The organism is Flavobacterium sp. YJ01, from assembly GCF_029320955.1.
Classification (GTDB): domain Bacteria; phylum Bacteroidota; class Bacteroidia; order Flavobacteriales; family Flavobacteriaceae; genus Flavobacterium.
Genome location: NZ_CP119757.1, coordinates 3,402,616 through 4,325,361, shown reverse-complemented (window position 1 = coordinate 4,325,361; position 922,746 = coordinate 3,402,616). Strand labels below are relative to the sequence as shown.

Sequence of the window (922,746 nt, the reverse complement as noted above, 5' to 3'; positions counted from 1 at the left end):
CACATTTATAATTAAGGCTGTTTTATACAATTTTAAGGCAAATATTGGAATCATGTAACTTTTTCCTTTTAAAGTATAACAAATTTCAAGCACTCTTAAAGTAATTTTACAAAAAGAAAAATAAGCCATATTGAAGATTTGACAAATGAAAATGGAAAGGCTTTCTTCTTATTAAAATTTACAAAGCAAACTGTAAAAAGTTTAGTCTATAAAGAGAACATTGGTTATGTTAGTTTATTTTTGGGAAAAAGCTACTCTATAGAAATATAGAGTAGCTTTGTTTTTATAGGCTACCATTTAAATCAAAACGCATGAAAATTCAGACCTATTATAATCATATTCGGTTTTATAAACCACATCATTTCGTTTATTATCCTGTATTAATTTTGTTTCTAATTGCGAGTATTTATTTTGCGATTACAACAGAAGACCACTTAATTTGGGCTTTTATAAGCGTCGTTTTTATATTTCTATTTGCCTTGGCATTTATGCTTCGTCAGCATTATGCGCTTACTTTGCAAAACAGAATTGTACGTCTAGAAATGCGTTACCGCTATTTTACACTAACCGGAAAACGCTTCGAAGAATTTGAATACAAACTAACAGACGACCAAATATTTGCATTGCGTTTTGCACCAGACAACGAATTGATTCCGCTTCTAGAAGATGTTTTAAAAAATAATTTAACTGGCGATGCGATCAAAAAAGCAATCGTACACTGGAAAGCTGATTATCACAGAGTTTAATTTATATTTTTCTTTTATTGAAAATAAGATAAAACAGAAACAACAAAATCCAAACTACAGCAATTACAACAAAATAGATTCCTAAAATATTGGGATGCAGATAATTTGGTTCGTAGAATAATTTATCTAAAGTCGTAAATTTTTCAATAAGTGCTTTTCTATCAAAATTATTTCTAATTCCGTTTAATGATTCTTCATTATGATCTCTATAATGATAAACATCTTGCGTCAATTGTTTCGGAACCAAATTGGTTTCTATATTGTATTTTTTCAGAATAGTGTCCAATCTTTGAAACACATAAGTTAGAGAATCTTTCTTCGATTTATAAAGTAAATTGTAACGTTCAATTGCCGCTTGACGCTGCTGTTTATAAATCGAATCGCCTTTTACAGCATTAAAGAGCGAATTATTTTCTAGAAAAATACAAATATCTTCATCATGTTCCGGATGCACAGAAACGCTTTTAAAAACGATTTCTGTACTATCATTAAATTCTCTTTTCGAAAGAATTCGTTTGTACAATTCTTCTTTATCAAAACCTAAAATATCCAGAATACTATCTGCTTTATTGGTTGTTTTATTAAAACTACTTGTCAATGCTTTTATGGTATCGATACTGTAATAACTTGTTTCTGTTATGGGATATTCGCCTGCAGAAATAGTATCTTCCTGTTTAATTACAGGATAAGGTTTCGGATATAAAATATTTTCGTAATTAAACAATTTCTCAGAACTGTAAGAAGTGTAACCATACAAAAACGGATTTAAAACATTCAACAGTTTTTTATCTTTATTAAAATCTTTTTCAGACAGTTCTGTTTTCAGTTTCGCATTCATTCCGAAACTGTAACTAATAAAAAATGAAAAAGTCAAAAAAGATATTAACAGCAAAAAAGTTGCAATTTTCAATAAATTTCCGCCTTTATAATTTTCTCTACAATGGTTTTTAACTAAAAAAATCAGAAAGAATAACAGAAACAATCCGCTTACAAAGAAATGCGAAATCGAAACGTCGTCGTAAAATTTAAATCTGTAGAATTCGGTATAAATATTTATTTTCCCTAAACCTTTGAAAGTTAAATAACCATAGAGAAAATAAACTAAATGAATTAAAGCTAATACAATAAAAGATTTTACGAAGTAACGTTTTAAGTTTCTAGTCATGGAAAAGGTTCTAAGTTGCTAAGATTCTAAGATACTAAGTTTTTTTTTAAGGGACAAAGAAACAAAGGTTCAAAGAAACAAAGGTTTAGCTGTTCTTCAATAAAAAACAAAAAAAAGACGCACAATAATGCGTCTCTTCAAAACCTTTGTCCCTTTGAACCTTTGTTCCTTTGAACCTCAGAACCTTACTTAACCTCAAACCCTTCTTTCACAATTTCCTTTTCAACTTTATCAATCAACTTATTGGTTTTGCCTGTTAATCTTTCTTTTTTCCAATCTCCTTTTACATACAAAGCCAAAGTAATTAAAGCCGTTAGAACCGAAGCAATCGGGAAAGCCCACCAAATACCAATTTTACCTAAAGAAGTATTATGCGATAAAATAAAAGCCAGCGGAAACTGAATTACCCATTGCGAAACTAAAGTCAGAATCATAGGCAATTTTGTATTTCCAACTGCACGGAAAACGCCTGTTAAACAAAGCTGTAAACCTAAAAATCCCCAAGAAAGGCAAGTGATTCTTAATAATTCTGTTCCGCCATCAATAACTGCCTGATCGTTTGGAACGAAAAACGCAATTAAATACGGAGCGAAAATAAAAGCAATCACACCAAGTCCCGTTAATAATCCGAAACCTAAATAAGCGCCCAATTTTGCAATTTGAGTTGCGCGGTCAATATTTCCAGCGCCAATATTTTGTCCGACCAAAGTTGCAATTGCCATGGATAAACCTAAAGCTGGAATCAAAATCAACTGAATTAAATTTGATCCTGCACCGTAAGAAGCAACTGTCAAGGTACCAAAACGTACAATTAAAAAAGTAATCGCCATCATTCCTAACGCTCGCATAGATTGTTCTATTGAAGAAGGAAATCCGATTTCAAAAGCTTTTTTGATATGTTTATAATCGGGTTTAAAGTCTGAAATACGAAGATGAATGCCATGTTTTCCTCTGAATAGAATCGCAAATCCGATTATAATTGCCAAAAGCTGTGTAAATAAAGTTGCCAATGCCGCACCTTTTACACCCATTGCAGGGATAAAATTCCAACCGTAAATAAATAACGGATCAAGAGCAAAATTCAAAATAACGGTTCCTAAAACTATATAAACTGGCAAAGTTACACGTCCAACTCCACGCATAATCGATTGGAAAATCATAAATCCAAAACTAAAAACAAGTCCAATAAAGGCTACGCGCATAAATCCTAAAGCATCGACATAAACTTGTGGCGTTACTTTTAAGAGATATAAAAAATACGGACTCAAAATATAGCCAATTATAGACAGCACAATCGAAACTATAATAACCATTGATAAAGTCTGCGCTGCCACGTGATTGACCATTTCCTGATTTCCAGCACCAAAATACTGAGCAATTAAAATTGATCCTGCAATGGCAAGTCCAGTTCCTAATGCAATTGTTAAAAATATTACAGGCGTACTTATTGAAACTGCTGCGACGGCATCTCCGCCCAATCGGCCAACCCAAAAAGCATCAACCAACTGATATGCAGCTTGTAATAAATTGGCAATCATAATCGGAACCGCCAATTTTAATAGTGAAGAAAGAATTGGTCCTTCTAATAATTCATTTTTTTTCATTTATTCGAAATAACATTAAAAAATAAGTTGATATATCAACTTTTAAAGTTTAAAAAAAATTAAAGCGTTTCTAACTTGTCTGCGTAAGATTTCACAACATTTAAAGCTTCAATTCTTTCTTTTGGAGAAAAAACAGACATTACCTCATCTTCAGCTCTTTTCATAAGAGAACGAATTTCTTTTGCCATCGCAAAACCTTCTTCAGTAAGACTTACAATGTTTTTTCGCTTATCGGTTTTATCTTTGGCAACGCCGACTAGATTCTTTTTTTCTAAAGCTGTAATACTTCTCAAGATAGAAGATTTGTCTCGCATTGTCTTATCTGACAATTCTCTCTGCGAAAATCCACTATGGCGTAAAATCATAAGTAATGGCAATTGTTCAAGCTGCAAAGTAATTCCTGCTTCTGTCATTAACGCATTGGTTCTTCTAAAAATTGCCCTTTTCATACGATGAATTTGAAAAAAGAAGCTATCAGCTATTTCTTCTTTATCAATGTTTAAAGCACTTTCTTTATCTGCATTTGTTTTTTCCATGATGCAAATTTACAAAAAAGGATGACATGTCAACTATTTTTAAAAAAATTATCATTTAACTGATATTCAATTGTTTCAAACAAATAATTCGAATCAAAAAAGAAATTTGAACGATTATTTTTACTAACTTTATTGTTAAAATTTTCCTAATCAAATAAAAAATAAAGCTGATGAAAAAACTATTTATTTTTTTGGTAATGACGCTCTTTTGGATTCCAGTAAATGCGCAAACATTTGCAGAAAACACTTCAATTGAAAGTTTAACAACTGTTAAATCCGAAAGTGAAAATTTTCAGGATAATTACGCTGACGATCTCCCTTGGCACGCAAGAAGATTTAAAATGACTGCTGGAGCCTTTTTCCCAGTTAATAATACAGAAGTTAAAGTGGGCAGTAATAATGGTGAATTTGGAAATATAATTGATTTTGAAAAAGATCTTGGCTTTAATAAAAGTACGACTTCTTTTTTCGGAACTTTTGAATGGAGAATTTCCCGAAGATCCAGACTTGGCGCAGAGTATTATTATTTAAGTAGAAATTCTACTAAAACCCTTCAAAAAGAAATTGAGTTTCGTGATCATGTTTACCCTGTAAATGCAACTGTTTATGCTTTTATGGACAATCATATAGGAAGAATTACTTATGGTTATGCATTTGTATCAAAACCAAAATATGAAATCGGGGCTCTTATTGGTGCGCACGTTCTTTTTGGAGATGTTGGAATAGGACTGGCAGGCGAAACAGCAAATTTAGAGGTTAAAGATAATTTTGGCTTTACTGCTCCTTTACCCGATATTGGAGTTTGGGGAGAATTTGTCTTAGGAAGAAAAGTTGGTCTTTATGCCAACTTCAATTATTTTGCAATTAAAATCAACGACTTTGACGGAAGATTGTTGAGTTACAATTTATCAATTTTGTATAATGTCTATCAAAATTTTAGTCTTATCGCTGGTTATACTGGCCTAAATATCAGAGTTGATATGGAAAAAGAAAGGCTAAATGGTTTCTTTAAATGGGGTTATAATGGCCCAACTTTAACGGCAACTTATAGTTTTGGAAATCATGTGAAGCTTTATAAACATTAGTTTTAATCTTCTAAGGTTCTGAGTTGCTAAGCTTTAAAATTGAAATCTTTTTTTAACGCAAAGAGCGCTAAGATTTTTTAATAGATTACGAATACAAAACGTTAAGTTCGCAAAGATTTTTCTACGCAAAGCTTTGCGAACTTAACGTTTTATAAAACTCGCCTATCAAAAAAACTTTGCGCACTTTGCGTTAAAATTAAGTTCAAAGTCAAGAAAACCTGAAACCTGAAACCTGAAACTTGAAACTTGAAATAAAAAAAACAAACCCGATAACTCAATAGCTATCGGGTTCACTTCCAAACTTAAACTTACTTAACTCAAAATAAACTAATTAATTTATTTTTCTTTTGGAGTGAATTTTATAGCTGTTCCTCCTCCAGCTGCCAATTTGATGTTTAACACGGTTTTGCTGTTTACTGCTTGTTTAGAGATTGTAACCGGATACGGATTTGTTTTGTAATTTGCTCCTGCTCCGTCTGCATATATTTCTGCTTCGTATTCTTTATTTTTATCCAAGAATGAAAGCGCAACTTTTAAATCTCTCGCATTTCTATTTGTAATAGATCCTAAATACCAGTTTTTCTCGTCCCAATCTTTACGGGCAATTGTAGTATATTCTCCTATTTTTGAATCTAAAACTTTGGTATCAGACCAAGTGCAAGGCACGTCTTTAACAAACTGAAATTCTGGTTTTCCTTCGTAATTTTCAGGTAAATCTGAAGCCATTTGCAACGGACTGAAAATAATAACATACAATGCCAATTGATTTGCCAAAGTCGTCTGTACTTTTGCTCCAGAAGGTGTTTTATAATCAAAATTGAAATTACCCGGAGTATAATCAAATGGTCCAGAAAGCATTCTGGTGAAAGGTAAAGTCGTTAAATGTTCTGGTGTATTTCCTCCATCTACAGACCATGCATTATATTCTTGTCCACGTCCGCCTTCTTGTGACATAAAATTCGGATAAGTACGCTGCAAACCAGTTCCTTTCATTGGTTCGTGATTGTCAATCATAATATGATATTTCGCCGCCGTTTCGATTACTTTTCTGTAATGACGCGCTCCATATTGACTATCATGCCATTCTTTTTTATCTAAAAATTTGTTTACATAACCCGTTTTAACCGAATTCACGCCCATTTTTTGATACAATTTGAAAGCATCTTCCAATTGGTTTTCGTAGTTTTTAGTCGCTCCAGCTGTTTCGTGATGTCCGATTAAACGAACATTTTTCACCGCTGCGTATTTCGTAATTTCTTCTAGATTAAAATCTGGATAAGCTTTTACAAAACTAAAGGCAGAACCGTCTGCTGTCCAGTCGCCGTCCCAGCCTTCGTTCCAACCTTCAACCAAAACTCCATCGAAACCATTTTTTGCTGCAAAGTCGATATATTCTTTCGTGTTTTTTGTTGTTGCACCATGTTTTGGCCCTTGTCCCCAAGTATATTTTTCTAAGTGCATTCCCCACCAAATTCCGATATATTTTGAAGGTGTGATCCAAGATAAATCTTCAATTTTTGACGGCTCGTTTAGATTCAGCATAATGGTTGAAGTTGCCACTTCTCCAGGATTTTTACCCACAACTATAGTTCTCCAAGGCGTTTTAAATGGCGTTTCTGCATATACTTTTACACCATCAGCCCAAGGCACTAAATCGCTTTTGTATTGTTTGTCTGAAGTTTTTAATAAAGTCATAGAAGCAAAATCTGTTAAATTAGCTTCGTGAATCGCTACATACAATTTGTCTTTAGTTTCGAAAGTTGCCGGAGTATTAATTGTATCTGTTTTGCTCATCAACGTTTTACGGTATTCACTTTCGTAGTAACTATTTTCGCGGTGAACTGGAATCCACCAAACTTCATTATTATCTTTAAAAGTAAATTGTGTCACTTCATTAGAGATTTTCACTTTTCCTAAATGTGGTTGTTTTGGAAATTCGTAACGAAAACCTACACCATCATCAAAAACTCTGAAAATAATATCCACCAAACGCTCTTCGCCTTTTGCTTCTTTTAAATGAACAATCAATTCGTTATGATGATCTCTTACTTTTTTGAATTCTCCCCAAGGTTGTTCCCAAGTTGCATCTGCTGATTTTTCTTCAGTAGAAACGACTTCAAAACCGTCGGTCATTTTGGCTAATCCTTGAAATTCAAATCCCATAAGAGAAGGCTCAATTACTGATTTTCCGTTAGAAGAAAAACTATATTGCGGCTGTCCCGTAGGCGTTAATTCAAAAGTTAATTCAGAGATTTTTTCTGGAGAACTGATTTTATACGTTTTTTTAGTACTGCATGCCAGCAACACGATTGATGCCAGCGCCATTATACAGTATCTATATTTTCTGTTTTTCATTATTTAAATTGTATTAATTACAGCTCTATTTTATTTCGCTCATTATTTGTTTTGCTTTTGCAGGCTGCATCGAAACAAAATAATTAAAGGCTTGATTGAGTTTTTTCTGGGCATCAGCATTTCCTTTTTTCTGCACGCGTAAATCATACAATTTGCTGATATCTGGAAATATATTTTCGGTATTTTTTACTCCAGCAAAAGTTTTTATTTTTTCAATAAACGAATAACCAAATTCGGCAGTTGGCTCAATCATGGTTCCTTCTCCGAAATCATTCCACGTGATTAATTGCAAATAATTGACATTGGCATTTTTGGCAAGTGTAAGTGTTTCATCAAGCGTAGCTCCATTTTTATGATCGATTGTCCAGCCAATTGCTGCTCCGCCTCCGCCTTCTGCATAAAAATCTTTAAAACCAGGATAAGCACTTCCCATTGCAACTCCTAATTTTGGTTTTGTATTGGTATAAAAATTCGTCAGAAAACTGTTGTCTTTATATACCCATGCATACTCGCCAGAAGCATTTTCTCCTGCTTTTACAGAATGATCCCAAAGCGTTAAGAAAGTCGGTTTTGCCGTTAAAGTATTAAATACATTGGACCATTCGGCTGGCGTTTGCAAAACAATTGGTCCAAAATTCATTAGAAGTGGTTTGCCATTAATTTTAATATAATTAGCATCAGTAAAATAATTATTTTGTACATAAGCTAAATCTGTTTTTGCTGCGCTGGTTACCGAAATTGCTTTTCCTGCATTGACAACATTAGTTAAAAATCGATCTTCATAAACAATAGCGTATTCTAAACCTACTTTGTCTAACATTTCTATTAACTGATCTGTATTTTCTTTGACCATTCTATAATCATTTACATCGTAAGTGCCGTACCAATCGATTAATATTCCATCAATTCCTGAATATTTCATCAATAATAAATGATTTTCTATCACATTTTTATCGCCTGAGTGATAGGGTCCAATCAGCGGATAATAATATGATGCGATTTCTCTTCGCCCGTTTGCCCCTACATTATTCGGATTTTTATTTGCCATTGTCCAGTGATATCCCCATTTTTTATCAGCACTGCTTTCATTGGTTTCAAACCACGGCATATAATGCATATAAATTTTGGTGCTGTTGGTTTTCTCAATCGCAACAGGTTCTGTTTTTTCTGGTTCTACGGGTTTGTCCGAACCTTTGTCATCGCTGCTGCAACCAGCAACTATCACAATATTCATCAAACCAAAAACCAATGATGTGATATATCTTTTCATAATTAATTAATATTTGCTTTTACAATAAATTATTGCTTTTAACCATTTTAACACATAGAAACATAGCTTTACAAACTCACCAAAGGCGTTTCACTTGCATTAACAAACATAGCTATGTGTTAGAAACTAGTTTCTTTTTATATTCTATTCTTCACATAAAAAATCTATGTTTCTATGTGTTAAATATTTTTTAATAATACAGCTCTGTTAATTAGTTATGCTTAAAACATGTCAGCCTTCCACGACTAACCAACATGGAAGACTGACATTCAGAAACCTAATACCCAGGATTTTGTTTTAGGTTTTTATTTGTTGTTAACACTGAACTTGGAATTGGAAAAATAGCTCTGTATTTTTCGGTTGTACCTTTTTCCCACCATGGCAAAAAGAATGTTCCAAAACGAATGTTGTCTGTTCTTCTTCTTCCTTCAAATGTGAATTCTTTCAACAATTCCTGATCAATAAAAGCAAGATCAATTGTAGTTGGCATTTCTTCGCCAGCACGCGTAACTACTTGCTGTAAAAATGGTTTTGCTAAATCTGGCGAACCTAAACGAACATAACATTCTGCTTGCATCATTAAAATTTCAGCATAGCGAATTAAAACGAAATCATGATCACGTTCCCATTGCTCTCCATCTTTCATTTCATATTTTGCCAAACGAACACCTTCATTTTCTTTTGCATCTGTCAAACTTGTTAAGTTCTCTGTGTAGGTAAGCGGTTCTCCATTATCCATCATAATTACAGAACCTGTTGCTAAGTTGATTTGATCGCCATGAAGCATACATTTTTTTCTTTTGTCTGTATCTGCAAAAGCAGAATATACTCCTGGTTGTGCACACATTCCGTTTGCGCTCCAAGGATAATTTCCTGTTGCAGAAATGGCTAATTTTTGGTTGTAATGTGCAGACATTGAATTCATATAATTTCCAACTGTCCCCGCTTTTGAATCGTAAGGAATTGCAAAAATGATTTCTGATGAAGTCTGATTTTCTGTTGCAAAATTGGCGAAGAAATCTGGCGTCAATGTATATCCAGTAACTTTCTGGCACATATTAAGACAATCTTGCCAACGCGCAACGCCGATAAATGCTTCTGAATTAAGATATAATCTTGCTAAAATAGAATAGGCAACATTTTTAGTTAATTTAGAATATACCACATTTCCATTTAAATACGGAATGGCATCTGTCAATTCTTTTTCGACAAAATCATAAACTTGTTTTCTTGTTGAATTAGTTGGAAGATCAGTATCTTCAAAATTGGTTACAATTGGCACATTTCCGAATAAATCTAAAAGATTATAATAGTAATAAGCTCTAACGGCTTTCAATTCGGCAAAAATTGGTGCTTTTGCTTGTTCGGTCAAAGTCGATTTATTTATTTGATAAATGATCGCGTTGATCTTTGCAATACCAGTATAATTGTAACGCCAAGCAGAAAGAATCATTCTGTTGTCTGCTTTCCAAGTATGTCTTTGTGCATCTTGATATTGTCCGCCATCGTACCAGTTGGTTCCTCTTGTTGGAATTGTCGCTTCATCTGAAACAGTTTCATTCAAAAAGAAAACATATTCGCAAGTTGGATAGTTATTCGAAATCGGATCGGCAAATCCTCTTAACGAAGAATAAGCTCCACCAACCAACGCATCAATTTCTTTAGTCGTGTTTCCAAAATTCCCATCTTCTACCTGATCATACAACTGCTCGTTTAGATCAGTACATGATACCGTAAAAAGCATACTTAAAAGTATTGGTGCTATTATTTTGATTTTCATTTTTAGTATTTTATGGTTATCAAATTCGCTTAATTATTCAGCGTAAAATTTAGTCCAACAGAAATCGTTGTTGGTCGAGGATAATTATTGTATCGGTCAATTCCAGGAGCTGCCAAACCAGTTTGATCCATTACACCAGTTTGATTTATTCCGTCTTGAGCATTTAATCCAATCTCTGGATCTACTCCTTTGTAACCTGTAATTACAAATAGATTTTCTCCCATTACATAGAATCTAACTTTAGATTTTTTATATTTCAATGGCAAAGTGTATCCTAAAGAAAGTGTTTGAAGTCTGAAGAATGAAGCATCTTCAATCCAATAATCTGAATATTTTGGAGCCGAAGTAAGACCGCTGTTCAAGAAATCATCAGGAACATTAAAAGCTGGCAGTCTGTTCGGATCGTTTAACATCATGTTGGTCGCATTTAATGCTTTTTGACCAAACATTCCGTATCCTGATACTCCAAGATCAAAGTTTCCATAAGTAAAATTCATTCCGATACCTAAAGTCAAATCTGGCTGAATATTTCCTAAATCTCTTTTGTCAGCATCAACCAAAGCGCTTTCTGCTACTACTTCATTTGCAGCGTTGTAATACTGAATTTTTCCATCAGCATCTAAACCAGCATTTTTGAATCCCCAGAAAGTTCCAACAGGATAACCTTCTGCAATAATTTGAGAATATTGTCCAGACATCCCCGCCAAACCATGAAGAGATCCGCTGTAAATAACATCTGTTTTATAAGTTGGGTTTGAAAGTTTTTCGATTTTTTGAACGTTGTGTCCAAGCGTCAAATTAGCATTCCAATTAAATTTATCTCCTTTAATGATATCTGCATTTAAAGTCAATTCTACTCCTTTATTAGACATTTCACCAACGTTTGCTAACATTGTTCCCACTAAATAAGGCGGTTGAGGCACTTCATAAGTGTATAATAAATCTTTTGTTTTTTTAGAATAGTATTCAAAAGATCCTGTAATTCTGTTGAAAAGCCCGAAATCAAAACCAACGTTAATTTGTTCTGTAGATTCCCATTTCAAATCAGGATTCGGATTTTGTTTTGGAGAATATGCCAAACTCCAAGTTTTTGTAACTGGATCGTAATAACTATCATTTCCAACTCCTAAGATAGAAAGCGATTTGTACTCACCAATTCCGTCTTGGTTTCCTGTAATACCCCAACCTACTCTTAATTTTAAATTATCTAACCATCCTTTTGAAGATTCCATAAATTCTTCATTAGAAACTCTCCACGCAGCAGAAGCAGATGGAAAAGTTCCCCATTTATTGTTTTCTCCAAAACGGCTTGATCCGTCACGTCTTACAGTTGCTGTCAATAAATATTTACCATCGTAGCCATAATTTGCACGAGCATAAAAAGAAACTAAATTTGATTTTCCTTTGTATGAATAAACGTCGCTTAAACGATAATTGTAACCTGCTCCTAAATTGTTATAACTGAAAGCATCTGTTACAAAACCACCTCTTTGCGCTCCAAAACCTTCGTAGATATTTTCAAGGTAAGAATATCCAGCCAAAGCGCTAATGTTATGTTTATCGATTATTTTGCTGTAATTCACATAAAGTTCACCTTGCGCATTTGTATATTCAGCGTAAGTTCTTTGGGCAAAACCGCCTTCTGTCTGTCCTTCCATAACGGCATAAGAAGGTTTATAAGTTCCTCCTTTTACTGCATTATGTTCTAATGAAATATTTGCAGTTGCAGTAAAATCATTCAAGAATTTTACATCTGTTTTAAAATAACCTAAAAGTCTGTGTCTTTCGTTATCAAAAGTTCTGTTGGTTAAAATCTCAACCGGATTTTGATAAATATTTCCTGTCACTTCGCTAAAATTTCCGTTTGCATCATAAACTGGAATCGTTGGATTTAAGTTATAAGCTCTTTCAAAAATTCTATAATCAATTGGATGCCATTTGTCAATATTTGCAAATAATCCCATATCGAATTTTACTTCTTTATTGTCGCCTAAAAATTGATAACCGCTAACATTTCCGCTTAATCTTTCTAAACCAGATTTTTTGATAACTCCTTCATTGTTTAAGTACGAAATTGAAGTTCTAAAACCGCTGTCTGCTTTACCTGAATTAATACTCAAAGTGTGAGATTGAGAAATAGCCGTTTGTTCAATAGCTTTTTGCCAATTGGTATTTCCTCCGTAATCTACAGCATCTGTAATTTGATTTTGACGCACATATCCTCTCCACTGATTTGCAGATAATAAATCTAAATTATCATTAACATAACCAAAACTAGTTTGTCCGCTGTACACAACAGAAACTCCTTTTGTTCCTGATTTTGTTGTAATCATAATTACTCCGTTTGCTCCACGTGAACCGTAAATTGCAGCTGCAGAAGCATCTTTAAGAACGTCAACCGATTTAATATCTGATGGCTGAACAATGTTGATGTCAACACCAGCAATTCCGTCCACAACAATAAGCGGACTGTTACTTGCTGTTAAAGAAGTTCCTCCACGAAGACGAATTGTAGAACCCGCCGCTGGATCTCCAGAAGGACGAATAATATTTAATCCTGCTACTTTTCCTTGCAAAACTTGTTCTGTAGAAGATATTGTTCCTTTTACCAAATCATCTGCTCCAACTGTAGAAATTGCTCCAGTCAAATCTGATTTTTTTACTTTTCCGTAACCTACAGAAACAACTTGCACTTCTGCCAATGCGTAACCGTCATTTTGCAGACGAACCTCATAATTGTTATTTCCTGTAATTTGGATTTTTTGCGTTGTCGATCCGATAAACGAAACTTCAATTGCACTTCCTGCGGCTACCTGAAGACTGAATTTACCATCAAAATCTGTTGTAGTTCCGTTTTTCGTTCCTACTTCAATGATAGAAGCTCCTGGCAATACCGTTCCAGTATTGTCATAAACGGTTCCTGAGATTTGTTTTTTCGTCTGCGCGAAAAGACCAGCAGAAAGAAAAAGCATAAAAATCATCAATACCGCTCCTTTAGCAGTCCACATTTTATGCTGGACGCTTTTTATATTTTTACTATTCATTAGAATTGGTGTTTTAATTTAATAGTGATTATTTGTCTAGAGTTTTAAGCGGAATCATCGTATCCGAAATCGTTTTGTCTTTGTTATCCTTAACCAAAACATGGATTTCGTTCAAATTCGGAAGTCCGTTTAATTCTGTAACCAGATTGACAAAACCTTTAATTTCTGTAGTTCCTCCAGAAAACTCACCAGAAAATGTTTTTGTTCCAGCAGTAATCGTGTAAATCAATTTGTTTACGCCTACTTCGTTGTTTTTTCTAGACATTCCAAGAAAATCTTTTTGACTGATTTGTAATGGAAAAAAACTGAAACTTGGTGGCGGTGGCGGAATAAATTCTCCTGCATAAATAATTTGATCGCCAGAATTTGTAGTCCAATCTTTTGCTACCATTAAGAAAGTTATGTTTTCCATAACAAACCCTGCTGGCGGATTGTAATATTGCTGCGGAATCAAATCCATTCTGTAGAAACCATTTCCAAGATCTTTCAGTTTTGTTTTCTCAGAAACGTCTGGAAGCCAAGCCTGATATTCTTGCAAAACTGCCCAATTATTTAAACCACTATGAAAGTGAACACTTTCAACTCCAGCAAAACCTTCTTTCAAATTAGAATTAAATAAAATACTAACCGGTTTATCAATTAAAGGTTTTGACGGATACGATCTGATTAACTCATTTGAAGTATAAAATGATGAAAAATCAGTGTAAGGAATATTTGCAACATCACTTTGTTTAGACCCGTTAAAATTTTTCAAACGAAACCAAAATCCAGCACTTGCCGCAATTTCAGCAGGAGTTTTAGAAAAATAAACCGTTGGTGTCAAAGTAAAACTCCAGATTTTATTTCCTTCGTATTTCAGTTTTGCAAAGCTTGAAGAGTGTTCCCAGTTTCCTGCATCTGGCTCAGATGGAGACCAAATCCAGATGTATAAATCTTCTGTCTCAGCAAATGTAGATGATGACATATCAAAATACCACGTAACTTTTTCATCATATTTGTAAACAACAGGAAATGATGACATTGGCCCCACAGCTCCTGCGGCTTCTTGCGCCTTAACAAAATTAGGAGCCATCAACAAGCCAAGTAAAATTGTATATATAAACTTTTTCATATTACTTTTTAATTAATAGCATTTAATTTAAATACATAAGACACAAAATCTACTCCGCCTGAAGTACGGGTTAATTGAATTTGCATTTCTTCATTTTTTCCCGGAACAGCAAGTAATCTGAGTTCGTCTGTTTTTTGAGTTTTCTGTGCATCACTGTACAAGTAGATTTTATTTGTGCCACTATTAGTTGGCTGAAAATCTGAACTTAATGCCCAGTATCCCTTTGCAGCAAATAACGGAGGGACATTTCCGGTAACTTCGTAACTTGTCGGTTTGTTATTTTCATCTACGTTGAATTTGATTTTAAAATCTTCGTAATTGAAATAAGTACTCAAGTTTTCTTCACTTGGTTCGATCTTGTTTGCCTTGGCAACTTCGTCGACCATTTTCAGATTTGTTAATCCCCAATTTCCATTTACTTTTTCGTAAAGGGTAATCGGATCTACGTAGCTTCCGTCATCTATGTTATCGCAACTAATCGCAAAAAAACACATCATAAAAGCTAACCAATAAAGACTTTTACATTTCATAAATTTTTGGTTTTTGTTAGTTTGTCATCCCCTTCAAAAGGACACAACGAAGCTAGAAGTTAAATAAATCCTAAAAAAAAAATCGGAGAAAAATCAAGATATTATTCAGACAATTTTAAAAACAACTTGCTGATTATCAAGATTTTATTATTATTTTTAAAATCAAAAAATCAAGATGTTGTTTAGATGAAAATCAGTGGTTTTTTAATGGTAAAAATGACAATATGCAAAATATTTGGTATATTTTTTTCACTATGCATTTATATAACCTGTTTTTATTGTATAATTGCAAATAAATTGACTGTTTTTAACATTTACCACACGTTTTTGCTTCAAAAATTACCTTCTAAAGCGATGTTATTAAACAAATTATAAAATTCCAAAGAGTCAGATTTCCATTAATATCAAACTTATTTTAATTTTAAAGCGAATTAACTAACTATACAAAAAATCAACCTTACCCTAAACCAAAACTAAACCATGCGAAGAATATTCATGCTGTTTTTCTTCATTATAGGATTTTCTCTAACTGCGAAAGAGACCAATCCTTATTTAGAAGAATTAGATCAGGTGCTCTTGAAAAAAGACATTTACCTGAAACAGAAATATCGAAAAATTGAGTCTTTAAAGAAAAATGTATCAAAATTTACACTAAATCAGAATAATGAAGAGTTGTACAATTGTTATATGTCTTTGTTTGATGAATACAAATCTTTTAAATATGATTCTGCTTATTATTATTTGGAGCAATCTAAAATCAAAGCCAAAGTTTTAAAAGATCCAAAGTTTTTATCTAAAAGCCGAATTAAAGAAGGTTTTGTGCTTTTGTCTTCAGGCCTTTTTAAAGAAGCAATTGACACTTTAAATGTTATTGATGATACAAAATTAGACCTTAAAAATAAATTCGAATATTACAACATCAAAGCGCGTGCGTATTATGATTTAGCCGATTATAACCGTGACCAGCGTTTTAATATTCATTATGTACAGCAAGGAAATCATTTCTTAAAAAAAGCATTAGAATTAATCGGAACTAATACGAATGAATATTGGGCAGCAGAAAGCCTGAAACGTTTAAAACAACAAGATTGGCGCGGCGCAGAATTTGCTTTCAGTTATTGGATTAACAACTATAATCTTCCGCCAGATTACTACGGAATTGCAACTTCGAGTCTCGGCTATATTTATTCTGAACGAGGTTACACTAAAAAAGCCATTCAATATCTCGCAATGGCAGCGGTTGCCGACGTTAAAAATGCGACTAAAGAAACTGTCGCGCTAAGGAATTTAGCCAATGAACTTTTTAAAATGGGTTATTTGGATAAAGCCAACGAATACATCAACATCGCGATGGATGATGCTACTTTTTATAATGCCAGACATCGAAAAATTGAGATTTCGTCGATTCTTCCTATTATAGAAAAAGCACAACTGAATAATGTAAAAGATAAAAATGATAAACTCGAAAAAATCATTATTCTTTTGACGATTCTTACGGTTATCATTTTTGTTTTTCTTGGAATAATCTTCAAGCAATTAAAAGAGAAAAATAAAGCTAGGAAAACTATGGCTGAGTCCTATTTAAAACTACAGGAAATGAATGTAAGTTTAAGCGAAGCAAATGCCATAAAAGAAGAATATATTACGTATTTCATTAAGGCAACTTCGGCTTTCATTAATAAAATAGATCATATACAGAAAAGTACGCTTCATAAAATTATTACAAAAAAAACAGACGAAGTTATTGCAAGTTTGAAGCGTTATAATGTGAAGGAAGAACGTGAAAACCTCTTTCACCAATTTGATGAAATTTTCTTGAAATTATTTCCCACTTTTGTGACGGATTTTAATAATTTATTTCCAAACGATCATAAATGTTTGGTCAAAAAAGGCGAACTTTTAAATACCGAATTAAGAATTTTTGCTTTGTACAGATTGGGAATTCAAGACAGTAACCAAATGGCAGAATTCTTAGAACTTTCTGTAGCTACAATTTACACGTACAAAACCAGAATTAAAAGCAAATCTGATTTTAAAGATACTTTCGAGCAGAAAATTATGGAGATTAAGACGATTTAAGTTTCTGAGGTACTAAGTTGCTAAGCTTCTAAGCTTTTAGATTAAAGCTTTTCAAGTGCTTCGGAAAAGCATAATATTTATAGAAATAATATTACACTATAATGAGCTCCAGCGGAGCGACATATAATTTAAATACTCATAAATATGTCGCTCCGCTGGAGCTCTTTTATCTCAAACAAATATGTTTTCTATAAATATTTCGTCCCTCTGGGACTATTTGGTAAAATCATTCAACACTTTCCAACTGCAAAATCGTATTTTGATAAATCTTGCTTAATGAAAATAATTGCTCAACAAAAATCATAATTGCAATTGGAACAAAGAAAAATACAAGCAAATCTTCTTCGTATAAGAAATAAGTAGAAATCATCGCAAGACGTGCATATTCTAAATAATAAATCCATTTTCGCTGTTCTAACAAAGCTCCGCAGTTGATTAAAGTTAGAATTACCAATGAAAGCACAAATATCTTGTCGTAACTTTCTAAATAATCAAAATAATAAGTAAAAACAGTCAGAATCAAAGTGCAGATTCCTAATTGTATATATAAGTAGTTTTTAAATCGAAGTCGTTGATTTGGAGAAGCTTTATCTTGCAGAAAACGCTTTTCCAAAATCGGACGAATATCTTGGTCCATGTCGGCTGGACTTCCGAAGACAGCGTTCCATCTTGCTTTAAATCCGCTTGAGCGTTTCCATAATTCGTAAATTTCAAAATAATAATGAAAATGCTGCCATAAAAAACTATAGCTTTTCAGCGGATGCGTTAATCCGTATTTTGGTTTTTCTTCTTCTGTCTGAAATGTACCAAAAAGACGATCCCAAAAGGTAAACATATCGCCGTAATTTTTGTCTAAATATTTTTCGTCAGATGCATGATGGACGCCATGAACTGAAGGCGTTACAAAAACATATTCCAGCCATTTTATTTTACCAATAAGCTGTGTGTGAGTAAAGAAAGAATAAGCGCCATGAACAATCAGCATCGTAATAACCATACTTGGATGAAAACCAACAAAAGGCAAAACACACCAAAATCCCGTTCGAATAATAGCCTGAAAAGTAGTGATTCTAGCGGCGGCTGTAAAATTAAATTCTTCGCTGTGATGGTGTACAATATGTGCAGCCCAGAAAAAATTGACTTCGTGGCCTAATCGGTGATACCAATACCAGACAAAATCGGTTGCGAGAATAAGTGCAAACCAAATTAAGGCATTACTCGGAATATCAAATAATCGGTAATTATCATAAATCAAATAATACAGTTGGTAAAAACTGGCTGCAATAAATAAGTTAATTAAACGCTCTGCAATTCCGATCGAAATGTTTGAGACAGAACTTTCATAATTAAAGATTTCAGGTCTTTTTCTGCGTTGGGCAAGCTTGTATTCTAAAAATAAAAAAAGAAAAAAGGCCGGCATGGCAAATGCAAGAAAATTGATATTTTTCATTTTGGTTGATATTTTTCGATTCTAAAAATGGTATTCTAAAGCACAAACGAAAAAGACACTTCCATCAATTACGTTATTTTAGGAGATAAAAACGTAATCAACGAAAATGATCTTTTACGAAGTAAACCTGATTTAATTATGCTTAAATAAAGGAGCTTCCAAAGCAATCTCCTTAACCGATTGTGTTTCGGCTACTTTTTTCAAAGCAATAATATAAGCAGCAATACGAGGCGTTACATCATGTTTGACTGCCACTCTAAAAACAGTTTCAAAACCTTTTTCTAATATATCCTCCAGACGTTTATTAATCTGATGAATTCTCCAAGACTCTAAAAGCGAATTTTGAAGCCACTCGAAATAAGAAACTGTAACACCTCCCGCATTAGCTAAAATATCAGGAACAACTAATATATTTTTATCATGCAAAATCTGATCTGCATCTGAAGAAACTGGCCCGTTTGCGCCTTCAACAATAATTCTTGCCTGAATATCTGTCGCATTTTTCTGTGTAATAACATCTTCTTTTGCAGCAGGAATCAATACATCAACATCTAAAAGCAATAAATCTTCATGTTTAATGGCAACCGAATTCGGGTAACCTTTTATGGTTTTATTATTCAAATTATAATATAAAATCAACTCCGGAATATTAATTCCGTCTGGATTATAAAAGGCCTCCGAAACATCGCTAACAGCCACAATTTTCACTCCTTTTTCATACAAGAATAAAGCAGAATGCAAACCTACATTTCCAAAACCTTGAATTGCCGCAGTTGCTCTCGCAGGTCTAATTTTTAGTTTTTGAAGCGCCAAAATACTGATAATACTTACACCTCTTCCTGTTGCTTCTACTCTTCCTAAAGATCCACCAGAATGAAGATGTTTTCCCGTAACAACGGCATGAATTGGTCGTCCGTGCAAAAGTGAAAATTCATCCATAAGCCAGCCCATTTCGTCTGGTCCTGTTCCCATGTCTGGCGCAGGAACATCTTTTTCTGGTCCGAAAATATCTGATAAAGCCTTTGTATAAGCTCTTGTAATTTTTTCTAATTCTGTTTTAGAATGATTTCTCGGATCGCAAATAATGCCGCCTTTAGCTCCACCAAAAGGAATTCCAGTTACAGCAGATTTCCAGGTCATCCAGGCGGCAAGTGCTTTTACTTCATCTAAATTTACAGCAGTATCGTAACGAATTCCGCCTTTAGACGGTCCTAAAGCTGTATTATGAATAACACGATATCCTTCAAAGTTCTGAACGTTTCCGTTGTCTAAAACAATTGAAAAATTTACAGTGATTTGTTTTTCTGGGCGCTGCAACTTTTGACGAAGTGAATTGTCTAAGTTTAAAATATCTGCAGCGATATTAAAACGATCAATCATAGATTGAAACGGATTGTGTTTTATAATTTCTGAACTCATAATATATAGTTTTTAGGTTTGGGTTATTTTTTTATGTTAATCGATTTTCTTCTCTTAAGAAGATTTTCTACATCTTTTATCTCTTAAAATTGACACAACACGGAATCTTTATCAAGCAACGACGCATCAAAATTTTCATATTTCTATTGGTTCTCATATTTAGATTTTTTAACGATTCAAAAAAAAGCCTTTCATGGTGCAATGAAAGGCTAAAAAAAAAAATAACTAACAAGTACTTTCTCTATTAACGCCATTTCAAAACGTGATTCAACATGCAGCACATCGCAAAGCTGCAATTGAAAGACATCATAATATTTCGGCTATAGTTTTTCATTGTTGAAGCAAAGCTACAAAATTATATTTATAAATTCTATAGAATTAGTCGAGTTTATTTTTAATAAATTTTAAACCATCAATTAAAACAGCTGTAAACTAAAGAATTACGACTTAAAAAAAATTATTGTAATTGCGAAAAAACTATAAAAACAACCGCAATTAAAGCCAAAAGCAGTCCCAAAACATTGATCTTAGATAATTTTTCTTTGAAGAAAAAAGCGCCGATTATGGTTCCTAAAATAATTACACCCATATTCATTCCTGCAAAAACTGTCGATGGATTTTCTGAAAATGCTTTATGTGCTTTTAGATAGAATAATATATTTCCGAAATTGAAAATTCCAACCAAAATCCCGAAAGGAATACTTTTTAAAGCGAAATTTTCTTTTGTTATGAATAATTTATACATCACGATTACCAATGAAACCGCGAAAGAAATTAAAAAAACTATAAACAAAGAAGTTGTATAAGGAACAACGGTGTACAAGGCTATTTTCTTAAAAAGAATATCGACAATTCCGAAACCCAATAAAACCATTGCTGGATAAATCCATTTATTCTCTGTATTGTCTGTTGGCTTTTTTAGTATGAATAAAAGTGCTGCAAAACCAATCAAAACACCAATAACTTTACAGGTATTAAATGCTTCATTAAACAATAACCAAGCCGCCAAAATCGGAATAAAAAGCGATAATCGTTGTGCAGCATCTGTTTTTGCAATTCCCATAAATTTTATAGAAAGTGCCAGAAATAAAAATACGATTGGAAGTAAAATTCCGACCGATGCGTAAATTTCTAAAGGTGCATTATTATCTAAAGCATTTAGGTTTGGACTAAAAGTAAAGTAACAAAGTGCAATTGCAGTTATATAATTGAATGAAATAATTTGAGACGGATTAGCATTATATTTTCTTGAAATTTTAAATATAACACCAACAATAACACTGCAAAGAATACTTAATATAAGGAATAACATAGATTTATTTTTGGATTGTAAAAGTAATCTTTTGTCAAATAAAAAAGCCCAGCCGGTTTCAAAAAACCAGCTAGACCAGATTAAATCTTAAACTGTTGGATTAAACAAAATCTAATTTGATCTGCTAAATTTTTTTTAAATCTGCGAGAAACAATTTTTACGCATAGATTTTTCGCGCAGATTTACACAGATTAAGGCAGATATTATACAGATTAATTATAGCAAATGATTAACGATTAAAAACAATTTAAACGTTAAATTAAAATATTCCCTTTCTTAGAATTTACTGATGTAACTTCCATAAATATCTCTAAACTGATTTCCTTTTGCAAATCGGTCTTTGCTTAATTTTCTGTATTCTACCAATCCCCATAAAACAAATTCTTTCAAAAAGTAAAGGTCTTCTTTTGCCGTTTGTGGCTGGTATTTTTTTATTAAATCATCTAAAGGCGTTACTTCATCTAGAATATTTTTATAATCCTTATCTGAAGCGTCGTCTAATAATTCGAAACCGCTTTCCGCGAAAAACCATTCTACAACATCAGAATAAGGCGTTTTTTCGTCTGGTTTTTCTAATTTTTCAATTTTCGGAAAATATTCTGGAAACAAAGTTCTAATTGCAGAACCGATGAGACTTTCTGCCACAACATCTGCTCCCTCCTGCTCTCCTTCATACACCAATTCTACTTTTCCTGTAATCGCCGGAATTATTCCGATAAAGTCAGATAAACGCAAAGTTGTTTTATCAGCACCAGAAATTAAAGCACGGCGTTCTGCTGTACTAATTAAATTTTCGAAAGCCGTAATACTCATTCTCGCACTTACACCGCTTTTATTGTCGATATATTCACTTTCGCGGGCTTCGAAACTAATTTGTTCTAAAATATCTCTCGCCAAACTCGGCACATAAACAACATCGGTTTGATTTTGATCTAATTTAGATTCTTGTTCTGTAATAGTTCTTGCGATAGCAATACTTTCAGGATAATGCGTTAGAATCTGAGAACCAATTCTATCTTTTAAAGGCGTAACGATACTTCCTCTATTCGTATAATCTTCTGGATTTGCTGTAAAAACGAATTGCATATCTAAAGGCATTCTCAACTTGAAACCTCTAATTTGAATATCACCTTCTTGTAAAATATTAAACAAAGCTACTTGAATTCTTGCCTGCAAATCGGGTAATTCGTTAATTACAAAAATACAGCGATTCGCTCTCGGAATCATTCCGAAATGAATTACGCGATCATCGGCGTATGACAATTTTAAATTTGCTGCTTTAATCGGATCAACATCTCCGATTAAATCGGCAACGGTTACGTCTGGAGTTGCCAGTTTTTCAAAGAAACGTTCGCTTCTATGTAACCACGAAATTGGAGTTTCGTCTCCTTTTTCTGCAATTAAATCTTTTGCAAAACGCGAAATTGGATTTAACGGATCGTCATTAATTTCTGAACCTTCTACAAATGGAATATATTCGTCTAATAATTCGATCATTTTACGCGCTAAACGAGTTTTCGCCTGTCCACGAAGTCCCAAAAGATTGATATTATGACGTGATAAAATAGCTCTTTCCAATTCTGGAATTACGGTATTTTCAAAACCATGAACCCCCTCAAAGACAGGTTTTCCAGATTTTATTTTTTCACGGAGATTATTTCGCAATTCATCCTTTATGCTTGTACTTTTATATCCAGTGGCTTTTAATTGACCTAATGTCTTTATAGTATTTATTTCCATTTTATTGAAATATAGATTGTTTATTAATTGATTTGGTGGACGTTAGACGCACTGCAGTGCGTCTCTACAGAAAACCATTGAACCTTTGCTCCTTTGTTCCTCTGAACCTTAGCACCTCAGAACCTTACTTAATTCCCTTCTTCCTATTCGTTTCATAATCTTCAAAAATCATTTCACCCAAACCTTTAATTCCGGTATAAAATGCTTTTCCTTGATTCGCCTCAGTAAACTGATTCACAAAACGCTGTAAATATGGATCTTTGGCAATCATAAAAGTGGTAATCGGAATATGAAGTTTTCTTGCCTGTTGCGCTTGCGTGTAACATTTATCGACAATGTATTCGTCCAAACCGTTACTATTCATATAATAGGAACCATCACGTTCACGAACGCAGCTTGGTTTTCCATCGGTAATCATAAAAATCTGCTTGTTGGTATTTCTTTTTCTTCGAAGAATATCCATTGCCAATTGCAATCCTGCAACGGTATTAGTGTGATAAGGTCCAACCTGCAAATAAGGCAAATCTTTAATTGGAATTGTCCAGGCATCATTTCCAAAAACTAAAATATCTAATGTGTCTTTTGGATATCTCGTCGTAATTAATTCTGCCAATGCCATCGCCACTTTTTTAGCTGGAGTAATTCGATCTTCACCATACAAAATCATGCTGTGGCTAATGTCGATCATCAAAACTGTACTCATTTGAGCTTTATACTGAGCATCTTCAACAACCAAATCATTTTCAGTGAGCATAAAATTTTCTACACCGTTATTAACTTGCGCATTTCGGAGACTTTCGGTTAATGAAATTCTTTCTAAACTATCTCCAAAATTAAATTCACGGAATTCGCCTGTATGTTCATCACCATTTCCGGCATATTTTGTTTTATGATTTCCATTTCCAGAACGTTTCAGATTTCCAAAAATTTGATCTAAAGCTTGTTGTCTGATGGCTCTTTCGGTTTTTGCAGTAATTCCGAAACCAGAACTTCCATCGCCTTTTACTTCATCTCTGATGTAACCTTTCTTCTTTAGATCCTCAATAAAGTCATCAATAGTGTAATTCTCGTCGGTAAGTTTATATTCTATATCCAGTTCCCGAAGCCAACTGATAGCTTCATCAAAATCACCCGAAGTATGGGTGATTAACTCTTTAAAAATCGTAAAAAGTTTATCAAACGGAGACTGAAAAGGAGCTTCGTAAGTCTTAAAATAAAAGCCTTTTTTAAATTCGTTTTTCATAAATCTAAAATTACGTCTTTTTAGAATTATGAAAAACGAATCTTTTATTAATTTTTAGTTAAAATATTCAACTAAAAATCCAAGTTAACAATGTTAGATATGTTAATTATTCAAACTTTCCATACAAATAATACCAAGCTCCATTTTCGAATTTAAAAGTTGAAAATTCGTAATGTATTTGCGGCTTGCTATTTGAATCTAAAAAGTAAGCTTTGAATTCGACCGTATTTTCAGTAAAACTCAGAATTTCTAATTTGTGCCATTTATTAGAAACTGCCCATTTTAAAATTTCAGGTTTTGAATAATATTTTCTTTCCGAAATATAAGTCGTTCCTAAAAGATAATCAGCATTATGAGTTGCATATGCAGAATATCTCGAACGCATTAAAGCTAATGCTGAAGGTGCTTTTTGATTTTGATTCAAATACAATCCGCAGCAATTATCAAAAGACAATCCAGTATCGCAAAAACATTTTTTATTCTCCATCGACTGGTTCTTCTCCATTAATTTTTACATGAAGCTGATTTAATAAAACCTGATAACGAGTAATTTCCCTTACTTCTTCGTCTTCTTCAGCAAAATCAATCATTTCGTCAAGTGTTTCGCTTACTTCCAATAATTTATTGTTGGCTTCTCTGTCATTTTTCGCAGCGATTAAATCTATAATTTCTTGTACGCTTGCTTTTAGTGTTTCGAATTTACTATTCATTTCTTTTTTAGTTTCAGGTTTCAAGTTTTAGGTTTCAGGTTCAACTTGAAACGTGAAACCTAAAACTTGAAACAATAATTTATTCTTCGTTTTTACTTTCGTTGAATTTCTTTATGATTTCCTTTAATTTTTCTTTTCTGGAAATTTCAGCTTGTTTTGCTTTTGCCTGGGCTTTGTGCAATTTATCATTATGCTTTTTGATATTTCTTTCGTTATTGCGTCCCATTATATTTCTCTTTTAATTTGTTCTAATGTTTTTTCTGTGAAAATCAATTCGTTGATAATCTGTTTTCGCAAATCGTCAATATCATCATAATCAAAATGTTTTGCCCAATTCGTAAGCTGTTGAAAATTCCTGATTTGTTTTAAACGTTTTGCTGTTTCAAAACTTGTTCTTAAAACCGCTTTTCTATCATATTCTGGATTATTTTTATGCTCATAATTCGCAAGATTATTCTCGAAATCGGCTTTAATATAATAGAGTTTTTCTTCGGCATTATCTGGATAAAATTCGCTCCATTTTGCAAAACCTATTTTCGTTTTAAATTCTGTTTCTGGATCAAGAGCAATTAAACGCCATTTACTATTTGCCAATCTTCCCCAATGATTAGAAACACGATACATTCCTTCTTCTGTATAATAATAGGCACTTCCTGCTTTGCTTTCAAATTGTTTCTTCAAACCGACAATTGCTTCTGGAAGTACTTCATGAAAAGCACAAAAGGTATTTTTAAAAGAATTAGGATGTGGTTTAAAGTTTTTCTGCATTTTGCAAATATACTCAGTTTGAAGAGAACTCCATAAAACAATCCATAATTGCTTACCTTTGCTTCTTAATTTAAAAACATAAAATCATGTCTAAAGATACACAAGAAAAAATGCCGCAAAAAGGAGTTTATACTGGCATTATAGAAAAAGATGAAAACAACAATTATTTCTGTGGCGAATATCTTTTAGATTATAAAATGGTTCAAACGAAATTTAATGTCGGCGATTGGATTACAATAAAGTCTGTTATTGAAAACCCAAGCGACATGAGCTACGATAAATACCCTAAAAAATCAAGAAACTTTGATAAGGCGAATCATAAGCCGGAGTAGTTTTTTTTTGTTTCAGGTTTAAAGTTTCAAGTTATTGTTGGAGCGGTTAATTTTTTAACGCAAAGAACGCTAAGGTTATTTTTGTAGAGTGTTCTAAATTGAGAATATTTAAGTTCGCAAAGCTTTGTATAGACATAGCTTTGCGAACTTAATGCTTATAAACATTACTCAAAAAAAAAAATCTTAGCGTCCTTTGCGTAAATCTTTGCGTGCTTTGCGGTAAAAAAAACTTATGGTTAACTTTTCTCAATATTTTTTCCATCAAAACTAAAAAGTTAAAAAAAAGTGTACCTTTGCAAAAAATTTGTCGATTTGAACTAATTAATATCGATTTCAAACTAATAGACAAGTAGTTACCTTTTATTTATGAAAAAAATAGTTGAATACCGCAAGTTACTAAACGTAGAGAAAACTGCAGAGTTAAAAGATTTAAAAACAATTTATCGTAATGCGATGAAAGAATCTCATCCAGATAAATTCGTTGGAGATGACGCTGGTCTTAAAGCTGCAGAAGAAAAAAGTAAAACAATCATCGAAGCTTACCATTTCTTAGTAAGTATTCATCCTGATACTATTAAACTTAACTTACCAGAGTACACTGAAACAATTTCAACTTGTACTATTACAGATTTTAAATTTGTTGAAGGACGTTTAATCATTGATTTTTCTAACGGAAGTGTTTACGAATACATCAGTGTTCCAAAAGCAACTTACGTGAAAATGGTAAATGCTGATTCACCTGCAAGATTTGCAAAAAGACATATTTTAAATTCTTTTACTTGGAGAAAGAAAACAAACCAAGAATAGTTTTTAAAACACTATATTTACAAAAAAGCACTCAATTAATTGAGTGCTTTTTTTATATCTAAAAATTAAAATTTTGAATATAATGATTTCAAATAAGTTTATTAATGCTAGTTATAATTCATTTAACACGAACAAACATGCTGATTTCATGCATTTTAAACCCAAAAAAACTATAACAAAATTTTAGGTTACAAAATTCTGTATGTTTTATATTTTTAGATACTTTTGTTGCACAAATCAATTAACTAATTAATTTTTTATAATGAAAAAAATACTTTTTGTACTTACAGCTTCTGCAGCTATCATTTCTTGCAGCAAAGTTAAAGATGGAGAATACCTTATTACAGGTACTGCTACAGGAATTGAAAATGGAAAAACAATCATCTTACAAGGTGCTGATCCAGCTACAAGAATGCCAATTTCTTTAGATACAGTAAAAGTTGAAAACGGAAAATTTGAAATAAAAGGAAAAGTAACTGAACCAGCTTTCCATACTTTAATTTTACAAGGCGCTAACGGACCAATTCCATTAATTCTTGAAACTGGAGAAATTAAAGTTAATATTGACAAAGATAGTATCCACAAATCTAAAGTTTCTGGAACTTACAATAACGATGAGTATGTTGCCTTTACAGAAGACATGACAAAAACTCAAAAAAACCTAATTGATTTTCAGAAAAAGAATAATCAAAAAATGCAACAAGCTCAACAAGCTCAAGATACAGCAACTATCAACAGTTTGATGAAACAATACATGACAATTCAAAAAGAGGTTCAAGAATCAAGCAAAACTAAATATTTAAAGTATGCTGAAACTCACCCAAAATCATTCATTACAGTTTTGATTGTTCAAAGTATGTTTAATGATCCAGCAGCAGATACAAAAAAATTAGAAGCTCTTTACAATTCTTTAGATGAGTCTGTAAAAAATACTGCTCCAGGTAAAGAAATCAAAACTAGATTAGGTCAAGCAAAAATGCCATCAGTTGGTGCTACAGCTCCAGCAGTAGGCAGCCCTAACTGAAGAGCAGATTTTTCGGCTCCTAATCCAGAAGGAAAAATAGTTTCTCTAAAAGAAAGTTTAGGAAAAGTAACTATTGTTGATTTTTGGGCTTCTTGGTGCGGACCATGCAGACAAGAAAATCCTAATGTTGTGGCATTATATAAAGAGTTACACTCAAAAGGTTTAAATATCATTGGAGTTTCTTTAGATAAAGATGCTGATGCTTGGAAACAAGCAATAGCAAAAGATGGATTAACTTGGACTCATGTTTCAAACTTAAAACATTGGGCAGAACCAATAGCTAAACAATATAATGTTGAAGCAATTCCTGCAACTTTTATCCTTGATGCCAACGGAAAAGTAGTTGCTCAAGATTTAAGAGGTCCTGAATTGAAAGCAAAAATATTAGCACTTTTAGCAGCTAAATAATACTAAGTATTCAGAATAAAAAAATCTCCCTTGTGGAGATTTTTTTGTTTTATAAATAATACTAACGTTCATAAAGGAAAAATTGTAAGAGCTTAAATTATTTCGCTTTTTATTCTAATACATCAATAAAAACAAAGCTTAACGGCCTAAAAAAATTATGCTTAATTGAAAAAATAGAAAAAACAACTGAAAGAACAATCTTACATTCATAAATAAATTAAAAAAAAATTAAAGAATGGCGTTTTTTATTTTATTCAATTCCAACTAATTAAAAAATAACTTTAAAATAACTTAAAATTAAGTGCTTTTTTTGTTTGGAAATGTAGAAAGAGTTCCTATCTTTGCCACCGCTTAGAACAACAAAGCACAACAAGCTGAGATCGGGGAGATACTCAAGCGGCCAACGAGGGCAGACTGTAAATCTGCTGTGTGAACTTCGCAGGTTCGAATCCTGCTCTCCCCACAAAAAACCTGCAATCGAAAGATTAGCAGGTTTTTTCTTTTATACTATTTTTTAAGTTTTGATAAGTATATTACATTTATCAGAATAAGCAATATTATTTAAATATACTTCTAATCGCTTTTCCTATTTCGGCAAAATCATCGTGACTACTGACAGATCTCTTTTCTGTATTATTTGCAGGAGTTTTAGAAAAAGGGTAAATAAGCATATAGTTATTATCATTGAATCTCTCGTTTAACAAATCTGGAATATCCCTCATTCGAGAAAAATACGAATGCATTCCTCTATCTCCCATCATAATAATCAATCCTTCATTTTCTTCAATATCAAGCGCAGTTTTTTCTGCATCTTCCCAATTTAAGAAAACATCAAATGTTGCTTCAATAGAAGCTTTTTTAGCTATTCTTTTTAAAATGTTCAGCGTTTTATCTTTTCCGTAAAAACTCATTTTAGCGCCCGAATTACGACCAATATTCCATATTCTTAACATAGAGTGAAAAAATCCTGCATCCATTTCAGCTTCAGCTGGAATAAAAACTAGATATCTTTTAATAGTCCCTGCTGGCTGAACAGCGTGATAGACCATTAAATTTATGCTTTTATTTCGCAAATATCCATTGTACAAATTATATACAAACGAAGCAGAAAAGCCTTTTCCTCCTTCCAATCCTACTATAAGATCAGTAATGTCTTTTTCTTTTATAACATTACTTATTCCGCCTGCCGTATCATTATCATGGCGTGTAATCGGATGCAATTCTATATCTGCCGCCGAAGCTGCTTTAATGGCATTTTCTAATATTCTTTCCGCATTTTTTTCAGAAGATTCGTTGGCGTCTTCGTTAATCACATTTACGGCATAAAGCTGTTTATTTGTGGCTGATTTAACCATTAATCCAAGATTTACCATTTTTTCTACAGTGGCTTCATGGTTAACCGCAAGAAGTATATTTTCTTTTTCTTTACTATTACCCGATACAGTATTATCTTTTTCTGCCTGTGCGATACGCTGTGCGCTTGCCATAGAAACAAACGATGACACGGTACAAGACACAAGAATAAGAAGAATACTGCCATTAAGTACGTGATCGTTTAAAAGTCTGATTGGTTCTCCTGCATCGTTTTCACCAATAATTATATTATATCCAACCATAACAGAAGCCAAAGTTGCTGCCGCTGATGCAGAACTCATTCCAAAAATTAGCTGTCCTTCATCGTTGGTAAGTTTAAACGTTTTCTTGGTCAGCATGGCGGCAACATATTTTCCGCCAATTGATGCAACAAGCATAATTGATGCAACCCATAAAGTTTCCCAACTTTGTATAAAGGCATTAAAATCGATCAGCATTCCAACACTTATCAAAAAGAAAGGAATAAAAATGGCATTTCCGACAAACTCAACTCTGTTCATTAATGATGAAGTATGCGGAATTAATTTATTTAAAGCCAATCCTGCAAAAAAAGCACCAATGATAGACTCAATTCCAGCCAGTTCAGCAAGAAGTGCTGCTAGATAAATCATTACAATTACAAAAAGATATTGGGAGATTTTATCTTCTACATTTTTAAAAAACCAGCGTGCTATAATCGGAAAAATAAGCAGAACAATTAGTGTAAAAATGATCATTGAAACCGATAATTTTACCCAAAAAGCTGTTCCTACTTCACCTTGTGACATACCAACAATAGCAGCCAAAACTAAGAGCGAAAGAACATCTGTAATCATCGTTCCGCCTACCGTAATATTTACCGAAAGGTTTTTAGCAATTCCTAAACCGCTTACCATTGGATAAACGATTAAAGTATGTGATGAAAACAAACTCGCAAAAAGAATTGATGTAAGCAGTGAAAAATGAAGCAAATAATATCCGCCAAAAAGTCCTAAAGTAAATGGGACGGCAAATGTAAAAATCGAAAAAATGATACTCTTCCATTTGTTCTTTTTAAAATCTGCCATATCGATTTCCAGACCGGCTAAGAACATAATATACAAAAGCCCTGTAGTTCCTGTAACCACTACACTACTATCTCTTGAAAGTACTCCAAAACCATTTGGACCAATAATAGCTCCTGCAATAATAAGCCCGAGTAAATGCGGCACTTTAATCTTATTTAACAAAAGCGGAATGCATAAAATAATGATAATTTCGATAAGAAACTTCAAAAGCGGATCTTCAATCGGAAGTGTTATATGTTGTATACTCAGTTGCATAAATTACTTTTTGTTAGATGGAGTAAGTTCAACTGAAAATTTTGCGGTGCAGTTATCTTGTCCTGTAATAGTTTGGGTGCCTTTGATGATATTTTTTTTAATATCATCCAGCACTACGCTAACTTTTATCTTATTTTTTGAGGAAGTTTCTTTTGCGGAATCAAGTACTATTTTTTTTTCTAAATATTGTCCTGTAAAAACACGTTTAATTTGATTATTGCTGACAACATTGGTATACATTCCAGTGGAGTCGGATATAAATTCCCAAATCTCGTTGCGTTGGTCGCCAATAACATAATTACTGCAATTAGATTCTCGGCAAATCATTTTACTGTTCCATTTAATTTTAAGGCTATCTGGCCATTCTTGAATTTTAGGAACTGTATCTTTTACTTTAGAAATAGACAACAGACTGTCTTTCATTTTTAACAGTTTGTCGTATTCTGCTTCTTTATCTTCAAATTGTTTTTCGCGTTCTAAAAGTGCGTTTTCACGAAGGGTAAGCTCTTGTTCTTTTTTATTGCTGCAAGAACAAAAAATGAGTACAATAATCAGAAATAAAAGTCTTTTAAAAGTCATAGGAATCGATTTTGGATTCTACAAGTTAAGCAGAAAAATTCTTTTAACCCGCTAAAAACTGATAAAAAGTAGATTTAACTTCTAGTTTTGTGTCAAACAAAAACATCTACACAGAACTATTAATCAACTACTTAAGATGTAAATTTCATAACAAAACAAAAAATAAATATAATCTCTTTATTAACTTTATATTTAATTTAGAAACGCTAAAAACTACTATAGTAAGCAATTTTGGTTATTTATAGACACTTGTACGTTTCCAAAAATATGCATTTTTCAGATGAATATAGAAATTTGACAAGCCCCCCTTTCTAGTGATGACTGAGATTCCTACCAATGATTTTGTCGCGGTTTTTTATATGCCGTACAAAAAATGGTTCTAATCATTAATTTTTATTTTTCAAACAATATTAATTTAAAATTTAAGCAATGAAATCGACAATTAGAATACTCATCATCTTATCTATGTTAGTTCTTTATTCTTGTAAAAAGAAAGAAGAAAGCAACAATACAAGTACTGTAAAAGATTCTATACAAGAAAAATCAGCTTCTGTAAATAATAAAAAAATTGTAACTGAGGAAACTTACATTCGAGCAGAAACTGATCGTGAATTTGAAGTAATCTCCAAAGCTGCAGGAGGCGTAAATAAATTTTTATGGTATCGTGATCTGGTGCCTCTAGACAAACAAACCGTCGTGCGTATGAATAAAGATGTTTTATATGGAGGTGCAGTTATTGATGTTAGCAAAGGCGCTTCAATTGTATTTCCACAGATGCCTGACAAAAGATATGCTTCTATTCTTGTACTTGATAATGATCATTATTGTCCAGAGGTGATTTATAAACCAGGAAAATATAAGCTTCCATCAGATACTCAATACATGTTTATTGCAGTTCGCATCCAGTTATTCCATCCTGAAGATCCTGCTGAAGTAAAATTAGTTAATAGCCTTCAGGATAAATTTATAATTGAAGCTGGTAGCTCAAATCCTCTTCCAGAAGATAGCTGGGATGAAAAATCAAGAGATTCGTTAAGTAAAGTTTACAACACCGAATTCGCAAAATATGACCGTTATCCTGACGATTGGATGGGACCACGAGGAAAAGTTAACGAAAAAACTAGAAAATATGCCGCAGCTGGTGCATGGGGTTTATTTCCGAATAAAGACGCAACATATATTAATTATAATGGCGGTAATCTTTCAGGCAGTAAATGCTACACAGCAACTTATAAAGTTCCAGAAAACAAAGGCTTTTGGTCTATTACTGTTTATGGAGCTGATGGATACATGAAAGACAATAACAATATTATTAATGCCTATAATGTAAAATACAATCCAGATAAAACCTTTACTGTATTTTTTGGATCTAAAGAAAATTGTCCTTCTAATGTAAAAAACAGACTGGATGTCGAGGATGGGTGGAATTTTTTAATGCGAGTCTATTTACCCGGAAAAGAAGTGCTCAATGGCTCTTACAAACTTCCTGCTGTTAGAGAAGTGAAATAATCAATATAAGTTTTTCATAAAACTCAAATTGTTAAATAAAATATTTAACCATCAAAAAGCAGGGACTTAATCCCTGCTTTTTCTTTCTGCACTTCTTACTAATATTTCTAATGCAATTAATTATAATCTTACATTGATGAAATTACGAATTCGCTTCGACGGTTTCTAAGATGCTCTTCTTCTGAACATTTTACTCCATCTTTACATTTGTTCAATAATCTGCTTTCTCCATAACCAGTTCCTTTCAAACGATCTGCAGCAATACCTTTTGAAGTCAGCCAAGCCATAATAGATTTAGCTCTTTTATCTGACAAAATCATATTAGATTTAGCCGAAGAACGACTGTCTGTATGCGAACGGATATCAATTTTCATTTTAGGATATTCCTGCATCACAGCCAAAATTTTCTCTAATTCTACTGCTGCTTGATCTGTAATATTCCATTTTCCTAAATCAAAATAAATCATAGATATATTAAGGGTTTTAGCTAAATCAGTTCCCACTTTTACGGTTTTCATAGCTGGAATTGGAATTTCAAAAGCGACAATTCTTTCTTTTTCCAAAACAAAATCTAGTCTGTTATCAATTGCAGATGCAACTGAAATCGAAGCTACTTTAACCGGATACATCTTTCTTTCGACCTTAACTGAATATTTCTTATCGCAGTTTACTTTGAAGCTGTAAGCACCATCTTTTGCAGTTTCTAAAACTTGCAATACTTGATTGTTTTCGTCAAGCAAAGTTACATTCGCTCCTTCAATAACTTCATTAGCTTTACTATCAGAAATAATTCCTATTAAGTTTCTTTCGCAAACCAATTTTTTAGTTTCTGTAAATTTATAAATATCATCACTTCCGATTCCTCCTTTTTTATTTGAAGAAAAATATCCTTTACGCGTCTTACTGTCAATAATGAAAGCGAAATCATCGTATTTGGTATTTACTGGTTCTCCAATGTTCTGAACTTGATCAAAAGTTCCGTCTTCTAAAATTTTTGAAACCACTATATCAAGACCACCTAGTCCAGGACGGCCGTCGGTAGCAAAATATAATTCATTATCTACTGAAATAAATGGAAAAGTTTCTCTTCCTTCTGTATTAATTCCCGCGCCGAGATTTTCAGGTTTTCCGAAAGTTCCGTCACTATTGATTGTTACACTATATAAATCAGACTGCCCAAGTGTCCCAGGCATATCAGAAGCAAAATACAATTTCTTTTCGTCTAAACTCAACGCTGGATGCGCCGTGCTATATTGGTCACTATTGAAAGGTAGTTCAGTAATATTAGACCAATTTCCGTCTACCAAGATAGCTTTATACAATTTTAGCAATGTGATATTTTTATCATCTTTTCCACGTTTTCCATCCAGATAATTATTTCTGGTGAAATACATTGTTTTGCCATCTTTTGTAAATACAGGAGTAGATTCATTAAACTTAGAATTAATTTCTTTGTTTAATAGTACCGCATTATTCGTATCACCATTAGGTTTAATTGTAGCAATATATAAATTGGTAAAATTTTTATTATTCCATTTAAAAGTTTTTCCCTCTTTATTTTTAATTTCCCTTGCAGAACTAAACACTAAACTGTTATTCAGAAACGCGCTTCCAAAATCTGAATTCTCCGAATTTACATTGGCAGGAGAAATTTCAAAACGGCCAGAATTCATTTTAATCTGTTCCAGATAATTTCTGTTGTGATCAAATAAAATTCCTCTACTATCAGAGTTTTTATTTCTATTAAATTCTTCAAGTATTTTGTCCGCTTTTACATAATCTCCAGCTGATTTTAAAGATTGTGCGTATCGGTATAAATATTCCGGATCTTGTTTTGAATTTAATTTAAAAAGTTTGTCATACCAAGCGGAAGCTTTAGTCAGTTCGGCATTAAAATAATAAGCATTACCCAATCTCTGAAACATCTTTTCATCTTCCAGACCTTTTGAAGCTAGCTTTTCATAAATTGCAATCGCATCAGCGTAAGCGTAATTATTATATTCTTTTTCCGCTTGATCCAGCAGTGCTTTTTGCGCCATTGCATTAAAAAAGAAAAAAGACAGAAAAACAGCGTATAGTATTCTCTTAAGTTTCATAATTAGAAAAATCTTGGTGATGTAATTCGGTTATAACCTTTCATAAACTCAAAACGCAGGAAGATCTCGTGAGAACCTGAGTTATAATTATTCAGCTTTGTTGTTTCACGGTCATAAGCATATCCGATGTACATACTTTTGTTAATCTGAAATCCAGCCATTGCACTTAAAGCGGCACTCCATCTGTACGAAACTCCTAAAACAAACTTATCATTAAACATAAAGTTTCCTGACACATCTACTTGTAAAGGTGAACCTTCTACCATCTTAACCATCGCTGCTGGTTTAAATTTGATCATTTCGTAATGGTCCAGGTTAAAAACATATCCTGCAATTAAATAATAATTAATCTGCTCTTTATAAATAGCATAATCATTATCATCGTAACGATTGGTCTGAATGAAATTTGGAACAGACAAACCGACATATCCTTTGTCTGAATGGTAGTAAACCCCTGCTCCAACGTTTGGAGTAAACTTATTTCTAAAATTTGCAAACTGCGGATCTCCTTCATTTTCCATTCTCAATTTGTTCGGATCCAGATTAAAAAGATTACCTGATCCTTTGATACCAAATGACAATTTGGCTTCTGCCGATGTCTGAATCGAATAAGACAGATCTACTGAAAAATCATTTTCATTTGTAGGTCCAATTTTATCATTAACCAAAGAAAAACCCAATCCTAATCTACTGTTATTTAAAGGCGTATTTACTGATAAAGTACTTGTTTCTGGCGCACCATCCAGTCCTACCCACTGTGTTCTGTATAATCCAAAAACACTTACAACACCTCTTGAACCAGCATATGCAGGATTTATATTGATGGTATTGTGCATATATTGCGTATACTGCGCATCCTGCTGTGCAAAAACTGCAGCGGAACAAAACAATAATAATAAAGCTAATTTTTTCATTTATATATTTTTAAAATAATGGCTTAACCTATGGCTAAGCCATTTTTATTAATATGGAAATATTATCTAGTCAGGTATAGATATCCTGCTTCCTGTTTTGGCTTAGAAGCATTATCCTTATATCTTAAAATATAATAATATGTTCCTTCAGGAAGTCCGTTTGATTCTTTAACAGTTGTTCTTCCTTCAGAGTATCCTTTAAACACTACATCATTATTATTGTAATGATCTCTTTCGAATACCAGAATTCCCCAACGGTTATAAATCTGAACTGTGTTTTCTGGATAGCATTCGATTCCTCGTATGTAGAACCTTTCATTAAATTTATCTCCGTTTAAAGAAACAGCATTATAGATTTTTATACTACAACCGTTTATTAGTTCAATCACAGTTGGATTATCACCGTTTACATTTTCAGAATCTGACACATCTGTTACCACTATACCACTTTGTGTATTTCCTGAAACTGATGCCTGATTGGTTACAGATCCTGCATTAATGTCTGCCTGAGTCAAAGTATAGGTTCCTGTAAATGTTAGACTATCGCTTTGTCCGACACCTAATGATATTGGTCCTCCTGTAATTACAATACCAGGAAGAAGATCAGAAATTGTCAAATTGTTTAAAGCAATATTTCCAGTATTGGTAACTGTAAAAGTGTAAGTTAACGTTTCTCCTGCTTCTACATTGCCATTTCCATTTTCGTCATTCAATGTCACTTTCATAATCAGAGATACAGATGGTGTTTCTACAAAAATGCGTACAGTAGCCGTACTGCAGTTGTTTGGATTTGCTTTTTCGCAAATCTGGTACGTCAAAGTATAATCACCGCCTTTTGTTCCAGGAGCAACATCAATTGTTCCATCCTGATTTAACGTAATTCCTTGAGGGAATTTATCTCCTGTCAAAATAACATCAACTGGGTTAACTGGTAAACCATTTAATTTGTCATTATTTAAGACATTGATAACTTCTAATGAACCGTTAATTCCGTCTGCATTAGTAACATTATTATCGTTTCCTGCTTCGATTCCAAATTGAGGTTTAGCATTACATCCAGATACAGCTGAAGGGTAATTTACAATAACAGATTGAGTAGGATTCAGTGTAAACTGCATCGTAACTGCCGGTCTTGTTAATTCAAATCCATCATTAGCTTCTATCCATTGTCCGTTAGTCAATACCCATCCTGGCCAGTCAGTAGGTAGATTGTTTACATCTACTGTCGCACCTGGCCACAACACATTACCACTTAAAGGCATTCCTGTCTGTGTTGCTACAATACGGTTTGCACTGTCAATCCAATTAATGGTTAATAAACCAGTTGGAGTAAAATTATCCGCTTTAACGCTGTATGAAACATACGGAGCATTATTCAAACAGTAACTTTCTGCAGTAATGGTCATTGTTGGAGCAACAACAGTTACTGTGACTGAAGTTGAAGTACAGTTTCCTGAATTCGCTTTTTCGCAGATTTCATAAGTTAATGTATAAGTTCCCGCTGGAGCATTCGGAACTAACTCTACTGTTCCATCAGACTTCAACGTTAATACATTATTTGGATCTGGAGTCAAGACATTCAGATTAACATCATTAATCGATAAAGGATTATTATCTAATTTATCATTAGTTAAAACATTAATTACTTTAACTATTTCATTGATACCTACTACAGAACCGATTTCATCCTTAACCGCGATAAGTGTTCTCTTATCAACAGGAATCGTAATCGTTGCAGGCATTGCATCTACAGCACCGCTGTTATCGGTAGCTGTGAAAGTAAAGTTATCATTTCCTGAGAATGAACCGTTAGGAGCGTAAGTAAGCTGTCCTGCCTGTGCAGGCGCAAAAACCTGTCCTGCGGTTACAGCCGTTCCGTTCAGCGCTAAAGTTCCGTGTAACGGTAATGTTACAATTGTATAAGAAACAATCGTTCCGTCTGTATCACTTGCAGTCAGAGCTTTTATTGCCGTTGCTCCTGCACTAGAAGGAATTGCCGCATTTGTATCATCGTTTGCAATTGGAGCATTGTTGCCAACCGTGATGGTAAACACTACTGATGCCGATACCGCTCCGATGTTGTCAGTTGCAGTAAAAGTGAAATTATCATCACCCGTAAATGTTCCGCTTGGAGCGTAAGTAAGCTGTCCAGCCTGGGCAGGCGTAAGAACTTGTCCTGCCGTTACAGCCGTTCCGTTCAGCGCTAAAGTTCCGTGTGACGGTAATGTAACAACTGTGTAAGAAGCAATTGTTCCGTCTGTATCTGATGCCGTTAAGGAATCAATTGCCGTAGCTGAAGCTGTTGACGGTATCACAGCCGTATTAACAGCTGCATTTGCAGTCGGCGCGTTATTGCCAACAGGAATCGTTACCGTCGCAGGCGTTGCATCCGAAGCTCCGCTATTATCGGTAGCCGTGAAAGTGAAATTATCATCACCCGTAAATGTTCCGCTTGGAGCGTAAGTAAGCTGTCCAGCCTGTGCAGGCGTAAGCACCTGTCCTGCCGTTACAGCCGTTCCGTTCAGCCCTAAAGTTCCGTGTGACGGTAATGTTACAACTGTATAAGAAGCGATCGTCCCGTCGGTATCTGATGCCGTTAAGGAATCAATTGCCGTAGCTGAAGCTGTTGATGGTATCACAGCCGTATTAACAGCTGCATTTGCAGTCGGCGCGTTATTGCCAACAGGAATCGTTACCGTCGCTGGCGTTGCATCCGAAGCTCCGCTATTATCGGTAGCCGTGAAAGTGAAATTATCATCACCCGTAAATGTTCCGCTTGGAGCGTAAGTAAGCTGTCCCGTTTGGACAGGCGTAAGAACTTGTCCTGCCGTTACAGCCGTTCCGTTCAGCGCTAAAGTTCCGTGTGACGGTAATGTTACAACTGTATAAGAAGCGATCGTCCCGTCGGTATCTGATGCCGTTAAGGAATCAATTGCCGTAGCTGAAGCTGTTGACGGTATCACAGCCGTATTAACAGCTGCATTTGCAGTCGGCGCGTTATTGCCAACAGGAATCGTTACCGTCGCAGGCGTTGCATCCGAAGCTCCGCTATTATCGGTAGCCGTGAAAGTGAAATTATCGTCACCCGTAAATGTTCCGCTTGGAGCGTAAGTAAGCTGTCCCGTTTGGACAGGCGTAAGAACTTGTCCTGCCGTTACAGCCGTTCCGTTCAGCGCTAAAGTTCCGTGTGACGGTAATGTTACAACTGTATAAGAAGCGATCGTCCCGTCGGTATCTGATGCCGTTAAGGAATCAATTGCCGTAGCTGAAGCTGTTGACGGTATCACAGCCGTATTAACAGCTGCATTTGCAGTCGGCGCGTTATTGCCAACAGGAATCGTTACCGTCGCAGGCGTTGCATCCGAAGCTCCGCTATTATCGGTAGCCGTGAAAGTGAAATTATCATCACCCGTAAATGTTCCGCTTGGAGCATAAGTAAGCTGTCCCGCCTGGGCAGGCGTAAGCACCTGTCCTGCTGTTACAGCCGTTCCGTTCAGCGCTAAAGTTCCGTGTGACGGTAATGTCACAACTGTATAAGAAGCGATCGTCCCGTCGGTATCTGATGCCGTTAAGGAATCAATTGCCGTAGCTGAAGCTGTTGACGGTATCACAGCCGTATTAACAGCTGCATTTGCAGTCGGCGCGTTATTGCCAACAGGAATCGTTACCGTCGCTGGCGTTGCATCCGAAGCTCCGCTATTATCGGTAGCCGTGAAAGTGAAATTATCATCACCCGTAAATGTTCCGCTTGGAGCGTAAGTAAGCTGTCCCGCCTGGGCAGGCGTAAGCACCTGTCCTGCCGTTACAGCCGTTCCGTTCAGCGCTAAAGTTCCGTGTGACGGTAATGTTACAACTGTATAAGAAGCAATTGTTCCGTCGGTATCCGATGCCGTTAAGGAATCAATTGCCGTAGCTGAAGCTGTTGACGGTATCACAGCCGTATTGACAGCTGCATTTGCCGTCGGCGCGTTATTGCCAACAGGAATCGTTACCGTCGCTGGCGTTGCATCCGAAGCTCCGCTATTATCGGTAGCCGTGAAAGTGAAATTATCATCACCCGTAAATGTTCCGCTTGGAGCGTAAGTAAGCTGTCCAGCCTGTGCAGGCGTAAGCACCTGTCCTGCCGTTACAGCCGTTCCGTTCAGCGCTAAAGTTCCGTGTGACGGTAATGTTACAACTGTATAAGAAGCGATCGTTCCGTCGGTATCTGATGCCGAAAGCGCGCTGATCGATGTAGCCGATGCCGTTGAGGCGATCGCGGCATTGGTCACATTGCTTGCCGTCGGAGGGTTGTTTGAAACCGGTATCGTGAAGGTAGCCGTATTGGAAGCCGCCCCCGAGTTGTCAGTCGCCCTGAAGGTGAAGCTTGCATTGCCCGTGAATGTCCCGCTTGGAGCATAAGTCAGCTGTCCCGCCTGAGTCGGGGTAAGCGTCTGGCCTGCCGTAACAGGGTTTCCGCTCAATGCCAAAGTTCCGGTTGAAGGAAGCGCCACAACGGTGAACGAAGCGATCGTACCGTCGGTATCCGATGCCGAAAGCGCGCTGATCGATGTCGCAGATGCCGTTGAGGCGATCGCGGCATTGGTCACATTGCTCGCCGTCGGAGGGTTGTTTGAAACCGGTATCGTGAAGGTAGCCGTATTGGAAGCCGCCCCGGAGTTGTCAGTCGCCCTGAAGGTGAAGCTTGCATTGCCCGTGAATGTCCCGCTTGGAGCATAGGTCAGCTGTCCCGCCTGAGTCGGGGTAAGCGTCTGGCCTGCCGTAACAGGGTTTCCGCTCAATGCCAAAGTTCCGGTTGAAGGAAGCGCCACAACGGTGAACGAAGCGATCGTACCGTCGGTATCCGATGCCGAAAGCGCGCTGATCGATGTCGCAGATGCCGTTGAGGCGATCGCGGCATTGGTCACATTGCTTGCCGTCGGAGGGTTGTTTGAAACCGGTATCGTGAAGGTAGCCGTATTGGAAGCCGCCCCGGAGTTGTCAGTCGCCCTGAAGGTGAAGCTTGCATTGCCCGTGAATGTCCCGCTTGGAGCATAAGTCAGCTGTCCCGCCTGAGTCGGGGTAAGCGTCTGGCCTGCCGTAACAGGGTTTCCGCTCAATGCCAAAGTTCCGGTTGAAGGAAGAGCAACAACCGTATATGAAGCGATCGTACCGTCGGTATCCGATGCCGAAAGCGCGCTGATCGATGTCGCAGATGCCGTTGAGGCGATCGCGGCATTGGTCACATTGCTCGCCGTCGGAGGGTTGTTTGAAACCGGTATCGTGAAGGTAGCCGTATTGGAAGCCGCCCCCGAGTTGTCCGTAGCCCTGAAGGTGAAGCTTGCATTGCCCGTGAATGTCCCGCTTGGAGCATAAGTCAGCTGTCCCGCCTGAGTCGGGGTAAGCGTCTGGCCTGCCGTAACAGGGTTTCCGCTCAATGCCAAAGTTCCGGTTGAAGGAAGCGCCACAACGGTGAACGAAGCGATCGTACCGTCGGTATCCGATGCCGAAAGCGCGCTGATCGATGTAGCCGATGCCGTTGAGGCGATCGCGGCATTGGTCACATTGCTTGCCGTCGGAGGGTTGTTTGAAACCGGTATCGTGAAGGTAGCCGTATTGGAAGCCGCCCCGGAGTTGTCAGTCGCCCTGAAGGTGAAGCTTGCATTGCCCGTGAATGTCCCGCTTGGAGCATAGGTCAGCTGTCCCGCCTGAGTCGGGGTAAGCGTCTGGCCTGCCGTAACAGGGTTTCCGCTCAATGCCAAAGTTCCGGTTGAAGGAAGCGCAACAACCGTATATGAAGCGATCGTACCGTCGGTATCCGATGCCGAAAGCGCGCTGATCGATGTAGCCGATGCCGTTGAGGCGATCGCGGCATTGGTCACATTGCTTGCCGTCGGAGGGTTGTTTGAAACCGGTATCGTGAAGGTAGCCGTATTGGAAGCCGCCCCGGAGTTGTCAGTCGCCCTGAAGGTGAAGCTTGCATTGCCCGTGAATGTCCCGCTTGGAGCATAAGTCAGCTGTCCCGCCTGAGTCGGGGTAAGCGTCTGGCCTGCCGTAACAGGGTTTCCGCTCAATGCCAAAGTTCCGGTTGAAGGAAGAGCAACAACCGTATATGAAGCGATCGTACCGTCGGTATCCGATGCCGAAAGCGCGCTGATCGATGTCGCAGATGCCGTTGAGGCGATCGCGGCATTGGTCACATTGCTCGCCGTCGGAGGGTTGTTTGAAACCGGTATCGTGAAGGTAGCCGTATTGGAAGCCGCCCCGGAGTTGTCAGTCGCCCTGAAGGTGAAGCTTGCATTGCCCGTGAATGTCCCGCTTGGAGCATAGGTCAGCTGTCCCGCCTGAGTCGGGGTAAGCGTCTGGCCTGCCGTAACAGGGTTTCCGCTCAATGCCAAAGTTCCGGTTGAAGGAAGAGCAACAACCGTATATGAAGCGATCGTACCGTCGGTATCCGATGCCGAAAGCGCGCTGATCGATGTCGCAGATGCCGTTGAGGCGATCGCGGCATTGGTCACATTGCTTGCCGTCGGAGGGTTGTTTGAAACCGGTATCGTGAAGGTAGCCGTATTGGAAGCCGCCCCGGAGTTGTCAGTCGCCCTGAAGGTGAAGCTTGCATTGCCCGTGAATGTCCCGCTTGGAGCATAGGTCAGCTGTCCCGCCTGAGTCGGGGTAAGCGTCTGGCCTGCCGTAACAGGGTTTCCGCTCAATGCCAAAGTTCCGGTTGAAGGAAGAGCAACAACCGTATATGAAGCGATCGTACCGTCGGTATCCGATGCCGAAAGCGCGCTGATCGATGTCGCAGATGCCGTTGAGGCGATCGCGGCATTGGTCACATTGCTCGCCGTCGGAGGGTTGTTTGAAACCGGTATCGTGAAGGTAGCCGTATTGGAAGCCGCCCCGGAGTTGTCAGTCGCCCTGAAGGTGAAGCTTGCATTGCCCGTGAATGTCCCGCTTGGAGCATAGGTCAGCTGTCCCGCCTGAGTCGGGGTAAGCGTCTGGCCTGCCGTAACAGGGTTTCCGCTCAATGCCAAAGTTCCGGTTGAAGGAAGAGCAACAACCGTATATGAAGCGATCGTACCGTCGGTATCCGATGCCGAAAGCGCGCTGATCGATGTCGCAGATGCCGTTGAGGCGATCGCGGCATTGGTCACATTGCTTGCCGTCGGAGGGTTGTTTGAAACCGGTATCGTGAAGGTAGCCGTATTGGAAGCCGCCCCGGAGTTGTCAGTCGCCCTGAAGGTGAAGCTTGCATTGCCCGTGAATGTCCCGCTTGGAGCATAGGTCAGCTGTCCCGCCTGAGTCGGGGTAAGCGTCTGGCCTGCCGTAACAGGGTTTCCGCTCAATGCCAAAGTTCCGGTTGAAGGAAGCGCAACAACCGTATATGAAGCGATCGTACCGTCGGTATCCGATGCCGAAAGCGCGCTGATCGATGTAGCCGATGCCGTTGAGGCGATCGCGGCATTGGTCACATTGCTCGCCGTCGGAGGGTTGTTTGAAACCGGTATCGTGAAGGTAGCCGTATTGGAAGCCGCCCCGGAGTTGTCAGTCGCCCTGAAGGTGAAGCTTGCATTGCCCGTGAATGTCCCGCTTGGAGCATAAGTCAGCTGTCCCGCCTGAGTCGGGGTAAGCGTCTGGCCTGCCGTAACAGGGTTTCCGCTCAATGCCAAAGTTCCGGTTGAAGGAAGCGCCACAACGGTGAACGAAGCGATCGTACCGTCGGTATCCGATGCCGAAAGCGCGCTGATCGATGTAGCCGATGCCGTTGAGGCGATCGCGGCATTGGTCACATTGCTTGCCGTCGGAGGGTTGTTTGAAACCGGTATCGTGAAGGTAGCCGTATTGGAAGCCGCCCCCGAGTTGTCAGTCGCCCTGAAGGTGAAGCTTGCATTGCCCGTGAATGTCCCGCTTGGAGCATAAGTCAGCTGTCCCGCCTGAGTCGGGGTAAGCGTCTGGCCTGCCGTAACAGGGTTTCCGCTCAATGCCAAAGTTCCGGTTGAAGGAAGCGCCACAACGGTGAACGAAGCGATCGTACCGTCGGTATCCGATGCCGAAAGCGCGCTGATCGATGTCGCAGATGCCGTTGAGGCGATCGCAGCATTGGTCACATTGCTCGCCGTCGGAGGCTGATTAACAGTTGGAGTAGCCGATCCAGAATTATTTCCTGGAGTCGGATCCGTCTGCTGACCTGAAATAGTTGCTGTATTGGTGTAAGAACCAGATGCATTCACGGTAGCACTTATTGTAAGAGTGGTACTTGCTCCATTAGCAAGATTACCAATAGTCCAATCTGGCGCTGACCATGTACCTGTAGAAGGTGTTGCGCTAACAAAAGTATATCCAGCTGGAAGATTATCAGTAACTTTTACTCCTGTTGCAGCACTAGGTCCTGCATTAGAAGCTGTAATTGTAAAAGTAACTTGATTTCCAACATTAGGAGTCGTGTTATTTACCGATTTGGTTACCGAAAGATTTGCTTGAACAACCGGAGTTGCTGTAGCCGAATTATTAGTTGTGGTATTATCAGGATTATTTCCTGTAATACTGGCTGTATTAGCATAAGATCCTGTAGCATTTACCGTCGCAGTAACTGCTAAAGTAGCCGATGCTCCATTTGCAAGAGATCCTACCGTCCATGTTGGTGCCGACCACGTACCTACCGAAGGCACAGCACTAACAAAAGTATATCCTGATGGAAGCGCATCACTTATAGAAACACCAGTCGCTTTGTAAGGCCCATTATTTTTAGCAGTAACGGTAAATACGACATTATTTCCAACACTTGGAGATGTATTATCTGCTACTTTTGAAATTTGAAGATCAGTAGGACAAAGTGCTCCTTCAAAATTCCTGTCGGTTACTGTAGTTCCTCCACACGAAGTAGTAACTGTATATCGAACTTGAACAGTACCTACTCCTGTAAAACTTAAAGTGTTTCCATTTAAAGTTCCTGGACCACTTACAAGAGTTAATGTTCCTCCAGCAGGAGTAGGATTTAATAAAACCGGATCATCTATACAATATTTAGAATCTGGTCCTCCTCCTAATGAAATTGGCTGAATAACTGGATTTGATTCTGCTCCGCAAATCTGTACATTAGCAGTAGTAAAATTATATGAGGTCACATTTGTGTTATCTGTTGAATTATTTCCCATACTACCATTAACCCTGTGGCCAACATAACCAAATCTTGATTCACAGGCTTTAACAATCATCGAAGTATGTCCTCCAGTTTCCACAGCTAAAATTTTATCAGATGCAGATACACCTGCGGGCATCATAGGATCTACAGTCTCGTTAGTACTTCCGCCCCCAATTAAACTCCTATTATTTTGCCCGAAAGCATATAGATTATAACTATTATTTATGACATTCACAGCGCCATATCCAGTATCATGTTCTTGTACACTAAACCATTTAATATTATTCATGACAGGACCGCCTGAAGAATTGTATCTTGGCTGTACCCAAAATGATCTGTTTGCTGTATCCCAATCACCTAACTGTTTCTCTGCATTTCTTCCTAAACCATACAAATTACCATTAGTTGCTAAGACATAATAAGATTTTGCACCGTCTGCTCCTGTTGAACCAATCATTTTTGGAGTTATCGAAGCAGGAAGCGTCATTCGTGCAGCTCTAGTCTGATTGCCGCTGGGATTATTATCACCTAAATAAACACTATTTCCCCAAACATATACTGTACCATCTGATTTCAAAGCCATCAAAGAGTTATTACTTCCTCTACAAGCAACAACGTTGGTCAAAAATGGATTACCATTCTCTGTCGTAGTTACTCGGTACCAATTTAAAGAATCACCTGAAGCTCCATTTCCTCTAACATTTGCAGTTTGAGAAATAACCCATACATCGCCACTACAAGTCGTGATAGCTAATGTTCTATAGGTTGCAAACATCATTTTCACATCACTTGGATTTACGCCTGTTGGTAATCCTGTAGCATTTCCAGCAATTGTGATTTTCTGAAATGTTGTACTGGTAGTAAGACTGGTGGCTAAAACTCCACCCATTGTACCCCATGCATACAATCCGTCTGTAGCCAAAACTATTCCTTGAGTATAAGTTGAAGAGCTGCTCCCCAATGCTCCTTTTAGTACTGTAGCTCCAGCACTTAATGCAGGGAAATTCGTTCGGTTTATTGTTCGTGATGTTAGTAAACTGGATGTTCCGTCATTATCCATTTTCTCTCCCCAAACTTGAAGAGAGCCATCTGAAGTTCTTACAATAGTACTATGAAAACTTGATACAAAATTATCGTATTCTATTGATGATGCATCGTTATTAGAATCGGCACCAAAATTAGATAAATTGGTACCAGAACATCCTTGGACAGGAATCGCACATTGTGCATTAGATACCTGACTAAATATAAAAAAAACAAAAAATAAAGCAATTGCCTTTTTTACATTGAGTATGCTATTAAAATTAAAGTAGTTTTTTATCATAAAGAACTTGATTATTTTATTATCTGATGAAGATTGTAGGTCTGAACCTGATTGTTGAAATCATGAAAATCAAACATTAAATAAGTTTCTTGATTAACAACGCCTGACAATTTATATCTCAACAATTGTATTTTATTGCCAATAACAATTTCTTTTTCTAATGCTTCAACTGTAAATGAAACTCCTAACCCAGCAACCGACATATTTGGTGCAGGTAATTTTGTAATGGAATTCTCTTTTGTAGTAATTTTTGCAGGAACAGTAATTATCAAATCTGTATAATTTCTTCCTCTCTCCAGTTTTTCAGAAAATGAAATTTTTGAAAAATCATATACCATTTTGGTCGCATCAACTTTAATGCTGAACTTTTGAGGAAATGCTGAGTGATCGCATTCTCCCTCATGACTTTTATTCTCCTGATATGTAACATCATAGCTACCTGGATCCTGAAATACAAAACTGTTGATTTCATTTCCATGTAAAGAAGTAAAAACATTATTTTTGGAGTTGCTGATTGTCCAAGATACTGCTGGATCAATTTCCCCTAAATCAACTTTTTCTCCAAATGAAATTATTCTAAAATACTGGTTTGAATCTGTGCTGCCGATATTTTGTGCAACAGATTTAAAACTGCCAACTAAAACAAAAAATAAAAGAAATACAGTCTGTAATTTCCAAGACTTTAAACTTTCTTTTCTTATCTGCCTTATATCCTTATCAGCAGATAACAGCAATAAAGAACTGTCGGAAGATTTTAGAATCCGTTCTTTATTCAACATTAAATTTTTTAGATAAGTAAAGTTCACCATATAATAAATAAATTAAGATTCGGGGCAAAAAAAAGCACAACAAAGACACTACGCACGATTTTTATATCGCCGCATTTTTTTTGATGTTTAATAAAATTTATAATGCTGAAAATTCAGCTAAGAGTAAGGATTGACGATCATATTAGCTGATCATGAAAAATGCCAATCCCCTTTTTTTTCGAAACCAAATGTAGCTGAAAATCTGAGTGATAGATAGTCAATTCGGACATATTTTGCGGTTTAGAAAAAACAAAATAAAAGCAAAAAAAATCCCACAAAAAAGAGATATCTTAAAAATTTTAAATCATTGAAATACAAAACAATAACTCAAATAGAAGAATATACTAATTGGTTATAAATAAGTAAGAAATATAATATTTTACGAAAAAAAACTGGCATTACGTCGAAAAAAAACGTGCTTCTGACGGAAGTTTTCCAAATCGTTTTTTAAAACTTGATGCAAATCTTCCGGCAGAATCATAGCCCGTAATAGCAGCTATTTCCTGAATATTAAAACCAGATTTTTCTATCAATTGCATTGCAAGCACAAGGTTTTTTTCTTTATGATATTGTAGCATCGAAAAACCAAAAACAGCTTTAAAATTTGATTTTAATTTCGTTGCAGACATGTTAACTTCTTTAGCTATAAACTCAATTCCTATGAATGGAAGATTTAAATGTTGTAGAATAATTCTTTCAGCTTTCGAAACATTCAAATAGTCGATGTTGCTTAATGAAATATTATCCGTAATGCGGCTATCATTAAAGGCATTATCGAAAAAATTTGTCATAAGTTTCATAATCTTTTTTCGCATTAATGCAATATCTGATTCTTCATTTTTCTCACTTTCTAGTAATTGTGATAAATCTGCTGCAATTTCATGTGCTTTAGAAGAAATATCAAGCCAAGTATAAGAACCTTTTTCGCCATTTAAAAAGTTTAAAATTGCTTTTCGCTCTTTAAACTTTTTAGAGGTAAAATTGTTTTTTACCCACTCTTTTGTCATTGCAATGGTAAAAAATTTACCATCAGATCCTTTATAAAAATAGCTAGAAATCTCTGTATTTGGTTTACTGATAGTCCAACATGTACTTAGAAGAGTTAAAAAATCACCATTTCCTAGAGGAAACTGATATTCGAAAATAGAAAAGGTTAACAGATAATAGTCACTCGATTTACTTTTATCATAACTTGACAAAGCCATGATATTTTCTCTCAGCGTCATGTAAAAAGTGATCAACCAGAAACCCTTTTCAAATTCTCTATAATACATCTTTGCACTGCATAAAGAGGTATTAAAATCAATACGGTTTTTTAATGGGAAATGCTTAATTATGGGTAGTTTCAGTATACTGTCAATCATTATCTGTGGCGAATTAGACAGGTAAGGAAACTGAAAAAAACCATCTTTCAGCAGAAAAAGATATTTCTGAATATGTTTAGGCCAATTCTCTATGGTCATATAATAAAATTTTATAAAAATCTGCTTAAGCAAACTTTTAAAGGCGTATATACTAAAACATAAATTTTTCCTGTCTAAGAAAAAGATAGGAACATATGACTAAAATAAGAAAAATTTCGGCAAACCGAAAGTATTTCACATAAAAATCACGGTAGGAAAAGTAGTTAAAATATATTTTTTATAAAAAAATAAACTTTAAATACTGCAAAAATCTGGGGTAAATTTTGCGGCAAAAATAAAAATATTATTTACAAAAATTTAATTTTTTCAAGCTTTATGCTCACATTTTTTTATTGTGAATACGGAAAGACAAAACAATCACAAATTAAAAGCTAAGGCTGTTCTTCCCACAAAAAAATCCTAATCGTTTGATTAGGATCTTTTACATAACATTCTAAATATAATTTTCAAAAATCAGTACTTTCAAAATAGCTCTTTTATTAAACTTAGCATACTCTACATCTTAGAAAGTACTTTTTAAAAATAAAAACAAAGACTTTTGATTACTTCTTCACTGTATAAGGAATACTAAATTCATATATTCCTGAACCTGCTTTAACTATAACAATATTCTCTTTTTTCTCTACAATTTCAATCTCTTTAATTGCGGATAAATTCTTTCCGCTTTCTGTAATACCTTCCAATGATGACGTAGGAATATTTATGTAAGCTACCGTATTCGGTGGTATTTCGGTTTTCAAATTTAATCTATTGCCATTTATTTTCCAGTTTGAAGAAAGCTTTCCATATGGAGTTTTGTAATCAGCAGAAACATAATTAAAGTCGCCACCTATATGCGGATGAATACGAATCTTTTTATATCCTATACCATCACCTTCTATATCAATACCGGCTACAACACGGTACATCCAGTCGCCAATAGCGCCATAGGCATAATGGTTAAAAGAATTCATATCAGAATTCTCAAAACTGCCGTCAGGTTTAATTCCATCCCAACGTTCCCATATAGTTGTTGCATCTTTTGTAACGGGATATAACCAAGAAGGATAAGTTTTTTGCAACAACAATTCGAAAGCCAAGTCAGTATAATTAAATCGGCTTAGCACATGACAAAGATACGGTGTTCCTAAAAACCCTGTTGTTAGATGAGTATCATATCTTCTAATATTTGCAGCAAGTCTGTCGGCTGCCTGTTGGCGAAGTTTCTCAGGCAACATGTCAAAATGAAGCGCCAAAACATAAGATGTTTGTGTATCTGAAACTGTAGCGCCATTAGCAGTTGTATATTCTTTTAAAAAAGCATCTTTAATTTCTTGAAGCAATAAATTATATGCTTTCACATCATCAGTTTTGCCAAGTACTTCTGCCGCATTTATAAGTAATTGAACAGAATGAGCATAAAAACATTGTGCTATAAGATATTTGTTTGTAATAGCAGAATCTCCAAAAAGATCATCTTGAACATTATAAAACAACCAATCGCCAAAATGTCTTCCTTGCTTCCAGAGATTATTTTTACTTTGTGATTGAATATAATTTACCCAATTTTTCATGCTTTGATACTGTGTTTCAAGTATACGTTTGTCTCCATAAGCTAAATACATATTCCATGGAATTATAGTTGCAGCATCGCCCCAGCCACTGCTGCCTCTTTCAAAATCGGCTAAGACATTTGGAACGACATGCGTGACACTTCCGTCAGGAAATTGATCTGCTGCGAGATCTTTCATCCATTTGACAAAAAAATTATTAACTCCTCTTAAAAAAGAAGCAGTTCGAAAAAATACTTGAGCATCTCCAGTCCAACCAAGACGTTCGTCACGCTGCGGACAATCGGTCGGAACATCCAGAAAATTACCTTTAAGTCCCCATTCTATATTATGCTGTAATTGATTTATAAGTTCGTTACTAGTTGTAAAACTACCCTTTTTTTCCATATTCGAATACAATGCACAAGCTTCAAAATCTTCTGGCTTAAGTTCTCCAGAAAATCCTTCCAGTTTTACATAACGAAAGCCATGCCATGTAAAATGCGGCTCAAAAATTTCTTGTTTCCCTCCTTTCAAAATGTAAACATCCTGTGCCTTTGCTATTCGCAGATTTTCGGTATAAAAATTCCCCTCTTTATCTAATACTTCTGCATGAGAAATTGTTATCTTTTGACCGGCCTCGCCTTTAACTTTGAGAGTAACCCAGCCAACAAGATTTTGACCAAAATCAATTATTTGCTCACCTTTAGGAGTGGTAAAAATCTTTTTAGGAATAAATTTTTCGTGTCGTGTAACCGATTCATTATAAGTGCCTATTAATATATTTTTAGGAAAAGACTGTACCTTAACTCCAGACCAGTCCTTATCATTAAATTCTGGTGTAGCCCAACCAAGCTTTTCGAGACGTGCATCTATAACTTCACCCGCGTATATATTTGAACTTCGTACGGCACCTGTCGAAGATTTCCAACTTCCATCTGAAATTATAGTTTCTGTACTACCGTCTGTATAGGTAATGTTTAACTGAAACAATAGACTTATGTCACTACCATAAATGTCTTTGAAATTTCCAAGCGAGAAATAACCTCGATACCATCCGCTGCCCAGCATTACTCCTATTGCATTATTACCATTAGTAAACATATCACTAACATCATAAACCTGATATTGAAGACGCTTTTTATAGCTTGTCCAACCTGGTGTAAAGTACTTATCTCCAATTTTTTTTCCATTAATCTGTGCTTCGTAAAGTCCGTGTGCAGTAATATAAGCCGTTGCAGATTTTACTTTTTTATTGATTTTAAATTCTTTTCTTAAAAGTGGCGATGGACGATCATTTTCTTCTTCGTAACCCGGAGATATCCATTGAGCTTGCCAGTCATTTTCTTTCAACAAACCCATCTGCCAATAAGCAACATTGCTCCATGTTGTTAATTTGCCTTTGTTATCCCATATTCTTACCTGCCAATAATAACGTTTTCCGGCTTCTAAAGGTTTACCGTTATAAGGAATATGTATTGATTGATCGGATATAACTTTACCTGTTGTCCATAATAAATCTTTATTAAATCCAGTTTCACTTTCTGCAACTTTGATTTCATAGGCAAGCTGCATGGTATTACGTTGTTTGGCTATTAACTGCCAGCTAAAATGCGGTTGCAGATTATCAATCCCTAACGGATTTGTAAGACCTTCTGTAGTTAGATTCGTTACTTGTGTTTGCGCTTTTACCATTACTATTTGTAGCAAAAGGCAAAGAAGAATTATTCTCTTAATCATAGAAACAGATTTTAATTTATTACGAAAAAATTATTTAGGATTTTGCTTTTTTGAAAATAAGGCATTCTATCATTGAATTAAATACCTTGTATATGCAAAATAAAATAAGATAATCTTTACCTGTATTTACATATCGTGTTATTTTTCAACGAATCATGTCAAAAATCAATTTATTTCCATTAAAAAATGCAGATTTGATATAATTGCTTCGAATCTTGTTCCTAGCACAAAAAAGTCCCAATCAAAAGATTGGGACTTTTTTGCATTCTTAGAGATTTTGAAATATTTTAAAAATAATTTAAGCGAAATAATATTTCCCTATAAAAACAATACCATTGTAAATTACGTGAGCAATGAATGGTAGTAATATTGCACTTCTTTGATTTTTACCTCTTGTATATAAATAAGCAAACAGTAAGCCTGCCACGAATGTATAGGAGAAATAAAAAACATTGTAGAGATGAAATGCTGCAAAAGCAAAGGCAGACGCAAGGCAGCAATATTTCAATGCCAATTTTATACTCTTTGAAATTTCAATAACAAGATACTGAAATAGTAAAGTTTCAATCAAAGGAGCAACAATAATAAATAAAACTATTTTTTCTTTAATAGTGTAATGATCATTGAAACCTTCGTTTAAAGGAACATCAAATAAATCTGAAACAACAGAAAAAATATAATTGTTTAAAAAATTTAAAAGAATTACAAGCAGTATAAGTTGCCAATATTTAAGATCAAGTATAAAACTTTTTATTTTTGCAATCATTATGGACTAATTTTTAAAAAAATTTTGAGTTATTAATAATTAAATATTCGGTTTGTTTTTAAATTATATAAAAAAATAGAACTGCCTAAAAAGAACATTGTAGTAACAATTGATCCTTCAAAACCAAATTCACCTCCGCTCCAAATAAATTGTTTTTGAGGAATATATTTCAAAATACTTTTAATTTTCATTCCACTAATATTACTTCCGAGTAAGCATCCTATTGTAAAATTCCAAAAAGCATGAATTACGGTTACTAAAAAAAGTGAATTGCTTTTTAAATATATTAAACTAAAAAAGACACCCGCAAGAATAATATTAACAGCGCCAATAATAGTAATATTTGGATTGAATAAGTGAAATACACTAAAAAATGACGAAATTAAAAGTATCTTTTTGAGTGTAAATTCATTACTTAAAAAAGAATAAGGTATAAACCTAAATAATATCTCTTCTAATAAGGCCGAAAAAAATATCATTATAAAGAAAAAGAGAATATCAATATCCCAATGGAATTCTTTACTGACTCTTATCAGTTCTAGACCAATCAAAGAATAATAGATTATAAACGGTAGAAGAAAAGTAAATATATAAGCTTTAAAATCATATAATTTATAAAAGAGAGCTGTTTTAAAGGAGCCGTATAAATTATTTTTTTTGAATAAGTATATGATGTACATTAACTGAGGAAAAAAAGAACAAATCCAAATTTTATACGTGAATTCATTTTTATTCAAATCAGGAAAAGCTAAAAAAATAAAAGGTATAGAAATAAAAGAGATCTGTAGAAATGCCTTAATATAAAAGCTGATTATTTTTTTCATACTACAAATATATATTTTGTAGTACGAAAAATACTAGTAATATTTTTATTTTTTTTATTTCTATCTATTTCTTAAAACTTAAAAAAAAGATTGTTCAATGATGAATTACAATGTTTATTAAGAAACAGAAAAATTTCGCAACATAGAAAAGTTTAAACTAACCCAATAAATCTTCTATTTTAGTTTTTAAGATTTCTAAATTTTGATGACCAAAATAATTTCCCAAAACAGTATAATTGTCATCAAAAATAATAAATGAAGGCGTACCTTTTAATTGATTAAGTGTAAAAGTTTCTGCTAATAAAGGCATCTGAGAATAATATTCTTTTACTTTTTGCACTACAATTTCTTTTTCCTTTTCACGAAAATTTTCAAAATTAGGAATGGCGTCACAAATTAATTCGACTTTACCCGAATTAATAAACTCTTGAGAAGAAACCAAACTATCAAAAGCGACTGGAAAATTCAGCATTTCCCCGTAGTTCGAAATTCCATAGTTTGTCGTGTAATATTTTTTTGTTTCGCCAACTAATGCTCCTTTTTCCAGCAGTAATTTTAAACTTTCCTCATTATTGTATTCAAAATCCTCAAAAGCAGTAGCTATTCCAATAAAACCAACTTTATCACCAAATGATCTGTAAAGCTCGTTCACAATAGGAATTCCGTAGATAAAACAACCGGGACAATTTACCTGAAAAACAAAAGCTAAGTTTACTTTGTTTATTTTAAATTCTCCTTGAACTAATTCTTTGATATTGAGATGAAATTTTGACATGATTAAAATTTTTTGATCCTAAAATTTACTATTCAAAATTACTCAAGAACAATAACTTACAGCCAGTCCAGTTTTTAAAATAATTTCGCTTTTCTGGGTTTCAATAAGAATTATTTCGCTTTTAACACACCTGCAAAACCACCTCTGGAAAGACAATCAATTTTAATAGTTTCTCCTTTTTTAACTTTCAATATTTTAGAATCTAAAGATTTACTATCCTTTCCATCTGTAATTAACTGTAATTCATAATTTCCATTATCTAGAAAATCAAAGTTAAGAGTTAAAGTCTGAGCGCTGTCTTTTCCATTTAAACCTCCAATATACCAAAGATTATTTTTCTTGCGAGCCATAATTACTTTTTCTCCCGGAAATCCATCAATCAATTTTGTATCATCCCAAGTAGTCGGGAAGTTTTTGAGGAACTCTTTTGGTGCTGTAGGCAAATCATAATAAGCCGAAGGGCGATCTGCAAAATGCTGTAAACCTGATTCAAAAACTACAGATAAAGCTAATTCATGTCCAAAAGATGTAATATGAGGATGTTGGCTATCAGAAAAAGTGACAGGCGTATAATCCATCGAACCTACAACGTTTCTTGTAAATGGAAGTGTTGTATTATGAACAGCGGCTTTATCTGTTAAAACGGCTTTATTATTGTACCATTCGGCGCCGTAAACTGCTTCTGTTGTCATTAAGTTTGGATACGTTCTTGCCCAACCACGCGGAACAGTTGCTCCATGAAAATTGACTAATAAACGATATTTTGCAGCATCTTTTAAAATATCAATATAATATTGCATCATATCCTGCTGGTCTCCAGCAAAAAAGTCAACTTTTATACCGTAGATGCCAATTTTATTAAGCCATTCAAATTCTTTTTTTCTTTTTTCCGCAGTAAGCAATCTGTCGACTGGGGTTGGTTCGAGCCAACTTGTTCCTGAGTTGTACCAAATAAGTGGTTTTATTCCTTTACTTTTAGCATAATTAGATGCATCTTCTAAATTTCCGCCATTTGCCATAACATCCCATTCCCAGTCAATTAACACGTAAGGCCATTTCATTTCAACAGCTAAATCTACATATTCAACCACTTTTTTATAATCTTTTGAGCCATGATTATACGCCCAATAAATCCAAGAAACAGCCCCTGGTTTTATCCAATCTGTATCTTTTAATTCATTGGGTTTACTAACATCTGTAACCAAGTTTGATTCTGCAATGTCTGATAAATTTCCAATTGCAAACGTATGCCACGGAGAACTCCAAGGTAATTTGGTTACAACACCAATCTGCTTAAAATCATCTCTTACAGCAGGATAAGTTACTTTGTATTCAGATGGTTTTTGTGAATTATTCAGCATCGAAGCACAATGATTTTCTGTAATTCCTGCCTCAGAAATAAGTACCCAAACTGGTTTTTCGTTTACCTTATATAAAGCTGGAAAACCCCAATCGCTATTTTTTTGAGGATTGATTCCTGTATTGCTTTGCGGAAAAAACTCTTCATAGGAAACTTGAAATGGTTGAATCCATCTAGAAGTTCCTTCTGGTATATTATAAGTTGTAAGTTCTTCCGTTATATTAATTTTCTTTTCTGATTGATTTGGAAAAACATACTGAAACGCAACACCATTATTGTAAGCTCTAAAAACAATATCAAGTTTCTGATTATTTTTGTTTTTAAAACTAAACTTTTTCTCACTTCCAAAATTTTCGCAATGTGCGCGTTTGCCACAAATCATTTGATAATCATCTTGTATCTCGACAATTTTAGATTCTCCAATAAATTCCAAACTATCAAAACGTTCATTTTTTTGTAAAATTCCTAGCTGAGATAATGGCAAAACTTCGGTATAAACGTCATTATTTTTATATGATATTTTAAAATAAACCCGATCCATTTTTCCCTTTTCAGCTTGGAGTTCTACTTTAATTTTTTCGTTTGGAGACACAAGTTCTTGTGCGCTTGAAAAAAAGAAATTAAATAATACCCCTAAAATCAATATGTTTCTTTTTGCTTTCATTACGAATGTTTTTACAGACAAAATGTCCCAATGGGACATTTCTATCTATGATATATATAAAATTGAGATGTCACGTTGAGACAACACTTGTATTTGATTATTACTTCAAATTAATAATTACCTCAACTGGTTTTAGCCATTGACTTGTAAATTTAACTTTTATAGGTTCAGCCCAATCTCCTTTTGCTTGAATATAAGCCGCAATGTGTCCGTGAAATACTCTTTGTATGTTATCTGCATAATCGGTCATATCGCTGTTGTTTCCAGCTTCAAGTCCTAATAATGTTCCTGGACCGCTGATTGTGCAAGTTACTTCATTATCAGAAAGCATTACTGGAAGTCCGTTTTGGTCTTTAACCTGAACCATGATTTTAGCAACTCCTTTATCTTTGCTGATTGTGATATTTTTATCAGCAATAGTTAATTCAACTGGTTGTTGTGTCGAATTTATGGCATAACGGCTTACTTCTTTATCGTTTTTATCTAAACCAATTGCTTCTAATTTTCCAGCAGCAAACGGAATATCCCAATATATAATTCCCGTTTTTTCGTCGTATAATTTGGTTTCGCCTACTACTTTTCCGTTCAATTCTAAACGTGCTTTAGCAGCATTGGTATAACAAACCACACGGATTTTTTGTCCGTTTTCGTAATTCCAGATTGCCCAAGCGTCTTTAGAAATATCTTTTTCATTTACTAAAGGATAAGTTCCAACGTAAGCCATTGGTTTATCTGACCAAAGTGACTGACGGAAATAACCTCTTGGTTTGATAACTCCAGCAAAATCAACTAAACCAGAGTAAAATCCTCTTGAAGGCCATCTACCTGATTCTCCTAAATAATCAATTCCTGTCCAAAGAAACTGACCAAAAATAAATTTGTTGTTTTTTACGTCTAACCAAGGTTCCATGTCATGAACATTTTCACTTCCGTAAATGACTCTTTTCGGATATTTTTCGTGATCTGATTTGTATTTGCTTTCCGTATAATTGTAACCTGTAATGTCTAAAGCACCTGGATATTCTGTTTCGTTAGACATCGCAACTCCAGCTAAACCTGCTGTTGTAGGGCGTGATTTGTCGTATTTTTTTACTGCAGCAACCAAACGTTTTGCAATTGCTCCAAGACGCATGGCATCTGGCGCATCTTTTTTGTAACCGCCATAAGCCGCTTGTCCGAAACCGTCTTTTCCTTTGTCTAAAACAGGGTGAGAATATGGATCATTTGGATAATCTACCTCGTTACCAATACTCCATCCGAATACAGAAAGATGGTTTCTGTCACGGCGTACAAAATCTTCTAAATCTTTTTCGGCATAATCGGCAAAAATATCAAATGAACCTTGGAAACCTGGAGTTCCATAATTCCAACCTTCTAACCATTTACGTTTTGGAAATTCCCATTCGTCATAAGCTTCATTTAAAACCAATAATCCTAATTCGTCGCAAAGCTCATAAAAATCTGGCGCCTGCGGATTATGACTTGTACGAATGGCATTTACTCCAATTTCTTTCAGCGTTTGCAATCTTGTTTTCCAAACTTCTCTTGGAACTGCAGATCCTAAAACTCCAGCATCGTGGTGCAAACAAACTCCTTTCATTTTCATTCCTTTTCCGTTTAGGGCAAAACCATTGTTTGGATCGAATGTAAAACTTCTGAAACCAGTTTGTGTTACTGTTTTATCGATTTCTTTTCCGTCTTGTAAAACGGTTGTTTTCAGTTCATACAAATTCGGATTGTCTAAATCCCACAATTGTGGATTTTTGACATTGATTTTTGTCGAAATTTTTCCGCTTTGTTTTGCTGCAACTTCCACTTTTGAAGAGGTTTTTGCTACTGATTTTCCGTCTTTTGAAAACAATTCATTTACAACAGTCAAAGATGATTTTGAAGAAGAACCGTTTTCTACATCAACCTCAACATTAAGAGTTCCTGTTCCTTTTTTAACTTCAGGATAAGCGTAAATGCCCCATTGCGCAATATGAACCGGATTTGCATATACCAACCAAACATTTCTGTAAATTCCAGAACCAGTGTACCATCTTGAATCGGCACTTTGACTGTGATCTACGCGAACAGAAATGGTGTTTTCGCCACCGAATTTTACAAACGGAGTTGCATCGTAAGCAAAAGAAATATATCCGTTTGGACGTTTTCCTAACGATTTTCCGTTGATAAAAACTTCGCTTCTGTTGTAAACACCTTCAAAATATAAATAAACTTTTTCGCCCGATTTACTTTCCGGAATATTGATTGATTTTCTGTACCAAGCAATTCCCCCAGGCAAATATCCTGTACAACTTGCCAGCGTTGGACTCAATTGTCCTTTTACGCTCCAATCATGCGGTACATTTACGTTCTGCCATTTGTTATCATCAAAAGTGGCATTTTTTGCATCGGAAACATCTTTAAGATTGAACTTCCAATTATCATTGATTTTTTTTGAATCTCCAAACGAAATCTGACTGCTTGCAGACAAACATGAAAAGAGTAAAACGGGGATTAAAATTTTCTTAGTTAACACTATATTCTATTTTTTAGTTAATTTATTTTTCTTGCATTTTTGAATTAGTTCTCAGTCGAAGTCACAGTTTACAGTTGCTGGCTGAAAACTGCGACTGAACCCTAAAGCATCTCCCCTACAAACGTCACCACAGATCTTGCAGGTATTTCTAAATTATTGTTTTTTTGAATTTCGCCTTTTTTTAAATTTGATTTATCCGAAGTGATGTAGGGCGTAAATTCATTGTTTTTTAAAGTTCCTTTTGAAAGATCAAATTTGTATTTCTGAGTTTCTTTACCACAATTTACTGCTACTACAATCAGTTTTTTGTTTTGAACATCTTTGTAGGCTGTCAGCATTACATCATTTGCTGCGTCTAATTCTTTTTGGTTTGGAATATCAACTCGCTGCATTCCCGGACGAACAAAAAGCGAATAATTTCCTAATGCCCAAAGCAGTTTTGAATCGTGAAATTCACCATCATTTTTTACATAATTTGGCTCCGTTCCTCCGTTGCTTTTTCCGTCATCCAGATAAATTAATCCGTCTTTGTAATCTACTCTTGTAATCGAAGTCCACCATTGCCATGAAGCGGCATTGGCAACTGCAATATCATTATGAATTAATCTTGCGACGAATAATGCGGTCTGCATTCCTAAATCTCTTCCCCCGCCAGATCCTCCCGGAATTTCATTCTCTCCTGGATTTTCTAAAATACAGTATTCAGATTGCCAATATTTTAATTCTGGCTTTTGTTCCACTTCCGCGGCAATTAATTTTCGGCTTAAAACCTGCTTTTCAATTGGCCATGTTGTAAAATAACTATGTCCAAGTATTACATTTTTTATATTCGAGAATTTCGTCACATTGGTTTTTGTTTTTCCAAAGAAAAAATCAATCTGATTGTCGCGGTTTTCAGCATTTACATTTTCATACAAATAATCGATTTGCGCTGCTTCTGCAATGACGATTTCGGTATTCATTTTTTTAGCTTTTAGCTTTTCCGAAAGAGATTTGGTTAAATCATAAATTTCCTGATTGGTTGCTGGAGTTCCTTCTTGACTATTGGTATCTCCATTTTTTGGCATCCATTCCCATTGCGGTTCGTTGATCGGACTCACATAGTCGAATTTAATTCCTTCTTTTTTCTCCAAACCTTGAATACTTTGAACTAAGAAATCGGCAAATTGTGGAATTGCGCCATCTTTTAGATTCAGTTTATTCTTTTGAGAAGCGAAAGACAATCCGTTGTTTGTCAAATAAACGGGTGGACTATTAGTAAAAATAAGAAATTTTTCAACTCCTCTTTTTTTAGCTGCTTGCAAAAACCATCTCTGACCTTCTTGTTTAGAAAAATCATAAGTTCCATCAGCATTTAGAAAACATTCGCTTCTTCTCCATTCGTCAGAAACTTTACTGTTTTCTCCTTGTTCCGTGCTTCCAGCTCCTAGATTAAATCGCCAGATCGAAAGTCCGATTCCTTTTGGATTTCCGTTTGCATCGATTTCTTTGCTAAATAGTAAATCTGCAATGGCATTTTTTTTCTGTTCTGGCCAATTCTTACCTACAAATTGTGTTCGCCAAGCATCAGAACCTCCAAAACCATCCATGGTTTGTACTACATTATCTGTGCTGATAGTAATCGTTCGCTGTGCAAAAGACAGCGAACTGATTACCAATAAAAGTGAGAGATATACTTTTCTCATTTATTTTTTTGTTTTTATTTAACCGCAAAGGCGCTAAGTTTTTCGCAAGGTTCTCAAAGTTTAATTTAAGCTTTGCGAACTTTGCGGTTTGTCTTTGCGACTTTGCGGTTAATTTTTTATTCTTATTTATACGTCCCTACGTAGGTTACTATAGATCTCGCTGGAATTTCAAAACCAGAAACATCAACCGCTATTCCTTTTTTCAAACTCAGTGTTTCAGAAGTTATGTAAGGTGTTAATTTATTATCAGTTACTGTTCCGCCAGCAAGATTCAATTTATAAGCTTTCGCTGATTTGCTGATGTTAACTGCAACCACAACTAACTTTTTATTTGCTACATCTTTATACGCTGTAACCATAACATTATTTAATTCTGAGGTATTGTCAATGCTTGGAATTTGAACTCGAACCATTCCAGGTTTTACGAAAAATGAAAAGTTTCCTAAAGCCCAAAGTGTTTTTGAATCTCTAATATATCCATCATTTTTACAATAATCTGCATTTCCTGCGCCGTTGCTTGCTCCATCATCCACATGAATTAATCCATCTTTGTAATCGCCACGGCTAATTGCTGTCCACCATTGCCAAGAAGTTACGCCTCCAATGGCAATATCTGTACTAATAATACGAGCTGTCCAAAGTGCCAATGACATTCCTAAATCTCTTCCTGAACCTGCTCCACCCGGAAGTTCTGCAGTTCCCGGACTTTCTAAAACACAATATTCCGATGACCAAAGACTTAATCCGCCAACAGATTGTGTTCTCGCAGCTGCTTCTTGTCTTGATGAAACCAAAGTGCTTAACGGCCAAGCTTGCCAGTAACTATGTCCGGAAATAGTTCTTTTTACATTGCTTAAATTTCCGATATTTTTAGAAGAATTAGCAGCAAAGAAATAATCAATCTGGTTTGATCTGCTTTCTTTTCCAGAAACTGTTTTATAAAGCGGTTCATAAGCTCCAGCTTCTCCTACAACAATTTTAGCTTGTAAATTTTTGGCTTGCAGTTTTGGAGATAAAATGTTGACGAAACTGTAAATGTTTGCATTAGTTGCTGGAGAACCTTCTTGCCCAGATCCGTCCCATTCATATTGAGGTTCGTTAAACGGACTTACATAATCGATAGTTAAGCCGTGTTCTGTTTTTAATTTTTCTAAAGATGTAGTCCAAAAGTCAGCTAAATCAGTCATTTTTCCATCTTTCAAATTATAAAATTCTTTGATAGAAGCATGCGCTTTTCCGTTTTGGGTTAAATAAACCGGAGCACTGTTTGCAAAAGCCAAAAGTTTATCAACACCGCGTTCTCTTGCCGCTTTCATAAACCAAACCTGTCCCGCTTGTTTGTTCATATCATACGAAACTCCATTGCTGGTAAAACATTCCGATCTTCTCCATTCATCTGTAATATCACTAGCTTCACCTTGTTCTGCACTTCCTGCTCCAAGATTAAAACGCCATAAGGATAATCCGATTCCTTTTGGATTTCCGTCAGCATCTAAACCTTGGCTGAACAATAAATCGGCTATTTTATTTCTTTTATCAGTTGGCCAGTTTTTTCCAATAAAATTACACTGCCAAGCGTCTGAAGCTCCAAAACTTTCCATAGTTTGAAGATTCATATCTAAACTTACATTTAATTCTGTTACAGCATTTTCTGAACCTGAATTTTCAGATTTTTCAGAATCACAGCTTACAAAAAAAGAACTTGCGAAAAGTAAGCCTGCACATAGCAGACCTACTTTATTTTGATTATACTGTTTCATCTTAGTATCCAGGATTTTGTTTAATTACACCACCGCTCAAATCGATTTCTAATTGTGGAATTGGCCACAATAAGTTTTTTGCAGGATTAAAATTGATTCCTTTATCCTGAGATTCTCTCAAGTTTGTGGTTTCGTAAGGATCTGTAGAACTCAAGTTGTATTGTACAAAAGTTCCGTTTGGTCCCATCAAAGATTCGATCACCGGTCTTCCAGTTGTTGGATCTTTTTCTCGGCGAATATCAAATAAACGCAATCCTTCAAAAGCCAATTCTAAACGACGTTCTTTGTAAATCTGTCTTAAAAGGGTTGGTCCAGAAATTCCTGTTTTCGGATCTAATTTTACACGTGCTCTGATGATATTAATATCTGCTAAAGCATCACCGCCTGTATGATAATTTGCTTCAGCTCTAGTTAAATACATTTCTGCCAAACGAATCAACGGAATGTTTAATGGCAAGTGACCGTCTTTTTTATCTAATGCACGACGTGTCGCAATCGGGATATAATATTTACGGCAGATACGTCCAGATTTATTATCGTTTAAACTGAATTTATGTGTCGGATTTAAAACCTCATCTCCGTAAGCTGCTTCTCCCCATTTTGTAATGGTGCTTCTGCGGCGGATAACATCATTTTCAGACAAATAAGCATTTTCTAAATCACTTGTCGGCATACACCATCCCCAACCATCCAAAACATCGGCTGCATCATTACTTGGAAAATTCTTTTTGTCTTCTCCTCTTGCTCCAGATAAAGTTGGCAACGCTGCACCTAAGTTTCTATCCTGAACAGAAGAGGATTGCGCTTCTAAAATAGATTCAATTCCGTTATGATTGTTAACATTCCAGATATTTAAGAAATCAGCTTCTAACTGAAAAGGACCTTCTGTAATTACTTTGTTAGAATATGTTTTTGCTTCTGCCCATTTTTCTTGGAACAATGACACACGAGCCAGTAAAGCATAAGCCGCCCATTTGTTAATTCTACCATTTCTTGCTACAGGAGCGCTTTCTAGTTTTGCCGCTGCCTCTTTAAGATCGGTTTCTATTTGAGTATATACTTCTGCTGCTGTATTACGTGATAACGTTAAATCGCCAGTTCCTAAAGATTTTGTATAAACCGGAACTCCTCCAAAAAGATTTACCAATTCATAATAGCAATATGCACGGACAAATAAAGATTCGCCCATATATTGATTTTTTTGGGCATCTGTAAGCGGAGAAAGTGCCATTCTTTCTAGACCAACATTTGCAGATTGAATCGTGTAAAAATGTGCTGTGTAGATACCGTTCATATCTCCCATATTATCAGGAGTAATAATATACTGCGAACAAGGTCTATGTGCACTATTATCTTGACCGGTATTTCCCATCCAGGCATCATCTGTTGCCATTTCGTTGGTTACTCTAGGAGCAGTTAATACCCACCATTCTTTTGCTAACAGTAAACGTTGCGTTAATTCATTGGTATAATTCTCGCATTCTTGTACTGTTTGAAAATAATTTTCTAAAGTCTGAGTTCCTCTTTGGTCTTTTTCTATAAAATCACTGCAAGATGCCGAAAATAGAGAAAAAGCTATTATTGATACTATTATTTTTTTCATGATCGTTTTGATTAAAATGCAACATTAAGTCCCATCAGAATTGTTGGCTGTACTGGATAATTCCATCCTCCAAAACCTGATCCTTTTACTCTGTCTCCATTATTTGGATCTCCTGCCCCAACTTCAGGTTCTACTCCTGAATAGTTTGTCCATGTCCATAAATTTTGTCCTGATAGTGATAATCTTAATTTATCTAAACCAAATTTATTGTAGAAGGAATAACCAATTTGAAGGTTTTTCATTCTAACGAAAGATCCATCTTCTACATACAAAGAAGAGAATTTTGTAAAGTTCTCATTGTTATCATCTTTTGATAATCTCGGAATATAGTTTGAAGTTCCTTCGCCATGCCAAGCCATTTGTTCCAATCCACTTACCTTGTTGGTCAAACTTGCACCATTATATAAATCTGAAATATTCTGATTAACGATTTCATTTCCAATACTTGAATAAAAATTCGCTACTATGTCAAAGTTTTTGTAAGCAAAGTTTAAGTTCAAACCAATATTGTAGTCTGCCCAAGGAGAACCAATTTTAGTTCTGTCTTTGTCATCTATTTTTCCGTCGCCATTTATATCTTTAAAACGAACATCACCTACTTGTGCATAAGGCTGTAATTTAGTTCCGTGTTCATCTGTATGAGAATTTAACTCTGTTTGGTTTTGGAACAAACCATCAGCAACATAACCGTAAAAATATCCAGGTTCATCACCTTTAACCGTTAAGGTTCTATTGCTTGAACCGTATAATCTTTCTCCGTCAGCAGATAATGAAATCATTTCTACATCGACAGTTGTAAAAGTTAAATCTGCACCATAAGAGAAATCACCTTTTTTATCTTTGAATGAAATCAATAAATCGATACCGCTTGATTTCATCGAACCCACATTTGTCCACATAGTTGAATATCCAGGAAATCCGCTATAAGTTGGAAATTGTTTTAAGAACAACATATCTTTTGTTTTCTTTTGGTAATATTCTATAGATCCAGACAATTTGTTTTTCCAAAATCCATAATCGATACCAAAACTCATATCTTCTACAGTTTCCCATTTAATATCCTTATTTGCCATAGTCGATGGATAAGAAGTATCTACCACCTGACCATCAATCACATAATATCCTTGTCCGATATTTGATTGATAAACCGCATCAGGCAAACCTTGATTACCTACTTTACCCCAACCTGCTCTAAATCTAAGATCGCTTAAAACATCTTTTGCAGATTCCATAAATCCTTCATTTAAAACTCTCCATGAAGCAGAGGCCGATGGGAAATTTGCCCATTTATTGTTTGCCATAAATTTAGAAGAACCATCACGTCTAAACGTTCCTGTAAAATAGTACTTTCCGTCGTAGTTATAAGAAAGACGCGAAATATAAGACATCAATGAACTTGACCAGCTAGTACCACTGCTATTACGATTTTTTGTAGCAGCGCTCACTTCTCTCATTAAGTCAGAATTATTAGGAACTCCTTCGCCATAACCCCAAACATCATTGGCATTGTATTCCTCCATAGTGCTACCAATCATAAAAGAAGCGTTGTGTTTTTCGGCAAAAGTTCTGCTATAAGTTGCTGTTGTTTGCCAAGTCCAGTCTGCATTTGTAGTGTTTCTTCTTTCAACACTATTAATTTCTGCTTTTTCGTGCGCTGCATCAATTATAAAATCTGGTCTGAAAATACTTTGTGTTTTATCACCAACTTCAATAGATGCCTGTGTACGAATTACTAAACCTTTTATTGGTTCGTATTGTAAATATCCATTTGTATTTAAATTGTACTGATTCGTAAAATCATCGTATCTTTTTACAGCTGCAACAGGATTCCAAACATAAGAAGGAGAACGTGCATAAATACTGTATTCGTTTTCTAATCCTGTTAATTGATCAGCTGGTTTGTAAATTGGTGTAATGGGATCAATTTTATCAAAATCTGCCCAATTGTTAGGTGAACCCCAAGTCTCGTAACGTGGATTTAAAGTGATTCCTGCTGAGAATTTATCCGAAAATTTGAAATCATTGGCAATTCTCATCGTCACTCTTTCCCATCCGCCAACTTCATAAATTGATTCTGCATTATAATAGTTTAAACTAATGGCATAAGTATGTTTATCTGAACCGCCTGCTACACCAAAAGAAGCATTCGTTACGGGAGAAGCTTTTCTAATTCCTGCTTTCCACCAATCTGTTGTTTTCCCTCTGTATTGAGAAGGATTTGGCAGATAATCAGCATAACCAGAATTGTTGTTAGCCGTATTCATGATTCTAGCGTAAGTTTCTGCATCAGCCATATTGTACGGATTATTCATCATCTGCATACCCGAACTCAAATCAAAATTGAATCTTGTTTTACCCACTTTTCCTTTTTTCGTAGTAATCAAAATAACCCCGTTTGAAGCTCGAGAACCATAAATCGCACTTGCAGAAGCATCTTTCAGAACCTCCATAGATTCAATTTCATTATTACTCAAGAAATTGATGCTCGTTCCCATCGGGATTCCGTCTACAACGTAAAGCGGATCTGTATTTAAGTTTAAAGTCGAAATACCACGAATTAAAACTCTAGGTTGAGCTCCCGGTCCTCCAGCCCCCGTAACTTGGACACCGGAAACTTTCCCCTGTAATGATTCTGTAACATTACCAACAGTCATAGTCTGTAATTCTTTTCCTTTTACAGAAGAAATTGAACTCGTTACATCGCTCTTTTTTACAGCCGCATAACCTACTACAACTATCTCATCTAATGCCTGGCTAGATTCTTCAAGCACAACATTAATTTCTGTTTTATCTCCAATTGACTCTACTTTGGTTGTAAAACCAACAAAAGTAAATTCAAGCTGTGCATTTTTATTTGGTACATTAAGCACATAATTACCATCAAAATCAGTTGCTGCTGAAGTTGAAGTTCCTTTTACCAATACATTTACTCCCGGAATCGGCACATTGGCTTTATCCTTTACAGTTCCTTTTATTTTTATTTGTCCAAAGGATACAGCAGTACACAAAAGGGCAATAAAAAATCCTATATATTTAAATTTCATATTAAGCTGTTTTATTTGTTAATTGCTACAATAAGGTTGTAACTAACTATTTTTTTGTTATAAACACTCTTTCTAATTCGGTGTCTAAAACCACTTTGTATACGCCTGGAGCCGCTGGATATTTTGCATTGCCATTTTCTCCTGGAGACATTGTCGCAATTCCGTTTTTGATCAATCTCCATGATGGACTCCACCATTGACCTGTAAAAGTAGCTTCCATAGTACCTGTCAAAGTATATTCTCCAACCAACTGATAAGGATTTGCAGCATTATTGGCTAAGTGTAAACCTTTTTGCATCCACGCATCCCAAGTGTCCCAAGTTGCTCCTTGAATTCCGCCACCGCAAACACTAACAAAAGGTTTTCTCTGCGCCTCAACATCATGCCATAAACCGTTTGCAACATCTGCCCAAACTTTGCTTGAAGGCGTATATTTTTCGGCAGTATATTTTAAAGTATTCGGATTTACTTTAATTTTATAATAGCCCTTTGTTGGTAAAATAATCGCTGTTGAAGCCACATCATCAACCAATTCTCCTGAAGCATTTAAACCAAAACAATGCGGCGCAAAATCTGATTCTTGACCTAAGAAGTAAATTTCTTTATTGTCTTTGTCAGCATAATATTTAAATTCGAAATCTTGTCCAGTTTTTTCGTGGAAATACATCGGAACACCCACTGCATCTGTCGTCAAATTAGTTCCTTTTGGCTGATCGCATAAATAAATTGCTGGATATTCATTTGTTGCCACAATATTGATGTTTAAGGATCCAGTATTTGGAATCGCAAATTTATCTTTAGCCGTAATCGTTAAGACATAATTTGCTGCCGTAACTGGTAAAGTATAGGTTTTATTGAACGTATAAGATTGTGGAGATCCAACCAATTGCACAGTCTCATCAATACCAAGTTCGGTACATTTTATCTGAATATAATCGATTCCTGAATCGTCATTTACCACAAAATTTACTGGCATTTTATTGCTTGTGGACAATAAAATAACGGCGCCTTCTTTTGGAGTAATCATAGAAATACTCGGCGCAGCAAACTCGCCATCAAGACGTAAATTGATTTCTTCGTTTACGACATTACCAGAAACGTCTGTAATGATTAATTTTATTTTGAATGTTTCTGATGTTCCTCTTCCAGCTGGGACCTCAAAAAAGTAACTAAGATCATACGATTCTAAAAGAGGATTTGTAGCAAAACTGATTGTTTTATCTAATGATAATTCTGGAATTTGAATCTCTACACTTTTTAATCCTAAATCATCGGCAAGGGCTGCTTTGATTTCAAATTTTCTACTTGGTGCTCCGTAAATTTCTTTTGTCGAAACTACCACCGTAGGGTTATCAGAACTTGGAAATCCTGATTCGTTATTTTGGCAGCCGGTAAAAAGAATGCCAAAAAGAGCAAGAAAAAATAAAAATACATTTTTTTTCATTTCTTAAGTTTTAAGGTTTAGTTAGTTAGTTTTCTTTCTAAAGCGAAAGTTTTTATTCTCGCAGGTTTAAGTCGAGATTGGTTTTTCTGTTTTTCCTTATGCGGAAAACAGTTGCAATTAATTATGTGGTTACTTTCATATTGAATTGAGTTTGGTTAATTGTTTTACTATTTTTTTCTTTTTTTATTTCTATCTATTAATAAGTGTTTTTAAATTAACCCGCAGCTTACTTCTAAGCCGCGGGTTCAAAAAGTAATGTAACCAACCACTACTTTTAGAATTTTAAAGAGTGCTCAGCTCTTTAAAAAGAGATAAAACTTTATCTTGAAACTAACACTTATGACTAACAGCAATTGTATAATAACCGATTGCTATAAGTGCAAAGAAATGTTTAATTCACACTTATAAGGAGGGGTAAATTCGAAAAAAAAGGAGGTCAAAATTGTAATTAACCATAATTTCGAAATATTTTTTACTGAGTATTTAAAAATAGCTATGGATTTTTGCATTATTTGCAATTATTGAAAAAACAGTATTTTTTCAACCTAAACGATTAAAAGTTGTAGAAGATTTTAATCGTTTAGTCAAAATTCAAAGAAAAAATGCAACAAAAAATAATGGTGATTTTGCTATTTGATGATATTTAAGTCCGAATTGAAGGAACTTTTATACTTTTTAATATATTCTGATGGAGTCATTCCAAAAAGTTTTACAAACTGCTGTCTGAAATATTTAGGATCTTCAAAACCAACTTCGGCACTTGCTTGCGCAATATTCATTTCTTCAGTTAACATTAACATGGCAGCTCTTCGAATTCGTAATGATCGAATAAAAGCATTTAAAGTCTGTCCAGAAATAATTTTGATTTTAGTGTAAAGCGTTCTGTGGCTCATTCCCATTTCGAGAGCAAAAGTTCGAATCGTAAAATCTTTTTTATGAATGTTAGCTTCAACGATATCAATACATTTTTTCAGCATCTGCTGATATTCTACGGGAACTTTCTGCGTGTTTTCTTTTAGCGTAATGCTATCTAAGAAATAAGCGCGCAGATTATGTCGATTTCTTAATAAAGATTCTACTCGTGCCGTTAGAATATCATCATCAAAAGGTTTGGTAATATAATCGTCTGCACCTTCATTGATTCCCTGCAAATGCGTTTCAGGATTTTTAGAAGCTGTCAATAAAATAACTGGAATATGAGATAAAGCATTGTCTTCTTTAATTTTTCGACATAATTCTAAACCGTCCATTTCTTCCATCGTAATATCACTTATAACGAGATCTGGCATGTGTTTTTTGGTCAATTCTAATCCTTCTTCTCCATTTTCTGCACTATAAACTATATAATTTGCCGAAAATAATTTAATTAAATAGGTTCGAATCTCTGCATTATCATCAATAATTAAAACAGTGCGTTTTTCGGTTAACATTGTCTTTTTAAAGTCGCTTTCTGAAACCAAATTGACAACTGTTGGTTCTTCAATTTCGTCTGGAATCAATTCGTCAAATAATTGGCTTCTCTGTGATTTTTCGTTTGTTATTTCAGCGTTTTCAAAATGATTGCTTCCTTTTAAGAAGGCCAATTTAAAAGTACTGCCTTTACCAGTTTCGCTGCTGCAGGTTACAGAACCTTTGTGTTTGTCAACAAAATATTTAACAATATAAAGTCCAATTCCGAAACCTGTTCCAACAGAAACTTTCGAATTAATCTGTTTGAATTTTTCGAAAATAACCTCAATATCTTTTTTATCAATTCCGTCTCCGCTATCGGTTATTTCTAGAAAAACTTCATTTTCATTTTCGGATATTGTCAAATTGATTTCGCCTCCAATTGGTGTGTATTTAAAAGCATTTGACATTAAATTAAATAACGAAATTTCTACTTTTTCATAATCTCCAATAATAGTGATTTCATTAGATGGAATATTTAAATTATACGAAATCTGTTTTTCTTTTGCCTGATTAACAAAACATTGATACACTTCATTAGAAAGATTATTTACATTAATTGGAGACAATCGTAAAGAATCGGCATCATTTTCAGCTTTTCGCAATAACAGCAATTGATCTACCAAACTTAAAAGTCTTCTGGCGTTTCGGTGTGCAATTGCCAAATCGCTTCCAGAAGAACCATTTTCGACAATTTCTTTCTGAACCGCTTTTTTTAATGGATTGATAATTAGCGAAAGCGGTGTTCTAAATTCATGCGAAATATAGGTAAACATTGACGCCTGTTTTTCGGCTATCTCTTTTTCTTTTTTGCTTTCCAGTTCGGCAATTTTGACTTTATACTTTAGTTTTTCTTTATTTTTATTGTAATCTAAATACAAAAATAAAATGCCGCCAATTGCTGCTAAATAAAGAGTATAAGCCCACCAAGTTCTGTACCAAGGCGGTAAAACTGTTATCGAAACCAAACTGACTTCTTTATTCCAGCCGCCTTTAAAATTGGTTGTTTTTACTTTAAAAGTATATTTTCCTTCTGGAAGTCTCGAGTAATTTGCTTTTCGGGTTTGTCCGACGTAATTCCATTGTTCGTCCCAGCCTTCTAAAAAATAAGCGTAGTTAATTTTGTCTGAGTTATTATAATCAAGTGCAACAAATTCTAGAGATAATGTAGTTTGATCGTATTCTAAACTCACATCTTTTACTTTATCTGAATCAATATCAACTTCGGCTTTACTTTCTTCAATTAATTGATTGTTGACGTAAAAATCGGTCAATAAAACATTATTCTTCTGATTGAAACCTTTTATTGCTTCTGGATAAAAAATATTAAAACCGTTAATTCCTCCAAAAAGAAACTCTCCCGAAGAAAGTTTTATTCCGGCATTAAAACTAAACTGATTGCTCTGAAGTCCGTCGTTTATAGAGAAATTGCGGAATGTTTTGCTTTTTTTATCGTAACGACAAATTCCGTTGTACGTACTCATCCATAAATTTCCGTATTTATCTTCGAGTAATCTTAAAATAGTATTTGACGGCAAACCATCATTTATTGTTAATCTTTTAAAAGTGTTCGTTTTTCGATCAAACAATAATAAACCTCCTTCTTGTGTTCCAATCCAGAGATTCTTGTCTTTATCTTCGTAAATGCATCGAATTGGATTTCCGATGGCTTTCTTGGTTATTTTTCTAGTATTTTTTTCAATAGATAAAAGCGAAGTGTAATTTCCTGCCCACAATTTTCCGTCTGAAGTTTCAAACATGCATTGCAGATTTTCAATACTTTTATCAAAAAGCACAAAACTGTCTGTTTTTCTATCTAAAAAATATAACGAACCTTCGTTTGTTGCGCTTGCCCAAATATTTGATTTTGAATCTTTAAACACAAACCAGATATTTTTTTCAATCTGCTTTGTAAAAGGATTATAACAAGAATAATTCTTGACGCTATTTGTTTTTTTGTCTATGCGATTAATGCCTCCTGCCCAAGTAGAAACCCAGATATCATTATTGTCATCATGGACTATTCCGGTTATAAAACTGCTTGAAAGCGAAATTCCGTAATTCGAATAAGTGTTATTTGCTCTGTTCCAATATTTTAATCCTGCTCCATCTGTACCTACCAAAAGATTCTTTTTTTCATCTTCACAAAATGATAAAATAAAATTATCCGCAGGTTCTTTTGAATTGTATCTAATGCTTTTAAAATACTTTGGCGTATCACTTAACATACTGATTCCGCCACGAAGCGAACCAAACCATTTATTACCTGATTTATCTTCGTAAAGACTCCAAACTGAATTGCTTTTTGCCAGCTGTTCGTTATAAAAAAGAAGCTTTTTACTTTTTTGATCTATGTAAAAAATCCCGCATCCATCAGTTGTAATCCAAGTTTTTCCTTTTCTGTCTATTAAAACATCGGTTACGCTGCATTTATTCGAAAAATAATTATCTGAAACGGAACCCGTTTTGGTATTTAAAAGAAAAAGACCTTCATCTGTTCCTAATAAAAGATTTCCGTCAGTTGCCAATTTCATTGCTTTTACTTCTATAGAAAGTGGGAAAACTATTTTTAAATCTTTAGTTCTATAATCATAACCACAGACTCCAACATTTCGAACATAAATCCAGCATCCAGATTTTTCCTTGTTTTCTTGAATGGCAACAGCATCATAATTATTAATATTGATTTTATTTTCTAATGCTTTTAACGGAACTTGATTTCCTACGAAAGAGCCATTTTGAAAAGCTAATAATCCTAATTTTTGCGAAGCTACTAAAACAAGTTTATCAGAAACAGAGCGCATTTGATGTATAATGCCCTGAAGTAATTCTGTTTTTTTATCTGATTTCCTATAACGAACCGGGTGAAATATTGCTTTTTTCTTATCGTAAACACAGATTCCGTTAGTTCCTCCCACCCAAATATTATTCTTAGAATCTCCCTCAACATTATAAATTGTATTAAAGGACAATGATTTTGGATCGTTGATTCGATTTCGGAAGACTTTAAAATTATATCCGTCATATCGGTTTAAACCATCGTAAGTTCCAAACCACATAAAACCTTCGTTATCCTGATAAATAGTAATGATGGAATTGTTAGACAAACCATCTGATATATCTAGAAATTTTACAGGATAATCCTGCGAATATGTAACCGGACTTAAACCCAGCAGCAAGAATAGATATAAAACAAAATTCTTCAAAGTATATTATTATTTTATTTCAGTAGCAATAGTACAATTATAAGCTAATTTAAGGCGAAAATTGTCAAAAACCGTCAAAAAAGATAAGCTTGATAAGATGTCTTTTTTTTATTATTAAAACTTAGTTTCATCTAATTTTAATATTACGAAATCTTTATTGCCAAAGTTTATTTGCTTTAAAATCTACCAAAATTCATCTTATTTTTTACATTTCCCTAGTTGTTCAAATTGGTAAAAATGGTTGCAAATTATAATCTGAAACATATAAAAATAAAACTCAGATTAATCTTTACGTAAATTTGATAGGTTCTCATTTCACTATAAGTAAACTCTAATTTTTTAAAGAAAACCAAAGTTTGATTAGCAAATCAAGTGCTTTGTCTTTAAATAAATTTCATATCCTTTATGCTTATGGATCAAACTATACCTTATCAAAATTATTTTAAAAAGCTAAAGTTAACCATAACGGCTTTTATTTTTTCTGCATCAATTTATAGCCAGAACTGTACAGTAAATGCTGGAGTTTTAAATGTTACTATTTGCGAAACTGATGCGTTGGTTTTAAGCGGTAATAATCCATCTCCGATTATTGGAAATGTTTCATGGACACAAATATCTGGTCCAGCTGTAGTAATTGATACTCCAAATAGTTCTAGCACTATTGTAACAGGATATACGGGAGGAAATACTTATATATTTAGATATAGTGCAACTTGTGGTGACGGTGTTTTTACATATCAGGATAAAGTTGTTAATGTGCAACCCATTACGATTGCAAATGCAGGCGGCAATATTGCAAGCTGTCCAAATAGTAACGGAAATCTGTCTATTACTGCCAATGCTCCACAAAATACGGGAGAAACTGGTCATTGGGAAATAGTAGGTGCCAATAATTCAGGAGTTGTAATTAATTTTCCCAATTTGCCTACCTCAACGATAACTTTACCTGCAACAAGCTGCGGTGTAACTACACTTCAATGGGTTATTGAAGGTGCTGAATATGCTCCAGGACAACGCTGTAGAACAACTTCTCAAATTACTGTAACTAATTATGGAGGTGTTACGCCTGTTTCTGCGGGTGCAGATCAAACCTTAAGCAATTGCTATACTACTACTCAAAGTACTAATCTTACTGGAGCTTATGGTGGCTGCGGTTTAAACGGACAAAGTGGTCAATGGACATTTGTAAGTGGTCCAAATACGCCAACAATAGGAAGTCCAGGCTCTAGTAATACACAAATTTCTAACCTTGTACAAGGTACTTATACTTTTAGATGGACCGTTACGGGACCTTGCGCTTCAGGAAATGACTTAGTGACTATTACAGTTCCTGCTGCAACGCAAGATGTAACAAATCTGCCAGGCGGTGATGAAGATATTTTCTTTTGTGATAATACTATTACTCAGGTTACTCTTGTAGCACAAACTCCGCTTTACGCAGGCGAAACTGTACAATGGACACAGATATCTGGAGATACGGGTGCTGTGATTGTTTCTCCAACAAATCCGACAACTTTGGTTACCAATATTTCAGATTCTGGTGATCCTTATAAATTTAGATATACACTCACCAATGCTAATACTGGCTGTGTTTTTACAAAAGATTACAATATTCAATATAATGGAGCAACACGAACTATTGTGGCTAATAATGGTAACGATATTGCTGGAAGTTGTAATGCAACGGTATTTACAATTCCGCTTACCGTTACTGGAACAGGTGTAAATCAATATCGAATTGTAAACGGGCCAAGTACTTCCCCTTTAGCGCCCTTTCCTACTGCATTACAAAATGTTGAAAATTCACTAACCTTAACACTTACAGAATCAGGAGAATATACTGTTGAATTTATCCGAAGTCAAAATGGAACACTTCCTGTTGGTTGTGATTTTGGTTTTGATACATTAAACATTTTAGTTTCTGGAGATCCAACCCCTTCAAATGCAGGTTCTGATGTAAGCTTGCCTTGTGGAGATACCAGTACAATGTTATCAGGAGTTGCAACTGGTGATGGAATGCATTTTTGGAGTCAGCTTAGTGGTCCAAATGAAGCCGTTATAGCTGATAATTTTGCTGTAGATACTCAAGTTACAGGACTTATTCCTGGAACTTATGTTTTTCAGTACATAACAAAAGGTGGCGGTGCTACCTGTGGCTTTTCGGTTTCAACAGTAACAATTTATGTTTCTGATAGTTCGCTAGGCACTGCAGATGCAGGTCCAAATCAAATAGTCTGTGCTAATGCTCAGGTGCGTCTTGCAGCGACACCCGCACAAAGTGGAGAAATTGGAACGTGGAGCCAAGTATCAGGACCAAACACGATTTCTTTTTCTAATGTAAATGATCCTAATGCAGTCGCGACAGGCTTTACATCGAATACATCGCAATATGAATTACAATGGACTGTTTCTTATCTTCATCCAGGACCATCTTGTAGCGCAGCTGTTTCTGATAACGTGACAATTATAACCAATAATGCTACAGCTTCATCCAATTCTGATGCAGGTCCAGATGCTTGTTATCCTGCTGGTACTACATCTTTTAATCTTAGCGGAAATACTCCAGGAATTTTTGAAATTGGCCTATGGTCTGTAACTCCTTCTGCTGGAGTTATTTTTGCTGATTCCAGCGATCCAAATACTTTGGTAACTGTTCCTGGAAACGGAACTTACACTTTTACATGGGCTATAGAAACTATTACAAGACTTTGCGCTCCCAATACAAGTGAAGTGTCAGTTACAATAGCAGACACACCGCCTGCTGCAAATGCAGGACCTGATCAAGATATTTGCGGTAATACTATAACAATGGCAGCAACAAGCAGCAGTGGAGCTGTGGGCACTTGGACTAGAATTTCTGGTGTGGGAGGTTATACGATAAGCGATATTCATGATCCAAATGCTGTATTTACATTTACATATAGTGGTTATTATATTTTTAGATGGACTGTAGATGCCGAAGTCTGCGGTGAAGCGTTCGACGATATCAATCTAACAATTGGTATTCCGCCTAATCAGGCTGTTGCTGGACCAGATCAAAATGTATGTAACAATACAAGTGTTACTATGGCGGGAAGTACTTATGATAGTTTCTTCGAAGCTGGACAATGGTCTGTTCTCACGGGTGCTCCAAATCAGCCAACTATTGTTGATCCGTCTAATCCTAATACGGTAATTAACGGACTTGTAGCGGGAACTTACACTTTTAGATGGACAATAACTGCTAAAAGCATCTTTTTGTGTCAAGGTACTTTTGATGATATGATTGTGACGGTAACGCCTACGGCAAATGCGGGAGCTGATCAAACGTATTGTGATGTAACAAGTATTCAGCTTAAAGGGAACGAAAACTCTACAGGAACTTGGACACTTACTAGCACGACTGGAAATACAGCAGATGTTACTATAACACAATCGCCTTCTAATAGCTATATTGCTAATGCAACTGTAGTTCCAGGAAATGATTATGTTTTTACTTATACGACTAGTTCAACAACTTTTCCTGATGGCAGTACTTGTTCAGGTTCTTCAGATTCTGTAAATGTAACTATTTTCAGCGGAGCAAGTATTGATCCAAATGCAGGTCCAGATCAGACGCTTTGTATAAGTGATGTTGGCGGAACTGCTACTCTGCAAGGAAACATGCCACCTCCCGATGTTTCTAGTGCCCAATGGCGTTTTGCATTTCAACCTCCGGGAAGTGTCGCAGTTATCACTACTCCTTCAGCTCCATTAACAACAGTTACAAATTTAACTGTTCCCGGTTTGTATATTTTAGAGTGGGTTTTCTCAAGTAATTCTTGCAGAACTTTATCCGATATTGTTAGAATAGAAATGAATGCTGCACCAAGTACAGCAGATGCAGGACCTGATGATGCCGTAGCTTGTCAAACCACTTATCAGACAGCCGCTGTAGCTCCAACGGTTGGTATTGGAACATGGACAATCACAGGTCAGCCTCCGGGAGCTTCAGCAGTGATAGACAGTCCTAATAGTCCAATTACAACTCTTTCTAATGTTACTGTATTAGGAACTTATACGTTAACATGGACTGTTACAAATGGACCTTTTACAAGTCCATCTTTATGTCAGCCATCTTCAGACACAGTAAATATAACTTTTAACGATGATCCGCCAACGGTTGCAAATGCTGGACCAGATCAAGAATTATGTAATGTAGCTTCTGTGACTATGGCTGCTAATACACCAACTATTGGCACGGGAACATGGACTCAAATTTCTGGACCAAATACAGCTACAATAGCATCTCCAACAAATCCAAATTCGCTAATACTACAAATGGTTGCTGGAACTTATGAATTCAGCTGGACAATTGCAACAACAGGATGTACTTCTGAAGATAGAGTTATCATTACAATTTACGATTTACCCTCTACCGCAAATGCAGGTCCGAATCAAATAATTCCGCAATTTTCGCCTGTTAACATGAATGCTTCTGTACCAACAATTGGTACTGGAGCTTGGACTCAAGTTTCTGGACCAAGTATTGTAGGCTTTACAGATGCAGCGTCTCCAACTACAGCAGTAACAGGAACTGTTTCTGGAGTATATGTTTTAGAATGGACGGTAAGCAATGGTAATTGTGCTGTTTCATCAGACACGATGACATTAACTATATTATCTGTTGCTGATTTAGAATTAACCAAATCTGTTAATCCTGTTACAGGAAGTGCTGGAGATACAGTTACTTTCAATCTTCAAGTTTTTAACAATAATTCATTGGGAGGAACAGTAACTGCAACTGGAGTTTCTGTACGAGATTACATTCCGTCTGGTTATACCATAGTGCCTGGTTCTGTAAACCTAGCGGGAATTTATAATGTAGGTGACAATACTGTAACTTGGAACAATCTTACAATCCCTGTTGGAAGCAGATTAACACTGTCTTTTCAAGCAGTAATTAAATCAACTGGATCTTATGTCAATAATGCCGAAATCATTGCTTCAGACCAATTTGATCCCGATAGTACGCCAAATAATAATATTGCAACCGAAGACGATCAAGACGATGCTTCAATAATATTAGATATAGCCGATTTATCATTGCAGAAAACCGTTTCACCTGCAACGGTAAGTATCAATGACAATGTTATTTTTACCATTCGAGTGACCAACAGCGGACCTAATAATGCAAGCGGGATTACGGTTTCAGACCAACTGCCTCCCGGTTATACTTATGTAAGCGATAATGGTGCTGGAAAATATAATAATACTACTGGAATTTGGAATGTTGGAAATCTAAATAATGGAAACTCGCTTGCTTTACAGATTACAGCTAAAGTAAATGTTGTTTCAACTGGTAACAATTACATCAATGTTGCAAAAATAGAAACCGCGAAACAGCTTGATCCTGACAGCACACCCGGAAATGGACTTCCTGAAGACGATATGGCAAGTGCGACTGTTTCTTTAAAACCTGCCGATTTAGAACTTACAAAAAGTGTATCCCCAACTTCTGCGTCAGCTGGACAACAAGTAGATTTTACTATTAATGTATTAAATAGAGGCCCTGGAAATGCAACTGGAGTTGATGTGCAAGATGTAATTCCAGTTGGATACACGCTTATTCCGGGATCTGTTTCATCTGGAGGAACTTATCAAGTTGCAACAGCTAGTTTAGAATGGAGAGATTTATATCTGCCAGCTAATTCTAATGTAAATCTGACTTTCAGCGCACTTGTTAATCCTTTAGGAAATTATCTAAACATCGCTCAAATAACAGCTAGCGATTTACCTGATCCTGACTCAACTCCAAATAATAATATTGCGACAGAAGACGATCAGGATAATGCCGAAATTACTTTTATCGGTCCATCTGCTGATTTATCTTTAGTTAAAAATGTTGTCGCTGGCAATACAAGTCCAGTGGTTGGAAGTCAAGTTTCTTTTGAACTTGTAATTTCAAACGATGGTCCAAATAATGCAACTGGAGTTCAAGTAACTGATTTACTGCCTTCTGGTTTTCAATATGTAAACTATAGTTCATCTGCTGGTTTGTACGATAGCGCAACAGGAATTTGGAATGTAGGTACAGTGGATGTGGGGGTTTCAGAATCGCTCATTTTGGATGTTAGAGTATTGTCTACAGGGAATTATCTTAATGTAGCTCAAGTTACAGCCAGCAATCTTCCTGATCCTGATAGTACGCCAAATAACGACGACGGAGATCAAAGTGAAGATGATGAAGATAATGCAGTTGTAACGCCTGCTCAGCCATCAGCAGATTTATCTTTAACCAAAACAGTAAGCAATTCGACTCCATTAGTTGGTTCTATTGTTACTTTTCAAATCATTACAACAAACAGTGGTCCTCAAGATGCAGCTTTTGTTCGAGTAACAGATTTATTGCCTTCGGGTTATACTTTTAGCAGTTTTAATGCAACAAGTGGTACTTACGATAGTAGTACAGGTTTATGGACATTGGATATATTAGCAAACAGCGAATCTGAAACACTACAGATTAATGCAATCGTTAATCCAACTGGCGATTATACAAACGTTGCCGAAGTTACAAATAGTGATACTCCTGATCCGGATTCTACACCAAATAATGGAATTCCGACTGAAGATGATTACGCAACTGCTACGACTACTCCAATTCAGCAATCTTCTGATTTGTCTTTGACTAAAACTGTCAATAATACAACTCCACTGGTTGGTTCGCTTGCTACTTTCGAAATTGTAGTAACCAATAATGGTCCGCAAGATAATTTTGGCGTTCAGGTAACTGATTTACTTCCATCAGGATATACCTTTGCCGGATTTACTGCTTCAACTGGAACTTATGATTCGACAACCGGTTTATGGACTGTTGGTAATTTAGTAAATGGAGATTCAGAAACTCTTCAAATTATTGCAACGGTAAATCCGACGGGCAATTACACTAATAGTGCAGAAATTACGGCTGCCAATCTTCCCGATCCTGATTCAACTCCGAATAATGGCATTACAACCGAAGATGATTATGCAGAAGCTACGACTATTCCAGTTCCAACATCAGCCGATTTATCTTTAACCAAAACGGTAAACAATTCAACTCCTATTGTAGGTTCGTTAGTAACATTCAGTATTCAGGTAACAAATTCTGGTCCGCAAGAAGCAAATGGAGTAACCGTTACCGATTTACTGCCAACTGGATATACGTATGCATCATATAGTGCAACAACAGGAAGTTATAATCCTGCAACAGGGCTTTGGACAGTTGGAAATATGCCCGTTTCAGATTCTTATACTTTACAAATAACAGCTTTAGTCAATGCTTCTGGAAATTATACCAATAGTGCAGAAATCACAGCCAGCAGTCAACCAGATCCTGATTCTACTCCAAATAACGGAATTACGACTGAAGATGATTACGCTGAAGCGACAACAACTCCTATTGCGACTTCGGCAGATTTATCTTTAATTAAAACTGTAAATAATACTACACCGCTCGTAGGTTCGCAAGTAACTTTTAGTCTTCAGGTGAACAATTCAGGACCACAAGCCACAGATAATGTCGCTGTTACTGACCTACTTCCTTCTGGTTACAATTATATTTCTTATACTGCAACAGCTGGAAGCTACGATGCCTCAACTGGAATTTGGACAGTTGGAAGCATGCCCGTTGCATCAACTCATACGTTACAAATAACAGCAATAGTTAATGCAACAGGAAATTATACCAATAGCGCAGAAATTACATCCAGCAGTCAACCAGATCCTGATTCTAATCCAAATAACGGAATTACTACAGAAGATGATTATGCAGAAGCTACAACAACGCCAACTGCCCAATCTTCTGACTTGTCATTAACCAAAACAGTTAACAATACTAGTCCAATCGCAGGATCGCCTGTAACATTTGCCGTTGTTGTTACTAATAACGGTCCACAAGATAATACAGGAGTTCAAATAACCGATTTATTGCCTTCAGGATACAACTACAGTAGTTTTACAGTTTCTACAGGAACTTACAATCCATTAACTGGAATTTGGAATGTTGGAAATTTAGCCAATGGAGAATCAGAAACACTGCAAATAACGGCAATTGTAAATGCTACAGGAAATTACCTGAATATTGCTGAAGTAACGGCTGCAAATATTCCTGATCCTAATTCAACTCCTAATAATGGTGTTCCAACAGAAAATGATTATGCAACAGCTACTATTACTCCAACGGCACAATCAGCAGATTTATCTTTAACTAAAACAGTCAACAATGCTAATCCGTTAATGGGTTCTTTAGTGACTTTTGAAGTAATTGTAACCAATAATGGTCCACAAGATACTTCTGGCGTAACGGTTACCGATTTGCTTCCGAGTGGTTATACTTATTCTAATTTTACAATTTCTACAGGAACTTACAATCCTACCACAGGTTTATGGACAGTAGGCAATTTGATTAATGGCAAATCAGAAACCTTGCAAATTCTTGCTGTAGTAAATCCGACAGGAAATTATATAAACGTTGCAGAAGTAACTTCGAGTGCGCTTCACGATCCTGACTCCACTCCAAATAATCAAGTTACAACCGAAGATGATTATGCAACGGCAACAGTTACTCCAAATGCCCAAGCTTCAGATTTAGCTTTAAGTAAAACTGTTAACAATGCTACGCCTTTAGTAGGTTCACCAGTTATTTTTGAAATAATTGCAACTAATAATGGTCCGCAAAATACAACTGGAGTCGAAGTAACAGATTTGCTTCCTTCGGGATATACTTTTGTAAATTACAGCGCAACAAAAGGTGTTTATAATGCCGTAACTGGAAAATGGACTATTGGATCATTCCTTAACGGAGATTCACAAGTTTTAAGAATAACTGCCATTGTTAATGCAACAGGAAATTATGTAAATATTGCTGAAGTAACCGCAAGTAGTTTACCAGATCCAAATTCGACACCAGGAAACGGAATTCCAACTGAAAACGATTACGGAACAGCGACAACAGCTCCGTTAGGACAATCGGCAGATTTATCTTTAACCAAAACAGTTAATAATGCCACTCCATTAATCGGATCTTCTGTAACTTTTGAAATCGTCATTACCAATCAAGGTCCGCAAAATGCAACAGCTGTTGAGGTAACCGATTTATTGCCTTCTGGATATACTTTTAGCAGTTTTACTTCTACAAAAGGAACTTATAATAATACCACAGGAAAATGGAATATTGGTTCTTTGGTAAACGGAGATTCACAAACACTGCAATTAACGGCCATTATAAATGCAACTGGAAATTATCTAAATACAGCCGAAGTTACAAATAGCAGTCTTCCTGATCCAAATTCAACACCAAATAACGGAGTCACAACTGAGGATGATTACGCGAGTGCGATTACTACTCCAACAGTTCCAATGGCCGATTTATCTCTTGTAAAAGCAGTCGTTGGCGGTAATTTAAGTCCAATATTTGGAGCAACAATCACATTCGAAATAACCGTAACCAACAGCGGCCCGCAAAATGCAACTGGTGTGCAAGTAAAAGATCTTTTACCAAGCGGTTATGAATATGTCGTTTACAGCTCGACAGCTGGACAATATTATAGCACAACGGGTATTTGGGATGTTGGAACAATAGCAAACGGAGCGTCTGAATCTTTATTAATAGGCGCAAAAGTAAATACCACAGGAGTTTATCAAAACGTAGCCGAAGTTTATGCTTCTAACGAATTAGATCCAGATTCAACTCCAAACAATAACAACAGTAGCGAAGACGATATTAGTTCTGTACTATTGAGTCCAGTTCCGGCAGTAGCTGATCTTTCTATAGAAAAAAGAGTAATTAACAACATTCTAACGCCAAATGTAGGATCGCAAATTACATTCTCGATTACTGTAACCAACTCAGGTCCAAGTATCGCTACGGGAGTAACTGTAAAAGATATTCTTCCTTCAGGATATGATTATATATTTTACAATTCTACTTCAGGAGCATACGATCGCGCAACAGGCGAATGGAATCCTGGAATTATCCTGCCCGGAAATAGCCATACTTTATTGCTAAATGTTAATGTAAAAAGTCCAACCGGAACGTCAAATGAATATTTAAACATTGCCGAAATAATGACTTCTGATCAATTTGATCCCGATAGTACACCAGGAAATGGCGTTACTACAGAAGATGATTATGATAGAATTTCTGTGACACCAGTAATTGTTATGGCAGATCTATCAATTACCAAAACGGCATTAAATCAAAATGAGGTTTATGATGTTGGTTCAACAGTTATTTTCACCGTTACAGTCAAAAATGATGGTCCTGCAAATGCAAGCGGTGTAATGGTTAAAGATTTACTTCCTCCAGGATTTACCTATTTAACAAGCAGTCCGACAAGTGGTTTGTATAATTATGTTACGGGAGTTTGGAATGTTGGCAATATTGCTAACGGAACCGATCAGTCACTCGATGTTTATACTCGTGTAAATCCTCCATCGGGAACAGTAAATGAATATACAAACACAACTGAAGTTATTGCCAGCAATCTGCCTGATCCAGATTCGACGCCAAATAACGGCGTTATAACAGAAGATGATTATGATAGTTTAGCCATTAATGTCGCTGTCGCGGATTTAAGTCTGGAAAAAACAGTCAGCAACAAAAACGCTAATGTCAATGAAGTCATAACATTCACCTTACAGCTTAAAAATGAAGGCCCGAGTGTCGCGACAGGTGTTGCAGTAGAAGATATTATTCCGCTTGGTTACAAAAACATTTCCAATATTAACAACGGCGGTATTTTTAGTCTAAACACTATTAAATGGGTTAATTTAACAGTTCCTGTAGGCGGTATTTCATTGACCTATCAGGCTACAGTTGCAAATCCGCTTGGACTTGAAAGCGTTGATTATGTCAATATTACCCAAGTAACGGCAAGCAATCAATTTGATCCAGATTCTACTCCAAATAATGATAATGGAGATCAGAGCGAAGATGATGAAGATTCAGAATTTATCAATATCCCTTCTACCGATGTGGCTATTAATAAAGAAGTTGATAAAACCGATGTTCCTATGGGCAGTCAAGTAATTTTTACCATTACTGCAGAAAACCTTGGAAACATAACGGCTACCAATGTCGAAGTTCAAGATCTACTTCCAAAAGGATACACATTTGTAGATTCAGCTTTAACTTCAGGAACTTACAATCCTCAAACGGGTATTTGGAACATTCCATCAATTAATTCTAGGGCTTTACAAACACTTACAATTACGGTAAAAGTGGTTGATTTTAATGATTATCTCAATACAGCACATTTAATTAAACTAGATCAAATAGATACAAATTCATCTAACAATCAAGACAGCGCCACTGTTTCGCCAAGTTGTTTGAAAATTTATAATGAATTCTCACCAAATGATGACGGACAAAACGACTTCTTCTATATTGATTGTATTGACAGATATCCGAATAATCATCTTGAGATATTTAACCGCTGGGGGAATTTAGTTTACTATAAAAAAGGCTACAACAATACTTGGGACGGAAAAGCAGACGGCTCTGCCAAAACGCTTCCTGAAGGTACTTATTTCTATATTCTTGATTTAGGAGATGGCTCTAAAAAAACCTCTGGCTGGCTTTATCTAAAATAAACCAAACAGTATTAAAATTAAAAAATCGGATTAACCAAAATAAAATTGGCTATGATTAAAAATATAAAAAAGGTTTTCGCGATAATTACTCTGATTCTATTTTCAGGATACAAAGCCTTGGCGCAACAGGATCCGCAATATACGCAGTACATGTATAATACATTGACCGTGAATTCTGCTTATGCAGGTTCATTAGGGCATTTAACCATAACTGGACTTTACAGAACACAGTGGGTAGGAATTGAAGGCGCTCCAGATACTCAAAGTTTTTCATTAGATACGCCTGTCGGAAAAAATGTTGGTCTAGGGCTTTCTATCGTAAACGAAGAAATAGGTCCTTCTGAAGAACAATATTTAGATGCCAATTTCTCTTATACCATTAAATCTGGCGAAACACATAAACTTTCATTCGGAATAAAAGGTGGCGGACGCGTTATTAATATCGATTGGTCGAAAGGAAGTTACAGAGATCCTGATGTGCAATTTCGCGAAAACATAACCAATAAATTTCTTCCTGTTGTTGGCGCAGGATTGTATTGGCACGGCGAAAGAGATTATATCGGACTTTCTATTCCGAATTTTATGACCAAAGAACGTTATACTTACGATGAGATTAGTGAAGATTTAGTCAATCAGAGAATACACTTGTATCTTATTGGAGGTATTGTTTTCGATCTTTCGGCTCATACTAAATTCAAGCCAGCCGTTTTGGTCAAATATGTTGCTGGTGCTCCTATTATTGCCGATTTCTCCGCTAATTTCATGTTCAACAATGCTTTTACTTTAGGAGCTTCTTATCGTACATCAGATTCTGTAAGTGCACTTGCAGGAATTCAGATTTCACCAATGTTTATGGTCGGATATTCTTATGATTACACCACAACAGAATTACAGAATTACAATAGCGGTACGCACGAAATTGTACTTCGATTTGAACTGGTTTCTCGTAAAAAGGGACTAAAATCACCAAGATTCTTTTAATACGGATAGTCTATGAAAAGAACAATTACTATACTCGCAATATTGGTTTTTCAGCTGATTTACTCACAAACCAAAAACAAAACTGCCGATGCACTTTTTGACAAAATGTATTATGTTGAAGCAGCAAAGTCTTATGAGTTCTCGATAAATAATGGTGATAATTCAAAAGAAATACTTCAGAGGCTTGGAGATGCCTATTATTTTAATACCAAAATGACAAGTGCGTCTAAATGGTATGGAAAATTAATTGCAGAATATCCAAACGAGGTTTCAGCAGAATATTTATTTCGTTATGCACAATCATTGCAGGGAATTCAGAATTATGAACTCGCCAAAAAATGGATGAAAACTTTCGCAGAAAAAAAAGCAAACGATAAAAGAGCGCAAAATTTTTCACTTAAAAATATAACTCTTGAAGATATTGAAAATATTAAACCCTCTTTTATTCTCGAAAATTTAGAAATCAATTCTGCCTATTCTGACTTTGCTCCAATGTATTATAAAGGCGATTTGGTATATTCTACCACAATTGATTCTTCTTATGTAAAAACAGACAAATACGGTTGGAACGATCAGCCTTATTTAAATATGCAGTTAGGAAAAATTAGCGAAACACAATCTAATGTGACTTTTAAAGAGCGTTTCGGAAAGGAAATCACAACGCAATATCACGAAGCTTGCATTGCCTTTTCTCCAGATGAAAAAACAATATATTTTACGCGAAACAATTATAACGGAAAACTAAAACGCGACAGCAAAGGCATTAATAATCTCAAAATTTACTCGGCTACAGCTGTAGAAAATCAAAACGGAAAAACGCAATGGACAGACATTAAAGAACTGCCTTTTAACAGCGATAATTATTCAGTTGGTCATCCTTCTGTAAGCAAAGACGGCAAAAAGCTGTATTTTGTTTCTGATATGCCGGGAACAATTGGTTCGACAGATATATTTGTAGTTGATATTTTAGGAAATAATCAATTTTCGGAACCAAAAAATTTGGGCGAAAAAATAAATACTACTGGTCGCGAAATGTTTCCCTACATTACCGATCAGGCACTTTACTTTTCTTCTGATGGATTCTTAGGTTTAGGAGGTTTGGATGTTTTCGAAAGCAGAATAAATGAAGGTGTTTTTGATATTCCAGCTAACTTAGGCGCGCCATTAAACAGCAATCGAGATGATTTTGGTTATATCGTTAACGAAGCAACCAATAAAGGTTTTGTTTGTTCGAACAGAAAAACAGGAAAAGGCGATGACGATATTTATTCGTTTGAACGCTCTTGTAATCAAGCGATAAACGGTTATGTTTTTGATGCTATTTCAAACAACAGAATCGCTGGTGCTATGGTAACCTTAAAAAATGCCAACGGAATAAAAGTCGCAGAAACTGTTTCTCAGCTTGACGGAAAATATGATTTTAATAATAATGTAGATTGCAATATGCCTTATACCATTGAAGTCTCAAAAGAAAATTATAACAATAATACCAAAGCAGTTATAACCGCAAACAGTTCTGGAAAAACCGAAGCACTTGTTGGTTTAGATCCTGCATTAATTGCCCGCGAAAATGGACTTCTTAAAATCAAAATCGGAATTATTTTCTTCGATTTAGACAAGTCTGACATTCGTTATGATGCTGCAATAGAACTAAATAAAGTTGTTCTCCTGATGACACAATATCCAACTGTCGTGATTAAAATCGAATCGCATACCGATTCTCGTGCCAACGATCAATACAACTTAGAACTTTCCGATCGAAGAGCAAAAGCAACCCGAGATTATATTATTTCGCAAGGAATAGCAGCAGAACGCATAGAAAGCGCCATTGGTTATGGAGAAACTCAATTGATTAACAATTGTTCGAATGGTGTTCCTTGTACCGACGCACAGCATCAAATGAATCGAAGAAGTGAATTTATCATTACAAAAATGTAAAATCTAGAATAATTTATAATAAAAAAAAGGACTCGTATAAACGGGTCCTTTTCTTATGACATCAATCTAAAATTAAATAGATTGTTCTTCTTGTCTTCTTTTAGCTCTCTTTTCTTTGAACATTTCCCAGCTTGCTCCAGTAACCCAATAAGATACGAAACCAACCAAGAAAAACATTAACCAAAATCCTATAGTAAGAATGGTTAAGAAAAGTAAAAAGCCTAAGTACTGTGAAAATTCAAACATGTTTTCCGGAATTTTTGAATGTTAGGACAAATGTAGGGTATATATTTTTTCTCAGCAATAAAATCTAAATCAATTTTCGTTAAATAACATTTATCCGTATATTTATACTCATTTTAAATAAGGATTTTTTCCGAATATTATTCAAGTGCTTAAATTAAAAGAATATGAGTATTTTAAGGAGCTATTTCCCGCTATCCGTTACAATCTTTTATGTTTTTAAAGAAAAAACATAAAAGGATTTTCACTTCTATCGGGGCTAATTTTTCGTTTTCAAAAGAAATTTTAGATTAAAAATAAAAAAATCCGTTTCAATCCGCGTTTTTACGAAGTAAATCTGTTCCATCAGTGTTCCAATCACTTCAACGGATATTTACAAATTTCACAGAATACATTTTTACAAACAACATATTATACAACAAAATGAAATACAGAATAGAAAAAGACACCATGGGCGAAGTTCAAGTCCCAACCGATAAATATTGGGGTGCGCAAACAGAACGTTCAAGAAATAACTTCAAAATCGGACCTTCGGGTTCTATGCCTAAAGAAATTATTGAAGGTTTTGCTTATTTAAAAAAAGCTGCCGCTTATGCTAATTACGATTTAGGTGTTTTACCGATAGAAAAAAGAGATGCAATTGCCGCTGTTTGCGATGAAATTCTTGAAGGAAAACTAGACGATCAGTTTCCACTTGTAATTTGGCAAACCGGTTCTGGAACACAGAGTAATATGAATGTGAACGAAGTAATTGCAAATCGTGCTCAAGTTCTAAAAGGTTTTGAAATTGGCGAAGGCGAACAATTTATCAAAGCAAATGATGACGTAAACAAATCGCAATCATCAAATGATACTTTTCCGACTGGAATGCACATTGCTGCGTACAAAATGGTTGTAGAAACTACAATTCCGGGAGTTGAAAAACTACATGCCACTTTAGTGAAAAAAACCAATGAATTTAAAGATGTTGTAAAAATTGGACGTACACATTTAATGGACGCAACACCATTAACACTTGGTCAAGAAATTTCTGGTTATGCTTCTCAATTAGCATTCGGATTAAAAGCCTTAAAAAATACTTTAGCACATTTATCTGAAATCGCGCTTGGCGGAACCGCGGTAGGAACTGGATTAAACACACCAAAAGGCTACGATGTAAAAGTTGCCGAATATATTGCTCAATTTACAAATCATCCGTTTGTAACTGCTGAAAACAAATTTGAAGCACTTGCGGCACACGATGCCATTGTAGAAACACACGGAGCATTAAAACAATTGGCCGTTTCTTTAAATAAAATTGCTAACGACGTAAGAATGTTGGCTTCTGGACCACGTTCTGGAATTGGAGAAATTCACATTCCTGAAAACGAACCAGGATCTTCTATTATGCCAGGAAAAGTAAACCCGACGCAATGTGAAGCTTTGACAATGGTTTGCGCTCAAGTAATCGGAAACGATATGGCGATTGCGGTTGGCGGAATGCAAGGACATTATGAATTGAATGTTTTTAAACCTGTAATGGCGGCAAACTTTTTACAATCGGCGCAATTATTAGGCGATGCCTGTGTTTCTTTTGACGAACATTGTGCGCAAGGAATAGAACCAAACTACAAACGAATCAAAGAATTGGTTGATAATTCACTAATGCTTGTAACTGCTCTAAATACTAAAATTGGGTATTATAAAGCAGCAGAAATCGCTCAAACGGCTCACAAAAACGGAACTACTCTTAAAGAAGAAGCTGTTCGTTTAGGATACGTAACCGCAGAAGATTTTGACGCTTGGGTGAAACCTGAAGATATGGTTTAAGATTTTTTGTTTCAAGTTTGATTTGTTTCAGGTTTGAAGTTGAAATACTGAATGAATAAAGATCAACTTAGTTAAAAAGGGAAAAACTTTTAAAAGTTTTCCCCTTTTTAACTTGAAACTTGAAACCTGAAACTTGAAACAAAAAAAACTATTTCCCATCAACATAATCCTGCAAATAACTAAATCGTTCTGTCAATTTTCCGTTTTCAGTAATTTTAGCGCGTTTTAAAATTCCGTCTTTATCTCCATTGAAGAAAGCAGGAATTACGTGTTCCATAAATTGTTCTCCAAAACCAATACTTGCATCTTTTGGAATTTCGCAAGGCAAATTATCAACCGCCATAACCGCAACGGCTGCGGGATGGAAAAAATCTACCTCTTTATCTTCTAAAGGAAAATATCCATATAAAGGTTCTGCAATTGTTGAAGAACGAACTGTACATGCAATTGGTCCGTTTACATCACACGAAATATCGGCTACCACTTTTAGTTTGCAATCACTTGCATTCAGCATTTCTTTTGTTAGAATCATGGGCGCATTGCTTGCATAAAAATGTCCAGCAAAATAAATATCGGAAACCTTCGTAAATTTCTCAAAATCAGATTCGTATTCTTCAGGATGCTGAATAAAATCGGTAAAATCTAAAACCTGACCATCTTTTCTTCTATTGTATTCTAAAACATCCAATTGTACATATACAGCTTGGGCATATGTTTTAGTCAAATAATTATCAACTGTAATTTCTTTTATTTTAATGGCATCTAAAATTTCTTTAGCTCCGCTCCCAACCTTTCCTGTGCCTGTAACTACAAATTTCAAGGCTGGCATTGTGATTCGCTTTAAATGCTTTATTAAATCTTCTTTTCCAGAAAGAGTTTCTGCCTTTGGAAGTTTAAATAATTCGAATTTAATTCCGAAAGCTCTAATTCCGTTATAAACTCCAACCATTCCAGCATATCTTCCAAAACCAATTAAACGTCGATCCAATTCGTCTACAATGGTTTCATGATCGTATAAATCGATATTTTTCTCTAAAATCGCCTGAAGTAATTTTCTGTTGTGAGGCTGTTTTTTAATGGTATGAGAAAAGAAAAAATACGCTTTTTTTGGAATTAAATTTTCGATTGGAACTTCTTTCACACCAAATAAAACGTCACAGCTTGAAATATCTTCTGTAACCGTAATTCCCATATTTTTATATTCTGAATCACTGAAAATCCTAATATCAGAACTTTCAACTTCAACTGAAGCTTGATGATAAACCTGCTTTAATTTTGCTAATTCATCAGGAGAAAATACAACTCTTCTATCTGGTGGATTTTTTCTTTCTTTTATAATTCCGAACTTCATTTTAGTAATTTTAATATTCAATAATATAACTTTTAAAACAGTATTTGTTTCAAATATAACAAATTTAGTTAAAATTTTGTTTCTAAAATTCTATTTAGAATGCTTCAAATTCGTTAAAACCTGAAAAACAAACGACTAATTTTTACAACTCTTAAAAAAATGTTAAAAACCGCAAATTAAAGCCTCAGAATTGAGAAAACAACAAAATTGAATTCGATATATTTGTTTTTAAAGAACGATGCAAATGATTTTCCTTAAAAAAACAAAGATACCACAAATACTTTTCTCAGTATTAGTTTTAAGCTCATGTGGTCAAAACAAAAAAACAGCAACAGATACTACACAAACAGTCGAAGATACATTACCTAAAATGAAGCCTTTAGGCGCAGAAAAGAAAATTTCTCAGGCCTATATAAACTCGGTTGTTGGTAGAATAAATCACTTTTATAATAAAAACTGGCCTAATAATACCATGAACGGAAGCTTTCTAGTAGCCAAAAATGGTCAGATAATTTTTGAAAAATACAACGGATTTGCCAATAAAAATGAAGGAACAAAAATAACGGCAGAAACCCCAGTTCAGATTGCCTCGGTGAGTAAGGTTTTAACTGCAACTGCCATTTTAAAATTGGTAAATGCAGGTAAAATTGATTTGGACCAAAAAGTAAATACGATTCTAAAAACATTTCCTTATGAAGATTGCACCATTAGAATGTTGCTAAGTCATCGTACCGGAATGCGTAATTATGCTTATTTTACAGATCGAGATAAATCGATCTGGGATCGCCATAACCAATTGACTAACAAAGACATTCTTGACATTCTGGCAACAAAAGATATTGGGTTAGAATCTAAGACAGGAACACGTTTTAGTTATTGCAACACCAATTATGCAATGTTGGCTCTTATTATAGAAAAAATTACTGGTTTAAGTTATAAAGAAGCAATGTCAGAAATGATTTTCAAACCTCTTGGAATGAAAAACACCTATGTTTTTGACGATGATAAAGACCGAAAAAAAATTGTTCCTTCTTATAAAGGAAATGGCGTAGAAATAGGATTTGACTATTTAGATAATGTTTATGGTGACAAAAACGTATTTTCTACAGCACGAGATCTTTTAAAATTTGATCGTGCAAGACAATCGCCAGATTTCTTAAAACCTGAATTACTAAAACAAGTTTATACAGGTTATAGCAATGAGCGAAAAGGAACTAAAAATTATGGTCTTGGAATTAGAATGATCAACTGGGAAACGGGACAAAATTTCTATTTTCATAACGGTTGGTGGCACGGAAACACTTCATCTTACATTACTTTAATGAAAGAAGGCGTTACAATTATTGCGCTTTCAAACAAGATGACGAGAAATACGTATGCTGTCCGCAAATTAGCGCCAATATTTGGAGATTATCCTTTTAATTTTAAAGACGAAGAGTAAGATTATAGTCGAAAGTCGAAAGTCAAAAGTCAAAAGTCGAAAGTTGTAAAGTCTTAAAAATGATGTCTATATTATTTTTTCTACAACATTTGGTTGACTTTTTGACTTTCGACTTTTGACTTTATGACTTTTTTTTAAAAATTTTAATAGAAAGTAATTTCAAATACTCTAAATTTGCAGACTTATTTTTGGGGTCGACTGGTTTTGACAGCAAGTCGAATTGAACAGTAAGCACGTCGAGCATTGAGACCTTGCTCGTAAATATAAGATCTCGAACTTTTACACGGCGAAAATAATTACGCTTTAGCTGCATAATCCGAATCATAGTACGATTGCGCCACGTCTCTACAAGGTAGAGAAGCTGGATTCTCCTGGAAAGCCTTGGTTTGTGGCGTTCCGTTCAGGGGAACCGTAAAAATAAACCTAGATATCCATGAGCTTCGGGTGGGTTTCGAAAATTAAGAAGATAAGTGTTCGGTGGCTGTTTCTGGCCTAGCTTAACATCGAAAATCTAATCAGGAAATAAGCGTGTAGAAAGCTCTTTAGTTGCTTGTTTGGACCCGAGTTCGATTCTCGGCGACTCCACAAAAAAGCCTGTAAACTTAATGTTTACAGGCTTTTTGTTTTTTTTTGGTTGGCAATTTCGTTGGTGTTTTTATTGTTGATAAATCACTAAAAAAACATAGCAATAAACTATTTTGTCACCAATTCATCAAAATTTTATTCTAAAATTTTCTTGAAATTAAATAAGATCTTCCTTTTAAAAAAAGACGCCTCTATTCTATTTGTAAAAATTCAATTCTATAGATACTAAGTTGGGCTATTTCAACTCAGAATCAATGCTCCAGCTGTCGAAAATACAGTCATTACCATATCCTAATTCAGACATTTCAGTAACCCATTTACTTAAGGTTTCATGCATCATTTTAATCTTTCCTGTTTTTCCAGAAATTATAAAAAGATTTTTATCATGCAGTGCAGTTTCAAAATTCGCGCTAAAATCCTTCTCTTGGATTCCCATTTCTAATGCTTCAGCTTTTTGACGGGTATCAGCGTAAAAAAAGAAATCTATTCTTAATTCATCTTCTTCTTCAATTCCAGCATCTCGCAGACTAACAAGAGATTCCGTTGCAAGTCTGTAATGCTTCACTAAATTTGCATTAAAATCATTATCAGAAACTAATCTTTTTTGTTTTTTTGGCTTTAGAAAACTTAACATATTTATTTTATCGGCTTATTATTAATATTACTTTTTAAAACAAACATAGATAAATATCATATCACAAAAATGCTGGTAATAAAAACTTAACAATGAAACAAATAGGAGCTAAACCAATCCGATCTCATACTTGAGCTTTTTCCTTATTAAATACAAAAATCAAAACCAATTTTAAACATTAAAAAACTAAAAATCAAGGCTTTAAAAAACAAAAAACTTTTTAATTAATTTTCCCATTTGCACTTTAAATATTAAATCTGCTTGTAATTATATAATTGAAAAATTTCAAAGTCTACATTTACAATAATTGTGTTAGCATAACATAAGTAAACAACTGATTAAGAATTATTTACAAATCTACATTTTATTTATTGATGAGATTAAAAGAATCCTCAGTGTTAAATTTCTTTTCTTTAGAGTTAAATATGAGTAAAGCCACAGATAACTCAAACCAATTTACCTGCTTTTGATAAGGCTCTGATTATGGAATATTTTTAAAAAAGCACTAAAAACTATTCGGCTGAAAATAGGATCAGAAGATTTTACAAAAATATGTTCCGACTTTTTAAAATTAATTTAGGATATTCTATTAGCATTAGCAATCCAATTGTAAATACCAGTCTGCGCTCGTCTTGGAATTTCTTTATCTTCAATTCCTAATTCATTATTACCCTGATTATTTATAATTCTTCTTTTGATATTATCTTCTAACTGCAACTGAATTATTTTATTTATCTCTTCAATATGCTTTTCATCATATAATGGAAAAGCGACTTCTATTCTTCTGTTTAAATTTCTGCTTAACATATCGGCAGAAGATAAATAGATTTTTTCCTGACCGTTATTGGCAAATTTGTAAATTCTGGAATGCTCCAAAAACATATCTACAATTCGATAGATTTTTATGTTTTCAGATACTTTTTTTATTCCTGGCAGCAATGTGCAAATGCCACGGACTATTAAGGTAACTTCAACATCTGCCTTGCTTGCTTCAATAAGTTTATCAATTATGTCTTTCTCATCGAGTCCGTTTACTTTTAAAAATACGGAAGCCTGTTTCCCTGCTTTTTTATTTTTTATTTCAACATCTATCAATTCGAGTAATTTTTCCTTCATATTAAAACCAGCGGCTAAAATATGTTTTGGCTCTGTGCCTTTTTTCTTGGTTTTTAAAAATGAAAATACTTTCTTTAAATCATTAGTATATGCTGTTTCTGCTGTAAAAAAACCAAAATCAGAATAGACATTTGCCGTGCTTTCATTAAAATTTCCTGTTGACAGATAACCATAATTCTTTTTATTACCATATTTGTCTTTCATTGTAATCAAAGCAGCTTTGGCATGCACTTTTAAGTTAGGAAGACTTTGAATAATTTTGATACCAGCGTTTTTCATTTCTTTAGACCAGAACAAATTATTATGTTCATCAAAACGTGCTTTTACCTCAACAAAAACGGTAACTTTTTTCCCATTTTTTGCAGCGCTTATTAAAGCATTTGCAATTAGGGATTGAGAAGAAATACGGTAAAGAGTAATTTTAATTTCGGTAACATTTTTATTAATTGCTGCCTGATTAAAAAACTGAAGTACATAATAATACGATTGATAAGGAAAATGAAGTAATTGGTTTTGCTTTTTAATAACATCAAAAATTGATATAGTGTTTTCAAATGGCAAATGAGGCAGATTAGGATAATACTTTCCCTGTAATTTTGGCTTAACTGGATTTGGGAATTTGAATAAATCGAAAAAATTATGATGACTCCCGCCCTTTATCATTTCACTTTTGTAAAGTTTGAAGGCTTTTTTACAAACCGAAAAAGAATCTGCATCCATATTCGAATCGTAAAGAAATCTTGTCGCAGAACCTCGTTTTCGTTCTTCGATTTTTTCTTCAATTTTAGCTATTAAATCTCCTGTATTTTCGTCTTCAATCAGATAATTTTCATCACGATTTAATTTTATGGCATTACAAGAAATGATTTTGGATCCTGTAAATATCAATGTTAAACATTTTCTAATTATGGTATCGATTGAAATAATATAATGTGTATTTTCTATGCTTTGCAACTGCTTAAAACGTTCCAGTTTATCTGATGGAATATTTAAATAAGCGAAATTATAATTGCCTTTACTGTCTTTTATTTTTACTAAAAAGTATAAACTTCGGTTATTTAAAAAATAAGTTTTTGGCTGATTTAAAGTAATGTAAACAACCTGAATATAAGAAAGAATAATACTTTTAAAATAATATTCAATTTCATTTAAATGTTCTGGCAACAATTCCTGGTACTCATAATATATGACATCATTTAAGGCTAATTCAGTAAGAATGGAATAACTCCATATTTTTCCAAATCTATTTTGCTGCAGATTTACTTCCTTTAGCACATCTTCTAATAGATCGCTGTTTTTCTTCGTCTTCTTTTTTTGCAGCTTATTTATTTTAACCCTGAAAAACTCATCCAGATTAGAAGAATGAATAGCCAGAAATTTAATTCTGTCATATACTGCATTATTTAAGTCCTCTGCTTCATCCAAAATACAATTATTGAAAGAAAGCCAAGAGATTTCCGATGGAATAAGATGATTATGCACGTTTTATATTTTGAGGGTTAAAACTGAATTAACAATACTAACTTCGTAAATTAAAGTCATTAATTTTCTTCTATTTCATCAGAAAAACAAGCAATTAACCAAAAAATAATCTATTGATAACATAATATTATCTTAGCAATTTGTGCTGAAATTGTATTTCAAAAATTGACAACAGTTAAAAGAAAGGTGAAAGACACAAAAACCTCCAAGCTTAAACGCTTGAAGGTTTCATGATTATATTTATTTGATAATTGAAATTAAAAATTTAATAGCGGTGGATTTTTTTGCAATTCAGAAAGCAATTTTCGGTTTCCTTTATTTACAGCCATTCTCACTCTTTTTTTCTTTCCTTCATATTCTTTAATACATTTTTCGAGTTCACTGTAAAGCTTATTATACTGCTCATATAACTTTTCCAGCGATTCCATGCCTTCTCGAATCTCTGAATCTTGTGATTCTTCTAATACATAAGAAAATACCGAAGACATAGATTCAAATTTATCAAAGGCCGCCGCAATAGTCCGATGCTCTCTGGCGCTTATTCCATTCATTAAATTTTCTTTATTAAATTAATTATTCAAAAAATATTGTTTTACAAATTCAGTTTTTGCAATACATTTTCAGGATAGTCCGTAATTATTCCGTCTACCTGAAGCTGTATCATATTGTCAATTGCTTTGTCATCATTAACGGTCCAAGGAATAATTTTCATCTTCATCAATCGAAGTGAATCGACTTCTGTTTGGTTTAACAATTTATAATGCGGACTGTAAATTTCTGGTTTAAAATCAAGCAGAGAGAGATTTTTAGCTATGCTGCCTTCTCCAACCAAATAAGCAATTTTTGTTTTTGGATATCTTTTGTGCATCACATTTAAAACAGTCGGATCAAAAGATTGAATGTTGATTTTCTTTTCGACACGTTTTTCTTTAATGATTTTCATCACCAAATCTGTAAAAGCTTCTGGTTCTGGTTGTCTTTTGCCGTAATCCGATTTTTCAGATTTGATTTCGATATTGTATCGAACTGGTTTCAAATTGTTTTTGGCAATAAACTCTTCAACATTATCTATAACTTCTGACAATAAAGGCTTATACGTTTTTTGTTTCTGCTGCATCGGGAAAGCAGTATTTCCTTTTGAACCGCCGTCAAATTTTCTAATGCTGTCATACGTCATTTCGTATAGGTTATAACTCTTTTCTTTTTCCTTAGTAATTGGATTTCCTTCGCTATCAAGCATATATTGCGAAGACATAAAAGACTCATGAGAAACAATTACTTTCTTGTCTTTAGAAATCACGACATCCAATTCTACAACATCTGCACCTTTTTTTACAGCACTTATAAAAGCTGGAATAGAATTCTCAGGAAAATTACCGCGATCGCCGCGATGTCCCTGTACTTCTATCGTTCTTTTCGATGCAATTGCATTTTGGCTATTACCGAAATATGAACATAATACAGCCGTTAAAACAAAGAGTATCTTTTTGAATTTTAGCATTTTATTTCACTTTATCAATTCTGTAAGTCGTATTTGCAGTATGCGTTTTACCAAACATATCTGTCGCTTTAATCTCAATTGCATGTTCTCCGATAGCAAGATCAGAAGGAATATTTCCTCTCCATACGTGCGTACTTTTTTCAGGATCTGAAGAACGTTTTCCAGGCATAAGCACTTCAGATAATTCCCATTCGTAAACCAATTCTACATAAGATGGATCTTGCACTTCTACATATTCCATTTCTTTCCAATCTCCTTGATCTACTCGGTAAAGAACTTTGTCTTTTTTACTTCCCATGAAAAAATTGGCAAATACGCCAGATTTGGTGCGTTTTGCTTTGGCTACCACTTTTGGAGCAAAAACTTTCATTTGATAATTTTCTGGTTTTCCCGCTACTTTATAATCGACAGTATATTTATTTCCATTAAAATGAATGAAAGCATAACCTTTTGGAGTTCCGTCTCGCATAACCGAAATTGGAATTCCTTTCTCATCTAATTTTCCTGAATACCAATCGCCAGATGTTGTTCCGATATTATAATGATGATGTGGAGTTTCCTGTAACCAGCCATCTTTCTTTTCGAAAAAATCTTGTCTTTGCATGTGTGTATGCGCCGAAAGCGAAAGTGTATTTGGGAAATCTTTCAACAATTCAAATAATTTTTGACGGTCTTCATCTCTAAAAGAATCGTCTTTACTGTCAGGTTCGCTTATCGGAATATGGAAAGCCAACACAATTAAATTGTCTTTTGGAACTGTTTTAAGATCGTTTGCAATAAACTGCATTTGTTCGTCTGTAAATCCGCCCCAATATCCTTCATGATCTCTTGGATCTGGATACAAAACATCGTCAACTACAATAAAATGCACTTTTCCGTAATTGAAAGCATAATTTGCAGGTCCGAAATGAGCTTCGTAGGTTTCATCTGCCAAATTATCTTCTTTGGCATCAAAATTTAAATCATGGTTTCCTAAAAGATTGTACCACGGAATTCCGATTTTTTTTACTGCTTGAATGTATGGATTGAATAAGCTAAGATCGTTTCCAACCAAATCTCCCATACTTAATCCAAACGGAATGTTTTTAATGCCTTCAACTTCGGCAACAATTCCTCTCGCAAAAAAATCAACTTCTTCTAGATTATAAGGCTGCGGATCTCCAAAAATAAGAGCCGTAAAATCATTGGTCTCCTTCTGCGGAAGCAATCCAAAATCTACAGATTCTGGCAATTTTCCTGTTGGTGCAACTCCCTCAAACTTTCCTTTAGGAGAACCCGCTGGTTTATGATTATAGAAGAACTGAGGCAGATTATCTTTATTAACCTGAATTTTATACCCAGAAGGTTTGATTACGGCAATAATGGCATCGTTTTGCAATGGCAATTCGTAGTTTCCTTTTTTATCGGTTACAACAACTTCTCGACCGTTTGTTACGGCAACATTTGCAATTCCTTTTTCTTTTTTTTCCTTTTTACCATTTTGATTTAAATCTTCAAATACGATTCCTTTTACGGTTGTTTGCGCTGTTAAAACACCACAAAACAGTATTGCGCTATATATAAATGTCTTTTTCATCTTTTACTTTTTATTTATCCCACCAAACTTTTGTATTGATATTATCTCCTCCAACCATTTCAACTGCTTTATGATAGTTTTCGGTATTCTTGATTTGCTGATTATCCGGATAAGTAAACCTTGACGGCATAACTCCATTGTTTAACATTGCGGTTGTTGTTGGCAGTACAGGAAAGCCTGTTCTGCGATATTCAAACCATTGCTGATAATCTGTAAAATATAAAGCATAATACTTTTGCAACATTATCCTTTCTAAAGTTCCATCATATTGCGCTTCTGGTTTATTGAAATAAGTGGTTGGAGTTGTAGCTTTTAATTGTTCTATGCCTGCTCTTACTCCTTTTTCATAATGTCCTGCAGCATCTGCAATAAGACCACGTTGCGCTAATTCTGCTTTAATAAATTCAACCTCAGCATACGTTAAAAGAAATATCTGCATTGGGTTTTGTACCTGCACATTATAAAGTGTTGAAGCATTGTATTTGAACTGAGAATCTGAACCAGCATAAGCACTTGTAATTCCTTTAAATCCGATTGGTGCATTGGTAACCAAAGCTGTAGCACCAGTTGCAATTATGGCTCTTCTCGGATCTTCAAGCGTATTCAAATTATCAATAAAGAAAGAAGCCATTTTGATATTCAGGTTAAAATCTTGAGGTCTGCCCCACGGAGAAACATTTGGCGCAACTCCTGTAATTTTTAAAATAGCACTTTCAGCAGTATTTGTAAAAACAGGATAAACTTCAGGATGATCTGCCATATAGGCTAGTTTTGCAAAAGCTCCTGTTTCTGTTCTATTAGAAACTCGTAAAAGCAATCTCATTTTTAGAGAATTGGTGAATTTCTTCCATTTCAAAACATTATTTTGAAACAGAATATCTTCGGTATAAATCATTGCTTTACTTGTATCATAAAGTGTATTGGCTCTTTCTAAATCTGCCAAAATTGTTTCATAAATAAACTCTTGCGTATCATACTTTGGGTACAAAATTCCATCTTCTCCACGCGCTGCTTCAGTCATAGGAACTGGACCAAAAAGATCTGTAAGATTGGCGTACACCAAAGCATTAAGGGTTAATGCAACGGCTTCGTAATTGCCGTCTCCAGCTTTTACTGAAGCCATTCGCATTTCTCTGATATTGTTTAGCCATTTGTAATAATTATTCCATGCTGAGTTTCCAATATTGTTGCTTACATCATAACGGTGTAAACCTCCTGTAATACTTGGAAAAGGAAGTGAAACCTGCATTAAATTGAAAGTAACATCTACACTTTGAGAGGCATTCTGAGAAGCAATTCCGTAAATAATAGGATTTAACAAAGTTCCCGGACTTATCTCTGTAATAAGGTTGGGATTCTCGTTAAGCTCTTCGTAACTTCCTGTGCAGGAAATTGTAATTCCTGTTAGTAATAGGATAATTGCTGTAATTTTTATCTTTTTCATTGTCTTATTATAAAGTCAAACTTAAATTGAAACCGTAAGTAGCTGGAGATGGCATTTGCCCCATTTCGATACCTGGCAAAATCGTATCTCCATTTAACGCTGCTGTCTCAGGATCATAAATTGGGAAATCTGAAACAGTTGCCAAATCTCTTCCGAAAATTGAAAATTGAAGTGACTGGATTCCTGAATTTTTCAGCCATCTTTTTGGCATATTGTATTGAAGACTGATTTCACGAAGTTTTCCAAAAGAAGCATCAAAAGAATTTGATTCTATGTTTGCTCTTCGGTAGTAACGTGTATACCAATCAGCAGTTTTTACTTGTTTCGTATTTGGAGAATAAGATCCATCTGCATTTTGAACCACACCTTCTCCAGTGATAAAGCCGGTTTCTCTCCCCATACTATTTGAATTTAATTTTCCTTGTTCAGAAAGTTTATGGTGTGTCTGAGAATAAATAATACCACCGTATTGACCGTCAATTGTTACGTTCATAGTAAAATTTCCGATTGAAAAACTATTGGTAAAACCCGCTTTCCATTTTGGACTTGCATCGCCGATATATTGAATTTCTTCAGGATATGCCGGAAGACCTGCATTATCATAAACGATTTGACCATCAGGAGAACGCACAAATCCGAAACCGTAAATAGCACTTGTAGTTCCGCCTACTTTTGCAATGATAGAAGCTGTTCCTCCAGTACCGATAATCTGCTGACCATCGATACCTTCTGGTAATTCCATTACTTTATTCCAGTTACGTGACCAGTTTACAGTTGAATTCCATTTGAAATTATTTCCATCAATAATTTTTCCGCCAAGGGTAAGTTCGATTCCTCGGTTTCTAACTTTTCCTCCATTTAAAACTGCACCGCTATAACCTGTTGAAAAATCCATCGGAATATCGATAATTTGGTTTTTCGTTACACTCTCGTAAACGGTAGCATCAGCTGTAAGTCGGTTTTTAAACATTCTGATTTCAAAACCGGTCTCAAAACTTGTTGTGATTTCAGGTTTAAAATGATCATTATATAAAACCGTTAAAGTCTGCGCCGAACTTGGAAAAGCGCTTTGTCCGTAATATTTCTGCGTTTTATAAGGTTCTGTATCATTTCCTACTTGAGCAAATGAAAGTCTGTATTTTAAGAAATCAATTGATTTTGGAAGTGTAACCATTTCAGAAATAACGGCACTTGTATTAATCGACGGATAGAAGAATGAATTATTCTCAACCGGAAGCGTACTTGTCCAGTCATTTCTTCCTGTAATATCAACAAAAAGCATATCAGCATAAGACATGGAAACTAAGCCATATAAACTGCTCATTTTTTTGTAAGCATCGCCTAAAGTCAAAATTGGTGCACTTGATCCATTTGAAAGCTTGTAAACTCCTGGCACAACTAAACCTGTTACTTCTGCTTCTGTTCTTCTGTATTTGTAACTCATAGCATTTCCTCCGGCCGAAGCAGCAAGAGAGAATTTACTACCGAAATCTTTTTTATAAGAAAGTAAAAAGTCGGAGTTGATTTCTTGTTTGAAAACATCCTGTCTTTCATAAAATCCTTTCGCATATCTATTGATGCTATATGGTCTTTTTTGTTCTCTTGTCTGATTGTAAGTGTTCATAGACGAACGAAGCATTAATTCCAGATTAGACGACAAAGTAATATTGGCAAAAATATTACCCACAATCTGATCACTGTCTAATATATTTGTCGCTTCATAAGCAATTAAATACGGATTGTCTATAAAAGAACTAAAAGGATGCAACTGTTCGATTTGCTCTTTGCCTTTTACCCAAATTGGACGATACCAATCTAAATCGATATTTGGCTGCTGAAAAATCATGAAATAAGCAATAGATCCATTGTTGTAACCTGTAGAAGGCAAATTATCACTATTCCTTGTATTGTAATTTATCGCAGTTCCCAATTTAATTTTGTCAGATACTTGATAGTTGGCATTAACAGCCGCTGTAACTCTGTCAAAACCTGTATTTGGCATAATCCATTCATTCTTTTGGTTTCCAACAGAAAGACGCATTGATCCTTTGTTGTCGCCACCTTGAATAGAAACATTATTGTTTAATGTCATACCAGTTCTCCAGAAATCTTTTCGGTTATCTCTATAAGGCTGCCAAGGCAATCTCTGCGCTGACTGTCCTTCTAAAGTAGGGTCATATTGATAGAAATTCTGTCCTGTAAATGCTGGCCCCCAAGCACTGCTTGTTCCGCTGGTTGAAGTTCCGTCTGCAGAATTTCCGTAAGAATAATATTGATTCCCCGAAGCATCTGGCGAATTTCCGGTTCCTTGTCCGTACTTGTACTGATAATCAGGCCATCTTTGAATTACATCAAAAGTAGCTCCTGTATTTATTGAGATTCCTAAACCTTTGTTTTTCTTTCCAGATTTTGTGGTAATAATCAAAGCACCGTTTGCTGCACGGCTTCCATAAAGCGCAGTTGCACCTGCACCTTTAAGAACCGTAACTGCATCAATATCATCTAGATTAAGATCAGAAATTCCGTTTCCGTAATCAATTGGAGAATCTTCTCCCATGTAAGCGCTACTTGAACCCGAAGTTGTCATCTCTGCATTTACAGGAACACCGTCTACAACAATTAGCGCATAATTTCCTTTTGGACTTAATGACCTGTTTCCTCTCAGTGTAATCTGCTGTGAGTTTAACGGACCAGAACCTGTAGAAGTAATGCTTAAACCTGCCACTTTTCCTTTTAATCCAGATGACCAGTTGTTTGGTCTTCCTTGCGATAAGTTTTCAGATTTGATAGTCTGTTGCGAGAATCCTAATCTTTTTTCTTCTCTTTTAATTCCCAAAGCCGTTACAACAACTTCATTAAGTTCACTTGTACTTAACTTCATTACAATCGTAATCGGATTAGTACTTGCTGAAACCTCTTGAGAAACATATCCCATATAAGAAACCACAAGAACAGCCGAAGCATTTACAGCAAAGCTGAAATTTCCTTCCATGTCTGTCATTGTGTTTGTTTTTGTTCCTTTTTCAAGAATGGTAACTCCTGGCATCGGCATACCGCTTTCGTCCAGAACTCTTCCTCGAACATTCATTTGCGCACGAAGATTTTTGGTAACTGTAATAGTATTATTCAGTTTTTTAAATGAAAGCCCAGTTTTAGAAGCAACTTTTGCAAGCACTCCGTCAAGACTTTCTTTTTCTGCATAAATTGAAATGCGCTGTGAACTTCCAGATATCTTTTCGTCAAAAACAAATGTAAAAGTCGTTTTTTGTTCAACTGCACTAAAGAACTCTGTAATTGCAGCATCTTTCAGATTAAGGCTAATCTGAACATCTTTGCCTGACTGTCCTGAGGCAAATCCTTTAAAGGAAAAAATTAATAAAATCATTAAGTAAAGATTTTTCATCTTTATATACTTATTGAAAAAAAATTGTAGTTTCGTATTCATTACTATTAGGCTATAAATTTTATTTTTAGTCTTTTAAAATCGCCCGTTTCCGTTGCACCGGAAGCGGGTTTGTTTTTTCTGTTTTTAAGGTGTCTTTTTTCTTATAGTTATTTGGTTTTTAGTTGTGTAATTTATTTTTAGGTTTTTCAAATAGGCAATACTTTCTAGTACGTTTTCCAGTTTTTCGTCTTTAAACTTTCCAGAAATCGTAAGATTATTTAGTTCTTGATTTTCAATTGTAATATCTACATTATACCAGTTTTCGATAATTTTTACCGTTTCAGAAAGCGTAGTGTTTTTAAGCATGATCGTATTACTTATCCAAGCGATTTTATCTTCGCTGTTTTCTGTAGAAATCTGTAAATCTGAATTCTTTATCAAATCGGCTTGCTGATCTTTAATAATCTGCACTTTTTTTCCAGTTGGCGAACTGACTTCCACTTTTCCGCTGATAACACTTACTTTGGTGTTGTGATGTTCATAGGAATTAATGTCAAATGAAGTTCCAAGCACTCTCACTATTACATCGTGTGTTTGTACAATAAAAGGTCGTTTTATGTCTCTAAAAACCTTAAAATAAGCTTGTCCAACAAGCTGTATATTTCTTGTGTCTTCAAATTGTTCGGGATAAGTAATACTGCTGTTTGAGTTTAGTACAATGACACTCCCATCTTCAAGGAAAATTTCTTTCTTTTCTCCTTTGGCAGTAATTTGAGTAATTGCTGCAGGTTTGAATGCAAACTTGGCTACAGTAAATGCAATTGTAAGTCCGGCTACTAAAACTGCTGCGACTTTTAGTGCTTTCCTAATTGTATATTTTTTTGGTTTTACCTGTAGTTCTAAAAATATCTTATTTAGAATTTCATCCCCTTTTTCATCAGATAATTCAATATCTAATGATTGATCCTGCATCTTATCAAAAAATGATTCGACTGTTATTTTTTCTTCAGGTGTGCAGGTACCTTCTTCGTATTTTTTTGCTAATTGCAAAAAGATTTCTTTTTTCAAAATATGTGCTTTTATATACAAGTCACATTTTTTGAATCGAACAAGTAGTCGAAAATAAAGGCTTAACGTTTTCTTAAAACGAGTATTTTTTAGTTAACATAAAAGAACGCTGCCCAGTAAAAAAGAAGATAATTATAAGATGCGTTGTTTAATCGAAGTTGCTTTAAAGCGTTGCTGATATGTTTTTCTACCGTATGAATTGACAAATTAAGTTTTGCCGCAATTTCAGCATTTGTGAAATGTTCGATACGGCTAAGCAGAAAAACCTCTCTACATTTGGGAGTTAGTTTACTAATCTGATCGTTGATGTTTTTCTCCAAGTCAATGTACTCGAGATCATTAATAGTCAAACTTGGATCTGGAATGCTTTCTAATATTTCAATATGCTGCTGATCAAATTTCAGATTTCTGATCTGATTCGCAATTTTGTATTTTACAGCTCTAAAAAGGTAAGCTTCAAGATTTAGAATTACAGCGCTAGTCGCGTTTTTCCAAAGACTTATAAAAATTTCCTGAACTATATCTTCGCAAATTGCTTCGTCTTTGTAGATTTTAAATGCGTACGAATAAAGTTTTTTCCAATAGCGATTAAAAATAATTGAAAACGCAGCATCATTCCCTTCAAAAATTAATTTTTGAAGTTCATCGTCTTGCATTTTCAAAAGATCTTTTTCCATGTTATTAAAAAAAACAAATGAAAAGGAACTGATAAAAAATACCTAAGAAACTAATTTAACTTTGTGTTAAATTAGTTTTACCCATAATTTCTAAAATTCTATTTAAACATTTCTCTGTTCATGAATTCTAAATCTCTATCAATTCAAGTAAAAAGATATTTTATTTTAATACTATTCTTTCCGTAATTGTTTTATTTGAGGAAACATCAATACCAGTAATTTCGGCATACTTTACATTTGGCAACCAAAAAGAACCTCCTTCAATTCGCACAAATATTTTCTCCACTTGTATTTTTCTCTGATTTATATTTACAAAAACATGATATTTTTGATCTGAATCTAGCTTTTTCAACGTTAAAGACAACTTTTTGTATGATACAAATTGAAGTTCAAACTCTTCATTATTTAAGGCTTTGCTTTCTATTCCATATGCAAATTTGCGTTGCATATAACTAAAATCTTTTTTTTCTCCTTTCTCAGCATATCGAATCCAATATCCTTTTATAGGATTACTTTTTTCTATTTTTCCATTTTCTTGATAATTTAAGGCATATATAGCAGTATTTATATTTGGATCGCGCTGAATATAAAATAACATATTATCTATATTTTTAGGCGTCGGAAAATTTAATGGCGATGGATTTCTAGATTGCGCCAATAAATTTTCTGAAATTAAATTCAATAAGATCAATATAATGATTAGTGATTTTCTAAAATATTTAAATGGTAATTTATTCATAAATGAAATACTTATATTCTAATTTTAACAAGTTGGCTGTATTTTTTCTAACACATAGCATAATAGATATTGTAAACTTATAAAGACGTTTCACTACTAGTAACAAACATAGCTACGAGTTAAGAAACTAGTTTATTTTTCAAATTCTTTTTACGAATCTAAAAACCTATGCTTCTATCTGTTGAATTGTTTTTTTTTTGAATTATTTCCAACAGATTAATTTGATTCGATTACATTCTGTTTTTCGTTTACCTTAAAAACCCAATATTTAATCAGAGGATAATTAAATCCATAAGAAACAAAACTATCCGTGATTAATCTTCCGATTCTGTAATCGATTTGAAATGTTTTTTGCAGAATAAGCGTACCAAGTGATTTCAAAAAAATACTTCCTAGTACAACCAATGCAAATTTAAAAAGCTGACTATTAATTCGGTTCTTATAACCAAATTGATTTTTAAACACCCAAAATCTATTAATGCTAAAATTGATAATTGCACCAATAGTTCCTGAGATTAATATAGAAAAGGTAAAATGCAGTTTAAATACTTCTGTCAGTAAAATCATTAAGCCATAATCGGTAATGCCGCCTACAAATGCTGCAACTTGAGCTTGTAGAAAAGTATAAATAGACTTTTTATTGAACATTTCAGACTTGATTTTTATCTTTTAAATCACCTAACTTTAAGAGTTTAAAGCTATCTACAAGATTGATTACAAGCAATATAACACTAATTAAACCAGCAAAATAGGTTATTGATCCGTGAAATAAAACTTCTGTAATTAAAATTAAAGCAATAATAAATCTAAGCTCCGTTGGACCAACAGCTCCCGAATCTATACTGTATTCATTTGTAATTTTGTAGCGTAACTGACTGATGATGATAGACCAACCATACAATGCAACAAAAGCAAAGGCTACTATTTGTGTACCATTTTTAGCATAAATGTAGTAGCCAAAACCAATAAGTACAATACCAATCCAATCGGCGATAATGTCGAGTGCAAAGCCATACCAGCGACGTGGAATATTTCTATAATAAGCCAATCTTCCGTCTAAAGAATCACCTAACCAATTTATAATCAAACCAATAATCCCTAAAAGCAAATACCAATTTGTTATATAGGTTCCTAAAACAAAAGCTAAAAAAACGAAACCCGAACCAAGTGCCCCAATTAAAGTGAGTAAATTTGGTGAAATGAATTTAGGCACTTTTGGCAGCAGAAATACAATAGTTGACTGTTCCGCTTTTTTCAAAATATTAGTGCGCTTACGGTCAGAAAATGTTCTTTGTGCAATTGAACTATAATCTTCATTCAGTGTTTCCTTTCCCATTATCAGCTCAGTATTTGTAAACCTGAAACTATCGCCAATTCTAGTTTTGCTATTTTAAGTTTTATCTTTCTCTGACTATTTTTAAAAAAATCTGTGGTACTTTTTAGCTTACCTGATCTAACCAGATAACTAAACGCGATAACAATCAGCATAATTATTTAACAATACCAGCAAAACGTTGATAGAAAACCGTTGGACTGTTCTCGTTTTTAGGAGCGTATTTTCCTGCTATAATTGGAATATAAATAACTCTTCTTCTGCTTTCTTCGCCACGAACAGATGATTCTGCAACTCTGTGCCATAAACGACCATCATGAATGGTTAAATCTCCAGCCTCTGGAATGATGGAAACTTCCTCCGGATCGGCTTTATTATCTAAAAAGTATTTTTTACGGAAAAGCATTTGATAAATACTTTGCTTATGAGTTCCAGGAATAATTTTAAGTCCACCGTTTTCAGGTCTCAAGGTGCTCAAGTGAATACCCACATTTAACATCGGATTTAATTTTCCTCCATAAAAAATATCTCTTAAGCCATCTGTATGCCAACCCATTTTAGTAAACTTACTTTCTGGTCCGTTGATATAATGATTAAAAACCATTCCGTCTTTTTCTTCCGTTCCTAATCTGGCGCCATCGCCTGCCAATGGTAACAAACCATTAAATCTCGGATCAAGCAGAAGACCGCTCAAGGCTTGATGATGCTGATTGATAAAAGCAAAACGTTGTACAATAGGAGAACCATCTAAATCTTTTCCGAATTTAATTGGGACACCGTTTATTTTTTGAAGATCGTTTTCAATCCAATTTTGCTCAACTTGTTTCGATGCATCAATAATGGACGAAACCGTTTCTGGATTTATAAATTTTTTGAAGTGAATGAAACCATGTTCGTTAAAAAAGGCAATTTGCTCATTTGTTAATTGCTCAGTAAGGGTAAATGTTTTATATGTAGATACCATGATAAATATATTTAATAGATGAAATAATAGTGTTTGTAATTTTATATAAAAGGTTAGCAACAACAACAGCAGCACATTCGCATGTTTGCGTGCATTTGACCTTTATTAAAATTAAACTTATTTTTCATATTAGATATACTCTATAGAATTAGTAGACATTTATGCAAATGTAATATAATTTATTATTTGCCAAAATTTTTTTGATACTTTTTTCGAAAAAAAAATTAGATTTTATAAATACCAGCCGCAGTTTTTTCTATGAAAGCCTTTGGTAATACACGATTAGCGTAAACCGAAACAATATTTGTAAAACCCGGAATAACTTCAGATTTTTTGTTGAACATGGCTTTTACCGCCATTTTTGCCACTTCATCAGGTTGCATATTAAACTTTTCAGCCATTTTGTTTAAAGCACTTAAACCAGCTCTCGCAGCAAAACCAGTATCAACCGGACCAGGACTAAAACAGGTTACTGAAATTGAAGTTTTTTCAAGTTCGAAACGTAAGGCCCTTGTAAATGATAAAACAAAAGCCTTTGTAGCCGAATAAACAGCTAATGTAGGCACAGCTTGGTATGCTCTATATATTTAAAATGTAAGCTTGCTCTTCGTGTGAAAGTATAGGAACTAATAAATGAGAAAGTTCTACCACTACATTCATATTAAGTTGCATCATGCCAAGCTGATCGCTTAAAGCAGACTGACTAAAATCGCCCCAAACACCATAACCAGCATTGTTAACCAAAACCCCAACTGGGTAATTATTCAATTTTATCCAATCGATTACTTTTTGTGATGCAGCATTTGTCGAAAGATCAATTGATAAAACAGAAACATTGATTTTGTATTTAACTTGAATATCATCAGATAGTGCTTTTAATTCTGCTTCACTTCTTGCAACAAGCAGTAACGGATATCCTTGTTTTGCCAATTCGTAAGCAATAGATTTTCCAATGCCTTTGCTGGCACCTGTTATTAAAGCATACGGTTTCGTTTTTTCGCTCATTTTATTAATTTAATAATCAAATATAAAGATTAATTGTAAAATGTTGAGCTTGCAGTCCGACTTATCATTCCGTACAAATGTTTTGCTGGTAGAAAAATATAGATCAGGTCAGATTATTAAAACGATTTCAAAATCAAATGTTCCTACGGAACGTAATCTCTTTTAAAAATAAATTTTTTCTACCAACGAAATGCTCCTACAGAACAAGTAAATATGTAAAATGACAAAGAGGCTGTCTCAAAAATCGAGACAGCCTCTTTGTTAAAACCTTTTGTACTTTTTAAACGGGTTTATTTAGTTTAGGATCATAAAGCATTGCTGTACATAAACAGTTTTTTCTTTCCTTACTCACTAATATCGGACAGTTTACACATGATTTACAGCTTTCCCAAAAGATTTCATCTGAGGTAACTTCAGAAAAAGTAACCGGCATAAAACCGAGTTCGTGGTTCATTTTCATCACGGCAAGTCCAGAAGTTAAACTGAAAATGCGGGCATCTGGATATAACTTTTTGCTCAATTCAAAAATCTTTGTTTTAATTTTTTTGGCCAGTCCTGTATGTCTAAACTCTGGCGCTACAATAAGTCCCGAATTAGAAACATAATTGCCATTTTCCCATACAGAAATAAAAGCAAAACCTGCCCATCTTCCGTCTGATGCAAAAGCTATAATTGCTTCTCCCTTATTCATTTTTTTCTCCAATAATTCTGGCGAACGTCCAGAAATTCCTGTTCCGCGGGCTATAGCTGATGATAAAGTCTCTTCGCAAATCTGTTTAATCCAAAAAATATGGGCAGATCTGGCTTTTTCAATAGTAAAATCTATTTGTTCTGCTGTCTCTTCAACAGATGAAAGTATTGCATTTTTACGAAATTTGTTGGTATAGAAAAAACCTTCACCAAGTTTTATATTAGCGTCTATTATCGGATCTATAATTTTCATAATTATTTAGTTATGTTTTAATTATCCTTTATTTTAATGAAGTAATTCCAAATTTGATGTCTTAAAGAATTTGAGAAATTAGAAGAACAGTAATAAAGAAAACTATACTAAAGACTATTAAATTGATGGTTCTGTCTTTACTCTGCATAGATTTATTTGATAAGTATAATTTAGTTATCTCCTTGCTTCTTGTTTTATTTGCTTTCATAGTTCTTTTTTAGATTGATAATGTTTAGGATATTGGCGAAGACAAACGATATGCCAAAACATCTTAAACGACACAAACACTTAATTATCAACAAATTAAATCATAGTATCATTTACAAATTACTATCAAAATGATATGGTGAACCTACCAAAATGAAAGGCTTTACTATTAATAACATTATTTTTTAAGCATAAAAAGATTTTCTGAACAATCGAGAAATAAATAACCCGAAAAGCCTTTTCAACCGAAATCTCTTTTACTTTTGCCGAATGTTAGAAATTCTTTACCAAGACGAATATATTATTGCCATTAATAAACCAAGCGGGTTGTTGGTTCACAAATCATTTTATGCACGAGATGCAAAAGTGTATGCCATTCAGGAATTGAGAAATCAAATTGGGCAACATGTTTATCCTATTCATCGGTTAGACCGCAAAACATCTGGTATTTTGTTATTTGCGCTAGATAAAGAAGTTCTGAAAATTATGAATGATCGTTTTGCCACACGCGAGGTCGAAAAAAAATATTTAGCCATTTTACGCGGCTGGTCTCCCGAAGAACTTACGATTGATTATGATTTAATTAATGATGATAACATTAAACAAAATGCCATAACCTATTTTAGTCGTTTGCAAAATGCCGAAGTTGCGTTAGCATTTAACAATAAACCCACTTCACGATATTGTTTGGTAGAAGCGATTCCAGAAACTGGACGCATGCATCAATTAAGAAAACATTTCAAACATATTTTTCATCCCATTTTAGGAAGTCGACCGCATGGTTGCAACAAACAAAATAAATTGTGGCTGGAAAATTTTGATCTCAAAGGAATGATGCTCCATGCGCATCAGTTAATTTTTAATCATCCGATACACAACGAACAACTAATTTTGAATGCAAAGGTTAATGAAGAATTTAGCAGAGTTGGTACTATTCTTAATCTGGATTTGAGTAAGTATCAATAGTATTTTTCTCCAAATTAATAAAATGAATAATTTCTTTTTAAACCTTTAGCTTTTTATTTTTATTTCTTCGCCAATAAAACAGATAAAAAACTCCTAGAAGCAAAACCAAAATATCAAATCTAATAATCTGCGGTATACGGTTTATTTGATCGTTATAATAAGTTCCTCCAAAAAGTGCTCCAGAGCCGATTCCTAATTCCATCGAAATATATATCGTGGCAACCGCTTTTCCACGGTGTTCTGGGTTACTCAAATCAATAGTCCATGCGCTAACTGCTGGTGACAAAATACCTGCGCCAATTCCATAAATTCCTGCTCCGACTAGTAACATCTGAATATCTCTTCCGGCACTTATTACAAAAAGTGCAACAGCCATTATAATTAATCCTGCCAGAATTACTTTTGGTCTTCCGTGTCTGTCTGAAACTTTTCCTGCACCAAAACGAACTAAAACAGATGCAACAGTAAATGCTGTAAAAAAGATTCCTTTATTTGTCGCGCCAAGATGTTCGCTCCAATCAGGAATTAAGGTCAAAATAAGTCCAAATGCCGTGTAAGAAAGAAAAGTAATAATTCCTGCTGGAAAAACATTTTTATCAACAATATCTTTTCGTCCGATGTAAAACATAGATTTATTAAGTTTCTCTTTTACTGTAAGCGTTTCTTTCATATTAAAAACAATAATAATCGATAAAAATGCAAGAAATGACGAAGTATAAAACATCACATTCATTCCGAAAGAATTTACAATCATACTTCCTAATGCTGGTCCGAGTGCGCCTCCGATACCAAAACATAATCCGTGCATTCCTAACGCTTCTCCCCATCTTTTTTGCGGAATAATATCGGCTACGTAAGCAGATGTTGATGTCGGTTTAAATCCTGTAGAAAAACCATGAACTAGACGAAGCAACAAAAATCCAGAAACAGAACTTAAAATTGGATACAGAAATCCGCAAATCACACAAACCGAAGATCCAATTGCCATAACAGGCACACGTCCCCATTTGTCTGTCAATTTACCACTAAAAGGTCGCGAGATTGCCGCCGTAAGTGTAAATAAAGAAATGATTAATCCTTTGTATTCTGCTCCTCCCAAACTGCTTAAATAATTTGGAAGTTCTGGAATCATCATATTGAAACTAGAAGAAAACAGCAAAGAACTTAAACAAAGTAAAATAAATTGAAGCGTATAGATTGATTTTTCTTTTTCTAACATTATTGAATTATAAATTAAATCATTGCAAAAGCAAATGGGTATTAAAATTGAAATTTTTAAAACAATTCCAATTGATTGTTCGGATTATTTGGTTTGTTCTTTTTGGGTTTTGCATCACCAAAAACGGTTCGACCTCCGTATAAATGAGAATTTTCTCTTTCTCTTTGAATCAAAGCATCAAAATTATTATTCGGCGTAAAACTTTCTTCGGCATTTCTCGAAATTTCAGATAGTTTTTGAATCGCGCTTAATTTATCGCTATTGCCAATTTTTGCACGATTTATAGCTCTTTGCAAAGTATCGATCGTTTCATCATAAATTTTAACAGGAACAGGAAACGGGTGTCCATCTTTTCCGCCGTGGGCAAAAGAGAAACGTGCCGGATCTTCAAATCGAGTTGGAGTTCCGTAGATTATTTCGCTTACTAAAGCTAAAGATTGCAAAGCTCTCGGTCCCATTCCTTTTAAAAGCAATAGTTCTTCAAAATCTTCTGGTTTATTATCGTGAGTTGTCCAAAGCATTGCTCCGAGTCTTTTCATGTTGACATCATCTATTCTCACATCATGATGCGCAGGCATAGAAAGATGTTGCATTTCTTTTATAATCTTTGTTGGTTCTTCTTTTATTAATTCTAAAATTCCTTCTCTAGATTTTGTAGCAGCATCGGCAGTAAGATTCAAAATATTGCCTTGATTTTCGCCGTAAATAAAAGTATGAGGCTCATTGATGAAAGATTTCAAATCTTGCGAATGCCAATGATATCTTCTTGCCGTATGCGAATTCGGATTCATTCCTTGCTGAATAACAGCCCATTGTCCTTTATTATCCACAATAAAATTATGCTGATATAATTGAAATCCATCTTGAATGGCAGTGTTGTCTACTTTTGCTGTAAGTCTACTGCAATTGGCGAGATTATTTCCGTCGAGACCTGTTTTTTCTCCCACAAAAAGAAGTTCTTGCGGTGTGAGCATCGAATGTTTTCCTTTTCCTCCGCAGATATAAATTCCTAATTCTTTAGAATGCGGATTAACCGATCTTTTTAAGGCTCCAAGTACAGAAGTTGTAATTCCAGACGAATGCCAATCCATTCCCATAACGGCTCCAAAACTCTGAAACCAAAAAGGATTACTCAATTTACTGATGACTTCGGAAGTAGAAAATTCTAAGGCAATCGTTTCTACAATTGCAAAACCAAGTTTTGACATTCGTTCAGCAAGCCACATCGGAACGTGTCCGTAATGTAAAGGAAGATCTGCTGTACCTGAACGTTTCATCTGTCAAATTATATGCTGCAAAAATAGGCAAAATACAACTGTTTATTTCTTAATAAAGCCGTAAGGTTCGTAGAATGTTACAAAATGAAACAATTTATAAAGAGAGAATGGCAAAATCATTTTATGGAAACAAAAGTTTACTTAAATTTACTTTTATGGAAGAACTGCGAAAACATATTGAACAAATTTGCCCTTTAACAAATGAAGAATTTGACTATATCAAAACGTTCTTTAAAGAGAAAAAGGTAAAAAAACACCAATACTTGCTTCAGGATGGCGATAAAGTAACTTCTGAATATTGGATTGTAAAAGGCATTTTTCGTGCTTTTCATATTGATAAAGACGGAAAAGAACATATTGTACAATTTGCACTCGAAAACTGGTGGCTTTCAGATTACAATGCTTTTTTCAATCAAAAAGAATCCAACATTAATATTGTTTGTATGGATGACGCAGAAGTTCTTTGTCTGACACTTTCTGGAAGAGAACAATTGGCTTCGGAATTGCATAAAATGGAGCATTTTTTTAGAATGAAACTCACTAGCGGTTATTCGGCTCAACAAAGAAGAATTATTTCGCTTCTCTCTAATAATCCTAAAAAACGATATGAGGAATTTGCAAATCTTTATCCGAACATTATGCAAAAAATACCTAAAAAATATATCGCAGAATACTTAGGCGTTAGTCGGGAAACTCTCAGCCGACTTTATTCAAACTCTTAAAAACTTCAATAAAAAACTTCAAGCGTGATTTTCTGTCACGCTTTTTTTATGCTTTCAATTTAGATATCTAAAAAACTTTCTTAACCAAAGTCAATGATTTTTAACGACTTACAAACATAATTTTGCCTTGTAATTAAATATTCTTGTTTTCTGAATTCTGCTTAATCTTTTGATTTTGAAAGGCTCAACACAAAAATGTGATTCAAATCACACTTTTAAAGTGAGTTGGCTCAACCTCCAGGTTCTAGATATGGAGGAAATTTGTCTCAGATATAAAGCCAATTATAGATTACAAAATTTTGCATAACAAATAGATTCATTTAAAAATCAAAAATTATGAAACCAAAAGCTTATAAATCAATTGCTAAAAAAGGGTTTACTATTGCAACATCTGTTTTTCTTTTACTAATAAATGATGCGAAAGCCCAAAACGGCATTAAAGTAAAAACTAAAACGCTTACTGAAATGACTTCAAAAATGACAATGTATGAAGTTAAAGACGAACAACTGGCAACGTTTCGTAAATCGATGGAAAACTACGTTGCAAATGCGATTCTTTCAAAAGACAATACTATGGCAGAAGCATTTTACGAACAAGAAAAACCCAATGTCTTATGGCTTATTGAAAGATGGAATGACAAAAAAGAATTCGTTGAATTTAGCAAAAGCAAATCAGCAAAATCAGTAGAAGAATTATCTAAAAAGGCGCTTTTAATACCTTCTAAAAATTATTATCTAAAAGACCTTGAACCATTAACGAAAGAACAATGGCGTAAAACAGCAAAAAAGGAAGACCAACAACTTGTCATCATGTTATTTGTTGATGCAAAAAAAGGCACAGAACAAAATTTTAAAGATACTTACCATATTGCAATGCCACAATTTAGAAGTGAACCTGGAGTGGTAACGTATCAGCTTTCTGAAATTGATGGAGATGAAACCCAATTTGTTACTTACGAAAAATTCAGAAGCGATGAAGCTTTTCAATATCACTTGAACTTTCCTCCAATTAAACCCGTAATCGAGTATTTGGAAACCAGTATCAAAAAACCTCCTTTTCAAAACGGACTGCATAATCTGATAGAATTTGCACCGCTGACAAGAGAATAATCTTAAAAAATAAATTCATAAAAAAACAATTATCAACATTTTAAAAAATTAGAAATCATGAAAAATTTAACACCAATTATCGCAGCAAGTTTATTCGGAACTACAGCTTTTAACGCTCAAACTAGTCATGAACTAAACGTTATGAATCAATTAGCAACTCCTTCGCACGTATCTGTTATGCCAGTTTCGCAATTATTAAACGCGCCTGGAAACGAAGCTTTGAGAGACTTCTTTTTTACTCCAGTGAAAGACAAAACGATATTAAAAGGTAAAAAAATCGCTGTACTGGCAGCAGACGGTTTTGAAGAAATTGAACTTACTGGACCAGTTTGGTACTTTAGAGAACTTGGCGCTCAGGTTGATATTATTGCGCCAAAATTTAATCCCGCTCCAGCAAGATACGGATTGAGTACTCCTGAAATGGCAAAAACTCATATTATGGCAATTCAGTATCTGCAACCTACAGGTTGGATTAAGTTTGACAGAACTGCCGATCAAATTAAAGTGAGTGATTATGATGCTGTTTTTATTCCGGGTGGCGCTTGGAATCCAGATAATCTTCGTTATGATAAAGACGTAATCAAATTTATTAAGGATTTTAATAAATCTGGAAAATTGATTGCCGCTATATGTCACGCGCCAGTTGTTTTAGCTTCTGCTGATATTTTGAAAGGAAGAAAACTTACTGGATATTGGAACATTCAAATTGACTTAAAAAACGCCGGCGGAATTGTTTCTGACCAACCTGTTGTAGTAGATTCTAACATTATTACAAGCAGACATCCAATTGATGTAGCTGATTTTTCTAAAGCTGTAGAAAGCTGGTTGGCTAAAAAATAATTTCAATATAAACCCAGAAAGTGAATTTCATTTTTCTGGGTTTTAATTTAAAATTTTATTTCCCAATCATTCTTTTTCGAAGCCTGCTTAGAGATTCTGGTTTAATACCAATATAAGATGAAAGCTGATTCTGCGATACCATTTGAAAAAGATAAGGTTCTTTTTGTAGGATTGTTTTATAACGCTCTTCTGGAGTTTGAAAATGAAGCATTTCCTGCCTTTCAATGATTATGAGGTACGCAGATTCGGCAATTAGTCTTCCAAATTTTGACCAATTCGGACAGCAATTATACAATGCCTCAACTTTATTATATTCTAAGGCAATTACTGTAGAATCTTCCATCGCTCTACAGCTATAATGCGCATTTTTTTGCGTAATAAAACTGGCAAAATCTACTAGAAAATCATTCGATTTTACAAATCTGCTGTTGATCTCGTTTCCTCGGTAATCAACGTAAAACATTCTAAAAAAGCCATTTTCGATAAAATAGATATGGCGGCATATTTCTCCTTGAAGCAAAAGATCTTTGTCTTTTTTTACTTCTATTCTATTGATAATTGGCAACATTAAATTGTACTCCTCATCAGACATTGGGACAATTGATGTAATAACGTTTTTAAGCGCATCCATAATATTGATTTTTTAAAGAAATAAGCAGATTGCAATTGGATCTAATTTTTCTAAAACTATTTCTAGAATATTAAAAACATGTTCTTAACCAAAGTCAACGGCATTTATGAAATCACGAGTCTACCTTTGTTATGTAAATATATTGAAAACCAATTACTTACAACATTAATTTTAAAAAAAATCTATTACTAATAATTTTAAAAACTGAAATCATGAAAACTAAATTCAACATCGAAACAAAAACAAATAAGAATTCAAAATTAGGATTTAAAATCCATTTGCTTGTATTTTTATTAGCAACCCCAATTGTATTTATTGTCTGGTATTTAACCGATACTACATATCCTTGGCCACTTTGGTCTACACCAGCTTGGGCAGTAGGAATTGTTTTTCACTATTTAGGCGTATATGTTTTTAATAAAAACAATACTAAATCTTATTGCACTAGAAATAAATCTTACAGCATTTAAGTATTTAAAGCCAAAAATTCTAGAAAAAAAAAGTCTCGAAAAAACTAATTTTCGAGACTTTTCATATTTTGTATAATGTTATTTATAAATTCAAATTACTTTCTTGGCAAACAAAAATATGCTGTAAACCGCTTGTGTGTAATTTTGCAACAGCTTCTTTAATATCATCTAAATTAGATGTTATAATTTTCAAAACCTGTTTTAAATCCTTAAAATTATTTGGTTTTATAAAATAACAGACAGCACCTAAACTTGTCGCGCTATCCATATCATTTTTGTGCGAAGAAGTCGAAATCATAATCACAGGGATATCTTTATACCGCTGATCTGATTTTAATTCTTTAAGACATTCCCAACCATTCATAATTGGCATATTTAAATCTAAAAAGATAACTCCAGGATTTTCATCGAGACTATCTAGAATTTTTAATGCCTCGCTTCCATTTTCTGCACAATGACATAAAATATCTTCATCAATATCTGCCAATGCTTCGCAGAACATTTCTGTATCATCCATATCATCGTCGGCGAGTAAAATTACCTTTTTCTTCATATTAAATGTCATTCTCTTTTTGTTCTAATGGCAACTTTATTGTAAATACAGCACCTTGGTTTGGTATACCCGAAGCGGTGATACTTCCTCCATGACGCTCCGCTATTTTTTTGCAAAGCGACAGTCCTAAACCAGTTCCTTCGTATCGATCCTTAGGATTTAAACGTGTAAAGGTTTCAAAAATATGATTAGTCTGATTAGAAGTAAAACCAATTCCGTTATCTTCTAATCTTATCAAGGCAAAACTTTTGTCTTGCTCGTTTATTATCTCAGCCGATATACTAATAATTGGCGGTATTGTTTCTTGAGCAAATTTAATCGAATTATTAATAAGATTGTAAAATAATTGATACAGTAATACAGAAGCTCCTTCTAATTTTGGTAAATTTTGATATAGAATTTTTCCATTCGATTTTTGCAAAGCAATTTCCAAATCCGTTTCAATATTTCTTATAATTTCATTTAAGTCAACTAAAGTTGTTTTTTGCGAATCGGCATTAATTTTAGAATAAGCCAAAACGCCATCAATCATGTTAAACATTCGATCTGCGGCAACATGAATTCTTTCAATAAATTTTGTTGAAGATTCATCAAGTTTTCCGTCTAAACGATCTTCTAAACGACTTAGAAACGTTTTAATTTTTCTAACCGGTTCTTTCAAATCGTGCGATGCAACGTGAGCAAATTGCTGCAAATCATCGTTAGAGCGCTGTAATTCTTTTGTACGATCTGCGACTAAAATCTCTAATTTTTCGGTAATAGATTTGTGCTCATGTATATCTGTACACGTTCCAAACCATTTGGTTATTGCACCAGTTTTGTCTTTGATAGGAACAGCTTTACTCAAAAACCATCTGTATTCTTTTGTATAAATATTTTTTATTCGAAATTCAAGCTGATACGGATTACCGTTTTCAACGCTATAATACCAAAATTCTTTTACTAAAGATACATCATTTGGATGTAAAACTGGAATCCAGCTATTATCTCCATGGCCATCTTCTTCTAATCCTGTATATTCATACCATCGATTATTGTAGTAATCTGTAAAACCATCTGGTCTTGCTGTCCAAATAATTTGAGGAACTAGATCTGCAAGCTGGCGGAATTTCTCTTCACTTTCTTTAATAACCTCTTGAAGCTCTTTTTGCGAAGTAATATCACTAGCCGTACCAAACCATTCGATTATTTTACCATTTTCATCTAATATTGGAACCACTCTAGAAAAAACCCAGCCAATTGATCCGTCTGGATTCGTAACTCTATGTTCCATTTCAAAAATGCTTTTGTCTATAATAGATTGAGAAATAAGATTAACGGCTCTTTGAAGATCACTGTTATGAATAAATTTATCTAGCCAATTAGAAACTTGACCTTCAGAATTAGTAAAAAGTCCATCTCCTTCCAGACTGTGCATAATCATCCAGTCGGCATCCATTCGATACACTAAATCTGAAGAAGCATTTACCAGCGCCCGAAAACGATTCTCGCTTTCTTCCATTTTCTGACGCGCTACAACCTGTTCTGTAACTTCGACAGCTACTTGAATCATTCCGGTTATTTTTCCATCTTCTATAAGCGGACGATAAGCAAGATTATAATAGTAATTTTTTAATTCGCCTGTGCGGTTGTGTGGCACCAAAACCTCGCTTTGATCAAACGGAATTCCTTTATTATATACGTTTAGAACCTGTTCCCAAACATATTGCCCTTCTAGTTCTGGCAACACATCAATTAATCGCATACCAATAATTTCTTCTCCGCGCCCAATCATCTGGAGCATATGACCGTTAATCTGTTCGATTATTAAATCATCTCCTTTAAGAATTAAAGTTGGTGCTGGAGTCTGGTGTATCATTTTACGAAAACGACTCTCACTTAATTGCAATTTTGCTTCTGCTTGTTTAATTTCTGTAATATCACGAGTTGTTCCTGCAATTGCCTCAACATCTCCTTTTTCATTAAAAACAGGTGCAAAAATGTAATCGTAAACTCGACGTCCTAATTCTGCATGCGGAAAAGATACTGTTCCTCTAATTGATTTCTTTGTAGAAACCACTTCGTCGATTTCTCTTTCGTGCATTTCGGCATGCCATTCTTCATAGCCATTTTCTCGAAGTCCTTTGCCAATAGCATCTTCTGCAGATTTGCCCCACATTGTCAATAAAGCTTTATTGGCGTAAGTAAAAATATAATCAAGATCAAATACATAAACCAAATCTGGAGTTGTATTTATAATCGAATCGTAAAGTCTTTTTTGCTTTTCTGTAACTGTAAGTGCATTATTTAAAGCGTTTTCGGCTTGTTTTTTTTCTGTGATATCTTCTGTAGTCAGAACAATTAAGTCATCCTGTTTAACGGCTGTATATAGAAACCATTTTTTGTTTTCTTCAATTTCATGCCATTGCTCATAATTTACAGAAATGCCTGTTTCTGACGTTTCAATAAGCTTTTCTAGAATATCATTTTTAATCCACGGAAAAACTTCGGTGTACCTTTTGTTTTTGTAAGTAACATCTTTAACCCAACTAATCATAGCAGAGTTAAGCAGTAATATAGAAAAATCTTGTATCCTGTTTTTATTATTGTATAAAGGCTTTAAAACTGCAATTCCATTTGGTGCTGCGTTAAAGACAATTTCAAAAAGATTTAGATTATTTGTTAGCTCCATTGGTTCGTCAACATATAAGAAAAGCTGTTTTACTATTTTAAACTTTTAATTATTAATTACTTGTATCTAAAAATACATTCAACTAAAACAAAAACATTTTTTAATGCTGTCCAAAACATTTAATATTAAAATAATATCAGAATGCTAAATAGCCTAATCAAATATAGAGAAAAAGCTTTTCATTTGTTTTTTTATTTTAGCTGAATCTCACAAATTCATATTGTTTTTAGAATGAAAAAAAGCCAAATCCACTTAGATTCAGCTTTTTTGAATTTTATAATTCTTCGAAATTACTTTTTGATTACAGTATCTTTCTTGACAACAATTGTATCATTTCCAATTTCGTCTATGGTATCGCCCATAAGTGTATCTACTTCGGGTCCAACCGTATCAATTGTGTTTTGAATAGAATCATATGTAGAATCAGCTGGTATATTTTCATTCTTTTTACAAGAAAATGACAATCCAGCTAAAAGAATTAAGAATATAATCTTAGTATTTAACAGCGTTTTCATAAATATTTATTTTTAATTGATATTTCGTAATTAATAGTAATAAAAATAAAACATCATGAGAAAATTCAATTACACAATTTTAGGTTGCATTTATAGAAATCAAACCACATAAATCGTTAAATATATGGTATTTACAATTTTATTTTTTCTTTTTGGCTGCTTTTTCCTCTGGTCTTAAACTATCTTTCTGAACGCCTGTAGCAGTTGTGTAAGTTGAACCGTCTTTAGAACTTTCTCCTGGTCCGCTTCCTGTTCCTGCCGAACTTTCAGATCCATTTTTTTGTGTAGTTTCAATATTGGTTTCAATATGTTCATCACTTTTTATACTGTCTGTTTTGTTTTCTGCTTTACTTTGTTTGCTATCCATAGGCGAGATAACAGTATCTATTTCGTCGCTATATCCGTCCTGATTGTTTTTACATGAAAATAAGATTCCACTTAAAATAATCAAGACCAAAATCATCGTTCCTTTTATTGCTTTCATAATAATTCACTTTTCGGTTTATAAATTGTCTGATTTTCATAATTGCTAAGTAACCATTTATAAAACCGTTACGGTTATAGCATTTTCAGTATTTTTTATATAAAAAAGATATTGCAATCTTTTTAAAAATTAGAAAATTAAAAAAGGGGAAAATGTATTAAATCTTCCCCTTTTTTAATCTTTATTTAAAACTTAAAAAGTAACCAATTTTACTCCCAAAGTAAACCATCTTGAAGGCAATGGCACCGCTCCAACTTCATAATAGGTCGCATTAAATATATTTTGAGCATCTAAGAAAATTGTAAACTTATGAATGCTTTGACTTACTCTAAAATCATTTACCCAATAAGAAGGTCCAGTAATTCTTTCGTTAAAACGCGTTGCAAATAAAATAGAAAAATCCTTAAACTGATAATCGATCGTATTTGTAACTTGATGTTTTAGAGAAGAAATGGCATATTTTGAATAGATTTCTGTACGCGCACTTTTAAATTCTGAATCTAAATATGTGTATCCTAAAAGGATATTCAATCTCGAATCTTTAGAAAAATCAAATCTGTAAGTTCCACGCAAATTAATTCCATTTGTGTTTAAATCTCCTGTATTCTGACTTTGCCAAGGTTGCGTTGTTGCGTTACGCATCCAATCGATATAATTATCAATTTTTCTGTAGAAATAATTCGCATTCAAACTCAACGCTTTTTTATTGTATTTAAATCCGATTTCGCTCTGAAAAGCATTTTCTGAATCTAAATCGACGTTTCCAACATTTCCTGTTTGCTTCAGATATAAATCTGTAAACGATGGAATTCTTTGGCTTGTTCCAACATTACCAATTACTTTAAATTCATCTGTAATCGCATAACTTGCATCGATTCCAGGATAAATCTGCCATTTATAATCTGAATTGTAATTCAAATAAGTTCCTAAATTAATGTCTAATTTTTCGAAGAAACTTGTTCTGTATTCTGCGTACAAACCGACATTGTCGCGATCATGATCTCCAATATTAGAAGAATGAATATTTTCATTTCTAAATTCAGCTCCAAAACCAATTTCACCTTTGGATAATTTTACAGTCGAATTTAATTCTGCCGCAATCGAATTGGTGTAATGCTGACTTCTTCCAACTGCTAAATTTGAGTTTCCTAAATAACGATAATCGTCGTAATTGTATCTGTAAGTAACTCTTGGCATAATTTTCCAACTATCTGTAATTGAATGTTTCGACTGAATATTAGCAAAAGTAGTTTGTACAATTTCAGTCGAATTTCTATCACCAGGCGCAGCATAAAATCCGTTAGCACCAAATCCGTTATTGATGTAACCCGCAGAACCTAAAATTTCATTAGAATCATTGATTTGAACATTTCCTTGATAGAAAATTTTATTGTTTTCGAATGCCGTATTGTAACGGTATCCGTTGCTTTTATCGTGTGAAGCAAAAATCAAATGCTGTTGTTTTTCTTTTCCTAAAACAGCTCCCGCCTGAACGCCCATTCCGTAAAAAGTATCTCCTGTATCTTGCGTATCTTTTTCGAAATTAGAACCTGCATAAGTGCTTACTAAAAATCCAGAATCTGTTGGTTTTTTGGTGATAATATTGATTGCTCCAGTTAAGCTGTTAATTCCGTACGTTCTTGCAGCCGGTCCGCGAACAATCTCAATTCTTTCGATAACTTCAACCGGAAGAGGCAAATTCAGCATATTGTGTGCCGTTTGCGAATCGATTACTTTAGCTCCATTTAAAAGGACAACTGTTTGCTCAAAACTTCCGCCGTCAACGCTAATATCAGCTTGAGTTCCAAATGGTCCACGTTGCCTAATGTCAACTCCGTTCGCATATTGCAAAACTTCTTGAAGCGTTCTTCCTGGCAGTTTTTTTATAGTTTCACTAGAAATCACATACACATTTCTATTTTGTTTAGAAATTGGTGTACTGAAACGGTTTTCATTAATTATAACCTCATCCATTTGGTTTATGGAATCCTTTTTGGTCTGTGCGTAAAAATTGGTACAAATTACTGTAAAGACAGCAAAATAGATTTTTTTCATTTTGGTTTACTATTTTTTTGGCAAAAGTACTACCTTGCCGTACTAACAAAGTATACCAGTTTTATAATTATGGATAGTCCGGTTGAAATTCCTTTTAGAAGTTTTATTCATTTAAAACCAGAACAAAATACGGCAATTTATCTGCAGATTGTTTTTGAATTTATTAAAGCCATCCAAACCGGATTTCTTCCAGAAGGAACAAAACTTCCCGGCACGCGAATATTGTGTAAAGTATTAGACGTTAATCGAAATACGCTTATCAAAGCTTTTCAGGATTTAGAATCACAAGGTTGGATTGAAACGCTTCCAAATAAAGGCACTTTTATTTTATCGCAACAAAAAAACAAAACAGAATTTCCTCTTTCAAAAAAGCAAAATACCTCTGAAATTAATAACGTTTTTAACTTTCAAAAATCGACTATTTTAGAAAATCCTATAGAAACGAGCAATTTACCTTTTCAATTTAATGACGGAATGCCTGATTGGAGATTGGTTCAAACCGATGTTTTGGCAAGATTATATGTTTCAAAATTAAAACGAAAAAAAAGTTCTAAAACCTATGAACAGATTCAGCTTCGTTCGCATTCTAATTTTAAAACGCATTTTTCAAATTATCTGAATCTTACACGCGGAATTCGTATTTCGACTTCCGATTTACTTACAACAAGCAGTCACGAAATCAGTTTGTATTTGGTTACAAAAGTACTTATTTCTTCAGGTGATAAAGTTGTAGTAGCTTCTCCGGGTTATTATATGTCAAATATGACGTTAACAAATACTGGTGCGCAAATTATTCCTATTCAGGTAAATGAAGACGGAATTGATACCAAACAATTGAAAGAAATCTGCGAAACTTCAGAAATCAGAGTTTTGTATCTTACTTCAAATTATCATTATCCGACTACCATTTCACTAAGTGCAAAAAAAAGAATGGAAGTTTTAGAATTAGCCAATCAATACGGATTTATTATTTTGGAAGATGATTACGATTTTGATTTCCATTATGATAATAATCCCGTTTTACCTTTGGCCGCTTTTGATTCTAACCAAAAAGTTGTTTATATTGGATCTTTTGGAAAATCGCTTCCTACGGGATTTAGTTATGGTTTTGTTGCCGCTCCTTCTGAATTTATTAAGGAATTAGAAAAGCATCAAAATATTCTAGAACCTAGCATTGATGTTTTAAAAGAGCAGGTTTTAACCGAATGGATTACAGAAGGTGAAGTGCATCGTCTTTCTAAAAAAAACAAAAAAATCTACAAAGAACGCCGCGATCAATTTGCATCTCTTTTGAACGAAAAATTAAAAGGTAAAATTAAATTTAAAATTCCACCGCGCGGACTAGCGATTTGGGTTGAATGGCTGGATAATTTCAATCTTATTCAATTACAAAAAGAATGTGCTACCCATGATTTATTTCTTCCAAAAACAATTTTATATCAAACCAAAAACTTGACCGCAACCCGCTTAGGATTTGGTCATTTAGAAAAAGATGAAATGGAAAAAGCAGTTTCTATTTTAAGCAAATGTTTGGAAATCATTACCGTTAATCCCTTAAAAAACAAGTAAAATTTTATTTCTAATTACAGTAAAATATTAGGAAACAAATAATACTCAAAATCTTAACTTTCTTATAATTATATAATTAAAAAACATAAGATTATAAGTATTATATTACAATTTTATATTAACTTTGATAGGATTAAAAATACTTTGTAATGGACCCATATCTACTAATACAATTAATTTTAATTTCAATTGGAGCAACATCAGCTATGACTTGGTTTAGTTATTTTGTCTCCAAAAAATTTCAAAAATTATACAAAGAACCAGTTCTTTTATGTACCGTTTTTTCAGAATTTCATTACAATCTTTCGACAGGTTCTAAGCGGAAACTAGGATGGATGTTTCATTATCTAATCGGATTTTTATTTGTTCTTGGATATCATGTAGTATGGGTAAAGAATATACTATCGGTTTCGCTGCTAAGTGCTCTCTTATTGGGAATTATTAGCGGTGTAATAGGTATAATCAGCTGGGTATTTATATTTAAAATAACCCGATATCATACCCCAATTGATTTTAAAGGTTATTATATTCAGTTGTTCTTTGCCCATATTATTTTTGCTCTCGTCGCAACATTACTATACTTTATTACGATGCTTCTTGTAATTGTTACAAAAGCATATATCACATAACAAAAAAACAGGGACAAAATCCCTGTTTTTTTTCTTTAAAATATTATTTTACCAGCCTTTTACTGCTCCGCCTTTAAATTCGACTTCGGCAGCTTTTTCTACTTCTGGAGATTGAAAAGCTTGCAAAAACTGTTTTACTTTTTCTTCATTTTTATTGTCTTCACGACTTACAACCAAATTTACATAAGGAGATTCTTTATCTTCAACAAATAACGCGTCTCGCGACGGAACTAATCCTGCTTGAGAAGCAAATGTATTGTTAATAATCGCAATAGAAACATTTGCATCGTCTAAAGCTCTAGGCAATTGAGGCGCTTCTAATTCTAAGATTTTTAAGTTTTTAGGATTGCTTACAATGTCAGTTACTTTTGGCAACAAACCAACTCCATCTTTCAATTTCAATAAACCATTTTTCTGTAAAAGCAATAAAGAACGTCCGCCGTTTGTTGGATCATTCGGAATAATAATCGTGCTTTCGTTTTTCAATTCAGAAAGGTTTTTTATTTTTTTTGAATAAGCCGCAATTGGGTAAACAAATGTTTTTCCGATAATGGCTAATTTATAACCACGCTGTTTCGATTGCTCGTCCATGTATGGTTTGTGCTGAAAAGCATTTGCATCAATATCTCCTTGACTTAAAGCTTCATTTGGAATTACATAGTCATTAAACGATACCAATTCTACTTCTAATCCGAATTTTTCTTTGGCAACTTTTTTAGCTGCTTCAGCCACTTTTAATTCTGGTCCAGCTGCCACTCCAACTTTAATAAAATGAGGATCATTCTTTTTATCATTTCCACAGTTTGATAAAACAAGCGCCAAAGTCAAAACTCCAGCAGTTTTTAAAATATTTAGTTTCATTTTTTTAATTGTAAATTGTTAATTATAAATTGTTAATTGATTTGATTATCTGTGATCAAATCGTTTCGACAAAGAATCTCCTATAAACTGAATTAGGAATACCAAAATTACCAGTAAACCTAAAACTGAATTCATCGTAACGGCATCGTAGCCAATATATCCGTATTGATAACCCACTTGCCCTAAACCTCCTGCTCCAACAGCTCCGCCCATTGCAGAATAACCTACAAGTGTAATTAGCGTAATTGAAGCTGCATTTATTAAAGAAGGCAACGCTTCTGGTAGCAATACTTTATAAACAATTTGCACAGGTGTTGCGCCCAAAGCTCTCGCCGCTTCAATTAATCCTGATGGTAAACCTAATAAACTGTTTTCTACCAAACGGGCAATAAATGGTGCCGCACCAATACTTAATGGCACTAAAGCCGCACTAACTCCAATCGAAGTTCCCACAATTGCACGAGTAAATGGAATCATCCAAACGATTAAAATAATAAACGGAATAGAACGGAAAACATTTACTAAAACCGATAAAACTCGATTTAAAACGGGTTGTTCTAAAATTTGATTTTTACGTGTCAGGAAAAGTAAAATTCCTGTTGGCAATCCAAGTAAAAATCCAAAAAAGCCCGATAGAAAAGTCATAACAATGGTTTCCCATGTTCCTTTTAACAATAAATCTATAAGAGAATCAGACATAACCTATTATTTCTGTTTTAATGTGTTTTGAATTAAAATATTGAATCGCAGCGTCATAATTTTCGCGTTTTCCTGAAAGTTCAATCAGCATTACACCAAAATTTACTTCGCCCGCCTGATCCATTTGTGCGCTTACGATTTTGAAATCGGTATCAAAAAGTCTTGAAACTTCCGAAATAACAGGTTCATTAACCGATTTTCCTGTCATTTCTAATTTTAATAACGGATTCAAATTTCCGTTATCTACTTTCTGTAACTTGTCTTGATAAACCGATGGAACTTCAATATGTAAAGAAGAAGCAATAAATTCTCTTGTCAATTCCTGTTTTGGATCAGCGAAAATTTCACCAACACTTCCCTGTTCTATCAATTTTCCGTGACTGATAACCGCCACTTCATCACAAATCGATTTTACGACTTCCATTTGGTGCGTAATTAACAAAACCGTGATATTCAATCGTTTGTTAATGTCTTTCAATAAATTCAAAATAGAACGAGTCGTAGCTGGATCTAAAGCACTTGTAGCTTCATCACACAATAAAACTTTCGGATTATTAGCCAAAGTTCTTGCAATCGCCACTCTTTGTTTTTGTCCTCCCGAAAGACTTGCTGGATAGTCATTTGCTTTTTCTGCCAAACCAACCAATTGCAATAATTCTAAAACTCGAGTTTTGATTTCAGCTTTTGAAGTTCCAGCTAATTCTAATGGAAAAGCCACATTTTCGAAAACCGTTCTTGAAGAAAGTAAATTGAAATGCTGAAAAATCATTCCGATTTGTCTTCTTTCTATCGCCAATTCTGCGTTTGATAATTGCATCAGCGCTTTTCCGTCAACAATAATTTCTCCAGAAGTTGGTCTTTCCAACAAATTCACACAACGAATTAAGGTGCTTTTTCCCGCGCCCGAAGTTCCAATTACTCCAAAAACTTTTCCTGGCGGAACTCTTAGCGAGACATCAGACAAAGCAGTAACAATTCTGTCTTTCTGATGAAAAGTTTTGGTTACATTTTTTAATTCAATCATTTCGTAATCAAGGTAAAACAAAAAGCCTTTCAACTATTTATGAAAGGCTTTTTGAGATCAATAATATAGTTTTATATAGAAGCCAGTTCAAAGAATTGCATTACAACAATACAGCACATCATAGTGCTGTTATAATAATTCTTCATATTCTGGTCGTTTTTTCTCATTGCGATTGCAAATTTAAGCAGTTATTTTCAATTTTAATGCAAAAACTATTAAAACTTTTATTTTCCTATCAATCTAATAGACTACTATATCGTTTGCAACGTAATTAATCCTTCTTGGCATCTAATAAAATTGCTAATTGAATACAATGCAAATCCGAACGATTACTCCACGCATGATTGGTACCACGTTGAATTACAATATCTCCCGCTTTAAGTAATGTTTCTTCTTCATCCACAATCAAATAAATTTCTCCAGAAATAATAATGATATAATCTAAAGTATCAGTTTGATGCATTAACGGATGCGGCTGTCCCTCGGGTGCCACAATTCCTAAATCTTTATCTGGCGGAATTTGTACATAACGAAAATAACTTCCGTTTTTTGGCGTGTTCGGAAAAGCGGTATTTTCTATTCTATTTTCTTCGAATTTTGCAGGTATACTATCTGTTGACCAAATATCAGAAATAATCAAACCCGGAAAATGTTCCGAGACATTTGTTACAATTGCGTCTTCTTCTATAATTGATTTTCCGTTTTTAATTCCTGTAATTACTCTTCTTGGTATTGTTTTCATTCTTTATTGATCTGCATAATTATTTTTTTTCCATACGTTTTGTTTTCACGCAATAACCACAGCGCTTTAACGACCGTTCTTGTGTTTAATTCTCCAATTATGGAAACATTGGGTGGCGTAATAAATTTATTTTCTAGCAACTGCGCCAACTCGATTAAGCCATTTTTATAATAGTCATATCTTTTTTCTAAGCCATACGCATAATTCGAAATCGTATGAATGGTTGCTCCTCTCGAAAAAAGAATATTTCGTGATTCTGGAGTTGAAAAATTTGTAACGTCTATATATGTTCCGTTTATTTTCAAGAGTTTAGCTGCGACTTCTGCAATTTTATTTCCGACTAAATCTACTGCAATATCAAATTTTTTATTTCCGTTTAATGAAAGTGCCGTTTCGAATATTTCCTCTTTATTATAATTAATGATTTGTTGCGGCTTTACGCCAAGACTAATTAAAGACGCTATACTTTCTTCATTTCCAGCTGTTACTAAAAAGTTTGAAAATCCTTTACTTATCAAAAGTTTTATAAATAAATTTCCAACTCCACCAGCCGCTCCTGTTATTAGTATGGAATCCGTCAGAGAAGCTTTCATTCTTTTAAAAGATTGCAAAGCCGTTAATCCAGCTGATGGAATAGCAGCGGCTTCTTCAAACGAAATATTTTTTGGCTTTTTTACCGCAATGGCTTCAGGAACGCAAATATATTCGGCATAAGTTCCATTAGAACCCATACTTCCTGAACCGCAAAAAACAGCATCGCCAATTTTAAAATCCTTTACATTCACTCCGATTTTTGTAATAATTCCTGAAAATTCTCTTCCTAAAATAGGAGAATGCAAAAGCTTTCTTTCAGAACCATTTTCGGTCATTTGATAATCAATCGGATTAAAACCAGAAGCAATAATTTGTACTTGAATTTGATGTGGTTCAGGTTGCGGAGTTGCAATTGTTTCCAACTGAAATTGACGATTTTCCTGTAATAGAATTGCTTTCATTTTTAAATATTAGTTTCTTAATCCAACTCAAACCATTCGTTTACTTCTCTTTCGATGGTATCTTTAATTCTTGGATTTTCAAATTCGTTTGTTGCAGGATTATATTCGTAATCTTTCTGCCATTTTTTATAATTCGAAGCCACTTGCTGGATGGCATCACAGATAAATAAAAGTTCCTCATCTGTCGTTATTGGATGAAGTGATAAACGAACCCAGCCCGGTTTATTGGTTTGATTTTTCTCTAATAATTCTGTCGTAATCGCTCTAGAACGTTTTTCATCAATATTGAACAAATAATGCGCATAGGTACTCGCACACGACCAACCGCCGCGAGTCTGGATTCCGAAACGGTCATTTAATAATCTTACGATTAAATTGTAGTGAATATCTTCAATTACAAATGAAACACAGCCAATTCGTTTGCTTTTTAAATCTCCCAAAATAGAAAGACCTTGTATTTTTTGAAGTTTAGAAAAACACAGATCTAAAAGTTCTTTTTCTCTTTTTGCAATCTGCTCTACTCCCATTTTTTCTTTTAATTCTAAAGCCAAAGCTGCTCTAATTACTTGCAAAAATCCTGGAGTTCCGCCATCTTCTCTCACTTCTATCACATCGCTGTAACAATAATTTCCTAACGGATTGGTCCATTTTACATTTCCGCCGCCGGGATTATCTGGAAAATCAGATTGGTATAATTTTTCGTTGAAAACCAAAATACCGCAAGTTCCAGGTCCACCCAAAAATTTATGAGGCGAAAAGAAAATCGCATCCAATTGCTGTTCTGGATCCTTTGGATGCATATCGATTTTGACATACGGAGCTGAAGCCGCAAAATCTACAAAACACAATCCTCCATTCTGATGCATGATTTTGGCTAATTCGTGATAAGGTGTTATAATTCCTGTAACATTAGAACAAGCTGTAAACGAACCGATTTTCAAACTTCTATCGGCATATTTTTTTATTTCTGTCGAAAGAATTTTAGGATCTACCAAATTATTTTCATCAGCAGGCAAAATCACAACATCGGCATTGGTTTCGTACCATGGAACTTGGTTGGAATGATGTTCCATATGTGTAATGAAAACTACTGGTTTTTCGTTTTCATTTTCATACGTTTTTCTCAAACCAATAATACGCTGAAGTTTAGATAATGCAGCAGTCATTCCAGTTCCCGTTGTAACCAAAACATCATATTGATTTGCATTAACCGATTTTTTAATAATATCTCTGGCGTAATTGTATGCGTAAGTAGAAGTTTTTCCTGTCTGACTAGAAAGTGAATGCGTATTGGCAATCATCGGACCTATTTTATGGCGCATAATATCTTCAATTGGCGTGTATAATCTTCCGCTGGCAACCCAATCTGCGTAAATCAAATTTTGTTCTCCGTAAACCGATTCGAAAGTATGATCTATTCCTACGGTGTTTTCTCTAAATTTAGAAAAGTAACACTCAGATTCTGTTGTTTTTGTAGTTGGCTCAATAGCATTCATTTCCCTAGCATTTTTTTAATTAACAAATTGTATTATTGGTTGAATTTCCGCAATCTTGTCATTCTGAGGAACGAGGAATCTTTGTTGCAAAATCAACAAAGATTGGTGATTTTCTGTGTGGAGTTTCTTGTGAAGATCCTTCCTTCGTCAGGATGACAAAATTGTGTATTTTCTTTCTTAAATTTTATTTTCTAAAAGCGATTTAAGTGTAGCTTGCAATTCTTCTCCGTGAAGATTTTTTGCAACAATAATTCCTTTAGAATCTACCAGATAATTGGCGGGAATAGCTCTCACACCATATAATTTTGCAACGGCACTATTCCAGAAAAGTAAATCTGAAACGTGAGTCCAAGTTAAATTGTCATCTTGAATTCCTTTAATCCAATTTTCTTTCTTTTTGTCTAAAGAAATAGCGATTATATTAAATCCTTTATCGTGAAATTCTTTGTAAGCTGCCACGATATTTGGATTTTCTCTTCGGCATGGACCGCACCAAGAAGCCCAGAAATCTACTAAAGTGTATCCATTTAAGTTTTCAGAAAAACGAATCGCTTTTCCATCAGGATTATTTGCCGTAAAATCAGGAGCTTTTTTTCCAACTGCTAAACCGTCAAGTACAATAGCCAGTTCTTTTAGTTCTTTCACGTAAGTGATATTTTGAAGGCTTTTATCCAGTAAAGCAATATTTTGTGTAATCTGTTCAGGCGTTAAGCGGTACGACCAATTTCTGTATAAAACATAAGCCGAAACAATCGATTTTGGATGTTCTGTAATGAATTTACTGATTTCTACTTCTTTTGTTTTTTTGTATGTTTCAAATAAATTTTGTGTTTCAGAACCCTCAACAACAGAATTTGTATAATATTTTCTTGGACTTAGTTTAACTGTAATTGGTCCTTCTTCAAGAAAAATATACAACGGAGAATCTGCTGTATTTACACTTAAACCGTATAATTCTGGTGTTTTAACTTTAGTTTTAAAAACAAAATTTCCGTCTTTTACTTTTACAGAATCAATTGTGGTAAACATTTTATTATGAAACTTTTGCAAATAAACATATTGTGCAACGGTATCTACAACTGTTCCTTTTAATTGCAAGTTACTTTCTTGCGCCTGAGTTTGAAAAGCTGCAAGAAATAAGGCAAAACCTAGTATTATTTTTTTCATTTTATTTTTAGTTTTAGAATTAGACAAAAGAATTTGTGGCCAATGTGCAAGCCATTAGCATTTTATTAAAAGAAAATTTATGTGATTTGTTAATGCTTTCGCATTCGAAAAACAGCAAGACTATTTTCTTCAAACATCGAATTCAAAAGTTCATAACCGGCATAAATAGTATCTGTTTTCATTTTAAAAAAATAAAGTTTTCTAATATTGACCTTATTCAGATTTTGAGCAAATCTTTTTCTTATCTGTCCCGCAAAGCGGGAAGGATTTAGCACCTTATTTGGCAACAGGTTGCTAAGACTTCATCGGGCCTATTCCCTCAGTCTTTCTGGATAAGTATCATTTTATAATTTTTCTGCGATACAAATATATACTAATTCTACCGAATTAGTCAAGTTTTGTTTGTGTTTTTTTAGTTTTTATTTTAAAAAGAACTAATTAAAACCAAATAAAATACTGAATATCAATATTTTGAAATAAAAAAAAGCCTGTAAATAATTTATTTACAGGCTTTAAAACTTTAAAACAAAAAATCAATTAATTATTTTGTTCTGCAATTGTAGACTTATTTAGTTTTATAACTCTGATTTTTTTATTGGTATTATCAGACAGGAAAATACGATCGTTAAGCTGTGCCGTTCCTACGATAGTCCCAAATGGATTTTTTCCTAAAATATCAGACACATTTACAACTGCTTTGTAATTCTTTTTATTAAATTCTTCTTTTGGATACAATCTCAAATAAGAGGCACTTCCGACAATTTCTGAAGTGACCGCCCAATCTTTACTAAAAGAAACCGCAATTGGCTTTATATCTACAAATTGAACTTTTTCAGGCTCAATTGGCGTTGTTAATGAAGCTGTTGCATTAGCTTTAATATTAGCAATATTGTAATACAAATAACTTCTGGCATCTCTTCCTGCAACTACTAGATTTCCTCCATAAACATCTAAAGAATAGACTTCTGTGTAACCATTTAAAGTACTTAATTTGGCAATAGGCTTTAAATTCCAGTCACTGGTTTCTGTGATCTGAGAAGTTTCAAATACTTTTATCGATTTTTCTTTTTCTTTTACGAATACCAATCCGTCTTTTACAACAACACCAAAAACGTGCACAAAAGTCTGCCACCATTGACCATTTCCAACCGTACTTATTCCAGCATTTGTAGTTTCATCAAAAACAAATAATCTAGATTCTGTGCTTCCAACGTAAATGCGTCCTTTATCAATAGAAACCGAAGTCAGACTTGTTAGAGGAATCGTAGTTGCTCCTTTTGTATACTCTTTAATTGTTTTGATATGAGCTAATGTTAGAGCATTAAAAACTTCCAAAACATCTCCATTTACAACATATAATTTATCATTCGAAATCGCAATTCCTTTCGGATCAAATGTTACAGTGCTTCCTGGAATATTTTCGGTTGTAATTGAAGCTTCATCGGTTGGGTAATAATAATCGTAATTTTTAGATTCGATATCGTCTTTACTGCAATTTGTAAAAAAACAAAGCGCAAGAATTAAGGGCAAAATATGTTTCATACTTAATTTATATTTTAATTCCATTTTCCTTCACCTTTATATTTCAGCAAAAATGGATTCTTCGGATTGATAGTAAAAACTGGCTTTTTGTAAGTTCCAGTCAAATAATTTGTTTTTGACCATGTTTTTAAAACATCTGAATCGGTAAAAGGAAGGTCGTTCAAATAAATTAAATACTTATAAAAATGGGTTAGCATTTCTTGCTGCCCGCCGCCTTCGCCACTATTGGCCAAGTTACTGCTGTGGCTGAAACCAATATGATGCGAATACTCGTGCGACCAAACCGACATCTCTCCTACCCAATGTCCGGTTACGTAACCCGATTCCCATTGCGAAGCTAAATTTCCACCGCCCCAAGCAGAATCTCCTCCGACCATTGCCATATAAATTGTTCTTTTATCTAAATAATTCCAGTAGATTTTCTCGATTTCGTCTTTCGTTAAATAATCATAAACGCCGTTTGTATCTTCTGCATTTCCATGCCAATTTAAGGCTCCGTTTATAGCAGTTCCTACTGTTGCAGCTTGTTCTTGCTTGTATTTATCAAAATTGGTAAAAGTGCTGTAATACAACGGATGACTTAATGCGTAAGAATAATTAATAATCATTGTAATGGCTTCCTTAGCCAGAACCGGATTCATCGGAAGAAATTTTCCTAATTCATTAATATGATAGCCATCATGAAACTGAACCAAATGATTTGATTTTATTTTTTTGAATTTTTGAAATAAAGGATCATCAGATTCTACAGAGAATTCGATTGCTCCGGAAGAAAATCCATCAATTTTATCAATCGTAACCGTGTTACCGCTTTCTAACAAATAATCGTTTTTCTTATCTGTTAATGGAATTTTATGAAACGAACGATGAAAAGCTGGAACTTTAGAGAAGCTGTACAGCAGAAATTTTTTGTCATAATTGGGCAATTTCGCATACACTTTTACATTAGTAAGTCCGACTGGAGAATAAAGGGAAACCTGTACAGAATCTTTTCCCTTTTGAATAATTTGAAACGGTTCGTTGACTCTAAACCATCGATCTGTTTTGTCGTACATTTTTGAAGGACTTTCATTATCTTCAAACATTGTCATCGGATGGTTTTCGCTTGGTAAAGCTGTGGCATCAATGCTTGGCAGATAAGTTGGCTGGTAGGTATCGCCATCCTCACTGCAACCAAAAACAATACTTGCCAAAATAGCAAGTACAAAAAAGTGAGCTTTTTTTCTCATCGTTAAGTAAGTAGGTTTGGGGTTAAATATGCTACAAAACTATCAATATGCTTTTTAAAAACAAGCATATTGAAAGAAAAGTATGAATTTAAAAACCACTAAAAGTAAGTTTTGTCAACAGTAACGATACTTAATCAACAGTTTTTAAAGCCTTAAAAAGTCAAATCTAAGGTTTCGATTTTTGATAAATCATTATTGAATTTTACAAAAGAAGCAGGAAATCCAGATTCTATTTTTCCGATTTTTTCTTTCATTCCAATTGCAGCGGCTACCCTTGTTGTTGCCATTTTTATAGCTTCATCTGCAGAAACATTTAAGTTGTTAAAAGCATTTTGCACCGCTTCTGTCATTGATATTGTTGCGCCTGCGAGATTGCCGTCTTCATTTCTATAAAAACCATCTACTAAATGAGCATCAAAGTTATCCCATTTGAAATTGGCTATTTTTCGTCCTAAAAAAGTGGCATCGCTAATCAAGAAGAATTTTTCTTGTTTTACCTTGTACGCTATTTTTGCGGCAGCATAATCGCAATGAACGCCATCTAAAATAACAGGAGCATAAACTTCTTCATTTTCAAAAACAGCTCCGACTAAACCAGGTTCGCGGTGACCGAATTGTGTCATTGCATTGAATAAATGGGTTACTAAATTTATTCCTTTAGAAAAATAAAATTGTGCTTCTTTATGTGTAATGGTCGAATGCCCGATGGAAATTGTGATTCCGCTTTCAATAAGCATTTGCAATTGTTCTTCTGTAAAACATTCTGGAGCAATCGTAATTACTTTTATAACATCTTTCCCTTTACTAATTATTTCTTGAAGTTCTTCGTTTGTAGGTTTTCTAACCTGATCAATACTATGCGCGCCACGTCTTAACGGATTCAAAAATGGTCCTTCCAAATGCATTCCGATTACACCATTATTGTGCTTTTTCATGTATTCGCGAATGGCTTCAATTCCTTTTAAAATAGTTTCTTTTGAAGATGAAATCAAGCAAGGCAAAACCTGAGTTGTACCGTATTTCATACTTGCGTCGTAAATATCCTGAATTGTTTCTTCATTTGGAGTTTGACTGAAATAGTATTTTTCTCCTCCGTTTATCTGAATATCTATAAATCCAACCGAAAGATGATTTCCTTGCAAATCTATTGTTTCGATATCATTTGGAGCTTCTTTTTGAACTGAAATAATTTTTCCGTTTTCTACAATTACAACTCCATTTTCAATTATTTCTTCACCTGTATGCACGACCGCATTTATGATTGCTTGTTTCATTTTTGATTTATTTCTTTCTTCAAATTTAAAAAAGAAGTTGGATTAATTTCTAACAAAAAAAGCTTCAGAAAATATCTGAAGCTTTTTTTTAAATTAAATTCTGAAAATTAATATAGTACAGTCATCGCAAACTGCATATTTTATGTTTTAATCTGGATTTGCTAAGATTTTGTACAATTCGGCATTCGAAAGATAAAATTGATTTTCTAAACTAATTTGAGATAACTTAGCACTTACCAAATTGTTCTCTCTCGAATTGATTAAGAAAATAGAACTTTCACCAAAAGAAAATAGTTTCTCTTCTGAATTCAACATCGTCATATAGTCATTTACCAAATTATCAATTACCACTTTTTGCCTTCTTAAAGAAGCAATTTCTGTTTGTTGCGCTTTGATTTTGTTTTTCAATTCTACTCTCTGCTGACCAATATCAAATTGCATATCTTGAATTTTTAATTTAGCCAATTTCAAATTTCCGCGTTCTTTTCTCAAGAAAATTGGAAAACTAAAGTCGATATTAAATTTATAATCATCTGCATTAAAAGTATTCCAATAATTTGGATCTGAAATATAATTGTAACCAACGTTAACTTTTGGCAACAACGAATTGGCTTTCAACTGACGATTTACTTCCAAAATAGACAATTTAGTTTCCATAGATTGAATTTTAGGATGCGAATCTAAAGACTCAACATCAACCATCATGGCATCCGTTCTAAGAGTTTCTTCGATAGTTTGACCTAAATTCTGCTCTGGTTTTACCATTTCTCCTAATTCAACTGGAACATTTTCAATCCATAAAAAATTAGCTAGTTTAAGCTTTGCTTTAGCCAATTTTAAATTTCCGTTTTCAACATTCAATTCTCGGTTTCTAACGGTAATTTTAGCTTCAACACTATCAATAGCTGGCGAATCTCCGGATTCAATTAATTTCTTAACGCCTGTAAAACGAGTGCTGGCAAAACCTAAATAATTTTTATACAATTCGGCTTCGTTATAGCTTTTTCTCCATTCAAAATAAGCTTCACTTGCCTGATACAAAACTTCGATGGCTCTTAGCTTACGCTGTGCGTCACTTAGTTTCAAGTTTAATTTCCCTTCTCTCACATCAGCCATTCGCTGATTAATAAACATTCCCTGCCCCAAAGCAACAGTAATTCCAAGCGAAGCTAAACCAGCTTCTGGAGTACGGTTCTGCGGATTGTAATATTGCCCGTCGGTATCATCGAAACCAGCTTTTACTTCAATTCCGTACCAAGTCGGAATTTTGAAACTGCTGTTTAATAACGAATAGTATTCTGTTCCTTTAAATTCTTTCTTATTGTAATCTACTTCAATTTTAGGATCAAATCCGCCTCGCGCTGCCATTAATTTGGCTTGTGCATTGGTTACTTCAAGATTGGCTTGTTTTACCAGCGGATGATATTTTTTTACATATCCCAAATACTCGATAAAAGTTAGCTCTTCTTCATTAAAGTTTTGACCTTGCATTGTAGAAAAGCAGAACAGCGTTAAGAAAGAAAACAATTTTACAAGATTTCTCATTTTACTTTTTCTCCTTTCCTTTTGCTTCCTTTTCTCCTGAATTATAATAGTTTGGTGGGAAACCGTTTAAGTTTCGCCAAATCTCATACCATACCGAAACTGTTTCTAGCAACGCAATACTTTGTGCTCCGGCACCAATGCTCAATTCTTTTGGCCAGTGGCGATCTTCTCCGTCTGGAGAAACCAAAATTCTATATTTTCCGTTTGGACTGATAAAATTTTCTACCGCTACAATTTTTCCTCCGTAAGTTCCATAAGACAATCCTGGCCATCCAGAAAATACGATTCTAGGCCAACCATCGAACCAAACACGAACTTTCGCGCCACGATGAACTAATGGTAAATCGATTGGATCTACGTAAGTTTCTACCGCAATATCATATTTAGAAGGCATAATACTTACTACCGAAGTTCCTTCTTTGATTGTTTCTCCAATACCCGCCAATAAAGCACGGTTTACATAACCGCTTTGAGGCGCTGTAATGTAATACAAACCATTTCTCAATCTATAGTTAGTATATTGATTTTCCAATTTATTAACCTGAGCTTCAGTATCGTATTGCGTACTTAAAGCTGTAAATTTATCACTTCTAGATTTTGAAATTTTTTCAGCATATTCGGCCGTAATTCTGTTGATCTCTACTTTTGCGTTAATCAATTCGTTTCGGCTGCTTAATAATTTATTTTCCTGAGTAATAATATAAGCTTCAGATTCTTGCAATTTTAATCTTTTTTGCTCGACATCTGTCATTGGTTTTAAACCTTCTTTGTTTAAAGCTGTAGAACGATCAAATTGTGTTTTTGCAATTCGAAGCTGTGTTCTAACGGCAACCAAATCCATACTGTCACTTTTTATTTTCAGTCTTGCTTGTTTGATTTTGTTGCTTGCTTGTTCCAGTTTCAACTGTCTTTCTGTATTCAAAGATTGCGCCTGAACGTCTAGAGAATTTACTTTATCACCGTACGATTCAACCGCCATTTTTTTGGCATCTACTTGCTGTTTGGTATTTCCAACCAAATTTGGATCTAAATAATCTTCTTTAATCTCTGAAATAAAAAGAATGGTATCTCCTTTTTTTACATAATCTCCTTCTTTTACAAACCATTTTTCAATTCGTCCTGCAATAGCATTATGAACAGTTTGAGGTCTTTGATCTGGTTTTAAAGTCGTTACAGAACCACTTCCTGATATATTTTGTGTCCATGGCAAGAAAAGGCAGCATACACAGAATATCAAGAATCCGATTATGACTTTGTTTAAAATTCTATAATGCGGTCTTCGGGCAACACTCGTAATCGATTTGTATTTGCCCTCAGTTATAAGTACGTTGTTATCTTTAGATATATTGAGCATGATTAAAGCTTTATGTCGTTAATAATTTTTCCGTCGTCAATTGTAATCATACGGCTACATTTGCTTTTCCAAATATCACTTTTAGAAGTTACAATTACAGTCCAATCATTTTCTTCGGAAAGTAAAAAATCAACAATTTTATTCGAAGTCAATTCGTCCATTTTATCAACTGGATCTTCTAAGAATAAAATATTTGGTTTGCTCACAATACTTCTTGCCAAAAGAATCTTTTGAACATCAGAAGCAGAAAGTTCACGTCCTCCCGGATGAATTTGATTTTCCAATCCATTCTCGAAAGTTTTGATGTAAGGTGTAAGACCTACATTATCTAAAGCCCATTTTAAATCATCGCTGTTTAGTTCTTCATTTCCAAAAACAATATTTTCTCTGATTGTTCCTGCAAATAAGGTATCGCCTTGCAAATAGGTTCCTGCTTGCGCTCGGTAAGTATCTTCGCTAAGACGGTTCATAAAATTATCTGTCACATACATCGCACCACTTTCTGGTTCTAAAACTCCTGAAAGTAAGCGCAATAAAGTACTTTTTCCTGCACCGTTTGTTCCCGTAAGAATGATTTTTTCTCCTTGAGAGATTTTCAAATTAATATTCTTAAGCGATTTTTTGTTGTGTTCTGGATAATTATAATTGATACTTTCTGTCTCAATATTAATTCCTTTTTCTGTTTTGTCTGAAGTTTCGGGAATACATGAAATTTCCATATCGGTTACTTGACCAATTTTTTCGACAGAAGTTAAAACGTCGTAGAAAGATTCCAATCCGAAAATGATTTTTTCAACAGAATTTATAAGCAATACAATTACAATTTCAGCTGCTACGAACTGCCCTATGTTCATTTGGTGGTGAATTACCAGAAAACCACCGATCGATAATAAGGCAGCAGTAACAATTACTTTAAAAATAGTAAGCTGAATATATTGTTTTTTCATTACCTGAAAGTGCTTTTCGCGGTAATTTACGTAGTTGCTCACATAGCCGTCATTTCTTTCCAAAGCATATTCAAAAGCTCCTTTTCTGCGAAAACTTTCTCTATTTCTGGCAATTTCTTGAAGCCACGCTGCAACTTTATATTTAAATTTTGATTCGTTAAGACTGGTTTCTAAACCGTCTTTGTATGAGAATTTAAAAATTACCCATAAAATAACAATGAAAAGAAGTCCGATAACCATGAAGAAAGAGTGGTATAAGACTAATAAAATAATACCCAAACCGACTTGAAGAAATGCGGTACAGAAATCTAAAAGCAATTTTGCTGTTCCTTTTTGCACCATTAAAGTATCGAAGAATCGATTGGCTTTTTCTGGAGCATATTCTGAATACATTTCCTTAAATTTAATTAAGGGCATTCTGTATGCAAATTCAAAAGAAGAACGAACAAAAATTCGCTGTTGCAGATTTTCTACAATTCGGAGCTGTAAAATGGTTAAAATTCCGCCAAAACCAACTCCAATTGTAACTAAAATTACAAGAACAATCCAAGAAACGCTTAGCTGTCCGCTTTGAATGAAATTAATAATGGCCTGGATTCCTAAAGGCAGGGAAAGATTTACTAAACCTGCAAATGCAGCATAGAAGATAATTTGATATACATCGCGCTTATCAAGCTGCAATAAGTTATAAAAACGTTTAAATGGTGTCATGAATGTAAGTATAAATACAAGATTATTACATAGAATAAATATACGGCAAAAACCGCATTTAGGATAAAGATTTTTCTTCTAATCCTTAAAAAAACAAGTATTTATGAATTTAGCCGAGGAGGCGGTATATCTATTTTACCATGAAAACCAAACGTAAAGATTGTATTATCACTATATTTTTTCCCTTCAGTTTCTAGCAAAAAATAAAAACTAGGCATTAATGATTCTGATGAAATCAAATATTCCATTAAGGGAATTCCTTTTGCTAATTTGGCTGTTTTGGTGTCCTTGGTTTTGTAGTCATCCAGTTCTTCTGGAATTCCATCGCATTTGAAGATTTTTTTTAGAAAATTACATGTAATCCCTTTTACAGTATAGGTTTCGGCATTATCACTAATGATTCTAGCCATACTATTTGAGATATTTAAACTGCTAATTAGAAAATAGCCGACTAGTAACACCTGAAGGCATTTACAAAAAAAGCTATTTTTTATTCTGTTCAACATACTCTAAAGGCGAAGATTTAAATAAATCACTGAAATTCAATTAAAAACTCCAGTGATTTAGGGCAATTATCTTGATTTTTCTAAGCGCGCAATTTAGACCTAAATATTTTCTCCAACATTAGAATAACATTAGAATTTAGGCATTGGCAAAACTTTAAAAATAAATTAACAGGACATTCTTACACCAAAGGACCAATCGAAATTATATAACATCGACTGGCAATTCTATAACTCTCTCACCGATTAAGGCTCTACTTTTGAATTCGATAATTATAAGCATAAAAATAATAAAGTGTTACTAGAAGTATTACCAATAGAAGAAACTCCATTTATAAACGATTTAATACAAAATCAAGATATGACTTACGCAAAGAATGATTTGACCCGATTTTTAGATGCACAAAATAAATTGTATTTAACTGCTTTTTCTGAAATTAAAAAAGGTAAAAAAGAAACGCATTGGATGTGGTTTATATTTCCGCAAATCAAAGGTTTAGGAAAAAGTAATCTTTCTGATTATTATGGTGTTGCAGATTTAAAAGAAGCTACAGCGTTTTTAAATCATCCGATTTTATCGAAACATTTAATTGAGATTTCTAAGCTGATGCTGACTTTAAATAAAAAATCTGCTGAAGGAATTTTGGGCGAATTAGGCGCTAGAAAACTGCATTCTTCTATGAGTCTATTTGTTCAGGTCGAAAATGCGCATCCGGTTTTTCAACAAGTTTTAGATACTTTTTTCTTCGGACATTTGGATCAGATGACTTTAAACTTTACTCAAAAAACTACTGTAAATCTGCCAATTGCAGTACTTTCTTAATATTCTACCAACAAAATGTTCCTACGGAACATAAAATATATCGAATAAAAAAGCGGTTACCTCGACAAGAGATAATCGCTTTTTAATTTTATGAATCTATAGTGTAATCATTCCGTAGGAATGTTTCGTTGGTAGAAAAAACAACCACCAATCATGTCTACGTTCCGTAGGAACGTTTGATATACCAAATTGTCACAAAAAATGAATTCAAACGTTCCTACGGAACGTTGAATAACGACAACAATATTATTTTTCTACCGACCAAATGTTCCTACGGAACAAAAAAATAAAACAAAAAAGGCCATCTCAAAAGTCGAGACAGCCTTTCCATCAACAATAATAAATATAAAATAAAGGTAAAAATTCTGTTTACGAACTTTTTTCAAAATTGGAAACTCCTTTTTGAAGCCAGTTTAAATACTCTTTAATATCAGGATTATAAGCCGACGTTTCATTCAAAGCTTCTCCTTCATGATTAACTAAAACATAAAATGGCTGCGCATTGGTTTTATAAGTAAGTGTTTGAAATTCGCTCCATTTTTGTCCAATATATTTTAGTTTTTTTCCTGTAAGTTTTGAAGTAATTTGTTCCTCTGGGTTTAATTCTCTTTTGTCATCCACATAAAGTGAAATTAAAACCAAATCGCCTTTTAAGATTTTCTGAATCTTTTCGTCAGACCAAACATTGTCTTCCATTTTTCGGCAATTTACGCAGGCATGACCCGTAAAATCAATCATAACAGGTTTTCCGATTTTTTTGGCGTACTGCATTCCTAAATCATAATCGGTAAAAGCCATAATATTGTGCGGACCAAGTTCTGCGCCTTCTGGCAAATTTTGCGTTATTTCTTTAGAAGAGGAATTATTTAAACCATTTGGAAGTTCGCTGTAATGCATTGGCGGCGGAAAACCACTAATCATTTTCAATGGCGCGCCCCAAATTCCCGGAATCAGATAAATGGTAAAAGCCAAAACCACAACTCCAAGTCCTAATCTTGGAACGCTTATATTTTGAATCGGACTGTCATGCGGCAATTGGATTTTTCCAAATAAATAAAAAGTCAGCGTTCCGAAAATGGCAATCCAAATGGCAAGAAATGTTTCTCTTTCCAGCCAATGCAATTGTAAAACCAAATCTGCATTTGATAGAAATTTAAAAGCCAAAGCCATTTCTAAAAATCCTAAAAATACTTTAACTGAATTAAGCCAACCGCCCGATTTTGGCAACGAATTCAACCAACCCGGAAAAGCAGCAAATAAAGTAAACGGCAAAGCCAAAGCGAGAGAAAAACCAAACATTCCGACAAAAGGGGCGATTCCTCCGCGTGAAGCGGCTTCTACCAATAAAGTTCCGACAATTGGACCTGTGCAAGAAAATGAAACAATTGCCAAAGCCAAAGCCATACATAATATTCCGATAATTCCGCCTTTATCTGCTTGCGAATCGACTTTGTTTGCCCAAGCATTTGGCAGCATAATTTCGAATGCGCCCAAAAATGAGAAAGCAAAAATCATTAGAAGAACAAAAAAGATCAGATTGAACCAAACATTTGTCGAAAGTGCATTTAGAGAATCTGCCCCAAAAACCCAAGTTACTATGGCACCCAAAAAGATATAGATGGCAATAATTGCAATTCCGTAAAAAATGGCTTTTCTAATTCCTTGCGATTTTGTTTTGCTTTGCTTGGTAAAAAAACTCACCGTCATCGGAATCATTGGAAAAACACAAGGCGTTAATAGTGCTGCAAATCCTGAAAAAAACGACAAGATAAAAATTGTCCATAAACTTCTTGATGCTGTTTCTGGATTTTGTTTTTTAAACACTTTTTGAGGCGTTTTTACAATTTCTGACGGAACAATTTCTGCTTTTTTTTCTTGTAAGGCTGTTCTAGAAGAATCAACCTTTTCAATTTTCGTTTCTGTATTTACTGAACTTTCAATTAAAGTTTTCGCTTTCGCGGAAGGAACAATGTTAAACTCCAATTTATCAGTTCCAGGCGGAAGGCAGTTTTCATCATTACAAACCATAAACTCAACATCTGCTTTAATTTTGAAAGGGTTCGATGATAGTAATCTAATACGTTGTCTAAAAGTGGTTTCTTTCTCAAAAAACTTAATCTGCATCTTAAAAACAGGATCGTTTACAATTTTGCCTTTTTCTTCTTTTACTCCTCCAAACAACTCAAATTCAGAACTTTTAGCAAAAGTAAAACGAGTCGGAATTGGTCCTCCGTCCTGTACATTCTGACTATATAAATGCCAGCCTGGTTCTATAATGGCTTTTGCCTGCAATTCGTATTCATTTTCAGAAATATTCTCGACACTGGTTTTCCATTTTATAGGATTGTAGATTTGAGCTTTAATGAAAGTGGAAAACAGCAGGAAGAAGCCCAATAAAAATATGTTATTTTTCATGGGTTAAAATCTTTAATTAAGAGGGCTGAATAGCTAAAACAACCCTCTATGAAATCCGCTATACAAATTACATTGCTTACTAATTCAAAATATTATTTGATAGGGAAATACAAATTAAACTCTAATAAAAATGGGTTAGATTATTTTAGTGGTTTGAAGACAATTTCCATAGAATCGGCATTTGTTAATAATGCGTTAGCAAAATCCTGAATGTCTTTGGCTGAAATGTTTTTTACAATGTCTTGAAAATTTTTCGGATCATTTATATTGTAACCTTCTTCAAAATAATTAGAAAGCAAACTCATACTGTAGCTGTTAAAGTTTTTGCTGTCTTCTCTAGATTTCAAGTAATTTTTTCTTGTCTTTTCGATATCTTCCGGAGCAATTTCGCCTTTTTTGATTTTATCAATTTCCTGATATACAATTGGCAATAAATGTTCTACTTTATCAGCATCACAATCAAAAGTAATTTGAATACCTCCTTTTGCAATTGGATCTTTTACTAATGAACCTTTAACTTGTGCGCCATAAGTACCGCCTTCTTTTTCACGAAGGCTTTCGGTGTAGCGCAAAGTCAGAATATCACCTAAAAAAGAATTCAAAATTCTATTCTTTTGAGAATAAGTGTAATCTTTCATAAAAGCGATATTTACAGAACTTTTAGGTGTTTCCATTTTTATAAAAACATCACGATCAATTTTCTTGGAAGTCCATTCTGGAACATCTATTTTGAATTTTTCTTTTCTTTTAATTCCTTTTATACTCGCAATATATTTTTCTAATAAAGGTTTCAGAACTTCTGGAGTAACATCTCCAACAATATAAAATTGAAAGTTCGAAACATCTGCAAAACGGTCTAAATAAATAGATTTCATTTTTTCAAAAGACAAATCATCAATATACTTTTGATCTAATGGTCGAATTTTCGGATTGTTTTTTCCGTAAACAATATTCGACAAACTATCCTGCATTTTAGCGTTTATGTCGTTTTCTCTGTTTTTTAAAGAATTTTGAAGTCTTTGTTTTAAAAGATCATACATCTGCGCATCAAATCTAGGTTGAACAAAACGCAAATGCACCAACTCCATCATGGTTTCGATATCTTTTACATTTGCAGAACCGCTAACTTCTTCTTTTAAAGAATTAATAGTAACATAAGAATTGGCAATTTTTCCTTTTAAAACCTTTTCCAAATCAACATTTGAGAGTTCGCCAATTCCAGACATCATTGCCAAACTTGTAGAACGATACGCAGAAGGCATATCTTCGAATTTATACAAAGAGATTCCGCCCTGACTTTCTGCTTCTAAATTGACTTGTTTTTTGTTTTTATCTGCAAATTTGTAATGCACTTTTACACCGTTACTCAAGACAAAAGTAGTTGCATCAATGGCTGTTTCTTTTTTCTCTGAAACAATTTTTCCTGGATTAATTTTCAGATTTCCTAAAAGTGTTTTTCCTTCAAAAGTATCTTCGTAAGGCTTTAATGAGGCATCGTTTTCTGCTTTCTGAATAATATCAAAAGCTTTTTCTTGCGTTAGATTTTCTTCGCCTTCAACCCCTGTTACCGTTACTACGCGATTTTTCTGTGTATATAATTTGCTAATTTGCTGTTGAAGAATTTTACTGTCAATATTTTTTAAAATGCTTTTTTCCATTTCAAATTCTGCAACAGGATCTGCAATTACATCATGTTTCAAATAATCGTCTTTTACCATTCCGATTACTTGTTTGTGCGAAATCTCATTTAGCTTATCTAAATAATTTTCATAACCCGAAATAGTTTCTGTAACAGCTCTCTCGATTTCTCCTTTAGAAAAACCAAATTTATAAGCTCTAACCCATTCATTCATAACCAAAGCAAAAGCTTCGGCTTGTTTTCCTGGTTTTGGAGAAATACTCATTATCCAAATATCATTTAATCGAGAATAGTTTTGATATCCAATTTGTGCGCCTTTAAACGGGCATTCTTGTTTCTGCGCCATTTCAGACAAACGATTATTCAAAATAGAAAAAGCCAATCTTTGCTGGGTTGTTTTTTCTAGTTCGGCATAAGTATTTGTTGATTTTTCAGTTTCATGACGAATCATAAAACTGATATTCGAAGCCGAAATTTCTTTGTCTAAAGCCAATTTGAACGTAGGTTCTACTCGATCTGGAATTGCAATTTCAAAACGCTTTTTCGGATTTATTGGTGTTGGAATATCAGCAAAAAGTTTTTTGATTTTGGCTTCAATTTCATCTGAATTAATATCTCCAACAATCGCGATTGCCTGCAAATCTGGACGATACCAATCTTTATAAAAATCTTTTAAAACCTGATATTTGAAGTTTTTTACAATATCCATATCGCCAATAGGCATGCGTTCTGCGTAAAGCGAATTATTGTAATAATAAGGCGCCAACTGATTGTAAATTCTCGCTCTTGCATTTTGTCTCGTACGCCATTCTTCGGTAATTACACCGCGTTCTGCATCGATTTCTTCATTCGTTAGCGATAAAAAATTGGACCAATCGTGCAAAACCAGCAAGCATGTATCTACAACTCCACCATCTTTTGACGGAATATTGTCTAAGTTGTAAACCGTTTCGTCTGTGCTTGTGTAAGCGTTGATATTTTTCCCGAAAACAGCTCCTTGTTTTTGAAGTGTATTCAAGATTCCTTTTCCTTCAAAATGTTTAGTTCCGTTAAACGCCATGTGCTCCAGAAAATGCGCCAAACCTTTCTGCTGGTCGTTTTCTAAAATAGAACCCACGTTTTGAATGATATAATAACTCGCCGTATTTTTATTTACCTCAGTCGGATAAATATAATACGTCATTCCGTTTGGCAAAACTCCTTTTTTTATCTTTTGATTAACCGCAATTGGATCAGTTGCTTTGTAATTCTGCGCTTGAACAGAGAATAAACTCGCAATTATAAATAAAAAAACAAGTATTGATTTTTTATTACAAAACATATTTTTTCTTTTTTTTTTATTAAAGTAACTTTTAAACACATAGAAACATAGCTTTTTTTAATACATAAAAGACGTTTCACTCATTTAAACAAACATAGCTATGTGAAAAAATCTTGATTTTTAAAACATACTTTTTTTATAATCAAATCTATGTGTCTATGTGTTAAATATTTTTATTTTCTACCTAACTTTTCAATAATTTATCCAATTGTGCTCTCAATTCTGGATTAGAAGGACGAAGCGCATCGGCATTGATAATATTTCCTTTTGTATCGAACAATAAAAATCTCGGAATCGCATTTACATCGTAATTTTTAGCCACATCAGAGCCAAAATCTTTGTCTGCCATTAACTGAATTCCTTTTAATTGTTCTTTCGTAACGTAATCCTTCCATTTTTGCGCATCTTTTGCTTTGTCTAATGAAAGGCTTACAAAAACGATATTTTTTCCGTGATAATCTTCCTCGATTTTTTTCATGTGAGGAATCTCTGCTTTACAAGGTCCGCACCAAGTTGCCCATAAATCGATATAGACAAATTTACCTTTAAAATCTGAGAAAGAAACTGGTTTGTCGTTGATATCTTTATATGTAAAATCTAAACCTTTTTGTCCCACACTTTTATGCAAAACTTTTTCATATTCTAATAAAAATGCTTTACTAGCGTCTGAAACCATTAACGGTTTAATGCTAGGCGCAATTTTTTCGTATTCTTCGATTTTCATTCTTGAAGTTGCAACGGCATCGCGCAAATAAACATCTTTAAGCGCTGGATCTGTAATATGTGTAATTGCTTCAGTTAAATCTAAACGTTTTGGCGCATCACCCGAATTCATCGTAACATAAAAGAAATAATTTGACATTAGAGAAACGCCATTTTGTAATTTTAGTAAATCTGGATCTGTAAACTTTTTATCTGTCTGCCATGTTTTGATTACTGCTGGACGATCGTCTTTGTCAGGAAATGCAGTTCTAGGCATTCTGAAAAAAGTATACGTTAATTCTTCTACATCTGTTGCAACGGCTAACTTTAATAATTTATTGAAATTAGCATCTTTAGTTTTTATCGATTTTGAAAATTCCTCGGCTTTTGCAACTCCTTTGTCAATAAAAGGATAAAATTCTACGTAAGTTACATTTCCGCCTAATCTCGCAAAAGGTGCAAATTCGTTATAGATTTCATTTGCTTTTTGAACTAAAGCATTCTGTCCGATATTTTTTCCGCTCAAGACATATGAATCTTTACTTATCGCAAGATTGATATCCAATTTTGGTTCTAAATACAAACGAATTAATTGGTTTCTGCTTTTAAATTGTCCGTAATTCACATAATAAAAGCCAGCGGCTGAAACTGGTGTCAAAAAGCCAAACTCCCCCAGAGAATTAACTTTTGCGGTAGCCGCAACAACTGGCTTTCCTTCTTCAACATTGTAAAGCGTAATTTCTTTTGTTTTCAAATCAGGAATCGCAATTGTTCCTTTAATTACTGCATAATCAGATAGATTTACAGCATAACTCATTTGAACCATAATAAAGGTCATAATGAAATAAAAAGCATTCTTTTTCATATTTTTTGTTTTTTGTTGATAGTTTTAAATTGAAATTTGCATGGATTGATCGCCTTGCTCGATAATAAAATCTTTGCTTTCTTTAGATTCTTTCAGCTTTTTAAGATTTTCTGGTTTTAATAAATCTTTGGCTTCAAAATCATTTATCTGAGTCACTTTTGCTCCGGTTTTTATTTTCTTCAAATCCTCATTTTGCTGATCGATAATTCTTTTTACTAAAAGATTTTGGTTTTCATCAAAATCTAAATCCATTCCGCCCAAGTAAAAAGAAGGCGTTTTTTTGAAATTTTTATTGGGCTCTAAATAGACCGTTTTGTGCAAAAGGTCAATTGTAAAATTGAAACGTTTAATTAAATCGATTCCCAAAGATCCATCGGCGAAAGCCCAGTTTTTATTGGCTTCATCATATTCTTGCAATGCGATTGTTACGTTTGGAAAATTATTTCCGTTAATTGCCACATTCGGAATCGCACCGCCTACGATTTTAGTTTGTTTCCCTAAACTGTAATTCACAGAAGTATATTCTGTTTTGAGGCTTGCTTCCAGATTATTTTTATGATTGAAAGGTCCGTACGCGATTAAGTCGTAGCCTGCTCCGGTATCAAAAGTAAAATTGCCTTCGACTGTTTTTTTGTCTTCAAAAGTCAGGTTCATTTTTACAACCGGAAGTCCCGATTTATAATCAAAAACAAATGGCTTTGCTTTTCCCCAATAATTGAAATTTCCAAAATTGTACAAATCAATTGTCATCGTATCAAAATTGACTGACGTAATGAAATTTCGCAACAAGTTTGCGCCAAACAATCCGTCGTAAACACCATGTTTTGGAAAAATAACCAAACCTTGATTTTTTAAAACCTGATCGCCAATATAAATCGTATTATCAGCAGAATACTTTACTTCTTGACTTCCGCCAACCACAGAAGCCGATTTGGTTTTGGTTACAACAACGCCCGCTTTGTAAGCACTGTCGGGATTTAAAGCCATTCCGTCTGCGCCTGTATCAAAAAGCATTAAAAATTCACGATCGGCTTTGTTTAATTTGATTTTTATGGCGATTCCATTTTCTATAATTTCAAACGGAATACTTGCTACTTCTTTTACTGCTGCATGCCTGTCGACTTTGTATAAACCATCAAAAAATGTCACGTACAAAATTTTATTCTCTGAATTGAAAACAATCTGAGATGGCTTTTTTTCTTTTCCTTTAAAACAAAAATCGGCCAAAACATAGGTTTCGTTTTTCATTTCTACCTTTTTTCCAATTTGAATAGAATCCAAAACTGGAAATGCTTTAAAAATGCCATTCAGATAATATTCGTTTGATGAAGCATCTCCAACACCAACAGTAAACTCTGGCGCTAAAAGATTTTTCATGCTATTGTAATCTTTATTCTGAAATGCTTTTTCGAAAATTTCAATAGATTTCTGAATGCTATTTTGTGCATTAATCGAACAGCCAAAAATCAATATTGAAAACAAGAAGATCTTTTTCATTGAAACTTACTTTTGTGAAGCCGACGGATTAACTACCACTTTTTCTACTCCAAAATCTTTCAATAAAATACTAGAATATTTTTCGAATTCTTCTGGCGTGTAGAGTTCTTTAGAATCATTTACTAATTCTGTAAAACCTTTTAAATCCTTCTTTTTTTCGAATTCTTTTTTCTTGCGTTGCAAAATGGTAAATACGTGAGTTGTAACGTTCCATCTTCCGTAATCTTTCGCAAATTTTTTACTGTTTAAAAGAAAGGCGTCATCATATTTTTTACCGACTCTTAAACCCGTAACGATTACAAAAGAAATTTCGTCAGAAATGTCTTTAGATTTTAAATAAGTATCGATAACCTCAAAAGGCACATTTCTTTTTCCGTCTAAATACGCTTGTTTATAAAAATCTGGATAGTCTTTTTCTTGAATTTCTGGACTATACTTTTTGAAAACACCTTTTTTAGCCGACTCTTTAGCGTTTTGAAGCAAGGCTGTAAATTGCTCTACGTTATGAAAACCGCCAGCAATATCAATAACTTTTCCGTCTGCGGTCATCAATAAAAATGTTGGAAAACCAGTTACGCCGTATTTCATGCATAATTTTTTCCCGATTTCTTCTTTTAAAATATCCGATTTGAAAGTGACAAAATCAGCATTCAAAAGAGCCGCTACTTTCGGATCTGGAAATACTTCTTTGTCCATTTGTGCGCATGGCATACAGCCCGTGAAATACAAATCGACAAAGATTAATTTTTTCTCCGTTTGAGCTTGTTTTTTAGCTTTTATCCAGCTTTCTTCGGTAGATTGTGTCTGTGCTTTTAAGGCAAAAGAATGACAGGCAAGCAGCAAAACTGCGCTTGCGATTTTAAAAAATCGTTTCATAAAATGTGGGTTTTAGAAGCCGAATGAATTCTAGTTTTCATTCGGCTTTTTTAAGATTTCAAGTTTATTTAATTATCGTACACGGTAAGAAACATCAACAATTTTACATAAACCTGTATAGGTATTTTCTAAAACTAAATTTCCGTTTACGGGCGGAACGGTATATAATTCTAATTTTCCGGTTGTGCTGTAAGTACCTAAAATTAATTTACTGATTACTTTCGAGCCTCTTTTATTAAAACCTAGATAGGTAATTTCCTCATTCCCTTTGTCTAGCATTAATTTTGCCGATTGCGTTCCGCTATCGTATTCATAAAGTTTATTGCCAACCGTATAAAATAGATATCCAGCATCTGGACTTACAGCAAATTTTGTTGCTTTGTCTAAATCTGGTGCATTTAGCATTTCTTTGTAATAGGTTTGTACAGCACCAGTTGTAAAGCGCAACATATAGAATTTGCCTGTAGAAATATTCTTTAATACTGCAAAGTTTTCATTTAGATTAAAATTAGAATTGGTCATATAAACCAAATTGCAATTGGTATCGTTCCAATCTAATGTTGTCGCAGAATTTGCAACTGGAGGCATCGCAGAACAATTTCCTTTTGAATAACTGTAACGTAAAAAACGATGTTTTTCTACATCAAAAAAGACTGGCGTGCCTGTTGCACTACTTTCTGCAATAAAAGGTGCTGCCGTAAAAAGTTTGGTTTCTAGATCTACTTTATTTTGTGGGAGTCCGTATCTAATTTGCTGTGTCCTGTTAAAATAATATATATCACCATTTTTAAAGAGAAAATTTTCTCCTCCATTAGTAGGTTTCATAAAATCTATTGCAAAATTGGTTGGAAAAGCACCTCCAACAGTTTCATAAGCAATATTTTGTGTCTGGTTCCAAGAGAAAGAATCTGGTTCAAGCCTTGCGGTTCCAGACTCAGAAGCAGTTACATAAACACCGTAAATAACAGTTCCAGGCAAAGGTGTACTGAAACATTCCACGTCAACTGCTTTTCCACTCAACTTTAAAGTAGATCCAGAAGCATCTAAAACATCATTTATAACACGCGGCTGCGCAACGCCAGGAAGTATAGAAACCATATCTAATCTTGCTTTTCCGTCAACATCTCCAACCACTAGCCAGCCTTCATAAATAGACGAAACTACATTTAATGTAATGATAGGCTGCTGCCAAGTTACTCCTGTTATTTTATCTTTGATGAAATAATAAAGACTATATTTTGCAGGAGGCAATTTTAAAATTCCTTCTATATTTTTTGTTGTAGCAACGGTAGTTCTTGCTTCACTAGCCAATTTTAACGGATTTACAGCAATCCATTTATATTCGTAACGATCAGGATCTGCACCATCGTCTAAAGTCGGATTTATATTGGGTTTTATAGTAAAATTATCTCCTGTATAGGCCGTATATTCTTTTTCTATGCCAGTAACTTCTAGCTCATTGATCTTTTCATAATTGTAATTTCCTTCGTCACTTACGCAACCATAAACCAGAAAAAGAACCATTATTAAAGATGCCTGTATTTTTATATTTTTCAACATCGTATTATGTTTTTTAAATTAAAAAAATGTTTTTTATGGAAAGAACATTTCATTTCCATTTTCTTCATAAATGGTATTTCCTGAAGCTTTTTGATCAGCCAAATAACGTTTCATGAAGTTTTGGTAATACTGCACCTCCGGAATTGAAAGTCCCGTACTTCCTGGCGCTTGGTTAAACATTTCTGGTTCTAAATTCATCAATTCGCACATTAGGAAAAGTTTCTTTGCTGTAAAAACGCCGAACATCCCAGATTGCCAACCTATAGGTGTTGATAATTTATCATTGAATGATAATTTAAAACGAATAAAACTTATTGTTTTTCCCGTTAAGGCATTCGTTACTCTTGATTGCATTTTGGTCGTAAAAAATTCATTTTCTTCGAGATTTAGCACTGCAGTCAAATCTTTAGTCTTCATATCTGGAGTTCTTAAAACCTTCACCAAAATGGTATCTATTTCTTTACCAGCGCGCATTACCATATTTTCTGGAAATACAAAATGAGTTCCTAAAACGGCTGTACTAGATGGATCAACGGTAAGTTTTACTTTTCGATCAACATCACTCACTTTTCCCTGCACTCGAATAGCAATAGGAAAAATTCTTTCTGTAATGGAAGCATTATCTAAACCAAAACTAAATCCGGTGCTGTCTATAACTGGTCCGCTACTATACAACGGATATATAGCACGCGAGAAATAAATGTTATCTGTATCATTATAAGGCTGAATTTCTTCTTTATCACAAGATGTTAATCCGAAAAGAGATAGAAAAGTGATGCCTAAAATCAATATTTTTTTCATGATTACTTTTTTTAATTATTGAAAATTAATTTCTTCATCTGGCAATGGCACCACATATTTAAGTGCATTCATCGTTACATTTCCAGAGGCAGCAGAACCGTTTGGAATTGCGGTCGAATTGATTCTTTTGTAATAAAAAAACAATTGTCCTTCTCCCATAAATTCTTTTCTATATTCCTTCGTAATTTCTGTTGCTAAAACTGCCGTTGCAGCAAGATTAGTAAGTCCTCTATTAAATCTAAGCGTATTTAAGTAAGCAATTCCATCTGCTGCAACAGGAGCCGTTTCTGCCGCGATTAGATATAATTCTGAAAGTTTGAACATTGGAATTTGAAAACGAAATGTTTTGGTTTTATCCGTTACATCTTCGTATTTAAAAAATGTTTTCTGTGTTTTTCCTCCCGATATCGGAATCTTCCAAGACGGTAGATTTCTGTAATCGTTATCATTAGATTCGAAAACAGCATTTAATCGGCTCAACATTGGAGCGTAAATATTAAAATCGTCTAAACTAGAATCAAAAAGTAATTTTTGTTTGGCATATAAGGTAAAATCGCTAAGAGCAAAGAAATTCTCCGCAGAAAAAATACGATCTGGGTTAGCAGAATTTGTCGCTTCTAAAAATGGCGTCCAATAAATGTAAGATTGCGATTTTACATAATTGATAAGTTCATTCGCGACAGCAAATGCTCCCGTTTTATCTCCTGCGTAAAGCAAAACCCTAGCTTTTAAACATTTTACTGCCAAGATATTCATTCGCTGTCCTCTGTCTTTATAATAATAAGGACTACCATCAAAAGCCGTTGTAGTTCCTGTTTTTCCAATAGAAGGAAACGGATCGTCTTTTAGAAGTGAAATTGCCAAATCTAAATCGGCTATAATTTTAGCCATTACTTCGTTTGCAGGCAGAATCGGATTATTTGTTGTCTGAGCAAGATCATAGTAAGGAATAGAAGGATCTGCAGGAGACACTTTATAAATTGGTCCATATAAGCGTAACATATCAAAATGCAGCATCGCACGAATAGCAATCGCTTCTCCTTTTAATAAATCGGCTTTTTCTTTAGAAATTTTCTCCGCATGTTGGTCTATACTTTCTAAAAACTTATTTGCAGACAATATTGTTTTAAAAGCAGTAACCCAAATAGAAGCAAAAGTAGATTTTGGCAACGCTTCAGCATAAGAATAAGTCGATATTGTAGCTTTTTTATGCGATCCAGACATATTAAATTGCTGCCCCAAAATTTCTACAGCATCCATTGTAAGGTGTCTTCCGTACAAATTAGTATTAGCCAATTGCAAGTAAATTCCGTTATGTACATTCTGAATTCCAACTTCAGAACTGTAAGTCTGATCTTCTAAAATTTTATCTTGAGGAACTACATCCAAAAAATCACTACAGCTAGCTAACGTTACCGATGCAAGCAAAATGAATGTAATTTTATATAAATACTTGTTCATAATTTCTGTTTTAAAATGATAAATTAAGACTCAAAGAATAAATTCTTGAGAAAGGATAATCAATACCACGCTCTGCTTTTATAGTCGATACGCGGAAAAATTCATTTGCTAAAGCATTAAATCCTAAGGCAGTTAATCCGTTTCTTTTTAACCAAGTTCGGTCGGTTATTCTATACCCTAAACGAATAGATTCTCCCGAGATATAATCGTCTTTCTGAATAAAACGTGATGAAATTGGAGTATTATTGGTTAATCCAATTGCTTTAAATTGAGCCATTTGTCCTGGCGTTGTCCATCTGTCTGTAAAAGCTCTAACATCTTGATTATCAAAAATGCTTGATCGCGTAATATTCTCTACTTTGTTGTACAAGGCAGCATTAAATCTTTCTGCACCAAAACTGTAACGGACAAACAATCCAAAACTAAAACCTTTATAGTTTAAGTTTGTAGAAACTACTCCTGTAGCCGTTTCTCGAGAATTCCCCATTACTACTTCGTCTTTTTTATCTAGAATAAAAGTCGATTGCCCATTTTTCTTTAAGAAAACTTCTCTACCCGTTGCAGGATCAATTCCTAAAGATGGAACAGCCCATAAATCATTACTGCTTGCTCCATCATAATATCTCGTCAAACCTGTGCCTTTTTGTGCTGCCTCATTTAAAGAAGCCAAAGCATTACCAAAACCGCCCAATTCATTATCGCCAGTTGCGCCCATTAATCCGATTCCCCAAACAAAATTTCTGCTTAAATCGTAAATGAAATTATAATTCATTTTTAACTCTAATCCTTCAGTAGTTAAGTAACCAACATTTAAAGGATAACCATTAACTCCTGTAGAAGCCGCAAGATCGATAGCTACAATCTGCGGAGAAGTTTTACGTCTGTAAGCTCCAAGCGTCATTGTTAATCTGTTTCTAAACATAGCAAGATCTAATCCTAGAGACAAATCTCTTGTTCTTTGTGCTTCTAAATTTGGATTTGCGATTTGTGAAATAGCCAATCCAGCTCCAAAAACATTGGTATTCGGATCGTAAGAATAAATATCATAAGAAGCAAATCCAACTAAATTTTGATTTCCTGTCTGACCAATATTGGCACGTATTTTAAAGATATTGACAATATCTTCATTCATTTTAAACTCATTGTTTAAATTCCATCCTAAACCAATCCCCCAATAAGGCGAATATTTTTTGTTTGTTCCGAAATTGGTAGCACCTGAAATAGTCTGTGTAAAATCGAATAGAAATCTGCGATCGTAAGCGTAGTTAATCTGATTGGTCAAATCTACGCTTCTAATAAGTTCTGTATATATTGCTGGTTTTCCAATTGGTTCAAAACCAAAAGCAAATGCAGGATTTCCAGCAACTCCACTAGGAAAACCTCTTAGAAATGATTTATACGAATTATTTTTTGTTTCTAAAGCCGAGGCTCTAATAGTGTAGTTAAAAGAATGAACATTTTTAAAAACATTCGAATAAGTTGCACCAAGATTAGCATTCCATTTGTCTGTAATGGCTTCATATCTGCTGTAAGTTCCTTTTTCTGTGGCAATGTTACTGATAAAACCAGTATCGTCTGGAGAAACAAAAACCGTATTGTAACTATTTAATCTCGAAACAGAAATTGCTCCAGTTGTTTTAATATGCGGACTTACATCATAATTAATAGCAAAGTTATTTGTAAAATTGAAATCGTTCCCTTTATCATAACTTCCTAAAAATACATTGTAAAGCGGATTAGCTGGATGATTTACAATAGTTTCCAAACTAGTTAAAGGTAATGAAGAACCATCTAAATAACGAGTTATCACTCCATTTTCATTCACTTTTGGATAATACGGACTCACTTTTGCCCAAGTTTCAAATGAACCGTATGGCGATTCTTGGTTATTTCCTCCAGAAACAAAAAATTGATTGTTAATGTTTAATTTGTTTTTTCTGTAAGTCAAAGTGGTATTGTAACCCCAAGTATTATGTTCAGAACCTTTCATGGTTCCAGTTAGTGTTTTGTAATTTCCGGCAATATTAAATCGAAATTCGTCAGAACCTCCGCCAAAATTTAAACTGTGTCCAGATGTAATTCCCATTTGAATCGGTTCGTTTAACCAATATGTATTTACACCGCTACGCACAGCAGCCAGACGTCTGTTGTATTCTTTGTCCCAAGTTAGCGGAGTAGTTTCAGAAGTACCATCTTTAACAATAAAAGCTCCAGAAAGTCTTTCGAATTCTAACTTTTGTTCTGCATTCATTAAATGATAAACACTTAAATCGGCTAATTCATAAGAAGAATTATATACATAAGAAAACTGTAATTTTCCAGGCAATGGCTTATTAGTTTCAATAACTACAACTCCATTTGCAGAACGAGATCCGTACAATGCAGTTGAAGCTGCATCTTTCAACAAAGTAATACTTGCAATTCTATTAATATCTAAATCTACAACTTGCTGTAGTGTAGTTGGAAATCCATCCAAAATAAAAAGTGGTTGGTTAGGATCATCTCTAAACTGACTATCAACTTGATTTGCCGTTAAACTCGTCTGTCCTCTCACCTCAATTGTCGGCAGAATATTTGGGTTTGAACCTACTAAATTGTTATTCACCACAATAAAAGAAGGATCTAAAGATTTTAAAGCTTGAACAGCATTTTGCGTTGAAACCTGTCTTAGTTCCTCACCTCTAAAAACAGTTACCGCACCTGTAATTAATTCTTTTTTACGAACCGTAACCCCAGTATTTACAACAACTCCAACAAGTTCTTTGGTTTCTTGTGCAAGTGTAATATTGATTGTTTTTCTTTTATTTACCTCGACAGCTTGTGCTTTATGCCCAATGTAGGTAAATAAAATCTGCCCATCTTCTGGTGCGCTAATCGTATATTTTCCATCAAAATCGGTTTGTGCTGTAGCAGTTGTTCCTCTAACTTTTATGTTAACGCCAGGAAGCGGCTCTTTGGCTTCGTTGGTTACAGTACCTTTAATTTCAATAATTTTAGATTGTAAAACCACTACTTTTTCTGCGGCTCTTTCTTTTACAACAATCGTATTTCCATTAGAAAAACTAAAATCAAAATCTTTATTAGAAAAACTGGCTTCCAATAATTCATTCACTTTAATTTTCCCTTTTTTTAAATGTACTTTAGGTAATTTCTTAAATAAATCTTCCTGATAAATAAAAGTATAGTTGGTTTGTTTTGTAATAATGTCAAAAACTTCGTCAACACTTACTGTTTTATCAGCCGTAATTACAACTTTTGAGTTCTGTGAAAATAGATTTACGGGAGAAAAACCAAAAATTGTAGTACAAAACAAGAAGATAAAAGTTCTCATAATGTTAATAATTAGCCGATCTCCAAAATAGAAATAGGCGCTGGTTAATTTAAATTTCATAAATTTACATGTTAATTGGTTGGTTGGTTGTTAAAACTGATTAATGGATTAATACATAGAAAGGGATAAAGTGCAGTACGGTGAGAGGTCTAAACTTTAATCCCTTTTCTTTTTATTTGATAATAATCTTATCGTCTTTTTTCTCATAGGCATTAATAAAATTAATATTCTTGATGGTCGTTAATATGTCTTCTAATTTTTGATTTTTGTTTAAAACCCCATTAAACTTAACATTTCCAAGAGCTGGATCTGCAAATACAATATCTACATCGTACCATCTTGAAAGTACTTTTGCGATTTCTTTTAGCGGCATTCCTTTAAATACAAACAAGCCTTTTCTCCAAGAAATTTCGTTGTAAACATCGACTTCAGAAACACTAATATTTCCATTGTATTCGGAAATTCTAGATTGTTCATTTGGAACCAAAGTTTTTCTTTTACTTGCGTTACTTACTGCAACTACACCTTCGACCAAAGTGGTGTAAATAGTCGATTCGTCTCGATAGGCTTTAATGTTAAATTGAGTTCCGATAACTTCAACGTTTTGGTTTTCGGTTTTTACTTTAAACCTTGAACCTTTATGTTTGGTGCTTGGCGAAACTTCAAAATAAGCTTCTCCGTAAACCAATTCTACTTGTCTGGTTTCTCCATCAACAAAAGCGACTGGATATTTTAATTGCGATTCCGAATTCAGCCAGACTTTAGTACTGTCTGCCAATTGCACAAAAAATTGTCCTCCTCTCGGAATCGTTAAAAGATTATTGGCGATAGTTGAACCTTTTGAATTGTAAATTAACTTTTCCCCGTTACTAGACGCATTTCCTTTTGAATAAGATTTTCCTTTTTCTAAAGCTATAACAGATCCATCTTCTAAAGTCAAAGTTGCTTTGTCGCTTCCAATTAGAATTTCTTTGTGTGCGACCTGCGGAGTTTCAATCTTAAGCGGATTTGTTTTATTGATTATTAATGAAATCGAAATCAGCAATAATAAAGATGCTGCCATAGCAATCAGTTTGAATCTGTTTGTGGCATAAAAAGGTTTCAGGCGAACAACTTCTTTCTCTTCAGATTGAATGGCATTTTGAAGACGCATTCTCATTTTATGTTCCATTTCTTCTTTAGAACCAAGCGCATCATTCCAGTTTTCATCTGTTTGAAAACTTTCGTAAAAATTCAATAGTTTGTTATTCTCCTCGAGATTGGTATCACCGGAAAGATATCTATTTAGTAAAACTAAAAAATCCTCTTTTTTCATTTTTTTTGTATTATTCGGGGAGTATATTAAGTAAGTATCCAAAAAGACACATACCCCCTAGTCCAAATTGTATTTTTTTTGATTTTTTTTAAAACGACGAAAAAAAGAAGAAAACCCACACACCATCAATCCGATCACAACATTTTATTTCACTAAAAAATATTTTTTGTGAGCCATAAAATCATTGCCATGCTGATACTTTCTCCCATAGAAGATCTTATAGTATGCAAAGCTTTTGTAATGTGATTTTCGACTGTTTTTGTAGAAATATTAAGTCGTTCGGCAATTTCTTTATGGCTAAGCTGTTCTTCTCTGCTTAGTTTATAAACTGCCTGACATTTTTCTGGAAGAGATTCGATAATTAAATTCAATTGCTGCACCAATTCGTCGTGCATTAATTGTGTTTCTGGCGTAGAAGTTAAAAAGCGCTTTTCTAAATCGTCAAATAGTTCGACGTGAATTTTGGCTTTATTTTTCCTTAAATGATTAAAAACCTGATATCTAGCGCAGGCATACATATATCCTTTTAACGAAATATGAATTTCAATTTTCTCGCGATTATGCCAGATATTCATGAAAATATCCTGAATAATATCTTCGCATAATTCCTTGTCTTTGATGACATTATAAGCAGACATAAAGAGCGCCTGCCAAAATTTATTATACAATTCTGTCAATGCCGATTCATCGCCGTCACGAAGACGATCGATTAAAATTTGATCTTGATTTAAGACGGTATTCGACAATGATTGTGGTTTTAAGGGAATTGAATAATTCGCAACAAACATAATAAATTTGCCGATTAATCCTAATTTGTTCTCGACAACACAACCATATAATCGCAATAGTTCTTAATTTTAATATTTTCAAAAAACTAAAAATTTGACAATTATAACTCTTAATCTTATTTATTTTTTCAATTTAAACAACTTCTTTCACTAAAATAAAATGAATTTTACAAAATATACTTCATAAATTCGTGTTAAGTTAAAATTGTATTTTCATTAAATTTAGAAAAATTGACGTAGCCAATTTCTTTAAATCTCTAAATTGAAATTCTTTAAGTTTATTTTGAACCAAAAATAAAGAGACTTTTTAGAATGTAATTTTTGCAACAAAAAAACAATTCTAAAAAATCTTCTATATTTCCGATAATGATTATTCGGCTTTTTATTTTAACGGATTCGCTTTGACACCTTCATTGGTCAAAACAACAGGTTTGATAAAACCTTTTTCATCAAAAAACATTTCTTCAATACACGTTTCTCTCGAATGCATTACCGTTTCTGTCAAAGGTCTTCTGTGATACACAATATAATATTGCTCTTTGTTCGGCACTTTTATAACAGAATGATGCCCGGCAGCACGCGCAATTTTCGGATCAGATTCTAAAACTTTACCAATTCTTTTAAAAGGTCCCATTGGCGAATCTGCAATTCCGTATGCCACACAATAATCTGGTCCGCCCCAATCGCCTTCAGACCACATAAAATAATATTTATTGTTTTTAATAAACATAAAAGGACCTTCTGTATAATTGTCTGGCGTCATTTCTTTGAAAATCGTTTTATCTTCAAAAGGAATAAAACCAGTAAAATCCGATTTCAATTTGGCAATATTGCAATGTCTCCAACCGCCGTAAATTAAATAATGCTGGCCGTCTTTGTCTTTAAAAACAAATTGATCAATTGGCTGCGCGCCATTAATAATTTTATCAACAAGAGGTTTTCCTAAATAATCTTTGTAAGGTCCTTCTGGTTTTGAAGCTACGGCAACTCCAATTCCGCCAGTTTCACCTTCGTGAATATCATTTGCTCCAAAAAACAGAAAATATTTGTTTTTATTTTTAATGATAGACGGTGCCCACATAGCTCGTTTTGCCCATTTTACAGCTGTAGTATCTAAAATTCTAGAATGTTTTGTCCAATTTACCAAATCTGGCGAAGAAAAAGCATCAAAGAAAACCTGATCGTCAAAAGGCGCCGAATAGGTTGGATAAACCCAATATGTTTTATCGAAAATAATGCCTTCGGGATCTGCATACCAACCTTTAAAAATTGGATTATTTTGTGCAAAAGAATGCAGAGAAGTAATCATCAGAAAACCAAAGAGAATCTTTTTCATAGTTTATTTTTTTTATTTTAAAAGTAATAAAACATTTTAAAGTATTGAATTTGAGTTTCAAACTTTTCATAAAATATACTTTCAATCTATTTTTGATTTTATAATTATTGTATTTTTGGACTAGTAAATAGTTTTCATTCATAAATCAAAAACAGTCCAGATGCTTCGTCCTTGGCCATTAGAAATTCAGCTTGATAAAAAATCAGATAAAGCGATTTATCTTCAAATTGCTGATGCAGTAATCGATGCGGTAAAAACAGGAAAATTAGTAAGCGGAAATGCACTTCCGGGAAGCAGGCAATTGGCACAATTATTAAAAGTAAATCGCAACACAGTTGTAGATGCTTTAGATGTTCTAACTGCCGAAGGATGGCTCGTAACGATTGATAGAAAAGGAACTTTTGTCACAGATTCTCTTCCAAAAATCGATCATTCATTAGAAAATAAAAAAGAGCAAAAAACTTCAACTGAAGAACAAAAAAGCTTTTTAGTTTTTGATGACGGACTTCCAGACAGTCGATTGGCGCCAATGAATGATCTAGCAAGAGCATATCGCGAATTATTCAGTCGAAAATCGCGCTGGCAAATTATGGGTTACAGTAGCGAATTGGGAAATTTGGAATTTAGAAAATCTATTGCTCAAATGATCAATTTTAAACGTGGCATGAGCATTTCTCACGATCAAATCTGCATTACACGCGGAAGCCAAATGGCGATGTATTTGGCTTCGCATTGCATTCTGAAATCTGGTGATTTTGTTTTAATTGAAAATCCTGGCTATAAACCTGCTTGGGAAACTTTCGAAAATTCTGGTGCAAAATTACTTCCAATCGATCTAGAATCAGACGGATTGAATATCGATCAAGTCGAAGAATATTTGCAAACGCATCAAAATATAAAAGCGATTTATGTTACGCCTCATCATCAATTTCCGACTACGGTAACTTTGTCTTTAAAAAAGAGATTAAAACTGATTGAACTTTCAAATCAATATAATTTTACGATTATTGAAGACGATTATGATAATGAATTTCATTTTGGTCAACGCCCGATTCTTCCCGTTTCGAGTTATTCCGCTTTAAAAAACTATGTTTATATTGGCAGTTTCAGCAAAGTTGTTGCGCCCGCGCTGCGTATTGGTTATTTAGTGAGTTCTCAAGAAAATATTGAGAAAATCGGAAATCACAGAAAAATAATCGATGTTCAAGGCGATAATATTATGGAAGAAGCGATTTTAAACCTCATCAATGAAGGAAAAATAAAGCGTCATCTTAAAAAAGCCAATTTGATTTATAAAAACAAAAGAGATTTTTTTGAAAGCATTTTAAATCAACATCTTAAAGACAAAATAAATTTTACAAAACCCGAAGGAGGACTTGCTTTTTGGATTGTTCCAAAAGCTGAAATTGATGTTTTGGATGTTTTTGAAAAACTAAAATCGCACGGTATTCAGATTATGAATCCAGATCGTTTTAGTTTTAATAAAATAATTAAAGGTTTCCGTTTGGGTTATGCTTCACTTTCTGAAAAACAAATGGAAGAAGGAATTAAGGCGCTTGCTAAATTTTTGTAGTTTTATTTTAACACATAGAAACATAGATTTTGCAGTCGTAAAAAAGACGTTTCACTCACATTAATACACATAAGCTTATACTATGTGTTAAATAATGTGTCATTTTTTTTAAACCCTTTTTAAGAGAACAATAAACTATGTTTCTATGTGTTTAAACCAATTTAATTACAATTTTCCATTTCAATAATAGAAAAACCATTTGCCCGAACTTGATTTTCGACTTCAATTGGAGCTTTATCAATGTGGCAGAAACGGCATTCTTTAGAAGATAAAGCTTGTCCTTCTTGATCTACACTTTTTAGGTAAATTTTACCATATTCATACACTTGTTCTGCATCGTTTACATTTTCATCTACCAAAATATCAAAATGCATAATTTTTCCGTCTTTACGAGTTACATATGTATCCCAAACTGCTATTTTCATTTCTTAAGTTTCTAAGTTACTAAGTCGCTAAGGGACTAAGTTTTATTGTTTTGTTTTGACAAATTTAGGCTGATTTTAAAAGTGCTAAATAATCCAGTTTTTTCATTTTTTGAGTAGTTCTGGTCCAGTAAAATTTTGCGGTTTCGATTTAATTTTGCTTTATGAAAAACGAGATTATTTTTAATTTGATAAAAGTTCATCAGCGCATTGAAGACGCTTGTAAAATTGCTGGAAGAAATCCTAAAGAAGTGCAACTTTTATTGGCAACAAAAACTGTTTCGGCAGATAAAATACGTATTGCGATTGAAGCTGGAGAAACTTTAATGGGCGAAAATAAAATGCAGGAATTACGAGATAAAGATGCCGAATTGAAACATCTTCCTGTAGAACGACATTTTATCGGACATCTTCAAACCAATAAAGTAAAAGATGTTTTGAAATATGTGACTTGCATTCAATCTTTAGACCGAATAAGTTTGGCTGATGAACTTCAGAAACAGCTTCAAAATCAAAACAGAAAATTAGACGTTTTTATTCAGGTTAATACATCTTATGAAGAAAGTAAATTCGGTTTGGCTCCAGCGGAAGTTTTGTCTTTCATTAAAAAAGTAAAAACGTATGAAAACCTGAATATTAAAGGTTTAATGACAATCGGACTTTTGGATGTTGAAAAAGAAAAGATGATTCCGTCACTTAGACTTTTAAGAACGATTCGGGATGAAATCTATGCCGAAAAAATCGAAGGCTTACAAGATTTAAAACTTTCTATGGGAATGTCTCAAGATTTGGAACTGGCTATTGGTGAAGGTTCTAATATCGTAAGAATTGGCACTTCGATATTTGGAAATCGTTTTTTAGGAAAAGAAATCTGGAACGAAAACATTGCAGAATAAAACTTAATTTTGCAGCAAATAAAACGCAGATGAACCTGAATGATCTTACCGTAATTGATACTGAAAAAATTGCTTTAGACGATTTATTTTTTAGTGAAGAAAACAAAACTGCTTTACTTCAAATTATCAAAGAGCATCAATATATTGAAGAATTAAAAAAGTATAATCTTAAAGTTGATAATAAAATTTTACTGCACGGAAGTTCTGGCTGCGGTAAAACCACAACGGCAAAAGCGATTGCGAATACTTTAAATAAAAAAATTATCATCGTAAACCTCAGCACTGTTATTGACGCGCGAATTGGTGAAACTTCTAAAAATTTAAAGGCCATTTTTGATAAAGCAATTCGCGAAAGAGCAGTTTTATTTCTAGATGAATTTGATCAGATCGGAAAAAGCCGAGACAGCGACGATAAAGATGTGGGCGAAATGAGACGTTTGGTCAATACTATTATTCAGCTTTTTGATTATTTTCCTTCTGATAGTTTAGTAATTTGTGCGACGAATCATTATGAGATAATTGACAGCGCTTTATTAAGAAGATTTCAACTTCGTTTAAAATACGAAATGCCTTCTGAAAGTTATTTGGATATTTATTACGATAAAATTCTAAGCGAATTTCCAAAACAATTTCAAAATATCGAAAAACGTTATTCTATTTCATACGCCGAAGCTTTAGATTATATTCATACTTCGATGAAAAAACAAATTATCGATTCCATTGAAAATATTAATATTCCGTAGGAATATCTCGTCGGTAGAAAAAACGAATTACGGATAAATACGTTCCGTAGGAACGTTTGATTAATGGAATTGATAATTATTTTACGTAAAAACAAGTGTCCCTACAGGACACAAGATTATTAAACAATACTATTTTTCTACCGACGAGACATTCCTACGGAATGAATTGTTATAAATCAAAAAACCCGTTGCAAATGCAACGGGTTTTTCTTTACGGAGTTTTTATATAGAATGAATAGTGTACAAATTTTATAATCCTCTTGTCAACCATCCTTTTTTGTTAGCTGTTGCTATCGCATAAGGTGCAATCCAGAACAAACTGAAAGTGTAGAAAACACTGTAAGAGTAAGCCCAGAAAGACTCAGACAAGTTGTATCTTTTTGCATAAAAGATCATAGAAAAACTTGAGAAAATTAAGATTCCTAAAAATGTTGAACTTAAAAATAATACTGGGTGAACCGCAATAAAGTAGAACATAAATAGTATAAATGGATAAGTCATTGCAATTTTAAAGAACTGGTTTAAGAATAACATTCTTGGACCAAATTTTGACTCTTTTCTAAAATCTGTGAAAACATATTTTGCCATCATCAAGTTTTCGCGAACATTACTTCTCGCCCATCTGATGAACATTTTGTATAATCCTTTGTATTCTTCTGGAACATTTGTCAATACAACTGCATTTCTTTGAAATCTAACTTCAAAACCTTGTTTCAAAATCATATTTGTCAAAGCACGATCTTCTCCAATATCTGACGGTTCTCCCATAAAAGTTTGGTTGATCCATTCTGGAAGACAGTTAAATACCGCATCTCTTTTGTAAGCTGCCAAAGCTCCAGGTGTACATAATACAGAACCTAATTGGCTTTCTGCCGAACGTTGAAATTCGAAACTCATTACAAAACTAACATTCAACATTTTTGGTAAAATAGCCGATTTGTTGTTTAATACTTGAACATTTCCCGCAACAGCACCACATTTTTCGTTTACAACAAACGGACTAACCAAGTTTCTTAAAGTATCTTTTTTCACGATTGAATCACTATCTACCGTAACAAAGATTTCTCCAGTTCCTAATTTAAATCCTCTGTATAAAGCTTGACGTTTTCCTTGATTTTTTGGCTGTTGAAAAATTGTTACACGATCTCCCAATTTAGCTTTTGCTTCTTGCATCCAGTACCAAGTATCATCTTTACTACCATCGTCAATAGCTAAAAGCTGTAATTTTTCTGCTGGATAATCACTGTCTGCAAGACTTAACAAAGTATCCCAAACCAGTTTTCCTTCATTGTAAGCCGGAACGATAATCGTACAAGTTGGCAACAATTCATCCGATACAGATTCGATTGGTTTATATTTTAAATACAAATAAGAGCTGTACAAGAAAACTCCTGTTTGATAAAAGAATAAAATTGTTGTAATGATTAAAAATGGCAATCCCCAAGTTGAGGCTACTCTTTCAAAATGAAATTGTTCAAAATCATCTTGCAATAAAAATACAGAACAAACTCCTGCAATCATCAAAAAGAATGTTGCAATAATAATTGCTAATCCTATTGAACTTTTTGGTCTTTCTACGTGTATTTTTTGCGTTTTTTCTTTAGTTCCAAAAATAGAACCGCTTAATGCTTTTTCGTTTATTACCGAACTACTGTTCGCGTAAAATTGTTTTGAGATAATTGTTTCGCTTTCCATGCTTATACTCCTTTTTTAATTTCTTTAATTTGGCTTTTAGTAAAATCTTTTTCCTTTCTCATTAATTTGAAACTCGTATGGGGAGAAACAATTAAAAAATCAGATACATCAAAGATTTTGACATAAACACAATTTGCAAGCGTCGTGCCAATACGGTTCTAGGCTGTTCTAGAGGCATTTAAAAAAAAGAGGCGAAAAAATAGTGTATAATTATTTCACACTTTATGGATACGGTATACACAAAAATTGAAAAAATTAAGATTGAAAAAGTGTGATTTTTAAAGGAGTTTCAGCATTTTATTATGCAGAAAAAATAAAAATAAAGAGAAGTTTGAAGAAAATAAAAATATCTCGTAATTTTTAAAAACGCTAAACTTTAAATTAAATTGTTTGAAAGCATAAAAAAGATCTCTAATAGTTTTTTTCATATTATAAAAAAAACATCTCTCAAAAAAACAGAAATCTTACATAAAAAAGTTAAATTTATAAAATATAATTAACAGTAAATTTTAGGAGACTAAAAATGGTTATAAAGCATTACAATCTTTTATTAGCAGATGATGACGAAGATGATTGCGATTTCTTTAGAGAAGCTCTGAGCGAAACGTCAATCAAGGCAGAACTTTTTATGGTGCATGACGGCGTGCAATTGATGAATTATTTAGAAAATAATGAACTCAAAACTTTTCCTGATGTCATTTTTCTTGATTTAAACATGCCTCGTAAGAACGGTATTGAATGCTTAACAGAAATTAAAGAAAATGAAAAACTGAAAAATCTGCCCATTATTATTTTTTCGACTTCACTTGACAGCGAAATTGTAAATAATCTATATCAAAAAGGCGCTTCATACTACATTCGTAAACCTGGAGAATTTTCTAAATTAAAAACTGTTATTGAAAAAGCATTGACAGTAGCATCTCAAAATAATTTTAATCAGCCCGAAAGAGCCAATTTCATATTGCAACCCTAAATCTTCTTTGGATGAACCGTAACAAAAAGGAACATTACTTTCTGTCCGAAGGAGGAGAAATGGGCAGTTTAATTCGTTCAGAAGACTGGAGCAAAACGCCTTTGGGAGATCCTGAAAAATGGCCTCAAAGCCTCAAAACCATGACGGCAATGATGCTTGGCAATCCTTTCGGGATGTACATTGCTTGGGGGAAAAATTATACACAATTATACAATGACGCTTTTCGTCCAATTTTAGGAGCAACGAAACATCCAGAAGCTTTGGGTGGAAGTTCGCAAAAAACATTTGCTGAAATATGGGATCAGATTGGCCCGATGTTCTCCGACGTAATGAAAGGAAATGCAGTTAGTTTTCCTGATTTTAAAGTTCCGCTCCATCGCAATGGATATACAGAAGATTGTTTTTTCGATTTTTCATACAGCCCAATAAAAATAGAAGATGGTTCTGTTGGCGGAATTTTAGTTACCGTTATTGAAACCACCGAAAAGAAAATTGTTGCCGATGCCTTGCAAGAAAGTAATGCGCGTTTTGTCAATAATATTATGCAGGCTCCAGTAGCCATGTGTATTTTTAGAGGTAAAAATCATATTGTCGAAATTGCCAACGAACAAATGATGCAACTTTGGCAAACAAAAGCCGAGGATATTATCAATCAGCCTATTTTTGAGGTTTTACCCGAATTGAAAAAACAAGGTCTTGGCGAAATTCTACAGAACATTTATATCGACGGAAAAAAAGTTGCAACCGACGAAACCTTTGTACAATTAACTCGAAACGGAAAAACTGAAAATACTTATATCAATTTTGTTTACGAAGCACTAAGAGATTCTGATGGAACTATTTCTGGAGTTGTAGCAATTGCCACCGAAGTCACTGCTCAGGTTTTGGCGCGTTCTAAAGTCGAAGAAAGCGAACAAAAAATAAGACAATTGGTAGAAAACGCACCTTTTCCGATAGCGGTTTATGTTGGAAAAGAAATGCGCATTGAACTTGCCAACGAATCGATTATAAATATCTGGGGAAAAGGCTCAGATGTAATAGGAAAAACGTACAAAGAAATCCTACCTGAATTACAAAATCAGTCAATTTTTGAACAAGTTGCTACAGTATTTGAAACTGGGCAATCTTATCATTCCAGAAATTCTCGTGTTGATATTGTAAAAGATAATGTATTGCAACCGTTCTATTTCAATTATAGCTTTACACCTTTATATGATTTAAACGGTAAAGTTTATGCCGTTATGAATACTGCGGTAGAAATTACCGATTTATATTTAGCCAAACAAAAAATTGAAGAAAGCGACAAACGTTTCCGAGATACAGTTCGTCAGGCTCCCGTTGGTATCACAATTCTTCGCGGAACTGAATATGTTGTCGAAATGGCAAATGAGGCTTATCTTAAACTTGTGGCTCGAGAAGAAGATACTTTTGTTGGCCGCCCTTTATTTGATTCATTACCAGAAGTAAAAGATACTGTAAGCAAACTTTTAGATGATGTTTTTACCACTGGAATTCCTTATCATGGAAATGAAATGCCTATACCTCTAAACAGACACGGCAAACAAGGAATTTGGTATTTTGATTTTCTTTATCATCCATTAAGAGAAGAAAATGGAGAAATTACAGGAATCATTGTTACGGTTACAGAAGTCAGCGAAAAGGTAGAAGCACGCAAAAAAATCGAACTCAACGAAGATCGCCTTAAAATCGTAGTAGAAGCCAGCGAATTAGGAACTTGGGAACTCAATGTAAAAACTAGAGCTCCTTTTTATTCTCAACGCTATCTTGAAATTGTTGGAGGTTATACAGAAGATATTATGTTAACGCACGAAGATTTATTAGGACATCTTCATCCTGATGATATGCATATTCGTAATAAAGCATTTAAAGATGCTATAAATTCTGGTTTTCTAAATTATGAAGCGCGAGTAATCTGGAAAGATAAATCGATTCATTGGGTTGAAGGAAAAGGAAAAGTTTTTTATGATGAAAATCACGAAGCCGAAAAACTTATTGGAACGGTTAGAGATATTACCGACGAAAAAAGGTATCAGCAGAAAATTGAAGAAAGCGAGAAAAAATTACGAAACCTCATCATGCAATCTCCTGTTCCGAAAGCCATTTTAAGAGGAAATGATTTTATTATCGAAATGGCAAATTATGTTCTTTTGGATAATATCTGGAAAAAACAGCGAGAAGATGTAGAAGGTAAAAATCTTTTAAAAATATTTCCAGAACTTAAAAAACAGAAATACGGAAAATTATTAAAAAAAGTATACGAATCTGGTGAAGTTTATGCCGAATCTGAATCTTTGCTTTTGATTGAAAATGAAAGCGGAAGTAATCAGTTTTATGTTGATTTTGAATTTGCTCCACTCCGCGAAAGCGATAATTCGATTTCAGGAATTAGAATGACGCTGATTGACGTTACGGAAAAAGTAGAAGCTCGAAAAAAAATTGAAGAAAGCGAAACGCGATTTCGTTCCTTAACAGAAAGTATTCCGCAGCTAATCTGGGAAACTGATGCTGAAGGAAATGCATTATTTACTTCTGGAAAATGGTTTGAATACACAGGCATAGAACCAGGTCACGAAGGTTCGTGGGAAGCTATGATTCACCCTGATGATTTTGACGAAAATGTCAAAATTTGGCAGCATGCGCTTTCAACTGGGGAAATGTATCGATGCGATATAAGAATGCGCAGAAAAGACGGCACTTATCGATGGCACACCGTTATTGGAGAACCTGTTTTAGGTCCAGATGAGAAAATCATAAAATGGGTTGGTGCTTTTACTGATATTCATACCGAAAAAGCTTTTACGCACGAGCTTGAACAACAGGTTACAGCAAGAACGAGAGAATTAATTCAGATTAACGAATCGCTTCGAAAAAGTGAAGAACGTTATCATTTAATGGTCGAAGAAGTTCAGGAATACGCCATTTTATACCTAAGCGCACATGGAATTATTGAAAACTGGAATGCTGGTGCAGAAAAAATAAAAGGCTATAAAGCTGATGAAATTATCGGGAAATATTTTTCTATTTTTTATACCGAAGAAGATCAAAAAAGCAAACTTCCAGAAAAACTTTTACAGCTTGCCATAGAAAACGGAAAAGTAGTTCATGAAGGCTGGCGTAAACGAAAAGATGGAAGTAAATTTTGGGCAAGTGTTGTCATTACAGCTGTGCATAATAAACAAGATGAAATTATTGGTTTCTCTAAAGTGACACACGATTTAACGGAAAGAAAAAAAGCCGATGATACGCTAAAAATATACGCTCAAGAATTGGAGCAGAAAAATAATGAGCTGGAAGAAATGAACAAAGAACTTCAGTCATTTGCTTATATTTCTAGTCATGATTTGCAGGAACCGCTTCGAAAAATACAGACTTTCGCCTCGCAGATTATGGACAAAGAATTGGATAGCTTGTCTGAAAATGCAAAAGATAAATTTAGAAGAATGCAGAACGCGGCACAGCGAATGCAAACTTTAATTAATGATTTATTAGCTTATTCTAGAACCAATATTCAGGAACGTATTTTTGTAAAGACTGATCTTTCTCAAATTATAAAAGAAGTAAAAGAAGATTTAACCGAAGAATTAGAGCAAAAACATGCTGTTATTGAGATCGAGAAAACTTCTAAGGTCGACATTATTCCGTTTCAGTTCAAACAATTACTATATAATTTGATTAGCAATTCATTAAAGTTTTCTAATCCTGAAATTCCGATTGTAATTAAAATTAAAAGTGAAATTGCATTAGCAGAAGAATTCGATAACGAAAAACTGATTCCGACCAAAAAATATTGTCATATTCAGGTTTCAGACAACGGTATTGGTTTTGAATCTCAATATAACAAAAAGATATTCGAAGTTTTCCAGCGCTTACACGGAAGAGATCGTTACAACGGAACCGGAATCGGATTGGCAATTGTAAAAAAGATTGTAGAAAACCACAACGGATTTATAACGGCTTTTGGCGTGTTAAATGAAGGAGCCACTTTTGACATTTATATTCCAGTAAATTAATTTCAATTAAAAAAATCATAAAAAAAAAACGGAAACTACTTTAGAGTTGTTTCCGTTTTTCCATTTCAAAGCACATTGAAATTATCTCAAAACAATTTTTCTTATCGACTAAAAACTGTAATAACACCAGTTGTTTTGTCTTTTATTTTCAATTCTTTGTTTGTTAGATTCATAATGTCACTAGTTGTAGTAACACCATTAATTGTAATAGTCAAATCATTATGAGATCTTACGTAAGTACCTGTAGTTTCTACTAAAGCACAATTGCTTCCATTATAATCTCCGTAAACTGCTGCATTGCTTAATCTAAGATCTAAATAATCTGTAGAACAGCCAGCTTGGTTTGCCGCAGCATCAACTAAAACTTCTTGTCCATTTTGAATTGTTCCTGTTTGTCTAAGATTGTATTTTCCTTGTAACGGAACAATTGTTTCTCCTTCATTATCATCATTGCTGCAAGATGTTGCAAAAAAACCGATGCTTAATAGTCCTAATAATATTGCTTTATTTTTCATGGTAGATTTTTTGTTTTATTTGTTATTAATTTTAATACTGCTAAATTAAATGTATAATCTTACAGAAAATTCCATGATTTTAGGATTATTTTACATAAATCGCATTTTAACGTTATTTTTTCACATATTTATCAATAATATATTTCGTCACAGGTTTTAAAGCTTTATTGTTTTCTGGGTGTCTACCATGACAACTAAAAAAATCAATACCATTTGCTGTTTTTGCATACCAAATTATTGCGTCCCCATTTTTATCAAAAAATATTGTAGTTTCTGTGACATTTACTTTTTTAAGATTTAATAAACTTTTATCTAAAAGTTCTATACGATTAAATGCTCCAGCACTTTCAATTTTTAAATCACAATCTACTAATTCATAATGATTTCCAGACCATTGCATGCATTGTTGATTTGGTAAGACTAAATAAATGATTAAGCCTAAACCAAAAAGAACAGCTGTAATTGCTAAATATTTTAATTTATTAGATTTTGGTTTATTATCCATTTTAACAAAAGTTGATATAGCAGTTGGAGTTTGTTTTAGTTCTTCACCTTCAACTGATTCTGATTCTTCACTTTGAATTTTATCAGGTTCTTCATTATCAATAACTATTTTTGAATCTGTAAATTCTTCTTCAACCTCATCAATTAAATTACCGAGATCTATTTCTACATTAGGCTTGGTATTATTCTTTAACTCATTATAAATTTCCAAGTCCTCATCATCAATTTGTTTTCTAAACTTATTAAAAGGTCTGGGCTGAAAATCTACTAAAATTGCAGCCATATCCACAACTTCGATCTTATCTGGATCTGTTTCTCCTTTAAAAAAATTTTCAATTGGCCGAAAAGGATTAGTTTCTTTCTTAAATTTTTTCTGTGAATTAATATCAAAGGAAATTCCAAGAAGAGAATTAAAAACATTCAAATCATTTGAATGCATATTATTATTCGTGAATTTTTCCCAACATAACTTATTCAGTTTTCCTCTTGTTGGAGCATTCAAGAAAAAAAAATCATCACCGTTTTTTGCTTCTTCGTATTTCTCTTTAACGGCTTTTTTATATAAATCTTCTAAAGTATTGTTATGCATAGGCTTTTTTTTTTGGTCATTTTAAGGATTTTAAAGGAATTCTAGGGATTGCAGAAAACTAAATCGGAAATCCCGGAATTCCGTATCAATACAGCTCTAAACCTCATATAACTTTGCCTCAACAAAATTAGTTAATGTTTTGATCTGCAGGTCAAAAACAAATGTACAAAACTAGTTCAATTACAAAGTGCGGAAAACCGTAAGGTGGATTCTATTCCGGGAAGTATAGATGAAAATCTTACTGTCGTACGCACTTCACTTCCCACCAAAAATGGCATAATCAGAAAAGTTCTGAACGCCAATAACCTAAAAATTTCAACTATGAAAAAGATTTTTTTATGGGGAGCGTTTACCCTATTGACAACAACATTATTTTCTTGCACTGCTGACGAATTCGAAACAGCTGAAGGCAAAACTGAGATAAAAAAAGATATTAACCAATTAAAGGCCGATGGTCCAGATGATGATCCGATTCCTGTTAAGCCACCAATAAAAAATCCATAAATAAAATCTGATTTAATTTATTAAATTAGTATTTTCGGGGAAAGTAAGATTCATGTTACGATCCCCGTTTTTTTATTTAGTTTTTCTGCTTTTTTTCTGTTGTCAAGAGAAAACTGTATCAACTCAAAAATCAAAATCTTCTTTCAGATATGCTATTCTTTTGCAGAAAAAAGCATTAAGTAATTTTCAGCAAAACAACTATAATAGTGCATTTTATTATTTTAATAAATCTAAAATTGTATTTGAAAATATTAAAGATAGTTCTAATGTTGTCTACAGTTTAATTCAAATGGCAAGTATTCAACAAATAAATGGCGATTACTACGGAAGCAAAGAAACATTAACTGAAGCTTTACCCTACAGTAAAAAAGAAAAAGATTATACCGCAGCGATTAATAACTTATTTGGAATCGCAGATAAAGAACTTTCACTTTATAATGATGCAATTTATTATTACAAACAATCAATTAAAGGAATTAAGGATTCTAATTTTAAACAATCACCTCTAAACAATATTGCGGTTATATACATCAAACAAAAAAAATATGACAATGCAATACAAATTCTTGATTCGCTTTCGACAAGAAAAAAATCAGAAGACAGAGATACACAAAAAAGTAACTCTCGAATTATTGACAATCTAGGATATGCTTATTATAAAAAGGGATTAACAGAAAAAAGTCTTATTTTTTTAAACGAAGGTTTAAGATTAAGAATTGAAATTAATGATGATTACGGAAGTATTGGCAGTTATTTGCATTTAGCTGAATTCTATTCTAAAATAGATTCTAAAAAATCTAACGAATTTGGTAATAAAGCTTACGCAATAGCAACTAAATTGAATAGTGTTGATGAACGCCTAAAAGCATTGTCTTATTTAATCACCAATGGTTCAGATAAAAAATTTGCTCAGAAATATATTGCCATTAACGATAGTATTATTAGTGTTCGTAATAATTATAAAAACAAATTTGCTAAAATAAAATACGACTCGAAAAAAGAAAAAGATGAAAACCAAAGACTTCGTTTAAAACAGGCAGAAAATTTAGTCGCTATTAAAGAAGCAGAAAAAGACAAAATAATTTTATTTGCTACTTTAATTGCTGTTATACTTTTAGGTGTTTATTTAAGAAATCGCTATAAACATAAAACTCGTCTTGTAGAAATAAAAATAGCTTACGATACCGAAACAAGAATTGCAAAAGATATTCATGATGGCTTGGCTAATGATGTTTTTCATGCCATTACTTACACACAAACACAACCTTTGGCCAATGAAAACAACAAAGAAAACTTGTTGCAAAAACTAGATAATATTTATTCTCGTGTAAGAGGAATTTCTCGTGAAAATAACGATATAGACACTGGGCAAAAATTCCCTAACAATTTAAAAGAGATGCTTTCTACCTACAATAGCAATCAAACAAATGTTATTATTAATGGTATAGAAAAAATAAATTGGGATTCGATTGAGGATTTAAAAAAGATTACCATTCAAAGAGTTTTACATGAATTAATGGTCAATATGAAAAAACACAGTGAGGCTCCAGTAGTATCTATAAAATTTTATACAAACGCTAATTCCCTGTTAATTGATTATAGCGACAATGGAAAAGGATGTGAAAAATCAAAAATCATAAAAAATGGTTTACAAAATATGGAAAACCGTATTTTGTCTAATAATGGAACTATTACTTTTGAAACTGAACCTAATAAAGGTTTTAAAGTAAAAATAACAATGCCTAAATAAAAGCCTATGTTTAAAAAAGTAATAATAGCTGAGGATTTTGAAGAATTTAATTTAGCCATAAAACAAACTTTGAGTGATTTCAACATTGTCAATTTTCAGCACGCAAAATATTGCGATGACGCTTTTCTAAAAATAAGAAAAGCCATTCAGGATAATGAACCATACGATTTATTAATTAGTGATCTTTCGTTTAAAAAAGATCATCGCGAAATAAAAATTGGAAGTGGAGACGAGTTGATTCAAAAAGTTCGTGAACTGCAACCTGAAATTAAAATTATTGCCTACTCGATTGAAGATAAAAATGCACGTATAAAATCACTTTTTGAAGATTCTGAGATTAATGCCTTTGTACTAAAAGGCAGAAACAGTATTGAAGAGCTCAAAAAAGCTCTAACGATAATTTCAGCTTCTGATGAAAAATTTATTTCACCCGAAGTTGCATCTGCGCTTCAGGGAAAAGGTAACTACGAAATAGACGATGTGGATATAAAAATTCTAAAATATTTATCTTCTGGAACTTCTCAGGATGAAATAATAGAGATTTTTAAAACCTTAGATGTTAAGCCAAATAGCAAAAGTGCCATGGAAAAAAGATTGTCTAAACTCAAAGACTTTTTTAAAGCCAACAATACTGTCCATTTGGTATCTATTGTAAAAGATATGGGGATAATTTAAATTTCTCTATTCTATTTTAAAAAGCTCCTTCGGGAGCTTTTTTTATTTCTTAAAATTAAGATATCGGATTATGGATTTCCGTAAAATACTGGTTTTGATTGGATTTACTTTTGGGTTGTTAAATCAATTTAAAAATTAATTAAACCCTAAAATTATGGAATTCAAAGTAGTACCCTTCGCCGCTTCAATCGATTTAAAGAAAAACACATCAACTCAAATTGCAGAACAATTAGAAAGTGCGATAAAATATCATACCGAAATAGGTTGGAAATATGTCAGAGTAGAAAACATTACAACTTTTGTTAATGCAGAAATAGGTTGTTTTGGATTTGGAGCAAGACCAGCTCAAACACTTTTCACACACTTAATTGTTTTCGAAAAATAAAATGAAATTTTTCATCTTATTAATTATCCGATTGTATTGGATTTTAATTCCTCAATCTAAAAGAAGAAAATGCATTTTTAAAAAATCCTGTTCTCATTATGTGTTTGAAACAACTCAAAAAGAAGGATTAATAAAGGGACTAAAAGCATTTCAATTTCGATATAAAAACTGTAGAGGAAACTTTTCAATTTTTCAAAATCCAATTAATAACAAAATCCAGATGATTCTTCCTTCTCAACTAATAATTGACAAAGAGAAAATTGCTGAAAGATTAATTACTTAAATCATAAACAAAATCAGGTATTTGTACTCTTTCTCCAGGAGTCAATTCTAATTAGATTTATCGAATATCACATATCCTAAAGCCTTGAAATTTTGCTTTCACAATATCTAAAATATTTAATAGAACAGATCTCCTTTACTAAAACAGTATTGACTAGATTCTTTGTTATTCTTTTTAAAAGAAATAAAAATATTGAATTTATAAAATTGAACTACGAAAGAAAATATCTGTTCAAAAATAGTTTCATTATCATTGACTATGAGTTCAATAATGCTTTGTGGTATTCGTTTAACAATAGAAAAACTTTAGAAAAGAGCATCAAAATTTTCAATCTTGAAAATATCTCTTCCAACATGGATATAGTTGTACATGGTCTTTTTAGAAAGAAAACATACTCGTTAAAATTTGATCCATCCTTAAAAATAGAAAACCAAAGTTTCAAAACGATTTTTTCAAATCTTTCTTTAAATCTAGAAGAGAATCGAACTCCTCGATTAATCCATTCTTCGATAGAGATTTCTATTCCAAATCCAGAAATAAAAACATCAAAAGTTAATATAAAAAATCAAGATTTTAATTTCAAACATAATACTTATAACCAAAATGAATTTATATGACACGAGAATATTACAAACTACCCGAATCTAGCACTGTAATGCGTTTTCTGTGGAAATGCGCTGGAGGTGATCGATATTTACTTGAAAGAGCTACCTATTCTGATCAAATAAAATATATGTGCTTAGGTGGAATTGTTTTTGCAACTGGTGCTTTAGCTGGTATTGCAGGAGGTTATGCCTTTTATACCATATTTGAACCTCGAGGATCTGCAATAGATAATCCAATAGATTTTCAAACTATTTGCATAGCTATCTTTTTTGGAATTGTTTGGGGATTAATGATCTTCAATATTGATAGATTTATTGTAACAAGTACCGGAAAAGGTGATGGAACTGAAGCTATAACTATAGGAGAATTAAAAAGTGCTTTGCCTAGAATTTTAATGGGAATGATTATAGCTATGACGATTTCAAAACCCGTAGAAATCCGAATGTTCAAAACAGAAATTGACATAAAATTACGAGAAAAACAACTTGAACAACAAGTAGAATATCAATCAAAGGTTGATAAAACATATGCCGAAAGAGAAAAACTTTTACTAGCTGATTTTGGAAAAATTGAAAATCAGAGAGCCGATTTACTAAATCGAATTAAAGATTATGAAGCTCAATATCGAAAAGAAACCTCTGAAGGTCTGGGAGGCAGAGGACAAGGAGAAGGTCCTGTAGCAAGAGCATTAAAAGTTCAACAAGAAAAACTAGAAGCAGAATTAAATAGATTCGATGAAATAAATAAGTCCGAAATAAATGATTTAAATACTAAAAAGAAACAGTTGCGATTAGAAAAGGATAAAGAAAGGAGTGACAATACTAAAATAGCTAATGGCCTCGATGGTTTACTTGAACGTATAAAAATTGCTCATGAAGTAGCTGGTTTCTGGATTTCTCTTTTTATCACTTTACTATTCATGGCAATAGAACTTACTCCTATTTTTTTCAAACTGATGTTGACAAAAACGACTTACGACTATTTAGCTGAAAATCGCGATGAATTAATAAAAGCCGAATATGGAATAGAAGTAAAATATGATTACTACAAAGACAAGCAGGGAGTTGAAAAACATTTGGTAGTTAATCATGAGGCCGAAAAGTTAATTTTTGAAAAAATTAAAGTTACTGAAATTCAAAAAGAACTCACAAAATACGCCGCCGAAAAATATAAAGAAAGAGAAATGAGTAAAATAGATAATAATCTTGATGCTTATATAAATTCAATCGAAAAAAATGAACAAAGCAGTTAACGAAATTCGGCTTTTTTTATTTACCTGTTCTGGAGAAGATAATTACATTTTAAAAAAATGTAATAAACTAATTCAAACAAGATTTGCTTTAATTGGCTTTTTTGTTCTTCTAATATTTATAGGATGTTTTTTTAGTGCAACATTTTTTATTATTTCATTATTTAATGGAGCTCATTTTTTTGGCATCACAATAGGTCTTATTTGGGGAGCGGTAGTTGTAAATATGTATTTATTATTACTTCATACTATTTCACCAGCTATAATCCCTTTATCATCAAAGAGAAAAAAGAATAAAAGTTCAAATAACAATCTCGAAGGAATAAATCCGAGCCAAAACAGTTTTTTTAATCTTTCTATGATTTTGAGAATTGGCTTTATGACTTTACTAGCTATTATTATTGCTCAGCCTTTAAATGTATCTTTTCTTTCTTTCTCCGTGCAAAGTAACATTGGAAAACATAAGATTTCAGAAAGAATTAAACTATATACATTAACAAATAAACAATTAATTAAAGAAGAACTTCTAAATCAAAAAGACTTCAATTCTAAAATTATCAGCCAAGTAGGCTATAGAGAAGTAAACTCTTTAAAAAAACAAATTGGTGTAATCGATTTAAAAATTAAAACTGATAGCTTGTTTATTATCAAAGCAACAAAGCAATTAATTGAGTTTAATAAAATTGACAAAAAATTTAGTTTAAGCAATAAAGAAGAATTACAGAAAGCAAAAATATTAAATAGCCTTGAAAATTTGTTAGACAATGAATTAACATCAGATCAGAATTTTCTAATTGATATTAACTCTATAGCCATAGAAGGTTTGCTAAAAAAAGATTTTGATAATTTCAAAATAAAATTAAATGCTTTAGTCACAAATAAAATTGACAACTATAATTCTTTAAATATTCTTTTAGATAAAAGTAATTTTTATGTAAAAACAATTCAGTTATTATTTGCTGGAAATCCTCTTTCATGGATTATTACAATAATGATTTGCTTAATATTTCTATTACCAATCTATTTTAAATACAAAGCTCGTGATTTATGTTCGAAAATATTCAAGACCAAAGAAACTAACGAACCCGATATTATCAAATTGAGGCAAGAACTTATAAACACAACTGATTTTAATTGGTTAGAAACTAACATTAAATCAGTAAATATAAATAGTATTAATACATCAGATTATTATTTCCAAAGAATGCTAATTGAACATCGAATTATTTTAGAAGAATATGACCATTCAAAAAAACTTTTTACAAAAAAAATGTCTCATAATATATCCTATTTCAACAGAGAATCATTAAATAGATTAACTCCCCTATTAGGAAAACTAAAAAAGTTTAATATTCAAAAATATAATGAGATTGTAAGATCAATTAATAAAGAATATACGGATGAAGAAATGCGTAAATATGAATATTGGTTAGATTCTCCTTTTAGAACTAAAATGAGATTAATTACAAAGACTTCAAATGATGAAAAAGGACTACTAGAATTTCTCTATGATCAAAAACCCGAAAACGATTAGAAAATGCTAGATAAAACAGAAAATATCATCAATGAAGAAACTTTTATAGGAGAAGATAATCTAACCTATAAAAAAATCACATATGAAATTCTGACACCAAGAAAAACATATTTGAAAGGAATTATTTCGGGGAAATATAGAGGCGTCAAAATCGATGACGATTATGAGAAAGCTGATTTATTTGATTTTGAAATTTATGAAGCAAATGTAACAACTGAAAGTCGAGATGACTTTAGAGCTAACAAACCTTTCATTTTCCCTAAAGATTTTGAAAATGTTATTAAAAGGAAAAGAATAAAAGGGGATAAATTTCCAAAAGAAAAATTACCTAAAGATCTTCCTGTTACAATAACTGCAAATGAAAAATTATTTGGAGTAAATGTGTTAGAACCTGAATTATTTGAATTTGAAATAATAAGAAAACTTCATCAAACAGAAGGCGATGAAATTTTTGGGTCATTTAATGCTTATATTACAGGATATATTATTGATGAAACAAGGAAAATTGAAGAGAAAGTTATTTTAGTTCAAGATGAAGTAACTTGTATTCCAGAATCTCCCTCAATTTGCGTATGTAGTAATATAGAAACAGGCAGAACAGAAACTAGAAATAATTATATCAGAAAAGAATATAAATGCAAAAAGCATAATCATAATGTTTGGGGTAATTGGGAATATTTAAAAAATAGTCAACCATTAAATTTTAGATCTCGTAATACTAATGGCAATAATCCAGGGTGTGTAAATCAAAGCTTTGGTATTCTTGGTATTTTGTTCGGATTAGTATTTCTAATATTTTTATTGCCAAGCATTCTATATATAATTGCTTTTTTCGCAATCATACTAATTTTAGGAAATCTTGGTTCATTTTTTAAACCATTCTTTAGAATAATTGGAATATTATTTTTAATCGGATTTATTGTTTCCCTAATTCATTCCTTTAGTACACAATCACATACTTATAATCCAAAACCATTAATTGTTGATTCTCCAAGAGAAATAGCTCCCTATATTCCCATTAACCAAACTAAACATGAAGATCAAGACATTGAAAATGATAGCATTATAACAAGATACAGATCTTGGAAAGATTATTCTGGAAACAAATATGAAGGCCAATATAAAATTAAATTAAATGATTATAAAAAAGCGCATTTATTCAAGAAAAGTCTTCGTTTAAGCTCAAATAATATAAATGCTTACGACAAGGTTATTTTTGATTTAAAAGAATTTGATAAAAATAATTTTAATAGCCTGTTTCGACTTTTTGATAGTATCGGTAAAGTAAAAAAATTAAACAAAATACAATTCGCAGAAATGATTGTAACATTTGTTCAAGATATACCATATGCTTTAGTACTTGATAAAGACTGCAATTCTAATTTATACAGTGATCGCTTTACAAGAAATTATCTTTTAAGCAATAAAGGAGATTGCAGTGGAAACCAACGGTTCGGAATCAATACTCCTGTAGAATTTTTAGTTAATCTAAAAGGAGACTGTGATACCCGTACATTATTATTATACAGTATTCTAAGCCATTATAATTATGACGTTGCACTTATGAGTAGTGAATTTTACGGACACTCAATAATTGGGATTAATTTACCAATTAATGGTACTGCTTATAACTATAACGACCAAAAATATATTCTATGGGAAACGACAGCTCCAAATGCTAAACCTGGAAATATACCAAATGAAATTTCAAATTTAAACAATTGGAGAATCTCCTTAAAATCAAAATAATCATGGACAAACAAAGTTTATTTTTCACCTGTCTTGTGGCAATAGTTTCAACTTTATTAATGTTAATGTCACTACAATTTTTAGCAAAAAAATTAAATATCAAATCTGAAGAGCAAGAAAAAATAAAAATTTCATACACAATATGGTATGTCTCCATTCTAATTAGTTATTTCCTATTTTTAAAAGTTGCTTTGGAATTAATTGAAAATTCAATTGAAATAATCATTAATTCCAAAACAATAGAATATACATTTTTAACATCAATGCAAAAAATTACAATTTTTATTGGCTTTACATTTTTCTTCACTTTCATATCTTATTTCATAGCTGAAAAAATATTGCAATTATCATTTGGTAAAAGATTAGATAGTATTGAAATTGAAAAGGAAAATATTGGTTATTATCTTCTAAAAGGTTTTTTATTGATACTATTTACTTTTTCTCTAATTACCATTTTTGAACATTTCTTAAAATGGTTTATTCCAACGGTAGATACTCCATTTTATCATTAGTCATAAACAGATTGTAAAATTTTACTGCATTACGGATTTCCATAATATACTGATTTTTATTGGTTTTACATTTGAATTATTAATTTAAAACTACAAATCAATGGAAATGAATATTCAACTAAAATCGTTAGCAGATAAAATAAATCAGCTAAAAAGTAAAATTGAAACAGAAGAATCTACAAAACATGCTTTTGTACTGCCTTTTATACATATTTTGGGATATGATGCTTTTAATCCGCTAGAAGTTGTTCCTGAATTTACAGCCGATCTTGGCTTAAAAAAAGGTGAAAAAGTAGATTATGCTATTTTTCAAAATGGAGAACCAATTATAATTGTCGAATGCAAAAGCTGGAAAGAAAAACTTACCGTTCATAATTCACAGTTATTTCGCTATTTTCATGTTACAAAAACCCGATTTGCTCTTTTAACCAACGGAATTAATTATCAGTTTTTTACTGATTTAGATGATCAAAATAAAATGGATGAAAAGCCATTTTTAGAATTTGACATTTGCAATCTCAAAGAAAATACAATAAACGAAATTGCAAAATTTCATAAAGCCAATTTCGATGTAGATAATATTGTAAGCAATGCCAGTTCATTAAAATATATTAAAGAGATCAAGAAATTAATAAATGCAGAATTAGAAAGCCCATCAAACGATTTTACAAAACTGTTTGCAAGCAAAATATATATAGGAAGACTGACTGAAAAAGTTGTTGATGAATTTAAAGATTTAGTTCAAAAATCAGTAAGCCAGTTTATTAATGATAAAATTAATGATCGTCTAAATGCTGCTTTAAGCAAAGAAACGATTAAACAACAAGACGAAGAAATTGTCTCAATTGAAGACGACAATAAAATAGTCACTACAGAAGAAGAACTTGACGCTTACCGCATAGTAGTTGCTATTTTACGACGAAAACTGCCAGTTGCCAGAATCGTATATCGTGACACACAATCTTATTTCGGAATATTATTAGATGATAATAATCGTAAACCTTTATGCAGACTTCACCTAAATAGCGGTAAAAAATATATTAGCCTTTTCAATAATAATAAAACTGAGGCTAAAATAGCAATATCTACAATTGATGATATTTATCAATACGAAAAAGAATTATTAGAAACTGTAGCACTTTACGAAACAGAATTAAATCCCGTATAAGTACTCATATTAAAGATTTTAATTCTAACTAGATTTATCACGATATAACCAAACAACAAAACGCCTATGAAAAAAAACTACCTCATCTTACTTTTATTATTTACCTTTTCCTGCAAAAAAGCTTCAGCTCCTCCTCCATCACAGATAAATTCTTTTTATAAAGAAGTAGTTACAGCCGACGATCGTAAAACCATTACCCCAGAAGAAGCCAAAACCTATCATGTAAATACTTCTTATAAATATGAATACAGAACAGGAAATCCTGGGCATTACGAATATAATTATGACGTTAAAGGAATAAATACTGCAGGCGATTCTGTTTTTGGAAATATTAATGTTCAAGGAAAATACGGCGCAGGAATTTTAAAAGACACTATTTCCGAAGTAGAAATTAATACTGAATGGATTGCAAATGGAAAACTAAAAGCTCTAGATAAAAGGGGAAACGAATACAATCTTATTGTCAAATAAAATTACCGCATGAAATATACTTTGCTCTTACTTCTTGTTTTTCTAACCTCATTTCGTCCATCCGAAACCAACGTTTACATTTGCGGTTCCAAGGGTGCAAAAAAATATCATTATAATGAAAACTGTAGAGGTTTAAGTGCTTGTAGCCATGGAGTAGTAAAAACATCTCTTAAGCAAGCTCAAGGTTACGGTCTCACACTTTGCGGATGGGAAGATTAATTTTCTTCCCATTTAAAACATTTAATCATTTGATAATAATCACTTTACAATAATTTCACATTAGTTTCGGTAATTTGAAATAAAACTAATCGTTATGAAATTATTTAACCTAAATTTTCTAGTATCATTCAAAGAATGGCTTTTCTTAAGAGCAATGCAATCTTCTTTCCTACATTAATAAACCATTTTAAATAAAGGAAAGTAAAGATTGAATGAATAAAATTGAAAGCTCATTTTTGAACAAAAACCAATTTGGTGAAGATTTCTTGTGGGGTGTATCAACCGCCGCTTTCCAAATTGAAGGTGCACATGATTCTGACGGAAAAGGTTCTTCTATTTGGGATGTTTTTACTTCTCAAAAAGGAAAAATAAAAAACGGACATCATGCCCTAACTGCCTGTGATTTCTACAATACTTATCAGGAGGATATTAAACTAATTAACGAGTTAAACATTCCGAATTTTAGATTTTCTATCAGCTGGCCTAGAATTATGCCAACGGGAATTCATCCTATAAATCAAGCAGGAATAGATTACTACAATAAAATTATAGATTCGCTACTTGCATCTGGAATAGAACCTTGGATTACACTTTATCATTGGGATTTGCCTCATGCGCTGGAAGTGAAAGGAGGTTGGACCAACCGCGAATCGGTTGCTTGGTTTGCCGAATATGTAGAAGTTTGTGTGCAATATTTTGGTGATCGCGTAAAAAACTGGATGGTAATAAACGAACCGTCTGTTTTTACTGGCGCTGGTTACTTTTTAGGAATTCATGCTCCAGGCCGAAAAGGAATTACTAATTATCTAAAAGCCATGCATCACGTTACTCTTGCAACTTCTGCTGGCGCTAAAATAATTCGAGAACGTGTTCCAAATGCCAACATCGGAACAACTTTTTCATGTACGCATATCGAACCTGCAACAGAAAGTGCAAAAGATCTAGAAGCTGCAAAACGTGTCGATACGCTATTAAACAGAACTTTCATCGAGCCAATTTTAGGATTGGGTTATCCGCAGAAAGATCTTCCAGTTCTTAAAAAACTAAATAATTATATTGCGCCAGACGATTTGAATAATCTGGCTTTTGATTTTGACTTTATAGGTCTGCAATGTTACACCAGAGAAGTTGTAAAATCGTCTATTCTGACGCCTTACATTGGCGCCGAACTTGTAAGTGCCGAAAAACGAAATGTAATCTCAACCGAAATGGGTTGGGAAGTTTATCCGCCTGCCATGTATCACGTGCTTAAAAAGTTTAATGAATACAAGGGCATCAAAAAAATTATTATTACCGAAAATGGCGCCGCTTTTCCAGACGTTGTAACAAATGGAAAAGTTCATGATATTAAACGCACACATTTTATTCAAGATAATCTAGAACAAATTTTAAAAGCCAAAAATGACGGCGTAAATGTCGATGGCTATTTTGTTTGGAGTCTGACTGATAATTTTGAATGGGCAGAAGGTTACAACGCCAGATTCGGATTAATTCATGTGGATTTTGAAACACAAAAAAGAACCATTAAAAATTCAGGATTATGGTTTAAAGATTTTCTATCTTAAAAACAGAATATTTAAAATAAAAAAAGCCTTTTGCAATTAAACTGCGAAAGGCTTTTTTTGTTTTGAAATTCAAGCGACTTCTAATGAAGCCTAAATTTATATTGCTGTTTTAAAATTCCGATATGCACTTTTCCATTGTCTTTTAAAAATGCTGTAACTAGAATATATTTCTCTTCGGGATATTTTATAGTATAACCAAAGGTTGTATCCTTCGTTTTAACCTCAAATAGATGCTTTCCTTCATCCGAAACTGGCAAAGCTAAGGTTTCATACGTCGGTAATGCATTTGTGGCTTTCAAATTAAGATCTTGAATTTTCTTTTTATCCAGAAATACTTCCAGTTTTAAGTTGTCCAATTTCATATTGGTTGGCTGTTCAAATGAAACAACATATTTTTTACAGCCAAAAGTGCATAATATAATTACTAAAATGAGGAGCTTTTTCATAAAAATGCTTTTAAACAGATTGTTATTAGAACCAAAAAATTCTTTTAAACTTTTATAAATATAGATAATTTATTACAAACAAACGGGCAGAAAAAAGGGAAGTTTTTATGTCTTTTAAAACCAACATTTTAGAGGCAAAAAAAAGTAAAAAAAAGGGTAAAAAAATAGCTAATTTATTGATAAACATTAGGTTTATCGGATTTTTTTTCTTATCTTTATATTGTAAATAACAGTAAATATATGCCGAAAAACAAACTTTTTAAAAGCCAAAATTACACTTCAAAAAATCATTCCTTTAAGCATTTTATTTTTCAAAATGCTTTCCAATTTCATTTCGAAATATCTGGACAAAAGTTCCAATTTCAATCTTAATTATTTCGTGAAGATTTATTTTCCGAATCGATTTTAGAAAATAACTCTTTTTTATCAGACAAAAGATTTCCTTTTCGGGAACTTCTTTAGATTCTTCATGTCTATTATTCACCAAAATCATTTTTATATGCCACAATTTTTAACTTCTACATTCAAATTCTTTCTTGCAAATTCGATTTTTGCTCAATTCTGTATTATTTCTATATTTTTTTGTTTTTCGAAACCAACTTCTATCAGACTTTTTGCATCTATAAAAATAGAGATTAGTTTCAACTTCAATAAAATTTAACAACCAAAATAAGTTTTTCAATTTATGTTTCTGGGAATTCTTAGGAATCTCTGGGAAATGCAGGAATTCTGGGAATCCCTTATAAACAAAGGCTTCAAAGTGCCTTTACTTTGCATCAGAAATTAGATCAAGTTTTGTCTGCAGACTTAAACAATATGTAAAACTAGTTCTAATTAACTTGTGAAAAACCGTAAGACCGAGTTTATTCGGGAAGTATAAATTACGTCTTACAGTTCTACACAACTACTTCCCTCAAAACAATTTGGTGTCGCCAAAATAAACTCTGGACAAGTCCGGACAGCCACACCTATGTCTAATTTCTAAATTAAATCAAAATGAAAAAATTTACACTATTGTTCGCTATTGCGATACTTTTTACTATATTTTCTTGTACTCCTGATGAGTATGAAACTCAGCCAACGAAAAAAATCGAAAAACCAATCGATAAGTTAAAAGCTGATGACGATGGTCCAGGTGATGGAAAAACACCTCCAATAAAACCACCAACTCCATAAATATATTTTTAGTATGGAATTAATTACTATTTTCGGGGAAAGTAAATTTATATGTTACGGTCCCCGATTTTTTATTTTTTAATCGTCATTTTTATTTCTTCTTGTGAAGAAAAAAAGACTATAACCCCTGAGACCAAAGCGATAAGGAAGGAAGCAATAAATTTACGAGAAAAAGCAGATGAAAATTATCAGAAACAAAATTTCAACACTGCTTTTTACGAGTTTAGTAAATCTAAGGCGATTTTTGAAACATTAAAAGATAGTCCCACTTCTTCAAATGATAGTACCAATATTGGATATATACTTATTCAAATGGCAACTATTCAACAAGTTAATGGTGATTATTATGGTAGTAAGGAAACAGTAACTGAAGCACTGCCTTTCGTTAAAAACAACAAAAACTATATTAGCTGTATAAATAATCTATTAGGAATAGCAGATAAAGAATTTTCTCTTTATGATGATGCCATTTTTTACTATAGAGAGTCTGTCAAATATTCTAAAGATCTTGCAGAAAAACAATACCCTTTAAGCAATATTGCGGCTCTTTACATTCAGCAAAAAAAATACGACAAAGCCATTTCAATTTTAGAATTTCTATTAGAATCTCCTTTAAGCAAAAAAATATTAATGGAGAAAACCAAAGCGAATCCAAAAGCGAGATACCAAGATAACTTAGGTTATGCTTATTTTAAGAAAGGAAATGAAGAAAAAGGATTTAATTTAATGAAAGAAGGACTTCAACTTAGAATTGAAAACGAAGATACTTATGGAAGCATCGAAAGCTATCTTCATCTTGCTGATTATTATTCTAAAAAAGATCTTCAAAAATCAGATGAAAATGCTTTAAAAGCATATAATATATCAACTAAACTAAATAGTGTTGACGAAAGATTGGAAGCGCTTCAAATTTTAATTTCGAATAATAACAGCGCGCAAGACACCAAATATGTGCAAAAGTATTTTACTTTAAACGATAGTATTATTAAGGTTAGAAACAACTTTAAAAATAAGTTCGCTAAAATTAAATACGATTCTAAAAAAGAAAAAGACGAAAACGAAAAGCTTCGTCTAGAAAAAGCAGAAAATCAATTATCGTTGCAAAGAGCTAATTATATGCGTATTGTATTTGTAATTGTTTTTGTTTTCTTGGTTATTTTAATTGCTATTTTAATTCGCTATTATAAAAATAAAAACAAGGCGATAGAATTAAAAACTTCTTATGATACCGAAACCAGAATTGCTAAAAAAATTCATGATGAATTGGCAAACGATGTGTTTCAGGTAATTGCTTTTGCCGAATCGCAAACTTTAAGCACAGAAAACACAAAAGAAAATCTGCTTCAAAAACTGGATGACATTTACGGACGTGTAAGAGGAATTTCAAGAGAAAACAACAGTATCGATACTGGAATAAATTTCACCAAAACTATAAAAGAAATGCTTTCTGCTTATAACACAGCCGAAAGAAATATTATGGTTACCAATTTAGAGCAGATAAACTGGGAAGCTATTGATGAAATGAAAAAAATTACCATCAGCCGTATTTTGCAGGAATTAATGGTAAATATGAAAAAACACAGTCAGGCAAATCTTGTAGTAATTAAATTTGAGAGCGATCAAAAATCAATCTTAATCAATTATATGGATAATGGTGTTGGCTGCGAAAAAAGCACTATTGTAAAAAATGGTCTTCAAAACATGGTAAACCGAATTCTAGCCTTTAATGGAACTTTTGATATTGAAACCGCACCCGATAAAGGATTTAAAGTCAAAATTACAATGCCAGAACAAACACAAATTAAAGCTTAAGCTGTAAAGCATAATAAATAAAAAGCCTTTCAGGATATCCCGAAAGGCTTTTCTCTTCAAAAACAATAAATATTATAACCTCGTCAGCTTATAATGTTTCGTTTAAAACGGCAACTGCCTCTTTCCAATTATTTACTCTTAAATGATGCGTTTTGTTCACATTATGAAATGCTGTAAACATAATTGGTTTTCCGATGCAATAATCAAGGTTTTTACAATGATCATCAATAAGATAATCGGTTTTAATGATTCTTTTGCTTCCGCATAAAACGATATTTTCCCATTTAATAAAAGGAAAATGTTCGCCTAACCAAGCTACTTTTTCTGCCAACGAGATCGGAAATTCTGTTGCGGCTGAAACGATAAAAATTTCAAAATTCTTTTGTAATTCACGAACACTTTCAACCGCATCGTCCATTATTGGCAATGTTCTGAAAAAATTTTCTTTGTTTAAAATGTCAAACATCAATTCTCTGTCTTTAAAAGCTTCTTCTTCACTTAATCCCTGAATACTTTCTTTTGTTAAGCTCGTTCCGTACGCTTTGTTGTAATGGTCTATTAGCTGTGATTCTACATCAGCAAGCACACCATCCATATCGATTGCAATTGTTTTCTTCTCCATTTTAATTTTATTTTGCTGCTAAAATATGCAAAAACAGCATTAAGTTGCAAATTATTGCAACATTTTACTTATTTTTGCAATATAAAACCGCAAATAAAATGAAGAAAGAAGAGCGCCAGAAAACGATTTTAGAATATTTATCAAAAGAACATCGTGTAACTTCAGTAGAATTAAGCGAATATTTGAGTGTTTCTGAAGACACTATAAGACGTGATTTAAAAGAACTTTCCGATCAAGGACTTTTAAAAGCCGTTCGTGGCGGCGCGGTTGCTCCTTCTCCAATTCCGTTGCATTATAGAAAAAGAGAAAAGCACGATCTTGAAAACAAGAAAATTATCGCGCAAAAAGCGATTCCGTATCTAAAAGACGGACAGGTCGTTTTTATTGACGGAGGAACAACTTCTTTGGCTTTAGTTGCGAGTTTTCCTCATGATCTAAAATTAACTGTTGTTACCAATAGTTTTCCCGTTGCAGTTTTGGCAGAAGATTTGCCCAATATCGAATTGATTTTTGCGGGAGGAAGAATGTGCAAAACGTCTTTTGCAACTTCGAGTATTGAAACGATTGATTTCTTTAGAAATTTCAGAGCAGACGTCTTCATTTTAGGAATTTGCAGTATTCATCACGAACGTGGTATTACGGGAATTTTATACGACGATTCTATGCTGAAAAAAAATATGATTAAGAACTCGAACTTTGTTATCGCCCTAAGTTCCAGCGAAAAAGTTGATACCGCAGAAACTTATTTTGTTTCAAATATAAATGAGATTGATGTTCTGGTTACCAATATTGCTCCAGAAGATGAAATTTTAAAACCTTATAAAGAAAAAGGACTTACAGTTCTTTAATATAAAAAAAAGCCTTTCAGGATTTTACTCCCAAAAGGCTTTCTTTCTACAAATTAATTGGCAAAATTATTTCCCCTTGCGACGGGGGAAACATACATGTAAGAAGGCAAAATCTTTACCGAACTTTTATCATTTTTTAATATTGCACTTATACTGTCATTAGTATTATTTATCTTCAATTCTAATAATAATGGATTCGGTTTTTGCAAAGTTTTTAATTTTCTAAAAGCATTTAAAGTTTCATCCTCTTTAAAATAAAATTGAGATGAAAATTCCTTTTTGCCATTACTCCATGATAAACGGAAACAATCAGGAATTTGATAAAAAATTAGTGTTTTTTCAGGTTTCTTGCTTTTGAAATACCTATCTTTCTGATTAAAAAAAGTAAAATCGGAATTACTTAAATAAAATCCGTTTGGCAATTTAATGTCAATTCTATAAGGATACCGCTCCATTACCAAAGCCACTTTTACTGATATATCAATAGTTGAAGTAGAATTAATTTGGTCACTTTTATCAAAAATATGCCATGTTTCGTTTACTTCTTTAGCTTGGTAATTTCCAATTTTTAATTTATTGTCATCATTCGAAATCCATACTGCGAGTTTTCCATTAGGCAATATTTCTGCTAAAAATCTAAGCATAACTTTATTGGAATCTTCTTCAGAATAATTTTTTCCATATCGTTTCTTATTCATTCTTAAGTGTTTTGCTTTTTCCAGAATAATTTTATATGGCAAGATAAACTTTCCTTTATAAAACTTTTTTTCTATGTATGAAAACCAACTTATTGACAAACTATCAGGATAAAAAACATCATTTTGAAGGTTAATGTAATTTATATCATCCCAGCCATCATCAATTATGTTTTCCTTATTATCGTCATAATTCCAATCTTTGGCATGATGGAAATGACAACTACTTACTTGAACCACGTTACCTTTACTACTTAATACGCCACTACCCCATTCAAACCTTTCATCAGCTTTATAATTGTATCTCTGAACAGCAATAGCAAATAGAATTAACACTAATAAAACTGAAAGTAATCCATTTATAGTATCTTCTCTTTTTGTGAAATATTTCATAATTATAATTAATGTGAAAATGCTTTTCCTAATTGTGCGACATATAAAAATCCTATAAAAAAAAGCACAAAAAGAATAGCACAAATTAGTATTATGATACCCATTATCTTACGATATTTTGTTTTCTGAGTACTAAAAAAATAAATCAACAATATTAATATCGAAGTAGTTATAGGAGCCGTTAACGTAGTTACAACTTCAGAATAACTCTCTTCTGTATGGTCAAGATAAAACTGTAATGAAAAAGCAATTGCAGATAGTAAAAATAAGGTAACAAATACTTTCATTATGTTATTTTTAATTAAATACATTTTTAAATTTTTAATCTCCATAGACTATTTTATTTTTTTTTCCCTGCTGATATGAGAGTCAATTAATTTTAATATGACCCCTTATGCATAACCGAACCTTTATAAATACGAACACTATCAACTTCTACAGTTTCATGATTTAAAAACAGTTTAAGTTCTCGATTATCTTTGCTTATTTTAACTTCAAACTCTTGTTTGTCTTCTGTCTTAAAATTTTTAAATTTCTCAAAAATCACTTTTTCATTCAAAAAAATATCACCTCTAAAAGTTTCTCCTGGAGCAGTTTCCCAATCGAGCTCTAGAATTTGCGGTAGAGCGCGATTATCATAATTTGTGGCTGGCAGAGACGGCATAAAAATAATATCCTTTGCCATTATAGTTGGTAAAGCAATATCGAAACAAATGTAAAGCAGGATTTTCATTTTCCATTTTTACCCTAAAAGTGTATCGTTTACGATACATATCCCATTTGGCATAGGAAGCATCTGGCATAAAATCTCTTTCAGCGACTTCTTTACGGTTCATAGACCAGTTTCTAAAAAGCTGCTTTTCCAGCTCTTTATCATCTATAATTACCTAAGCCTGATAACGCCCTAGCTCAATTCTGAATACTGCATATTGTTTCCAGACTACTAGCATGCCTTGTGGAGCAAAACCAAAAATTAAACCTGAAAATTTTTCATTTGTATAATCGTTGTAGCGATAAGTCGTATCCATTGCTCTTTTCATATCTTCTACAGGAAAATCAACTTTTAAATGGTAAAATTTATCTTCGTAACCAGCATAATAAATCACATCGGCTCCTATAGGTGTACCGTGTTGTGAAGTCCAAGCTGAACTTGTAGCCCCCATCGTTCTGAAGACTCGCCAAATGGCAGGCTGACGGGATCTCCTTCAAGGGTTAAGATATCACCTCGCACAAATTCTACACAATATACATTTTCATTTCCTTTTACAGATAACACTGGCTGGCAGGTATAACTTTGCCATTCGTATTTATTTCTCATTTGACAGCTTGCGTTTAATGTGATGATTAAAAAAATCAACACTTTATTTATTTTATCCATTGTGTATTTCCCTTTTGCGTTTTTCTAATCACACAAACACTCCTCTGTTAAAAATGATAAGAGCCTTTATAACTTACAGAACCTTTATAAATACGGACACTATCTACCTCAACTGGTTCGTGGTTCAAATACAATTCTAGTTTTCTGTTATCTTTACTTACTTTGACTTCAAACTCTTGTTTATCTTCTGTTTTAAAGTTTTTGAATTTTTCGAAAATCACTTTTTCATTGAGGAAAATGTTCCCTCTAAAAGTTTCTCCCGAAGCAGTTTCCCAATCGAGCTCCAGAATTTGTGGCAGAGCGCGATTATCATAATTAGTCACTGGCAGAGACGGCATAAAAATAATATCCTGTTCACCATTGTAATTGGTAAAACAATATTGAAACAAGCGTAAAGCGGGGTTTTCATTTTCCATTCTTACCCTAAACGTGTAACGCTTACGGTACATATCCCATTTGGCACAGGAAGCATCTGGCATAAAATCTCTTTCGGCTACTTCTTTACGGTTCATAGACCAGTTTCTAAAAAGCTGTTTTCCTAGCTCTTTATCATCTGTAATAACCTGAGCCTGATAACGCCCCAGCTCAATTCTGAATACTGCATATTGTTTCCAGACTACAACCATACCCTGTGGTGCAAAACCAAAAATTAAACCTGAAAATTTTTCATTTGTATAATCGTTGTAGCGATAAGTCGTATCCATTGCTTTTTTCATTTCCTCCACAGGAAAATCAACTTTTAAATGGTAAAATTTATCTTCGTAACCGGCATAATAAATCACATCGGCTCCTATGGGTGTACCATGTTGTGAAGTCCAAGCTGAACTTGTAAACCCCCATCGACCTGAAGACCCGCCAAAAGGCAGGCTGGCGGGATCCCCTTCTAGGGTTAGGATATCTCCTCTCACAAATTCTACTCTGTAAATATTTTCATTATCCATATATTGTTGTGAAGGCTGGCAGGTATAACTTTGCCATTCGTATTTATTTCTCATTTGACAGCTTGCATTTAGTGTGATGATTAAAAAAATCACCATTTTATTTATTTTATCCATTGTGTATTTCTCTTTTACGTTTTTCGATAGGTAAAACCTGGTCAAACCTCGGTCCCAACGCGAGCGTTCCGTTCGTACGCTTGAGAATTAATTCTCTAACAAAAACATTGTGTTCATGAGAGCAGATATTATTGAGCAATTTTATTTAAAACGTTTTACGCTTCCGATCTTTTGTTGGTTCCATCCCAATAGAACCATTATCTGCAGACCAATGCAAATATTGGTTTCGCAACGTTCTTAAATCTTCTTGCTCTTGTAGTTCTTGCTGATATGCTTCAAATCTGCTGTCTCCATTTTTTACTCCTTTATACTTTTCATGAATATTTCCATACCATTTAAAAGTATACGATTGTGCGTTTTCAAAAACATACTTATGTAAACGTTTTTTTACTCGAGTTAATAATGAATTATTTGAAATATTATACTTATCAATAACCAATTTTTTGTTATCAAAAGGAACACTCTGCTTTATCGCAGCTTCTGCCATAAAATGTAATGGAATATAACTGTATAAGTTTTTTAAATTTCTAGTGCCTTTAAGTTCATGTTGAGGACCAAAAAAAGAAATCTCTAATTGATCTTTTAAATACCAAGCACTATCAACTAGTTTCTCTGAAAGTTTCTCCAATTTTTCTTTAAAGTTTTTCTCGATTACTTTTACTACTTCAATACCATTATTATAACTTCCTCCAACATCTGAGTGTACACCCGGGAATTCTCTTGTTTTTCCGACGTTAGTTGTAGTAAGTGAAAAATTATTTCGATGCTCATCTGCAGCAATAAAATGCATAACTGATTCTGCTTTACTTAGATTATTTAATGGTAACTGCTTAGTGTCATTATCAAAATTTGGTTTCCCATCAATTAAAGTCGAGTAAGAAGATACCGTATCAAAAAGACCTAAAAAACGAACTTTTATTAAACCTACCTTAACATCTTTTTGTGCCAAATAATACCCCAAAGCACCTCCTTTATTTTTTCGATTAGCCGATAATGGATACGCTTTTTGGCTAATTTCATCTAAAAAAACTCTAGCCGCAGCTGCACCACGGCTGAAACCAAAAACATCTAAATACAGAATATCTACTTCTGAAATACTATTCCTTTTTAAATTATTGACTATTTCTTTACAGCCCGCTTCTACTTTATCTAATATTCCAGTACCACTAAAAGCAAATCCTGTACCTAAACCAGCCCCTAATACAGAATCAGCTTTTTCAGTTTCCGTACCAATACCGTCAATATATGTGGTTAATTCTAAAGGGTAAGCATCACTCAACCTTGCCACATTCGACCAAGCATTGTAATAACTGCTACTTTCTTTGTCTTTCCCATTTTTTCGATAAGCATCTGCCGAAATTGTTTCTTTTGGAGTCAATTTTTCGCCTCTTGCCCTTTTATCATAATATTCTTTGGCTTTGGTATTATTTTTATTGTTATTGGTGCCGTCAAAAAAAACACCAATGATTACTTCATTAGTTTTCAATTCTTTTTTAGGCGGCATGTAATCTCCAAATACTATACTCATCTTAGTTTAGTTTACCAGAATCTTGGCAATTTTGATTTAAATTATATTTTTTCCCTTCTTGTTCTATATAAAAATCTACTACCCACCTATCATCCTCTTGTTTTGTAGGATCAATTTTTATTACCATTTCTGCAGATTTATTTTTGTCAAGATGTTCTTTAAATAATTTTCGAATCTCGTTTTTATCAAAATCTACAGGAATTTCATCCTTACCCATAGGTTTAAGATATTTTACCCAATATTCTTTATCGTTAGTAAAAGCAATTCTAGACACAAACCGTCGTTGTTTTTTGCCATTAACAACTGACCAGTAAATTTGAAAAGCGTAAGGAATGGCTCTATATTTCGTATCTATTGGCTTATCATAAGGATCTTCCTTTTCTCCATTACACATTTTAATGTACATTGAAGTAAGTTTAGCACCTTCCGGCAAGATTACTCGTGGTTTCCATAAATATTTTTCTCTATACTTCTCATAAACTTCTGATTGAGGATAACCGTTTTGTTTGATTTGTTCCCGAACGTCTTCAGATATAACAAAATTGCTTTCTAATCTATGTTGACTATAACCTTTTCGAAACATATACATTTCGCTTTCGATAATAAGTTTAGGATCTATTACCGTTTCATGAGCCTGAAATCGAGCCACTTCCACCTGACTACCAGCCCCAGCTACCCATACTACAACCATTCCTTTTGGTCCGAGGCCAATATTTATATAATCATAAGACTCCTTTACATTTTCTAAACCTGGTTTAGCAGGAAATCCTTCATCAAAAAGCTTTTTTATTTTTTCTGTAGGGAGTTTCCAGTCGCCTTTATAGAATTTATTGTCTACATACGATAACCATGTCATATCAAGTCTGTCTGGCACTGGTGCTTTTATATAATCGATACTACCCAATCCTCCCCAGCCAGAATTGCTAAATCCGCCCATTTGGCTAAAAAAATAGCCTCCTGCTGCTCCTGTATAAACTTCTACAGGATACTCTCTTGGTGCACAAATATCTGCTGCCCACTCATATTTTTTTTCTATATATGAACTCATTGTTATTGTTACTACAGTTATCACTATTATTATGATGAAACATAATAAGATGTTATATTTCTTGATACTATTTTTTCTCACCGTTTATTATTATTTTTTTACCACAAATCAAATTTAAATCGTCTTTTGTAGCTTCATAATTCAATTTATTGGCAGTTTTTTCAAGTTTTCTGCCAACAGTTAATTGATAAGAATCACTCACTTTTATTTGAATAATCTTCGCTTGTTTTGCAATCGCCATAAAAATTAAATTAAAAAAGATTAGATTTTTCTGTGCTATTAATACGCACTTGCTTTCCGCTTTGTATGGTCATGTCTTCTTCATGACTATAAAGACTTGCTTTCGAAGCTATTTCATTTGAAATGTCTGAAGTACGACTAAAATCTTTATCAACCAATTCAGTCCTATTATCTGATTTTTCCATAATATTCCCATTTGCATTTACATAAATATCATTTTGAGCTTCTTGAAAGATATTATAACCTGCATCAACCTCAATATCCTCTTTAGCATCAATTTTTACATTTTTACCCGCTTTCATAACAATATCTTCCCCTGCTTCCAATTCTATACTTTTTGGTGCTTTAAATCTTATATTACCATCTCCATGCACTACTGCAATGGTTTGCCCTTTTTGGCTTTCAATTGTAATATCTCCAGTAGCATCATCATTTATAATTCTGTTTCCACTTCGGCTATGCATTACTGCCTTTATATCATTATTCGGCGTACTATAACCGCTTTTTTCTTTTTTGCTGGTCATGGTTCCTATTACAATAGGCAGTTCGGCATTATTGCCCTGAAAGTCTACAAAAACGGTATCGCCAATTTCAGGTATAATATGAGAACCTCTGGCATCGCCTCCATATTTTTGAATTAAAGGAATATAAGGAGTGATTTCGCCTTTTGCAGCCTGCCATGGCATTTGTACTTTTACACCGCTCAATCCGTCTGGATCTGTATTTTCTATAACAACAGCAGTTTGGCTTTTGCAGTTTGCTATTAAATCTGGATTTGTTTTGGGAGAGAATGAAGAGCCTGCAAAATTTACAGCTGTAAAATAGTTTTGATATCCGCCTCCATCATCACATACGTGTTTTATTTTGATTACTCTGTAGTTACTTTCAAGCTGTTTATCCAAACCCTTTATAGATACATCGTTTCCTATTGTAATACCTGGAACTTCACTTGATGCTTTTACCTGCATCAAACCACTCATAACAAATCGCATTTTATTTTTTGTATATTCTTCTAGTGTACTTTTACCGTTTGCTCCTACTGAATTTTGATTAAGCTGTAAAACGGTTTCTTTGGTAAAAACCTGATTGGATTTATTGATGGAATTTTGATGAAATCCATCAATTTCATTTCTGTATGAAGTTGTATTATCTGTATAATATTCTCCGCTTCGATTGTCATTTTCTATGGTTTTAAACTTCGTTGGCAAGAGTTTTATGTCATAACTAAAATCGTGCATGTTAATTCCATAAATCAGTTTAGGTTGCAATGGTCCGCCGGCATCGCCAAAAATCATTTTTCGTCCGTTGCTATAAAACCATTCTCCATTTTGTCTAGCCAGACGATTTAGAAAATCAAAATCACTTTCATTATACTGTACAGTGTAAGCGAGATTGTTTTTATGTAGCGGAATAACTTCCATATCAATATCATAACCAGATTTTACTTTATTGACTACATCGGCGATTGACATATTGGTAAATGAATTACATTCTTTTCCTCCATCTAAAAGTATTGAAGTACTTTTTCCTTTTATAAGTATACTTTTTTCGATGTCTTTGTTTCTGGATTTTTGTATTTTTATATTGGTTACAACTCCATAAAACTGCATGATATAATCATTAGGATTTGTATTAATCATAAGATCATCCAAACCAGGAAGTGGTTTTATTTCGATGCTTACCTTTTCTCCACTCAATTGTTGCGAAACTGGCATGACGCTTTTAAATTCTTCAACCAGTAAATCCTGTCTTACTTCAATCGAAAAACTATGATGATCGTGAATTTTTTGAATAATTTCTAATTTGCTGAAATTGGTAATAATCGTTTCGCCAATTTTTATAGTCGTTACAGTTTGTAAAGCCATGTTGATTATGATTTAAGAATTCTTCCAGTTATTTTCAAATAAGGTATTGCCTACTTTTATTTCATTAGAGGTAATTAAAATTTCTGTAGTCATAGGAACTGTACCTTCGTTTCGAAAACGTTTCTGAAAAGAAATACAATAGGCTTTTTTAAAGCTTACATTTTTCATGGTGCTCATCGCATCACGACGATAGAAAATAACTTTGCCATCTTTGGTACTTGTGTGCGAAACCATCCAATCAGAAAATAAATCGGTATGTGTACTCTCGACAACAATTCTTATTTGACCGCCTTTTACTTTGTTGGCAGGTTTTCCATTATTGTCTACACTCTGATTGAAAGTGACATCAAATTCTAAGACATTAAAAACTTCATTGTCTAATTCTAACTTTGCTAAAAAACTCATATTTACAGGTATTGATTACTTTACAGGTCTTTGTAGATTTTATAACCTTAATCAATAATGAGAAGTGGCATTTAAGTAGATAAAATATTACATAATTGTAATGTAAATATATTAAACAATTTAAAATAAATAAGAAAAATACTATATTTTAACAATGGAGAGAAATTTTAAAACGTAAAAAACCCCGAAAGCTACTAATAGCTCCCGAGGTTTAAGGACACTTTTTCAGATCAGTGAATTGCAAATATATAAATATTTTTCTTACAAAAAAAGCCTTTCAGGATTTTACTCCCAAAAGGCTTTTCCACTACAAATTAACAGGCAAATTTTATTTCCATCCACCGCCCAAGTCTCTGTAAACATGGACAGCAGCATTCAATTGCTCTTTTTTAGTATCTACTAATTCTAATTTTGCTTCTAATGCGTCTCTTTGCGTCATTAAAACTTCAAAATAATCTACTCTTGCCGATTTAAACAAATCGTTTGAAACATCTATGGAAGTATTTAACGCATCAACTTGTTTCGATTTTAGATCGTAACCTTTTTGCAGATTATCAATCTTAGACAATTGATTTGAAACTTCTAAATAAGCGTTTAAAACCGTACGATCATAATTGTATAATGCCTGAAGCTGTCTAGCATTGGCACTTGCAAATTCTGCTTTGATTGCGTTTCTATTAATTAATGGCGCCACAAGATCTCCAGCTAATGAATATAGAAGAGATTCTGGCATTGTAAACAAATAAGATGGCTTAAACGCATTTACTCCAATTGCAGCAGAAATATCTAATGATGGATAAAACTCTGCACGAGCTACTTTTACGTCTAATTTTGCTGCGACTAATTCTAATTCAGCTTGTTTTACATCTGGACGATTTTCTAACAATTGAGATGGAATTCCAGACGTTACAACAGCTGGTAATAAGCTTAAGAAATTGTTGTTGTTCGTTCTTTTAATTTCTTGCGGATATCTACCCAACAAAAAGTTTATTTTGTTTTCTGTCTCTTTTATCTGTTGCAGAATATCAAACTCTAGACTTTGTGAAGTTAAAACTTCTGCTTCAAATTTCTTAACTCCTAACTCCGTTGCTCTTGCAGCTTGTTTTTGAACTTTTACAATTTCTAAAGCGTTAGTCTGCAATTTGATAGTTTGTTTTACAATATCCAATTGATTATCCAAAGCCATTAATTCGTAATAAGAATCTGCAACTTCTGCGATGAGGTTTGTAATTACAAAGTTTTTACCTTCAACCGTAGCTAAATATCTGTTTAAAGCTGCTTTTTTAGAATTACGCAATTTTTTCCAGATATCTACTTCCCAATTCGCGTAGGCAGAAATGGTAAAATCTCCAAGCGGATCTGGCATTTCTTTACCTGGTTTAATTTCAGTAGAAGCATCACCAGCACCTTGGCTTGTATATCTACCTACTTTTTCTACTCCTGCGCCTGCGCGAACGCCTACTGTTGGCAACAAAAGTCCTTTTCTAACACGAATATCATTCTTTGCAATTTCAATTTCTTGTAAAGTGATATTTAATTCCTGATTATTTTTAAGAGCAATATCTATTAAATCTACTAGATTCTGATCTTTAAAGTAATCTTTCCAGTTTAACGCTGCTGTATTATTGTTTGCATCCTGAGTCTGAGCCATTCCAAAAGATTCTGGAACTGGCGCAGATGGCGTTATTGCTGCCTCAGGTGCAGGGGTTTTACACCCTGCAACTGTTAGACAAACAGCTAATGCAATACTATATTGATATGATTTGATTTTATACATGATTGTTGTCAATTTCTTCTGTTAATGGATTTTCTTCTTCATGTTTCACCAATTTGTATCGTTCTGCAATTTTGGCAAAAATGTAATACAATCCCGGAATTACGAATACTCCACAAATAGTTCCTATAAGCATACCTCCTGCTGCTGCAGTTCCGATTGTTCTATTACCAATTTTACCTGGACCATTTGCAAAAACAAGCGGAATTAATCCGGCGATAAAGGCAAACGAAGTCATCAAGATAGGACGGAACCTTGCTTTTGCACCTTCCATTGCAGCCTCTAAAACAAATCTTCCTGCTGCGTGCCTTTGTATTGCAAACTCTACAATCAGTACGGCGTTTTTACCTAATAATCCGATAAGCATTACCATGGCAACCTGAGCATAAATATTGTTTTCTAATCCTGCAATTTTTAATAAAAGGAATGCTCCAAAAATACCTGCTGGCAATGAGAAAATTACAGACAATGGCAAAATGAAACTTTCGTATTGCGCTGCTAAAACTAAGTACACGAATCCTAAACAGATTAAGAATACCCAAATAGCTTGATTACCTTGCGCTACCTCATCGGCAGAAATACCTGCCCAGTCAATATCATAACCTCTTGGTAATTTTTTTGCTGCAATTTCTTGAATTACTTTAATCGCTGTGCCAGAACTGTAACCCGCTGCTGGCGAACCACTAATTTGCGTTGAGGTATACATGTTATGTCTTGTGATTTCTGAAAGTCCATATACTTTTTCTAATCTCATGAAAGCAGAATAAGGAACCATTTCATCACGATCATTTTTTACATATAATTTCAAGATATCATCTGGCTGTGCACGATATTCTGGAGAAGCCTGAACGATTACTTTATAGTTAATTCCGAATTTAATAAAACTGATTTCGTAATTACTACCAACAAGAGTTGACAAAGTGTTCATTGCATTTTCGATTGAAACTCCTTTTTGCTGTGCCAAATCGTTGTCTACTTTCATCATATATTGAGGGAAACTAGAGCTGTAGAAACTAAATACGTTAGATAATTCTGGCTGTTTATTTAATTCAGCAACAAAATCATTATTTACCTGTTCCATTCTCTTATAATCTCCAGAACCTGTTTTATCTAATAAACGAAGCTCAAATCCTCCAGCAGCACCATATCCAGGTACAGCAGGCGGTTGGAAAAATTCGATATTCGCACCTGTAATATCTTTACATTTTTCCTCCATCTCGTGCATAATCTCAACTACAGATTCTTTTCTGTCGTTCCAGTCTTTAAGATTCACCAAACAAGTACCAGAGTTTGCTCCCGTACCTTCAGAAAGAATCTCGTAACCCGCCAATGACGAAACTGATTTTACGCCATCAATCTCTTCTGCAATTTTTTGAACTCTCTCTGCAATATTATTTGTTCTTTCTAAAGATGAACCTGGAGGTGTCTGAATAACGGCATAAAACATTCCCTGATCCTCATTCGGAATAAATCCAGAAGGGACATTACTACTGATAATCCAAGTTCCAGCGCAGAAAACAAGAAGCGCTACAACAGTAACGACTCTTCTGTTTACGATTTTACCCAATAAATTTTGGTATTTACCTTGCGCTAAATTGAATTTTTCGTTGAAAGCATCAATAAATCTATTGGCTGGTGTTGGCTTTTTAGGTTGTCCGTGATTGTTTTTTAGCATCATCGCACAAAGAGCTGGTGTCAACGTTAAAGCCACAATACCAGAAAGAATAATCGCAGTTGCCATAGTTACAGAAAACTGTCTGTAGAATACTCCCACAGGACCAGACATAAACGCAACCGGAATAAATACTGCCGCCATAAGAAAGGTAATTGCAATAATTGCCCCCGCGATTTCATGCATTGCTTTCTTAGTTGCTTTAAATGGCGACAGATGTTCTTCTTCCATCTTGGCGTGAACGGCCTCGATAACCACAATCGCATCATCGACGACGACTCCAATTGCTAATACTAAAGCAAATAATGTAATTAAGTTCAACGAAATATCGAAGAATGTCATAAATACAAATGTTCCTACTAACGATACTGGAACCGCAATCGCTGGAATAACTGTAGAACGCCAATCTCCTAAGAAAAGGAAAACTACTAAACCTACCAGAATAAATGCTTCAACAAGCGTGTGAATTACTTTTTCGATAGAAGCGTCAAGGAATTTAGAAACGTCATACGAAATTTCATAATCCATTCCTTTTGGAAATCTCTGTTTGATTTTTTCCAGTTTTGCTTTTACTTCTTCAATAACCTGATTTGCGTTACTTCCAAAAGATTGTTTCAATACGATTGCCGCAGATGGTCTTCCATTCAAATTAGAATAGATATCGTACATCGAGCTTCCAAATTCAACTTTCGCAACATCTTTCAATCTCAAAAGCTCTCCGTTTGGATTTGCTTTTACAACGATATTCTCGTATTGTTCTTTTGTTGTAAAACGACCAGAATATTTCAATACATATTCGAATGCTTGCGAACGTTTACCAGAACTTTCCCCTGTTTTACCTGGAGAAGCCTCCAAACTCTGACTAGATAATGCTTCCATAATCTCATCAGCAGAAATTTTATAAGCCAACATACGATCTGGTTTCAACCAAATACGCATAGCATATTCACGTGTTCCTAAGATATCTCCAGAACCAATACCATTTACCCTTTTCAATTCAGAAAGTACGTTGATATCGGCATAGTTGTATAAGAACTTCATGTCGGTATTTTTGTCTGTACTGTAAAGATTCACGTACATCAACATACTTGGTACTTCTCGAGTAATCTTGATACCTTCTCTAATTACTAAAGGAGGAAGTTTATTAGTAACCGAAGCCACACGATTCTGAACGTTTACCGCAGCTTGATTAGGATCTGTTCCTAAATTAAAAACTACTTTAATTGTAGCTTCACCATCGTTTCCGGCATCAGAAGCCATATATTTCATTCCTGGAACACCGTTTAAGGCTCTTTCCAAAGGAATAACAACCGCCTTAACCATCAATTCACCGTTAGATCCAGGATAATCTGCTGTAACATTCACCATTGGAGGTGAAATTGTAGGGAATTGTGTAATTGGTAAATTCAATACCGACAAAACCCCTAAAAAGACAATTATCAGCGATATTACAATCGACAGAACAGGTCTTTGAATAAATTTATTAAACATTTGTATATTTTTTAAATGATTAAACTTATTGAAGTTTAAAATGTTTCAGGTTTCAGGTTCAGTATGTAACTTGAAACCTGAAGCTTGAAACTATTAGAACAAAAAACTATTCTGCTTTTAAACGTAAGTGATTGATAACCTCTTTTGGAGATTGGTAATCATATTTGATTTTGTCGTTTTCTTTTACTTTCTGAACTCCTTCTAATAAAATTCTATCATTTTCAGAAATACCGCTTTTAATCACATATAAATCAGGAATTTCTCCAGTAATGGTAATTTCTCTTGAACTTACTTTATCGTCTTTTCCTACTACGAAAACATACTTTTTATCTTGAATTTCGTAAGTTGCTTTTTGTGGAATCACAATTGCATTTTTCAACGGAACATTCATTTGAACTTGTCCAGTTTCTCCGTTTCTAAGTAATTTTCCAGAATTTGGGAATCTTGCTCTAAAAGCGATATTTCCTGTTTCGTTATTGAATTCACTTTCTATAACTTCAACATTTCCTTTCTCTTTAAAAATATCTCCATTAGCCAAAACTAAATTCACTTTATTGTCAGCACGATCTTTAATATTTGTTTCATAGCTAATGTATTCTGGCTCAGAAACATTGAAATAAGCAAACATCTGACTGTTGTCTGAAAGACTTGTCAATAATTCGCCTTCATCAATTAAACTTCCTAGTTTCAACGGAATTCTGTCGATTGTTCCGTCAAAAGGAGCTCTAATTTCTGTAAATGATAAATGAAGTTTTGCTAATGATACTTCTGCTCTTGCAGATTGCAGTTTGGCTTGAGCAACACTTAATTCGTTTTTAGAAACGATATTTTTATCAGCTAATAATTTTGAATTCTGCAATTCGATTTCTGCCGATTTTTGTTCTGCCTGCGCTTTAAGCAATTCAGACTGATACATGTTTGGCATGATTTTAAACAACAGCTGTCCTTTTTTTACAAACTGTCCTTCATCAACATAAATATTTTGTAGAAAACCTTTTTCTTGTGCGCGTAATTCAATATTTCGCACAGATTTTATTTGTGAAACATATTCTTTTGTGAATGAAGTATCGATTTTAACGGGATTAGTAACCGTAAATTTTTCAACTTCTTCTTTTTCTTCTTTTTTAGATGTACAACTAGTCAAGCACACCAAGGCAATTAAGCCTGAGAGAACAATGATTTTTTTCATGATTTAGTTTGGAAATTAAGCTTATGAATGCTTTTGGAATAAAAATTCCTTTTGGATGTTAAAATGCATCAGTCAGCCGTAGCCCAGACCTTAAAAGTCATATAAGCGGAAGTAGAAAAAATATACAACAGCAAGATACGCAGAGATCAAAACTCAGGTAACCGATGTATACTTTAAAATCAAATTCTTAATACTTGTTGAGTAATGTATAAAGGATTTGAATGCCCAAAGAAAGGCGTAGAAATTTTAAAACGATTGGAATCTTTTGCAGCAGATTGATCTGAAAGAGCCAGATACAAATCGTCTACTAAGCTGTAAGAAGCCGCAAAAATTTTATTCGTAAGTCCATCAACATCATCATTTCCTAGAAGATCTTCTTCAAGATCAATATCAGTAGCATCTTCGATGGTAGAAGATCCACGTTCATGATTAGTAAACTTAACTCGATGTTTCTTTTCAAGATTATGGTGTTGAGGTAAGCCAAAAGTATTTGCATTAAGATATTGGCCTCCGCCGAACAGAAGCATATTCATGAATACTAAAAATACTATTAACTTTCTCATTTGGGTGCGAAAGTAATAAAAGATTAGAATAAAAAAAATAAAATAAGAAAGTCTTAACATTGAATATCAAACGAAAACGTTTTCTATCGAAACAAAACAAAAAGAATCATTTAAAAGCATCAAAAACAACACACAACACTAAAAGACAACAACTTACAGAATCTTTTCCATAACTGTAAATTCTTGCCCGGCTTTGGTAAAAACATTCTCTGTATCGATCATACCAAACTTTTCGTAGAATTTTTTCTTTTCTTTTCTCGCATTGCACCAAACTTTTTTAAGTTTTTTTTCTTGAGCTAACGCAAAAATGTATTTTAATAATTGAGAGGCAATTCCTTTTCCTTGATAAGAATCTAAAGTTGCTAATTTTCTAAATTGCATTTCTTCATTCGAAATAAAACATGAAACAATAGAAACTAAAGTATCATTTTCGAAAACACCATAATGAAGTCCAAAATTATCTTCTTCCAGCTGCACAAATTCAAAAGGCTGATTTGGCCACATTACTTCATGTCTTATCTGCCAAGTATCTGATGCTTTAATTGCTTTAATTTCCATTTACAATTGATTTCAAGTTTCGTCAAAAATAAAATATTTCGTCGTGAATTGAAAAGTCCAGATAATATTTGGCTCTTTTAATACTCAAAAAAAAAGGGAATCTAATGATTCCCTTTTTTATATTTTAACGTAGTAACTTTCTTCGTTATCCATTTTTATTTTTTCGATTCCATCGTCGGTTGTTACAGCAACGTTAATGACATGTAAAACATTTGCCTTTTCGTTAATGCTACAGTTCCAGATTGTTCCGTCTGAAAGTATTATTTCTGAAAATAAAGAAACTACATCGCTTTTATCGTTATAAATTAAGTCTTCTTTTCTGAGAAGTTTTTTTTCTTTTGTTTTTTTATTTAGGGAATAAAAAGCAATTTCATTTTGGGTAATTTCAATAATTTCATCAAAATCAGATTGTACATTTGTATTTGTTGAGGTACTTGCCCAAACTGGATTATTTCCAGATTTTTTCCAAGTTCCGATTGCGTTATCAAGAATTTCTTTTCTTAAAACTTCTTTTAGTGTGTCTACCTTTTTTATGGCTTCTTGACCAATTTCATTTTCAGGTTTAATTTTTGCTGCCAGAGAAAATAGGTCAATAGCTTTTACGAACTCAGCTTTTTTGTAGTAGGACACAGCCAATTCGTATTTGCTTTTCTGAAACACTGCTTTTTGATCATTCTGTCCGAAAAATTTTAGAGTAATCAAAAAAACGATTAGGGGAAATGTTTTTTTCATTAAAATGGTGTTAGTTTAGTTTATTTGCAAACCTACTTTTTTTGAATAAACTTTCCTACTTTTTTTTAAATATTTAAAACAATTAAAAATAAAAAGAGAATCCAATATATTAGATTCTCTTTTTATTTTAGCGCAAAATGTTATTAATTCGAAAATAAATTCAGGATTTCTATCGCTTTTTCTGCATCTTTTTTATTTACAAAAATATGATCGTGATAATAAGCCGCTACAACATTACAGCTTATTTCGTTTTCCGAAAGTGCTTTAGAAAATGCCGCTGTCAACCCAATTGCTTCTAATGATGAATGCACTGTAAGTGTTATCCAAGACATTATAACAGAATAATCTAAGTGCAAAGAATCGGCAATTTCTTTTTTAAGAATTAAAGTAATTGCTTCTTTTTCTTTAAAGAACATTTCAATTTTATCAAGATCTATATCTTTAAGATTTTCTACTTTACAAAAAACATAATCCCCAGAATTCAATTCAGGTTTCATGCTTTTTAGCAATTGCTGTAAATCTTTTTCTCCCGACATTTTAAATTATTTTACAGATAAGATATTGTTATTTGGAGTTGCATCCATAAAAATACCTCCATCAAGTTCTATCTGCTTGATTTTCTTTCCATTTTTCAAAACAATTTTGGCTGTTTTTTGGTTCTTTTCCCAAATTGTAGGTGTTTGATGTAATGTTACTTTTGAATTATCTGCATAAGTAATATTAACATCAAAAGGAATAGCAAAGCCACCAATATTTTCTACAATAATAGTCTTATTATCAGCAGAAACACTTTTAACTGCAAGATCTAAATAGTTGTTTGTAAAAAACCAATTATGGAAAAACCAATTTAAGTTTTTCCCTGTTGAGGTATTAAAAGAGTTAAAATAATCCCATGGAATCGGATGTTTTCCATTCCATGTATCCATGTAATAATGCAATGCTTTTTTGAACAAATCATCTCCCAACAAATCTTTTAAAGCCAAATACGAAAGAGAAGCTTTTCCGTATGAATTATTTCCGTAACCTGCTCCAGAAACCTGCGTAGACATCGAAATAATAGGCTGATCTTGTTCTGTAGATCGATCTGAAATATATTTTTTTACTCTAAAATCTTTATAAAACTTATCTGCAGCCTCTTTTCCATGCTCAGCAATTCCGATTAAATATTCGAAATTTGTTGCCCAACCTTCGTCCATAAAAGCGTAACGCGTTTCATTAATTCCCATATAAAAAGGAAAATAAGTATGCGCCACTTCATGATCTTGTACCAATTGTGCAAAAACTGGATCACCCATTTGCGAATCGTTACACATCATTGGATATTCCATATCGGCAAAACCCTGAAAAGCAGTCATTTTAGAAAACGGATAAGGAACTCCAGGCCAATTGTTAGAAAACCAATCTAATGCATATTGATTGTTTTTTACTGAATTCACGAAATCTGTTCCAGTCACATTGTAAGCCGCTTGAACACTTGCGCGACGATTTGTTTTTTTATCTACAATAACGCTACTTGCGTCCCATAAATAATGATCGCTTAAACCAAAACAAACATCTGAAATATTTTTAGCTTCAAATTTCCAAACATTCCAGTCGTATTGTTTGGTTACGATGCCGCTTTTCATTTCTTGTTCGTTTGCGATATGCAAAATTTCATCTGTAGAATATGATTTTTTTAAACGTGAAGCAAATTCTGGCTGTAAAACCTCATCTGGATTTAATAAATCTCCAGTTGCATAAACGACATAATTTCTAGGCGCTTTTACAGAAAAAACATAATCATTAAAATCATTATAAAATTCTTGACGATCTGTATGAGGCAATTTATCCCAACCATTATAATCATCGTAAACCGACACACGAGGATAACTGTAAGCTACAAAAAAAGTCGTTTCATCAATCTGTCCTTCTCTCCCGCTCTCTTTCGATAAAGGATAATTCCATTCTATATTTAAAGTAATTTTAGAATGCGGTAAAATTGCTTTTTTCAATTTCACAGTTCCAACAGTTCCCCATTTTCTGGCATTCTCTTTATAAACTTCATTTTCTATTTTTAATGAAGTAATTGTCAATCCGTCGCTTAAAAAATCGTCGCTTACTTCGCTTCCGCGCGGTGACGATGGTTTATGAAGATTATTTACAAAACGAATTGCTAAATTTCGAAGCGTATCTTGACTATTATTTTCATAAATAATGGTTTCAGTTCCGCTTACTAATCTCGTTTTCGGATCAACTGAGATTTCCATGTTATATTTTCCACGATTCTGCCAGTAGTTTTTTCCTGGTTTACCGTCTTTAGAACGCGTTCCGTTTGCATAAGCCTCTTTTATATTTCGTGGCATGTAAAGATCCTGTGCAAAGATATTTTGAGTAAAAAGAACAAATGCGAGTACTGCAAATTGCAATAATTTCTTTTCCATAAGTAGCTCTTAGATATTTTAAATTAATTTTTGATATCGTATTAGTGGATTTTTTTTTACGAATGTTACAAATTTAGTTATTAATTGTGAATTATTAATTGTTGATGGTTGTTGGTTTTTAGTTGATAGCTAAACAAAGCTCTGAAACTCTGAACCTTTGTTACTTTGTTACTTTGTCCCTCAAAAAAAAACTTAGAACCTCAGCCTCTCAGAACCTTCGCATCTTAGAACAAAAAAACCGCCCGCTACAAAAAGTAACAGACGGCATCTACAATTAATATATAACTTGAATTATTACAAAATATAATCGGTATTAATAAAGTTTGATTCTTTGCTGTTTAGCAATTCTTGCAGAATCTGATTATTATAATCGATATCTTTTGAAGCTACAAACGTACGGATTGAGAAAGAACGCAAAGCATCTGGAATACTCAAAGTTCCTACGGCAGAATCTTTTCTTCCTGTAAAAGGGAAAGCGTCTGGTCCTCTTTGGCAAGAACTGTTGAGGTTTACTCTACAAACTAAATTCACCAAAGCATCAATAAGCGGAGCCAAAGTTTTAATATCTTTTCCAAACAAACTTACTTGTTGTCCGTAGTTTGATTCTGCCATATCTTTCAAAGGCTCTTTAATATCTTTGAATGAAAGAACAGGAACAACTGGCCCGAACTGCTCTTCGTGATACACACGCATTTCTTTATTTACCGGATACAAAACGGCTGGAAAAATATAATTATCAGTATGTTTTCCTCCTTTTTCATTAATGATTTCTGCTCCTTTAGAAGTTGCATCATCAATTAATCCTTGAATATAACTTGGTTTTTCCGTTTCAGGAAGTGGTGTTAAAGAAACTCCTTTTTCCCACGGATTTCCGAAAACTAAACCATCTACTTTTTCAGCAAAACGTTTGTTGAATTCTTCTCTAATCGATTCGTGAACATATAATACTTTTAATGCCGTACAACGCTGACCGTTAAAAGACAAACTTCCTGTAATGCATTCTTGAATTGCCAAATCTAAATCGGCATCTGGAAGAATAATCGCTGGATTTTTAGCCTCTAAACCTAAAATCAAACGCAATCTGTTTTTGTTCGGATGCTGATCTTGTAAAGCAATCGCCGATTTACTGTTTCCAATTAATGCCAAAACATCAATTTTTCCAGATTTCATGATTGGAGACGCCACTTCTCGCCCTCTTCCATAAACGATATTAATTACACCTTTTGGAAAACTGCTTCTAAAAGCTTCCAATAATGGCGAAATACATAAAACACCATGTTTGGCAGGTTTAAAAATCACTGTATTTCCCATAATTAAAGCCGGAATCAACAATGAAAAAGTCTCGTTTAATGGGTAATTATAAGGACCAAGACACAAAACAACACCAAGAGGTCCACGACGAATCATAGCATTTACACCTTGCACTTTTTCAAAATGCGAGCTGCGTCCGTTTAATTCTTTATAACTGGCAATAGTATCGTAAATGTATTCTACTGTTCTGTCGAATTCTTTTTGTGAATCTCCTAATGATTTTCCGATTTCCCACATCAAGTATTTTACCACTTCTTCGCGAGTTTCTTTCATTTGTCTCACAAAATTTTCCATGCTTTTAATACGATCGACAACTTTCATAGTTGGCCATAAACCTTGCCCCATATCGTACGCATTGGTAGCAGCTTCTACAACTTCTGCCGCTTCTTTTTCTGCCATAAAAGGAATAGATCCTAATAAGGTTGGAGAATATTTCTCTGTTGAAGAAATAGTAGAAAACACAGGTGTGGTTTGCCCTGTCCATTGTTTCAATTCTCCGTTTACAAGATAAGTATCTTGATTTATCAGCGTATTAATCTGATATTCTTCTGGTATAAAACTCATAGTTTGGTTATTTAATGGTCTGGTAATTCTATTTTCAAAAGAAAAAAGAGGCTTTTGTATGCCTCTTCTTCTTTTATGGTTGTACTGTTTCGCCTTCCCAATCCAGGATTCCTCCAAGCAAATTGTAAGCGTTTTGTATACCCAGTTCGTTCATAACCTGGCATGCTTTTGCACTTCTTGCTCCAGAACGACAGTATACGTAATAATTTTTATTTTTATCTAATTCTTCAATTTCATAAATAAAACCTTGCCCTTTATTGATATCAATATTTAGAGCATTCTCAATGTAGCCATCATTAAATTCGTCTTCAGTTCTTACGTCAAGTATTACTGCATTTTCGTCAGCGTTTAACTGAGCAACCCAATCTTCTTGTGATAAATTCATAATAAAATGTGTTTTTGTAAAATTACGACGTTTCTATATATAAAAAACGTACCAAATGCGATTTCGATTATTATTCTCAGAAAACGTTTTAGAGAAACAATTATAATCAGTGAATTACAAATTTAGTTACTATTTTTAAAAATTCAGTCCACAAAATCGATAGAAAATAGGATTTTTTCATTTACATAAAATTGATATGAAATCTAATTTTCTGATAATTAATCCCATTTCAATCTATTATCTTTGCAATCAATCATAGCTTTTGATTTCTTTTTGATAAAATACTCTGCCACGAATTACACAAATTTCCACAAATTGATTTGAGCAATTCATGGCTAAAAAACAAAGTCCATGCAAAATTCATTAAAAAACATCTTTCCAAATTTCTCCAACGAACTTATCGAAACCATAGAAAAAAATGGAACACTTCAAGATTTTGAAGCAGGAACTATTTTAATGCGCACTGGGCAGTATATTAAAAATACAGCTTTGATTACCAAAGGTAAAATCAAGATTTATCGTGAAGGAGAAGATGGCGGCGAGTTTTTATTGTATTATTTACAGCCAGGTCAAGCTTGCGCAATTTCGATGATTTGCACAGTTAAAAGCGAGAAAAGTCAGATTATGGCAAAAGTGGTCGAAGATGTTTCTGTAATGATGATTCCGCTACAATCAATGGATAAATGGATGATGGAACACAGATCTTGGTACGAATTTGTAATTGAAACCTACAGAAGCCGTTTTGAAGAAGTTCTAGAAGTGGTCGATAATATCGCTTTCCGCTCTATGGACGAACGATTGGAATTTTACTTAAAAAGGCATTCTGATGCCTGTGGTTGTTCTGAAGTAAATCTCTCGCATCAGGAAATTGCAACCGAATTGAATACTTCTCGCGAAGTGGTTTCTAGATTACTCAAAAAAATGGAACAGCGCGGACTGGTCAAACTCAACCGAAACCAGATTGAGTTATTGAAATAGTTTTTTTTTCTGCCACAGATTAAAAGGATTATTAGGATTTCTTTTTATTAAGAATAGAAAAATCCATATAATCCTTTTAATCTGTGGCAAAAATATTTCCTGTTGTCAGGCTGAGCGAAGTCGAAGCCCCGCAAAGCATTTCGACTTCGCTCAATGTGACACAATAATTCGTGAATTCGTGGCGAAAAAAAAATCTTCTGTGATAAATGTTACTGTAGAATCCTAATTTCCGAAGCAACTTTGCATTAAAATAAATGCAATGGAATATTTAGGCTTTTTTGCTGCAATCATAATCGGAATTTCACTTGGCTTAATTGGCGGAGGCGGTTCTATTTTAACTATTCCAATTTTGGTTTATTTGTTTAAAGTAAATCCAGATCAGGCAACTTCTTATTCTCTTTTTATTGTTGGACTTACCGCTCTTTTTGGAAGTTACAGCCATTATAAAATGGGAAATCTGAAATTGAAATCGGCACTTTATTTTGCGATTCCTTCAATTATTTCAATTCTAATAATTCGCGAAGTAATTTTTCCTCAAATTGCAAAAACCTTATTTTGTGTTGCATCTTATTCGGTATCCAAAGATTTTCTAATTATGATTATCTTTTCTGTGTTGATGATTACTGCAGCAATTTCGATGATTAAAAAAAATCAGCCTGAAATAAAAAATACTGAAACCAATTATTTGCAATTAAGTTTTATTGGATTTTTGGTCGGAATTGTAACGGGTTTTCTTGGCGCTGGTGGCGGATTTTTAATTATTCCAGCCTTGCTTTTTTTCGCCAATTTGCCAATGAAACAGGCCGTTGGAACTTCATTATTAATTATTACCATTAATTCCTCAATAGGTTTTGCGGGCGATTTATACATCGGAACATCTATAAATTACACTTTCTTATTAAGCGTTTCTGCAATGGCTTTAATCGGAATGTTGATTGGAAGTCAGCTTTCTAAAAAAATAGACGGAACAAAACTAAAACCTCTTTTCGGCTGGTTTGTTCTCGTTATGGGATTTTATATAATTACCAAAGAAATTTTGTTTTAGAATAAACGCATCACACTGGTCGTGCAGATCTTTGTCGATTTTAATTTATATTTTGAATTTAGTTTTTACTTGTAGAGTAATCTTTGTCAAAGTTTTACACTTTGACAAAGATGAAACTAATTTTATGACTTCTAAATTTCTCCAAACTTATCTTTATAGCGCTCTAATTCGTTTTCGGTGATATTGAGAAGTTTTTCTAACAACTGTATTTTGTCTTCGTAAAGCTCTTTTAATGCCGATGAATTATCTGCGTTAATTAAAATACTTCCGTTATTATTTCCTGTTATCTTATTGAAATTATTAAAGTATTTATCGTAATCAAAACTAATAATATCTTCTACGCTGACATCTAAAATTCTTCCAATTTCAACCAGCTTTTCATAACTCAGAGAAGTTTTTCCTTTTTCAATTTTGCTGTAACCTGCCTGCGTTACGCCTAATCTTTCTGCCATATACTCTTGAGTGTAATTTTTTAACTCTCTAATATTTTTTATTTTGTTTTTAATCGTTGCGGCCATAATTTCGATATTTGGGGTCCGTATAGTCAAAACAGCCCGCTACTAAACTCATTAATAGCATAACTATACATATTTTTGGTATTCTAAAGCTACTTCATAAATTACAATATATGACTTAGCGTTTCGTTAATTTTTTTCTTTTGGTTATAAAATAACCATAAATCAAAGCTACCATTATGACTACTAAATCATAATGGGAAATATCAAATACAAACATTCTATTTAATTTAAGCTGTTTTTTGAATATTTCTTTCGAACTGAAGGTCTAAATAGTATTCTATTTGTTTTCCAACCAAAGCGCGATCTTTTGATTCAATTTTAGTTTTTATTTCTTTGTGATAAATATCTTTCACAAAAATGAAATACACAAATTCTGTCGGATCACTAAATCTAACAGTTATGATAAGCGTGTAGCATAAAAGCGCCGGAATGATATAATATAAATCCATTATATCAGAAAATATCATACAATAATAAGTTACCGCTGTTACGACAGCAAAAGCGGCATTTTCAAGAAAATATTTTTTTCTTTTTTTGAGCAGTCCAATTTCTTTAATTTCGTCAAAATCGTACTGCCAATTTTTAGATTTATAAGAAAATCTAATCTTGTTGGGTAAAATAGTTAAGGGCATATAATTTGTAGGTAAAAAAGATTTAAGCTTTTAGTAAAAATCAATATCTAAAAATTCTTTAGGGGGAAAAATTCTTAGATACGCAATATTAAGCATTAACTTATTTTTTTTCTTACAATAAAAATTATAGAATATAACTATTGGTTGTAATTAAATCTTTAATAAACAATTACGCTTATAAAGTTTCCTTATTTAGGATATTTTTTGGGCGTTTCCTACGGCCGGGCTATCCGCTAAATTCCCGATTAACAAAAACTACGGCTAAAAAGCCTGTTTTTCTAAATCGGGAGATACCGCTTCTATCCCTAACGCGAATCTGATACGAAGTAACCTTTTTTCTTAATTTCAATGAATTTCCTCCAGTTCTAACTGGAAGTGAGCAAATTTATATAAATAAACTTATAATTTGGCTAAAGCCTTTTGAAAATCAAATAAAAAACCTCCAGTTAAAGCTGGAGGCAATTCATATTGTTTGAATAAAATATTAATTCGTACAATTGCTTAGTATGTCCGCTATTGCTCGAGTCGTGTCAACGAAAAAAATCAATGTTCGCCATATCCAATATCATCCATTTTTCCGCTAAAAACACGATATTGAATAATAAAATAAATAATAACCAGAAATAAAGCGATAAAAAACCAGCTTAATCCAGCGTTCAATCCGTATTCGTGAGCGGCGGTGTTGTAAATCGTTAATGACGGATTCACTTTATTGGTTGAAGGCAAAACATTTGGAAAAATCGAAACTGCTGTTGAAGCAAATCCTCCCAATAAAAACAAAGTTGAAAACACAAATCCATGACCATCTTTTTTAAACGAACGTACTTTAAACAAACCTAAAATTCCAACAAAAGTCATTAACGGAAAAAACCATAAAATAGGATTTTCAACAAAATTGTGAAATGGTTTTGGTTCAATAAAATGCCAAATCTGCAACGAAATACAAACTAAAACCAGCAAAACAATATTCAAGGCAAAAACAACTTTTTTCAATTTCGGATTCAAAGCTGAATTCGTTTTATAAATAATCCAGTTTGCGCCGTGAATAGTCAAAGCCACAACACTTACAATTCCTAAGAAAAGTGTAAACCAATCGATAATTCCCAATTCATTTGCTTGCGGACTAAAAGTCGGATTCCATAAAGGCAAAAAGAAAAAATGCGGTTCTTGCGTAGAAACTCCGTTTTGAACCATTCCGAGATTTACACCACGAACAATATTTCCGAGAGCAATTCCGAAAAACAAAGCCAAAAGCAAACTTGCGATTCCGAAAGCTTTATCCCAAATACTTTCCCACATCTGATTGTGCACTTGCCCACGCATTTCCAATCCGATCGCACGAAAAATCAAAAGCCATAAAATCATAATCAAAGGCAAATAAAATCCGCTAAAAGAAGAAGCATATAAAGTTGGAAAAGCGAAAAATAAAACTCCGCCAGCCGCAATCAGCCAAACTTCATTGGCATCCCAAAACGGACCAATAGCGCTAGTAATTGCTTTTTTATCTTTTTCTGTATCTGCAAAAAATAAATGAATAATTCCTGCACCAAAATCGTAGCCGTCTAAAACCAGATAAACCGCTAGAATTCCCATTAAAACTACGTACCAAAAAAATTCCATCTTTATATTTTTTCTGTTGAAAGTTCCACATTGTGCGGTCCTTTATTGATAATTTTTCCAACTAAAAGTAAAAACAACATTCCCAGTAAAAGGTATAAACCAATAAAACCTAACAATGTAAATAAGGTATTTCCTGAAGAAACTGTTGGCGAAGCTCCAGCAGAAGTTCTTAATAAATTATAAACCAACCAAGGCTGTCTTCCTAATTCTGCCGTGTACCAGCCCGTTGTGTTGGCAATATACGGAAATGGCATCATGAACATTAATGACCATAAAAGCCATTTTGTTTCGAATAATTTCCCTCTAATTAGTTGAAAAAGAGAAAGCGCCATTAAGCCAATAAAAACGGTTCCAAGTCCGACCATAATATGATAGGCATAATACAATCCTGAAATATTAGTCGGATGAAGATCTTCTTCAAACTGATCTAAACCTTTTATTTCCTGATCCCAGTTTCCGTAAGTCAAGAAACTTAGAATATTTGGAACAGCGATTTTATTATCTAGTTTTTTGTCTTTTACGTCGGGCTGACCGATTAAGACAATCTCTGAACCTTTCTTTTCGGTATGAAAAATCCCTTCCATTGCAGCAAAAGTCACTGGCTGATATTTCACAACGTTTTTAGCTGCTAAATCTCCCGTTGGAACGGCAACTACAACACTTGAAATCAATCCGAAAATTACGCCTGTCTTAAGAAACAATTTTCCAAAAGAAACATTCTTTTTGCTTAAAATATAAAAAGCTCCAATTCCGGCAACGACAAAAGAACTTGTTACCAAAGAAGCTGCTTGATTATGCAGATATGAAGGCCAAAGCCACGGATTTAAAAATAAAGCTTGAAAATTAGTCAGTACAAATTTTCCGTTTTCTAAGATTTCATAACCAACAGGATTCTGCATCCATGAATGTGTTGCAATGATTAAAAATCCGCTGGCCCAAGAACCAATCATAATTAACAATCCGGTTACAAAATGCCATTTATGACCAAGAAGTTTTTCTCCAAACAAAAATATTCCTAAGAAAGACGATTCGAGAAAGAAAGAAAACATTCCTTCCATGGCGAGCGTCTGCCCAATGATTCCGCCAGTTAATTCAGAGAACTTTGCCCAATTGGTTCCGAATTGAAACTCCATCGGAATTCCGGTTACAACTCCCATTGCAAAATTGAGAGCGAAGATCTTCATCCAAAAATGGGTGGCGTGATTGTATGTTTCGTCTTTAGTTTTGAGAAATTTCCATTTAAAATAAACAATGATCAGCGAAAGCCCCATTGTAAGTTGTGGAAAAAGATAATGAAAAGTAATGGTGAAGGCGAATTGCATTCGATCATAAAAGAGCATTTCTTCCATAAGTGGTAATTTGTTTATGAAGTTCCACAAATTTAACCATTAGAACCCGAATTAACGTTCTTTAAAAAAAGTTTATCGCTTGATATTTGTTAAACTTTTCAACAATTTAAAGGGTAGAAATGACACTTGTTATTTTTACAGTTCCGTACAGTTTGTCATTTCGACGAAGGAGAAATCTCCGCAAGTAGCTCCGCACAGAAAAGTTGCCAATCGTTGTCGAGTTTCTTGCGGAGATTCCTCGTTCCTCGGAATGACAATATTGTGTATAGATATTCGTATGAAACATAGCCCGCGGTTTCAACCGCGGGAAACGTATCGTGATTATGCATGAGTTCCTGCGGTTGAAACCGCAGGCTATGTTTGATTTTGATTACGTGATTGTTTTGATTATTTCTTCAAAATCCCCTTTTCAACACTCTCATTAATCAAACCTTCGGCATAACTCCATAAAGAAGTTGAACCATTTTTAATGACACTTTTCTTTTCGTATACCTTATCGTAATTCACTCCAAATTCTTTCCAAGTTCCGCCGTTGTTAGAAGTATTTTGTAACAAAGGCTCTAATCTGTCCATCGATCTGGCAAATTTGGCTTCGTTGGTTTCTCCAGCTTCAAATTCTTCCCAAATTGAAATTAATTCATCCGCTTGATTTTTAGGCAAAAGACCGAAAATTCTGTTTGCTGCCAATCGCTCTTCATCCGTATTGTCATGGCTTTTTACAGTATCATAAATAAAAACATCGCCTGCATCAATTTCTACGATATCATGAATCAAAACCATTTTTACAACTTTCAAAACATCAATCGGTTCGTTTGAATGTTCTGCCAAAACAATCGCCATTAATGCCAAATGCCAGCTGTGTTCTGCGTCATTTTCGCATCGGTCGCTGTTAAACAATTTCGTTTTGCGCTGAATGTATTTTACCTTATCAATTTCTTTTATAAAAGCAATTTGATCTAATAAGTCTTTCGTGTTCATTTTTTTTTTATTTTTTGAAATGACATTAGTCATATGCAAAATTAAAGCTTAAAGCGTAATTGCTCAACTTTAAATTAATTTATCTCAATCGAATATGGCAAACTCCACATTTTTTTACACAAAAACCTAATTTCTGTAACATAAGTCACCTATTTTTCTAAAAAACAAAGTTACCTTTGTAACCCATCATTTTACAATATCTATCATGAAAATAGAGCAAATTTACACCGGATGCCTTGCGCAAGGTGCATACTATATTACCTCAAATGACGAAGCGGCCATTATAGATCCGCTTAGAGAAACGCAACCTTACTTAGATCGTTTAGAACGTGACGGAGTAAAGTTGAAATATATTTTTGAAACGCACTTTCACGCTGATTTCGTTTCTGGACACGTCGATTTAAGCAAAGAAACGGGAGCGCCAATAGTTTACGGACCAAATGCGGCTTGCGAATTTGACTGCATTTCTGCAAAAGACGGACAAGAATTTAAACTTGGAAAAGTAACGATTAAAGTTTTGCATACTCCAGGACATACTATGGAAAGCACTACTTTTTTACTAATTGACGAAAACGGAAAAGATCACGCAATTTTCTCTGGAGACACTTTATTTATTGGAGATGTCGGTCGTCCAGATTTAGCTCAAAAAGCAGCGGGAATGACACAAGATCAATTGGCTGGAATTTTATTTCACTCTTTAAGAGATAAAATCATGACTTTGGCTGATGATGTAATCGTTTATCCTGCTCACGGTGCAGGAAGTGCTTGTGGAAAAAACATGAGCAAAGAAACCGTTTCTACAATTGGAAACCAGAAAGCTACCAATTATGCACTTCGCGCAGATATGACCGAAGAAGAATTCATTAAAGAGGTTACCGATGGATTATTACCTCCTCCAGCCTATTTCAGCATGAATGTTGCCATGAACAAACAAGGTTACGAAAGCTTCGAAACTGTTTTACACAACGGAATGAAAGCCATAAATGTTACCGAATTTGAAGCTGTTGCAGAAGAAACTGGGGCTTTGATTTTAGATACAAGAAGTGCTGCTGATTTTAGCAAAGCATTTATTCCGCAATCTATTAATATTGGCATTAATGGCGATTTTGCTCCTTGGGTTGGAACTTTAATTGCTAATGTAAAGCAACCAATCATTTTGGTTACTACCGTTGGTATGGAAGAAGAAACTGTAACTCGTTTAAGTCGAGTTGGTTTTGACACCATTATCGGACATTTAGAAGGCGGTTTTGAAGCTTGGCAAAAAGCAGGTTTCGAAACTGATTCTGTTAACCGAATTACAGCCGAGCAATTTGCTAATGAAGTAGATATTCAAAAAGACAAAATAATCGACATTCGTAAAGAAACCGAATACGAGGCAGAACATATAGAAGATGCTTACAGCAAACCTTTGGCTTATATTAATGACTGGGTAAAAGACATTAATCCGAATGAGCATTTTTATCTGCATTGCGCTGGCGGTTACAGAAGTATGATTGCTGCTTCTATCCTTCAAGCAAGAGGTTTCAGAAATTTCTCTGAAGTTGAAGGCGGTTTTGGAGCGATTTCAAAAACAAATATCCCAAAATCAGATTTTGTTTGTCAAAGTAAAGTATTAAAATAAATTTGAGGTACAGAGAGGCAAAGGTTCAAAGGGACAAAGGTTTTTCCTTTTGAATCTTTACCTTTGAACCTCTGTACCTTTGAACCTTTGAACCTAAAAAAATGAATTTACTAGAAATTTTGAGAGAACCTTGGCCTTGGTATGTTGCTGGTCCGTTGATTGGATTAACTGTTCCAATTTTATTAATTATCGGAAATAAATCTTTCGGAATTAGTTCTTCACTTCGTCATATTTGTGCGGCTTGTATTCCTGCAAATATTTCGTTTTTTAAATACGATTGGAAAAAAGAAAGCTGGAATTTATTCTTCGTTTTAGGAATATTTCTAGGCGGTTTTATTGCGGCTTATTTTTTATCAAATCCAAATCCTGTTGAAATTGCTCCTGAATTATCAGAGAAATTAGCCACTTACGGAATAACAGATCACACAGGTTTAGTGCCTTCGCAGTTATTTTCTTGGGAAAGTTTATTAACACTTCGTGGATTTATCATGATTGTCGTTGGCGGATTCTTAGTTGGTTTCGGAACTCGTTACGCTGGCGGATGCACAAGCGGACATGCAATTATGGGATTATCAAATTTACAATGGCCTTCTTTAGTGGCAACAATCTGTTTTATGATTGGCGGTTTTGTAATGGCACTTTTGATTTTACCTTATATTCTTTCACTTTAAAATTTGAAAAATGAATTTAGAAAATAAAAATATAGACGGAGAAGGAATAAACGCAAGCCAAAAAAAAGAAACTGCATTAGGAAATCTTAAATATCTAATTGTTGGAATCTTTTTCGGAATTGTATTCGTAAAAGCAGAAATCATTAGTTGGTTTCGTATTCAGGAAATGTTCAATCTGGAATCATTTCATATGTATGGCGTAATTGGCTGCGCTGTAGCAGTTGGGCTAATATCTGTGCAATTGATTAAAAAATTCAATATTAAAACCTTGCAAGGCGAAAAAATCGAAATTCAACCAAAGACTTTCAATAAAGGACAAATCTACGGCGGATTGCTATTCGGTTTCGGCTGGGCAATTACTGGAGCTTGCCCAGGACCGCTTTTTGCTCAAATTGGTACGGGCGCAACTGTTATTGTAGTTACTCTTGTAAGTGCAATTGCCGGAACTTGGGTTTATGGTTTGATAAAAGATAAACTGCCCCATTAATTCTTTATAAAAATTAAAAAAATGAATTCTAAAGAACAGCTCGTATTAAGAAAAGCAGTTATTTCTGAAGTTCCAGTAATTTGGGAAATCCTGCAAGATGCCATTGAACAAAGACGATTAGACGGAAGTACACAATGGCAAGATGGTTACCCGAACGAACTTACTGTTAAAAATGATATCGAAAATGGTTGCGGTTACGTACTAACAGAAAATGAATCTATTTTGTGTTATGCTGCTATTATGTTCGACAAAGATCCTGCTTACAACGATATTGAAGGCAAATGGCTGACTGATGGCGATTATACTGTTGTACACCGCGTCGCAGTTTCAAAACTAGCAAAAGGAAAAGGAATTGCAACAAAGCTATTTGAAAAGATTGAAGGTTTATCTACAGATAATAATATTTATAGCATAAAAGTTGACACCAATTTTGATAATGTCCCGATGCTTAAAATTTTAGAAAAATTGAAATATACTTTTTGTGGCGAAGTCTATTTAAGAGGCTCCGCAAGAAAAGCATTTGAAAAACAATTAACTTAAAAAGAAAAAGTTAGCAACAATAAAAACCCGACAGTTTATAAAAATCTGTCGGGTTTATTTTTATATTTCTAATCAACTTGAAACAAAATAAAATCAGAAAATTTTTCTTCATCAATTTTTAATTTGCTTTTGTTAAGTTTGCTTTAAACAAAAAGTCCCGTAAAAATATGAATCGTTCAGAGCAATTATTAAAGGTACAAAATATCGAAAATTGGGACGTAATAATAATTGGCGGTGGAGCAAGCGGGCTCGGAACTGCAATTGATGCAGCAAGCCGCGGTTTCAAAACCGTTTTATTTGAAGCTGTAGATTTTGCAAAAGGAACTTCAAGCCGAAGCACTAAACTGGTTCATGGCGGAGTACGCTATTTGGCACAAGGCGATGTACATTTGGTTAGAGAAGCATTAAAAGAAAGAGGTTTACTGGCACAAAATGCGAATCATTTGGTAAAAAATCAATCGTTCGTTATTCCAAATTACCATTGGTTTAGTGGTTATTTTTATACCATCGGATTAAAAATTTACGATTTATTGTCAGGCGGTTTGAGTTTAGGGAGTTCTAAATATCTTTCTAAAAAGAAAACTATAGAAATGCTTCCAAACGTCGAAGAAGAAGGTTTGGTAAATGGCGTTATTTATCACGACGGTCAGTTTGATGATTCGCGTCTAGCAATTAATCTTGCACAGACTGCTGTAGAAAATGGAGCTTGTGTTTTGAATTATTCTAAAGTTATCAATCTTTTGAAAGATGATAAAAACCAAATAATTGGTGTTCAAGTAACTGATCAAGAAACTGGTTTGAATTATAATGTAAAAGGTTCTGTGGTTGTAAATGCAACGGGAGTTTTTACAAATGCCATAATGAAATTAAATGATACTGTTTACAAAAAATATATTGTTCCAAGTCAAGGAATTCATTTAGTATTCGATAAATCATTTTTACCTGGAGAACATGCATTGATGATTCCGAAAACCAAAGACGGCAGAGTTTTATTTGCTGTTCCGTGGCATAATCATATTGTTGTGGGCACAACCGATACTTTAATCAAAAAGCAAAGTTTAGAACCTATTGCATTAGAAAGCGAAATTCAATTTGTACTGGAAACTGCACAACGTTTTTTAGCAAAAAAACCTACTCGAGCCGACGTATTATCTGTTTTTGCAGGTTTACGTCCTTTGGCTGCTCCAAAGGAAGAAGGAAAAAGTACTAAAGAAGTTTCAAGAAGCCATAAAATCATTGTCTCAGAAACTGGTTTAATAACCATTACTGGTGGAAAATGGACAACTTATAGAAAAATGGCAGAAGAAATAATTGATAAAGCTATTCTAAAAGGAAAACTTCAGAATAAACCTTGTATTACGGAACATTTATCTATTCACGGAAATAAACGAACAAATAATCTTGATCGTGAAAATCATTTATATATATATGGTAGTGATATTTCAAAAATTCTGGAATTACAAGAAAACGAACCAGAATTAAAAGAGAAACTACATCCAAATTATGAATTCTCACTGGCAGAAGTCGTTTGGGCAATTCGTTACGAAATGGCAAGAACGGTAGATGATATTTTAGCAAGACGCGTTCGTCTGCTTTTTTTAGATGCCAGAGCTGCGATTGAAGTTTCAGAAAAAACAGCACGATTGCTAGCCAAAGAACTTGGTCGTGACGAAGATTGGATTGCTAAAGAAGTTTCAAATTTTACCACAATTGCCAAAGGTTTTCTTCTTTCTGAATTTCAATAAACATTAAACTTGGCTGATTTTAAGTTATTTAAATTAATTGCTCTTCAAAACTGTCTTACAAAAGCATTTTTTGAGTGTTTTTCGATTCTTCCGCTTTTTTCAGTTTTAAATTTAAGTTAAACATCAAAATATCAATACTTTAAAAATAAAAAATACGTTACTTTTATAACAACAAAAATTCAGATTGTGCGCATGAACATTCAGAAATTCATCAATTAACAAATTTTTAACACGACACTTGTATATACAAATATTAAAAGCTCTACATTTGTATATACAAATTATACACTTACGACTATGACAATTGAAGAGGTTATTAAGAGTACAGTTAAGATGGATAATGCGAAAAAAGTTATTCTGAATATCATGTACACACAAAATGTGATTCAGGATCATTTCAACGAGTTGATAAAACCGTATGACTTGTCTGGAGAACAATATAATGTGCTGCGTATATTAAGAGGACAAAAAGGAAATCCTGCTAATATGTGTGTGATACAAGAACGTATGTTAGCAAAAACGAGTAACACAACCCGATTAGTTGACAAATTATTATTGAAAGAATTCGTTACAAGAAATGTCTGTCCTGATAATAGAAGAAAAATCGAAGTTTTGATTACGCAAAAAGGATTAGATGTTTTAAAAGAATTAGATCCGAAAGTTGATGCACATGAGCGCGCATTTGCCGAGAATATAAGTCAGGAAGAATTAGAATTATTAAACAAATTATTAGAAAAATACAGAACTCAACAAAATTAATATTATGAGCACAATTTTAGAAAATCTTAATTGGAGATACGCAACAAAAAGATTTGATGCAACAAAAAAAATCTCTGATGCTGATTTAAATACATTAAAAGAAGCTGTAAGATTAGCTGCTTCTTCATACGGATTACAACCATTTAAAGTAGTAGTTGTAGAAAATCCAGAAATTAGAGAAAAATTAAAAGCTGCGGCTTACGGACAAACTCAAATTACCGATGCTTCTCAATTATTTATTTTCGCAAACGACTTAAACGCAGGACCAGAATCTGTGGCAGCTTATATCAAAAACATTAGCGAAACAAGAGGTGTTCCAACAGAAGCTTTAGGTGGATTTGAAGATATGATGAATAACGTAATTTCAAACTTATCTCAAGAAAATAAAAACATCTGGACAGCAAAACAAACGTATATTGCTTTAGGAACTTTATTGGCAGCTGCAGCAGAATTAAAAATCGATGCTACTCCAATGGAAGGTTTTAATCCAGCTCAATTTAACGAAATTTTAGGTTTCGATAAATTAGGTTTAAATGCTTCAGTTATTGCAACTGTAGGTTACAGACATGATGAGGACGACGCTCAGCATTACAAAAAAGTTAGAAAATCTCAAGAAGAATTATTTATCACACTATAATTATTTATTAATCAAATTCAAATTTTACAACATGAAAAATTTAAAAACAATTGCAATAGCATTATTCGTAGCAGCAGCTGGTATCTCAGTAAACGCTCAAACTAAAAAAATCGACGTAAAAGCGTCTACTATCAAATGGGTTGGTAAAAAAGTAACTGGAGAGCACTCTGGAACTGTAAACTTTAAAGATGGAGCTGTAGTTTTAAAAGGAAACAAATTAGTTGGTGGTAGCTTTACTGTAGACATGACTTCATTAACTTCTACAGATTTAACTGGAGAATACCAAGGAAAATTAAACGGTCACTTAAAAGCTGACGATTTCTTCGGAACTGAGAAATTCCCAACTTCAAAATTAGTTATCAAAAAAATCGGTGCAAAATCTGCTGACGTTTACACTGCAACTGCAGACTTAACTATCAAAGGAATTACTAAACCAGTTACTTTTGATATTACTGTAAAAGGAAACACTGCTACAACTGCTTTCAAAGTTGACAGAACTAAATATGACATTAAATATGGTTCAGGTAGTTTCTTCGAAGGTTTAGGAGACAAAACTATCAATGACGAATTCGAATTGGCTGTAGCTTTAAAATTCTAATTTCGTAGCCTTACTAATTCAAAATATAATAAACCCCGACATTATTTAGATGTCGGGGTTTATTTTTTTATTAAAACTTTTCACAAGCTTAACATTCTTAATATTAAACTAACGCATTCGTAATAAACATCGGGACTTTGATTAACATAGGGCTTCTACTTTTGGAACAATTAAAAAAATCAAAAACTAGAAATCCAAATCATAGTTATGAAAACAAAATTACGTATTGCTCTTATCATCTTCACAATCAGCTTTTTCTCACACGCTCAACAACAACCAAAAGGAATTATCGGTACTAATAACTGGATGAACAATTGGACCAATTTTAATCCTGCAAAAACAGAATACAACGAAGCAACAAATATTATTGCTGGAACAATAGATAAAGATACTAGATTAGTAAAACGAAATACCTACCAATTAGTTGGTGTTGTATATGTTACAAATAATGCCGTTTTAACAATCGAACCTGGAACTGTTATTCGTGGAGACGATAAAACTTGTGGAACTCTTGTAATTACTAGCGGAGCCAAAATCCTTGCCGAAGGTTTAGAAACTGATCCAATTGTTTTTACTTCAAATAAAGAAAAAACTATCAGAAAACCTGGAGATTGGGGCGGAATTATTGTCTTAGGAAAAGCTCCAATAAATTCTCTAGGTGGTGTTCATACTTTACCTTTTGATTTAGAAGCAAACTTAAATCATTACGGAGGTCAGGATGCAGAAGATAATTCAGGTATTTTAAAATATGTTCGTATTGAATATGCGGGAAGAAAATTAAGTGCAACGAAAGAATTAAACGGTCTTTCTTTGGCTGGCGTTGGTAGAAAAACTCTTATTAGCAACATTCAGATTAGTTTCTCTAATGATGATTCTTTCGAATGTTATGGAGGAGATTTGAATATGACTAATTTAATTTCGTATAGAACTACAGATGATGATTTTGACTTTACACAAGGAGCTCAAATTAACATTTCAAATAGTATTGCAGTCCGTCATCCTTTCTCATCAGATATCTCAGGATCAAGATGTTTCGAAGTAGATTCATACGAGAAAGTCGCAACTACAGATATGACTAAAAAAATGACTAAAATAAATGCCAACAATATTACTTTAGTCAATTTAGAAGAAAACAATCAAGGTTTGGTTAGAGAATCTATTTTTGTGAGAGAAAATACATTTTTCAATTTAAGCAACAGTATTGTTTCTGGTTTTGCACCTTTCGTTTTATTAGAAGGAGCTATTGGAAATGGAGATGTAAATCTTTCTAAAATGAGTTTTAAAAACACAATTGTAAATAATTGCAATGGCGGAATTACAAGCGAATCTGCAAGTAGTAATGATTCAATTCAAAATTATTACAATCCAAATTCTGGTTTAGAATACACAAAAATGAAAAACACAGAATTGTTTGCAACGCCTAACATAAAAGGAAATCCAGATTTTAGAGCTAGCACAAACAATACAATAGCAATTGGAAATTAAGCTTTTATAGCAATCTTAGTATTTTAAATTTAACAAAATTTCAATTTTAGAAAAGTTTTTTTTTAATTTTTATATACTACAATTCAAATTACATTTATATATTTGCCATAACAAAAACAAATATGAGAACATTATTAAACAATTCTTGGTGGTGGAACAATTTACGTCAGACGTCGTGAACAAAGCTTCCTATGGTATTGTAAAACTATAAATATAAAAGGCTTGTCATCACGACAAGCCTTTTTTTTTGGTCCAAATTGAAATTGAAAAATTAACGAAAACAACATAAAACTAAATATTTTGAAACCTTTTATTCTTAATACACATTACAAACAAATTCTCGCAGATACGGTTACTCCTGTTAGTATCTACTTTAAAATCAGAGATAAATTCCCGAACAGTTTATTATTAGAAAGTAGTGATTATCATGGAAATGACAACAGTTTTTCTTATATCTGCTGTAATCCTATTGCAACTATAAAAATTGAAAACGAAATTATTTCAAAAACGTTTCCAGACGGAACTTCAGAAAAAACAACTATTGATTCAACTACAAACATTCCGCAAGTAATTCAGGAATTTTCAAGTCAGTTTCAATCCGAAAAAAATGATTTCAAATTCATCAATAATGGTTTATTTGGATACATTTCTTATGATGCCGTTCGTTATTTTGAAAAAGTATCGATTGCAAAAAAAGACAATGCAACTTCAATTCCAGATGTTTTTTATGCTGTTTATCAAAACATTATTGCAATTAACCATTTTAAAAATGAAGCTTACATTTTCTGCCATAGCGTTGACGGAAAAAACAACATCGCAGAAATTGAGCAATTATTACAATCTAGAAATATAGCTTCTTATAAATTCTCAAAAGAAGGCGAAGGTTTTTCTAATTTAACTGATGAAGAATTTAAGCAAAATGTCGCTTTAGCAAAAAAACACTGTTATAGAGGCGATGTTTTTCAGTTAGTATTATCACGTCGTTTTACACAAGGTTTTAAAGGTGATGAATTTAATGTTTATAGAGCTTTAAGAAGTATAAATCCTTCTCCGTATTTATTCTTTTTTGATTATGGAGATTTCAAAATATTTGGTTCTTCGCCAGAAGCACAAATTATTGTAAAAGACAGAAAAGCAGAAATTCATCCGATTGCAGGAACTTTCAAAAGAACTGGAAATGATGAGCAAGATGCGCTTTTAGCAAAAGAACTTTCTGAAGATAAAAAAGAAAATAGCGAACACGTTATGCTTGTTGATTTAGCCAGAAATGATTTGAGCAGAAACGGTCACGATGTAAATGTGGAAAAATATAGAGAAGTTCAATTTTTCTCACACGTAATTCACCTAGTTTCTAAAGTTACAGGACATTTGCACGATAAAGCTACAACAATGCAAGTTGTTGCAGATACTTTTCCTGCAGGAACTTTAAGCGGTGCACCAAAACACAGAGCAATGCAATTAATTGAAGATTGCGAAAAAACAAATCGTAATTTTTATGGCGGCGCAATTGGCTTCATGGATTTTAACGGAAACTTTAATCACGCCATTATGATTCGAACTTTCCTTTCTAAAAATCATCAATTGCATTGTCAGGCTGGAGCTGGAATCGTTGCCAGTTCAGATGAAGAAAGCGAAATGCAGGAAGTTTATAATAAATTAAGAGCTTTGAATACGGCTTTAGAAATTGCAGAAAAAATATAGATTTTTATTTCAAGTTTCAGGTTTAAAGTTTCAAGTTTCAAGTTTTTGGAGTGAACCTGAAACTTTAAAGGTGAAACAATTAACTAACAAATCATAAAACCCATGAAAAAAGTAATTTCAATTTTAGTTTTAATCATTATAATGACCTCTTGTACTTCTGAAAAGAAAAATTCAATTGAAGGAACCTGGCGTCTTATATCAGCTGAAACAACCGAAAAAGATTCTACTTTTTCAACCTTCAATAAAAATGCTAAAATGATTAAAATTATAAACGAAACTCATTTTGCTTTTTTAAACCATGATTTGAAAAACGGAAAAGATTCAACAACTGCATTATATTTTGCTGGAGGCGGAAAATATACTTTGAAAGACAGCATTTATACTGAAAACCTAGAATATTTTAATAACCGCAACTGGGAAAACAACAAATTCGAATTTGTAGTAAAAGTTCAAAATGATACCTTAATTCAAAAAGGAATCGAAAAAGTAGAAAAATTAGGCGTAGATCATATTATCATTGAGAAATACGTTCGAGAAAAATAAGAAAATTTGGTTTCAAGTTTCAGGTTTAAAGTTTCAAGTTGTTGGAACGTTAAACTTGAAACCTGAAACTTGAAACAAAAACACACACAATGAAAAAGATTTTAGTTATAGACAATTACGATAGTTTCACTTACAATTTAGTGCACTATTTAGAAGATTTAAACTGCGAAGTTACCGTTTATAGAAACGACGAATTCGATATTGATGAAATTGCTTCTTTTGATAAAATTTTACTTTCCCCAGGACCAGGAATTCCAGACGAAGCAGGTTTATTAAAAGCAGTAATCGAAAAATATAGTCCGACAAAAAGCATTCTTGGCGTTTGTTTAGGACAACAAGCAATCGGCGAAGTTTTTGGCGGAACGCTTTCAAACCTTGATAAAGTATATCATGGAGTTGCGACAAATGTAAAAACCGTTGTAGATGACGAAATTCTTTTTGAAGGTTTAGGAAAAGAATTTGAAGTTGGAAGATACCATTCTTGGGTTGTAGACACCAATCTTCCAGACGAACTTGAAGCAACTTCATTTGACGAAAACGGACAAGTAATGTCTTTAAGACACAGAAATTATGACGTTAGAGGCGTTCAGTTTCACCCAGAAAGTGTCTTAACTCCAAACGGAAAAAAAATGTTAGAGAATTGGATAAAAAGCTAGTCGAAAGTTTTAAAGTCGAAAGTCATAAAGTCAAAAAAAGGTCTTTCGCAATTTTAAAACTAAAAAAACAAGCAATAAATGAACTACAAAGTCAAGGACTTTAAGACCTTCGACTTTAGACTTTAAGACTACAAAAAAATGAAAACTATATTAAACAAATTAATCAACCACGAAGTGCTTTCTAAAGAAGAAGCAAAACAAGTATTGATTAATATTTCAAGCGGTCAATATAATCCGAGCCAGATTTCGGCATTTTTGACTGTTTTTATGATGCGAAGCATTACTATCGATGAACTTTCGGGATTTCGCGAAGCTTTGTTAGAATTATGTATTCGCGTTGATTTATCTGCCTATAATACAATCGATTTATGCGGAACGGGTGGCGACGGAAAAGATACTTTCAATATTTCGACTTTAGCTTCTTTTGTTTCTGCTGGGGCTGGAATTAAAGTTGCAAAACACGGAAATTATGGCGTTTCTTCAATTTCTGGATCAAGCAACGTAATGGAAAAAATGGGAATTAAATTCAGCAACGATCCTTCTTTTTTAGAAAAATGTATTGATCAGGCTGGAATCTGCGTTTTACATGCTCCATTATTTCACCCAGCGATGAAACATGTTGGACCAATCAGAAAAGAATTGGCGGTAAAAACCTTCTTTAATATGTTGGGGCCAATGGTAAATCCTTCTTTTCCGCAAAATCAATTAGTTGGGGTTTTCAACTTAGAATTGGCAAGAATGTATGCCTATCTATACCAAAATACTGATGTGAATTTCACTATTTTACATTCGCTTGACGGATATGACGAAATTTCGTTAACAGGCGCAACCAAAACGATTTCAAACCATATGGAAGGAATGTTAAAACCAGAAGATTTTGGCGTTCGTCTTTTATCCCAAACTGAAATTGAAGGCGGAAAAACAATCGAAGAATCGGCAGAAATCTTTACTAATATTATTTCAGGAAAAGGAACTGAGGCACAAAACAATGTAGTCTGCGCTAATGCTGCAATGGCAATTGCAACCGTTACAAAATGTTCTCCAAAAGAAGGTTTTGAATTAGCAAAAGAAAGTTTATTGTCTGGAAAAGGACATCAGGCATTACAGAAATTACAAGAACTAAGCAGGTAAATAAATTGTTTAAAGTTTCAGGTTTAAAGTTTCAAGTTGTTGGAGCGAACCTGAAACTTGAAACTTGAAAACAACATAAAAATGAATATCCTAGATAAAATAATAATAGATAAAAAACGAGAAGTTATTTTGAAGAAATCCATTATTCCGGTTTCTCAATTGGAAGCTTCTGTATTTTTTGGAAAACAAACAATTTCTCTTAGCAAAAAATTGAAAGAAAGCAATTCTGGAATTATAGCAGAACACAAACGTCGTTCTCCTTCTAAATCAATTATCAACAATAATTTTACTGTTGAAGAAGTCGTAAAAGGCTATGAAAATGCTGGCGCTTGCGGAATCTCTGTTTTAACTGACGGAAAATATTTCGGTGGATCTTTAGACGATTTACTTTTGGCCAGAGCTTCAGTAAATATTCCGCTTTTGCGAAAAGAATTTATTGTTGATGAATATCAGATTTTGGAAGCAAAAGCACACGGAGCGGATTTAATTCTTTTAATCGCAGCAGTTTTAACTCGCGAAGAAATTAAATCATTATCTGAATTTGCGAAAAATTTAGGTTTAGAAGTTCTTTTGGAAGTCCACAATCAAGAAGAATTAGAAAAATCAATTATGCCAACTTTAGATATGATTGGCGTGAATAACAGAAATTTAAAAACATTCGAAGTAAGTTTAGATTTCAGTAAAGAATTGGCCCCAAAAATTCCGAATGATTTTGTAAAAGTTTCAGAAAGCGGCATTTCTTCAATTGAAGCCATTCAAGAATTAAAACCTTATGGCTACAAAGGTTTTTTAATTGGAGAAAACTTCATGAAAACTGACGACGCAGGGAAGGCAGCAACAGAATTCATTAGCAAACTATAATTTAAGTTTGCCACGACTCGAGCGATAGCGAACAGGCGAAGCAATTACACCAATTAACACGAATTTAATTAGTGGAGATTCGTGCAATTCGCGGCAAAAAACAAACACAAAGCTTTGCGAACTTTTTCGCATTTTAAACACAATACAAAACAAAAAACTTAGCGCACTTTGCGTTAAAAACACACACAACAAAATGAAACTTAAAATATGCGGTATGAAATATCCTGAAAACATTCTCGAAGTAGGTGCACTCCTACCCGATTATATGGGATTTATTTTCTGGAAAAAATCCGCGCGATATTTTAACGGAACTATTCCTGAACTTATAAAAACTGTCAAAAAAGTAGGCGTTTTTGTAAATCAAAGTCAGGAAGAAATTCTAGAAAAAGTAACAAATTATAATTTACAAGCCGTTCAGTTACATGGAAATGAATCCGTTGAATTTTTATCAGAGTTAAAAGAAAAATTACCTAAAAAAATTGAAATTATAAAAGTTTTTTCAGCCGATGAAAATTTCGATTTTGAAGTTATAAAACCTTTTGAAGAAGTCTCAGATTATTTTCTATTTGATACCAAAGGAAAACTGCCAGGCGGAAACGGAACAACTTTCGACTGGACAATATTAAAAAAATACAATTCTAAGAAACCCTTCTTTTTGAGCGGCGGAATCGGAATGAAGGAATTAAAAGCCATTGAAGAAATTTCAAAAACCAATTTGCCAATTTACGCTGTTGACGTAAATAGTAAATTTGAAATTGAACCGGGGCTAAAAAACAGAAATTTATTTAGCAATTTCAAGCGCAAATTTGATGTTGCCAACTTTTAAAATTTAAAAAAATGAGTTTTAACGTTAACGAAAAAGGATATTACGGAGAATTTGGCGGAGCTTTTATTCCAGAAATGTTATATCCGAATGTAGAAGAACTACGCCAGAAATATTTAAGCATTATGGACGAACCAGATTTTAAAGCTGAGTTCAACCAACTGCTTAAGGATTACGTTGGACGCCCAAGTCCATTGTATTTTGCAAAACGCTTATCTGAAAAATACAATACCAAAGTTTATCTAAAAAGAGAAGACTTAAATCACACAGGAGCGCACAAAGTAAATAATACAATCGGACAGATTTTATTAGCAAAACGTCTAGGCAAAAAAAGAATTATTGCCGAAACTGGAGCTGGTCAGCACGGTGTGGCAACAGCAACGGTTTGCGCTTTAATGGGAATCGAATGTATCGTTTATATGGGTGAAATCGACATTGCCCGCCAAGCACCAAACGTAGCGCGCATGAAAATGTTAGGCGCAGAAGTTCGTCCGGCACTTTCGGGTTCAAGAACTTTAAAAGACGCAACAAACGAAGCAATCCGTGATTGGATCAACAATCCAGTTGACACACATTATATTATCGGATCGGCAATTGGACCGCATCCTTATCCTGATATGGTAACGCGTTTTCAGAGTATTATTTCAGAAGAAATTAAATGGCAATTGAAAGAAAAAGAAGGTCGCGAAAACCCTGATTATGTAGTTGCTTGTATTGGTGGCGGAAGTAACGCGGCTGGAACTTATTACCACTTTCTTCACGAACCAGAAGTTGGAATTATTGCCGTGGAAGCAGCTGGAAAAGGTGTTGATAGCGGTCATAGCGCTGCTACAAGTAAATTAGGAAAAGTTGGTGTTATTCACGGCTGTAAAACACTTTTAATGCAAACCCCAGATGGACAAATTACAGAACCTTATTCTATTTCTGCGGGATTAGATTATCCAGGAGTTGGGCCTTTACACGCGCATTTAGCACAAAGCGGACGTGGCGAATTTTTCTCTGTAACGGATGATGATGCTATGAATGCTGGTCTTCAATTGACAAAACTAGAAGGAATTATTCCTGCAATTGAAAGTGCTCACGCTTTTGCAGTTTTAGATCAAAAGAAATTCAAACCTACAGATGTTGTGGTTATTAGCCTTTCTGGTCGTGGCGATAAAGATTTAGATAATTATATTGATTACTTTAAATTGTAATAAAAATTGTAATTTGCAGGTTGGTTTTTAAAAATTGCCAACGCTAACAAATAACGAGAAAAATCATAATTATGGAACTATTATTCTCATACGGAACACTAAGATCAAAGCAAATTCAGATGCAGATTTTTAATAAAGTTTTAGTGGGAACTCAAGATCAAATATTGGGTTACAAACTTAAAAGTTTGCAAATTGAAGAAGAATTTGGAATGGCAGATTATGTTGTTGCAGTCCCTAGCGAAAATCTGGAAGACATTATACACGGTGCTGTTTTTGAAGTGACTAATAACGAATTATTAAAAGTAGATCAGTTCGAATCTAATTCTTATAAAAGAGTTCAGGTAAAATTAAAATCTGGAAGAACGGCTTGGATTTATACGGAAAATAAATAATTGAAAAATGATTTTAGCGGCAGCGCAAACAAAACCAAAACGCGGAAATATTGCTTCCAATTTATTAGATCATTACAAACTTATTGAATTGGCAGCACAAAATGGCGCGCAATTAATAGCTTTTCCAGAAATGTCAATTACGGGTTATGAAAGAGAAAATGCTAGAGATTTGGCTTTCGCCGAAGATGATTACAGAATTGATCATCTGAAAGATTTGGCAACAGATTACAACATCACAATTATTGCTGGAGCTCCTATTTTAATTGAAGATCAATTGTTTATTGGCGAATTCATTATTGCTCCGAGCGATTCGGTTTCTATTTATACGAAACAGTTTTTGCATGAAGGAGAAGATCAATATTTTCAATCTTCATTTGATAATAATCCGATGATTGAGGTTGAAAATGAGAAAATTTCATTTGCGATTTGTGCTGATATTGATAATCCGAAACATCCAGAAAATGCTTCAGAGAATAACGCAGACATTTATATTGCGAGCATTTTCTTTTCGCCAAACGGAATTCCTAATGCCTATCGAGATTTACAGCAATATGCCCAAAAAAATAAAATGAATGTTTTAATGTCGAATTTCAGCGGCGAATCTTGGGGTTCTCCATCGGCTGGACAAAGTGCTTTTTGGAATAATAAAGGTGAATTAATTGGGCAAATGAATGATTCAGATTCCGGATTATTATTAGTTGAAAAACAAAATGATACTTGGACAAGTAAGCTTTTAAATTTTTAAAAAATAATGCTACAGATTCACATATTTGCATAGATTTTTTTCACGCAGATTTCGCAGATTAGAGCAGATTTAATTAAAAAATCTGCATGAATCAGCTTAAATCAATTTAAATCTGCGTGAAATAAAATTCAAATAATAATCAGTGAAAATCCTTTTAATCTGTGGCAAAACAAACTAACATACCTACAAGTTTTTATCCCGAAGTTTCGGGACTTGCAGGAGAAAAACACACTAAAAATGAACAGAATAACTCAAAAATTACAAGAAGATAAAAAGATCCTTTCGATCTATTTTTCTGCTGGATATCCGAATTTAAACGATACGGTGCAGATTATTCAGGATTTGGAAAAAAACGGCGTTGATTTAATCGAAATCGGACTTCCTTTTAGCGATCCTTTGGCAGACGGACCAACGATTCAGGCAAGTTCTACAACGGCTCTTCATAACGGAATGACAACTCAAATTCTTTTTGACCAACTGAAAAACATCCGCGAAAGCGTAAAAATTCCGTTGATTATTATGGGATATTTTAATCCGATGTTGCAATATGGTGTTGAAGCTTTCTGTAAAAAATGTGCAGAAATTGGAATTGACGGTTTAATTATTCCAGATCTTCCAGTTGATGTTTATGCAGATGAATACAAAGCGATTTTCGAAAAATACGGATTAATAAATGTGTTTTTGATTACACCACAAACTTCAGACGAAAGAATTCGTTTTATTGACAGCGTTTCAAACGGATTTATTTATATGGTAAGTTCTGCAAGCGTTACAGGATCTCAATCTGGATTTGGCAATACTCAGGAAACCTATTTTGAAAGAATTGCTGAAATGAATTTGAAAAATCCTCAAATCGTTGGTTTCGGAATTTCGAATAAAGAAACTTTCAATCAGGCTACAAAATATGCAAAAGGCGCAATTATTGGAAGTGCTTTTATTAAGCATTTGAGCGAAAGTGGAAGTGGGAAAATTGAGGAATTTGTTGGAGAGATTCGATAATTAAATCTTATATAAACTTTTAATAAACGCTTAGTTTGTCATTCCGAGGAACGAGGAATCTTCGTAAGAAATTCCACAATCGAAAGCCTCAATCTTTGTAGAGCTACTTACGAAGATTCCTCGTTCCTCGGAATTACAAGATTGTGAATAAAGCTGAAACACCATCTATGTTTCAGCTTTTTTTTGCTCAAAATTATCGAAACCGTTTTATGTTAATATTGTGTTAAAATAAAATTAAACAAGTGTTTAAATTAAACAAGTGTTTAATTTTGCATCCGATTAGAAACAATACCATGTCACAGATTGAATTGAACGACAAAAAAATTCAGATTCTTAACGTTGCTGAAAAGCTGTTTTCTGAGAAAGGATTTGAGGGAACATCGATACGGGACATTTCCAAAGAGGCAAAAATTAATATTGCCATGGTTTCGTATTATTTTGGTTCGAAAGAAAGACTTTTGGAAGCTTTGATTTTTCACAAAACTGTTGATTTAAAACTACAACTCGAAAATTTATTACAAGAAAATCTTGAACCTCTTGAAAAAGTCAATAAATTAATCGAAATTTACATTAACAGAATTTGCCTTAACAAAGGGATTTACAGAGTTTTACATTTTGAACTTTACAATAAAAAGCGAGAGAAAAGCCTTCAAGCATTTACTGAACTTAAAAAGGGAAATTTAAAATCGGTTGAAAGCATTATCAAGCAAGGTCAAGCTGAGGGAGTTTTTAGAAAAGATATTAATATCCAACTCATTACACCAACAATTATTGGAACCTTTTTTCACTTTCACATGAACCGCTCATTCTTCGAAGAATTACTGGGTTTAAAAACAGAAGAAATGTTTAACAATTACATTAACAACGATCTAAAAAAGCACATTCAACAAACTATAAAAGCGCTACTTGTTTATGAAAATTAGTCAATTAATGCTCTTTGGGGTTTTCTTTATTGGAATATCTTCAATAGAAGCACAAGAAAAAACAAGTTTAACTTTAGATGAAGCCGTAAAAATGGCTTGGGAAAAGAGTAACGAAGTTACGCTTGCCAACACTAAGGTAAACACAAAAAAACACGAGTTAACAGCCGTAAAAAACAATCAATATCCTGATCTTAAAATTTCTGGACAATATCAGCGACTAACAAAAGCTTCGATTGATATGCACAACGAAGGGGAAAGTGCTGCTACTTTAGCTTCTCCGGATCGCGCAATGTTAGGAATGGCAAATTTAAGTTTACCAATTTTTGCTGGATTTAAAATTCAAAGCAGTATCGATGCTTATGATAATTTGTATGAAGCTGAAACTGCAAATGCTGCAAAAACAAAAGAAGATGTAGCTTTACGAGTAATTACTTATTATACTGCATTATACAAAGCGCAAAAAACTTTAGATGTTCTAAATGAAAATCAAAAAAGTGCTAAACAGCGTGTAACAGATTTTATAGAATTGGAGAAAAACGGAATTATTCCGAGAAACGATTTGTTGAAAGCGCAATTGTTAGTTTCAAAAACGCAATTATCTATTGATGAAGCAACTAACAATTTAAACAATATCAATTTCTATTTGACGACTTTATTGAAATTAGCTCCTGAAACAAAACTTCAGGTTAATGAGGATGATTTCTTTAATTTGAAGACAAATAATGCTCCAACAACAGATGCATTAGCATTAGAAAGCAGAAAAGATTTGGAAGCAATTCGTTTACAATCTAAAGCTTCTGAAGCCAATGTTAAGATTGCAAAAGCAGGTTATTATCCAACTCTTTCATTACTTGGAGGTTACACAGCGTTAGATCTTAAAGATATCATTACTGTAAAATATGCTATGAATTTTGGTTTAGGTTTATCTTATGATTTATCAGGAATTATAAAAAATAGCGCACACGTAAAAGAAGCTGAAAGTAGAGCACTTGAAGTAAAAAATACAGAAGCTATCATGACAGACCGCATTAAAGTTGAAGTTCAGAAATCTCTTGAAGATTATGACTTAGCAATTAATCAAAGTGTGGTTTATGAAGAAGCGCTTCAACAAGCTGCTGAAAACTACAGACTTGTTAAAGACAAATTCGATAATGGATTGGCAGATACCAACGACTTGGTTGAAGCAGATGTTGAGCAATTAAGCGCTAAAATAAATACTGCGGTTGCAAAAGCATCAATCATTCAAAAATATTACGAATTACTTTCAGTATCAGGACAATTATCACAATCATTCAATCTTTCTAAAATATAATCGATAGCTCTCATGGAAAAGAAAAAGACAAATAAAAAATTCATCATCATATTAACCGTTATGGTTTTATTGGGAGGAACTTACGGAATCTCAAAATATTTACATTCACAAGCTCACGAAGAAACGGATGATGCTCAGATTGAGAAAAGAATGAATCCGATTATCCCGAGAGTTTCTGGATATATCAGCAAAGTTTATGTGAAAGATAATGATTATGTAAAAAAAGGAGATACTTTATTTACTATCGATAAGAGAGATTATCAATTAAAAATCGATGAAGCTAATGCTGCATTATTGGGAGCTGAAGGTCAATTTGAAGCTGCAAAAGCAGATATTGGAAGTGCTTATGCAAGTATTTCGGTTTCTGATGCTCAAATGAGATCTGCAAGTGGTTCTATCGAAAGTGCTAAGATTAGATTGAGACAGCTTACAAACGATTATAACCGTTACAACAACTTGTACAAAACTCATACAATTACAAAACAACAATATGAGCAAGCTTTGACAGCAAAAGAAGAAGCTGAAAACCAAGTACGCGTTTTAGAACAACAACAAAAAGCTACTTCTTACCAAAAATCTGTTATTCAATCAAAATCTAAAGTTTCTGATAAACAAACAGAAGTTGCTGCCGCAAACATCAAAAAAGCAAAAACAATGTTAGATGTTGCGCATTTAAATCTTTCTTACACAGTTGTTACCGCTGCAATTGATGGTCAGGTTTCTAAAGTTGATATTCAGCCAGGACAATTGGTTCAACCAGGACAATCTTTATTTTATATCATCAATAATAATGAAGCTTGGGTTGTAGCAAACTTTAAAGAAACACAATTGAATAAAATGGTGATTGGACAAAAAGTAAGCTTAAAAGTTGATGCTTATCCAAACTACGAATTTAAAGGAACTGTAACATCATTTTCACCAGCAACAGGGTCTCGTTTTTCATTATTACCTCCTGACAATGCAACAGGAAACTTCGTAAAAACAATTCAGAGATTACCAGTAAAAATTAGTTTAGATCAATCTAACGATCCTGAAAAAGTAAAACTTTTGAGACCAGGAATGAATGTTGATGTAGATGTACATTTAAAATAAATAAATGGCAGCAGCAGTACAAGATGACGATTTAGTAGAATACGGTTACCGTCGAGTGATCATTACAATTACAGCTGTACTTTGTGCATTGCTGGAAATTGTTGATACCACGATTGTAAACGTAGCGCTAACTGACATGCGCGGAAGTCTTGGTGCTACCTTGACCGATGTAGCATGGGTTATTACAGCATACGCAATTGCGAATGTTATTGTAATTCCGATGACGAGCTGGCTATCGCAACAATTTGGACGACGTAATTACTTTGTGGCTTCGATCATAATATTTACAGTCTGCTCCTTTTTGTGCGGAAATGCCACAAATATATGGGAACTTGTAGCCTTCAGATTCGTACAAGGTATGGGTGGTGGAGCGTTACTTGTAACAGCCCAAACGATTATTACAGAAAGTTACCCTGTAGCAAAACGTGGAATGGCGCAAGCTATTTACGGAATGGGTGTAATTGTTGGTCCAACTCTTGGTCCGCCTTTGGGAGGATATTTAGTAGACAATTATTCTTGGCCTTATATTTTCTATATCAATATTCCGTTGGGAATTATTGCCACTATTTTGGCTTTAACATTTGTTAGAAGTCCGAAATATGGAGAGAAATTAAAAGCAAATCAGGTTGACTGGTGGGGAATTATTTTGTTGAGCGCCTTTATTGGTTCTTTACAATTTGTATTAGAGCACGGCCAACAAGACGATTGGTTTAATGATTCTTTAATTGTTACCTTAAGCGTTGTAACTGTTCTTGGTTTAGTATTGTTTATCTGGAGAGAACTTACTTATAAACATCCAATTGTAAACCTAAGTGTCTTAAAAGACGGAAATTTAAGAATCGGAACTATTATGTGTTTCATTCTTGGATTTGGATTGTACGGTTCAACGTTAATTATTCCGATTTATACACAGTCTATTTTAGGATGGACCGCAACTGATGCCGGATTATTATTAATTCCTGGATCTATTACAACGGCTATTATGATGCCTTTTGTGGGTAATATGATTCAGAAAGGTGTTCCGCAAGGTTATATGGTTGGAGTTGGATTTTTAGTTTTCTTCTTCTTTACTTTTATGATGTACAGCCGTATGACACCAGATACTGGAGTCGAGCATATGTACTGGCCATTAATCTTAAGAGGAATTGGTTTAGGATTGCTTTTCGTTCCGATTACAACGCTTTCTCTTTCTACATTGAAAGGAAAACAAATTGGTGAAGGAGCGGCATTTACTGGAATGATGCGTCAATTAGGCGGATCTTTTGGTATTGCGATTATTACAACATTTATAACTCGTTTCAGCCAATCTCACAGAGTAGATTTAATTAATAATTTAGATCCTGCCAAATTTGAAGTACAGCAACGTGTTACTGGAATGCAGCACGCTTTTATGGCAAAAGGATACAGTGCTGATGTTGCTCTTAAAAAAGCTTACCAAGCTATAGAATACTCTATAATGAAACAAAGTACTGTAATGGCTTATATGGATATTTTCCTTTATTTAGGAATTATGTTTTTATGTTGCATACCGATTATTCTCTTTATCAAAAAAGGGAAGAACAAAATTAATGCAGCCGACGCAATGCATTAATAATAATAAGTTTATAATACGCAGAAACGCCGAATTCTAAATTGAATTCGGCGTTTATTTTTTTTTTGACATTCACAAAATCTACAGGGATTAAAATCCCTGCCTACAATATGTTCCGAGCCTTCGGCTCTCTAATAAAAAATCTTAGAATCTTAGCATCTTAGCAACTCAGAACCTTAAAAAAACTATCTCGTAAAAACCAAATGATTTGCTTTTGAAAGATTGGCATCAAACTGATATCCTTCATAATTAAAACCTTTTAAATCATCAATCGTTTCTGCATTCGTATCAATAATATAACGAACCATCATTCCCCTCGCCTTTTTGGCAAAGAAACTAATCATTTTTAATTTTCCGTCTTTGTAATCTTTGAAATCTGGAGTAATTACAGGAACTTTCAACCCTTTTACATCAACCGCAGAAAAATATTCGTTACTCGCTAAATTCACGAATAATTCATCTTTTTTCAATTCTTTATTTAAAGCTTTGGTTACTGGTGGTTTCCAAAACTCATGTAAATTTTTAGATTCGCCAACAGGCATTTTTGTTCCCATTTCTAAACGGTATGCCTGCATTAAATCTAGGGGTTTCAAAAGTCCGTAAAGACCAGATAAGATTCTTAATTTATCTTGAAGAACATCTAATTTTTCTAGTGGAATTGTATAAGCATCCAAACCCGTGTAAACATCACCGTCGAAAGTATAAATCGCTGGACGTGCATTTTCTGGTGTAAAAGGTGTTTTCCAATCTTGATTTCTTTTCCAGTTTAAATCGGCTAATTTGTCTGATATTGACATTAGTTCTGATAATTCAGATGGCTTTTTTTGTTTTACTACTTTATGAACTACTCTCGCTTCTTTTAGAAATGAAGGTTCTGTATACTGAGATGTTGGTAATTCTTTTTCAAAATTCAAAGACTTCGCTGGCGATATAACTATTTTCATTTGTGCTTTTTTCTATGATTCAAAAATACAAATTGAATTTCTAAAAAAAGATTATCGCAATTGATTTGTTCTATTGTTGTATTTTTCTTGCCACGAATTTCACGAATTTCCACTAATTTTCTTTTTATAGCCACAGATTACAGGATTAAAATGATTAAAAAAATCTGTGTAAATCTTTTTAATCTGTGGCAAAAAAAATCTCTACAAAAAAATAAATTCGTGAAAATTCGTGAAATTCATAGCAACCCTTTCTCAATTCATAAAAATCAATGCTACAAAATGTGAAATTGTTCAAAAAAGTCAGCTCTAGATTATAAAAGGCATTTTCTATGTTGTAAATTTGCATGCATTTTATTTCTATTAAAATCTGAAATGCTTTTTATTAAAAAATTAGTGAATTCGTGGCGATACAAACAAACTATAAAACTGCTTTACAAAACAAAATCTTCGATATTATTTCGAAAGCTTCTCAAGAATTAAATGTTGACTCTTACGTGATAGGAGGATTTGTTCGTGACTTGCTTTTAAATCGAGGTTCTAAAAAAGATATTGATGTAGTTGCTGTTGGAAGTGGCATCGAATTGGCGCTTAAAGTTTCTGATTTACTTCCGAATAAACCAAAAGTTCAGGTTTTTAAAACTTACGGAACAGCAATGCTTCGTTTTGAAGATACCGATATCGAATTTGTTGGTGCCAGAAAAGAATCTTATACTCGTGACAGCCGAAATCCAGTTGTAGAAAACGGAACTTTGCAAGATGATCAAAATCGTCGTGATTTTACCATTAATGCTTTGGCTTTATCATTAAACCAAAGTAATTTCGGAGATCTTCTAGATCCTTTTGATGGATTAACTGATTTAGAAAATAAAACTATAAAAACACCTTTAGATCCAGATATCACGTATTCTGATGATCCTTTGCGAATGCTTCGCGCGATTCGTTTTGCAACGCAATTGAATTTTGAAATCGAAGAAAATTCATTGAATGCTATCACAAAAAATGCCGAAAGAATCAAAATTATTTCTGGCGAAAGAATTGTAGACGAATTGAATAAAATTCTTTCTACTCCAAAACCTTCAACGGGATTTTTACTTTTATACAAAACGGGACTTTTAGACTTAATCTTACCTGAATTAACAGCGTTGAATCAAGTAGAAGAAATTGAAGGTCATACGCATAAAAACAATTTTTATCACACACTTGAAGTTGTTGATAATATTTGCCCAAATACAGACGATGTTTGGTTGCGATGGGCGGCATTATTGCATGATATTGGAAAAGCACCAACAAAACGTTTCACTAAAAAACAAGGCTGGACTTTTCATGGACATGAATTCCTCGGCGGAAAAATGGCTAAGAAAATCTTCGAACGTTTACACATGCCTTTAAACCACAAAATGAAATTTGTGCAAAAAATGGTTATTATGAGTTCGCGTCCGATTGTTTTGGCGCAAGATATTGTAACTGACAGTGCAGTTCGCCGTTTGGTTTTTGATGCTGGCGAAGATGTTGAAGATTTAATGACTTTGTGTGAAGCTGATATCACGACTAAAAATCCAGCGAAATTCAAGAAATACCATAAAAACTTTGAAGTTGTTCGCAAGAAAATTGTCGAAGTAGAAGAACGCGATCAAGTACGTAATTTTCAACCCCCAATTTCGGGTGAAGAAATTATGGAAATCTTCAATCTAAAACCTTCACGCGAAATTGGTGTTTTGAAAGAGGCCGTAAAAGAAGCTATTTTAGAAGGTGTGATTCCAAATGAATATCAAGCTGCTTACGATTTTGTGATTAAAAGAGCTGAGAAATTAGGCTTAAAAAAAGTTGAGAAATAAGTATTATTTAATAAAATGAAAAAAGAGAATAAATCAGTAATCATTTGGTTACTATCAGGTTGTGTTTTATTATTTTTAATGGTTGTTGTAGGCGGAATTACCCGTTTAACCAATTCAGGTTTATCAATGACCGACTGGCATTTGGTAACGGATACATTTCCACCTTTAACAGAAGCCAAATGGCAAGCTGCTTTTGACGAATATAAAAAATTTCCAGAGTATCAAAAAATCAATATTCACAACGATTTTCAGCTTTCAGATTATAAATTTATTTATTTCTGGGAATGGTTTCACCGTTTTATCGGCCGTATTATTGGATTAGTTTTCTTTGTGCCATTTGTGTACTTTTTAGCAAAAAAGAAATTAGACACTCCAACAATCAAAAAATGTGTAGTTCTTTTGGCAATGGGCGGTTTCCAAGGATTTTTGGGATGGTTTATGGTTCGTAGCGGATTAATTGATAATCCAGATGTGAGTCATTTTAGACTTTCGCTTCACTTAACTTTTGCTTTCATTACGTTCGCCTACACGCTTTGGGTTGCGCTCGATTTAATTTATCCAGAAAGAAATATCAACAAAATATTACCTCTTAGAAAAATTGCTCGTTACGCTTTAGTTGCTTTACTAATTCAGATTATTTATGGCGGTTTTGTTGCTGGGTTAAATGCAGGATTAATTCACAATCATTGGCCATTAATGAGCGACGGAGAATTTATTCACGAATCGGTTTTTATTGAACAATCTTCTTTAATAAAAAATTTAATTGAAGGAAAAAGCGGTGTTCAATTTGTGCATAGAACTTTTGCTTATGTTGTCGTAGCAATTATTCTTTTTCTTTTCTTTAAAAGCAAAAAATATACGCTTACAAGAACTCAATCAAACGGAATCAATACTTTAGTTGTTTTTGTTTTTATCCAATTCTTACTTGGAGTTTTTACTTTATTGTATAGCGTTCCTTTGGCTTTAGGATTAATTCACCAAATTATGGCATTTTTCCTTTTGAGCGCCATGACATTTACATTGCATAGATTGAGTAAATAAAAAAAATCTAATATAAGAGAGCTTCAATATGAGGCTCTTTTTTTTACACAAACACAAGATAATTCTTGCAAAAAATCAGAAAAACACCTTATCTTGCATCATTAATGATTAACTAAATAATTATTGCATGAAAAAATTATTCGTTGTTTTAACTGTATTTTTTAGTTGTTTTATTTCTGGACAAACAAAAGGCAATCCATTAGTTATTTTAGATTCTAAAAATATTGGCTATATGGATCAGGCAGAAAATACTTTGAAACATATCAATCAGAATGATATGTTGCTGTTTTTTTATAAAGGAAATGCGGAAGAAATTGAACAAAAATTCGGCTCTAAATCAGGAGTTCTTATCTATGTTACCAAAAAATATATTCTTGATACTTTCTATAAAAATAATATAGAACATTCATCGTTAAAAACGATAATTCCAACAATTGAATCTTTATCTAAAATTGGTATTATAGGAAGTAGGGCAGAATTTAAAGATTTGCCTTATGCTGAACTTGTGAGATACATAAAAACCACTCCAAATACTGACGATGCGCTGAAAATTTCATCAATAGCTTTTGTAGAACCCTCTGTTGCAATACAATTGAATCCTGACTGGAAATTTGGAGCTATAGAAATTATGTCTACTATGGACAGATAATTATCCTAGCCAAGTCTTAAAATCTTGTACTTTTTCACGACTCACAATTACCTCATCTTCTTTATAAGTTGGAAGAATCATTTTAAGTCGAGAATTAGTATAAACCTGAATTTCTTTAATCGCTTTTAACGGCACAATAAATTTTCTGCTTACGCGAAAGAAATCCTTTTTGTCCAATTCTTGCTCCAAAATTTCTAAAGTCGAATCAATCAAATAATCGCGATTGTCGTATGTGTGAATGTATGTTCCTTTATTTTCACTAAAAAAACATTCAATTTCTTCAGTTGTAATGACTTTTAGATGCTGACCAATTTTTACCGTAAATCTTTTTTTATATTCCTTTTCAAATGGATTTGAAAGCATTTGGCGAATCTGTTCAAAATCTAATTGCAGGTTTGAAGTTTCTGCTGTTTTCGGAATTCGCGTTTTATATTTAGAAACCGCAGTTTCCAAATCATCCTCATCAATTGGCTTTAGTAAATAATCTATACTGTTTAGCTTAAAAGCCTTTAAAGCATATTCATCATACGCTGTTGTAAAGATTATAGCGCTTTTGATATCGATCTTTTCAAAAATTTCAAAAGACAAACCGTCAGATAGTTGAATATCCAGAAAAATTAAATCTGGATGCGGATTATTTTCAAACCATTGAACTGATTCTTCAACCGAATGAAGCATCGTTTCTACAGTTACATCTAACTTTTCAAGTTTTCTCTGCAACAATCTTGCTGCCGGTTTTTCGTCTTCTATAATTAATGTAATCATCTATTATACTATGAAATTTGAAAAATATATTTGGTCAAAGTTACTCCCATTTATTTTTATTTGTAGCGTCTCTATCCATATATTTTTGGATTTTCTTTTGCTCCCAGTCTGAGTTAAAGAACCATTCAGAAGCAAAAACAGATAATCCGTGCGCTACTAAACCAATTCCCCAAAAGAATGCTGTCGAATAAGTATGCCATTCAGATAAACCGCTAAAATCGATTCCGCTTCCTAAATGATTTCTACTTAAACTTGATACAATAATAATCATATTTACAATTACATAAACCTTCAAATGGGAATAAAATCCTTTTATTTTTTTTACTTTTTGATAAGCTGCATTGTAACTCTCATCGTTAGTATATTCTCCAGAATGCTGTTTTGTATATTCTTCGTACATTTCTCTTCTAAAACGTCCCATAACTATATTTTTTTAATAAATTATTGCCACTTGTTTTTATTCTCTTTTTCTTTCTCCATAAATTCCTGAATTTTTCTTTCTTCCCAATCTTTACCCATTCCAGGAAAAACTTCAAAAACTTTCAATCCGTGAAAGATTACGCCAACTCCCCACCACAAAAGTGGCCAGAAAAACCATAAATATTGCGGCGATGTATATAAATTAATAAAGATTAAAATCGCATTTACTAATATATAAGAAACCAGATTTCCATAAAATCCTTTAATATTTTCGACTTTCTTTTTAGCCGCAATATATCTTTCCTCTTCGCTTAAATTCCTTTCCATGACTATTCCCATTTTTGTTTTTTATATTTTTTTTCTAAGATGCTTTTCAATTTGCGTTGTTCCCATTGTGTGCCAAAAATTTTATAAGACGCAAACATATCAATAGCAGAACCAAGTATTACCGCCGACCAAATAATCATAACCACCCAATTGATGTATTTTATTGGAAAAAAATGAAGTGGCAAATTGGTATATTCTTTTAGAAGAAATACAATCATCGAGATTACATAAACGAATAAATGATTGTAAAAAGACTTCAGCTGTGTCACTTTTTTGCTGGCCATTTCCTTCAAAATAGTTTGTTCCTGATCGTTACTCAAATTTGTTTCCATGATTACTTTCAAGTCTACGTTTATTTTCTTTTTCTAAAAGTTCTTGGATTTTTTTATCCTCCCATTTTCTATTAAAAAATGGTGGATATTCAAAAGCTTTCAATCCGTGTAAGATTATTGCAATTCCCCATCCCATTACCGACCAAATCCACCAGAGATATCCTGGAGAAACCATGTAGTTGACAACAATTACAATTGGGTTGCACAACACATATACGGTAAGATGTTCATAAAACTCTCTTATTTCTTTTACTTTTTTCTGAGCATCATAATAACGGTCCGCTTCAGTAAAATCTTTATCAGTCATTATTTCCACGTTTTTTGTTTATTATCTCTTTCTAAAATTTCTCTTATTTTACGTTCTTCCCAGTCTGAACTGTATCCAAAAACTTTAAAAGCATGCATGGCTACTCCAAAACCCCATCCTAAAGCAGAGAACCAAAACCATTGAAATCCTGGTGAAAATTTTAAGTTAATAAAAACTAAAAAAGGAATCACACAACAGTATGCAATAATATTTCCGTAAAAACCTTTTAGTTCTTCTACTCTTTTTTTGGCTCTATAATATGCTTTTGCTTCATCTGTATATTCTGCACTCATTTCCATAACTGTAATTTGTTTGGTTAAAATTGGAATCCTAACCGTGAAATTCTTTTCGTCTTGATCAATTTTCACTCTTCGGTCGGTTACAATTCCGTATCGATTTACAATATTCTGCAATCCAACACCTTGTCTGTCTTGCAAAACTTCTTTTTTCTGAAGATCATTTTGAATCGCCAGATAATCTCCATCAATGAATATTCTAATATGCAATGGTTTTTGTTCGCTTACAATATTATGCTTTACTGTATTTTCTAATAAAAGCTGTAAAGAAAGCGGAACCACTTTTGCCTCTGGATTGCTATTTTCTGTTGGCAATTCGTAAAACAAACTATTTTCGAAACGCATTTTCAGCAAATTCATGTAAGTTTTTGCGAATGATAATTCGTCTTCAACAGAAACCAATTCTTTATCTTTTTGTTCTAAAACATATCTGTAAATTTTAGATAAAGAAGTAGTAAAACGCTGCGCATTATCTGGATTTTCTTCGATCAAAGAACTTAAAACATTTAAACTATTAAATAAAAAATGCGGATCGATCTGGTTTTTTAAACTTTCGAATTTTGCGCTGGCAGTTCCTGCGATAATTTTTTGCTGGGTGATTTCAACTTTTGAAGCTTTTTTCCATTTTACCATGAAACTTCTGGCTTGCAAAAAAGTCGAAACTCCTAAAGATAAAATGATATAAAAAAGATGTATCCAGATCATTCTTGCCCCGAAAAACACCTCTAAACTTACATCTTGCAATACCACAAAAATGAAATAGTTTATGGCTAAAACTACGGGAACTGTATACAAAACGGTTACCAGAATTCCGTAATAAACTCTAAGATTTGTTTGTTCTAGCCAATCCCATTTTTTATCTAAAAGCACATTCAGAAAGCCGTTTCCAAAACCCAATCCGAAAGAATATAGACAGCTTATAAAAAAGGTCAAGAGAACATTTCTAACATTTAAATCATCTCCTAAAGAAGCTGAAAATATTACGGCAAAGATCATAGAAATCTTGAAACAGACTATTGTTCCACTTTTCAGATCGGTAAATGTTCTTTCTTTCATTATAATATCTGCTTATATTAATTTATTATTTACAAGTTTTTTGAATTTCCAAAGCTCTTTCCAATCCCCATTTTGGAGAAAAAGGTGTTGCTGGTTTAAATGTATTAAAAAGTTCAATAGATTTATCAACTTGCGCACATAAAGGTTTTGTATCAACTCCTGTCCATTTTGCGCCACCTAATTGGTAATCTGCTTCACCAAAAACCGCTCTCGGATTGTTTGGATCTAAGGCTTTAGCTTTCGCGTAAGCTTCCATAACTTTACCCGAATATTTCATTCCGTTTGTCATTGGGTCTGCAACAACATATCCCGTGTAGATTAAAGCTTGCATTACATATAATTCTGAATTGCTTTGATCTTTTATTAATTCTACGTCTAATGCGTCTTGTGCTTTTGTCAATAATAGAGCAATTTTTGTTTTGTCTTTTTCTGTAAATACTGCCGTTGTATTGATTAAAGCAATATAATAATTTGGCAGATAACTATTTTTTTCAGCAGCTGCAATTCTTTCAAATAATTGAGAAGCTTCTGTATTTTTTCCTTCTTTCCAAAGCCCAAAAGCTTTTGTCATTCCTTGTTCAAATTGCGTTTGTGCAGATAATAAACTGCAAACAAATAATGTAATAACGGTGATAATTTTGGTCATGATTTCTTTTTTTTAAAGGTTCTAAGATTCTAAGTTACTAAGGTTCTGAGCTTTTTGTTGATGATTAAAACTCTGGTTGTTAATTTATACTTCAAAAGTATGTTGGTTTTTACTCTTTTAAAATTAAATAATACTGAGTTGTTGATTTTGGTTACTGAATTGTTTTTTTTGAGGTGCAAAGGTTTAGAGGAACAAAGGGGCAAAGGTCTTTCTCCTAAAAATCAACTCATTTCAATAACCTCTGAACCTTTGTCCCTTTGTCCCTTTGTACCTAAAAACTACAAGTTTTTCAACTGATTCTCGCTTTTATTCTGACTAATCGTCCAGAAGAAACCTACGAAGAAAAATCTATCTGCTGTTGGAATTATAGCTTGTCTTTGATAAACTCCGCTTGCATCTGGCATTCTTGCGTAATCGTATCCAAAAACGTTTTGAGTTCCTAAAATATTTGAAACAGAGAAATAAAGGATTTTTTGTGTTGTCAATAAATACGCCCAGTTAAAACTCAAACTATTGTAAGATTTTGTTTTTCCGTTCATAAATTGTGTTTGGTTCGGATCATTATACGGACGGCCTGAACTGAAACTATTAGTAAATCCGATTTGTGATTTCCAATCTGTGATAAAATATTTCGTTACAACAGATAAATTATGATTTGCAACAAAACTAGGAGTTACCATGTTTGGAAAGTTCTTGTATTGCCTTTCTGAATCGATGTAAGAATAAGAAATCCAATATTCTAGGTTTTTGTACAAATTACTGTCTCTCCAAAGCAAATCAAAACCTTTTGCATAACCCGATCCGTTGTTATTAAAAACCGAATTATACTGAATATCTCTTGTATCGTATTGAACTAAATTGCTATAATCTTTATAATATAATTCTGTTCTAAGCAATTGTCCAGGTTTTGTAAATGTGTAATTCAAAATATAATGCTTTGCTTTTTCACTTTCAAATTGATGATATTTAGAATATTTAATATAATCTACAACTGGTGTCTGTGTAAAATCTCCGTAAGCGAAAGAAAATTGACTGCTTTTTGAAACTTTATATCCTAAAGAAGCTCTTGGCGCAATATTATTTTCATTCAACAAGCTGTTGTTAGAATATCTTAAACCAACTTTTAAAGCTAAATTTTTCGAGAATGCAATATCTCCTTCTGCATAAGATGCAAAAATATTAGAGTCGTAACCGTTGTTAACATTAAGAGAAACGTTGTCAGCAATATCTTCATTAAATTTTGTAATGAAATAATCTGCTCCAAAAGAAAATTTAAAATGGTTTGAAACTTTTTTTGACAATTTCAATTTTAATTGCGCAGCATTTTCCTGATTGTCAATTCCAGTAATATCATATTTCAATTTGTTTTTGCTGTAACCATAACTAACTCCAGAAGTTAACTGCCATCCTGGCCCAATGCTTCCTTTATAAGATGAATTCAAATAGAAGTTATTATTGTTCATATCTGTTCTAATCGGATTTTCAAAATTGATATTTTTCTGATTTAAATCGAATCTTTCAGAGTCGAAAGAAGCATACAATTTAAACACACCATTTGTGAACTTATATCTGTAAACCGTTTCACCTCCAAGCGATTGATAAGGATTATTCCAATCTACATTTTGTGGAATTACAGCTTGATAAGGCGCTAGATTTACATACATCATATTAACGCTTAAAGAGCTTTTTTCCCATTTCTGAGTATTTCCTAAACTCAAACCAACAGTCATAAATCCGATGTCAGTTTTCTCGTGATCTTCTTCGTCTTGCGTATTTAAAAGTAAAACACTTGATAATGCTTCACCATATTCGGCAGAATAACCTCCAGTAGAAAATGCGATTCCGCTAAATAAGAAAGGCGAAAATCGGCTACGAGTTGGCAAATTATTTGTTGTTGCTCCGTAAGGTTGCGCAACACGAATTCCGTCTACAAATGTCTGTGTTTCATTTGCTTCTCCTCCACGAACAAACAAACGTCCATCCTCACCTACGCTTTGAGTACCTGGCAAAGTCTGTAAAGCAGCCACAATATTTCCTGCCGAACCAGCCGTTGTTACAATATCTAATGGTTTTAAAACAGAAACCCTCGCTTTATCTCCAGATTCTAAAGTTCCAGCTGTAATAACAACAGCATCAAGTGCATTTACATTTTCTCTTAGTTTAACGATTTGATTTTTATAATTGGCAACATCAATTTCTTGTTTGAACGTTTCGAAAAGTAGAAAACTAACCACTAAAAATTTATTTCCAGTTTCTGTAGTTTCAAAAGAAAAGTCTCCCGTTTCAGAACTTGTTGCTCCATCGTAAGTTCCGTCTATATAAATGTTGGCACCAACAACTGGTTTTCCTTTTTGGTCTACAACTTTTCCCGAAATCGTATTTTGAGCAAAAATTAAAGCTGTAAAAAATAAAAAGCTAATCGTAAAAAATAATTTGGTTTTCATATCATCTTTGGTTTTGATGAGGCAAATATATTTTAACATTAAACGTTAAAAAATATATAATAACCCAATTGTAGAATTTCGAGGATGAGTTGTAAATGACTATAATTTGTATCTTAGCTAGGAATTCCAAAAAATTACCATTTATGTCAGAAAGCGTTAGAATTTCAAATTTATACCAATCCATTTATAATGGAAATCCGTGGCTGGAAGTTAATCTAGCCAACACTTTACAAAATGTAACGGCAGAACAGGCTTACAAAAAAATAAATCCAAATTTGAATACTATTTGGGAAATAGTAAATCATTTAATTCAATGGAGAAGAAATATTCTCGAGCGCATGCAGGGAGAAGTCATCAAAACTCCAGATCATAATTATTTTGTTCCTGTCTTAGATCCATCTGAAGCTGCTTGGGAACAATCGCTTCAAACATTGGCGAAATCACAAGAATCTTGGAATACCTTTTTTGAAACTTTTGACGATGCTGATTTAGCAAAAATCTACGTTAATAATGGTCATAGTTATTACGAACATTTGCATGGAATTATTCAGCACGATGTTTATCATTTAGGGCAGATTGTTATTTTGAAGAAACTGCTTTAGTTAAGATACGATCTTCCATAATATTGTCATTTCGAGGAACGAGAAATCTTCGTAAGTAACTCGACAAAGATTGACGATTTCTTCACGGAGTTTCTTGTGAAGATTCCTCCTTCGTCGGAATGACAAAAATGAGACTCAGATTAATTTTAAAACTTAATTTATCAAATGAAAACTTCAATTTTTATTCTAGCCGTATTGATGTTCACCACAATCGCTTTTTCGCAAGAAGCCGAAGTAAAATATGATGAAGCTTTAGCAAAATCACTTCACGCCGACGAATATGGAATGAAGAAATATGTTTTTTGTCTTTTAAAATCAGGAACCAATACAACAGCTTCAAAAGAAGAAAGCAAAAAATTATTTGAAGGTCATATGGCTAATATTAATAAATTGGCTAAAGAAGGAAAACTAGTTGTTGCTGGACCTTTCATGAAAAACGACAGAAACTATCGAGGCATTTATGTATTTAATGTGGAAACTGTCGAAGAAGCAAAAAAACTTGTAGAAACTGATCCAGCTATAAAAGCAAATTTATTGGAAGCCGAATTAACGCCTTGGTATTGTACCGCAGCTTTGCAAGAAACTGTAAAAATTCATGAAAAAATTGCCAAGACGAAAATGTAAAATATGAAAACAGAAAAAGAAAAAATGATCTCTGGCGAATACTACAATGCCTTTGATCCAGAATTACTAAAAGGTCGCCGTGCCGCAAAAAACCTTTTACACAGTTTAAATGTAAAAGAATATAGAGTTACTAAAAAAGCAAAAGAAATTTTAAACGAACTGATTCCAAATGCTGGAGCAGGTTTATATATTGAACCACCTTTTCATTGCGATTATGGCTATAATATTTTTGCAGGCGAAAACGTTTATTTCAATGTGAATTGTGTGGTTTTGGACTGTGCGCCTGTAATTATTGGCTCAAATGTATTTATTGCGCCAAATGTTCAAATTTACACGGCTTCTCATCCGCTTGACGCCGAATTAAGAAAAACATTAGAAAATGCTTATCCTGTTACCATTGGAGACGATTGTTGGATTGGAGGCAATTCTGTTATTTGCCCTGGAGTTACTATTGGAAAAGGTTGTGTAATCGGCGCTGGATCTGTAGTAACTAAAGATATTCCAGACAATTCTTTGGCTGTTGGAAATCCTGCTAAAGTTATCCGAAAATTAAATCAAGAACCTGAATCTAAAAAATAATGCTCACACTTAATAAAGTTCATCATATTGCCATTTTATGTTCTGATTACGAAAAATCGAAATATTTCTACACTCAGATTTTAGGTTTAACGATTATTAGAGAAATTTATCGCGAAGAACGCCAATCTTATAAATTAGATTTGGCTTTAAATGGCTCTTATGTTGTTGAATTATTCTCCTTTCCAAATCCGCCGCAAAGACCTTCTAGACCTGAGGCAGTTGGTTTAAGACATTTGGCTTTTGAAGTAATAAATTTAGAAGAAACCATCACATTTTTAACTTCAAAAAATATAGAATCTGAACCTATCAGAATTGACGAAACTACTGAAAAACGTTTTACTTTTATTACTGATCCTGATTTATTGCCGATTGAGTTTTATGAAAGGTAAGTTTTTGCCACGAAGGCACTAAGACGCAAAGATTTCTCTCATTTTTTGTCATTTCGACGAAGGAGAAATCTCCACGAGAAGCTCTACAAAGATTGGCGATTTTGATTGCGGAGTTACTTGTGAAGATTTCTCCTTCGTCGAAATGACAAACTTTGACTTTAATCATTCGTTTTATAAAAAAAAATTTCGTCTTAGTGCCTTTGTGGCAAAACAACACATCGAAAGAATTTTCCTGTTTATATTCATTTTAACACACTAAAATGAAGATTTCCTAGAAAAAACCGAATTTGATGCTTAATTTTGTAATCCGCAGAAAAAAAATGCGGATTTCTTAATCTTACTCTGATGAACAAAACGGCGCAAATCAAAAAAAATCATCAATTCATTAAATTCCGAAAATTAGTTATTGTTTCTATTTTAATTGGCTTTCTTTCAGCCTTTCTCGGAATTTCACTAAAAAAAATAACCGAATACTACGAAGAAATCTTCTTTCATGAAGTTTCAGTTCATCCCATATTTTACATCATATTTCCAGTTTTTGGTCTGTCAGTAATCTATTTTTTAAGACAATATCTTTTTAAGAAAAAAGAAAACAAAGGAATCAAAGAAGTTTTTGAAAGTACAGCATCAAAATCTAAAAATCTTCCATCTTATAAAATTCCATCTCACTTTATCAATGGATTATTAACCGTTATTTTTGGAGGTTCAACAGGAATCGAAGTTTCTACAGTTGTAGCCACAGCAACTATTGGTTCTGTTGCGCACGAAAAAGAAAATGTTTTCCGTCAATATAAAACAGAATTAATTTGCGCGGGAGTTGCGGCGGGAGTTACGGCACTTTTTAGCAGTCCGATTGCGGGAGTTTTATTTGCCTTCGAAGTCATTTCAAGAAAAGTTACACGAGCATTTATCATTTCAAATTTAATTGCCGTTTCTATTGCTTTTGGATTATTGACCATTTTAAAAGAAGAACCATTATTTGCAGTTTCAATTACAACATGGAATTTAAAAGCCATTCCGTATTTTATTCTTTTAGGAATTTTAGCTGGAATGAATTCTGTTTATCTAACACGTTGTGTATTATTCTTCAAATCTCAATTCGGAAAAATCGATACACATTATTATAAAATCATTTTAGGATCTGCTGTTTTGAGTCTTTCCTTATTCTTTTTTCCAAAATTATACGGAGAAGGTTATCACGCTATAAAAGGAATTTTTGGAAATACGCATCAAGCTCAATTAACAATTACTTTAGCGCTGACATTTATCGGAATTTTAATTCTAAAACCAATTGTTACCTCAATAACATTGGCTTCAGGCGGTGACGGCGGTGTTTTCGCGCCAAGTTTATTTATTGGAGCTTTTTTAGGATTATTATTAGCTTCGATTTTAAACAGTTTTTTTCATGTAAATGTAATTCCGGTTAACTTTATGATTATCGGAATGGCTGCCGTTTTGAGTGCAAGCATTCATGCGCCTTTTACAGCTATTTTTCTGGTTTGCGGATTAACAAACGATTATACATTATTTTTCCCAATTCTAGCCGTTTGTTTGATTTCAAAATACACTGCAAAAACGATTTATCCTTATACCGTTTATAGTTATTCACCAAGTTTAGTGAAATAATCTCAGATTAAAATCTACGGATTAAAGATTAAAAAGATATAGCAAAATATATTTAAAAGCATAACGAGAAAATAATACCACAATGCCAACTGAAAAAATAAAAAGAAGCTACCGCAAAACACGTTACATTCTTTACAAAGAAACTTTAATTGATTTTAAAGAACATTTTTGGTCTTTTTTAGGCTCATTTGTTGGAATTGGAATTTTAGCTTACGTACAATCGATACATTTTTCTGGTTCTGACGCAGTTTATTTAATCGGTTCTTTTGGAGCTTCGAGTGTTTTGGTTTACGGAATTATCCAGAGTCCGTTTTCGCAACCAAGAAATTTAATTGGTGGACACGTTATTTCTGCTCTTGTCGGTGTAACGGTTCATAAATTGGTTCCAGATATTATGTATATCGCCGCTCCATTGGCCGTTTCAATTGCCATAATCTTAATGCAAATTACCAAAACGCTTCATCCGCCTGGAGGGGCAACTGCATTAATTGCTGTTATTGGAACCGAAAAAGTAAAAGCTTTAGGTTATATGTATGTTCTTTCTCCTGTTTTAAGTGGAGTTTTGATTTTATTTTTAACGGCTTTGATTTTTAATAATATGACTTCGAGCAGAAGTTATCCGAGCCACAGTACTTATCACAAACATTATCATAAGATTCGAAAGAGATTGGCGAGAAAATAGTTTTTTTTAAGTTCCGTTTGTCAGGCTGAGCGGAGTCGAAGCCACATTCCAATTTGCGAGCCTTCGACTTCGCTCAGGATGACAATCGTATTTCGAACTTCATTATTCCATTTTAAAAATCTTTTCAACAAATCGCAATTCCTAATTCGTATTTCGTTTTTTATATTTTACCTTTGACCTCTCAATAAAAACACAGATTATGGTTTATAAATTTAGAGTAATTCTAGACGCCGAAGAAGATATTTTTAGAGACATTGCTATTCTTGAGGAAGATACACTTGAGGATTTGCATAATGCAATCTTCAATGCTTTTGGTTTTGACGGATCTGAAGTAGCTTCATTTTATACTTGTGATGATACTTGGAATCAAGAAGATGAAATTCCGCTTTTTGATACAGGAGATGTTCCTGGCGAAATGAGAACCATGAACGATTATCCGTTATCTAGTATTTTAGATAAAGAAAATACAAAGATTATCTACGTTTACGATTTTATTAGTATGTGGACTTTCTTGGTTGAATTGGCTGCAATCGAAGACGAAGCTGTAGGAGCAACTTACCCAGAAACTTTATTCTCTCACGGTGAAATGCCTGATGAAGCTCTTGAAAAAAACTTCGAAGCTGATGACATGCACAACGATATTTACGGAGAATTTGAAGATGATTTAGACGAAGATGATCTTGATATGTTCGAAGGAGACGACAGCTTCGAAGATTATGGATTTGAGGAGAATTGGAATTAACTTTTTGAGGTTCTAAGATTCTGAGATGCTAAGGCTCTAAGGTCTTTATTTTAACAGATTTTTCTTATTTTTATGTTTAATATAAAAATAAGAAATGAGCAATTTTAGAACTTTATTGGTTTGGCAGAAATCGATGACCTTGATTACCAAAATTTATTCCTTAACAAACAAATTTCCAAAAGAAGAAATCTTCGGATTAATTTCACAAATTAGACGTAGTTCGATTTCTATTCCAAGCAATATTGCCGAAGGATATGGAAGAGAAAGTGACAAAGAACTTTTGCGTTTTTTAAGCATTTCTATTGGTTCTCTATTTGAAATGCAAACGCAATTAGAGATCGCAAAAAATATATCTTATTTAAAAGAAGACGATTTTAACACCCTATACGAGGACAGTCGCGAAGTAGAAAGAATGTTAGTTTCTTTTATAAAAAAAATAAAAGACAGAACTAAACCTTAGTACCTTAGCATCTCAGAACCTCAGTACCTAAAAAAATATATGATAAATCTTTTCAACACCCACATCGAGACGCTGGCGATACACCGCGTAGGAAACAAAAGCCGTAACGAAGCTATTTTTTTATCGGAGCAGCCATTTAATTTAAATGATGAAATTGTTCCTTTGATAAAAGAATTCTTTTTTAAGCCTTTTAGAGAAAAAGAAGAAAACTATTATCAGTTTGCACACGAAGTGGACTTGGATTACAACGACATGTTTAAATACGCGACTGAGATTTTCTCAAATCCGTCGAGTGTACATGAGGTTTCTAAAAACATCACTAAACATTTATACGAGCAATCAAATCATCCGCATATTAAAAACGGAGAGGTTTATGTAACGTATTTGACCAATTTAAGCATTGATAATAATGTTGTAGATGCAATCGGTATTTTTAAAAGCGAATTGCAGGCTGACTTTTTACAGTTTGAAGAAAAAAACAGCAACCTTGAAATGATTCTACAACAAGGGATCAACTTGAATAAACTGGATAAAGGATGTTTGATCTTCAATTACAAAAAAGAAGAAGGATACAAAATTTTAACCGTAGACAGCAACCGTTACGACGCGCGTTATTGGTTGGAGCACTTTTTATCTGTTGATGCTTTTGAAGATGAAAATTTCATCACTAAAAAATATTTAAAGTTCTGTCAAAACTTCGCAAAAGATGTAGTTTTGCCAGCAGAAGACAAGAAAGAGGAAGTAATGTTTATGAACCGATCTGTGAATTATTTCGCTAAAAATGATCAGTTTGAAGAGCAGAATTTCTTGAATGAAGTATTAGACAATCCTGATTTGATTCCTGAATTCAAAAACTATAAAGTTGATAAAGGAGAAAAATACAGCATCGAAGATGTAACCTCATTCCCTATCGCCAACGCAGCGGTTTCTGACGCTAGAAAATCGATTAAAAATGTGATTAATTTAGATACTCACATTCAAATCAAAATGGATTTTATTAATCCAGAAAGTGCAGAAAAATTTGTTGAAAAAGGCTGGGATGAAGAAAAACAAATGTATTACTACTTAGTTTACTTCAACAAAGAAGAAAAAAGCTAAGAAGTTTTCATTTTCTATTACTTACTTAAAACAAAAAAAGGCAGTTACATTTGTAATTGCCTTTTTTATTTGCTTTAATTCTTTCTAAAATAAAGAAAAAATTGCTTTTAAAATATCATCGTAAACTTGTTTGTCTTTCTCGCCTGATCTAGCCAAAACCCGAATTCCCGAATAATTATTAAAGATAAAACGCGCTAGCGATCTGGCTTCTTGTTTATCTGAAATCTGACCTGACTCCTGCCCTTTTTTTACCGCATTATAAAAAATATCTTCAACCACTTTCTGGTTATCGTGAACAATTTTTCCAATTTCAGGATCGTGCATCGCCAATTCGACCGCAGAATTTACCATAAAACAACCTTTTGTAATGTTGTCTTGAAGGCTTTCTAAAACAGCTTGTTTGAAAATTTCGGTAATTGTTGTTCTGATATTCTCAGAGTTTTCAAAAAGCTCTGTTAAACTTTCCTGGTTTTGTTGCTGATAGCGTTTTAAAGACTTTACAAAAAGCTTTTGCTTATCGCCAAAAGTATCATACAAACTCGAACGACTTAATCCTAAATGCGTTACCAAATCTTGTGCAGAAGTTCCGTTGTAACCTTTGTGCCAAAAAATTTCAATTGCTTTCTCTAAAGCCTGATCTTCGTTAAATTCTTTCGTTCTAGCCATCGCTTCAAAATTAAATTCATCTCCAAAGATACTAAAAATACGGAACAATCGTTCCTGAATTAGTCAAAAAAATTATAATACTGTATTTACAGTAAGTCCGCCGTCAACAACAATTTCAGTTCCTGTAATGAATGAAGAATCATCTGAAGCTAAGAAACTGATTGTTTTAGCAACTTCTGCAGCTTGTCCAAAACGTTTCAACAAAATTTTGTTTCCTAAAGCAGCTCCTAAACCTTCTACTTCTTCTTTTTCTAAACCAACTTTACCGTATAATGGAGTTTCAATTGGACCAGGAGAAACCGCATTTACTCTGATTTTTCTTGGTGCTAATTCTGCTGCAAAAATTCTGTTTAATGATAAAACTGCTGCTTTACTTGCTCCATATACGCTTGAGCCTGGCATTCCTAATTGGGCATTTACGGAAGTATTAAAAATAATAGAACCTCCATCGTTTAAAATTGGCAAGACTTTTTGAACTGTAAAATAAACTCCTTTAACGTTCACATTCATAATACTGTCATAATGATCTTCTGAAGCTGAATCTACTGGAGCAAAAGCTGCGATTCCTGCATTTAAGAATAAAATATCAACTTTTCCGAATTGTGCTTTTACTTGTTCTACCAAACTGTCAATTGATTTTAAATCAGATTGATCTGCAACGATTCCAGTAACATTCAATTCTGTTTCTGCTTTCACTAAAGCCTCTTTGTTTCTTCCTGTTACAATTACTTTTGCTCCTTTTGCTACTAAATCTGCCGCTGCTGCGTATCCTATTCCACTGTTTCCACCTGTCACGATTGCTACTTTGTTTTCTAAATTTTTCATTTTTATAATTTTTTTTAAGTTATTGATTATTCAATTATTATGGTACAAAGATATAATAACGGAACGATCGTTCCGTTATTATTTGTGTTAAAAATTAGTTAATTTTACAAGAGTGCTTTTTCAAGCCTTTATTTATAAAGGATATCATTATTTAATTATAAAGGAAAGAAATAGTAAAATGTCATAGATTCTTAATTTATCATTAATTTTGCATTAAAAATAAACTAAGATGGATATTCAATTTTTCAAAGAAAGTCCTTTTGCCACCATAATCTCTTTTCATAAGCTAATTGAATCTTTTGAAGAAATTGCTTTGTCTGATGTTGATTACAGATCAAATTACGCCAAAGCTATTTTAGAACAGATCGATTTGATTCCAGAATTACGAACAGGAATTACCGATTATTCTGTTATTAAAGACAATGAAGCTTTAATCAAAAATATATTAGCCGATTTATTTCCGACTGCGTTAACTCACAACGAAATAAAAGCGGTTACGATTCCATTTCAAAATATCTCTTTTAATTACACAGAACGTTTCAAAAAAATTCTTAAAAATGCTGGAGATGAATTTTATATGGAAATTCGTGATTTTAGCGAACATCAATTCTATATCAATAATTGCTGTTTGATTCTTAGCTATTATTACAATCAGCATATTGACTTTAATCAGCCTTTTTTCTACGATATTCCAGATGAAAATGGTGTAGAAAGGCATTACAGAATTTTGTATAATGCTGATTTCATGGAAATTATTCCGACCGAAAATGCTATTGATTTAACTCAGGAAGATATTGACCAGCTTATTGATAATTATAATGATATTGATTTATGGAAATCTAAATTCCCAAAAGGAAGTTGGATTTTAAGAGGTTTTGGAATTGTTTCTTTATTTGACGCTACGACAGAAAGTGCAATTTCTACTTTAAAAAGTAATTTGCTAAAACCTGGCGCAACAACCGCTACTTCAGGAGAGGAGATTTCTAACATATTTCAGTCTATTTTTAATCTTGCGAATCTAAAAGTCGGTTTCATTATTTATAATCCAGAAGAAGAGAAATTTCTAAGACCCGAAAAATATGACACACAACTTAGAAGTTTTTTACTTTCGACCGAACAGGAATTAGATTGTAAAAATGCTTTTTTTGGCTGTTCATTCGAAAATTTATTGGACAAGAATGAGCCTTTTGTAATTTCTAATGTCAAAAAATTCACAGAAGAATCAACAAATAAAAGACTTGGCGAGCATTTATTAAAGCAAAATATTCAAAGCTGTATTTTTGCTCCAGTTATAAAAGACGGTCATTTGTTGGGTGTTGTAGAATTAGTTTCTGAAAAGCCAAGAGATTTAAATAGCGTAAATGCCACAAAATTGGATTTAGTTCTGCCGTATTTAACAGACACAATTGATCGTTACAATACGGATATGCAGCATCAAGTTGAAGCTATTATTCAGCGTGAGTACACTACAATTCACCCAAGTGTCTATTGGAAATTTAAAAAAGAATCTCAAAATTATTTTCAAAATCTAAATCATACCAAAGATTATATTTTTAAGGAAATTGTTTTTAAAAATGTATTTCCGCTTTATGGTCAAATAGATATTAAAGGTTCGTCTGAACATCGAAATGAAACTGTAAAAACTGATTTGAAAAGTCAGCTTACAGCTCTTTTGGAAATCTTTGATAATCAGAAACCAAATTCGAATCTAGTTCTTTTAGAACAAAGAAAATTTGAATTAGAATCACTTCGAAGTGAATTGGATTTTCCTTTAAAAGCAGATACAGAACAACATATTCAGCGTTATATTGAAGAAGAAATTCATCCGATTTTAAAAAACACAAAAGGCAGCGCTAAAGACGAAAAATTAGCAGAACTTTATTTTGAAAAGCTGGATGAAAAAACTGGAATGTTTTATCACGAAAGAAAAAAGTTTGATAACGCAATGTCTATTATCAACAAAAGGCTAGCAACGGTTTTAGACAAAAAACAAGTTGAAGCGCAACAAATATATCCACACTATTACGAACGTTTTAAAACGGATGGTGTTGAACATAATTTATATATTGGAGCTTCAATTTCGCCAACTAAACCTTTTGATATTATGTATTTACATAATCTTCGTTTATGGCAATTGCAGACTTTATGCGAAATGGAATTAGAACATCACGAACTTAAAGAATCACTTCCATATGAATTGGATGTAACTTCTTTGATTTTGGTTTTCAGTTCTCCGCTTTCTATTCGTTTTAGAATGGATGAAAAACGTTTTGATGTTGACGGAACGTATAATGCAAGATATGAAGTCGTTAAAAAACGAATTGACAAATCGAACATTAAAGGAACAAACGAGAGAATTACTGAAAAAGAAAAAATTACAATTGTTTACTCTCAAAATAGTGAAGAAGCAGAATATTTAAAATATATAAAATACCTGCAGCACAAGAAAATTTTAGAGCCAGCAATTGAACAATTTGAAGTAGAAGATCTTCAAGGCGTTTCTGGTTTGAGAGCGATTCGTGTTAAAGTAATTAATAACACTTCCAATTTGAAGACAAAAAAAATAACCTATCAAGATTTATTAGATGAGCTCAACTAAAAGTTGAGCTTTTTTTTGGGCTTTTGGGAACACGGATAAAACTGATTCGCTATCGCGAAGACGCAGATAAAACTGATTTTTAATTACTAGAAAAAGAATCTGTGTCTATCCGCGTCTTCGCGATAGCGAATCCGTAAAATCTGCGTCTAAATTACACGTGAAATTTTTAAATAGATTTAAAAGCAATAACAAACGAGATTACCGTTATAATCAATCCGAACATAAAGAAATTGTAGGCAATTCGGAGTAGATTATATTTTCGCTGTAAAACCAAACCTAGATAATATAAATCTTTTATCATGGTTGAATAAAGATAATCACGGTCTTTCATCATTTCATTCATTGCCCAATCGTAATCTTCCAAAGGCATTTTATAGAAATTTCCGAAGAACATTAAATTTACTTTTTTAGCTTCGACATCTCCTCTTGTAAAAAATCCTGATGTTACTTTTGGTCTTGTCGAAAGAATCGCAAAAATAATCGTAATTACACTAGACATCAGCATAATAAAAGTCGGAACAACCAAATGCGCATTTTTCGGACTATCCAATTTTGGAATAATCGACGAAAGCGCAATCGAAATAATAATTGCATTTACAGACAATAAAATATTTGCTTTACTATCGGCAATTCCGCTTAAACGCGTGTGGTTTCCAAGTGTAACACGAAATAAAGTATCAATTCCGCGATCTGGTTTTTCTGTTTTATCTTTCTTTTTGTTTTCTTCTTCGATGGCAGCGGCAGCTTTTAATTCTTGTTTATTGATTTTTTTCTGAATCAATAATAGATTTTTTTCTTTTAAAGGTTGCCATTTTCTTAAAGCATAATCGGTATAAAAACGATGTTTGTTCAATAAGAAATTCAAATTTTCTCTTGTCCATTCGGCATTTGAGAAACTTACAATTCCGGTATTTTTTAATTCTAAACGCAATAATTCGCAAGTTGTGGTATATTCAGTTCCCATTAAATGCGCATAATCGGCATCTTTAATAATTTTTTCTAAATGTGTTTTCGGCTCATATTCTTTAGCTGTAGCTAAAATCAAACTGGAAACAAGTGCTATAAATTCCTCTGATTTTCCTTTTTCTCGCAAAAAGTCAGCAGCTACTTTAGTGCTTGTACTTTCGTGATTTTCATATCCATGAACATATCCTGTATCATGAAACCAAGCCGCTACTAAAAGCGCCTCTTTATCATCAGCTTCGACATCTTCTTTTTTACAAAGCTCTTTTACCGCTGTAACCACAGTGAAAGTATGGTTAAAATTATGGTAAGAATATAAATTAGAAAGTTTATCTTTGAGTAAATTACTGACGAAATCTTCGGATTGTTCTATTAGATTCATAGAGAATATTTTTATACCACTAAATTATGAAATTGTTTTTGGATAATCATTTTATTGCAAAAATTAAAACGAGAGCTATTGCTTTGGCAATACTTTTTCTTGTTTATTCTTGTGCAACTCACAAGCCCCAATACGGCAAAAATGTAAGCGCGAACGAAAATGAAAACGCTACAGATACTATAAAAATTGCGCATACTTTTTATTTAGTTGGCGATGCAGGAAATGCTGATGAAGAACAAGCGCAGCAGACACTCGAACTTTTACATAAAAGATTGAAGAAAGCCAATAAAAAATCGACGTTGCTTTTCTTGGGAGATAACATTTACCCGAAAGGTTTTCCAAGTGATAAAAAGTCTGGAGACAAGGCTTTAGCCGAAACAAAATTAACCAATCAATTAAAATTAGCCGACGGTTATCGAGGAAAAACCGTTTTTATTCCTGGTAATCACGATTGGTACAGCGGCATTAAAGGACTTGAATTACAGGCAGATTTTGTTACAAAACACTTAAATGACAAAAAAGCATTTTTACCAAGAAAGTCCTGCCCGATTGAAGATGTAAAAATAGATAGCACTACAACGTTAGTAACTATTGATAGTGAATGGTTTCTGGAAGATTGGGACGATCATCCAACAATTAATGATAATTGCGAGATTAAAACCCGAGAAGCTTTTTTTGAAGAACTGGAAAATATTTTAAACAAAAATCAAGAAAAAACAGTTGTCCTTGCTATTCATCATCCTTTATTGAGCAACGGAACACACGGCGGACAGTTTTCATTAGAAAAACAATTATTTCCGTTAGAGCAAAAAATTCCTTTGCCAATTATTGGTTCGTTTATCAATTTGTTGAGAAAAACTTCTGGCGTAAGTCCTCAAGATATTCAAAATAAACAATATACAATTTATGCTAAGCGAATTAAAACTCTTTTGCAAAAGCAGAAAAATGTAATTGTGGTTTCTGGGCACGATCATAATCTTCAATATATCAGTAAAGAAAATATTCAGCAGATTATTAGCGGTGCCGGATCTAAATCTGAAGCAGCAAGAGCAATAAATGAAAATGATTTTTCATATGGCGGAAATGGTTACGCAACTTTAACTCTTTTTAAAAGCGGCGATGCTAAAGTTTCGTATTATGGAAATGAAAACAATAAAGAAAAACTGCTTTTTGAACGCGAAATTATAAAAGCCAAAGAAATTAACTGGGCTTCGGATATTCCAAATAAATTTCCATCAAAAATTACAACCTCGATTTATTCTTCAAAAATGACCGATAAAAGTTGGTTTCATAGCTTTTTGTTCGGAAAACATTATAGAAAATATTACAGCATGCCAATTGAAGCCACAGTTGCAACTGTTGATACTTTAAAAGGCGGTTTGAAACCAATTCGCGAAGGCGGCGGACATCAATCAGTTTCATTAAGAATGTCTGATCCAAAAGGTCGCGAATTTGTAATGCGCGGCATGAAAAAAAGTGCCACAGTATTTTTACAGTCTGTTGCTTTTAAAGATCAATATGTGGTAAATGATTTTGAAGATACTTATGCAGAAAGTTTCTTATTCGATTTTTACACCACTTCTCACCCGTATGCGCCTTACGCAATTGATGGAATGTCTAATAAAATTGGGCTTCTTCATACAAATCCGATACTTTATTATATTCCGAGACAAAATGGTTTGGGCGAATTCAATGCTGGTTTTGGAGATCAATTATATATGATTGAAGAAAGGCCAGCGGATAATCATTTGGATGGAAAAAACTTTGGAAATCCAAGTAATATAATTGGAACTGATGATTTGATGCTAAATCTTCATAAAGATGAAAAATATTCGGTTGACGAGAAAGAGTACATAAAAGCTCGTTTGTTTGACATCTTAATTGGAGATTGGGACAGACATAGCGATCAATGGCGCTGGGCCGAATTTAAAAAAGACGGAAAAGTAATTTACAAACCTATTCCGCGCGACAGAGATCAAGCATTTGTAAAATATGATGGAGCTTTGCTTTCTATCTTAATGAATATTCCTGCATTGCGCCACATGCGTACTTTTAAAGATAATATTGGCAATGTAAAATGGCTGAGTAGAGAACCTTATCCGCAGGATTTGGCTTTCTTAAAAACGGCTGACCAAAAAGATTGGATTGAACAGGCAAAATATATTCAGGACAATTTATCGGATGCTGATATAGAAAAGTCATTTAAAAACATGCCTAAAGAAGTTCAGGATGAAACGGTTGACGAAATCATTCGAAAACTAAAAAACAGAAAAAAAGAACTTCAAAAATATGCAGCTATTTATGCTGATGTTTTGAGCAGAACGGTTATGATTGCGGGAACAGATAAAAAAGACAAGTTTGTTTTGAACCATAACGCTAAAAAAAGCATTGAAATTCAGGTTTTCAGATCTAAAAAAGAAGGCGACGAATTGCAATATACTAAAACGGTTACCGATGCTAAAACCAAAAATTTATGGATTTATGGTTTAGATGATGATGATATTTTTGAAGTTAAAGGAAATTACAAGTCAAATATCAAAATACGATTAATTGGTGGTCAGAACAATGACACTTACAACATTGAAAACGGAAGAAAAGTTATTGTATATGATTTTAAATCAAAGCAAAACACTTATAATTTAGATTCTAAAACACAAACTCAATTAACCGACGATTATGATGTTAACTTGTACAATTATGAAAAACCAAAATATAACGTAGTTTCTGGTCTTCCAAATATTGGTTTTAATCCTGATGATGGTGTAAAAGTTGGTATTAATTTGAATTATACAGTTAATAATTTTAAACAGAATCCGTACACGCAGAGACATGTTTTAAATGCTTTTTATTACTTCGCAACTGGAGGTTTAGAGTTTAATTATGCGGCGCATTTCCCTGGATTATTAGGAAAATGGGTTATTGATGTTGAATCACTTTATACTACGCCAAATTTTGCAATGAACTATTTTGGTTACGGAAATGAAGCGCAATATGATGATGATTTGAGTTTGGATTATAACCGAGTTCGTATTAGAAAATTTAATGCTTCGGGCGCCATTCGACATGTTGGAAGATATGGAAGCGAATTTAGCATTCAGCCAATTTTCCAGAGAATGACGGTTGAAGAAACTGAAAATAGATATATCAATATTCCAGGAATTGTAAATCCAGATGTCTTTAATACTCAGAATTACGGAAGTTTGAAAGTGAAATATCTGTTCAAAAATTCTGATTTTGCAGCGAAACCAACTTTAGGAATGTTTTTTATGATTGCTGGAACTTGGACTGCTAACCTTGATGAAACCAGCAAAAACTTTCCTACTCTAGAAAGTGCTTTAGGATTTACGCATAAAATTGATAAAAACGGAAAACTGGTTTTGGCAAGTTATCTTAAAGGAAAAGCTATTTTCAATAATAATTATGAATTTTATCAAGGTGCGGCTTTAGGCGGCGATACTGATTTAAGAGGTTTTAGAAATGAGCGTTTCTTAGGAAATTCGTATTTTTCTCAAAGTTCTGATTTACGCTTAAGCATTGGAAAGATTCGTAAAACGATTGCTCCTTTTACATACGGAATTTTAGGTGGTTTCGACTACGGAAGAGTTTGGCTTGATGGCGAAGATTCTAAAAAATGGCACCATGATTACGGTGGCGGACTTTGGTTAAATGCCATTAACGTACTTACAGCTAGAATTTCATATTTTAAATCGCCTGACGAAATTGGAAGGGTGATTTTTGGAGCGGCTTACAGCTTTTAGCGGTTAGGTTCAGAGGAACAAAGTGACAAAGGTTCAAAGTTTTTTTTGCCACGAATTACACAAATTTCCACGAATTATATTTAAAATAAAAATTAGTGAAAATTTGTGTAATTCGTGGCAAACTTTTTATTTCAATTTAAATTCATAGACGTTCCCTCCTATTTTATCGGCTTTTTCATCGGCGATCAAAAGGGTATTGTTGTCTTTAAAAACGATCGCTTCTTTTTGAGAAAAATGATTTAGTTCTATTTGCGTTTGGGTTCCTTTATGAAATAAATCTCCTTTAAAACCTTTGAATAAAAGCACTTTATCATGACTTAATAATGCTACTTTTTTCCCATCTGGGCTAATTGTCGCACCTGTTAAAACACAATGATTATAATTGCTGCAGGTTTTAAATTCTCCTATTTTCACTGCTTTTTGAGTTCCTGGCGTATTTTTGATTTTGTAGATAAATGCTGTTCCGTCAAAACCTTTACTTCTGTTTTTGGTAAAAAGATAGAAATAACCTCCATGTTCAAAGAAACTTTCAACATCATAAAACATTTCTTTTTTCTTTGGCGGAAATTCTTTTTGTTCCGGATATGAGAATGAAATTTTATATTCGGCTTTAGCCAAATCATTATTCAGTTGATTTTTTGCTACTTTATAAATGCATAAATCTCTTCTTTCATTATCATTATTTCCGAAATCACCAATGTAAATATTTCCTGCTTTGTCTTTTGTAATGTCTTCCCAATCTATATTTGTCGCGTTAGAAATGGTTATCGTTTTAGCTAATTTCCCTTTAGAATCTACAGCGTAAATAGCATTTTTATTACCGCTGTCTTCCAAAGTATAAAGAATATTTGTTTCAGGAAAATAGGTAATTCCTGAGACTTCTTTTAATTTTTTCGGAAGTGAATAAAGTTCTTTAAAATTAGAATTAGATTGCTGCTGACAAGCCAATAAAATTATAGAACCAAAAACTAAAAAATATTTTTTCATAAGATTTATTTTTTTAGACACAGATTTTACGGATTATATGGATTAAAAAATTATAGAAAAATCATTTTAATCTGTAAAATCTGTGGCGAGATAATTTTATACTAAATGTGTATTTTTAAAATTACGTGTAATAAATTCGAATGCAGCATGCATGATATGCCCCATCGATTTGGCATTTTTAAATTTCATATCGTTGGTATATCGGTACAATTCCATTTTTAATTGCAATAAATGTTCTTGCGTTGAAATCGTATCGTGGCACATTATATTCAACAATTTATGAATTCTGGTTTCTGCCGAATGTATACGTTTTGCCAAAATCGCTCTTTCTTCATCTTTATACTGAATAATCGAACGTTCTTCTAATTTTTCTTTAATCAATTGAATCATCGGAAAATTTTCTTTGAAAAATTGCGGACGATATACTTTAAAATTCCCTTCATAACATTGCTGATCAAAATCGATTGGGCGAATTTTATAAACTACTTGATCAAAATCATGAATCGGGACAATCACGTAATTATAGGCGCGCATATCTCCTAAAAGACGAATCATACAGCGTTCGTTAAACTTTACAAACTCTTTTGCGATTTGTGCTTTTTCGGTTTCCGAGCAACTGTCTAACAAAGTATCCATAAAAACATCACCTGGAATTCCGATAATATGTTCTTCTATCAAAGTGTCTTTATAAACCAAAAAATTGATTTTATCTGGCGAAAGAATATCCTCCAACTCTAATCCGTAAATTCTAGAAGCGTCGGCTTTTTTGATGTAAAAATGAACGTAATTATCGTTGAGAATATTTCTGACTTTTATTCTAAAAGGCTTTGAATTTCCGAAAGTACAATAATCAATCGCGTCGACATTTAGATACTGAATGATTTCACTATTTCCATCAGAATGCAAAAGCGAATAGATTTTCTTTAAATTCAAATCAATCTCATTACGTTCAAATTCTCCGTAATAAACTCGAATCCAAAGCGTATCGGTATCGTTTTTATCGTAAACATTAATTGAACCCGAAAAACGAAGCAAATCATCATAAAACACAGAAACTTTAGAAATACGTTCGTATCGTTCTAAATAACTTAAAAGTGGCTGTGTTAAAGGATAAGAAGGTTTTTTTAAAACCATTAAAGGCTCGCTCATTTTGAATATCTTTAATACAAATTTACATCAATACGATTTAATGTTAGAATTTAAAGTAACAAAATTCAAATTGACTCGTCATACTAAAAACTAAAACCAGAAAAATTTGGAAACCATATTAACCATTGAAAATCTAAATAAGAGATACGGCCGAATTCAGGCTTTAAAAAATGTATCTTTTACCATAAAGAAAGGTCTTGTTTATGGCATTCTTGGCCCTAACGGCAGCGGAAAATCGACTACATTAGGCATTGTTTTGAATGTAGTAAACAAATCATCTGGTAATTACAAATGGTTTGACGGACAAGTTGAAACGCACGAAGCCTTAAAAAAAGTTGGCGCTATTATAGAAAGACCAAACTTCTATCCTTATATGACGGCTGAACAAAATCTGAAATTGGTTTGCAAAATCAAAAACATCAATTATTCTAAAGTAAATGAAAAACTGGAATTAGTTGGTCTAGATGATAGAAAAGACAGCAAATTCAGCACTTTTTCTTTAGGTATGAAACAACGTCTGGCAATTGCTTCTGCCCTTTTAAACGATCCAGAAATTTTGATTTTAGATGAACCAACTAACGGTTTAGATCCGCAGGGAATTCATCAGATTCGAGATATTATTAGACAAATTGCTTCGCAAGGAACCACTATTTTATTGGCTTCACATTTACTAGATGAAGTGGAAAAAGTTTGCTCTCAAGTAATTGTTTTACGAAAGGGAGAAATTCTATATTCTGGTTCTGTTGATGGAATGGCTTCAAACGAAGGTTTCTTTGAGGTGCAATCTAGCGACAATTTGCTTTTAAAAACAGTTCTGCAAGAACATCCAGCTATTGATCGAATTACTGAAGAAGACGGAAAAGTTTTAGTTTATCTTAATTCTGAATTATCTGCTTCTGATTTAAATCAGTTTTTATTTTCTAAAAATATTGTTTTAAGTCATTTAGTGAAACGCAAAAACAGTTTAGAAGCCCAATTTTTAGAATTAACCCAAAATGCCATTGCTCAAAAAAACTAAACCATGAAAAGACTTCTCTCTATAGAATTGCAAAAAATCTGGATGAACAAAGCCAGTCGCATTTTAACTTTAACTTATTTTATACTACTTTGCTTTATTGCATTGGTGGCTGCTGTAAAATTTGAAATCGGAAATTTCACATTTCAGCCTTCAGAAATGGGAATTTTTAATTTTCCTTTTATTTGGCACTTTAACACCTACGTTGCTGTATTTTTTAAACTTTTTCTAGCTATTGTAATTGTTTCTATGATGGCAAATGAATACACTTATGGAACTTTAAAACAAAACCTCATTGACGGTTTAAGCAAAAAAGAATTTGTCATTTCTAAATTCTTAACAGTTTTGATATTTGCTGCCTGCTCAACAATTTTTGTTTTTATTATAACTTTAATTCTAGGTCTGTGTTATTCTTCGTATACCGAATTTGGCATTATTTTTAGTGACTTAGGCTATCTTCTTGCTTTTTTTGTAAATCTTTTAGGGTTCTTTTCATTTTGTTTGTTCATCGGAATTTTAGTCAAACGATCTGCTTTTGCTCTGGGATTTCTTTTAATTTGGTTTTGTTTAGAAATTTTTATAAAATGGTTTTTAGCTTCTCAAGTTTTTCCTGATAGCGATAAAGATTTATTGTTTACTCAATTTCTTCCATTAGAATCAATCTCTAATTTATTAATTGAGCCTTTTACAAGATTATCATTAATTCAAAATATGGGAAGCAAAATTGGCATTGAAAGCACAAAAGATTATAGTGTAAGTTATTTTACTATTTTGATTGTCTTAACATGGACTCTGATATTTATATCTTCTTCATACAAATTATTAAAAAATAGAGATTTATAGTATATTTGTTACTATGAATTATGTAAAAGTAATACTCCTTATCTGCCTTTTGTTTTGTATCGGGACTAAAACCAATGCCCAAAATATTTCTGTTGATCCAACTGTAACGCCGGAAGTTTTAGTAAAAAATATTTTAATCAACAGCTCTTGCCTAAGTATAGAGAATATAAATGCTTCTGGGAATCCAATACCAGGAAAACAAAGTTATGCATCTTTTACGGCAGGAAGCAATTTTCCATTTTCTAACGGACTTGTTTTAACCACTTCTGCTAGTAAAAATGCCGAAGGTCCATATAATCAAGCAACTTCGATAGGAGAAAGAATCATGTCTTGGAATGGGGATCAAGATTTAAACACTGCTTTAGGAACTACTACAAGTACACAAGCAACTGTTTTAGAATTTGATTTTACGTCTTCAACCAATTCAATAAGCTTTAATTATTTTTTTGCTTCGAATGAGTATCAATCTTTTTACCCATGTTCTTATTCAGATGGATTTGCTTTCCTGATTAAAGAAGTAGGAACAACAGAACCTTATAAAAATTTAGCTGTTTTACCCAACTCAACAATTGCGGTTTCTGCAACAACCGTCCATCCTAAAATTAATAGTACTATTGTTGAAGGAACTCCAAAACCAGGATGTGAAGCGGTTAACGAAAATTATTTTAAAGGTTATAATTCACCATCAAGTCCAATTAACTACGCAGGACAAACTGTAGTTATGAATGCTTCTACAGATGTTGTCCCAAACAAAAAATATCATTTAAAATTGGTTGTCGCTGACGATTTAACTAGAAATTTCCATTCAGCAGTTTTTATAGAAGGAGGCAGTTTTTTAAGTAAAATCAATTTTGGAAAAGACAGAACATTTGCTAATGACAATCCGGTTTGTTTTGGAGAAAATTTTGTTTTAGACACAAAATTAAATGGTGCCGATTATACTTTTAAATGGTATATAAAAGATGCCTCTAACAATTATGTTTTATTATCTGGAGCAACGACACCAACATATGCGGTAATAACGCCAGGAACATACAAAGTTGAAGCAAGTTTAAACAGTGCTTCCTGTATAGCAACAGGAGAAATTTCGGTAGAATTTACGCAAGAAATCAAATCTACAAATACTACTATATTACAATGTGATGATGATACTGATGGAATCACATTTTTTGATTTAACTAAAGTTGCCAATATTGTAAAAAACAACGTTTCGCAAATTACCAATCAGGGTTATTATGAAACTTTAGCAAATGCAAGAAACAAAGTAAATCCAATTCTTAATCCAAAAAAATATTTCAATAAATTTCCGAATCAAAGTGTATATGCTAGAATCGAAAACACTTATGGCTGTTTTGCAACTCCGCAAATTTTACTAAATGTTTCTCCTTACATAATTCCAGATCAGCCGCCATTTACAACATGTGACGAAGATCAGGAGCAAGACGGTTTGTATCAATTTAATTTAGCAGAACAAATAACACCGCAGATTATGGCAACACTTCCTTCTGGATTGGTTGTCAATTACTTTTTAACAGCAGATGATGCTTTAGCCGAAACAAATCCGTTGCCGAATGTTTTCAAAAATACGATTCCAAATAATCAAACAATTTACGTTCGAGCCATAAACGGACCAGATTGTTATGATATTGCTCCTGTAGAATTAGTTGTACATACTTTTGATCCTCCAAATTTTGAAGATGAAACTTTATATTTATGCAAAGGAGAGCAAATGACTTTATCGGTTGCAACAGGTTTTAAAAGTTATCAATGGTCGAATGGAGATAATGTTAACTCAACAATAATCAATACAGCTGGAGATCATAAGATTGTGGTAACTGACGCAAATGATTGCCAAAAAACAAAAACATTTAAAGTAATTTTATCTGAACCAGCATTTATTACAGGAGCAGATATAAAGGATTTTTCTGGAATAGACAATTCAGTTGAAGTTTTATATACAGGAGTTGGTAATTATGAGTTTTCGCTAGACGGATATACTTTCCAAGACGATCCTACATTTACGCAAGTAAAACCAGGAATTTATAACGCAACGGCACGAGATCAACATGGATGTGGCATTTCAAATTCATTTTTGCTTTATGTTTTAGATTATCCACGATTCTTCACTCCGAATGGAGATGGTTACAACGACCTTTGGGCAATTGAAAATATAGGTCAAATGCCAGATTACAGCATTTCTATCTTTGATCGATATGGGAAATTATTAAAACAAATGAATCAAAATAGTTCTGGCTGGAATGGAGTATTCAACGGACAAGAATTACCTTCAGACGATTATTGGTTTACGCTTTTATTTGTAAATGGGAAAATTGTTAAAGGTCATTTCTCATTAAAAAGATAAAAATTTAAACTCTAAAATTTAAATTCCAAATTCTAAAATACGGTAAAAAAAGAATCCCAAACTCCATAACTGGAATTTGGGATTTTTTATATTGAAAGAAAAACTAATTAGATTTTATATCTTTTTCTATCAGTTTCACTTAAGTAAATCTTTCTTAAACGAAGAGATTTTGGAGTAACTTCAACATACTCATCTTTTTGGATGTACTCTAAAGCTTCTTCTAAAGAGAATTTGATAGCTGGAATAATTCTAGCTTTATCATCAGCTCCAGAAGAACGCACGTTAGAAAGTTTTTTCGTTTTAGTAACGTTAACAGTCATATCGTCGCTACGAGTGTTTTCTCCAATAACCTGACCTTCATAAATATCCTCATTTGGATCAACGAAGAATTTACCACGATCTTGTAATTTATCGATAGAGTAAGGAATAGCTTTTCCGTTTTCCATAGAGATTAGTGAACCGTTGTTACGTCCAGGAATTTCCCCTTTGTATGGTTCGTATCCTATGAAACGGTGTGCCATAATAGCCTCACCAGCAGTAGCAGTAAGCAATTGATTTCTTAAACCGATAATTCCACGAGATGGAATATTGAATTTAATAATCATACGCTCACCTTTACCTTCCATAGAAAGCATTTCTCCTTTACGGATAGTTACGAATTCAACCGCTCTACCTGAAAGATTTTCTGGTAAGTCGATAGTTAATTCCTCAATTGGCTCACATTTAACACCATCAACTTCTTTGATGATAACTTGTGGCTGACCAATTTGAAGCTCATAACCTTCTCTTCTCATTGTTTCAATAAGAACAGATAAGTGAAGTACACCACGACCAAAAACCATGAATTTATCAGCAGAATCAGTTTCTCCAACTTTCATTGCTAAGTTTTTCTCAAGCTCTTTTGTTAATCTTTCACGAATATGACGAGAAGTAACAAATTTACCTTCTTTACCAAAGAAAGGTGAATCGTTAATTGTGAACAACATAGACATTGTTGGCTCATCGATAGCAATAGTTTGTAAAGCTTCAGGGTTTTCGAAGTCAGCGATAGTATCACCAATTTCAAATCCTTCAATACCAACTACAGCACAAATATCTCCAGCAACAACTTCTTCTACTTTTCTACGGCCTAAACCTTCGAAAGTATGTAATTCTTTAATTCTTGATTTGATAATTTTACCATCTCTTTTTACTAAAGAAATAGGTGATCCTTCTTTCAATACACCTCTTTCAAGACGTCCAATAGCGATACGACCTGTAAAAGAAGAGAAATCTAAAGATGTAATCAACATTTGAGGAGTTCCTTCAGAAACTTTAGGAGCTGGAACATTAGCGATAACCATATCTAATAATGGTTCAATGTTTTCTGTTTGATTTTTCCAATCATCAGACATCCAGTTGTTTTTAGCCGAACCATAAACAGTTGGGAAATCCAATTGTTCTTCAGTAGCACCTAATTCAAACATTAAGTCGAAAACTTTCTCGTGAACTTCTTCTGGAGTACAGTTTTCTTTATCAACTTTATTAATAACTACGCATGGTTTTAAACCTAAGTCAATAGCTTTTTGTAACACGAAACGCGTTTGTGGCATAGGCCCTTCAAAAGCATCTACTAGTAAACATACACCATCGGCCATGTTCAAAACACGTTCAACTTCTCCTCCAAAATCCGCGTGGCCAGGAGTGTCAATAATATTGATTTTTGTTCCTTTATATTGAACTGATACGTTCTTAGAAGTAATTGTAATACCTCTCTCACGCTCTAAATCATTATTATCTAGGATTAAATCACCTGTATTTTCGTTTTCACGAAATAATTGACAGTGATACATAATTTTATCAACCAAAGTGGTTTTACCGTGATCGACGTGGGCAATAATTGCAATGTTTCTAATAGATTCCATCTGTGATTTTTAATGGGCGCAAAGGTACACTTTATTTTGATAAAAAAAACGTTTCTAATATAGTTTACGTAAATACAATCAATTAGTTAATATAAATCATCAAAATATAGCCCTTAAATTGACATTAACATATGTTTAGTTATAGTTAATTTAACTATATTTGGAGTAATGAAAAGTAAAACTCTCCAAATTACTCTTATTTATACAATCATCACGATAATTATGGCAATTATTTGTCATCAATTACTAACAACCTACTTTTCATTTTCTCAATATCCGCTTTTATCGCTCTTGAAGGATATTTCATTCATTTTAATAACGGGAATAGTTTTTAGTTTCATACTTTCAAAAAACGAAAAAAAGAATATTAGCATTTTTGAAAAGTTAAACAAAACTAATGAAGACATAAAAGAATCCAACGAGAAATATGACATTGTAGCAAAAGCAACAAGTGATACAATTTGGGATTGGAAAATTCAAGAAGACAGCATTAATTGGAACAAAGGAATAGAAAGCGTTTTTGGCTACAACCCAGAAGAAGTGGGCAAAACTTCAAAATGGTGGTTTGATAAAATACACCCTGAAGACAGCATTCGAATGTCAATAAAACTTTACTCTTTTATTGAACAAAAAACACAAAACTGGCAGGATCAATATCGTTTTAGATGTGCAGACGGCACTTATAAATATGTTTTAGACAGGGGTTTTTTATTAAAGGATGAAAAAGGAAGAGCCATCAGAATGATTGGAGCCATTCAGGATATCACTAAACAAAAAGAAGAGGAACAACGTTTAAAACTTCTGGAAACGGTAATTACACAATCTAAAGATTCTATTTTAATTACAGAAGCCAATTCGCCCGACGGCAAAATCCCTAAAATTGTTTACGTAAACCCAGCGTTTTCGCAGATGTCAGGCTATCAATCTAATGAAATAATTGGAAAATCAGCCAATATTTTTAAAGGTCCAAAATCTGATTCGGATGAATTAAAAAAATTATTAAAAGCAATAAAAAACGAAGAAGAATGCCTAATAGAAACTATTACATACACCAAAAATAAGGAAGAGTATTGGGTACGTTTCTCTATGATTCCGATTTTTAACAATGATGAAGTAATCACCCACTGGATTTCTATACAACGAGACATTACAGACGAAAAAAAATTAGAAACAGAAAAAGAGCATCTTATTCGAGAACTTACTCAAAATAATAAAGACCTCAAACAGTTCTCTTACATAACATCTCACAACCTTCGAGCTCCATTATCTAACCTAATTGGGCTTCTAAACTTGACAGAAGATATTCCGATTGAGAATGAAGAACTACAAGAAATCTTAGCAGGATTTACAAAATCTACCCATTTGCTTAACGAAACAATTAATGATTTAGTAAAAGTCATTATTATCAAAGACAATCCTTCAATGCAAAAAGAAGAAGTTTCTCTAAAAGAAGTTTTTGAAAATGTTTTTAGCCAATTATCCTTTCAAATTGAATTACACAAACCCATTATCAAACTTAAATTTGACAAACTGCCACAGCTAATAATAAATAAAGCGTATATTGAAAGCATTTTACTTAATCTACTAACCAATTCAATAAAATACAAATCTGAAAACAGAAAACTAAAAATAGCCATTACGGCCGAACAAGTAGACAATAAAACAATAATCACTTTTAAAGACAACGGAATAGGAATCGATTTAGAAAGAAATCGCGATAAAGTTTTTGGGCTATATCAAAGATTCCACAATTATCCAGACAGCAAAGGATTGGGACTTTATCTTGTAAAATCACAAGTAGAAACGATGGGAGGAACAATTGCTATAGATAGTGAAGTTAATAAAGGCACCACATTTACAATAACATTTAAAAACTAATTATTATGCTTGAGCAGATTTTATGCATAGACGATGATCCAATCACATTAATGCTATGCAAAAAAGTAATTTCAAAATCTTCATTTTCGAATGAAGTTATTACAGCTCAAAACGGTGAAGAAGCACTTCATCATTTCAATACCTTAAAATACACTAATGATAAGAATAGAAAAAAACCAGAATTAATTTTTTTAGATTTAAACATGCCTATCATGGGTGGCTGGGAATTTTTAGATCATTTTACTTCTTCTGCTTATAATGAATTTAATTCTGCTCCAGTAATTGTATTGTCCTCAACAATAGACCCTGAAGATCTTGCCAAAGCAAAAAAATATCCAATTATCATTGATTTTCTTTCAAAACCGGTTACCCAACAGATGCTAGAGTACCTTAAAAAGAAAATAGATTTATAAAATTTTCAAAACTCCAAATATTTTAAATTTCAAATTCTAATCTTGACAAATATTGGAATTTGGAATTTATTATTTTATCAGAATCCAATTGGAGTTAAAACAAAAAAAGTCCTCTTTTAGAGGACTTTTATATCTTTAGCAAATTGTATTAATTACAATTTAGCAACATGTTTAGTTAATTTAGACTTCAAATTAGAAGCTTTATTATCATGAATGATGTTCTTTTTAGCTAATTTATCAATCATAGAGATTACAGTAGATAACTTAGCAGCAGCATCAGACTTATCAGTAGCTAATCTTAATGCTTTAATAGCATTACGAGTAGTTTTGTGTTGGTATCTGTTAAGTACTCTTTTCTTTTCGTTACTTCTGATTCTTTTTAATGCTGACTTATGATTTGCCATTTTCTTTCAATTTTAGATGTAATAATTATTATAAATACTAGTTAAAAAAGAAAAACCTCCCACAATTGCAAAGCAATCACTTTGGTTTTAACTAATAAAACAAAAACCGAGACACCAATTTTTATTTTACAAAACTTATTTACAACTAATTTTGTAGTCCGTAGGGGAATCGAACCCCTGTTACCAGGATGAAAACCTGGCGTCCTAACCCCTAGACGAACGGACCTAAATTCTCCTAGTTTGGAAACTTTTCAATATGTAATATAACTAGTAGTCCGTGGGGGAATCGAACCCCCCTTACCAGGATGAAAACCTGGCGTCCTAACCGATAGACGAACGGACCGTGCTTCTCTAATGCGGATGCAAAGATACATCTATTTTTTAGTTGCACAATAGCTGATGCTATTTTTTTTATTTTTTTTTAATAAGCCTTTGCAAACAGCACTCTTTTAGCAGAAGGACTACCAGTAAACACACAGGTTCCCGCCTCTTCAACAGCGTCCAAAGGAATACAACGAATCGTAGCTTTTGTCAAGTCTTTTATCTTTTCTTCTGTAGCCGCAGTTCCATCCCAATGTGCCGAAATAAAACCTCCTTTACCTTCTAAAACTTCTTTAAATTCTTCAAAGCTATTTACTTCTGTAATATGTGTATTACGATAATTCAAAGCTCTATCAAACAAATCTTTTTGAATCTGCTCTAACAAATCATTTACATAATCAACAATTTTCTCTGAAGCCACAACTTCTTTTGATAAATTATCGCGTCTTGCCACTTCAAAAGTTCCGTTTTCTAAATCTTTCGGACCAACAGCAATTCTAACAGGAACACCTTTTAATTCCCATTCAGCAAATTTAAATCCTGGCTTTTGAGTCGTTCTGTCATCATATTTTACCGAAATCTTTAGTTTTTTCAATTTTGCAGTCAATTCATTAACCGCAGCAGTGATTTGCGCTAATTGCTCATCTGTTTTATGAATAGGAACAATTACAACCTGAATTGGCGCTAAATTTGGAGGCAGAACCAAACCTTGATCATCTGAATGCGTCATAATCAAAGCCCCCATTAAACGAGTTGAAACTCCCCATGAAGTCCCCCAAACATGCTCTTGTTTTCCTTCAGCATTAGCAAACTTAACATCAAATGCTTTTGCAAAGTTTTGACCTAAAAAGTGTGAAGTTCCAGCCTGTAAAGCTTTTCCATCCTGCATTAAAGCTTCAATACAATACGTTTCATCAGCTCCTGCAAAACGCTCTGTTTCTGTCTTGAATCCTTTTACTACAGGAATTGCCATGAAATTTTCAGCAAAATCCGCATACACATTCATCATTTTCTCAGATTCTTCAATAGCTTCTGCTTTTGTAGCGTGAGCCGTATGCCCCTCTTGCCATAAAAACTCTGCAGTTCTTAAAAACAAACGCGTACGCATTTCCCAACGAACCACATTTGCCCATTGATTAATCAATAAAGGCAAATCTCTATATGACTGTACCCATCCTTTATATGTAGACCAAATAATTGCTTCACTTGTCGGACGAACAATAAGTTCTTCTTCTAGTTTTGCATTTGGATCAACCATTAATTTTCCTGGCCTATCTTCATCATTTTTTAGTCTATAATGCGTTACAACAGCACATTCTTTTGCAAATCCTTCTGCATTTTTTTCTTCAGCCTCAAACATGCTCTTCGGCACGAATAACGGAAAATAAGCATTTTGATGTCCCGTTTCTTTAAACATTCGATCTAACTCAGCCTGCATTTTTTCCCAAATAGCATATCCGTACGGTTTAATAACCATACAGCCTCTAACTCCTGAATTTTCAGCTAGATCTGCTTTCACAACCAGCTCGTTATACCATTTCGAATAATCTTCTGATCTTGTAGTGAGGTTCTTACTCATATTATATAGTTTGGCACAAATTTTGTTTTAAATAATTTTAACTAAATAGTTTGACAAAACTAACTATTTTTGTAATGTGCAACAATAAAAAACACCACAGATATGAAAACTAACATTTCTATTCGCCAAAACTCTAATCATTTTTACTTAATCGGATTATTGAGTTTATTGCTAGCGTCGTGTGGTTCTTACCAAAATTCATCTTATCATGATAATGACGGTGTATATGGTAACTCATCAAACAGCTACGTGCAGTCTAATTCGAACGGCACGAACAATCAATACAAAGAATACTTCAGATCTATGCAAGATGACAATCAGCCAACTGAAATATTTACAGACGTAGACAATTACACTAATTACGCAGAAAATGACAGCACTCAAACTGCCTCTGTAGGCTATCCAGCTTGGGGAAGCAGCAATTCTGAAGTTTCAGTTAATGTATACTCAGATCCAACTTGGTCTTTCGGATTCGGAATGGGATATCCTTATTATGGCTGGGGTTACGGCGGTTACTGGGGCTGGGGATATCCAGGCTACTGGGGTGGCTGGGGTTATCCAGGTTACTGGGGCTGGGGTTATCCAGGATATTGGGGTGGCGGTTATTACGGCTACAACAATTACAACTACACCTACGGAAGAAGAGGTTCTGCAGCTTATTATGGCAACAGAAACTACAGCTCAGACAGAGGAGGATATATGTCAAGCAGAGGTTATGCTTCTAACAGAAGCTACAACTCTAATAGAAACTACACCACTAATAGAAGTAGCTATACGACAAACAGAAATTATACAACCAATAGATCTAGTAATGGCTATACCGATTTTAGAAGAACTTCTACAGTAAACGGAAGAACCTCAACTCCAACATTTACAAATAGAAGATCTACTACAAACGGATCTGATTACAGCACTTACAGCAATAGAAGATCTTACAACAATAATAGTAGCGGAACTACAAATAGAAGCTACACACCAAGCAGCAACAGCAACTCATCTAGAAGCTACAGCCCTAGCCCATCACGTTCAATGAACAATAGCGGCGGCGGAAGCATGAGATCGTCTGGCGGCGGTGGCGGTGGAGGAATGAGATCTGGCGGCGGTGGCGGTGGAGGAAGAAGATAATTCTTCCTCAAAATAATTTCAAACTAAAACTTATCAAAATGAAAAAAATACTATTCCTTTTTATAACAGGACTAACTGTCAGCGCGTCATATTCTCAAGAAGTTTCAGATGCTTTGCGTTATGCTCAGGACAATCTAACAGGAACTGCTCGATATAGAGCAATGAGCGGTGCTTTCGGCGCAGTAGGAGGAGATTTATCTTCTTTAAGCGTAAATCCAGCAGGTTCATCAATCTTTAACACTAATCAAGTAGGTGTATCTTTCAGCAATCAGAATATTAAAAACAATTCTAATTATTTTGGAACTCAGACTTCTGAGAAAGAAAACTCATTTATCTTAAACCAAGCTGGAGCTATTTTTGTTTTTAAAGATCGTAATCCTAACAATGGATGGAACAAAATTGCAATTGGTGCAATGTACGAGAATACAAACAACTTCAACAATAGTGTTTTCTCTGCAGGAACAAATCCAACTAATTCTGTTGATGGTTATTTCTTAGCTTTCGCAAATGGAATTCCTTTAGGAAACATTACTAATAATCCATACGAAGACTTAAGTTATAGAGAGCAGCAAGCTTTTTTTGGTTACGAAGGATATGTAATTAATCCTGTTGCAGACAATAACAACAATACAGCTTACACATCTAATGTGCCAGCTGGCGGAAATTATCATCAAGAAAATGAAATTTACGCTAGAGGTTATAACAGCAAAGCAAGTTTTAATATTTCCACTTCTTATAAAGACAGACTTTATCTTGGAGCTAACTTAAATGTTCACGTAACAGATTATAGAAGAACTACAAGTTTTTACGAATACAACAATAATCCTTTAGAAACTTACGAAACAATTTCAAATTTACGTTTCAACAATGAACTTTACACTTATGGAAACGGATTCTCTTTTCAATTGGGAGCAATAGGAAAAGTAACAGAAGCTCTTAGGTTAGGTTTATCTTACGAATCAAACACTTGGTACACCCTTTATGACGAAGTTTCACAAAGTTTATTCACAACAACTGAAACTAGCGCTGGTGATACATTTGACAATCCTGTTAATCCAAATGTTGTAAATGTATATGATTCATACACTTTACAAACTCCTGATAAATGGACTCTTAGCGCCGCTTATGTTTTTGGAAAATCAGGTTTAATAAGTATCGACTACTCTACAAAAAACTACGGGAACAGCAAATTCAAACCAACTAACGATGAAGGCTTTAGAGGCGTAAACGCTGATATAAGCAGCGCTTTAAAAAGAAACGATGAACTTAGAATTGGTGCAGAATACAAAATAAACCAATTAAGTTTAAGAGGCGGATATCGTTTTGAAGGAAGTCCGTACGAAAATAGAAGAACTGTAGGGGACTTAAACAGCTTTTCTGGTGGTTTAGGATATGATTTTGGAGGAACAAAATTAGACTTAGCTTATTCTTACGCTCATAGAAAATCAAATCAAGGATTTTTCGCAACAGGTTTTACAGACGGCGCAAACATTAATTCTAAATTGAACAATGTAACGCTTACCTTATTATTCGCATTGTAATTAAAATTAAATAGATTAATGAAAATTTCCGTCAGATTTTTATCTGGCGGATTTTTTTTAATCATTACTAAAGCTTTTTCAACGCATTAACTTCATAAAAAACAGCTAAAACAACTTTAAAACTAGTGCTGTTTGAATAAAAAAAGTGTAATTTTGCACTCCAATTTATAAAAGTATGAGAACCAAGTCTTTAAAAAAGAACAAAATTAACGTAATCACTCTTGGGTGTTCAAAAAATGTTTATGACAGTGAAGTCCTTATGGGACAGCTGCGTGCTAATGGAAAAGAAGTTGAACATGAAGCTCCTGCAGAAAAAGAAGGAAACATTATTGTAATCAACACTTGTGGTTTTATTGACAATGCAAAAGCAGAATCAGTAAATATGATTTTGGAATATGCTGATAAAAAAGACAGAGGACTTGTTGACAAAGTTTTCGTTACAGGATGTTTGTCTGAACGTTACAGACCAGATTTGGAAAAAGAAATTCCAAATGTGGACCAATATTTTGGAACTACAGAATTACCTCAATTATTAAAAGCTCTTGGAGCTGATTATAAACATGAATTACTTGGAGAACGTTTAACTACAACTCCAAAAAATTATGCTTATTTAAAAATTGCCGAAGGCTGTGACAGACCTTGCAGTTTCTGTGCAATTCCTTTAATGCGTGGTTCTCATGTTTCTCAGCCAATTGAAAAATTAGTTAAAGAAGCACAAGGTTTAGCAAAAAATGGCGTAAAAGAATTAATCCTAATTGCTCAAGATCTAACTTATTACGGACTTGATCTTTACAAAAAAAGAAATCTTGCTGAACTTTTAGAAGAACTAGCAAAAGTTGAAGGTATTGAATGGATTCGTTTGCATTATGCCTACCCTACTGGTTTCCCGATGGATGTTTTAGAATTAATGAAACGCGAGCCAAAAATCTGCAATTACATTGATATTCCTTTACAGCACATTTCAGATTCTATTTTGAAATCAATGCGTCGTGGAACTACTCAGGCTAAAACCACTCAATTATTAAAAGACTTCCGTGCTGCGGTTCCTGGAATGGCAATCAGAACAACTCTTATTGTTGGTTATCCTGGTGAAACTCAAGAAGATTTTGAAATTTTGAAAGATTTTGTACAAGAAATGAAATTTGACAGAATGGGATGTTTTGCTTATTCTCATGAAGAAAATACTCATGCTTATTTACTAGAAGATAATGTTCCAGACGATGTAAAACAAGCAAGAGCAAATGAAATTATGGAATTGCAATCTCAAATTTCTTGGGATTTAAACCAAGAAAAAGTTGGCAAAGTATTCAGATGTATTATAGACAGAAAAGAAGGGGCGCATTTTGTTGGAAGAACAGAATTTGATAGCCCAGATGTTGACAATGAAGTTTTAATCGACGCATCTAAACATTACGTAAAAACTGGAGAATTTGTTAATATCAAGATAATAGAAGCAACAGAATTTGATTTATACGGAGAACCTGCTTAAATTTACACTTAACAATTGTTAATCTTAGATAAAATACTTTTATGAAACCAACTCAAACTTTATTTATTTTAGTTTTTAGCTTATTCTATTTTACTGCTTCTGCGCAGTATGGTGGTTACAACAATGGCTATGGTGGTTACGGAAACGGCTACGGAAGAGGCGGCGGAATGGGAATGGACAGAAGTATGATGGGAGGACAGCAACAAGGAACCCCAAGCAAACCAAAAGAAACTCCTCCAGAAGAAACTGCAGCTATCGTGGTTGAACAAATGAAACCTCAAGTAAATCTTGATGAATTGCAAGCCATTGCAATTACAAATGTTTTAGCAGAAAGTATCAGAGAACAAGGTATTTTACTAAAAAACGAAAGTAGTAGCCAAGATCAAAAAATTGAGCAAATAAAAGCTCTACGAGAAAATACAGATAAAAGAATTAACGCATTTTTGAATCCAGACCAAGTTGAGAAGTACAAGACTTTTATGGACACTTTGAAAGAGGTTAAGAAAACTAAATCTAAAAAGAAAAAAGATAAAGATTCAAAAGACACAAAAGATTCTAAGGAAGTAAAAGAAAATACAGATACGAAAATCTCCGAATAATCGTTTAAACTTATAAAACAACGTATTATGACAAAAAAGCTTTTTTGTTATCTGCTTTTGGCTGCCATTATCAGCTCTTGCTCTACAAATCCGTACAAAAACACGGAAAAAGCATATGACCAGCAATTAAAGACCTTAGAGAATCAAATTACAAATAAAGAAGCAAAACCAATCCCGGCCACTACAGTTGTGATTGATACTTCTTATGCACAACAGTTGAGAATTGTAAAAGATACTTTATCTAAAACAAATTCGACTTATTTGCAAAACGGAATTAATACCGAATGGATCGGAACTGTAAATTTCAACTTAAGAAAACCAAGTTTTGTTATCATTCATCATACTGCTCAAGATTCTCTTCAGCAGACAATTAATACTTTTACAAAAACAAAAACACAAGTAAGCGCACATTATGTGATTTCTGAAAATGGAAAAGTGGTGCAAATGCTTAATGATTATCTGAGAGCGTGGCATGCAGGCAATTCTACTTGGGGAAAAACAACCGATTTAAATTCTTGTTCTATCGGAATTGAATTGGACAATAATGGTTTTAAACCTTTTACAGAAGCACAAATTAGCAGTTTAGTTGCTTTGTTAACTAAATTAAAAAAGGATTATAACATTCCGACTCAAAACTTTTTAGGTCATGCAGATATTGCTCCGGGTAGAAAACAAGATCCAAGCGCCTTGTTTCCTTGGAAAACACTTGCAGAAAAAGGATTCGGAATTTGGCCAGACGAAGTTTTAGAACCAGCGCCATTCGATTTTAAGATTGAACCAGCACTTAGAATTATCGGTTACAACACCAAAAATTTAACCGCAGCAATTCAAGCTTTCAAATTACATTATATTCAAACTGATGCAACATCAGTTTTAGACAGAAAAACAATTGACACCATTTATTCGATTTACAAAAAACAGGTTCAATAAATAAGAGTTAATTCAAAATATAAAAACGCATTTCTACTAAACTAGAAATGCGTTTTTTTATATCAATTCTTAATTCTAATCCGTTTTTCTATATATTAAAAACATATTTATTATAAAACGTCTTGTTTACTCTTATTCAAAGGAGACGCACTGCGGTGAGCCTCTACAGATGGAAATTTAAACCATAAATAACAAAAAACAACATCCAAATTAGCTCTTAGAAATATACACATAATAGATCTAGGCTTTCATAGTCTATAAAGTCCCAACAACTAACAACTAACAACTAACAACTAACAACTAACAACTAACAATTACAAATAAAAAAGCTGCCAAAACATTAGTATGTTTCGACAGCTCCAAAAAAAAAAAAAAAATATCAATCTTTATCTCTAGAAAGAGTATGTTGTAGCAATTAATCCGTAGAAGTTTCCTCCTGTTGGCATTACATCTTTATCCACGAAAATATCTTCAGATGCAGCGTCGTATCTTAACTCAGGAATGATTGTTAGTTTTCCAACTTTAAAATTCAAAGAAACAGTATTTGCAAAAACACTTGATCCAGCTAAAGTTCCAAGACTTGGAGCAGCATCTTTTGCATCAAAGTACTCCATTCTGTAAGCCAAAAGCAATGATGGGCTGAAAGAGTAGTTTGCATATCCTACGATAGAAAACCATTCTCCATCTAAAGCACTGTCAAAATCATTTTTAGTTTTAGCATAAGTTGCATTTAAACCAAGTGCAAAACTATCGCTGATTGTTTTAGATGCTGTTAAGTCAAACTGTGTTTTGTTTTCATCAGAAACTGGAATTGTACTTCCTGGAATCGGGTTAGTACTTCCTGTTGTAAAATTCAAGTAAGCACTTCCTGTTTCTCCAATATATCCCACTTGTCCGATAAATGTTTTTTGATAAGATCCAGCATCCATTGCAGATTTAAAATCTGTTGGATTTGTTAGTCCTAACATCGCAGTAAATTTACCAGAAGTATATTGTGCTTTCAAACCAGTATTAAAAAATGGTCCGTAAGAGAAAGCGTAAGACATACTGTAGTTTTTGTTATCTACTGCATCTAACACTTCATACCCGATATGCGTTCCGAAACTACCGGCTACAAATTTAAATTCGTCTGTTACATTATATGTAAAATATAACTGTTTAATTAAAAATTTTGCACTTGCATCTTTATCCGGTGTTTCATTATATGAAAACTCTGCTGCTCTTTTTCCGAAACCTAAATCTACAAATACAGATGCTTTTCCGAAAGTATGACCTGCTTCAATAGATGCCATTCCTAATTCAAATGAATTCTGAGAGTTGGTAAAGCTCGTTAATCCATTCATTTGTTTTGAAAAATCATATTTATAATACGCATCAGCAGAACCTCCCCAAGTGGTTGCAGGTGGAGCGGCAGCTTCATCTTCTTGGGCAAAGGCAAAAGAACTTGTTAACATGGCGGTTAAAATGTAAAATGCTTTTTTCATGTTTTAAATTGGTTTTTAGTTATTAAATTGATTCTGGTTAGTTAATCTTTTATATATCTATGTAATAGTATAAGTCATTTCTAAAAACTTTCATTCGCCTCAAATCATCATCATTTTCATTAGCGAATTTATTAACTTTTGTATCATCAGAATAATTCAAAACTACTTTTTTGGTGTTTTGAGCGAAGAATTACGGATTACAAAAATTAATCTTCCAATAATCATTATTTCATATTTATCGATAATTGTTTTTGAAAATTCAATAACAAAATTTTAAGAGTTTTTTCAAAAACAACAGGGTTAAAAGTAAATTTTACTACAAAAATAAACCTAAAACAAGTAAAAAAAGAGAGCAAACAAGAAACACCCCCTAAAAAAATAGGGGCTAATTAAAAAATTAAAACAAAACCCAGAAAACACATAATAATCTAATCAAGGAAAAACAAAAAATATTCATCAATTATAATTCTTACAAAAACAACTTCACAAAACTTACTTTTATGACTTATTTTTAAAGTGCTTTTTCTCTAAAGGAAACACAATTGATATAACAAAAAAAGCCTGCTCAATAATTGAACAGGCTTTAAAAAAAATTAAACTAACTTTTATTCCTTATTATACTTTCTCAAATATTCTCGAACTTTAATTCCAGAGTCTTTTAAATCTTCCTCTTTCCATTTTCCTTCGGAATTGGCAGATTTCTTCAAAATTGAACATGTTTCATCTTTATCTGAAATTGACCAAGTAATCCAGCTGAGTTTTTTAGATTCCATCCAATCTATATAATCCTGCCAAGCTTTATAATCTAAAGGACCATCACCAGAAGCTTCCATCCCAGCCGATTCTGAAATAAAAACAGGTAAACCGCTTTTTATGGCTTCGTCTGTTCTATCTCTCAAATATTTCCCGTGAGTTGCCGCATAAAAGTGCATCGTATACATTATATTAGTATAACCCATTATCGGATCTTCGGCAGGACGATCAATATCCTGATCCCAATGCGGACAGCCAACCAAAATAATATTTTTAGGATCGTTTTGTCTAATAACTCTAATTATTTCTTCCGAATAAGCCTTTACCTCCTGCCAAGTTTCATAATCTGGTTCATTAAAAACTTCATATATAATATTAGGATACTTGGCATATTTTCTTGACATTTCATCAAAAAACTTTTTAGCTTCTTTCAAATTAACATTATGACTGTGCCAATCTATAATTACATAGATATCAGATTTAATGGCACCGTTTACAACCGCTTCTATTTTTTGTTTAGAAAATTCTGGATCTTTTATATAGGAATGATCTCCAAGTTCTATTCCCATTGCAGCTCGAACTACATTGCAATTAAAATCCTTTTTTAACCAGCTTACTGCTTTTTCATTATAAAATCTTGGCCACAAACTATGCCAACCAAAACTTAATCCGCGAAGAACAATAGGATTGCTATTTTTATCTACCAACTGCGTTCCTTGAACACTTAATTGTCCATGCTTTTTTACGAATTGCGCTTTGGAAATATTAGCAATCAGCAAAAAAGAAAAAGCGACAATCCAAATTTTTGATTTCATAGTGACAATTTTTTAAGGAATTAATTTTAATGTTATAACATCATGCGACGCAATTTGGGCAATGAAAGCCTTTTTAGTATTTCCTACTTCTTTATTTTTCCAAAGATCTTTTATTTTGAAATTTGTTTTAGAAAAATCGGCTTCATATCCAAAATCAGCATCTTTAATATTGTTTTTCTTCCAATCAAAATTAATTTTTTTCGAAGTTTCAGTTCTATTTACAAAACTTATTGCCCAAGCTCCGTCAGAAAGTGGTTTTACCCAAACTTCTATTCCATCTAAAACAGCATATTTAAAACCTTGAATTCCAAGCTTATCTTGATTTACTAAGAGCAATTCTTTATTGGTTAAAATTGCTAATGTTTCTTTAGACATTTTTCGATAATCATTTCCTGTAAACAAAGGCGAAGAAAGCATACACCACATTGCAAAATGGGTTTTATCTTCGGTATTGTTCATTTCGTTTCCAACTTCCATCATATCAAAATCATTCCAATGATCTGGACCTGAATATTTACGGATATCTTTTCTCATGTCAGCAATTTTCATAAATCCCCAAGAAGACCAATTTTCTGGATGTTTGTATTCGCAATCAAAACAAGGATAAATATCGCCCGAAATTCTCCAAAGATTCCCAATAGGCTTTCCCCATTCCCAAGGTTGATTATCGCCCCATTCGCAAAGGCTAAAAACAATTGGTCTTCCTGCAGTTTTTAGCGCATTACTCATTGTTGCGTAAGCTTCTTTTGCTGTAATTCCTTCTGTATTACACCAATCGTATTTTAGAAAATCGATTCCCAATTTTGCATAAAATCTCGCATCTTGATATTCATAACCTCGTGTACCAGGATAACCAGCGCAAGTTTTTGTTCCAGCGCAATTGTACAAACCGAATTTCAAACCTTTACTATGAACATAATCAATCACTGCTTTCATTCCGCTAGGAAATTTTTCAGGATCTGGAACCAAATCACCATTTACATCGCGTTCGTGTGTCATCCAGCCATCGTCTAATACTATATAATTGTAACCCGCAGCTGCCAAACCAGAAGAAACCATTATATCTGCAGTTTCTTTTACCAGTTTTTCATCGATATTAGTTGCAAAAGTATTCCACGAATTCCATCCCATTGGCGGTGTCATAGCAAGGCCTTCAAATTTTCCAGCTTGCTGTTTATGCGTATTTCCTTGACTGAAACCTAAACTGGACAAACCCAAAGCAAGCAACAAAGCGATTTTTTTCATTTTATAAAACTTAAATTATTATAAAAAGATGTTCCCTAATTTTTCAACTAGGGAACATCTCACAAACTAACTCAAAACAGAATCTTATTTTAATACAAATCCAAGATCATCAAACAGCACAACATTTCCGCCGTCATTGTTAGATTCTTGGAAAGTAATCATACTTAAAGTTGTAGGATTTCCTAATTTATCAAATGGAATTTCTATGTAGACCCAAGTAGTTGTTACTGGAATTACGTAGTTTGCTCCTCCATTCATACTGAAATTTACCTGACCATTTTTAGCTCCTTTTACTGCAATTCTGAAGGCTTTATATTTAGATAAATCAACATTGAAACCCCAGTTACCGCCATCCCAAGCGCCAAAAGTCCATTGCCAAGATTTTTCTCCTTGATAAGAATCTCCATCAAAATCAAAATTAACTCCTTTTCCTGCCCAAGGTCCGCCCCATTGCATTCCGTATAATTTATCATCGTATAAAGCAGTTCCGATTGCTTCTTTTGAAACCGCAGTACCAGAAATATTAGTTACTGCAAGATTTCTATAGTCAGCATTTGCTGGAATTTTCACTACGATTTGTTCTAAAGTTGAAGAAACAATTGTAACCGGAACTTCTGGAAGCGTAGCGGTTTTTGCTAGTGTAACAACAGGATTCAAGAAATATTTACCTTTAATAATTACCTCATCGCCTGCTGCACAATTGATATAATTAAATCCTGAAAAAGTTGGAACTGGAGGAGCAACCGTAAAAGGCATTGTAACCGTACCATTTTTAGTAACGATTTTTAACTCATTTGATGCATTTGCGTACGGCGTATTTTCGTCAATTAAAACAACTATATCTGTATCCGTAACAAATGTTGGTCTAAAATAGGTATCATAATCATTAAAGTAAATCTTCTCGGTAGTTAAAAAACCTTTTCCATGAATGATATAATAGTTTTTAGGATCTCCAATTGTTACAGGAGTCGACGGAAACATATTTCCGTTTTCATCGTAACCCGAACGCATCACACTTTCGATAACTGGCGCGCCTCCCGAAGAAGAAGATGCGCTATCATCATTAGAGCATGAAGTAAAAAACATTAAAGAAAGCATCAGTGCTATGCACGCTGCTAACGAAACAATTTTTATATTTTTCATATTTATATTTTTAAAAATTATTTAAAAGTATACGGTGCTACTTCTTTTAATTTTGGATTTTTAATTAAATCATCAGCTGGATAAGGCAGCAATAAATTTGTTGCAGATATCGTGATGTGTTTCTCATTTTCTTTATCTCCTCTATTCTGAGCTTCTAAAATTGCTTTAGCTTGAGCAAACGGAAGACGTCCTAAATCAAAATAATAATCTCCTTCACAAGCCAATTCTGCACGTCTTTCTTTAAAAATATCATTAAACGAAATTGATGCTTTCTCAGATAAACCTGCTCTTTTACGAACGGCATTGTATGATTTTAAAGCATTTGCATCTGTAGTGCTTCCTGATTGCGAACCTAAAGTAGCTTCGGCATGAATTAATAATAATTCTGCATAACGCATCATATAGCTATTCATACTGCTTTCTCCGTTAAAAGGCGCATTAAAGGGTCCTGTTATTGGCAAGTTTTCTTTTCCGATTACATATTTTTTCAAACCAGCTCCCGAATTTTGAGCTTCATTTGCTAATTCAAAAGTATATCCTAAAAGTTTTGGCGAATCAACTGCCAAAGTTTGCGCATAAGTTAAGTTTGGATAATAATCTCCTGGAAGCATAAAAGTTTCGATTCTTCTTCTATCTCCGTTCTCAAAAACATTCTTAATTAAATCTTGAGAAGGTGCAATCTGACCAGAATAAGTAGTTTCTACCAATCTGTTTTCTGGAGCAAATAAAGTATTAGAGAAGTTCCCTTCAAAATAAGTTCCAGCGCCTGTCCATTGCCAAGAAAAAATAGATTCTTCGTTATTATTGTTTTTTTGAAGCCATAAGTCTGCAAATGATTTTGTTGGCAAAGCCTCGCCTCCAAGTAATTTAAATTCTCCGCTATTAATTACTTCTTGAGCCATTGCTTTTGCTAAATCGTATTTCTTTTGATACAAATAAACTTTAGCCAAGAATGCTTTTGCAGATCCGCTAGAAACGTGTGCGTTGGCAGCATAATCAGATCCTCTGTTTTTTTGTCTCAAATTTGCGATTGCATATTTCAAGTCATTTTCTATGAATTTGTAAACGTCTTCGACAGGATTACTTGGAATAACGAAATTCTTAGAATAATCTGCATTGTTCTCGATAATTGGCACATTTCCCCATAATCTTACCAAGAAAAAATAAGAAAAAGCTCTAATGAAATGCGCTTCACCTAAAGCATTATTCAACGCTTCTTTACTAACATTTGGCCCAACACTTTGCGGAAGATTGCTAATATAAGCGTTAGAATTTGCGATGGCTCCAAAACATGATCTCCATGCATCAGAAATGAAAGCTTGTGAATTGGTAAAACTCAAATCGGTAAACTTTCCAAAATCATTGTATTGGCTGGCATACATATTTCCAGAGATTACATCTGTAATACCGTAAAAAGCCGATTTGTTCATATTAAACCAAACAATACCGTATAATCCGTTGGCAGCATTATCTAACTTCGTGTCCGAATCGTAATAATTACCTACAGTTGGCGCTCCTTCGGCAGGAACATCAAGAAAATCTTGAGAACAAGAAGAAGACATTAACATTAATAATGTCATAAAAACTGCGCTACTTCTTTGTATTATATTTTTCATCTTTAATTCGTATTAAAATTCAACATTAAAACCAAAAGTAATTTGTCTTGGCACTGGATAACGTCCATTATCGACACCAGAAAGCAATGCATCTTGGTTAAAAGAACCAACTTCAGGATCGTATCCTTTATATTTCGTGAACGTATATAAGTTTTGTCCAGAAGCATAAATTCTCAATCTTGTTAGACTTAGTTTAGAGATCATTTCTGAAGGAAGTGAATATCCTAAAGTCACGTTTTGAATTCTTAAATATGATCCGTTTTCAATGTTGCGAGTTGATATTGCATTATTAATATGATCATAAGTTGAAGGTCTAGGAAGCGATGCATCTAAATTTGAAGCAGAATAAAAATCGGCAGCTTCAGTTAAATAATTTGTTCCCATATAACTGTTCATCGTACCAGACAAACGCGTTAGGTTCATTAATTTATTCCCTGCTGTTCCTTGAAGAAAAATAGATAAATCGACATTTTTGTATTTGAAATTATTAGTAAATCCGTAAGTAAATTTTGGGTTTGGATTTCCGATTGGCACTAAGTCATTCAAATCAATAACACCATCATTATTTTGATCTTTATAAATCACATCTCCTTTTTGGAATGCTGGCTGTAAAGAATTTGTTCCATCTTTTAGAACCACTCTATTACCGGCTCCATCTGTGTGACCGTATTTTGTCAAATCATCATCAGTTCTGTAAATTCCCAAAGCTTCATAGCCAATAAATGAACCAATAGGAAGACCTTCTTTTGTTCTCGAAACTGTTACTGTATTGTAAGCAAGCGTATTCATTGTTTTCACAATATTCAAACCTGCCATGTTTGTTACTTCGTTTACATATCTAGTAAAGTTTCCGCTAACATTCCAAGAGAAATTATCCGAGAATTTTTCAGTATATCCTAAAGTAATCTCGATACCTTTATTCTCCATACTTCCAAGATTAAAATACGGCGGATTTACACCACCTTCATAATCTCCACCACCAGAAAGATAATTCGGAAGCGGCACTTGGTACAAAAAGTTTTTATTGACTTTTTTATAAACATCTACCGTAGCGGTAAGTTTAGAACTGAACATATTAAAATCTAAACCGATGTTGGTTTGATCTTGTGTTTCCCATTTCAAATCTTTGTTTGGCGTATTTGCAGGAAGATAAGAAGTTCCCATTGTACTGTTTACTAAGTGTAAATTAGAATCGTACAAATTATTTCCGATTTGATTATTTCCTGTTTGCCCCCATCCAACTCTAATCTTTATACCGTCAACGTATTTTCTTGTGCCTTCCATAAATTTTTCGTTAGAAAGTTTCCAAGAACCACTTACAGAGCTAAAAACACCCCATTTATTTCCGACAAAGAATTTAGAAGATCCGTCTGTTCTAACAGAAGCTGTTAATCCGTATAAGTCTCCATAATCGTAAACCACCCTTCCTAAATAAGAAGCCAAAGTTTGCGTTCCAGAATAAACACCGCTTGTAACCGCTTTAGACAAATCTGAAGCTGAAAGCGATTTATCGTTATTATCCTTATAACCGTAACCAGTTATAGAGTATCCTTCCCAGTGCGCTCTATTAGATTCTTGAACTGCCAAAACTGTAAAATTATGTTTACCAATTGTATTCTTATAAGTAAGCATGTTTTTTAAGTTCCAAGAATTTCCAGTTGACGGATTGTAATATAAGTTAGCATAACTTTTTACCGCATTTCCTAAAGAATACATCGGATCAAAACGTTGTCCTAAGTTGTCATAGATATATCCACCCGCTTCAAATCGATATTCTAAACCTTTTACAATGTCAATTTGTGTGTAGAAATTTCCAGAATAATTCTTTCTAACTAATGTATTTGATCCCAATAAAGAAGTCGCAACAGGATTTACAAAAGAAGTTTGTCCTCCAGCTGGCGGACCTGCAAAGGCACCCGACAATTCTCTAACGGCAACATCTGGAGTTGCTAATAAAGAAGTTGCAACTACTCCATTAAATTGTCCGTTTAATGTTAATTTTTCATCTGTAATGGCTCCACTCACGTTTACACCAACTCTAATGAATTTGTTAACTCTAGCATCTATGTTAGATCTGAAATTATATCTTTTAAATCCAGATTCGATTACAATACCTTCCTGATTTAAAACTCCTCCAGAAATATAATAATTGATTCCGTCTTTACCTCCAGAGAAAGACAATTGATTCGATTTCATAATTCCAGTCTCATAAATCGCATCTTGCCAATCTGTTCCTGCACCTAAAATTTCCGGATGAGCAAATTCAGGACGTTTTGCAGTTGGATCATAAACATCTGCTAAGGCATTTTGATGAATAGCATATTGCTGTAAATTCATCGAATGCAATTTTTTAGGCAGATTACTAATCGAATAAGAGTTTTCGTAAGTCAATTTTCCTGTTCCTTTTCTACCCGATTTTGTTGTTACAATAACAACTCCATTTGCTCCTCTAGAACCGTAAATTGCTGTTGCAGAAGCATCTTTTAAAATATCGATAGACTCAATATCATTAGGGTTTATTAATGATAATGGACTTAAAGTGATATTTCCTGCATTTGAAAAGTTAGAATCTCCAGCCGCATTTCTTCCAGAAGTAGAAGAATTTCTCGCATCTCCAGAAATTGGCACACCATCAATAACGTACAAAGGCTCATTTGTACCTGTTAAAGAAGAAACTCCACGAATTCTTACCGAAACGTTACTTCCAGGTGCTCCAGAGTTACTATTTACGACTACCCCAGCCGCTTTACCTTGCATCATCTGATCGAAAGATGCCACTTTAAGATTTTCAATATCTTTTGAAGCAATACTAGAAATAGCACTATTTACATCTTTACGCTTTTGTGTTCCGTATCCAATTACAACGACATCTTTTAAGTCTTCTGCATTGGATTTTAAAATTACGTTAATCGTTTTTTTACCTTCTACGGCAACCTTTTGCGTTGTGAATCCGATGAAAGAAAATACTAAAGTGGCATTTGGCGGAACATCAATAGAATATTTACCATCAAAGTCAGTAGAAACTGTTGTTTTAGAACCTGCAATAGAAATGTTTGCACCCGGAATAGATAATCCCTTTTCATCAGAAACAGTCCCTGAAACCTTTACCTGAGCTGTAATAAAATTACTTGTCAGCAACAAAAATAATATCAAAGGAACTGCTCTGTGGTTAGCTTTCCAATGAATAAAGTTAGTCATTAGTTTTTTCATAATAAATGTTTGGTTAGTTTAAAGTGTTTATTGCCAATCCAAAAGATAAAATGAGCCTGGATATATTTTATCTTTCAAATTATTTAACAAATCTATAACACTGGGAATTATCAAATCGATAATATTATATCATTTAATGATAATATTTTTGCTGTAAGCGATTTAAAAAACATATATGAAAATAAAATCATATAAATTTTGAATTATTCGCAATGACAATCCTCAAAAACAACCTAAAACATGAATAAAAACTAACGAAAAGTCAAAAATCAAACGTTTTCGTTAAAAATAATATTTATTGATGACAAAAAAGTATCAATTAAAGAATACGTTTCAATCCAGAGAAATCTTCTCTATATTGACTAGGAGTACAATTTTTAGTCGCCTTGAAACTGCGATTAAAATTGGCAATATTATTAAAACCTGATTTAAAAGCTACTTCAGAAACACTCATATCTTTCTCAACCAACCAGCGCGCCGCATAACCAATTCGAATATCATTTATATAGTTGACAAAAGTTTTTCCGGTACGTTTTTTTATAAATCGGTTAAAAGAAATAATCGACATACTTGCCACATTTGCCACATCTTCTAAAGTGATTTTTTCAGCAAAATGTTTTTGTACATATTCGTAAACTAATTTCATTTTATCATAGTCATCGAAAGTATCGTAGTCAACTGTATAAGTAGAAAGCAAACGCTGATTTCTAGAATTTGCCAAATCATATAATAAAGAAGTAATTTCCAAAAAATAATCCATACCATCCAATTTCGAGAGCCTGACAAGCCTTGGCGTTAATTCTTCTGCTGTTTTTTTCGAAAAAAGAATTCCATGAATAGATCTATTAAACATATCTCGAATCGGATTCATGATTCGTCTCGACAATAAAGATTCATGAAACAAATCATTATGAAACTGGATTGTTATTTCGTGAATTTTCTTGCTCGTACATTTATTAAGTTCCCAACCGTGATATAAATTCGGGCCAATCAAAACTAACTCAACATTGTCGATTTCTTCAATATTATCTCCAACAACTCGCTTAACACCTTTTCCATTTAAGATAAAATTGATCTCAAATTCTGGATGATAATGAACGGGAAAATCGAAACTATCTTTTACACGATCAAAAACTAAAAAGCTATCACTTGGTGCAAGCGGCGCAATTTCTCTATAAAAATTCTTTGTAGTACCCATCTTAAAAACTATTTTCAGGAAATCAATATTCTTTTTTTGACTGCAATAATATGATATATAATTGATAAAATAATATTAATTACACGATATTCATCCGTTTATCTTTGAAAAATCAAATTATCATTTCTTTAAAAAGACCATTAATAATAAACATTAATCATTTTTAATTAAATAACTTTTTATAGTTTTAATAATTTTAACAAGCTAACGCTAATTATTTTTTGAATAAACTTTTTAAACTATAATCAACTGTATATTTAGCTTCTAGCAGAAATCAACAAAACTATTTTCTAATGAAAAACCATTTTATAACCCTCCTGACAACAGCATTTTTAAGTACTTCTTGTTTATCTCAAACAAATTCAAGTAATACTAATTTGTCACTTTCAGACAAAAAAGCAACAACAGAAACGAAAGCACTTTATCAAAAACTAAACATATTATCTCAAAAAGGCTTTCTTTTCGGTCATCAAGATGATTTAGCTTATGGAGTTAAATGGAAATATGAAGCAGGAAGAAGCGATGTAAAAGAAACAGCCGGAGATTATCCTGCGGTTTACGGATGGGACATTGCTGGCTTAGAAAATGATAATATTAATAATATAGACGGAGTTCCATTCGAAAAAATGAAACAATATATTATTGAAGCAAATTCAAAAGGCGGAATTTCAACTATTAGCTGGCATTTTGACAATCCTGCAACAGGAAAAGATGCTTGGAATAATGTTCCGAATTCTCTAAAAACCATTCTGCCCGGCGGAGAAAATCATAAAAAATTCACTTCTTGGCTGGATAAAGCCTCCGTTTTTTTTCTTTCTTTAAAAGATAAAAACGGAAAAAACATTCCGATTCTTTTCAGACCTTTTCATGAACTTACTGGCGGATGGTTTTGGTGGGGAAAAGGAAATTGCACGCCAGAGGAATTTAAAACCGCTTGGAAATTTACGGTTGATTATCTCCATAAAAAAGATGTTCACAACTTAATTTATGTATATAATACTGGCGGTTTTGCAAACGAAGCAGATTTCTTAACCAATTATCCTGGAGATAATTATGCCGATGTACTAAGCTTTGACAGTTATCAAAACAATAATGATCCGAATGGCGAAAAGTTTATTCGTGAAGTTCAGAATCAGTTTAAAATATTGAATGAAATCAATTCAAAAAAACATAAATTAATTGCTTTGGCTGAAGCTGGTTATGAAGCTGTTCCAGATCCGAAATGGTGGACAGGAACTTTGTTAAAAGCAATTGGAGATTACAAAATTTCTTATGTGCTTATATGGAGAAATCATGGCTGGCAGGAAAAAGAACAAAAAATGCATTATTACGCGCCCTTTAGCGGACAAGTAAGCGAAAAAGATTTTAAAGATTTTTATAATCTCGACCAAACAATCTTTGAAAAAGACATTACAAAAAAGTTAAAATAATTGCCTTAAGTTTAAATCTCAATCATTAAAAAAATTCTAATGCACGATAAAATTAGTTTAAAAGAAAAAGTGGGTTACGGTCTTGGAGATGCTGCTTCCTCAATGTTTTGGAAAATTTTCAGCATGTATCTGCTATTTTTCTATACCGATGTTTTCGGATTGGCGCCAGCCGTAGTGGGAACTATGTTTTTAATTACCAGAATCTGGGATTCTTGTTTTGATCCAATTGTTGGAATTCTAGCAGACAGAACCAAAAGCAAATGGGGAAAATTCAGACCTTATTTACTTTGGGTTGCCATACCTTTTGCCGTGATTGGAGTTTTAACTTTCTACACACCAGATTTTGACGAAAAAGGAAAAATCATTTACGCGTACGTGACTTATTCTCTAATGATGATGATTTATTCTTTAATCAATGTTCCGTACGCATCACTTCTAGGCGTAATGTCTTCTGATAGAAAAGAACGAAATACACTTTCGTCTTACCGTATGGTTTTTGCTTTTGGCGGAAGTCTTTTAGCACTTTGGTTAATTGAACCTTTGGTAAATTATTTCGGTGGAAATCTCAATTCTAAAACAGGCTGGCTGGCTACAATTTCTGTTTTCGGATTAATCACAACTGTCTTTTTCTGGGCTTGTTTCGCATTCACAAAAGAAAGAATCAAACCAATTGAAGATGAACAAAATAACTTAAAAGAAGATTTAAAAGATCTTCTAAAAAATAGACCTTGGTGGATTTTACTCGGCGCAGGAATTGGCGCTTTAGTTTTCAATTCTATTCGTGACGGTGCCGCAGTTTATTATTTTAAATATTATGTAAGCAGTTCGGTAAATTTCGACTTTTCACTTTTCGGAACCGATTTTCATATGACACCAACTTCTATTTATTTAGTTTTAGGACAAGCCGCAAATATTATTGGAGTAATTGCCGCAACACCAATTGCAAATAAAATTGGTAAAAAGAAAACTTTTCTTGGTGCTATGGCACTGGCAGCAATCCTAAGTTTAGTTTTCTATTTATTTGGAAAAGAAGATGTTGTTTTAATCATGACTTTCCAAGTTTTAATTAGCATTTGTGCGGGTTGCATTTTCCCTTTAATCTGGTCGATGTATGCAGACAGTGCCGATTACTCAGAATGGAAACAAGGCAGAAGAGCAACAGGATTAGTTTTCTCAGCTTCTTCTATGTCACAAAAATTTGGATGGACAATCGGAGGCGCTGGAGCGGGATGGCTTTTAGGCTATTATGGTTTTCAAGCCAATGTTGAGCAAACTGCAACTGCACAAAACGGAATTCAATTAATGTTAAGTATTCTTCCTGCAATTGCTGCGGCAATTTCGGTTGCATTTATTTTATTTTACCCTTTATCAGAAGAAAAATTACAGATTATAGAACAGGATTTAAACGAAAAGAGAAATCAAAATCATTAAAAAATACAGACAAAGAAATCAAATCATATGACAACAATAACCTCTTCAGCTACTTTTCAAGAAAGAAAATCGGCATTAGAAAAACAACATAAAACACTAATCGAACAAAAAAACGAACCGCAAGAAATTATCGGAAACGGTATTTACGAACGTTACAAAAATCCTGTTGTAACAGCAGCGCATGTTCCGTTAAATTGGCGTTTCGATTTTAATGAAAATACAAATCCGTTTTTGCAGGAAAGAATCGGAATCAATGCTGCTTTCAACGCTGGAGCAATGAAATGGAACGGAAAATATCTTTTGGCTGTTCGCGTGGAAGGAATTGACAGAAAATCTTTTTTCGCTATAGCGGAAAGTCCAAACGGAATTGATAATTTCAAATTTTGGGACAAACCTTGCGTGATTCCACAAACTGAAGAACCAGACACAAACGTTTATGACATGCGTCTTGTAAATCACGAAGACGGATTTGTTTATGGTATTTTTTGCACAGAAAGAAAAGATCCTAAAGCACCAAAAGGCGATACAAGTTCGGCTGTAGCCAATGCAGGAATTGTACGTTCTAAAGATTTAGTAAACTGGGAAAGGCTTCCAGATTTGATTTCGAATACAGGACAACAACGAAATGTAGTTTTACATCCAGAATTTGTAAACGGAAAATATGCTTTATATACGCGTCCACAAGATGGTTTTATCGATGTCGGATCTGGCGGCGGAATTGGTTTAGGTTATGTTGATGATATGACAAATCCTGTTGTAAAAGAGGAAAAAATCATTTTTGGAAAACAATATCATACAATTTACGAATTAAAAAATGGTCTTGGTCCAGCGCCAATTAAAACTTCAAAAGGTTGGTTGCACATGGCTCACGGAGTTCGTAATACCGCAGCTGGATTACGTTATACATTATATCTATTCATGACCGATTTGAATGATATTGCAAAAGTAACGCACGTTCCGGCTGGACATTTTATGGGACCAGAAGGAATCGAAAGAGTTGGTGACGTTTCGAATGTTTTATTCTCAAACGGATGGATTGAAGACGAAGATGGAACTGTTTACGTTTATTACGCTTCTTCAGATACAAGAATGCACGTTGCTGTTTCATCTGTAGAAAAATTGGTTGATTATGTAACAAATGCTCCGTCAGATACATTTACCTCTGCAGGTTCTGTACAGACAATTATAAATCAAATCGAAAAAAATAACGCAATTTAAAATACCGTGTCACTACAAAGAAAGCTTTTAAAATCTGAGTTAATCGCAGAACTGAATTCCATTTTAAATTATTGGTCGGAACAAACTGTCGACAATCAAAATGGCGGTTTTGTTGGGCAAATCGATTTTAATGATCATCAAATTGCCAATGCAGAAAAAGGTTCGGTATTAAATGCCCGAATTCTTTGGACGTTTTCTGCCAGTTATCAAACCACAAAAAACGAAAACCACAAAAACCTGGCGAAAAGAGCATTTGAGTATCTAGCTGCAAATTTTTACGACACACAATTTGGAGGTCTTTTTTGGAGTATTAATGAGGATAAAACTCCAAAAGACACCAAAAATCAGATTTATGCTTTGGCATTTGCTATCTACGGATTATCTGAATATTATCTGATTTCTAAAGAGGAAAAAGCTTTAGAAATTGCTAAAAACCTATATCTAAAAATTCAAGAACATAGTTACGACAAAGTAAATAAAGGATATTTTGAAGCTTTTACCAGAGATTGGCAACCCATTGAAGATTTGAGATTAAGCGCAAAAGATGCCAACGAAAAGAAAACCATGAATACACATCTTCATATTATTGAAGGTTATGTGAATTTGTATAAAGTTTGGAAAGACGAAAAACTACTAAAAGACATTATTGAATTACTAGAAACAATTGAAAAACATTTTATCAATCCAGAAACTGGACATTTACATTTGTTTTTTGACGAAAATTGGGTAGAAAAACCAGATGTAATTTCATACGGTCATGATATCGAAGCGGCTTGGCTTTTGCAGCAATGCGCAGAAATTTCAGAAAACGAAACTTTGATTGCCAATTATAAAAAACATGCTATTAAAATTGCCGAAGCTACAAAAGAAGGTTTAGATAACGATGGCGGTTTATGGTATGAATTTGATCCTGAAAAAGACGAATTAATTGCAGAAAAACATTGGTGGCCACAAGCCGAAGCTTTAATTGGTTTTTACAACGCTTATCAATTGACTGGAAAAGAAGAATATTTGGATATCGTTTATAAAATCTGGAAATTCACAAAAAAATACATGATTGACCAGCAAAACGGCGAATGGTATTGGGGAGTTTACAGCGATTATTCTATAATGAAAAAAGATAAAGCCGGATTCTGGAAATGCCCATATCACAATGGCCGAGCTTGTTTGGAACTTATTGCCCGAATTCAAGATTAACCTACGCAAGTTTTAATCCTAACAATATCACTATCATGAAACAGCTTTTACTTTTTAGTTTGTTATTTTTTTCTACAATAACAAATGCTCAAATGAATCTAATCAAAAACTCTGGCTTTGAAAGAGATTTGATTAATTGGACTGGCCAAGAAAATGCTGCAATTTCATCTTATGATAAAAAAACAGGAAGAAGCAGCGCCTTAATCAATCAGTATACTGGCGCAGAATGGAGAGCTTTAGATCAGACAGTTCTAATTCCGAAAAACAGTTACGCTGTAGAATGCAGCGCTTGGATGAAAACCGATCAAGTCGAAACTCAAAAAGAAGAATACAAAGCGGCAGCAATAATTATAGAATTTATCAACGCGGCCGATAAACAAATCAGCTCAGAAACCATCGGAACAGCTAAAAATACTACCGATTGGACCAACTACAAAAAAGCTGTAAAAATACCTGCAAATGCAAAAAAAATTAGAATTATGCTTGCATTGGCACAAACAAACGGGACGGTTTTTTTTGATGATGTAAATATGATAGCGCTTGGAACAGAAGAATTTGCAAAATTAAATCCTGAAGCAAAATAATCTACAATGAAAAAACATTTTGTAAAAATAATATATCTGACTTTAGCGGTTGTAATGGCAACTAGCTGTTCATCAGACAAAGATGCTACGGACGAAATTATCGTAGATCCGCCAATGCAAGACGATCCTTTAACGACTTCAAACGCCGCCTCTTATATGGTTGATGCAAGCGCTACAAAAGAAACAGTCGCACTTTTTTATAATTTAAAAAGACTCGCAAAAACCAAAACCGCAATTGGACAGCAAGATGCATTTAATAGTTTTTATCAAGATGCAGGCGGAGATTCCGACATCAAAAAAAATACAGGTTTTGATCCTGCTGTTTTAGGTTCAGATTTTATGTTTATAACAGATAAAAATAATAATGGACAATCTAATAACTGGTTTTATCAGCAAGAACAAAAAATTACTGCCGATGTTAAAGCCGCTTACGCGAAAGGAATAATCAATACCTTTTCTTGGCATTTAAGAGAACCTAATAATGAAGATTCTTTCTATGCCACTGATATGACGGCAGAACAAAAATCGACAGCTTTTAGAAGTATACTTCCAGGAGGATCAAACAATGAATGGTATAAAAAGAAATTGGATAAAGTTGCCAGCGTAATTTCGAATTTAAAAGGTTCAAATGGCGAATTGATTCCCGTAATTTTTAGACCTTTTCATGAATTTGATGGAAGCTGGTTTTGGTGGGGAGCCGATTTTTGTACTCCAGATGAATACAAAAAAGCTTATCAGTTTACGGTTGATTATCTAAAAAACACAAAAGGCGTTCATAACATTTTATATGCTTTTTCTCCTGATAATTCATACACAACAGATGCCAATTATTTAAGCCGTTATCCAGGCGATAAATATGTCGATATTATCGGAATGGATAATTATGGAGATTTCAATAATCAAGGGCAAACCGGTTCTGACAAAGCAAATTCTAAATTAAAAATTCTTTCGGATTACGCTAAAGCGAAAGTAAAAATCGCCGCCTTAACCGAAACTGGATATCAAGTTACAAGTACAACCCCAGTTATTTCTGATTGGTTTTCGACTTTTATGTACAGCGCATTGACCAAAAATGACATTCAGATAAGTTATGTAATGTTTTGGAATAATACAAAAGATGGATATTATGTACCAAATGGAACAGTTTCAAATTCAGCAGATTTTAAAACGTATAGTTTGAAAACGAAATCGGCTTTGGTGAATTCGCTGCCGAAAATGTATGAAATGCCAAAATAGTTTTTTTGTTTCAGGTTTCAAGTTTCAAGTTCAAATCAAAGTTTCTTAAAATAACGAAAAGCCCTAGCCCCGATAGAAGTGGAAATCCTTTTGTGGCGGGGTTCGCCACAAAAGATTGTAACGGATAGCGGGATTAGCTCCTTAAAAAATAAATTATGAAAAACAGACTTTTTAAAACCCTTTCAATTGCCTTTGTTTTTATGACATTTTTTGTTCAGGCGCAGGAAAAAATTACGGTAAAAGGAAATCAATTTTACAAAGGTGATAAACCTTATGCTTATATCGGAACCAATTATTGGTACGGAAGCATGCTAGCTTCAAAAAAAATAGGAGATCGTAAAAGGCTTTTGCGTGAATTGGATTTAATGCAGAAAAACGGAATCGATAATTTACGCATTCTTGTTGGTGCTGACGGTGGAAAATACGATTTTACCGTTCGTCCAGCATTGCAATATGAGCAAGGAAAATACGACGAAGATTTACTGGATGGTTTAGATTTTTTAATCAACGAAATGAGCAAACGTAAAATGTATGCCGTTTTGTATTTAACCAATAACTGGGAATGGTCTGGCGGAATGTCTCAATATTTAGAATGGAATGGCAAAGGTCCTGTTCCGGTTCCTGCGATTCCACCAAATACTTGGCCCCAGTTTATGTCGTACACGGAACAATTTCATAGCTGTGAACCTTGTATGGAAGCTTTAAACAAGCATGTAAAATTTATTATTGGAAGAACAAACGCTTATTCTAAGAAGAAATACAACGAAGACAACACGATTATGGCGTGGCAAGTCGGAAATGAACCAAGAACTTTTACGCCAGAAAACGAAGTGAAATTCACAAAATGGCTCAATAACATTGTAGATTTAATTGATAGTTTAGACAAAAATCATTTGGTTTCGACTGGTTCTGAAGGAAAAAACAGTTCAAACGACAGCATGGAAATCTTCGAAAGAACGCACAAAAATCCGAATATCGATTATTTGACGATGCACATCTGGCCTAAAAACTGGAATTGGTTTAAAGCAGATAATGCCGAAGCTACAATGCCAAAAACTTTAGAAAACGCTGGAAAATATATTGACGATCATATTAAAGTGGCAAATAATCTGAAAAGACCAATTATCATTGAAGAATTCGGACTTCCGAGAGAAAATGAGAATTTAAATGCGGGAGCGCCTTCAATCTACAGAGATAAATTTTACAGTTACATTTTTAGCAGAGTTGTAGAAAGTCACAAAAATGGTGGTCCTTTGCAAGCAGCCAATTTCTGGGGTTATGGTGGCGAAGGAAAAGCAATTCATCCCGACGGAAAATGGAATCCTGGAGAACCTTTAACTACAGATCCTCCACAAGAACCGCAAGGGTTGAATTCTGTTTTTAATGGTGATAAATCGACATTAGAAATTGTAAAAAAATACAATTTAGAATTAAAAAAGTAAGAATAGTATTCATCCCCATTTTCTGTAGAGACGCACTGCAATGCGTCTAACGTATTGTGAATATTCGTTGCGTAGACGCACTGCGGTGCGTCTCTACAGAATAATCGAAATCGAATTTGATAAAAAAACACAACATGAAAAATACATTTATTCTTTTTTGTTTTATACTCGTAAACTTTTCTTTTGCTCAGAAAAAACAAGATTTTACGTTGAATTCCCTAAATGGAAAAATTCAGGTTAAGATTTCGGTTACTGACAAAATCAGCTGGACAATCTCGCATGAAAACGATTTGATTTTATCACCATCAGAAATGTCTTTGACATTAGACGGAAATATTGTTTTAGGAAAAAATCCAGTTGTTGTAAACTCAAAAAAAGAAACAATAAATAGTTCTTTTGAAACGCCTTTGTACAAAAAAAAATCAGTTAAAAACAATTACAATGAATTGGTTTTAAACTTTAAAAATGATTTCAGTATCGAATATCGTGTTTTTGATGACGGCGCTGCGTATCGTTTTATTAGCAAAAAGAAAAAAGATATTAGGGTTAAAAATGAAGAAGTGGTTTTAAATTTCGATAACGATTACAATACTTTGATGCCGTATGTTCGAGATTTAAGAAATCCGAAAGATCAATTTATTTCTTCATTCGAATCGCATTATGAAAACAAAAAAATAAGCGAATTTTCTAAAGACACTTTAGCTTTTTTACCTTTTTTAATTGATTATAAAAACCATAAAAAAGCCGTTTTTCTAGAAGCTGATTTAGAAGATTATCCAGGATTATTTGTGACAAACAATAAAACCAAAACAGGTTTTGAATCTCGTTTTTCTAAATATCCAACTCAAGAAACCAACGGCGGATTTAATTACCTTAACAAATTAATTACCGAAAGAGCCGATTATTTAGTAAAAACAAAAGGAACGCGAACTTTTCCGTGGAGAGCTATTGTGATTGCTGAAAATGATGCTGATTTGGCTAATAATGATATGGTTCAAAAATTAGCTGAACCGTCAAGAATAAAAGACATTTCGTGGATAAAACCCGGAAAAGTAGCTTGGGATTGGTGGAACGACTGGAATATTTACAACATAGATTTTAAAGCCGGAATCAATACACAGACTTATAAATATTATATTGATTTTGCTTCTAAAAACAAAGTCGAATATGTGGTTTTGGATGAAGGCTGGAGCGTTGAAACCGACATTATGAAACACAATCCGAATGTAGATTTGGAAGCTTTAATCGCTTACGCGAAAGAGAGAAACGTTGGCATTATTTTGTGGGCTTCATGGATGGCTTTACATAACAATATTGATGGCGTTTTTGATAATTATGCAAAATTGGGAGTAAAAGGTTTTAAAGTTGATTTTATTGATCGCGACGATGCAAAAATGGTGAATTCGGTTTATGATATTGCTCAAAAAGCAGCCAATCACAAATTGATCATTGATTTTCACGGTATGTACAAACCAACTGGAATTCAGCGAACTTTTCCAAATATTTTAAATTTTGAAGGCGTTAAAGGTCTGGAAAACAATAAATGGACACCAAACGATGATGTTCCGCTTTACGATACCACAATTCCTTTTATACGAATGATGGCTGGTCCAATGGATTATACGCCGGGCGCGATGCGAAATGCAACAAAAAGCGAATTCAAACCGAGTCATTCGACACCAATGAGTCAAGGAACAAGATGTCATCAATTAGCACTTTACACGATTTTTGAAGCGCCTTTGCAAATGATGGCAGACAGTCCAACTGCTTTTATGAAGGAACAAGAAAGTACTGATTTTATCGCAAAAGTCCCAACCACTTTTGATGAAACTGTTGCGCTAAATGGAGAAGTTGGAAAATATGTTTCTATCGCTAGAAGAAAAGGAAATACTTGGTACTTAGGCTCAATAACAAACTGGGATTCACGAGATATTACAATTGATTTTTCTTTCCTTGAAAAAGGCAAAAAATTCCAAGCCGAAATTTTTTCAGATGGTTTAAATGCCGACAAAGCTGCAGCTGATTATAAAAAAGAGATTATCACCGTGGATTCGACAACGAAATTAAAATATCATTTAGCAAACGGCGGCGGATTGGCGATTATTATTAAATAAGAAAAGGAGAACAAATTAGTTCTCCTTTTTATCATTTCACATTTTACAAATAACATTTTACGCTAATATCTTCTCAATCGCATTCAATTCATCCTGCGAAAACTCAGTATTTTGAAGACAATCAATATTATTACACAATTGCTTTACAGAACTCGCTCCAATTAAAACCGAGGTAATTCGCTTGTCTTTTTGCAGCCAAGCCAAAGCCATTTGCGCCAAAGATTGATTTCTATTTTGAGCAATTTCATTCAGTTGAATTAATTTCTGAATTCTTTCTTCAGTAACCTCATCTTCTTTCAAATGCCCATCTGGATTATGCGCTCTGGAATTTTCTGGAATTCCTTTTAAATATTTATCCGTTAAAAGTCCTTGCGCCAAAGGCGAAAATGCGATACAACCTACACCTTTTTCCTCCAGAATATCTAACAATCCATTTTCAACCCAACGTTCCAGCATTGAATATTTTGCTTGATGAATTAAACATGGAGTTCCTAATTGTTTTAAAACATCAACAGCAACTTTCGTCTGCTCTGCCGAATAATTACTGATTCCAACATACAACGCTTTTCCGCTTCTGACAGCATGGTCTAAAGCCATCATGGTTTCTTCAATTGGCGTTTCGGGATCTGGACGGTGTGAATAAAAAATATCAACGTAATCAACATTCATTCGTTTTAAGCTCTGATCTAAACTTGATAATAGATATTTTCTTGAACCCCAATCTCCGTAAGGTCCTTTCCACATGGTGTAACCTGCTTTGGTAGAAATAACAATTTCATCACGCAGATTTCCTTGAAAATTATGCCATAATATTTTACCGAAATTTTCTTCTGCAGATCCAGGAACTGGGCCATAATTATTCGCTAAATCAAAGTGTGTAATTCCTTTATCAAAAGCCTCAATGGCGATACTTTCGGCATTTTCAAAATTATCTACTGAACCGAAATTATGCCATAATCCTAAAGAAATTTCTGGAAGAAGCAGTCCACTTTTTCCGCATCTGTTATATTTCATTTTTTTAATTTATAAGTTGGAGTTTTAATAGATTTTAAAGGTAGAAAAATATCAAAAGATATTAATTTAAAAGTTATGCTTTTTTTAATCACGCAAAGTCGCAAAGTTTCTTTTGAATAGCCCCTAGCTTCAGCTAGGGAAATAAGATTTGAATAAGAAAGGGCTTTAGCCAAACTTTGTAGGTTTGGCTAAAGCCCTTTCGATTGTGTTTATATTTTCATCCAGCTAAAGCTGGACGCTATTCAATCTTATTTTTAAAAACTAAACTTTGCGACTCTGCGACTTTGCGAGATTAAAACTTTTAGTCTTTAATCTCAAAACCACTTTGCAAACCTTTATCAGAACTTCCTCCAACCATGATTTTAAAAGTTCCTGGTTCTACTAAATAATTTCCTTCATTATCATAAAAACCAAGTTCTTTATCCGTTAAAGTAAAGTTTACCGTTTTGGTTTCTCCTTTTTTCAGATTAACCAATTCAAAGCCTTTTAATTCTTTTATCGGACGAACAATACTTGCAAATTCATCATGAATGTATAACTGAACTACTTCTTTTCCATCATAATTTCCTGAATTTGTAACTTCAACGCTCACTTGAACTTTTTCTCCTTTTGCGAAAGCAGTTTTATTTACTTTCAGGTTTTTATAATCGAATTTAGTATAACTCAAACCAAAACCAAACGGAAACTGAGGTGTTTTCTCCACATCCATATAATGCGACCAAAAAACATTTTTATCGCTGTCAACTGGTCTTCCTGTACTGTATTTGTTGTAATAAATTGGCACTTGACCAACATTTCTAGGAAACGACATTGGCAATTTTCCGCTTGGATTATAATCTCCATAAAGAACCTGCGCAACCGCATTTCCTGTCTGAGTTCCTAAATGCCAAGCTTCTACAATTGCCGGAACATTTTCTGCTGCCCACGGAATACTTAACGGACGACCGTTATTTAAAACCAAAACAACATTTTGATTTACTTTAAAAATTTCTTCTAATAATTCCTGTTGTAAGCCAGGCAAGTTAAGATCTGTTCTACTTCTTCCCTCACCACTTTGGAAACCGTATTCACCTAAAACCATTACCACAACATCAGCATTTTTCGCAGCTGTTTTTGCCGCTTCAAATCCGCTTTTATCTGTTGTATTGAAAACCGTTTCCGTAAGGAAAGTCGCTTTTTGTTTTAATAAATCAACACCTTTTTCAAAAGTCAATTGGTTATTCTTATATTCTTGCATTCCTTCTAAAACGGAAACCGCAGTATCATCAGAGGCTGCAATTCTCCAACTTCCCAACGGACTATTTTTATCATTTGCCAAAGCTCCAATCAAAGCGATTTTCTGTCCGGATTTCTTTAGCGGAAGCAAATTCTTTTCATTTTTTAATAAAACGATCGATTTCTTTGCCATGTCTAGAACGCCATCGTTGTTAGCTTTACTTCCAACCACTTCTTTCTCACGTTTTTCATCGCAATATCTGTACGGATCATCAAATAATCCCAATTCAAATTTCACACGCAAAATTCTGCGGACAGCATCATCAACCAAAGCTTCTTTTACTTTTCCAGATTTTACCAAATCAACCAATTTTGCAACATACAAATACGATTCCATATCCATATCAGAACCTGCAATTACAGCTTTTGCAGTGGCATCTGCTTCGTCTTTTGCATAACCGTGTGCAATCATTTCACGAATCGAAGCATAATCAGAAATTACAAATCCGTCAAATTTCCATTTTCCTTTTAAAATATCTCTTTGTAAAAAGGCATTTCCAGTTGCAGGGACACCGTTCAACGTATTAAACGAATTCATAAACGTACGAACTCCTGCATCGACAGTTGCTTTAAAAGGAGGCAAAACCGAATTGTACAATTTAGAATTACTTATATCTACAATATTATATTCCAAACCCGCTTCAACATAACCGTAAGCCGCAAAGTGTTTTGCACAAGCCGCAATCGTATTTACTTTAGCCAAATCTGCAACAGTTTCTCCCTGAAAACCTTTTACTCTGGCATACCCAACTTTACTTCCCAAATACGCATCTTCTCCTGCACCTTCCATCACACGTCCCCAACGCGCATCATTTGCAACGTCGACATTTGGTCCAAAAGTCCAATTTATACCAGATGCCGAAGCCTCATCTGCCGCAATCGCCGCCGATTTCTTAATTGCTTCCAAATCCCAACTCGCTGCTTCTGCCAACGGAATCGGACTTAACGTTTTATAACCATGTATTACGTCGAAACCTATAATCAACGGAATTCCCAAACGAGTTTCTTCAACTGCAATTTTCTGTACGGCACGAACTTCTTTTACACCTCGCACTGTCAGCATAGAACCGACTAATCCTTTTCTTAAATGTTCGTATTTTAATTCTGCCGATCCACCTTTTGGTGCTGGTCCCGTAACATCCCAAAAACCATTATATTGATTCATTTGCCCTACTTTTTCTTCCAGCGTCATTAACGGCAAAAGCAGATCAATACGTTGTTCAACAGCTTTATTTTTATCCAGATACGGCTTTTTTTGTGCATTCATATTTCCAACAGTAAACAGAGCGAAAACTCCAATAATTAGTATTTTTTTATTTTTCATATGTGGTTTAGTTAGTTTTTTTTTAAGTTGCTGAGACGCTAAGGTTCTGAGCTTCTAAGTTTTCTTTTTGGGTGTGGTTTCGCCGCGGCGAATCGGGCTATCCGTTTCAAATCCTCGCACTTCCTTCGTCAGGCTGTGGGCTTTCCACTTTTATCCCTCACGCGAAAGGTTTCAAAAGAGCGTTTTAACTTCTTGTTTTTCAACGCACCGTTTTGTCATTCCGAGGAACGAGGAATCTCCACGAGTAGCTCGACAAAGATTGGTAATTTTGTTTGCGGAGTTTCTTATGGAGATTCCTCGTTCCTCGGAATGACAAAAAATCCGCATAAAAATCTAAAATCTAAAATTCACTCGTAAAACAAGAAGCAGGCAAATTCGCTTTGTTAAACAAATCCGACTGTGTTGTATTTCCCCACGCAAACCTCACTTTTGCTGGATTAACAACTTTTTTACTTGTCAAAATCACTTCGCTATTTTTAATTGAAGCTTCGGCAGGATAAAAAACTCCGTCTGTTCCCGCAACTTCAAATTGATTCGATTTTTTATCTTTAAAATGCAATCCTTCAGCATAATCGAAAGAAACTATAAGTTTGTTTTTCTCGATTTTAAAACTTTTCAAAAGAGGACTATTTACCAAGTTTGTATTCACTTTATAAGTATCAGCCAAAGCCAAATTTGCCAAACGAATTCCAACCGATTTTTTATTTTTTGGATGAATATCAATTGTATCCGAAATATCGCTGATTACGACCATTGCTGTATTTGAAATTTCTTTCAATAATTTTCGTTGCGAATCTCTAACTGTAACATTCGAAAAATTATTAGAACCTGTTTTAAAAGGCGCAATCTGAACATAATAAAACGGAAATTCATCTTTCCATTCTTTTCTCCATGAAGTAATTAAAGCTCCCAGAGTTTTATCGTAAACCAAAGAACCAACATTCGATTCTCCTTGATACCAAAGCGTTCCTGCGATTTTAAATCCCACAATTGGATAAATCATGGCATTGTACGCACGTCCAGGTTGTCTTGGTCCGTATTCTTGTTCGTTTAGTTTTTTAGCATTTTCTAATAAAACTGGATCATTATTTACTACTTCTGCTGGCATCCAGATTTCAGCTGGAGTTCCGCCCCAGTTGGAAGAAATTAATCCGATTGGAACATTTTTTAAATCTTCGCGAAGACGTTTGGCAAAAAAGTAACCAACTGCGCTAAAGTATTTCATAGTTTCTGGAGTCGATTCAGTCCAATTTCCCAACAAATTATTCTGAGGATTTTCTGCTGTCAATTTCGGAACGGTAAAAAATCGAATGTTTGGATTTGTGGCATTTTTAGCTTCTTCTTCTCCATCGTCAATTCCCCAGCTTGCTGACATTTCCATATTCGATTGTCCAGAGCAAAGCCAGACTTCTCCGATTAGAATGTTTTTTAAAACCACTTCATTATATCCTTTTATCGAAATAGTAAAAGGACCTCCCGCTTCTGGAGTTTTAATCGTAATTTCCCACTTCGCCTGATTATTGGCAATTGTTTTATATTCCTGATTGTTCCAGCCAGAAACCAGTTTAATTTCTTCTTTTGGATTTGCCCAGCCCCAAATTTTTACTTCAGAGTTGCGCTGTAAAACCATATTATCACTAAAAATATTCGGAAGCGAAACGTTTGCCATCATAGTACTGGAAATCAATAGAAAGAAAACAAACTTAAAAATATTATTTTTCATTTAGCAACTTCTTTAAAAATGGACCATATTCATCTGCCAGAACTTTGTGATCTGCAACATCTGGATGCCCAGAACATCCGTTTGGAGTCATCGGTTTAAATTTGAAAATCTGAATTGGTTTATGCGTTTTATCTTCCGCGAAAGCGTTTTTAACTTTATTTAGACAATCTTCAAAAACAACTCCTCTTTCACCGCCAACCATTGGACTGTTTGTAATAACAATCTGCACATTCGGATTATGCTCGTAAAGCATTTTGATAAAATTGATATAATTCGAAACATACTTTTCAGCATTAAATGGCAAACGTTCTTTTTTTCCGTCTCCGCCAGAAAAGTCATTTGTTCCTAAAGCGATACTTATAATATCTGGCTGAAAAGCAAAATCATATTTTGGTTTAGATGCATCTTTCGTCAAATACAAATTCTGATAAATATCTGGCATTATCGCTTCGTCTTTATGCTCATCATTCCAATTTCTATACATTCCGATTCCCGAAACGCAACTCATTAAATAATCTGCATCAATTTTTCGAGAAATTGTTGGCCCATAAGCATAATAACCGTTATGATGATCCATATATTCTCCTTTATCACAAGGAATATCAGATGGATCACTCGCCGCGCCACAAGTAATGGAGTCACCAATAAATTCGATTTTCTTTTTCTTTTTAAATGAAATCGGAATTAGTTTTGCGGTTGTTCCGGCAAACAAAACATTTCCGCTTTGTGCCTCTGTGTTTTTATAAATTTCTAAATGATGTTCTTTTTTGTTTGAAGTTACTTTGATGGGAAAAGATTGAACTGCTCCTTTTTCAATTCTAATTTTCCCAATATATTTTCCATCCAAAACCACCTGAACATAATTATGATGTTCATAAGAATCAACACTTTGAAGTGAGATTGAACATTCATTTCCTGTAAAATTAAAAGCAACCGAAGAAGCTGTTCCAATTAAAATTACCTGATCATTTTGAAGTTGATCTACTCGACCTTGATATAAAAAAGTTTTACTTGAATTTTGAGTTTGCGAAATCGAAAAGAGCGAAATCATCAAAAACGAAATTAAAAGAGCTATTTTTTTGGGAAACATAATTAATCTGTTAAATATAAATACGATTCACAAATATATTTGAAATGAATTATACAGAAAGATACTAAAATGTCAAAAAGCAATAAAAAAACACCACATAAACACATCATTTAAACCCTAACAAATACTTATTTGTACTTTTTAGGGTGTTTCTGTTCTTTTTCAAATGAAATAACAATTTATATTTAGCGTTTGAATATATATTTAAGACTAAAAAAATGAAATCACGCCTACTATTATTTTTATTACCTGTTGTTTTACTTTCTTCTTTCTCCGTAAAAAAGAAAGAACCACAAATAGTAGTTCAAAACACTAAAATTCAGAAAGAAATAAATCGTGATTCTATAATTGTTTTTGCGAAGAAATATTTAGGAACTCCTTATAAATACGCAAGCAGTAATCCGCAAAAAGGCTTTGATTGTTCGGGATTTGTAAGTTATGTTTTCAGCAATTTTGGATTGACTTTGCCAAGAAGTTCCAGCGGATATAAAAATTTAGGAATGCCCTTAAAACCTGAAGATTTTAAAGTGGGTGATGTTTTAGTTTTTTACGGATATAAAGATAGATCCATTATTGGTCATCTTGGAATTATCTGTGAAGCCAACGGAATGAAGTCAAAATTCATTCATGCTTCTTCAGGAAAAGCGCAACAAGTAACGATTACAGCGCTTGATACAGAACATTATACAAAACGTTTTTATAAATGTATTGATGTTTTGTCGAAATAGTTCTTTGCCACGACCCGAGCGATAGCGAACAGGCGAAGCAATTACACGAATTTTCACTAATTATTTTTTGCCACAGATTAAAAGGATTAACACAGATTTTTTTTAATCATTTTAATCCTTTAATCTGTGGCTATAATTATTTTTTTATGCTGATTTATTCTTCAGTCAATAATTTGATTAGACTTTCATCTCTTCCGTAAATGTCTTTGTAGAAATTCAGATTTCCTTCGCGGTCAACCCAAGCGGTAAAATATCCGATGTAAACCGGAACTTTTTTCTTCAAAGTATACCAACTTTCTTTTCCGGCATGCATCGCTTTATCAATTCTAGCAGGATTCCATTGCGGATCGACTTTTAGTAATTCTATTGCCAATTCTCTTGGTTTTGCAACACGTACGCAACCGTGGCTAAATGCTCGGCTTTCTCTTTCGAATAAACTTTTTGAAGGTGTATCATGCAAATAAATATTGCTTGAATTCGGAAACAAAAACTTCACCAATCCCAAAGAGTTATTTTTTCCTGGAAGCTGACGAACTGCGCCGTTATTCCATTCTAAATTTTTCTTTTGCAAATAGTTTTTATCTCTAGCCATTCCGGGTTTTATTTCCGATTTAATAATACTCGGCGGCACATTCCAATACGGACTAAAAACAATATTACTCATCATTCCGCTAAAAATTACGGTCTTTGTCATTGCTTTTCCAACAACAACTGCAGATGTAAAAGCAATTTTACCGTCTTCAATGATATATAATTTAAATTCAGGAATGTTGACTTCAATGTATTTTTGACCTTTTTCTAATTCTGGATCAATCCAACGGCAACGTTCCATGTTTGCAATAATTGTTTTTATTCGATCAGAAACAGGAATATTCAAATCAACAATATGTTCTTTTAAAATGATATTTTTTGGTGCATAACCATGACGTAATTCGTAGTTTTTCATGGCTTTCATCAAAATCGTATCACAAATTGCACTTTTAGTATTTTCCTTAATGTCTTTGGTTACAAAAAGCCTTTCTCTAATTTGAGCCACAACATTTGATGAATCTCCAACTTTTAAAGCTTTATAATCTTCGCCAACTTCAATAGTTTTCCAACCTCCATTTTTTTCAATTTCTCTATATTCTTTTAAAGCATCACGAAGTTTGTAGTATTGGCTGAACATCTTTTTTTTCTTATCATCCAAAATGGTTGATTTTTTAAAAATAGAATCAGAAAGTACTTGGTAGTTAAACTTTTTTCGAGGTAAAAGCCATTCCATCGAAATACTTGTTTTTTCATCAAAACCGGCATACACTTTTTCGGCATAATAGTAATACAAATTTGAAAGCAGCAAGTCGGTATCTTCTTTAGATAACTTTTTGGTTGGATTGTTTTCGAAAACCGAATTTAATTCTTCTTTATAAGGATAATTGGCTTTTAATCCTTCCTGATCCAGATTTTTGTATTGATTGAATAAAGTGTTTCCGAATTCGACAACTCCCTTATTATCTTGCCACAATTGTGTCGATTTATTCTTTTGATATAAAGAAATTACATCTGTTTTAAACTTAGCCAGTTTTGGATAATTTTCGTAAAATTTTGCAATACGAATGGTATCAATCGTAAGCTTTAATTCTGGAATCTTTTCAACTTTCTTTATCGAATTTTCTTCTTTTTTATCTGCTTTTGAATTACAAGAAAAAACCATTAAAAAAACAACTGCAATAAAGGGCGTATACCAAATTTTCATAAGTAGGAATTTTTATTAAAAGTAAAAAAAATTCTATTAAATAAAAATCGAATCACTGCAAATAAAAAGCTCCAAACAATTTCTTGTATGGAGCTTTCGCCATATAACCAACCTATTAAAATTTCTTAAATAACCGTACCTTTTAGCGTAAGGATTTTTGGTGTAGTTTCTGCACTAGTTGTTACAGTAACTGTTTTTGTAAAAGCACCTTTGTTGGCGGCATTGTAAGTTGCAGTAACTTTTGCAGATTTACCTGGCTGAACTGGTTCTTTTGTGTAATCTGTTGCAGTACATCCGCAAGATCCTTGCACGTTTGTAATCACAACAGCTGTTTTTCCAGTATTTTTAAATTCGTAAACAATTGCTTTTGGAGTTCCTTGCGGAATTTGTCCAACATCAATTGTTTCTGCTTTCCAAACAATTGTAGAAGCTGTAGTTGCCGAAATTGCAGTTTCTGAAACTAAAGATTTTACTGGAGCAATTGCCGAAAAAGACATTAAGCCAAGAGCTAAAGCTAACATCGAAATTTTGATCATTTTCATAACAGATATATTTAAAATGGTTTATAGTTCAACTTGATATTACAAAGGTAATTCAGACAAAAACAAATCGCTGTTAACTGGTTTCAAACGTTTGTTAATGACTTGTTAACCACTTATTTTTAGGTTAAAATTGATTAATATTACACTCTCAAAATTCTTTATTCTTGAAAATTAATAAACTCAACAGTATCATTCTCTTAGGATTAGTAGCCATTATCAGTATTTTGGTAGCGCAGTTGCTTTGGACAAAAGAGGCTTTTACTATAGAACAAAAAAAACTGAGCCAAAAGGCACACATTGCTTTATTGGAAGTGGCTAAAAAATTATACGAAGGAACAAGCCATGAACTACCAGCTCAGAATCCTGTTCAAAAAATTTCTAACGATTATTATATCGTAAATGTTGAAAATGAATTTGAACCCGAAATTTTAGAGTTTTATCTAAAAACGGAATTCAAAAAAATGAATATTACGACCGATTTCGAATACGCAATGTACAATTGTCAAAGCGACGAAATGATCTATGGAGATTATATTTCGCTTTCTAAGAAAAAAGCAGAATGCAAGAAAACCGTTTATTTTCCGAAACATAAAAATCTGGTTTATTATTTTGCCGTTCGTTTTCCGAATGAAACTACTTATTTGTTTAGTTCGATGCGTTTTTGGTTTATCCTTTCGACCGCTTTAATTCTAATTTTGTTGATTTATGTTTATTCAATTTTTAAATTGCTTCAGCAGAAAAAATATTCAGAATTACAGCGTGACTTCATTAATAATATGACGCATGAATTTAAAACGCCTTTGTCTTCTATTCTGATTGCTTCAAAATATTTAATTGAGCAAAGTCCGATAAAAGACGATAAAAAGCTTTTTACTTATACCGATATTATTATCAATCAGAGCAATAAATTGAATAGCCATATCGAGAAAATTCTAAATATTTCTAAATCAGAATACACGCCATTAGAATTGAAAAAGGAGAATATTTTGATTATTCCTATTATTGAAGAAGCGATTTCAAATATTAAATTGAAATATCCTGAAGCTTCAGTTAAAATTGAAACTTCTTCAAACGATTATTTATTAGAAACTGATGCCTTTCATTTTGCCAATTTGGTCTATAATTTATTAGATAACGCAGTAAAATATTGCAACGAAAAACCCGAAATCACCATTAAATTCACAGAAGAAAATAATTGTTTAAAAATTGAATTTATTGATAACGGAATTGGTATTACTTCTAAAAAAATATCTTTTATCTTTGATAAGTTTTACAGAGTTCAAAACGAAAAAAGCAATGAAGTCAACGGATTTGGTCTCGGTTTATATTATGTAAAAGAAATTTGCAATTTGCAGAACTGGAAAATAAAAGCCGAAAATAATCCTGAAAAAGGTGTTACCATTACGTTATCAATCCCAAATAAAAAATGAGAAATTTCAAAATACTTTATGCCGAAGATGATGAAACTTTAGCGTTTCTAACCAAAGACAATTTGGAGCAAAATAACTATGAAGTTATTCATTGTTCGGATGGAAAATCGGCTTTGAAAATTTTCGAGGAAGAAGAATTTGATATTTGCATTTTTGATATTATGATGCCAAAAATGGATGGTTTTGAATTGGCAGAAGCCATTCGAAAAATTGATGTTGACGTTCCGATTATTTTTCTTTCGGCAAAAACATTAAAAGAAGATCGAATTAAAGGTCTGCGTTTAGGTGCCGATGATTATTTGGTAAAACCTTTCAGTATTGAAGAGTTACTTTTAAAAATTGAGATTTTCTTAAAACGATCTCAAAAAAATATTCCGGCAGCAAAAACTATTTATGAAGTTGGAAAATACCAGTTTGACACCAAAAATTTTATTCTTTTTAATGAAGAAGAAAAAGTCGGCTTAACCCAACGAGAAGCTGAATTATTAAAGTTATTTCTAGATCATAAAAATTCAGTTTTAAAAAGAGAGCAAATCTTAACTTCTTTATGGGGAACAGACGACTATTTTATGGGAAGAAGTTTGGATGTTTTTATTTCTCGTTTGCGTAAAATTTTAGCTAATGAAGAAGGAATTTCGATAGAAAACCTGCATGGAATTGGTTTTAGGTTTTCTATTGGGTAAAATAACAATTCTGTTAAAAATAAAGAAAAATCTGTAAACAGTTTTTAGAAAACTTTGTATTTTTAATATCTAATTTTCTTCGATATGAAATTACATCATTTGCGAAATGCCACGTTGGTAATTGAAACAGAAAAGCATGTCATTTTAGTTGACCCAATGTTAGGCAAAAGAAAAACGATTCCGCCTTTTACAATTTTCAGATATAAACCCAAAAGAAATCCGCTTGTAGCGTTGCCTAAAAACAGTCGCGAAATATTAAGCAAAGTAACACATTGCTTGATTACGCATTTGCATCCCGATCATATTGATAAAGCGGGAGAGGTTTTTTTACGCAGAAAAAGTATTCCTGTAATTTGCAGTTCTAAAGATGAAAAAGCGCTTGTACAAAGAGGTTTAAGCGTCATTCAAACTCTAGAATATTGGCAACCACAATTATTTTTAGACGGAAAAATAACAGGAATTCCTGCCATTCACGGTTATGGTTTTATTGCCAAATTAATGGGAAATGTCATGGGATTTCTTATCGAATTGGCCAATGAAAAATCGATTTATATAAGTTCTGACACTATTTTTACAGAACATGTAGAAAAAGTTCTAACTCAACTTAAGCCAGATATTTCTACAGTCGCGTGCGGAACAGCAAGATTAGATTTCGGCCAGCCATTATTAATGCGAATGGATGATATTTTGAAGTTTGTAACTCTTGCGCCAGGAAAAGTAATTGCAAATCATTTAGAAGCTTTAAACCATTGTCCGACAACGAGATTGCAATTAAGAACTGCACTTTCAGATCATGGGCTTTTGAGTAAAACTGCCATTCCGAATGATGGAGAATGTTTGGAATATTAAATTATAAAACTAATAATCCAAATTCACGCAACGTATTTATTGGTTTAGAATACCAAAATAATTCGAAATCTTCTAATTCAGATTCGAAGTCGTTTTTAACTTCCTGAAAAGTATAATTTTTAGAACCAGAAACTGTTATTTTTGATAAAATTGAATTTAGCCATTCGCCTTCTTCTTTGCTGATCTGGATATTAAAACTTTCTTTTTTATCATGAAAAGTTAGCGCCATCATTTCCCAACTTCTTCCTTTTTTTGATTTTGTAAAAAGCTCTGACGAAGGTTTTCCGCCAAGCCAAACCACTTTTGCATTTGGTTTTGTATTGAAATCGTTTTGCTCCTGAAGTGCATCGAAAATAAAATCGGGATGAATTTTTGTTTTCGGGATTTTGAAATCGAACCAATCCTGTAATTCATAATCAAAACAGATTCCGTGCATGAAATTGAAAAGTGATTTCTTTAATCCGAAGCTAAATTTATCATGATTTATTCCTGCTGCGTCGGTATATTCGATATCATTATTAGCAAAAGTTCCAATTATTTCAGTCTTTTTGGTCACGCCAAATTGTTCTGGATATAAGCCAACAGGACTGTGTGCTGTCAATGCAAATTGATGCCAAAAACCAGATTGTAAAACTCCCGCTTCAAACAATTGGCGAACCATTTCTAAACTATCAACCGTTTCTTGGATTGTTTGTGTTGGATATCCGTACATTAAATACGCATGAACCATAATACCTGCTTCGGTAAAATTGCGTGTCACTTTTGCGACTTGTTCTACCGTAACGCCTTTGTCAATTAATTTCAACAATCGGTCTGAAGCTACTTCTAAACCGCCAGAAACGGCAATACAACCAGAAGCTTTTAGTAACAAACATAAATCTTTAGAAAAGCTTTTTTCAAATCGAATATTTGTCCACCAAGTTACAGCGAGTTTTCTTTTTAGAATTTCAAGAGCCAAAGCACGCATTAAAGCAGGCGGAGCGGCTTCATCAACAAAATGAAATCCGTTTTGGCCTGTTTTTTCTATTAATTCTTCGATTCTATCACATAAAAGACTTGCTGCAACAGGTTCGTAAACTTTTATATAATCTAAAGAAATATCACAAAAAGTACATTTTCCCCAGTAACAGCCGTGCGCCATTGTGAGTTTGTTCCAGCGTCCATCGCTCCACATTCGGTGCATCGGATTTACAATTTCGATAACCGAAATATATTTATCCAAAGGCAAATCTGAATAATCTGGCGTTCCTACATAAGCTTGTTTGTAATCGTGTTTTAAAGAATTGTTTTTATAAACTACTTCTCCATTTTCTAAAAGAAAAGTTCTTTTATAAAACTTCTCGTCCCTCGACTCCGCTCGGGATGACAAATTATCCACAAGTTCTTCAATTGGAACTTCCCCATCATCTAAAGTAATAAAATCGAAAAACTCAAAAACACGTTTATCAGAAAGGGAGCGCAATTCGGTATTTGGAAAACCGCCTCCCATTGAAATTTTAATTTCTGGATAATTTTGTTTTACCCATTGCGCGGAACGGAATGCGCTATATAAATTTCCTGGAAAAGGAACAGAAATTAAGAATAAAGTTGGTTTTACGGCTTCAATTTTAGCTTTCAGAATCGAAATTAAAATCGAATCGATATAAGTTGGTTCTTTTTGAAGCTCATTATATAATTCATCAAAAGAATTGGCGCTTCGTCCTAAACGTTCTGCATATCGGCTAAAACCAAAGTTTTCATCAACACATTCTACAATAAAATCCGAAATGTCTTCGAGATATAAAGTAGCTAAATGTTTTGCTTTGTCCTGCGTTCCCATTGTTCCGAAAGCCCAATCGAGTTCTTCTAACTGCGCAAAACGAGAAGCTTCTGGCAGAAAATCTTCTTGACAAATCTGTAATGCCAAAGTTGGATTTTTTCCTTGTAAAAACTGAATTACAGAATCAATAGTTTTGATATATTCATCTTGTAAAGCAAAAATTCTTTTAGAGTTATCCGTGACATCAGAACCTGAAACCTGAAACTCTGAAACCTGAAACAAATCCTGTAATCCTTTTTTCGAAAACAATTCTAAAATCACATCAATACCCAAATCTGCCTGAACTGATTCGATATTTTTTGTATTTAGAAAACCTTTTATATACGCCGTTGCCGGATACGGTGTATTCAGTTGCGTAAATGGAGGCGTAATTACAAAAAGTTTCGTTTTCAAAAGGATTTATTTTTTTGCAAAAATACGGGTTATTGGGGACTTTTTAGCATTTCATTTTTTGATTTAAAATTGTAAACATTTAATTACATTTGTCACTGACCAAATTACTAAGATGAAACAAATATTACTTTTTATTTTTTTCCTTATTACTGTCCATTTATTTTCACAAAACAAAAATCAATCTATTGGTTTTAAAGAAAATAAAGGACAAATTGTAGACCAAAATGGAAAATCAAATACGGCTGTAAAGTATTTATTGAATACAAATGGATTAAATGTTCAGCTAAAGAAAAATGGGTTTTCTTATGATGTCTATGAGGTAAAAAAGACTCCAATTGTTCGTTCTAAAACAGCAAAAACACTTCCCTATTTAATTCCTGAAAAAGATAATGAAGGAAAAGAAGAATTTAATCTAGAATATAATTTTCATCGAATAGATATTGATTTTGTAAACTCCAATTCTAAAGTTGAATTAATTACGGAACAAAAATCAACTGATTTTGACAACTATTATAATACTCCAAATAGACCTGAAGGAATTACTGGAGTTTATCAGTATAAACAAATTACCTACAAAAATATCTATCCAAATATTGATGCCGTTTTTACAATTCCCGATGATCCACAAAAAACGGTTGAATATAATTTTGTCATTCATCCAAAAGGAAATATTTCGGATATTCAGTTAAAATTTAACGGTGCTGAAACAAATTTGGTTGATAATAAAATTCAAATGAATGTTCGTTTTGGAAAGATGGAAGAAACGCTTCCTGCCAGTTGGATTGAAGAAAGAGGTCATAAAAAAGAAATTATTGTTGGATACAGAAAAATTAAAAAGGATGTTTACGGATTTCGTTCTGCCAATTTTTTAGCTGGAAAAACCGTTGTAATCGATCCTGTTCCAATTAGACTTTGGGGAACTTACTACAATGGTTCGAGTTATGAATCTCCTGATCGTCCATTAACCATAAATTCAGACTCGCAAAATAATGTAATAATTACGGGTGGAACATATTTAACATCCAATATAGCAACATCGGGAACTTTTCAACCAACAAATACATCAAACAGAGATACAGGTTATATCGTTAAATTTAATTCTGATGGGAATCGTTTATGGGGCACATATATCAATTTTTCAATAATAGCAGATTCCAAAATCAATAGTCAAAATGAAATTTATATTGCTGGTCGAGGAAACAATAGCGCAGCAACTTCATTATCAACTCCTGACGGACACAAACAATTGTCAGACAATTTTTCAGGCGAAGGAATTTTACTGAAGTTTAGTTCAAATGGTCAAAGAATTTGGGGAACATTTTATGGAGGAGAAGAAAACGGTTCTCTAAATGGATTAGTAAATATTAATACTATAGCTTTAGATAGTCAGGAAAATATTATAATTGCTGGAGAAACCCATAGCAAAACAGGTATAGCTACATATGACGCCTATCAGCAAAATATTATTGATTATTTTGATGGAAGTGGTTTTATTGCTAAATTTTCTCCTTCGGGTATTAGGAATTACGGCACTTACTTTCCAGGTATTATAAAACATGCCGCGATTGATAATAATTCTAATTTGGTCTTTGCAGGTCAATATACACAATACGATTCTGACAATCCTAATATAACTACTGCAGGAGCGCATCAAAATCAAATTCATGGAATGGATGGATTCATTGTGAAATTTAATCCTTCTTGTCAACAAGTTTTATGGTGTACTTATTATGGTGGTGATGCATCATTTTTTATTACGGTAAATGATTATTACGATCAAATTAAGGCACTTGGAATAGATTCATTAAACAACATATATATTGCTGGTCTAACAAACAGTACTAATTTGATTGCAACAAACAATTCTTACAAGCAAACTTTGACTAGTAATAATGTTGATTGTTTTGTTGCGAAGTTCAATTCATCTGGAGAAATTCAATGGGGAACTTATTATGGATCTAATATTTCCGCACAAAATTCAGATAAATGCACAAGCGGGTTTATTACTTCAAATGGGGATATTTTTATAACAGGAAATACCCGAAGCGATCGAGATATTGCAACTCCAAACTCTTATCAGGAAAACTTGAATGGATCAGATGAAGGATTTATGGCAAAATTTAATACCAATGGAAAATTAATATGGGGAAGCTACTACGGAAGCCCTTTTCCAGATTCGCCTCAAGACATTTACTGCAGTGACAATAAAATTTATCTTATCGGACATACTGATTATCAAACTTCGGTAGTCCCTAATTATTTTGGTACTCAGGGAACACATCAACCAACTGGAACTGGTATTTTTATTGCTAAATTTCAAGATTGTCTATCAAATCCTCTAGCATCAAGCAATTCCCCAGTTTGCGTTGGCAATACATTAGAACTAAAAGCCTCAGGAGGAACTAATTATTTATGGAGTGGTCCAAACGGTTTTACATCAACAGATCAAAATCCGACAATTTTAAATGCAACGTCTGCCAATACCGGAGAATATAGTTGTTTAATCACTGGAACAGGAGGTTGCGATGATACAAAAAAAATAAATGTCGTTATTGGAGATATTGAAAAACCTGTTCCAAATGTTACTAATCTGCCAACTATAACAGGAGATTGTACAACAGCAATAACAGCAATTCCTACCGCTACAGATGCATGTGCAGGAATAATTAACGGAACGACTACAAGTCCATTATCTTATTCTTTACCTGGAACTTATACAATTGTATGGAATTATAATGATGGAAACGGTAATTCATCAACACAAAATCAAACCATAACAATTACCAGTCAGCCATTGCCAACAGCAAATTCTTTACAAACATTCTGCGTTAATCAAAATGCAGGATTGAATGACATTCAAATTACTGGACAAAATATAAAATGGTACAGCAACTTAACGGGAGGAACACTTGTACCGACCACAACCGTACTTCAAGACAACGCAACTTATTATGCATCTCAAACCATAAATGGTTGTGAAAGTGAAAGAGTTCCAGTTAAAATTAAAATTCAGGTTACTTTTCCTCCAACAGGAAATGCAAATCAGTCATTTTGTACGGGACAAAATCCAACAATTGCAAACATTCAAGTAACTGGAAATTCTATAAAATGGTATGATTCTTTAACAAATGGCAATCTATTACCAGAAACAACGAATCTTGAAAATGGCAAAACTTATTATGCTTCGCAGACAGAAAATAATTGTGAAGGTTCTAGATTTGGAATTACAGTTTCTATTATAAATACACCTTCAGCTCCATCGGGAAATCCAGAGCAATCTTTTTGTAAAAAAGAAAACAAAACTCTTAATGATATTCAAATAACGGGACAAAATATTCAATGGTTCGATACCAATTTTTCTGCGGCACCGTTACCAAACACAACTTTGTTAGAAAATAACAGAACTTATTATGCCTCTCAAACAATTGGATGCGAAGGAGACAGAACTCCAATTTTAGTAAAAATTTACGATACACCATTACCAATTGGAAATAATAGCCAACAATTTTGTATTGATGAGATTGCAATTTTAGAAGATTTAAATATAACAGGAACGAATATTAAATGGTACGATTCTCCAACAAACGGAAACATTTTGCCTGAAACAACATTATTGCAAAATGCTGTTTATTACGTTTCGCAAACACTAAATAATTGTGAAGGCGAAAGATTAGCTGTAACTGTTAAAGTACAAGACACTCAAATCCCGATTGCAGATTCTCGTCAAATATACTGCAGCCAAAAGAATGCTAAAATAAGTGATATTGTAATTTCGGGACAAAATATCAAATGGTATGAAAATGAGTATTCAAATATTCCTATTTCAGAATCAACACTTCTTGAAAACAGAATAACTTATTATGCTTCACAAACTATCAATAATTGCGAAAGTGACAGAATACCTCTTACAATAAGTATTCTTGAAGCCACAAATAGTGATTGTATCAATTTCGATGAAGAACTTCCTTATCCAAAATTCTTTACCCCAAACGGTGATGGTTTCAATGATTTTTGGACAATAGATTCTGCATATTTGGCACCAGGTACTGGAATTAGAATATTCAACCGATATGGAAAACTGTTAAAAGAATTAGGCCTTAATACCTCTTGGGATGGAACTTTCATAGGTCAGCTTCAACCTGCAACAGATTATTGGTTTACAGCCATTAGATTAGACGGCAAAGAATTTAGAGGCCATTTTAGTTTAAAAAGATAAAAAGAAAGTCCGCAAAGTAATTTACCTTGCGGACTTTTTTATAAGATCTTACTCTTCAAATCTAAAACTTATGTTCGTCTTTACTAATCACCAAAAATGAAATTAAGGATATAAGTGCTGCTGTTACTAAATAAAAACCTACATAACTCACGTCATATGTTTTAGCCAACCAAATTGCAATCATTGGAGCAAAAGCCGCACCTAGAATTCCTGCCATATTGAAGGTTAAAGACGCTCCAGAATAACGAACCGTAGTTGGAAATAATTCAGATAAAAACGTTCCTAAAGGTCCGTAAGTAAATCCCATTAAAGACATTCCGATACAAGCAAAAATGGTTACTAAGACGATATTTCCTGAGCTCAAAAAATACGAGAAGAAAAATCCAAAAATGGCGATTGCAGCCGTAGCCAGAATAAGCATTTTACGACGTCCGATTTTATCTGCAACCACAGCCGAAACTGGAATAAACAATGCAAAAAACAATACCGAAAACAATTGAATTAACAACCCATCTCTTTTTACAATTCCTAAATCCGAAGTTGCCCAGCTTAAAGTAAAAACGGTCATTAAATAAAAAACCAAAAATGTAGTAATGGCAGCAAATGTTCCGAAGATTAATTGATTTTTATACGATTTTACCAAAGTCAAAAACGGGACTTTTACTTCTTCTTGTTCTTTTTTAGAATTTTCAAATGAAGGCGTTTCTGTAATTTTAGTTCTAATATAAAAACCAACAATAACTAAAAGTGCGCTAGCAATAAAAGGAATTCTCCAACCGAAATTCATAAAATCTTCATTACTCATAGAATCGGTCAACAATAAGAAAGTTCCTCCAGAAAGCAACAATCCGATTGGAGCACCCAATTGCGGAAACATTCCGTACCAAGCACGTTTATTTGGCGGCGCATTCTCAATTGCTAATAAAACGGCTCCGCCCCATTCTCCTCCTAAACCAACACCTTGTCCGAATCGGCAAAGCATCAATAACAAAGGTGCTGCAACACCAATACTTTCATAACTTGGCAAAAACCCGATTGTAACTGTCGAAATCCCCATTGTCAATAGAGCGGCAACAAGAGTAAATTTACGGCCTATTTTATCTCCGTAATGTCCAAAAAATGCAGAACCTAACGGTCGGGATAAAAAGGCAATAGAAAAAGTTGCTAAAGATTCCAGCGTTGCCATTGTCGAGTCTGCACTTGGAAAAAATAATTGAGGAAAAACCAATACGGCAGCATTGGCATAAATATAAAAATCAAAAAATTCGATTGTGGTACCAATAAGGCTTCCAAAAAGAACATGTTTTAGAGAGTTCTTTTTATTTGGGTTAGTTTTCATGTAAAATAGATATAACTTTTTTTTTGCTTACAAAAATATAGTTTCATTATTAATAATTCATAGTTAGAAGAATTAGTTTTAGAACACTATACATTTTTTAACAAATTTCATGTGTTTTTCATTTTAAAAACAACAATTCGAACCAAAATTAAAATATTGATTATCGGAGCTTTAAAATAAAAATCAAAATATCAATTCTTAAGCAATTGTTAATAGCGTTTTTAACTGTATATTTTGCTTAAATTTACAGCTGTCAAAAATAAATTTAAAATTATGCCTACCGACTGTATCAGCTTTCAATCTTCTGGATATTTTTCTAAACTAATGCAAGATTATTTAGACCAGAAAACAGAATTAAAAACGCTGTACAATAATTTTCCAACTCTAGAAAATTTCGAAAAACAGATTGCTGAGAAAGCAGCCAATTTTGACCACAGCAACCGAGCTGTATTGGTTGATAGTTTGCAAAAGCAATATCAAAATATTGAAATTTCTGATTTAACCAGACAAAACATTTCGCTTTTAGCGCTCGAGAATACTTTCACAATTACAACAGGACACCAATTAAATCTATTTAGCGGGCCACTGTATTTTTTATATAAAATTATCTCTACGATTAATTTAACTAAAGAATTAAAATCAAAATATCCTTCCTATAATTTTGTGCCAGTTTATTGGATGGCAACTGAGGATCATGATTTTGAAGAGATTAATTATTTTAATTTTAAAGGAAAAAAAATCCGTTGGAATGCCGAAAGTACTGGGCCTGTAGGAAGACTTTCTACAAATGGTTTAGAAGATTTGTTTGAAGTTTATTCTAAAGAATTAGGTTCAAGCACTAATGCAAACTCACTGAAAAAACTTTTTGAAGATGCTTATTTAAAACACGAAAATCTTGCCGATGCAACTCGTTTTTTAGCCAATAGTTTATTTTCACAATACGGTTTAGTTATTCTAGATGCAGACAATGCCGATTTAAAACGTACTTTTATTCCTTTTGTTAAAGAAGAATTAGAAAATCAAACTTCGTTTAAAACGGTTCAAAAATCAATTGAAAAACTTGAAAATTATAATGTTCAGGTAAATCCGCGTGAGATTAATTTATTTTACATTGAAGATAAACTGCGTGAGAGAATTATTTTTGAAAATGATAAATATATCGTCAACAACACTAAGATTACATTTTCGAAAGAAGAAATTCTTAAATTGTTAGAAAGCAATCCAGAAAAATTCAGTCCGAATGTAATTATGCGTCCGCTTTATCAGGAAATCATCTTGCCAAACCTTTGTTACATTGGCGGAGGCGGAGAAATTGCTTATTGGTTAGAATTGAAAGGTTTTTTTGACGCTGTTAATATTACTTTTCCGATTTTGTTAGTTAGAAATTCTGTTCTTTTAGCTACCGAAAAACAAGCTAAAAAAGCCGATAATTTAAATTTATCTTGGAAAGACTTATTCAGCAAATCAGAGAATTTGATTAATGAAATCACGCATAAACTTTCGCCATTTCCAATAGATTTAACAGAACAAAAAGAAGCGCTAGAAAAACAGTTTAATTATCTATTTGAATTGGCTCAAAAAACAGACAAATCTTTTTCTGGAGCTGTAAAAGCTCAAGAGATAAAGCAAAAGAAAGGTTTAGAAAATTTGGAAAAACGTTTATTAAAAGCGCAAAAAAGGAAATTGCAAGATCAACTGCAACGCGTTACAGATTTACAGTGCGAATTGTTTCCAAATTACGGGCTTCAAGAACGTCAAACCAATTTTTCTGAATTTTATTTAGAAAACGGAGAACAATTAATTCCGCTTTTAATTCATAAATTAAAACCTTTAGAACATAATTTTGACATCATAATAATCTAAAATAATTATCTTTAAAAATTCAAAGTAATTATTTCGGAAACAAATAACCAGCTCATCTCCGAAATTATTGCTCTCTCAAACCAAATAGAATTATATTTTATAACCTATTAACTAACTAACCAAATGGTAAGAGAACGCCTAATTTCGCTTGATGTCTTTCGCGGACTGACTATTCTATTGATGACTATTGTAAACAATCCCGGTGATTGGGGAAATGTTTATCCGCCACTTTTGCATGCCCACTGGAACGGCTGTACACCAACAGATTTAGTATTTCCTTTTTTTATTTTTATAATGGGAGTTGCAGTGCCCTTAGCAATGCCAGAGAAAACTTATGACAGTACCACTTTTAATAAAATACTGATTCGATCATTAAGAATGTTCTGTCTTGGGATTTTCTTTAACTTTTTCGGCAAAATTCAATTATTTGGACTGGATGGAATTCCGCTTCTTATTGGGCGTTTAGCTATTACTATTGCCGTTGGTTATGCTCTAATGGGAAATTTCAGCAATCGATTAAAAAATATTTTTGCCGTTGGAATACTCTTAATTTATCTAATTCTAGCCTATGGAGGTTTTGAAAATTATCAAGATGTAAGATTACCTGGAGTTTTGCAACGTATTGCAATTGTTTATTTTGTGGTTTCTCTTTTATATTTAAAAACATCTAGAAAAACACAAATCATTACAGCAATTACTTTGCTTTTAGGATACTGGGCATTAATGACTTTAGTTCCCGTTCCTGGAATTGGCGAAGCTAATTTAGACAGAGGAACCAACTTAGCTGCGTGGGTAGACAGCGTTTTGCTAAAAGGACATATGTATCACGAAACCAATACTTGGGATCCTGAAGGTATTTTAAGTACATTACCATCAATCGTAAACGGAATTATTGGTTTATTTATCGGACAAATTTTATTACTCAACGCGAGTAAAGTACAAAAAGCACTTACAATGGGGAGAATTGGTACCGTTCTTCTTTTTCTTGGAATAATCTGGGATTTAGTTTTTCCTATCAATAAATCAATCTGGACAAGTAGCTACGTTTTATATACAACTGGATTGGCCACGGTTTGTTTAACTGGTTTATATTATTTAATTGATATTAAGGAATATAAAAAAGGCTTTAAACTATTTATAATCTGGGGAGTAAATCCAATGATAGTATTCTTTGCTTCGCAGATTATTCCGCAGGCATTGGTTATGATTCGTTTTCAAAACCCATCAAATCCGGGAGAACAAACCAACTTATTAGATTATTTATACCGCTTTGGAATTGCTCCATTATTCAGTAATGCAATGGCGGCTTCTTTGGCTGGCGCCTTAACCTATGTCGCAATCTGGTCTTTTATTTTATGGATCTTTTATCGAAATAAATTGATTTTTAAAGTCTAAACCTTAAAACCAGAATATACTGAGACGCACGGTTGTGCGTCTTTATTTATTGTAAATTTTGAGATTTTATAGTTTCTTTTTCAAAATAGCATTCGAACGTATTTTAATTAAGAATTTATTAAAATCAATTCATAAAAAAAGTATACTTTTGCACAAAATTTAATAAAATATAAAAATGGCAACAAATAGAACTTTTACAATGATTAAACCAGATGCTGTTGCAAACGGACACATCGGGAATATCTTAGCAATGATTACTAATGGTGGTTTTAAAATCGTTTCATTAAAATTAACTCAATTAACTGTGGCTGATGCTAAAGCATTTTACTCAGTTCACGCAGAAAGACCTTTCTACGGAGAATTAGTTGAATTCATGTCTCGCGGACCAATTGTTGCTGCTATTTTAGAAAAAGAAAATGCAGTAGAAGATTTCAGAACTTTAATTGGAGCTACAAACCCAGCTGAAGCTGCTGAAGGAACTATTCGTAAAGCATATGCTACTTCTATCGGAGAAAATGCAGTTCACGGATCTGACAGTGACGAAAACGCTGCTATCGAAGGTGCATTCCACTTTGCGGGAAGAGAACAGTTTTAATTTATGATTCTAGAGTTCTGATTTTAGATTGCTGAACTTACACATAAAAATAAAAAAACATTCGCCATAGCGAATGTTTTTTTATATAGAAAAATCTAAAATCTAAAATCTAAAATCTAAAATCTAAAATCTAAAATCTAAAATCTAAAATCTAAAATCTAAAATCTAAAATCTAAAATCTAAAATCTAAAATCTAAAATCTAAAATCTAAAATCTAAAATCAACGAAGCACAACATCCTTTACCACTTCTCTCCCTAATTCTTCATTAATCATTTTTACAATTTTGTGTTTTCCGTGACTTAATTCTTCGCGAAGAACTGAAGAACCCAATTCTACATAAAGTGTGCTGCCTTTTAAGACAACATTTCTGGTATAGGTATTTACTCCGCTTCCCATCAATTGTTTCCAAGCATCACGCACGTCAATTTGATCCATTCCTGGCTGTAGCTTATTCACTTGAATAATCTGTTGTAAAACAGCACTAATTGTAGATTCGCTATTTAGTCTTTTCGCCATCGTTTAAAAGATTTATGGGTGCTGCTTTTTTATAATGATATTCTATTTTTTGCGGATTTTTAGTTACAAATTTTTCATCAGAAATCGAAATAATTTCCTCACTCCATTTCGCATAATCTGTTTTATAATCTAAAAAAGCCTGTTCTCCAGCAAAACGAACTGAAACATTTTCAAACGTATCTGTCGTTAAAAAAGTACCATCAAATTGAGGCATTACTTTGGTTCGAACTCCTTTATTATTTTTAATTTGAAAAAAATCAAAAGTTTCGTTCATTTTATATTCTTTCTCTTCGCCATTCTCAAAAACAACTTTTTCAATTTCCCAATAGCCATTTAATTTAGCAATATCGTCAGGTTTAATCTCCTGTTTGCAGCCCGCAAATAAAAGCGACAAAACCAAAATCATAAAAGTGTTTCTCATAAATAATATATATTTTTTTTTAGCAGCAACTTACTTTGTTAGCCAATTATAGCGTCTTGCTATTGTTTGCAGAAATTTTTCTCGGACTACAAAGATAGTCTTATAATCATCAAAAGAAATACTTTTACATTAATTATTTCAATCAAAAAAAAACAGTAAAATACCTTATTCTGATTATTTAATAACTTCTATAGGCAATGCTTATTTAAAAAAATAATGATTTTTATATCCAAATGCTCTGCTTACAACTAAACTAAAAAATCAAATTTTATATACCAATTTTCTATTAAAAAATGAAAAAAATATTACTACTATTTTTTAGCACTATATTTCTATTTTCAAAATGCAACCAACCTAAAGAAAAGAAAAAAGCTCCTATAAAATTTGAAAAACATTCAAAAGAAAAAGAAAGCAAAACTGACACTCATTCTACAGAAAAAAATATCTCAAAAAGTGCAAATTCAGAAGATTCTCCAGTAAAAATCGTTAAAGCAATACTAATAGAAAATAGCTATTCTCATCATAAAGATATCAAAATAGTTTACAAGAATTCTAGCAAAAAAATGATTAAAGCCCTAAAACTTAAATGGTTTTGTATTAATGCATTTGAAGAGCCCGCAAGCGGTAATTATTTTTATGGTGAAGGAAATTTTAGTGGAAACATAACCAGCTTAATAAAACCTGGAGAAATTAAATCAAAAATCTGGGAAGATTTCTCAACAGATGCTGATAAAATCATTAAAATCACAGTTTATTACATTGTTTATAATGATGGGAGTAAATGGGAATTAAACGAAGAAAAAATGCCAATATAATTCCTTAGAAATCTCAAAATAAGTTCGTTAACAGATTAAACTTTTTTGCCTATTTTTGGTCAAACCCCAAACCAAAAACAAAAAACATGACCAAATCAATTTACTTAATCCTGTTAGCGCTGTTTTTTATATCCTGCAGTAAAGACTCATCTGAAACAGATCCAAATTCGACTCCTGATGAAAAAATGTATTTCCCTCCCTTAACAGGAAACACTTGGGAAACAAAATCAATTTCTGAACTAAAATGGAATCAAAATGCAGTACAACCTCTTCTAGATTATTTAGAACTCAAAAACTCTAAATCTTTTATCATATTGGTAAATGGAAGAATTGTTTTAGAAAATTACTTTAACAAACATACCGCAACAACAAACTGGTATTGGGCTAGCGCAGGAAAAACGTTAACCTCTACCATGACCGGAATCGCACAGCAAGAAGGTTTATTAAATATCAACAACAAAGTATCTGATTATATTGGAACTGGATGGACAAGTGAAACTTTAGTACAAGAAAACCAAATTACTTGCAAAAATCTACTTTCTATGACTTCTGGACTTGATGATAGCACAGACGATGTTGATCCTGAAGATTTAATCTATAAAGACGATGCGGGAAAAAGATGGGCCTATCATAATGTTTACGTCAAACTTCAAGATGTTGTGGCAAAAGCAAGCAAACAAACTTGGGAGAATTATTTCAACACCAAATTAAGAGATAAAATCGGGATGGACGGTATTTGGGTACAGCTTGGCGTTAATAGCGTTTACACAAGCACCACAAGAAGCATGGCACGTTTCGGACTATTAATGTTAAACAAAGGAAAATGGGAAAATAACACCATTTTGAATGAAGCTTTTTTTAATGAAGCTACTTCAACTTCACAAAACATAAATTTAGGATATGGTTATTTATGGTGGCTCAATGGTAAATCGAGCTATCATTTGCCTCAATCGCAGCTTAACTTTCAAGGAAGTGTTATTCCAACTGGACCAAGCGATATGTTTATGGCCTTAGGAAAAAATGATCAAAAAATTTATGTTGTTCCAAGTAAGAAAATGGTCGTAATCAGAATGGGAGATGCCGCTGACAATGTAAATCTAGCTTTATCAGATTTTGACAAAACTCTTTGGGAGAAGATTAATGCGTTGTATTAATAAAAACAAAAAGAGCTTTTAAAATTGTTTATGAATTTAAAAGCTCTTTTTTATATGGTATAATATATTATCGATTGCTACGCATTCTTTTTAGAACTCCCATAAAGAAGAAAACTATCCCTAAAACTAATAAAACATAATAAACTGATAGATTATTATCTTTCAAAACATTAGCCAACACAAAACATATAACGCTTGCAAAATAAAAAGCAACAGCAGATATATTTTTTAAAGATTCAAAACTCATTATAATTTTATTTAAAGAAACTGTCTACGAATTCGTATTTATTAAAGACCTGTAAATCTTCAATTCCCTCTCCAACACCAATATATTTTACAGGAATCTGAAACTGATCTGAGATACCAATTACAACACCGCCTTTTGCTGTTCCGTCTAATTTAGTTACAGCTAATGACGTTACTTCTGTTGCCGCTGTAAATTGTTTTGCTTGCTCAAAAGCATTTTGACCAGTAGAACCGTCTAAAACCAAAAGCACATCATGCGGAGCATCAGCAACAACTTTCTGCATAACACGTTTTACTTTTGTCAGCTCATTCATCAAATTGATTTTATTATGAAGACGTCCAGCAGTATCAATAATAACAACATCAGCATTTTGAGCAACAGCAGACTGTAAAGTATCAAAAGCTACAGATGCTGGATCACTTCCCATATTTTGTCTTACAATTGGCACATCTACTCTATCTGCCCAAACCTGCAATTGATCAATCGCTGCGGCACGAAAGGTATCGGCAGCGCCCAAAACTACTTTATGTCCAGCTTTTTTAAACTGATACGCCAGTTTACCAATCGTTGTTGTTTTTCCTACTCCATTTACACCGACAACCATTAAAACATAAGGTTTTTTGTCTTTCGGAACTTCAAATTCTGTTGCTTCGCCTGTATTGGTTTCAGATAATAATGCCCCAATTTCATCTCTAAGAATTTGATTTAATTCATCCGTTCCTAGGTATTTATCTTCGGCAACACGTTTTTCAATTCTTGAAATGATTTTCAAAGTGGTATTTACACCAACATCTGAACCTACAAGAACTTCTTCCAAATTATCTAAAACATCGTCATCGACTTTAGATTTTCCAGCTACAGCTTTACTTAACTTTGAGAAAAAAGTAGTTTTTGATTTTTCAAGACCTTTGTCTAAAGTCTCTTTTTTATCAGTAGAGAATAATTTTTTAAAAAAACTCATTTTTTGTAGATTATTTGATTATCTGACTTCTGAATTATCAGAAATCCAAATCTTTAAAGAAAGCCAATTGTTTTTAAATCTAGCCCCGATTACTTCACTTAATTTTCATTTTAATCGGAGTTCAGTGAACTACGTTTGTCACGAAAATCCTTTTATTCTGGGGTTCAGAATAAAAAATTGCAGTGAAAAGCGGGAATCCATGTTTAAAAAGAGCGAATTGTTGTACTTCTTTAAATTTTAAGACAAATATAGGTAATAAAAAAGCTACTTCCGAAAGAAAGTAGCTTTTCTATATAATGTAATTGTAATTATTTCTTTTTCAAGAATTCATCAACTTCTTCAGGAGCCATAATAGATTCTACGAATGTATATGCACCAGTTTTAGGAGATTTCACCATTTTGATGGCTTTTGACAATCTCTTAGAAGCTGTTTGTAACGATGCTACGGTTTTCTTTGCCATGATTCAAATGTTATTTGAAGCTTTTATAAAACTCTCATGGCAAAACCACTCGAGATTTACAAAAATCTCTAATTATTACTTAATTTCTTTGTGAACAGTTACTCTTTTTAAAACTGGATTAAATTTTTTAATCTCTAGTCTGTCTGGAGTATTTTTTTTGTTCTTAGTTGTAATATATCTAGAAGTTCCTGCAACACCAGAAGCTTTGTGCTCAGTACATTCTAAAATTACCTGGATTCTATTACCTTTCTTTGCCATCTTGCTATATATTTATTTAGGAAAAGATTATTTGATAAATCCTTCTGACTGCGCTTTTTTCAAAACTGCAGTGATTCCATTTTTATTAATTGTTTTTATCGTAGATGCTGCTACTCTAAGAGTAATCCATCTATCTTCTTCTGGAAGATAAAAACGCTTTTTAACTAAGTTTACAGAAAACTTTCTCTTAGTTTTGTTCATAGCGTGAGAAACGTTATTTCCTACCATCGCTCTTTTACCTGTAAGGTCACAAACTCTTGACATTATACTTATCTTTTATCGTTATTCAAAATCAGGGTGCAAAGAAAAGAAAAATAAACCATTGTAGCAAAAAATTATTGCACAATTTTTAAAATTTCTTTCTGCAATATTTCCAAACTCTTAACTGATGCCCTATCTATCACTTTTTCACGCGGTTGTCCGAAGTTAAATTCTTCTACAATTACTCCGTTTGGCGTTGCCAAAGCAATAAAAACAGTTCCAATTTCGGCATCAGAATCACCTTTTGACGGGCCTGCATTGCCCGTGGTTGCTATTCCGTAGTCTGTTTTCAGTAAGTTTTTCACATTCAAAGCCATAGCAGACGCAACCTCAGCACTTACTACCGAAAATTCATCAATTAAATTTTGAGAAACACCAAGAAGATTTATTTTTACTTCGGTTGCATACGAAACAATACTTCCTTTAAAATAACTTGACGATCCTGGAACAGCCGATAAAAGCGACGCAATTCTTCCGCCTGTACAACTTTCTGCTGTTGAGACTGTTTTATTTTCTTTAGAAAGCAATTTTCCAATAACCGTTTCTATTGTTTCATTTTCTTCATAACCCACAATTATATCATGAATTATGGCATCCAAAGATTTAACATTAGATTCAATGGCTTCTTCTAACAATTCTTTGTCCGTTCCGCGAGCTGTTAGACGTAAACGAACCCTTCCTGGATTTGGCAAATAAGCCAATTTTATAAATTCTGGAAGATTATTTTCCCATTGTTCAATACGTTCTGCCACTAAACTTTCGCCTTGTCCGTATGTCAAAATGGTTTTATGAATGATATAAGGACGTTTGTATTCGCGTACAATTTTTGGGATTATCTGCTCTTCTACCAAATATTTCATTTCATAAGGAACTCCCGGAAGCGAAATAAAAACGGTATTTTCTTTTTTCATCCACATTCCCGGAGCGGTTCCAACTTGATTGTGCAAAACCGTACAAGTTGAAGGCACTAAAGCCTGATCTTTATTTAATTGCGAAATAGGTCTTTTATAAAAACCTTCAATTAATTGCGTTACATGAGCCAGAACTTCCGGATTAACAACTAATTCATCATTAAAATATTCGCAGAAAGTTTTTTTGGTTACATCGTCTTTAGTTGGACCTAATCCGCCTGTAATAATTACAACATCTACTCTATTCTGAAACTGCGCGAAAGTATCTAAAATATGTTTTTTATCATCGCTGATAGAAAGCATTTCTACCACCTCAACTCCAATTCTGTCTAATGATTTAGCAATAAAAGCTGAATTTGTATCTACGATTTGACCAATTAGAATTTCATCTCCAATTGTTATAATTGCTGCTTTCATATTTATTTAAAGAAAGTTTTTACCTGAATAAAACAGGTTATTATAAAAGAAGTAAATCAGTATTTGAATCTTATATAAAAACAAATACTTTCAAAATTAGAAAACAAAACCCAATCCTTTTTCAATATTAAGAATTGGGTTCTGCTTATATATTACAAATCAAAGTCTTTTTTTATCTCTTTGATCGCTTCTTTAACTTGTATCTTAATACTCTTAAAGGTCTCAATAATATCCTTTTTCTTGCCTTCTGCTTTTGTCCAAGCCTCTACCTGAAGAATTTCTTCAAAAGCTACATTTAACCCCATTAAGTCTAAGGTTGGCTTTATTTTATGTGCATACGAATAAGCATATTTATGATCCTTTTTCTTAATTCCTTCTTTAATTTGTTTTAAATCTTCGGGAACTTCTGTAACAAATAAAGTTAAAATCTGATTTACAAATTCAGGATCGTTATCTGAAAGCGCATACACTTTCGAAAGGTTGTACTTTAAAGCCATTATTTTACTTGTATTCTGAATAATTTTTTATCTTCTAAAAAGCCTTCTAAAACATCATTTGGTTTTACAGCCGAAACACCTGCTGGCGTTCCTGTAAAAATAATATCTCCAATTTTTAATGTAAAAAATTGAGACACATGCGAAATCAACTCATCAATCTTCCAAAGCATCATGCTTGAATTTCCTTTCTGAACCGTTTCGCCATTTGTTTTTAATTCAAAATTAAGATTTTCCATAGAAACAAAATCAGTTTTTGGCAAAAAATCTCCAATAACCGCCGAACCGTCAAATGCCTTGGCTTTTTCCCACGGAAGTCCTTTTTCTTTGAGTTTACTTTGCAAATCTCGCGCTGTAAAATCGATTCCTACACTAATATCATCATAATATTTATGAGCAAATTTAGGCTCAATATATTTTCCGACTTTATTAATCTTTACGATTATTTCAATTTCATGATGCACATCTTCAGAAAACTCTGGAATTACAAACGGATGCTGTTTCAACAAAACCGCAGAATCCGGCTTCATAAAAACAACTGGCTCGCTCGGACGTTCGTTTTTTAATTCTTCTATATGATTGGCATAATTCCTGCCGACACAGATAATCTTCATTCTTTTTTTAAGTTGCTAAGATACTAAGATGCTAAGCTACTAAGAAACTAAAAAAAACTTAGAAACTCAGAATCTTAGCATCTTAGAAACTTACTTCGTATTTAATTTTCTTAATTTAATCGCTGTCAAAACTTTTTTGGTATACAATGGAAAATCAGCATTTTGAATCCAGCTGAAATAACCCGGCTCAGATTCTAAAACTTTTTCCACTTTTGCTCCTTTATGTTTTCCAAATGTAAAAATTTCTTCGTCATCTTTATCAAAAGCAATCATTCCCGCAAAATCGGCGATTTTTTTACGTGTTGTAAATTCAGACAAAGACTTCATATCATTTTCCAATTCTGGATAACGATCTAATTGCGCTTTTAAGATTTCGTAAGTCGCCATTGTATCTGCTTCAGCCGAATGTGCATTTTCAAGACTTTTTCCGCAATAGAATTTTAAAGCCGCACTTAAAGTACGTTCTTCCATTTTATGGAAAATCGTTTGCACATCTACAGAAACTTTATTCTTCATATCAAAATCAACTCCCGCGCGAAGCAATTCTTCTGCAAGAAGCGGAATATCAAAACGATCTGAGTTAAATCCACCCAAATCACTGTCTTTAATCATGTTATGAATTTGCGATGCAAGTTCTGCAAAAGTAGGTTCATTAGCCACTTTTTCATCAGTGATGCCGTGAACTGCAGTAGTTTGCGGAGGAATTGGAATTGTTGGATTAACCAACCAGGTTTTACTTTCTTTGTTTCCGTTAGGAAAAACTTTGAATATTGAAATTTCTACGATTCTATCTTTACCGATATCAATTCCCGTTGTTTCGAGATCAAAAAAGCAAATTGGTTTGTGAAGTTTTAATTCCATTTCTAATTTTTATAAGTTTACAAATGTAATTTTTAAAGCCGAATATCCTCCTTTATTCTTATTTTTTTTGTCTAAAAATGCTTTCAATTTCGAGAATTTAACATTTAGAAAACAAGCCTTAAATAAGTTTGCAGAACGAAACTTAACTTTTTCTTACAAAACAAAAAATCCGACAAGCCTAAAACTTATCGGATTTGAATTTATTTTTATAATAAAATTTTAGAAATCTCTATCTACATCAAAAGCTTCTAAATATTCTGCTACTCTTTTTACAAAACTTCCTCCTAACGCACCGTCAACAACTCTATGATCGTAAGAGTGAGACAAGAACATTTTCTGACGAATTCCAATAAAATCACCTTCTGGAGTTTCTATTACCGCAGGAACTTTACGAATTGCTCCAAGAGCAAGAATTCCCACTTGCGGCTGATTGATAATCGGCGTTCCGAAAACACTTCCAAAAGTACCAACGTTTGTTACCGTATAAGTTCCGCCTTGCGTATCGTCTGGTTTCAGCTTTCCAGCTTTTGCACGATTCCCTAAATCGTTAACCGCTTTTGCCATTCCAACCAAATTCAATTGATCTGCATTTTTAATTACAGGAACAATTAAATTTCCGTTTGGTAAAGCTGCCGCCATTCCTAAATTGATATTTTTCTTTTTGATGATATAATCACCATCAACAGAAATATTCATTCCAGGGAAATCTTTCAAGGCTTTTGCAACTGCTTCCATCATAATTGGCGTAAAAGTCAACTTTTCGCCTTCTCTTTTTTCAAAAGCTGTTTTTACTTTATCTCTCCATTTTACAATATTTGTCACGTCAACTTCAATAAAAGATTGTACGTGAGCCGAAGTTTGAACTGAAGCCGTCATGTATCCTGAAATCAGCTTACGCATTCTGTCCATTTCTACAATTTCGTCACCTCCGTTTACAGAAACTGGAACTGCTTGCTGGCTTTTTTGAACAACTGGTTCTGGAGTCTGAACTTTTGGAGTTTCAGCAGTAACTTTCTGAGTTTCTTCAACCGCTTTAGGAGTTTGAACAACTCCAGATTTGCGATCTTCTATATATTTTAAAATATCTTCTTTTGTTACACGTCCGTCTTTTCCTGAACCAGACATATTTTCAAGTTCATTTAAAGAGATACCTTCTTCTTTTGCAATATTTTTTACTAATGGAGAAAAGAATTTATCTGAACTTGAGAAATCCTGAGTAGACGAAACTGTTTCTTTTACTTCTTCAATTGATTTTTCAATTTCAGTAGCTTCTGCAGGAGCATCAGCTGTTTCCTGAACTGCATTTACAGCTTCAGGCGCAGTTGTTTCACCGCCTTCAGTTTCAATAATAGCGATAGTTTGACCTACTTGCACCAAATCATCTTTACCAAACAATTGCTCAACTAAAATTCCTGATACTTCACTAGGCACTTCGCTGTCAACTTTATCTGTTGCAATTTCGAGTACAGCTTCATCAGCTTCAATTTTGTCTCCAACCTCTTTCAACCAATTGGTAATGGTTGCTTCAGCGACGCTTTCTCCCATTTTCGGAAGCTTTAATTCAAATCTTGCCATATTGTTAATCTAAAAGATGTTTTTGATTTTCAGATTGCGAATTTAATGAAATTTTTAAACATAAATTACACTTAATATAATTTTTCACTCAATTTTCACTATTTGCCCTCTGTCATTCCTTGAATTACTTCCAATAATAAAACTTGTCTTTTTGGGAAAAATTTTAAAAGTAACCTGCTTATCTTTAAGAGTTTCTATGATTTCGATACATTTTTTGAATGAAATATAGTGATTATCCAAAACGATCTCTGCCTTTTTACCCTTTAAAATCAGGCACGAATTTACCATTTTTTCTCCGTTGAAATCTAAAAATTCAACTTTATTTTCCAAAATCGAAGCCAGTTTTTTAGTGAAATTCTCATTTTCGGAGTATAAAAAATAACTTTCCGGCAATGAGTTTTCTTTTGGTTTTCCCTGAAACATTTTCGCAATTGAAAACAAGAAAGCACCAATTTTAATAAAGATACTAAAGAACCACGATTTCTTAAAATGTTTTTGATAAAAGAAATTCATTGCTTCCTGAAAATGCATCATGTATTTTTCGTCTTTTATCGTACTTTCTCCTTTATAATGCAAAACTGTCGTTTCGTGAAAATAGTAATTGTTCTTTTTTAATTGTAAAGCGCGGTAAGACAAATCTATATCGTCTGCATACATAAAACAGTTTTCATCAAAACCATCGAGGTTTTCATATAATTTTCTTTCTAAAAACATAAAAGCGCCAACCAAAATATCAACTTTTCCAGTTTGATTTTCGTCTAACTGCTGTGCGTAATATTGGTTAAAAAGCTTTGTTTTTGGAAAGATTTTATACAAACTAAAAATCTTTGTAAAAGCAACCCAAGGCGTTGGAATTCCTCTTTTACTTTCGGGAAGAAATTCTCCTGTTCCGTCAATTAATTTACAGCCGATAATTCCGAGATTATTTTGCCTTTCGGCGAAAGCCAGAATTTTAGAAAATGTATCTTCAGCAACAACGGTGTCGGGATTTAAGATGCATACGTACTTTCCTTTCGCTTGACGAACACCTATATTATTCCCTTTTGGAAAACCAAAATTTTCTTTGTTTTCAATAAGTTTTACATTAGGGAACTTCTCTTTCATCATCAAAACACTTTCGTCTGATGAATTATTATCAATTACAATAATTTCGGCATCGATTTCAGCAATTGCTTCATGAACACTTAAAACGCATTGTTCCAGAAAGTAACGCACATTGTAATTCAGAATAATAACCGATAACTGCATGAAAAATTGTTTCTGTAAATTTTGCCCGAAAGTTAGAAATTTTCTGATAACCCTAAACGCAAAGACCAATCGTTTTTACTAATTCCGTAATCGAGCGCTAGATTACTGCCATTTCTTTTATTCCATTTGATACGAATTCCGGTTCCGACGGCTGGGTTCCATTTTTTAAATTCGTAAGTATCCAGTTTCGAAACCGAGGAAATATTGGTAAAAAACACACAGCCTAAAAAACCATTTCGAGTAATATCTGTTCGATATTCGGTTTCAAAATAGATAAGCGCATTACTTCTGTATCGGTTTTTGGTAAATCCGCGTCCCGTTTTTCCGTCACGATCCCAGCCAATACTTGGCAAATCTAAATAATGAGGTTTTCCGCCAAAAGTAGACCAATAAAAAGCTCTTGATGCCCAAACTCGATGTTTGGTTTTACTAAAAGAATGATATTTACGTACATCTATATATAATGATTGCCATTTATCTCCTTCAACTCCGCTTGTATTAATGCGAAAATCGGCTTCAACATATAATCCTTGTTTTGGATTTATGATATTTTCTCGAGAATCATACAAACCTTGAATTGCAAATCCGAAAGAGGTTTCGTCTGTATAATCTCCTTTCATATATTGATTATAATCTGTTTCTTGATCGATATAAGTTTCCTCAGAAATGTTTTGATAATTATCGAGAAGAAATCCCATTCCTAAACGATAATTTCCAACAATTTTCTTTGTTACAAACTGATAAAATCGCCATTGCTGGTAATCGAGCGTTGACATTTTTTCTTTAGAATCATGTTCGCCCAAGCCATAAGTGTCTTGAGGATAAATCATATAGCGATAATCTCCAATAAAATTCCATTTGTTTTCGCTTGTGTAAATGTAAGATTGAATCGGAAAAACATATTGTTTGGTAAAACTAAAATATGGCGAAAAGGTAACTTGAGACATTTTGGTATTTTCATGATCTTCGCTCAAATAAAATGTAGTTAAAAAGGAAACGACCAAACCAGTACTTGAATTGACATCTACTGGAACGGGAAGCAAAGAGAATGCAAGCTTTTTTTGACTGTCTTTTTTTACGGTATCGTTTTTATCAAAAATTTTATGAATAACGTCTAGTATATCTCTATTTCCCACGGTTACGCCATCGTTTTGAGCAGTACAAAACGAACTTATTAATAAAACAAGGAAGACATATCTAATTTTTAAACCACTCACTCACAATATTTTAAAAACCACTTCTTACAAATTTAGAATTTTAATTAAGAATTATGTTGAAATTTTTAAGCGAATAAAAAAGATTTTTAAATGCTTCAAAAAAACTACATTTGAGTTTATAATTATCTGATTTTTAAAAAGTCTTATGCGTCAATTATTAATCTGTCTTTTCGTTTTTGGTTTTCTTTGTTTTTCTGTAAAAGCGCAAGGAAAACGAGAGAATCTGGTAAAATCCAACAAATGGTTTATTGCTGGTCCTTCAAAAGAAAATGAGAAAATAATAAATACTATTCGTCTGAAAAAAGGAGTAATTGCAGCAACCGCGAAAGATAATCCTCAAGGAGAAATTGAGCTAAATGTTATGATTACACCATCTGAAACTAATGACGGAATTCCGACAAATCTTCCGAGTGACTCAAAATTTGTTGAAATTACATATCAATCTTCTCAAATTATAAAATTGCAGGCAAGAGAAGGAAATTCTGAAGGAACGGGCTGCGTGCACGGCGGCTCACATCCGAGAGTTAGTTTACCAGCTTCTCCAAATAAATTTACAACAATAAAAATTCCGTGGGCAGATTTTAAACAAGATGAACTTCCTGATGGCAAACTTTTAAATATTCACAATTTATGCAAATTCAATTTTGTGAATTATGATCCTATTTCTGGTTCTGTATTGAAAATAAAATCTGTTATTATAAATTGATTTTTTAACGCAAAGTTCGCAAAGATTTTTCGCAAAGCGCGCAAAGAATTTTTGAAGCAATATTTAAAAATATAAAAAGTTCACAAAGCTTATCAAAACAAAGCTTTGTGAACTTGCAGTTTGCAAAACTCACTCAATAAGCTTTGCGCGCTTTGCGAAAAATCTTTGCGAACTTTGCGTTAAAGACATTCTTTCAAAAAAAAATTTGTGCCCTTTGCGTTAAAAATTCATCTCAATAAAACTATAAATGCAGCTGAATTTTATATCTATTTAATATTTTCATCACAAAAAGCATAATCGTAGAAAAAACCAAAGACCAGATAATTCCAGGAACATCTTCTCTAAAATATCCTGGAATTATGTGAATATTAAATGCTTTACAGAAATAATAAATTACTCCCGGAAGTATATAAATCAAAAGCGGATTTGCTGCAGCTGGCATAAAAAACTCGCTCCATTTTGTTTGTTTTTTAATTTCCATTAGCCAATATAAAAAGTAAAATAATATTGTACAGATTCCTGCTGATAACATTGTCCAAGATGGAGTTCCTTGTATTTTTGAGATTCCGAATAAAGGTCTTAAGCCAAATCCAACTGCAAAAAACAGCACTATAAAAGCAATTACCGCCCAATTGATTTTATTTTCAATTTTTCGATCGAAAAAGAGTAGTGAAATTACAACTCCAGCCGAAACTAAAGCTCCATGCGTAAGATGTCCAGCAATAAAACTCAACCAAGAAGTGTTTTGAACAAATGAATTTTCGGTCAAGTTTAGAGAATTCATTACGACACTAAAAATCAGAAAACCGATCATTGCCCATAAATTTCCAGAAACCAGCCAATAATAAATAATCGTAAAAAGATAAGCCCAACCGATTAATCCGAGAATTCCCCACCATTTTGGAGTCATTCCTCTTTCTCCAGTATCTTGGATATATAAAAAGTAAAGTGCAATGAGAACTAAAATTCCTCCATACTGAAACACATTTTTGAGCCAAAGCGGAAAATCTTTAGGATATTTATTCCAAATCGGAATTGGCATTATGTAAGCTAAAAGTCCCCAAAAAGCGGGAGCGATAATCATTTTAGATGCATCATAACCATATTCTGCATTTACCATAAAAACGCCAATAATGATTAGAGCCAAAGCTCTTTTAAAAGTATGAGTCCAAATCGTTTTGGTGCTGTCTCCTTTTAGTAATCTGGCATTAAATGCAAACGGGACAGACATTCCGACAATAAATAAAAAAGCTGGAAAAACAAGATCTACAAAAGTCATGGCATCTGCGTCTGCAGGCATGTGTTTCATCCATTGCGGTACATTTGCAACACTTGCCAATTCGTTCACAAAAATCATTACAAAAATGGTAATTCCGCGTAAAGCATCAATAGAAATAATCCTTTGATTAAACAAATTCTCTTTTATTTTCATAATTTTTTACAATTTTACTAAAAATCAAATATAAGATAATTCTAAAACGGCTAATTAGAATTTCTACATTAATTTTGTAAGCTATAAAATTGAGTCCTAAAGTTTTGCCCCATGTTATCTTTTTTCAAATCTAAACCTATCTTAAAGGATCTATTAGACGGGAGTTTTGTAGATATCCATTCTCATATCTTACCAGGAATTGATGACGGAGCGCAAACTATTTCAAATTCTTTAAAACTTGCTTCATCTTTAGAAAAAATAGGAGTTTCGCAAATTATTACAACGCCGCACATTAATCATTATGTTTGGAATAATTCTCCAGAAATCATAAAAACCAAACTTCAGGAAACTCAAAATGCATTTTTAGAAAATAATATTCAAACGCCAATTCAGGCTGGAGCAGAATATATTATAGACGATTGGTTTGCGAATCATTTTAAAGAAGAAAAATTATTAACCTTAAAAGACAATTATGTCTTGGTTGAAATGTCTTATCTAAATGCGCCTTTGACACTTTATAAAACTATTTTCGAATTGCAAGTTGCTGGTTATATTCCGGTTCTGGCGCATCCTGAACGCTATACTTTTTTTCATAAAAAATTTGATGAATACAAGAAACTTAAAGATGCAGGATGTCTTTTTCAATTAAATCTTCTTGCTGTTGTAGAATATTACGGTTCAAAAATTGCCAAAACTGCCGATGAGCTTTTAAAAAAAGGAATGTATGATTTTTGCGGAACGGATGTTCATCATAAAAATCACATTAGAGCTTTCGATCAAAAAATAAAAATTGATAATATTGATAATCTGAAAGAAATTATAACTAATAATCAATTTTTTAGATATTAAATCTAATAGGCGTTTTCTTCGCCTTTAAGAATATTGATAATCGTTTTTATGACAATTTTTATATCCAGAAGAAAACTCCAGTTTTCAATATACCAAATATCATATTCAACTCGATTTTCCATATCGCTTAAAACTTTTGTTTCTCCTCGATAACCATTTACCTGCGCCCAACCCGTAATTCCTGGCTTCGCATACTGACGAACTAAATAATTACTGATTAAATCGCTATATTCTTTGGCAAGATTAACCATGTGTGGTCTTGGTCCAACTACCGACATATCTCCCCAAAAAACATTAAAAAATTGAGGCAGTTCGTCTACACTGGTCTTACGAATAAATGCTCCAAATCTGGTAATTCTACTATCTCCTTTTTCGGCTTGTTTGTTGTGCGCTAAACCATTAACATACATACTTCTAAATTTTAAACACATAAAAGAACGGTTATCTCTTCCAGCTCTTTCTTGTTTAAAAAACACAGGTCCAGGCGACTCTAATTTGATAATTAACATGATAATAGGAAATAACCAAGGGAAAATCAGCAAGATAACTAGGCTTGAAAAACAGATATCGAAAATTTTCTTTAAAACCCTATTCGAAGCGTACTCCATTGGTTCTGTACGAAACATCAAGACAGGAATGTTTTCATAAAAACTTACCTCAACTTTACTAGCTTTTGTATAAAGCTGAAAATCTGGAATAAATTTGATACGAATCATATTCTGTTCGCAAATTTCAATCAATTCATTAATGACTTCGATATTATCAATATGCAAAGCAACATACATTTCGTCTATTTTTTTATCAATCGAAAACTTTCTTACATTTTCAAAAGAACCTACAATTAATGTAGGATCAACGAATGTTTGGCTTTGTTTTTCATCAAAAAAACCTAAAAATTTGTATCCATACGTTAGATCTTTCGCTAATACTTTACGAATTTTTTCGCCGCTTTCGTTAGCGCCGACAATAATAAAGGTTTTAAAATTATACCCTTTGCTTCGAATGTATTTGAGAAGTTTCATTGACAAATACCTTGTAATCATCAACAAACCGAAAAAAATCAAATAAAAATACACCATTCGAAGTCTCGAGATATCGGCATATTTCAAGTAAACAACTGATATAGAAATTATAGCGGCATGAAAAGAAATCTTTTTTATTGTTCTCCATAAAATAGATTCAATCGGTTCAACGCGAATACTTCTGTTGGAGTCGTGCTGAAGCAATAAGGCAATCCATACAAAAATTGCCAAAAGAGAAATAGTCTGCTCTTCTTTTGTTAGCAATTTGTCTAAGCTTCCAAATCTTGCCAATGAAGAAAGCACCGTTGCTAAATTTAGCAATATTACGTCGACAATAACAAACAAAAGCTTGAAGTAACGTGAAATTCGATAATGCGACAGTTTTTGTAAAATCTTCATTCTGGGTTTATTTCTAAAAAATAGAAAACACTGGTATTTTAGTGCTGCAAAGTAACATTTAAATTATATTTTTTAATACAATTTTTATTCTATTATTTAAAACTTTACTTTTAAGCTAAGCAAATTTAATATTGCAATCATGCTAAAAATTATTTTCTTCTTTCTTACAATAACTACAGCTGCATACGCACAAATTTCAGGATGCACTGATCCCAAGGCTGAAAATTACAATTCTAAAGCCACATTTAATGACGGAAGCTGCAGTTATAAAAATTTGAAATTGAAACCTGAATATTCTGTTCTTCTAAGTGATTCTATAAAAGAAACTTCTGGACTAATTGCTTTCGAAAATTTATTTTGGACTCACAATGACGATCATGATCAGACCATTTACGGATTAGATTCTTTAGGAAAAATTAAAAGAAAAATTATTCTTACTGCTATAAAAAACAATGATTGGGAAGAAATTGCACAAGATAGCGCACACATTTATATTGGAGATTTTGGCAATAATTATTCTGGAAACCGATCTGATTTGAAAATATTTAAAATAGAAAAAAAATCTTTTTTAGAAGAAAAACCAAAAATCGAAACCATCTCTTTTTCTTATGATGACCAAAAGGATTTTTCTGCTTCGAAACCAAATAAAACGGATTTTGATTGTGAAGCTTTTATTGTTTCAAAAGACAGTATTTATTTGTTTACTAAACAATGGAATTCTTCTAAAACCGCAATTTATGTACTTTCAAAACAATCCGGAATTCAAATTGCAAAATTAAAAGCAACATTAGACACTCAAGGCTTGGTTACTGGTGCAACATATTTAGAAGACAAAAAACTGATTACTCTTTGTGGCTATACTAAAATCGGGAAACCATTTCTTTACCTTCTCTACGATTTTAAAAATGAAGATTTTTTATCTGGAAATAGAAGAAGAATTAATTTAAAACTTCCTTTTCATCAAATTGAAGGAATCGCAACTAAAGATGGATTGCATTATTTTTTGACGAATGAAAATCTTGTTCGAAAACCTATTATAAATGTTTTACAGCAAATTCATTATTTTGATTTGAGTTCTGCACTTGATTTGTATCTCCATAAATAATTCGCAAATCGTAAGATAATAGTTTACTTTTGCAAAAAATTTTATTCTTGTGAATTACTTATCTGTAGAAAATATATCGAAGTCATTTGGCGAAAGAGTCCTTTTTGACAACATTTCTTTTGGAATCAACAAAGACCAAAAAATTGCTTTTATTGCCAAAAACGGTTCTGGAAAAACAACTATTATGAGTATCATTAACGGTTTGGATGAACCAGATACTGGTCAAGTTGTTCTGAGAAAAGGAATTAGAATGGCGTTTCTTTCTCAAGATAATAATCTTCAGGATGAACTTACAATTGAAGAAAGCATTTTTGCTTCAGACAATGAAACTTTAAAAGTTATCGAAGCTTACGAAAAAGCGCTAGAAAATCCAAATGACGAAGAAGCGTATCAAAAAGCTTTTGACGCAATGGATCAGCACAATGCGTGGGATTTTGAAACCCAATACAAACAAATTCTATTCAAATTAAAACTAGAAGACTTTAAACTTAAAGTTAAAAATCTTTCTGGTGGACAAAAAAAGCGTCTTTCATTGGCTATAATATTAATCAATCGACCAGATTTATTGATTTTGGATGAGCCAACCAACCATTTAGATTTGGAAATGATCGAATGGCTTGAAAGTTATTTTGCAAAAGAAAATATTACGTTGTTTATGGTAACGCACGACCGTTTCTTTTTAGAGCGAGTTTGCAACGAAATCATCGAATTGGACAACGGAAAATTATACCAATATAAAGGAAATTACTCGTATTATTTAGAGAAAAAAGAAGAAAGAATTACTTCTGAAAACGCTAGTGTTGACAAAGCAAAAAACTTATTTGTAAAAGAATTAGAATGGATGCGCCGCCAACCAAAAGCGAGAACAACCAAATCTAAATCGCGTCAGGATGATTTTTATGTAATTAAAGAAAAAGCACAAAGCCGCCGAAAAGAAAATAAAGTGGAACTTGAAATTAATATGGAAAGAATGGGAAGCAAAATTATTGAGCTTCATAAACTTTCTAAAAAATTTAAAGACCGTGTTATTCTGGATAATTTTAGTTTCGATTTTCAACGTGGCGAAAGAATCGGAATTATTGGTAAAAATGGTACTGGAAAATCGACTTTCTTAAATCTTTTGACAGGAACAATTCCGCCAGACAGCGGGCGTGTTGTAAAAGGAGATACCATTAAAATTGGATATTACACACAATCTGGAATTAACCCAAAACCAGGACAACGTGTTATAGATATTATTAAGGAATACGGAGAATATATTCCGTTGGCGAAAGGGAAAATTATTTCGGCTTCGCAATTGTTAGAACGTTTTCTTTTTGATGCCAAAAAACAATATGATTATGTCGAAAAATTGAGTGGTGGAGAATTAAAACGTTTGTATTTATGTACGGTTTTAATTCAAAATCCGAACTTCTTGATTCTTGATGAGCCAACGAACGACTTAGATATTGTGACTTTGAACGTTCTGGAAAGTTTTCTTTTAGATTATCCGGGCTGTTTATTAGTGGTTTCTCACGACCGTTATTTCATGGATAAAATTGTGGATCACTTATTTGTTTTTAGAGGACAAGGCGAAATTGAAAATTTTCCAGGAAACTACTCTGATTTCCGTGCTTACGAAGACAGCGCCGATGTTGCTCAAAAAGAAGAAAACAAAGCAGAAAAGAAAGACTGGAAACAAAATAATCCAACAGGAAATCTGAGCTTTAACGAGCAAAAAGAATATCAGAAAATTGAAAGAGAAATAAAAGATTTAGAAATCGAAAAAACTAAAATCGAACAATTATTCTCTGACGGAAAAGTAGCTGATGCTGATATTGAGAAAAAAGCGAATGAACTGCAAAACATCATAAAAAAAATCGACGCTAAAGAAGAACGTTGGTTCGAACTTTCTGCTAAGATTGAAGGGTAAGTTTTTTTTTGTTTCAGGTTTCAAGTTTCAGGTTATTGCAGGAACGTGAAACTTGAAACCTGAAACAAAAGAACTATTCTTCAATTTCCTTATATTTACCGCCATTAAAAAATAAAATACCACAATGAAAAAATTATTAGTCGCATTATTTAGTTTAACGTTATTTGTTTCATGTGTAAGTTCTGACAAAGATTCATCATCTGAACCGGCAAAAGATTACAAAGAACAAAACGAACAAGAAATTAAGGATTACATTGCTAAAAACAATTTAACAGCAGAAAGAACAGCTTCTGGTTTATACTACATTATTAATGAGCCTGGAACTGGCAAACAACCAACCGCTACATCATCTGTTACAGTTGCTTACACGGGTTCTTTCACAAGCGGAAAAACATTTGATCAAAGCAGCAGCGCTGGAATCACCTTTCCTTTAAATCAAGTTATACAAGGATGGACAGAAGGAATTCCGTTATTTAAAGAAGGTGGTAGCGGAACACTTTTGATTCCTGCTCATTTAGGATACGGAAGTTATGACAGAGGAGGAATTCCTGCAGGTTCTGTACTTATTTTTGATGTAAAATTGATTAAAGTAAATTAATCACTTATTGCAAATTTCTAATGCTTTTTCAAATAAAATCTTATCTAAAGTTCCTTTGGAATTCTAAAAATGAACACGCCGTTCATTCGCCTTTTGTTTTTAATTTATTAACGAAATGTTTTTATGATAAGAAAAGAAAACCTCAATATCGCATATTAGAAAATTACCGAAAATCACTTTTAAAGAATAAAAATTTCATCGAAGTAACCGATTTTGGAGCTGGTTCTAAAGTTTTCAAATCAAACCGAAGACAGATTGCTAAAATTGCACAAACGGCAGGAATTTCACCAAAACGAGCAGAATTATTGTTTCGTGTAACGAATTATTTTCAGCCAGAAACCATTTTAGAAATCGGAACATCTTTAGGTCTAGCAACTTCTGCCTTAGCTTTAGGAAATCCGAAAGCAAAAGTGATTACGCTTGAAGGCTGTCCAAATACATCTGGAATTGCAAAAAATCAATTAGATGAATTTGATTGTAATAATGTAGAAAATATAATTTCAGAGTTTGAATCATTTCTAGTTTCGGAAAAACTAAATTCTAAAATCTACAATTTAATTTATTTCGACGGAAATCATTCTAAAAAAGCAACTTTAGAATACTTTGAGCTTTTATTACCAACAATCAACAACGATTCGGTTTGGATTTTTGATGATATTCATTGGTCAAAAGAAATGGAAGAAGCTTGGGAAACCATTAAAAATCACCCAAAAGTTAAAGTCACAATCGATACTTTTCAATGGGGATTTGTTTTCTTTAGACGCGAGCAAGAAAAAGAACATTTTACAATACGAGCATAAAAAAAGACGATCATTCCTGATCGTCTTTTTTTTACTAATTCAAAATTTAAAGCTTACTTTTTAGCTTCTTTATTCTCTTCTGCCTTTGCTCCCATTCTATTTACAGTATACATAGGCGCAAATTTAATTTTCAAACCTGCAATTTTTCTATTGTCCTCAGCAGTTAAACCTTCTTTTTCAACGGTATTTTTTCTGCTGTCTAATGCTTCGTATAATACTTTAATTTCATCCCAGTCTTCTCTAGAATATTTATCTTTATTATTCTCAACTGTATGAACAAACTGTTGGTAAACACTATGAATATTTTGAGCATTTACCCAGTTAAAACTCATATCGTCTCCAATTTTTCCTTCACCAAACAAAGCATTTCTCAATTGTTGTTTAGGACTTGGAGCCGGTGGGGCTAAAAGGGTGGTCATTTCGTTTTTAAAATCCTCGTATTTTGCTTTACTCGTATTTATTTTCTCAGTCTGAGCAGCATTATCTTTAATATCAGCTAAAGCTAAACTAGCTTCTGCAGATCTTTTATCGTATTCTGCTTCTACAGCTTGCCAATTTTCTTTTAAATCATCGGCTTTTACATTTTTAACCGAATCAACGTAGGCTACATAAGAATCAATTGTTCGCTGCGCTTTTTCCTGTTTTTCATCTTTACATGATGTAAAGCTTAATGCTATTAATGCAATTCCTGTAACTATTTTGATATTCTTCATAATTTTGATTGTTTAATTAATAATATCAAATTTACTTAAAACAAAACGTCTTAAATTACATTATTACCATCTTTTAAATATTATTTATGCGTTAAAATTATAAAAAGTAAAAAATAATAATAATTATACAAAATAAACCAAACAAAATTTAACAATCTTTAAATTATATAGTTGATTAACTATTATATAATTATAAACTAGGAGAGTTTTTGTAACAAAAACCAAATATCAGATACTTATCCTTTTATTGAAAAGTGTTTCGTACTTTTAAATCCAAAATTGTAAACCAAAATGGCTGAACCATTAATTAAAATAACCGACATCAAACGAAACTTTGTTTTAGGAAACGAAATCGTATATGTTTTAAAAGGAATTAATTTAGAAATAAAAAAAGGCGAATATGTAGCTTTAATGGGACCTTCTGGATCTGGAAAATCTACTTTAATGAATTTATTAGGCTGTTTAGATACACCAACTTCTGGACATTATGTTTTGAACGGAAAAGATGTCAGCCAAATGAAAGATGATGAATTAGCCGAAATCAGAAATAAAGAAATTGGTTTCGTTTTTCAAACTTTCAATCTTTTACCAAGAACTACGGCTTTAGATAATGTTGCGCTTCCTATGATTTATGCTGGCTATGGAAAATCTGACAGAATAGCCCGTGCAACCGAAGTTTTAAAGCAAGTAAATCTCGCCGACAGAATGGATCACCAGCCGAATCAGCTTTCTGGAGGTCAACGTCAGCGTGTTGCAGTTGCAAGAGCTTTAGTAAATAAACCTTCGATTATTTTGGCCGATGAACCAACAGGAAACTTAGACAGTAAAACTTCTGTAGAAATTATGAAGCTTTTTGGAGATATTCACGCACAAGGAAATACCGTAATTCTAGTAACCCACGAAGAAGACATCGCTGCGTACGCACACAGAGTTATCCGTTTAAGAGATGGATTAATCGAAAGTGACACGACGAAATAATTTTAGATTTCTGATTTTTTCAACCTTTTAAACTAATTAATCTCTAAATGAAAAAAATCACGATCTTATTTATTTTTCTTTTTACAATTTCAATTAATGCTCAAAATCAATCTTTTTATCGATTAATCGAATATGTAGAAAAAGCACCTGAATTAGAAACTAAAGACATACAAACCTTAAGCAGATATTTAACAAAAGGAGCCAAAAGTAAAAAAGAACTTGTACAATTAATATACTATTGGATTTCATTAAACATTGATTATGACATTGAATCATTCGAAAACAATACAATAAGTGATGTTTCAGCAGAAACTACTTTTTTAAACAGAAAGTCCGTTTGTGCTGGGTATGCCAATTTATTCAAAGAAATCTGTACTATTTTAAAAATAAAATGTGAAGTAATAAATGGCTACGCCAAAGGATATGGGTATAACGGAGAATATTTAAAAGAAGTAAATCATGCATGGAACATCGTTAAAATGTATGACAAGTGGGAATTCATAGATGTGACTTGGGGTGCAGGCAGCGCTTTTGAAAATGAAAATGGAAAATTAATCTTCGAAAAACAATTATGCGTCCGTTACTTACTAGACAATCCTGAAGATTTTATTTTAGAACATTTACCAGAAAACCCTAAATGGCAACTTTTAGAAAAACAAATTTCTATGGATACCTTTTTTAGTAAAGAAATGGAAATTAAAAGATTAGAGAGGATTGGTCTTTAAAAATTTCAGTTACAAAAAAACTTAGCATCTTAGCATCTTAGAACCTTAAAAAAAAATGAAAGTATATACCAAAACAGGCGATAAAGGCACAACCGCACTTTTTGGCGGAACCCGTGTACCAAAAGACCACATAAGAATTGACAGTTATGGAACTGTTGATGAATTGAATTCATATATCGGATTAATTCGCGATCAGGAAATGGACTCGCATTATAAAACTATTTTAATAGAAATTCAGGATCGCCTTTTTACAGTTGGTGCCATGTTGGCAACTCCACAAGAAAAAGAAGTTTTAAAAAATGGAAAACTTCGTCTTGAAAATCTTGGAATAATTGATTCTGATATTGAATTATTGGAAAACGAAATAGATAAAATGGAAGAAAGTCTTCCACAAATGACGCATTTTGTTTTGCCAGGCGGCCATCCAACCGTGTCACATTGTCATATAGCCCGTTGTATTTGCCGTCGCGCCGAGCGTTTAGCTGTACATTTAAGCCATAATGAACATGTTCCTGAAATCGCAATTATGTACTTAAACCGACTTTCTGACTACCTTTTTGTCTTGGCACGAAAGTTGTCCTCAGACCTTAAAGCGGAGGAAGTGAAATGGATACCGAGGAAGTAAAATTTTAGATTTTAAACTTCTGATTTTAGATTTTTGAGAGTTCCTAAATCTAAAATCAATAATCTAAAATCTGCAATTAATGAGACGTTCTTAAATTTTATTAAAATAAATCAAAATTTACTTGTCTTTTTCAGTAAAAAATTTATTTTTGCACAAACTAAACAGATAACAGATGTATTGGACATTAGAATTAGCATCTTATTTAAGTGATGCGCCATGGCCTGCTAACAAAGATGAACTTATTGACTACGCTATTAGAGCAGGCGCTCCATTAGAAGTAGTAGAAAACCTTCAATCAATCGAAGACGAAGGCGAGATATATGAATCAATGGAAGAAATTTGGCCTGATTATCCAACAGACGAAGATTATCTTTGGAATGAGGATGAATATTAAAAAAATAAACCAAAGGAAAAAGTCTCATCATAGAGGCTTTTTTTTTGGTTCAAATACATATTAAATAATAAAGAAATAAAATAAATCATGAGTTTCATAAACAGTATTATTAAAGTCTTTGTAGGTGATAAATCACAGAAAGATGTCAAAGCTTTACAACCTTACTTAAATAAAATTAAAACATTCGAAGCTCCCTTAATGAGTCTAACTAATGACGAATTAAGAGGAAGAACTGTTTATTTTAAAGATAGAATCAAAGAAGCTAGAGCTGATAAAGATGCTAAAATTGCTGCGCTTAAAGCAGAAGTAGAAAACATCGAAGACATCGACAAAAGAGAAGATCTTTATGATGCTATTGATGCTCTTGAAAAAGAAGCTTACGAGATTTCAGAAAAAACTTTATTGGAAATTCTTCCAGAAGCTTTTTCTGTTGTTAAAGAAACGGCTCGTCGTTTCAAAGAAAACTCACATGTTGAAGTTACTGCAACGGCAAAAGACCGTGAATTTTCTGCAACAAAGCCATATATTACAATTGATGGTGAAAAATCTATTTGGGCTAACAAATGGAATGCTGCCGGAAAAGACATCACTTGGGATATGATTCACTATGATGTTCAGTTAATTGGTGGTATGGTTTTGCACGAAGGTAAAGTTGCCGAAATGCAAACGGGAGAAGGTAAAACTTTGGTTGCTACTCTTCCTCTTTACTTAAATGCTTTGACTGGAAACGGAGTTCACTTAGTAACTGTGAATGACTACTTAGCAAAACGTGATAGTACATGGAAAGCTCCTTTATTCGAATTCCACGGTTTATCTGTTGATTGTATCGATAATCACCAGCCAAGTACAGAACAAAGAAAGAAAGCATACGATGCCGATATCACTTACGGAACTAACAATGAGTTTGGTTTCGATTATTTAAGAGATAATATGGCGCACTCTCCTAGCGATTTAGTTCAAAGAAAACACAATTTTGCTATTGTCGACGAGGTCGATTCTGTATTAATTGATGATGCTAGAACACCGCTTATCATTTCTGGACCAGTTCCTCAAGGAGATCGTCATGAATTCAATGAATTGAAACCAAAAATCGAAAACTTAGTTGCACAACAACGTCAGTTAGCAAATGGTTTCTTAGCTGAAGCTAAAAAATTAATCAAAGAAGGAAATACTAAAGAAGGTGGATTCTTATTATTAAGAGCTTACAGATCTTTACCTAAAAATAAAGCATTAATTAAATTTTTAAGTGAAGAAGGAATTAAACAATTGCTTCAAAAAACTGAAAATCAATACATGCAAGATAACAATCGCGAAATGCATAAAGTGGATGAAGCTTTATATTTTGTGATTGAAGAAAAAAACAATCAAGTTGAATTGACAGATAATGGTATTAAATACCTTTCTGGAGATACAGATGCCGATTTCTTCGTTTTACCAGATATCGGAACAGAAATCGCTGCGATTGAAAAACAAAAACTTGACAAAGATTCTGAAGCAGAAGCTAAAGAAAGATTATTCCAAGATTTTGGAGTAAAAAGCGAGCGTATCCATACTTTAACTCAGCTTTTAAAAGCTTATGCTTTATTTGAAAAAGATGTGGAATACGTAATCATGGACAACAAAATTATGATTGTCGATGAACAAACAGGTCGTATCATGGATGGTCGTCGTTATTCTGACGGTCTTCACCAAGCGATTGAAGCAAAAGAAAATGTAAAAATCGAAGCTGCAACACAAACATTTGCAACAGTTACATTACAGAATTATTTCAGAATGTACAGCAAATTAGCAGGTATGACAGGTACAGCTGTTACAGAAGCAGGCGAGTTATGGCAGATTTACAAATTAGACGTTGTTGAAATTCCAACTAACCGTGGAATCGCAAGAATTGATAAAGAAGATTATATCTACAAAACAACACGTGAGAAATTCAACGCTGTAATTGAAGACGTTACTGAATTATCACAAGCTGGAAGACCAGTATTGATTGGAACAACTTCTGTAGAGATTTCAGAATTATTAAGCCGTATGCTTAAAATGAGAGGAATCACACACAACGTATTGAATGCTAAAATGCACAAGCAAGAGGCACAAATCGTTGAAGAAGCTGGTAAAGCTGGAGTTGTAACTATTGCAACAAACATGGCAGGTCGTGGTACCGATATTAAATTATCTCCAGAAGTAAAAGCTGCGGGAGGTTTAGCAATCGTTGGTACAGAACGTCATGATTCTCGTCGTGTAGACAGACAGTTACGTGGTCGTTCTGGTCGTCAAGGAGATCCAGGAAGTTCTCAATTCTACGTTTCTCTTGAAGATAACTTAATGCGTTTATTCGGTTCTGAAAGAGTTGCGAAAGTAATGGACAGAATGGGATTGAAAGAAGGCGAAGTTATTCAGCATTCTATGATGACTAAATCTATTGAACGTGCTCAGAAAAAAGTAGAAGAAAACAACTTTGGTGTTCGTAAACGTTTATTAGAATATGATGACGTAATGAACTCTCAACGTGAAGTAGTTTACAAACGTCGTCGTCACGCATTGTTTGGCGAGCGTTTAAAACTGGATATCGCGAATATGCTTTACGATACTTGCGAATTAATTGTAAGCAACAATAAAGTAACAAATGATTTCAAAGGATATGAATTTGATTTAATTCGTTATTTCGGAATCACTTCTCCAATTTCAGAAGCTGATTTTGCTAAATTATCTGACATTGAAGTTACAGGAAAAGTATACAAAGAAGCATTGGCTTTCTACACTGAAAAAACAGAAAGAAGCGCAAGAGAAGCCTTCCCAATTGTAAAAGGAGTTTATGAAGAGCCAAATAATCACTTTGAAAGAATTGTAGTTCCATTTACAGACGGAATTAAAACTTTGAATGTGGTAACTGACTTGAAAAAAGCTTACGAAAGCGAAGGCGCTCAATTAATCGCTGATTTCGAGAAAAATATCACGCTTTCTATTGTTGATGAAGCTTGGAAAAAACACTTACGTAAAATGGACGAATTGAAACAATCTGTTCAATTGGCTGTTCACGAACAAAAAGATCCATTGCTTATCTACAAATTAGAAGCTTTCAACTTGTTTAGAGGAATGTTGGACAATGTGAACAAAGAAGTAATTTCATTCTTATTTAAAGGTGATTTACCTGCTCAAGAAACTCCTGAAATTCACGAAGCAAGAGAAATCGCTCGTCCAAAAGAAAATTTACAATTAAGTAAAGACGAAATTCCAAACAGCGAAAGTTTGAACCGTGAAGCTGGAGAAACTCAACAACGTCAGGTTACAGAAACTATCGTTAGAGATATGCCAAAAATCAACAGAAACGATACTGTTACAGTTCAGGAAGTTGCTACTGGTAAAACCGAAACTATGAAATTCAAAAAAGCAGAAAGTTTATTAGCTGCTGGAACTTGGGTTTTGGTTAATGAATAAATAGATTTAATCTAAAATATAAAATCCCCGATTACAAATGTAGTCGGGGATTTTTTTGTTTTTTTGCCACTAATTACAGCAATTTTCACGAATTGCTTTTTTATTTTTCTGAAAAAAAATCAGCATGAATTTGTGAAATTCGTGGCAAAAATTATCTCGGATTATCCTGATAATATCTTTCTTCTATTCTTTTAATATCTTTTATAGAATTCTTTGCCCACAACAAACGTTTTACTAAAATTTCTTCTTCAGATAATTTCCAATTAATATCAGATCTTCTTAACCTGTTTGTCAAACTCTGAATTATGATTGCTGCGGAAACAGAAATATTTAAACTTTCTGTAAAACCAACCATCGGTATTTTTAAAAAACCATCTGCATTGTCCATAATTTCTTTTGACAAACCTTCTTTTTCTGTACCGAAGAATAAAGCGCTGGGTTTTGTAATATCGAAATCTTCTAACATGCAATCTTTTTCATGCGGTGTCGTAGCAATAATTTGATAACCTTTTCCTTTTAAATCAGAAAGACAACCTGAAACCGAATCAAATCTATTAATATCAACCCATTTTTGAGCGCCAAGAGCAATTTCTTTATCGATACGTTTTCCAAAACGCTGTTCGATTACATTCAATTCCTGAATTCCAAAAACTTCACAGCTTCTCATTACAGCGCTTGTATTATGCATTTGATAAACATCTTCAACAGCAACTGTAAAATGTTTAGTTCTGTTTTCTAATACTTTTAAAAAATTAGCTTTTCTATTATCAGTTAATATGTTTTCTAAGAATGCGAGGTAATCTAAATCAATCATTTTTAATATTTTTATTTCTAACTATAAGTTCATCAGCCTACATTAAGGAAATTTAGTTTGCGAAAATAACTATTTCATTTGAAAGATTTCTCATTTCCTTATCTTTGAATGAGAATCAAAAAAATCTTCATATAAAAATGAAAAAGAAACTTGTAGTCTTAACAGGAGCAGGAATTAGTGCAGAAAGCGGCATCAAAACTTTTCGCGACAGCGATGGTTTATGGGAAGGTCATGATGTTATGGAAGTTGCCACACCTGAAGGCTGGCATAAAAATCAAGAATTGGTTTTAGACTTTTACAACAAAAGACGTCAACAACTAAAAGAAGTTAATCCAAATTTGGGGCATATTATTTTAGCTGAACTTGAAAAAGATTTTGATGTCCATATTATTACTCAAAACGTGGATGATTTGCACGAGCGTGCAGGAAGTACAAAAGTTTTGCATTTACATGGAGAATTATTAAAAGTGAGAAGCGTTCGAGATAAAAATCTAATTTTAGATTGGACAGAAGATTTATTTACTGGAGATTTTGATGAAAACGGACACCAATTAAGACCTCATATTGTTTGGTTTGGCGAAGAAGTTCCTGCATTAGAAGAAGCAATTGACATTACTGAAACTGCAGATTATTTTGCTGTAATTGGAACTTCGCTACAAGTTTATCCTGCGGCTGGCTTAATTGCTTATGCTCCAAGTACAACGCCTGTTTTTTATATTGATCCAAAACCAATTGCGATTCCGAATATTAGAAATAAAGTAGAAACAATTGCAAAATTTGCCTCTGAAGGAGTTGCGGATTTGAGAGAGAAATTAAAATCGATTTAAACACATAATTTAATGAACACAAATTTCACGAATTGACACGAATCTTTTGCGTTATCTATCAAGTTGCCAAAAAAATCCGTGTCAATTCGTGAAATTTGTGTTATGTTCTATTTTTCTCTTTTTAAATTTATTCAATTGACTTTCTGATTACTTTAAATCCGCAAATTCTGTTTATATTTGCACCTTTCGAAAAACAACATAACAATGACTACTCTAAACGAATTGAATGCTATATCGCCAATTGATGGAAGATATAGAAATAAAACTCAAAATTTAGCCCCTTTTTTCTCTGAAGAAGCTTTAATAAAATACCGTGTTTTGGTTGAAGTGGAATACTTCATTGCTTTATGCCAAATTCCATTACCACAATTGCAAGGTATTGATTCTAGTTTGTTTGAAAGCTTGAGAAATATCTACAAAAACTTCTCAACTGAAGATGCACTTTGGATTAAAGAAACAGAAAAAGTAACCAACCACGACGTAAAAGCGGTTGAGTATTTCATAAAAGATGCTTTTGAAAAATTGGGTTTATCTCAATATAAAGAGTTCATTCACTTCGGATTAACATCTCAAGATATTAATAATACTGCAATTCCGCTTTCTACAAAAGAAGCGTTTGAGCAAGTTTATATGCCGACTTTAATTGCTGTAATTGCAAAATTAAAAGAATTATGTGTTGAATGGAAAGACATTCCGATGTTGGCTCGCACGCACGGACAACCAGCCTCTCCTACTCGTTTAGGAAAAGAAATCTTGGTATTCGTAGAGCGTTTAGAAGAGCAAATGCGTTTGTTATTCAACATTCCGTTTGCCGCTAAATTTGGTGGTGCAACAGGAAACTTCAATGCACACCATGTAGCGTATCCGCAAATTGACTGGAAACAATTCGGAAATAAATTTGTTGAAACAGATCTTGGTTTAAAACATTCTTTCCCAACAACTCAAATTGAGCATTACGATCATTTTGCTGCTTTTTTTGATGCTTTAAAAAGAATCAACACGATTATCATCGATTTAGACCGTGACATTTGGACGTATGTTTCGATGGATTATTTTAAACAAAAAATCAAAGCTGGAGAAATCGGTTCTTCTGCAATGCCACATAAAGTTAACCCAATTGATTTTGAAAACTCTGAAGGAAACTTAGGAATTGCAAATGCTATTTTTGAACATCTTTCTGCAAAATTACCAATCTCAAGATTACAGCGCGATTTAACTGACAGCACTGTTTTACGTAACGTTGGAGTTCCTTTTGGACATACAATTATCGCTTTTGAAGCAACTTTAAAAGGTTTGAATAAATTACTTTTAAACGAAAGTAAATTTGCCGAAGATTTAGAAAGAAACTGGGCAGTTGTGGCTGAGGCAATTCAGACTATTTTGCGTCGTGAAGCTTACCCAAATCCGTATGAAGCTTTAAAAGGTTTAACAAGAACAAACGAAGCTATTGACAAAAATGCAATTCATAATTTTATTGCAACTTTGGAAGTTTCTGATGCTGTTCGAGCAGAATTATTATCAATAACGCCTAGTAATTACACAGGAATTTAAAGAAAAACACCAAATATTTTACCAAAAAAAGCTATCTTTATCGAGATAGCTTTTTTTATTTAAATCCAGAGTTTAGCCCAGATTGAAATGAAAAGCCTTTTGTGAAAAAAGCCATATTTTTTTGCCGTTACAGAGCGACCAACGGAAGCTCCTGAAACGGCGCCAAAAAATAGGCGTTTTTGAACAAAAGCTTGAAATGAAAAGCTGGATCAGCTCCTTAAAAAAAAATACCACGTTTTTATATGATTGCATTAAATGCCGCTGCCGAAAGTACACACCATCTACAACCTCTAATTAGTGATTTGGGATTAATCCTGATGACAGCTGGAATTGCCGTTCTATTGTTTAAAAAAATGAAACAACCTTTGGTTTTAGGTTACCTGATTGCAGGATTTTTAGCCGGAAACCATTTCGATTTCTTTCCTTCTATTACAGACATGAAAAGTGTTGAAGTTTGGGCAGAAATCGGGGTTATATTTTTACTTTTTAGTTTAGGACTCGAATTCAGCTTTAAGAAACTAATGAAGGTTGGAGGCACCTCGTCTGTTACCGCCATAACCCAGATTTTATTCATGACATTAGTCGGGTTTTGCGTTGGACAATGGATGGGCTGGGGAAAAATGGATAGTATTTTTCTTGGAGCAACGCTTTCTATTTCTTCAACAACCATTATCATTAGAGCTTTTGATGAATTAGGAGTTAAAGGAAAAAAGTTCGTCGGAATTGTATTTGGGGCTTTAATTGTTGAAGACATTGTTGCGATTTTAATGCTCGTTTTATTATCAACGATTGCAGTAAGCGATCAAGTTTCTGGAACAGAATTATTGCAATCTGTCTTAAAATTAGTTTTCTTTTTAATCATTTGGTTCTTAGGCGGAATCTTTATTATTCCGACAATTTTTAAAAAAGCAAAACACCTTTTGACAGACGAAATGTTGCTTATAATATCATTGGCATTATGTTTAATGATGGTGATTTTTGCTGCAAAAGTTGGATTTTCACCTGCTTTAGGAGCTTTTATAATGGGTTCTATTATTGCTGAAACAACGATGGCAGAAAAAATTGAGCATTTAATTCAGCCAGTTAAAGATTTATTTGGTGCCGTTTTCTTTGTATCGGTAGGAATGTTGATTAATCCTGGAACTTTAGTTTCTTATGCTCTTCCTGTTGCTTTAATTACTTTATTAACTATTTTCGGAAAAGCTTTTAGTTCTTCTATCGGAGCATTGATTTCTGGTCAGCCATTAAAACAATCTGTACAAACTGGAATGAGTTTGGCGCAAATTGGAGAATTCTCTTTTATTATTGCAACTCTTGGAATGACGCTAAAAGTAACCAGCGATTTCTTATATCCAATTATTGTTGCAGTATCTGCCATAACTACTTTTACAACTCCTTTTTTGATTAAGTATTCCGAAAGATTTGCTTTGTTTTTAGAATCAAAAATGCCGAAACGATGGGTTAAAAATATCAACCGATATAGTGTAAATGCGCAAGCTATTAAATCTGTCAGCACTTGGCAGATTGTACTTCGTTCATCTATAACGCAGATTATACTTCATACCATAATTATTACCGCAATTATTTTATTGTCAGCTAAATTCGTTGCTCCATTGGTAGCCGATACACGATTTGGAAACACTTTAGCAGCTTTATTGACATTAGTTATTATTGCTCCTTTTTTATGGGCGCTTTCGCTTCGACGCGTAAAAGTTGAAGAAGTAGAAATACTTTGGGAAGAACGAAAATACAGAGGAGCTTTATTAATGCTTATTTTAATCAGAATGAGTCTTGGATTGTTCTTTGTCGGATTTTTATTGAATATATTCTTCTCGCCTTTAGTTGCTTTTATTGCGCTTATTATTGCGATTGGAGCTTACCAGATTTTCCCTAAAAAATTAAATGAACAATATCATAAAATTGAAAATCACTTTTTGAAAAACCTGAACGATCGTGAGAACAAAAAGATAGACAGAAGATATGCTAATTTAATGCCTTGGGATGGTCACATGTCTTTTTTTGATATTAAAAAAGAATCTAATTTGGTTGGTAAAACATTACAGGAATTAAAGATTCGCGAACAATTAGGAATTAACATTGCATATATAAAGCGCGGGGAAGTTACAATTCCGATTCCAACTAAAAACGAGCGTTTATTTCCTGGAGATGAAATTTGTGTAATTGGAACTGATGCACAAATTGTTGAATTCACAAAATATTTAAATCAAAACGAAACAGAAGCGCCAGAAAAAGTAGAAGAAACTAATATTGTTTTACGTCAGCTAGAGGTTTCTCAAGATGAATTCGTTCAAAAAAGCATTGGTCAATTCAGAACCAAAACGGACGGAATGGTTGTCGGTATCGAAAGAAATGGAAATCGTATCTTAAATCCAGAATCTAGTTTAATTCTAGAAAAAAATGATATTCTTTGGGTTGTTGGAGACAAAAAAAGAATGAATGCTTTGTTGGCGGTTAAGTAAGGTTCTGAGGGGCTAAGTTGCTAAGGTTCTAAGTTTTCTACCAAGTCGTTGTGAATTTTTATAAAAAAATAAAACGCTAAGATTTCAATTTGTGAAATCTTAGCGTTTTTTATATCAAAAACCTTAGAACCTTAGCATCTCAGTATCTTAGTACCTCAAAAACTATTTATTCGGTTGCGGAGTCAAACGTAAATAAGGTTTTATTGGCGTATGCCCTTTTGGGAATTTTGCTGGAATATCGCTGTCGGGAATTGCTGGCGCAATTACAACATCTTCTCCGTCTTTCCAGTTTGCAGGAGTTGCAACGCTATAATTTGCTGTTAATTGCAAACTATCGATTACACGAAGTAATTCGTCAAAATTTCTTCCTGTCGAAGCTGGATATGTCAAAGTCAATTTGATTTTTTTATCTGGTCCAATAACAAAAACAGAACGAACTGTAAATTTATCACTTGCATTAGGATGAAGCATATCGTATAAATTCGCTACTTTTTTATCTTCGTCTGCAATAATCGGGAAATTAACTTCTGTATTTTGAGTTTCGTTAATGTCTTTAATCCACTCTTTGTGCGAATCTAGACCATCTACACTTAGTGCAATAACTTTCGTATTTCTTTTAGTAAACTCAGGAACATAATTCGCTACAGTTCCTAATTCAGTTGTACAAACAGGAGTAAAATCTGCTGGATGCGAAAATAAAACACCCCAAGAATCTCCTAACCATTCATGAAAATTGATTGGTCCCTGCGTGGTTTGTGCGCTGAAATCTGGTGCTATATCGCCTAATCTTAATGTTGACATAATTTATCTTTTTTAGTTCCATTAAAATTAACTAAAAAATGCATTTAGAAAACATTCAAAAGGTAAAAAAAAGTTAAAATTCTACTTTCTCTATCTAATTAGTATTTTGAATTAAATAAAACTCAAAACAAAGTACCAAATAGCAAGGGTTAAGAAAGAAATCGGGATTCCAAAACCAATCATCATACTGCTTAATTTTGGTTTTAAGCCATACGTTGAAGCTAAGATTGCGCCAGTAATCATTGGAGCCATTGCGGTTTCCATCAATGTGATTTTTATAACTTCAGAACGTTGGTTGAAAATAAAAACATACAAGACAAAAATTATAAAAGGAACTAAAACTAATTTAAAGAAAAGTCCCAATCGCAAGAATTTCCAATGCTGGCTTTTTCTATCAAAAGTTAATTGTAATCCAACAGAAAGTAATGCTAAAGGTGTTACTAAACTTCCAATTTTTAATAATGCGCTCTGTATATTTTCATGTAAATCATAATTCATAACATTTAAAACACAAGCTAAAACAAACATTAAAAATGGCGGAAACGTAATAATCTTTTTAAATATCCCTAAAAAATTCGGACTCCCTTTAGAATAAAAAGCTGCGGTAAAAACACCAAGAGTAGAAACAACGACAAAAGTTCCCGGTTGATCTACTAAAACAGCCGTTTCTAATCCTTTTTTCCCAAATAAAGCTTCAATTATCGGATAACCTAAAAATGAACTATTGCTTAATCCTGCAGTTAAAATCAAACAACCAATCAATTTATTTGACCAGCCATTTCTTCTTCCTAAAATATGAAAAAAGATAAAAGCCAAAATATAAGTTATCCAGCCTGCTCCTATCGGAAATAATAAATCATTACTCCATTTTATCTTCGGAATATGATATAAAGTAATCGCGGGAAGACAAAAATAGATGACTATTTTATTTAATGTCTTGTAAATATGAATCGGAAATTGCTTCACTCGCTGTAAAACTAAACCGAGTGCAAGGAATAAAAATATTAGAAGAAAATTGTTCATATCTGTAGTTCATTACAAAAATAAGTATTTAAAATTTGAGGTAAAGAATTAATTTTTAGTTAAATTAGTATTTTGTGTTACAAAAAAACGTAAATTTGTAACATATTTTATTACAGTATGATTTCAGGTAAATTTGCCATAACGATTCACATTCTTACTTTGTTGCATAAATTTCCAAACGATTATTTATCGTCGGAGTTTATTGCGGGAAGCATGAACGTAAATCCAGTTTTGATTAGAAAAGAAATTGCCAATTTAAAATCGCATCATATCGTAGAAAGTAAAGAAGGAAAAAATGGCGGAACGAAATTGGCCGTAAACGCTTCTGAATTAACATTAAAAGAAATATTCGAAATGACTTTTGAAACCATTGGTTTAGGTTTTGCTAAAAATCAGCCAAATCCTGATTGTCCCGTTGGAAAAAAAATCAATCAGAATCTGGAAGCTTTATACAGCGAAATGAACGAGAAAGTAAGCGCACAATTGCAGAATATATCTTTGGAAGATTTTTCGAATCAATTTTAAGACTATTTTTTTAACCAAAACTGTAACATTTTTTATTACTAAATAAATTTATATATTATGAAAATCGCACTTATCGGAGCAACAGGATTTGTTGGCTCAGCAATTTTAAACGAATTAGCAGATAGAAAACACGAAATTACAGCTATCGCAAGAACTCCAAAAGACACTTCAAATGCAACATGGATTGCAGCTGATATTTTTAATATTGACGCATTGGCTGAAATTTTAAAAGGTCACGATGCTATTATTAACGCTTATAATCCGGGATGGACAAATCCAAATATTTACGATGACTTTTTAGCAGGTTCTAAAGCAATTCAGGAAGCTGCAAAAAAATCGGGCGTAAAACGTTTCATTACAATCGGAGGCGCTGGAAGTTTATACGTTGCACCAGATTTGCAAGCAGTTGATACGCCAGATTTTCCAAAAGAAATTTATCCTGGTGCAAATGCTGCAAGACATTATTTAAATATCATTAAAGAAGAAAAAGATTTAGATTGGGCATTTTTTAGCCCTGCATTCGAAATGCACGCTGGAACTAAAACAGGAAGAACTGGAAAATACCGTTTAGGATTAGAAAATCCAGTTTTCAACGACGAGCAAAGAAGTATTTTATCTGTAGAAGATTTGGCGGTTGTTATAGCTGATGAAGTAGAAAATCCAAAACATCACCAAGTTCGTTTTACGGCGGGTTACTAATTTTTTTAGATGCTAAGATCCTAAACATCTAAGTTTTTTGTTAGCCACGAATTACACAAATTTTCACAAATTATTTTTATAAGCTCTAGATGTCATCCTGAGCGAAGTCGAAGGACTCACAAAGTAATTCCATAATAATATTCAGACCCGACAGGTTTTAAAAACCTGTCGGGTTTCTTTGTATTAAACAATCTTTGTTGAGCTACTTGCGTGTCCTTCGACTTCGCTCAGGATGACAAAAAAAGCTGTAACAAATTAGTGGAAATTCGTGTAATTCGTGGCAAACTAACTTTTTGAAACTGTTTTTGTTTTCAGTACTTTTACATTTCTAAAAAATGCATTTTGTCAAATTTGAATAAACAAGTTGGAAACATCTCTGAAAAACCTGGGATTTCATCTCCCGAAATCACCAATATTTCGGCTATTAATCAAATTAAAAACAAACGCAGACAACAACCAACTTCTCAAGAATTAATTAATGGTATTTTAGACGGAAATAGAACTTCTTTAAGCCGTGCGATTACTTTAATCGAAAGTACAAACCCTAATCATTTTGAAAAAGCAAATGAAGTAGTTCAAGGCTGTTTAGCTCATGCGAATAATTCGATTCGTATTGGAATTACCGGTGTTCCTGGTGTCGGAAAAAGTACTTTTATTGAAGCTTTTGGAAAACATCTGACACAATTAGGAAAAAAAGTAGCTGTTTTGGCAGTTGATCCAAGTAGTTCTCTTTCGCACGGAAGTATTTTGGGTGATAAAACCCGAATGGAAGAATTGGTTAAAGATGAAAATGCTTTTATTAGACCAAGCGCTTCTGGAGAAACTCTGGGCGGTGTGGCGCGAAAAACCCGAGAAACTATTATTCTTTGCGAAGCCGCAGGTTTTGATACTATTATTATTGAAACCGTTGGAGTTGGTCAAAGTGAAACCGCTGTTCACAGCATGGTCGATTTCTTTTTGCTTTTAAAGATTTCTGGCGCTGGAGATGAACTTCAAGGCATTAAACGCGGAATTATGGAAATGGCAGACTCAATTGTAATCAATAAAGCGGATGGTGATAATATTAAAAAAGCTAATCAAGCGAAAGTTGAGTTTAATCGCGCTTTGCATTTATTTCCTCCGAAAAAATCAAACTGGCAACCAAAAGTTACAACTTGTAGTTCTGTAACAAAAGAAGGCATTCCTGAAGTTTGGAATACGATTTCTGATTATTTTAATCTAACAACAGAAACAGGATTTTTCCAAGAAAAAAGAAATGAACAAAATCATTTCTGGATGATGGAAACCATCAATGAACAGTTGAAACAAAACTTTTATAATCAACCCGAAATTATTTCGCTTTTAGAACAAAATAAAAAAGCAGTGCAAAACAATGAAATTTCACCTTTTGCAGCTGCTTCTGAGTTATTAAAATTGTATTTTAATAAAGGTGCAAAGTAGCAGAGGTTCAAAGGGACAAAGGTTTTTTCTCGATCTTGTCATTTCGACCGAAGGGAGAAATCACACAAGAAACTCCGCAAACAAAAGCTAACCTTTGTCGAATTACTAGTGTGATTTCTCCCTTCGGTCGAAATGACAAAACTGTCCTATTTTTTCGTGGTTTGTCAGTTCGAGCGTCCCGAGGTTTCGGGAGAGAACCCGCAAAGCATTTCAATTTCATTAAAAACAACAAAGATCCAAAGTAAAACCTTTGAACCTTTGTAACTCTGAGCCTTTGAACCTATTTCTTAGCCCTAAGCTTATACTTACTTTCCTTATACAAATTCCCAGCTGTAATTACATGTGCTAAAGCATCTTTTGCTAATTCTTCATTTAATTTTACTGGAATTAAAGTCGTATCATTTTTAACTTCAAATTGAAGTGGTTTCAAATTTGGTTGCATAATCACAACCTGATTTTCGACTCTAAAAGCATTAATATCATTAAACTGCATAATAGCTCTTCCCTGTACTTTTGCATCTAATTTGGTTAAATTTCTTCCAACCATTGGCGTTTCAAAAGGAATTCCTAAATATGCTAATAATGTCGGCGGAATGTCTATCTGACTTGCTAATCTATCATAAACCGCTCCTTTTGCAACACCTGGCCCCATAATGAATGCAGGAATGTGGAATTTATTAATCGGAACTAAATTCTTTCCATATGTTCTCGTGTTATGGTCAGCGATTACAATGAAAATTGTGTTTTTAAAATACGCTTCTTTTTTCGCCATTTCGAAGAATTTTCCAATAGAAAAATCAGCATATTTCATGGCGTTATTTACTGTTGCAGGCTTTTTGTCATAAGGTTTGATTCTTCCTGCTGGATATTCAAAAGGTTCATGATTCGAAGTCGAAAACATTAGAGAGAAAAATGGTTTATCTCCTTTCGATTTAAAATATTCGTTGGCTTTAGTTATCAAATCTTCATCAGAATAACCCCAAGTTCCTTTGAAAGCATATTTATTTCCATCAGATTCAAAATCGGTTTGGTCTACGATATCCTGAAATCCATTTCCGTTGAAAAAGGAAGCCATGTTATCAAAATTTGCCATTCCGCCATAAATGAAACTGGTATTGTAACCTTTTTGTTTTAAAGCATCCGCAAGGGTAAAAAATCCTTGTTGAGAATTTCCTAATCTAACCACACTTTCAGAAGGAGAAGGTAAAAATCCAGTTACGACAGCTTCAATTCCCCGAACGCTTCGAGTTCCTGTGCAGTATAAATTGGTAAATAAAGTTCCTTCTTTAGACAATTTATCAAATTCGGGAGTTAATGGTTTTCCTCCTAAAATTCCAACATATTCGGCACCTAAACTTTCTTGTAGAAAAATGACCAAATTATAAGGCTTTTTCAAAACAGAATCTGGCTGCTGTACATGCAAAAACGGAATTTCAGCATCTGTAAAATCATTTGGTCCAGCAATCATGTATTTTTTTACACGAGCAATGGCTTCGGCTTCATCCATTTTTCCATACATTTTGGTATTTCCTTCGTTTTTAATTGAATACGCCGCAAAGGCAACTGTATAAAACGAATTCAACCCCAAAGTATTCGTCAATTGATCTGTAGAAAAAACAGCATTACTAGCATTAATCGGGCGTTTTGAAGTCAAACTTGAACGTGCTCCGAAAAACAATAAAAAAGCCAATAATGGAAATACCATTAATTTGAATTTATAATCGGCCTTAACCGTATAAAAAAACTTTTTCCCTTTTTTGAAAGCAAAATAAAGTACAACTCCCAGAATCATAAATGTTACGATTATAGAAGTCAGATAACTTTTTAAAAGCATTCCGACAACTTCTTTTGGGTAAATCAGATAATCTAAGAAAATCTTATTCGGACGTGTATCGTATTGTTTTATAAAATCTGGCGAAGCTAATTCTACAAAAAGAATTAAAAACAGAAATATAAAGCTGTAGATTACCAAAAACTTATTGGTAAATTTCATCCACTTATTCGGCAGAAAAGTAATTAATAATGCCGGAAGAAATGATAAATAACAAAGTAATATCAAATCCATTCTAAGACCAATCGGAAAAATATACCAAAAATCTGGCGTCTGTTCTACTCTTTCTTTAAAAAGAAAAAATAAAAAAAGACGGCTTAAAGTGGTAATCAATAAACCGATTAATATGAAATTGAAAATCGGTTTTAAAAAACTTAATTTTTTCATTAAAAATAGAATAAGAACGTAAAAAATCAATTTAAAAGTAAAGACGCATGGTTATGCCTCTTTACTCTTCGTAACGATTTATTTCTCTGTCATAAAACTCATTTGCTTTTTCGATCAAAGTTTCCATTTCTGCATTTAATTCTGCTTCATCAAGATCTTCAGGCTCTTCTAAAAATTCTACCTCATCATCTTTCAAATTGATTATAAATCTTGGATAATCAAGGTGAATGATAAAAATATCATCTGGAAAATCAGTATTATCTCCAAGTAAAAATTTAGGTAATTCCATATTTATTTATTTTTATTAATGGTTATTTTTTTCAAATTTAGTTATTCGAAACTGTTATTTGTAATTAATTTCTTCGTTAAATAATTAAAGCGTAAATACAGCATAACCGCCGCCGCCGTTAAACCTGCTAAAAGTCCGATCCAAACTCCTTGCGCTTTCAGTTCGGTATGTTCTCCTAAATAATAAGAAATCGGAAAACCAATTACCCAATAAGCTACGAAGGTAATATACATCGGAATTTTAACGTCTTGCAATCCTCTCAGCGCGCCTAAAACCACAACCTGAATTCCATCTGAAATTTGGAAAACCGCTGCTATTAATAATAATTTGGAAGCAATAGCAATTACTTCTGTATTATCTGTAAGCTGAATTGTATTTTCCATATTTAAGAAAATATGTGGCAAGACAGTATGAAAAGCTATAAAAATTAAAGCAAAGAAAACTTCTAAAATAATAGCCAACAGGAAAATAGATCTTGCTACAACAAGCAGTTTTTTATAATCTGTTAAACCTCTCTGATTACTTACACGAATCATCGAAGTTACACTTAATCCCATCGCAAACATAAAAGTAAGCGATGCAAGGCTCAATGCAATTTGATTGGCAGCCTGACTTGTTTTTCCGATATTTCCGCAAAGCCAGATCGAAGCTGTAAATAAAACCACTTCAAACAACATTTGCATTGCTGATGGAAAGCCTATGCTTATAATTTTCTTTATAGTAGCTTTTTTGATTTCATTAAAACTAAAACCTTTAAAAAAACGTTTTAAATCGTCTCTTCGCGAAAGCATGATATGCATAAACATGACCAAAAATATTCTAGAAATTACCGTTCCTAAAGCAGCGCCAATAATTCCCATTTTTGGAAAAATCCAAATTCCGTAAATTAAAACATAATTTATTCCAACGTGCAGCACATTTGCCATAACCATCGCATACATAGAATATTTGGTCAATGACATTCCGTCTGCAAATTGCTTATAACCTTGATACATAACCAGAGGAATGAGCGAAAAAGCAACCCAACCCAAATACGGTTTTGCCAAAACAATAACGTCTTCTGGCTGTTTTAATAATTCCATTATTGGTTTTGCGCACATAATCACGCTAAAAAGTACCAGACCTAAAATGGTACAAAGAAATAATCCATGATGAAACGCAGAACGGATTTTAGTATCATTTTTCTCTGCATCTCCTTCAGCAACAATTGGCGTTATTGCTGTTGAGAAACCAATTCCAAGCGACATTGCGATAAAAATCATACTGTTTCCTAAGGAAACCGCAGCCAATTCTGTACTTCCAATTTTTCCGACCATAATATTGTCGACAATACCAATTAAAGTATGCCCAACCATACCCAAAATAACAGGATAAGCCAATCTTAAATTATACGAAAACTCTTTGGTGTACTGCTTTAAATTCACTTCTAATCAATTTTAGTCGGCAAAGATAATCAGAAGCTTCGAATTCTATCCTATTAATAAAATTATATACCAATTTTAAGACAAAAATAAGGCGAACTCAATATTATATAAAGATTTTTAAAAATTGTATAACAATCTGCAAATACCTCCGTTTTACTTTTACATTATTAATAATTCAAAATTATAAGCCATGAAAAAATTACAGATTATTTGCCTAGCTGCTTTTGCTTTTTTATTCTCTAACACAACTTTCGCTCAAGAAACAGAAGCAACAAATTACGATCAAGGATTTAGATTAGGTTTTGGTGTAAATGGAGGATTACCAACCGATGGGGATTACGACTGGGCTCTTGGTGGAGACGTTCGTTTACAATACGATTTATCTAAAAAAACATCCCTAACCTTAACAACAGGATTTACTAATTTATTTAATGGCGACAAAGATGCCGCAGGAAATGACATTAAAGATTTAGGATTTATTCCGGCTAAAGCAGGTTTTAAAGCCTTTGTGTTAAAAGATCAATTTTATGTATTAGGAGAAGTTGGTGCTGGTTTTGCCGTAACAAACGGGTACAATAACACTACTTTTTTATGGGCGCCAGGAATTGGATATGCTAACAAGTATATCGACTTGAGTGTACGTTACGAAGATTACCACGATTTTAGAACCAATCAAGTAGCATTGCGTGTTGCTTATGGTTTTAAACTATAAAAAATAGGTTTAATTTATTATTTTGTTTTTGGATAAAAACCGACAGATCGCATAGTCTGTCGGTTTTTTTATTTTATAAAATTGAAATCACAAACCAATTAAAAACAAGCCCGACAGGTTTTAAAAACTTGTCGGGCTTGAAAAATTATCTAATTATCAAATTGACACATTATCTAATTTAACTTTTCTCCAAAGTCTTTTTATAAACATCAAAATTATCTAGAATTTCTTTATCTAAAGGCGGAACCTGAATATCGGTATATTGCTTCATTTCTTCCCAAATTATCTTCGCTACAATATAACGCGCCATATCTTTATCGTCGGCTGGAATAATGTACCAAGGCGCATGTTCTTTAGAAGTCTGATTGATGGCTTCTTCATAATATTTTTGATATTCATCCCAATGTTCGCGTTCTTTCAAATCTCCAGGCGAAAACTTCCAATTATGCTTTCCTTCTTCTAGACGGCGTAATAAACGGCTTTTTTGTTCGTCTTTACTCAAATGCAAAAAGAACTTCATAACTATAGTTCCGTTTTCAGCAATGTGTTTTTCAAAATTATTGATTTGATCAATTCTCTTTTCCCAGAATTTAGGTTTTATATCGTCAACCGAATTAATTCCTGGTAAATTCTCAGCCAAAATAAATTCAGGATGTACGCGCGTCACCAAAACATTTTCATAATGCGTTCTATTAAAAATCGCAAATTTCCCTTTTTCTGGAAGCGCAATATAATGACGCCACAAATAATCATGTTCCAATTCGGTTGAATTTGGCGTTTTAAAACTATGTACCACTACTCCACGCGGATTAAATTCTTTAAAAACTTCACGAACCAAACTGTCTTTTCCAGAAGTATCCATTCCTTGAAGGCAAATCAAAACCGAATATTTATTGTGCGCATACATGATATCCTGCAAATCGCTCAGTTTATCTTTTACTTTGTCTAGTTTATCTTCCTTTTCATCATCGTCAGCGTCGATATTCAATAAAGTTGGAAGGTTCTTTAATTTTACTTTATCTGTAACTTTAAAATCTTTTGGATCTATTGACTTCATATTTTCAAATTTTATATTATAAATATAGTAATTTTACGAATTAGGATAACTATAGAAACTGCTATTCATAGCTTTTCAAAACAACATTCATGGAAAAATTCACCTTAGAAATATTATTTCAAATCATCGGAATCGGTTCGGCATCAGGATTATTTTATAACAACGATGCACTTTACGTAATTGGCGACAACAGCGGATTCTTATACGAATACAATATGCAGAATCAGCAATTGAACCAGCACGCTTTAATTGATAATCCAACGCAAAATATTCCAAAAAACCTAAAACCAGATTTTGAATCTTTGACGCACCATAACGATACGCTTTATGTTTTTGGTTCGGGTTCTACCGAAAACCGAAATAAAATGATTGAATTTGATCTTAAAAACAAAGCCGTTTCAAAGAAAAACAATTTAGTCGATTTATATGCTTTAATGCAAAGTTTTGGCGAAATAAAACCAGAAGATTTCAATTTAGAAGGCGCGATTTTCGACGGCGAAAACTGGTATTTATTTAATCGAGGAAATGGCGTTTCTAACAAAAACACCATTTTTACCATTCATGCTAAAAAACTAGACGAAGAATTTGCTTTAATTTCTGTTAATTACAAATTGCCAAAAATAAAAGGCGTTCGTTCAAGTTTTACCGATGCCGTTTTAGTAGACGATAAAATCTATTTTCTTTCTACCGCAGAAGATACCAAATCGACTTATGACGATGGCGAAATCTTAGGAAGTTTTATCGGTAGAATTGATCTTAAAACCATGAAAATCGATTTTACGCAAAAAATCACTGCAACCAATAAATTTGAAGGTTTGACTTTCTACAAAAAAGAAAACAATAAAATTGAGTTTTTACTTTGTGAAGATAATGATACGGAAGTTTTAGAAACTAAGATTTATAAATTGACGTTGCCTGTTAAATAAAGACTTTCTCAGAATAAATAATTCCTCATTTTTGTCATTCCGAGGAACGAGGAATCTCCACAAGAAACTCCTCATGCATAATCGTCAATCTTTGTCGAGCTACTTGCGAAGATTCCTCGTTCCTCGGAATGACAAGTTTCCGGATAATTACATAACGCAAGATGCACTGCAGTGCGTCTCGACAGTAAAAACCTTTGTAACTTTGTTTCTTTGCAACTCTGAACCTTTAAAAAAAAATATTTTTTTTTCAACCTTCCCAACCTTTTTATCTTTTTATCTCTCTATATAAGAAAGACAACAATTGTGATAAACGAGACTCAAATAGCAAACTGTAAAAAAATGCACCGCGATGCCCAGCGCGAGGTGTACGAATACATGGCGCCTAAGTTGTACCGCCTTTGCAAAAGATATTTAAAAAAGGAAGAAGAAATTGAAGAAGCTCTTGCCGATGCATTCTTCACTATTTTCACCAAACTAGATCAGTTAAAAGAAGCTTATGCTTTTGAAGCTTGGGCCAAAAGAATAACGGTTAATCATTGTTTGGCGACCATTAGAAAAGCAACCAACTTTAATATGTATCTCGACGATGTGAAATTGCTTTCGCAGCCTTCTGTCGACGAATTAAACACGTTAGAAGAAGAAGATTTACTTAATTTATTAAACCATATTCCAGACGGCTGTAAAACTGTTTTCAACCTTTTTGTTATTGAAGGTTATGGACATAAAGAAATAGCCGAAATGCTGAAGATCTCCGAAGGCACCTCAAAATCACAATTGAATGCCGCTAAGACCAAATTGAAAGAACTGGTTAATAAACTGTATTATCAAAAAGCAAAATAGTCATGGACAATCAAGATAAATTATTCGATAAAATAAAAGAAGCTTCGCAAAATGCGGAGTTTAAAGACTTTCCCGGAATGGAAAAAGTCTGGTCGCGCGTTGAAGAAAAACTAGACAAAAAAGAAGACAAAAAAACAATAGCGCTATGGAAAAAAATTGCTGTTGCTGCTTCTCTTCTTTTACTGATTTCTATAGGTTTTCAATTTTTGCACTCTGATAAAAATGCCGTAACCGAATCTCCAAAATTGGTTATTCAGGAAACGGAAAAAGAACAATCTGAAAAACCTATTTTAGATCAAAAAAATACAAATCCGTCATCAGATTCTGGAATTGTTTCGAATGAAGAAGCAGTTAAAATTTTAGAAAATCAAACTAAAAACAAAGAAAAAGTAGCTGTTCAGGAAACTATAGCTCCAAATATGGAAGTTGTTCGATCAATATCTGAACCAGTAATGACTTCAGACGCGATTGTTTCTGCAAATGCTCCTCTTAAAAGTTATGCTGCCGAAGATAAGATTGCTACAAGAAAAGATTCTATACTTGAAAGCCGCTATTATGAAACAAAAGAAAGAGAATCTGCAAAAGTAGCTTATGCCTCGGCAGCAACGCAAAAAGCAAAGAAAAGCAGTCCTTTAGTAGTTCTTAACGGAAATGCAATGGCACATAGTGACGATGCCAAAAAAGATAAAATGCTTCGAGAAGAAATACCAAATTTTACTCCAGAAAATGTAGATTCACTGGTAATTTTAGATGAACCTTTATACATTATCGACGGCATTTATTATTCTGAAAATGATTTATTTGGAAAAAATCCAACGAGCCCATATGCTCCTTTAGACAAACAGGAAATTAAAACCATAACTATTTTGCAAGACCTTGAAGCCACTGAAAAATATGGCGAAAAAGGTAAAAAAGGAGTTGTAATTATTACCACAAAAAACGGAAAACCAGCTCCGAAAAAGTAATCTAAGCTTTGTCAAAGTCTGCAGCTTTGACAAAGCAAAATCCGAAAATTAATCTTAAAACTTATTATCATGAAAAGTCTAAAACTTATTTCATCAGCTATTGCTATGCTTATATGTTTCGTAAGTATGGCACAAGAAAGAACTATTACTGGAATCGTTTCAGACGAAACAAAACAGCCACTTCCAGGTGTAAATGTTTTCAATCAGACAGCAAAAACTACAGCTGCTACTAATTTTGATGGACAATACAGCATTCAAGCTAAAAAAGGCGATCTTTTGGTCTTTACTTTTATCGGTTACAATTCGCAAAGACAATATGTACAAGATTCTAATATCATTAATATAAAAATGTATTCCGATCAACAAACTTTAAACGAAGTTGTAGTGGTAGGTTATGGAAGAAGTAATTCGGAATACGAAGACAGAAGTTATGCACGTGCCGAAAAAAGAAAAGAAAAAAAAGAAGCCACAAAAGCACTTCAAGGCAAAGTAGCGGGAATTCAGGTTTCCAATAATATTGCATATGTTGCAAGTCCAAGCCAGAACGTAGCCATCCGTGGAATTGCTACTGTTTCTCCAAAAAATGAACCTTTATATATTATTGATGGAGTTCCTGCAAAAGCCAATCAAATGGCAAAAATTAATCCGAATGATATTGATAATGTTTCGGTTTTAAAAGATCAAGCGGCGACTTCGGTATACGGAAGTAAAGCTTCAAATGGAGTTGTTGTTATTTCGACTAAAAATGAAATTTACAAAAATCTTTCTGAAAAAGAATTAGACAAAAAATTAAATATCATGCCAATTCCTGCCGAACCAACTCAGGAAGATTATGATGCTTTTGTAGAAAATGCTTTCGAAAGTCCAAAAACGGCGCCGCTTTCTACTTTTTCTATAGATGTTGATAATGCGTCGTATACAAACATCAGACGTTTTTTGAACAACGGACAGCAAGTTCCAAAAGATGCGGTTCGTGTAGAAGAAATGGTAAACTTTTTCAAATACACTTATCCGCAGCCAAAAAATGAACATCCGTTTTCTATTAATACAGAAGTGAGCGATTCTCCTTGGAATCCAAACAACAAAATCCTGAAAATCGGTTTACAAGGAAAAAATATTCCGACTGAAGATTTACCAGCTTCTAATCTTGTTTTCTTAATTGATGTTTCGGGTTCGATGAGCGACATGAACAAACTGCCTTTATTAAAACAATCTTTGAAAATTTTGGTAAACGAATTAAGATCGAAAGACAAAGTGGCAATTGTGGTTTATGCGGGTGCTGCTGGAATGGTTTTACCTCCAACTTCTGGCGATGAGAAAAAAACAATTATCGATGCTTTAGATAAATTACAATCTGGCGGAAGTACGGCTGGAGGCGCGGGAATTGAATTGGCGTATAAAACGGCTACAGAAAATTTCATTAAAGATGGGAATAATCGTGTGATTCTAGCAACAGATGGCGATTTTAATGTGGGAAGTTCTTCTAATTCTGATATGGAAAAACTAATTGAAGAAAAAAGAAAAACAGGCGTTTTCTTAACTTGTTTAGGCTACGGAATGGGAAATTACAAAGACAGTAAAATGGAAATCTTAGCCGATAAAGGAAACGGAAATTACGCTTATATAGATAATATTCAGGAAGCAAATCGATTTTTAGGAAAAGAATTTAAAGGTTCAATGTTTGCTATCGCGAAAGATGTAAAAATTCAAATCGAATTTAATCCAAAACAAGTTCAGTCGTATCGTTTAATTGGGTATGAAAACAGAAAATTGCGTCCAGAAGATTTTAAAAATGATGCCATTGATGCGGGAGAATTAGGAAGCAATCATACCGTTACGGCTTTGTATGAAATTATTCCAACTGGTGTAAAAAGCGATTATTTGACTGCACAGCCAGATGATTTAAAATATACTAAAACAGAAACCAATTCTAACAATTACACCAACGAATTGGCAACAATTAAATTCCGTTACAAAAAACCAGACGGCGAAAAAAGCATCGAAATGGTTCAGGTTATTGAAAACAAATCGGTTGCTTTAAACAAAGCAAGTGACGACATGAAATTTAGTTCTGCTGTAGCTTGGTTCGGATTGAAATTGAGAGATTCGAAATTAATTGCTGACAAATCTTCTGAAGAAATTGTAAAATTAGCGAAACAAGGAAATTCAAACGACGGCGAAGGCTATAAAGCGGAGTTTATTCGTTTAGTTGAAACTTCAAAACAGTACAATTAATAAAAATTATATTACATTTGGGCTTTTTAAAACATTAATTTTTTATACTCGTATGAATCCCATTTTAAGCCAAAATCTATTTTTAGTAAAAGAACATGTCGGAATGTTTAAAGCTGCAAACAATTACGACATTTACAATCCAGAAACCAATCAAATCATTATGAACTGCCGAGAAAACAATCTTGGTTTTTTCACTAAAATACTTCGTTTTACCGATTACAAAAGAGCAACTCCGTTCAATATTGAAATCACAACTGCTTCTGGCGAGAAATTAATTACGGTAAGAAGAGGCGTTGCGATATTCAGATCGACTGTTGAAGTTTTAGACGAAAAAGATCGTTTGATTGGAACTTTCAAACAAAAATTCTTTTCTATTGGAGGAAAGTTTGATATTCTGGATAAAAATGAAAGACCAGTTGCAACTTTACAAGGAAAATGGACTGGCTGGGATTTCAAATTTTCTCATGAAAACAAACAATTGGCTCAGGTAAGCAAAAAATGGGCTGGGTTAGGAAAAGAGTTTTTTACGAGTGCCGACAATTATGTTCTTCAAATTGAAGCTACAGTTGCAACTGAAAGTCCGTTGAGACAATTGATTTTGGGAGCTGTAATGTGTATTGACATGGTTCTGAAAGAATAAAAAAAGTTGTTAAACTTAGATTAAGAATATATTTTAAAGCATCATTTTAGTTTGCAAAAGCTTATTTTTGTAAGACTTAAAATGATGCTTTCTGCATTTCTAAAAATTACCATCATGACCGACTTAAAAAATAAAAATGCACTAATTACTGGTGCTGGAAAAGGAATTGGAAAAGCTGTAGCAATTGCTTTAGCAAAAGAAGGCGTAAACCTTATTTTAGTTTCAAGAACTCAAAACGATATTGATCAATTAGCTTCAGAAACTGCACAACTTGGCGTAAAAACGTTAGCTTTAGCTGCCGATGTTTCGGATATTAATTCTATAAATAATGCTGTTGAAAAAGCTTTAGCCGAATTTAAACATATCGACATTTTAATAAATAGCGCCGGAATTGCTTCTTTCGGAAAATTCTTAGAACTAGAGCCAGAAGCTTGGGAAAGAATTATTCAGGTAAATTTAATGGGAACCTATTACACAACGCGTGCCATTATTCCAAATATGATCGAAAGACAAACTGGAGATATTATCAATATTTCTTCGACCGCTGGATTAAACGGAAACGCTTTGACAAGTGCTTACAGCGCTTCGAAATTTGCTGTTTTAGGCTTAACCGATTCTTTGATGCAGGAAATGAGAAAACATAATATTCGTGTTACGGCTCTAACGCCAAGTACGGTTGCGACAGATATGGCAAAAGACTTAAACTTGACTGACGGAAATCCAGAAAAAGTAATGCAGTCTGAAGATATGGCAGATTTGATTGTTGCGCAGTTAAAATTAAACCGAAGAGTCTTTATTAAAAATAGCAGTATCTGGTCTACTAATCCTTAAAAAAATAAGTTCCAAATTTTTTAAATTCCAAATTCCAATTGCTACGAGATTGGAATTTGGAATTTGATTATTGGAATTTCAAAAACTAAAAATATGGAACAATATTTAAGACAATTAGTCGAAATAGAATTTCAAGATAAAAAACAGATTTTCTCTGGTTTTTTAATCGATTATTCTGATGATTGGATTTTACTTCGAAATAATCCTGTAGATTTTGTTTTGGATGGTTTTGTTATTTTGAGAAATAAAAATATTGAAGCAATTCACCGGGACGAAGAACACATTTTTACAGAAAAAGTCATTCGCTTAAAAGGCATAAATATCAACACAGAAGATATTATTCCAATTCAAGATTTGAATTCGATTGTAAATTTTCTTGATAGAAAATACGGAATTTTTCAGCTTGCAAAAAAGTCTTCCAAAGCAGTTTATCTAGGAAAATTAATTTCTCTTACTGAAGAAGAACTTTTGATTGATTTCTTAGAAACGAGAGGTAAATTTGGAGGAGAATTAGGTTTTAATCCAGAAAAAATTAGAGTTATTGAATTTGATACAGATTATATTAATTCTCTGAAATTGCTAGTTTCTGAGAATCAGAAGAAATAATTATGAAAAAAGCCCTTTTTAATAAAGGGCTTTTCTGTTTTTTGTCATTTCGACCGAAGGGAGAAATCACACTAGTAATTCCTTATTCTATAATTGTCAATCTTTGTAGAGTTTCGAGTGAGATTCCTCGTTCCTCGGAATGACAAACTTTATGTGTAAACTTTGTCAAAGTTTGAAACTGTGACAAAGTTCCTAAAATCATTAATTAAGCTTCCGCCAATTTATTCAAAAACTCCAAACGAACACTTCCGTCTTCGTCGATTTTTGTTAGGTTGATTTCTTGCAAAGTATTTACCAATTCTGGATTCCAAGGTGTTTTTACTTTTACGTAATTTTCAGTAAATCCATGAATATAGCCTTCTTTATTTTCACTTTCAAAAAGAACCGTTCTGTTTGTTCCTAATTGACTTTCGTAAAAAGCACGACGTTTTTTAACTGACAAACCGCGCAACATTTTACTTCTTTTTGCTCTTACATTTGAAGGCACAACGCCTTCCATATCTGCCGCTTCTGTATTGTCTCTTTCAGAATACGTAAATACGTGTAAATACGAAATATCTAAATCATTTAAGAAATGATAGGTTTCCAAAAAGTGTTCGTCTGTTTCTCCTGGAAAACCAACAATTACGTCTACACCAATGCAAGCGTGTGGCATTACTTCGCGAATTTTATTAACGCGGTCAATATAAACTTCACGTAAATAACGACGTTTCATCAATTTCAAAATATCATTGCTTCCCGATTGTAGCGGAATATGAAAGTGCGGTACAAAAGTGCGGCTTTTAGACACAAATTCAATTGTTTCGTTTTTCAATAAATTCGGTTCGATTGAAGAAATTCTCAAACGTTCGATTCCTTCTACTTTGTCTAAAGCCTGAACTAAATCCAGAAAAGTATGTTCGTGTTTTTTATTTCCGAATTCGCCTTTTCCGTAATCACCAATATTTACACCGGTTAAAACAATTTCACGGATATTTTGAGCCGAAATTTCTTTTGCATTCTTCAAAACATTTTCTAACGCATCACTTCTAGAAATTCCTCTTGCCAAAGGAATTGTACAATACGTACATTTATAATCGCAACCGTCTTGAACTTTCAAAAATGCTCTAGTACGATCTCCAATAGAATAACTTCCAACGTAAAAATCGGCTTCGGCAATTTCACATGAGTGCACTTCGCCCATATCATTTTTGCTCAAATCATGGATATAGTCGGTGATTTTGAATTTTTCTGTTGCTCCTAAAACCAAATCAACACCATCAACAGCCGCTAATTCTTCTGGTTTTAATTGTGCATAACAGCCAACAGCGGCAACAAAAGCCTTATCATTAAGCTTCATTGCTTTTTTTACTACTTGCTTAAACTGCTTATCTGCATTTTCTGTTACAGAGCAAGTATTGATGACATAAATATCTGCTATTTCTTCAAAATCAACGCGGTCAAAACCTTCGTCGTTAAAATTTCTGGCAATTGTAGAAGTCTCTGAAAAATTCAGTTTACAACCCAGCGTATAAAAGGCAACTTTCTTTCTATTTTCCATAATCTGTCTTAAATTAATGAAATCGTTGTCAAAAAATTTAAGGCTGCAAATTTACAAACAATATTCATCAAAAGAAAGCAATTAATTAACTTCGAATCAATAATTTGCGCCAATGTTATTAATATGCAGGAATAGATTAAATTAAATTCCTTAAATTTAATGGTCGAAAATGCCTTTGAAACTAGCATTTTTAACATTTCAATAAGAATAAAATGACAAAATAATCGATTAAGTGCAAATTTTATCGATTAAATACATTTTTTTCGTTTATAAATTCAAAATTTCTTACATTTACTTTTGTTTTGAATTGTGCCCGAAATAATTTCTTATTTAAGAATTTTGATAAGCTTTAATTAATTTAATAATAATTCGGACATAACAATTTTGAATTTTAGCCGTTATGTTGTTGTTTTGTGTTACAAAATGAAATGGGAAAGCCGAAAACCAAAGAGAGTAGGCAAAATTAAATTACAAATACCACGCTTTATGAAAGCATTTTTACCCACGATCTGCTTGATGTTCTTAACCCTTTTTAGTTCGCAAGCGCAAACTAATACTCCAGCTGCAAATCCATTTCCTACTATTAGTACATTGACGACTTGGGCTAGCTTTAATTCACAACAGCAATTTGATGTTGCTATTCGTGCAGTAGGGTTTAAGTTTGAAGTTAAAGAACCAGGTGAAGGATCTACAGCTTATACTTATATTCGTAAAGTAACTGTAAACGAAGTAAATTATACGGATAGAATTGTATACAGAATTACTAATAATAATTCGGCAAGTATTATTTCGTTAGTAACAGCTTCTACTGACTTGGTTAGTTTGTATACTCCACAATTAACAACTTTTAAAAACAACAATTGTAAAACAGAAATGTCTAAAGACAAAAACACAACTTGCAGCTGTTATGAAAGTGCTAATTTTGCTATCGATCTTTGCGATGAGCGTGTGAAATTAACAATGGGTGACGGAAATAAATATTTTGTTTCTGTAGCTAAAAAATAATATCCCAAAATATTATTTTCTTTTTGTTTGATTCCAAATCTTTACTGACTTTTAAGTATGTAAAGATTTGGAATTCATTTTTTATAATAAGTTCGGATTTTTAAGTTCGTACCAAACTTCTAGCTCTTCGTTGTATTCAAAAGAATTGACAAAATGGAAACCTAATTTTTCTAACACTTTTCTAGAATTTTCGTTTCCTGCATCTGCATAAGCATAAAGAACTTCTACTTTCATTTCGTTAAAAGCATAATCAACAAAAGCTTTTCCTGCTTCAGAAGCATAGCCTTTTCCCCAATGTTTTTCAATAAAACGATATCCTAACTCGTAAAAGTTTTTGTGATTATTGATTTCGTCGGTAATATATTTTATGCCAGACCAACCAATAAATTCGTTTGTTTCTTTCAAAACAACGGCCCAACGACCAATGCCAAAAGTCGCATATTGTTTTTGAACGATTTTAATATACTCTACACTTTCTTCAATTTGTTTTACTGGTCTGTTGCCTACAAACAAATGAACGTTTGGGTTAGAATCCAACTCAAACATACCTTCTGCATCAGAAAGCTGTAACTCTCTTAAAATCAAACGTTCTGTTTCAATTGGATTCTTCATTTTTCTTTAATTTAAAATGTATCGGGTAATCACCTCAGCAACTCCGTCATTATTATTTGAAGCCACAATTACATCGGCTTTGTCGCGTAATTCAGGCGTTACATTATCTACCCAAACTCCCAAACCTGCATATTCAATCATAGTTAAATCATTTCCTGCATTTCCTACAGCGATAATTTCGCTTTGAAGAATTCCCAGCTTTTCCGCCAAAAGTTTCAAACTTGCTGCTTTATCAATGCCTAATTGTGCTACTTCTAAGAAAAAAGGCTTAGAAGTTGAAACGCTTAAATGCGGCATTGTTTCAATTAGATCTTTTTCTACTGTTTTTAAATAGGCTGGATCTTGCAATAAAATACATTTTACGGCTGGACGATCTACATACTCTTTGAAACTTGAAACTTTATGATGCACCATTTTTGTGATATCCTTTTCGATTTCGATATATTCTGAGTCGGTTTCACTAATGATTTGATTGTCTAAATAGGTAATGATATGCGTTTTCATTTTAACGCTATAATCGTATAAAGCGTGAATTTGTTCTACAGTTAATTTCTGTTCAAACAAAACTAAATCGTCTTTTACACGACTTATAATGGCTCCGTTAAACGAAATCATATACGAATCGTTTAGATCCATTTGAAGTTCTTTCGCGTAAGCGGTCATTGCGGTTGTCGGTCTTCCTGAAGCTAAAACAACATATACGCCTTTTGCCTGAGCTTCTAGAATTAGTTTTTTATTTAAATCTGAAATTTTATGATCATCTGTCAACAAGGTATCGTCCATGTCGAGCACTAACATTTTGTATTGCATAATTTTTATTGTTCAGTGTTCAGTATTTAGTATGCAGCCAGTATGCGGTCACAGTTTGCAATTATATCTTTAAACTATGATTGAACACTAAATACTGAATACTGATTACTTTTTATAAGCTCATTCTAAATTCTTCAATAACTGGATTTGCTTTTGCAAAATCTGTTTCCTGAATAAAAACCTCTACTGCCAAATCTGTTCCGCCAAAACCTCCTAAACGAGCCGACTGAATATTATCTTTTTTTACTGTTTCTACTCCAGCTTCTTCTAATCTTTCTTGCAAAGCAATTGCTAAGACTTCACTTCCTGAAAACACTTTCATTAATCCCATGATCTTCTTTATTTATTCTAATATTATAAATCAAAAATCCTGCTTTTCAATAACTGAGACTGAAAACCGGGACTGTATATTATTTTTTATTCCTCTTCAATATCGTCTTCCTCTTCGTCAAGCTCTTCGCCTTCTTCGTCCATATCAAACAAATAAGGCTCAACCAGCATTTTGTCTGCCAAAATTTCAACACGTTCTGTCAGTGTTTCTGCAAAAATTAAACGTTGTGTTTTGGTTATACTATTTGAAATACGCATAATTTTTGGTTCATGACGCAATTTCAAAATCGGATCTGCATCATCAAGAATAAACATCTTTAGACGATTAACATTGTACCCCGCTGTACTAAACATATCGTTTAGTTTTGTTGGAGTTCCAATTAAAACATCAATTCCTGTAGAAATGTAGTTTTTATCATAATCCATGTCTCCTTTTTCATTAACGCCGTACACTTCTAAATTGGTGTATTTTCCATATTTCTCAAAAAGTTCGACCATTTCTAAAACCTTAGCTTTATCCTCAACGATAATCAAAGCTCTTGGAGATTCTTCAGTCTGTCCTGCCAATTGCTGAATTACATTTAAAACAATCGTTGTTGTTTTTCCTGATTCTTTTGGAGAAATAACAATACAATCTGCACCACTTTTTATAGTTGAAAAAGTTTCTAACTGTAAAGCATTTGCTTCTGTTAGACCATTTTCAATTAAGGCATCTTGTAACTTCTCGTTTATTTTTTTTAGTTTCATTTTTTTTAGCTTTAAGCTTTAAGCTATACGCTATAAGCAAAAATTATTCATATTTTAAAAGCCTAAAGCCTGTAGCTTAAAGCCTATTGCGCGAAGCATTATTTGCTTGCGAACATTTTTACGTCGCTTTCTGAGATTTCGTTACCTCCTAAAATGATTAATCTTTCTACAACATTTCGAAGTTCACGAATATTTCCTGTCCAATCGTATTCTTGCAGTAATTGTATGGCTTGAATCGAAAATCCTTTTACCGCATTTCCTTGCTCCGAAGCAATTTTTTCTGCAAAATGTTTTATTAACGCCGGAATATCATCGCGTCTTTCATTCAAAGGCGGAACTTTAATTAAAATTACTGCCAGACGATGGTATAAATCTTCCCGGAAACGACCTTCTGCAATTTCTGTTTTCAGATCTTTATTGGTTGCCGCAACGACGCGAACATCAACTTTAATATCTTTATCGGCACCAACTCTTGTAATCATACTTTCTTGAAGAGCACGTAAAACTTTGGCTTGCGCCGAAAGACTCATATCTCCAATTTCATCTAAGAAAATAGTTCCTTTGTCGGCTGCTTCAAATTTTCCTGCGCGATCTTTCACTGCCGATGTAAAAGCTCCTTTTACGTGACCGAACAATTCACTTTCGATCAATTCACTCGGAATCGCTGCACAGTTTACTTCGATTAAAGGAAAAGCAGATCGTTCACTTTTTTCGTGCAATTGATGTGCGACCAACTCTTTTCCAGTTCCATTTGGCCCTGTGATTAAAACTCTCGCTTCGGTTGGAGCAACTTTATCAATCATCAATTTTATATGATTGATTGATTCGCTTTCGCCAATCATTTCGTAGTTTTTACTGACTTTTTTCTTTAGAATTTTATTTTCAACAACCAATTGTTTTCTGTCTAAAGCATTACGAACAGTATTCAATAAACGATTCAAATCTGGCGGTTTTGAGATATAATCGAAAGCACCCAAACGCATGGTCTGAATTGCAGTTTCCATGTCGCCATGCCCCGAAATCATCACCATCGGAATTTCTGGCTTTATCTTTTTTACTTCTTCCAAAATCTCAACACCATCCATTTTTGGCATTTTGATATCGCACAAAACCAAATCGTAATCGTTGTTTTTTATTTTTTCAAGTCCAGCAACACCATCTTCAGCTTCATCTACCTGATAAGAATCATTTTCTTCTGACAGTATTTTTACCAAAACTCTTCTAATCGCTGCTTCGTCTTCGATAATTAGTATTTTACTCATTTCTTTTAAGGTTCAAAGTTGCAAAGGTTCAGAGGTACAAAGTTTAAAATCTTTGTCGCTATTTTACCTTTTAACCTGTTGTTTGATATATCTTTTTTATGCTTTAGTATAAGTTGTAAAGTTGTTTAATCCGAAGTTACAAAATTCCAAATTTAAAAAACCTTTGAACCTTTGTCCCGCTGAACCTTTGCAACTTTAAAAAACTAATACTTCAGCCATTTATACAATTCCTTCCAAGTTGGTTTTTTGCCATACATTAAAATACCTACTCGGTAAATTTTGGCTGCGAACCATACAACAAGGAAAAAGGTTGCAAACAATAATGATACCGAAATTACGATTTGCCACCAAGGCACACCAAACGGAATACGCATTAACATCACTATCGGCGAAGTTAGGGGAATCATTGAAAAAATTACTGCAACACTTCCGTGTGGATCATTTACAACAGTAAAAAATCCGATGTAAACACTTAAAATAAGCGGCATTATGATAGGCAATAAAAATTGCTGTGAATCGGTTTGATTGTCAACTGCAGCTCCAATTGCGGCATAAAATGAACTATACAGAAAATATCCTCCAATAAAATAAATTATAAATCCAATAATAATACTAGCAATTGGCAGATTCCATAATTCAGTAATATACATTTGTGCTGATCCTGAAAGTTCATGCTGAGCTGATTGCATTAACTCTGGTGAAATTCTCGCTGTTGGACCAACATTTACTCCAAAAAATGCCGAAGCGGCAAACATCAATCCCAAACCAATAATGGCCCAAATCATAAATTGTAAAATTCCAGCCAAAGAAGTTCCTACAATTTTTCCAATCATTAATTGAAATGGTTTTACCGAAGAAATAATGATTTCGATAATTCGGTTCGTTTTTTCTTCAATTACGCTTCGCATTACCATATTTCCGTAAATGATAATAAACATCATAATCAAATAACCAAACGCGCCTCCAATTCCGATTTTAATTTCGTTTAATCCTTTTAGACTTTCTTCTCCAGAAGCTTTTACTAAATGAATATTAACCTTTGATTGCGCTTTTTGAATAGCCAAAGTATCTAGTTTTGCTTCTTCTAGATTTAATTTAGTAATTTTTGAAGCAATGACATCTTGCGTATTTTCAATAAAAGAAATGCTTGGACTGCTATTTGAAATAAACTCAATTTTACTTTCTAAATCATTAACATTATTCGTTTTCGGAATTACAATTAATCCACTAAAACGCTCTGTTGCAATACTATCTTTTAAAGCTTGAAGATCGAATTCTGATAAATTATAAAACTTAAACTCCGAACTGTTTTTATTTTCCTTTAAAAAATCCGAAACAAAAAGTCCGGTTGAGTCATGAATCACGATGCTTTTGGTGTCTGCTTTCATCGAACTCAAATACCCAATAAATACTGCAATTGCAACAAACAAAAGCGGACTCAAAAAAGTCATGACAACAAAAGATTTATTGCGGACTTTGGCAATAAATTCTCTTTTTATAATTAATGAAATAATACTCATTTCTTGATTTTAGATTTTAGATTGTTGATTCTAGATTCCGAGTTTTTGCTCTAAATCTGAAATCTAAACTTTATTTTCTGTTACAGTTTGAATAAAAATATCGTTTATGCTTGGAATTTTTTCAACGAAATGTGTGACTTGTCCGCGCTGTGTCAAGATATTTAACAATTCGTTTGGCGTTGCATTTCCAATCTCAATATTCAATTTCAAATCATCGTTTAATGATTTAAAATTGGCAGGAGAAACCGTAAATTTTTGTGTAATATCATACATCAAACCTTCTACATTATTGGTCAGAATTCCTACTTCAAAACTATTGGTTCTAAATTGACGCTTTACATCGGCAACCTTACCTTCTATAAGCTTATTTGATTTATGAATTAAAGCGATATTTTCACAAAGCTCCTCTACGCTTTCCATTCTATGAGTCGAAAAAATAATCGTAGAACCTTGTTCTTTCAATGCTAAAATTTCATCTTTAATGATGTTTGCATTTACAGGATCAAATCCAGAAAATGGTTCATCCAAAATCAACAATTTCGGTTTGTGAAGAACGCAAACCACAAACTGAATTTTCTGCGCCATTCCTTTAGAAAGTTCCTGAATTTTCTTGTTCCACCACCCTTGAATTCCTAAACGATCAAACCAATAATCCAATTGTTTTTTGGCTTCAGTTTTTGAAAGTCCTTTCATTTGAGCCAAATACAAACATTGCTCACCAACTTTCATCGAACTGTACAAACCTCTTTCTTCAGGAAGATATCCTATAGTTTGTACGTGTTTTGGCTGTAATCTTTCACCATCCAAAATAATTTCACCGCTGTCTGGCAATGTAATTTGGTTTATGATTCTGATAAGAGAAGTTTTTCCAGCTCCATTCGGACCTAAAAGTCCATATATACTGCCTTTTGGGACATTTAATGAAACTTCGTTAAGCGCTACATAATCGCCGTATCGTTTTACGACCTTATGTACTTCAAGTAAGTTGCTCATGTTATTTTTAAGGATTTACTGCGTCACTTAGCCAATTACGGCTCAGCGACTGTAAAAGTAAATAATTCGAAGTGAAATTGCGTAATAATACGCAAAAAACCCATTCTAAAATCTATAGAATGGGTTTTAGTATATTTAAATATTGAAAAAGTTTCGATTATGAAAACATATCTTTTACTTTTTCAAAAAATGATTTCTCTGATTTCTCTGGGCTTGGAGCAAAGTGCTCGTCTGTTAAAGCATTTTCAAAGAATTGTTTTTGTTCTTTATTTAATGTTTTTGGAGTCCAAACATTTACGTGAACTAATAAATCTCCGCTTCCGTAACCATTTAAACTTGGAATTCCTTTTCCTTTTAATCTTAAGATTTTTCCAGATTGAATTCCTTCTTCCAACTTAATACGAACTTTTCCGTTGATTGCTTCAATATCTTTTGAAGCTCCTAAAACTGCTTCAGGGAAACTGATATATAAATCGAAGTGAACGTTTTCACCTTCACGTTTCAAGAATTCGTGTTCAATTTCTTCAATTGCAACAATTAAATCACCTGGAATACTGTTTCCTGGCGCATCGTTACCTTTGTTAGAAACTTTCAACTGCATTCCGTCAACAACTCCCGCAGGAATTTTGATTGATACTGTTTCGTCTTCCTGAACCATTCCTTGTGCATCTGCCTCAGAAGGTTTTTTATCTAAAATCTGACCAGAACCACCACAAGTAGGACAAGTTGACGCAGATTGCATTCTTCCTAAAATGGTATTAGTAACACGCATAACCTGACCTTGACCATTACAAGTAGTACAAGTTTTATACGTTACACCTTTAGCCTGAACTTTACGTTTTACTTTTACTTTTTTCTCAACTCCATTTGCAATTTCTTCTAAAGTCAATTTTACTTTAATTCGAAGATTGCTTCCTTTAGCGCGACGAGGGCCTCCGCCTCCGCCTCCGAAACCGCCAAATCCGCCACCAAAAATATCACCAAATTGGCTAAAAATATCATCCATGTTCATGCCGCCATGACCACCGCCAAATCCGCCAGAACCATCAAATGCTTGATGTCCGTACTGATCGTATTTTGCTTTTTTCTGCGGATCACTCAAAACTTCGTAAGCTTCTGCCGCTAATTTGAAGTTTTCTTCTGCCTCTTTGTCGCCTGGGTTTTTATCAGGATGGTATTTTAGCGCACTTTTTCTGTATGCTTTTTTAATTTCGGCAGCGTCAGCATTTTTTGAAATGCCTAGTATTTCGTAAAAATCTTTTTTCATAATTAGGTTTAAATTCCAAATTCTAAAACTCCAGATTCAAAAATAGAATCGAAATTTTTATTTGCTTTTTAGTTTCCAACTACAACTTTAGGGAAACGAATAATTTTGTCTCCTAATTTGTATCCTTTTTCAATAACATCAACAATTTTCCCTTTTAATTTGTCAGACGGAGCTGGAATTTGGGTAATTGCCTCAGCAATATCAGCATTGAAAGCATCTCCTGCTTGGATTTCAACTTGCTCTAAACCTTTAGAAACTAAAGTGCTTTTCAATTTTTCATGAATCAACTCAACTCCTTTTTTAAGATTTTCATCCTCAGATTTATTGATTTCTACTGTCGCTCTGTCAAAATCATCTAAAACTGGAAGCATAGCCAATAAAACTTCTTGGTTTGCTGTTTTAAATAATTCAAGACGCTCTTTTGAAGTTCTTTTTTTGTAATTTTCAAATTCGGCGAATAATCTCAAAAACTTATCTTTTTCCTTAGCCAAGTCTTGAGCTAATTGCTCCTCAACACTTAATTCTTCAACAATTAACTGCTCTCCATTAGCGTTAGTCTCTATCGTTGCATCATCTAATTCCTGATCGAATTCTGTATTTTCCGTAGTCATATTACTTTTATTTTTAAAAATATTTTTAAACTTCATTTTTTATTTCTTTCTGTTGGATTGCAAAAGTACTGCCAAATCTTATAAAATGTCAAATTGTCACTTTATTAATTATGAGAGTTTTAAAAAAGGAAATTAGGCGCTCAAAATTTAGTATAATTTTAAGACTATTACGTTATAGTTTATTTTATCTTTGATAGCGTAAAAACATAAACTATTACCACCAAAATTGAATTTAAGGGTTGGCTTTGGCCTCAAAATAATTATTAATTCAAATTTACCTTATATTAAAAAAAGCTTCGCCTATAGAGACGAAGCTTTTTTTTATGCCTTTTGAGAAAAATTTACTGCAAAGAAAGCAAAGGTTTTTTTCTCTTAAGCTTTATAAAATGAAAAAAGTTCGCAAAGCTTTGTATAGATTTAGCTTTGCAAACTTTATATTTTAAAAATATTCTTAGATAAAAAACTTTGAGTTCTTTGCGGTAAAAAACATTTATTGCACGGGCGGAGGGATTCGAACCCCCATCAACGGTTTTGGAGACCGCTATTCTACCCTTGAACTACGCCCGTAACTTAAGGTGGGCAAATTAAAAGTTTTTTTTCTTTACTGGCAACTATTTCATGCAGAGATTTTAAAAGAAATTCCTTTAATCATAAGCTATTCAAAGCAAAAACCTTTGCTTCAAACAGTTAAGCTAACAAAGCTTTTTTCAATCCTTCAAAATCTACTGAAACCTGATCGCCTGTCACTAAATTTTTAAGCGAATAAGTATTTGAAGCAATTTCATTATCTCCTGCAATTACTGCAAACGGAATCAGACGTTTATCTGCATATTGCAATTGTTTCCCTACTTTTACATTGTCTGGATACAACTCCACTTTTATATTTTCTTGTCTTAATTTTTGAATTGCTTTTGACGCATACAAAGCTTCTTTATCTCCATAATTGATAAAAATGGCTTTAGAAGTAGCCGCAACTGTTTCTGGAAATAATTGCAATTCTTCTAAAACTAGATAAATTCTATCCAAGCCAAAAGAAATTCCGACACCACTCATATTTTTCAAACCAAAAATACCCGTCAAATCGTCGTATCTTCCTCCGCCGCCAATAGAACCCATCGCAACTGTTTTTGGAGCCGCAACTTCAAAAATTGCTCCTGTGTAATAATTTAAACCACGAGCCAAAGTCACATCTAAATCTAAAATTGCTGTTGACAATCCTAAATCTGCAACATTGTCACAAATAAATTTAAGTTCTTCAACACCTTTCATTCCTTCCTCAGAAGAAGCCAACAAATCTGATAGCTGATTGATTTTATCTGCGAAAGTTCCGCTAAAGCTAAAAAGTGGCTGTACTTTTACTAAAGCTTCTTCAGAAATTCCTTTTTCAATCATTTCTTTTTTAACGCCGTCTTCTCCAATTTTATCTAATTTATCAAGAGCAACCGTAAAATCGATTAATTTATCAGAAGCGCCAATTACTTCAGCAATTCCAGATAAAATTTTTCTGTTGTTTATTTTAATTGTAACACCTTCCAAACCTAAAGATGTAAAAACAGTATCGTAAAGCTGAACCAATTCTACTTCCTGCCAAAGAGATTTTGAACCAACAACATCGGCATCACATTGAAAAAACTCTCTAAAACGACCTTTTTGCGGATTATCTGCTCTCCAAACTGGCTGAATTTGGTATCTTTTAAAAGGAAATTCTATTTCGCTTTGGTGCTGTACAACGTATCTCGCAAACGGAACTGTCAAGTCGTAGCGCAAAGCTTTTTCAGAAATTTTTCCTGTAAATTTATTCAGTTCGATTCTTTGCTCTAAACTTATTTTTTCTGCCGAGTTGAGTTGCAATTCTTCAATTGATTCTGGCAATTCGATTTTACTTTTATTGTAGAAAAAGTTACCAGAGTTCAATATTTTAAAAATCAGACGATCTCCTTCTTCTCCATATTTCCCCATCAAAGTATCTGAATTTTCAAACGAAGGCGTTTCGATTGGCTGAAAACCAAACTTTTCGAAATTTGCTTTTATCGTTTGAATAATATATTGACGTTTTGACACCTCAGCTGGTGAAAAATCTCTTGTTCCTTTTGGAATACTTGGTTTTGAAGCCATCTTCTTTATTTTAGATTGTTGATTTTAGATTTCAGATTGTCTCAATCTTTGTCTAAAAATCTTATGATATTATTTATTTCTACTTTATTTTTCAGACTGTTGTTTCTTCAGCCACTCGCCTTTTTGACTTTATGACTTTCAACTTTCGACTTAATTTAAGTCTGCAAATATCTTACTTTTTAAAATAAATAATAACACTTCGAAAACAAACTTGTAACAAAAAACGTATTTTCGTGACAAATTGGTCATGATGCTAAAATTATTTAAAGAAAATATCCGAATAGCGTTTGGTTCTATCAAAACGCAAATTTTGCGAACTATTCTTACCGTTTTAATTATTGCAATAGGTATTACCGCTTTGGTTGGAATTCTTACTGTGGTTTCTGCTCTGGAAAATACTATTTCTAGTGATTTTGCATCGATGGGAGCCAACACTTTCAATATTAATCAATACGAAAATAAAGTACGTAACCGTGGAGGAAACGAAAGAGAAGTTATCAATCCGATTATTTCTTATCCTGAAGCTGTTGCTTTCAAAAACAAATACAAATATCCTTTTACCGAAACTTCTCTATCATTTACAGCAACTTCAACTGCAGAAGTAAAATATTTAGGAGAAAAAACAGATCCTGAAATTACAATTGTTGGCGTTGACGAACATTTTATTACCAATTCTGGTTTAGAAACTAGTTTAGGAAGAAGTTTTAACCAGTTTGATATTGACAACAATACGTATTCTTGCATCGTTGGTTCTGACTTTGAAAAAGGACTTCTGAAAGACATTAATCCAATTGATAAAGTAATTTCTATTCGAGGCGCAAGATTTAAAGTAATTGGCGTTTTAAAAGAAAAAGGATCAACGTTTGGAAACAGTCAGGATTTACGTGTCTTAATTCCGATTCAGGTAGCAAGATCTTTATTCACTGCGCCAAATATTAATTACACAATAAGTGTCATGGTTTCTAAAAAAGAAGTTTTAGACCAAGCCATTGACAACGCGACAAGTACAATGCGTAGAGTTCGTAAATTAAGTCCTGTTCGTGACAATAATTTTGGAGTGGTTCGAAGTGATGATTTAATTAATCGTATTCTTGGAATTACGCAATATTTAGGATGGGCAGCATGGATTATAAGCATTATTACGATTCTTGGATCTTCAATTGCTTTAATGAATATTATGATTGTTTCGGTTACAGAACGTACGCGCGAAATTGGTGTTCGTAAAGCATTAGGAGCCAAAAGAACAACTGTTGCTTTTCAGTTTTTTATTGAAACTTTGTTGATTGGACAAATTGGTGGTTTGGTCGGGATAGTTCTCGGAATACTTCTTGGCTTTGCTATTGCTGCCGCTATGAGTTTTTCTTTCGTGATTCCGTGGATGGCAATTTTTGCCGCTTTTGCAACTAGTTTTTGTGTTGCTTTGGTTTCTGGTTTATATCCAGCAATTAAAGCTTCTAAATTAGATCCGATTGAAGCACTTCGATATGAATAATTTTTTAGTTTTCAGTCGCAGTCTCAGTTTTCAGTTGTTTCTGTGTCTGAAAACTGAGACTGCGACTGAAAACTTTAAATATTCCCTTTCAACATTCGGTCGTTATCGTAAATGTCTTTTCGTAATTCTATATTTTTAAAATCTATATTTTCAAGCAATTCAATCATTTCTTTCCCTAAATATTGATTGATTTCAAAATATAATTTTCCTTTTCCTAAAAGTGATTTTTTTGCCAGTGAAGCAATTTTTCTATAAAAAATTAAAGCATCATTATCTTCAACAAAAAGTGCTAAATGCGGTTCGTAATCCAAAACATTTTTTTTGATTTCGACTTTCTCTAAATTTCGAACATAAGGCGGATTTGAAACAATAATATCAAACTGGCATCGTAATTCTTCTTCTTTTAGAATATCCTGTAACACGAAAGTTACATCAACATTATTTCGCACAGCATTTCTTTTTGCGGTTTCGATCGCTTTTTTAGAAACATCGATTGCTACAACTTCTGCATTTGGAAGGTTTTTTGCTAAAGAAATTGCGATACAGCCGCTTCCTGTTCCGATATCTAAAATTTTTATCTTTTTAGATTTTTCTGGACTCGCGTTTTCGTTAATAATCCATTCTACCAATTCTTCCGTTTCTGGTCTTGGAATTAAAACATTTTCATTTACTTCGAAATCCAAACCATAAAAATTTGTTTTTCCTAATAAATACTGAATTGGAACTTCATTTTTGAGATGATTTACAAGTTCATCCCACATGACGAAATCATTTTCCTCAAAAACTAATTCGTGATTTAACGCCAAATCAATCTGACGAAGTTTATGCCTGTCTTCTAAAATCAAATAAAAAAAACTTTCCGCTTCGTACGCATCGTAAAAAGGCGATAATTCTTTAATAAATTGAGTGCGGTATTGTTTGATTTTCATTTTAATTTTTTGAATATTATTTCATCAGCAACAAAACTGATTTAATCTTTCCATAAGTCTTCCTCATTAAGATTTGTTACAAACTTTAACTATAAAACCTTCAACATCCATACAGGACATGAATTATGCCCAGTTGATCCTAACGGAGCGTCTAAATATTCAAAACCCGATTTTTTATACAACTTTTGAGCAGCATGCATAAAAGGCATCGTTTCTATATAACATTTTTCAAAACCAAATTCTCTAGCTTGATCTAAGCATTTTTCCATTAATTTACTTCCAATTCCCAAACCTCTTGTTTTAGGAAGAAAATACATTTTTTGCAATTCGCAGATTTTCGGATCTCCATTTTCTAGAGGCGCAATTCCGGCGCATCCTACAATTTCGCCATCATTCTCAACAACAAAATACACTGAATTTGGTTTACTATATTCTTCAAACATCAAATCCAAATAAGGATCCTCATAAGCTGTTCCAACTTTAGGAATTTCCATTTCATCAAAAACTGATCTTATTAAACTCGCTATAGCCTTATTGTCTTCTTTTTTAATTTTTCTGATAATCCAATTTTTCATTTTTCCTTTTCGGTCTTTATCTTTACAAAAATAAAAATACTTTTTCGATACTATCATAACTATTTGGATTGTTTCACAACTTAACCTCAAACATTAGACAAAAACTTCAAAAATAATTACTTTTGTAACGTGAATATACATGAAAAATACATAAAACGCTGCATCGAACTAGCACAAAATGGACTTGGAACAACGTATCCAAACCCAATGGTTGGAAGCGTAATTGTTTACGAAGGTCAGATTATTGGCGAAGGATGGCATAAAAAAGCAGGAGAACCACATGCAGAAGTCAATGCCGTTCGTTCTGTAAAAGACAAATCCCTTTTAAAAAAATCTACAATATATGTAAGTTTAGAACCTTGCAGTCATTTCGGAAAAACGCCGCCATGTTGTGATTTGATTATTGCGAATGAAATTCCGAATGTAGTTGTTGGAACGGTTGATCCTAATGAAAAAGTGGCTGGAAAAGGAATTTTAAAACTAATTGAAGCTGGTGCAAATGTTACAGTTGGTGTTTTAGAAGACGAATGCAACGAATTGAATAAACGTTTTTTTACTTTTCATCAAAAAAAGAGACCTTATATTGTTTTGAAATGGGCAGAAAGTCGAGATGGATTTTTAGCTCCAGAAAAAGTTTCTGATCAAGATCGTAAGCCAATCTGGATTACGAATCAATATTCTAGACAATTAGTTCATAAATGGAGAACTGAAGAACAGGCAATTTTAGCTGGAACACAAACTGTTGCAGATGATAATCCGAAATTGAACGCTAGAGATTGGGACGGAAATAATCCTGTACGAGTAATTATTGATCAAAATAATAGAATTGATAAAAATAGTTTCGTTTTTGATGATTCTGTTAAAACGATTGTTTTTTCAAATAAAAATTTAAAATCATCAACAGAAAATACTTCATTTGAAGTAATTGATTTTAACCAAAATATAATTCCGCAGATTTTAGATGTTTTGTATAAAAATCAAATTCAATCGATAATAATTGAAGGCGGAAGACAAACATTGCAATCTTTTATTGATGAAAATCTTTGGGACGAAGCTCGGATTTTTATTGGAGAAACCAGTTTTCATACAGGAACCAAAGCTCCGATTATATCAAGAAAAAACAGCATAAAAACCAATATTCTAAGCGACGAATTAATACAATTTAAGAATTATGATTGACGCAATAATTTTTGACTTTGGAGATATTTTTATCAATCTAGACAAACCTGCCACAATTTCTGGTTTACAAAAATTAGGAATGAAGGAATGGAATAATGAATTGAATCAATTAAATCTTTCTTTTGAAACTGGCTCTATTTCTCCAGAAGATTTTATTGGCGGTTTTCAAAAACAATTGCCTAATGCTTCAAGAGAAGAAATCTTAAAAGCTTGGAATGCGATTTTAGCCGATTTTCCATTTTATCGTTTAGAGTTTCTTCAAGAATTGTCAACAAAATATCGTTTGTTTCTATTGAGCAATACCGATTCTATTCACATCAATACATTTGAAGAAAAAAGTGGCGTTTCTTTTTACAAAGATTTTTATCAATGTTTCGAAAAAGTTTATTTTTCTTTTGATATTGGAATGAGAAAACCAGATCCAAAAATTTACCAGTTTGTTCTTGAAGAAAATAATCTGATTGCCGAAAACACTTTATTTGTTGACGATAAAACAGAAAATACAGACAGCGCCGCCACTTTAGGAATTAAAGTCTGGAATCTGCAAGTTGGGAAAGAAGATGTTGTGGATTTGTTTAGCAAAGGATTACTGTAAAGCATTTTAATTCTTTAAAAAAAAATCAGCCACAGATTAAAAGGATTTTCACAGATTTTTTATGCGAGCAAAAGAAAAATCCTTTTTAATTCTTTTAATCTGTGGCTAAAAAATAAACCTTTACAATTGGAAATTAACGATACTTATCAAACTATTGCATCTGCATCTGAAGAAATACTGTTTAAAGAAAAAGGCAGTAAATTCTTTGGTTATGCATTTCCGATAGATCATGAAGATGAAGTAAAACCTAATATCGAGGAACTTAAAAAACAACATCCTCATGCGGTGCATTATTGCTATGCATATCAATTGGGAGTTGGAAATAAAATTTCATATCGCGCAAATGACGATGGAGAACCAAGCAATACTGCCGGAGCTCCAATTTACGGACAAATACAATCTTTTGGAATAACGAACGTTCTTGTAGTAGTGGTTCGAATTTTTGGCGGAGTAAAATTAGGCGTTGGCGGTTTAATTTCAGCATATCGAACAACGGCTCAAATGACTTTGGAAGTTTGTGAAATTGTTGAAAAAACAATAGATGTCGAATTTTTAATTTCTTTTGATTACAAAAACATGAATAAAGTGATGCGGGTTATTAAAGAGAAAAAGCTAGAAATCACTTCGCAAGAAATGGAAATAGATGAAATTTCGGGCATGCCAATTGGTAAAATCATGACAAAAACACGAAAAAAAAATGCCGAAACGGTGTTCAGCATTTTTGATTTAATGTTCGAAATTGATATTAAATTAATATAAATTAACATCAAAATCACATTCATTTTAACAATTATTCAAGCGATTTAAATATTTCCAAAATATAATCTGGAGGAGCTGTTGGACGACCTGTTTTTAACGCAACAAATACTAAAATAAACGTCGCAGTTGTTAATAACTCATTTGCCTCATTATAGATTGCACAGTCGAATTCAATCTTAACAGAAGAGTGACTTTTGAAAGTGGTATGAATTGTTAAAAGTTCGTCATATCTCGCCGATTTTTTGTAACTTATATTCATGTTCACAATTGGAAGCCCAATTCCGCTTTCCTCCATACTTTTATATGAAACCCCTTTATTTCTAAGCCATTCCACGCGTCCAATTTCAAAATAAGGCACATAATTTCCGTGATAAACGACTCCCATTTGGTCAGTTTCGGAGTAACGAACTCGCACTTGAGTCTGATGATTTTTCATTGATAAAATATTAAAAAAATTCAAATTTAAAAAGCCTCTTTACAACTTTTTTTTATAAAATTAGATACCAAAATATTTTTTTTTACAGAAATTTGTTCACATATTTGTTATCCCGAAATACGGAATAAAATTGCTCTTAATTTATTAAGAGAATCTTTATAACAATAATAAAAAATTTATCTGAATCTATGACTAAAACTGCTCAATCGGTATGGGAAAACTGTTTGTCCTTTATAAAGGATAATATTCAAGATCAAGCATACAAAACTTGGTTTGAACCAATCAAATCAGTTGAGCTAACCGATAACGCGTTATATATTCAAGTTCCAAGTAAATTTTTCTACGAATGGCTCGAAGAGCATTACGTAAAATTGTTGAAAGTTGCGCTTACCAAAGAACTGGGAAAAAACGCAAAGTTACTCTATAAAATTAAAATGGAGAACACTTATGGAAATAAACAGCCGTTTACCGAGCAGCTGCCAAGTTCTAATAGAGTTCCGATGAAACCGCAAGAAGTTGATGCTCCATTTAAAAATTTAAATCCTGAATTAAAAAATCCTTTTGTAATTCCTGGAATCAGAAATTTAAAAATTGAGTCTCAGTTAAATCCAAACTACAGTTTTGATAATTTCTTAGAAGGAGATTCTAACCGTTTGGCTCGTTCTGCGGGTATGGCTGTTGCCAACAAGCCTGGAGGAACTTCATTTAATCCGTTATTGATTTTTGGAGGAGTTGGTTTAGGAAAAACGCACTTAGCACATGCTATAGGCGTAGAAGTAAAAGATAAGTATCCGGAAAAGACCGTTTTATATATTTCTGCGGAGATTTTTACACAACAATATATTGATTCTGTAAAAAAGAATAATCGTAATGATTTTATTCACTTTTACCAATTAATTGATGTTTTAATTATTGACGATGTTCAGTTTTTATCTGGGAAATCAGGAACACAGGACGTGTTTTTCCATATTTTTAACTACTTACATCAAAACGGAAAGCAAGTAATCTTAACTTCAGATAAAGCTCCTGTTGACATGCAGGATATTGAGCAAAGATTATTGTCTCGTTTTAAATGGGGATTATCAGCAGAATTGCATCAGCCAGATTACGAAACTCGTATTTCGATCTTAAAAAACATCTTATATCGTGATGGTGTAGAAATGCCAGAAGATATCTTAGAATATGTTGCTCGTAACATTAAAACAAATGTTAGAGAACTTGAAGGCGCTATTATTTCTTTAATTGCTCAATCTTCTTTCAACAAAAAAGAAGTTACAATCGAGTTAGCAAAAAGCGTTGTAGAGAAATTTGTTAAAAACGTAAAGAGAGAAATCTCAATCGATTATATCCAAAAAATTGTTTCAGATTATTTCCAGTTAGATATTGAAACGCTTCAATCTAAAACTCGAAAGAGGCATGTTGTGCAAGCTAGACAATTAGCCATGTTTTTTGCAAAGAAATTCACAAAAGCTTCTTTAGCCAATATTGGTTCACAAATTGGAGATCGCGATCACGCAACTGTTCTTCACGCTTGTAAAACAGTCGATAACTTAGTTTCTACCGACAAACAATTTAAAAAGTTTGTTGAAGACATTAATAAAAAACTAACGCTTTAATAAACCCAATGCCTGTAAAAATCTTAATGGTTTGTTTAGGGAATATCTGTAGATCTCCTTTAGCAGAAGGAATTTTAGCATCGAAATTACCTAAAGATAAATTCTTTGTTGATTCTGCAGGAACAGGTTCTTGGCATGTTGGTCATTGTCCCGACAAACGTTCGATTGAAATTGCTAAAAAAAACGGAATTGACATTAGCACTCAAAAGGGCAGACAAATCAAAGTAGCAGATTTTGACGAGTTTGATTACATTTATGTAATGGACAATTCTAATTTTAACGATGTAAATCATCTCGCACAAACTCCCGAACACAAACAAAAAATTCATTTGATTTTAAATGAATTATTTCCAGACGAAAATGTCGACGTTCCAGATCCTTATTTCGGAGCATCAAACGGATTCAAAAATGTCTATCAAATGCTTGACGAAGTGACCGATTTGATTGCAGAAAAACTTATCAAGAAACACTCATAATTTAATTCAATTATTTCAGCAAATGAAATGATTGAATTTTTTAATTTTAAATACTTACACATGAAACTTCTCGGAAAACTATATTTAATTCCAACTACAATGGGCGAAAGCGATCCGATGGATGTTTTACCTCAAACTGTTAGAAGAACGATAGAAGTTATCGACCACTATATTGTTGAAAATGACAAAACGGCGAGAAAATCAATAAAAGCAGTTTATCCTGAAAAGAAACAATCTGAACTGGTTCTTTTTACTTTAAACAAAAGAACAGAAACTAGCGAACATAATGATTTCATTAAACCTTTATTAGAAGGAAAAAATATGGGATTAATGAGCGAAGCTGGCTGCCCAGGAGTTGCAGATCCAGGTGCTGTAATTGTAAAATTGGCACATGAAAAAGGAATTCAAGTTGTACCTTTAGTCGGGCCTTCTTCTATCCTATTGGCTATGATGGCTTCAGGAATGAATGGCCAGAGTTTTACTTTCAATGGTTACTTGCCAATTGATAAAGATGAAAAAAAATCGGCAATTCGTCATTTTGAAAAATTATCTTATGACAAAAATCAATCGCAACTTTTTATTGAAACTCCATACAGAAATAATAAACTGATTGAAGATCTTTTACAGATTCTAAGTCCTGCAACACATCTTTGTATAGCAACTGACATTACTTTACCAACAGAATTTATCAAAACAATGAAAATTTCTGATTGGAAAAAATTAAAAATAGATATTGATAAGCGACCGACTATTTTTATTATTCATAAAATGTAAACTAACTTTAAAACCATAATTCATGAGAAAACTTTTAATTCTGATTTTAATTTGTGCTGCTCAAAGTTCCTTTTGTCAGACTCAAAATACTGTAAGTGTTATGTCTGATGATGAAAACCATGTTTACAATACTGCAGGAATAGATGTTAAACCCGAATTTCCAGGTGGATTAAATGAATTTTACAAGTACATTTCTCAGAATTATATGATTCCGAAAGAAAAACCTGCTGCTGCAAAAGGCAAAGTTGTCGCAACTTTTGTAGTTGAAAAAGACGGCTCATTGAATGATATAAAAATCATAAAAGATGTTGGTTTTAATACCGGCACTGAAGCAATTAGGGTTTTGAAATTATCTCCAAAATGGATTTCTGGCAAATTAGAGGGACAAGATGTTAGGGTTTTATATGCTATTCCTATAACAATTAATTAGGATTTTAATTGTTTTATTTTATATAACACACTTTCTCCAAATCAAACTTCATCATGAGTAAACTCCCAAACGTAACCACAAGCATTTTTACGGTAATGTCAAAAATGGCAACCGAATACAATGCGATCAATCTTTCTCAAGGATTTCCAAATTTTCCTGTAGATGAGAGATTAACAGATATTGTTGCCAGATTATCAAAGGAGAATGTTCACCAATATACTCCAATGGCAGGTTATCCACCATTGATGAAAAAAATTGCAAAATTAACGCAGGATTCTTATAACAGAACAATAAATCCAGACACAGAACTTTTGGTAACCGCTGGAGCTACTCAAGGAATCTTTACCACAATTCTAGCGTTAGTAAAAGAAAAAGACGAAGTAATTACCCTAGATCCAAGTTATGATTCTTATGAATCTCCTGTTTTACTTTGCAAAGCAAAACCTGTTCGAGTAGCTTTAAATGATGATTACACGCCAAATTGGGAAACAATCGAAAAAGCTTGTTCTGCAAAAAGCCGAATGATTATCATCAATAATCCGCATAATCCGACGGGAAAAATTTTGACTGAAAATGATTTTGTTCAGCTAAAAAATCTTCTTGAAAAATATCCAGACATTATAGTTTTATCTGACGAAGTTTACGAATACATCACTTTTGAAGAAAAACATATATCGGCACACACTAAAAATTTTCTTTTAGATCGCTGTGTAATGGTATCCTCTTTTGGAAAATCATTTCATATAACTGGCTGGAAAATTGGTTATACCATTGCACCAGAACATTTAATGAATGAAATAAAAAAAGTGCATCAGTTTTTGGTTTTTAGTGTCAACAGCATTTCACAATTTGCAATCAGCGAATATTTAGATGTTGTAGATGTAAATTTACTTGGAAAATTCTACCAAGAAAAAAGAGATTATTTCCAGAAATTGCTTCAAAACAGTCGCTTTGAATTAAAACCATGCGAAGGAACTTACTTCCAAGTTGCTTCTTATGCTAATATATCGAACGAAGACGATGTTACTTTCTGCAAAAATCTAATTATCGATCATGGCGTTGCTGCAATTCCTATTTCTACTTTTTACTCCGATCATAAAGATCAAAAATTAATCCGTTTTTGCTTTGCTAAAGATGACTTAACTTTAGAGTCGGCAGCAAAAAAATTATGCCAAATATAAAATTTTTTAAAATTTTATAACATTATTATGCATGCATCCTATTTTATTTAATTAATATTGCAAAAAAAGAAAAAGTATGAGCTACACAGATAAAATGTTACGTGATGATGCTTTAAAAGGCAAAGTCATTGTCGTTACAGGCGGCGGAAGTGGTTTAGGTAAAGCTATGACCAAATATTTTCTCGAATTAGGAGCTCAAGTAGCCATAACTTCTAGAGATTTAGAAAAGTTAAAAACTACAGCTGCTGAACTAGAAAGCCAAACCGGAGGTAAATGTCTTCCTTTACAATGTGATGTACGTCATTATGAGGAAGTCGAAAATATGCTTCAGGAAGTTTTAAAAGTTTTCGGAAAAGTAGACGTTCTTTTAAATAATGCGGCAGGAAATTTTATTTCGCCGACAGAAAGATTATCCGCAAATGCATTTGACACTGTGATAGACATTGTACTTAAGGGTTCTAAAAACTGTACACTTGCGTTCGGAAAACATTGGATTGATACGAAACAAACTTCGGCAACAATTCTAAATATAGTAACTACTTACGCTTGGACAGGATCGGCTTATGTTGTTCCTAGCGCTACGGCAAAAGCGGGAGTTTTAGCAATGACAAGAAGTCTTGCTGTAGAATGGGCTAAATACGGAATTCGTTCTAACGCGATTGCACCGGGACCATTCCCTACAAAAGGAGCTTGGGACAGATTATTGCCCGGAGATCTTTCTGAAAAATTTGATATGGCTAAAAAAGTGCCATTAAAAAGAGTTGGAGATCACCAAGAATTAGCCAATTTAGCTGCCTATTTAGTTTCAGATTTCTCTTCATATATTAATGGAGACGTAATCACGATTGACGGAGGAGAATGGTTAAAAGGCGCAGGACAATTCAATTTATTAGAAGCAATTCCAGAAGAACTTTGGGATCAGCTTGAAATGATGATAAAAGCAAAAAAGAATAAATAATTACAAGTGCTTACTAAATTCAGAATATTTTTTTTAAACTATACTGATTGCACGAAATCCCGAAGGTTTACTTTCGGGATTTTTTTTATTTTAACCATATAAGTTCATATAAGAGATTATAAGTTTAGTATTTTTTTGTCTATAAATCTAAAAGCTCCTTTAAGTCCAAAAAAAGAACTATTTATATTTACTTATATTGCTTAAATGATTTAAAAACAAATAATTCGGTCTTTTATCAATATAACGGCAATAATTTCAGTTAAGTAGCATTTTGCTTAAATATTTTCTAGCTTAAATTTACTTACATTACTTATATGGTTAAATTATTTTAAATGTTTAGCAATTCAGTTAAATTATTATTTTTGCCAAACAAATATCAAACAAAAATTTTATGCTCATTATAGGAATTGCAGGAGGAACAGGAAGCGGAAAAACCACGGTAGTACACCAAATCATGAACGAATTACCACATACAGAAGTTGGGGTAATTTCTCAAGATTCTTATTATAAACAAACCGATAATTTATCTTTTGACGAAAGAGCATTAATCAATTTTGATCACCCTAGAGCGATTGATTTTGAGTTATTGGTAAAACATTTAAAAGCGCTAAAAGCTGGAGAAACAATCGATCAGCCAGTTTATTCTTTTATTCAGCATAACAGAACAGATGATACTGTTTCAACACATCCGAGAAAAGTAATGATTGTGGAAGGAATTTTAATTTTGACTAATCCAGAATTACGCGATATGTTCGACATTAAAGTTTTTGTTCACGCAGATTCTGACGAAAGATTAATTCGTCGTTTAAAAAGAGATATTTCAGAACGCGGACGTGATATTGATGAAGTTTTAAACCGTTACCAAACGACTTTAAAGCCTATGCATGAGCAATTTATAGAACCATCTAAAGCTTTTGCAGATATTATTATCCCCAATGACAAATACAATACGGTAGCAATTGATGTGGTTCGTGCTGTAATTAATCAGCGTATTTCATAATTTTTATCGTAAATTTAAACCATAATAATTAGGAGCTATTTCCCGCTCTCGCCTTTATCTTTTTGTGGTCTCGTTAAAGAAACGAGACCACAAAAAGGATACCGGCTCCATCGGGGCTAGAAAAGACCAATCATATTCAAAAAAATATTCGTTTAAAAATGAAATTTAAAAATCCATACAAAGACAAAAAATGGTTTAAATACCTGGGAAACAAATACGTTTGGGTTTTGCTGTTTTTTATTGTTTGGATGTTATTTTTAGACAATTACTCCTATTTTGATCATCGTTTTTTAGATGAACAAATACATGAACTTGAGGATAATAAAAAATATTATCAAGAAGAAATAAAAAAAGATCAAGAGCAGATCAAACAGCTCAAAAATCCAGAACAAATTGAGAAATACGCTCGAGAAAAGTATTTCATGAAGAAAGACAGCGAAGATATTTACATTATACAATTTGAAGGAGACACCATTCAAGAAAAAGAATAATCAAACAAAATAAAATGGCCACTAACCTATTCGACGATTTTAATCCGATTTCATCCAAACAATGGAAACAAAAAATTCAGTTTGAATTAGATGGAGCCGATTACAATCAGACTGTTATTTGGAATTCTCCCGAAGATATTCAGGTAAAACCTTTTTATCATATTGATGAATTTACAAAAGCAGCAAATGTAAATACGCAAGCCTCAGATTTTAAAATCTGCCAAAATATCTTTGTTTTCGATGTAGAAAAATCTATCGAACGTGCTTTGAACACTTTAGAAAGAGGTGCAGAAAGTTTACGTTTTACGATTCAGAATGACAAAACTGATGTTCAAAAATTACTAGAGAACCTTCCTTTAGAAAACAAAATCGTTTACTTTAATTTCAATTTCATCTCAATCGATTTCGTTAAAAAATTGGACGCTATTTCTATACAGAAAAAAGCGCAATTTTATTGTAATTTCGATCCGATTGGCCAATTAGCAAAAGATGGAAATTGGTTTACAACTTCAGAGAAAAACAACTTTGAGACTATCGATTTACTTTTTAAAAATACGACCAATTTAAATCTTCTGAGTGTAGATTTAGGTTTATATCAGAATTCTGGCGCAAATATTATCCAACAAATTGCTTATAGTTTAGCGCATGCAAACGAATATTTGAATCGTTTTTCTGCCGAAACAAAATCAATTGCTTTTCAGATTTCAGTTGGAACCAATTATTTCTTCGAAATTGCTAAACTTCGCGCACTTCGAATGCTTTTCGATTTAATTGCTAAAGAATATAATCCAGAAATAAAATGCCATTTCTTGGTAACGCCAACAAAACGAAATAAAACTATTTACGATTACAATGTCAATATGCTACGCACGACAACCGAATGTATGTCGGCAATTTTGGGCGGCGCAGATGCCATTGCCAATTTACCTTATGATGCATTGTATCACAAAGACAACGAATTTGGAGATCGAATTGCGCGAAATCAACTTTTGATTTTAAAACACGAAAGTTATTTTGACAAAGTAGACAATCCAGCCGACGGAAGTTATTACATCGAAAGTTTAACAATGCAGCTTGCAGAAAAAAGTTTGACTTTATTTAAAGATATTGAAGCAAACGGAGGTTTTTTGAAACTTCTAAACGATGGCACAATTAAAAAGAAGATTCAAGAAAGCGCCAATAAAGAGCAAGAATTATTTGATTCGAAGAAAGAAATTCTTTTAGGAACCAATAAATATCCAAACAAAGAAGACAGAATGAAACATGATTTAGAATTGTTTCCTTTTGTCAAAATCAAACCAAGAAAAACATTAATTACGCCCATAATCGAAAAAAGATTAGCTGAGAAGATGGAGCAAGAAAGATTGGAGCAAGAATAAATGGGATTTTATTTCATTATTTTTTGGATACTTGCACTGGTTATGGCAGTTACATGCATAATTTTTCTAACGATCGGAGTTACATATAAAAACTATAAAAAGATTTTGATAGCGATTTCAGCCATGCTTTTAGCTATATTGTTTTATTATTTACCTTTCTATTTTATAATGAACGATATGATTAATTCACTTAAAAATCTTCATTAGTCATTTGATTTAAAATGAGAAAAGACCTTAAACATATAAAGTTAGAAGTTAAAAGTGAGACGTTAAGCGATTTGACTCCTAACTCAGAACCTATAACTCAAAACTTCACAACAGCCGAAGGAATCGAAATCAAAAAAAGATATTCTGAGAAAGATATAGAAGATTTAGAATTTCTTGATTTCGGAGCTGGTTTTGCACCAAATTTACGCGGACCGTACGCTACAATGTACGTAAGACGTCCATGGACGATTCGTCAATATGCGGGATTTTCTACAGCAGAAGAAAGTAATGCTTTTTATAGAAAAAATTTAGCTGCGGGACAAAAAGGACTTTCAATTGCTTTTGATCTTCCAACTCACCGCGGTTACGATTCGGATCATGAAAGAGTTGTTGGCGATGTCGGAAAAGCAGGTGTTGCAATAGATTCTGTAGAAGACATGAAAGTGCTTTTCGATCAGATTCCGTTAGATGAAATGTCAGTTTCCATGACCATGAACGGAGCTGTTTTACCGATTATGGCTTTTTACATAGTTGCTGCAGAAGAACAAGGCGTTAGTCCAGAAAAATTAGCAGGAACAATTCAGAACGATATTTTAAAGGAGTTTATGGTTAGAAATACGTACATCTATCCGCCAACTCCTTCGATGAAAATAATTGCTGATATTTTTGAGTTTACGAGCAAGAAAATGCCAAAATTCAATTCTATTTCTATTTCTGGTTATCACATGCAAGAAGCTGGAGCAACAGCCGACATTGAATTGGCATATACTTTAGCAGACGGTTTGGAATACATCAGAACCGGACTATCTACAGGAATGACAATTGATGAATTTGCTCCTCGTCTATCTTTCTTCTGGGCAATTGGGATGAATCATTTTATGGAAATTGCTAAAATGAGAGCCGGTCGGATGATTTGGGCAAAATTATTACAGCAATTCAATCCCAAAAGTGATAAATCTCTGGCTTTAAGAACGCATTGTCAAACGAGCGGATGGAGCTTAACAGAACAAGATCCGTTTAATAATGTTGCCAGAACTTGTATTGAAGCTGCTGCAGCTGTTTTTGGCGGAACACAATCGCTTCATACAAATGCTTTAGACGAAGCAATTGCGCTTCCGACAGATTTCTCAGCAAGAATTGCACGTAATACTCAAATATTTCTTCAAGAAGAGACTAAAATCACTAAAACTGTTGATCCTTGGGCTGGAAGTTATTATGTTGAAAGTCTAACAAATGAAATTGTTGAGAAAACTTGGAAATTAATCGAAGAAGTTGAAGAATTAGGCGGAATGACAAAAGCGATTGAAGCTGGAATTCCGAAACTCAGAATTGAAGAAGCAGCGGCGAGAAAACAAGCAAGAATTGACAGCGGGCAAGATATTATTGTTGGTGTAAATCAATTTCGTTTAGAAAAAGAAGATCCTTTAGATATTCTAGATGTTGACAATCAATTGGTTCGTAAACAGCAGGTCGAGCGTTTGGAGGAAATAAAACAAACTAGAGATGCTGAAAAAGTAAATAGTTCACTAGAAAAATTAATCCTTTGTGCAAAAACGGGACAAGGCAATTTATTAGAAATTGCGATTGAAGCGGCTAGAAACAGAGCAACACTTGGCGAAATCAGTGATGCCTTAGAAACCGTTTTTGGTCGTTTTAAAGCACAAATCAAATCTTTTAGCGGAGTGTATAGTGCAGCAATTAAAAATGACGAAAATTTTGAGCGTGCCAAACAGTTAGCTGATACTTTTGCTCAGCAAGAAGGAAGACGCCCTAGAATTATGATTGCCAAAATGGGGCAAGACGGTCACGATCGAGGCGCAAAAGTTGTAGCAACCGGTTATGCAGATGTTGGTTTTGATGTTGATATAGGCCCGTTATTTCAAACTCCTGCAGAAGCGGCTAAACAAGCTGTAGAGAATGATGTACATATTTTAGGTGTTTCATCACTTGCAGCGGGACATAAAACATTGGTTCCGCAAGTTATAGAAGAATTAAAAAAACATGGACGCGATGATATTATGGTAATTGTTGGCGGTGTAATTCCGTCTCAGGACTATCAATTTTTGTTTGATGCTGGTGCTGCGGCTGTTTTTGGACCAGGAACTAAAATCAGTGAAGCAGCTATAAAAATTTTAGAAGCTTTGATAGATTAAGTTTACAGTTACAGTTTTCAGTTATTAGATTCTTGGGATAGCGTTTTAGTAAATGAAGAACATAAAAAATAGAAAAAGAGGTTGTTTCACAATTGTGAAACAACCTCTTTTAATTTAGTCGTTTACTGTTGCGTTATCATCTGCTTCAATAAAAGAGAGATCATAACCTCCAAAATCTTTCATATAGCTTTTTAAAGAAGTTCCGAAAGCATCTCTAAAATGCCTACTTCCATTGTTTTTAAAAAAGTTCTTTACAGAACCTGCACCACCTAAATGCGCAGCTGCTAAAATTCCAGATTCGGTAATTTCAATACCATTGATAATTTTACCGTTGTACTTTTGAATTTCGTAACGTAAAATCCATTTGTTTTTGGCTAACAAAGCCATAAAAGCTTTTTCTTGTAGAGCAGGATCTTTTAAAAAGGCTTTATTATCATTAATTCCGATTGCTCTTAAAGCTTTAGAACCAAATTGATATTTACCCATGTAACCAAGAGAATTAACTAATCTGTATTTCCCTTGTGATTCTTTAAAAGCTACAGCTTCTTTAAATCCTATAAGATGATTTCCTGTGTATGGGACGTTGGAGGTTGGATAATCATCCTTTTCTTTCGATGGAAAAATGTATTCTGCTCCATCTGTTTTTTCAACTAAAAACCAAGGTTTGGTTTCTATTTTATTGGGAATAAATCCCAAACTTAAAAATGTAATAATAACGACTAAACTCGCATAAAAATACCATTTCTTTATCATAAATTGTTTTTCTTCAAAACGCTGTCACCCTCTTGAAATTTCTACGGTGCAAAGATAAGACATTTTCAAAATATGCTATTAATCAGCATTTTAACATTTTTACAGAAAATGTAAGAACTGCTTTCATCCCAGTTATACTAATGGATTCCGAAAGATTTTGGTAACGTTTTTTTAACCTTGAAATTGAAAATTTAAGGTCAAAAAAAAGTCAATTTTATATAAATTTTAGGCAAATTCATTAAAAATGAAAGAAATATATTACGATAAATTCATGGTTTTTATGCTAATTTTGAAAATCAGTTTTTGAATTTTATAAAATTTGCAACCTAAAAAAGTTTACATTTTTGATACTTTCTATTTAAAAATTGCTCAAAATAGCAATTCAATAAATTTAATCTCAAAAATATTTTTTGCGTAAATATTAAGCGTAAAAAAACCGAAATCAATTGATTTCGGTTTTTCATTATTTTGAAAACTAAATTATCTTGTCACTCCCTGACTTGCGATCCAGTCAGAATATTTTTTTGCATTTACATTATGTTCCCCCAAAGTTGCCGCAAATTCGTGATATCCAAAACGATCAACGCTTGCACAGAAATAGATATAATCGTTTTTCTCTGGATTTAAAACAGCCTCTAAAGCTGTAATATCAGGCATTGCAATTGGTCCAGGAGGAAGTCCTTTATTTACATAAGTATTATACGGAGATCTCATAACCAAATCATTATAAAAAACTCTTTTAATAACTTGGTCAAAATTGTTGTCTCTTAATTTTAAAGCATAAATAACTGTTGGATCTGCTTGTAAAGGCATTTCTAAACGCAAACGGTTTAAATAAACTCCTGCAATACGAGGTCTTTCGTCTTTTTTAACAGATTCTTTATGAACAATTGAAGCTAAAATTGTTGCTTGAACGGGAGTTAAACCTTGCTTTTTTGCTTTTTCGATTCTTTCAGCTGTCCAGAAATTATGATATTCTTTTATCATTTTATCTCTAAATTTTTCTGCCGATGTATTCCAGTAAATTTCATATGTATTTGGAATAAACATTGCAAAAACGTTTTCTTCATTAAATCCGTTTGCAGCTAAAAATGTAGAATCTTTTATAGCTTTCAATAATGATAAACTGTCAGCCTCGATTTCGGCGCCAATTCTTCCTGCAAAATTTTCTAAACGTTCTTGATTGTTAAAAACTAATTTAACTGGAATATTAGAACGCATGGCACGAACTAGATCAATATTATTCATATCTTTCTTTAAAAGAAAACGGCCCGATTTTACATTTTGCGGATAATCCCTTTTTTCTGCAACCATTTCAAAGTTGTCAAAATTCTTTACGTAAGGCGCTAAAATTTTCTTTACATCGGCATAACTTGCGTCTGTTGGCACGTAAACATATAATTCTTTTTCTTCAAATTTAGTATTAGAACTAAAAATTTTACTTACTAATATAAAACCATAAATCAATAAAACTGAAATTATGGCTACGGCACTTATGGTGATTATTTTTTTTAGACTCAAAGCTTAAAATTTAAATTTGTTTATTAATTAACTGATAAATTGCTTCATCTTGATAGTGGTTATGATACAAAATCCAGTCTTTTTTTATTCCGATTTTCTTAAAACCAAATTTAGTAAAAAGTGCGACACTGGCTACATTTTGGATACCAATATTTGCATACAATTGATGGAGATTTAAATTGTAAAAAGAATATTTTATTAGAAGCTCTAAAGCCTCAGAACCAATGTTTTTACCTTGATTTTCTTCTTTTTGAACAACAATTCCAATTCCTGCTCTATTATTTCTCGGATCAAAATCAAATAAATCTATCAATCCGATAGCAGGAAAATCTTCATCTTGACAAATGGCCAAACGAAGCTGTTTAGCCTCATAAATATCTTGATGGGCATTTTCTAAATATTGTTTGATCAAAAAACGGCTGTAAGGAGTCTGTGTATTGCTGACTTGCCAAATATTCTCATCATTTTCTATCGAATAAATAAACTCTAAATCTTGAGGTTCAAGCGCGCGCAAATAAATAGAATCGCCTTTTAATGTTATCATTTTACAATTTTAGATTTTTGATTGTAGATATTAGATTTAAATCTCAATTGTGCCTTTAAATACAAATTTGGCAGGACCAGTTAGAAAGACATTTGTATAACCATCATTATCTTTATCGAAAGAAACTACAAGTTTTCCGCCTTCAACATTTAAGTTTATCGAAGTTTTATCGGTTTCTCCAATCGCATTCATGGCAATTGCCACTGCCGTAGCGCCAGTTCCACAAGCAAGAGTTTCGTCTTCAACACCTCTTTCGTAGGTTCTTAAAGAAAAAGTATCATTATCTACTTTCTTTACGAAATTGATATTGCTTCCTTTTTCTCCATATAATTCTCCGTAACGAATAGCTGCGCCGTTTTCTTTTACATTATAATGTTCTAAATCTTCAACGATTTCAACATGATGCGGAGAACCTGTATTTAAAAAAGTATAAGAATCTTTTTTTTGTATTTCGTTAACGTCAATCATTTGCAACGAAACAATCGATTCATTATTTACAGAAGCATGATGCAAACCGTCAGTTGCGATAAAAGTCGTTTTGCCATCAATTACACCTAATTGATTGGCAAAAGCAACCAAACAACGACCACCGTTTCCGCACATTGAACTTTGGTTTCCATCTGAGTTATAGTATACCATTCTAAAGTCGGTTTCAGAATCATTTTCTAAAAGTATTAATCCGTCAGCTCCAATTCCGAAACGTCTGTCGCACAGGCGTTCAATAAGTTTTACATCCTCTTTTGGAAAGAAATTTGAGCGATTATCAATCATTACAAAATCATTTCCGGTACCTTGATATTTATAAAATTCTATTTGCATTTTTTAGTTGTTAGAAGTACAAAAGTACGAACTATTAATTAATGAAATGTTAATCATTGTTAAAGAGCGTTAAACCATTTTTACAAATAATTTTTTGAAGTAAATTTACGTTAAATAAACATGACATAAATTCTAATAACTTAATTACAAATTCTAATATGAAAAGATTTTCATCCTTATTTTTAGTTTCACTTTTAAGTGGTGCTATTACTCTTGGTGCTTACAAGTTATTATTTGAAAGCAACAATTCTATTTTTGGAAAAGGAAATTCTGTTGTAACGCTTGCCCCAAACTCATATGGAAAAAATGTTGGTTTAGGAGCCGAAACAGTAGATTTTACTGAAGCCGCTGATAAAACAATTCACACTGTAGTTCACGTAAAAAATGTTTCTCGAAGAACAGTAAGCAACCCAATGCTGGAATTTTTCTACGGTTATGGCGGGCAACAACAACAAGAACAAGTAGGAACTGGTTCTGGTGTAATTATTTCTGAAGACGGATATATTGTAACTAACAATCACGTAATTAAAGACGCGACAGAGATTGAGATTACATTAAACAATAAAAAATCATACAAAGCGAAGTTAATTGGTACAGATTCGAAAATGGATATTGCTCTTTTGAAAATCAATGCCGACGAAAAACTTCCTTATACTGCATTTGCAAATTCTGACAGCGTAAAAGTTGGAGAATGGGTTTTAGCAGTTGGAAATCCGTATAACTTAACTTCTACTGTAACTGCAGGAATTGTTTCTGCAAAAGCTAGAAATCTAGACCAGAGCGGGATTCAATCTTTCATCCAAACTGATGCTGCCGTAAATCCAGGTAATAGTGGTGGAGCGTTAGTAAATGCAAGAGGAGAATTAATAGGTATTAACACCATGATTTCTTCTATGACAGGTTCTTACGTAGGTTATTCTTTTGCAGTTCCTTCTAATATTGCGCGAAAAATCATCGAAGATATTATGGAATATGGAAATGTTCAAAGAGGTATTCTTGGTGTTGAAGGTGGAGAATTAAATGCAACAGCTTCTAAAGAATTGGGCGTTACGGAAACTCAAGGATTCTACATTAATAGAGTTTCTAAAAATTCTGGTGCAGAAAAAGCTGGTTTGGCAAAAGGAGATATTATTGTAAAATTGGATGATCAGAATATTTCGACTTATGCAGATTTATCAGGTTATATCAATACGAAACGTCCAAATGATGTTGTAAAAGTGACTTACATTAAAGACGGAAAAACTAAAACCGTTCCTGTAACTTTAAGTAAAAATGAATTTTACAGCGCCGAATTTAAAGGAATTGAATTAGAAAATATTGATGCCGCAGACAAAAAGAAATTCAGAATTGATTATGGCGTTAAAATCAAAAACATTACAAATGAGAATTTGATGCAGTATCAAAATGAATTACAAGGAAATATTATTCTAAGTATTGATAACGTTAAAGCAACAAACGTTGAAACGGTTTCTAAACTTTTAAGCAAAAAAGACGAAGGTCAAAGCGTTCGAATCGAAATGATCAACAGAAACGGAGAGATTTTCAGAATTATTATATAAGTCGCAGTTTTCAGTTCTTTTAAGACTGAATACTGAGACTGAGATTGAAAACTTTAAAAAAGAAGCCATCTTAAGAAATTAAGGTGGCTTTTTCATTTTAAAAAATAAATGCTAAAATAGTTTACGAAATCGATTGAAATAGATACTTTTGCGCCAAATTATAAAATAAGTGAGCGTTTTATTATTTCAATTTAATCAATTATGAATAACAAATCATTGTACCAAAAAGAGGTATCCTTACAAGTCGACCGAAGAAGAGCTGGTGTCGAATTAATTAAAATCATAAGCGATTTATGGTATGACAAATCGATCGAGATGGTTTTATTTAAAAATCAATTACTGGATAAAAATGTCAGTGATATTATTAATCTTCATCAATATGCTGGAGAATTCGTTGGAAAACCAATTACAATATTTGATTCGGTAGAAATCGCAAAAGTAGTTTTATCTTTAGATCTTCCACCTGCAAAAATCGATCTCGGAAAATTGACATACGAATATCGTTTAGAAGATGAAAAATACCCAGACGCCAGATATTTTGTTATTGAAAAACTTAAGAAAGCAAAATCATCAAAAGAAATTCAACCAAGAGATGTTGTTCTATATGGTTTTGGAAGAATCGGAAGATTATTGGCACGAGAGTTAATGTCTAAAACCGGAAAAGGAAGTCAATTGCGCTTGAGAGCGATTGTAACCCGAGATAAAAATGACGCTGTAACTTTAGAGAAACGTGCTTCTTTATTGCGCTATGATTCCATTCATGGAGATTTTCATGGTTCTGTAATTGCCGATTCTAAGAATAATGCATTGATTATTAACGGAACTACGGTTCATGTTATTACGGCAAATTCACCAGAAGAAATCGATTATACACAATTTGAAATCAACGACGCATTAGTTATTGATAATACAGGAGCATTTACGACCGAAGAAGCTTTAAAAAGACATCTAAAATCTAATGGAGCAAGCAAAGTTTTATTAACTGCCCCAGGGAAAGGAGTTCCAAATATAGTATATGGAGTAAATCAAAACGATTTTAATCCAGATGAAACTGATATTTTTTCTGCCGCATCGTGTACAACAAATGCTATTACGCCTGTTTTAAAAGTTGTAGAAGAAACTTTCGGAGTAACAAAAGGACATTTAGAAACCATTCATGCTTACACCAATGACCAAAATCTGGTTGATAACATGCACAAAAAGTACCGCCGTGGTAGAGCTGCAGCGTTAAATATGGTCATTACAGAAACTGGTGCGGGAAGCGCAGTTGCCAAAGCCTTACCATCATTAGAAGGAAAATTGACTTCAAATGCTATCAGAGTTCCTGTCCCAAATGGATCTTTAGTTGTTTTAAATTTAGAAGTTAAAAAAGCAACGTCAATTGCTGGAATAAATAAAGCGATGAAGAAATATGCTTTGGAAGGCGAATTAGTTGAACAAATAAAATATTCTCTAAATAATGAATTAGTTTCTTCTGATATTGTTGGAACATCTGCCCCTTCCATTTATGACAGTAATGCCACAATTGTTTCTAAAGACGGGAAAAATATTGTACTGTATATTTGGTATGATAACGAATACGGTTACAGTCATCAAGTAATTCGCTTAGCAAAATATATTGCCAAAGTAAGACGTTATACTTATTATTAATTCAACTAAACTAACTTTTTTTCTTTAAACCATCGAGATTTATCTTGATGGTTTTTTGTTTAATTAAATAGGTAAGACGGTAGTGCTTTTTACTTCAGAAATAACAAAAACAGTATTAATTAAAGAAACTTCAGGCAAAACAGACAATTTCTTTTGATGAAAATGATGATAACTTTCCATGTCTGGAATTATAATTTTAAGCATATAATCGAAATTTCCTGAAACGTAATTGCACTCTACAACTTCAGGCAAATTTAAAATCGACTGATTAAATCCTTCAGAAGTATCATAAGTCTGTTTTGTTAAGGTTACCTGACAATAAACCGTAAGATTATTTCCGAGTTTTTTCTTGTCTAAAATAGTAACATACTTTTCTATAATACCATCTTTTTCAAGACGTTTCACCCGATCGTGAACGGGAGTCAAAGACAAATTTATTTTGTTTGCAATGTCTTTTAAAGTGTAGTGCGCATCTTCCTGTAAAAGACGTAGGATTTTTTTGTCAATTTCATCTAAAGCCATAACGAAAACGTTTTATTAAAATCTAGAGAATTCAGTCTTTTTTTCTTTTTAAAGAATAAAAAAAGCTTTCAAAAAGAATATTTTTCTGTAAAAGTAAAAAATAAAATAATATTTTCTTATTTATTAGAGTTTAAACCATAATTTCTTCTCTATCTGTAGATTTGTAAAACAATTTCAACAAAAACAAAAAAATAACAACAATTATGATAATAGGTGTTCCAAAAGAAATAAAAAACAACGAAAATAGAGTTGCATTAACTCCTGCTGGGGTTTCAGAAATGAAAAAACATGGACATACAGTTTATGTTCAAGCTACTGCAGGTTTAGGAAGTGGTTTTGCTGATGCAGAATATGCTGAAGCTGGTGCGGTAATTTTACCAACTATTGAAGAAGTTTATGCTATTGCAGAAATGATTATTAAAGTTAAAGAACCAATTGCTTCTGAATATCCTTTAATTAAAAAAGATCAATTACTATTTACTTACTTCCACTTTGCTTCTTCAGAAGAGTTAACTCATGCAATGCTTGAAAAAGGAGCTGTATGTTTAGCTTATGAAACTGTAGAAAAAACCGATCGTAGTTTACCACTTTTGGTTCCAATGTCTGAAGTTGCAGGTCGTATGGCAATTCAACAAGGAGCAAAATATCTTGAAAAACCATTAAAAGGAAGAGGAATTCTTTTAGGAGGTGTTCCAGGTGTACCACCAGCAAAAGTATTAGTTTTAGGTGGTGGAATCGTAGGAACTCAAGCTGCTAAAATGGCTGCTGGTTTAGGTGCTCAAGTTACTATAATGGACTTAAGCTTACCACGTTTACGTCAGTTAGATGACATCATGCCAGCAAACGTAAACACAGAAATGTCTAACCACTACAATATCACAAGAGCAATTAAAGATGCTGACTTAATTGTTGGAGCAGTTTTAATTCCAGGAGCAAAAGCACCTCACTTAATTACGCGTGATATGCTTAAATTAATGCGTCCAGGTACTGTTGTTGTTGACGTAGCTGTAGATCAAGGTGGATGTATCGAAACTTGTACTCCTACAACTCACGAAAACCCAACTTTTATTATTGACGATATCGTTCACTACTGTGTAGCTAATATGCCAGGAGCTGTGCCTTACACTTCAACTTTGGCTTTAACAAATGCAACTTTACCATATGCTGTACAATTAGCGAACAAAGGATGGGAAAAAGCTTGTGCAGAAAATGAAGAATTGAAAAAAGGATTGAACGTAGCTAATGGAAAAATCCTTTACAAAGGAGTTGCAGAAGCTTGGAATTTACCTTTTAACGAAGAAATAGTATTAGCAAACGCATAGTGCTAATACAAAACAAGTGCTTACTATATTTAAGTCACTATAAAAGGCTTTTCTTTATCGAAAGGCCTTTTTTTTTATGCATAAAAAAACCTGTGCTTTTCAGTACAGGTTTTTTATTATAGTTTTACTTTTTTGAATCTAAAACCTCTTGCAATACTTTTGCTTCAGTTCCATTAGGAAAAGTAACTTTTATTTTTTGAGCTATTGTCGGTGCAATTTCGGTAATAGCTTTTTTATCATATGACTCACCTTTTTTAATATTCCATCCATAAAAAATGGCTGGAACATGAGTATCATAGCTATAAATCGTTCCATGTGAAGTACCAGTAGTTGAATATTCAATATCTCCAGGTTTATCTACAATTACAAGATCTCCATTTTGAGTAACGTCATATCCTTTTGCCACAAAATTTAAAGAATAGTCATTTCCTGCATTAGCCAAAATTTCTTCTTCCGTGTAGACTTTTTTAACTTGAGGCTGTGAAATCAGAAACTCTTTAAAAGCTTGTTTTACTTTATTTAATTCTAAACCTTTATCTTTAATAATCTGTTTGTTAAAGAAAATATTGAAATTCGAATAATTTTGAACTAAATCAACTCCAAAAGTTTTAGTTGAAAAGTCCTGTAAGCTTTTCTTAACTTCTTTAGAGGGATAATTATCTACATTATACTTGCGATCTTTCAAGTAAATTACATTTTCTGCACCAGCGTGGTCAGCTGTTAAGAAAAGCAAATAATTTCCTTTTCCAACTGTTTTATCAAGATAAGCTAGGAAATCAGCAATAGTTTGATCTAATCTTAAATAAGTATCTTGTAGTTCCATTGATCTTGGTCCAAGCAAGTGACCAACATAATCCGTAGAAGAAAAACTAACTGTTAAGAAATCAGTAATATTATCTTTTCCAAGTTCCTCTTTCTCAATTGCTCTCTTAGCAAATTCTGCTAATAAGTCATTTCCAAAGGGAGTTGCACGAATAATTCCAGCATCATTTTTTTCATACATAGTTTTTAAATCGTATGGAAAAACTGGAGCAGCACTTCCGTATAATTTACCTTCGTAAGGATTGTTATCTGGAAGACTTTCGTTGTAAACAGAAGCTGGCTTATATAAATCCCAGCCTTTATTGATATATTTTAAATAGTTTTTTTCATTATTGAATTCAGACACCCATTCTGGTAGTCTTTCACCATAAAATGTGCTAGAAATAAACGAACCCGTTTTACTATACCAAAATGCCCAGTTTGCAAAATGACCTGCAGGAAGTATGGCTCCACGATCTTTAAGACTCATTCCAATCACTTTGCCATTAAAATTGGTAGCCATTCTTACTTCATCTGTAATTGTTGTACTTTGAAGATTTTTAGGAGACATTGCACCTTCTTCTGCTGTACCATCACCAATTGTTTTCACACCGGCATCGTCTGTGCAGTACATTTCTTTTCCAAGACTTCTACTGAACCATTCGTTCCCAACAATTCCGTGTGTAGCTGGTGTTGTTCCCGTATAAATTGAAGCATGTCCAGGAGCAGTGTAAGTAGGCATATAATTATAATGCATATTCTGGAAAGTAAAACCATCATTCATTAATCTTTTAAAGCCGTTTGGAGAAAAATCATCAGAAAAACGGTATAAATATTCCATTTTCATTTGATCTACAACTATACCTACAACTAATTTGGGACGTTGTTGTGCACTTAAATTTGTGATAACAAAAAGTGCAAACAGTAAAATATTTTTCTTCATGTTTAATAAATAATTTAAACACAAAAATACTCATTCAAATTCTAAAATTCTAAAGTATTGACTCATAAGACCGACAATTGATTATAATTTAACAAAAAATGAATGTTAGAAATTTGGAAGTAAATATTTCAAAATCCCATTAAAAACAAAAAACCCCATCCGGTTTGGATAGGGTTTTTGAAAAGAAAGGCGACGACATACTCTCCCACATAACTGCAGTACCATCTGCGCAGGCGGGCTTAACTTCTCTGTTCGGGATGGGAAGAGGTGAGCCCCGCCGCAATAACCACCTTAAGGTTTTTAGTTGTTGGTTTGCGGTTGTCGGTTGTTGGATTTTCCATCAACTATCAACTATTAACCATCAACTGCTCTGCGTCGAGCAAATATTTTAACATACTGAGATAAAGAAAAGAAGAATAGTTTAGAAAGTTTCCTCCCGATCCGCCTGGGCGGATCGGGAAAAGGGCGTACATAAGCTTACGGATTATTAGTACTACTCGACTGTGACATTACTGCCTTTACATCTGTAGCCTATCAACGTGGTCATCTTCCACGATCCTTAAAAGAAATCTCATCTTGTGGTGGGTTTCGCGCTTATATGCTTTCAGCGCTTATCCCTTCCAAACGTAGCTACTCTGCGGTGCCCCTGGCGGGACAACAGATACACTAGAGGTTTGTCCAATTCGGTCCTCTCGTACTAGAATCAGATCCACTCAAATTTCTAACGCCCGCAGTAGATAGAGACCGAACTGTCTCACGACGTTCTGAACCCAGCTCGCGTGCCACTTTAATGGGCGAACAGCCCAACCCTTGGGACCTTCTCCAGCCCCAGGATGTGACGAGCCGACATCGAGGTGCCAAACCCCCCCGTCGATATGAGCTCTTGGGGGAGATCAGCCTGTTATCCCCGGCGTACCTTTTATCCTTTGAGCGATGGCCCTTCCATGCGGAACCACCGGATCACTATGCTCTACTTTCGTACCTGATCGACCTGTATGTCTCTCAGTCAAGCTCCCTTATGCCATTGCACTCTACGCACGGTTACCAAGCGTACTGAGGGAACCTTTAGAAGCCTCCGTTACTCTTTTGGAGGCGACCACCCCAGTCAAACTACCCACCAAGCACTGTCCCCCACATCGCGGGGTTAGGCCTCAGATAAACAAAGGGTTGTATTTCAACAATGACTCCACAACGCCTGGCGACGCCGCTTCATAGTCTCCAACCTATCCTACACATCATTTATCCAAGGTCAATACTAAGCTATAGTAAAGGTGCACAGGGTCTTTTCGTCCCACTGCGGGTAAACGGCATCTTCACCGTTACTACAATTTCACCGAGCTCATGGCTGAGACAGTGTCCAGATCGTTACACCATTCGTGCAGGTCGGAACTTACCCGACAAGGAATTTCGCTACCTTAGGACCGTTATAGTTACGGCCGCCGTTTACTGGGGCTTCAATTCAATGCTTCTCCGAAGATAACATCTCCTCTTAACCTTCCAGCACCGGGCAGGTGTCAGGCCCTATACTTCATCTTACGATTTTGCAGAGCCCTGTGTTTTTGATAAACAGTCGCCTGGACCTCTTCACTGCGGCCCCGATTGCTCGGGGCGACCTTTCTCCCGAAGTTACAGGTCTATTTTGCCTAATTCCTTAGCCATGAATCTCTCGAGCACCTTAGGATTCTCTCCTCAACTACCTGTGTCGGTTTACGGTACTGGTTCTTATTGCCTGAAGTTTAGAGGTTTTTCTTGGAAGCCCTTAGGCGCACTATCTCTTTGTCCGAAGACTCCGAGTACTATCGCATTTCACCAAGATCTCCGGATTTGCCTAGAGACCCTATAGCTAGGTGCTTTAACGAACTATTCCGTCAGTTCGCGGCGCTTTCATCACTCCGTCACCCCATCACAGCAATAAGAAGTACGGGAATATTAACCCGTTGGCCATCGACTGTCCCTTTCGGGTTCGCCTTAGGACCAGACTAACCCACAGCTGATTAGCATAGCTGTGGAAACCTTAGTTTTTCGGTGTGCGGGTTTCTCGCCCGCATTATCGTTACTTATGCCTACATTTTCTTTTCTGACCGGTCCAGCATACCTTACGATACACCTTCTGCCCTGTCAGAATGCTCCCCTACCACTTGCAGCAAGCTGCAAATCCATAGCTTCGGTAATATGTTTATGCCCGATTATTATCCATGCTCGTCCGCTCGACTAGTGAGCTGTTACGCACTCTTTAAATGAATGGCTGCTTCCAAGCCAACATCCTAGCTGTCTGGGCAGACAAACCTCGTTCTTTCAACTTAACATATATTTGGGGACCTTAGCTGATGGTCTGGGTTCTTTCCCTCTCGGACTTGGACCTTAGCACCCAAGCCCTCACTGTTATCAACCATTATATAGCATTCGGAGTTTGTCAGGAATTGGTAGGCGGTGAAGCCCCCGCATCCAATCAGTAGCTCTACCTCTATATAACTAAAATAACGCTGCACCTAAATGCATTTCGGGGAGTACGAGCTATTTCCGAGTTTGATTGGCCTTTCACCCCTACCCACAGGTCATCCGAAGACTTTTCAACGTCAACCGGTTCGGTCCTCCACTGTGTGTTACCACAGCTTCAACCTGCCCATGGGTAGATCACACGGTTTCGCGTCTAACACTGCCGACTAAAGCGCCCTATTCAGACTCGCTTTCGCTGCGGATCCATGGCTTAACCACTTATCCTTGCCGGCAACGTTAACTCGTAGGCTCATTATGCAAAAGGCACGCCGTCACCCCACGAAAGGGCTCCGACCGCTTGTAAGCGCATGGTTTCAGGATCTATTTCACTCCGTTATTCACGGTTCTTTTCACCTTTCCCTCACGGTACTGGTTCACTATCGGTCTCTCAGGAGTATTTAGCCTTAGCGGATGGTCCCGCCAAATTCAGACAGGGTTTCACGTGCCCCGCCCTACTCAGGATACCGCTATCCATTACATTTGTTGCCCATACGGGGCTGTCACCCTCTATGGCGCTCCTTTCCAGAAGCTTCCGGTTCCTCATGCATGAAATATCGCGGTCCTACAACCCCGGCAATGCCGTAACAATGCCGGTTTGGGCTAATCCGCGTTCGCTCGCCACTACTTACGGAATCACTTTTGTTTTCTTCTCCTCCGCCTACTTAGATGTTTCAGTTCAGCGGGTTTGCCCACCTATCGGTGTGCTATGCCTTCAGCATAGCGGGTTGCCCCATTCGGATATCTGCGGATCGATCTGTGTGTGCCAGTCCCCGCAGCTTTTCGCAGCTTATCACGTCCTTCTTCGCCTCTGAGAGCCTAGGCATTCCCCATGCGCCCTTATTTTGCTTATTGTACTAGACAAGGCATGCCTTGTCTCTGCCGTCTTGCAATAAATCGCAAAACGTGTTCTTTCTACTTTCTTATTATTTTCTTATCTCAATATGTCAATGAACTTTTTTCCTTTCGGAACTGTGGAGAATAACGGAGTCGAACCGTTGACCTCCTGCGTGCAAGGCAGGCGCTCTAGCCAGCTGAGCTAATCCCCCATTTTTAAATCTTAGATTTTAGAATTCAGATTTTAGATTTCCCATTCTTCTCTAATTTCCTTTGGTGAATCCCAGCTTCCAGAATTTCCTTCAAATCAAGTCAAATAGTAGTCCCGGGCAGACTCGAACTGCCGACCCCTACATTATCAGTGTAGTACTCTAACCAGCTGAGCTACGAGACTCTGTTTTACTTAATTTTTATCATTTTTTTAAATTAACAGCAAGAGTAATGCAATCACGATTCCAAACCAATGGTCCGGCATCTTATTTCCCAATCGTGCCTTGCGGCTAACTGATCGGGCTCTAGAAAGGAGGTGTTCCAGCCGCACCTTCCGGTACGGCTACCTTGTTACGACTTAGCCCTAGTTACCAGTTTTACCCTAGGCAGCTCCTTGCGGTCACCGACTTCAGGCACCCCCAGCTTCCATGGCTTGACGGGCGGTGTGTACAAGGCCCGGGAACGTATTCACCGGATCATGGCTGATATCCGATTACTAGCGATTCCAGCTTCACGGAGTCGAGTTGCAGACTCCGATCCGAACTGTGACCGGCTTTATAGATTCGCTCCTGGTCACCCAGTGGCTGCTCTCTGTACCGGCCATTGTAGCACGTGTGTAGCCCAAGGCGTAAGGGCCGTGATGATTTGACGTCATCCCCACCTTCCTCACAGTTTGCACTGGCAGTCTTGTTAGAGTTCCCGACACTACTCGCTGGCAACTAACAACAGGGGTTGCGCTCGTTATAGGACTTAACCTGACACCTCACGGCACGAGCTGACGACAACCATGCAGCACCTTGTAAACTGTCTTGCGAAAGATCTGTTTCCAAATCGGTCAGTCTGCATTTAAGCCTTGGTAAGGTTCCTCGCGTATCATCGAATTAAACCACATGCTCCACCGCTTGTGCGGGCCCCCGTCAATTCCTTTGAGTTTCAAACTTGCGTTCGTACTCCCCAGGTGGGATACTTATCACTTTCGCTTAGCCACTGAAGTTGCCCCCAACAGCTAGTATCCATCGTTTACGGCGTGGACTACCAGGGTATCTAATCCTGTTCGCTACCCACGCTTTCGTCCATCAGCGTCAATCAATTGGTAGTAACCTGCCTTCGCAATTGGTATTCCATGTAATCTCTAAGCATTTCACCGCTACACTACATATTCTAGTTACTTCCCAATAATTCAAGTCCTGCAGTATCAATGGCCGTTCCACCGTTGAGCGATGGGCTTTCACCACTGACTTACAAGACCGCCTACGGACCCTTTAAACCCAATGATTCCGGATAACGCTTGGATCCTCCGTATTACCGCGGCTGCTGGCACGGAGTTAGCCGATCCTTATTCTTACGGTACCGTCAAGCTCCTTCACGAAGGAGTGTTTCTTCCCGTACAAAAGCAGTTTACAATCCATAGGACCGTCATCCTGCACGCGGCATGGCTGGTTCAGGCTTGCGCCCATTGACCAATATTCCTCACTGCTGCCTCCCGTAGGAGTCTGGTCCGTGTCTCAGTACCAGTGTGGGGGATCTCCCTCTCAGGACCCCTACCCATCGTTGCCTTGGTAAGCCGTTACCTTACCAACTAGCTAATGGGACGCATGCTCATCTTTCACCGTTGTGACTTTAATAATGTGCTGATGCCAACTCATTATGCTATGAGGTATTAATCCAAATTTCTCTGGGCTATCCCTCTGTGAAAGGCAGATTGCATACGCGTTACGCACCCGTGCGCCGGTCTCAGATTCCGAAGAATCCTACCCCTCGACTTGCATGTGTTAAGCCTGCCGCTAGCGTTCATCCTGAGCCAGGATCAAACTCTTCATCGTATATTTTAATATTATTATGCGATGCTTTTCCAGTCGGTCTTATTCGAATCTTACGATTCCATTACTCTTATTTTTTCTGTTCCGATTTGCATCGGAACGGCTGTCAATTCAATATGTCTACGAACGTAATTTTTTTGTCTTTCGCTTATCTCTCAAAGCGGGTGCAAAACTAAAACTTCTTTTTGTTTCTCGCAAGAAAAAATTGAAAAATTTTGAAACTTTTTTTTCGTCTCCTTTTCCCGATTTCCCTTCCGATATTTCAATGAACTTTCCCTGTTTTGCGGGGTGCAAATGTAAAAACCTTTTTCTTTTCCTGCAAGCTTTTCCGAATCTTTTTTTCAGAAAATTTCTTCCCTTCCGATTCCTATTCTTCTGCAGTATTTCGATGAGCGTTTTTCGCTGTTGCGGGTGCAAAAGTACAACCTTTATTTACATTCGCAAGCCTTTTGTTTATATAATTTCAATGTTTTTTAAAACTTTTTCTTAACGCGCTGATAACGCATTCTTTACGGATGCGCTTTTTTTCACCATTCGTAAGGCTTTTCTCCGTTTGGCTATGTTTTCCCTATTTGCTGCCGCTTCCGCATTCCCGTTTTTTGGGGTTTTTCAGGTTTTGGGGGCTTTTTCTGTCCTTTCTTTATGCCCAAAAAATTCATTTTTTGCAAAAAGGCTCTTCCGAAAACAGCCGAACTAGCCCCGATAGTCCCGAAGCTTCGGGAGGAAATCCATTTTGCGGCGGGGTTAGCCCAAAAAGATTGGAGCGCATAGCGGGAAAAAGCTCCTTATAAATGCCAAGACCAATCATAAATGCTCCCGATTCTATTCTGCTCATAAATGCTTTGCGCATGAGACGCACTGCGGTGCGTCTCTACAGAAAAATTGGGGTTTAATTTCTTCCTTATATATTAGGTGCAAAAATAAACCCGACAGGTTTTCAAAATCTGTCGGGTTGGACAAATAAGAAACTACTCCTATTTATATAACATCTTTTCAGCACTCATATAATAAAGCAATCTTATACATATATATATTGTATGTATTTTTGTAATCATGTATATTTGCATTCACAAAATTATAAACAATGATCAAGATTACTTTACCCGATGGGTCAATTAGAGAGTTCGCTTCAGGCGTAACTCCAATGGAGGTCGCTAAAAACATTAGCGAAGGTTTTGCTAGAAACGTGATTTCAGCATCTTTTAATGGTACAACTATTGAAACCGAAACTCCATTGACGACCGACGGTAATCTTATATTATATACTTGGAATGATGCTGAAGGCAAAAAAGCTTTCTGGCATTCGACTTCTCACGTAATGGCACAAGCTCTTGAGGAATTGTACCCTGGAATTAAATTAACTCTAGGACCTGCAATTGCTAATGGATTCTATTATGATGTGGATTTTGAAGATCAGAAAATATCTGAAGCGGACTTTAAAAAGATCGAAGATCGTATTCTTGAAATTTCAAGAGGAAAGTATGATTTCAAAATGCGTCCTGTAACTAAAGCAGAAGCTTTGGAAATGTACAAAGACAATGTTTACAAAACGGAATTGATTTCTAACCTTGAGGACGGAACGATTACTTTTTGTGATCACGCTACTTTTACTGATTTATGCCGTGGAGGACATATTCCGAATACTGGAATTATCAAAGCTGTAAAAATTATGAGCGTTGCTGGTGCTTATTGGAGAGGTGATGAGAAAAACAAACAGTTAACTCGCGTTTACGGAACTTCTTTCCCTAAACAAAAAGATTTAACTGAATATCTTGAACTTCTTGAAGAGGCAAAACGTCGTGATCACCGTAAATTAGGAAAAGAACTTGAATTGTTTGCTTTTTCTCAAAAGGTTGGTCAAGGTTTACCTTTATGGTTACCAAAAGGCGCAGCATTAAGAGAACGTTTAGAGCAATTCTTAAAGAGAGCTCAAAAGAAAGCAGGTTACGAGCAAGTAGTAAGTCCACATATTGGTCAGAAAGAATTATATGTTACTTCTGGTCATTATGCAAAATACGGTGCCGATAGTTTTCAGCCAATTCATACTCCAGCAGAAGGCGAAGAGTTTTTATTGAAACCAATGAACTGCCCTCATCACTGTGAGATTTACAATGTAAGACCTTGGTCATATAAAGATTTACCTAAACGTTATGCTGAATTTGGTACTGTATATAGATATGAGCAATCTGGTGAATTGCACGGTTTAACTCGTGTTAGAGGATTTACTCAGGATGATGCTCACATTTTCTGTACTCCAGAACAGTTAGACGAAGAATTCAAAAAAGTAATTGATCTTGTATTATACGTATTTGGTTCATTAGGTTTTGAAAACTTTACTGCTCAAATTTCTTTAAGGGATCAAGAAGACAGAGAAAAATATATTGGAACAGATGAAAACTGGGAGAAAGCTGAAAATGCTATCATCAACGCAGCAAAAGACAAAGGTCTTAATACTGTTGTAGAATATGGTGAAGCCGCGTTCTACGGTCCGAAACTAGATTTCATGGTAAAAGACGCTTTAGGAAGACAATGGCAATTAGGAACAATTCAGGTAGATTACAACTTACCAGAACGTTTTGATTTGACTTACAAAGGCGCTGATAATGAATTACATCGTCCTGTAATGATTCACAGAGCTCCTTTTGGATCTATGGAACGTTTTATAGCAATTTTACTAGAGCACACAGCAGGAAATTTCCCACTTTGGCTAATGCCTGAACAGGCTATTATCTTGTCTTTGAGCGAGAAATACGAAAATTATGCTAAAAAAGTTTTAGATTTGCTAGAAAATCACGAAATTCGCGCCCTAATTGACAATCGAAACGAAACAATCGGCAAGAAAATTAGAGATGCAGAAATGCAAAAAATCCCATTTATGCTGATTGTAGGCGAAGAAGAAGAAAAAAACAACACAATTTCTATTCGTCGCCACGGACAAGAAGGAAAAGGTAACATTACCGTTTCTATCGAAGAATTTGCTTCGATTGTAGACGAAGAAATAAAAAAGACATTAAAAGTATTTACAGTTTAACTTAAATTAGAAAGTCATAGCAATAAGAAGCAACAGAGGTTTTCAACCTCGAGTAGAAAAAAAAGATGCACACAGAATAAACAATAATATTCGTGGCGTACAAGAAGTAAGATTAGTAGGTGAAAACATCGAACCAGGTGTTTTTAAGCTTGCTGATGCTTTACGATTGGCAGATCAATTTGAATTGGATTTGGTTGAAATTTCGCCAAATGCTGAGCCGCCAGTTTGTAAAATTATGGATTACAAGAAATTTGTTTATGAACAAAAGAAAAGAGATAAAGCATTAAAAGCTAAATCTTCTCAAGTTGTTGTAAAAGAAATTAGATTTGGTCCTCAGACTGACGAGCATGATTACGAATTTAAAAGAAAGAATGCTGAAAAATTCTTAAAAGAGGGAGCTAAATTAAAAGCTTTCGTATTCTTTAAAGGTCGTTCTATCATTTATAAAGATCAAGGTCAGATTTTATTGTTGCGTCTTGCTCAAGATTTAGAAGAACATGGTAAAGTTGAGGCTATGCCTGTTTTGGAAGGAAAGAGAATGATTATGTTCATTGCTCCGAAGAAAAAGAAATAAGTCGAAAGCTTAAAGTCTTAAAGTCGAAAGTCAAATACTGACTTTTGACTTTTGACTTTTTAACTTTTAGACTAAAGATATAAGTAAGTAAGAATAAATTAAAACACTAGGAAAAATGCCTAAAATGAAAACAAAATCTAGCGCTAAGAAACGTTTTAAAGTTACTGGCTCTGGAAAGATTAAAAGAAAGCATGCTTTTAAAAGTCACATCTTGACTAAAAAATCTAAAAAACGTAAATTAGCTTTGACACACTCAGCGCTAGTTCACAAAACAGATATGAAAAGCATCAAACAACAATTAAGAATTATCTAATTATAAGTCAAAAGTTAGAAAGTCATAAAGTTTAAAAGTCAGTATCTGGCTTTAGACATTAGACTTTAAGACATTAGACTAAGGATTTTCTTTAGGTTAAAAAATTATTTATATAACCTTGGAGTATGGCTTTGAAGTTCCTTTGATTCAATTCAGGACGCCTGCTACAAAAACACATTAAAATTATGCCAAGATCGGTAAATTCAGTTGCTAAAAGAGCAAGAAGAAAAAAAATAATGAAGCAAGCCAAAGGTTTCTTTGGAAGACGTAAAAACGTTTGGACAGTTGCTAAGAATGCAGTAGAGAAAGCGATGAGCTACGCTTACCGCGATAGAAAACAAAACAAAAGAAATTTCCGTTCATTATGGATTCAACGTATTAACGCTGGAGCTAGATTAGAAGGAATGTCTTATTCTCAATTCATGGGGAAAGTTAAAGCTAACGGAATCGAATTGAACCGTAAAGTTCTTGCAGATTTAGCTATGAACCACCCAGAAGCTTTCAAAGCTATTCTTAATAAAGTAAAATAAACGTTTTATAAACTCAATTTAATATTACTTACTTATTATAAAGAAACCATCTCGTTCAAACGAGATGGTTTTTTATTTTTTATAAGAATGATATCATAACCTCTTATAGTTTCAATTAAATAATTAAAGTAAATTTACAGAAACAAAACTTTCTTATGCATAACGAAATTCTTAATCATATTCAAAAATTCATTCATCTTGAACCTTCAGAAATTGATTTGTTGGAATCTTGCTTAAGCACTTCACAAATAAAAAAGAAAGATCATGTTTTACAAGAAGGTCAAGTCTGCAATACAATGTATTTTATCATAAAAGGATGCATGCGGCAATACATTATTAATTCGAGAGGAACAGAACAAACTCTTCAATTTGGTGTAGAAAATTGGTGGATAACCGATTATTTAAGTTATCACAACCATACTCCTTCTCATTTCTATATTCAAGCCGTCGAGACAACTGAGGTAATTGCTATAGAAAAATCGGTTTTAGAATCCATATTAATTCAAATTCCAAGTCTAGAAAAATATTTTAGAATTGTTGCTCAAAAAGCATTTGGCGCTGCTCAAATGAGAATTAAGTTTTTGTTTACAATGTCGGCTGAAGAACGATACAACCATTTTAAAAACCAACAGCCCGACTTTGTACAACGTGTTCCGCAATATATGCTTGCCTCTTATTTGGATTTTTCTGCAGAATTTATGAGCAAAATAAGAGCCGGAAAAGTCTAATTTGTATTTCTTGAAGTAGTTCAAGTTTTTAGAAGTATTGATTACTGACCTTTGTAATGAACTTTTAAAACACATAAAAATGAAATCAAGAATTGTTATCCCGAATGTTGCCCCAGAAGCATATCAAGCTTTAATGAATTTAGAAAAATATATTTCTACCACTTCATTAACTCCTGTTCATAAAGAATTGATCAAAATCCGCGCTTCACAAATTAATGGTTGTGCATTTTGCATCAATATGCATACTGCAGATGCCAGAAAACATGGTATTTCTGAACAAAGAATCTACTTAATAAGCGCGTGGCGAGAAGCTGATGTATATACTGAAGAAGAAAAAGCAATATTAGCTTTGACCGAACAAGTTACCTTAATTGGAAATCATGTTTCTGATGAAGTTTATCAAAATGCAGCACAGTTATTTGACGAAAAATATCTTGCTGAAATCATTCTTGCTATTATTACAATTAACTCTTGGAATAGACTTGCAATAACAACCGGATTGAGAGCCGTATAATTTTATAAGGATAAATTTTACAACTTCATAATACTCTAAAGCCCTTATTTACAAAGGGCTTTTTGTATTTATCTATAAATGAGAACCAAAAAAATCTTGTTTTAAAAATAATTGAAAATACCGTATTTATACTCTTTTGAGATTTCTGGAAATATTTATTTTTGGCGCATGATACCAAAAAGAATACCATTTTCCTTTTACCTACTAGTCACATTTTTAGTACTTTTCTCTTGTCAGAAGAAGAAAAATATTTCAGAAATAAAGACTACCAACAAAACTGAAATTACTAGACTCATAGCTATTGCAGATACTTTATTCTATAAAAATAAATTTGACAGTGCTTTTTACTACTATAATGAAGCTACAACTATATGTTCGCCTTCAAAAGATGCTGAAAATTATATAAGTTCTCTAAACCAAATGGCTATTATCCAAGAAACGCATGGAGATTATGCCGGAAGTGAAGCCACGATTACCAAAGCACTTCCCTACACCAAATTGGTCAAAAACCAACTGCATAGTTGGAATCTATATACTACATTAGGACTTAATTACTCAAATACATTTGATTATAAAAATGCTCTTTTATACCATCAAAAAGCATTGAAATTAAATGTAAAACCATGGAAAAAATTAGCTTCAAAAAATAATATTGCTGTTACATTAATTCAAAGTAAAAAATTTACAGAAGCGCTAAATCTATTACTTCCGTTAGAAAATAAAGAAGAAGTTATTAAGGATCAAGAATTTTATGGTGCTTTATTGGATAACATTGGAAGGTGTTATCAACATATGGATAACTACGAAATCGCTTTGGATTATATGACGAGAGGTCTAGAGGTTAGAAAAAAACTAAAAAGTCCTTTTGGAATGGGAGAAAGTTATATTCATCTTGCAGAATTGCATGAACTCAAAAATCCTTCTCTTGCAAAAAAATATATGATTTTGAGTTATAAAGAATTCAACAAAATAAATCATACTGAAGGACGATTATCTACTTTAAAAATGATAATTAAAAATAGTTCTGGCACCGAACTTAAAACGAACTCCGATATTTACATCAACTTGATTGATAGTACATTTGAAATTACTCAAAAAGCTAAAAATCAATTCGCTAGAATAAAATACGATTCTAAACGAGAAAAAGAGGAAAATCTAAGATTAAAAACTTATAAAGCCGAGAATGAATTAAAACTTGAAAGACAAAAAAACAGAAATATCATTTCTTACATTATTATTGTTATTAGTCTATGCTTGATTTTAATTTTATATTATTATTTGACTTCTAAAGCAAACCGAGAAAAAATAGAAGCTGAGTATAATAGCGAAACTAGAATTTCTAAAAAATTGCACGACGAATTAGCGAACGACATTTATCACACAATGGCTTTTGCTGAAAACAGAAATTTGTCAATTACCGAAAACAAAGAACAATTATTAAATAATTTGGATGCAATTTACTCTCGAACTAGAGATATTTCGAAAGAAAGCTGTACAATTATAACAGATCAAAATTATATTCCTTCTTTAAAAGAAATGATTTCTGGTTTCAGTACACTAAACATTAATTTAATTTTAAACGGACTTGACAGCATTTCGTGGGACAAAGTAAATAAACATAAAAAGATTACTATTTACAGAGTTTTACAAGAACTGCTAGTTAACATGCGCAAATACAGCGAAGCTTCAGTGGTTGGAATTAGTTTTAAACAAACCGAAAAAAACATTTTAGTTAATTATACTGATAACGGAAAAGGTATTAATACCGAAAAAATTATATTTAAAAATGGTCTTTATAATGTAGAACATCGAATTCATAAAATAAAAGGATCGATAGATATTACTTCTAATCCAAATGAAGGATTTAAAGTATTTATCAAACTTCCTATATAATCACAGAATTACTTTTCAAAATCCCAAATGAAAATTTCCCCTTTAACCAAAATTTTGTTCCTTTTAATGACTTTACTTTTTCTTATCGCCTCTTGCGAAAAGAAAAAACAGGTCTATTCTAAAAAGACAGAAAACACGGCTGAAATATATCAATGGGTAAAAAAAGGCGAAAAATTAAGCAATTCTTTTCAGGACGATAGTGCTGTTTTTTGTTTTAACAAGGCACTTTCGCTTTGTGTTCCTAAAAAAGATTATGCCAATCAATACGTTTATATTTTAAGACAGAAAGCAAATATTTATAATAGAATCGAAGATTATTACACAAGTGAAAGTATTGTTTCGAAAGCACTTCCGTATTTAAAATACACTTCGAGACCTCGATTTTCTCAGATGATTTACAAGTTAATAGCTGATAATTATTATGGCATGTACGATTATGACAATGCTTTAATATATCATCAAAAGGCATTAGAAACGGCTATCTCTCAATTTAGAAAAGCACAAATAAAATGCGATATCGCGTTTATTTATCTGCAACAAAAAAAATACTCAAAGGCAATAAATCTGCTAGAAGAGCTAGCGAAGAAAAAAACAGAAGACAAAACCGATTCTTTAAACACTGAGTATCAACACGCATTTGTATTATACGATCTAGGACTTTGCTACCTGAGAACTGACAAACCCAAAGAAGCTTTAGATAATCTCACTAAAAGCTTAAATATAAATCTGAAGGCGAATGATGAATCTTTTGTTGTCGGTAATTATCATTCCCTTTATTTGTACTATAAAAAATACAACAATCCTAAACTCAAAAAGTTTTATGCACAGAAAGGATATTTTGCGGCAAGCAAAGCAAAGTCATACGAATTAAATGCTCTAGCAGAATTAATAGAAGCGGAAGAAGACAAAAACTTAAAAAAATATATAAATCTTTACATCAAACTTACCGACAGCATAATTATAAGTAAGAGAAAAGCAAAAAATCAATTTGCGACTAAAATATATGATTCGCAAAAAGATAAAGAAGAAAATCTACATCTAAAAAAAGAAAAAGCAGAAAACGAATTACAATTAGCAAGACATAAAAACAGAAGTAAAATTTTGTATATCGTCATTTTTGTCAGCTTATTTGCGTTGTTTTTTCTGATTTTTCATATCCGCTTAAAAGTTAAAAGAGAGAAAAACGAGATTATTTTTAAAAGTGAAATTCGAATTTCAAATAAACTACAAGAGGAACTTTCAAAAAATGTTTATCAAACTTTTCTTTTTGCAAAAAATAATGATTTGGAAAATGCAGATAATAAAGAAAAATTGATTTCAAACCTTAATGAGATCTATACAAAGACAAGAAATATTTCTAAAGAAAACAGCAAAATTTTGACAGATGAAAAATATCTTTCTTCTTTAAAAGAGATGATTTCAGAATACCAAACACGCGATGTAAATATTTTACTTAATGGTTTTGATAATATTTCTTGGGATACTATAAATAAGAATAAAAAAATAGTTCTATTTAGAATTTTACAGGAACTTTTGCTGAATATGAAAACTCATAATACTGCAAATTTGGTGAGTATCACTCTAAAATCTCAACATAAAAATTTAGATCTTGTTTATATTGATAATGGAAATGGGATAAAAAATAGCAATACACCTTTAAAAAAAGGCTTACAAAATATAGAAAATCGAATTAAATCAGTCAACGGACAAATAGATATTCACTCTTTAGACAACAGTTTCAAAGTTTTTATTAAACTACCGATGTAAAATCAAATGAAAATTTCACTTATTATTAAAATTTCACTTCTTTCTATACTCCTTTTTATCACATCTTGTGAAAAGAAGAAGGAAAAAAGTGCCATAAAAATTGATAATACAGCCGAAATAAAAAGGTTAACAGCCATCGCAGATGCTGATTTTGATAAAAATGAATATGGAAAAGCTTATAAAAACTACCAAAAAATAATACAGCTTTCTGATCCAGAAAAAAACAGAATCGATTATGTCGATGCATTAGTTTCAATCGCACTTATTCAACAATTTGAAGGTAATTATCTTAAAAGCGAAATCACAGCTACAAAAATATTACCTCACCTAAAATATTTAAAAAAACCAAGATTTGCTTGGGAGACTTATAAAATATTCGCAGACAATTATTTAGCAACAAAAGATTATGATAACGCTTTAATTTATGCAAAAAAAGCATACGCACTAAACGCAAGCCCAAGAAGAGAAGCAAATGCATTGGCTAATATAGCGAATGTTTATATGCATCAGGGGAAACACAAAAAAGCGATTGAAATTTATAAAAAGATAACAACCAGTGGCTATTATGGCGATAAAAAGAAAGCAAAAACTTTAGAAAGTTTTGAATTAATGGATTATGGTATAATGATAAGCAATATCGGTATTTCTAGTTTTGAATTGCGTGATCCAAAAACTATAGATTATTTCAACGAAGCGTTAAAAATTAGACTTGAAACAAATGATCGACAAAAATTACCCGACAGTTATTCCAATCTCTCTGACTATTATTATGACAAAAATCCACGCTTAGCTAAAAAATACGCAGAAACAGCATATAAACTTGCCTGTGATGTAAATACTTATAGCCAAAAAAGATACGCCATGCTGTGCTTAATACAAACAAGCACCGGAAATGATCTAAAAAAATACTGTAATCTTTACATCAAATTTACAGATAGTATTGCTAAAACAAAATTAATAGAAAAGAATCAATTTGCTAATATAAGATACAATTTCAAAAAAGACAGAGACGAAAATTTAGAACTCAAAAAGCAAAAAGCTGAAAATGAATTACAATTAGAAAGACAAAAAAGCAGGAGTTACATATTATACTTTATCATATTTCTAAGCGTTTTTGGTTTAGTTTTTATAGTTTTTCATATCACTGCAAAAGGAAAAAGAGAAAAAAATCATGTTGCTTTTAGGAGTGAATTGCGAATTTCTCAAAAACTCCATACCGAATTAACCAATGAGGTTTTTAAATTGTTTTCTAAAATTCAAAATTCCGACATCGAAACATCAGGAAACAAAGAAGAAATATTAAATGGTTTAGATCATATTTATGTCAAAACTCGAAAGATTTCTAAAGAAAATAGTGTTATCCTAACCGATGAAAATTATTTACCGGGCTTAAAAGAAATGATTTCTGATTATGCGAATAGTAATTTAAACATCATTATAAATGGTATAAACAGCATTTCGTGGTCAAAAATAGATAGAATTAAAAAAATTACAGTTTTTAGAATCATTCAAGAATTGTTTGAAAACGTTAAAAAGAACAATAATGCCTCTTTAGTAAGTATTAGTTTTAAAAAAGATCAAAAAAATATTCAGATAATCTACATTGGCAACAGCACAGAAATCAAGGAAGAATCTATCAATTTAAAAAAAAGACTACAAAATGTGGAAAACCGTATTAAAACAATTAAAGGAACTCTTAATTTTGAATCAAATCAAGAGAGTGGTTTTAAAATAAGTTTCACATTCCCATTATAAGACAATAATATGTTTAAGAAAGTTTTAGTTGCAGAAGATTTAGACAGTATAAGTATTGCAGTGGTACAAGTACTAGAAGACTTAAAAGTTCCAGTAATACACCATGTAAAATACTGCGACGAAGGTTTGCTCAAAATAAAGAAAGCAGCACTCGAAAATGAGCCTTACGATTTATTAATTACAGATTTATCATTCAAACAAGATCATAGAAAAGCTAATCTTACATGTGGAGATGAGCTTATTGAGGCTGTAAACAAAGTGCAACCTGATTTAAAAAAGATTGTTTTTTCTATCGAAGATAAAAGTTACCGCATTAAATCTCTATTTAATGATTTGGGTATTAATGCATATGTTTCTAAAGGAAGAAATAGCATTACAGAATTAAAGAATGCAATTGAATCAACATTTAATAATGAAGAAAAAATACTTTCTTCAGATTTATCTTTTTCATTTAATGATAAAACTTTAATTGAAATAGAATCTTATGACATTTCAATCTTGAAACTTTTGTCGCAAGGATATATTTTAGAAAGCATTTCAAAAGAATTCAAAAATTTATCAATTACCCCAAACGGAACAAGCAGTATCGAAAAAAGAATTAATAAGTTAAAAATATATTTCAAGGCCAATAATAATGTCCATTTAATTGCCATTGCGAAAGATTTTGGACTAGTATAATAACATTCCTTACGGGTTTCCGTAAGGAATTGCCATTCAATAATTTTAATTTTGATCAAATCTATTAACCTACTAATGAGACCAAAAACTAAAACGGCAATGTTTTTGTCGAAAATTAACACAACCCAAAATAAAATAATTATGAAAACAATGCTTCTTTGTCTTTTTTTATCTATCAGTTTTGCTTTTGTATCAGAAAAAACGGGCTGGCTTGAGATAGATTGGAAAATAATTTTTATTCCAGCACTATTAGTTTTACAAATTATAATTATCGGAACTGCCTTAAAAAACAGATATAAAAAGCATTAATTAATTCTATTTATACTGAAATTGCTGGAACGAAAATTGCCTATATTTGATTTTTTTAAAATATTGCATGAAAAACGTTCTAAGCATTCTTTTTCTATTAATTACATTTTTATCTTTTGCACAAACCAAAGTTTTATCTTGGAATTTGCAAAATTTTGGTAAATCGAAATCTGCCGCTACTTTAGATTATATTGCTAAAAAATCCTCGGATTATGATATAATTGCAATACAAGAAGTTGTCGCTGGTGACGGCGGAGCTCAATCTGTTGCTAAACTTGCGCAAATATTAAATGAAAAAGGTTTTAACTGGGATTACAAAATTAGCGATCCTACTACAAGCAGCAGTTACAAGACTGAACGCTACGCCTTTATTTGGAAAACAAGTAAAGTCAAATTAAAAAACAAACCTTGGCTGGAAAAAAAATACAATTTAGAAATTGATCGAGAGCCTTATTTGGCAACCTTTGAGATCAATAAAAAGAGTATTACACTGGTCAATTTTCATGCTATTACGAAAAGCAAACAACCTGAAACTGAAATCAAATATTTTAAGTTTTTCCCTGCTGAATATCCAGATTTAAACTTAATTTTTTTAGGAGATTTTAATTGTCCTGAAAAACATACTGTTTTTAATCCGCTTAAAAAAATGGGTTTTGCACCTGTTTTGAAAAATCAAAAAACTACTTTAAAACAAAAATGCAAAAACAATATTTGTCTTGCATCTGAATTTGACAATATATTTTACAAAATTTCTAATCTAAAAGTTCATAATTCTGGCGTACTTAAATTTTACGAAGATTTTGATTCACTTCAGGAAGCTCGAAAAATCTCAGACCATATTCCAATCTGGTTCGAATTCTCTTTAAATTAATCTAAGTTTTAAGCTTCTTTTTTCTAGCTGCTGGAAATAAAACATTATTCAAAATCAATCGATAACCTGGTGAATTTGGATGTAAATCTAAAACAGTTGGCGGATCTCCAACTTGGTGCTGAAAATCTTCAGGATCATGTCCTCCAAAAAAAGTAAACATTCCTTTTCCTTTTTCTCCATGAATATATCGTGATTCACCATTTAATTCGCAAGATCCCATAATCAGAACATTAGATTTTATCAGTGCCGTATCAAATGACGTAGTTTGTCCCATAAAACCTTTTACCAATTGCGTATGATTTTGGCAAAGCATACTTGGAATTGGATCCCATTTTGCAGAAAATTCCATTAATGTAAAATAATCTTTTTCCATCGCGACACGTCTTTTAGTCGTCATATCGATATCAGAAAATTCATAGACTTCTGGCCTTCTTTCTAATGTAAAGTTTTTAAATGCAAAAGAGTTATTAAAATTCAATTTTGACTGATAATTAGATTCACTAGGATCTCCATCAAACATTGTTTCGCAGATGTCAACACCATCAGCAGAAAGCGCTATATCAAAGCTATCTGTCGCAGAACACATTGCAAACATAAAACCGCCGCCAACTACAAAATCTCTAATTTTTTTTGCTACAGCTCCTTTTTCTTGAGAAACTTTAGCATATCCCAATTTTGAAGCCAATGCTTCTGAATCTCTTTTTTGATCAATGTACCAAGGTGTATTTTTATACGCTGCATAGAATTTTCCGTATTGTCCTGTAAAATCTTCATGATGCAAATGCAGCCAATCGTACATAAGTAACTGGTCGCTTAAAACTTCTTCATCGTAAATTGGGGTAAATGGAATTTCAGCATAAGTTAAAACCAAAGTTACAGCATCGTCCCAAGGCTGTTTTCCTTTTGGTGTATAAACAGCAATTTTAGGAGCTTTTTCTAAAATTACCGATTCCATATTCTGCGAAGGGCTTGAAATTTCATTTAGAATTTCGGCTTGTTCGCTATCAGAAATAACCTCAAAACTAACACCTCGTATCTTACATTCTTTTCTAATTTCTTCAGCATCAGGAAGCAAGAAAGAACCTCCTCTATAATTTAAAAGCCAGCTCGCTTTATAATCACGACTTAAACACCAATAAGTTATACCATATGCTTTTAGGTGGTTCTGTTGTGTTGTTTCGTCCATCGGAAGTAAAATAAACGATGCACGAACATTAAATGTAATTAAAAGTATAAAAATGTAGAATAAACTCTTATTCATCCGAAAAAATATTTTAGTAAAGATATAAAGGAAGAATCTAAAAAAAGAATTGCAGGAATCTTTTCTGGCATAATAGAATGTTAAATATAAAAACAGGGGTAAATACCTGATTTACAATACTTGAAAAAACAGGTAAAAACACCTATAGTGCCATTAAATATTCTATATAAATTTGCTATCCCAGGTCATCAAACTAATCAATGTAAAAAAACAACCACCATGAAGTTTAATGATAGTAACAATCAAGATAAGGGTATGAATTTAATTCAGAAAATAGGTTTATGCGTTTTAGTATTAACAATTATAGTTTATTATGTATTGTCAATTCAATTTTTGACAGCATAAAAAAATTAGATTGTTAAATCGGCTAGTTCATTTTGAATGGCATAGACAACTAAACCAGCAATATTGCGTGATTCTGTTTTAAGCAGAAGATTATTTCTGTGCCCTTCAATAGTTCTAGGACTTAAAAAAAGCTGTTCTGCAATTTCAGCAGTTGTTTTCTGCTGGCAGATTAATTGAAGAATTTCAATTTCTCTAGGCGAAAGAAAGTTAGTTTCTAATCCGCCTCTTGAGTTTTTTGGAGAAACTATGGTTTCCTGAATTGTTTTTAGAACATTATCGTTATAATAAAAACCTTTAGCAGCAACTTCATTGATAGTAAGCACCAAATCTTTTGGAGTAGTATTTTTTATAAGATACGCTACAGCGCCAACCTGAATCATATTGGCTACAAATGACTTCGTATCATAACTTGTCAATGCAATAATCTTTATCTCTGGAAATGATTTTCTAATAATTTTTGTGGCCTCGACACCATTTAAAACAGGCATCTTCAAATCCATAATTATTATATCGGGTTTTATTTCATTATTACTAAGCTGAGTAATAAGTTCTTCACCATTTGAAGATTCGAAGAGAACATCTATATTTTCTTCTCTTTGCAGTAAAAAAGAGATTCCTTTTCGAAACAAAATTTCATCATCGACTAGAGCAATTTTAATAGCGGGATTCATCTTATTTGATTTTGGTCGTTTGTTTTGGTCTGCCGAATTTACGAAATTATGGATTACAAAATACCGGATCAGCTTATTTTATTGACTAAACACTTGTTAAAAATCACTTGACCTCAATTAAAAGGTAAAATTAACCGCAATTCCATTATCAATTTCTGAAGTAATTTTGATAGTTCCCTCCAAAAACGATATACGGCTGTCAATATTTTTCATTCCAAGACCTTTCTGGTTCTCTGCATTCGCGCTATCAAAACCAATTCCATTGTCTTCATAATTACATGTATTTACGCCATCTTTTTCAGTAAAAGAAATCCAAACTTCTGTTGCTTTTCCGTGTCTAAGAGAGTTATTCATCAGCTCTTGCAAAATTCTAAAAACATGCAAATGTCTGTCGATATCTTTCTCATCAAAATCGATATCATTTTTATAATGCGTTTTAACCGATTTACTGGTTTCAAATTCTTCGCAAAGCTCTTCTATTCCCGCGTTTAATCCAAATTTCTCAAAAACTGGAGGCAACAAATTATGCGCTATTTTTCTAGAATTATCTAATGCTTTTGTTGTTAAACTGATTATGTTCTCTGTTATTTCTGCCGTTTCTGCTTCAGTAAGATTTGGAGCAGTAAGCAAATGACTGTTTAGAGAAACGATATTTAATTTCGAACTAATATCGTCATGCAGATCTTGTGCAATTCTTTTACGTTCTTCTTCTTGCGTAAAAATAATGGCATGCAATTGTTCTTTTTGATATTGTAATATTAAATCTTTCTTTTCTAATTCTTTCTGAATAATTTTCTTTCTAGAAAAATAAAAGAACACAATTAAGACTACCGACAAAATCATTAAAAAAAGTGAAGTGTACAAAATAATTGCAACAATTTCTTTTTCTGGTAATGAATGTACATCCATATGTTTGTGAAATAATTCTAAGTATTCGGTTTATTTTGAGAAACTCTTTTTCCATTCATACAAAATGAAAAAATAATAAATGATAATTAAAAAAGCATTAAGTTCCCAACTCAAAAATTTAAATTCATTACTCAAATTATGAGTTAAATTACCAATAAAATAAAGCACTGTACTTGCCAACAAGTAAAATACCACCCCGATACTTGCGTAATAATAGCTTTTACTTTCGGTTAGCATATTGTAGAAATGAATTAGCGCATAAACCACAATCAGCAATGATGTCAATGCAATCGCAAACAGATTAAAACGTAAAAATTGGCTCCAATCCATCATAAATTGCATCGCCAATACAAGCAATGCGGCACTAAGACTAATTGCGACAAATCTTTTTTGGCTTTTTAATGTAAATAGCGAATTATAAAACAACCCTAATAAGATGAGCTGACCAATAATAAATACATTCGACAAAAATAAATTACTCGTATGCAAGTGATACATTATCTCCATTGAATATTGCATTAATGCAGAAAATGCAAGATAACATACAAAAAAACCATTAACATTTTTCTTTTTAAAAAAGCTAAATGAATAGAAAATCAGGTTAATTAATAAAATTAAATAACCTGAATATATCAAAAAATCAGACATTCTTATGGATTTAAAGGACTTTCTGGATCTCCATAAGGTGGAACTGGACGAGTACCGTCATAAACCAATGGCACGCCACCTTCAACACCATCTCCTTTTTCTTCTTTGAACACGTCAACATAGATTTGTTTTTCAGCGTCCCATTTTGCTCCAACAAGTATTAAAGTTTGTTCTCCAGCTTTATTAATTCCTTTGTAAGCACGAACAGCTTGAATATCCTGATCCATAACTAATTTTAAAGATTCTAAAGGAATTAAATAACCATCAACTTGTTTTTTTCTTCCTTCTTCAGTTTGAATGGATTTGCGGTATTTGTCTGCCCACACAATACCTTCTGACAACGGGATTTCAACACTTCCTAAATCTAATTTTTCACTCATAATTTAATTTGTTATTGGTTAATAATTTAAAAATTCGTCGGTTCAAAATTTGGTTACGCTAAACTAGTCATTTTTATTAAAGAATTAACTTTCAAACAAAAAAAAAGCCTTAAAAATAAGGCTTTTATAATTTATTAAAATGGAACATCGCTGTCGTCATCGTCATCATTAAGATTGCTTCCAAAAGCTTCATTTGCTGATGGCAGATTATTAGTTATAAACGGATTATCATCATGATTCATTTTTGAAGGCAAATCATCATAGCTCCCCGAAAATTCGTCAAGGTTATCAAATTTTCCTAAGTGTCCCAAAAATTTCAAACGAATGTTTTCAATACCACCATTACGGTGTTTTGCGATCATAATTTCGGCCTGACCAGCAGTTGGCGAAGCTTCTTCATCATCCCATTCCTCAATTTTGTAATATTCTGGTCGGTATAAAAACGAAACGATATCGGCATCCTGCTCAATTGCTCCAGATTCACGAAGATCCGATAGTAAAGGACGTTTACTAGAACCACGCGTTTCTACAGCACGCGATAACTGAGAAAGTGCAATAACTGGTACGTTAAGCTCTTTTGCCAAAGCTTTTAAGTTTCGGGAAATGGTTGAGATTTCCTGCTCACGATTTCCTCCACCTTTTCCGTTTCCTCCCGCAGTCATTAACTGCAAATAATCGATAATAATAATTTTAATACCGTGCTGCGACGCTAAACGACGGCATTTTGCTCTTAAATCGAATATAGAAAGTGAAGGTGTATCATCAATAAATAAAGGTGCTTTCTCTAAATCTTTTACTTTAGTACTCAACATTGTCCATTCATGAGCCTCTAATTTACCTGTACGTAATTTTTCTGATGACAATCCCGTTTCAGAAGAAATAAGCCTTGTAATTAACTGAACTGATGCCATCTCTAGAGAGAATAAGGCTACTCCATGACCATATTGGATTGCAATATTTCTTGCCATAGAAAGTACAAATGCTGTCTTTCCCATCGCTGGTCTTGCCGCAATAATAATCAAATCACTTGGCTGCCATCCAGAAGTCAGCTTATCCAGATTATGAAAACCAGTTTCTACACCACTTAATCCCTCTTTTTTAGAAATCTCTTCAATTTTCTTTTTTGCTTGTAAAACTAAACTTTGAGCGGTTTCAGAGCTACGCTTGATATTTCCTTGTGTTACTTCGTATAATTTAGATTCGGCTTGATCTAATAAATCAAAAACGTCTGCACTTTCATCATATGATGCTTCAATAATTTCTGAAGAAATGCGGATCAAACTTCTTTGAATAAATTTTTGAAGAATGATTCTCGAGTGAAATTCGATATGCGCCGAAGAAGCAATTTTCTGCGTAAGCTGAATTAAGTAAAAATCACCTCCTGCTAAATCTAACTTTCCGTTTTTCTTTAACTGAGTCGAAACTGTTAAGATATCAATTGGCTGAGTTTCGGTGAAAAGTTGCAAAATCGCTTCAAAAATATGTTTGTGTGCGTCTTTGTAAAAAGCATCGGGTTGCAAAATATCAATTACATCATCTACCCCTTTTTTATCAATCATCATTGCACCAAGCACAGCTTCCTCCAAATCAAGAGCTTGTGGTGGCAATTTTCCTTTTTCTAAATTGATAATTGTGGTTTTGTCGACCTTTACAGGGCTAAAGTTTTTGAAATTTTCCATAAAGCGAAAGTAGCAAAATTTAAAAAAAATATGCTATCGAGTTATAACTAATAATTGTTTATAAATATATTTTTTTGTTCATAACCAAAAAAAAATCCGAAACGGTAAGGCTTCGGATTGTAAGTTGTTTTTTATGAATTTACTCCTTATACTCACCCATATTACTGTATTTGTCCATTCTCTGGGCAATTAAGTCGGCTGTTGATAAGTCTTTCAATTCATTATATCCTTTAGTGATGTATTCTGCTACTGTTTTAAAAGTAGTTTCTCTGTCATAGTGCGCTCCACCTAGTGGTTCTGGAATAACATCATCAACTAATTTTTGTTTTTTCATATCAGAAGAAGTCAATTTTAAAGCTTCTGCTGCACGCTCTTTATATTCCCAGCTTTTCCATAAAATAGAAGAACAAGATTCTGGAGAAATTACAGAATACCAAGTATTTTCTAACATATAAACTTTGTCTCCAACACCAATTCCTAAAGCTCCTCCCGAAGCACCTTCACCTACAATGATAGTGATAATTGGCACTTGCAGACGAACCATTTCGAAAATATTTCTAGCAATTGCTTCTCCTTGTCCTCTTTCTTCTGCTTCAAGTCCTGGATATGCACCTGGAGTGTCTACTAAGGTTAAAACTGGAATTCCGAATTTCTCTGCCATTTTCATCAAACGCAAAGCTTTACGGTATCCTTCTGGATTAGCCATACCAAAATTACGGTACTGACGTGTTTTTGTATTGAAACCTTTTTGCTGACCAATAATCATAAACGATTGACCGTTTATTTTACCAAGACCACCCACCATCGCTTTATCATCTTTAAAACCTCTGTCTCCATGAAGTTCTAAAAAAGTATCACCGCAAATTGCTTTGATATAATCTAAAGTATAAGGTCTATTTGGATGTCTTGACAATTGTACTCTCTGCCAAGCTGTAAGATTTTTGTATATTTCTTTTTTTGTTTCAACTAATTTTTTGTTGATTTCCTTGCAGGTTGGGGTTACATCAACATCAGATTCTTTCCCAATAACAACACACTTTTCTAACTGTTCTTCAAGTTCTTTAATGGGAAGCTCAAAATCTAAATATTCCATGGATTTTTGAATTTTGTTTGTAAATCGAACCGCAAATATAAAAATATTATATCATTGGTATAAATTATTTGTTCTTAAAATAGAATAATGTAAAATAAAAATAAGGAAACTATTACAAGTTCTCTTTCTTATTCTGATAATGTTTAAAAACACCATTTAGAATAACTGTGATAATAATTATGACTGCTCCTATATAAAATTCGACGCTCATTTTCTCTTTTCCGCCTAAGATAAAATACGCCAGAACGATTCCGTAAACAGGCTCTAAATTAGTGGTTAACATTACTGTATATGGCGTTAATCGCTGCATAACTTTTACCGAAGCAGTAAACGCATACGCCGTACAAATTGAGGCTAAAATCAATAACAAAATCCAATTATTTAATGACATCTGGAAGAAATCTGCCGTAAATTTTCCTTGAAACAAAAAATAAATGGTTATAAAAAAAACTCCTGCTCCAAATTCATAAAATGTAATAACAGAAGGTTCATGATCTGAAATTAATTTCCCATTCATTAAAGTAAATAAAACTCCTAAAATAATGGCCGCCAAGGCGTAATAAACTCCTGTTAAGTATTTTATTTCAACCTGTAGAATTAATCCTAAACCAGCTATAATTATAAGTCCGAAGAAAACTTCGTACCAAAGCACTTTTCTTCCGTAAAATAACGGCTCTAATAATGAAGCAAAAAAAGCTCCGAGAGAAAAAATGGAAAGTGTTATTGAAACGTTGGAAACATGGATAGCTTTAAAAAAGAAAATCCAGTGGAGCGCAATCAATAATCCGACAAAAATTAGCTTGAAAAATTCTTTTACCGGAACCTTGAAAGATTGTTTTTTAAAAGCAATAAATCCACCAAGAAAAACCATGGCTATCAACATTCTATACCAAACCAAATTATCGGCATCAATAGTGATCAGAGCGCCCAAAATGGCTGTAAAACCCCAGATAAAAACAATTAAATGAAGATTTAAATAACTTTTTAAATTATCGTTTCGCATTACGTAGTAGGTAAACTGCTAAAATTCCGAAAACAATGTTCGGAAACCAAACAGCTAATAAAGGTGAAAAGGTAGATTTTTCGGCAAGGGTACCAAATATTTTATCAAAAAATACAAATGAGAAAGCAATTGCAATACCAATTGCCAAGTTCATTCCCATTCCTCCGCGTCGTTTCATAGAAGAAACTGCAACGGCAATTATAGTTAAAATAAATGCTGAAACTGGCACACTATATTTTTTGTAAAGAACAACTAAGTAAGTGTTGATATTTCCTGAACCTCTTTTTCTTTCTTTTTCAATAAAATCAATTAATTTTCCTAAAGTCAAAGTTTCGGCGATATAAACTACTGGCGTCAAATCGGCCAATTCAAATTTAAAAGCTACATTTTTTTCTGGAACTTTTTCTATTACATCATTTAATTCGCCAAGAGTTCTCTTTGTGTAATCATATAAAACATAAACTTTTTTCTTAGGATCCCATTTAATGCGGCTTGCAGTGATTTTATAGGTCATTTTCTCCTTCTCAAAATGCTCTAATGAAAAATTGAAAGCGGTCTTGGATTCTTCGTTAAAACTATTTACGAAGATAAAATCATTATCATTAATTTGCCTGTAAACATTGGTATTCTCGCCTCGCATGAGTTCCTTTCCGTTTCCTTTTAAATAGGTATATCGAAAATTATTATACCCTTCACTTGCCGCAGGAACAATAAAAAATCCCATTAACAATACAAAAAGCGAAACAATTGTTGCTCCAATAATATAAGGACGCAGGAATCTAGTATATGAAATTCCTGAACTCAAAATTGCAATAATCTCTGTATTGTTAGCCAGTTTCGAAGTAAACCAAATTACTGATAAAAACAAAAAGATCGGAAAAAGCGAATTGATAAAGTAAATAGTAAAATTGTAATAATAGAACGCAATATCTCCAAACGGAATCTTGTTTTCCAACATTTTATTTACTTTTTCAGAAACATCAATAACGATTCCGATCGGCGCAAACAAAAGCAACATCACAGAAAAAGTTCCGAGATATCTTTTTAAGATGTATTTATCTATTATTGAAAGCATAAAGTTTTTTTGTTTCAAGATTTAAAAGTTTCACGTTTCAAGTTTCAAGTTTCAGGTTACGCCGAGCAACTTGAAACTTGAAACTAAAAAAACTTGAAACCCTTTTATAGTCTTTGACTCATATTTTTAACCATCATTTCTTTCCATGGTCTAAAATCTCCGGCTAAGATATGTTTTCTTGCTTCACGAACCAACCACATATAAAATCCAAGATTATGAATTGTCGCGATTTGTTTTCCTAAATATTCATTAGCCGCAAATAAATGACGCAAATATGCTTTAGAATATTCGGTATCGACAAAAGTATGTGCCATTTCATCTATAGGAGAAAAATCAGCTTCCCACTTTTTATTCTTTATATTGATAGTTCCGTTTGCGGTAAACAACATTCCGTTTCTTGCATTACGAGTTGGCATAACGCAGTCGAACATATCAATTCCTAACGCAATATTTTCTAAAATATTAATTGGAGTTCCAACACCCATTAAATAACGAGGTTTATCTTCTGGAAGAATTTCGCAAACAACTTCTGTCATTGCGTACATTTCTTCAGCTGGTTCTCCAACAGAAAGTCCACCAATTGCATTTCCTTGCTGTCCAGCATTTGCTATATACTCAGCCGACTGACGACGTAAATCTTTATAAGTACTTCCTTGAACAATCGGAAAAAACGTTTGTTCATAACCATATTTATAAGGAACTTTTTCTAAATGATTAATACAACGATCCAACCAACGATGTGTCATATGCATAGAACGCTGTGCATATCTATAATCACAAGGATAAGGCGTACATTCATCAAAAGCCATAATAATATCAGCTCCAATGGTACGCTGAATTTCCATTACATTTTCTGGCGTGAAAAAGTGGTAAGAACCATCGATATGAGATTTAAACTTTACACCTTCTTCTTTAATTTTTCTGTTTGAAGAAAGAGAGTAAACTTGGTATCCTCCTGAATCAGTCAAAATATTACGATCCCAATTCATGAATTTATGCAATCCTCCAGCTTTTTCAAGAATTTCTGTCTGCGGACGTAAATATAAATGGTAAGTATTTCCAAGAATAATATCTGGATTAATCTCTTCTTTAAGCTCACGCTGATGCACTCCTTTTACAGAAGCAACCGTTCCAACCGGCATAAAAATTGGCGTTTCAATTACGCCGTGATCAGTAGTTATACTTCCCGCTCTTGCTTTAGATTGCGGATCTTTTTGTAATAAATCGAACTTCATTTGTTTCTTTTTTCAGTCGGCAAAGATAGTTTAATTTCAGGGAAATTTTAGTAATTAGAAAATTTGTCAATTGAAAATTAGCTAATGTTTTCTTAATATTTAATTTTCGATTTCTGATGTTATATTTCGAAAATCAATTTCTTGTTTAAAATCAAATGTAAAAACTACAAGATCAGACCAACAAAGTGTAACGTAACACAATATGATGTTTCGTAATTTTAATAAATCAAAATGAAAACATTTTTACAATTAAAATTATAGAAATCATGATAAATGCAGAAGAAAAATTAGATCAAATCAAGGATGACCAAATTGAAAGAAATCTTGAAAACATGGATTATCCAGCAAACGAAGATATTTACAACCAAGACAATAAACTAGAAGATATCAATCCTGAAGAAATTTCAGGCGAACGTATCATCAACCAGAACAATCATGAATGGAAACAAAACAGCGATAAGATCGGAAACGACCTCGATGTTCCAGGTTCTGAATTAGATGATGAACAAGAAGATATTGGCTCAGAAGACGAAGAAAACAATTTTTATAGCGAAAGTGATACGAATTAAAACACAGTCACTTTTACAAATTAAAGAATAAGCCCTTTTTATAAGGGCTTATTTTATTTTAAAACAAAATCATTTTTATCTAAAAAAGCCTCAACCTGATTTATTTTTCTCATTTCTCCAAAAAAAAGAGTAAAAAATTTAACAATTGAAGCAAACTAAAGCAAAAAATGATTTGTCTTCCCGCAAAATAACCTTTACTTTTGCTTCAGTTTAAACTTTTACATATAAAATGAAGCCTAACACACAACAATTAAGCGATTTAACGATCCAAGTAAGAAGAGATATTCTTAGAATGGTACATGCTGTAAACTCTGGACACCCAGGTGGTTCATTAGGTTGTACTGAATTTTTGGTAACACTATATCAAAATATTATGGACCGCAAAGAAGGTTTTGATATGGACGGAATTGGAGAAGATTTATTCTTCCTTTCAAACGGACATATTTCACCTGTATTTTATAGCGTTTTAGCAAGAAGCGGATATTTTCCAGTTTCAGAATTGGCTACCTTCAGATTATTAGATTCTCGTTTACAAGGACACCCAACAACTCACGAAGGTTTACCTGGAGTTCGTATTGCCTCTGGTTCATTAGGACAAGGTTTATCTGTAGCTCTTGGAGCAGCGCAAGCTAAAAAATTAAACGGAGACAATCACTTAATCTACACTTTGCACGGTGACGGAGAATTGCAAGAAGGTCAGAACTGGGAAGCAATTATGTACGCATCTGCTAAAAAAGTAGACAATATTATTGCAACTATCGACCTTAACGGAAAACAAATTGACGGAACAACCGACGAAGTTTTACCAATGGGAAGCCTACGCGCTAAATTTGAAGCTTTTGATTGGGATGTTTTAGAAATTAAAGAAGGAAACAGTATCGACGCTATCCTTGCTGGTTTAAATGATGCTAAATCAAGAACAGGAAAAGGAAAACCAGTTTGTATTTTATTACATACAGAAATGGGTAACGGTGTAGATTTTATGATGCACACTCATGCTTGGCACGGTAAAGCGCCAAACAATGATCAGTTGGCAGCTGCTTTAGCTCAAAACGTTTCAACTTTAGCCGATTATTAAAAAAAGCTTTAAGCAGTAAGCATTAAGCTTTAAGCCTATTGCCTACAGCCTATTGCATATAGCAAAAAACGAAAATGAAAAAATACGAAAATACAGGAAGTAAAGACACTCGTTCAGGTTTTGGAGCGGGAATGACTGAACTAGGTCAAAAAAATGAAAATGTTGTAGCATTATGTGCTGATTTAATTGGTTCATTAAAATTTGATGAATTCAAAAAAAATCACCCAGAGCGTTTTTTCCAAATCGGAATCGCAGAAGCTAACATGATCGGAATTGCTGCAGGTTTAACAATTGGAGGAAAAATTCCTTTTACAGGAACTTTCGCGAACTTCTCTACAGGAAGAGTTTATGACCAAATTCGTCAATCTGTTGCTTATTCAGATAAAAACGTAAAAATCTGTGCTTCTCACGCTGGTTTAACTCTAGGAGAAGACGGAGCAACTCACCAGATTTTAGAAGATATCGGTTTAATGAAAATGCTTCCAGGAATGACTGTAATCAATACTTGTGATTATAATCAGACTAAAGCAGCGACTATTGCATTAGCAGATCATCACGGACCTGCTTATTTGCGTTTCGGACGTCCAGTTGTACCTAACTTTACTCCTGCAGACGAGCCATTCGTAATCGGAAAAGCGATTTTATTAAACGAAGGAACAGATGTTACTATCGTTGCTACAGGTCATTTAGTTTGGGAAGCTCTTATCGCTGCTGAAGCCTTAGAAGCGAAAGGGATTTCTGCAGAAGTAATCAACATTCACACAATTAAACCTCTTGATGAAGAAGCTATTCTTAAATCAATTGCTAAAACAAAATGTGTAGTTACTGCCGAAGAGCACAACTACCTTGGCGGTCTTGGAGAAAGCATTTCTGGAGTATTAGCTTTAAACAATCCAGCTCCTCAAGAATTTGTTGCTGTAAAAGATAGTTTTGGTGAATCTGGAACTCCTGAGCAATTAATGGAGAAATACAAATTGAACAATCAAGCAATTGTTGAAGCTGTAGAAAGAGTTATCAAAAGAAAATAATTTTTACATCTTCCTACTTATAGAAAAACCTCGAAAAGCAATTTTCGAGGTTTTTTATTTGAATTAAAATCACCCGAACAACATTTAAGACATAAAAAAACCTCGAAATTTAAATTCGAGGTTTTCTTTATAAAATATTTGAAATTATTTCTTTTGATAAGGATAAGTATTATCTAAATAAATTCTCTTTCTTCCTGGCGCTGTGTAATCTTCAGGAATAAATGCACGAGGATTCGTAATTGATTCTGGTTGACTTTCATCTTTAAGTTTACCTGTCGGTCTTCGTGGAACACCCCAAATTTCAGTTTCATCATAATTCGGTGTTGCAGGATTATCCCCAATCGGATCGTATGGATAATATTTGCTTAAACCTGAAAAAATTGCATCTGTTGGCTTAGTAACTTCATAACGTGTAAAGAAACCGTCACCATCATCATCTTTATCCAAGAAGTCTGGAATTCCATCTCCATCAGTATCATCTGGGTTTTTTGGAGCATTAGGATACAAAGTAGTATTTCTAAAATCACGAACATAACCATCTCCATCAAGATCCTCCTGGTAATCATAAATACCATCTGGATCTTCTAAAAATTGACCATTTGAATAACCATTATTTTCATGATCCATTCTTTTGAAATCGTACAATTTAATACTGAAAATTAATGGCGAATACGCAGGAATTACACTAGCAGATGGCGGTGAAGCATAATATCCTAAACCAGAAGGAATAAATAAAACTCCAGCACCGAAATCTTTGTAGCTTGCAGTTCCATCAGCATTATACGTTGTTGTTCCGGTTTTGAATTGAGGAAAAGCTTCGCTCCATCCCATAATGGTACCATATAAATCTAAACTTCCCTTTGGATATATAACTTGTTCAAAAAAGGTAGTAGTTAAATGAGATGGTTCTGTATCTGTTTTTTCAACACGCTTCAAATATTGCCCATAATATGATGTTACTACTCCATCTGTATTCATTGGCGAAGTGCCTACACCTTCTCTTAAAACCAAATAATACATTTTATATAAGATACCATGATAATCAACATTTCTAACCAATAATTTAGGAAACGAAGCATTGTTCAAATAAGACATGATAGGAGTTTGTGCCGCAGGATCTGTAATTTTAGTAAAAGTAACATCCTGATCAGTTTGTCCTCCAGGATTCTGCGTTACTGTTATATAATTAGTATTTAAAAATTCTTCAATATCAGCATTATCCGTATTAAATTGTTCTTGGTAATCCCTCAAAGGAACAACTTCTGCTTCATCATCATCCTTTTTATTACAAGAAACGATGGCAATACCAGCAAGTAATAAAACAAAATAATATTTAAATTTATTCATTATTATCTTTTTTTTAGGTGCGCAAGATACAATATTGATTTATTTTTGTAAAGAATTTAACTTCTATTTTAGAAAAATTATGAGAATCGATAAATACTTATGGTGCGTTCGATATTACAAGACCAGAAACATGGTTACAGAAGCTTGTAAAAAGAATCACATCACTGTAAATGGGCAGATTGCAAAACCGTCAAAAGAAGTTTTTCCTACAGACAGAATTACTTTTAGAAAAGATCAAATTACGCAGATAATTACAGTTTTAGATATTCCAGAAAGTCGTGTTGGTGCCAAACTGGTAGACATTTACCGCAAAAACGAAACTCCGCCAGAAGCATACGCGCATTTAGAATTATTAAAACTATCTAAAGAACATTACCGCAAAAGTGGAACTGGTCGCCCAACGAAAAAAGACAGAAGAGATATTGATGAATATGGAAATGAAATTTTTGATGAAGACGAAGAAAACGAAATCTAAATTTTAAAAATCTATTATTCTAAAAAGTCTAAATATCTAAATTTGTACATTAGCAAAAAAAAATACATTATGAGCAGCAATATCATCCTTACCCATCAAGAAATCGAACATAAAATAAAGCGAATTGCTTATCAAATCTACGAGACTTTTGTTGACGAAGAAGAAGTTGTTATTGCTGGAATTGCTTCTAACGGATTTGTTTTTGCCGAAAAAATTGCTTCGGCACTAAGCAGTATATCAACTTTAAAAGTTTCTATTTGCGAAGTCACTGTAAACAAACAAAATCCACAAGAAGCAATACAGACATCATTAAGCCCAGAAGAATACAAAAACAAAGGATTAGTCTTAGTTGATGATGTTTTAAACTCAGGCACGACATTAATCTATGCTGTTCGTCATTTCTTAGATGTTCCGCTTAAGAAATTCAAAACAGCGGTACTTGTTGACAGAAATCATAAAAAATACCCTGTAAAAGCAGATTTTAAAGGAATTTCTCTTTCAACATCATTATTAGAACATGTACAAGTTATTTTTAATTCTGAAAATGGCGATTACGCTTCTTTAAGCTAAAATTTCTAAAATATCCTGAACCGTTTCTTCGACAGATTTATCATCTACCACAACCTTGTATTGTGCTTGATTGTAGTAAAAACTTCTGTCGAATAAATGCTTCGCGATAAACTCTCTCATTTCCTCTTCATTCATATTTGCAATTAAAGGACGTTTACTTTTATTGTAGACCAATCTATTATATAAAGTATCAATAGATGCTTTTAAATATATAGAAGCAACATTCTCACCCTTTAACAATTCGTGATTATTAGCATAACATGGAGTTCCTCCGCCCAATCCGATAATTATATTTTCTGGAGAGTTTAGTAATTCTACAAACATTTCGTGCTCTAATTTTCTAAAATACACCTCACCATGTTGAGAAAAAATCTCATTTATAGATAAATTTGCTCTTTTTTCGATGCAATGATCCAAATCTAAAAACGGAATTTTGGTAATTTTTGACAAATTTTGGGCGATTGTAGACTTTCCGCAACCCATATAACCTAACAAGACAATTTTTCTCATATTAATAAAACCTTATAAACTAAGCAATTGGAGATTTTTCCAAAAAAAAGACAAATTTATGATAAAATTGCTTGGAAACTTCAAAAAAAACTCCTTATATTTGCACCCGCATTCAAGAAATTAAATGACTCGATAGCTCAGTCGGTAGAGCACATCACTTTTAATGATGGGGTCCTGGGTTCGAGCCCCAGTCGGGTCACAAATTTTGTGATTAACAAATTAAATTTCTTGAAAGCAATGACTCGATAGCTCAGTCGGTAGAGCACATCACTTTTAATGATGGGGTCCTGGGTTCGAGCCCCAGTCGGGTCACAAAAAGGTCGAGTAATTTAATTACTTGACCTTTTTTTATTTTCGGCCATGTGGAGAAACGGTAGACTCGCCATCTTGAGGGGGTGGTGCTCGCAAGGGCGTGAGGGTTCAAATCCCTCCATGGTCACTATAAAATTTAAAAGCCTGCAAAGTGTATATTTTGCAGGCTTTTTTTTAATGTTTTAAAAATTTTTACCTCTCGAACTTCAAGCATTTTCTTTCACAATTGATCAAAAATAGAGGTATTTATTGGATAGTATTCTTTAAATTCTAAATCTTCCAGTACTTACTTTGGATTTTTCGCACAAAAACAAAAACACTTATTACGTTGTGATATAGACCTTTATCATTTTTCTTTCAATTTATTGCAAAAATCATTTGAAAAAAGAGGCTACAAGCTAAATAAAGTCCTTATATTTGCACCCTCATTGAAGAAATGAAGACTCGATAGCTCAGTCGGTAGAGCACATCACTTTTAATGATGGGGTCCTGGGTTCGAGCCCCAGTCGGGTCACAAATAATTATTACCACTTAAAAAAAAAAGCCTGCAAGTTGCAGGCTTTTTTTATGCTTTTTATTCAATCCTATTTCTATCAATAAGTTTTACCATATTACAATTGAACGAAGAAAGATTCTCTTCTAACGCAGAAAAGAAATCCAAATCGGCATTTTCGACTTCAACAATTGCTTTTTGCAAAACCATTTCTCCTGCATCGGTCAATCGAATAGTTTTCGCTCTAGTATCTGTTTTATGTTCTTGCCTTGTTACAAAACCTTTTTGCTCCAATGTTCGCAATACTTTTGACACCATCATCCTATCAGAATTACTTTGATTAGCAATATCAATCTGCGTTACAGAATTGCTTTTTTTAGAAAGCCAACCCAAAGCAGCCAACAAAACGAATTGCGTTTGAGTTAAATCTAATGGATCTAAAACTCTTTTTTGCTTACGCTGCCAAAACATTGTTAGTTGCCCAAGTAAATATCCTGGGCTCTCTTCTGGACTTTTAAAATGGAAATTAATTTCTTTAGACATAATATAAAAACATTTGTTTTGATGTTGAATCAAAATTGAGATTTTAAGTCTCAAAGATAATCATCTAAATCTTTAAGAAACTGAATAAAAAATTGTTTTATCTATAAAACTACTAAATAATTTAGCTCTATTTTGCCTCTAAAAAAGTAAGCTTATAACCATCAATATCCAGCACATGAAATGCCCTTCCAAAGGGTGTTTCAATAATCTGACCAGCTGTAGTTACGCCATTAGCAATAAATTTTTCCTTCAAATCGTCTACATTATCGTTAACAGCAAACCAAATTGCTACGCCAACACCTAATTCCCTTCCTTCAATTGATTCTAAAGGTGTACGAATAGCAAAACTTGCTTGTCCTTCATTGTATTTAAAAACACAGGCTTGCGGATTAGTATTTCCAATTTCAAATCCTAACTTTTTTTCATAGAAGTCTTTCGATGCTTCCAAATCATTCACTTGTAGTGATGCAAATGTTAATTCTCTCATTTTATTTAAAATTATATTGTTGTCGCAAATATAATATACTTGACAACAATATGCTAATAATTTTATTCTAAATTTAGAAGTTATGAGAATTAACGAACATCAAACATTAAAATCCAATTCTTTTTACTCGTAATATTGCCAATTTTCTAACCATTATTTAAAAAAGAAATTCTCTTACAAAACAAAACTTTCTTAAATTCGTTTGGAAATAATTAATCACTAATCCCAAATTAGTTTATGAAAAACCTACTGGCATCTCTAATGATGCTTACGTGTTCTATCTGGGCACAATCTGCAACTGGCTATTTTGATAGGGCCATGAAAAAAGCTGAAGCTGGAAATACTAAAGGCGCTATAGCCGATTATACCAAAGCTATCAGTATGAATTCTAAATTTGTCGAAGCCTACCAAAATCGTGGCGTTGCCAAATACAAGCTAAATGATTTAAAAGGAGCTCAAGCCGATTTTAGCAAAACCATCGAATTGGATAACATGAATTCTGATGCTTTTACGGGCAGAGCCAATGTTTATTACAAACTGAAAAACTATCAAGGAGCGATTGAAGATTGCACAGCATCTTTAGGTTTAAATCCGAAAGATTATATCGCTTACAATTTAAGAGGTTTAGCATATAACGACAACGGTGACAAAAAAATGCTTGCAAAGATTTTACAAAAGCAATAGAATTAGGCAGTCAAAGTGCTATTAAAAACAAAGCTACTTTTTGCAAATAATTGCAATTAATTACAAATAAAAAACAGTCTGTATAAATTTAATTCTTACAGGCTGTTTTGCTTTTTTATCAAAGTAATAATTTTCCTAAAAAAATATATACTTTTTTTATCTTAAAAATATATTTTAAATACCAAAACCACCAAATCTCTATCTTTTTAATGTAGTTTTAAGGTTACATCTCAGATTTTGTTTTACATTTGTTGACCTTAATTGCAAAAAATGATAAACAATATTAAAACTGTTTTCAGTATTAAAGATCTGGAGAACTTATCTGGAATTAAAGCACATACCATTCGCATCTGGGAAAAGAGATATAATGTTCTTGAGCCGATGCGTACTGATACTAATATCCGATTCTATAATCTTCAGAATCTACAGAAACTTTTAAATATTACATTGTTGCATGAATATGGATATAAGATTTCCAAAATAGCGACTTATCCAGAAGAAAAAATACCGCAATTAGTACGTGAAATAATTTCTAAAAAGAATTCGCAAAACTACGCCATCACCTCTTTTAAAATGGCGATGATGAATTTTGACCAAGAATTATTCTTCAACACTTTTGACTGGCTTATTTCTGAAAAGACTTTTAAAGAAGTTTTTAAAGAACATTTTTTGCCTCTTTTAAAAGAACTTGGATTACTTTGGCAATCGGAGACAATTACGCCGGCAAATGAACATTTTATGAGTCATTTGATTAAACAAAAAATCCTAATTTATACAGAAGCTCTTCAGATTAGAAAGCCAACCAAAACAGATCGCATTTTTGTATTATCACTTCCCCTAAACGAAATTCACCAAATTGGATTATTGTACTTACAATATGAAATTCTTGACAAAGGATACAAAACCATTTACTTGGGAGAAAGCATGCCAATTGAGAATTTACAGGATTTAACAAGACATTTTGAAAACATCACGTTTGTTTCTTTCATGACAATTCAGCCAGACAGAAGCGTAATCAACCAATATGTAAAATCGATGGGACAGAAATTATTGCAAAAAAATAATGAAATCTGGCTTATGGGACAAATGGTTGAGCATATTGACCAAAAAGCTCTAAACGAAAGAATTCGAATTTTCGATTCGATGGAAGAAACTATTAACATGATCTAATTTTATTTTGTTTAAGTTTTTCTTATATTTGTTAAACAAATGAGAAAAACTATCCAAATAATAGGTTCTGGCTTCTCTTCTTTAGCAGCCGCGTGTTACCTTGCTAAACAAGGAAACGATGTTACTATCTACGAAAAAAATCCAACAATCGGTGGCCGTGCAAGACAATTCAAAAAAGATGGTTTTACTTTTGACATGGGACCAAGCTGGTACTGGATGCCAGATGTTTTCGAACGTTTTTTTCAGGACTTCAACAAAAAAACTTCTGATTATTACGAGCTTATAAAATTAAATCCAGCTTACAGAGTATATTTTGGAATTAATGATTTTATTAGCATCTACGATAATCTGGAAGAAATAAAATTTACATTTGAAACCATCGAAAAAGGAAGCGGTCAAAAACTGCAAGACTTTATCGATCAAGCCAAAAGCAATTATGATATTGCGATTAAAGATTTGGTATATCGTCCTGGAGTTTCTCCTCTCGAATTAGTTACAAAAGAAACAGCCTTAAAACTCAATCAGTTTTTTAGCAATGTTAGTTCAGATATACGTAAGAATTTCAAAAACGAACGCTTGATTCAGATTTTAGAATTTCCCGTTTTATTTCTTGGCGCAAAACCAAACAAAACTCCTTCTTTTTATAATTTTATGAATTATGCCGATTTTGGTTTAGGAACTTGGCATCCGAAAACTGGAATGTTTGATGTTGTTCGAGGAATCGAAAAATTAGCTTTAGAACTTGGCGTAACAATTAAAACCAATTCGTTAATTGAAAAAATAATTGTTGAGAACAAAACCGCAAAAGGAATTGTTATTAACGGTGAAACCATAAAAGCAGACATTGTTTTAAGTGGTGCCGATTATCAGCATTCTGAAACTTTGCTTGAAAAAGAGCATCGAATGTATGCTGAAAAATATTGGGAAAGCAGAACTTTTGCTCCTTCCTCTCTCCTATTTTTTGTCGGTTTTGATAAAAAAGTAGAAAACGTTTCGCATCATGCCTTATTTTTTGATGTCGATTTTAATCAGCATGCTGTTGATATTTATGATAATCCGAAATGGCCTGAAGCTCCTTTATTCTATGCCAATTTTCCGTCGAAAACAGATAAAACGGCAGCTCCAGACGGAATGGAATCTGGATTTTTCTTAATTCCGCTTGCGCCTGGAATTGAAGATAACGAAACAATACGAGAAGAGTATTTCGAAAAGATAATTACTCGTTTTGAGCAACTTACACAACAAAAAATAAAAAATAACATTATCTTTAAGAGAACATTCTGCAAAAATGATTTTGTGACAGACTATAATGCCTACAAAGGAAATGCTTACGGAATGGCGAATACATTATTGCAAACGGCTTTTTTAAGACCAAAATTAAAAAGCAAAAAAGTCAAGAATCTGTTTTTTACAGGACAATTAACGGTTCCTGGACCAGGTGTTCCGCCTGCTTTAATTTCAGGAAAACTAGCAGCTGAATTAATTCAAAAATCTTTAAGATCTTAAAAAATGAAATCACTATTCGACGCCGTTTCTTTCAATTGCAGCAAATTAGTAACTAAAAGCTACAGTACTTCTTTTTCACTTGCAGTAAAAATGCTTTCGCCGAGTATTCGAGATGCGATTTACAGCATTTACGGATTTGTTCGTTTCGCAGACGAAATCGTAGATTCATTTCATGATTATGAAAAAGAATATCTAATCGATGATTTCGAAAAAGAATATTATAAAGCGATGGAATTGAGCATTAGTTTAAATCCAATTTTAAATTCTTTTCAGCATACTGTAAAAGAATACAATATAACAGATGATCTTATTCAGGCATTTTTAAAAAGCATGAAAATGGATCTCATAAAATCAAATTATCAAACGCAAACAGAATACATTGATTATATCTACGGTTCTGCTGATGTTGTCGGATTAATGTGTTTGAAAGTTTTTGTTTCTGGAAAAGAACATAAATACGAACAATTGAAAAACGAAGCCATGCGTTTGGGTTCTGCTTTTCAGAAAGTAAATTTTCTTAGAGATTTAAAAGATGACAACACAATCTTAAACCGAACTTATTTTCCTGGAATTAATTTGAATAATTTCAACGAAGATTCTAAAACTCAAATCATAAAAGAAATCGAAGAAGATTTTAGAGTTGCTTATCAAGGAATTGTAAAATTACCAATGGAAGCAAAATTTGGCGTTTATACGGCTTATGTTTATTATAGAAAATTGCTCAAAAAATTAAAAAACACACCATATTATGAAATCGGAAATTCGAGAATTAGGGTTTCTAATTATACAAAAGCGGGACTTTTGGCGCAGTCTTTTGTGACTTATAAATTGAAGTTGGTGTAAAATCGACGTATAGTTTGTCATTTCGACCGAAGGGAGAAATCACACTAGCAAATCGCCAAAGATTGGTTATTCACATTGTGAAGTTACGTGTGCGATTTCTCCCTTCGGTCGAAATGACAAAACAAACTCATTTAAGTCAACATTTTATAAAACAAAGCTAAACTCAAAAACAATTAAATAATACTTTTAATAATTCAACATATATAAAATGATTTCTTTTTTAATCTTTTTAGGCGTTTTTCTTTTTATGGAATGTGTTACTTGGCTGACGCACAAATATGTCATGCACGGATTTATGTGGTATTTTCACGCCGATCATCATCAGCCGAAATACGAAAATACTTTTGAACGAAACGATATTTTCTTTGTCATTTTTGCCACTCCGAGTATTATCTTATTTTATTTTGGCGTTCAAGGCGGATTTAATTATTTGTTTTTTATAGCCTGCGGAATTACACTTTACGGCATTTGTTATTTCTTAATTCACGACGTATTGATTCATCAGCGTTTTAAATGGTTTAAAAACACCAAAAATAAATACCTCATCGGACTTAGAAAAGCGCATAAAATCCACCATAAACATTTACAGAAAGAAAAAGGAGAATGTTTTGGAATGTTGTTCGTGCCTTTTAAATATTATAAGATGTAAAACTATTTATGTTTATCGTCTAAATACAATTGACTTTACAAAGATGGAATTATATAAAATAGTAACCATACAACATATTAATGCAAGTGTAGAAGACTGTTGGGACTTTTTCTCTAGTCCAAAAAATCTGCAAACCATCACACTTGATAATATGAATTTCGAAATTCAGGATTACGACGATAAACGCATGTATCAAGGGCAGATTATTACGTATACTTTAAAACCCCTTTTCGGCATAAAAATTTCTTGGGTTACCGAAATTACAGCTTGTCAAGAAAACGAGTATTTTGTAGACATTCAGCAATTTGGACCTTATAAATTATGGCATCACAAACACTTTTTTGAACGCACTGAAGATGGCGGAACCAAAATGACAGATATTGTTCATTACGCACTTCCATTCGGATTTCTTGGAAGAATTATGAATAGATTAGTTGTTAAAAACAAACTCAAAAGCATTTTCGATTATCGATACAACAAAATCGAAGAGTTGTTTAATTCAAAAAAATAAGCCACAGATTTCACAGATTAACACAGATTAAAAAAATCCTTTTAAATCCTTTTAATCTGTGGCAAAAAATAAAAAAATGACAAAACAAAAAGTTTCCTTTTTCTGGTTTAGACGCGATTTGCGTTTAGAAGACAATACAGGATTATTTCATGCGCTACAATCAGATTTTCCAGTAATTCCATTATTTATTTTTGATGAAGATATTTTGGAACATCTTCCTAAAAATGATGCAAGAGTAACTTTTATTTATGATTCGTTAGAAAAAATAAGTTCAGAATTAAAGAAATTTGATTCTTCTATCTTAATTAAAAAAGGAAAAACAAAAGACGTTTGGAAATCTCTAATTGACGAATTTGAAATTCAAAACGTATTCTTTAATAAAGATTACGAACCTTTTGCCATAAAACGCGATGAGACAATTTCAGCTTTATTAAAAGAAAACAACATCGAATCTTTTTCATTTAAAGATCATGTAATCTTCGAAGAAAAAGAAATTACAAAAGCAGACGGACTTCCATACACGGTTTATACGCCTTATAAAAATAAATGGTTAGAAAAATATCGTTTTTTAGGTTCGATTCCAGAAAATGATTCGACCTCATTTCAAACAAATTTTGCAAAAAATAATTTCAAATTTCCTGATTTATCTGAAATCGGTTTTGATAGAAGTTTGATTAAAGTTCAGCCACATAATTTAACGCAAATTGCCAATTATAAAGAAACAAGAGATTTTCCTGCTTTAGACAGCACGTCTTATCTTTCGCCACATTTGCGTTTTGGAACAGTCAGCATTCGAAAATTAGTGAATTGGGCAAACAGAAAAAATCAGACTTTTTTAAGCGAATTGATTTGGAGGGAATTCTTTATTCAAATATTATTCAGTTTTCCGAATTGTGTTAATCATAATTTCAAATCAAATTATGACGGAATTCAATGGCGAAATAACGAGGAAGATTTTAAACGCTGGTGTTCAGGAACAACTGGATATCCAATGGTTGATGCTGGAATGCGTCAACTAAATGAAACGGGTTATATGCACAATCGCGTTCGTATGGTCGTTGCAAGTTTTTTATGCAAACATTTACTAATTAACTGGCAATGGGGCGAAGCGTATTTTGCCGAAAAATTGTTAGATTTTGAATTAGCTTCTAATGTCGGAAACTGGCAATGGGCGGCAGGAACTGGTTGCGATGCTGCGCCTTATTTTAGAGTTTTTAATCCAGAAATTCAGCAAAAGAAATTTGACGAAAAAGGAGAATACATCCGAAAATGGATTCCTGAATTTGATTTTGGTTATAATGAACCAATGGTAGATCATCCTTATGCAAGAGATCGTGCAATTGCGACTTATAAAAAGGGGATTTTGAAATAATTTTTTTGTTTCAGGTTTCAAGTTTCAGGTTGAACACAATTCTTGTCTTCCTGAGCGAAGTCGAAGGATCTCATGCTTTGTCCATACTGTGTGTCTTCTCTTTGCGGTCCTTCGACTTCGCTCAGGAAGCAAACTGTACGAAAAAAAACATTGTCAAAGTTTTACCATACAAAGTTATTGCGAGGAACGAGGGATCTCCCCAAGTAACTCCATAAAGCATTTCCTAATCTGTGTCGAGCTACTTGCGGAGATCCCTCCTTCGTCGAAATGACATATTCTATGGATATCCAATATTCAACTTCTCTTAAGATAACAAACTAAGCGAAAAAAAACTTTGTCAAAGTTTTAAACTTTGACAAAGTTCTATACATAAAGTTCATCAACTTGAAACCTGAAACCTGAAACAAAAAAACTTAATACTTCAAATAAGCATCAACCACAATTTTAGCCTTCAAATCGAACATTAAATTGTACAAACCGAAGAAAGTACGGTTCATGTAAATAAAATGCTTAGAACCACGGTTTCCGTTCATTTTTTTCAAGTTTGTATCTGCTGAGAAACGTTTTCCTAATTCTGCAATTGCGTTAAAGAATTCTTCGTCGGCAAAATCAAAAGTTTTATTTTGGAAAGGTCTCGTAAAAAGCGACAATAATTCATGAAACATTTCGGTAAAATATTCAATTTCTGCTGGCGTATCGTCTGGATGAAGAATTTCTAATTCGAATAATTTATCATTAAAAAGTTTTGCGTCGGTAATTACATTTTTATTAATTAATTCAAAATAAGGCGTATAAAATTCTTCAGGAATTTGTTTCATACAACCAAAATCTAAAGCAATTAATTGATTTTGATCATCAACCAAAAAATTTCCAGGATGCGGATCAGCGTGTACTTTTCGCAAAACATGAATTTGATACATATAAAAATCCCAAAGCGCCTGACCTAACTTGTCGCCAACTTCTTGATCTGTATTTTTTGCAGTAAATTCAGAGAGATGAATTCCCGTCATCCAATCCATTGTAATGATTTTCTCTGATGAAAATTCAGGATAGTAATTCGGAAAAGTTATATTTTCAATTTTATTGCAAGCGTCAACAACTTCTTGACTTTGTTTTAATTCTAACAAATAGTTAGTTTCTTCAATCAGTTTATCTTCAACTTCTTTAAAATATTTATCAGAATCTTTTCCTTGTAGATTAAACATTCTGATCGCAATTGGTTTTACCAAAGCCAAATCTGAAGAAATACTGTTGGCAACACCAGGATATTGAATTTTAACAGCCAGTTTTCTGTCATTTTTCTTAGCCAAATGAACCTGACCAATACTTGCCGCATTTACCGAATTCGGATTAAACTCATCAAAAATTTCATAAGGCGTTTTACCAAAATTAGTTTTGAAAGTTTTTAAAACCAAAGGTGCAGAAAGCGGCGGGACAGAAAACTGCGAAAGCGAAAATTTCTCCACATAAGCCTGCGGAAGAAAATTCTTGTCCATACTCAGCATTTGCGCTACTTTTAATGCGCTTCCTTTTAAGCTTTTTAGACCGTCGTAAATATCTTCTGCGTTATTTTCGTTCAGTTTATCACGGCTCAAATCTGGATTAACCATTTTTTCAGCGTAATGCTTTACATAGTTTACTCCAATTTTAGCACCTGTTTGAACCAATTTCCCAGCTCTTTCTATTTTTGAGGTCGGAATATAATCGATTGTTTTCATTATCTGCTGTGTATTTTTTCTTTAAATAGAAATTTTCCAAAATCTATTAAATGATTCATTGGCGCTACATTCATCAATTCAAATGAAGCGTTAACCGATTTTTCGATGAAAATGTCTGTTTTCTCAAAAGCTGCAGATTCGTCTTCCATCCAGAATTTAATCGTAAGCATTAACTGCAACCAAGAAGATTCTTGAATAGCTTTTTCCTGAAATTTCTGAAATCTTTCTTGTTCTAATCTGTAATCGTCAGTTAAAATTTCAGCAACATATTCTTTAAAACTGTTTCTAAGCGTAGTTAACTGCACCAAGTTTTTAAGCGGATTTTTATCAATTTTAAGTGTTTGTAAAACATAACTTCTATTGGCAGTAAGAATTTCGAAGAAAGTAAAATAAAAACTCAGCATTTTATTTTTCATATCATATCCCTGATATTCTTCATTTTTGTGAAGAAGATTAACTGTGTTTTCAAAAAACAGTCGGAATATTTCTTTTTCTAAACCTTCTAATGTTCCAAAAAAAGAATAAAACTCAGCTTCCGTAAAATCATTTTCTTTAGCAAAATGATAAACCGATTTTGGTTTTTGACCTTTTTCTAAAACCTCTTCCATATATTTTGAAACGATATCATCTTTGGTAATTACCTTTTTTTTAGTCGTCATTTTATTAAAATTTAGAATTTGGTATAAAGGTAAACATTGTTTGAGTACCTTTACTAATAACCAAACCAGATACACTGTTAAATATATTATAAACTATTATGTCTCAAAACGTTCTATTAACTGGAGGAAGCGGCTTCATTGGAAAACATTTAACAGATGTTTTAATTGAAGCTGGATTTTCTGTATCGGTTTTGAGTCGTTCTGACAAAGAAAACACTCCAAGAATAACTTATTATAAATGGGATTTAAAAAAGAATTATATTGATGAAAATGCAGTTTTAAATGCCGATTATATTATTCATCTTGCTGGCGAAGGAATTGTAGATAAACGATGGACGAATAAAAGGAAGAAAGCAATTTTAGAAAGCCGCACAAAACCTGTCGATTTAATCTTTTCTGTTTTAGAAAAAAACAATAAAAAACTCGAAGCTTTTGTTTCTGCATCGGCGGTTGGAATTTACGGCGCTTTTACCAGCCATAAAATCTGCAAAGAAGAAACGCCTCCAGCAAATGATTTTTTAGGAACCGTTTGCCAGAAATGGGAAAGCGCAGCCGATAAAATTGGCTCTTTGAATATTCGAACAGTTAAAATAAGAACAGGAATTGTTTTAGGTAAAGATGAAGGTTTCTTAAAAAAAATGACTCCATCTTTTAAATCTGGTTTTGGTGCCATTTTAGGTTCAGGAAAACAATATCTGCCTTGGATTCATGTTGAAGATTTGTGTCATATTTATTTAAAAAGCCTCCAAGACACAAAGCTTGAAGGCCCTTATAATGCTTGTATTACAGACAATACGACAAATTCTAGACTTTCTAAAATCATTGCCAGACTTTATGGATATTCCATTTGGCTTCCTAAAGTTCCTCCTTTTGTTTTAAAAATTCTTTTGGGAGAAATGAGCATTGTAATTCTGACTGGACAAAGAGTTTCTTCAGAAAAAATTCAGCAAACTGGATTTGAATTTCAAGACACCGATTTAGAAAAGACTTTAATAAATTGTTTGAAATAGTTATTTTAAAACCGCAAAACGCACCTCATCGCTATGTACAATTCCCGTTAATGCGGTATTGGCCGTTTTAGAGATTTTAGCCGCTATAGAAGCTGGAATCCGAATATTAAAATCGGAAAAAGAAATTGGAAAATCTGAAATTACCTGAATTCCTTCCGGAACACGTTTAATTAAAGCATTTACTATAATCTCTTTTGATTTTCCTTTTAAGTTTAATTTCCCTTTAATTTGATAAGGCCTTTCCGTTTCATTGATATCTTTCAAATCAAATTTTTCTATTTTGCCTTTAAAAACCGCTTTAGGATAGCGATTACTTTCCATATAATTTTCATTAAAATGCTCTTGCATTAAATCTAACTTAAAACGAAAATCTTTGATGGCAACAGTACAAATAAAAGTACTGGATTTAGGTTCCAAAAGTATGGCAACCTGTCTGTTTACAGCTTTTATCTCTTCAAATAACGGAACAGAAGCTTCAAAATTTACAGTTCCAGAATTGGTAAAAAATTTGTCTTGGGCAAGGACAGAAAAAGCGGTAAAAAATAAAAGTAAAAAGGTAGTTGTTTTCATAATCGTCTACAGTTAAACAATTATGTCACTCTATTTTATTTTCATAAAATGAATTAAAAAAAATAGAACGGCAGTACTCAGTGAAAAAATTCCGTAACCCAATTGTTATACTTAAAGTTACGGAATTTTTGCTTGCAAAGTTTTGGAACTAATGCTAAATATTTGTGAATGTTTTTTGAGTGAAATATTTCTCCAACTAACCTTTTACTTCTGTACAAATCTCAATTAAAAAACCATTTAAATCTCTCACATAAGCCACAACTTGCCCCCAAGGTTTTTCTACAGGTTCTGAAACAATTACTGCTCCAAAAGAAGTTGCTTTCTGTAAAACTTCTGGAACATTTTCTACTATAAATCCAATTTCTATCGCAAAAGGCTTGTCTTCTAAACTGCTTTCTATAAAACCATCTTTTAAATTACTTTCTGCTAATTTTTTAGAAGCAAATGAAAGTGTTGTTTCGCCTGTTATCAATTCACCATAATCATTGTCGGGCGAGACAAATTTTCTTGAAAAACCAAAAGCATTTTCATAAAATGAAATTGATTCTTCAACATCTTCAACGTATAAAATTGTATATCCAAACTTTATCATAATTTCTAGTATTTAATGTGTTTTACATAAATATAAGAAATTTAACTGATTTCTAATAGCACATTATACTTTTCTAAACTTGCCAAATCTTCGATAGAATTAATACTTGCCAATTTTTCGTGTTCTTCAACTTCTTTTCGAACTTCGATATGTTTAATTGCTTTTCTAAAACGGCGAACTTCTTGCAAATTCGACAAAATCAGTCCGGGAACTTGCACACTTTTCCCTTCTTTATCTTTGGCAACCATTGTAAAATAAGACGAATTACAATGCTTAATTACACCTGTTTGAATGTTTTCTGCTTCAACACGAATTCCGACAACCATAGAACTTCTTCCAACGTAATTTACAGAAGCTTTCATAGTTACTAATTCACCAACTTCAATTGGTTTTAGAAAATTTACCGTATCTACTGATGCCGTCACACAATAATTGCCACTAAACTTAGATGCCGAAGCAAAAGCAATCTGATCTAATAATTGCAAAATATATCCTCCGTGAATCTTACCGCTAAAATTGGTATGCGACGGAAGCATTAATTCTGATATGCTAACTTTTGATGAAGAAACGGGTTTAAAATCTGTACTCATGTTTTTGTTTTTTTGGTGTGTAGTTATTTTTAAAAACATAGAATCATAGCTTTTCTATACCATTAAAGGCGTTTCACTTGTATTAACAAACATAGCTATGTGTTAGAAACTAGTTTCTTTTTTAATTCTTTAACAGAAAAAAACATCTATGATTCTATGTGTTTAAATTTTAATTCAATAATTCATTTTCATCTGAATTTAAAGCTCTTGCTATAATATTTTCAGGAAGCGATTTCTTAGCCTTTGCCCCCATTTTTTTTAATCTTTCTACGCTCGATATCAGATTTCCTTTTCCATCAACCAATTTATTCATGGCGCTTTCGTACTCTGTTTTGGTGTCTTTAATTTTATTTCCAATACGAACTAAATCAGACACAAAACCTTCAAATTTATCGTATAATGCGCCCGCTTGTCTGGCAATCTCAAAAGCATTTTCCTGTTGTTTTTGATTCGTCCACATACTGTCAATCGTTCTTAAAGTTGCTAAAAGTGTACTTGGCGTAACGATTACAATATTTCTATCGAAAGCTTTTGTGTATAAAGTGGGATCTTCATTTAAAGCAATGGCAAACGCAGGTTCCATCGGAATAAAAAGCAGAACAAAATCGGGACTTTCTATTTGATATAAATCGTGATAATTTTTATTTCCAAGCTGTTCTAAATGTCTTTTTATAGAAATTACGTGTTCTTTGAGTAATTCTATTTTTAATAATTCAGATTCCTCATTTACCCATTTTTCATACGCAACAAGAGAAACTTTCGAATCTACAATCATTTTCTTGCCATCTGGAAGATTGATGACAACATCTGGAAAAACGCGATTTCCTTCGGCATTGGTAAAACTTTGCTGTACTTCGTATTCTCTTCCTTTTTCTAAACCCGATTTTTCTAGAACACGCTCCAGAACCAATTCGCCCCAATTTCCTTGCATTTTGGTATCGCCTTTTAATGCTTTGGTAAGGTTTAAAGTTTCTTTACTCATTTGAGCGTTCATTTCGCTTAAACCGATAATCTGTTGGCGAAGCGCCGCGTGATAATCGATACTTTCTTTATGAGTTTGATCGACTTTTTGTTCAAAAATGTGAATTTTATCTTGAAGTGGCAACAGAATATTCTTCATATTCTCGCTGTTTTGTTCGGTAAATTTTGCCGATTTTTCTTCGAGAATTTTGTTGGCTAAATTTTCAAATTCTTTGGTAAATTTTTCTTGAAGTTCGTTGATTTCGTTTTTTTGTTCTTTATGTCTTTCCCATAAATTTTCAAAATCAACTTCTTTTTTAGAAAGCTGAATCGCCAAACTATCTTTTTCTGTTCTAATGTTTTCTTTCTCAGTATTATTAAATTGCAATTGTTTCTGAAAATTATTTTTTTCATTCTCAAATTGCTCTTTTAGCATTTGCAAATGATTGTTTAATGCCTGTAATCTTTCTTCAGAAATTGCCTTTTCTGATTGGTTTTTAGACGCAGAAAGCAACTTTCCTACGTACATTCCGATGAATAATGCAATTATAAAACCCACTAAAAACGGTAGATAATCTAACATAACTAAGTTTATTTTACGTAAAAGTACGCAATAATACGTAGTACTTAGTTTTTAAAATAGAAATTTCACGAATTAAGAATTAATCCAAACTAAATCAACATTTTATTTTTTCGAAAAAAAATTATTCTCCAACGCAACCTTTTTTCAAAACGCTTATCTACAAGATATAACCTATTACAAAATATTCATGAAAAAATTAATGCTTGGCTTATTTGTAGCCTTCGGAATTAGTGCTTGTTCTCTAGGAGATGATACTAAATATGCAGATTGCGGTGCTAATACACTTGTAGAATTTACTGGATTTCCTTTATTGTGTAACTATAGTGTAAAAACACCTCCGCCTACAGCCGCGGTAACTGTAGTTGGTTCTCAGACAAAAATGGATGATTTATTTTCAAAACACGCAAATAGCTGTAATGTTTCAAGCGATCCAAATATTGATTTTACAAAAGAATATTTAGTTGGAGTTTTTGCAGGACCAAAACCTACTACAGGTTATTCTTTAAAAATTACATCAATAGTAGAAAATAGTTGCCAAGTCATTGTGAATTATTACGAGAAAGCGCCTGGAGCTAATGAAAATGTTTCACAAACACCAACTAGTCCGTTTGATGTTGTTTTAATTCCAAAAACATCAAAACCATTTATTTTCTTTAAAACAGATGAAAGTCCAAATAATATAATTGTGGGAAGTTACTCAAATCAATGTACTGGTGCAGATTGTCAAAAATTCTTCCAAATCAATGATTACAATACTCTAAAATTCTTAAATGTTGCCGCTGGACAATACGATTTTAACCAATACAAATATGTTCCAACTATTAAAAAAGGAGAATATACTTTATTGTTAAAAGATGTTCCAGCAGAGATTTTAGCTCTTAAAGGACAAACTAAGACATATGGAACTCCAAATGAATCTGCTCAAGGCGGTGTTTATTTTGAATTGAACCAAAACGCAGTTATTACGAGAGTTTATATTGACAACGCTGATACTGCAGATCAAAGTGCTGCTATTAAAGCTTTCAAAAAAATAATCCAAGATAAAATTACTAGCTTAAAATAATCCAATAATGAAAAAACTTTTTATATCATTTATCGTCTGTTTTCTTTTTACAACAGTATATTCTTTAGATGCTTCTAAAGTGGCTTCAGGATCAATAGTAAATACTTGGACTTGGGAGAAATCTATCGGTGGTAATGAAAATCCGTATTTGGCAACTCCAAAAACGATTGGATTTAATAAGAAAATCATCTTTACTTCTGAAGGAAGAGTAATTACTTATAAAAATAATGTTGAGATTAGAAATAGTGCTTATCAAGTAGAAAAAGGAATTGGTATTTTAGATCAGTCAGAACATGATTTAATTTCGTTCGAGGGTAAAACTTACATCATAGAAAACCTTGACAATCAAAACCTAACAATTGTAGCCAACGATCAAGATGGTGCTCGAACTATTTTTAAAAGATAGTTTTGTAAACTATTATAAACTATTTTTGCAAAATCAAATTTGAACCATTTCTTGAAAGACGACGTAGAAAAATATATCAAACTGTGCATGAAAAATGACAGAGAGGGACAACTGAAAATATATCAGTTGTTCTCTCCTGTTTTGTATGGAATATGTTTGAAATACATGAAAAATGAAGACGATGCCAAAGACGTTTTTCAAGAAGCTTTTGTGATTGTTTTTCAGAAAATAAGCCAATATAAATTTGAAGGAAGTTTTGAAGGTTGGATGAAACGGATTTTCATTAACAAACTCATCGAAACTTTAAATAAAAAGAAAAAAGAAAGTTTTTTTCTAGATGTTTTTGATCCCGACACCGATTTTGTCGAAGAGGAAGAATTAGAAGTCATTCCGATGGAACAAGAAAAGTTACTGGAATATATACGGGATTTGCCAGATCAATATAGAACGGTTTTTAACTTGTATGTTTTTGAAAAAATGAAACACAAAGAAATAGCCGAATTACTGAAAATCTCCGAAGGAACATCAAAATCAAATCTAAACCGAGCCAAACATATTTTACAAAAGCGAATTTTGAGTATCAAAAATTTTAAGACAGCATGAAGAAGCACAAAATAGAAGATATTTTTTCATCAATGGAAGACTTTTCGAGTGTTCCGCCACCAGAATTATGGGGGCAGATTGAAGAAAAATTAAACAAACCTAAAAAGAAGAAGAGAGCTATTCTTTGGTGGTCGGCTGCTGCATGCTTATTATTGGGGCTGCTTCTGCCTTCAATTTTACATTTTACTGGTTCACCTCAAAATAATAACTTAAACAATGGCGGTTCTGAAAACAATAGTGTAGTTCTTGAGAATAATAATCAAAATAAAAACAATTCAGTTAAAGAAAATGAAGAGAAAACTTTAGACACAACAAATAATGTTCTCTCTCCGAAGAATTCATTACCGAATCAACAACCAAATCAAAATCAAGAAACTGCTGTTGCAAATTCTGATTCGAAAAATAAATCAAATAAAAACAACAATAATTCTAAATACGAAGAGCAAATCAATAAAAATGCTCCAAATCAAAATATTGGAAATCAAAGTTTAATTGCTTCTGAAGAAAAATCTAGCACAAAATCTTCTGCAAAATCCCCTTTAGAAAAAGACAGAAAAACTGCAACTAAAGGAATTTCTGAAGAAAGAATTGCTTTTGGAAAACCTAATAAATTTAATTCGACAACACCGAAACAGCTTCCAAATTCGATTTTTGAAGAACAATTAGTTCCAAAAAACAACAAAAATTTTGCTCTTAATAGCAACAATACTTTTGCAAACAACAATTCTTCTAAACAAAACTTGAATAATACTAAAAGCAATACTGTTGAAAAAACATCAAACGGTTTTGCAAAAGAAAATTCAAAATTTGGAATGCCTTTAACCAAACAAGATTCTGTACAGCTTGCAGAACTTCAAAACTTAGAAAAAGGTATTTTGCCTTTGGATGAGAAAAAAGACAAAAAGGAGAAAAAAGATAAAAAAATAGATTTGAATGAAAGATGGGCTGTAGCTGTTTTTGCCGGCGTTGCAAATTCGGAAAATACTAAAAACGATAAAACTTTAGGCAACGTAAACGACTCTAAACAATCGAATTCGTACGGAGTTAAAACGAAATATAACATTAATAACAAATGGGCTGTTAGCTCGGGACTTAAATTTAATGAGTTAGGACAAAGTGTTGCAAATGTTTCGTACGTAAGTGCCAAAGGCAATACTCTTTTTATACCTGGAGCCAGCGCCGCAGATTATAATAGCGCTGCACCAGTCGGAAATTCAGAATATATTTTAATCTCAAACACTACTAAAGAAGCTTTAAAAAGTGATAATGTACAAAGCGGAAAATTAGATCAGAATTTAAGATATATAGAAATGCCTCTTGAGGTTTCTTACTCTATTTTTAATAGAAATAAAGCGAGCATCAATTTAAATACTGGAGGTTTTGTTGGAAAGTTAATTTCAAATAATGTTGCTTTAGACGGTCATAATATTGGACAAAATACAACTGCAAATGATTATGTTTATGGTTCTACTTTGAGCAGTACAGTTCAATATCGTGTGTATAAAAAAACGAATGTTTTTGTGGAACCTGCAATGAATTATTACATTAATCCATTAAACAATCAGTCTTTCAATCAGTTTCAGTGGGGATTAAATTTTGGTTTAAATGTTTCTTTCTAAATTTAATTTGCAGTAATTTTCAGAAAAGTATTTCTTATGGATTTTACCATTTCTGAAATTGACTCAAAATCAATTCCAACGGACTTATTTAATGCTAAACTTGTTTTTGATAAAGCTGACTTAGAATTGGCTTATCTTCAAAAAGAAGATGAAAGTGACGAATACAGTGCTTTTCGTTTTTCTTTAAACAATAAAAAAATCTGTTATAGAGAAGCTAAAATAACGCCAACTAAAACGGGGCAATTTGTTACTTTATGGAAACGAAATAAAAAAGGAATTATCGAACCTTTTGATTTTTCTGATAATATAGATTTTGTCATTGTAAGTGTTCGAAAAGAAGAGAATTGGGGACAATTTATTTTTCCTAAAAAAATTTTACTCGAAAAAGGTATTTTTTCTACTGAAAAGAAAGAAGGAATTAGAGCTACACGCGTTTATCCGCCTTGGGATGAAACGACAAGCAAACAGGCTCAAAAAACACAAAAATGGCAGTTAGATCACTTTTTTGATTTTAGAAATAAAATTGATTTTGATCAACTAAAAAAAATATTCGCATAAAAAAAGGCAGTCTTAAAATGACTGCCTTTCTTTTTATCCTGAAGATTTATTATTTTTTGATAATCTTATCTTTAAAAATTACTTTGTTATTCTCGGTAACTGTGTAAATATAAAATCCAGAAACTAGATTATGAACAGACATAACCGCTGTACTAATTTCAGATTCGCTTTGTACGCTAATCGGATTTCCAATTACATGTCCGTTAATATCGTAAAGTTTGATTTTTAAATCTCTTCCTTGTGTTGTTGGCACATCAAAATTGATTACATCTGTTGCAGGATTTGGATAAGCACGTACAACATATTTATTTTTACCTCCAAAATCAGGAACAGCAAGAACATCTTGTTTCAATTCAAAACGAGCAATTACAGGTCCGTGATCAGACGTTGTAGTCGTATAACTTGCAATATCATTTCTAGGATCATAAACCGCAGTTGAATTTGCAATATAATCATCTAATAATTCATTAGAAATTGTAATATGATCTAAGAATCCACCTGAGCTTAAGAAACTGTAAGCACCAGCTTGGCTGATTTCTAAAGTTAGCGCTTTATAATTATTAGCATCATTTACAAAAGCTTCATAAGAAGAAGGCTGTCCAGCAATTACAGACGCTTTTACATCATCATTATAATCTCCTAAAAGAATAATATTTGAGTTTGCATAATGTGTATCTAAACTATCTTTAAGAACTTGAGTATCATATTTACGCATATTGTAACGAGAAATATCAGTTCCGCTGTTTGCACGTGCGTGAAGGTCGATTAACTGAATTTCATTTTTAACTCCGTTAAGATTCGTTTCTAAAGTTACCATGTAAGGCAAACGTCCAGATGAGAAAAAACTGCTGCTAGATCCGCCCGGATAATTAGCCAGTGTTTTTGTACCAGCGCGCAACTCATCATAAAAACCTTTAAACATTACACGTGTTTTCTTCAATGTTGTTGTTTTAGTATTGTAAATAACAACTAATTTTTGAGGTGGAAAAGTTGGATCTGAAGTTGGATCCCAAGAATAAGACCAAGAAGTTGAAACCGTTTTTTCGAATGTCTTACCATTTACGTTTATCTTCTGAATTAAAGCATCAATCTGAGCGTCGCTAGAAACCTCTTGAACTACGTAAACGTCTGCGTCTAATTTATTCATCACTTTGGCTACGTTTTCTAACTGTAATGTTTTGTCGGCTGGACCATAAGCTGAAGTTGGAGCACCAAAGAATTCTAAATTATAAGTAACAACATCAAAAGTATCTGCTTTTGGTAATGAAGAACCTGTTAGTGAACCAATTTGTTTACTTAAAGAAGTTCCTGTCACGGTAAGCGATCCAGAAATTTTCAATTCTTTTGTAGTTGGAATAAATCTTGCATAAAGCGTTGTTCCTGCCGCAGCATTTGCAGACGAAATCACTACGCTTGAAGCAAAAGAAATATTATCTAATGATAATTGATACGAAGCTGGAGCAGTAAGAGTTAAATCTCCATAACCATCAGCTTTAAAAGCAAAAGACTGGCTTGCAGAAACTGTATTCTGAGCTACATCTCCAAAATCTAAAACTGGATTTGAGGCTACATAACCAGATTCGTTTGTAATAGCAAAATCGTCAATAGACCATTCTGAAGCATTATTTGTTCCGCCAGCAGTAGTTTCGTAAACCCATGCCAAATAAGTATGATCTGTTTTATATGCTCCTAAATTGATGAACTCAGATTTTACATAACTTCCTGTAACGGTTGGAAAATTTCCCTCTATTTCTGTCCAAGTTGATAAAGTAGGATCACTCACACCATCGTAATTTGTAGAAACCATTAATTTTAAAGATGGTCCAGCATAAAATTTACGAGAATAGAAAGACAATAATGGAAATTGACCGAAACTGTCTAAACGCATTTTTGGAGAAATCAACCAATCTTTACTTGGCACATTAGTATCTGAGAAACCATTCATAAGAACGGCACCCGTTCCAGAATTTACATTTCGTGTTACATTTGTATAGGTCCACTTGTTTAAAGGTCCAGAAACATTGTATTGTGTCCATCCGCTGTTTGAAAGCACATTCGGATCATCAAAATTTTGAATGTAAGGATTCGTTCCAATTCCTGAAACTGAAACCGTTTTGCTTAGAGCACCAGTAGTTTCGTTTGTAATTGTTCCCGATAAAATACCAGCAGCGCTTGGTTTAAAACGTACATAAACTGTTGGCGTTGCATTTGAAGCAAAATCTACTGCATCATAAGAAACAGAAGACTGAAAAGTAGTATTATCTTTTGAAACTGTATAATTAGCCGTTGCTGTTACAATTACTGGAGCATTAATATTTGTTCCTTTAATTTGATAATTTAAACTAGACGAATCTGAATTTTGTTCTACACTTCCAAAATTAAGATCTGCAATTGTAGTTCTTATTGAAGGCACTAAAGCATTTGCCGTTGTAACATCTAGTTTATTAACCGTTGTTTGAAGATTTTCAGAAGCATCTTCAGAAACAGAATAAACTGTGTAAGCTGTATTTAAAGTTAAGCCTGTAAAGATTTTAGAATATTCTAAAGATTTGTCTGCAATCGTCAATGAACCTGACTGTAGAGCTGCAACTCCTGTAGCATCTAAACCTGCCTTTACTTGCGCTGCAGTTGGCAATGTGCTTCCAGAAGCAGTTAAAACGAAATAGGTTTTACCTGTTTCATTTAATTTATTGATAAAGTCAAAGCCATCAGATAAAACCTCAACAGCTTTTGGATAACCAGATTCGTTAACAGGAGAAGTTGTATCTCCTCCAACTTTAATATTATCAATTGCAAAAGATGGTCTAGAACCTGCACCAGAATCTTGCCTTGAAATCCATCTGATTTGAACCACTTGCTGATTATCACAATCCGCAGGCAATGTAATTTTAATAGTTTTTAAATTTTGAGGTGTAGTAATCGCAGTAATCTGCTGATCGACAGTATTACTGTAAACCGTTTCTGCTATAGAAGTAAAAGCAGCTGTTGTTCCTACACGGTATTGTAATACCAATTCGTTAATACGGCTAGAAACAGGGCTTCCAGGCAATCCATAAGGATTACGAATAGTCATCGCATCATACTGAACCTGAACAGCAGTTTGTCCTGTAGTAGAAAATGCTAAAGCAATAGTTAAATCTAAAGAGCTGCTATTTAAGAATCCAATTTTACCATCATAATTATGAAAATTTCCACTTGTAGTTGCAGCGGTACTGCTCGCATTAAGTTGTCTGTCTGCTCCAGGCGTAGCATTTGTATTGAAGCTAGCGCTAGGACTTGTAGAAGCTGTCCATCCTCTCAATCCCACCGGAAAAGCTGTAGCCGTCGCTTGCAATCCAGTAAAGTTTTGAGAATAAGGTAATGTTTGAACTTCTGGCATGGTTCCCTGGGCAAAAATATTTCCAGAAAAGCAACCTATCAAACATAAAAAAGCCAAGAGTTGGCGCGAAAAGTAAAGTTTTTTCATACTGTTAAGGAATAGAGTTTTTAGAAGTCAAATTTATCGCCTTTAAAGTTAAGCGAATATTATAAAACCATAAACTTAACGGTTATAGATTTATCAATATTATTCAAAAAAGCTTAACACAATATTAAAGATACTAAAATAAAATCAACCAAAAAGCTTAAACACCAAACATTATTCAAAACGCCACAACCTTTACAATGATTAAAAAAACTCCACATTTCTTACAAACAAAGGAATTTTAAACAAAAAAAGCAGTAAACTTTTGCTTACTGCCTTCTCACTTTGTTATGTAGTCTAAAAATTATACCGCAGTATAACCTCCATCGGCTATAATATAACTTCCTGTTGTAAATGATGATTTATCAGAGTTTAAGAAAACTACCAATTCGGCAATTTCTTCGGCAGTTCCTAAACGGTTCATTGCCGATTTGGCCGCCACGGCATTCATCATGTCTTTATTTAAATTATCTTTTAAAAGAGCTGTTTCAATATAACCTGGCCCAACAGCATTACAGCGAATATTTTTTTGAGCATATTCAACCGCAATATTTTTAGTCAAACCTACAACACCGTGTTTACTTGCAGTATAAGCAACACTGTTTGGAGCTGCAACTTGTCCGTGAATAGATGCAATGTTCACAATGCTTCCTCCTCCATTTTTTTCCATTTGTTCTAACTGATAGCGACAAGCATAAAAAACACCGCTCAAATTAAGCGCTATTACTTTATCCCAAGCTTCTGGCTCATATTCTCCAGTTGGTTTTGCTGGTCCGCCCATTCCAGCGTTATTGCACGCAATGTCAAGTCGACCATATTTTGAAACCGTAACCTCAACCATATGCTTATTATCTGCTGCACTCGACGAATCTCCTTTTACAAAAAAAGCTTCTCCGCCTTTGTCCTTTATATTTTTTACGGTTTCTTCACCGTGCTCTACATTGATATCAGATATTACTACTTTTGCTCCTTCTCGAGCGTATGCTTCTGCAACTGCGCGTCCGATTCCTGAACCGCCGCCAGATACAAATGCTACTTTGTTTTCTAAAAGTGACATATTCTTAAAATTTAAATTTGCTCCTCTAATTTACGAAGATTTAAAGGGATACTGAAGTCTTAAGAAGAGTTTACAATAAGATTAACGCGAAGCGCTAATCTTATGTTATTTGATATTAAAATCACAAGATTCTGATGAAAATTTCGTATTGTAAATTAATCCTCTTCATCCAATTTCATATTACCCCTGTCTTTATGACTTTCTGGATTTGAATTCGGATATCGATTTGGTGTTATGTCAGAATTTCGATCTTTGTTTTCTACTGTTTTATTGGCTTCTTCTTCGGTAGAAACACCACGATTTGCATTTGGATTTTTAGAATCAGTTTTTGATATTTTTGATTTAATATCTTCGTTTTCGTTTCTTGCCCTTTCTACAATTTTTTTATCTCCATCTTTATCGCTAACCAATTCTTTATTCAGTTTTGCATCTTTTAAATTTTCATCGTGCGAAACGTTTTTTCCTTTAGATTCATCTATATTTTTTTGCGTTCCGTTTATCTTTTTCGTTCCTAATTTATTCGTTTCCATGGCATTATTCTTTTGAGTTTCTTATATAATATTACGAATTAAATTTCTTATAAATAAAGGGTTTAACATTGCTTTTAGTTTATAATAGCTCGTTTTTCATAATTCACTATCTTTATTTACAACATTTTACGATTTAACCTAAATCTTAACTTATGAATTTCTTCAAAATCAAAACCAGCTGGTCAAATGCCGAATTCATTGTAATCAAAATTTGTATGGCTTCTATCTACATTTTTGTTGGAAGTTATTTTCATGAATTCTTCCAAAACTATTATTGGGCTTTAATCGAAATCTTTGCTTTTACTGCAATTTGGTTTTTATATCAATGGATAAAGAAAATGAAATCTCAAAAGCAGTAATTCGTTTTAATTTGAGAAACCAACTATCTTTGCAAAAAATTAAAAATGCACAGACACTTCATTCTTTTTAAACCTTACGGCTATTTAAGCCAATTTATTTATGAATTAAAAAGAAAGAAAAAGCTTTTAGGCGAATTACATGATTTCCCACAAGGAACTATGGCAATTGGAAGATTAGACGAAGATTCTGAAGGTTTGCTTTTACTGACGACTGACGGAAATATGAGTGAACTCGTTCGAAGCAAAAAAGTTGACAAAGAATATTATGTCCAAGTTGACGGCATTATTACTCCCGAAGCAATTGAACAATTGCAAAAAGGTGTACAAATTGGACTTGACGGAGGCAAATACAAAACAAAACCCTGCAAAGCCTTTATTGTAACGCAAATTCCCGATTTTGGAGCAAGAGCCAAAAAAATTAGAGACGAACGCCATGGTCCAACTTCTTGGGCTTCAATCACAGTTAGAGAAGGAAAATTTCGCCAAGTTAGAAAAATGACTGCTGCGGTTGGTTTTCCGACGCTTCGTTTAGTTCGTGTACGAATTGGAAATGTATATTTGCAAAACCTAAAAGCTGGAGAAGTTTTAGAAGTTTCTGATTTTGAATTAGAAAATTAGAGAATGTGGTAATTAGATAATTTTTGAAACCTGAAACTTGAAACTTGAAACCTAAAAATTAAAACTCAAAAAAATGCTAAACGTAGTTCTTGTAGAACCTGAAATACCAAATAATACTGGAAATATCGGAAGATTGTGCGTAGGTACAGAAAGCCGACTTCATTTAATTCATCCGTTCGGATTTGTTATTAATGACAAAAATCTAAAACGTTCTGGATTGGATTATTGGGTTCATCTTGATGTAACCGAATATCAAAATGTGGAAGAATGGATGGCACAGATCCCTGATCATTCTCGAGTATTTTTAATGAGTTCGCATTCTGATAAATCCTATTTAGAAAATGAATTTCAAGATGGTGATTGGTTAGTTTTTGGAAAAGAAAGTGTTGGTTTGAGTAAGGAGTTCATGGAAAGATTCGAAAATCATTTAACCATTCCGATGTCACCGCTAATTCGCTCTTTTAATATTGCCAATTCTGTAGCTTTTGTAGTTGGCGAAGCTAAAAGACAAATTGGATTAAAGAAATAGCGATTTTCATTTCCTGTAAGGTTTCCAAAACCTTACAGGACAGCCGAAATATTAATTCACAATAAACTTCCCTTTTTCAGCATCAAAAACAATATTTTCATCTTTGAATAAATTGCTGAAACTTCCGTTCGAAATTAAATTACAAGGCTGGTCTTGTGTGATATTATCTGGCGTCATGATAATCATTTCATCACTTAATTGGATTGCCAAATCAATATCGTGTGTTGAAAACAAAATGCATTTCTGAGTTTCTTGCGTTAGCTTTTTCAATAATTTGAACAGCGAAACTTTGTGCAATAAATCTAAATGCGTTGTTGGTTCATCTAAAATAATTACCGGCGTATCTTGCGCCAAAGCTCTTGCAATTAATACTTTTTGTAATTGTCCGTCACTAATTTGAAAATGCTTTTTAGAGGCTAAATGTTCGATTTGAGTCAATTGCATCGCTTCTTGAACTTTTGCAACATCTTCATTAGATAATTTGTCAACCCAATTTGTGTATGGCTGACGACCGAGAGCGACTAATTCAAAAACAGAAAGATTACTTGGAGGCAGTTTTTCGGTTAAAACCAAACTTAGATTCTGCGCTAATTCTAAAGGTTTATAATCTGAAATACTTTTTTCATTTAAATAAACATTTCCAGATAAAGGTTTCTGAATTCCAGTAATTGTTCGCAACAAAGTTGATTTTCCAATTCCATTTGCTCCGATTAATGTTATTAGTTTTCCTGAAGCTAAATTTAGATTCAGATTCTCAGCAATAGTCGTAACACCTTTCTTGGATTTGTATCCGATATTCAGATGCGACGTAGTTAGAATTGATTTCATTTTGAATTGATTTTTAAACACATAGAAACATAGATTTTTCTTTTTCCACTAAGAGTTTATTTTAAAATTTACTAGTAAATTAACACATAGCTTTGAACTTAAAACTTTGGCAATAATTTGAAATATTCATTTACAAATGTCTTTTGGCCTTCTTTGAAAATATTAAAACAATTAAAATTAATTAGAATGCCTTTTGGTGCTTTTAAAAGTTTCATATACGTCATTAACTGTGCTTCATAAATAGGACTTATTTCCGATGTTGCTTTTAATTCTACAACTAAACAATTCTCTACAAATAAATCACATTTTAGATCTGCATGTAATTCTTTTCCCTTATAAATCAAAGGAACTTTCATTTCAGTAAAAAAATTTATGTTTCGAAATCTTAATTCTTCTTTTAAACATTGATGATAAACATTTTCAAGCAAACCTTTTCCAACTGCTTTGTGAACTTCAATACAAGCGCCAATAACATTAAAAGTTAATTCATCTAGATATTTTTGAGTTACCATTTAAATTAGTTTTATAAAATAGAAAACCAGTTTTAATTCACTAAAACTATGATTGTTTAAAAAAAGTGAAACGCCTTTAATCGGCTTTTAAAACTATGTATCTATGTGTTTAAAAAACTAAGACATTAAATATTTGTAAGTTTTTACTTAAAATTTCTTTTTCTAACTAAAAGCCAAATAACCACTGGCGCACCAATAATAGACGTAATGGCATTTATTGGAAGTGTAACATCAAAGCCAGGCATTTGTGAAACAATATCGCAAAACAGCATAATAATAGAACCAAAAAATAAAGTACTCCAAAATAAAATGGTGTGATTACTGGTCTGAAAAGTCAGTTTTGCTATATGCGGAACTGCTAATCCGATAAAAGCAATTGGGCCTGCAAATGCCGTTATGGCTCCAGATAAAATACTTGTTGCGAATATGATTATTAATCTTGCTTTTTTAAAATTTAAACCCATGCTTTTGGCATAGTTTTCTCCTAAAAGTAAAGCATTTAATGGTTTAATACTTTTGGCACTCAAAAGCAATCCGATTATAACACAAGATGTCAGAATTCCGATTGTCGACCAAGAGAGATTTCCTAAACTTCCCATTGACCAAAAAGTAAATTTCTGAAGTTGTTCTGCCGTGCTAAAATAAGTTAAAACACTAACAATTGCTGTTGTAAAACTTCCAAACATTAATCCGACAATCAAAATTGCCATTGTATCTCGTAATCTTTGGGAAACAACAAGAACCAAAAGTAAAACTAAAGTACTTCCGAAAGTTGAAGCCAAAACAATTCCGTATGACGACAATGCAATTACACTTAAAAACGAAGGCAGAAATCCTGCGCCTAAAATAACAAAAGCGACTCCCAAACTCGCGCCCGAACTTAGTCCTAAAACATAAGGTCCAGCAAGCGGATTTCGAAACAAAGTCTGCATTAAAAGTCCGCTAATTGAAAGTCCGCTTCCGACTAAAACTGCCGTTATCGCTTTTGGCAAACGGTAATTAATAATGATATATTCCCAAGTTGATTTTGTGGCATGACCACCAGTTAAACTCGCAAAAACATCTTTTAGCGGAATAGTAACAGATCCTAAACTAATGCTCGCAAAAAACATCAGCAAAAGACCTAAAGTCAAAACAGCAAATAAAATCGTATTTCGTTTTTTATTTGCCAAATTAGTTCAGTTTTGATGCAAAAGTAAATTCGTAGCTTGACAATAAATCAGGATGGAAAATCTTGATATAATCTTTCAAGACCAAATCTGGTCGGCTTGGCGCTAATTCGTAATAGACCGTTCCGCCAGTTGCGCCCAATTTGCCTTCAAAATTGTAAACGCTTTTATTTTTGAAAGCATCAAATTCTCCATAATGAGGATTCGCTTTTTGCAATTCATCTAAACTTTTAAAAGAACCAGAAGCAATCCAAACATTGGCAGTTTTAGCTTTATCCAATACTTTTTCAAAAGACAAACCTTCGCTCCCACTTCCTTTTAAATCTGCCCATAAATAATTTGCTTGAGCATCTTTCATAAATTGTGCAACCCAACTATTTCCTTTTGCAACGTACCAAACATCTTCGTACATAGAACCGTATAACACTTTTGAAGTTGCAGGTTTATCGGCAACTAATTTTTTTGCCTGATTGTAGCTTTGCACAATTTTATCAAAAAGCTCTTTTGCTTTGTCTTCTTTACCAAATAAAGCGCCGTAAAGTTTGATCCATTCTGCTTTTCCGAGTGGAGATTGTTCCATCCAATCGCCTTGAATTAAAACATTTAACCCGCTTTTTTTCAGATTATCCAACATCGGATTATTATTATCAACTCCAAAAGTTACAATCAAATTTGGTGCTAATTCTATTAATTGCTCAATATTAAGTTTTTCATTTTGTCCAACATTTTTCACAGAACCTTTGTCAATTAAAGCTCTTGTTTTTTCTGAAGAAATATAGTCTGTGTGCGGAAAACCAACTAATTTGTTTTCTACTTCTAGCATTTCTAAAAATGGAATATTTGTCGTAGAAGTTACTACAACAGATTCTAATGGAACTTGAATAGAAGTGTAAGACAGAAGACTATCTGGAACTTTTGCGTCTTTTTCTTTTAAAATATACTTGAAATCTTTATCTGAATTAGGCCATGGATTTGAGACTGTTACAACAGAATAATCATCATATTTTAGGATTGAAAGTCCAGATGCATATTCAATACTATTTTTAGTATTTTCTATTTTTACGGTTTCAACTTTTTCATTCTTCTTACATCCGACAAGGATAAAAAAAGCTGCTATAAAAATCATTTTAGGAAAAAAATATCTCATGGTTGCGGTTTTGGATGGCACAAAGGTAAAGTATTTTTATATTTTTTTTGTTTACCTTTATTCTTACAAATTTAAACAATTGTATCTTTGCGATATGAATACCACAAAAAAGAAAATTTGCTCAAGCTGTGATTCTGAATTCAGCTGTGGAGATATATCTATAGTAAATAAATGTTGGTGTAATGATTTTCCGCCGATCTTCAATCTCTCTGAAGGCGGAGATTGTCTTTGTCCAATTTGTTTCAAAGAAGCCTGCGAAGATAAAATTGATGCTTATGTCGAAACTCTTTCTCCAGAAAAAGCGCTTCAAAATAAAGCCAAAGATTTACCCAAAACCGAAATCTTAATTGAAGGAATCGATTATTATCTTGAAAATGGAAATATGGTTTTTAAAACTTGGTACCATTTAAAAAGAGGAACTTGTTGCGGAAATAATTGCCGACATTGCCCCTATTAATTGTTAATTATAAATTGTTAGTTGTTAATTATTAACTTGGCCGACATAATCTAACAATTAATAATTAACTATGCTTTATTTGATAACTGGCGGCGAACGCTCTGGAAAAAGTAGTTATGCTCAAAAACTTGCTTTAGAACTTTCTAATTCACCTTTATATATAGCAACAGCTCGAAAATGGGATTCTGATTTTCAGAGTAGAATTGATCGTCATCAAAACGAACGTGACGAACGCTGGACCAATATCGAAGAAGAGAAATATTTAAGTAAAATTGATTTCACCGAAAAAACTGCTTTAATTGATTGTGTAACACTTTGGCTTACCAACTTTTTTGTAGACAACAAAAATGATGTTCAATTAAGTCTGGAAGAAGCTAAAAAAGAATTTCTTGCTATTGCGAAAAATCAAAATTCTAACATAATTATTGTAACAAACGAAATCGGAATGGGCGTTCATGCAGAAACTCACATCGGGAGAAAATTTGTTGAACTGCAAGGCTGGATGAATCAATTTCTTGCCGAAAATGCTGACGAAGTTGTTTTGATGGTTTCGGGAATTCCGGTAAAAATTAAATAAAAATACCCAAATTAGAAATTCCAAATTCCAAAGCTCAATATAGTTTTGGCATTTGGAATTTTCTTTTTTAGAGTTTGACCTTGGAATTTGGGATTTAAAAATTGTAATTTTATAGCATGAGCAATCTAGACGATATATTAAAATCCCGCCGCGACACCCGACATTTTACAACCGATGAAGTTCCTGACGAAGTAATTCAGAAAGCTTTGCAGGCTGGACATTGGGCGCCTTCAGTTGGTTTAACTGACGCGACTAGATATTTCCTCATTAAATCGGATGAAGTCAAAACTTCCATAAAAAAGCTGTTTTTAGATTACAACAAAAAAGCGGCAGAACTCACCGATAATGAAGAACAAAAAGAATTGTACAATTCACTAAAATTAGAAGCAATCGAAGAAGCTCCAATCGGACTTATTATTGCTTACGACCGTTCTGTTTTAAATCAGTTTACAATTGGAACAATTGGCAGCAATGAAGCAGTGAAATTCAGTTCGGTTTGTGCGGCACAAAACATCTGGCTTTCGCTGACAGAACAAGGTTACGGAATGGGCTGGGTTTCGATTTTAAATTATTATCAGTTTAAAAAAATCCTAGATTTACCCGAAAATATTGAACCGTTGGGTTATTTCTGTATCGGAAAACCAGCAACAAATTATAACAATCAGCCAATGTTGCAGCAATTGCATTGGAAACAAAAATCGGAAGCGCCAATTTGTACTGAAATTACAGAAATTTATAAAATAAACATTCCCGATTCTCTATTACAATCAAAAAATGAAATTGAAGATAAATCTGATTTTTGCAAATTGCTGCAAGAAAAAATAGATTCTAAAACAAAACCCGTCGGCTCTTTGGGAACTCTTGAAACTTTAGCTTTTCAAATGGCAACTGTTTTCGAAACTTTAAATCCTAAAATTACAAAAACGAATATTGTGGTTTTTGCGGCAGATCACGGAATTGCAAATCATGGCGTAAGCGATTACCCGCAAGATGTTACACGCCAAATGGTTACTAATTTTCTGGATGGCGGAGCCGCAATAAATGTTTTCTGCAAACAAAACAATATTGAATTATCTATTGTAGATGCAGGCGTAAATTATGATTTTCCAACCAATGCAAAATTGATTAATTCGAAAATTGCTAAAGGAACGCAGTCGTTTCTTCATGTTCCAGCAATGAGCGAAACCGAAGTTCAATTATGTTTTGAAAAAGGAAAATCTATTGTTGAAACTATTGCAAAATCAGGTTCAAACTGTATTGGTTTTGGCGAAATGGGAATTGGAAATACTTCTACAGCTTCTGTTTTAATGAGCTTTTTAACTGGTTTTTCGATTGAAGAATGTGTTGGAAAAGGAACGGGAGTTTCTGATGAAAAATTAATTCAAAAACAAAACATCCTCAAAAAAGCAATTGAAAATTATTCTGGTCAAACCGATTTAATTTCGCAGCTTTCCTATTTCGGAGGTTTTGAAATTCTACAAATGGCGGGCGGAATGCTTTCTGCTTTTGAAAATAAAATGCTGATTTTAGTCGATGGTTTTATTTGTACTACAGCTTTTTTAATTGCTTATAAAATAAATCCGAACATTAAACAAAATGCTATTTTCTGTCATTGTTCTGCCGAAAAAGCACATCAGAAATTATTAGAATATTTAGATGTCAAACCAATTTTAAATTTAGATTTGCGCTTGGGCGAAGGAACGGGTTGCGCGGTTGCTTTTCCGATTTTAAAATCAGCGGAGGCTTTTTTGAATGAAATGGCTAGTTTTGAGAGTGCGGGAATAAGTCGAAAGTAAGCTCTCTATTTGTCATTTCGACTGAAAGGAGAAATCACACGCGGGATTCGACAAAGATTGGCGACGTTCTTTGCGGAGTTTCTAGTGTGATTTCTCCTTTCAGTCGAAATGACAAAACTGAATTAAAAATTTATATAAATGAAAAAAGAACTACATATTTTCCTCACTTGTTTAATGTTCTACACAAGAATTCCCTGTCCAAAAACCATTACACATCATCCAGATTATTTAAATAAAGCCACAAGATATTTTCCTTTCATTGGATGGATTGTTGGAAGTATTTCTTTTTTGGCATTTTATATTTTCTCACTTTTTCTTTCTACAGAAATTGCTGTTATTTTCTCAATTGTCATTTCAGTTTTAACAACTGGCGCTTTTCATGAAGACGGCTTTGCCGATGTCTGCGACGGTTTCGGTGGAGGCTGGACCAAAGAAAAAATCTTGATCATAATGAAAGACAGTGCCATTGGTGCTTACGGAGCAATTGGATTGGTTTTACTTTTTTTATTGAAATTTAAATTGCTTTCAGAATCTATTTTGTTATTTCAAGTTTATGATGAAATGGCAGTCTTTAAAACATTTCTCCTATTTATTTCTGCGCATTCCTTAAGTCGATTGGCAGCAATCAGTATTATTTTCACGCATAAATATTCTCGCGAAGATGCTTCAAGCAAAAGCAAGCCAATTGCCAAACAATTTACTTGGAAAGAAGTTTTTGGTTCTTTCTTTGTTGGTCTAGTTCCTTTAATTGTATTTTCACTTTTTGATTTTAGATTAATTCTAGCCGTAATTCCTGTTTTTATAACAAGATATTTTTTAGCTCGATATTTCCAAAAATGGATTGATGGTTATACTGGAGATTGTCTTGGCGCAACACAACAAGTCTGTGAAATTATTTTCTACCTAAGTATTTTATTTTTATGGAAATTTATCTAGTCCGTCATACCGAAACCATTTGCAAAAAAGGAATCTGTTACGGACAATCGGACGTAAATATTGCGGAACCTTTTGATGAAATTTTTAATAGAATTGTTTCCGAATTACCAGAAGAAGCTGCGATTTTCTCGAGTCCTTTAAAACGTTGTGCCATTCTAGCAAAACACATTCAGCAAAATATAAAAGTTATTTCTTATCAAGAAGATAATCGTTTAAAAGAAATGAATTTTGGCGATTGGGAATTGAAAACTTGGAATGAAATTCCGCCTGAAGAACTCAATCCGTGGATGGAAGATTTTGTAAATATTAGAGCTTTAAATGGGGAATCTTTTACAGAGCTTCATGAAAGAGTTGGTGATTTTTTATTAGCTAAAATTCAAAAAACAAATCATCCTATTATTATCGTTTCGCACGCAGGAGTTATCAGAAGCATATTGTGTCATCAAACCTCACTTCCTTTAAAAGATGCCTTTAATAATAAAGTTGATTTTGGAGAAGTCATCAGAATTGAATTATAAAATTTCAGTTTGTTTTATTATTAAGCCTTAAAAGTGAAACAAATTTGAATATTCAATAATTTTAACTTTATCTTTGCAGAAAATTAAGGTTGTGTTTTTATTAAACACATTAAAAGGGAATCAAGTAAATTCTTGAGCTGTACCCGCAACTGTAAGCTTAGTTCTAAAACGAATGCTTGTTGTAAACTACAAAACCACTGTCCCGCCATGCGGTATGGGAAGGTAAACAACAAGACGCAAGCCAGGAGACCTGCCTTTGTAACTAATATCGAGCTCTCGGGAAAAAGAGTGTAGAAATTATGACTATAAAACTAAGGTTTGCTTTTTGTTTACTGTTATTGTGCCAAAGTATTTTGGCGCAGAATGATTCTATTAATAAACTGAAAGAAGTTGTTGTTTCTGACAATAATCTTAAGAATTTCTCTAATACGCAATCTATACAAAGGTTAAGCGATTCCATTATAAGCAAAAACCAATCTTCATTAACTTCCCTTTTAAATTATAATACTGTAATCTATTTTAAAGAAAATGGATTAGGAATGACTTCTTCACCTTCGTTTAGAGGAACTACTTCTCAACAGACTGTAGTAGTCTGGAATGGAATAAATATCAACTCTCAGTTATTAGGACAAGCGGATTTTAATACTATTTCGACACGAGGATTCAATTCTATAGATGTAAAAGCAGGCGGAGGAAGTGTTGTTTACGGAAGCGGTGCAATTGGAGGAACGATCCATTTAAATAATGATTTGAAATTTACAGATACATTCAAAAATGACTTTCAAATTTATTACGGAGAATTCAATACTTTAAGTGCAATTTATGGAATCACCGCAGCGACCAAAAAATGGAGTTTTGATGCAAGTTTTACCAGAAATAGCTCTGACAACGATTTCAAATTTGTTGGCCAAGAAGTTTGGAACAAAAACGGACAATACTACAATAACACTCTTGATGCAGCCATTGGTTATAAGATAAATGACAAAAATAGCATCAAATTTTATAGTGAAATATATGATGGAGAACGTCACTTTTCTCTAACATCGCCAAATGCAACCAAAACAAAATACCAAGATTACAATACTCGTAATTTATTAACATGGAGCAGTTCTTTTAGCAATTTAAATTCAAATGTGAGACTTGCTTATATAACAGAACATTACAATTATTTTGAAGACATCAATCTAGACGGATATACTTCTGGTGGAGTAAAAAGTTTCATCGGAAAATATGATCTAGATTACACGATCTCTTCTACTATGAAGATAAGCACCATTTTAGATTATACCAAAAACGACGGACTTGGTTCTGGTATTGGAAAAAGTACACGTCAAATTGGTGGCGCAAGTTTATTATGGAAACATTCGCTTACAGAAAAATGGAATTATGAAATGAGTGCTAGAAAAGAAGTTTCAGATGTTTATAAAAGTCCGATTCTTTTCTCTGTTGGTTCACGTTATAATTTTTCAGATTTCTATAAGCTTAAATTTAACTTTTCGAGAAATTTCAGAATTCCAACCTTTAATGATTTATATTGGGAAGGAAGCGGAAATCCGGATTTAAAACCAGAAAGTTCGTTTCAGGCAGAAATTGGAAATGAATTTACCTATAAAGATTTTCGAATGACCGTTACGGCATACGGAATGAAGATTAAAGACATGATTCGTTGGCTGCCAAACAATACCGGAAATTGGTCTCCAGAAAACACAGACAGAGTTACAATTTATGGTGCTGAAGCACTTTTAGGATGGAAAAAAAGTTTTGGCAAAAACACCTTCGATTTTAGCGGTACTTATGCTTACACCGTTTCATTAGACGACAGAACTGACAAACAGCTTTTTTACGTGCCTTATCATAAATTAACTGGCTCTTTATCCTATTATTACAAGAAACTTTCTGCCTATTATCAGATTATGTATACGGGCGAAATTTTTACAACATCAGATAATAATCCGAAATACATACTTGACGCTTATAATGTTTCTAACATTGGTGTTGACTATAATTTTAGCAAGAAAAACATTTTCAAATTAGGCGTTAAGGCGGCTAATCTTTGGAATGAAAAATATGAAGCTCTCCCTAGCCGATTTATGCCTGGGCGAAATTTAACTATTTATTTAAACCTTAATTATTAAAAACATGAAATTAAAAAATCTTTATTTAGGAATTATTGCCTCTGCATTTTTATTTGCTTCTTGTAGCAGCGATAATGATGACAACGACGTTGCGTTAGGTGTTTATGACAATGGTGTGCTTATTTTAAATGAAGGAAATTTTGGAACTCCTAATGCATCAGTTTCTTACGTTTCGAATGATTTGGCTACTTTTCAAAATGATATTTTCAAATTAGTAAATACGCCAATGGTTTTAGGAGATGTTGCTCAATCAATGTCTTTTAGCAATGAAAAAGCTTTTATTGTAGTAAACAATTCTAATGAAGTAGAAGTGGTAAACCGTTATACTTTTAAAAGTTTGGGTACAATTACCGAAAAACTTCAAAACCCACGTTACAGTGTTGTTGTAAATGACAAATTATATGTAACAAATTCAATTTCTCAAGCTGTTACCGTTTATGATGCAAAAACTTATGCTTACATAACTTCAATTGCATTAGGAAAAACTGCTGAAAAAATTATTGCTGCAAACGGAAAAATTTATGTAACAAATGCAGCTTACGGAAACGGAAGTGAAGTTACTGTTATTAGCCCTTCAGCAAATGCTGTGACTAAAACCATCACATTAGAAAATGGTATTAATTCTATTGAAGAGAACAATGGATCTGTATACGTATTAGCAGGAACTAGCGCTAAAAGTAAATTATTTAAAATTAATACTTCTACAGATACTGCAACATCTTTCGAATCGACTACAGTAAAAAATGCAATCAACATGGATATTGATGGAGATAAAATCTATTATACTCAAGGAACTGGCGTTTATGCAATTAACTTATCTGCAACAGCATTTTCAGACAAAGCTTTATTTTCTGTAAAAGATAGCAGCTGGTCTACTTTTTATGGTTTTGGCGTAATCGATGGCAGAATTTATTCTGGTGATGCAAACGCATTTACTTCAGACGGAACGGTTACTGTATATTCTTCAACTGGAACAGTATTAAAAACATTAACTGTTGGCGTAGGACCAAACGGTTTTTATTCTAACAATAATTAGAATTAATTTATTTTTTTGGAATAAAAAAGGCTTTCATTTCTGAAAGCCTTTTTTTATATCTAAATTTTCTTAGAATACTTTTGGAGCAGTTTTAAGATACATACCGTGTCTTAATCCGTTTAAGATTTTAGAATCTGTTACATAAGGACGTAAAGGCTCTGAATCTGTTTGGATTTTCTTAGCTGCATTTCCAGTAATTTTAGAAATTGCATTACTAAGCAACGGCTCTGTAGTTTCTCCTAAAACACCATAATTAAGAACCGATTCATATTGTTGGTAAGTCGGAACTAAACCTTGCGTGTAATCTCCAAAATTAACAGAGTTTGTAATTTTAAGAACCAAAGGCTGCATCGCATATTTATGATTTGGATTGATTCCTTTTTTAGTTGTCAAAGTTTCTGAATCATAAACAGTAAAAGATCCAACATTTTTTCCAACTGTAGTCTCTCCGATTTGAACAACATTAATGTACGGTTTTAATCCGTTGATGATTAATTCACTTGCAGAAGCTGTACTTGCCGTTGTAATAACGTAAACAGTTGTCATATTCAAGCTGTTTAAATTTTTAACGAATCTAACGTTTAAATCTTCCAAATCAGCTGTACTAAGACCTTGCATTTGTTTGCTGTTGAATGTCATTTTAGAAAAAATCTGCGTATCGAATTGTCCCGTAATCATACTAGCCAATTTCGCAGATGTTGCAATAGATCCTCCTCCATTATAACGAAGATCTAAAATAAAATCTGTAACTCCTTGCCCTTTCAATGTACCAAAAGCTTGATTCAATCTATCGTCATATTCAGAATAGAAACCATTATACATTAAATAACCAATTTTATGACTTCCAGAAGTAATTACTTTATTAATGAAAATTGGGTTTTCTTCTAAAACAGTTTTTGTTAAAGCAACTGATTTTCCATTCAAAACAAAAGCGCTTCCGTTGTAATCAGCTAAATTTAATGTGTAAGTATCTTTACCTATTAACTCTTGATAATTAGAAACAGTAAGTTTGGTTCCGTTAATGCTCGTAAACAAATCACCACGTTTGATTGCTTTAGTTGAAGCATCTGAATTTGGAATAATATATCGAACATAACCAACCAAATCATTTGATCCTGAAGCCACTCGGCTTAATCTGAAATCTACTCCATTGTTTTTTGAGATTCCGCTTAATTCTTGTTCCAAAACAGTATAATCGTCAACAATCCAGCTAAAACGGTCAATTGCATCTCCGTTTGGATATTTACTTTCTGGTTTATTCAATAAATCTTCAAATAAATCTTCTGGTTTTGCATAACCTTTTAAGAAATTATTAAAGTCATTTTCAGTTGCAAAACGATTGTCTGCTAAATTTGGAACATCTGCCTGCCATAAATAAACTTCGTTTAGTCCTTTCCAGATAAAACTATTAATCTGTACATCTGCTGGAGCGGCTACATCGTCATTATCCTCACATGACTGCAAAGAAAAAGCGACTAAAAAAAGAAAAAGAGCACTCTTTAAAATTGTTTTCATATCATTTAAGTATCTTAGTAGTATACTGTAAAAGTAGCATCTTTAGTATTAGCTTGGTCACAAAAGCAGTATTTTTTTTACATATAAAAAAAATATTTTTTTGTTGTAACAAATCTAATTGTGCCTCGTCTTGAATATATAAGCTAACGATTAACCATCAGATTAATGAACCAAGTTGTATTTATAGAATTAATAAATCCTTTTAAAGACAAAGTTTTTCGTCTGGCAAAAAGATTGCTTACAAGTACTGAAGAGGCCGAAGATGCCACTCAGGAAGTAATGGTCAAATTATGGAATAAAAAGGATAATCTGGAAAGTTACAATAGTGTTGAAGCACTCGCCATGACGATGACCAAAAACTATTGTTTAGATCAGTTAAAATCTAAAAGAGCCAGTAATCTTCAAATCGTTCATAACAATTTTACAGACCGTGAGCCTCAATTAGACAAAAAGCTTGAAGATGAAAATAGTTTAGAATGGGTTGAAAAAATAATAAACGAACTGCCTGAACAAATGCAGTTATTAATTCAGCTTCGAGATGTAGAACAATATGAATTTGAGGAAATTGCAAAAATTGTCAATATGAATGAAACGGCAATACGAGTTGCACTTTCGAGAGCGAGAAAAAAAATTAGAGAATCAATGACAAATACACACCTTTATGGAACCAAATAAAATAGAAGATATATTAGAAAAATACTTTCAGGGAGAAACTTCTATTGCTGAAGAAAATCAATTAAAAGAATACTTTTCTTCGCCAAATGTTGCGCAGCATTTGGAGCAATACAAACCAATGTTTGGCTATTTCTCTCAGGCAAAAGAACAGAAGTCGACGTATGAGATTCCACTACAATCTAAAAAACGCAACGTAGCGTGGTTATCGATTGCAGCTTCAGCTGTTGTTTTGCTCGGAATTGGAACTTACTTTTTTGTGAGCGAACAAAAAGATACTACTGCAGTAGCTTCGCAAACAGAATTAGGAACCTACCAAGATCCCGAAGAAGCGCTAAAAGCAACTCAAAAAGCTTTAGCATTATTATCAAACAATGTTAATGTAGGTATTGAAAGTGTACAGTACATTAAAGAATATGAACAATCAAAAAACAAAGTCTTTAAACAGTAATTAAAAAATAAAACAATCATGAAAAATTTCATCATAACTTTAGTATTCGCATTCGTTACAAATGTTTTTTATGCACAAGGTGCTTTTGACAAATTTGACGGTCTAGACGATGTAACGTCTGTAATTGTAAATAAAAAAATGTTCGATTTAATGAGCAAAGTAAAAGCTGATAATCAGGACAAAGAAACACAGCAATATATCAATCTGATTAAAAAATTAGATTACTTAAAAGTCTTTACCACAAAAAATCCTAAGATCGAAGCCGACATGAAAGCTTCTGCAGACAAATACATTAAAACAGCTGGTCTTGAAGAATTAATGAGAGTAAATGACAGCGGTAAAAATGTCAAAATAATGGTTAAATCTGGCGCAAGCGACACACAAATTAAAGAGTTATTAATGTTTGTAGATGGCGCTAAAAACGACGAGACGGTTTTACTATCTTTAACTGGTAATTTTGATTTGAATGAAATTTCAGTTTTAACAGATAAAATGAATCTTCCTGGAGGTCCAGACCTAAAGAAAGCTTCTAAAGGCAAAAAATAAATGAAAGCAAAAATTTTCACCTTAGCACTTATAGCTTTACTAACTTTAGGAAGCTGTAATTCTGAACCAACACTGCAAAAATATTTTGTTGAGAATTCGGAGAAAAAAGACTTTATTGCTTTGGATGTTTCTCCAAACATCCTGAATGTTGACAAAGCAAAATTATCTGCGGAACAAAACGAAGCATTAAATTCGTTTGATAAAATGAATATTATCGCTTTTAAAGCAGATAAAAGTAATCAAGCGCAGTTTGAAACAGAAAGAACCAAAGTAAAAGCCATTTTAAAAGATCCGAAATATCAGGAATTAATGAAGTTTGGTTCTGGCAAAGATGGTGCTTCTGTAAGCTATGTTGGAAGTGACGATAATATAAAAGAGTTTGTCATTTTTGCAAACAGAAAAGAAAACGGTTTTGCTGTAGTTAGAGTTTTAGGCGAAGATATGAATCCGAATAATATTATGACTTTAATGTCAGTTTTACAAAAATCAAAAATTGATATGGAGCAATTGAAACCTTTACAAGAATTGCTTAAAAAATAATATCTTACTTTTTATAATTTAAAAGCTCCAATAATTTTGGAGTTTTTTTTTACCCCAATATAATTTGTAAGATTTTTTGTATTTTTAAAACCGTAAATTATTAAAATGCAAGAGCTATGGAAAAAACATTTTACGACTTCAATATAAACTTCTTAATATGGCAGATTATAAACATTGCCTTTTGGATTTTCGTAATTTATTTGCTTTATAAAGTTTATAAAAAAAAAAAAGTTCAAAAAATTAATTCACTTTTTTTTAAAATATCATTACACACAGCATATCTGTAGAGACGCACCGCAGTGCGTCTTATGCGCAACAGAAATGAATATTGGACGTAGACGCACTGCAGTGCGCCTCTACAGAAAATTGGAATGAATTTTAAAATCAACATAAACAAAAAAAACAATTTATTTATACCATTTCGATCAAAAAAATCACGCACAGCATATTTGTAGAGACGCACTGCAGTGCGTCTTATGTGCAACAGAAATGAATATTGGACGTAGACGCACTGCGGTGCACCTCTACAGATAATTGGGATGAATTTCAATTAACACATAAAAACAAAAAAGCTCCAATTTACATTGGAGCCTTTCTTTTATAATAGAATCTGAGATTATTTACTCAAATACATTTTTCTTCTAGAGTACAATTCGTAGAATTGATCATCTTTTAAATCATCAATAAACAAGATACTTTCTCCTGTTGATTTCATTTCTGGTCCTAACGCTTTGTTTACGTTCGGGAATTTGCTGAAAGAGAAAACTGGTTGTTTGATTGCATAACCGTTTAATTGTGGGTTGAAATCAAAATCAGTTACTTTATTGTGGCCTAACATTACTTTTGTAGCGTAGTTTACATAAGGCTCCCCATAAGCTTTTGCAATAAACGGAACCGTTCTTGACGCTCTTGGGTTTGCCTCAATGATGTAAACCGTATCATCTTTAATTGCAAACTGAATGTTGATTAAACCAACCGTTTTTAAAGCTCTTGCAATTTTAAGCGTATGATCTTTAATTTGCTGCATTACAAATTCTCCTAAGTTGAAAGGAGGCAATGTTGCATTACTATCTCCAGAGTGAACTCCACAAGGCTCGATGTGCTCCATAATTCCGATGATGTAAACATTTCCATCAGCATCACAGATTGCATCAGCTTCAGCTTCGATTGCTCCGGCTAAATAGTGATCTAGTAATAATTTGTTTCCTGGAATTGCTTTCAATAAATCGATAACGTGCTCTTCAAGCTCTTTTTTGTTGATTACAATTTTCATTCCCTGACCTCCTAATACATAAGAAGGACGAATTAAAAGTGGAAAATCTAAAGTATCAGCTAATTTTGAAGCTTCATCAGCCGTTTCAGCGATTCCGAATCTTGGGAAAGGAATGTTTAATTCCGTCAATAAGTCTGAGAATCTTCCTCTGTCTTCTGCTAAGTCAAGTGCATCAAAACTAGTTCCGATAATTTTTACTCCATATTTAGAAAGCTTATCCGCTAATTTAAGAGCTGTTTGTCCTCCTAACTGAACGATTACACCTTCTGGTTTTTCATGTTGAATGATGTCATAAATATGCTCCCAGAAAACTGGCTCAAAGTATAATTTATCAGCCGTATCAAAGTCTGTAGAAACCGTTTCAGGATTACAGTTAATCATGATTGTTTCGTAACCGCATTCTTTAGCAGCTAAAACTCCGTGTACACAAGAATAATCAAATTCGATTCCTTGTCCGATTCTGTTTGGTCCAGAACCTAAAACGATCACTTTCTTTCTATCAGTAAGGATACTTTCGTTATCTACATAACGCTCTCCGTTTGTTTTTTCGATTTCTGCCTCAAAAGTTGAGTAGTAATAAGGTGTTTTAGCTTTAAACTCAGCCGCACAAGTATCTACTAATTTGAATACACGGTTGATGTTCATGTCCATACGTAAAGCGTGAACTTCACTTTCTAAACAACTCATCATGTGCGCTAATTGTCTATCTGCAAAACCTTTTTGTTTTGCCTCAAGCAATAATTCTTTAGGAAGATCAGAAACTTTGTAATTTGAGATTTCTTTTTCTAAAGTATAAAGCTCTTCGTATTGTTTTAAGAACCACATATCGATTCTTGTAATTTCGTGAATTGTACTCAACGGAATTCCCATTGCAATTGCATCGTAGATTACAAAAACACGATCCCAGCTTGCATAAGTTAATTTCTCAATGATTTGCTCGTAATCTTTATATCCTTTTCCATCAGCACCTAAACCGTTTCTCTTAATCTCTAAAGATTGAGTTGCTTTGTGAAGCGCTTCTTGGAAAGAACGTCCGATTCCCATAACCTCACCTACAGATTTCATCTGAAGACCTAAAGTTCTGTCTGAACCTTCAAATTTATCGAAGTTCCAACGTGGTATTTTTACGATTACGTAATCTAAAGTCGGTTCGAAAAGAGCCGAAGTAGATTTTGTAATTTGATTTTGTAATTCATCTAAGTTGTATCCTAATGCTAATTTCGAAGCGATTTTAGCAATTGGATAACCCGTTGCTTTTGATGCTAAAGCAGAAGAACGAGATACACGAGGGTTAATCTCGATAGCTACGATATCTTCTTTTTCGTCTGGCGAAACTGCGAATTGCACGTTACATCCTCCAGCAAAATTTCCGATACTTCTCATCATTAAGATAGCATAGTCACGTAATTTTTGGAAAGTTGTATCAGATAATGTCATCGCTGGCGCAACTGTAATCGAATCTCCAGTGTGGATTCCCATTGGATCCATATTTTCGATAGAACAGATAATTACAACGTTGTCATTTTTATCTCTTAAAAGCTCTAACTCGTATTCTTTCCATCCCATCAAAGCTTTGTCAATCAAAACTTCGTGAATTGGAGAAGCTTCAAGTCCGCGCGTTAAAAGCTCATCAAAATCTTCTTTTTTATAAACAACCGCTGCTCCAGTTCCTCCTAGTGTAAACGAAGGACGAATTACAAGCGGGAAACCAAATTCTTGTGCAATTTCTTTTCCTTCTAAGTAAGAAGTAGCCGTTTTTGCAGGTGCAGTTGGAACATTTATTCTTTCTAAAAGCTGTTTAAATTGCTCTCTATCTTCAGTAATATTAATTGCATTAACATCAACACCGATTAATCTTACCCCGAAATCTTGCCAGATTCCTTTTTCTTCAGCTTCCAAACACAAGTTCAAAGCAGTCTGTCCTCCCATTGTTGGTAAAACTGCATCAATTTGTGGATGTTCCTTAAGAATTTCAATAATCGATTTTGTAGTTAAAGGTTTCAAATAAATATGATCCGCCATCGATGGGTCTGTCATAATTGTCGCTGGATTTGAGTTAATCAAGATAACCTCAATTCCTTCTTCACGAATCGAACGAGCAGATTGAGACCCTGCATAATCGAATTCGCAAGCTTGACCAATAACAATAGGTCCTGAACCTATAATTAAAACTGATTTTATTGATGTGTCTTTAGGCATTTTGTATGTATTGTGTAGTTATTTAAGATTTTAAAAAACTTTTCTAGTGTACTAAAAACTAGAAAGTTGAGAAAATTTTTACCGACAAGGTATAAAAAAAGGCGATACTAAAAAAGTAATCGCCTTATGTATGTTTATACAAACATTATTTTTTGTGTCTAGGCTCGCTAGAAACAGTTAATTTATGTCTTCCTTTTGCTCTTCTACGCGCTAGAACTTTTCTTCCATTCGCAGAAGCCATTCTGTCCATAAATCCGTGCTTATTTCTTCTTTTTCTTTTCGATGGTTGAAATGTTCTTTTGCTCATTGCTTTGTATCTTTAAAAATGGTATCTATTAACTCTTTATTTTGGCTTTGGATATCGTTATTCAAAAACCGAGTGCAAATATACAAAGACTTTTTTTTCTGGCAAGCACTTTTATAAAAATATTTTTAATTCCTTTTACTATCTTTGCAATCACAAATTTACATTAATTATGTTTCACAAAAATATTAAACTTATTTTGGCCGGACTTCTAGTGGTAGCGGGCATTTGGCAATTTACAGAAAGTAATATCGGGAATGGCATATTCCTTATCTTATTGACTGCAATTCCAATTTTTCTTTATTTTAAAAACGAATTTATCCTTTTAGCTTTCCTTAAATTAAGAAAACAAGACTTTGAAGGCGCTAATAAATGGTTATCATATATCAAAAATCCAGAAGGTGCTTTAGTTAGAAAACAACAAGGATACTTAAATTACCTTCAAGGTATTATGTTATCTCAAACTAATATTAACCAAGCGGAGAAACATTTCAAAAAAGCAATCGAACTTGGACTATCAATGGATATGGATTTGGCTGTAGCTAAATTAAACCTTGCTGGTGTTGCAATGTCACGCAGAAGAAAACTAGAAGCGACGAATTTATTAAACGAAGCTAAAAAGTTAGATAAACAAGGTATGCTGAAAGAGCAAATCACGATGATGAAAGAACAAATGAAGAAAATCTAAATTTTCTTTAAATTATAATATTGAAAATCCCAAATTCTAAAAAAAGAGTTTGGGATTTTTCATTTTAGATTGTTGACTTTAGCTTTTAGATTTTTTTTAACTGAAGATTTCCATATAGTTTGTCATACCGAGGAACGAGGGTATGAAACTCCGCAAAGTAAATTACCAATCTTTGTCGAACTACCTGCGAAGATTTCTCCCTACGGTCGAAATGACAAGATTGCGTGCTTTCAGATACACCTTTGTCAAAGTTTTAAACTTTGACAAAGATTACAAATCCTCAGAGTATTGGAATTTGGACTCGAGCGATAGCGAACTGGCGAAGCAATTTAAAAATTGGAATTTTAATCTTCCATTATAATAGAAGGCAAATTCTCATTCAGCCATTTGTACTTATTAAGGATCATAATATGGGTTCCTCCTTTTACCAAAATGCATTTATCAATATATTTAATCGGAAAAACATCATCTTTATCACCGTGAATATGAATTACATTTTCGTCGATTTTATCTCTTTCCCATAGAATTACGCTTTCTACAGCCCATTGCAAATAACCTAAATCGCGAACAGATAAAAATTTCTCGTACAATTTTATTCTTTTATTGACTTTTTCTCCAAAAGAAAATTTAGCTAATTTCTCTACATTCAAAATCAGTTGCATCGGAATGAGTTTGTAAGCTTTTGTTCTCTTCCCTATTTTCATTCTTCTCGGAAATTCTAAATTGCTTCGAACGCTCGATATAATAATGACTTTTCGTGTTTTTATATGTTTGGAAATTTCCTGCACCAGAATTCCTCCAAAAGAAACACCAATCAAAACTGGATTTTCATCTTTTATTTTTTCACTAATTCGAAGTGCGTAATCTGATAGAGATTCTTTTTGTTTTGGAATTTCCCATTCTAAAAGATGTGTTTCAAAAATAGTTTCATCCAATTTTATTCTTTCAAAAATAGATGAACTTGCTGCCAAACCTGGCATAAAATAAACTGGAATTTTACTCATAACATTCAAATGAAATTACCATTGCGATATTTATTAAAAAAATAAAGTTACTTTTTTTAATCTCATGATAATCAAATTTCAGACCGAATTGTAGTATCAAACCAAAAAAATCAAATTAGAAACAATTGTTTAAAGCACACATCTTAAAAAAATAATTCGATATTGAAAATCAAATGATTACCTTTGTATTTCGGAATTTTTCTGTTTTAAAATGTTATAAAGAATTTTCTCTCAGAATATTTCGTTTCCCAAATTCACTATTTACCAATAATCTTAAGAAACAAATTATGGAAGCTTCTGCAACTATGGAAATCAAAGACAATACTTTTGCGCGCCAATTTGAAACTGTAATTCCTGAAGGAATGCTAGCAGTTGAATATTCATTTCAAGAAAAGAAAATCTTTTTGACAAAAATCAATAAACCCGAATCATACGAAAATGAAGAAATAATAAATACTTTACTTAAAAATGTTTTGGATTTAAGTGCAGAGAAAAACTATAGAGTTGTTCCTATTCATCCAAAAATTGTTTCGTTTTTCAAAAAAAATCCTAGATACAAAGAACTTCTTCCTCCGGGAATTAGAATCTAAAAATCTCCAATAACACGGAGCCACAATCCTCCTATTACCATATAAATAAAGAGCATAACCAATCCTGTTATAAGTCCTTTTACCCACCAGCTCTTTAAATCTACGTAACCGCTCCCAAAAAACACGGGTGCCGGACCGTGACCATAATGCGTTAAAGTTCCGTACAAAGAACCTATAAATCCTAGCATAAAAGCCAACAATAAACCTGGAATTCCAAGCGAAATTCCAACACCAAGAAGCGCCGCGTACATTGCAGCTACGTGCGCAGTCGCACTCGCAAAAAGGTAATGACTAAAGAAATAAACCAAAACTATTATCGGAAAAGCCATTTGCCAGCTTAATCCGCCAATTTTTGCTTTTACCAAATCGCTAAACCATGCAATAAAACCTAATTCGTTGAGCGAACTTGCCATCATCACTAAAACTGAAAACCAAACTATTGTGTCCCAAGCTCCTTTTTCAGCTTTTACATCATCCCAAGTTAAAACTGAAGTTAAAAGTAAAATCACCAATCCAATAAACGCTGTTGTTGTGGCATCAATAGAGAATAAATCGCCAGTCATCCAAAGAAAAAGCAAAATGAAAAATGTCAAGAGCATCATCCATTCGTTTCTTGTTATTGCTCCCATTTCTTTTAGTTTTTGAGCCGCAATCTGCGGAGCATCACCAGTCTTTTTTAATTCTGGCGGATAAATTTTATACAATACGAACGGAATTACAAAAAATGCACATAACCCTGGCACAATTGCCGCTGCCGCCCAAGACATCCAAGTGATTTTAATGCCTAAATTCAAAGCAAATTTTTGACACATCGGATTACTTGCTGTTCCTGTTAAAAACATTGAGGATGCAATCAAATTCATATTATAACTATTTAGAGTTAAATAAGAACCTAATTTCCTATGTGTTTCGGGCTGATCTGGCATAGAACCAAAACTCATCGACATGGATTTCATAATTGGATAAATTATTCCTCCTCCTCTTGCTGTATTACTCGGAACAGCTGGCGCTAGAACCAAATCTGCCAATCCTAAACCGTAAGCTAACCCTAAAGAGCTTTTTCCGAATATTCTAATAAATAGAAATGCGATTCTGTTTCCTAAACCCGTCTTTATAAAACCTCTGGCAATAAAAAACGAAATTCCGATAAGCCAGATTACTTTATCTCCAAATCCTTTTAATGCCAATGTTATTGATTTACCTGGATCTCCTGGCGCTAAAACTTGCGTAAAAGCCGTTAAAGCAATTGCAATCATACACATGGTTCCCATCGGAGCTGCTTTTAAAATAATTCCTAGAATTGTAGCAACAAAAATGGCAAACAAGTGCCAAGCCTCTGCAACAACACCATTTGGAGCTGGAATAAGCCAAATTGCAATTCCAACAGCAAGTGTAATCAAGGTTTGAGGAATCTGTACTTCTTTCATAATAAATGGTTTTATATTAAATTAAAGTCGGAGCTGTAATTGAATTAAAAATAATTCGTCATTGTAGGTTGACGAATCAGGCACATTTCTATCAAATCGATCAATTTCAAATCCCATCTCGATTCGACCTGTATAAGCTTTACCAAATTCTAAACTGATCATTGGTGTATAAGTCTGTCTTACATTTGAATTTACTTTATAACTTGGATCGAAGGTTTCATAACGACATGACAATTCAAACGCCGTTAATTTCTTGTAATTCACCATATATCTTAGATTAGGCAAAAAATAAATTCCTCGCATTTGATAGTTAGAAACATCTCCGACTCTGTTTGCAGCCGGAAGAGAAAAATACAAATTATGATTGGTTCCTTGTTTATATTCGATTTGAAGATCAAAACTCATTCGATCTGTCAACTTAAAATCACTTGTTATATCGGCCCCAACCGCAAATACGTCTTCTTTAAAAACTTTTCCGAAACCACCGTTTAAACCTAGATTTATTTTATGCACTTTAGACAATTCGAAAACCCAGCGTGTTGAATATTGCTTACCGTTATCTTTATCCATTTCTACATTTTTTCCGTTTCCATTTAAAACAGAAACCGCGTAACTGACAGGAATTTTACCAATATCAAAAGCCCCAGTTGCCGAAGCTCCAATTTGAAAACTCGTCCAACCATTTTTTCCGAATTCATAATATTGATTCGAGAAATCGAAAGATTTAATGATATCTACAGGAACAAGTTCTTCTATACCGAAGGCTGGACGAAACTGCCCTCCTGTTAAAGCAATATATTTACTAAAAGTATATTTCCCGTAGGCATTTTCAAGAACTTTGCCTTTGGTGTCCGATTTAAAATCGGCTAAGTTGACTAAGATTACAACTTCTGTGGCTTCGCTTAATTTTGTATTCAATCCAACACGCATTCTTTTAATATCGAAAGATTGTTGCGTAACATCTCCAGTTGAATGATGAACACCCAAAACATCAACATTATCGCCAAAGCTTTCTAGATATCTTGCTTGCAGCAAACCTTTTATTTGATATTGAGGATATTTAACTTCAGCTTCTTCCGTTTTTTCTCCCGCATTTACGTCACCTTGAGCATGGAGAAAAACTGGAGTTAAAAGAAAGAAAAAAGCAATCGGAATTAGTAGAATTTTACTCATAGACTTCAAATAGATAAAAGGTTATTTTTATATAACTGAATTCAAAATCGGTATTCCACTTTTTGAAAACCAAAAAGCAACTACTTATATTCAATGCGAAATGGGATTACTAAAATAGAAAAAAAATGCATGTACTGTAAAAAAAATTGCATTAAAATTCTGTTATCAAAAGACCTAAATAAAAAAAAGCACAAGTATTAACTTGTGCTTTTCAAAAAAAATTGCTTTTTTTATTAATTAATAAAACCTAAAATATTTAGCCAAACACCACCAACAATCAGATAAATTATTAGCATTGCAAGTCCCGTAATAAGTCCTTTTACCCACCAGCTTTTCAAATCAACATATCCGCTCCCGAAATAAACTGGTGCTGGTCCGTGGCCATAATGCGTTAATGTACCGTATAATGAACCTACAAATCCAAGCATGAAAGCTAAAAATAACCCAGGAACTCCCAAAGAAATTCCGACAGCTAGCAATGCAGCATACATAGCTGCTACGTGAGCAGTTGCACTTGCAAAAATGTAATGACTAAAGAAATAAACGGCAATAATAATTATAAAAGCAATCTGCCAGCTCATACCTAGCATTTGTCCTTTTACAATCTCACTAAACCAACCAATAAATCCTAATTTATCCAAAGAACTTGCCATCATTACTAAGACAGCAAACCAAACAATGGTATCCCATGCTCCTTTTTCGCCTTTTACATCTTCCCATGTTAATACAGAAGTTAGCAATAAAACGACTAAACCTATAAATGCTGTTGTTGTTGCGTCTATTGAAAACAAATCTCCAGTCATCCAAAGAAATAATAAAATAACAAACGTTAAAAGCATTAACCATTCGTTTCGTGAAATTGGCCCCATTTCTTTTAATTTTTGTGAGGCAACTTGCGGAGCTCCTGCTGTTTTTTTCAATTCTGGCGGATAGATTTTATACAATAGAAACGGAATTACAAAAAAAGCCGTCAAACCAGGAACTAACGCCGCTAATGCCCACGATGTCCAAGAAATATGAATACCCAAATTTTCTGCAAATTTTTGACACATCGGATTACTTGCTGTCCCTGTAAGAAACATAGATGAAGCAATTAAATTGACATTGTAACTACTCAAAGTAAGAAAGGCTCCTAACCTTCTTCTTGTTTCTGGTTTATCCGGATCTGAATCAAAATTCATAGCCATCGATTTCATAATTGGATAAATTATCCCACCTCCTCTAGCGGTATTACTTGGTACAACTGGAGCTAATACCAAATCTGCCAATCCTAAACCGTAAGCTAAACCAAGAGAACTTTTTCCGAATATTTTAATGAATAAAAAAGCAATTCGGTTTCCTAATCCTGTTTTTATAAAACCTCGAGCAATAAAAAATGAAATTCCGATAAGCCAAATTACTTTATTGCCAAAACCTCCTAAAGCCAATGTTATAGAATCTCCAGCACTTTCTGGAGCTAAAACCTCTGTAAAAGCGGTAATTCCAACTGCAACCATGCACATAGTACCCATTGGTGCCGCTTTTAAAATAATTCCGATAATTGTTGTGATGAAAATCGCAAATAAATGCCATGCTTCTGGCGTGAGTCCATTCGGAACAGGAACAAACCAAATTGCTAAACCTATTACAAGTGTAATAAGTAAATTTTTTATATTTATTTCTTTCATGATATTAGTATGATTATATGTTTGAGATTTTAGAAAAATCTACCTTGAAATTGTATAATAAACAGATTGTTATCGTATGCAGTACTGTTTGGAATATTACGCTTATAATTGTCAAACTGCATTCCCATTTCGATACGGCCTGTATAGCCTTTTCCAAACTCTAATCCAGTCATTGGCGTGTAAGTTTGTTTTGCATTGGAATCCATTTTGAAATTCCTATCAAAATATTCATATCGACATGAAAACTCTATTGCAGTTAATTTTTGATATTTAATTTCGTATCTCAAATTAGGCAGAAAGTATGCACCTCTCATTTGATATTCGCTAAGATTTGAAGTTCTTGCTTTTGGATCTAGGTTATAATATAAGAAGTGATTTGTTCCTTGTTTTGCTTCAAGTTGTGTTTGCAACATTAATTTATCTGCTAATTTGAAATCAGCTGTAAGATCTATACCAACTGCAAATACTTTTCTATTGTAAACCTCACCAATTCCGCTATTTATTCCGAAATTGATGTTGTGTTTTTTATCCAACTCAAAACCAAAGCGCGAAGAATATTGTTTTCCATTGTCTTTATCAGAAACTTGATCTTTACCATTTCCATTTACTGCAGAAACGGCATAGGTAACTGGAAGTTTGCCTAAATTAAAACTACCAAACATCGATGCTCCAATTTGAAAACTAGTCCAGCCATTGTTTCCGAATTCGGTATATTGATTTGAGTAATCAAATGATTTAAGAATATCGGCTGGATTTAGTTCTTCAATTCCAAAAGCCGGCCTAAACTGACCAACTAAAAATCCGATATTTTTATTGAAAGTATATCTTGCAAAAGCATTTTCAAGAACTTTCCCTTTTGGATCAGATTTAAAATCTGCCAAATTTGCCAACATAACAACATCAAAACGTTCGCCTAGTTTTGCTGTTACACCCAAACGCATTCTTTTAATGTCAAATGTATTTTCAACTGCTTTATCATCTGCATGATGAAGACCAGTTACCGCATCAATGCCGTCAGTAAAACCACTCAAATAACGAGCTTGAAAAAGCCCTTGAAATTTAAATTGCGGATACTTTACTTCTGTCTGCGAATTAGATTCTGCAGTTTGTCCAGTCGCAAAAAAAGGAAGTATTAAAAGCAGAAAAAAGGCTCTAAAACCTAAAAAATTATTTATTTGATTCATAACTAAAAAATTAAATTCTTTGTTGAACAAACATTTTAAAAATAAGTTTATTCTTACTTAAATGTAATTTTAGTCACTATTCTAAAACCTGATGAAAGTCATATTTTGAATTATTATAAACCTTTGATTATTTTAATATTAGAACAAAAAAAAAAGCATAAGAATTAACTTATGCTTTTTAAAATATATTATGTTTTAACTTATTTTTCGATTTCTCTCATAGAGTCCATTTTTTTATGTGCAAGGAATCCAGCAACATCTTCAAAATGTTCTTTAACTCTTTTGTTTCCAAATTCAAAAACTTTAGTTGCAAGTCCGTCAAGGAAATCACGGTCGTGAGAAACCAGAATTAAAGTTCCGTCAAAATCACGAAGCGCATCTTTAATAATATCTTTAGTTTTCATATCCAAGTGGTTCGAAGGCTCATCCAGAATCAACAAATTAACTGGCTCTAACAATAATTTTATCATTGCCAAACGAGTTTTTTCTCCTCCAGAAAGCACTTTTACTTTTTTAGTAATATCGTCTCCTTGAAACATGAAAGCTCCTAAAATGTTTTTTATCTGCGTTCTAATGTCTCCAACCGCAATACTATCAATAGTTTCAAAAATAGTGGCATTTTCATCTAACAAAGCTGCTTGATTTTGAGCGAAATATCCAATTTGCGCATTGTGTCCGATTTCAACACTTCCAGAATCAACACCGATTTCTTTCATGATTGCTTTAATCATAGTCGATTTACCTTCACCATTTTTCCCAACGAAAGCGACTTTCTGACCGCGTTCAATTACAATATTTGCATCTTTAAAAACCACATGATCACCGTACGATTTAGCCATTTCTTTTACAATAACAGGATATTGCCCAGAACGCGCCGCTGGCGGAAATTTTAAACGCAATGCAGATGTATCTACTTCATCAACTTGAACAATTTCTAATTTTTCAAGCATTTTTACACGAGATTGAACCGCATCTGTTTTTGAAAAAGTTCCTTTAAAACGCTCAATAAAAGCACGGTTTTCAGCAATCATTTTTTGCTGCTCATCGTAAGCTTTCTGTTGGTGAATACGACGGTCTTTTCTTAGTTCTAAATAATGCGTATATTTTGCTTTATAATCGTAAATTCTACCCATTGTAACTTCGATAGTACGGTTTGTAATATTATCGACAAACGCTCTATCGTGCGAAATAACCACAACAGCTTTTGCTTGATTTAATAAAAACTCCTCCAACCACTGAATACTTTCAATATCCATGTGGTTTGTTGGCTCATCCAGCAAAATCAAATCTGGTTTTCTTAAAAGAATTTTAGCTAATTCGATACGCATTCTCCATCCTCCAGAAAATTCAGAAGTCTGACGTGTAAAATCTTCACGCTCAAAACCTAAACCAACTAATATTTTTTCAACTTCAGCTTCGTAATTTACTTCTTCAATAGCATAAAATTTCTCGCTTAAGTCAGAAACTCTTTCGATCAATTTCATGTATTCATCACTTTCATAATCAGTACGAACCGTCAATTGTTCATTGATTTCGTCTATTTCAGATTTCATTTTAAAAATCTCACTAAAAGCTTTAGACGCTTCTTCCATAACAGTTGCGCCATCTTCGGTAAGTAAATGCTGCGGCAAGTAAGCAATTACAGCTTCTCTTGGAGCAGAAATACTTCCAGTTGAAGGCTTGTTTACACCAGCAATTATTTTTAAAAGTGTCGATTTTCCCGCACCATTTTTACCCATTAAGGCAATTTTATCATTTTCATTGATAGCAAAAGAAACATCGCTAAAAAGTGTAGTTCCACCAAACTGAACCGAAATATCGTTAACTGTAATCATTTGTTTTTGTGAATTTTGTTTAATCGGTTAATCGTTTATCCGACTACCCATTTTTTTCGTGCTGCAAAGATAGATTTAATTAGATAATGTGCCAATTTGATAATTAGATAATTTTGGAAATGTGCTAATTAGATAATCTACTGACTAAAAGTGCCCTAGTCGCAAGGAACGAAACTCAAATGGTTTTTTAATATTTCAAAATTTTAACCTTAACTTGTACTATAATTTTAAAATCAGCAAAATATGAGAACGAAATTAAAACTGACCGTTTGCTTACTTGCAGGATTAGCCTTTGGACTTTCGGCAAATGCTCAAAAAACTGTAATTAAAAAAGAAGCTTTACCTGCAAATGCTCAAACTTTTTTGAAAACACATTTTGGATCGAAAAAACCAAGTTATATATTGCAAGACAAAGAAATCCTTTCTACAGAATACAAAGTGCAATTTGACAAACAGCTTGAAATTGAATTCGACAAAAAAGGAAACTGGAAGGAAGTTGACGGCAAAAATTCTAAAATTCCGAAATCTATTGTTCCTAAGAAAATAGCTTCTTACATAAAAACAAATTTTCCAAAAGAAAAAGTAACCAAAATAGAAATTGAAAGTTCAGGTTACGAGACAAAACTTAGTAACGGTTTAGAATTGAAATTCAACTTAAAAGAAGATTTTATTAAGATTGATAAATAATATTAGCCACAGATTAAAGGATTAAAAAGATTTTTTTCAAGGCTTAAAAATAACAATCTGCGAAAATCCTTTTAATCTGTGGCAAAAAAAATAAACCCGACAGGTTTTAAAACCTGTCGGGTTTGAAAAATTATCTAATTTTCAAATTGACTAATTATCTAATTAATCTTTTCTCCATTTTTTAGTTTCTTCAAAAATTTGCTCCATAATAGCTTGCTCAGTTGCATCGAATTCAATATTTCTTCGACTCATAACTAATCTTGCTGTTTCAAAAGCTTTTTTGGTTACATAAGTTGTAAAACCTGCAGCGCCGCCCCAAGAAAAACTTGGAACAAAATTTCTAGGAAATCCAGAACCGAAAATATTAGCGCTTACACCAACAACGGTTCCAGTGTTAAACATTGTATTGATTCCGCATTTACTATGATCTCCCATCATTAAACCACAAAACTGAAGTCCTGTTTTTGCAAAACCTTCTGTTTCATAGCTCCATAATTTAACTTCTTCGTAATTGTTTTTTAGGTTCGAATTATTAGAATCTGCTCCAATATTACACCATTCACCTAAAACAGAATCACCTAAAAACCCTTCATGCCCTTTATTTGAATTAGCAAAAAGAACTGAGTTTTTTACCTCACCGCCAATTCGAGATCCAGGACCGACAGTTGTTGCGCCATAAACCTTAGCCGACATTTTTACCATAGCATTTTCGCACAAGGCAAAAGGTCCGCGAATCACAGTTCCTTCCATAATTTCAGTATTCTTACCTATATATATAGGACCGTTTGATGCATTTAGAGTTACAAACTCTAATTTTGCGCCTTCTTCGATAAAAATATTTTCAGGAGCAATTACATTTACACTTTTAGGAATTGGCTGCGATTTTCTATCTTCAGTCAAATAAGCAAAATCCTGACGGATTGCCGCATCATTTTTTGAGAAAATATCCCAAGTATGTTCAATCGTAATACAGTCGTCGTTGTAATGAATAATTTCGTAAGAATCAAAATCGACTTCTTCCTGATTTTCGCTTGCAAAAAATGCGATTACATCTTCACCTTTAAAAATGGCTTGATTTTCTGTCAGATTAGAAACCATCTCTGCAAGAGTATCATTTGGCAAATACGCTGCATTGATCATTACATTTTCTTCCATTTCAACCATCGGAAATTTTTCAGACAAATATTCTTCGGTGATAGTCGTAATCGTAGAGCCTAAACGTCTTTCCCATTTTTGACGAATAGTCATAATTCCTACCAAAATATCAGCCACAGGCCTTGTAAAAGTAAAGGGTAATAAAGCATTCCGAACGGGACCGTCGAAAAGAATGTAGTTCATAAATATTTGAGTGTTTATTAAAAATTGATTTGGTTACCTGCCCCAAAGTTACAAATATTTATGCGTTACATTAAAATATGTTTTTTCTTATAACCATAAATTAACGCAATTTTCTCTTCCAAGAAGAAAACATAGCCAACTGTTTTAACTGCCGGGGACGCGATATATTTGCCATACGTTCACCGTAGTTGAAACCACAAGCTATATTTAAAATCAGGCTCTTTCCTTTTTTCAATAAAATTGACGCATAAAAAAAGCCCTCCAAATTGGAAGGCTTTTGTATTTAAAGAAAAACAGCTATTATTTTTTAGCGTGTTTAGCGTATTTAGTTTTGAATTTATCAATACGTCCTGCAGTATCGATAAGTTTAGATTTACCAGTATAAAAAGGGTGAGATGTTCTAGAAATCTCCATTTTTACAACTGGATACTCAACTCCGTCAACTTCAATTGTTTCTTTTGTATCTGCAGTAGATTTAGTGATAAAAACGTCATCATTAGACATGTCTTTAAATGCAACTAATCTGTAATTTTCTGGGTGAACTCCTTTTTTCATCTTTTCTTTTTATTTATTGTTTGAAGCATTTTCATTTTGAAGCTTTTTCATGGTTAGAAAAAGGTATAAACAAATAATGCTCTTTTTTGTTTAAAATTTAATTATTTTTGAGTGTGCAAATTTACAATTCTTTTTTAATAAACAAACAGTTAGCCTACTTTTTTTTAGTTTATTTCGAAAAGCTTTTTTTATATCCGATTATACAGGGAATTACTATATTTGTGAACTAATTAAATATAACTTTATGGATGTAAAATTATCTCCTGCAAAGTCAGGTACCCCTTACGGTGTTTTATTCGGTGTTATAATGATTCTAGAATTTGTCGTTATGTATGTAATTGGCATGAAATCTCTAGTTAATTCAAGTTTTGGAATAATTGTCAATTTGGCAAATTATCTAATTCTGCCTATTATATTTATCTTTTTAGGTTGTAATCAATATAAAAAGAAGATTAACAATGGCTTTATTTCTCTTTCAGAATGTCTAAAAACAGGGGTTTCCATAACAGTATTGGCTGCTTTAATTTACGCAGCTTTCAATGTTATTTTTAATTTGATATTTCCTGATTTCGTAAATGAAATGCTTGATATAACAAAAAGCGAAATGATTGCAAAAAACCCACAGATGACTGCAAAGGAATTAGAAATGGGGCTTGGCATGGTTAAGAAATTCATGAATCCTTTTATCGTATTTCCTGTAACCATTGTTATGTATGCATTAATCGGTTTAATATACTCCTTAATAATAGGAGCAATCGTTAAAAACGAGAAACCTTAATAAAAAAAGTCTACAACAAAATATAAATGAATTTATCTATACTTATACCGCTTCTAAACGAGGAGGAATCACTTAAAGAACTCTATACATGGATTATTAAAGTGATGCAATCTAACAATTACTCTTATGAAATCATTTTTGTAGATGATGGTAGTACAGATAATTCTTGGCAGATTATTGAAGGTTTTTCTAACGAAAATCCGAATGTAAAAGGCATTCGTTTCATGAAAAACTTCGGAAAATCTCAAGCCCTGCATGCTGGTTTTGCAAAAGCAAAAGGTGATGTCATTATCACAATGGATGCCGATTTGCAAGACAGTCCAGATGAAATTCCAGAATTATACGAAATGATTACCGCACAGAAATACGATTTGGTTTCTGGATGGAAAAAGAAACGTTATGATTCTGTTGTAGCAAAAAATCTTCCTTCAAAATTGTTTAATTGGGCAGCTAGAAAAACTTCTGGTGTTGAATTAAATGATTTTAATTGCGGATTAAAAGCTTACAAAAATGTTGTGGTAAAAAACATTGAAGTTTCTGGCGAAATGCACCGATACATTCCTGTTTTGGCTAAAAATGCGGGATTCGGAAAAATTGGCGAAAAAGTAGTTATTCACCAAGCTAGAAAATACGGCGAAACTAAATTCGGAATGGAACGTTTTATAAACGGTTTTCTGGATTTAATTACCATTTGGTTTTTATCACGATTCGGAAAAAGACCTATGCACTTATTTGGAGCAATGGGTTCTATCATGTTTATTATCGGATTTCTATCTGCCGGATACATTGGAGTTTCAAAATTATACCATATGTATAATGGAATGAAATATACTTTGGTTACAAATAATCCGTGGTTTTATATCGCTTTAACAACAATGATTTTAGGAACTCAGCTTTTCTTAGCTGGATTTTTAGGCGAGATTATTTTAAGAACGAAGAACAACGAAGAAAGATATAAAGTAGCACGTGAAGTGAATTTTTGATACAAATCAGGAAAAAAAAATCTTTTTGGATCAGATTAACTTTTGAAGAAAAACTATCTTTATTTAAAATATAAAAGAAAATTTACATGAACATTGCACCTAATATTTTAAACGCAGTAAATGAATGGCTGACTCCTACGTTTGATCAAGAAACGCAGGCAGCAGTAAAAGAATTAATGACCACTTCACCGAAAGAACTTGAAGAAAGTTTTTACAAAAACCTAGAGTTTGGTACTGGCGGTATGCGTGGCGTTATGGGCGTAGGAAACAATAGAATCAACAAATACACACTTGGAAAAAACACTCAAGGGTTATCAGATTACTTGCATAAAGTTTTTCCAAATGAACCTTTAAAAGTAGTTATCGCTTACGATTGCCGTCATAACAGCAACACATTAGCAAAAACTGTTGCTGATGTTTTCTCTGCAAACGGAATTCAGGTTTATTTGTTTTCAGACTTAAGACCAACTCCAGAATTATCTTTTGCGCTTAAATATCTAAAATGCCAATGCGGAATTGTTTTAACCGCATCTCACAATCCGCCAGAATACAACGGATACAAAGTATATTGGCAAGACGGAGGCCAAATTGTTCCTCCTCAAGACAAAGAAATTGTTAATGTAATCGAAAGTTTAGGCTACGACAAAATCAAATTCAATGCTAACGAAAGTTTAATTCAATATATTGATACCGAAATTGACAAAGAATTTGTAAAATCTTCAATCGAAAACGCAAGTTTTAATACTCCTGCTGAAGCTAAAGACAATCTTCAAATTGTTTTTACTTCATTGCACGGAACTTCGATAAAATCAATTCCAGACGTACTATCGCAAGCTGGTTACAAAAATGTTCACATTGTTCCTGAACAAGCTGTTCCAGACGGAAATTTCCCGACTGTAAAATCTCCAAATCCAGAAGAACCAGAAGCTTTAACAATGGCTTTGGCTTTGGCTGACAAAACAGATTCTGATATCGTAGTAGGTACAGATCCTGATTGCGACCGTTTAGGAGTTGCTGTTCGTAACAACGACGGCAAAATGATTTTGCTAAACGGAAACCAAACTATGGTTTTAATGACCTCTTTCTTATTGAAACAATGGAAAAAAGCGGGTAAAATTAACGGAAAACAATTCGTAGGTTCAACAATTGTTTCTACTCCAATGATGATGGAATTAGCATCAAATTATGGCGTTGAATGTAAAGTTGGATTGACAGGTTTTAAATGGATTGCTAAAATGATCGTAGATTTCCCTGAACTTGAATTTATCGGTGGCGGTGAAGAAAGTTTCGGTTTTATGGTTGGTGATGCCGTTAGAGATAAAGATGCTGTTGCCGCTACTCTATTAATATGCGAAGTTGCTGCACAGGCAAAAGCTGCCGGAAGCTCAGTTTACAAAGAACTTTTGCAACTTTATGTTGAAAATGGTTTCTATAAAGAATTCTTAGTTTCTTTAACTAAAAAAGGAATGGAAGGTTTAGAAGAAATCAATCAGATGATGATTAATTTACGCGAAAATCCTTTGAAAGAAATTAATGGGCAAAGAGTTATTATGGTTGAAGATTATCAATCATCTAAAGCTTTGAACTTATTAACGAATGAAGAAACTTCAATGGATATTCCAAAATCCAACGTTTTGATTTATTACACTGAAGACGGATCTAAAATTTGTGCAAGACCTAGCGGAACTGAACCAAAAATCAAATTCTATATCAGCGTAAATGCAGCGATAGAATCTGTTTCAGAGTTTGACGAAGCAGAAAAATTCTTAGATGATAAAATCAAGAATATTATTGCAGACATGCAATTGAATTAAATCTTCAACATATTTTCAATCACAATATTGTTTGTGAGGACTGAAAAATTAATTTATAATAAACTCTGATTTACATTCTTGAAATGCAAGTCAGAGTTTTTTTTTATAAAAAAAAGCAAAAAGAAATTGAAAAGTCCTCAATTGGATTAATTTTGTGCATTGAAAATTGCTTTATCAAATAGTTAAATATTAGAAAAGCCATCAAAACAAAAAGAAAACAACATCAAAAAAATAAATGAGTAATTTTAAAAAAATAGTTCCTTTTATATATCCATATAAAAAATACGCATTCTTAAACATTTTCTTTAATGTTCTGTATGCACTTTTTAGCACACTTTCTTTTGTATCATTAATTCCAATGATTCAAGTTTTATTTGATCAAGCTAAAAGAAATACTATAAAGCCCGTATATACTGGAATTAGCGAAATCCAAACATATGCACAAAATTCTTTAAGCTATTTTATCACAACTACAACCGACACATACGGATCAGGACATACTCTTGGCATAATGGTCGCTGGTATTATTACCATCTTTTTATTGAAAAATTTATGCGATTATCTTGCAATGTTTTTTATCAATTTCTTACGAAATGGAATCTTAAGAGATATGCGAAATGCGATGTACAAGAAAACGCTTGAACTTCCTTTGGCATTTTATTCTGAAAAAAGAAAAGGTGACGTTATTTCAAGAATATCTGGAGACATTAACGAAGTTCAAACTTCTTTTCTAGCTATTCTGGAACTTATCGTAAAAGAGCCATTAACCATAATTTTTACGGTTTGTGCAATGCTTTACATCAGTGTTAAACTGACTATTTTTGTTTTTATTTTTATTCCTATTTCAGGTTATTTAATTTCTTTAATTGGAAAACAGTTAAAAAAACAATCCACTAAAGCGCAACAAGAACAAGGAACTTTTTTATCTACAATTGAAGAAACAATTGGCGGATTAAAAGTGGTTAAAGGATATAATTCTGAAAACTATTTTAATAGTGTTTTTCAAAACTCTACAGAACGATTCTTCAAATTATCTAACAATATCGGAAACAGACAGAACCTCGCATCTCCAGCAAGCGAGTTTATGGGGATTTTGGTTATTACTGTTTTATTGTGGTTTGGAGGACAAATGGTTTTAATTGATAAATCACTGGACCCAGCATCTTTCATCGGATATATGTCTTTAGCTTACAATATCTTAACTCCTGCAAAAGCAATTTCTAAAGCTTCTTACGGAGTAAAAAGAGGTAACGCTGCGGCAGAACGTGTTTTAGAAGTTTTAGAACAAGAAAACACAATCACAAATAAAGAAAATGCGATTGAAAAAACTTCTTTTGACAGCGAAATCAATATTCAAAATATCACCTTTAAATATGAAGAAACTAGCGTTCTAAAAGATTTTTCTCTTCAAATTAAAAAAGGACAAACTGTTGCTTTGGTTGGACAATCTGGAAGCGGAAAAAGTACAATTGCAAATTTATTAACTCGTTTTTACGATGTAAATGAAGGAATAATTTCTATTGATGGAATTAACATTAAAGACTTGACTTTGCACTCGCTTAGAGATTTAATGGCGTTGGTTACACAGGATATTATTTTGTTTAACGATACCATTAAGGCAAATGTTGCATTAGGAAAACTTGACGCAACCGATGACGAAATTATCGAAGCGCTTAAAATTGCCAACGCTTACGATTTTGTAAAAGATCTGCCAAAAGGAATTTACACTAATATCGGAGACAGCGGAAGCAAAATTTCTGGTGGACAAAAACAACGTTTATCAATTGCTCGTGCAGTACTGAAAAACCCACCGATTATGATTTTAGACGAAGCAACTTCGGCATTGGACACAGAAAGCGAAAAATTTGTTCAGGTTGCACTTGAAAACATGATGCAAAATAGAACTTCAATTGTAATTGCTCACCGACTTTCGACTATCCAAAAAGCAGATTTGATTGTGGTAATGCAAAAAGGAAAAATTGTTGAGCAAGGAACTCATGAAGAATTAATTGTAAAAAACGGAACTTACAATAAATTGGTAACGATGCAGTCTTTAGAATCGTAAAAAATCAATTTAAATTTTACTTTACACAGATTAAGGAAATATTAAAACTCAGTTTAATTTCTTTAATCTGTGTTTATTTTTATAACTTTAGGTGAGTTAAAGGATAATCATTTAATTCTCTCCAAATGTATCTTAACAACCCTAACATTACATTACCTGAAGATCCTAACACCATAGTTTGGAAATACCTTGACTTATCTAAATTTCTGGATTTGTTGCTTTCTAAGAAACTATTTATGTCCCGTTCAGATAAATTTGAAGATCAATACGAAGGCACATTTAGCGAACCTACTTACGAAGAAATCAAAAAGTTAGCTATTGACAATCCAGATTTCTTAAGACACTATAAAACACAACGCGAGCAAGTAGCCATCAGCAGCTGGCACATTAACGAATACGAATCGTTTGCCATGTGGCAGATTTTTACTCAAAACAGCGAAGGTCTTGCCATTCAGTCTACAATTGGAAGATTGCAGAAAGCTTTAAAACCTGAAAATAATTTCGATCAGTATATTGGCGAAGTAAATTACATTGATTACAGAAAAGAATACATTCCGTTTGATGACTTATTCTTTCCCTTTCTATTCAAAAGGAAAAGCTTTCAATACGAGCGTGAAGTGCGCATTCTTACCGACACTTCTAAAAGTGATATCAAATTAAACGACGGACTAAAAATTAATGTAGACATCAATCAATTAATTGAAAAAATATACATTCATCCCAAATCTGAAAACTGGTATAAAAAACTCGTTATTGAGTTGGTTGAACGCTTAGATTTTGGTTTTGAAATCGAAAAATCAGATTTAGAAAGTGACATATTGATTTAAAGCTTCTGAGTTGCTAAGATGCTAAGATTCTAAGTTTTTTTTAGCCACAGATTAAAAAGGATTTTTATATTCTTGATAAAAAAAACAAAGCCGTTTAAAAATATTTTTAAACGGCTTTTATTATTGTAAAGATTTTAAAACTTAGAAACTTAGCATCTCAGAACCTTAGCACCTTTAAATAGGTTTATAAGCTTTAACCTCCCATTTTTTAGAAGCTAAGTCAATATAATTGTAGTGAAGCACGTCGTTTTTATCAAATTGACCGTTTTGATTGGTATCTTCAATAGTTCTAAAATACAAACGATTTTTAGATTCGACTAAACTCCAATCTACCAATTCTTCTAAATCGGCTGAAACTTTGGTGAAGTTTTCTCCGCTGATATCACTTAGATATAAAGTCTTGATATCGCTAGTATCGATTTTTCCATCTTTATTAGTATCAGAATCCGTTAAAGTATAAACCATAACTTTATTCTGTGTTTTATCTGCTACAGGTTTTAAATAAGTTGCCGTTAAAATCAAAATTGGTTTATCAGACAAAGCACGAATAGAATCTGAATCGACAGCTTGAAACTTTAGATTCTGCAAATAGCCTGTTATTTCGTATTCACCCAAATTAGAAATTGTAAAACTTACATCGTTTACACTAGATGATCCGTAACGTGCTTTCGTACCTCTTTCATAAACCCTTAAATCTCCGACTGGATGAATCAGATAATTCGTTCCTTCCATTTGAATTGGCAAATCTGCGATTTCAATTTGCGATGAATCTGCTTTTGTAATGCTTACTTTATTCGAAACATCATAACTTACTTTTGGCTTTTTAACTTCTTCTCGGCAGCTAATTACAGTTCCGACAATGACTAGGGCGATATATTTAAAATACTTTTTCATCTACAAGATTATATACGATTATCAAATATACTATTTTTGATTGTATTTTTTGTTTTTATTGAATTTTATGAAGGCTACAAAATAAATTATAACCTCGCATTAATCTTAACGTTAAAAACTCTCGAAGTCATATAATTTGGAATCGCGTATTGATTTTTAGAATACACATCGCGAACCCAAGTATTTGTAATCGCGTTTTGATTATTAAAAAGATTAAAAATCTCCAAACCAACTGCCAATTCTTTAAAATTTTTCAGCCAACCTTTTTTTGTATTCTGCGTATTACTATCTACAAAAACTTTGGCAAACCCGATGTCGGCTCGCCTGTAATCATTTAATCTATTTTGATACAAATAAGGATCTGTGTACGATGGCGCGCCTCCAGGCAAACCAGTATTATAAACTAAATTCAAATAGACTTTTACACTCGGAATATTCGGCATATAATCCTGAAACAGCATAGCAAATTTCAAACGCTGATCTGTTGGACGCGCAATATACCCTTTGTTTTCGTAATTTTCTTCGGTTTTTAAATAGCCAAAACTTATCCAAGATTCTGTTCCTGGCACAAATTCTCCATTCAATCTAAAATCAAGACCTTGAGCATAGGCTTTTGCGTTATTATTGGCAACGTAGCGAATTCGAACATTATCAATCGAATACACATTTACGTCTGAAAGTGATTTATAATAAATTTCGGTAACCCATTTAAATGGGCGATTCCACATTTTAAAATTATAATCATTTCCTAAAACAACATGAATTGCTTCCTGCGCCTTCACATTCGGATTCACAATACCTTCTAAATCTCGAAGTTCTCTATAAAATGGCGGCTGATGATACAATCCTCCCGAAATCCTGAAAACCATATCGCGATCCCAATCTGGTTTTATAGCAAATTGCCCTCGCGGACTTACCACAAATTGTGTTTTTCCTTCTTCTAAAGCTCCCTCAACATTCCAACCTTGAAAACGCGCTCCTAAATGATACCAAATCTGACTTGAACCAATTTCAGATTGCTTGTTCCATTGCGCATAACCCGAGAAACGATTTATAGTATTGAAATTTGTCGCACGAATATCATTATATGGCAAAAGCGGTCCTGTATAAGGCGTATATGGCTGGTTATTTTGAGGTAAACTTATTATCGGCGGATTTATAGAAAAACCTGCAGAATCAATCATTTCCCATTCTACAATTCTATCCCTTATGGATTCTCTAGTATATTTTAAGCCAAATTCCAATTGGCTTTCTTTCCATTCTTTCGTTCCTTTCAATTCGATATTAGCAATTAAAGCATCTAAATCATTTCTCGCGTGATTTAATTGAGAGCCAATTCCACGAGTGAAATCAATCGCCGAGCCATCTGTAGGATTTTCAATATCAACATTTCCTAATCGATATTGTGCCAAAATATCAAAATGTTCTTTTTCTGTAGTATGAAATAAAGAGCCAATTAATTTTAAAGTTAATGTTGGAGAAGCTTTAAAAGTTGTTTTGAAAGCGCCGAAATAAGTATCATATTGGTCTTTTTCCTGACCATCATAATAAACCGCGAGCGCCATCGGCTGATCAACAGTTCCGAATTTTGTCTGGCGAACCAAAGGCTCGTATAAATATTTATTCTGCGAAATATTTCCTAAAAAACTCATTTGCCATTTCGAAGAAATATCATAATTAATATTCGTTTGAATATCGGCAAAAGTCGGAGTATAATTCGTCTCAGTATCCTGACTATTTACAAGCAAACTATTATTTCGGTAACGAACTCCAGTTACGGCAGACCATTTTTTATTTTTAGAAACCAAATCGACAGAAGCACTTCCTCCTAAAAAACTAGCTTCAAAAGAAGCACCAAATTGTGTAGGTTTTCTATAAGTTATATCTAAAACAGACGATAATTTATCTCCGAATTTAGCTTGAAATCCGCCTGCCGAAAAATCTACATTCTGAACCAAATCGGTATTTGTAAAACTCAAACCTTCTTGCTGTCCCGAACGAATCAAAAACGGACGATAGACTTCAACTTCATTTACATAAACCAGATTTTCATCAAAATTTCCGCCGCGAACCATGTATTGCGTACTCAATTCGTTGTTTGAATTTACGCCCGGAAGTGTTTTCAAGATATTTTCAATTCCCGCATTTGCGCCTGGAATCTTTTTTATCGTTTCGGTATCAATTGTCGCAATTCCTTGAACTCGTTTTCTGTTTTTAGAAGAAACAAAAACTTCTCCCATTTGTTCTTGAGAATTATTCATAATCGGATTAAAAACAAAAACTTCGTTAGTTTTCAAATTAACCGTTAAACTGATCATTTTCAAAGAAACATGGGTAAAAATCAGCGAAACTTTTTTATTTGCTGGAACGACGATTTCAAAAAATCCATTTGAATCTGATTGCACAAGATTTCCTTGCGAAGCAATATTTACACTTGGAACCACATGTTTATCTGCATCTAAAATCACTCCTTTTACACGAGCGTTTTGAGCCAAAGCAACACAGCTAAAAAATAAAAAAAGAAAAGCGAATATAAACCTATTGTTATTCAAAGATTTGGATTTTATTTTTGACTTCTAAAAAAATGAGTTTCAAAGATAGTAGTATTTCCTACATTATCTACTACTTCAATTTTTAAAAAGTTTTCACCTTCCACCAAATATTGCGGATCAAAAGTATGCGTAATTCTTCTCGCTTTATTTTCATATTCAAACAAAACCCAGCTTCCGTTCAAATATCCGTTATACGATTTTATGCCCGATAAAGAATCGACAATTGTAAAATCAATTTTCTTCTGGTCGCTAATCCATTTTCCTTCAATAGGTTTTGCAATTTTTATTACAGGAGGAATAGTATCTAAAACCAAACCGTATGTTCCTAAGATTTTTGCTTTTGCAGTAAAAACATCCCCTTTTCGAATTGTTCCGTTATAACTAGTTCCTTTTCCGATATAAAGTTTATCTCTCAAAGATTCTGGGTAAATCGTATCTTTTATTGTAATTGTAAAATTAGAATGAGCAGGAACGGTATCGTCATGAATATAAATTTTATTGTTTTTAACATCAAAATTCATATTGAAATCTTCATAAAAAGTTCCAGCAGGAAAGAAGACCGACATATTGCCTTTCTCAAAATTGGCATCTTTGTTATATCTCACAAAATATTTAGACGTAACAGGTTCTGGCTGAACAAGCGTTGTGGCGCTATCATATTCAATTGGAACTGTAATTGAATTTAAATTTCCGAAATAATCTGAAACTTCAATTTTATAATTAGACGTCAAATTTGGTTCCGCTTTTACAATTCCGCGTAAAGAATCTGTTTTAATAATGCTTAAAGCAAAAGGCGTTTTCATAAAAAGTTTCTGCACACGCTGACTCGTTTTTTTGTACCTCGAATAATCTATAAAAGCATTGATATAACGCATTTCATCAAAAGAATACGTATTAAATTGATAATTATAATTTTGATTTCCGTTTAAAAAAGTAGACACATTAAAAACGCCGTTTTTATTAAAAGAAACATTATCAGTATCAGTAGCATTAATTCCGAAACCAATTTTTCCATTCGCTTTAACTTTACTCGCAAGATAAGTTCCGTCTTTTTGCAACGTCATATTAACAAGCAATGGCTGTTTTGATTGATTTACCGTCGCATTATCTAACGGATAAACATACAAACTTGACAAAGTTGGTTTTTTAGTATCTTTTATATTTTGGTCAAAGCCAAAGAAAATCGGATTTATTACAAATTCTGTTTTACTATCACGAATTTCAAAATGAAGATGCGGTCCTTCAGAAGAACCCGTATTTCCAGAAAGTCCAATTATATCCCCTTTTGCAACAGGAAGTTCTCCAGGTTTTGGAAACATTTCGATTTCATAGGCTTTTTCTTTGTAATGCGTTGCTTTTACATAATCAAGAATAGCTCCAACTGGCGTTTGCAAATGTCCGTAAACAGAAGTATATCCATTTGGATGTGTAATGTAAATACATTTTCCGTTTCCAAACGTCGAAATTTTAATTCTAGAAACATAACCATCTGCAATTGCATGTACACTTAAACCTTCTCTTTGGTTGGTTTTCAAATCAAAACCCGCATGAAAATGGTTGGGCCTCAACTCTCCGAAATTACCAGAAAGTTGCATTGGAATATCAAGTGGAGTTCGGAAATAATCTTTAGGATATTGCGTTTGGGCAAATACAGAATTACAAATTAAAAGGGCAAGTAAATAGAATCTCATAAACAACATTTTTGCTAAGATAAGCAAAAATAAGCCAATAAAAGCAAGTAAAAAGCTACAAAAACACAATTAATTGAAATACATCTATTTATCTATTTTAATGTAAAAAAATCGATAAAAAATTGCATTAATAAAAAGGAATATTAACTTTGTAGGATTAAGTAATGAATAGGATGTATAATGAGTGTAATTGCCGAAATAATTGATACTCTTGAATATAAAGTCGAAAAGCTTTTTGAAAAATCAAAAGGTTTGGAGAAAAACAATCAAGTATTACGATTAGAATTAGCCAAAGCTGCGCAAATTATCCAGAAACAATCTGAGGAAATAGAAGCTTTGAAAAAGCAAAATGAGACACTTAAGATCGCCAATTCGTTGCTTGGCAGCGACAATAACAAGAGAGAGACAAAGCTTAAAATAAATTCATTAATTCGCGAAATTGATTACTGCATAGCACAATTATCAGATTAATAATTATGGACGGAAAGCTTAAAATAAAAATATCAATTGCAGATCGTGTTTATCCACTAACGGTTGAACCCGCTCAAGAAGAAGGACTTAGAAGTGCTTCTAAAAAGATTGATGCCATGATAAAGCAATTCGAAGAAAATTATGCCGTTCGCGACAAACAAGATGTATTAGCCATGTGCGCATTGCAATTCGCATCGCAAGTGGAACAAAAACAAATTGATAACGCAATCGATGGAGAGGAAACCATTGAGCGAATTAAAAAATTAAACCTGCTTTTAGATCAATATCTCGAAAATTAAACGTTCTTTACAGAAACTAAGATACTGCCTACATTAGTTCACAATTGGTAAACTCAACACTAACAATTTAGAATGAGCAAATCGTCGCTACTATAGTATGCCCTCCTTTTGGCTGGGAAACTTGAACAGTGAGTTAGCTCAAAACTTGTCTTTACGAGTTTATACAAGCAATTAATGTAGGCTTTTTTTATATATAAACCCTAACAAACATGGACATCATAACGATCATCATTGGTATTGTAGGTATTGCAGCAGGATTTGCAATAGCTAAAATTATCGAGAAAAGTAATATTTCAAACCTAATCAAAAACGCTAAAAAAGAAGCAGCTTCAATCTTAAAAGATGCTAATTTAGAAGCAGAAAATATTAAAAAAGATAAAATTCTTCAAGCAAAAGAGCGTTTTATCGAACTTAAATCAGAGCACGAACAAGTTATTTTAGCAAGAGACAAAAAAGTTGCCGAAGTAGAAAAACGTGTACGCGATAAAGAATCTCAAGTTTCTAACGAACTTTCTAAAGCTAAAAAAGTTAATGACGACTTTGAGGCTAAAACTGCTGAATACAATAATAAAATTGAAGTTTTAGACAAAAAGCAAGCTGAAGTTGACAAACTTCATAAAAGTCAATTACAACAATTAGAAGTAATTTCTGGACTTTCTGCTGAAGAAGCAAAAGAGCAATTGGTTGAAGGTTTAAAAGCGGAAGCTAAAACCAAAGCAATGTCTCACATTCAAGAAACTATTGAAGAGGCTAAATTGACTGCTCAGCAAGAAGCTAAAAAAATCATCATCAACACGATTCAAAGAGTTGGAACAGAAGAAGCAGTTGAAAATTGCGTATCTGTATTCAACATCGAATCTGACGATGTAAAAGGTAGAATTATTGGTCGTGAAGGTCGTAACATTAGAGCTTTGGAAGCTGCAACTGGAGTTGAAATCATTGTAGATGATACACCAGAGGCCATTATTCTTTCTTGTTTTGATCCTGTTCGTAGAGAAATTGCTCGTTTGTCTTTACACAAATTAGTAACAGACGGACGTATTCACCCTGCAAGAATTGAAGAGGTTGTTGCTAAAACTGCAAAACAAATTGACGACGAAATTATCGAGGTAGGAAAACGTACTGTTATCGACTTAGGAATTCACGGTTTACACCCAGAATTGATTAAAGTTGTTGGTAGAATGAAATACCGTTCTTCTTACGGACAAAACTTATTACAGCACTCAAGAGAAGTTTCTAAACTTTGCGGTATTATGGCTGCAGAATTAGGATTGAATGTTAAATTAGCTAAAAGAGCTGGTTTATTACACGATATCGGAAAAGTGCCAGATACAGAAAGTGATTTACCACACGCACTTTTAGGTATGCAATGGGCTGAAAAATATGGTGAAAAAGAAGAAGTTTGCAACGCTATTGGAGCGCACCATGACGAGATCGAAATGAAATCATTACTTTCTCCGATTATTCAAGTTTGTGATGCTATTTCTGGAGCTAGACCTGGAGCTAGACGTCAGGTTTTAGATTCTTACATTCAGCGTCTTAAAGATCTTGAAGATGTTGCTTATGGATTCAGCGGTGTTAAAAATGCGTACGCAATTCAAGCTGGTAGAGAACTTCGTGTAATTGTAGAAAGCGAAAAAGTTTCTGATGATAATGCAGCAAATTTATCTTTCGAGATTTCACAAAAAATTCAAACAGAAATGACTTACCCTGGTCAAGTAAAAGTTACAGTTATTAGAGAAACTAGAGCTGTTAATATTGCTAAATAATCAGGAATTATATAAAAAGAAAAGGCTGTCAATTGACAGCCTTTTCTTTTTATATACTATTTTAAGTTTTTACATATCATTAAAAACGATTTTAAAGCTTGTCCCTACTCCTACTTCACTTTCTACTAAAACAGTCCCTTTCATCGCTTCAATTTGATTTCTGGTAATATAAAGCCCAATTCCGCGAGCTTCTTCATGTTTATGAAATGTTTTATACATTCCGAATAACAACTCACCATACGTCTTTAAATCAATCCCTAGACCATTATCTGTAATCTTAAGCGATTTAAATCCTTCTGGCTCGATGGCAAAATCGAAAATAATAATCGGATCTCTATCTGGATGTGCATATTTTATTGCATTTGTCGTAAAATTCAACAAAACACTTTCCATATAAGCTGGATTAAAATTAACCGTCAAATACTTCGGCACATTGTTTACAATAGTGACTTTACGCTGTTTATCATAACCTTTAATGGTCGAAATAGTCTTTTCGATATATTCGCAAAGCATCAACGGAACAACAGCAATATTAATATTACTCTGCGTTTTTACAATTTGGGTTAAATTAGAAATTGTTTCATTCAAATCATTAGAAACGGTTCTTAAATGCTCCAACATTTCCGCAACGGTCTGCTTGTCTACATCGGCATCAATAAAATCTAAAATCGATTTTATGTTACCCGCCTGAGTATTTAAATTATGCGAAACTATATGCGAGAAATTTAACAAACGACTATTTTGATCGCTGTATAATTTCATTGTTTTTATCAGTTCAAGCTCTTTTTCTTTTTGAGCAGAAACATCTGTGTGCGTTCCAATTACTCTTAAAGGCTTTCCGTTTTCATCGCGTTTTATTACTTTTCCTCGATCTAAAATCCATTTATAATTGCCACTCGAAGTCATTACACGATGGTAATTTTCATAATACGGAATCTTATTATCAAAATGCTCTTGAATATCAGAATAATATTTCGGCAAATCATCTGGATGCACAATTTTATCCCAACGTTCTGGATCATCAAAGATATCACTCGATTCTAATTCTAAAATTTTAAGAGACAAAGAGGAATAAAAAACACTGTTTGTAACCATATCCCAATCCCAAACGCCAGCTGTAGATGCATCAAGCGCAAATTGAAAGCGTTCTTCTGATATACGCAACTTCTCTTCCTTATCTTTTAATTCTGTAATATCTGAAACATGACCATAAAAAATCACATTTCCATCTAACGCCGACTCTGTTTTGGATGAAATTTTAAACCAACGAACTCCTTTTTTAGGAAGAACTGCTCTAAACTCAATATCCCAAGGCATGATCTCTTTTCTTGCAGTTACTAATGATTGAAAAAACAATTCGCGATCTTGCGGTAAAATTCGATCATAAATCACAAATTTTATATCATTGGTAAAGTCTGCAGCAGTAAGTTCAAATATTTCATCTGCCGATTTACTCACAAGGGGAAATGAATAATTATTATCAGCATCAATAACAAATTGAAAAAGTAAGTCAGGCATTTCGGCCAACAATTTTTTATAAAAATTATTTACCTCCAAGCAGTCGTCATTCCCATATAAATCAAAAACCATATAATACTTTTTTATGTAAATAAAATATTTAGAATTTTTCTTTTAAAACAAAGAGAAAAATCACAACTTTTTATTCTTTTGTTTTTATTACAACAAAATTTTAACACAATATATTAATTTTTGCAATATTACATATAAAATTGCTAAAAATTATTTTCTCGGATGAAAAGTATGCATTACTTCTTTTAAAAAACTTCGATCCAAATGAACATAAATCTCTGTGGTTGTGATTGATTCATGTCCAAGCATTAGTTGAATAGATCGTAAGTCTGCTCCATTTTCTAGTAAATGTGTAGCAAAAGAATGACGCAAAGTATGGGGACTTATACTTTTTTTTAGTGAAATTTTCTGTGCAAGATCTTTAATTATAGTAAATATCATGGCGCGAGTCAGCTGATTTCCTCGTCTATTTAAGAATAAAGTATCTTCAGCACCTTTTTTAATATTTAGATGAACACGAATTTCATTTCTGTAAAGATCGATATATTTTTGCGTTAAAGGACCAATCGGAACAAACCGTTCTTTATTTCCTTTTCCGGTAATTTTAATAAATCCTTCGTCAAAAAATAAATCGGAAATCTTAAGTGTAATTAATTCAGACACACGAAGTCCGCAACCATATAAAGTTTCTAACATTGCGCGATTGCGTTCGCCTTCATTTGTACTTAAATCTATGCTTTCAATCAGTGCATCAATTTCTTGAAGAGACAACGTATCCGGCAATTTTCGTCCTGTTTTTGGCGCTTCTATTAATTCAAGCGGATTATCATTCCTATAATCTTCAAAAACCAGATAGTTAAAAAAACTTTTTAATCCAGAGATAATTCTTGCCTGCGATCTTGGATTTACTTCTTTGGCAACAGCGTAAATAAATTGCTGTAAAGTTTCGTCGGTAATTTTTATTGGAGAAACATCTATTTGATTGCTTTCTAAAAAAAGACACAAACGCTCGATATCGAAGCCGTAATTTTCAATCGTATTTTTAGACAAACCTCTTTCTATCCTTAAATACGACTGATAATCTTTTATATATCGAGTCCAATTCATGTTTACAAAGTAAGTGATTTTTTGGCATAAAAGTATCTCACATAACGAGGTAAAAAAAAACCTTTCTCAAAAGAGAAAGATTTTCAGAATATTTAAATATTGAATTTACAATTTATATCCAAAAGCCAAAGAAAACATACTGCTTTTAATCTTATAATTGACATCATCAACATGAAAGTCTAAGGCATTTGACAACCCTAAGTTATAACGAAGATCTACCGAACAATCTTCCAGAAAATTAAAGCCGACACCAAAATTCAAACCAAAATCGATAGTTTTAGTATGATCTGTAATATTTACACCATTTTCTTCAGCTTTCATTAAAAAACCAATTTGCGGACCTGCTTGAACAGTTAATCCCTGAGTGACAAAATATTTAGCCAAAATAGGCAAATTTAAATAGCTCAATTTAACCTCATTATTGTACGATATACCATCGCTTACAAATTTATTTTTAACTCCGTGAGTTGAGTATAGAAGTTCAGGTTGAATACCAAAATTTTCATCTGTTTTAATTTCCGAAAAAATACCCACCTGATATCCCATTAAAGTTTCATTTTCATGGAAATCAGTTGAGTTATTTGGAAAATTTATACCTCCTTTAATTCCAAATCTACTGCCAGTTCCTTGAGCATTTGCAAAACCAACTGTCATGATTGCAATGGCAAATAAAATAATTCTTCTCATTTCTTGTATAAAATCAAATTTGTTGGGCAAATATAAAAACATACTTAAAATATATTGCCTTTTATTTTAATAATAAAAATACTATTATAACAAAAAAGCCTTTCTAAAAGAAAGGCTTTTTTGTTATATTTTTTATAAAAAACTTAAAATTTATAAGCTAATGAAAGCTGTAGGTTACTATTTTTTGCACTATCATAGTAATCATCAGAATTGTCAATATCTTCATCTGAAAGCGGAGACAAACCAATAGTATAACGAAGACCAATTGAAAGGTTATCTGTAAAACTATATCCTGCTCCAATATTAAATCCGAAATCAACAGATCTTGTAAAATCTTTAATATCCTCACCATCAGCTTTTGCAGACAATAAAACACCTAGTTGCGGACCAGCTTCAACATTAAATTTCTTATCAACAATATAATATTTAGCTACAACTGGAATATTCAAATAATTCAATTTAATATCAGCGTCACCTCCAAAAGGACCATCAACTTTGGTTCCTTGAGCAGAGAATAAAAGCTCTGGTTGAATATAGAACTTTTCTACTATATGTATTTCAGCTAAGCCTCCAACATGAAATCCAACTAAGGATTTAGTGTTTTCTACATCTCCCCCAACTACAGTTGAAAGATTAAGTCCTCCTTTTACTCCAAATCTAGTTTCCTGAGCATTAGAAAATGCAAAAGCCATAATTGCAATGGCAGATAAAATTATTTTTTTCATTCTAATTTGTTTTGGGTTAAAATTAATTTTCGATATCAAATATAAAACTATACTTATTAAAAATACATTTGCAATTTAACAAAAAAAGTAGTAAAATATACAATTAGAACTTATTACAAAACAAAAGAGCCTTTCCCAAAAAGGAAAGGCTCTCGAAAAAAACACTTTATTAACCAAATTTATTAGAAGTGTAAAGCGAAACCAACATTAAATTGAAAAACACTTTTTGAGTAATCTTCATTTAGTGATATGTTGTAACGAACTCCCGGCTCAATTGAAACATTTTTTCCAACAAACCAAGCGTATCCTCCTTGTAATCCTAAATATGACGGATTTTCGTCAGCATCTTTTATACTTGTCCCTGTATATGATGCTTCAAGAGGAAATTTATTTAATAAATAATACTTTGCTCCAACTTTATAAGAAAAAGCATTTATACTGTGTCCAAGGTCATTATATCCTAATCCAGCTTTAACTGCTAAATTATCAGCAACAAAATATCCTCCTTCAGCCCCTAAACTCCATTGAGTTTCACCATCAGAAGAAGACAATTGAAAACCCGTGTTACCAACCTGAGTAGCACCAAAAGCAGTATTAGCTTCAATTAACCATTTTCCTTTTGCAGTTTGTTCTTGCGCACTAGCAAATCCAAATGTCATAACTGCAATAGCAGCTAAAATAATTTTTTTCATGTTTCTTTTTTTTAATTACAAACACCAAAACTAAGATTAGACTTACAAAAAATAGTCCAGCATAAGTTTAAAAAGTATTAAAATAAGACAGAAAAAAGTTACTAAACAGAAGACTGATATTCAGAAGGATAAAAGCAATTTTGACAACAAAAAAACCTAAATTTCACATTTGAGTGGGAATTTTATTAATTATTTAATCGAAAATATAATGCAATAAAATGCTAAATCTGTAGTTTTGAACTTTAGAATAACATTTAAAATACCAAATTTTAAAAACCTATTTATGAAAAAAATAATTTTAGCAGCTGTATTGTTCATTGCAACATCAGCAACAATCAACGCACAATTTGTACAAATCGGTGTAAAAGCAGGGGCTAACTTTGCTAACCAAACGGGAGGTTCTGACTTTGATGGAATTTCTGTTGACAAAGAAGGTATCACAAGTTACCACGCAGGTCTTGTAGCAGAACTTAAATTATTAGAAAAATTCTCAATTCAGCCAGAGCTTTTGTATACTACTCAAGGAGCAACTTATAAAAATGCTTTTTCTGAATTTAAAAATGAAATGGGCTACATTGCTATTCCTGTAATGGCAAAAATTTATTTGACTAAATCTCTTAGTTTAGAACTTGGTCCTCAAGCTTCATTTCTTGTTAGCAATAAAAAAGAATTTGATGCAGCAGATCCAAACACATTCGACTTTTCTGTTAATGGTGGTTTAGGTTTAAAAATTGTTGGAGGTCTTTTTGTTCAAGCTCGTTACGGAATTGGTTTAACTGAAATTTCAAAAGAAGCTGACTTTAAAAACTCTGTATTCCAACTTTCAGCTGGGTACATGTTCTAAAAGAATATCACATACTTTTATAAAAACCGCTCTAATTATTAGCGCGGTTTTTTTATTTTTACAACATTCAATGACAATTGCAAAAATCAATTGCAATGTCAATCTTTCAAAATAAAATATAAATATGAAAATCTGCATTATCAACGGACCAAATTTGAATCTTTTAGGAAAACGTGAACCAGAAGTATATGGAAGCCAAACTTTTGAAGATTATTTTGAAACGTTGAAAACGAAATTTCCAAACGTTGAACTTTCTTATTATCAAAGTAATATTGAAGGCGAATTGATTGGTAAAATTCAGGAAGTGGGTTTTTCATTTGATGGAATTATTCTAAATGCAGGCGCTTATACACATACTTCTATCGGTTTAGGCGACGCTATGAAAGCCGTTACAACTCCAGTAATCGAAGTTCATATTTCGAATACTTACGCACGTGAAAGCTTTAGACATCAGTCTTATTTGTCTGGAAATGCAAAAGGTGTTATTTTAGGCTTCGGACTTAAAAGCTACGAACTGGCCATTCAATCTTTTTTGTAAATTACTCTCTTTTTAAAGAATGTCATCCTGAGCGAAGTCGAAGGCTAATGGAAACAAGATATGGGCTTCGACTTCGCTCAGCCTGACAAACAAGTCAATAGCTTCTTATCGAATTTAACATATTATTAATAGGCTCGCTTTTAAGTTATTTTATTTTTGTAGGAGAAAACCACTTCTATGAAAAACTTTACGTTATTTGCCTTTTTAATTTTTTCCATTTCCAATTTTGCCCAAATTAAAGGGACTATCACCGATGAAAAAGGAAATCCGCTTCCTTTTGTATCTGTTTTTGAAGAAAACACATATGCCGGCACAACTTCAAACGAACAAGGAAAATATCAGCTGAATGTAAAAGAAATTGGTCAGAACAAAATTATTTTTCAATATCTTGGTTTTAAAACACAGAAACTAACTGTTGCATCTGGTTCAAAAACAATCACTTTAGATATTAAACTTCAAGAAGAAAGTTTTGCTTTAAATGAAGTCGTTATTGATCCGAAAAACAATCCTGCGAATGCTATTATTAGAAGTGCAATTGCAAACAAAAAAGAAAACTCAGATAAAACAGCGCGATATACGGCAGATTTTTATTCGAAAGGAATGTTTAAGGTAAAAGATCTTCCTAAAAAAATTCTTGGTCAAAAAGTAGATCTCGGTCCAGATATGGCTTCTAATTTGGATTCAACTGGAACAGGAATTTTATATTTATCAGAAACCATTTCGAAAGTTACTTTTGAAAAACCTTCCAAATTAAAAGAGAAAATCATCGCCTCAAAAATTTCTGGAAATAATCGGGGCTATAGCTATAATACGGCAGCTTTATCTACTTACGATTTCTATGATAATAACTTAGATTTTGATGTTAAAATGATTTCTCCCATTGCCGATAATGCTTTCAATTATTATAAATATAAGCTAGAAAGCACTTTTTATGACGAAAATAAGCAACAGATTAATAAAATTAAAGTAATTCCGAAACGTGATAAAGAACCCGTTTTTGAAGGCTACATTTATATTGTAGACGATAGTTTTGCCATTTATGCTATAGATTTAGATATTAAAGGCTACAGAATGAAAAATGAATTTACGGAAACAATGAGCTTAAAACAAAGTTTCAGTTACAATTCCAAAAATAAAATTTGGTCTAAAAACGCGCAAACACTTTCTTTTAATGCAGGTCTTTTTGGAATAAAGTTTTCTGGAAATTTCAATTATGTTTATTCTAATTATGAATTTCCTGATTCTTTTGAAAAGAAAACTTTTGGAAACGAAATTGTCGCTTTTGAAGCAAATGCCAATAAAAAAGATGATGCTTTTTGGAATGAGATACGTCCTATTCCTTTAACTATTGAGGAAAGCAATGATTATGCTAAAAAAGACAGTCTTCAAACTATTCGAAAATCAAGAAAATATACTGATTCGATTGATGCCAAAAACAATAAATTTAAAGTTTGGGACATTTTAATGGGTTATGATTACAAAAATACTTTTGAGAAATATTCTTTCGAATATAAAGGCTTATTGAATATTTCTTCTTTAAGTTTCAATACCGTTCAGGGATTCAACTTAGATTCTGGTTTCTCTTTTAGAAAATGGGATGACGAAAAAGGAAAAAGCACTTCAATTAGCACAACTTTCAATTATGGCTTTTCAGATGAACGTTTCCGAGTGATTGGAGAATTCAGTCATCGTTTTAATAACATCAATTACGCAACAATTTGGGCTTCTGGAGGAACGAAAACAGCACAATTTAACAATGCAGAACCCATTACCAAATTTGTAAACTCAATTAGTTCTTTATTTTTTAAAGACAATTATATGAAACTGTATAATTTGGAGTTTGCTCAGATAAATTACGGTCAAGATATTGCAAACGGAATAAATCTTACTGGCAGAATTGGTTATGAACAGCGAAAACCGCTTTTCAATACGACTGATTATTCGTTTTTTAAAAAAGATGATTTCTACAGTTCTAACAATCCTTTAGCCCCAAGTGATTTTACGACGCCTGCTTTTAATCAGCATCATTTATTTAAAGCGCTGATCACGACAAGAATTAATTTTGGAAATAAATATATTTCTAGACCAGACGGAAGATATAATTTCAAAGATGATAAATATCCGACGATTTATTTAGCGTTCGAAAAAGCTTTCGCGGCAAGCGAAAAGAAATATGAATATGAAAGAATCGGCGCTTCAGTACAATATGATTTGTCACTAAATAACAAAGGTGTTTTAGGAACTAATTTCAGAGCTGGAAAATTCTTTAATGCAGAAAATATTTCGTTTATCGATTACAGACATTTTAACGGAAACCAAACTCACATAGGCACAAGCGAACGTTATTTAAATGTTTTTAATTTAATGCCTTATTACGCGAACAGCACCAATGACAGTTATTTCGAATTGCATTCTGAATACAACGATACGGGTTTTATTATGAATAAAATTCCGCTTTTAAATCTTTTAAAATCAACTTTAAATGTTGGCTTTCATGCTTTAGCAATTCCAGACAGAAAACCGTATTCTGAATTTACCGTTGGTTTGGACAATTTAGGTTTCGGGAAATTTAAACTTTTCCGTGTTGATTATGTGCATTCTTACCAAAGCGGAATACAGCAAAACGGCGTTGTATTTGGATTGAAGATTTTGAATGTGTTGGATTAAGGTGCAAAGGCTCAGAGGGACAAAGGTTCAAAGTTTAGATACTTTGCGAATTCTCGCCCGAAGCTTCGAGATTCCTAAACAGATAAATTTATCAAATAAAAAAATCCGTTTATTATTAAAAATAAACGGATTTTTTTATTTGATCTTTGACAAAGAGAAAAACCTTTGCAACTTTGAAGCTCTAACAATGATAATCATCTGGCTCAATATGAATTAAAACATTTCCTAATTGAGGAATTTCTTCTTTTAATTTGTCTTGAAGTTTGTGTGACAAATCGTGTCCTTCCTTTACAGAAATTGCTGCCGAAACAATAGCGTGTAAATCTACGTGATAGCGCATTCCTGCTTTACGGATAAAACATTTTTCAGTTCCTAAGATTCCTGGGACTGTCAGAGCCACTACACGAATTTCTTCTACCAAATCATCATTTAGATTTTCATCCATGATTTCGCCAAGCGCTGGTCTGAAAATTTTATAACTATTATATAAAATAAAAAACGCTGCAAAAAGTGCTGCCCAATCATCTGCAGATTCGTAGCCTTTTCCCATAATCAAAGCTATCGAAATTCCGATAAAAGCAGCCACAGAAGTTATAGCATCACTTCTATGATGCCAAGCATCAGCAGCTAAAGACGAACTGTTAGTTTGTTTGCTTCTTTTCATTACTAGACGGAAAGAATACTCTTTCCAAATAATAATTGCTCCTAAAACATACAAGGTCCAAGATTTTGGCAAATCATGCGAAGTTCCAATATTAGCAATGCTTTCGTATCCAATAATGGTTGCCGAAGTAATTAAAAATCCGACAACTAAAAAAGTAATTAAAGGTTCTGCACGTCCGTGGCCGTAAGGATGATTTTCATCTGCAGGTTTATTAGAATATTTGATTCCGAATAAAACCAGACAAGACGAAAATATATCCGTGGTCGATTCAATCGCATCTGCAATCAAGGCATATGAATTGCCAAAAAAACCTGCGAGACCTTTTACAAGGGCCAGGCAGGTATTTCCTATTATACTAAAAATAGTAGCTTTTACAGCTTTTTGTTCGTTTGTCATTTAGACTATTGTTTTTCGCCCCGAATTACACAAATTACACGAAGACTAACATTGTCTTTTATTACACTAATTAAAAAGTTAATTTGTGTAATTGAATTTCAAAAATTAAAAATTAGTGTAATTTGTGAAATTCGTGGCTAACTCTTAATTTAAGCTCTCACGATTTTTGCACCGATTGCTCTTAAACGCTCGTCGATACGCTCATATCCACGATCGATTTGCTCGATATTTTGGATTGTACTTGTTCCTTTTGCAGAAAGCGCCGCAATCAACAATGAAATTCCCGCACGAATATCAGGAGAAGACATTGTTGTAGCTTTTAATTGAGATTCAAAATTATGTCCCATAACCACAGCTCTGTGCGGATCACATAACATAATTTTTGCCCCCATATCGATTAATTTATCCACGAAGAATAAACGGCTTTCGAACATTTTTTGGTGAATTAAAACATCCCCTTTTGCCTGAGTTGCCACAACTAAAACAATACTTAACAAGTCAGGTGTAAATCCTGGCCAAGGCGCATCAGCAATTGTTAAAATAGAACCGTCGATATCTGTTTTTACTTCATATCCGTCTTTGTGAGCAGGAATATAAATATCATCGTTACGTTTTTCGATTGTAATTCCAAGTTTTCTAAAAGTATTTGGAATCAAACCTAAGTTTTCCCAGCTAACATTTTTAATTGTAATTTCACTTTTTGTCATAGCTGCAAGACCAATCCAAGAACCGATTTCGATCATATCAGGAAGAATTCTGTGCTCACAACCTCCAAGGCTTTCAACACCTTCGATAGTCAATAAGTTAGAACCAACTCCAGTGATTTTTGCTCCCATAGAGTTCAACATTTTACACAATTGCTGTAAGTAAGGCTCACAAGCAGCATTGTAAACTGTAGTTTTTCCTTTTGCTAAAACTGCTGCCATTACAATGTTTGCAGTTCCAGTTACAGAAGCTTCGTCAAGAAGCATATCTGTTCCTTGTAATCCTTCTTCTGGAGATTCTACTCCATAAAAGTGATCTTCTCTGTTATATCTAAATTTTGCCCCAAGGTTAATAAAACCTTCAAAGTGAGTATCTAATCTGCGGCGACCAATTTTATCTCCTCCTGGTTTTGGAATATATCCTTTTCCGAAACGAGCTAAAAGCGGTCCAACAATCATAATAGAACCACGAAGCGCTCCACCTTCTTTTTTGAAAGCTTCTGTTTCTAAATATCCAACATTAACTTCATCAGCTTGAAAAGTAATTGAACCTGGTTCGTTACGTTGAATTTTAACACCTAAATTACCCAACAAAGTAATTAATTTATTGATGTCAATAATATCGGGAATATTATTAATTTTTACTTTATCCCCCGTTAGAAGCACGGCACATAAAATTTGTAATGCCTCGTTTTTTGCTCCTTGCGGAGTGATTTCTCCTTTTAAAGGAGTTCCTCCTTCGATTTTAAAAATTCCCATAGATCTTGTTTAGGTTCTAAGGTTCTGAGATTCTAAGGTTCTGAGCTAAAATCTTAGCGTCTTAGTAACCTAGCATCTTAGCCCCTTTTTTATTTTTGATTATTGTTTTTTTGAAATGTCTTTTTTTGTTGACCTCCTTTATTGTTTTTGTTGTTATTCTGGTTTTTTGGTGGCACTCCAGAAGCTGTTTTGTTAGACATGCGTTTATTGGTACGCATCAAATCTGTCGTATTTAAAAGTTCTTCAGTGCTTCGCAATAAATTAATCTTTCCTCCAGACAATTCATATAAATGTTCAAAAATCACATCGTCTTTTACGGTGTCTTTGTTCCAGCTTAAGAAAGATTTTTTCATGTGATTTGCAATAACCATCACCAACGCGTTCTTCATTTCGCCCTCTTCCCATTTATTCGCAACATCAATCATATATTTGATGTTATTGCCATAAAATCTGTATTTTGGAAAGTTCTGCGGATACTGCAATGCATCGGGCTTTAACTCCAAAACTTCTCTTGAAGGAATCGGATATGGAGATTCTACATTCAGTTTAAAATCAGACATAATAAAAAGCTGATCCCAAAGTTTATGTTGAAAATCTGGCACATCACGCAAATGCGGATTCAAGCTTCCCATAACCTGAATGATATATTTCGCCGCTTTATTTCGCGTTTCATCATCTTCAATTGCAGTAGCCTGATCAATCAATTTTTGTAAATGACGACCATACTCTGGAATAATTAAGCGTTGTCTTTCAGAATTGTATTCTAAATTATACACAACATCGCTTGCGGCTTCTCTTTTATATTTTTCGATCATAAGTTTATAATGAAACTATACCTTCTATTGTAGAAACTTCTTTGTATTTACTAATCACATCGTCTGAGCTGTGCATCGTAACGTCTACAGAAACACTGGTAAATTTACCTGTTTTAGATTTTGTTGTTTTAATAACCGCTCCCATTCGATCAAAAGCTTTTTCGACACGTTCCACATTATCGGCTACAGAAGGCACAATGAATTTATATAAATATTCTGCTGGCCAAGTGTTTGCGTTGTCAAGCTCTACTTTTAATCTTTCGTAAAATTCGGCGGTATTTTTTTCTTTATCGTTCTCCATTCGTAATTAAAAATAAACGCAAATATACGGTTTTGATTTTAGACTTTTTATATTTTTTCTTTCGAAAAAAGGTTCAAAGTTACAAAGTTACAAAGGTGCAGACAAAAAAGCTTTAGAAGATTATTTCATTGTAAATTTTACGCTTATATTTGAGAAAATAATCTGCTGAAATCTCTCGCAAAGTCGCCAAGACGCAAAGTTTTATTTTATTGAAATTATAAAACATAATTTTTGTCATTTCGACGAAGGAGAAATCACACGCGGGATTCGGCAAAGCTTGAAAGCCAATCTTTGTCGAGCTTCTCGTGAAGATTTCTCCTTCGTCGAAATGACAATATTGCGAAAAAACTTTGCGTCTTAGCGACTTTGCGAGATTAAAAAAATACTCTAATGAAAAAACTCTTTTTACTTTTTATCGTTCTTATATTCAACAACATTCAAGCGCAAGAAGTTAAAACGCTAACTTATTTCCAAAACGACACTTTAAAACTAGATTTAGATTTGTATCTGCCAAAGAAAAAAGCAGGCGAAAAAATTCCGTTGATTATGTTCGCGTTTGGCGGAGGTTTTTCTGGCGGAGAACGTACAAGTGAAAAAGATTTCGGAAAATTTATGGCGCAAAATGGTTATGCTGTTGCAAGCATTTCGTACAGTTTATATATGAAAGGAAAAGATTTTGGATGCAAAGGAACTTTAACCGAAAAAATAAAAGCGATTCAAATTGGCGTGAGCGATATGTGGCAGGCGACTGGTTATTTAATCGAAAACGCAGATAAATATAATCTAGACACTTCAAAAATCTTTATTTCTGGAATTAGCGCTGGTGCAGAAATTGGTTTTCATGCTTCTTTCTGGGATTATAAATTGATGAATCTATACAAAAGCAACCTTCCAGAAAATTTCAAATACAAAGGTTTCATCGGAGGTTCTGGAGCAATTCAGGATATTAATTTGATTACGAAAGAAAAAGCAATTCCGATGTTATTGGCGCACGGAAGCAATGATGATACGGTTCCGTACGCTGCAGGTTCGCATCGTTCTTGCCCGACAAATGCTTCGGGCTGGTTGATTCTTTTTGGATCTTATGCCGTTTACAATCAGATGAAAGATTTATATAAAGATATTGAGTTGATTACTTTCTGTGGCGGCGGACATGAATTCTCAGGTTATCTTTTTCACGAAGGACAGCAATATGTTTTAGATTTTGTGAATGATGTTTTGAAAGAAAAGAAATTTGAATCCCATTTGATTGTTCCTTCTAAAAAAGGAAAAGGTTCTGGGAAATATTCTTTTTGTGAGTAATTTTTTAAAATGCTCCAAAGGAGCAAAATATTTATAGCAAATTCCATTTTACAGTAATCAAAGCTCCAGCGGAGCGGCATATAAATCATTTAAAATATGTCGCTCCGCTGGAGCTTCTTTTTTATAATGTTGATTTTTCTATAAATATTTCGTCCCGCTGGGACTTTCTTATTTCTAAAAAACTAATTTTCCAAATAATTCTAAAAACAAAACCATGCCTCTTCTCTAGCCCTGATGGAAGCGGAAATCCTTTTGTTTTTTCCTTTAAAAAGCAAAAGATTGTAGCGGACAGCAGGAACCAATGCCAACAAAAAATGCCAAATCTTTCGCTTCAAGTAAAAATTCTTTTTAATTACGAATAAGTTTAGGTAAATTTGCCCTTTATTTTTAGAATAGTGCAAAAAGAAATTATAGTCCTGCTTGGGGGACCTGGTACTGGAAAATCAACACTTATTAACGAATTGGTAGCTCGTGGCTTTTGTTGCTATCCTGAAATCTCTAGACAGGTTACCATGAAAGCCCAGCAGGAAGGCATTGAGCAACTGTTTCTGGAACAGCCTCTTTTGTTTAGCCAAATGCTATTGGAAGGGCGTATTGAACAGTATAAAAACGCTATTAACGAATCTGATAATGTGGTTTTTATTGACCGAGGAATTCCTGACGTTGTGGCGTATATGGATTATATTGGCGATGAATATCCGGAAAATTTCACGAAGGCTTGTGAAAACTATAAATACACCAAAACTTTTATTTTGCCACCTTGGGAAGAAATTTACCAGAGTGATGCAGAACGCTATGAAAATTTTGAGCAAGCAGTTAAAATTCAGGAACATCTTATTGAAACCTATAGAAAATATGGGTACGAACTGATTGAGGTTCCAAAAGATACGGTTGAAAACAGAATTCTTTATATCTTAGACAAAATTTAGCGAAAGGTTTTAAAGTTGCAAAACTAGAACTGTTTTCTAAATTTTTAACTTTAAAACTAACGCAATGCTTGGAGCGCAGGATATCCTTCTAAAATACTGGAAACACGACAGTTTTAGACCTTTGCAAAAAGAAATTATTGATTCTGTTCTTGAAGGACAGGATACTTTTGCCGTACTTCCTACTGGTGGCGGAAAATCGGTTTGTTTTCAGGTCCCAGCTATGATGCAGGAAGGAATTTGCCTCGTAATTTCGCCTTTGATTGCCTTGATGAAAGATCAGGTAATGAATTTGCAGAAAAGAGACATAAAAGCAATTGCGCTTACTGGTGGAATTCATACCGAAGAACTGATTGATCTTTTAGACAATTGCCAATACGGAAATTACAAATTCTTATATCTTTCGCCAGAGCGTTTACAATCGGATTGGATTTTGGAACGCATTAAAAATCTCCCGATAAATTTAATTGCTATAGATGAAGCGCATTGTGTTTCGCAATGGGGACATGATTTTAGACCTGCTTATCTTAAAATTTCGGAACTCAAAAAATTCTTTCCTAAAATTCCGTTTTTAGCTTTAACAGCGACAGCAACTCCGAGAGTTATTGAAGATATCAGAACGCAATTAGAATTAAAAAATCCCAGACATTTTCAGCAATCTTTTGAACGTAAGAATATTGCTTATATGGTTTTTGAAGTGGAAGACAAACTTTACAGAACCGAACAAATTCTCAAAAAAAATCCGCATCCTTCTATTATATATGTTCGAAATAGAAAGGCGTGCTTGAATATTTCTTCGCAATTAGAGTCTTTAGGCTTCACAGCAACGTATTACCATGGTGGTCTTTCTTCAAAAGAAAAAGATAAAAACATGGGATTGTGGATGTCAGAGCAAGCACAAGTTATTGTAGCTACAAATGCTTTTGGAATGGGGATTGACAAAGACAATGTTAAAACTGTTATTCATACCCAACTTCCTGAAAACTTAGAAAATTATTATCAAGAGTCTGGAAGAGCGGGACGAAATGGCGCAAAAGCTTTTTCGGTTTTGCTTTATAATAATTCAGACGCTATTCAGACCGAACAGCAGTTTATTAATATTCTTCCAGATAAAAAGTTTCTAAAAACGATGTATATCAAGCTCTGCAATTATTTTCAGATTGCTTATGGAGAAGGTTTAGATGAATCTTTTTCTTTTAAGATGAATCATTTTTGCAATAAATATGACTTTCCGACTTTAAAAACATATAATGCTTTACAGTTTTTAAGCCAGCAGGGAATTATTACGATGTCTCAAGAATTCTCAGAAAAAATCAACATTCAGTTTTTGATTGAATCTAAAGAAGTGATTCGATACATAAGTCTTAATCAGAATGATGAAGAAATTATATTGGCAATTTTAAGAACCTACCCTGGCATTTATGAAGTAAAAGCTAATCTGAATCTAGGGTTAATTGCAAAAAAATCAAATCGTACAGAAGAACAGGTTATTGCTGTTTTAGAAAAACTAAAAGAAAAAGAAATTATAGAATACAAATCTAAAAACAACGACGCGACTATATTATTTAATGAAATTCGCGAAGACGATCTTACAATAAATAGAGTTTCGAAATATTTAGAAAAACAAAATCTGGTGAAAAAAGAACAGCTTCTGTCTGTTTTACACTACATAAAAGACACTAAGTCTTGCAAAAACAGATTGGTTTTGAATTATTTTGGAGAAGAAACCAAAGAAAATTGCGGTATTTGCTCGTACTGCATTACACAAAAAGGAAAAATTACAGAAGCCGATTCGATTGCAGACAAGATTTTATCTCTGCTAAAAACGGCTTCGCTAACTTCGAGAGAAATTGAAAACCAAATAAAAATGGACGCAAAAGACATTATCTCGGTTCTTCAGGAATTGCTCGAAAACAATCATATCATTATACAAGCGAATAATAAATACACTTTAAAATCATAATGGAGAAATTGAGAATTATTTTTATGGGAACTCCAGAATTTGCTGTCGGCATTTTGGATACCATTCTTAAAAACAACTACGAAGTTGTCGGCGTGATTACCGCTGCAGACAAACCTGCAGGACGCGGACAAAAAATAAAATATTCGGCTGTAAAAGAATATGCAATTGCTAACAATCTTACTTTATTACAGCCAACTAATTTAAAAGACGAAAGTTTCTTAGCAGAATTAAAAGCTTTAAATGCAAATTTACAAATTGTAGTGGCATTTAGAATGTTGCCAAAAGTAGTTTGGGAAATGCCAAGTTTAGGAACTTTTAATCTTCATGCTTCATTATTGCCAAATTATCGCGGCGCAGCACCTATTAACTGGGCAATTATAAATGGAGAAAGTAAAACTGGCGTTACCACTTTCTTTATCGATGATAAAATTGATACTGGTGCCATGATTTTAAATTCTGAAATCGCAATTGAACCAGAAGAAACGGCAGGACAATTACACGACCGTTTGATGCATTTAGGAAGCACAACAGTAATTGATACTTTAAAAGTTATTGAAAATGGAAATGTAACAACAACCATTCAAGAAGATAATGACGATATTAAAACAGCTTACAAATTAAACAAAGAAAATTGCAAAATAGACTGGACAAAATCTGGATCAGAAATCAATAATCTGATTCGCGGTTTAAGTCCATATCCTGCATCGTGGTGTTTCTTGAAAGACCAAAATGAGGAATTAAACATCAAAATTTACGAAGCAAAACTAGTCTCAGAATCACACTCTTACGAAATTGGAAAGTTAATTAGCAGTAAAAAAGAAATCAAAATTGCAATAAAAGATGGCTTTATTCAGTTATTAAGTCTACAATTTCCAGGAAAAAAGAGAATGCTTGCTTCTGAATTATTAAATGGAGTAAGCTTTTCGGATGCTGCAAAAGTCTATTAAGCTCAGTAAAACAGGGGTTTGTACTTGCTTTTCATCGATGAATAACATCGTTTATGAACAAAAAAAGCAAGTTATTAACAATTTTTGCTAAAATTAAAGAAAACACTTGCACGCAACGGATTTCCTACTAAATTTGTGTATTAACAATTTTTTTTAACCAACAATTAATAACTAATTATTATGAACAAATCAGAATTAATCGATGCTATCGCTGCTGATGCAGGAATCACAAAAGCTGCGGCGAAATTAGCTTTAGAGTCATTTTTAGGTAATGTAGGAACTACTTTGAAAAAAGGTGGAAGAGTTTCATTAGTAGGATTTGGATCTTGGTCAGTTTCTTCAAGAGCGGCAAGAGATGGTAGAAACCCACAAACAGGAAAAACTATTAAGATCGCAGCTAAAAACGTTGTAAAATTCAAAGCTGGAGCTGAATTAGAAGGTGCAGTGAACTAAGTAAGAAAGTTCTCTAAACTTATAATATAATTAAAACCTTCCTTATGGAAGGTTTTTTTTTTGCGGTTTAACGATTTTTTTTGTGATTTTAATTTTTTTATGACTAAATTTAATAAAAATTGTAACCGTATGATTTCAGAAAAATTAAAAAAAGGACACCTGCTTATTGCCGAGCCTTCAATAATTGGAGATTTATCTTTTAACAGATCGGTAATTTTATTAGCAGACCATAACAAAGAAGGATCAATTGGTTTTATCATCAACAAGCCATTAAAATATACTATTAATGACTTAATACCTGAAATTGAAGCCAACTTTAAGATATACAACGGAGGCCCTGTAGAACAAGACAACCTTTATTTTATTCACAATATTCCAGACTTAATTCCAAATAGTGTGGAGATTTCCAATGGAATTTATTGGGGAGGTGATTTTGAGTCTACAAAAGACCTAATTAACAGCGGAGCTATTAGTAAAAATAATATTCGTTTTTTCTTAGGCTATACAGGTTGGGACGAGAATCAGCTTGAAAACGAAATGCAAGGAAACTCCTGGATTATCGCTGATAATAATTACAAAAATAAAATTATCGGAAAATCTACCACCCATTTTTGGAAAGAGCAGATTATAGAACTTGGAGGCGATTATCTTATTTGGTCTAACGCACCTGAAAATCCATATCTGAATTAATTTTCAGAAATGGATTCATTAAGCTTCTGCACTAATAAATGAGCCAGATTCGTTGTAAAATCTTTTTTTCGATATTTAGTTATCGGCTGTATTCCTGTGATTACATTTGTTAGAAATAATTCGTCTGCTTTTTGAAGATCAAACGGTGAAATTATCTCTTCTAAAACCTCTATACCTTCTACTTTTTTCGCTAATGCTAAAATTTGTTTACGCATTACACCATTTAAAGCTCCTTCTGAAATTGGAGGTGTAATTAGTTTTTTTCCAGAAACCATAAAGATATTTCCTTGAAGCAACTCTACCACATTTTTACTGTCATTCAGTAAAATACAATTTGCTAAGCCGTTTTCGTCTGCGAAAATACTTCCTGTTATATTAATCATCTTATTTGTTGTTTTAAGAGATGATAACAGTTGTTTTGTTACATAGAAATCTTTATATAAATCTACTTCGTATTCGTTTGCATTTATACTGTAAGCCTTATTTGGAAGAGAAATAGCATTTATTAAAAACGAAATTTCATTGCTTTTAGGAAGATACAAACCACCATCATTTCTAAAAACAGTAATTCTAGCTCTTGCCGAAGATGCAATATTCAATTGATTAACTAAATTGAGAATTTGTTCTTCAAAATATTCCATTGTAAAATTCATCGGAATCATCATTCTAACCACACGCATTGAAGCCATTAATCTAAAATAATGATCTTCAAGAAACAAGATTTTTCCGTTGACAATTTTTACTGTTTCAAATACTCCGTCACCATACAAAAAAGCGCGGTTTAGAGTTAGTATATTATCTTCTTGCGCTATGTTTCCGTTAAAATTAATCATAAAAAAACCCTGAATTTTGTTCAGGGCAAATATAAGGTATAAAATAGACTTTTACTAAACAGAACCGATAAGATGTTTTAGATCAGAAATCTGATTCTCCCACAATTGTTTAGCCTCGCCAATTTCTTCTTTCTCAGCAAAATCAACTACCATAAGCGAAACATCTTTGGTTAATTCATCAACTAAAATATGCAATTCGAAAAAATACTCTGTGTCTTTACTGCTGTCATCAACCCATTTGAATTTTACTTTCTCTCCAGATTTTTTTGAAGCAAGACGTGCTTTTTCTTGTGAATCATTCCAGATAAACGTGAAAAATTCACCTCTTGAATTAACATTGTCAGCAAACCATTCTGATAAACCTGACGGTGTTGATATATATTGATACAATAATTGCGGCGAAGAATTGATCGGAAACTCGATTTCGTAACGTATTTTTGAATCCATGTGCTACTTTTAATTTTTTTGGAAATATAAGAATATATGTCCAAAAACAATGCGTTTTTAAAAATATTTTTTTTTCTTTAAAATATTCTTGTGTGCTTTAATATTATTTCTATCTTTGCACCCGCAATGCAGGAAACAATCCTACTAGCAGTCCAGGCGAGGTAGCTCAGTTGGTTAGAGCGCAGGATTCATAACCCTGAGGTCACGGGTTCAACTCCCGTCCTCGCTACGAAAAGGCAAAACCCTTAAACAGAAATGTTTAAGGGTTTTTTATTTAAATTAACGCTTTATTTTGTGAAGAACTTTATTAAATTAGCATCTTTGCAACTCAGTAATTTACCAACGTATGGATATAGTGAAATTTAAAATCACATCGAAAACTATAAAAGTGGAAGTGAGAAATTCCAACAATTATGTTTTTAATTTTAATACTGCTTTAGAAATTGAAAAAGCAGATAAAGATGTTTTATTAAAACTATACAATGCACTAGACCTTCTATTTAAGAAAGAAAATGCAGTCGAAAACAAAAATTACATTTCACCAAATCAAACTAATATTCTAGATCAGATTTCTGATGCTGATAATTTAGTAGATAATAAATAAAAAATCACTTGTCGCTAACTGGACCACTTTTTTATAATTAAAGCTGGACTAGTATAAATGTTCTTTATCAAAATAAATTTGACATTATTTTAATGAGATAAAATGAACATACACTTCATACAACACGAAACATACGAAGCCCCTGGTGCCTATCTTACATGGGCAGAAAGCAGAAACTGCAAAATTTCTTTTTCTAAAGTTTTTCAAAAAGACGTTTTGCCCTATTCAATAGAGTTTATAGACATGCTCATTATAATGGGAGGACCTCAAAGTCCAAATACTACAATTGAAGAATGTCCTCACTTCGACGCTGATGCTGAAATCAGATTAATACAAAAATGCATTTCTGCAGGAAAAGCAGTTGTTGGTGTTTGTTTGGGTTCTCAATTAATTGGAGAAGCTTTAGGAGCAAGATTTAATCATAGCCCCGAGAAAGAAATTGGTGTATTTCCGATAACCTTAACCGAAGAGGGGAAAAATGACAAGAAAATAAATCATTTCGGAAATATCTTAAATGTCGGACATTGGCACAACGATATGCCCGGTTTAACAAAAGAAAGTAAAGTTTTGGCTTTTAGCGAAGGCTGTCCAATTCAAATTGTTTCTTATTCAGATCTTGTTTATGGTTTCCAATGCCATATGGAATTAACAACGGAAGTCGTTTCTCTTTTAATCGAAAGTGAAACAGATTTATTGGACAAAAGCAAAAAACATCTATTTGTTCAAAATCCTGAAACTATTTTATCTCATAATTATAATGAAATGAATGAAAAACTATTTCAATTTTTAGATAAACTAATCTTTGCTTACAAAAACTGAAATTTATTATTTTAATAAAAATACTAAACCCTTAAGCAAAATGTTTAAGGGTTTTTAATTGAAATAAATTGTAACATTTCTGCAACACTTACGTCTAATCTTGAATAAAAATGCGGTTCTTTGTAACTTATTACATTCAATATTTAAAATTCTCTAAATTTTCAATGCAATAATATTGAAACCAATGAGTTTAGATTAGTTAAAAACTGGTCGCGATATTTTCGTTATGGACAATAAAAAGTTTATTTTAAGTTTAAAAAAAGGTAATGAAGCAGCTTTCAAAGAAGTTTACTTCAACTATTACGATAAACTTATAAATATTGCCAGACGATTTAATTCTTCTGTTCTTACTCCTGAAGATTTTGTTCAGGAAACTTTCATCAGATTATATAATAAAAAAGAATTACTGCTCGAAGATGTTTTGCTAGACAAACAATTGTTTACCATTTGCAAAAATATCATCATCAACCACATTAATAGAGAAAACAAAATAATTCAGCTCGATCCTCAAGTTGATATCTTACAGGAAGAAACCGATTCTACAATTTTTGATGAGAGAAAAGAAAAACTTCACAACTTCATTAATCAGCTTCCTGAACAACAGCAAAAAATATTCACTTTACACAAACTGGAAAACCTTAGCTATAAGGAGATTGCAGAAATAACGGATCTTTCTGAAAAGACCATTGCCAATCATATTTATCTTGCCAGCAAATTTATTCGAAAAAAAATCGAAAACCATTAGGAACTTTTCTGTTCTCGTTTGTTATCTATAAAAAACAAGGACAGAAATGCATATTGAAGCATATAAAACTAATGTAAGAACTAAAAAAGAAGCAAGTTTACTTGTGGCTCATTTACAGTTCATCATTTCAGATTGTATTATCAATTTTGATAAAAAAGGCCGCGAAAATATCCTGAAAATCGAAACCAATCGTGAAATCAAGGAAATGGTTTACGGTGTTTTTACAAAACAAGGATTTCATTGTCAAATTATTTAATATCAAAAAATGGATAAGAAAAAACTTGACGATGAATTTGAAAAAGCATGGAATGAAACTCATGCTTCACATTCAGAAGATGAAAAAGAAGTTTCTTGGGAACAATTTCATGCCGCAACTTTTGCCAAAAAGAAAACCAAATCTAAACCTTGGCGTTATTATGCTGCAGCCTCGGTTTTACTTTTTGTGCTTATTGGAACTGGAATTTTCTTAAATAAAAATTCTCTTACCGAAAGTAATGTTATTGCCGAAACGATTATCGAAAATACTTCTTCGGCAATAAAATATGTGACTTTACCAGATAGTTCAAAAGTAGAATTGAGTCCGAATTCTAAAATTTCTTACGGAGCTAATTTTGCTTTAAACAGAAAAATCGAAATCGATGGTGAAGCTTATTTTAAAGTTAAAAAAGACAAACAACATCCTTTTCAAGTTTTCTGCGACGAAACTACAACAACAGTTTTAGGGACTTCATTTATTGTAAAAGAATCTGAAAATGAGCAAATAACTGTTGAACTTTTTGAAGGAAGCGTTCAGATGAATATAAAAGGTCAAGACCAAAAATGGATTTTAAAACCTGGCGAGAAATTTACATACGGAAATCAAACCGCAGCTGTAACCGAATTTAGCCGTTTTGTAGATTTTGATAATCAGAAACTTTCTGACGTAAGTAAATATATTGAAGAGAATTATGGCTATAAAGTGATTCTTCCAAATGAAAATCTGAATCAGAAAATTACAATCCGAATCAATAAAAAAGAGGATTTAAAGATAATTGTACAATTAATATCAGAAATGTATAACCTAAATTTTGAGATCAATGAAGATTTAAAACAGATTACCTTTCAATAGAGAAGAAAAAAGGATGTAAGCCGCGAAACTCCACATCCTCCTCATATTCAGGATAACACGAGGTTATTCCATTTAATAATAATTCAAAAATACAAAATTTCATGAAGCATATAATTTCAGCATGCTTTTTTTTACTCAGTTTATCTATGACTGCACAAAAGGTCACGGTAACTGTAGATCAAAATGTAACTTTAAAAGAATTTTTTAAGCAGATCGAAAATCAGTCTGATTATAAATTTGCCTTTACGGAGCAATTCGATACCAGCAAAAAATATTTCACCAAAAAAAGCACTTTTAAGCAAATCGAAGTCGAAAAGCTTATTGCGGAATTAAACAAAACTGCATCTGTACAATTTTCTATAGTAGGTAACAATATTTTTGTAAAACAGAAATCTCAATCTCAAAAAGCAACTAAAAAAAAAAGCAAGCTAAAGGGACAGATTTTTGACAATGAAAGACAACCTGTTATTGGTGCCAATGTTTTTATTAAGGAATTGGAAGCTGGCACAATAACAGATCTTAACGGAAAATATAGCTTTGAAATTCCAAACGGAACTTACACTCTTATGATAAGTTATGTTGGCTCTAAAAATCAGGAGAAACAAATTACAGTTTCTGATGATGTAACGATGAATTTCAGCATAGAATCGGATAGCCAGCAATTGGGAGAAGTGATTGTAATGAATAATAAAGCTACTGATATCAAAACAACTCAAATGAGTGTTAACAAGCTTTCGATGCAGGAAATCAAAAAAATTCCGGTTGCAATGGGCGAACCAGATCCGTTGAAATCGATTCTAACTCTGCCTGGAGTTACCAACGCCGGAGAAGCTTCTTCTGGTTTTAACGTTCGAGGCGGTGCTGCCGACCAAAATTTGATTCTTTTGGATGGCGCGCCAGTTTATGCAGATTCGCACATGTTTGGTTTTTTCTCGATTTTCAATGCTGATATCGTAAATGGTTTAGATTTATATAAGGGCGGAATTCCGTCTAAATTTGGAGGACGCGTTTCTTCTGTTTTAGATGTAGCGCAGCAAACTGGAGATTTTCAAGATTACAAAGTAAATGGTGGAATCGGAATTATTTCGAGCCGCCTTTTGGTTCAAGGACCAATACAGAAAGAGAAAAGTTCGTTCATCCTTTCCGGACGTACTTCGTATGCGCATTTGTTCATGAAACTGGCGGACAATAACAACTCCGCCATGTTTTATGATTTGAATGCCAAGTTAAATTTCCGTTTTGATGCCAATAATACGTTGTCTTTTTCGGGTTATTTCGGAAATGATTTATTTGATATAAACGACCGTTTTGCAAGCACTTACGGAAGCACAATGGGAATTTTAAGCTGGAAACATAAATTTTCTAATAGTTTAAACAGCAATTTATCTGCTTTTTACAGCGATTATAGATTTAATCTTGAGATTCCGATTGAAAGCTTTAAATGGGATAGCAACATTCAGAGTTACGGATTGAAATACAATTGGAATTATCAGAAAACTGAAAAATTTAAAATCAATTACGGTATAGACGGTTTGTATTATAATTTTAATCCGGGAGTTGTTGCGCCTACTGCTTCAGATTCGCAGTTTAATTACAAACAGCTAGATAAAAAATATGCTCTGGAAGCTTCTGCTTTTATTGATTTTGAAAATCAGATTACAGAAAAACTGAATTTCCGTTACGGACTTCGTTACAGTTCTTTTTATCGTTTTGGGCCAGAACCAATTAGCACTTACGAAAATGGTCAGGCAGTTGTATACAATCCGTTATATAAAATTTACGAAGAAGGAACGCCGACCGGAACCATCAATTATAAAAAAGGACAAGCAATTAGTACTTTCAATAATTTAGAACCTAGAGCCGCATTGTCTTATGCTTTTAATGAGGAAACTTCTATAAAAGCAAGTTACAACAGAATGGCGCAGTACATTCATATTTTAGCCAATACGCAATCTCCTTTACCAATGAGCATCTGGACTCCAAGCGGACCTTTTACAAAACCTCAACTTTTAGATCAGTATGCAATGGGTTATTTCAGAAATTTCAAAGACGGAGATTATTCTTTAGAAACCGAATTATTTTATAAAAATGTCCAAAATCGTATTGATTATATTGACGGAGCTGATGTTTTGGCTAACAATAATATTGAACAGGTAATTCTGAACGGAAAAGCCAGATCATACGGAATGGAATTATTATTTAGAAAAAATGTCGGTGTTTTCACCGGATGGATTTCTTATACTCTATCTCGCGCTGAGCAAAAAACACCAGGAAGAACTCCAGAAGAACCAGGAATTGCAAACGGCGATTGGTATTTATCGGGATATGATAAATTACATAATTTAAGCATTGTAGGAAGTTATGAACTGAATCCGAAATGGTCTTTTAATGGAAATTTCACTTTGCAATCTGGTCAGCCTGTGACTTACGCAAATGGGTATTATGAAATGGGAGGCATTCATGTTCCGAATTATTCATTGAGAAATGAAAACCGTTTACCGCTTTTCCATCACTTAGATCTTGCGGCGACTTATACTCCAAAACCAGACAAAAAGAAAGGCTGGCAAAGCTATTGGGTATTCAGCCTTTACAATGTTTACAACAGAAAAAATGCTGCTTCTGTGAGTTTTACAACCAATGAAGATACAGGAGCAAACGAAACCAGAAGACTTTCTATTTTCGGAATTGTACCTGGAGTTTCTTATAATTTTAAATTTTAATGCTATGAATAAATTGAAAAAATATATGGTAATGAATAAAGCGCTGGCATTAATAAGTCTTCTTTTTGTTTTTTCTTTTGCTTCTTGTGAAGATGTTGTAAACCTAGATCTGGAAACAGGAGAAACGAAACTTGTAGTTGATGCTGAAATTTTATGGAAAAAAGGTACATCAGGAAACGAACAAACAATCAAAATAAGTAAAACGGCTCCTTATTATAGCGGCTCAACTCCAAAAGTTTCTGGCGCACAAGTTAGAGTAGAAAACAGTAATGGAGATGTTTTTACTTTTAACGAAACTGAGGCTGGAGTTTACAAATGCAATAATTTTGTTCCCGTTATCAACATGGATTATAAATTATTTATTAATGCCGAAGGACAAAGTTATACGGCAACAGAAAAGCTGACCGCTTCTACTCCAATTAATAAGATAGAACAGAAAATTGTTCCAGACTTTGGAGGTGAAGATGTAATCGAATTGACTTTTTATTACAACGATCCGGCTGACCAAATCAATTTTTATGTAACCGATTATCAAAGCGAATTTTTGATTTATCCAGAATACGAAATCACAAATGATGATTTTTATAACGGAAATGAAATAAGCACGAGATTTTCTCACGAAGACATGAAAGCTGGAAATACGGTAAAAATTACGCACAGAGGTGTTTCAAAAAATTTCTTTAATTACTGGAAATTAATTCTGGAAGCTTCAAGCTCAAATCCTTTTCAGGTTCCGCCTGGAAATATAAGAGGAAATATTATAAATACTAATGATGCTAATAATACTGCATTTGGTTACTTCAGGCTTTGCGAAGCCGATCAAGTTGATTATTTGGTGAAGTAAAAAAGAAAACCCTTAAACAACAATACCGTTTAAGGGTTTTCTTTTTTAAATTAACAATTTATAATTTACAATTGACAATTAATTTCCATATTCTTTCTCTTTCTGGGCGTACCAATCTTTCATCACATAAAAAGCTTTCTTCTTAATTCCTTGATCTGAAATTAATCCTTTGCGGTTAAAGAAATCCTGAATGTTTGGCAATTGTCTTCTTGGAGATCTAAAATCAACTAAAATCCAAGGCGAAACTCCTGCTAAACCTTCAATTCTGTTGAACATTTGCGTATTTTGAATGTATAATTCTTCCTGATATTCTTCATTCCAACGTTCTTTTTTGTCTCCGTGAAGACCTTGTAACGCTTCACCTCCAAACTCACTGATAATTACAGGTTTGTTGTACGGAATTACCCATTGCATATCTTTGCAAGATTCGTTCGTTCCTCTATACCAACCTAAATACTGGTTGAAACTTACAATGTCTACATATTCATTCATATTGTCGTGAAGTGTATTGACATTGTTCGGACTTTTAGTCACTTCCATCGCCATACTTATTAAACGAGTATTATCTTGTGTGCGAGCGTATTTTGCCAATTTGCTTAAGAAAATATCTCTTTCATCACTGTGCGGCGTTTCATTAGCAATTGACCAAATTACGATTCCGCAACGGTTTTTATCTCTGTAAATCATGTCGTGCAATTGACGTTCTGCGTTTGCATAAGTATCAGGATTTGTCCAAGAAATGGTCCAATAAACTGGAACCTCAGACCATATCATAATTCCCATTTTTTCGGCTTCTCTTACCATATTTTCGTTGTGCGGATAATGCGCCAGACGAACATAATTACAGCCTAATTCTTTTGCCCAATTCAACAAAGTAATCGCATCATCTTGCGACCAACCTCTTCCTGATCTAAAAGGCGCTTCTTCGTGAATACTGATTCCGCGTAAAAAGACTTTTTTTCCGTTTAAAAGGATTTCTTTTCCTTTAGCTTCAATAGTTCTAAAACCAATTTGATCTGCGATATTTTCATCAGCTTTAGAAATAGTTACCTCATATAATTTTGGCTTTTCAGGCGTCCATAAAATTGGATTGGCTTTAATTTCAAAATACGCGATTCCTTTTGCGTCTGTTGTTACGCTTTTTTTGATTTTCAGTTCTGGAATAGAAACCGAAACAGATTGATTCGCACTTTCATTATTCAATTTTATCCAGCCAGAAATTTTCCCTTTTTCTTTTTTATCCAATTGAACCAAATAATCTTCAATATAAGTATTCGGAACTTGCGCCAAAGTCACATCTCTTGTGATACCACCGTAATTCCACCAATCCATGTTTACCGTTGGCACATTATCTTTATGGCGTTTGTTGTCTGCTTTTACAACTACGAAATTATTTCCGTCGACTAATAAATCGGTTACATCAAAATTGAAAGGTGTGTAACCACCAACGTGAGTTCCTGCCAATTTTCCGTTTACGTATACTTTCGCATCATAATTAACGGCTCCAAAATGCAAAATCCCTTTTGTTTTAGCATCTTTTTTATAATTGAAGTCTTTTTGAAACCAAACTGTTCCTTCATAAAAAAACAACCTTTCGTCTTTCGAATTCCAATCAGACGGAATATCCATTGTAGCAGAAGTCGCGAAATTATACTCCGTTAAATCTGTTGCATTCCATTTTTTATTTTCGAAAAATCCATTGTTTTTAAAAGGCATTAAACGGTAATCGTAATATCCATTTTCAAGCGGATCTACGATGTAACTCCATTTTCCGTTTAAAGTAATATTGTTTCTGGCAGCAATATTAGAAACTAATGGAACTTCCTGTGCTACGGCTTTTCCCATTAATAGAAAAGTACAACACAGCATTACAATTTTTTTCATAGTTTTTATTTATAATTAATGGTCTAATTAATTTAAACACATAGAATCATAGTTTTTCTTTGTGTATAGAGGCGTTTCACTAGTTTGAACACACATAGCTGCATTTTTAATTGTTTAGATTTACAAAACTTCGCTATGTGTTAGAAACTAGTTTCTTTTAGTATACTTTTTCAAGTCTAAAAAATCTATGTTTCTATGTGTTTAAAAATTTATTTTTTATCAAAATAACGAGTCAGCTCATAAGCATTATCATTAATGACTTTCATTTCTTTTAATAAAGGCAAATACGGTTCAAAATTACTGTTCACAATTCCTTTGTTTGAATCTCTGTTCGAATAATCGGTGCTTAAATCCTGCGGATCATTGTCCATATATTTGAACCAATGCCATCCGACACTATTTTTGTTTTTAAGCAAATCCAAAGTGAAATTCTGATAGAAAAGTCCTCTTTCCTTTTGCGTTCGAACTAGCCATCCTGCACCCGTATTATTTGGCAAACCAGAATCTTCTCCTTTTGTATACCATTCTGTAATCAAAAAAGGTTTTCCTGACCATTCTCCCCAATTGTTCATTAAATCCTGACTTGGTTCCCATTTTCTGTAATGATTTATTGAAACGATATCCATATACTTTCCTGCCACTTTAAAAATTTCAGGATTGGTCAATTCTTGTTCTTTGTCTTGATTGAAACGGCATCCTAAATACATATGATTTGGATCTGCTTTTCGAAGTGCTTCGGTCACTTTTTTCATATAAGTTTCAAAATAAAATGCTGTAAAAGCCATTCTATCTTCCTGATTAACATCCGATAATGATGCATTAAATCCTTTTCTTTGATCTAACCAAGCTTTTGCGGCGATATATCCCTGCTCATCTTTGGCCAATAAAGTTAAATGTTTATCTAATGCGTCATTATACCAAGGAAGCTCATTATCAGTAAAATAACCCATCAAATACTTATCATTTTTATACTGAGAAACCTCTTCAACTGCTTTTTGGACATAAGAATCAAATTCTTTATCGAAAACCATAACCAAATCAAAACGGTAATTTTGCCAGCTGGCTTCTTTATATTTTCCGCCATATTTTTTAATATGATCAGAATGATACATTCCCATTGGCGAAATAATTACGGTATAAACCAGCGGATTTTCTGCATTTCGAACCAAATCAATATTCGACCACGCTCCTACGCCATTAAATCCGTTATCACGAAGTAATTTAGATTCTTGTTTTACCCAGTTTTCTTTGCTTCCGTATTTTTTGTCAAATGCTTTCTGCTGATTTACAGAACGTCCGGCATTAAAAACAGCAATTCCTTTGTAAATAAACGGATAACCTTCTGGATCAATTATCCACCATCTATTGTCTATTTTTTGTGTTCTGAAAAACCCCGTTGCTTCTTTTTGCCAAATTTTGGAACCCCCGAAAATCGAACTCGGCGACTCCTTTTTTATTTTAAATCCAGGCAATTTATCAATGGTTTTTGCATCATAAGCCACCCATTTCGGGTCTAAAGCGTTTTGTCTTGCTTCTACTTTTTGATACGTAATTTTATTCTGTGCATTCAACGATATTAGGCTTGTAAAACAGATCAATATGCAAATGGAATGTTTCTTTAAATTCATTTTTAATTGTTTTTGAGAGGAAATATTGCCTCTAATTTTAACACATAGAAACATAGCTTTACTTTGAGGATAAAGGCGTTTCACTAGTTTAAATTCACATAGCGCATCTATGTTTGAGAAACTAGTTTCTTTTTATATTCTTTTAAAGTTTAAAAAATCTATGTTCCTATGTGTTTAGAAAAATTATTTAGATAAATAAATATGATCGATATCGAAAGAGTAATTATTTAAAGCTCTTACGTCTTCTGGATCAACACTTCTTAAAACCAAAATATCTTTAATTTTAGTTAAATCTAAAGCCGCATTTTGTTTTTTGTAATCGGCAATTGGAATTTTAACCATGTTCCAGCTTCCGTCTCTTTTTAGACCATAAAGATTACTTGTTGCATCAAATTCTACATAACCTGTATTGGTTGCATCTTTCATTCTAAATCTGATTTTTCCAGTACTTGTAGTTCTTACCGCTAAATTCAGGTATGTGTAAGATGAAATATCTGTAAAATTCACAAACTGTAAAATTGCCATTGCCCATTTTGCTTCTGCTGCCGGTGGTGTCGCTGGAAGAGTGAAGTTTCTGTAAGCATTTTCATAACCTTCAGTTGCCACTTCTTTGATTACAAACTGATTACTTGAAACCCAATTTAAAACAGGTGCCGTCTTTGTGAAATCAGGATTTTCAGAGTAAATTTTTAAAGCATCGGCTGGAATAACAATTGGCGGAGTTGGCGGCGCTTCAACCACAACTGTAAAAGTTTTCTTTTGAACTGTATTATCGACATGCGTTATTTCTAGAGTTGTGGTAAAAGTTCCCGCTTTGGTATATTTTACTTCAACAACTGGTTCGATAGAAGCTCCAGGAGAACCGCCTTGAAATGTCCATTTGATAGCTCTAATTTTTGTTGACGAATCAGTATAAGTAACCGTTTCTCCGCCTTTAATAGCAGTATCGGTTGAAGTTGCTTCTATTGTTCCTTTTTTATAAAGATACACTTCGCGTACATCATCTTCGCAGGAAAACAAAACTGCGAAAAGCACAAAAAATAAATATTTAAATTTTTCTATATGATTTAGTTTTATGGTCATGATTTCAATGTTTTTGGTTATTTTTTTGAGAAAATAGAAGAAAGAATATAGAGAAAAGACTTTCTTAAAATCTTATTTATTCATATCTCTTTTCTATATTCCATTCTCTATGTTCTATATTCTAAAATCCTATTTCAATCCATCTAAAAATCCTTGGTAAGCTGGCTTTTTATTGTAATCAGCATCTAATAGCAAAGGATATTCTTTTGAATGCCAGAAGCTTGTAAGCCAAGTATATTTATCCGTTACTCCCCAAGTTGAAATGGCAAATTTTTGAGTTTGAGGCAATTCTTCGTACATCGATGTAATGTATTTGTAGGTTTCAGATTGTTTTTGCGCTTCGGCATCATTAAAAACGTACGAATCTGATTTTGCTGTATTTACCTTGATATCTAATTCTGAAATGTGAATTAGCAATCCTGTCGAAGCCATATCGGTAAAACCCGTTTTCATGGTTTGTCTGTTGGTATCTGTTGCGTAATGAAACTGATCTCCTAAACCATCTATTGGAACTCCGTTTGCTTTGAATCTGGTCACCATTTTTTTGATGGAAGCTCTTTTCCCTGCGTCTAAAACTACGCTGTAATCATTGTAAAATAATTTTGCATCTGGATCTGCCGCTTTTGCGTAACGGAAACATCTGCCGTAAAATCCGATTGGATCTTTAAACAAAGAATTAATAACAGTTTCATTTCTCATTGCTCCGCCATCGGCAAAAACTTCGTTTACAACATCCCAGCTTTTTACTTTGCCTTTGTAACGTCCTACAACATCGGTAATGTAAACTTTGACTTTCGATTCGAAAGCAATTGAATCGTATTTGGCATTTTTAAACCATTCTGGAAAAGAATCGTACCAAACTAAAGTATGCCCGTGAACTTCTAATTTATTATCCTGAGCAAAACCAACTAGATAATCGGCTGGGGTATAATTGTAAGCCGTTGAAGAAGTCCAGATACTCGCCATTTTCATTTCAAATTCGGCTGTAATCTGACTGTAATGTTTTAAAACTGCATTTTTAAAATTGGCTTCATTTTGCAAATCTCTCATTTTGACTGCGGCTCCAATTTTAAATTTTGCCTTTTCCTTTAAAGTCTGTGTAATCGGATTTGGATTTCCTGAATCGCCTTCTTCAGCATTAATAAAAACCACTTTTTCGTCGTTGCTGCAAGAGGCAAACATCAAAGCGGTTAATGCTCCTAAAATATATTGTTTTATCATCGTGTTAATTTTTAATAGATCTGGAAACCAAAACCAAAATTGGTTTCCAGATTGGGTTATTACTAATTTTAACCATAATTCATTGCATTTAATTTTTTAAACACATAGAATCATAGATTTTTTCAAACTTAGCAAAGGCGTTTCACTTATTTAAATTCACATAGTTCTCTATGTGTGAGAAACTGGTTTCTTTTTTTAAACTCTTTTCGTAATTTTAAATCTATGTTTCTATGTGTTAAAATCAATTAATAACCAACGTTAAATCCTGCAGGTTTTCCCATCAAATCGATTTGCGATTGCGGAATTGGCATGTTTACCATTACAGGAGTCATTTTTAATTGTACTTCACCAGAAATAGTTCCAGAAGGACTTGAACGGAAATACAAATTCTGTCTTTCTACCAGAAGTCCTAATCTTTTCAATAAAAACCATCTGTTATTTTCGAAAGCCAATTCTCTTGCTGATTCGTCTAAATAATTATTTAAAGTCCAAGCTGTCAAATCATAAGTAGTTACCGCGCTTTCAGGATTTCCTGTGTAACCTCTTCTTCTTACTTTGTTCAAATAAGCCAATGCTTTTCCGTCATTTCCTAAATTATGATACGCTTCAGATGCTAACAAATACGTTTCTGCCAATCTGTAATACATATAATCTTTATAACTGTTTGAAGTCATTGGCAGTTTTTCTGAATCATGATATTTCTTCAAACTCCAGTGCCAAGCTCTGTAATTTCCATTTGGAGCTGCAATTGCAGGATTAGTTATCGGTTGCCCAAATTTTGGATTTCCTGGAACATTGATTTTATAATCTTGATAATTATCTGAATAATAATACGTTTTGAATCTTAAATCGTTAGTCTGATCATAAAGTGATTTCAAGTAATTATTTGGATAAAACCATCCTAAAGCTTGACCTCCGTAAGCGACATCCTGAATCAACTCGCTTGTATTCAATTCGTAAGTTCTATGTGTAAAAACACTGCTCAACCAAGAACCGCCGCCACCAGCTAAGTCATCGCTTGGACCTAATAAGAAATCTTTCTGATACGTAAAAAGTGATTCTTTATGATTTCCGTTTTGTCCCCAAACATCAATAAGATTTACTAAACCATGAGTTCCGTCATTAATAATAGCATCAAATTGAGCTGCAGCACCTGCCCAGTCTTGCTGCCATAAAGCGCTTTTCCCACGAATGTGTCTTGCAACTCCTTGACCGTAACGTCCTGGATCTACTTTGAAAGGAAGATTTGCAATTGCGTAATCCAAATCTCCATCAATTAATTTGTAAACATCGGCATCGCTTGCTACTTTATATTCTACAGGATCGTTGATGTTTTGCGGAGTTGTTGGAATCGTATCGATTAAAATTCCACCATACATTTGTTTTAAATCCAAATACAATTCACCGCGAATAACACGTGCCTGCGCCACTAATCTTTTTTTCGCAGCTTCGTCCATTTGTATCGATCTTGCAGCTGTAATAATTGCCGAACATCTGTCGATAATTTTATAGCCTTGAATCCATTTTGAACCTGTAAAAGATTGCGGATTATGACCTGTTCCGTAAGGTGTATTCCAAGTTCTATGTAAGCCTAAATCGGTTGCTACCATAAAGAAAACATTGGCCCACAAATCGTTATTATCTCCAGACGGTAAATTATAAAAACGCATCTGATTGTAAAGTGCATTAACTCCAACTTCTAAACCCGCTGGAGAATTGTAGATATAATCTACAGATACTTGATCTTTTACTGTTTCTTCTAGAAATTCTTCGCAAGAAGTAAGTCCCAAAGAAAGTCCGAAAACCAAAAGAAATAGAAAATGTATATTTTTCATGATCTTGTTATTTTTTTATTTTATTGAATGTCTCAAACTGTGTTATTAAAAACCTACTTGTAAGCCAATAACACAAGTAACAGGTTCTGGATAATCGTAAACTTCTTTTTCTGGACTATACGATTGATAATCTGTAAGTGTAACCAAATTACTTCCTGTAACATAAAGTCTCATATTGGTCAATCCTAAAGATTTAAGAGTGTTTTCTGGAAATTTAAATCCAACTGAAACGTTTTGTAAACGAATGTATGATGCATCTTGAAGTCCTAAAGTATTGATGTACGGCGGATCATTTCCATCTCTTGGTCTTGGCCAATTTCCTCCTGGATTTTCTGGTGTCCAATAATTTTGTTTGATACCGTTTTTAACACCTCTTAAAGATCCTCCTCTTACATAATCATATAAAAATGGATTATCTCTTGTAATGCCTTGAACTGTATAAATATCTGCTGAGAAATCGAATTGTTTGTATTCTAAAGCCAAAGAAAAAGTTCCGAACCAATCTGGCATTTTTGAAGTGATAACTCTGTCTTGATCTGGATTTGGATTCGCACCATTTGATGGATCTGCATCATATAATTTGATATCTCCAGGATACAAAGTTGTTCCCGTTACAAGCGGAATATTTTCTCCTTCCTGATAAATTCCAACTGCTTTATAGCGGTAGTAAACATCAATTGGTTTTCCGATGAACCATAAGTTTCCAACTGCATCATCTTCTCTACCGTCTCCATCTGCATCTTTTCCATAAATACTTACAATGCTATTTTTGTTTTTAGTGAAAGTTGCGCCAAGATTCAATCTAAAATCTTTCTTTTTAATTAAATCACCATTCAAAGTAACCTCCAAACCTTTGTTGTTTACTTTTCCAATATTTGAAAGTTTTAAAGTATAACCTGTATTCGCATTTAAAGTTTCATAAATCAATAAATCTGAAGTATCTGTATTGTAAACCTCAACAGTTCCTGTTAATCTGTTTTTAAACAAACCGAAATCTGCTGCAAGGTTTAATTGCGTTGAAGTTTCCCATTTTAAATCTGGATTTGACAATTGCGTGCCTGGCACATATCCAGAAACTTTTACACCATTTATAATGTAATCTCTTTGTGTAGCAGTTGCCATACTTTGATATGGATCTTTAGGCTGGTTTCCAACCTTTCCATAACTCGCTCTTAATTTTAAATTACTCAAAACAGGAACGTGTTCTTTCATGAATTCTTCGTTAGAAACATTCCATGCCGCATTAACCGCTGGAAAGAATCCCCATTTGTTGTTGGCACCAAATACTGAAGATCCATCTGCTCTTCCTGAAACTGTGAAATAATATTTGCTGTCAAAATCATATTCTAATTTTCCTGCGAAAGAAATTAAGGATCTTTCATTTCCTCCAATTTCAGGCGTATTTAAGAAAGCACTTTCTAAACCATAAATTCCAAGAATATCACTCGGAATTCTGCTTGCCGAATTTCTGAAGTCATTATATTCTGACGAAGTAATCTCATAAACTCCCGTTACGTTAAAATGATTTTTTTCGGCTAAATTCAAATTATAATGCAAAATATTACTCAATTGATATTCTACATTATCCTGAAAACGGATAAAACCACTTCCTTGTCCAGAATTAGCAATTCCAGAAAGAGATTTTGAAGAATTAAAAGACATCGCTTTGAAATTCCAAGATCTGCGGCTGGCATTTAATTTATAAGTAAAACCTTTTGCAAGATTTATATCTAGAAATATGTTCATGATATCGTTACGATTCAACTCGTTTGTAGTCGTTTCATAAACATCAATAAGCGGATTTGGTGTTTCCTGAATTCCTCCAGGCAAATAACGGAAAGAACCGTCTGGATTATAAACTTGACCTAATGGCGACGTGTTAATGGCATTATTTAAAATATTCCCCACATTCGGACGATTTGATTCTGAATACTGAAGCGAAACATTCATTCCGATTTTTAGCCAATCTGTAACTCTTTGGTCTACGTTTACTCTCATCGCAACTTTATCATAATCTGAGTTTGGAACAACTCCCGAAGTATTGATGTAGTTGATACTAGAAAATATACTCGTTTTATCAGTTCCAGAAGAAACACTTAAACTGTGGTTATTGGTAACTCCGGTTCTTAAAACCAATTTTTCCCAATCAATATATTTTCCAGATTGAATAGATTGTAATTCTAGTGGAGTAAAAACCTGATCGTCTGGCCTATAAACGCCATTATTACTTGTTCTGTACGCTTCTCTTTTTAGCTGCGCAAATTCTTCTCCGCTATAAACATCAAAGTTTCTATTTACAGTTTGCACTCCTGAAAAACCATTATAAGAGATTTTTGCTTTTCCTGTTTTTCCTCTTTTTGTAGTAATTAAAATAACTCCATTTGATGCTCTTGCTCCATAAACAGATTGTGCAGCGGCATCTTTTAGAATTTCTAAAGAAGCAATATCGTTCGCATTAATATCATTAATACTTCCGATTACGATTCCGTCCGCAATTACGATTGGTTCGTTACTTCCATTAATGGATTTTTTTCCTCTAATTTGAATTGAAGAAGAACTCCCTGGTCCACCATCGTTTAAGCTCACCTGAACTCCGGCTGCTTTACCTCTAAGCATTTCTCCAACATCAGAAGTGGCTACTTTTGTTAAATCGCCTGGTTTTACCGAAGCCACAGAACTGATCACGTCACTTTTCTTTTTCGTGCCGTAACCTACTACTACTATCTCATCAAGTGCTTGAGAACTTTCTTTAAGAACTACTTTTAGGTTTTTCTTATTTTCGGTATCAACAGACACTTCGTCCATTCCGATAAAAGAAAAAACTAATATGCTTTTTGGAGCGATATTAATACTGAAGTTACCGTCAAAATCAGTTTGGGTTCCTTTTGTGCTTCCTTTTACATGGACGTTTACACCTGGCAAAGGCAGTCCTTTAGTATCTACTACTTTTCCGCTAACGGCATTTTCCTGTGCTTGCATATTCGTGGACAATATGCACATCAAAAGCATCAAAACTAGTTTTAGATAATTTCCACCAAGAAAAAGCATCTTTTCGGGTTTGTTGTTTTTCATTGTAAATTGGTTTGGTTAGTTAATTAATAAATCGTGTGATTACATTGCAAAAGTGCTTAATTAAAGGCGTCTGCAAGGGAGGGTGTTATTCGTATTTAGGGGTGCGAATGTCTTTCTTTGAGGATTTTATATTATTTAAAGCATTAAAAAATAGTATTCGTAATAAAAAACTTAATTTTTAGCAAGACGGTTAATTTTTATATTAGTAGACGAATTTAACCGCAATGTTCGCAAAGGAAGAAACGCAAAGTCCGCAAAGTTTATAAAATCACTTTGCGGACTTTGCGCAAACCTTAGCGTGCTTTGCGGTTAAATAATCTAAAAGTTAATTCACTTGAGAACTTTTATAATCGCTTGGAGAAAGATTGTAGAATTTTTTAAACTCTTTGCTGAAATGTTTTCGATCATTAAATCCGACCATATAAGTTACTTCAGAAACAGAAAAACTGGTATTGGCCAAAAGACTGGCTGCTTTCTTTAATCGCATATTTTTGATGAAACCTGCAACTGAATGATTAGTCAACGTTTGGACTTTTTTATAAAGTACGGTTCGGCTCATTCCGATTTCGTTAACCAAATCGTTTACATCAAAATCGGTATTGTCGAGATTGTTTTCAATAATCTGAGTGAGTTTTTTTAAAAAGATTCCTTCGGGTGTGTTTATGTTTTCTTCTTCAACCGCTGCGATGAAACCTTCGCCGTATTTCTGACGCATGATTTCTTTGGCAGATAATAAATTGGCAATCGTCAATTTTAATTCTTCAATGCTGAATGGTTTAGAAATATAAGAATCTGCTCCTGTAGAAAGTCCTTCAATTCTATTTAAAGTTGAAGATTTTGCCGTCAATAAAATAACTGGAATATGATTCGTGTTCAAACTTGTTTTCAAAATTTTACACAATTCAAAACCATCCATTTCGGGCATCATCACATCACTGACAATCAAATCTGGAATTTCAGAATCCATATATTCTAAAGCATTTAAGCCATTAGTAAATTTCAAAACACGATAATCGGCATGAAGCACATCAAAAATAAACGACAAAACTTCTTCATTATCATCAATTACTAAAATCGTCTTTTTATCGTTGGTGTCTTCAAAATATTCTGGTTCGTAAACCTGAACTTCAGTTTTTACATCAGAAATTGGATTGGCATTTTCATTAATAGAAATCGCATTTTCGACAATTTGAGATTTTTTAAAATGCTCTTTCCCTTTCTTCAATTTGATGGTAAAAATGGTATTGAAATTAGGATCTTCTTCGGTCTGTACTTTTATTTCTCCGTGATGCAGTTCGACAATACTTTTGCTCAAAGCCAAACCAATTCCGCTTCCCAAATTGGCACTTCCGCGATCGTCCAACTGGAAAAAGTTTTTGAAAATCTTCTTTTTACGATTATCTGGAATTCCGATTCCGTTGTCTTTTACTTTAATTTCGATACAATCTGAATTGTCTTTTTGTTCCACCGCCAAAGTAATTTTACCGCCTTTACTTGTAAATTTAAAAGCATTTGAAAGCAGATTATAAATCACTTTTTCCATCTGATTTTTATCGAAATAAATCAAAGCCGTATTGATATTCAGCACAAATTTGTAATCGATTTTCTTCTCGACAGCAATTCCGCGAAACGATTCATAAATATCAAAACAGAAAGAAACAATATCCTGCTGTTCGCAATAGATTTTCATGCTTCCTTTTTCTGCTTTTCTAAAATCCATTAATTCATTAACCAATTTCAACAATCGATCAGAATTGCTTTTAATGGTTTTTAATTTATGTTCGAGATTTGAATTCTTTTCTGCACTGTTTAAAAGTTCTTCAACCGGTCCACTAATTAAGGTCAATGGCGTTCTGATTTCGTGCGAAACATTGGTAAAAAAATCCAGTTTCATTTTATACAATTCTTCCTGTCTTTCTTTTTCTACTTGCTCCAAATAATACGCTTGTTTTAATAATTCACGGTTTCTAAAGAATCGGAACAATAAAACTGAAGCGCCCGCCAATAAAGCGATATAAAATAAATACGCCCACCAAGTTTTCCACCACGGCGGCAGCATGATAATTTTTAAGGTTTTAATGGTTGGATTCCATTCTCCTCCTCCATTTGAAGTTTTTATTTTTAGAAGATACGTTCCAGAATTCAAATTGGTTAAATTGATATAATGCTGTGAACCAATCACATGCCATTCGTCTTTATTGAACGAACTTTCTAGTTTATACGCATATTCATTTTTTTCCGGCGAAATGAAATTCATCGCACTAAATTCTAAACCAATATATCCTTGATCGTGCTTTAAAGTGATTTCAGTCGTTTCACTGATACGTTTTTCTAAAGAAACCTCTTTATTTCCTGGTCTAATTTCTTCATTATTAACAATCAGTTTCGTTAAAACAATTGGCGATTTGTCTTCCGTTTTAATCAATTTTGAAGGATTGAAAACAATTAAACCATTTGAACATCCAAAAACAAGTTCTTTTGCATTTAGATTTGAACTGCAATTATTTGAGAATTGTTTGACTTTTAAACCATCTTTAGAAGAAAAAGAAGTAATCTCAAAATCCTTAATATTAAAAACTGATTTTACATTTTTGGTTTTAATTTTATAAAGCAAATTATTATCTGAAATCCATATATTTCCTTGCGCATCTTCTGAAATACTTTTGATGGTTTCATCCGTAAACCCCATTGATCGGTTGATTTCGAAAAAACGTCCTTTCTTTTCATCAAAAAGATTCACGCCGCCGCTTTCAGCTCCAACCCAAAATCTATTTTTAGAATCGGTAAACATGACAGTTAAACTATTGTTTGACAAACCACTTTTTGGTCCCGCTTTAAAAACTCGCGTAACTTGTTTTAGCTTTTTATCAAAATAGTTCAGACCGTATTGAGTAGCAATCCAAAGTCCGTCTTTTCGATTTACGATATCGGTAATAAAATTATCACTTAGCGAATTGGAAGAACCATCTGCCATGTAAATTTCTACAGTTCCGTCTGGCATTACTTTTTTTAATCCGTTTCCGTTTGTTCCAACCCATAAATCTTCATTATCCATTAATAAAGACGTAATTGGGCGTTCTCTTTCTTTGGAATCCTTTCGCGAAAGCGAGATAAATTGAAACGATTTATTGCTTTTATTGAATTTGAATAATCCGTTGAAAGTTCCGCAAAATAAATTCTGCTCATTCTGATTTACTAAAGCCGTAATCATATTTACGCTTTTATCAGAATCGTAACCTTGAACAAAATACGAATCGCTTTTATTATTTTTAAAATCAAGATAATTCAAACCGCCGCCGTTTGTTCCAACCCAAACTGAACCGTCATTTTCTCTTGAAACGGCGTTTACAGTCGCGTTATTTAATCCGAAATTTGGTCGAACAACTTCTCTTACGTTAACAAAATTGGTATTTGTTTTTTGAAAAAAGTTGACTCCGCCTCCGTTTGTTCCGATCCAAATATCGTTGTGGCGATCTTTCAAAAAGCATTTTACATCATCGTCAGAAAGGCTATAATTCTGCAAAGGATTATGTCCGTATTTACTAAATTCATTTCTGTCTTTTTTATAGACACACAAACCATTTTTTGTGGCAAACCAAATTGTATTGGCATCGACCGTAACAATATCATTTACCCAATTTGAAGATAAACTGTTTCGGTTGTTAGCATTTAGCAAAAAATTAATTACCACATTTTTGTCGACATCAAAACGAAAAACACCATTTGCTTCGGTTGCAAACCATAAATCGCCATTTTTTTCTTTAATGACTTTCCAGACTTTCGATTTAAGTAAAGCTTCATTTTCGGCAAGCGCTTTTGGCAATGCTTTTTTCGAACCATTTTTAGGATCAAAACATTCTAAACCTTTAGAAGTTCCGACCAAAACGCCGTAATTTTTATCATGAAACAAAGACAAAACCCTGCTTTTTCTAAAAGGAGAATTATGATCGTTGGATATTTCTTCTAATAAAAATTTCTGTTTGTTTAGTTTTTTAATTCCGCCAAAAGTTCCAATCCAGATTCTGTTTTGATCGTCTTGAATAATGGATGAAATATAGTTTCGTCCGCCTTTTATTTTCTGAACATCAACTCTCACAAACGTTCTTTCGTTTTTATTAAAAAGATTCAGTCCGTTATTGGTTCCGATCCAGATTTGTCTTTCGCGATCTTCCAAAATCACATTAACATGATTATTGCTGATGCTGTTGAGAATGTCTTTATTGTAAACATATCTCAAAAAATTGTAGCCGTCATAACTAATCAAACCATTTGCAGTCCCAATCCAGATAAAACCTTTTTGAGTCTGATGAATACTTGAAATCATACTTTGCGAAAAACTCGTATCGTAATTGATATGATCAAAATACAAATCAGATTCCTGCGCTTTGGAATTAAAGGGAAGAAAAAGAAATAAGATAAAACTTAAAAAGTAGCTTCTAACGTACTGCATAAAGGAAATGGAATAAAGCCCGAATAATTATTTGTGATAAACCTATGAAAAAAATCAATCGATTTCGGTGCAAAATAGGCTTTATTCTTAAAAAAGAAGAGGAAGTTTTTTCTTTTTAAGGGGTGTAGATGTACTTTATTACAACTATTTTTACTCGATCAAGTAAATATCTCTCCGTAACGATAGCGCGGATTTGTAATCCGTGCCCGCAAAGTGATTTCTTCAAAACTTATAAATAAAAAATAAAAATTTCCCGCAACGATAACGCAGATTTGCAATCTGTGCCCTCAAAGCAATTCCATTAAAATATATAAAAAAAAATAAAACTTTTCTTATGTTATTTTATTTTTGCAAAAAAAAGAGCGTGTCAACAAAATACAAAGCAACAACAACTGATGAAGCATATTTTATAACTATAACTGCTGTAGGATGGATCGATATATTTACAAGAATAAATCAGAAAAGTGTTCTAATAAATGCACTAAAATATTGTCAGGAAAACAAAGGTTTGGAGATTTATGCCTATTGTATTATGAGCAGTCATATTCATTTGCTCTGTAAAGGAACAAATGGTTTTGTATTATCTGATATTATTAGAGATTTTAAAAAATTTACATCCAAAAAAATAATACAGACTATAATAGATGAACCCGAAAGCAGAAGAGAATGGATGCTGGAATATTTCCAGAAAGCATGTGAACATTTAAAAAAGAATCAGACTTATAAAGTTTGGCAAAATGGCTATCATGCAGAACATATTTACAGCAATAAATTTATTAAGCAAAAGATAGATTACATTCATAATAATCCTGTAAAAGATAAAACTGTTAGTTCACCTGAAGATTATTATTTTAGTTCCGCTAGGAATTATTCCGGTTTAGAAAATGATTTAGATATTGTTTTGTTAGATTTGTTTTGAAAAAAAATCAATAGTTTTTTAGAAAATATCAACAACTATTGAAGATTTTTGATTTGCATTGTGTCCAATCTTTGAGGGCACAGATTACAAATCTGCGCTAACGATTGAGAGTAGATCAGCGCGATCGGCATTATTTCTTGACAGCCGAATTGTTACCAATTCCTAATTTTACAATTTGAAACTTTAAATTTATTCTTTTAAAAAACATTTCGTTAAGAAATAGCTTCGGTTTCCTCAATCAAACCTAAAATTTTACCATAAGCAATCGCCGCTTTATGAACCTGAACTGTCCAATCTTCGGCGGCATTATCATCGGCACCGTCTGAAATATATTTTAAACTCAAAAACGGAATATTTTCTTTCATAGCAATCATGGCTAAAGCGTAGGCTTCCATATCGACAACATTGTACGCGTCTGAACAATGTCCCATTTCGAAATTATCACCTGTTCCGCAAATTCCTTCTTGAAGATTATCCATCAATAAACCGTATTCTAAAATTGGCGGCAATCCAGAAAGAGGCGTTTCGAATTGTGCAAAACCTAAACCGCGAACATCCATATCTCTTTGTACAAATTTAGTACAACAGATTACGTCGCCTTTTTGAAAACAACTGCTTCCCGCCGATCCTAAATTTACAATTACGGCAGGTTTTTTCTTTTGAATCGCTTTTGACAATTCATAAGCTGCATTTACTTTTCCGATTCCGGTAAATAAAACATTATTTCCTTTAAAAACTTCTGCTGCTTCAGATTCGAGAGCAAAACAGAATAATATATCTTCAATAGCAAAAGATGCCGTTTGGTTAATTTGTATCATGCGTAATGTATTTTCGGTTTACAAAAATACGCTTTAAAATTTACGTGACTCTAACCTAAATTTAAAATCTAAAAAACACGTTAAAGTCTGTTTTCTATGCTGAATTTTGTTTCAGAAAAAATACTTTTGTTAAAATCAAAAAAGAAGAATTTCAATCCTTAAAACCAGAAAGAAAAACTGAATGGATAATGAAAAATTTATTTTCTGCCTTGAAGGCGTTCGAGATGTAGACGATGATACCCAAACTCATGTGGTTAAATGTCTGGAAGAATTGGCAATTGACCAAGGCATTTCGAGCATTCACAAAACTTGCGATACTATTGAAGGTTTAGAAGAAAGTTTAAATATTTTGCTTTATGAAGATCATAATTTTAAAGATTATGAAATCATTTATTTAGCCATGCCTGGACAGCAAAATAATATTTGCCTTCATGATTATTATTACAGTATCGAAGAAATTGCAGAGCTTTTTGAAGGAAAAATGAAAGGTAAAATCATTCATTTTGCAAATCTTAAAGTTTTAGATTTGAATGAAGAAGAAGCACAATATTTCTTAGATATAACTGGAGCAAGAGCCATTTCTGGTTACGGTTCTACTTATAATAAAATTGCCAGCTGCAGTACAATTGACAAAGCCTTTTTTAGCCTTTATCAGGAAAATGACAATGTAATCGAAGTTGTCGAAGATTTATACGCCAAACACTATAATCTATGCAAATTGCTTGATTTTAGATTATATTATTAAATATGAAGAAAAAGCAGGTCGAAAAAATAAAAACGTATGAAGCGAAAGGTTTCAGAGAAAAATTTCTTGGAGAAGACAATCCTATTCATCTACTTTTCAAATCCAATTCTGATCATTTTTTCTGTCTTGAAATCGAAGCGGTTATGCACATGCAACATCCTGTTCCACCTTCTAAACATTCTTGTCATACTTTAATTTTTATTTCTTCGGGACAGCACGTTATGAAAATGGGCGATCAGGAATATACTACGACCGATAATCAAATGATTATGGTTCCTGCTGGTCAGATTTTCTCGCTTGATAACGTTAATAATATTCATAATGGTTATATCTGCCAGTTCCATCCTGATGTTTTAATTAGAAAATACGGCAGCCGTGAATTGTTGAATGATTTTGATTTTCTAAAAATCTCTGGAAATCCTAAAATCGAACTAGGTCCAGAAGATATTGGTGCCATTACAAATATTTTAGAACGATTGAAAAAGGAATATTCTGAAACCGCCTTTACGGATTTGAATATTGTACAATCGTACCTGATTACGCTGTTTTACGAAATGAATAAAAATGCTGTAAAAACTTCTAAAAGTATTTCGGCGGCAGAAGCAATTACTGGAAAATTTAAAGAACTGATTCACGATCAAATCAAAACACAGCATCAGGTTAATTATTATTCTTCTTTATTAAACATCACTCCCAACCATTTAAACAAATGTGTAAAGACTGTTACAGGAAAAACTGCCGTAAAATGGATTGATGACAGCATATTATTAGAAGCCAAATATTTACTGTATCAAACCACGCTTTCTGTTGGCGAAATAGCCACACAAGTAGGCTTTGAAGATCAATCTTACTTTAGCCGTTTTTTCAAAAAAGCAGAAGGAATTTCACCTATTCGATATCGAAAATTGATTGATAAATCCTAATTATTGATTACAGAATCCTAACAAACAAGTTGGCTTTTTTCAGAAATTTGTGTCCTCAAAAATGCAAATTATGATTTATGTTTTTAAAACTTCCGTTGATAGCCAGGCCAAATTTGAGTCTGCTTCTGCATATCTAGATCAATTGTTACCAAAATCTCAGTGGAATTTTGATCTTGAAGATTGCGACAATATTTTAAGAGTAGACAGCGAATTAAACGTGGCTGAATTGCTTCAAAACAATACCATTTTCGATTGCATCGAATTAGAATAAACTTATACGCCTTTTAAACATTTATGGAATCCAAATTATACCAAAACCGAACTTTTGAAACCATCGATTACTCGGAACAAAGTTTAGATAATACTGAATTTGTAAACTGCGAATTCATAAACTGTAATTTTTCTAAAAGCGATTTGAGTAACAACGACTTTCTGGATTCAACTTTTAAAAATTGCAATCTTTCTTTGGCTGTTTTGCGAAATACAGGTTTAAAAAACATCAAATTTATTGGATGTAAACTTATGGGCCTTGATTTTAGCGCTTGCAATAGTTTTTTATTTTCAATGAACTTTGAAGATTGCCTTTTGGACTATTCCACTTTCATTTATAAAAAATTAAAGAAAACCAATTTTATAGATTGTTCTTTAAAAGAAACAGATTTTTCGAACACAGATTTATCTTTAGCTATTTTTAAAAATTGTGATCTTTCTAGTGCCACTTTCGTGGAAAGTATTTTAGAAAAAACAGATTTTAGAACTTCTAGAAATTATGCTTTTGATCCGTCTGAAAATAAAATTAAAGGAACTAAAGTTTCGCACACAGCACTTGCAGGTTTATTAGAAAAATTCGATTTATCAATCGAATAATTTTAGTCGCAGTTTTCAATCACGGTTTTCAGTATACTGCGACTAAAAAAAAAGCGGAATCCAAACTTAATTGTATCCCGCTTTTCCTATTTATTAACCATGAATTCTAGTTACCAGTAGTCCAACGTGGATCTCCAACTTTTCTATCAATTAAAGCTTGATTTTTAATTGTAAAGTTTCCTGTTGCTGCACTTGTAAATTGAGGATCAAGTACAGTTGCTGTAGCATCAGGTCTGTTATTGCTTGCTGTAGCTTGCAAACCAGTCGAATTGAAATTGTTATTATTTGAGAACGTCGGAACTGCTGTTGCAGTCGTGTTTGTATATACTGCCGATCCAACTGCCAATAATGAATTACGCACTGTTAATGTATTTGAGACAAAACGCACATATAAAATTCTACTTGCTGCTGGCAAAGTAGGTGCATATATTGTACACCCGTCAACTAAAACAGTACTAGTCAAACCTGTTCCAGATAATGTAGCAGCGACATCTAAACGAATAAAGTCGCGAGATGAACAATTATCGAAAGTACTTTTTGTTAAAGTTACATTTGCCACATAAGTAGTTCTGAAATCTATAAAATCAGCACCAGCAGCAGTGTTTACATTTTTAATGATACTATTATCAACAGTAAACGATTTTAATCTAGCTAATGCATTTCCGTACATTAATTGAGAAGGATAATCATGAACGTTACAACCGCTGACTAAAACATCTCCTAATTGTGTTGGCGATGCCGTACCAATTGTGATTGCTCCTCCAGTTGTTCCTGTTCCGTTCAAATCTAAATCGATTAATGAGAAATTAACTACCTCGCTTGCGTTAGCAGGATTATTTCCAAGCGTGAAATTAACTTTTAGTTTTGATTTATCAGCTGGTCTCAAACCTCTTAATGTTAGCGTTTTATTTACAGCTATTGTTCCCGTTTGCGCTGTATAATCGCCAGGCATGAACACTAAAACAGATCCAGCAGGTGCTGCGTTAATTTTCTGGAAGATATCATCTTCTGGTTTTACTAAAATACCAGTTCCAATATCTATTCCTGTTGTAAAAGTTACCACGCCTCTTTTCTTAGCTCCATTTAATAATGTTGCTGTATAAGCCGTTTCTCCAGTAAGTCCTGTTATTACAGCTACACCAGACGTTTTTTCTGCTGGGGTAATTGTATGAGAAATATTTCCTGGCATTACTGTAATTTGAGTAACTGTACTATTAGGAACCCATCTTAAAGTAACTTGTTTTGCATCAATATCAGCTGGCTGAACCGCATAGAAAAGCTGTTCTGATAATGTTGTTGCAGTAGTTACTGACCATTTAGAATCTTCTAAACCTGTAGTAACTGATTTTACTCTAATAGAATAAACCGTTTCTCCCTCTAGTGCAACTTGCACAGGAAGTTGTGACGCTGTAACATTTACTGTTTTGTAAATAGTTTTGAACTCTGGATCATCTGCACTAAATTCTATTACATAATGATCTGCATTATCACCACTTTTAGGTGTCCAAGTTAACTCAACTATGGTTTGATTTCTAATGGTAGCTTTAAGACCAATTGGCGAAAATTCTCTCGTATTTCCTATACTGTCTAATAATCCTTCATTATAACTTTCACAGCTTGAAACAGCAATGGCAAGTAAAAATGCGACTATTAATCCTTTAAATATATATTTTGTTTTCATAATAATTTATAAATTTATTAATAACCGTAATCATTTTTTAACTGACCATTACTTCCGTCAATAAACACTTGCCATATTGGCCAGAATTGTCTGTTATCAGGGTTAACTCCAGTTTTATATAATGAATTTACTTTTGCATCTGCAGTAGTTCCTGTCCATGTCCAAGTAACAGCTGTATAAGTTGCTCCTGGATTTACATTCTCTCCTCTATTTAATCCGTAGATGTCGATAGATACGTTATCTGCTTTAAATTTATAATATAATGTTGTTGGTACATCAGCATATTCACCAGTACGAGCTGATAAAGCAGCCATTTTGGTTTTAGCTTCGTCTAATTTTGCTTTTAATAAATTCCAACGAATTAAATTTTGTTTACGTTCCATTTCACCTGTAAACTCAAATTTGTTTTCAGTTACAAGAGCATTAAACATTGCTTCTTTACTAGTTAAAGCATTTACATATGTATCAACTTTTACTGCTTGAGACGCTGAAGGGAATGATCTTCTACGAATTTCTTTCAAATAAGGCATTGCCGATCCTGGACCTTCCAATTCGTTTGCAGCTTCAGCAGCAATAAGAAGTACTTCAGCATATCTCATGTACATTTTATTAACCCCATCATCATTAGTTGAAGTCACATAACGTTTCATCCATTCGTAACGATATTTACCAAAATACCAAGTATCTAAAGTACCAAGTTCTTGTTTTGCTATATTATTAGTCGCTGCACCATATTTATAAGGTACACAAGTAACATCTCTACGAGTATCAACTTGATCATAATCATAAAAAACAGTTGGTAATGGTCCTGCTACACCGCCACGGTTAGCTCCGTTAGCTTGGAATTGATCACTAGCAGCTGTATGTTTTACAGCGAAAGTAAATAACATTCTACCACGTCCATCTGCGAAAGGAAGTTCCCAAAGAGATTCTCCTCCAGCAGTAGTATTTTCTTCATTGTATTTTCTCCATAATCCTTCAAAAGTAGACTCTAAACGAGCTGAACCGCTTTGAATTACTTCACGAGATTCTCTTAAAGCTAATGCATACATATTAGCAACTGAAAGTTCTGGATCATTACTTCTTCTAACTCCATCAGGATATTGTTGGTAACCACTAGCCACCATAGCCAAACGAGCTCTAAATCCTTTAACAAAGGCTTTATTTACGTGTTCAACAGTATTGGTGTAAGCAGTTGCGTTTGGCCATGCAACCAATGTTGAAGCTTCTCCTAAGTCTGCAATTAATTGTTTATAAAGAATATCTCTGCTTGTTTTAGGCAAGTATAAAGTTTCACTAGTAATAGGCTCAAAACGAGCTGGAACATCACCCCAAGCTTTAATTAAATCAGCATAATAAATTGCTCTCAGTGTTAAAGCCTCTCCTAATAATTGTCCCATTTCTGATCCTGGAGTAGGATTTCCGTATTGACGTATACCTTTTATACAAACATTAGCACGTTCAATACCTGAAAACATCATTGAATACGCATTATTAGTTGTGTTCATTTCCGTATTACCTGGCTTTGCATCGTAAACACATAAATCGGCTTTATCTCCAGCAGTTTGCGAAGTATTATACCACTCTGTATCTGTATTTAATCCGTAATATGGTAAAAATCTTCCTCTATAAGAGTTAGTTTCTGCAAATGGCACTTTTATTCCATCGATAGCTCCTTTTGCAAGCCCAGGTGTAGAAAAAATCAAAGCAGCATCTAATGTTGATTGAGCAGGCGAATCTAAATAGTCATCTTCAAATTGCTGGCAAGAACTAAATAAGCTCGAAATAATTAATCCCGCTATTATTATTTTATGTTTCATTTTTTGTAGTAATTAAAATTAGAAATTAAGATTCATCCCAAAAACCATTTGTCTGCTTCTTGGATAAGGACTTGAATCAACCCCTGGTGTAAGTGGGTTTTTTCTTCTAGTTGAAACTTCCGGATCAGAACCCGAATAGTTAGTCCAAACAAAAACATTGCTTGCCGTCAGATAGAATCTCAATTTAGAAACTCCAAGTTTAGATGTAAACATCTCAGGTGCTGTATACCCTAATGTCAAAGTATTTAATCTTAAAAATGATGCGTCTTCAACTGCCCAATCTGTAAATATAGCCGTTCTCATATATGGTGACCACATTGTTGTATTAGCGTTAAGTTCAGTTAATGCAGCTGGATCTGTTACTAATTGACCTGTAGCAGGATCTAAATTTGTCCATCTCTTTCCATCTGCCATTGTAGAATTTAAATTTTTATACTGTGCTGAAGCATTAGCTGTAGAAAATTCAATTTTATCAGCATTATATACATCATTACCAATACTCCAGTTAAAAGCAGCCATTAAATCAAATCCGTAAGCATTTCCATTAATAACAAAACCTCCTGAACTTTTTGGATTAACATTACCAATAACAGTTTTATCGCTTAAATCTACTTTACCGTCACCGTTAACATCTTTCAATTTCATATCTCCAGGTTTAAGTCCGCTACCGTCTCCAACCAAAGTAGTAGCCGTAGCAACAACTCCTGTTTTTAAAACATATTTTCCTCCAACATAATCGAAGTCAGAAACCTCATATCTTCCATCATTTTTATAACCGTACATTGTACCTAGTGAAGAACCAACTTGAATTAGGTAATCATCTCCAATTTGTGAAGAAGCCCAACCTGTTGCAGCTCCAAAATTATTCATAACTCCTAAAGAGTTGATACGGTTTTTGTTTATACCCATATTGAATGAGAAGTTCAATCCGTATTTTGCTTTTTCAATTGCAACTACGTTAATAGTAGCCTCGAAACCTGTGTTTTGCGTTTCTCCCATGTTACGATATTGGAAATCATATCCAGAACCCGGAACTGGGAAATTAATTAATAAGTCACTTGTAATATTTTTGTAGACATCAAAATTACCGCTTAAACGATTCTTGAAAAATCCAAAATCTAAACCGAAGTTTTGAGTTACAGTTGTTTCCCATTTTAAATCAGGATTAGGCATTGTTTTAGAAGGTGCCCAAATACTAGTCACACCATTAATCCATGTTGTTGCTGTAGATTGAAAAATCTGGACTTGCTGCCCAACAGGAATATTATTATTTCCAGCCTCACCGTAACTAGCTCTTACTTTTAGAAGATTGATCCAACTTGTATTTTTAAGGAAGCTTTCTTCTGAAATTTTCCATCCTGCTGCAAAAGCTGGGAAATATCCCCAACGGTTTTGCTCTAAAAATTTACTAGATCCGTCTGCACGAAATGTAGCCGATAAGATATAACGATTTTTGTAGTCATAATTTGCACGACCGAAAAATGACAATAATTTATCATCAGGGCTGTAATAGTTATCTACTGATTGAGGTGTTCCTTGTGTTGTTAATGTTTTTGCTTTATCAAAATCAAAAAACTTAGGATATCCATGAATAGTAGTTGTTACCGTATTTGAATTGTAATTAATACTTTCTTGTCCAAGAAGTGCTGTCAAATGATGATTTTCTCCCATTATCTTTTTAAAATCATAATTCAATGTATTAGCATTTCTAAAACGTCTTTCTTTGCTATCTCCCATAATCATTGCAGGCATTCCTTGTAAAGGCCCTAGCGGAGCATTTGCAATATAGTAAGTAGTTAGTCCATAATAGCGATAATCTAAATTGTTAAAATTATCAAGCCCCAAGTCAACATTTAATTTTAAATTTTCTGCAAGTTCCCATCCAAAACTTCCTAACATATTAAAGTTTTTACGAAACTGCTGACGTTCATTATCATAAACCGATCTTAAAGGGTTAACCAATACATCAGAACCATCACCAGATACATCATCTGAACTTAAACCTGCTACAGGAAGTGGCGCATAACCAACGATAGTACGCATACGCGAATCTGCTGAAGATTTCTCATTTTGCTCATTTACACCACCACCATCAATCTCTGTATCTGAATAACGTACCGTAAAAGCAACATCAATCTTTTCATTTAATTTACTTTTTAAAGCCAAAGACAAGTTGTTTCTTTTATAATTAGAACCGATCATAATTGCCTTTTCATCGTAGTGCGCATAATTAAAGTTATAATTAAGCTTATCCGTTCCACCTCTAATTCCCAAATCACGGCTTTGCACTTCTCCAGTACGCCCGAAAATTTGTTTTTGCCAATTATCTCCTTTCAAACCTTTGTACATATCTTGATCTTGCCAATTTCCAAAATACTTAGTATATGAACTAGGATCAGAAGCTACTTTTGTACCTGTTTGAGAAAGCAAAGCATATTCGTATTGCCATTTAGTATAATCGTCTGGCGATAAAACATCAATTTGCTTCGCCATCGTTTTCATACCGTAAAACATATTAAAATTCACGGCTATTTTACCATCTTTCCCTTTTTTAGTTGTAATCAAAATTACTCCATTTGCACCACGTGATCCGTAGATTGCAGTTGAAGCGGCATCTTTCAAAACAGTCATCGAATCGATATCAGATGAAGAAATATCATTCATGCTATTAATTGGAAATCCATCCACAATGATCAAAGGTGAAGCATCTTGAGTAAGCGATCCACCACCACGAACTCTAATTCTAATATCGGCATCTGGAGAACCTTCTGCAGAGGTCACTTGAACACCCGCAATACGTCCTGTCAAAGCTTCAGCGACATTTGCCACTGGAACTTTTTTCAAGTCATTTCCAGAAATCGTAGAAACTGCACCAGTCAAATCAGATTTTTTTGATGTTCCGTACCCAATAACCACAACTTCATTTAAGTTATTTGAGTCTTCTGTTAAAGTTGCATTTACTTTTGTTTTACCAGCCGCAGGAACATCAATGGTTTTAAATCCAATGAAAGAAAAGCTTAATACCGCTTTCGGGTTGGTTAGTTTAAGTTTGTAATGACCGTCAAAATCGGTAGAAGTTCCGTTCTTAGTTCCTTTCTCTAAGACATTTACGCCCGGAAGAGAAAGTCCCGCAGCATCTGTCACGGTTCCCTCTATAGTTGTACCCTGCGCATGTAATTGACTGCCGATCAATAAGCACAGTAAGAAAACAAGTTTAAAGCAAAAATTTGCTCCTTTGTTTAATAGTTCTTTAAAGTTCATGGTTGATTGTTTAAGTTATTAATTGTTTTTAGTCGTGGTTTAAGTGGTTTTTTGTGGTTACTTTCAATTCATTTATTTAATTATTACAGGTATTAAGTTTATTTTGAGATTTTATATTTCTTAACAAACCAGAGTAATTTTTACTACTGTTTAATTTCTGATTACTTAATCGATTTCGAAGATTAAAAATAAAGTTGTAATCGATTACACAAACATAGATATTTTTTTTAAACGAAAAATAATTTTTCATAAAAAAGTCATAAAAAAAATTATATATCAAAAAAAATATTGGTTTTTTATATGAGATATATAATTTTAGCGAATATAAAATATTAAATATATTATTGTTATTCGTTCATTTGATTCGATTTTTGCAAAAAAAACAATCGATTACATGAATATTAGTTGCGAAATTTTTAGGTGTTATTTTTACACTTAAAAAGTTAAAATAATCCTAAAAAAAATGAAAATATTTTATTTAGATTTTAAAAATTATACTGATTTTACCTATAAATAAGATCAAAAAAGCCATAGAAAAAGTAATTTTGACTATAAGTTTAGGTATTTGGAAGCACAAAAAAGCCCTTAAACAAAAGTTAAGGGCTTTAAGAATTTAATTATTTTGAGTTTATACAGGCTGAACTTGAACCTGTTTTTGATGCAACCTCATCAGTATGAATGTAATAACCATTCCGATCATCGACATTGCAACTCCAATTAAGTTTGGCGACGAATAACTAAATCCAGCAGCCAATGGCAATCCTCCTAGAAAAGCTCCTAATGCATTACCGATATTAAAACTTCCTTGGAGTGACGCAGAAGCAATCATCTCTGCTCCTTTCGCAGTACGAATCATAAGCATTTGAATTGGCGCAATTACTGAGAATGAAATAGCTCCAGTTAAAAATGTCAAGAAAAGAGAAACATATTGATTAAAAGAGAAGAAATATACCAAAACCAAATCTAACGACATTACCATTAATAACGCTAATGTAGTTGGTGCCGGTGAAAACCGATCTGCCAATTTTCCTCCAACAAAATTACCAACGACCATTCCTAATCCCGCTAAAATCAAAATAGACGAAACATCTTCTGGCGCAAATTTGGATACATTAATAAGTAAAGGAGCAATATAACTGATCCAAGCAAACAAACCTCCGAAACCAATTGCTGTTATCCCTATAATTAACCAAGCTTCTCTTCGCTTAAAAAACTGAAGCTGTGTTTTCATATTGACGCTTTCTCCTTTTTCAAGATTTGGCATCCATAAATAAATGGCCAAAAACGTTAATAATCCAACAATGGCAATTAGCACAAAAGTATAACGCCAAATAAAATGATGCCCAATATAAGTTCCAATTGGCACGCCGATTAAGTTAGCAATTGTTAAACCTGCAAACATTGTTGATATAGCCTGTGCTTCTTTTCCTTTGTCAGCCAAACGGCTTGCAACTACCGCTCCTACTCCGAAGAATGCGCCATGCGGCAAACCTGAAAGAAATCGAGATGCAAATAAAACATTATAATCTGGAGCAATAATAGACAATGCATTAAAAACTGCCAGCATTAAAGCTAAGATTAAAAGCATTTTTTTAGGCGCATAATTTCTACCAGCAATCACCAATAAAGGTGCACCAATAACAACTCCTAAAGCATAAGATGAAATTAAATATCCAGCAACAGGAATCGAAACTTTCATATCTGAAGCAATATCCGGGAGTAATCCCATCATTACAAATTCTGTAATTCCGATAGTTAACCCTCCTAAAGAGAGTGCAATAAGACTTTTTTTCATTTTAATAAAAGTAGAAAGGAATAGATTTCTACGAGGCAAAATTAACACCGTTAACCTTAAAAAAAATTGTAAATTTGCGACATAAAATTGTACAATTAAGTTATGCCGAAATTAAATCAGTTTAAAACGCTAGTACTTGATGAGTTTGAAGAAGAAAAATTTCATCTTCCGCCGCATACCCATACATATTACGAAATCATCTACATTAATAAAGGAAGCGGAATTCATCATTTAAACAATAATCTTTTACCATATAAAGCTGGCGATTTATTTGTTATTTCTCCAGATGATGAACATTATTTTGACATAAAGAAAAGTACGCGTTTTACGTTTATCAAATTTACCGACAATTATTTCAACTCTAAACAGAATCTTACTTGTGATGAATTTTTAGTAAATACTCCAGAAAGTTTCATGCGCGATAAAATCCTAAAAGAAACCGTTTTGAAGTTTGATGAACCTTGTAAAACGATTCTGAAAAACACGGTTGAAAACATTGTCACGTACGGAAAATATATTGATGTAACTTCTTCACCAATTGTTTTTTATCAGATTCTTTCGATTTTCGGTTTAATTAAAGAAACGATTCGAGGCATGAATTTACAGATGAAATCGACTCACTTGGACAACGAACAAATTGCAAATTATATTCATCAGAATATTTATCAACCCAAATTGGTTCAGATAAAAGTTATTGCAGAGCATTTTAATATTGCCCAAACTTATTTTAGTGCTTATTTTAAAAGAACATTTAGCATAAGTTATCGAGAGTATATTCATAATTTGAGAACAACTTTAATCGAAAAAAGATTTCACAACAATCAATTGCCTATTAAACAGATTGCCTATGAATTTGGTTTTACAGACGAAAGTCATTTGACGAATTATTTCAAAAAACGAAAAAACATGAAACCAACCGATTTTAAGAAACTGTAGTTAGCAAAATCATAAAATGCAATTTGCTCAAACATTTTTAACTAAATTTGTGCTACTAAAATCAATTTCTTTGAACAAGAAAATCCACATAATAATGCTTTTTATAACGCTTAGTTTCTTTTTGAATCCAGGTTATACTTATGCATGCAATATGGAACATACTAAAGAAATTGCCACTAAAAAAGAAAACAGCTGTTCTAAAAAATGCTGCGAAAACAAAACTTCAAAACAAGACAAACATAATTGTGACGGAAAATGCCGTCATTCGGGCTGTAATACCTCAAACTTTTCAAATATTATTTTAACTTCAAATGAATTTGATTTACAAAATAATATTTTCAATTTTTCTTTAAAAAACACTTTCAATTATTATCCTGAAGTTACTATTTCTTCGGGTTTTACTTCAATTTGGCTGAAGCCGAAAATATAATTTTTGTATTTTTATTAGCCCATATTGGGTATTTTTTGAATCGAAAACTTTAAATAATCTAAAGGAAATTTGAAAATCCTTTATCAAATACAAATCACAATGAAAAAATCAATTATAGCTTTAACAGCAACAATCGCAATATTATTTTCTGCAAATAACATTCAGGCAAACACGCTAAATTCTGAAGCAATAACAATCGAAATTGCAGATGCTCAATTGCAAAGCGTTTATGATGCTTATTTTACTGTAAAAGATGCACTTATAAAAAGTGACAGCAAATTGACTTCGGCTAAAGCCAAAGATTTACTGACAGCGATTACAGCAGTAAAAATGGACAAATTGAAAAGCAACGAACATACAGTTTGGATGAAAGTAGTGAAAAAACTAACTGCCGATGCTAAAAGTATTTCATCAACAACAGATCTTAAAAAACAACGTGAGACTTTTAAATCGTTGTCTAAAAGCACGTACGATTTAATAAAAGTTTCAAATCCAACTGAACCAATCTACAAACAATATTGCCCAATGGCCGATGCTGATTGGTTAAGCAAAGAAAAAGCAGTTAAGAATCCGTATTACGGTTCTTCGATGCTGACTTGCGGAAACGTGGTAGAAACGATTAAATAATATGAAGCTTTACATCAAAAATATGGTGTGTAGCCGATGCAAAATGGTTGTGAAGTCTGAGTTCGAAAAGCTCGGACTTCAAACTATTGCTGTTGAATTGGGTGAAGTTGAACTTGAGGAAGAAATTAGCGATAAACAGAAAGAGGTTTTATTAGAAAATCTTCAAATTTTAGGTTTTGATTTAATTGATGATAAAAAAACAAAAACGGTAGAAAAAATAAAAAACCTGATTGTCGATTTGGTTCATCATAAAAACAATGATCTTAAAATCAACTTGTCTGATTACTTGGCAGAAAATTTAAATCAAGATTATAATTCGCTGAGCAATTTATTCTCGGAAATTGAAAACACGACAATCGAAAAGTATTTCATTAGCCAGAAAATAGAAAAAGTAAAAGAATTGTTGATTTATAATGAGCTTTCGTTAAGCGAAATTGCTGATATTTTGAACTATAGCAATGTGGCGCATTTGAGTAATCAATTCAAAAAAATTACGGGCTACACTCCTACTTCTTTCAAACAATCGAAAGATAAAATGCGTATTCAGATAGAGAATTTGTAATTTTTTTTTAACCGCAAAAGGCGCAAAGATTTACGCAAGGTTCGCAAAGTTATTTTTAAGATAAAGCTTTGCGAACTTTGCGTTTTTTATAAAGCCCAGCATATCAAAAATCCTTGCACCTTTTGCGGTTAAAAAAAAATCGTAAATCTTACAAATCATTCCCAAAATTCTACAAACCATTGTAACTTGTACTTCGGAAATTTGCATTGTAATACTTAAAAACCAATACAATGACTCATCAATATATAATTTCAGGAATGTCTTGCAACGGCTGTCGAACTAAAGTCGAAAAAACTTTAAATGAAATAGATGGCGTTCAGGCAGAAGTAACTCTGAATCCGCCAACTGCAACCATAATAATGGACAAACATGTGTCGACAGAAAAATTTCAAGAAGTTTTGTCTACAGCAGGAAATTATACTATCGAAATGGATTCTCCTAAAAACCATTCTGAAACATCTGTAAAATCTTGCTGTTCGGGTCATAAAAAAGAGAACCATGATCATCATAAAACAGAAACAAAAAAAGTGCATCAGCATAGTGCAAACGGCGTTTATTATTGCCCAATGCATTGCGAAGGCGACAAAACATATAACAAACCCGGAGACTGCCCAGTGTGCGGAATGGATTTAGTTCCACAAATTGCCATAACTGCAACACAATTTACGTGTCCGATGCATCCTGAAATCGTTTCAAACGAACCAGGCGATTGCCCGATTTGCGGAATGGGTTTGGTTCCGATGCAGGCTTCTGAAAGCGAAGAAAACAAAACTTACAGTGATTTATTGAAAAAAATGAAAATAGCAATTTTGTTTACGCTTCCTATTTTCATTATTTCAATGTCAGAAATGATTCCGAATAATCCGCTTTACAATATAATGTCTATCGAAAAATGGAATTGGGTTCAATTTCTATTTTCGCTTCCAGTATTGTTTTATGCAGGATGGATGTTTTTTGTTCGTGCCTACAAATCCATTGTGACTTGGAAGTTTAACATGTTCACTTTAATTGGAATCGGAACAAGTGTTGCTTTCCTTTTTAGTATTGTCGGAATGTTTTTTCCAGATATTTTTCCAGCTGAATTCAAATCACATCACGGAACTATTCATTTGTATTTTGAAGCCGCAACTGTAATTATCACTTTAGTTTTATTAGGACAATTATTAGAAGCAAAAGCGCACGGACAAACTAACGGAGCAATAAAAGAATTATTAAAATTAGCTCCAACAGAAGCTACGTTGGTAGAAAACGGAATTGACAAAGTAATTTCTATTCATAACATTAAAAAGGGCGATTTACTTCGTGTAAAACCAGGAGAAAAAATTCCGGTTGATGGAAAAATAACTTCTGGCGAAAGCAGTATCGATGAATCGATGATTACAGGAGAACCAATTCCTGTTGACAAAAAAACAGGCGATGCTGTAATTTCGGGAACAATAAACGGCACAAAATCATTTGTTATGATTGCCGAAAAAGTAGGATCTGAAACCATGTTGTCGCAGATTATTCAAATGGTAAATGATGCCAGCAGATCTCGCGCTCCAATTCAGAAATTAGCCGATCGAGTTTCTAAATATTTTGTTCCGACTGTAGTTATTATTTCGATTGTAACCTTTTTTGCTTGGGCAAAATTTGGTCCAGAACCCGCTTATGTTTACGGATTAATCAATGCCATTGCTGTTTTAATTATCGCTTGTCCTTGCGCACTTGGACTCGCAACTCCGATGTCTGTCATGGTGGGAGTTGGTAAAGGAGCACAAAACGGAATCTTGATCAAAAATGCCGAAGCCTTGGAAAACATGAATAAAATTGATGTTTTAATTACCGATAAAACAGGAACAATTACGGAAGGAAAACCATCTGTAGAAAAAATATATGCCGTTAATAATGAGGAAGATTTTCTGCTTCAAAATATTGCTTCTTTAAATCAGCATAGTGAACATCCTTTGGCGCAGGCCGTGGTCAATTTCGCGAAAGCAAAAAAAAGTTCATTTAAAGAAGTTCAAAGTTTTGAAACCATTACCGGAAAAGGTGTTTTAGGAATTATAGAAAACAAAAAAGTAGCTTTAGGAAATAGAAAATTAATGGATGAGATTGGCGCTTCTGTTTCTACCGATTTAGAACAAAAAGTAATTTTTGAACAGAATTTAGGAAAAACTATTTCGTACATCGCCATTGAAAAAAGCGTTTTAGGTTTCGTAGCTATTACCGATGCCATCAAAGAAAACAGCGCAAAAGCCATTAAAGAATTAATAGCTCAAGGCGTTGAGGTTATCATGATGACAGGTGATAATCATAATACGGCAAAAGCCGTTGCTGAACATTTACATTTGAGTTCTTTCAAAGCAGATTGTCTTCCTGAAGATAAATTAAAAGAAATTGAACGTCTTCAAGTACAAGGAAAAATTGTTGCCATGGCTGGCGACGGAATCAATGATGCGCCTGCTTTAGCACAATCAAACATTGGAATTGCAATGGGAACAGGAACTGATGTTGCAATCGAAAGCGCAAAAATTACATTGGTAAAAGGCGATTTAAACGGAATTGTAAAAGCCAAAAACCTGAGCCATGCCGTTATGTCAAACATCAAACAAAATCTATTTTTTGCTTTTATTTATAATACTTTAGGCGTACCAATTGCAGCAGGAATTTTATATCCATTTTTAGGAATTCTGCTTTCGCCGATGTTAGCTGCTGTTGCCATGAGTTTGAGTTCTGTATCTGTAATCGTAAACGCTTTGCGATTGAGAAATTTAAAATTATAAGTTAGGCATAATTATTTCAACACATAGAAACATAGCTTTACATTGTAGGTAAAGGCGTTTCACTTGCATCAATACACATAGCTATGTGTGGAAACTAGTTTCTTGTACTTTCTTTTTTACACATAAAACTCTATGTTTCTATGTGTTAAAATTAAACTGTGTTCAATTTAACCCAACGAATTAAAATTATAATAATGATAAAAATCAAATATATACTTCTACTTTTTTTAATTGCTTTTCAGCTGAAGGCTCAAAAAGTAGTGCGTTACGATTTGCATGTCCGTGATACAATTGTCAATTTTTCGGGCAAAGAAAAACGAGCAATTTCTGTTAACGGACAAATTCCGATGCCGACTCTGACTTTTACTGAAGGTGATATTGCTGAAATTTATGTTCATAACGAATTAAAAAAAGAAACAACTTCTATGCATTGGCACGGATTATTTCTTCCCAATAAAGAAGACGGAGTTCCCTATTTAACTCAAATGCCGATTGAACCGGCAACAACTCATAAATATTCTTTTCCTATAATTCAAAACGGAACCTATTGGTATCACAGTCATTCTGGTTTGCAGGAACAAATTGGTTTGTACGGACTTTTTATCATCAATAAGAAAAAAGACGATTCAACAATTAGAAAAGGCATTGACGATTTGCCAACGATTCCAGTTATTTTAAGTGAATGGTCAGATCTTAAACCAGAAAATATTCAGCGAATGCTTCACAATGCCAATGACTGGTTTGCAATTAAAAAAGGAACAACACAAAGTTATGCCGAAGCGGTAAAACAAGGCCATTTTTCGACCAAAGTGACCAACGAATGGAAACGAATGAATGCCATGGATGTGAGTGATGTTTATTATGAAAAATTTCTAATTAACGGAAGAAATGAACAACAGTTTTCAGATTTGAAACCAGGTTCAAAAGTTCGATTACGAATTGCAAACGGAGGTGCTTCCAGTTATTTCTGGCTGACTTACGGTGGCGGAAAAATTACCGTTGTGGCAAGTGATGGAAACGACGTCGAACCAGTAGAAGTTGATCGTTTGATTATTGCGGTTTCTGAAACTTACGATGTTGTGGTTACTATTCCAGAAGACCATAAATCTTTTGCTTTTTTGGCTACAGCCGAAGACAGAACGGGATCAGCCTCTTTGTTTTTAGGAAGTGGAGAAAAACAACCAATTCATCATCTTTCAAAACTAAAATATTTTGAAGGCATGAAAATGATGAATGATATGATGAAAATGAATGGAGAAATGAACGATATGGGCATGAATATGTCTTTGAATAAAATGGATATGAATGCCGTAATGTATCCCGAAATTTCTGGTGAAGATGAAAATTCAAAACCAAAAATGGATCATTCCAATCATAATATGGAAGACATGAAAATGGAAAGTGACAGCACTGAAACTTCTGAAATTGTGACTTTGAATTACGGAATGCTGAAATCCCCGTTTAAAACCAATCTTCCAAAAGACGCGCCTGTAAAAGAATTGCGTTTCACTTTATCTGGAAACATGAACCGCTACGTTTGGAGTTTAGACAATAAAGTAGTTTCTGAAACGGATAAAATTCTAATTAAAAAAGGAGAAAACGTTCGTATTATTTTATATAATGGTTCAATGATGCGACACCCAATGCATTTACACGGACACGATTTTAGAATTCTGAATGAACACGGCGATTATGCTCCACTTAAAAATGTCATTGATATTATGCCAATGGAAACTGATACAATCGAATTTCAGGCAAATGCCGATGGCGACTGGTTTTTTCATTGTCATATTTTATATCATATGATGGCGGGAATGGGAAGAATTTTTACTTATGAAAATTCGGCACCAAATCCGTTGATTCATCATCCAGAAATGGCTTTTAAAATGCTAAAAATGGATGACAGAATGTTTCATTTTATGGCTGAAAATGATTTTGCTACGAATGGAAATGATGGTGAAGCGATGTTCAGTAATACGCGCTGGAGCATCGGAACAGAATGGAGATTGGGCTACAACGACAAACACGGTTATGAAACCGAAACGCATATTGGAAGATATATTGGAAAAAATCAATGGTTAATGCCTTTTATAGGTTTTGACTGGCGTTACCGAAAAATGGGAATGGACGAACAAGAACAAAATCTCTTTGGTCAAAAAAACACCAAAGATAATCGCTCGGTTTTTAGTTTAGGAGCTGAATACACTTTACCAATGCTCATAAAAGCGCAAGTTGAGGTTTATACCGATGGAAATGTACGTTTACAGTTTGAAAGAAAAGATATTCCGCTTTCGCAAAGACTTCGAATGAATTTAATGTGGAACACCGATAAAGAATACATGGCAGGATTGAAATACATCGTTGGCCGAAACTTCGGGATTACAACTCATTATGACAGCGATATGGGAATTGGTTTTGGGGTTAATTTAAATTATTAAAAGGCTTACAAAAATGAATTGGCATTAATTTTGAAAAGATCAAAATCATCAAAAGCCAATTTAAACTATGTTCGGAATCAATCCCTTTTTATTACTCTTTTTACCATTAATTTTCCAATTTATATTTGGAAGAAAAGATAATGCAGAAAGTATAAAATTGAACTTTGCCAAAGTGAGTATTATTAATTTTCTTTTGCAAATCGTATTTTCATGCTTAGTGTTTAATATTATTGCAAATAGATTAACTGCTAATGGACCATTAAAATGCGGAATGCCCTTCGTGGGGTTAATTTTTCTGGAACTGCTTATTGCTGTCGTTTTATTAGCTGTAATACTAATTCAATATTTAATTAAAAGATCTTACAATCGTAATACATAAAAACTTGCTTTATTTTTCTTTTTTACAAAAGCATTAAAATAAAAATGTTCGTACAATAAAACAAAAAGACCTCTAAAGCAATTGAGGTCTTTTTTTATGTCTTGTTCTTAAATTTCAAAAATATCCTTTCTATTTTTGCGTCTTGTTGCGTTATTTGCATTTTAAATCAAATTAAAAACGAAATAAAATGCAAAATAAATGAATACAATTGCGTTTTTTAATATATTTATACTTCGATAATTATACCAAAAAACCAATTTACTATGAAAAAAACTACTTTTACTGCTTTTAAAACTGCAATTGCAACATGTCTGTTTTTGAGTTTCTCACTACTCGAAGCACAATGCATACAGGGACCAGAATTTAATAAAACAACACCTAAAAGAGATTTGAGAGGTGTTTTTTTACCCTCTGTTTTCAATCTAACATGGCCTACAAACAAAACAGCTTCTCCCGCTGTACAACAGGCCGAATTAATTACAATTCTAGATAATCTTCAAAACAATGGTTATAATACGGTATTTCTGCAAGTTCGTCCAGCAAGTGATGCACTATATGTATCTGCAATAGAACCCTGGTCAAACTACTTAACAGGAACGGAAGGACTAGCTCCTAACCCTCTATGGGATCCTTTAACATTTGCCATAACTGAATCGCATAAGAGAGGATTGGATCTTCATGCTTGGATAAATCCTTATAGAGCAAAGAATGGTACTTATACAAATGCGTCAAATCATCCGATAAGTAAAAATCCGTCATGGGTAATTACTGCCGCCAATAATGCCAACTTGAAAATATTAAATCCCGGATTACCCGAAGTTCGGGACTACATTGTTTCTATCATTCAGGATATTGCCACACGATATGATGTTGATGGAATTCATTTTGACGACTATTTTTACCCAAGCGGTGCCATGGCTGCAGCTCCTGCAAATCAAGATAGTCAAACATTTATTGACCATAATCCAAATGGTTTAACATTAGCAAACTGGAGAAGAGAAAACGGAAACATCTTGATTACAATGGTTTATGATGCTCTTCAGACTATTAATACTAATTTGAATAAAAATATTGTTTTTGGAGTGAGTCCTTCTGGGATATGGAAAAGCGGTGTGCCTGCTGGAATTACTGGTGGATCATCTTACAATGACTTATTTTACGATCCGATTGCATGGTTAGACGCTGGAAAAGTAGATTATCTTGCTCCGCAATTATATTGGAAAATCACTGGAGCACAAGATTATGTAAAACTTTCGCAATGGTGGAATGATGAAATAAAAGCTAGAAACAAGCAATTATATGTAAGTCAAGCGTTTTACAAAATGGATGATACCAACAACTGGGCATCGTCAGAATTACAAAATCAGACGATTCACAACAGAACAGCATCTATGAATGCTACATTTGGTCAAATTGCCTATAGTTACGCTTCTATAAAAACGAATTCAAAATCAATAAATACAAATTTGAGTGGAGCAGAATATAAATACAAATCTTTCGCTCCGCCTATTGCAGGAAAAGATGACATTTGCCCAAATAAACCGGCAAATATTACTATTACAGGAACCAGCTTAACTTGGGATACCCCTGCTCCTGCTTCTGATGGTGATTTACCAGTAAAATATGTAATTTATGCTTTTAACAACGCTGCCGAAGCCGTTACCAACAAAGATGACGGTTCTAAAATTATCGAAATTACAGCTAAAAACCAGTTTACATTGACTCAGGATCAAGTTGATACTAAATTTATTGTGGTAACATCTTTAGATAAAAATAATAACGAAGCTGGAACTTATGATCCGAACTTAGGAAATGATGATTTTGAACTTGCATCAAAAAATTCATTTAATGTTTATCCTAATCCTTTTAATGAAGTGTTTACAATAGATTTTAACAATCCTGTAAATATTGCGCATATTACAATTTATGAAGCAAGTGGAAAACAAGTGTGGCATCAGAATATTAATAATTCTGATTCACAAGTAACAGTATTACCCTCAAATTTAATGAGTGGTTTTTATTTTGTTAAAGTTAGTTTTGAAAACGGAAGCAGTGAAAGTTTTAAAATAATCAAAAAATAACCACAGCCGTTTTCTGTAAAACAGCCTCATTTCTGAGGCTGTTTTTATTTTATTTTAAGCGAACACTCCATTCAAAATCCATTTCAGAAACCTGAACACCTTCTTCATTTGTTCCAATAGATTTCATCCAGAAAGTCTGCCCTTCTCCAGTTTCAATTGTTTTTTTGATTGCGTCTGCAATTAGATGTCCATCTCTACAAACAAATGTTATTCTTCCAGTTGCTTTTTTAGTAAAGTTTCCTTTATTATTTGCAACTAACATCGAAATCTTTTTTCCGCTTTGCTGAATTTGAGAAATGACCAAAGCTCCAGTTGTTAATTCTGCTGCCATTGCCTGAACTGCAAAATACATCGAATTAAACGGATTCTGATTGATCCATCTGTGTTTAACTGTTACTGTACAGCTGCTGTCGTTTATATCCTTTACACGAACACCACAGAAATATGCAGAAGGAAGTTTAAATAGAACGAACTTATTAAGTTTTGATACCGAAAGTGCCATGTCATTTATTTTTTTATGTAAAAATACAAAAAAACTATGCGTGCACAATAAATTATTAAACTATCAAAACAACATCAACAAAATCAATACTTTCAGATGGTTTTCAGCGATTTAAATTAAAATTCTTAGTTTTAAATTTGTTAAATTTTTGTTAATATTTGGTACTATGTAAAACAAGATACTGTTTTTTAGACATATATTTGCATAAGAAATTACTATATACTTTTAATCATGGAAACAACAACACCACTCATCATGGAAAAAACATCAGAAAAGAATACAGCAGCATTTACTCATTTGAGTACATTAAGTCAATATATAATTCCATTTGGGAACTATATTTTTCCGTTAATCATTTGGACAAACTACAAAGACAAATCTGAATTTGCAGATCATCACGGAAAACAGGCTTTGAACTTTCAGTTAAGCTTATTGCTTTATACTTTGATTTTAGCACTTATTGCAATACCAATTTTTGTATCAGTAGTTTTACAGAACATTCCAATTGAAGCCTTTTTTAACGATCATAATTTTGTGATTAGAAACTTTGATTTTCAATCGCATATCGGAATGCTAAGTGTAGGAATTACTGCTGTAGTACTTTTTGGATTATTAAAATTTGTTGAATTCTTTTTAGTGATTTATGCTACAATAAAAGCTTCAAACGGAGAATTATATAAATACCCGCTTACGATTCCTTTTATAAAGTAACACAAATCAAGGTTAAAAGTTATTTTCGAATCAATCATCAATCATCATCAATCATCATCAATCAATCATCATCAATCAAAAAACGAATTGTTCAATCAAAAAAAAACAAAATGAAATTATGAACATTGAAAACACAAAAGCACAGATGCGCAAAGGTGTTCTTGAGTTTTGCATCTTATCTGTTCTAAAAGAAAAAGACGCATATACATCTGAAATATTAGACACTTTAAAAAACGCAAAATTACTAGTTGTAGAAGGAACTGTTTACCCGTTGTTAACTAGATTAAAAAATGACGGTTTACTTAATTATCGCTGGGAAGAATCGACCTCAGGTCCGCCGCGAAAATATTATGGATTAACCGAGATAGGACAAACTTTTTTAAACGAACTTAGCGGTACTTGGACAGAATTGTCTGACGCTGTAAACTTAATCACCAATCAAAATCAATAAGTCATGAACAAAACAGTAAATATTAACTTAGGCGGGATGTTTTTTCACATAGATGAAGACGCATACTTAAAATTAACACGCTATTTTGACGCTATAAAACGATCACTTAACAACTCGTCTGGACAAGATGAAATTATTAAAGATATCGAAATGCGTGTTTCTGAATTATTGACAGAAAAACAAAAAAGCGAGAAACATGTTGTTGGACTGAAAGACGTTGACGAAGTGATTGCAGTAATGGGACAACCAGAAGATTACAGAATTGAAGACGAAGAAAATTCGAACCAATCATTCCATAATTACGGTGCGAGAAAACACAAAAAATTATACCGCGATAAAGAAAAAGGATTAATTGGCGGTGTGGCTACAGGTTTAGGACATTATTTTGGAATTGACGCGGTATGGATTAAAATCTTATTCTTAGTATTCGTTTTTGCAGGTTTTGGAACAGGAATTTTAGCTTATTTCGTTCTTTGGATTGTAACTCCAGAAGCGATTACAACTTCTGAAAAATTAGAAATGACTGGAGAACCAGTAACAATTTCAAACATCGAAAAAAAAGTTCGCGAAGAAATTGACACCCTTTCTGATAAATTTAAAAATGCAGATTATGACAAAATGGGAAACCAGGTAAAGTCGGGAGCTGAGAGAATAAGTAGTTCATTTGGAGACTTTATCATGACGGTTTTTAAAATTTTCGCTAAGTTTTTAGGTGTAATTCTAATCATAAGCGGAATCTCAACTTTGATCATGTTATTGATTGGCGTTTTTACTTTAGGAACAAATATCTTTATTGATTTTCCTTGGCAGAACTTTGTCGAAGCAGGAAACTTTACAGAATATCCGCTTTGGTCATTTGGATTATTAATGTTTTTTGTTGTTGGAATTCCGTTTTTCTTCTTAACACTTTTAGGATTTAAATTGTTATCTCCAAACTTAAAATCAATCGGAAACATTACAAAATACACGCTTTTAGCTATTTGGATTATTTCTATTGCAATTTTGGCAAGCATCGGGATTAAACAAGCAACTGAAGTTTCTTACGATAATAAAGTTGTAGAAAAGAAAGAAATCGCAATTCGTCCGCAAGACACTTTGTTTATCAAGTTTAAGCATAGCGATTATTATGCAAAAAGCTTAAATCAAAGAAGAGAATTTGAATTTGTACAAGATTCTGCAAACAATGAATTGATTTATTCTAATGATGTAGGTTTACATATTTTACACACAGATGAGGCTGCACCTTTTGTTCAAATCGAAAAAAGCGCAAGAGGAAATTCTTTTACAAATGCGAAAAAAAGAGCAGAAAAAATTAATTACAAGTTTCAAATTGTTGGAAATCATTTAATTTTGGATAATTATTTTCTGACAGATGTAAAAAATAAGTTTAGAGGTCAAGAAGTTGACATCTACATTTACTTACCAGAAGGACAATTAGTTAAACCAGATTCTTCTGTTAGAGATTATTACAATTCTGATGAAGGTTTCTTTAATCTAAATTACGATGGAGATTACAATTATAAAGTTGAAAATTCTAAAGTAAAATGTCTAAACTGCCCTGCAGACCACGACAGCGATTACGACACAGAAGAAGTAGACACGATTGTTAACGACACTGTAAATGAAGTTTCTGTTAAAATTAATGGAAAAGAAATCATAAACGGAAAAAAAAACAAAGGCAAGCTAACCACTGACAAAAACGGAGTTATAATCAAAATTAACTAATAAACCAAAAGCCATGATCAAAATAATTATTCATATTACGAAATTTATAATTGCAACTGTTACCGCTTTATTATTTGCTTCTTGTAATTTTAATGTAAATGCCATAGAAGGAAGCGGACACGTTACAAAAGAAAAAAGAATTGTTCAAGGAGACTTTAAAAATGTTTCTGTAAGCAATGCCATTGATCTCGTTATCGAACAATCTGACGTAACTGAAATCACAGTTGAGGCCGATGATAATCTTCAAAACGAAATTGTTACAAAAGTTGAAAACGGAACTCTTATAATTAAATGTAAATTCAGTTCTTTCCGTAATATTACTGCTAAAAAGGTAACCGTAAAAATGCCAATTGTTGATAAGATTGAAGCTTCTAGTGCATCATCAGTTCAAACAAAAGGAGTTCTTGAAGGAGAAGATATCACTTTGGAAACTTCTAGCGCTGGATCTATGAATGTTAATATTGAGTCTGATAAAATCTCTGTAGACGCAGGAAGTGCAGGTTCTATTAACATAGAAGGTAAAGCTTTGAGTTTTAATTCTTCTGCGTCAAGCGGAGGAAGTATCGATGCCGAAAAACTAATGGCAAACGAAGTAGAAGCAAAAGCAGCTAGCGGAGCAACCATTTCTGTAAACCCAATTGTAACCTTAAGAGCAAAGGCTTCAAGCGGAGGAAGTGTAAACTATAGCGGTTCTCCAAAAACAATCGAAAAAGAAGCAAGTTCTGGAGGAACTATTAGCAAAAACTAAAAACAGTTAACTGTTAAATATAAAAGAAATCATTCATCAAAAGTGGATGATTTTTTTATATTTGTCAAAATCAAATCTAGAATTAATGAAAAAAAGTACTGCGCTACTCCTATTATTATTTGTTACAACATTGACTTTTGCTCAAAAAAGAGAAAAAATTAAAGGTTCTAAAGTTGTAACGACTTCGATAAAAGAAGTTGGAAGTTTTGACGCCATTGAAGTCGATGATAATTTGGAAGTTTATTTGGAACAAGGAGAAAAAAATGAGATTAAAATTGAAGCCGATGATAATTTACATGACATCATTGGAATGGATTTAAGAGAAAAAACGCTTCGATTATATACCAATAAAGAATCAACTATTTTCAAGAAATTAGCCGTTAAGGTTACTTACACAAAATCCTTAAATAAGGTAATCACTAAAAATGAGGCTGTTGTTTACGCGATTCAAGAATTGCAATTGGATGATATTACGATGAATTGTCTTGATTTTTCTAAGTTGTTTTTGAACGTAAATGCAAAAAAATTCACTTTAATTGCCGATGACAAAACAAGAACAGAATTAAACTTAAAAGCCGACGACGCAAATATACAATTAAGTAAAAATGCAGTTCTTAAGACTTTAGTTTCTGCTATTAAATTTAAATGTGATTTGTATCAAAGAGGAAATGCTGCAATTGAAGGTATTGCAGAAAAAGCAACTATTCGATTAGATAATAATACTGTTTTCACAGGAACAAAATTCACGTTGAAAGACGCAAATGTTACTGCCGAGAATTTTGCTGTAGGAAGCATTTTTGCTGAAACAACTGTTTCTTTAGCAATTGGAGATAAAGCAGAAATTTCTCTTTTAGGAAGTCCAGCTATTACCTTAACTCGTTTTTCTGAAGAAGCTAAGCTGATTAAGAAAATTAAATAATTTGTTTCAGGTTTTTCTTGTTTCAGGTTTCAGGTTGAACCAAGAACTTAATTATAAAAAAGAAAAATCCCATTCTAAAAATTAGAATGGGATTTTTTATTGCAAAAGTTTTGCGCGCTCCAATAACTTGAAACGTTAAACCTGAAACTTTTAAACTTATTCCTTAGAAGCCAAATATCTTTCAGCATCTAAAGCTGCCATACAACCTGTTCCTGCAGCAGTAATTGCCTGACGATAAACGTGGTCTGCAGCATCTCCTGCTACAAAAACACCATCAACATTTGTTTTAGATGTTCCTGGAGTGTTTACGATATAACCAGTTTCGTCAAGCGTAATATAATCTTTAAAAATATCTGTATTTGGTTTATGACCAATTGCTACGAAGAAACCAGTTGCGGGAATTTCAATAGTTTCACCTGTTGTTTTATTTAATGCTTTAATGGCATGAACAACATTTGAATCTCCTAAAACTTCAACTGTATCATGATTCATTAAAATTTCAATATTTTCTGTTTTGCGGACACGTTCTTCCATAATTTTAGAAGCTCTGAATTTCTCACTTCTTACTAACATTGTTACTTTTTTGCAAAGTTTAGATAAGTAATGAGCTTCTTCACAAGCAGAATCTCCAGCACCAACAATTACAACTTCTTGGTTTCTGTAGAAAAATCCGTCGCAAACAGCACAAGCAGAAACTCCTCCACCCATATTTAAATAGTGTTGTTCTGATGGTAATCCTAAATATTTAGCCGAAGCACCTGTAGAAATAATTACAGTTTCACAGTATAATTCGATTGAATCGTTAATCCAAACTTTATGAATATCTCCAGAAAAATCAACTTTTGTAGCCCAACCATCACGAATATCAGCACCAAAACGTTTTGCTTGTTCTTGTAACTGAATCATCATTTCTGGTCCTGTAACTCCATCAACATAACCTGGAAAGTTCTCAACTTCATTTGTTGTAGTCAATTGACCACCAGGCTGCATTCCTTGATATAATACGGGATTCATATTAGCTCTAGCCGCATAAATAGCAGCAGTGTAACCTGCAGGGCCAGAACCTATAATAAGGCATTTAATTTTTTCGATTGTATTTGACATAGTATAGTTCTATTATAATATTGATGGTGCAAAAGTAAGTTTTTATTGTTTGAAAAAAGAACTCGATTAATCAGTTTTTGTTATTCTCAAATAAAGAATAATGAACAAAATCTGCTTTATACATTACTCAAACTATTTGTTTCAAAGCTCAATAATAATAGGATTTATTTAAAATTCAAAATAAATCCTATTACATGATAATAATCAGCTTTAAAAGTTAATACTTTTCTCACATTGTGTTGCTAAAAAAATCTACAACCAATGAAAAAAATGATCTTAATTGCTGCAGGATTATCCTTAATATCCTGTAAAAAAGAATCTACAGAGTATGATTTCTCCAAGGCTCCAGTAATAGAGAAATCTGAACTATTAACAAAAGCCTCTAATTTCTTCAAATCTGTCTCGACGGTTGATGAAGAAAATATTCCACTAGAAAAAATTGAACTCGGAAAAAAGTTATTTTATGACAAAGCCTTGTCTAAAAATGGAACAATAAGTTGTAATTCCTGCCATAATCTTTCGACTTTTGGTGTTGATAATAAATCTGTTTCTGAGGGTGACACCAAACAACTTGGAGTTCGTAATTCACCTACAGTAATTTATGCTTCTCTTCATTCTATGCAGTTTTGGGATGGTCGTGCAAAAGATGTAGAACAACAAGCTAAAGGGCCTTTACTTAATCCAGTAGAACACTCCATTCCGAACCAAGCTTTTTTAGAAAAAAAACTAAGATCAATTCCCGAATATCAAATGCTTTTTAAAAAAGTATATCCTAAAGATAAGGAACCTATAACTTTTGATAATCTAGCCAACGCAATAGGTGCTTTTGAACGCAAATTGATTCCTAAAAGTAAATTTGATGATTACTTAGACGGAAACGAATCTGCACTTAACAATCAGGAAAAAAAAGGTTTGAATTCATTTATAGATAACGGATGTATTACCTGTCACGGAGGAGTAGCACTTGGAGGTCAAATGTTTCAAAAATTTGGAGTTTACGGAGATTATTCTAAAATGACTGGAAGCAAAAAAATAGACAAAGGTCTATATGATCTTACAAAAAAAGATGGAGATCTATTTCTATTTAAAGTTCCGAGTTTACGAAATGTCGAAAAAACAGCACCATATTTTCATGACGGATCTGTTAATTCGTTGAAAGAATCTATAAAAATAATGGGCAAACTACAACTTAACAAAGACATCTCTGATAAAGATGCCGATGATATGGTTGCATTTTTAAAAACCTTAACCGCAGATGTTGATAAGAAATACAAAGAATAAACAGTTATTTTAAATAATTGTAGCAATAGCATTAGATGCAAACTTTATTAATAAATATCTTTAAAACAATCATAACAAACTACTTAAAAAATAAGTTTTATTTATTTTGATATTTTTCTTTTGAAAACAGAATTTATTACTATATTTGCATCCGCTTTCGGGGTGTAGCGTAGCCCGGTTATCGCGCCTGCTTTGGGAGCAGGAGGCCGCAGGTTCGAATCCTGCCACCCCGACAAAAGTCTTTTCATTTATTTGGAAAGACTTTTTTTTTGCAATAAACTGAAAAATATTGGTGAACGATTATCGCGTCCCGACAAAAGCTGAACATTTCTGTTCGTTTTTTTGTTTTTATACAATTGCATTTTAAAATGTAGCCCGTGGTTTCAACCACGGGAACGCAATGTAATATCACGAAACGTTTCTCGTAGTTGAAACCAAGGGCTATGTTTTAATTAAAAATCTAAATATTATTTATCCATTTCAATATATACAGGATAAGATTCGCGATTAGGTAAAGTAAAATCCTCATCAAAAGGCTGTGTTCCTTTATCATTATTATATGATGCCACGCGTTTTGCACCAGTTGCAGTACTTCCTCCAGTACTATTTATTACATTTTGAATGTTTCCTGGACCCGCAAAACGAGTAATGCACATTTTCTCCAATTTTACATTTGGACTATTTGGTATTTCAAAACCATTTTTCTTATTTACATTTCCATCTGTCCCTGTAAAAACAGCGTAAGATCCGAGTCCTATTGTATGATGTTCTTTTACAGAATTTGCAACCTTAAATGCTGCATAACCATCAACTTGACCGTTTTGACTACTCCAGCTTTTTTGATTTGGAGCATCGTATGGAGGTTCATTTTGAAAGAAAAAAGTTCTTCCTCTTTCACCAAGCCACAAAACCTCATATTCCTGAAAATGTTCTACAAATAAACCGTAAAGCGTAACATCATTACCAACAACAATAAGTCCGTTTTTGCATCTGTCTCTTGTCCAGCGCAAATCTCCGCCTTTTTGCGAACCATGATCGGCACGCCAAAGCCAAAAATGATCACCAACTACATTACTGCTATTAATCTGCATAGCAGCTTGTATTTGAATATTGTTAGACTGTACCCCACCTACTCTACAAGTAATATCCGCAAGAAGAATAGGATTAATGGCATGATTAGCCTTAGCACTTTCATTACCAATTCTAATCTGATAAGTTGTACTATTAAAAGAATCCATAAGCAATCCTGCAATGATAATTCCATCTTTATCATCAGCATAAATACATCCCCAAGTATTTTTCTCAGTTGGTTCTAATGTTACAGAAGCGATTCCTGCTCCAAGAAGAATTGCATCTTTTCTGTTGGCTTGAATCGGAGCATTCAATGAATAATGTCCTGGAGTAAAAAATATATTTTTACCCGCTTTTAGCGCAGCATTTATTTCAACATCTGTATCACCTTCTTTTGCAACATACCAATTTGTAATTAAATCTTGAACTTTTCCTTCACCCATATTTTTTGAACTCCAAGAAACTCCTACTCTATCTTTCTGCCAAGCTGGAACAAATACTTTATATTCTCCATCTTGATCTAAAAAAAGAAAAGGCTTTTCTCTGATAATAGGTGTAGTTGAAATTGGAGAATTGGAATCGTCCGCCTGCGGAGGATTTACACAACCTTGCCAAACCATATTATAAGAACCGCCCATAGCTCCTGAACCTGACGGAAATACAGCATTTCTTGTATACCATTGCTGTTGTCCTTTCCAATTTGGTCTGTCTGATTCGTAATGAGTATCTGCAATAAAACCTCCGCTTCCCCAAAAATTAGTATCTCCAATATCTGAAATATATTTTGAAGTGCCGTCAATCAGTAATCTTCTTGCACTTGTTGACTGAGAAACCGTCCAAGCAAAATCACGCATGACTTCTACATTTTCTACAGAACGCCAAAAAGTACAAGTAGCATTTGCTCCTCCCGATAGATGAGGTCTTGTAAATATCGAACCCAACTTAACATCTGAAGGCACTTTCCCCAAACCTCCTATATGAGAATAAAAACCTAATTCTATTGAATTCGCTTCTTTTGATGATGCAGAACCCGATCCACCAACATCATAAGTCTGACCATTCACATTTGGTTTGAAATAATAAGCCTGGCGTTTTGTAGTCCATTCGCCATTTGCGCCACCTAAACCAATAGCGCTAAATTGAGCATTAATATCATTTTTGGCACTTTCTGCTTTTTCATATTTTCTATCATAGAAATACATGTTGTCACCAAAAATCTGATTTTCGAGCGAAATTATTATGCTTACATCATTGCGCGAAACTTTATAGTAATTCTCATATTTATCTGCATTTGGTTTAGTATCGATGAATACCAATTTAGAAGTCGATCCAACCGAAATAAAATCTGACGCAAGGCGGCTTCCTCCTCTTGTAATTACATAATTGCCCGAAGAGCCAAAAGGCGACCATGACAATGTAATATTATGTTTCTTTTTATTGTAAACAATTTTGCGTTCTATTTTTTTATTTTCCTCTGTTTTTTCGTTAATCGGATAAGGCGAAATAAAACTGCATAAAAGCAACATAAATGCAAATAATGAGATTAGTTTTTTACTCATAATAATGTTCGTTTTTGTGGTTTGATAGATAGTAATAATTGTAATTTAAAGAAAGTCCAAAATAGCAATAATCCTCAACCTTCGAGTCCGTTTTTACTCCCAATTTTCTTATCAAAAACACTACAAAATCTAAAAAATGTCTTTTTCTAACACAAATAAAGCTTATAGAACATATCCATTTTTCTTTAATACCTTTTTTTTGCCCGCAAATAGAATGAGAAAACAAATGAAAGAGATTATACTGTTTATGGCTTTAATTTTTTCTGTCATTACATTCGCGCAACAAAAGAACATCACTTCGATTGATTCTTGCGAAGTAACTAAAGAAAGCATATTGTACAAGAAAAACGCACATGCATCTTATTATCATGATAAATTTAATGGAAGAAAAACAGCAAGCGGAAAAAGATTCAACAACAATGATTTTACTGCAGCGCATAAAAAAATTCCTTTTGGCACAACATTAAAAGTAACAAACGAATTAAATAAGAAATTTGTAATTGTAGAAATTACAGATCGTGGACCTTTTGTTAAAGGAAGAGAAATCGATCTCAGCAAAAGAGCTTTCATGGAAATTGCATCTAATAAAAAAAGCGGTTTGGTTTATGTCACTATTGAAATTTTAAAATAACCATCTTTCTACACGAAATTTAGTTTTCTGTCCTTTTAAAGGAGAAACACCTTTCAAAACTTTGCTAACAATTTTATTCATAACTAAAATAATTTTCAGCCGAACACCTATAAAACAACGAATAGCCAAACTTTCACAAATGTTAACAAAATAGATTTTCAAAAACCATAAATAATTGTATTTTTACGGTTCAAAATTCAGAAAATAAATGGGCAAAATCATTGCTATTGCTAATCAAAAAGGAGGCGTTGGAAAGACTACTACATCAGTAAATCTTGCAGCCTCATTAGGTGTTTTAGAAAAAAAAGTATTGTTAATCGATGCTGATCCTCAAGCCAATGCTACATCTGGTCTTGGAATTGATGTAGAAACAGTTGAAATTGGGACTTATCAAATTCTTGAGCATACTGCAACACCGACAGAAGCCGTTTTAAAATGTACAGCTCCAAACGTTGACGTGATCCCTGCTCATATTGACCTTGTTGCTATCGAAATTGAATTGGTTGACAAAGAAAACCGTGAATATATGCTTAAAAAAGCATTAGAAGAAGCAAAAGAACAATACGATTATATCATTATCGATTGTGCCCCTTCTCTAGGTTTGTTAACCTTGAATGCTTTAACAGCCGCAGATTCTGTAGTTATTCCAATCCAATGTGAGTATTTTGCTCTTGAAGGATTAGGAAAATTATTGAATACTATTAAAAGTATACAGAAAATACACAACCCAGATCTAGACATCGAAGGTTTATTATTAACCATGTACGATTCAAGATTACGTTTATCAAATCAGGTTGTAGAAGAGGTTCAAAAACACTTTAACGACATGGTTTTTGATACTGTAATTCAGCGAAATGTAAAATTAAGTGAAGCCCCAAGTTTTGGTGAAAGTATCATTAATTATGATGCAACTAGCAAAGGAGCGGTAAACTATATTCATTTAGCTCAAGAAATTATAAAGAAAAACAGCAAATAGTTTTTATGACAAAAGCAATTAAAAAACAAGCCTTAGGAAGAGGATTATCAGCATTATTAAAAGATCCGGAAAACGACATTAAATCAGTAGACGATAAAAATGCTGACAAAGTTGTTGGAAACATCATTGAGCTTGAAATAAGTGCTATCGAAATAAATCCATTTCAGCCTAGAAGTAATTTTAATGAAGAATCATTACGTGAATTAGCCACTTCTATTAAAGAATTGGGTGTAATTCAACCTATTACTGTTCGAAAATTAGATTTCAATAAATACCAGTTAATCTCTGGAGAGCGTCGTCTTCGTGCTTCGAAATTGGTGGGACTTACACATGTTCCTGCTTATATTCGTATAGCCAATGACAACGAATCTTTGGTTATGGCTTTGGTTGAAAATATTCAACGTCATGACTTAGATCCAATTGAGATTGCTTTATCATACCAGCGTTTAATTGACGAAATTCAGTTAACACAGGAACAAATGAGTGAAAGAGTTGGAAAAAAACGTTCGACAATTGCCAATTACTTACGTCTTTTAAAACTTGATCCGATTATTCAAACGGGTATTCGTGACGGCTTTATCAGCATGGGACACGGTAGAGCAATCATCAACATTGAAGACCTGGACGTTCAAACTGATATTTACCAAAAAATTGTAAGTCAGAACTTATCAGTTCGCGAAACAGAAGCCTTAGTTAAAAACTATCATGAAGGCCAGCAGCCAAAAGCTGAGGGAAAACCGAAAGCTGACTCTGCATTTCAAGTGAGAGAAACACAAAAAAACACTTTCAACGACTACTTTGGTTCGAAAGTTGATATAAAAGTCGCTGGTAACGGAAAAGGAAAAATTACAATTCCATTTAATTCTGAGGCCGACTTTAATAGAATTATAAAATTAATAAACGGATAGTGAATAAAATTGTCCCCATCAGTCTATTGTTCTTTCTAATAGGAACCGTTTCTCTTTTTGCTCAGGCAAAAAAAGACACGGTTTTGGTCGTAAAAGACACTACTGCATACAAAGAAATAGACCCGCTTACACCAGCAAAAGCAGCTTTTTACTCTGCTATTCTGCCAGGTTTAGGTCAAGCATACAACAAAAAATACTGGAAAATCCCATTGGTTTACGGAGCTATCGGAACCAGCTTATATTTTTACATCGATAATAATAAAAAATACCACGATTATCGTGACGCTTACAAACGTCGATTAGAAGGCTATAATGATGATAACTATCAATTTTTGGATGAGAGCAGATTAATTGCTGGACAAAAATTCTATCAGAGAAATAGAGATTTATCAGCTTTATTTGTCGTTGGCTTTTATGTATTAAACATTATTGATGCCAATGTTGATGCCGCATTAATTCAGTTTAACGTAAACGAAAGACTTTCAATGCGTCCAGAAATTTATCCCGCCGATGTAACATTTAAACCAAATGTCGGACTAACTTTTAATTACAAGTTTTAATAGATTCAATTCTATTAAAAAAATTCACAAAAAATAATCATAATGAAAATTGCGCTTTTAGGATACGGAAAAATGGGTAAAGTAATCGAAAGAATTGCTTTAGAAAGAGGTCATGAAATAGTTTTAAAGAAAGATGAATTCAATACTTATGACGGGCTTTCAACAGCAGATGTTGCCATTGATTTTAGCGTTCCTTCAGCAGCAGTAAGCAATATTTCTGCTTGTTTCAATTCTAATGTTCCGGTAGTTTCTGGAACAACAGGATGGCTAGAACATTATGACGAAATGATTGCTCTTTGCAATGAGAAAAAGGGAGGTTTTATTTCGAGTTCAAACTTTAGTTTAGGTGTAAATATCTTCTTCGGATTAAATGAATATCTGGCTAAAATCATGAATCAATTTGATTCTTATAAAGTTTCAATGGAAGAAATTCATCACATCCATAAATTGGATGCGCCAAGCGGAACTGCAATTTCTTTAGCCCAAGGAGTTATTCAGAACAGTAATTATGCTGAATGGACTATGGAAGAGGCAAAAAACAATCAAATTCATATTGAAGCAAAAAGAATTGGAGAAGTTCCTGGCACTCACACTGTAAACTACGATTCAGTTATTGACAGCATCGAAATTAAACATACTGCTCACAATCGCGAAGGTTTTGCTCTTGGAGCCGTTATCGCTGCAGAATGGCTTGCTGGAAAACAAGGAATTTTCACTATGAAAGATGTATTAAATTTACAATAATTGAATAAAATTCAGAATTGATTCAATCTGAATTTAAAATTTAAAATACAATATTATGACACTTTACTCTTGGTTCGTATTTTTCTTAGCAGTCCAAATAATTCATTTTCTTGGTACTTGGAAATTGTATCAGGCTGCAGGAAGAAAAAGCTGGGAAGCAGCAATTCCTGTATATAATTCTATCATTTTAATGAAAATGATCGGACGTCCAACTTGGTGGACTTTATTGCTTTTTATCCCAATTATCAACCTGATTATGTTTCCAGTTGTATGGGTAGAAACTTTAAGAACATTCAATAAAAGATCGACCTTAGATACAATTCTTGGGCTTTTTACATTAGGTTTTTATATCTATTATGTAAATTATACACAAAAATTAGAGTATCGTGCAGAGCGTCAATTAACGCCAGAAAACAAAACGGCAGATACGATCAGCTCATTGCTTTTTGCTATAATTGTCGCTACTTTAGTGCATACTTATGTGGTACAACCTTATACAATTCCGACATCATCTTTAGAAAAATCTTTATTGATTGGTGACTTCTTATTTGTGAGCAAAATTAATTATGGCCCAAGAGTTCCAATGACAACTGTTGCGTTACCAATGGTTCATGACTCTATTCCTCTAACAAAGAAAAAATCTTATTTAAGCTGGCCACAATTACCTTATTTCAGACTACCTGCAATTGAGAAGATAAAACGATGCGATATAGTCGTTTTTAACTGGCCTGTAGATACTGTTCATTATTTCTTTGAACCAAAAGGAAGACCAGGCGTCATTAAACCTATAGACAAGAAATCAAATTATGTAAAAAGATGTGTTGGTATTCCGGGAGACAGTTTATCAATAAAGGATGGTTATGTTTTCATTAATGGTAAAAAATTAATTTTACCAGAAAGAGCCAAACCTCAGTATTCTTACGCTGTAGCTTTAGACCAAAAAACGCCAATCGATCTTGAAACAATAATTAAAGAATTGGATATTACTGACGGTTATGGTTTCAGAATTGAAGCTGATTCACTAGGCAATAGAGTTCAAAAAAGAGACACTCTTTATTTCGGTTCATTAACAGAAGCTGGAGCGGAGAGATTCAAAAACACCCCTGGCGTTACTGCTGTAATTAGAAAAATTGATAAAGGAAATGACAATGCGATTTTCCCTCATATAGACAAATGGAGCCAGGATAATATGGGACCAATTTATATCCCTGAAGCTGGAAAAACAGTTGCATTAAACAACGTATCACTTCCTTTCTACAAAGAAATTATTACAAATTACGAAGGAAATAAATTAACGATTGAAGGTTCAAAATTCTTAATTAACGGAAAACCTGCAACTACATACACCTTCAAACAAAACTATTACTGGATGATGGGAGATAACCGCCATAACTCTGAAGACAGCCGTTATTGGGGTTACGTTCCGGAAAATCATATTGTGGGGAAACCAGTTTTTATCTGGATGAGCTGGGATACTAACGGAAAAGGTATCAACAAAATACGTTGGAACAGAGTATTTACAACTGTAGACGGCGAAGGTCAACCGCAATCATACTTTAAATATTTCCTAATAGTTCTTGCCTTATATTTTGTGGGAGATTTTATTTGGAAAAAAAGAAGAGAAAATAAAGCATAATTAAAAAAGAGTTATTTTTGTTTCAGGTTTCAAGTTTCAAGTTTTATGTGCGCGCAAAACTTGAAACTTGAAACCTGAAACTTTTAAACAAAAATAAAAACATGAACTCCTTAATACTTCCAACTTATTTTCCGTCAATTAGTCATTTTGCTGTGATAGCGCAATCTGACAGCATTACTTTTGAAATGGAGGATAATTTTCAGAAACAGACCAATAGAAATAGAACTTATATCTATAGTCCAAACGGAATTCAGCTATTAAATATCCCTGTAAAGCATTCAAAAGAAGCACATCAAAAGACAAAAGACATTTTAATCGAAAATGAATTTGATTGGCAGAAACAGCATTTTAAATCGCTTGAAGCAGCATATAGAAGCTCTCCTTTCTTTGAATATTTTGAAGATGACTTATTGCCTATTTTCGAGAAAAAACACACTTTTTTAATGGATTTAAATTTCGAAGTTTTAGACATCATAACTAAATGCTTGCGAATGAAATTTGAGTTTGGAAAAACCACAGAATATTTCCACGAAACACCCAATTTTACTGATTTCAGATATTTAGCAAATGGAAAAAAAGATGGTAATTCTTTCGAAAAATACACTCAGGTTTTTGATGACAAACATGGTTTCATCAACAATTTAAGTGTTTTAGATTTACTTTTCAATGAAGGTAAATTTGCAGTAGATTATTTAAAAACCCAGAAAATAATTTAAATTGTGAGTTGTAAATTGTGAATTATAAATTACAACTTTCAACTTTTGACTTTTGACTAAAAAAAAAATTATTCCATCGAAAGCCTTGTCATAATCGGATAATGATCTGAATTTTCAAAATCTGAAAAACTTTCAAACTCCTTTACTTTCATTTTACTGTCTGTAAAAATATAGTCAATTCTGGCAGGATAATATTTAAATTTATAAGTAGCTCCAAAACCTCCGCCCGCTTCTTCAAAGGCATCTTTTAGCTTTCCTTTGATATTTCTATATATATAAGAAAACGCACTATTATTCATATCTCCACAAATAATAATTGGGTATTTGCTTTTTTTTATATGCTCTTTGAAAATCTCAGCCTGTTCTTGCTGTTGCTTAAAACTTTTGCTAATTCGAGCATAAATACGCTGTGACTTCTTTTGGTTCACATTTTCAATATCATCAGAAATTTCACTGACATCAGGAGAAATTTTAATAGATTGCAAGTGCATATTATAAACGCGAATAATATCTTTTCCGCGTTTAATATCAGCATAAACCACATTGTTATCTGATTTTGGAAAAACAATATTTCCTTGATCAATAATTGGGAATTTTGAAAAAATAGCTTGTCCCGTTTTTACTTTTTTTCCATCAATAAAAATATAGCGATGCGGATACACTTTTAAATCAAGATGTGCCGAATTTGAATATTCTTGGATACACAGGATATCTGGATCTTTTTCATCGATAAAAACTTTGATGTTTTCTGGAATATCGTCGCGATCTAACCATTTAAAAACATTAAAAAGACGAACATTATAACTCATTACAGAGAAATCTTTCTCGTCATGAACATATTGTTTCGCAGAAAACTTATAAAACTTATTGATAAAAGTAATTCCGATTAACAAAACCAGTCCAGATAAAATAAGACGTTTTTTGAACTGAATTGCCCAGTAAACAAAGAAGAGTCCATTTGCCACAAAAAAGGCAGGCATAAACAGCGTAAGCACCGATAAAAGCGGAAAACTTTTAGGTGCTAAAAAAGGCAGAATATAAACACTAAATGTAAGCACAGTTAGCACTATATTCAAAAAGAACATTATTTTATTAAACCAAGAAAGGTTCTTCATACTAATTTCCTACAAGTTATTTTCCAGCTTTAAATAAAAACTCTTTTTCTTCTTTCGTCAGGCAATCATATCCCGATTGGCTGATTTTATCTAGAATCTCATCAATTTGCTGTTGCGTTTTGTCTTTAGTAACAATTCTTGATGTTGTTTTTTCTGTAGGTTTCTTGTAATTCTTATGAACTTTTGTAAATGGGGTTGTAGGAGATTTTCTAAAGAGATTGGCAAAGAAATCTAGAGTTTTAGAAACAATTTTACTTAAATCTGTTCCGCTCTGAAGCAACTTAATATAAGCAAATCCGAAAAAAGCGCCTGCAAGATGTGAAATATGACCTCCCATATTTCCAGAACGCAGTTGTACCAAATCTAGAACAAGAATTACAGCTGTTATATGCCACAGTTTTACATTTCCGAACAAGAACAAACGAACATCCATCAATGGAGAATATGTCGTAGAAGCTACTAAAATTGCCATTATTGCAGCAGAAGCACCAACTATGGAGCCGTAGATATTAGAAAAATAAAAACTTAACGCAAAAACCACTCCTGCAAAAAGCGCACTTAAAATATATAAACCCAAATATTGTTTTTGGGTAAAAAAAGTCAAAAATAAATTACTTGCAAAATTCAAAACCATCATATTGAATAACAAATGCCAAAAATCAAAATGAAAAAAAGCATATGTCAAAAATGTCCACGGCTTGAACATAAATACTTGAGGATCTGACGACAAAGCCAGCCAATTTGGATAATCGAATGCTCCAACAAAATTTGGCCAGAAAAAAAGCAAAGAAATTATAAAACAAGCTACATTCCAATAAATCATGCGCATTGCTATACCACCCAATCTATATTGAAGTTTTAAATCATCAAGAATATTCATAAAGTCTTCTTTTACTTTTTAAAAATTAATTATTAAAGTTAAAAATTAATTCCATCGATTGTTATTAAACTGATTTTTTTTCCAGTACAACATCATTAAAAATCCAGCAATTGCTCCTCCAATATGAGCAAAATGGGCAATTCCTGTTCCTCCGCCTCCAAATAAAGAAGTTCCTTTAAAACCAAAAAACAAATCTATTGCTAAAATTCCAGGAACAAAATATTTTGCTTTTATAGGAACCGGAATAAACATTAAAGCTAATTCAGCATTTGGAAACATAAAAGCAAAAGCAGTAAGCAAACCATAAATAGCTCCTGAAGCTCCAACTACAGTACCAATATAAGCACTAGTAAAGCCATTAAATTGAGAAACCGAAACCAAATTCTGCCATCTTGTATCAATTTTTCCCTCAGACAAAAGTTTTAAAATCTCAGCCTTTTGAAATCCATTTGCCATTAAGGTATTTAAAGTATCTTGAAAAAAGTAATAATTAACAGCGGTGTGGAGCAACGCCGATCCTAATCCGCAAGAAATATAAAAAAAGAGAAACTTTTTACCACCCCAAAAATGTTCTAGCGCAGATCCAAAAGAAACCATCGCAAACATATTAAAAGCAATATGCATTATTCCGCCATGCATGAACATATGCGTTATAGGCTGCCATGCTTTAAAATTTGGATTTTCAGGAAAAAACATCGCCAGATATTCATACGAAACTGGAACTAATTGAGATCCAATAAAAAATATAATATTAATAATAAGCAGTTGTTTAACAACCGGAGTCATGTTCATCATAAGGCAAACTTTTTATCTATATCTTCCACACGCATAGTGATGAAAGTTGGTTTTTGAAAAGGTGAAATATTTGGATCTTTGCAAGCAAACAAACCGTTTACTAAATTATCTTGTTCTTTTTCGGTTAAATAAGATCCCGTTTTAACCGCTAAACTTTTCGCCATCGATTTGGCAATGGTATCGTTTTGACTGTAACTGCTTGCAGGAATTCCGTCTTGCAAGTCACTCAACAATTGTTCTATTACTAGAGAAACTTCGCTTTCTGTAATATTTACAGGAATTCCAGAAACCACAATATGATCAGTTTTACTTTCATCAAAGACAAAACCTGTTGTTTCTAATGAAGGTTTTAATTCTTCAATCAATTTCATTTCGGTTGCCGAATAAAATAAATCTAACGGAAAAAGCAATTGCTGGCTCGACGCTTGATTAACCGTCATATTCAACAAAAATTGTTCGTACAAAATTCGTTGATGCGCACGTTGTTGATCAACAATAACCATTCCCGATTTTATTGGCGAAACAATGTATTTTTTATGAATTTGATACGTTTTTTGAGTTGATTGTTCAATTTCATCATCATTAAATAATGAAGAGGTTACTTCTTCATTTTCGAATGTAAATGGCGAACTTTCTATAGCTTCAGGATTTTCTGTATCCAAACCAACGTATAAACTCTCCCAACTTGCAGTTGGTTCTACACGTTTGGAATATCCAGAATATGAAGATCCCGAATAAGACGAACCTGACGGAGAGGAAGAAGAACCTGAACTATAACTATTTCCAGAGCTAGATTTCGCATAATGCTGATTAGTCTTATCATCTGTAAACGGATTAAAAGTTCCATCTACTTGAATAGTTGGCGTTTCTGCTTCCATATCTTTGTAATGATATGGCGTATCTAAATTAGCATCTCGATCAAAATCTAAAACTGGAGCAACATTAAATTGCCCTAAACTATGTTTGATTGAAGCTCTTAAAATTGCATACAGAGCCGATTCGTCATCAAACTTAATTTCTGTTTTCGTCGGATGTATATTGATATCAATTGTGTTTGGCGGAACTTGCAAATACAAGAAATAACTTGGTTGAGAACCATCTTTCAATAATCCGTCATAAGCAGCCATTACCGCATGATGCAAGTAACCGCTTTTTATAAAACGATCGTTTACAAAAAAGAACTGCTCTCCTCTATTTTTCTTTGCAAATTCTGGTTTACAAACAAAACCTTGAATACTTATAATATCTGTTTCTTCGCTTACAGGAACTAATTTCTCATTGGTTTTCCCAGACATGATTCCCACAATTCTCTGGCGATAGCCAGCCGCAGGAAGATTATATAATTCACTTCCGTTATGATAAAAACTAAAATGAATATTCGGATGCGCCAATGCCACACGCTGAAATTCATCCATTACATGGCGAAACTCAACCGTATCGGATTTTAAGAAATTACGACGAGCGGGAATATTAAAAAATAAGTTCTTAACCGCAAATGAAGTTCCTTTTGGCAAAACTGCTACTTCTTGCGAAACAAATTTACTTCCTTCAATAACAATGTGCGTTCCGAGTTCATCTTGGTCTTGTTTGGTTTTCATTTCCATGTGCGCAATCGCCGCAATAGAAGCTAGAGCTTCTCCACGAAAACCTTTTGTTCCAAGCGAAAACAAATCTTCTGCCTGACGAATTTTTGAAGTAGCATGACGCGCAAAACACAAACGTGCATCTGTAACAGTCATTCCGATACCATTATCTATAACTTGCACCAAAGATTTACCAGCATCTTTGATGATCAATTTAATATCAGTTGCTTTTGCATCAACAGCGTTTTCTAACAATTCTTTTACCACAGAAGCTGGTCTTTGAACCACTTCTCCAGCAGCAATTTGGTTAGCAACGTGATCAGGAAGCAATTGAATAATACTCGACATTAAGCAAAAAAAGTTTTAAAGATTAGTTTAGGTTTTAGAAACCAAGAAGTACAAATTTAGTAAATTTTGATTGGCTTTCAGAATAAGAATAATCATAAAAAAAATAAAAAAACCTATACCGTTATGACACAGTATAGGTTTTAATATTTTTAAAACAAATGTGTTTTACTCGTTCTCAATTTTCCTAGGAGAATCTTCAATTTGAAGCGCTCCTGAAGTTAGCAACGGCTGATTGTAAGCATGTGCTATAGAAGCTTGCTGACGAATATAAGCCATTTTAATTGCGGCAATTGCTGCTTCAGTTCCTTTGTTTCCGTGAACACCGCCACTTCTATCAATTGACTGCTGCATGTTGTTGTCTGTTAAAACACAGAAAATAACAGGAATATCCGTTTGAACATTAAGATCTTTAATTCCTTGCGTTACACCTTCGCAAACAAAATCAAAATGTTTTGTTTGTCCTTGAATTACGCATCCAATTACGATAACCGCATCAACATTTTGGGTTTGAAGCATTTTTTTTGCTCCATAAATTAATTCAAAACTTCCTGGAACATTCCAGCGAATAATTTGCTGAGCAGGAACTTCGCAATCAATTAATGCATCAAATGCGCCATTATAAAGTCCTTCTGTTATAGTATCATTCCATTCAGAAACAACAATCCCAAATCGAAAGTCTTTCGCATTTGGGATTGTGTTTTTATCGTATTCTGATAGATTTTTATTTTCAGTAGCCATCTTTTATATTTAAGATTTTAGAATTTTGATTTCAGATTGTAAAAATACAAATCTAAAATCTAAAATCTGAACTCTATAATAATAATTATTGCGCTAATCCAATCAAAGCATCAACTGATGCTGCTTCTGGCGCAGTATCGTAATTGTCTTTGATATCATTTAAATATTTCAAAGCATCTTCTTTCTGCCCTAAAGCTAAAGCAGTTTTAGCCGCTTTTAATAAGAAACGAGGCGTTGTAAAATCATTTTTATTAGATTCAGCAGCTTTTACATAAAAATCTAAAGCTTCTTTTTGCTGATTTTTTTGAGAATAAGCATCACCAGTTGCACCTTTAGCTAAAGCGCTTAAGATTACGTCTTCAGATTTAAATTCACCTAAATATTTAATTGCCTCATCAAATTTACCTGTATTTAAATAAGCGATACCAGCGTAATAGTTTGCTAAATTTCCAGCATCTGTTCCAGAATATTCGTCAGCGATTTTGATAAATCCGAATTTTCCTTCTGAACCGTTTAATGATAATTTGAACAATGAATCGCTAGAAACACCATTTACAGCTTTTTCAAAGTTTTGTTGCGCAACAAACATTTCACTTGCAGCTTCTTCTTGTTTTGGATTTGCAATAAATCTTTGGTAAGCCAAATATCCAATTGTAACAACAGCAAAACCAGCCACTAAACCAATAATGATTTTTTGATTTTTAGCCACCCAATCCTCAGTTTTTGAAGCTGTCTCATCTAGTTTTGAGAAAACACTAGCTGTTGTGCTGTCTTTTTCGTCAATAACCACTTGTTGTTCTTCAGTAACCTCTTTTACTTCCTTTTCTTTTGGTGTCTTATATCCTCTTTTATTGTAAGTTGCCATTTAAAATTTATTTAGTGAACGGCAAAAATAAAATTTTTCTTGAAACTGAGGTAAAAAATTTCAATTTTATCACTTATTTAAAGGAATTATTTTTGTTATTCGTTTTTCCTTTCGCGAAAGCGCTAAAATAAATCAGCCGAGAATTGCTCTAAAGCCAATTATATCGATATTTTTCGGTAATTTGCACCCTCAATTCAAATCAACTTTCTCAAAACTAAAAAATTTATTTTTAGTCTCAGATTTCACAGATTTTCACAGATTAAAAGCTTTTAAAAAAAATCCTTTTCAATCATTATAATCTGTGGCAGAAGAATAAACAAAGAATTGACGCAAAATTTCAAACTTTATCTTTTTTATAAGGTCTTTCTAAAATGCATTTAAACAAAATATCTTTATTCAATTATAAAAACTTTTCTGAAGCAAGTTTTGATTTCGACATCAAAATCAACTGTTTTGTGGGAAAAAATGGTATTGGAAAAACCAATGTGCTCGATGCTATTTATCATTTGGCATACGGAAAAAGTTATTTTAATCCATTGGCTGTTCAAAACATCAAACATGGCGAAGAGTTTTTTGTAATTGATGCCGAATTGGAGAAAAATGAAAGAGCAGAGCAAATTGTTTGCAGTTTAAAAAAAGGACAAAAAAAGGTCTTGAAGCGAAATGGAAAAGCGTACGATAAATTCTCAGATCATATTGGTTTTATTCCATTAGTTATTATTTCGCCAGCCGATAGAGATTTAATTGTAGAAGGCAGCGAAACCCGCCGAAAATTTATGGACAGCGTTATTTCGCAATTGGACGCTAATTATCTGCACGAATTAATAGCGTATCAAAAAGTAATTACGCAGCGAAATGCACTTTTAAAATATTTTGCTTTGAATCATGTTTTCGACAATGATACCTTGTCTATATATAATGAGCAATTGCAAGGTTATGGAAAATCGATTTTTGAAAAACGAAAAGAATTTCTAGAACAATTTATACCTATATTTAATAGACACCACCAAGCCATAACAGGATCTGAAGAAAGCGTGCAATTGGTCTACGAAAGTCATTTGTTTCAAAAGGATTTATTAGTGCTTTTACAGGAGAACATCAATAAAGATCGTGCACTTCAATATACAACGGTCGGAATTCATAAAGATGATCTGTCTTTTGAAATTGATTCGCATCCGATAAAAAAATTCGGATCGCAAGGACAGCAGAAATCTTTTCTAATTGCTTTAAAATTGGCTCAATTTGAGTTTCTGAAAAAACAAAGCGGTGTAAAACCAATTCTCTTATTTGATGACATTTTTGATAAATTGGATGAAACTCGTGTTGCCAAAATTGTAGAAATGGTAAACAGCGAAACATTCGGCCAGCTTTTTATTTCTGACACACATCCAGAAAGAACTGAGGCAATTGTAAAATCGACACATCAGAGTTATAAAATATTTAATTTATAAAGTTTTTTTGCCACGAATTACACGAATTTACACGAATTAAAAACTTTGACAAAGTTCTAAACTTTGTCAAAGTTGAGCGATAACCAATTAAAATTAGTGTAAATTCGTGAAATTCGTGGCGAACTAAATCATTAAATTAGCCCAAACATTAACTGCAATAAAAAAACTGATTATGCTGACTAAAGAATCATTGCAATTTTTAGACGATTTAAAAAGAAACAACAATAGAGAATGGTTTCAGGAAAATAAAAAACGATATGAAATTTTCAAAAAAGATTACCACCAATTGGTAAGTGGTTTTTTGGATGCAATGAAACCACTCGATCCTTCATTAGAATTACTTGAAATCAAAGATTGCACCTTTAGAATTAATCGTGATATTCGTTTTTCTAAAGACAAATCTCCGTACAAAGCACATTTGGGCGTTTGGCTTTCTGCTGGCGCAAAAGGCGCAAATCGTTCAGGATATTATGTTCATATCGAAAAAGGTGCAAGTTTTATTGCCGGAGGATTTTATTCGCCAGATGCTGACGAATTAAAGAAAGTCCGAAAAGAAATTGCATTCTTCTACGATGATTTACAGGAAATCCTAAATGATAAAAACTTTAAAAAAGAGTTCGGAAGTTTAGATGTAAACGAAAATAATTCGCTTAAAAATCCGCCTCGTGGTTACGAAAAAGATCATCCAGCAATCGAGTTTTTAAAATTGAAAAGCTTCACCGCAACCCAAGTTTATGACATTTCTGAAGTGACAAAGAAAGATTTCGTAGAGAAAATGAGCAAAAAACTTATTGCTTTAAAACCTCTAAATCATTTTATCAATCGCGCTTTAGAAACTGAGGAATTTTAATTTTATTTGCCACAGATTAAAAAGATTGTCACAGATTATTTTTCTCAACAGCAAAAATCCATTTAATCTTTTTAATCTGTGGCAAAAAATAATAACCAAATGAAAAGAAAAATACTTTTTCTTGGAGAATCCTATCGCGCCGACGCCATAACTTGGATGAAAGGCTTAAAGGAATTTGGGGATTTCGAAATTATTACTTGGGAACTTCAAACTCCAAACAATTCGAAAACAAATAGATTCAAACGTATTTTAGAGTATTTCTTCGCTCCTATTTCCATTCGAAAAATCATTAAAAAAGAAAAACCAGACATGGTTATTGCAGAAAGAACTACAAGTTATGGTTTTCTTGCAGCAATATCTGGTTCTAAAACCATTGCAATCGCACAGCAAGGCCGAACCGATTTATGGCTTGAAGAATCTACATTGTATCCTTTTAAAAAATTCATTCAGAAATATGCTTTTGAGAAAGCGCATTTAATTCACGCTTGGGGACCTGTCATGGCAATTCACATGAAAGCATCTGGAGTTGACATGAACAAAGTTTTGGTTCTTCCGAAAGGAATTGACTTATCGATTTTTACTCCTTCTATAAATAATTCAAACAAAATTGAAGCGATTGTAACACGTTCTTTAATGCCAGAATACCGACACGATTCTATTTTAAAAGCTTTCGGAATTTTACATCAAAAAGGAATTGATTTTTCTTTGACGATTGTTGGCGACGGAACAAGATTGCACTATTTGAAAAATTTAGCGAAAGATTTACAAATCGAAAATAAAGTGATATTTACAGGAAGAATTCCGAATACAGAACTTCCTAAATTGTTACAGCAATCGAATATTTATATCAGTATGCCTATTACGGAGGGCGTTTCGGCATCTTTATTTGAAGCAATGGCTTGCAATTGCTATCCCGTGGTTTCTGATATTCCGGGAAATCAAAGCTGGATTACGCATCGAGAAAATGGGCAATTAATTACAATCGACGATATTGAAATGCTTGCCAATGAATTAATTTGGTCTTTTGAAAATGCTGAAGCTAGAAATCAAACGATTATTCGCAATAGAAAATTTGTGGAAGAAAACGCAAATTATGATAGTAACATGAAAATTATTTCGGAGAAATATCATGAATTGATTAATCTACGTGATACTTAAACGCAAAGTCCGCTAAGATTTACGCCAAGAACGCAAAGCTTAGCGAACTTTGCGTAAACTTTGTGCCTTTGCGGTAAAATACAGCCACAAATAAATTATAATTCATACTTTTGAACTATATTAAAAAGCCTTTTATTTATGGAAATCCAATCCAATTTTTCTTTAAAAAAATATAATACTTTCGGCATTGAAGCCAGTGCAAAACAATTTGTTGCCGTTCATTCTATTGCTGAATTGAAAACAGTTTTAGCAGAAAACAAAAACGAGAAAAAGTTTATTTTGGGCGGCGGAAGCAATATGCTTTTAACGAAAGATATCGACGCTTTGGTAATTCATATCGATTTAAAAGGCAAAAAAATAACAAAGGAAGACGACGATTTTGTTTGGGTAGAAAGTCAGGCGGGCGAAACTTGGCACGATTTCGTACTTTATACCATCGACAATAATTTTGGCGGATTAGAAAATATGTCTCTAATTCCTGGAAATGTCGGTACAACTCCAGTTCAGAATATTGGCGCTTACGGAACCGAAATTAAAGACACGTTTGTTTCTTGTGAAGCTATGAATATAGAAACTCAGGAAATGAAAACTTTCGACAATGCTGAATGTAATTTTGGCTACCGCGAAAGTATTTTCAAGCACGAAGCAAAAGACCAATATATTATAACTTCGGTTATTTTTAAATTGACCAAACGCAATCATAAAATCAATACCTCTTACGGAGATATTTTGGCTGAATTGGCAAAAAATAATATTTCCGAACCAACTTTAAAAGATGTCAGCAATGCTGTAATTGCCATTCGACAAAGCAAATTGCCAGATCCGAAAGAATTAGGAAACAGCGGAAGTTTCTTTAAAAATCCGATTTTATTGAAATCTGATTTCGAGAAAATTCATCAAAAATTCCCAGAAATGAAGTTTTATGAAGTTTCAGAAACCGAAGTAAAAGTTCCTGCAGGTTGGCTGATTGAACAAGCTGGTTTTAAAGGAAAACGTTTTGGCGATGCTGGAGTTCATAAAAATCAGGCTTTGGTTTTAGTAAATTACGGAAACGCAACGGGACAAGAAATTTTAGCAGTTTCCAAAGAAGTTCAGAAAACCGTTCTCGAAAAATTCGGAATTCAGATTGAAGCGGAAGTGAATGTGATTTAAAACACAAATTTCACTAATTAGCACAAATTTAATTCGGGGAAATTTGTGAAATTCGTGGCAAATATCAACAACAATGTATACACCAGATTTATACAAAAACGAAAATCAAGAAGAAATCAAAGCTTTTTTAAAAGAGAATAGTTTTGGAATCTTGATTAATCAGACAAACGGAAAATTGTGCGCAACTCATATTCCGATCGAGCTTGAAATTAATTCAGACGGAAAAGAAATTTTACAAGGACATATTTCAAAACTGAATCCGCAGGCAGAAGGTTTTGCAGCAAATGATCAGGTTTTGGCGGTTTTTACCGGTCCGCATAGTTACATTTCTTCTTCCTGGTACGATCACGAGAATGTTCCTACATGGAATTACATAGCCGTACATGTTTACGGAAAAATCAAAATTGTCGATTACGAAACTTCGGTTGAACAATTAAAAAAGCTAGTAGACAAATACGAAGCAAATTCTGAAAATCCTGTTCGAGTTGAAGATTTATCAGCAAAAACAATGCGCGAAGCCAGAGGAATATTTGGTTTTGAAATAGAAATTGACGAAATTCAAGCCACAAAAAAACTCTCTCAAAACCGAGACGATCACAATTATAAAAACATTATTACAGAATTAGAAAAGACCGAAAACCCTCAGTCTATAGCTGTTGCAAAAGAAATGTCAAAATGCCGAAAGTAAAATCGGTTTAGCTATTGAATTTAGGGAATTCATAAGTACATTTGCAGTCGCAGAACGTAAAAAATTAATAGAACCAAATAAATCAGATGCTTATATACATATTTTACTTTTTTATTGCTATTGTCGTAGTTCAATTATTTTATTATTTAGGTGTTTTTGGAAAATTTGCTTTTGCAAAACCTCAACATGTAAAACCTAAAAATCTTCCTGTTTCTGTAATTGTTTGCGCTAAAAACGAAGAAGAGAATGTAAAAAAATATATTCCGCTTTTAGCACAGCAAGATTATTCAGATTTTGAAATCGTCTTAATTGACGATGCATCTAGCGATGAAACTCTTGAAGTTTTTGAAGAATTTGAAAAAGAATTCTCCAACATTCGTTTGGTAAAAGTAGAAAATAACGAAGCTTTCTGGGGAAATAAAAAATACGCTTTGACTCTTGGAATTAAAGCGGCAAAAAAAGAGTATTTATTATTTACAGATGCTGATTGTTTTCCGTCTTCTAAAGATTGGATTACTTCTATGACTTCTCAATTTACAATGAATAAAACCATTGTTTTAGGTTATGGCGGTTACGAAAAAGTAGAACGTTCTTTCTTAAATAAAATCATTCGTTTTGAGACAGTTTTAACCGCTATCCAATATTTTTCTTGGGCAAAAATAGGTTCTCCATACATGGGTGTCGGACGTAATTTGGCTTATAAAAAAGAAGAGTTTTTTAATGTAAACGGATTTATTGACCACATTCAAATTCGTTCTGGCGATGACGATTTATTCATCAATCAGGCGGCAAATAAAACGAATACTACAATTTCTTATACTCCAGAAAGTTTTACGTATTCGAAACCAAAAAAAACATATAAAGAATGGTTTACGCAGAAAAGAAGACATATTTCTACGGCAGAACATTATAAGTTTTTTGACAAAATGCAGTTAGGATTATTTTTCCTTTCACAATTATTTTTCTTTTTATTAGTTATAGTTTTACTGGCTTTTCAATTTCAATGGATTGCCGTGTTAGCAATTTTAGCAACTCGATACACCGTTGTCTGGACAGTAATTGGATGTTCTGCGGGAAAACTGAAAGAAAACGACCTTAAAATTTGGTTTCCAGTTGTCGAGATAGCGCTTATATTAACACAAATTAATATCTTTATAACTAATATCTTTTCAAAACCAGTATATTGGAAATAAATTCTAAAATAGAAAAAGCAAAAAAAGGCGATCAAATCGCCTTTACTTTTTTATTAGATCATTACTGGAATGAAGTGTACTCTTTTATGCTCAAGCGAACCGAAAATGAAACGATCGCAGAGGATATTACTATAGAAACTTTCTCAAAAGCTTTTGACAAAATAGGTTCTTACAATGCTGAATTTCAATTCAACACCTGGCTTATTGCAATAGCAAAAAACGTCTATATTGATTTATTACGAAAAAAGAAAACCAGTCTTTTTATAGAAATCACAGACAATGAAGACCAGCAGGCTTACAACATTGCCGATCCTACTCCATCAGCAGAAGATGCATTAATTAAAGAACAGAATCTTTCGCGTCTGCTCTTGTGCATCAAAGAACTCAAACCTCATTATCAAGAAGTAATTCAGCTTCGTTACTTTCAAGAAATGTCTTATCAGGAAATTGCCGTTAAGATAAATGAACCTTTAAGCAGTGTAAAAGTTAAACTTTTACGTGCTAAAAAATTATTAGCAGAAATTATTGAACGTAATAGATAATTTATTATCTTTAGGTAAAGAATAAACTATTCGTATTTTTATTCTTAAAAAAATATATTTCTACAATACTAAAACTACAACTTTTACGTTGTTAGCTCAAACCCAAACCCTTTCTGCGTATGATTTAAAGTTACTTAACCTTAAAACCCAAAAATTATGTCTAAATTAAGTATTTATGAAAGCAAGTGGACTGACCTTGTTTTCGAGAATAAGAACAAAGAGTACGGCGCGTATCAATTACGCCAAGAGAGTTCCAAAAATTCTGTTACAGCTCTGTTTATGGGTTTATTGTTAATAACGGTAATAGGAAGTGCATCGGTACTCATTAACAAACTTAGACCTCCAGTTTCTGATCCTACTACAGAAACACCACCTATTTACGAGGATCCTATGACAGTGGTCAACGTTGACCCGAATATTGCACCGCCACCGCCAGCTCCACCAGCTCCAATAATGGAACAAAGTGTAGCGAGCACGACAGAAGCAATTCAGCTGACTAATCCTGTGGTTGCAACCACCGAAAACTCAGTTGAAAATATTGCACCTAACACTGAAAACGCTCCAGCTGTTGTAAATACTACTGGAAATGGAACTGCTGTAAACGCAATGCCAACAACAGGAGGTGGAGGAAATGGAGATGTAGCATCAGCTGCCCCATCTACTAATGAGCCAGTTTCTTCTGCAATTTTGGACAAAGTTCCTGAGTTTCCAGGCGGAATTGCACAATTCTACAAATATGTAGGAAATAATTTCCGCAGACCTGATCTTGATATGGAAAAAACATTAAAAGTATATGTTTTCTTCATCGTTGAAAAAGATGGCTCACTTACTGATATTACAGTAAAAAACGATCCAGGTTATGGAATGGGTAAAGAAGCAATTAGAGTTTTAAAATCATTAAAAACAAAATGGAGTCCAGGAATCCTAGACGGAAAACCTGTGAGAACAGCATATAGCCTTCCAATTACAGTAAAAACAGAATTGGAATAAATTAAATATTTTTAAACGCTCAAAAAGCAGGACTTCGGTTCTGCTTTTTTGTTTACTTTTATTTTAAAATCAATTACTTTTACTCCTTCAAAACGAAATTCATTTTAACTAATTAAGAACAAAATAATGGGAATATTTTCAGCAATACTTGGCAATGCAGGTTCTGTAAGTCAAGAAGATTTAATTAAAAAGTACGGACAGCTTTTAACTACAAATGAAGAAATCGAAATGGGTTTTAAACTTATTCGAGATACTTTTATATTTACCAACAAAAGATTAATCTTGGTTGATGTACAAGGATTAACGGGAAGCAAAACAGAGTATAAATCTATTGCTTACAAAAACATTACAAGATTTAGCGTAGAAACTGCAGGAACTTTCGATCTTGATGCTGAGTTAAAAATTTGGATTTCTAGCGAACAACAGCCAAGTATTGTAAAACAATTCAACAAATCGGTTAACGTTTACGAAGTACAAAAAATTCTAGCTTTTCACGTATTAGGATAAAAAACAAAACCCGACAAATTTTTAATTTGTCGGGTTTTATATTTCTAAAAACAACTTATTATTTCTTTTTTGTCGTTGTTGTTTTCTTTGTAGTCGTTGTTTTTTTAGTTGTAGTAGCTGCTGGAACAGTATTTACAATTTTTTGCTGCACATAAGGTTTATACACACCATCTTTTTCTGCTCTCTTTTTAGCATCGTCTGCTCTTTTTTGAGAATCAGGATGCGAGCTCATCATTTGATCAATAAATGAAGCTTGAGATCCTTGGCTCATTTTTGCTAAAATTCTAAAAGCAGATTCCTCAGCATTTACATCGTAACCGTTTTTCTTCATAAAATTGTAAGCAAACAAATCTGCTTCAGATTCTTGTTTACGGCTGTATTTGCTGTCAATAATAGCACTTCCAATTTTACCAAGCTGACTATCTGTAACTGTTGCCACCGTTGCCGATTGAGAAGCAACTCCATCCATTAAAGCTTCTTTTTGGTAAGCTGCACGAATAGCGTCTCTGGAATCGTTATTGGCAACGTGACCAATTTCGTGTCCGATTACAGCAATTAGTTCATTGTCATCCATAATGTCCATCAAACCGGAATAGACACGAACACTTCCGTCTGCAGTTGCAAAAGCATTTACTTCTTTCAATTTATAGACTTTATAATTTAAAGTAAATCCGTCACCAGAAGCATGTTTTCCAAAAACTCGATTTAATCTTAAAGTATAACCATCTGTTGGACCTGCAATTTCATGTTCTGCGTCTAATTTATCGACAGCTTCTTTAGATAATTTAGCAGCATCTGCATTACTAAAAGTAAAACCAGTAACTCCTTTTTGAACAGCGCCAATGGCTTTCTCTCCAAAATTAATCTGTGCATTCATTTTTGTTATACCGAATGCAGCGAATAAAACACTAGCTATTATAAATTTCTTTTTCATATTTTTATAATTACAATTTAACAACAAATCTAGCACAACAAAATGCTATTTCATTTCATAATGAATTTGTTTTTTCAACAATTAAAGATATGAATTTTCAACAAACTATATACTAACAACTTACAACTATTATTCCAATATTAGTTCATAAAAAAACCGATAAACTTTAATGTTTACCGGTTTCTATTTTTATCAGTAACTAATTACTTCTTTTTTGCTGTTGTTTTAGTTGGAGTTTTAGTTACAGTTTTTACTGGTGCAGTATTTACAATTTTCTGTTGCACATAAGCCTTGTATAAACCATCTTTTACAGCTCTTTTTTTAGCATCATCGGCTCTTTTGCCCGAATCAGGATGCGAACTCATCATTTTAGTAATAAAAGAAGAATCTGCTCCTTCGCTTAATTTTTGCAGAATTCTAAAAGCCGATTCAACTGCGTTAACATCATAACCATTCTTTTTCATAAAATTATACGAAAATAAATCTGCCTCAGATTCCTGTTTTCTGCTATGTTTGCTATCAATCATTGCACTTCCTAAAACTCCTAATTGCGATTTTGAAATAGTTTCAAATTTTCCTGATTGAGAAGAAGCTGCATCTAACAGAGCTTCTTTTTTATAAGCTGCCTTAATTGCATCTCTAGTATCGTGATTTACAACATGCCCGATTTCATGACCAATTACAGCAAGCAATTCATTATCATCCATAACATCCATTAAACCTGCAAAAACACGAACACTCCCATCTGCACAAGCAAAAGCATTTATATCTTTCACCAAATAAACCTTATAATTCAAAGTCACTCCCTCGCTAGAAGTATGCTTGCCAAATAAGCGATTTAATCGGATAGCGTAGCCATCTGTAGTCATGGCAACAGGATTATTTGCATCCATTTCATCAATAGATTGTTTTGCTAATGCTGCTGCATCTGCATCGCTAAAAGTAAATCCCGAAACCCCTTTCCCTAAAGCTCCCATCGCCTTATCTGAAAGTATTTGGGCATTCATCTTAGTAAAGCTTAAAACTGCAAATAAAATCCCTAAAGCGAAAATTCTGTTTTTCATGTTTCAAAAAATGTTAAATTAAAAACAAAATTAATATCACATGATTTTCTCTTCATCCTTCATAAGTCAAATTTGTAACAGATTAAGACTGGAATTTGAAATTTAAAAAAACACAAATCATACATTAAAAATCTAAATATTCTTTAATAAAAAAACAACAATTCCTGTTTTTAAAATCAACTATTAACATTTAAGCTTAAAAAAAACCAATAATCTCTACAAGCAATAAAAGCAAACGAAAAGTAAATAAACATCTCTAAATAAACTACATTCCGTATCTTTGTGCTTTGATTATTGATATATGGAAACAGTCACTGAAAATATACCTACTGGAAAACCAAAGTGGTTAAAAGTAAAATTACCAATCGGACAAAAATATACTGAACTTAGAGGTTTAGTTGATAAATATAGTTTAAATACCATTTGTACTTCAGGAAGCTGCCCAAATATGGGAGAATGCTGGGGTGAAGGAACAGCTACTTTCATGATTTTAGGAAATGTTTGTACTCGTTCTTGCGGGTTCTGCGGTGTAAAAACAGGCAGACCTGAAACGGTAGATTGGGACGAACCTGAAAAAGTGGCGCGTTCTATCAAAATAATGAACATCAAACATGCTGTAATTACAAGTGTAGACAGAGATGATTTGAAAGATGGAGGTTCTATTATTTGGATGGAAACCGTTAGAGCTATTCGCAGAATGAATCCTCAAACTACTCTTGAAACTCTTATTCCTGATTTTCAAGGAATGGAAAGAAATCTAGATCGTATTATTGAAGCTAATCCAGAAGTGGTTTCTCATAACATGGAAACAGTCCGTCGCTTAACTCGTGAAGTTCGTATTCAAGCAAAATATGACAGAAGTTTAGAAGTGTTGCGTTATTTAAAAGAAAAAGGCATCAACAGAACTAAATCTGGAATTATGCTTGGTCTTGGAGAAACTGAAGAAGAAGTTTTTCAGACCATGACCGATTTAAGAAATGCAAACGTAGATGTTGTTACTATTGGACAATACTTACAGCCAAGTAAAAAACATCTTCCTGTAAAAGAATTTATTACGCCTGAACAATTTGCTCGATACGAACAATTTGGTCTTGAATTAGGTTTCAGACATGTTGAAAGCGGACCTCTTGTTCGTTCTTCATACAAAGCACAAAAACACATTTTATAAATTTAAGTTCAATCGTTTAATTGATTAATCGTTTAATCCCTGATGCATTTGACGATTAATCAATTAAACGGTTTCAACGGTTAAACGAACAAACCAAATAATTGAAAACAAGAATTGCCATTAATGGATTTGGAAGAATTGGAAGAAATCTATTCCGTCTACTTCTGAATCATCCTGAAATCGAAGTTGTTGCTATTAACGACATCGCAGACAATAAAACCATGTCGCATTTAATTAAATATGACAGCATTCACGGTGTTTTGCCATTTGAAGTCAGTCATGACGAAAATAGCATTATTGTAGACGGAAGGCATTTTTTCTTTTTTCACGAAAAGAGTATTTCCAACTTAGACTGGAAATCGCATTCGATTGATATTGTGATTGAATCAACAGGAAAATACAAAACTCACGAAGAATTAAACGCACATCTTGAAGCTGGAGCAAAAAAAGTTATACTTTCGGCACCTTCAGAAGTCGACACCATAAAAACCGTCGTTCTTGGAGTTAATGAAAATATTTTGGACGGAAATGAAGATATAGTTTCTAATGCAAGCTGCACGACAAACAATGCTGCTCCGATGATAAAAATAATCGAGGAATTGTGCGGAATCGAGCAAGCTTACATTACAACCATCCATTCTTACACAACAGACCAAAGTCTTCACGACCAGCCCCATAAGGACTTAAGACGTGCAAGAGGTGCCAGTCAGTCAATTGTTCCAACAACTACAGGTGCGGCTAAGGCTTTAACAAAAATTTTTCCTAAATTGCACAACAAAATGGGCGGATGCGGTATTCGTGTTCCAGTTCCAGATGGTTCATTAACAGATATTACCTTCAATGTAAAACGAGCGGTTACTATTGAGGAAATAAATAAAGCATTTAAAGAAGCCTCCAAAACAAATTTAAAAGGAATATTAGATTACACAGAAGATCCTATTGTTTCGGTTGATGTAATTGGCAACAGACATTCTTGTTTATTTGATGCTCAGCTAACTTCGGTTATCGATAAAATGGTAAAAGTTGTGGGTTGGTACGATAACGAAATTGGCTATTCATCCAGATTGATTGATTTAATTTTACTAATAAGAAAAAAATAAGGTTCATTGTAAAAGCATTGCCATACATGAAATACTATCTTTTTATTGTTGTTTGTTTATTTAACTCGTTTTTGTATTCTCAAACCAAAAAGAATACGGATAGTGTTACCTATTATAACAAGTTAGCCAACTACAATCTCAATAATAAAAAGTTTAGTCAGGCCGTTTTTTACACTCAAAAATCAATCAATTTCTGTGAGATAAATGGCAAAAAAGAAAATTTAGCTGTACAGACTTTAAAACTTGGCAAAATCTACTACAACCAAAGAAAGTTTGAAGACGCTTTAAAGAATTTTCATAAAACAGTTTCTCTATTTGACACTTTAAAACCTAGCTGTACAAAAGTTTTAGCGCTTCATTATATTGGTTTAAGCAATACCGCGAAAGGCGATTATAAAACAGCTGCTATTTATTACGAAAAGGCGCAACAGTTATTAAAAGACTTAAATATTGAAGATCACGCCGATGTTTTGAATTATCAGATTGCAATGGCTTTAAAAACCAACAACAATCTCCCTTTAGCGGCAAAAACATTTCAAAAAATTGTAAAAAAACCAGACAATAGTGCTCTAATAAAAACCAAAGCAGATTCTTATTATCAATTAGGTTTAATAGAAACGCAGCTCAAAAGAAATGATTCTGCTATTATTTATTTGGATAATGCTCTAGAATACAATGCAAAAAACAATGACTTTGTAAAAAAATCTAAAATTGTTTTAGCAATAAGCCAGTATTATAAGCAAAGCAAAAATTATGATTTGGCGTACTCTTATCTAGACGAACATTATCAGCTGGAAAATTATCTTTTAAAATTAAAAAATGCTAAAGTTGATTTGAATGAATTCGAAAAATTCAAGAAAAACCAATCTTTAAACAATTCTATAAAAAAAGAAAGTGAAGAGAAATTTCAATTAAAAACTTATCGTTATTCTAAACTGGTAAGTATTTTGGCTATTGCCTTAATTTCTATTTTATCGCTTCTGAGTTTAGCTTTATACAAAAATAATATCATTAGAAATCAGAATAATTTACTGCTTCGCGAAAAAAATAAAGAATTAATTTTAGCTAAAAACAAAGCCGAAAAAGCATCAAAAGCCCGATCTGAGTTTTTGTCTACGGTAAGTCACGAATTGCGTACGCCGTTAAATGCGATTAACGGAATTACACATATTTTATTAGAAGATAATCCGAAGAAAAAGCAGTTAAAATATTTAGAATCTTTAAAGTTTTCAGGAAATTATCTGACAACTTTTATCAACGAAATTCTTGAAGTTAATAAAATCGATTCGACTAAAGTTGAAGTAGAAAATATCAGCTTTAATTTGAAAGAATTGCTTTTTAATATTCAAAGTTCCTTAAAAGAGTTAGCTACTGCCAATAGAAATTATTTCAATTTAGAAATAGACAATTCGATTCCAGATAATTTAATGGGAGATCCGACCAAATTATCTCAAATTATATTAAACCTAATTAACAACGCTTTAAAGTTTACGCAAAACGGACACGTAAATGTTATTGCAAAATTGTATTCGCAGGAAGAGGAAAATGCTACAGTTTATTTTGAAATTGTAGATACCGGAATCGGAATTCCTGAAGATAAACTTCAAACTGTTTTTGAAAGTTTCTCACAAGGATCTATAGAAGTGAATAGAAAATACGGCGGAACAGGTTTAGGACTTACCATTGTAAAAAAACTAATTGAACTATTAGGAGGCGAAATAAAATTAAAAAGTGAAGTTGGTAAAGGATCTACTTTTACCTTCAAGTTAAATTTCAAAATTAATAACGAACCTTTGGAAGTAATTGAGGAAGTAAAACCATACAATGACAAACAATTGATGGACAAGTCTATTTTATTGATTGAAGACAACAAAATCAATCAAATGATAACTCGAAAAATGCTCGAAAACAAAAACATTACCTGCGAAATTGTAGATAATGGAGAAGATGCTGTTGAGCTTTTAAAAATCAAGCGTTTTGATATGATTTTAATGGACGTTCACCTTCCTGGAATTAACGGAACTACGGCTACGAAATTGATTCGTGAATTTGACAAAACAACTCCTGTTATTGCATTAACCGCAATTTCGCTTGACGAAAATAGAGATATGCTTCTTTCTTTTGGAATGAATGATGTTATAACCAAACCTTTCGTGCCAGACGAATTCTACTGCACGATTGCTAAGTTTTTTGATTAATTTTTTTTTTAAAGTTCTGAGATTCTGAGTTACTAAGATTCTAAGTTTTTCTTGACATACTCTAAAATTGTAGTGTCAAAAACTTGAGAATCATTTATAAAAGTGCTTTTTATCGGTAAGTAATACAACTGAGAAACCAATTTTGAATCTTTTAAGCGAACATAATCTTTTTCGGTTGTAATTATTTTTTTTCCATTTGCTTTATTCAAAATAGCATCTAAATCTGAATCAGAAAAATGATGATGATCTGGAAAAGTTAAACATTCGTCATTTTCATTTTTTAAATAATCAAAAAATGGTTTTGGTTTTGCAATTCCAGCCAAAAGAAGTTTCGATTCTGATTTGATTTCGGCAACTTCAATATTTTCATCTTTTCCATAAATTACATTATCGTAATCTATAAAACTAAAAAATACCTGTTGAGAATAATTCAGCTTTAGCTTCAATTTAATTTCGGCTTGCTTATCTTCAGATACATTTTTAGGACATTTAGTAACTACAACAATATTAGCTCGTTCTGCTCCACTCCTGCTTTCGCGCAGGTTTCCCGTCGGAAGCATAAAATCATCTGCATATAAATCGTCGTAAGAAGTCAATAAAATATAGAATCCAGCTTTTACTTTTCTATGTTGATAAGCATCGTCCAGCAGAATAACTTCTGGCGTAATTTGTTGCGAAAGTAATTTTTTAATTCCGTTTGTTCGATTGGCATCTACCGCAACCATTACAAATGGAAATTTTTGATAAAACTGAAAAGGTTCATCGCCTAAAATTTCGGCATTAGAATTTTTGTCAGCCAAAACAAAACCTTCAGATTTTCTTTTATATCCACGACTCAAAGTGGCAATTTGAAATTTATCCGACAATAAACGAATTAAATATTCTATTTGAGGGGTTTTTCCAGTTCCGCCAACGCTCAAGTTTCCAACTGCAATTACAGGAACATCAAATGAAGTTGATTTTAAAATTCCTTTATCAAAAAGAATATTACGAATTGAAGTAATGAATCCGTATAAAATAGCGAAGGGAAAAAGTATTTTTCGAAGTAAGTTCATTTTACGAAAGTAAAATTTTTTTCGTTAATTTGTTTAAGCTTTCAAGCTTCTAATTGTTTTCGTTGAACAAAAATCTGAAACTTGAAACAAATAAAACTTGAAACAAAACTCAAAAATGAAAATCAAAAATATAATATCAGTTCTTGAAGAAATGGCTCCTTTGGCTTACGCCGAAGATTTTGACAATGTAGGACTTTTAGTTGGAGATTCTGAAACCGAAAGCACTGGTGTTTTAGTCTGCCATGATGCTTTAGAAAATGTAATTGATGAAGCAATTGCTAAAAATTGTAATCTCGTAGTTTGTTTTCATCCTATATTATTTTCTGGAATTAAAAAAATCACGGGCAAAAATTACGTAGAACGAGCAATTTTAAAAGCAATTAAAAACGACATTGCGATTTTTGCAGTTCATACAGCACTTGACAATCATTCGCAAGGCGTAAATAAAATTTTCTGCGATACGTTAGGTTTAGTTAATACTAAAATATTAGTTCCTAAAAATAATTTCATTCAAAAACTAGTCACTTTTACTGTTCCAGACAATGCAGACAAAGTTAGAAATGCATTATTTGAAGCTGGTGCAGGAAAGATCGGTAATTACGACAATTGCAGTTTCAACACACAAGGTTTTTTTACTTTTCAAGGAAATGAAGACAGTAATCCTGTAATTGGAGAAAAAGGAAAATTGCATACTGGAGAGGAAATTAAAATTGAAGTTGTTTTTGAAAAACACCTGCAATCGCGAATTTTAAAAGCGCTTTTTGCAAATCATATTTACGAAGAAGTCGCTTATGAAATTTACAATCTCGAAAATTCCCATCAGAATATTGGTTTAGGAATGATTGGAGAATTAGAAAACGAAATGGATGAAAAAGACTTTCTTCTTTCTGTAAAACAAAAAATGATTGCTGACGGAATTCGTCATTCTGCTTTTTTAGGAAAAAAAATAAAAAAAGTAGCTGTACTTGGAGGCTCAGGAAGTTTTGCTATAAAAAATGCAATTCACGCTGGAGCCGATGCTTTTTTGACTGCCGATTTGAAGTATCATCAGTTTTATGAAGCTGAAAACAAGCTAGTTTTGGCAGATATTGGTCATTTTGAGAGCGAACGTTATACAAAAAATTATATTGTTGATTATCTTCGAAAAAAAATTCTTAATTTTGCAATCATTTTATCGGAAGAAAATACAAATCCAGTTAAGTACTTATAGAATATGACGAATACGAAAGAATTAAGTGTTGAGGACAAGTTAAGAGCAATATATGATTTACAGCTTATTGACTCTAGAATTGACGAAATCAGAAACGTTAGAGGAGAACTTCCTTTAGAGGTTGAAGATTTAGAAGATGAAGTTGCAGGTTTGAGCACTCGTTCAGAGAAACTGAAAGGTGAACTTGAAGTGATTGAGGAGCAAATCAAAGCAAAGAAAATTGCTATTGAGGAGCATAAAGAGGTTATCAAAAAGTACACAAAACAACAAGAATCAGTACGTAACAACAGAGAATTTAATTCTTTGACAAAAGAAGTTGAATTTCAAGAATTAGAAATTCAATTGGCTGAAAAGCAAATCAAAGAAATGAAAGCTTCAATCGAGCACAAAAAAGAAGTTATTTCTAACTTGAAAGAAAAACTTGATGCTAAAAGCTCTCATTTAAAACATAAAAAATCTGAATTAGATGCTATTATGGCTGAAACTCAGAAAGAAGAAACTTTCTTAACAGAGAAATCTGCTGAGTTTGCTGCACAAATCGAAGACAGATTATTAGCTGCTTACAACAGAATCAGAAGCAGTGTTCGTAACGGATTAGCTGTAGTTTCTATCGAAAGAGGAGCTTCTGCTGGATCTTTCTTTACAATTCCGCCTCAAACTCAGGTTGAAATTGCTTCAAGAAAGAAAATCATTACTGATGAGCACTCTGGAAGAATTTTAGTTGATACTGCTCTTGCAGATGAAGAAAAAGAAAAAATGGAACAATTGTTCTCAAAATTCTAAATAACAAGTCCCGATTTAATCGGGACTTTTTTTTTGCTTTTATTTTCGCCACGAATTGCACAAATTTTCACTAATTATTTTTTGCCTATAATAATGTGAATAAAAAATTCGTGAAAATTTGTGCAATTCGTGGCAGACCTTTTTTTACCTTTAGAAAAAAAATTAAGTTTTGAAAATTAAAAAAGGAATTCGTTTCATCACCTTAAAATCAGTTGGATCATACATAAACTTTTTAAGTTACGTTCGTCCGCAAAGAGCCATGGAACTTTCTTATGCTCTTTTTAGCCAGCCACGAGTTGGCCGATTAAAGAAAGAAGAACTTCCAAAGATTCTAAGAAATACAGAAACGGAAACATTTCATCATAACGAACATCATTTCCAAACTTATATCTGGAAAGGAAACGAAACCAAAATTCTTCTTGTTCACGGCTGGGAAAGCAATGCAGCACGCTGGAAAAAAACCTTACCACATCTTCAAAAATCAGGAAGTACTATTATTGCTATCGATGCTCCAGCTCATGGACAAAGCAGCGGGAAAGAATTTAATGTTCCGCTTTATGCAGAGTTCATCAATAAAGCTGTAGAGAAATATCAACCAGAAATTATTATCGGACATTCTATTGGTGGTGCCGCCTGCGTTTATCATCAATACTTATTTCCAAATACGAGCATTAATAAAATGGTTATCTTGGGAGCGCCGTCTGATTTAAAAACTTTGATTGACAACTATATCGCAATGTTGAGTTTGAATAGGAAAATGCTTCCGCTTTTAGAAACTAAATTTATAAATCGTTTCAACTTTAAATTAGAAGATTTTTCAGGACAAAAATTTGCATCTCAATTTACGATTCCTGGTTTTATTGCTCACGATACGGCAGATAATATTGTGGCTTTCGCCGAAGGAAAAAAAATAGCCAGCAACTGGAAAAATAGCCAATTTATTGAAACAAGCGGTTTAGGTCACGGAATGCACGATGACGACTTGTATAATAAAGTAATTGAGTTTCTTTTTGAAGGCACAAAGTAACTTTTTAAGATACTAAGATTCTGAGTTGCTAAGGTTCTAAGCTTTTACTAAAATCTAAAATTAAAATGATAGCCGTAATTTTTGAAGTCATTCCGAACGAAGGAAAAAAAGAAGAATATCTTGATATCGCTGCAAACCTGAAACCCGAATTAAGCCATATTGATGGTTTTATTTCGATAGAAAGATTTCAAAGTTTAGCTGATCCTGGAAAAATCCTGTCTTTATCTTTTTGGAGAGATGAAGAAAGTATTCAGCAATGGCGAAATCTAGAAATGCATCGCGCTGCGCAGTCAAAAGGCAGAAATGAAGTTTTTAAAGATTATCATTTAAGAATTGCAACGGTTGTTCGCGATTATGGAATGTTTGAAAGAAATGAAACTCCTGAAGATAGTTCGATTTTTCATGATTCTTAGAAAAGCCTCTGAGATTCTAAGTTGCTAAGGTTCTAAGTTTTATTCACAAAAATCTAAAATCTGAATTCTGAAATCTAAAATCATTTTTTTGCCTACTTTTGCAGTATGGAAGAAAATTTAAAACGTCTTAATAAATTTATAGGAGAAACTGGTTATTGTTCTCGTCGTGAAGCCGATAAACTTATCGAAGAAGGGCGCGTAACTATAAACGGTGCTGTACCAGAAATGGGGACCAAAGTTTCGCCGAATGATGAAGTGCGAATAGACGGAAAATTAATCGTTGAGAAAAACGAAAAACCAATTTATCTGGCATTTAATAAACCAGTTGGAATTGAGTGTACAACCAATCTAGAAGTTCAAAATAACATTGTAGACTACATCAATTATCCAAAACGTATTTTCCCAATTGGTAGATTGGATAAAGCCAGTGAAGGATTAATTTTCATGACAAATGATGGCGATATTGTAAATAAGATTTTACGCGCTAGAAACAATCACGAAAAAGAATATACGGTTACTGTAGACAGACCAATTACAGATCGTTTTATTCAGAGAATGGGAAATGGTGTTCCGATTTTGGATACTGTTACTAAAAAATGTAAAGTTGAGCAAATCAGCAAATACACTTTTAAGATCATATTGACACAAGGTTTAAACCGTCAGATTCGAAGAATGGCGGAATATTTAGGTTACGAAGTTACGGCGCTTAAACGTATCCGAATTATTAATATTTCTTTGGATGTTCCAGTTGGAAGATACCGAGATTTAACTGATGTCGAAATAAAAGAATTGAATCAGTTAATTGAACCTTCGAGTAAAACGGAAGAAGCGAGTCTTCCCAAAGTTGAAAGTCCTAACAGAAATTCAAACGTAAATCCGAGTAGAAGAACTCCTTATATTTCTAAAAACGATCCTCGATTTAGAAAAAGAGGCGATAATAAATAAAACAAATCCCATTCGTTTTAGTGAATGGGATTTTTCTTTATTTGTCTTTTTTACTTAAAAATTCATAGTAAAGTGCTTTGCCTAAAAACTTTTCGTTTTGATAATACGAGATTAATTGTTCTCTTATACGTTCTGATTCTTTTCCATCTAAATTATTTTTTAGAAAATATTCTCTTCGAGCTTCATCATTAAAATTTAATCCGCTTAAAAAAGTTGGCTCCACTCCTTTGTTTACCGAAATATTGTAATTAGTGATCAAATTTCCCCAATTGACATAACTGCACAAAAGAATTGTTCCGTAGAAATACCAAATCATTTGATTAAACAAATATGCATTGGTTTTTTGTTTGCTTATTTTTTGAAATGAAACGATCAACCCGATGATTGCCAAAATTAGAAAAGCGTAAACTCCAAGCCTTTTATATGTTAAACCAAAGAAAGAAACATATTCTGAATTCTTAATAATGGCGCTTATAATTAAAACAACATTCAATCCAAGCCAGATTTTAGCCAAATTCTTTAAAGTTTTTGCTTTCTCGTCAAAATTAAATCCGCCCTTGAAATAAAAGAGTATTACTCCAACTGCCATCAGAATTGAAAAAATTACTGCGTTTACACGTTCATGCGTATCTGAGCTTAAATTGGCTTTTTCTACAACTTCAAAAAACTGTTCGTAGTTGTATGTTCCGATAAAAACCAAAAGCATAATGTTTAGCAGAAACAACGTAATTTCTCCACTTTTTCTTTCGAAATCCAAATCTAAAAACGTAAAAGTGTTTTGATTTTTTACTTCAGAAACATTTGTAAAATTATTATTCAAATTAGAATTGTATTGATAACAAACGTCTGGAACCCAGTAATTCCAAAAGCTAAATGAAATATAAAACCCAAGTATGGTGATTAAGATTAATTGAAAAATATCGATATCTAAAGTATAATCAGTAAATAATGAAGAGAAATGGTCGCTTCCGAAAGAATAAACGATAAAAAACAATCCTAAAAATATTATCGGAATTACTACAAAAGCAACCAATTTCTTGGCAAAATCATTATGAATTTTTCTTTCTGGAAGCCATTGGCTAAAAATAAAAACTCTTCCTAGAGATGTAATTCCGTTTAAAATTATTAACGGAAAAACCTGTATGGTTTTGAGTTCTCCATCTTGTGTTTTGAATTGTAAAAGTAAAATTGACAAAGCCAAAGAAAAAAAGGAAGCTGCATCTCCGTACCAAGCAAAAGCAAAACAAGATAATATAGAAGTCATTACGAGAACTAAATGTGATCGGTCTACAAATTTCTCTTGAAAGAAATAACTAATTAATAGTGTTAACGTTACTCCAAATATAGAAATATTGATTCCAGGAGCCTGATTGTAAAAAAGCAGTGCAAAAACTGCTGTACATGCTAAGATAATTTGGTGTTTTTTCATTGTTTTTAACTTTAAAGTACTTTGTGTTTCAAAGTGTTTAGATAAAAAAATTTAGTTCTTACGATTTCATTAATTTTTCAAGATAAGAAAGGTGCTCTTTGAACGCCGCGCGGCCAAGCGGTGTTACCTGATAAGATGTTTTTGGCTTTTTGCCAACAAATTCTTTCTTAATCTCGATATACTCCGATTTCTCAAGAGCAGAGGAATGACTCGCTAAATTACCGTCGGTGATATTTAAAAGTGTTTTCATCTCGGTAAAATCTACCCAGTCGTTAACCATCAGAACGGACATAATACCCAATCTGACACGGCTTTCAAAATCTTTATTTAGTTTGTCAATAATTCCCATTGGGTTATTTGTATTTTTTGAACATCACTAATCCGTATACGATATGCAGAATTCCAAATCCTAAGATCCAAAATAATAATCCATATCCAATATAAAAAAGTGAAATACATCCTAAAATTAGTTCAGAAAAGCCTAAATATTTTATATCAGAAAAAGTATATTTTTCAGCATTTATAACTGCTAATCCGTAAAATATTAAAGTTGCTGGAGCAACTAAACCAAAATATCCATGATACATTAAAGCTAAACAAAATATTCCTCCAACTACAAGTGGCACAGCCAAATTGAACAACATTTTCTTCGTAGCAGAAGTCCAAATTGGGAGATTGTATTTTCGGCTTTTTCTAACCGTAAAAAAAGTTCCAAATACAAATGCACAAATTAGAATTATAACACCAATCCAAATTAATTCTGAAACAAGATTTGTTGAGTAAAGCTTATGCTCATCGCTCAAATAATCCATTCCATTTGCTTTGAATAATTGATAAACATAGATTCCACCAATTAAAGCTGAAAGTCCAGCGAAGACTCCCGAAAGTCCGCTTAATGATATAAATCTTGAAGAACGCTCCATCATGGAACGAATATGTGCTAAATCTTCTTGGTGCTTTTGATTCATAATTAAAGTACTTTGCAATACAAAGTTATTATTTATTTTGAATTGGCAAATAAAAAAATCACTTTTTTATTTAAATAAGACCTAACAGGTTTTAAAAACCTATTAGGTCTCTCTGTAAAGTTGCGTGAGGGATAGGAGCAATCCGCCGCGGCGGAGCGGATAGCCCGACCATTTTTACGAAAAGGCGCACATACGCACAACAATTGGTGCGCCTTTTCGTAAAAATGGTCACGCCCAAAGTATATAAAAAATAAAAAGCCTATTCTTAACGAACAGGCTTTTATAATTGTAAAATTTTAAATTAGAACCATCTTCTTCTTTTGAATAGAAAAACTCCAAACGAAGAGAGAATAATGGAAACTAAAAGCAGAATCCAGATTCCGTATTTGCTTTCTTCTAGTCCGTTCGGCACGTTCATTCCGTACAAACTTGCGATTAAGGTTGGAATCATTAAGATGATTGAAATGGAAGTCATCTGTTTCATGATTGTATTCATATTGTTTGAAATTACAGAAGCGTAGGCATCCATCATTCCGGTTAAGATGTTGTTGTAAATATTGGCTGTGTCTTGCGCCTGATTTAATTCGATTTCGACATCTTCTAATAGTTCTGGATCGTAATTGGCTTTGTGCGCTTTTAGATTTTTAATTCTTTGAAATAAAACGTCATTTGCTTTTAATGAAGTAATGAAGAATACGAAGCATTTTTCGATTTGAAGCAAGGCTTGTAATTCTTCATTTTTGATAGATTTCTCTAAGTTATCTTCGGCAAGTTTTATTTTGTGATTGATTTGTTTCAGGTATTTTAAATACCAAACGCTTGAAGACAAAAGCAATCGTAGAACTAAATTGAAATTATCTTCGATTTCGATGTTTTTACGTTGTGAATAAGACACAAAATCTTTGATTATTTCTGTTTTATAAAAACTAATTGTAACACAGATATCATCTTTAAAAATGATTCCGAGAGGAACGGTATGAAAAGGAATTTTGATATCGCCACTTTTAACTGGAATACGCATAATGATAAGTGTCCAGCCATCTTCTATTTCGATACGAGGTCTTTCGTCGATATCTTCGATATCATTATAAAAGGCTTCGGGAAGTTGAAGTTCTTCTAGTAAGTAATTTTTATCTGATTCTGTTGGAGATTCGATATGAATCCAGCAATTTGAAGTCCATTTTTGGATTTCTACCAATCCGTTGTTGTTTGTGTAAAAGGCTTTCATTTCAAAATACAGGTTTTTAACGCAGCATTTTGAAATTTCAAAAGCTGCTTAATTTAATACTAACGAATAATAATAATCGTCCATTTGGAGAAGTGTTTTTTAAGTGGTGCAAAAGTATCCTTTATTTTTAAGAACCGAAAGTTTAAACTATTAATAATATATTAAAATGGTTTTTAAACACATAGAAACATAGATATTCTATGTGTAGAAAAGGCGTTTCACTTATTGAAACAAACATAGCTAGAAGCAAAATTACCATGTGGAAGAAATTTGTTTCTCTTTTTGTATTCTTTTTTAAGAATTAAATTCTATGCTTCTATGCGTTAAAAAATAAAAAAGCCTGCTCAATCGAACAGGCTTTATAAATATATTTTGATGCAATTTTATTTATTTCTTGCGCTTCTCATTTTTCTTGCTAAAAGTGTATTTTTTAATAACATTGCAATTGTCATTGGCCCTACTCCACCTGGAACTGGCGTAATGAATGCTGCTTTTTTGCTTACGCCGTCAAAATCAACATCACCTTTGATTACGTATCCTTTTGCGTTTGAAGCATCTTCTACACGCGTAATTCCAACATCGATAACGGTTACTCCTTCTTTTACCATATCGGCTTTTAAGAATTCTGGAACTCCTAAAGCTGTAATAATGATATCTGCATTTTTAGTGAATTCTGCTAAATCTTTAGTTCTACTATGAGTTAATGTAACAGTCGAATCTCCTGGATTTCCTTTACGGCTCATTAAGATACTCATTGGACGCCCTACGATATGACTTCTTCCAATTACAACTGTATGTTTTCCTGCAGTTTCTACTTTATAACGCTCTAACAATTCCATAATTCCGAATGGTGTTGCTGGAATAAAACTTTCCATCTCCAAAGCCATTCTTCCAAAGTTTGTTGGGTGAAATCCGTCAACATCTTTGTCTGGATCGATTGCTAATAAGATTTTTTGTTCATCGATATGTTTTGGCAAAGGCAACTGTACAATATATCCATCAAGATTATCATCTTCGTTTAATTCTTTTATTTTAGCAAGCAGTTCGTCTTCGGTAATCGTTTCCGGCAGACTTACTAAAGTTGAATCAAATCCGATTTCCTGACATGATTTTACTTTACTTCCTACGTAAGTTAAACTTGCTCCATTGTTACCTACTAAAACCGCTGCTAAATGAGGTACTTTTCCTCCTGCTGCTTTTATAGATTGAACTTCGACTGCAATTTCGTTTTTAATGTCGTTAGATGTTTTTTTACCGTCTAGTAGTTGCATTTGTTTTTCGTTGTTTTTTGTTTCAGGTTTAAAGTTTCAAGTTAAAACGAAACTCATCTTAGTTATATTAAAAAAGTTTCAAGTTTTGGCTTCTTAACTTGAAACCTTAAACTTGAAACTTTTAATTTTATTATTTTGGCATTCCTCCTGGCATACCACCCGGCATCCCTTTCATGCCTCCCATCATTTTCATTAGATTTTTTCCGCCTGGGCCTTGCATCATCTTCATCATCTTGCTCATTTGGTCAAACTGTTTCATCAGCTGATTTACTTGCTCGACTTTAGTTCCCGAACCTTTTGCAATTCTGGCTTTTCTTTTTACGTCGATTAAAGCTGGTTTGCTTCTTTCGGCTGGAGTCATCGAATAAATGATTGCTTCGATATGTTTGAAAGCGTCGTCTTCGATTTCAACATCTTTCATGGCTTTTGAAGCTCCTGGTATCATTCCAACCAAGTCTTTCATATTACCCATTTTCTTTACTTGCTGAATTTGCGTCAAGAAATCGTCAAAACCAAATTCGTTTTTAGCAATTTTCTTTTGAAGTTTTCTTGCTTCTTCTTCATCAAATTGTTCTTGAGCTCTTTCAACAAGAGACACAACGTCTCCCATCCCTAAGATACGCTCAGCCATACGTTCTGGATAGAAAACGTCAATTGCTTCCATTTTTTCTCCAGTACCAACAAATTTGATTGGTTTGTTTACAATCGATTTGATTGAAAGTGCCGCTCCACCACGAGTATCACCATCTAATTTCGTTAAGATAACTCCATCAAAGTTTAAGATATCGTTGAATGCTTTTGCAGTATTTACAGCGTCTTGTCCTGTCATAGAGTCGACAACGAACAATGTTTCTTGTGGTTGAATTGCTTTGTGTACACGAGCAATTTCGTCCATCATTTCCTGATCTACTGCCAAACGTCCTGCTGTATCGACGATAACAACATTGAATCCATTTGCTTTGGCGTGTTTGATTGCGTTTTGAGCAATTTCTACAGGATTTTTATTTTCTGGTTCTGAGTAAACCTCAACGCCTATTTGATCTCCCACAACATGCAACTGATTGATCGCCGCAGGACGGTAGATATCACACGCTACAAGAAGTGGTTTTTTATTTTTCTTTGTTTTTAAGAAATTAGCTAATTTTCCTGAGAAAGTCGTTTTACCAGAACCTTGAAGCCCCGACATCAAAATAACAGTTGGATTTCCTGATAAGTTTACACCAGCAACATCCCCACCCATTAATTCTGTCAACTCATCTTTTACCAGTTTAACTAATAATTGTCCTGGCTGTAAGGTTGTCAATACGTCCTGACCAATTGCTTTGTCTTTTACTCTAGCGGTAAAATCTTTAGCAATTTTAAAGTTAACGTCGGCATCAAGTAAGGCACGACGAACTTCTTTTAAGGTATCGGCAACGTTTACTTCTGTAATTTTACCGTGTCCTTTTAATATATGGAACGCTTTATCTAACTTATCACTTAAATTATCAAACATACTATTTTCTTTATTTGAAGTGCAAAGATAATCTAATTAGATATTTCAGGCAATTTTTATTTGAATGGTTTTAACCGCAAAGTACGCGAAGTTTTACGCAATGCAAGCTATTTAATTTTGCTCGCAAAGTCGCGAGTCGCAAAGTTTTTTTTTCACGCAGATTTAAAAAGATTTAAGCAGATTTACACAGATTATTATTTAAATAAAACCTGCTATAATCTGCAAAATCTGTGTGAAAAAATCATTTTTAATCCTTTTAATCTGTGGCAAAACAAAAAAGGCGCAGGAAGAAAAACCTCTGCGCCTTTGAAACTTTGTTCCTTTGAACCTCAAGAATTAAAACTGGAAATAAATAAATGGCTGCGAACCAGCTACCGCTGTTGCATAAACTATCCAGTAAACAAATCCTAAAATTATTGCTTTTACTAAAATAGGAGTTTTATCAAAAATAGATTTCATACCGCTTGTGAATGATTCTGGTAAAAAATGCCAAACATAACCGAATAACATTAATCCGAATACATTTTTGTAACCTAGAATAATTGTTTTCCAAAGTTCTGGTTCGAATGTTAATTGTCCGATATTATTAATTACCTGCAAAGCTGTTTCGAAATCTCTTGCGCGGAAAAAGATCCAACAAAAAACTACAAAATGAAATGTAATTACGATCGAGAAAAATCTCCACAAGAAATTCGGACTTTTATCTTTTTTAGAAGGAAAGAATTCCATAAAGATTTTGTGAACAGCCAAAGCTAATCCGTGAAGCGCTCCCCAAACGATAAACTGTGCTCCTGCTCCGTGCCACAAACCTCCCAAAAGCATTGTAGTAAACAAATTGAAGTTGGTTACTAAGGTTTGTTTTATTTTGCTTGAAAGTAAGAATGACAAACAGAAAACCAAAATACTGCTTCCGGCAATAATAAGCGGAATTATACTTTCATTAAAATTGGAAATTCCCCAAAGCAATAATCCGAAGAAGAATAAACTTGGGAATAAATATCCTGCGAAAGATCCGCTACGGTTTCCTCCAATAGAAATGTATAAAAAGTCTTTCAACCAAGTTGAAAGTGAAATGTGCCATCTTCTCCAGAAATCGGTAATCGAAGTAGATTTATATGGCGTTCTAAAGTTTTCTGGCAATTTAAATCCAAGTAATAGTGCAATACCGATTGCCATATCTGAATATCCAGAGAAATCGCAATAAATCTGAATTGCATATCCGTAAGATGCCATTAAATTTTCGAATGAAGTATAACTCAAAGGCGTATCAAAAACACGGTCTACAAAGTTTACCGAAATGTAATTTGAGATTACTGTTTTCTTTATTAAACCTCCAATAATTAAGAATAAAGCATTGTTTACATCTTGTCTAGTAAGGTTTAATTTTTGATAAATCTGTGGTAGAAAATCTTTTGCACGCACAATTGGTCCAGCAACTAATTGCGGGAAAAACGACACGAAAAATAAATATTCGATATAATTTTTAGTTGGTTTGATTTCTTCTCTATAAATCTCAATAATATAACTCATTGATTGAAAAGTATAGAACGAAATTCCAACGGGAAGAAAAACATTATGAAGTGCAAAATTACCATGAAACATATCATTGTAAGTCACAATCAGAAAGTTCATGTATTTGAAATAACCCAAAAGTGCTAAATTCAAAATAACACTGATTACCAAATATAATTTCTTGACATTATCACGGCTTTCTCTATAAATAATCTGGCTCAAACCATAATCTACAACTGACGAAAGCAGTAATAACAGAAAATAAATTCCGCTTGATTTATAGTAAAAGAATAGCGAAAAGAGAATAACATATGTTAATCTCAAATAAAATGTTTTGCGTAAAAAACCATACACAAAATAGAAAACCAAAAATAGGCCTAAGAATAAACCGGTATTGAATAAAAGTTTTTCGTCTTCATTGTAAACGAACCAACTTTTAACTTGTTCTATTGTAATTGCACCAAAGTTTTGAATGAACCAATTATTAATGCTATCTATTGTTGTCAACTTAATTCTTTAATTTAAAATTATCGTATGCTTTTAAAAACGCCTGAGTAAACAGATTACCTTGTTTCTCATATCCTTTTTTGGAATAATGAACCCAATCTGGACCTATTAATCCTTGAACTTTTAATTGTTTGATACCACTCATACCACCAAATTCATTGTACAAATCCCAAACGGCAAAACCGTCTTTTTGAGCCGTATCGATAATTTGTCTCGTATAATCATCAATATAAGTATTCGGTTTTCTTCTCAATAATGAAGGCGGCGGAGTCATTACAATTATGGGCGCATCAATTTTTTGTGCTTTTATATTACTGATAAACTCTCGAAGCTCCTTAATATAATTTCCTGAATCTAAATGATCGTAACTTTCATTTGTTCCCAACGAAAAAACCAACAAATCAGGATGCAATGCTTTTAATTGTTCAAAGAATAACGGATATTTATTATAATCTGAAAACTTGGCTCCATTTACTCCAATTCCGCTGTATAGAATTCCTGAAGCGTCTTTTTCTAAAACAATTCCGTTCAACTCATAATCAGAAGCTTCTTTATTTGGAATTAGAAAAATTCGGCTTAAAGCATCATTAGAATTGTAATAATGAGTATAAGAATCTGATTCTATTGTTAAAGGTACAAACTCTGACATTGAAACTGTTTTTGCTCTTGTTTCGTTTGTCGCAATTTTTAAAGTTCTTCCTGCACGAATATTATTCCCTTTTAAGTGATTATCTCTTTTAATCTCCGCAATAGAAACATTGTATTTATCTGCAATGCTTCCAAGAACTTCGCCTTTTTTAATCTTATGTGTAATAACTTTTCGTTCCGTCGTTTGGATCGAATTAATTTTAGACGAAACTGCTAAATCAAACATATTCTGATTCTGTGGCGTAATAATTTTTATGGTATTGAATTTATACGCTAAATCTTTCACATTCATTTCTATAACAAATCCGCCAGAATCTCTCCAAAGTCCGATTCCACTTAAACCAACTGGATTGCTTTTAAAAGGAAGAATGTTTCTATAACTTTCCCAAGTTCTGTTTGATTTGAAACGCTCGTTGTAAGATCCATTTGTTCTTGCTAATTGATAAGGAAAAACCAAACCGCGCCCAGCATTTCCAAATTTTTGCTGTAGATTCTTTCTGATTTCATTAGTCATCAAGTCGCCTTGAATATGAGAATCGCCAATATGTACAATATTTATTTTTTGATTCTTCTGATTTTCATTTTCTTCTAATTTTTTAAAGAAATCTTCTAATACTTTCGCATTATAAATCTGACCATCAGAAGGAGCTTCAATCGCTGCTGTATCCACTTTTTGAATCATACTTTTTGGTATTGGATGTACATCTTTTTTTGGAGGTTTCTCATTTGTTGCAAAAAAAAGACAACAAAAGAAAATCATTATTTTATTTATCATAAGCTGTCTTTTATTATGGATACGGAATCGGATTTGGCTCTTTTTACTGGTTTTGGCTTAGTCCCTTCAGCATCTCTTTTTTGTCTGAGAACTTTATATTCTTCGTATCCTTTATTCAATTGTCCGTACAATAAATTCCCGATTGCTTTTGCTCCACGCTGGTTAAAGTGCGTGTAATCTTTATTGGCTTTTGCTGGCGCTTCATCAACCCATTTTATCATCGAACCATCGCCTCCCATTAAAGTATATAAATTTACAAATCCTGCTTGAGTTTCAAGAGCGTAATGTTTTTGTGCTTTCATTAAAGGAACCACGGCAGAATCGGTTTTCATTTCCATGTCATATTTAGTCGATTTGTCTGCTGTTGAAACAATTAAGATTGAAACTCCGGGAAAAGATTCTTTAATTTTATTTACGGTTTTTGTCATTCCTTTTTCATACCAAGAATAATTTTTTGTTCCGTAATTTAAAACGTTTGTTCCGTAATGAAGAATAATCAAATCGTATTTCAGATTGTTATTAAAAGCTCTCATAACATCGGCATTGAACATTGAAATAGGAAGTCCAGAATTTCCTCTTTGAGAGAAATTGTCAACGTGAACTCCCGCTCCATTATCAAAATTAAATCCGTAAATCGGAATAGAATCTGCTTGAACGAAATTGGCCTTAAATGCTTTTAAATTTCCAGAAGAAACTTTTAATGTATTCACTAAATTATTTGGTGAAAGACTTTTTTTGATGGTATCTTTTCCGATAATAAAATTCACTTTTCCTGTTTTAGATGCGCGACCGTAAAATAAAGTGGCATTATCTAAAGAAGTAGAATATTTGCTAAGACCTGCTTCATACTGAACCCAAGTCGGATTCGATTTATCATTTGCAAAAAATACATGACCATTTACACCAAACGGACTAGTTGGTCTTTTTACATTTAAGTATGATTGTGTTTTCCAGTTTTTAGAATAAGTTGATTTTACAGAACCCCTAGAAGCGGCAGATTCTGAAGTAATCGGGACAAAACCAACTCCATTTCCTCCAAAACGTCCTTGATAATTGGTTCGAACGTCTTGAACGATTAAATCTCCATCGGTCATTGAATCTCCGTAATAAGCGATTCGAACTTTATTCTGAGGATTTTTTTCTAGCTGATACAATTTCTCATAGAAAGAAATCAGATATTGGTAACCTTTATAATTTTCAAAAGTTTCAGCCGGAAATTCGATTCCCTCTGTCTGATCAAAAACAATTTTCTGATTGTTTAATTCTCTTTCGCTTTCGGCAATACTATCATCGTCTAAAGCAAGTGAATCTTTAGCCACAGACTCTAAAAGCAGACTATCTATTAATATATTTTTAGAATCTAATTTACTGTCTGAAAATATTTTATCTGGAAGGATTTGTTTGAACCCAATAAAAGCAACAAGCGCTAACGCAACAATTGCAAAAGACTGAAAAAAATAAGATTTTGTATTCACTTAATTATTATAAAGTATAAAGGTCTACATTCAAAAATTAAACCAATTAAATAATTGTTAACTTATTGCAGAAAAAATTTGTGCAAAGATAGAATAACATTTTGTTTCTAATTCAATTTAGTAAGAAAGTAGAACAAAAAAAAGAGGTTAGATAAATCTAACCTCTAAATCAAAAAAAAATAAAAAAAACAAAGCTAATGATTAACTAAATTTTAATGCGTTGCATTATATATTAGAATGAACAATCTTTATATTTTTTAGATTTTCATTTTAAAATTATTTCAAGATAGCATATTGGAAAGTAGGATAACCTCTTTTTCCATCTGCATTTGCTCCACCTGTAAATTTCAATTTATAAACATTTCCTGCTGGATCTTTAACAATAAAGAAACGATCTGTTCTTAGAACAAACTGAGAAACCGGAATACCACCTGGACCATTAGCACTAGTACCTCTCCAGTTAGATCCAATATTTCTTTGATCTTCTGTAAATTTAGCAGTTGCTACATTTGCTAATGTAAATGCATCATATGTAAATTCAGTGTTTAAAACTTGATACGCTTTTGCACCACCTTTAAGATTGCTCAAAACGAAATCAGCAAAATGATATGGAGCTAATCCTGTTGGACCTTGAGTAGTGTTTGTAAAAGTTGTAAAGTTGATATCCCACTGTGCTTTTTGTGGTTCAACACTTACTGTTTTCTTGTCTAACAAGCTAAAGAATGTAAAATTGTAAGCTGCATTTTTTGTAACTACTACTTCTTGGTGAGTTGTAGCTGCTAAATCTGCATATTGGATTTTATAGTCATTTCCACTTCTTAAAATTCTGATTTTTTTCCATCCTCTAGAAGTTCCACTTGCAGAACCTTCAGCTCCTACAGCTGGTTCAGTTGTACCAGGATTACTTCCTAAATTAACTACATAAACTTTATTATCAGACTCCGTAGCAGAAATTGTTGCGATAGCTGTTTTAGCAAGATCTCCTGATGGATCATCAATTTGTGTAACACTTCCATTACCTTGATTAATAACCATTGCTTCATCTTCTACTTGAACTTCATCAATATTTGTGCTTGTTGTTTGTTTAACAGACATTTTCACAGAATTGTTGATTACAACTTTAAAATCTAAACCTGAATAAAATCCAAGATCCCAAGATGTTCTTAGAACATTAGTCATTTTTCCACTGCTTAAATCAACATAAACTTGATTTTGCTCGAATGATCCACCAACTTCAGCTGCTAAAGCACTTCCTAATGAAGCTGTTTCATTAAAGTTTACCTGAATTGATTTGTTCTCAGAAATTACAGAATTAATAGTAATGCTCTGGATTGTGAAAACCACATTTTTAACTTGTCCTTCGATAGCTTCTTTTAATTTTTTAAAAGAAAAACTAACAGAAGAAACTCCTTTATCAAAAGGAACAACAACAGTGTTAGCTGCTACTGCTGGAGTAGTGCTAAAATCTGTGCCACTTGCTACTGCAGTTTCAGTAACAGTCAAAGTTAATGACCCAGCTGAAGCAGTTGGAGATGCAAATTTAATTTCAATCGGCGTAGTTTCCGCAGATAAATTTACTGAAGTAGCAGCAAAAGCTACAGCATTTGCTTGAGCCACCTCATCATCGCTACTACAAGCTCCAAGAGCTAGTAATACAAAAGATAGTATTAAAATAAAGTTCTTTTTCATGTTATTATTAATTTAAATTTAGATTATACGTTAATTTTAAAAAGTAAGAACGTCCATATCCTAATAAAAGATCTGTACTACCTGCGGCGTGTGCTCCACCTGTAGAATCTCCTCCTCCATTTCGGACAGATTGAACATTTGTTATATCAAATAAATTTCGAGCTCCAACCGTAACTTCAAACTGATTCTTAAAGAAAGTTTTACGTACCGAAGCATCCATCCAGCTGTATGGCTTTATTTCTTCCAAGAAGAATTGAGCACTTCCATCTGTGCCTGTTCCTGCAACAAACCTTTGCTGTTCTCCATTAAATTTGTAATAAACTGCAAATAGTGTATTCCATTTTGGTATGTTGTATGAAATACTAGAGTTTAACTGAAGTGAATACAAAAATTTATCATCAGAAGTTAGGTTTAAAGCTGCCAAATCTAATTTTCTAGAAATTCCAACTACTGCAGCACCAACTTTAGCTGTCAAATTTTTATAAGTAAACTGCTCTGTGGTAGAGATATTCCACATTTTATACTTGTTGATATTGACATATTCGTAAACTTGACTTGGAGTTACTTGTGTCAAAACCATATCAATTCGATCATCAACATCCATATAAGTTACAGCTAAATTATTAGCGATCTGAGCTCCTGATCCTAAAGCACAAGATCTTTTAAAACTCACCTCATACGAAGTACTATTTTCTGGCACCAAATTAGGATTACCTTGAAGATTATGATTAGAGTCAACAAAATAGGTATATAGTTCATCAAAGTTTGGTGTACGATATGATTTTCCTAATGAAGCTCTAGCCTCTAAACCTTTTTGAAATAAATATCGCAAGCCTAGTGAACTAGCATACTGGTTATCAAAATTAGATTGAATTGAATAACGAAGTCCTGGTCTGATCGAAAATTTATCACTTAAACTAATTTCAGCAACTGAAAAAATATCGTAGTTTTCTAATCGCTTTCTGACATCTACAGATTGCTGCTGATCGTTTTTAAAGGTACCAGCCGATGCATCATAAAATCCGTTTTCATTTGTTATTTCATAACCCATCTGAAAATCTACTTTTGGATTATTAAAGAAATTACTTAATGTTCCTGTAGAATAAAATACTTCTTTAGACTGGTAGGTTTGTCTGTCATTAGCAAATTCTTCTTTTGTTTCAATTTGATAATTGAATTTTTCAACATCGCGTTCCTGCTTTTGGTGAGACAACGAAACATTATAATTCAGTTTTGAGAAAAGCTTTCCGTTAGAATTTAAATGGTGGTAAAAACGATTTGTTAAAAACCGTTTATCATTTGCAAAATAGGTTTCAGGAAAAGGATAATTATCTTGAGGAATTAAGATTGGACTGTAATAATGCACATCTTCTCCATAATAATCAAATTTGTAAAAAATCCTAAAATTATTCTTCTGATATCCTAACATGGCATTTCCAACTAATTGATCTTTAGGAAGCCATTCATAACCACGAAGTCCATCGTTTAGCCCGTAATCTTTTCCTTTTTTATTATCGTAAAAACCAGCAAAATCATTACGATTTCCACCAACATTTATAAACCAATGTTCATTAAAATTATGTGCAATTTTTGCCGATTGAATATGACGACCCTTATCAAAAAGTGCATACTCATTACCTACTGTTTCTTCTTGAACAGTTGCACTTATCTGCCATCTGTAACCACCCCCTTTTTTTGTAATAATATTCAAAATACCGCTCACTGCATTTGCTCCGTGAGTAACTCCCATTGAACCTTCTATGATTTCGATACGCTCAACATCATCTAGATTTACCTGAGTTAAATCGACATTTGTTCCCATTCCTGTATCACTTACTAAAGGAATATTATCAATTAATATTTTAAAATATTGTGAATCTAATCCAAACATAGAAACAGTAGAACGCCCGTCGCTTCCACTAGTTCTAATACTTATATTTAAATATTGATTCAGCACATCTGATAAGTTGTTTGCTGCCAACTGCTTAATATCTTCTTTAGAAATTACTCTAACATTAAAGACAGATTTCTTAATTGACTGCGGTTCTAACTGTCCTGTCACAACAACCTCAGAAAGTTTTTCTTGAGAAACAATACTATCTTTTTGCTGAGCAAAAGAATACGAACAAAAAAGTAGTCCAGCAAAAAGGGTAAATTTTATTTTCATTATTTTAATTCAGTCTTAATAATCGATGCAAATATATAACTATTTTTAATTGTTCTAAATTAAATTTATATATTTGCAAAAAATTTAAAAACAAAACAATAAGTTATGATTTCAAAAAGCCTTTTAATGTCAGCCGCTGTGGCTTTAACATGCAGTCTTGGTTTTAGTCAGGACAAGAAACAACAAGATATTAAGTCTATAAAATCAATGTGTGGTTGTTATGAAGTGAAATTTAATTTCACTGAAACATTCTCATACCCAAAAGATTCTCTTACTTATAAACCATCTGAAACAAAACACGAATCTGCTTTAGAATGGGTTGAATTATTAGAAGACACTCCAAACAAAATTGTAATGCAGCATTTACTTATTGTAAGTGATGATATGATTATCAAACACTGGAGACAAGATTGGTTATACGAAAACACAGACTTATATTCTTTTGACAAAGGGAATTCTTGGAAATACAAAAAATTAGACAAAAAAGCGGTTAAAGGTCAATGGACTCAAAAAGTATATCAAGTAGATGATAGTCCGAGATATGAAGGATCTTCGACTTGGGTTCACATTGACGGAAAAGATTACTGGGCAAACGTTGCTGATGCACCGCTTCCAAGAAGAGAGCAAACAAAACGTAACGATTACAATGTTTTAAAAAGAAGAAACATTCACGAAATCACAGCTACAGGATGGAATCATGAGCAAGACAACGACAAATTAGTTCGTGACGATGCTGGAAAAGATGTTTTGTTAGCACAAGAAAAAGGATTTGACGTTTACACTAAAGTTCCAGATGTTAAATGTATCGCAGCACAAAAATGGTGGGTAGCGAACAATGCAATCTGGAAAAATGTTCGTGACAAATGGCAAACTCTTTTTGACAGACATAAAGACTTAAACTTAGAAGCTAAAGTTGATAGAAAAGCGCTTTACTCTCTATTATTTGATTTGAAACCAGATACTGCAAAAGCAGAAACAGATAAAATCATTGACAAATTTGTTAAGTAATTAGAATTAGTTGTTATAAAAAGGCCGGAAGTTTTTTAGACTTCCGGCTTTTTTTATCTTTTTTAATGACGAGTACTATTCTATTACCTAGAACCTCCTGCCCACCAAACATTTTCCTTATACACATAAGATCCGTCTCCATATAAATCTTTTATATTGGAATTCGACGCAACATCTGATTGACCGTAAGCAAATCTTAAAGGAAATAAATTAGGCTTTGGATTTACCATCGGAATAAGATTTCCATTTCCCATTGCTTGCAAGCGTCTAATATCATTATAAGATTCAATACCTTCATTTTCGTAAAAAGAGATATGTTTTTCAATCATAATCTTTTTTAATAATGCATCACCAGTTAGTGCACCAATAGAAGCTATGTAAGCATCTGCTTGAACTTCAGTAAATGTTACTGCTTGTTTTTTTGTATAAGATGCTTTTATAGCTGCATTCATGGTAATTTGTGCTTGAGACAAACCTAACCTAGCTTCTGCTTCTGCTTTCAAGAATAATAATTCATGGTAGCTTAATAAATAAATTGGATTTTTCTCACTCATAAGTGCAGAGATAGAATAAATACCTTGTCCCTCTATATCTTCTTTTGAGTTGTCAAAAGGAACAACTACTCCTGCGATTTTAGAAAAGAATACATCCGTACGAACATCGGTTGGCCCATTTGCAATCATGGTATTATAGAAACTTTTAGCCACACATATCGCGCCTCTGTCTAACTGAAATCTGGCATAAGGATTTGGCACACCAGCGTTTACAAATTTCAATTCATCATCAGCACTATTAAAAGAAGCATTAACATAATTAATTACACCTTGATAATCTGCTTTTCTAAAAGACAACCTCATAGTGTATCTCGCCAATAAGCCATTCGCCGCTTTTATCCATTTTGCCGAATTTCCGCCATAAATCAAGTCCTGATTTCCTAAACTTGAATAAGTCGTTGCTTTTTTTAGGTTAGCTATACCCTCGTTTAATTTAGCAAATATATCTTGATAAATTGCTTCTTGTTTATCAACCTTAGGCTGAAAAATTATTCCCGATTTTCCAGCTTCTTCATAAGGAACATCGCCGAATAAATCTGTCAGAACAGCTAAATTATAAGCTAATAGTATTTGAGCTATTCCTAATGTCTGATAGTTTCCTTTTTCTTCTCCTGCTGTACATTTATCAATAATAATGCGTAATGTTTTTAGTTGTTCATAACTATTATTCCATCCATTATTATAAGTAGAAGATAATTGAGGTTCGGAGCGTCTAACTTGTGCATTATACATTTGGTTATGATTTCCCGCATTTAATTCAGAATATATTCCTGCATAGAAAGAGGCATCGGAGCCCGTAACAGTAAAAGCAGAATTAACCATTACATCAGTAATTATTAAACGGCTTGCCATATCTGTTGGATTATTCACATTCTTATTTATCTCATCCATCTTATCTTCAGAACAAGACTGAAATAAAAATAAAGTTACTAAAGCTGTTATTGCTATTTTTATATTTTTCATTTGATTTTAATTAAAATGTAAAGTTCATTCCAAAACCGATGCTCTTTGTTTGTGGCATTGACCATTGTTCGAATCCACCCGAGAAATTATTATTTCCTTGTGTAGCTTCTGGATCAAGATTAGGCATTTTTGACCACAATAAAATGTTTCTTGCAAAAACTGAAGTTCTAAGATCAACAGAATTATTTAACAATTTAGGAAATTGGTATCCCAAAGTGACTTCTCTTAATTTTACAAAACTTGCGTCAAAAACGGCAGATTCTGCAATACCATTTAATGCTGCTTGCAATTGTTGTTGTGCATTAGGATCTGAAACACCTCCTCTAACAATATCATTTGGAGTTCCGTCTTCTTTAAAACCTGGAAATACAAATTCAGAAGTTCTATCAGCTGTTCTTGCATCTACTCCATAGTAACTCATTAAGTTGTTTGATCCGCTATAAATATTTCCGCCATTTTTCCAGTCAACAACAGCTCCCACTGAAATTCTTTTATATATAAATTGAGTAGAACCTCCTAAAGTAAATTTTGGAGCAACTTCTCCCAATACTTTTAGTTCACCATCAGCTACAGGAAGTCCTTGAGCATTTACTATAATATTATTTTGAGCATCTCTAGCATAACCTGTACCGTAAATAACAGGAAAACGATCTCCCACACTAGCTCTAAGTTGCGGAGTTACAAATCCGCCTAAAAAAATATTATCAACACCATTTGCTAATGCTTCAACGTAAGAGTCAATTTTCGAGAAGTTTGCATTTAATGTCCAATTAAAATCTTTTGTACGCACTGGATTTAACATTAAAGTTAATTCGTGTACATCATTACGCATTTTTCCTCCATTTGTCACAAGTGAACTGGCTCCTGTTGAACCAGCTAATGGAACGCTAAAAATTTGATCTGTTGAATTTTGTTTAGAAAAAGTATAATCAACTCCAACTCTGTTATTGAAAAATTTCAAGTCTACACCAATCTCATAGGATTTTGTGTTTTGTGGTTTTAAATTTGGATCATATTGTACATTGTTAGGAATATATGAACTAATACCTCCCAAAGGATATTGTATTGGTTGTCCTGACCAAAATCCGCCACCATAAGATGGAGTAGTATAATAATTTCCTATGTAATTTCCTGCTTGTCCTACCTGAGCAATTGATCCTCTAAGTTTTGCATACGAAAGAAATGAATTCTCTTTTAAGCCTTCTAATTCTGTTACCACAAAACCTAAAGAAGCAGATGGATAAATAAAATCTCTATTTCCTCTTGGCATATTTGATGCAATATCTTTACGAATAGTACCACTCAAGAAAAGCATATTTCTGAAAGACAATTCAATATTACTAAAAAAACCAACTGTACGTATTTGTCTACGGTATTCTTCAGCGGTTATTGTTCTGGCATTAGCAATTGTTGGCCACCCACCAAAGTTAAAAGCCGTTCCTATTTCATCATATTCTTTAGTATTTTGATGGTTATATTCATTTCCAACTAAAACATTTAAGTTAAGATCCTTTGTTATATTTAAATTGTAATTTAAAGTAAATAAAGAGTTAATTACATCATTTGTTGTACCAAAAAGATGTGCACTACTACTTTGTCCTGATAAATCAAGTTTATTTCCAAATTCAAAAATATTTCTGTAATTGGTAGTCCATGAATCTACACCTACCTGATACTTAACTGTTAATTTTTGATTTCCATTTGAACTTATAATTGGAGCATATTGAATATATGTATTTCCAAAAGCACGATTAGTTTTTTCACTAAATTCGTTGTTGTTAGCAGCCCAGTAAGGATTATTAAAAACACTTGGTCTATAATAAATTTGATCGTACGGATTTGATGGGTTAGCGTAACCAATTCCTTTTAAATCGTAACTTCTTGGAGCAGCAAAAACACCAACTATAGCACCGTCATTTGCTGATGTACTTTTGTTTATTTTGGTTTGAATATAATTAAAAGAAAAACCTGTCTTCCATTCATTATTTAGTTTTGTATCTACTACAGCCTTTGCAGTATATCTACTCATACCAGTTTCAGGAATAATACCATCTTGTTTTGATGTACCTATACCAAATGAATAGTTAGTTTTTTCTGTCGCTTGAGAAATATTTAGCGAGTTATTGATCGTAATTCCCGTATTAAAAAAATCATTAATATTATTATAAGCTCTAGGATTAACCCACGGATCTAAACCAGCTTTTGCTCTTTGAGGCACATAATATTTCCCTGGTTTTAATACCCCGCCATTAAGCGCATTGGCAACATTTCCACCATAAATGGGATCGTTTGGCAATTCTGAAATTTTTGGTCCCCAGTTTGTTGAAGCATTTGGATTAAATACGCCATTTGAACCTTGAGCATATTCATTTTGTGTACTTGGTTTCTTCGAAATTGTTTCAAAACTTGTAGAAGTATTAAAAGTAATAATAGGTTTGCCGTTTTGACCAGAATTCTTTCCGCTTTTTGTAGTAATCACAATTACTCCGTTTGATGCTCTCAAACCATATAATGCAGATGCTGCTTGTCCCTTTAAAACATTTATTGATTCAATTTCGTTTGGATCAATATCTACAGCTCTGTTAGCAATATCAGATCCTGTAACTCCATTTCCAGTGCTAAAGTCTGGTTGTGATGCTACAGGCATACCATCAATAACATACAAAGGACTATTATTTCCTGTGAAAGATCGAGCACCGCGAATTACTATTTGAGAAGAAGCTCCTGGAGCACCACTTGAAGGCGTGATTTGAACTCCTGCCAACTTACCTTGCAAAGCGCCAGAAAGACTATTATTATTTCCTCTTGTAATATCGGCCGCTTTTACTTCCTGGGTAGCATATCCAATAGCACGAGCACTTTTCTTAACTCCTAATGCCGTAACAACTACAACTTCTTGCAATTCTTCGCCAGCTTCATGCATTTTAACATTTACCGCAGATGAATTCACAACTGTAATGGCTTGATCTTTCATTCCTACATAAGAAAACACCAAAACATCTCCTGTTTTTGCTTTAATCTTATATTTTCCATCAAAATCGGTTTGCACTCCATTACTAGTTCCTTTTACCACGACATTCGCACCCGGAATTGGCCCGTTCGTATCTGACACAATTCCTGAAATTGTTTTTTCCTGTGCAAAAAATATTTGAACAGTAAACAAAAATGCAAGAATTACAAACCCTTTAATTTTCTTTTTCATTTATAGCTTTTTTAATTAAGGGGCGCAACTTAGAAAATTAAATTACTTTTAACAAGATTTTATTTATTTTTAACACAATTAAAAGAAGCCTTTATCTTACAAATAAAAAAACCGTCTCAATAGACGGTTTTGTTTTTTACCTCATATGTTTTTTATTAAAAGCTTACTAATTCAAAATAATAAAAAATTGATATAAGGAAGAATTTTCTATCAACAGCTTATTAAATCTGTAAATATTTTCAGAAGTAAAAGTATTTAAGAAATAATTTTAAACACTCCCCAATAGGTCTAAAAAGCAATAAAAAAAGCCAATAGTAGAACTATTGGCTTTTAAAATATTTCTTACAAAAAATTACATTCTTTCAGGAACTTCAATTCCTAACAATTCGAATGCTGATTTTATTATCTCTGCTACTTTTTGAGAAAGCTGTACTCTAAATATTTTTTTAGTTAAATCGGCTTCTCCTAAAATATGAACAGATTGATAGAATGAATTGTATTCTTTTACCAGATCGTAAGTATAATTGGCAATCAAAGCTGGGCTATGATTTTGTGCCGCGTTCTGAATTATTTCTGGAAAAAGTTCGATTTGTTTTACCAATTCTTTTTCTTTTTCGTGCAATTCTTCAATTTGAATCTCAGCCGCAAAATCAAAATCGGCTTTACGGATTATCGATTGAATTCTGGCATAAGTATATTGAATAAACGGACCTGTATTTCCTGCAAAATCAACAGATTCCGCTGGATTAAACAAAATACGTTTTTTAGGATCTACTTTTAAAATGTAATATTTTAAAGCTCCAAGACCAATTGTTTTATACAGTTTTGCTTTTTCTTCATCAGAATAGTAATCAAGCTTTCCTAAATCTTCTGAGATTTGCTTTGCTGTATCTGTCATATCTTGCATCAAATCATCTGCATCTACAACGGTTCCTTCACGGCTTTTCATTTTTCCAGAAGGCAAATCTACCATCCCATATGACAAATGATATAAGCTTGAAGCCCAATCAAAACCTAATTTTTTTAAGATCAAGAATAATACTTTGAAGTGATAATCTTGCTCGTTTCCAACTGTGTAAACCATTCCGCCAACATCTGGCATATCTTTTACACGCTGAATTGCGGTTCCAATATCTTGCGTCATGTAAACTGCGGTTCCATCAGAACGTAAAACGATTTTACGATCTAAACCTTCATCAGTCAAATCAATCCAAACAGAACCGTCTGGATCTTTTTCGAAAACACCTTTATCTAATCCAACTTGAACAACATCTTTTCCTAATAAATAGGTGTTGCTTTCGTAGTAATATTTATCAAAATTTACACCAAGATTTGTGTAAGTGGTTGCGAAACCTTCATAAACCCATTCGTTCATTTTTTTCCAAAGCTCAATTACTTTTTCATCACCAGCTTCCCATTTCTTCAGCATGTCTTGCGCTTCAATTATAATTGGCGCTTGTTTTTTAGCTTCTTCTTCTGTTTTACCTGTTTCGATTAAAGCGTTGATTTCATTTTTGTAAGCTTTATCAAACTCCACATAATATTTACCAACCAATTTATCTCCTTTTAAACCAGAAGTTTCTGGAGTTTCTCCGTTTCCAAATTTTTCCCAAGCCAACATCGATTTACAGATATGAATTCCACGATCGTTGATAATTTGAGTTTTGTATACTTTTTTGCCTGAAGCTTTTAGAATTTCCGCAACAGAATATCCTAACAAATTGTTACGGACGTGACCTAAGTGTAAAGGTTTATTGGTGTTTGGAGAAGAATATTCTACCATTACCGCTTTTTCATCTGGGTTTGGAGTTACATATCCAAATTTCTTGTTATCTCTAATTCCGTTAAAGAAATTTACATAATAACTATCTGAAATTACAATATTCAAAAAGCCTGAAACTACATTAAAGCGAGCAACTTCAGAAACATTTTCAACTAGATAATTTCCAATTTTGTTTCCTAATTCAGCTGGATTACTTTTAATTACTTTCAACAATGGAAAAATAACCATTGTAATATCTCCTTCAAACTCTTTTCTGGTAGTTTGAAATTCGATTTTATCAACAGTAACATCAAATAATGCTTGTATTGCTTTTTGTATAGAAGGTGTAAGAATTTGTGGTAATGACATGTAAACTTATTTTAAAGTGAGCAAAGATACTGCTTATTCATCAATTAGAGAAAATCAAAAACATATTAAATTCAGGAAAAGGATTAGAATTTAATAAAAAAGCAGTTTTTTGAATTGTTAAAATTATCAAAAAACTAAAAGCTTAATCTCCTACAAAACAAGGGATGTGAAAAATTTCGAAATATTTTTTTGCAATTTGTTGTAACATATTAAACACAAAAGAGTCTTAATAGAGACTTCAAATTTATTTCTGGAGTTAAAAAAAAAAGAAAAAACAAAAATAAGTAACTAACACAATCATCATCAATCAAATCAAAAATAATCAGTAAAAATCATGAAATTAAAAATCTTTCTGTTTGCGTTATTGGGGGTAATCGCAACAGCACAAGCCCAGAATACAGGAAATGTATCTGGGAAAATTACAGAGAAATCAAACGGAATGCCTGTTTCTTATGCAACAGTTTCTCTTAAAGAAAATGGAAAAGTAGTCTCTGGAGTTAATACAGACGATAATGGAGATTTTTCATTTAAAAATATAGCTTTAAAAAGTTATACTATCGAAATTCAATATATTGGTTTTAGAAAATATGTTGGTTCTGTTCTTTTGAGCGAAAACAAAAAGTCTGCTACTGTTAATGTTTCTTTAGAAGAAGAAGCTACACAATTAAAAGGTGTAAATATTATTGCTGAACGTTCTACTATCGAACAAAAAATTGACAGAAAAGTAGTTACGGTTGGTAAAGACTTGACAACTGCTGGAGCTTCGGCATCGGATATTATGAACAATATTCCTTCTGTGAATGTAGATCAGGACGGAAAACTTTCGCTTCGCGGGAATGATAATGTTCGTGTATTAATTGACGGACGTCCATCGAACATTGATCCTGCACAATTGTTAAAACAAATTCCGTCAACTTCTATCAAAAAAATTGAGTTGATTACAAATCCAAGTGCAAAATATAACCCAGAAGGAATGTCTGGAATTATCAATATTATTTTGCATAAAAACGCTAACACTGGTTTTAACGGAACTTACAGCGGCGGAATCACTTTTGGTGAAACTGCAAAATACAATCAGTCTTTAGATTTAAATTATAAAACTGGAAAAGTAAATTTCTTTGGAAATGTAGGACAGAACTTTGGAACGTATTATAACGACGGTTTCATTAGAAGATTTGATCAAGATATTGTTCAGAAAATTGATGTAATGAACGATAATGATTCTTATTTATATAAGATTGGAATGGATTTTTTAATCGACGATCACAATACATTATCGATTTACACAAATCAGAATAAATCTAACGGAAAAGGTTTTGTAGATACAGATATCGATTATAATAACGTAACTAATTCTGATATTTCAAATATCTTTCAGAAATCAAGATATTGGGGGCCAGATCAAGTTGGAACTTATAATTTGGCTTACAAACACATTTTCAAAAAAGAAGGACATACTTTAGATTTTGAAGGAAATTATAGTGATAATAAAGAATCTCAACATGCTTCTTTTGATACCGAAACAACAAAGACAGACAACACAAGTTCTGATATTTTGTATAATGATTTCTTGAAAGGCACTCGAAAACTAACAACATTAAATGTTGATTATGTTAATCCATTAAACGAAAAAACAACTCTTGAAGCTGGTGCTGAAGCTAGAATTACAAGAACCGGAAATGATTACACAACAGGAAACCCGTTACTTCCAGTTGCAGACAGAACTTCACATTACACGTATGATACTGACATTTATTCTGCTTATGTAACATTTGGACAGAAATTCAAAAAACTAAGCTACCAAGTGGGAGCTCGTTTTGAAAGCTATAAAGTTCAAGCTAATTTAAATTATGGCCAAACGATGTTTGATGACGATTATATCACTTTGTATCCATCAGCTTATTTAACGTACAACATAACAGAGAAAAACACTTTACAGTTTAGCTACAGCCGTCGTGTCGACCGTCCGAGTTTAGAGCAGACAAAACCTATTCGTGAGTTTGCAACTCCTTTAGTTACATCTTTAGGAAATCCAGAATTAAGACCGCAGTTTACCAATTCTGTAGAAGTGAATTATACTAAAACATTAGAAAAAGGAAGCTTTACAGCTGGTGTTTTTGTGAGAAGTATTAACGACCAGATTAGCAGAATTCTATACCCAGATCCAGCAGATCCAAGCAAAGAAAAACAGATCATGTCTTTTACAAACTACGATCATAATACTGCTTACGGATTTGAAGCTTCATTTAACTATAAAATTACAAAATGGTGGGATATTCAGCCATCTATTGATTTTTCAAGCATTAATCAGCAAGGTATTGTTTTTCAGTATAATGCTGCTGATAATAGCAGTAATCCTATTGAAAGAAAAATTACTGTCGCTGCTTTCAACGGACGTATGAACTCTAACTTCAAAGCCAACAAACGTTTAAGCTTCTTATTATTCGGATTTTACAGAGGCGCAGTTGATGGACTTCAAAACAATAGTCACGAAATGTATAAAATGGATATTGGTTCGCGCTACACTTTGTTAGACAATAAAATGAACATCAGCGTACGTTTTAATGACGTTTTCAAAACTATGAAATATGCTTTTGACACACAATATCCTTATCCTCAAGCAGGTCAGTTTACTTGGGAAAGCCAAACAGTTTATGTAGGTTTAACGTATAACTTTGGCGGTGGAAAAATCAAAAACTTACAGCGTAAACAAAGAGATGATAATACGAATAAAGACGGAGGCGGAATGTTCTAATCGTCTTATTGCAAGATTTTTTTAAATAATTTTAGAATAATTTTTTGTAGAAAAAAAGTCTGGAGATGCCAACTCCAGACTTTTTTTATTTATAAAACTTATAGAAAATTACGTATTTCTTTTATTTCTTCAGGATTTGCAATTTCTGTATCGTTTGTTATAGCTGATGAATGATAAAAAGTCAAGTCTAATTTTTCTTGAAGCAATTTTACATTTGAAGATCTCAAACCGCCGCCTGGCATAATTTCAATGCGATCTCCAGCTAATTCCTGGAGTCTTTCCAAAGCTAAAATTCCTTCTTCAACATTTACACCTTGACCAGAAGTCAAAATCGTTTTGAAACCACAATCTATAATAGTTTCAAGTGATTTCTCCGGATTTTTAACAACATCAAAAGCGCGGTGGAAAGTACAAGACAAAGGGTGCGCTAAATGCACCAACTCTTTGTTTTGCTTTTTATTTACTTTTCCATTTTCTTTTAAGATTCCGAAAACAAAACCATCAACCCCCAATTTTTTAAATTGTTTAATGTCTTGTTTCATTTCTGTAAGTTCTTCATCAGAATAAACAAAATCACCTCCTCGAGGTCTTATAATGACATGCATTTTTATATTTAAACTTTCACGGACTTTCAATACCAAAATTGAGTTTGGAGTAGTTCCTCCCAGTTTCATATTTTCGCATAGCTCAATTCTGTCCGCGCCATTTGCTTGAGCAATTAATGCCGATTCATAATTAAAACAAGCTATTTCTAGTTGATTTTTTTTCATTAGTATTTTTATTAAATAGTGCTTCTACTTCATCCGGCTTAACAAACCAAAGAAATTTTGCTCAATTTATGTCACCCTGAGCGAAGTCGAAGGGCGCTCCTACTGGAATCTGAGCTTCCACTCCGCACAGCTTGACACTTCGTATGTGTTCTACTGAACAAAATTGAAGGCTAATTTACTACTAAACGTTCTTTTTATAAAAATTTTTATGACTTGTTTCATTTAAGCATTCTGAGAGTTTCTTCAAATCTTCCCATTTATCTTTTATTATAGCTTCTTTCTTTTTTCTACTCCAACCTTTTACTTGCTTTTCAAATGCTATGGCTTGGACAACATCATTAAAATCTGAACAAAATACTAACTCTAAAGGTCTTTTATTAAATGTATAGCTTTCTTTATTTAAACCATAATTGTGTTCATTTATTCTTCTATTTATATCATTTGTCATTCCTGTGTAATAACTTCCATCAGAGCATTTCAAAATATAGACATAATATGTTTTCATAATTTTTAGCAAAAAAATAAAAGTAAGAATTTTAATTCAAAAACTAAATAAAAAGAGTGTGCCAATTGGAATGGGCTTCGACTTCGCTCAGCCTGACAAACAGAAATCACTCAAATATAATCGCCAAAGTTTTGTCTCCCTGAGCGAAGTCGAAGGGCGCGCCAATTGGAACTTGGGCTTCGACTTCGCTCAGCCTGACATATTAATAAAAAAAACCTGCTCCAAAATGAAGCAGGTTTTAAAAAATATAATGTAAGATGAATTATTTTACCATTTGATAATAGCACTTGCCCAAGTAAATCCACTTCCGAAAGCTGCTAAAACTACAGTATCGCCAGATTTGATTTTTCCTTGTTCCCAAGCTTCTGTTAAAGCAATCGGAATAGATGCTGCTGTAGTATTTCCGTATTTCTGAATATTATTATGAACCTGATCATCTGTCAATTTGAATTTGTTTTGAATGAATTGTGAAATTCTCAAATTCGCTTGATGCGGAATCAGCATATCAATATCTGAAACTTGAAGACCATTTGCCTCTAATCCTTCGTTGATTACTTCTGCAAAACGAACAACAGCATTTTTGAATACAAATTGCCCATTCATATAAGGATAATAACTTTCATCATTCGGATCATTATCTGCAATAATATCTGTTACCCAACGAGCTCCCATTCCAGGCGCTTGCAGAGCTAATTCTTCAGCGTGTTCTCCTTCAGAATGCAAATGTGTTGAAAGAATTCCTTTTGTTACATCTTCTTCACGACTTAAAACAGCCGCTCCTGCTCCATCTCCAAAAATTACTGAAACTCCGCGTCCGCGAGTTGTCATGTCTAATCCTGTAGAATGAACTTCTGAACCAATTACCAAAATATTTTTATACATTCCGGTTTTTATATATTGATCTGCTACAGAAATTGCGTAAACAAATCCTGAACATTGATTTCTAACATCTAAAGCTCCGACCGTTCTAAGACCTAAATCTCTCTGAACCAAAACTCCAGGCCCTGGAAAATAATAATCTGGACTTAATGTAGCAAAAACTACAAAATCAATATCTTCTTTGGCAACGCCAGAACGCTCGATTGCAATTTTAGCTGCTTTCACTCCCATTGAAGTTGTGGTGTCTTCTCCACGAATAATGTGTCTTCTCTCCTGAATTCCAGTTCTTTCCTGAATCCATTCGTCATTAGTATCCATTATCTTAGACAAATCATCGTTAGTCACCACATTTGAAGGAACATAATATCCTAAACCAGCTATTTTTGAATGATACATATTCTATTATTATTTATTAAAAATTGGAATGCAAATTTACGCATACTTTAAAATATACGTATACAAAATACTATTTTTTTCGTAATTGACAATTTAATATAGTTTAATAATATAGCCAGATACAATCATTTACTTCTTGAAAAGACAATTTTCTGTTACAAAAACTGAAAAAAATTAAAAATCAGACTTAAAATGTAACAAGATGAAAGTATCTTAGTCAAACATTTTGAATCCCATTTATAAACCACTAAAATTCAAACTATGAAATTAAAGGTTACGCTGTTGTTATTTTTAAACATAAGCTTCTTCTCTTATGCTCAAGAGAATTTAACTTATCAAAAACCTTCAAAATCTATTTTAGATTTAGCAGATTACCAAAGACCTCCTTCTGTATCTATGGATACAAAAAAGGAAAACATGCTTTTAACTTATCGAAATACATATAAAACGCTTGACGATTTAAATCAGGATGAAGTTCGTTTAGCAGGTTTGAGAATCAACCCTGTAACTAATATTTCGAGTACAGTAACATATGTAACCAATCTTAAACTTAGAAAAATTAGCGGTAAAGAAGAAGTTCAGGTAAAAGGTCTTCCTGAAAATCCTAAAATCGCCAACATTCTTTGGTCGCCAAATGATAAAAAAATCCTTTTTTCTCACACTGCCGCTTCTGGAGTAGAACTATGGGTTTTAGATGTAGCATCGGCACAAGCTACAAAACTTACAGAGGCGAATGTAAATGCGAATCTTGGAAATCCGTTTAGCTGGTTTTTAGACAATGAAACTATTTTAGTCAAAATGCTTCCAAAAAACAGACCAGCACTTTTAGATTCAAAAAAAGATTTGCCAACTGGTCCAATTATTTCGAACACTTCTGGAGAAAAATCGCAAAACAGAACGTATCCGGATATGTTGAAAAACAAAAATGATGAAGCTAATTTTGAAAACAGCATAACTTCTGAATTATATAAAGTGAAATTAAATGGCGATGCCGTTTTGTTTAAAGAAGCAGCCATGTTTGCTGGTGAAAGAATTTCTCCTGATGGAAATTACATCATGCTAACTACAATTCAGAAACCATTTTCTTATGTAGTTCCTTTAAATAGATTTCCATCTAAAACAGTTGTGTATTCTACAAACGGTAAAGAAATTAAAACTGTAAATGAAGTTCCGTTAAACGAAATTATGCCAAAAGGGTTTATGGCTGTTCGTAAAGGAAAAAGAGAAATGGCTTGGAGAAACGACAAACCGGCAACGTTATCTTATGTTGTAGCTTTGGATGAAGGAGATCCAGCTAAAAAAGTAGATTTTAGAGACGAAGTTTATCTTTGGGACGCTCCTTTTGACAAAAATGCTTCATCAATGGTAAAACTTCCACAACGTTTTAGCGACATTATTTGGGGGAATGATAATCTGGCGGTAGTATCAGACGAATGGTATGATACTAGAAACACAAAATCTTATTTGATAAATCCATCAAATCCGAGTCAGCAATCAAAACTAATTACAGATCGAAATTCACAAGATGTTTACTCGGATCCTGGAACTTTTGAAACAAAGAAAAATGCTTACAATAAGTATGTTTTGGCCGTAGAAAAAAATAATCTCTATAGAATTGGAGAAGGTTATACAAAAAACGGTCAGTTTCCTTTTATTGATGAATTTAATCTAGAAACTTTAAAATCAAAACGAATTTATACTTCTCCTTACAAAGACAAAAAAGAAGATATTTATGAAATTGAAGATTTTAAATCTGGCAAAATCTTAGTTCAGATTCAATCTAAAACCGAATATCCAAACTACTATTTTAGAAATATAAAAAAACAAAACAGCTTAACGCCAATTACAGATTTTAAAAATCCGTTTGAAAGCATCAAAGATGTTAGTAAAGAAGTCATAAAGTACAAACGTAAAGATGGTTTAGAACTTTCAGGAACGTTATATCTTCCTGCTGGTTACGACAAAACTAAAAAAGAAAAACTTCCTTTATTGATTTGGGCTTATCCAGCAGAATATAAAGACAGAAATAGTGCTTCACAATCGACTCAAAATTCAAACGAATTTACGTTTCCTTATTATGGATCTTTCGTGTATTGGGTAACAAAAGGATATGTGGTTTTAGATGATGCCGCTTTCCCAATTATTGGAGAAGGAACAACGGAGCCAAATGACAACTTTATTTCTCAATTGGTTGACAATGCCGCTGCTGCAATTGATGCTGTTGATGCTTTAGGATATATTAACCGTAAAAAAGTAGCCGTTGGAGGTCATTCTTATGGAGCTTTTATGACTGCCAATTTATTAACTCACTCTAATCTTTTTGCATGCGGAATTGCAAGAAGTGGTGCTTATAATAGAACTTTAACTCCATTCGGATTTCAAACTGAGCAAAGAAATTACTGGGAAGTTCCGGAAGTATACAACACCATGTCTCCTTTTATGAACGCCGATAAAATGAAAACTCCTATTTTATTAGTTCATGGCGAAGCAGATAACAATCCTGGAACTTTTACTTTACAGACAGAAAGATATTTCCAAGCTTTAAAAGGATTAGGAGCGCCAGCAAGAATGGTTATTCTTCCAAAAGAATCTCATGGTTATGCGGCCAAAGAAAATATTCTTCACTTACTTTGGGAACAAGATCAGTTTTTAGAGAAGTATTTGAAAAATTAATTTCTTAAAAAATCGTAAAATAAAAACCCGACAAATTTTAAAGTTTGTCGGGTTTTTATTTAATATCAAAAAATTATCAATTATCTAATTATAAATAATTTAAAACTAAAAACACTTCTTGTTCCAGCGGCAAATCGATTTCACTTTCAAAGAAAATCAATTGCCTTTTATGAACGGTTTCAATTAAAAAATGACTTCCTCTAAAATAAGTTCTTCTAATTTTCACCTTCAATCTAGATTCTGAAACCATTTTAAACTGATGCGGATAAACTAATGTTTTATGCGTTTCATCTTCATAAGGAAGCAACAAATGCGTTGCCACTTCATTGACTTCACCAAACAGAGAAGCCACATATTTTATCTGCGGATCTTCGTATATCTTAGTCGGATTATCTTTTTTGATCACTTCTCCATGTCGCATTACAATTGCTTCGTCGGCAAAAGACAAAGCGTCTGTGCTATCGTGTGTTGCAATAATACAAGTAATTCCTTTTTGTTTTAAATAACGGAATAAGTTACGGCGTAAAGCATTTTTTCTAAAAGCATCAATTTGACTAAACGGCTCGTCTAGCAAAATAACTTCTGGTTCTAAAGCCAAAACTCTTACCAAGGCAACTCTTTGCTGTTGTCCTCCACTTAAGAATTTAGTTTTTACATTAGAAAATTGCTCCATTTCAACCATTTCCAATAATTCCTGAACACGAAGTTTTTTCATATTGGCAAAACCATTGGAAAGGAATTTTCCAACGTTTTCTGCCACAGTTTCATATGGAGACAAATCAAAATCCTGAGCCAAATATTTCATATACGGCATTCCGGGAATCAAATTAAACTTTGGTCCCAGAATAGGTTTATCATTATAAAATATTTTCCCTTCGTCAAGATCATACAAACCATAAATAAGTTTTAGCAGTGTACTTTTACCGCAACCGCTTTCTCCTATAATAGCAATATTATCACCTTTGTTAATGGTAAAAGAGACGTTTTTGATAACTGGCGTATCGGTATATGAAAAAGATATATTTTGAATGTCAAGCATGAGTTGTAATATGAGAGGTCAAATTTACAATGTTTAATTTCTAATGTCAAAAAAAAGCTGCTTCAATTATGAAACAGCTTTTTTTATATTTTATTTTGTTTTGAAATTATTTTCCAGCTTCTGCTTTAGCGTCATTTACCATTTTGTCGTTTGCAGTAATTGAGAATTCCACACGACGGTTTTGCGCTCTTCCTTCTGGAGTATCATTTGTAGCAATCGGATCTGCAATTCCTAAACCTGAAGTTTTGAAACGGCTAGATTTTAATCCTTTAGCAACTAAATAAGCTTGCACAGAAGCAGCTCTTTGTCCAGAAAGTGTTAAGTTGTACTCTGGTTTTCCTGTATTATCAGTATATCCAAAAATCTGAATATCAGTATCTCCGTACTCATTAAATACTGGAACCAATTTATCTAAATTAGCTTTTGCTGTAGAAGTCAAAGTAGATTTGTTTGTATCAAAACGAACTGAGTTTTCATTCAAAGTTAAGTGAATACCTTCTCCAACTCTTTCTACAGAAGCACCTGGTAAAGCTTGATCGATTTCACGAGCCTGTTTATCCATTTTGTTTCCAATTAAAGCTCCAGTTCCACCACCTACAGCAGCTCCAATTGCAGCTCCTAAAGCAGCGTTTCCGCCTTTTCCTAAATTATTTCCTAATACAGCTCCGATAACACCTCCAGCAACTGCGCCAATTCCGGCACCTTTTTGTGTGTTATTTGCATTTTTTACTGAATCACAACTAGTAAAAAAACTAGCAATAACCATTAAACTACTTAATCCTAAAACTGTTATCTTTTTCATATTCTTATATCTTTAAATATTAATTGGCTCTTTGAAATTGGTACGTCACATCTTTAACCTGACCTCCAACATTTATGTTATCAATTAACTGAAACGAACTTTCAGTCACACTTCCAACTTTAAGCAAGTAACCATCTCTTACTTTTTTAGCCTTTTCTCCTGCGTCAAGAATTTTAAGCACAAACATACCTTGATTGTTGATGCTCCAAACAATTGGCGAAGAAAATGCAGTACAGCTTGGCGATGTTAAAGCCATATTCCCTTTGTTGTTATTTGAAATAAAACTCCAGTTACTTCCAATAAAACATTTTGAATCTGCCAAATCAAATGAATTTACTTTAATATAATCAGATCCAGGATAAGTTACGTTAGTAAGTACCCAATTTCCTTTTAAAGCTACTTGAGTTTTCTTGTCAAGTTTAGTAGAAAGTGTAGTGGCTTCTGAAGAAGCTGCTGTTGACGAAGCTGATTTACACGCAAAAAACATCGTGGCAATCAGACAAATAAAAAATATTTTCTTCATTTTGCTTATTTTTTTAAGTTAATACTTACGCATTTAACAATTATTATACCACAAATATACGATTCGAAAGAATAAGTTCGGTTTTAGAATATGATTATTTTCTTTCAAAATTAACATTTAAGACATTTTGTCACCCTAAAAACAATTGGTATTCTATTTGAATAAATGAAAATCATCACATTAAATAAAAAATTAAAAAATATGGCAACAGGTAAAATTAATGTTTCGGTAGAAAACATTTTTCCCTTAATTAAAAAGTTCTTATACAGCGACCACGAAATTTTCTTGCGCGAGCTTGTTTCTAACGGTACTGATGCTACTTTAAAATTAAAACATCTTATCAGTATTGGCGAAGCTAAAGTAGAATACGGAAACCCAATTATTGAAGTTAAAGTGGATAAAGAAAGTAAAAAAATCCACATTATCGATCAAGGTTTAGGTATGACGGCTGATGAAGTTGAAAAATACATCAATCAGGTTGCTTTTTCTGGAGCTGAAGAATTTTTAGATAAATACAAAGATTCTGCTAAAGATTCTGGAATTATCGGTCACTTTGGTCTTGGTTTCTATTCTGCTTTTATGGTAGCTGAAAAAGTAGAAATCATTACAAAATCATATAAAGACGAACCAGCTGCACATTGGACATGCGACGGAAGTCCTGAATTTACTTTAGAACCTGCTGACAAAACTTCACGCGGAACTGAAATCATTCTTCATATTGCTGAAGATTCTTTAGAATTTTTAGACGATTCTAAAATTAGTGGTTTATTGAATAAGTATAATAAATTTATGCCTATTCCAATTAAATTCGGAACAAGAACAGAAACACTTCCAAAACCGGAAGATGCTCAAGAAGATTACGTGAATGAAACTGTTGAAGTTGACAATTTCATCAACAATCCAAATCCAGCTTGGACAAAACAACCTTCTGAATTATCTGATGAAGATTACAAAAATTTCTATAGAGAATTGTATCCAATGCAGTTCGAAGATCCTTTGTTTCACATTCACTTAAATGTAGATTACCCATTCAACTTAACTGGAATTTTGTATTTCCCAAAATTGGGTAGTGATATGCAGATTCAGAAAGATAAAATTCAATTGTACCAAAACCAAGTTTACGTTACAGACAACGTAGAAGGAATCGTACCTGAATTCTTGACAATGTTAAAAGGTGTTATCGATTCTCCAGATATTCCATTAAACGTTTCTCGTTCTGGATTGCAAGCGGATGGTGCGGTTAAGAAAATCTCTAACTACATTACTCGTAAAGTTGCAGATAAACTAAAAGCGTTATTTAACGAAAATCGCGCAGATTTTGAAGAAAAATGGAATGATATTAAAATCGTTTTAGAGTACGGAATGCTTTCTGAAGATAAATTCTATGAAAAAGCAGGTGCGTTTGTTTTGTACCCAACGGTAGATAATACTTATTTCACTTTAGAAGAATTAAAAGAAAAACTAAAAGAAAACCAAACTGACAAAGACGGAAAATTGGTTGTTCTTTATGCAGGAAATAAAGATGCACAGCACTCTTATATTGAAGCCGCAAAAGATAAAGGTTACGAAGTATTGCTTTTAGATTCTCCGATTATTTCGCATTTAATTCAGAAAATTGAAAATGATAATACAGGATTAACTTTTGTACGTGTAGATTCTGATCACATTGATAATCTGATTAAGAAAGATGAAAACACAATTTCTAAATTATCTGAAGAAGAAAAAGCAACTTTAAAAACTTCGTTAGAAGCTTATATTCCAAAAGCTTACAGCGTTCAGTTAGAAGCTATGGATTCTCAAGCAGCTCCATTTATTATTACTCAACCAGAATTTATGCGAAGAATGAAGGAAATGAGCCAAACTGGCGGTGGCGGAATGTTCGGAATGGGAAATATGCCAGAAATGTACAATTTGGTAGTAAATACAAATTCTGATTTGGCTTCAAATATCTTGAATACCGAAGACAAAACACATCAAGAGCATTTGGTAAAACAAGCTTTAGATTTAGCTAAATTATCTCAAAACCTATTAAAAGGTGAAGCGCTTACTGCTTTTGTAAAAAGAAGTTTTGAAATGATCAAATAATCATTCGTAAAGAATACTTGAGAAAATCCTGCAAATTAAGTTTTGCAGGATTTTTTTTTGACTAAAAATACCCTTCAAAAAAGGGCAATTCTCCCCTTTTCTCAGAAACAGTCTTTGCATAATTTTGAAAACCAACCAATTACAATAAAAACCTAGAAGTCATGGATAAAAGAAAGTTTACAGAAAACGGAACAGTTCTAGCAATTATAAAAGAGTTAAAGGAGCAGATTAAAGACAAAAAATTCTCAGATATTACAGATAAAAACAATTATCAATATGTTGATCTCGTGCAAGAAGGCGGAGGCGTACTCGGAATTGCTTTAATAGGATATGTATATGTTTTAGAAAAAATGGGAATACGATTTTTGAGTTTAGCAGGCACATCTGCAGGGAGCATCAATACAATGTTGATGGCAGCAGCAGGAACTTGTGATATCGAAAAATCAGAATGGATTTTGGATTGTTTATGCAACAAAAACTTATACGATTTTGTTGACGGTGATCGTGATGCGAGAGAATTTATTGATGCATTATTGAGCGATGCAGGAAATTTAAAATTAATAATTAAAGGAACTCAGGTTATTGACAATTTTAAAGACGATTTAGGATTGAATCCCGGAAATAATTTCCACCAATGGATGACTAATTTACTTTCTCAAAAAGGAATAAAAAATTATGCTGATCTAAAAGCTTTAAGAGAAAAAGGAATTGCTGACGACAACCAATTATTTCGAATAAACAAAGTTAATTTTGGAGACAAAGAAAAATACAACAGAATTGATCACTGGAGTAATTTAGCCATAATTGCTGCAGATATTACTACCGAAAGCAAAATTGTATTCCCGAAAATGATGGATTTGTTTTACGCCAATCCGAATGTTCAAAATCCAGCTGATTTTGTTCGAGCATCAATGTCTATTCCATTATTTTTTAGTCCGTTTAAAATCAAAAACATTCCGAGTGGCGTTGAATCTTGGAATAAATGGAACGAAGCAACTTGCTTAAGAACTTCAGTTCCTTCGGAAGTAATGTTTATGGATGGCGGAATTATTTCTAATTTCCCGATAGATATTTTTCACGAAAACTTAAATGTTCCCGCTTCTCCTACTTTCGGAATTAAATTGGGCTACGATAAAAATGAAATCAATAAAAATGAAAAATTCTCGAATTTAATAAGTTCTATGTTTGACACCGCGAGGTATGGTTACGATTCTGAATTTCTAAGAAAAAATCCCGATTTTAAAAATTTAATAGGATATATTGATACCGGAAGCCATAATTGGCTGAATTTCAATCTTACCGACGACGCCAAAATCGATCTTTTTATTCGAGGAGCACAAAATGCTTCCGACTTTCTAAACCGTTTTAATTGGGAAGAATACAAAAAAATAAGAAAAGCCAAAAGCGATTATTACAAATCTGTTTGATTATAATTTTTTCTTCAAAAATTCGTTATAACATCCTGTAACTAACCATTACAGGATTTTCTATTGTAATTCATTTTTTTATTACATTTGATTGCCTTATTTATCTAACTAAAAAATACCACTATGAAAAAAACTGCTATTTTACTTTCAACTATTTGTGCTACAGCATTCCTGTATGTTTCTTGCTCAAGTAGTGATGATAGTGACAACAACAACTCTTCAACAGATTTAACAAACGTTGCGGCATCACTTGCCGTAGATGCATCGACAGCTATGGATGTTAACACAGGCCTTTTGGTTACTGCCAACTCGACAACTACTGCAAAAACCGCCGAAACACAGCCAGGAATTTGCGCCGCAATTACGGTTACAACTCCAGCAGGAACAGCTTATCCAAAAGTTTTTCTATTAGATTTTGGAACAACAGGCTGTAAAGACGAAACTCTAACCAGAAAAGGAAAGCTTAAAATCACTCTTACGGCACCAGTTACTACAACTGGCAGCAAAATGACTATTGAAAGAATAGATTATTACATCAATAACCTAAAACTGGAAGGAACGATTGAATACACAAATACAACAAGCACACCTTCTGTACCGCAATGGACAAGAAAAGTAACCAACGGAAAATTAACAGATTTACAAGGCGGAGTTTATACTAATTCTGGAATTTACACAACAAAACAAACTGCTGGTGTTGACACTCCTTTGGTTTTATCTGACAATGTTTACGAAATTCCAGAAGGAACACAAACGATTACTTCTCCATCAGGAACCACACTTACTTTATCGGTAACAGAAACATTAACCAAAAAATACTCTTGCACTTTTATTTCTAAAGGAAAATTAAAAATTCAAGGCGGAATTATAAATGGTATAATAGATTATGGAAATAACGACTGTGATGCCATCTACACCTATACTCACGAAAACGGTTTGGTATTCAGTTTATCAATGTAAAACCTTTTATAACATTATTTTAAATCCCAATTTAGAAATAGATTGGGATTTATTTTTTTTTATAAAAATAAAACTTCAGGCTCATTACATTTAAACTATTTTCTTTATTTTGCACCAAAATCTAAGAAACCAATGAAAAAAACATTAATTGCTTTTGCTACTCTTGCCTTACTTGCATCTTGCAGCAAAAAAGAAACTACTGACGGTTTACATCTGACAGGAAATATAAAAGGATTAAAGAACGGAACTTTATATATTCAAAGAATTGTTGACACATCGCTTGTTGCAATAGACAGCATTAAAATAGACGGAAATGCTTCTTTTGAAAGAGATATTAAATTAGAATCGCCAGAGGTATTGTATTTATTTTTAGATCGTGGTGTAACAAATTCTTTAGATAACAATATTTTATTTTTTGCTGAACCAGGAAACATGAATATTGACACCAATTTAGATAATTTCATTGCAAGTGCAAAAATCACTGGATCAAAAAACCAAGAATTATACGAGCAATATCAGAAAATAAACTCACGCTTTGTAGAAGAAAACCTTTCTTTGGTTGAGCCTCGTTTCAAAGCAATAAAAAGACAAGACCAAAAAGCATTAGATAGCCTAACTAAAGAAGGAGAATCTAATATTAAAAGAAAATATCTATACGCTACAAACTTTGCATTAAACAACAAAGATCACGAAGTAGCTCCTTATATTGCTCTAGCTGAAATTTATGACATCAACATTAAATTTCTTGATACTATTCAGAAATCTATGACGCCCAAAGTAGCAAAATCGCTTTACGGAAAGAAACTGACTAAATATGTTGAGGATTTGAAAAAACAACAGCAAACGCCAGCACAAACTGCAGAATAGTATTTCGCATATATATATCAACAAAAAGGCTCTGAAAATTCAGAGCCTTTTTTTATATGCAAATGTAAAGTTTTATCTCCCCATTATACCTGCAATAATTGCAAACACAAAGAAAAGTGCATAAAATGCAAGTAAAACGACCATTAAAACCCCAATAAATTTATAGTGCGATTTTAGATATCCTAATGAATCTGTAAGGGCACCAGAATCATTATCTCTAAACGCTTTTTTTGTATTTGAACTAAATTTGTACAAATAGTAAATTGGAAAGAAATAAAGAGCCGCCATTAATAAGTAAATGAAAGTCATCATTGCTCCAAATGAACTACCATAAACTCCCATTCCTGGCACAGTACTTCCGATTGTAGAAAAAATTGCGCCTGCAAAAATGGCAATTAAAACTAAAAATCCTAGTCCAATAAACCCTAGTATAGACAAGAAATAAGCCCATTTAGCTGTTTCTTTTAAAAAGTCTTTTGCAGCGCTGTCTAACTGCAATTCAAATTTTTCAAATGCTGAAGTTTCTTCCATCGATTATAATGTTTTTAGGTTATCTAACAAACATAGGAAAAACATTTCTAAAAAACATTAAATTAAATTAACAAAAAAGAAATTCTAAATTTGGATTCCTAAGAAAAAATGAAACTTCAAACATGAAACCTGAAATCTAAAATTTCAATTTTAGGCAAAAAAAAACCACTCACAAAGTGAATGGTTTTTTGAGCCGATAGAGGGACTCGAACCCACGACCTGCTGATTACAAATCAGCTGCTCTAGCCAGCTGAGCTACATCGGCGTTATTTCGGGTGCAAATATAAAATTGTTTTTTGATATTACAAAATAAATCTGCCTCTCATTTTTAAGTAAAAAACCATCACATTTCTGTGATGGTTTCCGTTGAGCCGATAGAGGGACTCGAACCCACGACCTGCTGATTACAAATCAGCTGCTCTAGCCAGCTGAGCTACATCGGCCTCAATACGGGTGCAAATATAAAGCGGTTTTTCAATTTCCCAAAATAAATTTGCACTTTTTTACACTTTTTTTTGCTTATAAAGCGTTGATTTTTTCAATCAATTGATTAGCAGTTTGTTCTAATTCAACATTGATTTGTTTGAAGTGTGCTTTTTTATTTTCAACGTTCTTTGCGTTCACTTTTGTAATCAAAGTATCGAATGCAGCAATAGCTTCATCGATCAAAGCATTCGTTTCTGGAGTTGGATTTCCTGTTGTTGACATCTCAAACAAGTAAACTGCCTCAATAATATCTCCTAATACGAAGTTGATGTCTTTCTTTAAATTCTTAACGTTTGCCATTTTATTATAATTTTAATTTGCGTCTGCAAAAGTACATATTATCTTTAGATTATGTGTTAAGAAATGTAAATTTCTAAAATTGAAGCTTTTCCGTTCAAATTAAATGCATTTATCGCAGCAGGAACCAAAACGGTATCGCCTTTTTTGTACGCTTGTTTAAATCCATCATATTCGATTTCAAAGTCACCTTCAATACACATATATACTGTAAATGTTTCCCCAGTTTTAGAAACTTCTAACTTATTTTCTAAAGGAAGAAAGTTAGTTGTAAAATACGGACAATCTACAATTGTGTTTGAAGTATTTACTTTTGAGTCGTACTTTTTCTGTGTATCTACTTTATTATAGTTAATTGCATCTAATGCAAGATCTACGTGAAGTTCTCTTTTGTTTCCGTTTGCATCTACACGATCAAAATCGTATAATCTATAGGTAATATCAGAAGTTTGTTGAATTTCGGCAACAACTAATCCAGCGCCAATTGCGTGAACAGTTCCTGTTTCTAAGAAGAAAACATCGCCTGGTTTCGCTTTTACATCATCTAAGATTGAAACCAAAGTATTGTCGTGCAAATGTTTTAAATATTCTTCTTTATTAGAATCTTCTTTAAAACCAACAATAATTCTCGCATCTGCATCTGCCTGAGTTACGTACCACATTTCTGTTTTTCCGAATGAATTGTGGCGTTCTTTTGCTAATTTATCGTTTGGGTGAACTTGAATCGAAAGATCTTCTCTTGCATCCAAGTATTTGAAAAGTAATGGAAATTGTTTTCCGAAACGCTCGTAAACTTTAGTTCCTAAAATAGCCTCTGGCGTTTCATTAATCAAATCCATTAAAGATTTTCCTTTTAAATCGCCATTTGCAACCACACTTACATCTCCTTCTACGGTAGATAATTCCCAGCTTTCGCCTGTAATTTTCGAAACAATTGGTTTGTTTAGAATTGTTTTTAGTTTTTCTCCTCCCCAGATTCTTTCTTTCAAAATCGGTTCAAATTGCAAAGGGTATAAATTTTGGCTCATGTTTTAGGCTAATATTTGGTTTAATTAATTGTGTTTTGTACTACTGTTTATTTTTATAATACTAATTCTTTTACGGTTTCTAGTGCTTTCGGAATATGTTTGGCAGCATTTACACTGTCAAAAATCGAAATTACTAAACCATTTTTATCTATAATATAGGTTACGCGTCCTGGAAGTAATCCGAATAAATTATTACGGACTCCAAAAAGCTTTCTTAGTCTTTTATCTTGATCCGAAAGCAAAATAAAAGGCAATTGATGTTTAGCAGCAAATTTATGATGCGATTTTACGCTGTCACTGCTAATACCGATTACCTCAGCTCCTAAATCTTTGAAATCTTCATATTGATCCCGAAAACTGCAAGCTTCTGTTGTACAGCCTGGCGTATTATCTTTTGGATAAAAATAAATTACCAAAGGCTTTCTACCTAAGACGCTCTGACTTTCAAAAAGTTCTCCATTGTTGTCTTTCGCAGTAAAATTCGGAACTATATCTCCTATTTTTAATGACATTTTTTATTCTCCTTTATAAGTTACAAAATTGCGTTCCGTTTCGTTCAAAACGACTTCCAAATCAAAGTCGGTATGAATTCGTTGTCTAATTTTATTCCATATCACAACGGCAATATTTTCTGCAGTCGGATTCAAATCTGCAAATTCTGGAACATCCAGATTCAGATTTTTGTGATCAAACGGAATTTCTACCTCTTCTCGTATTATATCCGCCAATACTTTCACATCTAAAACAAAACCAGTTTCGGGGTCAATCTTTCCTGTAACACTTACTGTTAAACCATAATTATGACCATGAAAGTTAGGATTATTGCATTTTCCAAAAACAGCATCGTTTTTTTCAAATGACCAATCCTTTCGATGTAGTCGATGCGCAGCATTAAAATGTGCTTTTCTTGATATGGTTACTCTCATTTAGGCTTTTGGTTGGTCTGGATTAAAGTTTATGATCTTCTAAATAATGATAAAATTCATCAAAAATTATTTTAAACCAAACGGTATATATTTCGGGCTGTTTCTGAATATCAGTTTTTACATCTTCAATTTTCATCCATTTCCAAGCTTCAACTTCTTCTGTATTGATGTTTGGATTTTCATTATAATATCCAATCATAACATGATCTAATTCATGCTCTGTCAATCCGTTATCAAAAGGAGCTTTATAAATAAAATGAAACAGCTCTTTCAATTCCGTTTTAAAACCCATTTCTTCAAACAATCTTCTGCTCCCCGCTTCGATGTTCGTTTCACCTTCGCGCTGGTGGCTGCAGCAAGTATTCGTCCAAAGTAAAGGCGAATGATATTTTTGATGTGCTCGCTGTTGCAGCATGATTTCATTTTGTTCGTTTAAAACAAAAACTGAAAATGCACGGTGCAAAAGCGCTTTTTCATGTGCTTCTAATTTTGGCATTAAACCAATCTGCTCATCATTTTCGTTAACCAATATTACTTTTTCTTCTGTCATAAGTCTTCTTAAGCTAACAAAAATACGAAAAAAGAAATGGCTTAAAAATCCTAATTGCAATTGCAAAAAATCTAAACCTCAGCTCTTTTTATATCTTTCTGATTTACAATTAAATAAATCCAGTTCAAAATTAAAAGCTGTTAAAATTAAGACATAAAAACTACATTGACCTATTTTACGTAACTAATAAAAAGTTAAAACACACTTAAAAAAAACTGAATTCTTTGAAACTCAGTATTTCGAGGCTTAATCTAGTTGTATCTTTGAATTACAAAACTAAAGAAGCCTACAAATTTATACAGATCTAACACATTAAACTTTTATTATTTGTTTTATGAAATCTAAAACTCAACTTATTAGCCTTTGCTTTTTGTTACCGCTTTTTATTTTACAGGCTTGCGGACAAAACAACAAAAAGGATGCAAAACCAATTTCGATGGAAAAAAATGTAATTACTAAACCGGGAAATCCATATTATTCAAATACAGATACCACAAAATTGAATGTTAGTAACGCCGAATGGAAAAAAGTTTTACCTGAAGACGTTTACGCTGTTATGCGCGAAGCAGATACCGAAAGACCTTTTACAGGAAAATATTGGAACAGCGATGAAAAAGGAACCTATTATTGCGCTTCTTGCGGAAACAAACTCTTCAGATCTACTGCCAAATTCTCTAGCACTTGTGGTTGGCCAAGTTTCTTCGAACAAGACAACAAAAAAAGCATTGTTTTTAAAGAAGACAATTCACTTGGAATGGAACGAACTGAAACTCTTTGCGGACGCTGCGGTGGACATTTAGGACACATTTTCGACGATGGCCCAGAACCAACCGGAAAGCGTTATTGCATGAATTCAATTGCTCTTGATTTTATTCCAGACAACAAATAATCTCACTTATGAAAAATATACTCTTAATATGTTTATTTGCGCTTTCGCTGAATGGCTTTTCGCAAAATAAAAAAGCATCAAATATAGAAACTATTACGCTTGGCGGAGGATGTTATTGGTGCGTAGAAGCAGTTTATGAAAATCTGGACGGCGTAAAATCTGTTGTTTCTGGATTTTCTGGAGGAAATGTTGCTAATCCAACTTATGAGGAAGTTTGTACTGGAGAAACTGGTCACGCCGAAGTTGTTCAGATTACGTACGACAAAACTGTGACGGACATTAACGAAATTTTTAAGGTGTTTTTTACCGTTCATGATCCGACAACTTTAAACCGTCAGGGCGCAGATGTTGGAACACAATATCGTTCTGTTATTTTTTATAAAAATGCCGAACAAAAGAAAGCTGCAGAAAGCATTATTTCTGAATTGAATAAGGCAAAAGTTTACAAAAGTCCAATTGTAACAAAAGTGGAGCCTTTTAAAGCTTTCTATAAAGCCGAAGATTATCATCAGAATTATTATGCGAATAACAAAAATCAGCCGTATTGCAGAATGGTAATTCAGCCGAAACTAGAGAAATTTGAAAAGGTTTTTAAAGATAAACTTAAAAAGCATTAAAAAGGATTCTTCTAAACGTCCTTAAGAGTTTATTTGATTTCTGAAAGATTGCTTCGGAGAAGCAAAATATTTATAGAACATATAATATTCATAGACAACAAAGCTCCAGCGGAGCGATATATTTTTTTGTAATGGTAAAACATATCGCTCCGCTGGAGCTTTTTCTATTGCGATATTTTTATTTCTATAAATATTTTGCCCCTCTGGGGCTTACTTAAGAAGAAACTATTGTTTAGCTACTTTTTTAAATCGCATTACCGGAATATCGCCTTGAATTAAATTCAGTTTTCCATCTTTATCGACAGAATAACTTGTAATTTGTTTAATTTGTTTTAAGAATACTTGTTCTCCGCCACCTTCACAAAACATCATTGTTGTTGGTCCAGCTTCTCCAAAACTTAAAGATTTTCCGTTTAGAGTATATGGCGCGCTGTAACCATTACATCCGTTATTTCCGTAAACTCTTGTTTCTTTTTGATCGAAAGTTAATTGAGGTTTTTTATTCGGATACAAACCTTCAAAAGCAATTCTTGGTCCAGAAATATACTCCAACTCCCAAGTTGTATCAAATAGATTTCCTGCGCTTTTTGTGTCTTTGGATGCCATACAAGAAGTTAATAATAAGGTTAAAACTGAAACGACTGCAAGTGTGTATTTTTTCATAAAAATGTAATTTTAAAGATTAATATAATTTGTTTTTTGAAGATTAGAATTGATCTGTAAACATTCTTTTCTCAATATTCATGCCCAGTTGCAGGTTTACATTTTAGAATTGGGAGTTTTTTCTGTATCTAAGTTACTCTATTTTATTTAAAGTTTTATAAGTCAAATCTTTAAAATCAATTTTGCAACTGCATTTTTTTTGTAATTTGCATCAATCAAAAAGCTACCAATCATCATCAAAAACCAAAAAATGAAACAAATTTTATTATTCATCACTTTATTAGTTTTCGGATTTCAAGTTCATTCGCAAGAAAATCTTCCGACAGATTATCTTTCTAAAGAATTTCACAAAGGCCGTCGCGAAGCTTTTAGAGCTTTAATGCCAGCTAATTCTGTAGCAGTTATTTTTTCATATCCTGAAAGAGTATTTTCTAGAGACATTAATTATAATTTTCATCAAAATCCAGACCTTTATTATTTAACAGGCTATAAAGAACCTGAGTCCGTTTTACTGCTTTTTAAAGAACCGCAGGGAACAGAAAAATACACCGAAGTTCTTTTTGTACGAGAAAGAAATGCGCTTAGAGAAACCTGGACAGGAAGACGCTTGGGAGTTGAAGGCGCAAAATCTAAACTAGGCTTCGCAAAAGTTTATAACGGAGTCGATTTTCAGAATTTTGAAATTGATTATAAAAAATTCGACAAAATCATTTACGATGAATTTCAAACCGATATTGCGTTTAGCAATCAACCAGAAAGCCTTTATTCTTTAACACAAACATTTAAGAAAAAAGCGGAAATTACAGTAGAAAATTCAGATTCTACATTGTTATTCAACGACATTACTTCTTCACTCCGTGAAATCAAAACTCCAGAAGAATTGGTTTTAATGCGCAAATCAGTCAAACTTTCTTGCATTGCGCACAATGAAGTAATGAAAGCCGTTGGGCCAGATATGAGCGAAAATGAGGCAGATGGAATTCATAGATACATTCATAGACATTATGGCGCTGAAGATGAAGGCTATCCGCCAATCGTAGGCGCTGGAGCAAATGGCTGTATTTTACATTACGGAGAAAACAACGCTACTAAAATGGATAATCAATTGTTATTAATGGATGTAGGATCTGAATATCACGGTTACTCTGCCGATGTAACAAGAACTATTCCGGCAAACGGAAAATTCAGTCCAGAACAAAAAGCCATTTATGAATTGGTTTATGAAGCTCAAGAAGAAGTTTTTAAAATCTGTAAAGAAGGAACTCCACTAATTGCTTTAAATGAAACGGCAAAAAATGTTTTAGCAAAAGGTTTAGTAAAACTAGGAATTATTACAGATCCCAAAGATGTAAAATTATACTATCCTCACTCTTGCTCGCATTTTCTTGGTTTAGATGTCCATGATAAAGGAACTTTTAAAGGCCCACAAACCGTTATAAAAGAAAACATGATTTTAACTGTTGAACCTGGAATTTATATTCCTGCAAACAGTAAATGTGACAAAAAATGGTGGAATATAGGCGTTCGTATTGAAGATGACATTTTAATGCTTAAAGATTCTTATGAAAATCTTTCTATAGACGCTCCCAGAAAATGGCAAGATATCGAAGCTTTGGCGAAACAAAAAAGCAATTTTAATGAAATGAAATTTCCTAAGATTTAATTTTATTTTTTAGCCACAGATTAAATGGATTTTCACAGATTATTTTTTTTTAGAAAATCCTTTTAATCTTTTTAATCTGTGGCTAAAAAAAACTTTTCAAACTAATTTTCACGTACTTTGTATTCCTAAATTAGTTTAAAATGAAAGCACTTACCTTCTCTACTTTTGGAGATTCAGATGTTTTAGAATATATAGAAATTCCTAATCCTCAATTAAAAAGCGACGAAATTTTAGTCGAAATGAAGGCCATCGGATTAAATTTTGCCGATGTTTACAGACGAAAAGGAAATTATCATTTAAAAGGAAACCCGCCTTTTATTGCAGGTTACGAAGGTGCTGGAATTGTTGTCGATGCCAATAATCATCCCGAATATAAAGTTGGCGATCGCGTGGCTTTTGCCGATGTTCCTTTTGCGAATGCAGAATTGGTTGCAGTCAATACCAATCATGTTTTACCATTACCTGAAAATATTTCGTTTGAAACTGCGGCTTCAGTATTACTTCAAGGCTTAACAGCACATTATTTAGCCACCGACAGTCATAAAACAGCAAATGGCGAAACAGTTTTAATTCATGCTGTTGCCGGTGGAGTTGGACAAATTCTGACTCAAATAAGCAAACTTTTGGGAGCGAATGTTATTGGTTTAACTTCCTCTTCTGAAAAAGCAAAGATTGGTTTTGAACAAGGCGCAGATCATGTTTTTCTTTATAATGAAGATTGGAAGTCGGAAATTTTAAAAGTGATTCCAAAAGGTGTTGATGCTGTTTATGACAGTATTGGAAGCACTTTAATGGAGAGCTTTGAAGTTACCAAAGAATGCGGGCAAGTCGTTTTCTTCGGAATGGCTGGCGGCGATCCATCGCCAATAGATCCTAGAATGTTAATGGATACTTCTAAAACTCTAACCGGAGGCGATTTATGGAGTTATTTAAATTCTAAAGACGAAAGAATCAAAAGATCTACACAATTATTCGATTGGATTGTTGATGGAAAAATTAAGCTTTCAGAACCTACTTCTTTTAAATTATCGGAAGGAAAGCTGGCGCATGATTTTCTGGAAAGCAGAAAAAGTACTGGAAAGATTATCTTAATCCCTTAAAATAAAACCAAAAATGAATTCCCAAAACCATCTTTTTAACCATAAAACATTATTTGCTTTTCTATTATTTTTCTTTTTTGCCCTAACAGCAAATTCACAAAAACAAATCTGTAGAATCTATTTCGATGACGGTACCGTTTTAAGCGGAATTGGAAAAATTAGAACCGATAACACCATCAAGTTAAAATTGAATGATGACGATAAAGGAACCGATTATGACCCTTTGATTATTGATCGAATTGAACTTGAAAGAGATGGAATTTCGCAAGTTTATAAATACAAAAAAGAAGTCGACGGTTTTCATAAATGGCTAAAAGTCTTGATTGAAGGCAAAGTCAGCTTATACAAATATGATATGTCTGGCTTTAATTTTGCAACAATCCCAAATTCTGGATTTTCAGGAATGAATATGGGAATGGGAATGGCTTCAAGTCCTGTAACGTATTATTATGTTGCTCACGGAGAAGATTTTGAAGTTTCTATAATTACTTCTCTGGGAAACATCAGTAAAAATTTTAAAAAAGCAGCTTCAGAATTTTTCAAAGACTGTCCAGTTCTCGTAGAAAAAATCAACAACAAAGAATTTAAAAAAGATGATATTTTTCAGGTTGTCAAATTTTACAACACAAAATGCGACACAGAAAATGCTGCTACCGAAATAAAAGCTGAAAACTAAAAAGCTTACGCCCATTAAGAAATTACTTAATGGGCTTTTATTTTTATAACTGATTAATTTCAATCTTTATCAATTCAGACAATTCTAAAATTCTTTCAACTTCGTCTTTATTAGCAACAAAAAACAAATAGTTATCGCCAAAAGTTTCATAGGTTAATAGCTCAAGATTCGATTTTTCTAATTCAGATTGAATGTAAGGAAAGAGTTCATGACTATAAGTTTCTTCGGGATAATCGAAAGTAAAATCTTCGCCGATTAAATTAGAAATAAAATATACTGCATCTTCTGGATCAAATTTCCAATCGCTGTTCCAAGCGTCGATACTTTCAAAAAAAGCAAAATGATCTTCGACAATATCATGATATTCTTTTGCTTCTTTTTTATAATTCTTAAAAAGTTTTTTTGATTGTTTTTTTAGTTCCTTTTCTTCAATATTTCCTCTTGAAACCAATTGAATAAACTCTTCAAAATCTTTTTCTGTCGCCTCTTCATTTGCTAATAAATTATCATTTGAAGAAAGTTCTACAGTTTTTGGAACTTCAATGTCTAAATACTGGCAAATTCCTTGCAGCACCAATTTAAAATCTCGAATTCCGATTTCTTCACTTTCATTCTTTGGATTATTTATATCTAAAACTTCACTTTCCAATAATCCTTTTGTGTAATCAAAGAAATGTTTTCCTGAATATAATATTCTAAAATCGTTTATTTCTAAGCTATTTGTACAGCAAAAAAAGATAGTGAAATTTTTTATGGAACGTTTAAATACTTTCTTCTCTTCTGAAGTTGGCTGTGAGTTAAACTGAATATGAATAAAATCGTATTCTAAACCTTCTTGAATTGCTTCATCAGAAAGAACACCAACATTCATTTTCTTATAAAGTTCATTTAAAACTTCATAAGCATTTTTAAAACCGGCTTTTTTAATTTCGGCTATGCCTTCTTCATGATCAAATGAACCTGGAAAATAAAATAAATTTACAGATACATTTTCCTGAATTCCTTTTACTTTAAATTCAAGATCAGACTTCTGGCTATACAAGTAATTATAAATAGGTTCAATTATATCAAAAGAAATAATCGATTTTGGATCATTATTACGTCCGAATAAATTAGAAAAGAAGTTCACCATTAGTTATTTAGTTTAAAATATTTGCGTTCTCAAATTAGAAAGCAACTAATATAAACTAAGATAGTAAAGTTTTTTTCTGCAAAAAATTATTTCAAAGATTCCGCAATCATCAAGGCGCATTTTTCGCCATCAATTGCTGCAGAAATAATTCCACCAGCGTAACCTGCACCTTCTCCACATGGATATAAACCTTTTATTTGAAGATGCTCTAAAGTCATAGGATTTCTCGGAATTCTAACTGGCGAAGAAGTTCTGCTTTCTGGCGCATGTAAAATAGCTTCGTTAGTCAAATAACCACGCATTGATTTTCCAAAATCCTGAAATCCTTGACGCATAATCTGCGTTAAAAATCCTGGAAAAACCTGCCCTAATTCAACTGAAGTTGTTCCTGGAACATAAGAAGTTTTCGGAATATCTGCCGAAACTTTACTTTGCGTAAAATCTATCATTCTTTGCGCTGGAACTTTTTGAGTTTGTCCAGCCAAATACCATGCTTTTTGTTCGATACTTTTTTGAAATTCCATTCCTGCCAAAGCACCAAATTTTGCAAAAGGTTTGAAATCCTCTAATTTTAATTCGACCACAATTCCAGAATTTGCTGTAGATTGATCACGTTTAGATGGCGACCATCCGTTTGTAACCACTTCACCCGGACTTGTAGCACATGGTGCAATGACACCACCCGGACACATACAGAACGAATACATTCCGCGCCCGTTTACTTGTTTTACAATTGAATAAGGAGCCGGTGGCAAATGTTCTCCGCGATAATCACAACTGTATTGAATGCTGTCTATTAACTCCTGAGAATGTTCTGCTCGAACGCCTAAAGCAAAAGGTTTTGCTTCTATTAAGATTTTCTTTTTATCTAATAATTCAAAAATATCACGTGCAGAATGTCCTGTTGCCAAGATTAATTTATTGGCGTGAATTTTATCTCCGTTTTGCGTTACGATTCCTTCAACCTCATTATTCTTTACCAAAATATCACTAACACGAGTTTCAAATAAAACCTGACCGCCAAATTCGATGATTTTCTCACGAATATCCTCAATAATCTTAGGCAATTTATTGGTTCCGATATGTGGATGAGCTTCTACCAAAATATCTTCTGAAGCACCAAAAGCAACTAAAAGTTCTAAAATTCTAGTTACATCTCCACGTTTTTTAGAACGTGTATATAATTTACCATCAGAATACGTTCCTGCTCCACCTTCGCCAAAGCAATAATTAGAATCTTCGTTTACAATATGTTCGCGATTTATTGCTTTCAGATCACGTCTTCGTCCGCGAACGTCTTTTCCGCGCTCTAATACAATTGGTTTTAAGCCTACCTCTATTAATTGCAAAGCAGCAAAAAGTCCAGCTGGACCTGCTCCAACAACAATAACTTCTTGTGCCGAAGAAACGTCTTTATAAATAGGAAGCTCAATTTTAGTTTCGTGAAATGGTTCGCCTTTCAAATAAATAAGAACTTTCAAATTGATTTTAATCGCTTTTTGTCGTGCATCAATAGAGCGTTTTAAAATTGAAACGTGCTGAATTTCTTGAGCAGAAACTTTAATCTGCTTAGACAAATAGTCTTTTAGCAATGATTCGTTTGCAGCAATTTCTGGTGTAACTTGAAGTAAAAGTTCTTTTGGCATTTTTTTGTTTTTATTCTATTAGCTTTTCTTTCTATGAAAAGAAGATGCAAAAGTACTATTTTGAAATGAGATTTTATATTTGCTCTAAATTTTCACGCAGATTTACACAGATCTAAACTGATTATGGGGTTTTTCAGCACAAAGCATATCGTAGAGACGCACTGCAGTGCGTCTAACATATTATGGGCACACGTTGCGTAGACGCACTGCGGTGCGTCTCTACAGAAAAAAACTTAGAATCTCAGAATCTTAGAACCTTTAAGAAAGACTTTGTACCTTTGCACCTCAAAACCTTTGCACCTTTAAAAAAATGTCTAGAAAAATAAAATTGATTTGGGATTTTCGCGGACCAGCTTCTGCAAAAACTGCCGAGCACCACGAAATTCATTTAAAAGAATATATAGCAATTGAAAAATTACCTTTAAATATTACAGGTTTTTCAATTGTAAACGATATGCACGCTACCGCTTTTATGGTAGTTACTGACGAAAATATGATTCAGGTAAGAGATGCTTTGAAACCGCATCGAGGAGAGATTTACAGTGATCAGTAATCAGTTTTTAGTGTTCAGAGAGTCCTAAAAACTGATTACTTAATACTTTTATAATAACTTATTCCAACTATCTATTTTAGAATTCACTGAACACTAAAAACTGAACACAGAATACTTTAATTCGCTACTTCACTAATAAACTTAATACGCATTAAACGCAATTCGTCAATATCGTAATCGCCATCAAATTCTTTAAGTGCGTCTTCAATTTTATCTGATTCTGATTCCATGAAGTAATCGTGGATTTCTTCCTGCTGATCGTCATCCAAGATATCATCTAACCAATATTTGATATTTAGCTTGGTTCCAGAATAAACAATTTGCTCCATTTCTTTAATCAAAGCATCCATTGTTAAACCTTTTGCAGAAGCAATGTCGTTCAACGACAGTTTTCGGTCGATATTCTGAATGATATATAATTTATTTGCTGAATTTACTCCAGTAGATTTTACAACAAGATCGTCTGGGCGAATAATATCGTTATCTTCAACATATCGGCTGATTAGAGCGACAAATTCACTTCCATATTTTTTAGCTTTTCCTTCTCCTACTCCATGAATATTGTATAGTTCTGTAATAGAAACTGGATATTTAAGCGCCATATCTTCTAAAGAAGGATCTTGAAAAACAACAAATGGCGGAACTCCAAGTTTTTTAGCTACTTTTTTACGAAGTTCGCGAAGCATTCCTGTCAAGACTTCATCGGCAGTTCCAGAAGATTTGCCTCCTGATACAATCGTTTCGTCATCAGCTTCTGTATATTCATGATCTTCAGACATCATAAATGAAACTGGATTTTTAATATAATCTAATCCTTTTTCGGTGATTTTAATTACACCATAAGTTTCGATATCTTTAGACAGATAAGCAGAAACTAAAACTTGTCTTAATAACGCCATCCAATATTTTTCGTCGTGATCTGAACCCGAACCAAAATAAGGTTGTGTATCTGTTTTGTGCGCTTTAATTACGGCATTAATACGCCCAATTAAAGTGAACACAATTTCTTTTGATTTATAAATGTGTTTGGTATCACGAACAACTTCAAGCAATTTCACCACTTGATCTTTTGCTTCGACCTTATGTTTCGGATTACGAACGTTGTCGTCCATATCGGCACCTTCACCAGTTTCGCTGTCGAATTCTTCACCGAAATAATGAAGAAGGAATTTTCTACGCGACATCGAAGTTTCGGCGTAAGCCACAACTTCCTGCAAAAGGGCAAAACCAATTTCTTGCTCGGCAACTGGTTTTCCAGACATAAATTTCTCTAGCTTTTCTACATCTTTATAAGAGTAATAAGCTAAACAGTGTCCTTCTCCACCGTCGCGTCCTGCACGACCAGTTTCCTGATAATAACTTTCAAGAGATTTTGGAATATCATGGTGAATTACAAAACGAACGTCTGGTTTATCGATTCCCATTCCGAAGGCAATTGTTGCTACAACGACATCTACATCTTCCATCAAAAACATATCTTGATGTTTGGCGCGTGTTTTTGCATCTAAACCTGCGTGATAAGGAACCGCACTGATTCCGTTTACTTGTAAAACTTCGGCAATAGATTCTACTTTTTTTCGGCTTAAGCAGTAAATAATTCCAGATTTGCCTTTATGCTGTTTTATAAATCGAATAATATCCGATTCGATATTTTTTGTTTTTGTTCGAACTTCGTAATATAAGTTCGGTCTATTGAATGATGCTTTAAAAGTGTTCGCATCAGACATATCCAAATTTTTCAGAATATCTTCCTGAACTTTTGGCGTTGCAGTAGCGGTAAGTCCGATAATTGGTACTTTACCTAATTGCTTGATAATATGTCGCAGATTTCTGTATTCAGGTCTAAAATCGTGTCCCCATTCTGAAATACAGTGAGCTTCATCAATAGCAACAAAAGAAATTTTGACACTTTGTAAGAAAGTAACATATTCTTCTTTTGTTAACGATTCTGGGGCTACGTACAAAAGTTTGGTTAAACCAGAAGTGATATCTTTTTTAACCTGAGCAATCTCCGTTTTGGTAAGAGAGGAATTCAATACATGTGCAATTCCATTTTCTGACGAGAGACTTCGAATCGCATCAACTTGATTTTTCATCAAAGCAATCAATGGTGAAACAACAATTGCTGTTCCATCCTGAATTAAAGCGGGTAATTGATAACAAAGAGACTTTCCACCGCCTGTTGGCATAATTACGAAAGTATTCTTATCATTTAAAATACTCGTAATGACTTGCTCTTGCAAGCCTTTAAATTGGCTAAAGCCGAAATACTTCTTTAATTCTTTATGTATTTCAATTTCGTTTGAATTCATTCTTTATATTAATGGTATTTTGTATAAATTTGCAACACATAAAGATACAACTTTCTTTTATACATACAAATTTTAAATATTCTGATTTGATCACAAAAGAAAATATATTGGCAATCGCCAAAAAAACAATACTCTCTGAAAGTGAAGCAATTACAAAACTAATTGATTTTTTGGACGAAAATTTTTACGAAGCTGTCCAACGTATCTATGAAAGCAAAGGGCGACTTATTGTAACTGGAATTGGAAAAAGCGCCATTATTGCTCAAAAAATGGTTGCCACCTTTAACTCTACTGGAACGCCTTCTATGTTTTTGCATGCTGCCGAAGCTATTCATGGTGATTTAGGCATGATCCAGAATGAAGATGTTATAATTTGTATTTCTAAAAGTGGAAATAGCCCAGAAATAAAGGTTTTAGTTCCGTTATTAAAAAGATTCGGTAATACTCTAATTGCAATTACAGGAAACATCACTTCTTTTTTAGCAAAAGGCTCAGATTATGTTCTAAATGCAACTGTAGATACAGAAGCTTGCCCAATTAATTTGGCACCAACAAATAGCACGACTGCACAACTAGTTATTGGAGACGCATTGGCAGTTTGCTTAATGGAAATGCGTGATTTTAAACCTGAAGATTTTGCCGTTTATCATCCTGGCGGCGCTTTAGGAAAGAAGCTATTACTTCGTGTAAAAGACATGATCGAAAATTCATTAAAACCTGCAGTTGCGCCAGAAACTTCTGTTAAAAAAGTCATTTTTGAAATTTCTGAAAAAAGACTTGGGGTTACAGCAGTTATTGAAGATGAAAAAATTATTGGAATTATTACAGATGGAGACATCCGACGAATGCTAAATGACGTAGATACTATTGCGGACTTAACTGCAAGGGATATTATGTCTAAAAATCCTAAAGTAGTATCTTCGGAAACTATGGCAGTTGACGCTTTAAATATTTTAGAAGATTTCTCCATCACGCAATTGATTGTGGCTGACAATGGAGAATATAAAGGAGTTTTACACTTACATGACATTTTAAAAGAAGGAATAGTATAATGGCAAAGAAAAACCTTGGCGAGATGTCATTTTTAGATCATCTTGAAGAACTAAGATGGTTATTAGTTAGAAGTACATTAGCAACATGCATTATGGCATTTGTTACTTATTTTATTAGTGATTATTTATTTGATCAAATTATTTTAGGTCCAATTAGACCAACATTTTTTACATATGTTTGGTTTTGCGACTTATCGCATCAATTAGGTTTTGCAGACAGTATCTGTATTACGGAATTGAATTTCATTATTCAGAATACCGAAATGGAAGGTCAGGTCAACATCTTTGTATGGATGTGTCTTCTGGCTGGTTTCATTTTAAGTTTTCCTTATATTTTGTGGGAAATCTGGAAATTTATTAGTCCGGCTCTGTACGAGAAAGAAAGAAAAAATGCGAAACTTTTTATTTTCGTTTCTTCTTTACTTTTCTTTTTAGGAGTGCTATTCGGCTATTTTGTAGTAATTCCGATGTCGGTAAACTTCGTGGCAACTTTCTCTGTAAGTGATGTGGTGAAAAACCAATTTACGCTAGAATCTTATATGGGAATGGTTAAAACGAGTATTCTAGGAAGTGCCATATTTTTTGAATTGCCAATCGCTATCTACTTCTTAACCAAATTAGGATTAGTAACTCCAGAATTTTTAAGAAAGTATTGGAAATATGCTGTTGTAATTATTTTAGTTATTGCCGCAATTGTTACGCCGCCAGATGTTGTAAGTCAAACCATTGTAGCAATTCCGATGTTGATTATTTACGAGGTAAGTATATTGATTTCGAAGGTTGTTTATAGAAATAAATTAAAAGAAAATGTCTGATATCATTCAAGAATTTAACGATTATCGTTCTAAAATGAACGAAAAATTATTAGCTGACAATAACAAAATTGTAAAGCGAATTTTTAATCTTGACACCAATGCTTACGCAGAAGGTGCTCTTGATGTAAAAACCAAAGAACTTTTAGGTTTAGTTGCTTCAACGGTTTTACGTTGCGATGACTGTGTAAAATACCACTTAGAAACCAGTTATAAAGAAGGTGTTTCTAAAGAAGAAATGATGGAAGCAATGGGAATTGCCACTCTTGTTGGAGGAACAATCGTAATTCCGCATTTAAGAAGAGCTTACGAGTTTTGGGAAGCTTTGGAAGAGCAAGGCAAATAATTAGAAAATTTGATAATTAGTCAATTAGATAATTTCTTGACAATATGTTAATTCATTTATCTCGTTGATTTATTTTCATTTATTTTGCCAAAGCGAGATATAATTATCTCATTATCAAATTGACCATTATCTAATTAAAAAAAATGAAGCTAAGAGCCGATAATTTAATCAAAACATATAAAGGACGTAGTGTTGTAAAAGGAATTTCTGTCGAAGTAAATCAAGGAGAAATTGTGGGACTTTTGGGACCTAATGGAGCTGGAAAAACAACGTCTTTTTATATGATTGTTGGATTAGTAAAACCAAATCAAGGGAATATTTACCTTGATGATTTGAATATTACTGATTATCCGATGTACAAACGTGCCCAACAAGGAATTGGCTATTTGGCGCAAGAAGCTTCTGTTTTTAGAAAATTAAGTATCGAAGACAATATTTTAAGCGTTTTGCAATTGACGAAACTCTCTAAAGAAGCACAGATTGCTAAAATGGAAAGTTTAATTGAAGAATTCAGTTTAGAACATATTCGTACGAACCGAGGAGATTTACTTTCTGGAGGTGAGCGTCGTCGTACAGAAATTGCACGCGCTTTGGCTACTGATCCAAAATTCATTTTATTGGATGAACCTTTTGCGGGAGTTGATCCCGTTGCGGTTGAGGATATTCAGAGAATTGTAGCGCAATTAAAAAATAAAAATATCGGAATCTTAATTACCGATCACAACGTTCAGGAAACTTTGGCCATTACCGATAAAACATATCTAATGTTTGAAGGAGGAATTCTGAAAGCTGGAGTTCCAGAAGAATTGGTTGAAGATGAAATGGTTCGCCGTGTTTATCTTGGACAAAACTTCGAGTTGCGTAAAAAGAAACTGGAATTTTAGAAAAAAGTGGTCAGTTTTTTAGTGATTAGTTCTTGAAAAGTAAATAGTGGTCAGTTTTTTAGTATTCAGTTTTCGGCTGAAACCTAAAAAACTGATTTTTTTTAAATCTAAAAGAGCGAACACTGAACACTTTTTTTTTAGCTCTGAACACTATTCTACGGCAATAAACTGCAGCTGTTCTATATCTCCGTTATAAATGTTAACATCAACACGATGTTTGATTCCCGGCAAAGAAGCTTTTTCTGTAAACTGCCAGAACAGCCAGTCATCTTCTATTTTTTCTCTGTAAAAATTATAATTGGCAATCCAGAATAAATAATCTCCGAATTCTTCTTTTAAGAAATCAGAATAATATCTTTCTCCCGAATAAATTATTGGGCGTACCTGATAATGTTTTTCAACTTTATTCAACCAACGTTTCAAACCTTTTTTTAAACTGTCTAAAGGCTGATTTTTGGGTAATTTTTCGATATCTAAAACTGGCGGAAGATCTCCTTTTTGCAATTTTACAGTTTTAATAAAAAGATCTGCTTGTTCTATAGAATTTTCGTTGGGACGATAATAATGATAAGCCCCACGCATTATTTTATTTTCTTTTGCTCCTTCCCAATTTCTTTTAAATTGCCTATCAACACGATCATTTCCCGCTGTTGCGCGAATAAACACAAATTGTACAGGATATTTTTCGTCTAGAATTTCAACTTCTTCCCAATCGACTTTTCCTTGAAATTCAGAAACGTCAATTCCGACCACTTTTCCTTTATGATTTTCTAAAACACGAATATTTCGCACATCCGAAAGATGTTTATCTACCTCATCTTCATCCAGAACTTTTTCCGATTTAAAACCTAAATAATAAGCAAGTCCTTTACGATAATGGTAAATTATTCCGATAAATAAACACGAAAAGAATAGCAACAAAAGTCCTCGAAAAACCCTGCTTAAAAGTGATCTTCCAGCTGGTTTTCTAGAATACGTTTTACGGTAAGTTGTTTTTCTTGCCATTAAACTGAATTACTTTTTCAAAAAGAGATTATTGATAATTGAAAGCAATACATAAAAAACAATAATCAACGGAATTGCAATGTAATGCAGCAATACGACCATTAATACTGAAATAATTAAAAACACGATTTGAAGTGCATTTTCTTTAAAGCTGAACTTTTTAACTTTTAAAGAAAACAACGGAATTTCAGCATTCATAATATAAGCACTACCCAAAGTAATAATCAATAAAACCCATTGATTCGTCAATAATTCAAGAATTAAAAGTGAAGAATCTGCATACATATCTAGAACTATTTGCAAGCTAATTATAAAAATAGCATTTGCAGGAGTTGGCAAACCTATAAACGAATCGGTCTGACGAGTATCAATATTAAAGTTGGCTAATCTGTAGCAAGCGCCTAAAGTTATAATAAATCCTAAAAAAGGGACAATTGCTTGATTTCCTAATTGATCGCCGCCTCTTGCAAACATACTGTACATAACATAACCTGGAACAACTCCGCTCGTTACCATATCTGCCAATGAGTCTAATTGTAATCCAAGCGGACTAGAAACTTTAAATAATCTTGCAAAAAATCCATCAAAGAAATCAAAAAAGATTCCTAAACAAACCATGTAAAAAGCCATTAAAAAATCTCCTTTAGAGACAAAAACAATTGCTACACAACCACAGAAAAGATTAATTAATGTGATTAGATTTGGGATGTGCTTTTTAATATTCATAGTTTGAAATTTTGATAATGGCAGAGAACAAATTTAGCATAATAACTCGATGCAAAACGAGTTTTTCTAATAGTTTTTTATTTCTGATTCCGACTTTCAGAATATTTGAACAAACGAACTTAATAGCTGAGTAAAATATTATATTTTTGATAAAAATTTAAAAACTGTTCAGGACTGTAAAAAAAGAGCTTTTGAAAAAACTTTTAGCATTTATATTATTTTGGAGTTTTACTTCTCAATATGCACAAACTGTTCGAAAATATTCGAATGAATTTATGAATATTGGTGTTGATGCCGCGGCACTTGGAATGTCGAGCGCAGTTACGGCTTCTACAAATGATGTAAATGCAGTTTACTGGAATCCTGCGGGTTTAACCAATCTAGAAGATCATCAAATTGCTTTAATGCATGCCAGTTATTTTGCTAATATTGCACAATACGACTACATTGGTTATGCTAGTCCGATTGATGACCGAAGCGCTTGGGGAATTTCGATGATTCGCTTTGGGGTAGACGACATTATGGATACCACTCAATTAATCGACAGTCAAGGAAATATAGACTACAATAGAATTCGTCTCTTTTCAACAGCAGATTACGGTTTTACTTTTTCGTATGCCAGAAAACTTCCTGTTGATGGTTTTCAATATGGCGTTAATGCGAAAGTTATTAGAAGAGTAATTGGAAAATTTGCAAATTCTTGGGGATTTGGATTTGATATCGGACTTCAGTTTGAGAGAAACGATTGGAAATTTGGATTAATGCTTCGTGATATTACAACCACTTATAATGTGTGGAATATTGATGAAGAGGAATATGCTAAAATCGCCAATGCAATTCCGGGAGAAAATAATACTTTACCAGAAAGTACAGAAATTACGTTGCCAAAAGCACAATTAGGAGTTTCTAAACGATTTGATTTTCATAATGATTACAGTCTTGTTACCTCTGCAAACTTAAATATGAGATTTGAACAAACCAACGATATCATTTCATCAAAAGTAGCAAGTATAGATCCAGCTCTAGGGTTTGAATTTGGTTATACTGATTTAGTTTTTGTGAGAGCTGGCGTAGGAAATTTTCAGAATGTAACGCAATTAGATAATACAGAAAAATTAAATTTCCAACCCAATATCGGATTAGGTTTTAGATATAAAGGCATACAAATTGATTACGCTTTGACCGATTTAGGAAACCAAAGCACCGCCTTATATTCTAATATTTTTTCACTAAAAGTAGATTTAGGAATCTTTAGATAATTTTCTAAATCATAAAATTCAAAAAAAAATTAAATCATGAAAACTGTCATTTTCAAAAAAACACTTTTTATTTTATTCTTCTTGCTAAGTTTCATTGGTTTTAGCCAAAGTTTACCTTTATCTAAAGATGCTAAAATAAGTGTTCTTACGTGTGGACTTGGCAACGAAACCTATTCTTACTTTGGACATACTGGCCTTAGAGTTTCTGATCCAGGCAACAATTTTGATGTTGTGTACAATTACGGAACTTTCGATTTCAGAACACCCAATTTCGTTTTAAAATTTGCAAAAGGAGATTTACAATATTTCGCTACAGTTCACTCATACACAGATTTTTACAATGAATACACATATGAGAAAAGAAGCATTTTTGAACAAGAATTATTGATTCCGCAAGATTTAAAACAAAAACTTTTTGATGAATTAAATGCTGTTTTAGCTTCTGAAGAACGTTATTACACTTATAAATTTATTGATAAAAACTGTACTTCAATGGTTGTTGATGTTATCAATAAATCTTTGGGAAAGAATGTAATTACTAAAAAAGAAGATACCGATAAAACGTATCGTTCTATTTTATTTCCTTATTTTAATGGTCATTTTTACGATCAATTAGGAACAAGTATTATTTTTGGAACAAAAGTAGATCAAATGGGAACTAGAATTTTTCTTCCATTTGAATTGAAAAACAGCTTAGAAAAAACAGCTTTTCAAAATAAGCTATTGGCTGGAAAAAGCAAAACCTTACTAGAATTTACTAAAGAAACTCCAACATCTTGGTGGAATAACATTTATACTTACCTATTTATTTTGCTCTTTGTTATCTTCGCAAGAAGCAAAGGTGTTGACAAAATCTACTTTTTGATTTTATCTTTGATTGGAATATTCTTTGTTATTATGGGATTTTATTCTTTTCACCAAGAACTGGCTATGAATTATAATGTTTTACTTTTCAGTCCACTTTTATTGGTTTTACTTCTTTTCTCTGCTTTCAAAAACAAATTATGGACATATCGATTTTCGTTAATCAATTTTGTTCTTTTAGTGGTTTACTTTTTGTTTTTAATTAACAAAGCACACTTCTTTATTACGTTGCCCTTAATTATTACAAGCGGTGTGGCATTAGTTAGAACAGCCATTAGAAATAAAAAACCAATTCCTATTATAATTTAATTATTGACCGCGATAAAACAAAACTGTAGTAATCGTTTTTAAAGTAATGCTCAAATCTAGAAACACACTTCTATGTTTGATGTAATATAGATCGTATTGAAGTTTTATTAAGCTTTCTTCTATTGATTCTCCGTAAGAATAATTTACCTGTGCCCAGCCTGTAAGTCCTGGTTTGATTACGTGGCGTGTTTCATAAAGAGGCATTACACTTGCTATTTCTTCAACAAAAAAAGGTCTTTCAGGTCTTGGCCCAATTACTGCCATATCGCCCTTTAAAACATTAATAAATTGAGGTAGTTCATCGATTCTTGACTTTCGCATAAATTTACCAAAAGGAGTAACTCTTTTATCATTATGCATTGCAAAAACAGCTCCATCAGATTCTGAATTAGCTGTCATGGTTCTAAATTTATAAATTTTAAAAACTACGCCGTTTTTGCCAATTCGCTCTTGTGTATAAAAGAGGCTTCCTTTATTTGCGAAGTAGTTGGCGATTAAAATTATTGGAATAAAAACTAAGCAAATCATCAATCCGAAAAGAGAAAAGAAAAGCTCCATTATGCGAATCAATAACAAATATAACCTGTTGTTGTTGCTTCTGCTAAATGGGAAAAAACGATAAAAATCTCGTCCGATATATTGTACTGGAATTCGTTGCGTTTTGCTTTCGTAAACTTGTGTATATTCTCGAATTATATTTCCGTTTTCTAACAAATGAAGCAATTGCTGATACAGGTCTGTGGTAATTCCGTCTGTTTTTTGTGATGCAATAACAATCTCCGAAACATTATGTGTAATAACAAAAAGTTCTAAATCTTCTTTTTTTATTTCTTTTACATAATGAAAATCTAAATTTTGATCTGCTAAAGAATCTGAGTTTACAAAACCTATAATTTTATAATGCGGATCAACATTTTCGAGTCCTAAAACTAATTCTTCAACCTCGCTCTGATCGCAAATTAAAACTACATTTTGAACAAAACGATAAGAGGCTAGAAAATACACATAAAAAAATCGCCATATTAACAATGAACTTAAGATAGCGAAATAAAAAATTATGATAATTAATCGTTGTTTAGGAAGTTCTGGCGATAAAACCGGAGTAAGCAAATATACTGTTACTGAAGTTATTGAAGTTAAAACAACGTTTCGTAAAATCTGAAATTGATTACTTGCTGTTTGCAAATTATAAATTTCGAAGATGTTTCCAAAAATATAAATATAAGCAACCAACAAAAAAGATTTTAAATATCTTCCGTCATCTAAAACATAATAATGATAGTCAAATAGAATGCTTAGAAAATAAAGAGCTGCAAAAACAAATATCGCATCAAAAAGATAAAGAAGAACTTTTCTTTCTGAAATTTCGAAATGCATTTTGCTTACTGTAGGCATGTAATATGGATTTTTTAAATCGATTGGGTTGAGACAAATGTATTGTAAAAAAAGAGATTAGCTATCAGCATTTTGCTTTTTTTCAGGAATCTTAATTTTAACAGAAAGCAAACATAGCGCATACACGAAAGCTGGAGCAGCAGTTCTCATTGCCGCGTGATTTATGGTTAATAACCAAAAGATAAAACAGGATAGAAAATATAAGTGCTGCCTATTATTGAGATAAAGTATAAAAGGAGTGACAAACAATATTAACAGGCCAAAAATCCCAAATATTCCATGTTCGCAAAGCATTCTGGTAATTTCATTATGCGAGGCTGCTTCTTCTTTCATTAACTCTAACCGTTTGTATTTGCTTAATCCAACTCCAACACCCAAAACTGGATCATTAAGAAATAGTTTTATTTCGGCATCCATAATTACCTCTCTTCCTCCTAAACGATCTTTTTTTTCTCTTCCTATTGCGTCTTTATTAGCATATCTTTTCTCAATTAATCCCGAAGTTTGAAAATAAGAATAGGTCCAAACTCCAACTCCTATTAAAGCGGTCATTGCGAATATAACAACAAACTTGCTTCTTCCTTTACCGTTTGAACTGTGATACAAAAAAAACAGCAGACAGCAAATCATTGCTACACCTGTAATAACTCCACCTCTTGAAAAAGTCACCAATGCTCTGTAGCTTATAAAAATTAATAGAGATGCATTTAAAATAATTAGTTTCTTTGATTTTGAAAATAACATCAACTGACTAAAAAAAACGAACATTCCAAGACCTAAAATAGTTGAAACTTGATTTGGTCCAAAACCTCCTGAAGTCTCAAAATTTGACTGTGTACCCGTTATCACATCTTTTACACTAGGATTGTATAAGAACAAATATACCGTAGTTGTTATGATAGGCATACCTATTGCGATTATGATATTTTGAAAATCAGAAAATAAAATGTTTCTTTTAATTGTATATAGGGAAGTTACGGCTAAACACACAGGTCCAGATAAATTGAAAAACAAAGCTTTTTTTATGTCTATAGAAGGATCTGAAACAGCAGTAGTTATTAAGATACCTGGAACTAATAAAACTAGGAAAAAACAATAAATTAATCCGTTACTAAAGAAATTACTGTAGAACATTCCCATTAACATAAAGAAAGTCACTGCGAATTTCACATATTCATTGTTAAAATTACCTCCTGTCATTCTTAAAAAAACCTCAGCTCCAACTAAATATGCAGCCACCAATAAAACTTCGTTATTTCTGTTTCTTGTCTGATAGACGATGCCAAAACCAATAATAAGAATTAATGCACTATAAATTTTTGATAAAAAAGGAACAACAAAAACAGCCATCGCTATTAAAGCATGAATAATGATTAAGGCTAAGTAGCTGAATTTTGTATTTTTCATTGATCCGTTTATTTACTTTGCAAAAGTAGTCAAAGATTTTAACCACTGTAAATACTCATTCAAAATTGATTTTTCGCTGAAATTTTGTTCTACAAAAGATTTTAGGCGGCTTCCTTTTTCTTTTCGCAAATCTTCCTCTTCGATTAGTTTTTCGATTGAATTTACTAATTGATTTACATTATTTGGTTCAATTATAAAACCTTCATTTTCTGAATAAATTATTTTTGGAATCTCGCCTACACTTGTTGCAACGACTGCCAATCCTGACAAACCATATTCGAGAAGAGCCAACGGAAGTCCCTCAGAAAGTGATGTTAAAACTCCTATTTCAGATTTTTCAAGCAACTTTTGAGTATTATCTAAAGCTCCATAAAAGAAAATGGTATCATTGAGTTTCAGCTGATTTACTTTACTTCTTAATTCTTTGCTGTAAGCGTCATTAAAATCTTTTCCGACTAAATGAAAAGTCCAGTCTGGAAATTTTTTCTGGATTTGAAAAGCGCCTTCAATTAATAATTCGTGATTTTTTTGAGGACGTAAATTAGCAACACAAATAATTCTTTTCCCATCGAATCCTTTCAATTCTACTGGTTTTACAACTGTATTTGACTTCTGGATAAAATTAGGAAGATAAATTATTTCTGAGCATTTCAAATAATTTTCAGCCCATTTTTTAAGTGATAAATTCACAGAAATAATTCCTGAAAAAAAATAGGAACTCCATTTGAGAATTAGATTTTTTCTTAATTCTAAATTTTGCGAAATTCCGTAATGATCATGCCATATAATTTTAATTTTAGGCATTATAAACTTAATCAAAACAGCAATAAAAAACGAAGAACTATGCGCCTGAATTATGTCAACTTTATTACTTTTTAAATAGTTTTTTAATCGAAAAACAGCTTTTAAATCGAAACTTGATTTTTTTTCTAGAAATAAATAAGAAACATTTTCATTGATATAATTTCGAAGCAAACCCTCTTTTCGAGTAGCAATTAAACCCGAAAATGCAATCTCATTCGATAACGAATTTGCGTAATTAACCGCCATTCTTTCTGCACCTCCAGTCTCTAAAGAATCTATAATTTGAACAATTCTCATTTGAACAAAAGTTTTTTTATTTCTGTTTCAAAAAGTTCCAATGTATAATGCTGAGACCAAATTTGCGCGAGAAAACTTTTGTTTCTAAAATTATTCTCATCAGAAATTATGTTTTCAATTTGATTAATGTCTTGATTTAAATCCATTTCTAATAAAACACCTCTATTTCCGAAATCAAGCATAAAAGGAACACATGAAATTTTTGTTGCCAATGGAACGCATCCCCAAAACATTCCTTCAGCAATAGCTTTTGGCCAGCCTTCACTTTTTGATGGCAATATTATAAAATGACTTTTCTGATAGGCAATCTTAACTGTTTCTTTATTTCTATTTCCATGAAGGAAGATAAAATCTTGCAAATTATTTTTTCGAATATAGTTTTGTAAACTTTCTTTTTCTGCGCCCTCGCCATATAAATTTAAAATTACCGATTTGCCTTTATTTGCTAATTTTTCAACTAACTTTATTGCATACAACGGATTCTTACCAGAAACCAAACTTCCTACAAAGACAAAATTAATTACTGAATTTAAACTTGTTTTAGCAACAACCTCTTTTTCTGAATCTGAATAAGTTGCTGTAAAAAATGGTTTTATATTTTTAGATTGATTTTCCCAATTTCCATAAACAAGCACTTGCATATTTCGAGTCAAAAAAGTGTTGCTTAAAATCCATTTTTGAATATTGTAAGTGAGAGGCTGTTTACTTTTAGTATCCCAATTACCAGCGTATTTGGCTGTTTTAATTTTATTCGGAAATAAAATCTGGACAAAACAGCCAATTAATCCCATATTTCCTGGGCAACGTAGATGGATGTGATCTGCGTCTTTCATTGCAAAAAAGACTTTCCAAAAAATAATTGGCAACTTCAAAACCGAACTGAATATTCTGCTAAAAGTAGTAAAGCTAAAATCAGGCACTTTTCTAAAATCTATTTTCTCATGTTTATAAGAACTTTCAATAGCGGTTGGTAAACCTTTTTTTATTGGAGCGACAATAATTACCTCATCAACGTATTTAAACCAAATATTCATTTCATGAACATAAGGAGCATAGCCAAAATAATTATTAGCTTGCTGAGTATGATTAACATGTGTAATTATCGTAAAATTCATTTATTTACTAGTCAATTTTTCAATTACCGAATGTGGCGCTAAATATTCATCAAAATATGCTCTGGCTTGCGATTCTAATTTATTCTTAAATTGCATATTAGACTTGATTTTGTGAAGAGCGTCTCTTATCTCATCAGCATCATTAGCATAGACTAAATGTTCATTATTTTTTAATTCTGCTGGCAACAAATTATAATGATTTGTTGTGATAATTGCCTTTCCTAAAGCTAAAAATTCTCCAAGTTTCCATCCATGACAAGATAAAACTGCGGGAGTATTAAATACTACCATAGAGTTTTTAATTTTCTTTAAATAAATTCTTAAAGGTATTGTTTGTGAGTACACTAAACTATCGTATCCTAAATTATCTCCATTTACTCTTGCAGCAAAACCTCCTTCAAAATTAATTTCTTCAAACTCTTTACAAGTCTTTATAAACAATGCTCTATTAAGATTAGTTTCTTTTTCGTTTTTCCAAATGCTATTCATAAAGAATACTTGGTTATTTGAAGATTGTGAAGGTTTATAATCTTTCAAATAAAATCTCTTATACTGCCTCCAATAATTAGCAATAAATTCTCTCTTATTAAAAATTGTCTTTCTAAATCTTAAAAAATTAAATAACAGGAAATAAGATGCATTAAAAAGATTCCAAATTTTAATTCCGAAACTTGGTCCAATTGGTATAATCTTCTTAGCACTTCCTAAAGGTATGTAATTCTGATTGTAATTTATTTTCCCATAAACATCACACCATTGCAGTAATTCTGCCTCAATATTCGGTTTGTCAGTCGAATCAATAATTACTTTCTTAGAATGTTGTTCACTTTCTATTATAAATGCGAATGCACCTTGCCTTAATTTCGGAAATTTTGATGTATTAAATCTATAATTCCCGTAAACTTTTTTAATACCTTCAATGTAATAAGCATCGTAATGTACATCACATAAACCATATATATATACTTTACTTTTCATTACTTCTTTTTAGGTTTATTAAAAAGCAAACTCCACCAGCCTACAGTTCTGCCAAATGCTTCAGTTAATGGAACTTTTTTATTTTTTTCTGTTAGAATGTTGCTAAATCGAATTGCTGTAAGTAAAAGAGTAATCGCATTCCATTTAAAACGATCATTAAATTTTGGATTTGGATTTTTTACTCTCCATACGTACCAACCGTTTCGCACTACCATTTTACCGTATTTATATTGATTTGGTCTGCCAGACGAAGCGTGATAATGAGACAATCTTGCCGCTGTATTTAAGTACAAATTTCCTTGTTTTGCAACTCGTAATGAAAAATCGGCATCTTCATACAATCCGTAACCTTCAAAATAAGTCGAAAATGAAAATGTCTTGAAAATAGATTTTTTAAAAGATGATACTCCTCCCATTAATTGCTCAACTTGATATGTTTTATCACTTGGAGGCAAAAAACCTACGCTTCGTCCATGAGAAAATCCTGGAGAAAACCCTGGTGGACAGTCACTATCCAAATTTATTTTTTTTCGAAGTACAAATCGGCTTCCGTCTTTTCGTTTCCAACCGTCGAAGCAAAATTCTCTAATTGATGGAATGTAATTTTGATCTACTTTTTCCCATTTTGTTTCATTGTCTATATAACCACCAACTCCCAGAGCATCGGGAAAAACTTGATATGTATTTAATAAACACTCAAAATATTTATTTTTCAATACTACATCATCATCCAGAAAACATACAATTTGCGAATTAGCATCTACTTTTGAAATTCCATAGTTTCGCTGTCTTGTTAAACCTCGATCTTTCTCCTCTACGTAAAAATATTTTAATTTTTTTATATTATTTTCTTTTAAAATAACTTCGGTTTTATTGTCTAGAGAACCATCAACAATTAAAATCTCATCAGGATATAAAGTTTGTTCCTGAACCGATTTTAATAAATCTAGCAATGGTTCAGGTCGCATATAGGTACAGATAATTAACGAGAAAGAAGGTGACAAATTCATCAATTTAAACTTTTAAAATCACGAAAATATTTCCAGCCATTAATTCTTCATCCGAATATTTGATATAATCTTCGTGAAGTTTAATTTTTTTAAACAGCTCATATTTTTTTGATTTCTTATCTAAAGCTTCATATTCTAAATGAACAATTTCATAGTTATATTCTCTGAATATCTCCAAAAATTGCGGCAATCTTAATCGATTATGATAATCGTATTTGGTTCTAATATTACTCCACTGGTCTTCACTATATTTCAAAAAATCCTGAGCAGAAATACTATGATCACTATGTTGTCTTAAATCGCTCGGTGAAATAAAATGAATGACGTAAGTACCTTTTTTATACTCCTCTTTAATCTTCTTGTGTAAAGTTTCAACATCCTTTCCCTTCATATGAGAAAGAACATAACGCGAAAAGACAACATCAGCAACTGGAAGATTATTCTCTACAATATTATAATTAGGAAAATATTCAATTCCATACGGAAGATTATAATTATTACCCAAATTAATTTCTATACTACAATTGTACCTCTTAGAAAAAATATCGTTCAGTTCTACAACCGTTTCTTTTTTAAAATGTTTATTAATATCAAAAGTGAGAACTTCTTTTGCATTAAACTTATATTTAAAAAAGTAAGGCATGCTTGGAAACCATCCGGATCCGAACTCAAAAATAGTTTTGTCTTTCAAGTCGATATTTAACTCTTTCAACACTTTTGAAAGCCTAAAATATGTAGACTCTACACTATTCAAACGATCTTCCAATGTAGACTTATCAAAAAAACTTTGAATTTTATGGTAGCAAAAATCGTCTACTTTACTTGGTAATAAAGCAATTGTTTTAAATAAAAGGGTTTTAATTTTATGATTCATTATGGTTAAATTGCTTTTCTAATTTCCAATGGAATATTGTTCTTTTCAAATATATTACCATCCAAATCTATATCAAAAATTATTTTGTCAAAACCTTTCCAGTATTGTATTAGTTCAGTAAGTGTCGGATTCCAGATTTCTCTATTTTTGATTTTATTTCCTAGATAACCAAAGTTTTCCGAGACTTCTAAATCTATCGTTTTTGAATCAGCAAACAATTTTCCTTGATGATATTCCATCGGAACCGAAAAATAAGTGTGAGCTATAAAGACACCTTTTTCAGCTATTAATGCATTGATATTTTGTTTTGATAAAGATCTTTTAAAATCAAGCATTTCTAAGGTTTGAAAAATATAAAACTCTTTATCTCCTATCCTATTTTTAAAAACTATCGGCGAATATTTTGCTAATTTATAAGGTTTATTTTTAACCTTTTTCCAAAACAAAATTACCTTAAAAATAGATGTTCCTAGTGCAAGGATATTTTTTACAAAGGGGAAAAGAAACTTTACTTTCTTCTGAAAAACAATTTTCTTAAAATTTCCTGCCGTACTCTGATATTTCAGAATCATATTTTCATCATTATAATAATGAAAAATAATATTCTTAATCATAAGCTGCATTTTCTTGACAAGACCTAAATCTTTATTTCCTTTTTTAAAACTTGCCAAAGTAAAATGCATATTATTTAATTGATTTATAACTCCTTTTGCAGAAGTTCCAGAATCTACATAATTCCAAAGAACATTAATATTTTTATCTTCTAAAATTTTCCCAAACTTTTCATTTGTCAAATTATTTTTCTTCAGAAGAGAAAAATTATAAGGCTGATATCCATGATCAATCCAGACTTTAAGATCCGTTAAAGGCGGAACAAATTGCTCAAAATCGTTAAAGCTTTCCATTTCACTTTTAATAGATTGTGAAAGAGAATGGTAACATAGTTCATGTCCGTCATTTTTCCATTTTAGAAGTTCTTTTTTATCATTTTCAAACGATGCATTATCAGCTCGTTTTGAAAAATGATTAAGAAAAAAACCTTTTGTAACCTTAACATGATTTTCTTTGAAGAATTTTCTTTGAAGGGCTAAGTTTTCGGCAGTATCAAAATCGCAATGATCTGTAAAACAAGCTATAGCAGAAAACGGATATTTAGATCGGCTAAATTCTAAAGCATAATTCTCAGGAAATAAAAGTGCTGGATTTTCAGAGAAATGAAAATTCTTTCTTGACGACTCAATACTCTTTCGATTATTGCTTCCTGTATAATTAGTAATTGGTTCAGAAAAATTAGGATTGAAACGCCAAAGCAAAACATGAGGCTTTTTTTTATTTATCTCCCAAATTCCAGAATGTATATTAGCCTGAACCAATTGTCCACTTCGTAATTTTATTATTTTAGGACAAAATTCGTTGCCAATTCTATTTTCATTGCATTTTACCCAAGCATAATCGCTGTTTCTAAATTCTACAATTGGTGCGTCAAATACGATTTCAATATCAAAAGAATTTATATCGGTAAAATTTCTGTTCATGATATCAATAATCAACTTATGCTTATGATTAAAATCAAAACCACAAGTTTCTTTTTTCAAAGAGCTAATTATTGAAATCGTTTTTATCAATTTTTCTTTAAATAAAAATTATTATTTTAATTTTTCTGCCCAGTATACACTAGACTTCCACTGTTCACTAAAATTTGAAAAATATTTTATTGGGTTTTTAATTTTCTGAAGTTTGTAAAACTTTAAAAAAAGAACTGTTTTATAACCGTTTAATTGTTGTTCTTTTAAATTCATTTTTTTGTACAACATTACGGTAGGTGATGGTTTTGGCTGAATTATATCTTTTGTCCAAGCTAAAACTGGCTTAGTTCTAAAACCACCTATTGGAGCTTTAAGATGAATTATTTCTGGCTTTGGCGAATATAAGATATCAAATCCGGAATTTCTTAACTGAGCACCAAAATCGCTGTCTTCGCCATAACCAAATTCAAAACCAGTATTATAGAAAATATTTTTCAAATTTTTAGCTCTAACAATACTACATCCTGATCCAAAACCATCCCACTGAATCATGTGTTTTTCTTTTTTGCTTTCGAGATAATTAGGTTCATAACAGCCAAAAGTTATTTGCTCAAAACCTTCTTTTTCTATTACTTGAAAAGCTTTCTCCAAAAAAACAGGCTCAATTCTAATATCATCATCGGCCATAAAGATCCATTCACTTTCAATGTTTTTCAATCCTAAATTTCTTGCATTGCAAGCTCCTGCCTGATGTGTAAAAATATGTTTTATAGAAAATGGCCATTCTTCATTATTCAAATAATCAAGCTCTGAAGCACTATTTGAATCTGGATTTTGTTCGATGACAATTACATTTTTTGGCAGATATGTCTGCTTTGACAAATCTTTTAAAACATCATAAAGATATTTTTTTCGACCAATTGTCGGAATAATAACATCAGTAGTTTTTGCAACGTTAACTGTCTTATTTGACTTTGCAATTAATCTATCCAATGCATTGAGCTCTAAATTTCTTCTTTTAAAAAACAGACTAATCAATAGAGAAAAAACAGGTAGTTTTTTTTCGTATAAAAATAAATTTAAAAACAACAAAAAAACCCACCTTGTTCTGTAATGCTGTTTTACAAACCGAAACATTAAAAAATTATTTTTTTTATGTCTTTGTGAAATTGTAGAAAAATCTTTTATCAATAATGGCTCTGAATAACATAGAAGACCATTCAATATTGCAAGTTTAGCAAATGAATGTAAAAAATAATCAAAATCTGAATCTAATTTGATTTTACCTTTTAGTAGTTCTAATACCGAAGTATGAATTCCACCTACATCACCGCTCATCATCCATGTAGGATACTTAACCTCTTTTTTTACATTTAGGAAAATTGATTCATCAACATAGCCAATTGCATCTGATAAAAAAGAATTTGCCGATACATCATAGGAAGCTAATATGTTATTGTGATGAAAAATTTCTTCAAATTTCGAGAGGTTTAAATTTGATTTTAAATCTAAACGACACCAAATTATAAGTTCATTCGGGAATTTTTCGGCAACTTGAAACAAATTCTCTCCAATGTTTTTTTGAGAAAACTCGATAGTCTGTCCCTTAAATGCGACTTCAACAACTTTATTATTTTGATGAAAAACAACGATCACTTTACTCCTATTTTAAGTTTAAAGTCTTTTGGTAAAAATGAATATTTTCAAGTACAAGGCTACTAATATCAAATTTTGCTTCGACTCTTGTTCTGGCATTTTTTCCTGTCTCCAGAACGAGTGTTTCATTAGACAACAATTGTTTAATTCTTTCCGAATACAGCTCATGATTTGAGGGATGAACCAAAAAACCGCTTTCTTCATCTATAATAAGTTCTTGTGCCCAACCAATATTACTATTTACAACTGCTTTTTGCAGAGCCATAGATTCGATTGTAACCATCCCTAAAGTTTCTGCAAAGGTAGGAAACACACATACATTTGCTTTTCTTATATAATCTTGAATTTCATTGTATGGAATTTTACCCAAATAATCTACAGAATTTAAATCTTCCTTAAACAAGGTTTTCATAAGCTCCCATGTTGATTTCGAACCTGTTTTTATATCAGACGAATCGCCTCCTATTAAAACAAGTCTAGCATTTGGAAAATCATTTTTGACTTTATTAAAAATTTCGGGTAATTCCAGAACTCCTTTTTTTCTGATTAAAGTACCTATGTACAAGATCAAATCTTTATCAAATTTTAAAGGTTTATCATTTTCAAAATTTTCGAGATTTAATCCATAATGAATTGTTTTAATCTCTTTGTTATTTATTTTAAAAAGTTTCTTTGAAACTTCGCCTGCAAATTTTGTTGGTGCGATAAACGTTTTTGCTTTATTTACCGCTAATTTCTCAAACCAGAAATTTTTAAGTTTTTGTTTTCTATTTTCTAAATGACAAAAATAAGTATCACTTCCATGGAAGCGAATTATTAGAGGAATTTCGAATTTCATGAAAGCCGTAATGCCCGTCCAGTCTGGAGCTTCCAGAATTTCAATTTTTTCTTTTTTTATAACAGCATTGCAGTATTCCTGAATATGTTTTCTATGCAAATACCATCCTAAAAGGGGATATTTTTTATTTTTAATAAGATGAATTTTAACTCCATTATCATCTATTATTTCTTGAACAGATTGTCCGTAAACAAAAATGGTGATGACATTTCCTTCCTTTTGCAGTGCAATTGCTAAATTTTTTATACTCGTGCCTATTCCTGCTGCGTGCGCAACTTTAGAATGAGAGTATTCTGAGGTTAGAAATGCTATATTCATCTTATTTATTAAAAAAATCTTTTATAATTTTTGCTGTAAAAATTCTTGCTCCAGCATCTGTCATGTGTCCACAAGAAGAAAAATATTTATCTTCGATTACTACGTTTTCATAATTATAAATTTCTGGATAGGCTTTTTTTACTTTATCAAAGTAATTCATTCCCACAACATTTTCGCACATTGGCGTCATAACAGCAATAAAATTGATATTGTTTTTTTTACAGATATTTTTAATTTCCTCATAATATTTATTGTGAGGCAACGGATTTAAATTAACAATATTATTTTTCATATTGCCATTTTTGTGCTTTTCTAATGGATAATAACCCAAATTGTCCTGTGAATTTGTTTTCTTATGAATAGCACTAAAAAAAACTTCTCTTATACCTATTTTCCCATCGTATTTTATATATCTATAAAATGGAATATAATAGAGCTCGTTAAAATCACTTTCATTCTTAAAATGATCTTTTATAATTGTAGAATTATGAATAAAGGGAATAAACAGAGATCCTATTCCTTCTGCCATTTTTTCGTTTGATAAATTCAAATCTGCCTCCAGAATTACATTTTTGATCTCGTATTTTCTTTCTATCATCAATTTCAACATTAAGGAAGCTTCAAATAAATGTCCGCCGCTCATTCCGTAATTAAATGTTTTTAGTCCTTTGTCTTCAAACATTTGAGAAACAAAATGATTATTGGCTCTAGAAGATCCTAAAATAACGACATCATATTTTTTTGCTTCAGAATTTACTACCGCTTCGATTTTTCCGCGATTTTTTGATTGCATAAAAATATAAGTGTATAAGCCGTCTAGTAAAACTGCAATTAAAATTGTTACCAGAAAAATACTGATTATGTAGAATAAAAACTTTTTCATTAAAATTGGAAATAAATAAACTCTTTGTAATCTGAATAAGTTCCGAAAGCAATTATAGCCATAATAGCTAATGCCATTTTCAGCATACTTCTTTTCCCCGAAATTGGTTCCACTTTAGTTCTATTATTCCATTCCACTAAAACAAATAAACCAATCATCACTAGTAGTTCATAATTATATCTTTCGTTTTCTAAATATTGAAACCCAAAGTTTCTATCTGTTATTATTCGTTTCAAATATAAAATAGCATCTGTAATTGTTCTGGCTCTAAAAAATACCCAAGCAATACAAGTTAATACAAAAGTCGTTAGAATACTAAATAATACTTTTATAGAATCTAAATTCCACTTTAAAACAACAGAATCTATATTGTTTCTATTGCTGTTGGATAATAATAATGGCAGAAAATAAACGGCATTTATAAATCCCCAAACGATGTAAGTCCAATTGGCTCCATGCCAAAACCCGCTGACGATAAAGATGATAAAAGTATTTCTGATTTTCATCCAAAGTCCGCCTTTACTGCCTCCTAACGGAATATATAAATAATCTCTAAACCAAGAAGAAAGTGAAATATGCCAACGGCGCCAAAATTCTGCGATATCTCTTGAAAAATAGGGATAATTAAAATTTCTCAATAAATCTAAACCAAATAATTTAGAAACCCCAAGTGCAATATCTGAATATCCTGAAAAGTCTCCATAAATCTGGAAAGCAAAATAAATGGCTCCCAAAATCAAAGAAAAGGAATTCATTGAAGGATAATGATCAAAAATGGCATTTGCATAAACCGCACAAGTGTCTGCAATAACCACTTTTTTTACTAAACCCCAAACAATTTGATAAACACCTTCTTTAGCCTTTTCTAAATTAAATTCGCGTTTTACTTTTAATTCTGGCAATAAATGCGTTGCTCTTTCAATTGGTCCTGCAACTAAAAGAGGAAAATAACTCACGAAGAGAGAGTAGTCTACAAAATTGTATTCGGCTTTTATTCTTTTATAATAAATATCAATTACATAAGACAAACCATGAAAAGTGTAGAATGAAATTCCGACTGGCAAAATAACATTGAGCAAAAACGGACTTACTTTAAACCCGAAAGAATTGAACATCTCTGCAAATGAACTTGCAAAGAAATTATAATATTTAAAGATTCCCAGAAAACCTAAATTGACCAAGATACTAAGCCAAAACCAAAATTTTCGTTTTTTATCAGAATCACTTTTTTCAATTTGTATTCCGGTGAAATAATCCAAAAATGTGGAAAAAACCAATAAAAAAAGAAATCTCCAATCCCAGCAAGAATAGAAATAGTAACTCGCAACAATTAACAAAGCATTTTGTGTGCTTTTATTTTTATTGAAAACAAACCAATACAGAAAAAAAACGATTGGCAAAAAAATGGCAAAAGCCAGAGAGTTGAAAAACATGAATTAATTTAATTGTTCATTAATTTTTGCTGAAACTTTTTTAGAAAACAAATTTGCACCAGTTTCATTTAAGTGAAATGTATCATAATAATATTGATCATGATTTGAAATATCGTCGTAAGCCATATCAATGAAAATAAAATTTTTATACTTTTTTTGCATCAAATACAGCTCCTCAACTATTGTTTCTCTTTTCAGATCATAGCTTTTATTTAATCTCATTTTGTTTTCAGGCATCCAGACAAATATAAGTTTTGAATCTTTATCTAACCTCGAAAAATAAAAATAAATCATTTTGTGCAAAATGTCTATTTCTCTTTTATTTTCTAACTTTAGTTTAGTTTCTGGTATCTTTTTTAAATTATGATAATCTATTTTAAAAATTCGGTCTTGCGGACAATAGCCCTTAAAAGTGGTTGCATTTTTCTTTGTTGAATTTGAAAAATTAGCTACTATTCCTTCTTCAAGCATTTTAAAACTCTGATTGTATTTCAACAATGGAATAATCTTAAATAAATTAAATTTATTTTCATATTTCCCCACTAGAGAATTAATATCTTCATTGTAAACGAAAGGATAAAATTGTGATACTTCTGGAAGTTCTTTATTTTCTCCAAAATGTGCTAGATCAATATTTTGAATAACAATCTTAGGTTTCTTATTTCTTTTAATATAGGTGTCAAATTTGTATTGCTGTAATTTATAGCATCCTGCATTAAAACTTATATTGAAACAATCTCTTTTTAAATTGTCTCCAATAATGTGAGAATTGTAACCCACAAATCCACGAGAAGATCCATTAATAATAATATCACTATTTATTCTCCCATTGACTATATTATCCCAATCATTATACTGCGTATTTTTAAGATTTCGGAAACCATAATCTGCCAAATATTGAATTCCGAAGGAAACAATATAAGTCATGGCAACAATTCCGATAATATATTTGAGAAAAAATTTCATTTTATTAGCACTATTTAGAACTGAAAATAAATGAATTTACTTTGAATATCAAATTGTCCAAATAACAAAATAAATATTAGTGTTGTAATGGTTTTAATTCCTGAATATCTATCAAACAAAGGGCATTCTTTTTTTCTGTTATTCCACTCAAGTAAAATTAAATAAGGCAAAATAATTATAATTATATAACTTATCTGTTCTTTTAAACCATCTAGATCAAAAGAAAAGAGCGTAATTCTTTTAATGTATTCAAATGCCATATGTATATTTTCAGATCTAAAAAAAATCCAAGCAATACAGGTAAGACCGAAGGTAAATAGAATATTGCAAATCATTTTTAAAGAAGAAAAATTAAACGAAATAGCTTTTTCTTCCATATTATTTCGGTTTGTTTTTATTAAAAGTAAGGGTAAAAAATAAAATGCATTTATTGCTCCCCAAGCTATATAAGTCCAATTGGCTCCATGCCAAAATCCACTCAATAGAAAAATAATGAAAACATTTCTTATTTGAATTGCTTTAGAGCCTTTGCTTCCACCTAATGGAATATAAACATAATCTCGAAACCAAGAAGATAGCGAAATATGCCAACGACGCCAAAATTCAGCAATGTCTCTTGAAAAGTAGGGATAGTTGAAGTTTTTTAATAAATCAATACCGAATAATTTAGATACTCCTAAAGCTATATCTGAATATCCTGAAAAGTCGCCATAAATTTGAAAAGCAAAATATACAGTCCCCATAATAAGAGAAACCGAATCCATTGATGTGTAATGATCGAAGATATTATTAGCATAAACAGCACAGTTATCTGCTATAACTATTTTTTTAAATAGTCCCCAAATAATCTGTAGAAAACCTTCTTTTGCTTTCTCTAAATTGAATTCACGTTTTATTTTTACTTGTGGCAATAAATGTGTTGCTCTCTCAATTGGCCCAGCAACTAATAAAGGAAAGTAACTGACAAACAAAGAGTAATCTATAAAATTATATTCTGCTTTTATTCTTTTATAATAAATATCAATTACATATGATAAACCATGAAAAGTGTAGAATGAAATTCCGACCGGCAAAATAACATTGAGCAAAAACGGACTTACTTTAAACCCGAAAGAATTGAACATCTCTGCAAATGAACTTGCAAAGAAATTATAATATTTAAAGATTCCCAGAAAACCTAAATTGACTAAGATACTAAGCCAAAACCAAAATTTTCGTTTTTTATCAGAGTCACTTTTTTCGATTTGTATTCCGGTGAAATAATCTAAAAATGTGGAAAAGACTAGCAAGAATAAAAATCTCCAATCCCAACAAGAATAGAAATAGTAACTCGCAACAATTAACAAAGCATTTTGGGTACTTTTGCTTTTATTGAAAACAAACCAATACAGAAAAAAAACGATTGGCAAAAAAATGGCAAAAGCTGTAGAATTAAAAAACATTAATATTTTAATTTTAACAAATTAGTTTAAAATTTCTGTTATTGCTTCCCATATTCTGTCTGAAGATTCTTCAGCTGGATGGTCATTAATAATTTTGAACCATTCTTGTGCATTTTCTACTGTTTGATCAGATTGTTTCAATGTTTGCTTTATTTTATCTGCAATTTCATCTGAGGAGTTCAACCAAACGACTACATTTTTATTAGGCATTGAACGAAAATGTACATATTTATAAATTTTTGAAACAGACCAATATTCATCAATTTTATTTTTTACATCGTAGTTTAAATAAGCACAAGGCTTTTTAAAACAAGCAGAATCAAAAACCATTGATGAGCCAAGATTTATAACCATTTCGGAGTAAAAAATTGTGTTTGATAATAATTTCACATCCTCTTTAGTCGGTAAAATAGTATTCCAATCTTCGCCAATCTTTTTCCATATTGGATCAACGGCAGTAATCAAATCTCTGTTTTTCTGCAAAACAGCATCATAACGACCAGAAAAATCTACTGGACAGCGTCTGAAAATAATTCCTAATGATGTATTATTATCTCTTTTATTTATTTCTCTAACTGCATCTGCGACATCAGATAAATATTGAGAGTCGTCTGGACAAGTTGTTATATCATCCCCTGAATAACAGATATATTTCCTGTCTAAATCTAATTTATAGTCATTAAAAAACTGAATTCTATCAGAAAGAATACTTTTATCAAAATGACTTTCAAATTGCGGTGTGCCGACAACAAATATTTTTTTTTCTTCTATATAAGAATAATACTTAAGAAGTTCAGATTTCATATGATCACTCCAAACAAAATAATAATCTGTTTCAATTACCATTGTTGCCTTTGGTAGATTATCCCACGAGAATATAAAAGTTCCTGTCGGAATTTGAAGTTCTTTTGCTGCAAGTATTGGTGCTATAGCTAATACCGGTCTTTGATTTGTACAAAATACAAAATTTGGTTTTTCAATTCTTAAGGTTTCTATACATTGCTTATAGAAATTTGTTTTCTTCTCTCTATTTTTTATTACATCTCTAACTTTTTTTAATCCCTTTTCAGAATTGTAAGCTAAAATCAAAAATCTTGTAATATAACTTTTAAGAGAAGTCTTTATACTTTTGTATAAAAAAGGAAAACGGTAAGTATCATAAACATTATCATTTTCTCTTTTTTTGTTTAGATTTAATTCTATGTGCTTCCTTGCATTTTTATAACTATCCGTTAAAGTATCCGATTTAGCTTCATTTATTTTAACTTCATTAAAACCTAAGTTAGTCAAATCAAATGGAGTATTATTCCAGTAGGTAATATCAAATTTCTTTTCTATTCCTATTTTATAAAAATTAGAAAATGCAAAATTTCGGAGTCCAACTCCGTCTGGTAGAAGAATAAAAATTTTTTTATTAGGCATTAACTGTCTCTAAATTGTTTCTGATGATTGAGCTGCCAGATATCCGATTTCTGTAGACAACTAAGAAATAATTCTGCACTATTTCCCTGCCCAAAATCATCATCTGATTTTTGTACTTTATGAGAATCGATTATGGAAAGTGCTTCTGCGATTTGTTTTTCAGAATAATCGACATTTATGATATCGGCATGAATTGCTCTGTTTTGCTGCCTGGTACCAATATTAATAATTGGAATTCCATAATAGGGAGCTTCTCGAATTCCGGCACTACTATTTCCTATAATGAATTGGCTATTTTTTAAAAGTGTTAGAAAATATTCAAATCGAAGAGAAGGAAAAACTCTAAATCGTTCATTTGATTTTAGTTTATCATAACTATCTAAAACAAATCGACTTCCTAAATCATTGTTAGGATAAATAACAATATAATTGTGGTTGTCTTTTAGTAAAGCATGGACAAAGTTTTCTGCATACTGTTTCATGTTTTCGATCTCTGTAGTAACGGGATGAAACATAACTATAGAAAAGTTTTCGAAAGGAATTTTATAATATTCTTTAACAGTATTTAAATCTGGCAACTTATCGGAAAACATTATATCTATATCTGGCGAACCAATGGTAAATACAGATTCTTTTACTTCCCCCATTTGAATTAATCTTTTTGCAGCTTCTTGGTTTGAGACAAAATGAATATGACTCAATTTACTAACACTATGTCTAATTAATTCATCTACCGTTCCAGATACTTCGCCTCCTTCTATATGAGTAACCAAAATATTATTTAGTGATCCTACAATAGCACCTGCAAGAGTTTCTACCCGATCCCCATGCACCACTATCATATCAGGTTTTACAGTATTGCAATAAGCAGAAAATCCTTCAATAGTTTTAGCCAGAGTCAAATCCATTGTCGTTTCGTGGGTATGATTAACGAAAGTATGAATGTTCTTAAAATTACATCGCTCGATTTCTATTAAGGTATAACCGTATTCTTCTTGCAAATGCATACCGGTAACAAAAACAAAAACCTCAAATTCTTTTTGTTTTTCAAGAATTGAGATTAATGATTTTATTTTTCCGAAGTCGGCTCGGGTTCCTGTTAAGAAAAGGATTTTTTTCATTGATAGCTTACTGAATATCTTCCCAAATTAATTGTTCATCATTTTCAATATCTCTTGTTGCTGATTTACCAATTATGTCATTAAAACTTTCCGCCAAGATTTTTCCTGTTCCAGGTCTTTTTACCCAAATATTTTTCTTTGTAAAAGTTTCGCCTTTTTTAATTGGAGCAATCGAACAAACTGTTGCAAAAGCAAAGTCGATTGTTACCTGTTCTTCATCTGCTGGTTTTTTTGATCCGCCACGCATTTGCGCAATTTCAACACTCGAAATAATTAATTCGCGACAAGCATTTTCATCCATACTGCACACAATATCTGGACCTGTACGCTGCATATGATCTGTAAAATGTCTTTCTAAAATGCTTGCACCCAAAGCAACAGCTCCTAAACAAGCATTATTATTTAACGTGTGATCGCTTAAACCAAAAACTTTATTTGGAAAAGCTTGATGCAATTCGACCATAGCTCCAAAACGAACCAAATGAATTGGAGTTGGATATAAGTTTGTTGTGTGCAATAAAGCTACAGGAACATTATATTTATCAAAAACAGCCACCGCTTTTTGAATACTTTCAATCGTATTCATTCCTGTACTTAAAATTACAGGTTTTCCAAAAGAGGCAATATGTTCTAGAAGCGGGTAATTATTACATTCTCCCGATCCAATTTTGTAAGCTGGAATATCAAACTTCTTTAATCTTTCGGCTGCAGCACGAGAAAAAGGTGTCGAAATAAAAATCATTCCTTTGCTTTCTACATAATTTTTAAGTTCTAATTCTTCAGCTTCATTCAGTGAACAACGTTCCATTATCTCATAAATAGAAACATCTGCATTGCCAGGAATTACTTTTTTTGCAGCTCCAGTCATTTCATCTTCAACAATATGTGTTTGGTGCTTTACAACCTCAACTCCCGCTCTTTGAGCAGCGTCTACCATCTCTTTAGCAACTTGAAGAGAACCTTCATGATTAATTCCGATTTCAGCAATAACCAAAGGTGGGTAATCTGGTCCAATTTTTCGACCTGCAATTTCTATATATGGATATTTCATTTTAAAAAATATATAACGTATTTAACCTCTAAATGTATAATCTTTTTTCTTTAAAATAAATGGCTATTCCTAAGAATTTAAAATATCTTTAAAGGTAGTGACATCAAGAATTTATAATAAAAATTAATTATTCCACTTTCTAATTTTTCTTTTCATGAAAGTAGAAGCTTTTTCTTTAAACCAATATATTTTCATCATCAAAGTTGGGTTTACAAAAATAAGCTGTCCTCCTCCTATATATGAATTCAAATCTCTTCCTTCATGTGCATATGTTGGATTCTTTTTTAATGTAATCACATTTACATATAAGTGATTTGGAAAAATATCAAAAATTTTTTGGGTTTGTTCTTTTCTGTCTCCTTCTACAAAAAAAATAGTGCTAGTCTCTGTAAACTTCTTAATAAACTCTAAACTATCATCAGAACCATCAATAATAATTAGCTCAAACTTTCGGGCTGGCACTTCTTTAATTTCAGAAAACAGTTTGATTTTATTAAAATGAATTACATTTTTACTTAATGCATTTAAACAAAACTCATTTTTCTCTGTCCCGAAATAATCCAACCCTAAACTTTCTTTCTGATCCAATACTAAAATGGTGTCTGAAACAGAACCGATTCCTAGACCTATTTCAAGTATACTTTTAACATTAAAAAAAGTAACCAATCTTAACAATGTTTCTAAAGCAAATTCACTGGCTATGTAATCACTCCCATCGAAAGAACAAAACTTTTTATAATTCTCTACGGCTAACTTTTTAATGTTCATTATTTATCATCTTTTTTGAATAAATATTCTGCATACTCAAAATCTTCTTGTGTATCGATATCAACATTGGCAAAAATATGATTTACTTCGAATGGAAAAGCATCTTCAGAAATAATTATATTGTCTTGAACTAATTTTCTTTTTGTAATATAAAGTAATCCATTTTCAAAGAAAAGAGGTTCTAAATCTTGGCTTCTTTGTCCAATTTTATAATTAAATGGAATAAATTTATTATAACTTATTTTCCCCAATTTTTGTTGATTTCTTGATACCGTAAATAAACTGTTACAGTTATTTCTAAGATAAATTGCAAATGCTTCTTCTAATAATTTTTCTGGCCTTAGAGGATTCGTTGGCTGCAACAAAATTACATTTTCAACATCACTATTATTTAAAGATTCTAAAACATGTTTCAATGTAGAAATAGTTGGCTCTAAATCTCCTGATATAGATTCTGGTCTATCAATCACTTTAGCGCCATAATGCAAAGCAACTTTTTTTATAGTTTCATTATCTGTCGAAACATAAATCTCATCAATAATATGCTTGTGGGCTTTTGCGTATAAAATACTATGTGCCAATAAAGGGATCCCTCCAAATAATTTTATATTTTTCTTTGGCAACCTTTTAGATCCACCTCTTGCTGGAATTATTACTATTGTTTTTTGTTTCATTATAAAAACAATAAAGTTTTAATTGCAATCACATCCCCTTTTTCTACAAATAACTGATATCCTTTTTTGTAGAATAATTCTTTCAAATCCTCAAACTGTTCTATCGCCATTGTATTAGAATTTAAACCATGTTCAAAATGAATAATTGATGGCGATATTTTATCAAAGTCAATACTTTTCAAAATATAATAATCATATCCTTCTGTATCCAAAATCAAAAGATCAACATCTTTTATATCATATTTTTCAATCAGAGCCAGCATTGACAAACATTTCACTTTTTCTTCTGTCAAGAATTCTTTAGGAATATTTGTTTTAAGATGGTGATTAGGATCAAAAGAAGCAATTCCTAGAGCAAATTCAGGAACACTACTTTCATATTCTTTAGCAATTTTATAAATAGTTGCCTCAGTCAAATCATTATGAATAGCATAATTCAACGGCACTATATTTGGATACTCTTTATAGTTGTTACACAGATCTCTAAAATAATCACTAACTGGTTCGACAACAAATCCTCTTACATTTGCTTTATTGTATTTTATGAACTCGTAAATAGGATCAAAACGTTTTCCATCATTTGCTCCTATTTGAATAAAATTTATATTCTTATTTTTAAGCAGAAATTGATATAATGCACTTTCCAAAAAATTAAAGTAAAATACATTACTAAACCTAAATCCCTTTTTTAAAATCTGGTCTTTGATTGCATTTTTTATCTTTTTTTTGAGTTTCATTTTCATTCAATTTGATTAAGTAAACTATACTAAAAAGACTTTTTAGCATTATTAATAATTTTATTCATTCCTGCATACCAATTTTGCATTGAGTACAAATCATTTGGTATTGTGTATGAAGACATTTCTTTTTGTTCTAAAAATTCTAAAATGGCATTTTCCCATTCTTCTTGAAAATTCGGCCTTTCAATCAATCTTCCTAGTTTACCATATTGCAAGACTTCAGGAACTCCACCATTTGCAGAAGCAATACAATAGCATCCACAATGTAAGGCTTCAATTAAACTCAAACCAAAGCCTTCATGGCATAATGTTGGAAATAAATAGCAGTCTGCCATTTGATAATATTCGGGCAATTGATCATTTGGAATTAAACCTAGATATTCAACTCCATTAATAGGTTCTCTAGGTTCGCATCCTATAACCAATAAAATAATATCTTGCCTTTTTTCATAAATTCTTTTCCATACGTCTAATAAAATATGTAATCCTTTCTTAGGACGGTCTTGTGAACACCAAAGAAAGATTTTTTTATTTAAAAAATTTCTCTCTTTCTTCAGAACTTCTTTCTCTATTGGAGAAACTGGATAGAATTTAGCAGTATCAATTCCGTTATGTAATACTGAAAATCGTGTTGGCAATACTGTATAATATTCTTTATGGGCCTTATAACTATCATTGGTTAATAAAACCATTTCATCTATATTTTCAAAAAACCACCTACTTCTAAAATTCTCATAAAAAGGAGGAAATCCATGATAAAAGAACTGAAGATAGCAGTGTTTTCTTTTTCCTTTTTTTTCTAAAAAATCAACTAATGGTTTTACAATTCCGAAATTATCAACAATCTGTATAATGTATCTTTCTTGCGTTTCTAATAATTTTTCAATTGTTTTTAGATAAGTTAAATATGTTTTTTTTCTTAATCTCTTTTGTATTTTCTCTAAAAAACTATTTGTTACAAAACGATACTCTACTCTTTCAAATTTGTTTTCTGGTTGCTCGCATACTACATAATCAATTAGATGATTATTCTCTAAATAATTCTTATATAATGTAGTCCAGCTTCCTATTTTATTATGAGGAAGAGGAACTTGTGAAATGAGAATTACTTTTGGCATATTACTATTTTTTAATTTTGAAAGTTATATTTTCAAGATCATCGCTAATTTGATATGAGTATGGGAAATAATTATAGAACGAAATAATGTGAATAAGGAATAAATCATTTATTTCTCTCAAAGTATATCTTTCTGCCACTTTTCTTCGTAATATTTTTTTGAGCAGATACTTAATTTCTAATCTATCTATTTTTCCTTTCTTAATTTTTACAGCTAGTACCTTTTCTTTTGAATTTGGCAGTTCATTGTATAAAAAATGATTAATCTTTGATTTTTCTCTAGACAATATTTGCGGATCTATACCTTTTAACTCTTCAAAATCTGAAGGTTTTATTACTTCACCCCAACCTTCTTTATTAATTTGAGAAACCTTATTTCTAAAATTAAACCACATATGATTATTATTTAGCTCTACAATTCCTCTTAATTGCAGTTCTTGACTTATCTTTTTAGTCTCTCTTGATCTAAAATTTTTATGCCATTGGTGAAGCAATAATAGTTTACTATCATTATAAACAATATCACATCCCACATTTTTCAATCTATTATGAATATCAGTATCTTCTGCTCCCCAAAAATGAAAAAACTCATCAAATCCATTTATTAAATGTAGCTTTTCAACAGGAAATAATGTCATCCCAGTTGCGTTTTCATCTGTCAAGAAATTTATTTTGTATTCTTCGAAAGGAACTTCTTTAAGACTTTCTTCTTTGCTCAAAAAACCAACCTGAAAATACGTTGCTATATTAACAACTTTCTTTTCATTTAATATTTCTATAAAGTTAGGATGAAAAATCATATCAACATCAGCTATAAAACAATAATCTGAAGTGACTTTTTTAATTGCAAAATTTAGTGCTTTAGATTTATTCCAAATTTGAAATTCAGCATAAACATAATAATGCGTACAAAAAGAAAAACTCTCAACAGTATTTTTTACTTCTTGCGCAGTTTTTATTTGAGAACCGTAATCTATAAAAATCACATTAAAATTCTTATTGGTTTGAAGGCAAAGAGAATTTAGAGATTTTCTAACTCGATCTATTTCACGATTTCGAAAAGAATATATTATAGTTATCACAATACTTAATTTATCAGCTATAAGTAATTAGACTTAGATAAAACATTGTTTTTTCTGCTAGTTATAATACCGTTATAAGAATTCACTACAATCCTACATTTTTTAAAAGACATTTTTGATTTTTTAAAATTGAATGTAAAAAAGTTAATAACTGCAATTAAAAGCAATTTAAGACTCAATCCTATTATATTGCTTTTTTTTATTCTCAAATTAATGTTTGAAAGTGCAACTTTTTGTTCTATTTCAAATTTCCTTAACTGTTTTTCAGTATCAAGATTTTTGTTATTTGAATCTAGGCAATCATGATAAATTTTTGCATGAGGTGCAATTCCGATCTTTAGCTTATGATATTTTAGTCTATTGCAATAATCATTATCTTCTCCATAGTGAAAAAACAGCGGATCAAAGCCTCCAACTATTTCTAATGTTCTTCTTGGTAACAACCATGCCGCAGCATTTACAAAATTTAATGGATAAATTTCTTTCATAGATTTTTGATCTCTGAAAACAAAATCAGAAAGAATATTTTTACAGAACCAAGGAGATAGTTGAACACTAAAATTATATTCTAAAGATATCTTATCCGAAAAATAATGCATTGGTGAAATAATGCCAAAGTCTTGTTGCTTTTGGGCTACTGCTACTAAATCTTCAATTGTATCTTTTTCTATCCAAGTATCCTGATTAAGCAAAAAAGCATAGTCATAATCATTTTGTAATGCGTAAGTCAAACCCAAATTATTGGCTTTACCAAAACCTAAATTTACATTGCTTTTATATATTTTTATCTCTTCGTATAGATCTAATATAGCAACTGTATTATCTATGCTTGCATTATCGACTATAAAAATATCTGCCAAATAATTAGAATTCATAATCGAATCCAAACAGTTTCTTATCCATTTCTCACCATTATAGGTTACTATAATGATCAAGACATTTGATTTTTTAATTTGCATTTATAGTCCTATCAATTACTTCAAAAATCTTTTTTGCAGAATTATCACCAGAGAAGTTAGCCGACATTTTCTTTGCTGCTTGAGACTTTTCGTGTAAATAACTCCTTTCATTATACATTTCTAAAATGGCATTGGCAGCAGCTTGAGTATCTAAATAGGGAACAACATACCCATTTTCATTATTTATAAATTCAATCGCACCATTTCCATTATCAAAACATACTACTGGGTTTCCTAAAAAAGCATTTTCCATAGCAACCATAGAAAATGACTCCTCTCTCGAAGGTAAGAAAAAAACATCTGTTTCTCTAAAACAACTAATTATATTAGTAGTATTAGACATCACTATTACTTTATTTTCTAAACCTATTTTTTTTATATCATTAAAAAAATGATTTCTTATTTCGTTGTTACCATTTGTTCCAATCCACACAAAATAAATAGGATTATTTTCTTTCGCTTTTTCAATAACAAGTTTAGCAACTTGTATGAATAAATCAACACCTTTGGTGTAATTTAATGATCCCGAAGAACTCACAATAAAGGAATTGTCACTTACATCTAAATGTTTAAAATCTGTTTGTTTTTCTTCTAAATTACGAATTACTGGTGGTATAACATACTGAGAACTTTTTTCTATATTGTATTTGGAATTAAAAGATTCTTTGGCAAATTCGGACACAAAAATCAAACTAGAAAATTTAAGAATATTTTCAACTATGGCATCGTGAATGTTAAGGTTTTCAGTCAAAACCGGCCCTTCATGTACATTAAGTATAGTTTTATTGTTGCTCAGAAAATCTAAATTGGGCAATCTACTAAAACAAGCCAAGCTATTAACATATACTAAATCAAAAAAACCATCCTTCGCTTTTTTTAAAAACTCATTTTCAAAATTAAACATCTTATTGCTAATTTTATTGAAAACACTCTTTTTTATCTTTTTATTTAATATTGAAACTTTTGCTTTTTTTCTTAGTTCATTTTCGATTTTTCCTCCATATAAACTCAAAACAAAACACTCATATTGGTTTGAATAAGATGACTCCAATAAATTTAAAATCACTAAAGGAGCTCCTGTTTCTGAAGCTTCGTGAATAATAAAAAGTATCTTTTTCATAAACAAATAATCACTTATTAAAAAATCTATTGATAAGTCTTTTGTGGTATTTCAGCAGTTCAAACACATTAAAACTTTTCCAATAATTAATGTATAAAATTAATTTTGACATCCTGCCTGTTTCATATTTAGAATAGATAAAATATTCCATTCTTTTTAAAATATAAAGCTTATCTTTTAATGAAAAATATGCTAATTTATTTTCGTAAAAACCTTTAACATATAAGTACTCAGCTTTTAACTGGTCTGAAATCTTAGCTTTCCCAGAAATGCTTTGATCTGAAATACGAATACTAATTGCTGATGTATTAATTGTAAAAATGGGTTTATCCTCAGAAAAATCTATCCATGCTTTATCGTCACTATAGAATGCAGAAGGATAAGAGTGGAATTTATATTTTAAAAATGCTTCTTTTCTAAAGATATATTCAGAAAGTGAACTTCTTGTCTGCCATTTTAATTTTCTAATTAAAAAATCCAAGGGATTCTCGAATTCTGGATGTTTATAAAGCTGAGAAATAGAATTTTCTTTTTCGTTTATTTCTTTTGTTGCAAAACGTACTACATTAATTCCATTTTCATTAATCTTTTCTAAATTAGCATAAAAGTCTTTAACGACATTGTCTGCTAAAACATCATCATCTCCCAAAACCATAATCCATTCTTCATCTTCTATTAGTCCAATGCAACGTTCCCATTGTTTTGTTAGTGAAATTCTACCCAGATTTTCATCAAATTTATAATACTCAAAATTAAAATGGTCATTATATTTTAATAATAAATTAGAAGGATCATCTGGACTCGCATCATTACCAATATATACTTTGAATCGTTTGTCTACCTGATTGGCTAATGATTCAAGTGTTTCTTCAAAAAAACTTATTCTATAGTATGGAATTACTATTGCAATCATTTAAAATAAATTATTATAGAATCTCATTCTATCCTGTATCTTTAAATTTAAATTATAAGAAATTTAAATAAAATTAGATTCAGATACTATTTAAGTAGATCCAGATTTTTCGTCAATTATGACTTTTAATTTTATTATAAAGGAAACTTACAATACTCATCTTTTTAAGTTTTTCTAAAAATTTATAACCATTTGAGTTTTGCATTTTATAAATTTTTAAATCGAGTGCGTTTATTTTTTCTTGTCTTTTTTCCAAAATAAAAAATAAATAATCTATAAAATCACCTTTTGGAACAATCTCTTTTAAATATGACAAGACCTTCAACGAATTCGTTTCCATATGCTTTACATCTTTTGTCATATTATTTTCATGAAGTCTATAGTATGCTAAAGAAGAGTTTAAAAAATAGACGTTGTGCTGCTTTTTAAAAAAGCTCAACCACATTACCCAATCCTCTTTAGCTTTTAATGCTTCTGGAAATCTAAAATCATCAAAAAAGCTTTTTTGAAAAAAACCGCAATGTATGGGAATATTAAAATCATAATCCCATCCAAACAATATATTTTTAAAATTAAAATACTCTAATTTCAAATCACAGGATGACTCTCCCAAATCACTAATACTTTGAGAGAACATTTTAAAATTTGAAATTACAATGTTTTTGTCTTCATGTTGCAATTCTGCGATCGATAATTGTAATTTCGTTTTGGCTATATAATCATCTGAATCCAAAAATTGAATATATTCTCCTTTTGCATTTTCCAAACCTAGATTTCGAGCACTGCTCAATCCTCCATTTTCTTTATAAAAGTATTTAAAACGAGAATCTTTTATAATCCATTTCTTTACTATTTCTTCAGTATTATCTAAACTACCATCATTAACGATAATACATTCCCAATTTTCATAAGTTTGGTCAAATATTGATTGTAAAGCTTCTTCAAGATACTGAGCTTGATTATAACAAGGGACTATTATTGAAACTAATGATATAATCATTTTACTTTATAAAAGGTCATTGATTTGACAAATAATTTCAATTGGTTTAAATCTGGTAATTTTTGAAATTGTTTACCTAATTTACAACTAATATATTGGAAATAAATTATAGGCGAGTAGTTGGCTCTTTTCAAAAAATATTTTTTCAACATTTTATTTTCAATTTCTAATAAATATTTTAAAAATTCTTCTTTTTTAAAAAACGCATTATCATTGGCTAATATCAATTTATTCTTTAGCACTAAAAATTCTTTTAACTCTAAAAATGTAAACCAACTTTTATGGTGCAATATTTTTTTCAATAAATTTCGTTCCCTTAAATCAATATTACAATTTAAATATGCTAACATATTTATCCTTGATTCCATTGCAGATTCCATTTGCTGTATTTCTCTTTTGTGAGAAACCTGTGCGTCATGAACTCTATAATTAAGTAAAACTTCTTGTAAATTATGCAATTCCCCTATTGATAATAATCTAACCCATAAATCAAAATCTTCAGCGGGTTCTTTTGCTGTATCATACAGAATTGAAAAATTATTGTCATTAACATTTCGAAACATAACAGAAGGATGTACCATCGCATTACCTTTCAAAAATGCTATTTTTATGTCTTCATGATTTTCTGGTAAAGGCTGTATATGATTAGTACCAATTATATTTAATAAAGAACCACAAACAATAATATTTTTATTAGAATTTAAAAAATTGATTTGTTTTTCGAATCTCTCTGGTAAACTAATATCATCACCATCCATTCTGGCAATATATTCCCCTTTTGCAAGCTGTAAACCAAAATTTAAACTATTTGTATAACCAGAATTTTTTGGCTTTTCTATTAATTGGATTCTTTCATCATTAAAATTTTTAATTATAGATACTGTAGAATCTGTCGAGGCATCATCAATTATTAAAAGCTCAAAATCATTGTAGGTTTGATTTAAAATACTGTCTACTGCATCCGCAATATAAAGTTCACAATTGTAGACAGGCATTATAACAGTTATTTTTGGAGTTTTATTAACTATCATAAATAATTTTCGCAAATTTATTTTTTAATGATTTATAAAGTATCTGAAAATAATATTTAACATTTTTTTTCCCTAAGTTAATTTTATCAAACTGATTTTTATAATATATAAAATTCTCAGAGTAACTATTAAATATATAGGGATGAACCAGATAAGTCCCTCTAAAACTTTGAAAGGAGCTTAATTTTTCATCTAAAGAACTTTTGTTTGAAAATATGAAAACATTTTGTTTGTACCATGGATCAACATTTTCATTTTCCCAAAAAATAGGTCTCAAAATATCATACAATTTAAAACCTTTTTTTTCGAATTTTTCAATCCAGTATTTAGGTTCCTGCTCATTTACATGGTTTTGTCCTCCCTGGTTTGGTATCGCTGCAGAAAATACTATTATATCACTTAACCCGATTAGTGTCTCAACAAAGACATCTGCGGAGAAATAAGATAAATGTTCTGCGACTTCTAAGGAAATAGCCAAGTCATATTTTTCTTTACTTACAAACAGCGTCTCAAGATTAAAATCAACAAAATTTTCCTTTTCAATTTTCAATAATTTTCTGTCTACGTAATCACCATCTACACCAAGAATATTTTCAACGCCATTATCTTTAAATACCTTTAACCAAGTTCCTATCCCACAACCTACATCAATTACACTTTTAGGCTCCAATAATTTTATCAAAAAAGGAATAATTTCACTGGCAGCCTTGTAGTTATGTACTACTTCTTCATGTACATATTTTATATCACTCATCTTTAATAAAATTTAATTTCTGAATCATAAAAATAATTTAACCTTTCCTGTATTAGCTTAGTTTCATTCAAACTTTGCAAAACATTAAAATAAAAGGCATCAATAATAGTATCTCTATTATCCTCTTGATCTCCAAAATAAAGATCAACTTTATACTTTTTTGATTTAATTAACCTAAAAACAGGAAATGACAAAATAATTTCTCCTTCATTTTTATCATTTCCAATTTTATCGCCTGTATTTCTATTATTTAAACCAATAATCTCAACATCATCTAAATCTTTAATCACCACGCCAAGAACTGGTTCTATAAATTTTTCCTTTAGTTTGTATTTAAATTTAAATTCAACTTTTGATCCCGTTAAAACCGTATTAGTCAATTTTCCATTACAAAAAATCTCCACTGAAATAATTCCTATATTTCCATTTTTTTTAGCTAAATGTTTAGAAAAGTTAAAATGCCCATTTTCAATAAAATGTGACTCTCTTTCAATATCTTCTGAATATAGATAATAATCAACTGCTTCATCTATTTCACCTTCGTACGCAACTTTTCCATATTCCATAACAATACCTCTTGTACAAAGATTTTTTACAGCTACCATATTATGGCTTACAAAAAGAACTGTTCTCCCTTCTCCTTTAGAAATATCCCGCATTTTACCAATAGCCTTCTTTTGAAATTCTGCATCTCCAACTGCCAAAACCTCATCAATAACTAAAATTTCAGGCTCTAAAAAAGCTGCAACTGCAAAAGCTAAACGAACTGTCATTCCAGAACTATATCTTTTTACAGGAGTATCAATATAGCGTTCACAACCAGAAAATTCAATTATTTCGTCCAGTTTCGAAGTAATCTCTTTTTTTGTCATTCCTAAAATAGCACCGTTCAGGAATATGTTTTCTCTTCCAGTCATTTCACCATTAAATCCTGTACCAACCTCCAGTAAAGAAGCAATCCGGCCACGAGATTTAATACTTCCAGTTGTCGGAGCTGTAACTTTCGAAAGAATTTTTAACAACGTAGATTTTCCTGCGCCATTTTTTCCAATAATACCTAAAACTTCTCCTCTTTCTACTTCAAAATTAATATCCTGCAAAGCCCAAACATAATCTGAAGTCCCTTTTGTAGAACGATTGTTAACTTCTCCTAATCTTAAATATGGATCCTCTTTTCTAAGAATTTTATGCCACCAACGATTTAAATCGTGTTTTAAAGTTCCTGTACCAACCTGGCCTAAACGATATTGCTTAGAAATATTCTCGGCTTTTAATATAATATCTTTCATTTACACAGTATCAATAAAGCTTTTTTCTGTTCTATTAAAAACCAGTAATCCTACAAAAAAAATGCCTAATGTAACAACGGTCGTGTATACTAAACCTAAAGATGATATGCTTCCAATATCTAAAAGCATATAACGAGAAGTTTCTATCACATAAGCCAACGGATTATATTGCACTATCCAACCAAATTTTGGCAACTTTTGTTTAATCAATTCCATTGGGTACATTACAGCAGATACATACATAAGCAACTGTATTCCGAAACCAACTAAATTATTTAAATCTCTATATTTAGTTACCATTGATGAAATCAACATTCCTAAACCAAGACCTAAAATTCCCATTACAACAATTAATACTGGAAAGAAAAATAATGAACCATTCAAAGTTAATTTTGCGCCATTAAAAAAATAAAAAATGTAAAAGATAACAAATATGCCAAATTGGATTCCAAATTTGATTAAGTTCGAAATTACAATGGACAAAGGAGTAATAATTCTAGGAAAATAGACTTTCCCAAAAATTGCCGCATTAGATTTAAAAGTATCCGACGTTCCAGTCAAGCAAGAAGTAAAGTAATTCCATACCATTATACTTCCTAGATTAAATAAGAATGGAGGAATGGATCCCGTTTTAATTCCTGCAACATTATTAAAAATAATAGTAAAGGTTATGGAAGTAAATAAAGGCTGAATTAAGTACCAAAGAGGTCCAAGTACCGTTTGCTTATAAACAGTTATAATATCTCTTTTTACAAAAAGAAGTAACAAATCTCTGTATTGCCAAATCTCTTTAAAATTTAGTGAGAAAAACCGATTCTTAGGGGTTATTTCAAACAGCCATTCATTTGTCTTATCAGCGTAATTGTTCATTTGAGATAGGGAAAAATGTTATTTTAAAAAATCAAAAATTAACAGGATTTTTAACATTTTAGAATTTGTTTAAAAATGCCAAAAGGTGTTTTTATAAAAAACACCTTTTGATTGTATTGTAAATATATTATTAAATGAGATTATTTATCTAAAACCTCAAACGTAGAATTCATACTTTTAAATTCAGGAACGATCTTTTTCATTTTAGCTACAATATCATCATTTTCATAAAAATCTGCAATTCCGATAAGTTCATCAACATCAATATGCAGATTTTCATACTCATCTTGAATTTCTTGTGCAATCATGATTTTGTTATGATATGTTGGAAGTGTTTTAGAAGTATCATTTAATAATTCTTCATAAAGTTTCTCTCCAGGTCTTAAACCAACAATCTTAATTTTTATTTCTTTATCAGGAATAAAACCTGCTAGTTTAATCATTTTCTTAGCTAAATCAATAATTCGAACTGGTTTACCCATATCGAAGATATAGATTTCACCACCATTACCCATCGCTCCAGCTTCTAATACTAATTGACAAGCTTCTGGAATTGTCATGAAATAACGAATAATATCTTGATGTGTAATAGTCACTGGACCTCCCTCTGCAATTTGTTTTGTGAACAATGGAACAACAGATCCGTTAGAACCTAAAACGTTTCCAAAACGAGTTGTGATAAATTTTGTACCGCCTTCCACATTTTCTTTTTGATTCTTTAAGAATAATGACTGAACATATTTTTCAGCGATTCTTTTACTGGCTCCCATTACATTACTAGGATTCACTGCTTTATCTGTAGAAACCATTACGAATTTCTTCACGTTATACTTGCAGGCTAAATCAGCTAGATTTTTAGTTCCTTTTATGTTGGTTTGAATTGCCTGAGAAGGATTCTCTTCCATAAGAGGTACATGTTTGTAAGCAGCCGCGTGGAAAACAACGTGTGGCGTGTAACTTTTAAAGACTTTTTCTAATGCTTTTTTGCTTCTAACATCAGCAATAACAGCTACAATTTTGGTGTTTACGTTCATGCCTTGTGTCTCTAAGCATAAATTATGCAAAGGGGTTTCAGCATGATCCACAACAATAACTTTTTTAGGACTAAAGTTCAAAACCTGTCTCACAATTTCGCTACCAATTGAACCCGCAGCTCCAGTAATTAAAATTGTTTTGTCCTTTAATTGTTTAGAAATTGATTTACTATCTAAAACTATAGGTTTTCTCTCTAGTAAATCTTCAATTTGGATATTTTTTACTTTTTGAGAAATTTCTTTTTGGTTTTCCCAATCCGAAATCAATGGTACTGTGTAAACTCTATAGTTGAATTCAAGACATTGATCAACGATTATTAATTGCTCGTCTTTAGTTAAACTTTTATCTGCTATGATAACTCCTTCTGCCGCAACAGATCGCATAAGAGCAGGAAGTTTTTTTCTTAAGATTAAAATTGGAAGATCCAGCATACGCTTAGATGCATTCTGATTGTTTTTATCTACAAAACCTACAATTTTAAATCGAGAAGGAGTTTCAAATTTTAATGCATTTGCAACCGAGATTGCATTTGCATCTGTACCATAAATTACAGTTCTAACCAATTTAGTGGTAGCTTTTTCTGAAAAGTACATTTCAAATGTCTGTTTTACGATCACACGGTATAAAAATAACCCGCAAAAAGATAAAACTAAATTAATGAAAAGTGCTGTGTTCAAAAAGGCTTTATGACCAGTATATAATTCAAAAACTAAATTGATAAACAAGAAAAAAACCAAAACTGACATTTGAGAAAACAACAGTTTTATGGCATCTATATAAGAAGAATGCCTAATAATTCCAGAATAAGTTCTAAAAAGCCAAAAGAAAAATATGTTGACCAGAATTAAACTTCCAACAAAATAAAAGTCATGGGAAGTTATAATATAACCTATTGCAGTACCTTCAAAAAGCAAATAAGTAAAAGAAAACGAAAAAAACAAAACCATTACATCAATAGCAATGATAATCCACCTAGGCAAATAACTCAAATTATTGATGTTTGCCCTAAGATTTCGTGGCGAAAAAGTTTTATATAACAATGACGTTATATTATTTGGTTTGTCTGTATTCAATTGAGCTATATTTAAGTCAGTAAAATTTGAACTTTATACAAAAATACAAATTAAAGGTTTTAAACCATTACTTATAGGTTGAAATTAAATTTTAACACCTTTTTTCTTTTGTTTTAAAAATTCTATCAAGTATGTGCCATAGCCAGATTTGAGTAAAGGTTGTGCCAACTCTTCAAGTCGGGCATCATCAATGAAGCCTTGTCTCCATGCAATTTCTTCAATACAACCCACTTTTAATCCTTGTCTTTCTTCTAAAACCTGAACAAATTGTCCTGCTTGCATCAAACTATTAAAAGTTCCAGTATCTAACCAAGCGGTACCTCTACTTAATATACCAACTTTTAATTTCCCTTTTTCAAGATAAACCTTATTTACATCAGTAATTTCATATTCGCCTCTAGCACTTGGCTTAATATTTTTTGCAATTTCAACAACTGAATTATCATAGAAATACAATCCCGGAACTGCATAATTTGACTTTGGTTCTTTTGGTTTTTCTTCTATTGAAATTGCTTTTAAATTTTCATCAAATTCAACCACTCCGTATCTTTCAGGATCTGAAACATGATAAGCAAAGACAACTCCTCCATTTGGTTTTGTATTCGACTTAAGGAGCTCCTGCATATTTGATCCAAAAAAGATATTATCTCCTAATATTAATGCAACATCATCTTTTCCAATAAATTCTTCACCAATTACAAAAGCTTGCGCTAATCCATTAGGATCTGGTTGCTCAGCATAACTAAATTTACAACCAATTGTATTTCCATCTCCTAAAAGTTTTTTGAAATGGGGTAAATCATGAGGAGTTGAAATGATTAAAATCTCATTAATTCCCGCCATCATCAAAGTCGACAAAGGATAATAGATCATTGGCTTATCATAAACTGGCATTAATTGTTTACTTACCGCTAACGTTAGCGGATGCAATCTTGTACCAGAACCTCCAGCTAATATAATTCCTTTCATAAAATTTTTTAAACAAATATTTTCCTTAAACTCTTTTTGTAATTTGGGATTTCTAGATTATAAACTGATTTTATTTTAGTTTTATCCAACAATGAAAAATTTGGGCGTTTTGCAGGTGTTGGATAAGATAATGTTGGAATTCCTCCTACTTTACAATTGTAACCACCAAATTCTTTTACACTTAACGCAAATTCGTACCAGCTAATTTCTCCTTCGTTTGAATAATTATAAATTCCTGAAATCCATTTTGGCGATTCTATTATATCAATCATTGCTTGTGCTAAATCGGCAGCGTAGGTAGGTGATCCTATTTGATCATTTACCACATTAATTTTGTCTCTTTCTTGCATTAACCTTTGCATTGTTTTCACGAAATTATTTCCGAACTTACTGTAAACCCAAGAAGTTCTAATAATAATTGATTCTGGATTTTCTTTTAAACAAGCAATTTCGCCAGCTAACTTACTTTCTCCGTAAACATTTATGGGGTTAGTTTTTGACTCTTCGCTTAAAGCAATCGAAGAAGAGCCATCGAAAACGTAATCTGTCGAAATATGAATTAATCTTGCATTCTTTTCTACTGTATATTTTGCAATTAATGCTACCGCAGCTTGATTTATAGTAAATGCCAATTCTTTTTCCGATTCAGCTTTGTCAACTGCAGTGTAAGCTCCACAATTAAATACAATATCTGGATTAATTGCTTCTATTTGAGTTTGAAGTAATTCTAAATTATCTAATGTTGCTTTCGTACGATCGGCAAATATCCATTCGTATTGAGGATACTTAGGTGCTAAAACAGAAAGTTCGGTTCCTACTTGTCCTGTTGCGCCGGTTACTAAAATTTTTTTCATTAAAATAAACTGTTACAATTATCTATAAAAGGAAGAATCTGATCTTTCTCAGAAACTATTGCTTCTTCTAAATTCATTCCCCAATCAATATTTAAAGATGGATCATCATATTTAATTCCACCTTCTGAAGCTTTATTATAAAATTGATCACATTTATACATTACTGAAGCCGTTTCACTTATTACTGAAAAACCATGAGCGAAACCTTGAGGAACTAATAATTGTTTTTTATTTTCTGCTGATAGCAAAATGCTAAATGCTTTCCCATACGTAGGAGAATCTTTTCGTAGATCTACTGCAACATCAATAATTTCACCTTCTAAAACTCGAACTAATTTTGTTTGAGCAAAAGGAGGGTTTTGATAATGTAACCCCCTTAAAGTTCCTTTTTTAGAAAAGGATTGATTATCCTGAACAAAATCAATATTAATTTCTAAATTTTCAAATTTTGTTTTACTGTAACATTCAAAAAAATAGCCTCTTTCATCTCCAAAAACTGTAGGTTCTACAATCACTAAATCTTTTATAAATGTTTTTTCAATTTTCATTTTTTAATGTTGTTCAGTTAAAGAAATTAAATATAACCTCTTCTATTCTAATTTTATCTTGCTGTGTTAAATTTGATCCTGATGGCAAGCACAATCCTCTTTCAAATAACTTTTCTGCTATATTATTACCGTAGTAAGGGTATTTTTCAAAAAGTGGCTGTAAATGCATTGGTTTCCATAAAGGACGACTTTCTATATTTGCTTCTTCAAAAGCAATTCTGAAATTTTCTCTTTGTTCTTTTGTTTTTAACAATATTGTATTAAGCCAATAATTTGAAAAAAAATCCTCATTAAGATTGTCAAAAAGTTCTACGTCAATGATGCCTTTAAAAACTTCTTTATAAAACAAGTGATTATTTCTTCTAGACAGAATATTGTGTTCTAATATTTTCAGCTGTCCGAGACCTATTCCTGCGCAAATATTGCTCATTCTATAATTGTATCCCAATTCACTATGCTGATAATGTACCGCCTTATCTTTCGATTGAGTAGCGTAAAAAATTGCTTTATTTTTTTCCTCTTTTGAATTAACTATTAATGCTCCTCCGCTTGAAGTTGTAATAATTTTATTTCCATTAAAAGAAAGGATTCCAAAATCACCAAATTTACCACATTTCTTTCCTTTGTAAGTGCTGCCAAATGCTTCTGCACTATCTTCAATTACTGGAATACCATACTGCTCAGCAATAGAATGAACTTCATCTACTTTATAAGGTGTACCATACAAATGAACTGCGATAATAGCTTTCGGTTTTTTTCCTTTTTTTATTCGATCTTTTATGGCAATTTCTAAATTTTCTGGACAAATATTCCATGTTTCAGACTCACTATCAACAAATACTGGAATAGCATTTTGATACAAAATAGGATTTGCTGATGCCGAAAATGTCATGCTCTGACAGATTACTTCATCTCCACTCTCCACTCCTAACAAAATTAACGCTAAGTGTATCGCTGATGTTCCAGAATTTAATGCCGTAACAAATGCTTTTTTTCCAAAATAATCTTGAAGCTCATTTTCAAATTCATCTACATTTGGTCCTCCAGAAGTAATCCAGTTTGATTTAAAAGCCTTTTGAATATATTTTTGTTCAAAACCGCTTTCTTGAGATAACGACAAATAAATTCTCTTATTACTCATTAGGAATTGACCAATAATCTGCTGGATAACGCACATCATCCTCGCTTACATTTGTTAATGGTAATGTAGAAAATGATATTAATTTTGCGTTCTCTTCTAAAGATTCTATAGCATTAGCATAACCTGCAGGAATGTGAACAATTTTACTATCAAATTCTGAAACTAAAATCGTCTCAATGATTAAATCTTTTGAAGGATTTTCCCAATTATCAATTTTTATAAAATGGACTTTAAAAGATCCTGTAAGACAATAAAAATTTTTAGCATCTAATTTATGTCCTTGCCATGCGCGCAAAGGATTTTCTTTGGAGTTGCTTATAATATAAAATCTTTCGACATCAGAAAAATTAAAATCATTTACAAACGAGATGCTTCCCCTATGATCAGAAAAATTTCCTCCTTGAATTACTCGTGGTTTCATACGTTTAATCTTAAATTATTTTTATTTAACAAATAAAATTTTAATGAATAAACAACAAGCAAAGGAAGAATTATAATTAAAAAGATAATTGCATCATCAACTTTCTGATAAAGATTTACCACTAGAAATGAAATTATAATTTGAACCAATCCATAAAGTAATGATACTAATCTGTGTTGTATTTTATATTCATTACTTAAAATTTGATAAAAATGCAGACGATGTGCCTCAAATATATTTTGTTTTAAATATAATCGATGCATAATAGTACATATTGCATCAACACCATATATGGCTAAAAACAAAAGCCAAATCAGCGATTCTGTTACAAGAATTAGTTTTAAAATTAGATAAATCACCCAAAATGCTATGGCAATACTCCCAACATCTCCCGCAAAACATTTTGCCTTTTTTCTATAATTAAAAAACAAAAATATTAGGCTAGCCATCATCGCATACTTTATAAAACCACTATCCGCAAAAAGCTGAACTTTTGTATTTACATACAATAGAGATCCCATAACTACTAAAGTATAAACTCCTGTAATACCATTAATTCCATCCATGAAATTATAGGCATTTATTAGACCAATTGCTAAAATATAAGCCAGTGTGATACCCCAAATTGGAAATAAAGTGAATAATCCCAAATCGAAAAAAACCAGGGTAATTGAAAGAAAATGAATTGAAATTCTAATTTTATTAGATAGACTTTGAATATCGTCCCAAAAACTAACCAAACTCACTAATGTTATTCCTGTAAAGAAAAAATAATTTGTTTGGATATGCTGTACAAAATAAAGCAAAGCTGAAAACCAGAAAATAATTCCCCCTCCTCTTAACGTTATGTCTGTGTGCGAACTCCTTTGATTGGGTTTGTCAATTATATTAAAATGATCAGCTACTTTAAAATAAAGTAACATGATAATCATTAAAATAATTCCTAAAATTGTATATTCCATTTATTTTTCGATAAAGCTTTTTATAGTTTTTTCTAATCCTTGAAATGCTGTATTGGGAAGTTTTTCTATGCCGATCGCTAATTTTATTTTTTCGTTTGAAACTCGATAATTTTCAGTTAGCTTTTGAATTGTTTCTGAATTCAAAGGCAGTTTAACAACGTCGCCAACTTTAGCTATATTATTAATAATAACTTTAGGAACACGAACCAATTTATTTTTTTTGTTTAAGACTGAAGATATTGTCTTTACAACATCATTTGTAGATAAAAATTCATCATCAGAAAAATTATAGACTCCAGAAGGTATTTCTTTATTATCAAGAATTGCTTTAATTAAAAAATTAAGATTATCAATACCCAAAAATGATCTTTCATTATGAAAAGATGCTAAAGGGTAGGGTATTCCCTTCTTTACTACATTAAATAGTAAATTTAAATTTCCTTTGTTTCCTGGGCCGTGAATCATACATGGTCTTATTATAAAGACTCTTTTTCCGTTTGGAATTTCTCGTGACAAAATGTATTCTTCAGCCTTTAACTTAGATTGCCCGTAAGGTGTACTAGGATTTGGGCTTATTTCTTCATTTAAAACATCTGTAACGGTATCTGCAACAGCTTTAACGCTACTAAAGTATATAAAATTTTGGATAGGACTATCTAAAAAGGATTCAAACAAATCTTTAGTAAGATCTGAATTTATTCTAAAATATTCAGAAGCATCACTTGTGTTTTTTGTATCATGAGCTTTACCCGCTAAATGAATAATAGCTTTAGCTTCAGAATTCAATTTCCAATCTGAGTCTCTTAAAGAAATAGAATCAACATTATGACCATTTTCGTTTAAGTACCTAGAAAGATTTGTAGCAACAAACCCGGATTTACCTGTAATTAATATTTTATTCATTAAAATTAAACTATTTTTTTTCTTCTGTAATCATTGATAAGGCTTATCTGCTCATGAACAAAAAATGATCTCGAATATTTCTCTCTATCAATCAAGCAATTTGAAGACAAAAGTTTAAGAGTATTATTATCCTTGTATAAATATTCAATTTTTGCTACAATTTCATTAATATCATTGTCTTTTGAAATTGATTTGATTAAGTATCCATTATAGTTATCTTTTACTACATCAGCATTTCCCCTTTCGTCCAATGTTACAACTGGAACACCCATAGAAAGGGCTTCAACAATACAAACTGGTAGTCCTTCTTTTTTACTTGGAAATAAAAAAACATCAGAAACTTTTAAATATTTCTCTACTTCTGAAGTATACCCAACATTAATAATATTTTTGTTATTTTTTACAAATGTCTCTTCTTCTGCTGTAAGACCTGATGAATGTATTGGATCTTTTCCACCAATTAATAATAATGAAAATTTACCTGGATATCTATCATTTAATTTCACGAAACTGCGATACACTAAATCAAAACCTTTGAATTCTACAAATCTACCTGTAAAAGTAATTACAAACTTATTTTCTATTTTTAGTTCCTCTATTATGTTTTTCTTATCTATTAATTGAAATTTATTACTATCAAATTTATCTATATCACATCCTACTCCATACGATTGATATTTATAAGTTTTATTTTTAAAAATATTAGATACCAAATTGTAATCTTTATTGTTTATAAGAAATATTCTATCAAGCCTTAAAAAACAAAACATTTCAACAATACCAAACATAACTTTTCTTAATCCAGCGCTTGCATTCATTCCTAATCCATGAAAAGTTCCCCAGTACTCTACGTGTTTGCTCTTCAGTAGCACTACTGGAAATATTCCTGTAGTAAAATGTGCATAGACAAAATTAATTTTATTTTTTCTTATTAACTCATTTATCTTAAGTCCGGCCTTAATTAACTTTGCAATTGACGTAGACCTAGGAATATCAATAAAGTGAAATGTTAAATTATAATCATTATAATTAAATTTATCTACAATATTGATTACGTTCGAAGGTGAACAAACAATATGGATTTCATTATTTAAACTTAGCTGGACAGCAATTTCTGCAAGAAAATTATTGAAACTACCATAATCTGTTATAACAATAAGAATTTTATTCATTATCTGTAATATTCATTATTAAAATGGCTTATCAATGTTTCAGCAGATGATTGCCATGTCAAATTTTTAATGGCGTATTGATAAGCTTTTTCATTCATAAAAGCTAAGTTAGAAAAACCATCATCATAAATTTCACAGATTTTCTTTGAAATATCTAAATGGTTAGGTTCTACAACAAATCCCAGTCCATTAGGAATTTGCTCAGCTAATGCGCCCTTATTGGTAGCAATAACAGTTCTCTTATTTGCAAATACCACAGGCACAACACCAGATTGACTAGCATCAATATATGGTAAAATAACAAAGTCATGATTTTTTATCAACTGTTCTACTTCTTCATCTTTTAACCATCTATTAATAATTTCAATATTATCCGATAACTTAGAAATTTTATCTAAATAAGGACTAAGCTCACCTCTACCTGCAATCGTAAGCTTCAAATTCGGACGTAATTTTATAGCTTCAGAGAAGGCGTCTAAAAGAAGGCCAATTCCCTTATACTCTTCGATTCTACCAACGAATAGAATTTTATCTAAGAAACAATTATTTGAAGTAACTTCTTCATTTGAAAAAAAAGCAGCATGTGGAACATACATTATATCTTCCTCTTGCTTCTTGTAAAAATCACAAACATATCTTTTAAAGAAAACATTTAATAATATTATTTTCTTCGCTTTTTTAATTTCAAATTTTCTTATTAATTCTACAAAAAAATTAGCTTCGCCAACATGCTCAATAGGATCATGTAAAGTGTAATAAATATTAATTTTTCTTAAAAAAAGTAGCACTCCTGGATTTAAAAGGCTAATCATAGGAATATAGAGAACGATTGGATTGAATTTTTTTATACATCTAGATATTTTATACGATTTAAATAAATTTATAAATGCAAACAAAAATTCAACTTTATTTTTGTAAGTATTAAAATATGTGATTTTGACATTTCCTTTTTTCTCTATTTTAAGCCAATCATCATGATTATCTATTAGACTTGATAATATAATTTGTAATTCAATATTAGGTTTTTCACTTAAAGCTTTAGCCATTTCAAGTGTGTATCTAGGTCCTGCGCCTACTTTTCCTAAGAATAAAATAGTAATTTTCATTATTTATTTTTCATTTCTAATTCATCCTTTAAAATCATTAAACAACCTACTGGATAAAGCATCAGCGGTAAAATATTATATTGTAAAAGCTTCCATTTACTTTTAAAGCTTTTATTATTGTACCATCCAAATCTCCAGAAATTAATTAGCGATTTCAATTTCGTTTTTAAAGGGACTTTTTTATTGTTGTATAGCTCAGCATATACATCCATAGCATAGCTACTACTCTTGCGTCTGTTCAAAATTATATTTGCTGACAAGCCCTCTTGTAGATATTCACATATATATATGGCTTTATCTACAAATAAAAAATCATAATCTTCTGATATTCTATTCCAAACTAATGCTTCAGAACAGAATTTTTCATTTTCATAATCAGGGTATTTATAATTTCGCAAAATTTCAGTTCTTGTAAACTCTTTAAAATCTACATTATATCCTAAATTATATCTAACATCAAAATAAGAAGTAATTTTTTCTTCAAATGGTAGTTTTTCTCCAACTAAACTGCCATCTTTATACTTCAATCTAAAAACCACACCAGCTAAATTAGAATCAATTGCAGTTAAATATTTCTCTCCAATTTCAATTGCATTGTACTCTAAAATGTCATCACTATCAACAATAAAAATATATTCTCCTATAGAGTTATCTGCTCCAATATTTATAGCCCTATGCTTCCCTCCATTATTTACTTTTATATAATTTATTTTAAGAATATTTTCTTTAATAAAATTTTGAACAATTATTGAGGTATCGTCTGTTGAACCATCGTCAACTATCAACCATTCAAAATTTCTAGAAGTTTGTCTCAAAAGACTTTGGTATAAATCAGGAAGTAAATTAGACCTATTATAAGTTGGAGTGAAGACAGATATTAACATTATAAAAAGAAAGTTTTAATAAACATTAAAATGGTAAATAACAAATTGCAAAAGATTAAAAAAAATATAAATATATTTTGTTTTTTAATTAAATTGCTGTCTTTAATAACTGGATATATTAACAAAAAAGGCATTAATATCCAAGATAAATATGCAAATCTGTTAGTGAAATTGGCATAAATTAATAATACCCAGATACTGTTTGTTATTAGATAAGTTTTAAACAAGATTTCATAAAATTTACTATTAAATTCTTTTTTAAAAATATAATAATAACCTAACACTATAGGAATAGCACTATAAATTATAAAGTCAATCCTAAAGACTCCTCCATCATTACTTGTTTCTGACATATATTGAGAAATCCTATCATCAGAATTGTCACTTGACATAAAAGACAAATTTGAATTTATAAAATCTAATATCTTTTGTCCTATAAGTAATGATATAAAAACACTGGCTATCCACCATTTTATGTACCCCTTAACACTTCCAAATAAATATGCTACGAAGTAAGCAAGCAATGGTAATAAAAAAGATTTATGCATAATTATACTCAAAGCAAAAAAGGTAAACTTTAAAAACTTATTTTTTGCTGTAAATGCATATAAAAAAAAAGAGCTTGCAAGACCTGTTCTTATTCCGTTTACACCGTAATTCCAAAATGACATACTACTTAATAGAACAACAAACTGAAAAAAAACATTAGACTCTAAAACATTTCTAACTGCTAAATATTGTAAGAATACATATAAAAAAGCTGTCATGAGATAAAATTGAACAACATTTAATCCCATAATTTTATTACACAAAAACATATAATAATAATAACCTATATCTTTAAATTGATCAAGAAATGTAAAATCATTATAATACTCTGTATACCTGATAGTATCTCCAAAATATATCTCTTGATCATAAGGATCTCTAAATCCAATAAACAAAATAGTTATCATTAAAAACACAACTACACCATATTTTCCAATAATTTTAGGATAGTTATTGAAGTTTACTATCTCCAACAATGGCAAAGTAAATAATAATGAAAATACTAATAGTAAAGAATAGTAGACAGGAGTATACAGTTCGTTTGGAATCATATTTGAATGTTGAAGTTCTAAAGAAATACTATAAATTAATTATTAGAATAAGTATAAAAATCAATTATTTTTGGTATTTACTATTACATCCAGATCTAAAAAAAATATTAATAAACTTAATTTAGGTATAAAAAATAAAAAAAAAACATCATTAACAGATTTTAAAACTTATTTATTGTAAAAAGGTATTAAATCAATTTTTTCATAAACATCTCCAAATCCATTTATATTGGTATACTGAGAATTTTCTTTTTTAAATTTACTTCCAAGAGTTTTTATTAATTTTTCAACGATTAATAAAAAGGAATAATAGATAACTAAAAACCAAAATACAAAAAAGTTAGCTTTTCTTTCAATTCTGAATTCTTCAGTTTTTGTAATTGAAAATTTAAGAATATATTTCCTATTCATCATAATCGTCTGAGCAATAAGAGGATAATAATTGAAATATTTTTTTAAATCAACTCTTTTATTTGATGTCAAAGCGTTTAATCCGCTATCACCCCATGTTGTAGAAACGCTATAAATTTTTGGAACTAAACTGTCCCATATATAGTTATCTTTTCGATTTTTAAGATGAGGCATTTCATCTAATGAGCCACAATGACTACCTACAATTTGAGCGGAAGTAGTACTTGCAGGACATACCCCGGCAATAGTAATTGGATAATTTAAGACACAATGGTTTTTCACAATTAATGATAAACTCACTACAGAAAATATATCTGGACTTAAGGCTCCATAATAATTACCCGTTATTTTTTTTATCTCATCCATTGCGCTTTTTTTTATAACGCCATGATATGATTTAGGTACGTTATAAAAAAAATAATTAACTAAACCGTTCTTTAATAGTTTAATCAATTCTTTTTTGGGTTCAGCTAAGCTATAGGAATTTTGAATTTTAGGAATTTTAAGTAACCCTTCTGGAAATTCCGGATGTGCTCCAGGCCACAAGAAAGTAAATGTATCTTTACTGCAAATAGATTCAATATCATTCTCTTTCGCCCATTGAACCAATTCAATAATTTTTGGATGTACAGAATCATCATCTCCTAGTAAAATAACATATTCACCAGTAGCTAAATCCATAGCATAATTAAAGTTATCTATTGAACTTATAGCTGAATTATTATAAGAATATACTATATTTTTATCATTTAAAGAATCTACAAAAACTTCTACTTGTCTTGTATCACTATTATCAGAAATAGCTATTTGAATCAAATCAGATTTAAACGATAAAATTGATTTGATAGTTTCTATACAATAAAACTCTCTGTTTTTTGTAGCTATTACTATAGATAGCAAAGCTGCTGATGGATTAGCCATTATTATTTTATTTGAGAACTAAAACTTATTAATTTTTCCTTATGGTTAATTTTATTATAAACTACAACATTTAAAATTAGTGATATGCTTACAATTAAACACATCTCAATAACAAACCAGTATCTACCAACTAAATGATTAGTTAAAAAATAAATTACTGTTACGGTAACTATTGTAATAAAGGTTGGAATAAGCACATCATAGAATAACCATTTTAAAAATTGATTTGGTAAAAACTTATGAATTATAACAGTACTCATGATTGCCAGAGAAATGAAATTTACAAGAATCCAAGGAAAACTTGCTCCAACCATTCCGTATTTATCAACACTAAAAATTATTAAAGGAATAATAACAAACAATCCCAAAAAACCAAGTATAATATTTGTCCTTGTATGCCCATTTGCTAGTGATATATAATAGGGAATTAATTGTAGACATAAAAAAAAACCTCCAATAACCAAAATTTTAACTGTAGTATCAACTGCATTTGCAATTATCACATCACCAGTCCATAAAGTAACTAAGGGGATAGAATACAAAAAGACACATGCTACAATTGGAGCAGAAATCATAGTAATTATAGAGGCAAACTTATGAAAATAAGCCGTTTTCTCAGTAATGTTTTTAGTAGAAACTAACTTAGAAAAAACAGGAAATATTGCAACAATAATAGGAGTTGCTACTAATAATGGTATTTGTGATATAGTAGTCGCTAACGAATAATAACCAAAAGACTTTAAATCCAAAATTTTACTAGTTACCAATTTATCAATTTGAATATTAATTGCTGATATAAAAGCAATTCCCATCATTCCTAATGCAAATTTCCAAATATTATTAAGCAACTCTTTAGAAAAAACAGTTTTAGAATCTGTTTTTAATTCATTCCAGAGATTTGCTCTAAAAACAATTAGCAAAACCAAATTACAAACAATTTGCCATATAAAATAAACCTTCAGAGAAGGAAGCAACAATAGTGGAAAAATAACAATCCCAGATCTAAACAGACTCCAAATTATATTTATTTTATTAACTAAAACTTGCTTTTGTAATCCCATCAGACCACCCTCATATAGGGTCGAAAATAACTGCAATCCAATACCTATACCAATTAATTTAACCAAGTTAGAAACTTCAATTGGCGTGTAAAGGTTTGATTTTAAAAAATTGTGTCCAATATAATCCGAAAACAGCAAAATCAATAGCACTACTGAGGTACATATTCCTAAATAAATTCTCTGAAAAGTAAATAATAAATTTGCTTTATTTTCAACTGTGTTTTCTTTAGCTAGTTCTCTATTAAGTGTTACTGTCAAACCAGAATCAGCAAAAGCCAAAAGACCTAAAATAACAGCATAAAAATTTATAATCGCATACGATTGGATTCCAAGAATTTCTATATAAACTCTAATAAAAATAAAAATGGAGGCAAAGCTCCATAATTTACCTATATAATTCGCTGCTATGTTTTTATTAACTGTACTCATGTTAAAAAATTAATCTGTATGTAATTAAAAGTCACGACATTTATAAATCGAGAAACAAAATAATTTGATAAAAAAAGTGAGTCATAAAACATATAAAAGTTTAACATACAAATAGATTTGAAAATATTTTTTTAATCTAAAATTTGATCATTGGCGAGAGAGTTTTTTTTAAAAAACTACTTAAATCAAAGTATAATAGCAATCTTAAAAAAGTCTATTAAAAATTTCTTCCTTTGTAATCAACACATTCAATATCGTCATCAATATTGTACAACATTACATTCACATTTTTCAAATTTTCAGAAACGATTTTATTTTTAGAAACTAATTTCCATCCAAATTTGTTATAAAAATCAACCAAATTGTCTTTGCAGAACAAAATTCCCTTTAAATTATTTTGAACTAAGTGCTTTTGCATCCCAACTAGTAGTTCTTTGCCATAACCTAATCCTTTTTCTAAAGAGCATACATTTCCAATTCCTAAAAAAAAATGTGTCTCATTATTCAAAATTACCTCTGTATTAATTAAATTTAGATAACCAACAAGAGTCTCATTTTGAAACATCAAGACATGGAAATCTTCGATGTTAATATTGTTGTCAATCCATCTTCTATGCTCTTCCTCAGAATAATCCCAATGCTTTTTCTTTAAATTAACGATACTTTTTAAATTTTGCTCAGTTAATTGAGATTGTGTACAAAAATTAAATTTCATATATCACTATTATTTAACCACCATCCGCTTGGAATTGCAACAAATTGATCCATAAATTGGTTAACTCCTTTTAAAGAGTTTTTATCTTGAAAAATAGAGTAAAGATTATTGTTTATATGAACACCTGTTGCATAAAAACCATTTTTTTTGAAATTTTCAATAGCCTCAGGTCTATTTTTACATAAAGTACCATAAACCCAATAATTCGGTATTGTATCTCCTGTTAATTTCAATGAATGAATTGTTTCAAAGTGTGCTATTTTTTTATTCCAAGTTTCAGCATTATTTTTCTGCAAAGTCAATAATCTTTCAATATCTTCCATCTGTTTTGTACCAATGAAAGAATTTAATTCACTCATCAAACCTGCATAACCTTCTAATTTAATATCGCAAGCAGGATTTATTTCTCCATCAACTGTTCTAAATTTTTTTCTATCAATACCATAATCTCGTATTAATAAAGCTTTTTCATAAAGTTCTTTGTCTTTAAAAATAATTGCACCTCCGTCAATTGTATTAGGTAATCTAACCGTTTGAAAAGAGAAAACAGTAACATCTGTTCCCACATTTCCCAATTTATTGCTTTTGTACTGAGAAGCAAAAGCTTCAATACCATCATCAACCACAGGTATACCAAACTCCTTACCAATTGAATTAATTGCATCTATATCTCCCAAATAACCACAAAAATGATTATGAAAAATAGCTTTTGTTTTTTTTGTTATTTTTGACCTAACATCATCAGGACACAAACTACCTGTTTCAGGATTTATATCAGCCCATATAACCTTTAATCCTTTAACTGCAAAAGGTTGATTAGATGCTAAACAACTTACAGGACTTGCTATTACTTCATCATTTTCTTTTAATCCTAAAGTTGACAATACAATTAACATTGCAATATTGTAAGAACTTACTGAAAGTATATAATCACAGCCTATAAAATTTTGCAGTTTGTGTTCAAAAATTTTCCCATGCTTTCCATAACCTAATTGTCCAGAATAAAGTATTTCATTTATTTCTGCTGTAATATTCTCAGGCATGTAAGGTTTGTAAATCGGAATCATTTTAATAATTGAATTTATGTTTTAAATTAATAAAGTATTTTTCAAGGTTGTTAAATGATACAAAAGACACGATATAGGTTAAAAATAGTCCTATTAAACTTATTGTTATAAAATTATTAAATAACTTACCTAGCACAATAATAATTGGCCAATGATAAATATATAACCCATAAGACAAAGAACCTAAATGTTTTAAAAAACGATTATCAAAAAACCTGGAACTTTAGCATGAAATAAAAAAACTATCAAAAAACAAAAATCTTAAACCATCAATTGGGCCATAAAATTTCAAACCTTTTACATTACCAGCCACCCTTTACCAATTTAATTATTTTGTTTCTATCTTCTTCTGTAACCCACCAACCACAAGGAATGTGTACCATTTTACTGTAGAACAAATCTAGATTTGGTAATTCTGTTGGGTAATCATTTAAGTAAGTATGTAAATCATTTCGTTTATGAAGTTCAGACGCCATGATACCGTTTTCTGCCAACATTTTTATAAATCCATTTCGATTTTCAACTTTTAAGGTGTATAACCAATAAGACGGCTCAGAGTTTGGGTAATATTTAACTAACTCAACTCCCTTTACATCTTTTAAATGCTCGTCAAAAAATTTTCCATTATCAATGTATTTTTGAACTAACTTCTCTATATTCTCCAATTGAATAATTCCGATAGTCGCATTTACATTATTCATATGGTATTTATATCCCTGAAAAGTGATATTATTATCCATACGGGTTAGTTTTTTATCAAGCCCAAACCATCTTATTATTTTTCCTTGCTCATATAAATCATTATCCAAAATTTGAAGTGCTCCACCATCAATTGTGGTCAAATGCTTTATTGCCTGAAACGAATATACTGTAAACGGAAAATGATTTCCTGTTTTTTTGTTATTGTATTTTGCCCCAAGAGCATGAGCTGCATCTTCTATTACAGGAATTTTATATTTTTCAGACAACTCTTGAATTCGTTTTACATCAACAGGAATTCCCGCGTAGTCGACTACAATAATTGCCTTTGTTTTTGAGCTGATTACTTTTTCAATTGAATCTGCAGAAATATTTCCAGTACTATAATCTACGTCTGCCCATCTTACTTTGGCTCCTACCATTTTTATCGCCACATTGGTTGGTTCAGCTGTTAAAGCAGTACTTATTACTTCGTCTCCCTCTTGTACTCCTGCTAAAATCAAAGCTATATGCAATGCTGCTGTTCCTGAATTTAATGAAAGTGTGTTACCTCCTCCAATATATTCTTCAAACTTTCTTTCAAATTCCTCTACTACATCCCCCTGAGCTACATAACCGCTATATAAAACTTCTTCAAGTCTCGGCATTAAAATTTCACGATCTGGTATACTTGTCTTTACTAATGGTAGCATAAATATAAAATTATTGATTGTGAGAGGCTAATTCATCTTGAACATAATCTAGTGTAAGAAGCAATTTCTTCAGTTCTTCTACACTTAGTCTTGTTGTATTATCTGAGTTATATTCTGTACTGACTAACTTTGGTCCATCTTCTTGCACATACTTTGTATAATTCAAATCTCTGAAATCTGCAGGAATCCTATAAAAATTCCCTAAATCCTCAGCTTTTGCCATTTCTTCTTTGGCACATAAAGTCTCATACATTTTTTCGGAATGGCGTTCTCCTATAATTTTAATCTCATTGTTTGCATTAAATAATTCTTTCAAAGCCTGAGCTAAATCTTCAATTGTTGAAGCTGGTGATTTTTGTACAAAAATATCTCCTGGATTTCCCTTCAAAAAAGCAAACATAACTAAATCTACAGAATCGTTCAACGACATCATAAATCTTGTCATTTTTGGATTTGTAATCGTTAACGGTTTGCCTTCTTTTATTTGTTTCACAAATAAAGGTATTATTGAGCCTCGAGAACACATTACATTACCATAACGGGTTGCTGTATATATTGCATCTATATTTTTAACTCTTAAATCTCTTGCTTTAGAAACCGCCAATTTTTCCATAAAAGCCTTGGAAATTCCCATAGCGTTAATAGGATAAACTGCCTTGTCCGTACTTAGTACCACTACTCTCTCAACATTATTTCGAGCTGCTGCTTCTAACACATTTTCAGCTCCAATTATATTAGTTTGAACTGCCTGCATTGGATAAAATTCACAAGAAGGTACTTGTTTTAATGCTGCAGCATGGAAAACAAAATTTACTCCATTCATAGCTGCATTGATACTATTAAAGTCTCTAATATCACCAATGACAAAATTTAGCTTGTCATTCTTGTAATGAATCCGCATATCTTCTTGTTTTTTTTCATCACGCGAAAAAATCCTAATTTCTTTCAAATCTGAATTCAAAAAACCTTTTAACATAGCGTTTCCAAAAGAACCGGTACCTCCTGTTATTAATAAAATTTTATCTTTAAACATATATATTGTCTTTTAATTAGTTTCTTAATAGCCTACTTTCTTTAATATTCTTCTTACTACCAACCAAAAAGCAGTAAAAAAAACTGCTAAAAATCCACCTATGACTAAACCTTTTATTTTACCCAACTGTTCTTTATGCAATGGTAAAATAGGTCTGTCAATAACTTGAATTAATGGTGTTTCTTTACGCAAAGTAACTTTAGCTAGTTCTGATTGTTTTACTAATTCTGTTAATATTGCTGTATTGGCCTGAACATCAACCTGTCTTCTAGCAGAAGGAGCGCGCCGAACATTTAGAGCTGGATTTAAATTAAATGTATTATCATTGGCAAGTGCAACCCCAGTAATGGCTCCATTTAATTCTCCACGGATAGAATCTGTCTGACGTTGCAAAATAGACATATTCATTCTTGCCTTTTTACTTTTAGTATCAACATAAAAATCAGAAACTTCTTTCGCTAAAGCTTCACAAAAATATTTAGCAAAAAGTTCACTTTTTGAAGCAACATCAATAGTAATAATTGATATTTTTTTATCTTTTTGAGCAACGGACAAGCCTCCTTTTGAAATAGACTCATATAGTTTACCCATGATACTATCCTGAACTCTTGTAAATAATTTTCTATTAGAATTTGGTAAAAAATTTAGATTTGAAAATTCTGCTTTTTTATTCCATTTTTCTCTCCATCCATTATTTTGAATGAACATCTCTGCTAACGAAATTGTTTTTCCCTCAACTACAACAGGTGATAATAGTGTTTTTTCAACCATTGATCTTGATTTGAACAATTCAGTTAGGTTAGAACCAGTAAAAACACTTCCCCCACCTCCTCCTAAATCTATACCAAATGAGCTTGCCAATCCTAATGCTCCCCCTAAACCTCCTCCACTTTTTTCATCTTCTAAAGCAAAAGATAAAGTAGCTACATAAATTGGTTTTTTAAGAATCGAATAGGTTACTCCTAAAGTAGCTCCTATCAATCCTGCCAATACAATGATTTTCCATTGCAAAATCATATAATTCCACCATTCTTTCCCTTTTTGTAATAATTCTTTTAATGATATCTCATCATTGTTTATTGACTTATTATCCATAAATTATTTATTGAAAGCAGTAATAATTAACAGTGCTAAACTAGAAACAACACTTCCGATACCAACCCATTCTCCTGCAGTCATTTTTTTCCTTTCAGGTTTCTCCGGGACAACAATTTGAGAATCTGGCATTACTTTAGGATAGGATTTGAAAAATAAAAATGAGGTAGTAACATCTGCTTTTCCATTTGGATAAATTATATAGGCTTTTTTCTTCCATCCTTTACTGTCTACACCTCCAACAGCATTTATATAATATTTAAAACCTTTACCACTTCTATATGGAATTTCTGAAGTTAACAGAACATTTCCTGTCACCTTAACTCCCTCATTATAAACTGCTACCTCAATTTCATCACCTGGAAATAAAGTAACATTGGAAAAGTGATTCTTATCTTTTACAATTTTTTCCCAATTTACAGGTATTGTCGCAAATTTCAGGTCTTCTTTGAGTTTTTTAGCCAGTTTACCTTTTAAAGTATCATTTTTAGAAATATTTAAGTCAACTCTTTCTAATGTTTCAATTTGTTCCTCTTTAATTGGTCTTTTGATTTTCATTCCATCAAGATTTGCAATTGAAGTTAAACCACCTGCTCTCATTACAATATTATAGACAGTCTCTTTCTTATTAGCCAAAACATATTTCCCAGGGTATCCTACAGCTCCACTTACAGTAACCATTTGTGGTTTTTCATAAACTGCCATTCGACGAATATTAATTACATCGAAAGGCTTCAAAACAAAATTTTTAATCTGTTCATTATTATCAGCCGTAATTTCTAGCTCAATTAATTCTATACGTTTAGGATCAGTATCATCTATTGCATCTGATTTGACCATTCTTGCAATTTCAACCCTTTTTGATGCAGAACCAGTTAGTCCTCCAACCTGAACCACCAAATCATTTAGTGTCAAATTTTCAAAATATTCATACTCTCCAGGATTTTTAATTTCTCCATCAATGGTTATTTTGTACTCTTCTCTAAAATCTAAAATTGAATAAACAGTAACAATATCTTCTCTTTTTAATTCAATATCAGCATTTAAATCTCCTGAAAGAGCTGCACCTAAATCTACATTAACAATTTCTGTGGTTAAATCGGTTTTTAAGCGTATGATTCTTGCTCTTTTGCTATAAGCGTCTTCTTTCAAACCTTCCGCTCTAGTAATAAGATCAGAAATTCTCATTCCTTCTGTAAATGAATAGTAATCTGGTCTAAAAACTGCTCCTTCAATTTTTATTCTATTCTCAAAACGATTTAATATTTTGGTTATTCGGAACACATCACCAGATTGAGGTTGATAAGAATTATAGTCACTTTCGTTTATATCGTGAACTTTAAATTCTTTCCCTGTTTTTTGTAAAACATTTACTGAGGCAGTGTATGCAAACTCATTAAATCCAGATGCAAAATTCAACAAATCTGAGAATTTTTCCCCTTTTTTCATTTCAAAGATTCCTGGTCTTTTTACTTCTCCTTCAACAGTAACTCGCTGAGTATATGCTGGAATTCGAATCACATCATTCTCCTTTAAACTAACGTTATCAGATTGATCGCCCTTTACTAAAAATCGATAAATATCTATATTTCTGTAAACTTTATTGTTTCTTATTAATTCTATATTTCTATAACTGCCGTTTTTCCCGGGTCCTCCTGCTAAATGCAAAGCATTATAAACTGTCGCTAATGATGAAATTGAATAGTTTCCAGGTTGCTTACCACCAACAATTGTAACTTTGATTGTTCTAATTTGGCTTAAACTTACACTTACTTGCGATTGTCCTGAACGAACTGTGCTATAAACTCTTGCAATAGCTGCTTTTATTTTTTGTGATGCTGCTTCTATAGACATTCCAGATACTGCTATCTGCCCAACATAGTCAATACTTATTTTCCCCTCAACACTTACGGGTATACTAGCATTATATTCCTGAACACCAAATACACTAACTTGTAGCTCATCACCTGGTCCCAAAACATAATTCATTGGGGTTGCTAATTTTAAATCTGGTTCAAAATTTAAAGTTGGATTATCAAATAGTTCTGAGCCGAAAATCAAAGAATTCACAGAATCTTTAACTTTTTCATTTATTATTTTTTCTTGTTTTCTTCCAGACTTAGAATCATTATCATCTTTTTTTAAAGAAATGTCTTTTTTAGATTCTTTTAAATTCTTTTTCTGGTATTCAGTAAGTTTAGTTTTGAGCTTATTAAACTCTGTTGAACTCATCCCTCTTGAAAGAGCAATAGGCTCTACTTGATCAATAGTTGTATTATTACTTTTAAGCTGAGCGCTTATTTTTGCTAGGTCGTCATCGGATAGATAGTCAACATTAATAGAACTCAAATCTTTTGACTTAAGAATATCTTGAGAATGAACGTTTATTGTCATTACAAGTATAAAAAACAAAGTAAGAACGTAAGTGATTTTCTTCATCTTATATTTAAATTTTCTTTAAAAAAACTGCTGTTATAAATTATGAATATTGTTTCTGATAATAATCTTTATAAGCCCCTGATGTTACATTTTGAAGCCATTCTTGACTATTCAAATACCAATTTATAGTCTTCTCCAATCCTTCTTCAAAAGTAACTGATGGTTTCCAACCTAACTCTTTATTAATCTTGGATGCATCAATTGCATAGCGCAAATCATGACCTGGTCTATCTTTAACGTAAGTAATTAATTTTTCAGAAGCTCCATTATCCCTTCCTAATTTTTGATCCATTACCTTACAAAGTAATCTTACCAAATCAATATTTTTCCACTCATTAAATCCTCCAATATTATAAGTTTCTTGATTTTTCCCTTCATGAAAAACTAAATCAATAGCAATTGCATGATCTTCAACAAATAACCAATCACGAGTATAATTTCCATCTCCATAAACTGGCAATGGCTTATTATTTATTATATTATTAATGAAAAGTGGAATTAATTTTTCAGGAAAATGGTAGGATCCATAATTATTCGAACAGTTGGTCAAAACATAAGGCAGACCATAAGTTTCTCCGTAAGCTCTAACAAAGTGATCTGAACTAGCTTTTGAAGCAGAATAAGGAGAATTCGGATCGTAAGAAGTTTTTTCGGTAAAAAGTCCTTCAGAGCCTAATGAGCCATAAACTTCATCTGTACTAATGTGATAGAATCTTTTACCTTCAAAATTACCTTTCCATTGATTCTTGGCAGCATTTAATAAATTTATTGTACCAATAACATTTGTTTTTACAAATGCCAAAGGATCTTCAATAGAACGGTCAACATGTGATTCTGCAGCTAGATGCAAAACTCCATCAAAATTATGTAGGGCAAAAAGTTCATTAATAAACTTTTCATCTACAATATCTCCTTTTACGAAACTATAATTTGTATTGTTTTCAATATCTTTTATATTTTCTAAATTCCCAGCATAAGTCAAAGCATCTAAATTAAAAATCTGATATTCAGGATATTTATTTACAAATAGTCTAACTACATGCGAACCGATAAATCCCGCGCCACCAGTTATAAGTATTTTTTTCATTTTTAATTTTTCCTAATTAAGTAATTCAGAATTTTGCTTTTCTAATTCACTATAAATATCTTTAACATCTTGCGAATTTTCTTTTTGCAAAATTAAATTAGCAGTTTCAGTATAAACAAAAATTGTATTTTTTAATCCTAAGAAAGTAGTATGTTTATCACAACCGATAACCATATTACCATTTGCATCTGTAGAATGTCCTTTTGAATTTAGATAATCATAAACAGATTCGAAAGATCCTAAATCAGACCATGAAAAAGAAGCTGGCACAACCTTGATTTTTTTACTTCTTTCCATTACAGCATAATCTATACTGATTGATGGAATTTCCATTGATAAATCTAAATCTAAAAACCCATTTTTACTTTCTTCCCAAACCGTTTTTGATTTTTCATAAACATCTGGTTGGAATTTCTTCAATTCTTCTAAAAGTACGCTTGCTTTAAAGCAAAACATTCCACTATTCCAAAGAAAATTTCCTTTTGAGATAAACTCTTTTGCAGTTGTTTCATTTGGTTTTTCGCGAAATGAAATAACATTATCTCCTTCTGCTTCTATATATCCATAACCCGTTTCAGGTTTTGTAGGTATTACACCAAAAGTCACAATAAAACCATCATTTGCTTTCGAAATAGCTTCAGAAATAGCTTGATTATAATTTTCCATTTGATCAATAATATGGTCTGATGGAGTAATAATTAATACATCATCTGGTTCCGATGCAAATGCTGCAAAAGCAATAGCTGCAGCTGTATTTCTAGGTGTAGCTTCAATAATATTGATATAAGAAGTACCCGTTTTATCCATTACTTTCCCACTTAATTGATGATTATCGACATTCCCCACAACCATTACTTTACTTGCTAAATGACTATTTCTTTCAACTGTCATTTCAAATAATGATTTTCCCTCAAATATTTCTAGATATTGTTTTGGTCGACTTTTTCTGGAGAGTGGCCATAATCGGCTCCCAACTCCTCCCGTAAGAATTACATGCGTAATAGTTGTATCTGAAATCATATATCTTATATAAAAAAAAGAAATTTTAATCTAAAGCCTATTATCAGCCAAAGACCCTAAAACTCCTTTTACATCATAAATTAAACTTTTATCTTTTTGCAAACTTGAAAAATTAATATCAAGAAATTCCGAATGGGCAACTCCTAATACTAAAGCATCAAATTTTTCAGCAGGCAAATTATTTATTGTTTCTAATTTGTACTCTCTTTTTACTTCTTCAACATTGGCGAGAGGATCAAAAATAGTAACGGCGATTCCGTAATCTTTCAATGCTTTTATTACATCAACAATCTTAGTGTTTCTAACATCTGGACAGTTTTCTTTAAAAGTAATCCCAAGCATTAACAAATTTGCTCCGTTAACAGAAATTCCTTTTTTGATCATTAGTTTCACAATCTGTGAAGCTACATATTCTCCCATGCTATCATTTAAACGTCTTCCTGCTAAAATTATTTCAGGATGATATCCAAACTCTTGTGCTCTTTGTGCCAGATAATAAGGATCTACTCCTATACAGTGTCCACCTACAAGACCTGGTTTAAAAGGTAAGAAATTCCACTTTGTAGATGCCGCTTCTAAAACTTCTTGCGTATCAATATTCATTAAGTTGAATATTTTGGCTAATTCATTAACAAATGCAATATTAATATCTCGTTGCGAATTCTCAATAACTTTTGCCGCTTCTGCAACTTTTATTGTTGGCGCTAAATGTGTTCCAGCCGTAATAACTGCTTTATACAACGCATCCACTTTTACTCCAATTTCAGGAGTTGAACCAGATGTAACTTTTAATATTTTTTCAACCGTATGTTCTTTGTCTCCCGGATTTATTCTTTCTGGAGAATATCCCGCAAAGAAATCTTCGTTGAACTTTAAGCCAGAAACTCTTTCTAAAACAGGAACACATTGCTCCTCTGTAACTCCAGGATATACAGTTGACTCATAAATGACAATATCTCCTTTTTTTAATACCTTCCCAACTGTCTCACTCGATTTATATAAAGGAGTTAAATCTGGTCTATTATTTCTATCAACTGGAGTAGGAACTGTCACTATATAGTAATTACAATTCTCAATATCGTTTAATGAAGTAGTACAGTAAAGTCCTGTTTTTTTATTAAGATCTGTAACCAAAACTTGCTGTAAAACTTCGTCTTCAACCTCTAAAGTAGTATCTGTTCCAGATTTTAAAGAATTGACTCTTGATTCATTTATATCAAAGCCAACTACTGAATATTTTGTAGCAAATAATCGGGCTAAAGGCAAACCAACATAGCCTAAACCAATAACCGCAATTTTTACATTTTTTTCTAATTCCATTTTTCTAATTTATTTAGGTCATTAAAACTCACGGCTTCGCCGTTCCGAGTCCCATTGTTTGGTCTCAGCTACCTAAATTAATCATTTTCGGCAAATATAGTACAATAAGTCAACTTATTCAATACGGTTTCCCGTAATCATCAAAAACAAATTGTTAATAAAAACACACTCATGCACAACACCTTATTAATCAGGCTGTAAATAATTACTTTATAAAAAAAACAGAAGAAAAAAATCTAAAAAGACTCTCTCTTCTGCCATTTTCCTATTAAATAACGAGGTTATTTATATTTTATTTTCAAAACACAGCCTAAAGTTTCTAATACAAGAGTATAATAATTATTAGATACTTCTTGCACGATTGCACTTTGATTACTAAATGCTCCCGATTCTAATTTGATTTTGTCCCCGACTTGTAAAGTTGAAACTGAAACATCACTAATATTCGGAGATTCAAGATTCGTTTTTATAATGTTAATCTCTTCATCTTTTACAATAGCTGGTTTGCCCAACCAAAACAAATATCGAATTACTCCCGCAACTTGAAAAACCGAACTTCTTTCTGTATCTGCTATTTGAACAAAAACATAAGAATTAAAAAGTGGCACTTCTATTTTCTTCTTCCTGTCTGACCATTGTTTAACCTGAGTAACTAAAGGACAATAACACTTTATTCCTAATTGTTGGAGTTTATCAGCAACTTTTTTTTCCCATTTCGGTTTTGTATAAACTACGTACCAATTCATTTTTATATTTATAACGAAGTAAAATTAACTTACTACTTCACATTTTCACACCAACTTTACTTCACTACAAACTTAAATTAAGAGCCTATTCCTTGGTAAATAAAACCAATTGATTCTAATTGTTTTGCATCCAGAATATTTCTTCCATCAAAAACAAAAGCCGGTTTATGCATCGAATCGTAAATTTTTTGCCAATCGTAAGTTGTAAATTCATCCCATTCTGTTAAAACAGCAACAGCATGTGCGTCTTTACAAGCATCATAAGCATTATCTAACGCTTCTAAGTAAGATGAATTTTCTTGGCTAGTTCTTGTTTCCAAATAATCCAAATCACTAATCATTTTATTTCTTGCCACTTTTGGATCGTAAACCGAAATTTTAGCTTGCTCGTTTATTAAATCGTCTGCAACATAAATAGCCGCAGATTCTCTTGTATCGTTGGTATCTTTTTTGAAAGCCCAACCAAGAAATGCGATTTTTTTATCTGCAACTGTATTATATAATGTTTGAACAATTTTATTAGAAAATCTTCTTTTCTGATGATCATTCATAATAATAACTTGTTCCCAATAATCTGCTACTTCATTTAATCCGTATGATTTTGCGATGTAAACTAAATTCAAAATATCTTTTTGAAAGCAAGATCCACCAAAACCAACTGATGCTTTTAGAAATTTAGATCCAATTCTGCTGTCCATACCAATTGCTTTTGCTACTTCAGAAACATTTGCTCCTGTTTTTTCACATAATTCTGACATTGCATTTATTGATGAAATACGTTGTGCCAGAAAAGCATTTGCGGTAAGTTTTGATAATTCTGAAGACCAAACATTTGTTGTTAAAATTCGATTTTTGCTTACCCAATTAGAATAAACATCAACCAATGCATTTATAGCTTCTTCACCTTCTGGAGTTGTATCGCCACCAATCAAAATTCTATCTGGGTTTAACAGATCTGTTACAGCTGTACCTTCTGCCAAAAATTCTGGGTTTGATAAAATCTGAAATTGAACTCCATTTCCAGTGTTATCTAATATGCTCTTAATCGCTTCTGCTGTTCGAACTGGCAAAGTCGATTTTTCTACTACAATTTTATTTTGTTTTGCAACTCGTGCAATTTGTCTCGCGCATAATTCAATATATTTTAAATCGGCTGCCATTCCTTTTCCTTTTCCGTAAGTCTTAGTTGGCGTATTTACCGAAATAAATATCATTTGTGCTTCATCTATCGCTTTGTCAACATCTGTAGAAAAAAACAAATTGCGTCCTCTCGCTTGCGAAACTATTTCTGAAAGACCTGGCTCGTAAATTGGAATATTTTCTGGATTTGGATCATTCCAATCTGCAATTCTTTGTTCATTTAAATCAACAACTGTAACTTGAATATCTGGACATTTTTGAGCAATAACTGCCATTGTAGGACCACCAACATATCCTGCGCCTATGCAGCAAATTTTTGTAATTTTCATTTGATCTATTATTATCTTGATCTTTAATTTATTTTAAATTATTCCAATACCATCCAACTGCTTCTTTCAAGCCTTCTTGCAAAGAGTATTTCGGATTATAACCCAGCATTTTCTTTGCTTTTTCTATACTTGCTAACGAATGAGGAATATCGCCTGCTCTATTCTCTCCATAAACAACTTGCACATCATTTATTTTCGAATCAAATTCAGATAAGTATTGTTTTAAATATTTCACTAAGTCATTTAATGTATTTCTATCACCAAATGCAGTATTATAAACTGTATTAATTGCTTCTGGATTTTGAGAAGTGATTGCCAATTCATTCATCTGAATTACATTATCGATATAAGTAAAATCACGAGAATAATTTCCATCTCCATTAATCACTGGACTTTCATAACTCATAAACTGCTTCACAAATTTCGGAATAACCGCTGCGTATGCTCCATTAGGATCTTGCTTTCTTCCGAAAACATTAAAATAACGAAGTCCAATAGTTTCTAATCCGTACGTTTTACTAAAAATTTCAGCATACAATTCGTTTACATATTTAGTAATTGCATAGGGAGATAATGGTTTTCCGATAACTTCTTCCACTTTAGGCAATCCTTGCGAATCTCCATAAGTTGATGAACTTGCCGCATAAACAAAACGCTTAACTTTAGCATCGCGAGCTGCCGTTAGCATATTTAAAAATCCGGAAACATTAACATCATTTGTTGTAATGGGATCTTTTATTGATCTAGGAACCGAACCCAAAGCCGCCTGATGTAAAACAAAATCTGCTCCTTCAACTGCTAAAAAACAATCGTTAAGATTTCGAATATCACCCTCAATTAATTTAAAATTTGGATTATCTAGGAAATCTTTCAAATTACGGCGGTGTCCAGTAGAAAAATTGTCTAAACAAACCACTTTATAACCTAATCCTAAAAAATACTCCGTTAAATTTGAACCGATAAAACCAGCACCTCCGGTTATTAAAATTGTTCTTTTCGTCACGTTTTCCATTTATCAAAGATTAGTGTTTTTTAAATCTATTTAAGAGTGTTTTCCAAAAGCCACGTTTGCTTTCTTCATCATGATAACCATTTGCATAAGCCCCATATCCGTAGCCATAGCCATAACCTCCGCCATATTTCGCCTTGTTTTCATAGCCGTTTAAAACAATACTAACATTGCTTAACTCTCCACGTTTCATTCTGGTGTTTAACAACGTAATCATTTCTTTCTTAGTATAATTTTGTCTAACAATGTATAGTGTAACATCTGCAAACTGAACTAATTCTAGAGAATCTGCAACCAAACCAACAGGAGGCGTATCCAAAATTATATAATCATATTTTTTCTTCAATTCATCAATTAACTCTTTCATTGATTCTCCTAAAATAAGCTCTGAAGGATTTGGCGGAATTGGTCCAGAAAGAATGACATCTAAATTTGGAACTATAGTCGAATTTGTAATTTCTTCCAAGCTGTTTTGTCTTATAAGATAATTAACAACGCCCAAAGAAGAAGTTAACTGAAATTCATCTGCCAATCTTGGTTTTCTTAAATCTAAACCAACAATTACTGTTTTCTTTTCGCTTAAAGCAAAAACAGTTGCAATATTTATAGAACAAAATGTTTTTCCTTCTCCACTTATTGATGAAGTAATCATTAAAGTTTTTGAACCGTTAACTTGTTGTTTTTTATACAAAAACTGCAATGAAGAACGAATTCCACGAAAAGCCTCTGATAATGCGGACTTTGGCTTATCAAATACAGCTAAACTAATATCGCTTTTATTAACACCAATTACACCAAGTAGTGGTATTTGAGTTAATTTGCTAATATCCTCAGTATTTTGAATGGAATTATTTATAAAGAAAATTCCAAAAACGAACAATAAAGGAATTAATATTCCTAAAAATAAAGCCAGAATATAATTTGCTGAAGTTTTAGGACCAATTAATCCTCCACCAATATCTTTTGCCGGATCTATAAAATGAATATCAGACAAATTAGAGGCTTTTACAATCTCTGCTTCATTTCTTTTTTGAAGAAATTCGGTGTAAATATTATCATTTAAATCATATTTACGCTTGATTTTTAACAACTCCTGCTGTTCTTCAGGAAGTTTCTTTACTGTACTTTCAGCCTGACCAATCTTGGCATTAACCATTGACAAATCAGAGATCAAGGAAACTTTCGCTGAAGCAATATTTTCTTGAAGCACATTTTTTATGGCTACCATTTGATTGTCAAAATCCTTAAATATTTTTTCACTTTTTACAGCATAGGCCATTTCAGATCTTTGTGTAGAAAGTGCTATTAATTTTGAAACATTTGATATGATATTTGGATCTTCAATTCCTGCCACAGAAGGCGCTGGAAGTCTTGAATAATCGGTACTACTGTTTAAATAGGATTTTAATGAATTGTAGTATGCTATTTTTCGAGTAATTTGATCTTTTTCAACATCAAAAGTCATTATTTTATCAGAAACTCTAGCTCCTCCATCTTCGATTTGATAAATATTCTTATCTTTTTGAAATGTTTTCAGCTCATTTCCTGTTTGCTTTAATTGGGATTCCATTGCAACCAAAGTACTATCTATAAACCTAATAGTATTTGTTGCAAATTGGTTTTTGCCATCAAGTTGCTTTTTAATAAGCATTTTTACGGTAGAATTTAAATAATCAACCATCCTTGCTTTATTACCTCCTTGCATTGACAGAGTTAAAATTGATCCTCCATTTTTATCTCCATCTACACCGATTCCTCTGTAGCTTGCAACGGTTCCGTCAAAATTATTAAATCTAACGTAATATTCTTTTCCTTTATAAAAACCAGGATTATCTGTTATTTGCAGCTTCCAATTTAAAAAAGGCAAATTAACTTGATCTCCGACTTTATAGGTTTTAGAAAAATCTCCAGCCTGAACAGAAGTATTGCTATATGTATTAGTACTGTATGTTATCAGTGACACTGAATCACCTTCAAAAGGAATGCTAATTTTATACTGATTTTCACTTAAAAATGTAATCTTTATTAATGTACCAGCAATTTGTCCTTTCGATTTATCAATATCAACATAAAAAGGAACCGCCCCGTAAGAGTCAATAAAATTGTATTTTCCTTGTTCTAAGTAATCAATATAAAACTGCAGTTTACTTACAACCAATTCATTATGAGATCTAGATTTAAGAATTGTCGAAATTCCATTAACTTGATCCGATACGCCTCCCCAATTAAAAACCAGACTTGTATTAGAGGTAAAGAAAGGATTACTTTCTTCTTTAATAGAAACCATAGTTTCCATTGCGTAAATTTTTTCTTTACGAATGTTTATTTGATAAGCAATTGTAAATGCAATAATCAAACTTATTAGAAACCATTTCCAATAACTAACAATCTTCAATAAAAGACCTTTGAAATCAAAATTGGCATGATTTTCAAAAATGGAAAAATCTTTAATATCTAACATTTTTCAAATCTTTTTAATTTCTAATAATAAGGTAAACAGTTGTTGCTAAAGACAACAATGTTATGATTGTTCCTATTGACTGGATTCCCGTTTGACCTGTTCCCCAAGTTTTCTGTTTCAATGGCTTTACATAAATATAATCGTTCGGCTGTAGATAATAATAGGGAGATTTCATCACATTGCGATCGGTTAGATCAATATCATGCATTTGAACCCCAGTTGGAGTCTGACGGATTATAGTTACTTCTTTTCTATTACCAACAATTGTAATATCTCCCGAATTTGCAATAGCTTCTAAAATTGTCACTTTATCTTTATATAACGTTTTTGTTCCTGTACTTCCAACCTCTCCATTGATTGTATAACTAAAACCAGCTAATTTTACGGTTACAAAAATATTTGCATCTGTTTTAAAATATTCCTCAAGTAATTTTTTTTCAATTATTACCCTAATTTCTTCGAGTGTATAACCGATAACATTTATCTCTCCTAAAATTGGCACTCTAATATTTCCATGATCATCAACTGTAAATCCGTCAAAATACAAAGACGAGTCTGATTTTCCTGTTTCAACTTCTACATTTGTTTTATTAAAAATAGAAACCAGCTTGGGATCTATTGCTTTTATATCAATACTTATAACATCACTAACTTGTACTCTGTAGGGTTTATTTTCTACCGAAGCAATTTTGTTTTGCTCACTCGAAGTATTTTTGTCTTGAAGATAAACCAGATCTTTCATCGGTATACATGAAGTAAACAATACCGAAATTAATAACAATAAATAAAAGCTGTTTTTTGTCATCAGTCAAATTTTATAGCAAATATAGTTTTTCTCGAATTGCTTAGAAAAACCTAAATTTTATTTGGGGTTTAGTTAATTATTTTTAAACGTTTTTTCAAAAGGAACCCGATGAAGAATACTTCTCCCTAGAGTAATTTCATCTGCATATTCAAGTTCGTCACCAACAGATATTCCTCTTGCAATTGTTGAGATAATAACTTCATAATCTGTAATTTGTTTATAGATATAAAAATTGGTTGTATCGCCCTCCATCGTAGAGCTTAGCGCAAAAATAATTTCAACCACTTTTCCAGATTTAACTTTATCTACTAAACTTGAAATATTTAATTGATTTGGTCCTACACCTTCGATAGGCGAAATTTTACCGCCTAGAACATGATAAATACCTTTATATTGACCTGTATTTTCAATTGCCATTACATCTCGAATATCCTCAACTATACAGATCGTTTCATGGTTTCGTCCCGTATTGGCACATATTTCACAAATTTTAGTGTCTGAAATATTATGGCAGTTTTCGCAAAACTTAATATCCTCACGCATATTAATTAACGCCTGAGACAGAAAAGAAGTTTGTTCTTTTGGCTGTTTTAACAAATGGAGAACCAAACGAAGTGCTGTACGTTTGCCTATACCAGGCAATTGAGACATTTCGTTAACTGCTTTTTCAATTAATTTTGATGAAAATTCCATGACGACAAAAGTAATACTTTTAATGGTTTAGCCCGCATGATGGCAATTAATTTCAATGCTTATTACTATTCCCGATTTATTCTTAAAAACAGAATTACAAACTGTCAATTATATAAATTTCACTATGTTTTTCTGCTTCTTAATATTGACTTGTAGCCAGTAAAACCAAAGTACAAGCAACTTCAACCTGAATATCGTTTAATTCTAGCAACTGATATAATTCTGGATTTTCTGTACCTGGATTAAAAATTACTCTTTTAGGCTGTGCTTCAATGATGTAATTATAATAATCTCTCTGACGAACAGGATTAAGATATAAAGTAATTGTATCAATATTTTTAACTGGAATTGCTTTAGTCTGAATTTTTACTCCAGCAACCTCTCCCGCTTTTTGACCTATAGCCAAAACAGAATGCCCTTTCCCAACCAACATATTTACAGCTCTATAAGAATAACGCTCTGGATTTGTAGATGCTCCAATAACTAATGTTTTTTTACTTTTCATTTTTTTTATTTAGACTGCAAAAGTAATCAAAAAGTACCATTTTATGCTATCTGTTTGATTCATAATCCATAACATTCAAAAACATTATCCTAACATTATTTCGTTTAAAAACATCAAAAATTAACTACTTTTACTTTACTAACCCAAACTCTATGGAATTATTTATTTACTTATTTGCTGCTTTATTTTCTGTACTAAACCCAATTGGAACCGTCCCTATTTTCGTTGGATTAACACAACACGATTCACAAAAAGAAAGATCTAGAATTTCTCTTTGGACAGCTATTAATGTTTTTATTATTTTATTGGTGTCTTATTTTATTGGACAATATGTATTGACTTTTTTTGGAATTAGCATTGACGCTTTGAGAATTGCCGGCGGAATTGTAATTGTAAATTCTGGGTTTTCTTTACTTTCTGGAAAATTCAATAAAAAACGAGGAATCAATAAGAAAATTGAAAATGAGGCACAGCAACGAAATGATATTGCCCTTACACCTTTAGCAATTCCGATGTTGGCTGGCCCTGGATCAATGTCTCTTTTGATTGCTTTTTATCAGGAACATCATGAATTGAACGAAATCATAATTTCTTCATTAGCAATTCTTGCTATTGCAGTTGCGATTTTTGCTATTTTAAAAAGCGCTCATTATTTGGCTAGAATTTTAGGTGCCTCTGGTATTGTTGCTATTTCTAGAATTGTTGGTTTTATAGTTATTTCTATCGGAATTCAATATATCGTAAGTGCTCTTGTAAATATTATCAAAGGAAATTTTTAACTAGACGAATATTAAAAAATAAAAGGGATAAAATCTTAATATGATTTTATCCCTTTTATTTTATTAAATCTTTTCTTTTAACTTCTCGGCAAGAATACTTCGGCCATCATGCATCTCGCACTTCCACCGCCGCAAGCTTCAATCGTATCTAAACTAGAACTTAAAATTTCAGCATGATTTTCTAACTGCGTAATTTGTTTTGGAGTTAAACTTTGATGAGCAGAAGCACTCATTACAATATATCTTTTATCATTTGTTCCACGAACTTCTAACATATTTCCAGCAAAATTGTTCACTTGATCTTCGGTAATTAAGATAATTTCTTTTCCGTCTTGTTTGAGATTATCCAAAACCATTTTGCGCTCTTTCTTATCATCAATAGAATCTGCACAAATAACAGCAAAAGTTTCACCCAGACACATCATCACATTCGTATGATAAATCAGTTTTCTTTCTCCATCAACAGTTTGAAATGCTTCAAAAATAACTGGCGCATAATCAAAATCTTCGCAGAATTCTATAAACAATTCTTCATCTGCTCTTGGTGATAATGCGCAATACGCTTTTCCATTTGCACGATCCAGTAATAAACTTCCTGTTCCTTCCAAGAAAATACCATCTTCTTCTGCAGAAGTATAATCCATTATATTGGTAATTTCAAATCCTTTTTCTTCCAAAGTATCCAAAATATCTTCGCGACGTTCTTGGCGACGATTTTCTGCAAACATGGGATAAAGAGCTACATCCCCATTTTCATGAAAAGAAACCCAATTGTTTGGAAAAATACTATCTGGAGTATCAGTTTCCAAATTATCATCCACAACTGTAACATCTACACCAACTGCTCTTAATTTTTCTACAAAAGTGTCAAATTCCTGTTGTGCCTTAGCATTAACCGTACTTGGCAAAAGCCCGTCTAATACTTTTTGATAATAATTATTTACCGCTGTCTGTTCATTCATTCTGAATGCAACTGGACGAATCATTACGATAGCATTAGTTGTTTGTTTCATTTTATATGTTTTTTGATTCAAGTTTCAGGTTTTTAAAAAACTTAAAACTCAATAACTATTTTAGTCTCTAATTAATGGCAAGGTAGAACATCTTAACAAACCCTCTTGTTTTGCAATTTCTGCATATGGAATTTCTTCAACAACGAAACCTTTTTCACGAAGCCAGTTATTTAATCTCGTAAAATTCTTCTCAGAAACAACAACATTTTCATCAATTGAAAACACGTTTGAAAACATATTATACATTTCATTTCTTTCGATATGAAATAAATTTTCTTTTCCAAAAAGTTTTACCAAATAAAGATAATCTGCTTCTTCTCGAAAACCTCTTTTATAAATAATTCCTTTATCTTTTCCAACTGGTTGAAAACAGCAATCTAAATGCAAAGCATTATCTCTGGCTTCAAGTTTTGATTTTACCAAATCAAACTCTTTTACAATTTTATTTGGAAACAATGACTTGATATAATTTACACCATGCATATTTGTTCTTGCAGTAATATAATCTTTATAGTCGCTTCCTTTGTAAGTCCCAATAAAAATATGATCATTCCAAAGCATCACATCTCCTCCTTCAATATGAACTTCTTCGGGAGGGCGAACTACTTTTTTGGGATCAATTTTATCAATTACGTATTGAATAGCATCTAATTCACGTTCTCTATCTGGAAGAATATTGGATTTTACAAAAACATCATCAATTACAAAACCTATATCTCTAGCAAAAATCTGATTGTAGTTTTCGATCATTTCCGGACGATAAACTGTTACATTATATTTTTGAAAAACAGCATTAAAAGCATCCATTTCAACAACCATATCTTTTTCTACAGGATAAGTTCCTGCCTTAATATGTTCCAATGATTTAGGATCATAAGCTTCCTCTAAAGTCGGAGTAGGCCCATTATGAACAGCAGAACCCAAAACAACCGCACGAAGTCTCGATGTTTCGTTCTTTACATTTAATTGCAACATAACTCTATTATATTTTGAGCAAATATAAAAAAAGCTTCACAGTTAAGTGAAGCTTTCGTTTTTTATTTATTAGACTTGAACTCTCTTAAAGGATGTCCAGTGTAAATTTGTCTTGGTCTTCCGATTGGTTCTTTGTTTTCACGCATTTCTTTCCATTGCGCAATCCAACCTGGTAATCTTCCGATAGCAAACATTACTGTAAACATATCAGTTGGAATTCCTAAAGCTCTATAGATAATTCCAGAATAGAAATCAACGTTTGGATACAAGTTTCTTGATTTGAAATATTCATCCTCAAGAGCTGCTTTTTCTAATTTTCTTGCGATATCTAAAATCGGATCTTCAACACCTAAAGTTTCTAATACTTCTGTAGCTGCTTTTTTAATGATTTTAGCTCTTGGATCAAAGTTTTTGTAAACTCTGTGACCAAATCCCATTAAACGGAATGGATCATTTTTATCTTTCGCTTTCGCTAAGAATTTATCTGTATCTCCACCGTCTTTATTAATTTCTTCAAGCATTTCAAGTACCGCTTGGTTAGCTCCACCGTGAAGTGGTCCCCATAATGCAGAAACACCTGCAGAAACAGAAGCAAATAAACCTGCATGAGAAGAACCAACCATTCTCACTGTAGAAGTAGAACAGTTTTGTTCGTGATCTGCATGAAGAATAAATAATTTATCTAAAGCGTTTACAATTACTGGATTTGCAGAGTAAGGTCCTGTAGGCAATTTAAACATTAATTGCATGAAGCTTTCTACATATCCTTTTGTATTATCATAATAATTTAAAGGATAACCCATAGACTTTCTGTAAGTCCATGTAGCGATTACAAGAAATTTAGCCATTGTTTTACAAATAGCTTCGTACATTTCTTTTTCGTTATCAACATTTACAGCTTTTGGATTAAATGCCGTTAAAGCACTTGTTAAAGCAGATAAAACTCCCATTGGATGAGCTGTTTTTGGAAAACCGTCGATAATATTTTTCATTTCTTCGTTTACCAAAGAATGTTTTCTAATATTATTCTCAAAATCTTCTAATTGTGCAGCAGTTGGCAATTCTCCAAAAATCAAAAGATATGAAACCTCTAAAAAACTAGCTTTTTCAGCTAAATCTTCGATTGAATATCCTCTGTAACGTAAAATTCCTTCTTCTCCATCTAGGAAAGTGATTTCACTTGTACAAGATCCTGAGTTTTTGTAACCTGGATCAATTGTAATAACACCAGTTAAATCACGTAATTTGTTAATATCGATAGCTGATTCGTTTTCGCTTCCTGTGATTACCGGAAGTTCAATCTTTTTACCATCTATTTCTAATGTAGCTATTTTTGACATAATATCTTGGAAATAATTCTTTAAATAATAATTTACCAAATCTAATGAATTTAAGACTAATTAAAAAAAGAATACTGCTATGAATTTGTTAAAACTCCAAAAAAAAACCATTCATTAAAAAATGAATGGTTTGTCTTAATATAACTCTTATGATTATTTAATCTTGAAAGCTTTTAAACCAGGGAAGTAAGCAGTACTTCCTAATTCTTCTTCAATTCTCAATAATTGATTGTATTTAGCCATACGATCAGAACGAGAAGCGGAACCAGTTTTAATTTGACCACAGTTTAAAGCAACAGCTAAATCTGCAATTGTATTATCTTCAGTTTCTCCAGAACGGTGAGACATTACAGAAGTATAACCAGCATTTTTTGCCATGTTTACAGCTGCAATTGTTTCAGTTAAAGTTCCGATTTGGTTAACTTTTACTAAGATTGAATTAGCAATTCCTTTTTCAATTCCTGTTGATAAACGAGCAACGTTAGTAACAAATAAATCATCTCCTACTAATTGTACTTTATCTCCAATTTTTTCAGTTAAAGCTTTCCATCCATCCCAATCATCTTCGTACATACCGTCTTCGATAGAAATAATTGGATATTTAGCAGCAAGTTCAGCTAAATAATCAGCTTGCTCTTCAGAAGTTCTGATTTTTCCAGTTTCTCCTTCAAATTTAGTATAATCGTATTTCCCGTTTACATAAAACTCAGAAGCAGCACAGTCAAGAGCAATCATAATTTCGTCACCGAAAGTATATCCTGCTTTTTCAACTGCAAGTTTGATAGTATCTAAAGCATCTTCAGTACCACCAGCTAAGTTTGGAGCAAAACCTCCTTCATCACCCACAGCAGTACTTAAACCTCTATCATGTAATACTTTTTTCAAACTGTGGAAAATTTCAGTTCCCATTTGCATAGCATGTGTAAAAGAAGTTGCTTTTACTGGGAAAATCATAAACTCCTGGAATGCGATAGGCGCATCAGAGTGAGATCCACCGTTGATGATATTCATCATTGGAACTGGCAATGTATTAGCAGAAACACCACCAACGTATCTGTACAATGGCAAACCAAGTTCATTAGCAGCAGCTTTTGCAGCAGCTAAAGAAACACCTAAAATAGCATTAGCTCCTAATTTAGATTTGTTTGGAGTTCCATCTAAATCAATCATTAATTGGTCAATTGTATTTTGTTCGAAAACAGAAGTTCCAACTAATTCTTCAGCAATAACAGTATTTACATTGTTCACTGCATTCAAAACACCTTTACCTAGATAAGCTTTACCTCCATCACGTAATTCAACAGCTTCGTGCTCTCCAGTTGAAGCTCCAGATGGAACCGCAGCTCTACCTAAAACTCCATTTTCAGTTACTACATCTACCTCAATAGTAGGATTACCTCTAGAATCAAGAATTTGTCTTGCGTGAACTTTAATTATAATACTCATTATTTTTGTTTTTTATTAATAAATTATATTTTTTTTTCGAAATTATAAAAATATTCAATACTATAAACGCATTTTAGATATTAAACACCTTTATTTATTAACTACATCGTTTTAGACTTTAGCAGTTTTAATGTTCTCAACAAATTGATCAAACAAATATGAAGAATCGTGTGGTCCTGGACTTGCTTCTGGGTGATATTGAACTGAGAAACAATTTTTATTCTTCATTCTCATTCCGGCTACAGTACCGTCATTTAAATGCACATGAGTAATTTCCAATTCTGGATGATTATCCAACTGTTCTTTCTTAACAGCAAACCCATGGTTTTGAGAAGTTATCTCTCCTTTACCAGTAATAATGTTTTTTACAGGATGATTAATTCCTCGATGCCCATTAAACATTTTATAAGTCTCAACACCATTTGCCAAACCAATAACTTGATGCCCTAAACAAATTCCGAAAAGTGGCTTATTGTCTGCTAATATTTCTTTAGCAACTTGGATAGCTCCAAACAAAGGATCTGGATCTCCAGGTCCATTTGACAAGAAATAACCATCAGGATTAAACTCAGACATATCTTTGTATGTTGAGTTATAAGGATAAACTTTAATGTAGCAATCTCTTTTAGCCAGATTTCTTAAGATATTCTTTTTAATCCCAAGATCTAAAGCAGAAATTTTATAAGTAGCATTTTCATCACCGAAAAAATATGGCTCAGCAGTTGAAACTTTAGAAGCTAACTCCAGACCTTCCATATTTGGAACATTTGCCAATTCTTTTTTCAAATCTTCTATTGAAGTACCATCTGTACAAATCACAGCATTCATTGCACCATTATCACGAATGTAACTTACAAGCGCACGAGTATCTACATCAGAAATACAGATTAAATTTTGTTTAGCAAAATAATCCTCCAAACTTTCAGAAGCATTTACCCTAGAATAATTAAAACTGAAGTTTTTACAAACCAAACCAGCTATTTTAATACTATCAGATTCTACTTCTAACTCATTAACACCATAATTTCCGATATGTGTATTTGTAGCCACCATAATTTGGCCGAAGTAAGAAGGATCAGTAAAAATTTCCTGATAACCTGTCATTCCGGTATTAAAACAAACTTCACCAAAAGTTTTACCGCTAATTCCGATAGATTTTCCGTGAAAAATTGTTCCATCACTAAGTAATAAAATGGCGCTTTTTCTTGTTGTGTATTTCATTATTTAATTTGTATTGTTTTTTTTATCAAGTGTAAAAACCAAAACAGTGGTTTTTAAATGTAATTAGATATTTTGCAAATTTACTTCTTTATAGAAGCTCTTCCAAGATTTTTTAAAACTTTCATTCGTAAAAATAAAACCTATCATTTTAAATAAGTTACATTTCTCTAGGTTTAAAAAAATCAAAAAAAAAGGATAAACTAAAAATTAGTTTATCCTTTAATATTATAGAATGATTACTCTCATAATTATTCAGAAGCTTCAGTAGTCGTTTCTGTTTCAGCAGCAGGAGCTTCTGGAGCAGCAGTTTCAGCTTTTTTAGCTTTACCACCACGACGGCTTTTAGCTTTTTTAACTTCTTTTTTACCTCCGTTGTAAAGTTCATTGAAGTCAACAAGTTCGATCATTGCCATATCAGCATTATCTCCCAAACGATTTCCAACTTTAATGATACGAGTGTATCCTCCTGGACGGTCTCCAACTTTAGCAGCTACATCTCTGAACAAATCAGTTACTGCATATTTACTGCGCAAGTAAGCAAAAACAATACGACGATTGTGAGTCGTATCCTCTTTTGATTTTGTGATTAAAGGCTCAACAAATTGTTTAAGCGCTTTAGCTTTAGCAACAGTAGTATTAATACGTTTGTGCTCAATAAGAGAACAAGCCATATTAGCCAACATAGCTTTTCTATGTCCAGTCTGTCTGCTTAAGTGGTTGAATTTTTTTCCGTGTCTCATGACGTGTTTTTTTTATCTTCATCTTGCTACAATCCACTATGGAGAGCAAAATATGAAGTAAATTATTCTTTATCTAATTTGTATTTAGCTAAATCCATTCCGAAAGTTAAATTCTTAACTGCAACAAGCTCATCAAGCTCAGTTAAAGATTTTTTACCGAAGTTACGGAACTTCATTAAGTCATTTTTATTGAACGATACTAAATCACCAAGTGTATCAACTTCAGCCGCTTTCAAGCAATTTAATGCTCTTACAGATAGATCCATATCAACAAGCTTAGTTTTAAGCAATTGTCTCATATGCAATGACTCTTCATCATACGATTCTGTTTGTGCAATTTCGTCAGCCTCAAGTGTAATTCTTTCATCAGAAAACAACATGAAATGGTGAATTAAAACTTTAGCAGCCTCAGTAAGAGCATCTTTTGGATTAATCGATCCATCAGTTTTAATTTCAAAAACTAATTTTTCGTAATCTGTTTTCTGCTCTACACGGAAGTTTTCGATTGCATATTTTACATTTTTTACCGGAGTAAAAATAGAATCTGTAAAAATCGTTCCAATTGCAGCATTCTGTTTTTTGTTCTCTTCAGCAGGCACGTATCCTCTACCTTTTTCGATAGTTAAATCGAAATTCAATTTGATTTTAGAATCTAAGTTACAGATAACAAGGTCTGGGTTCAGAACTTGGAAACCTGAAATAAATTTCTGAAAATCACCTGCTGTTAATTGATCTTTACCTGAAACAGAAATAGTAACTGATTCATTATCGATATCTTCAATTTGACGTTTGAAACGTACTTGTTTTAGATTAAGGATAATTTCGGTAACATCTTCAACAACACCTGAAATAGTAGAAAACTCATGATCTACACCTTCGATACGAACAGATGTAATTGCATAACCTTCTAATGCTGAAAGCAAAACTCTTCTAAGTGCATTACCAACTGTCAATCCATAACCAGGTTCTAAAGGTCTAAATTCGAATTTACCTTCAAAATCGGTTGAATCGATCATGATAACTTTATCGGGCTTTTGAAAATTAAATATTGCCATAAATTTCGACTAAGTCAATTATTATTTGTTGTACAACTCTACGATTAATTGTTCTTTAATGTTTTCTGGAATTTGAAGTCTTGCAGGAACAGAAACAAAAGTTCCTTCTTTAAGATCATTGTTCCAAGTAATCCATTCATAAACATGACTTGAATTTGATAAAGAACGTTCGATAGCTTCTAAAGATTTAGATTTTTCACGAACTGCAACTTTATCACCAGGCTTAAGGTGGTAAGAAGGAATATTAACAACCTCTCCATTTACAGTAATGTGTCTGTGAGAAACGATTTGACGCGCACCTCTTCTAGATGGAGCAATTCCCATTCTAAAAACAACATTATCTAATCTTGCTTCGCATAATTGTAATAAAACTTCACCAGTTACTCCTTTAGTCGCTGATGCTTTTTCGAATAAATTTCTGAATTGTTTTTCTAAAATTCCGTAAGAATATTTAGCTTTTTGCTTTTCCATTAACTGAACAGCATACTCAGATTTTTTTCCTCTTTTTTTAGCCATCCCGTGTTGTCCAGGTGGGTAATTTCTTTTTTCGAAAGATTTATCATCTCCGAAGATTGCCTCGCCAAATTTACGAGCGATTTTGGTTTTAGGACCAGTATATCTTGCCATTTTAAAAAAAATTTTAAGGTAGAAATTATGAATTCAGGTCTAATCCTTCGATAATCTATGTTCTACCTTGTTTATACTATAAAAATAAAAAATTAAACTCTACGTCTTTTTGGAGGACGACATCCGTTGTGCGGCATTGGAGTAACGTCGATAATCTCAGTAACTTCAATTCCACCGTTATGAATAGAACGGATAGCAGACTCACGTCCGTTACCTGGTCCTTTTACATAAACTTTCACTTTTTTAAGTCCTGCCTCAAGTGCTACTTTAGCGCAATCTTCTGCTGCCATTTGAGCTGCATAAGGAGTGTTCTTTTTAGAACCTCTGAAACCCATTTTACCAGCTGAAGACCAAGAGATAACTTCACCTTTCTTATTAGTCAAAGAAATAATAATGTTATTAAAAGTGGCAGAAATATGAGCCTCACCCGTTGATTCAACGATAACTTTACGTTTTTTTGCAGTTGCTTTAGCCATATTACTTATTATTTAGTTGCTTTTTTCTTGTTAGCAACAGTTTTTCTTTTACCTTTTCTTGTTCTTGAGTTGTTTTTAGTTCTTTGTCCTCTTAATGGAAGACCAGATCTATGACGAATACCTCTGTAACATCCAATATCCATTAAACGTTTAATGTTTAAAGAAATTTCAGAACGTAATTCTCCTTCAATTTTGTAAAATGAAACTGCCTCACGAATTGCTCCGATCTCGTCATCATTCCAATCTTGAACTTTTTTATCTTGGCTAACTTGAGCTTTCTCTAAAATCTCAATAGCTCTACTTCTACCTAATCCGAAGATATAAGTAAGTGCGATAACACCTCTTTTGTTTTTTGGGATATCTACCCCTGCTATTCTTGCCATAATTATCCTTGTCTTTGTTTAAATCTAGGATTCTTTTTGTTTATTACGTACAGTCTCCCTTTTCTACGCACGATAATGCACTCGGCACTTCTCTTTTTTACTGATGCTCTAACTTTCATATTGAATATCCTTTAATATCGATAAGTAATTCTTGCTTTTGACAAATCATAAGGACTCATTTCTAGTTTCACCTTATCACCAGGTAATAATTTGATGTAATGCATACGCATCTTTCCAGAAATATGAGCAATTACGATATGTCCATTTTCTAACTCTACACGGAACATTGCATTTGACAATGCTTCAATAATTGATCCGTCTTGTTCTATTGCTGATTGTTTTGCCATAAATATATTAAGCTACCGCTTTTCTATTTTTACCAGTCTTCATTAAACCATCATAATGTTTGTTTAACAAGTATGAATTGATTTGTTGAATAGTATCTATTGCAACTCCAACCATAATTATTAATGAGGTACCTCCAAAAAACATTGCCCAAGATTGTTGTACATCCATAATACTTACAACAATAGCTGGGAACACAGCAATCAAAGCAAGGAATAAAGATCCTGGGAAAGTTATTAAAGACATCACTTTATCAAGGAAATCAGAAGTTTCAGCACCAGGACGAACCCCAGGAATAAAACCACCGCTTCTCTTTAAATCATCAGCCATTTTGTTAGTAGGTACAGTGATTGCAGTATAAAAGAATGTAAATACAATAATTAAAGTTGCAAAAACAAAATTATACCAGAAACCAAACATATTACTAAATGCACCAACAATTGATTGTGATGTATCTGATTTAGACAGCCCAGCTACAGCCGCAGGGATAAACATAATTGCCTGAGCAAAAATGATTGGCATAACTCCAGAAGCATTAAGCTTAAGAGGAATCCATTGTCTATTACCACCTGCTAAATCTTGCTCATAATCTCCAGTAGTTGTACGACGAGCGTACTGAACTGGAATTCTACGTACTGCCATTGTAAGCAATACACAAGAAATAATCACTAATAGCCACACAATAATTTCAATAACTAATAACATTGGACCTCCATTGTTATTGGTAACACGAGTTGTAAACTCTTGAATAAAAGCTTGCGGTAAACGAGCTAAAATACCAACCATAATTAACAATGAAATACCATTTCCAATCCCTTTATCTGTAATTTTTTCTCCAAGCCACATAGCAAAAATTGTACCTGTAACTAAGATTATAACAGATGAGAACAAAAATTCAGGTGAATTAAAGCCTAGCAAAAATGCATTACTAGGCAATGTTCTGTATAAATTATAGATATAAGTTGGACCTTGAACCAATGTGATAGCGATTGTCAACCAACGAGTGATTTGATTAATCTTTTTTCTACCACTTTCTCCATCATTTTGAAGTTTTTGTAAATATGGAATCGCAATTCCCATCAACTGAACAACAATAGACGCAGAAATATAAGGCATGATACCTAAGGCAAAAACTGAAGCCTTAGAGAAAGCACCCCCGGTGAACATGTCTAGAATAGATCCTAGACCATTTTTAGTTTGTCCCGCTAAACCAGTCAATTGCGTTGCGTCAATTCCAGGAAGCGTAACGTGTGCTCCAAAACGATATACTAAAAGCAATCCTAATGTAATTAAGATACGATTTTTTAGTTCTTCGATTTTCCAAACATTACTTATTGATTCAATAAATTTCTTCATCTTAATAGATAAGTTATATAGTTACAGCTTCTCCACCAGCAGCTTCAATAGCAGCTTTTGCAGTAGCAGTAAATTTGTGGGCAGTTACTTTTAATTTTGCTTTCAATTCTCCTCTACCTAAAATCTTAACGATTTCATTTTTAGAAGCTAGACGATTTGCTACGAAATCTGTCATAGAAACAGAATCAGTAATTACACCGTTATCAACTAATAATTGAAGAGTATCTAAATTAACACCTTCGTATTCTTTACGATTGATGTTTTTGAAACCAAACTTAGGTACACGTCTTTGAAGCGGCATTTGCCCTCCTTCAAAACCAATCTTTTTAGAATAACCAGAACGAGATTTTGCTCCTTTGTGTCCACGTGCAGCGGTACCACCTTTTCCAGAACCTTCTCCTCTACCTAATCTTTTATTTTGATTGTGTGTAGATCCCTCAGCAGGTTGTAAGTTACTTAAATTCATAACAGTATTTGTTATTTAGCTTCTTCAACAGAAACTAAGTGTTTAACTTTGTTTATCATCCCAAGGATAGCAGGATTTGACTCATGCTCCACAACTTGTCCAATTTTACGTAGACCTAAAGCTTCCAAACCTCTCTTTTGAGAAAGAGGGCAGTTGATTTTGCTTCTTACTTGTTTTACTAATAATTTAGCCATAATTTCCTAATTAACCTTTAAAAACTTTCTCTAAAGAAACACCTCTTTGTTTTGCAACAGTATGAGCGCTTCTCATTTGTAATAAAGCATCAAAAGTCGCTTTTACTACGTTATGTGGATTTGATGATCCTTGAGATTTAGACAATACATCGTGAATACCTACCGACTCAAGAACTGAACGAACAGCTCCACCAGCAATAACTCCAGTACCATGAGATGCTGGAATTAAGAATACACGTGCACCACCAAATTTACCTTTTTGTTCGTGAGGAACAGATTGTCCATTCAAAGGAATTCTAACTAAGTTTTTCTTAGCATCTTCTACTGCTTTCGCAATTGCTTCAGAAACGTCTTTAGATTTTCCTAATCCATGACCTACTACTCCATTTTCATCACCTACAACTACAATAGCAGAAAAACCGAAAGCTCTACCTCCTTTTGTAACTTTAGTAACACGATTCACACTAACTAGACGATCTTTAAGTTCAAGACCACTAGGTTTTACCAATTCTACATTTTTGTATTTAGACATAATATATTAGAATTTAAGTCCAGCGGCTCTTGCGCCTTCTGCTAATGATTTAATACGACCGTGATATAAATATCCACCTCTGTCGAAAGTGATGGTATCAATCCCAGCTTTTAACGCTTTCTCTGCAACTAATTTTCCAACAGCAGCAGCGATTTCAACGTTAGTACCTTTTCCTATTTCTTTTTCTCTTGAAGATGCAGCTAATATAGTAACTCCATTTACATCATCAATAATTTGAGCGTAAATTTCTTTATTACTTCTAAAAACAGAAAGTCTAGGTCTTGCAGCTGAACCACTAACCGATTTTCTAATTCTGAATTTAATTCTCTGTCTTCTTTCAGATTTTGTTAATGACATAATCTTATCTTTTAAGCTGATTTACCTGCTTTTCTTCTTAATACTTCACCCACAAATTTAACACCTTTTCCTTTGTAAGGCTCTGGCTTACGGAAACCTCTGATTTTCGCAGCAACTTGACCTAAAAGTTGTTTATCAAATGATGTTAATTTTACGATAGGGTTCTTACCTTTTTCAGATATTGTTTCTAAAGATACTTCTGGAGCAATTTCTAAAACAATATTGTGAGAATATCCAAGAGCTAAATCTAATTTTTGACCTTGGTTTGAAGCTCTATAACCAACTCCAACTAATTCTAGTTCTTTAGTAAAACCTTCAGATACACCAACAATCATGTTATTAACTAATGATCTGTATAATCCGTGTTTTGCTCTATGGTCTTTATGATCAGACGATCTTTCTACTAAAACTTGATCGCCTTCAACAGTTACATTTACGTCCGAAAACTCCTGAACTAGTTGACCTTTTTTTCCTTTTACTGTAATAATACCGTCTTTAACTTCAACAGTTACACCAGCAGGGATTACAATTGGGCTTTTACCTATTCTTGACATCTTATCTAGTGTTTAAAATTAGTATACGTAACAAATTACTTCACCACCTACATTTAATTGCTTAGCTTGCTTTCCAGTCATCAAACCTTTTGATGTAGAAACAATAGCAATTCCTAATCCGTTAAGGATTCTAGGTAATTTGGCAGCACCTGCGTACTTACGTAAACCAGGTTTACTAATTCTTTGGATATCTTTAATTACAGGCTCTTTAGTATCTTTATCATACTTCAAAGCAATTTTGATAGAACCTTGTACAGTATTCTGCTCAAATTTGTAACTTAAGATGTAACCTTGATCAAATAAGATCTTAGTTATCTCTTTCTTTAGATTAGATGCTGGAATTTCAACAACTTTGTGGTTTGCAGCCACAGCGTTACGAACTCTAGTCAAATAATCTGCAATAGGATCTGTATACATATGTATTTGATTGCGATTATGGTTTTCGGGAAACACTCGTTTCCCGAACCTTTAATCAATTAAAAATTATTTTTTGGTTTGCAAAAGTAATAACTTATTGCGAGATTACCAAGAAGCCTTTTTAACTCCTGGAATTAATCCATTATTAGCCATCTCACGGAAAGTTACACGTGAAATACCAAACTGACGGATATAACCTCTAGGTCTACCTGTTAATTTACAACGATTGTGCAAACGAACTGGTGAAGCATTTTTAGGTAATCTTTGTAAGCCTTCATAATCTCCAGCTTCTAACAAAGCTTTTCTTTTTTCAGCATACTTAGCTACCGTTTTCTCTCTTTTCACCTCACGGGCTTTCATTGATTCTTTAGCCATGTCTTAATTCTTTTTAAAAGGTAATCCTAATTCAGCCAATAATGACTTCGCTTCCTTGTCTGTTTTTGCAGTAGTAACAAAAGTAATATCCATTCCTGAAATTTTATTTACTTTGTCAATATCAATTTCTGGAAAAATGATTTGCTCTAAAACTCCAAGATTGTAGTTACCTCTTCCGTCGAATCCAGTAGCTTTAATACCACCAAAATCTCTAACACGTGGTAAAGCAGAAGTAATAAGTCTATCTAAAAACTCATACATTCTTTCTCCACGTAAAGTAACTTTTGCTCCAATAGGCATTCCTTTTCTCAATTTGAAAGACGCAACGTCTTTCTTAGAGATTGTAGAAACTGCTTTTTGTCCAGTGATCTTTGTTAACTCATCAACAGCATAGTCAATAAGTTTTTTATCAGATACAGCTGCACCAACTCCACGGCTCAAAACGATTTTTTCAAGTTTAGGAACTTGCATTACGTTTGTATATCCGAACTCTTCTTTAAGAGCAGAGATTACTCTACTCTTATATTCTTCTTTTAGTCTAGGTGTATATGCCATTACTATAGTACTTGATTAGATTTTTTTGAAAATCTTACTTTCTTATCTCCTTCTACTCTAATACCTACTCTAGTTGTTTCCTTAGTTTTAGGATCAATTAGAGAAATGTTAGAAATTTGAATAGAAGCCTCTTTCTTAACGATACCACCTTGAGGGTTCTTAGCACTTGGTTTTGTATGTTTTGAAACCATGTTTACACCTTCAACTATCGCTTTATTTTTCTCACGGTAAACACGTAAAACTTTACCTTCAGCACCTTTATGGTCTCCAGCAATAACTCTTACGATATCTCCTGATTTTATTTTTAGCTTTATCATCTTAAAAACGAATTAAAGCACTTCTGGTGCTAATGATACAATTTTCATGAATTGTTTTTCACGAAGTTCTCTTGCTACCGGACCAAAAACACGAGTTCCTCTCATTTCCCCTGCAGCGTTCAAAAGAACACATGCATTATCATCGAAACGGATATAAGAACCATCAGCTCTTCTCACTTCTTTTTTAGTACGTACAACAACTGCAGTTGAAACAGCTCCTTTTTTTACGTTTCCGTTTGGAGTTGCATCTTTGATAGAAACTACAATTTTGTCACCAACAGAGGCATATCTTCTTTTAGTACCTCCTAAAACACGAATAGTTAAAACTTCTTTAGCTCCCGTGTTATCTGCTACTTTTAGTCTTGATTCTTGTTGTACCATAATTATTTAGCTCTTTCTAAGATTTCAACTAATCTCCAACATTTTGTTTTACTTAAAGGACGCGTTTCGCTAATTCTTACAGTATCTCCAATGTTACAGTCGTTTGTTTCGTCGTGTGCAACATATTTCTTTGTTTTCAACACGAACTTACCGTATAATGGGTGTTTTACTTTTCTTACTTCAGCAATAACAATAGACTTATCCATTTTATTTGAAGTAACAACACCTATTCTTTCTTTTCTTAAATTTCTTTTTTCTTCCATCTTTCAGCAGAATACAATTATTGTAACTCTCTTTTAGTTAACTCTGTAGCTAATCTTGCAACTGTTCTTCTAACGCTTCTAATTTGAAGTGGGTTAGCAATTGGAGAGATTGCGTGAGCCATTTTTAGGTCAGCATATACTTTCTTAGTTTGACTAAGCTTTTCTTGCAACTCCGCTGCAGAAAGATCTTTTATTTCTGATTGTTTCATAATAAATATAAATTATGCTTCGAAATCTCTAGCAACGACGAACTTAGTTTTTACTGGAAGTTTTTGAGCTGCAAGACGTAAAGCCTCTTTTGCAACTGACAATGGAACCCCTCCAACTTCAAACATAATTCTTCCTGGTTTAACAACAGCAGCCCAATACTCAACTGCTCCTTTACCTTTACCCATACGTACTTCAAGAGGCTTCTTAGTGATAGGTTTGTCTGGGAAAATTTTAATCCATAATTGTCCCTCTCTCTTCATATAACGAGTTGCAGCGATACGCGCAGCTTCGATTTGACGAGAAGTCAAGAACATTCCATCTTCATGTACAGATTTAATTCCAAACATTCCATTTGAAAGTTCATGCCCTCTTTGAGAGTTACCTTTCATTTTACCTTTTTGTACCTTACGGTATTTTGTTCTTTTAGGCTGTAACATTTTTCTTTAGTTTAAAAATTTACTTTCTTTTACGAGCATCTGGTTTACCGCCTTTGTTAAAGTTAGATTTGCCTCTAGGAGCATCTCCACCTTTACCACCACCTGTACCAGATTGTTTTTTGTCCATCCCAGCAAGTGGAGAAAGCTCTCTCTTACCGTAAACTTCACCTTTCATGATCCATACTTTGATACCCATTCTACCGTAAGTAGTGTGAGCTTCAGCCAAAGCATAATCAATATCAGCTCTGAAAGTTGATAGAGGAATTCTACCTTCTTTGAAACCTTCCGAACGCGCCATCTCAGCACCATTCAAACGACCAGAAATCAAAACTTTGATACCTTCAGCGTTCATACGCATAGAAGCAGCAATAGCCATTTTGATTGCACGTCTGTAAGAAATACGGCTTTCGATTTGACGAGCGATGCTTGTCGCCACAAGATAAGCATCTAACTCAGGTCTTTTAATTTCAAAGATGTTGATTTGAACCTCTTTGTCAGTAACTTTCTTAAGTTCTTCTTTTAACTTGTCTACCTCTTGCCCACCTTTTCCGATAATGATACCAGGTCTAGCAGTAGTGATAGTAACGGTTACAAGTTTCAAAGTTCTCTCGATGATTACTTTAGATACACTAGCTTTTGATAAACGAGCGTGGATATACTTTCTGATTTTGTGATCTTCGGCTAATTTATCACCGTAATCATTTCCACCATACCAGTTTGAGTCCCATCCTCTGATGATACCAAGTCTATTTCCAATTGGATTTGTCTTTTGTCCCATGCTGCTTAAGAATTGCTTTGTGTGTTATTGATAGCTCCAAGCACGATTGTTACGTGGTTAGAACGTTTTCTTATTCTGTGTGCACGACCTTGTGGAGCTGGACGAAGTCTTTTTAACATCATTCCACCATCTACTCTGATCTCTTTAACAAATAATCCAGCTTCTTCTAAATTACCTTCACTATTTTTTTGCTCCCAGTTGTTGATTGCAGATAATAATAGTTTTTCTAATTTTCTTGAAGCTTCTTTAGAACTGAATCTTAAAATGTTAAGTGCTCTTTCTACCTTCTGACCTCTTACCAAGTCCGCTACTAAGCGCATTTTTCTAGGTGAAGTAGGGCAGTTATTCAATTTTGCGAAAGCGATAGACTTATTAGCCTCTTTTCTCGCATCTGCTGTTTCTCTTTTACGAACTCCCATTGCTTCTTTTATTTTTTACCTTTATTTTTTGCTCCAGCATGACCTCTAAAAGATCTAGTTGGCGAAAATTCTCCTAATTTGTGACCTACCATGTTTTCTGTTACGTAAACTGGTACAAATTGACGTCCGTTATGAACTGCGATAGTTTGTCCAACGAAATCTGGAGTAATCATTGAAGCTCTAGACCAAGTCTTTACAACTGCATTTTTACCACTTTCTACGTTTTCTTGAACTTTCTTGTCTAATTTATAATGAACGAAAGGTCCTTTTTTTAATGAACGTGCCATATCTTATTATTTCTTTCTACGTTCTACGATATACTTGTTACTCGGGTTTTTCTTAGAACGAGTTCTGTAACCTTTAGCTGGCAATCCGTTTCTTGAACGTGGGTGCCCTCCAGAAGAACGTCCTTCACCACCTCCCATAGGGTGATCAACTGGGTTCATCGCTACTGGTCTAGTTCTAGGTCTTCTTCCTAACCATCTTGTTCTACCTGCTTTTCCAGATACAACTAATTGGTGGTCAGAGTTTGAAACAGCTCCAATTGTAGCCGAACAAGTCAACAAGATTAATCTTGTTTCTCCAGATGGCATTTTAATTGTAGCATATTTCCCGTCTCTTGCCATTAACTGAGCAAAAGTTCCAGCTGAACGAGCAATAACTGCTCCTTGTCCTGGACGTAACTCAATACAAGATATAACAGTTCCAAGAGGAATTCTGCTTAAAGGTAATGTATTACCGATTTCTGGTTGAGACTCTGGTCCAGAAACTAATTTCTGACCAACTTTCAATCCATTTTGTGCGATAATATAAGTTTTCTCTCCATCAGCATAAGCCAATAAAGCGATAAACGCAGTACGATTTGGATCGTATTCGATTGATTTCACTGTAGCTGGAATTCCATCTTTAGTTCTTTTGAAATCAATAATACGATATCTCTGCTTGTGACCACCACCCGTATAACGCATGGTCATCTTTCCTTGACTATTTCTACCTCCAGAGTTTTTTATCGGCGCTATCAAAGAGCGTTCCGGCTTATCAGTTGTAATAGCGTCATAACCATTCACAACTCTAAATCGCTGACCCGGGGTAATAGGTTTTAATTTTCTTACTGACATTTTTCTATCTTAGATATTGTTGTAAAAATCAATTGTTTCTCCTTCTTGTACTTGTACAATTGCTTTTTTGTAAGCATTTGTCTTTCCACTTATTAAACCACTTTTAGTGTATTTAGTAGATCTATCTGGTCTCACATTCATTGTGTTAACAGAAACAATAGTTACTCCATAAGCAGCCTCAACAGCTTTCTTAATTTCAACTTTGTTTGCTTTTTTGTCAACAACGAATCCGAAGCGGTTTAGAACTTCACTTTCTTTGGTTACTTTTTCCGTTACTATAGGTCTGATAATGATACTCATATTCCTATTATTTACTTAAATTTTCTTCAATTAACTCTAAAGAACCTTCCAAAAGCACTAAATTATTAGCGTTTAATATTGCGTAAGTGCTTAATTCTGAGCTAGTTACGACATTAGAAGCCTTTAAATTGCGTGACGACAAATATACATTTTTATTTGACTCACCCAACACGAATAGAGATTTTTTATTTTCTAACCCTAAAGCTTTCAAAACGTTAATGAAATTTTTAGTGTTTGGCACTTCAAAATTAAAGTCTTCAAGAACCACAATGTTTGACTCTTTTGCTTTAATTGAGAAAGCTGATTTTCTAGCCAATCTCTTCAAGTTTTTATTCAATTTAAATGAATAACTTCTTGGTCTTGGTCCGAAAACTGTTCCTCCACCTTTAAACAAAGGATTCTTAACACTTCCTGCACGAGCAGTACCAGTTCCTTTTTGTTTTTTAATCTTACGTGTACTTCCAGTCACTTCAGCTCTTTCTTTAGCTTTGTGAGTACCTTGTCTTTGATTAGCAAGATATTGCTTAACATCAAGATATACAGCGTGATTGTTTGGCTCAATTGCGAATACTGAATCAGAAAGTTGAACTTTTCTACCAGTATCTTTTCCGTTGAAATCTAATACTTTTACTTCCATTACTTCTGAATGATTACGTAAGAGTTTTTGTGACCAGGAACACATCCTTTAACAACAAGTAGATTCTTTTCAGCAACTACTTTTAAAACTCTAAGGTTTTGAACTTTTACATTTTCTCCTCCCATTCTTCCAGCCATACGCATTCCTTTGAATACTCTAGATGGATAAGAAGAAGCTCCTACAGAACCTGGCGCTCTTAAACGGTTGTGCTGACCATGAGTAGCTTGTCCGACACCACCAAAACCGTGACGCTTAACAACACCTTGGAAACCTTTACCTTTAGATACACCTTGTACATCCACAAATTCTCCTTCTTCAAAAATAGAAACATCAATAAGATCTCCTAATTTTTGTTCAGTTGCAAAATCTTGAAATTCAACGACTTTTTTCTTAGCAACAGTTCCAGCTTTTTTAAAGTGACCTAAAGCCGCTTTAGTAGAATGTTTCTCGTTTTTGTCATCGAAACCAAGTTGCAACGCTTCATACCCGTCAACCTCGTTGGTTCTGACTTGGGTAACAACACACGGCCCAGCTTCGATTACTGTACAAGGAATATTTTTCCCGTTTTCGTCGAAAATGCTAGTCATGCCGATTTTTTTACCAATTAACCCAGACATAAATATTAATTATTAATTACTAAAATTCCCTTCAATTTGAAAATAACAGAAATTTCCAAACAGGGAGTGCAAAAGTAGATATTAAAATTGAATAAACCAAACAGTTATAAAAATTAAATCGCTCATTATCAAAATCCAAGCTCCAAACAGCTATCAAAAACAAATTAATTCACCTTAATTTTTAAAGCCATTTTTAAAAGTTTTAAACTATTTACACTTAACATTTAATTAATAAAAACACAACAAAAAACATCGTCACCGCCTTAAAACAAAGGAATTTACATAAATCCATAGCTAACTTAAACTCTAAAAATCTCAACATTATCACCACCAAAACAACCTTGTCAAAAACAAAAAAAAGCGAGACATTTCTGACTCGCTTTTTATATAAAAAATATAATAAAATTATACTTTAATCTCAACTTCAACTCCACTTGGCAATTCAAGTTTCATTAAAGCGTCAATAGTTTTAGATGAAGATGAATAAATATCAATCAATCTCTTGTATGACATTACTTCAAATTGCTCTCTCGCTTTTTTGTTAACGTGCGGAGAACGCAATACAGTGAAAAGTTTTTTGTGAGTTGGTAAAGGAATTGGACCTGTCACAACTGCTCCAGTAGTTTTTACTGTTTTTACGATCTTTTCAGCAGATTTATCCACCAACATGTGATCGTAAGATTTTAGTTTTATTCTGATTTTTTGACTCATTTTCTTAAAATTAAGCGTTACCTTTTGCTTTTTTGATTACCTCTTCTGAAATATTAGAAGGTGTTTCTGCATAGTGAGAAAACTCCATTGTTGAAGTTGCTCTACCAGAAGACAATGTTCTTAATGTAGTAACATAACCAAACATTTCTGATAAAGGCACATCAGCTTTGATTGTTTTAGCACCATTTCTGTCACCCATATCATTAACCTGACCTCTACGACGGTTCAAGTCACCTACGATATCACCCATGTTTTCTTCAGGAGTAATAACTTCGATTTTCATGATTGGTTCAAGAATAACAGCTCCAGCAGCACGTCCAGACTCTTTATAACCCATTCTAGCAGCTAATTCAAAAGAAAGAGCATCAGAATCCACAGGGTGGAAAGATCCGTCTAACAAAGTTACCTTTAAACTATCAACAGCATATCCAGCTAATGGACCTGTTTTCATAGCCTCACGGAAACCTTTTTCAACAGCAGGGATATATTCTTTAGGAACGTTACCACCTTTTACTTCATTCACAAACTGTAATCCCACAGGAACTTTACCATCAACTTCATCAGCAGGCTCGATTCTAAATACGATATCACCGAATTTACCACGACCTCCAGATTGTTTTTTGTAAGTTTCTCTATGTTGAGCAGATCTTGTAAACGCTTCTTTATATTCAACTTGAGGCTCACCTTGATTAACCTCTACTTTAAACTCACGTTTCATACGATCAACTAAGATATCCAAGTGAAGCTCACCCATACCAGAAATAATAGTTTGACCAGAAGCCTCATCAGTTCTAACAGTAAATGTTGGATCCTCCTCAGCTAATTTAGCTAAAGCCATACCCATTTTATCAACGTCAGCTTTAGTTTTAGGCTCGATTGCGATACCAATTACCGGCTCAGGGAATTTCATAGACTCCAAAATAATTGGATTCTTTTCATCACACAAAGTATCTCCAGTTTTAATATCTTTAAATCCTACAGCAGCTCCAATATCTCCAGCCTCAATAAATTCAATTGGATTTTGTTTGTTAGCGTGCATTTGGTAGATACGAGAAATTCTCTCTTTGTTACCAGAACGAGTATTTAAAACATAAGAACCAGCATCTAAACGTCCAGAATAAGCACGGAAGAAAGCTAAACGACCTACGAATGGGTCAGTAGCAATTTTAAATGCTAAAGCAGCAAACGGCTCTTTTACATCTGGTCGACGTAAGATTTTAGTTTGATCTTCTTCTAATAATTCAGCATCATCAGGGTGAATTCCTTCAATACCTTCTTTATCTAATGGAGATGGCAAATACTTACAAACAGCATCTAACATAAATTGAACTCCTTTGTTTTTGAAAGAAGAACCAGCAAGCATAGGAATGATTGCCATATCGATAGTTGCAGCTCTTAATGCATTGTTGATTTCGTCCTCTGTAATAGAGTTTTCATCTTCCATGTATTTATCTAAAAGATTCTCATCATAAGTTGCAATCTCTTCGATAAGGATAGAACGGTAGTGTTTTACATCATCAACCATATCAGCAGGGATATCAACGATATCAAAAGTAGCTCCTTGAGTTTCATCATGCCATACAATAGCTTGATTTTTCACTAAGTCAACAATACCTTTAAAATCAGCCTCATCACCAATAGGCAAAGTAATTGCAACCGCATTCGATTTCAACATATCTTTAACCTGTCCGCATACAGCTAAAAAGTTAGCACCTTGACGGTCCATTTTGTTTACGAATCCCATACGAGGAACTCTATATTGATCAGCAAGTCTCCAGTTAGTTTCTGACTGTGGTTCAACACCATCAACAGCACTAAACAAGAAAACCAAACCATCAAGTACACGCAAAGAACGATTTACCTCTACAGTAAAGTCAACGTGTCCAGGAGTATCAATAATATTAAAGTGGTAAGGCAATGATTCTGGAAGAACTTTACCTTGCTCTGTTGGAAAATTCCAAGTACAAGTTGTAGCAGCAGAAGTAATTGTAATACCTCTTTCTTGCTCTTGCGCCATCCAGTCCATTGTTGCAGCACCATCGTGTACCTCACCAATTTTGTGTGATTTTCCAGTATAAAAAAGAATACGCTCAGTTGTTGTTGTTTTACCAGCATCAATGTGAGCAGCGATCCCGATATTTCTTGTATATTTTAAATCTCTAGCCATTTCTTTACGAATTAAAATCTAAAGTGAGAGAATGCTTTATTAGCTTCTGCCATTTTGTGAGTATCCATTCTTTTCTTAACTGCAGCACCTTCTTCTTTAGCCGCAGCTAAACATTCTGAAGCTAAACGCTGTGCCATAGATTTTTCATTTCTTCTTCTTGAATAAAGTATTAACCACTTCATTGCCATAGAAATTTTTCTGTCTGGACGAATTTGCATTGGAATTTGGAATGTAGCTCCACCAACTCTACGGCTACGTACTTCTACGTGAGGCATAACGTTTGTTAAAGCATCTTTCCAGATCTCTAATGAAGTTTTCTCATCATTTTGCTTTTTAGTTTCGATGATATCAATTGCATCATAAAATACTTTAAAAGCTGTAGATTTCTTACCATCCCACATTAAGTTGTTCACAAAACGTGTTACTAATTGGTCATTAAACCTTGGATCCGGTAAAAGTGGTCTTTTCTTTGCCGCTCTTTTTCTCATGTCTTTTTCTTAAAAGTTTTTAAATTACTTTTTTGCTTCTTTTGGGCGTTTAGCACCGTACTTAGATCTTCTTTGCGTTCTTCCTGCAACACCTGACGTATCAAGCGCTCCACGAACGATATGATATCTAACACCTGGTAAATCTTTTACCCTTCCACCTCGCACTAATACTATCGAGTGCTCTTGTAGATTGTGTCCTTCTCCAGGGATGTAAGCATTCACCTCATTACCATTTGTCAAACGTACACGCGCAACTTTACGCATTGCAGAGTTTGGTTTTTTTGGTGTAGTAGTGTAAACACGCGTACAAACCCCTCTTCTTTGAGGACAAGAATCTAAAGCAACCGATTTACTCTTCTTAGTGATCTGAGTTCTTCCTGTTCTTACTAATTGTTGAATTGTTGGCATAATTAATACTAAAAATTATTATGTTTATTAAATTTCCGCTTTTTACGGGGTTGCAAATGTATAAAATATTTTTCACTATACAAACGTTAAATCATTAATTTTCAATAACATTATTTATATGTATGATTTAACAAAGAAACATATGATATTTGCTTAACATTTAATAAACAAATCAATTGCAACCGAAACAATTACTATATATACTTTTTTTTCTCCTAGGCTCGAAATGTTTTGGACAATCTTTCTATTTAAACATTAAAGGAATAAATGAAAAACAAAATCAAACTATAGATTCTATAAATTACAACAAAACTCATCCGAACTTAAAATCGCTTACCAACGAAATTGCTTCAGTTTCAGAAAAACTCACAAAGCAAGGCTATCTAGACATCATTACAATAGAGAATCGCAAAATTAACGACAGTTCTTTTACCGCTATTTTCGACCTAAAAAACAGAATAAAAACTATACATATATATATAGGTACAAATAATATATTTTTTGACTCCAAAAAAACATCAAAAGACAGCATTATTATTCCTTATACTGAGTTAGAAAATTTATTAAATCGAGAAATTCAAAACAGAGAAAAAGATGGTTTTGCTTTTTCCAAAATAAAACTAGCAAACATCAAAAGAAGAAACTCAATAATTTATGCTGATTTAATTTTAGATTCCGAAAAAAGAAGAACCTTAAATTCAATTATTCTAAATTACACAGATTCGAAAGATTTTTTCCCAAAGGGCGCATTAAAACAATTAAACAAAAAATATACAAATAAAACATTCAACCAAGAAGCCATTAAAAATTTGTATAATGACATCAATAGCTTCGATTTTATTTCGCAGACAAAATATCCTGAAATATTATTCACAACAGACTCGACTAAAGCATACACCTATATAGAAAAAAGAAAGGCAAATACTTTTGATGGCTATATCGGATTTTCAAATGATGAAAATAAAAAACTTAATCTAAATGGATATGTAGACATTTCGCTTGTAAACACATTACGTGCTGGCGAAAAATTTTCTCTTTATTGGAAAAGTGATGGCAATCAACAAAAAACATTCAATACCAAAATCGAAATTCCGTATTTATTTCAATCTCCAATCGGAATAAAGGCACAATTAAACATATTTAAACAAGATAGTACTTTTCAAAATACAAAAACAGATATCAATTTAGGATATTATTTAAACTACAATTCTAAACTTTATCTCGGATACCAATCAACAGAATCGAGCGATATCCAAAACACAAACAATTCAACAATAAGCGACTTCAACAATTCATACATTACGACCACGTATGATTTTCAGAAAAGTGATTTTGAAAACACAATCTTTTTCAATAAAGCATTTATCGCCGCTTCTTTTGGTTTTGGAAATCGAACTACAAACAACTCAGTTGAAACAGTAGGCAAAAGCAACCAATTTTTTACTAACCTAAATTTGAAGTATAATTTTGAGTTAAATTCTAAGAATTTCATTAACATAAATTCACAGAATTTTTTCTTAAAAAGTAAAAACTACATTTCAAACGAATTATTTCGATTTGGAGGAATGAATTCGATTAGAGGTTTCCTGGAAAATAGCCTACAGGCCAACTTTGCCACGATGATTTTGACAGAATATCGCTACTTAGTGTCCCCAAACCTATATATCAACTCTATTTTAGACTATTCCCTCTATCAAGACCAAACTAGTATTTCTGATAAAAACAAGATTAAAAAATTATTAGGATTGGGCATTGGCACAACAATTCAAACATCTAGTGGAATTTTACGTATAAACCTCAGTAATGGCGCGGAAAGAGCATCGGATTTACAATTTTATAACACTATAGTAAACATATGTTATAATGTTAAATTTTAGCATATATTAAAAAAAGATTAAAAGAACATTAGGATAGTTAACAAATAATTAAGAGTTTTACCGCACTAATTCAAAATATTTAAAAATGAAACTAAAGTTCAATGGATTCCTAGTGCTTTTATTAGTACTAGTGGCGCAATTAACATTTGCGCAAGAAAGAGCTGTCTCGGGAACAGTTTCTGATAATGCAGGAATGCCTCTACCTGGCGTAAGTGTATTAATCAAAGGAACAAAAACGGGAACGCAAACAGATTTTGATGGAAAGTTCTCCATTAAAGCAACAACAAGCCAAGTTTTGGTATTTAGCTACATCGGGATGAAAACTCAAGAAGTAGCTGCAAGTTCATCTGTTATTAACATTAAATTAGCAGGAGACGCACAAGAACTTGAAGGAGTTGTTGTAACTACGGCCTTAGGGGTAAAAAGAGAGAAAAAATCATTAGGATATTCTTCTCAATTAGTGACAGCTGACCAAGTAAACAGCAGTCCAACAAACAATTTCCTAAACAACTTATCTGGAAAAGTTGCTGGTTTGGAAATTAAAACTAACTCTAACTTTGGAGGTTCTACTAACATCGTATTAAGAGGTGTAAAAAGTATCACTGGAAACAACCAAGCTCTTATCGTAATTGATGGTGTAGCTGTAAGTAACGCCAACTTAAACGATAGCGATTCGCAAAACGGAAGACAAGGATTTGACTTTGGTAATGCTGCATCAGATATTGACCCAAACAACATTGAATCTATCAACGTTCTTAAGGGAGCTGCTGCTACAGCTTTATATGGTAGCCAGGCTTCAAATGGAGCGATTATGATTACTACTAAAAAAGGTAAAAAGAATACTGCTTTAGGAGTTAGTTTCAGTTCTACTGTTTCTATTGGTGCAATTGACAAATCTACTATGCCAACTTACCAAAACCAATACGGTGAAGGTTACGGAGGAGAAGACAGTAGCTACAATGCTCCAGTTTTCGGAAATCCTGACGGACTAGTTGCTTCAACTGGTGATGACGCTTCTTACGGTAATGCTTTTGATCCTAGCATCATGGTTTACAACTGGAATGCATTCGTATTAGGAAATCCAAACTACGGAAAAGCAACTCCATGGGTAGCTGCAAAACACACTCCGGTAGACTTCTTCCAAAAATCAACTGCTTACACTAACAATATTAACTTTAGTGGTGGTGACGAAAAAGGAGCTTATAATTTAGGCTTCACAAACATTAACAACACAGGAGTTTTACCAAACAGTTTATTAAACAAAAACAGTTTAAACGGTAACTTCTCAAGAGACTTATCTGATAAATTAACTTCAACAGCATTCTTTACATTTACTAACCAAAATACTACTGGTAGAAATAATACTGGATATGGAGATAACTTTATTGGAGGTTTCAGACAATGGTGGGCTACAAACGTAGACATCAAAGAACTTGAACAAGAATACAACAGAACGCACCAAAACGTTACTTGGAACATGACTGATCCAACAAACGGAAACCTTGCCCCTGCATTCTGGAACAATCCTTACTTCGACAGATACCAAAACTTCGAACAAGATTCAAGAACTAGATTCTTAGCTGGTACAAGTTTATCATACGATATCACTAAAGACTTCACAGTTTTAGGTCGTGCAACAATTGATTATTCTAATGATCAACAAGAATTAAGAAAAGCTGTAGGTAGCCACGCTGAAACTTTCGGTATTAGTGGCGCTAATGACGGATCAGGATACTCTTTATACAAAAGAGACTTCATGCAACAGACTTACGATGTAATTGCTACTTATAACTTCAAATTATCTGATAAAATTGGAGCAAAAGCATTAGCAGGATACACTTTCTTAAGATCTGATGCTTATTCTATCCAAGCTTCTACAACGGGAGGTTTAGCAAAAGAAGGTTTATACAGCTTAGATAACTCTAACGTATTCTTACCTGCAAAAGAATCTCAAGTTACTTACGAAAAATCAGGTTTATACGGACAATTATCTTTAGATTACAACAAAACTGTATTTGTTGAAGGATCTTACAGATTAGACAAAAGTACTGCTTTACCAGAAGAAGAAAACAACTATAGCTACTACTCTATCGGGTCAAGTTTAATTTTCTCAGAATTAGTAAAAGCAGATTGGTTAAACTTAGGAAAAGTGAGAATCAACTACGCGCAAGTAGGTAATGACCCTGCAGCTGGTAGATTAGGAGCAAAAGTTAATAACTACGGTTTAGACGGAAATCCATTATTTGGAAACAGCAACACTTACTTAGATTTCGCAAACCTAAAACCTGAGGTTCAAAAAGCTTGGGAAGCAGGTTTAGAGATGGCAATGTTCAGAAACAGATTGAACTTTGATTTATCTTTATACAAAACAAATACTGAAAACCAAATTTTCAATGTACCACAATCAACTTCAACTGGTGTAAACTATGCAACAGTTAACGCTGGAGAAATTGAAAACAAAGGTATCGAGCTTGCTTTATCTGGAAAAGTTATCAAAACTGAAAACTTTTCTTGGGATCTTGGGGTAAACTGGTCTACAAACAAAAATACTGTAGTTGCATTAAACCAAGGAAGAGATAATTTATTATTAGCTACCTTCCAAGGTGGTGCTTCTCTTAACGCAACAGTTGGAGAATCTTATGGAACATTAAGAGGTAAAGATTACACTTATGATGCTAACGGAAACAGAGTTGTTGACGAAGACGGTTACTACGTTTTAGCTTCAAACAAAGTGATTGGTAACACACAAGCAAAATGGATTGGTGGTGTATCAAACAGATTGACTTACAAAAATGTTTCTTTCAATTTCTTAATTGACGTAAAAAAAGGCGGAGATATCTTCTCTCTTGACCAAGCTTACGGTAGAGAAACAGGTATCTACGATTTAGGATTAAACGATTTAGGAAACTCTGTTAGAAGCCCACTTACAAATGGAGCAGATAGCGGTGGAGTTATCCTTCCTGGAGTACACGAAGACGGTACGCCAAATACAACTAGAATTGATGCATCTACTTCTGGAGGTACTGCATTTAGTTCTGACACTAACCCAACAAAAGCTTCTGTTTATGACGGATCTTTTGTAAAACTAAGAGAACTTGGATTAACGTACAATGTACCATCTAAAATCTTAGACAAAATGAACATTAAAGGTATGTCATTTAGTGTGATTGGAAACAACCTTTGGATTATCAGTAAAAATCTTCCTTATGCAGATCCTGAAGCAGGATCATCAGCAGGAAACATTCAAGGATTCCAATCAGGAGTTATGCCAGCTACAAAAGTATACTCGTTTAATGTAAAACTTAACTTCTAAACAAAATGAAAAAGATATTTTTATCAATAGCAACACTAGCATTTTTAGCTCTATCGAGTTGTGTTAGTGACAACGAAAACTTTAATGATGATATCAAGAAGTCATATGACGTTTCTGCAGAATCATTATTATCAAATGCACAGAAAGAATTAACTGATCAGTTAACTACTCCAAGTGTCAACAATAATCCTTTACGTTATTATGTTCAATATTGGGCAGCTACATTATACACAGCTGAATCAAGATATAATTTGACAACAAGAACTATTCCTGACACACACTGGACAAAATTATATCAAGATGTTTTGGGTAACTTACAGACTTCACAACAAGTATTAGAAGCTCAAACAAAACCTGCGGATGTAGCTGATGCTGATTGGCAAAAGCAACAAAAAAACAAAGTTGCTATTCTTGAAATTTTAAGAGTTTATACTTATCAAATTTTGGTGGATACTTTTGGAGATGTTCCTTACTCAGAATCATTACAAAATCCAAAAATCATTTTACCTAAGTATGATAATGATGCAGCAATCTATCCTTTATTAATTGCTCGTATAGATGCCGCTATTGCTCAACTTGATGCAACTGGCAAAAGTTTTGATACTGGAGACCTTATATATAAAGGTGATGTTGCTAGTTGGAAAATATTTGCAAACTCTGTAAAATTGAAATTAGGAACAAATATTGCAGATGTTCTCGAATTAAGCGGATTAGCAAAAACAACAATTGAGTCAGCTTACGCTGGCGGAGTTCTTTTGAACAATTCTAATAATGCATTATTGAAATACGCTTCTTTCGCTCCAAACTACAATCCAGTTTTTGACAACCTTGTAGCTAGCCAAAGAAACGATAACGTTCCTGCAACTACATTGGTAAACCAAATGAACAGCTTATCAGATCCAAGAAGACCAATCTTCTTCACGCCAATGGCAGACGGATCATATGTAGGAGGAGTACCTGGAGGACGTAACTCACTTCCTTACGAAACAACTTACTCTCACGTTGGAGATGTTATCAAAAAACCAGATGCAGCTGGAGTATTATTAGAAGCATTTGAAGTAAACTTCTATTTAGCAGAAGCTGCAGCTAGACAATTTAATGTAGGAAACACAGCCGAGTATTATTACAATCAGGCAATCACAAAATCATGCGAATTCTGGGGAGTTTCAGCAGCAGATATCGCTACATACTTAGCAAATCCAAAAGTTGCTTACGCAACAGCTGCCACTACTCCAATTTCAGGAACTGCTGGAACTGGTACTGGTACTTGGCAAGAAAAAATTGGTTATCAAGAATGGATCGCTTTATACAACAGAAGTTTCCAATCTTGGACAGCTTTCAGAAGATTAGATTTCCCTAAATTAACTTCTCACCCAAGTTCTGTTCAAATTGCAGAAGGAAAAGTTCCAGTAAGATGGACTTATCCAACAGCAGAACAAACAGTTAACGGAACTAACTGGACAAATGCTTCTCAAGCAATTGGAGGAGATAAATTAACAGTTCCTGTATTTTGGGATACGAAACTTTAATATTTTTAGGTTATTTCTATAACTAAATTCAAAACCGCTGGCAAAACCAGCGGTTTTTTGTTTTTTATACCCAATTAGTATTAATAATAAAATAACCAAAATAGAATTACAGAATTGTGATTTATATAGCAAAATACGCTGTAAATGTTAAATTAACATATTGAGAAAGTAAAAAAAATACTTTTATGTTAGGTAGATTAACAATTAATTAAGATTTTTGCCATACTAATTCAAAATAATTAAAAATGAAACTAAAGTTCAATGGACTGTTAGTACTACTTTTAGTACTAGTAGCGCAATTATCTTTTGCGCAAGAAAGAATTGTTTCGGGAATTGTTTCGGACAATACAGGAATGCCAATACCGGGCGTGAGTGTATTAGTTAAAGGAACTAAAACAGGAACTCAAACAGATTTTGACGGAAAGTATTCTATTAAGGCTACTCCAACTCAAACTCTAGTTTTCACTTACATTGGAATGAAAGCAAAAGAAGAGTCTGCTGCCTCTACAACAGTTAACACAAAACTTGTTGGAGATGCATTAGAACTTGAAGGAGTTGTGGTAGTTGCATTTGGTACTCAGAAAAAATCTGAGATTACTGGAGCCGTTACAAAAATTGACGCAAAAGCGTTAGAAACTGCTCAAGCATCAAATGCTATCCAATCTTTAACTGGTAAAGTTGCGGGTGTGCAAATTACTGCAAACTCAGGACAGCCAGGAGATCCACCTCAAGTAAGATTTAGAGGTCTAGGATCATTATCATCTTCTAACGCACCTTTATATGTTGTTGATGGTATTCCTTACAATGGAGATATTAATGCAATTGCAACACAAGATATCGAATCGATCAGTTTCTTGAAAGATGCATCTTCTAATGCATTATATGGTAGCCGTGGAGCAAACGGTGTTATCATTGTTACAACTAAAAAAGGTAAAAAAGGACAATTAAGAGTAACTTACGAAACAAAAATCGGGGTTAACTCTAGAGCAGTTCCTGAATACAACATGATTAAAGATCCAGGAGAATATTACGAAACTGTTTATGGAAGAATCAAAAGCGGTTTAATCTATGATGGAGAAACAGCTGCTAATGCATCTACTATTGCTGCTAATACTTTAATTAACGGAGAATCTTATTCATTAGGATACAACAACTACAATGTACCTGCTAATCAAGTAATCAATACAGCAACTGGAAAAATCAATCCAAATGCAAGCTTATTGTACCATGATGATTGGGCAAAAGAACTTTTTAGAGATGCTACAAGAACAGAGCACTTCTTGAGTTTATCAAGCAGCACAGACAACCTAAGCTCTTACTTATCTGTTGGATACTTAAAAGACAATGGTTATACAATCAATTCAGACTTTAAACGTGCAACCGTTAGAGCAAACGTTGATTATAATGTAAATAGCAAAATTAAAGTTGGAGCTAACTTAAACTATGCTAATTCAGATCAAAATGCACCAATTTCTCAAGTAGGTTCTTCAACATACAGTAACTTATTTGGATGGTCAAGAAACATTGCACCTATTTACAAAATATGGCAAAGAGATGCAGCTGGAAACTTTATCCTAGATCAAAACGGAGCTAGAGTTTACGAATTCAATAATGACCCAAATCGTCCAGAAAATCGTCCTTATGGAGGAAACTTAAATCCATATGCGACTACATTATTAAACACAAATTTAAATCAAGAAAACAAATTTGGAGCTAGAGGATATGTATCTATTGATTTCTTAAAAGATTTCAACTTCAGATATAACCTTGGTTATGATTTAATGTCTGGATACTACTTAAACAGTACAACTGGAGAAGGTGGTGATGACTTTGGAGTAAATGGTAGAATTGGTACTGCTACTCAAAATGATTATACTATAACAAACCAACAATTATTATCTTGGAAAAAATCTTTAGGTAATCATAACCTTGATATTCTTGTAGGTCACGAGTCTTCTGACTTTACATCAAAAATGTTAGCAGGTCAAAAAAGTGGAGTTGTTATCCCTGGTTTACCTGTATTAAGTAATGCAACGAAATACAACTATGTAGATGGTTATAATGACCTTTACAAAGTTGAAGGATACTTCTCAAGAGCAAATTACAGCTACAAAGATAAATACTTTGTTAATGCAAGTTTCAGAAGAGATGGATCTTCAGTATTCCACCCAGATAACAGATGGGGTAACTTCTACGGATTTGGAGCTGCATGGTCTGTTGCTAAAGAATCTTTCTTCCCACAATCTAAAGTTGTTACAGACTTAAGAATTAAAGGAAGTTATGGAGAACAAGGAAATGACAACATTTTCTATCCTGCAAGTACACAAATCAACCACCGTAGCTATTTTGGTTTTGCAAGAAACTACTATGCTTACCAAAATCAATACGAAATTGTTCCAGATGCTGACGGAAACGCAACAGTACTTCAAGTATTTACTGGAAACAAAGACATCAAATGGGAGGTTTCTAAAAACATGAACGTTGGATTCGAAATTGAATTATTCAACAGAGTGAACATTGAAGCTGAGTATTTCGAAAGAAAAGTAAGTGATTTAATTTACAACAAACCACTTTCTCCTTCTACAGGAACAAACTTTGTTAGTGAGAACATTGGAGATATGGCTAATAAAGGTATTGAGGTTAACTTAGGAATTGATATCGTTAAAACTCAAGACTTTGACTTTAACATTTGGGCAAATGGTACACATTACAAAAATGAAGTAACATCATTACCAAGTCCATTTACATCTGGAATCTTCCGTTTCCAAGTTGGAGCTCCAGCTTATGCTTATTTCTTAAGACAGTTTGCAGGTGTTGACCAAACAAATGGAGATGCTTTATGGTATATGGATGTAAAAGATGCTTCAGGAGCTGTAACTGGTAAAACTACAACTAACGTTTACGGAAATGCTACTCAGTACTTAAGTGACAAAGATGCAAACCCAGATGTATATGGAGGTTTTGGAACTGTTGTTCGTTACAAAAACTTAACATTACAAGCTAGTTTTGCTTATCAATTTGGAGGATACATGTATGATGGAGTTTATGCAAGCGCAATGTACTCTGGACCAGACAATATTGGACAAAACTACCATAGAGATGTACAAAAAGCTTGGACAGTTGACAACCCAACTTCTAATATTCCTAGAATTGATCACATTTCTGATTTACAGATGGCAACTTCTGATTTCTTCTTAACAAAATCTGATTACATCAGTATTCAAGATGTTTCGTTATCTTACGATTTCAAAAATAGCACACTTACAGATCTTGGTATTTCATCTACAAAATTTAGTGTAATGGGAACTAATTTAGCGCTATGGTCAGAAAGAAAAGGTATGGATCCTAGATTGAACAATTTAGGTACTAGATCAAACAATGGTCAGTCTTTAAATGTGTATGGAGTAATGAGAACGATCTCTTTTGGTTTAACAGTAAATTTCTAAGAACATGAAAAAATTATTAATTATAACAATGTCCTTGTTGGTACTTACAAGCTGTGAAAAAGATTTTCTTGACACACAGCCTGAATCAACAATAAATGACGAACAGCTTGCAACATCTGCAGAAGCAAATAAAGCGATTATTGCAGGTATCTATTCAGCTTTAAGATCTTATGGTCTATCTGTTCCTGGAAGCCACGAAGATTATGGTCACAAATCTATTCTTTCAGCGACAGACTTAATGTCTAATGATGAATTAATGACAATATCTAGCTGGTATGGATCTTTCTACAACTATTTAGGAAGAACTCAAACTAACTCTAGATCAAAATTAGCTTGGAGTATGTACTATCCTCAAATTAAAACTGCTAATACAGTTATCAATGCTATTCCTGCTGATACTGATGATGCAAGTTTAAAAGCATTAAGAGGACAAGCTTTAGCTTTAAGAGGTTATTTCTACTTCATGCTAGCGCGTATGTACGGACCTACTTATGTAGGAAATGAAGCAAAACTATGTGTTCCTTTGTATACAGAGGTATCATTAGAGGGTAAAGCTAGAGCTACAGTTGCAGAGGTTTATACTGTTATCGAAAGTGATTTAACAAAAGCTATTGAATCACTTCAAGGTTTTACACGTGCAAACAAAGATGGATTGGATCAATCTGTTGCAAGAGCATTCTTAGCTGATGTTTACTTAGAAGAAGGTAAATATGCACTAGCAGCTACTACCGCAAATGCTGCAAGACAAGGATACACTTTACTTAGTGAAACAGATTGGAATAGTGGATTCTACGACATCACTACAGGTGGTGAAACAATGTGGGGAGCAACAATTACATCTGCTCAAAGTACATTCGTAGCAAGTTTCTTTGGTCATTTTGACAACACAAATGATTCAGGATATGCTGGAGGTCTACAAGTTTACAAAAACATAGATTCACGTCTTTACGCTAGTATTCCTGCAACAGATTACAGAAAAAAAGCATTCGTACCAGTAGGAGGAAATCCTCTTTACCCTACATTACCTGTGTATGCTAATACTAAATTTAGAGATCCTACAATCGATTCTGGAGATTATATCTATTTGAGATCTGCTTCATTATACTATATTGAAGCTGAAGCTTTAGCAAAATCAGGAAATGAAGCGGCTGCAAAACAAGTTCTGTATGATATTACAATTACAAGAAACCCAGCTTATACATTATCTACTAATTCAGGTTCAGCTTTGATCAATGAAATCATTCTTCAAAAAAGAATTGAGTTATGGGGAGAAGGTTACGCTTGGTTTGACATGAAACGTTTAGGAGTTGCTCTTACTAGAGATTACACTGGAACAAATCACCCAACTTTTGGAAGATTAAACATTCCTGCTGGAGATAACAGATTCACATTCCAAGTTCCTCAAGCAGAAATTGATGCTAACCCATTAATTGTACAAAGTCCACTATAATCTAATTAAGATTTAGTTACACTTATATATAAACCGCTCTGTTCATTCAGAGCGGTTTTTTTATAGAAACATATTAACTATATTTGTTCCATGGAAAAAGAACATCAAATATTTGGCATTAGAGCCATTATAGAAGCAATTCAGGCAGGAAAAGAAGTCGATAAAGTCTTCATACAAAAAGAAATTTCTAGTGAATTAATGAAAGACCTAATGAAGGTCATGAAACGTGCCAACATTAATTTCTCTTATGTTCCTGTAGAAAAACTAAACCGTCTTACTCCAAATAATCACCAAGGTGCGGTAGCAACTATCTCCCCTATCGGATTTATTGATTTAGAACATTTAGTAGAGTCAACAATTGAATCAGGAAAAAAACCTTTATTTTTAATTCTGGATCAAATTTCAGATGCCAGAAATTTTGGTGCCATTATTAGAACAGCTGAATGTACTGGCGTAAACGGAATTATTATTCAAAAAGCAGGTTCGGCACCTGTAAATGGTGATACTGTGAAAACTTCTGCCGGAGCGGTATTCAATGTACCAATCTGTAAGGTAGAACATATTAAAGATGCCATTTTCTATTTACAAGGTTCTGGAATTAAAACCGTAGCTGCCACTGAAAAAACAGACCAAAATATTTACGATGTTTCACTAACAGATCCTGTTGCTATAATTATGGGATCGGAAGATCGAGGAATCAACCCTTCTGTCTTGAAAATAGTAGATGAAAAAGCAAAATTGCCAATGTTTGGTTCGATAGGATCTCTAAATGTTTCTGTTGCCTGCGGAGCATTTCTATACGAAACTGTTCGCCAAAGAAGTTAAGATATATTGAGAATTAAGATTAGAATGAATAATTAAAACCCTTAATTAATGCTTTCAAAATCTAATCCGAAACAAATACTTATCATCGTCCAATGTCTGTTTGTAATTTTATTAGTTACAAACAGCTATGGACAAAATACTACTTATAGTCAATTTTGGAATGAGATTCAATTTAATCAGACTATAAGCGAAAAATGGTCAACTGAAATAGATGTTGCTACATCTTACAGCAGCACAGAATCTTCTTCTAATTTATTCGACAACACCATACAAAGATCTCTACGAGGTTGGGCACATTACTATTATTCTCCAAGATGGAAATTTTCAACTTTCGCAGCTTACTTTAGCAATAAAGATGTTCCCGAAATAGGACAATTTGAATCTCCAGAATGGCGTTTTGCTCTTCAAGGAATTTACTACTTTCATAAAACAGGTTATACTTTAAGTACAAGAATGCGCACTGAATTTCGTCATATGAGAAATCAAGATGATGAATATGAAAATGTATTTCGATATCGGCAGCAAGTAAAATACATACAGCCAATAAATAGTAAAATCTTGCGAAGTGGTGTAATATATGCTATCGCTTCAGATGAAATATACCTTAAATCTGGCGCGAAAGTTACAGGAGAAAGTTTCTTCGACAGAAACAGATTTAATATAGGTGTTGGATATTTGTTTTCAGATGATGTTCAGATAGAACTCACTTATTGCAATGAATTTTTACCTCGAAACAATGGAAACCAAACAACAAATGCAGCCTCTTTAACTCTTAGCTTCAACAATTTATTAAGAAATATAAAGAAGAAAATTGCAAATAAACACAATCATGAAATAAAAGACGATGAAGAATAATTCACTTTTCGTCTTCTTTCAAAAAGCATTGCAGTTGCTCTTTAATTGCATTTTTATGAAGTTTAAAATTATAACTTCGAACAAACTCCGTTCCTTGCATATTAATCTCAGCAGTTACAGCTTCAAAATTTGAAAAAGCATTAAGATCTTTATCATCGATTAAATAAAGAACCTGCATAATAGAATCGTTTCTTCTATATTGCGTATCATAATGTGCCAACTTGTAAGTATTATTATCTGCGAGATGAATAATTAAATCATCTTTTATCTTTTTACCTGTTTTCTTATCAGGAAATGGTGTTGGCTGCAAGGCAACAAAATAATGCTCTTTATCTGTAACAATATTAATTTTTAATGATTTTGATTTAGTTGTATAAAATACAGCTGGCTCAAAATAATACAACATACTTCCGTCTGCTTGTACTCTATTTTTAATTTCACATTGAGCATTCATTATATTGTTAAAAACAAAACACAAGAACAAAACCAACATCTTTATTCTATTCATAACCCTAGAAATTAAATTGTTACATTAACAAATTTACTGATTTAATCTCAAAAAATCATTAAACTAAATTTCGTCTTCGGTTTCCGATTTCTTTTTCACAATATAATTTACAAGATGACTTGAAGAAAAATAATCTTCTAGATTTTCTTCATCTTCTTCCTCTTTAGGAATATTTATAAAATTTCCGTTTTCATCAAAATGTTTCATGAAAGGATCGTCGTTTGGATCAAAATCTGGACGCTGCCAATCATAGACAATTGGCTTTACATATTCTGGTGCTTTATAAAACAACGTCAAAGAAAAACCCGTTAAAAGTCCGGCCAAATGTCCTTCCCAAGAAATTGACTGATCTACATCAGGAAAAACATACCAAATCATTCCGCCATAAAGCAAAATTACCGTAAGTGACAAAGCAACTAATCTGTAATATCGAGTTTGAATTCCTTTAAAAAAAATAAAACTCACCAAAACATATATTAACCCGCTGGCGCCAATATGAAAATTTTCTCTTCCTACGATCCAAGTAATCAATCCTGAAAAGAATATTCCAAAACCAATAACTCCAAAAGTTTGTTTCGGGTAAAAAAACTGCATCGCTGCCAATAATATTAAAAGCGGAATACTATTGTTGTATAAATGATCTAAATTTTCATGTATAAACGGACTAAATAAAATGCCTCGCAATCCCAGAAAATCTCTTGGATAAATTCCGTATCGGTAAAAATCAAAATCAAATCGAATCTGAAGCCAATAAACGAACCACAAAAAAAGCACAAAAAACAAAGGCAGTCCAATAACAGCATTTGAGAATTTAAAATTATTATCGTTCATACTTTTATAAATAATATTAGAAAGAACTCAAAAAACTATCCAAAAACATTTTACTGATAATTTGTCAGAGAAAAGAAAATTGTCTCAGATAATAACAATCGTTCTTGATAACAATCGTTTTAACTTTTTAGTGAATGAAATTTACATCTTAAAACTGTAATTTTGTAGAATGGAAGCACCTTTAGCAGAGCGTATTCGTCCGCAAAAATTAGAAGATTATATAAGCCAGTTACATTTGGTTGGTCCAACTGGTTCTTTAACACAGCAAATTTCGAAAGGAATAATTCCGTCTCTAATCTTTTGGGGACCGCCTGGAACTGGAAAAACTACACTTGCCCAAATTATTGCGCAAGAATCTAAAAGACCTTTTTATATTCTAAGTGCAATTAATTCTGGAGTAAAAGATATTCGCGATGTTATCGAAAAAGCAAAGCAAAGCGGAGGTCTTTTTACCGCCAAAAACCCAATTCTTTTTATTGATGAAATTCATAGATTTAGTAAATCTCAACAAGATTCATTATTAGCTGCTGTCGAAAAAGGATGGATTACATTAGTTGGCGCTACGACAGAAAATCCGAGTTTCGAAGTAATTCCTGCATTATTGTCACGTTGTCAAGTTTATATTTTAAATGCATTTACTAAAGCTGATTTAGAAGCTCTTCTAGAACGTGCCATGAGAACCGACTCTTATTTATTGACAAAAAAGATAAATCTAAAAGAAACAGAAGCTTTATTGCGTATTTCTGGAGGTGATGGACGAAAACTCCTAAATGTATTTGAGCTTGTCGTTAACGCTTCTCCAGGCGACGAAATTACCATCACAAATGATCGCGTTTTAGAATTAGTACAACAAAATACTGTTTTGTATGATAAAACAGGAGAACAGCATTATGATATTGTTTCAGCTTTTATAAAATCAATTCGAGGAAGTGATCCAAACGGGGCTGTTTATTGGCTCGCCAGAATGATTGAAGGTGGTGAAGACGTAAAATTTATTGCACGAAGAATGCTAATTCTTTCTAGCGAAGATATAGGAAATGCCAATCCAACGGCTTTTATTATGGCAAATAACACCTTTCAAGCTGTAACCACAATTGGTTATCCCGAAAGTCGTATTATTTTAAGCCAATGCGCAATCTATTTGGCTACTTCTCCAAAAAGCAATGCATCTTATATGGCTATTGGAAATGCGCAGCAATTGGTTAAACAAACGGGAGATTTGCCTGTTCCTATTCATTTAAGAAATGCACCGACAAAATTGATGAAAGAGTTAGGCTATGGAGATGAATATAAATATTCTCACGACTATGCTAATAATTTTGCAGAACAAGAATTCTTGCCAGACGCCATAAAAGAAACGGTTCTTTACAATCCTGGAAGCAATTCTCGAGAGAACAGCAACCGCGAATTTTTAAAGAACCGCTGGAAAGATAAATACGGCTATTAAGCCGTATTATTTTATATTTTAGAATTTAACTGCAATTTTCTCTGAAACTAATTTGTCGTTCTGATAAGATTCAAAATACCATTGTCCGTCTTCTTTTAAGATTAACGAACCTTGAACATTGTCTTTTATTGCAATATAAACATTTGCTTGCGAAGTCTTAAGAAGTTTCATTACCACTTTTGGAGTTTTATCAATTAATTGATATCCTGACTCCATTGGCTGCGCATATAATAAATTTGGATCTTTTAAATCTGGAGAAGGAGTTGTCGCAACAACTTTGGTTGCTACCGCAGCGGTAGTAACTGCGGCCGCAGCAGGAGAAACTTTTGCAGTAACTGGAACATTAGAAGTTACAACAGGTGCATTACCGCTGTATTTGTAATGCAAAGCATAAACAGATTTAAAAGCATTCTCAAGTGATTCTTTGTAAGCCAATTCATAATCCTTTTCCTTGCTTCTTCCTACTTCAGAAGTAAAAACTACTTGACCAAAACAATCTTTAAATTGAATAAAAAGTTTAGTCACTAAAAAAGCGTTGTCCTTTACAACATCAATATATAAAACCTGACAACGATCTGTGTAACCTTCTGGAAGTTGTTGATTAGAATAAAATGCTTCAAAACCAGCTTTGTTCAAATTTTGTTTACTTAAAGTAGCCAAACGATATTGATTATCTGTTTTTAAAAAATCATATTTCAAAGGAACAATTACAGCTTTGTAATCATTAACAGACTGCGCGAATCCAACAACTGAACATAAAATTGCAGTAAGTAAAAATTTAATTTTCATCATTATAAATATTTTTTTAGTTCTAATAAATGGTTAATTTGTTTATAATCTCCGGAAACATCCAATTTTTTCTCATTAAAGAATATTGCATCCAGACCAGCATTTAAAGCTCCTGTGACATCGGCTTCAAAATCATCACCAATCATAATGCTATTTTCTTTAGAAGTTTTTGCTAAATTGATTGCATAATCAAATATAATACTATTTGGCTTTTTAACACCTGCCAATTCAGAATTTGTAATGGTGCTGAAATAACTTCCTAACGCAGCATTATTGATTTTCTTATCCTGAACATTTGCGAATCCGTTTGTAATGATATGAAGTCTATATTTTGGTTTCAAATATTCTAAAACTTCAATAGCTCCATCAAAAAGATAATTGTTGTCGGTAAGAAACTCGATATAATCATTGGCAATCTCAAAAATGCTTTCTTCAGAAACAACATACTTTAAAGCGTCAAAAGAAAGCTTTAAACGATTATAGCGCAATTCCTGATGTGTGATTTGATCATTTTGGTATAATCTCCAGCATTCCTGATTTATTGGAATATAAGCTTTGATAAAATCCTGCGTAACAATTTCTTGGTATTTCTCTTTAAAAATACGATCAAAAGCCATTTCTGAATTTTTATCAAAATCCCAAAGCGTGTGATCTAAATCAAAAAAAATGTCTGTAATATTGGTATTCATGAGTTAAAAAATTCCTTCATCTACAAAACTATAATATTTTGATTCAGTAATAATCAAATGGTCTAAAACTTTAACATCTAAGATTTCTCCAGCGGTTTTCATCTTCTTTGTAATTTGTTTGTCTGCATCACTTGGAATCAAACTTCCTGACGGATGATTATGACACAAAATCAACGCAGTAGCACCATTTTCTAATGCTAATTTAAAAACCAATCTTGGATCTACAATAGTTCCAGCAATTCCTCCTTTACTTAGTTGCGACTTAGAGATTACTTTATTTGAATTATTAAGAAAAAGCACCCAAAATTCTTCATGCAATAACTCACCAATTATGGGCTGCATAATTTCAAAAGCAATTTTACTCGAAGTTATTTTCTTTAACTCAACTACTTCTTCTGCCCTTCTCCGTCTTCCTAGCTCTAAAGCGGCGATAATTGTAATTGCTTTTGCTTCACCAATTCCCTTAAAATTAGTAAGCTGTGCAATGCTCATTTTCCCTAAAGCATTTAAATTTTCACTATTCTTTAAAATTCTTTTACTTAAATCTACTGCAGATTCATTTCGACTTCCAGAACCTATTAAGATGGCAATTAGCTCGGCATCACTTAAAGCACTTTTCCCCTTTAGCATTAACTTTTCCCGAGGTCTATCATCTTCAGACCAATTGGTAATTGGAAAATGAGATTGTTCCATATTATAGTATTTAAAGAGCGAATATATACAAAAAAGAAGAAAAATCTTTCAAATAAAGAAAAGAGAATTAGAAAATTAGTGAATGTGTCAGTTAGAAAATTTCAATAAAAAAAATGCCGATTGTACAAAACAATCGGCAAATTATCTAATTGACTAATTATCAAATTCTCTAATTAATCAAACCTTTTACTTCATCAAAATTCAATCCTCCATAATTTCCAGAACTCATTAATAAAAGAGCAGAATTATCTAAATTTAAGTTGAATAAATATTCTTTAAATTCAGCAGGATTTGTATAAATAATCAAATCTTTTCTATTGAAAGCATTTGCGATTTGCTCGTAAGTTACTTCTTCTAATTGTTTGATTTTTACAGCATCTGGCGAATAAAAAACAACTGCAACATCTGCATATTCTAAAGTGCCTTCATATTCTTTCAAAAATTCAGCATTTAAACTGCTGTAAGTATGCAATTCTAAACAAGCAACTAAAGTTCTGTTCGGATATTGTTCTTTTACCGCTTTTGTAGTTGCAGCAACTTTACTTGGCGAATGCGCAAAATCTTTATAAGCGACTTTTCCTTTTCCTTCAGCAATTTTTTCTAAACGTTTAGATGCACCTTTAAAACTTGCAATTGCTTCGTAAAAATCCGCTTCATCAACGCCCATATTTTGGCAAATCCATTTTGCTCCAGCAAGATTATTTAAGTTATGTGCTCCAAAAACTTCGATTGGCATATCTCCTTCTGGAGTTTTTAAAAGTGTTACACCGTCACTCACAGAATATTCTGGAGTTGAATAAGCAATTTTTCTAATTGGATTTGTTGCCGCTTCAGAAACGCGTTTTACTTCAGGATCATTTTCGTTATAAACCAAAATTCCACCATTTGTAATTTTTTGAATAAAAATCTCAAACTGTTCTACATAATTTTCATACGTTGGAAAAACATTAATATGATCCCAAGCAATTCCAGAAATCAACGCAATATTGGGTTGGTATAAATGAAATTTCGGGCGTCTATCAATTGGTGAAGATAAATACTCATCACCCTCTAAAACCATAAAATCATTTTCTTCGGTAAGATGAACCATTGTATCAAAACCTTCTAATTGCGCGCCAACCATATAATCAACTGCAATATTATGGTAATGCATTACATGCAAAATCATCGAAGTAATGGTTGTTTTTCCGTGCGAACCACCAATCACAACACGCGTTTTATTTTTAGATTGTTCGTATAAAAATTCAGGATATGAATAAATTTTCAAACCTAATTCCTGTGCTTTTAATAATTCAGGATTATCAGCTTTGGCGTGCATTCCTAAAATAATAGCGTCAATATCCGAAGTGATTTTTTCTGGAAACCAACCCATTTCTGCCGGAAGAATTCCTTTTTTCTCCAATCTTGATTTTGAAGGTTCAAAAATTGCATCGTCACTTCCTGTAACTTGATATCCTTTATTATGTAATGCTAATGCCAGATTATGCATTGCGCTTCCGCCAATGGCGATGAAATGTGTTTTCATTTAAAATGTTTAATCGTTAAACTGTTTCATCGGTTAATCGAAATAGCAAATAACTAATAAAACGCTGTAATTATTTTTCAAAAATAAGGAAATATAGAATGCTCTATTTGGTTTTAAAAATAAATTATTAATTTGTACGAAAACTATTTTTAAAAATAATTTGAAATCTTCCCAACCTTTTTTAAAATTTAATCCTCTTATAGATTAAAACTCTCTTATGAAAAATATAGTATTTGTATTCTTATTGATTTCGACGATAATTTTTGGACAACAAAATGATAAAAAATGGGATAAAGTTATTGCTTTAGAAAATGAAGGAAAAGTAAAATCTGCAAGCGAAATAGTCGACAAAATCTACAAAAAAGCAATAAGTCAAAAAGACGAAGTTCTAATGATAAAATGCTTTTTCTATCAATCTAAATATTTACAGGTTGTTGATGAAAATGCGCAGACTAAAATTTTAAACAATCTTAAAACTGATATTAATCGCGTTACTGTTCCATCAAAAGCAATCTTGAATTTGGTTTATGCCAAATGTCTAAACGATTATTATGTTCGAAACAGATATCTAATTCAAAGAAGAACAAATACAACAGAGCTTGACAACGATTTCCTAACGTGGTCCGAAAAAAATTTCAACACACAAATTGATCTTGCATTAAAAAGTTCAATGGAAAATGAAGCCGTTCTAAAAAATACATCTTTAACTAAATATGATGCCATTTTTGATTATGAGACAACTGAGAAATTCAAAACGCTGAACGTATTAAATTATGTAGTTGCTGAAAATATTTCGATTCAATCTCTAAAAGTACGTTCGTGGGAAATTCAGAAAAAAGAATTTCTATCGTCAAAAAAAGAGCTTCTAGGAAATTCAAATGATTTTATAAAATTAAATTTTGATTCTGTTTCAAACGAAAATCTTAAGACCGTTTTAAAACTTTATCAAAAACAAGAAATAAACAGTACAACAGCCGAAAACGTTTGGGACAGAATTCAATTTCTCAAAAAAAATGTAATTGATGTTGATAAAGATTATATACAAGCTTTAAACGCACTTCAAAAAAAGACAGACAATGTACTTTTAATACAAAACATACAATTAGAAAAAGCTGATTTCCTTTCTCGAAATGCTTCAAAACAAATTAATCCAGAAAATAATATAAAAGCGATTGCAATTTTAGACAGCATTTTGCAAATCAATAATAAATCTAACGCGTACAAACTCGCACTTAAGAAAAAAGAGAATATTTTATACAAAACTTTAAATGTCCAACTCGAAAAATACATTTATAGCAACGAAAATACGCGCGCTTTTATTCAATACAAAAATGTTGAGAAATTAAAAATTTCCTTTTTCAAAATTTCAAATACTCAAGTTATAGCATTAAGCAAACCTTATATTGCAAAAAGCGAAATTAAAGATTCGATTGTTCAAACTGCAAAACCAGTTGTTTCTCAATCGTATACATTCACCAATAAAAAAGATTATCTGGATTATTCGACAGAAGTCGTTTTGCCTCAACTTGAAACAGGTTCTTATTTGGTTTATTTTGAAAGTGAATCTGACTCAAAAGATCAAAAGGCAAAAGCATTTGAAACTATTACAGTTTCTAATTTTATTGTTCTTGGAACTAAAACTGATAAAGCCGAAACCTATCAGGTTTTAGACCGAAAAACAGGAAAACCCCTAGAAAATGTAACCGTTCATTCTCAATCTTCAAACATTAAAACCAACAAAAATGGAATAGCCGTTTTTGAAATTAATGACAAATATTATGGTTATCAGCCAATTACTTTAACAACGCCAAAAGACACGATTTATATTGATAAAAATTACTTGTCGTACAATACGCATTATGATGACGAAGATGAAGAAGATGGAAAAGAAGTTGATTTCACAGGAAAAGTTCAGTTTTACTTAGATCGTGCCATTTATCGTCCGGGACAAACTGTTTATTATAAAGGAATTGCAATGCAGAAAATCAATCAAAAATCTTCTGTAGTGCCTTTTACATCTTTTACAATCTCTGTCGAAAATTCTAATGGTATCAATATCAAAGAATTTGATGTTACAACAAATGAATTTGGTTCTTTTTCTGGCGAATTTATTTTGCCTAAAACTGATTTAACTGGCGAATTTCGCATTAAAGCAGAAGAACCTGCTGATTACGAAAATGATAAAGTTTACGATAAAGAAAAAGGCAAACATCCGTTTTGGGATGCGTTGATTTTGAAAACTCACAAAATTATTTTTCTGTTGAAGAATACAAACGTCCAAAATTTGAAGTGACTTTTGAACCAAAAAAAGAAAGTTTTCAAGTTAATCAATTGGTTAAAGTGAAAGGAATTGCAAAAGCTTTTGCCGGAAGCAGTATTTCTGATGCAAAAGTTACGTACACCGTTACGCGCCATACTTCTTTTGCAAGAACTTTTTTCAATCAATTTCAAGACAATGAAGTTTTAGCGACTGGAGAAACCAAAACTGACGCTTCTGGAAAATTTACAATAGATTTTACTGCCGTTCCTTCTAAGAATTCAAACAAAGAACAGCTTCCAATTTACAATTACCAGATAAATGCAACTGTTACGGATATTAACGGAGAAACGCACGATGCCAGCACTTCTGTAAAAGTTGGTTATCATGATTTAGAACTAAATGCTTTAATTGCGAATGAAATTTCGACGAAAAACAAAAACGAAGTTCAGTTTGTAAGTACAAATTTAAATGGCGAATTTTTACCAATAAAAGGCGAAATAAAAATTTATTATGTAGATCCTTTTTCTCCGAAATTCAAATCAAGAGTTTTTCCTAAACCTGATTTCGCAACTATTTCAGATGCTGATTTTGAAAAATTATTTCCGTATGAAAACAATCAAAACGTAAATAAAAAAACAGCCGAAACGTTACTTTTTTCTAAAAGTATCGATACTGAAAAAGACAAAACGCTTGCTTTAGATTTTATTACGAATTATAAATCTGGTAACTATAAAATTGTATTTTCTGCAAAAGACAGTTTCGGAAATTTAATTGAAAAAACTTCCGATTTTAAACTCAAACAAAGCAAAGATAAATTTGACGAAAGTCGTTTGTTTTCTATAACTCAAACCAATTTAGATGCTGCAAAAGACGGTTTTGTTTCTATAAAAATTACTTCTGTAATTCCAGAATTATATATAATTGCAACAGCTAATTATGAAAACGAAATATATTCTGAAGAAATTTATTCGGTTCAGAATCACGAAGCATTGATTAAAATTCCGGTAAAAAAAGAATTCCAAAACGGATTAACAATTGATTTTGCAAACAATAGCAGTAATGTACTTTATTTACAACGAGAATATCAAAGACAATTAACTAAAAAAGTAAAAAAATCTTCAAAAGCTAAATTGATCTCTGGCATTGTGACAGATCTTACAGATATGCCAATTCCTGGCGTGAGTGTTACTATAAAAGATACGCAACGAACTACAACAACCGATTTTGATGGACATTATGAAATTGAAGCGAAAGAAAATGAACAACTTGTTTTCTCTCTCATCGGATTTAAAAGCCAGTCTGTAATAGTTTCTAAAAGCAAAACGATTGATTTTATTTTAAAAGAAGAACAAAACAGCCTCGAAGAAGTTGTTGTGGTTGGTTATGGTACGCAAAAAAAGATGGCCGTAACAGGAGCTGTGACTAAAGTGATGAATTCCGAATTTGCTCCGCAAGACAACTCAATTTCTAGTACTGCTAATGCCTTACCTGGAAAATTACAAGGTGTACAAATTAGAGGAGCCGCATCTCTATCTGGGAAAAATCCTTTATATGTAGTTGATGGGAAAATTGTTACGGATATAAATTCTATAAATCCGAATGATGTGCTTTCTATGAATGTTTTAAAAGATGCTAAAACAATTGCAATTTATGGCAGCAGAGCCGAAAATGGAGTTATTATGATCACAACCAAAAGTGCGATGGAAGCTTTAACTCAAGTAAAAGCTAGAAAAAATCTTTCTGAAACCACTTTCTTTTTCCCGAATTTAAAAACCGATTCTAAAGGAAAAGTAAGTTTCAATTTTACTTCTCCAGAAGCTTTAACGGCTTGGAAACTTCGCTTATTTGCACATAATAAAGATGCTGTTTCTGGTTATTTCGAAAAAAGTGTTATTACTCAAAAAGAATTAATGGTGATGCCGAATTTCCCTAGATTTTTTAGAGAAAAAGATACCATTGTAATCAGCGCTAAAATTTCGAATGTTACCGCTGATGCGAAAACAGGAATCGCAAGTTTGCAGTTTTTTGATGCCGTAACCATGCAACAAATTGATGTAAAAATGCTAAACGCAAAAAACATTAAAAACTTTACCATTTCGGCTTACGGAAATACAACTGCAAATTGGACAATTACAATTCCTGAGGGCTTACAAGGTGTACAATATAGAATTGTAGCTAAAGCCGGAAATTTTTCGGATGGAGAAGAAAATATTCTTCCAGTCCTGACGAATAATATGTTGGTTACAGAAAGTATTCCTGTTTGGGTTCGCGAGAATTCTACAAAAGAATATACGTTTGAGAATTTAAAAAATAACAATTCTACGACTTTAAAAAATCATCAGTTTACGTTAGAATACACTTCAAACCCAACTTGGATTGCGATTCAGTCCTTGCCATATTTAATGGAATACGAACACGAATGTGCCGAACAGACTTTTGCTCGTTATTATGCAAATTCTTTAGCCACAGAAATTATTTCGAGTAATCCGAAGATTGAAGCAGTTTTCGAAAATTGGAAAAAAAGCGGCAAACCAACTTCTAAATTAGAAGAAAATGAAGAATTAAAATCACTTATTTTGGCTGAAACTCCGTGGCTGAATGATGCTCAATCTGAAGATGAAAAGAAAAAAAATCTATCTATTTTATTTGATTTAGAGAAAATGAAAACTTCTCAGGAAGCAACTTTCGAAAAACTGAAACAAAAGCAAAAACCATCTGGCGGATTTTCTTGGTTTGATGGCGGTTACGAAAGCGAATATATTACAAGACATATCATCGCTGGTTTAGGACATTTAGAAAAACTCAGCAAAAACGATGATTATAAAATTGATCAAATTACTAAAACTAGTATTCCATTTTTGGACAATAAGTTTTTAGAATATCATAAAAGCAGAATCAAAAATTTTAAAAAATCCGACAAACTAATCTGGATAAATCCGTATTCTGATTTGCATTATTTGTATGCGAGAAGTTTTTATTTAGAAAAATATCCGTTGTCAGATTCTTTAAAAAGTGCAACTAAATTATATTTAGAAACCGCTAAAAAAGATTGGCTAAATTATTCTCTTTACGAAAAAGGATTAGCCGCATTGACTTTGAATCGTTTTGGAGAGAAAGAAAGCGCTAAAAAAATCATCGAAAGTTTGAAAGAAACGGCATCAAACAATGAAGATTGGGGAATGTATTGGATTGCCAATAAAGCGGGTTGGTATTGGTATCAAGCTCCGATAGAAACTCAGGCTTTATTAATAGAGGCTTTCGCCGAAGTTACGCAAGACACTAAATCGGTTGATGCGATGAAAGTCTGGCTATTAAAAAATAAACAAACCAAAAACTGGCCGACTACAAAATCTACAACCGAAGCTATTTATGCTTTACTAATGCAAGGAACCGATTGGCTTTCTGTAAAAGACAATACCGTTATTAAATTGGGAGATGAAAAAATGGTAACCAAAAAATTAGCCGAAAACCAAAAAGAAGCCGAAACAGGTTACATCAAACTAAATTGGAAAGCGGAAGAAGTGAAGAAAGAAATGGCTACAATTAAAATTCAAAATAAATCTAAAGTCCCTGCTTTTGGCGGTATTTATTGGCAGTATTTTGAAGATTTGGATAAAATTAAAAACAACTCAGGATCAGTTTTATCGGTTTCGAAAGAATTGTATTTGAAGAAAAACACTTTGAAAGGCAACGAACTTGAAAAAATAACAGTTTCAAATCCTTTAAAAACTGGAGATTTAGTTACAGTTCGATTGATTATTACTGCTAAAGAAGATTCTGAATATGTTCATCTAAAAGATATGCGAGCTTCTTGTTTTGAACCAGCAAATGTACTTTCTGAATATAAGTACAAGGATGGTTTAGGTTATTATATGAGCACAAAAGATGCCGCAACACATTTCTTCTTTGATCAAATCAATAAAGGAACTTATGTTTTAGAATACGACATTCGAGTAAATAATAGCGGAGAATTCTCAAACGGAATTACAACAATTCAAAGTATGTACGCCCCAGAATTTTCAAGTCATACAAAAGGAATTCGAGTGAAAGTTCAATAAAAAAATCTCAATTTTTAAATTCCAAATTCCAACAAAAGCATATAATCTATTCTTTTGTCAGTCTGAGCGAAGTCGAAGACCCGTTCCGATTGGAAAGCCTTCGACTTCGCTCAGGATGACATTCTTTTCAAAATTAAAAACAACAAAAAACCCGACAGGTTTTTAAAACCTGTGGGGTTTGATATTTATAATGAGAACTTCGATTATTTAGCAATCGTCAATTCGTCGATAATGTTTTTAGCACCAGCGTATTTGTCGATAATCCAAAGTACGTAACGAATATCAACGTTGATCGTTCTTTGTAAATTAGAATCAAAAATAACGTCACCGGCCATCGCTTCGATGTTTCCGTCAAAAGCAATTCCGATTAACTCTCCTTTTCCGTTAATAACTGGAGAACCAGAATTTCCTCCTGTAATGTCATTATCCGTTAAAAAGTTTACTGGCATATATCCTGCTTTATCAGCATACTGCCCGAAATCTTTTTTCTTGTTCAATTCTAATAAACGAGCTGGCAAGTCAAATTCCTGATCTCCTGCTTTGTATTTTTTAACCATACTTTCCATTGTTGTATAGTTATTGATTTTAGCATCATTACGAGGATCTGCAGGTAAAGCACGAACTTTTCCGTAAGTCAATCTCAAAGTAGAGTTTGCATCTGGATATTGAATCGCGTTTAATTTTGATTCTCTCAAACCTTCAACCAATTTACGGAAAGCCGTTGCAAAACCGTCATCAGCTTTTGCTTGATCATCTGTTTTTGAACGATATTTAGTCATCAAATCATTAGAAATAATATACAAAGGATCATGTGTAATTGCTACAGGTTTCGGATCTGCTAAAAATGCTACTATTTTTTCTTTTGATGTAAAGTAACTTTGCTCAGTTGCTTTTGCTATATCAGCCGTAAAGTCACCATTATTAGCTGTTTTCATTTTTGCAATTTCTGGAGCAAGTCCGTACTCAGCAGCTTTTGAAGCGTATAAATTCAATTGAGCCGTTAAAACATCTTTTTCTAATGGAGCGTAAAATTCACCATAGATTGCCTCAACCATTGCATTGATTTTAGGAAGCATTTCTGCTTTCTTTGCATCATTTTCTTTGTAGTATGCAATTAAAGCATTTCCTAAACTAGCAGGTCCGCTTGCATAACTAGAAGTACGTAAAAGTTGTGTCAAATAATTATCGTGACGCGCTTTTAAGTTTGTTTCTCTGTAATAATCGTTGATTGTCGGAATTACATTTTCGTATTTTTCTTTATTTGCAGGTTTGCTTGCCCACTCATAAAATTTATCTTCTTGCGCCGCTTTAGTATCAACCGTTCCTGCTTTTGTTAAAGCATCGATCATACCTTGACGGTTTTTCCAGTAATTTGCCGTAGAAGCATATTTAGAAGCGTACTGTAAACGAACAGTTGCATCTTTATCCATATACTTTTTCATTACATCCATTCCTGTTTTCGCACCTTCAACCCACGCAGGGTAAGCATATTTAATATTTTGCTCGATTCCACCAGCTGGCATCCAACGGTTTGTTCTTCCTGGATATCCTAAAATCATTGCAAAATCATTTTCTTTTACACCTTTTAAACTAACTGGTAAATGATGTTTTGGTTTTAAAGGCACATTGTCTTTCGAATATGCAGCAGGATTTCCGTCTTTATCAGCATAAACTCTAAACATAGAGAAATCCCCTGTTTGGCGAGGCCATTCCCAGTTGTCTGTATCTCCACCAAATTTACCAACGCTTTCAGGAGGAGTTCCAACTAAACGAACGTCTGTGTAATCTTGGTAAACAAAATAGTAATATTCATTTCCTTGAAAGAAAGGGCGAACAGAAACTGTATATTTTCCGTTTTCGCTATTTTCTTTTTCGATCAAAGCGATTTCTTGCTGAATGATTTTGTTTCTTTCAGTTTCTGTCATTGTATCATTTACTTTAGACAAAATTCTTTTAGAAACGTCATCCATACGAACGAAGAAACGAACAAATAAAGATTTAGGTTTCAGTTCTTCTGAACGATTTTTTGCCCAAAAACCATTTTTCAAATGATTTTGTTCTGCAGTTGAAAGTTCTGCAATCGCACTGTATCCGCAGTGATGATTAGTCAATACCAATCCGCTGTTTGAAACGATTTCTGCTGTACATCCACCATTGAATTGTACAATCGCATCTTTTAAACTATGATTATTGATACTGTAAATTTCTTCGGCTGTCAATTGCAAGCCCATTTTTTCCATATCTCTATGGTTCAATCTTTCGATAAACATCAAAAACCACATTCCTTCATCGGCTCTCATTGGGAAAGCCATAAGGCACATGGTCAAGAATAAAATTACTTTTTTCATGTTATTTTGTTTAAGTGATGCGAATATAACTCATATTTATAATTATTCCGCTCAAAACAAATCCAAAATTGCACATGTTTTCGCTTTTTTAGCCTTTTATTAAGAATTTAACATTGTTTTTAAAAAAGAAAGGCGTTCTAAAATAGAACGCCTTTCTTTTTTAAAAGTTACTAAGCTACTAAGTTTCTAAGAGTCTAAGTTTTTTCTTTGAACTTAGTAGATTAGAAACTTAGAACTTTATTCGTTAAGCATTTTCCAAAGTCTGTCTTTCAAATCTGTCAAACCCTGCTGTGCAACAGATGAAATAAACATATAAGGAATGCCATTAAACGAAACATCTAATTCTGATTTCAATTCTGCTTTTAGTTCATCGTCTAACATATCGCATTTTGAAATAACAACAAGACGTTCTTTATCTAACATTTCCGGATTGTATTTCGTCAATTCATTCACCAAAATATCATATTCTGCTTTGATATCAGCGGTATCAACTGGAATTAAAAATAATAAAGTTGAGTTACGCTCAATATGACGCAAGAAATAATGCCCAAGACCTTTTCCTTCTGCAGCGCCTTCAATAATTCCAGGAATATCGGCAATTACAAAAGATTGAAAATCTCTATAAGCCACAATTCCTAAATTTGGTTTTAAAGTCGTAAAAGGATAATCTGCAATTTTTGGTTTTGCTGAAGTTAAAACAGATAATAAAGTAGATTTTCCTGCATTTGGGAAACCAACTAAACCAACATCTGCCAGAACTTTAAGTTCTAGAATAACGTCCATTTCTATTCCAAGCAAACCTGGCTGCGCATAACGAGGCGTTTGATTTGTCGAACTTCTAAAATGCCAGTTCCCTAAACCTCCTTTTCCTCCTCTTGCAAGAATTTGTTTTTCTCCGTGTTCCGTAATTTCAAAAAGTGTTTCTCCCGTTTCTTTGTCTTTTACAACAGTTCCTAATGGCACTTCAATAATTTTATCTTCTCCGTCTGCTCCTGTACTACGATCTCCACCGCCATCTCCACCGTGTCCAGCTTTAATGTGACGAGCAAACTTTAAGTGAAATAATGTCCAAAGTCCTTTATTTCCAACTAAATATACATGTCCTCCACGACCTCCATCTCCTCCGTCTGGACCACCTTTTTCAATAAATTTCTCTCTATGTAAATGCGTAGATCCTTTTCCTCCTTTTCCGGAAGAAACATATATCTTAACGTAATCTACAAAATTCCCTTCTGTCATTTTCTTTGTTTATGTAAAGTTTCAGGTTTCAGGTTTCAAGTTTCAGGTTATTGCGCTACGCAAACCTGAAACCTGAAACTTTAAACTTGAAACAAATTCTCTTTACTCTTTAAGCGCTTTAACAAGCACTTTATCAATTTTTACACCGTCCATGTCGACAACTTCTAAAACGAATTTCTGCCAAACTAGTTTCTCTCCTTCTTTTGGAATATGTGAAAGCTCCGTCATAATCATTCCGCTTACGGTGTTTACTTCGTAATCGTTTGTCAATTCGTCTAACTCAAAATAAGTTAAGAAATCATGTAACGAATAATGTCCATCAACCAGCCATGAGCCGTCTTCTCTTTCTATAAGCTGAAATTCGTCTTTATAGAATTCTGCTGCATCTCCAACTAAAGCTTCCAAAATGTCATTCAAAGTAATCAAACCTTGAAAAACGCCATATTCATCAGAAACTAATGCATAATGAACTCCTGTTTTTTTGAAATTTTCTAAAGCTTTATAAGCTGTAGTTTGTTCCATTAAATAAGGCGCATCAGACATGATTGCAGATAAATCAAAATTATCTTTTTCGACATTCGCGAAAATATTTTTAAGTGTTACCACTCCAACAATATCATCGTAATTATCATTGTAAACTGGATAAACTGCATGAAGATCTTGAACTACTAATTCTTTGATCTTCTCTTTATCTGCTTTTAATGGCAGCATGTCTACCGACTTGCGGTGCGTCATTAAAGAATTTACTTTTCGATCTCCAATATGAAAAACACGTTCCACGATATCTTGTTCAATTTCTTGAACTTCTCCTACTTCTGTTCCTTCTTTAATGATGGCTTTAATTTCTTCCTCAGTGACTTTTCCATCAGCAGTTGGTTTTATCTGAAAAACATTCAATAAAAAATCTGTGGATGAAGTTAATAACCAAATAAATGGCGCCGTAATAATTGAAATTACTTTCATTGGCATCGCCACCATTTTAGCAATAGCTTCTGGATAATTTAATCCGATTCGTTTTGGAAGCAATTCTCCCAAAACCAATGAGAAAAAAGTTAAAACTACAACTACAATTCCAACAGCAATTGAGTGCGCATAAGGTTTAAGAGCAGCAAAACCTGCCACAAAAAGTTCTACATCAGCAGTGATTTTGTCACCAGAATAAATACCGGTTAAAATTCCGATTAAGGTAATTCCGATTTGAACTGTTGATAAAAACTTGTTTGGGGAATTAGCTAAATCAAGTGCTGTTTTTGCACTTTTATTGCCTTTTTTCGCCGCCGTTTCAAGTCTGTTTTTACGCGCCGAAATCAATGCGATTTCAGACATGGAGAAAACTCCGTTTAAGAGAATTAGAAAAAATATAATTAGTATTTCCAATTGATAGGGGATTCGTTATAAAATGGTCTAGTTAAATGCAATTTGTACTCAATTCATTATAGCCCAGATGGAAGTGAAAAGCCCACAGCTAAAAAAACTAAATTTTCCTGCCAGAAAACAGTCGACTCCCGATGCATCGGGATAAGCTCGTTTTATGGTTTGGAAAAATAGTTTTTTTAGCGTCCCGATAGCTATCGGGATTTCACGTACAGCTGGAAAAAGCTTCTACAAATTATCTATAACTGACGTTAAGCGCTCTGTAATTTGTTCAATAGTTCCGATACCGTCTACGGCGTGAAACTTGTTTTGTTCTTTATAATATCCAATAAGAGGAGCTGTTTTCTCATTGTATTCTTGATATCTTACACGAATTTTTTCTTCGTCTTGATCGTCAGCTCTTCCGCTTGTTTTTCCTCTTTCTAATAAACGTGCTACCAAAATCTCATCGTCTGCTTCTAAAGCGATTGTTGCTGTTACACTAGACCCGATTGTTGGTAAAAATTTATCTAAAGCCTCAGCTTGGTTGATTGTTCTTGGGTAACCGTCGAATAAAAATCCTGCTGTGTTTGGGTGTTTTTTTACCTCATCAATTAACATTGCAGTTGTTACTTCGCACGGAACTAATTCTCCATTGTCCATAAAAACTCTTGCTTTTTTTCCTAGTTCAGTATCATTTTTTAAATTGAAACGAAAAATATCTCCAGTTGAAAGGTGTGTTAAATTGTATTTTTCTTTTAAAAATTCTGCCTGAGTTCCTTTTCCTGCACCAGGCTTTCCAAATAAAACGATGTTAATCATAATTGAAATGAGTGTTGTTACTTCTGTCTTTCAGAAGTTTTAAAATGAATATTTAGTTGTGTTTTGTTATTCTGCTAATTTGTAAATCTCAGTTAAGTTTCGTCCTAAACCATCGTAGTCCAAACCATAACCAACAATAAATTTGTTTGGAATTCTGATTCCGATATAATCTATTTTTATGTCTTTTTTATAAGCTTCTGGCTTAAAAAATAATGTTGCAATTTTAAAATGCTTTACATTTTGTGCTTTAAACAAGTGTTTCAATTCTTCAATTGTGTTTCCTGTATCGATAATATCTTCAATAACAATTACCGTTCTGCCAGACAAATCTTGGTTAATTCCGATTAATTCTTTAACCGAATTTGTCGTTTCAGTTCCTTCATACGAAGCCATTTTTATAAATGAAACCTCACATTGTTTTTTATATTTTTTAAGAAAATCTGACACCACCATAAAAGCGCCATTCAAAACTCCAATAAAAATTGGTGTATCATCTCCAAAATCATCCTCTACCTGAGCCACCATTTTAGTTAAAGCAAAATCAATTTCTTTAGCCGAAATAAACGGAACAAATTGTTTATCGTGAAGTTGTATCATTATTTTTAAATTTAAAATAATGGACAAAGATACAGAATTACAACTTAACTGCTTCTATCAAAATGGACTGTATCGCGATATTTTTTAAGAATGTTAAATATCAGTTAATAATTACAAATTACTTTTTGATGCTGTTTTTAATTTCAGTAAATTGTTGTTAAATAATTATTTAACTCCAAAAAACCAATGAAAAAATCCTTACCGCTATTTTCAGTAGCATTATTAGCATTGATTACTTCCTGCAATGGGCAAGTAAAAAAGGAAGAAAAAGAAGCGCTGGCCAAACAACCTGGGAATGTTGTAAAAACAGCAATTGGAAATATTACGCTTCCTCCGCCCTACGCAACCGAATCAAAAACAAAGAATAGCAAAGTTATAGGCTGGCCAGAAGGCAAAACACCAAAAGCGCCAGAAGGTTTTACAGTTACAAAATTTGCAGACGGATTTGAGAATCCGCGTTGGAGTTATATAGGTCCAAACAATGATATTTTTGTTGTTGAAAGCGGAACTAGAACAAGCAAAAATCAAATTATAGTTTTGCGTGACAATGATAAAGACGGAAAATATGAAACTCGCGAAGTTTTTATTTCTGGTTTAAACAGACCTTTAGGAATGTTAATTTTAAAAGACTTCTTTTATATTGCAAATACCGATGGACTTTACCGTTACCCTTATAAAAATGCACCTTTAAAATTAGAAACTAAAGGAACTAAAATTGTTGAACTGCCAGCTGGCGGATACAACAATCACTGGACAAGAAGTTTGCTCGCTAATCCTGAAGGAACAAAAATTTATATTGGTGTTGGTTCAGGAAGTAATGTTGGTGAAAACGGAATGGATAAAGAAATTCGCCGTGCTGCAATTTTAGAAATCAATCCTGATGGAACTGGCGAAAAAATTTATGCCGAAGGTCTTAGAAATCCAATGGGAATGGATTGGAATCCTGCCAATAAAAAAGAACTTTGGACAGCGGTAAATGAAAGAGATGAACTTGGCGACGACTTAGTTCCAGATTATATTACGAGTGTAAAAAGAGGCGGTTTTTATGGATGGCCTTATTCGTATTTTGGAAGCATTCCTGATCCAAGATGGAAAGGGAAAGGCGAACGAAAAGATTTGATAGAAAAAGCTATTGTTCCAGATGTTCCAGTTGGTGCTCACACAGCTTCTTTGGGATTGGCTTTTTACACAAAAGATGCTTTTCCAGCAAAATATAAAAATGGGGCTTTTGTAGGTCAGCATGGTTCTTGGAATCGATCTGTAATTTCAGGTTATAAAGTCTTATTTGTTCCTTTTAAAGATGGAAAGCCTTCGGGAAAACCAGAAGATTTTTTAACTGGCTTTATTTCTGATAATGATAAAGCCGAAGTTTACGGACGTCCAGTTGCGGTTACTGTTATGAATGATGGATCGCTTTTGGTAAATGATGATAGCGGAAATACGATTTGGAAAGTAACTGCGAAGAAATAAAATTTTAAAATTCCAAAATAGAAATTCCAAATTCCAAAATTTAAAAAGATTTTAAACACATAGGAACATAGATTTTTTGCATTTAAAAGTTGATTTTAAGAAAACTCGTTTTCACACATAGTTGCTATGTGTATTTAGATTAAGTGAAACGCCTTTTTTGCCTCAATCAATGCTATGTTTCTATGTGTTAAAATTATTTACATCATAATTTCATCTGTATGATTTCTAAAAAATATTTTCTTCTTCTTTCTGTTCTTTTTATTTCTAGAAATAGTTTAGCACAGGAAAAAGAAGTCCAAAATATTGATTCTACCAAAACTCAAAAACTAAACGAAGTTTTAATTAGTCCGCTTCATATTAATCGAGATTTGCAAAAAAGCCCCGCCTCTATTGGTGTTTTATCCGAGAAAGAATTGCTTCGAAATAACACGACAGATATTAGCAATGTCATTAATACGATTCCGGGTGTTTTTATGCAATCTTCAAATATTACGACAACCCGAATTTCGATTCGCGGAATTGGCGCGAGAACTCCATACGGAACCAATAAAATTAGAGCATTCTATGGAAGTATCCCTTTGACTTCTGGAAATAGCGAAACGGTTATTGACGATATTGATCTTCAAAACATCAATCAGATTGAAATTATAAAAGGACCGCTTTCGAGTGTTTACGGCGCAGGTTTGGGCGGTGCAATTTTAATTTCGCCTCAAACTTTAAAAAAAGGAAATTATAAAGCCGAAGTAAGTTCTGTTTTTGGTTCTTACGGATTATTGAAAAATAGAATTTCTTTTGATTTGAATGAAAAAGAATCTTCTTTAAATCTGAGCTATCACAATTTAAAAACCGATGGTTGGCGCCAAAACAGTGCGTACAATCGCGAAGGAATTACACTCGGAGGAGAATTATTTCGAAAGAAAAACAGCAAATTGACTTACTTTTCTAATTATACTTATTTAAAAGCCTACATTCCAAGTTCGATTAATAAAACGACTTTCGAAAATAATCCGCAAGCGGGCGCACCGACTTGGGTTGCTTCAAAAGGATTCAAAGAATACAAATCAACTTTAGGCGGATTGGCTTATGATTTTTCAATTAATGAGAATTTAAAAAACTCGACTTCGATTTTTATCAACTATAAGGACAGCAACGAACCGCGTCCGTTTGATATTTTGCGTCAATATACTTTTGCAGCGGGCGTGCGAACTCAGTTTTCGGGAGATTTTAATATCGGAAAAATCAAAAATCAATTTATTGCTGGATTGGAATATTTCAGAGATAATTATAGCGGAAATACTTTTCAAAATCTTTATCAGCAAAATAATGGAAACGGAAGTTTACAAGGAGATCAACTTACGGCAACTGATCAAAAAAGGCATTTTTATAATGTTTTTTCGCAAATTAGAACTTTACTTTCCGACCAATTTGAAATTCAGGCAGGATTAAATTACAACAAAACCAAATTTGACCTTCAAAATGATTTTCCCGCTTCCGCGAATAATCCGAAGGAAAAATATAGTTATGACGGCATTTTTTCGCCTCAACTTTCGTTTTTATTTAAACCAAATGAAATTCGAACGTTTTACTTTTCTGTAAGCCGAGGATTTTCTCTTCCCGCAACCGAAGAAACTTTAACTTCAACAGGAAATATTAATCAAAACATTAAACCAGAAACGGGTTATAATTTTGAATTGGGTGGAAAACTTCATTTTTTCAATAAAAAATTATACACTCAAATTGCCGTTTACAGAATGGAAATTAAAGATTTATTGGTTGCTAAAAGAATTGGCGACGATCAATACGAAGGTGTAAATGCTGGGAAAACGTTTCATGAAGGAATCGAAATTTCATTAAATCACCATTGGTCAATAAATCGAATTTTCAATTTAAACTCTTACATCGGAACATCAATCGGAAAATATGAATTTAAAGAATTTGTCGATAACGGAAATGATTTTTCTGGAAACAAATTAACTGGAGTTCCTGCCAATACAGCAAGCGCAGGTTTCAATTTAAATACGAATTCAGGGTTTTACTTTTCAGCTGATTTTCAGTTCACAGATAAAATTCCAATGAATGATTCAAATGCTAATTTTTCAGATTCTTATTCTTTATTAAACTTAAAAACCGGATATCAATTTGAAATTTTATCAGGTTTAACAACACATCTAGATGCCGGAATTAATAATGTTATGAACGAAAAATACGCTTCGATGATTTTAACCAATGCAACTGGAGTTGGAAATGCAGCACCAAGATTTTACTATCCTGGATTGCCAGTAAATTATTACGGAATTATCTCATTAAATTACGTATTTTAGCTAAGTATTTAAATACTTGGAAGAAGATGCTGTCTGAATTACAAAAAAAACTGGATTATGTGAATGCTTATAGAGAAAACCGTCTCAAAGCTGCACAAGAAATTTTAGAGAATCAATCTCTTTTTGGTGAATTGGTTTCAATTTGCTTTTCGCCCGAAGACAAAAACAATCATAAAGCTTGCTGGATTTTAGAATTTGTTTCTTACGAAGAATTACATTGGCTTCAACCTCATCTTGATTTTTTCTGTTCTAATTTGAAAATATTAAAAGATGAAAGTTCGCTTCGGCCAATTGCAAAAGTAACTCAGCTTTTGGTAAAATCACATTATAAGAAAAACGAAAACGGCATTCATCTTTCAGAAGAAAATCTTCAAGATTGTATCGAAGCTTCTTTTGATTGGTTAATTAACGATACAAAAGTCGCTACAAAAGCGTACTCTATTCGAACTTTATATGTTTTAGGAAATTATTACGACTGGATTCATCCCGAACTAAAAGTGATTATTGATAAAGATTTCGCAAATCATTCTGCCGCTTACAAAGCTGTTGCCAAAGAAGTTTTGAAGAAAATAAAATAGGTTTTAGTTGCCACGAATTACACTAATTTCCACGAATTTTTTCTTTAATTCGATTTAAACTAATTAGTAACAAACAAAAAATCCTTTTTAATCCTTTTAATCTGTGGCAAAACTAAAAAAAACAATTCGTGGAAATTAGTGTAATTCGTGGCAGAAAAAACTTGAACACAACGAAATTTTGGCTAAAAAAAGATTAAAAGGTATCTTTGCAAAAACACAACACAAAATGAATTATTTTTCTTCTGATTTTAAATTAGGAATATTAGGCGGCGGACAATTAGGCAAAATGCTTTTGTCTGACACCAGAAAATTTGACATCCAAACTTATGTTTTAGATCCAAGTGACGAAGCACCAAGTAAAATTGCCTGCAACAAATTCTTTCAAGGCGATTTAATGGATTATGAAACGGTTTACAACTTCGGAAAACAAGTCGATGTTTTGACTTTTGAAATCGAATTGGTAAATCTTGAAGCTTTAACGCAATTAGAAAACGAAGGCGTAAAAGTATATCCGTCTCCAAAAACCTTAAAAGGAATTCAGAATAAAGGAACTCAAAAAGATTTTTATGCAGAAAGCAATATTCCGACCGCAGCATATTTACGATTTGAAAGTCCGCTACATTTGCAAAAATCAGTTGGAAATAACGAAATCACAATTCCATTTGTATGGAAATGCACTGAATTTGGTTACGACGGAAATGGCGTAAAAGTTATTCGTCAGATTTCAGACATGGATGATTTACCAAATGTAGAATGTATTGCAGAAACAATGGTTCCGTTCAAAAACGAATTGGCGGTAATTGTAGTTAGAAATCCATCGGGAGAAATTAAAACCTATCCCGTTGTAGAAATGGAATTTCACCCAGAAGCAAACCAAGTTGAATACGTAATCTGCCCAGCCAGAATTGATGAAAAAGTAGCAGAAAAAGCCAGAGCAATTGCTTTAAACGTTTCAGAAAAGTTCAATCACGTTGGACTTTTGGCTGTTGAAATGTTTCAAACCAATGAAGATGAAATTTTGGTAAACGAAGTTGCTCCTCGCCCACACAATTCTGGACATTATTCTATTGAAGCAAGTTATACTTCACAATTCGAAAATCATTTACGCGCTATTTTAGATCTTCCGTTAGGAAACACAGACAGTAAAGTTGCCGGAATTATGGTAAATTTAGTGGGTGCTGAAGGATTTTCTGGAGACGTAGTTTACGAAAACATCGAAACAATTTTAGGATGGGATGGCGTTACACCTCATATTTACGGAAAAAAACAAACGCGTCCGTTTAGAAAAATGGGACACGTGACAATCGTAAATGAAAACATGCAGGAAGCGAGACGAATTGCACAGGAAGTTAAGAATACTATTAAAGTGATTTCTCAATAGTTTTCAGTCGCAGTGACAGTATTCAGTTAAAACTAAACAAAGAGTGTTTACAGTTTCCAACAACTTGAAACTTTAAACCTGAAACAAAACAAATAAAAAACAAATGAGCAAAGTAGCCATTATAATGGGAAGCATCTCAGACATGCCAGTTATGCAGGATGCAATCGACATATTAAAACAATTTAATGTAGAAGTTGAAGTAGATATCGTTTCGGCACATAGAACGCCAGAGAAATTATTCGATTTCAGTAAAAATGCACATACTCGCGGTATTTCGGTAATTATTGCTGGTGCGGGGGGTGCAGCGCATTTACCTGGAATGGTGGCTTCTATGTCTCCACTTCCTGTAATTGGAGTTCCTGTAAAATCAAGTAATTCTATTGATGGCTGGGATTCCGTATTATCAATTCTGCAAATGCCGGGCGGTGTTCCAGTTGCAACGGTTGCTTTAAACGGTGCAAAAAACGCCGGAATTTTAGCGGCACAAATCATCGGAAGCCACGATAAAAAAGTTTTAGACACTATCATTTCTTATAAAGAAGAATTGAAAGCGGCTGTTAATAAAGCGGCTGAAGGTTTGAAAAAGTAATTTCGCAGAGATACACGAAGAAGACACAGAGCTGCACAAAATTTTTGTGAATCTCTGTGTTTTTTCTTTGAGCTTCTTTGTGAAATATGCCTTTAGAATTATTAACGATTCATTATAAAAATTTCTAAAAGAAAAACTTAACTTTGAGAAAAAAGCAAAATGAACATTCAAACTTCTAAAATAGAACTCGCTAAAATTGTTTTAGACATTGATAACCCTGATTTAATTCAGGAAATTGTTGACTTTATCCAATCTAAAGAAAGCCTTTCCGAAGAGCTAAAAAGCAATATAAATGAGGCTATTTATTCTTTAGATCATAATGAAGGTATTCAACATGATGTTGTTATGGAAGAAACCAAAAATCGTTATTCAAAATATTTTAAATAATGAATGTAATTTGGGCTCCACAAGCTAAAAAAGACTTTTGGAACAACATTGATTATTTAGAAGCAGAATGGTCTGAAAAAGTTGCTCTTGGATTCATCGAAAAAGTAAATACCACAATAGAACTTTTAAAAAATGACAATGTTTTATTTATAAAAACAAACTTCAAAAGCGTTTATAAAATTGTCATTACCAAACATATTTCACTTTATTATCGTATCGAAAACACTAATTTAGAATTACTTCGCTTTTGGAATACTTTTCAGGATACGAAGAAATTCAAATTATGATTTTCTAATTTTATATTTTTAAACAGCATAAACAACATGAGCGTTTTAACACAATACTTCAATACCAAACATAACACCGCACCTTTTTCGCAAATTAAAATCGAAGATTATGTTCCTGCTTTCAACGAAGGAATTGCTTTGGCTAAAGCCGAAATTGATGCAATCGTAAATAATCCAGATGCACCGACTTTTGAAAACACCATTGTCGCAATGGATTTTTCGGGTGATATTTTAGATCGTCTTTCGAGTATTTTCTTCAATTTGAATTCGGCTGAAACGAATGACGAAATGCAGAAAATTGCTCAGGAAGTTTCGCCTTTACTTTCAGAATTTGGAAATGACATTCGTTTGAATGCTGATTTATTTGCAAAAGTAAAAGCGGTTTACGAGCAAAAAGAAAGTTTAGGTTTAAATCCTGAACAAACGACTTTATTAGATAAAAAATACAAAAGCTTCTCCAGAAACGGAGCTAATTTGCCGGAAGACAAGAAAAATCAATTACGGGAAATCGACAAAGAATTATCGAAATTGAGTTTGCAGTTCGGCGAAAATGTTTTGGCAGAAACCAATAATTTCGAATTACATTTGACTGATGAAAAAGATCTTTCTGGATTGCCAGAAGGTACAATCGAAGCGGCAAGATTATTAGCTAAAAACCAAGAAAAAGAAGGCTGGATTTTCACTTTAGATCATCCAAGTTATGTTCCGTTTTTGACTTATGCTGATAATCGCGAATTGCGTAAGAAAATGGCAATTGCGTTTGGAGCAAAAGCATTTCAGAATAATGAATTCGACAATCAAGAAAATGTTTTAAAAATTGCCAAACTTCGTCATGAAAGAGCCAATTTATTAGGTTACAAAACACATGCACATTTTGTTCTGGAAGAAAGAATGGCCGAAAGTCCAGAGAAAGTTTTTTCTTTTTTGAATGATTTATTGGCAAAAGCCAAACCAGCGGCTCAAAAAGAATTTGCAGAATTAACTGCTTTCGCGAAAGAATTAGACGGAATCGAACAGTTAGAAAAATGGGACGGCGCTTATTATTCTGAAAAATTAAAACAACAGCTTTTTAATTTAGATGATGAAAAACTGAAACCTTATTTTCAATTAGAAAAAGTTTTAGACGGTGCATTTACCGTTGCCAAAAAATTATACGGTTTAACTTTTACCGAGGTTTTTGATATCGATAAATACCATGAAGAAGTTACCACTTACGAAGTAAAAGATGCTAATAACAATTTAGTTTCTATTTTCTACGCAGATTTCTTCCCAAGAAAAGGAAAAAGAAACGGCGCATGGATGACTTCATTCAAATCGCAATATGTAAAAGACGGCGTAAACGAAAGACCGCATATTTCGAACGTTTGTAATTTTACAAAACCAACTGAAACAAAACCATCTTTATTGACTTTTAATGAAGTAACCACTTTATTTCACGAATTTGGACACGGTTTACACGGAATGTTAGCAAATACGGTTTATCCAAGTTTATCTGGAACTTCTGTTTACTGGGATTTCGTAGAATTACCAAGTCAGATTATGGAGAATTGGTGTTACGAACCAGAAGCTTTGGCTTTGTTTGCGAATCATTATGAAACGGGAGAAATTATTCCGATTGAATATGTTCAAAAAATTAAAGAAAGTGCGAGTTTCCAAGAAGGTTTAGCAACGTTGCGTCAATTAAGTTTTGGATTGTTAGATATGGCATGGCACGGACAAGATCCAACTTCTATTACAGATTTAAAAGCTTTCGAAACGGAACAATTTGCTAACACGCAATTATATCCTGATGTAAAAGAAAATGCAATGAGTACAGCATTTTCTCATATTTTCCAAGGTGGTTATTCTTCTGGATATTACAGCTACAAATGGGCTGAAGTTCTGGATGCGGATGCTTTTGAATATTTCCATGAAAATGGAATTTTCAACGAAGAAATTGCTAAGAAATTCAAAGACAATGTTCTTTCAAAAGGAGGAACAGAACATCCTATGACTTTATACAAACGTTTTAGAGGTCAAGAACCAAAACCTGAAGCTTTGTTGAAAAGAGCAGGATTACTTTAATTTTAGATTTTAAAAATTAGATTTCAGATTATAACCGAAGCCGAAATGCTTCGGTTTTTTATTTGATTTTACTTTAGTTATCTTCGTATTTTTAAATCATAATCTTACAAATACAAGCCGTGAAAAAATATTTCAAAATAGCCCTTTATCTTGCAATTATTGGATTAATTGCTGCCGTTTCAGTAAATTACTATGTAAAATCTTCTACTAAGAAATACATTCATTATTCAATTAAAAAATTCCCTAAAAATGATGTCGGAATTATTTTTGGAGCTGGAATTAACGGAGATCAGCCAAGTAAATATTTAAAAGATCGTTTGGATGCCGGAATTATGCTTTGGAAAGCCAAACGCATCAATAAAATTTTACTTTCTGGAGATAACGGCCGTGAAGAATATGACGAATTAACGGTGATGAAAAACTACTGCTTTAATCATGGAGTTGATACCACAAAAATCTTTATTGATTATGCTGGTTTCGATACATATTCGACAATGTATCGTGCGAAACATATTTTCAAGATTAGAAAAGCGACTTTAATTTCGCAAGAATATCATTTGAATCGTGCGATTTACATCGGACAACAACTCGGAATTAAATCTGCTGGTTATTCTGCAAATCAAGGAGAATACTTGGGTTACAATTATGTTAAGTTTAGAGAATACGGTTCGGTTTTTAAATCTTTTTTTGATGTTTTGAGAAATCGTGAGCCTCATTTTTTAGGCGGAGAAATTAATATTAACGGAGAATCTAATTATTCTAAAGAAGATAAGCGATAAAAATATCAAATAAAAATATCGCTCCTCTGGAGCTTTTTTATATTGAAAACCATATTTCCTATAAATATTTTGCTCCGCTGGAGCATTAAAAAAATGGACTGCTTCAAAATTGAGTCAGTCCATTTTTAAGTTTTAAAATAAATTCTTTATTCTAGCATCTATTTTCTTTTCTCTCGATTCTTGATTCTATTTCTCTATTCCTTCTCCAAAACTCTTTTAGCTAATTTCCCAACGGTAAGTCCCTGTATAACAATTGAAAACAACACCACAATGTAAGTTACCTCCAAAAGCAGGTTTTTATATTCTCCTTCCGGCATAGAAAGTACCAAAGCAATAGAAACTCCACCGCGAATTCCTCCCCAAACCAAAACCATTAAAGATCCTTTATTATAAGCAGATCTGATTCCGAAGAATTTAAAGATATCGAAGAATTTCCACGGTAAAACTATAGAGGTTAATCTTGAAAAAAGCACAATAAAAATAGCTACAAAACCTGTCAGTAATTGTTTGTTCAAATCTGGAAGTAGCAATAATTCAAAACCAATAAAAAGGAATAAAACCGCATTTAAAATCTCATCGATCAGTTCCCAAAACTTACCTAGATAATCTTTGGTGACTTCACTCATGGCAACTTTTTTACCATAATTTCCAATAATCAATCCGGCAACAACCATTGCAAGCGGACTCGAAACGTGCAGACTTTGAGCAATTAAAAATCCTCCCGTTACGATAGAAAGTGTTATTAAAACCGAAACCTTATAATCGTCAATTTTCTTCATGACATTTGATGCAGTAAATCCGAAAACTGCTCCTAATAAAAGTCCGCCAATACCTTCTTTAGCAAAAAGCCAAGCGATAGAACCAAAACTCATATCAAATGTTGGATCGGTTGCTAATTTTAAAACAACAGCAAACATTACTACTGCTACTCCATCATTAAATAAAGATTCTCCAACAATTTTGGTTTCGATTCTTTTAGGAACTTTAGCTTCTTTTAGAACTCCTAAAACTACGATTGGATCGGTTGGTGAAATTAAGGTTCCAAAAACCAAACAAAATACATAAGGGATTTTTATTCCTAAAAGTGGTGCGATATAATAAAGCAGCATAGAAATGATTAAAGCCGATAAGACGACACTTACCGTCGAATAAATCATAATTGGAACTTTTTGTTCCTTAAGATCAGAAATATTTACGTGTAACGCTCCTGCGAATAAAAGAAAATTCAACATCGCTCCCATCAGGATTTCGTTGAAATCAAACTGTTTTATTAAATCAAAAAAATGTTTGGTGGTTGCAGGAAAATAAGAATCTCCTAAAAGACGAATTCCGACAGAAACTAACATCGCAATAATCATGATTCCGATGGTTCCTGGAAGTTTTAAAAATCTTAAATTTAAATAGGCGAAGAAAGAAGCCAATACAATAAGTATTGAAAAGGTGTAGTATAATTCCATAAATGTGATTTTTACAAAAATAGCTGTATCATCAGTTAATCAAAAATTTCAAGGTTTGAATTAACATAACTTTATAATTTGTTAAATAAGTTTCAATTATTTTTGAAAGTTTAAAAACTTTTACTTACATTTGAATTATGGAATTCAAAGAAGCAAAAAATAAGTTCGTACAAACTTGGGGAGCATTAGGTTCTCAGTGGGGAATTAATAAAACGATGGCGCAAATCCACGCTTTATTGATGGTTTCGAACGAACCTGTTTCTATGGAAGACATTATGGAAGAATTGCAAATTTCTCGTGGAAATGCAAGTATGAACCTTAGAGGTTTAATGGATTGGGGAATTGTCTATAAAGAATATAAAGCTGGCGAAAGAAAAGAATTTTTCACAGCAGAAAAAGATTTAGACGAACTGGCAGTAAAAATTTCCAGAGAAAGAAGTAAAAGAGAAATCAAACCAACGCTGAAAATCTTAAAAGAAGTTTCGACTATTGAAGCAAAAGATTCGGCAGAAGAAAAACATTTTGTAGATCAAACTACTAAATTGTATGATTTCGTTTTAAAAGCAGATAATATGCTGGATAAAATGACTGAATTTAATGATAACTGGTTGGGAAAATTAGTTATAAAAATGATGAAGTAAATCTTCAAACTAAAAAAATTTAATTCAAACTTTCAATTATTTCTGAAAGTTTAAAATAATCAATAACTATAAAAAACATTAATTACTTCAATTATTTTTTTGTTGGATTCCCATTATTCTTCTGTTTGCTCGCAACATTTAACATTGGCTTTATATCAATTGCAATGCTTGCACTAATACCTATTGGAATATTTCAAGTAATTATTGGAATAAAAATGTTAGTTAATGAACCTCAAGATAAAAATCTTAAAATATATGTAGTGAGTGTTTTTCTTTTCTTCATTTCCCTTGTAGTGATTTCTAAATTGGAGTTATATAATTTTTTAAACTATATACTATTCGGAGTACCTCCTATACTAGCCTTTTATCTATCAATATTAATCTATAAAAAAGCTCACCAATGAACTTCTTAAAAGCAGAATGGAAAAATTTAGCACTTTTCAATTATGAAGTTGATGCTAAAATTTTAGAAAAATATCTCCCAGCAGGAACTGAGATTGATATTTGGAACAACAAATGTTACGTCAGTTTGGTCGGATTTATGTTTAAAAACACCAAAGTTTTAGGATTGAAAGTTCCTTTTCATGTCAATTTTGAAGAAGTGAATTTGAGATTTTATGTAAAACGTTTCGAAAATGGAGAATGGAAACGCGGTGTGGTTTTTATTAAAGAAATTGTTCCTAAAAAAGCAATCACTTTTATTGCTAATACTTTGTATCAGGAACATTATGAAACTCAGAAAATGAGACATGAAATCATTGAAAATATAAATACAAATACTTTTATTTATCAATGGAAAAATTGTAAAGAATGGAATACCATTGAAATTGAAACTAAAAGAAATTTAAGCAAAATCGAAATTGATTCTGAAGCCGAATTTATTACCGAACATTATTTCGGATATACTAAAATTGACGAAGAAAAAACTTTTGAATATGAAGTTACGCATCCAAGATGGAAACAATTTGAAGTTTTAAATCATCGAATTGATATTGATTTCGAAAAAAATTATGGAAGCGATTTTGGATTTCTTCAAACTCAAAAACCAACTTCAGTTTTCTTAGCAGAAGGCTCAAAAATCACGGTTAAAAACAAAAGAAAAATTGAGTTGATTTCTACAGAAGAAAAATTATACGCTTAAAACTATTCATCTTTAAAACCAAAAATCATGAAAACGTTAGAAAACCAAACCTTACTTTATGATGAAGATTGTCCGCTTTGCAGTTTATACACAACTGGATTTGTAAAAAGTGGAATGCTTGATGAAAACGGAAGAAAATCGTATTGTCAATTATCTGCTGAAGAACAAAATTTTGTGGACTTGAAACGTGCTCCAAACGAAATCGCTTTGGTAGATAATAAAACCAAAACTGTTACTTACGGAATTGACAGTCTCATAAAAGTGGTTGGATTTTCTTTCCCTTTAATTGAAAAAATTGCGACAATAAAACCAATTCATTTTATCCTAAAAAAAATGTATTCTTTTGTTTCTTATAACAGAAAAGTAATTATTCCAGGAAATGTAAAAGAAGAAAACAAATTGCAATGCACGCCAGATTTCAATTATAAATATAGATTTCTGTTTATTAGTTTTGCTTTGACTGTAACAAGTTTTATTTTATTTGGATATTCTAATTTGATTCTGAATCTACCAAAGTCTAATATTACCAGAGAAATTATTTTGGCTTTTGGACAAATTGTTTTTCAAAGTTTATTCCTTTTTAGATTTGATAAAAAAACGATTCTAAATTACGCAGGAAATTTAATGACCGTTTCTTTATTTGGAAGTTTGATTTTAACACCTATTTTAATTGTGAATCAGTTTTTCCAGCTTCCACAAACAATTATTTTAGGTTGGTTTGGAATGACGGTTTTGATTATGTTTTTGGAACATTTTAGAAGGGTAAAACTTTTAAAACTTCCTTTTTATTTATCTTTTACTTGGATTCTTTATCGAATTCTTGCTTTGCTTTTAATTTTAGATATATAAAAGTGGTGTGCCACGACTCGAGCGATAGCGAACAGGCGAAGCAATTACACGAATTTTCACAAATTTCTTTTTATAATTTTTACCACAGATTAAAGTGATTATTCGGATTATCAATTGCGTAAAAATCATTAAAATCCTTTTAATCTGTGGCAAAAAATAATTCGTGTAAATTCGTGTAATTCGTGGCAACCAAACATACAACCAATGAAAAAACTCATAATCGCAGCAGGAACAGGTTTTCTTGGACAAGTTTTAATCAATCATTTCAAAAATAAATATGAAGAAATTGTAATTCTAACACGAGGAAAATCTCAAACAATTGACGGAATTAAATATGTAAACTGGAATGCCAGAACTTTTTCGGGTTGGGAAAAGGAATTAGAAAACGCAACAGTACTCATTAATCTAGCAGGAAAATCTGTTGATTGCCGTTATACGAAAGAAAACAAAAAAGAGATTCTTTTATCTCGAATTGAAAGCACCAAAATTCTAAATAAAGCAGTTGTAAATTGTGAAAATCCGCCAAAACATTGGCTGAATTCATCAACGGCAACTATTTATCGTTTTTCTTTAGACAAACAAATGGATGAAGTTGACGGTGAAATCGGAAATGACTTTTCTATAAATGTGGCGCTTTCTTGGGAAAAAGCATTCTTTAAAACTGAAACTCCAAATACATTGAAAACAGCATTACGAACTTCGATTGTTTTAGGAAAAGATGGAGGCGCTTTTGTTCCGTTGAAGACTTTAGCAAAGATTGGTTTTGGTGGAAAACAAGGAAAAGGAAATCAGTTTATAAGTTGGATTCATGAAGACGATTTTGCAAATGCAATTGATCTTATTATTGAAAAAGAAATATCTGGCGTTATCAATATTGTTTCTCCAGAACCAATTCGAAATGCTGATTTTATGCAGAAACTTAGAAAAGCAGTTGGTTTTCCTTTTGGAATTCCGATGAATAAATTCTTTTTGGAAATTGGTTCTTTTTTTATTCGAACTGAAACGGAATTGGTTTTGAAAAGCAGAAACGTAGTTCCGAAACGACTTTTAGAAAATGGGTTTCGATTTAAGTTTGGAGATATTGAAAAAACTTTTAAAGATTTGATTTAACGTCTTATTTGTCATTTCGACGAAGGAGACTCGAGCGATAGCGAACAGGCGAAGCAAATCTTCGTAAGTAACTCTACAAAGATTGACGACATTCTGTACGGAGCTACTTACGAAGATTTCTCCTCCGTCGAAATGACAAGATTGTAGAAAACTAAACTTAAATTCAATGCCAACCATAAACCTCACAACCAAAATAAATGCCTCAAAACAAATCGTTTTTGACGCCTCAAGAAATATCGATATTCACCAGCGATCTGCAAGTCCAACAAAAGAAAAAGCAATTGATGGCGTAACTTCTGGTTTAATAAATTTAAACGAAACGGTAACTTGGCGTGGCAAACATTTCGGATTTTATCTCACTCACAAAAGCCGAATTACGGCAATGAATTTGTATGATTATTTTGTGGATGAAATGGAAAAAGGCAAATTCAAATCTTTTAAACATGAACATTTTTTTGAAGAAGAAAATGGTTTTACAATAATGAAAGATAAATTGCAATATGAAACTCCGTTTGGGATACTTGGAGAACTTTTTGATATTTTATTTTTAGAAAAGCATCTTACTAATTTTCTTTTGGAAAGAAATAAGGTTTTGAAAGATGTTTCGGAAAAACTCTATTAAGATAAATTCCTTACTTTTATAAGTAATTCATTTTTATCAATGAGTGAATATCAAATCAAAAAAACATGCGTATGAAATTAAAAACGATATTAACGACACTTCTTTTTACAATTTCTTTTATTGGATTTGCTCAAAGTAATTGTACAACTTTAAAAGGATGCGAAAGAAAATTATGTGAATTAAACACAAAATTAGCTGCAGCAAAAAAAGCTGGAAATCAAAGTCAGATAAAAGGAATTGAAGACGCAATTGCTCAAACTAAGAAAAATTGCAGCACCAAAACTGTAAACAAAGATCTTGACAAAAAGGTAAAAGAAAAACAACAAAAAGTAAACGAAAGAACAGCCGATTTGAACAAAGCTATTAAAGACAACGAAAGCAAAGAGAAAATCGATAAAAAAAGAAAAAAACTAAATGAAGCTAAAGCTGATTTGAATAAAGCGCTTGCTGAACAAAAGACGAAATAGATTATTATTTTTTGCTCTCGCAGATTTTAACAAATTAATTTGGCAAAGCCCAATATTTAAACACAATCTTCTTTTAAAAATGAATTTTCTCGTTTTACGTTTTGCGTGAGGGATAGAAGCGGATAGCCCACAGCCTGACGAAGGAAGTGCGAGGACTTGGAGCGGATAGCCCGGCCCGGAGGGACACGCACAAAAATTGATTTTAAAAAAACGCAATCATTAACCACCAAAAAATCGGCACACTTTCTACCCAAAAAGAAGTATAATATTTGGAACGATTTGTATTGGCAAACAGAATAAATAGGGTTAACATAATGACCATGACCAAATTAATTATGGCATCATGATAATTGAAAGTTGATATAAAAACTTCGAGAAACCAAAACGGAACTAAAAGCAAAAATCCTAAAAGCTTAGTACGTTTTATACCGATCGTCTGCGGAACGGTTTGCAAATGCGGATCGTCATTGGCCAAATCGATTATTTCGAAAACCAATATCAAAACAAAAACCAGAACAAATCGCTGAATGCATTTGATAAAGAAATCTGTTGTAAACGGAATTTCAGCATTTATTAAAGGCAAAACTAAAGTTGCTCCAACCCAACAGATTGCTACAATATAGATTTTTACGCCAGCCCAATTTCGGGCATTTCTTCGGTTTGGAAAAAATGGCAAAGTATAAAGTGCTGTTATCAGAAATATTACAACCGAAACAATTTGAGTAATTCGCTTTAAATGAAAAAAATAATAGCCAACTAAAATGAGCGAAATAAAACTCAAAACAGCGATAATTTTAAGTTGCGTTCCGATTGGGTTTTTCTTTACTCGAACAAGTGCATCATATTTTACGAAATTATATCCTACAATTGTTCCAAAAAAAACAAACAACGCCATTGGCTCATCGTACTGAATATGAAATACATGAAACGTAATTCGCACCAAAGCATAACACGACAAAGCCACGTGAATACTACTGTTTAAATAAAAATTCAATATTTGTTTTAGAAGTTTCATATTCCGAAATCTAATCAATTGGTAACAAATCAACTCTTTAGTTAGAAAATTGACAAAAATTGAAGTTAAAAATACCCATTAAATTATTAATAATACTTAATTTTGCGCCACAAAAAAACAACACATTTACTTTAAAATGTAATAAACCTTGTGTAGCATTAGATTACGTCAAATAAAACGCTCGGCAAATTACTTTTGATCTTTAAAAAATAGACTGCTACAAATGAAAACAGATGCTTTTGCTTTAAGACACATTGGTCCAAGAGAAACTGATCTTCAACACATGTTACAAACCATTGGTGTTGACTCGATTGAACAACTTGTTTATGAAACCCTTCCGGACGATATTCGTTTAAAAGCGCCTTTGAATTTAGATCCTGCAATGACAGAATTCGAATTTGCAAATCATATTCGCGACTTAGGGAAGAAAAACAAAACATTTAAATCATACATTGGTTTAGGTTATCACCCAACTATTGTTCCGGCTCCAATTCAGAGAAATATCTTCGAAAACCCAGGATGGTATACAGCTTATACGCCTTACCAAGCAGAAATTGCGCAAGGTCGTTTAGAAGCGATTTTAAATTTCCAGACTACTGTTATCGAATTAACAGGAATGGAAATTGCAAACGCTTCTTTATTGGATGAAGGAACTGCTGCTGCAGAAGCTATGGCGTTATTATTTGACGTTCGAACTAGAGATCAAAAGAAAAACAATACACATAAATTCTTCGTTTCTGAAGAAATTTTACCTCAAACTTTATCTGTACTTCAAACTCGTTCAACTCCAATTGGAATTGAATTAGTTGTTGGAAACCACGAAACATTTGATTTTTCAAATGAATTCTTCGGAGCGATTTTACAATATCCAGGAAAATACGGTCAGGTAAACGATTATAGTACTTTTGTTGCTAAAGCAAAAGAAAACGAAATCAAAGTTGCCTTTGCTGCTGATATTTTATCATTGGCGACTTTAACTTCTCCGGGAGAAATGGGAGCTGCTGTTGTAGTTGGAACTTCACAACGTTTTGGTGTACCAATGGGTTATGGTGGTCCTCACGCTGCATTTTTTGCAACTAAAGATGAGTACAAACGTTCGATGCCAGGTCGTATCATCGGAGTTTCTGTTGATGTTAATGGAAACCGTGCTTTACGTATGGCTTTAGGAACTCGTGAACAGCACATTAAACGTGAAAAAGCGACTTCTAACATTTGTACTGCTCAGGTTTTATTGGCAGTTATGGCTGGAATGTACGCGGTTTACCACGGACCAGAAGGATTAAAATATATTGCAAATAAAGTTCACGCATCTGCAGTTACAACTGCTGAAGCTTTAAACAAATTAGGAGTTTTCCAAACAAACACAGCTTACTTTGACACAATTTTAGTAAAAGCTGATGCTCAAAAAGTAAAAGCAGTTGCTGAGAAAAACAAAGTGAACTTCTTCTACCCTGATGCTGAATCAGTTTCAATTTCATTAAACGAAACAACTTCTGTTGCAGACATCAACCAAATCGTCGCGATTTTTGCTGAGGCTTTAGGAAAAGAAACTATTACGGTTTCTGAATTAACTTCTGCAAGCCAATTACCAGCTTCATTGGAAAGAACTTCATCTTTCTTGACTCATGATGTATTCAACAATCATCATTCAGAAAGCCAGTTGATGCGTTATATCAAAAAATTAGAGCGTAAAGATTTATCGTTGAATCACTCGATGATTTCATTAGGTTCTTGTACGATGAAATTAAACGCAGCTTCTGAAATGTTACCTCTTTCTATGCCAAACTGGAACAGCATTCACCCGTTTGCACCAATTGAGCAAGCTGAAGGTTACATTACAATGCTTAAAAAATTAGAGCAGCAATTAAATGTAATTACTGGATTTGCCGGAACAACTTTACAACCAAATTCTGGAGCACAAGGAGAATACGCAGGTTTAATGGCGATTCGTGCTTACCATTTATCAAGAAACGAAGGTCACCGTAATGTATGTTTGATTCCTTCATCGGCTCACGGAACAAATCCTGCTTCTGCAGCGATGGCCGGAATGAAAATCATTGTTACTAAAACAACTCCAGAAGGAAATATAGACGTAGAAGATTTAAGAGAAAAAGCGATTGAACACAAAGATGATTTATCTTGTTTAATGGTTACGTATCCTTCAACTCACGGAGTTTTCGAATCTTCAATTATTGAAATCACAAAATTAATCCACGATAATGGCGGATTAGTATATATGGATGGTGCAAACATGAACGCGCAAGTTGGATTAACAAATCCTGCTACAATTGGCGCTGACGTTTGTCACTTAAACTTACACAAAACATTCGCTATTCCTCACGGTGGTGGTGGACCTGGAGTTGGCCCAATCTGTGTGAACGAAAAACTGGTTCCATTCTTGCCAACAAACCCAATCTTAAAAGTTGGTGGTGAACAGGCAATTACTGCTATTTCATCTGCACCTTACGGATCAGCTTTAGTATGTTTAATCTCTTACGGTTACATCACAATGATGGGAGCTGAAGGATTAAAAAGCGCTACAGAACATGCGATTTTGAATGCAAACTACATGAAATCTCGTTTCGAAGGACACTACCCAATTCTTTATACTGGAGAATGCGGAAGAGCGGCTCACGAAATGATTTTAGATTGTCGTGCATTTAAAGAAAACGGGGTCGAAGTGGGTGATATTGCAAAACGTTTAATGGATTACGGTTTCCACGCTCCAACGGTTTCTTTCCCTGTAGCTGGAACTTTAATGATTGAACCAACTGAATCTGAAGATTTAGCAGAATTAGACCGTTTTTGTGATGCGCTTATTTCAATCAGAAAAGAAATCGAAGCAGCAACTGCCGATGATAAAAACAACGTATTGAAAAATGCACCGCACACATTAGCAATGTTAACTTCTGATTCTTGGGATTTCCCTTATTCTAGAGAGACAGCGGCTTATCCATTAGATTACATCGCTGACAATAAATTCTGGCCATCTGTTCGTCGTGTAGACGATGCTTATGGTGACAGAAATTTAGTTTGCAGCTGTGCTCCAATCGAAGCTTACATGGAAAGCTAAAAATTAGTTTTCTTATAAATATCCAAACCCGACAGATTTCAAAACCTGTCGGGTTTATTTTTTGTTACAAGTTTCAGGTTCTAGCATAACTTAAAACCTGAAATCTGAAACTTTTTTAAACCAAACAACAAAGAATAAATCTTATTTAAAGAAACATAACTTTCCGCTAATCTTTTGTGAAATTATCATCATGAAATTAAAATAAAAGCAAAAAAATTTCATTTTCGAAATCGCCTTCAATCGTTTGAAATATAGGAAATATTAAAAAATCATTAGAAGAAACACAATATATCTTCCAAAAAATTGTTATTTCATAATTATATGCATGCATACTATTTTTTATGATAGTTATCATAATATTATTTATACATTAGCACTAAATTTATCGGATAATTAAAAGGAAATGAAAATAAAGATTATTGGTATTGGGAGTTATATTCCTAATTTAGAAGTAAAAAACACAGATTTTGATAAGCATGTTTTTTTAAATGAGGATGGAACTCCTTTTGGTTATCCGAACGAAGTCGTTATAAAAAAATTCAAAGGCATTACTGGAATCGAAAATCGCCGTTATGCTGAACCTCAATATACAGCATCTGATTTAGCTTTTTTTGCAGCCGAAAAAGCAATCGCAAATGCCAATATCGATGCAGAAACCTTAGACTATATTATTTTTGCACACAACTTTGGTGATGTAAAAACAGGAACACATCAAACAGATATTCTTCCAAGTTTAGCTACTCGTGTTAAAAACAAATTAGGCATTAAAAATCCTAAATGTGTGGCATATGATATTCTTTTTGGATGTCCAGGCTGGATTGAAGGTGTTCTTCAAGCCAATGCTTTCATAAAATCTGGAATGGCAAAAAGAGTAATGGTGATTGGAGCAGAAACACTTTCAAGAGTTGTTGACGATCATGATCGCGATTCGATGATTTATTCAGACGGAGCAGGAGTTTCTATTTTAGAAGCTTCAACAGACGAAGCTGGATTACTAGCTTACGAAAGCGCTACTTACGCTAATGATGAAGCGAATTATCTTTTCTTCGGAAAATCTTATAATCCAGATTTAGATCCAGATATTAAATACATTAAAATGTATGGCCGCAAAATTTACGAATTTGCTTTAAGTAATGTTCCACTAGCTATGAAAAGCTGTTTAGACAAAAGTGGAATTGCCATCGACGATGTGAAAAAAATTCTGATTCATCAGGCAAACGAAAAAATGGACGAAGCGATTATCGAACGTTTCTACAAATTATACGACAAAACTGCACCTAAAGACATTATGCCAATGAGTATTCACGATTTAGGAAACAGCAGTGTGGCAACAGTTCCTACTTTATACGATTTGATTCTTCAAGGAAAAATTGAAAACCACGAAATCAACAAGGGCGATGTTGTAATTTTTGCTTCAGTTGGAGCGGGAATGAATATTAATGCCTTTGTTTATCGTTATTAAAATAAATTAAGTTTTCTTTTAAAAGCAGTAAAATAATCTCGCAATCCCGATAGCTATCGGGAGCGAAGTCACAAAGTTTTCTAAACCATATAAGTAATATAAGATATTTTAAGTTTTTACTTAATTGAACTTACATTACTTATATGGTTTATTTTTTGATCAAAACTTTACCTCTTTGAGAGAAATTTATTTTTCAAACTTAGCTCCGCAACTGAATACTAAAAACTGAACACTGAATACTTTTTTAGTATCTTTGCGCCTTTGCTGATAAAAAATAAAAAATGTACGAAAAAACATTTCCGAATAAAAGATTCAAACTTACTTTAGAGTTTTTACAAAAACACGTTAAAACATCCGAAACCATTTTTGATTTTGGCGTACCAAATCCGTTTTCTAAAATAATGGAAGAAAATGGTTATACCGTAAAAAACACAAAAGGCGAAGACTTAGATAACGATCACACGGCTTTACAAACAGAAGATTATACTGTTTTTACAGCATTTGAAATTTTCGAACATTTATTAAATCCATACACCATTTTACAAAACGTGAAATGTGATAAATTGTTAATTTCAATTCCGTTGCGTTTATGGTTTTCACCAGCATATCGTTCTAAAACTGATATGTGGGACAGACATTACCATGAATTTGAAGACTGGCAATTAGACTGGCTTTTAGAAAAAACAGGCTGGAAAATAACAGATCGTCTGCAATTTACACATCCAGTAAAGAAATTCGGTTTCAGACCATTATTAAGATATTTTACTCCTAGATATTATATTGTTGTTGCAGAAAAAGTTAAGAACTAAGATTGCAGATTAACGATTTTTGATTTTTGATTTATAGATGCTTTCAAACATTCTAAAATCTAAAATCTAAAATCTAAAATTCTTAAAATGAAATACTACATCGTCATTCCCGCGCACAACGAACAAGATTTAATTGGCTTAACTTTACAATCTTTAGTTTCTCAAACTGTTTTGCCTTCAAAAGTTGTGGTTGTAAATGATAATTCTACAGATAAAACCGAAGAAGTTGTACTAAGTTTTGCAAAAGAAAATCCATATATTTCAGTTGTCAATAAAACTTCAGATGCGATTCATTTACCGGGAAGTAAAGTAATTCAGGCTTTTCAGAAAGGTTTTGAAACTTTAGATTCTGATTATGATATTATTGTAAAAATTGACGGCGATTTAATTTTTCCTTCAAACTATTTTGAAACTATAATCAAACATTTCGAATCAGATCCAAGAATCGGAATGGTTGGCGGATTCTGTTATATTGATAAAAACGGAGAATGGGTTTTAGAAAATCTAACCGATAAAGATCATATTCGCGGTGCATTGAAAGCTTACAGAAAAGAAACTTTTCAGCAAATTGGCGGTTTAAAACCTGCAATGGGTTGGGACACTGTAGATGAATTATTGTGTAAATATTATGATTGGAAAATTGTTACCGACGAATCTTTACATGTAAAACACTTAAAGCCAACTGGCGCTAATTACAATAAAACAGCTCGTTATAAACAAGGCGAAGCTTTCTATACTTTAGGTTATGGTTTTTGGATCACGGCAATTGCTTCGGCAAAATTAGCAATGATGAAGAAAAAGCCATTTCTATTTTTAGACTATATCAAAGGATTTTTGAAAGCAAAAAGCGCCAAAACTCCTTTATTAGTTACATCCGAACAAGCTAAATTCATTAGAAATTATCGTTTACAGAAAATGATACAAAAGCTTTTTTAATCTTAAAAAAAATTAAAAAACTGCAAACTGAAACGGTAAACTGTAAACTAATCCTTAATTTAGCCAATATTTAAAAATTATGATGCTAATTCGTTATTTATCCCAAATTGGGAGATATTTTTTAATGCTGAAAGAAATTTTCAATAAACAGACTAAATGGCCTGTTATGAAAAGTCTAATTCTTAAAGAAATCGATGATCTTATTATTGACTCACTTGGAATTGTTTGCTTTATCTCTTTCTTTATCGGAGGAGTTGTTGCTATTCAGACAGCACTTAACTTAACTAACCCATTAATTCCAAAATATTTAATTGGTTTTGCTACACGTCAATCTGTAATTCTAGAGTTTGCTCCTACTTTCATTTCGGTAATTATGGCCGGAAAAATGGGATCTTACATAACATCAAGTATCGGAACAATGCGTGTTACAGAGCAAATTGATGCTTTAGAAGTTATGGGAGTTAATTCATTAAACTATCTTGTTTTTCCAAAAATTGTAGCTTTATTGATGTACCCTTTTGTAATCTGCATCAGTATGTTTTTGGGAATTTTTGGAGGATGGCTTGCTTCTGCTTATGGCGGATTTTCAACAAGTCAGGATTTTATTGCTGGAGCTCAAATGGAATTTATTCCGTTTCATATTACGTATGCATTCATTAAAACTTTGATTTTTGCAATGTTATTAGCTACAATTCCGTCTTTTCATGGATATTATATGAAAGGTGGAGCACTTGAAGTTGGTAAAGCAAGTACCGTTTCGTTTGTATGGACATCAGTTTGTATCATTCTTTTTAATTATATATTAACTCAATTATTATTAGGATAATGATAGAAGTAAAAAATATAGAAAAATCATTTGGCGATAGTAAAGTTTTAAAAGGCGTTTCGACGGTTTTTGAAACTGGAAAAACCAATTTGATTATCGGACAAAGTGGATCTGGAAAAACAGTTTTATTAAAAACACTTTTAGGAATTCACACACCAGATTCTGGAACAATCGAATTTGACGGAAGAGTTTATTCTGATTTAGACAAAGATGAAAAACGTGAATTGAGAACTGAAATCGGAATGGTATTTCAGGGTTCTGCATTATTTGATTCGATGACAGTTGCAGAAAATGTAGCTTTCCCGTTGAGAATGTTCACCAATAATACTAAGGCACAAATCAAAGAGCGTGTTGATTTTGTTTTAGAAAGAGTAAATCTTGTTGAAGCACATAAAAAATTGCCTTCTGAAATTTCTGGAGGTATGCAAAAACGTGTGGCAATTGCCCGCGCGATTGTAAATAATCCGAAGTATTTATTTTGTGATGAACCAAACTCTGGTCTTGATCCAAATACTTCAACTTTGATTGATAATTTGATTCAGGAAATTACAAAAGAATATAATATTACAACGGTAATCAACACACACGATATGAACTCTGTGATGGAAATCGGTGAAAATATTGTCTTTTTAAAGAAAGGAATAAAAGCTTGGCAGGGAACAAAAGAAGAGATTTTCGTAACCGACAACAAAGATATTGTCAAATTCGTTTACTCATCTAATCTATTTAAGAAAGTTAGAGAAGCTTATTTGAAAGATATAAAATAATTAAGAAATTCAAATTCTTCGGAAATTTCAAATAAAAAATCCCAAATTCCAACATCAAATTGGAATTTGGGATTTTTTATTTGAAATTTAATTTACTGTACATCTTTAAAATCAGCCTCTTTAACTGTAATAGTTTGAAATGTAGTTGTTTCAACATTACTTGGTGGAAATTCATATTTTGCACTCTGCAAAACTCCATTCTTACGTCTGTTTACGCTTATTATTTCTTTATAATAAAGTTGAATATAAAACCTACCTTCAAAAGTTCCGTTAGCTGTAAAGTTGTACGTAACAGAATAATCTGTCGGATCTCTATAAGCCAACAAGGGAAAAGTTTCCACATTATCGACCTTAAAAGTGACAATACATGGATATCGCCAAAGTAGATTAGTTGAATTAAATTCAAATTCTTTTCCAATATATTTCATATCATTAGAAATCTCGGTAATATCCAGAAAAAATGGATCTGATAAAATTCTTGGTTCAGTTCGTTTTGCCTCTTCACCTATAAACAATCTATAAAAATTGCCTTTTCCTGTTGTTTTAAAAACAAAATCATAATTTCCTCTAGTATTTGTATAAGTCGAATCAATCCATCCCATAAATTCATAATCCGCACTAGACATGAAAAAGCCATTATTTGTTACTTTAAATTCAGCTATTTTAATTTTTAAATCGGAAATCGGTGTATCCCGATAATCTGTAAGTTTTCCAAAAACTCTAGTTTCTATTCCAGATTTAATTAATACTGGATCCTTACAACAAGAGACAAATGAAAGCGACAAAACAAATAAGATTAGAATGTTTTTCATAAAGATGTTTTTTGTAAAGATCTAATAATTTGATAAATATAAGACAAATCGTATATTATTATTACATAAAATCAAAAGGAAAATTTTGCGAAATTTAAAAATTCAATTAAAAAAATCCCAAACTCCAATTTTAAAAATCATTGGAATTTGGGATTTATGATCTAGGAGTTTTTCGATTTAATTTATCAGCTCAACTTCAGCATTTGGATTAAAAAGATACGTCTTTCCAGAACTTATTTCGATGCATTCAAAACGTTTGGTACGAACTGCCAGTTTCTTGAAAATTTTTCCGTTCTTGATTCTGAAAACACTTCCATACGGAATTTCAAACACATAGTTTTTATCATTTTCTTTATCATATTGCTTTAAAGCCAAAGACAAAGTTGTATCTGTATCACTGCTCGCCGACGGATTTTTGAAATGTCTTGCCAACAAAGGCAAAATCTGTCCCGGAAATATTTCCGGCCTTATAAAAGGAACCATTAAACGCTGAAAAGTATATTTCCATTCATTTCCGTGCGGTTTGATATTTCGTCCGAATTTTTCGAAAGCAACCAAATGTGCAATTTCATGAATGAGCGTAATTAAAAAACGATACTTATTTAAACTTGCGTTCACAGTAATTTCATGCTTTCCGCTCGGTCCACGTCTGTAATCGCCGTGGCGTGTCTGACGCTCGTTTACAATTTTTAAGTGAACCTGATTGGCCACAATCAAATCGAAAACAGGTTTTACTGCGTGTTCGGGAATGTATTTAGCTAAAGTGTCGCTCAAGTGTATAATTTTTTATTAGCGCCAAAAATACTTCTAAATATATTTTTATAAAGTTAAATATTTAAAATATTGGCTGTTTACATCTTTTTTAATTTCGCCGTTGGCAAAAAATACATTCATTTTTGTTTCTTTTGCCTTTACTTCTTCTTCCACATTTCTCACTTTTCCTTCTTGATATTTAAGAGCATATGCTTTTTGAAGATATTCTAAACTGCTTTTCGAATTATTTAAAACCTGAAAACTAGAAGCAATATTGATGTAACAAGCCCATAAAGCTGCTTTTTGTCCTTTGTCGTTCTGATCTAATTCTTTTGAATATTGCTCCATTTTTAGAATAAAATCACTAAAAACTTTTTTCTTATTTAGGTAGTTCTTGTAATTTTTTAAACGAGTTTCGTCTTGAAAACGGCCAGATTCGTCTTTAAGAACCAAATTATTTTTTTGAATGAATTCGGTATTTGCCGCTAAAAGAGCTTCATCGATTGTTGGCTCTGCTTTGTTCTTCGACCATTTCTCCAAAACATCAACGTCTTGATTTAATTTAGCAAAAATCGGATTTTTATCTTCTTTAGAAATTCTAGAAAAATAAAAACTATCCTGATAATATTCGACATCTATCCAAGAAACCAGTCTTCCTCGCATGTTTTCCTGAATATTTTTTACCAATTGATTAAAAAGCAAATCTTTATCGATATTTGCTGTTAGGTAGCTTACCAATTCTGCTTTGGTTTTGCCTAACGGTGAAGCATTGGTCAACTCTTTAACATTATATGTTTTTTCCATCACAACTTCCTTAGTCAGACTATTTATAATTTTATAAACAGCATCGTATCTATAATATATTTCACTAGAAAAAGCAGGATCAACATTTTTTGTTTCTTTAATATTCGATGTATAAGCTATGTTTTTTATAGAAATATCTAAAATAAAATGGTCTTTAGCTTCTTTGTCATTTAGCGTATATCCCAGTTCCATTATAGTTGGAATATGATATCCTTTCATATCAGGTTCAGTATCCGTACCAATAATGGCTCTTTTTAAATCTTTCTCTCTAAAAAATTCATTGTAAGACAATGGCGGACGGGTTCCTTTTTTTTCTCCATCGACAAAAACAACTATCAAATCTGGTGAAAGATGCAGTTTCACTCCATAACTGTGATATCCTTCTGGAATATAACTTTCTGGATAAACAAAATTGTAAAAACTCAGAACCTCAGATTTGTAGGACTGAGCAGAAGTTTTCAAATTAAAGGCAACAAAAAATAGAGCAGTAAAAAGAGTAATTTTTCTTTTCATAAATTGGCTGGTTAGATTTGGGTTTGAAAATAGTTGTTTATTTTAAGGATTAGTTGATGAAACTTCTAAGACTTTTCCGTTGAAATATTTATTGCCGTTGAGTGTAAAATCATAAATATAAGTTGCCATTCCTTCAGCAGAAATTGGCGCTTGATATCCAGGAAAAGCTTCATTAAGCATTTCAGTCTGAACAGAACCTAATGCTAATACATTAAATGAAATGCCTTTCTCTTTATATTCTTCCGCTAGTAATTCAGTCAAAGTAATCACAGCTCCTTTACTCGAACTGTAAGCTGCTAATCCTGCAAATTTCAAACTTCCGCGAACGCCACCGATAGAACTGATAGTAACAACATGACTGCCTTTTTCTAAATACGGAATACAAATTCTAGTTAAATTGGCTACTGCAAAAACGTTTACTTTATAAATGCTTTCAAAATCTGCTTGAGTAGTTTCTGCAAAAGGTTTTAAAAGTAAAGCTCCTGCGTTATGAACAACTGCATCTACTTTTTTCCAAGTGGAAGAAATAAACTGATTCACTTCTTGCAAAGCATTTTCATCTGCCAAGTCGATAGAAAGGCAAGTAACATTTTGATGTTCTAATAAAGATTGTGGAATTTTTCTGGAAATAGCCAACACTTGATGGCCGGCTTCAGCAAATTTCAAAGCTAATTCATAACCAATTCCTCTGCTTGTTCCTGTAACGATAATATTTTTCATGCAACAAAAATAATCAAAATGCTTCTTATTTATTCATCGTTATTTCCTGAGTTGGCGAAACTGCAATATGGGTAACAGCAGGCAACAATTCTTGGGTAAATGCTGTGATATGCGGAATATCCATTAGTTTAAATTCATCTGAAACATGATGATAGAAATCAAAATTTTCAAAATCAAAAGTACTTATCGATTGACAAGGTTTTTTGAAAACATCGTAAAATGAATAGTTATCTGATCTGTAGAATAATTCGTATTCAGCCTCTTTTGGCAAAAATCCGATAGTATTTTTTCCTGTATATTCATTGATTTTTGATGCCATATTTGATTTGTCAAAACCTGTTATGTAAGCTAGAAAATCTCTTTTCATTGGCACTCCAATCATTTCGATATTTAATTGTGTGTAAAGATTAAAGTTTTCTTTTTTCAATTTCTGAACTAAACTTTTTGAGCCTAATAATCCTTTCTCTTCTCCAGCAAAAAAGGCAATTAATATGCTGCGTTTATTCGCTTTAGTTTTGGCAAAATATTTCGCCATCGCCGCTACAGACGTTACGCCCGAAGCATCATCATTGGCACCATTATTAATTTTATCTGCTTGTTCTTTTTTCTCGATTCCGATATGATCGTAGTGCGCGCTTAAAACAACAAATTCTTTTTTAAGTTCTGGATCTGTACCTTCTATAACTCCGACAATATTAAAAGCGGGAGTTTTAAAGTTTGTCAACGTATCTCGATAGGTTTTAAAATACGGTTTAACATTATTCTTTTTTAGAAAATCTTCCAAAAATACAGCAGCTTTTTCGATTCCTTTTGTTCCTGTTTCACGTCCTTCTAATTCATCTGAAGAAAGATATTTTAAGAAATCTGAGATTTCAGTTTCGCCTACTTTGTAATTAACTTCTATTATTTTTGAATCTGATTTAGAATCTTTTTCAGCCACACTTGTGGTGCTAGATTTACAAGCAATGAAAATGAAAGGAAGCAAAAAGTATAATTTTTTCATGGTTTTATATGAATTAGGATTGATTTTAGGATAAAATTAATTTGAATGTATAAACTTATGAAAACTAAAAGAATATTCATAAAAAAACCCTTTCAAACTAAAAGTCGAAAGGGTTTTCAAATCTATTGTAACCTAATTTTATCCAGCGATTACAGCTCTAGAAATTACGATTTTCTGAATTTCAGAAGTTCCTTCGTAAATCTGAGTAATTTTTGCATCACGCATTAAGCGCTCTACATGATATTCTTTTACATAACCATTTCCTCCGTGAATCTGAACAGCTTCAACTGCAGTATCCATTGCCACTTGCGAAGCAAATAATTTTGCCATCGCACCACTCACATCGTAATTTTTATGATTGTCTTTATCCCAAGCGGCTTTCATGCATAAATGACGAGCGGCTTCGATATTAACTGCCATATCTGCCAATTTAAAAGCAATTGCCTGATGATTGCAAATTTCAGTTCCAAAAGCTTTACGCTCTTTAGAATATTTCAAAGCCATTTCATAAGCTCCAGAAGCAATTCCTAATGCTTGAGAAGCAATTCCGATTCTTCCTCCCGCAAGAGTTTTCATAGCAAATTTAAATCCGAAACCATCTTCACCGATTCTGTTTTCTTTAGGAACTTTTACATCAGAAAACATTAGAGAATGTGTGTCAGAGCCACGAATTCCCATTTTTTGTTCTTTTGGTCCAACAGAGAAGCCTGGCATATCTTTCGTCATAATCAAAGCATTAATTCCTTTATGCTTCAATTCTGGATGAGTTTGAGCAATTACTAAATATACAGATGCAGTATTTCCGTTTGTAATCCAGTTTTTGGTTCCATTAACTAAATAATGATCACCCATATCAATTGCTGTTGTTTTTTGCGAAGTTGCATCACTTCCTGCTTCAGGCTCACTTAAGCAAAAAGCTCCGTGAATTTCTCCAGAAGCCAAACCTGGTAAATATTTTTGTTTTTGTTCTTCAGTACCATATTCTTGTAATCCCCAGCAAACTAATGAATTATTTACAGACATTACTACAGAAGCAGATGCATCTACTTTAGAAATTTCTTCCATAGCAATAACGTAAGAAATAGCATCCAGACCGCTTCCTCCATATTTAGGATCAACCATCATTCCCATAAATCCAAGTTCTCCCATTTTTTTGACTTGCTCCGTAGGAAATATTTGTTTTTCGTCACGTTCAATAACTCCAGGCAATAATTCATTTTGAGCAAAATCTCTTGCTGCCTGCTGAATCATTAAATGTTCTTCGGTAAGATTAAAATCCATAATAATATACTTTAATTGTTTTGCAACCTAAATTCGAGAAGATTCGATTAAGCTGATGGTTTTATGTTTTTTGTGTTTTTTCGGTGCCAATTTTCTAAAGCAAAGGCATCCAAAGATACTTTTTAAAAGTGTAATTTACAATGCATGCATACAAAATTAATAGATCAGCAATGATTACGATAACGTTTTCGTAATTATTTAGGTTTTCGAGTAAATCAGCATTAATTATGCAACAAATTTTCTAAAATTCAAGAATCATATTTACCATCTTCAATCACACAAAATTTGACTAAGTTTTGCCAGTTATGAGTTAAACAATTCTTAAAATACGTAACACTACGTAAAACAAGTCTTACTAATTTGATTATTAACGTAATAGAAAAATTAAATGTGAATTTTACAGAAAAAAAACATCCTAAAAATGACGCAAATATTAATAAATTAACATTATTTTTGACCAAAAAATAAATAATTGACAGAACATGAAAAAGATTTTACTATTCCTCACACTCCTCTTAAGCTTACAATTTTCGACCGTTTCGGCACAAACTCAAATCGATGTTAATGGTGTAACTGTACCTAGAAAAATAGAATTTCTGGGTAAAACTTTACAGTTAAATGGTGCAGGCGGAAGATCTAAAATGTGGATGGAAGTTTACGTGCAAGCACTGTATTTATCTCAATTAACACAAGATCCTCAATTTATCATAGACAGCGATACTGAAATGGCGATTCGAATTGAAATCACTTCTTCAATGGTTTCTTCTAATAAATTGACTAAAGCAATGAACACTGGTTTTGAAAAATCTGCGGGAGCACAATTAGAACAATTACGCCCAAGAATCGAGCAGTTAAAAAGCTATTTGAGTGATGCCATTACAGAAAAAGATGTTTTCATTTTAGCTTACAATCCTTTGGATCAAAATGTTTATGTTAGCAAAAATGAAGTTCTAAAAGGAAAAATTCCTGGATTCGATTTCAAAAAAGCATTATTCGGAATCTGGCTTTCTGACAAACCAGTTGACGAAACTTTGAAAAAACATTTATTAGGGCAATAGTCTTAATTTTTTAAATATACGAAAAGCCGTCCCGAAAAATTTCTGGACGGCTTTTCTTTTTTGTTTTATATATTTGATGCAAAATACATTATTCGCATTATTCTATTTTATACATTTACGCAAAATAAACATATCACAACAAAATGAAAGATTTATTACAACAATTTGAAAACAAGGCGCCTGAAATTGTTTTCAATTGGAAAGATTCAGAAACAGAAGCCGAAGGGTGGACTGTAATTAATTCACTTCGCGGAGGAGCTGCTGGTGGAGGAACAAGAATGAGAAAAGGCTTAGACATGAACGAAGTTTTGTCTTTAGCAAAAACTATGGAAGTTAAATTCTCTGTTTCTGGTCCTGCAATTGGTGGCGCTAAATCTGGAATAAATTTTGATCCGAACGATCCTCGCAAAAAAGGTGTTTTACAACGTTGGTACAAAGCGGTTTCTCCTTTATTAAAAAGTTACTACGGAACTGGAGGAGATTTAAATGTTGATGAGATTCACGAAGTAATTCCAATGACAGAAGAATGTGGCGTTTGGCATCCTCAGGAAGGTGTTTTCAACGGACATTTTAAACCTACGGAAGCGGATAAAATTAATAGAATTGGACAATTACGTCAAGGTGTAATTAAAGTTATTGAAAACCCGAAATTCTCGCCAGACGTTACAAGAAAATATACTGTTGCCGATATGATCACTGGTTTTGGTGTTGCTGAAGCAGTTCGTCATTTTTACGCAACTTACGGCGGAGACATTAAAGGTAAAAAAGCAATCGTTCAAGGTTTTGGAAATGTTGGTTCTGCAGCCGCTTTTTATTTAGCTGAAATGGGAGCAAAAGTGATCGGAATTATTGATCGCGATGGCGGATTAATTAAAGAAGAAGGTTTTTCTTTTGAAGAAATCAGAACTTTGTTTTTAAATAAAGACGGAAATAAATTAGTTGCGGACAATATGATTCCGTTTGAAGAAATCAACTCTAAAATCTGGACAATTGGCGCTGAAATTTTCACGCCTTGTGCCGCTTCAAGATTGGTTACTCAAGCTCAAATCGACAGCTTAATTGCAAACGGATTGGAAGTGATTTCTTGCGGTGCGAATGTTCCTTTTGCAGACAAAGAAATTTTCTTTGGTTCTATTATGGAGCAAGTGGATCAAAAAGTAAGTTTGATTCCTGATTTTATTTCAAACTGCGGAATGGCAAGAGTTTTTGCTTATTTCATGGAGAAAAAAGTGCAAATGACTGACGAAGCTATTTTTAATGATACTTCAGAAATTATAAAAAATGCGATTGTAAAAGCTCATGCTCTAAATTCGTCTAAAACAAATATTAGCGCAACTGCTTTTGAAATTGCATTGAAACAGTTAGTTTAATTTTTATATACTTTATTAAAAGCGAGCGAGCTGGATTATATTCGGCTCGCTTTTTTTTGCCACAAATTTTTTTAACGCAAAGCACGCTAAGATATTTTAATTCAAAGTGCAAGCAATATCTAAATATTAAGTTCGCAAAGCTTTGTTTACATCTAGCTTTGAGAACTTTTAATCTAAAGATTTACTCAAATTTGAAACAAATAAAACTTTGCGTTTCTTTGCGTAAATCTTAGTGTGCTTTGCGTTATAATTAATTTGAAAAACACTTAGCGAACTTTGCAGTAAAATCTCGTCCTTCACTTCCATTCTAAACAATTTTTACTACTTTTAAACGTTTTTAAAATAATACATTTCAAAATTCAGAATTTAAATGAGTTCCTCAATTTCTTCAGATCAAAAGAAATCATTGTTATTCACAACTGCTATTTATGCAGCAATAATTCTATTGCTGTTTTTTATACGTTTTTGGCCACCTTATAACCCAGAAAACAATGTCGCTCTTGCTGACGGAGGCGGTGGCGGTGGCGGCGTAACCGTAAATTTTGGCGACAGTGATTTAGGTTCTGGCGCTAATTATAAAAGCGAAGTTCTGAATGTAAAAAACAATGTAAAACAAGTTCAGGCAAAAGCTGCTCCAGAAGAAGCAATTGTTACTCAGGAAAGCTCAGTTGCTGATAAAACAGATGTTGTAATTCCGTCAAAAGAAAAACCTAAAAAACCTGTTCCTGTTACAAAACCAGAGACAAAACCCGTTCCTGAAAAACCTAAAGTTTCAAATTCAACAAACGATGCTTTATCAAGCATTATGAAAGGTTCAAACAAAGGCGGAGACGGAGATGATAAAGCTTCTGGAAATAAAGGAAAAGCAAACGGAAGTTTAAACTCAAATGGCTATTATGGTTCTGGTGGCTCTGGCGGAGGAACCGGAGGCGGTAACGGAACTGGAAATGGCATTGGAACCGGAAGTGGTTACGGCGCAGGAAGCGGTGGAGGTTCTGGTGGCGGATCTGGATATTCTTTAGGAAACAGAAAAGCATTATCTAAACCTGCACCAAAATATACTTGTAATGAAGAAGGCAAAGTAGTTGTTGAAGTAAGCGTCGACCAAAATGGAAAAACAATAAGCGCAACTCCAGGAATTAAAGGAACTACAAATACTGCAAAATGCTTATTAGATCAAGCAAGAATAGCAGCAATGAATACCAAATGGGAATCTGATAGTGATGCTCCTGCAAAACAAGTTGGGAAAATTATTTATAATTTTAGTTTGGATTAAAACACGAATTACACAGATTTATACTAAATCTGCTCTCTATAAAAAAAGGCTTTCAGATTACTGAAAGCCTTTTTTATGTCTTTATTCTAATTAACGATTAATTTGTCATCCTGAGCGAAGTCGAAGGACACACAAGTAATTCCTCAAAGGGATATCATCATTCTTTGTCGAGCTTCTGGCGCGTCCTTCGACTTCGCTCAGGATGACAAATCGTTGCGTAATTTTTTTTTTGCGTGAGGGATAGGAGCTGGCTACCGAAGTAGCGCGGATAGCCCGGTCCCGTTAAGATAAGTGGGCGAATATTGATAAAGAATGTTTGCCCACTTATCTTAACGGGATCACGCCCTAATAATTATTATTACTTCGGACTTGTTGCAATTACAAACTTCAGATTATTCCTCACTCCTATCTGCAAAACATCTACTAAATCTTGTACTTGCAAATTAAACGGAATTCGAACGACAACAGTTTGTTCTTTATCTGTACCTATTTTAGACATTAAACTCGTTTCTAGATTTTCAAAATCGACTTGTTCTTTGTCAATGTAGAATTTTTTATCTTCTGTAACCGATAAACTAATTAATTGTTTATTGGTCTTTTCATTAGATTTTGCTTTTGGAAGCGTCATCTTGATTACGTTTGGGTTTGCCAGTGTTGAAATAATTAAGAAAAACAACAGCAGGAAGAACATAATGTCGCTCAAAGATGAAGTCGCTACTTCGGCGTGAAATCTTCTTTTTCTTTTAATAGACATACCTTATGCTCTTTGAATTATGTTGACAAACTCTAAAATCTGTTTCTGAATTTTTAAGGCGAAATCATCAATTTTTCCGTTTAATAAGTGGTAAGCAGAATACGCAATAATACCGACAATTAATCCAGAACCAGAACTGATCATTTTTTCATACAAACCTCCAGAGATATTTCCGATACTAATGTTTTCTGTAACCGAAATGCTGTAGAAAATTTTAATTACTCCAGAAATTGTTCCAATGAAACCAAGCGTTGGCGCAATACCTGCGATAAGTCCAAGATGACCTAAACGTCTTTCCATTTCGCCAATTTCGATGTCTGCTGCGCGGTCCATATTAGATTCTATTTCAGCAATTGGTCTTCCGATAACCAAAACGCCTTCTTTCAAGATATTTCCAGCGGCCGTATTATTTCTTTCTACAATTGTTCTTGCTAATTCAATATTTCCAGAATGCAATTTATCGCCAACATCCTGCATTAATCTGCCATCAATTTTTGATGCTCGGCTGATGTACATATAACGTTCAAAAATCACATAAATAGTGTAAAACAATAAAATCGCGATCGGAATTAGGAAAACTCCTCCTTTCATTATAAACCCAAACATTGAAATTTCGTTTTCTGGTGCAATCTTTTCGATCACTACATTTGAAGCATTTGCGATTGTATCTGTTTGTAATTGAATAAAACTAAACATATATTAATTCTGGTTTTTAATAATTAATTCTAAAAAATATTTGAAATTTGCAATAAAGATAATTTTCGCTGTAATATTAAACTACAAAAATCGAAATTTATTTCAATCAACAACTATTTTATCCAAATAAATGAACTATCAAGAGACAACGGAATGGATGTTTAATCAACTTCCAATGTACCAATTGCAGGGAGCTTCAGCTTATAAAGAAGATTTAACAAACATCAAAATATTAGCAGAGCATCTTGGCAATCCTCAAAATAAATTGAGATGCATTCATGTGGCTGGCACAAACGGAAAAGGCTCTACTTCGCATATGTTATCTTCTATTCTTCAAGAAGCAGGCTACAAAGTCGGTTTGTATACTTCTCCGCATTTAAAAGATTTTAGAGAAAGAATTAAAATAAACGGTAAAGAGATTTCAGAAGATTTTGTTATTGAATTTATTGGAAAACATAAATCTTTTTTTGAAGATAATGATATGAGTTTCTTCGAAATGACTGTCGGTTTAGCTTTTGATTATTTCGCAACTGAAAAAACTGATATTGCGATTATTGAAGTTGGTCTTGGCGGAAGACTCGATGCGACAAATATTATCACGCCTTTGGTTTCTGTAATTACTAATATTGGTTTAGATCATACACAGTTTTTAGGAAATACTTTGGAAGCGATTGCCGGAGAAAAAGCTGGGATTATTAAACCGAATATTTCTGTTGTAATTGGAGAATATACCGATGAAACAAAACCTGTATTTTTGGCTAAAGCCGAAGAAAATAAGGCGCCGATTTATTTGGCTTCAGATTTAATTGATCAAATTTATTTATCGGATTTAATTGGAGATTATCAGTTTCACAATAAAAAAACAGTGCAGCAGACGGTTTCTATTTTAAATAACGAAACCGATTTTAAAATCTCTAACGAACAATTAAAAGATGGTTTGTTGCATGTTATAAAAAATACTGGCTTGCAAGGCAGATGGCAGCAATTGGGAGAAAACCCAAAAATAATCTGCGACACGGCGCATAACAAACACGGATTAACCGTTGTAATGAATCAGCTAAAAAATGAGAAATACGAAAAACTGCATATTGTTTTGGGCGTTGTAAATGACAAAGATTTAGATTCTATTTTGCCACTTTTCCCAAAAGAAGCACAATATTATTTCTGTCATCCAAATTCGTCGCGAGCTTTACCTGCCGAAACTTTAAAAAATGCAGGAGAAAAATTCAATTTAATAGGAGAAAAATACGATTCTGTAGAAATCGCTTTCGCAAAAGCCAAGAAAAATGCCTCAGAAAATGATTTTATTTACGTTGGCGGAAGCACTTTTGTTGTTGCGGAATTGCCTTTGAACTAAAATATACTTTTGATTTAGAAAAAACTTTGAAAAAATAATTTTAATAACAAATTCATAAACAAGCACATATAAACTATTTTAAAAAAAGTTTTATTTTTTATTCGAATTTCTTTGCAGAACTCGAAAACTAGCGTATATTTGCACTCGCAATCACAAACGATAGCAACCTAGTAAAATAGGGCGATTAGCTCAGCTGGTTCAGAGCACCTCGTTTACACCGAGGGGGTCGGGGGTTCGAACCCCTCATCGCCCACCAAGAAACTCCTTAAGAAATTAAGGAGTTTTTTTTTATCCTTATTTTTGTTATAAAGCCAAAACATTGTCATTTCGACTGAAAGGAGAAATCACACTCGAGTATCAATAAAGATTGGCGATATACTTTGCGGAATTTTTATTACAACTTTCAACTTAGCAGATTTGTAATTCACTAACGCTCTACATTTTTCAATTTCTCACATACTTTTTCGAGAAGTTGCTTAGTCTGTTTGAAATACCTCATTTTATCATCAATCTCTTTTATTTTTGCCTGAAAAAGCTCAAGTGTTTCCGGTTTCGAATCAGAGTTTTCAAACCAAGTCGTCAATATTTTTTTTATTTCTGCTAAAGAAAATCCCACTTCTCTTGCTTCTATAATGATCTCTAAACGCTCAACAGCATTACCATCGTAGTGTTTATAATTATTAGATTTTACCTTTTCATCAGTCAATCCCTTAATCATTCCTAAATTTTCATAATATCTAATAGTATGAATCGATAATCCCGTCTTTTTTGATAATTCGTTTACAAGCATAACCTCATTTTTATTAAAACAAACAACAAAGTATAGAGCATAGTCTATACTTTATTGTTGCAAATATAGGAAATGTTTTGTTTTAAAACACAAGAAAAGAACAGATTGGGATAATTTAAACAAAAAAAAACACCTCCAGCATTTACAAAGAATCGCCTATAAAAAAAGCTTCAAATTCCTTTAAAGCCATTTTGTTTCTTGATTTAAATCTTAATTTTTATATTTTATTTTGACATTTCTTTTGTTGAGAAAAAGAAATGGAAGAAGATAAAATAGCAATAAGTAAAATTCTTTTCATGATTTAAGGGATAAATTTTATATTAAATCTAGAAGCAATTGTGATTTAAGACTTAGTGTTATTTTTTTTCAATCTTCTAATATTCAGATAATTTCTAAACGGCACATCATAAAGAACCATTACTAAATATGCAAATACAACAAGCAAAACCACAGATATTATTACAATAAATGTCAATTGCATTATAGTTGGTTTATAGTTGGTGTAATAATTTCCAAACATCCATAAAACCGCATAATGTGTCATGTATAATGGATAGGATATTTTTCCTGAAAAAACACAAGCTTTTTTCAATCCAGGTTTTAAGATAGCCCCAGCTCCCAAAGAAATTAATAATGGAAAATAAAACAACACAACTAACGGTTCTGAAATCCAATTCCATTCTGAAAATGGCATAATAAAAGCCAATAGCAGTAAAAAGGTTAATCCACCAAAACCTAGCTTATTTTTTATAATCCAATTAGAACGGTAAATAAGTAATCCTGCCAAAAAAGAATACGAAATTCTAGCACATCCGTCCCAAAAAGTTGGACCACTCCATCCTCCTAATAAATTACCCGAATTATATCCTACATAACAAATCGCGATTGCAGACAATATCGTTAGTAACAATAAAAAGCTTCTTCCAATTCTATAAAGAAAAAATGCATAAACAATATTAGCAATATACTCCCAAAACAGTGACCATGCTGGTGCATTAAAACTAAACAGATTAAATCCGCGATCAGCAATAACCGGTAATGGAATAAGAAAAAGCGAACAGATAAATGTCAAAATAATTTTTCCTGTGCTATATAATTCTAAATGCCCGCCAAACGGATCAAATAAAAAAGCCAGTAATCCTAATATCGATCCTGCTACGACTAAAGGATGTAATCTTATAATTCTTGAAACAAAGAAGTTACGAAGTCCCATTTTTGCGATACGGTCATCGTAAGCATATCCAATTACAAATCCCGAAAGACAAAAGAAAAAATCGACAGCTAGAAATCCATGTCCAATAAAATTCTGACTCGGATCAGTAAAAATCCATTCCATAAAATGAAAAATGACAACAGCAAAAGCTGCAATACCTCTTAATCCATCTAAAATTTCAAAATGCTGTTTTGTTTCAAGAACTGCTTTATCTGATTGGCTTGTATCCATTAGTTTATATTGTATGAATAAGGTGATTTGGTGACGTTGCAAGTTCTACAAATAAATATTCAAATCAAAATCAGATCTATTCAATTAAACTGTTAAAGTCTTTAAAGTTTCACATTTAAATAACTTTTTCCACTTTTTCATTCGGCCTTATTTTTATAAGTTTGCTAAAATCCAAATTTAAGTATGCACGTAGCAGGTTGTCTTTCACCTCCAGAAAATTAATACTATTTCATTTAGTATTGACACTTTACTGAATCTTCAGTACGATTTCTTGTGTCTTTACCTCAATCAACATTATTAATATTCAAAATTATCCTCAGAAAGGATAGGACAACTTCTTATGAAAAAATCTTATTTGATACTGCATACTGCAGTTTTACTTGCTGGTTTTACCGGTATTTTCGGAAAACTCATTTCTCTTAACGAAATCACTCTAGTTTGGTACAGAGTTCTATTTACTTCAATTATTCTTTTTTTTATTTTAAAAATATACAATATAAAATTACTCAAGTCATTTTCTGAAGTAGCAAAAATTTCCAAAGCTGGAGTATTGATTACCATTCATTGGATTTTCTTCTATGCCAGCATAAAATATTCTAACATATCAATTGGTGTTGTATGTTATTGTCTGACAAGTTTTTTTACTGCTTTTTTTGAACCGATCCTCAATAAAAAAAGATTTAATTTGGTTCAAATTTTATTAAGCATGCTCACATTACTAGGAATAAGCTTAATTTTTCATTTTGATTCTTCATATCAACTCGGAATATTACTTGGAATAATTTCGTCAGCATTTGCTGCTTTATACACTATTTACAACGAAAGGCTAGTACAATTCTACGACAGTAAACTCATTAATTTTTACCAGATGCTTGGAGGAACTTTAGCATTAGGATTTGCTCTTCCATTTTACTTTTACAATTTTCCAAAACAGGCTTTTATTCCAAACTTGAAAGACATTTTCTATTTATTCATTTTAGCTTCATGCTGCACGGTTGCGCTTTATGTAATGTTTGCAGAATCGCTTAAAAAGATTCAAGCATTTACCATAAATCTAACATTCAATTTAGAACCAATTTATTCGATAATACTAGCCTTTTTATTTTTTAACGAAGGCCAATCAGTCAATTTCTCATTTTATATCGGAATAAGCTTGGTAATGACTTCCGTTATACTGCAATCTATTATTTCTATTCGAAAGAAAAACACAATAAAGCCTCAAATCTCTTAAAAGCATAAAACAAAAAACTCCTTTGTACAAAAGGAGTTTTTCTTTTTATCGATATTTTTTAATCATTCAATCCTTTTCCCTCTAGAATTCTTGAAATATTTTTTTCTACTCTACTCTCTCTAGTTTTAGACTGTTTAGGCTGAGAGAAATGAAGTAAATACGCTCGTTGCCTTCCAGGAGTTAAAGCGTAAAAAGCTTTTTTAAAATCAGAATCGACATCAAATTTACTCTGAAGTTCTTCGGCAATTTCAAACTCAGAAACTTTCTTCAATTCTACTTTTTGTCCTGACTTTTCAATTTCAGCCGCTTCAAAAATATACTTTTTTAGAATTTCTCTTTTAGATAAAATATCTTGAACATTTGCAAATCTAACTTGACGAGCCGCTTGTACATTCTCTGACTGCTGAATTAATATATTATCTGGATCTTTCATTAAAGCTCCTTTGAAAAACAAAAAAGCGCAATATTCCTTAAATGAATGAATCAAAACAATGTTTGCATTATCAAAAATATAACATGGACATCCCCATTTTAATTCTTCTGATAAATGACAGTCTAAAACAATTTCTCGCATCTGTTCAATTTCAGCTTTCCATTTTTCACTTTTTTCGAAATAAAAATCAACTTTAGGATTTGTAGCATATTGTGCCATAAATTTTAAAATTAAAATAATCCATTAAAATTAATAAAATTTAAAAATTATCCGAAAGTCTTTTTTCAATATTAAAACATTTTAAAAACACCCTAATACAAATTTTATCCAAAGAATAGCAGAACACTTAAACAACTTAAAGATTCCATTATTTTAAGACAAATATTAAAGAGACAGAGTTGATACCCAAAATTTATAAAAACAGAAAACCCCATCCGGTTTGGATAGGGTTTCACAAAAGAAAGGCGACGACATACTCTCCCACATAACTGCAGTACCATCTGCGCAGGCGGGCTTAACTTCTCTGTTCGGGATGGGAAGAGGTGAGCCCCGCCGCAATAACCACCTTAAGGTTTTTAGTTGTTGGTTTGCGGTTGTCGGTTGTTGGATTTTCCATCAACTATCAACTATTAACCATCAACTGCTCTGCGTCGAGCAAATATTTTAACATACTGAGATAAAGAAAAGAAGAATAGTTTAGAAAGTTTCCTCCCGATCCGCCTGGGCGGATCGGGAAAAGGGCGTACATAAGCTTACGGATTATTAGTACTACTCGACTGTGACATTACTGCCTTTACATCTGTAGCCTATCAACGTGGTCATCTTCCACGATCCTTAAAAGAAATCTCATCTTGTGGTGGGTTTCGCGCTTATATGCTTTCAGCGCTTATCCCTTCCAAACGTAGCTACTCTGCGGTGCCCCTGGCGGGACAACAGATACACTAGAGGTTTGTCCAATTCGGTCCTCTCGTACTAGAATCAGATCCACTCAAATTTCTAACGCCCGCAGTAGATAGAGACCGAACTGTCTCACGACGTTCTGAACCCAGCTCGCGTGCCACTTTAATGGGCGAACAGCCCAACCCTTGGGACCTTCTCCAGCCCCAGGATGTGACGAGCCGACATCGAGGTGCCAAACCCCCCCGTCGATATGAGCTCTTGGGGGAGATCAGCCTGTTATCCCCGGCGTACCTTTTATCCTTTGAGCGATGGCCCTTCCATGCGGAACCACCGGATCACTATGCTCTACTTTCGTACCTGATCGACCTGTATGTCTCTCAGTCAAGCTCCCTTATGCCATTGCACTCTACGCACGGTTACCAAGCGTACTGAGGGAACCTTTAGAAGCCTCCGTTACTCTTTTGGAGGCGACCACCCCAGTCAAACTACCCACCAAGCACTGTCCCCCACATCGCGGGGTTAGGCCTCAGATAAACAAAGGGTTGTATTTCAACAATGACTCCACAACGCCTGGCGACGCCGCTTCATAGTCTCCAACCTATCCTACACATCATTTATCCAAGGTCAATACTAAGCTATAGTAAAGGTGCACAGGGTCTTTTCGTCCCACTGCGGGTAAACGGCATCTTCACCGTTACTACAATTTCACCGAGCTCATGGCTGAGACAGTGTCCAGATCGTTACACCATTCGTGCAGGTCGGAACTTACCCGACAAGGAATTTCGCTACCTTAGGACCGTTATAGTTACGGCCGCCGTTTACTGGGGCTTCAATTCAATGCTTCTCCGAAGATAACATCTCCTCTTAACCTTCCAGCACCGGGCAGGTGTCAGGCCCTATACTTCATCTTACGATTTTGCAGAGCCCTGTGTTTTTGATAAACAGTCGCCTGGACCTCTTCACTGCGGCCCCGATTGCTCGGGGCGACCTTTCTCCCGAAGTTACAGGTCTATTTTGCCTAATTCCTTAGCCATGAATCTCTCGAGCACCTTAGGATTCTCTCCTCAACTACCTGTGTCGGTTTACGGTACTGGTTCTTATTGCCTGAAGTTTAGAGGTTTTTCTTGGAAGCCCTTAGGCGCACTATCTCTTTGTCCGAAGACTCCGAGTACTATCGCATTTCACCAAGATCTCCGGATTTGCCTAGAGACCCTATAGCTAGGTGCTTTAACGAACTATTCCGTCAGTTCGCGGCGCTTTCATCACTCCGTCACCCCATCACAGCAATAAGAAGTACGGGAATATTAACCCGTTGGCCATCGACTGTCCCTTTCGGGTTCGCCTTAGGACCAGACTAACCCACAGCTGATTAGCATAGCTGTGGAAACCTTAGTTTTTCGGTGTGCGGGTTTCTCGCCCGCATTATCGTTACTTATGCCTACATTTTCTTTTCTGACCGGTCCAGCATACCTTACGATACACCTTCTGCCCTGTCAGAATGCTCCCCTACCACTTGCAGCAAGCTGCAAATCCATAGCTTCGGTAATATGTTTATGCCCGATTATTATCCATGCTCGTCCGCTCGACTAGTGAGCTGTTACGCACTCTTTAAATGAATGGCTGCTTCCAAGCCAACATCCTAGCTGTCTGGGCAGACAAACCTCGTTCTTTCAACTTAACATATATTTGGGGACCTTAGCTGATGGTCTGGGTTCTTTCCCTCTCGGACTTGGACCTTAGCACCCAAGCCCTCACTGTTATCAACCATTATATAGCATTCGGAGTTTGTCAGGAATTGGTAGGCGGTGAAGCCCCCGCATCCAATCAGTAGCTCTACCTCTATATAACTAAAATAACGCTGCACCTAAATGCATTTCGGGGAGTACGAGCTATTTCCGAGTTTGATTGGCCTTTCACCCCTACCCACAGGTCATCCGAAGACTTTTCAACGTCAACCGGTTCGGTCCTCCACTGTGTGTTACCACAGCTTCAACCTGCCCATGGGTAGATCACACGGTTTCGCGTCTAACACTGCCGACTAAAGCGCCCTATTCAGACTCGCTTTCGCTGCGGATCCATGGCTTAACCACTTATCCTTGCCGGCAACGTTAACTCGTAGGCTCATTATGCAAAAGGCACGCCGTCACCCCACGAAAGGGCTCCGACCGCTTGTAAGCGCATGGTTTCAGGATCTATTTCACTCCGTTATTCACGGTTCTTTTCACCTTTCCCTCACGGTACTGGTTCACTATCGGTCTCTCAGGAGTATTTAGCCTTAGCGGATGGTCCCGCCAAATTCAGACAGGGTTTCACGTGCCCCGCCCTACTCAGGATACCGCTATCCATTACATTTGTTGCCCATACGGGGCTGTCACCCTCTATGGCGCTCCTTTCCAGAAGCTTCCGGTTCCTCATGCATGAAATATCGCGGTCCTACAACCCCGGCAATGCCGTAACAATGCCGGTTTGGGCTAATCCGCGTTCGCTCGCCACTACTTACGGAATCACTTTTGTTTTCTTCTCCTCCGCCTACTTAGATGTTTCAGTTCAGCGGGTTTGCCCACCTATCGGTGTGCTATGCCTTCAGCATAGCGGGTTGCCCCATTCGGATATCTGCGGATCGATCTGTGTGTGCCAGTCCCCGCAGCTTTTCGCAGCTTATCACGTCCTTCTTCGCCTCTGAGAGCCTAGGCATTCCCCATGCGCCCTTATTTTGCTTATTGTACTAGACAAGGCATGCCTTGTCTCTGCCGTCTTGCAATAAATCGCAAAACGTGTTCTTTCTACTTTCTTATTATTTTCTTATCTCAATATGTCAATGAACTTTTTTCCTTTCGGAACTGTGGAGAATAACGGAGTCGAACCGTTGACCTCCTGCGTGCAAGGCAGGCGCTCTAGCCAGCTGAGCTAATCCCCCATTTTTAAATCTTAGATTTTAGAATTCAGATTTTAGATTTCCCATTCTTCTCTAATTTCCTTTGGTGAATCACAGCTTCCAGAATTTCCTTCAAATCAAGTCAAATAGTAGTCCCGGGCAGACTCGAACTGCCGACCCCTACATTATCAGTGTAGTACTCTAACCAGCTGAGCTACGAGACTCTGTTTTACTTAATTTTTATCATTTTTTTAAATTAACAGCAAGAGTAATGCAATCACGATTCCAAACCAATGGTCCGGCATCTTATTTCCCAATCGTGCCTTGCGGCTAACTGATCGGGCTCTAGAAAGGAGGTGTTCCAGCCGCACCTTCCGGTACGGCTACCTTGTTACGACTTAGCCCTAGTTACCAGTTTTACCCTAGGCAGCTCCTTGCGGTCACCGACTTCAGGCACCCCCAGCTTCCATGGCTTGACGGGCGGTGTGTACAAGGCCCGGGAACGTATTCACCGGATCATGGCTGATATCCGATTACTAGCGATTCCAGCTTCACGGAGTCGAGTTGCAGACTCCGATCCGAACTGTGACCGGCTTTATAGATTCGCTCCTGGTCACCCAGTGGCTGCTCTCTGTACCGGCCATTGTAGCACGTGTGTAGCCCAAGGCGTAAGGGCCGTGATGATTTGACGTCATCCCCACCTTCCTCACAGTTTGCACTGGCAGTCTTGTTAGAGTTCCCGACACTACTCGCTGGCAACTAACAACAGGGGTTGCGCTCGTTATAGGACTTAACCTGACACCTCACGGCACGAGCTGACGACAACCATGCAGCACCTTGTAAACTGTCTTGCGAAAGATCTGTTTCCAAATCGGTCAGTCTGCATTTAAGCCTTGGTAAGGTTCCTCGCGTATCATCGAATTAAACCACATGCTCCACCGCTTGTGCGGGCCCCCGTCAATTCCTTTGAGTTTCAAACTTGCGTTCGTACTCCCCAGGTGGGATACTTATCACTTTCGCTTAGCCACTGAAGTTGCCCCCAACAGCTAGTATCCATCGTTTACGGCGTGGACTACCAGGGTATCTAATCCTGTTCGCTACCCACGCTTTCGTCCATCAGCGTCAATCAATTGGTAGTAACCTGCCTTCGCAATTGGTATTCCATGTAATCTCTAAGCATTTCACCGCTACACTACATATTCTAGTTACTTCCCAATAATTCAAGTCCTGCAGTATCAATGGCCGTTCCACCGTTGAGCGATGGGCTTTCACCACTGACTTACAAGACCGCCTACGGACCCTTTAAACCCAATGATTCCGGATAACGCTTGGATCCTCCGTATTACCGCGGCTGCTGGCACGGAGTTAGCCGATCCTTATTCTTACGGTACCGTCAAGCTCCTTCACGAAGGAGTGTTTCTTCCCGTACAAAAGCAGTTTACAATCCATAGGACCGTCATCCTGCACGCGGCATGGCTGGTTCAGGCTTGCGCCCATTGACCAATATTCCTCACTGCTGCCTCCCGTAGGAGTCTGGTCCGTGTCTCAGTACCAGTGTGGGGGATCTCCCTCTCAGGACCCCTACCCATCGTTGCCTTGGTAAGCCGTTACCTTACCAACTAGCTAATGGGACGCATGCTCATCTTTCACCGTTGTGACTTTAATAATGTGCTGATGCCAACTCATTATGCTATGAGGTATTAATCCAAATTTCTCTGGGCTATCCCTCTGTGAAAGGCAGATTGCATACGCGTTACGCACCCGTGCGCCGGTCTCAGATTCCGAAGAATCCTACCCCTCGACTTGCATGTGTTAAGCCTGCCGCTAGCGTTCATCCTGAGCCAGGATCAAACTCTTCATCGTATATTTTAATATTATTATGCGATGCTTTTCCAGTCGGTCTTATTCGAATCTTACGATTCCATTACTCTTATTTTTTCTGTTCCGATTTGCATCGGAACGGCTGTCAATTCAATATGTCTACGAACGTAATTTTTTTGTCTTTCGCTTATCTCTCAAAGCGGGTGCAAAACTAAAACTTCTTTTTGTTTCTCGCAAGAAAAAATTGAAAAATTTTGAAACTTTTTTTTCGTCTCCTTTTCCCGATTTCCCTTCCGATATTTCAATGAACTTTCCCTGTTTTGCGGGGTGCAAATGTAAAAACCTTTTTCTTTTCCTGCAAGCTTTTCCGAATCTTTTTTTCAGAAAATTTCTTCCCTTCCGATTCCTATTCTTCTGCAGTATTTCGATGAGCGTTTTTCGCTGTTGCGGGTGCAAAAGTACAACCTTTATTTACATTCGCAAGCCTTTTGTTTATATAATTTCAATGTTTTTTAAAACTTTTTCTTAACGCGCTGATAACGCATTCTTTACGGATGCGCTTTTTTTTGCCCGCCTGTAGCCTTTTTCTGAATTCACATGCGTTTTTGATTGTTTTGCGGGTTTTACCAACAGCGATTTTGGGGATTTTCCAACCTTTAAGGCACTTTTATTGGGAAAATCTAAATCCTGAAATGCGCTTTTGCTCCCAATCTGCTCCCGAAATCGATCTTCAAGCCTCTTTTTCCGCTGATGTTTCTCCAGAATACGGGATTTCCAGCCCCGACAGTCCCGAAGCTTCGGGAGGAAATCCTTTTTGAGGAGGGGTTCGCCGCAAAAAGATTGCAGCGCATAGCGGGAAAAAGCTCCTTATAAATGCCAAGACCAATCATAAATGCTCCCGATTCTATTCTGCTCATAAATGCTTTGCGCATAAGACGCAATGCGGTGAGCATCTGCGGAAAATCGGAATCTATACTATATTATATATGTATCCTTATAAAAAAAGAAACCCGACAGGTCTTTAAAATCTGTCGGGTTGAAATCGTAACATTAAACTCCTTTATTAATCAAAACGTATGGCTTTTACTGGAGATATTTTTGTTATTATATAAGACGGAATCAATAGTACCAAGAAACAAACGGTAACTGTAAGCAGATTTAACAACAGAATATAAATCCAATTTAAGTAAACAGGCGCTTGATTTACATAATAGTTTTCTGGATTTAGCTGAATTATGCCAAATTGTTGTTGAACCAACAAAATTGAAATCCCTATTAGATTTCCCCAGAACAATCCGCGTAGAATAAGATAAAAGGCGTTATACAAAAATATTTTTCGAACCGACCAGTTATTAGCTCCCATCGATTTTAAAATTCCAATCATTTGTGTTCTTTCTAAAATAAGAACCAATAATGCTACAACCATATTAATTGTAGCAACTAAAATCATTACTGCCAAAATCACTACGATATTAAAATCGAATAATTGAAGCCAATCAAATATATAACTATACTTTTCCACAATAGTTTCAGTGTCGAGAGTAGAAGATGTTTTTTCGTAAACCAGATTTCCGATTGTTTTAATTTCATCAAAGTCATTTACAAAAACTTCAAATGCTCCAATTTGATCTGAATTCCACTTATTAATTCTTTGAATATGTCGAATGTCACCTATTATATAAGTAGCGTCAAAATCTTGAAATCCTGAATTAAATATTCCAACAATTTTAAATCGACGACTATTAGGCAACTTTCCTTGTTCTTCTTTTATAAAAAAAGTATTGAATTCGTCGCCAAGTTTCAAATTAAGTCTGTTTGCCAGAAATCTTGAAATAATAACATCTTCATTTATTTGTTTGCTAAAATCCGGCAATTTGCCTTCTACAATATATTCTTTAATATTATTCCAATCATAATCTGCTCCTACTCCTTTAAAAACAATTCCTTCAAATGCATTCTCTGTTCTTATAATTCCGGCTTTACTTGCGATTGCTTGTATATGACTAACTTCTGGAACACTTTTGAAATTAGGATAGAACTCTTGTTTTTTTGAAATCGGCACCAAAGTAACATCTGAATTGTTATTATCATAATTAGAAATAATAATCTGTCCGTTGAAAGCAGATACTTTATCGCGAATCTTTTTCTGAAGACCAATTCCTGTCGCAACAGAAACCATCATCATAATTATTCCAATTGCAATTGCCGAAATAGCAATCTTAATAATAGGCGCCGAGATACTGCTTTTATAATCTTTTGCAGTAATAAGTCTCTTGGCTATAAAATATTCTAAATTCAAATTTTAGTTTTTTTTAATTATTCCTTTCTCAAAAGTACACCTTAAAAGAATAAAACGAGAAATTCTTTAAATTAATTAATATTCTTTTCTTTAAAGAGGAAGTTCCTTCTTCATTTCTTCTACTATATTGTATGCTGCTGGACAAATTTCAACATTTTTTAATGTTAGATTTGAAATCTGATAAAATTTGTTTCTATCAGTGTGAGGAAATTCTCGACATGCTTTCGGACGAACATCATAAATCATACAGTAATTCTCATGATCTAAAAAAGTACAAGGAACATTTTTTAAAACATAATCTTTATCTTCATCAATGCGAAGATATTGCTCAATAAATTGCTGCGGCTTTTGCCTAAAGTGCTTTGAGATTCGCTCAATATCAGCCAAGGTAAACAACGGTCCAGTTGTTTTACAGCAATTAGCGCACTTCAAACAGTCCGTTCTTTTAAATTCGGCATTATGCAAATCCTGCATAACGTAATCTAAATTCTTTGGCTGTTTCTTTTTAAGCTTATCGAAATACTTTTTATTTTCGTTATGCTTATCTTTGGCTAACTTACTTAAGTTATTTAAAATCTGTTTCAAGTTTAAAATTTAAAGTTGATCTGCAAAATTAAGCAACTTTAAACTCGAAACCTTAAACTTTAAAATAAAACAATGAAAGATCTTTTTGGAAAAGCGATATTTGATTTCTATACCAATAATTCGCCTGAAGATATTATTACTGAAACTTCAATTTCTGAAGAAGATGAAATGAGCGTCGAATATCTTTTTCGAGCTTATAACGAAATGCCAAAAATCGAGCAAAAAGCACTTCAATTGGCTCACGGAAAGATATTAGACGTGGGATGCGGAGCTGGAAGTCATGCTTTATCGCTACAAAACGAAAGAAATTTAGATGTAACTGCTATTGATATTTCAGAAAAGGCAATTGAAACCGCACTTTTAAGAGGAATACAAAATGCTCAAGTGAAAAACATTTTAGATTTTGAAGGCGAAAAATTTGATACTATTTTAGTTTTAATGAATGGAACGGGAATTTTCGGAAAACTAAAAAACTGTAACCAATATCTTTTGAAGTTAAAATCTTTACTAAATCCTGGAGGACAAATTTTAATTGATAGTTCAGACATCATTTATATGTTTGATGAAGATGAAGACGGCGGAAAATGGATACCTTCTGAAAATGATTATTACGGAGAACTCGTTTTTAATATATCCTATAAAGGACAGAAAGAAGAACCTTTTGATTGGCTTTATTTAGATTATAATACTTTGCAAAATGCTGCAAATGCAAATGGACTAAAATGCGAACTTATTTTAGAAGGAGAGCATTATGACTATTTAGCAAAACTTTCAATTTAAAAAACAAAACTGAATTCAGACTTATGAAAGAATTAGATTTAGAAAAATTAAAATATCCGATCGGAAAATTTATTGTTCCTGATGATTATTCTGTTGAATATCTTTCAGCCAAAATTGAAGAAATCGAAACATTCCCAAGTCGATTAGAGAAAGAAGTTATTCATTTAACCGATGAACAATTAGATACACCTTATCGTCCAGACGGATGGACAGTTAGACAAGTTATTCATCATTGCGCTGAAAGTCACATGAATTGTTATATTCGAATTAAATGGGCATTGACAGAAAACAATCCCGTAATTAAGGCTTATGACGAAGTTCTTTGGTCTGAAATTCATGATAATTTGACAATGCCAATTAAACCAACACTTGATTTATTAAATGGATTACACTTTAGATTAGGCTACATCCTGAAAAGTTTATCTGAATCTGATTTAGAAAAGACATTTATTCATCCATCTGATAATTCAGAAAATAAAATAAAGAAAATCATTGGCACATATGCATGGCATGGAAACCATCATCTTGCACACATTACAACTTTAAAAAAGTATAAAAATTGGGAATAAAGATAAATTGTTTATTCTTTACACATTTGTATACTTCAGCTAAACAAAAAATCCCTTCGTCTGAAGGGATTTTTTTATGGAATATTTAAATACTTATGCGTTTGTAATGAAACTCTCCATTTCGGATTATTCATAACATAATCAACAATTAGCGGCGTCATTTCTTCTTTTTTGCTCCACTCTGGTTGCAGAAACAAGATAGCATTATCATTAACTAATTCTGCTTGTTCCTCAGCAAAAATAAAATCGTGTTTATTATAAATGATCACTTTCAACTCATGTGCATTATCGTAAACAGTTTGAGTAGGTAATTTATTTTTTTTCGGAGAAAGACAAATCCAATCCCATACTCCTGATAACGGAAAAGCACCTGAGGTTTCTATATGAACCTTTAAGTTTTTTTCTTTTAAACTTTTTGTCAGAAGCGTCATATCCCAAGATAGAGGTTCTCCACCTGTTACAACAACAGTATCAGCATATTTTGCCGCGTTATCTACAATTAAGTCAATGCTTGTTGGCGGATGAATTTCTGCATTCCAGCTTTCTTTAACATCACACCAATGACACCCAACATCGCATCCTCCTATCCTAATAAAATAAGCAGCCCGCCCTGTATGCGCACCTTCTCCTTGAATGGTATAAAACTCCTCCATCAAAGGAAGCATTGCTCCTTTATTTACTTCTAACTGTATTTCTTTTGGTAACATTATATTATTTTAAGAGTGCAAAGATAGTCAATAATATACATAACAAAAAAACCGATAGTTTTTTGAACTATCGGTTTTTGATTTATTATAAAAATCTAGATTATTTTAAAGATTTTATAGACTGTGTAGCATAAGAGTTTGCTGGATCTAATACTAAAGTTTTATTGAAATATTCAACAGCTTTAGCTTTGTCTGTATTTGCATAAGCAGCACCAATTGCATTGTAAGCCTCAATAACTTTTTTAGTTGTTGCAGGTTTTGCTAACTCTTCTGGACCTTTAGCAGTTATTTTAGTAACATACTCTTCGTAGTTTTTAATAATCATATCATCTTTATCCAATGCACTGTTGATTCTTCCTTTGTACAAGTAAGCTTCATCATATGATGGAGATGCTTCAAGAACTTTATCAAAAGTAGCGTTTGCATTTTCTAAAGCAGCTTTATCACGGCTTTCAGCAGGTTTACCAGCATTACCGTAGTAAACAGAAATTCCATAATATACAGCATCATCTAAATAATTTTTAGACTCTTTATTGTTTGCACCAAGCTCAAAGATTGATGCAGCTTGTGTATATTGTTTTTTACTAAATAATTCTTTTCCAAAATCAGCAAATTCTTCAACTACTAATGGCTCTAATTCGATTGCTTTTTTGATGTCAGCTAGACCAGCGTCAAAAGCAGCTTGATCAATTGTTCCATCAGCAGCAGTTCCTTTTTTAATTTTAGCTAAACCTAAATAGTAGTAATCTCTTCCAATTACTTTATTTCCTGGAGCTTTAATAAAATCTTCAATAGATTTAATAGCCACGTCAACATTTCCGTTTTCATAAGCAGCATAACCTAAATATCTAAAGATTCTAGGATTTACTTTATCCTGAGCAATCATTTTGTTTGCTACAGTTTCTAATTGTTTGTAATCTTTAACCAAGATCAAGAAATCTGCGTGACGCATTTTTGAATCTAAAGAGTAATCTGTTAAACTCAAATATTTCTCATAGTTTGTAATTGCATTTTGCAAATTAACTTTAGCTGTAGAAGGCTTGTTTCTCGCCCATTTGTAATACGTTTCAGCAAGCTCTCTGTAAACTGGTCCGTAATTAGCATTTAAAGCAATAACTTCATTAAATGATTTAATAGCTTCGTCGTAAGATTTAGCTCCTTTCAACAAAACTCCTAATTGCATTTTCGCTCTTAACAAAGTGTTATCAGCAGTAAATGCATCGCGGTAAGATTTGTATGCATCATTTTGATTGTTAGATCCATAATATGCATCTCCAATAGCTAAAAGAGCTTGAGCATTTTGAGGATCAACCAATAAAGCACGTTTTAAAACATCAACAGCACTTTTGTAGTCTGGATTTTCCGAATTCATATAAGCTCTAGCAATGTAAATAAATTCATTTACATCTTTTTTTCTCATATCTTTTGTTGCTAAAGCAAAATTTGCTTGAGCAGCTGCTGTATTCTTAGCATCTAAATCTAACTGTCCTAAACCAATATAGCTTAAGTTTTTCTTATCTGAAGCTTGTAATCCATTATTGTAATAGATTTTTGCAGAGTCAACAACAGATTGATTTAAATAAACATTTCCTAAAACAAAATTCGCTTCACCGTCAGAAGGTTTAGATTTAATGATTGATTTAAGTATTGTTTTTGCTTTATCAAACTGTTCTGCATCAATAGCCTTTTTTGCTTCATTGATGTCTTGCGCTGTTGCCGCAGTCGCCGAAGCTACTAATGCAAGACTAAAAATTTTAAATTTATTCATCTTTCTATCGTAATTAATTTATTCTTTATCTTTTATAATTTCATTTCTTATTTTAAGTTTTCTTCCAGGAGTTTTGTATGGAAGTAAACCTGATTTCAAAACGATTCTTTGTCCAATGTCTCCAGCTATAAATGAAGCAAATCCCATTCCTAGTCCTGAATAACCTTGACAGTTAATTATAAACAAATCACGTGCCAAAGGGTATTTCCCAATTTCTAAGTCATTTTGAGTAGGGCTAGAGTATTCATTACTATTTAAGCCTTTTACATAAAGAACGTTTATTTTATTTATAGTTTCCGTCATCTCGGGAGTAGGTTGATAAAACCAGTTAATACCAATAACTCCAATCATACCTTCATTTTCAGAAACAAATTTGATCACTTCATTATTTGTTTTAAACGAGAAAACTCCAGATTTCGGAACCTCTTTTACTTTCGCTAAATCTTTTATATAACGAACTGTACTTGAGTTAGGATTATCAAAAACCAACCCTTTAATTTTGGGATCAGGTTTACCTTGAAGAAAATCGATTACACTTTTCAACGCAATAAGTGTATCATTATTGTTTTTACTTGAAATAAATGCAATAGCATCATGAGCAAAAGGTGTTACACGCGGATTGATTTTACTTTTTTCAAATCTAGCTTTTTCCTCTGCCGTTAAATCTCTAGTCGTTATTGCAACTTTTGTTTTTTGATTCAACAAATCATTGATTACTTCAGCTTCCGATTCTGGTTTAACCGTAATTTTTGCATCATAGTAAGTTCCTTCAAAAACAGCAACCTGATCATCTACAATTTGCTTTACTGTTTCATCAACTGCAATATCAAGTGATCCTTTTAAAATGGTTTCTTTTTCAGCCTCATTCTTATTTTTTTGGTTGCAAGTAACAAACAAAAAGACAAAAACTATTAACCCCAAAGCCTTACTATATTTCAACATATCTTTTTAATCTTTTGAATTAATTAACCTTAAAAATCTAATTGCAGAATATACAATTAGCAATCCTCCGAAAGCATATCTGTATTTTGGTTCCATATTAAGCGGAAGTTTTTTCCAGAACATAATCATTAAACCGAGTACAAGATAAATTAAAAAAAACAGTATTCCTAAAACAAGAAGAAATCGCTCTTTGAGCGATTTCTTCTGAATATTATTAAGCATATCTTTTAACATTATTCTGCAGATTGAATAGTAATAGGAAGAGAGTATAATACCCTAACTTTTTTACCATTTTGCTCGCCGGGAGTCCATTTTGGACATTTTTTAAGAACACGAATTGCTTCTGCTCCTGTTCCGTAACCGATATCTCTTAAAACTTTGATATCTGTTAACGACCCGTCTTTTTCAACTACAAACGTAACGTAAACTTTACCTTTTAATCCTTCTTCCTCTGGAGTTTTATAATTGTTACCTACGAATTTGTAGAATTTATCAATTCCTCCTGGAAAATCTGGTTTTACTTCGATACCAGCTGTGTTATATACAGTGTTATCTTCTTGTACAACCTCTGATACTGGACCTTTTCCAACTGGCTCATCTACAGTTAAAACTGCATCTGGATCTCCTTTGATAGTTTCAGCACCAACTTTTTTATCCTTCAAATCCACAATTTTTGGTGGATCTTCAGTTACTTCTTCTGCTTTCGCAACCACCGGTTTTACGAATTTCACCTGATCCACTTTTGGTGGTGGTGGTGGTGGTGGCGGTTGATTTGGTTTAATTTCCTCTTTTTTCTTAGGAGGTAATTTTACCGTTGCGATCTTAATATCGTTGTTTTCTTCCACTTCTTGCGAATCTGGTAGTAAACTAGCAATAAGAGGTGCAGCTACAGCAAAACTAAAAATAATAGAACCGATAATAAGTGCTTTCACAGTTGTCTTACCGTTCGATTTTCTTAGCTCGTATGCCCCATATATCTTATTACGCCCTTCGAATACGATATCAAGCCATTGATTTTTTATAATATCTAATTTCATATCTCTTGATTTTTAAGTTGATAAAATTTAAGATTGCTCTTATTTTTTATCAATCACTTTTGTCTCTTCTGGTGTAAACTCAGGAACGATAGCATAAGTATCTACTCCTGTAATTGCCATTTCATCCAAAATATCAACCAAATTACGGTAATTTGATTTCTTAGTTGGTTTAATGATCACAATGATACCATTTTTAGGTTTCCCTAAACTTGCAGAATATGCTAAAACATTTTTCTTTTGTTTCAACAATTCTCTACGGATTCCATCTTTACCATAAGTAATGTCTTTAGGACCTACTTTAGGAGTAGCTAATAAACCCATATAGTAAACCATTTTGTTATCACCACCTAACATTACTGTCATGGTACGATTCTCGTCTACTTTAGTGTCTTTATTATCTTTCTCATTCGGATCTTTATCTGGCAGAGACAAATCCATGGATTGAGGTTTTGACAACGAAGTAGTTAACATAAAGAATGTAATCAATAAGAATGCCAAATCTACCATCGCCGTTAAATCGACTTTCGAGCTTTGTTTTTTGCTTCTTACTTTACCGCCTTTACCACCACCGCCGTCGCCAGTATTTAATTCAGCCATTTTAGTGTATATTTTTTAATTAAAAGTCTCTCCCTCTCTTACCTGTAACCAAGTTAAAAGAGTTGATTTTCTGATCTTGTAAGATATCCATAATTTTTTTAATTTTTGGATATTCTTCTTTAGCATCTCCTTTTATAGCAATCTGTAATTCTTTGTCATCTAAATCAATTGTCGCTCTTCTAGAAATAAGAAGCCATTCTTTTAATTGATTATCTAATGAATCCAAAGGAATTCCAGGTTGTTCTGCTTTGGTTCTGTCCGCCGCTTTCATATCAATGATTTGCTTTAAACCTGCGATTGGCACACCAAAATCGTCCATAAGAGAAAATTTGGTTTTATCTTCTTCTGAGAAGTTGATACCGTATTTTGCTCCCATTCCTTCAAGAGTTCTTTTACGAATCTCTCTACCTTTGATGTCAAAAAACACTTTTCCTTTTCCTATTGTAATAATAGCCAAATCTGAATCTGGCAATTTAGTTTGAGCAACAGAAGAAGGCATGTCTACAGGAAGTGCTTCTGGCACTTTAGCAGTAGCGGTCAAAATAAAGAACGTTAGCAAAAGGAATGCAACATCACACATCGCAGTCATATCTGTCGATGTCGACTTTTTTTTCATTTTTATTTTAGCCATTATCTTTTTATTTTATTTTTTTGATATTGAAATTGAAATATCAAAAATTAATTATTGTCTTAAACTTCCTCTGAATTTTCTGTAAGTATTAACGATTGTAGTACCAGCCTCATCGATAGAGTAAGTTAAATCGTCAATTTTAGCAGTAAAGAAGTTGTAAGAGATGATCGCTAATACAGAAGTAGAGATACCTGTTGCAGTGTTGATAAGTGCCTCAGAGATACCTGTTGCAAGAGCAGCTTGATCTGGAGTTCCAGCAGAAGCTAACGCACCAAACGCTTTAATCATACCTGATACAGTTCCTAATAAACCTCCTAATGTTCCTAAAGATACTAAAGTAGAAACGATAGTCATGTTTTTCTCTAACATTGGCATTTCTAATGAAGTTGCCTCTTCGATTTCTTTGTGGATTACTTCAGAAGCTTCTTCACTGTTGAATCCTTCTTTTTTAACGTCTTGATATTTAATCAAAGCAGATTTAATTGCGTTTGCAACAGAACCTTGTTGTTTGTCACATGAAGCGATAGCAGCCTCGATGTTTCCTTCCTTAATACTACCTTGAACATTTTTCATGAATGTATCTAAATTAGCTTTTCCAGCAGCTTTAGAGATAACAATAAATCTTTCAATAGAAAAAACAACAACCATTAAGAACATACCTAATAATGCTGGTACAATAAAACCTCCTTTGTATACCATTCCTAAAGTATTGATTGGGTGACCAGTTTCTGGATTCCCTCCCTCAAAGTTAGCAGGAGAACCCATAACGAATTTCCAAATTAAAAACCCAACTAAGATACACGCTACAATAATGATTCCTGTAATCATTCCTCCCCCATTTGAAGTGCTCTCTTTTTTAACTTTAACGTTTGCCATTTTTTTTAATTTTAATAGTTTTAAATAATTTTTATTTTTTAGTTATATTTAACTTGTAGAGGAGCAAATTTATACGTTTAGTTTAAATAAAAAAACTTTTTTTAATTTAATTGACCGAAATTTAACTTCAATTTAAAAAATATCTCATTAAATTGGTCGCGTCATTTTTTAGATAAAACAAAAAATACGACGATAATTAGAAAAATTACAACGTTTTAGTAAATATTCAAAGATTCCTTTGATATCTTCTTAAAAAGCTGCGAATTTTTTTTTTATTAATATTTCAATCAAAAAAGCCTTTTTCTTACTAAAAAAAAACATAATAAAACCGCTCTAAAACAAAGCTACACTTATATAATCACCTAAATTACAAATAAAAACATGAATAAAAAAGACAATTTTATTGAAGCTATAAATATAGGGTATTCTTCAAAGGGTGATAGTATCATCTTAGGAGGGGCAATACTTGATGGAGAGCCACTTGCAGAAGCACATGTTAAAATTCCGCTTAAAACTTTAAATCGCCACGGATTAATTGCTGGTGCAACAGGAACCGGAAAAACTAAAACAATTCAGGTTTTTTCAGAACAGCTTTCTAATGCGGGAATTCCTGTTTTGATGATGGATATTAAAGGTGATTTTAGCGGTATAGCCAAAGAAGGAAAAGAACAAAGCTTTATTACAGAACGTCATGCTAAAATGAATATACCTTATAATGTAGCTTCGTTTCCTGTAGAATTAATGTCTTTATCAAAACAAAATGGTGTACGTTTAAGAGCGACCGTTTCCGAGTTCGGACCTGTATTATTTTCTAGAATATTAGACCTTAATGATACGCAAGCTGGCGTTGTTGCTGTAATCTTTAAATATTGCGATGATAACCAAATGCCTTTATTGGATTTAAAAGACATTAAAAAAGTTATCAATTATATTACTGAAGAAGGAAAAGATGAAATTGCTGCGAATTATGGAAAAATCTCCACGGCAACTACTGGAACAATTCTGAGAAAAATTATAGAATTAGAACAACAAGGCGGTGATTTATTTTTTGGCGAATTATCTTTTGAAACCGATGATTTAATGCGAATCGATGAAAACGGAAAAGGTTACGTAAATATCATTCGCTTGACGGATATTCAGGACAAACCTAAATTGTTCTCGACTTTTATGTTAAGTCTTCTTGCTGAAATTTATCAAAAAATGCCTGAAAAAGGAGATGCAGATCAACCAGAGTTGGTGATTTTTATTGATGAAGCGCATTTAATTTTTAACGAAGCAAGCAAAGCTTTATTAGAACAAATTGAAACTATTGTAAAATTAATTCGTTCTAAAGGTGTTGGTGTTTATTTTGTAACGCAAAACCCAATGGATGTTCCGAGTGGGGTTTTAGCGCAATTGGGTTTAAAAATTCAGCACGCGCTTAGAGCTTTTACAGCAAATGATCGTCAGGCTATTAAAAAAACGGCAGACAATTACCCAACTTCGGAATTTTATAAAACAGACGAATTGCTAACTAGTTTAGGAATCGGTGAAGCTTTGGTTACTGCGCTAAACGAAAAAGGTATTCCGACTCCTTTGGTTGCAACTATGATGCGCGCGCCAATGAGCAGAATGGATATTTTAACAAATGAAGAAATTGACGAAATAAATGCCAAATCTAAATTAGTTAAGAAATATGTTGAAGAAATAGATCGCGAAAGCGCTTATGAAATTCTAACAAAAAAAATAGAAGAAGCAAATCAAACCGCAATTGAACAAGAAGAAAAAGCACCAACAAAATCTTCAAAAGCAGAACCGAGTACGGCAAGCGTTGTTGGAAAATCAGTTTTGAAAGTAGTAACAAGCGCTACCTTTATTAGAGGTGTTTTTGGCGTTTTAACCAAAATCTTTAAGAAGTAAAAAATATTAAACCATATAAGTTATATAAGTTCATTTAATTTATATGTTGAATTATATTAAGTCAATAAATACCAAACCCGACAGGTTTTAAAACCTGTCGGGTTTATCATTTTATTCGCAAAGCATTATTTTAGCTTATTTAACTTATATTGTTTAAAAAATTATGCGTTTTGCAGCAACTCCAAAATTTTATTTTCAACTTCTGGTGAGTTCCAGATATTTTCTATGTTGTCTAGTTTTAAAACTTCTTCCATAATTCCGTTTTGAAAATCGCCAATTGCTAATGCTTCTGCATACGGACGATCGCTAAAAGTGACGCGGCTGTAAAGCGGAATCCATTTATCTGGATGTTTATCTGAGAATATTTTCTCTATTTTCTTTTGCAATAAAAATTTTTCGTCCGCAGTTTTGGTACTCATTTCAAGAAAATTTCGATACGAAAGTTCTGCAATTGCATCTGTATTTGGTTTTCTTGAAATCTGATATTCTGCGAAAATCTTTTTCCAATCGTCTCCGTATTTTTCAATCATTTCATTTAAAACCGTAATATCTTCAAAACCTGCATTCATTCCTTGCCCGTAAAACGGAACAATCGCGTGACAAGCATCTCCAATTAAAGCGATTTTATTTTCAAAAGTCCAAGGAAAACATTTCATTGTAACCAAAGTACTCGTTGGATTTTTGAAGAAATCGTTTGCCAATTCTGGAATTACTTCTATCGAATCTGGGAAATTTTTCTCGAAGAAATCTTCTACCATTTTTCGATCTGTTAAAGATTCAAAAGAATTTGATCCTTCAAAAGGCATAAATAAAGTACAAGTAAAACTTCCGTCAAGATTAGGAAGCGCAATTAACATATACTCGCCTCTTGGCCAAATATGAAAGGAGTTTTTATCTAATTTATGTGTTCCGTCTGGATTTGCTGGAATATTCAATTCTTTATATCCCATATTTAAAAATTCCTGAGAATAATTAAACATACTCTGACGCTGCATTCTATGGCGGATTCTAGAAAAAGCACCGTCAGCTCCAAAAACCATATCAAATTTTCGTTCTTCCCACTCGCCTCTTTCGCTTTCACCTATATGTAAGGTTGCATCACTTAGCGTAACATCCCAAACTTTTTGTTCAAAATGAAACTCAGCTCCAGCTTCTTCAGCAAGATCAATCATTTTTCGATTCAATTTTCCTCTTGAAATAGAGTAAATAGATTCGCCTTCCTGACCGTAATTCTGAAAATTCAATTTGTCTACCAAATGTATGGCGCGTTTGTCCATCGGAATTGCAATTTCACGAACCGAATCGCCAACGCCAACTGCATCGAGCGCTTTCCAGCCACGATTGGACATTGCCAAATTAATGGAACGTCCAGAGAAATTTATTTTTCTGATATCTGGGCTGCGATCATAAACGTGAACGGTGTGACCGGCTTTTTTAAGATAAATTGCCAGCAGTGATCCTACAAGTCCAGAACCAACAACTGCAATTTTTAATGAAGTTTGCATCGAGGAAAATCTAATATATTGGGACGTAAAAATAAGTAATAAAAACACATAAGCTTTAAAATAAAGGAAATATTTGCCTATAATGATTTGTAAAAAAACTTCAATTACCTATTTTAGACTACAATTTAAGATTTCGAACAATAACTTCAAGAGAATTAAAAATAAATGAACCTCTATTCAGAACATTACGTAACTCAAAAGGCAGAAAGGTTCGTCAATAAAATTTGGTGTCTGGATAATAGCTTCGGCGAAAGCCTGATCGAAAATAAACTTGTTTTGCCAAACGGCTGTTTTAATCTCGCTATTGTTTCTGGAAATGCAATCGAAGTTCATACCAGTAAAAACAAATATATGATGAACGAAGGAATCTACTTTTGTTCGCAAATGACTAACAAAGTTTTGGTGAATATTCAACCTAAAACTAAAGTTACTATAATTCAGTTTCATGCTTGGACACTTTCATTTTTTCCAAAATATGATTTGAGCAATTTTACAGATTCTATTTTCAAAATTAATCCTGAAGAACTTCCTTTTCAAGTCGAAATCGATGCTCAAATTGAAATCTTATTAAATACTATTAATGTTTATTTTGAAGAATTATCGTATTTACATTCTGAAAAAAATGTAATTGAAAAGATTTGCGAAATCATTAAAATTCGAGAAGAAGAAATTTCGGTTTCAGAAATTAGTTCAGAGCTTAATTTTTCGCAACGATTATTGCAGATTAAATTTAAAACCGCAACTGGATTAACGATTAAAAAATACATTCAGATTTTAAAGTTTAGAAAATCGGTAGATCAAATGGTGAATGCTGATTTAGAAAAACTAAAACTAACGGATATTGCACTTTATAATAAGTATTTTGATCAGTCTCATTTTATAAAAAAGTTTAAAGATGTGACTAAAACAACTCCAAAAACATTCGATCCAGATTTATATTTTCTTTCGAAAAAAAGATAAGATTTCGCTTTTGTACAATTTTAGGAGTTTTGATTGAATTATTTTTGCAAAATCATTAATCATCAATCAATCATCAAAATGAAAATCAATCATTCTTTTTTTCCATTAAAAGTCTATTTAATTGGAATATTACTTTTTCAAATTCAAACTGGATTTTCTCAGGAAGAAAAAAACTCAGAATTGTACAAAACCATTATGTCAAAAGATAGTCTTCTTTTTAATATTGGTTTTAATACTTGCGATATTAAACAATTTGAAAATTTGTATACAGAAGATTTTGAATTCTATCACGATAAAGACAGCATTTCGGACAAAGCTCGATTTTTAAAAACTCTCAAAAGCGGAATTTGTTCTCCATCAAGAAAATCAAATTACCGTAGAGAATTAATTAACGGAAGTACCGAAATTTATCCCTTATCTAAAAATGGTATTCTATACGGCGCCATACAAATGGGAACGCATCGCTTTTATGAATATTCTGAAGGAAAACCAGAAGAAGCAGGCAGTTTTGCAAAATTTACACATCTTTGGCTTTTAAAAAATAAAGAATGGAAATTAGCTCGATCTCTAAGTTATAATCATCAAATGATAAGTTCTGTAGCCAATAAATCTGGTCTTTTTGATAATGACGAAGAAACCGAAAAATGGCTAAAAGAAAATAATGTTCCGACTTTAGGACTTGGAATTATTTCTGACGGAAAACTAAAACAGGTAAAAACTTTCGGCAATCTTAAAAGAGGCGTTTCTGCACCATATAATACCATTTGGAACGTCGCTTCGTTAACAAAACCTGTTACAGCAATTGTAACTTTAAAATTGGTTTCGCAAGGAAAATGGGATTTAGATGAACCGCTTTATAAATATTGGACTGATCCAGATATTGCAAAAGATCCTTATTTGAAATTATTGACGACTAGAATTGTTTTGAGCCATCAAACTGGTTTTCCGAATTGGAGGTATTTTAATGACTCTAAAAAACTGGATTTTAAATTTAAACCAGGAACAAAATATCAATATTCGGGTGAAGGTTTTGAATATTTGAGAAAAGCTTTGGAAAAGAAATTCCATAAAACTTTAGATCAATTGGCATCAGAATTAATTTTCGAACCTTTGAAAATGAATGATTCTCAATTGGTTTGGAATGACAAAATTGATCTTTCGAGATATGCCGTCAATTACGATAAAAGCGGAAATGCCTACGAACCTACAAAAAACAAAACCGCAAGCGCCGCCGACGATTTACTAACTACGATTCAAGATTACGGAAAGTTTTTGTGCAGCGTTATGAATAGTGAAGGTTTAAACAAAAAGGTTTTTGACGACATGATTTCGCATCAAGTTGCTACAAAAAAGGACAAATATTTTGGTCTTGGTTTCGAAATTTATGATTTAGGAAACGAAAATTATGCTCTTTCGCACGGCGGAGCAGATAAAGGCGTTCAGACCATTTTTATTTTACTGCCAAAGACAAAAGAAGGCTTAATTATTTTTACCAATGTTGATGACGGCTATAAAATTTATGAAAATATCGTTGTGCATTATTTAGGAAAAAACGGCAGAAAAATAGTCGATATCGAAACCAAATAATCAAAGATTTACAATGTTCTAATTCTGGATAAAATGGTAAAGTTTTTCATTCTCGCATTAGTGTTCTTAAGCAAACTGCTTGCTTAATTTAGACGTAAAAACATTTGTTAGTTATGAGCATAGACCTTCTGTGAAAAACAGTTTTGGTCTGTGCTTTATTTTTTCATAAAAAAAACAGCAAATCTTGAAACCAAACCAAAAAACAATCGTCTAAACTTTGGAAGACATAATTAAATTCTAGTAAAAAAAATCATAATTTAGATTTAAAATACTGAATATCTTTTTGTTACCAAGTTTCAATCATCAATCAAAAAAACGAATCATTTATTAATCCAAAAATCATAATAAACAATCATCATGAAAAAATCAATCAAACTTATTGCACTTTTTGTTGTTTTTCAACTCTCAGCTTTTAGCAGTTTTGCTCAAGAAAAAGCAAAACAAATCGAACAGATTTTAAACAAATACAACGAATACGGACAATTTAACGGTTCGGCTCTGGTTGCCGAAAACGGAAAAGTTATTTTTAAAAAAGGTTTTGGTTCGGCAAATATGGAATGGAATATTCCGAATCAGCCTGACACTAAATTTAGATTGGGTTCAATCAGCAAACAGTTTACGGCGCTTTTGATAGTTAAACTTGCCGAAGAAGGAAAATTAAAACTAGATGTTCCGATTACGACTTATTTGCCAGATTATCCAAAAGAAAATGGCGATAAAATTACTACGCATCATTTATTAACGCATACTTCTGGAATTCCAAATTATACTAATGCGCCAAATTTCTTTAAAGAAAAATCTAGAAATCCTTACACACCCGAAGAGTTTGTAAAAACGTTTTCAAATCTTCCGCTCGAATTTACGCCTGGCGAAAAATTCAATTACAGCAATTCTGGTTATTTTTTACTGGGTTATATTATAGAAAAAGTTTCTGGCAAAACATACGAACAATATTTACAGGAAGTTATTTTTACGCCTTTAAAAATGGTTAATTCTGGTTACGATCACAGCGATCTAATTTTAAAAAACAGAGCTGCTGGTTACGAAAAACACGGAAAACAAATTGTAAATGCGGCGTATCTTGATATGAGTATTCCGTATGCAGCTGGATCTTTGTATTCTACTGTTGAAGATTTGTATTTATGGGATCAAGCACTTTATACCAATAAGTTGCTTAATGAAAAAAGCATGGAATCTTTATTCAAACCGTATATTTCTGCAGGAAGAGCTTTTTATGGTTACGGATGGTTTATTGATGAAGTTGAAAATGGCGACAAAGGCAAACTAAAAACCATAGGACATGGAGGTGGAATTAATGGTTTCAACACCATCATTTCAAGATATCCTTCAGATAAAAATCTAATTGTTTTATTGAATAATACTGGCGGAACTGTTTTAGGCGAAATGAACAATGCCATTCAAGCTATTTTATACAATCTGCCTTTTAATCAGCCGAAGAAATCTCTTGCTCTAGATTTATTAGATATTTATAATGAAAAAGGCGCTTCAATTGGAACCGAAGCGTATAAAAAATTAAAAAATGATCCGTCTTATGCAATTAAAGAAAACGACATGAATCGTGTTGGTTACCAGTTATTACAAGATGGAAAAAAGAAAGAAGCTATCGAAGTTTTCAAAATCAATACCGAAACTTTTCCAAAATCTGGAAATGCATACGATAGTTTAGGAGAAGCTTATTTAGCCGACGGCGATAAAAAACTGGCTATCGCGAATTATAAAAAATCAGTAGAATTGGATCCGACAAATGAAAACGGAAAAAAAGTTTTAGCTGAGATTTCGAAGTAGATTTTTTTTTTGAAAGGGACAAAGGCTCAAAGAGACAAAGGTTCAGAGGTTTTTATTGAAACCTTTGAACCTTTGCTATTAAGTTTAGGATGAACTTGAAACTTTAAACATGAAACCTGAAACTAATTTCTCGGTTTGAAAACCAGTTTAGTCGAAGTTTTTACAATTTCGTCTTTGTTTAATTTCATTTTTCTAAACTTTCCAGCGTTGTACATCTCAGCTTGATCGTCGTAATGTTTGCTGAAAGGATTTCCAGATTGTCCTGTTGGTAAAATACTCCAACTGTTTTCTACATCAGAGAAATCAACAATTCTTCTTGTTGAAGGTCCGCCTTTTGTGTAATATTTTCCTTCGTCGTTAAATCCGAAGAATAAATTATTGATTACTTCATTTGATCCTGGCGAATTGAAAGGCCCGACATTAAATAATCCTCTAAGCGCTTTTACTTTTCCTAAAGGATGTTCGTGTTCTACAGTGTGCACTTTTCCCCAATTCCATTCTGAAATGTTTTCTCCCAATTGATTTTGTAATGAAGCAACAGCATCATGAAATGATTTTGAAACCACGTCTTTTCTCGTTTCTTTTACATTTTTGGTTTTAATATTATCCCACCAAACCGAATTTTCATTTTTAATTTGATTGGCGATAACTTGTTTTCCAAGTGAAATTCCGGTAAACAAGTCGAAATTTTCCTTGCCCATTTCGTCTTCAAACGTATTTTTCAGATACAGATAAATCCATTTGTTGTAAATCGTTGGCGCAACGTCTTCTAGATTTGTTGTTCCTTTCCAAGATTTTAAAACTGCAATTACTTCTTTTTCTTTATTTGAAAGCGGTTTTGCATCCAAACTAGAAATTAAATCTTTTACTACACCAACTGCAACATCAGAAGTATTATCGTAAATCATTTTGCTGATCGCTTCTTTATCCCAATCTGATTTTGCATCTAAAATTCCTGAAATTCTTTTCGCGCGATCTTCTGGCAAATAATATCCTGGATATAAATAACCATTATCAATTGCTTCTGGCTGATTATTTGCAGAATAAACATAACCCCATTTCGGATTTTCAGCCGACGGATTCTGTTCGAAATCTAAAAACTTTGTAATATCATCTTTACCGCTCGAACCGTCTAAAATTAAATGTGTATTTACGCCTTCATTGTGTCGATACAATTTTCCGCTTGCCCACCAACCAACATTTCCTTTGGCATCCCCGTACATTACATTTAATCCTGGCGCAGCAATTAAACTAACTGCTTTTTTAAAATCCATAATATTTTTAGCATGCGAAAGTCCGTAAGCTGCATCTAAAATCTGAATCGGTTCTCTAGTGTAAGTCCACGACATTGCAATCGGATTTTTCTTTTCTAGACGTTCCATCAAATCATTCATAATTGGACCGTGACGCGTTATTTTAAATGTCATCACAACATCTGAAGAATCTTTTACTTTTATCGTTTTCTTTCTGATTTTATATTTGCTAAAACCTGTTGGAGTTTGATATTGAGTTACATCTCCCGTTTTATTTTTTTCTTGGTAAAAATCGATGTCATCATTTTCAAACATCGTCAAACCGTACGCATAATCTCTGTTGTGCGCCAAAAGCGGAAAGGGAGTTCCAGCCAAATAACAGCCATACAATTCCTGTTTTGGCGTGACGATATGAGCTTCGTACCAAGTGGCAGGCTGAGAAAACCCAATATGCGGATCATTCGCAAAAATAACTTTCCCTGTTTTCGATTTATGAGGTCCAACAACCCAACTATTACTTCCAACAAAAGGCGGAATTGGAGATTGATCTAACATTGCCGTTATTGTTTTTGAAATCTCGGTATATTCTTCTGTTTTCTCTTTTGAGACTTTGATTTTGGTGTTATTAAATTCGCCTTCAATACCTAAATCTTTCAAGTACGCAGCGCCAAATTTGTTTTTAATATCTGTCAATAACGGATCTGTTTTTTGAGCCATTGCAAAACTAAAAGACATATATCCGAAAATATTGTAAACGTCTTTTATGGTAAATTTTTGCTTTTTTACTCCAACCAAAGTAAACTCAATTGGCGTTGTTCCTTCATCCAAATATTGGTTAATTCCATCTAAATATGCTTGCGTTAATTTATTACTTTCGCTGTTTTTATCTAATTTTGCAATGGCTTTCGCTGAAGCTTCTTCGATACCAATTCCCGCAAAAAATTTATCATTTTTAAGTGCGACACCTCCGAAGATTTCTGACAATCGTCCTGGCGCAATTCGACGCAATAATTCCATTTGCCATAATCTTTCTTGCGCGTGTACATAGCCTAAAGCCGTCATAGCATCTTCTTCAGAATCAGCGTAAATGTGAGGAATTCCAAAATCATCAAAATAAACCGTGGTTTCTTTTTCTATATTTTTAAGTTGCACTTCACCTTCGTATTTTGGTTTCAAATGAAAAATATAAGCAAACAAACCAATTGCAATCAATACAATAATAACCAATAAAGTCAGCAGAATTTTTTTAAGTATTCTCATATTCTAAAAACGTAAAAAGGGTAAAAATTCAAAATGATATAACTTTTCTCTAAAATCTTATAAAAGAAAACGCTCTTTAAAAGTCTAAATTTATGTATTTAAAATTAATACTATAAATGTCAATCTATAAAAAAATAGCGATTGGAGTAATTTCTTTACTTGTAATTCTACTTCTGGCGAATATCGGACTGAATTATTGGATCAAAAAACAACTTCCGATTATCATTCACGAGAAAAACAAAACAGCTTATAATATTAATTATGAAAAGATTGAGGTTTCGCTTTTTTCTCGAAATATCTACGCTCAGACTTTATTGGTAAATCCGAAAAACGAACCAAAAGACAGCAAAAATGGACTTTTTTCTAAAATTGAATCCATTACCATAAAACATTTCAACATCTGGGATTTGGCTTTTCGCGATATTATTCAGGCAGAAAGTATTATCATCAATAAACCAAGAATCATTTTATACAAAAAAGGAGAAAAATTAATCAATAACAGTAAAAGTATTCAAAAAGAAATTGTCGATCCGTTTCGTAAAATTGTTGCCGTTTCGAATATTTATTTGAATGACGGAACGGTTGATGTTGTTTCGTTAGACACTCAAAAACCAATTTTTAGCGTTAAAAAAATCCTCTTAAAACTAGAAGGAATTTTAATAACTGATGCCACTCTAAAAGAAAAAATTCCGATTCAGTATAAAAGTTATGCTTTGGTAATTGATAGCTTATTTTACAGACCGAGTATTTTTTATCACATTAATATCGGAAAAATAAGCACGGAAAAGAACTTTCTAAAAATCAATAATTTTTCTAATATTCCACAGTTTAACCGACGAGAATTTACAAAACGTTTAGAAAAAGAAAAAGACATTTATACCTTAAAATTCGATTCAGCACAAGTTTCAAAAATGGATTGGGGTTTTAAAAATGATCGTTTTTTCTTCAAAGCAAATTCATTAGTAATCAATCATTTTGATGCGAATATTTATCGCGGAAAAATGCCAAAAGATGATTTGAGCAAAAAATATCTTTACAATCATTTATTGCGAAATTTAAAATTCCCGCTTCAAATTGATACGCTTCAGGTTTTAAAATCTAAATTGGTTTACGAAGAAGAAATTGATTTTTCTAAAGGTCCAGGAATTTTAAATTTTGATAAATTTAATTTGCAGGCAACAAATCTGCGAAGTGGTTTTGGTTTGAAAAAAACTGCTGATGTAAAAATCAAAATAAAAACCATTTTCATGAAAAATTCTCCGCTTAATGTCGATTGGAGTTTTAATGTTTTAGACAAAAATGACGGTTTTCATATTCAAGGCGTGATTTCAAACTTTGATGTTCGAGCGATGGGGCAATTCAGCAAACCGTATATGAACGCTTCATTTACAGGAACTTTCAATAAATACCGTTTTAATTTCTACGGAAATGATAATATTTCGAAAGGAAACGCTTCTCTAGATTATGACGATTTAAAAGTGAAATTGTACAAAAAGAAACATCCCGAAAAAGAAGCCAAACTGAAAAGCGCGGTCGTAAATTTATTTGTAAAAGACGATTCTAAAGACAAAGCAAAAACCGCCGAAGTTGAAATAGAAAGAATTCAAGAAAAATCTTTCTACAACTTTTTATGGCGAAGTATTGCAGAGTCTTTGAAGAAGATTTTGATATAATATTTTTTAGCCACGAATTACACGAATTACACGAATTAAGACTCTTTTTTGCCACAGATTAAAGGATTTAAAATGATTTAACCTTTGCATTTTTTTTAATCTGCAAAAAAAATATATGCGGATATTGTTTGTCAACATAGCCTGCGGTTGAAACCGCAGGAACGCAATGCATTTCCACAAAGAAATTCCATACGTATTCTCAAAATACATTTCCCGTGGTTGAAACCACTGGCTATGTTTTAATTCGTAATAGTTACACGTAGTTTTGTCATTCCGAGGAACGAGGAATCGCACGAGTAACTCCATATACATATCGCCAATCTTTGTCGATTCTCTATTGCGATTCCTCGTTCCTCGGAATGACAAGATTGAGGGTAGTTCGTGGCGGAAAAACTTTTCTCAACCAACCCACAAACCTGATAATTATCAGCTTTTAAAAAAAATTATTGTTTTTCATTTGTCTCTATTTTAATCTAAAAACAAATGACCAAAACACCCTTACACACTTTTCATATTCCAGTAATGGGACTTGCCTATACGATAGACAGCCCGATACGAGTGGCACAATATGGGATTTCGTCTGTTGTTGCTCTCGCTGATGATGATTTAATTGAGAAGATGCGTAATTTTTATAGCACTAAATTCAATATTCCGTACGAAGAAATTACTCAAAAATTTCACGATTATCGTGCAGAAAGAATTACTTCTTACTTAAATCTAGTCGACAAAATTGTAAAAGAAAAATTCGAAAATTTTAAAACTGAATTAGCCGAAAGCAAAACCGCTCTTGAAAATTTCATGTCAATGCTCCCAAATACTTCTGATATCAAAAAAGGATTTCAGAATTTATTGGACGATGGAATTGCCTTTAAAGAAAACATTCAAAACTACATTGAATCTCATCTTTTTCCTGGAGAAATCGACGTGAACATTATGACGAAATTAGATAAAGATAATTTCATCAAAAACGAACAGCTTCCAATTGAATTTAATGACGCGCATGCCGCTTTACGAGGTTTTGCCAAAAGCAATCTAGAATCTTCTGTTGTACTTTCTGCTGGAATGAATCCGAGATTGTTTGGTTACTTTGAAAACTTCAAAGATTTTTTTCCGAATGAAAAGAACGAACTTAAAAAGAAAATCATTCTTAAAGTAAGCGATTTTAGATCAGCTATGATTCAGGGAAATTTTCTAGCAAAAAAAGGACTTTGGGTTTCAGAATACAGAATTGAATCTGGTTTAAACTGCGGTGGACACGCCTTTGCTACCGACGGACTCTTATTGGGCACAATTTTAGAAGAATTCAAGCAAAAAAAAGAACAACTGATACAATCGGCCCACGAATTAATGATTAAAGCGTTACAGCTAAAAAATCAATACTTTCCAGAAAAACCTCTAGAATTAAAAATCACAGTTCAAGGTGGCGTTGGAACTGCAGAAGAACATGAATTTTTATTAGACGAATATAAAGTAGATTCTGTCGGCTGGGGATCGCCATTTCTGCTAGTTCCTGAAGCCACTTCTGTTGATCAGGAAACTCGTAATTTATTGATGAATGCTAAAGAAGATGATTTTTATTTAAGCAATATTTCGCCTCTGGGAGTTCCGTTTAATACTTTGAAAGGAACAACAAACGAATTTCTAAAACAAAAACGTATTCATGAAAATAAAGCAGGAAGTTCTTGTCCGAAAAAATTCTTGGCTTTAAGCAAAGAATACGATCCACATGGAATTTGCACAGCTTCTAAAAAATATCAAGACATTAAATTGGAAGAATTAGAAAGCAGAAAAGACACTTTATCTGTTGATGAATTTGAAAAAAGCAAAATCAAGATTACCGAAAAATCATGTTTGTGTGTTGGTTTGGCGAATGCTTCTTATCTAGAAAATGATATTAAAATAAAAGGTCAAGCGCAAGGCGTTGTAATTTGCCCAGGTCCGAATTTAGCTTATTTTGATCAAGAAGTTTCTTTGAAAGAAATGGTTCAGCATATTTATCAGGGAAAATCGGTTTTAAGAACAGATCGCCCTAATTTATTTGTAAAGGAATTAAAAATGTATATTGATTATTTTAGAAATGAAATTCAATCTGTTTCTGGAGAGCTAACTAATGCTCAACTTAAGAAATGGAATACTTTTAAATCTAATGTGTTAGATGGAATTGAGTATTATAAAAATTTATTCGAATCGACGATAGCCTTTAAAGGCGACCTTAATCAACTCGATTCTTGTAAATCAGAATTAGTTGGTATTAAAATTCCCGTTTCAGAGTTGGTTTAAAATTGAAAACCCCAAATTAGAATCTAATTTGGGGTTTATTTTTATTTATAGAATAACTATTCTTTCTTTTTATTTTTACTGTCAATAACAGCTCCTGTTCCAGTACCTAAAGCTGCGCCGGCTAATCCGCCAATAATGGCACCTTCACCTTTTTTCTTACTGACGATTGCTCCAGTTGCGGCACCAACTCCAGCACCAATTACAGCACCTTTAGCAGTTGCACTCCAACCTTTCTTTTTCGTCGTAGTTGTCGTTGTTGTTGCATTTCCATTTGCTGGCTGATGTACAACAACCACTTTTTCAGATTCAACTTTTTGTTCCTCTTTTATCTTAGCCATTTCAGTCTTCATTGAATCGATAACTCGTTGTTTGTTAATCTCAACTCTCATAGAATCAATACTGGCTTGTTTGGCTTTATTTATATCTTCTTTGCTCTGATGTTGGCAAGAAGTAAAAATTATTGCTGCTAATAAAATATATAAGCCTTTCATGATTGTAGTTTTTAAATTATACACTACAAAATACGGAATATCTGTTATAAGGGTTGTTACAGAATTTTTTAGAAAGGTTATAAGATTAGAAGATGTTGTATTTTTTCTCGCAGAGTTTTTATTTAAAGCTGAATGGTTTAATCTCGCAAAGTCGCCGAGACGCAAAGTTTTTTTGCCACAGATTAAGAGGATTAAAAAAGATTTCAAAATACGTTGGAAATTTTTACCGCATATTTTGCAGATTAAGCGGATTAATCTTTCTAAGTTCAATAGCGTCCAGCTTCAGCTGGATGAAAAATTGATCAAAACAAAAAGGCTTTAGCCAAACGTATAGTTTGGCTAAAGCCTTTTCAAATTTTATCTTTAATACCTCCAGCTAAAGCTGGAGGCAATTGAAAAAAAATCTTTTTAACCCCCTTAATCTGTGGCAAAAAAACTTTGCGCCTCTGCGACTTTGCGAGATTATTTTTTTATTTCCCTAAAATTCCTTTTTTCAAAATTTGCCCGAAGTCGTACATATCTTCATAAGAACAATATAATGGAACTGGCGCCAGACGAATTACATTTGGTTCACGCCAGTCTGTGATTACTCCATTTTTCATTAAATAATCGAATAAACTTCTTCCTTCTCCATGAAGAAAAACAGATAATTGCGAAGCTCTTTCTTCTGGATTTGATGGTGTAATAATTTCAAAATTACCTGCAACTTCTTTATCAATTTCATGAAGAATGAATTCTAAATAAGAAGTAATATGATCACGTTTTTTAATTAAAGCTTCCATTCCAACCTCAGCAAACATTTCAACAGAAGCCAAATATGGCGCTAAAGACAAAACCGGAAGATTACTAATCTGCCATCCGTCTGCTCCATGAACGGGATCAAAGTTTGGTTCCATTTTAAAACGGCGTTCTTTGTTATGTCCCCACCAACCGGCAAATCTTGGCAAATCTGAATTGTGGTGTTTTTCGTGAATAAAAACTCCAGAAGCATTTCCTGGACCTGAATTCATATATTTATAACTGCACCAAGCAGCAAAATCTACATTCCAATCGTGAAGTTCTAATTTGATATTTCCAGCAGCGTGAGCTAAATCCCAACCTACTTTTGCTCCAGCTTTTTGTCCAGCTGCTGTAATGGTTTTTATGTCGAAAACTTGTCCGGTATAATAATTTACTCCGCCAATTAAAACTAAAGCCAATTCATCTCCAACTTCTTCAATTTTTGCTAAAACATCTTCTAGACGAATATTGTGCTCGCCTTCTCTACGTTTGATTTCTACAATTGCATCTTCTGGTTTATATCCGTGAAAATTTACTTGACTTTGAAACATATATTGATCTGAAGGAAAAGCTTTCTCTTCGCAGATAATTTTGTAACGTTTTCCTTTTGGCTGATAAAAAGAAACCATCAGTAAATGAAGGTTTACCGTCAAGGTATTCATTACCGTAACTTCAGATGGAAGCGCTCCCACAATTTTACTCAAAGGTTCTGCAAATCTTTCTTGATAATCCCACCACGGTTTTTCTGCGTAAAAATGACCTTCGACAGCAAGTTCTGCCCAGTCGTTCATTACTTCATCAATATAAGCTTTGGTACGTTTTGGCTGTAATCCTAATGAATTTCCTGTAAAGTAAATTACTTTTTTATCGTTAACTTTTGGAAAAATAAATTCTTGCTGATAATGGTTTAATGCATCTTGTGCATCAAGTTGTTTCGCGAATTCGCGTGTATTTTGAAAAGTCATTGTGTTTTTGTTTTGTCTGCTAAAATAACAAAAATTGTTTGTTTTGTTTGTTTCTGGTTTCAAGTTTAATGTTTCATGTTGGGATGCTTTGTTTGTTTTTAAACGCAAAGTTCGCAAGGTTTTTTCTCAGTTTGTGTTTGCCAGCCGTAAAAGAACGCAAAGCTTTGCGAACTTTGCGTTAAATTTCTCAACGAACGTCAAACCTGAAACCTGAAACCATTAAAAACTAAAAAACCCGACAGGTTTTAAAAACCTGTCGGGTTTGAATCTGAATAATATCAGATTATAATATTAACATCGCGTCTCCATAAGAATAGAATTTATATCCTTCTTTGATCGCTTCGTCGTATGCTTTTTTCATTAAATCGTGACCACAGAAAGCAGAAATCATCATTAATAATGTTGATTTTGGTGTGTGGAAATTAGTAATCATACAGTTTGCAATACTGAAATCGTGTGGAGGGAAAATAAATTTATTTGTCCATCCTTCATAAGGATTTAGAGTATTAGCAGAAGAAACAGAACTTTCGATTGCACGCATAGAAGTTGTTCCTACAGCACAAATACGTTTTTTCTTTGCTTTTCCTTCGTTTACAATATCACAAGCTGCTTGAGTGATAATTAATTCTTCAGAATCCATTTTGTGCTTAGATAAATCTTCAACCTCAACTGGGTTAAAAGTTCCTAAACCTACGTGTAAAGTTACCTCAGCAAAATTTACTCCTTTGATTTCTAATTTTTTCAAAAGGTGTTTAGAAAAGTGTAAACCAGCAGTTGGTGCCGCTACAGCTCCTTCTTCTTTTGCGTAGATAGTTTGGTATCTTTCAGCATCTTCAGCAGTAACTTCTCTGTTGATGTATTTTGGAATTGGAGTTTCTCCAAGTTCAGTCAATTTGTTTCTGAATTCTTCATAAGAACCATCGTACAAGAAACGTAAAGTTCTACCACGAGAAGTTGTATTATCAATTACCTCAGCAACTAACGAATCGTCATCACCAAAATAAAGTTTGTTTCCGATACGGATTTTTCTAGCTGGATCAACTAAAACATCCCAAAGACGTTGCTCAGAATTCAATTCTCTTAATAAGAAAACTTCAATTCTTGCTCCAGTTTTTTCTTTGTTTCCGTACAAACGCGCAGGGAAAACTTTTGTATTATTTAAAATTAAAACGTCTCCGTCGTCAAAATAGTTGATAACGTCTTTAAACATTTTGTGTTCGATAGTATTTTTTTGACGGTCAATTACCATTAAACGAGATTCATCTCTGTTTTCTGCTGGAAATTCAGCCAAAAGTTCTTTCGGTAAATTGAAATTGAAGTGTGATAATTTCATATTTGAATTATGGATTTTAAAGTGTAGATTTTAGATTTATATACCTAAAATTTTAAATCGAATGCAAATATACGATTGTGAGATAGGCGTTGTCAAGTGTTTTGACGTTTATTTTCAAAAGTCCTTGATTTTGTGAGGTTTTGAGAACCATTAAAATGTGTTTTTGAACCATATAAGTTATATAAGTTCATATTAACTGGAGTTTTAAACACTGGATTTTATATATTAAATCCGATAGTCCCGATACCTCGTAATAAAAATATGTCGTGTTACTTTTGAACACGCATAAAAAAACCTCTGGTTAAAACCAGAGGTTTTTTTATCGAACTCTATTTAAATGAACTTACATTTCTTATATGGTTCAAAAATTTTTACAATTCTGAAATTTGGAAATTCAATGCTCTTAAATCATTCCAGAAATCTGGATATGATTTAGAAACAACTTCAGCATCGTCAATAATGATTGGAACTTTTATTGCCAAAGGTGCAAATGCCATTGCCATTCTGTGGTCGTTATAAGTCGCAATATGAATATCGTGTTTAATATTATCAGACTTTACTAAAGTTAAGCTGTCATTTGTTACCGAAATATTGGCGCCTAATTTTGTCAATTCTGTTTTTAAAGCTTCAAGTCTGTCCGTTTCTTTAATTTTTAAAGTATGAAGTCCTGTCAAATGACAACCAATTCCTAAACCTAAACAAGTTACTACGATTGTTTGCGCAATGTCCGGAGTATTATTCAACTCAAAATTTACATCTTGATAATTAAATCCAGCAATTTTCTCCAAAGTCATTTTATTATTTTGGAAAGTCGTTTTTACGCCCATTTTTGCGTAAAGAGAAACTAATTCTGAATCTCCTTGAAGGCTGTTTTCTTTATAACTGCTTAACGTAATTTTTGCAGCATCAGACAATGCTACTAAACTGAAGAAATAAGAAGCCGAACTCCAATCAGATTCTACTACCATTTCTTTTGTTTCAACTGCTTCTTTAGGGAAAACTTTAATTACGTTTCCTTCAAAACTGGTTTTAATATCTAAATCTGCCAATAAAGCTAACGTCATTTTGATATACGGAATTGAAGTAATTTCTCCTTCTAAAGTCAATTCTAAACCATTGTCTAATTTTGAAGCCACTAATAAAAGTGCCGAAATATATTGGCTGCTTACATTTGCTGCCAAAGTTACTTTTGAAGCCGTAACTTTTTTTCCTTTAATTCGAATTGGCGGATAACCAACTTCTTTTTCATAAGTGATTTCAACGCCTAATTGTGCCAAAGCTTCAACCAAAATTTTGATTGGACGTTCCTGCATTCTGCTACTACCTGTTAATACAACTTCTCTTCCTTCGTTAACAGAAAAATACGCCGTAAGAAAACGCATTGCAGTTCCTGCGTGATGAATATCTACAATTTCGTCATTTCCTGCCAAAGCTTTTTGCATTACTTCGCTGTCATCTGAATTTGAAGTATTGGCTAAAGTAATATTTGGAAATAATGCTTTTAGTAACAATAAACGGTTCGTTTCGCTTTTTGAACCTGTGATATTTAGTTGCGAATCATCAATGGTGAAAATTGAATTCGTGCTTAATTTTAAATTCATTTTTTTAATTGTAAGTTGTGAATTTTGAATTATGAATGATTAGAAACATTATTCAGCCCTGCAATTTACCACTCCCCATTCATAATTCAAAATTGAAAACCCATAATTCAAAAATTATGAGTGATATTTCACAATTATTTCAATTTATCGTTGTTTTTGTGACGATCTTTATCTCTAACCGATTTTAAGTCCATTTTTTTATCAAAAGCCGCTTGCAAATCGATTCCTGTTTGATTGGCTAAACATAAAACTACGAAAACAACATCTGCTAATTCTTCGCCTAAATCTTTATTTTTATCACTTTCTTTTTCAGATTGTTCTCCGTAACGACGAGCAATGATTCTGGCAACTTCACCAACTTCTTCTGTAAGCTGTGCCATATTTGTCAATTCGTTAAAGTAGCGAACGCCATGTTCTTTTATCCAAGTATCTACATCTAATTGTGCATTTTTCAAATCCATCTTCTAGGTCTTTTTAAGAATTATTTTGTCATTTTGAATTTCGATTATTTTCTGAAAAAAGTCTTTTATCATGCTATAATCTTCTGCTGCAAAGATAGCTTTACTTATTTCTTGCGTCACTTTAATTTGTATTTGATTTTCATCAGATATGATATTCATTGTATAAGAAGCTGCTTTGTCTTCCATTACAATTCTTATCGGAGAAGGTAATGCCTCAACTTTATAGCCTTCTGGAATTTGCAAAAACAAATTGAATTTTCGCTGTTCTGGAAAGCCAAAATAAATTGGCATTTGTCTTTTTTCTAATTTAAACGGATTGCTTTTGTAGGCAAAAAACAATAGCGGATTTACAAATAGTTTGCCTCCAATTACATCATAAGCTTTATCAATACTGAAAGATGCTTTTTCTGTTACAGGTTTTGATAAATCCTGATTTTCAGCTCTATAATCTTCAAGTTCAATACCATTAAATTGCTGTTCTAATTTTTCAATATTGTTTTCATTCGTTTTTGTGCCGAACTTCTCTCTAAAAATTAAAGCATTATAATCTGTTTTTTGCAAAGACAAACTTCCTTCTAATTTTGCTTTTTGTGGATCTATAAATGCACTTACAGTATTATTGATTAATGAAAATTTACTCGGAATTAATTCGACTTCTTCACTAGTTCCGTTTTCTTTTATTAGTCTTCCTTTCCAATTTAAAACATTTAATGGAAGAATATTTGGAACTGTAAACTTGTTGCTTGCATCTAGCAGAATTTGTTCTCCATCTATTTCTGCGGCTGCGATTAGATAATTGAAAACCGTTCTGTTAGGAAAAACCGGAACTCCATTTTCTACCGTACTAACCAAAACAGGATGCACTTGTATTTTTGCGGCCTTAAGCATAGAAATTAGCAAAAGATTGATTTCTGCTGTATTTCCTGTTCTTTCTTCGTACGCTTTTTTAACTCCTTTATCAACATAATAACCTTTCTTTTTATTCCAGTTCATTCTGTTTTGAACGAACTTAAAAATGGTGTCTAATCGTTGTTTGGGAGAATTTATATTCGATAAAATTTTCTTTAAATCCTCTTCGTAAAAACTTCTATTGCCCAATTCTTTTGCAAAATCAGCATCTTTGTAAGTTGACTCCGCAAGTCCTTCCCAAGTTTTGGTATAGTTTACAACTGGTTTGTCCGGAAATCTTTTTAACTCTAATTCGTTTTGAATTGAGCCTTTAAAATTGTTTATATTGTTAACAAAAATTTCTTCTTGAAGCGCTGGAACATCAACTCCAGAATAAAAACTATTTATCTGTTTATAATCGCTGCCATAAACCTGCTTAATGGGTTGAACATCGGCACTCATTTCTGGTTTGTAGGTTCCAACAAGAAGTGTTTTATAAATAAAAAATTCTGGAATTTCAGATTTGTATTCGAAATAATTTACTGGAATTTCATACTGAAAATCAAAATCAGGAAGACGAACCAAATCTTCTGACTTTAAAGTATACTTGAATTCTATTACAGATCCAACTTTTACATTCGGCAAAGCAATTGAGGCAACATTCCAGTTCTTATTTACTTTTTCTTTAAAGCTGCCTTCACTGTTTAATTTTGTTTTTACAATTGCTCCATTTTCAAGATTATAGGTCGCAGCATCAGAAAAAGTTACTTTATCGTCTCTTAGATTTTCGTAACCAACATAATAAGAAACTTTTTGAGTGGCCCAACTTAAACCTTCTTTTTTATAAATTTTTACTCGAAACTCATAAACATGATTGGCAAGAAAACCGCTTTGTTCATTGTAAGTAAAAAAAGTTCTTCCTTTTTTAAATAAAATCGCGGCTGGCGCAGAAGTGTCTTTAGGATTTTCTTTTTCCTGTAATTCCTGAACTGTTACTTTTCCTAATTCAAACTTTTGAGCATTAATTCTGGTAAGTGAGAAAACTAAAAAAAAGAAAACTAAAAGGAAACGAGAATTCATTGGTTATATTTTTTTGAGAATAATTTTTTGATCTAGACTTACAATCATTTTTTGAAAAAGCATTTTTAATGAATCATAGTCCTCTGCTGCAAAAATACTGCTGTTTATGTCTTTAGAAAAAATAAACTGAATTTTGTTTCCATCTTTTAAAATATTCATCGTTACAATAATCGAATTATCCAAAAACACATATTTTGCTGGTTTTGGAATCGATTCAACATCATAACCTTCGGGAATTTCTAAATTGATTAGAATTTTTTCTTGGTTTGGATAACCAAAATAAATTCTCATTTGTCTTTTTTCTTGAACAAAAGGATTTTTTGTTTTTGCATAAAACAACATCGGATTTATAAATAATTTTCCTCCAATGCTTTCAACAAAATTATTAGTTTCAAAAGCGAAAGTTTCTAAAATCGGATCAGAAAGATTCGTGTTTTTATTGCTTACAGAATAATCCGAAATCTTCAAATCGCCTAATTGCTGTTCTAGTTTTTCGATGTAATTTTCCTGATTTTTAGCCGCATTCTGAACTCTAAATCTATAAGCATCGTAATCGGTACGCTGAATTCTGATTTTTCCATCTATTTTTCCATTTGCATTTATCACAGCTACTATATTAGAAACTTCTTTCGAGGCTTTGCTAGGAACTAAATCAATTTCTTTTGAAGTGCCATCGCTTTTAATTAATCTTCCTTTCCAATTTAAGACATTCAAAGGCAGAATATTTGGTGATGTATATTTTCTAGAAGCATCGAGCAAAATTTGTTTCCCGTCAATTTCTGCAGACGCAATTAAATAATTAAAACCTGTTCTGGTAGGATAAACTGGAATTCCATTCTCAATTGTACTTACTAAAACCGGATTGGCATCTACACCTGCCAATTTCAGCATATTTATTAATATGAAATTTATTTCGGCAACATTTCCTGTTTGCTCTTTGTATGCTTTTTCTACTCCTTTTTTGGCGAAACAGCTATTGATTTCGTTCCAATTCATTTTGTTTTGAACAAACTTAAAAATGATGTTTGTTCTTTCTTCTAATGACTCGACATTTCCAAGCAGCTTTTTTATATCTTCTAGAAGAAAATCTCTTTTGCTAAGTTCTTTCCCAAAATTTTCATCTTTAAAAATTGTTGTTGCAACGCCTTCCCAAGTCATTGTAAAATCTTTAACAGGTTGTTCTGGCATTCGAATACGTTCTAACTCGTGTTTAATAGAACCTCTATAATTCTCCAAATTATCGATATATGGCTCTTCTATTAAAGAGGGAATATTTTTTCCAGAATAAAAAGCATTTATCTGTTTGTAGCTTAATGTTCGCGTCTGCCCATATTCATTGTCAAAACTTTGATTTCCACTCCCAAGTTTCGCATCGTTTTCTATTTTATTTTTTCCTGTCAGAATTGTTTTGTAAATATAAAACTCAGGAAATTCTGTTTTGTATTCAAAATAATCTACCGGAATATCAAACTGAAAATCAAAATCAGGAAATTCTCCAATGTTTTCAGATTTTAAAACATATTTATATTCTATAATAGATCCAACTTTGACATTTGGAAGCGTTATTGTTTTTTCATTCCAATATTCATTAATTTTTTTCTTGAATAATCCCTGGCTTTCTAATTTGGTTTTCTCCACTTTGCCATTTTCCAAGTTGTACGTTACCGCATTCGAAAACTCTAACATATCTTCTTTCAGATTCTGATAGCCAATGTAGTAATGTACTTTTTGATCTGCCCATTTCAGCCCTTCTTTTTTATAAATTTTGATTTTAAATTCATAAGTATGAACAGCCGAAAAACCTACTTTTTCATTATATGTAAAAACAGTTTTTCCTTTTTTGAATAAAATTGCGGCAGGCGCCGAAGAATCTATAGGATGTAATTTTTCCTCTAATTCAGCAACGGTAACTTTTCCAAGCTCATATTTCTGAGCTTGGATATTTATTGTACTACAGCATAAAGCAATACAAAGAAGCAGGGATCTTAGCATCATTATATGCGTTTTAGAACTATTTTTTCTGTTTGTTTAGCAATTACTCCTTTGTAATATTCTTTTAACATTTCGTATTGTTCAGTACGAATAATAGCCGAATTAATTTGGTTAACAACCATTAATTGCAAAACATTATCAGTTGCCAGAATATTAAACTTGAAGCTTCCCAAGTTATTTTCCATGTTGTACGCAACTGACTGCGGTAATGTTTCTACCGTAAAACCTTCTGGAATTTTGATTGTAATATTGAATTTATCTTGAAAAGGATAACCAAAATCTACTGGATATTCGCGTACTTCTTGCTTGAAAGGATTTTTTTCCTGAGCAAAAAACAGCAGTGGATTTACATATATTTTTCCTCCAATCATCTCAGATAAATCGCCTCCTTTAAATGAATAAGACTCAATTGTTGGAGATAATAATTCTTTTTCATTAGTTCTAGAATATTCACTCACTTCAATTTTTCTGCTACTATTTTCAAGTTTTTCTAAATATTCATCTTCTTTCGATTTTTCGAAATTTTCTCTACTAAGCATCGCTCTATAATCAGTGCACTGTCTTCTGGCTTTTCCGCTTACTTTTCCATCCGCATCAATATCATAATTCATAAAAACAATATCGTTTGATGTTTTATGAGGCATTAAATCTATTTCTTCAGAAGAACCATTTTTTCTAATCAATCTTCCGAACCAGTTTAAGGTTCTAAATGGAAGAACGTTTGGCACAGAATATTTATAACTTGCATCTAATAAAATGTATCCCTCTGGAGTTTCAACAGCAGTAACAACATAATTAAATGCATTTCTGTTAGGAAACAAGGCAATTCCGTTAGAACGTGTACTTACCAAAACCGGATTTGCAGTTAAACCTTCAGAACGCAACATGGCAGTAAGCATTAAATTAATATCTGCAATATTTCCTGTTTTATCTTTATACGCTTTTCTTACACCATTATCGCAGCTAAAACCTGTGTAACCATTCCATTTTACATTTCCTTTTACAAAATTTAAAATCGCCCAAATTTTTTCGTTCTGGTTGGTAATTCCACCAAGAAACTTTTTTAAATCTTCTTCGAAATAACCTGTTTTATTTAATTCTGGACCAAAATCTTCATATTCGTAAATTGTTTTCACTACCGAATTCCAGTCGGTAGAAAGCTCCTTAATTGGTCTATTAGGAAAATGAACTAATGATAATTCATGTTCAATACTTGAAGTATAATTATCAATATTGTTTACAAAATCTTCGTCTTTTAAAGCAGGGAAATCTTGTGCAACATAAGTAACCTCTGTTTCTATATAATCTATTTTATCGTTATAAAATTCTGTTCTCGAAACGAGCCCCGTTCCTCTTTCTTTACTGTTAATTGTTAAACTTTTAGAATTTTTAGTAGTTGAAACTTTAGGAAAAATATACCCTTTTTGTCTTGGTTTAAAAACGTAATATTCTGGATAAGCGATCTTAAATTCAGAATAATTAACGGGGATAGAAGTTTGAAAATCCCAATCACGAATGATATTGTCGCTAGGACATCTTATTGAATAATGATATTCTATTACAGAACCTTCTTTTACATTTGGCATGGTAATCTTCTTCAGTCCTCTAAATTTAGAAAGAACTTCATCAAAAGATCCATCGCTTTTCAGTTTCGTTTTTTCTATTTTTCCATTTACAAGATTATACGTAACGGCATCAGAAAAAAATACTCTTTCTTTTAAATTGGTCTGATTGTAATACCAAACACTTTGATTTGCCCACTCGTAACCTTCTTTTTTATAAATCTTAATACGAGCTTCTACATCGGTAACAATGCAGAAACCTTCATTTTGGTCAAATTCCATTCTGGAAATTCCTTTTTTGTACAAGATAGCAGCTGCCGCTGAAGAGTCTTTAGGATGAACTTTCTGTTCTAATTCTGCAATAGAAACTTTTCCTAATTTGAATTCCTGTGAAATCGCTTTGGGCGCGACCAACAGAATCCAAGACAAGCTAAGTAGTTTAATAATTTTCATTGGTAATTTTTGGTTTGTTTTGGGTTAGGATTCGGTTTAATTCTTGGTTAATATTATTTTGGCATTGTCATTTCTAGAAATTTGTTCCATAAATAAGCGATACTCATCGTAATCTTTATTGGAGTATTTGCCTTTATTTAAAAACATAGACCTTTTATAAGTCAGTTTGTTATTTTCTTTTTTAATTATTTCGGTTTTATACTCTCCAAACTTTCCTTTTAGTTCATAGTTTGAAGGAAGAAATTCGATGCTAAAACCTTCCGGAAGATTGATTTCGATTTCATCATTATCTAAATAGCCACGTTGAATTTGAAATGGATTTTTTCGGTTTCTTATTCGCTTAATATTGGCACTTGATTGATTAAATGCATCAACTACAAAAATCATTTTATTGCCCGAGATAGCTCCATAATTGGATGCGCTTAAACGCACATCTTCTGTAAAACGGATATTTTCTTTGTCATTTGTAAAAGTTATTTTACCCAATTTCAAATTGTTGATATTATCCCAATATTCTTTATAATGCTCTTCTTTTTCGTTGGGCTGAAAAGTTTCAACTCTCGATTTTTGGGCATATTGACTTCCTTCTGAAACTATAGCTAAAGCTCCTGAAAAATTTCCATCTTTATCAATTGAATAATTTCCTTTTGCTACTTGTTTATTTCCTCTATCATCGTAGATTTTAGTTCTAACAATTTCGCCTCCTTCTGGTTTCACGACTAAAACATCGCGGTCGTCTGTAAATGTTCCTTGATATCCAAAAGGATCATCTTGGCTGGTACATTCTAGCCAAACGTAATTATCACCATTTGGAACGGCAAGAATCATATGATCTCCTTGCATCGAAACAAAATCGGATTGAATATCTTTCTTATATGGATTTCCGTATAAAATAGTATTGTAAGAAGGAACATCTACAACCTGAAGTAGTGCTTTAGTATAATTGGATAGTGCTTTACAATCTCCATAACCTAAACGATCTACGTCATTTGCCATCATGGGTTTCCAACCTCCAATTCCAACAGCGATATTTACATATCTAGATTTTTTCTGTACGTAATCGTAAATGATTTTTGCTTTTTTAATTGGATCTTTTTCATCGCCAACAAGCGCTTTTATTTTTGCTTTGGTTTCTTCCGGCAGATTTGTCGTTCCTGTCAAAATTTTATCACCGTACCATTTTCCAAATGCTTCCCAAGTGGTTGCTTTACCGTCTACTCCTTCCAAATGAAAATTCTCCAATCCCATCATCACTTTAGGAAATAGATCTGCATAATTAGGACTCAAATCTTCTGGTTTCTGAGCTGGAATATTTGTGGCTAAATAACTTAATTGCGTATCGGTTTCAACCGTTTTTTTGATATTGAAATCTGAGAAACGAAATTCTTTCTTTTTGAATCCGAGTTCTTTAGGAAAAGTAACATTCAAGGCACATTTTTCTATACTTAAATAATAGCCATTCAAAAAATACTTTTGAGGAATAAAAGCGGTATTTGAAGTCTCTATTTCGCAATTATAGACAACGGTAAATGGATATGAAATGGGAGTATAATCCAGATAAACAACGCGATTATCTGAAAAAAGTGTGCTTCCGCTTACAGCACTTTGGTCTCTGAAATCTTTTCTTTTAATTTTTTTGATTTCTTTACCAAAAGCATCATAAACAATAGCTTCTATAGTTTTGATTGAAGTTGACTTGTCGTAATATTGATATCCGTCAATATCATTCTGTCCTTTGGCATTTAAAACAGATACAACTCTTTGAGTTTTTATGTTCATACTTCTTTGAGAAGTAATCGTAATATCTGTCTGATCTAAACGAACAACTGCATTGGCATTATCTTTCAAACTATCGGAAATTGTAAATACCGAATAATCAATCTTTTGAGAAAAAGAATTAACCGTAAAAATGATAAAAAATAATGCGCAAAAAAGTTTTTTCATTAGTAAGTTTTTTCTCCAAATATATATTATTTTTAGAAAATCTTAACAAATGTTTAGTAAATTTTTACTCTCTATTTTTGCTGTCAATTAAAATGGTAACAGGTCCATCGTTTATTAGGCTAACTTTCATATCTGCGCCAAAAATTCCGGTTTGAATTTTCTTTTGAAATTCCTTTTCTAAAGTTTGTACAAATTTTTCATACATCGGAATTGCAAATTCAGGTTTTGAAGCTTTTATATAAGAAGGACGATTTCCTTTTTTTGTAGAAGCGTGAAGTGTAAATTGGCTTACTACAATAATATCGCCGTCAATATCTTGAATTGAGCAGTTCATGACGTCATTTTCGTCGCCAAAAATTCTCATTTTTATGATTTTCCCAGCAAGCCAATCGATATCTTCCTGAGTGTCGGCATCTTCAATTCCGACTAGAACCAATAATCCTTTTTGAATATCTGCTGTTTTTTGACCATCAACGGTTACTGATGCATGGGAAACTCTTTGAATAACAATCTTCATTAATTATTAATTGTTAGTTATAAATTATTGATTTTTTTCTTTAGAAGTAATAATTAGAAATTGCCGTCACTCAATCATAAATAAAAATTTATCATTTACAATTAACAATTACTTTCTCGTTTCATCACTCGCCGCACGATCTTCGCCATACGTATCCGTACGATAATGCTCGTCATCGCCTTCGAGGATTTTTAGATAACTATTGTAACGTGACCAAGCGATTTCATCTTTTTCTAAAGCTGCTTTTATGGCACAATGCGGTTCCTCTTTATGCAGGCAATTGTTAAACTTGCATTGATCTTTTAATTTAAAGAATTCCGGAAAATATCCGCTGATTTCTGAAGGTTCCATATCAACGATTCCGAAACCTTTAATTCCTGGAGTATCAATAATTCTGGCATCAAAAGACAAATCGTACATTTCGGCAAAAGTGGTTGTATGCTGACCTTGTTTGCTTTGTTCTGAAATTACCGAAGTTTTTAAGTGAAGACTTGGTTCCATGGCATTTACCAAAGTTGATTTTCCAACTCCGGAATGTCCAGAAAACATACTCACTTTTCCAACCATCATTTCTTTTAATTTATCAACCCCTTTATTTTCTGTTGATGAAATTCTAAGACATTTGTATCCAATTTCAGAATAAATATGTTGTAAATAAAGCTGATCGTCTAAAGTTTGATCGTTTAAAGTATCAATTTTATTAAAAATCAAAACGGCTTCGATTCCGTATGCTTCGGCAGTAACCAAAAAACGGTCTATAAAACTTGTAGTTGTTGGCGGATTATCTATTGTAATCAGTAAAAAAACTTGATCAATATTTGAAGCAATAATATGAATCTGCTTAGATAAGTTAACCGATTTACGAACGATATAGTTTTTCCTTTCATGAATATTATGAATCGTACCCGTAACTGCATCTGAAGTTTCATCCAACTCATAATCGACAATATCGCCTACAGCAATTGGGTTGGTACTTTTTATGCCTTTAATTCTAAATTTCCCTTTCATACGGCATTCCACAAAATCTCCTTTTTCAGATTTTACGGTGTACCAGCTTCCTGTAGATTTATATACGGTTCCTGTCATTCTTTTACTTTAGATTTCTGATTTTAGATTTTAGATTAAAACCTAAATCTTTTGCAAAGATAAATGAATAATTTAAACCATATAAGTTATATAAGTGAATATAAATAGCCACTTCTTAAAACAAAAAAAATCCCCATCACTTTTTTCAAAGCAACAGGGATTTTTAAAAAACAATCTAATTTTAAATGCGTGATATAATTAAACTCAACAACAAAGCTTTAAAAAAACTTAAATTATCTTATATCACTTATATGGTTTCGAAAAAATTATGCGTTGAAAATTTTCTCTTGGTGACCAATACTTTCTTGGTGAATTGCTTTGAACATTCTTAAAACGAATTCTTCAGTAAGACCTTTTTTCTCACCTTCCAAAATCATTTTTCCTAAGATTTCGTTCCAACGGTTGTTTTGAAGAATCGCAACGTTTGCATCTTTTTTCACTTGACCAATTTCGTCAGCCACTTTCATACGTTTTCCTAACAACTCTAATAAGTTCGCATCCAAAACGTCAATGTTAGCTCTTAGTTTAGTCATTTTTTGGCTGTACTCATCTGTAGTATCATCCGTTTTTCTGATTGTTAAATCTTTGATGATTTGTTTCAAATTATCTGGAGTAACTTGCTGAGCCGCATCAGACCAAGCATTATCTGGATCGATGTGAGTCTCGATGATCATACCGTCGTAGTTCAAATCTAAAGCTTCTTGAGTTACTTCGAAAATCATTTTACGATCTCCAGTAATGTGAGATGGATCGATGATTAATGGTAAATCAGGGAATTTATTTTGCAATTCGATAGCAATCTGCCATTCTGGAATGTTTCTGTATTTTGTTTTTTCGTAAGTAGAGAAACCTCTGTGGATAACTCCTAATTTCTCGATTCCAGCCATATGAAGACGCTCAACACCACCTAACCATAAAGCTAAATCTGGGTTTACTGGATTTTTAACCAAAACGATTTTATCAGTTCCTTTTAAAGTATCTGCAATTTCTTGAACTGCGAAAGGGTTTGCAGTTGTACGTGCACCAACCCATAAAACGTCGATATCATATTCTAAAGCTAGTTTACAGTGAGCTGCAGTTGCAACTTCAGTTCCCATTAATAAACCAGTTTCAGCTTTTGCTTTTTGCAACCATTTCAATCCGATTTCTCCAATACCTTCAAATCCTCCTGGACGAGTTCTTGGTTTCCAGATTCCAGCTCTGAAAACACTTACTTTTGAATCTTTTAATTCGTGAGCGATTTTCAAAACTTGATCTTCAGTTTCTGCACTACAAGGTCCAGCTATCACAAGTGGGTGATTTAAATTGAAATCTTCTAACCACTTTCTCATTTCTTTCTTATTTTCCATCTTAATTCTAATTTACTTTTTAGTTGTTGTTAATCCGTTTAGTATTTCTTTTATTTTATTTGTGCTTTCCATTTCTTCAAAAATGGCATTGTAATCTTCTTCTTTTAACAAATCTCTAAATCGACTGAGATTTGAAATATAAGCTTCTAAAGTTTCGAGAACATGTTCTTTATTTTGCTTAAAAATTGGTGTCCACATGGCCGGAGAACTTTTTGCCAAACGAACCGTACTTTCAAATCCACTTCCCGCCATATCAAAAATATCTTGTTCGTCTTTTTCTTTATTCATTACTGTTTTTCCGAGCATAAACGAACTAATGTGCGATAAATGCGAAACGTAAGCAATGTGTTTATCGTGTGAAACGGGATCCATATATCGAATTCTCATTCCGATTGAGGTAAAAAGATTTAATGCTTTCTCTTGTAATTTAAAAGCCGTCTTTTCGACCTCACATATAATATTTGTTTTCCCTTGAAACAAACCTCTTATTGCCGCCGATGGTCCAGAAAACTCTGTTCCTGCTATTGGATGTGTAGCAATAAAGTTTCTTCTCTTAGGATGATTGGCAACCGCATCACAAATAGGTTTTTTAGTCGATCCAACCTCAAAAACAATTGTTTTATCTCCAACTGCATCCAAAACTTTTGGCAAAACTGTTAGCGCTACATCTACAGGAACTGAAACGATTACAAAATCTGCTTTTTGTAAATCTTCAAAGCTTCCTGCTTCGTCAATAACTCCAAGATCAATTGCCTGTTGCAAATGTTGTTCGTTACTGTCGATTCCTAAAATAGTCGCATCAGGATAACGTCCTTTGATGTCTAACACCATCGAACCACCTATTAACCCTATTCCTATTACGTATACTTTCATATTTCTTTAATTTTCAAATCTTGTTTTTTTATTTGTCACCCTGAGCGAAGTCGAAGGGCTTTCCAATTGGAACGCGGGCTTCGACTTCGCTCAGCCTGACAATCTAAAATCTAAAATCTGATATCTAAAATTTTCAAAATCGATCTATCGCTTCTTGTACTTTTTCTTCTTTCACACACAATGAGAATCTGATATAACCTTCGCCGTTGCTGCCAAAAATGGTTCCCGGTGTAATGAAAATATGCTTCTCATATAATATTTCGTCAATGAACTTCTCTGCTGATTCGATTCCTTCTGGCAATTTTGCCCAAACAAAAAGCCCAACTCCTTCTTTATACACTTTACAGTTTAGCTTTTCTGCTAATTTCTCCGTTAATTCTCTACGGCATCTGTAAATTTTGTTTTGGTCTTCAAACCAAGACTTGTCGCATTTTAATGCTGCGATTGCGCCTTTTTGAATTCCGTAGAACATTCCGCTGTCCATGTTGCTTTTTACTTTTAGGACTGCATCGATAATTTCAGGATTTCCTAAAACCATTCCGACTCTCCAGCCTGCCATGTTGAATGTTTTACTTAACGAATTCAATTCTAAAGCCACGTCTTTCGCACCTTCAACTTGCAATAAACTCATCGGATTATCATTCAAAACAAAACTATACGGATTGTCGTTGATCAATAATATATTGTGTTTTTTAGCAAAAGCAACCAATTTTTCAAATAACGCTAAACTTCCTCTCGCTCCTGTCGGCATGTGAGGATATCCAAGCCACATAATTTTTACTTTCGAAAGATCTAATTTTTCTAAAGCTTCAAAATCCGGTTCCCAGCCATTTTCTTCTTTCAAGTCATAATAAACCGGAACTGCCTGAACCAAATTGGTTACCGAAGTATAAGTTGGATACCCCGGATTAGGAATTAAAACGTGATCGCCTTCATTTAAAAAAGCTAACGAAATGTGCATAATTCCTTCTTTCGAACCCATTAATGGTAAAATCTCATTATTCGGATTCACTTCAACACCAAACTGATCACGATAAAAATCTGCCATCGCTTGCCTCATTTCTGGTAATCCCTGATAGCTTTGATAACCATGCCCGCTTTCGTCTTGAATTGCTGCAGCGACTGCTTCAATTACTGCTTTTGACGGACTCAAATCAGGGCTTCCAATTCCCATATTGATGATCGATTTTCCTTCAGACATCAACTGACGAACTTCTCTTAGTTTTGATGAGAAGTAGTATTCTTCAACTGTGTCTAATCGTTTTGCTGTTGTAATCATTGTTTTTATTTGCTTTAGGCCGTAAGCTTTAGGCTTTAGGCTTTTTAAACTCTTTATTTTTTTGACTTTAAGACTTTCGGCTTTTCAACTTTATGACTCACTAAGTGGTTTTGTATTCTTATATTCTCCCAACACTTTAAAATATTCTGCCATTATATTTAATAGGGCTTTGGCTTTTGCAAAATCTTCGTATTTCTCAAATGTCACATCTACGAAGAAAGAATATTTCCAAGGTGTTTCAATTTTTGGAAGAGACTGGATTTTTGTTAAATTCAATTTGCAATCGCTCATTACATTCAAAACTGCTGCTAAACTTCCTCTTTTGTGATCTAATTCAAATTTGATTGACGCTCTGTTGATTTCGCTTTCTGGCAAAAATGAATTTTGCTTTTTAATGATTACGAAACGCGTCATATTGTTTTTAATTGTTTGAATCGATGACGCGATAATATCCAGATCGTACATTTCAGAAGCGGTTACACTTGCAATTGCTGCAATTCCGGTTAATTGTTTTTCCTGAATTCTTCTTGCAGTTTCAGCTGTATCTTTATCCTCAATCAATTTGATATTCGGATATTGTTTAAGGAAATCCATACACTGCAAAAGTGCCATTGGGTGTGAATGAACTTCTTTTATATCTTCAATTTTCTGACCTTTTAAAGCCATTAAATTCTGCTGAATGTTTAAATAATGCTCTCCGATTATGTGTAAATTATTCTTGTCGATCAAAGCATAATTCGGAATAATTGGACCTGCAATTGAATTTTCGATCGCCATAACAGCTTGATCAGATTTTCCGGCAATAAGGCTGTCGATCAATTCTTCAAAAGACAAACATTCATCAATATCCACATTTTCAGAGAAATACTCTTTTACAACCTGATGATGAAATGATCCTTTAATACCTTGTATTGCAATTTTCGTTGTCATATATTCAAAAAAAAATCCTGATTTGCATCAGGATTGTATATTAGTTTTATTTGTCTTTTATATTTTTCAAATAACCATAGCACAATCCTCACTTCTACTAAAGAAGAAATAAAAGTTGTTGCTAAAATAAAAACGGTTAGTTGCCATTTGTTTGTGTTATTTTTTAAATTCTCTGCGAATGTATAAATTATTTTTAGTGCACCAAAAAAAAGATTGCATTTTATGAAACAAAAAAGGATTTCTTAACAAATTTAGCAGGTTTTGTATGATAATATAAAAAAATCGGCTTAAAATGAGATATATACAATGTGGTTTCGAGAGGTTCTTAGGTACTGAGATGCTAAGGCGCTAAGTTTTTTTCGCCACTACCCGAGCGATAGCGAATAGGCGAAGCAATTCACGAATTAGCGCAAATTGTTAGTCCTAATTAATTTCATTGACAATATTAAACCACCATTTTTGTCATTTCGAGGAACGAGAAATCTCCACGAGTGGCTCGACAAAGATTGGCGATTTAGATTGCGGAGTTACTCGCGAAGATTTCTCGTTCCTCGAAATGACAAGATTGCGATTATGCAAACAACCCCGAAACAGGTTTATTCATAATCCCGATTTTAGCATAATCAAAATTCATTTTTTCTTTTAATAAAGAGGCGTATACACTTCTAAAATCAATTTCGTATTTTAAATCGCCGTTATCTAAGTCTGCTAGATTTGGATTTTTCCCTAAAATGGTTCCTTTGTTATTTCCTCCAATAATAAACATTGGCGCCGCGGTTCCGTGATCGGTTCCGTTTCCGTTGTCTTTTGCGCGTCTTCCGAATTCCGAGAAAACGACAACTGTGACATTTTGCAATAACTTCGCTTCTTTTAAATCAGAATAAAAACTAAATAAAGAATCATTTAAATCAGTTAGTTTTCGTTCGTGAATAGAAAGTTGATTATCGTGTGTATCAAATCCGTTTAAGGATGTGTAATATACTTTTGAGTTTAAATTTCCTTTTATCAATCTCGCAATCCATTCTAAATTTTTCGACAATTCTGTTTTTGGATAACTGATTTCTGTTTTAGATTTTGTCAAAGCTTTCTGGATTTCACCCGAACCTTCGGTTACCGAATTGGCAATTTTTCGAACAAAATCCAAATGCGGATTTTTAGATAAAGTTACATCTTCATCTTTTGGTTTTACCTTAAATCGATCTGGATCTTTTACGGTTATAAAATTCGGTTCAACACCTTTTAAAGCCAAATTATCAATCGAATCTAAATTGATTCCCGCCGTTGCCTGATGACCGTTGCATTGCAGATCCAAAAATCTTCCGAGCCAGCCTTCATTTACATATTTATTAGAATCCGTTGCTGTTTGCCAAATTTCCTGACTTCTAAAATGCGAACGAATCGGTTCTGGATAACCGACATTCTGAATTACCGTTAAATCGCCATTTTGCTGCATTTGAGCAAAATCTTTTAACGAAGGATGAAATGCCATTCCTTTATTCTTCCCGACAACTGCATCTTTATTTAAAGCAATCTTCGTTCGCAAATCATAATATAAAGGATCATCGTATGGAATAAAAGTATTTAAACCATCGTTTCCTCCATTTAACTGGACAAAAACAATGCATTGTTCTCCCACAACCAAATTGTTCTGAGAACCAAAAGCGTGTAAAAAATCAGGAAGTACAAGCAATCCGCCAGTAAAAGTTCCTGTCAGTGTTAGAAAATTTCTTCTGTTCATGATTACTCCTTTTTAGATTAATTGATATTCGGGAAGTTTTGTGATGTAATTGAAAAGTCGAACCACAGCAAAATCAGCATGTGGATCTTTGGGATCAAAATCGTATTTCAAAAGATTTTCCATGTCTTTCTGAGCCGAATCGCTAACGGTAAACAACAATCGATCTGACAATTCAGAAATAATCGTTTTATTATTTCCATTCGAATCAAAAACGACTTTTACAGCAGTTTTTTCATATTCTGATTTTTCTTTTTCAACTCCGTTTACCATTGTTTTCAAAACCTTTCTATTCAGACTTTTTCCACTGCATAATAAATCGGCTGTATTGTTTCTTTGAAGATAAATCTGCGAAGTGAGCCATGAATTCCCGCCGTCCCAGCCTTTTACATTTACTTGATTGTACAAATCCATTCCTTGCTGTTTTACAAATGCCATAATTGCGGCATCATTCACATTCTTTATCTGCAATTCCTCACAAAGCTGTAAAATATAAACCAGCGGATTTTTGATTTTATTTCCAGAATTCTCTTTTTTGAATTCTTCTGTAAAGATTTTAGTTAATAAAGGTTCGATTTCAAACTTTTGCTTTCGAAAATAATCTCCATAATAAATAACCAAATCTTCTGGCGGATTATCATACACAAACCATTTCAAAATTTTTCGGGTAATGAGATACGGAATATTTTTCTGTTCGAAAATAATATCGACTAAATCGTCTGCTTTCCAGTTTCCGGTTTTTCCGAAGTAAATTTTATCGCTGTTATCTTCAATTTTTTTTCTATAAACGGCACCTTCATCGCCAATATTTAAACCAGCCAAAGCTTTTGCACCGTTTTTTATATCTTCTTCGGTGTAATTTCCAATTCCGATTGTGAATAATTCGAGTAATTCACGGCTTAGGTTTTCGTTTACTTTTCCTTTTTTATTGTCACCGTTATCGAGATACCGAACCATTGCATTCGATTTTAGAATCTGCTTGGTTAATTCTTTAAAATTGCCAAAAGCATTTTCGCGTAAAATCATATTATGCTGGTAAATCCAGTAATTTATTTTTACTTTTTGAGAAGTCGAAACAAAATGATTTTGCCAGAAACAAACCATGTTTTCGCGCAACGGAAATTCATCGTTACGCATTTTACCAATCCACCATTTTTTAAATTCGGCAGTCGCTTGATTTTCTTTTTTCTGAATTTCCTTTTTAGTTTCGGGATCTGAAGTTTTTATTATTTCCCTAACTTGTTTCAACTCTAAAGTAGTTTTAGGCTGATCTTGCAGAAAGCTTGGAATTTCTTTATCAAATTTCGAATCATAAGATTGCTTTAGAAATTTTTCTAAGCCGAGTTTTTCAATTTTTGAAGTTTGTTTTCCTGAAAAACCTAATCGTAAGGACCAAAGACTGCTTTTTTTCATCGTTCAGAAATTGTTACAATAAGACTTGAGTTTCTCTTAAAGGTTTAATTTTTTAAAAGATGCTATCCCGATAGCTATCGGGACTAAGATTCTGAGGTGCTGAGATTTTAAAGTCTTTGGTAATAATTAGAACGGGGAATTTTTAGGGATATTGTTTAAACAACATTGAACCATCATGATCAAATATAGCCCGTGGTTTCAACCACGGGAAACGGGTTGAGGAAATCCATTGTGTTCCCGTGGTTGAAACCACGGGCTATGTTTAAATAATATATTTTGAAAAATTAAAACAAAAAAAGCAGCTATCATTACAATAACTGCTTTTCATATTTTAAAAATCTATAATCTAAGATCTACAATCTAAAATCATTAAGACCCACACATCTCACAATCTTCAGGATCTGCCGCTTGTGCTTTTAAAAGCATAGCTTTATAATCCTCAACGCTGATTGCTTCAGTTTCTGCAACTAATGTTGGAGCTGTTTCTTCTTTTTTATCGTTGTTTAATGTGAATTTAATCGCATCTACAGCCGCTTTTGTTCTTAGGTAATACATTCCTGTCTTCAAACCAGACTGCCAAGCGTAGAAATGCATTGACGTTAGTTTAGAATAGTTGGCATCCTGCATGAACAAGTTTAGCGATTGAGACTGGTCAATGAAATATCCTCTTTGACGAGACATATCGATAATATCTTTCATCGACATTTCCCAAACTGTTTTATAAAGATCTTTTAAGTCTTGTGGAATCTTATCAATATTTTGAACAGATCCGTTATGACGCATAATTTCTTGTTTCAAATCTTCGTTCCATAAACCTAGTTTTACTAAGTCTTCTAGTAAATGTTTGTTTACTACGATGAACTCTCCAGACAATACACGACGTGTATAAATGTTTGAAGTATAAGGTTCGAAAGCTTCGTTGTTTCCTAAGATCTGAGAAGTTGATGCTGTTGGCATTGGCGCAACTAACAATGAGTTACGAACTCCATGCTCTACAACTTCTTTTCTTAATGAAGCCCAGTCCCAACGGCCTGATAATTCTTCATCTTTCATTCCCCACATATTGTGTTGGAATTCTCCTTGTGACATTGGCGAACCTTCGAAAGTCGAATATGGTCCTTCTTCTTTTGCCATTTCCATAGAAGCAGTTACAGCAGCGAAGTATAATGTTTCGAAAATCTCTTGGTTCAATTTTTTAGCTTCATCGCTTGTAAACGGCATACGCAACATGATGAAAGCATCTGCTAAACCTTGCACACCTAAACCAACTGGACGGTGGCGCATATTTGAGTTTTCTGCTTCTTTTACTGGATAGTAATTTCTGTCGATTACTTTATTCAAGTTACGAGTTACGCGTTTTGTAACGTTGTAAAGCGCTTCATGATCAAATTTTCCATTATCAATAAACATTGGTAAAGAGATAGAAGCCAAGTTACAAACTGCAATTTCATCTTTAGATGTAAACTCCATAATCTCTGTACACAAGTTAGACGAACGAATAGTTCCTAAATTCTTGTGATTCGATTTACGGTTTGCTGCATCTTTATACAACATATATGGTGTTCCAGTCTCGATTTGAGATTCTAGGATTTTTTCCCATAATTCACGAGCGCGGATTGTTTTTCTTCCTTTTCCTCTAAATTCATAATCTGTATATAATGCTTCGAATTCATCTCCGTAGACATCATATAAACCTGGACATTCGTTTGGACACATTAAAGTCCAAGTTGAATCTTCTTGAACACGTTTCATGAATAAATCTGAAGTCCACATAGCGAAGAATAAATCTCTCGCACGCATTTCTTCTTTTCCTGTATTTTTCTTCAAATCCAAGAAATCGAAAATATCAGCATGCCATGTTTCAATGTAAATCGCAAAACTTCCTTTACGTTTTCCACCACCTTGATCTACATAACGAGCGGTATCGTTGAATACTCTTAACATCGGAACAATTCCGTTTGAAGTTCCGTTTGTACCACGAATGTAAGATCCAGTTGCACGAACGTTATGAATAGAAAGTCCGATTCCTCCCGCTGATTGAGAGATTTTTGCTGTTTGTTTTAATGTATCGTAAATTCCGTCAATACTATCATCTTGCATTGCCAAAAGGAAACAAGAAGACATTTGAGGTTTTGGAGTTCCAGCATTAAACAACGTTGGCGTTGCGTGCGTAAAGAACTTTTTAGACATTAAATCGTACGTTTCAATTACTGATTTTAAATCGTCTAAGTGAATACCAACCGAAACACGCATCAACATATGTTGTGGTCTTTCTACGATTTTTCCGTTTATTTTAAGAAGATAAGAACGCTCTAAGGTTTTGAAACCAAAGTAATCGTAATTAAAATCTCTTGTATAAATGATATGAGAATCTAAAAAAGCAGCATTTTCCTGAATCACTTTAAATACGTCATCAGCAATTAACGGTGCATCTTGACCGTTTCTTGGATTTACGTAGTTGTACATATCTTTCATCGTCTCTGAGAAAGATTTTTTAGTGTTAGAATGTAGATTTGAAATTGCCACACGCGCTGCCAATTGTGCATAATCTGGATGCGCAATAGTCATTGAAGCCGCTGTTTCTGCCGCAAGATTATCCAATTCAGAAGTAGAAACCCCATCATACAATCCTTCGATAACTCTCATGGCTACCTTAACAGGATCTACAAGTTCATTTAAGCCGTAACACAACTTTTTGATTCTTTCTGTAATCTTATCAAACATTACGGGCTCTCTGTGGCCATCTCTTTTTACTACATACATAAGCTTACCTTTTATAGTTATTGAAAAAATGAAAGTACTTAGAGAACGAACTCTGGCACTTAAACATTGCGTGTTTTTAAATTAATTTTAGAGAATTACCAAATTCTCAATAGTTACTTGTTTCAAATTCGAAAATCGAATTTAAATGCGTCATAAATTGCTATTGAACCTGCGACTTGGGGAAAGAGATTCAACCTTAAAAAAATAAATCTGTAATCTTTTTTTAGCGTTGCTGGAAGATCAGGCGCTAAAAGTATTTTGTTACCTAAAAATCTGCATCAAAAGAAATTTTTTGAGCATCGCTATCTGTGTTCATAACACCAGATTTTTGATACTCTGCAACACGTTTTTCAAAGAAATTAGTTTTTCCTTGAAGAGAGATCATGTCCATGAAATCAAACGGATTCGCTGATCCATACACACGCTCACAACCTAATTCAACCAAAAGTCTATCAGCAACGAACTCTAAATATTGTGTCATTAAAGTTGCGTTCATACCAATTAAACTTACCGGAAGAGATTCTGTAACAAACTGTCTTTCGATATCTAAA

786 protein-coding genes, 17 tRNA genes, 6 rRNA genes, 1 other RNA gene and 2 riboswitches (2 of these 812 cut by a window edge) are annotated in these 922,746 nt (G+C 33.0%); of the genes, 340 read left to right on the top strand and 470 right to left on the bottom strand.

Features of this window, described 5'->3' with window-relative positions; translation table 11 throughout:
• Positions 1–11, top strand: partial view of a DNA-deoxyinosine glycosylase gene (locus tag P0R33_RS18935; RefSeq protein ID WP_276172727.1) — the final stretch only. 475 nt of this gene lie to the left of the window's left edge; the window shows 11 of its 486 coding nt (coding positions 476–486); the start codon falls outside the window, past its left edge; its stop codon occupies positions 9–11.
• 300 nt (positions 12–311) lie between these two features.
• Positions 312–746 (top strand): DUF6526 family protein, encoded by a 435-nt coding sequence (locus tag P0R33_RS18930; RefSeq protein ID WP_276172726.1) that lies wholly within the window; start codon positions 312–314, stop codon positions 744–746.
• A 1-nt stretch (position 747) separates the two neighbouring features.
• Here the strand turns inward: P0R33_RS18930 and P0R33_RS18925 are convergent, their stop codons facing one another.
• From P0R33_RS18925 to P0R33_RS18915, 3 genes are all read right to left on the bottom strand, one after another.
• Entirely contained in the window at positions 748–1,911 is a 1,164-nt protein-coding gene (locus tag P0R33_RS18925; RefSeq protein WP_276172725.1) for a hypothetical protein, read from the bottom strand.
• A 185-nt stretch (positions 1,912–2,096) separates the two neighbouring features.
• The gene (locus tag P0R33_RS18920; protein WP_276172723.1) at positions 2,097–3,515 is read right to left on the bottom strand and encodes an MATE family efflux transporter; all 1,419 of its coding nucleotides are present in this window, start codon (positions 3,513–3,515) and stop codon (positions 2,097–2,099) included.
• A 59-nt stretch (positions 3,516–3,574) separates the two neighbouring features.
• Positions 3,575–4,051: a MarR family transcriptional regulator gene (locus tag P0R33_RS18915; RefSeq protein ID WP_276172722.1), complete on the bottom strand. Its 477-nt coding sequence runs from the start codon at positions 4,049–4,051 to the stop codon at positions 3,575–3,577.
• 170 nt (positions 4,052–4,221) lie between these two features.
• Here P0R33_RS18915 and P0R33_RS18910 point away from each other — a divergent pair, with 170 nt between their 5' ends.
• Positions 4,222–5,136, top strand: coding sequence for a hypothetical protein (locus P0R33_RS18910; RefSeq protein WP_276172721.1), 915 nt, complete (start codon positions 4,222–4,224; stop codon positions 5,134–5,136).
• A gap of 336 nt (positions 5,137–5,472) precedes the next feature.
• On the opposite strand, the gene P0R33_RS18905 is transcribed toward P0R33_RS18910, so the two are convergent.
• The 6 genes from P0R33_RS18905 to P0R33_RS18880 all read right to left on the bottom strand — a co-directional run bounded on the left by P0R33_RS18905 (position 5,473) and on the right by P0R33_RS18880 (position 15,226).
• Positions 5,473–7,491 carry a glycoside hydrolase family 97 protein gene (locus P0R33_RS18905; protein WP_276172720.1) on the bottom strand — a complete coding sequence of 673 codons (2,019 nt, stop codon included), beginning with the start codon at positions 7,489–7,491 and terminating at the stop codon, positions 5,473–5,475.
• A 25-nt stretch (positions 7,492–7,516) separates the two neighbouring features.
• The gene (locus P0R33_RS18900; RefSeq protein ID WP_276172719.1) at positions 7,517–8,761 is read right to left on the bottom strand and encodes a glycoside hydrolase family 71/99-like protein; all 1,245 of its coding nucleotides are present in this window, start codon (positions 8,759–8,761) and stop codon (positions 7,517–7,519) included.
• A 277-nt stretch (positions 8,762–9,038) separates the two neighbouring features.
• Positions 9,039–10,541, bottom strand: coding sequence for a RagB/SusD family nutrient uptake outer membrane protein (locus P0R33_RS18895; RefSeq protein ID WP_276172718.1), 1,503 nt, complete (start codon positions 10,539–10,541; stop codon positions 9,039–9,041).
• 29 nt (positions 10,542–10,570) lie between these two features.
• Positions 10,571–13,585 (bottom strand): TonB-dependent receptor, encoded by a 3,015-nt coding sequence (locus P0R33_RS18890; protein WP_276172717.1) that lies wholly within the window; start codon positions 13,583–13,585, stop codon positions 10,571–10,573.
• A 28-nt stretch (positions 13,586–13,613) separates the two neighbouring features.
• Positions 13,614–14,696 (bottom strand): hypothetical protein, encoded by a 1,083-nt coding sequence (locus tag P0R33_RS18885; protein ID WP_276172716.1) that lies wholly within the window; start codon positions 14,694–14,696, stop codon positions 13,614–13,616.
• A gap of 8 nt (positions 14,697–14,704) precedes the next feature.
• Positions 14,705–15,226, bottom strand: a complete 522-nt coding sequence (locus P0R33_RS18880) for a DUF5004 domain-containing protein (RefSeq protein ID WP_276172715.1) — start codon at positions 15,224–15,226, stop codon at positions 14,705–14,707.
• Positions 15,227–15,706: 480 nt separating this feature from the next.
• On the opposite strand from P0R33_RS18880, the gene P0R33_RS18875 reads away from it, so the two are divergent.
• The gene (locus P0R33_RS18875) at positions 15,707–17,305 is read left to right on the top strand and encodes a DUF6377 domain-containing protein (protein WP_276172714.1); all 1,599 of its coding nucleotides are present in this window, start codon (positions 15,707–15,709) and stop codon (positions 17,303–17,305) included.
• 226 nt (positions 17,306–17,531) lie between these two features.
• Here P0R33_RS18875 and P0R33_RS18870 read toward each other — a convergent pair whose 3' ends face one another.
• The 9 genes from P0R33_RS18870 to P0R33_RS18830 form a co-directional block, all read right to left on the bottom strand.
• Positions 17,532–18,755 carry a sterol desaturase family protein gene (locus P0R33_RS18870; RefSeq protein WP_276172713.1) on the bottom strand — a complete coding sequence of 408 codons (1,224 nt, stop codon included), beginning with the start codon at positions 18,753–18,755 and terminating at the stop codon, positions 17,532–17,534.
• Between the two features lie 132 nt (positions 18,756–18,887).
• A complete protein-coding gene (locus tag P0R33_RS18865) occupies positions 18,888–20,174 on the bottom strand; it encodes a Glu/Leu/Phe/Val dehydrogenase (RefSeq protein WP_276172712.1) in 1,287 nt (428 codons plus the stop codon).
• 457 nt (positions 20,175–20,631) lie between these two features.
• Positions 20,632–21,486, bottom strand: coding sequence for an EamA/RhaT family transporter (locus P0R33_RS18860; protein WP_276172711.1), 855 nt, complete (start codon positions 21,484–21,486; stop codon positions 20,632–20,634).
• 276 nt (positions 21,487–21,762) lie between these two features.
• On the bottom strand, positions 21,763–23,226 hold the full coding sequence (locus tag P0R33_RS18855) for a magnesium chelatase (RefSeq protein ID WP_276172710.1): 1,464 nt from the start codon (positions 23,224–23,226) through the stop codon (positions 21,763–21,765).
• Between the two features lie 124 nt (positions 23,227–23,350).
• Entirely contained in the window at positions 23,351–24,469 is a 1,119-nt protein-coding gene (locus P0R33_RS18850; protein WP_276172709.1) for a VWA domain-containing protein, read from the bottom strand.
• Positions 24,470–24,575: 106 nt separating this feature from the next.
• Positions 24,576–24,974 (bottom strand): YchJ family metal-binding protein, encoded by a 399-nt coding sequence (locus P0R33_RS18845; RefSeq protein ID WP_276172708.1) that lies wholly within the window; start codon positions 24,972–24,974, stop codon positions 24,576–24,578.
• Complete coding sequence (locus P0R33_RS18840) at positions 24,946–25,179, bottom strand: hypothetical protein (RefSeq protein WP_057116258.1); 234 nt, start codon at positions 25,177–25,179, stop codon at positions 24,946–24,948. Before P0R33_RS18840 ends, P0R33_RS18845 begins: the two co-directional genes overlap by 29 nt.
• Positions 25,180–25,258: 79 nt before the next feature.
• On the bottom strand, positions 25,259–25,405 hold the full coding sequence (locus tag P0R33_RS18835) for a hypothetical protein (RefSeq protein ID WP_276172707.1): 147 nt from the start codon (positions 25,403–25,405) through the stop codon (positions 25,259–25,261).
• The gene (locus P0R33_RS18830) at positions 25,405–25,947 is read right to left on the bottom strand and encodes a hypothetical protein (protein ID WP_276172706.1); all 543 of its coding nucleotides are present in this window, start codon (positions 25,945–25,947) and stop codon (positions 25,405–25,407) included. The genes P0R33_RS18835 and P0R33_RS18830 overlap by 1 nt, the downstream gene beginning before the upstream one ends.
• Before the next feature lie 86 nt (positions 25,948–26,033).
• On the opposite strand from P0R33_RS18830, the gene P0R33_RS18825 reads away from it, so the two are divergent.
• From P0R33_RS18825 to P0R33_RS18805, 5 genes are all read left to right on the top strand, one after another.
• Positions 26,034–26,279 carry a hypothetical protein gene (locus tag P0R33_RS18825; protein WP_276172705.1) on the top strand — a complete coding sequence of 82 codons (246 nt, stop codon included), beginning with the start codon at positions 26,034–26,036 and terminating at the stop codon, positions 26,277–26,279.
• Positions 26,280–26,645: 366 nt separating this feature from the next.
• Positions 26,646–27,086, top strand: a complete 441-nt coding sequence (locus P0R33_RS18820; protein ID WP_276172704.1) for a KTSC domain-containing protein — start codon at positions 26,646–26,648, stop codon at positions 27,084–27,086.
• Positions 27,087–27,348: 262 nt separating this feature from the next.
• Positions 27,349–28,110, top strand: a complete 762-nt coding sequence (locus tag P0R33_RS18815; RefSeq protein WP_276172703.1) for a DUF4369 domain-containing protein — start codon at positions 27,349–27,351, stop codon at positions 28,108–28,110.
• A 36-nt stretch (positions 28,111–28,146) separates the two neighbouring features.
• On the top strand, positions 28,147–28,518 hold the full coding sequence (locus P0R33_RS18810) for a TlpA disulfide reductase family protein (RefSeq protein WP_276175670.1): 372 nt from the start codon (positions 28,147–28,149) through the stop codon (positions 28,516–28,518).
• A gap of 382 nt (positions 28,519–28,900) precedes the next feature.
• A tRNA-Tyr gene (locus P0R33_RS18805) sits at positions 28,901–28,981 on the top strand.
• Between the two features lie 94 nt (positions 28,982–29,075).
• Here the strand turns inward: P0R33_RS18805 and P0R33_RS18800 are convergent.
• Together P0R33_RS18800 and P0R33_RS18795 are read right to left on the bottom strand one after the other, a co-directional pair.
• Positions 29,076–31,193 (bottom strand): cation:proton antiporter, encoded by a 2,118-nt coding sequence (locus P0R33_RS18800; RefSeq protein WP_276172702.1) that lies wholly within the window; start codon positions 31,191–31,193, stop codon positions 29,076–29,078.
• Between the two features lie 3 nt (positions 31,194–31,196).
• The gene (locus tag P0R33_RS18795; RefSeq protein ID WP_276172701.1) at positions 31,197–31,772 is read right to left on the bottom strand and encodes a hypothetical protein; all 576 of its coding nucleotides are present in this window, start codon (positions 31,770–31,772) and stop codon (positions 31,197–31,199) included.
• A gap of 429 nt (positions 31,773–32,201) precedes the next feature.
• Between P0R33_RS18795 and P0R33_RS18790 the strand changes: the two genes are divergently transcribed.
• The gene (locus P0R33_RS18790) at positions 32,202–33,281 is read left to right on the top strand and encodes a DUF1254 domain-containing protein (protein ID WP_276172700.1); all 1,080 of its coding nucleotides are present in this window, start codon (positions 32,202–32,204) and stop codon (positions 33,279–33,281) included.
• 128 nt (positions 33,282–33,409) lie between these two features.
• Here P0R33_RS18790 and P0R33_RS18785 read toward each other — a convergent pair whose 3' ends face one another.
• The 17 genes from P0R33_RS18785 to P0R33_RS18705 form a co-directional block, all read right to left on the bottom strand.
• The gene (locus P0R33_RS18785; RefSeq protein ID WP_276172698.1) at positions 33,410–35,377 is read right to left on the bottom strand and encodes an OmpA family protein; all 1,968 of its coding nucleotides are present in this window, start codon (positions 35,375–35,377) and stop codon (positions 33,410–33,412) included.
• A gap of 2 nt (positions 35,378–35,379) precedes the next feature.
• Positions 35,380–36,291, bottom strand: coding sequence for a type IX secretion system membrane protein PorP/SprF (locus tag P0R33_RS18780; protein WP_276172697.1), 912 nt, complete (start codon positions 36,289–36,291; stop codon positions 35,380–35,382).
• A gap of 62 nt (positions 36,292–36,353) precedes the next feature.
• Positions 36,354–46,736, bottom strand: coding sequence for a tandem-95 repeat protein (locus P0R33_RS18775; RefSeq protein ID WP_276172696.1), 10,383 nt, complete (start codon positions 46,734–46,736; stop codon positions 36,354–36,356).
• Between the two features lie 11 nt (positions 46,737–46,747).
• Positions 46,748–47,515 (bottom strand): hypothetical protein, encoded by a 768-nt coding sequence (locus P0R33_RS18770; protein ID WP_276172695.1) that lies wholly within the window; start codon positions 47,513–47,515, stop codon positions 46,748–46,750.
• Between the two features lie 428 nt (positions 47,516–47,943).
• Positions 47,944–49,008, bottom strand: a complete 1,065-nt coding sequence (locus P0R33_RS18765; RefSeq protein ID WP_276172694.1) for an AraC family transcriptional regulator — start codon at positions 49,006–49,008, stop codon at positions 47,944–47,946.
• A 503-nt stretch (positions 49,009–49,511) separates the two neighbouring features.
• Positions 49,512–52,238 carry an alpha-L-rhamnosidase gene (locus P0R33_RS18760; protein WP_276172693.1) on the bottom strand — a complete coding sequence of 909 codons (2,727 nt, stop codon included), beginning with the start codon at positions 52,236–52,238 and terminating at the stop codon, positions 49,512–49,514.
• A gap of 298 nt (positions 52,239–52,536) precedes the next feature.
• On the bottom strand, positions 52,537–53,004 hold the full coding sequence (locus P0R33_RS18755) for a CPBP family glutamic-type intramembrane protease (RefSeq protein ID WP_276172692.1): 468 nt from the start codon (positions 53,002–53,004) through the stop codon (positions 52,537–52,539).
• Between the two features lie 32 nt (positions 53,005–53,036).
• Positions 53,037–53,828, bottom strand: coding sequence for a type II CAAX endopeptidase family protein (locus P0R33_RS18750; RefSeq protein ID WP_276172691.1), 792 nt, complete (start codon positions 53,826–53,828; stop codon positions 53,037–53,039).
• Positions 53,829–53,985: 157 nt separating this feature from the next.
• Positions 53,986–54,603: a hypothetical protein gene (locus P0R33_RS18745; protein ID WP_276172690.1), complete on the bottom strand. Its 618-nt coding sequence runs from the start codon at positions 54,601–54,603 to the stop codon at positions 53,986–53,988.
• A 110-nt stretch (positions 54,604–54,713) separates the two neighbouring features.
• Positions 54,714–56,627 carry a glycoside hydrolase family 97 protein gene (locus P0R33_RS18740; RefSeq protein ID WP_276172689.1) on the bottom strand — a complete coding sequence of 638 codons (1,914 nt, stop codon included), beginning with the start codon at positions 56,625–56,627 and terminating at the stop codon, positions 54,714–54,716.
• Between the two features lie 100 nt (positions 56,628–56,727).
• Positions 56,728–59,151, bottom strand: a complete 2,424-nt coding sequence (locus tag P0R33_RS18735) for a sugar-binding domain-containing protein (protein ID WP_276172688.1) — start codon at positions 59,149–59,151, stop codon at positions 56,728–56,730.
• Between the two features lie 101 nt (positions 59,152–59,252).
• A complete protein-coding gene (locus P0R33_RS18730; RefSeq protein ID WP_276172687.1) occupies positions 59,253–60,836 on the bottom strand; it encodes a glycoside hydrolase in 1,584 nt (527 codons plus the stop codon).
• A 122-nt stretch (positions 60,837–60,958) separates the two neighbouring features.
• Positions 60,959–62,596 (bottom strand): glycoside hydrolase, encoded by a 1,638-nt coding sequence (locus P0R33_RS18725; RefSeq protein ID WP_276172686.1) that lies wholly within the window; start codon positions 62,594–62,596, stop codon positions 60,959–60,961.
• Between the two features lies 1 nt (position 62,597).
• On the bottom strand, positions 62,598–64,199 hold the full coding sequence (locus P0R33_RS18720) for a RagB/SusD family nutrient uptake outer membrane protein (protein ID WP_276172685.1): 1,602 nt from the start codon (positions 64,197–64,199) through the stop codon (positions 62,598–62,600).
• 11 nt (positions 64,200–64,210) lie between these two features.
• Positions 64,211–67,243, bottom strand: a complete 3,033-nt coding sequence (locus P0R33_RS18715) for a TonB-dependent receptor (RefSeq protein ID WP_276172684.1) — start codon at positions 67,241–67,243, stop codon at positions 64,211–64,213.
• Positions 67,244–67,289: 46 nt separating this feature from the next.
• Positions 67,290–68,687, bottom strand: a complete 1,398-nt coding sequence (locus P0R33_RS18710; RefSeq protein WP_276172683.1) for a hypothetical protein — start codon at positions 68,685–68,687, stop codon at positions 67,290–67,292.
• Between the two features lie 629 nt (positions 68,688–69,316).
• On the bottom strand, positions 69,317–73,342 hold the full coding sequence (locus tag P0R33_RS18705; protein ID WP_276172682.1) for a two-component regulator propeller domain-containing protein: 4,026 nt from the start codon (positions 73,340–73,342) through the stop codon (positions 69,317–69,319).
• A gap of 411 nt (positions 73,343–73,753) precedes the next feature.
• Between P0R33_RS18705 and P0R33_RS18700 the strand changes: the two genes are divergently transcribed.
• Genes P0R33_RS18700 through P0R33_RS18690 form a run of 3 tightly spaced genes read left to right on the top strand, consistent with a single transcriptional unit; the run spans position 73,754 to position 87,853 of the window.
• A complete protein-coding gene (locus P0R33_RS18700) occupies positions 73,754–84,934 on the top strand; it encodes a gliding motility-associated C-terminal domain-containing protein (protein WP_276172681.1) in 11,181 nt (3,726 codons plus the stop codon).
• A gap of 51 nt (positions 84,935–84,985) precedes the next feature.
• Positions 84,986–85,915: a type IX secretion system membrane protein PorP/SprF gene (locus P0R33_RS18695; protein WP_276172680.1), complete on the top strand. Its 930-nt coding sequence runs from the start codon at positions 84,986–84,988 to the stop codon at positions 85,913–85,915.
• 12 nt (positions 85,916–85,927) lie between these two features.
• Positions 85,928–87,853, top strand: a complete 1,926-nt coding sequence (locus tag P0R33_RS18690) for an OmpA family protein (RefSeq protein ID WP_276172679.1) — start codon at positions 85,928–85,930, stop codon at positions 87,851–87,853.
• Between the two features lie 72 nt (positions 87,854–87,925).
• Here P0R33_RS18690 and P0R33_RS18685 read toward each other — a convergent pair whose 3' ends face one another.
• Positions 87,926–88,099, bottom strand: a complete 174-nt coding sequence (locus tag P0R33_RS18685) for a hypothetical protein (protein ID WP_026730387.1) — start codon at positions 88,097–88,099, stop codon at positions 87,926–87,928.
• Positions 88,100–88,519: 420 nt separating this feature from the next.
• Between P0R33_RS18685 and fumC the strand changes: the two genes are divergently transcribed.
• On the top strand, positions 88,520–89,905 hold the full coding sequence (gene fumC / locus P0R33_RS18680) for a class II fumarate hydratase (protein ID WP_276172677.1): 1,386 nt from the start codon (positions 88,520–88,522) through the stop codon (positions 89,903–89,905).
• Between the two features lie 148 nt (positions 89,906–90,053).
• Here fumC and P0R33_RS18675 read toward each other — a convergent pair whose 3' ends face one another.
• On the bottom strand, positions 90,054–91,256 hold the full coding sequence (locus P0R33_RS18675) for an NAD(P)-dependent oxidoreductase (RefSeq protein ID WP_276172676.1): 1,203 nt from the start codon (positions 91,254–91,256) through the stop codon (positions 90,054–90,056).
• 238 nt (positions 91,257–91,494) lie between these two features.
• On the opposite strand from P0R33_RS18675, the gene P0R33_RS18670 reads away from it, so the two are divergent.
• Both P0R33_RS18670 and ssrA read left to right on the top strand, forming a co-directional pair.
• A complete protein-coding gene (locus P0R33_RS18670) occupies positions 91,495–92,697 on the top strand; it encodes a serine hydrolase domain-containing protein (RefSeq protein ID WP_276172675.1) in 1,203 nt (400 codons plus the stop codon).
• A gap of 190 nt (positions 92,698–92,887) precedes the next feature.
• Positions 92,888–93,285: a transfer-messenger RNA gene (gene ssrA / locus P0R33_RS18665) on the top strand.
• A gap of 232 nt (positions 93,286–93,517) precedes the next feature.
• Here the strand turns inward: ssrA and P0R33_RS18660 are convergent.
• The 16 genes from P0R33_RS18660 to P0R33_RS18585 form a co-directional block, all read right to left on the bottom strand.
• Positions 93,518–93,916: a ribonuclease E inhibitor RraB gene (locus P0R33_RS18660; RefSeq protein ID WP_276172674.1), complete on the bottom strand. Its 399-nt coding sequence runs from the start codon at positions 93,914–93,916 to the stop codon at positions 93,518–93,520.
• A 576-nt stretch (positions 93,917–94,492) separates the two neighbouring features.
• Complete coding sequence (gene ppk1, locus P0R33_RS18655) at positions 94,493–96,514, bottom strand: polyphosphate kinase 1 (protein ID WP_276172673.1); 2,022 nt, start codon at positions 96,512–96,514, stop codon at positions 94,493–94,495.
• Between the two features lie 257 nt (positions 96,515–96,771).
• The gene (locus P0R33_RS18650) at positions 96,772–97,065 is read right to left on the bottom strand and encodes a hypothetical protein (RefSeq protein ID WP_276172672.1); all 294 of its coding nucleotides are present in this window, start codon (positions 97,063–97,065) and stop codon (positions 96,772–96,774) included.
• Between the two features lie 41 nt (positions 97,066–97,106).
• On the bottom strand, positions 97,107–98,015 hold the full coding sequence (locus tag P0R33_RS18645; RefSeq protein ID WP_276172671.1) for a glycerophosphodiester phosphodiesterase family protein: 909 nt from the start codon (positions 98,013–98,015) through the stop codon (positions 97,107–97,109).
• Position 98,016: 1 nt separating this feature from the next.
• Positions 98,017–99,591, bottom strand: a complete 1,575-nt coding sequence (locus tag P0R33_RS18640) for a calcineurin-like phosphoesterase family protein (protein WP_276172670.1) — start codon at positions 99,589–99,591, stop codon at positions 98,017–98,019.
• 10 nt (positions 99,592–99,601) lie between these two features.
• A complete protein-coding gene (locus P0R33_RS18635; protein WP_276172669.1) occupies positions 99,602–101,035 on the bottom strand; it encodes a SusD/RagB family nutrient-binding outer membrane lipoprotein in 1,434 nt (477 codons plus the stop codon).
• A 7-nt stretch (positions 101,036–101,042) separates the two neighbouring features.
• Positions 101,043–104,438 (bottom strand): SusC/RagA family TonB-linked outer membrane protein, encoded by a 3,396-nt coding sequence (locus P0R33_RS18630; protein WP_276172668.1) that lies wholly within the window; start codon positions 104,436–104,438, stop codon positions 101,043–101,045.
• Between the two features lie 126 nt (positions 104,439–104,564).
• On the bottom strand, positions 104,565–105,488 hold the full coding sequence (locus P0R33_RS18625; RefSeq protein WP_276172667.1) for a FecR domain-containing protein: 924 nt from the start codon (positions 105,486–105,488) through the stop codon (positions 104,565–104,567).
• Between the two features lie 89 nt (positions 105,489–105,577).
• On the bottom strand, positions 105,578–106,165 hold the full coding sequence (locus P0R33_RS18620; RefSeq protein ID WP_276172666.1) for an RNA polymerase sigma-70 factor: 588 nt from the start codon (positions 106,163–106,165) through the stop codon (positions 105,578–105,580).
• A 160-nt stretch (positions 106,166–106,325) separates the two neighbouring features.
• On the bottom strand, positions 106,326–106,904 hold the full coding sequence (locus P0R33_RS18615; protein WP_276172665.1) for a DUF4833 domain-containing protein: 579 nt from the start codon (positions 106,902–106,904) through the stop codon (positions 106,326–106,328).
• A gap of 216 nt (positions 106,905–107,120) precedes the next feature.
• A complete protein-coding gene (locus P0R33_RS18610; protein ID WP_276172664.1) occupies positions 107,121–107,552 on the bottom strand; it encodes a GtrA family protein in 432 nt (143 codons plus the stop codon).
• Position 107,553: 1 nt separating this feature from the next.
• The gene (locus P0R33_RS18605; RefSeq protein ID WP_276172663.1) at positions 107,554–108,240 is read right to left on the bottom strand and encodes a CDP-alcohol phosphatidyltransferase family protein; all 687 of its coding nucleotides are present in this window, start codon (positions 108,238–108,240) and stop codon (positions 107,554–107,556) included.
• 154 nt (positions 108,241–108,394) lie between these two features.
• Positions 108,395–109,201, bottom strand: a complete 807-nt coding sequence (locus P0R33_RS18600; protein WP_276172662.1) for a phytanoyl-CoA dioxygenase family protein — start codon at positions 109,199–109,201, stop codon at positions 108,395–108,397.
• 224 nt (positions 109,202–109,425) lie between these two features.
• Entirely contained in the window at positions 109,426–109,767 is a 342-nt protein-coding gene (locus P0R33_RS18595; RefSeq protein WP_276172661.1) for an SDR family NAD(P)-dependent oxidoreductase, read from the bottom strand.
• Between the two features lie 13 nt (positions 109,768–109,780).
• Positions 109,781–110,206 carry an SDR family NAD(P)-dependent oxidoreductase gene (locus P0R33_RS18590; RefSeq protein ID WP_276172660.1) on the bottom strand — a complete coding sequence of 142 codons (426 nt, stop codon included), beginning with the start codon at positions 110,204–110,206 and terminating at the stop codon, positions 109,781–109,783.
• Between the two features lie 280 nt (positions 110,207–110,486).
• Positions 110,487–111,149: a GNAT family N-acetyltransferase gene (locus tag P0R33_RS18585; protein WP_276172659.1), complete on the bottom strand. Its 663-nt coding sequence runs from the start codon at positions 111,147–111,149 to the stop codon at positions 110,487–110,489.
• 477 nt (positions 111,150–111,626) lie between these two features.
• Here P0R33_RS18585 and P0R33_RS18580 point away from each other — a divergent pair, with 477 nt between their 5' ends.
• The gene (locus tag P0R33_RS18580) at positions 111,627–112,322 is read left to right on the top strand and encodes a pseudouridine synthase (RefSeq protein ID WP_276172658.1); all 696 of its coding nucleotides are present in this window, start codon (positions 111,627–111,629) and stop codon (positions 112,320–112,322) included.
• Between the two features lie 37 nt (positions 112,323–112,359).
• On the opposite strand, the gene P0R33_RS18575 is transcribed toward P0R33_RS18580, so the two are convergent.
• Together P0R33_RS18575 and P0R33_RS18570 are read right to left on the bottom strand one after the other, a co-directional pair.
• Entirely contained in the window at positions 112,360–113,541 is a 1,182-nt protein-coding gene (locus P0R33_RS18575) for an MFS transporter (protein WP_276172657.1), read from the bottom strand.
• A 56-nt stretch (positions 113,542–113,597) separates the two neighbouring features.
• Positions 113,598–114,818 carry a DUF763 domain-containing protein gene (locus P0R33_RS18570; protein WP_276172655.1) on the bottom strand — a complete coding sequence of 407 codons (1,221 nt, stop codon included), beginning with the start codon at positions 114,816–114,818 and terminating at the stop codon, positions 113,598–113,600.
• A gap of 107 nt (positions 114,819–114,925) precedes the next feature.
• On the opposite strand from P0R33_RS18570, the gene P0R33_RS18565 reads away from it, so the two are divergent.
• From P0R33_RS18565 to P0R33_RS18555, 3 genes are all read left to right on the top strand, one after another.
• Entirely contained in the window at positions 114,926–115,540 is a 615-nt protein-coding gene (locus tag P0R33_RS18565; protein WP_276172654.1) for a Crp/Fnr family transcriptional regulator, read from the top strand.
• Positions 115,541–115,876: 336 nt separating this feature from the next.
• Complete coding sequence (locus tag P0R33_RS18560; RefSeq protein WP_276172653.1) at positions 115,877–116,650, top strand: antibiotic biosynthesis monooxygenase family protein; 774 nt, start codon at positions 115,877–115,879, stop codon at positions 116,648–116,650.
• A gap of 57 nt (positions 116,651–116,707) precedes the next feature.
• Positions 116,708–117,490 (top strand): type 1 glutamine amidotransferase domain-containing protein, encoded by a 783-nt coding sequence (locus P0R33_RS18555; protein ID WP_276172652.1) that lies wholly within the window; start codon positions 116,708–116,710, stop codon positions 117,488–117,490.
• Positions 117,491–117,545: 55 nt separating this feature from the next.
• Here the strand turns inward: P0R33_RS18555 and P0R33_RS18550 are convergent, their stop codons facing one another.
• The gene (locus P0R33_RS18550; protein ID WP_276172651.1) at positions 117,546–118,121 is read right to left on the bottom strand and encodes a Crp/Fnr family transcriptional regulator; all 576 of its coding nucleotides are present in this window, start codon (positions 118,119–118,121) and stop codon (positions 117,546–117,548) included.
• 212 nt (positions 118,122–118,333) lie between these two features.
• Here P0R33_RS18550 and P0R33_RS18545 point away from each other — a divergent pair, with 212 nt between their 5' ends.
• On the top strand, positions 118,334–118,591 hold the full coding sequence (locus P0R33_RS18545; RefSeq protein ID WP_276172650.1) for a 2TM domain-containing protein: 258 nt from the start codon (positions 118,334–118,336) through the stop codon (positions 118,589–118,591).
• 82 nt (positions 118,592–118,673) lie between these two features.
• On the opposite strand, the gene P0R33_RS18540 is transcribed toward P0R33_RS18545, so the two are convergent.
• From P0R33_RS18540 to P0R33_RS18520, 5 genes are all read right to left on the bottom strand, one after another.
• Positions 118,674–119,144 carry a response regulator gene (locus P0R33_RS18540; protein ID WP_276172649.1) on the bottom strand — a complete coding sequence of 157 codons (471 nt, stop codon included), beginning with the start codon at positions 119,142–119,144 and terminating at the stop codon, positions 118,674–118,676.
• Between the two features lies 1 nt (position 119,145).
• Positions 119,146–121,815, bottom strand: coding sequence for a PAS domain S-box protein (locus tag P0R33_RS18535; RefSeq protein ID WP_276172648.1), 2,670 nt, complete (start codon positions 121,813–121,815; stop codon positions 119,146–119,148).
• Positions 121,816–122,105: 290 nt separating this feature from the next.
• On the bottom strand, positions 122,106–122,330 hold the full coding sequence (locus tag P0R33_RS18530; protein WP_276172647.1) for a hypothetical protein: 225 nt from the start codon (positions 122,328–122,330) through the stop codon (positions 122,106–122,108).
• A 139-nt stretch (positions 122,331–122,469) separates the two neighbouring features.
• The gene (locus tag P0R33_RS18525; RefSeq protein WP_276172646.1) at positions 122,470–122,814 is read right to left on the bottom strand and encodes a hypothetical protein; all 345 of its coding nucleotides are present in this window, start codon (positions 122,812–122,814) and stop codon (positions 122,470–122,472) included.
• 192 nt (positions 122,815–123,006) lie between these two features.
• Positions 123,007–124,869 carry a TonB-dependent receptor gene (locus tag P0R33_RS18520; protein ID WP_276172645.1) on the bottom strand — a complete coding sequence of 621 codons (1,863 nt, stop codon included), beginning with the start codon at positions 124,867–124,869 and terminating at the stop codon, positions 123,007–123,009.
• A 69-nt stretch (positions 124,870–124,938) separates the two neighbouring features.
• On the opposite strand from P0R33_RS18520, the gene P0R33_RS18515 reads away from it, so the two are divergent.
• Both P0R33_RS18515 and P0R33_RS18510 read left to right on the top strand, forming a co-directional pair.
• Complete coding sequence (locus P0R33_RS18515; protein WP_276172644.1) at positions 124,939–126,438, top strand: PLP-dependent aminotransferase family protein; 1,500 nt, start codon at positions 124,939–124,941, stop codon at positions 126,436–126,438.
• Positions 126,439–126,587: 149 nt separating this feature from the next.
• Positions 126,588–127,067 carry a hypothetical protein gene (locus P0R33_RS18510; RefSeq protein WP_276172643.1) on the top strand — a complete coding sequence of 160 codons (480 nt, stop codon included), beginning with the start codon at positions 126,588–126,590 and terminating at the stop codon, positions 127,065–127,067.
• Between the two features lie 48 nt (positions 127,068–127,115).
• Here P0R33_RS18510 and metQ read toward each other — a convergent pair whose 3' ends face one another.
• From metQ to P0R33_RS18440, 14 genes are all read right to left on the bottom strand, one after another.
• Positions 127,116–127,928: a methionine ABC transporter substrate-binding lipoprotein MetQ gene (metQ, locus tag P0R33_RS18505; RefSeq protein ID WP_276172642.1), complete on the bottom strand. Its 813-nt coding sequence runs from the start codon at positions 127,926–127,928 to the stop codon at positions 127,116–127,118.
• 45 nt (positions 127,929–127,973) lie between these two features.
• The gene (locus tag P0R33_RS18500; RefSeq protein ID WP_276172641.1) at positions 127,974–128,627 is read right to left on the bottom strand and encodes a methionine ABC transporter permease MetI; all 654 of its coding nucleotides are present in this window, start codon (positions 128,625–128,627) and stop codon (positions 127,974–127,976) included.
• Positions 128,620–129,651 (bottom strand): methionine ABC transporter ATP-binding protein MetN, encoded by a 1,032-nt coding sequence (gene metN / locus P0R33_RS18495; RefSeq protein WP_276172640.1) that lies wholly within the window; start codon positions 129,649–129,651, stop codon positions 128,620–128,622. The genes P0R33_RS18500 and metN overlap by 8 nt, the downstream gene beginning before the upstream one ends.
• Positions 129,652–129,922: 271 nt before the next feature.
• Complete coding sequence (locus P0R33_RS18490) at positions 129,923–130,393, bottom strand: cupin domain-containing protein (protein WP_276172639.1); 471 nt, start codon at positions 130,391–130,393, stop codon at positions 129,923–129,925.
• The gene (locus P0R33_RS18485) at positions 130,390–131,388 is read right to left on the bottom strand and encodes an NADP-dependent oxidoreductase (RefSeq protein ID WP_276172638.1); all 999 of its coding nucleotides are present in this window, start codon (positions 131,386–131,388) and stop codon (positions 130,390–130,392) included. The genes P0R33_RS18490 and P0R33_RS18485 overlap by 4 nt, the downstream gene beginning before the upstream one ends.
• A 17-nt stretch (positions 131,389–131,405) precedes the next feature.
• The gene (locus P0R33_RS18480; protein ID WP_276172637.1) at positions 131,406–132,884 is read right to left on the bottom strand and encodes an aminotransferase class V-fold PLP-dependent enzyme; all 1,479 of its coding nucleotides are present in this window, start codon (positions 132,882–132,884) and stop codon (positions 131,406–131,408) included.
• 177 nt (positions 132,885–133,061) lie between these two features.
• A complete protein-coding gene (locus tag P0R33_RS18475; RefSeq protein WP_276172636.1) occupies positions 133,062–134,051 on the bottom strand; it encodes a TlpA disulfide reductase family protein in 990 nt (329 codons plus the stop codon).
• Between the two features lie 238 nt (positions 134,052–134,289).
• Positions 134,290–134,390: riboswitch (SAM riboswitch) on the bottom strand.
• A 198-nt stretch (positions 134,391–134,588) separates the two neighbouring features.
• Positions 134,589–135,593, bottom strand: a complete 1,005-nt coding sequence (locus P0R33_RS18470; RefSeq protein WP_276172635.1) for a hypothetical protein — start codon at positions 135,591–135,593, stop codon at positions 134,589–134,591.
• Positions 135,594–135,607: 14 nt separating this feature from the next.
• Positions 135,608–136,822, bottom strand: coding sequence for a hypothetical protein (locus tag P0R33_RS18465; protein WP_276172634.1), 1,215 nt, complete (start codon positions 136,820–136,822; stop codon positions 135,608–135,610).
• Between the two features lie 152 nt (positions 136,823–136,974).
• Positions 136,975–138,096 carry an N-acetylglucosamine-6-phosphate deacetylase gene (gene nagA, locus P0R33_RS18460; protein ID WP_276172633.1) on the bottom strand — a complete coding sequence of 374 codons (1,122 nt, stop codon included), beginning with the start codon at positions 138,094–138,096 and terminating at the stop codon, positions 136,975–136,977.
• Positions 138,097–138,243: 147 nt separating this feature from the next.
• Complete coding sequence (locus tag P0R33_RS18455) at positions 138,244–139,641, bottom strand: TolC family protein (protein WP_276172632.1); 1,398 nt, start codon at positions 139,639–139,641, stop codon at positions 138,244–138,246.
• A 1-nt stretch (position 139,642) separates the two neighbouring features.
• Positions 139,643–140,995 carry a biotin/lipoyl-binding protein gene (locus P0R33_RS18450; RefSeq protein WP_276172631.1) on the bottom strand — a complete coding sequence of 451 codons (1,353 nt, stop codon included), beginning with the start codon at positions 140,993–140,995 and terminating at the stop codon, positions 139,643–139,645.
• A gap of 2 nt (positions 140,996–140,997) precedes the next feature.
• The gene (locus tag P0R33_RS18445; RefSeq protein WP_276172630.1) at positions 140,998–142,653 is read right to left on the bottom strand and encodes an ATP-binding cassette domain-containing protein; all 1,656 of its coding nucleotides are present in this window, start codon (positions 142,651–142,653) and stop codon (positions 140,998–141,000) included.
• Between the two features lie 101 nt (positions 142,654–142,754).
• Entirely contained in the window at positions 142,755–143,063 is a 309-nt protein-coding gene (locus tag P0R33_RS18440; RefSeq protein ID WP_276172629.1) for a hypothetical protein, read from the bottom strand.
• 454 nt (positions 143,064–143,517) lie between these two features.
• Between P0R33_RS18440 and P0R33_RS18435 the strand changes: the two genes are divergently transcribed.
• Complete coding sequence (locus tag P0R33_RS18435; protein WP_276175668.1) at positions 143,518–143,979, top strand: DUF1810 domain-containing protein; 462 nt, start codon at positions 143,518–143,520, stop codon at positions 143,977–143,979.
• Between the two features lie 369 nt (positions 143,980–144,348).
• Here P0R33_RS18435 and P0R33_RS18430 read toward each other — a convergent pair whose 3' ends face one another.
• The 12 genes from P0R33_RS18430 to P0R33_RS18375 form a co-directional block, all read right to left on the bottom strand.
• The gene (locus tag P0R33_RS18430; protein WP_276172628.1) at positions 144,349–146,394 is read right to left on the bottom strand and encodes a thioredoxin family protein; all 2,046 of its coding nucleotides are present in this window, start codon (positions 146,392–146,394) and stop codon (positions 144,349–144,351) included.
• Between the two features lie 140 nt (positions 146,395–146,534).
• Positions 146,535–149,354 carry a M16 family metallopeptidase gene (locus P0R33_RS18425; protein WP_276172627.1) on the bottom strand — a complete coding sequence of 940 codons (2,820 nt, stop codon included), beginning with the start codon at positions 149,352–149,354 and terminating at the stop codon, positions 146,535–146,537.
• Positions 149,355–149,538: 184 nt separating this feature from the next.
• Positions 149,539–150,921, bottom strand: coding sequence for a TlpA disulfide reductase family protein (locus tag P0R33_RS18420; RefSeq protein WP_276172626.1), 1,383 nt, complete (start codon positions 150,919–150,921; stop codon positions 149,539–149,541).
• Between the two features lie 24 nt (positions 150,922–150,945).
• Positions 150,946–152,418 carry a retropepsin-like aspartic protease gene (locus P0R33_RS18415; protein ID WP_276172625.1) on the bottom strand — a complete coding sequence of 491 codons (1,473 nt, stop codon included), beginning with the start codon at positions 152,416–152,418 and terminating at the stop codon, positions 150,946–150,948.
• Positions 152,419–152,424: 6 nt separating this feature from the next.
• Positions 152,425–153,294, bottom strand: coding sequence for a thioredoxin fold domain-containing protein (locus P0R33_RS18410; protein ID WP_276172624.1), 870 nt, complete (start codon positions 153,292–153,294; stop codon positions 152,425–152,427).
• 72 nt (positions 153,295–153,366) lie between these two features.
• On the bottom strand, positions 153,367–154,854 hold the full coding sequence (locus P0R33_RS18405) for a PKD-like family lipoprotein (RefSeq protein ID WP_276172623.1): 1,488 nt from the start codon (positions 154,852–154,854) through the stop codon (positions 153,367–153,369).
• Positions 154,855–154,887: 33 nt separating this feature from the next.
• A complete protein-coding gene (locus P0R33_RS18400; protein WP_276172622.1) occupies positions 154,888–155,655 on the bottom strand; it encodes a DUF4843 domain-containing protein in 768 nt (255 codons plus the stop codon).
• Between the two features lie 15 nt (positions 155,656–155,670).
• The gene (locus tag P0R33_RS18395) at positions 155,671–157,116 is read right to left on the bottom strand and encodes a RagB/SusD family nutrient uptake outer membrane protein (RefSeq protein WP_276172621.1); all 1,446 of its coding nucleotides are present in this window, start codon (positions 157,114–157,116) and stop codon (positions 155,671–155,673) included.
• Between the two features lie 10 nt (positions 157,117–157,126).
• Complete coding sequence (locus P0R33_RS18390) at positions 157,127–160,447, bottom strand: SusC/RagA family TonB-linked outer membrane protein (RefSeq protein ID WP_276172620.1); 3,321 nt, start codon at positions 160,445–160,447, stop codon at positions 157,127–157,129.
• A gap of 172 nt (positions 160,448–160,619) precedes the next feature.
• On the bottom strand, positions 160,620–161,762 hold the full coding sequence (locus P0R33_RS18385; protein ID WP_276172619.1) for a FecR domain-containing protein: 1,143 nt from the start codon (positions 161,760–161,762) through the stop codon (positions 160,620–160,622).
• 152 nt (positions 161,763–161,914) lie between these two features.
• On the bottom strand, positions 161,915–162,508 hold the full coding sequence (locus tag P0R33_RS18380) for an RNA polymerase sigma-70 factor (RefSeq protein WP_276172618.1): 594 nt from the start codon (positions 162,506–162,508) through the stop codon (positions 161,915–161,917).
• A gap of 424 nt (positions 162,509–162,932) precedes the next feature.
• On the bottom strand, positions 162,933–163,886 hold the full coding sequence (locus P0R33_RS18375; RefSeq protein ID WP_276172617.1) for a glycoside hydrolase family 43 protein: 954 nt from the start codon (positions 163,884–163,886) through the stop codon (positions 162,933–162,935).
• A 160-nt stretch (positions 163,887–164,046) separates the two neighbouring features.
• On the opposite strand from P0R33_RS18375, the gene P0R33_RS18370 reads away from it, so the two are divergent.
• Positions 164,047–165,459, top strand: a complete 1,413-nt coding sequence (locus P0R33_RS18370; RefSeq protein ID WP_276172616.1) for a PLP-dependent aminotransferase family protein — start codon at positions 164,047–164,049, stop codon at positions 165,457–165,459.
• 161 nt (positions 165,460–165,620) lie between these two features.
• Here P0R33_RS18370 and P0R33_RS18365 read toward each other — a convergent pair whose 3' ends face one another.
• Positions 165,621–165,884: a DUF2024 family protein gene (locus P0R33_RS18365; RefSeq protein WP_276172615.1), complete on the bottom strand. Its 264-nt coding sequence runs from the start codon at positions 165,882–165,884 to the stop codon at positions 165,621–165,623.
• 161 nt (positions 165,885–166,045) lie between these two features.
• Here P0R33_RS18365 and P0R33_RS18360 point away from each other — a divergent pair, with 161 nt between their 5' ends.
• A complete protein-coding gene (locus tag P0R33_RS18360) occupies positions 166,046–166,777 on the top strand; it encodes a YggS family pyridoxal phosphate-dependent enzyme (protein WP_276172614.1) in 732 nt (243 codons plus the stop codon).
• Positions 166,778–166,806: 29 nt separating this feature from the next.
• The gene (locus tag P0R33_RS18355; protein WP_276172613.1) at positions 166,807–167,520 is read left to right on the top strand and encodes an ATP-binding protein; all 714 of its coding nucleotides are present in this window, start codon (positions 166,807–166,809) and stop codon (positions 167,518–167,520) included.
• Between the two features lie 249 nt (positions 167,521–167,769).
• Here the strand turns inward: P0R33_RS18355 and P0R33_RS18350 are convergent, their stop codons facing one another.
• A complete protein-coding gene (locus P0R33_RS18350) occupies positions 167,770–169,215 on the bottom strand; it encodes a glycosyltransferase family 2 protein (RefSeq protein ID WP_276172612.1) in 1,446 nt (481 codons plus the stop codon).
• A gap of 523 nt (positions 169,216–169,738) precedes the next feature.
• Between P0R33_RS18350 and P0R33_RS18345 the strand changes: the two genes are divergently transcribed.
• Together P0R33_RS18345 and P0R33_RS18340 are read left to right on the top strand one after the other, a co-directional pair.
• Positions 169,739–170,188, top strand: a complete 450-nt coding sequence (locus P0R33_RS18345; protein ID WP_276172611.1) for a response regulator — start codon at positions 169,739–169,741, stop codon at positions 170,186–170,188.
• An 11-nt stretch (positions 170,189–170,199) separates the two neighbouring features.
• The gene (locus tag P0R33_RS18340) at positions 170,200–174,219 is read left to right on the top strand and encodes a PAS domain S-box protein (RefSeq protein ID WP_276172610.1); all 4,020 of its coding nucleotides are present in this window, start codon (positions 170,200–170,202) and stop codon (positions 174,217–174,219) included.
• A 101-nt stretch (positions 174,220–174,320) separates the two neighbouring features.
• Here the strand turns inward: P0R33_RS18340 and P0R33_RS18335 are convergent, their stop codons facing one another.
• Together P0R33_RS18335 and P0R33_RS18330 are read right to left on the bottom strand one after the other, a co-directional pair.
• On the bottom strand, positions 174,321–174,734 hold the full coding sequence (locus P0R33_RS18335) for a lipocalin family protein (RefSeq protein ID WP_276172609.1): 414 nt from the start codon (positions 174,732–174,734) through the stop codon (positions 174,321–174,323).
• Between the two features lie 112 nt (positions 174,735–174,846).
• A complete protein-coding gene (locus P0R33_RS18330) occupies positions 174,847–175,827 on the bottom strand; it encodes a hypothetical protein (RefSeq protein ID WP_276172608.1) in 981 nt (326 codons plus the stop codon).
• A gap of 321 nt (positions 175,828–176,148) precedes the next feature.
• Between P0R33_RS18330 and P0R33_RS18325 the strand changes: the two genes are divergently transcribed.
• The 13 genes from P0R33_RS18325 (at position 176,149) to P0R33_RS18265 (ending at position 188,497) form a co-directional block, all read left to right on the top strand.
• Positions 176,149–176,331, top strand: a complete 183-nt coding sequence (locus P0R33_RS18325) for a hypothetical protein (protein ID WP_276172607.1) — start codon at positions 176,149–176,151, stop codon at positions 176,329–176,331.
• Between the two features lie 160 nt (positions 176,332–176,491).
• Positions 176,492–178,081 (top strand): ATP-binding protein, encoded by a 1,590-nt coding sequence (locus tag P0R33_RS18320; RefSeq protein WP_343591594.1) that lies wholly within the window; start codon positions 176,492–176,494, stop codon positions 178,079–178,081.
• Between the two features lie 6 nt (positions 178,082–178,087).
• Positions 178,088–178,756: a response regulator gene (locus P0R33_RS18315; protein WP_276172605.1), complete on the top strand. Its 669-nt coding sequence runs from the start codon at positions 178,088–178,090 to the stop codon at positions 178,754–178,756.
• A 154-nt stretch (positions 178,757–178,910) separates the two neighbouring features.
• A complete protein-coding gene (locus P0R33_RS18310; RefSeq protein WP_276172604.1) occupies positions 178,911–179,141 on the top strand; it encodes a hypothetical protein in 231 nt (76 codons plus the stop codon).
• A gap of 1 nt (position 179,142) precedes the next feature.
• Positions 179,143–179,424 carry a membrane protein insertion efficiency factor YidD gene (gene yidD / locus P0R33_RS18305; protein ID WP_276172603.1) on the top strand — a complete coding sequence of 94 codons (282 nt, stop codon included), beginning with the start codon at positions 179,143–179,145 and terminating at the stop codon, positions 179,422–179,424.
• A gap of 206 nt (positions 179,425–179,630) precedes the next feature.
• The gene (locus P0R33_RS18300) at positions 179,631–180,041 is read left to right on the top strand and encodes a hypothetical protein (RefSeq protein ID WP_276172602.1); all 411 of its coding nucleotides are present in this window, start codon (positions 179,631–179,633) and stop codon (positions 180,039–180,041) included.
• Positions 180,038–181,282 (top strand): DUF4407 domain-containing protein, encoded by a 1,245-nt coding sequence (locus P0R33_RS18295; protein ID WP_276172601.1) that lies wholly within the window; start codon positions 180,038–180,040, stop codon positions 181,280–181,282. The genes P0R33_RS18300 and P0R33_RS18295 overlap by 4 nt, the downstream gene beginning before the upstream one ends.
• Entirely contained in the window at positions 181,266–182,813 is a 1,548-nt protein-coding gene (locus tag P0R33_RS18290; protein WP_276172599.1) for a DUF4407 domain-containing protein, read from the top strand. The genes P0R33_RS18295 and P0R33_RS18290 overlap by 17 nt, the downstream gene beginning before the upstream one ends.
• Before the next feature lie 3 nt (positions 182,814–182,816).
• Complete coding sequence (locus P0R33_RS18285) at positions 182,817–184,562, top strand: DUF308 domain-containing protein (protein ID WP_276172598.1); 1,746 nt, start codon at positions 182,817–182,819, stop codon at positions 184,560–184,562.
• 2 nt (positions 184,563–184,564) lie between these two features.
• The gene (locus P0R33_RS18280; protein WP_276172597.1) at positions 184,565–185,074 is read left to right on the top strand and encodes a hypothetical protein; all 510 of its coding nucleotides are present in this window, start codon (positions 184,565–184,567) and stop codon (positions 185,072–185,074) included.
• A gap of 100 nt (positions 185,075–185,174) precedes the next feature.
• Entirely contained in the window at positions 185,175–186,242 is a 1,068-nt protein-coding gene (locus P0R33_RS18275; RefSeq protein WP_276172596.1) for a type I restriction endonuclease, read from the top strand.
• 66 nt (positions 186,243–186,308) lie between these two features.
• Positions 186,309–186,713, top strand: coding sequence for a hypothetical protein (locus tag P0R33_RS18270; protein WP_276172595.1), 405 nt, complete (start codon positions 186,309–186,311; stop codon positions 186,711–186,713).
• 431 nt (positions 186,714–187,144) lie between these two features.
• On the top strand, positions 187,145–188,497 hold the full coding sequence (locus tag P0R33_RS18265) for a GH1 family beta-glucosidase (RefSeq protein WP_276172594.1): 1,353 nt from the start codon (positions 187,145–187,147) through the stop codon (positions 188,495–188,497).
• 80 nt (positions 188,498–188,577) lie between these two features.
• Here the strand turns inward: P0R33_RS18265 and P0R33_RS18260 are convergent, their stop codons facing one another.
• Positions 188,578–188,943 (bottom strand): hypothetical protein, encoded by a 366-nt coding sequence (locus tag P0R33_RS18260; protein WP_276172593.1) that lies wholly within the window; start codon positions 188,941–188,943, stop codon positions 188,578–188,580.
• A 996-nt stretch (positions 188,944–189,939) separates the two neighbouring features.
• Between P0R33_RS18260 and P0R33_RS18255 the strand changes: the two genes are divergently transcribed.
• A complete protein-coding gene (locus P0R33_RS18255) occupies positions 189,940–190,119 on the top strand; it encodes a hypothetical protein (RefSeq protein WP_276172592.1) in 180 nt (59 codons plus the stop codon).
• A 312-nt stretch (positions 190,120–190,431) separates the two neighbouring features.
• Positions 190,432–191,931 (top strand): ATP-binding protein, encoded by a 1,500-nt coding sequence (locus P0R33_RS18250; RefSeq protein ID WP_343592193.1) that lies wholly within the window; start codon positions 190,432–190,434, stop codon positions 191,929–191,931.
• Between the two features lie 88 nt (positions 191,932–192,019).
• Here P0R33_RS18250 and P0R33_RS18245 read toward each other — a convergent pair whose 3' ends face one another.
• Complete coding sequence (locus tag P0R33_RS18245) at positions 192,020–192,553, bottom strand: 5'(3')-deoxyribonucleotidase (RefSeq protein ID WP_276172590.1); 534 nt, start codon at positions 192,551–192,553, stop codon at positions 192,020–192,022.
• Positions 192,554–192,651: 98 nt separating this feature from the next.
• Here P0R33_RS18245 and P0R33_RS18240 point away from each other — a divergent pair, with 98 nt between their 5' ends.
• Entirely contained in the window at positions 192,652–193,401 is a 750-nt protein-coding gene (locus tag P0R33_RS18240) for a DeoR/GlpR family DNA-binding transcription regulator (RefSeq protein ID WP_276172589.1), read from the top strand.
• Between the two features lie 53 nt (positions 193,402–193,454).
• Here P0R33_RS18240 and P0R33_RS18235 read toward each other — a convergent pair whose 3' ends face one another.
• The 20 genes from P0R33_RS18235 to P0R33_RS18140 form a co-directional block, all read right to left on the bottom strand.
• Positions 193,455–194,489 (bottom strand): DUF2931 family protein, encoded by a 1,035-nt coding sequence (locus tag P0R33_RS18235; protein WP_276172588.1) that lies wholly within the window; start codon positions 194,487–194,489, stop codon positions 193,455–193,457.
• Between the two features lie 8 nt (positions 194,490–194,497).
• A complete protein-coding gene (locus P0R33_RS18230; RefSeq protein ID WP_276172587.1) occupies positions 194,498–194,776 on the bottom strand; it encodes a hypothetical protein in 279 nt (92 codons plus the stop codon).
• Between the two features lie 92 nt (positions 194,777–194,868).
• Positions 194,869–195,222: a hypothetical protein gene (locus P0R33_RS18225; RefSeq protein ID WP_276172586.1), complete on the bottom strand. Its 354-nt coding sequence runs from the start codon at positions 195,220–195,222 to the stop codon at positions 194,869–194,871.
• 154 nt (positions 195,223–195,376) lie between these two features.
• Positions 195,377–195,652 carry a DUF2931 family protein gene (locus tag P0R33_RS18220; protein WP_276172585.1) on the bottom strand — a complete coding sequence of 92 codons (276 nt, stop codon included), beginning with the start codon at positions 195,650–195,652 and terminating at the stop codon, positions 195,377–195,379.
• A 262-nt stretch (positions 195,653–195,914) separates the two neighbouring features.
• Positions 195,915–196,922, bottom strand: coding sequence for a DUF2931 family protein (locus tag P0R33_RS18215; RefSeq protein ID WP_276172584.1), 1,008 nt, complete (start codon positions 196,920–196,922; stop codon positions 195,915–195,917).
• A 145-nt stretch (positions 196,923–197,067) separates the two neighbouring features.
• Positions 197,068–198,450, bottom strand: a complete 1,383-nt coding sequence (locus tag P0R33_RS18210; protein WP_276172583.1) for a DUF2235 domain-containing protein — start codon at positions 198,448–198,450, stop codon at positions 197,068–197,070.
• A gap of 1 nt (position 198,451) precedes the next feature.
• Positions 198,452–199,498: a DUF2931 family protein gene (locus P0R33_RS18205; RefSeq protein WP_276172582.1), complete on the bottom strand. Its 1,047-nt coding sequence runs from the start codon at positions 199,496–199,498 to the stop codon at positions 198,452–198,454.
• Between the two features lie 67 nt (positions 199,499–199,565).
• Complete coding sequence (locus tag P0R33_RS18200; RefSeq protein WP_276172581.1) at positions 199,566–199,739, bottom strand: hypothetical protein; 174 nt, start codon at positions 199,737–199,739, stop codon at positions 199,566–199,568.
• Positions 199,740–199,749: 10 nt separating this feature from the next.
• The gene (locus tag P0R33_RS18195; RefSeq protein WP_276172580.1) at positions 199,750–201,603 is read right to left on the bottom strand and encodes a contractile injection system protein, VgrG/Pvc8 family; all 1,854 of its coding nucleotides are present in this window, start codon (positions 201,601–201,603) and stop codon (positions 199,750–199,752) included.
• A gap of 12 nt (positions 201,604–201,615) precedes the next feature.
• On the bottom strand, positions 201,616–202,008 hold the full coding sequence (tssD, locus tag P0R33_RS18190; protein ID WP_276172579.1) for a type VI secretion system tube protein TssD: 393 nt from the start codon (positions 202,006–202,008) through the stop codon (positions 201,616–201,618).
• Positions 202,009–202,336: 328 nt separating this feature from the next.
• Entirely contained in the window at positions 202,337–203,785 is a 1,449-nt protein-coding gene (locus P0R33_RS18185; protein WP_276172578.1) for a TolC family protein, read from the bottom strand.
• Positions 203,778–206,945, bottom strand: a complete 3,168-nt coding sequence (locus P0R33_RS18180) for an efflux RND transporter permease subunit (protein WP_276172577.1) — start codon at positions 206,943–206,945, stop codon at positions 203,778–203,780. The genes P0R33_RS18185 and P0R33_RS18180 overlap by 8 nt, the downstream gene beginning before the upstream one ends.
• A 106-nt stretch (positions 206,946–207,051) precedes the next feature.
• Positions 207,052–208,134, bottom strand: a complete 1,083-nt coding sequence (locus tag P0R33_RS18175) for an efflux RND transporter periplasmic adaptor subunit (protein ID WP_276172576.1) — start codon at positions 208,132–208,134, stop codon at positions 207,052–207,054.
• Positions 208,135–208,313: 179 nt separating this feature from the next.
• A complete protein-coding gene (locus P0R33_RS18170; RefSeq protein ID WP_276172575.1) occupies positions 208,314–208,697 on the bottom strand; it encodes a hypothetical protein in 384 nt (127 codons plus the stop codon).
• A gap of 153 nt (positions 208,698–208,850) precedes the next feature.
• Positions 208,851–209,255 (bottom strand): GNAT family N-acetyltransferase, encoded by a 405-nt coding sequence (locus tag P0R33_RS18165; protein ID WP_276172574.1) that lies wholly within the window; start codon positions 209,253–209,255, stop codon positions 208,851–208,853.
• Between the two features lie 117 nt (positions 209,256–209,372).
• Entirely contained in the window at positions 209,373–209,987 is a 615-nt protein-coding gene (locus tag P0R33_RS18160; RefSeq protein WP_276172573.1) for a hypothetical protein, read from the bottom strand.
• Positions 209,988–210,130: 143 nt separating this feature from the next.
• Positions 210,131–210,523 carry an ACT domain-containing protein gene (locus P0R33_RS18155; RefSeq protein WP_276172572.1) on the bottom strand — a complete coding sequence of 131 codons (393 nt, stop codon included), beginning with the start codon at positions 210,521–210,523 and terminating at the stop codon, positions 210,131–210,133.
• Between the two features lie 6 nt (positions 210,524–210,529).
• Positions 210,530–212,407, bottom strand: a complete 1,878-nt coding sequence (locus P0R33_RS18150; RefSeq protein ID WP_276172571.1) for a M1 family metallopeptidase — start codon at positions 212,405–212,407, stop codon at positions 210,530–210,532.
• Between the two features lie 294 nt (positions 212,408–212,701).
• Positions 212,702–214,282 carry an NADP-dependent glyceraldehyde-3-phosphate dehydrogenase gene (locus P0R33_RS18145; protein ID WP_276172570.1) on the bottom strand — a complete coding sequence of 527 codons (1,581 nt, stop codon included), beginning with the start codon at positions 214,280–214,282 and terminating at the stop codon, positions 212,702–212,704.
• A 73-nt stretch (positions 214,283–214,355) separates the two neighbouring features.
• Positions 214,356–214,667, bottom strand: coding sequence for a rhodanese-like domain-containing protein (locus tag P0R33_RS18140; RefSeq protein WP_229349347.1), 312 nt, complete (start codon positions 214,665–214,667; stop codon positions 214,356–214,358).
• 351 nt (positions 214,668–215,018) lie between these two features.
• On the opposite strand from P0R33_RS18140, the gene P0R33_RS18135 reads away from it, so the two are divergent.
• Entirely contained in the window at positions 215,019–215,645 is a 627-nt protein-coding gene (locus tag P0R33_RS18135; protein ID WP_229349345.1) for a Crp/Fnr family transcriptional regulator, read from the top strand.
• A 259-nt stretch (positions 215,646–215,904) separates the two neighbouring features.
• Positions 215,905–216,690, top strand: coding sequence for a sulfite exporter TauE/SafE family protein (locus P0R33_RS18130; RefSeq protein WP_276172569.1), 786 nt, complete (start codon positions 215,905–215,907; stop codon positions 216,688–216,690).
• 131 nt (positions 216,691–216,821) lie between these two features.
• On the opposite strand, the gene P0R33_RS18125 is transcribed toward P0R33_RS18130, so the two are convergent.
• The 5 genes from P0R33_RS18125 to P0R33_RS18105 all read right to left on the bottom strand — a co-directional run bounded on the left by P0R33_RS18125 (position 216,822) and on the right by P0R33_RS18105 (position 221,787).
• Positions 216,822–217,208 carry a helix-turn-helix transcriptional regulator gene (locus P0R33_RS18125; RefSeq protein ID WP_276172568.1) on the bottom strand — a complete coding sequence of 129 codons (387 nt, stop codon included), beginning with the start codon at positions 217,206–217,208 and terminating at the stop codon, positions 216,822–216,824.
• A 227-nt stretch (positions 217,209–217,435) separates the two neighbouring features.
• Complete coding sequence (locus tag P0R33_RS18120; RefSeq protein ID WP_276172567.1) at positions 217,436–217,840, bottom strand: hypothetical protein; 405 nt, start codon at positions 217,838–217,840, stop codon at positions 217,436–217,438.
• Between the two features lie 543 nt (positions 217,841–218,383).
• A complete protein-coding gene (gene cydB, locus P0R33_RS18115; protein ID WP_276172566.1) occupies positions 218,384–219,460 on the bottom strand; it encodes a cytochrome d ubiquinol oxidase subunit II in 1,077 nt (358 codons plus the stop codon).
• 2 nt (positions 219,461–219,462) lie between these two features.
• Positions 219,463–220,809 carry a cytochrome ubiquinol oxidase subunit I gene (locus tag P0R33_RS18110; RefSeq protein ID WP_276172565.1) on the bottom strand — a complete coding sequence of 449 codons (1,347 nt, stop codon included), beginning with the start codon at positions 220,807–220,809 and terminating at the stop codon, positions 219,463–219,465.
• Positions 220,810–221,196: 387 nt separating this feature from the next.
• On the bottom strand, positions 221,197–221,787 hold the full coding sequence (locus tag P0R33_RS18105; protein WP_276172564.1) for an HD domain-containing protein: 591 nt from the start codon (positions 221,785–221,787) through the stop codon (positions 221,197–221,199).
• A 205-nt stretch (positions 221,788–221,992) separates the two neighbouring features.
• Here P0R33_RS18105 and P0R33_RS18100 point away from each other — a divergent pair, with 205 nt between their 5' ends.
• From P0R33_RS18100 to P0R33_RS17990, 23 genes are all read left to right on the top strand, one after another.
• Complete coding sequence (locus P0R33_RS18100) at positions 221,993–223,408, top strand: MBL fold metallo-hydrolase (RefSeq protein ID WP_276172563.1); 1,416 nt, start codon at positions 221,993–221,995, stop codon at positions 223,406–223,408.
• Between the two features lie 101 nt (positions 223,409–223,509).
• Positions 223,510–224,079, top strand: a complete 570-nt coding sequence (locus P0R33_RS18095; protein WP_276172562.1) for a YeeE/YedE thiosulfate transporter family protein — start codon at positions 223,510–223,512, stop codon at positions 224,077–224,079.
• A gap of 10 nt (positions 224,080–224,089) precedes the next feature.
• A complete protein-coding gene (locus tag P0R33_RS18090; protein ID WP_276172561.1) occupies positions 224,090–224,566 on the top strand; it encodes a DUF6691 family protein in 477 nt (158 codons plus the stop codon).
• Positions 224,567–224,587: 21 nt separating this feature from the next.
• Positions 224,588–225,106, top strand: a complete 519-nt coding sequence (locus P0R33_RS18085; RefSeq protein ID WP_276172560.1) for a GNAT family N-acetyltransferase — start codon at positions 224,588–224,590, stop codon at positions 225,104–225,106.
• Between the two features lie 167 nt (positions 225,107–225,273).
• A complete protein-coding gene (locus tag P0R33_RS18080; protein WP_276172559.1) occupies positions 225,274–226,851 on the top strand; it encodes a glycerol-3-phosphate dehydrogenase/oxidase in 1,578 nt (525 codons plus the stop codon).
• Between the two features lie 297 nt (positions 226,852–227,148).
• A complete protein-coding gene (locus P0R33_RS18075) occupies positions 227,149–227,610 on the top strand; it encodes a MarR family transcriptional regulator (RefSeq protein WP_229350866.1) in 462 nt (153 codons plus the stop codon).
• Positions 227,611–227,614: 4 nt separating this feature from the next.
• Positions 227,615–228,247 carry an NAD(P)H-dependent oxidoreductase gene (locus P0R33_RS18070; RefSeq protein WP_276172558.1) on the top strand — a complete coding sequence of 211 codons (633 nt, stop codon included), beginning with the start codon at positions 227,615–227,617 and terminating at the stop codon, positions 228,245–228,247.
• Positions 228,248–228,278: 31 nt separating this feature from the next.
• Entirely contained in the window at positions 228,279–228,845 is a 567-nt protein-coding gene (locus P0R33_RS18065) for a YceI family protein (RefSeq protein WP_276172557.1), read from the top strand.
• A 207-nt stretch (positions 228,846–229,052) separates the two neighbouring features.
• Positions 229,053–230,330, top strand: coding sequence for a hypothetical protein (locus tag P0R33_RS18060; protein ID WP_276172556.1), 1,278 nt, complete (start codon positions 229,053–229,055; stop codon positions 230,328–230,330).
• A 300-nt stretch (positions 230,331–230,630) separates the two neighbouring features.
• Positions 230,631–232,031: an anthranilate synthase component I family protein gene (locus P0R33_RS18055; protein ID WP_276172555.1), complete on the top strand. Its 1,401-nt coding sequence runs from the start codon at positions 230,631–230,633 to the stop codon at positions 232,029–232,031.
• A gap of 102 nt (positions 232,032–232,133) precedes the next feature.
• Positions 232,134–232,574, top strand: coding sequence for a hypothetical protein (locus P0R33_RS18050; RefSeq protein WP_276172554.1), 441 nt, complete (start codon positions 232,134–232,136; stop codon positions 232,572–232,574).
• An 89-nt stretch (positions 232,575–232,663) separates the two neighbouring features.
• The gene (locus P0R33_RS18045; RefSeq protein WP_276172553.1) at positions 232,664–233,230 is read left to right on the top strand and encodes an aminodeoxychorismate/anthranilate synthase component II; all 567 of its coding nucleotides are present in this window, start codon (positions 232,664–232,666) and stop codon (positions 233,228–233,230) included.
• A 138-nt stretch (positions 233,231–233,368) separates the two neighbouring features.
• On the top strand, positions 233,369–234,361 hold the full coding sequence (trpD, locus tag P0R33_RS18040; protein WP_276172552.1) for an anthranilate phosphoribosyltransferase: 993 nt from the start codon (positions 233,369–233,371) through the stop codon (positions 234,359–234,361).
• An 81-nt stretch (positions 234,362–234,442) separates the two neighbouring features.
• The gene (trpC, locus tag P0R33_RS18035; RefSeq protein ID WP_276172551.1) at positions 234,443–235,222 is read left to right on the top strand and encodes an indole-3-glycerol phosphate synthase TrpC; all 780 of its coding nucleotides are present in this window, start codon (positions 234,443–234,445) and stop codon (positions 235,220–235,222) included.
• Between the two features lie 193 nt (positions 235,223–235,415).
• Entirely contained in the window at positions 235,416–236,048 is a 633-nt protein-coding gene (locus P0R33_RS18030; RefSeq protein ID WP_276172550.1) for a phosphoribosylanthranilate isomerase, read from the top strand.
• Between the two features lie 11 nt (positions 236,049–236,059).
• On the top strand, positions 236,060–237,241 hold the full coding sequence (trpB, locus tag P0R33_RS18025) for a tryptophan synthase subunit beta (protein ID WP_276172549.1): 1,182 nt from the start codon (positions 236,060–236,062) through the stop codon (positions 237,239–237,241).
• A 71-nt stretch (positions 237,242–237,312) separates the two neighbouring features.
• Positions 237,313–237,633, top strand: coding sequence for a gamma-glutamylcyclotransferase family protein (locus P0R33_RS18020; RefSeq protein WP_109194532.1), 321 nt, complete (start codon positions 237,313–237,315; stop codon positions 237,631–237,633).
• A 7-nt stretch (positions 237,634–237,640) separates the two neighbouring features.
• On the top strand, positions 237,641–238,378 hold the full coding sequence (locus P0R33_RS18015) for a carbon-nitrogen hydrolase family protein (RefSeq protein WP_276172548.1): 738 nt from the start codon (positions 237,641–237,643) through the stop codon (positions 238,376–238,378).
• 237 nt (positions 238,379–238,615) lie between these two features.
• Positions 238,616–239,377, top strand: a complete 762-nt coding sequence (gene trpA / locus P0R33_RS18010) for a tryptophan synthase subunit alpha (protein WP_276172547.1) — start codon at positions 238,616–238,618, stop codon at positions 239,375–239,377.
• A gap of 293 nt (positions 239,378–239,670) precedes the next feature.
• A complete protein-coding gene (locus P0R33_RS18005) occupies positions 239,671–240,300 on the top strand; it encodes a TetR family transcriptional regulator (RefSeq protein WP_276172546.1) in 630 nt (209 codons plus the stop codon).
• Positions 240,290–241,612 (top strand): TolC family protein, encoded by a 1,323-nt coding sequence (locus P0R33_RS18000; RefSeq protein ID WP_276172545.1) that lies wholly within the window; start codon positions 240,290–240,292, stop codon positions 241,610–241,612. The genes P0R33_RS18005 and P0R33_RS18000 overlap by 11 nt, the downstream gene beginning before the upstream one ends.
• Positions 241,613–241,624: 12 nt before the next feature.
• Entirely contained in the window at positions 241,625–242,704 is a 1,080-nt protein-coding gene (locus P0R33_RS17995; protein ID WP_276172544.1) for an HlyD family secretion protein, read from the top strand.
• Positions 242,705–242,708: 4 nt separating this feature from the next.
• Positions 242,709–244,295 carry an MDR family MFS transporter gene (locus P0R33_RS17990; RefSeq protein WP_276172543.1) on the top strand — a complete coding sequence of 529 codons (1,587 nt, stop codon included), beginning with the start codon at positions 242,709–242,711 and terminating at the stop codon, positions 244,293–244,295.
• Positions 244,296–244,480: 185 nt separating this feature from the next.
• Here the strand turns inward: P0R33_RS17990 and yaaA are convergent, their stop codons facing one another.
• Complete coding sequence (yaaA, locus tag P0R33_RS17985) at positions 244,481–245,239, bottom strand: peroxide stress protein YaaA (RefSeq protein WP_276172542.1); 759 nt, start codon at positions 245,237–245,239, stop codon at positions 244,481–244,483.
• A 401-nt stretch (positions 245,240–245,640) separates the two neighbouring features.
• Here yaaA and P0R33_RS17980 point away from each other — a divergent pair, with 401 nt between their 5' ends.
• The 3 genes from P0R33_RS17980 to P0R33_RS17970 all read left to right on the top strand — a co-directional run bounded on the left by P0R33_RS17980 (position 245,641) and on the right by P0R33_RS17970 (position 248,764).
• Complete coding sequence (locus P0R33_RS17980; RefSeq protein WP_276172541.1) at positions 245,641–247,074, top strand: HD domain-containing protein; 1,434 nt, start codon at positions 245,641–245,643, stop codon at positions 247,072–247,074.
• A gap of 15 nt (positions 247,075–247,089) precedes the next feature.
• Positions 247,090–248,115, top strand: a complete 1,026-nt coding sequence (locus P0R33_RS17975) for a COX15/CtaA family protein (RefSeq protein ID WP_276172540.1) — start codon at positions 247,090–247,092, stop codon at positions 248,113–248,115.
• Between the two features lie 127 nt (positions 248,116–248,242).
• Positions 248,243–248,764: a hypothetical protein gene (locus P0R33_RS17970; protein WP_276172539.1), complete on the top strand. Its 522-nt coding sequence runs from the start codon at positions 248,243–248,245 to the stop codon at positions 248,762–248,764.
• Here P0R33_RS17970 and P0R33_RS17965 read toward each other — a convergent pair whose 3' ends face one another.
• The 8 genes from P0R33_RS17965 to P0R33_RS17930 form a co-directional block, all read right to left on the bottom strand.
• Entirely contained in the window at positions 248,765–249,529 is a 765-nt protein-coding gene (locus tag P0R33_RS17965) for a LytTR family DNA-binding domain-containing protein (protein ID WP_276172538.1), read from the bottom strand.
• Between the two features lie 40 nt (positions 249,530–249,569).
• Complete coding sequence (locus P0R33_RS17960; protein ID WP_276172537.1) at positions 249,570–249,950, bottom strand: 2TM domain-containing protein; 381 nt, start codon at positions 249,948–249,950, stop codon at positions 249,570–249,572.
• Positions 249,951–249,970: 20 nt separating this feature from the next.
• Complete coding sequence (locus P0R33_RS17955; protein ID WP_276172536.1) at positions 249,971–250,276, bottom strand: 2TM domain-containing protein; 306 nt, start codon at positions 250,274–250,276, stop codon at positions 249,971–249,973.
• A 2-nt stretch (positions 250,277–250,278) separates the two neighbouring features.
• On the bottom strand, positions 250,279–250,608 hold the full coding sequence (locus tag P0R33_RS17950; RefSeq protein WP_276172535.1) for a 2TM domain-containing protein: 330 nt from the start codon (positions 250,606–250,608) through the stop codon (positions 250,279–250,281).
• On the bottom strand, positions 250,589–250,915 hold the full coding sequence (locus P0R33_RS17945) for a 2TM domain-containing protein (protein WP_276172534.1): 327 nt from the start codon (positions 250,913–250,915) through the stop codon (positions 250,589–250,591). Before P0R33_RS17945 ends, P0R33_RS17950 begins: the two co-directional genes overlap by 20 nt.
• Positions 250,915–252,267 carry a histidine kinase gene (locus tag P0R33_RS17940; protein ID WP_276172533.1) on the bottom strand — a complete coding sequence of 451 codons (1,353 nt, stop codon included), beginning with the start codon at positions 252,265–252,267 and terminating at the stop codon, positions 250,915–250,917. The genes P0R33_RS17945 and P0R33_RS17940 overlap by 1 nt, the downstream gene beginning before the upstream one ends.
• A 25-nt stretch (positions 252,268–252,292) precedes the next feature.
• A complete protein-coding gene (locus P0R33_RS17935) occupies positions 252,293–252,913 on the bottom strand; it encodes a hypothetical protein (RefSeq protein WP_276172532.1) in 621 nt (206 codons plus the stop codon).
• Positions 252,914–253,191: 278 nt separating this feature from the next.
• Entirely contained in the window at positions 253,192–255,357 is a 2,166-nt protein-coding gene (locus tag P0R33_RS17930; RefSeq protein ID WP_276172531.1) for a TonB-dependent receptor, read from the bottom strand.
• 143 nt (positions 255,358–255,500) lie between these two features.
• Here P0R33_RS17930 and P0R33_RS17925 point away from each other — a divergent pair, with 143 nt between their 5' ends.
• From P0R33_RS17925 to P0R33_RS17885, 9 genes are all read left to right on the top strand, one after another.
• Positions 255,501–255,959, top strand: a complete 459-nt coding sequence (locus P0R33_RS17925; protein ID WP_276172530.1) for a DinB family protein — start codon at positions 255,501–255,503, stop codon at positions 255,957–255,959.
• Positions 255,960–256,124: 165 nt separating this feature from the next.
• Entirely contained in the window at positions 256,125–256,583 is a 459-nt protein-coding gene (locus P0R33_RS17920) for a YciI family protein (protein ID WP_276172529.1), read from the top strand.
• Positions 256,584–256,586: 3 nt separating this feature from the next.
• Positions 256,587–257,162 carry a sugar O-acetyltransferase gene (locus tag P0R33_RS17915; protein WP_276172528.1) on the top strand — a complete coding sequence of 192 codons (576 nt, stop codon included), beginning with the start codon at positions 256,587–256,589 and terminating at the stop codon, positions 257,160–257,162.
• The gene (locus P0R33_RS17910) at positions 257,162–257,551 is read left to right on the top strand and encodes a VOC family protein (RefSeq protein WP_276172527.1); all 390 of its coding nucleotides are present in this window, start codon (positions 257,162–257,164) and stop codon (positions 257,549–257,551) included. The genes P0R33_RS17915 and P0R33_RS17910 overlap by 1 nt, the downstream gene beginning before the upstream one ends.
• Before the next feature lie 345 nt (positions 257,552–257,896).
• On the top strand, positions 257,897–259,177 hold the full coding sequence (locus P0R33_RS17905; RefSeq protein ID WP_276172526.1) for a chloride channel protein: 1,281 nt from the start codon (positions 257,897–257,899) through the stop codon (positions 259,175–259,177).
• Between the two features lie 82 nt (positions 259,178–259,259).
• Complete coding sequence (locus P0R33_RS17900; RefSeq protein WP_276172525.1) at positions 259,260–259,859, top strand: HPP family protein; 600 nt, start codon at positions 259,260–259,262, stop codon at positions 259,857–259,859.
• 199 nt (positions 259,860–260,058) lie between these two features.
• Positions 260,059–260,601 carry a hypothetical protein gene (locus P0R33_RS17895; protein WP_276172524.1) on the top strand — a complete coding sequence of 181 codons (543 nt, stop codon included), beginning with the start codon at positions 260,059–260,061 and terminating at the stop codon, positions 260,599–260,601.
• A 94-nt stretch (positions 260,602–260,695) separates the two neighbouring features.
• Positions 260,696–261,061 (top strand): four helix bundle protein, encoded by a 366-nt coding sequence (locus P0R33_RS17890; RefSeq protein WP_276172523.1) that lies wholly within the window; start codon positions 260,696–260,698, stop codon positions 261,059–261,061.
• Between the two features lie 39 nt (positions 261,062–261,100).
• The gene (locus P0R33_RS17885) at positions 261,101–262,159 is read left to right on the top strand and encodes a nucleoid-associated protein (protein ID WP_276172522.1); all 1,059 of its coding nucleotides are present in this window, start codon (positions 261,101–261,103) and stop codon (positions 262,157–262,159) included.
• A gap of 84 nt (positions 262,160–262,243) precedes the next feature.
• Here the strand turns inward: P0R33_RS17885 and P0R33_RS17880 are convergent, their stop codons facing one another.
• Together P0R33_RS17880 and P0R33_RS17875 are read right to left on the bottom strand one after the other, a co-directional pair.
• Entirely contained in the window at positions 262,244–262,825 is a 582-nt protein-coding gene (locus tag P0R33_RS17880) for a TetR/AcrR family transcriptional regulator (RefSeq protein ID WP_276172521.1), read from the bottom strand.
• 72 nt (positions 262,826–262,897) lie between these two features.
• Complete coding sequence (locus P0R33_RS17875; protein WP_276172520.1) at positions 262,898–263,650, bottom strand: SDR family oxidoreductase; 753 nt, start codon at positions 263,648–263,650, stop codon at positions 262,898–262,900.
• A gap of 229 nt (positions 263,651–263,879) precedes the next feature.
• Here P0R33_RS17875 and P0R33_RS17870 point away from each other — a divergent pair, with 229 nt between their 5' ends.
• Positions 263,880–266,249, top strand: coding sequence for a GAF domain-containing protein (locus P0R33_RS17870; RefSeq protein WP_276172519.1), 2,370 nt, complete (start codon positions 263,880–263,882; stop codon positions 266,247–266,249).
• Positions 266,250–266,415: 166 nt separating this feature from the next.
• On the opposite strand, the gene P0R33_RS17865 is transcribed toward P0R33_RS17870, so the two are convergent.
• Positions 266,416–267,594 carry a Pycsar system effector family protein gene (locus P0R33_RS17865; RefSeq protein ID WP_276172518.1) on the bottom strand — a complete coding sequence of 393 codons (1,179 nt, stop codon included), beginning with the start codon at positions 267,592–267,594 and terminating at the stop codon, positions 266,416–266,418.
• Between the two features lie 26 nt (positions 267,595–267,620).
• Between P0R33_RS17865 and P0R33_RS17860 the strand changes: the two genes are divergently transcribed.
• Positions 267,621–271,352, top strand: a complete 3,732-nt coding sequence (locus tag P0R33_RS17860) for a metallophosphoesterase (protein WP_276172517.1) — start codon at positions 267,621–267,623, stop codon at positions 271,350–271,352.
• Between the two features lie 126 nt (positions 271,353–271,478).
• Here P0R33_RS17860 and P0R33_RS17855 read toward each other — a convergent pair whose 3' ends face one another.
• Together P0R33_RS17855 and P0R33_RS17850 are read right to left on the bottom strand one after the other, a co-directional pair.
• Positions 271,479–272,339: an SdiA-regulated domain-containing protein gene (locus P0R33_RS17855; RefSeq protein ID WP_276172516.1), complete on the bottom strand. Its 861-nt coding sequence runs from the start codon at positions 272,337–272,339 to the stop codon at positions 271,479–271,481.
• 96 nt (positions 272,340–272,435) lie between these two features.
• Positions 272,436–273,488 carry a hypothetical protein gene (locus tag P0R33_RS17850; RefSeq protein ID WP_276172515.1) on the bottom strand — a complete coding sequence of 351 codons (1,053 nt, stop codon included), beginning with the start codon at positions 273,486–273,488 and terminating at the stop codon, positions 272,436–272,438.
• Between the two features lie 106 nt (positions 273,489–273,594).
• Between P0R33_RS17850 and P0R33_RS17845 the strand changes: the two genes are divergently transcribed.
• From P0R33_RS17845 to P0R33_RS17835, 3 genes are read left to right on the top strand one after another with little or no spacing between them, the layout of a single operon-like run.
• Entirely contained in the window at positions 273,595–274,506 is a 912-nt protein-coding gene (locus P0R33_RS17845; RefSeq protein ID WP_276172514.1) for an ATP-binding cassette domain-containing protein, read from the top strand.
• A 3-nt stretch (positions 274,507–274,509) separates the two neighbouring features.
• A complete protein-coding gene (locus tag P0R33_RS17840; RefSeq protein WP_276172513.1) occupies positions 274,510–275,346 on the top strand; it encodes an ABC transporter permease subunit in 837 nt (278 codons plus the stop codon).
• A gap of 13 nt (positions 275,347–275,359) precedes the next feature.
• On the top strand, positions 275,360–277,708 hold the full coding sequence (locus tag P0R33_RS17835; RefSeq protein WP_276172512.1) for a T9SS type B sorting domain-containing protein: 2,349 nt from the start codon (positions 275,360–275,362) through the stop codon (positions 277,706–277,708).
• A gap of 107 nt (positions 277,709–277,815) precedes the next feature.
• On the opposite strand, the gene typA is transcribed toward P0R33_RS17835, so the two are convergent.
• Positions 277,816–279,612, bottom strand: a complete 1,797-nt coding sequence (typA, locus tag P0R33_RS17830) for a translational GTPase TypA (protein WP_276172511.1) — start codon at positions 279,610–279,612, stop codon at positions 277,816–277,818.
• 168 nt (positions 279,613–279,780) lie between these two features.
• On the opposite strand from typA, the gene P0R33_RS17825 reads away from it, so the two are divergent.
• Both P0R33_RS17825 and P0R33_RS17820 read left to right on the top strand, forming a co-directional pair.
• Positions 279,781–281,490, top strand: a complete 1,710-nt coding sequence (locus P0R33_RS17825) for a PAS domain-containing sensor histidine kinase (protein WP_276172510.1) — start codon at positions 279,781–279,783, stop codon at positions 281,488–281,490.
• A gap of 5 nt (positions 281,491–281,495) precedes the next feature.
• Positions 281,496–281,903 (top strand): response regulator, encoded by a 408-nt coding sequence (locus tag P0R33_RS17820; protein WP_276172509.1) that lies wholly within the window; start codon positions 281,496–281,498, stop codon positions 281,901–281,903.
• A 152-nt stretch (positions 281,904–282,055) separates the two neighbouring features.
• Here the strand turns inward: P0R33_RS17820 and rpsT are convergent, their stop codons facing one another.
• From rpsT to proS, 4 genes are all read right to left on the bottom strand, one after another.
• A complete protein-coding gene (gene rpsT / locus P0R33_RS17815; protein ID WP_091492106.1) occupies positions 282,056–282,307 on the bottom strand; it encodes a 30S ribosomal protein S20 in 252 nt (83 codons plus the stop codon).
• A gap of 154 nt (positions 282,308–282,461) precedes the next feature.
• Positions 282,462–282,533 (bottom strand) — tRNA-Glu (locus P0R33_RS17810).
• Between the two features lie 45 nt (positions 282,534–282,578).
• Positions 282,579–282,650: transfer RNA gene (locus P0R33_RS17805), tRNA-Glu, on the bottom strand.
• 78 nt (positions 282,651–282,728) lie between these two features.
• Entirely contained in the window at positions 282,729–284,207 is a 1,479-nt protein-coding gene (gene proS / locus P0R33_RS17800; RefSeq protein ID WP_276172508.1) for a proline--tRNA ligase, read from the bottom strand.
• A 102-nt stretch (positions 284,208–284,309) separates the two neighbouring features.
• Here proS and P0R33_RS17795 point away from each other — a divergent pair, with 102 nt between their 5' ends.
• From P0R33_RS17795 to P0R33_RS17775, 5 genes are all read left to right on the top strand, one after another.
• On the top strand, positions 284,310–285,332 hold the full coding sequence (locus P0R33_RS17795) for a hypothetical protein (RefSeq protein WP_276172507.1): 1,023 nt from the start codon (positions 284,310–284,312) through the stop codon (positions 285,330–285,332).
• 38 nt (positions 285,333–285,370) lie between these two features.
• Positions 285,371–286,873, top strand: a complete 1,503-nt coding sequence (locus P0R33_RS17790) for an outer membrane protein transport protein (RefSeq protein WP_276172506.1) — start codon at positions 285,371–285,373, stop codon at positions 286,871–286,873.
• Positions 286,874–287,048: 175 nt separating this feature from the next.
• Positions 287,049–288,362 carry a 30S ribosomal protein S12 methylthiotransferase RimO gene (gene rimO, locus P0R33_RS17785; RefSeq protein ID WP_229349212.1) on the top strand — a complete coding sequence of 438 codons (1,314 nt, stop codon included), beginning with the start codon at positions 287,049–287,051 and terminating at the stop codon, positions 288,360–288,362.
• 41 nt (positions 288,363–288,403) lie between these two features.
• Positions 288,404–288,961 (top strand): hypothetical protein, encoded by a 558-nt coding sequence (locus P0R33_RS17780; RefSeq protein ID WP_276172505.1) that lies wholly within the window; start codon positions 288,404–288,406, stop codon positions 288,959–288,961.
• 27 nt (positions 288,962–288,988) lie between these two features.
• Positions 288,989–289,891, top strand: coding sequence for an N-acetylmuramoyl-L-alanine amidase (locus P0R33_RS17775; RefSeq protein WP_276172504.1), 903 nt, complete (start codon positions 288,989–288,991; stop codon positions 289,889–289,891).
• Positions 289,892–290,283: 392 nt separating this feature from the next.
• Here P0R33_RS17775 and P0R33_RS17770 read toward each other — a convergent pair whose 3' ends face one another.
• The 7 genes from P0R33_RS17770 to P0R33_RS17740 form a co-directional block, all read right to left on the bottom strand.
• Positions 290,284–291,375 carry an outer membrane beta-barrel protein gene (locus P0R33_RS17770; protein WP_276172503.1) on the bottom strand — a complete coding sequence of 364 codons (1,092 nt, stop codon included), beginning with the start codon at positions 291,373–291,375 and terminating at the stop codon, positions 290,284–290,286.
• Between the two features lie 605 nt (positions 291,376–291,980).
• The gene (locus tag P0R33_RS17765) at positions 291,981–292,943 is read right to left on the bottom strand and encodes a glycoside hydrolase family 5 protein (RefSeq protein WP_276172502.1); all 963 of its coding nucleotides are present in this window, start codon (positions 292,941–292,943) and stop codon (positions 291,981–291,983) included.
• 12 nt (positions 292,944–292,955) lie between these two features.
• Positions 292,956–294,188: a glycoside hydrolase family 27 protein gene (locus P0R33_RS17760; protein ID WP_276172501.1), complete on the bottom strand. Its 1,233-nt coding sequence runs from the start codon at positions 294,186–294,188 to the stop codon at positions 292,956–292,958.
• A gap of 84 nt (positions 294,189–294,272) precedes the next feature.
• A complete protein-coding gene (locus tag P0R33_RS17755; protein WP_276172500.1) occupies positions 294,273–295,331 on the bottom strand; it encodes a hypothetical protein in 1,059 nt (352 codons plus the stop codon).
• A 17-nt stretch (positions 295,332–295,348) separates the two neighbouring features.
• Positions 295,349–296,947 (bottom strand): RagB/SusD family nutrient uptake outer membrane protein, encoded by a 1,599-nt coding sequence (locus P0R33_RS17750; protein WP_276172499.1) that lies wholly within the window; start codon positions 296,945–296,947, stop codon positions 295,349–295,351.
• A gap of 12 nt (positions 296,948–296,959) precedes the next feature.
• Entirely contained in the window at positions 296,960–300,157 is a 3,198-nt protein-coding gene (locus P0R33_RS17745) for a TonB-dependent receptor (protein ID WP_276172498.1), read from the bottom strand.
• Positions 300,158–300,476: 319 nt separating this feature from the next.
• Positions 300,477–301,355 carry an AraC family transcriptional regulator gene (locus P0R33_RS17740; RefSeq protein WP_276172497.1) on the bottom strand — a complete coding sequence of 293 codons (879 nt, stop codon included), beginning with the start codon at positions 301,353–301,355 and terminating at the stop codon, positions 300,477–300,479.
• Between the two features lie 293 nt (positions 301,356–301,648).
• On the opposite strand from P0R33_RS17740, the gene P0R33_RS17735 reads away from it, so the two are divergent.
• The 8 genes from P0R33_RS17735 (at position 301,649) to P0R33_RS17700 (ending at position 312,007) form a co-directional block, all read left to right on the top strand.
• A complete protein-coding gene (locus P0R33_RS17735; protein WP_276172496.1) occupies positions 301,649–302,785 on the top strand; it encodes a glycosyl hydrolase in 1,137 nt (378 codons plus the stop codon).
• 39 nt (positions 302,786–302,824) lie between these two features.
• A complete protein-coding gene (locus tag P0R33_RS17730) occupies positions 302,825–304,216 on the top strand; it encodes an MFS transporter (protein ID WP_276172495.1) in 1,392 nt (463 codons plus the stop codon).
• Between the two features lie 27 nt (positions 304,217–304,243).
• Positions 304,244–305,434 (top strand): glycosidase, encoded by a 1,191-nt coding sequence (locus P0R33_RS17725; RefSeq protein ID WP_276172494.1) that lies wholly within the window; start codon positions 304,244–304,246, stop codon positions 305,432–305,434.
• Between the two features lie 6 nt (positions 305,435–305,440).
• Positions 305,441–306,631, top strand: a complete 1,191-nt coding sequence (locus P0R33_RS17720; RefSeq protein WP_276172493.1) for an AGE family epimerase/isomerase — start codon at positions 305,441–305,443, stop codon at positions 306,629–306,631.
• A 35-nt stretch (positions 306,632–306,666) separates the two neighbouring features.
• Positions 306,667–307,215, top strand: a complete 549-nt coding sequence (locus P0R33_RS17715) for a carbohydrate binding domain-containing protein (RefSeq protein ID WP_276172492.1) — start codon at positions 306,667–306,669, stop codon at positions 307,213–307,215.
• 6 nt (positions 307,216–307,221) lie between these two features.
• A complete protein-coding gene (locus P0R33_RS17710) occupies positions 307,222–308,451 on the top strand; it encodes a glycosyl hydrolase (protein WP_276172491.1) in 1,230 nt (409 codons plus the stop codon).
• 155 nt (positions 308,452–308,606) lie between these two features.
• Positions 308,607–309,893, top strand: coding sequence for a cellulase family glycosylhydrolase (locus P0R33_RS17705; protein ID WP_276172490.1), 1,287 nt, complete (start codon positions 308,607–308,609; stop codon positions 309,891–309,893).
• Between the two features lie 134 nt (positions 309,894–310,027).
• Positions 310,028–312,007: a glycoside hydrolase family 97 protein gene (locus P0R33_RS17700; RefSeq protein ID WP_276172489.1), complete on the top strand. Its 1,980-nt coding sequence runs from the start codon at positions 310,028–310,030 to the stop codon at positions 312,005–312,007.
• A 57-nt stretch (positions 312,008–312,064) separates the two neighbouring features.
• On the opposite strand, the gene mgrA is transcribed toward P0R33_RS17700, so the two are convergent.
• The 4 genes from mgrA to P0R33_RS17680 all read right to left on the bottom strand — a co-directional run bounded on the left by mgrA (position 312,065) and on the right by P0R33_RS17680 (position 318,433).
• Positions 312,065–313,021 (bottom strand): L-glyceraldehyde 3-phosphate reductase, encoded by a 957-nt coding sequence (gene mgrA, locus P0R33_RS17695; protein ID WP_276172488.1) that lies wholly within the window; start codon positions 313,019–313,021, stop codon positions 312,065–312,067.
• A gap of 301 nt (positions 313,022–313,322) precedes the next feature.
• Positions 313,323–315,620, bottom strand: coding sequence for a beta-glucosidase BglX (gene bglX / locus P0R33_RS17690; protein WP_276172487.1), 2,298 nt, complete (start codon positions 315,618–315,620; stop codon positions 313,323–313,325).
• 340 nt (positions 315,621–315,960) lie between these two features.
• Entirely contained in the window at positions 315,961–317,343 is a 1,383-nt protein-coding gene (locus tag P0R33_RS17685) for a sialate O-acetylesterase (RefSeq protein ID WP_276172486.1), read from the bottom strand.
• Complete coding sequence (locus P0R33_RS17680; RefSeq protein ID WP_276172485.1) at positions 317,333–318,433, bottom strand: SGNH/GDSL hydrolase family protein; 1,101 nt, start codon at positions 318,431–318,433, stop codon at positions 317,333–317,335. Before P0R33_RS17680 ends, P0R33_RS17685 begins: the two co-directional genes overlap by 11 nt.
• Positions 318,434–318,651: 218 nt before the next feature.
• On the opposite strand from P0R33_RS17680, the gene P0R33_RS17675 reads away from it, so the two are divergent.
• A complete protein-coding gene (locus P0R33_RS17675; protein WP_276172484.1) occupies positions 318,652–319,161 on the top strand; it encodes a C40 family peptidase in 510 nt (169 codons plus the stop codon).
• A 154-nt stretch (positions 319,162–319,315) separates the two neighbouring features.
• Here P0R33_RS17675 and P0R33_RS17670 read toward each other — a convergent pair whose 3' ends face one another.
• Positions 319,316–320,896, bottom strand: coding sequence for a L,D-transpeptidase family protein (locus P0R33_RS17670; RefSeq protein WP_276172483.1), 1,581 nt, complete (start codon positions 320,894–320,896; stop codon positions 319,316–319,318).
• Between the two features lie 125 nt (positions 320,897–321,021).
• Positions 321,022–321,438 carry a DUF1573 domain-containing protein gene (locus P0R33_RS17665; protein WP_276172482.1) on the bottom strand — a complete coding sequence of 139 codons (417 nt, stop codon included), beginning with the start codon at positions 321,436–321,438 and terminating at the stop codon, positions 321,022–321,024.
• 164 nt (positions 321,439–321,602) lie between these two features.
• Between P0R33_RS17665 and P0R33_RS17660 the strand changes: the two genes are divergently transcribed.
• The 3 genes from P0R33_RS17660 (at position 321,603) to P0R33_RS17650 (ending at position 324,400) form a co-directional block, all read left to right on the top strand.
• Positions 321,603–322,868, top strand: a complete 1,266-nt coding sequence (locus tag P0R33_RS17660; protein WP_276172481.1) for a HAMP domain-containing sensor histidine kinase — start codon at positions 321,603–321,605, stop codon at positions 322,866–322,868.
• Complete coding sequence (locus P0R33_RS17655; protein ID WP_276172480.1) at positions 322,865–323,551, top strand: response regulator transcription factor; 687 nt, start codon at positions 322,865–322,867, stop codon at positions 323,549–323,551. Before P0R33_RS17660 ends, P0R33_RS17655 begins: the two co-directional genes overlap by 4 nt.
• An 84-nt stretch (positions 323,552–323,635) precedes the next feature.
• Complete coding sequence (locus P0R33_RS17650) at positions 323,636–324,400, top strand: MBL fold metallo-hydrolase (protein WP_276172479.1); 765 nt, start codon at positions 323,636–323,638, stop codon at positions 324,398–324,400.
• Position 324,401: 1 nt separating this feature from the next.
• On the opposite strand, the gene P0R33_RS17645 is transcribed toward P0R33_RS17650, so the two are convergent.
• Entirely contained in the window at positions 324,402–326,612 is a 2,211-nt protein-coding gene (locus P0R33_RS17645; RefSeq protein ID WP_276172478.1) for a radical SAM protein, read from the bottom strand.
• 112 nt (positions 326,613–326,724) lie between these two features.
• Here P0R33_RS17645 and P0R33_RS17640 point away from each other — a divergent pair, with 112 nt between their 5' ends.
• Positions 326,725–330,828, top strand: coding sequence for a T9SS type B sorting domain-containing protein (locus P0R33_RS17640; RefSeq protein ID WP_276172477.1), 4,104 nt, complete (start codon positions 326,725–326,727; stop codon positions 330,826–330,828).
• Between the two features lie 61 nt (positions 330,829–330,889).
• Here P0R33_RS17640 and P0R33_RS17635 read toward each other — a convergent pair whose 3' ends face one another.
• Positions 330,890–332,167, bottom strand: a complete 1,278-nt coding sequence (locus tag P0R33_RS17635) for an MFS transporter (protein WP_276172476.1) — start codon at positions 332,165–332,167, stop codon at positions 330,890–330,892.
• A 273-nt stretch (positions 332,168–332,440) separates the two neighbouring features.
• Here P0R33_RS17635 and bshC point away from each other — a divergent pair, with 273 nt between their 5' ends.
• From bshC to P0R33_RS17620, 3 genes are all read left to right on the top strand, one after another.
• Positions 332,441–334,030, top strand: coding sequence for a bacillithiol biosynthesis cysteine-adding enzyme BshC (gene bshC / locus P0R33_RS17630; protein WP_276172475.1), 1,590 nt, complete (start codon positions 332,441–332,443; stop codon positions 334,028–334,030).
• A gap of 123 nt (positions 334,031–334,153) precedes the next feature.
• Positions 334,154–335,425 (top strand): DUF5009 domain-containing protein, encoded by a 1,272-nt coding sequence (locus tag P0R33_RS17625; protein ID WP_276172474.1) that lies wholly within the window; start codon positions 334,154–334,156, stop codon positions 335,423–335,425.
• A gap of 175 nt (positions 335,426–335,600) precedes the next feature.
• Positions 335,601–336,020, top strand: a complete 420-nt coding sequence (locus P0R33_RS17620; protein WP_276172473.1) for a nucleoside-diphosphate kinase — start codon at positions 335,601–335,603, stop codon at positions 336,018–336,020.
• 220 nt (positions 336,021–336,240) lie between these two features.
• Here the strand turns inward: P0R33_RS17620 and P0R33_RS17615 are convergent, their stop codons facing one another.
• Entirely contained in the window at positions 336,241–336,537 is a 297-nt protein-coding gene (locus P0R33_RS17615) for a DUF721 domain-containing protein (RefSeq protein ID WP_276172472.1), read from the bottom strand.
• Positions 336,518–336,958, bottom strand: a complete 441-nt coding sequence (locus P0R33_RS17610) for a lipocalin family protein (RefSeq protein WP_276172471.1) — start codon at positions 336,956–336,958, stop codon at positions 336,518–336,520. The genes P0R33_RS17615 and P0R33_RS17610 overlap by 20 nt, the downstream gene beginning before the upstream one ends.
• A 293-nt stretch (positions 336,959–337,251) precedes the next feature.
• Here P0R33_RS17610 and P0R33_RS17605 point away from each other — a divergent pair, with 293 nt between their 5' ends.
• The gene (locus P0R33_RS17605; RefSeq protein ID WP_276172470.1) at positions 337,252–337,773 is read left to right on the top strand and encodes a hypothetical protein; all 522 of its coding nucleotides are present in this window, start codon (positions 337,252–337,254) and stop codon (positions 337,771–337,773) included.
• Between the two features lie 86 nt (positions 337,774–337,859).
• Entirely contained in the window at positions 337,860–338,927 is a 1,068-nt protein-coding gene (locus P0R33_RS17600) for a serine hydrolase (RefSeq protein WP_276172469.1), read from the top strand.
• A 254-nt stretch (positions 338,928–339,181) separates the two neighbouring features.
• Here the strand turns inward: P0R33_RS17600 and ftsY are convergent, their stop codons facing one another.
• From ftsY to P0R33_RS17545, 11 genes are all read right to left on the bottom strand, one after another.
• A complete protein-coding gene (gene ftsY, locus P0R33_RS17595) occupies positions 339,182–340,135 on the bottom strand; it encodes a signal recognition particle-docking protein FtsY (protein WP_276172468.1) in 954 nt (317 codons plus the stop codon).
• Positions 340,136–340,443: 308 nt separating this feature from the next.
• A complete protein-coding gene (locus P0R33_RS17590) occupies positions 340,444–340,596 on the bottom strand; it encodes a DUF4295 domain-containing protein (RefSeq protein WP_070261881.1) in 153 nt (50 codons plus the stop codon).
• A 75-nt stretch (positions 340,597–340,671) separates the two neighbouring features.
• A complete protein-coding gene (gene rpmG / locus P0R33_RS17585; RefSeq protein ID WP_011963553.1) occupies positions 340,672–340,854 on the bottom strand; it encodes a 50S ribosomal protein L33 in 183 nt (60 codons plus the stop codon).
• 27 nt (positions 340,855–340,881) lie between these two features.
• A complete protein-coding gene (gene rpmB / locus P0R33_RS17580; protein WP_008468080.1) occupies positions 340,882–341,118 on the bottom strand; it encodes a 50S ribosomal protein L28 in 237 nt (78 codons plus the stop codon).
• 71 nt (positions 341,119–341,189) lie between these two features.
• Positions 341,190–342,443, bottom strand: a complete 1,254-nt coding sequence (locus P0R33_RS17575; RefSeq protein ID WP_276172467.1) for a competence/damage-inducible protein A — start codon at positions 342,441–342,443, stop codon at positions 341,190–341,192.
• A gap of 152 nt (positions 342,444–342,595) precedes the next feature.
• A complete protein-coding gene (locus P0R33_RS17570) occupies positions 342,596–342,940 on the bottom strand; it encodes an Hpt domain-containing protein (protein ID WP_184159882.1) in 345 nt (114 codons plus the stop codon).
• Positions 342,940–343,551 (bottom strand): fumarylacetoacetate hydrolase family protein, encoded by a 612-nt coding sequence (locus P0R33_RS17565; RefSeq protein ID WP_276172466.1) that lies wholly within the window; start codon positions 343,549–343,551, stop codon positions 342,940–342,942. Before P0R33_RS17565 ends, P0R33_RS17570 begins: the two co-directional genes overlap by 1 nt.
• 90 nt (positions 343,552–343,641) lie before the next feature.
• Positions 343,642–344,412: a 3'-5' exonuclease gene (locus tag P0R33_RS17560; RefSeq protein WP_276172465.1), complete on the bottom strand. Its 771-nt coding sequence runs from the start codon at positions 344,410–344,412 to the stop codon at positions 343,642–343,644.
• 219 nt (positions 344,413–344,631) lie between these two features.
• A complete protein-coding gene (locus P0R33_RS17555) occupies positions 344,632–345,987 on the bottom strand; it encodes a dihydrolipoamide acetyltransferase family protein (RefSeq protein ID WP_276172464.1) in 1,356 nt (451 codons plus the stop codon).
• A gap of 84 nt (positions 345,988–346,071) precedes the next feature.
• Positions 346,072–347,235, bottom strand: a complete 1,164-nt coding sequence (locus tag P0R33_RS17550; protein WP_276172463.1) for a glycosyltransferase family 2 protein — start codon at positions 347,233–347,235, stop codon at positions 346,072–346,074.
• 32 nt (positions 347,236–347,267) lie between these two features.
• The gene (locus P0R33_RS17545; RefSeq protein WP_276172462.1) at positions 347,268–348,452 is read right to left on the bottom strand and encodes a hypothetical protein; all 1,185 of its coding nucleotides are present in this window, start codon (positions 348,450–348,452) and stop codon (positions 347,268–347,270) included.
• A 145-nt stretch (positions 348,453–348,597) separates the two neighbouring features.
• On the opposite strand from P0R33_RS17545, the gene P0R33_RS17540 reads away from it, so the two are divergent.
• Positions 348,598–349,158, top strand: a complete 561-nt coding sequence (locus P0R33_RS17540) for a hypothetical protein (protein ID WP_276172461.1) — start codon at positions 348,598–348,600, stop codon at positions 349,156–349,158.
• 241 nt (positions 349,159–349,399) lie between these two features.
• Here P0R33_RS17540 and P0R33_RS17535 read toward each other — a convergent pair whose 3' ends face one another.
• The gene (locus P0R33_RS17535) at positions 349,400–350,590 is read right to left on the bottom strand and encodes a DUF5009 domain-containing protein (RefSeq protein WP_276172460.1); all 1,191 of its coding nucleotides are present in this window, start codon (positions 350,588–350,590) and stop codon (positions 349,400–349,402) included.
• A gap of 111 nt (positions 350,591–350,701) precedes the next feature.
• Between P0R33_RS17535 and P0R33_RS17530 the strand changes: the two genes are divergently transcribed.
• Positions 350,702–351,439 carry a CpsB/CapC family capsule biosynthesis tyrosine phosphatase gene (locus tag P0R33_RS17530; protein WP_276172459.1) on the top strand — a complete coding sequence of 246 codons (738 nt, stop codon included), beginning with the start codon at positions 350,702–350,704 and terminating at the stop codon, positions 351,437–351,439.
• Between the two features lie 2 nt (positions 351,440–351,441).
• On the opposite strand, the gene P0R33_RS17525 is transcribed toward P0R33_RS17530, so the two are convergent.
• Positions 351,442–352,860 carry an undecaprenyl-phosphate glucose phosphotransferase gene (locus tag P0R33_RS17525; RefSeq protein ID WP_276172458.1) on the bottom strand — a complete coding sequence of 473 codons (1,419 nt, stop codon included), beginning with the start codon at positions 352,858–352,860 and terminating at the stop codon, positions 351,442–351,444.
• 139 nt (positions 352,861–352,999) lie between these two features.
• On the opposite strand from P0R33_RS17525, the gene P0R33_RS17520 reads away from it, so the two are divergent.
• The 4 genes from P0R33_RS17520 (at position 353,000) to P0R33_RS17505 (ending at position 357,275) form a co-directional block, all read left to right on the top strand.
• Complete coding sequence (locus P0R33_RS17520; protein WP_276172457.1) at positions 353,000–353,965, top strand: T9SS C-terminal target domain-containing protein; 966 nt, start codon at positions 353,000–353,002, stop codon at positions 353,963–353,965.
• A 49-nt stretch (positions 353,966–354,014) separates the two neighbouring features.
• Positions 354,015–355,877 (top strand): ABC-F family ATP-binding cassette domain-containing protein, encoded by a 1,863-nt coding sequence (locus P0R33_RS17515; RefSeq protein WP_276172456.1) that lies wholly within the window; start codon positions 354,015–354,017, stop codon positions 355,875–355,877.
• A gap of 124 nt (positions 355,878–356,001) precedes the next feature.
• Complete coding sequence (locus P0R33_RS17510) at positions 356,002–356,475, top strand: FKBP-type peptidyl-prolyl cis-trans isomerase (RefSeq protein ID WP_276172455.1); 474 nt, start codon at positions 356,002–356,004, stop codon at positions 356,473–356,475.
• A gap of 20 nt (positions 356,476–356,495) precedes the next feature.
• Positions 356,496–357,275: a class I SAM-dependent methyltransferase gene (locus tag P0R33_RS17505; RefSeq protein ID WP_276172454.1), complete on the top strand. Its 780-nt coding sequence runs from the start codon at positions 356,496–356,498 to the stop codon at positions 357,273–357,275.
• A 53-nt stretch (positions 357,276–357,328) separates the two neighbouring features.
• Here P0R33_RS17505 and P0R33_RS17500 read toward each other — a convergent pair whose 3' ends face one another.
• Positions 357,329–357,988, bottom strand: coding sequence for a DUF6565 domain-containing protein (locus tag P0R33_RS17500; protein ID WP_276172453.1), 660 nt, complete (start codon positions 357,986–357,988; stop codon positions 357,329–357,331).
• Between the two features lie 291 nt (positions 357,989–358,279).
• Here P0R33_RS17500 and P0R33_RS17495 point away from each other — a divergent pair, with 291 nt between their 5' ends.
• The 5 genes from P0R33_RS17495 (at position 358,280) to secA (ending at position 364,145) form a co-directional block, all read left to right on the top strand.
• Complete coding sequence (locus tag P0R33_RS17495) at positions 358,280–358,966, top strand: ABC transporter ATP-binding protein (protein WP_276172452.1); 687 nt, start codon at positions 358,280–358,282, stop codon at positions 358,964–358,966.
• Between the two features lie 47 nt (positions 358,967–359,013).
• A complete protein-coding gene (locus P0R33_RS17490; RefSeq protein WP_276172451.1) occupies positions 359,014–359,691 on the top strand; it encodes a transglutaminase domain-containing protein in 678 nt (225 codons plus the stop codon).
• 55 nt (positions 359,692–359,746) lie between these two features.
• The gene (locus P0R33_RS17485; protein ID WP_276172450.1) at positions 359,747–360,316 is read left to right on the top strand and encodes a cob(I)yrinic acid a,c-diamide adenosyltransferase; all 570 of its coding nucleotides are present in this window, start codon (positions 359,747–359,749) and stop codon (positions 360,314–360,316) included.
• Positions 360,317–360,488: 172 nt separating this feature from the next.
• The gene (locus tag P0R33_RS17480) at positions 360,489–360,710 is read left to right on the top strand and encodes a DUF2795 domain-containing protein (RefSeq protein WP_007138072.1); all 222 of its coding nucleotides are present in this window, start codon (positions 360,489–360,491) and stop codon (positions 360,708–360,710) included.
• An 87-nt stretch (positions 360,711–360,797) separates the two neighbouring features.
• On the top strand, positions 360,798–364,145 hold the full coding sequence (gene secA / locus P0R33_RS17475) for a preprotein translocase subunit SecA (protein ID WP_276172449.1): 3,348 nt from the start codon (positions 360,798–360,800) through the stop codon (positions 364,143–364,145).
• Positions 364,146–364,296: 151 nt separating this feature from the next.
• On the opposite strand, the gene P0R33_RS17470 is transcribed toward secA, so the two are convergent.
• Positions 364,297–364,959, bottom strand: a complete 663-nt coding sequence (locus P0R33_RS17470; protein WP_276172448.1) for an RNA methyltransferase — start codon at positions 364,957–364,959, stop codon at positions 364,297–364,299.
• Positions 364,960–365,096: 137 nt separating this feature from the next.
• On the opposite strand from P0R33_RS17470, the gene P0R33_RS17465 reads away from it, so the two are divergent.
• From P0R33_RS17465 to P0R33_RS17455, 3 genes are all read left to right on the top strand, one after another.
• Positions 365,097–365,786 (top strand): NAD-dependent deacylase, encoded by a 690-nt coding sequence (locus P0R33_RS17465; protein ID WP_276172447.1) that lies wholly within the window; start codon positions 365,097–365,099, stop codon positions 365,784–365,786.
• Positions 365,787–365,990: 204 nt separating this feature from the next.
• Positions 365,991–367,337: an adenylosuccinate lyase gene (purB, locus tag P0R33_RS17460; RefSeq protein ID WP_276172446.1), complete on the top strand. Its 1,347-nt coding sequence runs from the start codon at positions 365,991–365,993 to the stop codon at positions 367,335–367,337.
• 242 nt (positions 367,338–367,579) lie between these two features.
• Positions 367,580–369,817 (top strand): cation:proton antiporter, encoded by a 2,238-nt coding sequence (locus P0R33_RS17455; protein WP_276172445.1) that lies wholly within the window; start codon positions 367,580–367,582, stop codon positions 369,815–369,817.
• A gap of 162 nt (positions 369,818–369,979) precedes the next feature.
• On the opposite strand, the gene P0R33_RS17450 is transcribed toward P0R33_RS17455, so the two are convergent.
• Both P0R33_RS17450 and P0R33_RS17445 read right to left on the bottom strand, forming a co-directional pair.
• Positions 369,980–370,618: a peroxiredoxin gene (locus P0R33_RS17450; RefSeq protein ID WP_184159842.1), complete on the bottom strand. Its 639-nt coding sequence runs from the start codon at positions 370,616–370,618 to the stop codon at positions 369,980–369,982.
• Positions 370,619–370,729: 111 nt separating this feature from the next.
• Entirely contained in the window at positions 370,730–371,641 is a 912-nt protein-coding gene (locus tag P0R33_RS17445) for an AEC family transporter (RefSeq protein WP_276172444.1), read from the bottom strand.
• Between the two features lie 117 nt (positions 371,642–371,758).
• Between P0R33_RS17445 and P0R33_RS17440 the strand changes: the two genes are divergently transcribed.
• From P0R33_RS17440 to meaB, 3 genes are all read left to right on the top strand, one after another.
• Positions 371,759–372,166 carry an Rrf2 family transcriptional regulator gene (locus P0R33_RS17440; RefSeq protein ID WP_276172443.1) on the top strand — a complete coding sequence of 136 codons (408 nt, stop codon included), beginning with the start codon at positions 371,759–371,761 and terminating at the stop codon, positions 372,164–372,166.
• 57 nt (positions 372,167–372,223) lie between these two features.
• Entirely contained in the window at positions 372,224–372,865 is a 642-nt protein-coding gene (locus P0R33_RS17435; RefSeq protein WP_276172442.1) for an NAD(P)H-binding protein, read from the top strand.
• 342 nt (positions 372,866–373,207) lie between these two features.
• Positions 373,208–374,305 (top strand): methylmalonyl Co-A mutase-associated GTPase MeaB, encoded by a 1,098-nt coding sequence (gene meaB / locus P0R33_RS17430; RefSeq protein ID WP_276172441.1) that lies wholly within the window; start codon positions 373,208–373,210, stop codon positions 374,303–374,305.
• Between the two features lie 280 nt (positions 374,306–374,585).
• On the opposite strand, the gene P0R33_RS17425 is transcribed toward meaB, so the two are convergent.
• The 3 genes from P0R33_RS17425 to P0R33_RS17415 all read right to left on the bottom strand — a co-directional run bounded on the left by P0R33_RS17425 (position 374,586) and on the right by P0R33_RS17415 (position 378,236).
• Positions 374,586–376,523: an LTA synthase family protein gene (locus P0R33_RS17425; RefSeq protein WP_276172440.1), complete on the bottom strand. Its 1,938-nt coding sequence runs from the start codon at positions 376,521–376,523 to the stop codon at positions 374,586–374,588.
• 61 nt (positions 376,524–376,584) lie between these two features.
• The gene (locus P0R33_RS17420) at positions 376,585–376,812 is read right to left on the bottom strand and encodes a hypothetical protein (protein ID WP_276172439.1); all 228 of its coding nucleotides are present in this window, start codon (positions 376,810–376,812) and stop codon (positions 376,585–376,587) included.
• Positions 376,813–376,853: 41 nt separating this feature from the next.
• Positions 376,854–378,236 carry an MATE family efflux transporter gene (locus P0R33_RS17415; RefSeq protein ID WP_276172438.1) on the bottom strand — a complete coding sequence of 461 codons (1,383 nt, stop codon included), beginning with the start codon at positions 378,234–378,236 and terminating at the stop codon, positions 376,854–376,856.
• 190 nt (positions 378,237–378,426) lie between these two features.
• On the opposite strand from P0R33_RS17415, the gene P0R33_RS17410 reads away from it, so the two are divergent.
• A complete protein-coding gene (locus tag P0R33_RS17410) occupies positions 378,427–378,948 on the top strand; it encodes a hypothetical protein (RefSeq protein ID WP_229349080.1) in 522 nt (173 codons plus the stop codon).
• Positions 378,949–379,126: 178 nt separating this feature from the next.
• On the opposite strand, the gene P0R33_RS17405 is transcribed toward P0R33_RS17410, so the two are convergent.
• Complete coding sequence (locus P0R33_RS17405; protein WP_276172437.1) at positions 379,127–380,005, bottom strand: PPK2 family polyphosphate kinase; 879 nt, start codon at positions 380,003–380,005, stop codon at positions 379,127–379,129.
• A gap of 89 nt (positions 380,006–380,094) precedes the next feature.
• Here P0R33_RS17405 and P0R33_RS17400 point away from each other — a divergent pair, with 89 nt between their 5' ends.
• From P0R33_RS17400 to P0R33_RS17370, 7 genes are all read left to right on the top strand, one after another.
• On the top strand, positions 380,095–380,931 hold the full coding sequence (locus P0R33_RS17400; protein ID WP_276172436.1) for a hypothetical protein: 837 nt from the start codon (positions 380,095–380,097) through the stop codon (positions 380,929–380,931).
• 339 nt (positions 380,932–381,270) lie between these two features.
• Complete coding sequence (locus tag P0R33_RS17395) at positions 381,271–381,771, top strand: sigma-70 family RNA polymerase sigma factor (RefSeq protein ID WP_229349070.1); 501 nt, start codon at positions 381,271–381,273, stop codon at positions 381,769–381,771.
• Between the two features lie 2 nt (positions 381,772–381,773).
• Positions 381,774–382,736 carry a hypothetical protein gene (locus P0R33_RS17390; protein WP_276172435.1) on the top strand — a complete coding sequence of 321 codons (963 nt, stop codon included), beginning with the start codon at positions 381,774–381,776 and terminating at the stop codon, positions 382,734–382,736.
• A 69-nt stretch (positions 382,737–382,805) separates the two neighbouring features.
• Positions 382,806–384,971, top strand: coding sequence for a von Willebrand factor type A domain-containing protein (locus P0R33_RS17385; protein ID WP_276172434.1), 2,166 nt, complete (start codon positions 382,806–382,808; stop codon positions 384,969–384,971).
• Between the two features lie 52 nt (positions 384,972–385,023).
• Positions 385,024–385,611 (top strand): phospholipid scramblase-related protein, encoded by a 588-nt coding sequence (locus P0R33_RS17380; RefSeq protein ID WP_276172433.1) that lies wholly within the window; start codon positions 385,024–385,026, stop codon positions 385,609–385,611.
• Between the two features lie 114 nt (positions 385,612–385,725).
• Complete coding sequence (locus P0R33_RS17375) at positions 385,726–386,442, top strand: 3-ketoacyl-ACP reductase (protein WP_276172432.1); 717 nt, start codon at positions 385,726–385,728, stop codon at positions 386,440–386,442.
• A 93-nt stretch (positions 386,443–386,535) separates the two neighbouring features.
• Entirely contained in the window at positions 386,536–387,048 is a 513-nt protein-coding gene (locus P0R33_RS17370) for a hypothetical protein (protein WP_276172431.1), read from the top strand.
• Positions 387,049–387,253: 205 nt separating this feature from the next.
• On the opposite strand, the gene mtaB is transcribed toward P0R33_RS17370, so the two are convergent.
• Positions 387,254–388,588: a tRNA (N(6)-L-threonylcarbamoyladenosine(37)-C(2))-methylthiotransferase MtaB gene (mtaB, locus tag P0R33_RS17365; protein ID WP_276172430.1), complete on the bottom strand. Its 1,335-nt coding sequence runs from the start codon at positions 388,586–388,588 to the stop codon at positions 387,254–387,256.
• A 486-nt stretch (positions 388,589–389,074) separates the two neighbouring features.
• On the opposite strand from mtaB, the gene P0R33_RS17360 reads away from it, so the two are divergent.
• Complete coding sequence (locus tag P0R33_RS17360; protein ID WP_184159805.1) at positions 389,075–389,593, top strand: hypothetical protein; 519 nt, start codon at positions 389,075–389,077, stop codon at positions 389,591–389,593.
• Positions 389,594–389,674: 81 nt separating this feature from the next.
• On the opposite strand, the gene P0R33_RS17355 is transcribed toward P0R33_RS17360, so the two are convergent.
• From P0R33_RS17355 to hisS, 11 genes are all read right to left on the bottom strand, one after another.
• Positions 389,675–390,205 (bottom strand): GNAT family N-acetyltransferase, encoded by a 531-nt coding sequence (locus P0R33_RS17355; protein ID WP_276172429.1) that lies wholly within the window; start codon positions 390,203–390,205, stop codon positions 389,675–389,677.
• Between the two features lie 6 nt (positions 390,206–390,211).
• On the bottom strand, positions 390,212–391,015 hold the full coding sequence (locus P0R33_RS17350; RefSeq protein WP_276172428.1) for a Cof-type HAD-IIB family hydrolase: 804 nt from the start codon (positions 391,013–391,015) through the stop codon (positions 390,212–390,214).
• A 112-nt stretch (positions 391,016–391,127) separates the two neighbouring features.
• Positions 391,128–391,346 (bottom strand): DUF2007 domain-containing protein, encoded by a 219-nt coding sequence (locus tag P0R33_RS17345; protein WP_091492259.1) that lies wholly within the window; start codon positions 391,344–391,346, stop codon positions 391,128–391,130.
• Positions 391,347–391,432: 86 nt separating this feature from the next.
• Complete coding sequence (locus tag P0R33_RS17340) at positions 391,433–392,092, bottom strand: DEAD/DEAH box helicase (protein WP_276172427.1); 660 nt, start codon at positions 392,090–392,092, stop codon at positions 391,433–391,435.
• A gap of 98 nt (positions 392,093–392,190) precedes the next feature.
• On the bottom strand, positions 392,191–393,354 hold the full coding sequence (locus P0R33_RS17335) for a sigma-54 dependent transcriptional regulator (RefSeq protein WP_276172426.1): 1,164 nt from the start codon (positions 393,352–393,354) through the stop codon (positions 392,191–392,193).
• Between the two features lie 203 nt (positions 393,355–393,557).
• The gene (locus P0R33_RS17330) at positions 393,558–394,874 is read right to left on the bottom strand and encodes an ABC transporter permease (protein WP_276172425.1); all 1,317 of its coding nucleotides are present in this window, start codon (positions 394,872–394,874) and stop codon (positions 393,558–393,560) included.
• Positions 394,875–394,937: 63 nt separating this feature from the next.
• Positions 394,938–395,867 carry an ATP-binding cassette domain-containing protein gene (locus P0R33_RS17325; protein ID WP_276172424.1) on the bottom strand — a complete coding sequence of 310 codons (930 nt, stop codon included), beginning with the start codon at positions 395,865–395,867 and terminating at the stop codon, positions 394,938–394,940.
• Between the two features lie 157 nt (positions 395,868–396,024).
• Positions 396,025–397,134: a molecular chaperone DnaJ gene (gene dnaJ / locus P0R33_RS17320; RefSeq protein WP_276172423.1), complete on the bottom strand. Its 1,110-nt coding sequence runs from the start codon at positions 397,132–397,134 to the stop codon at positions 396,025–396,027.
• Positions 397,135–397,202: 68 nt separating this feature from the next.
• Entirely contained in the window at positions 397,203–397,781 is a 579-nt protein-coding gene (locus P0R33_RS17315; RefSeq protein WP_276172422.1) for a nucleotide exchange factor GrpE, read from the bottom strand.
• Between the two features lie 460 nt (positions 397,782–398,241).
• Positions 398,242–398,312, bottom strand: a tRNA-Trp gene (locus P0R33_RS17310).
• Positions 398,313–398,432: 120 nt separating this feature from the next.
• Positions 398,433–399,860, bottom strand: coding sequence for a histidine--tRNA ligase (hisS, locus tag P0R33_RS17305; protein ID WP_276172421.1), 1,428 nt, complete (start codon positions 399,858–399,860; stop codon positions 398,433–398,435).
• Positions 399,861–400,107: 247 nt separating this feature from the next.
• Here hisS and P0R33_RS17300 point away from each other — a divergent pair, with 247 nt between their 5' ends.
• Entirely contained in the window at positions 400,108–401,352 is a 1,245-nt protein-coding gene (locus tag P0R33_RS17300; protein ID WP_276172420.1) for an ABC transporter permease, read from the top strand.
• A gap of 74 nt (positions 401,353–401,426) precedes the next feature.
• Here P0R33_RS17300 and prmC read toward each other — a convergent pair whose 3' ends face one another.
• Both prmC and P0R33_RS17290 read right to left on the bottom strand, forming a co-directional pair.
• Positions 401,427–402,281, bottom strand: coding sequence for a peptide chain release factor N(5)-glutamine methyltransferase (gene prmC, locus P0R33_RS17295; protein ID WP_276172419.1), 855 nt, complete (start codon positions 402,279–402,281; stop codon positions 401,427–401,429).
• An 89-nt stretch (positions 402,282–402,370) separates the two neighbouring features.
• Positions 402,371–402,856, bottom strand: a complete 486-nt coding sequence (locus tag P0R33_RS17290; RefSeq protein ID WP_276172418.1) for a GNAT family N-acetyltransferase — start codon at positions 402,854–402,856, stop codon at positions 402,371–402,373.
• A 129-nt stretch (positions 402,857–402,985) separates the two neighbouring features.
• On the opposite strand from P0R33_RS17290, the gene ribD reads away from it, so the two are divergent.
• The 3 genes from ribD (at position 402,986) to P0R33_RS17275 (ending at position 405,389) form a co-directional block, all read left to right on the top strand.
• Positions 402,986–404,035 (top strand): bifunctional diaminohydroxyphosphoribosylaminopyrimidine deaminase/5-amino-6-(5-phosphoribosylamino)uracil reductase RibD, encoded by a 1,050-nt coding sequence (gene ribD / locus P0R33_RS17285; RefSeq protein ID WP_276172417.1) that lies wholly within the window; start codon positions 402,986–402,988, stop codon positions 404,033–404,035.
• A complete protein-coding gene (locus P0R33_RS17280; protein ID WP_276172416.1) occupies positions 404,028–404,630 on the top strand; it encodes an HAD family phosphatase in 603 nt (200 codons plus the stop codon). Before ribD ends, P0R33_RS17280 begins: the two co-directional genes overlap by 8 nt.
• A gap of 126 nt (positions 404,631–404,756) precedes the next feature.
• Positions 404,757–405,389 carry a YigZ family protein gene (locus P0R33_RS17275; protein ID WP_276172415.1) on the top strand — a complete coding sequence of 211 codons (633 nt, stop codon included), beginning with the start codon at positions 404,757–404,759 and terminating at the stop codon, positions 405,387–405,389.
• Between the two features lie 31 nt (positions 405,390–405,420).
• On the opposite strand, the gene P0R33_RS17270 is transcribed toward P0R33_RS17275, so the two are convergent.
• Positions 405,421–405,825: a thioesterase family protein gene (locus P0R33_RS17270; protein WP_276172414.1), complete on the bottom strand. Its 405-nt coding sequence runs from the start codon at positions 405,823–405,825 to the stop codon at positions 405,421–405,423.
• A 188-nt stretch (positions 405,826–406,013) separates the two neighbouring features.
• On the opposite strand from P0R33_RS17270, the gene dnaA reads away from it, so the two are divergent.
• The 10 genes from dnaA (at position 406,014) to scpA (ending at position 416,490) form a co-directional block, all read left to right on the top strand.
• Positions 406,014–407,441, top strand: a complete 1,428-nt coding sequence (gene dnaA / locus P0R33_RS17265; protein WP_057116951.1) for a chromosomal replication initiator protein DnaA — start codon at positions 406,014–406,016, stop codon at positions 407,439–407,441.
• An 8-nt stretch (positions 407,442–407,449) separates the two neighbouring features.
• Positions 407,450–407,917, top strand: a complete 468-nt coding sequence (locus tag P0R33_RS17260; protein ID WP_276172413.1) for a low molecular weight protein-tyrosine-phosphatase — start codon at positions 407,450–407,452, stop codon at positions 407,915–407,917.
• A gap of 60 nt (positions 407,918–407,977) precedes the next feature.
• Positions 407,978–408,691: an SAM-dependent methyltransferase gene (locus tag P0R33_RS17255; protein WP_276172412.1), complete on the top strand. Its 714-nt coding sequence runs from the start codon at positions 407,978–407,980 to the stop codon at positions 408,689–408,691.
• A 22-nt stretch (positions 408,692–408,713) separates the two neighbouring features.
• Entirely contained in the window at positions 408,714–409,121 is a 408-nt protein-coding gene (locus P0R33_RS17250; RefSeq protein WP_276172411.1) for an energy transducer TonB, read from the top strand.
• Positions 409,122–409,174: 53 nt separating this feature from the next.
• Positions 409,175–410,302 carry a methionine aminotransferase gene (locus tag P0R33_RS17245; protein WP_276172410.1) on the top strand — a complete coding sequence of 376 codons (1,128 nt, stop codon included), beginning with the start codon at positions 409,175–409,177 and terminating at the stop codon, positions 410,300–410,302.
• Positions 410,303–410,378: 76 nt separating this feature from the next.
• Positions 410,379–411,260, top strand: a complete 882-nt coding sequence (locus tag P0R33_RS17240) for an SDR family oxidoreductase (protein ID WP_276172409.1) — start codon at positions 410,379–410,381, stop codon at positions 411,258–411,260.
• Between the two features lie 391 nt (positions 411,261–411,651).
• Positions 411,652–412,260 (top strand): uridine kinase, encoded by a 609-nt coding sequence (gene udk / locus P0R33_RS17235; RefSeq protein ID WP_250837162.1) that lies wholly within the window; start codon positions 411,652–411,654, stop codon positions 412,258–412,260.
• 158 nt (positions 412,261–412,418) lie between these two features.
• Entirely contained in the window at positions 412,419–412,751 is a 333-nt protein-coding gene (locus P0R33_RS17230; protein WP_263522028.1) for a septum formation initiator family protein, read from the top strand.
• Between the two features lie 14 nt (positions 412,752–412,765).
• Positions 412,766–414,130, top strand: a complete 1,365-nt coding sequence (locus P0R33_RS17225; RefSeq protein WP_276172408.1) for a methylmalonyl-CoA mutase subunit beta — start codon at positions 412,766–412,768, stop codon at positions 414,128–414,130.
• 221 nt (positions 414,131–414,351) lie between these two features.
• Positions 414,352–416,490: a methylmalonyl-CoA mutase gene (gene scpA, locus P0R33_RS17220; protein ID WP_276172407.1), complete on the top strand. Its 2,139-nt coding sequence runs from the start codon at positions 414,352–414,354 to the stop codon at positions 416,488–416,490.
• Between the two features lie 114 nt (positions 416,491–416,604).
• Here the strand turns inward: scpA and P0R33_RS17215 are convergent, their stop codons facing one another.
• The 4 genes from P0R33_RS17215 to dapF all read right to left on the bottom strand — a co-directional run bounded on the left by P0R33_RS17215 (position 416,605) and on the right by dapF (position 420,127).
• Entirely contained in the window at positions 416,605–417,243 is a 639-nt protein-coding gene (locus P0R33_RS17215) for a peptidoglycan-binding protein LysM (protein WP_276172406.1), read from the bottom strand.
• 480 nt (positions 417,244–417,723) lie between these two features.
• Positions 417,724–418,764, bottom strand: coding sequence for an endolytic transglycosylase MltG (gene mltG / locus P0R33_RS17210; RefSeq protein WP_276172405.1), 1,041 nt, complete (start codon positions 418,762–418,764; stop codon positions 417,724–417,726).
• Positions 418,765–418,774: 10 nt separating this feature from the next.
• On the bottom strand, positions 418,775–419,308 hold the full coding sequence (locus P0R33_RS17205) for a GNAT family protein (protein WP_276172404.1): 534 nt from the start codon (positions 419,306–419,308) through the stop codon (positions 418,775–418,777).
• A 36-nt stretch (positions 419,309–419,344) separates the two neighbouring features.
• Positions 419,345–420,127 (bottom strand): diaminopimelate epimerase, encoded by a 783-nt coding sequence (gene dapF / locus P0R33_RS17200; RefSeq protein ID WP_276172403.1) that lies wholly within the window; start codon positions 420,125–420,127, stop codon positions 419,345–419,347.
• A 158-nt stretch (positions 420,128–420,285) separates the two neighbouring features.
• On the opposite strand from dapF, the gene P0R33_RS17195 reads away from it, so the two are divergent.
• Complete coding sequence (locus P0R33_RS17195) at positions 420,286–421,686, top strand: Do family serine endopeptidase (RefSeq protein ID WP_276172402.1); 1,401 nt, start codon at positions 420,286–420,288, stop codon at positions 421,684–421,686.
• A 201-nt stretch (positions 421,687–421,887) separates the two neighbouring features.
• Positions 421,888–423,336, top strand: coding sequence for a glyceraldehyde-3-phosphate dehydrogenase (locus tag P0R33_RS17190; RefSeq protein ID WP_276172401.1), 1,449 nt, complete (start codon positions 421,888–421,890; stop codon positions 423,334–423,336).
• A 63-nt stretch (positions 423,337–423,399) separates the two neighbouring features.
• Here P0R33_RS17190 and P0R33_RS17185 read toward each other — a convergent pair whose 3' ends face one another.
• Positions 423,400–423,858, bottom strand: coding sequence for an Lrp/AsnC family transcriptional regulator (locus P0R33_RS17185; protein WP_053474073.1), 459 nt, complete (start codon positions 423,856–423,858; stop codon positions 423,400–423,402).
• A gap of 203 nt (positions 423,859–424,061) precedes the next feature.
• Between P0R33_RS17185 and ald the strand changes: the two genes are divergently transcribed.
• Positions 424,062–425,180 (top strand): alanine dehydrogenase, encoded by a 1,119-nt coding sequence (gene ald, locus P0R33_RS17180; protein WP_276172400.1) that lies wholly within the window; start codon positions 424,062–424,064, stop codon positions 425,178–425,180.
• 124 nt (positions 425,181–425,304) lie between these two features.
• Here ald and pafA read toward each other — a convergent pair whose 3' ends face one another.
• From pafA to P0R33_RS17150, 6 genes are all read right to left on the bottom strand, one after another.
• Positions 425,305–426,924, bottom strand: a complete 1,620-nt coding sequence (gene pafA / locus P0R33_RS17175; protein ID WP_276172399.1) for an alkaline phosphatase PafA — start codon at positions 426,922–426,924, stop codon at positions 425,305–425,307.
• Between the two features lie 184 nt (positions 426,925–427,108).
• A 5S ribosomal RNA gene (rrf, locus tag P0R33_RS17170) occupies positions 427,109–427,218 on the bottom strand.
• Positions 427,219–427,391: 173 nt separating this feature from the next.
• Positions 427,392–430,272: ribosomal RNA gene (locus tag P0R33_RS17165) — 23S ribosomal RNA — on the bottom strand.
• Positions 430,273–430,392: 120 nt separating this feature from the next.
• A tRNA-Ala gene (locus tag P0R33_RS17160) sits at positions 430,393–430,466 on the bottom strand.
• 108 nt (positions 430,467–430,574) lie between these two features.
• Positions 430,575–430,648 (bottom strand) — tRNA-Ile (locus P0R33_RS17155).
• Between the two features lie 125 nt (positions 430,649–430,773).
• Positions 430,774–432,287, bottom strand: a 16S ribosomal RNA gene (locus tag P0R33_RS17150).
• Together the 16S, 23S and 5S rRNA genes with 2 tRNA genes alongside form the textbook arrangement of a ribosomal RNA operon.
• 1,081 nt (positions 432,288–433,368) lie before the next feature.
• Here P0R33_RS17150 and thrS point away from each other — a divergent pair.
• From thrS to P0R33_RS17090, 12 genes are all read left to right on the top strand, one after another.
• Entirely contained in the window at positions 433,369–435,315 is a 1,947-nt protein-coding gene (gene thrS, locus P0R33_RS17145; RefSeq protein WP_276172398.1) for a threonine--tRNA ligase, read from the top strand.
• A 76-nt stretch (positions 435,316–435,391) separates the two neighbouring features.
• Positions 435,392–435,889 carry a translation initiation factor IF-3 gene (gene infC / locus P0R33_RS17140; RefSeq protein WP_223711448.1) on the top strand — a complete coding sequence of 166 codons (498 nt, stop codon included), beginning with the start codon at positions 435,392–435,394 and terminating at the stop codon, positions 435,887–435,889.
• A gap of 115 nt (positions 435,890–436,004) precedes the next feature.
• The gene (rpmI, locus tag P0R33_RS17135) at positions 436,005–436,202 is read left to right on the top strand and encodes a 50S ribosomal protein L35 (RefSeq protein WP_022827375.1); all 198 of its coding nucleotides are present in this window, start codon (positions 436,005–436,007) and stop codon (positions 436,200–436,202) included.
• A 185-nt stretch (positions 436,203–436,387) separates the two neighbouring features.
• Entirely contained in the window at positions 436,388–436,732 is a 345-nt protein-coding gene (gene rplT / locus P0R33_RS17130; RefSeq protein ID WP_008464948.1) for a 50S ribosomal protein L20, read from the top strand.
• Between the two features lie 155 nt (positions 436,733–436,887).
• Positions 436,888–437,460 carry a Crp/Fnr family transcriptional regulator gene (locus P0R33_RS17125; protein ID WP_276172397.1) on the top strand — a complete coding sequence of 191 codons (573 nt, stop codon included), beginning with the start codon at positions 436,888–436,890 and terminating at the stop codon, positions 437,458–437,460.
• 79 nt (positions 437,461–437,539) lie between these two features.
• Positions 437,540–437,974: a carboxymuconolactone decarboxylase family protein gene (locus P0R33_RS17120; RefSeq protein WP_276172396.1), complete on the top strand. Its 435-nt coding sequence runs from the start codon at positions 437,540–437,542 to the stop codon at positions 437,972–437,974.
• 168 nt (positions 437,975–438,142) lie between these two features.
• Entirely contained in the window at positions 438,143–439,867 is a 1,725-nt protein-coding gene (locus tag P0R33_RS17115) for a tetratricopeptide repeat-containing sensor histidine kinase (protein ID WP_276172395.1), read from the top strand.
• A 426-nt stretch (positions 439,868–440,293) separates the two neighbouring features.
• A complete protein-coding gene (locus P0R33_RS17110) occupies positions 440,294–441,634 on the top strand; it encodes a tetratricopeptide repeat-containing sensor histidine kinase (protein ID WP_276172394.1) in 1,341 nt (446 codons plus the stop codon).
• A 6-nt stretch (positions 441,635–441,640) separates the two neighbouring features.
• Complete coding sequence (locus P0R33_RS17105) at positions 441,641–443,389, top strand: tetratricopeptide repeat-containing sensor histidine kinase (RefSeq protein ID WP_276172393.1); 1,749 nt, start codon at positions 441,641–441,643, stop codon at positions 443,387–443,389.
• A 9-nt stretch (positions 443,390–443,398) separates the two neighbouring features.
• A complete protein-coding gene (locus P0R33_RS17100; RefSeq protein ID WP_276172392.1) occupies positions 443,399–444,067 on the top strand; it encodes a response regulator in 669 nt (222 codons plus the stop codon).
• A gap of 141 nt (positions 444,068–444,208) precedes the next feature.
• Positions 444,209–444,376: a hypothetical protein gene (locus P0R33_RS17095; RefSeq protein WP_160782925.1), complete on the top strand. Its 168-nt coding sequence runs from the start codon at positions 444,209–444,211 to the stop codon at positions 444,374–444,376.
• 67 nt (positions 444,377–444,443) lie between these two features.
• On the top strand, positions 444,444–445,247 hold the full coding sequence (locus P0R33_RS17090) for an endonuclease/exonuclease/phosphatase family protein (protein WP_276172391.1): 804 nt from the start codon (positions 444,444–444,446) through the stop codon (positions 445,245–445,247).
• 1 nt (position 445,248) lies between these two features.
• Here the strand turns inward: P0R33_RS17090 and P0R33_RS17085 are convergent, their stop codons facing one another.
• From P0R33_RS17085 to tgt, 10 genes are all read right to left on the bottom strand, one after another.
• Positions 445,249–446,508, bottom strand: a complete 1,260-nt coding sequence (locus P0R33_RS17085) for an asparagine synthetase B (protein WP_276172390.1) — start codon at positions 446,506–446,508, stop codon at positions 445,249–445,251.
• Positions 446,509–446,858: 350 nt separating this feature from the next.
• Positions 446,859–447,524: a response regulator transcription factor gene (locus P0R33_RS17080; RefSeq protein WP_276172389.1), complete on the bottom strand. Its 666-nt coding sequence runs from the start codon at positions 447,522–447,524 to the stop codon at positions 446,859–446,861.
• A 117-nt stretch (positions 447,525–447,641) separates the two neighbouring features.
• A complete protein-coding gene (locus P0R33_RS17075) occupies positions 447,642–448,433 on the bottom strand; it encodes an ATP-binding protein (protein ID WP_276172388.1) in 792 nt (263 codons plus the stop codon).
• Between the two features lie 30 nt (positions 448,434–448,463).
• Positions 448,464–449,081 carry a hypothetical protein gene (locus P0R33_RS17070; protein ID WP_276172387.1) on the bottom strand — a complete coding sequence of 206 codons (618 nt, stop codon included), beginning with the start codon at positions 449,079–449,081 and terminating at the stop codon, positions 448,464–448,466.
• Between the two features lie 2 nt (positions 449,082–449,083).
• The gene (locus P0R33_RS17065) at positions 449,084–449,461 is read right to left on the bottom strand and encodes a hypothetical protein (protein WP_276172386.1); all 378 of its coding nucleotides are present in this window, start codon (positions 449,459–449,461) and stop codon (positions 449,084–449,086) included.
• A gap of 134 nt (positions 449,462–449,595) precedes the next feature.
• Positions 449,596–451,140, bottom strand: coding sequence for a replicative DNA helicase (gene dnaB, locus P0R33_RS17060; RefSeq protein ID WP_276172385.1), 1,545 nt, complete (start codon positions 451,138–451,140; stop codon positions 449,596–449,598).
• Between the two features lie 139 nt (positions 451,141–451,279).
• The gene (locus P0R33_RS17055) at positions 451,280–452,233 is read right to left on the bottom strand and encodes an acetyl-CoA carboxylase carboxyltransferase subunit alpha (RefSeq protein ID WP_276172384.1); all 954 of its coding nucleotides are present in this window, start codon (positions 452,231–452,233) and stop codon (positions 451,280–451,282) included.
• Between the two features lie 112 nt (positions 452,234–452,345).
• Complete coding sequence (locus tag P0R33_RS17050) at positions 452,346–453,236, bottom strand: DMT family transporter (RefSeq protein WP_276172383.1); 891 nt, start codon at positions 453,234–453,236, stop codon at positions 452,346–452,348.
• Entirely contained in the window at positions 453,223–454,311 is a 1,089-nt protein-coding gene (locus P0R33_RS17045; protein ID WP_276172382.1) for an LptF/LptG family permease, read from the bottom strand. The genes P0R33_RS17050 and P0R33_RS17045 overlap by 14 nt, the downstream gene beginning before the upstream one ends.
• Before the next feature lie 104 nt (positions 454,312–454,415).
• Positions 454,416–455,546, bottom strand: coding sequence for a tRNA guanosine(34) transglycosylase Tgt (gene tgt, locus P0R33_RS17040; protein WP_011921563.1), 1,131 nt, complete (start codon positions 455,544–455,546; stop codon positions 454,416–454,418).
• A gap of 266 nt (positions 455,547–455,812) precedes the next feature.
• Here tgt and P0R33_RS17035 point away from each other — a divergent pair, with 266 nt between their 5' ends.
• From P0R33_RS17035 to P0R33_RS17025, 3 genes are all read left to right on the top strand, one after another.
• A complete protein-coding gene (locus tag P0R33_RS17035) occupies positions 455,813–456,115 on the top strand; it encodes a hypothetical protein (RefSeq protein ID WP_276172381.1) in 303 nt (100 codons plus the stop codon).
• Between the two features lie 229 nt (positions 456,116–456,344).
• Positions 456,345–457,193, top strand: a complete 849-nt coding sequence (locus P0R33_RS17030; protein WP_276172380.1) for a transketolase — start codon at positions 456,345–456,347, stop codon at positions 457,191–457,193.
• Positions 457,194–457,267: 74 nt separating this feature from the next.
• Positions 457,268–458,221: a transketolase C-terminal domain-containing protein gene (locus tag P0R33_RS17025; protein WP_276172379.1), complete on the top strand. Its 954-nt coding sequence runs from the start codon at positions 457,268–457,270 to the stop codon at positions 458,219–458,221.
• 144 nt (positions 458,222–458,365) lie between these two features.
• Here the strand turns inward: P0R33_RS17025 and P0R33_RS17020 are convergent, their stop codons facing one another.
• Complete coding sequence (locus P0R33_RS17020; protein ID WP_276172378.1) at positions 458,366–459,568, bottom strand: FKBP-type peptidylprolyl isomerase; 1,203 nt, start codon at positions 459,566–459,568, stop codon at positions 458,366–458,368.
• Positions 459,569–459,647: 79 nt separating this feature from the next.
• On the opposite strand from P0R33_RS17020, the gene P0R33_RS17015 reads away from it, so the two are divergent.
• Positions 459,648–460,043 carry an RNA-binding S4 domain-containing protein gene (locus tag P0R33_RS17015; protein WP_276172377.1) on the top strand — a complete coding sequence of 132 codons (396 nt, stop codon included), beginning with the start codon at positions 459,648–459,650 and terminating at the stop codon, positions 460,041–460,043.
• A 69-nt stretch (positions 460,044–460,112) separates the two neighbouring features.
• Positions 460,113–460,613: a phosphoribosyltransferase domain-containing protein gene (locus P0R33_RS17010; protein WP_276172376.1), complete on the top strand. Its 501-nt coding sequence runs from the start codon at positions 460,113–460,115 to the stop codon at positions 460,611–460,613.
• Here the strand turns inward: P0R33_RS17010 and P0R33_RS17005 are convergent.
• The gene (locus P0R33_RS17005) at positions 460,605–461,123 is read right to left on the bottom strand and encodes a shikimate kinase (protein ID WP_276172375.1); all 519 of its coding nucleotides are present in this window, start codon (positions 461,121–461,123) and stop codon (positions 460,605–460,607) included. The genes P0R33_RS17010 and P0R33_RS17005 overlap by 9 nt on opposite strands.
• 126 nt (positions 461,124–461,249) lie before the next feature.
• Between P0R33_RS17005 and P0R33_RS17000 the strand changes: the two genes are divergently transcribed.
• The 4 genes from P0R33_RS17000 (at position 461,250) to P0R33_RS16985 (ending at position 461,949) form a co-directional block, all read left to right on the top strand.
• Positions 461,250–461,322, top strand: a tRNA-Lys gene (locus tag P0R33_RS17000).
• Positions 461,323–461,362: 40 nt separating this feature from the next.
• Positions 461,363–461,435: transfer RNA gene (locus P0R33_RS16995), tRNA-Lys, on the top strand.
• A 44-nt stretch (positions 461,436–461,479) separates the two neighbouring features.
• Positions 461,480–461,562: transfer RNA gene (locus P0R33_RS16990), tRNA-Leu, on the top strand.
• Positions 461,563–461,876: 314 nt separating this feature from the next.
• Positions 461,877–461,949 (top strand) — tRNA-Lys (locus P0R33_RS16985).
• A 60-nt stretch (positions 461,950–462,009) separates the two neighbouring features.
• Here P0R33_RS16985 and P0R33_RS16980 read toward each other — a convergent pair.
• Positions 462,010–462,471 (bottom strand): MarR family transcriptional regulator, encoded by a 462-nt coding sequence (locus P0R33_RS16980; protein WP_276172374.1) that lies wholly within the window; start codon positions 462,469–462,471, stop codon positions 462,010–462,012.
• 127 nt (positions 462,472–462,598) lie between these two features.
• The gene (locus tag P0R33_RS16975; protein WP_276172373.1) at positions 462,599–462,958 is read right to left on the bottom strand and encodes a VOC family protein; all 360 of its coding nucleotides are present in this window, start codon (positions 462,956–462,958) and stop codon (positions 462,599–462,601) included.
• 237 nt (positions 462,959–463,195) lie between these two features.
• Between P0R33_RS16975 and P0R33_RS16970 the strand changes: the two genes are divergently transcribed.
• The 7 genes from P0R33_RS16970 to P0R33_RS16940 all read left to right on the top strand — a co-directional run bounded on the left by P0R33_RS16970 (position 463,196) and on the right by P0R33_RS16940 (position 469,693).
• Positions 463,196–463,642, top strand: coding sequence for a tetratricopeptide repeat protein (locus P0R33_RS16970; RefSeq protein ID WP_276172372.1), 447 nt, complete (start codon positions 463,196–463,198; stop codon positions 463,640–463,642).
• Between the two features lie 270 nt (positions 463,643–463,912).
• Complete coding sequence (locus tag P0R33_RS16965) at positions 463,913–464,812, top strand: MerR family transcriptional regulator (RefSeq protein ID WP_276172371.1); 900 nt, start codon at positions 463,913–463,915, stop codon at positions 464,810–464,812.
• Positions 464,813–464,851: 39 nt separating this feature from the next.
• Entirely contained in the window at positions 464,852–466,318 is a 1,467-nt protein-coding gene (locus tag P0R33_RS16960; RefSeq protein WP_276172370.1) for an oleate hydratase, read from the top strand.
• Between the two features lie 3 nt (positions 466,319–466,321).
• Positions 466,322–467,161, top strand: coding sequence for a phytoene/squalene synthase family protein (locus P0R33_RS16955; RefSeq protein WP_276172369.1), 840 nt, complete (start codon positions 466,322–466,324; stop codon positions 467,159–467,161).
• A gap of 208 nt (positions 467,162–467,369) precedes the next feature.
• Positions 467,370–467,810, top strand: coding sequence for a sterol desaturase family protein (locus P0R33_RS16950; protein ID WP_276172368.1), 441 nt, complete (start codon positions 467,370–467,372; stop codon positions 467,808–467,810).
• 43 nt (positions 467,811–467,853) lie between these two features.
• Complete coding sequence (locus P0R33_RS16945) at positions 467,854–468,321, top strand: SRPBCC family protein (protein ID WP_276172367.1); 468 nt, start codon at positions 467,854–467,856, stop codon at positions 468,319–468,321.
• 76 nt (positions 468,322–468,397) lie between these two features.
• Positions 468,398–469,693 (top strand): deoxyribodipyrimidine photo-lyase, encoded by a 1,296-nt coding sequence (locus P0R33_RS16940; RefSeq protein WP_276172366.1) that lies wholly within the window; start codon positions 468,398–468,400, stop codon positions 469,691–469,693.
• 413 nt (positions 469,694–470,106) lie between these two features.
• Here the strand turns inward: P0R33_RS16940 and P0R33_RS16935 are convergent, their stop codons facing one another.
• Together P0R33_RS16935 and P0R33_RS16930 are read right to left on the bottom strand one after the other, a co-directional pair.
• Positions 470,107–471,411, bottom strand: a complete 1,305-nt coding sequence (locus P0R33_RS16935; protein WP_276172365.1) for an AarF/UbiB family protein — start codon at positions 471,409–471,411, stop codon at positions 470,107–470,109.
• Positions 471,411–472,070: a TetR family transcriptional regulator C-terminal domain-containing protein gene (locus P0R33_RS16930; RefSeq protein WP_276172364.1), complete on the bottom strand. Its 660-nt coding sequence runs from the start codon at positions 472,068–472,070 to the stop codon at positions 471,411–471,413. Before P0R33_RS16930 ends, P0R33_RS16935 begins: the two co-directional genes overlap by 1 nt.
• Positions 472,071–472,168: 98 nt before the next feature.
• Between P0R33_RS16930 and P0R33_RS16925 the strand changes: the two genes are divergently transcribed.
• Complete coding sequence (locus tag P0R33_RS16925) at positions 472,169–473,080, top strand: TIGR01777 family oxidoreductase (RefSeq protein WP_276172363.1); 912 nt, start codon at positions 472,169–472,171, stop codon at positions 473,078–473,080.
• Here the strand turns inward: P0R33_RS16925 and P0R33_RS16920 are convergent, their stop codons facing one another.
• The 4 genes from P0R33_RS16920 to rmuC form a co-directional block, all read right to left on the bottom strand.
• Entirely contained in the window at positions 473,081–473,650 is a 570-nt protein-coding gene (locus P0R33_RS16920) for a YceI family protein (protein WP_276172362.1), read from the bottom strand.
• Between the two features lie 196 nt (positions 473,651–473,846).
• Entirely contained in the window at positions 473,847–474,242 is a 396-nt protein-coding gene (locus P0R33_RS16915) for a VOC family protein (protein ID WP_276172361.1), read from the bottom strand.
• Between the two features lie 41 nt (positions 474,243–474,283).
• The gene (locus P0R33_RS16910) at positions 474,284–474,832 is read right to left on the bottom strand and encodes an acyl-CoA thioesterase (RefSeq protein ID WP_184167200.1); all 549 of its coding nucleotides are present in this window, start codon (positions 474,830–474,832) and stop codon (positions 474,284–474,286) included.
• Between the two features lie 169 nt (positions 474,833–475,001).
• Positions 475,002–476,375, bottom strand: a complete 1,374-nt coding sequence (gene rmuC / locus P0R33_RS16905) for a DNA recombination protein RmuC (protein ID WP_276172360.1) — start codon at positions 476,373–476,375, stop codon at positions 475,002–475,004.
• 187 nt (positions 476,376–476,562) lie between these two features.
• On the opposite strand from rmuC, the gene P0R33_RS16900 reads away from it, so the two are divergent.
• From P0R33_RS16900 to P0R33_RS16880, 5 genes are read left to right on the top strand one after another with little or no spacing between them, the layout of a single operon-like run.
• Entirely contained in the window at positions 476,563–477,438 is an 876-nt protein-coding gene (locus P0R33_RS16900; RefSeq protein ID WP_276172359.1) for a protease complex subunit PrcB family protein, read from the top strand.
• 7 nt (positions 477,439–477,445) lie between these two features.
• A complete protein-coding gene (locus P0R33_RS16895; RefSeq protein ID WP_276172358.1) occupies positions 477,446–477,844 on the top strand; it encodes a hypothetical protein in 399 nt (132 codons plus the stop codon).
• 51 nt (positions 477,845–477,895) lie between these two features.
• Entirely contained in the window at positions 477,896–478,447 is a 552-nt protein-coding gene (locus P0R33_RS16890; RefSeq protein ID WP_184167212.1) for a sigma-70 family RNA polymerase sigma factor, read from the top strand.
• Positions 478,444–480,066, top strand: a complete 1,623-nt coding sequence (locus tag P0R33_RS16885; protein WP_276172357.1) for a hypothetical protein — start codon at positions 478,444–478,446, stop codon at positions 480,064–480,066. The genes P0R33_RS16890 and P0R33_RS16885 overlap by 4 nt, the downstream gene beginning before the upstream one ends.
• Before the next feature lie 36 nt (positions 480,067–480,102).
• Entirely contained in the window at positions 480,103–480,624 is a 522-nt protein-coding gene (locus P0R33_RS16880) for a MepB family protein (RefSeq protein ID WP_276172356.1), read from the top strand.
• 49 nt (positions 480,625–480,673) lie between these two features.
• On the opposite strand, the gene P0R33_RS16875 is transcribed toward P0R33_RS16880, so the two are convergent.
• The 3 genes from P0R33_RS16875 to P0R33_RS16865 form a co-directional block, all read right to left on the bottom strand.
• Entirely contained in the window at positions 480,674–484,090 is a 3,417-nt protein-coding gene (locus P0R33_RS16875; protein ID WP_276172355.1) for a T9SS type A sorting domain-containing protein, read from the bottom strand.
• A gap of 301 nt (positions 484,091–484,391) precedes the next feature.
• Entirely contained in the window at positions 484,392–485,144 is a 753-nt protein-coding gene (locus P0R33_RS16870; protein WP_276172354.1) for a glucose 1-dehydrogenase, read from the bottom strand.
• Between the two features lie 155 nt (positions 485,145–485,299).
• Entirely contained in the window at positions 485,300–485,674 is a 375-nt protein-coding gene (locus tag P0R33_RS16865; protein ID WP_276172353.1) for a hypothetical protein, read from the bottom strand.
• Between the two features lie 152 nt (positions 485,675–485,826).
• Here P0R33_RS16865 and P0R33_RS16860 point away from each other — a divergent pair, with 152 nt between their 5' ends.
• The 3 genes from P0R33_RS16860 (at position 485,827) to P0R33_RS16850 (ending at position 487,180) form a co-directional block, all read left to right on the top strand.
• Positions 485,827–486,033 carry a hypothetical protein gene (locus tag P0R33_RS16860; protein ID WP_276172352.1) on the top strand — a complete coding sequence of 69 codons (207 nt, stop codon included), beginning with the start codon at positions 485,827–485,829 and terminating at the stop codon, positions 486,031–486,033.
• Between the two features lie 45 nt (positions 486,034–486,078).
• Entirely contained in the window at positions 486,079–486,651 is a 573-nt protein-coding gene (locus tag P0R33_RS16855) for a pseudouridine synthase (RefSeq protein ID WP_276172351.1), read from the top strand.
• A 73-nt stretch (positions 486,652–486,724) separates the two neighbouring features.
• Positions 486,725–487,180, top strand: a complete 456-nt coding sequence (locus tag P0R33_RS16850) for a tRNA (cytidine(34)-2'-O)-methyltransferase (RefSeq protein ID WP_276172350.1) — start codon at positions 486,725–486,727, stop codon at positions 487,178–487,180.
• A 51-nt stretch (positions 487,181–487,231) separates the two neighbouring features.
• Here the strand turns inward: P0R33_RS16850 and P0R33_RS16845 are convergent, their stop codons facing one another.
• The 4 genes from P0R33_RS16845 to P0R33_RS16830 form a co-directional block, all read right to left on the bottom strand.
• Positions 487,232–488,008, bottom strand: a complete 777-nt coding sequence (locus P0R33_RS16845; protein WP_276172349.1) for an ABC transporter ATP-binding protein — start codon at positions 488,006–488,008, stop codon at positions 487,232–487,234.
• A 98-nt stretch (positions 488,009–488,106) separates the two neighbouring features.
• Positions 488,107–488,520, bottom strand: a complete 414-nt coding sequence (locus tag P0R33_RS16840) for a GxxExxY protein (RefSeq protein WP_276172348.1) — start codon at positions 488,518–488,520, stop codon at positions 488,107–488,109.
• Between the two features lie 143 nt (positions 488,521–488,663).
• A complete protein-coding gene (locus P0R33_RS16835; protein ID WP_276175667.1) occupies positions 488,664–489,632 on the bottom strand; it encodes an iron ABC transporter permease in 969 nt (322 codons plus the stop codon).
• 61 nt (positions 489,633–489,693) lie between these two features.
• Positions 489,694–490,836 carry an ABC transporter substrate-binding protein gene (locus P0R33_RS16830; RefSeq protein WP_276172347.1) on the bottom strand — a complete coding sequence of 381 codons (1,143 nt, stop codon included), beginning with the start codon at positions 490,834–490,836 and terminating at the stop codon, positions 489,694–489,696.
• A gap of 94 nt (positions 490,837–490,930) precedes the next feature.
• Between P0R33_RS16830 and P0R33_RS16825 the strand changes: the two genes are divergently transcribed.
• The 7 genes from P0R33_RS16825 to P0R33_RS16795 all read left to right on the top strand — a co-directional run bounded on the left by P0R33_RS16825 (position 490,931) and on the right by P0R33_RS16795 (position 498,291).
• Entirely contained in the window at positions 490,931–491,293 is a 363-nt protein-coding gene (locus P0R33_RS16825; protein WP_276172346.1) for a DUF5522 domain-containing protein, read from the top strand.
• A 70-nt stretch (positions 491,294–491,363) separates the two neighbouring features.
• Positions 491,364–491,870, top strand: a complete 507-nt coding sequence (gene cobU, locus P0R33_RS16820) for a bifunctional adenosylcobinamide kinase/adenosylcobinamide-phosphate guanylyltransferase (protein WP_276172345.1) — start codon at positions 491,364–491,366, stop codon at positions 491,868–491,870.
• A gap of 116 nt (positions 491,871–491,986) precedes the next feature.
• Positions 491,987–493,666 (top strand): nicotinate-nucleotide--dimethylbenzimidazole phosphoribosyltransferase, encoded by a 1,680-nt coding sequence (gene cobT / locus P0R33_RS16815; protein ID WP_276172344.1) that lies wholly within the window; start codon positions 491,987–491,989, stop codon positions 493,664–493,666.
• 138 nt (positions 493,667–493,804) lie between these two features.
• Positions 493,805–494,602 (top strand): adenosylcobinamide-GDP ribazoletransferase, encoded by a 798-nt coding sequence (locus tag P0R33_RS16810; RefSeq protein WP_276172343.1) that lies wholly within the window; start codon positions 493,805–493,807, stop codon positions 494,600–494,602.
• Positions 494,587–495,120 carry an alpha-ribazole phosphatase gene (gene cobC / locus P0R33_RS16805; protein ID WP_276172342.1) on the top strand — a complete coding sequence of 178 codons (534 nt, stop codon included), beginning with the start codon at positions 494,587–494,589 and terminating at the stop codon, positions 495,118–495,120. The genes P0R33_RS16810 and cobC overlap by 16 nt, the downstream gene beginning before the upstream one ends.
• Positions 495,121–495,189: 69 nt before the next feature.
• A riboswitch (cobalamin riboswitch) is annotated at positions 495,190–495,393 on the top strand.
• Between the two features lie 26 nt (positions 495,394–495,419).
• Positions 495,420–497,255 carry a TonB-dependent receptor gene (locus P0R33_RS16800; RefSeq protein WP_276172341.1) on the top strand — a complete coding sequence of 612 codons (1,836 nt, stop codon included), beginning with the start codon at positions 495,420–495,422 and terminating at the stop codon, positions 497,253–497,255.
• A gap of 4 nt (positions 497,256–497,259) precedes the next feature.
• Entirely contained in the window at positions 497,260–498,291 is a 1,032-nt protein-coding gene (locus tag P0R33_RS16795; RefSeq protein WP_276172340.1) for a DUF5074 domain-containing protein, read from the top strand.
• Between the two features lie 69 nt (positions 498,292–498,360).
• On the opposite strand, the gene P0R33_RS16790 is transcribed toward P0R33_RS16795, so the two are convergent.
• On the bottom strand, positions 498,361–499,806 hold the full coding sequence (locus P0R33_RS16790) for a S41 family peptidase (protein ID WP_276172339.1): 1,446 nt from the start codon (positions 499,804–499,806) through the stop codon (positions 498,361–498,363).
• 165 nt (positions 499,807–499,971) lie between these two features.
• Here P0R33_RS16790 and P0R33_RS16785 point away from each other — a divergent pair, with 165 nt between their 5' ends.
• From P0R33_RS16785 to P0R33_RS16770, 4 genes are read left to right on the top strand one after another with little or no spacing between them, the layout of a single operon-like run.
• Positions 499,972–500,481: a sigma-70 family RNA polymerase sigma factor gene (locus tag P0R33_RS16785; RefSeq protein ID WP_276172338.1), complete on the top strand. Its 510-nt coding sequence runs from the start codon at positions 499,972–499,974 to the stop codon at positions 500,479–500,481.
• Positions 500,468–500,929 (top strand): hypothetical protein, encoded by a 462-nt coding sequence (locus P0R33_RS16780; protein ID WP_276172337.1) that lies wholly within the window; start codon positions 500,468–500,470, stop codon positions 500,927–500,929. The genes P0R33_RS16785 and P0R33_RS16780 overlap by 14 nt, the downstream gene beginning before the upstream one ends.
• A gap of 18 nt (positions 500,930–500,947) precedes the next feature.
• Positions 500,948–501,475 carry a DUF4252 domain-containing protein gene (locus tag P0R33_RS16775; protein WP_276172336.1) on the top strand — a complete coding sequence of 176 codons (528 nt, stop codon included), beginning with the start codon at positions 500,948–500,950 and terminating at the stop codon, positions 501,473–501,475.
• Positions 501,476–502,015: a DUF4252 domain-containing protein gene (locus P0R33_RS16770; RefSeq protein WP_276172335.1), complete on the top strand. Its 540-nt coding sequence runs from the start codon at positions 501,476–501,478 to the stop codon at positions 502,013–502,015. It abuts the gene before it with no gap.
• Positions 502,016–502,631: 616 nt separating this feature from the next.
• On the opposite strand, the gene carB is transcribed toward P0R33_RS16770, so the two are convergent.
• Both carB and rpmH read right to left on the bottom strand, forming a co-directional pair.
• On the bottom strand, positions 502,632–505,487 hold the full coding sequence (gene carB, locus P0R33_RS16765) for a carbamoyl-phosphate synthase large subunit (protein ID WP_276172334.1): 2,856 nt from the start codon (positions 505,485–505,487) through the stop codon (positions 502,632–502,634).
• 145 nt (positions 505,488–505,632) lie between these two features.
• The gene (gene rpmH, locus P0R33_RS16760; protein ID WP_008464848.1) at positions 505,633–505,794 is read right to left on the bottom strand and encodes a 50S ribosomal protein L34; all 162 of its coding nucleotides are present in this window, start codon (positions 505,792–505,794) and stop codon (positions 505,633–505,635) included.
• A gap of 169 nt (positions 505,795–505,963) precedes the next feature.
• Between rpmH and P0R33_RS16755 the strand changes: the two genes are divergently transcribed.
• A complete protein-coding gene (locus P0R33_RS16755; RefSeq protein WP_276172333.1) occupies positions 505,964–506,479 on the top strand; it encodes a DUF2892 domain-containing protein in 516 nt (171 codons plus the stop codon).
• A 344-nt stretch (positions 506,480–506,823) separates the two neighbouring features.
• Here the strand turns inward: P0R33_RS16755 and P0R33_RS16750 are convergent, their stop codons facing one another.
• Positions 506,824–507,483, bottom strand: coding sequence for an alpha/beta hydrolase (locus P0R33_RS16750; RefSeq protein ID WP_276172332.1), 660 nt, complete (start codon positions 507,481–507,483; stop codon positions 506,824–506,826).
• Positions 507,484–507,770: 287 nt separating this feature from the next.
• Here P0R33_RS16750 and P0R33_RS16745 point away from each other — a divergent pair, with 287 nt between their 5' ends.
• Positions 507,771–508,073, top strand: a complete 303-nt coding sequence (locus P0R33_RS16745; RefSeq protein WP_276172331.1) for an N-acetyltransferase — start codon at positions 507,771–507,773, stop codon at positions 508,071–508,073.
• On the opposite strand, the gene P0R33_RS16740 is transcribed toward P0R33_RS16745, so the two are convergent.
• The 5 genes from P0R33_RS16740 to abc-f all read right to left on the bottom strand — a co-directional run bounded on the left by P0R33_RS16740 (position 508,070) and on the right by abc-f (position 515,359).
• Entirely contained in the window at positions 508,070–509,500 is a 1,431-nt protein-coding gene (locus P0R33_RS16740) for an anion permease (RefSeq protein ID WP_276172330.1), read from the bottom strand. The two genes, P0R33_RS16745 and P0R33_RS16740, sit on opposite strands and share 4 nt — an antisense overlap.
• A 21-nt stretch (positions 509,501–509,521) precedes the next feature.
• Positions 509,522–510,673 (bottom strand): porin, encoded by a 1,152-nt coding sequence (locus P0R33_RS16735; protein WP_276172329.1) that lies wholly within the window; start codon positions 510,671–510,673, stop codon positions 509,522–509,524.
• Between the two features lie 233 nt (positions 510,674–510,906).
• On the bottom strand, positions 510,907–512,340 hold the full coding sequence (locus P0R33_RS16730; protein WP_276172328.1) for an anion permease: 1,434 nt from the start codon (positions 512,338–512,340) through the stop codon (positions 510,907–510,909).
• 29 nt (positions 512,341–512,369) lie between these two features.
• Positions 512,370–513,524, bottom strand: a complete 1,155-nt coding sequence (locus tag P0R33_RS16725; RefSeq protein WP_276172327.1) for a porin — start codon at positions 513,522–513,524, stop codon at positions 512,370–512,372.
• Positions 513,525–513,724: 200 nt separating this feature from the next.
• Complete coding sequence (abc-f, locus tag P0R33_RS16720; protein WP_276172326.1) at positions 513,725–515,359, bottom strand: ribosomal protection-like ABC-F family protein; 1,635 nt, start codon at positions 515,357–515,359, stop codon at positions 513,725–513,727.
• Positions 515,360–515,602: 243 nt separating this feature from the next.
• Here abc-f and P0R33_RS16715 point away from each other — a divergent pair, with 243 nt between their 5' ends.
• A complete protein-coding gene (locus tag P0R33_RS16715) occupies positions 515,603–516,046 on the top strand; it encodes a PepSY-like domain-containing protein (protein WP_276172325.1) in 444 nt (147 codons plus the stop codon).
• A gap of 162 nt (positions 516,047–516,208) precedes the next feature.
• On the opposite strand, the gene P0R33_RS16710 is transcribed toward P0R33_RS16715, so the two are convergent.
• Both P0R33_RS16710 and P0R33_RS16705 read right to left on the bottom strand, forming a co-directional pair.
• Positions 516,209–517,384, bottom strand: a complete 1,176-nt coding sequence (locus tag P0R33_RS16710) for a GlmU family protein (RefSeq protein ID WP_276172324.1) — start codon at positions 517,382–517,384, stop codon at positions 516,209–516,211.
• A gap of 300 nt (positions 517,385–517,684) precedes the next feature.
• Positions 517,685–517,939 (bottom strand): type B 50S ribosomal protein L31, encoded by a 255-nt coding sequence (locus tag P0R33_RS16705; RefSeq protein WP_007804523.1) that lies wholly within the window; start codon positions 517,937–517,939, stop codon positions 517,685–517,687.
• A 244-nt stretch (positions 517,940–518,183) separates the two neighbouring features.
• On the opposite strand from P0R33_RS16705, the gene P0R33_RS16700 reads away from it, so the two are divergent.
• The 5 genes from P0R33_RS16700 (at position 518,184) to P0R33_RS16680 (ending at position 524,406) form a co-directional block, all read left to right on the top strand.
• Entirely contained in the window at positions 518,184–518,717 is a 534-nt protein-coding gene (locus P0R33_RS16700) for a DUF4199 domain-containing protein (protein WP_276172323.1), read from the top strand.
• Positions 518,718–518,743: 26 nt separating this feature from the next.
• Positions 518,744–519,700: a glycosyltransferase family 2 protein gene (locus tag P0R33_RS16695; RefSeq protein WP_057117759.1), complete on the top strand. Its 957-nt coding sequence runs from the start codon at positions 518,744–518,746 to the stop codon at positions 519,698–519,700.
• 86 nt (positions 519,701–519,786) lie between these two features.
• Positions 519,787–521,514 (top strand): phospho-sugar mutase, encoded by a 1,728-nt coding sequence (locus P0R33_RS16690; protein ID WP_276172322.1) that lies wholly within the window; start codon positions 519,787–519,789, stop codon positions 521,512–521,514.
• Between the two features lie 235 nt (positions 521,515–521,749).
• Complete coding sequence (locus P0R33_RS16685) at positions 521,750–523,579, top strand: ABC transporter ATP-binding protein (RefSeq protein ID WP_276172321.1); 1,830 nt, start codon at positions 521,750–521,752, stop codon at positions 523,577–523,579.
• Positions 523,580–523,704: 125 nt separating this feature from the next.
• Positions 523,705–524,406, top strand: coding sequence for a DUF2971 domain-containing protein (locus P0R33_RS16680; protein ID WP_276172320.1), 702 nt, complete (start codon positions 523,705–523,707; stop codon positions 524,404–524,406).
• A 174-nt stretch (positions 524,407–524,580) separates the two neighbouring features.
• Here the strand turns inward: P0R33_RS16680 and P0R33_RS16675 are convergent, their stop codons facing one another.
• The 3 genes from P0R33_RS16675 to P0R33_RS16665 form a co-directional block, all read right to left on the bottom strand.
• Positions 524,581–525,300 carry a hypothetical protein gene (locus tag P0R33_RS16675; RefSeq protein WP_276172319.1) on the bottom strand — a complete coding sequence of 240 codons (720 nt, stop codon included), beginning with the start codon at positions 525,298–525,300 and terminating at the stop codon, positions 524,581–524,583.
• 86 nt (positions 525,301–525,386) lie between these two features.
• Positions 525,387–527,852, bottom strand: a complete 2,466-nt coding sequence (locus P0R33_RS16670; RefSeq protein ID WP_276172318.1) for a TonB-dependent receptor — start codon at positions 527,850–527,852, stop codon at positions 525,387–525,389.
• Positions 527,853–527,863: 11 nt separating this feature from the next.
• The gene (locus P0R33_RS16665) at positions 527,864–529,543 is read right to left on the bottom strand and encodes a M23 family metallopeptidase (RefSeq protein WP_276172317.1); all 1,680 of its coding nucleotides are present in this window, start codon (positions 529,541–529,543) and stop codon (positions 527,864–527,866) included.
• Between the two features lie 180 nt (positions 529,544–529,723).
• Here P0R33_RS16665 and P0R33_RS16660 point away from each other — a divergent pair, with 180 nt between their 5' ends.
• The 3 genes from P0R33_RS16660 (at position 529,724) to rny (ending at position 532,082) form a co-directional block, all read left to right on the top strand.
• Complete coding sequence (locus P0R33_RS16660) at positions 529,724–530,014, top strand: hypothetical protein (RefSeq protein WP_276172316.1); 291 nt, start codon at positions 529,724–529,726, stop codon at positions 530,012–530,014.
• 5 nt (positions 530,015–530,019) lie between these two features.
• Positions 530,020–530,313: a cell division protein ZapA gene (locus P0R33_RS16655; protein ID WP_057117751.1), complete on the top strand. Its 294-nt coding sequence runs from the start codon at positions 530,020–530,022 to the stop codon at positions 530,311–530,313.
• A 209-nt stretch (positions 530,314–530,522) separates the two neighbouring features.
• Positions 530,523–532,082 (top strand): ribonuclease Y, encoded by a 1,560-nt coding sequence (gene rny, locus P0R33_RS16650; protein WP_091497308.1) that lies wholly within the window; start codon positions 530,523–530,525, stop codon positions 532,080–532,082.
• Positions 532,083–532,151: 69 nt separating this feature from the next.
• Here rny and P0R33_RS16645 read toward each other — a convergent pair whose 3' ends face one another.
• The 5 genes from P0R33_RS16645 to P0R33_RS16625 all read right to left on the bottom strand — a co-directional run bounded on the left by P0R33_RS16645 (position 532,152) and on the right by P0R33_RS16625 (position 536,823).
• Positions 532,152–533,672 carry a PAS domain-containing protein gene (locus P0R33_RS16645; RefSeq protein ID WP_276172315.1) on the bottom strand — a complete coding sequence of 507 codons (1,521 nt, stop codon included), beginning with the start codon at positions 533,670–533,672 and terminating at the stop codon, positions 532,152–532,154.
• A gap of 150 nt (positions 533,673–533,822) precedes the next feature.
• Complete coding sequence (xerD, locus tag P0R33_RS16640; RefSeq protein WP_276172314.1) at positions 533,823–534,719, bottom strand: site-specific tyrosine recombinase XerD; 897 nt, start codon at positions 534,717–534,719, stop codon at positions 533,823–533,825.
• A gap of 105 nt (positions 534,720–534,824) precedes the next feature.
• The gene (locus P0R33_RS16635) at positions 534,825–535,406 is read right to left on the bottom strand and encodes a porin family protein (protein WP_276172313.1); all 582 of its coding nucleotides are present in this window, start codon (positions 535,404–535,406) and stop codon (positions 534,825–534,827) included.
• 143 nt (positions 535,407–535,549) lie between these two features.
• Entirely contained in the window at positions 535,550–536,131 is a 582-nt protein-coding gene (locus P0R33_RS16630) for a porin family protein (protein ID WP_276172312.1), read from the bottom strand.
• Between the two features lie 182 nt (positions 536,132–536,313).
• Positions 536,314–536,823: a hypothetical protein gene (locus tag P0R33_RS16625; protein ID WP_276172311.1), complete on the bottom strand. Its 510-nt coding sequence runs from the start codon at positions 536,821–536,823 to the stop codon at positions 536,314–536,316.
• 283 nt (positions 536,824–537,106) lie between these two features.
• On the opposite strand from P0R33_RS16625, the gene P0R33_RS16620 reads away from it, so the two are divergent.
• From P0R33_RS16620 to P0R33_RS16610, 3 genes are all read left to right on the top strand, one after another.
• On the top strand, positions 537,107–537,667 hold the full coding sequence (locus P0R33_RS16620; protein ID WP_276172310.1) for a porin family protein: 561 nt from the start codon (positions 537,107–537,109) through the stop codon (positions 537,665–537,667).
• 124 nt (positions 537,668–537,791) lie between these two features.
• Positions 537,792–538,205 (top strand): type II 3-dehydroquinate dehydratase, encoded by a 414-nt coding sequence (aroQ, locus tag P0R33_RS16615; RefSeq protein WP_115890127.1) that lies wholly within the window; start codon positions 537,792–537,794, stop codon positions 538,203–538,205.
• Positions 538,206–538,382: 177 nt separating this feature from the next.
• The gene (locus P0R33_RS16610; RefSeq protein ID WP_276172309.1) at positions 538,383–540,872 is read left to right on the top strand and encodes a DUF5686 and carboxypeptidase regulatory-like domain-containing protein; all 2,490 of its coding nucleotides are present in this window, start codon (positions 538,383–538,385) and stop codon (positions 540,870–540,872) included.
• A gap of 181 nt (positions 540,873–541,053) precedes the next feature.
• Here P0R33_RS16610 and P0R33_RS16605 read toward each other — a convergent pair whose 3' ends face one another.
• From P0R33_RS16605 to P0R33_RS16590, 4 genes are all read right to left on the bottom strand, one after another.
• Positions 541,054–541,932: a cation diffusion facilitator family transporter gene (locus P0R33_RS16605; RefSeq protein WP_276172308.1), complete on the bottom strand. Its 879-nt coding sequence runs from the start codon at positions 541,930–541,932 to the stop codon at positions 541,054–541,056.
• Positions 541,933–542,081: 149 nt separating this feature from the next.
• Positions 542,082–543,395, bottom strand: a complete 1,314-nt coding sequence (murA, locus tag P0R33_RS16600) for a UDP-N-acetylglucosamine 1-carboxyvinyltransferase (protein ID WP_276172307.1) — start codon at positions 543,393–543,395, stop codon at positions 542,082–542,084.
• Between the two features lie 89 nt (positions 543,396–543,484).
• Positions 543,485–544,210 carry a DUF4290 domain-containing protein gene (locus P0R33_RS16595; protein ID WP_276172306.1) on the bottom strand — a complete coding sequence of 242 codons (726 nt, stop codon included), beginning with the start codon at positions 544,208–544,210 and terminating at the stop codon, positions 543,485–543,487.
• Between the two features lie 4 nt (positions 544,211–544,214).
• Entirely contained in the window at positions 544,215–544,511 is a 297-nt protein-coding gene (locus P0R33_RS16590) for a DUF493 family protein (RefSeq protein ID WP_066033683.1), read from the bottom strand.
• 390 nt (positions 544,512–544,901) lie between these two features.
• On the opposite strand from P0R33_RS16590, the gene P0R33_RS16585 reads away from it, so the two are divergent.
• The 6 genes from P0R33_RS16585 (at position 544,902) to P0R33_RS16560 (ending at position 550,792) form a co-directional block, all read left to right on the top strand.
• A complete protein-coding gene (locus P0R33_RS16585) occupies positions 544,902–545,813 on the top strand; it encodes a carboxylesterase family protein (protein ID WP_276172305.1) in 912 nt (303 codons plus the stop codon).
• 395 nt (positions 545,814–546,208) lie between these two features.
• A complete protein-coding gene (locus tag P0R33_RS16580) occupies positions 546,209–546,742 on the top strand; it encodes an ATP-binding protein (protein ID WP_276172304.1) in 534 nt (177 codons plus the stop codon).
• Between the two features lie 64 nt (positions 546,743–546,806).
• Positions 546,807–548,702, top strand: coding sequence for an ATP-dependent DNA helicase RecQ (locus P0R33_RS16575; RefSeq protein WP_276172303.1), 1,896 nt, complete (start codon positions 546,807–546,809; stop codon positions 548,700–548,702).
• A complete protein-coding gene (gene fmt, locus P0R33_RS16570; RefSeq protein ID WP_276172302.1) occupies positions 548,702–549,649 on the top strand; it encodes a methionyl-tRNA formyltransferase in 948 nt (315 codons plus the stop codon). The genes P0R33_RS16575 and fmt overlap by 1 nt, the downstream gene beginning before the upstream one ends.
• A gap of 180 nt (positions 549,650–549,829) precedes the next feature.
• Positions 549,830–550,102: an HU family DNA-binding protein gene (locus P0R33_RS16565; protein ID WP_008464760.1), complete on the top strand. Its 273-nt coding sequence runs from the start codon at positions 549,830–549,832 to the stop codon at positions 550,100–550,102.
• Between the two features lie 129 nt (positions 550,103–550,231).
• Entirely contained in the window at positions 550,232–550,792 is a 561-nt protein-coding gene (locus P0R33_RS16560; RefSeq protein WP_184167397.1) for a YqgE/AlgH family protein, read from the top strand.
• Here the strand turns inward: P0R33_RS16560 and P0R33_RS16555 are convergent.
• A complete protein-coding gene (locus tag P0R33_RS16555) occupies positions 550,789–551,625 on the bottom strand; it encodes an aminotransferase class IV (protein WP_276172301.1) in 837 nt (278 codons plus the stop codon). The genes P0R33_RS16560 and P0R33_RS16555 overlap by 4 nt on opposite strands.
• 54 nt (positions 551,626–551,679) lie before the next feature.
• On the bottom strand, positions 551,680–552,072 hold the full coding sequence (locus P0R33_RS16550; protein ID WP_184167403.1) for an START-like domain-containing protein: 393 nt from the start codon (positions 552,070–552,072) through the stop codon (positions 551,680–551,682).
• Between the two features lie 155 nt (positions 552,073–552,227).
• Here P0R33_RS16550 and P0R33_RS16545 point away from each other — a divergent pair.
• The 8 genes from P0R33_RS16545 to P0R33_RS16510 all read left to right on the top strand — a co-directional run bounded on the left by P0R33_RS16545 (position 552,228) and on the right by P0R33_RS16510 (position 558,912).
• Positions 552,228–552,301: transfer RNA gene (locus P0R33_RS16545), tRNA-Met, on the top strand.
• Positions 552,302–552,418: 117 nt separating this feature from the next.
• Complete coding sequence (locus tag P0R33_RS16540) at positions 552,419–552,676, top strand: hypothetical protein (protein ID WP_276172300.1); 258 nt, start codon at positions 552,419–552,421, stop codon at positions 552,674–552,676.
• A gap of 102 nt (positions 552,677–552,778) precedes the next feature.
• On the top strand, positions 552,779–553,495 hold the full coding sequence (locus P0R33_RS16535; protein WP_276172299.1) for a type 1 glutamine amidotransferase: 717 nt from the start codon (positions 552,779–552,781) through the stop codon (positions 553,493–553,495).
• A 226-nt stretch (positions 553,496–553,721) separates the two neighbouring features.
• Positions 553,722–554,240, top strand: a complete 519-nt coding sequence (locus tag P0R33_RS16530) for an RNA polymerase sigma factor (protein ID WP_276172298.1) — start codon at positions 553,722–553,724, stop codon at positions 554,238–554,240.
• Positions 554,241–554,286: 46 nt separating this feature from the next.
• The gene (locus P0R33_RS16525) at positions 554,287–554,496 is read left to right on the top strand and encodes a hypothetical protein (protein WP_223709135.1); all 210 of its coding nucleotides are present in this window, start codon (positions 554,287–554,289) and stop codon (positions 554,494–554,496) included.
• 9 nt (positions 554,497–554,505) lie between these two features.
• Positions 554,506–555,348: a FecR family protein gene (locus tag P0R33_RS16520; protein ID WP_276172297.1), complete on the top strand. Its 843-nt coding sequence runs from the start codon at positions 554,506–554,508 to the stop codon at positions 555,346–555,348.
• 101 nt (positions 555,349–555,449) lie between these two features.
• A complete protein-coding gene (locus P0R33_RS16515) occupies positions 555,450–558,068 on the top strand; it encodes a TonB-dependent receptor (RefSeq protein WP_276172296.1) in 2,619 nt (872 codons plus the stop codon).
• A gap of 4 nt (positions 558,069–558,072) precedes the next feature.
• Positions 558,073–558,912, top strand: coding sequence for a DUF4249 domain-containing protein (locus tag P0R33_RS16510; RefSeq protein ID WP_276172295.1), 840 nt, complete (start codon positions 558,073–558,075; stop codon positions 558,910–558,912).
• A 78-nt stretch (positions 558,913–558,990) separates the two neighbouring features.
• Here the strand turns inward: P0R33_RS16510 and P0R33_RS16505 are convergent, their stop codons facing one another.
• The 7 genes from P0R33_RS16505 to P0R33_RS16475 all read right to left on the bottom strand — a co-directional run bounded on the left by P0R33_RS16505 (position 558,991) and on the right by P0R33_RS16475 (position 574,085).
• Complete coding sequence (locus tag P0R33_RS16505; protein WP_276172294.1) at positions 558,991–560,796, bottom strand: glycoside hydrolase family 2 TIM barrel-domain containing protein; 1,806 nt, start codon at positions 560,794–560,796, stop codon at positions 558,991–558,993.
• A gap of 209 nt (positions 560,797–561,005) precedes the next feature.
• Positions 561,006–562,424 (bottom strand): hypothetical protein, encoded by a 1,419-nt coding sequence (locus P0R33_RS16500; protein WP_276172293.1) that lies wholly within the window; start codon positions 562,422–562,424, stop codon positions 561,006–561,008.
• 183 nt (positions 562,425–562,607) lie between these two features.
• The gene (locus tag P0R33_RS16495) at positions 562,608–563,507 is read right to left on the bottom strand and encodes a PKD domain-containing protein (protein ID WP_276172292.1); all 900 of its coding nucleotides are present in this window, start codon (positions 563,505–563,507) and stop codon (positions 562,608–562,610) included.
• Between the two features lie 129 nt (positions 563,508–563,636).
• Complete coding sequence (locus P0R33_RS16490; RefSeq protein WP_276172291.1) at positions 563,637–564,728, bottom strand: endo-1,4-beta-xylanase; 1,092 nt, start codon at positions 564,726–564,728, stop codon at positions 563,637–563,639.
• A gap of 245 nt (positions 564,729–564,973) precedes the next feature.
• The gene (locus P0R33_RS16485; RefSeq protein ID WP_276172290.1) at positions 564,974–566,563 is read right to left on the bottom strand and encodes a RagB/SusD family nutrient uptake outer membrane protein; all 1,590 of its coding nucleotides are present in this window, start codon (positions 566,561–566,563) and stop codon (positions 564,974–564,976) included.
• Between the two features lie 45 nt (positions 566,564–566,608).
• Positions 566,609–569,635 (bottom strand): TonB-dependent receptor, encoded by a 3,027-nt coding sequence (locus P0R33_RS16480; protein ID WP_276172289.1) that lies wholly within the window; start codon positions 569,633–569,635, stop codon positions 566,609–566,611.
• A 325-nt stretch (positions 569,636–569,960) separates the two neighbouring features.
• Positions 569,961–574,085 (bottom strand): two-component regulator propeller domain-containing protein, encoded by a 4,125-nt coding sequence (locus P0R33_RS16475; RefSeq protein ID WP_276172288.1) that lies wholly within the window; start codon positions 574,083–574,085, stop codon positions 569,961–569,963.
• A 364-nt stretch (positions 574,086–574,449) separates the two neighbouring features.
• Here P0R33_RS16475 and P0R33_RS16470 point away from each other — a divergent pair, with 364 nt between their 5' ends.
• Complete coding sequence (locus P0R33_RS16470; protein ID WP_276172287.1) at positions 574,450–575,004, top strand: transposase; 555 nt, start codon at positions 574,450–574,452, stop codon at positions 575,002–575,004.
• A gap of 212 nt (positions 575,005–575,216) precedes the next feature.
• On the opposite strand, the gene P0R33_RS16465 is transcribed toward P0R33_RS16470, so the two are convergent.
• Positions 575,217–575,822 carry a nucleosidase gene (locus P0R33_RS16465; protein WP_276172286.1) on the bottom strand — a complete coding sequence of 202 codons (606 nt, stop codon included), beginning with the start codon at positions 575,820–575,822 and terminating at the stop codon, positions 575,217–575,219.
• Between the two features lie 181 nt (positions 575,823–576,003).
• On the opposite strand from P0R33_RS16465, the gene P0R33_RS16460 reads away from it, so the two are divergent.
• The 4 genes from P0R33_RS16460 (at position 576,004) to P0R33_RS16445 (ending at position 578,357) form a co-directional block, all read left to right on the top strand.
• The gene (locus tag P0R33_RS16460) at positions 576,004–576,567 is read left to right on the top strand and encodes a DUF6642 family protein (protein ID WP_276172285.1); all 564 of its coding nucleotides are present in this window, start codon (positions 576,004–576,006) and stop codon (positions 576,565–576,567) included.
• A 2-nt stretch (positions 576,568–576,569) separates the two neighbouring features.
• Complete coding sequence (locus P0R33_RS16455; RefSeq protein WP_276172284.1) at positions 576,570–577,490, top strand: AraC family transcriptional regulator; 921 nt, start codon at positions 576,570–576,572, stop codon at positions 577,488–577,490.
• 61 nt (positions 577,491–577,551) lie between these two features.
• On the top strand, positions 577,552–577,761 hold the full coding sequence (locus P0R33_RS16450) for a hypothetical protein (RefSeq protein WP_276172283.1): 210 nt from the start codon (positions 577,552–577,554) through the stop codon (positions 577,759–577,761).
• Between the two features lie 23 nt (positions 577,762–577,784).
• Positions 577,785–578,357: a pentapeptide repeat-containing protein gene (locus P0R33_RS16445; RefSeq protein WP_276172282.1), complete on the top strand. Its 573-nt coding sequence runs from the start codon at positions 577,785–577,787 to the stop codon at positions 578,355–578,357.
• A gap of 106 nt (positions 578,358–578,463) precedes the next feature.
• Here the strand turns inward: P0R33_RS16445 and P0R33_RS16440 are convergent, their stop codons facing one another.
• The 4 genes from P0R33_RS16440 to P0R33_RS16425 all read right to left on the bottom strand — a co-directional run bounded on the left by P0R33_RS16440 (position 578,464) and on the right by P0R33_RS16425 (position 586,914).
• Positions 578,464–580,038 carry a DUF4957 domain-containing protein gene (locus P0R33_RS16440; RefSeq protein WP_276172281.1) on the bottom strand — a complete coding sequence of 525 codons (1,575 nt, stop codon included), beginning with the start codon at positions 580,036–580,038 and terminating at the stop codon, positions 578,464–578,466.
• Between the two features lie 17 nt (positions 580,039–580,055).
• Positions 580,056–581,858 (bottom strand): RagB/SusD family nutrient uptake outer membrane protein, encoded by a 1,803-nt coding sequence (locus tag P0R33_RS16435; RefSeq protein ID WP_276172280.1) that lies wholly within the window; start codon positions 581,856–581,858, stop codon positions 580,056–580,058.
• A gap of 18 nt (positions 581,859–581,876) precedes the next feature.
• Positions 581,877–585,119 carry a TonB-dependent receptor gene (locus tag P0R33_RS16430; protein ID WP_276172279.1) on the bottom strand — a complete coding sequence of 1,081 codons (3,243 nt, stop codon included), beginning with the start codon at positions 585,117–585,119 and terminating at the stop codon, positions 581,877–581,879.
• A gap of 628 nt (positions 585,120–585,747) precedes the next feature.
• Positions 585,748–586,914: an MFS transporter gene (locus tag P0R33_RS16425; RefSeq protein ID WP_276172278.1), complete on the bottom strand. Its 1,167-nt coding sequence runs from the start codon at positions 586,912–586,914 to the stop codon at positions 585,748–585,750.
• Positions 586,915–587,016: 102 nt separating this feature from the next.
• On the opposite strand from P0R33_RS16425, the gene P0R33_RS16420 reads away from it, so the two are divergent.
• From P0R33_RS16420 to P0R33_RS16390, 7 genes are all read left to right on the top strand, one after another.
• On the top strand, positions 587,017–587,850 hold the full coding sequence (locus tag P0R33_RS16420) for an AraC family transcriptional regulator (RefSeq protein WP_276172277.1): 834 nt from the start codon (positions 587,017–587,019) through the stop codon (positions 587,848–587,850).
• Positions 587,851–587,920: 70 nt separating this feature from the next.
• Positions 587,921–588,280: a hypothetical protein gene (locus tag P0R33_RS16415; protein ID WP_276172276.1), complete on the top strand. Its 360-nt coding sequence runs from the start codon at positions 587,921–587,923 to the stop codon at positions 588,278–588,280.
• A 99-nt stretch (positions 588,281–588,379) separates the two neighbouring features.
• Positions 588,380–588,907, top strand: a complete 528-nt coding sequence (locus P0R33_RS16410; RefSeq protein WP_276172275.1) for a DUF3347 domain-containing protein — start codon at positions 588,380–588,382, stop codon at positions 588,905–588,907.
• A 43-nt stretch (positions 588,908–588,950) separates the two neighbouring features.
• Entirely contained in the window at positions 588,951–589,469 is a 519-nt protein-coding gene (locus tag P0R33_RS16405) for an AraC family transcriptional regulator (RefSeq protein ID WP_276175666.1), read from the top strand.
• Positions 589,470–589,699: 230 nt separating this feature from the next.
• Positions 589,700–592,234, top strand: coding sequence for a heavy metal translocating P-type ATPase (locus P0R33_RS16400; RefSeq protein WP_276172274.1), 2,535 nt, complete (start codon positions 589,700–589,702; stop codon positions 592,232–592,234).
• 194 nt (positions 592,235–592,428) lie between these two features.
• The gene (locus P0R33_RS16395) at positions 592,429–594,672 is read left to right on the top strand and encodes a multicopper oxidase domain-containing protein (RefSeq protein ID WP_276172273.1); all 2,244 of its coding nucleotides are present in this window, start codon (positions 592,429–592,431) and stop codon (positions 594,670–594,672) included.
• A gap of 642 nt (positions 594,673–595,314) precedes the next feature.
• Positions 595,315–597,132 (top strand): family 10 glycosylhydrolase, encoded by a 1,818-nt coding sequence (locus P0R33_RS16390; RefSeq protein WP_276172272.1) that lies wholly within the window; start codon positions 595,315–595,317, stop codon positions 597,130–597,132.
• 49 nt (positions 597,133–597,181) lie between these two features.
• On the opposite strand, the gene P0R33_RS16385 is transcribed toward P0R33_RS16390, so the two are convergent.
• Positions 597,182–597,634: a DUF4442 domain-containing protein gene (locus P0R33_RS16385; RefSeq protein WP_276172271.1), complete on the bottom strand. Its 453-nt coding sequence runs from the start codon at positions 597,632–597,634 to the stop codon at positions 597,182–597,184.
• Between the two features lie 231 nt (positions 597,635–597,865).
• On the opposite strand from P0R33_RS16385, the gene P0R33_RS16380 reads away from it, so the two are divergent.
• From P0R33_RS16380 to P0R33_RS16360, 5 genes are all read left to right on the top strand, one after another.
• Complete coding sequence (locus tag P0R33_RS16380; RefSeq protein WP_276172270.1) at positions 597,866–598,345, top strand: DUF4870 domain-containing protein; 480 nt, start codon at positions 597,866–597,868, stop codon at positions 598,343–598,345.
• Between the two features lie 118 nt (positions 598,346–598,463).
• Positions 598,464–598,796, top strand: coding sequence for a PadR family transcriptional regulator (locus tag P0R33_RS16375; RefSeq protein WP_008464689.1), 333 nt, complete (start codon positions 598,464–598,466; stop codon positions 598,794–598,796).
• 3 nt (positions 598,797–598,799) lie between these two features.
• Entirely contained in the window at positions 598,800–600,521 is a 1,722-nt protein-coding gene (locus P0R33_RS16370; RefSeq protein ID WP_276172269.1) for a PspC domain-containing protein, read from the top strand.
• A gap of 13 nt (positions 600,522–600,534) precedes the next feature.
• Positions 600,535–601,269: a head GIN domain-containing protein gene (locus P0R33_RS16365; protein ID WP_276172268.1), complete on the top strand. Its 735-nt coding sequence runs from the start codon at positions 600,535–600,537 to the stop codon at positions 601,267–601,269.
• Positions 601,270–601,354: 85 nt separating this feature from the next.
• A complete protein-coding gene (locus tag P0R33_RS16360; protein ID WP_276172267.1) occupies positions 601,355–602,188 on the top strand; it encodes a DUF2807 domain-containing protein in 834 nt (277 codons plus the stop codon).
• A 156-nt stretch (positions 602,189–602,344) separates the two neighbouring features.
• On the opposite strand, the gene trxB is transcribed toward P0R33_RS16360, so the two are convergent.
• On the bottom strand, positions 602,345–603,292 hold the full coding sequence (gene trxB, locus P0R33_RS16355) for a thioredoxin-disulfide reductase (RefSeq protein ID WP_276172266.1): 948 nt from the start codon (positions 603,290–603,292) through the stop codon (positions 602,345–602,347).
• A gap of 261 nt (positions 603,293–603,553) precedes the next feature.
• Between trxB and P0R33_RS16350 the strand changes: the two genes are divergently transcribed.
• Both P0R33_RS16350 and P0R33_RS16345 read left to right on the top strand, forming a co-directional pair.
• A complete protein-coding gene (locus P0R33_RS16350) occupies positions 603,554–604,573 on the top strand; it encodes a cytochrome c peroxidase (RefSeq protein ID WP_276172265.1) in 1,020 nt (339 codons plus the stop codon).
• Positions 604,574–604,731: 158 nt separating this feature from the next.
• Positions 604,732–604,806: transfer RNA gene (locus P0R33_RS16345), tRNA-Pro, on the top strand.
• Between the two features lie 234 nt (positions 604,807–605,040).
• Here P0R33_RS16345 and P0R33_RS16340 read toward each other — a convergent pair.
• Positions 605,041–607,203 carry a hypothetical protein gene (locus P0R33_RS16340; RefSeq protein ID WP_276172264.1) on the bottom strand — a complete coding sequence of 721 codons (2,163 nt, stop codon included), beginning with the start codon at positions 607,201–607,203 and terminating at the stop codon, positions 605,041–605,043.
• A gap of 226 nt (positions 607,204–607,429) precedes the next feature.
• Between P0R33_RS16340 and P0R33_RS16335 the strand changes: the two genes are divergently transcribed.
• The 7 genes from P0R33_RS16335 (at position 607,430) to P0R33_RS16305 (ending at position 613,374) form a co-directional block, all read left to right on the top strand.
• On the top strand, positions 607,430–607,834 hold the full coding sequence (locus tag P0R33_RS16335) for a septal ring lytic transglycosylase RlpA family protein (protein WP_276172263.1): 405 nt from the start codon (positions 607,430–607,432) through the stop codon (positions 607,832–607,834).
• A 208-nt stretch (positions 607,835–608,042) separates the two neighbouring features.
• Complete coding sequence (locus P0R33_RS16330) at positions 608,043–608,810, top strand: AAA family ATPase (RefSeq protein ID WP_276172262.1); 768 nt, start codon at positions 608,043–608,045, stop codon at positions 608,808–608,810.
• A 5-nt stretch (positions 608,811–608,815) separates the two neighbouring features.
• The gene (locus P0R33_RS16325) at positions 608,816–609,718 is read left to right on the top strand and encodes a ParB/RepB/Spo0J family partition protein (protein WP_276172261.1); all 903 of its coding nucleotides are present in this window, start codon (positions 608,816–608,818) and stop codon (positions 609,716–609,718) included.
• Positions 609,718–610,278 carry a DUF5683 domain-containing protein gene (locus tag P0R33_RS16320; protein ID WP_276172260.1) on the top strand — a complete coding sequence of 187 codons (561 nt, stop codon included), beginning with the start codon at positions 609,718–609,720 and terminating at the stop codon, positions 610,276–610,278. The genes P0R33_RS16325 and P0R33_RS16320 overlap by 1 nt, the downstream gene beginning before the upstream one ends.
• A gap of 42 nt (positions 610,279–610,320) precedes the next feature.
• A complete protein-coding gene (gene dapB, locus P0R33_RS16315; RefSeq protein WP_276172259.1) occupies positions 610,321–611,022 on the top strand; it encodes a 4-hydroxy-tetrahydrodipicolinate reductase in 702 nt (233 codons plus the stop codon).
• Between the two features lie 55 nt (positions 611,023–611,077).
• Positions 611,078–612,658 (top strand): signal peptidase I, encoded by a 1,581-nt coding sequence (lepB, locus tag P0R33_RS16310; protein ID WP_276172258.1) that lies wholly within the window; start codon positions 611,078–611,080, stop codon positions 612,656–612,658.
• A gap of 101 nt (positions 612,659–612,759) precedes the next feature.
• Entirely contained in the window at positions 612,760–613,374 is a 615-nt protein-coding gene (locus P0R33_RS16305; protein ID WP_276172257.1) for a WbqC family protein, read from the top strand.
• Positions 613,375–613,442: 68 nt separating this feature from the next.
• Here the strand turns inward: P0R33_RS16305 and P0R33_RS16300 are convergent, their stop codons facing one another.
• From P0R33_RS16300 to P0R33_RS16275, 6 genes are all read right to left on the bottom strand, one after another.
• Positions 613,443–614,459: an endonuclease/exonuclease/phosphatase family protein gene (locus P0R33_RS16300; protein ID WP_276175665.1), complete on the bottom strand. Its 1,017-nt coding sequence runs from the start codon at positions 614,457–614,459 to the stop codon at positions 613,443–613,445.
• Positions 614,460–614,505: 46 nt separating this feature from the next.
• Positions 614,506–615,369, bottom strand: a complete 864-nt coding sequence (locus P0R33_RS16295; RefSeq protein WP_276172256.1) for a rhomboid family intramembrane serine protease — start codon at positions 615,367–615,369, stop codon at positions 614,506–614,508.
• 45 nt (positions 615,370–615,414) lie between these two features.
• A complete protein-coding gene (locus P0R33_RS16290) occupies positions 615,415–616,164 on the bottom strand; it encodes a rhomboid family intramembrane serine protease (RefSeq protein WP_276172255.1) in 750 nt (249 codons plus the stop codon).
• Complete coding sequence (mutL, locus tag P0R33_RS16285) at positions 616,161–618,095, bottom strand: DNA mismatch repair endonuclease MutL (RefSeq protein ID WP_276172254.1); 1,935 nt, start codon at positions 618,093–618,095, stop codon at positions 616,161–616,163. The genes P0R33_RS16290 and mutL overlap by 4 nt, the downstream gene beginning before the upstream one ends.
• 165 nt (positions 618,096–618,260) lie before the next feature.
• Positions 618,261–618,833 (bottom strand): 6,7-dimethyl-8-ribityllumazine synthase, encoded by a 573-nt coding sequence (gene ribH / locus P0R33_RS16280; protein WP_276172253.1) that lies wholly within the window; start codon positions 618,831–618,833, stop codon positions 618,261–618,263.
• An 85-nt stretch (positions 618,834–618,918) separates the two neighbouring features.
• Positions 618,919–619,698 carry a tetratricopeptide repeat protein gene (locus P0R33_RS16275; RefSeq protein ID WP_276172252.1) on the bottom strand — a complete coding sequence of 260 codons (780 nt, stop codon included), beginning with the start codon at positions 619,696–619,698 and terminating at the stop codon, positions 618,919–618,921.
• A 371-nt stretch (positions 619,699–620,069) separates the two neighbouring features.
• On the opposite strand from P0R33_RS16275, the gene recF reads away from it, so the two are divergent.
• From recF to P0R33_RS16230, 9 genes are all read left to right on the top strand, one after another.
• Entirely contained in the window at positions 620,070–621,149 is a 1,080-nt protein-coding gene (recF, locus tag P0R33_RS16270) for a DNA replication and repair protein RecF (RefSeq protein WP_276172251.1), read from the top strand.
• A gap of 172 nt (positions 621,150–621,321) precedes the next feature.
• Entirely contained in the window at positions 621,322–621,999 is a 678-nt protein-coding gene (locus tag P0R33_RS16265; RefSeq protein ID WP_276172250.1) for a DUF2461 domain-containing protein, read from the top strand.
• Between the two features lie 99 nt (positions 622,000–622,098).
• A complete protein-coding gene (locus P0R33_RS16260; RefSeq protein ID WP_276172249.1) occupies positions 622,099–623,157 on the top strand; it encodes a glycosyltransferase in 1,059 nt (352 codons plus the stop codon).
• Positions 623,158–623,295: 138 nt separating this feature from the next.
• Positions 623,296–624,309: a UDP-N-acetylmuramate dehydrogenase gene (murB, locus tag P0R33_RS16255; protein WP_276172248.1), complete on the top strand. Its 1,014-nt coding sequence runs from the start codon at positions 623,296–623,298 to the stop codon at positions 624,307–624,309.
• 73 nt (positions 624,310–624,382) lie between these two features.
• The gene (locus P0R33_RS16250) at positions 624,383–624,997 is read left to right on the top strand and encodes an FMN-binding negative transcriptional regulator (protein ID WP_276172247.1); all 615 of its coding nucleotides are present in this window, start codon (positions 624,383–624,385) and stop codon (positions 624,995–624,997) included.
• 86 nt (positions 624,998–625,083) lie between these two features.
• The gene (locus P0R33_RS16245) at positions 625,084–626,190 is read left to right on the top strand and encodes a glycosyltransferase (protein WP_276172246.1); all 1,107 of its coding nucleotides are present in this window, start codon (positions 625,084–625,086) and stop codon (positions 626,188–626,190) included.
• Complete coding sequence (locus tag P0R33_RS16240; protein WP_276172245.1) at positions 626,181–626,732, top strand: sigma-70 family RNA polymerase sigma factor; 552 nt, start codon at positions 626,181–626,183, stop codon at positions 626,730–626,732. The genes P0R33_RS16245 and P0R33_RS16240 overlap by 10 nt, the downstream gene beginning before the upstream one ends.
• A gap of 156 nt (positions 626,733–626,888) precedes the next feature.
• The gene (locus tag P0R33_RS16235) at positions 626,889–627,722 is read left to right on the top strand and encodes an energy transducer TonB (RefSeq protein ID WP_276172244.1); all 834 of its coding nucleotides are present in this window, start codon (positions 626,889–626,891) and stop codon (positions 627,720–627,722) included.
• A 126-nt stretch (positions 627,723–627,848) separates the two neighbouring features.
• On the top strand, positions 627,849–628,229 hold the full coding sequence (locus P0R33_RS16230; protein ID WP_184165795.1) for a PH domain-containing protein: 381 nt from the start codon (positions 627,849–627,851) through the stop codon (positions 628,227–628,229).
• Between the two features lie 58 nt (positions 628,230–628,287).
• On the opposite strand, the gene P0R33_RS16225 is transcribed toward P0R33_RS16230, so the two are convergent.
• Both P0R33_RS16225 and P0R33_RS16220 read right to left on the bottom strand, forming a co-directional pair.
• Positions 628,288–629,163, bottom strand: a complete 876-nt coding sequence (locus P0R33_RS16225; protein WP_276172243.1) for a M48 family metalloprotease — start codon at positions 629,161–629,163, stop codon at positions 628,288–628,290.
• 203 nt (positions 629,164–629,366) lie between these two features.
• Positions 629,367–630,227: a M48 family metalloprotease gene (locus tag P0R33_RS16220; protein ID WP_276172242.1), complete on the bottom strand. Its 861-nt coding sequence runs from the start codon at positions 630,225–630,227 to the stop codon at positions 629,367–629,369.
• Between the two features lie 301 nt (positions 630,228–630,528).
• On the opposite strand from P0R33_RS16220, the gene lipA reads away from it, so the two are divergent.
• The 3 genes from lipA (at position 630,529) to P0R33_RS16205 (ending at position 634,693) form a co-directional block, all read left to right on the top strand.
• Positions 630,529–631,395, top strand: a complete 867-nt coding sequence (lipA, locus tag P0R33_RS16215) for a lipoyl synthase (protein WP_276172241.1) — start codon at positions 630,529–630,531, stop codon at positions 631,393–631,395.
• A gap of 101 nt (positions 631,396–631,496) precedes the next feature.
• Positions 631,497–632,495, top strand: a complete 999-nt coding sequence (gap, locus tag P0R33_RS16210) for a type I glyceraldehyde-3-phosphate dehydrogenase (RefSeq protein ID WP_276172240.1) — start codon at positions 631,497–631,499, stop codon at positions 632,493–632,495.
• A gap of 26 nt (positions 632,496–632,521) precedes the next feature.
• Entirely contained in the window at positions 632,522–634,693 is a 2,172-nt protein-coding gene (locus tag P0R33_RS16205) for an ATP-binding protein (RefSeq protein WP_276172239.1), read from the top strand.
• A 32-nt stretch (positions 634,694–634,725) separates the two neighbouring features.
• On the opposite strand, the gene lpxK is transcribed toward P0R33_RS16205, so the two are convergent.
• Complete coding sequence (gene lpxK / locus P0R33_RS16200; protein ID WP_276172238.1) at positions 634,726–635,748, bottom strand: tetraacyldisaccharide 4'-kinase; 1,023 nt, start codon at positions 635,746–635,748, stop codon at positions 634,726–634,728.
• Positions 635,749–635,863: 115 nt separating this feature from the next.
• Between lpxK and P0R33_RS16195 the strand changes: the two genes are divergently transcribed.
• The 5 genes from P0R33_RS16195 (at position 635,864) to rluF (ending at position 640,126) form a co-directional block, all read left to right on the top strand.
• Positions 635,864–636,958 (top strand): Nif3-like dinuclear metal center hexameric protein, encoded by a 1,095-nt coding sequence (locus P0R33_RS16195; RefSeq protein WP_276172237.1) that lies wholly within the window; start codon positions 635,864–635,866, stop codon positions 636,956–636,958.
• Positions 636,959–636,961: 3 nt separating this feature from the next.
• Positions 636,962–637,741, top strand: coding sequence for a C4-type zinc ribbon domain-containing protein (locus P0R33_RS16190; RefSeq protein ID WP_276172236.1), 780 nt, complete (start codon positions 636,962–636,964; stop codon positions 637,739–637,741).
• Between the two features lie 169 nt (positions 637,742–637,910).
• A complete protein-coding gene (locus tag P0R33_RS16185; RefSeq protein ID WP_276172235.1) occupies positions 637,911–638,768 on the top strand; it encodes an alpha/beta hydrolase in 858 nt (285 codons plus the stop codon).
• Between the two features lie 65 nt (positions 638,769–638,833).
• Positions 638,834–639,181: an antibiotic biosynthesis monooxygenase gene (locus P0R33_RS16180; RefSeq protein ID WP_276172234.1), complete on the top strand. Its 348-nt coding sequence runs from the start codon at positions 638,834–638,836 to the stop codon at positions 639,179–639,181.
• A 105-nt stretch (positions 639,182–639,286) separates the two neighbouring features.
• Entirely contained in the window at positions 639,287–640,126 is an 840-nt protein-coding gene (gene rluF, locus P0R33_RS16175; protein WP_276172232.1) for a 23S rRNA pseudouridine(2604) synthase RluF, read from the top strand.
• Positions 640,127–640,163: 37 nt separating this feature from the next.
• Here rluF and P0R33_RS16170 read toward each other — a convergent pair whose 3' ends face one another.
• The 11 genes from P0R33_RS16170 to P0R33_RS16120 all read right to left on the bottom strand — a co-directional run bounded on the left by P0R33_RS16170 (position 640,164) and on the right by P0R33_RS16120 (position 655,290).
• Positions 640,164–641,555: a DUF4173 domain-containing protein gene (locus P0R33_RS16170; protein WP_276172230.1), complete on the bottom strand. Its 1,392-nt coding sequence runs from the start codon at positions 641,553–641,555 to the stop codon at positions 640,164–640,166.
• 58 nt (positions 641,556–641,613) lie between these two features.
• Positions 641,614–641,904, bottom strand: coding sequence for a transcriptional regulator (locus P0R33_RS16165; RefSeq protein WP_008464519.1), 291 nt, complete (start codon positions 641,902–641,904; stop codon positions 641,614–641,616).
• A gap of 4 nt (positions 641,905–641,908) precedes the next feature.
• Positions 641,909–642,523 carry a hypothetical protein gene (locus tag P0R33_RS16160; RefSeq protein ID WP_276172227.1) on the bottom strand — a complete coding sequence of 205 codons (615 nt, stop codon included), beginning with the start codon at positions 642,521–642,523 and terminating at the stop codon, positions 641,909–641,911.
• A 301-nt stretch (positions 642,524–642,824) separates the two neighbouring features.
• The gene (locus tag P0R33_RS16155; protein ID WP_276172225.1) at positions 642,825–643,751 is read right to left on the bottom strand and encodes a magnesium transporter CorA family protein; all 927 of its coding nucleotides are present in this window, start codon (positions 643,749–643,751) and stop codon (positions 642,825–642,827) included.
• A gap of 383 nt (positions 643,752–644,134) precedes the next feature.
• Entirely contained in the window at positions 644,135–645,022 is an 888-nt protein-coding gene (locus P0R33_RS16150; RefSeq protein ID WP_276172223.1) for a tetrahydrofolate dehydrogenase/cyclohydrolase catalytic domain-containing protein, read from the bottom strand.
• A gap of 130 nt (positions 645,023–645,152) precedes the next feature.
• Positions 645,153–646,517 (bottom strand): signal recognition particle protein, encoded by a 1,365-nt coding sequence (ffh, locus tag P0R33_RS16145; RefSeq protein WP_276172221.1) that lies wholly within the window; start codon positions 646,515–646,517, stop codon positions 645,153–645,155.
• 336 nt (positions 646,518–646,853) lie between these two features.
• On the bottom strand, positions 646,854–648,536 hold the full coding sequence (locus P0R33_RS16140) for an MBOAT family O-acyltransferase (protein ID WP_276172219.1): 1,683 nt from the start codon (positions 648,534–648,536) through the stop codon (positions 646,854–646,856).
• Between the two features lies 1 nt (position 648,537).
• Positions 648,538–649,959 carry a GDSL-type esterase/lipase family protein gene (locus P0R33_RS16135; RefSeq protein WP_276172218.1) on the bottom strand — a complete coding sequence of 474 codons (1,422 nt, stop codon included), beginning with the start codon at positions 649,957–649,959 and terminating at the stop codon, positions 648,538–648,540.
• Complete coding sequence (locus tag P0R33_RS16130; protein WP_276172216.1) at positions 649,956–651,434, bottom strand: SGNH/GDSL hydrolase family protein; 1,479 nt, start codon at positions 651,432–651,434, stop codon at positions 649,956–649,958. The genes P0R33_RS16135 and P0R33_RS16130 overlap by 4 nt, the downstream gene beginning before the upstream one ends.
• 276 nt (positions 651,435–651,710) lie before the next feature.
• Positions 651,711–653,123, bottom strand: a complete 1,413-nt coding sequence (locus tag P0R33_RS16125; protein ID WP_276172214.1) for an HmuY family protein — start codon at positions 653,121–653,123, stop codon at positions 651,711–651,713.
• Between the two features lie 7 nt (positions 653,124–653,130).
• The gene (locus tag P0R33_RS16120) at positions 653,131–655,290 is read right to left on the bottom strand and encodes a TonB-dependent receptor (RefSeq protein WP_276172212.1); all 2,160 of its coding nucleotides are present in this window, start codon (positions 655,288–655,290) and stop codon (positions 653,131–653,133) included.
• A gap of 105 nt (positions 655,291–655,395) precedes the next feature.
• Between P0R33_RS16120 and P0R33_RS16115 the strand changes: the two genes are divergently transcribed.
• The gene (locus P0R33_RS16115; RefSeq protein ID WP_276172210.1) at positions 655,396–656,298 is read left to right on the top strand and encodes a DUF6607 family protein; all 903 of its coding nucleotides are present in this window, start codon (positions 655,396–655,398) and stop codon (positions 656,296–656,298) included.
• 83 nt (positions 656,299–656,381) lie between these two features.
• Here the strand turns inward: P0R33_RS16115 and P0R33_RS16110 are convergent, their stop codons facing one another.
• The 3 genes from P0R33_RS16110 to argS all read right to left on the bottom strand — a co-directional run bounded on the left by P0R33_RS16110 (position 656,382) and on the right by argS (position 663,148).
• The gene (locus P0R33_RS16110) at positions 656,382–657,815 is read right to left on the bottom strand and encodes a SusD/RagB family nutrient-binding outer membrane lipoprotein (protein ID WP_276172208.1); all 1,434 of its coding nucleotides are present in this window, start codon (positions 657,813–657,815) and stop codon (positions 656,382–656,384) included.
• Between the two features lie 10 nt (positions 657,816–657,825).
• Entirely contained in the window at positions 657,826–661,017 is a 3,192-nt protein-coding gene (locus tag P0R33_RS16105; protein ID WP_276172206.1) for a SusC/RagA family TonB-linked outer membrane protein, read from the bottom strand.
• Positions 661,018–661,369: 352 nt separating this feature from the next.
• On the bottom strand, positions 661,370–663,148 hold the full coding sequence (gene argS / locus P0R33_RS16100; RefSeq protein WP_276172205.1) for an arginine--tRNA ligase: 1,779 nt from the start codon (positions 663,146–663,148) through the stop codon (positions 661,370–661,372).
• A gap of 334 nt (positions 663,149–663,482) precedes the next feature.
• Here argS and P0R33_RS16095 point away from each other — a divergent pair, with 334 nt between their 5' ends.
• Entirely contained in the window at positions 663,483–665,903 is a 2,421-nt protein-coding gene (locus tag P0R33_RS16095) for a TonB-dependent receptor (protein WP_276172204.1), read from the top strand.
• Between the two features lie 98 nt (positions 665,904–666,001).
• Here P0R33_RS16095 and P0R33_RS16090 read toward each other — a convergent pair whose 3' ends face one another.
• The 3 genes from P0R33_RS16090 to P0R33_RS16080 form a co-directional block, all read right to left on the bottom strand.
• The gene (locus tag P0R33_RS16090) at positions 666,002–666,673 is read right to left on the bottom strand and encodes a copper homeostasis protein CutC (protein WP_276172202.1); all 672 of its coding nucleotides are present in this window, start codon (positions 666,671–666,673) and stop codon (positions 666,002–666,004) included.
• 181 nt (positions 666,674–666,854) lie between these two features.
• A complete protein-coding gene (locus P0R33_RS16085) occupies positions 666,855–667,178 on the bottom strand; it encodes a GIY-YIG nuclease family protein (RefSeq protein WP_276172200.1) in 324 nt (107 codons plus the stop codon).
• A gap of 267 nt (positions 667,179–667,445) precedes the next feature.
• Positions 667,446–668,453: a beta-ketoacyl-ACP synthase III gene (locus tag P0R33_RS16080; RefSeq protein WP_125722408.1), complete on the bottom strand. Its 1,008-nt coding sequence runs from the start codon at positions 668,451–668,453 to the stop codon at positions 667,446–667,448.
• 261 nt (positions 668,454–668,714) lie between these two features.
• Here P0R33_RS16080 and P0R33_RS16075 point away from each other — a divergent pair, with 261 nt between their 5' ends.
• The gene (locus tag P0R33_RS16075; protein WP_276172198.1) at positions 668,715–671,126 is read left to right on the top strand and encodes a prolyl oligopeptidase family serine peptidase; all 2,412 of its coding nucleotides are present in this window, start codon (positions 668,715–668,717) and stop codon (positions 671,124–671,126) included.
• Positions 671,127–671,214: 88 nt separating this feature from the next.
• On the opposite strand, the gene P0R33_RS16070 is transcribed toward P0R33_RS16075, so the two are convergent.
• The 3 genes from P0R33_RS16070 to P0R33_RS16060 form a co-directional block, all read right to left on the bottom strand.
• Positions 671,215–672,165: an ABC transporter ATP-binding protein gene (locus P0R33_RS16070; RefSeq protein WP_276172196.1), complete on the bottom strand. Its 951-nt coding sequence runs from the start codon at positions 672,163–672,165 to the stop codon at positions 671,215–671,217.
• 106 nt (positions 672,166–672,271) lie between these two features.
• Positions 672,272–672,967 carry an OmpA family protein gene (locus P0R33_RS16065; protein ID WP_276172194.1) on the bottom strand — a complete coding sequence of 232 codons (696 nt, stop codon included), beginning with the start codon at positions 672,965–672,967 and terminating at the stop codon, positions 672,272–672,274.
• Positions 672,968–672,986: 19 nt separating this feature from the next.
• Positions 672,987–673,490 carry a lipocalin family protein gene (locus tag P0R33_RS16060; protein WP_276172192.1) on the bottom strand — a complete coding sequence of 168 codons (504 nt, stop codon included), beginning with the start codon at positions 673,488–673,490 and terminating at the stop codon, positions 672,987–672,989.
• Positions 673,491–673,691: 201 nt separating this feature from the next.
• Here P0R33_RS16060 and htpG point away from each other — a divergent pair, with 201 nt between their 5' ends.
• From htpG to P0R33_RS16040, 4 genes are all read left to right on the top strand, one after another.
• Entirely contained in the window at positions 673,692–675,575 is a 1,884-nt protein-coding gene (gene htpG / locus P0R33_RS16055) for a molecular chaperone HtpG (RefSeq protein ID WP_276172190.1), read from the top strand.
• A 161-nt stretch (positions 675,576–675,736) separates the two neighbouring features.
• Positions 675,737–677,002: a patatin-like phospholipase family protein gene (locus P0R33_RS16050; RefSeq protein WP_276172188.1), complete on the top strand. Its 1,266-nt coding sequence runs from the start codon at positions 675,737–675,739 to the stop codon at positions 677,000–677,002.
• A 123-nt stretch (positions 677,003–677,125) separates the two neighbouring features.
• The gene (locus tag P0R33_RS16045; RefSeq protein WP_276172186.1) at positions 677,126–677,962 is read left to right on the top strand and encodes a hypothetical protein; all 837 of its coding nucleotides are present in this window, start codon (positions 677,126–677,128) and stop codon (positions 677,960–677,962) included.
• Positions 677,963–678,094: 132 nt separating this feature from the next.
• On the top strand, positions 678,095–678,829 hold the full coding sequence (locus P0R33_RS16040; RefSeq protein WP_276172184.1) for a DUF4369 domain-containing protein: 735 nt from the start codon (positions 678,095–678,097) through the stop codon (positions 678,827–678,829).
• Positions 678,830–678,901: 72 nt separating this feature from the next.
• On the opposite strand, the gene P0R33_RS16035 is transcribed toward P0R33_RS16040, so the two are convergent.
• The 8 genes from P0R33_RS16035 to idi all read right to left on the bottom strand — a co-directional run bounded on the left by P0R33_RS16035 (position 678,902) and on the right by idi (position 682,647).
• Positions 678,902–679,360, bottom strand: a complete 459-nt coding sequence (locus P0R33_RS16035; RefSeq protein WP_276172182.1) for a DUF5362 family protein — start codon at positions 679,358–679,360, stop codon at positions 678,902–678,904.
• A gap of 191 nt (positions 679,361–679,551) precedes the next feature.
• Positions 679,552–679,625 (bottom strand) — tRNA-Thr (locus P0R33_RS16030).
• A gap of 104 nt (positions 679,626–679,729) precedes the next feature.
• Positions 679,730–679,803: transfer RNA gene (locus P0R33_RS16025), tRNA-Thr, on the bottom strand.
• Positions 679,804–679,879: 76 nt separating this feature from the next.
• Positions 679,880–680,146 (bottom strand): hypothetical protein, encoded by a 267-nt coding sequence (locus P0R33_RS16020; protein WP_012022371.1) that lies wholly within the window; start codon positions 680,144–680,146, stop codon positions 679,880–679,882.
• A gap of 56 nt (positions 680,147–680,202) precedes the next feature.
• The gene (locus tag P0R33_RS16015) at positions 680,203–681,171 is read right to left on the bottom strand and encodes a type I phosphomannose isomerase catalytic subunit (RefSeq protein WP_276172180.1); all 969 of its coding nucleotides are present in this window, start codon (positions 681,169–681,171) and stop codon (positions 680,203–680,205) included.
• Between the two features lie 53 nt (positions 681,172–681,224).
• Positions 681,225–681,683: a peroxiredoxin gene (locus P0R33_RS16010; protein ID WP_184165310.1), complete on the bottom strand. Its 459-nt coding sequence runs from the start codon at positions 681,681–681,683 to the stop codon at positions 681,225–681,227.
• 3 nt (positions 681,684–681,686) lie between these two features.
• Complete coding sequence (locus tag P0R33_RS16005) at positions 681,687–682,097, bottom strand: 6-carboxytetrahydropterin synthase (protein WP_248728184.1); 411 nt, start codon at positions 682,095–682,097, stop codon at positions 681,687–681,689.
• 22 nt (positions 682,098–682,119) lie between these two features.
• On the bottom strand, positions 682,120–682,647 hold the full coding sequence (gene idi / locus P0R33_RS16000) for an isopentenyl-diphosphate Delta-isomerase (protein ID WP_184165313.1): 528 nt from the start codon (positions 682,645–682,647) through the stop codon (positions 682,120–682,122).
• Between the two features lie 334 nt (positions 682,648–682,981).
• Between idi and msrB the strand changes: the two genes are divergently transcribed.
• A complete protein-coding gene (gene msrB / locus P0R33_RS15995; RefSeq protein ID WP_276172178.1) occupies positions 682,982–683,536 on the top strand; it encodes a peptide-methionine (R)-S-oxide reductase MsrB in 555 nt (184 codons plus the stop codon).
• A gap of 8 nt (positions 683,537–683,544) precedes the next feature.
• Positions 683,545–684,153, top strand: coding sequence for a peptide-methionine (S)-S-oxide reductase MsrA (gene msrA / locus P0R33_RS15990; RefSeq protein ID WP_276172176.1), 609 nt, complete (start codon positions 683,545–683,547; stop codon positions 684,151–684,153).
• 225 nt (positions 684,154–684,378) lie between these two features.
• Here the strand turns inward: msrA and P0R33_RS15985 are convergent, their stop codons facing one another.
• Positions 684,379–684,816 (bottom strand): META domain-containing protein, encoded by a 438-nt coding sequence (locus tag P0R33_RS15985; RefSeq protein ID WP_276172174.1) that lies wholly within the window; start codon positions 684,814–684,816, stop codon positions 684,379–684,381.
• Between the two features lie 250 nt (positions 684,817–685,066).
• On the opposite strand from P0R33_RS15985, the gene P0R33_RS15980 reads away from it, so the two are divergent.
• The 3 genes from P0R33_RS15980 (at position 685,067) to P0R33_RS15970 (ending at position 688,255) form a co-directional block, all read left to right on the top strand.
• A complete protein-coding gene (locus tag P0R33_RS15980; protein WP_276172172.1) occupies positions 685,067–686,479 on the top strand; it encodes an aminopeptidase P N-terminal domain-containing protein in 1,413 nt (470 codons plus the stop codon).
• A gap of 140 nt (positions 686,480–686,619) precedes the next feature.
• Positions 686,620–687,579 carry a quinone oxidoreductase gene (locus P0R33_RS15975; RefSeq protein WP_276172171.1) on the top strand — a complete coding sequence of 320 codons (960 nt, stop codon included), beginning with the start codon at positions 686,620–686,622 and terminating at the stop codon, positions 687,577–687,579.
• 13 nt (positions 687,580–687,592) lie between these two features.
• Positions 687,593–688,255 (top strand): hypothetical protein, encoded by a 663-nt coding sequence (locus tag P0R33_RS15970; protein ID WP_276172170.1) that lies wholly within the window; start codon positions 687,593–687,595, stop codon positions 688,253–688,255.
• Between the two features lie 43 nt (positions 688,256–688,298).
• On the opposite strand, the gene P0R33_RS15965 is transcribed toward P0R33_RS15970, so the two are convergent.
• Positions 688,299–689,387: a hypothetical protein gene (locus tag P0R33_RS15965; RefSeq protein ID WP_276172168.1), complete on the bottom strand. Its 1,089-nt coding sequence runs from the start codon at positions 689,385–689,387 to the stop codon at positions 688,299–688,301.
• An 86-nt stretch (positions 689,388–689,473) separates the two neighbouring features.
• Positions 689,474–691,033: an FAD-dependent protein gene (locus tag P0R33_RS15960; RefSeq protein ID WP_276172166.1), complete on the bottom strand. Its 1,560-nt coding sequence runs from the start codon at positions 691,031–691,033 to the stop codon at positions 689,474–689,476.
• 310 nt (positions 691,034–691,343) lie between these two features.
• Between P0R33_RS15960 and P0R33_RS15955 the strand changes: the two genes are divergently transcribed.
• Complete coding sequence (locus tag P0R33_RS15955) at positions 691,344–691,586, top strand: hypothetical protein (RefSeq protein ID WP_276172164.1); 243 nt, start codon at positions 691,344–691,346, stop codon at positions 691,584–691,586.
• 116 nt (positions 691,587–691,702) lie between these two features.
• Here the strand turns inward: P0R33_RS15955 and recQ are convergent, their stop codons facing one another.
• Positions 691,703–693,898 carry a DNA helicase RecQ gene (gene recQ / locus P0R33_RS15950; RefSeq protein ID WP_276172162.1) on the bottom strand — a complete coding sequence of 732 codons (2,196 nt, stop codon included), beginning with the start codon at positions 693,896–693,898 and terminating at the stop codon, positions 691,703–691,705.
• A gap of 86 nt (positions 693,899–693,984) precedes the next feature.
• Here recQ and P0R33_RS15945 point away from each other — a divergent pair, with 86 nt between their 5' ends.
• The 4 genes from P0R33_RS15945 (at position 693,985) to lptB (ending at position 696,992) form a co-directional block, all read left to right on the top strand.
• Positions 693,985–694,950 (top strand): KpsF/GutQ family sugar-phosphate isomerase, encoded by a 966-nt coding sequence (locus P0R33_RS15945; RefSeq protein WP_276172160.1) that lies wholly within the window; start codon positions 693,985–693,987, stop codon positions 694,948–694,950.
• Positions 694,950–695,765 (top strand): twin-arginine translocase subunit TatC, encoded by an 816-nt coding sequence (tatC, locus tag P0R33_RS15940; RefSeq protein WP_276172158.1) that lies wholly within the window; start codon positions 694,950–694,952, stop codon positions 695,763–695,765. The genes P0R33_RS15945 and tatC overlap by 1 nt, the downstream gene beginning before the upstream one ends.
• On the top strand, positions 695,758–696,108 hold the full coding sequence (locus P0R33_RS15935; RefSeq protein ID WP_223708414.1) for a carboxymuconolactone decarboxylase family protein: 351 nt from the start codon (positions 695,758–695,760) through the stop codon (positions 696,106–696,108). The genes tatC and P0R33_RS15935 overlap by 8 nt, the downstream gene beginning before the upstream one ends.
• A gap of 143 nt (positions 696,109–696,251) precedes the next feature.
• A complete protein-coding gene (lptB, locus tag P0R33_RS15930) occupies positions 696,252–696,992 on the top strand; it encodes an LPS export ABC transporter ATP-binding protein (protein ID WP_012022391.1) in 741 nt (246 codons plus the stop codon).
• 150 nt (positions 696,993–697,142) lie between these two features.
• Here the strand turns inward: lptB and P0R33_RS15925 are convergent, their stop codons facing one another.
• Together P0R33_RS15925 and P0R33_RS15920 are read right to left on the bottom strand one after the other, a co-directional pair.
• Positions 697,143–697,997 carry a glycoside hydrolase family 25 protein gene (locus P0R33_RS15925; RefSeq protein WP_276172156.1) on the bottom strand — a complete coding sequence of 285 codons (855 nt, stop codon included), beginning with the start codon at positions 697,995–697,997 and terminating at the stop codon, positions 697,143–697,145.
• A 9-nt stretch (positions 697,998–698,006) separates the two neighbouring features.
• A complete protein-coding gene (locus P0R33_RS15920) occupies positions 698,007–698,723 on the bottom strand; it encodes a CDP-alcohol phosphatidyltransferase family protein (protein WP_276172154.1) in 717 nt (238 codons plus the stop codon).
• Between the two features lie 275 nt (positions 698,724–698,998).
• Here P0R33_RS15920 and P0R33_RS15915 point away from each other — a divergent pair, with 275 nt between their 5' ends.
• Together P0R33_RS15915 and P0R33_RS15910 are read left to right on the top strand one after the other, a co-directional pair.
• Entirely contained in the window at positions 698,999–699,982 is a 984-nt protein-coding gene (locus P0R33_RS15915) for a PorV/PorQ family protein (protein WP_276175664.1), read from the top strand.
• 36 nt (positions 699,983–700,018) lie between these two features.
• Entirely contained in the window at positions 700,019–701,155 is a 1,137-nt protein-coding gene (locus tag P0R33_RS15910) for a DUF4105 domain-containing protein (protein ID WP_276172152.1), read from the top strand.
• Here the strand turns inward: P0R33_RS15910 and P0R33_RS15905 are convergent, their stop codons facing one another.
• From P0R33_RS15905 to P0R33_RS15610, 60 genes are all read right to left on the bottom strand, one after another.
• On the bottom strand, positions 701,156–702,550 hold the full coding sequence (locus P0R33_RS15905) for a sugar transferase (RefSeq protein ID WP_276172150.1): 1,395 nt from the start codon (positions 702,548–702,550) through the stop codon (positions 701,156–701,158).
• A gap of 57 nt (positions 702,551–702,607) precedes the next feature.
• Complete coding sequence (locus P0R33_RS15900; protein WP_276172148.1) at positions 702,608–703,957, bottom strand: O-antigen ligase family protein; 1,350 nt, start codon at positions 703,955–703,957, stop codon at positions 702,608–702,610.
• A gap of 12 nt (positions 703,958–703,969) precedes the next feature.
• Positions 703,970–705,058, bottom strand: coding sequence for a glycosyltransferase (locus P0R33_RS15895; RefSeq protein ID WP_276172146.1), 1,089 nt, complete (start codon positions 705,056–705,058; stop codon positions 703,970–703,972).
• Positions 705,055–706,173 (bottom strand): glycosyltransferase, encoded by a 1,119-nt coding sequence (locus tag P0R33_RS15890; protein WP_276172144.1) that lies wholly within the window; start codon positions 706,171–706,173, stop codon positions 705,055–705,057. Before P0R33_RS15890 ends, P0R33_RS15895 begins: the two co-directional genes overlap by 4 nt.
• Positions 706,174–707,151, bottom strand: coding sequence for a hypothetical protein (locus tag P0R33_RS15885; protein WP_276172142.1), 978 nt, complete (start codon positions 707,149–707,151; stop codon positions 706,174–706,176).
• Positions 707,151–708,161, bottom strand: coding sequence for a glycosyltransferase (locus P0R33_RS15880; protein ID WP_276172140.1), 1,011 nt, complete (start codon positions 708,159–708,161; stop codon positions 707,151–707,153). The genes P0R33_RS15885 and P0R33_RS15880 overlap by 1 nt, the downstream gene beginning before the upstream one ends.
• Positions 708,162–708,165: 4 nt before the next feature.
• Complete coding sequence (locus tag P0R33_RS15875; protein WP_276172138.1) at positions 708,166–709,035, bottom strand: hypothetical protein; 870 nt, start codon at positions 709,033–709,035, stop codon at positions 708,166–708,168.
• 5 nt (positions 709,036–709,040) lie between these two features.
• On the bottom strand, positions 709,041–710,630 hold the full coding sequence (locus P0R33_RS15870) for a hypothetical protein (RefSeq protein ID WP_276172136.1): 1,590 nt from the start codon (positions 710,628–710,630) through the stop codon (positions 709,041–709,043).
• 51 nt (positions 710,631–710,681) lie between these two features.
• Positions 710,682–712,217, bottom strand: coding sequence for a glycosyltransferase family A protein (locus tag P0R33_RS15865; protein WP_276172135.1), 1,536 nt, complete (start codon positions 712,215–712,217; stop codon positions 710,682–710,684).
• 7 nt (positions 712,218–712,224) lie between these two features.
• The gene (locus tag P0R33_RS15860; RefSeq protein ID WP_276172133.1) at positions 712,225–713,373 is read right to left on the bottom strand and encodes a glycosyltransferase family 4 protein; all 1,149 of its coding nucleotides are present in this window, start codon (positions 713,371–713,373) and stop codon (positions 712,225–712,227) included.
• Between the two features lies 1 nt (position 713,374).
• A complete protein-coding gene (locus P0R33_RS15855) occupies positions 713,375–714,256 on the bottom strand; it encodes a hypothetical protein (protein ID WP_276172131.1) in 882 nt (293 codons plus the stop codon).
• Complete coding sequence (locus P0R33_RS15850) at positions 714,256–715,689, bottom strand: MBOAT family O-acyltransferase (protein WP_276172129.1); 1,434 nt, start codon at positions 715,687–715,689, stop codon at positions 714,256–714,258. The genes P0R33_RS15855 and P0R33_RS15850 overlap by 1 nt, the downstream gene beginning before the upstream one ends.
• Positions 715,690–715,692: 3 nt before the next feature.
• Positions 715,693–716,655 (bottom strand): hypothetical protein, encoded by a 963-nt coding sequence (locus P0R33_RS15845; protein WP_276172127.1) that lies wholly within the window; start codon positions 716,653–716,655, stop codon positions 715,693–715,695.
• 14 nt (positions 716,656–716,669) lie between these two features.
• The gene (locus P0R33_RS15840) at positions 716,670–718,097 is read right to left on the bottom strand and encodes an MBOAT family O-acyltransferase (protein ID WP_276172126.1); all 1,428 of its coding nucleotides are present in this window, start codon (positions 718,095–718,097) and stop codon (positions 716,670–716,672) included.
• Between the two features lie 21 nt (positions 718,098–718,118).
• Positions 718,119–719,519 (bottom strand): UDP-glycosyltransferase, encoded by a 1,401-nt coding sequence (locus tag P0R33_RS15835; protein ID WP_276172125.1) that lies wholly within the window; start codon positions 719,517–719,519, stop codon positions 718,119–718,121.
• Positions 719,519–720,640 carry a UDP-N-acetylglucosamine 2-epimerase gene (neuC, locus tag P0R33_RS15830; RefSeq protein WP_276172123.1) on the bottom strand — a complete coding sequence of 374 codons (1,122 nt, stop codon included), beginning with the start codon at positions 720,638–720,640 and terminating at the stop codon, positions 719,519–719,521. The genes P0R33_RS15835 and neuC overlap by 1 nt, the downstream gene beginning before the upstream one ends.
• 7 nt (positions 720,641–720,647) lie before the next feature.
• Positions 720,648–721,691, bottom strand: coding sequence for an N-acetylneuraminate synthase (gene neuB, locus P0R33_RS15825; RefSeq protein ID WP_276172122.1), 1,044 nt, complete (start codon positions 721,689–721,691; stop codon positions 720,648–720,650).
• Between the two features lie 123 nt (positions 721,692–721,814).
• Positions 721,815–722,459: a hypothetical protein gene (locus P0R33_RS15820; protein WP_276172121.1), complete on the bottom strand. Its 645-nt coding sequence runs from the start codon at positions 722,457–722,459 to the stop codon at positions 721,815–721,817.
• Positions 722,459–723,133 carry an acylneuraminate cytidylyltransferase family protein gene (locus P0R33_RS15815; RefSeq protein ID WP_276172119.1) on the bottom strand — a complete coding sequence of 225 codons (675 nt, stop codon included), beginning with the start codon at positions 723,131–723,133 and terminating at the stop codon, positions 722,459–722,461. The genes P0R33_RS15820 and P0R33_RS15815 overlap by 1 nt, the downstream gene beginning before the upstream one ends.
• Complete coding sequence (locus tag P0R33_RS15810; protein ID WP_276172117.1) at positions 723,133–723,870, bottom strand: FkbM family methyltransferase; 738 nt, start codon at positions 723,868–723,870, stop codon at positions 723,133–723,135. Before P0R33_RS15810 ends, P0R33_RS15815 begins: the two co-directional genes overlap by 1 nt.
• A 29-nt stretch (positions 723,871–723,899) precedes the next feature.
• Positions 723,900–724,991 (bottom strand): glycosyltransferase family 4 protein, encoded by a 1,092-nt coding sequence (locus P0R33_RS15805; RefSeq protein ID WP_276172116.1) that lies wholly within the window; start codon positions 724,989–724,991, stop codon positions 723,900–723,902.
• Positions 724,992–724,995: 4 nt separating this feature from the next.
• Positions 724,996–726,072: a glycosyltransferase gene (locus tag P0R33_RS15800; protein ID WP_276172115.1), complete on the bottom strand. Its 1,077-nt coding sequence runs from the start codon at positions 726,070–726,072 to the stop codon at positions 724,996–724,998.
• 17 nt (positions 726,073–726,089) lie between these two features.
• Positions 726,090–727,031 carry a glycosyltransferase family 2 protein gene (locus P0R33_RS15795; RefSeq protein ID WP_276172114.1) on the bottom strand — a complete coding sequence of 314 codons (942 nt, stop codon included), beginning with the start codon at positions 727,029–727,031 and terminating at the stop codon, positions 726,090–726,092.
• Complete coding sequence (locus P0R33_RS15790; RefSeq protein WP_276172113.1) at positions 727,021–728,151, bottom strand: glycosyltransferase family 4 protein; 1,131 nt, start codon at positions 728,149–728,151, stop codon at positions 727,021–727,023. Before P0R33_RS15790 ends, P0R33_RS15795 begins: the two co-directional genes overlap by 11 nt.
• Before the next feature lie 10 nt (positions 728,152–728,161).
• Entirely contained in the window at positions 728,162–729,064 is a 903-nt protein-coding gene (locus tag P0R33_RS15785; protein WP_276172112.1) for a glycosyltransferase, read from the bottom strand.
• Positions 729,065–729,176: 112 nt separating this feature from the next.
• The gene (locus P0R33_RS15780) at positions 729,177–730,064 is read right to left on the bottom strand and encodes a glycosyltransferase family 2 protein (RefSeq protein ID WP_276172111.1); all 888 of its coding nucleotides are present in this window, start codon (positions 730,062–730,064) and stop codon (positions 729,177–729,179) included.
• Complete coding sequence (locus P0R33_RS15775; RefSeq protein ID WP_276172110.1) at positions 730,061–731,095, bottom strand: glycosyltransferase family 2 protein; 1,035 nt, start codon at positions 731,093–731,095, stop codon at positions 730,061–730,063. Before P0R33_RS15775 ends, P0R33_RS15780 begins: the two co-directional genes overlap by 4 nt.
• A complete protein-coding gene (locus P0R33_RS15770) occupies positions 731,085–731,849 on the bottom strand; it encodes a methyltransferase domain-containing protein (RefSeq protein ID WP_276172109.1) in 765 nt (254 codons plus the stop codon). Before P0R33_RS15770 ends, P0R33_RS15775 begins: the two co-directional genes overlap by 11 nt.
• A 2-nt stretch (positions 731,850–731,851) precedes the next feature.
• Complete coding sequence (locus tag P0R33_RS15765; protein WP_276172108.1) at positions 731,852–733,138, bottom strand: ABC transporter ATP-binding protein; 1,287 nt, start codon at positions 733,136–733,138, stop codon at positions 731,852–731,854.
• Complete coding sequence (locus P0R33_RS15760; protein WP_276172107.1) at positions 733,139–734,008, bottom strand: ABC transporter permease; 870 nt, start codon at positions 734,006–734,008, stop codon at positions 733,139–733,141.
• 140 nt (positions 734,009–734,148) lie between these two features.
• Complete coding sequence (locus P0R33_RS15755; RefSeq protein WP_276172106.1) at positions 734,149–736,116, bottom strand: nucleoside-diphosphate sugar epimerase/dehydratase; 1,968 nt, start codon at positions 736,114–736,116, stop codon at positions 734,149–734,151.
• Between the two features lie 84 nt (positions 736,117–736,200).
• On the bottom strand, positions 736,201–737,085 hold the full coding sequence (rfbA, locus tag P0R33_RS15750) for a glucose-1-phosphate thymidylyltransferase RfbA (RefSeq protein WP_276172105.1): 885 nt from the start codon (positions 737,083–737,085) through the stop codon (positions 736,201–736,203).
• A gap of 8 nt (positions 737,086–737,093) precedes the next feature.
• Positions 737,094–737,939, bottom strand: coding sequence for a dTDP-4-dehydrorhamnose reductase (rfbD, locus tag P0R33_RS15745; protein ID WP_276172104.1), 846 nt, complete (start codon positions 737,937–737,939; stop codon positions 737,094–737,096).
• On the bottom strand, positions 737,939–738,487 hold the full coding sequence (rfbC, locus tag P0R33_RS15740) for a dTDP-4-dehydrorhamnose 3,5-epimerase (protein ID WP_276172103.1): 549 nt from the start codon (positions 738,485–738,487) through the stop codon (positions 737,939–737,941). The genes rfbD and rfbC overlap by 1 nt, the downstream gene beginning before the upstream one ends.
• Before the next feature lie 13 nt (positions 738,488–738,500).
• The gene (locus P0R33_RS15735; protein WP_276172102.1) at positions 738,501–739,628 is read right to left on the bottom strand and encodes an aminotransferase class I/II-fold pyridoxal phosphate-dependent enzyme; all 1,128 of its coding nucleotides are present in this window, start codon (positions 739,626–739,628) and stop codon (positions 738,501–738,503) included.
• On the bottom strand, positions 739,621–740,049 hold the full coding sequence (locus P0R33_RS15730) for a WxcM-like domain-containing protein (protein ID WP_276172101.1): 429 nt from the start codon (positions 740,047–740,049) through the stop codon (positions 739,621–739,623). Before P0R33_RS15730 ends, P0R33_RS15735 begins: the two co-directional genes overlap by 8 nt.
• Positions 740,046–741,011 carry a glycosyltransferase family 4 protein gene (locus tag P0R33_RS15725; protein ID WP_276172100.1) on the bottom strand — a complete coding sequence of 322 codons (966 nt, stop codon included), beginning with the start codon at positions 741,009–741,011 and terminating at the stop codon, positions 740,046–740,048. The genes P0R33_RS15730 and P0R33_RS15725 overlap by 4 nt, the downstream gene beginning before the upstream one ends.
• Positions 741,012–741,914, bottom strand: a complete 903-nt coding sequence (locus P0R33_RS15720; RefSeq protein WP_276172099.1) for an NAD-dependent epimerase/dehydratase family protein — start codon at positions 741,912–741,914, stop codon at positions 741,012–741,014.
• 5 nt (positions 741,915–741,919) lie between these two features.
• Positions 741,920–743,086, bottom strand: coding sequence for a glycosyltransferase (locus P0R33_RS15715; RefSeq protein ID WP_276172098.1), 1,167 nt, complete (start codon positions 743,084–743,086; stop codon positions 741,920–741,922).
• A complete protein-coding gene (locus P0R33_RS15710) occupies positions 743,086–744,192 on the bottom strand; it encodes a glycosyltransferase family 4 protein (RefSeq protein ID WP_276172097.1) in 1,107 nt (368 codons plus the stop codon). Before P0R33_RS15710 ends, P0R33_RS15715 begins: the two co-directional genes overlap by 1 nt.
• Positions 744,192–745,007 (bottom strand): glycosyltransferase family A protein, encoded by an 816-nt coding sequence (locus tag P0R33_RS15705; protein ID WP_276172096.1) that lies wholly within the window; start codon positions 745,005–745,007, stop codon positions 744,192–744,194. The genes P0R33_RS15710 and P0R33_RS15705 overlap by 1 nt, the downstream gene beginning before the upstream one ends.
• 68 nt (positions 745,008–745,075) lie before the next feature.
• Positions 745,076–746,176, bottom strand: a complete 1,101-nt coding sequence (locus P0R33_RS15700; RefSeq protein WP_276172095.1) for an EpsG family protein — start codon at positions 746,174–746,176, stop codon at positions 745,076–745,078.
• 168 nt (positions 746,177–746,344) lie between these two features.
• Entirely contained in the window at positions 746,345–747,508 is a 1,164-nt protein-coding gene (locus P0R33_RS15695) for a glycosyltransferase (RefSeq protein ID WP_276172094.1), read from the bottom strand.
• A gap of 2 nt (positions 747,509–747,510) precedes the next feature.
• Entirely contained in the window at positions 747,511–748,998 is a 1,488-nt protein-coding gene (locus P0R33_RS15690) for an oligosaccharide flippase family protein (protein WP_276172093.1), read from the bottom strand.
• Positions 748,999–749,215: 217 nt separating this feature from the next.
• Entirely contained in the window at positions 749,216–749,713 is a 498-nt protein-coding gene (locus P0R33_RS15685) for a GNAT family N-acetyltransferase (protein ID WP_276172092.1), read from the bottom strand.
• Positions 749,710–750,756: a DegT/DnrJ/EryC1/StrS family aminotransferase gene (locus P0R33_RS15680; protein WP_276172091.1), complete on the bottom strand. Its 1,047-nt coding sequence runs from the start codon at positions 750,754–750,756 to the stop codon at positions 749,710–749,712. Before P0R33_RS15680 ends, P0R33_RS15685 begins: the two co-directional genes overlap by 4 nt.
• A gap of 326 nt (positions 750,757–751,082) precedes the next feature.
• On the bottom strand, positions 751,083–752,171 hold the full coding sequence (locus P0R33_RS15675; RefSeq protein ID WP_276172090.1) for a DegT/DnrJ/EryC1/StrS family aminotransferase: 1,089 nt from the start codon (positions 752,169–752,171) through the stop codon (positions 751,083–751,085).
• Between the two features lie 10 nt (positions 752,172–752,181).
• Positions 752,182–753,204: a polysaccharide biosynthesis protein gene (locus P0R33_RS15670; RefSeq protein ID WP_276172089.1), complete on the bottom strand. Its 1,023-nt coding sequence runs from the start codon at positions 753,202–753,204 to the stop codon at positions 752,182–752,184.
• Between the two features lie 24 nt (positions 753,205–753,228).
• The gene (locus P0R33_RS15665) at positions 753,229–754,299 is read right to left on the bottom strand and encodes a lipopolysaccharide biosynthesis protein (RefSeq protein WP_276172088.1); all 1,071 of its coding nucleotides are present in this window, start codon (positions 754,297–754,299) and stop codon (positions 753,229–753,231) included.
• A 3-nt stretch (positions 754,300–754,302) separates the two neighbouring features.
• Positions 754,303–756,738 carry an SLBB domain-containing protein gene (locus tag P0R33_RS15660; RefSeq protein ID WP_276172087.1) on the bottom strand — a complete coding sequence of 812 codons (2,436 nt, stop codon included), beginning with the start codon at positions 756,736–756,738 and terminating at the stop codon, positions 754,303–754,305.
• A 40-nt stretch (positions 756,739–756,778) separates the two neighbouring features.
• Positions 756,779–757,825 carry a dTDP-glucose 4,6-dehydratase gene (rfbB, locus tag P0R33_RS15655; protein ID WP_276172086.1) on the bottom strand — a complete coding sequence of 349 codons (1,047 nt, stop codon included), beginning with the start codon at positions 757,823–757,825 and terminating at the stop codon, positions 756,779–756,781.
• Between the two features lie 12 nt (positions 757,826–757,837).
• Positions 757,838–758,845, bottom strand: coding sequence for a mannose-1-phosphate guanylyltransferase (locus P0R33_RS15650; RefSeq protein ID WP_276172085.1), 1,008 nt, complete (start codon positions 758,843–758,845; stop codon positions 757,838–757,840).
• 30 nt (positions 758,846–758,875) lie between these two features.
• Complete coding sequence (locus tag P0R33_RS15645; protein ID WP_276172084.1) at positions 758,876–760,165, bottom strand: nucleotide sugar dehydrogenase; 1,290 nt, start codon at positions 760,163–760,165, stop codon at positions 758,876–758,878.
• Between the two features lie 281 nt (positions 760,166–760,446).
• Positions 760,447–760,911, bottom strand: a complete 465-nt coding sequence (locus P0R33_RS15640) for a UpxY family transcription antiterminator (RefSeq protein ID WP_276172083.1) — start codon at positions 760,909–760,911, stop codon at positions 760,447–760,449.
• 77 nt (positions 760,912–760,988) lie between these two features.
• Complete coding sequence (locus P0R33_RS15635; RefSeq protein WP_276172082.1) at positions 760,989–762,380, bottom strand: UDP-glucose 6-dehydrogenase; 1,392 nt, start codon at positions 762,378–762,380, stop codon at positions 760,989–760,991.
• A 28-nt stretch (positions 762,381–762,408) separates the two neighbouring features.
• A complete protein-coding gene (locus P0R33_RS15630) occupies positions 762,409–763,392 on the bottom strand; it encodes an SDR family oxidoreductase (RefSeq protein WP_276172081.1) in 984 nt (327 codons plus the stop codon).
• A gap of 10 nt (positions 763,393–763,402) precedes the next feature.
• The gene (locus P0R33_RS15625) at positions 763,403–765,850 is read right to left on the bottom strand and encodes a polysaccharide biosynthesis tyrosine autokinase (protein WP_276172080.1); all 2,448 of its coding nucleotides are present in this window, start codon (positions 765,848–765,850) and stop codon (positions 763,403–763,405) included.
• 13 nt (positions 765,851–765,863) lie between these two features.
• The gene (locus tag P0R33_RS15620) at positions 765,864–766,655 is read right to left on the bottom strand and encodes a polysaccharide biosynthesis/export family protein (protein ID WP_276172079.1); all 792 of its coding nucleotides are present in this window, start codon (positions 766,653–766,655) and stop codon (positions 765,864–765,866) included.
• A gap of 72 nt (positions 766,656–766,727) precedes the next feature.
• The gene (gene recR / locus P0R33_RS15615; protein WP_276172078.1) at positions 766,728–767,348 is read right to left on the bottom strand and encodes a recombination mediator RecR; all 621 of its coding nucleotides are present in this window, start codon (positions 767,346–767,348) and stop codon (positions 766,728–766,730) included.
• Between the two features lie 139 nt (positions 767,349–767,487).
• Positions 767,488–767,853 carry a CoA-binding protein gene (locus P0R33_RS15610; protein ID WP_276172077.1) on the bottom strand — a complete coding sequence of 122 codons (366 nt, stop codon included), beginning with the start codon at positions 767,851–767,853 and terminating at the stop codon, positions 767,488–767,490.
• A gap of 152 nt (positions 767,854–768,005) precedes the next feature.
• Here P0R33_RS15610 and P0R33_RS15605 point away from each other — a divergent pair, with 152 nt between their 5' ends.
• The gene (locus P0R33_RS15605) at positions 768,006–768,632 is read left to right on the top strand and encodes a MarC family NAAT transporter (protein WP_179002214.1); all 627 of its coding nucleotides are present in this window, start codon (positions 768,006–768,008) and stop codon (positions 768,630–768,632) included.
• A gap of 77 nt (positions 768,633–768,709) precedes the next feature.
• Here the strand turns inward: P0R33_RS15605 and P0R33_RS15600 are convergent, their stop codons facing one another.
• From P0R33_RS15600 to rpsL, 37 genes are all read right to left on the bottom strand, one after another.
• Positions 768,710–769,645: an arginine deiminase-related protein gene (locus P0R33_RS15600; RefSeq protein ID WP_276172076.1), complete on the bottom strand. Its 936-nt coding sequence runs from the start codon at positions 769,643–769,645 to the stop codon at positions 768,710–768,712.
• A 60-nt stretch (positions 769,646–769,705) separates the two neighbouring features.
• Positions 769,706–770,620: an arginine deiminase family protein gene (locus P0R33_RS15595; RefSeq protein ID WP_276172075.1), complete on the bottom strand. Its 915-nt coding sequence runs from the start codon at positions 770,618–770,620 to the stop codon at positions 769,706–769,708.
• Between the two features lie 62 nt (positions 770,621–770,682).
• Positions 770,683–771,960 (bottom strand): citrate synthase, encoded by a 1,278-nt coding sequence (locus P0R33_RS15590; RefSeq protein WP_184165570.1) that lies wholly within the window; start codon positions 771,958–771,960, stop codon positions 770,683–770,685.
• Positions 771,961–772,113: 153 nt separating this feature from the next.
• Positions 772,114–773,406 (bottom strand): phosphopyruvate hydratase, encoded by a 1,293-nt coding sequence (gene eno, locus P0R33_RS15585; protein WP_229354983.1) that lies wholly within the window; start codon positions 773,404–773,406, stop codon positions 772,114–772,116.
• A gap of 111 nt (positions 773,407–773,517) precedes the next feature.
• On the bottom strand, positions 773,518–774,627 hold the full coding sequence (gene carA, locus P0R33_RS15580) for a glutamine-hydrolyzing carbamoyl-phosphate synthase small subunit (RefSeq protein WP_276172074.1): 1,110 nt from the start codon (positions 774,625–774,627) through the stop codon (positions 773,518–773,520).
• A gap of 248 nt (positions 774,628–774,875) precedes the next feature.
• Positions 774,876–775,367 carry a 50S ribosomal protein L17 gene (rplQ, locus tag P0R33_RS15575; protein ID WP_095931493.1) on the bottom strand — a complete coding sequence of 164 codons (492 nt, stop codon included), beginning with the start codon at positions 775,365–775,367 and terminating at the stop codon, positions 774,876–774,878.
• 62 nt (positions 775,368–775,429) lie between these two features.
• Positions 775,430–776,422 (bottom strand): DNA-directed RNA polymerase subunit alpha, encoded by a 993-nt coding sequence (locus tag P0R33_RS15570; RefSeq protein ID WP_008464329.1) that lies wholly within the window; start codon positions 776,420–776,422, stop codon positions 775,430–775,432.
• Between the two features lie 21 nt (positions 776,423–776,443).
• Positions 776,444–777,049, bottom strand: coding sequence for a 30S ribosomal protein S4 (gene rpsD, locus P0R33_RS15565; protein ID WP_008464326.1), 606 nt, complete (start codon positions 777,047–777,049; stop codon positions 776,444–776,446).
• 92 nt (positions 777,050–777,141) lie between these two features.
• Complete coding sequence (gene rpsK / locus P0R33_RS15560) at positions 777,142–777,525, bottom strand: 30S ribosomal protein S11 (protein WP_026727866.1); 384 nt, start codon at positions 777,523–777,525, stop codon at positions 777,142–777,144.
• An 8-nt stretch (positions 777,526–777,533) separates the two neighbouring features.
• The gene (rpsM, locus tag P0R33_RS15555) at positions 777,534–777,908 is read right to left on the bottom strand and encodes a 30S ribosomal protein S13 (protein WP_229354985.1); all 375 of its coding nucleotides are present in this window, start codon (positions 777,906–777,908) and stop codon (positions 777,534–777,536) included.
• 2 nt (positions 777,909–777,910) lie between these two features.
• Complete coding sequence (gene ykgO, locus P0R33_RS15550) at positions 777,911–778,027, bottom strand: type B 50S ribosomal protein L36 (protein ID WP_002987490.1); 117 nt, start codon at positions 778,025–778,027, stop codon at positions 777,911–777,913.
• Between the two features lie 12 nt (positions 778,028–778,039).
• Complete coding sequence (gene infA, locus P0R33_RS15545) at positions 778,040–778,255, bottom strand: translation initiation factor IF-1 (RefSeq protein ID WP_007136545.1); 216 nt, start codon at positions 778,253–778,255, stop codon at positions 778,040–778,042.
• Between the two features lie 7 nt (positions 778,256–778,262).
• Positions 778,263–779,609 (bottom strand): preprotein translocase subunit SecY, encoded by a 1,347-nt coding sequence (gene secY, locus P0R33_RS15540; protein ID WP_007803669.1) that lies wholly within the window; start codon positions 779,607–779,609, stop codon positions 778,263–778,265.
• 13 nt (positions 779,610–779,622) lie between these two features.
• Positions 779,623–780,075, bottom strand: coding sequence for a 50S ribosomal protein L15 (gene rplO, locus P0R33_RS15535; RefSeq protein ID WP_091496646.1), 453 nt, complete (start codon positions 780,073–780,075; stop codon positions 779,623–779,625).
• Between the two features lie 11 nt (positions 780,076–780,086).
• The gene (gene rpmD, locus P0R33_RS15530) at positions 780,087–780,269 is read right to left on the bottom strand and encodes a 50S ribosomal protein L30 (RefSeq protein WP_008464315.1); all 183 of its coding nucleotides are present in this window, start codon (positions 780,267–780,269) and stop codon (positions 780,087–780,089) included.
• A 10-nt stretch (positions 780,270–780,279) separates the two neighbouring features.
• Positions 780,280–780,804 (bottom strand): 30S ribosomal protein S5, encoded by a 525-nt coding sequence (gene rpsE / locus P0R33_RS15525; protein ID WP_085949269.1) that lies wholly within the window; start codon positions 780,802–780,804, stop codon positions 780,280–780,282.
• A 3-nt stretch (positions 780,805–780,807) separates the two neighbouring features.
• Complete coding sequence (gene rplR, locus P0R33_RS15520; RefSeq protein WP_109190655.1) at positions 780,808–781,158, bottom strand: 50S ribosomal protein L18; 351 nt, start codon at positions 781,156–781,158, stop codon at positions 780,808–780,810.
• A gap of 11 nt (positions 781,159–781,169) precedes the next feature.
• A complete protein-coding gene (gene rplF, locus P0R33_RS15515) occupies positions 781,170–781,712 on the bottom strand; it encodes a 50S ribosomal protein L6 (RefSeq protein WP_276172072.1) in 543 nt (180 codons plus the stop codon).
• An 18-nt stretch (positions 781,713–781,730) separates the two neighbouring features.
• Positions 781,731–782,129, bottom strand: coding sequence for a 30S ribosomal protein S8 (gene rpsH / locus P0R33_RS15510; RefSeq protein WP_008464306.1), 399 nt, complete (start codon positions 782,127–782,129; stop codon positions 781,731–781,733).
• Positions 782,130–782,234: 105 nt separating this feature from the next.
• On the bottom strand, positions 782,235–782,504 hold the full coding sequence (rpsN, locus tag P0R33_RS15505) for a 30S ribosomal protein S14 (RefSeq protein WP_008464305.1): 270 nt from the start codon (positions 782,502–782,504) through the stop codon (positions 782,235–782,237).
• Positions 782,505–782,507: 3 nt separating this feature from the next.
• Entirely contained in the window at positions 782,508–783,059 is a 552-nt protein-coding gene (gene rplE / locus P0R33_RS15500) for a 50S ribosomal protein L5 (RefSeq protein WP_012022484.1), read from the bottom strand.
• Positions 783,060–783,061: 2 nt separating this feature from the next.
• Positions 783,062–783,376, bottom strand: a complete 315-nt coding sequence (gene rplX, locus P0R33_RS15495; RefSeq protein WP_007803650.1) for a 50S ribosomal protein L24 — start codon at positions 783,374–783,376, stop codon at positions 783,062–783,064.
• Between the two features lie 12 nt (positions 783,377–783,388).
• A complete protein-coding gene (gene rplN, locus P0R33_RS15490; RefSeq protein ID WP_007803649.1) occupies positions 783,389–783,757 on the bottom strand; it encodes a 50S ribosomal protein L14 in 369 nt (122 codons plus the stop codon).
• Between the two features lie 2 nt (positions 783,758–783,759).
• Positions 783,760–784,020, bottom strand: a complete 261-nt coding sequence (gene rpsQ / locus P0R33_RS15485) for a 30S ribosomal protein S17 (RefSeq protein WP_007803646.1) — start codon at positions 784,018–784,020, stop codon at positions 783,760–783,762.
• Positions 784,021–784,037: 17 nt separating this feature from the next.
• On the bottom strand, positions 784,038–784,229 hold the full coding sequence (gene rpmC, locus P0R33_RS15480) for a 50S ribosomal protein L29 (RefSeq protein ID WP_008464297.1): 192 nt from the start codon (positions 784,227–784,229) through the stop codon (positions 784,038–784,040).
• A gap of 12 nt (positions 784,230–784,241) precedes the next feature.
• Positions 784,242–784,667 carry a 50S ribosomal protein L16 gene (gene rplP, locus P0R33_RS15475; protein WP_017495016.1) on the bottom strand — a complete coding sequence of 142 codons (426 nt, stop codon included), beginning with the start codon at positions 784,665–784,667 and terminating at the stop codon, positions 784,242–784,244.
• A gap of 19 nt (positions 784,668–784,686) precedes the next feature.
• Positions 784,687–785,445, bottom strand: coding sequence for a 30S ribosomal protein S3 (rpsC, locus tag P0R33_RS15470; RefSeq protein ID WP_008464292.1), 759 nt, complete (start codon positions 785,443–785,445; stop codon positions 784,687–784,689).
• A gap of 5 nt (positions 785,446–785,450) precedes the next feature.
• A complete protein-coding gene (gene rplV / locus P0R33_RS15465; RefSeq protein ID WP_007803631.1) occupies positions 785,451–785,864 on the bottom strand; it encodes a 50S ribosomal protein L22 in 414 nt (137 codons plus the stop codon).
• A gap of 8 nt (positions 785,865–785,872) precedes the next feature.
• Complete coding sequence (rpsS, locus tag P0R33_RS15460; RefSeq protein ID WP_008464288.1) at positions 785,873–786,151, bottom strand: 30S ribosomal protein S19; 279 nt, start codon at positions 786,149–786,151, stop codon at positions 785,873–785,875.
• 6 nt (positions 786,152–786,157) lie between these two features.
• Complete coding sequence (gene rplB / locus P0R33_RS15455; protein ID WP_008464287.1) at positions 786,158–786,982, bottom strand: 50S ribosomal protein L2; 825 nt, start codon at positions 786,980–786,982, stop codon at positions 786,158–786,160.
• A 9-nt stretch (positions 786,983–786,991) separates the two neighbouring features.
• The gene (rplW, locus tag P0R33_RS15450; protein ID WP_091496652.1) at positions 786,992–787,282 is read right to left on the bottom strand and encodes a 50S ribosomal protein L23; all 291 of its coding nucleotides are present in this window, start codon (positions 787,280–787,282) and stop codon (positions 786,992–786,994) included.
• A 7-nt stretch (positions 787,283–787,289) separates the two neighbouring features.
• A complete protein-coding gene (rplD, locus tag P0R33_RS15445; RefSeq protein ID WP_132989111.1) occupies positions 787,290–787,919 on the bottom strand; it encodes a 50S ribosomal protein L4 in 630 nt (209 codons plus the stop codon).
• Positions 787,919–788,536 carry a 50S ribosomal protein L3 gene (gene rplC, locus P0R33_RS15440; RefSeq protein WP_091496656.1) on the bottom strand — a complete coding sequence of 206 codons (618 nt, stop codon included), beginning with the start codon at positions 788,534–788,536 and terminating at the stop codon, positions 787,919–787,921. Before rplC ends, rplD begins: the two co-directional genes overlap by 1 nt.
• Positions 788,537–788,941: 405 nt before the next feature.
• On the bottom strand, positions 788,942–789,247 hold the full coding sequence (gene rpsJ, locus P0R33_RS15435; RefSeq protein WP_007803605.1) for a 30S ribosomal protein S10: 306 nt from the start codon (positions 789,245–789,247) through the stop codon (positions 788,942–788,944).
• 10 nt (positions 789,248–789,257) lie between these two features.
• Positions 789,258–791,414, bottom strand: coding sequence for an elongation factor G (gene fusA / locus P0R33_RS15430; protein WP_276172067.1), 2,157 nt, complete (start codon positions 791,412–791,414; stop codon positions 789,258–789,260).
• Positions 791,415–791,425: 11 nt separating this feature from the next.
• Positions 791,426–791,902, bottom strand: a complete 477-nt coding sequence (gene rpsG / locus P0R33_RS15425) for a 30S ribosomal protein S7 (RefSeq protein WP_026727879.1) — start codon at positions 791,900–791,902, stop codon at positions 791,426–791,428.
• Positions 791,903–791,926: 24 nt separating this feature from the next.
• Positions 791,927–792,310, bottom strand: a complete 384-nt coding sequence (rpsL, locus tag P0R33_RS15420) for a 30S ribosomal protein S12 (RefSeq protein WP_007136570.1) — start codon at positions 792,308–792,310, stop codon at positions 791,927–791,929.
• Between the two features lie 176 nt (positions 792,311–792,486).
• Here rpsL and P0R33_RS15415 point away from each other — a divergent pair, with 176 nt between their 5' ends.
• The 7 genes from P0R33_RS15415 (at position 792,487) to P0R33_RS15385 (ending at position 805,605) form a co-directional block, all read left to right on the top strand.
• On the top strand, positions 792,487–794,187 hold the full coding sequence (locus tag P0R33_RS15415; protein ID WP_276172061.1) for a hypothetical protein: 1,701 nt from the start codon (positions 792,487–792,489) through the stop codon (positions 794,185–794,187).
• Positions 794,188–794,272: 85 nt separating this feature from the next.
• Positions 794,273–797,500, top strand: coding sequence for a SusC/RagA family TonB-linked outer membrane protein (locus P0R33_RS15410; protein ID WP_276172059.1), 3,228 nt, complete (start codon positions 794,273–794,275; stop codon positions 797,498–797,500).
• 5 nt (positions 797,501–797,505) lie between these two features.
• Positions 797,506–799,029 (top strand): SusD/RagB family nutrient-binding outer membrane lipoprotein, encoded by a 1,524-nt coding sequence (locus tag P0R33_RS15405; RefSeq protein WP_276172058.1) that lies wholly within the window; start codon positions 797,506–797,508, stop codon positions 799,027–799,029.
• A 245-nt stretch (positions 799,030–799,274) separates the two neighbouring features.
• A complete protein-coding gene (locus tag P0R33_RS15400; RefSeq protein WP_276172057.1) occupies positions 799,275–802,475 on the top strand; it encodes a SusC/RagA family TonB-linked outer membrane protein in 3,201 nt (1,066 codons plus the stop codon).
• Between the two features lie 4 nt (positions 802,476–802,479).
• Positions 802,480–803,925: a RagB/SusD family nutrient uptake outer membrane protein gene (locus P0R33_RS15395; protein ID WP_276172056.1), complete on the top strand. Its 1,446-nt coding sequence runs from the start codon at positions 802,480–802,482 to the stop codon at positions 803,923–803,925.
• 90 nt (positions 803,926–804,015) lie between these two features.
• Positions 804,016–804,750 carry a 23S rRNA (guanosine(2251)-2'-O)-methyltransferase RlmB gene (gene rlmB, locus P0R33_RS15390; protein WP_276172055.1) on the top strand — a complete coding sequence of 245 codons (735 nt, stop codon included), beginning with the start codon at positions 804,016–804,018 and terminating at the stop codon, positions 804,748–804,750.
• Positions 804,751–804,798: 48 nt separating this feature from the next.
• Positions 804,799–805,605: a DUF2490 domain-containing protein gene (locus tag P0R33_RS15385; RefSeq protein ID WP_276172054.1), complete on the top strand. Its 807-nt coding sequence runs from the start codon at positions 804,799–804,801 to the stop codon at positions 805,603–805,605.
• 1 nt (position 805,606) lies between these two features.
• Here P0R33_RS15385 and P0R33_RS15380 read toward each other — a convergent pair whose 3' ends face one another.
• Both P0R33_RS15380 and P0R33_RS15375 read right to left on the bottom strand, forming a co-directional pair.
• Positions 805,607–806,113: a hypothetical protein gene (locus P0R33_RS15380; RefSeq protein ID WP_276172053.1), complete on the bottom strand. Its 507-nt coding sequence runs from the start codon at positions 806,111–806,113 to the stop codon at positions 805,607–805,609.
• A 63-nt stretch (positions 806,114–806,176) separates the two neighbouring features.
• The gene (locus tag P0R33_RS15375; protein WP_276172052.1) at positions 806,177–806,944 is read right to left on the bottom strand and encodes a rhomboid family intramembrane serine protease; all 768 of its coding nucleotides are present in this window, start codon (positions 806,942–806,944) and stop codon (positions 806,177–806,179) included.
• 169 nt (positions 806,945–807,113) lie between these two features.
• On the opposite strand from P0R33_RS15375, the gene P0R33_RS15370 reads away from it, so the two are divergent.
• A complete protein-coding gene (locus tag P0R33_RS15370; RefSeq protein WP_276172051.1) occupies positions 807,114–808,391 on the top strand; it encodes a replication-associated recombination protein A in 1,278 nt (425 codons plus the stop codon).
• Positions 808,392–808,409: 18 nt separating this feature from the next.
• Here the strand turns inward: P0R33_RS15370 and P0R33_RS15365 are convergent, their stop codons facing one another.
• The 4 genes from P0R33_RS15365 to P0R33_RS15350 form a co-directional block, all read right to left on the bottom strand.
• Positions 808,410–809,183 (bottom strand): hypothetical protein, encoded by a 774-nt coding sequence (locus tag P0R33_RS15365; RefSeq protein ID WP_343592817.1) that lies wholly within the window; start codon positions 809,181–809,183, stop codon positions 808,410–808,412.
• Positions 809,183–809,869: a YjjG family noncanonical pyrimidine nucleotidase gene (locus P0R33_RS15360; RefSeq protein ID WP_276172049.1), complete on the bottom strand. Its 687-nt coding sequence runs from the start codon at positions 809,867–809,869 to the stop codon at positions 809,183–809,185. The genes P0R33_RS15365 and P0R33_RS15360 overlap by 1 nt, the downstream gene beginning before the upstream one ends.
• Before the next feature lie 3 nt (positions 809,870–809,872).
• Positions 809,873–810,562 (bottom strand): DNA repair protein RadC, encoded by a 690-nt coding sequence (gene radC / locus P0R33_RS15355; protein ID WP_276172048.1) that lies wholly within the window; start codon positions 810,560–810,562, stop codon positions 809,873–809,875.
• Between the two features lie 169 nt (positions 810,563–810,731).
• Positions 810,732–812,087 (bottom strand): Mur ligase family protein, encoded by a 1,356-nt coding sequence (locus P0R33_RS15350; RefSeq protein ID WP_276172047.1) that lies wholly within the window; start codon positions 812,085–812,087, stop codon positions 810,732–810,734.
• 217 nt (positions 812,088–812,304) lie between these two features.
• Between P0R33_RS15350 and P0R33_RS15345 the strand changes: the two genes are divergently transcribed.
• A complete protein-coding gene (locus P0R33_RS15345; protein WP_276172046.1) occupies positions 812,305–814,380 on the top strand; it encodes an MG2 domain-containing protein in 2,076 nt (691 codons plus the stop codon).
• Entirely contained in the window at positions 814,305–818,405 is a 4,101-nt protein-coding gene (locus P0R33_RS15340) for a carboxypeptidase-like regulatory domain-containing protein (protein WP_276172045.1), read from the top strand. Before P0R33_RS15345 ends, P0R33_RS15340 begins: the two co-directional genes overlap by 76 nt.
• A 203-nt stretch (positions 818,406–818,608) precedes the next feature.
• Here the strand turns inward: P0R33_RS15340 and P0R33_RS15335 are convergent, their stop codons facing one another.
• The 5 genes from P0R33_RS15335 to P0R33_RS15315 all read right to left on the bottom strand — a co-directional run bounded on the left by P0R33_RS15335 (position 818,609) and on the right by P0R33_RS15315 (position 824,764).
• Positions 818,609–820,753, bottom strand: coding sequence for a S46 family peptidase (locus P0R33_RS15335; RefSeq protein ID WP_276172044.1), 2,145 nt, complete (start codon positions 820,751–820,753; stop codon positions 818,609–818,611).
• A 237-nt stretch (positions 820,754–820,990) separates the two neighbouring features.
• Entirely contained in the window at positions 820,991–821,992 is a 1,002-nt protein-coding gene (gene obgE, locus P0R33_RS15330; RefSeq protein ID WP_276172043.1) for a GTPase ObgE, read from the bottom strand.
• A gap of 102 nt (positions 821,993–822,094) precedes the next feature.
• Positions 822,095–823,318: a hemolysin family protein gene (locus P0R33_RS15325; protein ID WP_276172042.1), complete on the bottom strand. Its 1,224-nt coding sequence runs from the start codon at positions 823,316–823,318 to the stop codon at positions 822,095–822,097.
• Between the two features lie 276 nt (positions 823,319–823,594).
• Positions 823,595–824,167, bottom strand: coding sequence for an adenylate kinase (locus P0R33_RS15320; protein WP_276172041.1), 573 nt, complete (start codon positions 824,165–824,167; stop codon positions 823,595–823,597).
• Positions 824,168–824,233: 66 nt separating this feature from the next.
• On the bottom strand, positions 824,234–824,764 hold the full coding sequence (locus P0R33_RS15315; protein ID WP_276172040.1) for a phosphoribosyltransferase family protein: 531 nt from the start codon (positions 824,762–824,764) through the stop codon (positions 824,234–824,236).
• 186 nt (positions 824,765–824,950) lie between these two features.
• Between P0R33_RS15315 and P0R33_RS15310 the strand changes: the two genes are divergently transcribed.
• The 9 genes from P0R33_RS15310 (at position 824,951) to P0R33_RS15270 (ending at position 834,620) form a co-directional block, all read left to right on the top strand.
• The gene (locus tag P0R33_RS15310) at positions 824,951–826,234 is read left to right on the top strand and encodes a sorbosone dehydrogenase family protein (RefSeq protein WP_276172039.1); all 1,284 of its coding nucleotides are present in this window, start codon (positions 824,951–824,953) and stop codon (positions 826,232–826,234) included.
• A gap of 218 nt (positions 826,235–826,452) precedes the next feature.
• Positions 826,453–828,555: a TonB-dependent receptor gene (locus P0R33_RS15305; protein WP_276172038.1), complete on the top strand. Its 2,103-nt coding sequence runs from the start codon at positions 826,453–826,455 to the stop codon at positions 828,553–828,555.
• 26 nt (positions 828,556–828,581) lie between these two features.
• Positions 828,582–829,133, top strand: coding sequence for a hypothetical protein (locus P0R33_RS15300; protein ID WP_276172037.1), 552 nt, complete (start codon positions 828,582–828,584; stop codon positions 829,131–829,133).
• A 226-nt stretch (positions 829,134–829,359) separates the two neighbouring features.
• Positions 829,360–830,514 carry a 5-(carboxyamino)imidazole ribonucleotide synthase gene (locus tag P0R33_RS15295; protein WP_276172036.1) on the top strand — a complete coding sequence of 385 codons (1,155 nt, stop codon included), beginning with the start codon at positions 829,360–829,362 and terminating at the stop codon, positions 830,512–830,514.
• Between the two features lie 103 nt (positions 830,515–830,617).
• The gene (purE, locus tag P0R33_RS15290) at positions 830,618–831,103 is read left to right on the top strand and encodes a 5-(carboxyamino)imidazole ribonucleotide mutase (protein ID WP_012022518.1); all 486 of its coding nucleotides are present in this window, start codon (positions 830,618–830,620) and stop codon (positions 831,101–831,103) included.
• Between the two features lie 159 nt (positions 831,104–831,262).
• The gene (locus P0R33_RS15285) at positions 831,263–831,490 is read left to right on the top strand and encodes a hypothetical protein (protein WP_276172035.1); all 228 of its coding nucleotides are present in this window, start codon (positions 831,263–831,265) and stop codon (positions 831,488–831,490) included.
• Complete coding sequence (locus tag P0R33_RS15280) at positions 831,490–831,777, top strand: type II toxin-antitoxin system RelE/ParE family toxin (RefSeq protein WP_276172034.1); 288 nt, start codon at positions 831,490–831,492, stop codon at positions 831,775–831,777. The genes P0R33_RS15285 and P0R33_RS15280 overlap by 1 nt, the downstream gene beginning before the upstream one ends.
• Positions 831,778–831,813: 36 nt before the next feature.
• Complete coding sequence (locus tag P0R33_RS15275) at positions 831,814–833,841, top strand: M3 family metallopeptidase (protein ID WP_276172033.1); 2,028 nt, start codon at positions 831,814–831,816, stop codon at positions 833,839–833,841.
• A gap of 119 nt (positions 833,842–833,960) precedes the next feature.
• Entirely contained in the window at positions 833,961–834,620 is a 660-nt protein-coding gene (locus tag P0R33_RS15270) for an ElyC/SanA/YdcF family protein (protein WP_276172032.1), read from the top strand.
• A 194-nt stretch (positions 834,621–834,814) separates the two neighbouring features.
• Here the strand turns inward: P0R33_RS15270 and P0R33_RS15265 are convergent, their stop codons facing one another.
• Positions 834,815–836,077 (bottom strand): sodium:proton antiporter, encoded by a 1,263-nt coding sequence (locus tag P0R33_RS15265; RefSeq protein WP_276172030.1) that lies wholly within the window; start codon positions 836,075–836,077, stop codon positions 834,815–834,817.
• A gap of 137 nt (positions 836,078–836,214) precedes the next feature.
• Here P0R33_RS15265 and P0R33_RS15260 point away from each other — a divergent pair, with 137 nt between their 5' ends.
• From P0R33_RS15260 to P0R33_RS15235, 6 genes are all read left to right on the top strand, one after another.
• Positions 836,215–836,718 (top strand): MarR family transcriptional regulator, encoded by a 504-nt coding sequence (locus P0R33_RS15260; protein WP_129054171.1) that lies wholly within the window; start codon positions 836,215–836,217, stop codon positions 836,716–836,718.
• Between the two features lie 400 nt (positions 836,719–837,118).
• The gene (locus P0R33_RS15255) at positions 837,119–837,859 is read left to right on the top strand and encodes a DUF2071 domain-containing protein (protein ID WP_276172028.1); all 741 of its coding nucleotides are present in this window, start codon (positions 837,119–837,121) and stop codon (positions 837,857–837,859) included.
• Positions 837,860–837,886: 27 nt separating this feature from the next.
• Positions 837,887–838,708: a hypothetical protein gene (locus P0R33_RS15250; protein WP_276172027.1), complete on the top strand. Its 822-nt coding sequence runs from the start codon at positions 837,887–837,889 to the stop codon at positions 838,706–838,708.
• 204 nt (positions 838,709–838,912) lie between these two features.
• On the top strand, positions 838,913–839,818 hold the full coding sequence (locus P0R33_RS15245; RefSeq protein ID WP_276172026.1) for a TIGR01777 family oxidoreductase: 906 nt from the start codon (positions 838,913–838,915) through the stop codon (positions 839,816–839,818).
• Between the two features lie 166 nt (positions 839,819–839,984).
• On the top strand, positions 839,985–840,440 hold the full coding sequence (locus tag P0R33_RS15240; protein ID WP_276172025.1) for an SRPBCC family protein: 456 nt from the start codon (positions 839,985–839,987) through the stop codon (positions 840,438–840,440).
• A 71-nt stretch (positions 840,441–840,511) separates the two neighbouring features.
• Positions 840,512–840,907 (top strand): DUF1090 family protein, encoded by a 396-nt coding sequence (locus P0R33_RS15235; protein ID WP_276172024.1) that lies wholly within the window; start codon positions 840,512–840,514, stop codon positions 840,905–840,907.
• Between the two features lie 202 nt (positions 840,908–841,109).
• Here the strand turns inward: P0R33_RS15235 and P0R33_RS15230 are convergent, their stop codons facing one another.
• Positions 841,110–841,922, bottom strand: a complete 813-nt coding sequence (locus tag P0R33_RS15230; RefSeq protein ID WP_276172023.1) for a hypothetical protein — start codon at positions 841,920–841,922, stop codon at positions 841,110–841,112.
• Between the two features lie 223 nt (positions 841,923–842,145).
• Here P0R33_RS15230 and gcvP point away from each other — a divergent pair, with 223 nt between their 5' ends.
• The 6 genes from gcvP (at position 842,146) to P0R33_RS15200 (ending at position 849,795) form a co-directional block, all read left to right on the top strand.
• On the top strand, positions 842,146–844,995 hold the full coding sequence (gcvP, locus tag P0R33_RS15225; RefSeq protein WP_276172022.1) for an aminomethyl-transferring glycine dehydrogenase: 2,850 nt from the start codon (positions 842,146–842,148) through the stop codon (positions 844,993–844,995).
• Between the two features lie 403 nt (positions 844,996–845,398).
• Complete coding sequence (locus tag P0R33_RS15220) at positions 845,399–846,457, top strand: ketoacyl-ACP synthase III (RefSeq protein ID WP_276172021.1); 1,059 nt, start codon at positions 845,399–845,401, stop codon at positions 846,455–846,457.
• A 281-nt stretch (positions 846,458–846,738) separates the two neighbouring features.
• The gene (locus tag P0R33_RS15215) at positions 846,739–847,266 is read left to right on the top strand and encodes a methyltransferase (RefSeq protein WP_276172020.1); all 528 of its coding nucleotides are present in this window, start codon (positions 846,739–846,741) and stop codon (positions 847,264–847,266) included.
• 87 nt (positions 847,267–847,353) lie between these two features.
• A complete protein-coding gene (locus P0R33_RS15210) occupies positions 847,354–848,202 on the top strand; it encodes a glycosyltransferase family 2 protein (protein WP_276172019.1) in 849 nt (282 codons plus the stop codon).
• Between the two features lie 79 nt (positions 848,203–848,281).
• Entirely contained in the window at positions 848,282–849,028 is a 747-nt protein-coding gene (locus P0R33_RS15205) for an ABC transporter permease (RefSeq protein WP_276172018.1), read from the top strand.
• Entirely contained in the window at positions 849,028–849,795 is a 768-nt protein-coding gene (locus tag P0R33_RS15200) for an ATP-binding cassette domain-containing protein (RefSeq protein WP_276172017.1), read from the top strand. The genes P0R33_RS15205 and P0R33_RS15200 overlap by 1 nt, the downstream gene beginning before the upstream one ends.
• A 92-nt stretch (positions 849,796–849,887) precedes the next feature.
• Here the strand turns inward: P0R33_RS15200 and P0R33_RS15195 are convergent, their stop codons facing one another.
• The 6 genes from P0R33_RS15195 to P0R33_RS15170 all read right to left on the bottom strand — a co-directional run bounded on the left by P0R33_RS15195 (position 849,888) and on the right by P0R33_RS15170 (position 855,681).
• Entirely contained in the window at positions 849,888–850,607 is a 720-nt protein-coding gene (locus P0R33_RS15195) for a hypothetical protein (protein WP_276172016.1), read from the bottom strand.
• A gap of 177 nt (positions 850,608–850,784) precedes the next feature.
• On the bottom strand, positions 850,785–851,381 hold the full coding sequence (locus tag P0R33_RS15190; RefSeq protein WP_276172015.1) for a SprT-like domain-containing protein: 597 nt from the start codon (positions 851,379–851,381) through the stop codon (positions 850,785–850,787).
• 45 nt (positions 851,382–851,426) lie between these two features.
• Entirely contained in the window at positions 851,427–852,677 is a 1,251-nt protein-coding gene (locus P0R33_RS15185) for a hypothetical protein (protein ID WP_276172014.1), read from the bottom strand.
• A 42-nt stretch (positions 852,678–852,719) separates the two neighbouring features.
• Positions 852,720–853,397 (bottom strand): SDR family NAD(P)-dependent oxidoreductase, encoded by a 678-nt coding sequence (locus P0R33_RS15180; RefSeq protein WP_276172013.1) that lies wholly within the window; start codon positions 853,395–853,397, stop codon positions 852,720–852,722.
• 25 nt (positions 853,398–853,422) lie between these two features.
• Positions 853,423–854,400, bottom strand: a complete 978-nt coding sequence (locus P0R33_RS15175) for a M28 family peptidase (RefSeq protein ID WP_276172011.1) — start codon at positions 854,398–854,400, stop codon at positions 853,423–853,425.
• A 138-nt stretch (positions 854,401–854,538) separates the two neighbouring features.
• Positions 854,539–855,681, bottom strand: a complete 1,143-nt coding sequence (locus P0R33_RS15170) for an acyl-CoA dehydrogenase (protein WP_276172010.1) — start codon at positions 855,679–855,681, stop codon at positions 854,539–854,541.
• A gap of 482 nt (positions 855,682–856,163) precedes the next feature.
• Here P0R33_RS15170 and P0R33_RS15165 point away from each other — a divergent pair, with 482 nt between their 5' ends.
• From P0R33_RS15165 to P0R33_RS15155, 3 genes are all read left to right on the top strand, one after another.
• A complete protein-coding gene (locus tag P0R33_RS15165; protein WP_276172009.1) occupies positions 856,164–856,739 on the top strand; it encodes a chalcone isomerase family protein in 576 nt (191 codons plus the stop codon).
• Positions 856,740–856,882: 143 nt separating this feature from the next.
• Positions 856,883–858,109 (top strand): Glu/Leu/Phe/Val dehydrogenase dimerization domain-containing protein, encoded by a 1,227-nt coding sequence (locus P0R33_RS15160; RefSeq protein ID WP_276172008.1) that lies wholly within the window; start codon positions 856,883–856,885, stop codon positions 858,107–858,109.
• A gap of 370 nt (positions 858,110–858,479) precedes the next feature.
• The gene (locus P0R33_RS15155; RefSeq protein WP_276172007.1) at positions 858,480–859,385 is read left to right on the top strand and encodes an energy transducer TonB; all 906 of its coding nucleotides are present in this window, start codon (positions 858,480–858,482) and stop codon (positions 859,383–859,385) included.
• Between the two features lie 358 nt (positions 859,386–859,743).
• Here P0R33_RS15155 and P0R33_RS15150 read toward each other — a convergent pair whose 3' ends face one another.
• Positions 859,744–860,139 (bottom strand): biopolymer transporter ExbD, encoded by a 396-nt coding sequence (locus tag P0R33_RS15150; protein WP_229355061.1) that lies wholly within the window; start codon positions 860,137–860,139, stop codon positions 859,744–859,746.
• Positions 860,140–860,142: 3 nt separating this feature from the next.
• A complete protein-coding gene (locus P0R33_RS15145) occupies positions 860,143–860,835 on the bottom strand; it encodes a MotA/TolQ/ExbB proton channel family protein (RefSeq protein ID WP_276172006.1) in 693 nt (230 codons plus the stop codon).
• Positions 860,836–860,965: 130 nt separating this feature from the next.
• On the opposite strand from P0R33_RS15145, the gene P0R33_RS15140 reads away from it, so the two are divergent.
• Positions 860,966–862,192: a folylpolyglutamate synthase/dihydrofolate synthase family protein gene (locus P0R33_RS15140; RefSeq protein WP_276172005.1), complete on the top strand. Its 1,227-nt coding sequence runs from the start codon at positions 860,966–860,968 to the stop codon at positions 862,190–862,192.
• Between the two features lie 178 nt (positions 862,193–862,370).
• Positions 862,371–862,448, top strand: a tRNA-Val gene (locus P0R33_RS15135).
• Positions 862,449–862,619: 171 nt separating this feature from the next.
• Here the strand turns inward: P0R33_RS15135 and P0R33_RS15130 are convergent.
• On the bottom strand, positions 862,620–862,982 hold the full coding sequence (locus P0R33_RS15130; RefSeq protein ID WP_276172003.1) for a MerR family transcriptional regulator: 363 nt from the start codon (positions 862,980–862,982) through the stop codon (positions 862,620–862,622).
• A gap of 343 nt (positions 862,983–863,325) precedes the next feature.
• Positions 863,326–864,426 (bottom strand): acyltransferase, encoded by a 1,101-nt coding sequence (locus P0R33_RS15125; RefSeq protein ID WP_276172002.1) that lies wholly within the window; start codon positions 864,424–864,426, stop codon positions 863,326–863,328.
• A 340-nt stretch (positions 864,427–864,766) separates the two neighbouring features.
• Here P0R33_RS15125 and P0R33_RS15120 point away from each other — a divergent pair, with 340 nt between their 5' ends.
• Positions 864,767–865,657, top strand: a complete 891-nt coding sequence (locus tag P0R33_RS15120) for a DMT family transporter (RefSeq protein ID WP_276172001.1) — start codon at positions 864,767–864,769, stop codon at positions 865,655–865,657.
• A gap of 58 nt (positions 865,658–865,715) precedes the next feature.
• Here P0R33_RS15120 and P0R33_RS15115 read toward each other — a convergent pair whose 3' ends face one another.
• The 6 genes from P0R33_RS15115 to P0R33_RS15090 all read right to left on the bottom strand — a co-directional run bounded on the left by P0R33_RS15115 (position 865,716) and on the right by P0R33_RS15090 (position 871,728).
• Positions 865,716–866,309: a DUF1801 domain-containing protein gene (locus P0R33_RS15115; RefSeq protein WP_276172000.1), complete on the bottom strand. Its 594-nt coding sequence runs from the start codon at positions 866,307–866,309 to the stop codon at positions 865,716–865,718.
• A 240-nt stretch (positions 866,310–866,549) separates the two neighbouring features.
• Positions 866,550–866,659: ribosomal RNA gene (rrf, locus tag P0R33_RS15110) — 5S ribosomal RNA — on the bottom strand.
• Between the two features lie 173 nt (positions 866,660–866,832).
• Positions 866,833–869,713, bottom strand: a 23S ribosomal RNA gene (locus P0R33_RS15105).
• Between the two features lie 120 nt (positions 869,714–869,833).
• Positions 869,834–869,907: transfer RNA gene (locus P0R33_RS15100), tRNA-Ala, on the bottom strand.
• A gap of 108 nt (positions 869,908–870,015) precedes the next feature.
• Positions 870,016–870,089, bottom strand: a tRNA-Ile gene (locus tag P0R33_RS15095).
• A gap of 125 nt (positions 870,090–870,214) precedes the next feature.
• Positions 870,215–871,728: ribosomal RNA gene (locus P0R33_RS15090) — 16S ribosomal RNA — on the bottom strand.
• A gap of 650 nt (positions 871,729–872,378) precedes the next feature.
• On the opposite strand from P0R33_RS15090, the gene P0R33_RS15085 reads away from it, so the two are divergent.
• The gene (locus P0R33_RS15085; protein WP_276171999.1) at positions 872,379–872,504 is read left to right on the top strand and encodes a hypothetical protein; all 126 of its coding nucleotides are present in this window, start codon (positions 872,379–872,381) and stop codon (positions 872,502–872,504) included.
• A gap of 245 nt (positions 872,505–872,749) precedes the next feature.
• On the opposite strand, the gene P0R33_RS15080 is transcribed toward P0R33_RS15085, so the two are convergent.
• The gene (locus tag P0R33_RS15080) at positions 872,750–873,985 is read right to left on the bottom strand and encodes an FtsX-like permease family protein (RefSeq protein WP_276171998.1); all 1,236 of its coding nucleotides are present in this window, start codon (positions 873,983–873,985) and stop codon (positions 872,750–872,752) included.
• A 90-nt stretch (positions 873,986–874,075) separates the two neighbouring features.
• Complete coding sequence (locus tag P0R33_RS15075; RefSeq protein ID WP_276171997.1) at positions 874,076–874,570, bottom strand: YkgJ family cysteine cluster protein; 495 nt, start codon at positions 874,568–874,570, stop codon at positions 874,076–874,078.
• Between the two features lie 72 nt (positions 874,571–874,642).
• Between P0R33_RS15075 and P0R33_RS15070 the strand changes: the two genes are divergently transcribed.
• Positions 874,643–875,350 carry a class I SAM-dependent methyltransferase gene (locus tag P0R33_RS15070; protein WP_276171996.1) on the top strand — a complete coding sequence of 236 codons (708 nt, stop codon included), beginning with the start codon at positions 874,643–874,645 and terminating at the stop codon, positions 875,348–875,350.
• A gap of 23 nt (positions 875,351–875,373) precedes the next feature.
• Complete coding sequence (locus P0R33_RS15065; RefSeq protein ID WP_276171995.1) at positions 875,374–875,919, top strand: YfiT family bacillithiol transferase; 546 nt, start codon at positions 875,374–875,376, stop codon at positions 875,917–875,919.
• 74 nt (positions 875,920–875,993) lie between these two features.
• Here P0R33_RS15065 and P0R33_RS15060 read toward each other — a convergent pair whose 3' ends face one another.
• From P0R33_RS15060 to P0R33_RS15025, 8 genes are all read right to left on the bottom strand, one after another.
• Positions 875,994–876,626, bottom strand: coding sequence for a 7-carboxy-7-deazaguanine synthase QueE (locus P0R33_RS15060; RefSeq protein ID WP_276171994.1), 633 nt, complete (start codon positions 876,624–876,626; stop codon positions 875,994–875,996).
• A gap of 100 nt (positions 876,627–876,726) precedes the next feature.
• Positions 876,727–878,394: a tetratricopeptide repeat protein gene (locus P0R33_RS15055; RefSeq protein ID WP_276171993.1), complete on the bottom strand. Its 1,668-nt coding sequence runs from the start codon at positions 878,392–878,394 to the stop codon at positions 876,727–876,729.
• Positions 878,395–878,412: 18 nt separating this feature from the next.
• The gene (locus tag P0R33_RS15050; RefSeq protein ID WP_276171992.1) at positions 878,413–879,336 is read right to left on the bottom strand and encodes a substrate-binding domain-containing protein; all 924 of its coding nucleotides are present in this window, start codon (positions 879,334–879,336) and stop codon (positions 878,413–878,415) included.
• Positions 879,337–879,342: 6 nt separating this feature from the next.
• Positions 879,343–879,570, bottom strand: coding sequence for a hypothetical protein (locus P0R33_RS15045; protein WP_276171991.1), 228 nt, complete (start codon positions 879,568–879,570; stop codon positions 879,343–879,345).
• Positions 879,570–880,373 carry an energy transducer TonB gene (locus tag P0R33_RS15040; protein WP_276171990.1) on the bottom strand — a complete coding sequence of 268 codons (804 nt, stop codon included), beginning with the start codon at positions 880,371–880,373 and terminating at the stop codon, positions 879,570–879,572. The genes P0R33_RS15045 and P0R33_RS15040 overlap by 1 nt, the downstream gene beginning before the upstream one ends.
• A 39-nt stretch (positions 880,374–880,412) precedes the next feature.
• Complete coding sequence (locus tag P0R33_RS15035; RefSeq protein WP_276171988.1) at positions 880,413–880,970, bottom strand: biopolymer transporter ExbD; 558 nt, start codon at positions 880,968–880,970, stop codon at positions 880,413–880,415.
• A gap of 19 nt (positions 880,971–880,989) precedes the next feature.
• A complete protein-coding gene (locus P0R33_RS15030; protein WP_276171987.1) occupies positions 880,990–881,601 on the bottom strand; it encodes a biopolymer transporter ExbD in 612 nt (203 codons plus the stop codon).
• A gap of 51 nt (positions 881,602–881,652) precedes the next feature.
• Positions 881,653–882,477, bottom strand: coding sequence for a MotA/TolQ/ExbB proton channel family protein (locus tag P0R33_RS15025; RefSeq protein WP_184159650.1), 825 nt, complete (start codon positions 882,475–882,477; stop codon positions 881,653–881,655).
• A 381-nt stretch (positions 882,478–882,858) separates the two neighbouring features.
• On the opposite strand from P0R33_RS15025, the gene P0R33_RS15020 reads away from it, so the two are divergent.
• Positions 882,859–884,376: a helicase HerA-like domain-containing protein gene (locus tag P0R33_RS15020; protein ID WP_276171986.1), complete on the top strand. Its 1,518-nt coding sequence runs from the start codon at positions 882,859–882,861 to the stop codon at positions 884,374–884,376.
• Between the two features lie 161 nt (positions 884,377–884,537).
• On the opposite strand, the gene P0R33_RS15015 is transcribed toward P0R33_RS15020, so the two are convergent.
• The gene (locus P0R33_RS15015) at positions 884,538–885,881 is read right to left on the bottom strand and encodes an NAD(P)/FAD-dependent oxidoreductase (protein WP_276171985.1); all 1,344 of its coding nucleotides are present in this window, start codon (positions 885,879–885,881) and stop codon (positions 884,538–884,540) included.
• Positions 885,882–886,046: 165 nt separating this feature from the next.
• Here P0R33_RS15015 and P0R33_RS15010 point away from each other — a divergent pair, with 165 nt between their 5' ends.
• The 3 genes from P0R33_RS15010 (at position 886,047) to P0R33_RS15000 (ending at position 890,234) form a co-directional block, all read left to right on the top strand.
• The gene (locus P0R33_RS15010) at positions 886,047–886,841 is read left to right on the top strand and encodes a helix-turn-helix transcriptional regulator (RefSeq protein ID WP_276171984.1); all 795 of its coding nucleotides are present in this window, start codon (positions 886,047–886,049) and stop codon (positions 886,839–886,841) included.
• A 78-nt stretch (positions 886,842–886,919) separates the two neighbouring features.
• The gene (locus P0R33_RS15005; protein WP_276171983.1) at positions 886,920–888,428 is read left to right on the top strand and encodes a class A beta-lactamase-related serine hydrolase; all 1,509 of its coding nucleotides are present in this window, start codon (positions 886,920–886,922) and stop codon (positions 888,426–888,428) included.
• 357 nt (positions 888,429–888,785) lie between these two features.
• A complete protein-coding gene (locus tag P0R33_RS15000) occupies positions 888,786–890,234 on the top strand; it encodes a serine hydrolase (protein ID WP_276171982.1) in 1,449 nt (482 codons plus the stop codon).
• 122 nt (positions 890,235–890,356) lie between these two features.
• Here P0R33_RS15000 and P0R33_RS14995 read toward each other — a convergent pair whose 3' ends face one another.
• Entirely contained in the window at positions 890,357–892,747 is a 2,391-nt protein-coding gene (locus P0R33_RS14995; RefSeq protein WP_276171981.1) for a penicillin acylase family protein, read from the bottom strand.
• Positions 892,748–892,863: 116 nt separating this feature from the next.
• Between P0R33_RS14995 and P0R33_RS14990 the strand changes: the two genes are divergently transcribed.
• A complete protein-coding gene (locus tag P0R33_RS14990) occupies positions 892,864–894,420 on the top strand; it encodes a hypothetical protein (protein ID WP_276171980.1) in 1,557 nt (518 codons plus the stop codon).
• A gap of 483 nt (positions 894,421–894,903) precedes the next feature.
• Positions 894,904–896,700 carry a hypothetical protein gene (locus tag P0R33_RS14985; protein ID WP_276171979.1) on the top strand — a complete coding sequence of 599 codons (1,797 nt, stop codon included), beginning with the start codon at positions 894,904–894,906 and terminating at the stop codon, positions 896,698–896,700.
• Positions 896,701–896,756: 56 nt separating this feature from the next.
• Here the strand turns inward: P0R33_RS14985 and P0R33_RS14980 are convergent, their stop codons facing one another.
• The 19 genes from P0R33_RS14980 to P0R33_RS14890 all read right to left on the bottom strand — a co-directional run.
• Complete coding sequence (locus P0R33_RS14980) at positions 896,757–897,191, bottom strand: YMGG-like glycine zipper-containing protein (protein ID WP_276171978.1); 435 nt, start codon at positions 897,189–897,191, stop codon at positions 896,757–896,759.
• Between the two features lie 470 nt (positions 897,192–897,661).
• Entirely contained in the window at positions 897,662–898,936 is a 1,275-nt protein-coding gene (gene kynU, locus P0R33_RS14975; protein WP_276171976.1) for a kynureninase, read from the bottom strand.
• A 283-nt stretch (positions 898,937–899,219) separates the two neighbouring features.
• Positions 899,220–900,269: a tRNA preQ1(34) S-adenosylmethionine ribosyltransferase-isomerase QueA gene (queA, locus tag P0R33_RS14970; RefSeq protein ID WP_276171975.1), complete on the bottom strand. Its 1,050-nt coding sequence runs from the start codon at positions 900,267–900,269 to the stop codon at positions 899,220–899,222.
• A gap of 371 nt (positions 900,270–900,640) precedes the next feature.
• On the bottom strand, positions 900,641–901,870 hold the full coding sequence (locus P0R33_RS14965; protein ID WP_276171974.1) for a 3-phosphoshikimate 1-carboxyvinyltransferase: 1,230 nt from the start codon (positions 901,868–901,870) through the stop codon (positions 900,641–900,643).
• Positions 901,871–902,004: 134 nt separating this feature from the next.
• The gene (locus tag P0R33_RS14960; protein WP_012022600.1) at positions 902,005–902,331 is read right to left on the bottom strand and encodes a nucleotide pyrophosphohydrolase; all 327 of its coding nucleotides are present in this window, start codon (positions 902,329–902,331) and stop codon (positions 902,005–902,007) included.
• 3 nt (positions 902,332–902,334) lie between these two features.
• Positions 902,335–904,299: a DUF3857 domain-containing protein gene (locus tag P0R33_RS14955; RefSeq protein ID WP_276171972.1), complete on the bottom strand. Its 1,965-nt coding sequence runs from the start codon at positions 904,297–904,299 to the stop codon at positions 902,335–902,337.
• 3 nt (positions 904,300–904,302) lie between these two features.
• A complete protein-coding gene (locus tag P0R33_RS14950; RefSeq protein ID WP_276171971.1) occupies positions 904,303–906,294 on the bottom strand; it encodes a DUF3857 domain-containing protein in 1,992 nt (663 codons plus the stop codon).
• On the bottom strand, positions 906,294–908,306 hold the full coding sequence (locus P0R33_RS14945) for a DUF3857 domain-containing protein (protein WP_276171970.1): 2,013 nt from the start codon (positions 908,304–908,306) through the stop codon (positions 906,294–906,296). Before P0R33_RS14945 ends, P0R33_RS14950 begins: the two co-directional genes overlap by 1 nt.
• Before the next feature lie 36 nt (positions 908,307–908,342).
• Positions 908,343–910,250 carry a DUF3857 domain-containing protein gene (locus P0R33_RS14940; protein WP_276171969.1) on the bottom strand — a complete coding sequence of 636 codons (1,908 nt, stop codon included), beginning with the start codon at positions 910,248–910,250 and terminating at the stop codon, positions 908,343–908,345.
• A 64-nt stretch (positions 910,251–910,314) separates the two neighbouring features.
• Positions 910,315–910,767, bottom strand: a complete 453-nt coding sequence (gene dtd, locus P0R33_RS14935) for a D-aminoacyl-tRNA deacylase (RefSeq protein WP_276171968.1) — start codon at positions 910,765–910,767, stop codon at positions 910,315–910,317.
• Positions 910,768–910,875: 108 nt separating this feature from the next.
• Positions 910,876–911,853, bottom strand: a complete 978-nt coding sequence (rsgA, locus tag P0R33_RS14930; protein ID WP_276171967.1) for a ribosome small subunit-dependent GTPase A — start codon at positions 911,851–911,853, stop codon at positions 910,876–910,878.
• 266 nt (positions 911,854–912,119) lie between these two features.
• Complete coding sequence (locus P0R33_RS14925) at positions 912,120–913,202, bottom strand: bifunctional 3-deoxy-7-phosphoheptulonate synthase/chorismate mutase type II (RefSeq protein WP_276171966.1); 1,083 nt, start codon at positions 913,200–913,202, stop codon at positions 912,120–912,122.
• Positions 913,203–913,214: 12 nt separating this feature from the next.
• A complete protein-coding gene (locus P0R33_RS14920; RefSeq protein ID WP_276171965.1) occupies positions 913,215–914,075 on the bottom strand; it encodes a prephenate dehydrogenase in 861 nt (286 codons plus the stop codon).
• A 133-nt stretch (positions 914,076–914,208) separates the two neighbouring features.
• Positions 914,209–915,354: an aminotransferase class I/II-fold pyridoxal phosphate-dependent enzyme gene (locus P0R33_RS14915; protein ID WP_276171964.1), complete on the bottom strand. Its 1,146-nt coding sequence runs from the start codon at positions 915,352–915,354 to the stop codon at positions 914,209–914,211.
• A 90-nt stretch (positions 915,355–915,444) separates the two neighbouring features.
• Positions 915,445–916,284: a prephenate dehydratase gene (locus tag P0R33_RS14910; protein WP_276171963.1), complete on the bottom strand. Its 840-nt coding sequence runs from the start codon at positions 916,282–916,284 to the stop codon at positions 915,445–915,447.
• A gap of 571 nt (positions 916,285–916,855) precedes the next feature.
• Entirely contained in the window at positions 916,856–918,022 is a 1,167-nt protein-coding gene (locus P0R33_RS14905; protein WP_276171962.1) for a DUF1501 domain-containing protein, read from the bottom strand.
• Positions 918,023–918,034: 12 nt separating this feature from the next.
• The gene (locus P0R33_RS14900) at positions 918,035–919,432 is read right to left on the bottom strand and encodes a DUF1800 domain-containing protein (protein ID WP_276171961.1); all 1,398 of its coding nucleotides are present in this window, start codon (positions 919,430–919,432) and stop codon (positions 918,035–918,037) included.
• Between the two features lie 369 nt (positions 919,433–919,801).
• On the bottom strand, positions 919,802–922,195 hold the full coding sequence (locus tag P0R33_RS14895; RefSeq protein ID WP_276171960.1) for a ribonucleoside-diphosphate reductase subunit alpha: 2,394 nt from the start codon (positions 922,193–922,195) through the stop codon (positions 919,802–919,804).
• Between the two features lie 265 nt (positions 922,196–922,460).
• Positions 922,461–922,746, bottom strand: the 3' portion of a protein-coding gene (locus tag P0R33_RS14890; protein ID WP_229355748.1) for a ribonucleotide-diphosphate reductase subunit beta. Its footprint extends 692 nt past the window's final position; only the last 286 of its 978 coding nucleotides appear in the window; its start codon lies beyond the right edge, outside the window — the gene reads right to left on this strand; it ends in the stop codon at positions 922,461–922,463.

Excerpts from the sequence above, each read along its gene's own strand:
- P0R33_RS18930 (WP_276172726.1), top strand. The coding sequence starts at position 312 with ATGAAAATTCAGACCTATTATAATCATATTCGGTTTTATAAACCACAT.
- P0R33_RS18925 (WP_276172725.1), bottom strand. The coding sequence starts at position 1,911 with ATGACTAGAAACTTAAAACGTTACTTCGTAAAATCTTTTATTGTATTA.
- P0R33_RS18920 (WP_276172723.1), bottom strand. The coding sequence starts at position 3,515 with ATGAAAAAAAATGAATTATTAGAAGGACCAATTCTTTCTTCACTATTA.
- P0R33_RS18915 (WP_276172722.1), bottom strand. The coding sequence starts at position 4,051 with ATGGAAAAAACAAATGCAGATAAAGAAAGTGCTTTAAACATTGATAAA.
- P0R33_RS18910 (WP_276172721.1), top strand. The coding sequence starts at position 4,222 with ATGAAAAAACTATTTATTTTTTTGGTAATGACGCTCTTTTGGATTCCA.
- P0R33_RS18905 (WP_276172720.1), bottom strand. The coding sequence starts at position 7,491 with ATGAAAAACAGAAAATATAGATACTGTATAATGGCGCTGGCATCAATC.
- P0R33_RS18900 (WP_276172719.1), bottom strand. The coding sequence starts at position 8,761 with ATGAAAAGATATATCACATCATTGGTTTTTGGTTTGATGAATATTGTG.
- P0R33_RS18895 (WP_276172718.1), bottom strand. The coding sequence starts at position 10,541 with ATGAAAATCAAAATAATAGCACCAATACTTTTAAGTATGCTTTTTACG.
- P0R33_RS18890 (WP_276172717.1), bottom strand. The coding sequence starts at position 13,585 with ATGAATAGTAAAAATATAAAAAGCGTCCAGCATAAAATGTGGACTGCT.
- P0R33_RS18885 (WP_276172716.1), bottom strand. The coding sequence starts at position 14,696 with ATGAAAAAGTTTATATATACAATTTTACTTGGCTTGTTGATGGCTCCT.
- P0R33_RS18880 (WP_276172715.1), bottom strand. The coding sequence starts at position 15,226 with ATGAAATGTAAAAGTCTTTATTGGTTAGCTTTTATGATGTGTTTTTTT.
- P0R33_RS18875 (WP_276172714.1), top strand. The coding sequence starts at position 15,707 with ATGCGAAGAATATTCATGCTGTTTTTCTTCATTATAGGATTTTCTCTA.
- P0R33_RS18870 (WP_276172713.1), bottom strand. The coding sequence starts at position 18,755 with ATGAAAAATATCAATTTTCTTGCATTTGCCATGCCGGCCTTTTTTCTT.
- P0R33_RS18865 (WP_276172712.1), bottom strand. The coding sequence starts at position 20,174 with ATGAGTTCAGAAATTATAAAACACAATCCGTTTCAATCTATGATTGAT.
- P0R33_RS18860 (WP_276172711.1), bottom strand. The coding sequence starts at position 21,486 with ATGTTATTCCTTATATTAAGTATTCTTTGCAGTGTTATTGTTGGTGTT.
- P0R33_RS18855 (WP_276172710.1), bottom strand. The coding sequence starts at position 23,226 with ATGGAAATAAATACTATAAAGACATTAGGTCAATTAAAAGCCACTGGA.
- P0R33_RS18850 (WP_276172709.1), bottom strand. The coding sequence starts at position 24,469 with ATGAAAAACGAATTTAAAAAAGGCTTTTATTTTAAGACTTACGAAGCT.
- P0R33_RS18845 (WP_276172708.1), bottom strand. The coding sequence starts at position 24,974 with ATGGAGAAGAACCAGTCGATGGAGAATAAAAAATGTTTTTGCGATACT.
- P0R33_RS18840 (WP_057116258.1), bottom strand. The coding sequence starts at position 25,179 with ATGAATAGTAAATTCGAAACACTAAAAGCAAGCGTACAAGAAATTATA.
- P0R33_RS18835 (WP_276172707.1), bottom strand. The coding sequence starts at position 25,405 with ATGGGACGCAATAACGAAAGAAATATCAAAAAGCATAATGATAAATTG.
- P0R33_RS18830 (WP_276172706.1), bottom strand. The coding sequence starts at position 25,947 with ATGCAGAAAAACTTTAAACCACATCCTAATTCTTTTAAAAATACCTTT.
- P0R33_RS18825 (WP_276172705.1), top strand. The coding sequence starts at position 26,034 with ATGTCTAAAGATACACAAGAAAAAATGCCGCAAAAAGGAGTTTATACT.
- P0R33_RS18820 (WP_276172704.1), top strand. The coding sequence starts at position 26,646 with ATGAAAAAAATAGTTGAATACCGCAAGTTACTAAACGTAGAGAAAACT.
- P0R33_RS18815 (WP_276172703.1), top strand. The coding sequence starts at position 27,349 with ATGAAAAAAATACTTTTTGTACTTACAGCTTCTGCAGCTATCATTTCT.
- P0R33_RS18800 (WP_276172702.1), bottom strand. The coding sequence starts at position 31,193 with ATGCAACTGAGTATACAACATATAACACTTCCGATTGAAGATCCGCTT.
- P0R33_RS18795 (WP_276172701.1), bottom strand. The coding sequence starts at position 31,772 with ATGACTTTTAAAAGACTTTTATTTCTGATTATTGTACTCATTTTTTGT.
- P0R33_RS18790 (WP_276172700.1), top strand. The coding sequence starts at position 32,202 with ATGAAATCGACAATTAGAATACTCATCATCTTATCTATGTTAGTTCTT.
- P0R33_RS18785 (WP_276172698.1), bottom strand. The coding sequence starts at position 35,377 with ATGAAACTTAAGAGAATACTATACGCTGTTTTTCTGTCTTTTTTCTTT.
- P0R33_RS18780 (WP_276172697.1), bottom strand. The coding sequence starts at position 36,291 with ATGAAAAAATTAGCTTTATTATTATTGTTTTGTTCCGCTGCAGTTTTT.
- P0R33_RS18775 (WP_276172696.1), bottom strand. The coding sequence starts at position 46,736 with ATGATAAAAAACTACTTTAATTTTAATAGCATACTCAATGTAAAAAAG.
- P0R33_RS18770 (WP_276172695.1), bottom strand. The coding sequence starts at position 47,515 with ATGTTGAATAAAGAACGGATTCTAAAATCTTCCGACAGTTCTTTATTG.
- P0R33_RS18765 (WP_276172694.1), bottom strand. The coding sequence starts at position 49,008 with ATGACCATAGAGAATTGGCCTAAACATATTCAGAAATATCTTTTTCTG.
- P0R33_RS18760 (WP_276172693.1), bottom strand. The coding sequence starts at position 52,238 with ATGATTAAGAGAATAATTCTTCTTTGCCTTTTGCTACAAATAGTAATG.
- P0R33_RS18755 (WP_276172692.1), bottom strand. The coding sequence starts at position 53,004 with ATGATTGCAAAAATAAAAAGTTTTATACTTGATCTTAAATATTGGCAA.
- P0R33_RS18750 (WP_276172691.1), bottom strand. The coding sequence starts at position 53,828 with ATGAAAAAAATAATCAGCTTTTATATTAAGGCATTTCTACAGATCTCT.
- P0R33_RS18745 (WP_276172690.1), bottom strand. The coding sequence starts at position 54,603 with ATGTCAAAATTTCATCTCAATATCAAAGAATTAGTTCAAGGAGAATTT.
- P0R33_RS18740 (WP_276172689.1), bottom strand. The coding sequence starts at position 56,627 with ATGAAAGCAAAAAGAAACATATTGATTTTAGGGGTATTATTTAATTTC.
- P0R33_RS18730 (WP_276172687.1), bottom strand. The coding sequence starts at position 60,836 with ATGAGAAAAGTATATCTCTCACTTTTATTGGTAATCAGTTCGCTGTCT.
- P0R33_RS18725 (WP_276172686.1), bottom strand. The coding sequence starts at position 62,596 with ATGAAACAGTATAATCAAAATAAAGTAGGTCTGCTATGTGCAGGCTTA.
- P0R33_RS18720 (WP_276172685.1), bottom strand. The coding sequence starts at position 64,199 with ATGAAAAAAATAATAGTATCAATAATAGCTTTTTCTCTATTTTCGGCA.
- P0R33_RS18715 (WP_276172684.1), bottom strand. The coding sequence starts at position 67,243 with ATGAAATTTAAATATATAGGATTTTTTATTGCCCTTTTGTGTACTGCT.
- P0R33_RS18710 (WP_276172683.1), bottom strand. The coding sequence starts at position 68,687 with ATGAAAAAAAATGTATTTTTATTTTTTCTTGCTCTTTTTGGCATTCTT.
- P0R33_RS18700 (WP_276172681.1), top strand. The coding sequence starts at position 73,754 with ATGGATCAAACTATACCTTATCAAAATTATTTTAAAAAGCTAAAGTTA.
- P0R33_RS18695 (WP_276172680.1), top strand. The coding sequence starts at position 84,986 with ATGATTAAAAATATAAAAAAGGTTTTCGCGATAATTACTCTGATTCTA.
- P0R33_RS18690 (WP_276172679.1), top strand. The coding sequence starts at position 85,928 with ATGAAAAGAACAATTACTATACTCGCAATATTGGTTTTTCAGCTGATT.
- P0R33_RS18685 (WP_026730387.1), bottom strand. The coding sequence starts at position 88,099 with ATGTTTGAATTTTCACAGTACTTAGGCTTTTTACTTTTCTTAACCATT.
- fumC (WP_276172677.1), top strand. The coding sequence starts at position 88,520 with ATGAAATACAGAATAGAAAAAGACACCATGGGCGAAGTTCAAGTCCCA.
- P0R33_RS18675 (WP_276172676.1), bottom strand. The coding sequence starts at position 91,256 with ATGAAGTTCGGAATTATAAAAGAAAGAAAAAATCCACCAGATAGAAGA.
- P0R33_RS18670 (WP_276172675.1), top strand. The coding sequence starts at position 91,495 with ATGCAAATGATTTTCCTTAAAAAAACAAAGATACCACAAATACTTTTC.
- P0R33_RS18660 (WP_276172674.1), bottom strand. The coding sequence starts at position 93,916 with ATGTTAAGTTTTCTAAAGCCAAAAAAACAAAAAAGATTAGTTTCTGAT.
- P0R33_RS18650 (WP_276172672.1), bottom strand. The coding sequence starts at position 97,065 with ATGAATGGAATAAGCGCCAGAGAGCATCGGACTATTGCGGCGGCCTTT.
- P0R33_RS18645 (WP_276172671.1), bottom strand. The coding sequence starts at position 98,015 with ATGCTAAAATTCAAAAAGATACTCTTTGTTTTAACGGCTGTATTATGT.
- P0R33_RS18640 (WP_276172670.1), bottom strand. The coding sequence starts at position 99,591 with ATGAAAAAGACATTTATATATAGCGCAATACTGTTTTGTGGTGTTTTA.
- P0R33_RS18635 (WP_276172669.1), bottom strand. The coding sequence starts at position 101,035 with ATGAAAAAGATAAAAATTACAGCAATTATCCTATTACTAACAGGAATT.
- P0R33_RS18630 (WP_276172668.1), bottom strand. The coding sequence starts at position 104,438 with ATGAAAAATCTTTACTTAATGATTTTATTAATTTTTTCCTTTAAAGGA.
- P0R33_RS18620 (WP_276172666.1), bottom strand. The coding sequence starts at position 106,165 with ATGGAAAAAGATCTTTTGAAAATGCAAGACGATGAACTTCAAAAATTA.
- P0R33_RS18615 (WP_276172665.1), bottom strand. The coding sequence starts at position 106,904 with ATGAATAAATTACCATTTAAATATTTTAGAAAATCACTAATCATTATA.
- P0R33_RS18610 (WP_276172664.1), bottom strand. The coding sequence starts at position 107,552 with ATGTTCAATAAAAAGTCTATTTATACTTTTCTACAAGCTCAAGTTGCA.
- P0R33_RS18605 (WP_276172663.1), bottom strand. The coding sequence starts at position 108,240 with ATGGGAAAGGAAACACTGAATGAAGATTATAGTTCAATTGCACAAAGA.
- P0R33_RS18600 (WP_276172662.1), bottom strand. The coding sequence starts at position 109,201 with ATGGTATCTACATATAAAACATTTACCCTTACTGAGCAATTAACAAAT.
- P0R33_RS18590 (WP_276172660.1), bottom strand. The coding sequence starts at position 110,206 with ATGAGCGAAAAAACGAAACCGTATGCTTTAATAACAGGTGCCAGCAAA.
- P0R33_RS18585 (WP_276172659.1), bottom strand. The coding sequence starts at position 111,149 with ATGAAAATTATAGATCCGATAATAGACGCTAATATAAAACTTGGTGAA.
- P0R33_RS18580 (WP_276172658.1), top strand. The coding sequence starts at position 111,627 with ATGTTAGAAATTCTTTACCAAGACGAATATATTATTGCCATTAATAAA.
- P0R33_RS18575 (WP_276172657.1), bottom strand. The coding sequence starts at position 113,541 with ATGTTAGAAAAAGAAAAATCAATCTATACGCTTCAATTTATTTTACTT.
- P0R33_RS18570 (WP_276172655.1), bottom strand. The coding sequence starts at position 114,818 with ATGAAACGTTCAGGTACAGCAGATCTTCCTTTACATTACGGACACGTT.
- P0R33_RS18565 (WP_276172654.1), top strand. The coding sequence starts at position 114,926 with ATGGCAAAATCATTTTATGGAAACAAAAGTTTACTTAAATTTACTTTT.
- P0R33_RS18560 (WP_276172653.1), top strand. The coding sequence starts at position 115,877 with ATGAAACCAAAAGCTTATAAATCAATTGCTAAAAAAGGGTTTACTATT.
- P0R33_RS18555 (WP_276172652.1), top strand. The coding sequence starts at position 116,708 with ATGAAAAATTTAACACCAATTATCGCAGCAAGTTTATTCGGAACTACA.
- P0R33_RS18550 (WP_276172651.1), bottom strand. The coding sequence starts at position 118,121 with ATGGATGCGCTTAAAAACGTTATTACATCAATTGTCCCAATGTCTGAT.
- P0R33_RS18545 (WP_276172650.1), top strand. The coding sequence starts at position 118,334 with ATGAAAACTAAATTCAACATCGAAACAAAAACAAATAAGAATTCAAAA.
- P0R33_RS18540 (WP_276172649.1), bottom strand. The coding sequence starts at position 119,144 with ATGAAGAAAAAGGTAATTTTACTCGCCGACGATGATATGGATGATACA.
- P0R33_RS18535 (WP_276172648.1), bottom strand. The coding sequence starts at position 121,815 with ATGGAGCTAACAAATAATCTAAATCTTTTTGAAATTGTCTTTAACGCA.
- P0R33_RS18530 (WP_276172647.1), bottom strand. The coding sequence starts at position 122,330 with ATGAAAACGCTGTTAAATACTAAGATTATATTCTTAATTCTTTTAGCT.
- P0R33_RS18525 (WP_276172646.1), bottom strand. The coding sequence starts at position 122,814 with ATGAAAGCAATAAAAGGAACGATGATTTTGGTCTTGATTATTTTAAGT.
- P0R33_RS18520 (WP_276172645.1), bottom strand. The coding sequence starts at position 124,869 with ATGAAAAAAATCTATTTTGCTGTCTTTACAGTAATTTGTACCAATTTT.
- P0R33_RS18515 (WP_276172644.1), top strand. The coding sequence starts at position 124,939 with ATGGATAGTCCGGTTGAAATTCCTTTTAGAAGTTTTATTCATTTAAAA.
- P0R33_RS18510 (WP_276172643.1), top strand. The coding sequence starts at position 126,588 with ATGGACCCATATCTACTAATACAATTAATTTTAATTTCAATTGGAGCA.
- metQ (WP_276172642.1), bottom strand. The coding sequence starts at position 127,928 with ATGAAACTAAATATTTTAAAAACTGCTGGAGTTTTGACTTTGGCGCTT.
- P0R33_RS18500 (WP_276172641.1), bottom strand. The coding sequence starts at position 128,627 with ATGTCTGATTCTCTTATAGATTTATTGTTAAAAGGAACATGGGAAACC.
- metN (WP_276172640.1), bottom strand. The coding sequence starts at position 129,651 with ATGATTGAATTAAAAAATGTAACCAAAACTTTTCATCAGAAAGACAGA.
- P0R33_RS18490 (WP_276172639.1), bottom strand. The coding sequence starts at position 130,393 with ATGAAAACAATACCAAGAAGAGTAATTACAGGAATTAAAAACGGAAAA.
- P0R33_RS18485 (WP_276172638.1), bottom strand. The coding sequence starts at position 131,388 with ATGAAAGCAATTCTATTACAGGAAAATCGTCAATTTCAGTTGGAAACA.
- P0R33_RS18480 (WP_276172637.1), bottom strand. The coding sequence starts at position 132,884 with ATGAATGCTATTGAGCCAACTACAAAAACAACAGAATCTGAGTGTTAC.
- P0R33_RS18475 (WP_276172636.1), bottom strand. The coding sequence starts at position 134,051 with ATGAAAAAAATAATACTAGGTTTTGCCTTATTTCTTGCAGCTTTTCAA.
- P0R33_RS18470 (WP_276172635.1), bottom strand. The coding sequence starts at position 135,593 with ATGAAACATATTTTGCCCTTAATTCTTGCGCTTTGTTTTTTTACAAAT.
- P0R33_RS18465 (WP_276172634.1), bottom strand. The coding sequence starts at position 136,822 with ATGAGAAAAAAAGCTCACTTTTTTGTACTTGCTATTTTGGCAAGTATT.
- nagA (WP_276172633.1), bottom strand. The coding sequence starts at position 138,096 with ATGAAACAAGCAATCATAAATGCGGTCGTGCATACAGGTGAAGAAATA.
- P0R33_RS18455 (WP_276172632.1), bottom strand. The coding sequence starts at position 139,641 with ATGAGAAATCTTGTAAAATTGTTTTCTTTCTTAACGCTGTTCTGCTTT.
- P0R33_RS18450 (WP_276172631.1), bottom strand. The coding sequence starts at position 140,995 with ATGCTCAATATATCTAAAGATAACAACGTACTTATAACTGAGGGCAAA.
- P0R33_RS18445 (WP_276172630.1), bottom strand. The coding sequence starts at position 142,653 with ATGACACCATTTAAACGTTTTTATAACTTATTGCAGCTTGATAAGCGC.
- P0R33_RS18440 (WP_276172629.1), bottom strand. The coding sequence starts at position 143,063 with ATGGCTAGAATCATTAGTGATAATGCCGAAACCTATACTGTAAAAGGG.
- P0R33_RS18435 (WP_276175668.1), top strand. The coding sequence starts at position 143,518 with ATGACTTACGCAAAGAATGATTTGACCCGATTTTTAGATGCACAAAAT.
- P0R33_RS18430 (WP_276172628.1), bottom strand. The coding sequence starts at position 146,394 with ATGAAAAATAACATATTTTTATTGGGCTTCTTCCTGCTGTTTTCCACT.
- P0R33_RS18425 (WP_276172627.1), bottom strand. The coding sequence starts at position 149,354 with ATGTTTTGTAATAAAAAATCAATACTTGTTTTTTTATTTATAATTGCG.
- P0R33_RS18420 (WP_276172626.1), bottom strand. The coding sequence starts at position 150,921 with ATGAAAAAGAATGCTTTTTATTTCATTATGACCTTTATTATGGTTCAA.
- P0R33_RS18415 (WP_276172625.1), bottom strand. The coding sequence starts at position 152,418 with ATGAAAAAGATCTTCTTGTTTTCAATATTGATTTTTGGCTGTTCGATT.
- P0R33_RS18410 (WP_276172624.1), bottom strand. The coding sequence starts at position 153,294 with ATGAAACGATTTTTTAAAATCGCAAGCGCAGTTTTGCTGCTTGCCTGT.
- P0R33_RS18405 (WP_276172623.1), bottom strand. The coding sequence starts at position 154,854 with ATGTTGAAAAATATAAAAATACAGGCATCTTTAATAATGGTTCTTTTT.
- P0R33_RS18400 (WP_276172622.1), bottom strand. The coding sequence starts at position 155,655 with ATGAAAAAAATATTGATTTTAGGCATCACTTTTCTATCTCTTTTCGGA.
- P0R33_RS18395 (WP_276172621.1), bottom strand. The coding sequence starts at position 157,116 with ATGAACAAGTATTTATATAAAATTACATTCATTTTGCTTGCATCGGTA.
- P0R33_RS18390 (WP_276172620.1), bottom strand. The coding sequence starts at position 160,447 with ATGAGAACTTTTATCTTCTTGTTTTGTACTACAATTTTTGGTTTTTCT.
- P0R33_RS18385 (WP_276172619.1), bottom strand. The coding sequence starts at position 161,762 with ATGAAAAAAGAGGATTTTTTAGTTTTACTAAATAGATATCTTTCCGGT.
- P0R33_RS18375 (WP_276172617.1), bottom strand. The coding sequence starts at position 163,886 with ATGAAAAAGATTCTCTTTGGTTTTCTGATGATTACTTCTCTGCATTCT.
- P0R33_RS18370 (WP_276172616.1), top strand. The coding sequence starts at position 164,047 with ATGCTTCGTCCTTGGCCATTAGAAATTCAGCTTGATAAAAAATCAGAT.
- P0R33_RS18365 (WP_276172615.1), bottom strand. The coding sequence starts at position 165,884 with ATGAAAATAGCAGTTTGGGATACATATGTAACTCGTAAAGACGGAAAA.
- P0R33_RS18360 (WP_276172614.1), top strand. The coding sequence starts at position 166,046 with ATGAAAAACGAGATTATTTTTAATTTGATAAAAGTTCATCAGCGCATT.
- P0R33_RS18355 (WP_276172613.1), top strand. The coding sequence starts at position 166,807 with ATGAACCTGAATGATCTTACCGTAATTGATACTGAAAAAATTGCTTTA.
- P0R33_RS18350 (WP_276172612.1), bottom strand. The coding sequence starts at position 169,215 with ATGGAAAGCGAAACAATTATCTCAAAACAATTTTACGCGAACAGTAGT.
- P0R33_RS18345 (WP_276172611.1), top strand. The coding sequence starts at position 169,739 with ATGGTTATAAAGCATTACAATCTTTTATTAGCAGATGATGACGAAGAT.
- P0R33_RS18340 (WP_276172610.1), top strand. The coding sequence starts at position 170,200 with ATGAACCGTAACAAAAAGGAACATTACTTTCTGTCCGAAGGAGGAGAA.
- P0R33_RS18335 (WP_276172609.1), bottom strand. The coding sequence starts at position 174,734 with ATGAAAAATAAAGCAATATTATTAGGACTATTAAGCATCGGTTTTTTT.
- P0R33_RS18330 (WP_276172608.1), bottom strand. The coding sequence starts at position 175,827 with ATGCATAACAATACTTTAGAAGATTTATATAAAAAAGCCGTTAAAGAG.
- P0R33_RS18325 (WP_276172607.1), top strand. The coding sequence starts at position 176,149 with ATGAAAAAGATTTTTTTATGGGGAGCGTTTACCCTATTGACAACAACA.
- P0R33_RS18315 (WP_276172605.1), top strand. The coding sequence starts at position 178,088 with ATGTTTAAAAAAGTAATAATAGCTGAGGATTTTGAAGAATTTAATTTA.
- P0R33_RS18310 (WP_276172604.1), top strand. The coding sequence starts at position 178,911 with ATGGAATTCAAAGTAGTACCCTTCGCCGCTTCAATCGATTTAAAGAAA.
- yidD (WP_276172603.1), top strand. The coding sequence starts at position 179,143 with ATGAAATTTTTCATCTTATTAATTATCCGATTGTATTGGATTTTAATT.
- P0R33_RS18295 (WP_276172601.1), top strand. The coding sequence starts at position 180,038 with ATGACACGAGAATATTACAAACTACCCGAATCTAGCACTGTAATGCGT.
- P0R33_RS18290 (WP_276172599.1), top strand. The coding sequence starts at position 181,266 with ATGAACAAAGCAGTTAACGAAATTCGGCTTTTTTTATTTACCTGTTCT.
- P0R33_RS18285 (WP_276172598.1), top strand. The coding sequence starts at position 182,817 with ATGCTAGATAAAACAGAAAATATCATCAATGAAGAAACTTTTATAGGA.
- P0R33_RS18280 (WP_276172597.1), top strand. The coding sequence starts at position 184,565 with ATGGACAAACAAAGTTTATTTTTCACCTGTCTTGTGGCAATAGTTTCA.
- P0R33_RS18275 (WP_276172596.1), top strand. The coding sequence starts at position 185,175 with ATGGAAATGAATATTCAACTAAAATCGTTAGCAGATAAAATAAATCAG.
- P0R33_RS18270 (WP_276172595.1), top strand. The coding sequence starts at position 186,309 with ATGAAAAAAAACTACCTCATCTTACTTTTATTATTTACCTTTTCCTGC.
- P0R33_RS18265 (WP_276172594.1), top strand. The coding sequence starts at position 187,145 with ATGAATAAAATTGAAAGCTCATTTTTGAACAAAAACCAATTTGGTGAA.
- P0R33_RS18260 (WP_276172593.1), bottom strand. The coding sequence starts at position 188,943 with ATGAAAAAGCTCCTCATTTTAGTAATTATATTATGCACTTTTGGCTGT.
- P0R33_RS18255 (WP_276172592.1), top strand. The coding sequence starts at position 189,940 with ATGAAAAAATTTACACTATTGTTCGCTATTGCGATACTTTTTACTATA.
- P0R33_RS18250 (WP_343592193.1), top strand. The coding sequence starts at position 190,432 with ATGGCAACTATTCAACAAGTTAATGGTGATTATTATGGTAGTAAGGAA.
- P0R33_RS18245 (WP_276172590.1), bottom strand. The coding sequence starts at position 192,553 with ATGGAGAAGAAAACAATTGCAATCGATATGGATGGTGTGCTTGCTGAT.
- P0R33_RS18240 (WP_276172589.1), top strand. The coding sequence starts at position 192,652 with ATGAAGAAAGAAGAGCGCCAGAAAACGATTTTAGAATATTTATCAAAA.
- P0R33_RS18235 (WP_276172588.1), bottom strand. The coding sequence starts at position 194,489 with ATGAAATATTTCACAAAAAGAGAAGATACTATAAATGGATTACTTTCA.
- P0R33_RS18230 (WP_276172587.1), bottom strand. The coding sequence starts at position 194,776 with ATGAAAGTATTTGTTACCTTATTTTTACTATCTGCAATTGCTTTTTCA.
- P0R33_RS18225 (WP_276172586.1), bottom strand. The coding sequence starts at position 195,222 with ATGAAAATCCTGCTTTACATTTGTTTCGATATTGCTTTACCAACTATA.
- P0R33_RS18220 (WP_276172585.1), bottom strand. The coding sequence starts at position 195,652 with ATGGGGGCTACAAGTTCAGCTTGGACTTCACAACACGGTACACCTATA.
- P0R33_RS18215 (WP_276172584.1), bottom strand. The coding sequence starts at position 196,922 with ATGGATAAAATAAATAAAATGGTGATTTTTTTAATCATCACACTAAAT.
- P0R33_RS18210 (WP_276172583.1), bottom strand. The coding sequence starts at position 198,450 with ATGAGTATAGTATTTGGAGATTACATGCCGCCTAAAAAAGAATTGAAA.
- P0R33_RS18205 (WP_276172582.1), bottom strand. The coding sequence starts at position 199,498 with ATGAGTTCATATATAGAAAAAAAATATGAGTGGGCAGCAGATATTTGT.
- P0R33_RS18200 (WP_276172581.1), bottom strand. The coding sequence starts at position 199,739 with ATGGCGATTGCAAAACAAGCGAAGATTATTCAAATAAAAGTGAGTGAT.
- P0R33_RS18195 (WP_276172580.1), bottom strand. The coding sequence starts at position 201,603 with ATGGCTTTACAAACTGTAACGACTATAAAAATTGGCGAAACGATTATT.
- tssD (WP_276172579.1), bottom strand. The coding sequence starts at position 202,008 with ATGAGTTTTTTAGCAAAGTTAGAATTAGACAATGAAGTTTTTAATGTC.
- P0R33_RS18185 (WP_276172578.1), bottom strand. The coding sequence starts at position 203,785 with ATGTATAAAATCAAATCATATCAATATAGTATTGCATTAGCTGTTTGT.
- P0R33_RS18180 (WP_276172577.1), bottom strand. The coding sequence starts at position 206,945 with ATGTTTAATAAATTTATTCAAAGACCTGTTCTGTCGATTGTAATATCG.
- P0R33_RS18175 (WP_276172576.1), bottom strand. The coding sequence starts at position 208,134 with ATGAAAAAAATCATTGTTCTCTCAGGCTTAATTGCCTTGGTGTGCTTG.
- P0R33_RS18170 (WP_276172575.1), bottom strand. The coding sequence starts at position 208,697 with ATGAGAAAGTTAATAGTATTTTTAGTATTCATGAATATGCTTCTGTTC.
- P0R33_RS18165 (WP_276172574.1), bottom strand. The coding sequence starts at position 209,255 with ATGGAAATTAAAGCAATTAAAGCATCAGATACTTGGCAGATAAGACAT.
- P0R33_RS18160 (WP_276172573.1), bottom strand. The coding sequence starts at position 209,987 with ATGAAAAAAACATTTCCCCTAATCGTTTTTTTGATTACTCTAAAATTT.
- P0R33_RS18155 (WP_276172572.1), bottom strand. The coding sequence starts at position 210,523 with ATGTCGGGAGAAAAAGATTTACAGCAATTGCTAAAAAGCATGAAACCT.
- P0R33_RS18150 (WP_276172571.1), bottom strand. The coding sequence starts at position 212,407 with ATGGAAAAGAAATTATTGCAATTTGCAGTACTCGCATTTGTTCTTTTT.
- P0R33_RS18145 (WP_276172570.1), bottom strand. The coding sequence starts at position 214,282 with ATGAGTTTTATACCAGAAGAATATCAGATTAATACGCTGATAAATCAA.
- P0R33_RS18140 (WP_229349347.1), bottom strand. The coding sequence starts at position 214,667 with ATGAATTTATCACAAGAAGATTGGGTTGCTCAGTTAAACGCTGACGAA.
- P0R33_RS18135 (WP_229349345.1), top strand. The coding sequence starts at position 215,019 with ATGCAAAATTCATTAAAAAACATCTTTCCAAATTTCTCCAACGAACTT.
- P0R33_RS18130 (WP_276172569.1), top strand. The coding sequence starts at position 215,905 with ATGGAATATTTAGGCTTTTTTGCTGCAATCATAATCGGAATTTCACTT.
- P0R33_RS18125 (WP_276172568.1), bottom strand. The coding sequence starts at position 217,208 with ATGGCCGCAACGATTAAAAACAAAATAAAAAATATTAGAGAGTTAAAA.
- P0R33_RS18120 (WP_276172567.1), bottom strand. The coding sequence starts at position 217,840 with ATGCCCTTAACTATTTTACCCAACAAGATTAGATTTTCTTATAAATCT.
- cydB (WP_276172566.1), bottom strand. The coding sequence starts at position 219,460 with ATGGAATTTTTTTGGTACGTAGTTTTAATGGGAATTCTAGCGGTTTAT.
- P0R33_RS18110 (WP_276172565.1), bottom strand. The coding sequence starts at position 220,809 with ATGGAAGAAATGCTCTTTTATGATCGAATGCAATTCGCCTTCACCATT.
- P0R33_RS18105 (WP_276172564.1), bottom strand. The coding sequence starts at position 221,787 with ATGAACACGAAAGACTTATTAGATCAAATTGCTTTTATAAAAGAAATT.
- P0R33_RS18100 (WP_276172563.1), top strand. The coding sequence starts at position 221,993 with ATGAAAATAGAGCAAATTTACACCGGATGCCTTGCGCAAGGTGCATAC.
- P0R33_RS18095 (WP_276172562.1), top strand. The coding sequence starts at position 223,510 with ATGAATTTACTAGAAATTTTGAGAGAACCTTGGCCTTGGTATGTTGCT.
- P0R33_RS18090 (WP_276172561.1), top strand. The coding sequence starts at position 224,090 with ATGAATTTAGAAAATAAAAATATAGACGGAGAAGGAATAAACGCAAGC.
- P0R33_RS18085 (WP_276172560.1), top strand. The coding sequence starts at position 224,588 with ATGAATTCTAAAGAACAGCTCGTATTAAGAAAAGCAGTTATTTCTGAA.
- P0R33_RS18080 (WP_276172559.1), top strand. The coding sequence starts at position 225,274 with ATGAATCGTTCAGAGCAATTATTAAAGGTACAAAATATCGAAAATTGG.
- P0R33_RS18075 (WP_229350866.1), top strand. The coding sequence starts at position 227,149 with ATGACAATTGAAGAGGTTATTAAGAGTACAGTTAAGATGGATAATGCG.
- P0R33_RS18070 (WP_276172558.1), top strand. The coding sequence starts at position 227,615 with ATGAGCACAATTTTAGAAAATCTTAATTGGAGATACGCAACAAAAAGA.
- P0R33_RS18065 (WP_276172557.1), top strand. The coding sequence starts at position 228,279 with ATGAAAAATTTAAAAACAATTGCAATAGCATTATTCGTAGCAGCAGCT.
- P0R33_RS18060 (WP_276172556.1), top strand. The coding sequence starts at position 229,053 with ATGAAAACAAAATTACGTATTGCTCTTATCATCTTCACAATCAGCTTT.
- P0R33_RS18050 (WP_276172554.1), top strand. The coding sequence starts at position 232,134 with ATGAAAAAAGTAATTTCAATTTTAGTTTTAATCATTATAATGACCTCT.
- P0R33_RS18045 (WP_276172553.1), top strand. The coding sequence starts at position 232,664 with ATGAAAAAGATTTTAGTTATAGACAATTACGATAGTTTCACTTACAAT.
- trpD (WP_276172552.1), top strand. The coding sequence starts at position 233,369 with ATGAAAACTATATTAAACAAATTAATCAACCACGAAGTGCTTTCTAAA.
- trpC (WP_276172551.1), top strand. The coding sequence starts at position 234,443 with ATGAATATCCTAGATAAAATAATAATAGATAAAAAACGAGAAGTTATT.
- P0R33_RS18030 (WP_276172550.1), top strand. The coding sequence starts at position 235,416 with ATGAAACTTAAAATATGCGGTATGAAATATCCTGAAAACATTCTCGAA.
- trpB (WP_276172549.1), top strand. The coding sequence starts at position 236,060 with ATGAGTTTTAACGTTAACGAAAAAGGATATTACGGAGAATTTGGCGGA.
- P0R33_RS18020 (WP_109194532.1), top strand. The coding sequence starts at position 237,313 with ATGGAACTATTATTCTCATACGGAACACTAAGATCAAAGCAAATTCAG.
- P0R33_RS18015 (WP_276172548.1), top strand. The coding sequence starts at position 237,641 with ATGATTTTAGCGGCAGCGCAAACAAAACCAAAACGCGGAAATATTGCT.
- trpA (WP_276172547.1), top strand. The coding sequence starts at position 238,616 with ATGAACAGAATAACTCAAAAATTACAAGAAGATAAAAAGATCCTTTCG.
- P0R33_RS18005 (WP_276172546.1), top strand. The coding sequence starts at position 239,671 with ATGTCACAGATTGAATTGAACGACAAAAAAATTCAGATTCTTAACGTT.
- P0R33_RS18000 (WP_276172545.1), top strand. The coding sequence starts at position 240,290 with ATGAAAATTAGTCAATTAATGCTCTTTGGGGTTTTCTTTATTGGAATA.
- P0R33_RS17995 (WP_276172544.1), top strand. The coding sequence starts at position 241,625 with ATGGAAAAGAAAAAGACAAATAAAAAATTCATCATCATATTAACCGTT.
- P0R33_RS17990 (WP_276172543.1), top strand. The coding sequence starts at position 242,709 with ATGGCAGCAGCAGTACAAGATGACGATTTAGTAGAATACGGTTACCGT.
- yaaA (WP_276172542.1), bottom strand. The coding sequence starts at position 245,239 with ATGAAAATAGTTATATCGCCAGCGAAGTCTTTGAATTTTGAAAAAGAA.
- P0R33_RS17975 (WP_276172540.1), top strand. The coding sequence starts at position 247,090 with ATGAAAAAAGAGAATAAATCAGTAATCATTTGGTTACTATCAGGTTGT.
- P0R33_RS17970 (WP_276172539.1), top strand. The coding sequence starts at position 248,243 with ATGAAAAAATTATTCGTTGTTTTAACTGTATTTTTTAGTTGTTTTATT.
- P0R33_RS17965 (WP_276172538.1), bottom strand. The coding sequence starts at position 249,529 with ATGATTACATTAATTATAGAAGACGAAAAACCGGCAGCAAGATTGTTG.
- P0R33_RS17960 (WP_276172537.1), bottom strand. The coding sequence starts at position 249,950 with ATGGGACGTTTTAGAAGAGAAATGTACGAAGAATATACAAAACAGCAT.
- P0R33_RS17955 (WP_276172536.1), bottom strand. The coding sequence starts at position 250,276 with ATGGAAAGGAATTTAAGCGAAGAGGAAAGATATATTGCGGCTAAAAAG.
- P0R33_RS17950 (WP_276172535.1), bottom strand. The coding sequence starts at position 250,608 with ATGGAAACAAATTTGAGTAACGATCAGGAACAAACTATTTTGAAGGAA.
- P0R33_RS17945 (WP_276172534.1), bottom strand. The coding sequence starts at position 250,915 with ATGACTGATAAAGATTTTACTGAAGCGGACCGTTATTATGATGCTCAG.
- P0R33_RS17940 (WP_276172533.1), bottom strand. The coding sequence starts at position 252,267 with ATGAAAGAAAGAACATTTACCGATCTGAAAAGTGGAACAATAGTCTGT.
- P0R33_RS17935 (WP_276172532.1), bottom strand. The coding sequence starts at position 252,913 with ATGACCAAAATTATCACCGTTATTACATTATTTGTTTGCAGTTTATTA.
- P0R33_RS17930 (WP_276172531.1), bottom strand. The coding sequence starts at position 255,357 with ATGAAAACCAAATTATTTTTTACGATTAGCTTTTTATTTTTTACAGCT.
- P0R33_RS17925 (WP_276172530.1), top strand. The coding sequence starts at position 255,501 with ATGTCAGAAAGCGTTAGAATTTCAAATTTATACCAATCCATTTATAAT.
- P0R33_RS17920 (WP_276172529.1), top strand. The coding sequence starts at position 256,125 with ATGAAAACTTCAATTTTTATTCTAGCCGTATTGATGTTCACCACAATC.
- P0R33_RS17915 (WP_276172528.1), top strand. The coding sequence starts at position 256,587 with ATGAAAACAGAAAAAGAAAAAATGATCTCTGGCGAATACTACAATGCC.
- P0R33_RS17910 (WP_276172527.1), top strand. The coding sequence starts at position 257,162 with ATGCTCACACTTAATAAAGTTCATCATATTGCCATTTTATGTTCTGAT.
- P0R33_RS17905 (WP_276172526.1), top strand. The coding sequence starts at position 257,897 with ATGAACAAAACGGCGCAAATCAAAAAAAATCATCAATTCATTAAATTC.
- P0R33_RS17900 (WP_276172525.1), top strand. The coding sequence starts at position 259,260 with ATGCCAACTGAAAAAATAAAAAGAAGCTACCGCAAAACACGTTACATT.
- P0R33_RS17895 (WP_276172524.1), top strand. The coding sequence starts at position 260,059 with ATGGTTTATAAATTTAGAGTAATTCTAGACGCCGAAGAAGATATTTTT.
- P0R33_RS17890 (WP_276172523.1), top strand. The coding sequence starts at position 260,696 with ATGAGCAATTTTAGAACTTTATTGGTTTGGCAGAAATCGATGACCTTG.
- P0R33_RS17885 (WP_276172522.1), top strand. The coding sequence starts at position 261,101 with ATGATAAATCTTTTCAACACCCACATCGAGACGCTGGCGATACACCGC.
- P0R33_RS17880 (WP_276172521.1), bottom strand. The coding sequence starts at position 262,825 with ATGGCTAGAACGAAAGAATTTAACGAAGATCAGGCTTTAGAGAAAGCA.
- P0R33_RS17875 (WP_276172520.1), bottom strand. The coding sequence starts at position 263,650 with ATGAAAAATTTAGAAAACAAAGTAGCAATCGTGACAGGTGGAAACAGT.
- P0R33_RS17870 (WP_276172519.1), top strand. The coding sequence starts at position 263,880 with ATGGATATTCAATTTTTCAAAGAAAGTCCTTTTGCCACCATAATCTCT.
- P0R33_RS17865 (WP_276172518.1), bottom strand. The coding sequence starts at position 267,594 with ATGAATCTAATAGAACAATCCGAAGATTTCGTCAGTAATTTACTCAAA.
- P0R33_RS17860 (WP_276172517.1), top strand. The coding sequence starts at position 267,621 with ATGAAATTGTTTTTGGATAATCATTTTATTGCAAAAATTAAAACGAGA.
- P0R33_RS17855 (WP_276172516.1), bottom strand. The coding sequence starts at position 272,339 with ATGAAAAAATATTTTTTAGTTTTTGGTTCTATAATTTTATTGGCTTGT.
- P0R33_RS17850 (WP_276172515.1), bottom strand. The coding sequence starts at position 273,488 with ATGAGCGAGCCTTTAATGGTTTTAAAAAAACCTTCTTATCCTTTAACA.
- P0R33_RS17840 (WP_276172513.1), top strand. The coding sequence starts at position 274,510 with ATGAAAAGACTTCTCTCTATAGAATTGCAAAAAATCTGGATGAACAAA.
- P0R33_RS17835 (WP_276172512.1), top strand. The coding sequence starts at position 275,360 with ATGAATTATGTAAAAGTAATACTCCTTATCTGCCTTTTGTTTTGTATC.
- typA (WP_276172511.1), bottom strand. The coding sequence starts at position 279,612 with ATGGAATCTATTAGAAACATTGCAATTATTGCCCACGTCGATCACGGT.
- P0R33_RS17825 (WP_276172510.1), top strand. The coding sequence starts at position 279,781 with ATGAAAAGTAAAACTCTCCAAATTACTCTTATTTATACAATCATCACG.
- P0R33_RS17820 (WP_276172509.1), top strand. The coding sequence starts at position 281,496 with ATGCTTGAGCAGATTTTATGCATAGACGATGATCCAATCACATTAATG.
- rpsT (WP_091492106.1), bottom strand. The coding sequence starts at position 282,307 with ATGGCAAATCATAAGTCAGCATTAAAAAGAATCAGAAGTAACGAAAAG.
- proS (WP_276172508.1), bottom strand. The coding sequence starts at position 284,207 with ATGAGTAAGAACCTCACTACAAGATCAGAAGATTATTCGAAATGGTAT.
- P0R33_RS17795 (WP_276172507.1), top strand. The coding sequence starts at position 284,310 with ATGAAAACTAACATTTCTATTCGCCAAAACTCTAATCATTTTTACTTA.
- P0R33_RS17790 (WP_276172506.1), top strand. The coding sequence starts at position 285,371 with ATGAAAAAAATACTATTCCTTTTTATAACAGGACTAACTGTCAGCGCG.
- rimO (WP_229349212.1), top strand. The coding sequence starts at position 287,049 with ATGAGAACCAAGTCTTTAAAAAAGAACAAAATTAACGTAATCACTCTT.
- P0R33_RS17780 (WP_276172505.1), top strand. The coding sequence starts at position 288,404 with ATGAAACCAACTCAAACTTTATTTATTTTAGTTTTTAGCTTATTCTAT.
- P0R33_RS17775 (WP_276172504.1), top strand. The coding sequence starts at position 288,989 with ATGACAAAAAAGCTTTTTTGTTATCTGCTTTTGGCTGCCATTATCAGC.
- P0R33_RS17770 (WP_276172503.1), bottom strand. The coding sequence starts at position 291,375 with ATGAAAAAAGCATTTTACATTTTAACCGCCATGTTAACAAGTTCTTTT.
- P0R33_RS17765 (WP_276172502.1), bottom strand. The coding sequence starts at position 292,943 with ATGAAATCAAAAATTTGGATTGTCGCTTTTTCTTTTTTGCTGATTGCT.
- P0R33_RS17760 (WP_276172501.1), bottom strand. The coding sequence starts at position 294,188 with ATGAAAAAAATCGCTTTGTTGCTTGCTTTGGGTTTGTCCAGTTTAGGT.
- P0R33_RS17755 (WP_276172500.1), bottom strand. The coding sequence starts at position 295,331 with ATGAAAAATATAAAAATTGTTTCGTTAGCAGCGTGCATAGCACTGATG.
- P0R33_RS17750 (WP_276172499.1), bottom strand. The coding sequence starts at position 296,947 with ATGAAAAATATAATACAAAGAAGTAGCGCAGTTTTTATGACATTATTA.
- P0R33_RS17745 (WP_276172498.1), bottom strand. The coding sequence starts at position 300,157 with ATGAAAAAACTAATGACTAACTTTATTCATTGGAAAGCTAACCACAGA.
- P0R33_RS17740 (WP_276172497.1), bottom strand. The coding sequence starts at position 301,355 with ATGGGTACTACAAAGAATTTTTATAGAGAAATTGCGCCGCTTGCACCA.
- P0R33_RS17735 (WP_276172496.1), top strand. The coding sequence starts at position 301,649 with ATGAAAAACCATTTTATAACCCTCCTGACAACAGCATTTTTAAGTACT.
- P0R33_RS17730 (WP_276172495.1), top strand. The coding sequence starts at position 302,825 with ATGCACGATAAAATTAGTTTAAAAGAAAAAGTGGGTTACGGTCTTGGA.
- P0R33_RS17725 (WP_276172494.1), top strand. The coding sequence starts at position 304,244 with ATGACAACAATAACCTCTTCAGCTACTTTTCAAGAAAGAAAATCGGCA.
- P0R33_RS17715 (WP_276172492.1), top strand. The coding sequence starts at position 306,667 with ATGAAACAGCTTTTACTTTTTAGTTTGTTATTTTTTTCTACAATAACA.
- P0R33_RS17710 (WP_276172491.1), top strand. The coding sequence starts at position 307,222 with ATGAAAAAACATTTTGTAAAAATAATATATCTGACTTTAGCGGTTGTA.
- P0R33_RS17705 (WP_276172490.1), top strand. The coding sequence starts at position 308,607 with ATGAAAAACAGACTTTTTAAAACCCTTTCAATTGCCTTTGTTTTTATG.
- P0R33_RS17700 (WP_276172489.1), top strand. The coding sequence starts at position 310,028 with ATGAAAAATACATTTATTCTTTTTTGTTTTATACTCGTAAACTTTTCT.
- mgrA (WP_276172488.1), bottom strand. The coding sequence starts at position 313,021 with ATGAAATATAACAGATGCGGAAAAAGTGGACTGCTTCTTCCAGAAATT.
- bglX (WP_276172487.1), bottom strand. The coding sequence starts at position 315,620 with ATGAAAAATAAAAAAATACTAATTATTGGAGTTTTCGCTCTGTTTACT.
- P0R33_RS17685 (WP_276172486.1), bottom strand. The coding sequence starts at position 317,343 with ATGAAAAATAATATTTTTAAGTTTGTTTTCTTTCTATTGATTTCCAGT.
- P0R33_RS17680 (WP_276172485.1), bottom strand. The coding sequence starts at position 318,433 with ATGTTTCCCAAAAAAATAGCTCTTTTAATTTCGTTTTTGATGATTTCG.
- P0R33_RS17675 (WP_276172484.1), top strand. The coding sequence starts at position 318,652 with ATGAAATCACGCCTACTATTATTTTTATTACCTGTTGTTTTACTTTCT.
- P0R33_RS17670 (WP_276172483.1), bottom strand. The coding sequence starts at position 320,896 with ATGAAAATTTGGTATACGCCCTTTATTGCAGTTGTTTTTTTAATGGTT.
- P0R33_RS17665 (WP_276172482.1), bottom strand. The coding sequence starts at position 321,438 with ATGAAAATGATCAAAATTTCGATGTTAGCTTTAGCTCTTGGCTTAATG.
- P0R33_RS17655 (WP_276172480.1), top strand. The coding sequence starts at position 322,865 with ATGAGAAATTTCAAAATACTTTATGCCGAAGATGATGAAACTTTAGCG.
- P0R33_RS17650 (WP_276172479.1), top strand. The coding sequence starts at position 323,636 with ATGAAATTACATCATTTGCGAAATGCCACGTTGGTAATTGAAACAGAA.
- P0R33_RS17640 (WP_276172477.1), top strand. The coding sequence starts at position 326,725 with ATGAAACAAATATTACTTTTTATTTTTTTCCTTATTACTGTCCATTTA.
- P0R33_RS17635 (WP_276172476.1), bottom strand. The coding sequence starts at position 332,167 with ATGAAAACTAACCCAAATAAAAAGAACTCTCTAAAACATGTTCTTTTT.
- bshC (WP_276172475.1), top strand. The coding sequence starts at position 332,441 with ATGCCTACCGACTGTATCAGCTTTCAATCTTCTGGATATTTTTCTAAA.
- P0R33_RS17625 (WP_276172474.1), top strand. The coding sequence starts at position 334,154 with ATGGTAAGAGAACGCCTAATTTCGCTTGATGTCTTTCGCGGACTGACT.
- P0R33_RS17620 (WP_276172473.1), top strand. The coding sequence starts at position 335,601 with ATGGCAACAAATAGAACTTTTACAATGATTAAACCAGATGCTGTTGCA.
- P0R33_RS17615 (WP_276172472.1), bottom strand. The coding sequence starts at position 336,537 with ATGGCGAAAAGACTAAATAGCGAATCTACAATTAGTGCTGTTTTACAA.
- P0R33_RS17610 (WP_276172471.1), bottom strand. The coding sequence starts at position 336,958 with ATGAGAAACACTTTTATGATTTTGGTTTTGTCGCTTTTATTTGCGGGC.
- P0R33_RS17605 (WP_276172470.1), top strand. The coding sequence starts at position 337,252 with ATGAAAAAAATATTACTACTATTTTTTAGCACTATATTTCTATTTTCA.
- P0R33_RS17600 (WP_276172469.1), top strand. The coding sequence starts at position 337,860 with ATGACCAAATCAATTTACTTAATCCTGTTAGCGCTGTTTTTTATATCC.
- ftsY (WP_276172468.1), bottom strand. The coding sequence starts at position 340,135 with ATGAGTTTTTTTAAAAAATTATTCTCTACTGATAAAAAAGAGACTTTA.
- P0R33_RS17590 (WP_070261881.1), bottom strand. The coding sequence starts at position 340,596 with ATGGCAAAGAAAACCGTAGCATCGTTACAAACAGCTTCTAAGAGATTG.
- rpmG (WP_011963553.1), bottom strand. The coding sequence starts at position 340,854 with ATGGCAAAGAAAGGTAATAGAATCCAGGTAATTTTAGAATGTACTGAG.
- rpmB (WP_008468080.1), bottom strand. The coding sequence starts at position 341,118 with ATGTCAAGAGTTTGTGACCTTACAGGTAAAAGAGCGATGGTAGGAAAT.
- P0R33_RS17575 (WP_276172467.1), bottom strand. The coding sequence starts at position 342,443 with ATGAAAGCAGCAATTATAACAATTGGAGATGAAATTCTAATTGGTCAA.
- P0R33_RS17570 (WP_184159882.1), bottom strand. The coding sequence starts at position 342,940 with ATGGCTTTAAAGTACAACCTTTCGAAAGTGTATGCGCTTTCAGATAAC.
- P0R33_RS17565 (WP_276172466.1), bottom strand. The coding sequence starts at position 343,551 with ATGAAGATTATCTGTGTCGGCAGGAATTATGCCAATCATATAGAAGAA.
- P0R33_RS17560 (WP_276172465.1), bottom strand. The coding sequence starts at position 344,412 with ATGGAATTAAAACTTCACAAACCAATTTGCTTTTTTGATCTCGAAACA.
- P0R33_RS17555 (WP_276172464.1), bottom strand. The coding sequence starts at position 345,987 with ATGGCAAGATTTGAATTAAAGCTTCCGAAAATGGGAGAAAGCGTCGCT.
- P0R33_RS17550 (WP_276172463.1), bottom strand. The coding sequence starts at position 347,235 with ATGCAGTTATCGGTTATTATTCTGAATTACAATGTGCGTTACTTTCTG.
- P0R33_RS17540 (WP_276172461.1), top strand. The coding sequence starts at position 348,598 with ATGCGTCAATTATTAATCTGTCTTTTCGTTTTTGGTTTTCTTTGTTTT.
- P0R33_RS17535 (WP_276172460.1), bottom strand. The coding sequence starts at position 350,590 with ATGAAAATAAAAGAGAATTTGTTTAATCAAAGGATTATTTCTATTGAT.
- P0R33_RS17530 (WP_276172459.1), top strand. The coding sequence starts at position 350,702 with ATGTTATCTTTTTTCAAATCTAAACCTATCTTAAAGGATCTATTAGAC.
- P0R33_RS17525 (WP_276172458.1), bottom strand. The coding sequence starts at position 352,860 with ATGAAGATTTTACAAAAACTGTCGCATTATCGAATTTCACGTTACTTC.
- P0R33_RS17520 (WP_276172457.1), top strand. The coding sequence starts at position 353,000 with ATGCTAAAAATTATTTTCTTCTTTCTTACAATAACTACAGCTGCATAC.
- P0R33_RS17510 (WP_276172455.1), top strand. The coding sequence starts at position 356,002 with ATGAAAAAATTATTAGTCGCATTATTTAGTTTAACGTTATTTGTTTCA.
- P0R33_RS17505 (WP_276172454.1), top strand. The coding sequence starts at position 356,496 with ATGCTTTTTCAAATAAAATCTTATCTAAAGTTCCTTTGGAATTCTAAA.
- P0R33_RS17500 (WP_276172453.1), bottom strand. The coding sequence starts at position 357,988 with ATGAAGAATATCAAAATAGTTACAGGAATTGCATTAATAGCATTAAGC.
- P0R33_RS17495 (WP_276172452.1), top strand. The coding sequence starts at position 358,280 with ATGGCTGAACCATTAATTAAAATAACCGACATCAAACGAAACTTTGTT.
- P0R33_RS17490 (WP_276172451.1), top strand. The coding sequence starts at position 359,014 with ATGAAAAAAATCACGATCTTATTTATTTTTCTTTTTACAATTTCAATT.
- P0R33_RS17485 (WP_276172450.1), top strand. The coding sequence starts at position 359,747 with ATGAAAGTATATACCAAAACAGGCGATAAAGGCACAACCGCACTTTTT.
- P0R33_RS17480 (WP_007138072.1), top strand. The coding sequence starts at position 360,489 with ATGTATTGGACATTAGAATTAGCATCTTATTTAAGTGATGCGCCATGG.
- secA (WP_276172449.1), top strand. The coding sequence starts at position 360,798 with ATGAGTTTCATAAACAGTATTATTAAAGTCTTTGTAGGTGATAAATCA.
- P0R33_RS17470 (WP_276172448.1), bottom strand. The coding sequence starts at position 364,959 with ATGATTGATTTAGATTACCTCGCATTCTTAGAAAACATATTAACTGAT.
- P0R33_RS17465 (WP_276172447.1), top strand. The coding sequence starts at position 365,097 with ATGAAAAAGAAACTTGTAGTCTTAACAGGAGCAGGAATTAGTGCAGAA.
- purB (WP_276172446.1), top strand. The coding sequence starts at position 365,991 with ATGACTACTCTAAACGAATTGAATGCTATATCGCCAATTGATGGAAGA.
- P0R33_RS17455 (WP_276172445.1), top strand. The coding sequence starts at position 367,580 with ATGATTGCATTAAATGCCGCTGCCGAAAGTACACACCATCTACAACCT.
- P0R33_RS17450 (WP_184159842.1), bottom strand. The coding sequence starts at position 370,618 with ATGTCAACATTAAGATTAGGCGATATAGCACCAGATTTCAGCGCACAA.
- P0R33_RS17445 (WP_276172444.1), bottom strand. The coding sequence starts at position 371,641 with ATGAACAATTTTCTTCTAATATTTTTATTCCTTGCACTCGGTTTAGTT.
- P0R33_RS17440 (WP_276172443.1), top strand. The coding sequence starts at position 371,759 with ATGATTTCAGGTAAATTTGCCATAACGATTCACATTCTTACTTTGTTG.
- P0R33_RS17435 (WP_276172442.1), top strand. The coding sequence starts at position 372,224 with ATGAAAATCGCACTTATCGGAGCAACAGGATTTGTTGGCTCAGCAATT.
- P0R33_RS17425 (WP_276172440.1), bottom strand. The coding sequence starts at position 376,523 with ATGAAAAAATTAAGTTTTTTAAAACCGATTTTCAATTTCATATTAATC.
- P0R33_RS17420 (WP_276172439.1), bottom strand. The coding sequence starts at position 376,812 with ATGGAATTACCTAAATTTTTACTTGGAGATAATACTGATTTTCCAGAT.
- P0R33_RS17410 (WP_229349080.1), top strand. The coding sequence starts at position 378,427 with ATGAAAAAATTACAGATTATTTGCCTAGCTGCTTTTGCTTTTTTATTC.
- P0R33_RS17405 (WP_276172437.1), bottom strand. The coding sequence starts at position 380,005 with ATGAAGTCAATAGATCCAAAAGATTTTAAAGTTACAGATAAAGTAAAA.
- P0R33_RS17400 (WP_276172436.1), top strand. The coding sequence starts at position 380,095 with ATGGAAAAATTCACCTTAGAAATATTATTTCAAATCATCGGAATCGGT.
- P0R33_RS17395 (WP_229349070.1), top strand. The coding sequence starts at position 381,271 with ATGCACCGCGATGCCCAGCGCGAGGTGTACGAATACATGGCGCCTAAG.
- P0R33_RS17390 (WP_276172435.1), top strand. The coding sequence starts at position 381,774 with ATGGACAATCAAGATAAATTATTCGATAAAATAAAAGAAGCTTCGCAA.
- P0R33_RS17385 (WP_276172434.1), top strand. The coding sequence starts at position 382,806 with ATGAAAAGTCTAAAACTTATTTCATCAGCTATTGCTATGCTTATATGT.
- P0R33_RS17380 (WP_276172433.1), top strand. The coding sequence starts at position 385,024 with ATGAATCCCATTTTAAGCCAAAATCTATTTTTAGTAAAAGAACATGTC.
- P0R33_RS17375 (WP_276172432.1), top strand. The coding sequence starts at position 385,726 with ATGACCGACTTAAAAAATAAAAATGCACTAATTACTGGTGCTGGAAAA.
- P0R33_RS17370 (WP_276172431.1), top strand. The coding sequence starts at position 386,536 with ATGGAACAATATTTAAGACAATTAGTCGAAATAGAATTTCAAGATAAA.
- mtaB (WP_276172430.1), bottom strand. The coding sequence starts at position 388,588 with ATGGAAAATAGAAAGAAAGTTGCCTTTTATACGCTGGGTTGTAAACTG.
- P0R33_RS17360 (WP_184159805.1), top strand. The coding sequence starts at position 389,075 with ATGAAAGCATTTTTACCCACGATCTGCTTGATGTTCTTAACCCTTTTT.
- P0R33_RS17355 (WP_276172429.1), bottom strand. The coding sequence starts at position 390,205 with ATGAAGAATCCAATTGAAACAGAACGTTTGATTTTAAGAGAGTTACAG.
- P0R33_RS17350 (WP_276172428.1), bottom strand. The coding sequence starts at position 391,015 with ATGCAATACAAAATGTTAGTGCTCGACATGGACGATACCTTGTTGACA.
- P0R33_RS17345 (WP_091492259.1), bottom strand. The coding sequence starts at position 391,346 with ATGGGATTAATGAAAGTGTTTTCAGGAAGTGAAGTCTTAGCAATTGCT.
- P0R33_RS17340 (WP_276172427.1), bottom strand. The coding sequence starts at position 392,092 with ATGAAACTAAAAAAAATAAACGAGAAGTTACAAGATGCCTTAATTGAA.
- P0R33_RS17335 (WP_276172426.1), bottom strand. The coding sequence starts at position 393,354 with ATGAGTAAAATACTAATTATCGAAGACGAAGCAGCGATTAGAAGAGTT.
- P0R33_RS17330 (WP_276172425.1), bottom strand. The coding sequence starts at position 394,874 with ATGAGTATTATTTCATTAATTATAAAAAGAGAATTTATTGCCAAAGTC.
- P0R33_RS17325 (WP_276172424.1), bottom strand. The coding sequence starts at position 395,867 with ATGAGCAACTTACTTGAAGTACATAAGGTCGTAAAACGATACGGCGAT.
- dnaJ (WP_276172423.1), bottom strand. The coding sequence starts at position 397,134 with ATGAAAAAAGATTTTTACGAAATACTAGGCATTTCAAAAAATGCTGAC.
- P0R33_RS17315 (WP_276172422.1), bottom strand. The coding sequence starts at position 397,781 with ATGAAGTTTAAAAATATTTTTAAAAATAAAAGTAATATGACTACGGAA.
- hisS (WP_276172421.1), bottom strand. The coding sequence starts at position 399,860 with ATGGCTTCAAAACCAAGTATTCCAAAAGGAACAAGAGATTTTTCACCA.
- P0R33_RS17300 (WP_276172420.1), top strand. The coding sequence starts at position 400,108 with ATGATGCTAAAATTATTTAAAGAAAATATCCGAATAGCGTTTGGTTCT.
- prmC (WP_276172419.1), bottom strand. The coding sequence starts at position 402,281 with ATGAAAATCAAACAATACCGCACTCAATTTATTAAAGAATTATCGCCT.
- P0R33_RS17290 (WP_276172418.1), bottom strand. The coding sequence starts at position 402,856 with ATGAAAAATTGGATTATCAGAAAAATTAAAAAAGAAGACAATAAGGCT.
- P0R33_RS17280 (WP_276172416.1), top strand. The coding sequence starts at position 404,028 with ATGATTGACGCAATAATTTTTGACTTTGGAGATATTTTTATCAATCTA.
- P0R33_RS17270 (WP_276172414.1), bottom strand. The coding sequence starts at position 405,825 with ATGAAAAATCATCAGACTCAAGTGCGAGTTCGTTACTCCGAAACTGAC.
- dnaA (WP_057116951.1), top strand. The coding sequence starts at position 406,014 with ATGACTAAAACTGCTCAATCGGTATGGGAAAACTGTTTGTCCTTTATA.
- P0R33_RS17260 (WP_276172413.1), top strand. The coding sequence starts at position 407,450 with ATGCCTGTAAAAATCTTAATGGTTTGTTTAGGGAATATCTGTAGATCT.
- P0R33_RS17255 (WP_276172412.1), top strand. The coding sequence starts at position 407,978 with ATGAAACTTCTCGGAAAACTATATTTAATTCCAACTACAATGGGCGAA.
- P0R33_RS17250 (WP_276172411.1), top strand. The coding sequence starts at position 408,714 with ATGAGAAAACTTTTAATTCTGATTTTAATTTGTGCTGCTCAAAGTTCC.
- P0R33_RS17245 (WP_276172410.1), top strand. The coding sequence starts at position 409,175 with ATGAGTAAACTCCCAAACGTAACCACAAGCATTTTTACGGTAATGTCA.
- P0R33_RS17240 (WP_276172409.1), top strand. The coding sequence starts at position 410,379 with ATGAGCTACACAGATAAAATGTTACGTGATGATGCTTTAAAAGGCAAA.
- udk (WP_250837162.1), top strand. The coding sequence starts at position 411,652 with ATGCTCATTATAGGAATTGCAGGAGGAACAGGAAGCGGAAAAACCACG.
- P0R33_RS17230 (WP_263522028.1), top strand. The coding sequence starts at position 412,419 with ATGAAATTTAAAAATCCATACAAAGACAAAAAATGGTTTAAATACCTG.
- P0R33_RS17225 (WP_276172408.1), top strand. The coding sequence starts at position 412,766 with ATGGCCACTAACCTATTCGACGATTTTAATCCGATTTCATCCAAACAA.
- scpA (WP_276172407.1), top strand. The coding sequence starts at position 414,352 with ATGAGAAAAGACCTTAAACATATAAAGTTAGAAGTTAAAAGTGAGACG.
- P0R33_RS17215 (WP_276172406.1), bottom strand. The coding sequence starts at position 417,243 with ATGATAAAGAAATGGTATTTTTATGCGAGTTTAGTCGTTATTATTACA.
- P0R33_RS17205 (WP_276172404.1), bottom strand. The coding sequence starts at position 419,308 with ATGATAACATTAAAAGGCGATTCTATTTATTTGCGCGCGCTTGAACCT.
- dapF (WP_276172403.1), bottom strand. The coding sequence starts at position 420,127 with ATGCAAATAGAATTTTATAAATATCAAGGTACCGGAAATGATTTTGTA.
- P0R33_RS17195 (WP_276172402.1), top strand. The coding sequence starts at position 420,286 with ATGAAAAGATTTTCATCCTTATTTTTAGTTTCACTTTTAAGTGGTGCT.
- P0R33_RS17190 (WP_276172401.1), top strand. The coding sequence starts at position 421,888 with ATGAATAACAAATCATTGTACCAAAAAGAGGTATCCTTACAAGTCGAC.
- P0R33_RS17185 (WP_053474073.1), bottom strand. The coding sequence starts at position 423,858 with ATGGCTTTAGATGAAATTGACAAAAAAATCCTACGTCTTTTACAGGAA.
- ald (WP_276172400.1), top strand. The coding sequence starts at position 424,062 with ATGATAATAGGTGTTCCAAAAGAAATAAAAAACAACGAAAATAGAGTT.
- pafA (WP_276172399.1), bottom strand. The coding sequence starts at position 426,924 with ATGAAGAAAAATATTTTACTGTTTGCACTTTTTGTTATCACAAATTTA.
- thrS (WP_276172398.1), top strand. The coding sequence starts at position 433,369 with ATGATCAAGATTACTTTACCCGATGGGTCAATTAGAGAGTTCGCTTCA.
- rpmI (WP_022827375.1), top strand. The coding sequence starts at position 436,005 with ATGCCTAAAATGAAAACAAAATCTAGCGCTAAGAAACGTTTTAAAGTT.
- rplT (WP_008464948.1), top strand. The coding sequence starts at position 436,388 with ATGCCAAGATCGGTAAATTCAGTTGCTAAAAGAGCAAGAAGAAAAAAA.
- P0R33_RS17125 (WP_276172397.1), top strand. The coding sequence starts at position 436,888 with ATGCATAACGAAATTCTTAATCATATTCAAAAATTCATTCATCTTGAA.
- P0R33_RS17120 (WP_276172396.1), top strand. The coding sequence starts at position 437,540 with ATGAAATCAAGAATTGTTATCCCGAATGTTGCCCCAGAAGCATATCAA.
- P0R33_RS17115 (WP_276172395.1), top strand. The coding sequence starts at position 438,143 with ATGATACCAAAAAGAATACCATTTTCCTTTTACCTACTAGTCACATTT.
- P0R33_RS17110 (WP_276172394.1), top strand. The coding sequence starts at position 440,294 with ATGTACGATTATGACAATGCTTTAATATATCATCAAAAGGCATTAGAA.
- P0R33_RS17105 (WP_276172393.1), top strand. The coding sequence starts at position 441,641 with ATGAAAATTTCACTTATTATTAAAATTTCACTTCTTTCTATACTCCTT.
- P0R33_RS17100 (WP_276172392.1), top strand. The coding sequence starts at position 443,399 with ATGTTTAAGAAAGTTTTAGTTGCAGAAGATTTAGACAGTATAAGTATT.
- P0R33_RS17095 (WP_160782925.1), top strand. The coding sequence starts at position 444,209 with ATGAAAACAATGCTTCTTTGTCTTTTTTTATCTATCAGTTTTGCTTTT.
- P0R33_RS17090 (WP_276172391.1), top strand. The coding sequence starts at position 444,444 with ATGAAAAACGTTCTAAGCATTCTTTTTCTATTAATTACATTTTTATCT.
- P0R33_RS17085 (WP_276172390.1), bottom strand. The coding sequence starts at position 446,508 with ATGAATAAGAGTTTATTCTACATTTTTATACTTTTAATTACATTTAAT.
- P0R33_RS17080 (WP_276172389.1), bottom strand. The coding sequence starts at position 447,524 with ATGAATCCCGCTATTAAAATTGCTCTAGTCGATGATGAAATTTTGTTT.
- P0R33_RS17075 (WP_276172388.1), bottom strand. The coding sequence starts at position 448,433 with ATGGATGTACATTCATTACCAGAAAAAGAAATTGTTGCAATTATTTTG.
- P0R33_RS17070 (WP_276172387.1), bottom strand. The coding sequence starts at position 449,081 with ATGTCTGATTTTTTGATATATTCAGGTTATTTAATTTTATTAATTAAC.
- P0R33_RS17065 (WP_276172386.1), bottom strand. The coding sequence starts at position 449,461 with ATGAGTGAAAAATTAGATTTAGGAAGTGTTGAAATCCCGTTGTCAGAA.
- dnaB (WP_276172385.1), bottom strand. The coding sequence starts at position 451,140 with ATGGAAAATTTCAAAAACTTTAGCCCTGTAAAGGTCGACAAAACCACA.
- P0R33_RS17055 (WP_276172384.1), bottom strand. The coding sequence starts at position 452,233 with ATGGAATATTTAGATTTTGAGCTTCCCATTAAAGAACTTGAAGAACAG.
- P0R33_RS17050 (WP_276172383.1), bottom strand. The coding sequence starts at position 453,236 with ATGCGAAACGATAATTTAAAAAGTTATTTAAATCTTCATTTAATTGTT.
- P0R33_RS17045 (WP_276172382.1), bottom strand. The coding sequence starts at position 454,311 with ATGCTTTCAATAATAGATAAATACATCTTAAAAAGATATCTCGGAACT.
- tgt (WP_011921563.1), bottom strand. The coding sequence starts at position 455,546 with ATGAAGTTCGATTTATTACAAAAAGATCCGCAATCTAAAGCAAGAGCG.
- P0R33_RS17035 (WP_276172381.1), top strand. The coding sequence starts at position 455,813 with ATGATAAATGCAGAAGAAAAATTAGATCAAATCAAGGATGACCAAATT.
- P0R33_RS17030 (WP_276172380.1), top strand. The coding sequence starts at position 456,345 with ATGAAGCCTAACACACAACAATTAAGCGATTTAACGATCCAAGTAAGA.
- P0R33_RS17025 (WP_276172379.1), top strand. The coding sequence starts at position 457,268 with ATGAAAAAATACGAAAATACAGGAAGTAAAGACACTCGTTCAGGTTTT.
- P0R33_RS17020 (WP_276172378.1), bottom strand. The coding sequence starts at position 459,568 with ATGAATAAATTTAAATATTATTTTGTTTTATTACTTGCTGGTATTGCC.
- P0R33_RS17015 (WP_276172377.1), top strand. The coding sequence starts at position 459,648 with ATGAGAATCGATAAATACTTATGGTGCGTTCGATATTACAAGACCAGA.
- P0R33_RS17010 (WP_276172376.1), top strand. The coding sequence starts at position 460,113 with ATGAGCAGCAATATCATCCTTACCCATCAAGAAATCGAACATAAAATA.
- P0R33_RS17005 (WP_276172375.1), bottom strand. The coding sequence starts at position 461,123 with ATGAGAAAAATTGTCTTGTTAGGTTATATGGGTTGCGGAAAGTCTACA.
- P0R33_RS16980 (WP_276172374.1), bottom strand. The coding sequence starts at position 462,471 with ATGTCTAAAGAAATTAATTTCCATTTTAAAAGTCCAGAAGAGAGCCCA.
- P0R33_RS16975 (WP_276172373.1), bottom strand. The coding sequence starts at position 462,958 with ATGAGAGAATTAACATTTGCATCACTACAAGTGAATGATTTGGAAGCA.
- P0R33_RS16970 (WP_276172372.1), top strand. The coding sequence starts at position 463,196 with ATGAAAAACCTACTGGCATCTCTAATGATGCTTACGTGTTCTATCTGG.
- P0R33_RS16965 (WP_276172371.1), top strand. The coding sequence starts at position 463,913 with ATGATAAACAATATTAAAACTGTTTTCAGTATTAAAGATCTGGAGAAC.
- P0R33_RS16960 (WP_276172370.1), top strand. The coding sequence starts at position 464,852 with ATGAGAAAAACTATCCAAATAATAGGTTCTGGCTTCTCTTCTTTAGCA.
- P0R33_RS16955 (WP_276172369.1), top strand. The coding sequence starts at position 466,322 with ATGAAATCACTATTCGACGCCGTTTCTTTCAATTGCAGCAAATTAGTA.
- P0R33_RS16950 (WP_276172368.1), top strand. The coding sequence starts at position 467,370 with ATGATTTCTTTTTTAATCTTTTTAGGCGTTTTTCTTTTTATGGAATGT.
- P0R33_RS16945 (WP_276172367.1), top strand. The coding sequence starts at position 467,854 with ATGGAATTATATAAAATAGTAACCATACAACATATTAATGCAAGTGTA.
- P0R33_RS16940 (WP_276172366.1), top strand. The coding sequence starts at position 468,398 with ATGACAAAACAAAAAGTTTCCTTTTTCTGGTTTAGACGCGATTTGCGT.
- P0R33_RS16935 (WP_276172365.1), bottom strand. The coding sequence starts at position 471,411 with ATGAAAACAATCGATTATATTCCGACCTCAAAAATAGAAAGAGCTGGG.
- P0R33_RS16930 (WP_276172364.1), bottom strand. The coding sequence starts at position 472,070 with ATGACGACTAAAAAAAAGGTAATTACCAAAGATGATATCGTTTCAAAA.
- P0R33_RS16925 (WP_276172363.1), top strand. The coding sequence starts at position 472,169 with ATGTCTCAAAACGTTCTATTAACTGGAGGAAGCGGCTTCATTGGAAAA.
- P0R33_RS16920 (WP_276172362.1), bottom strand. The coding sequence starts at position 473,650 with ATGAAAACAACTACCTTTTTACTTTTATTTTTTACCGCTTTTTCTGTC.
- P0R33_RS16915 (WP_276172361.1), bottom strand. The coding sequence starts at position 474,242 with ATGATAAAGTTTGGATATACAATTTTATACGTTGAAGATGTTGAAGAA.
- P0R33_RS16910 (WP_184167200.1), bottom strand. The coding sequence starts at position 474,832 with ATGAGTACAGATTTTAAACCCGTTTCTTCATCAAAAGTTAGCATATCA.
- rmuC (WP_276172360.1), bottom strand. The coding sequence starts at position 476,375 with ATGTTAGATTATCTACCGTTTTTAGTGGGTTTTATAATTGCATTATTC.
- P0R33_RS16900 (WP_276172359.1), top strand. The coding sequence starts at position 476,563 with ATGAAAAAATTAATGCTTGGCTTATTTGTAGCCTTCGGAATTAGTGCT.
- P0R33_RS16895 (WP_276172358.1), top strand. The coding sequence starts at position 477,446 with ATGAAAAAACTTTTTATATCATTTATCGTCTGTTTTCTTTTTACAACA.
- P0R33_RS16885 (WP_276172357.1), top strand. The coding sequence starts at position 478,444 with ATGAAGAAGCACAAAATAGAAGATATTTTTTCATCAATGGAAGACTTT.
- P0R33_RS16880 (WP_276172356.1), top strand. The coding sequence starts at position 480,103 with ATGGATTTTACCATTTCTGAAATTGACTCAAAATCAATTCCAACGGAC.
- P0R33_RS16875 (WP_276172355.1), bottom strand. The coding sequence starts at position 484,090 with ATGAAAAAACTTTACTTTTCGCGCCAACTCTTGGCTTTTTTATGTTTG.
- P0R33_RS16870 (WP_276172354.1), bottom strand. The coding sequence starts at position 485,144 with ATGTCACTTTTAGAAAACAAAGTAGCATTTGTATCTGGCGGCGGTTCA.
- P0R33_RS16865 (WP_276172353.1), bottom strand. The coding sequence starts at position 485,674 with ATGGAAACGAATAAATTAGGAACGAAAAAGATAAACGGAACGCAAAAA.
- P0R33_RS16860 (WP_276172352.1), top strand. The coding sequence starts at position 485,827 with ATGAATTTCTTCAAAATCAAAACCAGCTGGTCAAATGCCGAATTCATT.
- P0R33_RS16855 (WP_276172351.1), top strand. The coding sequence starts at position 486,079 with ATGCACAGACACTTCATTCTTTTTAAACCTTACGGCTATTTAAGCCAA.
- P0R33_RS16850 (WP_276172350.1), top strand. The coding sequence starts at position 486,725 with ATGCTAAACGTAGTTCTTGTAGAACCTGAAATACCAAATAATACTGGA.
- P0R33_RS16845 (WP_276172349.1), bottom strand. The coding sequence starts at position 488,008 with ATGAAATCAATTCTAACTACGTCGCATCTGAATATCGGATACAAATCC.
- P0R33_RS16840 (WP_276172348.1), bottom strand. The coding sequence starts at position 488,520 with ATGGTAACTCAAAAATATCTAGATGAATTAACTTTTAATGTTATTGGC.
- P0R33_RS16835 (WP_276175667.1), bottom strand. The coding sequence starts at position 489,632 with ATGTTTTTTGCGAGCATTAGTTTAGGATCTGTTACTATTCCGCTAAAA.
- P0R33_RS16830 (WP_276172347.1), bottom strand. The coding sequence starts at position 490,836 with ATGAGATATTTTTTTCCTAAAATGATTTTTATAGCAGCTTTTTTTATC.
- P0R33_RS16825 (WP_276172346.1), top strand. The coding sequence starts at position 490,931 with ATGAATACCACAAAAAAGAAAATTTGCTCAAGCTGTGATTCTGAATTC.
- cobU (WP_276172345.1), top strand. The coding sequence starts at position 491,364 with ATGCTTTATTTGATAACTGGCGGCGAACGCTCTGGAAAAAGTAGTTAT.
- cobT (WP_276172344.1), top strand. The coding sequence starts at position 491,987 with ATGAGCAATCTAGACGATATATTAAAATCCCGCCGCGACACCCGACAT.
- P0R33_RS16810 (WP_276172343.1), top strand. The coding sequence starts at position 493,805 with ATGAAAAAAGAACTACATATTTTCCTCACTTGTTTAATGTTCTACACA.
- cobC (WP_276172342.1), top strand. The coding sequence starts at position 494,587 with ATGGAAATTTATCTAGTCCGTCATACCGAAACCATTTGCAAAAAAGGA.
- P0R33_RS16800 (WP_276172341.1), top strand. The coding sequence starts at position 495,420 with ATGACTATAAAACTAAGGTTTGCTTTTTGTTTACTGTTATTGTGCCAA.
- P0R33_RS16795 (WP_276172340.1), top strand. The coding sequence starts at position 497,260 with ATGAAATTAAAAAATCTTTATTTAGGAATTATTGCCTCTGCATTTTTA.
- P0R33_RS16790 (WP_276172339.1), bottom strand. The coding sequence starts at position 499,806 with ATGAAAACAATTTTAAAGAGTGCTCTTTTTCTTTTTTTAGTCGCTTTT.
- P0R33_RS16785 (WP_276172338.1), top strand. The coding sequence starts at position 499,972 with ATGAACCAAGTTGTATTTATAGAATTAATAAATCCTTTTAAAGACAAA.
- P0R33_RS16780 (WP_276172337.1), top strand. The coding sequence starts at position 500,468 with ATGGAACCAAATAAAATAGAAGATATATTAGAAAAATACTTTCAGGGA.
- P0R33_RS16775 (WP_276172336.1), top strand. The coding sequence starts at position 500,948 with ATGAAAAATTTCATCATAACTTTAGTATTCGCATTCGTTACAAATGTT.
- P0R33_RS16770 (WP_276172335.1), top strand. The coding sequence starts at position 501,476 with ATGAAAGCAAAAATTTTCACCTTAGCACTTATAGCTTTACTAACTTTA.
- carB (WP_276172334.1), bottom strand. The coding sequence starts at position 505,487 with ATGCCTAAAGACACATCAATAAAATCAGTTTTAATTATAGGTTCAGGA.
- rpmH (WP_008464848.1), bottom strand. The coding sequence starts at position 505,794 with ATGAGCAAAAGAACATTTCAACCATCGAAAAGAAAAAGAAGAAATAAG.
- P0R33_RS16755 (WP_276172333.1), top strand. The coding sequence starts at position 505,964 with ATGTTTCACAAAAATATTAAACTTATTTTGGCCGGACTTCTAGTGGTA.
- P0R33_RS16750 (WP_276172332.1), bottom strand. The coding sequence starts at position 507,483 with ATGAGTAAAATTCCAGTTTATTTTATGCCAGGTTTGGCAGCAAGTTCA.
- P0R33_RS16745 (WP_276172331.1), top strand. The coding sequence starts at position 507,771 with ATGGAAGCTTCTGCAACTATGGAAATCAAAGACAATACTTTTGCGCGC.
- P0R33_RS16740 (WP_276172330.1), bottom strand. The coding sequence starts at position 509,500 with ATGAAAGAAGTACAGATTCCTCAAACCTTGATTACACTTGCTGTTGGA.
- P0R33_RS16735 (WP_276172329.1), bottom strand. The coding sequence starts at position 510,673 with ATGAGTAAAATTCTACTAATTCCGATTGCTTTTTTCTTTCTTTTAACT.
- P0R33_RS16730 (WP_276172328.1), bottom strand. The coding sequence starts at position 512,340 with ATGAAAGAAATAAATATAAAAAATTTACTTATTACACTTGTAATAGGT.
- P0R33_RS16725 (WP_276172327.1), bottom strand. The coding sequence starts at position 513,524 with ATGAATCAAATAAATAATTTTTTAGGTTTTAGAGCCTTTTTTCTGCTT.
- abc-f (WP_276172326.1), bottom strand. The coding sequence starts at position 515,359 with ATGATTACAGTTAACGATATTTCGGTTCAGTTTGGTGGAACTACACTT.
- P0R33_RS16715 (WP_276172325.1), top strand. The coding sequence starts at position 515,603 with ATGAGAACGAAATTAAAACTGACCGTTTGCTTACTTGCAGGATTAGCC.
- P0R33_RS16710 (WP_276172324.1), bottom strand. The coding sequence starts at position 517,384 with ATGAACTACATTCTTTTCGACGGTCCCGTTCGGAATGCTTTATTACCC.
- P0R33_RS16705 (WP_007804523.1), bottom strand. The coding sequence starts at position 517,939 with ATGAAAAAAGGAGTTCACCCAGAAAATTACAGATTAGTTGCATTTAAA.
- P0R33_RS16700 (WP_276172323.1), top strand. The coding sequence starts at position 518,184 with ATGGATGTAAAATTATCTCCTGCAAAGTCAGGTACCCCTTACGGTGTT.
- P0R33_RS16695 (WP_057117759.1), top strand. The coding sequence starts at position 518,744 with ATGAATTTATCTATACTTATACCGCTTCTAAACGAGGAGGAATCACTT.
- P0R33_RS16690 (WP_276172322.1), top strand. The coding sequence starts at position 519,787 with ATGAACATTGCACCTAATATTTTAAACGCAGTAAATGAATGGCTGACT.
- P0R33_RS16685 (WP_276172321.1), top strand. The coding sequence starts at position 521,750 with ATGAGTAATTTTAAAAAAATAGTTCCTTTTATATATCCATATAAAAAA.
- P0R33_RS16680 (WP_276172320.1), top strand. The coding sequence starts at position 523,705 with ATGTATCTTAACAACCCTAACATTACATTACCTGAAGATCCTAACACC.
- P0R33_RS16675 (WP_276172319.1), bottom strand. The coding sequence starts at position 525,300 with ATGAAAAAGTATTTTAAATATATCGCCCTAGTCATTGTCGGAACTGTA.
- P0R33_RS16665 (WP_276172317.1), bottom strand. The coding sequence starts at position 529,543 with ATGAGATTCTATTTACTTGCCCTTTTAATTTGTAATTCTGTATTTGCC.
- P0R33_RS16660 (WP_276172316.1), top strand. The coding sequence starts at position 529,724 with ATGAGTGTAATTGCCGAAATAATTGATACTCTTGAATATAAAGTCGAA.
- P0R33_RS16655 (WP_057117751.1), top strand. The coding sequence starts at position 530,020 with ATGGACGGAAAGCTTAAAATAAAAATATCAATTGCAGATCGTGTTTAT.
- rny (WP_091497308.1), top strand. The coding sequence starts at position 530,523 with ATGGACATCATAACGATCATCATTGGTATTGTAGGTATTGCAGCAGGA.
- P0R33_RS16645 (WP_276172315.1), bottom strand. The coding sequence starts at position 533,672 with ATGGTTTTTGATTTATATGGGAATGACGACTGCTTGGAGGTAAATAAT.
- xerD (WP_276172314.1), bottom strand. The coding sequence starts at position 534,719 with ATGAATTGGACTCGATATATAAAAGATTATCAGTCGTATTTAAGGATA.
- P0R33_RS16635 (WP_276172313.1), bottom strand. The coding sequence starts at position 535,406 with ATGAGAAGAATTATTTTATTTGCCATTGCAATCATGACAGTTGGTTTT.
- P0R33_RS16630 (WP_276172312.1), bottom strand. The coding sequence starts at position 536,131 with ATGAAAAAAATAATTTTATCTGCCATTGCAATTATGGCTTTTGCATTT.
- P0R33_RS16625 (WP_276172311.1), bottom strand. The coding sequence starts at position 536,823 with ATGAAAAAAATTATTTTAGCTGCTATTGCAGTTATGACATTTGGATTT.
- P0R33_RS16620 (WP_276172310.1), top strand. The coding sequence starts at position 537,107 with ATGAAAAAAATAATTTTAGCAGCTGTATTGTTCATTGCAACATCAGCA.
- aroQ (WP_115890127.1), top strand. The coding sequence starts at position 537,792 with ATGAAAATCTGCATTATCAACGGACCAAATTTGAATCTTTTAGGAAAA.
- P0R33_RS16610 (WP_276172309.1), top strand. The coding sequence starts at position 538,383 with ATGAAAAACTTTACGTTATTTGCCTTTTTAATTTTTTCCATTTCCAAT.
- P0R33_RS16605 (WP_276172308.1), bottom strand. The coding sequence starts at position 541,932 with ATGACAAACGAACAAAAAGCTGTAAAAGCTACTATTTTTAGTATAATA.
- murA (WP_276172307.1), bottom strand. The coding sequence starts at position 543,395 with ATGGGAATTTTTAAAATCGAAGGAGGAACTCCTTTAAAAGGAGAAATC.
- P0R33_RS16595 (WP_276172306.1), bottom strand. The coding sequence starts at position 544,210 with ATGATCGAAAAATATAAAAGAGAAGCCGCAAGCGATGTTGTGTATAAT.
- P0R33_RS16590 (WP_066033683.1), bottom strand. The coding sequence starts at position 544,511 with ATGGAGAACGATAAAGAAAAAAATACCGCCGAATTTTACGAAAGATTA.
- P0R33_RS16585 (WP_276172305.1), top strand. The coding sequence starts at position 544,902 with ATGAAAAAACTCTTTTTACTTTTTATCGTTCTTATATTCAACAACATT.
- P0R33_RS16575 (WP_276172303.1), top strand. The coding sequence starts at position 546,807 with ATGCTTGGAGCGCAGGATATCCTTCTAAAATACTGGAAACACGACAGT.
- fmt (WP_276172302.1), top strand. The coding sequence starts at position 548,702 with ATGGAGAAATTGAGAATTATTTTTATGGGAACTCCAGAATTTGCTGTC.
- P0R33_RS16565 (WP_008464760.1), top strand. The coding sequence starts at position 549,830 with ATGAACAAATCAGAATTAATCGATGCTATCGCTGCTGATGCAGGAATC.
- P0R33_RS16560 (WP_184167397.1), top strand. The coding sequence starts at position 550,232 with ATGATTTCAGAAAAATTAAAAAAAGGACACCTGCTTATTGCCGAGCCT.
- P0R33_RS16555 (WP_276172301.1), bottom strand. The coding sequence starts at position 551,625 with ATGATTAATTTTAACGGAAACATAGCGCAAGAAGATAATATACTAACT.
- P0R33_RS16550 (WP_184167403.1), bottom strand. The coding sequence starts at position 552,072 with ATGGATTCAAAAATACGTTACGAAATCGAGTTTCCGATCAATTCTTCG.
- P0R33_RS16540 (WP_276172300.1), top strand. The coding sequence starts at position 552,419 with ATGGATATAGTGAAATTTAAAATCACATCGAAAACTATAAAAGTGGAA.
- P0R33_RS16535 (WP_276172299.1), top strand. The coding sequence starts at position 552,779 with ATGAACATACACTTCATACAACACGAAACATACGAAGCCCCTGGTGCC.
- P0R33_RS16530 (WP_276172298.1), top strand. The coding sequence starts at position 553,722 with ATGGACAATAAAAAGTTTATTTTAAGTTTAAAAAAAGGTAATGAAGCA.
- P0R33_RS16525 (WP_223709135.1), top strand. The coding sequence starts at position 554,287 with ATGCATATTGAAGCATATAAAACTAATGTAAGAACTAAAAAAGAAGCA.
- P0R33_RS16520 (WP_276172297.1), top strand. The coding sequence starts at position 554,506 with ATGGATAAGAAAAAACTTGACGATGAATTTGAAAAAGCATGGAATGAA.
- P0R33_RS16515 (WP_276172296.1), top strand. The coding sequence starts at position 555,450 with ATGAAGCATATAATTTCAGCATGCTTTTTTTTACTCAGTTTATCTATG.
- P0R33_RS16510 (WP_276172295.1), top strand. The coding sequence starts at position 558,073 with ATGAATAAATTGAAAAAATATATGGTAATGAATAAAGCGCTGGCATTA.
- P0R33_RS16505 (WP_276172294.1), bottom strand. The coding sequence starts at position 560,796 with ATGAAAAAAATTGTAATGCTGTGTTGTACTTTTCTATTAATGGGAAAA.
- P0R33_RS16500 (WP_276172293.1), bottom strand. The coding sequence starts at position 562,424 with ATGAATTTAAAGAAACATTCCATTTGCATATTGATCTGTTTTACAAGC.
- P0R33_RS16495 (WP_276172292.1), bottom strand. The coding sequence starts at position 563,507 with ATGACCATAAAACTAAATCATATAGAAAAATTTAAATATTTATTTTTT.
- P0R33_RS16490 (WP_276172291.1), bottom strand. The coding sequence starts at position 564,728 with ATGATAAAACAATATATTTTAGGAGCATTAACCGCTTTGATGTTTGCC.
- P0R33_RS16485 (WP_276172290.1), bottom strand. The coding sequence starts at position 566,563 with ATGAAAAATATACATTTTCTATTTCTTTTGGTTTTCGGACTTTCTTTG.
- P0R33_RS16480 (WP_276172289.1), bottom strand. The coding sequence starts at position 569,635 with ATGAAAAACAACAAACCCGAAAAGATGCTTTTTCTTGGTGGAAATTAT.
- P0R33_RS16475 (WP_276172288.1), bottom strand. The coding sequence starts at position 574,085 with ATGCAGTACGTTAGAAGCTACTTTTTAAGTTTTATCTTATTTCTTTTT.
- P0R33_RS16465 (WP_276172286.1), bottom strand. The coding sequence starts at position 575,822 with ATGATACAAATTAACCAAACGGCATCTTTTGCTATTGAAGATATATTA.
- P0R33_RS16460 (WP_276172285.1), top strand. The coding sequence starts at position 576,004 with ATGGATAATGAAAAATTTATTTTCTGCCTTGAAGGCGTTCGAGATGTA.
- P0R33_RS16455 (WP_276172284.1), top strand. The coding sequence starts at position 576,570 with ATGAAGAAAAAGCAGGTCGAAAAAATAAAAACGTATGAAGCGAAAGGT.
- P0R33_RS16450 (WP_276172283.1), top strand. The coding sequence starts at position 577,552 with ATGCAAATTATGATTTATGTTTTTAAAACTTCCGTTGATAGCCAGGCC.
- P0R33_RS16445 (WP_276172282.1), top strand. The coding sequence starts at position 577,785 with ATGGAATCCAAATTATACCAAAACCGAACTTTTGAAACCATCGATTAC.
- P0R33_RS16440 (WP_276172281.1), bottom strand. The coding sequence starts at position 580,038 with ATGAAAACAAAATATATATTTAAAGGATTAATAGTCGCATTTTTACTT.
- P0R33_RS16435 (WP_276172280.1), bottom strand. The coding sequence starts at position 581,858 with ATGAAACATAAAATAATAATAGCGGGATTAATTATTTCGAGCTTATTT.
- P0R33_RS16430 (WP_276172279.1), bottom strand. The coding sequence starts at position 585,119 with ATGAACTTTAAAGAACTATTAAACAAAGGAGCAAATTTTTGCTTTAAA.
- P0R33_RS16425 (WP_276172278.1), bottom strand. The coding sequence starts at position 586,914 with ATGAAAAAAAGTCTTATTGCACTCTCTTTAGGAGGGTTAACTATCGGA.
- P0R33_RS16420 (WP_276172277.1), top strand. The coding sequence starts at position 587,017 with ATGCCGAAATTAAATCAGTTTAAAACGCTAGTACTTGATGAGTTTGAA.
- P0R33_RS16410 (WP_276172275.1), top strand. The coding sequence starts at position 588,380 with ATGAAAAAATCAATTATAGCTTTAACAGCAACAATCGCAATATTATTT.
- P0R33_RS16405 (WP_276175666.1), top strand. The coding sequence starts at position 588,951 with ATGGTTGTGAAGTCTGAGTTCGAAAAGCTCGGACTTCAAACTATTGCT.
- P0R33_RS16400 (WP_276172274.1), top strand. The coding sequence starts at position 589,700 with ATGACTCATCAATATATAATTTCAGGAATGTCTTGCAACGGCTGTCGA.
- P0R33_RS16395 (WP_276172273.1), top strand. The coding sequence starts at position 592,429 with ATGATAAAAATCAAATATATACTTCTACTTTTTTTAATTGCTTTTCAG.
- P0R33_RS16390 (WP_276172272.1), top strand. The coding sequence starts at position 595,315 with ATGAAAAAAACTACTTTTACTGCTTTTAAAACTGCAATTGCAACATGT.
- P0R33_RS16385 (WP_276172271.1), bottom strand. The coding sequence starts at position 597,634 with ATGGCACTTTCGGTATCAAAACTTAATAAGTTCGTTCTATTTAAACTT.
- P0R33_RS16380 (WP_276172270.1), top strand. The coding sequence starts at position 597,866 with ATGGAAACAACAACACCACTCATCATGGAAAAAACATCAGAAAAGAAT.
- P0R33_RS16375 (WP_008464689.1), top strand. The coding sequence starts at position 598,464 with ATGAACATTGAAAACACAAAAGCACAGATGCGCAAAGGTGTTCTTGAG.
- P0R33_RS16370 (WP_276172269.1), top strand. The coding sequence starts at position 598,800 with ATGAACAAAACAGTAAATATTAACTTAGGCGGGATGTTTTTTCACATA.
- P0R33_RS16365 (WP_276172268.1), top strand. The coding sequence starts at position 600,535 with ATGATCAAAATAATTATTCATATTACGAAATTTATAATTGCAACTGTT.
- P0R33_RS16360 (WP_276172267.1), top strand. The coding sequence starts at position 601,355 with ATGAAAAAAAGTACTGCGCTACTCCTATTATTATTTGTTACAACATTG.
- trxB (WP_276172266.1), bottom strand. The coding sequence starts at position 603,292 with ATGTCAAATACAATCGAAAAAATTAAATGCCTTATTATAGGTTCTGGC.
- P0R33_RS16350 (WP_276172265.1), top strand. The coding sequence starts at position 603,554 with ATGAAAAAAATGATCTTAATTGCTGCAGGATTATCCTTAATATCCTGT.
- P0R33_RS16340 (WP_276172264.1), bottom strand. The coding sequence starts at position 607,203 with ATGAGTAAAAAACTAATCTCATTATTTGCATTTATGTTGCTTTTATGC.
- P0R33_RS16335 (WP_276172263.1), top strand. The coding sequence starts at position 607,430 with ATGAAAGAGATTATACTGTTTATGGCTTTAATTTTTTCTGTCATTACA.
- P0R33_RS16330 (WP_276172262.1), top strand. The coding sequence starts at position 608,043 with ATGGGCAAAATCATTGCTATTGCTAATCAAAAAGGAGGCGTTGGAAAG.
- P0R33_RS16325 (WP_276172261.1), top strand. The coding sequence starts at position 608,816 with ATGACAAAAGCAATTAAAAAACAAGCCTTAGGAAGAGGATTATCAGCA.
- dapB (WP_276172259.1), top strand. The coding sequence starts at position 610,321 with ATGAAAATTGCGCTTTTAGGATACGGAAAAATGGGTAAAGTAATCGAA.
- lepB (WP_276172258.1), top strand. The coding sequence starts at position 611,078 with ATGACACTTTACTCTTGGTTCGTATTTTTCTTAGCAGTCCAAATAATT.
- P0R33_RS16305 (WP_276172257.1), top strand. The coding sequence starts at position 612,760 with ATGAACTCCTTAATACTTCCAACTTATTTTCCGTCAATTAGTCATTTT.
- P0R33_RS16300 (WP_276175665.1), bottom strand. The coding sequence starts at position 614,459 with ATGTTCTTTTTGAATATAGTGCTAACTGTGCTTACATTTAGTGTTTAT.
- P0R33_RS16295 (WP_276172256.1), bottom strand. The coding sequence starts at position 615,369 with ATGAATATTCTTGATGATTTAAAACTTCAATATAGATTGGGTGGTATA.
- P0R33_RS16290 (WP_276172255.1), bottom strand. The coding sequence starts at position 616,164 with ATGATGAACATGACTCCGGTTGTTAAACAACTGCTTATTATTAATATT.
- mutL (WP_276172254.1), bottom strand. The coding sequence starts at position 618,095 with ATGTCGAGTATTATTCAATTGCTTCCTGATCACGTTGCTAACCAAATT.
- ribH (WP_276172253.1), bottom strand. The coding sequence starts at position 618,833 with ATGGCTACTGAAAATAAAAATCTATCAGAATACGATAAAAACACAATC.
- P0R33_RS16275 (WP_276172252.1), bottom strand. The coding sequence starts at position 619,698 with ATGGCAACTTACAATAAAAGAGGATATAAGACACCAAAAGAAAAGGAA.
- recF (WP_276172251.1), top strand. The coding sequence starts at position 620,070 with ATGCATTTAAACAAAATATCTTTATTCAATTATAAAAACTTTTCTGAA.
- P0R33_RS16265 (WP_276172250.1), top strand. The coding sequence starts at position 621,322 with ATGCTGACTAAAGAATCATTGCAATTTTTAGACGATTTAAAAAGAAAC.
- P0R33_RS16260 (WP_276172249.1), top strand. The coding sequence starts at position 622,099 with ATGAAAAGAAAAATACTTTTTCTTGGAGAATCCTATCGCGCCGACGCC.
- murB (WP_276172248.1), top strand. The coding sequence starts at position 623,296 with ATGGAAATCCAATCCAATTTTTCTTTAAAAAAATATAATACTTTCGGC.
- P0R33_RS16250 (WP_276172247.1), top strand. The coding sequence starts at position 624,383 with ATGTATACACCAGATTTATACAAAAACGAAAATCAAGAAGAAATCAAA.
- P0R33_RS16245 (WP_276172246.1), top strand. The coding sequence starts at position 625,084 with ATGCTTATATACATATTTTACTTTTTTATTGCTATTGTCGTAGTTCAA.
- P0R33_RS16235 (WP_276172244.1), top strand. The coding sequence starts at position 626,889 with ATGTCTAAATTAAGTATTTATGAAAGCAAGTGGACTGACCTTGTTTTC.
- P0R33_RS16230 (WP_184165795.1), top strand. The coding sequence starts at position 627,849 with ATGGGAATATTTTCAGCAATACTTGGCAATGCAGGTTCTGTAAGTCAA.
- P0R33_RS16225 (WP_276172243.1), bottom strand. The coding sequence starts at position 629,163 with ATGAAAAAGAAATTTATAATAGCTAGTGTTTTATTCGCTGCATTCGGT.
- P0R33_RS16220 (WP_276172242.1), bottom strand. The coding sequence starts at position 630,227 with ATGAAAAACAGAATTTTCGCTTTAGGGATTTTATTTGCAGTTTTAAGC.
- lipA (WP_276172241.1), top strand. The coding sequence starts at position 630,529 with ATGGAAACAGTCACTGAAAATATACCTACTGGAAAACCAAAGTGGTTA.
- P0R33_RS16205 (WP_276172239.1), top strand. The coding sequence starts at position 632,522 with ATGAAATACTATCTTTTTATTGTTGTTTGTTTATTTAACTCGTTTTTG.
- lpxK (WP_276172238.1), bottom strand. The coding sequence starts at position 635,748 with ATGAACTTACTTCGAAAAATACTTTTTCCCTTCGCTATTTTATACGGA.
- P0R33_RS16195 (WP_276172237.1), top strand. The coding sequence starts at position 635,864 with ATGAAAATCAAAAATATAATATCAGTTCTTGAAGAAATGGCTCCTTTG.
- P0R33_RS16190 (WP_276172236.1), top strand. The coding sequence starts at position 636,962 with ATGACGAATACGAAAGAATTAAGTGTTGAGGACAAGTTAAGAGCAATA.
- P0R33_RS16180 (WP_276172234.1), top strand. The coding sequence starts at position 638,834 with ATGATAGCCGTAATTTTTGAAGTCATTCCGAACGAAGGAAAAAAAGAA.
- rluF (WP_276172232.1), top strand. The coding sequence starts at position 639,287 with ATGGAAGAAAATTTAAAACGTCTTAATAAATTTATAGGAGAAACTGGT.
- P0R33_RS16170 (WP_276172230.1), bottom strand. The coding sequence starts at position 641,555 with ATGAAAAAACACCAAATTATCTTAGCATGTACAGCAGTTTTTGCACTG.
- P0R33_RS16165 (WP_008464519.1), bottom strand. The coding sequence starts at position 641,904 with ATGGGAATTATTGACAAACTAAATAAAGATTTTGAAAGCCGTGTCAGA.
- P0R33_RS16160 (WP_276172227.1), bottom strand. The coding sequence starts at position 642,523 with ATGAATCAAAAGCACCAAGAAGATTTAGCACATATTCGTTCCATGATG.
- P0R33_RS16155 (WP_276172225.1), bottom strand. The coding sequence starts at position 643,751 with ATGAAAGCCTTTTACACAAACAACAACGGATTGGTAGAAATCCAAAAA.
- P0R33_RS16150 (WP_276172223.1), bottom strand. The coding sequence starts at position 645,022 with ATGCAACTACTAGACGGTAAAAAAACATCTAACGACATTAAAAACGAA.
- ffh (WP_276172221.1), bottom strand. The coding sequence starts at position 646,517 with ATGTTTGATAATTTAAGTGATAAGTTAGATAAAGCGTTCCATATATTA.
- P0R33_RS16135 (WP_276172218.1), bottom strand. The coding sequence starts at position 649,959 with ATGATAAATAAAATAATGATTTTCTTTTGTTGTCTTTTTTTTGCAACA.
- P0R33_RS16125 (WP_276172214.1), bottom strand. The coding sequence starts at position 653,123 with ATGAAAAAGAACTTTATTTTAATACTATCTTTTGTATTACTAGCTCTT.
- P0R33_RS16120 (WP_276172212.1), bottom strand. The coding sequence starts at position 655,290 with ATGAAAATAAAATTTACCCTTTTTGCTGGACTACTTTTTTGTTCGTAT.
- P0R33_RS16115 (WP_276172210.1), top strand. The coding sequence starts at position 655,396 with ATGATTTCAAAAAGCCTTTTAATGTCAGCCGCTGTGGCTTTAACATGC.
- P0R33_RS16110 (WP_276172208.1), bottom strand. The coding sequence starts at position 657,815 with ATGAAAAATATAAAAATAGCAATAACAGCTTTAGTAACTTTATTTTTA.
- P0R33_RS16105 (WP_276172206.1), bottom strand. The coding sequence starts at position 661,017 with ATGAAAAAGAAAATTAAAGGGTTTGTAATTCTTGCATTTTTGTTTACT.
- argS (WP_276172205.1), bottom strand. The coding sequence starts at position 663,148 with ATGTCATTACCACAAATTCTTACACCTTCTATACAAAAAGCAATACAA.
- P0R33_RS16095 (WP_276172204.1), top strand. The coding sequence starts at position 663,483 with ATGAAATTAAAAATCTTTCTGTTTGCGTTATTGGGGGTAATCGCAACA.
- P0R33_RS16090 (WP_276172202.1), bottom strand. The coding sequence starts at position 666,673 with ATGAAAAAAAATCAACTAGAAATAGCTTGTTTTAATTATGAATCGGCA.
- P0R33_RS16085 (WP_276172200.1), bottom strand. The coding sequence starts at position 667,178 with ATGAAAACATATTATGTCTATATTTTGAAATGCTCTGATGGAAGTTAT.
- P0R33_RS16080 (WP_125722408.1), bottom strand. The coding sequence starts at position 668,453 with ATGTATCATTCAAAAATAGCTGGTTTAGGATATTATGTTCCTTCAAAT.
- P0R33_RS16075 (WP_276172198.1), top strand. The coding sequence starts at position 668,715 with ATGAAATTAAAGGTTACGCTGTTGTTATTTTTAAACATAAGCTTCTTC.
- P0R33_RS16070 (WP_276172196.1), bottom strand. The coding sequence starts at position 672,165 with ATGCTTGACATTCAAAATATATCTTTTTCATATACCGATACGCCAGTT.
- P0R33_RS16065 (WP_276172194.1), bottom strand. The coding sequence starts at position 672,967 with ATGAAAAAGATAACAGTTTTAGGATTAAGTAGTTTAATGGTTATTGCT.
- P0R33_RS16060 (WP_276172192.1), bottom strand. The coding sequence starts at position 673,490 with ATGAAGAAAATATTTTTTATTTGTCTGATTGCCACGATGTTTTTTGCG.
- htpG (WP_276172190.1), top strand. The coding sequence starts at position 673,692 with ATGGCAACAGGTAAAATTAATGTTTCGGTAGAAAACATTTTTCCCTTA.
- P0R33_RS16050 (WP_276172188.1), top strand. The coding sequence starts at position 675,737 with ATGGATAAAAGAAAGTTTACAGAAAACGGAACAGTTCTAGCAATTATA.
- P0R33_RS16045 (WP_276172186.1), top strand. The coding sequence starts at position 677,126 with ATGAAAAAAACTGCTATTTTACTTTCAACTATTTGTGCTACAGCATTC.
- P0R33_RS16040 (WP_276172184.1), top strand. The coding sequence starts at position 678,095 with ATGAAAAAAACATTAATTGCTTTTGCTACTCTTGCCTTACTTGCATCT.
- P0R33_RS16035 (WP_276172182.1), bottom strand. The coding sequence starts at position 679,360 with ATGGAAGAAACTTCAGCATTTGAAAAATTTGAATTGCAGTTAGACAGC.
- P0R33_RS16020 (WP_012022371.1), bottom strand. The coding sequence starts at position 680,146 with ATGGCAAACGTTAAGAATTTAAAGAAAGACATCAACTTCGTATTAGGA.
- P0R33_RS16015 (WP_276172180.1), bottom strand. The coding sequence starts at position 681,171 with ATGAGCCAAAATTTATACCCTTTGCAATTTGAACCGATTTTGAAAGAA.
- P0R33_RS16010 (WP_184165310.1), bottom strand. The coding sequence starts at position 681,683 with ATGTCATTAAAAATAGGAGATATAGTTCCGAATTTTACTGCGAAAGAC.
- P0R33_RS16005 (WP_248728184.1), bottom strand. The coding sequence starts at position 682,097 with ATGAGAGTAACCATATCAAGAAAAGCACATTTTAATGCTGCGCATCGA.
- idi (WP_184165313.1), bottom strand. The coding sequence starts at position 682,647 with ATGACAGAAGAAAAAGTAATATTGGTTAACGAAAATGATGAGCAGATT.
- msrB (WP_276172178.1), top strand. The coding sequence starts at position 682,982 with ATGAAATCTAAAACTCAACTTATTAGCCTTTGCTTTTTGTTACCGCTT.
- msrA (WP_276172176.1), top strand. The coding sequence starts at position 683,545 with ATGAAAAATATACTCTTAATATGTTTATTTGCGCTTTCGCTGAATGGC.
- P0R33_RS15985 (WP_276172174.1), bottom strand. The coding sequence starts at position 684,816 with ATGAAAAAATACACACTTGCAGTCGTTTCAGTTTTAACCTTATTATTA.
- P0R33_RS15980 (WP_276172172.1), top strand. The coding sequence starts at position 685,067 with ATGAAACAAATTTTATTATTCATCACTTTATTAGTTTTCGGATTTCAA.
- P0R33_RS15975 (WP_276172171.1), top strand. The coding sequence starts at position 686,620 with ATGAAAGCACTTACCTTCTCTACTTTTGGAGATTCAGATGTTTTAGAA.
- P0R33_RS15970 (WP_276172170.1), top strand. The coding sequence starts at position 687,593 with ATGAATTCCCAAAACCATCTTTTTAACCATAAAACATTATTTGCTTTT.
- P0R33_RS15965 (WP_276172168.1), bottom strand. The coding sequence starts at position 689,387 with ATGGTGAACTTCTTTTCTAATTTATTCGGACGTAATAATGATCCAAAA.
- P0R33_RS15960 (WP_276172166.1), bottom strand. The coding sequence starts at position 691,033 with ATGCCAAAAGAACTTTTACTTCAAGTTACACCAGAAATTGCTGCAAAC.
- P0R33_RS15955 (WP_276172164.1), top strand. The coding sequence starts at position 691,344 with ATGTCTAGAAAAATAAAATTGATTTGGGATTTTCGCGGACCAGCTTCT.
- recQ (WP_276172162.1), bottom strand. The coding sequence starts at position 693,898 with ATGAATTCAAACGAAATTGAAATACATAAAGAATTAAAGAAGTATTTC.
- tatC (WP_276172158.1), top strand. The coding sequence starts at position 694,950 with ATGGCAAAGAAAAACCTTGGCGAGATGTCATTTTTAGATCATCTTGAA.
- P0R33_RS15935 (WP_223708414.1), top strand. The coding sequence starts at position 695,758 with ATGTCTGATATCATTCAAGAATTTAACGATTATCGTTCTAAAATGAAC.
- lptB (WP_012022391.1), top strand. The coding sequence starts at position 696,252 with ATGAAGCTAAGAGCCGATAATTTAATCAAAACATATAAAGGACGTAGT.
- P0R33_RS15925 (WP_276172156.1), bottom strand. The coding sequence starts at position 697,997 with ATGGCAAGAAAAACAACTTACCGTAAAACGTATTCTAGAAAACCAGCT.
- P0R33_RS15920 (WP_276172154.1), bottom strand. The coding sequence starts at position 698,723 with ATGAATATTAAAAAGCACATCCCAAATCTAATCACATTAATTAATCTT.
- P0R33_RS15915 (WP_276175664.1), top strand. The coding sequence starts at position 698,999 with ATGAATATTGGTGTTGATGCCGCGGCACTTGGAATGTCGAGCGCAGTT.
- P0R33_RS15910 (WP_276172152.1), top strand. The coding sequence starts at position 700,019 with ATGAAAACTGTCATTTTCAAAAAAACACTTTTTATTTTATTCTTCTTG.
- P0R33_RS15905 (WP_276172150.1), bottom strand. The coding sequence starts at position 702,550 with ATGCCTACAGTAAGCAAAATGCATTTCGAAATTTCAGAAAGAAAAGTT.
- P0R33_RS15900 (WP_276172148.1), bottom strand. The coding sequence starts at position 703,957 with ATGAAAAATACAAAATTCAGCTACTTAGCCTTAATCATTATTCATGCT.
- P0R33_RS15895 (WP_276172146.1), bottom strand. The coding sequence starts at position 705,058 with ATGAGAATTGTTCAAATTATAGATTCTTTAGAGACTGGAGGTGCAGAA.
- P0R33_RS15890 (WP_276172144.1), bottom strand. The coding sequence starts at position 706,173 with ATGAATTTTACGATAATTACACATGTTAATCATACTCAGCAAGCTAAT.
- P0R33_RS15885 (WP_276172142.1), bottom strand. The coding sequence starts at position 707,151 with ATGAAAAGTAAAGTATATATATATGGTTTATGTGATGTACATTACGAT.
- P0R33_RS15880 (WP_276172140.1), bottom strand. The coding sequence starts at position 708,161 with ATGAATTTGTCACCTTCTTTCTCGTTAATTATCTGTACCTATATGCGA.
- P0R33_RS15875 (WP_276172138.1), bottom strand. The coding sequence starts at position 709,035 with ATGAATCATAAAATTAAAACCCTTTTATTTAAAACAATTGCTTTATTA.
- P0R33_RS15860 (WP_276172133.1), bottom strand. The coding sequence starts at position 713,373 with ATGAATATAGCATTTCTAACCTCAGAATACTCTCATTCTAAAGTTGCG.
- P0R33_RS15855 (WP_276172131.1), bottom strand. The coding sequence starts at position 714,256 with ATGAAAAAGTTTTTATTCTACATAATCAGTATTTTTCTGGTAACAATT.
- P0R33_RS15850 (WP_276172129.1), bottom strand. The coding sequence starts at position 715,689 with ATGTTTTTCAACTCTCTGGCTTTTGCCATTTTTTTGCCAATCGTTTTT.
- P0R33_RS15845 (WP_276172127.1), bottom strand. The coding sequence starts at position 716,655 with ATGAAATTTTTTCTCAAATATATTATCGGAATTGTTGCCATGACTTAT.
- P0R33_RS15840 (WP_276172126.1), bottom strand. The coding sequence starts at position 718,097 with ATGTTTTTTAATTCTACAGCTTTTGCCATTTTTTTGCCAATCGTTTTT.
- P0R33_RS15835 (WP_276172125.1), bottom strand. The coding sequence starts at position 719,519 with ATGCCTAATAAAAAAATTTTTATTCTTCTACCAGACGGAGTTGGACTC.
- neuC (WP_276172123.1), bottom strand. The coding sequence starts at position 720,640 with ATGAAAAAAATCCTTTTCTTAACAGGAACCCGAGCCGACTTCGGAAAA.
- neuB (WP_276172122.1), bottom strand. The coding sequence starts at position 721,691 with ATGAAATATCCATATATAGAAATTGCAGGTCGAAAAATTGGACCAGAT.
- P0R33_RS15820 (WP_276172121.1), bottom strand. The coding sequence starts at position 722,459 with ATGAACATTAAAAAGTTAGCCGTAGAGAATTATAAAAAGTTTTGTTCT.
- P0R33_RS15815 (WP_276172119.1), bottom strand. The coding sequence starts at position 723,133 with ATGAAACAAAAAACAATAGTAATAATTCCAGCAAGAGGTGGATCTAAA.
- P0R33_RS15810 (WP_276172117.1), bottom strand. The coding sequence starts at position 723,870 with ATGAAACTCAAAAAAAAGATAAAAAATGCAATCAAAGACCAGATTTTA.
- P0R33_RS15805 (WP_276172116.1), bottom strand. The coding sequence starts at position 724,991 with ATGCCAAAAGTAATTCTCATTTCACAAGTTCCTCTTCCTCATAATAAA.
- P0R33_RS15795 (WP_276172114.1), bottom strand. The coding sequence starts at position 727,031 with ATGCAAATTAAAAAATCAAATGTCTTGATCATTATAGTAACCTATAAT.
- P0R33_RS15790 (WP_276172113.1), bottom strand. The coding sequence starts at position 728,151 with ATGAAAAAGATACTTTTTATTATTCACGAAGCTTCAGAAACAGGAGCT.
- P0R33_RS15785 (WP_276172112.1), bottom strand. The coding sequence starts at position 729,064 with ATGATTGCAATAGTAATTCCATACTATAGAATAAGTTTTTTTGAAGAA.
- P0R33_RS15780 (WP_276172111.1), bottom strand. The coding sequence starts at position 730,064 with ATGATTATATCATTAGTTTCAATAATAGTCCCTTGTTATAATCAAGCT.
- P0R33_RS15775 (WP_276172110.1), bottom strand. The coding sequence starts at position 731,095 with ATGATAGTTAATAAAACTCCAAAAATAACTGTTATAATGCCTGTCTAC.
- P0R33_RS15770 (WP_276172109.1), bottom strand. The coding sequence starts at position 731,849 with ATGAGTGATATAAAATATGTACATGAAGAAGTAGTACATAACTACAAG.
- P0R33_RS15765 (WP_276172108.1), bottom strand. The coding sequence starts at position 733,138 with ATGAAAGATATTATATTAAAAGCCGAGAATATTTCTAAGCAATATCGT.
- P0R33_RS15760 (WP_276172107.1), bottom strand. The coding sequence starts at position 734,008 with ATGAACAATTACGCTGATAAGACAAATGAATGGCTGTTTGAAATAACC.
- rfbA (WP_276172105.1), bottom strand. The coding sequence starts at position 737,085 with ATGAAAGGAATTATATTAGCTGGAGGTTCTGGTACAAGATTGCATCCG.
- rfbD (WP_276172104.1), bottom strand. The coding sequence starts at position 737,939 with ATGAAAAAAATTTTAGTAACCGGCGCAACAGGACAAGTAGGAACCGAA.
- rfbC (WP_276172103.1), bottom strand. The coding sequence starts at position 738,487 with ATGAAAATTGAAAAAACATTTATAAAAGATTTAGTGATTGTAGAACCT.
- P0R33_RS15735 (WP_276172102.1), bottom strand. The coding sequence starts at position 739,628 with ATGAGTAATAAGAGAATTTATTTGTCGTTATCTCAAGAAAGCGGTTTT.
- P0R33_RS15730 (WP_276172101.1), bottom strand. The coding sequence starts at position 740,049 with ATGAAACCACGAGTAATTCAAGGAGGAAATTTTTCTGATCATAGGGGA.
- P0R33_RS15725 (WP_276172100.1), bottom strand. The coding sequence starts at position 741,011 with ATGGAATATACAATTTTAGGAATTATTTTAATGATTATCATGTTACTT.
- P0R33_RS15720 (WP_276172099.1), bottom strand. The coding sequence starts at position 741,914 with ATGAATAAAATATTAATTACAGGTAAATCCGGGTTTGTTGCTACAAAT.
- P0R33_RS15715 (WP_276172098.1), bottom strand. The coding sequence starts at position 743,086 with ATGAATAAAATTCTTATTGTTATAACAGATTATGGTAGTTTCAATAAT.
- P0R33_RS15710 (WP_276172097.1), bottom strand. The coding sequence starts at position 744,192 with ATGAAAATTACTATTTTATTCTTAGGAAAAGTAGGCGCAGGACCTAGA.
- P0R33_RS15700 (WP_276172095.1), bottom strand. The coding sequence starts at position 746,176 with ATGATTCCAAACGAACTGTATACTCCTGTCTACTATTCTTTACTATTA.
- P0R33_RS15695 (WP_276172094.1), bottom strand. The coding sequence starts at position 747,508 with ATGGCTAATCCATCAGCAGCTTTGCTATCTATAGTAATAGCTACAAAA.
- P0R33_RS15690 (WP_276172093.1), bottom strand. The coding sequence starts at position 748,998 with ATGAGTACAGTTAATAAAAACATAGCAGCGAATTATATAGGTAAATTA.
- P0R33_RS15685 (WP_276172092.1), bottom strand. The coding sequence starts at position 749,713 with ATGAAATTTAATTTTTGTACACAATCTCAATTAACTGAGCAAAATTTA.
- P0R33_RS15680 (WP_276172091.1), bottom strand. The coding sequence starts at position 750,756 with ATGCCTGAGAATATTACAGCAGAAATAAATGAAATACTTTATTCTGGA.
- P0R33_RS15675 (WP_276172090.1), bottom strand. The coding sequence starts at position 752,171 with ATGCTACCATTAGTAAAGACAAGTATACCAGATCGTGAAATTTTAATG.
- P0R33_RS15670 (WP_276172089.1), bottom strand. The coding sequence starts at position 753,204 with ATGTTTAAAGATAAAATTTTATTAATAACAGGAGGTACCGGTTCTTTT.
- P0R33_RS15665 (WP_276172088.1), bottom strand. The coding sequence starts at position 754,299 with ATGGATAATAAGTCAATAAACAATGATGAGATATCATTAAAAGAATTA.
- P0R33_RS15660 (WP_276172087.1), bottom strand. The coding sequence starts at position 756,738 with ATGAAGAAAATCACTTACGTTCTTACTTTGTTTTTTATACTTGTAATG.
- rfbB (WP_276172086.1), bottom strand. The coding sequence starts at position 757,825 with ATGAAAAAAATACTTATAACTGGTGGCGCGGGATTTATCGGTTCGCAT.
- P0R33_RS15650 (WP_276172085.1), bottom strand. The coding sequence starts at position 758,845 with ATGATTTCAGATACAACTATTACGCATGTAATTCTTACGGGAGGAGTT.
- P0R33_RS15645 (WP_276172084.1), bottom strand. The coding sequence starts at position 760,165 with ATGGAATTAGAAAAAAATGTAAAAATTGCGGTTATTGGTTTAGGCTAT.
- P0R33_RS15640 (WP_276172083.1), bottom strand. The coding sequence starts at position 760,911 with ATGAATTGGTACGTAGTTTATACAAAACCGAAATGGGAAAAAAAAGTT.
- P0R33_RS15635 (WP_276172082.1), bottom strand. The coding sequence starts at position 762,380 with ATGAAAATTACAAAAATTTGCTGCATAGGCGCAGGATATGTTGGTGGT.
- P0R33_RS15630 (WP_276172081.1), bottom strand. The coding sequence starts at position 763,392 with ATGGAAAACGTGACGAAAAGAACAATTTTAATAACCGGAGGTGCTGGT.
- P0R33_RS15625 (WP_276172080.1), bottom strand. The coding sequence starts at position 765,850 with ATGTTAGATATTAAAGATTTTTCCATTTTTGAAAATCATGCCAATTTT.
- P0R33_RS15620 (WP_276172079.1), bottom strand. The coding sequence starts at position 766,655 with ATGACAAAAAACAGCTTTTATTTATTGTTATTAATTTCGGTATTGTTT.
- recR (WP_276172078.1), bottom strand. The coding sequence starts at position 767,348 with ATGGAATTTTCATCAAAATTAATTGAAAAAGCAGTTAACGAAATGTCT.
- P0R33_RS15610 (WP_276172077.1), bottom strand. The coding sequence starts at position 767,853 with ATGAAAAGTAAAAAAACATTAGTTATTGGAGCATCTACAAATCCAGAG.
- P0R33_RS15605 (WP_179002214.1), top strand. The coding sequence starts at position 768,006 with ATGGAATTATTTATTTACTTATTTGCTGCTTTATTTTCTGTACTAAAC.
- P0R33_RS15600 (WP_276172076.1), bottom strand. The coding sequence starts at position 769,645 with ATGAAACAAACAACTAATGCTATCGTAATGATTCGTCCAGTTGCATTC.
- P0R33_RS15595 (WP_276172075.1), bottom strand. The coding sequence starts at position 770,620 with ATGTTGCAATTAAATGTAAAGAACGAAACATCGAGACTTCGTGCGGTT.
- P0R33_RS15590 (WP_184165570.1), bottom strand. The coding sequence starts at position 771,960 with ATGTCAAAAATAGCTACATTAGAAATAGATGGTAAAAAGATTGAACTT.
- eno (WP_229354983.1), bottom strand. The coding sequence starts at position 773,406 with ATGAGTATTATAATTAAAGTTCACGCAAGACAAATTCTTGATTCTAGA.
- carA (WP_276172074.1), bottom strand. The coding sequence starts at position 774,627 with ATGAAATACACAACAAGAAAAAGCGCCATTTTATTACTTAGTGATGGA.
- rplQ (WP_095931493.1), bottom strand. The coding sequence starts at position 775,367 with ATGAGACACGGAAAAAAATTCAACCACTTAAGCAGACAGACTGGACAT.
- P0R33_RS15570 (WP_008464329.1), bottom strand. The coding sequence starts at position 776,422 with ATGGCAATATTTAATTTTCAAAAGCCCGATAAAGTTATCATGATCGAT.
- rpsD (WP_008464326.1), bottom strand. The coding sequence starts at position 777,049 with ATGGCAAGATATACTGGTCCTAAAACCAAAATCGCTCGTAAATTTGGC.
- rpsK (WP_026727866.1), bottom strand. The coding sequence starts at position 777,525 with ATGGCTAAAGCAACTGCAAAAAAACGTAAAGTTATCGTTGAATCAACG.
- rpsM (WP_229354985.1), bottom strand. The coding sequence starts at position 777,908 with ATGGCAAGAATAGCAGGGGTAGATATCCCAAAAAACAAAAGAGGTGTT.
- ykgO (WP_002987490.1), bottom strand. The coding sequence starts at position 778,027 with ATGAAAGTTAGAGCATCAGTAAAAAAGAGAAGTGCCGAGTGCATTATC.
- infA (WP_007136545.1), bottom strand. The coding sequence starts at position 778,255 with ATGGCAAAACAATCAGCAATAGAACAAGACGGATCAATTATTGAAGCA.
- secY (WP_007803669.1), bottom strand. The coding sequence starts at position 779,609 with ATGAAGAAATTTATTGAATCAATAAGTAATGTTTGGAAAATCGAAGAA.
- rplO (WP_091496646.1), bottom strand. The coding sequence starts at position 780,075 with ATGAATTTAAGTAACTTACAACCTGCTGAGGGATCTACACACAATCAA.
- rpmD (WP_008464315.1), bottom strand. The coding sequence starts at position 780,269 with ATGGCTAAATTATTAGTAAAACAAGTAAGAAGCAAAATCAACTGCCCT.
- rplR (WP_109190655.1), bottom strand. The coding sequence starts at position 781,158 with ATGTCATTAACAAAATCTGAAAGAAGACAGAGAATTAAATTCAGAATT.
- rplF (WP_276172072.1), bottom strand. The coding sequence starts at position 781,712 with ATGTCAAGAATAGGTAAAAGCCCAATTGTAATCCCTGCTGGTGTAACT.
- rpsH (WP_008464306.1), bottom strand. The coding sequence starts at position 782,129 with ATGTATACAGATCCTATTGCAGATTATTTGACTAGAGTTCGTAACGCT.
- rpsN (WP_008464305.1), bottom strand. The coding sequence starts at position 782,504 with ATGGCTAAAGAATCAATGAAAGCCCGTGAGGTGAAAAGAGAGAAAACG.
- rplE (WP_012022484.1), bottom strand. The coding sequence starts at position 783,059 with ATGGCATATACACCTAGACTAAAAGAAGAATATAAGAGTAGAGTAATC.
- rplX (WP_007803650.1), bottom strand. The coding sequence starts at position 783,376 with ATGATAAAGCTAAAAATAAAATCAGGAGATATCGTAAGAGTTATTGCT.
- rplN (WP_007803649.1), bottom strand. The coding sequence starts at position 783,757 with ATGGTACAACAAGAATCAAGACTAAAAGTAGCAGATAACACGGGAGCT.
- rpsQ (WP_007803646.1), bottom strand. The coding sequence starts at position 784,020 with ATGGAAGAAAAAAGAAATTTAAGAAAAGAAAGAATAGGTGTTGTTACT.
- rpmC (WP_008464297.1), bottom strand. The coding sequence starts at position 784,229 with ATGAAACAATCAGAAATAAAAGATCTTTCTGCAGCGGAGTTGCAAGAA.
- rplP (WP_017495016.1), bottom strand. The coding sequence starts at position 784,667 with ATGTTACAGCCTAAAAGAACAAAATACCGTAAGGTACAAAAAGGTAAA.
- rpsC (WP_008464292.1), bottom strand. The coding sequence starts at position 785,445 with ATGGGACAAAAGACAAATCCAATTGGAAATAGACTTGGTATCATCAGA.
- rplV (WP_007803631.1), bottom strand. The coding sequence starts at position 785,864 with ATGGGAGTTCGTAAAAGAGAAACAGCAGATGCGAGAAAAGAGGCTAAT.
- rpsS (WP_008464288.1), bottom strand. The coding sequence starts at position 786,151 with ATGGCACGTTCATTAAAAAAAGGACCTTTCGTTCATTATAAATTAGAC.
- rplB (WP_008464287.1), bottom strand. The coding sequence starts at position 786,982 with ATGTCAGTAAGAAAATTAAAACCTATTACCCCGGGTCAGCGATTTAGA.
- rplW (WP_091496652.1), bottom strand. The coding sequence starts at position 787,282 with ATGAGTATCATTATCAGACCTATAGTAACGGAAAAAGTAACCAAAGAA.
- rplD (WP_132989111.1), bottom strand. The coding sequence starts at position 787,919 with ATGGAAGTAAAAGTATTAGATTTCAACGGAAAAGATACTGGTAGAAAA.
- rplC (WP_091496656.1), bottom strand. The coding sequence starts at position 788,536 with ATGTCTGGGTTAATTGGTAAAAAAATCGGCATGACTAGCATTTTCGAC.
- rpsJ (WP_007803605.1), bottom strand. The coding sequence starts at position 789,247 with ATGAGTCAAAAAATCAGAATAAAACTAAAATCTTACGATCACATGTTG.
- fusA (WP_276172067.1), bottom strand. The coding sequence starts at position 791,414 with ATGGCTAGAGATTTAAAATATACAAGAAATATCGGGATCGCTGCTCAC.
- rpsG (WP_026727879.1), bottom strand. The coding sequence starts at position 791,902 with ATGAGAAAAAGAGCGGCAAAGAAAAGACCACTTTTACCGGATCCAAGG.
- rpsL (WP_007136570.1), bottom strand. The coding sequence starts at position 792,310 with ATGCCAACAATTCAACAATTAGTAAGAACAGGAAGAACTCAGATCACT.
- P0R33_RS15410 (WP_276172059.1), top strand. The coding sequence starts at position 794,273 with ATGAAACTAAAGTTCAATGGATTCCTAGTGCTTTTATTAGTACTAGTG.
- P0R33_RS15405 (WP_276172058.1), top strand. The coding sequence starts at position 797,506 with ATGAAAAAGATATTTTTATCAATAGCAACACTAGCATTTTTAGCTCTA.
- P0R33_RS15400 (WP_276172057.1), top strand. The coding sequence starts at position 799,275 with ATGAAACTAAAGTTCAATGGACTGTTAGTACTACTTTTAGTACTAGTA.
- P0R33_RS15395 (WP_276172056.1), top strand. The coding sequence starts at position 802,480 with ATGAAAAAATTATTAATTATAACAATGTCCTTGTTGGTACTTACAAGC.
- rlmB (WP_276172055.1), top strand. The coding sequence starts at position 804,016 with ATGGAAAAAGAACATCAAATATTTGGCATTAGAGCCATTATAGAAGCA.
- P0R33_RS15385 (WP_276172054.1), top strand. The coding sequence starts at position 804,799 with ATGCTTTCAAAATCTAATCCGAAACAAATACTTATCATCGTCCAATGT.
- P0R33_RS15380 (WP_276172053.1), bottom strand. The coding sequence starts at position 806,113 with ATGAATAGAATAAAGATGTTGGTTTTGTTCTTGTGTTTTGTTTTTAAC.
- P0R33_RS15375 (WP_276172052.1), bottom strand. The coding sequence starts at position 806,944 with ATGAACGATAATAATTTTAAATTCTCAAATGCTGTTATTGGACTGCCT.
- P0R33_RS15370 (WP_276172051.1), top strand. The coding sequence starts at position 807,114 with ATGGAAGCACCTTTAGCAGAGCGTATTCGTCCGCAAAAATTAGAAGAT.
- P0R33_RS15365 (WP_343592817.1), bottom strand. The coding sequence starts at position 809,183 with ATGATGAAAATTAAATTTTTACTTACTGCAATTTTATGTTCAGTTGTT.
- P0R33_RS15360 (WP_276172049.1), bottom strand. The coding sequence starts at position 809,869 with ATGAATACCAATATTACAGACATTTTTTTTGATTTAGATCACACGCTT.
- radC (WP_276172048.1), bottom strand. The coding sequence starts at position 810,562 with ATGGAACAATCTCATTTTCCAATTACCAATTGGTCTGAAGATGATAGA.
- P0R33_RS15350 (WP_276172047.1), bottom strand. The coding sequence starts at position 812,087 with ATGAAAACACATTTCATCGCCATTGGCGGAAGCGCAATGCATAATCTG.
- P0R33_RS15345 (WP_276172046.1), top strand. The coding sequence starts at position 812,305 with ATGAAAAATATAGTATTTGTATTCTTATTGATTTCGACGATAATTTTT.
- P0R33_RS15335 (WP_276172044.1), bottom strand. The coding sequence starts at position 820,753 with ATGAAAAAAGTAATTTTATTCTTGACCATGTGCCTTATGGCTTTCCCA.
- obgE (WP_276172043.1), bottom strand. The coding sequence starts at position 821,992 with ATGACAGAAGGGAATTTTGTAGATTACGTTAAGATATATGTTTCTTCC.
- P0R33_RS15325 (WP_276172042.1), bottom strand. The coding sequence starts at position 823,318 with ATGTCTGAAATCGCATTGATTTCGGCGCGTAAAAACAGACTTGAAACG.
- P0R33_RS15320 (WP_276172041.1), bottom strand. The coding sequence starts at position 824,167 with ATGATTAACATCGTTTTATTTGGAAAGCCTGGTGCAGGAAAAGGAACT.
- P0R33_RS15315 (WP_276172040.1), bottom strand. The coding sequence starts at position 824,764 with ATGATACAACTTCACGATAAACAATTTGTTCCGTTTATTTCGGCTAAA.
- P0R33_RS15310 (WP_276172039.1), top strand. The coding sequence starts at position 824,951 with ATGAAAAAATCCTTACCGCTATTTTCAGTAGCATTATTAGCATTGATT.
- P0R33_RS15305 (WP_276172038.1), top strand. The coding sequence starts at position 826,453 with ATGATTTCTAAAAAATATTTTCTTCTTCTTTCTGTTCTTTTTATTTCT.
- P0R33_RS15300 (WP_276172037.1), top strand. The coding sequence starts at position 828,582 with ATGCTGTCTGAATTACAAAAAAAACTGGATTATGTGAATGCTTATAGA.
- P0R33_RS15295 (WP_276172036.1), top strand. The coding sequence starts at position 829,360 with ATGAATTATTTTTCTTCTGATTTTAAATTAGGAATATTAGGCGGCGGA.
- purE (WP_012022518.1), top strand. The coding sequence starts at position 830,618 with ATGAGCAAAGTAGCCATTATAATGGGAAGCATCTCAGACATGCCAGTT.
- P0R33_RS15285 (WP_276172035.1), top strand. The coding sequence starts at position 831,263 with ATGAACATTCAAACTTCTAAAATAGAACTCGCTAAAATTGTTTTAGAC.
- P0R33_RS15280 (WP_276172034.1), top strand. The coding sequence starts at position 831,490 with ATGAATGTAATTTGGGCTCCACAAGCTAAAAAAGACTTTTGGAACAAC.
- P0R33_RS15275 (WP_276172033.1), top strand. The coding sequence starts at position 831,814 with ATGAGCGTTTTAACACAATACTTCAATACCAAACATAACACCGCACCT.
- P0R33_RS15265 (WP_276172030.1), bottom strand. The coding sequence starts at position 836,077 with ATGGAATTATACTACACCTTTTCAATACTTATTGTATTGGCTTCTTTC.
- P0R33_RS15260 (WP_129054171.1), top strand. The coding sequence starts at position 836,215 with ATGGAATTCAAAGAAGCAAAAAATAAGTTCGTACAAACTTGGGGAGCA.
- P0R33_RS15255 (WP_276172028.1), top strand. The coding sequence starts at position 837,119 with ATGAACTTCTTAAAAGCAGAATGGAAAAATTTAGCACTTTTCAATTAT.
- P0R33_RS15250 (WP_276172027.1), top strand. The coding sequence starts at position 837,887 with ATGAAAACGTTAGAAAACCAAACCTTACTTTATGATGAAGATTGTCCG.
- P0R33_RS15245 (WP_276172026.1), top strand. The coding sequence starts at position 838,913 with ATGAAAAAACTCATAATCGCAGCAGGAACAGGTTTTCTTGGACAAGTT.
- P0R33_RS15240 (WP_276172025.1), top strand. The coding sequence starts at position 839,985 with ATGCCAACCATAAACCTCACAACCAAAATAAATGCCTCAAAACAAATC.
- P0R33_RS15235 (WP_276172024.1), top strand. The coding sequence starts at position 840,512 with ATGAAATTAAAAACGATATTAACGACACTTCTTTTTACAATTTCTTTT.
- P0R33_RS15230 (WP_276172023.1), bottom strand. The coding sequence starts at position 841,922 with ATGAAACTTCTAAAACAAATATTGAATTTTTATTTAAACAGTAGTATT.
- gcvP (WP_276172022.1), top strand. The coding sequence starts at position 842,146 with ATGAAAACAGATGCTTTTGCTTTAAGACACATTGGTCCAAGAGAAACT.
- P0R33_RS15220 (WP_276172021.1), top strand. The coding sequence starts at position 845,399 with ATGAAAATAAAGATTATTGGTATTGGGAGTTATATTCCTAATTTAGAA.
- P0R33_RS15215 (WP_276172020.1), top strand. The coding sequence starts at position 846,739 with ATGTACGAAAAAACATTTCCGAATAAAAGATTCAAACTTACTTTAGAG.
- P0R33_RS15210 (WP_276172019.1), top strand. The coding sequence starts at position 847,354 with ATGAAATACTACATCGTCATTCCCGCGCACAACGAACAAGATTTAATT.
- P0R33_RS15205 (WP_276172018.1), top strand. The coding sequence starts at position 848,282 with ATGATGCTAATTCGTTATTTATCCCAAATTGGGAGATATTTTTTAATG.
- P0R33_RS15200 (WP_276172017.1), top strand. The coding sequence starts at position 849,028 with ATGATAGAAGTAAAAAATATAGAAAAATCATTTGGCGATAGTAAAGTT.
- P0R33_RS15195 (WP_276172016.1), bottom strand. The coding sequence starts at position 850,607 with ATGAAAAACATTCTAATCTTATTTGTTTTGTCGCTTTCATTTGTCTCT.
- P0R33_RS15185 (WP_276172014.1), bottom strand. The coding sequence starts at position 852,677 with ATGAAAAGAAAAATTACTCTTTTTACTGCTCTATTTTTTGTTGCCTTT.
- P0R33_RS15180 (WP_276172013.1), bottom strand. The coding sequence starts at position 853,397 with ATGAAAAATATTATCGTTACAGGAACAAGCAGAGGAATTGGTTATGAA.
- P0R33_RS15175 (WP_276172011.1), bottom strand. The coding sequence starts at position 854,400 with ATGAAAAAATTATACTTTTTGCTTCCTTTCATTTTCATTGCTTGTAAA.
- P0R33_RS15170 (WP_276172010.1), bottom strand. The coding sequence starts at position 855,681 with ATGGATTTTAATCTTACCGAAGAACATTTAATGATTCAGCAGGCAGCA.
- P0R33_RS15165 (WP_276172009.1), top strand. The coding sequence starts at position 856,164 with ATGAAAAAGATTTTACTATTCCTCACACTCCTCTTAAGCTTACAATTT.
- P0R33_RS15160 (WP_276172008.1), top strand. The coding sequence starts at position 856,883 with ATGAAAGATTTATTACAACAATTTGAAAACAAGGCGCCTGAAATTGTT.
- P0R33_RS15155 (WP_276172007.1), top strand. The coding sequence starts at position 858,480 with ATGAGTTCCTCAATTTCTTCAGATCAAAAGAAATCATTGTTATTCACA.
- P0R33_RS15150 (WP_229355061.1), bottom strand. The coding sequence starts at position 860,139 with ATGTCTATTAAAAGAAAAAGAAGATTTCACGCCGAAGTAGCGACTTCA.
- P0R33_RS15145 (WP_276172006.1), bottom strand. The coding sequence starts at position 860,835 with ATGTTTAGTTTTATTCAATTACAAACAGATACAATCGCAAATGCTTCA.
- P0R33_RS15140 (WP_276172005.1), top strand. The coding sequence starts at position 860,966 with ATGAACTATCAAGAGACAACGGAATGGATGTTTAATCAACTTCCAATG.
- P0R33_RS15130 (WP_276172003.1), bottom strand. The coding sequence starts at position 862,982 with ATGCTTGTAAACGAATTATCAAAAAAGACGGGATTATCGATTCATACT.
- P0R33_RS15125 (WP_276172002.1), bottom strand. The coding sequence starts at position 864,426 with ATGGATACAAGCCAATCAGATAAAGCAGTTCTTGAAACAAAACAGCAT.
- P0R33_RS15120 (WP_276172001.1), top strand. The coding sequence starts at position 864,767 with ATGAAAAAATCTTATTTGATACTGCATACTGCAGTTTTACTTGCTGGT.
- P0R33_RS15115 (WP_276172000.1), bottom strand. The coding sequence starts at position 866,309 with ATGGCACAATATGCTACAAATCCTAAAGTTGATTTTTATTTCGAAAAA.
- P0R33_RS15085 (WP_276171999.1), top strand. The coding sequence starts at position 872,379 with ATGCGCTTTTGCTCCCAATCTGCTCCCGAAATCGATCTTCAAGCCTCT.
- P0R33_RS15070 (WP_276171996.1), top strand. The coding sequence starts at position 874,643 with ATGAAAGATCTTTTTGGAAAAGCGATATTTGATTTCTATACCAATAAT.
- P0R33_RS15065 (WP_276171995.1), top strand. The coding sequence starts at position 875,374 with ATGAAAGAATTAGATTTAGAAAAATTAAAATATCCGATCGGAAAATTT.
- P0R33_RS15060 (WP_276171994.1), bottom strand. The coding sequence starts at position 876,626 with ATGTTACCAAAAGAAATACAGTTAGAAGTAAATAAAGGAGCAATGCTT.
- P0R33_RS15055 (WP_276171993.1), bottom strand. The coding sequence starts at position 878,394 with ATGAATAAATTTAAAATTTTTAGTCTTGCATTAGTAGCTTCGGCGACT.
- P0R33_RS15050 (WP_276171992.1), bottom strand. The coding sequence starts at position 879,336 with ATGTTGAAATATAGTAAGGCTTTGGGGTTAATAGTTTTTGTCTTTTTG.
- P0R33_RS15045 (WP_276171991.1), bottom strand. The coding sequence starts at position 879,570 with ATGTTAAAAGATATGCTTAATAATATTCAGAAGAAATCGCTCAAAGAG.
- P0R33_RS15040 (WP_276171990.1), bottom strand. The coding sequence starts at position 880,373 with ATGAAATTAGATATTATAAAAAATCAATGGCTTGATATCGTATTCGAA.
- P0R33_RS15035 (WP_276171988.1), bottom strand. The coding sequence starts at position 880,970 with ATGGCTGAATTAAATACTGGCGACGGCGGTGGTGGTAAAGGCGGTAAA.
- P0R33_RS15030 (WP_276171987.1), bottom strand. The coding sequence starts at position 881,601 with ATGGCTAAAATAAAAATGAAAAAAAAGTCGACATCGACAGATATGACT.
- P0R33_RS15025 (WP_184159650.1), bottom strand. The coding sequence starts at position 882,477 with ATGGCAAACGTTAAAGTTAAAAAAGAGAGCACTTCAAATGGGGGAGGA.
- P0R33_RS15020 (WP_276171986.1), top strand. The coding sequence starts at position 882,859 with ATGAATAAAAAAGACAATTTTATTGAAGCTATAAATATAGGGTATTCT.
- P0R33_RS15015 (WP_276171985.1), bottom strand. The coding sequence starts at position 885,881 with ATGCAAACTTCATTAAAAATTGCAGTTGTTGGTTCTGGACTTGTAGGA.
- P0R33_RS15010 (WP_276171984.1), top strand. The coding sequence starts at position 886,047 with ATGAACCTCTATTCAGAACATTACGTAACTCAAAAGGCAGAAAGGTTC.
- P0R33_RS15005 (WP_276171983.1), top strand. The coding sequence starts at position 886,920 with ATGAAAATCAATCATTCTTTTTTTCCATTAAAAGTCTATTTAATTGGA.
- P0R33_RS15000 (WP_276171982.1), top strand. The coding sequence starts at position 888,786 with ATGAAAAAATCAATCAAACTTATTGCACTTTTTGTTGTTTTTCAACTC.
- P0R33_RS14995 (WP_276171981.1), bottom strand. The coding sequence starts at position 892,747 with ATGAGAATACTTAAAAAAATTCTGCTGACTTTATTGGTTATTATTGTA.
- P0R33_RS14990 (WP_276171980.1), top strand. The coding sequence starts at position 892,864 with ATGTCAATCTATAAAAAAATAGCGATTGGAGTAATTTCTTTACTTGTA.
- P0R33_RS14985 (WP_276171979.1), top strand. The coding sequence starts at position 894,904 with ATGACCAAAACACCCTTACACACTTTTCATATTCCAGTAATGGGACTT.
- P0R33_RS14980 (WP_276171978.1), bottom strand. The coding sequence starts at position 897,191 with ATGAAAGGCTTATATATTTTATTAGCAGCAATAATTTTTACTTCTTGC.
- kynU (WP_276171976.1), bottom strand. The coding sequence starts at position 898,936 with ATGACTTTTCAAAATACACGCGAATTCGCGAAACAACTTGATGCACAA.
- queA (WP_276171975.1), bottom strand. The coding sequence starts at position 900,269 with ATGAAATTATCACACTTCAATTTCAATTTACCGAAAGAACTTTTGGCT.
- P0R33_RS14965 (WP_276171974.1), bottom strand. The coding sequence starts at position 901,870 with ATGAATTTAAAATTAAGCACGAATTCAATTTTCACCATTGATGATTCG.
- P0R33_RS14960 (WP_012022600.1), bottom strand. The coding sequence starts at position 902,331 with ATGGATTTGAAAAATGCACAATTAGATGTAGATACTTGGATAAAAGAA.
- P0R33_RS14955 (WP_276171972.1), bottom strand. The coding sequence starts at position 904,299 with ATGAATTCTCGTTTCCTTTTAGTTTTCTTTTTTTTAGTTTTCTCACTT.
- P0R33_RS14950 (WP_276171971.1), bottom strand. The coding sequence starts at position 906,294 with ATGATGCTAAGATCCCTGCTTCTTTGTATTGCTTTATGCTGTAGTACA.
- P0R33_RS14945 (WP_276171970.1), bottom strand. The coding sequence starts at position 908,306 with ATGAAAATTATTAAACTACTTAGCTTGTCTTGGATTCTGTTGGTCGCG.
- P0R33_RS14940 (WP_276171969.1), bottom strand. The coding sequence starts at position 910,250 with ATGAAAAAACTTTTTTGCGCATTATTTTTTATCATTTTTACGGTTAAT.
- dtd (WP_276171968.1), bottom strand. The coding sequence starts at position 910,767 with ATGAAGATTGTTATTCAAAGAGTTTCCCATGCATCAGTAACCGTTGAT.
- rsgA (WP_276171967.1), bottom strand. The coding sequence starts at position 911,853 with ATGACAGGAACCGTATATAAATCTACAGGAAGCTGGTACACCGTAAAA.
- P0R33_RS14925 (WP_276171966.1), bottom strand. The coding sequence starts at position 913,202 with ATGGAAAATAAGAAAGAAATGAGAAAGTGGTTAGAAGATTTCAATTTA.
- P0R33_RS14920 (WP_276171965.1), bottom strand. The coding sequence starts at position 914,075 with ATGAAAGTATACGTAATAGGAATAGGGTTAATAGGTGGTTCGATGGTG.
- P0R33_RS14915 (WP_276171964.1), bottom strand. The coding sequence starts at position 915,354 with ATGATTACAACAGCAAAACGATTAGACACAGTTGAAGAATACTACTTC.
- P0R33_RS14910 (WP_276171963.1), bottom strand. The coding sequence starts at position 916,284 with ATGACAACGAAAATTGCAATACAAGGTATTAAAGGATCATTTCATCAT.
- P0R33_RS14905 (WP_276171962.1), bottom strand. The coding sequence starts at position 918,022 with ATGAACAGAAGAAATTTTCTAACACTGACAGGAACTTTTACTGGCGGA.
- P0R33_RS14900 (WP_276171961.1), bottom strand. The coding sequence starts at position 919,432 with ATGAAAAAAAGCAGTCTTTGGTCCTTACGATTAGGTTTTTCAGGAAAA.
- P0R33_RS14895 (WP_276171960.1), bottom strand. The coding sequence starts at position 922,195 with ATGTATGTAGTAAAAAGAGATGGCCACAGAGAGCCCGTAATGTTTGAT.